This window comes from Chryseobacterium gambrini (assembly GCF_900156825.1).
Lineage (GTDB): Bacteria > Bacteroidota > Bacteroidia > Flavobacteriales > Weeksellaceae > Chryseobacterium > Chryseobacterium gambrini.
Window position 1 is genome coordinate 115,344 of sequence record NZ_FTOV01000001.1, and the last position, 651,875, is coordinate 767,218.

Below are 651,875 nucleotides of genomic sequence, written 5' to 3' on the forward strand. Positions count from 1 at the left end.
AGCATTTCTGGAATCGCACGATATCATAAAGGTAGAAACCGCTTTCGTTCAGGACGAAAAATACTGGTCGGTTGTTCTGTATTTTGAAGAATTGAAAATCGTTCAGCAAAATGTTGTAAAAGATTCTAAAACGGCAAAATACTCCGCAGAAGATGAAGCCTTAAATAATGATGAATTAAAAATACTGGAAGCCCTGAAATACTGTCGCTCCGAAAAAGCGAAAGAACAGAACCTACCAAGCTATTTTATCGCTTCCAATAAAGAACTGATGTCTGTAGCCAAATATAAGCCTGCAAAAAAAGAGGAATTGCGCGATATCAAAGGTTTCGGAAAACACAAAATAGAAAATTACGGTGAAGAAATTTTGGAAATATTAGAAAGTATCTGATCTTTTTGGTTTTGTGAAACAGATATAGGTTTTGAGTATATGAAAGAAATTTCTTTAAAAAAATAAAATTTAAAAAATTGATTTTCATATGTTTTTTTAGTCTTTTCAAGCCTAACAGGTTTTTAAAAACCTGTTAGGTTTAGCATTATTTATTAATAAAGCTTAAACAAGCTTATCTGTAGTAAAAGTCCTTTCAATTCCTTATTTTTGCAGATTATATATATTAATATCATTTATCCATTATAAAATGAAGCCAAGTTTAGCAAAAGGGACGAGAGATTTTACGGCACTGGAAGTTGCAAGAAGAAGATACATCATCAATACTTTACAGAAAAACTTCGAGTTATTCGGATTCCAGCCACTGGAAACACCGAGCTTTGAAAATCTTTCAACATTAACGGGAAAATACGGGGAGGAAGGAGATCGTTTGATTTTTAAAATTTTAAATTCGGGAGATTACACTTCTAAAGTAAATCAGGAAGATTGGGAAAATAAGAATCATCAAAAACTGACTTCTCAAATTTCTGATAAAGCCCTTCGTTACGATCTTACGGTACCTTTTGCAAGATTTGTGGCAATGAATCATAATCAGCTTACTTTTCCTTTTAAAAGGTATCAGATTCAACCGGTTTGGAGAGCGGATCGCCCTCAAAAAGGAAGATTCAGAGAGTTTTACCAGTGCGATGCGGATGTTGTAGGAAGCGAAAGTCTTTTGCAGGAAGTAGATCTGGTTCAGTTGTATCTGAAATCTTTCGCGGAGCTTGGAGTTTCTGTAACCATCCACATCAATAACCGTAAAATTCTTTCCGGATTGGCAGAATTTGCAGGAATTACCGATAAATTAATAGATTTCACGGTAGCTTTGGATAAATTAGACAAAATAGGGAAAGACGGTGTTATAAAAGAATTACTGGAAAGAGGAATTGCTCAGGAATCCATTGATAAACTGGATTTCCTTTTTAACCAGTCGGATGATGCGCTGGAAAATCTTCTTAAGTTAAAAGAAAAGTTCGCAGGAAATCAAACAGGACTGAAAGGGATAGAAGAGCTTGAATTTGTGATTACACAATCTTTAAATCTTGGAGTTGATATTCAAAACCTTGTTTTTGACATTACTTTGGCAAGAGGTCTGGATTATTACACCGGAGCGATTTTCGAAGTAAAAGCAGATGAAGTTCAGATGGGTTCCATCGGCGGCGGCGGAAGATACGACAATCTTACGGAAGTTTTCGGCGTAAAAAATATTCCGGGAATCGGGATTTCTTTTGGTCTGGACAGAATTTATCTCGTGATGGAAGAACTCGGACTTTTCCCTGAAGAAGCTACCTCTAAAGTAGAATTTCTTTTTGCCAATTTCGGAGGAGATGAAACGGTAGAAGCCTTAAAACTGATCAGGCAATTGAGAGAAAAAGGAATTTCTGCAGAAATGTATCCCGAAGCGGCAAAGATTGGTAAACAGTTCACCTATGCTGAGAAAAAAGGGATTAAAAATCTCGTATTCTTAGGCGAAGAAGAAATTAAAAACGGAACGGTAACCTATAAAGATCTTGAAGCAGGAGAACAGAAAACGGTTTCTCTGGAAGAGTTTTTGGGATAAAAATAAAATCAGAAAACTAAAAAGCATCATTAATCCTGATGCTTTTTTATTTTCAGTTGGTACGATTTACTTACAAATTTGTATTTTAGAAAATCATAAATTGTTTTATGCTTTTTTAAACTTTTAAACATGAAAATCAAATGAACAATATTTGTGGATTGTGCGGAACGCCTTTAACATCTATGGATACGCTTTTGGGCGAAAATAAACTGGCGGACAATCATATTCTCTGTAACAAATGCCTGAATGAGGCTTCCAATATCAATAAGGATGTTGTCAATAATCTGCAGCAGTTTTTCCTGCCCGAAATCAGGGGGATTATTTTGCAGGGAAAAATTGGCGAAACTGAAAATTTTGGATCGTCACAAACTTCAAACTTTCAGAGTCCCGAAACACCGTCTTTTGGATTTGGAGGAACAGTGACCAGACTTGATGATATTCAGGATCAGATTGTTGCCCTGAATGCGAGGTTAAGCATCTTTGTAAACAGTGAAGTAAAGGAACTCGTTCATATTTTAGAAAATAATGAAAAGTTAACCGCTATTGCAGAAGGTCTTACCATACCTGCAAAAGTAGAAGGACTTTTATTTTCTACGCAGAGAAGAGTTGTTTTTATTGATAAAAAACTTTTTGGAAATGTACAGAAAGACGAATATCTCTTCGAAAATATCCGTTCTGTAGATCATGTGGAAAGCCTTTTGTATTCAACCCTGAAAATTTTCTCTAAGAACGGTTCCGTGGCTGAATTTAAGCTTCATAATAAAAATGACGGAAAGAATTTCTGCAATGCGGTTAATCAATATCTGAATGGTACGATCAGTCAGTCTGCTTCACAACAACAACAACAACAACAACAACAACAACAACAACAACAACAACAACAACAACAAATTCAGTCTTCGTCTTTTAATTTGTACAATATGCAGGTTTCTGAGAATCCGTTTCAAAAGCCTGCCGATTCAAATCCGGTACAGCAAAATTCCGGTATACCAAAAGAAGCACCTGAAGTTATTTTTGAACAGTTGGAAAAACTTGGAAAACTTCGGGAAATGGGCGTTCTGACAGATCAGGAATTTACGGAACAGAAGAAAAAATTATTAGACCGACTTTAATATTCAGAGTGTCCGTTTAGAAGACTGATTTTAAAATTTGACAGCAAAAGAAATTGATAGATTGTTTTTAAAAGATATAGATCAAAGATTTTTTAAGATGATGTGATCTTCAAATTCATTTATATCTTTTGTCTATGTATGATCAGATCAAAAAGCTAAACGGATTAAATCAAAAATAATTATTTACAATGAACAATCATTGCGGGTTGTGTGGAAAAGAACTGACTTCAATCGACACGATGTTGGGCGAAAATAAACTGTCTGACGGAAATATCATCTGTAATTCATGCCTTGAAAAAGCGAGTGCGATGAACGAAGAACTGCTTTCGGATCTTCATCGGTTCAGTTTGAAAGATATTGAAAATCTCCTCCAAAACGGAGAAATTACTCAAGAGGAAACCGTTCAGGAAAATATTGCCGAAAATTTACCTTCAGTAGCAGATTCAGAGCATAATGTGTTGTCAAAAGATCTTTATAAAAAAAGACTGAAAGAGATAAAAAAGCAACTGGAAAGTTTGAGAGCCAATCTTTCTTTGTTTACAAAAGGAGAAATTAAAGAACTTCCGTATGTTCTTGATCTGGATGAGAAAATTTTAGCGATTATAGATGCTCAGTTCGCCAAAACAACGGATGCGGGAATTTTGCTCGTTACGCCCAAAAGAATCATTTCGGTTTCCAAAGCGATGTTTTCTCCGGCAAAAGTGAATGAATTTCTCAATGATAATATTCTTGAAGTAAGCTTCGTCAAAAACTTTGTGTCGCCGAACATCAGAATTCATACAAAAGAAAAAACGGTTGAGTTTGAATCGTTCTTCAATAAAGATTATGCTGAAGATTTTTACCATTTCATCAGTAAAATTTATAACAAAGAAGCTACCAAAGCCTCATCTCCGGAGCAGAATACTGTTTCCGAAAGCGTTCTGGAACAGCTCGAAAAATTAGGGCAACTGAGAGAAAACGGTATTTTAACAGAGGAAGAATTTACATCACAAAAGAAAAAACTATTAGAAAAACTATGATAAAAGCAATTTTTTTTAAAATATTCAACGGAAAATGGTCTGCGCCGTTTTTTATTTCATCTGTCGGTATTTTTTGCTGGATATGGATGCTTATTTTGCCGGTAAACAAGATTATCTGGAATTTGTGCTTCATAACGCCGATAATGGTTGCTTTGGGGTATATTATTTTAGGAATATCAAAAATTTTTAAGAAAAGATTCAAAGAAGGTCTTGTACAGGTCGTTCTTTCGGTCGTATTTATGTTTATTACGGCTGTTTTCTTTACGGTTCTGCTTCCCAAAAGTCCTTACAAAGAATATAAAGGAGATATTTACAACCCCAATAATGTGAAAGTAGATATGCCTTTAAAACTATCTTTTAGTGACGAAAAGCCATTATTTAAAGTCGATAAACCGGAAGTGATCCTTTATGATTATAATCAGCCCGGAACCTATAAATATCAGGTTTTCCTTAATAAAATTGAAAAAGGAACTGTTTATCTGAAAATGTTTGATCTTACCACCAACAGAATTTTATCTGAAAAAGAAATTGCAAAAGATACTAAAGTGAAAGTGGAAAATCCTAGTGATGAACTGAAAGAATTCCCTTTGAGTAAACAGTTTAACGTACAGGAGGGAGATTGGGGAGATTATTACGGAAGCAGAGTGGAAGTGTGGTTTAAGCCGGAAGATGCTTCACAGCCTGAAAGAAAGCTTTTGGTTAAAAACTATGTGATTCAGGGTTGGTAATTTTAATATTTTAATGCTGATTAAGAAAACTGTACTAATTTCAGAATTAACCGCAAAAGAGACAAAAGACTTTAGTGGATTTATGTAAAGTATTTCAAAAGTCTGCAAAGAAAAAAAATCTTTGATGTTTTAAACTTATCTGCTCTTTTTTCCATTTAGGTATTAAACTTAAATAACTACTGTGTTAAAATCTTTTGTGGTAAAAAAGTTTAAACAGATTTATAAATAAAACTAAAAACAATGGAAAATTATCTTGAAATCAACAAAAATTCATGGAATGCCAAAGTAGAACCTCATCTCAAATCCGATTTCTATTTTGTAGATGAATTTTTGCAGGGAAGAACTTCGTTAAATTCAATTGAATTAGATCTTTTAGGAGATGTAAAAGGTAAAACTATTCTTCATTTGCAGTGTCATTTCGGGCAGGATTCTATTTCGCTGTCAAGAATGGGCGCGAAAGTTACGGGAATCGATTTGTCGGATAAAGCCATTGCAGCAGCAAAAGATCTGGCTCAGAAAGCAGGAACCGATACAGAATTTTTCTGTACAGATCTGTACAGTCTTCCCGATGTTCTCGATCATAAATTCGATATTGTTTTTACAAGCTACGGAACAATCGGCTGGCTTCCCGATCTCGCAGAATGGGCAAAAATCATTACCCGTTTTCTGAAACCGGAAGGGAAGTTTGTAATGGCAGAATTTCATCCTGTAGTCTGGATGTACGATGACGATTTCAAAGGCGTACAATACAACTATTTCAACGAAAAGCCGATTGTGGAAACCTATGAAGGAACTTACGCAGATCAGTCCGCAGATATTGTTCAGGAGTATGTGATGTGGAACCATTCTCTGGCGGAAGTTCTTCAGAATTTAATGAATCAGGATCTTCAGATCAAAAAGTTTCAGGAATTCGACTGGTCGCCGTATCCATGTTTCAGGCACGTTGAAGAATTTGAAAAAGGAAAATGGAGAATTCCTCAGTTCGGAAATAAAATTCCTTTGGTTTTTGCCATTGAAGCACAAAAAAAGTCATCGTAATAAAAACTACGATGACTTTCCTGTATATATGAATGTTAAAATAAACTATTTATAGTCTAGCTTACCGCTTCCTGAGCCTTATTCTTAAGATCTTCCGCTTTATCCTGAGCCTGAGAAGCTACGTCGTTGGCTTTATCTTTTACCTGCGAAGCAACGTTGTTGGCTTTATCTTTAAGATCATTTCCCCATTTGTTTAGGTTGTCTTTTGCAGTGTTGATTTTATCTTTCACTATTTGCTTATCTTCTTCAGAAGAATTTTTGTATTTCCAGTATGCAAGTGCTCCTAATCCTAATAACGCTAATAAGCCTTTTGTCTTATTTCCCATGATTTCTATTTTTTTAAGTTAATATTAAAGTTTGATGTTAGTAATCATGTAAAATGTGTGCCAAAAAAATAAACAGACTTATAAAATAATGTTAAATTTAATTGAAAACTTCATAATTTTCTCCGTCAAAACTTGCAAAAACCATAGTGGGATAAGAATCCTGGTGGTATATATTTCCGTTTTTATCAATAGCAATCGCACCTGCAAAGCCATCAATGGTTTTTAATTCGTCGAAAGTTTTTGTAAACGCTTCTTCTATCGTCATGCCGTCGGTAACTCTGGTTACAATTTTCGTTGCGGTGGCATTGCTTACAATATCTTCACCCACTCCGGTACAGCTTACCGCACAGAAAGAATTCGCATAATTTCCGGCAACAGTAGCCGAATCGGATATCCTTCCCGGGATTTCAAAACCTTTTCCTCCGGTAGAAGTGGCAACGGCTAATTTTCCGTCCTTATCAATCGCTACACAACCTACCGTTCCTTTTCCGCCATTTTCAAGTTTCGCTTCATATTCTTTTCTCCTTTGCGGAATTTCGGTTGAAAAATTCTCGAAACCATGTTCTGTAGCATAATTTTTTGCGCCGCTTCCTCCCAAAACCCGGTCGTCTTCTTTCATCAGCTCTTTCGCCACAAAAACAGGATTCTTCACATCCTGAATATTGATAACACCGCTTAATTTCTGCGTTGCTCCATCCATAATCGCTGCACTCATCCTGATCACGCCATCACTCTGGATCTGCGAACCGATTCCTGCATTGTAAAGCTCATCATCTTCCAGCAAAGAAACAGCGTACGCAGCCGTGTCAAATGCAGAGTTGGTTTTTAAATATTCAAATGCTTTCTGAGCAATGCTTTTTAATGAATTCTGTTTGGCTGTTTTTACTTCGTGGCTCTGGTCGCTTTCCGAGAAAAATCCGCCGTGGATGATTATTTTCATATATTCTGATGTCGTTTATATTTTATTTGGAGCTTACTCCCGCTATCCACTGTATCTTTTGGGTTACGGACTCCGCTTTGCTCCGTCCGCAACCCAAAAGGATGCCGTTTCTATCGGGGCTAAGATTTTCCTGCATATTTCAATCGTTCACTGTGCTTTTCACTGGTCACGAATCTCATTTATATTGCAATCCTGAGATTCTTTCTATCCACGATAAAATTAAGCATCAATCCTTATTGAAAATTTTGGATTTTCATGCGCCTTAAAGATTTGAGACGAATAAAAATCTTGCTTCTTTGCGTTTTCAAACAGGAATATTTTATTTAAAAAAGTTCGCTGTAAATATCTAAAATTGTCACAGGAACAATTCACCATTTACCATTCACATTCTACTTTTCCTGCGGGATCGGATTAAACTGAGAGTTCTCAATCGTCAGCGCTTTAGTCGTAAGATCATAATGATCGTTCATCGACATTACGTGAACCGTTAAATTATCAATAGAAATAGGCTCTCCAAGATTAATATTCGTAAGATTCGTGTCTTTAATAAACCTTCCGTCCACCAGAATCACCAGTCCCGAACCTACCGCCGTCATCACATCATTATGGATGAACAATCCGGTATCTTCTCCCAGACCGATTCCCAGAGTTCTCGGATTGTTTACCACCGCCTGAAAAAGTCTTCCGATTCTTCCTCTCTGTACAAAATGCGTATCGATAATCACATTATCAATCAGTCCCAAACCCTGAGTGGTTTTAATTTCTCCTTTCAGCAAAGCTTCGGAACTGCTTCCCTGATAAATCATATTCTCCGATGCCGCAGCGGCTCCGGCAGAAGTTCCTGAGTAGATGAAATCCTGTTCCTGATATTTCAGTAAAATGGTATCGTGAAACCTTGTTCCGCCAAGAATTGAAGTCAGTCTCAGCTGATCTCCACCTGTAAACATCACCACATCTGCAGCATTGGCTCTCGCAACAATAGCATCAGAATTCGCTTCCTCACGGTTATGAATATCAAGGATGTTTACATTTTTAGCGCCTAAAAACTCGAAGGCTTTTTTATATTCGGAACCTACAATTTGCGGAATCTGAGAGGCAGTGGTGATAATCTCAATAACGGAATTCTCTTTCAATTTAGATTCATTAATAATCTTTCGAAGAATTCCCCTCTCAAAAAAATTCAGGTTTTTTTCTACACTTTGATCAAAATCGGTTTCTGCAAAACTTCCTTTGTTTACAGCACCTCCGATAACAATTAATTTTCCAACAGGTTTCATCATAGGGTGCAAATTTAAAAAATAATTAACATTTGAGAAAGGATTAAGAGGGATTGATAATCAATAAGTGAAAATAAAATTTAAAAAGCAGGTATGAGAAGTGATTGTGAGAATATTTAAGTTTTACAAAAATTAAAATTAGAGCCTTTTTTTAAGCTATCGCCATCTTTTTCTTTTATAATCAGTATTTTGAACAAAAGTTTAACTCATCTTTTTGTTATTTTTGTGGTTGTGTAAAAGAATAGAGTTATTTTTTTAATAAAAGTTCAGCCAATTTCTGTCTTTAATACCATCAAATAAAAACAATGATGAATTGTTAATTGCAGCCATTGAGCTGAATCATAAATTCAATATATATTTAACACAGTAAATTTCTAAACCAGATCACCAATGTTTCACCCTCATCATTTATTAAAGTCCCTGTTTTTATTCTTAAGTTTTTTCTCCTATGCCCAGATTTCCGTAAGCGGAAATTTTTCTATGAAACCTGATTCTTATGAAGCCATGGTTATTGACAGCAGTTATCAGAATATTTACTATAAAGCAGAATTTGTTAAAGATCCCAAAAAGAAAAAGCTGGAAACAACTTGTGTTCTCCAGATAGGAAAGAAATTTTCTAAATTTTCAGATTTTAATGTATTGCGCAAAGATTCTTTAATGGAAAAATACAGTCATTTGGAGAAAATAGGAGCTAAAGAATTAGGTCAGTCCCTTAATTTAGCGGAAAAATGGAGAAGTATTTTAATTAAAAATTTTCAGGAAAATAACATTACGGTACAGGATAAAACAAATATTACTTACCAATATGAAGAAAAACAGCCCGCTCTCGACTGGAAACTTGAAAACGAGACCAGAGAAATCCTTGGGTATATATGCCATAAAGCCACTACGAAGTATCGGGGAAGAAAATATGCAGCATGGTATTGCAAAGAAATTCCAATTAACAACGGTCCTTACATTTTTCAGAATCTTCCCGGTTTAATTTTAGAATTGGAAGACAGCGACAATAATTTTCATTTTACAGCTATTGCAATGGATAAAAAGATAAATGGAGTCTATCTGAGAAATGAAAAAAGAATTCTTCATATAACCCGAGAGCAGTTTAGAAAAGCATTGCAAACGTATCATGACAATCCCGGCTTTTTTCATGGAAAAGCGTATAACGAAGATGGTAGCCAGATCGCTGTAAAATCTCCTCCTCTTCCGTATAATCCCATCGAATTGGAATAAGTTTCAGCGGAGGGTAAAAGGTATTGTCTCTACTGAAAACAGCAATTTCCCAAGCGTAAAAACAGATTGATCCTTCTGAAATAGATTTCAGCTTAAAGGTAAACGCAATTCATCCCACAGAGAACAGCATTTTGATGGACGAAAAGCCCTGTTGACCTTTGTGTGCAGTCATTTTGTCCGGAGTCTCCAAATAATTACCCTGCAAACCAAAGGTTTTGACCTGATGAAAAATCTCATTCACTCTAGTTTACAAGTTATTCAATAAATAATTAACTTATTGACTTATCTCTTTTACTAATAAACGTTTCGACATGTTCAGGTTGAAGATGTTTAAATATTGCGGTTGGTATTCGAGGTGTCATCCTGAGCTTGGCGAAGGATCTCTGTTAGAAAACGCTTGCTAATTTTTAATCCCATCAAGAACAGATTTTTTCTAATCCATATTTTTTATTTGCTTACCATGAGTAAGGATGATTCTCTTTGTCAGATACTATTATTGCTTAGTTTTCAATGATTTGGAGGTATACTGAAAAAGTGAAATAAATATCATTATTGAAAAATATGTTTAACTATATATTGAATTTGTAATAAAAATTATTATATTAGTATTAAATTAAAAACCAATAACCATGTATATCAAACAGGAAGAATATCTTCCGCTGGCAAAAGACCTTATCGCCAGTTTCAGCAGGGATCTTTTGCTTTTTGCAGAGGAAGATCACAATTATACGCAGGCATATAAAGATGCTTTTCAGTCGAAAATTACAGAAGTAGAGCAGAAAGAAGCCAGTAATACAGCTCTGGTGAAGCAGAAACAGGCTACTCAGGCTCTGTATCTGTTAGGAGAAGATCTGAAAAAACCTCTTAAAAGTTTAAGAATACGCATTGAAAGAGCAGGAATTCCCACTAAACTCACCACACAGATTCTGACGGATATTAAGAAACGCAATTTCGAAGGAGTCGGCAGTAAGCTTACAGATCTTATTTCATTAGTCAATGCCCATCTTACGGTTTTACAGGATAAAGGAATGAAAAGTACGATACCTCAGGATTTACAGGATTTTCAACTGGCTATTGCCGCAAAAGCCGATGAGCAGAAGCTGTTCATGAAAAAAATCTACATTCAGTAATACCCCAAAACTTTGTCAACCATTTAAAAACAAAAACTCATCATATGGACAGAAATCAATTTATTAAAAAACTTGGATTAGCTTCAACAGGATTAATAATGTTTCCTGACCTTTCTTTTGGAAGTTTAGAAACAGAAGCTAACCCAGACAATTTTGAAAATTCAAAACTTTTGATGCCAATGAATACGGAAGTCATTGACGTTACTATTGACGCAAATAGTGAATTTATGTGGGGTTGGCTTTTGCGAACAGTAGGAAGTGCTTTAATTTCATCTTTAGTTGGAAACATAGTTGAAAAATACTTTGGAAAAGATTGTTATTGTAATGGGACTAGTTGTTCAGTAAATAATGCTCCTTCAAGTAACTATTCTAACGCAGTAGGATATTATGGTTATAATACGCATAATCAAAAATTTCTAACTCAACAAATTTATGACAGTACCACTTCTTTCGAAAATGCATCTGTACCGTTTTTAAATTCATATGGTCGTGTCATAACAAATGTAGAAGGACCATTTTTAGCAGGACTTTGTCTTGCTGCTAAAGATATAGCATCCCAAAATGGTATTAGAACAGCAAGAAATGTTATTGTTCCTTATGCGGAAATATCAAATGGTGGGTATAGATTTGATACGAGACCTTGCTACCCAACAGTTCTTGCGACCAACTACGGAAAAACAGCAATCTCATATACACCTAATGGTAATAATGGATTTGTTAAGGTTGATGTTTTCTCAAATAAAAACAATTTACCTGATTATTCACAAACTTGGAAAGTAAATGCTGTCTAAGAATAAATAGCTGACAACAATATATTACCAAAAGCGGCACTGAAGGAGTTATGATGAACATTTGTGCAAAAAATCCCCATATTCGCTAATGCTTAGACCATTGGCAGCAATATAACTTTAAACTAAAAGAAATGATGGAAAGTCTTATCATTGAATCAACAGATCTCGTAACCAGTGAGGAAATTACTGAATCTGCATTAAGAGATCCTGATTTCAGTAATCGGGAAGGTTATAATATCAATTTTCTTAATACAAGTTTGCCTTTACCTATGGTAGATGATAACTTAAGATACCAAATAGCAATTAACCAGCAGCCCAGCAAAAATGGGAAATTATTTCTTGACTACACAAACTTTAGTGTGTTGTTCAACAAAGATAAAAAGCTGCCATTTTATTCTGCAGTTAATATTGAAGGTAAAAGTAACGAAATAGCAAGAGTTCATGATGAACGTGGCAGTAACCCTTGGCGTATAGATAATCGCCTTGAAGTGAATGGCAACAATTTTCAATTTACTAACGACGACTATACAAACTCTGGTTTTCAACGCGGTCACATGGTTCGATTTTATGACCCAGCATGGGGCGAAACAGAGGATAGAAGAAAAATAGCAATGGGAGATACTTTTCATTTCACAAATTGCTGTCCTCAAGTTGGAAAATTCAATGCAGGCTTATGGAATGACTTGGAAGATTACTATATGGCACGTAGTATTTTTCAAGATAATAAAATTTCCGTTTTTACTGGTCCGATTTTTAATAAAGCAAAACTCATAAACGACTTGTTAGTTCCTTTAAACTTTTGGAAAGTCATCGTTTATAATAAAGGAAATGAAATTGAAGCAATTGGATTTTTAATTAGTCACGAAATTGCAATGCAAAAAATGCTGGATGAATTAATGTCATTGGAAATAAAGCGTGTCAATCCGTCCTTAAAAGCAGAGGATATTGAGAGGCTCTTCAATAAAAAGGATTTAAAAAAATGGACAGTAAAAATTAAGCTTATTGAGGAAAAGACGGGAATAAAATTTGGACTCAATGATGTAGATATCAATAGAAATGAAAGGCTTTTATTTTACGCAGATGCGAACCATATTAATCACTTACATCTTGCTACAGAATTTGACGAATTCATTGCTAAAAATGAAACTAGTGACTTAATAAATGAAGTTAAAAGAATGAAACAGTTAATGAGATATAACAGATTTGTAAATGAACAGCAGAAAAGAAGCGTTGATTATACCAAGTTTATTCAAAACATATAAAAAAATACTACTTGTAGTCGTAGCTTGCAAAAAGTGTGGAAGAAGTGCTTCTACCAAACATTATTGTAAGGTTCAACTTTAGTAATTCTATTGAATTTTTCGTAATAACAATTATGACGGAAGAATTGAATTTATCGCAGCTTCGTTTTTTGACATTAGAAAGTCAGGGATTAACAAAGCCATATCCTTTTGGAAAAGGTAAAAATGCAGTTCTTCGGGCATTAGAACATTTTGGATATCTACAAATTGACACTTTATCAGTTGTTGAAAGAGCCCATCATCATACACTTTGGACAAGAATACCAGATTATAAAGCAGAATATTTAGATGAATTGGTTGAAGAACATAAAATATTTGAATATTGGTTTCACGCTGCGTCTTATCTTCCCATAAAGGATTTTCGGTTTGCATTGCCTCAAATGACAGAGGTGAAACAAAGCAAAACGCATTATTACAATGCAGACCCAAAAGTGATGAAGTATGTTTTAGATACCATTCGTGGAGAAGGTCATAAAAAAGCAAGGGATTTTGAAAATGAAACCAAAAAAGCGGGAAGCTGGTGGAGCTTGAAACCTACAAAAATAGCTCTTGAAAGACTTTTTTTGCAAGGTGACTTAATGATTACCGGCAGAAAGAGAATGCAAAAAATGTATGACCTTACTGAAAATGTTTTACCGAACACGATTAATACAACCTTACCAACTGAACTCGAATTTGCTGAATATTTAGTAAAAACCTATTTGAAAGCCTACGGATTTACCACAGTAAAGCAAATTACCCATCTTAAAACAGGAGAATTAATACGAAAAAATGTTGACATCGTCTTAAAATCAATGCTTCAGGAAGGAACCATAAAGCAAGTAAATATTGAAAATATGCCTTCTGTTTTTGTGAATAAAACTTCACTTGAAAATTCGTTAAACAAAACCAGTTCAGACATTCATATTTTATCGCCATTTGACAATTCAATTATTCATCGGGACAGAATAAAACAGTTTTTTAATTTTGATTATAAGATTGAATGTTACACACCAAAAGAGAAAAGGCAATACGGTTATTTTTGTTTACCTGTATTATTTGGAGACACCTTTATAGGACGGGTGGATTGTAAAGCGCACAGAAAAGAAAAAGAATTTGAAATCATCCATTTGCACATTGAAAATACAAATATTGACAATGAATTATGGAAAGAATCATTTGTAGACATGATAAAGTCTTTTGCCACTTTTAAAGGTTGTAATACCCTTAAATTGACAAAAGTTAGTCCATCAAAATTCACAAATAAAATAAGACCATTATTCTCATTAAATAATCGACTATAAAGCAGCTATGAATTTGAAAAAGAGAGGAAGTATAAAGTATGAGTTTACTACAAAAATGTGGCAGTCCTCCGGAAAGGGCGGTTGGTATTTTGTTTCGCTTCCGCATAAGCTGGCAGAAGAAATCAGAAAAAATTTAAAATCGGAAGAAGAAGGATGGGGAAGACTAAAGGCAAAAGCACAAATTGGAAATAGTGAATGGGAAACAGCCATTTGGTTTGACTCCAAACATGAAACGTACTTACTGCCATTAAAGGCAGAGATACGGAAAAAAGAAAAGCTTGAAACCGGTAAAGACATACAAACGATTCTATGGATTTAAAAACAGAATCGTTTTTCTATAATTATCTTATGGCAGATTGGTTCAGCTATTAAACGTTTTTAGAATACCTTTATTTAATTTTTTAGAGAAAGTTTAAACTCATTTTAAATTTAACCGCAAAAGAGACAAAAGACTTTATCGGATTTATTTAAAGTATTTCAAAAGTCTGCAAAGAGAAAAAATCTTTGATTTTTTTAACTTATCTGCTCTTTCTTTTCATTTAAGGATTAAACTTAAACAACTAAAGTGTTACAATCTTTTGCGGTAAAAAAGTTTAGATGTAAACAGCTAATATAAAACGGTTGTTACTAATCCTTATTAAACAATCTTTAATGGCGGCAGACATTCAACCAGGTTTCAATTGTATTGATCTTTATTCCTGAGATTTTAAAAATTTTAATATTTTTTATTCATTTTTTAATAAATGTTTAACTGTGGTATAGTTTCGTTTCGGGTTTTACATTATCTTTGAATAAATGGAGTTATTGTTAACTATTAAAAAAATGCAAATAGACTATGAAAATTGAGAAGATACAGGCGTTACGGGGACCAAACATTTGGAGCATCAGAAGAAAGAAACTGATACAGATGAGATTGGATCTCGAAGAAATGGAAAATTTCCCAACCAATAAAATTGACGGCTTCAGAGAAAGAATAGAAAAACTGATTCCCTCTTTGTTCTCTCACAGATGTTCCGAAGGGGTGGAAGGCGGTTTTTTTCACCGTATCGAAACGGGAACATGGATGGGACACGTTATTGAGCATGTCGCGTTGGAAATCCAGACTTTAGCGGGAATGGACGTTGGTTTCGGAAGAACGCGTGAAACAAAAACTCCGGGAGTGTATAATGTCGTATTCAACTATATTGAGGAAAATGCAGGAATTTATGCAGCCGAAGAATCGGTGAAAATTGCTGAAGCTCTGATAAAAGGTGAAGAATATGACTTAAATGCCTGTATAAAAAAACTGAAAGAAATCAGGGAAAGAGTGCGTCTCGGTCCTTCTACAGGAAGTATCGTGGAAGAAGCCGTTTCCCGAAGAATTCCATGGATTCGTCTGGGAACCAACTCTTTGGTGCAGTTGGGGTATGGCGTGAATCAGCAGAGATTTCAGGCGACCATTACAGGAAATACAAGTTCAATCGCGGTAGATATTGCCTGTAATAAAGAATTAACAAAAAAAATGCTCCATGATGCGGCAATTCCTGTTCCGATAGGAGATTTGGTAGTCGATGAAGAAGGATTAGAAAGTGTTATCAGAAAAATTAGCTATCCCGTTGTTATCAAACCATTGGACGGAAACCACGGAAAAGGCTCTTCAATTAATGTAAACGACTGGGAATCGGCGAAAATAGGTCTGGAACACGCTCAGAAATACTCAAGAAAAGTAATTGTTGAGAAATACATTACAGGATACGATTTCAGGGTTTTGGTCATCAACAATAAGATGGTTGCAGCCGCAAGAAGAGTTCCTGCCCACGTTATGGGAGACGGCGAACTGAATCTTCAGCAATTAATTGATAAAGAAAATAAAGATCCGAGAAGAGGATACGGACACGAAAATGTCTTAACCGAAATCCTGATCGATAAAGATACGACTGAACTTCTTGAAAAACTTCAGTACACTCTGGAAACGGTTCCGCAGAAAGGAGAAATCGTTTATCTGAAATCAACTGCCAATCTTTCTACAGGAGGAACCTCCATAGATGTTACCGATATGGTACATCCGGAAAACATTACCATGGCTGAAAGGATTTCAAAAATCATTGGTCTTGATGTCTGCGGAATTGATATTATGGCTGAAAATTTAACCCAGCCTTTAAAAGAAAGCGGCGGTGCCATCATTGAAGTGAACGCAGCTCCGGGATTCAGGATGCACTTGGCTCCAAGTGAAGGGTTGCCGAGAAACGTTGCGGCTCCCGTCGTAGATATGCTGTATCCACAGGGAAAACCTTTTACGATCCCAATTATTGCTGTAACGGGAACCAATGGTAAAACAACGACAACAAGACTAATTTCGCATATTGTTAAAAGCAATGGTTACAGAGTAGGTTTCACCACATCGGACGGAATTTATATTCAAAATACGATGTTAACAAAAGGAGATACAACAGGACCTCTTTCCGCTGAATTTATCCTGAAAGATCCTACGGTAGAATTTGCCGTTCTGGAAACAGCAAGAGGCGGAATTTTACGTTCCGGTTTAGGATTTTCTCAGTGCGATATCGGTGTTTTAACCAATATCAAGGAAGATCATCTGGGAATGAACGATATTCATAACCTGAAAGATCTTACCCGGGTAAAAAGGGTAGTGCTGGACAGCGTAAAGAAAAACGGATGGAGCGTGATGAATGCCGATGACGAATATTCCATGAGAATTGTTAATGATCTCCATTCCAATGTAGCCATTTTCAGTATGGATGAGAACAATCCGCACATCAGGAAATTTGCAAAAGAAGGAAAGATTACCTGCGTGTATGAAGAAGGATTTGTCACCATTAAGAAAGGAGACTGGAAGATCAGGATCGGAAAGGCAAAAGATTTCCCGATCACAATGGAAGGGAAGGCTAAATTCATGATCGAGAATGTTTTGGCAGCGAGTTTAGCATCTTATCTCTACGGATTCGGAATTGAAGATATATCGAATTCTTTACGAACTTTTATTCCGAGTGCACAGCTTACTCCGGGAAGACTTAATGTTTTTAAGTTTAAAAATTTTAAAGTTTTAATTGATTTTGCCCACAATCCGGCAGGTTACGAAGCAATTGAAGATTATCTTAAAAATGTAGAAGCTACAAAAAAAATAGGCATTATTTCGGGAGTCGGAGACAGAAGAGACAACGATATCAGAGAATGCGGAAAAATTGCCGGAAGAATGTTCGATCACATCATCATCCGAAACGAAAAGCATCTTCGTGGAAGAACGGAAGATGAAATTAACGGATTGATTATTGAAGGAATGCAGAGTTCAGGAAAAAATATAAGCTATGAAACAATTCCTAAAGAAATTGACGCCTTAAAACATGCCATGGGAATGGCTGAAGAAGGAACATTCATTACCGCTTTAAGTGATGTGATTTCGAATGCAATTGATCTGGTTCAGGAATATCAGGCAAGAGAACTGCTTGAGGATGATAAAATATAATGTAAATACAGTTTAAAAGTTTCGGCGGCATCGAAGATGCCGCCGAAACCAAATAAAAAAAGCTTCGAACATTCGAAGCTTTTTTTATTACCTGTTTTCCCATGTCGATTTTATATTCTGCATTTTAACCAGATAAAAATATAACGGGATCAACTCTAATCTTAGGCTAAAACCTATATTAGGAGACGTAAAAGGAATAACTACCATCATGATAATACATATTCCAATGCCAATAATGGCGTCAATAATTGCTGCCTGTGGAGCCCATTTCTGCTCAAACCAAAGTCCGTACGCAACAATTCCTTTGAATATAAACAGAGATGTTACAATTATTCCGGGTAAAGTATAAGGATGACTGGCATTGATGCCGTAAAGCGATAGGCTTATATTACTTAAAAAAGGAGCAATCATTAAAAAGATTACGGCAAAAGAACCCCCGATCAGAAAGAACCATAAAAATATTTTGATCCAGAGTGGCAACAAACTTCTTCTTCGTACATTATCCTGCATTTCAAACTCTTCAAAAGCTGACTTTTCTTCCATTGTTTATTCGTATAATCTATTCCTCCGCAAAAAAAGCATTTGAACTTCCGATCCAGATTGCATCTTTCTTATTGAAATCTACATTTACCATGGCAGCTTTCGTCATTCTGCCCAGATTTTCCAGTAGAATAGGACGTTCGTCATTTTCGCGCCAGATATACAGTAATCTGATCTCTGCTTTTGAAAACTCTCCGTTGATATCTTCAAAAATCGGCTCATAAGTTACTTTTCTCTGCAAAATATAGTTTTCTTTATCCTCAATAGCATCTGTAATTTCCTTTGTCGGATTTAAATTGACTCCGCTTCCTGCAAAAGAAAATAAAGGTTTCAGTACAAAATTTTCAAGGTTTTCACTTTCCGGAAATTCATGCAGGAAATAACTTTTCGGAACAAATTGATGCTGTAAAAGCGGAAGGAGGAATTTAGAAATTTTAAAAAACCAGTTCGGATGCGTAACCCAGGTTACATCAACATCTTCACGGAAATCAAATTCAGTTTTCAGATCCGGAATTCTGTCTAATTCGTCAAAAATAACACGGTTGTAAATTCTTCTGATCTCCGTTAGTTTTCCATCGTTTTCGTAGAATAGTTTTCTTCCTTCTTTTTTCACTTTGGTTAAACAAACCGTTTTTATTCCCAGTAATTTTTCAGTCAGAACAAAATCAATGGCAGTTTTTTGCTTTTCAGGGTAAATTTCAAGGAGAATTACATGTTCAGGATTTTCATTACCCAGAATTAAATCTTTCATGTAATTTTTAAAATCTTCATGAGGAGTTTTATTTTGCAGCTCCGAAAGAAAAGGATAAACATCACAGAATGTCTGTTCAAAAACTTTCTGAAATGCATACAGTGAAGGAAAAGCCTGCAGCTCGATCAGCTGAGGTTCAATCTCGCCGTTTTCGCACTTGCAAATCCCGAAATCTATCGTAAAAAAGTGAGGCTGTTTTGTGTCGTTGGGAACCCTGCAGTTATCAGGAATCGCCTTTTGTAAAGTTTCTTCAGGAAGATTTTTAATCTGTGTAATGATGCTTTCGCTGGCATCAATAAGTTTAGATTCAAATTCTTTTGTTAAAAATAAAGGACTTTCGGAAATTCTGAATCCGGTTTCCAGACCACTTTTCTGTTCTAAAATTTCTTTAAACTGATTGTATTTTTCCTGAGAAAATTCCTGATTAAATTGCTTTCTGTATTTTGGAATCATAATTCTTTTTCTTTTTGTGATTTAAAAAATCGGACAGTTTCTGTGTCCGATTTTTGTATTGATATTTTCGTTTTATTAAAAATTTAAGCCATTGCTTCTGCCTGCTTCAAAACGTTTTTTTTTGCAAACTGTAAGAATCTCGGCAGAATCTGAGCCTGAGTAAGGATGATTTTATCTTCATCATCCATTCTGTCCACGGTTTCAAGATACTTTTCCATTCCGAAATTTTCAATCATCGCCTGCTTGTTCTTTTCGTCTTTCAGATTTTCAATCATGCCTGCAGGATTTGCTTCCGGATGAAACTGTGTTCCGAATATTTCCTCCGAAAAACGGATTGCCATCACCGCTCTTTCCAGATTGATGTGTGGACGGAATTTTTCAATAGCCACGATTTTCATACCCAGCTCCTCAAAACGCTCATGATCCGGTTCGATAAACTGATACGCTCTGGAATCTACTGCATAGAAAGGATCGGGAAGATTTTTGAATAAAAATTCCTGTTCTCCTTCCTCGGTTTTATGAACCGGCATTACTCCGAAAGAATACGATTTCCTTTTGCAGATATTTCCAAGTTTCCAGTGGATACTTGCCAACTGAAAAGAATGACAGATCAGGAACAGATATTTTTTGTCATCGCTGTACTGGTTATGTTCAAAAACATTATCCAGAAACTGAGCAAATTTATCTTCCCATTCAAGACCTTCTCTGTGCGGATCTCCCGGACCTCCCGAAGAAATAAAAATATCGAAATCCTCAACATTGGGCATTTCATTTTTAAATCTCACATCGAATGTTTCAATGCTTACGTTTTCCTGAGCACAGCTTAGCTTAAATGCTTCAGAAATTTCTTTAATATTTTTAAAACCCTGATTCACATGATTGTTGTTCATGTCCAGCAAAGCAATTCGAATATCATTCATACGACTTCATATTTTTTACAAAGTTACCAAAAAAATTATGAAGCGGTTTCTCCGTGTGTGATGCCGTATTCAGTTTCTGAGATCATATAATCAACAACTTTCGTAAGATCACCTGTTTCATTGAAGACTTTTAGCTGTCGGTCTGCTCCGGTTCCGTTTTCAAGAATTGTCCATGCGTATTCCACCTCTTTTCTGCATCCTAATTCGTCCACCACATCATCAATAAACTCAAGAAGTTCCTTTAAGAGATCAGGATAAGGCACAGATTCTTCTTTTCCGAAATCAATCAGATGAGCTTCAATTCCACTCTTGGAAGCACGCCATTTGTTTTCATTTAGCAATAATCTTCTGTAGCTTCTGAAACTTAAATTCTGCTGATGAAGTTTGTAGATTTTTGCAACCAAAGCCTGCATAATGGCAGCCAGACAAACGGTTTCATCAATTCTCATCGGCATATCGCAGATTCTGAATTCGATTGTAGGGTAGAACGGGTGAACTCTGAGATCCCACCATATTTTTTTAGCATTATCAATGGTTCCTGTCTTTACCAAAAGGTCTACATAACTGTCAAATTCCGCCAGAGAATTGAAAAAACTCGGAATTCCGGTTCTTGGGAATTTTACAAAAATTTCCTGTCGGTAAGACTTAAAACCTGTATTTCTTCCGATCCAGAAAGGAGAATTCGTTGATAGTGCATAAACGTGCGGAAGGAAATACCTCATCACATTCTGTATTCTTACGCCTTCTTCACGGTTTGGGATTCCGATATGGACGTGAAGCCCGAAAATTAAATTTCCTCTCGCCACATCACCCATGTCGTCTACAATTTTAATGTAACGCTCTCCGTTTGTAATGGTGTTGTGTTCCCAGTTGGAGAAAGGGTGCGTTCCGCCGCCGGAAACCCGAAGTCCCTGTTCGTGGGCGGTTTTTATAAGATGTCTTCTTAAATTCGTTAATTCGGCTTTTGCCTCCTGAATATTCTGGCAGATGCCTGTTTCCATTTCAATCATGGATTCATGCATTTCATGCTTTAAATTTTCACTTAAAACAGCTTTTCCGCCTTCAATAATTTTCGAAACATGAGAGACCAGATCACGGCTCTCAACATCAATAATCTGATATTCTTCTTCGATTCCAATAGTAAATTGATGCATTTTTTTTCGTGCTTTTTGTTGATATTCTTATTTTACAGAATCTTTTACAAAAGTTCCCCAAGAGATGTTTGGTTTTCCCGGAACATATTCTTTTGCTTTTTCGATCGCTAATTTGGCTGCGTGTTCTACGATCCATGCAAAATTTTCTTCTCCTACAGAATTTTTGTCTGCATCCGGAGCTGGATTACAGAAGTCGATTGCATAAGGAATTCCGTCTCTTATGGCGAATTCTACCGTGTTGAAATCGTAGCCAAGCGCTTCATTCATTTTGATGGTGTAGTCGTGAATTGTTTTTAATAATTTCTCCAGTTCTGCACCCTGCGTCTGATGTGTAGTTGCATATCTCAAATGATGAGGATTTCTCGGCTCATAAGGCATGATATGAACATATTTTTTACCTAAACAGTATACTCTGTAATAATCGTCAAAGATAATTTCTTCCTGCACCATCATTACCAGTTGCTCTGTTTCGCTTAATTTCGTCCAAAGATCTTCCGGATTTTCCACGCGGTATACATTTCTCCATCCGCCTCCGTCATGCGGTTTCATGTACGCCGGAAAACCTACATAATCGAAAATATAATCCCAGTCGTGAGGGAATTTCAGGTTTCTGAAAGAGGTTTCTGAAGTGTTTGTCGGTCTTTCGTGAGACGGAAGCAAAACTGTTTTCGGAAGCGGAATTCCCAGTTTCGTCATTAAAGCGTTATTAAAAAACTTTTCGTCTGCGCTCCACCAAAAAGGATTGTTGATGACATAGGTTCCGTTCAATGCTGCATTTTTCAGGTACGCTCTGTAAAAAGGAACATCCTGCGAAATTCTGTCGATAATTACAGCATATCCGTAATCTGCACCCTGTTCAAGTTTATCAATATGTACAGGTTCTGCGATGATTTCTCCACCTCCCAATTCGTTAACTTTATCAATAAACGCCCAAGGAAACGTATCTTCCATACCGAATAGAATTCCTACTTTTTTTGCCATAAATGTATTTTTTAATGTTGTATTTTAATGTTAAATTTTAAATTATTTTTAAGAGAAAAAGGTTCCTATAAAAGTTGGGAAAACCATCCTCCAAAGCGGCCAGTCGTGATTAATCCACTTTCTTTCATCATACCAGAAATCAATACCTTTTGAAGCTAAAATTTCTGCCATTTCCACGTTTTTATCTTTGCAGATATCTTCATCCGAAGTGCTTAAAACAATATGCATATGTTTGTATTTCCATGCTTCATCATTTCTCACAAATTCACGCGGACAGTTGAAATAAACCAGCTCATCGGAATAGCCGTCCATAAAATTTCTGATGCTGAATGCTCCTGACAGACAGAACAGATGCGAGACAACATCCGGAAAACGGAAAGCAAAATTAGCCGCATGATATCCTCCGAAACTTGCTCCCGCGACCGCAACTCGGTGCGTCTTATGAATTTTCTGAATATAAGGAACAAATTCCTGAATCAGAAACTGAACATATTTTTCATAATTTTTAATCCTTTGCTGAGGAGAAATATTGTTGTCATAAAAACTCCATCCGTCTATGGTCTGAACATTGTAAAGTTTAACTTTTCCCTGCTCTATAAACCAGTTGATGCTTCCGTTAAGATGAAAATCATGGTTTTGGGTATATTGTCCCTGTGAAGTCGGAAACATGATGATCGGATAACCGTAATGTCCTGTAACTTCCACTTTAAGACTTGTTCCTAGTATATGTGAATAATAATCTGTATGCTCTATCTGTGGCATTTTTTTTTCGTATTTGGGTTTAATCAGTAAATTGATAATAAGGTCTGCTTTTCCATTATCCTGATTTAATGATTTCTAAATTAGGGATTAAAAAAGGATTTTAGGGTAAACTTAATCTTATAAAATCAATAATTTCTTGATGTTAATTTCTCTTTTTAAATTATGACATAGGTTTGTCTTTCGGCGGAAGAATATTCAGTAATTCAGCATGAATTTTTTCGGCTGCCCTGTCTAATCTTTCCTGAACGATTACCGAATCTTTCGATTTGTAAACGATTCCGACATGATAATCTATCGGTAAGAATTTTACCGCCTCTTCGCATTCAAACTGATTGTAATCCGGCTCTTTGTCTTTAATTAAAGCGACAATAAGCCCCGAATAATATCCTGTAGGTTTAGAAACCTCATAATTTTTTCCTCTTAATAAAGCATCTTCAATTTTCGCCCATTCTCTCCAGATGTTGATGTTGCTTGATGCTTCCACGAGATCCGGAATATGCGCTCCACCCACTCTTGAAGAAGTTTCAAGAAAATAATATTTCCCGTCGTCTTTGCTGCGGATAAATTCTGTGTGGGTCGCACCGTTAATCAGACCGAAATTTGATAAAACTTTCGAGTTTACCTCTTCAAGAGCCTTAAATTCATCAGAATATCTTCCGAGCGTTTTTGTTCTGAAAACACCTCCTTCATGGGAAACCTCCATCGGAGGCGCCAAATATTTTGAAGCGGAAGTGAAAACGATTTCTTTGTTAAAAGTAAGACTGTCTACATGATAAACATCTCCCGGTTTGAAGCTTTCCAGAAGAAACAGGTGACGTTCTTCACCCAAGTTATCAAGCGCCTTCCAGAGATCTTCTTTGGAATTCAGTTTTTTAATTCCTGAAGCAGAGGCTTCGGAACGTGGCTTTAAAACCCACGGTGCAGGAACCTGATCTACAAAATGATTAACCTCATCATTATTAAAAACTGCCGTAAATTCAGGAACATTAATTCCGGAATCCTTTGCTTTCTGTCGCATGGCAAGTTTATCCCTGAAATAGCGGTGTGTGGTTTGTCCCATCCCCGGAATTCTGAATGTTTCGCGGATAAGCGCCGCTTTTTCCACATCATAATCGTCCAGAGCAATAACGGCGTGTACTTTTCTGGTCTGCATCAGATGGGAAAATCCCTGCACGAGATGATCCAGATTCCAGACAGAAGGCTTTACTTCAGGCATATAGAATACCTCATCGATGGCATGCCACGGCCAGTTTTTTTCTTTAAGATTTTCGGATGTTACTAAAATTATTTTATTACCGAGTTTTTTCATTTCATCCATGAAATCATAACCCTTGTAATAGCACGAAATACATACTATTGTTTTCTCCTCCATACAATGTTTTTTAGTTTTTGATGAACTTTCAAAAATAAAAACGTTTTTTTATTAATTATTTAATGTTAAAAATTAAAATATTGTGCGCTTTTGAAAATTCTATTTCAATTATACAGAGAATTTTTGTAATAAACTAATTTTTAGTGATAATTTTCGATTAAATCGGCTAATAATTGCACTCCAAATCCCGTTGCAGCCTTTTCTTTGGCATAACCTACATTTCCGAACGTCACTCCGGCAATATCAAGATGCGCCCATTTAGGATGGTTTTCAATGAATTGTTCTAAAAATTTAGCCGCAATAATGCAATCTCCGATAGGTTTCATCGAAATATTCTTAATATCTGCCACATCCGACTGGATATCGTCTTTCCAGACATCCCAAAGCGGTAAATTCCAAAGTCTCTGATTGGTTTTATCGCCGGTTTTTATCAAAAGATTTTTCAATTCTTCATTGTTGGAAAACAGAGCCCCGCAAGTATCGCCAAACATCCTTACGGAACTTCCGGTAAGCGTGGCAAGGTCGATCAGAAAGTCAGTTTTGAAGTTTTTCGCCATATAGGAAAGTCCGTCGGCAAGAATCATTCTGCCTTCCGCATCGGTATTAAGAACCTCAATTGTTTTTCCGTTATAAGCCGTAATAACATCACTCGGAAGAAATGCATTTTCAGAAATAGCATTGTCGGTAATAGGTAAAATAGCAACAATATTGACCGGAAGCTGCATTTCCGCGGCATAAATCAGCGTTCCCAAAACGGCTGTTGCACCGCCCATGTCCGATTTCATATAATGCATATTGTCCGGATTTTTCAGAGAAATTCCTCCTGTGTCAAACAATACACATTTTCCGACCAAGCCGAAAGTGACTGCATTTTTAACATTGGTTTTGTATTCAATAATGGTGAACGCCGCGTCATAAGCACTTCCCTGATTAACGGAAAGATAAGCTCCCAAACCAAGTTCCTCACACTTTTTCCTGTTAAAAGAAGTATATTTTAAATCGTATTTTTTAGCTAAATTTTTTAAATATAAACTGAAAGTATCTGGTTTTTTAAGATTGGCGGGTTTGTTCAGCCATTCCTGACAGGCGGTCTGTCCGTTGCTCAGTGCTTCAGCTTTTTTGCCGATGGTGTCTAATTTTTTCTGGCTTAAATTTTCAAAATGAAGCTCAAATTTAGCATTCCAGAACGCATGCGTTTTTTCGAAAGGATAGTTGTAAGTTCCTATTAATAAACCCTTTGCAAATTCTTCAAACTGCCTCTCGTTCAAACAGTCGGCTATAACTAATGTCGGGACAGGCTGTACTTTTCCTTTCTGCGTCTGGGAAAACTTCACGGCAACCTGCTGAATTTCAAAATTCTGCAAAGTAGATTTTCCGATACCTACAAAATACGTTATTCCTTCTTCATGGGCATTCACGAAAACTTCATGCTTTTTACCCGTAAAGAAAGTTGAAATGTTTTTATTGAAATTTTTGCTGGTTTTCGTCCATTCTTCTTCTGTGAAAAGATGAAAAACCTGCGTATAATTTTTATTTTTTTTGTTGATTAATTTCATAATTTTAATTTTTAATGCTTTCCTGATGTGGTTTTACTTCTACCGGATTTTCTGTGTTGTTATAATAAAGCCATTCAATCGCTCTCGGGAATTCCTGTGACCAGTAAAATTCGCTGTGCGTACCTTCCGGATTGATGCTTGTTCTGAATTCAAAATCAAATAGATTTTTCTTCTCCCAGCGTTTTAAATATTCTTCAAAAATATGGATTCTCTTTACCATTTTCGAACCTTCCTGACCGCCCCCGTAAAGATAGATTTTCGTTTTAAAAGGAACTCTGAAATTCATCATCGGAAAATTGTTGTTCGGTTCCACCCAAAGTGAAGGGGAAAATATCAACAGTTTGGAGTAGACTTCAGGATAAAGAAAACCGCTGTAAATACTGATGAGTGCGCCGAGAGAACTTCCTCCGATACCGGTGTTGTCACGATCTCTTTTGGTACGGTAAGTCTGGTCGACGTAAGGTTTTAGAGTGTCTGTAATAAAACGGATGTATTTTTTACCTTCCGATCCGTTCGCGACATTGTCGTTATCAAAAATATATTCTTTAATCCTTTCTTCGCTTCCGTGTTCTACCGCAATGATGATGACATCTCCACGACCGTATTCTGAGAGAATGGAAAGTTTTTTATCGATTTCCCAGTTTCCGTAGCCGCTTCCTTCATTAAATAAATTCTGTGCATCCTGAAGATAAAGAACAGGATATTTTTTGTCTGAAACATAATAATCATAGGGTAGAAGTGCCCATATTTTTCTGTAACGGTCTAACTGCGGAATATAAAATTCCTCCGAAATAATTTCTGCAATCGGAAAATATTCATCTTTAAAAGGTCCCCAGTTCAATCGCCATTTCTCAACAATGTCCGATGTTTTTCCTGCCGCTTTTGAAGCTTTTTTATTAGGAGTAATGCTTCCGTACTTATCGAGTTCTACATTTTCCCAGCCTCCTTTTGTAAATTTATACTCTACAATATCCGGTAAAAGGGCATCGTCGATTTCGATAAAATAGTTTTGGGTGTCTTTTTGTGTAAGTTGAAAGTTGTAGTCTTTCGGGTTCCAATTGTTGAAATTTCCTGTGATATAAACAGTTCTTTCATCACTTTCTGCTGTATAAAGTTCAAACTTCATCCGTGTTTTTCGTAAAATTAAAGCCTAAATTTATAAAAAATCTTTTTATGACAAATAATTTTAAAACGATAAACACTGAATAAAAAAGCGTTATATTTGATAGAAACAAGTACTGCAAAGAGTTTAACATAATAATTTATTCAAAATTTATTAATGATTATTGCAGATATTTTTTGTAGTTTCAAGAAAAATATAAAAATTAAATCAAAACCGTGATGAATTCGGTTAAAACATATACTCTTTTTACGGATCAGGATGTTTACCTTTTTAAAGAAGGTAAGCATTACAAGCTGTACGATAAATTCGGCGCACATTCCGCTGAAAAAGATGGGGTGAAAGGAGTGTATTTCTCTGTCTGGGCTCCCAACGCGAAGAAAGTTTCGGTAATCGGAAATTTCAACAACTGGAATCATAAAGATCATATTCTGTTTCCGAGATGGGACGAATCCGGAATCTGGGAAGGCTTCATTGCAGGTTTAACGTGGGGAACTTTGTATAAATATGCTATAGAAACGCCGCGCGGAGAAATTTTAGAAAAAAGTGATCCTTATGCCCTAAGCTGGGAACAGAATCTTCAGGCTGCCTCATTGGTTTCCACCACTTGGTACGAATGGAAAGATAAAGACTGGCTGGAAAACCGCTGGAAAAAAAATACGTTAAATGCTCCGTTGTCTGTTTATGAACTGCATCTGGGCTCTTGGGTAAGAGAAGGAGACGATCCGAAAAAGTTTCTGAATTACCGCGATATCGGGAAAAAACTCGTTCCTTATATTAAAGAAATGGGCTTTACCCATGTAGAATTTATGCCGGTGATGGAATATCCTTACGATCCGAGTTGGGGATATCAGATTACAGGTTTTTACGCAGCGACTTCACGTTTCGGTTCACCACAGGATTTAATGTCTTTGATTGATGAGCTTCACCAAAACGGAATCGGTGTGATTTTAGACTGGGTTCCTTCACATTTTCCGGGTGATGCAAACGGTTTGCACAGATTTGACGGTTCTTACCTGTACGAACATGAAGATCCCAGAAAAGGCTTTCATCCTGACTGGAAATCATATATTTTCAACTACGGAAGAAGTGAAGTGAAATCTTTTCTGATTTCGAATGCCATGTTTTGGCTGGAACGCTATCATGCAGACGGATTACGTGTAGATGCGGTAACTTCCATGCTTCACCTCGATTATTCCCGAAATGAAGGAGAATGGGAACCGAATATTTACGGAGGAAATGTAAATCTCGAAGCAAAAGCATTTTTGCAGGATTTCAATACCGCAGTTTATAAAGAATTTGGAGATAATATCATTACCATTGCAGAAGAAAGTTCAGATTTTCCTATGCTTACAAAGCCTGTTCATGACGGCGGAGTAGGATTTGGAATGAAATGGATGATGGGATGGATGCACGATACGCTGGATTATTTTAAAGAAGAACACGAGAACAGAAAGTTTCATCACCATAAATTAACTTTCGCTTCCATGTATATGTATAATGAAAATTATATGATGCCTTTGTCGCATGACGAAGTGGTACACGGAAAAGCGAGTCTCATTTATAAAATGAAAGGCGATGAATGGCAGAAATTTGCCAATCTTCGCGCTTTGTATGTATATATGTTTACGCATCCCGGAGCAAAACTGCTTTTTATGGGCGATGAATTCGGGCAGACCAGTGAATGGAATTTTAAGCAGAGTCTGGATTGGCATTTGCTGGAATATCCTGTTCATAAAGGTTTGCAGACATTAGTGAAAGATCTTAATCACCTTTACAGATATGAAACGGCTTTCTATGAAAATCAGTTCAGCAGGGAAGGCTTTGAATGGGTGGAAGCAGATGATCTGGAAAATTCTGTATATGTCTATTTGAGGAAAGGAAAGAAAAAAGATGATGTTTTTATGGTGATTCTCAATCTGAAGCCTGAAGTTCTGGATTATAAAATTGGGGTGAATGCAGCGAGTCATTGGGAGATTATTTTCAATTCTGATGATGAACGGTATTCGGGAAGCGGTTATAAGCCTGAAATTTTCAGTGAACAGTATGAGGAATACATGAATCACCAGAAATCCATCAGCGTAAGTCTGCCGCCGCTTTCAGGAATTATTTTGAAAAGAAAAGACAAAAAGTACAATAAGCATAACAGAATCAAACAACATAAAAAGTAATGATTCAGTTATTAGAAATTTTAGGAAAAGACTATGAAAGTCTTAAGGATGTCATTATAAGGACGGATTTCGACAGTGAAACTCTGGAGTCGTTTTCGAAAGCCGGAATTAATGCTCCTGTAAGTGAAGGGAAATTTAATGAGGATTTATATTTTTTTACTTTTAAAATTGAAACATATAAAATAGAGTTTCTAAGAAACAAGATTTGTCAGATTGATTTCATCGGAGATAAAAATAAAACTCTGGAAATCATAGATTATCTTAGAACGATTAAGGACTTTGAGTTTAAGTTTATCAGCAGACAGCAGGTTGAAGAAACGGAATGGGAAATAATGGATGACAATACAGAAGAGGAGAGTTTCACGGAATTCAAAAGAAAGCGTTTTGAATTTGATCCTTCTTCCCAATTTGATGCGAATAATATAGATAAATACAGCTTTATGGCTTTTCGGTCAGATGATGTAAACATTATAATCAAAGAAGAGTTTACAGAAAACAGACCCTTTTTTGTATTTGAGATTTATAAATCCCCGAATATCGAAGATTTTAATTAAGATATAAATAATAAACGAGAGAGAAAAAATGATCATTTATCATCTAAGTACGGAATGTTATCCGGTGGCAAAAGTAGGCGGTTTGGCAGATGTGGTGGGAGCTTTACCAAAATATCAGAATAAAATTAAAGATATTGATGCGAAGGTGGTTATGCCTTGGTACAACAAATCTTTCGTGCATGATCATGAGTTTGACATAGTTTTTGATGGCTTCATTCACCAGGGTCCAAGTATGCTTCAGGTACAGGTTTTAAAGGAAAAAACCAATGCTTTGGGCTTTGAGCTTTTTATGGTAAGAATTCCGGGACTTTTGGATAGAGATAATCCTTACGGATATTCGGATGAAAGTTTTCAGTTTTTAGCTTTTCAGCACGGAGCGCTTCATTGGCTGAGTGCGATGGGAATCCGACCGGATGTTTTGCATTGTCATGATTATCACACAGGACTGGTTCCTTTCATGATTGAGCATTGCCCTGAATTTTCATTTTTAAAAGGCGTAAAAACCATCGGAACAATCCACAATGGCGAATATCAGGGAATGATGAGCTGGGAAATGGCGAATTATATGCCGTCATTCGATCAGTATAAATGGGGATTGCTGGACTGGAACGGAGTCATAAATCCTTTGGCAAGTATGATTAAATGTGCCAATGCTTTTACAACGGTTTCGCAGGGGTATCTTGAAGAACTTTTTGTAAGCTTCAGAGGTCTGGAAAGCCTTGTTCGTGATGAATTCGGGAAAGCCTACGGAATCATTAACGGAATTGACACGGAAGTCTGGAATCCGGAAACCGATCCGATGCTGGATTTTAATTTTAACGTTAAAAATGCCATTGCCCAGAAGAAAAAGAATAAAGAAAGACTTTGTAAAGAATACGGCTTGAAGCAGGAACTTCCGTTGTTTGCCTTCATCGGAAGATTTGCCACAGAGAAAGGAGCAGATTTTCTTCCCGATGTGGTCTGGAAAAGCATTAAGCAGAGTTATGGTGCTTTAAATATCATGATTCTGGGATCCGGAAATTCTTATATTGAAAATAAACTGAAAGAGTATGATTATGTTTACAGCAATTTCGCTCTGGATCTTGGATATAAGGAACATCTTTCCCATAAAATATACGCTTCGGCGGACTTTTTGCTAATGCCGTCGAGAGTAGAACCATGCGGTCTTAACCAGATGTACTCCATGAGATACGGAACCGTTCCGATTGTGCGGTATACAGGAGGGTTAAGAGACACGGTGGAAGATGTTTCCACAGGTGGAGCGGGAATTAATTTTACGTTTCCGGGAGTAGACGATATTATCCATGCAATGAACAGAGCTTTATTGGTTTACAATAAAAAAGGTGAAATGGAAAATTTAATCCGTGCTAATATGAATTTTGACTTTGCATGGGAAAAATCAGCCGAAAAATACATAGCTTTATATAAGAATTAAATCGTGAAAAAGCTGTATTTTCTATTTTTATTAATGATCGTTTTTTCCTGTCATCAAAAAGAGGAAGCGATGATCCATAAAGACGGATACTATTGGTTTTTAACTTATGGACTTCCGGATTTTCAGAGAGAAGAATTTGAAAAAACAGTTAACAAGAAATGGAAAATAAAAACAGTAAGGGTTGCTGGATGCGTAGTTACCCAAGAATTGATGGACAGTGTAAGATCTGAAAATAAAAAAACAAATCTAGCTCTTCAAAAAAGATATGGCAAGAACTGGAAAGATTTATATGATAAGGATATTCAGGATTATACAATGAAACAAGTGGACATCATGGATGTTTTAATCACCAATAAAGTATTCAGAAAAGAACTGGCTAAGCATAAGATTGAAATTGATGATCTGAATAAAGATGCTGAAGAGTTGGGCAGACCGGACTTTTATAAAGTAAATATTAACAAAATATATCCTGAAAACGGGATTGCATTTACAGTAAATGTAGATTTAAAAAACAGAACAGTAAACCTAATAAAATAAAACGCAAGATAAACTATGAATCGCAATGTAATTTCCATTGTTTTAGGAGGAGGTAGAGGAACCAGATTGTTCCCACTTACGTATTCAAGATCCAAACCGGCTGTACCCATCGCGGGAAAATACAGATTGGTGGATATTCCTATTTCCAACTGTTTAAATTCAGGATTAAATAAAATTCTGGTTTTAACGCAGTTCAATTCAGCTTCATTAAATTCACATATCAAAAATTCTTATCATTTTGATATTTTCAGCAAAGGTTTTGTAGATATTTTGGCTGCGGAACAGAACGTTGAAAACGACAGTTGGTATCAGGGAACCGCAGATGCAGTTCGCCAGTCGATGAAGCACCTTGAAAAGTACGATTATGATTACATCCTGATTCTTTCAGGAGACCAGTTGTACCAGATGGATTTCAGGGAAATGCTGAATTTTCATATTGAAAAAGGAGGCGATGTAACCATTGCCACCATTCCGGTGAATGCAAAAGATGCTACAGGTTTCGGAATTTTAAGTTCGGATGACGAAGGCAATATCACTTCGTTTGTGGAAAAACCGGGGTATGATCTTTTAGAAGGATTAAAATCTGAAGTTTCGGAAGAAAATAAACATGTCGGAAAAGAATATCTGGCTTCCATGGGAATTTATATCTTCACGAAAAGCATCCTGAAAAAGATGTTTGATGAAGGAGCAGGAGATGATTTCGGAAAAGATATCATTCCGAATTCCATCGGAAAATACACAACATTAAGCTATCAGTATGAAGGGTATTGGACGGATATAGGAACCATTGAATCCTTCTACGAAGCCAATCTCGATCTTTGTCAGGATTTTCCTAAGTTCAATTTATTTTCCTCTTCGCCTGTCTTTACACGCGCAAGAATGCTTCCGCCATCAAAAGTAAACGGTTCTTATGTAAGCAAAGCTGTTTTTGGCGACGGATGCATCATTCTGGCAGATAAAATTGAAAATTCTGTCATCGGAAACAGAACCAGAATAGACAAAGGAAGTACGATTGTAAATTCTTATGTGATGGGAGCCGATTTTTATCAGGATACCACAGAAATTGTGAAGAATGACAGAAACGGACAGCCGAACATGGGAATCGGGAAGTATTGCTATATTGAGAAAGCCATTTTGGATAAAAACTGCTACATCGGCGATAATGTGAGAATTATTGGTGGAAAACATATTCAGGACGGAGATTACGGAACACATTCTGTACAGGACGGAATTATCGTGGTGAAAAAAGGAGCGGTTATAAAACCGGGAACTCATATTGGTTAAAAGACTGGATGTTTGACGCTGGAAGAGGGGAAATATTGAAGTTTAACTTAAATTAATTTTAATGATAAATATGGTTTTTGGTGAAGATAATTTTCAAAACTAAACCATCATAACTAAACTTCCGACATCACTTCCTCTATCTTCCATCCCAAAATAATTAAAACAGAGTGATCAGTATATTGGTCACTCTTGTTATTTTCTATATTTTTGTACAATGCGTTTTTTTAAAATCATAGCGGTAATTATTGTCTTGCTGATCGGAGCTTATTCGGCTTCGATGTATTATTTTGTGGATGAAAGCAAAGATTTCAAAATAGAAAAGGAGATCGATTATCCTTTGGAAAAAGTCTTTTTACAGTTCAATAACCTGCAGCATTTTACGCGATGGAACAATTTCTTTACAAGTTCTCAGTCTATTGATATTGATTATTATACGCCGTATGAAGGACAGGGAAGTTCCATCAGCTATGTAGACCCTAAAAACGATACGGATGGCGAAATGTTTATCCGTTACGAAAACCCGAATAAATCTCTAAGATATCAACTTTTTGAAGAAAAAAATGAAAGCCCGACTGTTGTCGACGTTAAATTTAAAGCGGTGTCCGCTGAAAAAACCAAAATTACATGGGTTGTTCATACCCCGAAACTTTCTGTTTTAAGAAGAGTTGAAAATTTCTGGACCGAAGACCGTTTTGCCGAAAACATCAACAAAAGTATGGCAAATCTTAAAAATGTTTTGGGTAATAAAGTGGAAAAAGACAATCAGATGGCTTCAATAAAATACGACAGTCTGATGGTTGAAAATGAAGAAGAAAAATTATTGCTGGGAATAAACGTAAGTACTTCCAACAAAAAAGATGCGCTTTACAAGAATATTGTGATGAATTATAACAAAATTTATAATTACACCACGATGGATCTGGGCAAAAAAGATGATGAATTCGGTTTCCCGATGCTCATTACAGACGCAGATAATTACAAAGATAAAGAAGTATCCTATTTTCTGGGGATTCCTCTTTCTAAAAAGTTTGGGGTTACAGATAATAACTTCAGTTTCAGAACCATTAATCCAACCCAGAACTATGTGATGTATTACAAAGGAAACTATGCAGGAAGAGTAAAGGCTATACAACAATTAATCCAGAAAGCCAAGAAAGACGAGATGCGTTTTAATGATATTCGTCAGACTTTTCTCGAACGCCCGACGGAAGATCAGGATGTCAATATGAAGCTCTCATTATCAGTATTTAAGTAAATTCTGCAGATTTATTTCTTTTATAGTTTTTTTAATACTTTAAAGGCTGTTCAGAATCGGTTTTTTTTATTAAATTTGAAGCTTAATTCTACAAACAAATTTTAATAACAGATAAACTGTAATAATGGACAGATTTTCATTCCTAAACGCAGCTCATTCTCAGTTAATTGAGGATTTATACCAACAGTACTTAAAATATCCGGATTCTTTGGAACCATCTTGGAAAGCCTTCTTTCAGGGCTTCGATTTTGCTTTGGAGAACTACGGAGACGATGATAACGTTCAATATATTCAGGCTCCGGCAGCTTCAGCTCCTGTTGTAGTACAGCAGGCAACTCAGGCGGCATCAAACGGTGAAGTTCCTGAGCACATCAAAAAAGAATTCAAGGTTGTAAACCTTATTGAGGCGTACAGGACGAGAGGACATTTGTTTACCAAAACAAACCCTGTAAGAGAAAGAAGACATTATACGCCGACTTTGGACATCGAAAATTTCGGTCTGGATAAGTCAGATTTAAATACAAAATTCAACTGTGCGGTTGAAACAGGAATGAAAGGTCCTGCTACACTACAGGATCTCATCACCCACTTAGAAAACATTTACTGTGATTCTATCGGTGTAGAATACATGCACATCAACAATGTTGAAGAAAAAGATTTCATCAAGCAGTGGCTTCAGGTAAATGAAAACCACCCGAATCTTTCAGCCAACGAAAAAACGGAGATTTTATTAAAATTAAATCAGGCGGTAGCGTTTGAAAATTATCTTCACACCAAATTTGTAGGGCAGAAAAGATTCTCACTGGAAGGTGGTGAAACTTTGATTCCTGCTTTGGATCAGTTGATCTCAAGATCTTCTCAGTTGGGCGTAGATGAAGTGGTTTTAGGAATGGCGCACAGAGGAAGATTAAATGTTTTAACCAATATTTTCGGTAAATCTTACAAGCAGATTTTCTCAGAATTTGAAGGAAAAGAATTTGAAGAAGATGTATTCTCAGGAGACGTAAAATACCACTTAGGTTCATCCAAAAAAGTCAAAACAGCTTCAGGAGAAGAAGTTTCTATTAATCTAACACCAAACCCTTCTCACCTTGAAACGGTTGCAGCCCTTGTAGAAGGAATCTGCCGTGCAAAAGTGGACGATAAATACAAAGATTATTCTAAAGTTTTACCGATCATTATTCATGGTGACGGAGCAATTGCAGGGCAAGGTATTGCTTATGAAGTGGCTCAGATGATGACTTTAGACGGTTATAAAACAGGAGGAACGGTTCATATCGTGGTAAACAACCAGGTTTCGTTTACAACAAATTATATGGATGCGAGATCTTCTACCTATTGTACAGACGTTGCTAAAGTTACAGAATCTCCTGTAATGCACGTGAATGCAGATGATGCAGAAGCGGTGGTTCATGCGATCCATTTTGCGGCTGATTTCAGAGCGAAGTTTGGAAAAGATGTATATATCGATTTGTTAGGATACAGAAAATATGGTCATAACGAAGGGGATGAACCAAGATTTACACAGCCTAATTTATATAAAACAATTTCCAAGCACCCGAATCCGAGAGAAATTTATAAAGATAAATTACTGAAAGACAACGTAACATCCAATGATGTGATCGCTAAAATGGAAACGGAATTCAAAGCACTTTTAGATAAAGACTTTGATGCTTCCAAAGAAATTGAAAAGAACGTAATGGACGTTTTCATGGCAGATGACTGGACGAATTATCCGATTGGTAAAAGAGGAGCGGTTCAGGAACCTGTTGATACAAAATATGATCTTGAAAAGCTGAAAGAACTGGCTGTTAAAATGTCTACACTTCCGGCAGACAAAAAGTTCTTAAATAAAATTACAAGACTTTTTGAAAACAGATTAAAAGCAATTGAAGGAAACTCTTTAGACTGGGCTCTTGGAGAATGGCTGGCTTATGCAACGCTTCTTGTTGAAGGCCACAATGTAAGAATTTCCGGTGAAGATGTGGAAAGAGGAACATTCTCTCACAGACACGCAGTTGTAAAAACGGAAGATACTGAAGAAGAATATATCCCGTTAAGACAGGTTTCTGAAAGCAGATTTGATGTATTCAACTCTCACCTTTCCGAGTACGGAGTTCTTGGTTTTGATTACGGTTACGCCATGGCTTCTCCTAATACTTTAACGATTTGGGAAGCGCAGTTCGGAGATTTCGTGAACGGTGCGCAAATTATCGTAGACCAGTATCTTGCAGCAGCAGAAGAAAAATGGAAAATTCAGGACGGTTTGGTGATGTTATTGCCTCACGGTTCAGAAGGACAGGGAGCAGAACACTCTTCAGCAAGACTGGAAAGATTTTTAACCCTTTGTGCGAACGAAAACATGGTGGTTGCAAACATCACTTCTCCTGCTAACTACTTCCACCTGTTAAGAAGACAGTTGAAATGGGCATTCAGAAAGCCATTAATTGTAATGAGTCCGAAATCATTGTTAAGACATCCGAAAGTGGTTTCTCCGCTTGAAGATTTCGCTAACGGAGGTTTCCAGCCGATTTTAGACGATCCTTCTGCAGATCCTAAAAAAGTAGAAAAATTAGTACTTTGTTCAGGTAAATTATACTTCGAATTATTGGCTAAAAAAGAAGAATTAAACGCTGAAAATATTGCACTGGTAAGATTCGAGCAGTTATATCCGCTTCAGACAGATGCTATCGAAGCAATCTTCGAAAAATATTCAAACAGAAAAGAATTGGTTTGGGCTCAGGAAGAACCGGAAAATATGGGAGCTTGGTCTTATATCCTAAGAAACTTCAGAGAAACAGGAATCAATGTTATTGCTCCGGTTCCAAGTGGTGCTCCGGCTCCGGGAAGTCACAAAATGTTTGAGAAAAATCAGAATGCAGTAATCAACAGAGTATTCGACAGAAACGATGCTCCGGTAAAAAGACCTGTAACCGCTTAATTAAAAATAATAATCAATAAAAAAATAAAAAATACGATATGTCAGTTTTAGAAATGAAAGTTCCTTCACCGGGCGAATCAATTACAGAAGTTGAAATCGCAACTTGGCTTGTAAAAGATGGTGATTATGTAGAAAAAGATCAACCCATCGCTGAAGTAGATTCAGATAAAGCTACTCTTGAATTGCCTGCTGAACAAAGTGGTGTAATCACTCTGAAAGCTGAAGAAGGTGACGTTGTACAAGTAGGACAGGTGGTTTGTTTAATCGATATGGATGCTGCAAAACCTTCAGGAAGCGCTGCTCCTGCTGCTGAAGCTTCAAAACAGGAAGAAGCTCCGAAAGCGGCTGAACCTGCTAAACAGGAAGCTCCGGCTCCACAACCTGCTGCTCAGCCTGTAGCTGCTGCAACGCAGACGTATGCAACGGGTGCTCCTTCTCCTGCGGCTAAAAAAATTCTTGACGAAAAAGGAATGGATGCTTCACAGGTTTCAGGAAGCGGAAGAGACGGAAGAATCACTAAATCAGACGCTGAACTGGCTGCAGTTCCTGCATTGGGAGGAAACCCTGTTACCGCTACAGGTTCCAGATCTACAACTACGACTAAACTTTCAGTTCTTAGAAGAAAAATCGCTCAGAGATTAGTTTCTGTGAAGAATGAAACGGCAATGTTAACGACTTTCAATGAAGTTGACATGTCTGAAATCTTCAGATTAAGAAAATTATATAAAGAAGAATTTGCTCAGAGACACGGAGTAGGACTTGGTTTCATGTCTTTCTTTACAAAAGCGGTAACAAGAGCTTTACAGATGTATCCTGATGTAAACGCATCCATCGACGGAGATTTCAAAGTAAACTATGATTTCTGCGATATTTCAATTGCGGTTTCAGGTCCGAAAGGATTAATGGTTCCTGTATTGAGAAATGCTGAAAATATGTCTTTTGCAAGCGTTGAAGCCAACATCAAAGATTTAGCGACCAAAGTAAGAGACGGAAAAATCACGGTTGACGAAATGACAGGCGGAACGTTCACCATTACAAACGGTGGAACTTTCGGATCTATGATGTCTACACCTATCATTAACCCTCCTCAATCTGCAATCTTAGGGATGCACAACATTATCCAGAGACCGGTTGCGGTTGACGGACAGGTGGTAATTCGTCCGATGATGTACGTTGCGATGTCTTATGACCACAGAATTATCGACGGAAAAGAGTCTGTAGGATTCTTAGTTGCAGTAAAAGAAGCAATCGACAATCCGGTTGGTATCTTAATGAACGGAGACGAAAGAAAAGGTCTTGGATTATAATTATTGATAAAAATTATAGTATAAATATAAATCTCGCCTCAAAAAGGCGAGATTTTTGTATCTCTTGTAATAAATACTAAGATGATGTTTTCTAAAATGACCTCCAATATCAAAGTTTCAGTAATACCTGAATATGATAGCAAAAACAGTTATCCGTCCGAAAACAGACACGTTTTTAAATACAATATCGTTATTGAAAACGAAGGAAGTTTTCCGATAAAAATTCTTAAAAGAAAATGGCTGATCTTCGACGTAGGCTTCGGATATACAGAGATCATCGGGGATGGCGTAATCGGCTTGACTCCTGAGATTCCTACAGGCGAAAATTTCGCTTATTTCTCCAATGTGATGCTTCGTTCCGGAGTGGGAAATATGAGCGGAAAATACCTTGTAAAAAATATGGAAACGCAGGAAAGCTTTGAAATTGATATTCCTAAATTCAATCTTTTATCAGAAGTTTTAAGCAATTAAAATTCCAAAATCTGGAAATTAAATTATGTATTTTGGAATTTGGCTGTTTTAATTCGAAAAAATAGCAAAAAGATTAAAGTTTTTTTATTTTTAATTTCATCAGATCATTCACCTCTTCATTGCTTGTGAGAAACAGTTTTTCAAAAGCCAGTAAAGATATTTTAGCACAAACCTCTGCATCGTCACCCGCTCTGTGATGGTTAAAACTGATCTGGTGGTATTCAGCAAGATGTTTTAATCCATATCTAGGAAGATAATTCCATGATTTTTTAGCTAACTGAATACTGCACAGATAGTTGAGTTTTGGAGTGAACATTCCATAATGATTCAGGCATCCGCGAAGCACACCTGCGTCAAATCCTGCGTTATGAGCAATCATTAACGTTCCGTACATCATTTCCTCTACTTCATACCAGATTTCATCGAAAGTAGGAGCATCTTTTACATCATCCGGAAGAATACCGTGAACATCCACATTAAAAGGACTGAAATAAGGAAAACTCGGTGGTTTGATGAGCCATGTTTTGGTCTCAATTATTTTTGAATCCTGCACAACACAGATTCCAAGCTCACACGCGGAATTTCGCTCGTGAGTTGCCGTTTCAAAATCTATTGCGCAGAAATCCATAAATAAAGTTTATAGTTTATTGTTTTAAGTTAAGGATTTAAATTTTCTTTTTATCCCCTAAAAAATGTTTGAAAACAAGCCATTTGGCTTGGTAATAATCAGTTTTCTGATGTTTCTGACGGCGTTTTAAAGTGCCGGGAATCTGTGCGTAAAATCCGAAATGTCCTCTTAAAACTGCCCAAAAATGGGAAATTCCATTTTTATAAGCAAAATAAAATGAGGCAGCTCCGTCAAGGCACAATCTGAAAAAAATCAGCCAGATTAATTTTGGAAAAGGCAGGTTCTTTAGTAACATCGAAAAATTATTTCGAATGTTTAAATAGGTTTTCTGTGCACTTTGCTTGTTTAAAGTTCCTCCGCCAACATGATATACTTTTGATTTTCCGGTATAAAAAATTTTCTTTCCCGAATTAATCAGTCTCCAGCAAAGATCAATTTCTTCCTGATGTGCAAAAAACCGTTCATCAAAACCTTTCTGCTCCCAAAAATCTTTGCTTCGGATAAATAAACAGCATCCGGAAGCCCAGAAAATTTCCGTTTCATCATCATACTGCCCTTTATCTTCTTCCAGATCATCAAAAACTCTTCCTCTGCAATACGGATAACCCAAATTATCAATCAAACCGCCTCCTGCACCCGCAAATTCGAAGTAGTTTTTATTGTTGTAGGAAAGGATTTTAGGCTGAACTGCTGCAATGGAAGAATCTTTTTCAAAAAGTTCCAAAACAGGATCGATCCAGTTTTCGGTAACCTCCACATCGGAATTCAGAAGACAGTACAATTCATTTTTAATTTCCTTTAAACCTTCATTGTAGCCACCTGCAAAGCCGTAATTTTTATTGTTTTTAATAATCTGTACCGAAGAAAAATTCTTTTGAAGAAAATCGACAGAATAATCGGTGGAAAGATTGTCAACCACATAAATATCAGCATTTTGAGAAAACTGAACCACATTGGGAAGAAATTTTTCCAGCCAGCTTTTCCCGTTCCAGTTTAAAATAACGACTGCTAATTTTTTCGACATGAGAAATTAAATTTTTTCTGAATCAAAAGTTTTTATAGAATCCTGATATTTCCATTTTCTGTGCGACCAAAGATAGTTATCGGGTCTTTTATTCAACGTATTTTCCAATAGTCTATGGAATTTTTTCACCACTTCATTTTCCACAAATTTTTCTCCGTCCGGATAAATTCTGTGATAATTAACCTGATAATAACCGCGTTTTACCTTCTTCATTTCACAGTAAATGAACGCCAGGTCCATTCTTGTTGCCAATTTATCATAACCGATGAAAACCGGAGTTCTCTGGTTTAAAAATTCTAAACCGTAATTAACGTGGGAAAAGTGGGGAGTCTGGTCTGCCACAAACATATAGGCAGAACTGCCTTTGCTTTTGGATCTGAAAATGTGCATGATCACTTCATTCGCTTCCAGTGCTTCATTCCCGAATTTATTACGGACTTTTTTCATCTGGTTTTCCCAGAAATCACTGTTCACTTTTCTGTAAACAGGATGGCAGTGATCCTGCGGAATTACTTTAGCAAGAGCATTGATCCATTCCCAGTTGAAAACATGTCCCGCAAGCATAATCACATTTTTTCCTTCCGCTTTTGCCTCATGAAAAACTTCCTGATTGATGTGCTGCATTCTTACCCGCGATTCTGTTTCGGAAATACTGAAAGACTTTACCGTTTCTACAAGATAATCGGAAAAGTTGAGATAGAATTTCTTCCGGATCTCTGCAATTTCTTCATCCGTTTTTTGGGGAAAAGAATTCTTCAGGTTTTTGGTAATTACATTTTTTCTGTAGCCGACGATATAATGATTCAGAAAGAAAATAATGTCTGAAAATACATATAAAACTTTCAGGGGAAGTTTGGAGATCAGGTATAATATTTTGATAAGGAAATTCATAAAACATGCAAATTTACGTATAATAAAATTATGGTTCTATTTTTGCTTACAAATAGTATTATTTTTTTATTTTTAACGTATGAAAAAATTATCATTAATAGCATTTATGGGGTTAAGCTCTATCGCTTTCTCCCAGAATACCAATACCATAAGACAGGAAGACAAAAGCAAAGAAGAAAAGGCGTTATTGGTAAAGACAGATCATGCCGAACTGGATGCCAAGAAAAAAGCAGCAGAAGAGAAGGCAAAGCTTCCAAAGCCTTATGATCCGAAAGCGGATGCAGAAAAAGATATACAGAATCTTATTGCAAAAGCGAAAAAGGAGAAGAAAAACATCATGATTCAGGCAGGAGGAAACTGGTGCATCTGGTGTTTAAGATTCAATCAGTATGTACAGACTACTCCGGAACTGAAAAAACTAGTGGACGACAATTATGTATATTACCACCTGAATTATTCTCCGGAAAACAAAAACGAAAAGATATTTGCGAAATACGGCGATCCGGGAACGAAATTCGGATATCCTGTTTTCATCGTTCTGGATCAGAATGGTAAAATGATCCACGTTCAGCAGAGCGACGTTTTAGAGGAAGGAAAAGGATACAGCCTTGAAAAAGTAAAAGAGTTTTTCAACGTCTGGTCTCCAAAATCATAATCATAACCGGGAATTTCTCCCGGTTTTTTTATTTAAATAATATTCCTTACCACAATTTTCACCGGATGATACAGTAAAATAATCACTGCGGTAATTAAAGCCAGCCAGAACAATCCTGTAAAAATTTCCATATTGGAAAGCAGAATTGCCTGTGAATTTATTTTTGACTTAAAGATTCCGGCAGTGACAGACAAAGAGTCATTAACCGGAAGTTTCGAAATGGTATTTCCAAAAATCTGGTTCCATTGCGACGCGAAAATCGGGTTTGTGCTTACAAATTCCGAGCTTAAAGAATCGGAATGTTTTAGCGTTAAAAAAAGCATCAGATTCTGCATCAACGCATAACCGATTGCTGTGGTCCAGAATCTTGTGGCGGTTCCTACTGCGGTCGCATTGGAAACGTACTGTTCCGGCATTCCTGCGATTAAGAAGAATACAAGCGGAGTAAAAAGCAAGCCTTGTCCGACTCCCTGAAGAAACAAGGGCGGACAAATCGTCTGAAGCGTTGTATCCGGATAAAAAGTATAGGTAAACCATGCGCTGTCTATGGCTAAAATTAAAAACCCGGTAAAAAATACAAGCCTTGAAGAAGCACCTTTCGTGATGCACAATGCGGACAAAAAAACGCCCAGAAGACTTCCTGCAACGTTCCAGTACTGAACTTCCACAATATAATCCCACTGCCATTTCCAGACAACTGCCATCACGTTGTATACATTGTTGATGGAAGCTCTGAGAATATAAAAGATAAAGAAAAGAATAACCCCAACAATTACATTTTTCGAGCTGAAAACTTCAAAATGGAAAAACGGGCGCGGCTGATTTCTCTGTTTCAACATGAATAATCCTCCAAAAATCAGGAACAGTAAAAAACAGAATACAATACTATTAGATTCAAACCACATCAGTCTTTTTCCATAGATCAGCGCGTAACCTCCTGCCTGAAGACATCCCCAAAGCAAAAACCAGCTTGCAATATCAAGTTGATACAAAGGTTTTTTCGGGAAAAATCTGTTCTTATTGAAAATAGCAAAAGCCATTACCAGAACGAAAACGTGAAAATAGACCATCATGAGAATCATGTGGCGGAAATCGTAGTTTTCTATGCTTGATTTCAGCAGGGAAGTGGTCAATGTTCCGCCTGTGAGAATAATGGTGTACATAAAAAGGTAGGCAATTTCTTTGGCGTGTTTTGTCTTTAATTCAGCCACAATAAGCGGGAGAAATATAGCGCCTTCCAAAACTCCGAAAATTCCTTCCAGAAAACGGATGATAAGAATAATATGATAATCATGCGTAACGGAAAGTCCGTAAAGAATGAGAACGGAAGCGGAAGACATCAGCAAAGTATAATATTTTACGCTGAAATATGCCATAAAACGCTGTATCACCAGAAGAGTGACCACAAATGTTCCGTACATCAGGATCATTAAATATTGTATGTCATCGGAATCTGCATCCATAAAAGACGCGGTAAAAGCACTGTTGGAATGCAGAAGCGACAGCAGCATCAGATGCGGAAAAAGCGCTAGAATAAGAAGCGGAAGTTTCAGCCACTGCGGAACCCATCGATGATAAACTGAATTGTGATGCATGATTAATTGAATAAAGGAAATAAAAATTGCGAAAAGACAGAAAATTGTAAAAAAAAGGTAAGATGGCAAAATTGTATTCTGCCTTTTCGCTAAAAATAATTGATTGGTTAATTAAAAATCCGAGAAAAATGAAAACACTAAAAAAACTCAAACCCTCTCACTCTCTCACTCTCAAACATTCAAACTCTAAATCTTCCTCGCACTCACCAGAACGTTCATTCCGGAAAGCAATTTTTCATTGTTTTGATTTTTATTGAGAATGATTTTTACCGGAAATCGCTGTTCAATCTTTACAAAATTTCCTGTTGCATTGTCCGGCTTTACCAAGGAAAACTGGGAACCGGAAGCGGGAGAAACCGACACGATTTTTCCTTTAAATTCCACATCAGGATACGCATCAGCGGTGATAATGACTTCTTTTTGCTGGTCGATTTGTCCCAACTGCGTTTCTTTATAATTGGCAATGATCCATTTTTCTTTGCTTACGATCTGAACCAAAGCCTGACCTTCTTTGATCAGTTGTCCTTCCTGAATGGTTTTCTTTCCTATCCAACCGTCGTAAGGTGCGGTAACATAAGTGTAGGAAAGAAAAAGCTTCGCATTGTTAAGATTGGCAGAACTTTGCTGTATCTGGCTTTTTACCGGAGCGATTTTCGTTTTTTGCTCACTAACGCCTGCTTTTACTGCGTTCTTTTGCTGTTCTAAAGCTGATAAGCTCGCTTTTGCCTGTTCATACAAAGCTTTTGCATTTTCAAACTGCTGATCGGTTGCTGCATCTTCATCCACTAAATTTTTATATCGTTTAAAATCCTGTTCGGTTTTCCAGATGTCGATTTTGGCAGAAGCAATTTTTGCATCAATAATTTTAGTGCCACTTTCTTTCGTATTCACTCCGCTTTCGATGGTGTTGATATTATCTGAATTGGCATGGAGACCGGCTTCCGCTATTTTTACCTGATTGATAAACTCGCGGTTGTCGATGATAAGTAAAGTGTCACCTTTATGCACAAACTGGTTTTCATTGAATTTTATTGTTTTTATAAACCCCGAAACTTTGCTGGAAACCGGCGTAATGTACTGTTCGATCTGCGCATCGTTGGTCGTTACATTTTTTCTCGAAAAAAGATAGAAGCTTAACATTCCTGTTATTCCGCTGATGATAAGAATCCACGCCAAAACGCTGATGATTTTATTGATTCTTTTTTCCTTTTGTGTTAATTGTTTCTTCGCCATAGTTTTATAAATTTCCAATCGTGTACTGGAGTTGATAATATTTAAGTTGTCGGTTAATTTTTACGGAAATAAGGTTGGATTGCGCTTCCAGATAGGCATTGTCGGCATCAATGAGTTCGGTGATTAAACTTAACTTATTCGCATATTTGGTCTTTACGATCCTGTAATTTTCTTTTGCCTGATTGATCGCTTCTTCCGCAATGATTACTTTCTGTTCCGTTTCTTCGAATTTTTTGAAAGCTTCATACACTTCATGCCGGATATTTTCTTCGTTTTCTTCGATCTGCAATTGGGCAAGAGTTATATTTTCTTTTGCTTCCTGCATTTTGTAATTATTTTTATACAGATTTTCGATGGGATAGGTAAGATTGATACCGATCATTCCCAAACGGTACGCATAAGGTTCGGGCGGAAAAAACATCATGTTGGGATATTTTAAAAAGTACTCTCCGCCTGCGGTAATTTTCGGTAAATAATTCGCTTTGGCAATTTTCTGATCCAGTTCTTTCAGAGTGAGATTTTTATTGGCAATTTCTACCGATTCGTTTTTATGTAAAGCGGTTTCCGTTAATTCATTGATGTAAGGGATTTCTGCATTCTCAGAAATTAAGTCTTCTGTTTCCACATGCATTTCCTGATTTTCCGGAAGCGAAAGCATCGTTTTCAGCTTGTGTTCAGCAATCTGAATATCATTATCCAGTTCTGTCTGGCTCATTTTATGGTTAGAGAGCTGTAAAGAGGTTCTCAGAACTTCGTTTACCGTAACCACACCGTTTACTTTCAATGCTTTTACCTGTTTGATGTTTACGGAATCTTCTTTCATTTTATCATTAATTAAACGCTGTTGTTCTTTTAAATGATGAATCTGCAGAAAAGCGGTAATAATTTCCATCTTTAGCTGTCTCTCATTCAGATGGGTTTTAAGAGATGAAATTTCGGTATCAATAGCGGCTTTTTTTTCGGTATTTTTAATTTTTCTGCCCATATAAACCGGAATGGAAGCCGAAAGCGTAAAATCGTACATTCCATTGATGATGTTGTACTTTGTGGCTTTTGCAAACACGCCGTCTTCATGCTGAAAAAGATTGGTGACCTGATTGTAGCTTGTGTGAAATTCTACATCGGGAAGCTTTTCCATTTTCAGATCTTTTTCTCTGGTTTCGGACATTTCATCTTTTAAATGGCTGATTTTTATTTTTTTGTTTTGAATTAATCCGATCTCTATCGCTTTTTGCAATGTAAGATGTTGATAATCGGTTATCTGTGCCTGTAATAAATTACTCATAAGTAATAGGCACAACGCAAACCACTGATATCTGTTTGCGTATGATATCATTTTCATAAATATAGTTAAGATTTTTTGCTGAATTGATTTTGACTCTGCAAATTTACGCGGTGCAGCTTCCGACATGATTTGTGAAAACAGAAAAAGATTTGCTCATTTACGCCATATTGAAATTTTCTCTTTACCTTTATTGAATGAACGAAAGTCATTTTAAAGCAGTAGAAGAAGCAGATTCGGAATTTTACGTTTATCATGTACTTACCGGAAAGGTGAAAACCGAGATTCATTATCACAGTTCGGCTCAGTTGGTGTATGCAGAAGGCGGAATCGTGCATATTTTCACCGATCTGAAACACTGGTATTTACCGGCAAGATGTTTTATGTGGATTCCTGCCGGAACACCGCATTACATTTTTTCTACCAGTCCGAAAGTAGATTTGTACAATTTTTATTTTAAAAAAGAAGAGAATGAAAATGGCTTTTTTGATGAAATTAATATTTATTCGGTAAGTCATCTTCTTCGGGAGATGATTTTGTATACCAAAGACTGGGATGGGAAAATCACAAGAAATGATGGGGTAAAATATGATTTTCTTAAAGCATTAAAAGGGATTTTACCTGAAAAGAGGGATAAAAAACTGGCATTTCCGGTTCAACATCCTTTTCCGAATGACGAAATGCTTCTGAAGGTGGCACAGTACATTCATGCGAATCTGGAAAAGCCTTTAAGCATAGAATCTACGGCAAAAGAATTCGGGATGAGTACAAGAACGCTTTCCCGAAAGTTTAAGGAAATTCTGGGCATGAATTACGTCCGTTTTTTACGTGCGCTGAGAATTACCCGCTCTCTGGAATTGATGCTGGAAGGGAAGTACAATATGTATGAGATCGCGATGATGGTGGGATACAACAGCTTGTCTTCTTTCAGTAATATTTTTAAGAAGGTGATCGGGGTTGCTCCGACGGATTATCTGCAGAAGCTGAAGGGAGAGGAGTGATTTTGAGGTGGAGAGTTTTGGGTTTGAGAGTTTGAGAGTGGGAGGGTTTTTGTGTTTTTTCTAAATACTAATGACATAAATTTTTTTCATGAAAACATTAATTAAATTTCTGCTTCATTCTTTATTTTCGGAGAAGTAAGTCTTGTGAAAACGTATCAGTATTTATTAATGACGGGAATTTTAGCCCCGATTGTAATGAAAATCCTTTTTTGAAAAAAAAGATTGCAATGGAAAGCGGGAAATAGCTCCTGAAAAATATAGAGATGTTCTTTTTGAGGGTAGATTTCTCCTTCGTCGAAATGACAAATCTGCTGATGTAATGATAAATTGTTGTGAAAGATTGCTTCGTCGCTTTAGAACTGCGTTCGCAGACCCTCAGTCTGTTCGCAATGACACAAAAAAACCACTTCGGTTGAAGTGGTTTATATGTTGAGAAAATCTCGTCTTGATTAAGCTTCTTCAGAAGATGCTTCTTCTTTTTTAGCAGGAGCTGCTTTTGGAGCTTCAACCGGAGCATCAGATACAACATCGAATTCGTAGTTGTACTCAACGTTTCTGTGAAGTCTAACAAGAGCTGAGAATTTACCTGTTCTCTTAATTGTGTTTCCAGGAATTTTGATGTATTTTTTGTCTACAGATACACCTGCTTTTCCTAAAGCTGCAGCTAAATCTGCATTGTTGATAGAACCGAATAATTTATCACCAGTACCTACTTTTGCAGGAATTGTGATAGAAGTTTTCTTTAATTGCTCTACTACAGCGTTTGCAGCAGCAACCAATTTAGCTTCTTCTTCTTTTCTAGCCTCCAAAGTAGCTTCTAAAGCTGCAATGTTTTTAGGAGTAGCTAATAAAGCATACCCTTGAGGAATTAAGAAGTTTCTTGCATAACCAGGCTTTACGCTTACTGTGTCGAATTCAAGACCTAAGTTTTCTACGTCTTTTTTTAGAATAATGTTCATTGTTGTTGTCCGTTTTAGAGTTTGGAGTTCCGGGGTTTATATTCCGGCTTACTCTTCACATCGTTAGAATTTATAAATTAATTCAGCAACAAAAAGCCAAAAGCGAGAAGCTAATGGCTAATTGCATTTTTTTTATTTCAATAAGTCAGCTACGTATGGTAGTAACGCCAAGTGTCTTGCTCTTTTGATCGCAGCAGAAACTTTTCTTTGGTATTTTAAAGAAGTTCCTGTGTATCTTCTTGGTAAGATTTTACCTTGCTCGTTTACGAACTGTAATAAGAAATCAGCATCTTTGTAATCTACGTGCTTAATTCCGTATTTTTTGAATCTACAATATTTCTTTTCAGATTTTGTATTGATATCAAGCGGAGTAAGGAATTTTACTTCAGATTCTCCTCCAGCTGAGGCTTGTTTAGCCATTTCGTCTATTGCCATTGTCTTGTCTTTTAAAAATAGGGTTAATAATTAAGCTTTAGCTGCTTTTACTTTTGCTCTTCTAGTTACAGCATAGTCAACAGCGTGTTTGTCTAGTTTTGTAGTAAGGTAACGGATTACTCTCTCGTCACGCTTGAATGCCAATTCTAAATCAGCAACTACAGAACCTTCACCTTTAAACTCGATTAAAGTGTAGAATCCGTTCTTTTTCAATTGGATCGGGTAAGCTAATTTTTTTAATCCCCAGTTTTCTTTAGCAACGATTTCGCAGTTCTTTTCTTTAATAAGATCTTCGAATTTTTTCACTGCTTCCTCCACCTGTGCATCAGATAGAACGGGAGTTAAAATGAAAACAGTTTCGTAATTGTTCATAATGTTAAAAAATTTGTTAATTATTTCGAGGTGCAAAAGTAGAGAATATATTTGTAATATGCAATACGAAAGCGAATGTTTCTGAAAAATTGTTGGTGGTAAATTGTTGTCAGTTCATGGTTTTTGTTTTTTATAAATGAACTTTAAACCCAAAACCCTGAACTCTAAATACTATCGTCTTTTCTGATCTCCGTTAAAAAATTCACTTTTATGACGTCATATAAAGAATGTCGGCTTACCAAAATGGAGGCAATGGAAGACACCATTCCGGCTAACATAAGATGAAATATTAAAGAATGTCTGTCGGTCATTTCCAGAACAATGATTGCCGATGTAAAAGGTGCTCTTGTAATTCCCGTTAAAAAAGCAACCATTCCTGCCAAAACAACAACATTGGTTTCATTCGGGCTTAAATGAATGAATCCTGAAATTACAGAACCAATACTTGCTCCGGCTGTTAAAGCAGGGGCAAAAATTCCTCCTGCGCCGCCGGAAGTGAAGGAAAGGGCAGGACCCAACATTCTTAAAACCGGAACGTACCAGTCTTCATGTTTTTCTGAAGTAAAAAGAACGCGTTCCATGATTTCTTTTCCGGAGCCTAATATTTCTCTGTTGATGAAAAAGGCTATAGAAGCGATGATCAGAGCGCAGAAAATTAAAAATGCTACGTTCGCACGGTCTGTTTTAAGTTTTCTTTTCTTCCAGTCATTCATTTTAAGCATGATTACGGAGAGCTGACTGGCTAAAATTCCGGCAGTTCCGCCTACTAAAATGATGGGAAACATGACCATTAAAGAAACGTCGTTTGTTTTTGGATATCCCAAATATAGGTAAGAACCTGCCAAAGTCTGCGCCGTTAAACCCGCAATGATAACTGCGGTAAACAGAGCGGTTTTAAAGTAATTGATATGGGTTTTGGAAAGTTCTTCCACGGCGAAAACAATTCCGCCTAAAGGTGTGTTAAAAGCTGCTGCAAGTCCCGCTGCCGCACCCGTCATGATCATGTTTTTTTTTGAAATTTTCGGCCACCATTCGGGAAGGTATTCGTTTACTTTTCTGAAAACAGAACCTGCAATCTGAATCGTAGGACCTTCACGACCGACTGCACCGCCTCCAATGACCAGAATAACAGAAGAAAGAATTTTAAAAACAATAATTTTTAAGCTTAGTAAACTTCGGATCTTTTTATGTTCTTTCGGGTTGGCTAATTCTACGGCTGCCATCACCTGAGGAATTCCGCTTCCTTTTGCATTCGGGGCAAATTCTTTCACCAGCCACCAAGACAAGACAAAACCAATCGGAGCAATTATGAAGATCATCCAGGAATGCCAGTCCAAAATAAAATGCAAAAGATTTTCTCCCCATGCAAAAATTTTGGCATACATCACCGCTACAAATCCCGTAATCACAGAGCCAATCCAGAAAGGAATTGCCTGAAGCAGATTGTACTTCAGTTGTTCGTTTCGGATGTTGTCGAAAGATTTTTTAAGAGATTTCCGGATGATGACTATTATTTTCAGCATTTAATTGTTGGTAGCAAGATTGATGATAAAAATAAGGAATTTATATTTCTTCTAAAAATTTTGCCACCAGTAAAGCGTTTTGTACAGAAAGTTCTTTAGGCAAGGCGAAGCTTAATACGTTGTTTTTAATTTCCAGCTTAAAATCTTCATCAGAAAACGCTTTGATTGTTTCTTTTCTTCCTGAGTTTAAAAAGGATTGGGTTTTAAAAGGATCGCTTCCCAAAACATAAAAATCTTTAAAATCACGGTCTTTAAAATTAACAGTAAAGCTGCTGAATATTCCTGCTATTTTATCTGCCCATTTCTTTCTGTTGACTGAAATAAATCCAAAATCACTGCTTAATTTTTTCATTCCCCAGATTTGCAGACTGTCGTACGAAGTTGTTGTGCGTGCTCCTTTTGCGGTGGTTCCTATTTTGCTGACGATAAAGAGATAAAAAGAATTCTGTCTGTTGTTATCCGTAATGAAATAGCCTATTTTGGGAGTAAAAAGCGGTATTTCTTCACCGGAATTAAATTCATGAAAAAGGGAGGCTTTGATTTCAATAACAGCAATATCGTAAATTTCAAAAAGTTTGTCATAAACCTCAAAAATCAGATTTTCTTCTTCTTTTGAAAAATCGAAAAGTTTTTTAACATTGAGTTTTCTGAAATCCAGTTCCACAGTGAGAATGTTTTTTTAGTTTAGACAAACTGAGAATTAAAGTTAAATGTTAATTATTTTTTCATTAAATCTTGTATTTTGTTGACCATGTTTTCTGCGTTGGTATTTTTTGGGTTTAATGCTAAAGATTTTTTATAATTTTCTAATGCTAAAGTATAGTTTTTAATTGAAAAATAACCTTCTCCCAAACTGTCAAAAGCATTCGCCGACTGAGGATTTTCTTTAGCATTTAACGCAAAAACTTTTACTGCCTCATTAAATCTGGAATTTCTCATTAAAATATAACCGATATTATTCAATGTGTCTTCAAAATTCCATTTTGAATCTTTTGCTTTAATGGAATAATAATTTTTTTCAGCATTTGGATTGTTTGGCTTAAAAAATTCATTAATAATTGATTCTTCTGCTAACAGAAAATTATCTGTTAAATTTTTATCCACGATGGATGCAATATGATTTATGATGTGATATTGTTCTGGAAAAAAGTTATAACCGTTTGACATCATGATTATTGCCATATTATTTTGTGGATAAAATCTGAAAGCGCTTACATTTCCTCCAGAAAAGCCGTAAGACGAAATATTATTCACTTTATTGATTTCCCAGCCGTATGCAAAGACATCTTTTTTATTTCCATATTCAAATGGCAGCCACATCATGTCTTTTGTTTTTTGATTCAGGAAGTCATTTTTACTTAAATGGCTGCTCCATTTCAAAAATGCAGGCAGAGTAATGGCTATTCCGTTTCCGGGATATGCTTTTTTTCCTTCAACATCTTTAGATTTTACATATTTTTTAGTCTCCGAATCGAAATTGTATTTTATAACACGGTTCGGAATTTTTTCAAGAGCATTTGACGAATAAACAACCTGATTTTTTACATCAGAAAATTGACTACTTAGAATAAAATCTTCAAAAGATTGTACTGTAATTTTTTCAATAATCATAGAGAGAAGCATATAATTCGTTTGATTATATCTGAATTCGTTCCCTGTTGTAAAATCCATTTTCTCTTTGCTCAACCGTTCAATAGTTTTAGAACCTGAATATTCCGGCAGAATATCACTGAAAGCAATAAAATCCGGTATTCCGGAAGAATGGGTCAAGAGATTTTTCACCTTTACATTTTGCCATTCCTGGGGTAGATTTTCAACATATTTTGAAACATTGTCTTCTAAAGATAATTTTCCTTGTTCTATTAATTGAAAAACACCAATGTCAGTTATTAATTTTGAAGTAGAATATATCCTGAACATTGAACTTGGACTTACTTTTTTAGCGTCTTCCAAATTTTCCGTACCGTAATATTGCTCAAAAATTACTTTACTATCTTTTATAACACCAATTGCTAAACCGGGAATTTGATTTGCTTTAATGGCTTCTTTTACGTAATTATCAATTAATGTAAACTGATTGGCTTGCTGCGAAAAAGAGACGGCAGAAATATTTAAGACAAAAGTTGCCAGAAGAATTTGTTTCATATTTTGAGAATATAGGTTCTTACTTTTATTTAAAGACAGTTAAAAAAAGCATTCTATTACATGGTTTGTCTGGATTTGGTATAAAATGTTACAAAGTTTTTCAAACAAAAAACCTCCGAAAAAAATCGAAGGTTTTATATTGTAAAGATATTTTGATAAGCTTAATATGACAATTACATCACTTATCATTCATCATTTATAAATTATATTTCTGTATTCAGATCCCAGTTTTCAAGGTAATCATGAACATGTTTAAGCATCATTCCTCCTAAAGAACCGTCTACAACTCTGTGATCGTATGAGTGAGACATGAACATTAAGTTTCTGATCGCGATTACATCTCCGTCCGGAGTTTCAAGAACGGCAGGTTTCTTAACGATGGCTCCGATTGCCAAAATTGCAACCTGAGGTTGAGGAATAATCGGAGTTCCCATTAAGTTTCCGAAACTTCCTACGTTAGAAATTGTATATGTTGCACCCTGAGTATCTTCAGGTCTTAATTTTTTGTTTCTTGCTCTGTACGCCAAATCGTTGATCGCTTTTGCCAATCCTGAAAGTGATAACTGATCTGCATTTTTAATAACAGGAACGATAAGGTTTCCATCCGGTAAAGCCGTTGCCATACCGATGTTGATGTTTTTCTTTTTGATGATATTTTCACCGCTGATCGACACATTGATCATAGGGAAATCTTGAATCGCTTTCACAACCGCTTTCACGAAAATCGGCATGAACGTCAGTTTTTCACCTTCACGTTTTTCAAAAAGAGATTTGTTTTTATTTCTCCATTTCACAACGTTGGTAACGTCTGTTTCAATGAAAGAGGTAACGTGCGGAGCAATCTGCTTCGCTTTTACCATGTTTTCAGCGATGATTTTTCTCATTCTGTCCATTGGAATGATCTCATCACCTGCAGCAGCGGTAATGGTTGCCGCCGGAGCTGAAGTCGCAACCGGTTGTGGAGCAGATGCAGTTTGTACCGGAGCTGCCTGCTGAACTGGCTGGCTTCCTCTGTTCTTAACGTACGCTAAAATATCTTCTTTGGTAATTCTTCCTTCCAAACCGCTTCCTTTGATGGTTTTCAGTTCGGTTTCAGAAATATTTTCCTGCTGTGCGATAGATTTTACAAGCGGCGAAAGATAAAGATCTCCCGAAAACTCTGTTGAAGCAGCTACTTTTAAAGGCTCTTCAATGGTTTTTAATATTTCCGGGTCCGGAGCCGCCGCCGGAGTTTCCGTTTTTACTTCTTCAGAAGCAGTGTTTCCGCCTTCTCCTTCAATTTCTAAAATAGCAATGGCTTCACCTACTTTTGCAACTTCGTCTTTCTGTTTCAAAATCTTTACGATTTTCCCCGAAACGGGTGTCGGAACGTCTGAATCTACTTTATCTGTTGCAATTTCTACTACGGAATCATCCTCTTTTACGCTATCACCTTCGTTGAACAACCAGGAGATAATTGTCGCTTCCATAACACCTTCTCCCATGGACGGAAGCAATAATTTGTATTCTGCCATTTTTAATTTTTAGATTTTGACAAATATATAAAAAAAATCGATTTTTTTATGAAATATTAAATTTTAGAAAAATTCAATGTAAATATTTTCGCCCACGTTAAGTCCAAACAGGGATTTTGCCCCGTTTTTTCGGCTTCCTTTGTAGATGGTAAGCTCCAAAAGCTGACTGTCATTGAAGATTGCAGCAGACTGCCCATGAAATTCTGTTTCTCTTTCCCAGTCCGAAACAACTTCCGTATGACTCGAAAAGACTCTTGAAAGTGCTAAGTTTCTGAATTTTATCGTGAAACTTTCATATCCTTTTGAGATGGTTTCAAAAAGATCTTTGTTAATATTTGATATTATATTTCCGAAATTATCAATGTACGTAACTTCTCCGATAATCATTTTTTCAGATTCATTATAAACAGGTTTCGGGAATAAAAGTTGTTTTGCAGAGTCTATTTTTCTTCCGATCACTTCGGGAAGTCCTCCGTTTGCCAGATGAACGGCTGCAGGAACAAAAACGTCCGTAGAAGTAAAATTAACGATATCGTCGAAACGGTTGTTTAAAGTGATTTCGTAGATCGCTTCAGGTTTAATATCAAAAAATATCAAACTTAAAACGCCGTTATCTGCCGCCAGAAAGTAATGTCCGTCGGATTTATATAAAATATTTTTCCTGTTTCTGTTGTGAAAACTGTCTACGGAAACAATATGAATCGTGCCTTTCGGAAAGTGTTTGTACGCATTTCTTACGATGTAAGACGTCTGTATAAGGTTAAATGCCTGTATTTCGTGACTAATATCAACAATATTAACCTTCTGATTCAGAGAAAGAATGCTCCCTTTTACAGCGGCGACTCTGTAATCCAAATTTCCGAAATCTGAAGTGAGGGTTATAATTGACATTGATGGTTGTATAGAATGATAGAAATGCAAATTTATCTAAAATAAAAGGAATGCCCGAAAAATTATGGAAAAGAATTTGATATAAATTTCAAAAAAAGCTTTAAATTTAAAATCTAAAATTAATAATACTGCATGTTTGAATTGACATATGATCTTGAGGATATCGATGCGAAAATCTTCTACGGAGTAAACAACCAATTTTTCAACCTTATAAAATCTACTTTTCCCACTCTTAAAATCACTGGAAGAGATCACTATATTTTTGCGATGGGCAATCAGGAAGCTTTGGACATTTTTAAGAAAAAGCTCGATGATATTGTCAATTTTATTTCAAAAAACAATTCTATAGACCTGAAAGATGTTGAAAATCTTCTGAATATTAAAGATGAAAACGAAAAGCAGCTTGTTTTCGATCAGGATATTATTGTAAAAGGCGTTAACGGCAAAATTATCAAAGCCAAAACCACCAATCTTAAAAAACTGGTAAAGGAAACCGAGAAAAAAGACATGGTTTTTGCGATCGGACCTGCCGGAACAGGAAAAACGTATACGAGTGTGGCTTTGGCGGCAAAAGCTTTAAGGGATAAAACCATTAAAAGAATTGTTTTAACAAGACCTGCGGTTGAAGCAGGGGAGAGCTTAGGATTTTTACCGGGTGATCTTAAGGAAAAGCTGGATCCGTATTTACAGCCTTTGTACGATGCGTTACGCGACATGATTCCGCATGAAAAGCTGGAAGGCTTTATTGAAAAGAAAGTGATTGAAGTGGCTCCGTTAGCGTTTATGAGAGGGCGAACTTTGGATGATGCTTTTGTAATTCTGGATGAAGCCCAAAATACGACCCACTCCCAAATGAAAATGTTTTTAACGAGAATGGGGATGAATGCTAAATTTATCATCACCGGAGATCCGAGTCAGGTGGATTTACCTCCGAAACAGCAATCTGGATTAAAGGAAGCGATGAGAATTCTGAAGGATGTAAAAGAAATCGGTTTTGTTCATTTAACAGAAGAGGATGTAGTAAGACACCCTGTTGTAAGAAAGATTATCCTTGCTTATAATGACGAGGAAAAAAGACAGAGAAACGATTAAACAATTTATCATAATATAATTGAAAAGCAGATTAACAGGTGTTGATCTGTTTTTTATTTTTTAAACACTTCATTGTAATCATTTTGATATTTAAAAAAAAGTGTTATTTTTGCGACTGATTAATAAAAAAAACTATTAACTATGAAGAAATTATTTCTTTTGACAGCAGTCGCTGTTATGGGATTGAGCGCAAAAGCTCAGGAATTCAGATTCGGACCTAAAGCAGGATATTCTTATTCAACCCTTAAGCTTAAAGACAACTCAGATTCTGAGACATCAGATCCGGTACATACTTTTTATATTGGTGGTATTGCCGAATATAAAGTAAGCGATAGATTTGGTTTACAGGGGGAACTTTTATATTCTCCACTTGGAGGAAAACTGAATATTGCAGAAGTTGACCCTAGTAATCCTACCAACTTTTTTAATGTTAAGGCAAAACAGACTTACCATACTTTATTAATTCCTGTTTCTGCTAAATATTTCATTACTGAAGGTCTTTCGGTTTCTGCAGGTGCAAGTTTTGGAGTTATCCTTTCTGCTAAGCAAAAATATTCTGCAGATTTAGGATTAGGCGGTGTTATTCCGGGATTTGAAATCAACAGCAGCGATGAAGTGGATATCAAAAATCAGTTAAATACTTTGAATATTGCTCCTTTCTTAGGTGCTGAATATATGTTGGAGAACGGATTGTTCTTTGATGCAAGATACAATATGGGAGTATCTAATTTAGCAAAAGATGCTTCAAATGGAGAGAAACTAACAAACAGCTTTTTACAGGTTGGTGTAGGATTTAAATTCGGAGGGAACTAAGAATTTATCCTCATAAAAAAATTAAAGCGGTACAGAATTTGTACCGCTTTTTTTCTGTATAAAATACTACCCCGTTTTTATTATCGGAAAATTCTCTATTCAAAATTTAAAATTATTAAAATGAAAAAACTATTATTGTTAGGTGCTTTTGCGTTTTTGGGAGGTCTTACGCAGGCTCAGGAAGGTTTCAGGTTGGGAGCTCATGTGGGTGCACCGCTTGGAGATGCAGCAGATGCGGCGAGTGTAACTCTTGGATTAGACGCAGCTTATATGTGGAATATTACAAAAGGTCTTGACATTGGTGCTACTACAGGATATTCTCATTTTTTCGGAAAAGATAATGTAGACGATTTCGGGTTTGTTCCTGTTGCGGTTTCCGGAAAATACAGATTTAACAAGATTCCGTTGTTCGTAGGATTGGATCTTGGAGCAGGAATTTCTACCAGAAACTATGTCAACAGCGGACTTTACGTTGCGCCAAGAGTAGGATATCAAATGAAGAATACAGAACTGTATTTGGGATTCCAGAGTGTAAGCAGTAAATACAAAGGTCGTGGTCCTTATTGGTACGGAGACGACCGATTTAACTTCGGAGCGGTGAATTTCGGGGTAAATTTCTTCCTGAAGTAAAATTTTTTAAAATCAACTATAATGAACTCCGATTGCAAAATTGGAGTTTTTTTATTCAAAAAATTGTGAAAACGCTAAAAGCCTTTATTTAATAGCTTTTATTGTTGAAAATTGCTAAAAAATACCGATGATATTAATCACATTAACAAATTTTAATATTCAGCATGGTCACTGTAAATTTGCTGTCAGAAAGTATTAAAATTATTAAAAAATGAAAAAGGTATTATTAGCGGGTGCTATCGCACTTTTCGGTTTATCTAACGCGCAAATCGCTAAAGGAACTACATATGTGTCTGGAACTTTAAACTTTGCAGCTACTGAAAACAACAATACAAACATCAAAACTAGTGATTTAACATTAGTTCCTACCATCGGACATTTCGTTGGAACAAACGTGGCAGTTGGAGTTGGAGTTGGTTATGCTTCAAGCGTAGCAAAAAATGAAGGTGCTCTTACTACTACTAAAAGCACTGTTTCTGCATTTGTTGTAGAACCTTTTGCAAGAAAGTACTGGACTTTAGGTGAGAAATTCTACATCTTCGGTCAGCTTTCAGTACCAATGGCTTTCGGAAACGATAAGCTTGAGAATACTACTTTAAATGTAGCAAACACTACAGAAGAGAAATTCAATTCTTTCGGTGTTGCTGTGAAGCCAGGTTTAGATTATTTCTTAAACAAAAACTGGACTATAGAAGCTACAATCGGAGAATTCGGATACAGCAACTTCAAATACAAGAATGCTAAAAGTGTAGATAACTACAACTTCGGTCTTGATTTGGCTTCTGTTGGAATCGGTGTAAAATATGTTTTTGCAAAATAATAAACAAAGCATATAAACTGAAAAGTCCTGAGTTTTACTTAGGGCTTTTTAATCTTTAAAAATAAACTTAAAAATAAATTTTATAACTATGAAAAAATTATTACTGGCGGGTGCTGTTGCACTTTTTGGTTTGTCAAATGCTCAAATGACTAAAGGAGACTGGGTAATCAGCGGAAATACAGGAATTGGTTTCAACAACATGGAAACTAAAACAAAGGTGAACGGACAGACTTTTGACGGAACTAAAGTAAGCACTTTTGCTGTTACTCCATCTGTAGGTTATTTCGTAATTGATAAATTGGCTGTTGGAATCGATTTAGGATTTACTAGTGTTACAACAAAAGATAACGGTGACAAGAATACTGTTTCCAGCTTTTCTGTAATGCCGACTGCTACTTATTACTTCGCAAACAGCAGCAAAGTAGTTCCTTTCTTGGGAGCGGGTATCGGTTATGCTTCTAGCAAAACAAAAGAAACTATTTCAGGAACTTCAACAGATTTTACTGCTGACGGTTTAGCATGGAAAGTAAAAGGAGGAGTTACTTATATGGCAACTCAGTCTTTAGGGATTAACTTAGGAGTATCTTTCGATCAGTTCTCGAACAAAGAAACTTATTTCGGTACTGAATTTAAGAACAGAGTAAATACTTTCGGGGTAAATGTAGGTTTCTCTTATTTCATCAAAGCTAAAGCTCAGAAATCTGATAAATAATTCAATTTCTTTCATTAGGATAAACAAAAAATCCGGTTCAGATATGAGCCGGATTTTGTATTTGTAAAACTTAAAGTCTTAGAACCATTCTTTTTGATTTTGAACATAAGTTCTGTCAAATTCTTCATCAGATTTTGTAAGGTAGATGATCCCTTCAATTAATCCAATAAGACCTCCGATGCAAAGAAGGCTTAAAAGAAGTTGTATAATTCCTGCTTTCGTATAGCCTAAGTAGAATTTGTGTACTCCGAACCCTCCTAAAAGAATTGCTAAAATTCCGGCTGTTACTTTTTTCTCTGATTTGTAAGGTTGATTGTAGTTCCCTTGTTTTTCGTTGAGTTCCATAATAATTATTTTTTAATCGTTTTTTGTGTTTTATTTGCCGAACATTCCGCCCATTCCAGGCATATTTGGCATTTTGCTCATCATCTGCATCATTTGTTTTCCTTGAGGACCCTGCATCATTTTCATCATTTTACCCATCTGATCGAATTGCTTCATCAATTGGTTAACATCCTCAATTTTTCTTCCTGCACCTTTTGCAATTCTGTTTTTTCTCTGCGTGTTGATGATGGAAGGTTTTCTTCTTTCTTCAGGAGTCATAGAATAAATGATCGCTTCGATATGCTTGAATGCATCATCGCTGATCTCAACATCTTTGATCGCTTTTCCAACGCCCGGAATCATTCCCATCAAATCCTTCATATTACCCATCTTTTTAATCTGGTTGATCTGTTTTAAGAAATCATCAAATCCAAATTCGTTTTTAGCAATTTTCTTGTGAAGTTTTTTCGCTTCCTCTTCATCAAACTGTTCCTGAGCTCTTTCTACCAAGGAAACAACGTCTCCCATTCCTAAGATTCTGTCTGCCATTCTTTCCGGGTAGAAAAGATCCAAAGCTTCCATTTTCTCTCCTGTAGAAATAAATTTAATCGGCTTTTCAACAACAGAACGGATCGTTAAAGCAGCTCCACCACGAGTGTCACCGTCTAATTTGGTTAAAACAACTCCGTCAAAATTCAAAGCATCGTTAAATGCTTTAGCCGTATTTACCGCATCCTGTCCCGTCATGGAGTCAACAACGAAAAGTGTTTCATTTGGCGTAATCACAGAATGAACGGTTTTAATTTCCTTCATCATCTGCTCATCAATTGCTAAACGACCCGCTGTATCCACGATCACTACATCATGACCGTTAGCTTTTGCAAAATTAATTGCATTCTGAGAAATGCTTGAAGGATCCATAGAACCTTCTTCCGTGAAAACAGGAACCCCGATCTGTCCGCCTAAAACTTTAAGCTGATCGATTGCAGCAGGACGATATACGTCACACGCAACCAAAAGAGGTTTTTTATTTCTTTTTGTCTTTAAATAATTCGCCAGTTTTCCGGAGAAAGTAGTCTTACCGGAACCCTGAAGTCCTGCAATAAGAATTACAGAAGGCTTTCCTGAAAGGTTGATTCCTTCCTGAGAACCACCCATAAGATCTACTAACTCATCGTGAACGATTTTCGTCATCAGCTGTCCCGGAGTAAGCGATGTAAGAACGTCCTGTCCTAAAGCTTTGTCCTGAACTCTTTTGGTAAGATCTTTTGCAACTTTATAATTAACATCGGCATCCACCAATGCTCTACGAATTTCTTTTACGGTTTCTGCAACGTTGATTTCCGTGATTTTTCCACGTCCTGAAATATTATGCAGCGCTTTGTCTAATTTATCCTGTAAACTATTAAACATATGTATTGTAAATTATAGGTTTGCAAAAATAAGGAAATTTTTAGGATATTTTATATATAAGCTGCGGAGATTTCTTTTGAGTAAAATTATAATTATATTTTTGCAAAATGAATTTTATGGATAGTTTAATTGTCATATTGCTGATTTTGGTATTAAATATTACTGCTTATGCCATATTTAAAAAGTATATATATGGTAAGGTAAATGCGGGGATGAAGTTTTTATTGATAAATATGCCTAAAGATATTATCTGGCTAATTATCTCTTTAATGGTTATTGATAAAACAAAAGAGAACTTTCTCTTTATTGTGATATGTTTTATTGTGGCTTCTCTCCTTATATATATACCTGTAATAAGACTGATTAATAAATCTTGATTTTTGATGATAAAAATCAATTTTTAATATTGGTAAAGTTTAATAAAATCGATATATTTGCACACGATTAAAAAAGAGATATGAACAGAAAAATTTCTTCATTATTTTTCGCATTTTTATTTGTATTCATTAGTGGTTTCGCTAGTGCACAACATGAATCTGAAGGCGAAAAGTCAGCTGAAAAAGTAGAGAACAAAGAAGCCGGAGAGAGCTTCAATGCGACCAAGATGATCATGGAACACATTGGTGATTCAAACGAATGGCATTTATGGACTACAAAAGATGATAACGGCGAAGAACATCATGTTTCTGTTCCTTTACCAGTAATTATTAAGGATAATGAAGGTTGGCATGCTTTTCTTTCTAGCAGTATTGCGCATGGTCATGAACATGATGGGTATACTTTAGAAGAAGGTCAGGTAGTTTCTACTAAAGGAATTGAAAAGGCAACATTATTTTCAATCATTAGCGGGAAGCAAAAATCAAACGAAGTGTTTTTTGATCTTTCAATTACTAAAAATGCGGCTTCAATGTTCTTGTCAGTTATTTTTATGGCAGTTATTTTCATAGGAATGGCAAGAAACTATAAAAAATCTCAATTACCAAAAGGGGCTGGGAAATTATTAGAGCCGGTAATTGTATTTCTTAGAGATGAAGTGGCGATTCCAAACATTGGATCAGTTAAATATAAAAGATATATGCCGTATTTGTTAACAGCATTCTTCTTTATTTGGTTTAATAACTTATTTGGTTTGATTCCTTTCTTTCCATTTGGAGCGAACCTTACAGGTAACATTGCAATCACTGCGGTTTTGGCAATCATTACATTATTAATTACATTATTCAGTGCTAATAAAGATTATTGGAAGCATATCTTTATGCCACCAGTTCCAATCTTATTGTATCCTATCATGGTTCCAATTGAGATTATCGGAATCTTTACAAAGCCTTTCGCTTTAATGATGCGACTTTTTGCTAACGTTACAGCAGGGCATATTATGATCTTGGCGATTATTTCACTAATCTTCATTTTTAAATCTCCATTCTTAGGATTTGCGTCTGTACCATTAGCATTATTTGTTTCCGTATTGGAATTATTAGTTGCTGTATTACAAGCTTATATCTTTACGGTATTATCGGCGTTGTTTATTGGTATTGCAGTTGCGGAGCATGAACACGAGCATGGTCATGAAGAACACGCTCATTAATTAACAAAAAAGAAAAATAATTTTAACTTATATAATTTATTTATTATGGATTTATCAACTGGAGCAGGATTAATTTACGTAGGTATCGGTTTAGCAGTATTAGGAGTAGGTCTTGGTATCGGAAAAATCGGAGGTCACGCAATGGACGCTATCGCTAGACAACCTGAGCAAGCTGGTAAGATTCAAGGAGCAATGCTTATTGCTGCTGGTCTTATTGAAGGTGCTGGTCTTATCGCGATTATCTTTGGTGCTTTCATCAAGTAATTATCCTCAAAAAAACATTCTTAGCAGTTAAGCGGTTGGCTGCTGCTAAGAATTTTAAAAACAATCCATAAAATAACACTTAAAAAAGAATTTACAGATATGGGAATTATAGAACCTGGAATTGGACTTTTGTTTTGGATGACGCTTACTTTTGTTATCCTATTATTTCTTCTTGCAAAATTCGCTTGGAAACCAATTGTAAATGCAGTAAATGATAGAGAGACTTCTATTCAGGATGCACTAAATCAAGCTGTTTTAGCTAAAAAGGAAATGGAAATATTGAAAGCGGATAACGAAAGAATTATTCGTGAGGCTAAAATCGAAAGAGATGCCATCCTTAAAGAAGCAAGAGAAATCAGAGATAAAATCGTAGGTGAAGCTAAAGATGTTGCTAAAGTAGAAGGAGATAAAATGATTGAAGCAGCTAAGCAAACCATCAATGCTGAGAAAAATGCTGCAATGGCAGATATCAAAACTCAGATTGGTACTTTATCTGTAAACATCGCAGAATCTATCCTGAAACAGAAATTAGACAACAGCGAAGCTCAAAACGAATTAGTTCAGAATTATTTAAACAAATCAAACCTTAACTAAGAATGCTTACATCGAAAGTAGCTAAAAGATACGCACAAGGTTTACTTGATTTTACAAATGAGTCAGGTCAAACGGCTACTGTATTTTCTGAAATGAAAGATGTAGTAAAGTTGATGAATGAGTCTCAGGACTTAAAGAAATTCTTCCTTACTCCTTACATCGATTCTAAAAAGAAAATAGAAGTAGCAAAAGAGATTTTCAAAGGTTTGTCAGCTTCTTCACAGAATTTGATTACTTTGGTAATCAGACACGGTCGTGAAAACCAGTTGAAAAATATTGCTCAGGAATTTATTAACAAAGTTGAAGATATTAGTGGAGTACAGAGAGTAACTGTTACCTCGGCAACTCAGCTTTCCAAAGAAAACCTAGATCAGATTTTAAGAAATTCCAATCTTGTTAATACCAATGCAAATTTTGATTTGCAGATTAACGTAAAACCTGAAATTTTAGGAGGTTACATTTTAAGAGTTGGAGACCAGCAGATCGATGCTTCTGTGAAGTCTAAACTTAACAGTATTAAAAAAGATTTTCATTTAAATTAAGAAAAAAACAACCATACAATGGCAGAAATAAATCCGGCAGAAGTATCTGCGATCTTAAAACAGCAATTGGCCAACTTCGATACTCAATCAAACGTTGAGGAAGTAGGTACAGTTTTAACCATCGGTGATGGTATTGCTCGTGTATACGGGTTAGAAAACGTACAATACGGAGAGTTGGTGAAATTTTCTAGTGATGTAGAAGGTATTGTACTAAACCTTGAAGAAGACAACGTAGGTGTTGCGCTACTTGGTGAAAGTAAATTAGTAAAAGAAGGAGATACAGTAAGAAGAACAAACAGAATCTCTTCTATTAAAGTAGGAGAAGGTATGTTAGGAAGAGTAGTAGATACTCTTGGTAACCCTATCGATGGTAAAGGTCCTATTACTGGGGATTTATACGAAATGCCATTGGAAAGAAAAGCTCCCGGAGTTATTTACAGACAACCGGTAACTGAACCTTTACAGTCAGGTATCGTTGCAATTGACTCTATGATCCCTGTAGGAAGAGGACAGAGAGAGCTTATCATCGGTGACAGACAGACAGGTAAAACTACTGTTGCGATCGATACGATCATCAACCAAAAAGAATTCTTTGATGCAGGTAACCCTGTATATTGTATATATGTTGCTATCGGACAGAAAGCGTCTACTGTAGCACAAATCGTTAAAACACTTTCTGATAAAGGAGCTTTAGCATATACGGTAATCGTTGCGGCTAACGCATCGGATCCGGTTCCTATGCAGGTATATTCTGCAATGGCAGGAGCTGCAATCGGTGAGTTTTTCAGAGACACCGGAAGACCGGCTTTGATCGTTTATGATGATTTATCTAAACAGGCAGTTGCTTACCGTGAGCTTTCTCTGCTTTTAAGAAGACCACCGGGTCGTGAGGCATATCCTGGAGACGTTTTCTATCTTCACTCAAGATTATTGGAAAGAGCTGCGAAAGTAATCGCGGATGACAATATCGCAAGACAGATGAACGATTTACCTGAGTCTTTAAGACCAATTGTAAAAGGAGGAGGTTCATTAACGGCACTTCCAATTATTGAAACTCAGGCGGGTGACGTATCTGCGTATATTCCTACCAACGTAATCTCTATTACAGACGGACAGATCTTCTTGGAGTCTGATCTATTCAACTCAGGGGTTCGTCCTGCGATTAACGTAGGTATCTCTGTATCCAGAGTAGGAGGTAACGCTCAGATCAAATCAATGAAAAAAGTTTCTGGTACGCTTAAATTAGACCAGGCTCAGTATAAAGAATTAGAAGCGTTTGCTAAGTTCGGTTCAGACCTTGATGCTGCTACATTAGCGGTAATTTCTAAAGGGGAAAGAAACGTGGAAATCCTTAAGCAGCCGGTAAACTCTCCACTTCCGGTAGACAGCCAGGTTGCAATGATCTATGCAGGAACAGAGAACTTATTGAGAAACGTTCCTATCAGAAAAGTAAAAGAATTCCAGATAGAATACATCGAGTTCCTAAGATCTAAGCATCCGGATACAATGGCTGCCATTAAAGCAGGAAAAATTGATGATTCAATTACAAGTGTTCTTAAGCAGGCTGCTAACGATCTAGCTGCTAAATATAACTAAAAATTAGTTGATGGTTTTTGGTTGATAGTTGACAGAATTTTCTAAAACTAGCAACCAACAACCGACAACCAACAACTAACCCAATATGGCAAACTTAAAAGAAATACGAGGCAGAATTACGTCAATTTCATCTACGATGCAAATTACCCGTGCTATGAAAATGGTTTCCGCTGCGAAACTTAAAAAAGCACAGGATGCAATCGTAATGTTAAGACCTTATTCTGAGAAATTACAGGAACTTATCCAGAATGTAAATTCCAGTTCAGATCCTGATCAGATTTCTGTTTACGCTCAAAAAAGAGAAGTAAAAAGAATACTTTTCATCGCTATTACTTCAAACAGAGGTCTTGCCGGAGCTTTTAACTCTTCCATCGTTAAGGAACTGAATGCACAGTTTCAAAACAAATCTCAATACGAGGTGGAAGTTCTTTCTGTTGGTAAAAAAGCTTTTGATGCTGTAAGAAGAACGCGTACGGTGTATGCAAACGAAAGTGCTGTGTATGATAACCTGAACTTCGATGCGGTAGCTCACATTGCAGAAGCAGTAATGGGCAGCTTCAAAGAAGGTAAATTTGATGAAGTTTATTTAATTTATAATAAATTCGTTAATGCAGCGACTCAGGAAGTAACTACAGAACAGCTTCTTCCGATCTCAATGCCTGAAAATACAGAATCTCAGGTAGAAACAGATTATATCTTTGAGCCAAACAGAGAAGAAATCTTAGATAACCTTATTCCTAAGTCAATCAAGACTCAGGTTTTCAAAGCAATCCTGGATTCAGTAGCTTCTGAACACGGAGCGAGAATGACGGCGATGCACAAAGCAACAGACAACGCGCAGGCTTTGAAGAACGATTTGGTCATCTTCTACAACAAAGCAAGACAGGCTGCCATTACAAACGAAATCTTAGAGATCGTTTCCGGAGCAGAAGCCTTGAAAAATTCGTAAAGAATTATTTTAACACAATATTAAAGCATCGTAAATCACGATGCTTTTTTTGTTATTTTTATTTTGTATATATTTGTAGAACTAAATTTATATAATTTCTAAATGGACTCGGACATAGTCAGGCTTTTGCTGGCCTTATTACTTGTTTTACTTAATGGCTTTTTTGTAGCCGCAGAATTTTCAATTGTTAAAGTTCGTTATTCCCAAATTCAGATAAAAGCCGCAGAGGGGAACTCCATGGCAAAGCAGGCAGAGCATATCATCAAGCATCTTGATGAATATCTTTCGGCTACACAGCTTGGTATTACGTTGGCTTCCCTGGCTTTAGGTTGGGTAGGAGAAAGCGCATTGCACCATATTGTAGAAAATATTTTCCATTCTCTTAGTATTGATCTTAGTCAGGCAACCATCACCTCAATTTCAGTGATTACAAGTTTTGTGCTCATTACGATCATGCACATTGTTTTCGGAGAGCTTATTCCGAAATCCATTGCCATCAGAAAATCAGAATCTACTACAATGGCGACTGCAATTCCGTTAAGAGTTTTTTATACGGTTTTCAAGCCTTTTATCTGGTTGATGAATTTAATGTCTAATACATTTTTAAGACTGGTAAAAATTCATCCGGCTTCAGAACATGAGATCCACTCTACGGAAGAGCTTCAGCTTTTGGTAAAACAAAGCGCCGACAGCGGAGAAATTGAAGAGGAAAATTATGAGATCATTAAAAATGCATTTGATTTTACAGATCATTCTGCAAAACAGATCATGGTTCCGCGTCAGAATATTACATCGATAGATTTTAAGGAAGATGTCAATGAAATTATTAACACGATCATGGATAGCGGTTATTCCCGTATTCCGGTGTATGTAGATTCCATTGATAACGTAATTGGTATCCTGTATACAAAAGAAATCATCAGAGAATTCGTTAAAAGAAAAGGAGAATTGAATCATGATGATCTGAAAGAATTGATGCGTGACGCATTTTTCGTGGTGGGAAGTAAAAAGATTTCAGACCTATTGAAAATTTTTCAGCAGAAAAAACAGCATTTGGCGATTGTTATCGATGAATTCGGAGGGACAGAAGGAATTATTACCCTTGAAGATATTTTAGAGGAATTGGTAGGAGAAATTCAGGATGAAGAAGATGATGAAGAGAAAATTGTAGATAAAATCGGGGAGAATACCTATTGGGTTCAGGCAACACAGCCTTTGGATGAAATTAATGAATTTATTCCTAAAAAATTACCGCTTTCTGAAGAGAGTGAGTACAATACACTTGCAGGTTTTATTCTTCATGCTTTAGAAGATATTCCGGAAGAAAATCAGGAATTTGATCTGGAAAATTATCATTTCAAGATTCTTAAAATGAACAATAAAAGTGTGGAGCTTGTAGAGTTGGTATATGAAGAACCCAACAGCATTAGTGATCTTGCCGAAAAAATAGGAGAAGTTTAATATATTGTAAACAATTTAAACATGATTTTTTATAACAGTATAAAAGATTACGAAGATCCGAAACGTCAGTACGAAGAAGAAGTTCTCGTATTGGATGAGACCGATGAAATCTATAAATTGGTTTTGCATAACGATGACGTTCATACATTTGATTATGTTATTGATTGTCTGATCGAGATTTGCAAACACACCTTAGAGCAAGCCGAGCAATGTACAATTCTCGTCCATTTTAAAGGGAAATGCACGGTAAAAACAGGCTCAATGGATCTTTTGAAACCTATGCATGAAAAACTGCTATCAAGGGAATTAACAAGCGAAATCGTATAAAAATTATCAGCTCTGACTATTGTCGGAGCTTTTTTTTACATCTAATTTTAATTTTTTATTAATATTTTTTAAGAATTTATTCATGTTTTTGTGAATATTTGTTATATTGCTCAATCAAATTATAAAAACATTACATGAAACTAAAAATTAATTCATTGGTTCTTGGCTGCATTTTATCTTGTTCAGCATTAATGGGTCAGGAATCATCTTTGGAATCATCCGCCAGAAAGTGGATTACGGAAAATTCAAGCAGTCTTGGAGTTCAGAATTTCAGCCAGTTTAAATTAAACTTTGTAAGAAAAAGCAGTTCAGGAGAAACATTGCGTTTTCAACAGCTGATGAAAGAAATTCAGGTTTTTCAGTCCGAACTTGTTGTTCATTTCAATAAAAACGGAGGAATATCCTATACTTCTGCAGAAAGTTTTAAAAAAGATATTAAAGAAATTAATGTTATTCCATCTTTTGCCTCGTCAGATGCACTTGCAAAGGCTCATCAGGCTTCCCATACGAAAGGAAGAATTACCCATGAAGAGACAAAACTTTATGTATACCTTACAGATTCCGGAGATACGAAATTAGTCTATCGTGTGCTCACGAGTTCTTTCGAAAATCCGGGAAGCTGGGAAACAATTATAGATGCACAGACTGGAGAAGTCATAAGTGTGAAAGATGTGGCATATTACTATAAAGAAAAAGAAAAAAATCCTGAAAAGAAATCCAATAAAAAGAATACCAAAGCTAAAAAAGTTTTGGTTTCCGGAACTGGTTATATTTTCAATCCGGATCCGCTTTCTAAAATGCAGGTAGCCTATGCAGGACAATATGTAGATAATAATGACGCAACAAATGCAAGTCTGGATGCTGCCAGAACTTTAGTTACGATTCCTGAATTGGATTTAACGGCTGGAGTTTACAAGTTAAAAGGTTCTTATGCAGAAATAAAAGATCTTGAAACACCATCGACGGGACTTTTTACACAGACAACCAATCAGTTTTTATTTAACAGAAACGATCAGGGATTTGAAGCGGTAAATGCTTACTGGCATATTGATAACAGCCTGCGTTATATTAACCAGACATTGAATATTGATTGTAAACCCTTAACAAACGCAGGAATTTTATGGTTTGATCCCCATGGTTTAGATGGAGATGATAATTCTTATTACAGCAACGGACAGCTTGTTTTTGGAGAAGGCGGAGTAGACGATGCTGAAGATGCAGATGTTGTTTTGCACGAATTGGGACACGGCATTCACGACTGGCTTACGAATGGAAGCTTATCTCAGGTTCAGGGATTAAGCGAAGGCTGTGGAGACTATTGGGCGCAATCCTACAGCAGAAGTCTCAATCAGTGGCCTTCATCTTCCGCTGCGTACAACTGGATGTTCAGCTGGGACGGGCATAACGAATATTGGTCAGGAAGAATTACCAATTATACAGTATTATATCCCGGTTCCGGATCAATTCATACAAGAGGGCAGATTTGGGCATCCGCTCTTATGAGAATCTATGATAAAATAGGGAAAGCAAAGACTGACAGAGCATTTCTGGAAGGAATAAGCATGACCAGTTCAAGTACGAACCAGCAAAGTGCAGCAATTGCCGTAAGACAGGCTGCAATCGATATGCTGGGAACCTTTGGGTTTACCTGTGCGGATATTGCTCAGATGACGCAGGAATTTAACGCTGCAGGGTATGTTTTGCCGGCTTATACATGTCTTTTGGCAGTAGATGAAGCAGAGAAAAAGAATAATATTGCCATATATCCGAATCCTGTTTCAGATATTTTAACGGTTTCAATGAAAATCAATAAAGACGAGAAGGCAGAAATCTATAATATGGAAGGCAGAAAAGTAATGGAAACTACGATTGGCAAAGGAAAAAATACAATCAATGTTTCTCATTTACAGATTGGAGACTATCTTTTGAGAATAAAAGGCTTGGAAGTCTCAACAAAGTTCATCAAAAAATAGAATTTCCGTAAAGAATATAAAATCCGATGTTTTGCATTGGATTTTTTTTGATTAAAATTCATCTTTCATTATTTTATTTGCATTCAAGTAAAATAGTATATTTGTAAAAACTATAAAGAAACAAAAATAATGCTTGTAATAGGAATTGCAGGAGGTACAGGCTCCGGCAAAACTACGGTTGTTGATAAGATAATTCAGCAGCTTGACATCGAAGGAATGAACATCCTTTCACAGGATAACTATTATCATGATAATCATAATCTTACATTGGCAGAAAGAGAAGCCTTAAATTATGACCATCCCAAATCCATCGATTTTGACCTTCTGATAAAACATGTAAAAGCTTTAAAAAATAACGAATCAATCGAGCAGCCTATTTACAGCTTTGTAACGCATGGAAGAACAGGAGATCACGTTACCGTAGAACCTAAAAATGTATTGGTAGTAGAAGGAATTCTCGTTCTTACCAACAAGGAATTATTGAAGGAATTTGATCTGAAAGTTTTTGTACACGCAGATTCGGATGAAAGACTCATCAGAAGGATCAGAAGAGATACACAGGAAAGAGGAAGAGATCTTAACGAAGTATTACACCGTTATCAGACGACTCTGAAGCCGATGCATCAGGAATTTATTGAACCTTCCAAAAATGAAGCGGATCTTATCATCCCGAATATGAGACAGAATTCCGTTGCGATAGATTTTTTAACCACCGTTATTAAAAACTCGTTGAGAAAACACTAGAAATGAAAGAAAATAAGCTTATTAAAGACATTCAGCCCAAGTCTGAAACATTCAAACTTATTCAGAAATATTTTTTGAATAAATATACCATTACAATCTGTCTGTTTCTGGTATGGATGATTTTCTTTGATAAAACTTCCTTTCTTGTCATCAATGAACTGAACGGCGAAATCAGCAAATACGAAGAACAGCTTCAATACTATAAAACCGAATACGAAAAGAACGATGCGTTTTATAAAAAGCTGATGAACAACAAATCTGAAAAAGAAAAATACGCAAGAGAAAACTACTTCATGAAAAAGCCGGATGAAGAAATTTTTATTCTGGTAGTTGACAGCGCAAACGCGAAAAAATAATTTTTTTTAATGAATTGTCAATAATGAATTTTGCTTCGCAAGTAAATTTAAAAAAATAATTGTTCGTCATTTATCATCACTGAAAAATCTTTGCGTTAGGATTATAATCAAGTAAAAATTGATGAATAAAAGCGGATTGACTATTGACCATTCACAAATTCATACAAAAACTATGTCAAATACAGCCTGGGAAAATTTAGTAAAAAAACAGCTTAAAACAGACGATATTTATCCAATCCTTACCAAAGAAAATCTGGAAGGAATTGTGGTAAAACCTTTCTACGACGCTGTGCAGAAACCATTGGTAAATCTGCCGAAAATTGAAGAAAGTACCCATTTGGTAGCAAAATATCATGAAAGTTTAGAAGAAGACGTTTTTGCATTTATTTTAGACCAAAATGTAGAAAATCTCGAGCAGAAAACAATTTTTATAAACAATGAAGAGTTGGCAGGACACATCAGTCCCGAAGAACAGGATCAGTACTTTTCACTAATTGATGTTTTTGATGAAAAACAAGCTGTAATTAACGATCAGTTGGTCAAAGAATTACTCGCAAAACAGTTCAGAAGACATATTTGTATAGATATTTCCCTTCATCAGAACGCTGGAGCCTCTATTGTTCAGCAATTGGGAATTGCTTTGGCAAAAACAAAAGAACTTGTAGAAATCTACGGTTCCGAAATTGTAAACAAACTCATCTTCAGAATAGCAGTCGGTGGAAACTACTTCTTTGAAATGGCTAAACTGAGAGCCTTTAAAATAGTTTTCAATCAATTGTCAAAAGAATACGATCTTGACGAAATTCCATACATTTTTGCAGAAACTTCCCTGAGAAATAAAGCGGTTTTCGATAATGAAAACAACCTGATCCGTTCTACTTTAGAGCTTGCAGCAGCCATGATCGGCGGAGCAGATGCCGTTTTCAGCAATAATTATCTGGTAGAAAAAAGCACCGAAAATTCAGAAGAAATTTCTTTCAAACAGCAGATTGTTCTTGCGTATGAAAGCATCATCAATGTTTTTGAAGATGCATCAAACGGAAGTTATTATGTAGAAGATATTACACAGCAGATCGCGGAAAAATCTTGGGCATTTTTTGTGGAAATAGAGGAGAACGGAGGCTATCTCGAACTTTTGAAGCAGGGAACTGTTCAGAAAAAAATCTACGATCACGCCATTGAAGAGCAGAAGTGGGTGGAAGAAGGAAAAATAAAGCTGATTGGCGTTAATTTATACCCGAAATTAGACGTTAAAAAGTCTATTGAGGAATTATACAGCGAAAAAGAAATTAAAGCCGTTCGTTGGGCGGAAATGTTTGAGTAATTCTTGAAAATATCATGAAAAAAAGTTTATTAATTTTCTTTTTGATGCTTTTCGGGTTATGTTTTTCACAAGTCGAAAAAGATTTATATGGAAAATGGATGGGAGTGGATCAGGGTGAAAAAGGTTTTGTGACGTTTTATCCAGATGGATTCATATCATTTAACTTCGGAAGTGATAATATTGACGGGAAAAATTTTATTATTCCTGAAGGTGATTTTAAAGGAAAAGTTGGTCAGATAAAATATAAAGTAGATTTCTCTAAAAAACCATTTAAAATTACTTTAATTACTTATTTTAAAAATGGGGATGAACTTATTAGTGGAGAATTTAATAAAGGACTTATTGAGTTTACTAAAAAAGATGAAATTCTATTTTATATGGACACTGAGCAAAAAAATCCTGCAAAGATAGATCCATTATCACCAGATACAATGCTGTTCAAAAAAGAATCTGATTTGTAACTTAGTATGAAAGAAAAATTAGTTGATTTATTCGAATATACTTATCATTTCAACAAAGAAATGATTAAAATTATTTCTGAAAATCTTGAAAAGGTTGATGAAAAAACAATCAGTCTTATCAATCATACTTTAAATGCCCAACAAATTTGGAATTCCCGGATTTTAAATGAAAAATCTTTTGAGGTTTGGCAAATTAGCCCTTTTGAAAATTTAAACGGGATTAATCAGCAAAACTTTAATAAAAGCCTTGAAATTGTTCAGAAATTTGGTCCGGATCAAAAAATAGAATATCAGAATTCAAGAGGAACAAAATTTGAAAACACAGTTTTCGAAATGCTTTTTCAGGCAATTAATCATTCCACTTATCACAGAGGACAAATCAATTCGTTATTAAAACAAAGCGGAATTACTCCTATTTTAACGGATTACATTTTTTATAAAAGATAAAAAACTTTGAAAAAAGAAATTTTATATCAGGAAATTCAGAAATTTATCAATGCAAATCTAAACGCAGATTTGCATTCTTTATTATTAAAAAAATCCCCGTTTCAGGAAGTCTCCATACAGGAAATTGTTCAGCAGATCAAAGGAAAGCAGGTTGCACAGAAGAAATTTCCGTTTCTGCTTAAAGAAGGAATTATTTTTCCACAACAACTGAATTTAGAACAGTCTTCCTCCGAAAAAACAGCATTGTATAAATCTCGAATTTTAAAAGGTAAAAAGTTCATTGATTTAACCAGCGGTTTTGGAATTGATGCCTATTATTTATCAGAAAATTTCGAAGAAATAACTTTGGTGGAACAAAATGCTGAGCTTTTGGCAATTGTTGAACACAATTGGAACGTTTTAGGCAGGAAAGCAAAATTTATCAACCAGAAGCTGGAAGACTTTTTACATGAAAATACAGAAACTTTCGATGTAATCTATCTCGATCCAGCGCGAAGAGACCACAATAAAAATAAAGTTTTTTTACTCGAAGATCTTTCGCCTGATATTATTGAAATTCAGGAAAAACTACTTTCTATCTCCAATGAGGTCGTGATAAAACTTTCGCCCTTAATTGATCTGAAATATCTGGTTTCCGTTTTACCCAACCTTTTCAGGATCGATATTATCGCCTTAAAAAACGATGTTAAAGAAGTTGTTGTATTTCTGTCAAACCAAAATTCAGACAAAATCATCTGTCGTTGTGTAAACCTCGAAAGTCATGAAGCAGACTTCAGCTTTGATTTTGGCAGTGAAGAAAGTGCAGCAGCAGAATTTGGTGAACCTGAAAAATACATCTACATTCCCAATAATTCGGTTTTAAAAGCCGGAGTTTTTAATGTAATCTCAGAAAAATTCAAATTAAAAAAATTACATCCGAATACACATCTTTACACGTCAAATCAAAAGATAACTGATTTTCCCGGAAGGATTTTGGAAATGGAAGTTATTGAGGCTAAGCAGATTGTAAAGAAAAGTCAGTTCAATATTATTTCCAAAAATTATCCGTTAAAACCCGAGGAAATAAAAAAGAAATACAGTTTAAAAGACGGCGGAGAAAACTATCTTATTTTTACACAATCCAAAAAAGGAAAAATTATACTAAAATCAGTATAAAAATGTTGCCGAAAAAAATAGGAATCCTTAATTTTGGGCAATTAAAAATAAAAATAAGAATCGTCTTTGCTTATTCAGGCGAAATGATTCTGATGACCTTAAAAAAATAAATTTTACATATGAAAAAATTAGTTATATGTTTAGCGATCGCAGCAATGGCTGTAAGCTGTAAAAAAGTAGCTGCAGGAGGAAACAAGAATACTCTGAAACTTGAAGAAGGAGCAGAAAGATATTCAGATGATCCTCAAGGTGAAGGTCATGGTCACGAAGCTGCAACAATGCATACAGAAGAGGCAACTGCAGAAAAGCACGAAGCCGAAGCGCCAAAAACAGACAGTACAGCAACTGCAAAACCTGCCGAAGCTAAAGAAGCTCCAAAAGCTGAACACTAATTAAAAGTACAATATAAAAATGTCCCGCAGCAATGTGGGATATTTTTTTTGGAGCTGTTTCGCGCTTTCCGCACTCGCTATTTCCTGGGTTTCGGCGCGGCGAAGCCGCGCCGAAACCCAGGAAATGAGCTCAGACAAATGCTGTAATCACGGCTAAACTGAAGTCTGTCAATCAATTTCAGGGATAAAATACCTTTCAGATTAATATTTTTAGAAAACACACTTCAGACCTGAGGAAAATTATACGTTTTTGTTTGTTCCTGAGAAGCAAATTTTTTACTTTTAGCAAAATAATATTTTACAATGCAAGAGACATTAAATTACATCAGCGAAAACAAACAGCGTTTCGTCGATGAATTATTTGAATTACTGAGAATACCTTCAATTTCTGCTGATCCAGCTTATAAAAACGATGTTTTAAAATGTGCAGAAGTCGTGGCAGAACACCTTAAAAATGCGGGAGCAGATAACGTGGAAGTTTGCCAGACCAAAGGATATCCTATCGTTTACGGAGAAAAAATTTTAAATACAGATTTACCGACGGTTTTAGTATATGGACATTATGATGTTCAGCCTGCAGATCCGTTGGAACTATGGACAAAACCGCCATTCGAACCGTATATTGAAAAAACAGAACTTCATCCGGAAGGAGCCATCTTTGCAAGAGGTTCGGCAGACGATAAAGGACAGTTTTTCATGCATCTTAAAGCTTTTGAAGCCATGATGAAGACCAATGCGCTTCCTTGCAACGTTAAATTTATTCTCGAAGGAGAAGAAGAAGTAGGTTCGGTAAGTTTAGGAGACTGGGTAAATGAAAACAAAGAAAAACTTTCTTGTGACTGTATTTTAATTTCAGATACCCATATTTACAGCAACGAGCAGCCTACGGTAACAACAGGTTTAAGAGGATTAAGCTACGTGGAAGTAGAAGTGGAAGGTCCGAACAGAGACCTGCATTCAGGGCTTTACGGAGGGGCAGTTCCAAACCCGATCCACGTACTGTCTAGAATGATTGCGAATCTGATCGATGAAGACGGACATATTACCATCGATGGATTCTATGATAATGTGGAAACCGTTTCAGATTCAGACAGAGCAGATATGAACAAGCTGAAAGATAATCCTGAAGAATTCAAAAAATCCATCGGCTTAAACGGTGTGGAGGGAGAAAAAGGATATACCACTTTGGAAAGAACATCTATCCGTCCAACATTAGATTGCAACGGAATTTGGGGAGGTTATACAGGAGAAGGAGCAAAAACCGTAATTCCTTCAAAAGCTTTTGCCAAGATCTCAATGCGTCTGGTTCCTTATCAGACTCCGGAAGAAATCACCGAAAAATTCACAAAATATTTTGAAAAAATCGCTCCTCAAAATGTAAAAGTAAAAGTAACGCCGCATCATGGAGGAATGCCTTATGTTTTACCAACCGATACCAAAGAATTTTTGGCAGCAAAACAGGCAATGGAATCAGCCTTCGGAAAAGAAGTACTTCCATACAGAGGAGGAGGCAGTATCCCGATTACCGCTATGTTTGAGCAGGTTTTGGGAGCAAAATCCGTTTTAATGGGCTTCGGATTAGATTCTGATGCCATCCATTCTCCAAACGAACATTACGGATTATTCAATTTTTACAAAGGAATTGAAAGCATTCCGTTATTTTTCGAGAATTATTCCAAGTAAATTTTAACAATCAATAAATGAGTCCCTTAGATTTTTTTCTAAGGGATTTTTTTATATATTTAACATGCTAATAAATTAATTGAAATCTAATGAAAAAAATTCTACTTTTTATTTCCGGAATACTTTCCATAGGCAGTATTTACGGACAGGTTATTGACAGCCAGAATTTTAACAGCTTAACGCCCGGAAATGTCGGCACAAACTTTACAGGAGCTTCTGCAGGACAGGGAGGCTATTATCTGTTAAACGGTGTTGCTTCAGATTACCAGATCGCTACTATTGATGCTGCTCATGCAAATTCATTAAAAATTACAGCGGGTTCAGGATATGTAGCGACAAGCGATCCCAACAACCATTCTGTGGTTAAACTGGTAGGAGTTAATGCTACAGCAGGAAATGATATTATCAAAGCGACATGCAATTTTTATACAGGATCTGCAAACGGTACAGGATCAGTATACATAACTCTTTTTGATGACGCAACAACTCCGGGAGTAATTGTAAGTCTTATTTACAACGTGGCCACAAAAACCATGACAGCAGGAGGTACATTAACCAATGCCGGAACAAGAGGTTTCTTTGGTATTAAAACTTTAGGAGGAACCTATCCTGCGAACACGTGGGTTAATGTAGGTATGGCGTATAATATGACAACCGGAGTAATGAATTGGTATACTCCACAGGAAAGTTACACTTTCTCTACTCCTCCTTCAGGATATGCCTTAATTCCTGCTTTGGATGTGGGGCAATACCGTACTTATAATATTAATGCTTCAGGAAATTCCGTAGCTTATAACTGGGCAATTGATAATTTTAATCTATCTTATTCCAACAATACAATCCTTGCAACTAGAGAAGAAGTTTCTAAAGCAAAAGAAGATATTGTCATCTATCCAAATCCTGCAAAAGATATCGTAACGATTGAAGGTAAAAATAAAATACTTTCAGTATACGTTTATGATCTTTCCGGAAAAAGGATCGATCTTCCTTTAACGGGTAATAAAGTAAATATTTCCGGCTTGGCAACTGGAAATTATGTATTGAGAATTAAAACAGATGAAGGTGTGGTTACTAAAAAACTGATTAAAGAATAGGAAATAAATCATTTATATCATTAAAGGCTGTATTTTTGATAATGCAGCCTTTTTAGTTAAAATATTACTTAAAAATGTGGTATTAGCATCATATTTTAAATATAATTGTTTTGTTTTTAAAATATTATTAATATATTTATAAAACTAAATTTTAATGATATGAAAAAACTTCTACTACTCGGCTCAATTCTGAGCCTGGTCTCGATGAATGCGCAGACCAATGTTTACAGCTATGGTTTTGATACCGCTTTTACAAACTGGACAACCTCTAATCAGAGCAGTCCGGTAACCACTTCGGTCTGGACAAAAGCAACCTATGCGACACCTCTTACAAATCCTCTGTTCGGGAGCGGCAATACCACTACTGTTCCTGTAGGACAGGCAGGAGGCAGCAATTCTTTTGCATTGGTAAATTACACAAGTACATCAGGAGCGGGGACAATCAGCAACTGGTTATTTACAAATGCGATAGACGTAAAAGATGGAGATATCGTGAGCTTTTATTCCAGAAAGGGAACAGACGGGACGATAGATTATCCCGATCGTCTGGAGCTGAGATATGCATTGGCAGCCGGTGCGGTTCTTCCTACAACAGGAGCTTCCGCTGTCGGATCTTTTACCAACTTAGGAGTATCTGTGAATCCAAATCTGGCATCAGGTTTTGTTTATCCTAAAACATGGACGAAATACAGCTTTACAGTTACGGGAGTAGGTGCAAATCCTGTTCCGGTAAGATTTGCCTTTAGATATTACGTCACAGACGGAGGACCAAGCGGAAACAATTCCGATCTTATAGGAATCGATACTTTTTCTATTGACAGACCTACATTATCAACCAATGATGTTGCTTTAAGTGAAAAAAGCATATCTGTATATCCAAACCCTACAACAGATTACATATCCATCAGATCGGCAGACAAATTCAGCAATATCGAAGTTTTTGACATTGCAGGTAAAAAAGTTGAGGTAAAAGTGGAAGGAGATAAGATAAATGTAAAACATCTCAATTCCGGATCATACATCATCAGCATGGAATCCAAAGGGAATAAAGTTTCCCAGAAATTCATCAAAAAATAAATTAATTCTAGATTATTTTGAAAGCGCTTCGATTCGGAGCGCTTTTTTATTTGAACCTGTAAACTGACAAATGTTAGGCAATAAAAATTACTTTATTTAAAGCATTTTTGTTATTTTTAAGAACTTAAATTTGCAATAATTATGATCGATAATAAAGTAGCATACATCACAGGCGGAACCAAAGGCATCGGTTTCGGAATTGCCAAAATTTTGCTTGAAAACGGAGTTTCGGTTGCATTTTCGGGAAGAAAAAAAGAAGATGTGGAAAAAGCTGAACAGGATTTAAAGCAGATTTCTGAAAACGTTCTGGGAATTGTATCGGATGTAAAAGTTCTTGAAAACGAAGAAAAAGCGGTACAACAGATAAAAGAAAAATTTGGCAGACTCAATTTTGTGATTGCAAATGCCGGTTTGGGAATTTTTAAGCCTGTGGATGAACTTTCTGCTGAAGAGTGGAAGGACATGATTGAAACCAATTTAACAGGTGTTTTCTATACATTAAAAGCTTCCGTGGAAGAGCTGAAAAAGACAGAAGGATATTACATCACGGTTTCAAGCTTGGCGGGAGCCAATTTCTTTGAAAACGGAACAGGCTACAATGCCTCAAAATTTGGCGTAGTAGGTTTCACACAGGCTGCAATGATCGATTTAAGAAAATACAATATCAAATCTACGGTAATTATGCCGGGTTCTGTAGCCACGCATTTCAACGGAAATATTCCTTCGGAAAAAGACGCATGGAAGATCCAGCCCGAAGATATGGGGAATCTGGTTTTGGATATTTTAAAAATGAACCCGAGAGTTTTACCGAGTAAGATCGAATTTCGGGCAACAAAACCCGCTAAATAATGACTTTAATGCATTGAATAGTAAAATAATAAGTACTATGCATGCATAATATATTTTTTATTTATATTAGCGAAACATAATTTAACTGAAATTTAAAGTTTCTTTAAATTTTATTGAAGCATAAAAAATAGTACACATGGAACCGAAAAGTTTCATCTGACCATTAAAACAATAAGAACAACATATGAAAATATTAGTTTGTATAAGTAGTGTTCCGGATACTACTTCCAAAATTAACTTTACAGCGGATAAATCTGCATTCGACAAAAACGGAATTCAGTGGGTAATTAATCCTCTTGACGAATTTGCGTTAACAAAAGCAATAAAATTACAGGAATCTCAGGGGGCAACAGTAACGGTAATCAACGTAGGAGATGTTTCTACAGAGCCTGTTGTAAGAAAAGCTTTGGCAATCGGAGCAAACGATGCCGTAAGAGTAAATCTTGATCCTAAAGACAGTTTCTCTACAGCTAAAGAAATTGCAGCAGTTGCACAAAACGGAGGATACGATTTAATCCTTTGCGGTAAAGAATCGATCGATTATAACGGAGGTTCTGTTCCTGGAATGGTCGCTCAGTTATTAAACCAGCCTTTCGTAAACGCATCTGTAGGTTTAGAAGTAAACGGAAGCGAAGCTACTGCAGTAAGAGAAATTGAAGGAGGTAAAGAAACCATTTCTGTAAAATTACCGGCTGTAATCGCGGGTCAGAAAGGATTGGTAGACGAAAAAGACTTAATTATTCCGAACATGAGAGGAATTATGTCTGCAAGAACAAAACCTTTGCAGGTAGTTGAATCTACATCTTCTGAGGTGAAAGTTCAGGGAGTTTCTTATGACAGCGTTCCGCCAAGAGCAGCCGTAAAATTGGTTTCTCCGGATAATTTGGATGAATTGGTAAGATTACTTCACGAAGAAGCAAAAGTAATTTAATAAGAACCAAGTAAAAAGTAAAAAGATTCAGGATAAAATTGAGGTTTTAAAGACTCAAAAGTATTTCATTAACATAAAATACAATTTGCAACCTTGAATCTTGAACATTAAACCTTAAACAAATTTAAAATGGCAGTATTCGTATACGCAGAAAATATAAACGGAGTTTACAAAAAAGCAGCTTTTGAAGCAGTTTCTTATGCTAAAGCTGTTGCAGATCAGGCTGGAGATACCGTAACGGCGATCTCTGTAAACCCTACAGATTCTTCAGATCTATTGTATAAATATGGAGCTTCAAACGTAATCAACATTAAAGACGAAGGTCTTAAAAGTTTCTCCGCTAAAGCTTACGCTCAGGCGGTAAGTGAAGTGGCAAACGGAAACATCATCGTTTTCCCTCACACAACAGATGCTTCTTCAATTGCCCCGATGTTGGCAGTAATGAACGGACATTCTTTAATCACTAATGTATTGGAAGCTCCTGAAAGCCTTTCTCCGTTTCAGGTGAAAAGAAGAGCTTTCTCAGGAAAAGGCTTCATGCATGCAAAAGCAGAAGGAAACGGAGTTATTGTAACGGTTTCTCAAAACGCTTTTGGAGTGAAGGAAAATGCAGTTTCAGGTTCAGAAGAAGTTAAAAACTTATCTGTTGCCAATGAAGATACCAAAGTAATCTCTCACGAGCAAAGCTCAGGAAAATTAGACCTTAAAGAAGCAGAGATCGTAGTTTCGGCAGGAAGAGGGTTAAAAGGTCCTGAAAACTGGGGAATGGTAGAAGATCTGGCAAACGTTTTAGGAGCTGCTACAGCTTGTTCAAAACCGGTTTCAGATATCGGATGGAGACCTCACACAGAACACGTAGGACAGACCGGTAAAGCGATCTCTCCCAATCTTTATATTGCAATCGGTATTTCCGGGGCAATTCAGCATTTGGCGGGAGTGAACTCTTCTAAAACAATCGTGGCAATCAACAGTGATCCTGAAGCTCCGTTCTTCAAATCTGCGGATTATGGAGTGGTAGGAGACGCTTTCCAGATTATCCCTGCATTAACGGAGAAAATTAAAGCAATTAAAGGATAATAGAGGTTAATTGTGAATGATCAGCCTGCTTCGTCTGTCAGTTTTAGTTATTATTTAAATTAAAAATTCACCGGCAAAGCAAAATTGACTTATAAAATAAATTCACAATTCACCAATCAATAAAATTCGCATATAAAAGCCCATTTCGGGCTTTTATTTTTGTCTAAAAAGTAAAAAAAACTTTGAAAAATTAATCTATATTTGTAGCTATGGATTATAAACAGTTAATTATTCGCGGGATATCGTACAGCCAGACACAATCCGGGGCGTACGCACTATTATTGGAACATGAGGAAACACATATAAAATTACCTGTTGTTATAGGGAATTTCGAGGCACAATCCATTTCTTTGGGGCTTGAGAAAGACATTCACCCGCCTCGCCCTCTTACACACGATTTATTTACAAAATTTATCGTTTCGGCAAATTACGAACTTGTATCCGTTATCATCTATCAGATTGTAGACGGCGTTTTCTTCTCAAATATCAACTTTAAAAATAAAGCTACGGAAGAAGAGCTCATCTTAGATGCAAGAACTTCCGATGCGGTAGCCATGGCGGTACGATTTGATGCACCTATTTTTACTACCCAACAAGTACTGAACGAAGCAGGAATTCTTCTGGAACTGGAAGATGTTTCCAAAGAAGAGCAGCCGTTTTCCGAAACGGTTCAGGTGGAAGATAACCTGAAATCCATTTCAATGGAAGAATTGCAGAAATTGCTGGATGAAGCGGTAAAAGAAGAAGATTATGACACTGCTCTTGAAATTCAGGAAGAAATCAGGAGGAGGAAGAAAAAAATTGACTAAAAGAGATTATTTATACTAATTATGAATTTAAAATTACGACTGACCGTCTTGAGTTTTCTGCAGTTCTTCGTTTGGGGAGCGTGGCTGATTACGATGGCTAATTTTTGGTTCGGTACAAAACATTGGGACGGAGCGCAGTTTGGTGCTGTTTTCGGAACCATGGGAATTGCTTCCATTTTTATGCCGACCATTACCGGAATCATTGCCGACCGTTGGGTGAACGCAGAAAGGATTTTTTCAGTGTTACATATTTTATACGGTATCGTGCTTTTCATTCTGCCTCATTCGGCGGATCCCGGTTCTTTCTTCACGGTAATGCTTGTGGCAATGTGTTTTTACATGCCGACTATTGCATTAGCCAATTCAATATCTTATACCATTCTTAAAAACAGTGAGCTGGATGTTGTGAAAGACTTTCCGCCAATCCGTGTTTGGGGAACCATCGGTTTTATTGTAGCCATGTGGATTACCAACCTTACGGGGAACAAAGCTACCGAAGGACAATTTTACATTGCCGGAGCTGTAGCCATTTTCTTAGGAATCTATGCTTTAACATTACCAAAATGTCCTCCGCAGAAATTAATAGACAAAGATGCTCCGTTATCGGAGCAATTAGGTCTAAATGCCTTTAAACTGTTCAAAGATTACAAGACAGCCTTGTTTTTCCTGTTCTCCATGTTGTTAGGAGCGGCTTTACAGCTTACCAATGCTTACGGAGATGTATTCCTGAGCGAATTTGAACACTTTCCGAAATACGCAGACTCTTTCGTAGTGAAAAGATCTACCATTATTATGTCCATTTCTCAGGTTTCCGAAACCCTGTTCATTTTGGCGATTCCTTTCTTTTTAAAACGATACGGAATTAAAAAAGTAATGTTGATTTCAATGTTTGCGTGGGTTTTAAGATTCGGTTTCTTTGCTTATGGTATTCCGGAAGGATTTGGCTTAAGTTTAATCATTCTTTCCTGCATCGTTTACGGGATGGCTTTCGATTTCTTTAATATTTCAGGATCACTTTTTGTGGAAACCACTACCGATAAAAAGATCCGTTCTTCGGCTCAGGGATTATTCATGATGATGACGAACGGTTTCGGAGCGGTTTTCGGAAGTTATGCAGCAGGCTGGGCAATCGATAAATTCTTCACCCACAAATTTACTACAGCTTCTTCACTGGCAAATTATCTTGAAACAACACCGGACAACCAGACTTTTTTAGGAATTCTGCAAAAGAGTTTCAATTCTGCGGTAAATCCGGACGGAACGTTGTCTTCTATTGTAATGGTAAAAGACTGGCATAATATCTGGCTTTCTTTCGCAGCCTATGCGTTGGTTTTAGCTCTTTTATTTGCTGTTCTGTTCAGACACAAGCATACCCCTATTCAGACATCAGATATCAAACATTAATTTTATCGTATTGATAACGAATATATTAAATTGCACTTTCAAAAAAAGTGCAATTTTTTTTGATATTCAGGCAACCCTTTCAAAAATCTCTCGTCTTATAAACAGAAACTAATTAATGAAGAATTTAGAAGAGAATTTTAAACTGGCAAAAAAGCAGGATCGGAGAGGGCAGAAAGCTCTGTACGAAATGTTTTCGGCGAAAATGCTTGCCATAGCAAATTCTTATGTGAATAACCTTCATGATGCGGAAGATATTTTAATGAATTCTTTTTTCACTTGTTTTTCAAAAATAGAGGAATGCAGAGAATGGAAAAGCTTTCAGTTCTGGCTGAGGAAAATCGTAGTGAATAACTCGTTTAATTTCATCAGGAAAAACAGAAATATCCTTTACACGGATGTTGAGATCAGCGAAATCGGAAATGTTGAGGAAAACTGGGAAGAAGAAATGGAGGAGTTTAATATGGAGGAAATTTTTTCAAAAATGCCCGATGGATACCGATTGATTTTCAACCTGTATGTTTTTGAAGAAAAAAAGCATCATGAAATAGCAGAAATACTGAATATTTCTGAAGGCACCAGCAAAAGCCAGCTGAGCAAATCTAAAAAATGGATTGCAGATTTTTTAAAACAGAAGCAAAATGAAAAACAATACGCTAAATAATTTAAAATCCGAGTACGAGAAGCTTGAAATAAAGCCTTCCGCCGATCTTTGGGACAGATTGGATCAGAAGCTGGATGAAAAGCCTGAAAATGCTTCAAAACAGTCTTCCGGATGGTGGAAATATGCAGCCATTATCCTGTTGATGGTTTCTGTAGGAACAATTATTTATTTTAAAAACAAAAATAACTTTGACCATCAAAAAACCGATTATATTGTAAAACAGCGTCTTGAAAATGCGGTAAATCCCATAAATCCGGAATTTGAAAAACAATCTGTCGCTTCTGAGGAACAAAAAAACAATCAGGAAAATACGGTAAAAGCTGTTTTAAAAAATCCGGAAACGAATTCGGCTGAGGTTTTAAATTCAAAAAAAGAAGTTAACATTCGAAAAATTTCGAGTCCTGCAATTGAAGAAATTGCATTTAAGCAACAGGGAACTATCGATATTAACCCCGACAAAATTAAAAGCGAAAATATAATTTTTCCCGCGATCGCCAATGTAAAGAAAACAAAATCAGGCTATATTAATGCTGATGAACTGCTTATGGGAAGAGAATTTGATAAAACCAGAGAAGAAGCGAAAAAAGATGATCGCAAATTCGGAGTTTTTAATATCAATAAAGTCTTTCAGAAGGTGGATAATGTAACGGTTCTTGGCGTAACGGTCTACACCGACACGAAATAGATTCTAATACTTTAAAATAAAAATTACTGTTCTTTTTTATGAACAGCGGTAAAATATTGTCTAAAAAATAAAAGAAAATACATGAAAACTAAATTTGCCTTAATGACTGCTCTTTTTGCTTTTTCCTACGCCTTTTCACAGGAAGTAAGACCGGAATTACGAAGCTATTCTAAAAAAGTGGACAGCATTGTAGTCTCAGAAAAGTCTAAAATGAATCTGGAGCTGGATGATCTGGATAAAAGCTACAGAGAGAACAAAATAAGCGCTGATGAAAAGCAGAAGCAGAGAACAGAAATCGCGATGAAATACGAAGAAATCATCAACGAAAAAATAAACAGCCAGAAAGAAGAGCTGGAAAATGCAACCAAAAGCATTGTAAAAGATGTTGTAATGGGAAGATCCGGAAAACAGTCTATTGAACTTTTAGCTCAAAATAATGCGCTTCTTACGCTGAATACCTCCGGTAATAAAACCAAAAAAGACCTTTTACGCACGACAGATTTTAACATTGGTTTCGGTTTCATGAATCTTACAAAATCATCCTCTTCCCTTGCAATAGGCAATAAAGAATCCGGAATACGAGTAGGGAATTCCATGTCTTCACAAATGGAATTGAGAATGACGAGACAGATTGGCTCTCTGGTTTCTCCGGTATTTTACCGTATCGGTTTGGGATATCGGTCAGATTCTTTCTCACCGAAAAAAACAACAATTTTCACTCAGGATAAAAATGAACTCTCTATTTCGGATTTTAATACTTTCGCCGAAGGAAATTTAAAAAAATCATATCTCAAAAATCACTATTTTCTGGTTCCGATCGATTTTGTATTTGTTTTAAATCCTAAATATACTGTAGAAAACAATGAAAAAATGCTGGATAATTCCAAAGGGAATTTCAGAATCAGTGCAGGCGTTTATGGAGGCGTAAGATTTCTTACCCAAAACTATATCATTTACAAGAATGAAGAGAACAACCGCGTAAAATACAGAGAAAACATTCCGGACGCTGTTAATGCTTTTCTTTTTGGGGGCAAATTGTCTTTAGGATACGGTCCGCTTAATATTTTCGTGAAAAAAGATTTCACACCCATATTTAACGATCAGGCAAAAATTAATAACAAATATGGCGTTCAGATAGGATTGGAGCTGTTATATATCAATTTTTAATATGAATCTTCATCATAGAAAAACACACTTTTTGGAGTGTGTTTTTTTTTGTATTTTGGCACTTTAAGAAATATGAAAAATATTCAGTTATTAGGATTGGTGTTGGTGGTTGCAGGAAGTTTTCTGCCGCTCGTTCACGTTCCGGTTATTGGGAACTGGAACTATTGGAAGCTCGATCATTCTCTGGCAGTAATCTGTTGGATACTTTCCGCAGGAGCGCTGTTCGGAATAGCCAACAACAAGGCAAAAGTTTCGAAGATTTTTGGAGTTCTTCTGCTGCTTCTGTTTGTTTTTACACTCATCGCCGTAAAACTTCAGGCTTCAGATTACTTCAGCTTTATGCCGTTTAAATCGTGGCAGGATAAATTGGCGAGAATAGTTAAGTTAAAATGGGGCTGGATATTAGAATTTTTAGGAGCATTCATCATCATTTTTACAAAAAAAGATTAGTAAAAAGCAAAAATAAGCAAAACGGTTAAAACCTTTGCTATACAAGGCTTTATAAAAAGAGTAGTCTTAGTTCGGAAGTCGGTGTCTGATAGGTTTGGGGCTTAAATTGACAAGGTTAGGTTACTAATTCGTTACCGATTGACAAAGGTAATGATATGGCTTAACTGATTATATTTCAGTCTTTTGCGCCCTTTTCTACATTCCCTTGTAACTCAATGTAATTTAATTTTAAACATTAAACATTTGAGTTATGGAACAGACAAAAAAATCGACGTTCAAACTGCTTTTCTATTTGAAAAAGAACGAACTGAAAAAGAACGGTAATGCCCCGATTATGGCACGTATTACTATTGACGGAACCCCTAAGACTTTCGGAACAAAGTTAGAAATTGACCCCAATAATTGGGATTTGAAACACGGAAGAGTTCAGGGAAAAAGTGCGCAGGCACTAAGCATTAATAAAAAACTGGATAACATACGTGGGCGTATCGACAAGATTTATGAAGATATGCTGAAGCACGAGGGCTTTGCGACCGCCCAAAAAGTAAAGCTATCTTTTTTAGGTGTTGGTGTAATGGATGATGCAATACTTAAAGTCTTCAACGACCAAAATGAGGATTTTAAAAAACTGGTCGAAAAGGAAGAACGCTCACAAAGCACCTACAACAAGTATATCACAGTTTACAATCATCTTACCACGTTTATCAAAGAACGCTATCATCGTGATGATATGGCTTTCCGGGAATTGACTGCCGATTTTATCCGGGAGTTTGATTTTTACCTCCGGTACGATTTACAGTCTTCGCATAATACGGTTTGGGTGTACACGATGCCTTTATTAGCCGTTGTGGAACTGGCTATTAAAAAGGGCTTGATACGTGATAATCCGTTTCAGGATTATGAAATCAATATGGAAGAAACTGACCGGGGTTATATCCTTAAAGAAGATGTAGAAAAGCTGATAATGTGCGTACCATCGCACCCACGGTATGAACTGGTAAAAGACCTGTTTATTTTCAGTTGCTTTACTGGACTTGCTTATGCGGATATTAAGAAACTGACAAGGAACAATATTCAATCATTCTTTGACGGTCATCAGTGGATTATCAGCAGGAGAAAGAAATCAGATATTGCTTCTAATGTTCGGTTAATGGAAATCCCTAAGCGTATCATTGAGAAGTATCAGGGTACGACAAGGAATGAATTTATCTTTCCGGTTCCGACCAATGCAACCTGCAATACACACATAGGTAAACTGGTTGAAAAGGCAGAAATCATTACAGAACAAAAAGTAACCTTTCACACGGCAAGACATACTTTCGGAACAATGTTTTTGACGGAGGGCGTACCGCTTGAAAGCCTTAGCAAAATGATGGGACATAAAAACATTTCCACCACACAGATTTACGCTAAAATTACAAGCCAAAAAATCAGTAAGGATATGGATTTGGTTACACCGAAATTTAAGGCAATGGAAGAAGCATTTATGATGGCAATCTAATCAGCTTTTATTTAATCACAATGAGCAGAACTTAACGGTTCTGCTTTTTTATGCCCATACTTTTTAGGTAGGTAAAGCACATTTACTTTCCTCTACCCAGTCCAACGCTGTAAAAGAGCTTATTACCTACTTGCTAAATAGAAAATTGAAAAACGAAACCCATATCTAACGCCCCCTTGCTATTCCGTTTTTCAAATCTCTATTACAGGCTATCATAGCCTGGTCATTAATGCCATAAAAATTTAGAATAGAAAATTTCCACAATCAACCGGTAAAAAGGCAGCTAAGTTATAGCGGGCAGCCACCCCACACTCCCAACCAAAAGACTACGGCATAATGGCAAGGCAAAATGTTGGCTTCGCCGAGTTGCTGTGTGTTGCCTTGCCACCCTCTGGGACTTATTCCGTTTCCTTTCGGTTTTACGCTATTGCCCGCTTGGATTATCTGCTTTCTTTTTTCCGGTTTTTCTTTTGGAAAAATTTATGCGAAGCGAAGCGGAGCAAACCACAACGGGAAACGGGAAACGAGAAAAGCGAGTAAGCAAATAACATTTTTTCAAACATCAAAAATTTAGCATTATGGCACACAACATCAATTTCAACGAGCAAACAGGACGTCATTCATTCTTCAGCGTTCAGCAAAAAGCGTGGCACGGTTTGGGGCAAATCGTAGAGCAGTACCCAACAAGCGAGGAAGCAATCGTACACGCAGGTTTAGATTACGAGGTTATCAAATCCCCACTGTTTACACAGGGCAGAACAATGAACATAGGCGACAGCGGAGAACTAATTGAAGCTAATGACATTTTAGTACCTAACAGTTTCGCAACACTCCGCACAGACACTAATAGACCGTTAGGCGTAGTAGGTAAAGACTACCATATCGTACAAAACCGTGAGGCGTTCAATTTCTTTGATGCTATTGTAGGCGGAGGCGATGGGATATTGTACGAAACCGCAGGAGCATTGGGCAACGGGGAACGCATTTTTATTACTGCCAAGCTGCCCGACTATATCCGAGTAGGCAAAGGCGACGATGTTACAGAAAAGTACATCTTCTTAACCACAAGCCACGACGGTAGCGGAAGTATTACCGCAGCATTTACCCCTATCCGTATCGTATGCCAAAACACCCTTAACGCATCATTGCGGAGTATGACCAATGTAGTGCGTATCAAACATACGTCAGGAGCAAAACAACGTATCGAGAACGCCCATAAGATTATGGGACTTGCCAATACTTTGAGCAACCAATTAGAGGGCATTTTTAACCAGTGGACAAAAGTACGAGTAACAGACCGTGAAGTAAGAAAGTTAATCCAGTTGGCACTATGCCCGAACAAAGAAACGCTTGACCTGCTGAAAAAAGGTGCGGAAGATGAGGTTTCCACCGTGTTCAAAAACACCGTAGATGAAGCCTTTGAATACGCTATGATAAGCGACACCCAACAAATGGCAACTACCAAAGGCACATTATTCGGGGCTTACAATGCCGTTACAGGTTACTTTCAGAATGTACGCAATTATAGGGATAGCGAAGCCAAACTACAATCTATTGTAATGGGTGGTACAGCACAGCTAAAGACCCAAAAAGCCTTTGAACTGTGTACAGACTTTGCCTATTCAGGAGCAGAGATTTTAAACTTCAATTAATCATCTAAGGCGACTGCCTGCAAAGGTGGTCGCCTACTAAAAACAAAAGATATGAAAGCATTAGATAAAATGGATAGCCTCGATAAAGTGGGCTTATTATGCAAACTGTTTCCCGCAGAACTGGAGAACCTGCAAAACGCTATAAAAACGCAATGCGACTACTTTTTGCAAAATGAAACCGCCTTTCGTGAGGGTTGGTATCAAAAGGGATTTTTCACGGCTGAATTTTGGTACAGGCTTGTGCAGAATGCACAAAAAGGAACAGCCCAAAATGAACCTCTTTGGAAACGCCCGAACTGGTTTACAGACCATTTTTTTGACGGACACAATTCAATTTTCGCTATTCACTGCCTGATTGAATATACAGAGGATGCACAATGCAACCTTCAATTAAAACAGACGATACACCTGCTTTTCGGGACTGACAAATTTTTACAGATAACCTTAAACGATAAATAATTATGGCTAATTGGTGCAACAATACGGTTGTTTTTGAGGGAACATCCTAAGCAATCGAACAGATAACACAGCTATTCAAATCAATGGCTGAACAGGAACAGAAAGACGACTGCGGGCAATTACCCGATTTCGTACAGGACACTCACGGAGATTATTTCTACAATATCAGTCAGGACAATGAAAGTGCGGGCGTATTCCAGTATGAAACAAAATGGTCGCCAAATACGGAAGCCGTGAAGCAGATAGCCGAACATTTAAAAGTGGACTTTACACACGAGTATGAGGAATTAGGATGCTTAGTATATGGTCAGGCAATATTTGAAGACGGCATACTAACAAACACCTGCTTAGATAGTCAGGACTTTTGCAGCTATGAATTAGACGAGGACACAGACACGTACCATTTTGAGGGCAAGGAGTACGACAGCGAATGGGAAATACTCGACACCCTATTAGAACGTAAAATCGAAAATCAGTTAAACACCACTAAAATTTAGAACGATGAAACTATCAGATAAAGCGACAGCACATATTTTGGTTAAAGCCAATACTAACAGCGAATGGGATAATTGCGGGTTTGCAATTATCCACCTATCCGAAGAATGGAAAAAAGAACAGGAAAAACGGCTTGCACTGGTTAAGCCTTTAGAGGGCAATTCTTATTTCTGCTCAATGAACTACTATGATACGGCAGTAGATTTTTACAGTACAGGCGAAGACGATAACCCGAACATTGAAGAAATGCTAAACGGTAAGGAATGGGTATTCGTGGAGCTTGACGAGCAAGAGCAGGAAACGTTTACCGTTCCTGAAAACCGACTGGATTGTTTCAGGCTTGTATTGCGGGCAAACGGTACAGGTTACTATACAGTATACGGAAAGCATACGAGCGAAGAATTTTGGACGGAAGAGTTTTCATTAATCAAGTTAATTGCTTAATCAGAAAAATTCAGCACAATGAAAATCAGAGATAAAAACGGAAATTGGATTGAAGTTACTGACCTCAAAAAAGGTATTTGGCAAACTGGGTGGTACAAAGAATATCAGCATAACCCACCCGTTGAAAGCGATAAGGAAAGACAGGCATATTGGGCAGATATACACGAGAAATTATTAGCTTTAAAAGTAGGGTTAAATAACCCGAAAAATTAACAAACCGCCTGACCCGAAAAGTCGGGCGGCAAAAAGACAGATCCTTCCGATGGTCGGAACAGTCTTTTTGCATTGAATAGGTGTAACCCCTTTGTCAAAATGCAACCGCTCTGCACTTTCCCCATTTTACATTTTATCAAAATAGGTTACGATATTATTGTGTGGGATATTCAGTATCCCATTATTTGTTTTGTAATGACTTCTTTTCTTTCCACACAGCGACCAAAGAAAAGAAGCAAAAGAACGTCGCTTGGTTAATTTTGTCTTTTGTTTTTTTTGTAAGCTATCAAACAATTTCTAATTGATTAAATTTGAAATTTGTCAACAATTACAAATCGCTAAATCAAAGTAATGATAGAAACTGAAATTTCAATAACAGTAAACAGAAAGCCTGATATTAATTTAATAGAACAAAAAATTATCGAAAACAAATTTCAATTTCCAATTTACATACGAGAATATGAATTTAGTTATCAAATAAATTTCACGAGCGATTATGAAGAATGGGAATTGGATACAGCAATTCTCAATAGTTTCCCAGGATATGAATTTACTAAAAACCTTGAAAAAGGGCGAAAAGAAATAAGAATTCAAATAATGAGATACCAGTCTGAATTATCGACTGATGGTTGGGGAAGACAGATTGAAAATCCATTAAATGAAACGAAATATCTTGTAAAAACCTCAGCAAGCAAACCTGAAAAATTCAGCCCTAAAATCAAAGTTTTATTTGAAGACAAAGAGGAATATTACTTTATTAATATTGTGGATGGCATTAACAAAACCACCGATGAAAAAGGTTTTTTGTTGTTAGATGACTTCAAAACAAAAAATGAGGATGGCAATGCTGAAATTTTAAAAGATAAACTTTACAAATCTCCTCAAGAGGCTTTCCAATGGGGATTTTACAAAATATCTGATGTTGTAGAAAACGATTTTAACATATATCTTGAAAACAAAAAGAAAGAAATCAGAGAAATTCAAAAGCTACCTCGAAAAATCATCCGTGATTTTATAAATGCTTGTAATAGCTCCGATGAAAGTAATATTCTGAAACATCTTGACGAACAAATAATTTTTGAGAAACGTAAGAATTGGAAAACCATTTTTGAAGTCGAAGGAATTTCAAAATTCAAAGAATACCTTAGTTCTTCCGAACAAGAATTATGCGGCAAGGATTTTAAAATTAGGTCATCTTGGAATTTTAATTTGCCCAATGTCACTATTGGTGTAAAATATTTTCCTTCTTCAGTTGACAAAGGAAGTAAGTTCAATCTTAAATATGAACAAATGACAATTACATTAGATAATAATAAGATTGTCGGTATTATATATGAAATTTAATAAAATTTATCATTGAAATTCGGATACGAAAATGATTGCTAATAGTTACTTGGTCGCTACTTCAATGGCTTTTCTAAAATCATCTGCATCGCTGCCAATAAGCAGATAACCTGCAAAACCAATCTCTAAAAGAGATTTTACTGTTTTTTCTGTATCAATATCGCTATGGGCAATCAGCTTAATGGTTGGATATTGCGTTCTTAATTTTTGAAGCTGCTCAAGCACATTCTTGTTGTAAAAATCAAGGTCTATAATACAAACTTTGGGAAGCTCTTTTAATGCTGATAATTGAGATAATCCGTCTTCAATGTTTTCCGAACGAAATAATACTTCAAGCCCTGAAGCAACGAGGTTATCACAGGTCAAATCCAAAATCGGACTGTTATCATTGATAAAGGCAAGAGTAATTCTTTGTTGTGCTGTACCAGTTTCCATATCATACCTTTTTTGTGTTGATGTAGCCCCGCACAAAAAAGAAGGCGCAGGCAAACTACACTTACCGACATTGAGGCACTGGTATACCCGACAACGAATAAGCGAGCGCCCACGCCTATGACGCGAGCGTTCCTACTTATCTGTCCCGTTGTCTTAAAAATTACCAGTTTTCAATGTGGGACTTAAAGCAAAAACACTTTAAGTATTTTCTATATTTTCGATAACAAAGATACTGAACTCTTTCCTTTTTGATAGCATATAATACAAAAAGGTTACGGTAAAACTGCTTTATGTGAAATATAATTCTGTTCCAGTATTGTCAGAATATCGCTTTCCTTGTAAATAATCTTACCGCCTATTTGTATATACGGCAGGATATTATCATCACGATATTGCTGTAAAGTCCGTTTGCTGATATGGAGCAACTTATACACATCTTCGCCCGAAAGGTATATTTCGCCGTTCATTACAGGGCGGTAGTTTTTCAATATGCTTTCGATACGGTTTCTTAGTTGCGTTATCATTTCCTGATGGACAATGATTTCTTCATTGTCATTCGTGAATAAATCCATTTTCGGTAGTATTGTACGGCTGTCCGGCTTCGAGCAAAGCCTGCACGTCCGAGCGTTTATAATAATTCTTACGGTTTAGTCGGGAATAGGGCAATAAGCCTTTGTCCTTGTAGGTCTGCAAAGTCCGTTTGGTTATGTTCATCATCAAACATACTTCTTGGTTATCGAGCCACTTCTCTTCTTTGAAAATAGGCGTGTATTTTCTCGTGGCATTTTCGGTCAGTTCCAAAAGTTCCCGTAGCCCATTATTCATTCCGTCCAATGCGGACTTTTGTATTGCGATAACTTCCATAATCTGCTCATTTTTTCTGTGGAAGTCGAATTTATAAAGGCTTGTAGTAGTGATAGGGAATGTTGCAGGGTTTGGCTTTGAGAGGTAGTGTTTGGCGTTTTACGTTTGCTACAAACGAAAAATCGGATAACCTTTTGGGCTATCCGATTTATTCAAAATATTGTTAGAAAAAAGTCAGTGTTTATCGTGATTGTTCCGTTTTTACTTCCTGTTTTTCCTTATCCTTTTTCATTTGGCTGTAAGTCCAGATACAGACAACACCAAGAATAATCAAAGCGTAAGCAATCCATTTCCCGACACGTTCTAAAAAACGCACAAATACAGCAGTAGAATACCTCGAAAACATTTCTACACCTGCCACGCTACGTCTGTAAAACTTCCTGCGGTTGATAAAATAGATAAGCCCTATACCAACAACGATAACAATAATACCAAACACTAATTGAGCCGTAACCGTATCCATACCACTAAAATTATAATACAAACAAATTTAAAAAAAATAACCTTGACATCTATTCCGTATTAGTCTTATTCGTTTACAAATTCACTTGTTGTCAAGTGTTCCCCAAAATGATGAACAATCTCACTCAAAAAGTATTCTTGCTGAACTTTATTAAAAGCTGAAGTAGCATCGGAAATCACATAAGTATTGTAGCCTTTTTCGTGTCCGTCCCTAAAAGTGCTTTCTACGCAGACGTGTGTTGCATAGCCGACCAAATATAAGTTTTCGATTTTGTTGTTTCGTAAGTACACGTCCAAATTTGAGCCTGTAAAACCACTTGCTCCAACACGCCCTGTAACCACAAATTCGCCCTCAATCGGTTTTACGGTTTCATAGAATTGTGAACCAAATCCGTTAATCGGGAAAGTTCCTGCGTTTGGTATGGCTTTTCGCAAACCGCTTTTTCCATTGGCTAATTCGGGATAGCCTTTTTCAAAGCGTAAACCCACGTGAATAATCTCAATATTGTTTTTTCTTGCATAGTCCAATGCCTTTTCAATATTCTCAATGGAGGTCTGCATCATTTCTTTATCTTTTACCAAAGCCTTGTACAGCTTTCCGTCTGTGTGCATCCACTCGTTTTGGGTTTCAATAAGGATTAAGGCTGATTTGCCCTGCTCTTGTGCATTAATTTTACTTGTCATAGTTATAACTGTCAGAATTAAAAAAAGTAATCGTTTCATTTCATTTTGCTTTTAATTATCAATAATTGTAAATAATCTACAATTGCAAAATAAATGCTATTATTTTATATTTGCAACAACTATTGTAAATAATTTACAAAAAATGGCAAAAGCAGATAAGGAGATAGACCTGTCATTCGACTTCGATTTTTTAGATAAATTGGTTGTTGGTATTGGAGAGGTATCACAAATTACAGGCATTCCGACAAGGCAAATCCGCTATTGGGAAGACAAAGGCATTATCACAAGCCTGACCGAAGAAGAGGGCAAGAACAGGCGTTATAATTATGAGAATATCAAAAAGATACTTCTTATAAAAGAGTTGATGGATGAGGGCTATACTTTAGATGCTTCCGCTGAAAAGGTCAAAAAGCGTATGGAAATGATTGAGCAAACGCTGAATAAGCTAAAGAAGAAATAAAAAAACGGCTTATCATCTAAGCCGTTTTTTGTGCATTGAAATGATAATCAATCACTACTATTAAACTGAAAGCTCAATTGCTTTTCGTTTCCGAAGCTGTCCGAAATCCAAACCTCAAAAGATTGTGATACGGTAGAAGCCGATGTGTAATACAATCTGAATTGCTCCGTTGGCAATGGGTACAAATCGTTCGGCAGGTACGGTGGTTCATCATAATACCTTAATGTGCCTTGCCCGTCAAATTGGAAGTATCGGAGAAAATACTGTGTGTTGCTGTAATTTCCTGTACGCTGTATGGTAATGCGTATTTCTACGGTCTGTCCGTTGGCAACATCTTTGGGTACGGGCATTACATTGACCTCAAAAGGAAAATCGTTCTGTATTTCGAGTTCATCGTCTTTGCTACAAGATACCAACGTAACCGAAGCTGTGAGGATTGTCAGGAATACATATAATGGCAGTAATCCTATTCTGAATTTATTGAATATTGCTATCATTGTTTTACGTTTTAAAAGTTAAACTTTAATCCCACACCTGCGGATGGACGGAACTGTTCCAGATCCGTCCCCCACAAAACTTTTGTACGCCCTTGTAGGACTAATACAAAACGGTCGGACAGGTAGGTTTCAAAAATGAGGCGACCGCCTGCTCCGTAGATAAAATTATCTTCGCTCAATATTTTCGCACCGTCGTACAGCATCGCTTCGCCCCGGTTGATGGCTTCGTAACCGACCACGCCCGTTACGGCGAAATTCAGCGTAATGTTCTTACGGGCATCTCCCAACAAAAAGAAGCTGTAACCGCCCTCTGTGGAATAGGTTTCCTGCGGTATGCGCAGGTCTTTGTAATCGTGGTACTGGTGGGTATATTCCAACGCCCAAAGCTGGTAATTACCATTTTTACCGTTTATGGTCATTGCTGCGCTGATGTAGTAATCATTGCCAATCTTATCATTGGACAATACACCTGCACTTATTTCCAATCCCTTCTGCTTCGGCAGCATCCTTTGTGCCTGTGCAGCCGTGATGCCTATCAGGACAAACAGCACGGTATAGATACACTTTTTCATATTCTTGCTTTAAAGGGTTATTAAAATTTTAGGTGCATATCGTCAATCAAACGGGCTTTGATTAGGTCGGAATTTTCGACCTGCAATGTTTGATGCCTGCCGCCGTTTTTCTCGAAAATCTCAATCAGCAACACCTTATCATCGGCAATGGTAAACTGGTCTAACAGGAAAACATTTTGTTCGGTCGATTTTCCGGCAATACCGTCCAATGGCTTGTAAGTTCTTAAAGGCGTTAAAGGGCGTTCCTGGACTACGGTGCGTTTGGCTACCTTTTTATCCACGACTTTGAAATTGATAAAATCAATCTCGAAAGGCACATTGGTACGGTTTCTCAATTCCGTATGGAAATAGTATTTGCCGTTGTGTATGTAAATCCCTTTCAGGATAAACTGAATGCCGAAACTTTTAGCCCCGATATGCTTTACAATGCGCTTGTCTTTCTTGTAAATGGTTTCCAGTAACAAGCCTGCCAGTGAGGGCGAATTGTTGCCCAGTTCCTCGAAAAGCACGTCGTTACCGTTGGCTTTATCCACCGCTTTTTGCATTGTGAGCAGGTCGTAGCTCAATGCCTCCGGGTAGGAGCTGTAATACACGTTGAAGCTGTAAAAACGCCCGTCATTCGTGATAACGGAGAAATTCGTTTCAGGCTCAAAGTCCCTTACTGATGCTTTTACACGCAAAACGTTTTCGGCATCTTCGGCTTTCCCCGCAATCAGGTATTCGCTGCCCAAATCCACGTAACGAATGGCGGTCGGGAAAATTAGGTGCGACGTTTTATCGTAGGTAACTTCCATACGGTACGGTTCTATCTTGCCCAATGCAAGCGGTGTTTTTGCAGTTGCACTATCCTGTGCATAAGTTGTTACGGCAAAGCCGAGTATCAGAGCAATAGCCCAAAAGGTTTTTAAATGATTTTTCATTGTTTTATTTATTTGAGTTCAACATTATTTTTTAGATACAAGGAAGACCTGATAGCCTGCTTTCAGCGTAACCTTTGGCGTTCTTACTTTCTTGGCGAAATAGCCCGAAATACCCTGTACCACGCCACGGCTAAGGTCAGCCGCCACCTGCTGTCCGGCATTCTGCGTGAGCATTACGCTTGTTCCTCCGGTCTGGCTCATATTGCCCGCCATTTCAGTAAGGGCATTCATTTCCGGCGAATACGGAACGTACAAACCTTGTTGCCCGTCCAAATCGTAAATGGTAATATCTACCGGGATGATATTGCCCTCCAGTTCTATCGAGGTAATCTTTAATTGTAGCCTGCCATTCTGAAATTTGGCATTAGCAGTTACAACCGTTCCTTTTGGAATAGTACGTTGTGGTGTTTGGGCAGGCTCTAATAATCGTAAACGCACACCCGTTTCGCCAATAACCGTTTGAGCATCGTGTACGCAGGCTTTTATACTATTTTTCGGTTGTACCACCTGCTCCACAGAACCGGCGGTATAAAAACCACGGTTCTTTGTTTCGCTCCAATCGGCTAAAAAAGCACTGTCCGTAGGCTCCCGATACAGGGCTGATACGGTGTTCTTTCTTGCAGGCGTAAACGATACAAAATGCTCCTTTTGATTAGCACCGGCTGCACCACCAGCACCCGGAGCAGCACCATTAGCAGGGGCGGCAGTTCCGGTATTAGCATTCTGCGGAAGATACTTTGCCGCCATTTCATAGGACTTCTCCATTAGTTTAAGTTGGTCATCTACGGTGGCAACAGGTGGCACATCTTTTTCCGACAACTTTGCTTTTAGTTCGTCCACTTGCTTACGCAATTCCATTGTTTCCGAATTGTTGTCCTGATAAAATGAACCCAACGTGCTTTGTGCATTACGGTAACTGTTCAATACAGAATTTCCGTTTCGTCCCGATTTTCTGCCACCACCCCCAAAGCCGTTGCTTTCTTCATCTTCTTCAGGTAAACTTTCTTCATTGTCAGCAGATGCAGTATCTTCAGTATTCCAATAATCAGAAAGCGTGGTCAGTGCATTGCGCTTTTCCTGCTCTTTGCGTTCGAGCATTTCCTGCTCATACGCCTTGCTTTTATCATCGGGCATCCCTGCTCCGGTAGCCTGCGGTACAGCATCATTCAGCCCGATATTTTCAACTGCCTTTTTATCTTTAGACGGTTTAAATATGAGGTACATACAGCCGAGAAATACCACGCCCATCAAAAGGAAAATGATTGGCTTTTTGAGCTTATCCTTATTGCTCTTTTTATTATCCGGCAGATTTGATGCTCCGTTTTGGTCTTCTCCCTCAACGAGAAAGCTGACCCTTTTTTCATTTTCTTTCATAAATCTGATTTTTTAAAATTGTTGATACACTATCCTGCAACCTTGCAGGGTTTTTACTTTTAAGGACAGGGTTTTCGATATGCTCTATGACCATACCGTTACCGGACTTTGAGGTATCGTACATCACTTTGCCAATGACCGCTACGGTAAGCAGCAGATAACCCACAAAGAAGTACAGCGTATATTGGTGCTGTTTGCGCAAGGGCAACGCCCGCCAACGTTCGTCCAGCTTGTCAAAGTACCTGTCCATATTTGCTCTTAATTTTTTCATAGCCTTACTATTTCTGTGTTACAGCTTGAAACGCTTAGGACTTTTACCCGCCTGTTGCTTCGGCGCATCGTTAACCAGTGCGACCGCTTCCGTTAATTTGGGTGCGGACATTACGGACAGGTTTGCCAGTTCCGATTTTTTGAGTAATTGCCCAAAGCCGTCTTTCTTCGCTACCTCCATACGGCTCAATGAGAATTTGCCATTCAGGTACTTTACCCACATACTGCATTCTACACGGGGCTTGTCATCGCCCGACCATTGCAGGTAGCCTGTCAGCAGTAAGTCCTGCTTAGGCAAAGTATCTGCCCCTTTTTGGCAGCTTTCGAGGTATTCGCTGATACTGTCTTTCAGCTTTCCGGCATACGAACCCTGCGTATGGAAATACCCATTATATCCTTTATCGGTAAGGATTTTTGCGAACGTGCTTAAATCTGATAATGCTTCCATAAGATTGTTTTTTTAGCGTTCGATAACCTCTATATCCTTATTTTCCACGACTGCAAATTTTTCAATATTGAAGCCCTGCGGATTGTTGTCGGAACGAACGGAGTTGACGAGATAGCAGGAAGTAATCAAGTTGCGCCTGGTTACGTTGCTTGACCGGATAATGAACTGTTTGGCATAGGTACGCACTGCATACGGGTAGTTGTCGAAGTTGCACACGACACTATCCACCTCTATGCGTTGCTGTACGTTCCCCGAAATGATACGGCTGTAATAACCCTTTTCCGACAAGTCTTTGTAGTAATCAAAAGCACTTTTATCGGCAAGGTTGAACGCACGTTTCATATTGCTTTCAATAGCGTTCTTGTCGGGTGCAAGCGTAAAGAACAGTTCGTGAAATCTCCTGACGTGTTCCCTTGCTTCAACCGGGCGGTTGATGCTCGCATCCTGCGACAAGGCAAGCATCAGGGATTTGCCGTTATCCAGTACATAGATTTTTTGGCGTTGTTCTTCTGCAAAGCGGTAGGAACGCCATACGGCGTAACCTACCACGCTAATGCAGAGAACCGCAAACACAATGGCATATAATCTTATCTGCCTAAAGCTGTTTTCGATATTTCTTAGCGTTTTAAATTCCATTTTTTAGAATGATTAATGATTATTTATTCATCAGTTTACCGCCGATGTTTCCAACTGTTGAGCCTGCGCCTGCTCCGGCGATGTTTCCGGCTTTCATTGCTGTGGAGTTTACATTGCGGGTAAAGTTTCCTGCGCCTCCGGCTTGGATTACCCAACCTGTTACTGTCGGGATAGTAAAGTACCCGATGATGCCGATAATCATAAAAATGATGTACACGGTATTGCTCGTATCAGGTATATAGGTGGGGTCGGCAAGCATTGCTATATCCCTTTCTAAAATGAGGGATTGTATTCTTGCCAACATTGAGCTGAACAAGTCCGAAACGGGAAGCCACAGGTAAACGCTGACGTACCTCGTGAGCCATTGCGTGAGCGTGGACTGAAAGCCATCCCATACGGAAATAGCAAAGGCTATTGGTCCGAGTATAGAGAGGACTATCAAGAAAAACGTTCGTATGGTATCAATGACCAAAGCTGCCGCCTGAAATAGTATTTCCAGTAGATTGCGAAACCAATCCTTTATGGCTTTCTCTATCTTGTAGGCTTGCCTGTCCATATACATACCCGCCATTGTGCCAATGTCGGAGGGCGACCAACCAAGTTCGTCCAGTTTCTTATCAAACTCTTCGTCTGATACCATATAGGCGGTTTCGGGGTTCCTGACCATTGCCTCGTATTCCAACTGGTCTTTCTGTTGTTGCAACTTGTTCAGGTCAAGCACCTGGTCTTCGAGTATTTGGTGGGTTCCTACTACCACCGGGCTTAATACCGCATTGATGGTTCCCAAAACGATGGTAGGAAAGAACATTATGCAAAGCCCCAAAGCGAACGGGCGCAGCAAAGGGAACATATCAATAGGTTCGGCACGGCTTAAAGCCTGCCAAACCTTTAATGCCACATAGAACAATGCTCCCAATCCCGCCAAACCTTTAGCGATTGCCGCCATATCGCCTGCAAGCGGCATCATATCATCATAAAGCGACCGCAGGAGTTCGTGAAGATTATCCCATTCCATAGTTACCAGTATTTTTGGTTAGCAGTTCCGTAGAGTTCAAGCACTCTTTGGGCATCGTTTTTCTTTTTCGCTCTTAGGTAGCTTACAGAAATGTTCTTGTTGGTGTAGTAGCGTACAAGACTGTGGTAATCCTTAACCTCTTTTGTACACACGGTCAATCACATCCATACGCTCTTTGTCATTCAGCGAAAGGCTTGATGAGGTTATAATCTGCTTCAATTCTTTCAGCAGTTCGGTACTTTCATTGAGCAGAGCCGAATAACCGTTGCCGATAGCGGTCAGTTCCTGCGGTGTGAAATTTGGATCGTTCATCATCTTACCGAAATTTTGCACATACATTTCGGAAACATCGCCCACCAACAAAACCGTTTGCTGCACCTTGCGGGCATCTTTCACAAGGTTGTTGATGGCTTTCAGCTTGTCGTAGTATTCCTTGCCCCGGTCATACACTTTTTTCACTTCGTTAAAGTTTTTTATCACGTTACTCACGGTGGAAGAAGTCTGCACGATTTCGTTTGCAGAGTTGATAATGCCCGAAGCCAAATTAGCGGGGTCGGTTACAACCCACTGGGCTTTTGCTGACGGTGCTACGGCAAGCATAAGTGCCGTACACACCAGATACAATACTTTTTTCATTGTTTCTGAATTTTTAAATTGTTAATGACTATTGATTTGAATTGTCCCGCCTTTGCATTGCGATATGCTTAATGGCGAGTTCTACATTACCGTCCAATTCGGAAGCAAGCTGCATTACTTCCATTTTTTCGGTTTCTTCGGTCGTGTAAGCGAGGTATTCCTCCAAACTAACTTCGGTGGCATAGACTGCCGAGTGCGTACCACCTAAGCCAATCCAAACCTCTTTGTAAAGTCGGCTCGCATCGTTGTTCATATTGATGGAAAGTACCTGCCCTTTCTCTTTGTCCGTAAGTCCGAGCATCGCCTGTATGTCATCAAACTTGTTCATATACTTGCGTTGGTCAAGCAGGATTTTACAGTCGGAGTTATTGATGATACTTTCTTTCACAATGGGCGACTGGATAATATCATCGACCTCTTGCGTTACGACAATCGCTTCGCCGAAAAATTTGCGGACGGTTTTAAACAGGTACTTGATGTATTCCGCCATTCCCTCTTTGGCAATCGCTTTCCAGGCTTCTTCAATCAGGATGAGCTTGCGAATACCTTTCAATCGGCGCATCTTGTTGATGAACACCTCCATAATGATAATCGTGACTATGGGAAAGAGGATTTTGTGGTCTTTAATCGCATCAATTTCAAACACGATAAAGCGTTTGGAAAGCAGGTCTAACTGCTTGTTTGAGTTCAGCAGGTAATCGTATTCGCCACCCTTGTAATAGGGTTCGAGTACGTTCAGAAAGTTGGCAATGTCAAAGTCTTTTTCCCTTACCTGCTTTTCCTCCAATACCTTGCGGTAATCGCCCTTTACATACTCATAAAAACCGTTGAATGAGGGATAAACATCTTGGTGCTTGATACGCTCGATATAACCGCTTACCGCATTGGAAAGGGCAACTTCTTCAGAACGGGTTGGTGGTTCATCATCACGTTTCCATAAAGTCAGTATCAAAGTCTTGATACTTTCCCTTTTCTCAATATCAAAGACGCCGTCATCAGTATAGAAAGGATTAAAGGCAATCGGGTTGTCTTCGGTGTAAGTGAAGTAAACACCGTCTTCGCCTTTGGTCTTTCCTTTGATGAGTTCGCATAAGCCCTGATAAGAGTTACCCGTATCTACGAGCAGGACGTGAGCACCCTGTTCGTAATACTGTCTTACCATATGGTTTGTAAAGAACGATTTACCACTGCCTGATGGCCCTAATATGAACTTGTTCCGGTTCGTGATGATACCCCGCTTCATAGGCAGGTCGGAAATATCCAAATGGATAGGTTTTCCGGTCAGTCGGTCAGCCATCTTGATACCAAACGGCGAGGGCGAATTATGGTAATTGGTTTCTTCTGTAAAGAAGCACAGCGCAGGCTCAATAAATGTGTAAAAACTTTCTTCACTCGGAAAGTCGCCTGCATTGCCCGGCATTCCAGCCCAGTACAAAGTAGCTACATCCGTTGTGTTGTGCCGAGGCTTACACTCCATCAGTGCCAACGCACTACCGCAATCATTTTTTAGCTGTTTCAGTTCCGCAGGGTCTTCTGACCACGCCATAATATTGAAGTGCGCACGAACAGAAGACAGCCCGAAGCTGTGCGCTTCGTTCAGGTACTTTTCTATCCACTCTTTGTTGATTTGGTTGGCACGGCTGTACCTTGCCAGTGAGTGCATATTACGGGCAGATTTCTCAAACTTTTGCAGGTTGTCTTCACTGTTATCCAAAAACAAATACTGGTTGTAGATGTGGTTGCAGCTCAACAGCAAACCCACGGGTGCGGCGAATGACAAACGGCAGTCGCTACGGTCGGTGGATAGCTTTTCAAAACGGGTATCTGCCGATACGGTTCCGGGCAGGTCGTCTGTGTCTGACAAGATGTGCAGGCTTAACCTTTTGTTGCCAATGCGTACTTCTTCGTTTCCAAGTGCGATGTCCTGCATTGGTGTTCCGGCTCCCCTCGATAGCGTGAGGTACTGCTCCAGTAATCCCTGTGTATCTTCCGTACCGATGATTTCATCTTCGGTCAGGCATTTCAGGCTTACAAAACCGCTATCGTTCACGATACGCTCAAATTGGGCGACCGCCTCCATAAAGCGATGTATCGTTTCCTTGTTCCTGATTTCCTTTGGTATCAGTGTGCCTTTGCAAAGCGAACTGAAGTTGCTTTGCATCCGCATTCTTTCCTTAGTGGTCTTCGTCAAGAACAGGTAACAATAATGGTTCAGGAACGGTCGCTCGTTGAAATGGCGTTGATAAGACTTTGATAAAAAACTTTGGTCTTCTATTGACAGATCGGGCGCATAGCTTTCCTTGATGTACCAATCCTGTTTGTGAATGACCGTAAAATCAGGCAGGGTTTTAATCGCTTTGTGCCAGGCGGAATGTATGGCTTCGTATTCCGCAGAAGCGACTGTGAACAGTTCCGGCAGGCGCACTTCAAAGCAGGCGGTAATGTCCGCATCTTTGGATAAGATGCAGTTGTTCTCTACTGCCAGCAACGGAAATTTGTTTTCCAGTGTGGTGGTCTTTGCTACATTTCTCATACGGCATTCTGTTTAGGTGTGAATTTTAAATAGCGGTGTACAGGCTTGCGGCAGATGATGTAGCGGGGATGCCTTTTATTGCCTGCAATTTTCATCAGCCCGTGTTCGCCGTACTTCCTGTTCAGCGAAAAGGTCTGCCATACGATGAGCGAAGCACAGCCTGCTCCGAGGAACAGGCAGATGTAAGAGTTTACGCCTGCCATATACAGTATCATCACGAGGATAAGCGTACCGAGCAGCCCGCCTGCGAAAATGAACAGGTATTGTGCTTTCAGCCCTTTAAATTCCACCGTCCTGCCGATGCCTTTGTTGATATTGTAATTCATAAGGCAAAGGATTAAAGGAAGAATGAACGCAGGATAGTAGCGGCAACAATCAGGAAGATACACGCACCGAACCACGAAGCTGCGGTCTTACTCGTGTCGGGGTCGCCGGAACTGAATTTGTTGTACACCTTAACGCCCCCGATTAACCCGACGACTGCACCGATGGCGTAGATTAACTGCGTTGCGGGGTCGAAATAACTTGTTACCATTTGGGTAGCCTCGTTGATACCTGCCGAGCCGTTTCCCTGTGCGAACGCACCAATTCCTGACAGCATTGCCACGGCTGCCAGTAAAACTTTTTTTCTCTGTTTTTCCATAATTGAAACACATTAATTTGTTACTGTTTATCCCGCACCTTGCGAGCTTTCGGGACAAATGTCTTGTGGAAAAAGAGGCGTTATGAGAAAGTGGCAGTCAAAGGAAGTGTTTGGCTGTGAGTGGCTTTGCAACAAGCATTTGAGCATAAAAAAAAGCCAAACTTTTTACGGTTTGAGGTTACGTTTCAATAATAACTATTATGGATTTTGCACTTTTATTCTATAGAAGCGGTTATCTGTCACTCAAAACGAGCCAAAATCCAAAGTTTATAGCTGAAAGCTTTCGCAAACGAAACCAAATTAGTAGATTTGCCAAAAGTGTCAAGAAATAAATTTCAAGATTATGAAAGAAACATTTGGCGAATATATTCACAAGCTAAGATTAGATAATGGTTTAACATTAACTAAACTTGCGGCTGCATTAGACATAGACCAATCTACCTTATCAAAAATTGAAAACGGTAAAAGAAATGTACCTGCTGAAATAATACCGAAACTTTCAGCATTTTTCAGTCTTGACTTAAAAAAATTAGAACACGAGTATCTAAGCGAAAGAATTGCAGAATTAATTTATCCGGAGGAGGAAACTCAAAAGCTATTTTTAGCTGCTGAGGAGAAAGCAAAATATATGAGAATTAAAAACCAACATCAAAGTACACTCAAGTTTTAATTATGGTAGGAGCATCATTATTTTCAAGTGCAGGCATAGCAGAAACTTACTTTGAAGAAGTAGGAATTAATATTATCGCTGCTAACGAATTGGTTCAGGAAAGAGCTGACCTATATCAGGCATTGTATCCAAATTCTAAAATGATTGCAGGTAGCATTTTAGACGATAAGATTTTTAAAACACTCGTAGAAAGTACCCCTGAAAAATTAGACTTTCTAATTGCTTCACCACCTTGTCAAGGAATGAGTGTTGCAGGAAAAAATCGGAATATTGAGCAAATGCTTAAAGATGAAAGGAATTATCTTGTTTTTAAAATAATTGATTTCATTAAATTAAAATCTCCCGATTTTGTACTGATAGAAAATGTACCAACATTTTTTAAGATGGTTTTGCCATACCAAAATCAACATTTAAAAGTAATAGAGATTTTAAATCTATTATTCGGCAAAGAATACAAAATTGAAGCTAATGTGTATGATGCTTCTGAATATGGTGTTGCTCAAAGACGGACAAGAGCAATCATAAAATTGTACCGAAAAGACAAAAAATGGGGACAACCTATAAAGTCTGAAAAGCAAATAACAGTCGAAGAAAAGATTGGTTTTTTACCAAGTATTGAGGCAGGAGAACAGTCAAAAATAAAATGGCATTTTGCCCGAAAACATTCGGATAATCACGTACTGTGGATGAAGCATACCCCAACAGGAAAAACCGCTTTTGAAAATGAAGAATACTTTCCTATAAAATCTAATGGAGAAAAAATAAAAAGTTACAATACCACATACCGACGAATTAAATGGGATGAACCCGCTCCCACCATTACAATGCGAAATGATGCAATCAGTTCACAATTGAATGTGCATCCAGGAAGAAAATTAAAAAACGGAACTTATTCTGATGCAAGAGTTTTAACACCTTTGGAGTTAATGTTGTTGTCCTCTCTTCCACAAAATTGGAATATCCCGGATAATACACCTGAATTACTTATTAGAAAATGTATTGGAGAATGTATTCCGCCTTTGTTAATTAAAAATATTGTTGCTCAAATAAATCAATAATATGACTTTACGAATTGATAGTAAGAAATGGATTTTATACAGACATACAAGAGATTTTGAAAAACTTTGTGTTGTTGCTGAATTTTTGAAGTCATACACCAAGACAGGAATTTCAAAAGATGAGAAAGCGCAATTAAATTCAAAGTTACGTGAGTTAGGTTTGTATAGCGAAAGAAATCCTGAATTACCGCTTGATGCGATAAACCATAAAATCAATCAGCTTTCATATTATATGTTTGGCTACCAAGCCAAGGTTGATGGGCAAGACCGTTTTTTATTTAGTCCGCTTGGAAACTTATTTTTGAAAAACGTTGGGGATAAAGAGAAAATAGCCAAAATATTTCTTACAATGCTTTGGGCTGTACAATATCCCCATCCACATAGCGGAACGGATAGCGAATTTCAGCTTTATCCATTTCGTTTGATTTATAAATTGCTTTCAGAACCAAAACTATCTAACAAACTTTATGCTTTTGAGGTTGCGTACGTTGTTGTGTTTCTCAAAGAAGCTACTCAAAAAACATATGATGTCTTAATAAATGAATTATTAGCATTAAGAAAGTTTTCAGATGAAGAAATTGCTCAAAAATTTCAAGAAGACAGACACGCTTATGTGAACTCTGCTTATGAATGGGATTATTACGTTTCAAGTCTGTTTGAAAGTGCAGGTGTATTGAACAAACGAGAGGGAATTGTTATAACCAAACTACAACACGGAACAACCAATACTTTTAGGAAAATAACAAGAAACGAGGTTGCAATTCCTGAAAATTTAAAACAGTTAGTTCAGCAATTAGAAAATGAATATTCTTTTTTAGCAAAGCCTCTGTTGCTTAACGACCCTGAACGTTTGAAAATTGATGTTATTAAGGAAATTTACAGTTTTTACCCTAAGACACTTTTAGTTGAAATTGGCGAAGTAGCTGATGATATAAAATTTGAATTGCTTAATCTTCCGAAAATTATAGAACAATACGCAAACAATAACGAAGGAGCGGAAGCATATCTTTTTGAAGATGCTTTGACAGATGGTTTCAATATGTTCTACAATATAGAAGCCGAAAAAGTAGGCGGAGCAGGAAACACTGATTTGGAATGCCTGTATATTCCTAAAAAGAAAAAATTCGCCGTTGATGCCAAGTCGACCAAAAACAAACTTTCGGGTGTAAATGCTGGAAGATTAGAAGGGCACCGAGAAAAAATTGGGGGAGCTTACACAATTGTAGTTACGCCAAGATATGTTCCAGCGGTACTTCAAGATATTCGCACAAGTCCGATTGTAATTATTCGGGCAAACACTTTTTCGGAATATTTATACAACTGTATTGATAATGACGTGAGAGAAATTGACTACGAAGATTTTGATAATATCATCGTCAATAATCTTGGAAAAGACATCAGTAAAAACATTTCGGACCTGACTATTTCAAGGTTTGCAGCAAAAAATTAAAACTTACGATGATTACAATTACGAGAGAAAATAATATGGAATTAATGGCAAGATATCCAGACAACTATTTTGACCTTGCCATAGTCGACCCACCTTATGGGATTTTAAACAAAACAAAAAGAGGTGGCGACTACAAATTTAATATGGATGAGTACAGTCAATGGGATGTAAAACCCAATGATGATTACTTTAATGAGTTACTTCGGGTTTCAAAAAATCAGATTATTTGGGGAGGAAACTATTTCGGACAACTTTGGCTAAAAAGCGAATACAACAAAGGGTTTATTATTTGGGATAAAAACCAACCCGAAACATTGAATAATTTTTCAATGGCAGAAATGGCTTGGTCATCATTAGACAAGCCTTCAAAAATTTTCAGATTTAGTGTAAGAAAAAATAGAAATAAAATCCACCCAACACAAAAACCAGTAGAGCTTTACGAATGGCTTTTGAAAATGTATGCTAATCAAGGAGATAAAATCTTAGATACTCATTTGGGAAGTGGAACAATTGCAATTGCGTGTTATAATGCAGGATTGAGTTTGACAGCTTGCGAAATTAGCGAAACCTACTATTTAAAAGCATTAGATAAGATAAAGGAAGTCATTCCCGAAAGTGCAATCCATACGAATGATTTAGATGCTTTTTCTCTGACATTTCCCGAGCAAACAAAATCGAAAAACGGATTATATAAACAATATCAAGAACAGGTAGAACAATTGAGATTATTTAAAGAAGAACGAGCAAAGTACTATGCAGGTGTGAGATAGTTCCCATATAGCCATCTCCAAAATAATGTAATGAAAAAAGTAAAACTAAATAATATCGCAATTTTTGTGTTGTTCATTACATCATATATTCCGTTGTTTGGATTATTGATTTTGCGACAAGTCAAGCAAAATATTGATTATTTGAATTTTGGAGGTTTTAGTCAAGAAAGTGTATTTCTGGCTTTAGCAAAATTTGGGTTAAGCGTTTTTCTTTTTCTTACTGCAATATTCGGTTATATAGGGCTGAAATTTTTATTGATAAATTTAGATATAAAAAAATCAAATGGAGAGCTTGTAAAAGTCGTTGAAGTAGAAAACAAGAATAGTGAAAGCATCAGTTACATCTCAACTTACATTGTTCCCTTCATCTTCCAAGACACAAATAACTTATTTGACATTACGTCGATTTTCATTGTCTTGATAATCATATTTTTCATTTATACAAAATCAAATATGATTGTAATAAATCCAATATTGAGTATTACTCATACCCTTTACCAAATTGATTACAACAAGAAGAGCCAAACAAAAAAAGCTCTTTTGATAACAAAAGATGAAGATTTGGAAAGCGGGCAAGAAATAAAAATAAACTTAATTACGAAAAATATTTATTATGGATAAATCCATTTTGGTCGATATAATTGGTCAGGCAAGTGCGGAAAACTTAAAGATGTATTTTGTCACTCGTATTCTCAAAGAAGGAATGAAAGCTAACGCACGTGTTTTGGAAAAGTTTGACTTTAAAGTTTATCAGATAGAGATTACGGATGAAGTAAGAAACTATCTTTATGAACTTTCATTGAAACAGTTCAAAAAAATTCAGGATAATGAAGATTTAAACTTTTTCGATTATGATGTCATAGCTGACGAAACAGAACATCTGTTTACTTATCAAATGCAGAATAAAGTTGGCTCTTTTTCAGACGTTGTTTATAACCAATTAAACCAAAGCCCACCGAAAATCACAGATTTAAACGATATACTCCAAGATGAAACTCTTTGGGCATATTGTGTCGAGTTTGAAATTGACAGTAATAAATCTTTTTATACATTTAGAAAAATATCCCCCGGAAAAGTAGGAGTGGAAAAGGAAAAAGACGGAGAAAAGAAAAGCTTAGGCAGTCAGATAAGGACTTTTTTTGACACCAATACCAATACACTTTCATTGCTAAAAAGCGATACTGTTTATTTAGACAAACAAATAGATTGTATCTTTTATGAAGAAACTTTTTACGTATTGAAGAAATTTTACTTTGAGCAACTTGTCGGATTACAAGAAGAATATAAGAAGAGAGCGGAAGACGTAGCAACATCAATATCTAAACATCAGTGTTTTGGAGATATTAAGCTTCTAACTGATAAAATAGAAACAAAAGCTTCTATTCATAAAAAGTTGATGAAGTTGGAAAAATTAGGAAATCTAAATTCTTTAACTTCTAAAAACATAAAAAAGTTGGAAACATTGGGTAAAAAGAAAAAAGCACCGATAAACTTAAAAGATGGTAAAATCCAATTTGAAACGGAAGAAGATATAGATAATGTGGTCAAACTATTATGTGACTATTTCAAAACTGGAGATTATTCAGGTAAGCCCTACGGAACATACGCAGGTAAGTTACAAGTGACGGAATAATGTTGTCATTTCTCACAAGAGGCATAATAAGATAATGTCACACTAATACGCAGTTATACTCCTAAAAAAAAGGGAATTCTATACAAACTCCCCAATGTCAAAATCACCCAAATCACTTTTCCGCAAGGTGGAAGAACCGTCGTCGCTTTCAGATGAAAGTGTGCTATCCAAAAGCTCGGCAATTTTTCGGGAAGCACCCTCAATGGAATTTTCCAGTAAGCTGAATAATTCGGTTCCCTGTAATTTCTGAACTATGGCTACCGCTGTTTCCTTTTGAGCCTGTTCCAAATTCTCTTTTTGGAGCAATGCCCCTACGGAGCTTAGTTCGTCGTAGGTAACCCCTTGGGCAAAACCGTTATCGCCACCGGATATTCCGTACCTGTTCCATTCTTCTTCCTCTTCCTCCAAATCAGGCATATTGCTGAAAACTTCGTCCAGTTCTTCCTGCGGAATTTGAATGCTGACGTTTTCGTTTTCGTCGTATTCAATGTCTAAATTATCAGGGTTTATCTCCTGTTCCGTTATTTGGCTTTCATTGGCAGTGTTTGGCACTGAAAGGCTTCTTACTGGCTTGGGTTGCCCCATAATATCGGGCAGGTTCGGGTTAACTTTTTCCTGTTTGGACTTTTGCTCCGACCTTTTATGAATGACAATCTTATCCTGCAAAAGCAGGACAATGACTATCAGCAGGCAAATCACAATTACTATTTCCATAATCAGATGCTTTAAAAAATGGGTTTAAACTTTTCGTTGAAATCATCGGTAATGGCTTTTTCAAACATTTCAAAATGATGTTCCAGTATGTTATCGAGATAGGCATACAGGGGTATAGCATCTTTACCAATGACCTGTACAATACGGGATAAGCGTTCGTGGTAATCCTGTCGGATATAAATGCTTTTATCGCCCCGCTTTGTTATCGAATGCGTTTTCAAAAAATGTTCGCCGTAGCTACCGTCAAGATTTTTCTTGGTGCGGTTGCGTTCCCTTTGTACAGGTTTGCTTTGTAGCAATTCTTCCTGTTTCACTTCTTCTTTTACAGTTTCTTTTTCAATCTCTTCAGGCAGTTCAGGTGGAAGCTGTAAGCCCTCTTTTTTAACGCCGTCCACCATCAGGTTCATCATCAACTCCTCGTTGATGTCCGGCGTGGCTTTCCTTTTATTATCTTTTTCCATAAGGCTATAATTGAACGATTTTTAAAAATTCGCTGATGAACAGGTCTAACTGGCAGGCTTTCATCAAACGCTCATCGGGAGGCATTACCGTAGAACGGAAAACCGTTTTGCTGTCCGCTTCGCTTTCCTTGCGAAAACGGGTGCTGTTCTTGATTTGGCTTTGCATCAGGCTTAACCCTAGTTGCCCGATAAGCTGATTGTACACGTCATATAAGGGTGTGCTTTCCCTGCCGTCCACTTGGTTCCAAAACAGGTTAATGCTTTGTATGGAAGTTTCGCCTTTTTTCATAATCACGTCCTGTAAAAGCTGCGTGAAGATGAGCGTACTTTCCATTACCACACGGTCTGCCGTGATAGGCGTAAAAATGTGGTGCATACCTGCCAACGCTTTCAGGATGCCGGGCGTGTTCACGGTTCCGGGCAGGTCGAAGAACAGCACATCAAGCGGAACAGGGGAAGTGTTTACAAATTCGTGCGCCGCATCGAGTACGCTATCCGCTTTGTGCTGCATAATGGGATAGGCTTTTTTATTGATGGTGGTAAACTGCTTATATGCCAGTTTTTTCAACGCCTCATTTTCCATTACCATTGCCAAATCACGGGTTTTCATTTTCATCAGGCTGTGCTGCGGAAAATCCGCATCAAAAACGGCTACGTTGTAGCCCAACCGATAGTGCATCGTACTGGCGACAAGCGTGGTAAATGTGCTTTTGCCAACACCGCCTTTTTGAGAAGAAAAAGCGACAAACAGAGGTTTCTTTCTTGTGTCCATATTTTTAAAATTTAAAGTTTACATCTTACTGTTTTCAGTCTTGCAGGCTTTCAGCCGTGCAGTCCTGATTTCGTGCTGTCTTTCTTGCAGGATAGCTATCAGGCTTGCCTGCGGGAATTGCTGATTGCCTGCTTTCCTGCTGTACAGCAGCAATGCTTTCATTCAGGCATCCTATCAGGCGTGATTGCGTTCTTGCATTCGTTCCGTCCGTCATTATATCCATCACGCAGGCTTGATTGTCTGATAGCAGGCTGTCACGCTTTCCGTCATTCCTGCGCTCTTGCATTCCTGCAATCTTGCAGGCAGGATAACCTGCCATCTTGAATGTATGCCGTCTGCTCGTCCTGAAGCACGGGCTGCCTGCCTGCCTGTCAACATTCAGGGGCAAAGAACTCATCAAATTCAATCGGTTGTATAGCGGTGGCAGTGTTTGGCGTTCAGAGGCAGCATTTGGCACTGTGTCACAGTGCAACGCTATCGTAAACAGGGCTTTACTTTGTATTGTACTTTTTATTAACGGATTTATGCAAAAGTCTTTTGACATATCAGGGGGTAACGGGAACGGCAACAAGCCGTTTTTCCCTGTTACATTCAATCCGTCCCGCAGGGCGGATTTTTGTGTTCACCGGAACACGGCAAGTTGTGTTTTGAGCATCTCGGAATGATTTCCGATGCTCAAAACAACTTGCCCTTTGCAGGGGGCAGAAAACACCTTCCGAAGTCAGGGTTTTGTATGGATTTTAAAATGGATTAGTGATGAACGATAACAACAAAAAACAATTGAAAAAGACCGGACGCCGCCCCAAAGAAGACCCGGCGACAATCCGCTATACGATTTCCTTTAACGAGCAGGAACACGCCCGATTTCTTGCCCTTTTTGATAAATCAGGTATGCAGGTAAAGGCGCATTTTATAACGTCCTGCATCTTTGACAAGACCATAAAGACCATTCAGATTGACAAGGGAACGGTTGATTTTTATATGCGGCTGACCTCTTTTCACAGCCAGTTCCGTTCCATCGGCGTGAACTATAATCAGATTGTAAAGCTATTGTACCGTCATTTTTCGGAGAAAAAAGCCGCAGCGTTCCTGTACAAACTGGAAAAACAGACGGCTGAAATGGCGATGCTATGCCAAAAAATTATCCAAATAAGCGAGGAATTTGAAGCCAAATACCTGAAAAAATAGCGGTAGAAATGATAGCAAAAATTGGAAGAAGTGCAAATTTATACGGAGCGTTGGCGTACAATCAGCTTAAAGTGGAGAATGAAAACGAGCAGATTTTGTTTGCCAATAAGATGATTGAAACCGCAAGCGGTCATTATTCCGTGGCACAATTAGCCCAGTCTTTTGCACCTTACCTGATAGCCAACCGCAATACCGAGAAACACACGCTGCATATTTCGCTAAATCCTGACCCGAACGATAAGGTAAGCGATGATAAGTTTAGGGAAATGGCAGAACAGTATATGCGGGAAATGGGTTACGGCGAACAGCCTTTTGTGGTATTCAAACATACCGATATTGACCGTAGCCATATACACATTGTATCGGTTTGCGTGGACGAGCAGGGCAAAAAGATTTCGGATAAATTCGAGAAAATGCGGTCTATGAATGTATGCCGTGAACTGGAAAGAAAACACGGGTTGATACCCGCAACAGACAAAGAGCGCAATCAGAATGATAAGGTTTTCCGTCCGGTAGATTATCGGGCAGGCGATGTAAAAAGCCAAATTGCTTCGGTCGTTCGCCACCTCCCGAATTACTACCAGTACCAAACTTTGGGCGAATACAATGCCCTGCTTTCCCTGTTCAATATTACCGCCGAGAAAATCGAGGGCGAATTGCAGGGAGAGATGAAGCACGGCTTAATATATATTCCGCTAAATGAAAAAGGCGAAAGAGCCGGGCATCCGTTCAAGGCTTCGCTGTTCGGAAAGAGCGCAGGGCTTCCGGCTTTGGAACTGCATTTTGCGAAATGCAAAACGGCTTTGAAAGATAGCCCCACCAAACAGACCCTAAAATCTGCCGTTACCATTGCCCTGAAAACCACGAGCGATGAACAGGCATTTAAAAAGCAGTTGGCGGAACAGGGTATTAACGTTGTGGTGCGCCGAAATGATACAGGGCGTATTTATGGCATCACATTTATAGACCACAATTCCAAAGCAGTTTGGAACGGTTCACGTTTGGCAACAGAACTTTCTGCCAACACCTTTAATGATTATTGGAACAATAACATCAAACCGAATATTAAAGAACCTGCCGTTTTACAACCCAAATTATCCACATCAAATGATGCGGATCTTCCTGCGGAAGAACCACACCATTTGTTCGACTTCTTACATACTGAAAAACACGAAGACGGTTTGATTGAAGCACTGGGCGGCTTGCTTCCCGAAGCCCAGGGCGAAGATTACGAAGAACAGGACTTTGCCAATAAAATGAAGAAGAAAAGAAAACGCCAAAGAGGTCAGAAGTAATATTCAGCCAAACACTGCCACAGAACGCCACTGGCTGCCACATTCTTAGAGCCACTCCATAGAGCCTTTAAATTCACGCCCGAACATTAAAACTTTAGATAATGCAGGGAGAAGACGATTTAAGAGGGCTTGCCAAGATAATGGCTTTTATGCGGGCAGTCAGTATTCTTTTGGTGCTGATGCACCTTTATTGGTTCTGCTACGGTTTCTTTTTAGAACGTGGTTGGACGTTGGAAGTAATCAACAAGATATTAGGCAATTTCGACCGGACGGCGGGTTTGTTTTCACATACTCTTTATACCAAAGCATTCGCTTTGGTTTTACTGGCTTTAAGCTGTTTAGGAACAAAGGGCGTAAAAAATGAGAAGATAACCTGGTCTAAAATTTACGTGGCTTTGGGCGTGGGTTTTGTGCTGTTCTTCCTGAATTTTCCATTGCTAAAGCTATCTCCGGCAACAGGCACATTCCTGTATATGCTTACTATCTCATTAGGTTATATCGCCTTGCTGATGGCGGGCGTATGGATGAGCCGCCTGCTTCGTACCAACCTGATGGACGACGTATTTAATAATGAGAATGAGAGCTTTCAGCAGGAAACCAAACTGATGGAAAACGAGTATTCCGTTAACCTGCCCACCAAATTTTACTACAAAGGCAAATGGAACAACGGTTGGATAAACGTTGTAAATCCATTCAGGGCATCAATAGTGTTGGGTACTCCCGGTTCCGGTAAATCTTATGCCATTGTAAACAACTACATCAAGCAGCAGATTGAAAAAGGCTTTAGTATGTATATCTACGATTTCAAGTTTGACGACCTTTCTACTATTGCCTATAATCACTTACTGAAGCATCGGGATAAATACAAAGTTCAGCCGAAATTTTACGTGATAAATTTCGACGACCCACGCAAGAGCCACCGTTGCAACCCACTCAATCCCGATTTTATGACGGACATTTCTGATGCTTACGAAGCGGCATATACTATAATGCTAAACCTTAACAGGTCGTGGATACAGAAGCAAGGGGATTTTTTCGTGGAAAGCCCAATTATTCTTTTGGCTGCGATTATTTGGTATCTGAAAATCTACGAAGATGGTAAGTATTGTACGTTCCCTCACGCTATTGAATTACTGAATAAAAAGTATTCGGACGTATTCACGATTTTAACATCATACCCCGATTTGGAAAATTATTTGTCGCCCTTTATGGATGCGTGGCAAGGTGGAGCGCAAGACCAGTTACAAGGACAAATCGCATCGGCAAAAATTCCGCTATCAAGGATGATTAGCCCACAACTTTACTGGGTAATGACGGGCGATGATTTTACGCTTGACATCAATAATCCGAAAGAGCCGAAAATTTTATGTGTAGGCAATAACCCCGACCGTCAAAATATCTATTCGGCAGCTTTGGGTTTATACAATTCGAGGATTGTAAAGCTGATTAATAAAAAAGGACAGTTAAAGAGTTCCGTTATCATAGATGAGTTGCCCACAATTTATTTCAGGGGACTGGATAACCTCATTGCAACGGCGAGAAGTAATAAGGTAGCGGTATGTTTGGGTTTTCAGGATTTTTCGCAATTAACAAGGGATTACGGCGACAAGGAAAGCAAGGTAATACAGAATACTGTCGGTAATATATTCAGTGGTCAGGTGGTTGGCGAAACAGCAAAAAGCCTTTCGGAACGTTTCGGTAAAGTATTACAGAAACGCCAGAGTATGACCATTAACCGCAATGATAAATCTACCTCTATTTCGACACAGTTAGACAGCCTTATTCCGGCTTCCAAAATCTCAACACTTACACAAGGTTTGTTTGTTGGTTCTGTATCAGATAACTTTGATGAACGTATCGAGCAGAAGATATTTCACGCCGAAATTGTAGTGGACAATGAAAAGGTAGCGGCAGAAAGCAAAGCCTATCAGCAAATACCGCAAATCTTATCTTTTGTAAATGAGCAGGGCGAGGATAAGATGAAGCAGGAAATAGAAAACAATTACAAGCAGATAAAATCAGACATTCTGAATATTGTTGTTAGTGAAATGGAGCGTATCAAGAATGACCCTAACTTACAGCATTTGGTGCAGAAAGAATGATTATACTAAATATTTTTGTGATTTTTCTATTAATATATTGTTAGAAGAATTAAAAGTAACAGCACCATTACGTCAACATATAAAATGCCAAATTTTAATACTCATAATTTAGCATTTGCTTAAATAAACAAATTAGTTACATTTGCATTATGGATAATACTTCTTGTACACGACAACAGGCAGACATTAAACAAATCAATCGCTGTAAAGAAAGAGTTTCGGAACTCCACAGTTCGTTTGACTATTTGTCGAACGCACTTGAATTGACTGGAAACAATGTAAGACTGAAAATTCTGTTTCTTCTTTATGAAGAAAAACGACTTTGTGTTTGTGATGTGAGTGAAATTCTTGGAATGACAATTTCAGCGATTTCTCAGCACTTGAGAAAACTTAAAGACCGAAAGCTTATTGAAACCGAAAGAGAGGCGCAAACCATTTTTTACTCATTGACAAAAGAGTATGAGAAAATGTTGGACCCATTTTTTAAAATACTTGACGATAAAAAAAATTTAGAAACAATATGGTAACGGACGGAAAACTAATTGGGACTGGACTTTTGACAGCAATTGCAGCTTCATTGTGTTGTATTACACCAGTGTTGACTCTAATAGCAGGAACAAGCGGACTTGCTTCAACTTTTTATTGGCTCGAACCTTTCCGACCATATTTTATTGGTTTAACAATTTTAGTGCTTGGTTTTGCTTGGTATCAAAAATTGAAACCGCAAAAGAAAATTGACTGTAAATGTGAAACAACTGAAAAATCAAACTTTATGAAAACAAAATCATTTTTAGGAATTATTACCGTTATGGCGGCTTTACTTTTATCATTTCCGCTTTATGCTCACATTTTTTTTCCAAAGACCGAAAGTAAAGCAATTATTACCCAAACTTCCAAAATTCAGAAAGTTGAGTTTACAATCAAAGGGATGACTTGTTCAGGTTGTGAACACCACGTTAAAACGGAAGTTAGTAAACTAAAAGGAATTGTGGAAGTTGTGGTTTCTTATGAGAAAGGCAATGCCATTGTTAAGTTTGACAACAAACAAACAAGTATTATAGAAATTGAAAAAGCTATCAATTCGACAGGTTATAAATCAATAAAAAGTAAAATTATATCATAATGGAAATTAAATTACAATCAGTAATAACTTGTCCAAACTGCGGATACAAAAAAGAGGAAACAATGCCGACAGATGCTTGCCAATATTTTTATGAATGTGAAAATTGCAAGACAAGATTAAAACCATTACAAGGCGATTGTTGTGTGTATTGTAGTTATGCCAGTGTTCCTTGTCCATCAATACAACAGGATAAAAAATGTTGCTATTAGAAACCAATTAAGAGAAAAAAATGTTCAGTTTTTTCAAAAAATATTTTCAAAAATTTAAGAAGAATACTTATGCTATCAACAGAAAAAACATTATCAGAAGTAATTGAAGTACTAAGACAAAGGGGTTATACGGAAGACTTTAATCTATTGGAAGAAAACATTTCGTACAAAATAGACGGAGAGAAAGTTAATTTAAGGGACATTGTTATTGATAAAATTTATCGTTTTACTGGGCTTAATGATTTGGAAGATGAGGCTATCTTATATGCGATGAGAAACCAAAAAGATGGAGCAAAAGGTGTTTTCGTAAATGGTTATGGTACATACTCTGACAGTGCAGCAAACAGCATCATTGAGCAAATATCAGTTGACGAGGACGATAATGATGATTGGACGATAGAAAATTAAATCACAATGACTGAATTAGAAAAAATTTTACTGCAAAAAGCTATAAAACCCACCGCTATGCGTTTGTTGGTGGTTGAAAAGTTATTGAAACAACAATATGCAGTAAGTCATAAAGAGCTGGCAGAACAGTTTGAAAAAGCAGATAATATTACTCTCTTCAGAACACTTAAAGTATTCCTGGAATACAAACTTGTCCATACCATTGATGATGGAAGCGGAGTGATTAAATACGCACTTTGCCAATCAGGATGCAATTGTAATTTATCAGAACTGCACACACATTTTTATTGTACCGACTGCAAACATATTTTTTGCCTTACTGAAACAGAAATTCCGAACATCGAAGTTCCTCAAAACTTTAAATTAGATGGAGCTAATTTAGTTCTTAAGGGGAAATGCGACAAATGTAACAAATAGATTTTTTCAACTTTGCAATTCTATTGCACAATCTATTTATTTATATTTGTAGCTGATAAAACTATTTATATTCATATTCAGTATATATTTTCTGGCATTATCCGTAATGCCGTGTACTGATGCGTGTGGTATGGATACCAGTAATACTTCAAAATCAGAGCTTTCTAATACAAGCAATGGTCAAACGAAAAACGGCGATTTATGCAGTCCTTTTTGTTCTTGTGCTACTTGTCATACCGTTGTGAATTTTACGTTTCAAACGTTCAAAATAAACGAGGCAAAGCCAAGTCTTAGCAAGATACAAAAATTCCCACTTCAAAATTTCAATTTCATTTCCAATTATCACGGAAACATTTGGCAGCCGCCAAAGATTAATACTTAATATTTTCAGCAAATGTATTTATTGGTAATGGATGATATATTCATTTACTATTAGATAGGTGTATTATCTAAATTGCACATTTAGCTGTCCTTTCTGTAACGGACAGAAAGTATTTATATCCATTATTATTAATTATTAATCAAATGAATTGTGTTAGACAGTATCATAAAATTTAGCATTAAGAACAAGCTCGTCATTGGAATAATGACATTGTTGCTCATTATTTGGGGAGTGTGGAGTGCCACAAAATTACCCATTGATGCCGTACCCGATATTACAAATAATCAGGTGCAAATAATTACGGTTTGCCCCACATTGGCGGCTCAGGAAGTAGAACAATTAGTAACTTTTCCGATAGAGCAAAGCATTGCTAATATTCCCGATTTAGAAGAAACCAGAAGTATTTCTAGGTTTGGTTTGTCCGTAATTACAGTTGTATTTAAGGAAAAAGTAGACATTTATTTTGCCCGACAGCTCATTAATGAAAAACTGAAAGAAGCAGAAGAAAAAATTCCGAACGGAATAGGAACACCTGAACTGGCTCCGGTCAGTACAGGGCTTGGTCAGATATACGAATATATAATACATCCCAAAAAGGGAAGTGAAAATAAATACAATGCCAAAGACCTTCGTACAATGCAGGACTGGATTGTTGCAAGGCAACTGTATGGTACACCCGGAATTGCAGAAGTAAATAGTTTTGGTGGCGAGCTAAAGCAATATGAAGTTGCTGTTAATCCTAATCGCTTAAAGGCTATGGATATAAGTATTACCGATATTTTCAACGCTCTTGAAAAAAATAACCAAAATACAGGGGGAGCATATATTGATAAGAAACCAAGTGCTTATTTTGTTAGAGGTATTGGTTTGGTTACATCATTAGAAGATATAAAAAACATCAGTGTAAAAAATAATCCTGGCAGTGTTCCAATTTTTATAAAAGATGTGGCAGATGTACGATTTGGTAATGCTGTAAGATATGGGGCTATGACATATAATGGAGAAGTTGATGCAGTAGGCGGTGTGGTAATGATGTTAAAAGGCGAAAATGCCAATAATGTAATTGAAAAAATAAAAGAAAAACTTCCTACTATACAAAAGTCATTACCTGATGATATTATTATTGAACCCTATATAGACCGTTCAGTTTTAGTTGACAAGGCAATGAGTACCGTAGAAAAAAACCTGATAGAAGGTGCGTTGATTGTTATCTTTGTATTAGTACTTTTTTTAGGAAATTTTAGAGCCGGATTAATAGTAGCTTCCGCTATTCCATTAGCAATGCTGTTTGCCTTAGCGATGATGAATGTGTTTGGTGTAAGCGCCAATTTAATGAGTTTGGGAGCCATAGATTTTGGGTTGATTGTAGATGGGGCAGTAATTGTTGTGGAAGCCACATTACATCACTTAGGCTTACGGAAATCTAAACAAAGGCTTACACAAACCGAAATGGATGAAGAGGTTTTCCTGTCTGCCTCCAAAATTCGTAGCAGTGCAGCATTTGGTGAAATCATTATACTAATTGTTTACATTCCTATTCTTACGTTAGTGGGTGTTGAAGGTAAAATGTTCCGTCCGATGGCACAGACTGTAGGTTTTGCCATTTTTGGAGCTTTGATTTTATCCTTAACATACATACCAATGATGTGTGCTTTGTTCTTATCCAAAAAACCTTCGTATAAAGAAACCTTTTCTGACAGAATGATGAATTGGTTACAAAAAAAATATCAGCCTTTGCTTGAAAAAGCGATTAGCATAAAGTATTGGTTCGTGGGTATCGCCATTGCCATATTTGCGGTTAGTATTTTCTTGTTTAGCCGAATGGGAGGAGAATTTATACCTCAATTACAGGAAGGGGAATTTGCGTTTGAATTTAAGATGCCAATCGAAACTTCATTAGCACAAAGTATTGAAACTTCGATGCTTGCATCGAGATTAGCCAGGCAATTTGATGAAGTGAAAATGGTCGTTGGTAAAACCGGAGCTGGAGAAGTACCTACTGACCCTATGCCACCAGGAGCAACAGATTTAATGATTATTCTGAAGCCCCAAAGTGAGTGGAAATCAGGAAAAACCTATGATGAATTAGGAGATGCAATAGAAGAGAAATTAAGTGTAATACCTGGTGTAACTGTTGAAAAAAGCCAACCTATTCAAATGCGCTTCAATGAACTAATGACAGGTATTAAACAAGATGTAGCAGTAAAAATATTTGGTGAAAACTTAGATACACTTGCTTTGAATGCTGAAAAAGTTAGCAAAATAATACAAAGTGTAAAAGGCGCTACCACTCCACAGGTAGAACGTGTAAGCGGCTTACCTCAAATCAATGTAAAATATGACAGAACCCGTATTGCTAATTATGGGCTTAATGTCGAAGATGTGAACAATGTGGTAAGCACTGCTTTTGCAGGAAAAAGCGCAGGTGTAGTTTATGAAAATGAGAGAAGATTTGATTTGGTAGTACGATTGGATAGCGTTTACCGAAGTAGTATTGAAGATGTAAATAATCTGATGATACCTACACCAACCGGTAATCAAATTCCATTGTCACAAGTTGCAACTATTGATTATAAATTAGGACCCGCACAGATAAGCCGTGAAGCTGGTAAACGAAGAATTGTAATCGGGTTCAACGTTGCAGACAGGGATGTACAAAGTGTGGTAGAAGAAATTCAGCAAAAATTAAATGCGCAGGTAAAATTACCGCCTGGATATTATTTCACTTATGGCGGACAGTTTGAAAACTTGCGGGAAGCCAGTAATAGATTGATGATAGCAGTCCCAGTTTCCTTATTATTGATTTTTGTATTGCTCTATTTCACGTTCCGTTCCTTCAAGCAGGCAGGCTTAATATTTACCGCTATTCCGATGAGTGCCATTGGTGGCGTGTTGGCTTTGTTGCTTCGTGGTATGCCTTTCAGCATCAGTGCAGGCATTGGCTTTATCGCTTTATTCGGAGTAGCGGTTCTCAACGGAATTGTATTGATTGGAACTTTCAACCAATTAGAAAAAGAAGGAATAAAAGATGTATTGAAACGAGTAATTGAAGGAACTAAAATTCGTCTGCGTCCAGTATTGATGACTGCAACAGTAGCCAGTTTAGGATTTCTACCAATGGCATTAAGCAGTAGTGCAGGTGCAGAAGTACAAAAACCTTTAGCGACCGTAGTTATCGGTGGTTTGGTAACCGCAACGTTCCTTACCCTATTTGTACTGCCGCTATTGTACATCATTTTCAATTCAAAAATTAATTTAAAAAGAAAATTCAAAGTGAAACCCATTGCAACTATCATTGTATTGCTACTATCCTTGGTAGGTTTTACAGCAAATGCACAAACGAAAGATTTATCGGGTGTTGATGAGGCAATTAGCATTGCCCTTCAAAATAATCAAAGTATTAAAGCATCAGATTTGGAAATTGAAGCGAGTAAAGTTTTGAAAAAAACAGCCGGAGAATTACCAAAACTCGATTTTAACGCCCAATTGGGACAATACAACAGCACCAAATTCGACCAGTCTTTTCAGGTCGCTCAAACAATTCCATTTCCTTCATTATTTGGAGCAAAAAAGCAATTGATTAATGCAGAAATAAAAGGTAAAGAAATACAGAAAAGCCTAAGTGTTTTAGAATTAAAAAATCAGGTACGAACGTATTATTATCAAATTCTGTACCTGCAACACAATCAAAAACAATTGCAACAATTGGACAGCTTATATGGTGATTTCATAGGCATTGCAAAGCTTCGTTACAAAACGGGCGATACTAAAAAAGTGGATATAAGTACAGCAGAAGCTAAGAAAGGGGAAATCAATTTATTGTTGAAACAGAATGAAGTGTTTTTAAATAATGCAGTTGCCAGTCTGAAAACATTGATGAATACTAAAGAAGATTTTATTATTGCAGAAAATGGAATTTTTCAACCTTTACAAATCAGTAATTTGCTGGACAATGATGCAGTAGCAAATCATCCTGCAATTCAATCCTTATATCAGGATGCAGTTATTGCAGAAAAGACCAAAAAGGTAGAACGTTCGCAAGGTTTACCCGATTTTACGATAGGTTACACAAATCAATCTTTGATAGGCTTTCAAACAGTAAATGGTGCGGAGAAATATTTCAATTCTGGTAACCGTTTTAATTCTGTAAATATTGGTGTTGCTATTCCAATAACTTATGGTGTTACTAAAGCCCGGATAAAATCTTTGGATTACCAAAAGCAAGCAGCCGAAGCCAATGCACAACAGCAACAAAAAGTATTGACAACGCAAATGCAGAATGCCTTGCAACAATACCAACAGGATATGCATCAGTTCAATTATTTTCAGCAGGAAGCATTACCTAACGCTAAGGAGATTGTAGCGGCAGCTCAATTAGGATACAAAACTGGCGACATCAGTTATGTGGAATATCTTTTTGCATTGCAAACCACAACTGATATTCAATTGAATTACCTAAAAAGTATTCAGCAAGTAAACCAATCCGTAATCAATATTTATTCATTAATTAATAAATAAAAATGAAATTCAATATAAATAAAATAAGGTATATAATGGCAATGATTGTCGTTCTATTAGCTTTTTCAGCCTGTAAAAATGATAAGCAAGTAGCGGAGAATAAATCTTCCGAAACCAAAGCTGGCGAAAAAGCAGAAGCAAACAACGAAGAAGAAATGCCAACTATTGCAACACTTTCTGAAGAACAGATAAAAATAGTTGGGATACAATTAGGAACTATCGAACAAAAGGAATTAACGGCAACCATTAAGGCTAATGGAAACCTTAAAGTGCCCAATAACAATAAAGGTAATGCTACTTCTTTGTATGGTGGTGTTATAAAAATGCTTAATGTGCAAATCGGAGATTATGTAAAAAAAGGACAAGTAATTGCCACTATTGCCAATCCGCAGTTCATACAATTACAGGAAGAATATCTAAGTACTGCAAGCAAAATATCTTTTGCCGAACAAGAGTTAGCAAGACAGAAAGAGCTAAATGAAGGCAATGCAGGCGCAAAGAAAAATCTGCAAAGTGCCACAGCCGAATTAAATAGTTTACGTACTCGCAGGGCTTCTTTACAACAGCAGATACAATTAATGGGTATCAATCCGGGGTCCGTTTCAAATAACAATCTGAAATCGGCATTGGTGGTAACCAGTCCTTTGAATGGTACGGTTAGCAATGTATTTGCCAAGATTGGAAGCTATGTCGATGTTTCTTCGCCAGTTATAGAAATTGTAGATAACAGTTCTTTGCATTTGGATTTACAGGTTTTTGAAAAGGATTTACCGAAAATAAAAGTGGGACAAATCATTCATTTTACACTTACTAATAATCCTACAACCGTATATGATGCTACGGTTTTCAGTATCGGTTCGTCATTTGAAAATGAGAGTAAAACCATTGCCGTTCACTGTCGGGTAAATGGCAATAAAAATGGCTTAATAGATGGAATGAATATTACAGGTATTGTAAGCTTAAATAATATTACGACATCTGCTGTTCCTAATGACGCCATTGTAAATGCCGATGGGAAATATTATGTTTTCATTCAAACCGATAAAAAAGTTGAGGAACATAAAGAAGAAGAAAATAAGGGTGGAGAAGAAAATGAACGCAAGGAAGATAAAGCCAATATGAATTTTGAAAAAGTTGAAGTTTTGAAAGGAGTATCTGATATGGGCTATACCGCAATAACTTTTGTAAATCAAATTCCTGCAAATGCAAAAATTGTGGTAAGAGGAGCATTTTTTGTAAATGCTAAATTATCTAATACTGGCGAAGACGAAGATTAAACAATAAAAACAAAAGCGATGATAAATACGAACAAAAATCACAAGCATATTTATGATGCACACGGCAAGCAACTCTGCTGCACGGAGGAAAGCAAAAACGATGCCCAAACAAATACAGGGCAGAGTACTGATAATGTTTGTTGCTCAACGGATAAAAAAGTCAATCAAAAGAGTAATGAACGAAGTGAAGCTGTTGATAAAAACAGCGTTGTAAAAATGTTTTTACCAGGAATTATTTCTTTGGTACTATTGCTAATTGCTATTTACTTAGACAATGCCTTGAAACCTGAATGGTTTCAAGGTTGGGTAAGAACTGTTTGGTATATAATAGCTTATGCACCAGTCGGATTTCCTGTAATTAAAGAAGCTTTTGAAAGTATTGGTAAAGGCGATGTTTTTTCAGAATTTTTGCTAATGAGTATTGCCACTATTGGAGCCTTTGCCATTGGTGAATACCCTGAGGGTGTTGCTGTAATGTTGTTTTATGCCGTTGGCGAAGTATTCCAGACTTTGGCAGTAACAAGAGCTAAAGCAAATATTAAAACGTTGCTCGATCAACGTCCCGATGAAGTGACTGTATTAGAAAACAATCAAGCAAAAACAGTAAAGGCAGAAAGTGTAAACATTGGCAATATTATCCAATTAAAACCTGGAGAAAAGTTAGGATTGGACGGAGAATTATTGTCCGAAACTGCATCTTTCAATACAGCAGCTCTTACGGGTGAGAGCAAGCCTGACACGAAATCAAAAGGTGAAACGGTACTGGCAGGGATGATAAACTTAAATACCGTTTCACAGGTAAAAGTGACAACTGCATATACTGATAGCAAGCTGAGTAAAATTTTAGAATTGGTGCAAAATGCTACTGCTCAAAAAGCACCGACAGAATTATTCATTAGAAAGTTTGCAAAAATATACACACCGATAGTTGTACTGTTAGCTATTCTAATTACAGCATTGCCCTACTTCTTTGTAGAAAATTATGTGTTCAGCCAATGGTTGTATCGTGCTTTGGTATTCCTTGTTATCTCTTGCCCTTGTGCATTGGTAATAAGTATTCCTTTAGGCTACTTTGGCGGAATTGGGGCAGCGAGTAAAAATGGAATATTGGTTAAGGGAAGCAACTTTTTGGATGTTCTTGCCAGCATACAAAATGTAGTAATGGATAAGACAGGTACAATGACGGAGGGCGTATTTAAAGTTCAGGAAGTTGTATTTGACAAGGCATTTGATGAGAAAGAAATTTTAGAAATGGTCAATGCTTTGGAAAGCCATAGTAGCCACCCCGTAGCAACTGCCATTCAAGAATATGTAGGCGATGTAAACCACAATATCCCATTAGAAAATATAGAGGAAATTGCAGGACACGGACTAAAGGCTAATGTAAATGGGAAAGAATTATTGGTAGGGAATTTTAAGCTGATGGATAAATTTTCTATTACTTATGACATAGACCCGAACAGCATTGTCTACACGGTAATCGCAGTGGCTTATGATAGAAAGTTTGTTGGTTACATTACCATTGCGGACAGCATAAAAGAAGACGCACAGGAAACCATAAATCTATTGCATAAGCTCAATGTTAAAGCTACTATGCTTAGCGGAGATAAAAGTACGGTTGTAAAGTATGTAGCGGAACAGTTGGGGATAGATAATGCTTTCGGAGATTTATTGCCTGAAGATAAAGTAAACAGAGTTAAAGAAATTAAAGCCAAAGGCGGAAGCGTTGCTTTTGTTGGCGACGGTGTAAACGATGCGCCTGTTGTGGCTTTGAGCGATGCGGGTATTGCAATGGGCGGTTTGGGAAGCGATGCGACCATTGAAACGGCAGATGTTGTAATACAAGACGACAAACCGAGTAAAATACCTATGGCAATCAATATAGGCAAGCAGACAAAGAAAATCGTTTGGCAAAATATAGCTTTAGCATTCGGAGTAAAAGCTATTGTACTAGTTTTGGGAGCTGGGGGCTTAGCGACTATGTGGGAAGCTGTTTTTGCCGATGTTGGGGTTGCCTTATTAGCTATACTAAACGCAGTAAGGATACAGCGGATGAAATTTTAAGATTAGAACATCCTAATGATGAATAAAACAGACAATTCGTAAGAAAGGCAAAAGTTATCAAATGTCAATTTGTCGAAGGAGAAGAAGAAGAAGAAAAGACCTTCGCTCTTTATGATACTTTTTGGGATATTTTTTAGCTCTGTGTCTTATTGCTTTGATATACATAAAATTAGACACTATTATATCTATCCCTATCACTAAAAATGGACTTATTAGTTCTGTATCGAGCAAAAACCAAAGTTCCAAAAGAGAAACCCGAAAATGCAAATTTCTTTCAAATATGACAGTATTTGGGCTTCTCTATTATTGTTTAAAAAATAGATTTAGGATAACGGATGGATAAATTTTATAACGAAACGCTGGCTAAGCTGGAAAACGAAATCAAAGAATTTGAGATTGAAGCAGACTGTTCGATAGAACGCATTGAAGCAGTTATACAACTTATTATCAAATGTTTATTCGACGTAAAAAAATATATTTTAAAAAGAGGATTTAAGAATGTTGATGAAGAAATTCGCTTTTTTAAATATCAAAAGCCAATTATCGTTTCAAAGCTCATCTATTATAATGCCATCTATAAAATCGAAACGAGAAGACCGTATGGAAATAAGCGTACCAAGAAATATTTTGCCAAAGAACTGAAAAAGCTAAAAAGGTTCTTTGAAAATAACCTTGATTTTTATAAGTATTACCGTAGCAATAATTCTTTCTTTGACGAACAATTTTTTGTACGTGGCAAGCACGATATAAGACTATGGTTAGACACTTTTTATTTTGAGGCAGACCATCGCTTTTCTACTTCGCACGATTATAAGGTTGCCAAGATAATTGCTAATGACCTGATACAGGTATATTTGGAAGACAGGTTAAATAACATCAACGTTAAAAAGGTTTCAGATAATTCGTTGATATGGACAGCAAGCAAAACTGCACTCACGGAACTCATTTATGCACTGTACTCCCACGGTGCATTTAACAATGGGAATACAGAAATAAAATTGATAGCCAAAACGTTTGAAGATGCCTTCAATATTGAGTTAGGCGACTTTTACCATACGTTTATGGAACTTAAAGCCCGCAAAATAAACCGAACGAAATTCCTCGACAGGCTGTGTGAAGCACTGATAAAGAAAATGGACGAACAAGATGAAAAACAGTAAGTATATATGTACACAGGCTTTATTCCTCTTGGCAAGAAGTCAGAGTAATTAAACTTAAATTGTAAATTTGTTTATTGCTTATGTATTAAATACTAAACGTAGTCAGTAAATAAATATGAATACAATCTTTATTAAAAATATGGTTTGCGACCGTTGCATTATGGTGGTACAAAACGAATTGGAAAAACTGGGATTAGATGCTAAAAATATAAAACTGGGCGAAGTTATTCTTTCCAAAGAAATAAAATCTCTGGAAAAAGAGAATTTGTCCAAAACTTTAGAGCCATTAGGATTTGAAGTAATTGACGATAAAAAAGGCAGGATAATAGAAAAGATAAAGAACATTATCATTGACCTGGTACACCATCAGGATAGTGATGTAAAAACCAACCTTTCCGATGTATTGAGTGACAAATTGCATCACGATTACAATTACCTGTCCAATCTGTTTTCAGAGGTAGAGGGTACAACCATTGAAAAATACTTTATCGCCCAAAAGGTAGAGAAAGTCAAAGAATTGTTGGTGTATGATGAGTTGTTATTAAGTGAGATTGCGAACCGCCTAAATTATTCGAGCGTGGCATATTTGAGTAACCAGTTTAAAAAAGTTACCGGGCTAACACCAAGCCATTTCAAACAGATTAAAGAGGATAAAAGAAAACCGTTGGATAAAGTGTAAGTAAATCTTACAAATCAAATCCAAAATTTCACAACAGTACCCATAAATATAATAGCCAATTTTGTATTGTAAATTAAAGCAGGCAAATATGGCGACAAACAGAGAAAATATATACATTCCATTGGAGGATGTAGAAAGCGAACACTGTGCATTAATCGTTGAAAAGGGATTGGCACAGGTAAAAGGCGTAGAAACCCATAAAGTAGAGCTGAACAACCGAAGGGCAGTGATTACAGTAGATAGCAATGAAACCGTAGGCGAGGCTGTTAAGGCAATTAAAGATTTAGGTTACGGAGTTCCTACGGTTAAAAGTGCTTTTCCGGTATTGGGCATGACCTGTGCATCCTGTGCGGGCAGTGCCGAAAGCATTGTGAAATACCAACCGGGAGTAGTTAATGCTTCCGTGAACTTTGCAACGGGCAATCTTACCGTGGAATATCTGCCCAATATGACCGATGCCTCCACCCTGCAAAAAGCGGTTCAGGGAGTAGGTTACGACCTATTGATTGAAGACGAAACCAAGCAGCAGGAAACGCTCGAAGGCATCCACGAAAAGAAATTCCGAACCTTGAAAAACAAGACCATTTGGGCAATTATCCTTTCCCTGCCCGTGGTAATCATAGGAATGTTCTTTATGGATATGCCCTATGCAGACCCGATAATGTGGCTCTTTTCCACGCCCGTTGTAATATGGTTGGGCAGGGATTTTTTTGTAAACGCTTGGAAGCAGGCAAAGCACCGTTCCGCCAATATGGATACGCTGGTGGCATTGAGTACAGGTATTGCCTACCTGTTCAGTGTTTTCAATATGCTGTTTGCCGACTTTTGGCATCAACGGGGACTGCATGCTCACGTATATTTTGAAGCGGCTGCCGTTATTATCGCATTCATCCTCTTGGGAAAACTGCTGGAAGAAAGAGCCAAAGGCAACACCTCTTCAGCCATTAAGAAGCTGATGGGCTTGCAGCCAAAAACGGTCATCGTGGTACAGGCGGACGGAACGGAAAAGCAGACCGCTATCGAAGACGTAAGCGCAGGCGATGTGATACTCGTAAAGCCCGGTGAAAAGATTGCGGTAGACGGCATGGTCATATCGGGCAATTCGTATGTGGACGAAAGCATGTTAAGCGGTGAGCCTGTACCTGTATTGAAAAAAGAAAAAGAAAAAGTATTTGCAGGAACGATTAACCAAAAAGGCAGCTTCCGGTTCAGGGCGGTAAAAGTGGGCAAAGAAACCATGCTTGCCCACATCATCAAAATGGTGCAGGATGCACAGGGAAGCAAAGCACCCGTACAGAAACTGGTCGATAGGATTGCGGGCATCTTTGTTCCCACAGTGATAGGTATTGCCATCCTGACATTTACGCTATGGTTGATTTTGGGAGGCGAAAACGGGGTTGTTCAAGGTCTGTTGGCAGCCGTTACGGTATTGGTCATTGCCTGCCCCTGTGCTTTAGGCTTAGCGACACCCACCGCTATTATGGTAGGCGTTGGTAAAGGTGCTGAAAATGGCATTTTGATAAAGGATGCCGAAAGTTTGGAACTGGCCAAAAAAGTAAATGCCATCGTTTTGGACAAAACCGGAACCATCACCGAGGGAAGACCACAGGTAACGGGCATTAAATGGCTGAACAATGAGGACACTGCAAAAGAAATCCTTTTGAGCATCGAAAAGCAATCCGAGCATCCATTGGCAGAAGCCGTAGTGAAGCATCTTGGCGATGTAGCGACCACCTCTTTATCCATGTTCGACAGCATTACGGGCAAAGGCGCAAAAGCAGACCATGATAACGAAACCTATTATGTAGGCAACAAAAAGCTATTGGCAGAAAACAACATTGCCATTGCCGGAGAATTACAAGACCAGGCCGAAGAATGGGGCAAACAGTCTAAAACCGTTATCTGGTTTGCAAACAGCAAAAAGGCTCTTGCTGTAATCGCTATCGCCGATAAGATTAAGGAAACATCGGTGCAGGCTATCCGGGAAATGCAGGAAATGGGCATTGACCTGTATATGCTGACCGGAGATAATGAAGCTACCGCTAAAGCCATTGCGGAGCAGACAGGCATCAAGCATTACAAAGCCGAAGTTTTGCCACAGCATAAAGCCGACTTTGTGAAAGAACTGCAAAGTAAAGGAAAGGTAGTGGCAATGGTGGGCGATGGTATCAACGACAGCACCGCATTGGCAACAGCCGATGTAAGTATCGCAATGGGCAAAGGCAGCGACATCGCAATGGACGTAGCCAAGATGACCATCATTTCGTCCGACCTGACCAAGATACCGCAGGCAATACGCTTGTCCAAACAGACCGTAGCCACCATCAAGCAAAACCTGTTCTGGGCGTTTATCTACAACGTAATCGGCATTCCGGTAGCGGCAGGCATCCTTTACCCTGTTAACGGCTTCCTGCTCAACCCGATGATTGCGGGTGCGGCAATGGCATTGAGCAGCGTGAGCGTGGTCAGTAACAGCCTGCGGTTGAAGTGGAAGAAATAAAACAGTAAATCTCACAAATCAAACAAGAAATTACACAACAATACTGAACTGAATAGTACGGAAATTTGCATTATCAGATAACTCTAAAATTTATTAACAATGGAAAATAAACAATTTCAATTCAAGACGAACATCAATTGCGGAGGTTGTATCGCATCTGTAAAACCGCACTTGGACAAGGCAGAGGGTATCTGCCATTGGGAAGTGGACACTGCCAACAAGGACAAGGTACTTACAGTGAAGTCCGAGGGCATTACCGAGCAGGAAGTAATATCGACCGTGCAAAAGGCAGGCTTCAAAATTGAACCTTTGGACGCCTAAGCCAACAACTTTTTGAAATGCCCTTTTTCCGACCGAATTTTCTATGAGGTTGGGTTGCTGAAAAAGGGCATTTTATCAATTCTGAAAGAAGGCGATAGGTTATTGCGTATATGGCATTATTTTTCCATATAGCAAAAAAAAGTAAAACGATATAAAAAACCAATCTAATTTGTAACTTTGTTGCGTTGAAAAATTATAGAATACATATAGGCATTTCGACATTGTTCTGTTTGGTTTTCTTTATGATGCCAAGTCAGAGCTATGCCTGTTCCAAAAATTCAACAAAGACCGAGCAGTCTTTCAGCTCAAAGGAGAAATCCAAAAAATCAGAACATAAAAAAGGTTGCAAGAGCAAATCCTGTAAAAAATGCAAAAGTGACAAATGCGGGGGCGGTTGTTCCCACAGCTCTTGCAGGTGCGGTGCTTCAACCACTTCCCTAAATGTCCCAACCGTAATCGAATTAAAGGCAAAAAATCACTTAGCAGCAGCTAAAAAGCAAAAATTCGGTTTCAAAGAAGCCTACTATTCTTCGGGCTTTTTCTCCATTTGGCTACCGCCTAAAATAAGCTAAAACTATGGCCTGATAGCCATAGGTATGTCCTGTCAGAAGCTGTTCCGGCTTTTGCAAATTCCCTATTTGTATCATTTATTTAAAATTTAAAACAGAAATGGGTTTATCAATCCCCCGTTTCTCAAAATGTAATTATTATGAAATCATTATCAAAAATAGTGATGGTAATCGCCGTATTACTATCATCAATAAACGGCTTCGCACAAATCAAGAATGCGAAAACAGAAACCGTAAAAATTTATGGCAATTGTGGTATGTGCAAAACCACCATCGAAAAAGCAGGTAACGAAAAAAAGGTAGCCAGCGTGGACTGGAACAAAGATACCAAGATGGCTACGCTCACCTATGACGTCGACAAAACAAATCAGGATGAAATCCTGAAACGTATCGCTTTGGCTGGTTATGACAGTGAGAAGTTCCGTGCGCCAGATGACGTATATGCTAAACTGGCTGGTTGCTGCCAGTATGATAGACCCGTGAAGACGGTTGCCAAAAACAAGGAGGCGGGAATGGACATGAATGCCGGACATGGCAATCACGACCATAGCCAAATGGCAGCACCCGCTAACAAAGATGCAGCCCAAAACCAATCACAGCTAAAAGCTGTATTTGACAACTACTTTTCAGTGAAAGACGCTTTGATAAAAACCGATGCGGCGACCGCATCTGCCAAAGCCGCTGAATTGGCTGCATCCCTTAAAGCAGTCGATATGAATAAGCTATCGGCAGAGGAACATACGGCTTGGATGAAAGTGATGCAGGACTTAACGGCCAATGCGGAAAGCATTTCAAAATCAAAAGATGTTGCAAAACAAAGAAGTGCTTTTGCGGCACTTTCGGGAAGCATCTACACACTGGCCAAAGTTTCTAAACAGGACACCCCCGTTTATTACCAGCACTGCCCTATGTACAACGGAGGTAAGGGAGCCAATTGGCTAAGTAAAGAGAATGCCGTTAAAAATCCATATTACGGCTCACAGATGCTTACCTGCGGCAGTACAGTTGAAACCATTAAATAACAGGTCTGAAAGCTATGGTACAGTACAATGACATGGTGCAGGCGCTTAAAGACCTAAGACAGCGTGGATACAGTATGGACTTTAGTCTGTTGCCGGACTGCCTGTACTGTGCGTCAAGGAGCCTGAAACTAAAACCGGAGGATTTTACGGTTACGGAAACCCATAGGTTTGAAAGCCTCGACAGCAGTCCTGATAACAATGTCGTGATTTATGCCATATCGTCCAATGATGGTAAGAATAAAGGCGTACTTGTGGATGCCTATGGTGCTTATGCCGAAGAAATGACCCATGAGATGGCAAAAAAATTAAGTGCAACATAACTTTTAAAACCCCTTATTATGAAAAAATACACGTGTCCCATGCACCCGCAGGTGCTAAAAGACGAACCAGGCAAATGCCCGCTTTGTGGCATGGCACTGGTTCCCGTTGGCGGTAGCTCAGTTTCTCATGTACAAAAATCAGGACATGGGCATTCCGGGCATTCTCAACATGGCCATGCTGACGAAAACTTTAATAAACATGAGGGACATCATACAGGTGATTTCCTCACTCGTTTTTGGATAAGCCTTGTCATTACAATCCCTATACTGCTCCTGTCGCACATGATACAGCAATGGTTAGGTTTCTCGCTTGCTTTCAATGGCGATAAATATGTGTTGCTGGCATTGGGTACGGTGATTTATTGCTATGGAGGCTTACCATTCCTAAAGGGAATGATTGGCGAGGTGAAAGCCAAAGCCATAGGGATGATGACACTTGTTGCTATCGCCATATCCGTAGCCTATGTCTATTCCGTAGCCGTTGTATTTGGCTTGCAGGGTATGGATTTCTTTTGGGAACTGGCAACCCTAATTGACATCATGCTGTTAGGGCATTGGCTGGAAATGCGTTCCCAAATGGCTGCTTCACGGGCATTACAGTCATTGGTAGCGTTACTGCCCAACGATGTTACCGTGGAACGAGGCGGAGAAGCTGTAAAGATAAAGCTAGAAGACCTGCAAAGCGGTGAAACGGCTATCATAAAACCGGGTGAAAAAATTCCAGCCGACGGATTGGTTCTGGATGGGCTTTCATATATCAACGAGAGTATGCTTACCGGAGAAAGTGTTCCCGTAAAAAAGGAAAAGGACGGAAAGGTCATCGCAGGCTCTATCAATGGTGATGGTGCGCTGAAAGTTAAGGTAACAGCCGTTGGAAAAGACAGCTACCTGAACAGGGTTATCAATCTTGTGCAGGAGGCACAAGCTACTAAGTCCAATACGCAAAACCTTGCGGACAAAGTTGCCAAATGGCTCACCTTTATTGCCATTGCCGTGGGCATAGGCACATTTGCCTATTGGTATGCAAGCAGTGGAGATATTGCCTTTGCGCTTGAAAGAATGGTGACGGTAATGGTAACGGCCTGCCCGCACGCATTGGGCGTGGCTATCCCGTTGGTAGTCGCCATTTCCACAACGCTTTCGGCGACCAATGGTCTGCTCATCCGCAACCGCACAGCATTTGAAACCACCCGAAAACTTTCCACTGTCATTTTTGATAAGACCGGAACGCTCACCAAAGGTTCCCATGCGGTAGAAAAGGTTATTCCCTTAACGGATGAATATAATGCCGATGAGGTTATCCAGTATGCTGCCGCAGTACAGCAAAATTCGGAACACCATATCGCCAAAGGCATTATGGCTACATTGAAAGAAAAGAGCCTTGCCTTATGGAAGTCTGAAAACTTCAGCTATATGCAGGGCATAGGTGTTAAAGGTGTTGTGAACGGGAAAAATGTCGTAGCTGGCGGCCCGAATTATTTCACCGAAAACCACCTTTCCCTGCCGGAAATTCCAAACGAAATCAATCAAGAGGCCGAAACGGTCAACTTTGTCCTCATTGATGACCGGGTAATCGGCATCATTACTTTGGCAGACAGCATCCGTGAGGGTTCGGCACAGGCGATTGAGGAACTCAAAAAAATGGGCATCAAGTCCTTTCTGCTCACCGGGGACAACGACAGGATTGCTGCTGCCGTAGCCGGAAAATTGGGTATGGACGGGTATTTGGCTAATGTGCTTCCGCACAACAAGCAGGAGAAAGTAAAGGAGTTTCAGGCAAAAGGCGAAATCGTAGCAATGACTGGTGATGGTGTAAATGATGCACCTGCACTGGCACAGGCAGATGTGGGCATTGCCGTGGGTTCCGGTACGGACGTGGCTGCCGAAACAGCGGATATCATATTGGTAGACAGCGACCCGAGGGATGTGGTCAAACTGATTGACTTCGGCAAACTTACCTACAAAAAGATGGTACAGAACCTGATATGGGCGGTTGGCTACAACGTAGTGGCAATACCGCTTGCGGCGGGCGTACTCTATCCGAATTTTATTCTAAGTCCCGCTATGGGTGCTGTGCTGATGAGTGTAAGCACCATTGTAGTGGCTATTAACGCAAGTTTATTAAAAATCAAAAAATAAATAAAAATGAAAAATCTAACATTATCAATCATTGCTGTTATCATGGCATTTGTAACAGTATCATGCAATCAGGCATCCAACAAAAACGAGCAGTCTTCAAATGATACTGCTGTTGTATCACAAGAACAGCCAGCTTCCCAACCAAAAGAGGATGATACGGTAGCTGCGCCCGCTGTGAGCGAAACACCGAGCGGTCAGGAAGCAAAAGGAAAAGAAGAAGCAAAAAACTTTTCTATTGCGCCCATAGTTACCGATTATCTGTCCTTAAAGAACGCCCTTGTTTCGGACGATGACAAAGCCGCCGCCAGTTCAGGGAAAAAGCTGTTAGCTACCCTGAATAAAGTGGACATGAAAGCCGTTCCTGCCGATAAGCACAAAAAGTACATGGACATAGCGGACGATGCTAAAGAACAAGCAGAACATATCGGGGAAAATGTCGGCAACATCCACCACCAGCGGGAACATTTGGCCTCGCTTGGCGAAGATTTGAAAGACCTGATTGATTTGTTCGGTACATCGCAAACATTGTATCAGGACCATTGTCCGATGTTCAATGACGGTAAGGGTGCTGTTTGGTTCAGCGAAAACAAGGAAATCAAAAACCCTTACTACGGTTCTAAAATGCTGACCTGCGGTAAGGTGGAAAAAACAATTAACAGCAAATAAAATTCAGGGTTATGGAAAATATGCAAAACAGTCACCATGCGGGTCATTCCTCGGAGCATGGCACGCACAATACAAAACATGCTTCGGCCATGTACAAACGCTTTGCGGTGATGGCTGTCGCAATGTTCGCAGTGATGTATTTTATCATGTACTCCATGATTGACGGGTGGCAGAACCTGATACCCAATATCAACAATTTGTACATGACCCTGCTGATGACCTCGGCAATGCTGCTTATCGAATTAGCGATAATGAAAGTAATGTACCCCAACAGGAAGATGAATTGGGCGATAGCCATCATCTCGGTTGCTGTTGGCATCTTTTCATGGTTTGGTATCAGGGAACAAATCAATGTCGGGGACAAGCAGTTTGCAAAGGGTATGATACCCCATCACGCAGCAGCCATATTGATGTCCGAAAAGGCACACCTGACCGACCCGGAACTGATAGAGCTGCAAAAAAATATACTTAAAACCCAAGCGGAAGAAATTGAACTAATGAAGCGCAAGCTAAAAGAGTTTGAAGAAAGTAAATAATAAAATTTAAAAAAACAAGTTTGGACATGAACAAATAATAATTGGCTTTATTTCCTTATTAACCCTGCTATTCACCGCTTGCGGTCAGGCGGGGTCAAATAAGGATGAAGCGGAACAGCAGCATTCGCAGGCAACTCCGGAAAGCAACGGACATACTACCCAAATAGGTGAATTGGTTCCATCGGATGAAGTCTGCATGGTCAACGATGCCTATATCGGCAAAAAGCAGTTTGAAGTAAAATTTGACGGCAAAACATACTATGGATGCTGCGAAATGTGCAAGGAGCGTATTCCAAAGGATGCTACTGTACGATTGGCAATAGACCCCTACTCTAATAAGCAGGTGGACAAAGCTGTTGCGGTGATTGCCGTTACAGGGAACAACGGTGAAGTGTCCTACTTTGAAAGTAAGGATAACTATACCAAGTATCTAAAAAAGCAAAAACAGTAATTTACTCTCAAAATCAAGCTACAATGAAATATTTAAAGAAAATCATATTAGGATTGGCTGCTATCCTAATTGGCATACAGTTTTATCAGCCATCACGTAACCAGTCGGACGAAGTGCCAGCCACTCATATCGAAAGAATGTTCGCTGTACCCCAAAACGTAAAGGCTATCCTTGTTCAATCCTGTTATGACTGCCATAGCAACAATACCCATTATCCGTGGTACAGCCGTATCCAGCCCGGCGCATGGTACATGGCGGAGCATATAAAAAAGGGCAAAGAGGAACTCAACTTTAGCGAATTTGGCGACTATTCTGTCCGCAGGCAGCGAAACAAGTTCAGGGCTATGGCCGGGCAGGTTAAGGACGGGGAAATGCCGTTGTCATCATACACACTAATTCATCGCAATGCAGTATTGTCACCGGAGGATAAGCAGGTTTTGATAGCGTGGTTTAGCACAATGGAAGACAGCATTAAATAAAATTTTTCAAATCATGAACAGATATAATAAAATACCTATAAGAATTTTGCAAACAGTGCTGATACTGCTTTGCACGCAAACGCTGTTTGCACAGAGAGTGGTGCATTACGAGCTGTATGTAAAAGATACGCTTGTCAACTATGCAGGTAAGCAAAAAAGGGCAATTGCCGTAAACGGGCAAATCCCCATGCCCACCCTTACCTTTACCGAGGGCGACACTGCCGAAATAGTGGTGCACAACCAATTGAAAGAAAGCACATCACTGCACTGGCATGGTGTGTTCCTGCCCAATAAAGAAGACGGTGTGCCCTGGCTTACACAAAAACCCATCGCACCGGGTACAACCTACACCTACCGTTTTCCGATTATCCAGCATGGCACGCACTGGTATCATTCGCACTCAGGCTTGCAGGAGCAGATAGGCATGTACGGTAGTTTTATCATGAAGAAAAGAAGCGATGATAAGACATTCAGAAAAGGAATTGATGATTTGCCGACCGTTCCAATTATATTAAGTGAGTGGACAAATCTTAACCCCGATAATATCAACCGTATGCTACACAATGCAAATGATTGGGCGGCCATTAAGAAAGGCGCAACACAATCATATGTTGAAGCTATTAAGGAGGGAAAATTAGGGGTAAAGGTAAAAAACGAGTGGAAGCGGATGCTGGCGATGGATGTCAGTGACGTTTACTATGATAAAATCCTAATAAATGGTAGCCATAGCACCGATTTGAAAACAATTGATGGTAAAAAGCTAAAAGCAGGCGACAAAGTCAGATTGCGTGTTTCCAATGGAGGGGCGTCTTCATATTTCTGGCTACGGTATGCTGGAGGAAAAATTACAGTAGTAGCTAATGATGGGAATGATGTTGAGCCTGTAGAGGTGGACAGGTTAATCATTGCCGTTTCTGAAACTTACGATATTGTAGTGACTATCCCTCAAGATGGTTTGGCTTACGAGTTCTTAGCAACAACCGAAGACAGGACACAATCTGCGAGTTACTTTATAGGTGATGGGGTCAAACAGCTTATTTCTCCACTCCCACGATTGAAGTATTTCGAGGGGATGAAGATGATGAACGATATGATGAAAATGAATGGCGATTTGAACGATATGGGCATGAAGATGAGCCTTAACCAAATGGACATGAATGTAGTGATGTATCCCGAAATTACCGGAGATGCAACAAAAAAAGCAGACCACAGTAAGCATGAGGGTATGGATATGGATAACGACGCTAACCGTTACAACGCTAATGCCTTGGGAGACATCAAAACATTAAATTATGCTATGTTGCAATCACCTTATAACACCTCTCTTCCAAATGATGCGCCCGTAAAAGAGTTGAAATTCACACTTACTGGCAACATGAACCGCTATGTATGGAGCATGGATAATAAAATACTTTCGGAAACTGACAAAATACCTGTAAAAAAAGGAGAAATTCTACGGATTACCATTTATAATAATTCAATGATGCGGCATCCAATGCATCTTCACGGATTTGATTTCAGGGTGATAAACGGAAAAGGCGAAAAATCGCCGCTTAAAAATGTGTTGGATATCATGCCTATGGAAACAGATACCATTGAGTTTTTAGCAAATGAGGAAGGTGATTGGTTCTTTCATTGCCATATATTATATCACATGATGGCGGGAATGAACAGGGTCTTTGAAGTTGGAGACTACAATAACCCCTATCTACCCGATAAGGCAAAAGCCTATAAAGAATTGCAAAGAGAAAGTAATATGCCTCATTTTATGGCACAAAACGATTTTGCAACCAATGGTAATGATGGAGAAGCTATGCTAATGAATGCACGCTACCAATTAGGAACAGAATGGCGTTTAGGTTACAATGATATGCACGGCTACGAGGTAGAAACACATTTAGGTAGGTATTTGGGCAGAATGCAATGGTTTATGCCATTCATAGGTTTTGACTGGCGTTACCGCAGACTCGGTATTGATGAGCACGAAAAGAATTTGTTTGGGCAAAGAAATGATAAAGACACCCGCAGACAGTTTAGCTTAGGATTTATCTATACGCTGCCGATGCTGGTCAATTTTCAGGCAGAAGTATATCATGATGGAATTGTGAGATTGCAGTTAATGCGTGAAGATATACCAATTTCAAAAAGACTAAGAGGTGGTTTTATGGTGAATACCGACTTAGAGTATATGGGAGAACTTAGGTATATCATTAATAAGAATATAGGGATACGTACCCACTATGATAGCGATATGGGCTTTGGTGTGGGGCTGGCATTGACTTATTAAAATTAAATAACTAAGGGTTGTAAACTGCATAACCGTAAAAAAATATCGGTAAAAAAAAGGAGGTGATGCAGGTGTAATTCGCAAAGACTAACCTGCATCATACTACAACCCTTTAAAGTATGCAACAAAAATCTATCTATCGTTCCATCATCAATACGGTAGAGGTTGAATTTTTTTAAGCAGTAATTGCATCATAAGCTAATACGACAGTGTTAGCTTTTCTGTATTAACCAATAATATATTACATCAAAATGAAGCGAATGGATAAATTTTACAATGAAACATATCTTAAATTGGAAACTGCAATCCAGGAACTGGAGATTGAAACCGACTGCCCCATAAAAAGAATTGAAGCCGTTATACACCATATCATACAAAGCCTTGCCGACTTAAAGGACTTTGTACTGAAAAATGACTTTAAGAATATGGAAGAAGAAATCCATTTTTTCAAGTATCAGAAACCTGTTATTGTTTCAAAGCTCATCTACTACAATGCCATCTATAAAATCGAAACAAGAAGACCCTACGGGAACAAGCGTACCAAGAAATATTTTACCAAAGAACTGAAAAAGCTAAAAAGGTTCTTTGAAAACAATCTCGATTTTTACAAGTATTACCGCAGCAATAATTCTTTCGTTGACGAAAAATTCTTTGTGCGTGGCAAGCACGATATAAGGCTGTGGTTAGACACATTTTATTTTGAAGCAGACCATCGTTTTTCTACTTCACACGATTATAAGGTTGCCAAGATTATTGCCAATGACCTGATACAAGTTTATTTGGAAGACAGGCTCAATAACATCAATGTGAAAAGGGGTTCGGACAATTCATTGAAATGGACGGCAAGTAAAACGGCACTGACGGAACTCATATATGCACTGTACTCCCACGGTGTATTTAACAATGGGAATACAGACATAAAATTGATAGCTAAAACTTTTGAAGAAGCCTTTAATATTGAATTAGGCGATTTTTACCACACGTTTATGGAACTCAAAGCCCGTAAGATAAACCGAACAAAATTCCTTGACAGCCTGTGTGAAGCACTGATTAAGAAAATGGACGAACAGGACGAAAAGTAAATGACCATTACAATACGCCACGAGGCAAATGAATACCTTTTGCTTGTATAATGCTTTCCTGAACCTTTGGGGCTTCATTCTGCTTTTCTGCCTGCTCCGGAGCATCTACTTTAGTTTCAGGTGTAATAGACAACTGTATCTTTCTTTCCACGGCTGCCAGTTCCGTTTTTAGCTCACTCAATCGGCTTTCCTTAGACCAAGTACCGTTAACCACTTCCTGAAGTATCGGCAGGTCTTTTTGTATTTCAGCGATTTTCTCCTGCTCCTGCTTCACAAAGCCCGGCAGTTTTTCCAAAGCCCTTAAAAAATTCATTGCGGCGGTTTCGGGGTCTTTTGCCATCAGACCGTTATTGTAGGTGTACTTGATATTGCCCTCGCCAGTTATAAAAAATCTATTGACCCTTTCGAGTGTTGAATTATCCTTTGGAAGTTCTGTTTTAACCAATAATTGAAACCCGTAGAGGTTGCCTATTTCACGATAGTCGCCTGCCGTGCGGGCTTTGTTCGCAATCTCGTTCAGTTTTGCTCCTATTTGTTTCGGATTTGCATTGGGCGGCAAGCCATCTAACAGCACAGGGTTTTCGATTGTACCGTCCGAACGCTTTTGCAGGCGTTGCTGTAAGTTTTCCCAGTCGGTACTCATCCGGCTCAAACGGGATTGAGTGCTTTGCAACATTTCCATATAATCCTGTACCTTAAATTTGGCACTGGATTTAGAGCGGTTGAACGCCTGCTTTTCGCTTTCCAGTCCGGCAATCTGTTTTTCCAGTTTGGCTTTATCCAACAGGTCTGTATTTCCTGACAGGATTGCCACATATTCCGAAAAGTTCATTCCCGATTTTTCGTCCATACTTCCCTCGTCAATCGTTCTTTTGGTCAGGTTGTTAGTCTTTAACTGGTCGATGAAAAGCTGCTTATTATACAGCAGGTTGAATTTGTAACTGTCCAACGATTTTTCAACTGCATAGATAATCACAGCAACTTTATTATCGGCAAAGAATTTGGCAATCTCATTGCCTTTTCTGATTGCCCGCCCGTCCCTTTGGGCAAGGTCAGACGGTCGCCACGGTGTATCTAAATGATGAACGGCAACAGCTCTTTTCTGTGCGTTTACGCCAGTTCCGAGCATACTTGTAGAACCGAACAGTACACGGATTTTGCCCTCGTTCATTCCGTTGATAAGTTCCTTACGTTGCTTATCATTTTTCGCTTCCTGAATAAACCTTACTTCGTGCGCAGGTATGCCGTGGTCCTCCACGAGTTTGCGTTTTATTTCGGAGTACACGTTCCATTCGCCGGGCTTGTAGGTTCCCAAATCGGAGAAAACGAACTGCGTTCCTTTCTGTGCGTTGAACTGGTTGTAATACTTGGCGATATTTACCGCACAATGCGAAGCCTTGTTGTCGGGATGGTCGTCGTATATACCACTTACCATACGCATATCGAGCGACATCTTACGGGCATAGTCCGTCGCAATGAGCATCTTTGCTTTTTCTTCCCTTTGCGATAATGGTTCTCTACCGAGCAAAGTAGCATCGCCCGTTTTGGCAAACTGCATCAGGCTTTGGATAAAGGCTTCTTGGTCGGGCGTTGGCGGTATGTTGTACAATACCTCGTTCTTAGTGGGGCGGTCAATACCAATATCCTTAGCCGTTCTGTAATCCGTGATTTCAGAATAGAACTGTGCCAGTTCCGGCACTTTGATAAAGTAGCGGAAACGCTCTTTTGCTACAATATTGTTAGCTACCGAAAATTCATAATCGGTCGTTTTCCGTGCATAGATAGCTGCCCACGCATCAAAGGAATGAATACCCTGTTTTTCCAATGCACGGGGGCGCAGGTATTTAAACAGCAGGTACAATTCCGTTAATGAATTGCTGATGGTTGTACCCGAAAGAAAGGTTGCACCCATATCCGCATTGGTACGCTCTTGAATGGTGCGGATTGCAAACAGCAGGTTCAGTGCCTTTTGGCTGCCGTCCACGTTCCCCAGTCCGGCAACCAGTGTATGACGGGTGTTGAACATCAGGTTTTTGAACTGGTGGCTTTCGTCCACAAACAAATGGTCTATGCCCATCATCTTAAAGTCCACAATATCATCCTTACGGTTTTCAATATCGTGTTGCAGCGTTTTCAGCTTTACTTCAAGATTTTCTTTCCGCTTGATTACCCCGGCGAGCATTCCCCTTGTCACTTCCTTGCCTTGCGATTTTAGGGCATCGAGGTTACGCTCTACGCTGTCCAGTTCTATTTCGAGGATTTCCTTTTGTATTTCGGGCGATTGCGGTATCATTCCGAACTGGTCGTGTGTGAGTATCACACAATCCCAATCATTATTTTTAATATCCCCGAAAATCCGCAGGCGTTTTTTCGGCGTAAAATCATCTATACCTGGATAAAGGATTTTAGCGTGTGGATAGGCTTTGCGATAGTCTTCAGCAATGGCAGGTATATTCGCTTTCAGCCCTATAATCATCGGCTTATGGGCTAATCCCAAACGCTTCATTTCCTGCGCTGCGGTACACATTATCAGCGTTTTTCCTGCGCCTACTTCGTGGTCGCAGATAGCACCGTTGTTCAGCTTTATCATCCAAACGGTGTCCTTTTGACTTGAATACAGGTCTTCAATGCCTGCTCCCTTGCGGTCTAATCCCGGAAATTCCTGATGGCTTCCGTCATAGTTTGGGCGAACGAAACAATTAAAGGTATCGTTGTACTGGTCGGTCAGCCTGTTTTTAAACTCATCGTTCTGTGCGTGTAGCCAGTCGGTAAAGGCGGTACGGATTTCGTCAATCTTGGTGTTCGCCATTTGTATGGCTTCCATATCCCGTACTTTAACCTCTTGGTCGCCAACCATTACTTTTTTGGTAATATCAGGCGTGGTATTGACAAGGGCGTGTTTAAGCAGGGCAATACCGTCAAACGTGCGGCTTTCCGCTTTGACCGCATATTTTTCCCAAATGTGCATATTGCCCTGATGACACTTTACGGAAAAGTCGTCGGAGCTTTCGGAGTAATGAACCAGTACATCCGCATCGAACAAATGCGAAGCGAAACGGGCATAAATTCCGGTAGGTATCCACCGTTCGCCGAGGTTAAAATCCAGTTCCTCAAATTCGATACGTTTTGGTCGGGCTTCCTCTAAAGCGGTAAGGCTTTCTTTGGCTTCGGTATCATCGGGATAGTTTTCGAGATAGGCTCTTACTTCATCTGCTTTCTCCACCACGTTGCCTGCAATCCAACGTTCGGCTATTTCATATTCCTGTTGTAGCGGATTGTAGAACAACCGCCCGTGCAGGGCTTCTTTCAGGGTATCGGCAGGCAGGCTGCTGATTTCGGACATAAAGTCCAAATCCACATTTCCGTATTTGTTCAGGGAGGCAGCTAAAGCCTCTTCGGGATTGTCGGTTGCTAACGTAATGGTAGAAAAGCTAACGGGACGGCTGAAAATATCCGCTTTATGGATTATGCCGCCAATGACACGCTCCAGATAGGGAATTTCTTTACCTGCACTGTCTGTTTTTATCAGCTTGGCATTGTCGGCAGTATTGAGATTGCCGTATTTTTTGGTAAAGGCATCGTACAGCAGGTTCAGGGTTTCCCGTTCTTCCCTGTGTTCGGTCTGTTTTTCAGCTTCTTTTTGGTACAGGTTGATATAACTGTCCCTTACGGCTATGTAGGCTTCGGCTCTTGCTTTCTGCGAGATCGGCAATTGCAATGGATGAAAGATTGCTTTTTTGTCGTCCTTTTCTACTTCTTGCAGATAACCTACCCAACCGTTATCCACCACAAGGCAATCGTTACGGTGGAATGATTGCAGTTCGCCACTATACGGAGCAGGTTCAGGAATAGCATTAATATTGATAGCGGTAATGGCTGTCTTATCAGACTGGCCATTACCGTTTATTTGTGAAAACAGGTCGCCGATAGCTTCCTGTTTTTTGCCGTTAACCTGGTTGGTTCCGTTAATAGCACCATTGGATTTTAGCGGTATATAGGGCTGCTGCCTTGCACTGCTGAACAGGTCGGGCTGACGACCTATTGTACCTCTTCTTTTTTTAGTGCTTTGCCTTTTGGTTTGGGTAGTTCTTTTAGGCGGAGCAAGTACCATTACAGGTTCGCCCGCACTTTCAAACAGGTCAAAAATGCTTAGTTGCTTTAATTCCTGCGGGCTTTCCTGACGGACTACCGGAGTGGGTACAGCTTGCGGTTTTTGCTGAACGATTACAGGGTCAATGACCGGAGGTGTAACCTTTGGCTCAATCGGAATTTGTATAACAGGCTCTTCGTTCCGTTCGCCTCTATATAAATTCAAATTCAGGTGCTTTCCAAAATCTTCCGAAAGCATTTGCTTCAAATCTTTGGCAATCCCCTCAACGCCGTCTTTATGCGTATAAATTAAAGCGGGTTGCCCGTATGGGTCGGTATCTAATTTTTGGTCGGTATGGATAATTCTTGCACTATCCTGAAAGAGTGCATTGCCCGGTGTATTGTATTCGGTTGGCTTACTTTGACAAAACAGCTCTTCCCTGTCGGTCAGATTTTGTTTTGCCAATTTTTTTTGCAGGATAATCAGGTCGCTGCCTACTTCCGTACCTGCATAGTCGGTAAACAGGTTGTTGGGTAGTCTTACAACCGAAACCAAATTATTATCCTGCATTAACGCCCTGCGTATGGGTTCGTTCTTAGGGCTGTTCAGAATACCCTGTGAAGTAATGTAAACCAACAAACCGCCCTCACGGAGCATCTCAGCACCTTTCAGAAAAAAGTAATTGTGTATGCTTCGGGCAGCCTGTACTTTGGCATCGTCCCTGCTTCGGGAAAAGGACAAATCAAATACGGAAGTATCGCCGAACGGGATGTTACTGGCGATTACATCATAGCTGTTTTGTTCCCTTTCGGGGATTTCCTCAAAACCGTTAATACGGATATTACTTTCGGGGTAAAGCTGCTTTAAAATCTTGCCTGTAAGCAAGTCCTTTTCATAAGCGGTAACACTGGTTTTCTGATTTTCTGAAAAGGATTGTATGAATGAACCTATACCTGCGGAGGGTTCGAGGAATTTATCAATGTGCAGACCATTATCCCGCAAGGCAGATGAAATGGCATCTATAACCTTTGGCGGTGTATAAAAAGCCGTCAGTACGGAACTTTTCATACTGTCCACATACCTGCGGTATTGCTTATCGTCTTGGGAATTTTCTTTGAGTAGTTGGTGGAGTTCCTGCGTGAGTGGAAAGAGGTCGTGTTCTGTTTTTCTCCAATGATTGATGTCTATTTCGCTTTCTACGGGGTTCAGAACGAATTTAAGACCGCCAAATCCGCTGTATCGCATCATTAGCAGTCTTCCGCCTACGGTGGCTTGCCGTTTCTCCTTTTCCAGTTTAAAAACAATTCGCAGGGCATCAATATTCTGTTGGAGATGGAACCGCTTACTGAAGCCCATTTTCCTCAATCCATATTGAGATGGTTCCGGTCAGTTCGGTATAGAGTACATCAAACTCATATCCGTAGGCGAAATCATCGGTTAATTCATATCCTGCGAAAATAGGCTCACAAACGGGAAACATTTTAAGGGCGAACGGTCGCAGTTCCTCGTCTGCCATTATGGTATCAAATTCATTGCATACCACTTTGAAAACCGTATCGAACTTGGAGAAGTGCAAGCCCTCAAAAAGTATGTAGTTGGCTATTTCGTTGCATTGCTCAATGGCGTTTCCCGAACGGAAAGCACCCTCATAAGCATTGGCAGCCCACGAAGACCGTTGGTCAATAAATTTTTGGACGTGTGCCTTTTCGGGAAAGCTGCTGTTTAATAATTCTTGCAGTCGTAATCTGAAATACGACAGGTCTTTTTGATGTGTACTCATACTATAATTTTTATTTAGAATTTTGCTCGAAACCTAAAATTATAGCAGCAGGTAAGCCCCTCAAAAGAAGTGGCAGGGTTTAGCTTTGAGAGGCAGGATTTGACGTCATGGGCAATAAAAAAACCTCTGAAAGTTCAGAGGCTCGTGCTATGGGTTGTTTAAGATTTGAAGCATCCTACCAACTTCAATATCCATTCTCGAAAAAGCAAACCATTTTTTGCCCAGGTCTTTAAGTGTAGACCCAATGTGGTAAAGCTCTGTACCATCAATGATTAAAAAGCGATCCTGGGCATCGGAGAAAACCTCAATTTCAATCGGAGGATATTGGCTGTTGTACCGTTGTACATCTACCCTTAGCTGATTGCTGATATTTTTGGTATAGATGGTTGCAGTTACATAGGCATTCCGTTTTCCCAATAAGGTCAGTACCGTATCGTCCACATAATTATCCAAAAGAATAATGGAGGTTTTGGCAATTCGGATAATATCGGAAACAATGGCATAGGCATCAAAAACCTGCCCGTTGTAGAAGATACATTTTTTCGCTGTGGAGCTTATCGCTTTCCAAAGCCTTAAAAATCTCTTCAAATTTTTGGTCGGCTTCTAATTGCTTTAATTCAATATTATCCAAACGATGAAACAAAGAAGCGTTGCTAATGAGCATACGCCGCATTTCTACAAAGGCTTCCATTATTTCCACACTCATTCTAACGGCTATATCTGAACGGAGTATGGCAGATGCCATTGCAACGCCTTGTTCGGTAAAAACATAGGGCAAATAACGTCTGCCGCCGTAATTTAAACTTGAGGTTCCAATTTGGAACCTCAAGTTTTCAACTTCCTCTTCGGTCAGTTGAAAGCAGAATGATACAGGAAAACGCTCAATATTTCTTTTTACGGCTTTGTTCAGGTTCTTTGTTTCCACCTGATATAAGGCGGCGAGGTCGCTATCCAACATTACCTGTTTGCCCCGAATGGTATAAATCAGGTTCCTGATTTTTTTGGGTACGATTGACGGTTTATTTTCCATTGCGTTTACTGCTTTTGTTTTTCTCAAACTCAAAGGAACTTTCAGCGTTTTCTTTCAGAATGATGTAAGCATCGAATTTCTTTCCGGCTTTGCTTGTCATCCCTTTGATTAAGGAAGTTTTGCCTTTATTGACAAGGCTTGTTATGTTTTCGATACTGATTCGCACACCGCAGACGGTGCGGAACTGTACCCAGTTACAAGCCTCATCAGGGCATTTCACAATTTTATCACGAATGACGAGTTGCTGACTTTTACATTTCGGGCAGGTCAGTTTCGGCTGATTGGTACTTGCAATAGAAGTTTGCAACAATTCATCGGTAATGGATTTGGCATAGGTTTCCATTTCCTTTTGGAACGTTCCGGCATCTGCTTCGTTATTCTCGATTTTCTGCAATGCCAATTCCCATTCGGCGGTCATTGCCACATCCGCAATCTTGCGTTCTTTGACCAACTCATAAACCTGCAATCCTTTTTCGGTAGGGATTAAAGAGCGTTTATCCCGTAGGATATAATTACGGGTAAGCAGGGTTTCAATAATGCCGGCTCTTGTTGCAGGAGTACCAATACCGATATTTTTGAGGGCTTTGCGCTCTTCTTCGTTCTCAATTTCTTTCCCTGCGGTTTCCATAGCCGACAAAAGCCCGGCTTCGGTGTAAAGCACTGGCGGTTTGATCTGCTTTTCCAAAACGGCAGCTTCCTTTATGGCAAGTTCGTCGCCTTTATGCAATTCAGGTAATTCCTGCTCTGGCTCTTCGCCATCGTCTGTAAAACTTCCTTTGATGGAACGCCAACCCGCTTCCTGAATTTTACAGCCTTTTGCCGTAAAGTCGTAATGCAATACCTGTAACGATACATCGGTTATTTCTTTGACACAGGCTTGCGATATGGCTTCGAGCAACCGAAGCGCAATCATATTGTATATCTTGTTTTCGTCTGCGTTTAGTACCGACGGCACTTTATCTGTAATCAACAAACCGTGATGGTCCGTTACACGGAGGTCATTCACGATACGTTTGTTGAACCTTCCCCATTTAATTTTGGTAAGTGCTTGCTTGCAATCCTCACGGTTCTGCAATGCCCGCACAAGGTTTGGAATTTCTGCCCACATATCTTCAGGAATGTATTTGCTTCCGGTACGTGGGTACGTAATAAACTTCTTTTCGTACAGGCTTTGTGCGATATTAAGCGTTGCTTCAGCAGATAATTTCAGCCTTTTATTGGCTTCCTTTTGCAAGCCAGTCAGGTCGAAAAGCAAGGGCGGTTGTTCCGTAACACTTTTGGTTTCTACCGAAGTAACGGTTGCCATTGCGCCACGCTGAATAGCTTTAAGGGTATCATCGGCAAGCTGCTTTTCGTCCCATTTGATTGCGGAAATACTTTTGAAATCAACCTGTGCTTTGTTGTGCGATAATTGTATCTGCCAGTATTTCTTTACCGTGAAATTCTTATTATCGAGGTAGCGTTTACATATCAAAGCCAGTGTGGGCGTTTGCACTCTTCCGAGCGAATAGATACCGTTGCCTGCGGCAATGCTCAATGCCTGTGTAGCATTGATGCCTACAAGCCAGTCGGCACGGCTTCTGCCTTGCGCTGCCTGATACAGTCCGTCAAATGCTGCCCCGTCTTTTAGGTTGTTGAAGCCTTGCTTTATTGCCTTTTCGGTAAGCGAACTTATCCAAAGGCGTTCAAAAGGTTTGTTGCATTTCAGGTATTCATAAATGTACCTGAAAATGAGTTCGCCCTCACGACCTGCATCGGTAGCAACGATGATGCTGTTGCTTTGCTTAAAAAGCTGCTCAATGACTTTCAGTTGCTTTAATGCGCCAGTATCGGCGGTGTACCCTTTGTCTTTTTTGACCTTGCGGACGGTCAATAAAAACGGGTTGGGCAATATCGGCAGGGATGCTTTATCAAATCCCGAAATGCCGTAATCTTCGGGCATTCCCAGTCCTATTAAATGACCGAATGCCCACGTAACAAAATAGCCGTTACCTGTCAGGTAGCCATCCTTTTTATCGGATGCTCCCACAAGTCCGGCTATTTCCCTTGCTACGCTTGGTTTTTCTGCAATGATTGTTTTCATACTGTATTACATTTTTCTGCCTTTGGATTTTGCAGGCTTGTTATCCTGTTGCTCCTGCTGCTTCTCGTTTTTCGGTCTTTGCTGCCCGGACTTCAAAGGCTCTTGGACGTTCTTGGTCGCTTCGTTGGTTTTACCCTCCGAATTGACGGCAGTTTGTGTTTTATGAGTTTCGGCAGGTTCTACCCGTGCTTTGTACTGACCGGGAAACTCAAAATTGGTCTTTCCGGTATCTTTGTCGAACGTGATATAACCCTTATACGGTTGGTCTTTTTTGTCTTTCAGTTCAACGTATATGGTTTGTCCGGCTTTGAACTTGTTGTACTGCTCATCATCCAGTTCTTTGCCCCTGAAAGTTCTTGGAGCTTCTTGCGGTTGGCTTTGCTGATTGCTTTGTTGGGTATTCTGTTGGTTCGTTTGCGCCTGCTGATTGTTGTTGCTTCTGTCAAACAGGAACTCAACATACCGTTTGTCCGCATTGAATTGTACAGTTGCCGAAAACTCCGTTCCTTTCGAGGAAATCATACCCTCTAAATAGAGCGGTTTGCCCTCCATCAGCGTTTGTTTTTGTTCGTCATTCAGCTTTACGCCCTTAATTTCATCGGGAATTTTTATAAACTCCGTGCGCAGTGCAACCACGTCATTGGTCAGCCTGTCAATACTTATAATGGACGGCATCAGGTCGCCTGTTTTGGAGTTTACCAAATTGACGACACGCCCCATATTACCCGTTTCGAGCAGGTTTTTCTTGTCTTCGTCCGTAAACTTGTGACCGAAAAATTCAAAGTGGAGGTTAGGTTCTCTTTTGATACCGTGTATTGCCACGATAACATTGCCGTCTTCCGCTTGCTGTAAAGACAGGCGGGCATCCGTGCGGAGGATCGAGCCCCCGAGGTTGATACCTATCGGTAAAAGCTCATTGGTTTTATAACCTCGTAACAAAGGGTCGAGCAGGTTCCTTTTTTCAAGATACTCTTTGCTCAATCCGAGGTTTTTCATTGTATCCCAATCAATCTGCTCCGGCTTGTAGCGATATTCGCTTGTTTCCGTTGTTGTTTGTGCTGTTGCCATATTATTTTGATTTTCTTGTTTTTTATCGGGTTGGGGTTCTGCTTTCACTTCGTGTTCTTTCAGCACTTTTTCGCCCTGTGGAGTGGGCTTATCTACGTGCTTTTGTAATTCCTCTGCTTTTTCAGCAGCAACCGAGGCAGGCACTTTGAAGAAAGTAAAGTTTGTAGGGTTCTTTAACTGGCTGAAAAAATTGGAAAAGAAGTTGGAAAAGAAATCACCGCTTTTATCCACACGCATAAACTGGTTTTGATTTTTCTTCGTGGGGTCAACGGTTTCCATTTTCCCGTTTTCGTCTATACTCTTTACTGCCTGGATTTTCATTTTCTCTTTATCCAGTACGAGTAAGATGTCCGAAAGCTGTTCGGGCATTTCCTGTTTATTAGTTGTTTCTTCGCTCATAATCTGAAAATTTCAAAATTTCACGATCGAATGTAAAGGAAGCCTTCACTGATTTGCTTTATGTGGCACTCAAAGGCAGCGTTTGTCACTTATTGGCATCCAGTTTAGGTAACGGAGGGTTAAAACTTTCCCTGATGAACTGATGCACATCGGATAGCTTGTAATACAGTTTTCCGCTAATGGTATAATAAGGGAGCTTACCTATGGAGCGATACCGTTGCAGGGAACGGTTACTGATTTTCAGCATTTGCAATAAATCCTGATTATCCAGTAACTCTTCGCCGTCTATGCTGTTGCGCTTCTTTTGTAAATCGTCTATGTGATTGCCAAGAATGTCCAGCCTATCCATTATGCGTTCCATCCACGCCACAAATTCCATTTTGTCGATATTCATACGGGTACGCTTTTAATTATTACCTGATTTCAGCTTTCTGCCTTTTTCGATATAGCTTTTGCCTTTCGCCATAAGCTGCTCTACATATTCATCGGTGGTCTGCACAGCGTTAGCGTTGAGCATTTCCTTGATAGCACCAATCGTATAGTAATACTGCCCGTACATTTTTGAAAAGGCTATCTGCCCATTGGTGCGCATACGCCACAATGTTTTTTCGCTGATGTGGAGATACTGGCAGACTTCGTGATTGTTGAGCCACAAACTATCGTAGCTTGTATCTTCCAGTTTGAGGATATATTCGCTAATGGCTTTCAACCGCTCATTGAGGTGCTTCCACACTTCTTCGTCAACTGTTATAATATTCATTGCACTGCTGTTTAATGTTCACAGGGCAAAATTCAGAAGTGTGGCAGTGTTTGTCTGCCAATGCTTACCCATTGGTTTGGCACTTTTTTGATTTTTTTTTGCAATGAGGAAAATCCTTGTTTAATAAGGGTTTTAGCGTGTTTCAGTTATTTTGTTGTAGCTTTTTGCCAACTTTTGCCAATTGGCAGATATGGACAAAAAAAGCAGTACACAAAATGTACTGCTTTGAAACACTTTTGCTGTTACGGCTAAAGGTCTTTATCCATATACTCTTCGAGGGAAATTTTGAGTTGGTCTAAAAACGCCGTCCGGGAGCCTGCCCTTGTTTTCATTCGGTGGAAAGAATGGTGTATATCGTTCAAGGGCGTTCGGAATAAGATTTGAAAAATCAGAGCTAATTTTCTGATGCCTATTTTACCGTATGCAATAGAATTGGAAGCATACAGGGCGTAAATCAATTCTATCAGTGCATTTTGTGAATTAGTCCACGAAATGTCTTTGCTTGCATCCCCGTTCATTAAAATGGTATCGGGATTTTTTTCAGGATTGATTTTGGTAAGCAAAAAAGTATAGAGTAATTCATTGGCTATAATGTGGGCAACTTTGTTATCGTAGTAGCTTGAAAAGCTAAGGTCAATTTCAAATACGGCACTCTTTAAACCATCGTGGTAATTGACTTTTCCGAGCCTGAAATAACTGTGGTCACGGTCTGTTCTGCCTGCACGATAGTACCTGTAAAAATCCTCATTGGATATGCTTTCCTTGTATTCGGATTTCAGAATTTTCAGTTGGTTTTCAAAATAACTTTGGTGTATTCTCCCTGCACTTACGGGGCAGGTAGTTTCAATGCGGAATACCTTATTGTAATAAATAAGTTTTCCTAAAATCTGCGGTTTGATATTCTTGAAAAAATTGATTTCCTGCCGTTCGTCCTTAAATCCGGTCTGCAAGACTTTCATCTTTATAGTAAACAGCATTTCCTTTAAGAATAAGGTCATTTGGTAAGCCTCATCCGCAGTTTGCATCATTTGAGAAGATAGCATATCTTCCTGACGCTGAATTTCCGATAATATTTTGTTCAACACGATTTCCATAGCTTAGTCTGTTAAAAGTTATCACTACTTGTTTCGGAACCACATTTTAATTGATATACCAAAACTTGGAAATAATATGTAAACCATTATCACATTGTGTCCCCATATTGGGAAAGATTTATTTCCAATTACGCTTTTTGATGTATATTGGAAAAGCAGAAAAAGGGTCAAGTACACTACGACTTAACCCTTTTTTTATTAAATTTGCAATAATGATTTACAAGGTAATCAGATGAAAGCGAGTGCAGTAAGCACCATTACTAAATCGTTACCGATAGCACTTTCGGTTCTTGTAAACTACTCTTTATTAGCCACTTTGGGCTATATTAATCTTTTTGGTTAAAAATAATAAAGTAAAAGCATAATTCACGTATGAATTTTTTAAAAATATTTTCGATCGGAGTATTTTTTCTTGGTGCATCTTACGCGAATGCACAGACGAAAGAAACAGCAAAAAAGAAACCTGTTGATAACCCTCCAAAATGTGCCAACATCAAAGAAGGTAAATTTTTCAGAATGAATTATCCGCCCAATCTTTGGTACATGACCATAAAAGATAATATACAGACCGAATATTATAACGACGGTAAAGATTTTATAAAATTATCCATGGTTTTTGTAGGAGACTGCGATTATAAATTAGTCGTTGTTGAAAAAAGCGAAAAAGAACATCCTATAAAAATAGGAGATGTCTTAAGCAATAAAGTTCTTGCTACGCAGGATGATTATCTGAAAATTCAGTCGAAATTCGAGAACGATACCTACGATTTTGTGCTGATAAAAGCGAAAGAAAACAAAAAATAAACAGACGAATCATCCGGTTCGGCTTCAACTAAACGTAAAAAATAGAATTATAAAAAATGAAAGAAGTATTCATCGTTTCCGCAGTAAGAACTCCGATGGGAAGTTTTTTGGGAAGTTTATCAGCAGTTCCTGCAACTAAACTGGGAGCAGTTGCTGTAAAAGGAGCATTAGACAAAATCGGTTTGGATCCTAAACAGGTTCAGGAAATCTACATGGGGAACGTTCTACAGGCGGGAGAAGGACAGGCTCCGGCGCGTCAGGTTGCTTTAGGAGCGGGACTTTCTAACGAAACGCCTTCTACTACGGTAAATAAAGTTTGTGCATCCGGAATGAAAGCGGTTTCTATGGCGGCACAGGCAATTAAAGCAGGAGATGCAGAAGTAATTGTTGCAGGAGGTATGGAAAACATGTCTTCAGTTCCTCATTACTATAACGCAAGAAATGCGGCAAAGTTGGGCGATGTAAAAATGCAGGACGGAATGGTTCTGGACGGACTTACAGACGTTTACAACAAAGTTCATATGGGAGTTTGTGCTGAAAAATGTGCAACAGATTACAGCATTTCAAGAGAAGAACAGGATAATTTCGCCATAGAATCTTACAAAAGAGCGGCAAAAGCTTGGTCTGAAGGTAAATTCGCTGATGAGGTTGTTCCTGTGGAAATTCCTCAGAGAAAAGGAGATCCAATCGTTTTTGCAGAAGATGAAGAATATAAAGCCGTAAATTTCGACAGAATTCCTACACTTCCTACAGTTTTCAAAAAAGAAGAAGGAACGGTAACGGCAGCAAACGCTTCTACACTAAACGACGGAGCTTCTGCTTTAATCCTTGTTTCTAAAGAAAAAATGGAGGAACTGGGACTTAAGCCTTTGGCAAAAATCGTTTCTTACGCAGATGCAGCACAGGCTCCTGAAGATTTTACAACAGCACCTTCAAAAGCTTTACCCATTGCGCTTAAAAAAGCAGGTTTAGAGCTTACAGACATCGATTTCTTCGAATTCAATGAAGCTTTCTCTGTTGTAGGTTTGGCAAACAACAAAATCTTAGGATTGGATGCTTCTAAAGTAAACGTGAACGGTGGAGCTGTGGCAATTGGTCACCCTCTTGGAAGTTCAGGATCAAGAATCATTGTTACTCTCATTAACGTTTTGAAGCAGAATAACGGTAAATACGGTGCCGCTGCAATCTGTAACGGAGGTGGCGGTGCTTCTGCAATCGTTATCGAAAATATTCAATAATCATTGATATTGATACATTCAGAATCCGGAAGTTTTACTTTCGGATTTTTTTTTGGAGCTTTTTCCCGCTTTCCGCACTCGCTATTTTGGGATTCGGCGGCGGCAAAAGCCGCCGCCGAATCCCAAAATGAGCTCAGACAAAGCTGCAATCGGGGCTACAACTACAGACATCTACAGAAATTAACGGTAAAATTCATTTGAAAGTTAAAAAACTTTTAAAAATCAAACTCAATCAAAAAAATACAATGCCTAATTGATGTAGAACGTTTTTTGGTCCGAAAAATATTCAGACACAACAGGAACCATTTCGGATAAATTGCGCATGAGGAAAAACCATTTTATACACTCCAACTTTAACGGAATAATAAAATTTCCTCCAAACAAAATAAAAACCTCCGAATATTCAGCGGTTTTGCTATTTTTGTGTTTATTAATATTTATTTGAAATGTCTGAAATTGAGAATCTGCAAACTCAAAATATAAAGAATAATCCAAAGATCATGAAAGCCTGGGCGGTTTATGACTGGGCAAACTCCGTTTATTCTTTGGTAATTACCTCTACTATTTTCCCTATTTACTATTCTATTCTTACCACAGCGTACGAAAAAAAAGAATATGTGGCGGCAACAAAATCCTGGATTGATGTCCCTGTAAGACACATGATTAAGATCTTCGGAAAAGAATATCAACCCGATGCCGTGTACGGATATTCCTTAACGATTTCCTTCTTTATAGTAGTTTTGTTATCTCCGTTTCTATCCTCTTTGGCAGATACAATCGGGAACAAAAAATCCTTCCTGCAGTTTTTCTGCTATTTAGGCGCTACATCCTGTATGGGATTGGCAATGTTTACCGGAATGCACAACGTATTCTTGGGATTACTCTTCAGCATTACCGCAAGTGTCGGATTTTGGGGAAGTCTGGTGTTTTACAACTCCTTTTTACCGGATATTGCGACAAGAGAGAAACAGGATGCACTTTCCGCAAAAGGATATGTTTACGGATATATCGGCTCGGTAGTTTTGGTGATCATCTGTTTGCTTTTAATTCAGGTTTTTGCAAAAGGCGCTGCACAACAGTTGCTTTTCACAAGAATCAGCTTTTTATTAACAGGAGCTTGGTGGTTCGGTTTTTCTCAGTATACCTTCAAACATTTGCCTCAGTTCGGTGATGTGAAAGAAAAGCTTCCGAAAGACTTAGTCCTTTTAAACTATAAAAACATCTTCAAAAGACATAAAGAACAGGGTGGATTCTTCGAAGTTTTAAAAGACAATTTAAGCTTCTATAAAGATATCGCTAAAGAAAGCTTTCATGAATTATTTAAAGTAGGAAAAGGTCTTTTCAAAGATAGAAACCTGAAATTTTTCCTTTCCAGCTTCTTTTTTTACAGCGTAGGAATGCAGACCATTTTCCTGATGGCAACCCTGTTTGGGAAAAGTGAGATCAATCTTCCTCAGGATAAACTGATCGGAACACTCTTGGTCATTCAGATTGAAGCCATCATCGGAGCCGTAATATTCTCAAGATTATCCAGAAAAATCGGAAACAAAAATGTCATCACCATTGCTATTATTCTTTGGATCGTTGCCTGCATCTGGGCATATTTCCTTAACAAAGAAAATCCTACAGTAGAGTATCAGTTTTATGGCGTAGCTGCTGTGGTTGGTTTGGTAATGGGAGGACTTCAGGCAATGTCCAGATCTACCTATTCCAAACTTTTACCGGAAAACTCAATGGAAAACACAACGTTTTTCAGTTTTTATGATGTTCTGGAAAAAATTGCCATCATTGTGGGAACATTTGTTTTTGCTTTATTTATCGACAAATACGATTCTTTAAGAGCCATTTTTGCTAAAATTGATGTTACGCTGCCTTCTGCTTCAGGAATGAGGTTTGCAGCATTTTCAATGGCATTGTTTTTCTTTGTAGGATTAATTTTAATACGATTTTTGAAGCTCAATACCCAGAAAAAATAATTGAAATTATATTTTTAAAAAACTTAAGGCGCTGATAAAGCGTCTTTTTTATTTTATCATCATGAGAAATTATATATTTTATGGTATAATTAAATTTTTCATTACTTTTAACAATTAAAAAATGTGAAAATATTATTATTTATTCACTGTGTTTTGATTTTTTTTGTTTATTTGCAAATCTAATAAGTCGTTAAAATGATTAAGAAATTTCTAACTCTCTGTATTTTGCAGTCTGCGGTTTTTGGCTTCTCCCAAAACATGAGACCTGTAGCCCAAAAAGTCTCGCAATACCACACCCAAAAGAAGGACTTTGAAAAGTTCGATTTATTCACCATCAACAAAAATTCAGAAAAACTTGCCGAATACAAAAGAGCGGCAACCGATATTTCTGTGCTGAATATCGATTCTAAACAGCTCAAAAAGTTAGTACACGAAAAACCTGAATATCTTGAAATTTCTTTTCCTTTCAATGAGAAGGTAATTACTTTGGAATTGTATAAAAATCAGATATTTACAAACGATTTTAAAGTGACTACCAACAAGGGCGAAATCGTAGATTATACACCCGGAGCGTATTATCAGGGAATTGTAAAAGGAGACAATCAATCCGTGGTCGCGTTCAGTTTTTTTGAAGATGATGTGGTAGGAGTAGCTTCCACCCCCGAACTGGGAAATGTAATTCTCGGAAAAGTTAAAAATTCTACAGACTTTGTAAGCTATTCAGATTCAAAACTTACAGGATTAAATCCTTTTGTCTGCGGCGTGGATGAATTAACGGATAATCACAACCAAAAAATATCTTTCGATCCGGATGCAAAGAAAACAACAGGAAAGGTCATGACGCAAAACTGTGTAAGAATTTATTACGAAGTTTGCTACACACCTTACACAAACAACGGATCTAATACAACAACTACAGCGAATTGGCTAACCGCAATTCATAACAATATCTCAACGCTTTACAGCAATGATGATATCAAAATCGCTTTAAACGAAATTTATGTGTGGACAACGGCAGATCCTTACACCGGAACACCAAATGCAAATCTGGCAAGTTTCAGAACCAACCGACAGACTTTTAACGGAGATCTGGCTCATTTGGTCAATCAGCCTTCTACAACAAGTGTAGCTTACATCAATTCTCTTTGTACAACAAGCAGACACGCGTATTCCGGAGCTTCACAGACTTACAATAATGTTCCTGTCTATTCCTGGACCATCGAAGCGATGACTCACGAAATGGGGCACAGTTTAGGTTCGCCTCACACTCATGCATGTGCGTGGAACGGAAATTCAACAGCAATCGATGGTTGCGGAACGCAGGCTGGTTATCCTGAAGGAACCTGCGCCACAGGACCCATTCCTTCTTCTACAGTGAAAGGAACCATCATGAGTTACTGTCACTTAGTTTCAGGAGTAGGAATTAATTTTGCAAACGGTTTCGGTCCTCAACCGGCTGCTTTGATCAGAAATACAGTGGAATCCAAACCTTGTTTAGGAATGAATTGTACAACAGCATGTTCTACAACGGTGACTTCACTTTCTGTTTCCAACATTACACAGATTTCAGCAAACGCAGCATTTACCGATGCCACATCTGCTTCCTGGAAATACAGACTGACGAAATATGACGGAACGGTTGTTTCCAGCGGAACGACTTCCACACAATCTTTAAGCATGGCAAATCTTCAGCCCGCAACCTATTATCTTTTATCAGTAGGAACAGATTGTTCTGCGGGTTACCAGAGAACGCAGATGTTTTTAACAGATGGAGACTGGTGCGACGGAGCGCAGTTTACAGACACAGGAGGAACAACTTCCAACTACGGAGACAGCCAGACTATTGTGAAAACTTTTTACCCAAGTTCAGGAGCTTTAACGATGAATTTTACAGAATTCGGTCTTGAGCAGGATTATGATTTTATGTATATTTATAACGGTCCTTCTACAAGTTCTCCTTTGTTTGCGAATGGAAATGGTTTAACGGGAACTGCTTTACCCGGAACATTTACTTCTACCCATCCTTCCGGTGCAATTACGGTAAGATTCGTGTCTGATCCTGCAGTGAATGACATTGGCTGGAAAGCAAACTTCTCCTGTGCGGTTTTGGCGGTGGAAGATGTTAATACGAAAGACAATACTGTCAATATTTATCCTAATCCGGCAAGAAACATCATTACAATTTCTTCAAAAGATGCTTTAAAATCATTCAAGATTTATGATGAAGCAGGAAGATTAATAAAATCTGAATCTTCATTAAAAGGTAATAAACATGACGTTACTATTTCTTCCATGCAGACAGGAAATTACGTAGTGACGGTAGAAACAGAAAAACAGAAAATTACCAAAAAGCTGATTAAGCAGTAATTTTAAGCTCCTTCATTCTTTAATAATAAACTGCAGACAGACAGTTTTAAACATAATGTAAAAAAGCCTGATTTTTTCAGGCTTTTTTTGTATATTTATAGTAATAGGAATCCTGATTTTAGATTTAATTAAAATTTAAGAATATTTTGCTGTTAAAATTTGTTAGAATTCGGCGCGGGATTTGCTTATATTCACTAGAATAGTATTAAATTTGCAAAAAAATTTATTTAAATAAATGACAAACCCATTATTTTACGCAAAAATTCTTTTGTTCGGAGAATACGGAATCATAGAAGATTCCCAAGGTTTGACATTACCTTATAGTTTCTATAAAGGTACCCTCAAGTTCTCTTCACTGGATTCCGAATTTGAAAAAAAATCCAATGATCATCTTAAAAAATACGCAGATTATCTGCAGAATTTAGCACTTCCTGAAACTTTTGAGCTTAATGTTTCAAAGTTTAAAGAAGAAATTTCTGAAGGATTATTCTTCGACAGCAATATTCCTCAGGGATATGGAGTAGGAAGTTCCGGTGCTTTGGTTGCCGCAATTTTCGAAAGATATTCTGTTTCCAAGCATGAGCCTGAAAATATTTCAAAAGATGAACTGAAAAGTCTTCGAACAGTTTTTGGCTTAATGGAAAGCTATTTCCACGGAAAAAGCTCAGGAATTGATCCTCTGATCTGCTATATGAATCTTCCGATTCTTATCGAAAGCAAAGAAAGTGTAGATAAAGTTGCCATTCCGGAAAGCGAAGCCGGAAAAGGGGCAATATTTTTAATCGATTCAGGAATGACTGGCGAAACAGGACCGATGGTTCAGATTTTTTTTGAAAAGATGAAGACCGAAGGTTTCAGAAAAACCCTGAAAGAAGAATTTATCCGTTACAACAATGCTTGTATCGATGCATTCCTTAAAAAAGATATGAACCCGTTTTTCAGAAATCTGAAAAAGCTTTCTCATTGGGCGTATGAACATTTCCGTCCGATGATTCCCGAAAGTTTATTTAATGTCTGGAAAAAAGGACTGGATTCCAATGCATATTATTTAAAACTCTGCGGAAGCGGCGGCGGCGGTTATATTTTAGGTTTCACCAAAGATTACGAAAAAGCAGAAAAAATGCTTGATGGCTTCCATAAAGAAGTGATTTACAGATTCTAAAAATTGTTGTGAATGAATTCTGAAAAAGAAACTTTCCAACAGAGAAATTATATTCAAAAATCTTTTTTTTACAGATTTTCACAATTTGTGGGCTTTCTTTTGGGAGCTCGCTTTTTTGTTGCCGTTCTGCTGATTTTTGCCCTCTATGTTTCCACATTTTTCCTCTTTAATCAGGATGAAAATTTCAGAAAATTCGTATTCGATTTTAAAGTTCACGGGATTATTTTCTGTACGGTTCTTACGATTCTTGCCGGAGGAATTATCAACCAGTTTTACGATTTCGAAAAAGATCATGTTGTAAAGCCTTTCAGAACGAGGATTCAGAGCTTCATTAAGCAGAAATATTTTCTCTATGCTTACCTCGTTTTAAGCGTAATTTCTTTGGGAGTTGCATGGATGATTTCGCATAATGTTTTTGCGTTTTTTGTAGTTTATCAGTTCTTTATGTGGTTTTACAGCCATAAACTCAGCCGGATTTTAATATTAAACAATCTCACTTTTGTAAGCCTTACGTTGTATCCCTTTTTCGGAATGATGGTGTATTATGAAACCTTTTCGAAGAAAGTTTTACTCATGGCGGTTTTTCTTTTTCTGATTCTTTTATGCATTGATATTGTAAAAGATACTTTAACAAAAAGCGTTGATAAAGCGTTTGGATACACAACAATTCCCAATTATTTTAAAAGCAGGAATACCAAAACAATTATCGTTTCTCTGCTCATCATTACCATGGCAGTATCCATGAAGCTGATCATGAAAACAGGAATTGCAGGATTCATGGCGTATTATTTTACTGCCGGATTATTTATTTTCATCCTTTGTGTTTACCTTATTTTAAATCATACAAGAAAAAGCAATTTCGTCACGCTTAATATTCTCAGAATTTGGGTTTTTATTGGGATAATCGCAATGCTTCTCAACGGGCTGGAAGGTAAATTATAAAAAATTTTCTTTATAAAACCTGATCCTTTTATTACCTTTGCAGAACCTTAAATTAATAAAAAGTAATGCCCATTTTTAACGATACTAAAGTCGCATTTGCGGATAAATCCGATGCACAGTTAAGAAAAGCGTATTGGATGTTCAAAATGATTGAGCAGCCTTCTCTTACAAAAATTGGAACTTCTGTTCTTAATTTCACCGTTCATAATAGTTTTCCTTTCGTTACCGGAATTGTAAAAAACACTTTGTTTGAGCAGTTTTGCGGTGGTGAAACCCGTGAAGAAAGTATGAAGGTAGTGAAACAGCTGTTCAGAAGAGGAGTCGGAAGTATTTTCGATTATTCTATTGAAGGTAAGGAAGACGAAGAAACTTTTGATGCGGTTTGCAAAGAGATCAAAGATATCGTAAGATTTTCTGTAGGAAATCCGGCAATTCCGTTTATCGTTTTTAAACCTACAGCTTTCGGAAGAATTGATCTATACGAGGCTGTCGGAAAAAATGCTGAACTCACAACAAGCCAGAAAGAAGAATGGGATAGAGTGGTAAAAAGGTTTGACGAAGTCTGTAAACTTTGCCACGAACACGACAAAAAAGTAATGGTGGATGCCGAAGAAACCTGGATGCAGGATGCAGCAGACCATCTTTGCGAAGAGATGATGGAGAAATACAATCAGGAAAAACCGATTGTATGGAATACCATTCAGATGTACAGAACCGGAAGATTAGAGTATATGGAAGCGCATCTTCAGCTCGCGAGAGAAAAAGGCTATTTTATCGGGTATAAAATCGTTCGTGGAGCCTATATGGAAAAAGAAAGAGCAAGAGCCGCAGAAAAAGGCTATGCAGATCCTATTCAGCCGACAAAAGATGCTTCCGACAAAAATTACAATGCAGGAATTGATTTCGTTATGAATCATTTAGATAAAGTTTCGGCATTTTTCGGAACCCACAATGAAATTTCTTCAGAGCTTGTCATGGATAAAATGAAAGCTAAAGGACTGGAAAACGGAAATCCTCATATCTATTTCGGGCAGCTTTACGGGATGAGCGACAATATTACGTTCTATCTGTCAGATAAAGGCTATAATGCGGCAAAATACCTTCCTTACGGACCTGTAAAAGACGTTGTCCCATATCTTACCAGAAGAGCGCAGGAAAATACTTCTGTTGCGGGACAAACCGGTCGTGAACTGGGTCTTATCAAAAAGGAACTCGAAAGAAGAAAAGCAAGCAGATAAATTTTAAAGATAAATTTCTAAGCCTTACAATATTTTGTGAGGCTTTTTCATGGCTCAAATTAAACTCAGCTTTTTATAAGTCAGATGGAAATAGGGCAAATTTTTCTTGATAAATTTAATCAGTCATAATTTTAGGGCTCAAAACTTTCAAATTTTCCGCTTTCGTAGAAGATGACAATTCTTTTAATCTTATTTTGCTGATTTTCAATAGCTTGAGCAATAATTTCATCATTACTTTTTTCTAATAGCTGAGAATCCGATATTTTCTCGTGAGCTTTACTTTGATCCGATATAAACGATTCCTGACGATCCATTTTTGGCGGTTCTATTTCTGTTTCTTCACTGCCAAAACTTTCATCATTATTTACCATCGTAAAAAGATCGGGGAGAGAAGTTGTTCTTGGTTTCTCTTCTTCATAGCTTTCTTCTTCCAGTTCAGGAATGTTCGAGTCGGGAAGCTCAGATTTCAGCATTTCACCTTCTCCGGTAATCAGCCAGTCCCAAAGAATTTCAGGAAAGCGCGATTTTATTTTAATGATAAACTCAAGCGACGGCTTATTTCTTCCGGAAGTAATGTGGGAAATAGAAGATCGCTGTACTTCAATCTCATCTGCAAACTCCGAAGAAGAAAGATTAGAATATTCGATAACTTTTGAAATTCTCTCGTTTAGACTCATAAAACCATTCTTAAAACGTGTTACAAATGTAAATAAATAAATTTACAAATGCAAATCAATACAATAAACAAATGTAAACTATGATAAAATACATTTGTAAACCATGTAACTATCTAAAAATAAGTGTTCTATAAAATTAATAAAAGACTAATTCTAAATTTTACAAAAGTTTATCCACAATTAAATTATTAAAATCAATAAAATTTGACTGGAATCGTCGATAACTTATTGATAAGTTATGTTCATATAAATGTCATTATTGATGTAATAAACATAATTTTGTTGCGGTTTAATGCAGTGTATCATCAAATACAGATAATGTACTTAAAATAACAGATAAACGCTTTATAATAGGGTAAAATGAACGTTTTACTTTTGTAAAATACAGCTTTTAAACGCTTTTGGACTGGGTATTGTATTATTTTGATGTAAAATATGGTTATTGATATTTTTTAAGATTTACCAGATTAAATTTCTGAAATTAAAAATAGAAATAATTTAGTAGAAGACTGTATTTTTCGATGATTTACATTTGTATACAGTGTTTTATTCAAAGTTTTCAACAATTGTTTTGTTTAACAAATTTCCTCATATTTCTTTAAAACAAAGACTTTTACTACTTAAAGTAATATTCAAATACTCATTTAATTAAACTTCATAATTTACTGAAATTGAGATATTTAAAATATGAGAATTAAATTATTATCAATCCACAATTTTATCAACAGACATTTTGTCACAACCAATTGTTTAATTATTTCACAAATGTAAAATTTAATTTTTCCATAAAAAAGCCTTAAATTTGACTATTGTAAACTATTTATATGAACTTCGAACAGATCTATTTACAAAATCCAAATTTCCCAAACCGCTATATTTCCCCTGAAAAATTATTTTCTTACCTACAGAACAATCTCAGTGATCATATAAAACAGATCGGAACGTCTTATTTAGAAAAACCTATTTATAAGTTAACAGTCGGAACAGGTAATATTCATGTACTCGCTTGGTCGCAGATGCACGGAAACGAATCGAACGCAACACACGCGATGCTCGATTTGCTCGTGTCTTTAGATAAAGCTCCGGAGTTGAAAGAAAAATTATTCACTAAAATTCAGCTTGATTTTATTTTTATGCTAAATCCCGACGGATCCGAAAAATGGACAAGATTAAATGCAGCCGATATCGATCTGAACAGGGACTTCCATAACGAAGCCAGTAAAGAGATCAAATTCTTAAAAAATACGGTGGCTTCAAAAAAATATGATTATGCTCTGAATCTTCATGAGCAGAGAACAATTTTTACAACAGACGGAATTCATCCGGCAACGTTGTCTTTTTTGGCTCCCTCAGAAAATGTAGAAAGAACCGTAACCGAAAACCGGAAAAAATGCATGGCGGTAATTGCAGAAGTTTATCAGCATCTGAAAGAATTAATCCCGAATCAGATCGGAAGATATTCTGATGAATTTTATCCGACTTCCACAGGCGATAATTTTATAAAAGCAGGAATGCCTACGATTTTATTTGAAGGCGGACATTTTGTAGACGACTACACCAGAAAGGGAACCCGAAAATATTACACGGTTGCTTTGTATTATGCGTTAAAAGCCATTTCAGAATTAAATTCCGAAACAACAGGTTGGGAAACCTATCTCGAAATTCCGGAGAACAGAGAAACACACTATGATATTATTTACAGAAATGTAAAACTGAATACAGATCATGAATGTATTTTAGACGTAGCGGTTCAGTACCGTGAGATCAAAGAAGAAGGAAAAGATGAAATCTCATTCATTCCTTTTGTCATGGAAGTGGGAGATGTGAAAAAGAAAAAAGGCTGGCTCGAAATCGACTGTACCGGAAAGAAATTTGTCTCAGAAACAAAATATCCGAAACTTGATGCAGAAGTGAATTTTACAATAGAAGACTGAAAATAAAAAAAGCGGAACATTGATTCCGCTTTTATTTTATATAAATATACTGTTCATTCAGAAAGGAAGTCTGTACAATTACAGATCCTTTATTTCATTAAAACAGAAAATTAGTTTACCACTTTAATTCCGTTGGCTACAAATCTGATTTCTTCTTTCGGAGTTTTAATCGCATCGATTTCAGACTGAGGCTTTTTAGCATCTTCCGCATAATGTTTCTGCTCGTCTACAGAAGTTATTTTTCTTTCTGCAGTTCCGTCCAGAACAACAGTTTTACCTTTTAAAGCAGTAGGAACAAAGAATGCATAATCCTTCATTTTTACAAAAAACTGAGAGTTATCTTCTGTCTGGATCGTTAACCAACATCCTTTTTTATCGCAAACGTCTGTTACTTTTCCTTTTACGGCAACGTTTTCTACTTTTTTATCTTTTTTAAGCTTTTTGCTCAGCTTATCTACAGAGATTGCTTTAGATTCCACATTTGAAGCAACTCCACCACCGTAAACATCACCTACAAGAGCATTTCCTGCAGGAGGTCCGAATTTTTTTGTTTCCTGTGCAAAAGCTAGAGACGAAGCACTCACGGCTACAGCAAATAATATCGCTTTGAATTTCATTTGAATTATTTTTTTCAAAAGTAATAATAAAATTCTGAACGGCAAACATTAAAAATTTGATAAAAAACAGGTTCAATCTTTCGGAATTTAAATGCATTTTCTTAAGACTAGCTTTGTTTTGTATTTTTAACACGGGGTTCACAAAGATTTGGATCAATTTTGAAGAAATTCCGTTCGCAAGGGCGTTTCACTCAGCAAATGATAGCAAAATTATATTTTGAAAACAATTTTTAGACACCTTAATTTCAATACATTATCACATAAAAAAATTAAATAATCAATTATATATTTTTATCATTTGCTGAGTGAAACGCCCTTGCGAACGGAATTTTTTCAAAGTTTATCCTCACTTTCTTTGTGAACCTTGCGTTAAAACAAATTTTCATTGTAATAATTTAACGCAATGACCACAAGGTTTTTATTAAAAACAACATTAATTATTTTTGGTTCGCAATGGCGTTTCACTCAGCGAATGATAAAAATGCATAAAAGAGTTTTCCAATTTTTTGCGTGCCGATAGTTTATAAAATCAAGGCACTTCAATATTATTTTCAATATAAAATTCTGCTATCATTCGCTGAGTGAAACGCCATTGCGAACCAAAAATAATTAATGTTGTTTTTAATAAAAATCTTGCGGTCATTGCGTTAAATATCAATTTATAGAAAAATCCGGCGAATATTAAATAAAACAGAAAATAATCCTATAATTATTTATATTTGAAATCTACAATCAATTATGCAGAAAAAACTAAAACTTTGGGATGCCATTATGCTGGTAATGGGATCCATGATCGGAAGCGGAATTTTTATTGTTGCCGCAGATATGATGCGGAACCTTGGCTCAGGATTCTGGGTAATCGTGGTTTGGATTATTACGGGAGTCATGACTGTCGCAGCAGCCATCAGTTACGGAGAACTTTCGGCGATGTTTCCAAAAGCAGGAGGACAATACACCTATCTTAAAGAAATTTTCGGGAGAAAAATGGGCTTTTTGTACGGTTGGGGATTGTTTACAGTGATTCAGACCGGAACAATTGCTGCCGTTGCCATGGCTTTCGGGAAATTTACGGCTTATCTCGTTCCCGCTTTAAATGATGCAGCTCCGATTTTCCAGAGTGGCGAATTTAAAATTACATGGATCCAGATTTTAGCAATTGCTACTATCATTTTATTAACTCAGCTCAACACAAGAGGCGTTGAAAGCGGAAAATTATTACAGAATATCTTTACAGGCTCCAAAATCATAGCATTACTGGGACTTATTGCTACAGGATTTATTCTGGTGGATATTTCGCATTTAGCGGATAATTTCAGCTTTGGATATGATGCTTTCAGCAACCTTAAAAAAGACATTTCAGGAAATTTTCTGAAAGAAGGCTGGGAACCCATTGGCGGAATGACTTTACTGGGCGGAATTGCTGCCGCAATGGTAGGCTCCGTTTTCAGTTCGGTAGCGTGGGAAAGTGTAACGTTTGTATCAGGAGAAATTGAAAATCCAAAGAAAAATGTGGTGAAATCCATGATCTACGGAACATCTGCCGTTATGATTTTGTACATCGCTGTCAATTACGTTTATCTGAATGCTTTAGACAGAGATTCCATTGCTTTTGCGGAAAACGACAGGGTAGCGGTGGCTGCTTCAAAATTTATTTTCGGAAATGCAGGAACGGCAATTATTGCGGTTTTGGTGATGATCTCAACTTTCGGATGCAATAACGGACTGATCTTAGCCGGAGCAAGAGTGTTTCAGACGATGGCAAAAGACGGAATGTTTTTCAGACAGGCAGAGCAGAACAACAAAAACAATGTGCCCGCAAATGCACTCTGGATGCAGGGAATCTGGGCTTCCATTTTATGTCTGAGCGGACAGTACGGCAATTTGCTGGATATGATCTCTTTCGTTATTGTTTTATTTTACATGATTACCGTTTTCGGCGTTATTTACCTGAGAATAAAACAGCCGGATCTGGAAAGACCTTACAAAACATGGCTGTATCCGGTGACTCCGATTATTTATTTATTGATCGGGACAGGTTTCTGTATCTTATTGCTCATCTACAAACAGCAGTATACATGGCCCGGTTTTCTCATGGTTTTACTCGGACTTCCCGTGTATTATCTCATTAATATGAATAAAAAACCTGAAAAATAAATTAAAAAGCTGTTCGTCAATCTGGGCAGCTTTTATTTTTTGTTAATCCTAAAGTCAAAAAATTCCCCTCCTTTGGAGGGGTGTCAAAAATTTCAACGAAATTTTTGGCGGGGTGGTTTTAAAGTTCGAATAATTCAAAAAGTATTCAAATCCAAAGAACTCCTCCTTTCTAATATATCCGTCTTGCCAAAATGAAATAATTTTATAAAGCTGTTCTCAAAGTCGGGCAGCTTTCATTTTTTTTTGGAGCTTTTTCCAGCTTTCCATTACAATCTTTTTTTCAAAAAGGATTTTCATTGCAATCTGGGCTAGGATTTTTCTGTGTAATTTCAATTTTTGTCTATTATATCAATCAAAAACAGAAAAGATTAAATCAGAAGTCCCGAAAGATTCCCCTCCTTTGGAGGGGTGGCAAAAATTTCATGAAATTTTTGACGAGGTGGTTTAGAAATTCCGAAACCTTTAAAAATGTTTAAACTCACAGAACTTCTCCGTTATTTACAAACAGCCCTGTTTTAAACCTCCGGAGTTCTCCGGAAGTCTCCCGCAGTTTGCAGGAAACCACAGAACTTCTCCGTTGATTACAAACACCCCTGTTTTAAATCTCCGGAGTTCTCCGGAAGTCTCCCGCAGTTTGCAGGAAATCACAGAACTTCTCCGTTGATTACAAACAACCCTGTTTTAAATCTCCTCAGTTCTCAGGAAGTCGTACATGAATATTGTAGACAACTGATCCTTAAATTCTAAGGCTCTAAAAATTCCCCTCCTTCGGAGGAGTGGCAAAAATTTCAACGAAATTTTTGACGGGGTGGTTTAAAATCAAAAATCTATTTGATCTTTTATTAATTCATGTAATTTCAAGCCAATGCCTATTTAAAAAAGAAAAATTTAAACAATAATCAATACTATTATCTCCTTTTTTTCCTTAAAAATGATTAATTTGGTAGTATATTTCAAAGAATTGAGTTCAATGAAGTAAAAAATTAAGAAGGAGAAATCATGGACACACCAAATTACAGAATGCCTTTTGTTCCGTCGACCTTAATGACGGAAGGAGGAAGCATAGAAACCTGCGATATGGGAGAAAGCATCGCGCACAATATTATGCTGCTTATCACCACCAAAAAAGGCGAAAACAGATACGACGAAAATTACGGAAACGACGTCTGGAACCTTGAATTCGATAACGGCATTACAAGCGCAGTCTGGGAAGCCGTTTTCATCAAAAGCCTCAAAAGACAGATTCAGGAATATGAACCCAGAATCGTTCAGCCGCAAATCGATGCACACATCCAGATCGTAGAACACAGCTACGACACAAAAGAACATACCGAAATCAAAAAAAAGGTAAAAATCGCCATCAATGCCAAAATGGAGCATTCCGGAGAACGTTTCAGCTTTTCTACAGAGCTTTTCCTGAGCCCGATGTCGATTGATTAAATTCTATAACCACCACCAAATCCTATGAATTTAGAACAGAATATTTATTCCAAAGAATCCGTAAAAGCGAGGATGCTTCAGAATGCCACGAAAGTATGGGGATTGAAAAGTCCGCAGTCTCTTGATCCGTTCGTTAAATTATTAATTGACGCATTCAGCACGGAAGTATTCAAAGCGAACAACGAAATACAGACCGTTAACGCCAGAATTTTAGAAAAACTGGCAAAATTATTAACGCCTTCCATTTATACACATCCGATTCCGTCTCATGCGATTGCGTTTACGCAACCTTATGAACCGTCTGAAATTTTATTTGAGCATACCGAGTTTTTCTTTAAAAAACAGATGACTTCCACCATAAAATCAGAATCGGACAAGCAGATCAATATTCCTTTTACGCCAATCGGAAATATAAGAATCAACAAAATACAGACCGCCATCATGTTTGTAGGAAATACCTGCTACGGAATCGATGACCGGCTGAATAAAATTCCCATTGCAAGATTTCAGGGAAGACCGGAAGATTACCGTAAAGTCACCATAGGAATTGACGTATCAAAATATTCAAACGAAACTTTTCCTAAAAATGTAAGCATTTACTGCTCAAATCCTGCTTTTGAACATCTTGATTTTACCTATAAACTATTGCCCTACATTACGGTTGCTTCCAACGGAAATCCGTTATTTGTAAAAGAAGGTTTAACTTATTACAAAAACAATCAGGCAGAAGGATATGAGCAGATGTTCCGCGAACAGTCTATTCAGAATAAAATTATTGAAGACATTAAAAGTGTGTATCATCATAAATTCATTGAGATTTCCGGACTTTCAACCTCATTATTTTCAGAACCGGGACAGCTTCCTGAAAATCTCAGCTATGTAGATTATAAAGAAGAAATTGCAAAATACATCGACGGAAAACGGTATCTGTGGCTTACTTTCGAGTTTCCGCCACAATTTTCTGCTGAAATTCTGGATAATTTTTCTTTTGTTTTAAATGCTTTCCCGATCTATAACCGCGGCTGGAAAAAAACGGAATACAGCTTAGACATTATGGGAAACAATATTCCTCTCGTAACGGATGAAGGTGAACATTTTCTGTATGTAGATGAAGTTCAGGATGGTGACGGAAGAAAATACACCGAAATTCCTTTCACCCCGAATGATGATCTCCGAAAAGGTTTATACACCGTAAGAAAGGGCGGAATGGAGCGTTTTACAAACAGAAATGCAGTTGATATGATTGCCAATGTTCTTGAACTGACGAGAGACGAAATTGCAGCTTTCTCTTTACTGAACCGGGATAACGTGAAAGGTGTTCTTAGCGAAATGTCAGACAAAATGAAATCCATGGTTCAGAAAGTAAACAATGCCAAGCGGAGCATTAAACAGGAGCTGAACTATGTGATTATGGAACCGGTTGATAAAACAGATCACACCTATGCTTCATTCTGGATCACGCATTCTACATTAGCCAATCATATGCGTCCCGGTACGGAACTTTCCAATCAGTTGAAATCACAGACGCTGGTTCTTTTAACGGAAACGATCGGCGGAGCGGAAGAGCAGAAGGGAACCGACAGTATTCAGGCTTATAAATATGCTTTAACCACAAGAGATAAGATCATTTCTCTGGAAGACGTGAAAAACTATTGCCGAATGGTTTTAAAAGACGAACTGAAAGAGGTGAAAGTGACACGAGGAACCATGATCAGCAATAAACCGAAAGAAGGATTCATCCGAACGGTTGAGGTAGAAATTATTCCGCAGAATTATTCTTTCTACGGAAGAGCTTATTGGGAAAATATGGCGAATGTTTTAAGAAACCAGATTATTTCCAAAGCCATCGACGGAATTGAATATCTGGTAAAAGTAACGAATGAAGATTCGGATTTTTAGTGATTGTTTAGGATATTCTCAATAAAAATGGATGAATTCTCAGACGATCTTAGGATGACTTAGCGAAATCTTCAGCATATTTATTTGAAGGAATATAAAAGCAGTTAGTATTAGAATCCTGTCATCCTGAGCTTGTCGAAGGATCTCCAGCTAAATAATAAAAGTTTCGGGCAAACCTTTGTTTTGCCCGAAACTTATTAAAAAAAACTACTATTTAAAATAACTGATCCATAAGAATCACTTCTCTGTTTTCCAGTAAAGGAACAATCTGTTCGGCTACAACTTTCTGGTAATGCTCAGAATTTTTATGGAATTCCACCGCATCGGCATTCTGATATCCTTCAAACAATACCAAAGTATGATCGTCAGATTTGCTTTGATGTACTTTATAGAAAAGATTTCCTTCTTCCTGCGAGCTTTTTTCCGCAGCCTGTTTCAGCAAATCCAAAACGACACCCAGTTTTCCTTCTTTTACCTGCCACTTGGCACAGATATATACCGCTTTTTGATCCATTTTCTTATATTTTTTTAATTATTTAAACACGTTGTGCAATTTGAATTCCTGTATTTCTAAAATAAGTAGAACGCCTTTGTTGATCTTATTCTCAAATTGTTACAATTATTTTTTGTCTTTCTTTGCGATTCAATTATCGCGAAATTATGTCAAGAGCCAGCCTGAATATTAAGTCTGTTTACACTTTTATTTAACCACAAAAGTCACAAAAGATCTACTAAATTTTTTATTTAAAGTTGATCATTATCAATGAAAAAGATCACAATAGTTTTTAAAAATCTTTGATTTTTATTCTTTTGAGCGCTTTAATTATTCTGAAAATTAGCTTTATGATTATCTTTTGAGCCTTTTGTGGTTAATTCTGAAATTAGTTTAAACTTTTTAATAAATATATTCTTGTTGGAAGACGCAGGATTTTTATTAATCTCAAATCTTTAAGGCGCAAGAAAATCAAAGATTTTCAATAAGGATTGATGCTTAATTTTATCGCAGATAAAATCTTTGCGCCTTTGCGATATTTATAACGATTAAGTTTTTTAAGCTAATAAGCTAATTCCTTAATGGTAAAAATAAATTATAGATTTAAACAGAGCCTAACTCTTACAATAAAAAGATCTCCAATAAAGATAAGCAAAAGCATTCCCAAATGCACAAAAGATGGCTTAAGCTTTTTTAGCTTCCAAAAGAGCCACAATTTTTTCTCCTACACCTTTTGCAGAAGCCGGATTTTGTCCGGTCACGATATTTCCGTCGGCAATGCTGTTTGCAGACCACGGTTCTGCTGCATGGAAAATCGCACCCTGCTCCGTTAAGGCAGTCTGAAGATCAAAAGCAACATCCGCTTTTGCATAACTCTCTTCTTCCGCAGTGCTAAATGCAGAAATATTCTTACCATTTACCAGATAACTTCCGTCGCTTAATTTTACATTCAGAAGCGAAACGGGACCATGACAAACCGCTCCCACAACACGGTTGCTTTCATAAAAATCGGCAAGTACTTTTTTAAGTTCCGGAGCTTCCGCCATATCCACCATCGGAGCCAGACCTCCCGGAACAAAAACGGCATCGTAATTAGAAGTATTTACCTCAGAAAGTTTTTTTGCATTGTGCATATCTTCCCAGCCTTTTCCCGTTAAAAATTTTAAATTATCAGCATCGTCTGCTAAATTTAAAGCATCCAGAAACGGAGATTCACCGGTTAAACTGGCAAAATCGATCTGGTAACCTGCATTTTCAAACTCTGCATAAGGATGCGCCACTTCAGGCAGGAAAGTTCCTGTTCTTTTATTGTTCGGACCGATAGAATTTGCGTTGGATACAACGATTAATACTTTTGGATTCATGACATTCAATTTTGTTTGTTAAAAATATTTTGTTTGATCTTTCTGAAATTGTTTGAATTTCTACAGCAAATGTATGCCGATCCAATGCTTCGTTCGAAGGACTGAAGTCACAAAAAAAGTGTGATCCAAATCACACTTCTGCATTTTATTCTATTGGTTTATGATTTTATTGGGAGCTTTTTCCCGCTTTCCGTTACAATTCCTCATTGCGCGGCTCCGCTTCGCTTCGCCGCTCCATTGCGGGATTTTCTCTTCAATCGGGGCTATGGCGGAAGTTATTCTTTTCAATATCTGAAACAATATGCATAAAGTCTGTCTTTAATATAGTATTTAATTTATTAGTGCTCTTTGTGCAAAAAGATTAGTGTCATTAGTGTTTAAAAAGATTGCTTCGTCACTTATAGATCTTTACAGAATGACAAAAATACTGTAAATGCATTCGAGAAAGGATAAACAATTTACATTGAAAAAAAATCTGCGTAATCTGCACAATCAGCGGGAGACTATCAAATAGATTCTTCATTTCATAATGCTTCGCAAAATTTCAATCAGAATGACATGACTCGTTAAGATTTTGCTGGGTGAAAAGAATTGTTAACAATTATTAATTGTTTTATCTTTCGTTTCGTATTCGCAGTGTCACTCTGAGCCTGTCGAAGAGTCTCTTATTATCTTTATTACTAAGATCCTTTCAGGATGACAAAAATGCTGCAAATGCATTTCATTAAGATTTTCTGAATAAAAAATTTAAAAACTACTTATTGGTATTAGAATACAGTCTGCTTAAAGTTTCCCTGCTTACGCCGAGATATTCTGCGACATATTTTTTAGGAACTTCCGAAATCAGATCGGGATATAATCTTACAAATTCTTCGTAACGCTGTTGCGGTGTTCCCGACAAAAGCATCATAATTCTCTGCTGAAGCGCAATATAACCGTTCGTTAATTTAATCCTGAAGAAATGATCCATCTTATGAAGATCTGCTGCCAGTTTATTTCTTCCTTCAAGGGTAAGACTTACCACTTCACCTTCTTTCAGGCATTCAATAAACATTTTGGAATTTTGCTGTTTAAAAAATCCTATATAATCGGACATCCACCAGTCTTTTTTGGCAAACTGCAGAATGTGTTCTTTGCCATTTTCATCAATATAAAACACCTTATAGATTCCGTCAAGAACAAGAAATTCGTATTTCACTTCGTCTCCGTCGTGGATCAGGAACTGGTTTTTACGGACTTTTCTTAAAGTGAAAAAAGTTTTGACATATTCAAACTCTTCGTCTGTAAGCAGTGTAATGGCTTCGATATGTTCTCGCAGTCGGTTCATGATAATGCTTTATCCGGTGTAAAAGTAATTAAAATTCTGAAGAATCTGCTTGACTTTCCCATACAGAAACTGCAAGTCTGTTTAAACTTTTATTTAACCGCAAAAGTCACAAAAGATCTACTAAATTTTTTATTTAAAGCTGATCATTATCAATGAAAAAGCTCACAATAGTTTTTAAAAATCCTTGATTTTTATTCTTTTGAGCGCTTTGATTATTACAGAAATTCGCTTTAACATGATCTTTTGTCCCTTTTGCCGTTGATTCTGAAATTAATTTAAACAAATTTTGCTTTAAAAAGACTGATCTTTTATTGTGAAAAATTACAATAAAAGATCAGAGATTCATGAAGAGTAAATTTTTTGTGGTACAGTTGTTATAATAATTTTCTAAGACCATTAAAAAAACAAATGGCTTCCGAATAATTTCGCATCATTTTTGTAAGGATAAACTAACACTTTTTAACACTGAAAATTGCCAAAATTTCCGTAATTTTGCACATCGTGATTTTCAGGTAAAATCACCCCAAATTATGAGTAAATCAACAGAATATATAGAAGTTTACGGCGCACGTGAACATAATCTTAAAAACATCAATGTAAAAATTCCTCGCAACGAGCTGGTCGTGATTACAGGACTTTCGGGAAGCGGAAAATCTTCATTGGCTTTTGATACGATTTTTGCGGAAGGACAGCGCCGTTATATCGAAACGTTTTCTGCGTACGCAAGACAGTTTTTGGGAGGTCTGGAGCGTCCCGATGTCGATAAAATTGAAGGATTGTCTCCTGTAATTGCTATCGAACAGAAAACCACAAACAAAAACCCGCGTTCTACGGTAGGAACCGTAACGGAACTGTACGATTTCCTTCGTCTTTTGTTTGCCAGAGTTTCTGATGCGTATTCTCAAACCACAGGAAAAAAACTGGTAAGCTACACCGAAGAACAAATTTTAGAAACCATCAAAGAAAATTACAAAGGCGAAAAAATCATGCTGATGGCGCCTGTGGTAAGATCCAGAAAAGGACATTACCACGAACTTTTTGTGCAGATGGCAAAAAAAGGATACGGACAGGCAAGAATAGACGGTGAACTGCAGGATATTGAATATGATCTGAAACTCGACCGTTATAAAACCCACGATATCGACATCGTCATTGACCGCTGGATTATCGGGGAATCTGCTTCCGAAGCGAGAATGGAAAAATCTCTTCGTACGGCGATGGAAATGGGAGAGGGACTGATCGGAATTCAGAAACTGGGAACGAAGGACATCGAATATTTTTCTAAAAATTTAATGGATGCCGAAACCGGTCATTCACTGGCTCTGCCGGAACCGAATACGTTTTCTTTCAACTCTCCGAAAGGAAGCTGCCCGAGCTGTAAAGGTTTGGGAACCATCAAGAAGATCAATACAGATTATTTTGTTGAAAATCCGAAATTATCTATTAATCAGGGAGGTTTATTGCCATTGGAAGATTTAAAGTCTAATAAATGGGTACTTTCTCAGATCAAAAATATCTTGGAAATTTTCGGATTGGGAATGGCAACTCCGATTCAGGATATTCCGGAAGAAGCGTTAGACTATATTTATAACGGCTGTCATAAAGAATTCAACAAAGATTTAAAATACGCCGGAATTACCAAGAAAATCAAAATCAGCTTTGACGGTCTGATTCCTTTCATGGAAGAAATTATCGAAGAAAGGGAATCTTACGAAGCGATTCTGCTGGAAAGACATTTCACCACGGAAGAAACCTGTCCGGAATGTAAGGGAACCCGTCTTCAGCCTTCAAGTTTAAGCTTTAAAATCGACGGAAAGAATATTGCTGAGGTAAATGCTTTAAGCTTGATTGATTTAAAAGACTGGCTTGCTGATGTTAAGGATAAATTTTCTGAGAAAAATGCCATCATTGCGCACGAGATTTTAAAGGAAATTGAAACAAGGCTTCAATTCTTATTAGACGTTGGTTTAGATTATTTAAGCCTGAGCAGAAGTTCAAAAACACTTTCGGGTGGAGAATCCCAAAGAATTCGTCTGGCTACGCAGATCGGTTCTCAATTGGTGAATGTTCTCTATATTTTAGACGAGCCTTCGATTGGGTTGCACCAGAGAGACAATGAAAGATTGATTAATTCTTTAAAAAATCTTCGGGATATCGGAAATTCTGTTCTGGTGGTAGAGCATGATAAAGACATGATTCTGGAAGCCGATGAGGTTTTGGATATCGGTCCGAGAGCCGGAAAATTTGGCGGAGAAATTCTATGGCAGGGAAAACCGAAAGATCTGATAAAAGCAGATACAATTACGGCGCAGTATATTAACGGAAAAAGAAAAATCGAAGTTCCTGCGGAAAGACGTAAAGGAAACGGAAAAAATATCATTTTAAAAGGAGCAAGCGGAAATAACCTGAAAAATGTAACGCTGGATATTCCTCTGGGAAAACTGGTTGTGGTTTCGGGGATTTCGGGAAGCGGAAAATCGTCGCTTATCAACGGAACATTGTATCCGATTTTAAATAAACATTTTTACAGGGCGGTTCAGGAACCTTTGCCGTACAAAAAAATTGAAGGTCTTGAACACATCGATAAAATTGTAGATGTAGACCAGACTCCGATCGGAAGAACGCCGCGCTCGAATCCTGCAACCTACACCGGAATGTTTACCGACATCCGAAATCTGTTTGCAGAATTGCCGGAAAGTAAAATCCGAGGTTACAAACCGGGAAGATTCTCTTTCAACGTAAAAGGCGGAAGATGCGAAACTTGTCAGGGAGGCGGTTTGAAAGTGATTGAAATGAACTTTTTGCCGGATGTGTACGTTCATTGTGAAACCTGCAACGGAAAACGTTTCAACAGGGAAACTCTTGAAGTGCGTTACAAAGGAAAATCGATTTCCGATGTATTGGATATGACGATTGATGAAGCGGTGGAATTTTTCCAGCCGATTCCGAAGATTTTTGCGAAGGTGAAAACTCTGCAGGATGTCGGTTTGGGTTATATTACGTTGGGACAGCAGTCGACCACGCTTTCTGGAGGAGAAGCACAGCGCATCAAGTTAGCCACAGAACTGGCAAAAAGACAAACCGGAAACACGTTATACATTCTCGACGAACCCACAACAGGACTGCATTTTGAAGATGTAAAAATCTTAATGGATGCGATTAACCAGTTGGTAGAATTAGGAAACTCTTTCATCATCATCGAGCATAATATGGATGTGATCAAATTAGCCGATCATATCATCGACGTTGGTCCGGAAGGTGGAAAACACGGCGGACAGATCGTTGCGCAGGGAACGCCCGAGGAAATTGTGAAATCGAAGAAAAGTTTGACGGGGAAGTTTTTGAAGAGGGAGCTGGAGTAGTAGAATATTAACTTAATAATATAAAGGAATTTGTGAATGCAGATTCCTTTTTTTATTTTTAAAAGCTAATTTTAAACATAAATGAAAAAACTAATTATCTTTAATTTTATTATTCTTCTGTTACTTAATTCAATTCTTACAGCAAAAGAATTTATACTCTCCTTTTATTCAGGATCCAAATATGAAGATTTTACATATATAAAAATGGAAACTGAAGGGACTCTTGGTTTTGGTGTTTTCAGAATTTCAATTTATTGGCTCCTCTATTTTCTATTATTTTCTTTAATAAGTGCTTATATTTTTAAATATCTAAAAGCAAAATTAAAAAAGATATGGATTTTGCTGATATTGACATTATTTCAAATTTTTCTTTGCTATTTAGTTAATAGACTGATTCTAACAAATATTTTCGAATTTTTCCAATTTGAAAATCTCTTTGTAAGTTTTTTCTTTATATTCTTTTTTTGGTATTTAACCATTTATAAATTCTCAAAAGTTAATAATTGAGTGCTTAATAGACCAACGAAAATCATTAATATCAAAAAAAACAAATGTTAGGAAAATTAAAAATAAATGTTTCTAAGTAAAGGATTTGAAAAGAATTTGGATGAATAGTGATCATTTTTCCCCTCCCAATATTAAATTTTCAAAAATTTTTAAATTTTATTCAACTGAAAACCAGTAATTTAAATTCTAATGTTAACTCAATGTTAACTCAATGTGAAATTATTGTAAATTATTTTATATATCTTTGGTAAAGAAATAGTAAATAAGTTTAATATAACATTTAAAACCAAAGAGTTATGAAAAATAAAATTCAGATATTAATCGCTTCAGTTTTCGTTTGTGGATTTGCAACAGTAATGAACATGGCAAAAGCACAGACAGCAAACAACAATACCATTCAGGAAGTACAGTTGAATAAGAATGATGCTTTCAATGAAATAAGAAATCTATTGATGGCGAATTTTGACTTTACCAATCAGGATTATAAGCAGGGAATTGTAAACTCGGAAGTGAAATTTGATATTGCAGAAAACGGAAAAATTGTAAATGTTCATTCTAAAGGAGACTGCAAGAACGTAAGCAAAGAAATTGAAAACGTTTTAAGCAAACTTCATTACAGAGTAGACAGCAAAAAATTAAACGAAAATATGATTGCTTCAACCTACGTCATGCCTGTAAGAGTGGATATTAACAACAGATAACATTCATAAAATCTTTTATACTGAGCCATACAACTCCTGTATGGCTTTTTTATTTTAGGTGTAAATAATGAAAATTTTAAATATAAATTTGTAATAACTACGAAAAATATTCGTTATAAATTTAAATCAGCAAAATTAAAACAATATGAAAAATTTGAAGAAGCTAAACAAGACAGATCTGAAATCAGTAAACGGTGGACAGCCGAAACAATACTGCGTTTTCTGCGAAAGAATCAACAAGCTTGTTTGCAGTGAAGCTCAGATCTCACAATGTCCTTAACAATTCAGACCGCTTTTTAGAAGGCGGTTTTTTTATACTTCAAAAATTTTTAACACTAAGTTCGCAAAAGTTATTTTGAAATCATTGAAAATATTTTTTGTTCGCAACGGCGTTCTTCTCAGCAAATGATAGCTGAGTCTATTGATTTTTTTTTAATCGAGCAATTTTTGTTCTTCAAAAGACTTGTAAAATGAACGTTCTTAAGATAGCGTTCCTACGGAACGCCGAACATCTTGCGATAAGATTTCTAACAGATAAATTCCATAGAGTTTTCTACCTTTTTGTTTTAACAGCTTCAGCAAATGCCCTTTGAGTAAATCTAAACTTTTTATTTCCAGCTTCTCAAACAGACGGTAAAAATTTATACATTTGACAGTATAATAAAAACTGTTGTGAATCCCATTTTAGATGTTGTTCTGCGTTCTCTCTGTGTTTATCTTTTCATGGTGATCGGAATCCGTGTTTTCGGGAAGAATCAGCTTTCGCAGCTTAACGCGGGAGATGTTGTTCTGCTGCTCCTGATTTCCAATGCTGTTCAGAATGCCATGGTAGGACAGGACACCTCGCTTCAGGGAGGTTTAATTGCTGCTCTGGTTCTTTTTGCGGCTAATTTTACCTTAAAAAGATTCATGTTCAGAAGTCCTGCTTTTAAAAGCTTCATGGAAGAAGATCCCGTTATCCTTATTAAAGATGGAGTAGTAGATGAAAAAGCTTTAAATAAAGTAAAAATAACTTCCGATGAACTGGAAGAAGCAGTGAGAGAACACGGTGTCGGAGGTTTCGATGAGGTAAGACTTGCTGTACTGGAAGTGGATGGAAACATCAGTGTGGTTTCTGAGGATAACAAAAGCAAACAGACCCATTATTCCAGAATTAAAAGAAAAAACAAACGAAAATATCATTAGCCATGAACTACGAGCTTAGAGAAATGCTTCCGAAAGATGAAGCCAGAGTTTTAGAAATTTTCAGACAGGGAATCGAAGGCGGAAAATCAACCTTCGAAACAACCGTTCCGACTGCCGAAGCATGGAATATGGATTATTATAATGACTGCCGCTGGGTTTTGGAAAATGAAAACAACGAAGTTGTTGGCTGGTGCGCGCTGAAACCCGTTAGCAAAAGAGAAAGCTACAAAGGAGTTGCTGAAGTAAGTGTGTATTTCGATAATGATTATCAGGGAAAAGGATTAGGCTCTGTTTTGCTAAAAAAGATGATTCTCGACAGCGAAGATCACGGCTTCTGGACATTGCAGGTGAATATATTTCCCGAAAACGAAGGCGCTCTAAAAGCACATCAGAATAACGGCTTCAGGATTGTGGGAACAAGAAGGAAAATAGGAAAACTTAATGGTGAGTGGAAAGATGTTATTATGCTTGAAAGAAGAAGTGAGACTGTTTTTTAACATAAAAAATACTAAAGTTTCTTAAATGTTCACATAAAAGCAATGATAAATAATTATTGGCATTCAGATTGTAATTTTTCATGATGTAATTTGAAAAATATATTTATGAAGATGCTGACTAAAATTTTGGGACTATTCCTGATTGTTTTTTCTTTCGCGTACTATAATGCCACACCTCTGCAAAGAGGTCATGGACGAGGGCACGGACACGGACATGGTCCTAAAAAACATTATTACCATGGTCCGCACAGACCCCATTACAGAACAGTGGTCTATCACAGACCTCCGAAACGTTATTATAAGAAACATCATTACAGACCTGTAAGACGGACGTATTATGCTCCAAGACCGCAGAGAGTCTATCACAGCAGACCTGTTGTTATTGTTAATTTATAAAAGGTATAAGCATTGAAAACTTTCAGTGCTTTTTTATTTTACAGATGTTAAGCTTTGACAAATCGTTCATTTTCTTACCACATTTGATTTTTGAAAGCAAATCTATTAAAAAAGAATTTTAATAATATACATAAAAAAGGCTGTAACGATAGTAATACAGCCTTCTTTTATTAAATCTCAACCTAAATCTAAATCTCAACCTTTTAAAGCCTCGATTTCTTAGGATTCAGAAAAGTATTGAAAATCATGACTTCCTGTCCGAATTTTGCTTCAATTCTTTCTGCGATGTTCTCCATTTCGCTTTTAATGAAATCTTCCCTAAGTTCATCATTGTCAAAAATCAGAAGAAGATTGTAGTTTTTTCCTTCTTCAATATAGTCGCTGTGTACTTCAGATAGGATATATTGGTTAACGTCCATCAGATTTTCCGTCATTAAAACCAGGGTCTCATCCATATAATTTTCCCATTTTTCAAGATTATTTTTTGTGCAATGGAAAGTTATACTTAATATGCTCATATTTTATGAATTTTTAAGATTCTGTAGATAAATTTTACGGCAAAAATCGGCAAATTTTTCGTAAATTAGCCCGTTAATAAAAATACAAAAAAAATAATTTTCAGACGTATAGCTAAGGGTCTGACTATCATTATAATAAAATTGTTTATGCAAAAAGAAGGAGAAAGACTGATTCCTATCAACATTGTTGATGAAATGAAGTCATCTTATATCGATTATTCGATGTCGGTTATCGTTTCGAGAGCGTTACCTGATGTAAGAGATGGCTTGAAACCCGTTCATAGAAGAGTACTTTACGGTATGTATGGATTAGGGGTTTTTTCTAATCGAAAGTATTTAAAATCTGCGAGAATTGTTGGAGACGTTTTAGGTAAATATCACCCGCACGGAGACTCCTCTGTATATGATGCAATGGTAAGAATGGCCCAGGACTGGAGCTTGCGTTATCCGCAGGTAGACGGACAGGGTAACTTCGGTTCCATGGACGGAGATCCGCCTGCAGCAATGCGTTATACAGAAGCAAGACTGAAAAAAATCTCTGATGAGGTGCTTTCGGATCTGGATAAGGAAACGGTAGATTTTCAGAATAACTTCGACGACAGTTTACAGGAACCGACAGTTTTACCTTCAAAAATTCCGAATCTTTTAGTTAACGGAACTTCCGGTATCGCGGTAGGGATGGCAACCAATATGGCTCCGCACAATTTGTCTGAGTCTGTAGATGCGATCTGCGCTTATATCGACAACAGAGAAATTACGATCGATGAATTAATGCAGCACATCATAGCTCCGGATTTTCCTACAGGGGGAATTATCTACGGATACGACGGGGTGAGAGATGCGTTCCATACAGGTCGTGGCAGAGTAGTTCTGAGAGCAAAAGTAGCTTTTGAAGAAATCGGAAACAGAAATGCAATCATCGTAAACGAAGTTCCTTATCAGGTGAACAAAGCGGAGATGATTGCAAGAACTGCGGAACTGGTAAAAGAAGAGAAAATTCCGGGAATTTACGAAATCAGAGACGAGTCAGACAGAAGAGGTCTTCGTATTGTTTATGAACTGAAAAATGATGCGATTCCGAATGTTGTCCTGAACTTACTTTATAAATATACATCACTTCAAACCTCTTTCAGTGTAAACAATATTGCATTGGTTCACGGAAGACCCGAGCAGCTCAACTTAAAAGACATCATTCATCATTTCGTAGAGCACAGACATGAAGTAATCGTAAGAAGAACTCAGTTTGAGCTTAGAAAAGCCAAAGAAAGAGCTCATATTCTTGAAGGTTTCATGAAAGTGATCGGTTCTCAGGATTCTTTAGATAAAGCGATTTCAATCATCCGTCACTCTGCCAATCCGCAGGCTGCAAAAGAAGGATTGATCGAAGCTTTCGAACTTTCTGAAATTCAGGCTCAGGCAATTCTTGATTTACGTCTTGCACGTTTAACAGGAATGGAGCTTGATAAGATCCGTGATGAATATGATGCCATCATGAAAGAAATTGCAGACCTGGAAGATATTCTGGCAAACGAACCAAGAAGATTCCAGATCATCAAAGATGAATTAATTGAAGTTAAAGAAAAATACGGAGACGAAAGAAGAACCGAAATCGATTATTCAGGTGGTGAAATGTCTATCGAAGATATCATCCCGAATGAATCTGTAGTTCTTACGATTTCTCACGCAGGATATATTAAGAGAACTTCTCTTTCTGAATACAAAATCCAGAGCAGAGGAGGTGTAGGAAATAAAGCGGCAACTACAAGAGATGCAGATTTCCTTGAATATATTGTTTCGGCAACCAACCACCAATATATGCTCTTCTTTACCGAAAAAGGAAGATGTTACTGGTTAAGAGTATTTGAAATTCCGGAAGGCTCCAAAACAGCAAAAGGAAGAGCGGTACAGAACCTTATTAACATTGAACCGGACGATAAGATCAAAGCTTACATCAGAACCAATAACTTAAAAGATTCTGAATATGTAAACCAGATGAGCGTTGTGATGGTAACGAAAAACGGAACCATTAAGAAAACTTCGCTGGAAGCATATTCAAGACCAAGAGTAAACGGGGTAAATGCTATTGAGATCAGAGATAATGACCAGTTGTTAGGTGCTTATTTAACGAATGGTACATCACAGATCATGATCGCTACGAAAAACGGTAAATGTATCCGTTTCCCTGAAGAAAAGGTAAGAGAAGTAGGAAGAGGATCTATCGGAGTTCGTGGTATTGCCATGGAAGAAGACGATGAAGCAATCGGTATGATTGTTGTAAATGATGTGGAGAAAGAAACAGTGCTTGTGGTATCCGAAAAGGGATACGGTAAGAGAACAGCCGTAGAAGATTACAGAATTACCAACAGAGGAGGAAAAGGAGTTATCACGCTGAATATCACTGAAAAGACGGGAAATCTTATTGCCATTCAGAATGTAACAGATGAAGACGGATTGATGATCATTAACAAATCGGGAGTTGCCATCAGAATGGGAATGGACGAAATGAGAGTGATGGGTAGAAATACACAGGGCGTAAGACTGATCAATCTTAAAAAGAATGACGAAATTGCTGCGATTGCAAAAGTAGAAATGGACAAAGAAGTAGAAGAAGAATCTGAAGAAAATGAGGAAGGGGTTGTAGGAACGCTATTTGATAATCAGGAAGACAATACAGATGCTCCTCAAGCTGAAAATGAAAATCCGGCAGAGGAAACTGAGAATTCTGATTCGGAAGAATAATTAATATTGTACAATTAATATAAAATAGTGATTATGAAAAAGCTAATTTTAGGGATAGCTATCGTGGCATCTGCTTTTGTTTTTGGACAAAAAGAAGATACTAACGCTAAACTTCAGGAAGCTAATAAAGTTGCAATGGATGCTTATAATGCAAAAAACTATGCAGCGGCAGCGCCTAAGTTTATGGAAGTTTACAACTTGTTGAAAGCTAACGGACAGGACAATAAAGTATATATGTATTACTCAGGATTGAATTATGCGTTAGCAAACGATATTCCTCAGGCTACAAAAATATATACAGACTTGATCAGTTCCGGCTATACAGGTGTTGAAACCACTTATACGGCAAAAGACAACAAAACAGGTCAGGTTGCCAGTTATGATAAAAATACCTGGGAATTATTAAAGAAAACATCATCAAAAGACTATTCAGATTTTAAAACGGAAAAGTCTCCAAGTGTTGAGCAGGATTTATATGAAACTTTAGCCACTTTATTAATCAATGCAAAGAAAAACGATGAAGCTTTAGCATTAATTGAAAAAGGACTGGCTAAATTTCCGAACAGCTCAAAACTGAAAGAATATCAGGGAAGTGCACTGTATGCATCAGGAAATACAGAAAAGTTCATGGCAAATTTAAAGGAACAATTGGCTAAAAACCCTAATGATGCGACCAACTGGTACAATTTAGGAGTTCTTCAGGCAAAAGATCCTGCAATGTCAACAGAAGCCATCGCTTCTTTCCAGAAAGCCATCGAATTAAAGCCTGATTTTGCTAATGCGTATCAGAACTTAGTATACACTGTAATCGGAGACGATGAAAAAGCTGTATCTGAAATCAATGCATTAAGAAAAACAAAACCGGACGATGCTACAAAATTAATTGAAGCAAGAAAAGAAAGGTTTACAAAAGCAATTCCTTACGGGGAAAAATGGCTTCAGGCATTACCAAACGATATTATAGCTGTTCAGGTAATGAAGGATGTGTATAATACATCTAAAAATACAGCCAAGTATAATGAAATGAAAGCTAAAGAAGCTGAATTGGCAGCAAAACAGCCTGCAAAATAATTTCAGATCTTTCATTAAATATAAACCGGAACATTTTTGTTTCGGTTTTTTTTATTCAGTAGAAACAAATATTTTCTTGCTTTAGTAATGTAATATTAGATATCTGTCACTCTGAAAGAAGCGAAGCGTATTGAAGAATCTGTTTCTATTGCCCAAATTCATTCTTCAAAAAAAAATGGGCTCTGCATTAAAATAATTTTAGTTTCCAAATATTCATCATCCAATTTGGCTTAGCCAAAACTGTCTATTTAGTATTAAATTTCTGTTATTCATAAAGAAGCATCTGTAGTGAAAAATCTATTTTTTATTGTTGAGATTCTTCCTTCGTCAGAATGGCAAACATGATGTATTTTCCTGTAAAAATATTCTCAGTCAATCTGCGCAAATCTCAAAAATCTGCGGGAGGAAAAAGAACTCCATTATGTATTGATTATCTAATTTGGTTTAAAAAACTTTGCATTAAAAAGTTTCAAGCATCAAAAACAGCTAATATCCGAACCAAAATTCCCAAGATTTATCATCAAAAATCAATGTTAAAATTCTCTGCAATTCCGTATCTTTGAGAAAAATTTTTACAAAAATGATTGAGTGGAAAACCGCTAAAGAATACGAAGATATTACATACAAAAAATGTAATGGGGTAGCAAGAATTGCTTTCAACAGACCGGAAGTTCGTAACGCTTTCAGACCAAAAACAACTTCAGAATTATACGATGCTTTTTATGATGCTTATGAAGATCCGAAAATTGGAGTAGTGCTGCTTTCAGGAGAAGGGCCAAGTCCGAAAGACGGAGGCTGGGCATTTTGCAGTGGAGGAGATCAGAAAGCAAGAGGACACCAAGGATATGTAGGAGAAGACGGAAGACACCGTTTAAATATTCTTGAAGTTCAGCGTCTCATCCGTTTTATGCCAAAAGTTGTAATCGCGGTAGTTCCGGGTTGGGCTGTTGGTGGAGGACACTCTCTTCATGTGGTTTGTGATCTTACTTTAGCAAGTGAAGAACACGCAATTTTCAAACAAACCGATGCCGATGTTACCAGTTTCGACGGTGGTTACGGATCTGCTTATCTTGCAAAAATGGTAGGACAGAAAAAAGCCCGTGAAATTTTCTTTTTAGGAAGAAATTATTCCGCTCAGGAAGCTTTCGAAATGGGAATGGTAAACAAAGTGGTTCCTCATGCAGAACTGGAAGATACAGCCTATGAATGGGCACAGGAAATTCTTGCAAAATCTCCGACTTCCATCAGAATGCTGAAATTTGCCATGAATCTTACAGACGACGGAATGGTTGGGCAGCAGGTTTTCGCAGGTGAAGCAACACGTTTAGCATACATGACAGAAGAAGCAAAAGAAGGAAGAAATGCATTCCTTGAAAAAAGAAAACCAAATTTCGGAGACGATCAGTGGATATCTTAATTATAAGTAATTGGCAATGAGTAATGAGCAATAAGAACATTACTTATTCCCAATTACTCATTACTTATACATTATGAAAGATTGGATAAAAGCCGCAAGGCTTAGAACGTTGCCGCTGTCACTCAGTGGAATTATTATGGGAGCTTTCATTGCAAAATGGAGGCTTTATGGTGAAGGCGGAATCTGGGACTGGAGAATTTTTGCTTTGGCATTAGTCGTAACTTTATTATATCAGATCCTTTCAAACTACGCCAATGATTACGGAGACGGAATTAAGGGAACCGATGCCAAAAGAGCGACAGAAGCAGAAGCAAGAGCAGTAGCCTCAGGAAAAATTACGGCAAAACAGATGGGAAATGCAGTTATTCTTTTCTCCGTTTTATCTTTTATAGCAACAGTAGCCCTTTTATATGTGGCGTTTATTCCCAATTATATGAATGAATTTTACATATTCATCGGTTTGGGAATCTTGAGCATTTTAGCGGCAATTGGTTATACGGTGGGTAAAAAACCTTACGGATATATGGGATTGGGAGATATTTTTGTATTTATTTTCTTCGGTCTTGTTTCTGTCTGCGGAAGTTATTTCCTGTTTACCAAATCGTTCAGTTGGGATATGTTGTTACCCGGAACCGCAATCGGAATGATGAGCATGGCTGTTCTGAACCTTAACAATATGAGAGACATTGAAAGCGATAAACAATCAGGGAAAAACAGCTTTGCACTGAGAATCGGCTTCAAAAATGCAATGATTTATGAAATGATTCTTTTACAGCTTCCTCTGATTTTAATTTTGTTGTTCTTAGGAGTCAATGGTTTTTTCCAGACTCAGAATTACAAAGTGTTTATTGTGATGATCTTAATGATTCCCTTGATGAAAATCAGAAGAAAGATTATGGCCGTAAAAAATCCGAGAGAACTGGATCCTTTCCTGAAACAGGTAGGAATCATGACCTTTATGATTGCGGCTCTTACCGCTGCAGGACTTAATCTGTTTGGTTAAAATAATAATATGACCGCTTTAAAAATTACATCCTGTTTATCCGTAGCAGCAGCATTCATTATAATTTACAGTTTAATTAATGAAATGCAGGATGGGGCGTCTTTCTCAGAGATTGCCTTTCTGCCATTTTTAATCCTGATTGCTGTTTTGGCAAACGCGGTTATGGCGGTGCTTTTTTTAGCAGGAAAAATAAAGCTGATAAAGGAATTCCTTATTATCCAGATTTTTATCTTGATGCTTACCGGCTTCATAATATTTCAGATTTTATTTAATTCAACAATTTCAGACTAAATCAAAATATAATTTTTAAATAAATTAAAATGAAAATACAATACTTAGGACAAAATTGCTTTTTGTTCACGTACAAAGACAAAACAATCTTATCAGATCCATTCTATAACTATAAAAAAGCAGAATCAGGATTCGATATTTCAGCACAGAAAATAGATTATATTTTATTAACTCACGCTCATGGAGATCACATTGCGGATGTGGAAGAAGTTTTACAGCATCATCCTGAAGCAACCGTCATTGCTGTTCCTGAGATCTGCGGATATTTTAAAAATGCAAAAAATACAGACGATGTCAACTTAGGAGGATCAGCAAAAATCGATGATCTTAAAATTTCTATGGTTCCGGCTCATCACACAAGTTCGTTTCCGGACGGAAGCTATGGCGGCGTTCCTGTAGGTTATATTTTCAGACTTCCTGAAGGTAAAAACCTATATATGGCAGGAGATACCGGAGTAATGGCGGATATGGAGCTGTTTCCAAGGTTATACGGTAATTTAGACCTTTCCATCCTTCCGATCGGAAGTCACTACACAATGTGCCCGAGAAAGGCAGCATTTGCAGCAGCCGAATTATTAAAAACTCCAAAAGTGATCGGATGTCATTTTGATACTTTCCCTGCTATTGAAATTAATCATGAAAGTGCATTAAAGTATTTTGAAGATAAAAGTGTAGAACTTGTTTTGCCAAAACTGGGAGAGACGTTCGAATTTTAAATAAATGTTGGGAGGTAGTTTGAAAACAGGAATCAAAATGTTGAAGTATATAAAAACAAAAAAAGATAATTATCAAATTACCTCTCTTCAACTTAAACCAATAAAAAATGGCAAGCTACCTAAATCACACCGCTACGACCAATTACCTTTGCTGCGTTCCCACCCTGGAGGATTCTCAGGAGCTGGTTGTTTAGGACTTGCCGTTGCAAAGGTAGGAATATTTTGCAAAACTCAAAACTTTATTAAAGAAAATTAATGGAAAAAATTGGCTTGCAGAGGTAGTTTGCTGAAATTCAGACCAATAATTTTTCAAAAATTTTCAAAAAAATTAGATATGACGAAGAGCCCTTCCACATTAGGAATTTTACTGTTTGGCGCTACGATGATTGTTTTTTTCGTGGTGTATTACTTCTTTTCAGGAGTTAATTATTTTGATATTTCATTGAAAGCCAATGCTTTCGTTTTACCGATTCTGTATGCGGGAGCCGCATTCTGGTCGGTAAAGTCGTACTGGAGCAGCCACAAAACGGTGAGCTTCAAACAAGCGTTCAATAGAGCTTTCGTTCCCATGTTTATCGGGGGAATTTTATCCATTTTCAGCATTTATACTTTCTTAAATTTTGTGGATACAGACGCAAAAAAGCTGCTGAATTATCAGTATGTAACAAGACAGAAAGCGGAAATGGATAAAGAATATTATTCCGCAAGAAAAGTTTTAAAGCACCAGAAAGACATTGATGAACTGGATAAAAAGTACAAAGAAAGGCTTCCGAGTTTCTCTCCGGAGGCGGTGAAAGGAAAAGATATGCTTACTGCAAGTCATTTTTCAGGATATTTTGCGGCAATTCTTATATTTTACGTAGTTTTGTCAGTGTTTTTCGGAGCGTTTTTCAGAACAAAAACAATCTATCAGGAAGAACAAAACCAAGAATAATTTTTTATTAAAATTAAATGAATTTATCTATAGTTATTCCGTTACTGAATGAGGAAGCCTCTCTGGAAGAGCTTTTTTCAAGGATTGATCGTGTTTGTAAATCAAACAGTTTATCTTATGAAATCTGGTTTGTGGACGATGGAAGTACGGATCTTTCGTGGAGCATTATCGAGAATCTGAAAGTACAGCATCCTCAGATCCATGGAATTAAATTTTCTAAAAATTACGGAAAATCTCAGGCGCTTCACGCTGCCTTTGAAAGAACAAACGGCGAAGTCATCATCACCATGGATGCTGATTTACAGGATTTTCCGGAAGAAATCCCTGAACTGTACAATATGGTTGTTCAGGATAATTACGACATTGTTTCCGGCTGGAAAAAGAAGCGTTTCGATAATGTAATGACGAAAAACGTACCGTCGAAACTATTCAATGCGGCAGCTAGAAAAGTCTCCGGTGTTTATCTTCACGATTTCAACTGCGGACTGAAAGCTTACAAAAAGCAGGTCGTAAAATCCATTGATGTTTACGGAGATATGCACCGTTACATTCCTGTTCTGGCTGCCAATGCAGGATTCAGAAGAATTACGGAAAAAGAAGTACAGCATCAGGCGAGACCTTACGGAACTTCAAAATTCGGAACCGAAAGATTTATCCGGGGATTTCTGGATCTGGTAACGCTTTGGTTTGTAAGTCGTTTCGGGGGAAGACCGATGCATTTCTTCGGAGCGGTAGGAACTTTAATGTTTATCGTAGGTTTTTTTTCTGCACTTTGGCTGGGAGTTTCGAAGCTGATTGATGTGGCAAGAGGAATTTATGGTCATTTAATTACCAATAATCCGTGGTTTTTTATCGCTTTAACCATGATGATTATGGGAACCTTGCTTTTCGTTGCAGGATTTTTAGGTGAAATGATTATCAGAACCAACAGAGAACATAAAAATTATAATATTGACGAAGTAATTTAACGGAAAAAACAATATATTTAATCATTAAATATGAATAAAAAACGTTGTTTGAACTGTGGTCATTCGGTTTCCGATGAGTATTGTGCTCATTGCGGACAGAAATCTGACACGGCAAGAATAACCCCGGTTTTATTCATTAAAAATGATGTTTTAGGCTCTATATGGCATGTAGAAGCAAGGTTTTTGAATACGTTGAAAGAAATTTTAATAAGACCCGGAATAACAGCAACCAACTACATTAGTGGAAAAAGAATAAGGTATTACAATTTTATTTCACTGCTGCTTATTCTTTTTGGGTTTAACGTTATTGCCTTTCATCTGTTTATTAATACGGCTAAAATAGATCTACAGGCAGAAGATTCCAAAACCATAGATTTTTTTTCAAAATATTCCAAAGCAACCTTATTGTTTTTAATACCTGTTCTTGCCTGTAATGCATGGATCGTATTCAGAAAAATAAAGTTTAATCTTGCAGAGCATTTTGTAATTGCTACGGTGAGTTTAATAGGGATTCTTGTTTTTTTTCTTACCGATGATCTCATCAGTATCATGGGAACTTACAAGCCTCTTTCAGGAATTTCTGATGGTATTGACCGGGTTTTGGAAACTGCATTTGTTTTCTTTCCTGCATTTGCTTACATTAATGCATTCAGGAAAAATTATTCATGGGCAGGGCTTGCCTGGAGACTTCTTGTATTTTATATATTAGTTCTTTCAGAGATCCTTGCCGTGATGTTGTTTATTGAAAAATTCCTATAATTTAAAATGAAAAAAATATTTTTAATCATCATAATGGCTTCTGCGGTTTCCTGCGGAAAAGTTTCCCCGAAAGGGAATATTGAAAGGAAGGACGTAGATGTTTCAGAATTTGTAAACCTCGATCTGGAAGGAAAATTCCGTGTGTTTTATGCAAGAGGAAATAAAAATTTTATAGAAATCGAAACCTATCCGAATGTCGCCGATAATCTTGATGTGGATGTAAAAGATAAAACCTTAACCATCAGAGAAAAACGAGGAACAAAAGGCGTTGATTTTTATAATGTAACCATTTATTCAAAATACAATCTGGAAAAAGTAACCGCTTCAGATTCTGTAGAAATGAATATTTCGAGCGAAATTAAAACCGATAATTTTAAGCTAAATTTAAAAAATTATGCTACTTTTATGGGTTCGGTAAATACAAGAAAGGCAGAAGTGGAAATGATGAACCGAAGCAGAGCCAATTTTCTGGGGCAAACCAAAGATGCTGTCATTAAAGTATCTGATACAGCAAGTTTAATCGCTCCTTACTGGAAAATTGAAAACCTGAATATCGACTCTAAAAACGGAAATTACGCCGAAGTAAATGTAAAAGATTCATTAAAAGGACATATTCAGAATACGGCTAAATTTGTGTATTATAACGATCCGATTAGGGTTTTTAAAATTGATAAAAGTACGAGGGTTGAGAATAAGAAATTAGAATAAGCAGGAAGTGGGAGGCTGGATGATGGAGGTTTAAAAAGATTGAAGTTTTAAAACTACTAATCAACATAAATACAATGAGTTTTAAATTTGAAAAGTTAATTATTTGGCAAAAGTCTATGGATTTTGGAGAAAGTATTTTTCAGCTTACTTTGCAATTTCCTAAAGATGAAGCCTTTAATTTAACCTCTCAAATCAGAAGAGCTTCTGATTCAGTTGCATTAAATATTTCTGAAGGTTGTATTTTGCAATCTAAATTAGAGTTTAGGAAATTTTTGGGATATTCAATCCGTTCATTAGCAGAAGCAGTAACCTGCCTTTATAAAGCAAAGAATAGAAATTATATTTCAGAAGAGGATTTTAATAAATTATATAATGAGAGCTATAATCTTATGAATCAGATAATAGCTTTTAGAAACCAAATAAAAGAATAAAAAAGAGCAGAAGCCAAAATCCGGACAGCAGAAACTTCCGGCTCCCAGCTTCTAGCTTCATGCTAAAAAAACATACAAATATGACAACATTAGAAAAAGCAAAACTATGGCTTGGGGAAACATTTGATGAGGAAACAAGAAAGGCTGTTCAGGAATTAATCGACAGCAATTCGCCTGATCTGGAAGACTCTTTTTACAGAGAACTGGAATTCGGAACAGGAGGAATGAGGGGAATTATGGGCGTTGGAACCAACCGCTTAAATAAATATACTTTAGGTCAGGCAACACAGGGACTTGTGAATTATATGTTAAAGCAGTTTCAGGGAGAAGAAATTAAAGTGGCAATTGCTTATGACGTAAGAAATAACTCGAAAGAATTCGGAAAACTGGTGGCTGATGTTTTAACGGCAAACGGAATTAAAGTATTGCTTTTCAAGGATCACAGACCGACTCCTGAATTGTCATTTACCGTAAGAAATAAAAAATGTCACGGAGGAATTGTTTTAACGGCTTCTCACAATCCGCCGGAATACAACGGTTATAAAGTGTACTGGAACGACGGTGCACAGATTGTTCCGCCGCATGATGAAGCGATCATCAATGAAGTCTATTCTGTAAAATTCGAAGAAATTAAATTCAACGGAAACGATGATTTAATTGAATGGATCGGAGAAGAGCAGGATGATGTGTATATTGATGCATGTATCGAAAATTCTACCTATCAGAATGTTGGAAAAGAAAATTTAAACATCGTTTTCACATCAATCCACGGAACAACTTATACAACCGTTCCGAAAGCATTGGAAAAAGCAGGTTTCAAAAAAATTGATCTTGTAAGAGAACAAATGATCCCAAGCGGAAATTTCCCAACGGTAGACTCTCCGAATCCTGAAGAACCAGCCGCTTTGGAAATGGCAATGGATCTGGCAAAAATTACCAATGCAGATATCGTGATCGGAACAGATCCGGATGGTGACAGACTGGGAATTGCGGTAAGAAATCTTGACGGTGAAATTGAATTATTAAATGGAAACCAGACCAATACAATCCTTACGTATTATATTTTAAACGAATGGAGAAAGCAGGAAAGAATTACCGGAAAAGAATTCATCGGTTCTACCATTGTAACTTCAGATATTTTCTTTGATATTGCACAGAAATTCGGTGTTGACTGCAAAGTTGGATTAACCGGATTCAAATGGATCGGAAAAATGATCCGTGATTTCGAAGGCAAAGAAAAATTCGTTTGCGGGGGCGAAGAAAGTTTCGGATTCATGACGGGAGATTTCGTACGTGATAAAGATTCTTGCGGAAGTATCGTTTTAGCCTGCGAAATTGCAGCGTGGTGTAAAGCCAACGGAAGAACGATGTACCAATACATGATCGAAATTTATCAGGAATTGGGAATGTATTATGAAGGATTGGTAAATCTGGTAAGAAAAGGAAGAGACGGAGCAGAAGAAATCCAGAATATGATGAAAAACTTCCGTGAAAATCCTCCAAAAGAATTGGCTGGTTCTCCGGTAGAAGAAGTGAAGGATTTTAAAGAACAGACCAACTTCATTGTTTCGAAAGGAGAAAAAGTCGTAATGAACGACATTCCGAAATCGAATGTATTGATTTATTACACTCAGGACGGAACCAAAGTCTGCGTAAGACCTTCAGGAACAGAACCAAAGATTAAATTCTATATTTCTGTAAAAGATTCCATTACTTCTGAAGCAGATTTCAGAGATAAATTGAAGTCTTTAGAAGCAAAAATAGAAGAAGTAAGAAAGGATTTGAAATTAGATTAATTTCATTCGATCTTCATGATAAAAAGAAGTTTAGCGGCTTTTATTCTGTTGATTTTTATTTTTTCATGCAAAAAAGAAGCACCAAAAACTTCTGCAGGAAAGATAGAAAAAGACGCCGTTTCAAAAGCAGAAACAAAAAAGGATTTGTTTAAGCCTATTGATACTGCCTGTTCTTCCAGAAATAAGACGGAAGATTACATTGCAGCGTTTCAGTGGTATCAGCAGAAAGCAGAAAAAGAAATTACTCAGAATTCACCTGAACAGAATGATAAATTATACGAAGATTATATCAGGATTCGTGAAAAATATACAGCTTGTTTAAGCGAAAGTCTGAGTAAGATCCTTGAAGAATATGTGAATTATTATGATTCCGAAAGTAACAGTTACAAGTTTCCTGAAAATATAAAGAAACTGATTGCCGAACTAAAGAAAGCTGATCTTGAATTTACAGAAGTAGGAGAAGGATATACCGAAATATATTCGGTTCCGGATCATTATTTTTCTGTATTTAAAGATAAAGTAACCCCGGATTATAATACGTATATCGAACAGTTAGCGAAAGAAAGCGAAGGTCTTTATTCGGCGGATGCAGGATTGGTAATTTCATGGAAAGAGTTAGGAGAAAGGACTGTTTTTTGGGAAAATTTTATAAAAAAATATCCTAAAAGTTCATTGACTTCCAGAGTAAAAGAAATATACAATAATTATTTGTATGATTATTTATTCGGTATGGAGAATACACCAACTTACGAGTTTTTGGATGGAACCATATATGACGAAAACAGGAAAGAATTCAATAGGATCATAAAGAAATATCCGAATTCTGCTGTAGCTAAAAAGGCAAAAGAATTAATCAGCCTTCTGGATGCAAAAGTTCCTGAAGAAGAAGTTGTAAGAAAAATAAATATTAGAAGAGAATATTAAATAAATTTAAATAAAATAAAGTGAAAGTTTCAAAATTAGCGGCGAACCTGATTGGTTCTGAAATTGTAAAAATTGGTAATGAAGTAAATGATTTAAAGGCAAAAGGAGCAGAAATCGCGAATCTTACGATTGGTGATTTAAATTCTAATATTTATCCGATTCCGGCAAAATTGAAGGAAGAAATTCAGAAAGCTTATCAGAATAACCTGACAAATTATCCGCCTGCAAACGGACTTTTATCTTTAAGAAAAGAAGTTTCCAAAGATTTAAAAACCAGATGGGATTTAGATTATTCTCCCAATGATATTTTAATTACGGCAGGTTCAAGACCTTTGATCTATGCGGTATACAAAACAATCGTGGACGAAGGAGATAAAGTAGTGTATCCGATTCCGTCCTGGAACAATAATCATTATGCTTACCTTACTTCTGCCAATGCCGTAGAAGTAAAGACCACTCCTGAAAATAATTTCCTTCCGACTGCGGATGATCTTAGACCACATCTGGAAGGAGCAGTTTTATTGGCACTTTGTTCACCTTTGAATCCTACCGGAACCATGTTTACAAAAGATCAGCTTTCTGAAATCTGCGAACTGGTTTTAGCGGAAAACAAAAAAAGAGGTGAAGACGAAAAGCCTTTATACTTAATGTACGACCAGATTTATTCTAACCTTACTTTTGGGGCAGAACACGTAGATCCGGTTTCTCTTTTCCCTGAAATGAAAGAATTTACGGTATATATCGACGGTATTTCAAAATGTCTTGCCGCTACAGGAGTTCGTGTAGGATGGGGATTTGGTCCGGTTCATATCATGGACAAAATGAAAGCTCTTTTAACGCACGTTGGAGCTTGGGCACCAAAACCGGAACAGGAAGCAACGGCAAAATATTACGAAAATCCTGAAAATGTGAATGAATTTGTTGAAGATTTTAAAGGTAAATTGGAAGCCAGCCTGAAAGTTCTTCACGGCGGAATTCAGGATTTGAAAGGAAAAGGACTTTCTGTTGACAGCATCGAGCCAATGGGTGCGCTTTATCTTACCATTAAATTAGATTATATAGGAAAAACAAAACCGGACGGAACAGTAATTGAAAACTCTTCAGATTTGGTATTCTATTTAATCAATGAAGCAGGTGTTGCTTTGGTTCCGTTCTCTGCTTTCGGGGAAGAAAAATCAGAACCTTGGTTCAGAGCTTCTGTAGGAGGTTTGGCAATCGATGAAATTGAAGTGATGATGCCAAAACTGGAAAATGCTTTGAATGCTTTAAAATAAAATATTAAATATAATAAACAGCTTCGTGAATATACTTTGCGAAGCTTTTTTTGACTTATAGCCTTAATGAGATTACCTAAAAGATACTTTCTCGAAACTCAATTTTTGAGCTATTCCACATTAGGAATTGTTATTTTAGTGGTTTTAAGTGTCTGGATTTCCGGAGTTGGTTCTCACAGATCTTTGTTTCAGAACTCTATTTTATCAACTTCAATTTTAGCCGTTGCCTTTTTTCTTTTTATAAGTTTAGGTTTGTATTTTGGCTTGAAGCTTAAAGAAAATGTGGGAAATATTCTGAATAAAAAAAGAGTAAAGACGGCAGCAGATAAAATGCCCTTACTGGATGGGTTTGAATTCGATCCGCCTGATGTCGGCGATGGAATAGGGGGAATTATTCTTTCAATTATTTTGTGGTTGATTATTACCGTTCTTTTTACTTTTCTTCTGTATATTCTAGGCGTCTTTTTCTGGGTTGTCATTTTGCTGTTTGCAGCCATGCTGTACTGGATTTTTTTCCGTGCTTTGAGGTTGGTATTTAAAAATTCAAAACATTGCAGAGGAAATCTTTTGAAAAGTTTCGGTTTCGGATTTTTTTATTCGTTTCTTTACATTTCATGGATCTATGGAATTATTTTTTTAGCCAATTATTTAAATTAAACTCATTATTATCTTTTCAATGAAAATTATCGCAGTTATTCCCGCACGTTACGAAGCAAGCCGTTTTCCGGCGAAACTGATGCAGTTGCTTGGAGATAAAACCGTTATCACAACCACTTATCAGAATGTCGTAGAAACAGGTCTGTTTGATGAAGTTTTTGTGGCAACAGATTCTGAAATTATTTTTGATGAAATCATTCAGAATGGTGGAAAAGCCGTAATGACCGGTCAACATGAAACCGGAAGCGACCGTATTGCCGAAGCAGTGCAGAATATCGACTGTGATATCGTGATCAATGTTCAGGGAGATGAACCTTTTTTAAAATTAGAACCTTTACAACAATTAATTGAAGTTTTTCATCAGGATGACAATCAGGAGATTTCTTTGGCTTCATTGAAAATAAAACTCACTGAAAAAGAAGAGATTGAGAATCCGAATAACGTGAAAGTAATTACCGACAACAATGGTTTCGCATTGTATTTCAGCCGTTCTGTGATTCCGTTCCATCGTGAAATTTCGTATAATGTTGATTATTTCAAACATATTGGGGTCTATGCCTTCAGAAAGCACGCTTTGATTCAGTTCTCAAAACTGGAAATGAAACCTTTGGAGATTTCAGAAAAGATAGAATGCATCCGCTATCTCGAATATGGTATGAAAATCAAGATGATAGAAACCAATTTCGTTGGCGTAGGAATAGATACGCCGGAAGATCTTGAAAAAGCAAGAAGATTAATTTAAAAACGTGATGTAATTCACATTTTCAAATTGTTTCATTTTCAATTTTTCAAATTAAAAAAGCCTTATATTTGAATTGATAAAATAAAATTAATGAAGAAGTTACTTTTAGTATTCGTCCTGATTATTTCACAATCCTTTTTTGCGCAGACCGCCAAAGAAATTATTGATAAAAACATTGAATTGTCCGGAGGATTAACCAATTGGAAACTATTAAATTCAGTATTGCTGCAGGGAAGAGTTATCCTGGGAATCAAGGACGAATATCCTATCAAAATTTATCAGCAGCGTCCGAATCTTACCAAAACCGTCATTACTATTAGCGGAAAAGATACAGCCATTGAAGGCTACGACGGATCAAAAGGATATGCAATGAATTATGCGACCAATAAAGTTCAGGAATATGCAGGATATGTAGCGGAAAGTTTCGACAATGATTTTATAGATTGGGAAAATAAAGGATTTGAAGCGAAATATTTAGGCAAAGAAGTGGTAGGAAATATTTACTGCCATAAAGTGGAATTAACGAAAAATGTTAACAAAAACATTTATTATTTCGACACGAAAAACTATATGTTGCTGAAAGAAGTGAAAAAAGATGAAACATTATCGTATTCAGATTATAAAAAAGTTGGAAATTTATCCATGCCTTTCAGAATAGAATCTTCCAGTGCAAAAAAAGACGGAGATTATGTAATGCTCATCAACAGGATTGATATTAATAAGGTATTTCCTGCCAATACATTTAAATTTTAAATCAGATAATAAAATTTAGTTATGAAAAAGTTATTTTTAATGTTCTTGTCAGTTGTTGCATTTTTCAACAGCTGCGCTCAGAAAAAAAGTGAAGAATCTAAAGCCAAAACCAAAGAACTTATGGGAAAATCAATATACGATTTCAAGGTTGATGCCTTGGAAGAAGGAAAGCAGATCAACTTTGCAGATTTTAAAGGAAAGAAAATCCTTATTGTAAATACTGCTTCAGAATGTGGATTCACTCCTCAATATGCTGATCTTGAAAAAGTTGCTGAAGAATATAAAGACAAATTGGTGGTGGTAGGATTTCCTGCCAACAATTTCGGAGGTCAGGAGCCGGGAAGCAATAAAGAAATCGGAGCTTTCTGCCAGAAAAATTATGGAGTAACATTCCCAATGGCTGCCAAAGTTTCAGTAAAAGGAAGCGACACAGCTCCAATCTTCCAATATCTAACAGAAAAAGATCTAAATGGAGTAAAAAATACAACCATCCTTTGGAATTTTACTAAATTTTTGGTAGATGAAAACGGAAAACTGATTGATTCTTTCGTAAGTACAACAAAACCAACGGACGAAGCGATTACGAAGTATTTGAAATAACATCAAAAAAATATATTTTTGTAAAGTGGATTTTGATCCACTTTTTTATTTTAAAATTTATGAAAAAACTACTAACCATTTTTATTTTGATTTTTTCAGTTAAAACATTTTCACAGGATTTTTATTTTTCCGGTAAAATGAATTACTGCACCCCGGAACATGCAGATTCTAAGAAAGGCTTTGAGACTGCTTTTTTAGGATTAAAATACCCTCAGTATTATGGAGGAGTCACGGCACTACTTTTGAAAATAGTAGAAAAAGATCCTAAATACTGTGATGCTTATTTTATGGCTGGATATTTTTTCAGATTGCAGGAAATGCATAAAGAAGCACTAACTTTATATTACGTTGCAGATAGCCTTGCTCAAAATAAAGCTCCGATTTTTAAACAGAATTTAGCCATAGAATTTATGAAATTCGGAAAGGTAGATAAGGCTAGACAAAAGTATGAGGAAATGATAAAATATTTCCCCGAGAATCCTGAAGGCTATTATGGAATTGGTAATACTTCTATTGTCATGGGAGACTATGATAATGGGTTAAAAAATCTGAAGCAAGCCGAAAATTTATACAATACTTCAGGAAAAGTTAAAGATGATCTTATTTATATGTACGGAATGTTGTACACCTTAAAAGAAAACTATGATGTAGCTTTACCGTACCTTGAAGACGTTTACCCAACATATAAAAAAGATGACGGATATCTTTCTTTATATGCTCTTGCACTGATAAAAGTAGGCAAAAGTAAAAATGACGAAAAACTTATCAAAAAAGCTCAAAAAACTTATGATAAGGTTAAAGATAAAGTGATAGTTCCGGAAATCAGAAAAAAGTTAAACTCAGAGTTTGGTTAATTTGTATAACTGATTACAAAATGTATTCGACTCTATTTGGTTAAAATATAGTTAAATAGAGTCGAAATCAGAAGTTAATCATTACTCTTCTCCGCAAAACAAAAAATATTCCCCAGTTTTATGCTTGAATAGCCGTTGCTTTTAATCTTGGATGAATTAATCATTGCTTTTGCCAGAACATCTGTCGGTAAAGGTTTCTGACTTTCTAAAAGTCCTAATTTATTGGCAAATTTAATAATACGGCTTCCCAAAACTTCTCCCGTTCTGTCAGAATCTTTTCTTTCCAGCATTCCCGGTTTGAAAATGGTTATTTTATTGAAATGAAGCTGTTTTACAGCATCTTCCAATTCTCCCTTCATTTTGGAATAGAAAATTTTAGATTTGGGATTTGCTCCGTAAGCAGAAACCAGAATATAATCGTCTACATTATTTTCTTTGGCAGCTTTTGCAAATTCGTACTGAAAATCAAAATCTACTTTTCTTTGTGCTTCCTTGCTTCCGGCGGCCTTTAGAGTCGTTCCGAGACAGGAAAATGCAACATCACCTTTTACTTCACCTTTCCATTCTTCAGGTTTTTCAAAATTTACAACATGCACTTTAAGTTTATCATTTTCAATTTCAAGAGGTTTTCTCACAAAAATATTTACTTCTTCAAAATCTTTATCCTGAAGTAACTGATTTACAAGGTCTTTTCCTGTAGCACCTGTTGCGCCGATAACTAAAGCTTTCATAGAGCATATAATTTTTGATTAATAATTGAAGAATTTGCCTACTAAATTTACAAAATTTTAATAATATTGATGTTTTAATTTTTAATCTAATTAAATAAGGATGGACACAAATGAAATTTTAGATTATTGTCTTGCTAAAAAGGGTGTTACCGAAACATTTCCTTTTGATAATGAAACCCTCGTTCTGAAAGTAGGCGATAAAATGTTTTTGCTGATGCCTCTGGAAAAACAGCCGCTTCAGATTAACGTAAAAACAGATCCGGAATGGAGTGCAGAACTTCGCGAAAGACATCCCCAAATTACAGGTGCATTCCATATGAATAAGACACACTGGAATTCCGTTCTGGTAGATGGTTTAAAAAGAGATCTTATAATAAAACTTATAGACCAGTCTTATGATCTGGTTTTTAAATCTTTAACCAAAAAAACTCAAAACACAATTACTAATCCATTATAAAACTAAATCGAAAACATGAGGAAAATATTAATTTCCGCTGTCTACTTCTTATCAGTGAGTGCATTTGCACAGTCTAAGGAGCAAACTAAAACCTGGGAACTTTTACTTAATAATAAGAGAGAAGAAGCAAGAAACTTTTACGATAAAAATTTAAAAGCAGAGAAAGATAAAGACTTTGAAAATCTTTTTCTTGATGCTTTAATAAATGAAGAAATGGGCGAGATGATTTTTGACGATACTTTCGTTAAAAATCTGGCAAATCTTAAAGTGGATGAATTTTATCTTTACCCGATCTACAAAAAAAGTTTTGTGATAGGGGATACGGATACAAACGGGCTTGATGACAATTCATATAAAAAAATAGATTTTCTTGCTCAGGATCCGATCTATGGACAGAATAATTCTGTAATTGAATATAAATCAACACTCGACAGACTGAGAAACAACCCTAAAAGCGCAGATGAATACCTTACCAAAATCGCAAGAATTGATAAATGGCAGTTTGCAGGCGTGTTTGAAAATCTAAACGGAAGCGGTCTTTACAATGAGTATGAACCTGAAACGTATGCCAAAAACGATAAACTTTTCAATGCAAACAGCTTTGGAAACGTAGGTTGGTACAACAGAAAATTCCCCACAAATGACGGTTTCGAATTTTTCACCAATGAAACTGAGTACGGAAGAGGAATTATTTATGCGCAGAGCTTTATAGAAAATCCTTCAGAAAGAAAGATTCTTTTTGAAGTTGATACCAATGCAGAATTCAGACTATTTATAAATGATGCCGAAGTTTTGTCAAGCACAAGCGAAGGTTATTCTAATCTGGGATCACATCTGGTAGAAGTTACACTCCCGAAAGGAATGAACAGGATTTTGCTGAAGTTTGACATGAAAGAAACTAAAAATGCTTTTATGGTAGTTCCTTTTAATGAAAATTTTCAGAAAATAACTGATCTGAAGTATTTTAATACTTATAAAGAGTACCAGAAAAGTACGGCCTCACAGTTGCAGGCAAAAGAACTGCCGTTGAGATTTGAAAAAGAGCTGAAAGAAAAAGTAGTACAGAATCCTAAGAGCTTTTTTTATAAATATTTATTGGCAACGGGTTACCTTAATAACCATCAGAATGATCAGGCAAAAGAAATTATTGATGATCTGTTAAAAACATATCCTAAAGCTTCTTTAATTCAGGGACTTTTAACTGCCTATTATTTGAATATTGAAGATAAGGAAAAGGTGAATGAGGTTTTTAAAAACATTGAAATTAATGACTCCGAGTATTTTCTTGTTCCGCTTCTGAAAATGATGGATGGAGAAAAGTTTCAGAATATGTCTATTCAGGAGCTTGAAAAAAGCAGGGATATTTTAAATAAAACAAAAGCCAAGTCAATCGGCGAATTCTTCGATGTCGTTATTGCCATGAGAAACCGTGATATGGATAAAGCAAAAACCCATATTGCAAATCTTAAAAAAAGCTTTGCCAATAACGAAAAGTTTTTTACCATTTTCACAACTCTGGAGGATATCGACAAAAAAGATCAGAGTACAACCATTAAAAAATTTGAGGAAATTTTAGCCCAAAAAAGCAGTCCCGATGTGATGAATACACTTTTCAGCATGTATCAGAATGCGAATAGAGTGGAAGATCAAAAGAAAATTCTGAAAAAGTATATTGAGTTATATCCTTCCATGAATTCTTTCAGAACACAGTATATTGATCTTTTGGATGATAATTTTCAGAATCCTGAATATGGAACTGAACTTGAAGATGCTTTGGCAAACTTCCCTTATTCTTACACTTTACTGGCTGCAAAAGCTGAATATCTTGCAAAGCTTAACAAAAAAAGCGAAGCCATACAGCTTGCAAAACTTTCTCTGAGCCATAATACGGAAAATGAGCAGATGCATAAACTTGTGAGGGATCTTGACCAGACACAGGACGAGATCGATCAGGTAAGCATCAAGGATCTTTACAAATTGGTGAAAGACAGAAGAGCAAAATCGGCAAAAGGTAAAAAAGGAGTAACAACGCTTTTGGACGAATACATCGTAAATGTTTATCCTGAAGGCGGTTTCAAAAAAAGAAGCACCTATGCTTATGAAATTACTTCCGAAAGCGGAATTGAAGAACTGAAAGAATACGGAATCAATTATTATGATGATGTATTGAAATCTGAAATCGTAAAGCCCGACGGAAGCATTATTCCGGGTGAAAAATCATCGGAACAGATTGTTTTTACAAATCTTGCAGTAGGAGATGTTATTTTAATCCAGAAAGAAAGTCTGGAAAGAAACAGCGGAAGGTTTTATAAAGATTTTAATCTAAGTTCCTATTTTAATTCAGAATATCCTGTTACAGAATCTATTTTTACAGTAATTACTCCGGAAAATATAAATTATCAGGTAAAAAGTAACAACAGAGAAGTTGCTTCAACGAAGAAAAAGATAGCCGGAAAATTATACCAGACATGGAAGCTGGATAATCTGGAGGAAGTTAATTTTGATGAATATTACGGACCAAGTTATTACGATGCAACAATCTCTGTAACAGCAAATTCAATTAAAACATGGCAGGAAATTGCCAATTGGTATGCGGATCTTACCAAAAAGAGTCTGGTTTCTGATAAAGTTGTTGAAAAAGCTTTTAAAGAAATTTTTCCGGGTGGAACTTCCGGTCTTACGGAAACGGAAAAGGCTGAGAAAATTTATAATTACATCGAAAAAAATGTAACATACAGCTCTGTAGATTTTAGGCAAAGCGGTTATATTCCGCAAAAACCATCCAAAACGTTAGCTACAAAACTGGGAGACTGTAAAGACCTTTCGACATTGTTTGTTATTCTTGGAAATCAGGCAGGTTTGAAATCTAATCTGGTTTTGGTTCAGACCAATGATAATTCTGTGCAGCGTCTTATTCTTCCCAATTTAAGTTTCAATCATTGTATTGTTAAAGTAAATTTAGACGGTAAAGAAACGTTCCTTGAAATGACGGATAAGTTTCTGCCGTTCAATTCTACAGTGAAAGGAAATTATAAAGCAAAAGGACTTGTTATAAATACAGATAAAACGACGGGATCTGCGGATCTCATTGAAATTCCGGTTGATAATAATTCTAAAGCAGTATTCAGAACAATAAGTGAAGTAAGCGTAAATGGAGATGACCAGAGTTTCATTACCAAACAATTTGTGATGGGAGAAGCCAAAAGTTATTACAACGATTTCTTTCAGGATTCGCAGACTGATGAGTCCCGTAAAAAAAATATGGAAGAAATATTTGGTTCAACATTGGATAAAGTAATCAGCGTTAAAAATGTAAAACTTATTGAAGGAAAAGATCTTACAGCAAAACCTCTTGCGTATGAAGTTCAGTTCAATATTAAAGACAAACCGCAGTCTGTTGGAAGTCTGAAGATTATGAAGATTCCATTTGCTTCCAAACCTTTTACAAAAGAAATAGTGGCAACGGAAAAAAGGACGACCGATATTCAGTATACAAAATACGAAAAGGAAAACAAATATCATGAAGAAATATATCTGAATATTCCTGAAAGCATGAAGTTTATTGAAATTCCTGAAAATAAAACGCTGGCTTATAATAATTTTAAATATTCAATTACCTACGAATTGCAGAAAAATAATAAACTGAAAATTATAAGAACGGCAGATACACCTTGGGATAATATTAAAGCATCGCAATATCCTGAATTCAAAAAGTTTGTGGAAGAAGCAATTAATGCAGATAACCAGATTCTGGGTTATAAATAATAAATAGAGAAAATGCTTACAAAATCTGTAAGCATTTTTTTTATTTTAAAACAGAAACTCTTCCGTTAATCTTTTATCATCGTCTAATCTTTCAATGAGTTTTTCAAGCCCTTCGAATTTAATTTCATCGTGAAGAAAATCTCTGAATTTTACGGTAATTTCTTCATCATAAATATCTCCTTCAAAATCAAGGATATAAACTTCCACAGTAAGTTTCTCGCCATTTACAGTCGGATTGGTTCCAACGCTCAACATTCCTTTATACTGCTGATTTTTCACAAAAGCTTCAACAATATAAGCTCCTTTTTTAGGCAAAAGTTTAATGGATTCCGTTTCGATATTGGCGGTAGGATAACCTATTGTTCTTCCGATTTTTTTTCCGTGAACCACCGTTCCGGATACAGAGTAGGAATATCCCAACATTTCATTGGCTTCCTTAATATTTCCTGCTGAAAGTGCATTGCGGATTTTCGTAGAGCTGATGTTATTCTCGTGAATATTAATAGCTTCCATCTGTTCAACTTCAAAATTCAGTTCCCTGGAAAGTTTCTGAAGCAGTTCGAAATTGCCGCTTTTATTTTTTCCGAAAGAATGATCGTAACCGATGATCAGATATTTTACATTCAGTTTTTCAATTAAAATCTGTCGGACAAATTCTTCTCCGGTTAAATTTCTGAATTCTTCATCAAATTCTTTTAGAAATAAATTTTCAATGTTGTATTTTTCCATCAAAAATTTCTTTTCTTCCAACGTATTGAGGAGTTTGAGATTTTCATCAGGATTAAAAACAAATCTCGGATGTGGCCAGAAAGTAAGAACGGCAGTTTCCAGATCGTTCTGTGAACCTACGTTAATTAATTCATCAATAATACTTTTATGCCCAAGATGAACCCCGTCGAACATTCCCAAAGACAGTGCTAATGGCTTCTGAGAGGTATAATCTTTAAAATTTTTGAAAACTTTCAAACCGGAAAAATTTTGACTGCAAATATAGGAAATTATGTAACAAAGTATCAATATAACAGTTTGCCAATATTTTAATCTATACTTATTGGTATATTGCTAAATTCATAGATTGTTAGACTTATAAAAAAGTATGATAAAAATCTGTTTTTTACCAATTGCAGGTTTATGAAGAATCATTATATTTGCACCAAGAAAAAATTTAGCAATGGCAAACCAAATTAAAGGTAAAATTTCTCAAATTATTGGTCCGGTAATCGACGTTGTCTTCAGTGATGTGGAATCTGTTCCAGCGATCTATGATGCGTTAGAAATTACAAAAGAAAACGGTGAAAAAGTAGTTTTAGAGGTAGAACAGCATATTGGCGAAGATACAGTAAGATGTATCGCAATGGACGCTACTGACGGTCTTAAAAGAGGGCAGGACGTAATCGGATACGGAAATCCTATTATGATGCCAATCGGTGAGGCTGTAAACGGAAGACTATTCAACGTTGTTGGTGATGCTATCGACGGACTTCAAAATATATCTAACGAAGGTGGTCTGCCAATTCACAGACCAGCTCCAAAATTTGATCAGCTTTCAACTTCTGCAGAAGTTTTATTTACTGGTATTAAAGTAATCGACCTTATCGAGCCTTATGCAAAAGGAGGTAAAATTGGTTTGTTCGGTGGTGCAGGTGTAGGTAAAACCGTATTGATTCAGGAGTTGATTAACAATATTGCAAAAGGACACGGAGGTCTTTCAGTTTTTGCCGGAGTAGGTGAAAGAACGAGAGAAGGAAATGACCTTTTGAGAGAGATGTTGGAATCTGGAATCATCAAGTATGGTGAAGATTTCATGCACTCTATGGAAAACGGAGGTTGGGATCTTTCTAAAGTAGATTTAGAAGTAATGAAAGATTCTAAAGCAGCATTCGTTTTCGGACAGATGAACGAGCCACCTGGTGCAAGAGCGAGAGTAGCACTTTCCGGTCTTACATTAGCTGAGTACTACAGAGACGGTGGAGAAAGCGGACAGGGTAGAGACGTACTTTTCTTCGTAGACAATATCTTCCGTTTTACACAGGCTGGTTCTGAGGTATCTGCACTTTTAGGTCGTATGCCATCTGCGGTAGGTTACCAACCGACACTAGCTTCTGAGATGGGAGCAATGCAGGAAAGAATTACTTCAACTAAAAATGGTTCAATTACTTCAGTACAGGCGGTTTACGTACCTGCGGATGACTTAACTGACCCGGCTCCTGCAACTACGTTTGCTCACTTGGATGCTACAACGGTACTAGACAGAAAAATTGCTTCATTGGGTATTTATCCTGCGGTAGATCCATTGGCTTCTACTTCAAGAATCCTGGCTCCTGAGATTATCGGGGAAGAACATTATAACTGTGCACAGAGAGTAAAAGAAATCCTTCAGAGATACAAAGCGCTTCAGGATATCATCGCGATCCTTGGTATGGAAGAACTTTCTGAAGAAGACAAATCAGTTGTTTACCGTGCAAGAAAAGTTCAGAGATTCCTTTCTCAGCCTTTCCACGTAGCAGAACAGTTTACAGGTATTCCTGGATCTTTGGTAGACATCAAAGATACCATTAAAGGATTCAACATGATCATTGATGGTGAATTGGATCACTTGCCGGAAGCTGCTTTCAACCTTAAAGGAACCATTGAAGAAGCAATCGAAGCAGGACAAAAAATGTTAGCTGATAACGCTTAAGAAATTTTAAATGTTGAATTTTAGATTTTAGATTGAATTTCAATAATTTATAATTTAAAATCTATAATCTATAATTTCATAAAAATGAATATAAAAATTTTAACACCAGAATACGTAGTTTTTGAAGGTGAAGTAGACTCAGTATTACTGCCTGGAAAAAATGGTGAATTCCACATCATGCAAAACCACGCAGGAATCGTTTCTTCTTTAATCGGTGGTAAAGTAAAATTGTATGCTAAATCTATCGATGAAGCCTATTCAAAATACTTTACGAAAGAGAATGAGAAAGATTCAGTTTTCTCTTACCCTATCAAAAGCGGTGTTGTAGAATTTAATCATAATAAAGGAATTATCCTTTGTGAATAATTAAATGAAAAGCTAAATATATTTTCAAGAAAGTGTAACAATTCGTTACACTTTTTTTATTTTTGTATGAATTTGGTTTTATGAAGGGATTTTTAATTATTTTATTTTCAGTTTTCGGGTTGCTTTTCAATGCGCAGACGGTTAAAATTAAAAGAGGAATTGTGGATCTTGAAGGAATTCATGTCGCAAAACTGTCTTATAAAGGAGGAATATATACTTTTATGGATCTTAAAGAAACTCCGATTTATACCATAGAATTTGTAGATAAAAGTGTAGTGGATTCTGTACGCGACAGTTACATTAAGCTTAAAAGAATTTATAATCAGGACAAAACGCTTGATCTGGACTATATTTCGCCATCTGCATTTTCTGGGGAAGAGAAATCGGCAGCTTACACTTGTGTTAAAAGTCTGAAGATCATTGATGAAAGAGGGATCAACATCAAAAACCTAGACGAGCTTTTTAAAAATTCACCTAAAAGGAAGCTTGATACCAAAACAAAAGATGCTTATACCATCCGAACTAAAATTGATAAATTAAATATTACCGTCAATAATGTAGGCGAAATTTTAAGTAACGGAAAACCAGTGGGTTATTTTACCAATTTACCGGCAAGTTTTGGTTCCGATGACACGGTTACGGATAAAACATTTGTTGATATTGAAATTTATGATGCCAACAGCAAATACATCGGAAAATACATCACAACAACAAAACAGATTAAATCTGCGGGAGGAAAAACCTTTACTCTGTACCGCGAAATGTCCGGAAGAGCATCTCTTTTAAAATTCCCGACCTACAAAGCTATTGCCGAAAGAATGGCCATTATGGATCCCAACTTTATAAAAATTCAGGAAAAAGTAATTGTGGGTGAAGTCACAAAAGACGGTGTTCAAAAGTAAAAATCATCAATAGGAACGGGCTTTAGCCCGTTTAACACCGATATAAATTCTATTGGCTTTAGCCAAACTTAAAAAAGCTTCAGATTATCTTGAAGCTTTTTTATTTAATTTTTCCTGATTAGAATTTCTAAGTAATTTAAGCCTGAGATTTTTTTAATCTACAAACTCAGAATCACTCCATTCTCTTTCAACTGCTGCATCGGTTTAGAAAACCAGAATAATTCAAAATCTTCAAAATTTTCTTCGAATTGAGTTTTCAATTGTTGCAAAGTTGGCTTTTTTAAATTTTCAATTGGATAATCACTAAACATTTTCATGAGCCATTCTGCGTGTTCCTGCTCTAAATCTACACTTACAACATTGGTTTTTAAGTGCGCTGTAATTTTTGTATACGTATAATTATATTTCTTTTTATTTTTTACGCGATTCTCAGCGATTAGGTTTTTGGCTAAAAATAGAACTTTAGAATTTCCTTTAAAAACAAAATCATCATCTTCCAGAAGACAGTCATGAATATAATCCGGATGAACGGTTGTTCTCGGAATTTTAAAATCAAACCATTCCTGAAGAGGAAGTTCGAAATTGATTCCGTGCATATAATTGAATAATGATTTTTTTAAACCGAAGCTGAACTTTCCATGATCGATTCCGGTTTTATCAGTAAAATCAACATCGTTGTTGGCAAACAGAATTTCCTGCTTAATAGGAGTTACTCCAAATTCTTCCGGATTAATTCCGACAGGTGAATGTGCCGTCATCGCAAACTGATGCCAGAATCCACTTTGTAAAATTCCCATCTCGAAAAGCTGACGAACCATTTCCAAAGAATCCACTGTTTCCTGAATAGTCTGGGTAGGATAGCCGTACATTAAATAAGCATGAATCATGATTCCGGCTTCTGTAAAATTTCTTGTCACTTTAGCAACTTGTTCCACAGAAATTCCTTTATCAATCAATTTCAGCAGACGGTCACTTGCAACTTCCAATCCACCTGAAACCGCTACACAACCTGAAAGTTTCAAAAGAAAACACAGATCTTTGGTGAAACTTTTTTCAAAACGAATATTCGTCCACCACGTTACGACCAAATTTCTTCTTAAGATTTCTAAAGCAACTTCACGTATCAATGCAGGAGGAGCCGCTTCATCTACAAAATGAAATCCTGTTTCTCCAGTTGTAAGGATCAACTCTTCCATTCTGTCAACCAGAATTTTAGCTGAAATCGGTTCGTAAATTTTAATATAATCTAAAGAAATATCGCAAAAAGTACATTTACCCCAATAACATCCATGTGCCATTGTGAGCTTATTCCATCTTCCGTCGCTCCATAAACTGTGCATCGGATTGGCAATTTCAATTACAGAAATATATTGATCCAATTGTAAATCAGAATAATCGGGAGTTCCGATATCGGCTTGCTTATAATCGTGTCTTGTGGAATTATTTTTATAGGTAACTTCTCCGTTTTTAAGTAAAAAAGTTCTTTTGAACTGAGATTCTTCACTTTGTTCAGAATGACAAATATTTTCATAAAGTAATTCAATCGGAAGCTCTCCGTCGTCCAAAGTAATAAAATCGAAAAACTCAAAAACTCTTTTATCTTTTAATTCCCTTAATTCAGTATTCGGAAATCCGCCGCCCATTGCAGTTTTAATGTGCGGATAATTTTCTTTGATATATTTCGCGCAACGAAAAGCAGAATATAAATTTCCGGGAAAAGGAATGGAAAAACAAATCAGTTTTGGCTGAACAAGCTCTAATTTTTCCTGAAGAATCTTTAAAGTAAAATCATCTATAAAAGTAGGTTCGCCGCAAATTTTATAATAAAGTTCATCAAAAGAATTGGCACTTTTTCCTAATCTTTCCGCATAACGGCTGAATCCAAAATCAGGATCAATATTTTCAACAATATAATCCGAAAGATCTTCTAAATATAGAGTCGCCAAATGTTTGGCTTTATCCTGAAGTCCCATATTTCCGAAAGCAAATTCCATGTCATCAAGCTGATTGAATCGGGAGGCTTCCGGAAGAAAATTCATCGAACAGATTTGTCTTGCCAATGTTGGGGTTTTACCCTGCAAAAAAGCAATAACCTGATCGATCGTTTTGATATATTCTTCTTTTAAAACGTAAATTCTTTGAGCATTTTCTGAAAGAGTCTGAAAATCAGTTTTCTGATTAAAAATCTTCTGAAGTCCGTCTTTCGAAAATAATTCCAAAATGACCTCAATTCCCAAATCTGTCTGAAAGCTGGAAATATTTTTGGTATTCAGAAAACCTTTAATATAAGCTGTTGCAGGATAAGGCGTGTTGAGCTGTGTGAAAGGCGGAGTAATGAGAAGTAGATCTTTCAAGAGAAAATTTTTGCAAAGTTATTTTAAATATTCAGATTTTGAAAATTTATGACAGGTTTTAAAACAAAAACCACTGATCGAATGTCAGTGGTTTTTAAATTTATTTTATATTCAGATTAAATTTCTTTGAAACTTAAACCTTGTTCTGCCAACAGTTTTTGTTCCTGTTCTTTGTAATAGCCGCTTACTAATTTGTCGTGAATGGCTTCAAACGCAGCAAGAGTTTCATTAATTTCAGCATCGGTATGAGAAGCTGTAGGAATTAATCTTAATAAAATCATTCCTTTCGGAATTACAGGATATACCACTACCGAAGTAAAGATCCCGTAGATTTCTCTCAAATCTTTCACCAAAAGTGTTGCTTCCACCGGAGTTCCCTGCATCATCACCGGAGTTACACAAGTATTTGTATCTCCAATGTTAAAGCCTCTTTCTTTAAGACCGTTTTGTAATTTATGTGTATTTTCCCAAAGTTTTGCTTTGATTTCCGGTCTTGTTCTCAACAGTTCCAGTCTTTTTAAACCTCCGATTACCATTGGCATCGTTAAAGATTTAGCAAAAATCTGAGATCTTAAATTGAATTTCAGATATCTGATAATTTCTTTATCACCCGCGATGAATGCTCCAAAACCTGCCATAGATTTAGCAAAAGTAGAGAAGTAAACATCAATCTGATCCTGACAACCCTGTTCTTCACCGGCTCCAGCTCCTGTTTTTCCAAGAGTTCCGAATCCGTGTGCATCATCAACTAAAAGCCTGAATTTGTATTTTGATTTTAATTCACAGATTTCTTTTAATTTACCTTGCTGTCCTCTCATTCCGAAAACACCTTCGGTAATCACTAAAATTCCTCCTCCTGTTTCTTCAGCTACTTTGGTAGCTCTTTCAAGATTTTTTTCAAGACTTGCAATATCGTTGTGTCTGTACGTAAATCTTTTTCCTGCGTGAAGTCTTACACCGTCTACTATACAAGCGTGAGAATCAACATCATAAACAATTACATCATTTCTACCCACCAAAGCATCAATGGTAGAAACCATTCCCTGATAACCGAAATTTAATAAATATGCAGATTCTTTCTGAACAAAATCAGCCAGTTCTTTTTCCAATTGCAAATGCTGCTCAGTTTCTCCCGACATTGCTCTTGCACCCATCGGATAAAACATTCCGAATTCTGCAGCCGCTTTTGCATCAGCCTCCAGAACTTCAGGATGATTACACATTCCTAAATAATCATTAGCACTCCAGAAAATAACTTCTCTTCCCTGAAACTGCATTCTCGGTCCGATAGGTCCTTCTAATCTGGGGAAAATGAAATACCCTTCACCATAATCTGCAAATTGTCCAAGAGGTCCTGGATTTTCTTTTATTCTGTCAAAAATATCCAACATTTTATTAATATTTTAAGTAAAAAAGCCTTTTGTAATCACAAAAAGGCTTGATTTGTATAAATTTTTCGTCCTTATTTAATGAATTCAGTTTTAAAAACTTCATCGTAGTTGTGTACACAGTTGTTTACAAACCCCTGTTCAGCCATCCATTTATCACTGTATACTTTAGTAATATATCTTGAACCGTGATCAGGATAAATCAACACAATCAGGTCATTTTCAGAAAATTCATGAGATTGCGCATATTGCATTAAAGCCTGTGTAACGGCTCCTGTAGTATATCCTCCCATAATTGCCTCTTTTAAAGCTACTTCACGGGTTCTGTAAGCAGACATTTCGTCGTTTACTCTTACAAATTCATCTACTTTGTCGAAAAGAAGGGCAGAAGGAATTAAATTTTTTCCCATTCCTTCAATCTGATAAGGATGAACATCTTCTTTGTGGATTTCGCCGGTTTCGTGGTAGCTTTTCAGGATAGATCCGTCTGCATCCACACCAATGATTTTAATATCCGGATTTTTCTCTTTTAAAAATTTTGCTGAACCTGATAGAGTTCCTCCGGTTCCTGTACACGCAAACAGGTGAGTTACTTTTCCCTGAGTCTGTTCCCAGATTTCAGGACCTGTGGTCTGATAATGCGCATCAATATTCAACTCGTTGAAATATTGGTTGATATAAACGGAATTTGGAGTTTCTGAAGCAATTCTTTTGGCTACTTCATAATAAGATCTCGGATCATCTGCGGGAACATTCGCGGGACAGATATAAACAGTAGCTCCTAAAGCCTTTAAGTAGGCTATTTTTTCAGGCTTGGTCTTGTCACTTACCGCAAGAATACATTTATATCCCTTGATGATACAAACCATGGCAATAGAGAATCCTGTATTTCCTGAAGTAGTTTCTACCACTACGGAATCTTCTTTTAATAAACCTTTTTTCTCAGCGTTTTCTATAATATGAAGTGCGATTCTATCTTTTGTGGAATGTCCAGGATTATATGATTCTAACTTGGCATAAACGGTTGCAGGAATATCTTTCGTCACAGTGTTAAGCTTCACCATAGGAGTATTTCCTATTAGGCCAAGTATATTATCGTAAACATTACTCATTATTTGTTATTTTTCAATAAAAATCTGACGGCAAAAATACAAAAAAATAAATTTATTTCTAAACTTTTGTTTGATTTCTAACCTCTAAAATAGATAAAAAATTGTTTTCTGTTACTATCTAAAGATGAAACTTTTCAAAAAGCGAGCCAAAATCTTTAAATTTTGTTAAAAACCGTCTAAAATCATATAAAAGCCTTATTTTCGCGTAATTGATTTAATACTATGAAAAATTGGACTTTTAAGCAATGGAACACCGTTCTCGGATGGGTTGTTTTCGTCATTGCATTTTTCACGTACTTGTCCACCATAGAACCGAATTTCAGTTTTTGGGATTGTGGCGAGTATATTTCCTCGGCGGTAAAACTTGAAGTAACGCACGCTCCGGGGGCGGCTTTGTTTCAGATTGTGGGTGCTGTGGCAGCCATTTTTGCTTTAGGAAAGGGCGAAAATTATTCTATCGTGATCAACGCGATGTCTGCATTGTTTAGTGCGTTTACGATCTTGTTTTTGTTCTGGACAATTACGCATTTCGTAAGAAGACTTTTAAACAAAGATTTTGATGACATTACAAAACATCAAGAGATTTCTATTCTTTTTGCCGGAATTGTAGGCGCATTATGCTTTACATTTTCAGATACCTTCTGGTTCTCTGCGGTAGAAGGGGAAGTTTACTCGATGGCATCTATGTTTATCGCACTTTTGGTCTGGTTAATTACCAAATGGGAGAATGAATATCAGGCGAAGGACAGCGAGAGATGGATTATTTTAATTTTCTTCATTTTAGGTCTTTCAGTAGGGGTTCACATGATGTGTATGTTGGCAATTCCTGCGATCTGTCTTGTGTACTACGCGAGAAACTACACTTTTACCTGGAAGAATTTTCTTTGGGCAAATGTGATTACACTGGTAATTTTAGCAATCGTTTTTAAAGGGATTTTCCCATTGATCATGACGATGTTCGGGAAACTTGAGATTTTCTTCGTGAACGGTTTAGGTCTTCCTTTCCATTCCGGAACTATTGCTGCTTTTGTCTTAATGGTTGTCATCTGTTACTTCCTGATCTCTTATGCAGGAAAGATGAAGAAAAATGTTTATCAGACAATTGCTTTATCCATTGTTTTCATGATGATCGGTTTTTCATGCTGGATGGTAATTCCTATCAGAGCAAACGCAAATCCTCCAATGAACCTTAATGATCCGGACAACGCCATCGGAATGCTGGATTATTACAACAGAGAACAATACGGCGACTGGCCTACAATTTATGGTCAGAATTATACCGCTTTCTTAGATGCAAACGGAATTGAGAAAAAAGAAGACGGAAGTTTTAATACTACGAAAACGGGAGAAATCTACGAAAAAGACGAGAAAACAGGAACGTACAGAAAAACAGGAGACCGATTCAATTATGTTTTCAATAAAGCACACGTAGGCTTTATGCCGAGAATGTTCAATGAGGACAAAGATGTAATGGCTAACTACATTTCAATGTACGGTGCGCCGGATTTCACATTTAATTACAGTAATGAAGATGTTGCAGACAGCCCTGAAGCAAAGCAGATTTTCGATGAATTAAGAAAGAAATATGAAGACGGATCTATCACGGCTGCAGATTATTTAAAAGTAAAACCTTATAACTTAATCAATGTTCAGAAGCCTTCTCTGGCTCAGAATATGGATTATTTCATCACGTTCCAGAACGGATATTATTTTGTAAGATATCTGATGTGGAATTACGTAGGCCGCCAGAATGATCTGGAAGGCAACATGGAAAGCACAAGAGGAAACTGGATCTCAGGAATCTCTTTTATTGATGATGCTTTATGGGGAAATCAGGAAAAGATGCCTGCAAAATTCAAAAATGAAAGTACCGTAAAATTCTTCTTTCTACCTTTAATTTTAGGATTAATCGGATTCTTTTTCCAGCTTAACAGAGATTTCGGAAGATTCTATGCTATGCTTTCAATCTTTGTATTGATGAGTGTGGGAATCGTTTTCTATACCGGAGTAAAACCTTTTGAACCAAGAGAGAGAGATTATGCAATGGTAGGTTCGTTCTACGTTTTTGCCATCTGGATCGGATTGGGAGCCGGAGCAATTCTTTGGTTCTTGCAGTCTAAAATAAAATCGAATGCAGCAAACATTGTTGCAGGAGTGGTTCTTCTTGGAGTTCCTTTCATGATGGGCTTCCAGAACTATAATGTACACAACAGACACGACAGATATACTTCTTATGATTACGGATATTCTGTATTGAAATCTCTGCCTAAAAACGATATTGTTTTCGTTTACGGAGATAACGATACGTATCCGGTTTGGGCAATTCAGGAGACTGAAAACTTCAGAGACGATGTAAAAGTAGTCAACTTTACACTGGCTTCAACACCTTGGAATATCGATCAGATTAAAAGAAGAACATATAACGCAGCTCCGGTTCCGGGAGTGTTAACGCATGATGATTACAGAGACGGTGTAAACGACCAGATCTACATGATGAAGAAAGATGACTGGGAAGGACTTTTCTCTATGCTAAAACAGCAGGGAGCACCTCCAACGGAATTTGCGGAATTCAGAAAATATCTTACTCAGGATTCCATGACGATGAAAGAAGCGATCAGCTTCCTGAAATATACTTCTCCCGCGAAAAACGAACTTCTTAAAATGTATTTCGGGGAAGAGAAATTCGAGAAATACAATATTTTACCTGTAAATAAATTCATTTTACCTGTCAATAAAGAAAATGCAGTAAAATCAGGAATCATTAAAGCAGCAGATCTTCCGGATACAGTCAATCAGATCATGATTACTTACAAAGGAAATACGCTGTATAAAAACAATTTGATCTTACTTGATGTTTTAGCAAATTTCGACTGGAAAAGACCAATCAACTTCTCTTCAGGAGGAATCTACGACAGCGAAAATATTTTCTATCTGGATGAATATCTTCAGTTTGATGGCTTCAGCTACAGGCTGATTCCTATTCATACACCGCAAACGCCGGATGGAGAAATGGGAAGAGTAGATGCCAATTCTCTTTATAATGTGGTTAAAAATTTCAGATGGGGTAATTTCAAGAATTTAAATACACACTTTGACGAAACAGCCACTTCCAACATCATGAGCTACAGAGCTTCTGCAAGCAGAGCTGCAGCAGCTTTGGCAACGATGGGGCAAAAAGGAAAAGCACTGGAATTATTAGATTTAGCTTCCAAAGAAATTCCTGCAGAAAAATACAACGATCCTCGTTCTTTAAGTTCAATGGTTTACGGATATATTGTTGCAGGACAGGAGAAAAAAGGACTGCAGCTTGCTGAAGTTCTGAAAAAAGGAATTTTTGAAGAATATGATTATTATATGAGTCTGAGCAAATCTGATCAGAGTTATCTGAAAAGACAGATCAGAACAAAACCAATGGAGTACTCTTTAGTTATTTCTGCTGTTACGGATGCTTACTCAACGATTGGAAAGAAAGATAAAGCGTATGATTATCTGATAAAATCCATCGAGCCGATTGATAAGAAATTCAACACTTTTGTAGAAAATCTTAAAGAAATGGGCAAAGAGAAAGCGATGAAGGAATCTGAGCAGGTACAGAAGATCACTCCTTTCTACCAGTATCTTTTCGATGTAATGGAACCTTTTGATTCTACTTACTCCAAAGAAAAAGAGGCACAGATCACCAATTCAATTATTAAAGCAACGCAATAATAACAAAACTTAAAACGGAACTTCGGTTCCGTTTTTTTTATATATTGGGATTCAGAAATTTTAAGATTATATTTGCGATATCAAAGAAGCACAATGGTAGAGACGAGAAATAACAAAATCCCGGTGTATGCTGTAATTTTTACAGTCGTTTTTAAACTTTTATTTTTACTTACAAATTATATTCAGGAAGACGCTTTCATTACGTGGAGAGTTGCACAAAACCTTCTGGATTACGGAGTGATCGGCTTCAACGGCGATACGAAGATATCTGCTTCTACAACGCATCTCTATGTTTTTGTTTCGTATCTGTTTAATTTAATTTTCGGAAAAGAAAATTTTATAGAACCGCTTCTTGTTTTTAACTCAATACTTTTTACCATCGGAAGTTTATTGCTTTCGCATCTGGTTTTAAAAAATGTATGGCATAAAGCCATCTTTATCTTTTTAATAGGAATCTTACCTCCGGCAATCAAAATTTCCATCCTCGGAATGGAGTACGGAATTCTTTTCTTACTGGAAATGGCATTGCTGTATTATGGCTTTCATAAAGGAAAAAAATGGGCTTTCATTGTTTTGCCGATCCTTATTTTGTTCACAAGAATTGATACAATTATATTTTTGGGAATTGTATTTTTAATCGACCTTTTGTGGAATAAAAAAATAAGATGGAGCTATATTTTAGGCGGTATTTTAGGAATTTCAGTGGTCTTGGCTTTCAACTGGTTCTACTTTGGAGAGTTGGTTAACAATACCATTATTGCTAAAAAACTGGCATACGATAAAAACTTTACATTCCAGCAAAATGCAGAATATTTCTGGCTGAACTTCGGAAACTTCTGGGGAATGCTGAAACTTCCCGGAGACTTCAATCCACTGACTGTTTTACTGCTGATTTTCGAATTGCTATGCTTCATTTATTTGGTAAGACAAAGAGACAGAAGAAATGTATTTTTGTGGATGATCTTTATTTTCGGATGGGTGAAACAGCTTATTTTTCTTTCCCAAAAAAGTCTTTTCGACTGGTATTACTGGGTTCCGCAGATTTTACTTTTCGTTCCGGTTGTAATTTTTATTTTGGAGCAAAAAGTAAAAAGAAATCTTTGGCTGTCTTTATTAATCGTCATTTATATCATTCCAATGCTAGCTTTCCAGACGGTGCATTCAATTGCTACAGGAAACGGAGAATGGAATTACAGAAGAACGATCGGAACATTTTTAAACCAATATGAAAAAGACAAAAACCAATGGATTTTTCTTGAACCTGCCGGTTATGTTCCTTATTTTTCAGGATTAAAGGCGATTGATGAAGTAGGATTGGTAGATAAAAAAGTACAGGAAGAAATTAAAAAAGACAAGCCGAATTTCTGGATCAATACCGTGAAAAACAGAAAACCCAAATATCTTCTTTCCTACGATGATCTTTTTAAATCAAAAAATGCTGAGTATCTGAAAATTCATTATAAACTGATCAAAGAATTCCGTGTAAAAGATCATCTGAAAAGTGACAATAAAATTTTAGAGAAAATCTATATTTTAAAACCTTCCGGAACGGATTATAATTTATACGAAAGAATTGATTAATTTGGCTGGAAATGCTGGAAGCTGAAAGTTATCAGGAATTTTTTAAGACTGTATCCATGAAAAATATTTGCAAGCTAATTTTAGTATTTATTTTACCAATTTTATTTGGATGTAAAGACGAATTACAAAGAAAAGAATTTCTAAAAACTGCAAAAATTTATCTTAGCGAAGAGTTAAAAAATAATGCAGATTATAAATCCTTAGACTCTTTGAGAATATTAAAAATTGACACATTGTCTGATAAAGATGAATTATATCTATATATATGTCAATTATATAGATATAAACACCATTTATTATCACAATCAAAATCGCCGAAAGATTTGTACGAATTAAAATATGGAACTGATGATTTTGATTCGCAAATGTATGAAGACTACGTTAAGTTAGAATATAAGTCTGTAAAAGAAAAAGAAGCAAAATTTAATGTTCTGAGAGATTCTATTGACTTTATTAAAAAACAAATAAAACATTATGAACAAATATTAGTCAAAAAAGATAGTTTAAATTTATGTATGTATGAAGTTGAATATAGTTATCAAATAACAAATAAAAATATGATTACTGAAAAAGGTGAGACATATTTATTATTTACAAAGGATATGAAAATGATTGAAGATAAAAATCTGGAAATAAAAAATCTTCACAAATTTCCATTTATTAAATAGAAAAACTGCAGATAACATCGTATTGCCAAAATGCGGGGTTTTAGTGTTAATTGAACTACTTTACTTTTATTTCCGCTAATATTTTCCAATTCCACATTTTGATTAACTTAGTTTCTTTGAAAAAGTATTGGCTACGATTGGTCTGAACTTGAAATTTTGTTCAAATTAAGTCCGCACTTCACCAATATTTTTTCCGTTTAATGCATAACCATTAAAACACAATAACCCTAAAACTCTCAAAATCAAATGAAATACTGTGCATTTCTGCGTGGCGTCAACGTAAAAGGAACCAATATGAAAATGGCGGAAGTCTGTCAGGTTTTCAATAATGCAGGAATGAATGACGTTATTTCAATTTTAGCATCAGGAAATATTGTTTTTTCCTCCGATAAAAAAGCCGATGAATTAAAGACAATCCTCGAAAAGGCAATGTCAGAACATTTTTCTTACGAAGCTTATCTGTTCATCAAATCTCAGGAAGAAACAGAACAGTTTTGGAACGGAAATCCTTTTGAAAAAAACGATGATCTTCACATTTATGCTTTCGTAACGAATGATGGTGTCGAAAATATTTTAATCAAGGAATTCGAAAACGCTTCAAAAACGGAGAATGAAGCTGCAGAAATCGTAAACCATATTTTTTACTGGCAGGTTCCGAAGGGAAATACACTGGATTCTGCTTTCGGGAAAATTTTAGGTAAAAAAAGCATGAAAGACCAGTTTACAAGCAGAAATATCAATACTTTTGAGAAGATTTTAAAGAAATTTTAATGCTTACAGGTATAGTTTACTTTCTGATAATTTTTGCTTTAGCCAATTTCTTCTATTTCGTCTATCCTGAAAGCTCAAAAATCGGAAAGAGATTTTTGATAAGTTTAGGTATTGTCATTACAATTTCAATCATCATTTCTTTGTTTGAAGGAAAAAGTTTTATTATTGAAGGCATTGTGACTATTACCGGATATTATTCATCTCTTTTTCTTGTTCACTGGATCATTATCAAAATTCTTAGGAAAAATAATTACTGGATCTATCATCTTTTATTTTTACCGATGGCAACTTTTGTAACCATATTTTTTACAGCCTTAATGCAGGATATTTTTAGATATTCCTAAAACAATTTGTAACGATAAATCTTTTAGTGGAGATTAGCAAAACCCTCCAAATAATTTCGGATTTCCGAACTTTCTCCCTATTTTTACTGAACTTTTTAATCAAAAAATAAAATGATTCAGTATTTAGATAATATCCACCACAAAGATTCCAGAAACTTTTTCCTAATTGCCGGTCCCTGCATCATCGAAGGCGAAGACATGGCACTGAAAATTGCAGAAAAAGTGGTGGAATTAACCAATAAATATAACATTCCCTACATTTTTAAAGGAAGCTTTAAAAAAGCCAACCGAAGCAGAGTAGACTCTTTTACCACGATCGGAGAAGAAAAATCTCTGGAAATCCTTAAAAAAGTAGGAGAGACTTTTAATATTCCTACAACAACAGATATTCACGAAAACGAGCACGCAGCTTTGGCGGCGCAATATGTAGATGTGTTGCAGATTCCTGCGTTTTTGGTTCGCCAGACAGACCTTTTGGTTGCCGCCGCACAAACAGGAAAATGTGTCACCTTAAAAAAAGGACAGTTTCTTTCTCCGGAATCCATGAAATTTGCCGTTGAAAAAATTACAGACTCAGACAATCAGAAAGTGGCGATCATTGAAAGAGGAAATACCTTTGGTTACACAGATTTGGTGGTAGATTACAGAGGAATTCCAACCATGAGAAACTATGCGCCTGTCATTCTGGATGTTACGCATTCCCTGCAACAGCCGAACCAAAGTTCAGGAGTTACAGGAGGAAGACCGGATCTTATCGAGACCATCGCAAAAGCAGGAATCGCAGTCGGCGCAGACGGAATTTTCATCGAAACGCATCCCACTCCCGAAACCGCTTTGTCCGACGGAGCCAATATGTTGAGACTGGATCTTCTTGAAGATTTACTGCAAAAACTAACCAGACTTCGGGAAGCAATTTTATAATTAAATTCTGTTAAAACTTTTATTTTTTATTTGGAGCTCTTTCCCGCTTTCCATTACAATCTTTTTTTGCAAAAAAGGATTTTCATTACAATCGGGGCTAGGATTTCAGTCTGTATTTCAAGGACAGAAACGGATACAAATCTTCAAAAAACTTCAGATAAGAAATGTTAAATAAAGTTTAAATAAGTTAAAATAAAATTTATATATTCACGTTTGAAATTTTAAAGCATTTCTTTTGAAAAAACTAGTTTTACCATTGAGCCTTATGGTTCCTGCATTAGTATTCTCTCAGGTAAAGAAAAAGAAGGATACAATGAAGACCGCAACTATTGAAGAAGTAGTTTTCCAGAAAAAAGTAACAGGAAAAACCAATGATATCACCGCCGTAAAAATTTCGGCAAAAGATGCTCAGAATGTGGCGAGTATTTCCGGTGGGATCGAAGGAATCCTTAAGACTTTACCTTCCGTAAACTCAAATACGGAGCTTTCTTCACAATATATGGTTCGTGGCGGAAACTATGACGAAAACCTGATCTATATTAATGATATCGAAATTTACAGACCATTCCTCATCAGAAATTCTCAGCAGGAAGGGTTAAGCATCATCAATCCCGATATGGTTTCCACCGTTAATTTCTCAGCCGGAGGTTTCGAGCCGAGATACGGCGATAAAATGTCATCTGCTTTAAATATCTATTACCGTGAACCTGAAAAATTTGAAGTTTCCGGAGAAGGAAGTTTAATCGGAGGAAGATTATCCACCGGTTTTGCTGTCGGAAAAGACAAAGAAGGAAACAGGAAATTTACCGCCTTATTTTCAGGAAGATACAGAAATACCAACCTTGTTCTTAATACCCTGAAAGAAGATACAGACTTCAATCCGAAATACATGGATTTTCAGACGTATCTGAATTATCATTTCAGTCCGAAATTTACGGCTTCATTCATCGGATATTATTCCAAGAATGATTACGAAATGATCCCGAAAGCAAGGAGTGTAGACTTCGGATCTTTGCAGCAACCGATTAATTTAACGGTAAATTACGGTGGTCGCGAAGACGATAAGTATAAAAATATGATGGGAACATTCTCCCTGAACTATAAGCCATCCGATAAATGGAGATTTACTTTAGACGCTTTTGCCTACCAAAACCGGGAAAGAGAATATTACACCATCGCTTCGGCTTATGTTTTACAGACTTTTGATCCGATCACGGGAGAACCCGTTACTTCATACGATACAGGCGGGCAAATAGAGCATGCACGAAATGATCTATATGTAAAAACATACGGAACGCAGTTCCGAACTCGTTTTTCGCCTAACGTAAATACAGATATTGAAGTCGGATTTAAATATGAAAAAGAAAACCTGAAAGATCTTACCAACGAATGGAAGCTGGTAGATTCTGCGGGATACAGCACGCCGATTTCTGCGCTTTTAGATCCCAGAAATCCGCCGGATTTAAAATTATATTACAGCATTGCAGGGAAAAATGATATTCAGCCGACAAGAATGTCTGCTTACGCGCAGTATTCTCAGAAATTTTTCTGGGGAAGCAATAAAGTGTTTGTAAACGCCGGAGCAAGAGTATCGCACTGGAGCTTCAATAACGAAACCATTTTCTCTCCGAGAGCACAGTTTGCCATCAAGCCGGATTGGGATACCGATATGTTGTTCAGGCTTTCCGGAGGTATCTATTATCAGGCTCCTTTTTACAAGGAAATCAAAGATTTAGACGGGAATTTTAATTCAAATATAAAATCACAGAGATCTATTCAGGCAATTCTGGCGAATGATTACGAATTCCAGATGTATGACAGACCGTTTAAACTGACCACGGAATTGTACTACAAGAAAATGAATGATCTGATCCCGTATTTCATGGACAACGTGAGAATTCGTTACTCCGGAAAAAATAATGCTTCAGGATACGCATACGGAATTGATACCAGATTGTTCGGAGAATTTGTTCCCGGAGTGGATTCTTGGTTATCGGCAAGTTATGCCCGAGTGTATGAAAATATTGATGGGAGAGGAGACATTCCGAGACCAACGGATCAAAGGTTAAGATTTGCGATGTTCTATCAGGATTATATGCCGAGATTCCCGAAAATGCGCGTCAATCTTACGTTAACCTATGCGATGGGATTGCCTACAGGATCGCCTATCGTATTGGATGAAAACAGAAAAATAGATTATCTCGCAGGATATTCCTATCAAAAAACATTGCCATCTTATAAAAGGGTAGATTTAGGTCTTTCTTACGCTTTCATCGATCCGAAAGAAAAAAATCAGGCATATGGTTTTTGGGGAAATTTTGATGAACTAACTTTGGGCGTTCAGGTCTTCAATGCTTTTAATATCAGAAATACCGTTTCCAATCAATGGATTACCGATGCGAATACCAATTTGATGTATCCGGTTCCGGTACGTTTAACGGGACGTTTCTTCAATGTGAAACTTGAATTTAGAATAAAATAAATACAGACTCCTGAAAATTTTCGGGAGTTTTTTTATTTCCTGAATTTTATAACATCTTTACAGAATTTTATAACGAAGATTGTCTTCATATTTTTAACTTTGTCTCAATGAAAAAGATTCTTGCCATCCTGTTCTCTGTTTTCTACTTCGGTTTTTCTTCCGGAGCGGTTTTCAGTGTTCATTATTGCATGAATGAATTGGCTTCTGTCAGCCAGAAAATTGATGATGTTTGCAGCAAATGTGGCGTAAAAACCAAGAAAGACTGTTGTAAAACAGAAATCAAAATTGTAAAAGTTGATGATTCCCAAAAGTCAGATTTTCTTAAAATTGATTTTTTAAAACAAATCTATCACATTCACAAAAACGATTTTTTCTTCGTAGATCATTCTTTTTCAGCTACAAAATTTACTCAGATTCAGATCAATGCGCCGCCGGAAAAACGCTCCGTTCCGATCTTTATCAGTCATTGTAATTTTAGAATTTAAAATCTGTCAGTCGTTTGATCTTTTGATCTTTACGAACGACACGGCTTGTCGCTTTACGCGATCAATTTACCAACTTTTTCTTTAAAAATTAATTCTAAAATTTAAAACAATGAAAAAATATATCATTACAGCAATATTCTCATTATTATCAATTATTTCAATTTCAGCGCAATCTAAAAAAGACGCACAGGTTACCAAACTATATCAGAAATATATCGCTATAAAATCTGCTCTGGCTTCAGATGATGCCGATAAAACATCAAAAGCAGCTACGGAATTCATTAAAACAGCTTCTACAATTGATTACAAACAGGTTTCGGAAGGAAATTTAAATATTCTCAGAAAAGATGCTACTGCAATTTCTGAAGCAAGAAACATCAGTACACAAAGAGAAACATTTATGAATCTTTCCGATAATATGATCGCTCTGGCAAAAGAATTCAAAGTTTCTGAAAATCCGGTTTATGTTCAGTATTGTCCGATGGCAGACGGAAGCTGGCTGAGTGATGAGTCAAAAATCGTAAATCCTTACTACGGAAAATCTATGCTTTCCTGCGGAAATGTAAAGACAACAATTAAATAATATTATTATTTTTCTATAATACAATAAGTTGTATAGCTTAAATTAAAATTTACTTTAATGGATTGATTTGAAGGCTATTCCAAAACTTTGAGATCTTAGTTAAGTGAAACGCTTTTGTGAACTTAAAAATATTCTCAATAATTTCAACAAAATCTTTGCGAGCCTTTGCGTTAAAAATTAAGTGATTTTAGATTTTTCGACTCCACTTCGTTTCGCTCAAAATTAAATTTTTTAAAATTTAATTCAGGCTATACAACTTTAAAAAACTTCGAAATATTATGAAAAAGATAATAATATTTCTGCTGTTTTTATTCTCTGTTTTCAGTTTTTCACAGACTACAAAAACCTATTTCAGTTGTCCGATGCATCCTGAAATCGTTTCTTCAAAACCCGGAGACTACCCGAAATGCGGAATGACCTTAAGGAAAAAAGTAGTTGCTGTAAAACCTAAGACTATTTCAAAGCCGGAAGCAGAACCGATGCAGAAAACAGAAATAAAATCAAAAGAAATTAAGAATAAGGATAATGCTAAGATTGAGAAAAAGAACAATTCTAAAAAGGCAAAAAAAGCAGATAAATCAAATGTTTCTAAACCTGTTTTAAATACATCTGAGACTGAAATTTTAAAACAATTAAAACCTCAATCTCAGCCTCAAAAATATACCTGTCCGATGCATCCGGAAATCATTTCAGACAAACCCGGAAAATGTCCGAAATGCGGAATGGATTTAATAAAAATTGAAAATCATTCACCGCATCAATCTGATCCAGAACCTAAACCTGATAACTCTGTTTTAAAAAGAAATTCGGAAAACGGCAGAGTAAGTTTTGGAGGAAAAACGATTCGTTATGATTTATATGTCAAAGATACGATCGTAAATTTCACCGGAAAAAACCGCAGAGCAATTGCTGTCAACGGAAAATTACAGGCTCCGACCTTATATTTCACGGAAGGCGATACTGCCGAAATTTATCTTCACAATATGCTCAAAGAAAACACAGGATTTCACTGGCACGGCGTAATTTTACCGAATGAACACGATGGCGTTCCGTATTTAACAACAAAACCTGTAAAGCCGGGAGAAACACATTTGTATAAATTTAAGGTTTCCCAGAACGGAACATATTGGTATCATTCTCATGAAAGTTTGCAGGAACAGATCGGGATGAACGGAATTTTGGTCTTTCAAAAAAGAGAAGGAGAGCCAAAAGTAAATTATACTCAGGAAATCCCTGTTTTACTCGGCGACTGGAGTGATGAAAATCCGATGCAGATTGCAAGACGTCTTCACATGGCAAATACAGATTGGTATGCCATTAAGAAAAATTCGGTACAAAGTTATTGGGAAGCCATAAAATCCGGAAACTTCGGAACAAAAGTGCTGAATGAATGGAAAAGGATGGAAGCCATGGATGTAAGTGATGTTTTCTACGATAAATTTCTCATCAACGGACAGCCAAGCTCTGCTTATTCCAATTTAAAAGCGGGAGATAAAATACGGTTAAGAGTTGCAAATGGAGGTTCGTCCACTTATTTCTGGCTGAATTTCGGAGGCGGAAAAATAAAGGTAATAGGAAATGACGGAAACGATGTGGTTCCTGTGGAAGTCGACCGATTGATTGTGGGAGTCTCTGAAACGTATGATATTGAAGTCACCATTCCGGAAAATAAAAGTTTCGAATTTCGGGCGACTTCGGAGGACAGAATTGGTCACGCTTCGCTTTGGCTAGGTTCAGGGGAAAAAATTGAAGCACCGGATTTACCACGGTTAAAGCTTTTCGAAGGCATGAAAATGATGAACGGAATGATGGAAATGAGCGGAAATATGAAGCCGATGAACATGACGATGGGCAATCAGATGATGGACATGAATGAAGTCATGTATCCCGAACTTCCTGAAAGTCAACGAAAAATAACCATGAAGCATATGAATGAAATGATGGGCATCAAAACCCAAGAGGAAAACGAAGAGCATTCCGGTCATTCGATGGAAATGAAGGAAGAAAAATCAATTAAAAGGTTGTCTTATAATCTGTTAAGATCTCCTGAGAAAACCATTCTTCCGACAGAAAATGTCCGCGAACTGAAATTTACTCTGGAGGGAAATATGAATCATTATCTCTGGACTTTAGATAATAAAACGGTGACGGAAACCGATAAAATTTTAGTCAAAAAAGGAGAAATTCTGAGGATTACAATGTATAACAATTCGATGATGCGCCATCCGATGCATCTTCACGGACATGATTTCAGATTAATCAACTCAAAAGGTGAATATTCTCCGCTGAAAAATGTTGTAGACATCATGCCGATGGAAACCAATACGATTGAATTTGCTGCCAATCAGGATGGCGACTGGTTTTTCCACTGCCATATTTTATACCATATGATGGCGGGAATGGGAAGGATTTTCAGCTATGAAAATTCAAAGCCAAATCCACAATTGCCTGACAGAAAAATTGCTTGGAAAAATTTTCTGAAAGATAACAGGATGATAAGCTCAATGGCAATGCTTGATCTTAACAGCAATAAAATACATGCTGAGTCCATGACGATGTTCGGACCGAGATGGGCTAACTTAAATGAATTTCACTCAAACTGGGATTTTGATCATTTTGACGGTAATTTTAAAGTCGGCAGATTTTTAGGAAAATTCCAGTGGGCAATTCCTTACGCGGGTTTCAGAATTCAGAAAAATCATGAAATTATGGAACGAAAAATGGCAGAAGAAATGGGAATGGGTTTTCATGGAAATAAAACGTGGTTCGGACAGCAGAAAGCTTCCAAAACTCAGGGTGCATTTACGGTCGGGATGCAGTATCTTTTGCCGATGCTCATTACAGCGGATGCAAGTGTAGACCAGAACGGAAAGGTTTTACTGGAGTTCAGCAGGGAAGATATTCCGCTTTCAAGAAGGCTTCGCGGAAATTTTACGGTTAATTCTGATGGCGAATTCAATACAGGTTTGTGCTACATTCTACAGAAATGGCTTTCTGTTTCCGGTAATTATGATAATGAAATGGGATGGGGAGCCGGAATTACCCTTACTTATTAAAGTTTTTATAAAACAATAGAATATTTAATCCTTCAAGATTTTTAAATTTTGAAGGATTTTTATTTCCGACAGACTGAATGAAATTTATCTGAAAGTTTGCTGGACTTTCATTTAACCACAAAAGGGACAAAAGATTTTGATGCGTTTTTAAAGTTAAAAAGTAAAAGAATAAAAGAGCGCAACAGTTTTAAAAAATCTCTGATTTTTATACTTTTGAGCACTTTGATTATTCTGAAAATTTGCTTTATAATTATCTTTTGTACCTTTTGCTGTTTACATTCGAAAATAATTAAATTAAAAAAATTATCCGTGAAAAATGTCTGGGAAACTACATTTCCAGTCGAATTGTTTTCTCAACTAATTTTTGATTAAAGCTTTCAGGAACCAATCTGAACATAAAATTTCTTACAAAAGTTCCTTTTTCCCATTGAGAGATCTGTCCGATTTTCCAGCTTGTATCAACTACATAATCTACTTTTTTTCTCCTGATCTTCTGAAAATTTTCAAAAACTTCATTGAAATTCTGATGGTTTTCCAACAGCTTTCCGATAATATAAGCGTCTTCAATCGACTGACAGGCTCCCTGTCCGAGATTCGGCGTTGTTGCGTGTGCTGCATCACCGATCAGACAAAGATGATTCGTGTGCCATTTCGGAATAGGAGCGAGGTCGATAATTTCGTTAAAAATGATATTTTCCTGAAATGTTTTCTCCATAATTTCAAGAATCAGTGGATGAAAACCGTGAAAATTTTCAGCTAATTGATTTTCAATCTGATGAATGTTTTTATTAATAACAGCGTACCAGTATATTTTTCGGTCGGTCATTCTTACAAATCCAAAACGTTTTCCTTTTCCCCATGCTTCAATGGCTTCATGGTGGAAATTTTCAGGAAGATCAAATTCTGCCAATCCGCGCCAACACAATTGCTGGGTGTTTCTGATGGTTCCTGTTCCGAAAATCTGCTTTCTTACTTTTGAATGAATTCCGTCTGCTCCAAAAACGATTTTGCTTTCAGTTTCAGTTCCGCTTTCAAAATGTAAAATATAATTTTCTTTCTTCTGAATTTTGTTCAGCGCATGATTCAGTTGAATAGTTTCATAGCCGATATTTTCCGCCAAAATCTTTTGCAGATCGGCTCTGTGAATGGCAACGTTGCAGGAATTGTACTTTTTTTCCAATTCCAGAACATTGGTCTTAGAAATGCGTTTCAGCTTTTCATCCGTAATCGAAATGCCGTGAATTTTGTTTCCCGCCTGTTCAATTTTTTCTTTTAAGCCTAACTTATCGAAAATCTGCATCGCGTTGATTGCCATCATAATTCCGGAACCGACAGGTTTTATTTCCGCTGCCGATTCATACAGCGTAAAATCAATGTTTTGTTGTTTCAGGATATTTCCTAATGTTAAACCGCCGATTCCGCCTCCGATGATGGATATTTCATTCATTATTTTAGATTTTTCAATTCGTTCAGCAGCTGATTCTGTTTGCTGATGAAATTCTCCAGACTGTCTGTTTTTAAAGGGTGTGCATTCTGATATTTTTCAATTTCAGGAAGGGTTTTTCTGATTTTGAAAGCTGTATAAAAACTGAAAATTTTATAATAATTTAGATTAATTTGAGTCGTTAAATCTTTTATCCTTTTCTTTTTCTTGTCAAAACTTTCAGAACTGTTATTTACAAGATTAAGAATCTCTTTTTTAAGTACGGAGTCTCGAATTGACTTTGCACCATTGATAGATAACGTATAATAATCATCAGAATTGTTGATGATTTCTCTGTACAGATCTTTCATTTTACGGCTATCTTCCTGAAGATTAGAAATTTTAAGATCTAATTTTTTAAATTCTTCATTATTTTTAATCTGTTCAGAATAAATGGCGTTAAGGATATCTTCAGAATGATTTAGTCTCTTCACAGGAAAACTTGATTTATTATTTTCCACTGCATTTTCAACCAAAGGTTTATTTTCGGATCTGTTTTCATTGCAGGAAAACAGAACTAAAAGCAGGGTAGAAGTAAAGAATAATTTTTTCATGTTGTGTATATATTTAATTTTTGATTTCAGGAAGTAGAAGATCTGCAGGACTTATCGTGAAAAACAGATCAGGATAGACAAAATCCAAAGAACGGTTTTCTTCACCTCTCAGCCGGAAAAACTCTTTTTCCTTTTCTTCATCGGCTAAAATAAATACTTCTCCGGTTGAAAAATACGGTTGGTTGTCCTTAAATCTGATAAAAGTTTTGGAAGTCCTGAACGTCATTCCCAACCATCTGTTATCCGTAAAACCTTTGGAATTAGGGTTGGAATTCAGAACAATTTTATGCTGAAACTTTTTGTTCGTTTCTACAGAAAATAGTACAACAGAATGATGATCCAGTATAATTTCAGATTCTTCTTCCATGATTTTATCTTTTATAACAAGCTTCCTGAGGTGATTTTCTTTTAACTGATCTGGATTTTCATAGCATGAAAACAAAGCAATAAATGAATGATCTTCCAGATCCAAAGCCTGATCGGAATGAAATCCCATTTTCGAGTACGAAGAATCATACACTTCAATCAATGCATTGTTGAAATGCTGTTCAGGCACATCTGTTTTTTCGGCTGAAATTGTTTGGTTAATTTGTTCAACAACGGAATGATGAATCTCAGAAAAGAGATTCGCCGGAATCTGATATCTTGTCGTTGTCCTTACAACAGGAATAGTTCCGTTTTCTTCTTTCACGAGATGATTTCCGAGTCTGCCTTTTCCTGTTGTTTCAAAGTCCGCAGAATTCAATAGATTTTCAAATGTATTTTGCTTTTCAGGAAGCCGTATTTTATAAAATCCGGAGCTGCTCATTACAGGATTGGTTTTTCATAATCGCCCAGATTCATGCTGAAATGGGTTGTTTTATAGTTCACTCTATTCTCCGTCATGTTCTCTTCGTAATAAGAATTGCGCAGTTCCGCCTGCATTTCGGGAGTCATGCTTTCCAATTTAACATAATTATCACTTTCTTTGATGTAGGTCTGATTGTCTCTGTACATCGCCTCAAGATTCGAACAACGAACAACATATCCCATTCTTATCGGAATCTGATCGACTCCCAAAACAGAAGGGCGGATTTCATGCGTATACAATCTGTTGGTAGACAGCGGAATAATAAACGCAGAGTTCGGATATAAAGTAACCGTAAATTCTTTTTCCAGAGATTCGTCCTCAACTGTTTTCTTGAGCCTGAAATGGAGTCTTGTTAATGCGCTGGTTTGCTTATAGCACACATCAAATCTATCTGTTTCCGATGGTTTTAAATGTTCGGAATTGGAATTGTCGTAAAAAGTACAGAATGCGATCAGTCCTTCTTTCGGCATATCCTTCGTTTTGTCGGAGTGAGCTTTAATTTTGGCTTTCACTTCCTTTTCAGCATCCGAAGTTTTCTTTTTGTTCTCGTAAATCTGTACCAAAGCGTGATTAAGATCGGTTTCATATTCAAAAGTTTCCTTTGCACATTCGTTAAGAAGAGCAATAATTTTTTGGTCGGTTTCTCTGAAATTATCTGTAGGTCCTGTCAGATTACTCGAACATCTCAACAAATTAAAATGCAGAGCATCTTCTCCTTTTTCATCGGCTTCATGAGTCACTTTACTCAGATAAATGCCTTTTCTCAGAGCTTTTGCTTCTTTATTGGATTCTGTAAGTTCCTGAAAACGATGTTCTGATTTTACTTTTTCAAAAATATTCTCCTCATGGAAAATTCTTCGGAAATACACTCCCGCATTGCTTACAATAACCGGAACTTCTCCAATTTCGACAGTTTTTGATTTTTCTTCGCTGATATTTTCAAAATTCACCGAAAATTCTTTAATAATATGCAGGAAATAATGATCTTTCTGAATATTTTCCAAATTTCCGCAGATGTATATTTTTTGATGACCAAGTTCCGGACTAAGCTCATAAACTACGGTTCCGCAGAAATGATCGATGATATACTGAAGTTCTGTATTGATTTCCTGACTGTTATTTAAAATAACAAGAACATTTTTATCTTTTGATATTTTGTTTTCTTCTGAATGGTTATTCATGTTTCTCAATTGAAAAGTGAAGATAGCTAAAATTTTAAATGTTTTAAAATCTTAAAGCCTTTAAGGAATAAAGACATTCATTTTCACTCAGTTTTTTAAGCTAAATAGGCTTAAAAATAAAATATTCTTGTTGGAAAATGCAAAGACGCAAGTTTTTTATTAATCTCAAATCAAACTGTTTAAACTAATTTCAAAATTAACCACAAAAGGCACAAAATAAAATGTTAAAGCGAATTTAAATACTATTCAAAGAGCTCAAAAGAATAAAAATCAAAGATTTTTAAAAACTATTGTGAACTTTTTCATTTATAATGATCAACTTTAAATAAAAGTTTAGTCATCTTTTGTGCCTTTTGTGGTTAAAGCAGACGCATCTTTAAGGCGCAAGAAAATCAAAGATTTTCAATAAAGATTGATGCTGAATTTTATCGCAGATAAAATCCAAGTTTTAGAATAAAAAAAGACCATCGCAATGACGGTCTTACCTGTTTTTTAATTTCGGATTAAAATTTTACTATTCGTATTTGGAAAAATCAACCGCAAAAATACATCGGTTCACCTGACTTCCGTTTTGTGCTCCTGCATTCGGTTCATATTCGGTTAAACTCCACAGGTAATTATATTGAGACTCATAGTAAAGAGATTCCGCTCCGTAAGGCCATCTGAAACGTACCGTATCATCTGCACCATCGGTATAACGCGCTAATCTTGCATTTGATCCGTAAGAATTGCTTGGAGATCCGGTACAGGAAAGCCACGTTCTGTTGCCTTTTCTGAAAACACCCTGAATTCCATGCGCATGATTATCTGTGAAAAGACTGTTTTTAGGTGTTACCGTTACAATTCCTGTATTCTGAAGCCTTCCGTTCGTATCAACCGGAAAACCAAACACTTTCGGAACAATTGAAGCATCGGCGCTGCCTGAATAATATTGCCCTGTCCAGAACTGCGTTCCTTCATCATTCACCTGAATCGTAGAGAAAGGATTCGCATTGTTGATTTTCTGATATCCCGTCTGTGGCAATATATACCTGTAATTAAAAGCGAACAGGTTTCCGTTAGAATCTTTACCGCATTTATCATTGGTTGTGTCGCCTGTACTTACTTCAATAATTTTATTCAGATCGAAAACACGGACGCCTAAATTTGTACTGCTGAGATAAATTTTACCTTTAAAATAGGCAATTCCGCCTGCATGAACATTCAGCGGAGCATAAGAACCATACTGCGAATAGCCTGTTGTACCTGCCGGAATATCGGGCTGAACCAAAAGAATATGACGGTAGGTAAGATAAGTACTGGAACTCGGACTGATGTCAATCAGGGTAATTCGGGAGCCTTTAAATTCAGCTTCATCTTTCGCATACCAACTCACCAAAAGATAACGGACACCATCTTTTGTAAATCCTGAAATTCCCTGCGGTCTCCAAAGCGAAGTCGTTTCATCATCGGTGTTCCAGCGGATTCCTCTCACTCTGTTTTCTTCAGGAATGTTGAAACCGTAAACTTCGGTATAAGCACTTCCACCGATTGCCTGACGGTTTTTATCAATCTGTGAAGGGTTTAAAAAGCTGAAACCGGAATTGATGTATGCGCTTGTATCGGTGTAAGCATTTACGCTTACGTCTGCGGCAGCTTTGCCGAGATCGGCTTTTGAAGATAAATTTTCTTCTTTTAAAGTTGAAGCGATGTCATTATCTGCACATCCAATGCTCGTTATGGCAAACAAAAGCATCCACCCGAAAAGTTTTCTTTGAATCATGATCAGTTTAATCTGTTTTTAAAGTTTTAAATTGATTGCGAAACTATCAGATTCTTTTTTTATCCGGATTTCGTACGGATTAATTATGTATTAAATTTATGTTTTCTGAGTAATTAATTATTATGCATATTTTGGCTGTTAATATAATTCTCTAAATCAAAATCTTTATTTTTGAGGTTAAGATTTACTTTAATGCTTCCACTGGAATTCCTTATTTCAAGTCGTTCTTTTACTTTTTGTTTTGTATCGTAAGAATATTTATAGAATACGCCTGGAAAATCCTCATAACTTTTAGTAAGCTGAATGATTGGTTTATTGATTGTAAGAATAAAAATTTCGTCATTCAGAAAAACAATATCACCTTTTCTGTAAATTATTTTTGCGCCTAATTTTGAATAGCCTTCTATCTCGGTTTCCACATTTCGAACTAAAGTATATTCTCTGTCTCTGATGAAATCATAAAACCGTTTCTGTTTATTTTTACTTAAGAAGTAAACGAATATATTCCCGAAAATAAAAATCAGGATAAATCCTCCGATAAAAAGTTATGATTCATTCATTTCAGCAAAAATAAAAAAGCGGAACCTGAAAATCAAGCTCCGCGTCGTATTGTTTCGTTAAAAATTACTTCCCTAAATAAGATTTTAAGATCTTACTTCTGGTGTTGTGCTTCAATCTCTTGATCGCTTTTTCTTTGATCTGACGAACTCTCTCTCTTGTAAGGTCGAAAGTTTCCCCGATTTCTTCTAGAGTCATCGGATGTTTTCCGTTCAGTCCGAAGTATAATCTTACCAAATCAGCCTCTCTCGGAGTTAAAGTATTCAATGCTCTTTCGATCTCAATTTGAAGAGATTCAAGCATCAAATCTTTATCCGGACTTGGAGATTCTCCTGAACGCAATACGTCATAAAGATTAGAATCTTCACCTTCTACCAAAGGTGCATCCATCGACAGGTGTCTTCCGGAGTTTTTCATCGATTCTTTAATATCTTCCTCGCTCATGTCAAGAACTTCAGCCAATTCTTCCGGAGAAGGTGGTCTTTCGTTTTCCTGCTCAAGGTGAGCGTAAGCTTTGTTGATTTTATTGATGGAACCGATCTTGTTTAACGGCAATCTTACAATTCTCGACTGTTCTGCCAAAGCCTGTAAGATCGACTGACGAATCCACCAAACCGCGTAAGAGATGAATTTGAAACCTCTAGTTTCATCATACCTTTTTGCCGCCTTCATCAGTCCTAAGTTACCTTCATTAATTAAATCGGGTAAAGAAAGACCTTGATTTTGATATTGTTTAGAAACCGATACCACGAAACGAAGGTTGGCTTTAATTAATTTTTCCAGTGCTGCTCTGTCGCCTGCACGGATTCTCTGTGCCAAATCTACCTCTTCGTCCGCAGTAATTAGTTCTACCTTACCAATTTCCTGCAAATACTTGTCTAATGAAGCAGTTTCCCTGTTGGTTACCTGCTTAGTGATTTTTAATTGTCTCATCTATTTTATCCTCAAAAAAGAGTTTCTACTATAATATACGTATGAAGGAACAAAAAGGTTACACCGGTTACAAAATATTTTCATTTAATTAAACCTGATTTGAAAAAATAGTTGTAAATTATAGCTCTCGCTTCACAGAACAGCGATTTTAGGACTTTTAGAGGTTCAATAAATTTTTAAAACTTTTTACATAAAGGCTTTTCGCGCTCGAAATGTATGTTCAAATCTTACCTGAAAACAAATCTTTCAACATACTTTTCTAGATGGTTTCAGCATGACAAGTATTGTGAATATTTGCTATTTAAAATAAAAAAAGCGAAACAAAAGTTCCGCTCTATTATTTAAAGGTGAAAATAAATTGACTTTTAAAATTCACCATTGGCAATTCACTTTAAAAAAGGTCATTCAACAATTTTGCCAGTCTTAGACCTCCGTACAAAAGCTGTCTTTCCATTGTATCGTTAAATTTGTACTGATAATCGTAAGACAGTTTAGAATCATTCGGCGTCTGTGCGTAGATTCTGTTGGCAATTTTGTGAGAATCGTACAACCAGTCTTCTAAAGTTCCGGTCTGGATCTGTTTTACTTCCTCATCAGACTTGATGTCCAGCAATTTTGCATATTCTGTGTAGCTGTATTTCTGAGAATCTACTAATTTTCCGTCCCAGACAGAGTGCAAATTGGATTTATCTCCGAAATATGTCACATTAATTTTGTTTCCTCCCAAATCTTCTGCTCTTCCTACGTGTAAAGGCTGCGAAAGATCTCCCATCATGTGGATCAGGAAAATTAAAGCAATTTTTCTGTCTTTTTCAGACGTTTTTTCGTCTTTGATCTGGCTGGATAATGTTTTGATCTGGGTGTATAAACTTGGTCCCGCCTGCGCTTTCAGTTTTTCTTCAAATACTCTAAAATCCGTCTGCGGATCGATGTTTACATAATGCCACGCTGAAGTTTCTTTCCAGACTCCTGTAGTATCAGATTTAATGAAATCCGGCCAGTTTGCCCAGTACGCAAGACGTTCTCTCCCCATCATTTTTCTGATCTCCCTTTTTGCCTTTCCGGAAAGGTGATTTTCTGCGATCTCTGCAATAATTCTGTGTCCCGTTAATCCCCACGCATAAGAATAAAGCGAAGATGCGATGAATGCTAAAACCAGCATTTTAGAATAAATACTTTTCATTGTAAAATAACATTTTCAGGGGCCAAAGATACGGTTAATTTAAGGTTCAGGTTAAGCATTACTATAAGGAATTTAAAAATTAACGTAATCTTAAACATAATCCAATATTATTTCAGATTTTTAAAGCCTGTTTAGATGTTCTAATTTTCATAAATTTCGCATTTAAGATTCATATTATTCTTTTAAATTCTGAAAATTTAGTATATTTAGTATGAATTTAGTGGAAGAATATTTTTTCAATAATTCGAGATATACTATTTTTACAAGCCAAATCACAGGAAAAACCATGTATGAGAATAATATTGTAGATATGCAATACAATAAGCTGCAGACCGACTTCAAAGCAGAAGCTGTAGCCGTAAACCTTCTAAAATACCACAGAGCGGTAAGCAATATTTTTATCGACAGGATCGGGATTAATGACCGTGCTTATTTAAAGGATATTAAAAGTATTTCAAGCGATTATCTGGGTTTTGACGAAGAAGTTTTTACCATAGAAACGTATAGAGAAGGAATTTACGACTATCTTCCCGAAGGACTTTTCCATCCGCCTTCTTTGGGAGCTTCCCGAAAAAATGTAGACACCGTTGTCCGCGAAATTCGCAGACAGAAAAAAGTGGAAGAGGATGCCCGAAAATTTTTCAAGCCTTTTGAGCTGGAAATATTTTTTACGGAGATCAGTGCTTTACTCAAAGAGTTTGATTTCGAAATATCAAGTGATACAGATTCTTTACTGGAAACTGTAAGTGAACTCTGGCCTCTGATTAATAAATTGGATAAAAAAAACGCCTGTATTTTTATTTATATTCTTCCGTTTTTTCATCAGATCAGAGGAAATAAATCATGGTTTGAGCGATGTATGACCGCATTTTTACAAATTCCTGTAAAAGTAACTTTTGCTCCGAATATTATTGACGGAGTGGAAGAGGAAGACGATTCTATGCTGCTGGGTAATTCCAGATTGGGAGTTACTTATATTCCGAGCGGAAAACATATGGATGGACAAAGAAACTGGGTAATAAACATCGGACCGATTCCTTATAACCAAATGAAAAAATATATAGACGGCAGTCCGTTCCGGAAAATATTGCAGGCAATGTATGATTATTTCCTGCCTGTAAGTGTGGATGTGGAAGAAAATTTTATCACAGAAAAACAGGATTATTCTTTCGCACTGGAAGATGATGATAGAAATACAAACCGGCTAGGTTACTCTACCTTTCTGTGAATTTTTTTAACTATATTTACAATCACCAAGAAAAATATTAATTCGAAAAAAGACAAATGGAAATTTCTTCAGTAAAAGGAATCTTTTTAAGGTATATTCTTATGCCTTTATTTGCGGTTATCATGATGGTCATTTTAGGAATCATCAGAAAAAACAAACCCGCAATTAAGATCAAAACCATTATCATCTATGTTCTGCTGTGCAGTTTATGCCTTGCGATTCCGGGAATTTTCGGGTTTGCGGGAAATTTATTCAATCCTTACTGGTATTTAATTGCTCAGATCATTTATCTTATTTTAGGGATTATTCATGTTAATTTATCAGACCGGTATTTCAAAAAACATTTCAATTCTACCACAAAAAGTATTTTGTTTGAATCGATTCTTTCTTTAACGTGTATCGGATTCGGAGGGTATCTTTTTTATCTGATTTTCAACTGGATGAGTCGCGGAACCGGTTATCCGATTATGGCAGCAACGAGTATTTTCATTTTTATTGTTCCTCTCGTTTTTCATTACTGTTATGTTCAGTTAATCAGCATCCCGGTGGATATTTATAAAACATGGAGGTATTCTCCGGAACAGAAACTTCCGGATTTTGAAGGCGCAGATTTCGACAGATTAATGGTTTTGAATGTAGAATTAAGCAAAAACCTTGAGGATTCCAACAGGTTCAGAATTAAAGCGAAAACTTTACCTTCCGGGATTACTTTCGGAGACTGGTTTTATAGAGTTGTGGACGATTATAACCACAAAAATCCCAATTCTGTCATTCATCTTACGGATGAAACCAGAGAATCGTATTACTGGATCTTTTATACCAAAAAATCGTTCTTCAGCTTCAGAAAATACATCGATTTTGATCAGGATATTACAGAAAACAGAATTTCTGAAAACGACGTCGTGATCTGCAAAAGAGTGATCCAGCATGAAGAGGAAGGCGTAAGAAAACCACAGCAAAACACCATCTAAAATATTGAATATGATACAGCCTATAAAGCATTTTGCCATTAACTGGGTTGACGGGATGAAGGTTTCCCAGAGACATCTTAATGATCAGGACAATTTTTTAATCGATACCATCCGAGATTCCAACTCTTTGGGAATAACGACCTATAATTACGGACTTTTACCCATTTCAAATCATTTTACGGACCGGACAATTTTTGATGTTCATAATACCGCAACCAATGATGTTCAGTTGGTTATCAAACATTGCAGCGCAGTTACGATGGCGGGTTACAGAATTGAACTGAACGACAGGAGAGTGAGCGTAAAATCTCTGGCTAAATCCATGCACGAGGAACAGACAGACGGAGAATATTACATCCTGATTTCGGTGAATCCATTTGATAAAGTTCCTTTCGGAGATATCGATCCGGAAGAAATTCCGCCCCGTCATCCGAACGCACAATCAAACCACCATATCGAACTGCTTCCTGTAACTTCCCTGAACAGCAGCTATTCCGGAGGAAATTATCTGATCATCGGAAAAGTAGATTTGAAAGGAAATATCGCGCAGGTAGATTCTAATTTTATTCCGCCATGCACATCGATTCAGAGTCATCCTGCCTTGCTGGATTATTATAACAATTTCGCAAAATCCATTGGAAATTTACAGCAGTATGCTTTTAAAATTATTCAGAAAGCTTCTCATAAAAATCAGAATACGGCATTGGCACAAAATGTAAAATTCCTGTGCAATACCATGATCGATACTTTTGGGGATATGTACTTTCAATTCAGAAATATTACGCCTTATCAGCCGCCTGTATTTTTAATTGAATCTTTTGCAAAACTTGCACTCCGACTGTATAATGCGACTCAGGTTCTGGTTCCTGCGGAATTGGAAGAAATGCTGAATTACAGTCTGGAATGGAGTGAAATTGCTCCTCATACCTTGCTTAATCAGCTTTCAATAGTTGCCGAAACCAATTACGATCATCATAATTGCGGAGAACCGTTCCTTTACATTCAGCAGATGCTGCGAAGTCTTGAAGCAATCTTTGCCAAACTGAGTGAACTGGATTACATTGGTCAGAGAAAAGAAAATATTATTGTTAACGAGCAGGAAGTTTCCAATAATAATAACCCGAAAAGAGGGTGGAGTGTGCTGGATTAGTGCTAGAAACATATTTAAAAAATACAAATCCCGATACGATAAATTCGGGATTTTTTGTGTAAAATTGTCAGACGTTAAATTTCTTTGGAAATCAAATTATTGAAAATGATTATTCTTTCGTCAGAATTAAAAAGTAAAAAAAAAATGAATGCAGCTAAAATAAGAGAAGATATAAGAGGTCTTTCGGACGGAAAAATTTTCATGAATAATGCAGGATCTTCTTTAATGCCTTCAATCGTAGTGGATTCAATGATTGATTATTTAAAGCAGGAAGAACAATTCGGAGGATATGAGGTTGCGAACAGAAATGCTGAATTATTAGAAGGATTTTATGAGGAGACTGCAAAACTGATTAACTGTAAACCTTCCAATATCGCCTTTGCAATAAGTGCGACCGAAGCCTTTGCAAAGGCATTATCGAGCATTGTTTTTAAAGAAAATGATGTCATTATCACAACGGCTGATGATTATATTTCCAGTCAGATTACCTTTATTTCGCTTCAGAAAAAATTAAATATCAAAATCATCAGAACAAGAAATCTTTCCGACAACGAGATTGATCTGGAAGATCTTGAAAATCTGATCAGAAAATACAGCCCGAAATTAGTTGCCGTTACGCATATTCCCACCAATTCGGGACTGATTCAGAATGTTGAAGGAGTCGGCAAAATCTGTAAAAGATATAATATTTTGTATTTGGTTGATGCCTGTCAGTCAGTTGGTCAAATGGTGGTTGATGTCGAAAAAATTGGCTGCGATTTTCTGACGGCAACAGGAAGGAAATTTTTGCGCGGACCGAGAGGAACAGGGTTTTTATATGTTTCGGATAAAGTTTTGGAACAGAATTACGCACCTTTGCTGTTGGATATGAGAGGAGCGAACTGGACAGAATACAATGATTATGAATTGTTTAAAACAGCCAAAAGATTTGAGCACTGGGAAATTTCCTATGCTTCTCTATTAGGAGTTAAACACGCCATACAATATGCCAACAATATCGGATTGGATAATATTGAAGCATACAATAAGATTTTATCTGAAAAATTACGAAACAGACTCAAAGACAGCGGCTTTAAAGTTTGGGATTGGGGAAATCATCTGAGCAGCATCGTTACATTTTCCGGTCCGGATGGCGATCTGGAAAATATTCAGAAGGTTTTGAAAGAAAATAATGTTTTTTTCTCAGTGACGTATAAGAATTCAGCGTTAATTGATTTTACAAATAAAAAAATCAACGGAATCGTGAGAGTATCGCCTCATTATTTCAATACTCCGGATGAGATTGACCAGGTTTCTGAAATACTGAAGAATAGTTTAAAATAATATTTATCCGCTTTCGACAAGCTTAGGACATCGCTTAAAATAATTAATCAGTCTGTTTAAATTTTTTATTTAACAGGAAAAGGCACAAAAGATTAACGAAGCATTTATTTAAAGTTGATGATTATAAATGAAAAGATCACAATAGATTTTAAAATCTTTGATTTTTATTCTTTTGATTGCTTTGATTATTCTGGAAATCCGCTTTATCAAGCTTTTTTACCACAAAAGATTTAAACATTTTAGTTGTTTAAGTTTAATGCTCAAATGGAAAGAAAGAGCACATAAGTTTAAAAATCAAAGATTTTTTTCTTTGCAGACTTTTGAAATACTTTAAATAAATCCAATAAAGACTTTTGTCTCTTTTGCGGTTTATTCTGAATTTAGTTTAAACAAGTTTAATATGAAGTAAGCTTGTTGAAGCATATATTTAAGGCTAAAAAATTATTTCTTCACCAGTATTTTTTCCGTCGCTTTTTTGCTTAAAACTTCCTGTTTTCCTTCGATTTCGATGGTTACGGATCTATCAAAGCTTTCAATTTTAATAATTTTGATTTTTTTATTCAGGAGTAAATTTCTTTCGGTGAGATAATTTAAAAAAGCATCGTCCGAAAGTGTAACCGATGCAAACACAACCGTTTCGCCAACCTCGCAGTTGCTTAGCTTTTGCAGATCCTGTGCAATGATATTTCCGTCTTTATCGGGAATGGGTTCTCCATGAGGATCGAATTTCGGATAATCCAGAATTTCATCCATTTTGTCAAAGAAAACAGCAGAGTGGACGTGTTCCAGTTGTTCCGCGATCTCATGAACATTTTCCCAGCCAAAATTCATTTTTTTCACCAGAAACATTTCTGTAAGGCGGTGTTTTCTTACGACCAAAGAAGCTTCACGACGACCTTTATCCGTGACAATCAAAGGTTTGTAAGTTTCGTAAATTACCCAGCTTTTGTCTGCAAATTTCTTCATCATATTGTTAACGCTTGGCATTTTTACGTTCAGAAATTTGCTCAGTTCGTTAATCGTCACTTTTCCCTCATGGTCTACCAGATGAAACAAAGCTTTCAGATAATTCTCTTCTGTTAATGTATTTTTCAAAATGTTAGATGATATTCTGTACAAATCTAACAAAATATTATGAATAAATTAGGCACTTTCGGCGAACTTTTTTAATTTTACTCTATGAAATTTTCATTCAAAAACGACTATTCAGAAGGTTGTCATCCCAATATTTTAAAAGCTCTTACAGAGCATAATCTCGATCAGCAAGCCGGTTACGGAGAAGACCTGTATTCTTTAGAAGCAAAAGCACTGATAAAAGAAAAAATCGCCAGTCCGGATTCTGAGATCTATTTTGTTTCAGGCGGAACGCAGGCAAATCTTATCGTTATTTCTTCGGTTTTAAGACCTTATCAATGTGCAGTTTCTGCATCGACAGGACATATTCTTAACAATGAGACCGGAGCTATTGAAGCAACGGGACATAAAATTCTGAGCATTGAAAAAGCAGACGGAAAATTAACTCCGGAAGATATTATTCCGGTTCTTGAGAATCATAGCAACGTTCCGCATCAGGTAATGCCGAAGCTGGTTTATATATCGAATTCTACAGAGTTGGGAACGATTTATACCTTAAAAGAATTGGAAGAACTTTCTACATTCTGTAAAGAAAAAGGTCTTTATCTTTTCATGGACGGTGCGAGAATGGGACATGGTTTAACCTCCGAAATCAGTGATCTTACGCTGGAAAAAGTGGCAGAGCTGACTGACGTTTTTTATCTCGGAGGAACCAAAAACGGAGCTTTAATCGGGGAAGCCATCGTAATCAATAACAAAGAGCTGCAACAGGATTTCGCCTTTAATATCAAACAGAAAGGAGCATTACTTGCCAAAGGAAGACTTTTGGGAATTCAGTTTCTGGAACTGATGAAAAATGATCTGTACTTTGATCTGGCAAAACACGCCAATTCGCAGGCGATGAAGATGAAAAATGCAATGAAAGAAAGGGGAGTGCAGTTTTTATCTGATACATACACCAATCAGATTTTCCCGATTCTGAGCCATGATTTAATTGAAAAACTATCTAAAAAGTTTGAATTTTATGTCTGGAAGAAAATCGATGAGCATTTTTCTGCTGTCCGACTCATCACTTCTTGGAATACAGATGATGAAGCCGTAAACAGTTTTATAGCAATTATTAACAAAGAATTATAAAAAAATGCAACCGCTTTTGGTTGCATTTATATTTTACTGTAGAGCCTTTGTAACCGTATTGCAATCAGCCGTTTTAAGGTTTCTTCCGCCTTCATATTTTATCTTTTTCTCGTTGGCATATTTTGTTCCGGTTTCGGCATCACGTTCGCCGATTCCTTCCATTAAGCCGTCTTTGGTCTGTATAAAATAGATGTCATTTTTATTTCCTGAAACTCCTTCAGAAGCAAATTCATAAGTCAGTTTAAGCGTATCTCCAGATTTAATTCCGCTTAAAGTTCCTTCATTACTGTCTTTTTCGCTGTTTTTGGTCGCCATTTTTCCGGTGATGGTTCCCAGATTATCGTCAATGCTTACAAAAACGGTATCTTTTCCGGTAACTCCCATGTAACAAAATGATTTTGCACCCAGTGTATCCGTAACTTTTTCTGTTGTCGCAGCAGTATCCGCAGAAACTTCATTTGCAGCCGGAGCTTCCGGTTTTTTGTTGCAGTTAAACAATACAACCGATAGTGAGCTTAATAAAAGTAATTTTTTCATAACCTTATTATTTATAGTCAAATTTTTTCGATTTTACTAAAATACTAATTTATGATGACAATTGAATTTTGTTAAGATAATGATTTATTGTTAAATTTTGTATAAATTAAAAATATACAGTTTTATGAAATATAAACTAATCATTTAAACCTTTTCCGTTAAGAATTTCAGGGATATATTTTTCAATTCTTGATATTCTGGTTTTTGACTGTTTTGCTGATGAGAAATAGAGTAGATACGCACGCTGTCTTCCCGGAGTTAACGCTTCAAAAGCTTTCTGAAGTTCCAGATTCTCATTTAGTTTTTGAGCAAATTCTTCCGGTATGTTGAATTCATGTGTTTTTTTCATTTCAACTTTCGCTCCGGATTCTTCAATTTCCACCGCTTCAAATATGTAATCGCTTAAAACATTCTCTAAATCAATAATCTGTTGCAGATTTGTAAAACGAATCTGTCTTGTTGCCTGTATATTTTCTGTCTGCCGAATCAAAATATTTTCAGAATCCTTCATCAAAGCGCCTTTGAAAAAGAGGAGTGCGCAATATTCTTTAAAACCATGAATCAGGAATATATTTTTCCCTTCGTATGTATAACACGGACAGCCCCATTTTAAATCTTCTGTAAGCTCAGTTTTCAATGCAATTGTTCGTAATTTTTCAAATTCTGTCTGCCATTGTCCGGTTTTATTAAAAAAGAAATCAACTTTTGGATTCATAATATTTTCATTAACAACCGATTATAATCTTTTCGGTTTATAGTGAAATCAAATTTATTCATTTTTCGTATTGCCACTTAAAATTTATAGAAATTATTTCATAAATGTTTTAAACTAAATCATTACTTGAATCAAAGCTGCTTATTAATGCAGACAGATTATATAAAATGTAAAATTAATCATAAGATAGAAGTGAAGCTTTTTAAACGCATATGTGGTCTTATAAATTAAATAAATAGCATAGGTAGAGCTTTGTTTTAAAGCCCTTTAAAACGCATAAATGACTATGGATAAAAGATTTAGCAGAATTTAAAAGAACGACATAAATACTCTATTCAGGCATAAATAAAAAATCCTATAATTTATATTATGTTAAATAGAGTGTGTTTTAAGAATTCCTTGATTTTCAAAACCAGAATATTTTCACGACCAAAATTCTTTCAGATGATCCTGTTTAATTGTTTATTGAAACTTTCCTTTATAATCTCTAACAAATTCAAAACTTTATTTTTCTACTTCAGATATTCTTCAGCGATTTTAATTTTATGAATGATTACCGACTCTATCAAAATATTTTTTAAAGGAACTTATCCACAACTGCCCTAAAACTTAGGATTCTCCGGCAAACATTCGTATTTTTACGTTTTAATTTTTTATATGTCGATTTTTTCAGAAAATATAAGACTTTTACGCGCCAAATTAGGAAAAACCCAACGCGAATTGTCTCAAAAAATACAGATTACAGCTTCCAGATACAGTTCTTATGAAAACGGAAAATCTAAACCTCCGGTTGATGTTTTAATTAAAATTTCAAGAATTTTTAATGTCAGTATTGATCTTTTGCTGTCGGTAGATTTAACAAAACATGCGCTTGAAGATATGCTGAAACTTCCTGATAACCGTATTGTTCTGCCTGTAATGGTAGATCAGAACGGCGACGAAAGCATTGAGATTGTCTCTCAGAAAGCTTCTATGGGTTATTTAACAGGTTACAGCGATCCGGATTATATTGAAAGCCTTCAGAGAATTTCTCTTCCTTTTCTGAAAAACGGAAAATTCCGTGCATTTCCTGCGGATGGAGATTCTATGCCGCCCTTTAAGAACGGCTCATACATCATCGGAAAATATATGGAAGGTCTTAATGATCTGAAATCCGGTAACACCTACGTTTTCATTACTTTAAACGACGGAATTACTTACAAACGTCTGAAATCTAAAAATGAAAATTCTTTAACGGTTGCCGCAGATAACACATTTTATGAGCCTTACGAAATTCCTTTAAATGAGGTAGTTGAAGTCTGGCAATATGCAACAGGAATTTTTCCTGAGGATTTTTAAGGAAAACAAACTCAATCAATTTATTTATGCTCTTGATTGAGTTTCTGTACTACTCCATTTTTAGAAATTTTCAAATGATTTTCGTAGAATATTATGTTAAATTACTCTACGGAAATTATTTTCTATTTTCTGATCAGAATAATTGGATTTTTTACAAATTTTAATCCATATTTCTATATCATAAAAAACACCACTCTTTTACAAGAGTGGCATATACCTAATTTTAAAGCAGAATTTAAATATATAAAAGAATGAATAAAACTTTTAGTGATAATTATTTCCTAAATTCTATAAATGATAAAGTTTTGTATTTTATACATCACTAATGTATGAATAATTTTAATAGTACAAAAGATTTTAATGATATTTTTATAATAAATTTTTATGGATAAATTTTTCCTAAATAAAATAATTTATTTTCTATTGATTTATTAATTCATTTGATTGATATTCAAATGTTTATTTTTAAAATTTCTACATCCTGAAATACTCGTCCGATTAATGATAAATTGCCGGAATTATTTGTTTTTTAAAATAATTCATTAATTTTTATTCAATATGTAGTGATTTGTAATGATTCTAATTCCCCAAAAACGTTGTCTGAATTCCATTCTGAATTGTTTTAGAATAATTTTTTAGACAATAAAAAAAACTTCCCGTTTCAGGAAGTTGATCTGTAAGAAAAACAATAACTATTCTTTATAATTGCTTTTTCCTTTGAATTCATGATAAGAATCTTTGATGTGTTTAAGCTGCTCCGAAACAATTTCCCTGCTTTTTTCGCTCAGTTTTCCGGTGTCAATTGCATTCTGATAAGCATCAATCGCTGCTTTTTCGCCAAAAATTACATTTTCAATCGTAGATTCTTCCGTGTTTCCGATGGTAAAAGAGTTTTTGATGTCAATCCACGTTCTGTGGAGCGTTCCGGCAACAGACGGTGAATCATTCGCTTCTGCTCCATTTTCGGTGATGAGATCAATGAGTTCGTTTTTCATGACTTTCGAAAGAGAATTCATTCTCGCGTATTCCGATTTCACGTCGGGATAGCTTTCCCAGATTTTACCTTCCACTTTTGCAAAGCCTTTTATTCTGTCATTCGTAATGTGGACAAGATCATTCAAAAGATCGATTTCCTCCTGATTTTTCATATTATTTTATTATTGGTGTGCTGAAAGCTGTACAAGAATTATACCTTATAGATTCTGCAATAATTCAGTTTTAATTAAAATACGACCTCATAAAACAAAATTATATTGTTGTACTTTTGTCTTATATCTTCAATGATTAAATTATTAAACTTCAATGAACACCCAAAATCACCACATTAAAGCCGTCTTTTTCGATATAGACGGAACATTATTAAGCTTTAAAACAGGAAAAGTCCCCGATTCTACCCAAAATGCTCTTCAAAAGTTAAGAGAAAAAGGAATAAAAGTTATTATCGCAACAGGAAGATCCATCAATTCCTTGCATCATATTGATCATCTGAAATTTGACGGTTTCATCACCTTTAACGGATCGTATTGTGTTACAGCCTCAAACAAGCTTATTTCCAGACATACAATAGATCCTTCCGACATTAAAAGTCTGATTCATTATGCCAAAAATTTTCCGCTGAGCTATTCTTTAATGTATGAAGATAAAGTAGAAATAAACGATGCAACACCTGAAGTTGTGGGAATGTATTCTCATATCAACATTCCTGTTCCGCCGATTCATGATAAAGAAAATATTGATATTGAAAATGTAATTCAGGCAAATATTTTTCTGAAACCGGAAGCCGAATCCGAATTTATGAAAAAAGTAATGCCCAAAAGTATATCTTCGAGATGGACTCCCCTTTTTGCCGATGTAAATCCCGGAGGAATAAGCAAACAGACAGGAATCGAAAATTTCTGTAAACATTTTGATATCGACGTTTCAGAAACGATGTCTTTCGGAGATGGAGGAAATGATATTTCTATGTTAAAATTTACAAAAATCGGCATCGCCATGGGAAATGCGAACGACAGCGTAAAAGAAGTTGCAGATTACGTAACCGAAGACGTTGATAATCATGGAATTGAAAAAGCATTAATTCATTTCGGTCTGCTGGATTAAAAAGCTTTTATTTAAGTTTTTTACAGCCAATTATTCACTTTTCATAATTTGTGGTATATATTTTTAAGCTGTTTTTAAGAAAAAGGCATAATATGTGTATTTACTTTATCAAATCACTTAAAAATTTTAGTTATGAGAAGTTTATTATGGTTAGTCGCAGTCATTTGTATTGTGGTATGGCTTTTAGGAATGTTAGGAATCGTTCCGGGAATGAGTACAGGATATTTAGTTCACGTATTGCTGGTTATTGCAATCATTGTGGTACTGTATAATCTGATATCCGGTCGAAAGCCTCTCGATTAGACCGTCGTATAAAAGAAATAAAAGCCGGAAACGGGAATTTTCATATTCCTGATTCCGGCTTTTTTTATTTTGAATGAATAATTTTTACCTTAGAATTATTCATAATTTTTTTAAATATTACTTAGAAGCCGGCTTTGAAGCAGTTCCTATAGCTCCCAGTTTAGACTTTACCGTTGGAGTAATATCTTCTCCTCCATCCATATAAGCAACCTGGCTGTTTCCCTGAGAAGGCGCAATATCAAACACATAAGCCAATCCTTTTTCTTTCGCTACCGTAGCAATCATTGCGCTTACTTTTTTCTGAATCGGTGTAAATAATTCCGTCTGCTTTTTAGAAATTTCCTGTGCTGCTTTAGTTCTGGAAGTTTCAATATCTTTACCTAAAGTCTGCAATTCTGTCTGAGCTGCTGTTAATTCTTTAATTACAGTTTCTTTGTTTGCCTCACTTATCGTTTTTTCTTTATCCTGAGCCGCTTTTAATTTTGTCTGATAAGAAGTGATCATTTTTTCAATTTCACCCTGCTTTGTTTTGGTGAAAGTATCTAATGAACCTTCTGCTGTTTTAGCTTCCGGAAGATTGGTAAAAATATCATCCGAATTTACATGCCCGATTTTTTGCTGTGCGCTTACCATGTTAGACGTAAGGAAAAGTCCTGCCGCTATAGAAAATGTTGTGATAAACTTTTTCATCTTTATTTAAATTTTTATTTTTCGTTTTTTAAAATTCAGCAAATATAATAAATATAACTATATTGGTAGTGATATTTAAAATAAAGTTACATGAATTTCCATCATGGTAAATAACAAAACCTCCCGAAAAGAGAGGTTTTGTATAGGATAAATTGATGAAGTCTGTATTAATTCGGGATCTGTGCTTTTTCGTAAACTAACCCTTCCGATTGCAATTCTTTCCAGAAATCCGAAGGAATTTGTTTATGCAGAGCTTTTACATTATCTTCCACCTGCTCCGGTTTGCTCGCTCCGGGAATGATGGATGCAAATTCATCGGCTGCCAAAACAAACTGCAACGCGGCGTGGGTAATGTTGGTATTGTATCTTCTGGCAATTTCATCAATCTTTTCACGTTTTTCTTTCATTCCTTTCGGGATAACATCCTTATAGTTGTAACGATCTCTCCCATTGATAAAACCTGAATTATAACCTGCGCCGGAAACCAGCTTTACTCCGGCTTTTCTTACTGCAGGAAGCAATCGGTCGACTGCATCTTCATGTTCCAGAATAGAATATTGCGTTGCCGAAAGACAAATATCCGGATCTGCAGAATCCAGACAGTCTAAAATCGGCTCAATTTTATTCACGCCCATTCCCCATGCTTTAATAACGCCCTGATCTCTCAGTTCCGATAAAACTTTAAACGCTCCTTCTCTTGCCTGTTTCAAAAAATACGGATAGCGGTCTCCTACCTGATCTTCAGACAAATCATGCACGTAAACAATATCAATATGGCTCAGACGTGTTCTTTCAAGGCTTTCTTCAATAGATCTTTTAATGGCATCTGCCGTGTAATTATGTTCAAAATCATAATGTAAAGGTGCTTTCCACATGGTTGGCGGAACTTCATCTTCCGGAACTTCCACAAATAAACGCCCGACTTTGGTAGACAGTACAAACTCATCCCTGTTTTGCCCGTGAAGAAAATTCCCGAATCGTCTTTCACTTTTTGTTAGTCCGTACCACGGCGACGTATCGTAATATCGTATGCCGAGATCCCATGCTTTCTGTAAAACTTCATAAGATTCGCCGTCTGTTAATTTATCAAAGGCTGTTCCGATGGCTACTCCACCTAATCCGAGTCTGTGTTTTTCATTTAAAACATCTGCTTTCATATGGTAATATTTAAAAATTTGGTTGCTCTAAAGGATACAAACATCGTGCAGATAATTTTTAATCATAAACCTTTATGTCTAAATAATTGAAACCGCCTATTTGGCTTTATTATTGAATAAAATACGGTACCATTTTCAATCACACATACATATGAAAAAGCACATCGTAATCGTAGGAGGAGGTTTTGCAGGAATTAATCTTATAAAATCTTTGGTTAATGACAAAAGATTCAGAATTACTTTAGTCGATAAAAACAATTATCACTTTTTTCCGCCACTTATTTATCAGGTTGCCACATCGTTTATTGAGGCTTCAAACATCAGTTATCCCTTCAGAAAGCTGCTTTCCAATTATAAAAATGTAAATTTCCACATGGGAAATCTTGTAAAAGCAGATCATGAAAATAATATCCTTGAAACCGACACGGGAAATCTTCATTATGATTATCTGGTTCTTGCATTAGGAACGGAATCCAATTTTTTCGGAATGGAAAATGTGAAAAAATGTTCTATCCCCATGAAAACCATTGATGAAGCACTTTATTTGAGAAATTATATGCTTTTAACGCTTGAAGAAGCGGCAAGAAATAAAAACATCAAAGAAGCACAGAAACTCCAGAATATCGTGATTGCGGGAGGCGGACCAACCGGAGTGGAACTTGCGGGAATGATCTCGGAAATGGGAAGTTATATCGCACAGAAAGAATATCCTGAAATAAAATTCGGGCTTTCGAATATTTATTTAATTGATGCATTGCCGACTTTACTTTCGCCGATGAGCAAAATGGCTCAGGAAGCCGCTTATGATCAGCTTAAAAAATTAGGCGTAAAAATTATTTTAAATACAGCCGTAAAAGATTATGCTGACGGAAAAGTAATTTTAGGAGACGGAAAAACCATTGAAACAGAAACCCTGATCTGGACTTCCGGCGTGATTGGAAGAGAAGTTCCGGGAATTCCGGAAGAAAGCATAGGTAAAGGACGCAGAATACTGGTGGATGCTTATAACAAAGTTCAGGGAACAAAAAATGTTTATGCATTGGGAGATATTGCACTGCAGCTTTCAGATGAAAACTTTCCGAAAGGTCATCCGCAACTGGCTCAGGTTGCCATTCAGCATGCAAAAAATTTAGGCAAGAATTTTAAAAGAATTGAAGAGGAAAAAGTTCAGATTCCTTTTGCTTATAATGATAAAGGAAGCATGGCAATTATCTCAAAATTCAATGCCGTTGTAGATCTTCCCAAGTTTTCCTACAAAGGTTTTATTGCGTGGTTAACGTGGCTTTTTATTCATATTATTCCGCTGATAAGTTTTGGAAGCAAGGTAAGACTGGCGTTCAACTGGTTAAGATTATTTATTACCAATAATCCTTCAATCCGACTTATTTTAAGACCTAAAAAAGAGAACGCATTCCACACCGAATTTTAAATTTCATGATATATTTCATAAATTTACAGAACTGTAACAATTCGGTTATGGTTTAAAATTCCCAAAAGTGAATATTCATAATAAGAAAAAGTTTCTGAGCTTTCTGAAGTTCAAGAGAGACTTTCAGAAGTATGGACTTGAAAAAGCGCGCAGTTACGAACTCATCTTACATTGGCTCAATAACAGACTCAGCCGGAATCAGTTTCTGGTTTTATCGGGGATTATTGTCGGTTGTTCAGCGGGTTTGGCAGGAGTAATTCTTAAAACTCTTGTTCACAATATTCATCATTTTATTACAACGAAAGTTCATTTTGAATACCAGATTCTGTTTTATATCATTTTTCCGTTTCTGGGAATTGTTTTAACAACGAGTATTGTTTTAACGATATTTAAAGGACAGGACAGAAAAGGGATCGGCGCAATTTTATATGAAATTGCACAGAATTCGAGCATTGTTTCTTCCGTGAAAATGTATTCGCAGATTGTACAGAGTGCCGTTACAGTAGGACTCGGCGGTTCCGCAGGTCTTGAGAGCCCTATTGCAGTAACCGGAGCAGCCATCGGTTCTAATTTTGCGCAGACGTACCGCCTCAGTTACAAAGAAAGAACTCTTCTGTTGGCTGCAGGAGCAACTGCCGGAATTGCATCCGCTTTTAATGCCCCGATTGCCGGAATTATGTTCGCTTTTGAAATTCTTTTAACGGGAGTTGTATTCACAGACTTTATTCCTTTGGTTGTGGCGGCGGTTTGCGGAAGTTTGTTATCCAGAATTCTGCTGCAGGAAGATGTTCTTTTCAGATTTTATACCCGGGAAGCTTTTAATTATAAAAATGTTCCATATTATCTTATTTTAGGAATTGTTACAGGTCTGTACGCGAGATATTTTGTGGTGATTTCCCAAAAAGTTGAACATTTTATAAAAGGGCTAAAAATGTCGCGGCTTAGAAAAGCAATGTTTGGCGGAGCGGTTTTGTCGCTGCTTTGCGTTCTTTTTCCGCCTTTGTTTGGGGAAGGTTATGATACGGTAAAAGCTTTTACCAATGGAAATACCCACAATATTATCCAGAATAGTTTTTTCAGATATTTTGAAATAAAAGATTTTACGATTATTATTTTCTTAATTCTGGTTTTATTACTGAAAGCTTTTGCTACTTCTTTCACCATTTTCAGTGGAGGAAACGGAGGAAATTTTGCACCCTCGCTTTTTGCGGGCGGAACAGTAGGATATCTTTTTGCTGTTGTTTGTCAGCAGATCGGTTTTACGGATGTTCCTGTAACGAATCTTGTTCTGGTAGGAATGGCAGGTGCAATGAGCGGTGTGATGTATGCTCCTTTAACGGCTATTTTCCTTATCGCGGAATCCAGTTTTGGGTATGATCTTTTTATTCCTTTGATGATTGTTTCCATCATTTCTTATCTCATTGCGAAGTGGTTCTCTCCTATTTCTCCGGAGCTGAAATCTTTAGCCGATCAGGGAAAAATATTCACCAATAAACATGATAAAAATATTCTTTTTTCTTTAAAAACAGAAGAATTCATCGATAGATATTCTCAGGCGATTGATGAAAATGCTCCTATAACTGAATTATTTGAACTGGTAAAAAACGGCAATAAAAATATTTTTGCCGTTGTAAATGAGGAAAAAGTTTTAAGAGGAATTTTAACGCTGGATGATATCAGACCTTATTTATTTGCCAATAATGAAGTCTCGGTGACTCTCATTCAGATGATGAAAGCTCCTCCTGCCATTATTCACCCAGAAGATCAGCCTCTGGATATTCTTCAGACCTTTGATGACACCGGAGTCTGGAATTTGCCTGTGGTGGATCCAAACAACAGGTTTATCGGATTTATTTCCAAATCGACAATACTGATGAGCTACAGACAGCTTTTAAAGGAATATTCTGAGTAATCTTTGTTCAGATTGAATTAAATTTCTCACCATTATATAAACAAAAAGACCGGCGAAAGCCGGTCTTTATATTGTTTGAATTGTTTACTTATTAAATCTCTCCCATTACATACATATTCTCCATGGTAGGAACCGGACTTCCGCCCTTTTTTTCGAGTGTAATGGCAAAAGCCTGAGCATTTGGAATGTTGGCAAGCGCAATTTTGCTGTCTTTTTCTTCCGTATACATCCCTGCATCTACAGGTTTTCCGTCTGCAATAGCCCAAAGCTGATACTGCATTCCTTCCGGAGCTTTTGGTAAACTTTCGGCGTCAAGATAAACATCCTTGGTTTTCGTATCCCAGAAAACCATTGCTTTGGAATCTGTGTGCTTTTCGACTCCTTTCAGTTTTACCATTTTCATATCAGGATTGGAAATCATTTCCATTTTCTGATTTATTCTCTGCATCGCAAGATTCTGAGCGTTCTTCTCAGTCTCCATTTTCGCGATTGTTTCTTTTGTTTCTTTCTGGCTGTTCATCCAGAAAACATTTCCGCCCACGCTTACCAGAAGCAGAACAGATGCGGCAACCGCAAAAACCTTCCAGTTATTACTTCCCTGAATTCTTATTTCTTCCTGTGGTTTTGCTGCAGGAATATCCGCAGAAAATACAGGCTTTTCCTCTTCAGCAGTCTGTTCCTGCTGAATTTTGTTCCAAATCTTTGATTTTAAATCTGCCGGAGGTGCTACCGCCTGTGCCGTTGCAAGATCTTCCAGTGTTTTCTGTGCCTCTTCAAAAGCAGTTTTTACTTCTGCATTGTTTTTCATCACACACTCCAAAATACCCGCCTCCTCTGGAGAAGCAAGACCTAGAATATAAGATTCTATGATTCCGGATGATATGTATTCTTTAGTGTTCAATTTATTGATAATCTTTTAGCAAATCTTTTAGTTTCATAAGTGCATTCCTCATTTTAGTTTTAACCGTTCCCAGCGGTATCTTCAGTTTTTCGGATATTTCACTTTGTGTATATCCCTGATAATACGCGAGATCGATAAGTTCCTTTTTGTCAGTCTCCAGACTTTCAAGCACATTGGCAAACCCGATATAATCGGAAGAATCATTAGTCGTTGAAAGCTCTGCAGAATCATATACGAAATCTGGAAGCGATTGGTTTTTTAGTTGGTTCTGAAAACCTTTTGATTTTAAATAGTCGATCGCCGTATTCCTTGCAATATTAATCATCCAGGTGTAAAACCTACCTTTAGAAGCATCGTATTGGTGGATAGAATTCCATATTTTAACAAAAACGTCCTGAATAATCTCTTCTGTATATTCCTTGGACTGAACAATTCGAAGAATCACCCCGTACAATGCACCGGAATAGTGATCATACAGATGATGAAAACCTGTCTCGTTTTTTTCTTTCAGTAAAACGATTAGCTGCTCTTCAGAATACTTTGTTTTAATAGTGAATAATTTTCACCTCAAAAATAACAATAATATTAATGATAACCAAATTTTAAAAATGTTTTTAAATCTTTAGCAAATCCTGTTATATGTTAACAGATTAGTAAGGATAGTAAAGAAATTTAAAATAAAAACAAAATTTAATATCCTGTTTTTCAATTACTTGTGATTTTTATTCAATTTTTTAAATCCAAAATAAAACCGAGTTCGTAAATGATTTTAACAACAGACAAATCAAATAATTTATCATTAAAAATCAAAAAGAAATGAATACTAGATCAAAAATCGCAGTTTTAGGAATGGTAGCCTTATCATTCGCTTTCAGCGGAAACGCTACAGCACAGACAATGAAGGAAAAAACAGTAATGGTAGGCGGAGCGCCGATGTATCCTTCTAAAAACATTATTGAGAACGCAGTAAATTCTAAAGATCACAAAACATTGGTAGCTGCTGTAAAAGCTGCAGGTCTTGTAGAAACTTTACAGGGAGCAGGTCCGTTCACCGTTTTCGCACCAACAGATGCAGCATTTGCTAAACTTCCGAAAGGAACGGTAGAAAATCTTGTAAAGCCTGAAAATAAAGAAATGCTTACAAAAATTCTTACGTACCATGTTTTACCGGGAAGATACAGTTCTCAGCAGGTTTGGGCAGCGGTAAAAGCAGGAAACGGAAAAGCAATGATGAAAACAGTGGAAGGTGAAGAACTTACTTTCTGGGCAAAAGGTAAAAACCTTTATGTAAGAGACGCAAAAGGAAACGATGCAAAAGTAACCATTGCAGACGTTAACCAGTCTAACGGTGTAATTCATGTTATAGATACGGTATTAATGCCATAATAATTTTTAAGTGTGAGAAACAGCATAATATTTATGCTGTTTTCTTTCAACCTTATCTAAAAACACATTAAAATATATAAACCTCTACACTAAAAAATAATATTATGAAAAAAACTATTAATGTTTCTAACCAGGGAGCGACTCTGGATACAGGCAGAAGAAATTTTTTGAAACTGAGCGGTGTAGGTCTTGCTCTTGCAGGTCTTACCATGATCGGTTGTGATGACGATAATTTCGATATGGTTGAAAATAACGTTTTCGACCTTGGAAAAGGTGATGTGGGTGTATTAAATTACGCTTATGCACTTGAACAATTGGAAGCAGATTTCTATACCAAAGTGGTTAATAATTTCTATTCCGGAATTTCAAATGCTGAAAAACAACTTTTTACAGATCTTTATCATCATGAAGTAATTCACAGAGACTTTTTTAAAGCAGCGATTAGCGGAGCAACATCCAATGTATTGCCTACTCTGGAATTTCAGTACCCGAATGTGAATTTTAACGACAGAAACTCTGTACTGGCTACTGCAAAAGCTTTGGAAGATACAGGAGTTGCGGCGTATAATGGAGCAGGAAAATACATTACCAACGCAGATTATCTGGTAATTGCCGGAAAAATTGTTTCTGTGGAAGCAAGACACGCTTCAGCGATCAGAAACCTTATCAATCCGGGAACAGCGGCTTTCTCCGGGGATGATGTGATTGATGCCAACGGTCTGGATCTTGCGAAAGAGCCAAAAGAAGTTGTATCCGCAGCAGGAGGATTTTTCAAAACACCTTTCACCTGGAAAGAACAGGGAATCGGTTAATTATTCACTTCAAAAAATTACATTATGAATATTCTTAAATTACTAGATAAGCTTTCTGATGACAAATTCTTTACTACAGAAACATCAAGATTAGAAACACTTACCAATATTTCATCTTTCGGGAAAAAAGCGGCTATTGCTGCAGTTCCTTTCGGATTAGGAGCCTTAATGACGACTCCTGCAAAAGCTGAAACCACAGACACTACAAAAAATGCAACGTTCTTTAAAAGTGCTTTAACGGATGCATTACAACTGGCTTTGGTTCTGGAATATCTTGAAAACGAATACTATGCATTAGGATTGGCGGCTTCGTCTTTAATCCCGAGTGCAGACCGAGTGGTATTTATGCAGATTGCAAAACATGAATCTGCACACGTAACCTTTTTGAAAAATACTTTGACTTCTTTAGGAGTAACTCCGGGAGCTAAACCGACCTTCGATTTTACGGCAAACGGCAGTTTTTCACCTTTTACAGATTACAATCAGTTCCTTGTTTTGGCTCAGGCATTTGAAGATACCGGAGTAAGAGCTTACAAAGGACAGGCAGGAAACGTAATGTCTAATAAAACAGTTCTTCAGGCTGCATTGCAGATTCACTCTGTAGAAGCAAGACACGCTTCACAGGTAAGAAGAATGAGAGCCAACAAAGGATGGATAGAATTGGCAGACGGAGGAAATATGCCTTCTGCAACCAATCCTGTTTACGCTGGAGAAGGCAATACAAATCAGGCAGGCTTTAATACCGCTACAGCTTTCGGGGCTGCTGCAGGTTCTGCTGCCTATGACGAGATTTTAAGTGGAAGTGATGCCCAGGCAATTGCATCCTTATTTATTGTCTGAGGAATTTTTACCTTAAATTTTTAGCTGTTTAGTCCCTTTCCGAATGATCGGAAAGGGATTTTTAGAAGAATATTAAAAAACAGCCAATTATTTCTTCATCCACGTCTGGTTGTCCTTGTTTTCAGAACGTTTTCTGCCATTGTCGATGTTGTAGGCAAAGCCCACTCCCAAAGTCTGTTTTAGCTGTGTTTTGGCAATCTGGTTATGATCGTACAGTAAATCCAGTGTTACGTTGGTGGAAATAAACTTATTGATTTTCATATTTAAAATTCCGCTGTACGCAAGAACCAGTCTTTCAGGATGGTCCAGATAATTGGAGAAAACAGAACCGGTATTGGTTAACGTAATATTATCCATTATTTTCAGCTTGTATATTGCTGTTCCCAGAAAACCGAACTGAAACAGAGAAGAATCACCGTCATTTTTTAAGCCATACATTCCTTTATACTGAAGATCTTTATCGAGTACGAAAGTCCATCTCGCATTGGCAGGACGCATGGTTGCCGTAAAATTATCGTTGGGTCTGTACGTTACCCCTGCTCCCATATTCAGATAACCGGGCGCCATAAAATTTGAAATTTTTGCTGCTTCCGGATTGTTTCCGTCCGCATAACCAGGCGCAAACTGTGTCTGTAAGCTTGCTCCTGCGGAAATATACCAGTTTTTTGCAAATTCTCTTCCGTAGTTGGTCGAAAGATTAATTACATCCTGGGTTTTTCTGGTTCCTACTCCTTTCGTATTATTTTGTCCGTATCCTAGAATAATAATGTTTTCCCAAAGATCTTTCCCCTTTTCGTAGGTAAGATTATAGTTTACTCCGGCAAGCCATCCCACATTATTGGCTCCTCCTCCAACCCAGTTGGAAAAAGCCGCCTGATTAAGCATAAGCGTATTCTGCCCCTTAATGCTCCAGACTTTTGCAGTATCCGAAACCGCTGCATCATTTCTTTCCTGAGCAGATAAATGAATCCCTAACAAAACGATAAATGGAAGTAGTTTTATTTTCATAAGTTTATATTTTGGTTAAAATTTAACAATAAAACTTAATGAATGATTAAAAATTATGAACTTAAAAGAAATTATCTGAAATTATTTTACATTATTATAAAAAAAACTGTTCGCAGTAAGGAACAGTTTTAAAAAAATAAAGTGAATTAAATTGCTTTCGCCAAAGGCCAGTCGATGGGAACCTCAGTGGCCGCAAAAAGATAATTGGTTATTATTTTATCGCCTGTTAAAACAATGACATCTACAAGACTTCCTTCTGTATAGCCTTCTCTAAAAAAGTTTTCTTTTATTTCATCAGAAATTGCTCCTTTATTTTCAGCAATAGATTGTACTGCTTTCGCCAGTGCATTTAGTTTTGAGTCAAACGAAACATCTGCTTTTCTTATCTCGATAATCTGTTCATCTGTGAAACCGTTCATTTTAGCGATGGCGGTATGAGCACTTAAACAGTATAAACAGTTATTAAACTGGCTTACCACAAGATTTACCACTTCTTTCTCCTTTGCTTTTAAAGAAGTTTTAGAGTTCTGTAATGCAATATACGTTGAAAGTGCATTTTCCGAATGGGCAAAAGCTGCATACAGATTTGGGACAAAGCCAATCCCTTTTTCTAAGTTTTCAAAAATTGCCTGATTTGCTGCTGATACTTGTTCTTTTTGAGGAACTTCAAAATTTTTCATTGTTTTTAATTTGTTTAATTAATTTTACAATGCAAAGTTGCGGTTTCAGGAAAGGCAATTCCATAGCAGAATTTCCCGAAAGATTTAGATTTTTTCCCTTTCTGACTTTTTTAAAAGTTTTTCTGAATTAAAATGAAATTTCAGTAATGACGTTTAAACTAATTTCAGAATAAACCGCAAAAGAGACAAAAGACTTTAGTGGATTTATGTAAAGTATTTCAAAAGTCAGCAAAGAGAAAAAATCTTTGATTTTTTAAAACTTAGGTGCACTTTTTTTTCCCATTTAACTATTAAACTAAACTTAAGAAACTAAAGTGTTTAAATTTTTTGCTTCTTTTGCGGTAAAAAAGTTTAAACAAGCTTGATAAAGCAAATTTCCAGAATAATTGGAGTGCTCAAAAGAATAAAAATCAAAGATTTTTAAAAACTATTGTGATCTTTTCATTTATAATCACCAACTTTAAATAAAAGTTTAGTTTATCTTTTGCTACTTTTGCGGTTACATAAGAAGTTTAAACAGTCTTAATGATTTATTCTTTAAATAATAAACAGACCGGCTCCGAATGTCGGCTTTTTGTACATCCCGAACTATTCGACCGGGATTTTTACGGGAAAGACCGGGAGAAAAAGCTGCTTACCATTGCCTGGAATAAAGGTGAAGATCAAAAAGTAATCATTGACGGGATTGATTATATTTTTGCATCAGGAACTGTTCTTTGTCTTATGGTCAACCAGTCTTTTCAGTTTGAAGATTCCTCCCAAATTGTTGCATGGCAGTTTAACAGGGATTTTTATTGCATCGAGACACATGATGAAGAAGTAAGCTGTGTGGGATTTCTGTTTTACGGTTCAGCCGATGTTATGTTTATTGCTGTAGATGAAAAGGATCATGAGAAATTATCATTTCTGCAAAGCATTTTTATTGAGGAGTTTCAGGAGATCGACGGAATTCAGGAGGATATGATCAGGATGCTGATTAAAAGACTCATCATTATTATTACAAGACTTGGAAAAAAGCAGTTTTTAAAGGAAGAACTTCCCGAAGTAAAGCTGGATATCATCAGAAGTTTTAATCTTTTGGTGGAAAAGAACTACAAAACTCAGCATTCTGTAAAATTTTATGCAGATCAGCTTCATAAATCGCCAAAGACTTTATCCAACCTATTCAGATTGTACAACAGCCAGAGTCCGTCGTCTGTTATCCAGCAGAGAATTTTTCTTGAAGCAAAAAGACTTTTGCTGTTTACCGATAAATCTGTAAAGGAAATTACCTTTGAACTGGGGTTTGAAGACGTGTCGTATTTCAGTAATTTTTTCAAGAGACTTTCAGGAAATACACCTGTTTCATTTAAAAAGAAAAAGCCTGTAAAGAAATAAAAAATCACAGTCTTAAACCAATTAGTTTTATCTATTAACATCATGAAAAAAATATGTTACTTTTTTTCTGAAATTATTAGGATTGAAAATCATTTTTTAATTATATTTGTGAATCGAAATAATTTTTTTTCATCATTTGTGTTTTTTTAGGCTCCTTTCTAAGGAGTCTTTTTTTGTTTTATCAGGTAACGCGTTTTTTATTGCTCGAAGCTACCCATTCATCTTTTTTACATTTGCTGCAGTTTCCTGCCATTCCTTTGTGTTTTTCTTCCGTATGTCCGCAGAACGTGCAGGAATAAAATCCCGGCTGAACAATTGTTTTCAAAGGATGATCCAAAGAATCCGGCATAATCGGAAGTCCGTATTTCACCCTTTCGTCTTCGAAATAAAACACACTGATTTCTCCGGAAATTTCTTCAATGGCACTTTCAATCTGCCCAAGTTGGGAAATTCCTTTTAATCTTAATTCAGCAAAAAATTCATCACTCCCCAGATTTTCTTTCTTAAAATTTTCAATGGAAAATTCACCGTTTTCGATCAGGCAGATCGATTTTCCCTCAATAAGCTGTTCGAGTTTTTTATTTTTTGCGATAAAATAGGTTACAATGGTGTACAGAAGAATAATTACGGCAAAAACAATGAATGAAGAAACAATTCCGACATCTTTATTAAACATCGGATCTCCCGCCGCAGAACCCAGTCCGATAATCACCACAAGTTCGAAAATCGAAAGCTGCTTCACTCCCCTTTTTCCCAAAACTCTAAGACCAATGATAATGGTAATGAACATAATGGCGGTGCGAAGAATAATTTCCAGAATAAAAGACCATTCTTCGTGTCCCATCAGAAGTTCTTTCCAGTCTAATTCTAAAAGAAATATGGATAACATATAAAATTTATGATTCAAGGTTCAAAAAATACGCCAAGCAAAAGAAAAACGCATCATGAACGTTTGTACTGAAAATAAAAACCGCCTCTGTTGAAACGGTTTTTCTCTTATCCTTTAATCCATTCTTCCCGAAGCAAAGCATAGATCACATCATCTGTCCAGTTGTTTTTCCAGAATAGACTTTTCACAAAATGACCTTCTTTTCTAAAACCAATGCGTTCCATTAGTTTAAGAGAATCAATGTTTTCCGGATCTATGGAAGCCATGATTCTGTGTTTTTTCAGATCGCTGAAAAGAAAATTAATTACTCCTTTTAACGCTTCAGAAGCATACCCTCTTCCCTGAAAGTCCTTATTTAAAGTAATTCCTAACTCTGCCTGCAAATTTTCAGAACCAAAAAAATGAATTCCGATATCGCCGATCACAGCTTTTGTATCTTTTTCTGTAATTAAAACCTGATACCAGCTTTCCGGCTGATTAAATTCTTTGTTATTTTTTTGAATAAACTGTTCAACATCTTCCAATGTTTTGGGAATCCAGCTCTGAAATTTATTCGCTTCCGCATCAGAACGATAATTAAAAACTGCCTGTTTATCGTCCAAAGTCAGATCCCGAATCAGTAATCTTTCTGTTTCTAAATGCATTTTTTATAATTTGATCCGGCTAAATTAAGATTTAATCTCAAATCTTTAAGCAAGAGATTTAAGCACCTAATTCAGCTTCTTCACCGTCATTCAGCACAATACATCTTTCTTCCAAACCATTCTCCTGAATTTTTTCTTTAATGAATTTTCTGTCTTCTTTAGAATGACTTACACTTTCAAGATGCGTTACCCAGACTTTTGAATTCGGCGCAGATTCACAGACTTTCAAAATATCATTACTGTTCATTACAATCGGATCTCCCACTACAAAAGTTGCTGCTCCTCCCGCAACAACAATGTGCTCCGGCTGATGTTTTTTAATTGCCTGTTCCACTTCTTCACACCAGATACTGTCACCCGCAATATAAACAGACTGTTCAGCATTTTTAAAGACAAACCCATGAACGACACCCATCTGTTCTTCAATTTCTCCTGTTCCGTGATGTCCGTTCGTTAAAGAAATTTCAATATTTTTAAACTGTACTGTATCATTGAAAACAATCACATTTTTAAATCCTGCCTCAGAAATCTGTTCGGAAATGATTTCAGGACAAATAATGGGTACATTTTTATCTAAAAGTTCAATCGCTTTCGGGTCCCAATGATCCGGATGAAGATGTGTAACGGCTACCGCATCAATCGTTTTTAATTTTTCCTGCAGTTCTTCCTCTCCAAAAGGCAGATCTACTAACGGATTCAATAATTCATTGTCTACCATTGGAAATATTCCTAAAGAGCCTTTTTCACCTAACATAGGATCAATTAAGATCTTCAATCCATCAATATTTAAAAGCAGTGTTGCATTTCGCCATAATTGTAATTTCATTTTCTTTAATTTTGTATCTGCAAAGCTATTGTTTACCTGAAATTAAATAATGGCTGGTTACCAAAAGGTGCACTATATACAATTTTGTAACGTATGTTATTTGAAGAATTTAAAAATTGCGGACTGAGAAAAACGCTGGACATGATTTCCGGAAAGTGGAAACCGCTTATTTTGTCCAATCTTTTTGAGCAAGAGGAAGTCCGTTTTGTCGAATTATGGCGGAAAATGCCGAAAGTCTCTAAAAAAGTTCTGGCAGAACAGCTCAAACAAATGGAGGAAGATCATATCATTCAACGGGTTGAAGTCTACAATTTTCCTCCGGAAGTATATTATAAATTAACGGAAAGAGCCAAAAAGCTCGGTCCGATCCTTGATGAACTTCACCAATGGGGAAACGAACATCAGAAGATTTAAAATCATTTAATTAATTTATCACTTTTACTAATAAATGCTTTGACAGATTCAATCTGACAATGTTAAAATATTGCGGTTAGTATTCGAGATGTCACCCTGAGCTTGTCGAAGGGACACTATTAGAAAACCACTTACTGATCGTTATTCTACAATATTAATTAATGGGATAAGTCAATCATTTAATTACTGAAGCTATCCAAAACTTCAAGAATATTCCGATACACAAAATCCAGTTTTTCAGGCGTAATGCAGTAAGGCGGAACGAGATACATCACATTTCCCAAAGGACGCATGATGATTCCTCTTTTTAAAAATTCACGATACAAAACCTTCCCGATTTCGTTAAAATAGGATGTTTTTTCATCATTTTTAATTTCCCAGGCGATAATCGTTCCGGTCTGTCTCACATTTTCAATTTTCGGGTGATTTTTTAAAACCTGAGAAAAATTAAAATGTTTCTGACTGATTAGATTGATTTTTTCCAGCGTTTCCTCTTTCAAAAGCAATTCCATACTTGCCAAAGCCGCTGTACAGGCTAAAGGATTTGCCGTGAAAGAATGACCGTGAAATAACGTCTTATATTTATCTTCCGACAAAAACGCGTCGAAAATCTGTTGTGAAGAAGTTGTAATTCCCATCGGCATTGTTCCGCCTGTTAATCCCTTTGAAAAACACATGATATCTGGTTTTTCCGAAAGATAATTTGCCGCAAACAGCTTTCCGGTTCTTCCGAAACCTGTAAAAACTTCATCCTGAATCATTAAAATTCCCTTTTCTCTGCAAAATTTCATCAATTCTGATAAATCTTCGGCTTTATGCATCAACATTCCCGCTGCTCCCTGAATCAACGGTTCGTAAATGAAACATGCAATTTCTTCAGAATGATTTTTTATAATGATTTTTAAATCTTCAATATTCCCGGAAGTCGGCGGATCAATAAAGATTACTTCAAAAAGCATTTCCCCGAAAGGTTTTGTCCAGACACTTCTTCCGCTCACAGACATCGCTCCGAAAGTATCACCATGATAAGCCTCTTTAAAAGCCAGAATTTTCGTCTTTTCTTTTCCCTGATTATGCCAGAACTGAATACACATCTTCAGCGCCACTTCCACCGCAGTAGAACCATTGTCCGAATAAAAAACCTTCTCCTGATTTTCAGGCAGCAGTTTCAGTAAATTCTCAGAAAGCTGAATAGCAGGTTCGTGCGTAAATCCCGCAAAAATAACCTGTTCCAGCGTATTCAACTGCTCAGAAACTCTTTGTGCAATGTACGGATTCGCATGACCATGAAGTGTAACCCACCACGAAGCCACTGCATCGATGTATTTTTTTCCGTCTTCATCGTAAAGATAAATTCCGCTTCCTTTTACGATCGGGATTGCATCTTCCGCTGTTTTCATCTGCGTGTAAGGATGCCAATTGACGGCTCTGTCGCGCTCTTGTAAATTCATAAATAATTGGTTGTAATGTTTAATTTTATCAATGGTGAATTGTTAATCGTCAATTGTAAACGCAAAGACTATATTTATAAATTGATATTTTAAGCTAAGCAAAGTCGAGCAGATTTCATCTGCCATTAAGCAAGCCGTTTCATTGTCTCTGACTGAAATTTCTTTGATTTACTTATTATTAAAAATAGAATATTTACTTTATCAATGCTGAATTGTCAATCGTGAATTGTTATTATTCACAATCCAAAAAAATTGACTATTGACCATTCAGTATTCACTTTTCACCATTCACTTTTCAGCACATCGTTTTCTCCTTCATCATCGGCTTTAATCCCAAAGTCTGCAGCATCTGCATATCCTCAGAAACGCCCGGATTTGGTGTTACCAGAAGTGTTTCTCTTTCCCCTGTAAAGATCGAGTTGGCTCCCGCCATGAAACACCATCCCTGCTCAAATTCAGTCATTTCAATTCTTCCTGCGCTTAAACGAACCATTGATGAAGGCATTACAATTCTTGCTGTAGCGATCATTCTTACCATTTCCCAGGTATTCGTTTTTTCGCTATCCTGAAGCGGCGTTCCTTCTACTCTTGCCAATGCGTTGATCGGGACAGATTCCGGATGTTTCGGCATTGTTGCCAATGTTAAAAGCATCGAAATCCGGTCTTTTGGCGTTTCTCCCAATCCGATAATTCCTCCCGAGCAAACCGTAATTCCGGCTTTTCTTACATTATTAATCGTATTGATTCTGTTGTCGAACGTTCTTGTGGAAATAATTTCATCGTAATATTCCTCAGAAGTATCAAGATTGTGATTATATGCATACAAACCTGCTTCCTGAAGGCGTTTTGCCTGATCTTCCGTTAACATTCCCAACGTACAGCACACTTCCAATCCAAGTTCATTTACGCCTTTTACCATATCAATAACACGGTCGAAATCACGGTTGTCACGCACTTCTCTCCACGCTGCAGCCATACAGAAGCGCGACGAACCGCCTTCTTTTGCTTTTTTGGCGTGTTCAATGACTGTTTCTGTCGGCAGTAAAGCCTGAACTTTAATATTCGTATGATAACGCGCTGCCTGTCCGCAATACGAACAGTCTTCCGGACAGCCTCCTGTTTTAATCGAAAGCAGGGTCGACATCTGAACTTCTTCAGGATTGTGCCACTCCCGATGAACCGTTGCGGCTTTATAAACAAGTTCCAGAAGCGGAAGATTATAAATTTCTTCTATTTCTTCCTTCGTCCAGTCGTTTCTTAATTGATTCTTATTCATGATTCTATTTTTTCTAATTGTTTTGCAATATTTTCTATACTTTCTTCTGTTATATTTTCAAGGTCAGGAATTCTTATAATTTCAGTTTCCGGTGGAATATTTTCACAAATAACCCTTTCCGTGTCCGGTGGAAAATTTCCGTTGAGAATTAAATAGTTCAGTTTAATTTTCTTTTGATTTAAAACTAAAACAGATAACAATGTATGATTGATACAGCCTAAATAATTCTTCACAATCAAAGCGGCGGGAACGTTCAGTTTTTCAATTAAATCAATAATAAATTCATCATCATTCAACGGAACCATCAATCCTCCCGCTCCTTCTATGATTAAATAATTCTGTGTTTTCGGAATTTGGAATTCATTCAGATCAATCAGAATTCCTTCTTCCTTTGCCGATTGATGCGGTGATGCAGCCAATTTAAAACGATACCTTTCCGGATGGCAAACCGTATGTTCTCCTACCCAGTCTTTAATTTTCATGGTATCAGAGTAATCCAGATCTCCGGACTGAACCGGTTTCCAATACTCTGCCTCAAAATATTTGGTTAAAATCGCCGAACAAACCGTTTTCCCGACTTCTGTCCCGATTCCTGTGACGAAGAGTGTTTTCTGATTCATATTTTGTATTTCTAATTCAATGTTTAATATTTTAATGTTTTCTTGTCATTTCGACGAAGGAGAAATCTATTCTTTATTGATATTATTGATAATCAATAGAATCGTAATTTCGCTATTGAATGACAGTTACGTTTTAAACAAACTCTCTAATAATCCCAGTCAACTTCAAAATTTCCTCTTCTGTATTAAAACTGTGCAGGCAAATCCTCAATCTTTCTGTTCCTTCTTTTACCGTTGGATTGAAAACCGCATACGTTAGAAATCCACTTTCCGATAAAACGTTCTGTACAATTTTCAACTGATGATTATCCGGAATAATGATTGCCTGAATTGGACTGTTTTCAGATGACGGAGTGGCTAAATTCTGCTCACGAAAAATTTTAATATTTTCCTGAAGTTGTATGGATAATTTACCGTTTGCTTTTAAAAATTCATATCCGCTAAAAATGCTCATCCATAGAAAATCGTGCGCTGAAGTCGTATAGATAAAAGGGGATGCAAAATTGATGAGATAAGATTTAATTAAATCATTCGTTAAAATCGCCGCACCATGCGTTCCCAAAGCTTTTCCATAGGTTACAATCGTTGCTGAAACTTTTTCCTGTAGGTTAAACTCATTCACCAAACCGTTTCCAAAAACACCGAAAGCATGAGCTTCATCTACAACTAACTGAGCATTGTATTTTGCTGTGATTTCTGCAATCTCTTTCAAAGGAGCAATATCTCCGTCCATCGAATACAGGCTTTCAACAGCGACATAACAAAGTCCGGTTTGCTTTTTCAGAATCCTTTCTAAATCGCCAACATCATTATGCCTGAATTTCAGTTTTTTAGCATTCGACATCCTACATGCATCATGAACGGAACGATGAATTTTTTCATCCACAATTATGATATCATGACGGGTTAGAAGCGTTGAAAATAGAGCCAGATTCGCATTATATCCCGAAGAAAAAAGTAAAGCCGATTCGTACTGATGTTCTTTGGCTATACTTTCTTCTGTTTCAGCAACAGTTAAACTATTTCCGCTGATCAGTCTGGAACCAGTACTTCCTTTCAGCAGTTCCGGATTTTCGTTGATTTTTTTTAATAAAATCTGCTGAAAATCTTTATTTCCTGCCAATCCCAAATAATCGTTGGAATAAAAATCCACTCCTTCTTTTTGAGATTTTAAAACCCGTAAGGTTCCGCTTTCTTTTCTTTTTTCTAAGGCTTCCTGAAAATGGCGAAAATTATTCAGCATAATTTACCTGTAAAATCTCTTTTGAAATGGCATCAATCCATTGGTTATGAAGATCTTTTTCAATCTCTAAAACAATTTCTGCATGAATTTTCCAGTCTTCCGAAAAATCGTCCAACTGATTAATCATTTCCTCCAAATGTCCTTCTTCCTCCAAAATAATTGATTTTACCATAATTTTTGAGGTATATTTTGTCAGAATTTCCTGATAAACAGGATATAATTCATCGGCACGAACTTCAATAGCATATGTTACAAACAGATACGCCGCATATTTTAATTCTTCTTTGCTGAGATTGAAATTCTGCTGAAGATATTTACACGCTTTAATGTCAAGAGAATGAAGATATTGTCTCGTTGCCGTTGCGGCCAAAAGTTCATTGCTATTGTACGTTTTGCAGAATTCAGGATCAATTTTCAGGATCTGCTTTTTAAGATAATAAGCGTGGCGATGTTCTTCCGCAGCGTGTTTTAGCTGTATTAAACTCACTTTAGTCGGATGTTCACAAGCCGAAATTTTTCTCGCTCCTGCATTTTCCATAAAGGAAAGCGTATTCAGCCATTTTGCGTGCGTTTCATTTTGCTGAACAATTTTTTCTAAAAGACTGTACAATTCCATTCTTTTTTGTTTTGCTTCAAAAGTAGTATATTGCCGGATGGTTGTATGGTGCCAGTTTTAAGATTATGGATAGTCCGGTTAAAATTCCTTATCAGAGTTTCATAAAAATCAATAGAAATTCCGAAGTTTCTATTTATATGCAGATTTCCAATCAGCTGATTAATGCCATTCAGCGTGGTTTTTTGCCATTCGGAACCAAACTTCCGGGAACAAGAATGCTTAGCGAAATGCTGAATGTTCACAGAAATACCATTGTTTCTGTCTACGAAGAACTGTTTTCACAGGGATGGGTGGAAAGTATTCCCAACAAAGGAACCTTTATCATCGGAAAAGACCAGTATCAGTTTTTAGAATCGAAAAATTTACAAAAAATTCAGCTCGAAAATTATCCGAAATCAACAGGATTTACCTTCAAAACATCCAATATTTTGGATAATCCTTTTGAATATTCCAATTGTGAATACATTTTTAATGACGGAATTCCCGACATCCGCTTAACTCAGATCGATCAGCATTCCAGAATTTACAGTTCTATTTTAAAAAGAAAAGCACATAAAATCGGACAGTACAATCAAGACGGAAGTGAATTTTTTAAAGAAAATCTTTCAAAATATTTAAATTTATCCAGAGGATTACCCATTTCTAAAAATAACCTTCTCATTACAAGAAGCACAGAAATGAGCATTTATATTGCTTCGGAAATTCTTTTATCCGAAGGGGATATTGTTTTAGTTGCAGAACTGAGTTATTTCTCGGTGAACATGATTTTTCAAAAAGCAGGAGTGAAAATAAAATCAGTCTCCATTGATAATGACGGAATTAACACAGAAGAAGTCAGGAAAATTTGTCAACAGCAAAAAGTGAGAATGCTGTATCTTACACCGCATCATCATTATCCCACAACTGTTACATTGAGCGCACAGCGCAGATTAGAGTTGCTGAATCTTGCGAATGAATTTGGTTTTATCATTTTAGAAGACGATTACGATTACGATTTTCATTACGACAAAAGTCCGCTTCTTCCGCTTGCAAGCGCAGATACGAACGGAATGGTGATTTACATCGGTTCTTTCGGAAAATCTTTAGCTCCCGGTTTCCGCACAGGATTTATTGTCGCTCCCGAAAATCTGATGTCTGAAATGAGGAAACATCTGGGAATTATCGACAGACAGGGTGATATTTTAATGGAGCACGTTTTGGGTGAAATGATTGCCGAAGGAGAAATCAACCGTTATCTGAAAAAATCATTAAAAATTTATCAGGAAAGAAGAGATTATTTTATTCATCTGATTCAGGAAAACTTAGGAAATTATATACAATTCGAAAAACCGTCGGGCGGGCTTGCAGTTTGGGCAGAATGGCAAATTCCCATCAATTTAATGCAGCTTTCTAAAAATTGTGCGCAAAACAATTTATTTATTCCTAAAACCTTACTTTATCAGAATAAAAATCTAATCGCCATGCGTTTAGGATTTGGAAACCTCAATACCACAGAAATGGAAAAATCGGTTGAAATAGTAACGGATCATGTGAAAAAGATGCTACATTAAAGATTTTTAAATATATTGGTTAGATTTTTGAATGTAAAAAATAACAAAATTGCACCATTGAAACTTATCACATTCACAAATAAAGGCATTTATTGTCCGCAGGGAAAATTTTATATTGATCCTTGGCGACCCGTTGATTTGGCTGTCATTACTCATGGACACGCCGATCACGCTCGTTGGGGAATGAAAAAATACTTGTGTCATCATTTTACCAAACCTATTCTGCACAAGAGAATCAGCGAAGATATTGAAGTTCAGAGCGTAGAATATGGCGAAATCATCAATATCAACGGCGTAAAAGTTTCACTTCATCCTGCCGGTCATATCATAGGCTCCGCGCAGATCCGGCTGGAATACAAAGGCTATGTAAGCGTGGTTTCAGGAGACTATAAAGTTCAGGATGATGGATTAAGCACCCCTTTCGAATTGGTAAAATGTAATGAATTCGTTACCGAAAGTACTTTCGGACTGCCGATTTACAACTGGCTGGAAGTTCCGGATCTGAATAAAAAACTCCAGAACTGGGTGCTCAGAAATCAGGAAAATCAAAAAACTTCTGTTTTCATAGGTTATTCTCTGGGAAAAGCACAACGCGTAATGAAGGCGGTTGAAGGAATGGGAAAAATCCACGTCCACTACTCGATCGGAAAACTGAATAAAGCCTTTGAAGAAGTCGGAATCGTACTTCCGGATTACGAAATTCCCGATTTCAGGGAAAGTATCAAGCACGTTGCAGGAGATATTGTAATTGTTCCGCCCGCTTTGTTGGATTCCAATGTCATCAAAAAAATTCCAGATGCCGCAACAGCAATTTGTTCCGGATGGATGCAGGTTCGCGGTGCGAGACGATGGCGGAGTGCCGATGCAGGTTTTCCGATGAGCGACCACGCCGACTGGAAAGGTTTGTTACAGGCTATAAAAGCCACCGAAGCTGAAATCGTTCACGTTACGCACGGACAGACCGAAGTTTTTTCTAAATATTTGAATGAAATCGGAATTAAATCTGATGTGGTAGAAACATTGTACGGCGATGATGATGAAGAAAAAGAGAAAGAAATTATTGAAAATTAAGGTAAAAAAAACTTTAAATTTAGACGTTAACTTGTGAGAAAAGCTCCGTAGGAGCGTACTGTTAATAGAAAAACAAAATGATAAGGCGGAACTCCATAGGAGCGACCTGTTAAATAAAAATTTCTCCCTATAAATATGTAAAACATACGTTTAAAAAACGCCAATTAAAATTTATGAAACATTTCGCAGAACTGATCAATGCGCTCGAAAGCACCAATAAGACCAATGCAAAAATCGATGCCATCATCGATTACCTGGAACGTGCGCCTGATGAAGATAAAGTCTGGTTCATCGCTTTGTTTACAGGCAAAAGACCCAAGCGGAATGTGAACACAAATTATATGAAAGAATGGGCTTTGGAAATCACAGAATTACCCTTCTGGCTGTTTCAGGAAAGCTACTCTTCAGTCGGAGATTTAGGCGAAACCATTTCCCTGATTCTTCCACCGCCAACGGAAAAAATCGAACGTTCTTTGTCGGATTGGATGAATGACATCATCAACTTAAAAACAAAAACCGATGCTGAGAAAAAAGAATTTGTCCTCAATTCGTGGAATGGCTTGGATTATACGGAACGACTGATTTTCAATAAATTATTGGGCGGAAGTTTCAGAATCGGGGTTTCAGATAAAACATTGATTAATGCTCTGACGAAATCTTCCGGACAGGAATCCAGCGCATTGATGCACAGTTTGATGGGAAAATGGCAACCAACAGAAGCTTCATTTCAGGAATTGATTTCGGCTGAAAATGTAAATCCGGATAATTCAAAACCCTATCCTTTTTGTCTGGCTTATCCATTGGAGAAAGATTTGGAAGAACTCGGGAAACCCGATGAATGGCTGATTGAATACAAATGGGACGGAATCCGCGGACAGATTATCAAGCGTAATGATGAAGTCTTCATCTGGTCGAGAGGAGAAGAACTGGTGACGGAACAGTTTCCCGAAATTGCAGAAACCGTTCAGCAAATGAACGGAAATTTCGTAATTGACGGGGAAATTCTCGCGGTGAAAGACGATAAAGTTTTAAATTTTAACGAATTACAAAAACGTCTCAATCGAAAGACATTAACAAAGAAAATGCTTTCCGAAATCCCGATTGAAGTCTTTGCATATGATCTTTTGGAACTGGAAGGAAATGATTTGCGTGATAAACCCATCTCCGCAAGACGTGCCATGCTGGAAGAATTATTATTGAATGAAAATCCTGAAAACATCAAAATTTCCGAATCAATAGAATTTGAAAACTGGGAAGAATTAAACCAGATCAGGGAAAATTCCAGGGACATCAACAGCGAAGGTTTGATGCTGAAACAAAAGAATTCACATTATCATTCCGGACGAAAAAAAGGCGATTGGTGGAAATGGAAAATCAGTCCTTTAACGATTGATGCCGTTCTGATTTACGCCCAAAAAGGAAGCGGAAGACGAAGTGCTTATTACACCGATTATACTTTTGCCGTGAAAAATGAAGATAAATTGGTCACCATCGCCAAAGCATATTCCGGATTAACGGATAAAGAAATTATGGAAGTCAGTAAATTTGTCAATAAGAATGCTATTGAAAAATTCGGTCCCGTTCGAACTGTAAAAGCTGAACTTGTTTTTGAAATTGCTTTTGAAGGAATCGGTTTCAGCAACCGTCATAAAAGCGGTGTTGCATTACGTTTCCCGAGAATTTTACGATGGCGGAAAGATAAAACGGTGGATGAAATTGATGATTTGGAAGAAATAAAAAAATTGATACAGTAATTATAAACGCTAAGATCGCAGGGTTTTTATTTAAAACTTTGAAAACATATTTCGTTCACAAGGGCGTTTCACTCAGCCACGAATTTGTGCTATCATTTGCTGAACGAAGTGCCTTCGCGAACGAAAATATAAAGAATTAGAAATCAAAAAAATCTTCGCGCTCATTGCGTTAAAAAGAATAAAACAGTGAATGAAATTGATGATCTGGAAGAGATTAAGAAATTGATACAGTAATTATAAACGCTAAGGTCGCAGGTTTTTTATTTAAAACTTTGAAAAATATATTTTGTTCGCAAGGGCGTTTCACTCAGCCAAGAATTGTGCTGTCATTTGCTGAACGAAGTGCCTTCGCGAACGAAAATATAAAGAATTAGAATCAAAAAATCTTTGCGCTCATTGCGTTAAAAAGGATAAAACAGTGGATGAAATTGATGATCTGGAAGAAATCAAAAAATTAATACAGTAATTATAAACGCTAAGGTCGCAAGATTTTTATTTAAAACTTTGAAAGGCGTTTCACTCAGCTACAACTTGTACTATCATTTGCTGAACGAAGTGCCTTCACGAACGAAAATATAAAGAATTAAAAATCAAAAATCTTTGCGCTCGCTGCATTAAAACAAAAACATAATTTAAAATTTGAGCAACTTCGAAAATACCAACGGCTTCAAAGTCATTCAGCAGTGGATGGCGGATAAAGGCAATTCCCCTTTTAAATTTCAGGTCGATACGTGGCAGAGATTTGAAAACGGCTACAGCGGAATGGTAATTGCACCGACCGGTTTCGGAAAAACATTTTCTGTTTTCTTAGCATTGTTAACCCACTTTTTAAACCATCCTGAACAATATGGAAAAGGTTTAAAAATGATCTGGATCACGCCGCTCCGTTCTTTGTCAAAAGACATTGCCAAAGCGATGCAGGAAGCCATTGACGAAATCGGATTGGATTGGTCTGTTGGTGTAAGAAACGGCGATACCGATCCGAAAATACGGCAGCAGCAGGTAAAAAATATGCCTGAAATTCTTGTGGTGACACCGGAAAGCTTACATCTTCTTCTCGGGCAGAAAAACCACGAACGTTTTTTTAAGGAATTAAAAACCATCGTTGTGGACGAATGGCACGAATTGCTCGGTTCAAAACGTGGCGTAATGGTGGAATTAGGCATTTCCCAGCTTACAAAATATGTTCCCAAAATGAAAATCTGGGGAATTACCGCAACCATCGGAAATCTGGATGAAGCCATGGAAGTTTTAATTCCGTATGACATTAAAAAAACAAAAATTACCGCCAAAGAACAGAAGAAAATTGATATTCTCCCCGTTTTTCCGGATGAAGTGGAAATTCTTCCGTGGGCGGGACATTTAGGCGCAAAATTAGCCGATAAAATTGTTCCTATTATTTTAGAATCGAAATCGACGATTGTTTTTACGAATACGCGAAGCCAGAGTGAAATGTGGTATCAGTTGTTGCTTGAAGCCTATCCCGATTTTGCAGGGCAGATTGCTATTCATCACAGTTCGATTGATGCTCATTTGAGGATCTGGATCGAGGAAAATCTAAGTTCCGGAAAGTTAAAAGCCGTCGTTTCCACCTCTTCTCTGGATTTGGGAATTGATTTCAAGCCAGTTGATACCGTTATTCAGATTGGCTCTGCAAAAGGTGTTGCGAGATTTTTACAGCGGGCAGGACGAAGCGGTCACTCCCCTTTCGAAACTTCAAAAATTTACTGTGTTCCGACGCATTCCTTGGAACTGATTGAAGTTGCCGCTTTAAAGGAAGCCGTAAAGCAGAAAGTGATTGAGCCGAGAGATCCGCAGGTTTTGTGTTTTGATGTTTTGGTTCAGTTTTTAATGACTTTGGCGGTCGGTGACGGATTTTATCCGCAGGAATTGCATGAAAGAATTAAAAAAGTATATGCTTTTCAGGAAATGACGGACGAAGAATGGAAAAGTATTCTGGATTTTCTAACCATCGGCGGAAGTGTGCTGAAAAGCTATGAAGAATTCCATAAAATTGTGATTCAGGAAGACGGTTTGTATAAAGTAACGTCCCGAAAAATTGCCATGCTTCACAGGATGAATATGGGCGTTATCGTAAGCGATGCGATGCTGAAAGTGAAATTCATTTCCGGCGGTTATATCGGAATGGTGGAAGAATATTTCATTTCAAAACTTAAAAAAGACGAAAAATTTATTTTGGCAGGAAGAGTTTTGGAAGTCGCGATGATTAAAGATATGACGGTTTTTGTCCGTGCTGCCAAAGGAAAAGCTTTTGCACCGAGTTATCTGGGAGGAAGACTGCCTTTAAGCTCAAATTTAGGACAATTTTTAAGAGAAAAGTTATCCGGAGCGCTTAATCCGAAAGCTTCAGAAAAGGAACTGAAGTTTCTGCATCCTTTGCTGATGAATCAGGAAGAACGTTCTCACATCCCGAAAGAGGACGAATTTCTGGTGGAACTCATTAAAAACCGCGAAGGATACCATCTGTTTATGTATCCATTTGAAGGTCGGCTTGTTCACGAAGTGATGTCGGCTTTAATTGCCTACAGAATCTCCAAACTGGCTCCCATTTCCTTTTCAATGGCGATGAATGATTATGGTTTTGAACTGTTCAGCGACAAAGAAATTCCGCTGAATGATGAAAATCTCCATAAAATTCTGAGCAGGGAAAATCTGATGACAGATGTAATTTCCAGCATCAATTCAGCAGAAATGGCAAGAAGAAAATTCCGTGACATTGCGGTCATTTCCGGAATGGTGATCCAGAATTATGCAGGAAAACAGCGTTCTAACAAATCTCTGCAAAGTTCGGCAGGATTAATTTTCAAAGTTCTCGAAGATTACGATCCGAACCATTTCCTTGTAAAACAGGCTTATACAGAAGTTTTCAATGCGCAATTGCAGGAACAGCGATTGGTAGAAGCCTTTAAACGGATTGAAAAATCAAAAATAATTCTGAAATTTGCCAATACTTTTACCCCGCTGAGTTTCCCGATAAAAGTGGACAGTTTGCGACAGACACTTTCCAGTGAAGGACTGGATGCGAGAATTCAGAAACTGATTCAGCAGGCAAAAAAAGGAAAATAGAGCTAATTGTCAATAAGTCAATTATGAATTTTACGGCGTTGTGTCATTCAGAACATAGACAGAAAGTCTACGAACGCAGTTCAGAAGTGTAGTGAAGAATCTATTTTAAATTTGAGATTCTTCCTTCGTCAGAAGGACAATTGCAATGCTAACGTTTTTATATCAGATGAAAATAGTAACAAAAAATATCCATATTCAGGATGAAGTCTTTACGTTAACCAATCAGAGAGCATTATTCTGGAAAAAAGAAAAAGCCTTGATCCTGTCGGATCTTCACATTGGAAAAACCGCCCATTTCCGCAAAAACGGAATTGCCCTTTCCGATCATATTTTTGAAAATGATCTGCAGCGATTATCCGTTTTAATCGAATATTTTCAGCCGGAAAAATTTATTGTTGTCGGCGATCTGCTTCACGCAGGAGACAATTCCGGTGTAGACAAATTCTGCGAATGGAAAAATGAATTTCCAAATCTTGAATTTCATCTTGTAGAAGGCAATCACGACAGAATTTCAAAGAAACTCGAAGCCAAACTCTGTCTTAATTTCAGAGATGAAACCTTAAATATTGATGATTTTTTATTCGTCCACGATTTTCAGAAAAAGAATGAAAAATTTCAGATTACGGGACACATTCATCCCGGATTTGTCATTAATTCTGTGGTAAAGAAAATCAAACTTCCTTGTTTCGTGGTGACAGAAAACCAATTGTTACTTCCTGCTTTCAGTGAATTCACAGGTTTAGACACAAAAAATCTCCCTAAAAAAGGAAGATTCTATGTATTTACGGATGCTGAAATTTATGAGATTTAGGAGAAAATTTAAATAAAATCAGTCTAAAATTTTCTTCATCATCAGATCAGTCTGTTCGTCATTTCCCAAACGGAAAATATGCTTGTCAAATTCTTCAAAACCATTCTTCTTGTAAAAATTGACGGCTCGTTTATTCTCTTCCCAAACTCCCAGCCAAATGTGTTTTTTGTGGTGTGAAACGGCAATATCCAGAGCTTTGCTGTACAAAAGCAGTCCGACTTTTTTACCGTGATACGAGCTTTTCACATAAATTCTTTCAATTTCCACAGACGATTCGTCCTGAAGTTCGGTTTGTGCATTTCCAAAATTAATTTTCAGATAACCTACTGCATTTTCTCCATCATAAGCGATATAAAACTCAGAATAAGAGTTATTTAATTCTTTTATCAGTTTTTCTTCCGCAAAACTTTCGGTAAGATACTTCTGAATCTGCTCTTCTGAGTTATGAGGTGCAAAAGTTTCATAAAATGTCTCTTTTCCTATTTTCTGAATGCTTTCAAGATCACTGAGAGAAGCTTTTTTAATGATAATTGCCTCCATTTTTTACGAAAACAAAATTTTATTAAAAGCTTCCGAAGCCAGATGAACCTGAACCGCCCAATCGTCCGCGGCATCGCTTCCTGCATCGTCGGAAATATATTTCAGGCACAGGAAAGGAATTTCTTCCTTCATCGCGATCAAAGCCAAAGGATAAGCTTCCATATCCACAATATTATACACCGTTTCCGAATGATTCATCTCGAAACTGTCGCCGCTTCCGCAGATTCCTTCCGGAAGATCGTGTCTTTTCAATCCGTATTCCAGAACCGGCGGAATTCCTGAAAGCGGGGTTTCGTACAGGCTGAAACCAAGTCCTCTTACATCCATATCGCGCTGGATGAATTTTGTACAGCATACAACATCTCCTTTATGGAAACTTTTGCTTCCGGCAGAACCCAGATTAACGATTAGTTTTGGTCTTTTGCGGTAGATTTCTTTCGTTAATTCCATTGCTGCATTTACTTTTCCGATGCCTGTAATCAGTTTGTTTTCATCATTAAACACTTTTCCTGCTTCAGAATCCAAAGCAAAAACAAAAAGGGTGTCTTCAACCGAAAACTGGAGTTCGTCGTTTATCTTTATCATTTAATTAAGCTTAAATTTCACAACTGTCTGTATCACAAGAAGCTCCGTTATCCGAAAGATTTTGCAGTGGAGTTACCGTTTCATCGTAAGTCTGCTGCAATGCACTGGCAAAAAGTTCCACAGGCTGCGCTCCTGAAACCGCATATTTTCCGTTCAGTACAAAAAACGGAACGCCAGAAACGCCATTGTTTCTCGCTTCTGTAATGTCTCTGCTAATTTCTTGATTATATTCTTCGGAAGCTAAAACTTTCTGAGCTTCTTCCTGATCAATCCCCAAAGAAGCGGCAAGATTAACCAGTGTTTCCACATCTCCTACATTTTTACCATCTACAAAATGAGCGATGAAAAGAGCTTCTTCCATTTCGTTTGCCTTATTGTATTTTTTGGCTAAATGCAATAATTTATGAGCGGAAAATGTATTGGTAATTAATGCTTTTTCAAAATTAAAATCAATTCCGGCTCCACTTCCCATCTGTTTTACCTGCGCGATCATCTGCTGTGCCTGAGCTTCGGGGAAACCTTTCTTTTCTTTAAAATATTCGGAAGTTGTCTTTGTTTCTTTCGGGTCTAAGGTAGGATCTAACTGAAAACTTTTCCACTCCACTTCTACCTGATCTTTAAAAGGCAGCTTTTCCAATGCTTTTTCAAAATTGTTTTTTCCTATATAACAGAACGGACACGTCACATCCGACCAGATTTCTACTTTCATTTTCAATATATTAAAAATTAGGCACCTACATACTATTTTACACTTAATTAGAAACTAAAAATTCATAGGATATTATATATAAAAATAACATTTAATACTATATCCTATGAACAATTTTTTAGACTTATTATTTAAAGTTAAATTCCTATTTAAAGCTTTTATATTCGTAAAGTATATAAAGCATTCCAACATCTATTAAAGTGGCTACAAATAAGAATCAACCTATAATTAATGGTTATTTATCAGCTTTTTATTTAAAAGGTTGGGATCAATTTGAAGTAATTGAAACTGAGGAACATTAAAATCTTTCGATATTCCAATCATATATGATTTTTAATACATCAAAATTCATTGTTTCCAATTCTTTTTGAAAATTTTTATTTAATTCTTTATCTTTATTTTCTGATATAATAAAGTTCTTCTTATTATTATTATATTGAGGTATTTTAGATATTGAATAAAATATGTTATCAGGTAAATTATTACTTAAAAAATTAAACAATTTACTTGACGGAAATTCATCATTATATGTTAATATTAAAGTAGATTTTGTATTACATTCTATTGATTCGTAGTTTGTTAAGTGAAATAAATATAACAAAAATTCTTTATCTTCATCATAGTTTTCACTTTGTGAAATATCATAAGTAAAATGGTATTTTCTCATAGTTTTTATTTTTAAAATTTAAGCTACAAAAATACGAAGAAATCACTAAATGTTGATTACGGAAAACCACAATTACATCTCACTATAATGAAAAATAGTGAGATTTTTTTATTTTACCGTTAACTGTTTACGTCGAATCTTAGATTTCACTTAAATAAGCACACAGAGCGTTTTTTTATTTTTAAATTCTTTTTCTCTGGTTTATTTTGTGATTTAAAACAGCAGCACAAAAATACTCAATTTACCGCTAAAAATTTCCCTGCATTTATTGGTTTTGCTGATGAAAAGTATTGACGGAAATATTTCATTGTTTTATAAATAATCAGGAAATTTGCTCCATGAAAATCATACCACTGAAAGAAGGAAATTTTTCTACCAATAAGACAAAAGATTTTACCCTTTTAACTGAAGAAAATAAAGACACGATAAAAGGAATCAGAATGTCTGTTACTCCTTTTTTAGTTGTTACAGAAAAAGATAGTATTCTTCTGGATGCAGGAATCGGATGGAAAAATGAAGATGGAAAAACGGTGATTTCAGAAATTCTGGAAAAGGAAAATATTCATCCTGATCAGATTACTAAAGTTTTGCTGTCTCATCTTCACAAAGACCATATCGAAACAACGATTACCAGAACTGAAAACGGATTTGAACCTGCTTTTCCGAATGCTGAAATCTATATCCAGAAACGGGAACTGGCTTTTGCCATTGAAAACCGGGGAAATTATTCTTTTGATTTTGATACCCTCGAAAAACTGATCGAGCTCGAAAATATTGTCTGGATGGATGAAGACAGAGGAAATATTACGGACGAAATCTCCTTTGAAGTTGTCGGTGGTCATACTCCGTTTATGCAGGTATTCTGGATTAAAGAAAGCAATGAAACGGTTTTTTACGGCGCAGACAATCTTCCGCAACAGTCTTACCTCAAATATCATCTTGCTTACAAAAGCGATTTCGACGGAAAAAGAGCGATGAATTTAAGAATAAAATGGGAAAAAGAAGCTGTTGAAAATCATTGGAAAATTTTACTGTACCATGATCTGGAGAAAGCCGTGTTAGAATTTTGAAAAAAAATGGTTTAAAGATCATTAAACCATTTATAAATATCCAGATCGGAAGCAATGTTGAGTTTTTTCCGAAGTCTGTTTTTCCTATTCTGTATTGCCTTTGGAGTTACAAACGTGTAGGTTGCAATTTCCTTCGTGGTTAAATTAAGCTTTAAATAAATACAAAATATAAGCTCTGAATTTTTAAGGTCGGGCTGGATTGCAGATAACCTGCTGAAAAAATCCGGCTCTACCAATCTGAATTTATTCAGCAGACGAGGAGAATTTTCTTTTGCTAATGCTAAAATTTCGTCCTGTACAAAAATCTTTTGGTTTAAATCTTCTAAATTGAATTCAGTTTTTTCGTTTTTCATAATTTTTCTCATCTCTTCTAATTTCTGATGCTTTTCCGACAAGCTTCAGCATAAATCTCTTCGTTCTCTTACCTCAGTTTTGTCCGATGAAGCCAATTTTCTGAGGTGTTTTTAAGTCTTGAATAATTCTTACTGTTTCAATAACATCCTTTTGCTTACTTTTTTCTTTACTTACTGTATTTATGCTTAAAATAATATCGTAAAAACAACGATTAAGATTTTAACCAAAGACAAAGAAAGAAAAAATGATTAAAATTTTACATAATAATAAATACCACATACATACCACGTTATTTCTGCTGTCGCCTTATTTTTCGGGATCCTGTTTCTGATATTTCAATTACCTGAGAACAAATCTAGAAGTTTTTGTCATCTTTTTTTATGATTACGATCAATACCGTAATTAAAAAATGAAATATGGGAATTACAGCCGCAACAATGCGGATTCTAAAGCAACAAAAAAGATCGCTTCAGAGATGTATGCAGAAAAAGTAAAATATAAAATGGAATTTTAAATGTATTTACCCGAGATTCAGTTGTTTCTGGAATTCCTCAAAATACTGCGCAAGATGTAATCCGTCTGCCAAACCGTGGTGCGCTTCTATGGAAACAGGAAGAAATTTTTTCCCGTCTCTCACGCTGAATTTTCCGAAGGCTATCTTGGGAATACATTCTTTAGGATCGAAATTCGTAGGATGCAGCAGTGCGCTGAAAGATGTCCACGGAATAGAAGTATGTCGGATATGATTGATCGGCAAACCATCATTGCTGATTCCCAGTCCTGTAGAATTTTGTACGGTTCTCACCTGTTCCTGAAGTCTTTCATTAAAAACTTCAAAATCATCAGAAAAATGAAAAAAAGAAAATCCGAAAGTTCCGTCTTCTCTGCCAATTGTGCTTCCCACATGAACCTCATCATATAAAATTACCTCATCATTTACAATTCTCAGTTTCAGCGCATCTACAGAGTTTACGGCAATCATAGATTTGTAAAGATATGCCGCAAAAAACGACTTTTTATTTTTTTTCGCCTCATCATAAGCTTTGGTACAGTCTACTTCCGAAGTAAATCCGAAATACGGACTTTTCATTTTAGAAAAAAATTCGAAATGCTCTTTCCTGTTCCAGCTCTCCATATCTATAATCTTCACTGCTCTATTTTTTGCAAATGTCTGTAAGTTTTATCAATTATAAAAGTTCTGAAGAAATAAATGTATTCTGCAACGTATTTTTGTACAGGATTTGCAGTAAAAACTTCAAATTATTATTTAAAGTTTGTGTAAACTAATTTTAAATTTTACCGCAAAAGATACAAAAGACTTTATTGGATTTATTTTAAGTGTTTCAAAAGTCTGCAAAGAGAAAAAAATCTTTGATTTTTTTTAACTTATGTGCTCTTTTTTCCATTTAAGTATTAAACTTAAACAACTAAAGTGTTACAATCTTTTGCATCTTTTGCGGTAAAAAAGTTTAAACAAGTTTTTCAACAAAACTATTGGAAATGAAGGAAAAGACAGGATTTATCGGATTGGGAAATATGGGACATCCGATGGCAAAAAATTTAGAAAAAGCAGGAATTACACTGTCGGTTTATAACAGAACGCCCGAAAAAGCGGAAGATTTTAAAGAAAAATCTGTTGTTTGCGATACCGTTGAGGATGTGGTAAAAAACAGCGATATTATTTTCACCATGCTTACGAACGATGCCGCAGTGAAAGACGTTTATCAGAAAGTTCTTTCACTTGATATTTCGGAAAAGCTTTTTATTGATATGAGTACGATTTCGCCGGAAATGACGGGAGAAGTTTCGAGTGCGGTAAAAATTAAAGAAGCCGGTTTTATCGATGCTCCGGTTGCGGGAAGTACAAAACCTGCTGCAGAAGGAACATTACTGATTATGGCAGGTGGAGATGAAAAAGATCTTAAAAGAGCCGAACCTTATCTGCAAAAGCTTGGAAAAACCATTAAACATTTGGGAGAAAACGGAAAAGGAATTGCCGCGAAGCTTTCGGGGAACTATTTTCTTTCAGCAATTTATCAGGGACTTGCAGAAACGGTGCTGTTCTCGGATAAACTGGGAATCGACCGTAAAGATATGCTTGAAATCATTAATGAAAGTGCAAGCGGAAGTGGCGCTACCAAAGTAAAAACGCCGCTTTTAACGGAAGAAAATTACGATCCCGCTTTTGCTTTGGATCTGATGCTGAAAGATATTATTCTGGCTAAAAATGCAGGGGCAGATTTTCCGTTGTCGGAAACTTTAATCAGAACGTATCAATCTGCTCATGATGAAGGTTTTGGAAAGGATGATGTGATCGGAATCATTAATTATCTGAAAAAATAGCTCAACAAAAATCTTCTGAAAATATATCGTCTTCTGTTATTTTTATGTTGAATTTTTCAATTGTGGTCGGGTTTTTGAATAAACAACAGTAATTAAAATTCAGTTTTAATAGAAAATCAATCACTAAAATATAATATTATGTCAACAGAAAATCTTACCCACACGGAAGCGGTTAAAAAAATTAAGGAATTATCTGAAAATGCAAGAATCTGTATGTTTTGTACAGAACTGGATAAACTTCCGATCAATTCGCGTCCGATGTCGCTTCAGGAAACCGATGACGAAGGAAATCTTTGGTTTATCAGCGGAGATACAAGCAACAAAAACTTTGAAATAAGAGACGATAAAAGAGTTCAGTTGTTTTTTATGAATAATTCTGATTACGAATATCTTTCGGTTTACGGAGATGCCACTATCTACAAAGACAAATCGACGATTGAAGACAAATGGTCGCCCATGGCAAAAGCATGGTTTGAGGAAGGAAAAGATGACCCGAATGTATCCATCATCCGTGTAGAACCTAAAGAAACGTATTACTGGAACACAAAAGCAGGAAAACTGGTGAGCCTTTTCAATTTTGTAGCGGCAGCGATTACAGGAAATACGACCGATAATTCTGATGGCGTTGAAGGAAAAGCAACCGTTTAAACTAATAAAAATTTGTTTAAACTAATTAAAAAAAATAGTTGTGTATTAATACAGTACCTTTTTTAGTTAAATAAAAAGTTTAAACAGACTAAAAAATTAAGATAAAAAGCAGTGGAGAAATTCACTGCTTTTGTTTTGTCTGATGATTAAAAATTCTTCACAAATCCTATTCCTACATTTCCTTTCTGATAGTAAGGCATCATCATCGCCTGAGATTTATCCGAATTTCCGCCTAAAACTTTATTGATTTTCGGATAAAGCCAGTACGCCAGTTCGGTAGACAAAATCCCGAATCCTGCTCCACCGATTACGTCTCCGAACCAGTGTTTATCGTTCAGCATTCTGTACACTCCTGTAAAAACCGCCAGAGAATATCCTGAAATTCCCAGCAAAAGATTGTGGTCTTTATATTCCCTGAACATAAACTGCGCCGATGCAAATGCAATTGCCGTATGCCCCGAAGGAAAAGAAAGCCTGTTGGAATGATCCGGTCTTTCTTCTTTTACAGCGTGTTTCAGCGGAATGGTAATGGCAGAAGTGATCATCATGGAAGTTCCGTAGATAATGCTTCTGTCCCTGAAATTATGTTTTCCTTTCACTCCGAAGGCATTCAGTCCGTAAACCAAAACTGCGGGAGCAAACTGTGTATAATTATCCAGTTTAATATGATCCGGTTTATGTTCGCTTATTTCATATTGCGTGGAAGAATTCAGCGTCTTTAGTTCGTCAATACTCAGACTGGCAATTCCGTAGGAAATAAGTACGGTAGGAACGATCAGCTTTTTATAGCTGAACTGATGGGTCTTATCCTCAGGCAGACTTTTCAGAACCATTGCAGAATCTGCATTGTCTTTAAACTGCAGACTGTCTGTTTCCTGAGCGCAGATCCATTGAAAACTGCTAACGAATAAAAATAATCCTGTACAGAATTTTCTCATAAGATAAAGGATTTTAATGATCAAAAAAATTGATCTGTATTTCCTATCAAAGATAAGTGAATTGTAGAAAAGGTGGTTTAGACATTTAAAATTAATCTTAATTCTTATCCAAGCTAAATAAAAATAACCCACACAAATGTGCGGGCTAAAGCTAATTTATAGAATAAGGCAAAGTTATCCGTTAACAACAATTCCTCCGTTGGGATGAAAAACCTGTCCGGTAAGCTGTGCTGCGTCTTCACTTGCCAAGAAAAGAAAACTGGTGGCAACTTCTTCCGGTGTAGCGTTTCTTTCGAAAGGAGGTTTGTCCGGGTTTTCTTCCTCTTCATCAAAAGTTTCTTCTGTTAAAGGCGTTGTTACCGGTCCCGGAGCGACTGCATTCACGCGGATTCCTCTGGGTTTTGCCTGTAATGCCAAAGATCTTGTAAAGGAAACAATGGCTCCTTTGGTTGCTGAATAATCCAACAGTTCAGGATGTCCCTGATACGCCGCTGCCGAAGTCGTATTAATAATGGAACTCCCCTCTTTCAGATACGGAAATACAACTTTGGTTAACAAAATCATTCCGATGATATTTGAATTGAATGTTGTCCGGATATTTTTTTCTTCCAGCTCTTCAATATTTTTCGAAGGAAACTGAATTCCCGCATTGTTCACAAGAATATCGATTTTTCCGAATTCTGAAATTACTTTTGAGGTTACCTCTTCACAAAATTCATAATCATTAATATCCCCTTTGAAAACAGAGCATTTTTTGCCCAGATTTTCAATTTCTGACTTTGCTTCGAGGGCATTTTTTTCATCCGAATGATAAATGATCGCAATATCTGCGCCTTCTTCAGCAAAAAGCAGGGCTACAGCTTTTCCGATTCCGCTGTCGGCTCCCGTGATAAGGACGGTTTTACTGTCTAATTTCAATTCCCTCATTATTTTAAAATTAAAAGCTGGTTGATTTCACTTTTAAAACAGCCTAAAATAAATTCGGTATAGTACAACTGAGCATTCAGTGCCTGTGTTTTTGGGTGAAGTTCCAGTTTTTTAGTCAGTACAATTTCTCCTTTGTACGAGAAAGAAAAGTAGGCAAAAATCTTATACGAGGAATTACGGATCGGCGTACAATATCCCGTTGTCGCAATAGACCAGTCGGATTCGAAAAATTTGGCGACATTTAAAGCCATTGTTTCTGCAATATTTTCCGACACGCAGTCGCATTCTTCGGCTTCGGCCTGATCTACGTTCAGCAGTCTTACTTTTTCGGGTAAAGTGTAGGTGGTCATTCCGCCTTTATAAAACAATGATGCATTGGGCATTTGTGAAAAGGCAAGCTGTAAACAGCCGGAGGTAACGCTCTCTACCACAGAAATGGTTTCATCAGCGGTAATGAGCGACTGACTGATGTAATCTAAGAGGTTTTTTTGAAATTCCATAATCTTTAATATTTTAAGTGGTTGTGGTGTGTATAAAATTTCTGTCTGTGCAGATCAAAATTTATTATGCATTTCTTTCAGCTTCAAGCTCCCATACTCTGTGGTTGGCAATGGCTTCCGTAAATTTATGGTCGGGATCAGAATCTTCCCAGTTTACAATGGCAGGATCTTCATGCTTTTTCACTGCGACATTGCTGTTTTTATAAATTACTTCTGTGCCTTCTCCAAAATAAATTGCTTTGCAGTGTTGATATGCTTCATTGATGAAATGCAAAACTTTGTGTTTGTTTTCTGCGTTCATAAGCTCTTTGGCTGCCTCTTCTCCCGCTCCGACAAACAAGGCATCAAAACATACGCTTGCCGTGCTTGTAAGAGAATGTTTCGGTGTTAAAGCATCTCCTTTGTCCGTCTTTACCGGAGCCAAACTTGGTGCGATAATTTCTACAACGGCATTCTGATCCTCCAGTTTATTTTTTAAATCATTTATAATGCCAAAACCTGCTCCACTGGCAACAATAAAGCCTATTTTTCTTCCCTGAATTGTATTTTTTACAGTATTTGCCATACTCAAGGCTTCAGAAGCTCTTGTATGGGCTTCTCTTTCTTCACTTTGCAGATCTGCAGGGTTGCTGTCTGCCGGAAGACTCTGGTTTGGAAATTCCAGCTCTTTTACCTCAACGCCCACTTTTGAAGCAACATTCTGCGCAAGAGATTTATCAATAAAATTAAGCTGTCCGACCACTCTTTCCCGAATTTCCGGAATGGTAACTTTCGACAGTTCAAAAATCAGGGCGTTCTGAAGGTGTGTTTTTTCATAATCGGACTGGCTGTTGTAAAATAATTTTGCCTGTGAGTAATGATCTACAAAACTTTCGCTTCGGGCTCTTATTTTTGTCCCAGAAACTCTTTCCTGATGTGAGGTAAATCCTCCTTCCGACATCATTGCCTGAAAAGGACATCCTCCTCCGATAGAATTGGGTTCGTAGCTTACTTTTCCTTTTACGATCTGCTGTCTCATGTGTCCGTCGCGCTGGTTGTTGTGAACGGTATTTACAGATCTGTTGATCGGAATTTCATGGAAATTGGGCGAACCTAATCTTGAAAGCTGTGTATCTGTGTAGGAAAATAGTCTTCCCTGCAAAAGAGGATCGTTGGAAAAATCGATCCCCGGAACCAGATGTCCCGGATGAAAAGCCACCTGCTCTGTTTCTACAAAGAAATTATCAGGATTTCTGTTTAAAGTTAACGTTCCGAAAATTTCCACCGGCACTTCTTCTTCAGGAATAATTTTGGTGGGATCGAGAAGATCAAAATCAAATTTATCTTCGTCTTCTTCGGGAATTAATTGTACTCCGAAATCCCATTCCGGAAAATTACCGCTTTCGATAGATTCCCAAAGATCTCTTTTGTGAAAATCCGGATCTACTCCCGAAATTTTCTGTGCTTCGTCCCAAGCTACGGAATGAACGCCTAGTTTTGGCTTGAAATGAAATTTTACAAAATGGGCTTTTCCTTCATCGTTAATAAATCTGAAGGTATGAACCCCAAAACCTTCCATTCTGCTGAAACTTCTCGGGATGGCTCTGTCGCTCATTACCCACATAATCATGTGCATACTTTCGGGCATCAGAGAAATAAAATCCCAGAAGGTATCATGCGCCGAAGCAGCCTGAGGAATTTCGTTGTGTGGTTCAGGCTTTACAGCATGTACAAGATCCGGAAATTTAATGGCATCCTGAATAAAAAAAACTGGTATATTGTTTCCTACGAGATCGTAGTTTCCTTCTTCTGTGTAAAATTTTATGGCAAAGCCTCTTACGTCCCGAGCTAAATCTGTACTTCCTTTGCTTCCTGCAACGGTAGAAAATCTTACGAAAACCGGCGTTTCTCTGTCTGTTTCTGTTAAAAATTTAGCTTTTGTATATTGTTTAAGGCTTTTCTTCAGCGTAAAAACGCCATGCGCTCCTGATCCGCGTGCATGAACAATTCTTTCCGGAATTCTTTCATGATCAAAGTGGGTAATTTTTTCTCTCAGAATAAAATCTTCCAGTAAAGTGGCGCCTCTTTCTCCTGCTGTAAGAGAATTCTGGTTATCATTTATTTTAAGTCCCTGATTGGTTGTAAGTTTTGTATCGTCATTTGATGTGGTGTGCGACGCGAGCTGATCCAGCTTATCATTCGTCGTTTTTTTGTCTTTCATAATTTTACTATTTTGTGGTTTATCTTTTTCAAGATGGCTTGTGTGTATCTTTAGAAGTTTCTTTTAGTTCTTCCTTTTTCATTTGGTCTGAAGCATCCATCAGTGCATTTTCAGCAAAATAAATATCTTTTATTGCTGAAATAAAGAACCTGTGAAGCGAAGAATTCTCCATTTCATTTTCATTCACTGCATTATTTTCTGTCTGTCTGCTTTTTTCAGATGAAGAATCTGCGGCGTTACTTTTATCTTTATTATCTGTGGTTTTGGCTACCATGATTTTTTTGGTGTTTGATGTTCATTAAAAATTACCTCTCTGCATAATCACAAATAAAGAGGTAATCCGGAAGAGTATTATGAGTTATAAACATTCCCCCGAATCCTGATCGGATAAAGTTCAGGCTCCTGCTATTTTCTTATGTTGAATTTGATTTAAAGTATTTACAAGATCCGCTTTGAAAGTGTGACCTGTAAATATCCAAAGTAATGTAAGTGAAACAGATAATAAATCTACGACTGAAAATGTGCCGTTTTTATGACTTCAGTCATATTGATCTGATTAATACAAAATTTTTCGGCTTTCTATTTTTAAACTGCCTTCTTTTTCCATTTTTTTCAGGGTTCTGATCACCGTTTCTACGCGTAATCCGGTAAGATTGGCAATCTGCTGTCTTGTAAGATCTACATGAAAACACTGTTCGCAGTCTCCTTCATGATAACTTTTAAGATAATCCAGCAGACCTTTCAGCCTTACAGCAGGATTCTGGGAAGACATATTCTGCAGCATGATCGCTTTAAAATACAATCTTTGGGAAAGGCAGGAATTCATTTCCAGAGATATTTTCGGATTTTTTTCCAAAAGGTTCATGAAATTTTTCTTTGTAAGCCTTATGATTTCTACATCCGTCATGCATATTGCATTCATCACGTAGAATTTTTCTAAAAAAAGCATGGGATCTCCAAAGCTTTGTTTTTCTCCTAAAATATTATGGATAAACTCTTTGCCTTCTTCATTATAGCTGTTCTGCTTTACTTTTCCTTTTACAATCTGATAGTAATAAAAGGCGTTGTCTCCTTCTTTATAGATAATTTCCTTTGCTTTATAAAATCTATCTTCTGCTCCGAATGTATATAATAATTCAGGATCAATATTCATGCAGCTTATAGTTTTCATATTTTTAGAATTTTAACAATTCTTCTACAAAAAAAAGACCATAAATTCTATATTTAATACAATATTTTCCGTTTTCTGATTTTTACAGTCTGTTTTCTCTCATGAGCTTACTCGTTTAGACGGGAGTTTCCCATAAGGACAGCCATCTGTTGTCTCATAAACTGTGCTGAGTTTAACCTTTCCTCTGATGATGTGATGATAATAATTGGGATGGCTTACTTCGGTAAATGTGCTTTTCGAAGGTTTGTAGTCTTTGATACTGGCTCCTACCGAATGCAAAATTTCTTCTTTAATAATCATATAAATTATTTTTAATATTTCTTTAATTATAAAGCATTCTTAGTAGAAATAAAATTGGAAATACATTTTATATATGCAAAAATCGCACCCAAAATTTATTTACGTTTGAAGAATACTCGATAAAAAATATTGTCTTCAGAATAAAAATTCATTACTCAAGTTAAACCCGCTTCTTAATCTGAAAACGGGTTTTTCATTTAATTATGTGAAATTTATTTTGCCGTTTTTGTACTGTCTGCCTCCTTTCCTGCGGAACGTACCGTTGTACTGTTTGCCAAAGGAATGGAATCATTAGACATTGTTGTGGTTGCATTAACAGAAGAATCCGTTATCGTGGCAGAATCATAGCCGGAATCGGAAGTTGTTGAGTTTTCTTTTTTCTGACAACTCCATACCAGAAGCCCAAGAAGGGCAATTGACAGGATACATTTCATAATATTATATTTTAAGTGGTGTGATCTTTCAAAAGTAGGATAATATTATGTTAAGTGTTTATGACCTTGGTCATAAGAAAAATTGATACTCAAATGAAAATCTGAGAATTATATGAAATTAATTATTAAATAGGCTTAAACCAATTTTAAGTCTAAATAAATTTATTCAAAAGATTATTTGCTGTCCGGAACGAAGTTTTTTCTTGCGAGTTCTTTTCTAACGCGGCTCAGACTTTCCGGAGTAATGCCAAGATAAGAGGCGATCATCCACTGTGGAACCCTCAAAAGCAAATCCGGATACATTTTAATGAACTTCATATATCGTTCTTCCGCAGTTTCTGCAAGAAGGGAATTGATTCTGTCCTGAAGGCTTTTGATGTGTTTCTGAAGAAGAATATCACTTTTTTCGAGGCTGTCGGGGAATTCTCCGATCAGTTTGTTGATGAAATCCGGATGCAGCAGAAGCACTTCCGAATCTTCTACGGCTTCAATATAGTAAACAGATTTTTCATTAAAATAAAGACTGCTTCGGTCTGAAGTAAGCCAGCTTTCCGGCGCAAACTGAATGATATGCTCTTTCCCGTTTTTATCGATGGAATACATTTTCAAAAGTCCTTTTTCTACAAAATAAATATATCTGCAGACTTCCCCGTATTGTAAAAGAAACTGATTTTTCTGCACTTTTTTCACTTCATAATGCAGACTGCACATATTCACTTTTTCTAAAGGAACATTTAAAACTCTTGCTAAATAATTATTGATATTCGTCATTATATAATTTGGTCTACCGATATACTCTGGTGTGAAGCGTTATTAATGGCTTTTCCGTTTTCTATCACAATAAGTTGCGGACTCTGGTGCGTTACTCCCAAATCTTCTGCAATCTTATTGGAAATCGGTCTGTGAGCCAACAAATCTAAGTAATATAAATCTATTTTCTGATCCAGATTTTCTATTTCTTTTTCAAAATTTTTCAATACGGTTTTGCTGATGAAGCAACTTGTTGAATGCTTGAATATTGCAATCCTGTGCTGAAAAGAACTTTCAACGGCTTTCTGAAGGTCTTCCTCGGATTCTATCTTTTTCCAGAATGATTTCTGTTCCGTAGCCTCTCCTTTTCCGCCAAATATTTTATCAAAAAAACTCATATCCCAAATTGTTTTAAGTGATGATCCAGATGTTTATACTCTAAAAATCCCCAGTCTTTTTCTTTCATTCTTCCAAAAAGTTCGTGATGAAGAGGTAAATTTCCGTTTTCAAAATTAATACGGTAATCGCAAAGTGTTTTCAGAAGGTTTTCTTTTTCTACATCAAAATCACACTCAAAATTAACAATAAGTTTTTGAAAAGTCGGCATATTTCGGGGAATTCCGTTGTTAAAAATTTGCATTTCTATTTTTGTGGCAATTCCTATCCACCGAAAAACACTATGTATCGAAGGAAGTATTACCTTTTTCTGTGGCACTAAAAGTACATCACTGCAATGTCTCATCATCTGACTGACATTCATTTTTCCCCACTTTTTTGGCGAATTTTCTTTCAGGCAGGATATCCTGTTTATAATTTCCTTAAAATCTTCAGGATTATGGAGACTCTTCTTTACCAACCTTTTTCTTTCTTCAGATTTTCGATGTGCGCAAAATGATGATTACAGTGCCATGCGTACAGCGCAAGATAACTCCTCAGATTATAGTTTTTATTGTGTTCCGGATGATGAAAAGTTCTTTCAAACTGTTTGTTGGTCATGCTTTTTAACAGAGCCGTCCATCTCTGGTGAGTACCTTTCAGCATTCTCATGGCAGGTTTTACTGAGATATTCTGGCTGTCCTGAAGTTCTGCCCATTTTGCTTCGTCATAAGGTCTTATCGTAGGGTTTTCTTCCGTAAGAGCGAGTTTCAGGCGCATAAAACTGTTGATATGACTGTCCGCCAGATGATTCACCACCTGTCTTACCGTCCATCCGCCTTCTCTGTATTGGGTATCGAGCTGATCGTCGCTGAAATCTTCAATCAGATTTTTCAGTCTTCCCGGAAAATCTTTAATAACTTTAATATATTCATCAAGCGTTATGTCGCAGATATTTTCAGGCTGTTTAAACTGACCTATCGGAAATTTCTTTTGTTCTAAGTTGCTCATCTTTAATTATAATTTTTAATACGCTAAACAGAATAACAGCGTCTTTATCTTTTAAATAGTATAACATTCTGTTTTTATAATTATCCTCTCTTGAGAAAATCATAAAATGATGGTGATATTGTTTTAATTCCAGATCTTCAAACAAAATTTCTGTCTTATTAAATCTGATTCTGTCTTCAGCAATTTCAATTCCTGAAACACTGAATTTTTCATTATTCTTGAATTTTAAATAATAATTCCTTGTAATATCTCGAATAAATTTATCCCATAATTCATCAATAATATCGCAATATAACTGATGCTTTTCGGTTAATTTTCTTCTGTAAAAAAGCTTGAAATTAATTTTAAGTTCCCTTCCCGATTTATTTTGGATAAAAATTAAATATTCTCTTCCAATATAAAACTTCAAACCTCTTATAAAATGAATACCATAGCGAATTCCGGCAATATCTTCCTTGTTAATAATCGTAAATAAATCATTGTTTTGATCTTTATTTTCAAATTTTATAAAATTATCGTCAATAATTAATGATCTTTTCCGGTTATCCAACAATCCGCGAACAATGGTAAATTCTTTCATAAAATGCCGATGTGTCTGAAATTATTGTTCAGACTTTTTTTGAATATTAGTTTTTGTAAATTTATTAAAATTTAAAGAAAACTGAATATGAAAAAGAATTAACCAATGAAAATCTTTGATTTTCTTCTTATGCGATCTTTTGCAGTAAAATCCCTCTGTCATTCTGAATGGAATTTTTCGCAGCATTATGCAATGAAGAATCTCTTAAAACGTTGTGATTTGAGATCTTTCGGCTTCACTTCGTTGCGCTCAAAATGACAAATAAGACAAAAGATTTGGGTCTTTATTAAAAGTTAACAAGCGTAAGAAGAAAAGAGCACAACATTTTTTAAAAATCTTTGATCTTTTACTTTTGAGCACTTTTTATTGTTCTTGAACTTAGCTTTGTCATTCGCTTTTGTAGTTAAATAAAAAAAGCCTCAATTTTAAAATTGAAGCCCTGTATTTTATTAATAACCATGCAGATTAACATCCTCCGTTCTCTGCAGAGTAACTTTCCTTCCCATTTTCTTTTGGATTACGCGGAAATGCTGCAATTCGTCATCCGTTAAAATAGTAATCGCCGTTCCCTTTTCATTGGCACGTCCTGTTCTTCCGATTCTGTGAATGTAATCCAAAGGCGAACGCGGCAATTCGTAATTAATGACGCATGGTAAAGATTCTATGTGGATTCCACGACCGATCAGGTCTGTAGCAACCAAAATCTGAGCTCCGTTCGATTTAAATTCTTCCAAATTATTTCTTCGCGCTCCCTGCGATTTCTGACTGTGAATGGCAACCGCTTTTATTTTGTTTTTCTTTAATTTTTCAACCAGATTATCTGCTGCCCTTGTTGAAGATACAAAAATCAAAGCTTTCTCCACCTTTTTTTCTTTGATTAAATAGCGTAAAAACGGCCCTTTATTTTCCGGAGCCACATGATAAGCCAACTGTTCGATATTGTCTATTTCAACTTCTTCTTTTTTAATCTCAACAATCGTCGGATTGATGGATAAACGCTCTTTCATCTCAGAAACTTTATCATTCAAAGTGGCAGAAAACAAAGTTGTCTGTCTGGCAACAGGCATCATTGCGAAAAGCTTATTCATCTCTTCACCAAAGCCTAATTGAAACATCTTATCCGCCTCATCAATCACCAGATGCTGAATTCCGGAAATGCTCAACGCGTTATGATCGATCAGATCCAATAAACGACCGGGCGTAGCGATGAGAACTTCAACCCCGAATAATCCTTTCATCTGCGGATTGATGGAAACACCGCCATAAACTGCCATGGTACGAACTTCACGCTTTAAATTGTCTGTAAAAGCCCTGAAAACCTCATCAATCTGAATCGCCAGTTCACGGGTAGGAACCAATATAAGAACCTGAACGTTACGGTCTTTTTTTACCTCCGTGTTTTGTAGTTTTTCTAAAATAGGCATCACAAAACAAGCCGTCTTTCCCGAACCGGTCTGTGCAATTCCCATCAGATCTTTTCCCTGCAAAATAACGGGAACAGCCTGTTCCTGTATCGGAAAAGGTTTCAGATACCCCAGTTTTTTAACGGAACGAATAATATTGTGCGATAATCCTAAAGACTCAAATGACATAAAAAATTTATTTCGTGCAAAGATAAGCTATTGGAATTTTAGTCATACTCTTAATTTGTTGCTAATCGCAAAGCCGATGTTATCTTCGATACAATGGATTAATACAAAAATGCTGTTGAAAATTATTGATGTTCTTGCGACTAAAAAGGACATAACTGTTAAAAACAGGTAGCAACTTTACGATTACCAAAAATAAATCAAACCTCTGTCAAAAAATTATTAAACGAAATGCCGATTTGTCCGATAATTCTGTTTTGGACAATTTTTTGAAGCTAAGAATTCGTAGATTTATCAAAAATTTCGAGATTTTAAATATGAAAAAAGCGTTAATAATCGTAGATGTGCAGAATGATTTTTGTGAAGGAGGAGCTTTGGCAGTTCCGGGAGCCAATGAAGTAATTCCTTACATCAATGCTCTGATGGAAGAAAACGAATACGATCAGATAGTACTTACCCAGGATTGGCATCCTGCAGATCATAAAAGTTTTGCCAGCAATAATGGCAGAAAAGTAGGCGAAAGCATTATTTTAAATGGGGTTCCGCAGTTTATGTGGCCCAATCACTGTATTCAGGGAACTTTCGGGGCAGAATTCCATAAAGATCTTAACAGACAGAAAGTAACCCACATCGTACAAAAGGGTAAAAATGTAGAAATCGACAGCTATAGCGGTTTTCAGGACAATAATCATTTCATGAAAACAGGTCTGGACGATTTTTTAAAGTTTCATGACATCCAGTTGGTGGAAATCGTAGGTCTTGCTATGGATTACTGCGTAAAATATACCTGTACCGATGCTGTAGCCAATGGTTATGTAACCTGTCTTCACTTCAACGGAACACGTGCCGTAAATGTAAAGCCGGATAACGGAAGAGATGCCATTTATGATATGATCCAGAAAGGGGTTACGGTTTTGGGATAGTTTTTAAACACAAATTGCACTAATGCTTTTTCACAAATAGCATCATTTAATATTAAACTTAATAATGAAGTTGTTTAAAGTAAAAGAGTTTGCTCCTTTAGGAGCAGAATCTGTGTAGAAATAAGAATAAATCCGTCAATCAATCCATAGGATTGATATCTTAAATATGATAAATTTCTAAAGATAGCGTTCCTACGGAACGCAGAATGCCTTGCGAATATGGTGTCTACACAGATAAAACTCTATAGAGTTTTCTACCATTTTACTTTAAACAACTTTAATATAACTATCGCAAAGACTCAAAATATTCTTTAATACTGTCTTTTCTTAAGGCGCAAAAATTTTATCAACGATAAAATTAAGCATTAATCCTTCTTGAAAATCTTTGATTTTCTTGCGTCTTAAAGATTGGAGAACTAATGAAAATCTTGCGTCTTTGCGCTTTCCAACAAGAAGATTTTATTAATACAAAGATTTAAACAAACTTATTGTGATATTAGTGCAAAAGGAATTATGGCATTCGTGTTAAAGCAAAAAAAGACGCTGAAAAAATTTCAACGTCTTTTTTATTTTCAGCTTAAAATTTACTTCAAAATTAAAGCATTTTAAGATTATTCACTTCCTGTTCTGTAAGGATTCTCCAGTGTCCTCTTTTGATGTTTTTCTTCGTTAATCCGGCAAACATTACTCGGTCTAAGGCTTCCACTTCATATCCTAATCTCTGGAAAATTCTTCTGATAACACGGTTCCACCCGATGTGGATTTCAATTCCCACTTCATTTTTCGGTTTTCCTTCGATGAACGAAATCTGATCTACTTCGGCAACTCCTTCATCCAGACGGATTCCTTCCGCAATAAGCTTCATATCCTCATGTGTAAGCTTTTTATCCAGCGTAACGTGATAGATCTTTTTTGCATCAAAAGACGGGTGCGTTAATTTCTTCGTCATGTGACCATCGTTCGTTAAAAGAATAACACCTGTTGTAGAACGGTCTAATCTTCCTACCGGAAAAACTCTGTACGGTGAAGCGTTCGCTACAAGATCCATTACTGTTTTTCTGGCTTTGTCGTCTTTTGTAGTAGAAATATACCCTTTCGGTTTGTTAAGAAGAACGTAAACCGGTTTTTCAGGGGTAATATTCTGTCCGTCAAAAACCACCTTATCCGTTTTCTGAACCTGATAACCCATTTCCGTTACCACTTTTCCGTTTACTTCCACAAGACCTTGCGTAATCAGCTCATCGGCTTCTCTCCTGCTGCAGATTCCGGAATTGGCGATGTATTTATTCAGACGGATGGTGTCTTTATGTACATCTTTCTCAATTTTATTCAGTCTTCTTTTCTGTACAAAAGATTTATTTTTATCTTCCCTGTTTTCTGTTCCGGGTCTTCTTCCGTATTTCAGGCTGCCTCTTTCGTATTTATCTCTTGTATCAAAAGTATTGGGTCTGCTTCCTCCTCTTTTTGGGGCAGATTTGCCGAAAGATTTTTTCTCTTCACCCGAATTGGTGATAAAAGGCTGCTGTTCCGTTTTTCCGAATTTCTTATCCATTCTGTCCTGATAACTGGTACCGGTACTTCTTCTGGAGTCTGAATTTCTTTCGCCTGCTTTAGGGAAAGATTTTTTAAAAGGTTTTGATTCTGAAGAATTTCCAGATCTGGAAGCACGAGAATTATCAGAATTTTTCTTAGTTGAAATTCTTGGTCTCTTTGGTCGTTCTGAATTATTATTATCTCTGCTCATTCTAAAAATTTCTGCAAAGATAGTATATTTAATAACGAGTTAAAAATTAAGAATCATAACTTTGCAATATAGTTTTACATTTAACCTTACAGAAAATCTGAAAATGATAACAATATTAAACGATAATTTTTCTCAATTAAACGACTTCTTACACGAAAAATCTTTCAGCAAAATCTTTATTCTGGTTGATGAAAATACTCATGAATATTGTCTCCCAATCCTTTTAGGAAATATGGAAACGGATCTTGGCTTTGAAATTCTGGAGATTGAAGCAGGTGAAGAAATGAAAAATATACAGACGGCAAACCAGCTTTGGGAAATTCTTACGGAAATGCAGGCAGACCGAAAAGCTCTGGTTATTAATCTCGGCGGCGGCGTTATTACAGATATGGGCGGTTTTGTAGCATCTACTTATAAAAGAGGAATACAGTTTATTAATATTCCGACCACACTTTTATCGATGTGTGATGCTTCCATCGGAGGAAAAACAGGGATCGATCTGATGCATTATAAAAATATGGTGGGAACTTTTACTTTTCCTGAGAAAATCTTTGTTTATCCGAAATTTCTGGAAACGCTGCCTTTTAAAGAATTAAGAAGCGGATTTGCCGAAATGCTGAAACACGGATTAATTGCCGATAAATCTCACTGGGAAAATCTCACCCAGATCAATAAACTGGACATTGAAGGCGTAATTCCGCATATTCAGACGTCGATGGATATTAAACAGAATGTTGTTCAGGAAGATTTTCACGAGAAAAACATCAGAAAAACACTGAATTTTGGTCATACGATCGGTCATGCCGTTGAAAGTTTATGTTTAGGTCAGGGAAATCCTATTCTTCATGGGGAAGCTGTGGCAATGGGAATGATTACGGAAGCGCATCTTGCTTATCTTGAAGGTTTAATTTCTGAAGAAGACACTACGATTATTATCGAAAGCATTCAAAAATACTATCCTTACCTTGATATCAGCGATTTTAAAGACGAAGCTATTTTTGATCTTTTACTGAATGATAAAAAGAATACGGACAGCAAGATCAATTTCTCGTTGATTACCGGAATCGGGGCGTGTAATTTCGATCATCAGTGCAGCCTGAAAAACATCACGGCTTCTTTAGATTTTTACAGAAAACTGAATGATGTTTCTCTTTAATTTCTGAAAATTCTGATAAAAATCTAACTTATTTTCAGCATAATTCAGAATTTAGATTATTTCTAAACAAATGTTTAATTGAAAAATTAAATTTCTGAAAATCAAAATATTAAAATAAAACCCGTTTGTTTTTACAGGCGGATTTTTCTATGACATTTATCATAATCTGTTTTTTGGCAAGCAATTTGAAAGATACTCTCCGTCAAACGAAAAAATTGACAGTAGTAAAATTTAAAATTAGAAAATAGTAAAAATTAAAAAATTAAAGTTATGAAAAAGTTAATTTTAGGAGTAGCACTTACAGCTGGTTCATTAGCATTCGCTCAGACGACAGGTTCGTCTTCAAGCCCGGTAAGATTTGGTATCAAAGGTGGGATGAACGTAGCTTCTCTTTCTAAAGATGCAAGTCTTGAAGATCAAAAATCTAAAATCGGATTTAACGCAGGTGTTTTTGCAAATATTCCTTTAGCAAGTTCATTCAGTGTTCAGCCGGAGGTTTTATATTCTCAGTACGGAGCTAAAGTAAAAAGCACTGACGAATTTACTGCATTAGGTACAACAACAAGAAACGTTGAGTCTTATTCAACTCATTTAGATTACATCGCTGTACCGGTAATGTTCCAGTATAACTTCGTTCCAAACTTTTACGTAGAAGCAGGACCTGAATTCGGATTCCTGGTAAGCGCAAAAAATAAAGGAGACAGAACTACTACTGTAACCAACGGTTCAGGAACAACAACTTCTTCAGCAAGCTATACAGATGATATCAATAAAGATAACCTAAACACATTTAACTTCGGTATCGGTTTAGGAGCAGGATATTATTTCACAGATAACCTTGGTATTACTGCAAGATATGTTGCAGGTGTAACAGACGTTGCTAAAAACAGACCAAATGGTTCTGATGCAACAAGAAACAACACATTCCAGGTTGGGTTAGCTTACAAATTCTAAGAAGCTGATTCAGTAAAAACAATTTTGATTTCAATACATAAAAAGGTCAGGTTTCATCATGAAGCCTGACCTTTTGATTGGATAATAAAATACCATTCAACACATAATAATTCACTCCAAAAATTGTGAATTATTAACATTTCAAAATCTAAAAATCATTTATTTGGCAAGCATTTTGTAAAATAACTGTTACCTGAATGAAAATTTCAGGAAACAAAAAAGTAGTAAAATTTAAATGTAAAATTATGAAAAAGTTATTTCTAGCAATGGCAGTAACAGGAGGAGTATTTGTGTTTGCACAGGAAGTAAAAACAACAGCTACACCACCGGTGAAAATGAAGGAGCCTGTAAGATTTGGTATTAAAGGAGCGGCAACCGCTTCCCAATTCAGCGAACAGGAACTTACAGCCAAAAACCAGAAAATAGGATTTAATGCAGGTGTTTTCGTAAATGTACCATTATCTGAAAAGTTTGCATTACAGCCGGAAGTTTTATACAACCAGATGGGTGCAAAAAGTGTACTTTCCGATACGGAAGTTACCACAGGAGCTACAACCGTAAGAACAAAGCAGGATTACAGTACTACGCTGAACTACATTTCCGTACCGGTAATGCTTCAGATGAAACCTACCGATAATTTTTATGTAGAAGCAGGTCCGGAAGTAAGTTATTTTGTAGACGGTAAAAACAAAGGTGAACAGACTATTGCCACAACCACTGCGGGAACAACCACTACACAGACTTTATCAGCTTCAGAAAGCATTAACAAAGACGATATTAAAAAGTTTAATTTAGGCTTTGGAGTCGGTCTGGGATATTACTTTACCCGTAATCTCGGCATCAATGCGAGATATGTGAACAGTCTTACCCACATTTACAACAATTCTGACGCAGTAACCGATGCTCAGAAAAACGTAAATACAAACAGAGCATTCCAGTTAGGACTGAACTATAAGTTTTAAATAAAAAACAATTTTTGATTTCATAACAAAGATCAGGTTTCATCATGAGGCCTGATCTTTTTCTTTTTATTAAATTTGCAACACTTTAATAATAAACATTCATAAAAATTAATAAACTATGAAAAAGATTTTTCTAGGACTTGCGATTACAGCAGGTACATTATCATTTGCACAGGAAAAAGCAGCAGCTTCAGCTTCACCGGTAAAATTCGGAGTAAAAGCGGGACTTAACGTATCTTCTATTAACGATAACGATTCTAAAGCAAAAGCAGGATTCTACGGAGGTTTCTTTGCAAACATTCCTGTAGCCAGTTCTTTCAGCGTACAGCCGGAAGTTTTGTATAACGGAATGGGTGCTAAAGACAAAACCTATTCTTCTGTAAAGCTTAATCTGGATTATATTTCAGTTCCTGTAATGGTACAGTACAATGTTCTTCCGGATTTATATGTTGAAGCTGGTCCACAATTCAGTTTTGCAATCAGCCAAAAATTAAAAGGTGACGGAGGTTCTGTAGATGTAGATCAGGCTTTCAAAGGTTTTGATCTTGGTTTAGGTCTTGGAGCCGGTTATTATTTTGAGCAGAAATTCGGAATTACGGCAAGATATGTTGCAGGACTTACGGATATCGCAGAAAACAATACAGGTGATGCAGTAAGAAACGGCGTTTTCCAGGTTGGTGTAGCGTATAAATTCTAAGCAGTTTAAACAGAATAAAAAATGTCAGACTTAAAATTTAAGTCTGACATTTTTTATTTCAGGAAATATTTTAATTGAATAATTCTACCTCCTCTCCTTTTCCTACAGGATATTCTTCCGTGAAACACCCGAAACAGTGATTGGCAGAGCCTAAAATTTCTTTAAGATTTTCAACGCTTAAAAATTCAAGAGAATCTACTCCTAAGTAATCTCTAAGTTCTTCCGTAGACATATTGGCAGAAATCAGATCGTCTTTCGACGGGGTATCGATTCCCAGATAACAAGGAGCGATAATCGGCGGAGAAACGCTTCTGAAATGAATTTCCTTCACGCCTGCATCTTTAAGAATCTTAACGAGTCTTTTTGAAGTGGTTCCACGTACAATGGAATCATCAATAATCACGACTCTTTTATCTTTAATCTCGGAAATAATCGGATTCAGTTTCAGGTTCACTACTCTTTCTCTCATTTCCTGAGTCGGTACAATGAAACTTCTTCCGATGTATCTGTTTTTAATTAAAACCGGACGGAAAGGAATTCCCGAAGCCTTGGAAAAACCAATGGCAGCCGGAACTCCGGAATCCGGAACTCCAATCACAACATCTGCTTCCACAGGAGCCTGATGCCAGATTTTTTCTCCGGATTTTTCCCTGATTTCGTACACATTAATATTTTCTAAAGTAGAATCGGGTCTTGCAAAATAAATATATTCAAAAGAACAGATTCTCTGCTTTCCTTTTTCTTCATCTACCATGTAAGAATGAAGTTTTACGGGTTCGTTTTCATTGGTATAAATAATTTCTCCCGGTAAAATATCACGCACATACTGCGCTCCTACTGCATCTAAAGCCACAGACTCTGAAGCAACAACATAAGAGTTTTCGTTAATTGCTCCCAAAACCAAAGGACGGATTCCGTTGAAATCACGGAATGCGAAGAATTTATTTCTCGTCATCCCGACAACCGAATAAGCACCTTCAATTTTCTCCATGGTTGCTTTAATGGCTCCGCGAAGTCCCAGATCAAGGTTTTTCTGAATCAATCTTAAAATAACCTCAGAATCGGACGTTGCTCTGAACACAACTCCTTCAGCTTCCAGTTCTGTTTTCAGTTCTTTGGCATTGGTTAAGTTACCGTTGTGTGCAATGGAAAGGATAATCTGGTCGTATTCGTTTTTCGCGAAAAACGGCTGAAAATTATATTTCTTTTTGTCTCCTGCAGTCGTATAACGCGTGTGTCCGATCGCAGAATTTCCCATAAAAGTTTCAGGATCGTTGATCTCTTTATAAACATCCAAAACCAGACCTTCATCTTTCATATTGGTAATTTTCCCGTTTTTAAGAACAGAAATACCACAAGCTTCCTGACCTCTGTGCTGTAATGCAAAAAGACCGAACTGTGAAAGTGAAAACGTATCCAGATCATTATCAGAATACATTCCGAAGATTCCGCACTCCTCGTTTGGAGCATCTAATCTTTCTTCTTCCTGTGTTCTGAAGAGATTTCTTCCGTAGGTTTGGGTTTCAAATTGTTTTAAATATTCACTTTTATGAATGTCTAAACTTTTCATTTCTATTTTTTCTAAATTTTGATGGTGGAAGCCGGGAGCTCGAAGTCTGAAGTTCACAACAAAACCATTGCGTATTCAGATAAACTTCCAGCTTCCAACTTCTCGCTTCTGCCCTAGTAATTATTTAGCAAGTACCGTTTTCAGTCTGTTATAGATCTCAACGTAAGCTTCGGTAACTTCACCAAGATCTCTTCTGAATCTGTCCTTATCCAGCTTCTTCATCGTATCTTTGTCCCAAAGTCTGCAGGTATCCGGAGAAATTTCGTCTGCAAGGATAATTTCACCATCTGCAGTTTTTCCTAATTCAATTTTGAAATCCACTAAGATGATGTTCATTTTATCGAAAAGATCGATTAAGATTTCGTTGATGTCTGAAGTTAATTCATACATTTCATCAAGCTCCTCATACGTTGCAGCTCCTAAGAATACTGCGTGGTGATCGTTAATTAGCGGATCTCCCAATTCGTCTTTTTTGTAGCAGATATCGAAGATGGTAACCGGAGATTTAATTCCTTCTTCCACTCCCAGTCTCTGCGCCATGCTTCCTGCCGAATAGTTTCTTACCACCATTTCCAAAGGAATGATGGATACTTTTCTTACCAACTGCTCTCTTTCGTTCAGTTGTTTAATGAAATGAGTCTTAATCCCTTTTTCATTCAGATATTCAAAAATAAGAGTCGTGATCGCGTTGTTCATCTCTCCTTTAAGATCTACAGATCCTCTTTTCTGAGCATTAAATGCAGTAGCATCGTCTTTGAAACGTACCACTACTTCATTAGGATTATCGGTTGCAAAAACCTGTTTTGCCTTACCTTCGTACAACATTTCTTTCTTTTCCATTTTCTAAAATTACTTTTTATTAGATTTATATTACTTAATTAAAATTCCTGTTAAAACTGCCATTCCAAAGCTCAGAAGGGTTCCGATGAGAACGTATTCGGTTAATTTCCTCTGCTTTGCCTGAGCAAGATCACTAAATCTGAAAACAGATTTTGCAGCGACCATAAAACCTACGCCTTCCCAATGATTAACTACAATAAAGGTGAAAACCAATAAACGTTCTAAGATCCCGATATATTTTCCGGCGCTCGATAAAGATTCGGTTTGTATGTTATTCTGTGTTTCGGGAACCGGAGTCCACGAAGACAATAATATCTTGATAAAAATGGAAGCCGGTGTCGTTAAAAACAAAGCTGCCATGATGATTTTTAAAATTTCCTGATTTTTTAAAAAGTCAAAATTAAATTCATTGAAATAAAAGGAAATTCCTGCAATCACGGCAATATGCAAAGCCTGATCGGTAAAAAACCATGATTTTTTAGATTTTGCGGTCTGAAAACTCAGTTTTGCAGTATCAATAATGAAATGGGAGAATCCCACCAAAAGGGCGACCCACCAAAGTTGAGTATTCCAGAGGAAAATAAAACTCAGAATGGTGTGGATGAGAACATGAAGGTACAAATATCTGCTTTTCAGCTTTTTGTTTTCCTTCTCTGCAACCCATGAATTTGGCTGAAGAATAAAGTCTCCAAATAAATGCGCCAATATGAGCTGAATAAAAACCATGCTTACAGTTCGGATATTTTTTTTCTGAAATATTGATTGGTTTCTACGATCAGTTCATAGTTTGCACGCTTCAGTCTCTGGCTTACAGAAGATTGCGAGATGGCAAACTTTTTCGCAAGATCTTCCTGCGTGATGTCTTTATTCATAATCATCTCATGAATAATTTCTGCATTGGCAACCGTCCAGGAATCAAAATCTTTGGAAGACCATTTCAGCAGAATATTAAGGTCCCGGTCTACGGAATCATTGGATGTTTTAATGGAAACGGTATGTCCGTCATTTTTCAGATCATTCAGAAGTCTTCCGGAATGCACATAAGCCGTTCCGTTGGATTCGGTGATTTTTTCAGATGAAAAATTTTCTTCACCAATACCGATGGCAATTCTTACGTCTAAATTTTCCTGACTTTTTATAAGTGATTTTATGGCGAGAAAACGCCAGAATACTTCATCTATCTTACATTTGAACTGAAATTCGTCTCCCCTGTAGATTTCCCATGTACCGGGAGCGCTTCCCCAATGTTCGAGAAGATTTTTAAGCTTGGTGATCCAAACCTCTGTTTCCGCGTGCTGCGAATTTATAATATCTCCGGTAATGACCGCTATCATTCTGCAAATATAAGCATTATTACTTATAAATAAAAAATATAAGCAGAAACACTTATAGATAATGATTATTAGTGAATCTGCTTATATCGATTTTATATTTATTTTCCCTTTTCAGGAAATCAAGAGCTTACTTTTTGATAAACTGATAGATTTTATCATCAATTTTCAATAAATATGTACCTGTAGATAAATTTTGAACAGAAATGCCTTTTTTGTTCTTAAATGGATTTTGTTCAGTATAAATCAGTTTCCCTGAAAGATCTAAAATCTGTGCTGATTTTATATTTTCTGTTTTTCCACTTACAAAAACATGATCGTTCACAGGATTCGGATAAATTTTAAATTCATTATTCTGGGCAAGAATCGCTTCTGCCGTTGCCAAGGTTCCTAAACTCTGACAGTAATTACTTGCGTAAGAATCCCATTCCGAAATATTAAACGTCGTTGTCGGCTGCGCGATATTGGATTTTCTGTATAAAGACACATTCCCCAAAACCGAAGAATTGTTTGTGCCCGAAACACCTATAGCATCAACTGTTGAAGACTTGTACCTCAGTTCGAGATACTGACTTCCGGAATACGTCATCTGCGGAGCCGCTGTTACAAACTTTGCCTGATTGATCGTGTAGCAGGAGAAATTGGCATCCGGATTCAACACCACAAAAGTTTCGTTATTCTGAACAGTTCCTTCCAGCTCATAAGGATCCACAAAATAATAATTTGTTCCGCTGGTAAACTGAATGGACAGTCTGTAGTCGCTTAAATTTACAGGGTGTCCTGTTTTATTGGTGATTTCAATGCCTTTATTGTTCGAAGTTCCTTCAAGATATTTTGTTACCATTAAATCTTTGGCATAAACATCCGAAGCTAAAGTGGTAACAGAAGCGGTATTACTGTCCGGAGAAAGCAAGTATCCGTTGTCATAAGCTTTCACCGTAAACGTATACGCTGTAGAAGGCGTAAGATGATCTGCCGTGAACGTTGAATTCTTTGTTGCGCCCACCAACGTTCCGTTCTGATAAATTTTATACCCGATCACATCTGTACTCGTACTTGGAGTCCAGCTTAGTGTTGTAAAATAAGCACTGTTTTGCGCTACTGTTAAATTTGTGGGAGTTTGCGGTGCCACTGCATCGGGAGTCTGTCCCCATATCGTATTTACCCACGAAGGATTATCAATAAAAGGATTTCTGTTTTTCTGTATCCCATAAACCGCATTGTTTCTGTCGATCTCCCTTTGAGAAACAGGATCTTGCTGATGCCACTGAAGCAGCATGGCGATATAAGCAGGATCAAAAGCCCTTTCTTCCGTTCCGTCCAAAGGATTGGTATCGGAAGCCGGATTGGCGTTATTATTAAAATTAAACGTTCCTAATTTGCCTTCATACCGTACTGCAAAGTACAGCAGACTTCTCGCAACATCTCCTTTAAATTCATTAATTGGCTCATACACTCTTCCGGTATAAGTAATTCCCGGAATCGCACAATTCCCTATTCTTGAACTGTTGGTAAACGTATAATAAATCGTAGAACCTACAATTCCGTAAGGGTAATTGCTTCTCAGCTGATTGATTCTTGCATCCGTAGGAACCACATAAAACAGATCGGAATACATCGGATAATTGCTGTAAAAAGTACTTTGCGGCATCATATGTTCACGGTTCCAGCCCTGTCCTTCCGCCGAAGCACTCCCGATAATATTTGCCGTTGTATATTCATAAGCATCCGGACCGGTAGGAATTTCAGAATACATATCGAGCAGAATCGTCGTATTGCTTGGTCCGTAATCGTAATATTTATCTAAATCTGTCTGATTATAATAATTGGTAAGATCACCATAATGCCAGTTTATATTTTTCGCCGAGATGATATCATGGAGCTTCGACTTTAAGGTGTAACCCGTCAAACCTGTGGTTCCATCGTAATATCCTGCAGGAGCCTGAGCTGCAAAATAAGATGAAATCATAATAATAGGCAGTAGAAATTTTTTCATGCTTTAAAAATTGGGTGGCTAAAATAGTAAATTAATCTGCTTAAAGTTCGGAAAATTTTATTAAAATATCATTAATTTTAAGAATATAAAAAATTGAAAACTAGATTTTTGGAACGATCATCTTATGGGTTAAATAATTTTTTTGGGCGTTACGGCAATTTAATTATCTTTGGGAACTAACTATTATCTATATAAATACAGATATCTATATGAATACAGAGACTATTGACAACATCAAAATGATAGCGGAAACGGCAAGAGAATTTGCTGAAAAGAATATCAGACCTAATATTATGGAGTGGGACGAAAGCCAGACTTTTCCCAAAGATCTATTTCATGAGTTAGGAGAAATGGGCTTCATGGGGATTGTTATTCCGGAGCAGTACGGAGGTTCAGGTCTTGGTTATCATGAATATGTAACGATTTTGGACGAGATTTCGCAGGTAGACCCATCCATCGGTCTTTCTGTGGCAGCACACAATTCACTTTGTACCAACCACATTTATGAATTCGGAAACGAAGAGCAGAGAAACAAATGGCTTCCTCAGTTGGCTTCCGGTAAAGTAATCGGAGCTTGGGGACTTACAGAACACAATACAGGTTCAGATTCAGGAGGAATGTCTACCACTGCAGTGAAGGATGGAGACGAATGGATCATTAACGGAGCTAAAAACTTCATTACCCACGCTATTTCAGGAGACATCGCTGTTGTAATGACGAGAACAGGAGAAAAAGGAGCTAAAAATAATTCTACCGCTTTCGTTTTAGAAAAAGGAATGCCCGGTTTTTCTTCCGGTAAAAAAGAAAATAAGCTGGGAATGAGAGCTTCTGAAACCGCTGAATTAATCTTTGATAACGTTCGCGTACCGGATTCTCACAGATTAGGCGAAGTAGGTGAAGGTTTCAAACAGGCAATGAAAATTCTTGACGGAGGAAGAATTTCTATCGCAGCTTTAAGTTTAGGAACTGCGAGAGGAGCTTACAAAGCTGCTTTAAAATATGCTAAAGAAAGACAGCAGTTCGGAAAATCCATTTCAGAATTTCAGGCAGTTAACTTCATGTTAGCGGATATGGCAACAGAAATTGATGCAGCGGAACTATTGATCCAAAGAGCTTCAACGTTGAAAAACGCTAAGCAAAAAATGACAAAAGAAGGAGCAATGGCAAAATTATATGCTTCTGAAGCCTGCGTAAGAATTTCAAACAATGCAGTACAGATTTTCGGAGGATACGGATATACAAAAGATTTCCCGGTAGAAAAATTCTACAGAGATTCTAAACTTTGCACCATCGGAGAAGGAACTTCCGAGATCCAGAGACTGGTTATCGGCAGAGATATTACAAAATAAATTTTAACTAAATTATTTCAAAAAAACATCAACAAATGATTAAACAGGCATTATTAGGTGAATTTTTGCATGAAGCAGAAAATACCCGAAAACTTTTACAGGCAATTCCGGACAGCGCTTTGGATTATAAGCCGTCTGAAATTAACTGGACAACAGCCCAGTTGGCTTCCCATGTAGCCGAAGTTTACAACTGGTACGAAGGAACATTCAATCAGGATGTATTCGATATGGGGACATATCAATATGATAAAGGCGATATTTCCAAAGCGGAAAACATTGTTGCCAAATTTGAAGAAAATGTTGCGAAAGCTCAGAAAGCCATTGAAAGTTGGGACGAAAACACCATGATGAACGAATGGAGAATGGAAATGGGAGGAAATTCAATCTTTCCGCCAATGCCGAAAATACAGGTAATCCGTTCGTTTTTGTATAATCATTTGTACCATCATCGCGGAGAACTGGTTGTGTATTTAAGATCTACAGGAAATAAAGTTCCGGGACTGTACGGACCGACTGCAGATGATCAGTTTTAAAAATTAGAATTATCCGATTAATAATTCAATAGCATCCGTATTTTGCGGGTGCTATTTTCTTTTTTTGAGAAATTCACCAAATATTGACATTTAATGTATCGCATAATTATTTAAACGAATTATCTAAATTTTTCTTAAAAAATTTTATTTTTCATAACATATTTTTTATTAGCTTTGATATTCCACAATCAAATAGAAAACTTGTATGAGAAAACAACTATTGGTGATTGGAATGCTTGCATCAGGTATTTCATTCGCTCAGACCGACCGACTTTGGTCTGAAACGTCAGGAAAATCAGCTACTGAAATTTTTGAAAACAAATTAACTATTAACAATCCGAAAATCTACAGTCTGGATATTAATGGTTTAAAAAATGCTCTTGCAAAAGCTCCCAAAAGATTAGCTGCAGGAGAAAAGTCTGAAATTATTATCTCTTTCCCGAATTCTGAGGGAAAAATGGAAAATTTTAAAGTAAGAGAAAATTCTAATTTCGATCCTCAACTGGCAGCAAAATATCCGGACATCAAATCGTATATCGGTGAAGGATTAGGAGACTCCGGTTCCACTGTTTATTTTAGCGTTTCGCCTCTGGGATTATCATCCATGGAAATTTATGGAGATAAATCAGCGGTTTTCATCGAGCCTTATTCAAAAGATCTTTCAACCTATGTTGTTTATAAAAAATCTGATAAAAAAGACGATTTAAGCAAGTTCGAATGTACCGTAATCGACGTTGCGCAAAAAGGCGTTGCAAATACAACCAATCTGGTGGCAAGACCAAATGCCGATGATGCAAAACTGAGAACATTCAGGTTAGCACTTTCCTGTACCGGGGAATACGCAACGTATTTCGGAGGAACAAAAGCCAATGCTTTAGCGGCAATGAACAACACAATGACCCGCGTAAACGGTGTTTTTGAAAAAGATTTTGCAGCGAGAATGGTTTTAATCGCAAATAACGATTCAGTAATCTATACCAATGCTTCTACAGACCCTTATTCTCCTGCTTCCAGCTTAAGCAACTGGAACTCACAGCTTCAGTCTACATTAACTTCGGTTATTGGGGAAGCAAATTATGACGTCGGTCACTTATTCGGAGCTTCCGGAGGTGGCGGAAATGCAGGATGTATCGGCTGTGTTTGTACAAACGGCTCAAAAGGAAGCGGTTATACTTCTCCGGCAGATGCAATTCCTTCAGGAGATAACTTCGATATCGACTATGTAGCACACGAATTAGGGCATCAGTTCGGCGGAAACCACACCTTCTCTATGAACAATGAAGGAACAGGAGCCAATATGGAGCCGGGTTCAGGATCAACAATCATGGGATATGCGGGAATTACTTCTCAGGATATTCAGCCGCATTCTGATGCTTTCTTCCACGCGATCAGCATTCAGCAGATTACTAATAATATCAAAGCAAAAACCTGCCCTACAAGCACAAGTACAGGAAATTCAATTCCTACGGCAAATGCAGGTTTAGATTATACCATTCCGAAAGGAACACCGTTTATGTTAACAGGATCAGGAACAGATGCAAACGGAGATTCTTTAACATACATCTGGGAACAAATGGACAATGCGTCGTCTTCACAAACCGGAGCAAGTTCTGCGGCAAGCGCTACAAAAGCAACAGGACCAACGTTCAGATCATGGACACCGCAAACTACCCCGGTAAGATACTTCCCAAGAATGGCTTCAGTTCTGGCAGGAGCTACCACGACAGCAGGATCTGAGATTACTGTTGAAGCACTATCCAATGTAGCAAGAACGTACAATTTCAGATTTACGGTTCGCGACAACAGAGCCGGAGGTTCCGGAAATAACTCGGATGATGCAGTGATCACGGTAAACGGAACAGCAGGACCATTCAGTGTAAGCTCTCAAAATACCGCAACAACCGTTACAGGAGGAACTTCCCAAACCGTAACATGGAATGTGGCAGGAACAACAGCGAATGGTGTAAATGCAGCCAACGTAGATATTCTTTGGTCTACAGACGGAGGAAATACATGGACTACTCTATTGGCGGGAACTCCAAACGACGGAACACAGGCGGTAACGATCCCGAATACGTCTACCACAACAGGAAGAATCATGGTAAAAGGTTCCAACCACATTTTCTTTGATGTGAATAATGCCAACATTACCGTAAATGCAGGTTCAGGAACTTCAGATACTACTGCTCCTACTGCTCCAACTCTTGCAGCTTCCGGAACAACTTCTACAAGCACCAATCTTTCATGGTCCGGAGCAACAGATAACGTAGGGGTTACAGGTTATGATGTTTATCAGGGAACTTCATTAGTAGGTTCTACCGCATCAACTTCCTACACAGTATCCAGTTTATCTCCTTCTACTACATACAGCTTCACTGTTAGAGCTAAAGATGCAGCAGGAAATGCTTCGGTTTCCAGCAACACGGTTTCTGTAACCACTTTAGCAGGTACAGCGGTTTCTTACTGTTCTGCTTCAGCGAATAATACTGCTGATGAAAGAATAGGAAATGTAACGTTCGGAAGCATTAACAATACTTCAACAGGAACGGCAGGTTACGAAAACTTTACTTCAGTTTCTACGAATGTAACAAGAGGTTCTGCGTACTCACTTTCCATTACTCCGGTTTGGACATCAACCAAATATAATGAAGCTTATGCTGTTTATATTGATTATAACAGAGACGGAGATTTCGCAGACAGCGGAGAATTGGCTTGGTCTAAAACAGGATCTACAACAAGTCCGGTAACAGGATCTATCACGATTCCTTCAACAGCAACCGTAGGAACTACAAGAATGAGAGTAATGATGCAGTACAGCTCTGTACCTACATCTTCTTGTGGAACGTATACGTACGGTCAGGTAGAAGATTATACTTTAAATATTGTATCATCAGGAAGAGGAAATATTTTAGATACAAAAGATATGATTACAGATATCCGAGTGTATCCGAATCCTGCAAAAGATATTTTAAATATCTCAAATACAACGAACGAAGAGTATAAAATCTTCGACATGGGTGGAAAACTAATCAATTCAGGAAAACTTGAAAGAGGCGCGGTAAATGTAAGCGGTCTTATTAAAGGTGCTTACATGATCCAGATTGGAGAAGTCTCTAAGAGATTCATCAAAAACTAATTGCTTCACTCAATTAAGCTTTGAGGTAAAAGGCTGTCCGGAAACGGACAGTCTTTTTTGTTTCTGATTTTCGTGTTTCGAAATATAAGATGCAGGTCTTCTTTTATGTTTTATCATACTAAACACAACGATTATTTAAAATTTATTTTCAACCGCAAAATGATATACTTCCACTATCTGCATAAATTCCAAATAGGATTAAATTCTTAAAAATCATTTAAACACAAATCCCACAAATATTTTCACCAATATTCACAATCATTGAAAATCTGAGAGATTTGTGAAAGAAAAAATCATAATCTATTTCTGGGCTCTTGAGATTCTTCACTTCACTTTTTAACGATGCTCGTAGACTTTCAGTCTATGTTTAGAATGATATCATTGCATAAAAAACCTAAGTCCCAATTCTTAAAATCTAAAACCCAATTGTTATCTTTGCCTGAATAAAAAATATACATGGATAAAATTGATAGTCTGAACCAGGTAGCAGAATTCCACACCACCTTTAAAGCCCCTATTTTAGATACTCCTCAAATTCCTTCACCGGAAAGATGCAATCTGAGAGTTGAACTTCTTCAGGAAGAACTGAACGAACTGAAACAGGCAATTGCAGACAATAACATCGTAGAAATTGCAGATGCTTTATGTGATTTGCAGTATGTTTTAAGCGGAGCGGTTCTGGAATTCGGACTTGGCAGCAAATTTGTAGAGTTGTTCAACGAAGTTCAGCGTTCCAATATGTCGAAAGCCTGCGATAATGAAGAACAGGCACAGGAAACGGTAGAATTTTACAGAGCAAAAGACGTAGAATCATTTTATGAAAAATCCGGCGAGAAGTTTAATGTGTACAGACAGGCAGATCATAAAGTCCTGAAAAACAAATACTACTCTCCTGCCGATTTAAAGACAATTATTGAAAAATAGTATGAAAAAATTTATTACGAATTGTATGACTGTTTCAGCTCTATTCATGGCAACACAACAGCTTAGCGCACAGAAAGTGGTTGTAGGACGAGAGGTTGAAACCACTGCCGATGGAAAAATGCTTTTGGGAAATCAGCTTAAAAGTAAATTTCTTGAAGCTCCCTATTCTGACTGGTATGTGAAAGAGCATGATGAATATGCCTTGGATCAGAAAGCGATCGGAGAACTTAAAAAAGGAAAGATCAACACGTATAACATTACCGTTTTCATGGGAACATGGTGCGAAGATTCTCACAGAGATTTTCCGAGACTCATGAAAATCCTTGAAGAGGTAAAATATCCGGAAGGCAAACTCTCCATTATTGCGGTAAACCGTAAAAAGGAATCCCCGAACGGAGAAGAAAGTCTTTTCAACATCCAGAAAGTTCCTACGATTATTGTTCAGAAATACGGAAAAGAATTAGGAAGAATTATCGAAATGCCTACATCTGGATACATCGAAAGAGATCTGGTAGAGATCCTGAAAAAAGATGACAGTTCTGTAATTAAAGAAATTTTTGGTAAATAAGGTTTGAGAAATAGTAAAGTTTTAATATCGTTTTTGGCGGGAGCTGCACTGGTAACGGTTTTGTTTTTCAGTTTAAAGTCATGCTTTAATCTCAGTGAAAAAACCGAGAAATCAGATTATTATATTCTGACCAATCAGATTTCGAAAATGAATAAAATGGTCGTGCTTGAGCAGAATACTTCTTCCATTCAGAAAACCAAAATGGGCTATGAATTTTTAGGCAAAGAAGTTTCCAGCAACAGCATCATTACCTACACCAAAACGAACGCACAGGTTTCTTATGATCTTAACAAGATGAAAATGGAGGTAGATTCGATCAATAAAAAATTAGTGATTACCGAATTACCCGATGCAGACATCAGAATTACGCCAAGTGTGGAAATTCAGTCGATGGACGATTCTTTTTTCAACAGAATTTCCGAAAAAGACATTAAAAACGTAACGCAGAAAGCGAAAGATACCGCTGTAAAATCCATCGATCAGAACAAGCTGAGAACGGAAGGAAGACAACAGTTGATGGAAAATCTTAATAATATTTTTGTTTTGGCAAAGGCTTTGAATTATACCATAGAAGACCAGACCGGAAAGCTGGGCATTTTAGGACTATAAAATTCAAAAGCTATGCATTCAGAAGAAAAAGAAAAACAGGAATCTGCAAATTCTGCGGAAACCAAAAAGCAAAATCAGGATTTCCCCGACATTCCTGCTTCGTCAGAAAAGACAAATCCGTCCGATGTAGATAAGGAAGACGTTCAGAAATCTTCTCAAAACAACAAATCCGGAAAAACGGATAATACCGACAAAAAATAAAAAGGTTCTGCTCAGTGAGCGGAACCTTTTTTAGAAAAAAACAAATAAAAATCAAATAGGTAATATGAACTACAACTGTCAATCTGCCCCGCTTGTCAACTACCGTAACTATTTGGCTGTTGACTTACGAAGCAAAACTGACATTTTTTTAAACAATAGTTGATTTTCCGAGCTTTACATTTTCAAAATTGTAATACGATTTCTCGGAATATTTAATATAATCTGCGATAAAACTTCCCACTTCGCTGGTGGAATAAGGCTGTTCAGAATTCAGATCCACCGTAACGTATTTATTCTCAATGGCATATTCTACAGATTGTCTCAATTTTTCTGCTGCCGGTTCAAGCTGTAAATAATCCAGCATCATTGCCGTACTTAAAATAGAAGCAACAGGATTTGCAATTCCTTTTCCTTTTGCCTGCGGATAAGAACCGTGAATAGGCTCAAACAAAGCATTTTCATTTCCAATGGAAGCCGAAGGAAGCAAACCGATAGAACCGCCGATTACACTCGCTTCATCCGAAATAATATCTCCGAACATATTCTCGGTAACAATCACATCAAAATGTTTCGGATTTAAAATTAACTGCATCGCCGCATTATCTACAAACATAAAATCAAGTGCTACATCAGGATATTCTGAAGCAATTTCTTTACAGACCTTTCTCCACAATCTTGACGTATCCAAAACGTTCGCTTTATCAATTAAAGTTAACTTTTTTCTTCTTTTCTGAGCCTCCTGAAAAGCCATGTGAACAATAGGTGCGATTTCATCACGGTTGTATTTACAGATATCATATGCATAACCCGCTTCCTCATCCGTAAATTTTTCGCCAAAATAAATTCCGCTCACCAGTTCCCTGAAAATCTGAATATCTGTTCCTTCAATAATTTCCCTTTTCAAAGGACTTTTCTCAATTAAAGAAGCATACGTTTTCAAAGGTCGGATATTCGCAAAAAGCCCTAATTCTTTACGAAGTTTTAACAACCCTTGTTCCGGACGTACTTTGGCATCCGGATTATTATCAAAAGAAGGATCTCCGATCGCCCCGAAAAGCACCGCATCAGATGCTTTGCAGATTTCCAGCGTTTCATCCGGCAAAGGATTTCCTGTCTTATAAATCGCTTCCGCTCCCATCAATCCGTATTTAAAATCAAACTGATACTGGAATGCTTCCGCAATGGAATCTAAAATTTTAATACTTTCTGCAACAACTTCCGGCCCGATTCCGTCTCCCGGAAGCACTGCAATTTTAAAATTAGTTTTCATACACTTTTTGTGTTTTTAGTTCGAATTGTTCGATCGCCTGTTTTCTGCTGATTAAAAAATCAATATCATCATACCCATTCAGCAGACATATTTTTTTATAAGAATCTATTTCAAAACCTTCCGTTTTATCATTAAAGGTAATGGTTTGTTTTTCAACATCCACCAAAATTTCTTTTTCAGGATTTTCAGTAATCTCAGTTAAAATTTCTTTCAAAAATTCCTCAGAAACTTTTACAGGCAATAATCCGTTGTTTAAAGCATTGCCCTTAAAAATATCAGCAAAAAAACTTGAAACAACCACCTTAAAGCCATAATCCGTTAAAGACCATGCAGCGTGTTCCCGACTGCTTCCGCAACCGAAATTGTTTCCCGCAACCAGAATTTCACCGCTGTATTTTGCGTTATTCAGGGCAAAATCAGGATTCGGTTCATTCGTATGAACATCGTATCTCCAGTCTCTGAAAAGATTTTCGCCAAAACCTTTTTTATCAATACTCTTTAAAAATCTCGCCGGAATAATCTGATCCGTATCTATATTTTCTACAGGCAAAGGAATTGCTCTGGATTGTATAATGACTAATTTTTGCATTTTTTTTGAGCCAAAATAGTTTTAATTATTGTTTTTTTCTTTTTCAGGAGCTATTTCCCGCTATCCACTCATACTCCTCGCTCCCTTGCTTTTGCCTTCGCTTGCTCCGGGGTAACCGTTTCTATCGGGGCTAAAAAAGTGAATGGTAAATTTCACTTTGTGAGTCAATAGTCAATTTCTAAAATTCACTATTCACTATTGACAATTCACTTAATAAAAGCTTGTTTAAACTAGTATTTCAAAAGCCTGTAAAGAGAAAAAATCTTTGATTTTTTTTAACTCATGTGCTCTTTTTTTCTATTTAAGTATTAAGCTTAAAAAACTAAAGTGTTTAAATCTTTTGCGTCTTTTGTGGTAAAAAAATTTAGACAAGTTTTAAGTAAATTAATCTCCATCAGTTTTCAAAGACGGAAATTCTTCCTTCCACAGCAACTTTTGCAGCCGTCAAAGGACTTGCCAGAATTGTTCTCGCACCTTGTCCCTGTCTTCCCTCAAAATTCCTGTTCGAAGTAGAAACGCAATATTCCCCTTCCGGGATTTTATCATCATTCATCGCTAAACACGCCGAACATCCCGGTTGTCTGATCTGGAAACCCGCTTCATTAAAAACCTTATCTAAACCTTCTTCAAAAATCTGTTTCGCAACCTGTTGAGAACCCGGAACAAGCCACGCATGAACATGATCCGACTTTCTTTTTCCTTTAACATAATTTGCCGCAGATCGGAAATCTTCAATTCTCGCATTCGTACAGCTTCCGATAAAAACATAATTCACTTTAATATCAGAAAGAGCCTGTCCCGCTTTCAAACCCATATATTTTAAAGCCTTCTCTTCAGATTCGTTCTGAGGATTCGGGATATTCTGACTGATGGAAATTCCCATCCCCGGATTGGTTCCATACGTTACCATCGGATAAATTTCCGAAGCATCGAAAGAAAATTCAACATCAAAAACTGCTCCTTCATCGGTTTTCAAAGTTTTCCAGTATTCCAGTTTTTCTTCCCATTCATCGCCTTTCGGTGCGAAAGTTCTTCCTTTTACGTACTCAAAAGTTGTTTCATCAGGAGCAATCATTCCTCCGCGGGCGCCCATTTCGATACTCATATTACAAACCGTCATTCTGCCTTCCATCGACATTTCTTCGAAGACATTTCCGGCATATTCGCAGAAATAACCTGTTCCGCCGTCAGTTCCCACTTTTGAAATAATGTACAAAATCACATCTTTGGGCTGAACATTTTTATTTAACTTACCATTTACGGTAATTCTCATCGATTTTGGCTTATTCAGCAGTAAACACTGGCTCGCAAAAACCTGCGCCACCTGACTTGTTCCTATTCCGAAAGCAATCGAGCCGAAAGCGCCGTGCGTAGAAGTATGGCTGTCTCCGCAAACAATGCTCATTCCCGGCTGTGTAACGCCTAATTCCGGAGCAATGATGTGAACAATCCCCTGATATTGGTGTCCTAAACCATACAATTCTATGTTGTTTTTCTTACAGTTTTCCGTTAACTGCTCCACCTGATTTCTGGAGGATGCATCGCGAATCGGCTGATCCTGATCCAAAGTCGGAACATTATGATCCGCAGTCGCTACAATCTGTTTCGGTCTGAAAACTTCCAGATTTCTAGCTTCCAGTTCCCCAAAAGCCTGTGGACTGGTTACTTCGTGAATAAGATGTTTATCAATATAAATAATCTGAGGTCCGTCCGGAATCGTCTCTACAACGTGCGCATCCCAGACTTTATCAAACAGTGTCTTTTTTGTGTTCATTCTAATTTATGTAATGGAGAATCAATTATGTTACCCTATTTTTCTTGTCACTTTTTCAATCATTGAACTTAAATCGTCATTATTGACTTCTTTTTTACCGTCAGCAATTTTCAAAAACTCCTGATACAGAAAATCAAGTTCATTTTTAGTAACTTCAAAACCAATATGTTTAAATCTGTATGCCAAAGCAGAACGTCCGCTTCTTGCTGTTAAAACAATGGTAGAAGCATTCACGCCCACTTCCGCAGGATCAATAATTTCGTAAGTTTCCCTGTTTTTAATGACTCCGTCCTGATGGATTCCTGAACTGTGCGCAAAAGCATTCGCTCCCACAATCGCTTTGTTCGGCTGAACCGGCATTCCCATCAATTCAGAAACCAAAACACTCATGGGATTGAGCATTTTGGACTGAACGTCAGTATATAATTCTAAATATGGATGCTGTTTTAAAATCATTACCACTTCTTCCAGCGCCGTATTTCCGGCTCTTTCTCCCAATCCGTTAATGGTGCACTCTATCTGTCTCGCTCCGTTGATGACTCCTGCAATAGAATTAGCGGTTGCCATTCCCAGATCGTTGTGGCAGTGACAGGATAAGATCACACGATCAATGCCTTTTACATTTTCTTTCAGGTATTTTATTTTTGCACCGTACTCTTCAGGAAGACAATATCCCGTTGTATCCGGAATATTAAGCACGGTTGCCCCTGCTTTTATCACTTCTTCGCAAACTCTTGCCAGATAATCATTGTCTGTTCTTCCTGCATCTTCCGCATAAAATTCCACGTCTTCCACATACGATTTGGCATATTTTACAGCCTGAACCGCTCTTTCAACAATATCTTCCCTGTTTGAATTGAATTTAAATCTGATATGAGAATCCGAAGTTCCGATTCCGGTGTGAATTCTCGGTCTTTTGGCGTATTTTAATGCTTCGGCTGCGGTATCAATATCTTTCTGATTGGCTCTGGTTAATCCGCAGACTTTCGCATTTTTCACTAATTTTGAAATCTCCGAAACCGAATGAAAATCTCCGGGACTGGAAATCGGGAAACCGGCTTCAATGACATCCACTCCCAGTTCATCCAGTTTTTCGGCTATAATTAATTTTTGCTCGGTATTTAACTTACAGCCGGGAACCTGCTCTCCATCACGCAGCGTTGTATCAAAAATTTCGACTTTTTCGGATTTCATAATGAAGTTTTTACTTAATTTTGATTCAAAACTAGAAAGATGAAACGTTTATTCATTTTCAGTTTTTATAAAAAATACAATACTCAAAATATTGTATTTTAATTTCAATTATTTGATTATCATTATTTTAAATTTTAAAAATTTACAATGGCAGAATTGCATAAAGATTTTTTATTCGTACTCATTAAATCACTGACAACTTCAGAAAAAAGGCAATTCACCTTGTATGTAAACCGTCTCGGAATTAACGCGGATGCCAAATTTCTTCTTCTTTTTTCAGAACTGGATAAGATGAAGGAATACGATGAACATATCATCATCAACAAAAAAATTTCGACAAAACAGCAGTTATCGAACCTGAAAGCGCATCTTTACAAGCAGATTCTTGTGAGTTTACGGATGAACCCAAGTCATCAGAATTACAGAATTCAACTGCGTGAACAATTGGATTTTGCGAATATTCTTTATCAGAAAGGCTTGTATAAACAGGCTTTAAAAATTTTAGATAAAGCAAAACAGACCGCTTTGGAACTGGATGAAAAAAGTATTGCTTCGGAAATTATCGATCTGGAAAAAGTAATTGAATCCCAGTTTATTACCCGAAGTATTGAAGGTAGAGCCGATGAACTGATCAGACAATCCACGGAAATCAGCAAACAGAATCATTATGCGACAGAATTATCCAATCTTTCGCTGAAACTGTACAGTGAAATGCTGACAAAAGGTTATGTAAAAAACGATGAAGACCGTGCCGAAATCATGCAGATATTCAATTCGCAGATTCAGAAAATTAATTTCAAAAAGCTGAATTTCACAGAGAAATTGTGGTATTTTAAAGCGCATGTCTGGAAAAACCAATTGCTTCAGGAATATAAATATACGTTGAAATATGCTTTTCAATGGGTGGATTTATTTCACAAAAATCCTGAAATGATCGTAAGCCATCCCGTTTGGTACATCAAAGGAAATACCTACCTGCTGAAAATCTTATTCCTTTACGGAAATATTGATATTCTTGAGGAAAGTTTCGAAGATTTCAACAAAGTGGTTCATTCTTCAAGTTTTGCTCAAAATGAAAACCTGCAATCGCTTATTTTTCTGACGCATTACAATACTTTAATGAACATTCACTTTGTGAAAGGGGAATTCTTCTCCGGTTCGAAATTGATTCCTGAAATCGAGCTGAAAATGGATAAGCTCCGGGATAAAATTGATGAGCATCATTTCATGATTCTTTATTTAAAAATGGCAGCGATGTTTTTTGGAAGCAGGAAATTTGAGGAATCCATCAGTTATTCATTGAAAGTGATCGAATCGAAGGGAAATGTTCAGGAAGATTTACTGTTCCACACCCGAATTTTGATTCTGATGGCAAAACATGAATCCGGAAACGATGAAGATTATGATGAATTTATAAAAGCAACTTTAAAATTCACCAAAAAGATGAAAAAGCCGGATGAATTCCACTTTGAAAGCATTCATTTTTTCAAAAATCTGAATAATATAACACCGGACAGACAATTGGAATCTTTCAAAAAATTTGACGAAAAATTAACTCTTTTTTCTGAAAATGAATACTACAGAAGGTCTTTGCTGTACATAGATATTCATGGTTGGGTACAGTCTAAAGTAAGAAATGTGGATGTTATTGAGATTATTAAAGAAAAGGTGCGGTACAAAAGAAAGCATCAGTCTTAATTTAACCTATTCATAATTAGACCGTTGGTTAAACGTTAATTATTTATAACGGTATTCTGAGATTTTTCGTACTAAATCTCGTCTCAAAAATGCGTGAAAGTAGTATTTTAAATAAAAAATCCGTATTTTTGCATCTTAAAATTTCTTAGTAAACAATGATAAAAATTACACTTCCAGACAATAGTGTCAGAGAATTCGAGGCGGGAGTTACTCCGCTAGATGTGGCAAAATCTATAAGCGAGGGATTGGCTAGAAATACCATTTCCGCAGTTGTAAACGACAAACAAGTAGAGACGACCACACCTATAACCACGGATGCTGCGGTACAATTGCTAACCTGGAATGATGATCTTGGAAAGAAAGCTTTCTGGCATTCTTCTGCCCACCTTTTGGCGCAGGCAATCCTTGAGTTTTATCCTAATGCTAAGTTAACCATTGGTCCTGCCATTGAAAAAGGATTCTATTATGACGTAGATTTCGGGGACGAAAGTTTATCTGATAAAGATTTCGAAAAGATCGAAAAGAAGGTTTTGGAAAATGCTAAAAAAGGATCTACATTCTCTTTATATCCGGTTTCTAAAGAAGAAGCTTTAAAAGTGTATGCAGACAATCCTTATAAAATGGAACTGATTTCTAATCTTAATGATGGGGAAATCACTTTCGTAACGCATGATGACTTCACAGATCTTTGTCGTGGAGGACACATTCCTAACACAAGTATTGTAAAGGCAATGAAGATTTTAAATGCTGCCGGAGCATACTGGAGAGGAAACGAAAAAAATCCTCAGTTAACAAGAGTTTATGGTATTTCTTTCCCGAAACAGAAAGATTTAACAGAATATCTTGAACTTTTAGAAGAGGCTAAAAAAAGAGACCACAGAAAACTGGGTAAAGAACTTGGAATTTTCGCTTTCTCTGAAAAAGTAGGTCAGGGATTGCCTTTATGGTTGCCAAAAGGAGCTGCTTTAAGAAAAAAATTAGAGAATTTCCTTTCTGAAGCTCAGAAAAAAGCAGGTTACGAATTTGTAATTTCTCCGCATATCGGTGCGAAGGAATTGTATGTAACTTCCGGTCACTGGGATAAATACGGAGCAGACAGCTTCCAGCCGATTAAAACTCCGAATGAAGGAGAAGAATTCATGCTGAAACCGATGAACTGTCCGCATCACTGTGAAATTTACAAAACTTCACAGTGGAGCTACAGAGATTTGCCTAAAAGATATGCAGAATTTGGTACCGTTTACAGATATGAACAAAGTGGTGAGCTTCACGGTTTAACGAGAGTTCGCGGATTTACTCAGGATGATGCGCATTTGTTCTGTACTCCGGATCAGTTGATGGATGAATTTAAGAAAACGATTGATTTGGTTCTATATGTTTTCGGTTCATTAGGTTTTGCAGATTTTACCGCTCAGATTTCTTTAAGAGATCCTGAAAATAAAGAAAAATACATCGGAACCGACGAAAACTGGGAGAAAGCAGAAAATGCAATCGTAACAGCGGCAACGGAAAAAGGATTGAATACAGTAACTGAATACGGCGAAGCCGCTTTCTACGGTCCTAAACTGGATTTCATGGTGAAAGATGCTTTAGGCAGAAAATGGCAGCTTGGAACGATTCAGGTGGATTATAACTTACCGGAAAGATTTGATCTTTGGTACACAGGAAGCGATGGCGAAAAGCACAGACCGGTAATGATTCACAGAGCGCCGTTTGGTTCTATGGAAAGATTCATTGCGATTCTTATTGAGAATACAGCGGGAGATTTCCCATTGTGGCTGGCTCCTGATCAGTTTATCATACTTCCGATCAGTGAAAAATACGTAGATTATGCTAAAAAAGTTTCTCAATTACTGGAAAATCACGATATTAGCGGATTAATTGACGACAGAAACGAAAAGACGGGTAAAAAGATCCGCGATGCCGAATTAAAGAAGATTCCATTCATGATTGTAGTGGGAGAAAATGAAGAAAAGGATGGCACAATTTCTGTAAGAAGACGTAGCGAAGGCGATTTAGGAGTAATGAAGATCGAAGATTTCGTTGCTTATTTTAAAGAACAGTCAAAAACAGGATTTGAGTTTAACGCTTAAATCTGAAAGAATATGATTCTGAATAACTGAAAATTACTTTTTATTCAGAATGATTGATAAAAATAGAAGTTAACCAATAAAATTATAATACAATAGCACAAAGATTTAACAACAGGGGCCCACAGAGACGTCCGGTACAGGAGGACGCACACTTGATCAACGATAAAATTCGTGTGAGAGAGCTTCGTTTGGTGGGCGATAACGTAGAGCCGGGAGTTTATCCTACTGATAAGGCAAGACAGATTGCTCAGGAGCAGGAATTGGATCTTGTAGTAATCTCCGATAAGGCTGAACCGTTTATTGCAAGGATTCTGGACTATAAAAAGTTCTTATACGAGCAAAAGAAAAAGCAGAAGGAATTAAAAGCTAAGCAGGTAAAAGTAGTTGTGAAAGAAATCCGTTTCGGACCTCAGACAGATGAGCACGATTACGAATTCAAAAAGAAACATGCTGAGAAATTCCTTGAAGAAGGTTCAAAATTAAAGACCTACGTATTTTTTAAAGGACGTTCGATTATCTTTAAAGACCAGGGAGAAATCTTACTTTTAAAACTTGCTCAGGAATTGGAGCACGTTGGAAAAGTAGACCAGCTTCCTAAGCTTGAAGGAAAAAGAATGATTATGATGATGAGTCCTAAAAAACCAGCTAAATAATCTACAGCCGGATCTACGGATCTGAAACTAAAATATACAGCCTCAAATTATTTTTGAGGCTTTTGTTTTATAGTAATTTAATTTTAATGAATCAGATTAAAGTTATGTTATAAAATTTACATTAATTATTAAATATTTTTTAATTTTTAACATAGATCAAGATTATCCATTTAATTTACTGCTACATTTGCTTTAGAAAAATAAGACAACAGTCAACTTATTTAAGAATTAAAATTGAATAACAAATTAAACAACAAAGCAATGAGTACATTAAAATTAAAAGACGGAACAGAAATTTTTTACAAAGATCAGGGAGAAGGGCCAGTATTGATGTTTCACCACGGATGGCCTTTATCTTCTGATGACTGGGATGCACAGGTGATCTTCTTTTTGCAGAGAGGTTACAGGGTAATTGCTCACGACAGAAGAGGTCACGGACGTTCCAGCCAGAATATTTATAATCATACGATTGAACAATATGCTTCTGATGCCGCAGAATTGGTAGAATTTCTGGATCTGAAAGATGTTGTGCATATCGGACATTCTACAGGAGGTGGTGAAGTGATCCGCTATGTAAACAAATATGCCAACGGAAGAGCAAAAAAAGCGGTATTGATAAGCGCTGTTCCTCCGGTAATGGTAAAAAGCGAAAACAATCCGGATGGCGTTCCGATGGAGGTTTTTGACAACATCAGAGATCAGACTTTAAATAACAGAAATCAGTTTTTTATGGATTTAACGGTTCCTTTCTACGGCTACAACAGAGAAGGTGCCGTAGTGAAGCAAGGTGTACAGACCAACTGGTGGAGACAGGGAATGATGGGAGGAATTGTGGCTCATTATGACGGAATCAAAGCTTTTTCTGAGACAGATTTTACAGAAGACCTGAAAGCTGTTGATATTCCGGTACTGTTGCTGCACGGTGAAGACGACCAGATTGTGCCTATTGAAAATTCCGCTATAAAATCTGCTAAATTATTGAAAAACGGTAAGCTGATTACTTATCCGGGATTCCCTCACGGAATGCCTACTACTGAACATCAGACGATTAATAAAGATCTTTTGGATTTTATTGAGGCTTAATTTTTTCTACATACAAGTAAAGCAGCAATCAGAGTATTTTGGTTGCTGTTTTTTATTTCAAGCGGATTTGCCGGAATTTTTCAGTAATTTTTATACAAAAATATTTACAAAGTTTGTCATCGTGAAAAGGATTTCAACGATGCATTGAATACTTTGTTTAGATGCTTTCAGCATGAAAGATATTATGGATATTCGTTTACTATTTATATTGGGAACTGCCACTCTAGCCCTGATTGGAACGACATCCTTTTTGGTTGCGGGCGGAGTGAAGCGGAGTCCGCAACCAAAAAGATACAGTGAAAAGCAGGAAACAGCTTCAAACAAAATTTACCTCACAAAAACGGTAATACCTAAAGCTTCATACACTTCCCTATTCTATTCAAAAAATCTTTTTCAAATCTCGAAATTTTTCTGTAATTTTGCAGACTATTATTCCGGGCAATCGGAAATAGCCAAAACAGATATTGATAACAAAACAATAAAAAGCAAAACAATGCCAAAATTAAAAACGAAATCAGGTGCTAAGAAACGTTTTGCTCTTACCGGATCTGGTAAGATCAAAAGAAAGAACGCTTACAAAAGCCACATCTTAACGAAGAAAGAAACGAAGCAGAAGAGAAATCTTACTACGACTTCTTACGTTGCTGCTGTGGACGAGAAAAGCGTATTGCGTCAATTAGCAATTAAGTAGTTTTTATAAATCTATAGTCGGTTTATAAGAATTCAAACAAATTCAACATTTTAACCCTGAAATGGAGCCACTAAGAGTAATGAAATAATTACCGCACATTTCAAAAAAACAATTTAAATTATGCCAAGATCAGTAAATTCGGTAGCTTCAAGAGCTAGAAGAAAGAAAATTTTTAAGCACGCTAAAGGTTATTTCGGAAGAAGAAAGAACGTTTGGACGGTAGCTAAAAACGCGGTAGAAAAAGCAATGCAATATGCTTACCGTGGTAGAAAAGAGAAGAAAAGAAATTTCAGAGCACTTTGGATCACTCGTATCAACGCGGGAACCAGAGAGCACGGAATGTCTTACTCTCAGTTTATGGGAGCTCTTAAAAAGAACAACATTGAGCTTAACAGAAAAGTTTTAGCAGATTTAGCAATGAATCACCCTGAAGCTTTCAAAGCAGTTGTAGATCAAGTAAAATAATGTAAAATTTTTGTTATCAATATAAGTCCCAGGTTTTTTGCTTGGGATTTTTTTATTATTTACATTTGCGTAATATTATTAAATTTATAAAATTTTCCTTTAAAGTGAAAAAAATAACTACTCTTCTGCTGTTTTCATTAGGAACATATGCATTTCAGGCTCAAAGTTTTATTCAGGCTTATCAGAACAGAGCCAATTTGGTTACCCAGACCAATATAACAACGTTACTTCAGGAATTTGGGAATCTTGGCGTAAAAACAACGGGTTCTACAGCCAATACCAATGCTCTGAACTGGCTTAAAGCAAAATATCAGTCTTACGGTTATACAGCAAGTCAGATCGTAGAAGATCCTTTTACTTTCGGAAGTTCTACAAGTTCTAAAAATTTAATTATTACCAAAACAGGAACCCTTTATCCGAATACGTACGTTATTATCTGCGGGCATTACGACACGATTACCGGTCCCGGAGTAAGCGATAACGGAAGCGGAACTTCTATTATTCTGGAAGCGGCAAGAATTTTAAAAGACGTTCCGACAGAATATTCTATTAAATTCATCCACTTTTCCGGCGAAGAACAGGGATTACAGGGAAGTGCACATTATGTAAACAGTGTGGTTTTCCAGAACAGTGTCCGTCAGTTAAACATCAAACTGGTTTTTAATTTAGATCAGGTAGGTGGAAAAATAGGCAATTCTAATGTTGCCATCAACTGCGAAAGTGACCAAAGCGGACAGACAGGAAACAATGCAGCTTCTCTTTCCGTTACACAGCAGCTTGCAGCATGTACAACGCTTTATTCACCATTACAGACGGTAATGTCGAACGCCTACTCTTCCGATTATATGCCTTTTGAAGCGAAAGGAGACATTATTACAGGCTTTTACGAAACGGTAAGAAGTTATAATGAACATACCGTAAACGATACTTTTGCCAATGTAGATCCTACGTATGTTTTCAACGTAGGAAAGGCGGCTGTAGGAGCTTTACAGCATTTTGCAACAGCCTCTACAAGTTTACTGGCTACGGACGAAAAAACGGTAAATCATTTAGAATCTGTAAAAGTCTATCCCAACCCGACAAAAGACTTTTTAAATATTGAGCTTCCAAAAGATATTAAAAACTTCAGTCTAGAAATTTCGGATATGAACGGAAGACTTGTTTTAAATAAGGAAAACGAAACTAAGGTAAATGTTTCTGGATTAACAAACGGAACGTATATCGCAACGATTAAAACAAAAGACCAAAAAGCGGTAAGAAAAGTAATTATCGGAAAATAATCTTTTGGTCTGCATAACAATTAAAATCCTGAACTTTTGTTTAGGATTTTTTTATTGTTACATTTGCACATTATTATTAAAAATATAAAAATTGATCATCAAGTGAAAAAAATCCCTACATTTCTGCTCTTTTCTTTATCTGCTTTCAGTTTAAATGCGCAATCTTTTATTCAGGCGTATCAGGACAGAGCCAATATGGTAACCCAGACCAATATTACCACAAATTTACAGGAATTTGCCAATTTAGGGATCAAAACAACAGGTTCTACAGCCAACAACAATGCATTCAACTGGCTTAAAAATAAATATCTGGCTTTCGGATATTCTGCAGCCCAGATTTCGGAAGATGCCTTCACTTATAACGGCAACAGTTCAAAAAATTTAATCATAACAAAAACAGGAACGGTTTATCCTAATAAATATGTTATCATTTGCGGACATTTCGACAGTATTAACGGTCCCGGAGTAAACGACAACGGAAGTGGAACATCCATTATTCTGGAAGCTGCAAGAATTCTTAAAAATGTTCCTACGGAATATTCGGTTAAATTTATTCATTTTTCAGGCGAGGAACAGGGACTGATTGGAAGCTCGCATTATGTAAACAATGTTGTCTATCAGAATAATATCAAACAATTAGATATCAAATTGGTGTTTAATCTGGATCAGGTTGGCGGAAAAATGGGCAATAACAACAATACGATCTATTGTGATGAAGATCAGGGAGGATTATCCGGTAACAATGCGGCATCATCAGATGTTACCCAGCAATTAAGAAACTGTACGGCTCTCTATTCTCCTCTTTTAACAGCGGTAGATCCGGCTGAAGATACAGATTATATTCCTTTTGAGGGAAAAGGTGAAGTGATTACAGGCTTTTTTGAAAGAATCAGAAGTAATTATCCTCATACTTCAAACGATACATTTGCCAACACAGATCCTGTTTATATCTACAACGTCGGAAAAGCTTCTGTTGGTGCTTTGCAGCACTTTGCAGTAGCATCAGCTTCTTTATTAAAAACGGAAGAATTACTTTCCAACAATCCATTGGAATTAATAAAAATCTATCCTAATCCGGCAAAAGATTTTTTAAATATTGAACTTCCAAAAGATGTTAAAAATTTCAAGATTGAAATTTCGGATATGAACGGAAGACTTGTTTTAAACAAGGAAAATGAAACGAAAGTAAATGTTTCAGGACTAACAAACGGAACGTATATCGCAACGATTAAAACAAAAGACCAAAAAGCGGTAAGAAAAATAATGATCGGAAAATAATTTTTGATTCTCTATAAAATTAAAATCCTGAACTTTTGTTTAGGATTTTTTTATTATTACATTTGTATACCAATCAAATTACAAAAATTAATAACAAAATGAAAAAGACATCTACATTTCTGCTTTTTTCTTTATCTGCTTTAAGTTTCAATGCACAATCTTTTATTCAGGCGTATCAGGACAGAGCTAATATGGTGACACAGACCAATATTACAACAAACTTACAGAATTTTGCCAATCTAGGGATTAAAACCACGGGTTCCACAGCAAATAATAATGCTTTCAACTGGCTTAAAAATAAATATCTGGCTTTCGGATATTCTTCAAACCAGATTTCGGAAGATGCCTTCACTTACAACGGCAAAAGTTCAAAAAATTTAATCATAACTAAAACTGGAACCGTTTATCCTAATAAATACGTTATCATTTGCGGACATTTCGACAGTATAAACGGTCCCGGAGTAAACGACAACGGCAGCGGAACATCCATCATTCTGGAAGCTGCAAGAATTTTAAAAGACGTTCCTACAGAATATTCGATTAAATTCATCCATTTTTCAGGTGAAGAACAGGGGCTTATTGGAAGTTCACATTACGTAAATAACGTTGTTTATCAAAATAATATTAAGAAATTAGACATTAAATTAGTCTTTAATCTGGATCAGGTTGGCGGAAAAATGGGGAATAATAACAATACGATCTATTGTGATGAAGATCAGGGAGGTCTGTCGAGCAATAATGCAGCTTCAGCAAACGTTACACAGCAATTGCGAAACTGTACCGCTTTGTATTCTCCTCTTCTAACGGCGGTAGATCCGGCTGAAGCTACAGATTATATTCCTTTTGAAAGAAAAGGCGAAATTATTACAGGCTTTTTTGAAAAAATCAGAAGTAATTATCCTCATACTTCAAACGATACATTTGCTAATACAGATCCTGTTTATATTTATAATGTAGCAAAAGCTTCTTTGGGAGCTTTACAGCACTTTGCAGTAGCAGCAAATTCTTTATTGAAAAAAGAAGTGTTACTTTCCGGAAATTCTTTAGAATCTATAAAGATCTATCCCAATCCTGCGAAAGATTATTTAAATATCGAACTTCCGGAAGATGTTAAAGATTTCAGTCTTGAAATTTCAGATATCAATGGCAGGCTTTTTTTAAATAAGGAAAATGAAACGAAAGTAAATGTTTCAGAATTACCAAACGGAACGTATATCGCAACAATTAAAACAAAAGACCAAAAAGCGCTAAGAAAAATAATTATTGGAAAATAATGAGCTAGCAAAATCCTGAGTTTCTTTCTCGGGATTTTTTATTTCTATATTTGTAAAATAGTAAACTAATTACCAATATGAAATTCAAAAAAATAACAGCCATTTTTCTTTTTTCGGTAACTGCCGTTGGATTTCAGGCACAAACATTTATTCAGGCTTATCAGGACAGAGTTAACCTATTAAAAAAAGAGGACATCATATCCAATTTAAAGGAGTTTGAGAAATTGGGTGTTAAAACCACAGGTTCTGTAGAAAATGACAACGCCCTGAACTGGATCAAAAGCAAATACTTGTCTTACGGATATTCCGAAAACCAGATAGAAGAAGATCCTTTTTCCATAGGAAAATTAAACTCTAAAAATCTGATCATCACTAAAAAAGGAACGGTGTATCCCGATAAATATATTATTATTTGCGGACATTTCGACAGCATTAACGGTCCCGGAGTAAACGATAACGGAAGCGGAACATCCATCATTCTGGAAGCCGCAAAAATCCTGAAAGATATCCCAACTGAATATTCCATAAAATTCATTCATTTTTCGGGTGAAGAACAAGGATTGTACGGAAGCAGACATTATGTAAATGAAGTTGTTTATCAGAACAAAACCAGAAAGATTGATATAAAAATGGTCTTCAATCTGGATCAGGTCGGTGGTAAAAAAGGAATGTTCAATGATACTGTTTTTTGTGATGAAGATCAGGGAGGAAATTCCAAAAATAATGAAGCTTCTAAACAGGTTACCAAAGAATTGATGATCTGCACAACACTTTATTCTCCATTACAGGCAAAAATCGATCCCGCAGAAGATACCGACTACATCTCTTTTGAAAAAAAGGGTGAAGTAATCACCGGATTTTTTGAATATCTCAGAAGCGATCTTCCTCATACTGCGGATGATACCTTTGCAAATACTGATGTTCAGTATGTTTTTAATATTGGTAAAGCGGCAATCGGCGCATTGCAGCATTTCGCTGTCGCATCGAAAAAATAACCAATGTTATTTGAATGATATACAAAAGCCAATGCAAGATTACATTGGCTTTCTTTTATTCTTTTACAGGCATCGACCAACTATGACAATGAATTTTCCAAAAAGAATCCTCTAAGATCCATGTGACGGAATATGTACCTTTCCCAAGAACTTTTCCCTCAGATAAATCGGCATCCTTAAAAATTCCATATTCAAAAGCTAAGTTTTCAGAAATGATTATACTTTCAGGTTCAAAAATGACGGCTACTTTTCCCAAACCTCCTTTCATAAAATCAAGAATATTTGCATTTCCCTGAACAATAGGTTTGTTGGGAGGAAAAATCAAGGCGTTGTTTGCGTAGATATTTTTAAAATTTTCAGAATCTGCTTTTCTCCACCTTTCTGTCCAGATCTGCATGGTAGGACTTTCCATCTTTCTAATTTTTGTTTTGAACATAAATAAATCCGGCATCCGTTCCTCCACCGCTTAAAGCCACTGCAATATTCAGATGAGCCATTGCTTCCAGATGTCTTGCATTTTTAATTCCTCCTACAACAAATCCGTTGAAACCTGCTTCATCAGCCAAATTTTTCACAACAAGTGCAGCTTCCTGATCGTCCGAAGCTATAAAAGCGGTTAATTTTTGTCCGTTGAACTGTTTCTCCGCTTTCATTGCATCTGCAAAAATAGTATTGAAAGCTTTTACAACCTTACTTTCGGGCAGCAATCGCGCAGTCTGCTCTCCTCCGCTGTCTTCTCCTAAAAATACGGGTGACCAGTCTGAAATATGAATGGCGTTGGTAATATCCACCACAATTTTACCTTTAAGATTTTCTCTGTTTTCCGTTAAGACTGCATCCATTGCAGAAAAAGGAATCGCAAAGCAGATCACCTCACCAAAAGAAATGACTTCCGCTACAGAAAGCTGGTTATCTTTAGGATTATGTGTTCCAAACTGCACAGAATGACCTGCATTTGTAAATAGATTTCCGAGATTGGATGCTACATTTCCTGCACCGATAAAACTTATATTCATGAGATATTATTATTTAAAATTTCCGTTGCAAACTTAGTTCGGTATCATTATTTTTGCAAGTAGTTACCTAATTGTATGGTAGTTACCAAAAAGTAAGTATGACAAGATGAGAAAAGAAAGTTCCGTAAATCTGGAAAATGAACAGGCTTTAGAAACAGATTGTCCTTTCATATTTGCATTATCTTTAATGGGAAAACGATGGAAACCTGCTATTTTATGGAAAATGACGGAAGGAATTTACCGTTTTGGAGAAATGAAGAGAGCGATTCCTCAAATCAGCGAAAAAATGCTCACCCAACATTTAAGAGAACTGGAAACAGACGGACTGATTACCAGAACCATCTATCCTGAAATGCCGCCACGCGTTGAATATGCATTAACGGAACTGGGATTATCGCTTCAGCCTATATTGCAACAACTGAACGATTGGGGCGAAAGCACCAAGAAAATTAAAAGTAAAGTATAAAAAAAGCCAGCCGAAAAATCCGGCTGGCTTCTAATTTATCCGGCTCTTGTACCGCCTTTTGCAGTATCAGAATTGGGAAATTTTACTTCTTTTACTTTTCCCTTTTCAGAGTTAATTTTTCCTTTACTTTCCGGTTCAGTTTTGGGTTGCTGATTTTCTTTGTTGTCTTCTTTCATGGGATATTTTTTTAATGAATTGTATTTAAAACACATAAGTGACAAAAATAAGCTGAAATTTTATTTAAAACAGTTTAAAAAATCTTCGATTTTATTCTTCTGATAGCTTTGAATATTCTAATTCTTGCAACATAATGGTCTTTTGCCTCTTTTGCGGTTGATTCTTAATGAGTTTAGAGATAAAAATACAACTTTATCGGTTTCTGGAAAGCAAAATTTCTTCAATATCTTTCAGTGTAAAATTCTTGGCTTTCAGTAAAATCAAAAGGTGATACAGCAGATCTGCCGCTTCATTTTTAAACAGATCATCATTATTGTCTTTGGCTTCGATCACCACTTCTACGGCTTCCTCTCCCACTTTCTGAGCCATTTTGTTGATGCCTCTCTGAAATAATGAATACGTATAGGAACCTTCTGTTTTTTCATCAATTCTTTGGCTTATTTTTTCTTCCAGTTCATACAGAAAACCTTTAGAATCTTTATCGCCAAAACAACTGAAACTTCCGGTGTGGCAAACAACATTCGTAGGAATTGCCTTAATTAAAATCGTATCCTGATCGCAGTCTACGGCAATATTTTTAACGGTTAAAAAATTTCCGGACTCCTCTCCTTTTGTCCAGAGACGGTTCTTGGAACGGCTGAAAAACGTTACAATTCCTTCTTTTTTGGTTTTTTCAAAAGCTTCTTCGTTCATATAGCCCAACATTAAAACCTGTAACGTTCTGTCATCCTGAATAATCACCGGAACCAAACCATCACTTTTATTAAAATCGATATTCATCGTACTGCAATTTTTTTAAATTTCAAATTATTTTTAAGATCCTGAATCTGCACTTCTCCAAAATGGAAAATACTTGCCGCCAAAGCTCCTGTTGCTTTGGTCTGATTAAAAACGGCTTCAAAATCTTCCATTTTTCCAGCACCTCCGGAAGCAATGACGGGAATATTTACACTTTCGGAAATTAACTGTGTTATTCTGAGATCAAAACCGTTTTTTGTACCATCGCCATCCATTGAAGTAAGAAGAATTTCTCCCGCTCCCAGTTCTTCCGCTTTCTTTGCCCAGTCCAATGTCTTCAGATCCGTTATTTCCCTTCCTCCTTTCACATGAACCCAATCGGATCCGTTTACCAATCTTGTATCAATTGCAACCACAACACACTGACTTCCAAACTCTTTTGACAACTCCGAAATTAAAGCCGGATTTTTAACTGCTGAAGAATTGATACTGATCTTGTCTGCTCCTGCTTCCAAGAGTCTTCTTACATCTTCCACTGTTGAAATTCCGCCGCCGACTGTAAATGGAATACTCAGTTCTGCTGCAATTTTCTGTACCAGTCCTGCAAAAGTTTTCCGCTCTTCTATCGTTGCGGTTATATCCAGAAAAACCAATTCGTCTGCGCCTTCTTTTTCATATCTTTTGGCAAGTTCTACAGGATCTCCCGCATTTCTTAATCCTTCAAAATTAATTCCTTTTACCGTAGTTCCGTCTTTGATATCCAGACACGGAATGATTCTTTTTTTAAGCATTTTCAATAAAATTTTGGAGTTGCTGCAAACTGATTCTGCCTTCATAAATTGCCTTTCCGATAATCGTTCCGGAACAGCCGATCTTTTTCATCTGTTCAACATCTTCAATACACGAAATTCCGCCGCTTGCAATTAACTGAACCGCTGTTTTTTCTACAATTTCTCTGTACAGTTCATCCGACGCACCCTGAAGCATTCCGTCTTTGGAAATATCCGTACAGATCACGTTTTTAATTCCTTTATTTTTATATTTGAGAATAAAATCAATCACATCCAGTTGGCTTTTTTCCAGCCAGCCCGAAGTTTTTATCTTGCGGTTTTCGCAATCGGCTCCGAGAATGATTTTATTGGAACCATATTTTTCAATTAAATCAAAACAGAAATCAGGATCCTGAACGGCAATACTTCCAATCGTAATCTGCTTTGCTCCCGAACTGAAAGCTATCTCAATGTCTTCAAGAGTTTTCAGTCCGCCGCCAAAATCAATTTCCAGAGAAGTCTCTTTTGCAATGGTTTCCAAAACTTTTTGGTTAACAATATGCTTTGATTTTGCACCGTCAAGATCCACCAAATGAAGATATCGGATGCCAAAACTTTCAAATTCTTTGGCAATTTCAAGAGGGTTTTCATTGTAGATTTTTTTAGTATCATAATCTCCTTTCGACAAACGGACGCATTTTCCGTCGATGATGTCTATAGCGGGAATAATTTTCATATTCAGGTTTTATTGTTTTAAAAAGTTTTCCAGTAAACGGCTTCCTATATCTCCTGATTTTTCGGGGTGAAACTGCATCGCATAAAAATTATCTTTTTGCAGAGAAGCGCTGAACGGCAGAATGTAATCGCAAACTGACGTTGTATTTTCCGATAATTCGCAATAGAAACTGTGAACGAAATACACATCGCTGTTTTCTTCAATCCCTGAAAATATTCCGGATTTAAAATCTGAAATCGTATTCCATCCCATGTGCGGAACAATATTCTTTGCAGGAAACTTTTTAACATCGATATCAAAAATTCCCATCCCGACTGTATTTCCTTCTTCATTATTTTTACACATGAGCTGCATTCCCAGACAAACGCCTAAAACAGGCTGTTTTAAAGTAGGAATTAACTGATTCAGACCTTTTTCCTTTAACAATTTCATGGTAGAAGATGCTTCACCCACTCCCGGGAAAATCACTTTGTCGGCTTTTCTTATCAGATCAAAATCATCGGTTACCACAGATTCTACATTTAATCTGTTCAATGAATTTTGTACGGAACTGACATTTCCGCCGTTGTATTTGATGATGGCAATCATTATAAACTTCCTTTGGTTGATGGTAAATTAAAATTCTTATCGGTCTGTTTTACTGCCATTTTTACCGCTTTGGCAAATGCTTTAAACACAGATTCGATCTTGTGGTGTTCGTTGTCACCCTCCACTTTAATGTTGAGATTACACTTTGAAGAATCGGTGAACGATTTGAAGAAGTGATAAAACATTTCGGTCGGAACATCGCCAATTTTTTCACGCTGAAAATCCGCTTCCCACATTAGCCAAGGTCTTCCTCCAAAATCAATGGCGACCTGTGCTAAGCAATCATCCATCGGAAGAAGAAATCCGTAACGTTCAATTCCTTTTTTCTTTCCCAAAGCTTTTAAAACAGCTTCCCCAAGAACAATTCCCGTGTCTTCAATGGTGTGATGCTCATCGACCTGCAAATCTCCTTTGACATTAATTTTCAAATCTAAATTTCCGTGTTTGGAAATCTGTTCGAGCATATGATCAAAAAAGTGTAATCCGGTTGAAATTTCAGAGGCTCCGCTTCCATCAAGATTAACTTCAATTTCAATTTCTGTTTCATTGGTTTTTCTTGAGACTTTGGCTTTTCTCGGAATATTCGTCAAAAACTGTGCGATTTCGCTCCAGCTTTCCGTTGTTAAGTCAGCTTCATCATTCTGAACTTTACTGATCAATATGGATTTTGAGCCTAAGTTTTTCGCCAACTGAATATCTGTAAGCCGGTCTCCGATCACAAATGAATTTTTAAGATCGTAATCTCCGTAAATATATTTTCCCAACATTCCGGTTCCCGGTTTTCTTGTCGGCAGGTTTTCACTTTCAAAACTTCTGTCAATCAGAATATCACTGAAAACAATTCCTTCATTTTCAAAAGCTTTTAACATTTTTTCCTGTGGTTTGATGAAATCCTCATAAGGAAAACTTTCGGTTCCCAGACCATCCTGATTGGTTACCATTATCAGTTCAAAATCAAGTTCTCTGGCAATTCGGGAAAGATTCTGGAAAACTCCGGGATAAAATTCTAGCTTTTCAAGAGAATCAACCTGAAAATCAATGGGCGGTTCTAAGATTAAAGTTCCGTCACGATCTATAAATAATACTTTTTTCATTTTACTTTTCTTTTACTTTTTCTACACCTCACAGGTTTTAAAAAATCTGTGAGGTTTCAGATTTAATTAAATACTTTTTAAGACGTTAATCAGCTTATTGTTTTCTTCTCTATTACCCACATTAATTCTAATGCAATTTGGAATCTGCGGACTTCTTTTGCTCGTCAGAATTTCATTTTCCAGCAATTTCTGGTACACCTTATCTACGTTTTCAAACTGAATCAGGAAGAAATTAGCATCGGTCGGAAATATTTTTTTTATACAATTTACCATCTCTAATTCATTTCCCAACCAGGAAATTTCTTTTAAAGTATTTTCTATATTGGATTTTATAAATTCTTTATTAATAATAAGTTCTGATATTTTATTTAAACTTAAAGAATTAACATTGTACGGAGATTTCACTGTATTGATCAGTTGAATAATTTCTTCTGAACCATATGCAATTCCCACTCTTGCTCCTGCCATTCCCCAAGCTTTGGAAAACGTCTGAAGAACGATAAGATTGGGAAATTTTTCCAACAGTTCAATACACGATTTCTTTCCTGAAAATTCAATATACGCTTCATCAACCACAACAATTCCTTCAAAATTCTGAATGTAAAATTCAATGTCTTCGATAGAATTTCCGGTAGGATTATTGGGCGAACATAAAAAGAAAACTTTTGGTTTTTCCTCTTTTGAGATTTTTAAAAACTCTTCTTTATCGATTCCAAAATTTTCATCCAGATTCAGTTTGACCACTTTATTTTCATTGACTGAAGCATAAAATCCGTACATCGCAAAAGAAGGATTCATCATCAAAATAGCATCTTTTTTCGGTTCACAAAAAACTTTCACGATAACATCAATCAGTTCATCGCTTCCGTTTCCCACTGCAATCTGTTTTGTTGAAACATTTTTCAATGCAGCCAATTTTTCTTTCAATTCTTTTTGAGTAGAGTCCGGATAACGGTTCAGTTCTCCGAACGCGCTTTCATTCGCATCTAGAAAAACAGGATTTTCAAATGTATTGTTGTCCCTGAAACTTACATAAGGCTGCAATTCCAGAATATTTTTTCGTACTAAATCTTTGATATTAAATTCTTTCATTCTGTTCTTTTAATCTGATACTTACTGCATTTTTGTGAGCGAATAATCCTTCCGCTTCAGCCATTATTTCAATGGTTTTTCCTAAATTTTTCAATCCCTGTTCCGACAGATTCTGGAAAGTAATTTTCTTCACAAAACTGTCAAGAGAAACCCCGCTGTAATTTTTCGCAAAACCGTTCGTAGGAAGGGTGTGATTGGTTCCGCTCGCGTAATCTCCCGCACTCTCGCAAGAATAATTTCCTAAGAACACAGAACCGGCATTCTGAATTTTCGGAATATAATTTTCAAAATCATTAACGGCTAAAATCAAGTGTTCCGGAGCGTACAAATTGCTGAATTCCAAAGCTTCATCTATTGAATTCAGTAAAATAAAATGACTGTTTTTCAAAGATTCTGCTGCCATTTCATTTCTTGGAAGTGCTTCAAGCTGTTTTTGGGTTTCCAGAAGGGTTTCATTAAGAATTTTCTCATCTGTGGAAAGGAAAATCACCTGACTGTCGCTTCCGTGTTCTGCCTGAGAAAGCAAATCCGCAGCACAGAATTCAGGAACTGCTTTTTCGTCGGCAATCACAAGAACTTCACTCGGTCCGGCAGGCATATCGATGGCAATATTGTAGTTTTGTGCGTATTCTTTAGCGGCTACAACATACTGATTTCCCGGCCCGAAAATTTTGTAGACATTCGGAATACTTTCCGTTCCGAAAGTCATTGCTGCAATCGCCTGAGCGCCTCCTGTTTTGAATATTTTTGTAACTCCGCAAATCTTTGCCGTGTATAAAATGGCAGGATTTATATTGCCGTTTTTATTGGGTGGTGTACAGAGAATAATTTCTTTACAACCCGCTAACTGAGCCGGAATAGCAAGCATTAAAACCGTAGAAAACAACGGAGCTGTTCCTCCCGGAATATAAATTCCTACTTTTTCAATGGCTCGGTTTTCTCTCCAGCAAACCACTCCTTTTGTCGTTTCTATTTTTTCGATTGTAGGAATTTGTGAAGCGTGAAACTTGGTAATATTCGATTTTGCTTCCTGAATGGCTGTTTTCAGTTCTTCACTGATCAGATTTTCAGCGGTTTCAACTTCTCCTTCAGAAATTTTAATATCGGTAATTTCCGCGGAATCAAATTTTTTAGCAAAATCAATCAGCGCCTGATCTCCGTTGTTCTTCACTTCATCGAAAATTCCGGCAACGATTTCTGTTAATCTTTCTCTTTTTATAACCGGTCTTTTTGTTAATTCAGACCATTTTTCCCTTTCAGGATATCTTTCTACCTGCATATTAAATCACCATTTTATCGATTGGAATTATCAAAATATCCTGCGCTCCTTTGTCTTTCAGTTCATCAATCACTTCCCAGAAACGCGCTTCGTCTATCACGGAATGGATGCTGCTCCACCCTTCTTCCGCCAACGGAATTACCGTAGGACTTTTAAGCACAGGAAGCGCTTTTGAAACTTCTCCGATCTTGTCGTTCGGAACGTTCATGAGAATATATTTTGAATTTTTTGCTTTAAGAACGGCTTTAATTCTGAAGAGAAATTTTTCAAGAATTTTGGTTTTTTCTTCATCCAGTCTAAATGTTTTTGCCAGAACGGCTTCAGAAGTAAGGATAGTAACGGTTTCTCTTAATCCGTTTTTGAAGAGGGTACTTCCTGAGCTTACAATATCGCAGATTCCATCGGCAAGACCGATATTGGGAGCGATTTCTACAGAGCCTGAAATAATGTGAATGTCTGCTGAAATATTGTTTTTATCCAAAAAGTTTTTCAGGGTATTCGGATAAGAAGTGGCTATTTTTTTTCCCTGAAAATAGGTGATCTCATCGGTTTCAATTTCTTTCGGAACAGCCAGAGAAACCCTGCATTTTGAAAATCCTAAAGGCTGAACGATTTCAATTTTTTTCTGTTTTTCCACCAGAAGATTTTCTCCCACAATGGCAATATCTACCACTCCATCTTCCAGATACTGAGGAATATCCGAATTTCTTAGATACATGATTTCCATCGGGAAATTTTCTACGGAAACTTTTAACTGGTCTTTTCCGTTGTTAACGAAAATACCGCAGTCTTTTAAGAGCTGAAGAGATTCTTCGTAAAGGCGACCGCTTTTCTGTATGGCTATTTTTAATTTACTCATTTCACTTTTTTGTTGTGTCTGAGTAAAAAGATGGTTTGGAAATAAATTGCCCGGGATGAATTTAGAAACAAAAAACCGCCTGTTTACTCAGACGGTTTTAATTATTTTGATTTTTAACATATGTACATATCAATCAATTCCGTCTTAGCAGAGATGATAATGATAATGATGTACTGTTAAAAAATTCGGTTTCATTGTTGAAAATTGTGGTACAAATGTAGGGCTTATTTTTAAACTGCCAAAAAAATTACGAAATAATTTTTCGGTAAAGATTCATCAGGTTATTGGCAATCGGTTCGTCGTTGAACTGCTGAACAAAGTGAAAACCTTTATCAGCACGGCGTTTACGTTCCGATTCATTGTCCCATAAAAATTTAATTTTAGACTGAATATCGAGATGATTTTCCGGATCTACATAGACGGAATCGGGACCGCCCGCTTCGGGAAGACAGCTTGTATTGCTTGTAATAACTACTGTTTTCGAAAATAATGCTTCGATAACAGGAATTCCGAAACCTTCGAAAAAGCTTGGATAAACGAAGATATCGGCAAGTTTGTAGATTGTAGCGAGTTCATCCATGGAAACTCCTTCGAGAAACTGCACGCTGATTTTATGCTGCTGAACAAACTGTTCTACTTTCCTGAAATATTTTGTTTTTTTGCCGACAACCACAAGTGGAATATTCGTGTCTTTCAACGCTTTTACCACATTGAGAAGATTTTTACGTTCTTCGATGGTTCCGACATTGAGAATGAATTTTTCCGGAAGACTGTATTTTTCTTTGGTTTTCTGAATGAATTCTTCGGATTGCTGTTCTTTAAACGCTTTATGACATCCCTGATAAATGACTTCGATCTTTGATTCGGGAACTTTTAAAAACTGGATAATATCGCGCTTGGTCTGTTCTGAAATGGCAATGATTTTATCGGCAGAATTTGCGGCTTTCCTGAATTTCCAGAAGTGAATTTTACGGTCGAAAAAGGAATAATATTGCGGATATCTCTCAAAAATAAGATCATGAATGGTGACAATTTTTTTGATTGGTTTTTTATCCCATTTCAAAGGCAATTCGCCGGATAATCCATGGAAAATATCGGCGTTCTGTTTTTGGGCATCTTTCCCCATTTTAAACTGTCGGGACATTTTTCCTTTGGAAGTTTCCACAAAATGAACGTTGGAACTTTCTAAAATATCAGAACCTCTTTCCGATTTGTTTTTGTTGAGTAGAATGTATTCGTTTTCAGGGAAATACTGTGCTAAAATTCTAACGAGATCACGGGAATAATTTCCTAAACCGGAGGTATTATGAAAAAATCTTTTGGCATCAAATGCTATCTTCATGGCTGTATTTGTTTTTGAAATTCCTGAAATGTTCCGAATGAATAATTTTTACTTTTTAACCATGTAAGAAATTCATCGAACCTTTTTACCATCTCTATTCCTGAATTTTTCACGGTAAAACCGGGTAATTTAAAGGCTTCATCTTTTATCTCGGCAAATTCCCACGGATGAAAGTAGATGTTGAGATATTTATCTTTTTTCAAAACGTCGGAAGCCAGCTTTTTGTAGAAAAACAATGGAAAATTGTGAAAACTCAGCCAAAACAACGGGATTCTGAAATTGGGTGAAACGGAAGCCGGAATCTGTACCACATTTCCTTCATTAAAGTAGGTTCTTGATACTTTTAAATTATTATATCTTCCAGGAAGATAGGTCGGATTGATGGAGGAATTGTAAGAATATCCTGCATTTTCCACGGCATTTTTGCTTACAGGCATCATTCTGGGCATTCTAAGTCCTGTAACCTGTGTTGAAAACAGTTCTTCGAGTCTTTCTTTGGATTCTTTAAGGTGTTTTTCTTCAAAATCTGAATGAAACCATGTGTGAGAAGCCAATTCGTGACCTTCATTTAACAGTCTTCTGATGAGTTCTTTGCTGTTTTCCGCAAAAACTACGGTTGAAAAGAACGTTGCTTTTGCATGATGTTTTTTGAGAATATCTAAAATTCTTTCGACGCCTTTCTGTGAAATTGAGATTTGCTGTTCAAAGGAAATTTCGCCTTTGTATTCGAATGGCATATCAAATTCCTCGATGTCAAAACTTAATAAAACCATTTAAAAATTTTTATTTTTGATGATATAATTGGGTCTTTCTTTTACCTGTTTGAAAATTTTACCTAAATAAATTCCCATAATTCCTAAAATAATAAGTTGCAGACCGCCAAAAAATACGATGGTCATAATTAATGAAGCCCAACCTGAAATTTCTGTTTCTGCCACAAAGGAATAAATGACGTACAAACCATATCCGACAATTGAAAATGCTGAAAAAAGAAATCCTAAATAGGCTGCAATATACAATGGTTTTACACTGAATGCCGTAATTCCTGTAAATGCAAAAGTGATCATTTTCTTAAGGTTATAGCTGCTTTCGCCTGAAAGTCTTTCATTGGCTGTAAATTCAATTCCGGTCTGTTTAAAGCCCATCCAGCTTGTTAACCCCCGTAAAAAGAGATCATCCTCGTTGAAAGTTCTCATCACTTCGACTGCATTCGCATCCATCAGTCTAAAATCTGATCCGCCTCCTTTTGTTAAATTAACATCGGACAAACTCGACAGGATTTTATAAAAAAAGTCAGACGTTTTTCTTTTGAAATAGGAAATCTGCTTCGGATAGGTTCGAATCGTGAAAACAATATCGTAGCCTTCTTCCCACTTTTTAATCATTTCCGGAATCATTTCGGGAGGATGCTGCAGATCGCCGTCCATGGAAATGACTGCATTTCCGAAAGCATTATCCATTCCTGCTTTTACGGCGGGTTGATGTCCGAAATTACGTGAAAATTCAATGAATTTTATTTCGTCATATTTTGCGGAAAGTTCTTCGAGCTTCTGCTGGGTTTTGTCGCGGCTTCCGTCGTTCACGAAAATAATTTCAAAGCCGTAATCGTCCAGTCCATCAAAAACTTCTTTAATTTTCTGATGAACCAAAGCCACGTTTCCTTCTTCGTTATGCGCAGGAATTACAATTGAAATTTTTTTCATAATCAGTTCAGGCTGTAATCTTTTTCGAAGTCTTTTGTTACCAGTTCATAAATGATCCTGAACCAGACAACGATGCAAGGTAAAGCTTTTAGGGAATATTTAACGATATAATTCTGTTTAATAAATTTTGGAAATAAGTCTGATGGCGAAAAACAGGTGAGAATAATCACGAAAATCAACATGGCATAAACAATCGGTGTTCTTTTTTTCTGAAGGAAAAACCAGATCATTACTCCCGCTACTGCAATAATGTAGGTGGGAGATTCTGATCCTGAACTGAACAATACTAAAAAAAGTAAGGTTGAAGCCAGAATCATCAGTTGATATGCGTAATGTTTGTACTGTTTAATTCTTACATACGGCAAAAAGAATAAGGGCGCTCCGAAAGCCATAAAAGTAAGGTTGGAAATTGAAGCATCCTGCAAAATTCTTCTTACAAATCCTATTAAAGAAATGTCCTGATAAGAATCCAGACTTTGATTGAGTCCGTTTTTTTCAGCCAAAGAATGGAACCAGTCTGTATAGCTCTGTACAACGAACTGCGGACTTGAAATTGCCATCGGTAATACAAAAAATAAAGCCGCAATTGCAATTCCGGACAGAATAAATTTGAGCTTGTTTTTGATAAAGAAAAACTGCGAAAGTCCCAAAATTCCGTACAGCTTTACAAATACTCCCACTAAAATGGCTGTAGCAGACTGTACTTCTTTTTTTTCATAAATAAAAATGGCAGACAGCATAAGCAGTCCCACCAAAGCGATATTGAACTGAAGACTTACCGCCGCTGTAATATATTCCTGAAGACAAAGCAGTGCAAAAAGTGCCTTTTTAGCGTCTGAAAACGGAAGTTTGTAAATGGCAAACAGGAAAATGGCTGCGTTGGCAACGTTCCATAATGAAATTCCAAGCCAATCGGGAATCAAAGCAAAAGGAGCAATCAGAATACTGAAAAGTATTCCATAATGATTGGCATCTAAGTATCTTTCGGGATATTGCAAGTAGAGATTTTTCTGCTCGATGGTATTTACAAAAACATTTTTGAAGATCAGATAATTGTTAATCGCCTGTGGTCCTCTGAAATATTTGGATAACGCCGTTGCAACAGCTATAATAAGATAAACCCCAAATATGTATTTAGGGTTTAGCAATATTTTAAGAATTTTTTCTTTCAAGATGTGAGGTTTTAGTTTAAAATATTCATCTTAAACAGCAACATTATTCTCTCTCAACGCATCATTTAAAGACGTTTTTTTGTCTGTAGATTCCTTTCTTTTTCCAATAATCAATGCACATGGAACCTGATATTCTCCTGCAGGAAAAGTTTTAGTATAACTTCCCGGAATAACTACTGATCTCGCAGGAACTCTTCCTTTGATCTCAACCGGAGTTTCACCTGTAACATCAATAATTTTTGTAGATGCCGTTAAAACCACATTAGCTCCCAAAACAGCTTCTTTTTCAACATGAACTCCTTCTACAACGATGCATCTTGATCCTACGAAACAATCGTCCTCGATAATTACCGGAGCAGCCTGAAGCGGTTCTAAAACGCCACCGATACCAACACCACCACTCAGGTGAACGTTTTTACCGATCTGCGCGCAGCTTCCAACCGTTGCCCATGTATCCACCATGGTTCCGGAATCAACGTAAGCCCCGATATTTACATAAGACGGCATCATAATAACTCCCGGCGCAATATAAGCTCCTTCTCTCGCGATTGCATGCGGAACAACTCTTACTCCTTTTTCAGCGTAGTTTCTCTTCAAAGGCATTTTATCATGAAATTCGAACGGACCGACTTCAATCGTTTCCATTTTCTGAATCGGGAAGTACATTACTACTGCTTTCTTCACCCACTCGTTTACCTGCCATCCGTTTTCTGTAGGTTCTGCGGTACGAAGCTCTCCTTTATCCACCAAAGAAATCACCTCTCTAATCGCCTTCTGGCTGTCTTCATTCTGCAATAGTTCTCTGTTTTCCCAGATATTTTCAATAGTTTGTTGTAACGACATGTTTATTATTTAATTTAAATTGAAAAATTATACGCTGCCAAAGATACAAAAAAGATCAGCAAAATCTTTTGAAAGTATTTTGTTTAGAACGAAACTTGTTTAAACTTTTTTACCGCAAAAGAAGCAAAAAATTTAAACACTTTAGTTTCTTAAGTTCAGTTTAATATTTAAATAGAAAAAAAGTGCACCTAAGTTTTAAAAAAATCAAAGATTTTTTCTCTTTGCAGACTTTTGAAATATTTTAAATAAATACAATAAAGTCTTTTGTATTCTTTAAGATTAAATTTAAAATTAGTTTAAACAACTTCATGATTTTAATATTCCGGATGCTTTAAACAATGTTTTAATGTAATTGTATAAGCCACATACGATTTAAGTAAATCAAAATCGACTAAAGCGGAAATTTATGATATGTTTTGGCTAAAGCCAATTGTATTCTTAATTATTTAAAATGGGCTAAAGCCCATTTCTATTGATATATCAGATAATATGAAACGTTTATCTTTAGAACATTGCCGCATTACAGATATCAATCCTCCGGATTGATGGTTGTTTTTTTTATTACTATTTCTACACAGATTCTGCTCCTAAAGGAGCAAAACTCTTTTACTTTAAAAATCTTATGTTTTTAAGTTATACAATGCCTTTTTGTTTATTAAGGCAACACAAAAAACAGTTGTAATATTTTGATTATCAGAAGATATTTAAATATTCTTTGTTTAACAAAACAGCTAAGCAATTTAAACTACAGAACTCTCTGCGCGTGAAGATAGGCTTTGTTCCAGTAGGTTTCATTTAAGGAAGAAATAATAACGCCTTTGGATGTGGAAGCGTGAATAAATTTTACTTCGCCGTCACTTCCTATATCATGAACAATTCCGACGTGTGAAACTCTGCTTCCTCCTGCTGTCGCAAAAAACAGAAGATCTCCCGGCTTTACATCTTTGATGTCAATCTGAGATCCTGCTTCTGCCTGATCTGCTGATCTTCTCGGAAGTTTGAAGTCATTTTCCTCAAAAACTTTTACGGTAAATCCGGAACAGTCGAAACCTGAAGAAGTATTTCCGCCGAATTTATAAGGCGCACCCAAATATTTTTCTGCGTCTTTCAGGAGCTCGTTGATGGATTTTGAAATTTTCCCGTCAAATCTGGAATCAAGTTTTCTGAGGTTTTCAGATTTGGCAACGGTTTTGGTAACCGGAGTTTTTTTTACAACGTTTTTTGAACTTCCGCAGGAAATGATAAATACGGAAAAAAGCGATACAATAAATATGTTTTTAACAAACTTTTTTTTGCCTAAAAATCTATTCATCATATTTCCCTGAATTTTACAATCTATACAAATATAATAAAATTATGCTTTCGCAGAGCTGAAGTAAGAAATACCACAAAATTTTAAGACTGTTGATTTGAATGATATTAATTTTTAACTCAAAGAACGCGAAGTTTTCTTTTTAAAATTGTCTGTTGATTTTTTAGCCTAACAAAGACATTAGATGTTTAAACTTTTTACCACAAAAGATGCAAAATATTTAAACACTTTAGTTTTTTAAGTTTAATACTTAATTAGAAAAAAGAGCACGTAAGTTTAAAAAATCAAAGATTTTTTCTCTTTGCAGACTTTTGAAATACTTTAAATAAATACAATAAAGTCTTTTTCATATAACCGCTGCTTAAAACTTAATAAAAAAAGCCATCCAGAAGGACAGCTTTATATTTTATATAAAAATCTTTTTATTTTGAAGTTTTAGCACCTTTCCATGTTCCGGCTCTTGTAGGCGTAGGAACGGCATTAGACCAAGTTCCTGTAGCTTTTTTGTCTTCTCTTGTGAAAGTTCCTCTGAATTCGCCATCTTCAGGAAAACCGATCGTTGCAACAAGATCTCCGGATTCGCTAAGATGTCCTGAAATATAATAGTTTTCTGTTGTTTGATCAGAATGTAATGTTCCGGTTACTTTTCCGTCGGTAGCTACCACTACATTCCAGTCGCCTTTTTCGGTTCCTTCGTACGTTCCCGCCCAGGTTCCGATGAAATCATAAATAGTATCTTCATCTTTGCCACAACCAACGAATAAGAAAGCTGTTAATAAAAGTAAAAATATTTTCTTCATAGTTTACAAGTAGTTAAACAATTTTTGTGGAGGATATGGGACTCGAACCCACCACCTTTAGACTGCCAGTCTAACGCTCTAGCCAGATAAGCTAATCCCCCTCTCGTTTTCTTCAAAATTCCGAAGCCGTACAAAAGTAAGTATTTAAACCACATATACAAACATTTTATTACATTTTCTTTAAAAACTGATGGAAATATCTGTAAATATTTTAGCAGAAATGATTTTTTTAAGACCAAATAAAAAACGCATACAGAAATAAATCCGTATGCGCTTTTCTTTTTACTTTTATTGTCAGAATTTATTTCCAACCGCCGCCGAGAGCCTGATAAAGCTCTATTCCGGCTTTCATTTTACTGTACTGTGCATTGGCAATATTCAATTCTGCATTTAAAGAATTAACACTGGCATTCAGTACCTCAAGATAATTTGCCATTCCGTAGTTTACTAATTCCTGAGAATAGTTTACAGAATTTTTATAATTCACCAGTTCTTTCTGTTTTAAATCGATGTACTGATCCTGAACGGAATACACTCTTATGGCATCAGAAACTTCTTTTCCTGCGGTAAGAATGGCTTTTCGGAAATTCAGATAAGCGGTTTCCTGATTGGCAAGACTTACTTCGTAATTGGTTCTGATGGCTCTTTTGTTCAGTAACGGCTGCGCAAGACCTGCAACAACGTTCGCAAATAAAGAATTGACGCTGAAAAGGTGATCGATATCCACCGACTGAACGCCTCCGCTTCCTGTTAACTTTAAAGTCGGATAAAACTGTGCTTTTGCAGAATTTGTCAGTTCAAAAGCATTCATCAGATTATATTCTGCTCTTTTTACATCCGGTCTGTTGGATAACAATTGTACAGGATATCCTAATTTAAGATCAATCGGAACATTCTGATTTTCCAAAGATGAACGTTCAATGGTATGAGATGGCTCTCCCATCAGAAGACTCATGGTGTTCTCCAGCAACTGAATCTGTGTATCAATATCAATCAACAAAGATTTTGCGTTGTACACCAAAGCTTCACTCTGCTGCACTGCAACTTCCGTTAAAGTTCCTGCTGTCTTTAAAGCTTTTGTCGTCTCTAAATTCTGCTCACGTACTTTAATGGTTTCTGTGATGATTCTTTTCTGAGCATCGTAAGTAAGCAACTGATAATATGATGAAGCCACAGAAGCAATAAGGTCTGTTTTTACAGCTTTGTGAGCTTCCACAGTCCCTAAATATGTTGCTAACTGCGCTTTTTCCTGTGCTCTGAGTTTTCCCCAAATATCGGCTTCCCAACCAAGACTTGCTGTAATATCGAACTGATTTACATATCGTCTTTCTCCGATAATCTGCCCAAACTGGGTATTGATAGACTGTGTCTGGAATGTGTAATTCGGTCCTATTGATAAGGTTGGCTCATACGCTGCCTTGCTTTGTTTTAAATAAGATTCTGCTGAAGAAATACTCTGTAAAGCAATTCTGATGTCCAGATTATTTTCCAAAGCCTTTGTAATATGTCCCTGAAGAACAGGATCTGTGAAAATTTCTTTCCAGGAAACATTCGCGATATTGGTGCTGTCTGTAGGAAGCATATCTGTACGGTAGAGTTTTTCGTCTACCACATTATCCGGTCTCTGGTATTCTTTCCTCGCCATACACGATGATACGGCGGCAAGAACGGCGACTGAGAATGTTATTCCTTTTATGATGTTTAAAATACTCTTCATTATTTGAAGTTTAAGGTTTAAAGATCAGGGTTTTTCAGTTTTAGTTATTATTTAAACTTTACATCAAAAACCCCGAACTCACTTAATTTTATTCTGCTAAATTGATTTCTTTCGGTTTGATAGGTTTTACTTTCTCCTGTAAATATTCAAAAATGACATATAAAACAGGGATCACGAAAAGTCCTAAAATAGTTCCTATCAACAAACCGATTGCGGCTCCTGTTGCGATGGATCTATTTCCTACCGCCCCGATTCCGCTTGCCAAAACCAATGGCAATAAACCGAAGATGAAGGCAAATGAAGTCATCAGAATCGGTCTTAATCTCGCTTTAGCCGCATTAATTGCCGACATAACAATGGTTTCTCCGTGATGTCTTCTCTGAACGGCAAATTCCACAATCAAAATTGCATTCTTTGCTAATAAACCGACCAACATAATCAGGGCAATCTGGAAATAAATGTTATTTTCCAAGCCCATGATTTTCTGCCCGAAATAAGCGCCCATCACTCCAAGAGGAAGAGAAATCACTACAATTAAAGGAAGAATATAACTTTCATACTGTGCAGAAAGGATGAAATAAACGAAAATCAAACTCAATCCGAAGATCAAAACTGTCTGAGATCCGGAATTTAACTCCTCTCTTGAAAGCCCTGTAAATTCTACATCATAATTCTGGTTCAGGGTTTCTTTCGCTACCTGCTGCACTGCTGAAATGGCATCTCCGGAACTGAATCCTGCGGAGTTTGCTCCTGTAATTTTCACTGAAGTAAAGAGGTTATAACGGCTCACCGACTGTGGTCCGTAAGCTTTGGTAAGCGTTACAAACTGTGAAATCGGCGACATGGCTCCGGAACCTGTTTTTACATACAGTTCATTGAGGTTTTCAATATTCTGTCTGTTTTCAGGAAGTGCCTGAACCATTACCCTGAACTGTTTTCCGTATTTTGTAAAATCGGCAGTATAAACTCCTCCGATGTATCCCTGCATCGTTGCTAAGATATCACTTACAGAAACTCCCAACTGTTTAGCCAAAGGAACATTGATCTTCATTTCATACTGAGGATATTTTGTATTGAATGAAGTCTGGGCAAAATCGATTTCCGGTCTTTCGATCAGTTTTCCGATAAATTCATTGGTTTTTGTATCTAAATCTGCATATTCTCCTCCTGATTTATCTAAAAGTACCATTTCGAAACCGGCACTGCTACCAAAACCGGGTACACTCGGCGGCTGGAAGAAAACCACTTTTGCATCCGGAACTTTTCCTGAGATTCCGAATAATTTTTTCGTAATATCTTCAGAAGTCTGCCCGTCTTTTTTACGGTCTTCAAACGGTTTTAGTTTAATGAAAGCCAAACCGTTGTTGCTTCCGTTTCCGGATAAGAATCCTCTACCGGTGGAAATTGTAACGTTCTGTACTCCCGGAACTTTTAAAGCGTTTGCCTGAAGCGTCTTCAATGCATTGTAGGTTCTTTCCATAGATGCTCCCGGAGGAAGCTGAACATCGGTAAAGATAATTCCGCGGTCTTCCGTAGGTACGAAACCTTTTTTCATGGTAGAACTCGCCCAGTATAAAATTCCGCCTGTTACAGCAAAAATAATCAGCGTAACCCATTTGTGTCTCAGTAAGAAGATGAATCCTCTTCCGTAACGTTCTGTTGTTGTTTTAAAAGCAATATTGAATTTATAGAAAAACTTCTGAATGAAATTTAAATTTTTATATTCTTTATGGTGCGCATCGTGAGGTTTTAAGAATAATGAACATAAAACCGGACTCAACGTTAATGCATTGATTGCAGAAATAATAATCGCTACAATAAGAGTGATCCCGAACTGCTGATAAAAAACTCCGGTAGGACCTGTAATGAATGTTACCGGAATAAATACAGATGCCATTACCAGAGTAATTGAAATAATAGCTCTTGTAATTTCGTCCATTGCTTCCACGGTTGCTTTTTTCGCATCCGAAATACCGTGTTCCATTTTGGCATGAACGGCTTCGACGACGACAATCGCATCATCCACTACAATACCAATCGCAAGAACCAAGGCGAACAATGTTAACAGGTTTAATGAATATCCGAATAAATTCAGGAAGAAAAAGGCTCCCACAATAGAAACCGGAACTGCAATTGCCGGAATTAAAGTGGATCTGAAATCCTGCAGGAAAATGTACACTACAATGAAAACCAAAATAAACGCTTCAATTAAGGTATGCACTACCTTTTCAATAGAAGCATCAAGGAATTCGTTCGTATCAAAGTTGAAAGTATATTTAATTCCCTGCGGAAAACTTCCTTCTGCTGATTTCAGGTAAGACTTGATATTTTTAATAATTTCCTGCGCATTGGAACCCGGTGTCTGGAAAATCCCCATACTGATGGAAGGATTATTTCCGTTTTCCCCGATTCCGGTGTAAGACTGTCCTGCCAGTTCTACTTTGGCAACATCTTTTAACATTAAATTCTGTCCGTCTGCTAAAGATTTAATGATGATATTATCGTACTGTTCCTTATCGTTGAATTTCCCTACATATTTAATGATATATTCGAAAGAACTTCCGCTGTTTTGTCCGATAGAACCTGCGGCAGCTTCTCTACTCTGCTCATTGATGGCATTGGTAACATCGGTAGGCGTTAATCCGTAAGCTGCCATTTTAGCAGGATCCAGCCAGATTCTCATAGAGTAATTTTTACCTCCGAAAACATTGGCATCTCCTACTCCGTTAATTCTTTTTAAATTCGGAATAACATTGATGTTCAAAAAGTTCTGAAGATATACATCATCCAGATCTTTATTTTCAGAATAGAAAGACATATACATCAAAGCACTTGTCTGCTGTTTCTGCGTAACTACTCCGGAACGTGTTACTTCACTTGGAAGTAAAGGAGTTGCTCTTGCGACACGGTTTTGTACGTTTACCGCCGCAATGTCCGGATCAATTCCCTGCTTAAAAAATACCTGAATCTGTGCAGAACCGTCATTTCCGGCAGATGAAGTAATATAATCCATTCCTTCCACCCCGTTGATCTGTTCTTCCAGAGGAACAACCACACTTTTCATTACGGTTTCTGCGTTCGCTCCGGTGTAGTTTGCCGAGACACTTACCGTCGGCGGCGCAATATCAGGATACTGCGTTACGGGTAACGAGATCAGTCCTAAAACACCGAGAATCACAATTAAAATTGAGATTACGGTAGATAAAACCGGTCTGTTGATAAAATTTTTAATCATTAGAATTTCGGTTTTATAGATTGAACAAGACTATCCATTTTTACAGGTTTCTTTATCACGGCAGTTCCCGGTTTCAGACCTCCGATTCCTGCAGCAATTACGGTTTCCCCTTTGTTCACTCCGGATTTTATCAATGCCATATTGTCTATTCTGTCAATCACATTAATCACTACATTTTTTGCAGTGTCTTTATCTACTTTATATACGTAAACAATTCCCTGTTGTTCGTAAGTTGCACTTTCCGGAACTACCAGAACATTGTCGTAACGTTGAGGGAATCTTATGGTTCCGCTGTTTCCGTTGCTTAAAAGTTTCTGCGCATTGGTAAACGCAACTCTGAACTGGATGGTTCCCGTTGTTGGATCGATCTGTCCTGTAATGGCTTCAATTCTTCCTTTTTCAGGATAAAGACTTCCGTTGGCAAGCTGTAATTCCACCATCGGAAGGTTTTTTATTTTTTCAGGCATGGATGCACCCGGAGATTTTTCAAGGAAATCAAAATATTCTTTTTCATTCATTGAAAAATAGGCGTAAATCTGAGAAGTATCTGAAATAGTGGTTAAAGGAGTCTGGTCTGAAGGTCCTACCAAACTTCCCACTTTTAAAGGAAGCTTTCCGATTACTCCGGAAATAGGCGCACGAATAACAGAATATTCGATATTGGCTTCTACTCCTTTATAATTGGCAACTGCCTGACTTTTTGCAGCCTGTGCCTGTTTTAGCTGCGCCTGAGCCTGTGCTAAATTTGCCTGTGCGGTCTGTAACTGCACATTGCTGATGATGTTTTTCTGAACCAGCGGTTTAAGTTTGTTCACTTCAACATTTGCCGCCGCAACAGCAGCCTGAGCTGCCGCAATATTGGATTCTGCAGCACTGATTCCTGCTTTTGAAGCCGCCGCATTTTCGTTCAGAATATTGGTTTCCAGACGGAAAAGCGGCTGTCCTTTGGTTACGTATTGCCCTTCATCTACCAAAACCTGTGTGATATATCCCTGAATTTTAGCACGGACATCATTATTAACCTTCCCCTGAATGGTAGCCGGAAAAGTCTGATAGCCCACTATATTTTTCGCCTCCACATTGACCACAGGATACGGTTTCGGGCCGTCCTGCTTGGGAGCTTCTTTTTTGCAAGCCACTAAAGAGAGAGCTGCAACAGAAAGTATAACTAGCTTATTATTCATTTTTATAGTTTATTAAGAGATTCCTGAATATTTTTAATGTTCTTGTTTAAAAGAGCTTTGTAAGCTTCCATCTTTTCATTGTAATCGTCATGATTTTTTTTAAAATTGTCTAAATCATCCAGTAGTTGTAATTCGTCTTGCATTTTTTGAACTATTTTTTCAAATCTTATCTTCTTATAACCGTCATTGATGAAAAAATACCGTTTCCTCTCGTCCATTTTGTTGTGATCTACGATGAGCTCTGCGTTCAGCAGTAAAGAAATACTTGTAGAGACCGAACTTTTGCTCGCGGAAAGCACTTCCACAAATTCATCAAAAGTAATGCCCACTTTATCATAATCAAATAAAAGGTACGCGTAAATCTTTGAAGCTAACGGCGGAAGGCTGAAAATGGTACCGTAGAACTTTACGGCATTCTGAAAAATTTTTTCATCAATTTCTATACTCTTATGCATTGTATATAAATTTGAAACAAAAATAGAAATTAGTTCTGAACTAAACGAACAAACCTGATAGAGTTTATAAATATCAGGCTTTTTAAAATTTCAATGAAAACGGATTTAACTTTTGGACTAAAAAATAATCTTCTCAAAGGCTTTTCTTACGCCTCCCGCGAGAACAACTTCACCGCAGTAGCTGTAGCCTTTGTTCTCAAGAATTTTCAGCATCGGAATGTTATCATAGTTGGTATCAACCTTAATGCTCTGAATTCCATGAGATCTGGTGAATTCTTCAATATGGTCGAAAAGAATTTTTACCATTCCCTGTCCTGCAAATTTTTCATCAACAGCAACTCTGTGAACCACGACGAATTCTCCGTTACTCAGCCAGGCTCCTTCAATGGTGCTGTATGCGGGTTCATCATTCAGGATTAAAGCAACGTAAACAGAAATTTCCCCATCTACCGTCATTACATATCCGAAACCTTTTGCAATATCGCTTTCCACGGTTCCCAAATTCGGGTAACCTTCCTGCCATTGCGTACTTCCGTCTTTTCTTCTTCTTTCGATTGCCTGCTGCAGAATATTCCAGATTATATCTCTGTCTTCAATTTCTGCTTTTCTCAGCTTAATTTCCTGTGCCACGTTTATTCTATTGATTTTTGGTTTATTTATTAAGAATCAGCTTTATTATTTCTGTATTTTATTTTTAGAAATATCATCACAATCAGCATGATTAACATTAAAACGTTTGTAATCCAAAGAGGTTTTGCATCCTTCATCATTCCGTAAACAGCCCAAAGCAAAGCGTTTAAAGTAAGAAATGATAAAGTGACCATTGAAAGGTCTTTTCCGGATTTTGTCTTCCATAATTTGATTACCTGCGGTAAAAAAGAAATGGATGAAATTAATGCTCCAGAATAACCAATTATCTGCTCTATCATATTAGTATTTTTTGAATTATAACTTAAATATAATAAAAATAAAACAAAAATTAAACGTTAAACCATACTTATTTTGTTAAAATACGACAATTATTTATGCTAATTATTTCATACAAATGTATGATTATCAGATAAATAAAAAACCGAAAACTAATAATATTAATTTTCGGTTCGAAGTAGTAAAATTTAAAATTATGAAATTGTTTTTGTTAATTTTCACTTTGCTGAAGATATGCATCGATAATTTCAAATGCTTTTTTCTCATCTTCAAGTTTCACCATTACTTTCAGCGATGTCGCCGTGGGCGTGGTTGTAAAAGTAAGGTAATTGTTTTCTACTGAATTTTTAATCTGCGCATCATCCAGTTTAGACTTTATCAATTGGATTTCTGCAGGTTTGTCACTTTCAAAAACTGATACTCTTGTACTTCTTTCCATATTCTATCTCGTTTGAGTATCTAAATATATAACGTTTTTTTGAAAATCACAAATTTCAGCTTTTAAATTTTATGAATATTATTTTCGATTTTATCTAACGCGATCTGAATTTCTTCTTTGGTAACGTTCAGATGCGGTCTGAAGCGAAGTGACTGATCTCCACATGAAAGGATGATCATTCCGTCGTTCCAAAGCTCATCTCTTAATGCATTTCTCTGCTCAGAAGTCGGAAGATCGATGGCGCACATCAGTCCTCTTCCTCTTGCATTGGATAGTTTTTCAGGATATTTTTCTGCAAGACCGATTAATCCGTTCAGCAAATATTCTCCTACCACTCTTGCATTTTCCACAAGATTTTCCTTTTCGATAACTTCCATTACCAACTGGAAACGAAGCATATCGATAAAGTTACCTCCGAAAGTGGAATTAATTCTTGAGCTTTCTCTGAAAACATTGTTCGGAACTTCATCAAATTTTTCTTTATTGGCTAAAACTCCGCAAACCTGCGCTTTTTTACCGAAAGAAATAATATCCGGTTTTGCTGTAAAATGTTCAAATGCCCACATTTTACCTGTAATTCCTATACCGGTCTGAACTTCATCAAAAATTAAAAGAATGTCATGCTGATCGCAGATCTTTCTCAATCCCATTAAAAATTCGTCTCTGAAATGGTTGTCTCCTCCTTCAGCCTGAATCGGCTCGATGATGATACACGCCACTTTATCAGGATTCATTAAAATTGCTTCTTCGATATTTAATAAAGCCAGTCTTTCGTTTTTAATGGTTTCTTCCAAATTCTCTTCCGTGATCGGGAAAGTAAGTTTAGGATTTAGGATTCTTGGCCAGTCGAACATCGGGAAATACTGATATTTTCTGGGATCGGAAGTGTTGGTTAAGCTTAAAGTATACCCGCTTCTTCCGTGGAATGCCTGTCTGAAATGGATGCAGATTCCCGCTTCCACATCAAGACCTTTTTCGAAATTTTTACGCGTTTTCCAGTCGAAACACGCTTTCAGGGCATTCTCTACCCCTAAAGTTCCGCCTTCGATAAAGAAAGCATACTGCAGTTCTTCAGGAATTACCACTCTTTCGAAAACTTCTAAGAAATGTGCATATTCCTCAGAATACACATCCGCCAAAGTGGGTTTGTTTACCGCCATTTTTCCCAGCCATGCCGATTTCTCAACGATATAGGGATGATTGTAACCGATGGATGCCGAAGCAAACATGGAAAACATATCTAAATATTCTCTGTCTGTAAGTTTATCATATAACCATGATCCGTGGGATTTTTCAATATCCATCACGAAGTCGAAACCATCTGCCAAAACGTGTCTGCCAACGGTTTCTTTTACTTTATTTGCTTTTATTTCAATTGTTTGTTCCATTTTTAAATAAAAATCTTAGGGGTGATTAAAATTTAATAATAATTTGAGACTTAAAAACCGGGACTTTAGATTTTTAAACTCATGATGTTAGTTTTTAAAGATCAAACTTAATTCCCTGTGCTAAAGGTAAGTTTGTCGTATAATTGATGGTGTTGGTCTGTCTTCTCATGTAATACTTCCAAACATCTGATCCGGATTCTCTTCCTCCTCCGGTTTCTTTTTCTCCACCAAAAGCTCCGCCGATTTCCGCACCTGAAGTTCCGATGTTTACATTGGCAATTCCACAGTCTGAACCTGCATGAGAAAGGAATAATTCTGCCTCTCTTAAGTTCTGCGTCATGATTGCAGACGACAATCCCTGAGGAACATCATTCTGGATGGCAATTGCTTCTTCTAAAGTTTTGTATTTGATTAAATATAAGATAGGCGCGAAAGTTTCATGCTGAACGATTTCATAAGAATTCTTTACTTCAGCGATACATGGTTTTACGTAACAACCGGATTCATATCCTTTTCCTTTCAGAACTTCACCTTCCACGATGAATTTTGCACCTTCTTTTTTACCTTTTTTGATGGCTTCCTGATACATATTTACCGCATCAGTATCGATAAGCGGTCCCACATGATTCGTTTCATCCAAAGGATTTCCGATTTTCAGTTGTCCGTACGCTTTTACCAGTCTGTTTTTCACTTCATCATACACACTTTCGTGGATAATCAGTCTTCTTGTGGAAGTACATCTCTGTCCTGCCGTTCCTACAGCTCCGAAGACAGCTCCGATAATTGACATATCAATATCTGCATCTTTAGAAATGATGATAGCGTTGTTTCCACCTAATTCAAGGATCGATTTCCCGAATCTCTGCGCAACATTCGCTGAAACCATTCTTCCGACTCTTGTAGAACCGGTGAAAGAAACTAAAGCAACTCTCTTGTCATCTACTAATTTCTGTCCGATTTCATGATCTGCAACCAATACGCTGGAAATACCTTCGGAAAGGTTATTTTCCTTTAACACTTCGTTCATGATGTTTTGGCAGGCAATCGCGCAAAGCGGTGTTTTTTCTGACGGTTTCCAGATCGTAACGTTACCGCAGATCCATGCTAAAGCTGTGTTCCAAGCCCAAACCGCTACCGGAAAGTTGAACGCGGTAATGATTCCCACGATTCCCAACGGATGATACTGCTCATACATTCTGTGTCCCGGTCTTTCCGAGTGCATTGTGTACCCGTGAAGCTGTCTTGAAACCCCTACTGCAAAATCGCAGATATCGATCATTTCCTGAACTTCTCCAAGACCTTCCTGCAGGGATTTTCCCATTTCATAGGAAACCAGTTTCCCCAAATCGTCTTTGTACTGTCTTAATTTCTGACCTAACTGTCTTACAATTTCCCCTCTTTTAGGAGCCGGAATCAGTCTGAACTCTTTAAAAGCTTTTTCAGCCGTCTCAATTACCTTGTCATAATCAGATTCTCCGGAAGTCTTCACTTTAGCGATCAGATTACCGTCTACGGGAGAGTAACTTTCTATGATTTTCCCCGCTGCAAAGTATTTTCCGCCTACTGAAGTTCCTTTATTTTCATCCTTAATTCCTAGATTTTTGAGTGTTTTTTCGATTCCAAAATCCTTTACTTTTTTAGACATAAAAATTTTACTTTTCGTTTCCTCTAAAGATAGAAATATTATGCGAAACGCAAAATTTTAATTTTTTAACATGTTTTTTATTTGGACTAATTATAAACATAGTTATCTTTGTATAGGAATCATTTTTATTTCAGAAATGGAAAATAATAAGATCAATAAAGAACCTGCCACAGAGGAAAAAAAATCCTCCAGATGGAAAAGCCTTGTAAAAAAATTCGGGATCGGCGGAATTATATTTTTTACCGTAAAAGGAATTATTACCTCTACGCTGATCTATTTTCTGGGGAAAAATTTCTGGACGGTGATCTCCGATTATGTTACGGGAATATTTGATTAATTGATTGATACATACATACAAAAAGCTGAGAAATTTTCTCAGCTTTTGTTTTGGATTCAATGTCATTCGAAATGACCGTATTTTTTACCTATTCTTTCTTTTTCCTTCCTGAATTAATCAGGCTCTGATGCAGCAAATACTCAATCTGCCCGTTTACACTCCTGAATTCGTCATTTGCCCATTTTTCCAGAAGCTTAAATGTAGACTCATCAATCCTTAAAACAAAAGATTTTTTGCCTTTATTTTCGGAAGGATTCTGAGCTTTTTCTGATTTCATTTTTGTTAATTCTTTTTGTTTTCAACGCAAATGGCGCAAAGGTTTCTTTTGATTACTGTGAATATTTTTCGTTAGAAAAGGCGTTTCACTCAGCAAATGCTTTATGTTTATCATTCTGAATGAAGAGTAGTGAGATGAAAAATATCGTTTTTTTTAACTTTACATTAAAAAGATTATGATTATCCGTTATTGATCATAATGCTTAATTTTCACGCAAAGGATCGCTAAGATTCTTTTATATACCAACTGTTTTTAAGTTCGCAAAGGCGTTTCACTCAGCTAAGAACTCAAAGGTTTTCTAATTATGACAAATTACGGACAATCATAAAAAGATTTCTCCTTCGTCGAAATGACAGAATACCTTGAAAATCTTTAATTATACAAAGTTCCGGCATTTAAAATCGGCTGTGCCGCTTTTTCCCCGCAAAGAACCACCATTAAATTGCTCACCATGGCTGCTTTTCTTTCGTCATCCAGTTCTACGATATTTTCTTCTGAAAGCTTTTTCAGGGCTAAATCTACCATTCCTACAGCTCCTTCCACGATCTTTGTTCTTGCCGCTACAATTGCCGTTGCCTGCTGTCTCTGCAACATCGCTCCTGCGATTTCTGATGCGTAAGCCAGGTGTGAAATTCTTGCTTCCTGAATGGTAATTCCTGCCTTTGAAAGTCTTTCGGTAAGCTCCTGCTCTAAGATTGCATTGATCTTTTCTCCGCCTTCTCTTAAAGTAATCGGCGCATGATCGTCTTCTAAATTATCATAAGGAAAACTCATCGCCAGATGACGTACCGCGGCTTCACTCTGCATTTTCACAAAATCTGAATATCTTTCCACATCAAAAGCTGCTTTGTAGGTATCTCCCACTTTCCAGACAATCACAACTGCAATTTCTATAGGATTTCCCATCTTGTCATTCACTTTAAGAGTCTGTCCCTGTAAATTTTCTGAACGGAGACTGATTTTCTGCGAGGAATATAAAGGATTGATAAAAAACAAACCGTTGTCTTTTACGGTTCCGACATATTTTCCGAAAAAGTTCAGCACTCTTGAATGATTCGGCTGAATAATCATTAACCCTTTCATAAAAAAGCAAAACAGAATAAATGACAATAATGATAAAACGACAAGCGTAACACTGTTATCGACACCGATTGCAAATAAATAAACGGAAACGGCAAACAATCCAAGACAAATGACCAAAGTAAGGTATCCCGACATTGGTTTTAAGATTTTTTCCATGATATTGATTTTTTAATTTGATATTATTTTGATATCATAAAGGTATAAATTTTTTCACATGAAAAATCTTTTATTTTAAAATTTCTTTTGACTTGAATCAAAAGAAACAAAAATTCAAGACCCGGAATCTGAATGCTAAAAATTAAAATTTAATTCCTAAAATTCTCAAAACCTGCACGAGTCAGATATTTGTTCTTCAGTTCAATATTTGTGTCGTGCTTCGAACAGTGAGAATTTTTTAACGGATTAAATCTTAATTTTCTTAACGCTTTAGCTTCTTCTGTCGGTTAAATTCTAAGCACAAAAAATCCCTGAAAAATTAATTTCAGGGATCGTATGTATGATATTTTATTGATTATCCGTTATTAGTAATACTGCTTTTAAACGCAAAGGATCGCTAAGATTCTTTTTATATACTAACTGTTTTTAAGTTCGCAAAGGCGTTTCACTCAGCTAAGAACTCAAAGGGTTTTTAATTATGCCAAATTATGGAGAATCATTATCTTAAATTTATTTTTTATTTAAAATTCTGAACTTGTAATAAGATGCGGCTGATAAAAGTGCCATTGTTGCAAGTCCGATGTAAACCCAAGCCGGAACCGGAACCGGATCTCCCGCTGCGTAAGAGTGAAGCCCGCTCAGGTAATAATTTACTCCGAAATACGTCATAACCATCGAGCAGAATGCAAACATCGTCGCAACGTGAAATGCCCATCTGCTTCTTAATCCCGGAACCAGTCTCATGTGAAGAACAAATGCATATACCATAATAGAAATGAATGCCCATGTTTCCTTCGGATCCCAGCTCCAGTATCTTCCCCAGGATTCGTTTGCCCAGATTCCTCCTAAGAAGTTTCCTACGGTTAATGCAAACAGACCTATGGTTAAAGACATTTCAGAAACGATTACCAGTTCTTTCAGCGTTGTATCGTGATGCAATTTATACGTTTCTTTATTGGAAATGATATAAAATACCAGACTGATTACTGCAATGATCATCGACAGTGCAAAGAACCCATAACTTGAAGTTATAATTGCAACGTGAACAATCAGCCAATACGATTTTAATACCGGAACCAAAGGTGTAATCTGCGGATCAAGAGCAGAACCTCCATGCGCAAATCCCATCATAATTACAGCTACCATAAATCCGGCTGCAGGAATTAATGCGTTGGAATTTCTGTAGAGTAATAAACCTGCTGTAATTCCTACCCAAGAAATGAAAATAATGGCTTCATACCCATTACTCCACGGAGCGTGACCGGAAATATACCATCTTGCCACCAAACCAAGGAAATGGAAAAGATATCCTACAATACCTAAAACAATGATAACTTTAATTGCTTTATTTAAAACTTTTTTAGGCTTAAATAATTCAACAAAACCTAAGATTAATAGCAATCCTCCGATTAATGTGTAGAAGATTAACAATTTGAAGTTGATGTTCACTTTATTCATGAACACCTCAAGATCAACTTTGGATTTCGCAGGAACAACAGCTTTCCCCCATTTTTGCTGATATTCTGAAAGCTTCGCCAGTTGCGCATCTGCTTTTGCCCAATTTCCTGATTGCTGAGCCTGCAAAACTTCCGCAAAATAAGGCCCCATAACCTGCTGAGATTCCATATCCGGTTCCATTTTCTGATCTAGCCATGAATGCCATGTGTGATTGGCGTCGTTCTTTACCGGAACAATTCTCATGAACTGACCGCTGAAAAATTCGTTGAAGATCTGAACTCTTTCGTTTACCGCAATCACTTCTTTATCATAATTGGTCTGTTCAGCCGGTTTTTTACGGAACGCAGTGTTGTAATCACTTTCAAGGATATATCTTAAATTTCCGTTGGCATCCGCAGGAAAAAGATTCATTAAAGAAGTGTATCCGTCTTCGTCTGCTTTGGTTTTATTTTTCAGTTCATCTCCGCCTTTTGTTCCTACTTTAATCATCGGAACCATTGTCCAGCTTGGCGTATCGATATTCACCGACAAAAACCATTGGTTTGCCGTTAGAGATTTTCCGTCTGTTCCTTTAAACTCGTCTTTTTTATAAAGCTTTCTTAAAACATCCAAAGCTTCGGTATTGATCGGAACGATTCTTCCTTCAAAATTCTGTACTAAAAGATATCCGAATTTATCAGCATGTTCTGCGCTGATTTTATTTCTGGCAATAATTTCATCGGCAGAAACCACTTTCATTTTTGTAAACGGCTGCGCTCCCTGTGGTTTTAATGTTTCTGAACCTTGAGCGTGACTGTGATTATCTCCTTCCACATGGATGTGTTCCCTGCTTCCGTCGGTTGTGCCATGTGTCTCAATTTTCTGGGCATTTAAGCCGAAACTCAACAATAATAAAATTACTGCTGCTGCTTTCTTTTTGTTAACGTCTTTCAGCATTTTGTTTAATTTCCAGAAGTGGGTTCCTTTCCAGAAGAACATAAAGAACATTCCCCCGAATAAGAATGTATACCCGATATAGGAAATCAAAGTTCCCCAATAATCGTGGTTTACGGAAAGAACGGTTCCCATTCTGTCCGGATCGAAGCTCGACTGGAAGAAACGGTATCCTTTATGGTTCAGAACGTGGTTCATATAGATTTTAAAAGGAGTCTGTTTTCCTTCATCAATAATTTTAATGTGGCTTTCGTACGCACTCGGAGAAGAACTTCCCGGATAAGTTTCCATGATGAAATCATCCAGTTTAAGCGAGAAAGGCGTATTGTAAATTTTAGGTCCGAAACCGATCATAATGTTCAGTCCGTCCATTGTTACCTGTTTGTAAGCATTCGGATTTCCTTTTTCAACAGAAAGATCTACCATTTGCTTTGTTTTAGGCCCCTGAAGTTCTACCGTTAACATATCCGGAACATTCTGATCTTTCTTTCTGTCGCCTTCAATCGCCATCAGTTTTCCTTTTTTAAGACCTTCCGGAACTACTAATTTTAATTCGTTGATGGAATATAAACTTCTTAAAGCCAAAGGCTGGAATTCATCTTTCACCGTTGTTCCGGTTGCCTGAGTTGCCATCGTCATGTAACTTGCATCCACAGGAGTTTTGATGAACAGTTTTCCGCCTTCGTTTTTAAATTCAACCGCTCCTTCAATAGCTCTGTTGAACGTTACCAAAGTTCCGTTGATTGATTTTGTTTCGCCCGGCTTGATGAAAATATTCTGTCTTCCGGTTTGTCCTGTGGAAACCAAATGAAGATATTCTGCTCCATTCGGATCAGCCAGAAGACTGTCTTTTTTTCGCTGAACATATTCTTTGGCAACTACTTTTACTTTTTTGTCATGGAATTCATAGGTTGCTTCCAGATCCTTGTGCAAAGGAGACATTAAGTAAGGAATATCTTTATAATCAAGAACATCGCCTTTCTCTTCAATCTGTACTTTAAGGAAGTTTTTATCCGTTACAATTTCGTTAGACGTTTCTCCTTCGCGAATGTGCATAGTCCCTTCGAAACTGATGTACCTTGTGATTGCACCACCGATGAAGATGAGTATAAAAGCAAGGTGAAACACCAGAACCGGCCATTTTTCTCTCTTCCAAAGTCTATATCTTCCGATATTTCCGATGAAGTTGAGAATGAGCAGGAACATGATAAGTTCGAACCATTTCGCTTCGTAAATTAACGCTTTTGCTGTAGGAGTACCGTAGTCGTTTTCCAAGAACGTTGCATAAGCCATCGCAAATGCATACACCAGTAACAATACAGCCATTGTCCTGGTCGAGATAAGAATATCTTGCAGCTTCTTCATGATTTATATACTTGACATGCAAAAATAAGGATGATAAACCATAAAGACTCCAAAAAAAACTGTCATTTATCAGTTGAGACTGCTTTTAATCTTATTTTTATTGATTCTTAATAAGCAAATTTCCTTTGAGGAAAATTTAAAACGAAAAAAACATCAGAATTGAATTCATAAAAGCTATAAAACTGATTGACAAGCTCTATTTATTCAGAATTTTTAATTTTTATTTGATTCAAATTTTCAAAACAGTAAAAAATGATCGAATATTTTTTCCCAGTTCATTTTATTTTAAATATTTTTAATCATCAAAACCAAATCAATCTAAAAATTCTTTTGAAATAAAGGAAAATTAGTTACTTTTTTAAGCTTATGAGCATCCGTTTAATGTAGGAAAAACATTAAATTTGCCAATTGACATTATGAATAAAAACACACAAAACAAACCGACTGAATCGCCTGATAAGGGCAAATTTTTATCTAAGCCAAGAGTATTCTTCGGGCTTACTTTCATTCTTTTTTCTGTAGTGCTTACTTTTTCGTTCGTTTCTTACCTGATGAACTGGAAGGCAGATCAGAGTCAGGCAGGAACGATGCTCGATAAAAGTATAAAATCTTCCAATCTTTTCGGAAAACTGGGCGACTGGCTCGGAAATATTTTTATTTTCGAAAGTATCGGAGTGGCTTCATTCATCATTGCCTTTTTATTTCTGGTTTTCGGAACCGTTATCCTGAAAAAGAAAATGTTCAAACCTTGGAAAACGGTAGGTCATTCCCTGTTTTTCATTTGCTGGCTTCCGATCCTTTTTGGAGCGATTACTAAAGGACAGGGTGTTTTAAGCGGAGTTTACGGATATCAGATCATGGAGTCTCTGAATACGATTATTGGTTCTTATGGTCTCTGGCTGGTTTTAATTGCAAGTATTGCTTTGTATTTTATTTTAGAGTTTAATCTTCGTCCGAGTTCTATCAAGTCTAAATTAAATGATATCAACGAAAATACCATCGGAAAAGTAAGATCGATGATGCCGAGTTCTGATGAAAATTTTGAAGCGGATGAAGAACTGATTGAGGAAATTGAAACGACAGAACAGGAAGAAGAACAACCTAAAATAAAAGTAACGGAGGTTGCAGAAAAACCAACTCCCAAAATGGCGGAGCCTGAACGTGTAAAAGTTCCGAAAGGTTTTCCTGAAGTTCCGGTTTCCAGCAATTTGGATCCGATTATAACGCCGAATAAAACGTCTTTTGATGAGGAACCTAAAAATGATTTTTCAAACTCCATCAATTTAAATCTTGACTCCAGACCTAAAGTTCCTACTACAAGTCCGGAACAGGCTTTTGATATGACGCCTTCTATTCCGGTAAGCACAGTTACTGCGGCTGCGCCTCAGGAAAATATTAAATTTAATGTAGAAGTAGCTCCGGTTATCGATATTCTGGATGATGCCGATAAAAAATCTCAGGAACTGGTAGACAAACACGGATTGTACGATCACAAGCTTGATCTTGCCAAATTCCAGATGCCGCCTGTTGAATTGCTGAAAGATTACGGAAACGAAGAAATTTCGATCAACAAAGACGAACTGGAAGAAAACAAAAATAAAATTGTCGGATTGCTGAAAAACTTTAACGTAGGAATTGCCGAAATTAAAGCGACGATAGGACCGACTGTAACCTTATATGAAATTGTACCGGAAGCGGGAATCCGTGTAGCTGCGATCAAAAAACTGCAGGATGATATCGCCCTGAATCTTTCTGCTTTGGGAATCCGTATTATTGCACCGATGCCCGGAAAAGGAACCATCGGAATTGAAGTTCCGAGGAAAAATCCGACGATGGTTTCTATGCGTTCAGTGATTGCTTCGCAAAAATTCCAGAATACGGATATGGATCTTCCCGTTGTTTTCGGTAAAACCATTTCGAATGAAATTTTCATGGCAGATCTATCCAAAATGCCTCACTTACTGATGGCAGGAGCAACAGGACAGGGTAAATCGGTCGGAATTAATGCAATTCTCACTTCTCTTCTGTATAAAAAACATCCGAGTGAACTGAAATTTGTAATGGTGGATCCTAAAAAAGTGGAACTTTCATTATATTCAAAAATTGAAAGACATTATCTTGCGAAACTTCCGGATGCAGAGGAAGCCATCATCACCGATACGAATAAAGTAATCAACACTCTGAATTCTCTCTGTATCGAAATGGATACGAGATATGATTTGCTTAAAAATGCATTCTGCAAAAATTTAAAGGAATACAATAAAAAATTCACAGAAAGAAAACTGAATCCGGAAAACGGTCACCGTTACTTACCTTACATTGTTTTGGTGGTGGACGAATTTGCAGATTTAATTATGACTGCCGGAAAAGAAGTTGAATTACCGATTGCCAGATTGGCTCAGTTGGCAAGAGCGGTGGGAATCCACTTAATTGTTGCAACACAAAGACCTTCCGTAAATGTAATTACAGGTATGATTAAAGCGAATTTCCCTGCAAGAGCAGCGTTCAGGGTAATTTCCAGTGTAGATTCCAGAACGATTCTGGATTCTCCGGGAGCAGATCAGCTTATTGGGAAAGGAGATATGCTTTATTTTAACGGAAATGAAATTTTAAGGCTTCAGTGTGCTTTTGTAGATACTCCTGAAGTGGAAAGACTTGCAGAATTTATCGGAGAACAAAAAGGGTATGCTTCCGCATTTATCCTTCCGGAATATGTTTCTGAAGATTCTACCAGTACAGTGGGAGCTTTTGATCCGAATGAAAAAGATGCTTTATTCGAAGATGCTGCGAGAATTATTGTTTCTACTCAGCAAGGTTCTACTTCCATGCTTCAGAGACAACTGAAACTGGGATATAACAGAGCGGGAAGAATTATGGATCAACTGGAAGCCAGCGGAATTGTCGGCGGATTTAACGGGGCAAAAGCAAGAGAGGTCCTCATCAGTGACCTTCATTCTTTGGAACAGTTTTTGGAAGATCTGCGCAGTTAAAGAGAAATTTCAGTTTAACTTTTAACATTAAAGAAAGTCTAAAGATTAAAGAATTTAATAAAAATGAAAAATATTATTTCAAAAGTTATAGTAAGCAGTTTGGCAGTTGGAGCGTTCGGATTTACGAATGCACAGAAGATTGATGCAAAGGCAAAAAAAATCCTTGATGATATTACAGCTAATTATAACTCTAAGAAAAATTCGTACTTCAAATTTTCGTTCGGAAGCGGAACCAACGGAAAAGTAGATAAATCGGAACCCGGAATTTATTATGCTGCGGGAGATAAATACAAACTGAAGATCATGGAAACGGAGCAGATCTTCGACGGAAGTAAAATCTATAACATCAATACAGAAGATATGGAAGTTACGGTAGCGAAACCTAACGGAAGCAGCTCCATGTTCTCCCCTATCAACTATCTTTCTACCTACAGAAAAGATTATAATGTAACGTACGGAGGAAAGAAAAATGTAGATGGCGTAAATGCGGATTTCATTAAATTAACTCCGGTAAAATCCAACGGAATAAAATACGTTTATCTTTTTGTAGATTCTGCTAAAAAACAGATGGTAAAACTGGAACAGCACGGAAACAATAAAGACCTTGCCGTAATTGCGATTAAAGAATACAAGGAAAACCAGACTTTGGATCCGGGAATGTTTACATTTGATAAAAACAAATACAAAAATTACCTGATCACAGAACTTTAAAAATAATCAGCAGATAAGCGGATACGCCGATTTGCTTTTAATTAAACTTGTCTAAACTTTTTTACCGCAAAAGATGCAAAAGATTATAATACTTTAGTTATTAAGTTTAATACTTAAATGTAAAAAGAGCACATAAGTTAAAAAAATCAAAGATTTTTCTCTTTGCAGACTTTTGAAATACTTTAAATAAACTCAACAAAGTCTTTTGTCTCTTTTGCGGTTACATTTAAAATTAGTTTAAACAAACTTATTATAAAAATTTCATAAAATATAAGAGCTGCAAAGAAAACTTTGTGGCTTTTTGTTTAATTTTGGCGAATGTTAAAAATACTAGACCGATATATTATAAAAACCTTCTTCGGACCGTTTTTCTTTATATTCAGCGTATTGTTTTTCATCTTTATTGTGAACATTATCTGGATTCAGCTGGGTCAGTTTATGGGAAAAGGACTGAGCTACTGGCAAATCATGAAACTTCTTTTTTACCTCGGGGTAAGTGTAATCAGTATGGTTTTACCGCTCACGATTCTTCTGGCGAGCATTATGTCTTTTGGAGAATTCGGGGAACGGTATGAACTTGCCGCCATGAAAGCCGCCGGAATTTCGCTTACAAGAGTGATGATGCCGCTTTTGGGAGTAACCATTGTGCTTTCCATTATGCTGTATTTTTTCTCCAACAATATCATTCCGGATTTTCAGAGGAAGGCGAAAAATATGCTTTTTAATATTGCGCAGACCAAACCTGCCCTGAATTTTACACCGGGACAGTTTATCGATCAGATTCCCGGAAACATGGTGAAATTCGATAAAATTTATGGTAAAAATGATGAAAATATACAAGGTGTTTTTGTTCATAAAAAAGCAAGCTCTTACGAAAATCAGCAGACCGTAATTGCACAGAAAGGTGTTTTTGCTCCGGCAGAAAACACAAACTATTTGAAGCTTAAATTGTTTAACGGATTTGTTTACGAAGATAATTTTGCCGGAAAAGGAGAAAACATCCGTTTGAAACAGCCCGATCAGGTGATTAAATTTGATACATTAACGCTTCACTTCGACGTAAGTGAGATTATTAACAAAGCCATTGAAGAAGAAAAAATTACAGACGATTACCGTTTCCAGACGTTCCATGAGCTGAATACGACAATCGATAAAACGAAAAAAGACAATCAGAAATTCTTCACCAATGTAAGCAGCGATGTTTTGGGACAGACCAATTCTGTGGTAAGTTATATGGACACCAAACAGAACAGCGCAAAGGCAAAACCGAAGCAGATTATTAAGCTTGATACGGTGAAAGGGGATAAAAAACTGGAGATCATCAATAATGCTTATAACCGTCTTGATAACCTGAAAAGTACGCTTGAAGGAAAAAATAACGAGATTGATCCCGGCGTAAAATATTACAGCAAAGTAGTGATTTATCAGCAAAGAATCGTGACGTATTCTTTCACCTGCATCATTTTCTTTCTGATCGGTGCGAGTTTGGGTTCCATTATCCGAAAAGGAGGAATGGGACTTCCTGTAGTGATTGCAATTGTTATTTTCATTATTTTCTACGTGATTAATGTAGGCTTTGAAAATATGGCGTGGTCCGGAAAGATCAATCCTTATCTTGCAGCATGGGTTCCGAATCTGGTATTGTTTCCTTTCGGAGTATGGATGACGTACAAAGCTCTTACGGATTCTCAACTGTTTGATGCCGAGAAATACAAAGCGGCTTTCAAGCCTGTTATCAAACTTTTTGTAAAGAATCAAGAACACAAAAGGTATCAATAATAAGCTGTACCCTATACAATATAAAAGATCCGGAATTTCTCCGGATTTTTTTGTGGTATGTTAAAAAATGAATTTCAATTTCATTTCAGCTATAAAAAATTATCTTTGTCAAAAATTATAACAGTTTTATATGAGAAAATTATTATTGATTGGCTTATTCAGTATCGTTTCTTTCAATGCGTATGCGCAGGAAGACAATACGGAATACGAAATGAGAATCGGGGAAAAGCCGGGATACATTATTGATAAAAGCGGGAAAAAGATCGAAGGTATTGTAAGACTTGCCGGAGACGAAATGAATCCGTGGACAAATCAGAAAAAAGTGAAATTCATTGCAACTTCGGACGTTGACAATTCAAAGAAAAAGCAAAAATTCAAAACGTATGATGTTGATGATCTTAAAGGTTATATGGCGATCGACAACAATACGGAAAGAGTTTTTGAGACGATAAAATACACCAATACAAAAGAAGCGTACAACACCCAGAACGGAGGTTTAAGTGGTGGTTTAAAAGCTTTCAACAACCTTACAAAAAGCAATCAGTTTGCAGAAGTTGTTGCAGACGGAAAAATTAAAGTGTATAAGGTATACGGTTTCCCGACTACTTTCTCAGCAGGCGGACAAATCGCTGTTGCAGACGAGGAAAACAAAAGAATGAGAGAAAATCCGGCGTATGTTTATTCCAAAAAAGGCGGAAAACCGGAAGAGCTTAATGTTGCAAAAGCAAAGATCATTACTGCAGACTGCCCTGTTGTAAAAGCTAAAGTAACAAAAGGAGAATACGGTTCTTTGAAAAATGATACCAAAAAGAGATCGGGTTTAGGAAAATTCATCCGAAATGAAATCGATAATGCGATGGCAGATAATCTTTCTATCGTGAATGAAGTGATCTACGATTATAACGAAAATTGTAAATAATCAATTTAAAATATTTTTTACGGCAGTTTCAGTTTGGAGCTGCTTTTTTATTTTAGTTTTTTATTAATGGAAATATTCTTGTCAAAGTACAAAAAAGCAAGATTTTTATTAATCTCAAATCTTTAAGGCGCAAGAAAATTAAAGATTTTCAATAAGGATGATGCTTAATTTTATTTTAGATAAAATCTTAGCGCTTTAAAACAGGACAGTATTTAATGAATATTTTCCACCTTTGCGATGGTTACAGTGATTAAGTCTAAATAAGTTTTGCGCATGTTTTTTGCAGTACGATTTATCTAAATCATCTTTTATGAAAATACTTCTTTTCAGTTTAGGTTTTCTTGCTGTGGTTTCCTGTAAAAAAGAAAATGCCAAAAACTTTCAAAATAATTCAATGACTGATAATGTAACGATAAATAAATCTTCGGAAAAACCAAATGATTCAATTCAATCTATTGAAGATATTAAAAAAGAATATGCAATTGTAAACAAGCTTTTGTCTGCGAAACAAATGGACTCAACGAAATTCACGTATAACTGCAACGAAAAAGAAGGTGAAGTTGTTTTGTATTATGAGAACAAAGCTCTCAGAATGGTTAAAGATTCTTATGCAGAACACAGTCATTTTTCTTCATCCACAAAATATTATGTAAAAAACAACAGCGTATTTTTCATTTTTAAAGAAGAAACGGTATGGAATTTTGATGAAGGCGGAACGCCCGAAAAACCCGAAACTAAAGATGATATCAATGAAAAAAGAATCTATGTTTTAAATGATAAAGCCATTCAGTGCCTCGAAAAAAATTACACGATTCGCTCAAAAGGAAATAATAAAAATCCAGATTTAGTTCCCAATAAAGAAACAAAATGCAACATTTCCGATCTCATAAAAAACTATAATTTAATCCTTAAAAATAAAGACAAAAAAGGAGAAATCAATTGTCTGTAATGCATACAAAAACCAAAAGCGGCTTCAAAATGAAACCGCTTTTTATATTTTCAGGAGCCGAAAATTATACTTTCATAATTTCAGCTTCTTTTACTTTAAGATGCTCGTCGCAAGCTTTTACATATTTGTCGGTAAGCGTCTGAATATCTGCTTCAACACCTTTAATGATGTCTTCAGAAACTCCTTCCAGTCTTTTAAGCTCTTTCAGACCGTTCTGTCTTGCGTTTCTTACGACTACTTTCGTATCTTCTGCTTCAGACTTAGCCTGTTTTGCCAGTTCACGTCTTCTTTCCTCCGTTAAAGGCGGTACATTAAGGATAATGTTGATCCCGTTATTAGAAGGTGCAAAACCTAAATTTGAATTGATGATTGCTTTTTCAATATCATTAATGGCTTTTGCGTCCCAAGGTTGAATAGAAATCGTCATTGCATCGGGAATAGAAACATTGGCAACCTGATTAATTGGAGTTAATGCTCCGTAATATTCCACCATCACATCCTGAACCATTGTTGTAGACGCACGTCCCGCTCTGATTCTCTGAAATGCATGATCCAGGTGCTTAATAGCTGCTTCCATGTCCTGCTGTACAGACTCTACTATAAGATCTAATTCTTCCATTATTATAATAAAATTTGATAAGTTACACATATGTTAATGATAAGTAATAAATAATTGGTAATGAGTAATCTTTAAAACTTTAAACTCAAAACCCTGAACTTACTATTACAAATCAACTAAAGTACCAACATTTTCGCCATCAACAATTTTTTCCAGATTTCCGTCTTTGTTCATATCAAAAACAATAATCGGCAGTTTGTTTTCGTGGCTTAAAGTAAATGCCGTCATATCCATTACCTTTAGATTCTTCGCATAAACTTCGTCGAAAGATAGTGAATTATATTTTACCGCATCTGCATTTTTTTCAGGATCGCTGTCGTAGATTCCGTCTACTCTTGTTCCTTTCAAAATAACATCTGCGCCTATTTCGATGGCTCTTAACGTTGCGGCAGTATCTGTTGTGAAATACGGGTTTCCGGTTCCGGCTCCAAAGATCACTACTCTGCCCTTTTCAAGATGTCTTACTGCTCTTCTTTTGATGAATGGTTCTGCTACTTTATCCATTTCGATGGCAGACTGCAGTCTTGTTTTAATTCCCGCATCTTCCAGAGCACCCTGCAAAGCCATCCCGTTGATTACCGTTGCAAGCATTCCCATATAATCTCCCTGTACTCTGTCCATTCCTTTTGCAGCACCTGCTACTCCGCGGAAAATATTTCCTCCTCCGATTACAATGGCAACTTCACAGCCTTTTTCTACTACTTTTTTAATCTCTGCGGCATATTCCTGTAGCCTTTCATTATCAATACCATATTGTCTGTTTCCCATTAAGGCTTCACCACTCAGTTTCAGAAGGATTCTTTTATATTTCATTGTATGTAAATAACTTTTTTTCGTTAGATATATCTGTCTAAAATTTGACTTTGCAAATATAATCATTAATAAGGTTGATTTTTCATTATACATTATAAATTTTAAAAGTGATGTTTTATGGGATCAACAAAGCATTTTTCCTTATAAATAATGCCCCTGCATTTTATAATTTGAGTGAATACATGGCTGTTTAATTAAATTACAAAACATGAAGATTCAAAATACTAATCTTACGCTAAAAGATTAAGCTCAATAAAAATGGCATAGAACTTAAAATAAAACCATGATTTTCACAAAACTTAAATATTTAAATATAAATAATATGAGAAATATTTTGAAAAGTACGAAAAAGGATTATTTTTGCATTACTAATAAACTGAGTTGAAGAAAATTGTCATTTTTTCATTATTTCTGTCAGGAATTGTTTCTTATGCACAAACAGGAACAAACGTTTATCCATTCTTAAATATCCCTGTTTCAGCGAGACAGGCAGCTTTGGGAGGAGATGCAATTTCTGTGAGAGATCGTGATGTTTCCTTTGCTATTGCAAACCCCTCACTACTGAATAAAGATTCCGACAACCAACTGTCTGTAAACGCAACTGCCTATCTTGCAGATTCCAAATACGGAACGATTGCCTATGCAAAAGACTTTGATAACGGTCACATGGCGACCATCAATGCAAGATACATGAGCTACGGAGATATTCCGCGAACAGACGACAGCGGTTTCGAGAACGGAACTTTCAAAGCCTCGGATGTTGCCATCGGAGCAGGATATGCCTATCAGTTTGAAGAAGACTGGACGATCGGAGGTGGATTGAATTTCATTACTTCGAAAATTGATACCTATACTTCTTCCGCCATTTCAGGAAACGCAGGAATTACGTACCACAACAAAAAAAATAAGGAAACAGCATCTGTTGTTTTCAGAAATTTCGGATATCAGTTCAATTCCTTCAACGGAACAAGGGAAAACCTTCCGTTTCGTGTAGATTTGGGATATACAAGAATTTTAAAAGTAATTCCTTTGGCGGTTACCATTACAGCACACGATTTACAGGAATTTAATATTTCTTCCCAGTACAATGTAAACGGGCAGGAAGTAAATACAGGCAGAAAGATTGCTGACCATTTTTCTATCGGAGCAGAACTGTTTCCGGAAAAAGGCTTCAACATCAGATTGGGGTATAACGTAAAAAGAGGAAATGAATTAGCCGTTGCAGACCAGAGAAATTTCTCAGGACTTTCTGCCGGATTCGGGATTAAAATCTCCAGATTCCGTGTAGATTACGCACATGTAAGATATCATAATTCTTCGAATGTCAATCAGATAGGAGTTTCTATTGACCTTACAAGCCATGCAGGATACTAATCGTTAATAATTTTTCAAAACGAAATAAATATCAGAAACCTCAAGAAAATCGCTTGAGGTTTCTTGATTTTTAAGAAAAAATCTTGAAATTTGCAGTATGAAAAAACCTGTAATAGCTATCGACGGGTACTCGTCTACCGGAAAAAGTTCAATTTCTAAAGTCATTGCTGCAAAGCTGGGACTTATTCATCTGGATACAGGTGCGCTTTACAGAGGAGTAACATGGTTTGCTCTTCAGAATTGTTTAAATGACAGCGGAACCATTGATCTTGAGAAATTATTTTCTTCGTTTGATCAGATCGGGCTTGAATTTAAAAATCTTGATGGAGAACTGGTTCTTTTCCTCAATCATATTGATATTTCCAAAGCAATACGTACGAATGAAGTCTCGGAGAATGTAAGTTTTGTTGCCAAACAGAAAGAAGTAAGAGATTTTCTGCTTCAGTCTCAGCGCAATTTGGCAGAAAAAGGCGGCATTATTATGGACGGACGTGACATCGGGACAGTAGTTCTGCCAAATGCGGAATATAAATTTTTTCTTACCGCAAGTATTGATGAAAGAACCAGAAGACGTTATCAGGAACTGATTTCTTTAGGAATTGAAGCAGATGAACAGCAGGTGAAAGAAAACCTTATAGAACGCGACAGAATAGACAGCGAACGCGAAATCGCCCCGTTAAAACAGGCTGAAGATGCCATTGTTATTGATAATACCAACATTTCTAAGAAAGAAACTATTGATGAGATTTTATCTCACATCCAAAAGATTTAACATTTTTTAATAGATGTCTTTCTCCTTTGGTATGTTAATTGTACACTTCATCATAAGTAAAAAGCTAATATTATTAACTATTAAAAAAAACGAAAATGTCTAAAAAAAACAATACAGCGGGTATTTTGGCAGGACTTCTTGCAGGTGCTGCAGCAGGTGTTATCTTAGGAATGCTTTATGCTCCTGAAGAAGGTAAAGAAACAAGAAAGAAAATTAAAACAAAAGCGAACGATCTTAAAGATCAGGCTAAAAATAAATACGGAGAAGTTTCTGAAAAAGTAAAAGACCAGTATGGTAACATCTCTTCTACTTTTAAAGAAACAGCAAACAGTGTTGCAAACACCGTAAAAGACGGATATGATAAATACAAAGATCAGATCGTTTCTAAAACTGCAGACGTAGTAAAAAATGTAGAATCTGAACTAAATGATCTAAAATAATAATATAGTTTATTTTTTTAGGTAAATTATGAGAAGGAACTTTATAAACGAAAGTTCCTTTTTTTGTAACTTTAAAGAAAAACAATGATTGAAACTATTAAAGAATACGCTTCGAAAAGGATCGATCTCCTGAAAATTGAAGCTACCGAAAAATCCTCTCTTTCGGCAGGAATGATCACCTATTTCGTGGTTTTGCTGGTCGCTTTTGGTTTTTTCATCATTCTGTTCAACTTCGGAATTGCCTTTCTTATCGGTAAAGCATTGGGCGACCAGTCTTACGGATTCCTTATTGTAGCCGCATTCTATCTTTTAACCATGATTCTTATCGTGCTGTTTAAAAAGAAAATCGTAAATTATGTGGCAGATCAGGTAATTAAATTTTTAAATCATTAAACTATGAGCAGAAAATATGAAAGCTTAGAGGAACTGAGAAGAAAGAAAAAGCTGCTGAAGCAGGAAATAGACGGTCTGGAAGATCTCCTTACCTTCAAAAATACCAAGGAAAGCCTAAGTGCTTTTACCAATGGCTTAACAGACCAGTACCTTCAGGAAAAAGTAGATGAAGACGGTGATGAAAAAGTAGTTCTGCGAAAAGATGTTATTGCCAGACAGATCACCTCTGAAATTAAAGGTGCCCTGATCAATAAAAATACAGCAATGGGAATAGCCAATTCTGCCTTCAAAGGAGATGCGGCAGATATTATGATAAACCTTGCAGTCACAACATTTGTCGGAAATTATGCCAGAAAAAACTTTAAAAGTTCAAACTGGAAGAATAAATTAATTGGCGCTGCGATGATCTATCTCGCTCCTGTCGCCTTAAGATATGTAAGAAAGAAACTTGAAACGTATCAGAAAAACAAAAGTGTTTCGAGTATGGAACAGCTTATCTAAAGTTTGAGGGTTTTAGAGTTGGAGTGTTCAAGAGTTAATCTCATTACGCTCCCATTCTAAAACCCTTTAATATTTGATTAAATCTCAAGATCTATCTATTGATCTTTTTCACACAAACTCTCCGACTCTCTTACTCACTTCCTCCAAACAATTGTCCTAAAATAATCCCTGCTGCCATTGAAACATTAAGACTTTCTGTAGATTGCGATTTTCCGAATCTTGGGATCATCACACTTTTATGAAGTAGTTTTTCCGTTTCCGGACGCATCCCGTTGCCTTCATTTCCTAAAATTAAATTCATTTTTTCAGGTCTTTCGAAAGTATAGATATTTTCACCATCCATATCGGTTCCGATGTTGATATTTCCTGTTTCGGATAAATATTCAGTCAGGTTTGTATAAACGATATTTACCCTCGTAAAAGATCCCATACTTGCCATAATAACTTTAGGATTATAGAAATCTACGGTATCTTCACTGCAGATAATCTGCTCGATACCGAACCAGTCTGCAAGACGGATCATTGTTCCCAGATTTCCGGGATCCTGAATTCCATCCAAAACCAACTGAAGATTTTTATCCTCTTTTTTTTCTTCAGGATGAAGATAACAGACCGCCACAGAATCTTTTGGATTTTGCAAAAAACTGATTTTTTTCAACTCATTTTCAGAGATATGAGTTACCGGAGCTTCCATACGGTCTAATTTTTGCGGATCCGTAGAAAATATTTCTTTAATTTTAAATCTGGAATCAGGAAGTTCACGAATGATTTTATTACCTTCAACCAAAAACAAATTGTATTTTTGCCTGAACTTCTTTTTATCTAAAGACTGTAAAATTTTTATTGTATGAGCTGTAAGCATTATAAGAATTCTCCTCAAAAGTATTATAAAATTATATCATTTGCAACATTTGTAGGTCTCCTTTATGCTTGTAGTACCACTAAAAAAGTTCCGGACGGCGAATATTTGCTGGTAAAAAACAATTTTCAGTTTGAAGATAAGAAAGAACCCTTCGATGGCGAACTGAAAGATTACGTACAGCAAAAGCCCAATAAAAGACAGCTTCTTTTCATGCCTTTAAGCCTTTGGCTTTACAATGCTGCCAATCCCAAATACGACACGCTTCTTAACGAGTACATGACGTATCCTAATGAACTGAGAAATCAAAAACTGAGAGATTCTCTATTCATTAAATACAACATGAAAAACAGTGTGGGTAAAAGTCTGTTTTTCGACAGGTTATACCACAACTGGGGTTCCGCACCGGTAATTCTCGACCAGACAAAAACTTCAAAAAGTACTGAATCTATCCAAAAAAGAATGACGTATCGCGGCTATTGGAATGCAGAAGTGAAATTTAAGCATGAACTTGATTCCGCTGCAAAAAAAGCTGCCGTTAATTATTTTATTACGCACAATCAGCCTACTTATATTAAGGATTATTATTACAACATATCAGATCTAAATATCAAAAGCCTTTATCAGCAGAAAATCCGTGAAACTCTTATAAAGAAAGGACAAATTCTGGATCAGACCGTTTTGGAGAAAGAAGTTGGAAGGATTAATGATCTCATGCGGGAATATGGTTATTACCGTTTTAACAGCCTTGGCGATGAGGTAGGTTTTGTGGCAGATTCTCTTAAAAGCACAAAACAGGTTCCGCTGGTTCTGGAAATCCGCAAAGATTCTCTTGATAGTCCTTATAAACAGGCAACCATCGGAAATATTGATGTTGCCATCGTAGACGAGGCAAAAGATTTTCCAAATAATACAATAAAAGACAGCTTAAGAGGTATCCGTTTTCATAAAACAGACAACAGCTACGATTCCCGTGCGATCTGGAGAGCCATCATCGTAGGAAACAAACAGGTTTACGATCAGAAAAAGCTCGATCTTACCAAAAGAAATATTCTGGCAATGAACAATTTCAGCATTCTGAAAGCCAGAGATTCTTTAAGAAGAGGCGGCGGTACAAGCCCGAATGACAGCATCGTGGATGTAACATACGTGTTAAAACCGCTTCCGAAATACGACCTGAAAGTGGGAACAGATTTAAACTATTCCGAAGTCCTGAATTTCGGGGTTTCGCCTTCCATCGATCTTACCACGAGAAATATTTTTGGAGGGGCGGAAAACCTTACAACCAGTCTTTCCGGAACTTTCGGGCGAATCGTAAATCCTAAAAATATCGATAACAGGATCTGGGCTTACGAAATCTCGGCGCAGGCTTCATTGAATTTTCCCAGATTGCTTTTGCCTTTCGATTATTACAAATTAATTCCGAAAAGATACAGCCCAACCTCCTCAATTACTCTGGGTGTTTCAGATCAGAGTAACATCGGTTTGGGAAGACTTAACTTTAATACCGGACTGAATTATCTGGCAACGGTAAATGATAAAGTAACGCACAGACTTACCTTATTTAATACGCAACTGAGTTTAACGAAGAACAAAGATGCGTATTATGATTATTTCGTTAACGATAATGCTATCCGTGAAGAGTTTTTCGCAGATTATTTTGCTTACAACTCATCGGTATATCAGGAATTTAAAGCCGGATTACTGACGATTGATCAGGTTTCGCAGCGCATTATTGAAGATACGACCTATCTTCAGGGATTAAATCAGCAGGGAGTTGACCGGTTTGTAGCTTTTGTGGGAACTTTGGTGAATAAAGACCGACAGACTCAGGATGTTTTGATTTCTTCTTTCATTTATAATTTTATTTACAATGAGATAGGGAAAAAAGATTATCCAAATGCTTTTTATTTTAACGGAAAAGTAGAACTGGCAGGAAATATCTTTAGTATTTTTAATCAGAAAAGAAATGACGGAGGTGTTGTTACCAGTCCGGAAAGAACCATTTTCAATATTCCTTATGCGCAGTTTGTGAAATTTGATCTTGATTTTAGAAAATATTTTAAATTCGGAAACAATACTTTAGCGCTTCGCCAGTTTATCGGAGTCGGAATTCCGTACGGAAACTCTTCCAATATGCCCGTCATCCGTTCTTATTTCAACGGTGGACCGAATGACATCAGAGCATGGGTTCCTTTCGGGGGATTAGGTCCTGCCGATTCGCAGGTGGATGAGAGAGTTCGAACGTATATGACTGATAATTTAAAACTGACAACGAACATCGAATTCAGGATGCCTTTTAATGATATGTATGAAGGCGCTCTTTTTACGGACATCGGTAACATCTGGAGTCTTAAAAACTACAACAACGGATATGGAGATGAGTTTAAATTCAACAAATTCATCAGACAGGTTGGTGTAGGAAGCGGTTTCGGATTAAGGGTAAATATTGCCTACATTAAACTGAGACTGGATTTAGCCTATAAAATGTACGAACCCAACAGACCCGAAGGTGAAAGATGGAGACTGAAATACATTCAGCCGTTTAAACCTACTCTGAATATTGCATTCGGATATCCTTTCTAAAAATTTACAGGTGGTATTTCTCATAAATGCCACCTTTTCTTTTAATCCGGCGAGATTCCCAAAGCGAAATACACCACCGCAACCGTTCTTGCAAGGATTTCTCTAAACTGATTTCTATAATAACTTTCAGGTTTTGTAACATCCTGCGCATCAAAACCTAATGCATTCATACTGTTGTTTCTGGCAAATAATAAAGCGCGAAGATTATGAAATCCCTGAGAAACAATAATTACATTGTCTTTTCTATACACATCTTTACAGCGGAGAATACTTTGATAGGTATTAAAGCCTTTCGGATCTTCCATAATAATTTCCTCCGGAACTCCTTCCTGATAAATAAGATAGTTTTTCATGGCAGCAGGCTCATCATATCCTTTGCTTTTTTCACCGCTTACAAGAATTTTCCGGATTTTCCCGTGATGATAAAGCAAGGCTGCCGCATCCATTCTTTTCGTAAAATAAGGATTGGACACGCCGGATCTCATTTTGGGTGAAGTTCCCAAAACCAAAGCTACTTCTCTTGGAGGAATTTTTGAAATTTTGGTATAGGTTCTTCCGTCTGTAAGCGCAAAAACCCACGCATTGGCGAGACATATCAACAGAATTCCCATTTCTATTGATATGAATATCAGGTTAAATATGTTTTTTATTATTCTCAACTAAGGTCAAAGTTAAGCTTTATTTTTTTGCTTTTAGCAATCGACATACAAGCCAAAATATGTCCTCTCTCCTCTTCATTCTCCGTTAAATATTCATTTTCAAGCAATTCCACATCGCCCTCCTCAAGAATACATTCACAGCTTCCGCAAATTCCCGATTTGCAGGAATACGGAACCTGAAATTTCTGTACAAGTAACTGCTGCAAAATTCTTTCCTCGTTGGTCGGAAGTACGGTAGTATATTCTTTTCCAAGTATTTTAAAAGCCAGTTCAACGTTTTCTAATAACGGAAATTCTTTTTCTACAGGATAAATATCGTCATTAAATTCTTCAAAAAGCTCAAAATGAATATTTTTTTTCGGAATCCCGTGATGATAGCATGCATTGGCAAGTGTTTTTATCATTTCTCCTTTTCCGCAGATCAGAACTTCATCCACCGCATCCCAGATTGTAGACTCCTCATCGGTTTCGTCCAGATGAAGGATCTGATTAATGATTAAGCTTAATTTTCTATCATCCAGTCTCCCATGAAAAAAGCTGTTTGTGGTATTCTCCTGAGAAAAAAAATAAAAAATCTGCAATCTGTCGCCGTAGGTTTTTGCTAAACGATCAAGCTCGTCCCTGTACACTAATTCTTCCGAATTCTTATTTCCAAAAAATAAAAACAACCTTGTTCTCGGTTCGTTATGAAGAATATTTTTAAAATGACTTAAAATCGGGGTAATTCCTATTCCTGCCGCAAATCCTACAATGGTTCTGAATTCATGCGGTTTTGAAATTAAGGTAAATCTTCCGTTGGGCTCGCTTACCAGAAGCTCATCTCCTTCATGATAATTTTTAAATAACTGTGAAGTGGCTCCGTCAGGAGAATTAACTTTGATCCCCAACGATATTTTATCTTCATAAGGAGCAGAAGTCATCGAATAATCGTTGATGATTTCCTTACCGTGAGCGTGAAATTGTATGCTGACAAACTGACCGGCATCAAACCTGAAATTTTCTTTCAGATTATCCGGAATCTCGAATTCCAGAGAAAAAGTATTTTTGGTCAGTTCTTCCTTTTTCGCTATTTTTAACCAATGAAACTGTGTAAGTTTCCCTTTATAGATTTGTTGTTTCATAACTTCAACTCAAAAATAGATAAAAAATAATTTATGAAGAAGATAATTTTATCCACGCTTGTTGTTTTTTCACTCGCGAGCTGTAAAAAGGAAAGCCAGAAAAATGAAGAAGGCGTTGCAACAACAGATTCTACTACCGTTTTAAATAAAACAGAAACTGCAAAAGTTGAATTAAAAGAAATTTCTCAACAAAATCTGGTAGAGAATTTATCTAAAAAAAATGATACTCTATATGTTACCAATTTCTTTGCAACCTGGTGTGGACCCTGTATGATGGAAATTCCTCATTTTAAGAAAAAAATAGAAGAACTAAAGGGTAAACCTGTAAAATTTACTTTTGTAGATATTCTTGATAAAGCAGCCTGGAAAGATAAAGTTCCTGCCTTTGCCAAAGAAAATAATCTGGAAAACCATATTGTTTTAGTAGACGAATCTAAATTTGACGATACTTTTTTCGGCAATTTCAAAACGTGGAAAGGAAACGGAATTCCTTTTACCCACTTCAGAAAAGGTGATAAAACAGAAGAAGTTGAAGGATCTATGTCTGAGGAAATGCTCAACGAAAAAATCAATTCTTTATTAAAATAAACTTCAGACTTTATGTCAGACAAGTTTAAAATCCTGTGTTTGGTGCTATTGATTGCCATTGTATTGGCAGCAGTTATTAATCTGAATACAGGATTTTTAAGTTTACATTTTCAGGACTTTTGGGGAGAATCTTCCAACAGCCAGATTGCGGAAATACGCGTGAACCGTGTTTTGGTAATGCTTTTGGCAGGAATTTCGATCCCCACTTCCGGTTTTCTCATGCAGGAATATTTTCAGAATCCTCTCGCCGGACCGGATATCTTAGGAATTACTTCCATTGCCAGTTTATCTGTCGCATTTTACATCTTTTTTTCGCACGATCTTCTCATCCCGGAATTTCTTCAGAACAGTTTTTTAAGCTTTGCAGCCATCGGCGGAAGTCTTTTACTTATGCTGATTCTTCTTTCCATTTCCAAAAAATTTCAGGATAAATCGTACCTCATTATTTTTGGGTTTCTGGTTTCGGCTTTTGCAGGAGCCATTGTTTCTCTGTTGCAGTTTTATGGAGAAGATCAGAGTCTTAAAAACTATATTTTATGGTCTTTCGGAGCGAATAATATGGTTTCAAGAAATCAGATTTATGTTTTATCTGTTTTAATAATAATCGGACTATTTGTTTGCTTTAAAACCATAAAACCATTGATTGGAAATTCTTTGGGAACTTCATACGCACAAAGTCTGGGCGTTAATCTGAATCAGCTTAAACTATTTATTATTGCTGCCTCTTCCCTTCTTTCTGCTTCTATCACCGCTTTTTTAGGTCCTATCTTATTTATCGGAATCATTGTTCCGCATTTCAGCAGACTGATTTATAATCCGGCAAAGCTTTGGCAGCAATGGATTTTAAACATGATGCTGGGAATGTTGATGATGCTTTTTTTCTCCATCATCGCAGAAAAAACACAAATTCCTTTAAATGTAATAAGCTCCGTTTTCGGAATTCCCGTAATTTTACTGATGCTTTTGAAGCAGAATAAAGTGTAAATAGTGAATAAAGTCAATAAGAAAATTGTCAATTTTTAAGGAGCAAATAACAATGCATTATAATTTTTATCTATATTGAATCTAAACTAACTTTGTAGAGATGCTTTGACTCCGTCGAACCTAAAGATTTCAGCATGAAAAACTTATAAATAAAATATGAATATAAGAATAACACAAAAACAATTAATAATTGCGAACATAGTCTTGTTTGCATTAAGTTATTTATTTTTGGAATATTCGAAAATGTTTAGAATGAGTAAGGAAAAGCATTGGATATATTCATCCGGACACAACTGGTGGATAATGATCGCAGTGCCATTAACATTTTTGGGATCATTAATCTTAGGAACTTATAGTTTATGGAAAACTAAAGAACATAAATTTTTATATTTTATTTCCAGCTTAATTCCCCTTATCACATTTATCATTCTTATTTACAATTAAAAATGCACCTACAAATCAAACAAGCAAACATTGGCTATCACAAAACCTTAATTTCAAATGCAACTGCTCATCTGAAATTAGGCGAGGTCTGCCTTTTGATTGGAAATAATGGTGTCGGGAAAACTACTCTTATTAAATCTATTTTGCATCAGATCCCTGTTTTAAGCGGTGAAATTTTCATCAATAACAGGAATGTGAAAAATCTTTCCGTAAAAGAGATTGCAGAACAGATTGCCATTGTTTTCTCCAGTTCGGTAATTCCGCAGAATTATACTGTTGAAGATCTAATTTCGTTGGGGAAATACATTTATTATCCTTTTTATTTTGAGTTGAAAAAAGAAGACAGAGAAGAAGTTGCGCATATTATTGAAGAACTCGATCTTGAGCAGTACAAAAACACGCTGCTTAAAAATCTGTCGGACGGAAATCTTCAGAAAGCATTTATCGGAAGAGCCATTACACAGAACGCTCCCATCATTATTCTGGATGAACCCACGACTCATCTGGATGAGAAAAATAAAATTATCATTCTCAAAACACTCCGGAAATTAGCAAAAGAACAGAATAAATTAATTCTATTTTCATCTCACGACTGGCGTCTTGCCAAGGAATTTGCAGACAAAATCTGGTATGTAAAAGATGCTGATTTGTTTTCCGGAATCGTAGAAGATGTCCTGCTTCAGCATGATGAATTGATCAATCCTTCATTGTTTCAGATCAATGAAAAATTTGTGGCACCAAAAATCATCGCTTCGGACGCTTACAAAGAAATGCTGTACTCTTTGCTTCAAAAAAACTTTCAAAAAGATCTTTCTTCTCTGAAATTTGAGTTTCAGGACAACTTTTGGAACATTAATGACGGTTCACAAAACTTCCAATGCGAATCTTTTGAAGAAATCGTTAATTTAGTGAAAACCATTCATTAATACCGTATTTTTTTTATATAAATCATATACTATGCATGCATAGTATTATGCTTATCATATAATTTAATCTGCTGATCTTCATTTATTTAACAAAATTTAACGCAAATAAATATTATGCATGCATAATATTTACTAAATTTGGGTATAACCATTCGGCAAAAATGATGGATAACAATAAAGAAAAAATAGAAAACGTAGATCTTATTTTAAAACAGACATGGTTAGCTGTTTCTAAAATGTACACCGAATTAGCTCAGGAGCACGATTCGACGGCGGTTCAGGCGCTTACTCTTCTAAAAATTGATCCTAAAGAAGGTACAAGAAGTACAAATCTGGGTCCGAAAATGGCAATTGAACCTACTTCTCTTACAAGAATTATTAAACTTCTGGAAGATAACGGATATATCTATAAGGAAAAAACAACAACTGATAAAAGAGAAGTCATTATAAAACTTACGGATAAAGGTCTGAACTCCAGAAATCTTTCCAAGGAAGTTGTGGTAAATTTCAACAAAAGAGTGATGGAAAAAATCTCTCCTGAAAAGCTTGATACCTTTAAGGAAGTGATGAGCGAAATCATGAAAATTGCAACCGACTTAAACAACAAAAAATAAAATCTGCAAGATGTCATTCTGACGAAGAAAGAATCTATTCATATCATTTAGAATGACCAAACAAAAGAATTAATACAATTACAAATAATAAATCAAATGAAAAGAAGAATCAAACACGTTACAGTTCTTGGTTCAGGAATTATGGGAAGCGGTATTGCAGCACACTTTGCCAATATTGGTGTAGAAGTTTCGTTGCTGGATATTGTTCCTTTTGAGCTTTCTGAAGCAGAACAGAAAAAAGGTTTGACCAAAGATGACAAAGCGGTACGAAACAGAATCGCTTCCGAAAACTTTGAAAAACTCAAGAAAGCAAGTCCTGCACTGCTCTATTCTCCGAAATTCGCAGACAGAATAAAGGTTGGAAACTTTGATGATGATTTACCAAAAATAAAAAATACAGACTGGATTATTGAAGTTGTGGTTGAAAGACTGGACATCAAAAAATCGGTTTATGAGAAAATTGAGCAGTTCAGAAAACCGGGAACGCTGATTTCTTCCAATACCTCCGGAATTCCTATTCACTTATTAACAGAAGGAAGAAGCGACGATTTCAAACATTATTTTGCAGGAACACACTTCTTTAATCCTGTAAGATATCTTCCTCTTTTAGAGATCATTCCGACAAACGATACGGCTCCTGAAGTTATAGACTTCTACATGAATTACGGAGCAAAATTCTTAGGAAAAACAACCGTTTTAGCAAAAGATACTCCAGCATTTATCGCCAACAGAATCGGCGTTTTCTCTATGATGGATCTGCTTCACAATGTTCAGAAATTAGGGTTGACTGTTTCTGAAGTTGATAAATTAACAGGTCCGGTAATTGGGCGTCCAAAATCTGCCACATTCAGAACAGCGGATGTTGTAGGTCTTGATACATTGGTAATGGTAGCAAATGGTGTTCGCCAAAGCGGTGCTGAAGCCAATGACTTCAACAATGTTTTTGCCCTTCCGGATTACATCCAGAAAATGGTTGATAACAAATGGTTAGGATCCAAAACAGATGGAGGTTTCTATAAAAAAGTGAAAAATGCAGAAGGAAAATCTGAAATTCACGGATTAAATCTAAATACTTTAGAATACGAACTTCAGGGCAAATCTTCTTTTGCGACTTTAGAATTAACTAAAAATATCGACAAGCCGATTGACAGATTTAAAGTGTTAATTGGAGGAAAAGATAAAGCGGGAGAATTGTACAGAAAATCTTTGGGTGCATTATTCGCTTACGTTTCTCACAAAGTTCCTGAGATTTCCGATGAGGTTTACAAAATCGACGATGCGATGAGAGCCGGTTTCGGCTGGGAAAACGGTCCGTTTGAAATCTGGGATGCTGTAGGCGTTCAGAAAGGTATCGAACTGGCAAAAGAAGCAGGTTATGAAGTTTCAGACTGGGTGCTACATGTTGAGACTTTCTATAAAGTGAATGAAGAAGGACAAAGTATTTATGTGGACAAAAACTCAGGATCATACAATACCATTCCGGGACAGGATTCTTTCATTATTTTAGATAATATCAGAAAAAATAAAACGCTGTGGAGCAACTCCGGTTCTGCTATACAGGATTTAGGAGACGGCATTATCAACTTTGAAATCCGTTCCAAAATGAATTCTTTGGGAGGTGAAGTTCTGGATGGCTTAAACAGAGCAATTGATTTAGCTGAAAAAGAATACGACGGACTGGTTGTCGGAAATCAGGGTACGAATTTCTCTGTCGGAGCAAATTTAGCAATGATTTTAATGATGGCTATCGAACAGGATTGGGATGATCTGAATATGGCAATTGCTTACTTCCAGAAATCAATGATGAGAGTTCGTTACTCCTCTATTCCTGTAGTGGTTGCTCCTCACGGAATGACACTTGGTGGAGGTTGCGAAATGACGATGCACGCCGACAGAGTGGTTGCCGCAGCAGAAACGTATATCGGATTGGTAGAAACCGGAGTGGGAGTAATTCCTGGCGGTGGAGGAACCAAGGAACTAACGTTAAGAACATCAAGAGAATTCCACAGCGACGACGTGAAAAACAACAGACTTCGTGAAGCTTTTATGAATATTGCGATGGGTAAAGTGGCAACTTCCGCTTATGAAGCCTACGACATGGGAATTTTAGAACATGGAAAAGATATTGTTTCCGTAGATAAAAGAACCCAGATCAAAACTGCTAAAATGCTGGCAAAAAGCTTAGCAGAACATGGATATACTCAGCCTATCGAACAGAAAGTAAAAGTTTTAGGTAAAGATGCCTTAGGAATGTTCTACGTTGGAACAGACCAGATGTTAACCGGAAATTATATTTCTGAGCACGATAAGAAAATTGCAGATAAATTAGCCAACGTAATGGTGGGTGGAAATCTTTCTGAACCAACGGTTGTAACGGAGCAATATTTATTGAATCTTGAAAGAGAAACGTTTTTACAGCTTTGCGGGGAAAGAAAAACACTGGAGAGAATTCAGTATATGTTACAGAATGGTAAACCGTTGAGAAATTAATAGGGAGCTCCGTAGGAGCGAACTGATAATAACAGAATAATTTTAGAAAGATATTGAGCCTCGTAGAGGCGGCCTGTTAGTTTTATGGCAAACACATATACACAAATTTATATTCAAATTGTTTTTGCGGTTAAAGGAAGACAAAATCTGATTCCAAAAGAAAACAGAGAAGAATTACATAAATTTATTACAGGTATTGTTTCCAACAGAAATCAAAAATTATTCGCAGTTTTTGCAATGCCGGATCATATACACATTCTTGTAAGTATAAGTCCTACGATTACAATTTCAGATTTGGTAAGAGATATTAAAGCAGGTTCATCAAAATTGATTAACGAGAAAGGATGGATGAATGGAAAATTTAACTGGCAGGAAGGATACGGAGCTTTTTCCTATTCTAAAAGCAGTATAGATTCAGTTGTGAAATATATTTTAAACCAAGAAGAACATCATAAAAAGAAAACATTCAAAGAAGAATATCTGGATTTTATGGAAAAATTTGAAATTAAATATGATCCTGAATATTTATTTGAATGGATTGAAATTTAACAGGTCGCTCCTACGGAGCTCCGCAAAGCAAAAACAACAACTATTAACAGTTTACCTCTATGAGGCAAAAAATTCTCAAAAAAATTTAATTAAATAAAACATATGAAAACAGCATATATAGTAAAGGGTTTCAGAACTGCCGTTGGAAAAGCTCCAAAAGGAAGTTTAAGATTCACAAGACCCGATGTAATGGCGGCAACTGTAATTGAAAAATTAATGGCTGAACTTCCGCAATTAGACAAAAACAGAATCGATGACCTTATCGTAGGAAATGCGATGCCGGAAGCTGAACAGGGCTTGAATGTGGCACGTCTTATCTCTTTGATGGGCTTAAATACAGACAAAGTTCCCGGAGTTACAGTAAACAGATATTGCGCTTCCGGAAGTGAGGCAATTGCGATTGCTTCTGCAAAAATTCAGGCAGGAATGGCAGACTGCATTATTGCAGGAGGTACGGAATCGATGTCTTACATTCCGATGGGTGGTTACAAACCGGTTCCTGAAACTCAGATTGCCAAAACAAACCCTGATTATTATTGGGGAATGGGTTATACGGCGGAAGAAGTTGCCAAACAATATAAAATTACAAGAGAAGAACAGGATCAGTTTGCGTTTGAATCTCACATGAAAGCTTTAAAAGCAAATCAGGAAGGAAAATTTAAAAATCAGATTGTTCCAATTCCTGTTGAATATAATTTTTTGGATGAAAACCAGAAAATGCAGACTAAAAAGTTTGATTTCTCTGTTGATGAAGGTCCGAGAGCGGATACATCTTTAGAAGGTCTGGCTAAATTGAGACCTGTTTTTGCCAACGGAGGAAGTGTAACTGCCGGAAACTCATCCCAGATGAGTGATGGAGCTGCTTTCGTAATGGTCATGAGCGAAGAAATGGTAAAAGAATTGGGACTTGAACCTGAAGCAAGGTTGGTTGCTTATGCCGCAGCAGGATTGGAACCAAGAATTATGGGAATGGGACCAATTTATGCAATCCCGAAAGCTTTAAAACAGGCAGGTTTGGAATTAAAAGACATTGAATTAATTGAATTGAATGAGGCATTTGCATCTCAATCAGTAGCGATCAAAAAGGAATTAGGCTTAAATCCTGATATTTTAAATGTAAACGGTGGTGCAATTGCTTTAGGTCACCCTCTTGGATGTACCGGAACAAAATTAACGGTTCAGCTTCTTGACGAAATGAGAAAACGCGGAAATAAATATGGTTTGGTTTCAATGTGCGTTGGAACAGGACAGGGAGCAGCGAGTATATTCGAACTTCTTTAGAATGAAACTGAATGTCAACAGGAAAAAAAGTTTCAACTACTATTATAATTTTAATAGTAACATTAATATACTTTTTTGGGTACAACTACGAGTATAATAATAGTGTTGGGATACCAATAATACTTTTTCTACTGCTCATGTTTAGCTATATTGGACTTACATTGTCAACTTATGAAAGAATCGTTGGAGAAAATCCTGGAAATTTCTTTTTCCAACCGTGGAAAAAAATTAAATATGTCTTTTTAAGCGCTATATCGATAGTTACTTTGTTGGTTTTGCTATTTGCTACACTAATAATCTCTTTTGAACTATCAAAACAAAGAAAAAAAAGATTTCTGGATTCTTCTGAGACAAATAGAGTTGTAGGAATAATTTCAAGACTTGACAGTATTCCATTAAGATATGGAAAAAGACCTGTTGCATATTTAAACTACAAAATTGAAAATAAAGACTTCGAATTTGAGTTGAGAAATGAAAATGGAATGTATAAAAGAAACCAAAAAATTAAGGTAAAATATTCTTTATTACATCCAGATATGTTCGAAATAAAAAAATAATTTAATACTAAAAAAGAAAAAAATCAAATATTAAATGGGAAATATAGTAAAAGGAGGAGAATTCTTAATTAAAGAAATTCCTGCAAAAGAAATTTTCAGTCTTGAAGAACTGAATGAAGAACAAAAAATGCTTCGCGATTCTGCGAAAGAATTTATAGACAGAGAAGTAGTTCCGCAAAAAGAACGTTTCGAGAAAAAAGATTATGCATTTACCGAAGAAGTAATGCGTAAACTTGGAGAAATGGGATTATTGGGAATTGCTGTTCCTGAAAATTATGGAGGTCTGGGAATGGGATTCGTAACAACCATGCTTGCCTGCGATTACATTTCCGGAGTTACAGGTTCATTGGCAACAGCTTATGGAGCGCATACAGGAATCGGTACCCTTCCAATCGTTCTTTACGGAACAGAAGCTCAGAAACAAAAATATCTTCCAGACTTAGCTGCGGGAACAAAATTCGGAGCTTATTGCCTTACTGAGCCGGATGCCGGTTCTGATGCAAACTCAGGGAAAACAAGAGCAAAATTGTCTGAAGACGGAAAACATTACATTATTAACGGACAGAAAATGTGGATTTCCAACGCAGGATTTGCAGATACTTTTACTTTGTTTGCCAAAATTGACGATGATAAAAACATTACAGGTTTCGTCATTAACCGTTCAGAATTAGAAAATCCTGAAAGCCTTACTTTTGGTGAAGAAGAACATAAATTAGGTATTCGTGCCTCTTCTACGCGTCAGGTTTTCTTTAATGATATGAAAATTCCTGTTGAAAACCTTTTAGGAGAAAGAAACAACGGATTTAAAATCGCTTTAAATGCATTGAATGTTGGTCGAATCAAATTAGCGGCAGCTTGTCTTGATGCACAAAGAAGAATTTTAAACCACTCTATCCAGTATTCCAATGAAAGAAAACAGTTCGGCGTTTCTATTTCAACTTTCGGGGCGATCAGAAAGAAAATTGCTGAAATGGCAACCGGAGTTTTCGTGAGTGAAGCAGGATCTTACAGAGCAGCAAAAAATATTCAGGATAAAATTGATGAACTGGTTGCTGGAGGAATGGATCATCAGGCAGCAGAACTGAAAGGAGTTGAGGAATTCGCGGTTGAATGTTCAATTCTTAAAGTTTTCGTTTCAGATCTTGCGCAGCATACTGCCGATGAAGGAATTCAGGTATACGGAGGAATGGGATTCTCTGAAGATACTCCGATGGAAGCAGCATGGAGAGATTCAAGAATTTCAAGAATTTACGAAGGAACCAACGAAATCAACAGATTATTATCGGTTGGAATGCTCATCAAGAAAGCGATGAAAGGAGAATTGGATCTATTATCTCCGGCAATGGCGATCAGCAAAGAACTGATGGGAATTCCTTCATTCGAAGTTCCGGATTATTCAGCGTTTATGAGCGAAGAAAAAGCCATTATTGCGAATCTTAAAAAAGTATTCTTAATGGTTTCCGGAGCAGCGCTTCAGAAATACATGATGGATATTGAGAAACAGCAGCATTTATTGTTAAACGCTTCCGAAATTCTTAATCAGATCTATATGGCAGAATCTGCAGTTTTAAGAGCAGAAAAACACTTCTCTCCTGATTCTGTGGAAGCTGCAATGGCTCAGCTAAACCTTTACAAAGCAGTTGAAAAAATCATCGTGGCAGCAAAAGAAGGAATTGTTTCTTTTGCAGAAGGTGACGAGCAGAGAATGATGCTTTCAGGATTAAGAAGATTCACGAAGTATAATAACCATCCTAATGTGGTTGCATTAACAGAAAAAGTGGCAGCTCATTTTATTGAAAAAGGAAACTATTAAAAATAGTTTGATGCAATAGAAAATCCCGAAAATAATTTCGGGATTTTTTTATTAAAATATTTTGGAAGTAATAAAAAATAATATTCAATTGTCTTTTCAATATTATTTTTAACCATTTTAAAATTCAATTATTTTTTATACTTTTAACGAAAATACAAAAAAATGAAAATAACATTATTAGCAATTCTATTGTTTTCAGCATCACTTACAGCTCAGCAAAAGATCAGAAAACAATTAATTCCAAGAACAGATTCTGCCGGAATTTATAAAATTGATTCTAAAGAGATCCAGCCCCTGCAAAAAACAGATAAAAAAAATCTGTATAAAATGCCTTCTGCAAAACCCAAAGAAGGTACAGTATATTCCAGCCTAAAAGATCAAAGACAGGATAAAAATGAGTACAGAATGCTGAATTCCATCTCTCCGGAAATTCCGGAAAAAGAAGAGATCGCAAAACAGGCTCCGTCATCATCAAAATAAACAAATCTTAAAATTATACACATGGGAAAATTTATTATTTCTACAAGAAAAAACGGTGAATTTCAATTTAATTTAAAAGCCGCAAACGGACAGGTTATCCTTTCCAGCGAAGGCTACAGTTCTAAAGCCGGTTGCCAGAATGGTATTGAGTCGGTAAGAAAAAACTCTCAGGACGACTCTAAATTTGAAAGACTTACCGCAAAAGACGATCGTTTTTATTTTAATCTGAAAGCTACCAACGGACAGGTTATCGGAAGCAGCCAGATGTATGAATCTGACAACGGCATGGAAAAAGGCATTGAATCTGTAAAAAACAATGCGCCAAACGCCTCCGTGGAAGAAGAACTCGATTAAAAAGATATCCTAAAATAATTTTTGTAAAATGTCTCATAGTTTTGAGGCATTTTTTATTTTTGTAATCTACTTTACAAAAAATGACAAAAGAAGAAATGCTCCACCGGGCAATAAAAATAGCCGATAAGGCACATAAAGGACAAACCGACAAATATCACGCTCCATACATTGCACACGTTATGCGGGTAATGGAATACGGAAAAACAATGGACGAAAAAATTGTAGGCGTTTTACACGATGTTGTTGAAGATCATCCTCAGGAATTCAGCCTTGATTATTTAAGAGATCAGGGATTTCCGGAGTATATTATTTTTGCGATAAGCTGCCTCACAAAATTTGATCCTGATGAAGATTATGATGATTTCGTAAGAAGAACCGAACGTTCTCCTCTTGCGGTTGCCGTAAAATTAAACGATCTGCGCGACAATATGGATCTGCGGAGAGTAAACAGGGAACTTACTCCAAAAGACATCAAGAGATTTAACAAATACCTGAAAGCCTATCATTATCTGATTGAAAAATATTAGAAAAATATAAAAAACACACAATGACTAATAACCTTCCTCCTATTTCATCAACTTACCGTTCTAAGTTGATTTCTGCTGTTATTTCGGTATCTTTATTCTTTGTTATATACCTTATCCTGATTCTTATCTCTCTGCTGATGATTTTTCTACTGGGCTATGGAGCGATAAGGCTTGTCGCATTATATGCAAATTATTTTACAGTCATTATTGCTTTGGGACTTATAAGTATAGGATTTATTGTTTTTTATTTCCTCATTAAATTTATTTTCAAAAAAAATACGTACACCACAAGACATTTAATAGAAATCGACAGAAAGAGTCAGCCTGAACTTTTTGGCATCATTGATGAAATTATCCGTGAGACAAAAGTAAGCACACCCGGAAAAGTTTTTTTGTCGCCGGAAGTTAACGCAAGTGTAAGTTACAGTTCTCCGTTCTGGAGTATGTTTTTACCCGTTAAAAAAAATCTTACCATCGGTATCGGACTGGTAAATTCTTTAACGGTTGGTGAGCTTAAAACCGTTCTTGCGCATGAATTCGGACATTTCTCGCAGCGAAGCATGAAAATTGGAGGATACGTGAATCAGGCTGAAAAAATTATTTTTGATACGGTTTATAACAATAAAGATTTTGAAAATTCTATTAAGCACGGTTCAGGACATTGGGCATTTCAGATCACAGGAGTTATTTCGGTAGGATTTATAAACGTCTTTCAGTATATTTTAAAGATGTTTTCAGATTTTCTGTTTAAAAACAATGCTTCTTTACGAAGAGAAATGGAATTTCATGCCGATGCAGTGGCGACTTACGTTACCAATCCCAAAGAACAGGCTTCTTCATTATTAAGACTGGAACTAAGCAATACTGCGTTCAACAATGCATTTATGTTTTATGCAGACAGTAACAACCAATATTTGCCTGAAAATTTATTTGAAAACCAGACTTTGCTGATGAAGGTTTTCAGCGAAAGAAATAATCACCTTTTTGAACATGGTCTTCCGAAAGTTGATCTTGAAGATATAACCCGATATAATAAAACAAACGTAAAAATTGAAGATCAGTGGTCATATCATCCTGAAACGGATAAACGAATTGAAATGATCCGGAAAAACGAAACAAAAAATACTGAGGAAAACAATAATCTGGCAAAAAATATCATTCGCGGATATTCGGAAGTATGTAAAATTTTAACGAGTAAATATCTGACTTTATACAATATCAAAAGTACGGGTAAGATAATTGATGATAATGATCTATTTCTTCAGCTTTACAATGAAAAATACCCTTACAGACTGATAAGTTCGGGATTCAACGGATATTACGAAAGTCATAATCCTGTTCTGGAAAATATTGATGAGCTTATAAATGATACTGAAGGTACAGAAAAGCAGGATTTTTTCAGTGATAAAAAAGTTACTTTGGTTTATGAAAAAGCAGGAGCAGAAAGCGATCTCTATACATTGGATTATCTGGTTGCCAATCCGAAAGCTATTAAAACCTTTACCTACAAAGGAAGATTATACAAATCAAAAGAAGCCGGATTTTTAATTCCGAAAATTAAAGAAGAACTTGAAATCCTTAAAAAGCAGCTACTCGAAAATGACATTCTTGTTTTCAGATACTTTTACAGTCTCGCCGATGATCAGGAAAAAGGAATTTTAGCCGATAAATACAGAAAATTTGCTTTACTGGATACAGAATTTGATGTCTTTCAAAATTCTATCAATAATTTCACCCCTCATCTGGAATTTATGATGGTAACTTTGCCATTGGAAGAAATTCGTAAGCACAGAGCTGTTTTACTAAAGAACGAAAAACCGTTTAAAGATATCCTGAAACATTTTACGGAAGAATCTGCCTACAAAGACTTTTTAACGATTGAAAATAAACAGCTTATGAAAGATTTCATCAGTTCTGAATATATTTATTTCAATCATGACAAATATATTCAGAAGGAAGTGGATGTTTTATTTTCTTTGATTAATGAATATCAGATCACAATCAATAAAATCTATACCGATTTTAAAGAAGAACTTATTGAATATCAGAAAAGACTAGAAAAAGTACATTAATCCGCTCCGGGATATTCAAATGTTTTAACAGGGTGTTTCGTTCCGTCGATATTAATGTTTAAAGCAACATACAGGAAATGAAAATTCTGGTTTGAGGAAGCATTGAATTCTCTCTGCCAAAGATATCCTGCAACAACTCCCACACTATTATCGATCTGATAACCACCGCCAACGTACACTCTGTTTCTTGCAAAAGTCGGTTTCATAGGACTTACAAAGAAAACCTCATCGTATGCATTGGCAAACACAGTTCCTTTCTTTACTTCTTTTGCATTAAGAGGAACACTTACATTCAGACGGTAACGGTAACGCATTCTTTCAGAATTTTTGTCAGACTGAGGTTCGTAAAACCATGATTTTTCTGCACGGATTCTGTTTTCAAACTTTACAATTCCTTTTTTAAAATCGATTACGTCCTGTAACCATACCCGGAACTCTTCTTTGTTGATAGAGCGATCTTTATAAGTCGCATATCTTCCCAAACCGATAAAAGGTTTATGATTTTTGGTAAGATTATACCCCAATCCTCCTTTAATTTCGTAGTAATCGGGGTATGTATATTCTTCAATTCCTCTTGACTGTCCTTCCAGATAAAGGAAAAATTTAGGATGAAATTTGTAAGTGATGGTGAGTGCGTTGAAGCTGGAAATATGTTCCTGTGCTTTAAAAAATGTAACCCCTAAAAGTAAACCCAAACTCACAAATAGTTTCATCTAAAAAAATTTTTGCAAATGTAAATGAATTAACAATTTCGTAATATTAACTTTAATTCATCATTAATTAACATTTACTTAATATTAATAGTATACGATAAACCAATATGGAACCATCTTTGCGGCATTGGAACTCCAAAAGTTTCTGTATATGAAGTATTTGTTAAATTATTGATCAAAACGTACACTGAAAAATCTTTTTTGGTAAAACTTAATTTTTCATCCAGTAGATTATAGCTTCCGTTATTCAGTCTTTCGTTGTAACGGTAAACGACTTCATTGGTAAAGTTTTTCAGGAACTTTGTTTCCAGTTTTGCTATGAAATGATGTTTTAAATTATCCAGTACATATCTCGCTACGAAATTACCCGGCTGATTCAGTTTATTATCCAGATAAGTATAGCCTACTGTATATTTCAGCCATTCGTTCAGCCTGTGATTCACCTCAGCTTCAATTCCTTTTATGGTGGTATCTCCAATGTTCTGCGCATACCAGACCGCATCATTCGGTTTAATTTTTGTCCAGTCGATCGCATCCCCCGAATCACGAAGGAATCCGCTCACTTTCGCCAGAATATTTTTCGTCTGATACTGGTATCCTACTTCTGCATATACCGCACTTTCAGGTTTAAGAGTAGGGTTTCCAACCTCGGTTTTGCTTACATAATACAGATCTGTGAAGGTAGGAACCCTGTGAACTTTTGCAATATTTCCGTAGATTTTATTGTTTTGATTAAAGGTAAATCCTACATCTAAACCGGGATAAAAGAAATTTCCTTCCTTAGAGTAATTTGCCCAGGAAATTCCGGGAGTGATATTTAACTTTTTATCCAGTAAAGAAAAATGATGTTCAAAGAAAACCTGTGAAACAAAACGGTTTCTTTCTCCTAAATTATTGCTTACCAGAAATTCTTTTCGAAGCTCTACCCCTATTCCTGTAGTTCCAAATCCCCATTCGTAAGTAGAATTAACTTCTCCTCCTACATTGTTTCCGATGTGCATATTTCTGTAAATTTCTGGCTTCTGTCTGTTGAAAAGATACATATCCTGCCCCCTTCTCCAGTATACATTTGAACTGAGCTTCATCTTGCCAAATCTTTGCTGATGTGCCAAACTTACAATTGAAGCCTGCGTTTCTTCATACTGTTCCGTAGCTGCTTTCGATGCATAAAAACCGTTTGCCCCGAATTTTTTCTCTGAAAAACCAGCCTGAAGTCTGATGTCACCGTCTTTTATATTCAGTTTACTCTGATAAAATACATTTCTGATCTCGTAATCCGTATTGTACATATATCCCTGTGAACCGGCAGAATTTGCCTGCAAAGAGTTGGAGAATTTTTCATTTCCAAGCTGAGCGTTTACGCCAAAGCCATATGTTTCGTAATCTCCGCCTTCTGCACTTATTTTTACTCTTTTTCCGGGATTCGTTTTGGTGATCACATTAATCACTCCGGCATAGGCATTCTGCCCGAATCTTCTTGCTGCAGGACCTTTTATTACTTCAATTCTCTCCACATCATCAAGATCAACGGGAAGATTCATAGAGTTATGTCCGGTTTGAGAATCGTTCATACGGATTCCGTTTAAAAGCAGAAGAACCTGCTCAAAAGAGCTTCCTCGAAAACCGATATCACTCTGTACTCCATTGGCTCCTCTCCTTCTGATATCCATTCCCGGAACCTGCTGAAGAATTTCGTCGATACTTTTTGCAGGAGAATTGATGATTTCTTCTCTTGTAATGATGGTAATATTCTGGTTTGCCGTTTTGTAAGGGGTTGAAATAAGTTTTCCCTGAACCTCAATTGTTTCAATATCGGTAGATTTTTCCTGTGCGTGCGTAAAGCAGAAAGTTCCTACAAGAAAAACAGGAAGTATTTTTTTAATCATAATCAGTTTTATTCTCAGTTAGTTTCGTGAGCGCAAAAGTACTGGAGATCATGAAGAATGACAAATGATAGTTGTCATAAAAAAAGATGCGACTGAAAAAATCGCATCTTGGGAAGTAATTTTGTTATCTTTTTCTCATTAAATGTGTAATAAGATCTCTGAACAACTTTCTCATTTCTATATTACATATTTATGGGTACAATTTTAACAAATTTTAAAATAAAAAACAATACTTTGAACTTAAAAATACTTAAAAAATTCACTATATGGTTAAATATTTATTACCGTGGTTATTAGCTTAGGCAAGTATATACAATTCTACACTATGTGAATTTATATTTTCTTTTTGAAGACATTTTTAATGTTCTTATCAAACTCCGTACATTCTGAAACGTACTTCGCTTTAATTACTTTAATATTATTTATCAATGTAACTTTATCTGTATCAATTTTTAAGTCAGGATGATTTTTCTTGATATCAACAATATCAAAGTATGTACTTCCTTTATCAGTAATACTTTTAACGTTTTTATATTTTAATAGTTTTGGTGTCATTTTATAAGTCATTAGATTATCATAAATTATATTAAATTAAAACTTTTTAGGATATAATTTGCTAACAACTGCAAAAATGAAAAAAATTAAAATATTAATTTATGATTTAACACCTATATCTTCATTTATTATTAAGAAATTAACCAATCCCGACTTTTCAATTTAAAAAATAAAATAGAAATATGACTTAAAATTAATTATTTTAATCCTTATCCAGAATTAAATCTTTATATCTGGTTCTTACCTCACTGTTTGTTAGAAAATATTTAAACTTATCATTATTTGACGTCTCCCTCAAATTAAATTTATAGATGAATTCATCTACATACTTCTGAAGATGCTTTTTCGATACATGATTATATGTTCCATTCAGCGAGTTTTTCAATATCTTCCAAGATCCCTCTATATTATTTGTATGAATACTGCTATCTTCCTGATTTACGTATTCTTTTTTAGAATGATCGACTATTTTATGATCATAAGTTTCATACAATCCGTCATAAGCCCACCATTCATCGCTAATAACTCTTGTGTTTTTAATGGGAATATATTTATAAATCAGAGGCTGTATGCTCACTTTTTTTGTATCATCCACTACAAAAGCATTCATTTTACCACCTCTTTGCAGCATTCCCATCACCGGAACTTTATCCTTATAGTTTCTCCCCTGAGAGTTTTTTACTTTTTTATTCTTGTGCCTGTTCTTATTTTTTCCACCGATAAAAGTTTCATCACATTCTACGGTTCCTTCTAACTCATTATGATTTTCAATTCCAAAACAAGCGCGTATTCTTTGCAACATAAACCAAGCTGTTTTTTGGGTGACGTCTATATCTTTTGCCAGCTGAAGAGAGCTTATTCCTTTTTTATGAGAAGTTATCAGCCATATTGCCAGAAACCATTTTTGCAGACTAATCTTAGAATTTTCAAACATAGATCCTGTTTTGGCATTGAAATATTTCCCTGTATTTTTGCATTTGTATCGGTTTTTACTGCATTTATATACCTGAGATTCAGAATCGAAAGGGCTTTCTATTACCCCTCCCCATCTCATCTGTTCTAGATAATCGATACATTTTTCCTCCGTTGAAAAAGTCTGCAGCAATTCCAATACAGACTTTATATTAGTGTTTATCATGGTATAGTAAATATTAAGTTTACATTATGAAAGATGCAATCTATTTAGTAATGGTTCACTCATAAGAGAAAAATTAACATTTTTTTTATATTTTTCCCTTTATAGTGTAAAAACGTAAGTAATTACCAAAAATTATATCACTCTATAATCCGCTAAAAATTCGTAATTTTGTTAGTCTTAATTTTACTATGGCTCATATAACAGAAATAGATATTAAAAAACAGATTTTCGTTAAGAACGCACATCTTAACAATCTGAAACACATAGATGTTCTTATCCCGAAAAATAAACTGATCGTCATTACAGGAGTTTCCGGAAGCGGAAAATCTTCATTGGCATTTGATACGATTTATGCGGAAGGACAGCGAAGATATGTAGAGAGCTTAAGCTCTTACGCACGTCAGTTTTTAGGAAAGTTAGAAAAACCTAAAGTTGATGATATTAAAGGTTTAGCACCTTCTATCGCGATACAGCAGAAAGTAATTTCTTCAAACCCGAGATCTACCGTCGGAACTTCCACAGAGATCTACGATTATATGAAGCTTCTTTTTGCAAGAATCGGGAAAACCTATTCTCCTGCTTCTGGTGAAGAGGTGAAAAAAGACTCGGTTTCGGATGTAGTGGATTTCATCAAATCTTCTAAAAAAGATACTTCATTTTTATTAACGGCTCCTTACGATTACGATGCCGCGAATTTTGGTGAAAATTTAAATGTTCTGAAATTAGCAGGTTTTACGAGACTGGAAATCAATGGTAACGTTGCAGGAATCGAAGATTTGGAAAGTTTCGGCTTTACTCCCGAAAAAGGAATGAAAATTAATCTGGTAATAGACCGCTTCACTTACGAAGAAGATGAGAGCTTTTTACAGCGTTTGGCAGATTCTATTCAGATGGCTTTCTATGAAGGTCGCGGATATTGTTCATTGAAAAACGTTGATACCGGAAAGATCAAAGAATTTTCAAATAAATTTGAATTGGATGGAATCGAATTTTTAGAGCCGAATGTCCATTTTTTCAGTTTTAACAATCCTTACGGAGCCTGTCCGACTTGTGAAGGATACGGAAAAGTCATCGGAATTGATGAAGATCTTGTAATTCCCAACAAAACATTGTCCGTTTTCGAAGATGCGGTTGCTTCATGGAAAGGCGAAAGCATGAGCGAATGGAAAAAAGATTTCATTAAAAAAGCAAAAGATTTCCCGATTCATAAGCCTTATCATCAGTTAACCAAAGAACAGAAAAAATATCTTTGGAAAGGAGACGGAAAAAGCACGTTCCCATCGATTGATAATTTCTTCAAAATGCTTGAGGAAAACCTCTATAAAATTCAGTATCGTGTAATGCTTTCCCGTTATCGCGGAAAAACGCTCTGCCCGACTTGTGAAGGTTTGCGACTGCGTGAAGAAACGAGCTGGGTGAAAATCGACGGACACAATATCCAATCGATGATCGAGCTTCCTCTGGATGAGCTTTTCCCTTTAATTAAAAGCTTAAAATTATCCGAACACGATCAGGAAGTTGCCAAAAGACTTTTATATGAAATCACCACCCGACTTGAGTTTTTATTAAAAGTCGGTTTAGGATATTTAACCTTAAACAGAACATCCAACACGCTTTCCGGCGGAGAAAGTCAGAGAATAAATTTAGCAACAAGTCTGGGAAGTTCTTTGGTGGGTTCCATTTATATTCTGGATGAGCCTTCAATCGGACTTCACTCAAGAGATACGGAAAATTTAATTGAAGTTTTAAAAAATCTTCGTGACCTTGGCAATACGGTAATCGTTGTGGAACATGATGAAGATGTAATGAAAGCCGCCGATTATATTATTGATATCGGTCCGGAAGCAGGTTATCTTGGTGGAGAATTGGTTTTCGCAGGAGATTACAAAGAACTGAAAGATGCAGATACATTAACTTCAAAATATCTTACCGGAAGACTGGAAATTGAAGTTCCTAAAAAGCGAAGAAAAGGTAAAGAATGGATTCACATAAAAGGAGCACGACAAAATAATTTAAAAAACATTGATGTAGATGTTCCTTTGGAAAATCTTGTTGTAATTTCGGGGGTTTCCGGAAGCGGAAAATCGACTTTAATGAAGGAAATCCTTACCAATGACATCCAGATTCAGCTTGGAATGGGAGGTAAAAAAGGAGATTATGATGCTGTGGATTTTCCGAAAAAACTGATCCAGCATATTGAACTGATCGACCAGAATCCTATCGGAAAGTCTTCAAGATCCAACCCTGTAACGTATCTTAAAGCCTATGACGACATCAGAGATCTTTTCGCCAAGCAAAAAGTGGCAAAAATGATGGGCTACAAACCTAAACATTTTTCCTTCAACGTAGATGGCGGAAGATGTGATGAATGTAAGGGAGAAGGTGTCATCAACGTTTCCATGCAGTTTATGGCAGACATTGAACTTGAATGTGAAGTTTGTAAAGGAACCCGCTTCAAAAGCGAAATTCTGGAAGTAAAGTACGACGAAAAAAACATTTCAGATATTCTTCACATGACCGTGGATGAAGCTTTGGAATTTTTCAAAGATAATAAGGAAGAAAAGATCGCAACCAAATTAAAACCTTTACAGGATGTAGGTTTAGGATATTTGCAGTTGGGACAGAGCTCTTCTACACTTTCCGGCGGTGAAGCACAGCGTGTAAAACTGGCATCCTTCCTTGTAAAAGGGGTTACAACAGATAAGACGTTATTTATTTTTGACGAACCTTCAACGGGACTTCATTTCCATGATATTCAGAAATTGCTGAAGTCTTTACAGGCTTTGATTGATCTTGGACATTCTGTGATTGTGATTGAACATCAACCCGATATCATTAAATCTGCAGATTACATCATCGACATCGGTCCTGAAGCCGGAAAACACGGCGGTAAGGTTGTCTTCACCGGAACTCCCGAAGAACTGGCAAAAAATAAGAAATCTCATACAGCACGATATATTAAAGAAAAGCTGGAGAACTAAATAAGAACAGAGAGTAAAAATTACTCTCTGTTTTATATATCTAAACCTGTTAAAGTAAAACGTTCGAAAACTCTATGGGGTATGAATTTGCAGACATAATATTCGGAGGACGTTTGCGTTCCGTAGGAACGCTATCTTTAGAACATTTTTCGTAGTATCGATATTAAACCTACGGATTGATTGATAGACTTACTCCTGTTTCTACACAGATTCTGCTCTTAAAGGAGCAAAACTCTTTTACTTTAAATAACTTCACTGATTTAACTTTACCATGAAATATAATTCCATCTTTTTATTCTTAGTTGCTTTGGTAATCATGAGCTGTTCAACGAAAAAAAATGCAAATCTGAACAGCAATTACCCTGTAAAATTAGATACTCTGACAATGTTTGATAAATCGAGAAACCGCAAAATTCCGGTTGCTTATTTCAGTCCCAAAACCTCAGAGAAAATTTCAAAACAACAGATCGTTATTTTCAGTCACGGTTATGGTGCCAATACAGGGGGAGATTATTTAAAGTATTCCTACTTAACAAAGAATCTGGCTTCAAAAGGATATTTTGTGGTAAGCATTCAGCATGAGCTTCCGACAGATCAGCTTATTCCTTCAGAGGGAAAACCTCAAATCGTAAGAATGCCTTTCTGGGAACGTGGTACAGAAAATATTTTATTTGTTTTGAATGAACTAAAAAAAACGAAAACTGAGCTTGATTATAAACATCTTACTTTAATCGGACATTCAAACGGCGGAGATATGACGGCTCTTTTCGCCAATAAGTATCCCAATTTTGTGTATAAAATCATTACCCTGGATAACCGGAGAATGTATTTGCCCAAAACTTTGATTCCGAAAATTTATACTTTACGCTCAAACGACTATCCTGCCGATGAAGGAGTTTTGCCGACAATGGAAGAGCAAAAAAAATTCCATATCACTGTTCAGCCAACAAGTATTAATCATGGAAAAATGGATGATAAAGCAAATGATCAGGAAAAAGCATCTTTAAATCTTTTTATCGAACAATATTTGCGTGAAAAGTAACCTCGCGATTTATTAACGGAAAGATAACAGACAGTTGTAAATTTTAACATTCAGTATATTGTTTGGCATAAAATTTATTCCTACATTTACTATGAAATACAACTGAAGTGGAAACATATTTTGCATTTTTCAGCTTTGAAATCGCAATTAAATTTATAAAAATTTAAGCACAGCATTGTCGGCTGTGCTTTTTTATTGTTGTCTAATTAAAAAAATGAGATGTATTTATCTACTGGATCTGCTCCTAAAGAGCAGATTCTTTTAGTTTTAATCTTATACATTTTAAGGTTAATAAAAGAATTCATGTACAATAATTGATTTAGCTACAAAACAACAAAAACCGAAAATTCTTTGAATTTTCGGTTTCTTAAAAAAACTTGCTAAATATTAATGAAATTAATTACGATTTCAGGGTCCAGATTGAACCGTTTTTGGTGGTAAGCTTTTCAAGCGTTCCTTTGTCGGAAAGCTCATTTAATAATCTTTCGCTTTCTTTTCTCGGCGTTCCCGATAATTCTGAAAACTCTTTTGCGGTAAGTGAATTATACTTTGCAAAAAGACTTTCCCAGTTTTTGGAATATTCAGATTTCTTGGTGTCAGAATTTACTCTCAGAACAGCAGTTTCGTAGAATGCATACGGTTTTGAGCCGTAAACAATCTCTCTTTTTCCTGCATCATTGGTAAAAAACATGGTAGGAAAACCGCGAACTCCCATTTCTCTGGCAAGCTTCAGATCTTCCTGAAAAAGTTCTTTTCCTCTTCCTTCAAAGTCTTTTTTCAACTGATCTGTATTCAATCCTACTTTTTTGGCTGCTGCTGCAATATGTTCCCATTTTGCGATATTTTTCTTCTTCAAAAACACCATTTCACGAAGTTCTCTCATGAAATCCAGTGCTTTTTCCCTGTCCTGCATCTGTGCCGCTTTAAAGGCGATAGAAGGCGGATAAGAAGAATCCAGCGGATCCTGTAACCAGATATCACCGTCGATCGGCATATCGTAATACAAACTTACTTCATCCCAGTGATGCGCCACGTCCGAAGGTTTGCTTATTCCTCCGCTGTTGTAGCTCCAGTCCGGAAGAAGACCTCCCATTCTGTATTCTATATCTACGTTATCTCCGTATTCCAGTTTTAATTTTCTCAGTTGAGGCTCAATTCCCCAGCATGAAGAGCAGATTGGGTCTGTAAAGTAAATCACTTTTACAGGTTTTTCGTCAGTCATTACATCAATATTCCCAATTTCAAACTTTTCTCCGGGAACTTCACAAACTCCTGTCGCAGGATCGCATAATAGCGGATTTGTAGATCTGTTTTCCATTTTTTTACTTTTGTCACTTTGTCCGCTACAACTGCTTAAAGCCGCCGTGAGGAACACAAATGTTAGTATTTTATTATTTATCATTTTTTGTGATGATAAAGGTTTCACACTTTTTAATGTTACTACAAATCTAATATTTAATCATCATACTTTGGTAATGGATTTCCTTTTAGAAACTAGTTTCCTCGAGGAAACTACCTTTCTGTTTTTTTATTATCTTTACAGCATTATAATTTATCTGAAATCATGAAAAAAGAAGCCAATCTGAATATCACTCCTATCTGCAAAAACCGTATGAACGCCATTAAAGATTCAATGGAAATTTTATCGGGAAAATGGAAGTTTCACATTTTGGGAACCTTAATGCAGAGTGAAAAAATGCGTTTTATGGATCTTTTAAGGGAAATTGACGGAATTGCTGCCAAAATGCTTTCAAAAGAGCTTCAGGATATGGAAATCAATCATCTCATCAAACGTACTGTTTTAGACACAAAACCCGTAACCGTGGAATATGAAATCACAGAATACGGAAAAACTATTGAGCCGATTATTGATGAAATTGCAAAATGGGGAATTGAGTACCGAAAATCTCTTTATCAAAAAACCGACAAATAGATTCTGCCGGTTAAAAAACAAAAATTGATATGGATATGATTGATATGTGTTTAAACGTTGATTTTTGTTAAAACAAATTTATATTTATTTAGACTTAATAAAAATAATATTTGAATGATATTTGTCACTTTATAGAAAAATCGTACAAATCAAAGTTTAACAGGTGTTTTAGTCGTTGAAAATTAAAATATTTTAACTTCGGGAAAGCTGATCTAATTTTTTAAGTAATGTCGGAATTCTGAAATTTCCGTGCATCCGTTCTATCTTTTGTTTGATTTCATCTACATCTGCTCCTTTTGCAGTAAGAAACAAAGGTGTTTTACTTTCTCCCCGATAAATGATTCTTCTTCCGGAATCCGGACTGTTAAAACCGTTCTTTGCAATTCCGACTACCGGAAATTTTTGGTCTAAAGCTTCGTAAAGATGCCCTCCAAGTCCTATTTTCCCTTCTTCATCCAGAGTTACATAGCCATCGATAATGATAACATCGCCTTGCTGAAGTTGAATTTTATTTAAAAGACTGAGAATACAGGGTAATTCTCTTTTGTAAAAAGCTCCGCTTTCGTATTCTGAGGTAATTGTTGTTTTCTCGGTGAAAATTTCTGCTTCCTGTTCAGAATTCCAATCCTGAAAGGCTAAACAGACTGTATGGGCATAATCGTCGTAATAATAGGTATCGAAAGCGTAGATCATTCTTCGTTTGTGGTTGATTAATTGCTTTTAAATGAAAGTAATGTAATTTTTCTCTTAGTTACAATTGATTAAAAAAATTCTCCGAAATGCCACAAAATTCCGCAAGGATCATGAACAAAACATTCTTTTCCCCAATCCATCGTTCTCACAGGCAAAATTCTTACTTTCTCATATTTTTCAGTAAGATGTAAACTGATAAGTTCCTGATAAAATTCGTCTGTATTTTCAACTTCTACAAAAAGCATGGTGTTATCAATCCAGTCTTTTACATAAGCATCCTGAAGATAAAAAGCAGTCTCATTCCATTTAAACAGAGACATTTTAGCATCCAGAACCACCTCTTCAAAACCGAGATCACGGTAAAAACTCCTGCTGATTTCAAAGTTTTCAGAGCCTATAAAAGGACGCATTGATTTTATATTCTGTTTCATTGTAATCTGTTTTTCCAGTGATTATAAGTCATTTCAAATTTTATTTCATTCTTTCCGTGAACTCCGTTTTCCGTCCATCCGGATTTTCTGTAGAATATCTCCGCTCTTGTATCTGGAGAAGTGCTCAGCCAGATTTTCTCATTCGTCTTGGCAAAATACCAGTTGAGCATCGTATCGTGAAGTTTTCTCCCGGTTCCTTTATTCTCAAATTCCGGATGAACAAAAAGCGCCCAGATGCTTTTCTCTTTGATATCTACAATTCCAAATCCCAAAATTCTGTCATTATCTTCACAAACCCAGCCTTTTCCTCTGTTAAAGAGAAAATTCTCACAATCCTGATCTGTAACAAGACTCGGATCAGATAACATGTTTTCTTTCACCGAATTTCTTACGATTTGGATCTGTGGAATATCTTTCAGCTCAGCTTCACGGATTTTCATGTAAATTTTAATTTAAATAAAAAGGCAAACTGCTGATCTGCTAATTTGCCTTTTGTATTGTATTTTTTAATTCAATTATTTCTTATCTACAACGATTCTGTCTGGTCTGTTGGCGATTTCCCAAGCCGTTGTAAAAACCAGTTGGGTTCTTTTAGCCAGCAGATTATAATCTATTTTCTCTACATCATCCGTTGGTTTGTGGTAATCTTCGTGGATTCCGTCAAAGAAAAATGCTACCGGAACATTATTTTTTGCAAAATTATAGTGATCTGATCTGTAATACAGTCTTTCCGTATCATTCGGATCGTCATATTTATAATTTAGCTCAAGATTATTGGTTTTTTTATTTGCCGCTTCATTAATTACTTTTAACTGAGAACTCAGCATTTCAGATCCAATGACATATACATACTGTTTTCCTCTGTTTTCAGGATCATCACGACCGATCATATCGATATTCAAATCAACCACGGTATTGGCTAAAGGAAAAACCGGATTATCCGTGTAAAATTCAGAACCAAATAAACCATGCTCCTCTCCCGTTACGTGAAGAAATAAAATGGATCTTTTCGGACCGTTTCCTGCTTTTTTAGCTGCCTGAAAAGCTTTTGCAATCTCCATTACCGCAACCGTTCCGCTTCCGTCGTCGTCTGCTCCGTTGTAAACTACTCCGTTTCTTGTTCCTACGTGATCGTAATGACCGGAGATCACAACAATTTCTTCCGGCTTTTCAGATCCTTCGATAAAGGCTAAAATATTTTCGGAATCAGGAAGATTTCCGCCGCCTCTTTTCTTCATGAAATCAGACGGAACTTTCTGATAATAGGATCCCAAAGCTTTAGGATAAGAAATTCCTAAGCCTTTATAGTAATTCACCATGTATTCTCCTGCTCTTTTTTGTCCCGGACTTCCCGTATCTCTACCCTCCATTTCATCGGAAGCAATTACGTACAGGTTTTTCTTTAGATCTTCTGCCTTAATTTCCTTATACGCAGCCAAAAAAGCTTTATCGCCTTTTGCGGCAGATGAAGTTTGAGTTGCCCCTGCATCGGCTGCATTTTTTGCCGTTCCGCAGCTTACCAGTATAGCAATTGAAAATAGTGGAATGAATAATTTTCTCATTATGGAATAATTTGCCTAAAAATAACAAAAAATATTTAATCTTTTACGGAATGCTATTTTTCTTATATTTGAAATAAATGCAAAAAGTATGGAGAATATCTACGGATTCAATCATTACTCTTTTTTTACTGAAATGTCTGAACTGGCAACCCAAAACAACAGTTTTGATCTGTCTTTAGGTTTGCCGGATTTTGATATCGACCACCGTTTGCGGGAGTATCTGAAAGAAGCTGCAGATCTTAACAGCCATAATTATGAACCACTTGCAGGAAATCCGCTTCTGATAAAAAATATAATCCGTTTTAATCTCAAAAGAAAAAACAGCATCCGATTACAGGAAAATGAAGTAACCATTGTTCCCTGTGCAACCTTTGCTTTATATACTTCCCTTAAATCTATTCTTAATCAAGGAGATGAAGTTATTGTTATACAGCCTTCTTATTATACCTATGGTCCATCCATTTTTCTGAATGGGGGCATTCCTGTCTATTATGATCTTGACAATAATTTTTCGGTAAATTGGGAAAAACTGCAAAGTTGCATTTCTGAAAAAACAAAAGCTATTATTGTAAATTCTCCACAAAATCCAACCGGAAAAATATGGTCTGAAAGCGACTGGAATCAATTATACAGCATCATTAAAGATCAGGAAATTTATCTGATTTCGGAAGAGATTTACGATACGTATTGTTTTGACGGAAAGGAACATTACAGTTCGTTTCTTCATCCTGAACTCAAAAAAAGAACCTTCTGCATTTTTTCTTTTGGAAAAATGTTTCATTCTACCGGATGGAAAGTCGGCTATCTTTTGGCACCTGAAGAATTAACGGCGAAATTCCGCTGTCATCAACAGTATATTTCCTACAGTGCAAACGCGCCCTGTCAGTACGCAATAGCCAAATATCTGGAAGTTTTTGATCCTTCACAGAACCAGATTTTAATGCAAAAAAAACGCGATCTTTTTAATGAACTGATTACAGAAACGCCTTTCATTGTTGAACAAAAAGCAGAAGGCGCCGTTTTTCAAATCGTGAATTTCAGAACTATTTCAAAAACAATGACGGACGTAGAGTTTTCGAAATGGCTTACCATCGAGAAAAAAGTAGCGTGTCTTCCTTTATCTGCTTTCTACAATTCCAGACAGAATTCAGATTATGTACGATTCAGTTTTGCTAAAAATGATGATCTGATTATTGATGCGCTTGAGTATTTAAAAAAGCATCTTTAAAATCATTTGTAAGCTTAAAGATCTTCACCTTTTATTTTTAGATTTCTCCTTTGTCGAAATGACAGCATGAAATATTTTGTTTCGTTAGTTGAGCAGATTTCTTGGCAAGAAAATTTAAATGATATTAAAAACAAAAGCACCGCATGATGCAGTGCTTTCAATATTTAAAGTTGATTTTTACAGAGACAAAACTCTTACATCAATTCTTCTGTTTTTTGCCATACATTCGTCGGTATCGTTGGCTGCGCAAACAGGATGCTGAGAACCGTATCCTTCTGCTTCCACCCTGTCTCCGGAAATCCCCAGTTCCAGCAGTTTCAGTTTTGCAGTCTGAGCTCTTAGATTGGAAAGCTTCTGGTTGCTCTCTTCATTTCCTGAATTATCGGTATAACCTCCCAATTTAATTTTTAAAGTTGGATAGGCATTCATAATTTCAACTAAATTTAATAGCTGTACTTCAGAACCCGCTTTTAAATCACTGGAACCTGTCTCAAAGTAAAGATTTTCTATCGTAAACCATTTATTCGGATCCAAAACTCCCTGATCTTTATTTTTAACCGAATTGTACATCTGATACAACTGGCTTCCTTCTCCGATTTTTATCTTTTTTCCTCCGTCCAACTGAATTTCCTGAATATTTCCTGTATCATAGACAAAGTCACCGCTTTCATTAACGTAGCCTTTAATTTCCTGTGGAACAATTGCTGCTGATCCTGTCTGATTAGTTAATGAATCTGCTGAAACACCAGTTAAAGCTTCAATTTTCGCTTTTCTGTTGGCATCTATTTTATCTTTATGTAAAACAGCGAGTGTGGGAGCAATCACCAGAGAAACAATCGACATCAGTTTAATCAAAATGTTCATCGAAGGACCGGAAGTATCTTTGAACGGATCTCCTACCGTATCTCCTGTTACGGAAGCTTTATGCGGTTCAGAGCCTTTGTAATAAGTCTTTCCGTTGATATCGACTCCTTTTTCGAAAGATTTTTTAGCATTGTCCCAAGCTCCGCCTGCATTATTCTGGAACATTCCCATTAAAACACCGCTTACTGTAGCTCCGGCAAGAAAACCTCCCAAAACTTCAGGTCCGAAAATAAACCCGATGAGCAAAGGGGAAACGATGGCAATAGCTCCCGGAAGCATCATTTTTCTGATGGAGGCATCGGTGGATATGGCTACACATTTTTCATATTCCGGCTGCGCTTTTCCTTCTAAAATTCCCGGAATTTCGCGGAACTGTCTTCTTACTTCTTCTACCATTGCCATTGCAGCCTGTCCCACTGCGGTAATTGCCAATGATGAAAAGATAAACGGAATCATTCCGCCGACAAATAATCCGGCAAGAACATCGGCTCTGTAAATGTCAATTCCGTCAATTCCTGCAATTCCAACAAAAGCCGCGAATAAAGCTAAAGCCGTTAAAGCAGCAGAAGCAATCGCAAAACCTTTTCCTGTGGCTGCCGTTGTATTGCCTACTGCATCAAGGATATCCGTTCTCTCACGAACTTCTTTGGGAAGTTCGCTCATTTCAGCAATTCCTCCTGCATTGTCCGCAATCGGTCCGAAAGCATCAATTGCCAACTGCATGGCTGTTGTTGCCATCATTCCGGCTGCTGCGATGGCAACGCCATATAATCCTGCGCAAAGATATGATCCGTAAATTCCGCCTGCCAAAACAATAATCGGAAGCAGTGTAGATTCCATTCCTACAGAAAGTCCGCCGATGATGTTGGTTGCATGACCTGTTGAGGACTGTCTTACAATGCTCGATACCGGTCTTTTCCCCATCGCTGTATAATATTCTGTAATGATGCTCATTAAAGTACCTACAACCAATCCTACCATAATTGCCCCAAAAACGCCCATTTTAGAGAATTCATGTCCTCTGAGAACCATTTTGTCGGGCAAGATATAATTTACCAAAAAATAAGACGCTACAGCGGTAATCACAATGCTCCCCCAGTTTCCAAGGTTTAAAGCATTCTGCACGCTTGATGTGGAAGAATCTTCATTGTCATTAATTCGGACAAACAGGGTTCCGATCATTGAAAAAATGATTCCTGTTCCGGCAATCAGCATTGGGAGAAGAATCGGGGCAAAACCACCGAAAGAATCCTGAGAAATGGTTTCTCTTCCCAAAACCATGGTTGCTAAAACCGTTGCTACGTAAGAACCGAACAAATCGGCTCCCATTCCGGCAACATCTCCTACGTTGTCTCCTACGTTATCTGCGATAGTTGCAGGATTTCGAGGATCGTCTTCGGGAATTCCTGCTTCTACTTTTCCTACCAGATCGGCTCCTACATCTGCTGCTTTGGTATAAATTCCGCCACCCACTCTTGCAAAAAGGGCAATGGATTCAGCTCCCAGAGAAAATCCTGTAAGAATCTCAATTGTTCTTTCCATTTCGTGGGAATCCACGGTTGCGTCGGGTGCAAAAATCTGTTTGATGATTAAGAATAAAGCTCCCAATCCTAAAACAGCCAAACCGGCAACGCCCATTCCCATTACGGAACCTCCTGTAAAAGAAACCTTTAAAGCTTTAGAAAGGGATGTTTTGGCAGCCTGTGCCGTTCTTACGTTGGCTTTTGTGGCGATTTTCATCCCAATGAAACCCGCAGATGCGGAAAATATTGCTCCGACTACAAAGGCAATCCCGATACTCCAGTGCGAATTGGCATTGCTCATCCCCATCACCGCTAAAAGAATAGCTACCACAACTACGAAATAGGTTAAAATCTTGTACTCGGCTTTCAGGAAAGCCATTGCACCGTCAGCAATATGTCCGCTGATAATTTTCATTTTTTCATTTCCGGCATCCTGCTTACTTACCCAGTTACTCTGAAAAAAAGTATACAGTAAAGCAACGACACCAAAAATTGGTACTAACACAAATAGATCCATAGTTTAATATTTTTTTGGTAATAGATTATTAAATATAACGAATAATTTCTATGGATTATGTTAAAATCTTTATAAGTATTTCAAAATTAGCAGTTAAACGATTAAACGGATTGAATTTATTATGTTTGAAGTGACTGATGTAAAATATATGGCTGATTAGAGAAATCAAAAGAACAATGTTGCAAAAATTTTTGGTGGAATGAAAATCTCTGAGGTTTTGGTTAGCAATCTATTAAGACTGATAATTACTAGCCCTGATTGAAACGGCATCCTTTTTTGTTGCGGGCGGAGCATAAACTGGAGGTTTACGAACGTGTTCAGGAGCCCGTAACAAAAAAGATACAGTGGAAAGCAGGAAACAGCTCCTAAAAAAAATTAAAAATTGACAATATCTCGTTTTTTATGTTTTCGAAAGGTGTGATTTCGGAATTCTTATTACAATACAGAACTCTTAAAAAGAAAAAGGATAAACGAAAACCGTCTATCCTTAATTTATCCGAAATAAAGAGAATTTATCCTCCGTATTTGTTTGAATAATCTTCCTGAGAAGCTTTGATTACTTTTTTAGCGTGCTCTGCTCCGTAAACTTCCTGAATTCTGCATTTTGCAGGCTCATCCGGTAAGTTTTTATAAGTAAGGAAGTAGTGCATTAATCGTTTCACTTCTGCTTCCGGCAGTTCTGAAATATCTCTGAAATGTCCGAATGCGTGATCTCCGATCATTACTGCTACGATTTTATCGTCTGCTTCACCTCCATCGATCATTTTGAAACCTCCGATTGGAATAGCTTCCATTAACAAACCTCCTGCGTGAATGTTGTGAGAACTTAAAACGCAGATGTCTAATGGATCATGATCTCCCATCGTAACGTCTGTAGCGCCTCTTTCAACTGCTAAATTCATTACTGCGCTGTCGCAATAGGTTCTTGGAACAAAACCGTATAATGCCGGAATAATATTTGAGAATTTCTGAGGTCTGTCTACCTTTAAAAATCCTGTTTCTTTATCTACTTCGTATTTAATAGTGTCTGAAGGAACGATCTCCACGAAAACATTTACAACATTTGGCGCATCTTCTCCTGCAGAAATTCCGTGCCATGGATGTGCTTTAAAATTTGGAATCATTATTTAAAATTTATTTTTTTAGTTAAGCTATTATTAAAATTTCTTTTCTTAAATCTTCAATGGTCATAGAAATATAGTCTTCTCCTTCCATATAGTTCATCAGAAAAATAGTTTTGAACTCATCAAGGTTTGCATTTCCGTTGATTCCTTCATAGGTTCTGTGAAGAAGTTCTATAACTGCGTTTTTGGAATCGACAATGTTTTTCCATGAATTTTTGGTGATGTACAATTGCTGGGAAGCGTTGTAATCGAATTCTTCATTGATCGCTTTTTCAGTCAGGAAAATAAATTCATGGGCTGCAAGCCCTTTATCAAATCTCTGGATAAGATTGGAAGGTTTTAATCTTTCCATAAAAAGCGTCATTCTTTCGTAAGACTGGGTTTTATTTTCGGAATTGGACTTTACAGAAAGTAACCTGATTTCCTGTTCTTTAAGTTTAATGTAAGTGAATACAAACTGTCTCAGCAAAACCAAAAAAGGTATTGCAATAATCAATGCAAAAGCATAGGGTAAATATCCTGAAAAACTTGTCATAATTTGAGGTAGCAAAATTACTAATATTTTCTCAATCTATATATGAAAAATCCACAATAAAAAATCCAATATCTTATCTAAAAAAACTTTTTTAGAATTTTATTTTCGAGAGTAGGATATTCCTGAAGTTCTGCGCCAAAACTTTTAAAAAAAACCTCTATTCCCCGGATGTTGCTTCCCATAAAATTAAATTTCTTTTCATGAATATAAAAACTCAGAATTTTATCAATAAGAAAGGAAGGTCCGTTTTCATCTTTATACTCTTCATCGTTAATAAGTCCCAACAAAGAAAGCTGATCTTTTTCGTCAATCAAAACTGCGATATTGATTAGTTTTTCATCCAGATAGGCTCCTGAAAGCTTCAGAGAATTATTGGTGTAAAGAAAATTTAAGTATTTTCTGTATTTTTCTACATCTCCATTTTTAGAAAGCCCTTTAAAGTTTTTCTGCATGAAAGAAAAGCTTTCTTCGCTGAAATCAATTTCTTTATAAATAAGATGTTGAGCGCATTTTGCCGTAGATTTTCTTCCTTTGAAATATTTTTTTCTTCTCAGCAGAATATAATCTGAAATCTGGATTGTGTAATTTTTCTTTTTATCCAAATCCTGCGAAAAAGAATTGTAATGATTGAAAGAGTATGAAAATATGTTATATCTGTTTTTCAGAAAATTCAGGAACTGATCATTGATTTTAAAATCATCTTTAGATGAAAAAACACCCAGTTGTTGACAAAAAAGCGGCATAACCACTAAATTTAAAGCAAATTTTCTTTTTAAAGGAACCGGCATCACCGCTTCATAATCATTATAAACCAAAATATGCCAGTTTCCCGAAAGCTGATCTAAAACTTCTTTTCTTGCATACCAGTTTTTCTGTGCAGAATTTTCAAGACACTTAGAATATTTATCAAAATCTATTTCATTGTATTTCAATCTTCTAATCATAATAATCCGTCGTCTGAGAAACTAAAGTATGAATTCTGTGTCACAATAAGATGATCCAGGAGCTGAATTCCTAGCGTCTTTCCTGCTTCCTTTATTTTTTGAGTGATTTCTATATCTTCTCTGCTTGGCTTCAGATTTCCAGAAGGATGGTTGTGTGCCACGATAATTCCTGTCGAAAAATGATCTAAAGCTGTTTTAAAAAGGACTCGAATATCCACAATCGACTGATTAATTCCTCCCTGTGTAAGCTGAGCAAGATGAATGACTCTGTTGCTCTGATTCAGAAAAATTGCCCAAAAAGCTTCTGTCCGGAGATCCGACAAATGATTTCTGAAAATCTGATATGCTCCGTCGCTTCCTGAAATCACAGGTTTCTCAGGAATTTCCTGACTTGCTCTTCTTCTCCCGATCTCCAAAGCCGCAATAATGGAAATAGCTTTTACCTCTCCCACTCCTTTAAATTTCATTAAATCTTTTAAAGACAACAGGCTTAACTGATGCCAGTTGTTATTAACAGATGCTAAAATTTTTCTTGCCAGTTCAATTGCCGTTTCATCCCTGCTTCCGCTTCCCATAATAATGGCAAGCAGTTCAGAATCAGAAAGCGAACTTTTACCTTTCCGTAAAAATTTTTCTCTCGGTCTGTCGTCTTCGGCAAGGAGTTTAATGCGCATTTTTTTAGTTTAAAATAAAATTAGTAAAAAGCATATAAAATAATCGTTTCCTTTGAACCGTCAATAAACTTAGAAGTTTCGTTGAATGCATTTTTAGAAAGCATAGGACATCCAAAACTTAAACAGGCAGGATTTGCAGATTCTTTGTCGGGAATACAATAATAAGAATGCAATACAATTGCTCTGGCTCTTGCATTGCTGTTCGTTTCATCCAGACCATTCAGTCGATAGGCTTTTCCGAATTTTCCGGAATAACTCTCCCGGATTTCGTATTTTCCTAAAGAAGACTGGTGAGAACCATCAACATTGCTGAATTTCAACGCGGAAGAGTTTTTTACAACAGATCCGTCACCATGAGCAACAATTGCTTTCTGCAGGATTTTATTGTTCTTCAGATCGTAAACAAAGTAACGGTATTTCCCTGAATGAATTTTAAAATTGATAAAAACAGCAAGGTTCTGATTGTAATTTTTTCCTTTAATAAAATTCTTTACTTCCAAAATTTTAGATTTAGGCAAATCTTCAACAGTATTTGAAGCCTGAGAATCAAATTTTGAACAAGAAATAAAGAAAAGAAATAAAAAAATAAAGTGTTTCATCATTTGCGGAAGTTTTATTCGATAATCATTCCGTCTTTCATCACGAGCTTTCGGTCTGTAATTTCCGCTAAATTCGGGTTATGCGTAACGATCACAAAAGTCTGATTGTATTTATCTCTCAGATCAAAAAACAATCTGTGAAGTTCATCCGCATTTTTTGAATCTAAATTTCCGGTAGGCTCATCTGCAAAAATGATTTTCGGTGAGTTGATTAAAGCTCTTGCTACTGCTACTCTTTGCGCTTCCCCTCCCGAAAGCTGGTTGGGCTTATGGTGCAGTCGCTGTTCAATTTTTAAATCTTCAAACAGAGCATATGCCTTTTCTATAGCTTCTTTTTCGTTGGCTCCTGCTATTTTCGTCGGTAATAAAACGTTTTCTAAAGCTGTAAATTCCGGCAATAACTGATGGAACTGAAATACAAAACCGATATTCTGATTTCTGAATTTAGAAAGCTGCTTATCATTCATATTGATGAAAGATTCTCCGGCAATTTCTATTTCCGTATCAAATTTATTCGAAGTGGTTGGCTGATCCAGTGTTCCCAGAATCTGCAAAAGTGTAGATTTTCCGGCACCGGATTCTCCCACAATTGAAACCACCTCTCCTGTTTTGATATGAATATCAACGCCTTTCAGTACTTCTAAATTCCCATAAAATTTATGGATATTCCTTGCTTTAATCATGATTCAAAAATAGTGAATTGATTTAAATCTGAAAAGCAATAAAAATATAATTTACAGGGATTATATTTTTTGCAAACGATATTTTTTCTCAATTTTATTGGCAAGCCAGCTCACGTAAAACAACTGAAAACTATGATAAATCATCACAGGAAGCAGAAAAAGCACTTTCTGATCTTCCGAAATCCCTAAAACCATTATGAAAAGACTTCCGTGAACCAGAGATTTTTTAGATCCGCAGAAAGTGGCTGTAATTACATCTTCTCTTTTAAAATGAAGCTTTCGGGAAATCAGTTTTAAAATTCCGTAAACCGAGAAAAATAAAGAAACGACACTGAGCGCAATAATAAGAAATACCGAAGAAGGAACTGAGGCAAACACATTTTGTGAAAAAGCTTCGGAAAAACTTTCGTAGACGATGAGTAAAATAATCATTTTATCAAATTCCGCAATAATTTTCGCATACTTTGTCACCCAGTTTTTCAAAAACGGGTTTAAAATTAATCCTAAAATAATCGGCAGTAAAACTTTAAGTAAAAGCTGCTGGATAATTTCTGCATTATTAATATTTTCCTGATCGGGCTGTACAAAAAAACTCATCAGTAAAGGAGTCATGACAATTCCGATAATTCCTGAAATAGAGGCATTGAAAATAGCGGAAGTTACGTTTCCTTTCGCGATAGAAACCATAACGACTGAAGAAGAGACTGTTGAAGGCAGACTTGCCAGAAAAAATATGGAAAGCCAGGTAACGAAAAATTCAGTATCTTTTACAAAACCATAAAATAAAAATACAAGCAGCGGAAAAATAATGAATGTTCCGGCTTGAACCAAAAGATGAAGTTTCCAGTTGGAAATATCTTTGATGATTTCTTTGATATTCAGCTTTAGTCCATACAGAAGGAAGATCGCTGCAATTCCCCAGTCTATAAACGCTGATAGATTAAAATACTGATTGTATTCGCTTCTGAAAGGAATCAGTTTACCTGCTGCAACCATTACGATTAGCAATAAAAGAAAAATATTTTGTTTATCTAATTTTATTCTGCTCAATTTCATTTTTTAAAAGTAGCAAGGATCATTCTAAAATCTTTGTGACCATATTAAAATCACCTTAAAATTATCTTAAAAGCAAAAAGGTCTACCGAATTTCTTCCGGTAAACCTTTTTAAATTGTATATCTAAACAGAAAATTACAGTAACAATGTTAAAGGACTTTCCAGATATGTTTTTAAAGTCTGTAAGAACTGTGCTCCTGTAGCACCGTCTACTACTCTGTGATCACAAGCCAATGAAAGCTTCATGATGTTTCCAACTACGATTTGTCCGTTTTTCACAACAGGTTTCTCGATGATGGCTCCTACTGAAAGGATCGCAGCATTTGGCTGATTGATGATGCTTGTAAATGTTTCGATTCCGAACATCCCCAAGTTTGAGATAGAGAAGGTAGAACCTTCCATTTCGTTAGCTTTAAGACCTTTGTTTTTCGCTCTTGAAGCCATATCTTTTACCGCAGCAGAAATCTGCGTGTAATTCATCTGGTCTGTATTCTTAAGAACAGGAACTACCAATCCGTCCGGAATTGCAACTGCTACCCCAATGTTGATGTTTCCTCTGTGAATGATCTTATCTCCTGCCCAGCTTGAATTTACCTGTGGATGTTTTCTTAAAGCAACTGCAGTCGCCTTAATAATCATATCATTGAAAGAAATTTTGGTATCCGGTAAAGAATTGATCTCTTTTCTTGCCTCAATTGCTTTATCCATGTTGATTTCCACCATCAGATAATAGTGAGGCGCAGAGAACTTACTTTCGGAAAGACGTTTTGCAATTACGTTTCTTACCTGTGAGTTCGGAGTTTCCGTATCTTCACCCTGTACGAAGCTTAATGCAACCTGAGCCGCCGCAGGACTTGCAGATGGAGCTGAAGCCGCTGGTTTAGCCGCAGAAGGCTGATAATTTTCAATATCTTTTTTAACGATTCTTCCGTTTTCTCCGGAACCCTGAATACTGTTGATGTCTACGCCTTTATCCTGAGCCATTTTCTTCGCTAAAGGAGAAATGGCAACCCTGTCTGTAGAGGAATGATCTGCAGCCGGTGCCGCTTTTTCTTCTGCTTTAGCTTCTGTTTTTTGTTCAGCAGGTTTTTCTGATGATGAAGCAGCCGCTTTCGGAGCGCCAACTCCTGAAACATCTGTACCTTCTGGTCCTATAATTGCCAAAACCGAATCTACCGGAGCTGCTCCTCCTTCTTCAACACCTTGTTTCAACAACACTCCATTGAATTCAGATTCGAAATCCTGAACGGCTTTATCTGTTTCGATTTCAGCAAGAAGATCTCCTTCTTTTACGGTATCACCAACGTTTTTGTGCCATTTCGCAACCTTGCCTTCCGTCATTGTATCCGAAAGTCTTGGCATGGTAATTACTTCCACCCCTGCAGGAACTTCCGCAGAAGTCTGTTCCACAGTGGTAGAACTGTTTTCAGTTTTAGATTCTTCTTCTGTTTTTTTCTCTTCGGAACCACCTTGAGCCGGAGCTGCTGCACCGCCAGTAAGTCCTGAAATATCTTCTCCTTCATTACCGATAATTGCCAGAACAGAATCTACCGCTGCTGCATTACCTTCTTCCACACCAACATATAAAAGAGTTCCTTCCATTTCAGATTCAAAATCCTGAACCGCCTTATCTGTTTCAATTTCAGCTAAGATATCGCCTTCCTTTACTTTATCACCTACTTTTTTATGCCATTTTGCCACTTTTCCTTCCGTCATTGTATCGGAAAGACGCGGCATTGTAATTACTTCTGCCATAATTTTTTATAATTTGAAAATTTGGGATTTTATGAATTTGAAAATTAAAAAAGATATGATAATAAATCATTTTCAAATTTTCAAACTTTCAAACCGATTTATTATCTTTTAGTTTTCTAATTTGTCTAAGAACGGATAGTCTTCCTGAGCATATACATACTCGTAGATCTTCTCTGCATCCGGATAAGGAGAGTTTTCCATGAACTCGATACATTCTTCCACAAAATCTCTCGATTTGTTATCCATCGCTTCCAGTTCTTCTTCTGTTGCCCAGCTGTTAGCCAAAATTCTTTGTTTGATCAGCTCGATAGGGTCATCATTTTTGTGAAGCGCAACTTCATCTTTAGATCTGTATGGTTCTGCATCAGACATAGAGTGTCCTCTGTAACGGTAAGTTCTTGCTTCAATAAAAGTAGGTCCGTCTCCTCTTCTTGCTCTTTCAATTGCTTCATAAGCCGCTTCAGCCACTTTTTCAGGATCCATTGCATCTACTGCAAGACAAGGCATTTCGTATCCTAAACCTAATTTATAGATATCTTCGTGGTTTGCTGTTCTTTTAACAGAAGTTCCCATTGCATACTGGTTGTTCTCTACAACAAAAATTACAGGAAGCTTCCAGTTCATTGCCATGTTAAACGTTTCATGTAATGAACCCTGTCTAGCCGCTCCGTCTCCGAAGAAACAGATATTTACCGCTTTTCTGTCAAAATATTTATCTGCAAAAGCAATACCTGCTCCCAAAGGAATCTGTCCTCCTACAATACCGTGACCTCCGTAAAATCTGTGCTCTTTGCTGAAAATGTGCATAGATCCGCCCATACCTCCGGAAGTACCTGTAGCTTTACCACAAAGTTCTGCCATGATTCTTTTAGGATCTACTCCCATCGCCATCGGATGGATGTGGCATCTGTAAGCAGTGATCATACTATCTTTAGTTAAATCCATTGCATGCGTAAAACCTGCAGGGATCGCTTCCTGACCGTTATACAAATGTAAAAAACCTCTGATTTTTTGTTTTAGATAAAGAGAACGGCATTTGTCTTCAAACCTTCTCCACATTGTCATATCTTCATACCACTTCAGGTATACCTCTTTAGAAAATTCTTTCATGTGTTGAGCTCTTGCTAATTTATTATGAAATAGTTGAGCAAAATTATAAAAAAAACTTCATTTTTATTGTATACCTACCTATTGTTTTTTTGGTTATAGTATTATATTTACATCATTAAACCTTAATATGGAAGAAAAACAGCCTTCATTATTGCATAAAACATCAAGAATTATATCCGATTTTTTCAATCCTTTGCTCTCTCTGTTTATATTTTTCGTTTACATGAGTTTTCTGAAATACTCTCTGAAAGAAGCCATTACCTCATTTCTTCCTATATTAATAATAGTAATTGCTCCTGTCATTATCTGGCTGGTCTGGAATGTAAAAACGGGAAGATATACCAATATGGATGTATCCAACAGGGTACAGCGAAAAACTTTATATATTTTTATTGCAGCTTCTGTGATATCCTATATCGGCTTTAATTATTTCAAAAACGGACAGATCGATTTTGTAATGCTCTTTATTCTGATATTGCTTTTTGCATTGCAGATCAGCAATTATTTCATTAAAAGTTCGATGCATACTGCATTTAATATATTTGTAGCTGCTTTATTTTTTGCGCTGAATACCACAATGGGAATCATCTGGTTAGGCATTGCGATACTCGTAGGAATTACAAGAATTATTCTAAAACGACATACCCCAAAAGAAGTGTTCATGGGAGCCGGAATTGCTTTTATAGTATCTTTTCTTTACCTTTATTGCAATATTCAGTTTCAACATTAAAAATTTATATGAAAATCAATCATCTTACATCTGCGGAAGAAAATTTAATGAAGCTGTTCTGGAAGCTGGAATCATTTTATTTAAAGGATATTATGGAACAGCATCCTGAACCCAAACCCCATCAGAATACCGTTTCCACATACCTTAAAATACTGGTTGAAAAAGGATATCTTTCTACGGAAAAGGAAGGAAGGATCTTTAAATACTCCGTGATTGTACCTTTGGAAGAATACCGGAAATTTTTATTAAAAGAACTTTCACAGCATTTTTTTGACAATTCGGGTAAGGAAATTTTAAATCTTCTGCTTCAGGAAAAATTAATTTCTCAGGAAGATCTAAAGGAACTCAATCCTGCAATAGAGATAAAACCTCTGAAAGTAAAAGAAGAATTTGAGTATGCCAATGAAATTCTGAATCCTAAAAAGGAGAAAAAGAAAAACAAGGATAAGGAAAAAGACAAAGACAGGAAAAAGAAAAAAAAGAAGGAAAAAGAATAATTCCTTTAAAAAAGATCATAAAAAAAGCGGTTCCAAAAGAACCGCTTATATTTTTTACCAACGTTTTCCACCGCCGTTTCCGCCGCGATCTCCTCCACCGTAGCCACCGCCACCGCTTCTGTTACCGCCACCGTAGCCACCGCCACCTCTGTTGTTACCTCCGTAACCGCCACCTCTGTTACCTCCACCATTGTTGCTGAAAGTTCTTCTTGGCTTTTCTTCTCTTGGTTTAGCTTCCGAAACGTTAAGTTCTTTTCCGTTGAATTCTTTCTGGTTAAGAGCTTCAATAGCCTGTTGTCCTTCTGCGTCCTCCATTTCGACAAATCCGAAACCTCTAGAACGACCAGTTTCTTTATCTGTAATGATTTTTACAGAAGAAACTTCTCCAAATTCTGAAAATAAATCCTGCAACTCATAATCTTTAGTTGCGTAGTTGATGTTTGAAACAAAAATGTTCATCTTGATTAATAAAATTAAAATAAGTTAAAAATGATTTGGTTTATAAAAGAAAAACAACATAAAGAATGAACAAATATTGATTCCAGATATAATACAGGTGCAAGATACGATTATTAATTTCATATCAAAGCTTTTTTTGAAATTATTTCAATAAATTTTTCAATCAAAATATTATTTCGTTAAAAAGTATTAATTTATCATGAAATATTTATGAATAATCATTAAAAAGAGTGACATCTACAAAATAACGGAACACCGTGACCTCCTACTTTGGATAAATTTAAATCCAAAACATGAATCTCAAAAGTAAAAACCATACGCTCCAAAAGAAATAATTGAGAATATAAATATTTCTTTTCGGATTACTGAATCTAAATCTTTTGACAAAGCCGGTTATAAAAGCTAAATTTGTACAGTAAAATTTCAGATATGAACTATCACACAAGAAAATGGGTAAAACCGGAAGACCTTAATCCCAATCAGTCTCTTTTCGGAGGAAGGCTGTTGCAGTGGATCGATGAAGAAGCTGCGTTGTATGCAGTTATTCAGCTTGAAAATAAAAAAGTAGTCACCAAATTTATCTCAGAAATCAATTTCGTAAGCTCCGCAAAACAGGGTGATATCATTGAAATCGGGATCGAAGTTTCGGCGTTCGGCTCAACTTCTCTTACTTTAAGATGTGAAGTGCGAAACAAAATGACCCATCAAACCATCATCACCGTCGACAGAATTGTTATGGTAAATCTCGACGAAAACGGAAATCCTGCTCCTCACGGAAAAACGAAAGTGGAATTTGTGAAAGACAGATTGAACAACCAAAGCTCCTTATGAAAATTTTCATAAAAAATATGGTCTGCGGCAGATGCATTTCTGCTGTGGAAGCTATATTTGCTGAAGCAGGCATTCCCTTAACATCAATCACTCTCGGAGAAGTGGAAACCCAGCAGGATATTTCAGTTCATGATATGGAAAAACTGGAAAATCTTCTCCTAAAAACAGGCTTTGAAAGAATAAAAGACTCTGCCCATCAGTTAATTGAGAAAATTAAAAATTTAATTATTGTAAAAATCAGCGAACTGGATATCGCTGAAAGTTTTCTTTTGTCTGAATTTTTAACCCACAAACTGCATAAAGAGTACAGTTCTCTTTCAAAAACCTTCTCTCAGAACGAAAACATCACGCTTGAACAGTTTTTCATTCTTCAAAAAATTGAAAAAGTAAAAGAACTTCTTTTATATAATGAATTTACTTTAACAGAAATCGCGGGAAAACTCGGCTATAAAAGTGTTCAGCATTTATCTTCCCAGTTCCGAAACAGCACCGGCTTCACTCCTACTGAATTTAAAAAACTGAAAATTCACAACAGAAAACCGCTGGACCAAATTTAATTGGTTGGAGAATATTTAGAGTTTGAGAGCTTTTTGGGTTTAAAATCGCGCAGATTTGTCGGATTAAGCAGATGTTTGTGTAAATTCCTCTTGTATTTAAATAAAAAAAGAAACTGCGTAATCAATCTGCCAAATCTACAAGAGAAATTAAAAAAAACACTCTTACCCTAAAACTCCAATACCCTAAAACACAAAAACCCTCCCACTCATAAAACAGAATTCTGTAAACATTATCCTTAAATTTATAACAGGCTTCCGATTGCTTTTTGGAAATTTGTACCATAAATCAGAAGGATCATGGAAAAGCAATATAAAATTCTCGGAATGACCTGTTCCGGATGTCAGAAAAAGATTTCTGAAAAGCTGAACAGTTTAGAAAACATAAAAGCTGATATTCATCTCGAAAACAATACGGCAACCATTATCTCCGACAAAGAATTTGAAATCAATACTTTAAATAAAGTACTCGAAGAAATCGGCAACTACAAACTGGAAGATCCGGACAATCCTGAAAAAACGTTCATTAAACCACAGGACAGAGTTTCTCCGTCTTCGGTTTACTATTGCCCAATGGAATGCGAAGGAGAAAAAGTTTATTTTCAGCAGGGCAAAAGATGTCCTGTCTGCAATATGTATCTGGTTCCTATTGAGGAAAAGCACGCAAAAGATCCGAATTTTAAATCTGCTTATTCCCAAACAAATTTGCCTGAAAATTTCAAAGATAATATCGGAGAATATTATTGCCCGATGTTCTGCGAAAGTGATAAAATTTATCCCGAAAAAGGAGATTGCCCTATTTGCAATATGCATCTGGAAGAAATTACAGAAGATTTAGTTAAAAATTCCACTTCAAATTCGCATCAACATTCTCACGATCACACCCATCATCAAGAAGCACCGAAAGTAACCGATGCAATGGCTGGAAAATACTATTGTCCGATGTATTGCGAAGGCGATAAAGTCTACGACAGCAATGTCGGGTGTCCCGTTTGCGGAATGGATCTCGTAAAATATCCTGAGAAAAAAGCGGCAAAATACACCTGTCCGATGCATCCTGAAATCATTCGTGACGAACCGGGAGACTGCCCGATCTGCGGAATGGACCTCGTAAGAATGCCCGACAAAAAAGAGGAAGAAGATGAAACCTACAATATATTAAAAAAGAAATTCATCATTTCACTGGCTTTTACGGTTCCCGTTTTCATTCTTTCGATGGGCGGAATGTTTTTTGATTTTCCTTTTTCTCATCAAATTCAGGGAATTATTGAATTGATTTTAACGCTTCCTGTCATATTGTATTCAGGATGGTTTTTAATGAAAAGAGGATTTGTTTCTTTCAAAACAGGGAACTTAAATATGTTCAGCCTGATTGTTCTGGGAGTTGCAGCCGCATTTATTTTCAGTATTGTCGCCCTAATTTTTCCTGATATAATTCCGCATGAAATTCGTGGCAGCCATCATGAAATTCCTTTATATTTTGAAGCGGTCTGTGTTATTTTAACGCTGGTTATTTTGGGACAGCTAATGGAAGCTGCGGCGCACAAAAAAACAGGAAATGCTATCCGTGAACTGATGAATTTATCACCCGATGAAGCCAATCTTATCGTTAACGGAGAAGAGAAAAAAGTACTGCTTTCACAGATTAAAATCGGCGATTTATTAAAAGTAAAACCGGGGGAGAAAATTCCGGTGGACGGAAAAATAACGGAAGGAAGTTCTGTAGTCGACGAAAGTATGATTACAGGAGAGCCGATTCCCGTTGAGAAAAACGTTGATGATAAAGTTTCTTCCGGAACCATCAACGGAAATCAGTTTTTCATTATGAAAGCGGAAAAAGTCGGCGACGAAACCCTGCTTTCCCAAATTATCAGGATGGTAAATGAAGCAAGCCGAAGCAAAGCCCCGATTCAGAAACTTACAGATAAAGTTTCTAAAATATTTGTTCCTGCTGTTATATTGATTGCCGTTTTAACCTTTATTCTGTGGCAGATTTTCGGTCCGGAAGGTCAGAAACCCCTGTTTGCTTTTGTCAATGCGGTCGCTGTTTTAATTGTGGCCTGTCCTTGCGCTTTAGGTTTGGCAACGCCAATGTCTCTGATGGTAGGAATCGGGAAAGGTGCAAAAAACGGAATTCTGATTAAAAATGCAGAAGCTCTTGAACAGATGAATAAGGTAAATGTGCTGATTACCGATAAAACAGGAACTTTAACGGAAGGAAAGCCTTCTGTAGAACATATTGAAACAGTTGATAAAGACGAAAAATTCATTTTAAAATTAGCCTATTCATTAAATCAGAATTCGGAACATCCGCTTTCAAATGCAGTGATTAAAAAGGCAAAAGCTGAAAGTATAACTCCTGAAAAAGTAGAACAATTTGAAAATATTTCCGGAAAAGGAATCAAAGGAAATATTAACGGGAAAATGGTTTTCCTTGGAAACAAAGGTCTTTTAACCTCACATCAGATTTCAGTTCCTCAAAATATAAAACAAAAGGCAGAAGAAATCCAGGCGAAAGCACATACCATTTCTTATGTCGCTCAGGAAAACGAAGTTTTAGGATTCATCAGTTTTACCGATAAAATTAAAGAAAGTTCTAAAAAAGCAGTTCAGCAATTATTAAATGAAGGAATTGACGTCATCATGATGACCGGAGACAATCAAAACACTGCAAAAGCCGTTGCAGAGGAATTGGGAATCAGACATTTTAAAGCAAACTGTCTTCCTGAAGATAAATTAAATGAAGTAAAAAAACTTCAGAAACAAGGGAAAATTGTCGCGATGACCGGCGACGGAATCAACGACTCTCCCGCTCTAGCTCAGGCAAATATCGGAATTGCGATGGGAACAGGAACCGATGTTGCCATAGAAAGTGCAGAAATTACTTTGCTGAAAGGAGATATTTTAGGCGTTGCAAAAGCCAGACTATTAAGTGAAAAATTACTGAAAAATATTAAGGAAAATCTGTTCTTTGCTTTTATATACAATATTTTGGGAGTTCCCGTTGCGGCAGGATTATTGTATCCGTTTTTTGGAATCCTGTTATCTCCGATGATTGCAGCAGCGGCGATGAGTTTTAGTTCTCTTTCTGTCATTTTAAATTCTTTGCGACTGAATTCGGTGGATCTGGAAATTGAGTAAATTTTTCTCGCAGATTTGGAGACTAAAATCACTGATTATCAACAAAAAAGTTCACAATAGCTTTTAAAAATCTTTGATTTTTATTGTTTTGAGAACTTTAAAAATTCTGATAATCGCTGTATGAATGTCTTTTGCAACTTTTGCGGTTAATTCTGAATTTGTTTAAAACAGGCTTATTAATAAACGTAAATAATAACAGTACAATTATCTCCCAAATCTGCGAAAGCAAAAAGTAACAATATGAAAAAAGAAAATTTATACATCGGCTGTTCGGGATTCTACAATAATGACTGGAAAGGATCATTGTATCCTGAAGACGCGAAAAGTAACGATTTTCTTACGTTGTATTCAGCGGAATTTAACTGCGTGGAAATCAATTCTACTTTTTACAGAAAACCTACTGCAAAAACGTTGTTGAAATGGTATGATGAAACGTCCGATGATTTTAAATTTTTCATTAAAATTCCGAAAACCATTTCCCATGAAAAGCGACTGAGAGAATGCAAAGAAGAAATTGCGGAATTCTGTCATCATATTGAATCTCATTTGAAGGAAAAACTTTCCGGATTTCTGTATCAGTTTCCTCCATCTTTTAAAAATACTCAGGAAAATATTGATTTAATCCTTAACAATATTGATCATAATCATTTAAATGTCATTGAATTCCGTCACGAATCGTGGTGGAATGAAGCGGTATTTAAAATTTTGGCAGAAAATAAGGTCATTTTTTCCGGTGTCAGTTTTCCCGGAAATCTACCGGAAGATGTCATTATCAACGATTCTGAAGTTTTATATTATCGGCTTCACGGAAAACCTGTGCTTTACAAATCTGAATACAGCAATGAATTCCTTGAAAATCTAGCCAAAAAGATTAAAAATTTACAACATAAATCATTTATCTTTTTCAATAATACGTGGGGAAATGCTGCCATTAAAAATTCACTGTATTTAAAGAAAATTCTTGAGTAAAAATATTTTATTAAAATAAGCTTAAAAAGTCAAAATTAAGTGAAATTTGGCGTAATTTTTGTTAAGAATAATTTGGAAAAATTAACAATTTTTAACAACAAAATTCCATTAAATTTTATGACAAAAACTTTTGCGGAAAAGTCTAAAAACAAGACTTTTCTTGGGATGCTTGCATTGGTGAGTGCAACTTCAATCTTATTCAACAACTGTAATCAAAAAAAAGATAAAAAAGAATCTGAAAAACTGATTCCGAAAGACCATCCCGTCGCAAAAATTGTCCCCAAACTTGATGATGAAAATGTTCCTTCAGATAAAAGAGTAATTTATCTGACCTTTGATGACGGTCCGAATCGCGGAACCGAAAATCTTCTGAAAATTTTACACAAAAGAAACATCTGCGCCACCGCATTTCTTGTAGGCAAACACGCTTACGGAAGCAAAAAGCAGCAGGAAGATCTGGAACTGTTAAGAAAAGATCATTTAATAGAACTTGCGAATCACAGTTTCACGCACGCGCACAACAAGTACACCGATTTTTACAAAAATCCCACAGGTGTTGTTGAAGATTTTAATGCAGCAAAAGACAGCCTTAAACTGTATGATAAAATTGCGAGAACTCCCGGAAGAAATATCTGGAGACTGAATAACATTACCGTAACCGACCTTAAAAGTTCAACGGAAGCCGCAGATAAGCTAAAACAGGCAGGTTACAAAGTAATCGGTTGGGATCTTGAGTGGAAACCGACCAATAAAATGGCATTAAAGGGAAAACATGAAGAAATGCTGAAAAAAGTGGACAGTATTTTCTTTAATGACCTTGAAAAAACTTCAAGACATCTGGTTTTTCTTACGCATGACCAGTATTTAACCGATGCAGATTCCATAAATGAACTCGATCTTTTTATTGAAAAACTTCAGAAAAGCAACCGTTTTGTTTTCAGAAAAATCTCGGAATATCCTAAAATTAATGAGGTTTTGAATTAAATTTAATCATCCTTGTCCGATAAACATTGAAACACAATTATAAGGTCGCTCCTCCGGAGCTTCCATTCTAAGAATAACTATTTTCTATGAACAGGTTGCTCCTAATGGAGCTGCATTTAATCCCATCAAGATTTACTGTTAGTAGAAAAAAAGACGCCATCAAAAAAAGCTCCAGAGGAGCGAACTGTCGATTTGTGCAATAAACATTGAGCTCATAAATTTGTTTATATGTTTTATCGGATAATATTGAAATTTAATATATTGTATGTCTGTCATTCTGATCGAAACGAAGTGGAGTGAAGAATCTTTAACAATAAAACTTAGATTCTTCCTTCATCAGAATGACAGACATTCTGTTTTAGACTAAAAGAATTTCACGTCTAAAAATTTCAATATTCATTAGCTTTTCGTCTTTAAAATTCGGAAATTTGCATTATGAGTATTCAGGAAAATTACAATCATATTAAAAGCCAGCTTCCTTCTGATGTACAGTTGGTTGCTGTTTCAAAAACACATCCTGTTTCTGCGATTCAGGAAGTTTATGATCTTGGACAGAGAGTTTTTGGTGAAAATAAAGTTCAGGAAGTATCAGAAAAATATCCGCTCCTTCCCAAAGATATTCAATGGCATCTGATTGGGCATCTTCAGACGAATAAAGTAAAATATATCGCTGAATTTGTGGATACGATCCAAAGTGTTGATTCTGAAAAGCTGATCTGTGAGATCAACAAAGAAGCAGCAAAGCACAACCGAACCATCAAAGTGTTGCTTCAGGTGAAAATTGCGGAGGAAGAAAGTAAATTCGGACTGGAAACCGATGAAGCCAAAGATTTGTTTGAACAGTATCTCAGCGGAGAATTTCAGAATATTGAAATTACCGGATTGATGGGAATGGCAACTTTCACGGACGATAAAGATCAGGTAAAGAAGGAATTTTTAAACCTGAAAAATCTTTTTGATGAATTAAATCAACTGAAAAAACTAGAAACCCTCTCAATGGGAATGAGTGATGATTTTCCGATTGCTATTGAATGCGGTGCCAATTCCGTAAGAGTGGGATCGGCGATTTTCGGGAGAAGAGATTATTCTCAATAAATATTTTAAAGCCCATATACTGTAGAGGAACTATTTTAAAATAGTCCTATTTAAATAATAAACTAAACCATGACAGACGAAAAAAAAGAAAAACTCGAGAGAATTTTTGAAATTATAAAAGACCAACTCGAACCAGAAACAGAATATTATAGTTATCAGACTTACAGGTCCAGACAATCATTTTATAAAGTTACGGAAGGACGAAGAGATGATAATGTACCGAAAGTTATTCATTGGAAAAACAACAGAGAAAATCTTGAAGGAACCGATTTTAATATTTTAGAAGTACTTTATGACTTTAATCGAAATTCTGAGTATGACAAAATAACTTTTTTCACCTTATCTAAAGAAAAGGGCTTTACTAATAAAACTGTTGACGCAAAACTGCTTATTGAACTCATGAAACTTGCACTTTTCAGTGACATTGAGTCGGGTTCAGGCAGAAGAGAAGAAAGTGTAATAAAGATTATTCCAAGTAAAAATTCTGACAGACTGAACTTAGACATTTTCACAAAAATTCATGATGCAGACGGTGGAATCAGAGAATCTGATTTTGCTGAAGTTGAAAAATACGTGGACTGTCTTTATCATAGGTTGGATCAAAAACTGGAAGTAATCTACACTTCGGCTTCAGAACATGCTATTGAGATCCTTACAGTTCCTGAAATCTCGGGATTGACTTCATTATACGCACCTGTTGAAGATTTATCGCTCGAAGCATCGGAAACTGAAAAAGTATACGAATTTCTGGAATCCTGGAGTGATGCAAAAATTGCAAAAGCTCTTGAGGTAATCAATACAAATCCAGTTCTTAAAGCCAATGTTGAAAAAAGATATCTTAAATTTATTAGATCTCGCGTTGGAAATGATGCGGGACTCGACGCTTTTGTTAAAGCTGGGCTTACCCGTAAAGAATTTAACCTGCTTAACGGAAAAGATTTTGATAAAAACTTCATCTCGTTCTCTTATTTTCAGGAGGAAGAATGCCAGCTTGTTGTTAACTTCATCGGAAGTCTTGTGATGAATTATCTGGATATTGATCAGTTCAAAAAAGAAGCTCAAGCTGCCGAAACAGAAGAAGATCTGTTAAAAATTTATTCCTACGCTGCGGATATTGTAAAAAAAGGAATTCTGGAAGAAGCAAAGACAAATCCTGATGGCTGGTTCAGTAAATTAAGTATAAAATTTGCTAATCTTAAAGTATATGATGTACTTTTTGAAAAAACAGATTTTACAATTCCTAATCTGAACTGTTTAAAAGCTTTTATTTTCTATTTGGGAATTAATACTCACAGATCTGTATATCTGGATATTTTTCAGTCCACCTGTAAAGAGCTTACAGAATTTTTCTGGCTTCTCCCTAGTGTACCGCAATCGTCTTGGGGAGATACCGAACTGAAGTTGCCGGAATATCCATTGAAATTTTCACGTACCGCTATTTACAGACTTGGTGACGGTAAGCGCTGGAGAAACAAAAGTTTTCCTGAAAAATCGTCAAAATAAACTTTACACAATACAGTTCAAAACAAGCAAAAAGATATGAGCAAAGCACAAAAATGGGCAGAATCTTATTTCCAACGTTTAGAAAAAATTATTGAAGAATTAAAAGAGCATTCATTAATCAATCATCTTAATTATTTTCAATTTACAGGTGTATCCGATGAGGAGATTGTAAAAATAGAATCGCAAATCATAGAGCTTCTAAAATTAAATGCGGAAGATTATGGAACAATCCCACCTTCATCATTTGAATTTGATGAATACATGAAAGCGTTTTACAGAATGACTAACGGGCTACACATTTCCTGGGATTCTCATATTCTGGAATCATCATTAACCACTAATGAAATACTTACATCTGCACCAAAAGAGAAATTGACTGTTGCTAAAGATGAATTATTACAGGCAGAAGGCTTCCTATCTTTACTTCCTTTAAATTCTTTAGTTTCTTATAATGATGTAAATATTTACGGTGATCCGACAGATTCACGTTTCGGACAGGAAATAAGAAACAAAGGTGGTCATTTTACTTATCTGGACTTTTATTATTTTTACAATGATACCTGTATCGTTCTGAATGATAAGGATGATTCGGGTTTATTATACCATGGAGATGACTATAGTGCTCATTATGATCCTAACAACGTATCCGATTTTGTGATTTATATGGAGTATCTTTTGGCAGCGCGCTTTTCAATCTTTTTGCGTCATACGGCTTTTCTCGACATTAATATCATTAAAGAAATGCGTACTAATCATTATGAAAATCTTATTAACAAGATTCATTCTGAAAATAAATACACAAGCATTGATAACATTTTGAAATATCATATGCTTAATGAGCAAATGCTTGAGAGCTATGGAGATCTAAATTATTTACAATCAAAACCAGAAGAAGTTTACAATAAAATTGAAGAACTTTTGGGCTTAGTGTTAGAAGATGAATTATAAATTACAAAACATAAGTAACAAATAATAAAAAAGAAAATATCTTTTAAATTAGGTACATTAAATAATAGTTTTCAATGTTTTAAATTGTAAGATATATTCCAACTAAACGATTAGGTATAGTTTTTGCTAATAATTCAATCAAAAAAATCTAAATTTGCAACTATGCAAAAAATCCTTATTGTAGAAGACGAAAAAGCAATCTCAGGAGTACTCCACAGTATTCTTTCTGACGAACTAACCGACTATGAATTTGTAATTGCCGAAGATGGGCTTGAAGGCTATAAACAGGTAGAAAAAGAAGATTTCGCACTGATCATTTCTGATATCAAGATGCCAAAACTTTCAGGAACTGAACTTTTAAAACAAAGTTTAGCGCTGAAACCGGAATCTACCTTCATCATGATTTCAGGACACGCAGACATCGATTCTGCGGTTTCATGCCTTAGAGACGGTGCTTATGATTTTATTTCCAAGCCAATCGACATCAACAGACTGATTACCAGCGTTAAAAACGCTTTAGCTAAAGAAACGCTGAAAAAAGAAAATAAAAATCTTCAGACAGAAAATAAAACGCTAAAGAAAAAGGTAAGCAAAAAATACCAGATGATCGGTGAATCCGCAGGTTTGAAGAAAATTCAGGATATGATCGGAAAAGTTGCTGTTTCTGATGCAAGGGTTTTGATCACGGGACCAAACGGAGCCGGAAAAGAATTGGTTGCTCATGCCATTCATAACCAAAGTGACAGAGCAAGAGGCCCGATGATAGAGGTAAACTGTGCTGCGATTCCTTCTGAATTGATTGAATCTGAATTATTCGGTCACGTAAAAGGGTCTTTTACAGGTGCTATTAAAGATAAGCAGGGAAAATTTGAGCAGGCAAACGGAGGAACGATTTTTCTTGACGAGATCGGAGATATGAGCTTAATTGCTCAGGCAAAAGTGTTAAGAGCATTACAGGAAAGCAAAGTTTCGCCTGTAGGAAGCGATAAGGAAATTAAGGTGGATGTAAGAGTTCTTGCAGCAACCAACAAAAATATGCAGAAGGAAATTGAAGCGGGAAGATTCAGAGAAGATCTTTACCACAGACTTTCTGTTATTGAAATCTATGTTCCGCCATTGGATGAAAGAAAAGAAGATATCAGATTACTGGTTGAGCATTTCTCCGGAATGATTGCTGATGAACATGGTACTGCTGTAAAAAAATTCGACGATAAGGCGATTGATGCTTTAAAAGCGCTTTCATGGACCGGAAATATCAGAGAATTGAGAAACGTTGTGGAAAGATTGATTATTTTAGGAGGAAACACAGTTTCTGCCGAAGACGTTGCAAGTTTTGTAAGGAAATAATGTAATTATTACTTTAAATAAATTATGAAAATTGCAGTATCATTTGTTACTGCAATTTTTTTTGAATAAAAACTATATGAATTGTAAACAATTATGAACTTTTTAAATAAAAACTATACGAAAGAATGCCTCACGCTGGCTCTTCCTGTGATGTTAACGCAGGTCGGGCAGGTTTCGGTGAATCTTTTTGATAATATTATTGTAGGAAATCTTCTGGGAGCCGATGCTCTAGCTTCAGTTTCATTGGGAAATGCTGTGTTTTTCTCGATGTTTGTATTGGCTTTGGGATTTTCTTTTGCCATTCCGCCTTTGGTTTCGGAAGCGCATTCGAAACATGACCATAAGACGATCAATTCTGTTTTCAGTCATGGCTTTATCATCAATATGACGGTGGGAATTTTGCTGATGGCAATTTTACTTTTAGGAATGCCGCTGCTTTACAAATCCGGACAGCCGGAGAAGATCATTCCGGATACGGTTGATTTTTTAACGATTATGGCAATCAGTATTGTTCCGTTTATGGCTTTTCAGACACTGAGAGAAGTTTCGGAAGGGCTTTCTTACACCATTGGAGTTACTAAAGCGACCATTATTGCCAATGTCATTAATATTGTTTTAAATTATGTTTTCATTAAAGGGCTTTGGATTTTTCCTGAAATGGGGGTAAAAGGTTCTGCCCTTGCAAGTTTAATCGCCAGAATTTTTATGGTGGTTTTCCTGTATTTTGTGCTTTCGAATGAGAATAAAACAAAACAGTACATCAAAGATTTTTCGTTAAAAGTTGAAGTTTTTTCAAAGAAAATGTTTGAAAAGATGATCAGACTCGGTTTTCCGACGGCTTTACAGATGTTCTTTGAAGTGACTGCTTTTGCCGGAGCCGCTTTTATCTGCGGGCTAATTTCGGCACACGATATTGCTTCTCATCAGATTGCCTTAAGTATGGCTTCTTTTACTTTTAATTTATGTATTGGGTTCAGTGTGGCTTCAACGGTGATGATCGGGAGAAAACTGGGAGAACAGAATTTTGTTGAATTAAGAAAGGTAGGAATCAACAATCTGAAAATTGCGTTTATTTTTATGTGCATCTGCGGAATTGTCTTCATTTTGGGACGAAATATTCTTCCGACATTCTTTACCAAAAAAGAAGAGATTGAAGTTATTGCTTTAGCTTCCAAATTAATGATAATTGCTGCGTTGTTCCAGTTATCAGATGGAATTCAGGTGACAGCTTTGGGAATGTTGAGAGGGTTGCAGGATGTAAAAATTCCTTCTATTTACACGTTTATTGCGTATTGGGTAATCACAATTCCTTTAGGATATTTCCTTTGCGTAACCATGAAAATGGGAGCTTTCGGAATGTGGATCGCTTTAGGATTGGGATTAACGGTTTCCGCTGTAATGCTGGTCAAACGGTTTTTGAATATGTCTGCAAAAAGAATTAAGCAGAATCTGTAATAGGAAAGCGGTCTTTTGGGATCGCTTTTTTATTTAAATTTGTTAAATGGAATTGACAAACCGCGACCTGAGAAGACATTTATTATTTTTTGATCCTGCTTTTTCAAGACTGGAAAATATTCTTGAAGGCTTAGATAATGGCATTAAACATCTTTATAATTCTGAATTATGTATTGATTGGTACGGTACAATGGATGAAAAACATGAATGTGAAACTATTTACAGATTGGCTATTCTGGCTTTTGAAACTTATATTACTTCAAGCGCTGCTTCCTTGTGTAAAGAGAATGAAAATCCTCAGCAGTTTTACAACCTTTCATCAGAAATTATTTTAATTTTAGCTCTCGCAAATTATCTTACTTCTACAACAAAAAATTATGATACCATTTTTGAGAAATATTCTTTAGAAATTAATAATTATCCTCTTTACAATGGAATCAAGATTTTAAACAACGAAAGAGATTTACTTCAGATTGGTAAAATTTTGAAATCGTGGAGAAACCAAATTGTATATATTCAATATCCTAGCCCCGATTGAACGGCATGTCTGAGCTCTTTTCAGGTTTCGGCGGCAGCGAAGCTGCCGCCGAAACCTGAAAAAGCGAGTAGTGAAAGCGGGGAAAAGCTCCTAAAAAATAAACTTTTTAAGATGGCTTTGCTCCTGACAAGAACAAACTACCCTACCCTTTTTCCTAAAATCACCAAAGTTCTTTCAACACCGTCCAAAACGGCAACATTCGGAAAAACACCCCAATCTTCAAAACCAAAATGTCGGAATAATTTCAGGCTGGGTTCATTATGTAAAAAGATGAATCCCAATAGTGTTTTTACTTCAAATTTTGGTGCGTTATCAATGCAGTATTGCAGTACTTTTTTTCCGTAGCCTTTTCCGCGCGAGCTTTCGTCCATGTAAATGCTGAGTTCCACCGTTCCGTTGTATGCCGGTCTTCCGTAGAATGATGAAAAACTAACCCAACCTAAGACTTCGTTCTGTTCATTTTCAATGATCCAGAGTGGTCTTTTTTCAGGATTGTGGTCATGAAACCATTCGATTCTGCTTTCTACAGAGATATTTTCTGTATCGGCAGTTACCATTCTCGAAGGAATGGTTGAGTTGTAAATTTCTACAATTTTGGGTAAATCTTTCAGTTCAGCATTCCTGAATTTCAGTTCTTCCATTGATTTCAGCATATTTCTGCAAAGATAAAAGAAGCGTTTAAATCTGTTGAATTTATTCTTCAGAATTATTCTCCTGAAGCTCTTCTAAAGCACGGTTCAGGCTTTCCACAGTAGTTCCGAGATAGGTTGCCATATCTTCTTTTGAAATTTCCATTTCTCGAGATTTCACTTCCAAAAGTTGAGAAAGTGTATGTTCTGTCTTGTGAAGCTGCTGATAAGAGGCGCGGCTTGAAGTATTGAAAATACGCTCTGCAAAAACATCCAACAATAAATTATTGAGGGTAAGATCTTTTTTGATCAATGCCTGAAAATAGGGAATCGACATCGAATAAACGGTAACTTCCGTAATCGCTTCAATACTGCAGATGCAGGGAACATTTTTAATGACTTCGATTTCACCGATGATTTCTCCTTTTCCCATAAATTCCACAATATATTCTTTTCCGTTTTCTTCCACGAAATAGCATTTGGTAATGCCGCTTTTAACGAGCATGATCTTTGTGGAGATCTGATTTTGAATTAATATTTTATCGCTTTTTTCAAAAGATTCTAAAACAATATTTCCTTTATGTTCTTCACTGCTGTACAGTCCTTCAAGGTAGTCTAAAAATGTCTGATTGGTTCGTAACATATCTTTTCGGAATCAATGTCCCCTGTTTTTTTATTTTTTACTGAATTTTGCGGGCTGAAAATTACAAAAACTAAAGTAAACAGAATATGAATAATGTAAGTAATCAAATTGTTTTTGATATTCCGGTAAAGTCTGCTTAGATCTAATTGTCTGTAATTTTTAGTATTATTTTTCTTAACATATTCTTCTCCGATTGATTTTAACTGAATATCTGTTTAATAGACTTTGAAATTAAATCTGCATTATCAGCAAAATCAGCGAGAAATAAATCTAATACAAAATAAAAACAGCTTTTTAAAACAAATTTTACATGATTTTCTGAAAATTTATCAGTTCTAAATTATCTTTCCAACCGCCAGATTCCATCATGGAAATGACAATCATCTTTTTAAACTCTTCAAATTGTGTCGTTTCACCTTTTACAACAGCATTTTTCCACGGACTTTTGTGTTCCGGAATGAAATACTGCACCGCGAATACTTCGTAAGATCCTGATTGAAAACCTATAATTTCAACATAGTGTTTATCCTCTTCATCACTACTGAATAAAAGCAAATGTGCATGTGAAGTCAAACCATAAATGAAGGTATCTTTAAAAGTATCATTCATAAAATCTAAAATTTTAAGCATAGGAATTCCTGCATTTCCAAATGCATCCTCCGGTTTGGGAAGAAATTCTTTATAAAAATCCTGAAGCGACAGTCTGCTTTGTTCTGAACGTCTTACGATTGGCATTTGAATTTTTTGACAAAGAAAATAAAAACCCGTCCAAAATTGAACGAGTTTTTATGTAAATTATTATTTTTTCAAACATTTCTCCAAGAACTGATCCTGTTCCCAAAGCAAATGAAGAATATTCTCTTTCGCTGCATATCCGTGAGCTTCTTTTGGCAGAAGAACCATTTTTACTGGTGCGCCAAGATTTTTAAGCGCCTGAAAATATCTTTCCGTCTGCAAAGTGAACGTTCCGGGATTGTTGTCTGCATCTCCATGAACCAATAACAGCGGCGTTTTCATCTTATCAGCATTCATGAAGGGTGACATCGTGTTATAGATTTCCGGAACATCCCAGTAATTTCTCTGTTCGCTTTGGAAACCAAAAGGCGTCAAAGTTCTGTTATACGCTCCACTTCTTGCAATTCCGCACGCGAAAAGCTTGGAATGGGTTAAAAGATTTGCCGTCATAAAAGCCCCGTAAGAATGTCCTCCTACCGCAACTTTTTTCTTATCAATATAACCTAACTGATCTACCGCGTTGATTGCTGCTTCTGCATTGGCGACCAATTGAGGAATAAATGTATCATTCGGTTCTGTTTTTCCTTCTCCGATGATCGGGAATGCGGCATCATCCAAAACGGCATATCCTTTCGTTGTCCAATACACGAAAGAACCGTAGTAAGGGAAAGTGAAATCGTTTGGATTCTGCGTATTCTGTCCTGCCGTGTTTCTATCTTTATATTCGGTAGGATAAGCCCAGATCAGCAATGGTAATTTTTCCGTTTTTGCCTTTCTGTCATAGTTAGCAGGAAGATAAAGTGTTCCGGTAAGCGTAACGCCGTCATTTCTTTTATAGGTAATCACTTCTTTGTAGACATCTTTAATGCTTTCAAAAGGATTCGCGAAATTGGTTACCGCTTCTGTTTTATTGGATTTAATGCTCTTCTTAAAATAATTCGGATATTGGCTGGAAGATTGCTGAATCGTAAGAACTTCTCCTTTGGCAGGATTTAAAATATCAATAATTTCTTCCTTTGCATTTTTAAGATTGGAAGTATACAGCCTTTTCTTTTTCATGGTTTTCACATCCATCTCATCAATGAAAGGATGCTGTCCGTCTTTTGTGAATCCGGCTCCGATGAGGTAAGACTTTCCTCCTTTCATGTCGACAACGTATCTTCCGTACTGGTTTTTTGTCGTATTGAAATTTCCGGGATCGCTGTACACATCCTGATAATTTCTGTCGTCAATGACTTTAGATTCTCCGTTATTTAAATCAACTAGGAAAGATTTTGTATTTCTTGTATCGTACCAACCTTCGGAAACAATGGCGTAATGATCATTTGTCCAGCTTACATCTTCGTATCTCTGTTTTGTTTTAAAGAATGATTTCGGTCCGTTGGTGAAAGGTGCTTCCCAAGTAAAAATCTCATCCCTGAATTCTGCATTTTTATACTGATCTCCTCCGTCCAGAGCTTCTGCATATACCAAAGTTGCAGGCATATCGCTTCTCCATCCCATATCTCTTTTTCCTATTCTTACGGAAGAGAATCCTTTAGGCATAATTTCGTTCAGAGGTGTTTCGTTTACAACTTTCACCACATTTCCGTTCATGTCATACACCGTAGTGGTCATCGGAAATCTGCTTAGTGGAACAATGTAAGAAAACGGTTTTTTAATGGTTGTCGCCATCAGATAATTTCCGTCCGGCGAAAAGCTCAATCCGGAATACATATCCTGATCTTTTACTTTCTTTAAAGTTCCGTTCAGATCAACATTATATATTTCTGAAGCGGTTAAGACTTCAAAATTCTTTTCATCCTGCGGATTTTTCAGAAGATCCTGATACGTTCTGTTCTGCGAAACTTTTCCGTCTGCTGTGGAAACAATGGGACCTGTCGGAAGATCTTTGCTCGAATCTATTAAAGCAGGTCTGTTTTGCGGAAGGGTTTTGATCAATAAATTCTGAGAATCTTTGTACCAGATGTAAGGACTTCCCAAATTTGCATTTAAGTTATCTGAAGTTATTTTCTTTGCGGTAGCGGTTTCAAGGTCTACAATCCAAAGCTCCACACCTTTATTGGTGGTATTGGTAAACGCCAGTTTTTTTTCGTCCGGAGAGAATGAAGTATTGGTGATTTTTGGATTCGAAGGTAAATTTTTAACCTGAACTTCCGTTTTATCGTTCATTTTTCTCACTTTCAGGTTATTGGCATACGTTGCCGAACTTGAAATATTGGTTACCGGATTTATTCTCAATCCTCCGAGCTTCATTTCCTGCTGACTTAAATCTTCCAGAGTTTTATACGTCGGACGGTAGGTAAAAACAATCCAGTCTTTTTTACTGTTCATCAAAACACTTGGAGGTCTTTCATAATCAGCAAGTTTCAGGATTTCCGCAGATGGTTTTTGATACGTAATATTTTCCTGCGCTTCATAGAAATTGAGGAACGCAAGAAGGCATATGGTCAGTCTTATCTTCATAATAATTTCAATTTCCACGAAATTAATGAAAATTAGAGAATATGCAAGGATATATTAAAACACCTCTACGTGATTTAACAAAATAATATTATCTTTAGTATTCATCAAATTCAGAATCATTATGAAAAATCTAAGAAAATTAGAGCGAAGAGAACTTCGCGCCATGAATGGCGGAAATGCGCCGCAGTGTCCTTCAGGATACAAACCCTGCATGAAAATCGATGAAACGAGTGAACTTCCTAAATGGAGCTGCATCCCGTCCAACCTTCCCTGCAACCCTTAGAAAAACAAAAAAGAGCGGTTGAAAACAACTGCTCTTTTTAATTTATATTGTAAAATCATTACCAATCATTGGCTCTTTTCCTTTTCTCGATCATATAATCGACAGAAAATTTTCCTGCCCCGAAAACCATCAGTAAAAGATAGACGGAAAGATAAATAAGGCTCATTTCCCGTTTTTCAAAAGGATCTGCTCCATGAACGACGAAACCCGCAATAATCATGGTAAACATCAGAAATCCTAATGAAATTCTTGAGAACAGTCCTAAAATAAGGAGAATCGAACAGGCAAATTCTGCGAAAACCGTTAAACCTAAAGTGATCTGCGATCCTAATCCTAAAAAATCAAAAAAGTCTGACTTACCTTCTAAAAGCATCTGAAGCTTTGGAAAACCGTGAGAGAGCATGGCAAAACCAATGAAAACCCGCACGATAAGCAATGCAACATCTTTTAAAACAGAATCTGAATTTATTGTGTTCGAATAGTTCATTAAAAGCAATTTACATTTAAAGATAGTGAAAATTCTTCTAATAGAACGGTTTTTAGATGGTTTTTAGTCTATCTGTATCCAAAATTTTTCAAATCTCTGTCGTTTTTTCTCCAGTCTTTTTTTACTTTAACAAAAAGGTTCAGGTGAATTTTTTTATTGAAGAATTTTTCAAGATCCAGTCTGGATTCTGTCCCTACTTTTTTGATCGCTTCTCCTTTATGCCCGATGATAATTCCTTTCTGGGTATCTCTTTCCACGTAAATAATAGAATCGATGAAGATAATTCCTTCCTTTTCCTTGAACTGCTCCGTAACCACTTCCACAGAATACGGAATTTCTTTTTCGTAATTTAAAAGGATTTTCTCACGGATTGCTTCATTTACAAAGAATCTTTCAGGCTTATCCGTATACTGATCTTTATCGTAATAAGGCGGATTTTCCGGCAGTAAAGATTTAAGTTTCGGTAAAATAATGTCTGTATTAAAAGCATTTAATGCAGAAATAGGCAGAATTTCCGCTTTCGGGATTCTCTCATGCCATGTTTCAACCAGTTTTTCCAAACCTTCCTGATTGGTCTGATCTACTTTATTCAGCAAAAGCAAAACAGGCACAGGAATTTTGTTCAGCTTATCAATCAGAAATTCCGAAGGTTCAGCTTTGTCGGTAACATCTACAATGAAAAGGAAAACATCGGCATCCTGCAAAGAATCCTTTACAAAATCCATCATTTTTTCCTGTAAACCGTATTTCGGATCCAGAACTCCGGGAGTGTCTGAAAATACGATCTGTAAGTCTTCTTCATTATAAATTCCGAAAATTCTGTGGCGTGTTGTCTGAGCCTTTTGGGTTACAATCGCCAGTTTCTCCCCCATCAGTTGGTTCAACAAGGTAGATTTTCCGGCATTGGGCTTTCCAACTATATTTACAAATCCTGCTTTGTGCATAAAAATTATATTAGGATTTGCAAAGTTACTAAACTTAATCGGTCTTTGGAATTAATTGGAAACTTTTACCGACAAAAAAAGACTTTTCCGATCTGAAAAAGTCTTTGATTTTCTTGTAAAATTAAAATTTTGAGTCTTTAAAATTTTTAAATTCGCAATACCTGTAATCTGGACACGCGCCTGATTTTGAAGTAATGAATGCTCCTAAAGCAATTCCTTCCTTAATAATTTCTTCAGGCTCCTGATTCTGAATCCTTTTGGAAATAAAACCGGCAAGAAAAGCGTCACCGCTTCCCACTGTATCTGCAATGGTGATGGGAACGGCAGGAAAACTGTAATTTTGACTTCCCACAAAATAACCTGCGCCTTTACTTCCTTTGGTTAAAATAATTTCATTAACCTTAAATTTTTTCTGAATGAATGAAACACTTTCTTCTTCACTTGTATATTCTTCACCCATAAATTCAAGGATCTGCTTCATCTCCGCTTTGTTCATCTTTACAATATCGGCTTTATTCAACAATATTTTAATGAATTCAAAATCGATGAAAGGCGGTCTGAAATTTACATCAAAAATTTTCAGTTTTGCCAATTCAAGCAGTTGAAGCAAGGTTTCTCTGGTCCTTTCATTTCTGGCAGAAAGACTTCCGAAGACAAAAGCTTCCGCATTGGCAACCAAATCCTGATGTTCAGGAAGAAAATCTATAAAATCCCATGCTACATTTTCAACAATTTCGTAGCTCGCTTCATTGTGTTCATCTATTTTAGCGATCACCGTACTCGTAGGATGAACTTCATCTATCTGAATAAAATCTGTGGTAATTCCCCAGCTTTTAATTTTTTCCGTTAATTTTTCTCCCAGTTCATCCTTTCCTGTTTTGCTAAGCATTTTTACATCGATGCCCATTTTATGAACATTATAGGCAACATTAAAAGGTGCACCTCCTGCTCTGGAACCTTCCGGGAAAATATCCCACAAAACTTCACCGAAACATACAATATAAGGCTTTTTTTCTGTCGTCATTACATCTTCTGTCATTATCATTTTTTATTATTTTACGGAGCTTCTTTCCATAAATTTAGCATGGAAGGTTACTCTTTTTCCGTTTGTAGTATAATTATTAATCTGATTGTCTAGAAGTTTTACCGATTCTCTTGCCATATCATACAATGGCTGCTGTACAAATGAAACTTCCGTCGGGAAAAGATAATAGGCTTCAGTCTCATCGAACGCAACCAATGAAACCTGTTCCGGAACACTGATGTTATGATCGATCAGATATCTAAGACCTGCAATTCCCAGTTTATTACTTGAAAAATAAATGGCCGTTTTTTTGGAAAGATCCAGATTTTCCTGCATTTTCTGATGCACTTCTTCGGTAATATTATGAATTCCGATTAAAATTCTTTTCGCCGAAATATCCGACTCACCAATTCTCTTATCAAATCCATCCTGTCTGTCCAGCAAATGCGGAAGTTCAGTATCGTAACCTACATAAATAATTTCATCGAAATCTTTTTTTACCAGATGATCGCAAATATGTTCTGAAATTTCTGAATTATTGATCATTACACCCGGAAGACTTACATTTTTAAGATAGCGGTCGATGGTTACAATCGGATATTCTTCCTGAATGAGCTTATTGATGGCTTCATCCGAATCCACAACCGGAGCGATAATCATTCCGTCGACCTGCTGTTCTGAGAAAAGCTCCGTTAATTTTTTAAATTTTTCAGGATTTTCATCGCAGCTTCCGATCAGAAGTGTATATCCCAGCTTCATGGCTTCATCTTCAATATTTCTTGCAATGTTGGAGTAAAAGTCGTTTGAAATATCTGCAACAATCAGCCCGATAAGCTTCGTCTTGTTCATTTTCAGACTTTTTGCAATTTTATTGGGCGTATAATTGATGCTTTTTGCCACATCCAGAATCCTTGTTTTTGTGGCTTCGCTAATTCTGCTTCCTTCTTTTTTGTTGAGAACATAGGAAACAGTAGCCACAGAAACTTCTGCAATTCTTGCTATGTCTTTAATAGAAGCTCTTTTCATAATTTTCTGACTTTGGTGCAAAAATATTTCATAAAAAATATAAAAAACAATAGACGATTTTTTTGGTCGTTTTGAAAATAATTGTAGATTGGCAATTTTTCAAAATCCAAATGAAACAAAATACAAATACCTAAAAATCAATTAATTAAAAATAATTCTAAATTTAGATTGTTTGTATATTAATTCAATAGCAATCTTTATATACTTCCCGATCGTTGTTTTGGTTAAACGTTTTACCTTCTAAATTTAATTAATTTTTAATTTAATTCAAAACAGAGGAGAATAATTTTCTTGTTTTCTGTTGTCAAAACCAATATTTTAGACAAATTATCCAAGACTTAATTATGGAAATTGACGAAATTCTCGACCGCATATACATACTTCCTGAAATCTCAAAAATAAAACTGAAACAATACATTACAGAAGTTTCTTATCCCAAGAATTTCTGTCTGATGGAAGCTGAAAAAGTAATTCCTCATATCTATTTTTTAAAAAAAGGAATTGTACGCGCATACGCATCCACAGAAGAAAGAGACATTACGTTCTGGTTCGGAAATGAAGGCGAACCGGTGGTTTCCATGAAAAGTTATGTGGAAAACAATCCCGGATACGAAAATATTGAACTGCTGGAAAATTGCGAATTCTACAAACTGGAAACAGAGCATCTTAAAAAATTATTCAACGAGGATATTCATATAGCCAATTGGGGAAGAAAGTTTGCGGAAAGAGAACTTGTAAAAACCGAAGAACTGATTATTTCAAGACAATATAAAACGGCTCTTGAAAGATATAAAGATCTTGTAAAAAATAAACCTGACCTGATCAGAAGGGTTCAGCTTGGGCATATTGCTTCTTATTTAGGGATTTCGCAGGTAAGCCTGAGCAGAATAAGAGCGGAGATTAAGCTGTAGCGTTTGAGAGTTTGGATAGATGAGATCTTATATTTACAGTAGATTTTTTAACAATTGTAAAATTTTATTCTTTCCAAATTACAGAACTTTGCAGTTGAAAATTACAGAAAAATGAATTGGATTATCTTAATTATTGCAGGATTATTTGAAGTTGCCTTTGCTTCATGTTTGGGAAAAGTAAAAGAAACAAGCGGTACGGCAATGTATTTTTGGTTTGCCGGCTTTCTGATCTCTTTAACGGTAAGTATGCTTCTACTGATCAAAGCCACCCAAACTTTACCTATTGGAACCGCTTATGCCGTCTGGACGGGAATCGGAGCTGTAGGAACTGTTTTAATGGGAATTTTCTTCTTTAAAGATCCGGTAAGCTTCTGGAGAATTTTCTTTATTGTGACTTTAATTGGATCTGTGATTGGATTGAAGGCTGTTTCTGCACATTAAAAAAATTAAAGAAAAATTTATAATCTTGTTAAATGCTTTGTAGCAAAGCCGTTTTCAGAATTTGAAAGCGGTTTTTTTATTACAGAAAGTTTATAATTTTAATTATCTTTGAGAAAATTTCAACCATGAAAAAAACTTTACTATTGTTATTTACAAGCAGTCTTATCTTTGCACAGAATAGTTCCCAACTGTTCAATACAAACTGGTATATTTCACAAATGATTATAGGAGGACAAACAACCGTTACTCCTACGATGGATCAGTCGCTTCAGCCTTCTACATTTTCAAATTCATCCGGAAGTAACGTTTTTACTTCAAAGTATTTTAATGTTTCCGGAATACCGCTTACCTTTTCTACGATAGATGATTCCTTTATTAAAAACAGTTCTGCAGGATGTACGTTGGCAGATTACTGGGGAAACAATATGACGGCTGTACAAGGATATGATCAAAAAAACTGCGACTTTTACGTTAATCCGGCAATTGGTCAGGTTTATAATTATCAGGTTGTTCCCAATGGTTCAGGAAAGACTTTAATTATAACAAATCCTTCTAATGGTAATAAAATCTATTACAACAGTTCCATTTTATCAACAAAAGAGAATAATCTCAAAGCAACCTTTTCTTTTCAAAATCCTGTAAAGGACAATTTAATTGTGATAAATCTGGAAAATGATCTTCCTGTAAAGGTTTTTAATATGCTTGGACAAATGATGTATGAAGGTAAAACATCTGACAAAAAAGTGAAGATTGATACCCGGAATTTTGTAAAAGGACAATATATTTTAATAATTGAAGGACAAAAACCTTTGAAATTTATTAAAGAATAATTCCTTATGATTAATATAGCAAAAAACGTCTTCGCAATGAAGACGTTTTTGTTATTTTTTATACACTAAAGGCAGAATTTCATTTTCTCTAAGCCCGTATTTTTTTATTTCCTCTTCGGTAAACTGTTTAGAATAGAAATTAATATCCGTTTCAAATCCAGCTTTTTTCAGTCGGTCGAAATAATCCATTCCGTACCAACGAACGTGATCGTACTGCCCGAAATGTTTCTGACGTTCTTTCGGATCTTTTATCGTAAAATCTTCATACGTTTTTTCCAGAGAATTTTTCATCGGAACCTGCAGAATTCCCCAACCTCCCGGTCTTAAAACACGGTACAGTTCGCTCATCGCTTTGGCATCATCTTCAATATGTTCAAGAACGTGGTTGCAAAAAATAATATCGAAGCTTTCATTTTCAAAAGGAAGATCGAGAATGTCTGCTTTTACGTCTACAATCGGCGAAAAAAGATCAGCTGAAATGTAGTTTAAGTTTTTCATTCTTTTAAACTTTCTAAGGAATTCCTGTTCCGGAGCAATATGCAGAACTTTGTAATTTTTAATGAAAAAATCGGTTTCATTTTGTAGGTAAAGCCACATCTGGCGGTGTCTTTCCAGACTCAACGTTCCGGGAGACAAGGCGTTTTCACGCTGACTTCCGTATCCGTAAGGAAGAAATTTACGGTAAGATTTTCCGTCAATAGGATCAAAAAACGTATCGCCTTTAAAGAACTGATAGATAAGTGGTCGTGCCCAAATGCTCATTTTGATAAGCATCGGACGCGGAATCTTATTCAGTAAAAGTTTAGTGACTTTTTTCATTAAAAATCCAATTGGAAGGCTTTTTCTTCATCGCTTACGATTCCCAAAGCATCATAAATATACTGGAACGTTGAAAGCAATACAGGTTTTCCGTTAATTACCGCAACATCGTGCTCGAAGTGCGCAGAAGGCTGATTGTCTAAAGTTGTCACCGTCCATCCATCATTATGGAATTTCACTTTTTCAGTTCCCAGATTAATCATCGGTTCGATTGCAATCGTTAATCCGTCTTTAATCACTTTTCCGCTTCCCTGTCTTCCGTAATTCGGAACCTGCGGATCTTCATGCATCTGTCTTCCGACACCGTGACCCACCAATTCTCTTACTACTCCGTATCCTTCTTTTTCACAGTGCGCCTGAATAGCGTGGGAAATATCCCCGATTCTTTTTCCTCTCACACACTGCTCAATTCCTTTATAGAGAGATTCTTTGGCTATTTTCAATAATTTTTTTGTTTCCGGCTTTACTTCTCCGATTTCGAAAGTATAGGCATGATCGCCTACGAAACCGTTCAGAACAGCACCACAGTCTACAGAAAGCACATCTCCTTCTTTAATTTCTTCTTTGCTCGGAAAACCGTGAACCACCTGCTCATTCGGAGAAATACACAAAGAGTACGGAAATCCTCCATATCCTAAAAATGCAGGTTCTGCACCATGATCCTTGATGAAATCGTGTGCTAATTTATCCAGATATAAAGTGGTAATCCCGGGTTTGATTTCTTTCGCCAACATTCCTAATGTTCTGGAAACCAAACGGGCACTTTCTTTCATAAGACGTAGTTCGTCTATTGTTTTTAATTGAATCATTGTTTTAATTTACCAATGTATTAGTATATTAATGTAACAATATCAATAATTGGTAAATTGATACATTATTAAATCGTTACATTTTAATTATCCTACCAGAATAATCCTTTTTTCTTTTCTTTTTTTAGTTTTGAATAGGCTAAAACCTCTTTTCCTTCCACACGGAATTCTATTCTTTCCTGAATAATATTGTAAATTTCGCCCCATCCCGGAAAACCTCCCAGATTTCGGTCATCTATAAACCAATCTGCATCCAGCTTTCTGGATTGTGTTTCCGGATCGAAAACTTCTCCTTCAAAACTTGAATTGACTGCATAAAATTCAATCCCGTTTTTTCTGCAGAATTCTACTGCTTCATCTAATGTTTTTCCGTGTCTGTATGTCCACAGAATCAATCTGAACCCCTCTGCCTGAAGTCTTCTAAGTGTCTCGAAAGCAAAAACCTTTGCCTTGCCGATTCCTGGGTACGCATCATCTACGATGGTTCCGTCGAAATCAACAGCAATTTTCTTATTATTCATCATTATATTTAAGATTTAGAAATGCAAAGATACAAAATAAAAAGAGTGCCAAAAACACTTAGCACTCCTACTTTATAATTTATCCAATTATAGAACTAACTTTTCACCCAACTGAACTGAAACTGAAGATCCGGCGTTGAAATTCTGTCCGTGATTTTCTGAAGTCTTGCAGGAAGTTTCATTAAATACTCCTGTGCTTTTTCAGCTTTTTCATTAAGACCTTTTACGTGTTCGATTTTCCATTCATCCAGAAGGTCTTTAAGGATATTGATGTAATCCTGTCCTGTATACACCATGCATCTTTGCGCAGCGTCTGAGAAATGTCCCCAAAGCTCTCCTGCTTTTTGTCCGGACTGCCTCATCATGTGAGCCGGCATTACGATTTTTTTACGCATCATGTCTTCAAAAGCAAGAATCATTTCCGAAGGATCGATCTCAAGGATCTTTTCTACAAAATGTTTGTAAGCTTTCGCGTGTCTTGCTTCATCCGCCGCAATAACTCCGCACATTTTGGCTAATTTTCCGTTTCCGGACTGTTTTGCGAGAGTTCCTACTCTTCGGTGAGAAATATTGGTCGCAGTTTCCTGAAAACTTGTATAGATGAAGTTTCTGTAAGGATCCATGCTTGTTCCCAGATCGAAACCGTCATTAATAAGATATTGAGTGGTAACCTCAACTTCTCTCATGTTCACTCTTCCGCACAGGTAAAGATATTTGCTTAAAAGATCTCCGTGTCTGTTTTCTTCAGCAGTCCATGCTCTTACCCAGTTTGCCCAGCCGATTTCTTTCTGCTCCTGGTCTACTCCGTCTACTCCCATTAACCAGGATTCGTAAGAAGGCAAAGCTTCTTCTGTGATACAGTCGCCGATAAGCGTTACGAAAAGATCATAAGGCATTTCGCGTGCGAAAGTCTGTATTTCTTCTAAATCATGTTTAAAATCTTCACTCGACGGATCCGGAAGATAATCGGAAGGCTGCCAGATTTTCTCGATTGGCGTTAAAAATTTATTCAGAAAAGAACCTACCTCCTTTTCCAAAATTCCCATTACTTCTTTCCTTACAAGCTTTTGATACATTTTTAGAATTTAGATTAAACTGCAAATTTATAGTTTTATTTATTATTTAGGACATAATATTTTGTTAATTATTTCTGATATTAGTCATAAAAAAATACCGCTATGTAAATAATAACGGCATTTTATCTTTATTATTTCTGAATTTTAAATAATATTTTAGATTAAAGTTCGTTAGGATTTTTTCTACTGTACTTTTTTAAGTTTGAAAAGTCTGTCGCATTTAACAATGATTTCATTCTTTAAAACTTTTATCTCTTATTTAGCTGACTAAAATATCGCCAGTCATAATCTCAGGAATTTCCACTCCCATCACTTTTAAGATCGTAGGTGCCACATCGCCCAATTTTCCGGGCTTAAGATTCCATGTCTGATCTTTGTCCATTACGATGAAAGGAACCAGATTGGTGGAATGCTGTGTATTTGGGGTTCCGTCCGGATTAATCATCACATCAGAATTTCCGTGATCTGCCAAAATGAAAACGGCATAACCGTGCTCGTAAGCTGTAGTTGCCACTTTTTCAATGCATTGATCTACGGTTTCGGCTGCTTTAACGGCTGCTTCAAAAACTCCGGTATGACCTACCATATCTGTGTTTGCAAAATTCAGACAGATAAAATCCGCAGTTTCGTTTTCCAGCTCGGGAACAATCGCGTTGGTAATATCGTATGCTGACATTTCGGGTTTTAAATCGTAGGTCGGAACATCTTTCGGACTTGGGCAAAGCAATCTTTTTTCGCCCACAAATTCGGCTTCCCTCCCTCCTGAAAAGAAAAAGGTAACGTGAGGATATTTTTCTGTTTCCGCAATCCTGATCTGCGTCTTATGATTTTTTTCTAAAATCTCGCCCATCGTTTCGTGCAAAACTTCTTCATCGAAAACTACATGAACGTTCTGGAACGTTTTATCATAGTTTGTTAATGTAACATAGTAAAGCGGCAGTTTTCTCATGAAAAACTCCGGGAAATCTTTCTGGGAAAGTACTTCAGTGATCTCACGACCTCTGTCTGTACGGAAATTGAAGCAGATCACCACATCCTGATCTGTTATTTTAGCAATCGGAACCACATTTCCTGTCTGCGTGGAATCAATCATGATAATCGGCTTGATAAACTCATCCGTCACATGATTATCATAAGATTTCTGAATTGAAGCCAATGCATCCGTAGACTGTTCTCCAACTCCTTCTACCATCGCATCATAAGCCAATTTTACACGCTCCCATCTTTTATCACGATCCATGGCATAATATCTTCCGACTACGGTTGCCAGTTTTCCTACTGTTTTTTCCATGTGATCCTGAAGTTCTTCGATAAACCCTTTTCCTGAAAGCGGATCGCAGTCGCGTCCGTCTGTAAAGGCATGAACGAAAACATTTTCATTCAATCCGAATTCGTGAGCTGCCGTTAAAAGTCCTTTTAAATGGTTGATATGTGAATGTACTCCTCCATTGGAAACCAAACCGATGAAATGTATTTTTTTATTTTCTTTTTTAGCATAATCAAAAGCATCCTGAATGACTTTCTGCTGACCTAAAGATCCGTTTTCGACTGCCATATTCAGCTTTACCAGATTCTGGTACACTACTCTTCCCGCTCCTAAATTCATGTGTCCAACTTCGGAATTCCCCATCTGTCCTGCAGGAAGTCCAACTGCCAAACCACTCGCTTCGAGTGTTGTATGCGGAAAATTTTTAAGGCAGTTATCTATAAAAGGAGTGTTTGCTTTATCTATGGCTGAAACGTCCGGATTCATTCCCAATCCCCATCCGTCAAGGATCGCTAATATTGCTTTTTTCGACATTTTGTATAAACTTTTGTCCTACAAATTTATTTATTTTGAAATGAAATCAACAATTGACGGACTTAAATTTTGTTTAAAATATAATAAATACTGAAATCTTACAAAATTTTTTCTCTAGCGGATTTTTTAGATTTTTTTAAACGCAAAGGTTCGCCAAAATTATTTTTGACTGCTATTCTTTAAGTTCGCAAAGGCGTTTCACTTAGCAAAGCTCACAAAGAGTTTGCCTAATCTTTAAAATAGAAAACTATAAACTTCCATCATCAAGTTTCACACTTCCAGCTTCTTAATTTTTAAACCAATTGTTTATTTTATATGATATTTTTTTTGATTTTGGCTTATCTAAAATAATATTGCTTCCTTTTTCAAAACCTTTTACATCGGCTTCCTGATCCCAAGTTCCTTTTGTAAATTTCAACTGCGCAGGGAAGTGTAATTTTAAAGTGAGTGTACGTTCGAAATCACTTTTTCTATTCATTTTTACGGATGAAGCGTTCCAGTTTCCTAATTCTTTCTGATTTCCAACAATATAGACCTCATCATTTTTATCGGGAACATTTACCGTAAAAGTAATTTCGGAAGGTTCTCCAGAAAATTCACTGAAAAAATCTTCATATTTTAAATTCTTTTCTTTTGCATATTGCTGAATGTAGGAATCCAGAAAACCACTTTCTTTTAAAAACAAAAAAGGATCCTCAATATTTAAAATGTCATGTACAGCTTTATGCTTGTCTGTCTGCTTATTAAAATACGCTTCACAAATTCTGTATCCGATCCAATATCCCAAATCATTAGGTCTATCATCTTTTTTGTTAGTTCCGTAAAACCAATCGTCGAAATCATTACTTTTATAGCGTGTCACAAATTCTTTACAGAGTTGATCCAGATGTGCTTCTCCATATTCAAAAGGTATGGTATTCATCTTTTCTCCTGAAACAAACTCTCCTATAAAATCCGCTCCACCTTCCGTAACTGCCTGTTTCAAAAGATTATTTCCTCCTTTATTATTTTGTTGAAAATGAATCATTTCATGAACGATAAGCGCAACAACACCATTCAGATTTTTGAATAATTCTGTTCCAATGGAAATTCCATCTGGTGAAGAATTTCCTCCGGTTGTCATTCTTCCGTACACAAAATATACAGTCTGGAATTTCGCTTCCGGATACCAATATTTTAAAGCACTGTATGATGATTTTAACTTTTTATCAATTGAATTAATTGCTTTTAATGTATTTCTCGTCTGTAAATATTGTTCTTTATTTTTTTTCACTGTTGCATACAGAGAATCGGCGTTAATGATGCGGTATTTAATAAAGGATTGTACTCCGGGTGAACCTTTGTCTATATATTCTGTAAAAGGATTGGTTTTGGAAGTTTCCATTTTATCGAAAGCTTCCCAGAAGTTTTGAGCGTCTTTTGTTTCTATGACAGCTTTCAGAGGATCTTCCGTTAGTTGAGCATTTGCGGTTCCGAAAGCAAGTAAAAAAGTTGCAATAAAATGCCTGGCTAATAGTTTCATATTTGGTGTAAATAAAATATTTTTTGTTATTAACGATCAAAAATAAAAAAATGTTGTCAATGATTTTATTTTTTGTTTATAAATCACAAATACATGAATTTTTAAATATCTTCTAATTATGTTTTTAACACTCAATATTTTGATTTTTATAAAGTTTGGAGCTTTAAAAATATGCTGAAATCGTTTAGTTTGTGATTTATAAATAGAAAAAGTAAATATTTTATTAATTTTGCTGTATGGATTTAAGAGATCAACTGAAAAACCTTTTTCCTGATCATGAAGAGCAGGATTTTGAGATGCCTGAAGAACAGTTCAGACAAAAGGAACCTTTGGTGTGTAAATTTGAGAAAAAAGGCAGAAACGGAAAGCCCGTAACGATTGTTGAAGGCTGGGAAGGAAGCGAGGAAGAACTTAAAAACATTTCAAAAAAGATAAAAACCACACTGGGAATCGGTGGTTCTGAAAAGGATGGAACAATTATCATTCAGGGAGATAACCGTGATAAGATTATGAATATCCTTAAAGAAATGGGCTATAAAACGAAAAGAGTTGGCGGATAGTTTTAGTCATTAAAGCATTTGATTTTCTTAGCGCGATGGTCGCTAAGTCTTTTTTAAATAGACTTGAAATATTTTACGGTCGCAACGGCACTTCGTTCAGCAAATGATAGCGGAAGCCTTGCAAATGTTCCGTTAAAATAATTTTAAGATTTTTAAAAATAGATCTGCGTTTGCGGCATGATGGTTTTTAACTTTTCGATGGTTGATTTTTCCATCGGATTACCTGTTAAGATCAGTGTTTTAAGATTCTTCAGTTGAGAAAACTCGGAAGGAAGATCTTTTAGCTGATTGTTTGCTAAATTCATGCTTACTATATTTTTCAGTCCTTTTACTTTGGGCGGAATTTCTTTGATATGGTTTTGGCTTACATTTAAAAACTCCAGATTTTTTGACTGAAATAAATTTTCGGGAAGTTTTGAAATTGAATTCTGCTGAAACTCTATATATTTTATGTCTTTAGGGAATTTTAAATCTCCCAAATCGTTAATCTGATTGGAAGCCAGATTTAATGATTTCAGGTTTTTAATCTGATCTAAATCTTTAGCAATAAAACTGATCTGATTTCCCTGCAAATTAATTTCCTCCAGACTTGGAATTTTTAGTAAAGCTTCCGGAAAAACGTTCAGATTATTAGCATCAAGATGGATCACCTTTAATTTCTGAAGTTTTGCCAAATTCGGATTTATCTTCGTTAAACTATTTAAATTAATGGAAAAGCTTTCCAGTTTCTGAAGTTCTGCGATTTCGTCCGGAATATATTTAATGCTGTTTTCGTTTAAGTTTAAAATGGTAAGTTCTTTCAGCCTGAAAATTGACTCATCCATTTTCTCAAACCTGTTTTCCATTAAATTCAGGAAAAAGATGGATTTTAACTTTTGGATTTCAACCGGAAGATTGAACATGGTTTTTCCTCTGAAACTCATGCTGTAAATGGTTTGTCCGATTTTTATGGCGTCATCCACATTGGTATACGTCGGATATTTTACAGGATCAATCTGTGCTTTTGCCTGTGAAAGTATTAAAAATGAAATAGAAAAAAAGAGCTTTTTCATACAAATAAAAAACTACCGGCAATATATCATCACCGGCAGTTATGTAAATATTAATAATTTATTTTTTAAGCAATTTTACCGTCTGCTGGAATCCTCCTTCCGCTTCGATGTTTAAAACCAGTACTCTTGAAGATTCAAGCTGTCTTGTAAAATCTAAGTCTAAAACTTTATTCAGTCCTGAATATTTCTGGGTGAAAACAATCTTCCCATCGATACTGTACGCTGTTACCATAATATTTTTCAACCCTTTCGGAGAATTGATCTTCACCAATCCTGAAGTCGGGTTCGGAGCAACAGTTACTGTATTTTCTGTTTGAGCATCAATTGTTCCTAATGAACCTGTAGTTCCTAAATTGTTTTTAAGAGCGATAACAACGGTTGCCGATTTTCCTCTGTAATCAATCGTATTTCCTGTCGCATCAATATCAGTTGAAATCGTAGAATCCGGATGCTGTACGGAGAAGAATCCGAATTTGTGATCCGGCGTGAAAGTAAGTCCGGTCGGCTCCGATCCTGCAGGCATGGAAGCGAATAGTTTCACTTTAGGATTTGCCTGAGTATGATCCGGAGCGATTACCCAGATGTAGTTTTTACCACCATCCTGAAGCACCCAAAGATTTCCAAGTTCATCGAACGTAAGGTTGTCGTTTCCGTCTCCCCAAGCTTCGGTTTTTGTTCCCTGCGCTGTGTCGAAAGAATAGTTCGTCGTAAGACCTCCTACGAAAGTTTCCACCTGAGAAGCTGTAGCTCCGTCATCTTTTAATCGGTACACTTTATTAAGACCTTTTGCCGTAAAATAGATTTTTCCGTCAAGCGGACTGATATCCACATCTTCGATTCCGTTGAAAGACGTTCCGCCAAGAGATTGCGCCAAAGTGGTAGTGTTATTCTGGTCTGCTTTTGTTTTATTAGGAACCTGAATCCAAGTTCCGGTTGTTGCAACAGGATCTCCTCCGCTTAATCCCTGATCCAGTTTCAGCACATAAAGATTTCCGGAAGAAAGATTGTTCGGAGTATCCATGACATATTTGTAAACCATGTGTGTTCCGCCGTCTTCACCGTAATAAGCAATTGTTCCTGTATTATTGATCACTACGTTTTCGTGATTCATGATTCCCATCTGCCAAAGTTTTCCTTTAGATCCGTCCGTATTCTGGGAAATGACCTGAGCGGTTGCCGGATCTATTTCTACCAACCATCCGTAATCTTTCATTCCGTCTGCATTAACGTCGCTTGAAGTGGTCTGCTCTTCCGCAGTTACCACCGTTCCCCACGGAGTAACGCCTCCCGAACAGTTTCTGATGGTCTGAACCAGACTCGGAGCCGAAAAGCTCACTGCTCTTGATCGGGACAACTGCCAAAGTTTCGTGGTTGCATTATAATTAATTTCCGCCATGGTAACTCCTCCCGGATTTGTTTCGTGGTTTACAGAAAGATATCCGTTTGTGCTGCTTGCATTTTTCGGAACATAAGCTGTGAAATCGTTCTGTCCTCCTACTAAACCTCCTCCTTCTGTATAATTGTCACCTTCTTTAAGGATCAGTTGATATTTATGTTCTGTTGGAATGATTAGTTTATTCGTCTGTGCGGTAGGAACAATGGAAGTAAAACAACTGATGTGATTGGCGTTACAAGGAACCGGAGTTACGGTTGAAGTTGTTTTAAGATAAGCATCAATTCTTAAATCTGAACTTGAAGCGCCTCTGTTGTGCAATTCGATGGAGATTCTGTTGTTTCCGTTAACGAATTTGGATTTTGGAATAGAAAAAACATTATAAACACTTTCTGCCGCTCCATCGATTGTTGTACTTGATAGTGTATTGAAATCGATTGTTCCGGAAGGCATATTGTCTCTTACTACTTCTTCTCCATTAAGATAAACTACGATTCCGTCGTCTCTCATTACCCCTAATTCCATAGTGGAAGAAAGATCGTTTAAGTTTACGGTAAAATCTTTTGCAAAATAAGCCGTGATAAGTCCTGTAGCCGTTGTGGTCGTTACAGGATCACCATAACCAAGAGGTCCGTTTCCCTGAGACCATGTGGAAACATCATAAGTTGCTGTTTTCCATTGGGATGCCAAAGCAGTATTGCTATCGTTGTATTTCCATGCGGAGTTTTTGTTAAAAATAAAAGTCTGTGCGTTCAGTAACGAACCCGTGACCATTGCAAGAGCTGCAACTGTTAGTAGTTTTCTTTTCATTTTAAAATTTCGATTTATTAGACAGTGCAAAACTATCAGATTGCTGTGAAGCCCCTGTTAATAGGATTTTAAATAAATCTTGAGAAATATTAATTAATGGAAAACCGAATGTTAATTACATGAATTTTATGTTAAGTCGAAACTTATAAGAACCAAAAAAAGCCATATAAAATATATGACTTTTAATTGTATTCAATTGGGGTTAGGTTTTTAAGACAGGCTGTACCATTTTTTGAACAGACTATCGTATTCTTTCTGATCCGATTTTGTCTTAATTAGTGTAGCGAGATTAGACATCTGTCTTTCCGCATCTGCTTTTCGCTTGTTATAAATCAAAAAGTCGCAATAGTTCCACACATTGGTATAGTACGGTTTGATACTAATACTTTTCTGGTAATTTGCTTCCGCCGAAACTATATCTTTATTCATAAAATGACATGACGCCAACTGATCGTACAGAAAAGCTTCATCCTGCTGATCCCAGCTTTGGGTAAGCGCTTCATTATAAACATCAATCGCGTTCTGGTACTCTCCCTTCATTAAAAATTTCCCGCCGCGGTTGATAAATTCATTGGTTCTGTTACTGATATCCGGTCCGGAATTATCATCACTGTAAACAACACCAATCTCACCTGACATAACCGCTTTTTTCAAAAATTCCGCCAGTTTTTCATCAGATTCCGCATTATCAAAAAAATCATTGATTGGTTTCAGCAGATATTCCTCAATCTGAATCGTTCCGGTTGCCTCATTCAGTCGCTTGTACAATTTAGCCGTTAATTTATCACCCTTAACATTCATTCCGTTTAAAATTTCTGTTAAAAGATCTAAAACGCCCAATACATGGGTTCTGTACTCAAGGGTTACTTTGTCTCCGAATGGAAGAACGAATGCTTCTTTCAGCTCTTTTAAAGCGGCATTGTAATCGCCATCAGCATACAGTTTTCTGGCATTGATTAATCTTCCGGGAGCATTTTTTAAACTTTTACGGCTGGAAATTACCGTGTAAATAATAAGCACAGCAAGAATCGCTGCAAAAATGATAACGTACTTCATAAATTTAAGTTTTTAAGGTAAATAGTTTATTAATCGTATTATTTTTAGCCTGAATAATCTGCTCTGCTATACAGATATTGGTAAGACTAATTTTTATACGTTTTTATTATCGGCGCAATATAGTCATTTTAATAAAAGTTTACCTACAAATTTTATAATTGTGGTACTTAAACTGTTGGATATTTCATTTATTGTTATCTATTTCCTGCTTATATCCGTAAGAGAATTCAAAAATGCAATAATCTGTTTAATCTCTGTTTGGGTTAAATTCAGCTTATCCGAAGCCAGCGTCTGATTTTTCACCTTCAAACCAAGACCTTCTCCACCCCCTTCGTTGTAAAAATCCATAACTTCTTCCAGAGTATTGAAAGCACCGTTGTGAAAATAGGGTTTCGTTAAAGCCGCATTTCTTACGGTTACTGTTTTGAAAGAATTTTCATAGATCCATGAATTTTCCTTTCTTACAGGACTGTTGACTCTTCCCTGATCTGCATCTAATTCCAAAGGTTTCTGGCTGATTGGTTTTGCCGTAATTCCTAAAACTTCAGATTCGTTTTCATTAAAGAACGGCGGAACTAAACCTGAAAAGTTCGGTGCAAAATGGCAGGTTGCACAGTTTGCTTTTCCCATAAAGAGATTAAATCCTTTCTTCGCATCAGATGAAATTTCTTTTTCGTTTCTCATAAACCGATCAAAATCACTTTCATAAGAATATAATGAAGCTACGTAGGAACTCAAAGCTTTGGAAAAGTTTTCTTTATTGATTTCACCATTCTTAAAAGCAGCTTTAAAGGCTTTTCTGTATTCCGGTTTGGTTTTTAATTTTTTAATGATGCTTTCATAGCTTGTATTGAATTCATCTTTATTATAAATGACGTGTTCTGCCTGTTGTTCAAGGTAAAAAGCCCTCAAATCATAGAAAAATCTTTTGGCAAAAACCGCGTTATACAAAGACGGAGAATTTCTCAGCACGGTTTTTCCCTCTACATTACTCGGAGATTTTGCTTTTAAATCGGTGAACGCATTTTCCGGTAAATGGCAGGTTGCACAACTCATTTTTCCGTTGTTACTCACATTCTGATCATAAAAAATTTCTTTTCCTAGTTTTCTTAAATCTCCGTTATCTTCGTCTTTTTTTAATAATGTATAAAAATAGGGATCCAGAAAATCACTGCTGAAAAAGTTCTTGTTTCCGACATTCCAACCCGAAAATTCTTTCAGATCATCCGTTCTTCCGTCCCAGCTTCCGAATTCTTCGTATAAAGGCTGAATGTATTTTTTATAAAACTCAATCCTGTCGAACGTTTCAAAATCTGTATTTTTTGTCAGATAATTAATTCCGTTCGTTAAAATGGCATCGGCTTTCTGAATATTATAATTTTTAAAGTAAAGATCATCATGAAGATATTTTTGCATCCCTGAAAAAGCATGAACGGTTTCATCGGAAACATTCAGCGAACCCGGAGTATCGAAACCTGTAACGCCTAAACTGTAGATTCTGATCAGTTCAATTCTTAACGGTAATGTTTTATTGTTTCCTTTGCTTAAACCGTTTTTTACGGTACTTAAATAAAAACTCGCGTAGCTGTTGTATAAAAAATCTGCAATTGTTTTAATATCATTCTTCTTTTCGAGTGCTTCATCCGAAAATATCATTTCGTCCAAAACCTGTAATCCTTCCGGAGGAAGTGTATAAGCGGAAGTTCCCGCTGATTCAATATGGAAAAGCGGTGCTGCGTTGAGGTGGGTTTTGGTAAATTCAGGATAATGATACGCAACGTAAAACTCGATTTCCTTGAAAGAATTTCTGGTATTTTTTAATGACTGCTGAAGTTCTTCAAGGGAAATTTTATCTTCCGAAAAACTTTTGGCATCCGATTTTAAGTTTTCAAGCTTATTTTTGAATTCCGATAAACCATTGTTGACGAATGTATCTTCACTTTTCACTCCTTGATCTACCGGATTGAAAGACATTGCAGAAAAGACAAGCAGAAAAAGTACAGCAGCAAAGGAATAAAATCTCATGAAATTTTTTGCGCAAATCTATTAATAGCGCACAATTCGGACGTTACCACAATTTTAAATCTGAATTAAATAATGTTTACATCTCTATTCGGGTATTTTTTATTAATTTTAAACCCCGAAATCAAATTCATTACCGAGCGGTCAATTTCCAATATTGACATTCTAAAAATAATGATGAGGATCTTGGGAGAGGATTTTTAAAGATTGGCGAAAACCAATCACAATTTCAATGTATTAAACTATAAAAACGAATTTATGCTGAATAAACTTGCTGCTTCAGAACTTGTTCTGAACGAAGACGGAAGTGTTTATCACCTGAACCTTTTACCTGAAGATATTGCCGAAAAAATTATTCTTGTAGGCGATCCCGATCGTGTTGCGAAGGTTTCAAAATATTTTGACAAAGTAGAAGTAAAGAAAAATAAAAGAGAATTTTACACGCATACAGGAACATTAAGAGGCGAAAGAATCACTGTAATGTCTACCGGAATCGGGACAGAGAATATTGATATTGTGATGAATGAGCTTGATGCACTGGTAAATATCGATCTTAAAAATAAAGAGTTTAAAACGGAACATTCTTCCTTACAGTTATTCAGAATGGGAACCTGCGGAAGTGTGAATCCTGATGTTCAGGTGGATAATATGCTGGTTACGCAGAATGTTGTAGGATTGGATGGCTTAATGCATTTTTATCAGGATTACGAGTTTGAAAACGAATTTTCAAGAAATTTCATGGAAAAATTCCCTTACCCGAAAATTAAACCGATGCTTTATTTTGCAGACTGGGCGGAAGAATTGGGAGCATTGTACAAAGACGCAAAATATCACGGAAACACCGCTACTTTCCCGGGCTTTTATGCTCCACAGGGAAGACAACTGCGTTTAAAAGCTGTGGATGATAAATTTTTAGAAACACTGAATGATCTTGGCGTAACCAATTTCGAAATGGAAACTTCCGCCATTTATGCTTTGTCCAGACTTTTAGGTCATAAAGCAATTACCGTAAACAACGTTATTGCCAACAGAAGACGTGGAGAATTCTCCGCCGATCATCATGCTTCGGAAAAAAATCTTATCGAGTGGGTTTTAGAAAGAGTCATTAAATAATGAAGTAAAATTCATTTTGTGCTGTAAAATCTTACAGTGTAATAAAAATCAAAAGGATCTCATAAGCGAGATCCTTTCTTTATAACCATTAAATTAAAACTTCCTGAAGATTGATTAATCTATTTGAAGTGACGCATCGTATTATTTATTCAATTCTATTAAAATTCGTTAATCGTTACGTAGAAATGTGAAGAGTATAAACTTTCTGCATTTCCTGAAATATTGGTAAGATTAATTGTGATATTTGATGTGGAAGTCATTCTCGGGTTCGAGATAGAAAATGATGCATTTCCTGCAAAATCCGAAGCCGGAGTTACCACAATTGTCGCTCTGGTAGAGCTTGGAAGCATTGTCGCAGGAATAGCAATATCCATAGTTGTAGATTTTCCTGATGGCAGGTTATTAACAGAAACACTTGGCCAAACCTCAAAACTGATCTGGTTTTTATTTACCGTTCCTTTGCTTCCCAATTTGTACTGTCCGTTTACATCTAATCTTGCTGTTGTATTCGGAGTGCTTGTTCCTATTCCTACGTTTGCACTGCTGTTTCCGATGGCAATTGCATTATACTGGCTTGTGGTGGTATTGTAACCAATTGCTGTAGAATTCTGCCCTGTTGCAGAAGCTCCGGAACCTATTGCTGTGGAATTCTGTCCGTTGGTCACGGTATTGAATCCAACTGCTGTCTCGCTGTTGGAGTTTGTTTTTGCATTGTATCCTAATGCCACTGACTGAAATCCTGCCGCGAAAGAATTGTTTCCGAATGCAGAAGATTCGTTGGCTGTGGTTTTGGAATTATATCCGATTGCTGTAGACTGAAACCCGTCTGCCAGAGAATTATTTCCGATTGCTGTGGATTCGTTTTTATTGGTTTTGGCATTATAGCCGATCGCATTCGATTTAAAAGCGGCTGCCGTAGCTTTATTTCCTACTGCCAAACCGTCATTTGCCGTTACTGAAGCTTCGTTTCCGATAGAAACTCCCTGAAAAGCAGAACTTGAAGTTCCTATAGATATTCCGTTCTGACCTGCGTTTGCCATCGGTCCAAAACTTACGGAATTATCGACTCCCAGTCTTCCCATTTTTACAGAATTTACTTTAAAAATAAGGTCATCGTAGGTATTGGTTCCTAGAGCAAGATTGGTATTTGCTCCTGCATTGGTTCCACTGTTCGTTGCGGAATCATTCCAGCCGTTTCCTCCATTTCCTCCGGGAATAACCGGGTTTATCTGACTTCCTTCTACGGAAAGCATATTCCATTTTGCATTGTTCCAGTAAAAGAATCCTGTTTCCACTAATCCTGCCTGTCCGTTATTCCAGACAATAAGTCCGTCAGAAGGCGAAGGAATGGTAATATTATCGGTTTGAGAATCTAATGCAACACTCGGAAAAAGCACCCCTTTATTGGCAGAATGAATTTCGAGCATGGCAGAAGGGTTAGGAGAAGACGTACCTATCCCAACCTGAGCTGATGAGAAATTAAAATTAAGAAAAAATAAAGCTGTAAATAAGATTTGAAGTTTCGTCTGTTTTTGCATTTCTAGTTTATTAAATAGCTATCAGTTTGATAATGCAAATATAATATTTTTTAATAAAACATCACTTTTTTTGATTATTTCATATTTTAACACCAAAGAGTGAATAATCAGGACATAATATACCTTTTAATCACTTCTTAATGAAGAAAAATATAGAATTTATTCTATAGAAAATCGGCTCTAAACAGCAATAAAACAATGATTTTAATTTTCTCTGAATTTTTATAAAATTCGTCTTTTAATAAAAAACATCACAAAAAAATGAATAAAACACAATTTATCACACTGTGTTGAAGAAAAATACGCGCAAATACTGATGGTTTCAGGCGCTTATAACGCTGTAAAATACAATAATTATAACATAATAGAAAATATAAATATTAATTATTTATGAATTTAATAACAACAATTATTTACTATTAAATTATAAATTCATTACAATAAAAATTTATGGAGTCATTATATATAAATAGCTTTTTCTTTTTTAAGTTCCTCATTTCTGACAATTATATGATCATCATAAAAGATCTTCAACATCGTATAAAGCAAAGTGCCAAACAGAATCTGAAACCAGTTTATCCTTAAAAATAAAAGTTTATGAAAATTTTAACAATCAGAAAAAATTTTAGGAATAGTTCTTGTTTAATCATAATCACACAAACAAAATATCACATTATGAACAATTCAGAATACAACAAAGCAGAAAACGCAGTAGATAACACAAAAAACTCGTTAAAAGATGCGGCAGACAATGCAAAATGGAAGGTAGAAGAATTGGCAGACAGAGCCAAAGATTATATCAATGAAAAAAGAAACAGTGATGAAGAAGCAAAGCAGGAAGACTGGCTGGACAGAGTAAAAAACAATTTTGCTGATGCATGGGATGATGTGAAAGATAAAGCCAATGATGCATGGGAAAAAACGAAGGATGCTGCTGAAGATGTAAAAGCAGAATGGAACAAGAAAACGAATTAAAATTTCAGTCATATAAATATTTTCAAGAAAAACGGAGTCTTTTTACAGAAGGCTCCGTTTTTTATTATGTACTAAACACAAATATTGCTACATTTGTATAATAATAAACATTAAAAAATTATGTCATACGGTTTACTTAAAGGCAAAAAGGGAATTATTTTTGGAGCCCTTAATGAACAATCGATCGCATGGAAAGTTGCAGAAAGATGTCATGAAGAAGGTGCTGAATTTATTTTGTCTAATGCTCCTATTGCTTTGAGAATGGGAGAACTTAACGGTTTAGCAGAGAAAACAGGATCTGAAGTAATTGGTGCAGATGCTACTTCTATTGAGGATCTTGAAAAACTTTTTGATGCTGCTGTTGCCAAATTCGGTAAAATCGATTTCATCCTTCACTCTATCGGAATGTCCATCAACGTGAGAAAAGGAAAACATTATACAGAAATGAACTACGACTGGTTGGAAAAAGGCTGGGATATCTCTGCGGTTTCTTTCCACAAAGTAATGAGAGTGGCTTGGGAAAAAGACTGTATGAACGAATGGGGAAGTATTTTGGCGCTTACTTATATTGCGGCTCAGAGAACATTCCCGGATTATAATGATATGTCTGATAACAAAGCCTATCTTGAAAGTATCGCAAGAACATTCGGAAATTACTGGGGTGAAAGAAAAGTACGTGTAAACACGGTTTCTCAGTCTCCTACAATGACGACAGCGGGAAGCGGCGTGAAAGGTTTCGGAGGTTTCCTTGGATATGCAGAAGATATGTCTCCACTAGGAAATGCTACGGCTCTTGAATGTGCAGACTACTGTGTAACGTTATTCTCTGATCTTACGAAAAAAGTAACGATGCAGAATCTTTTCCATGACGGAGGTTTCAGCAGTTCGGGGGTTACTCAGAGAGTGATCAGTAAATATGATACTGAATAAAGATTGAACTTATTATAAATATAAACCAAAGTATTACTTACTTTGGTTTTTTTGTATTGTAAATTATAATGAAAAATATTGCACAAACATTTATTTTATTATCTATTATTCTTTTTAGCTGTACAAAAGAAGAGGAAATAAAAAAAGAACTTCCCGTTCAGAAAAAGGTAATTGATATTAAAATGCTAAAACATATCGAAGTCGGTCTCACTGAGAATTTTGAAAAGCTACCATTGTTGGATTTTACAGAAATAACTAAAGAGGAATACAAAAACCTGAAAAGCACAGCAAATACAATCACAAATTCTCCATTGCATGAAAAAGATGATAATTATGTTTTGGAAATAAATAATAGAATCTTGCAACTAAGGTCATTAGCCAATACATTAAAAGAAGGAGAAACACAGTATAAATATTTAGGATTTTATCCGTCTTTAAATATATATGCTTTTTCAGCAAATAGCATAGGTGATGGTTTAGGCTTTAGTGAACTTAACCTGATTAATGCAACGAATTCCTATGTATACAGCATTGTATCACCTGGTGATGATACAGTGGAAAATCCTGTTATTTCTCCTAATACAAAATATTTAGCATATTGTTACAATTATATTTATGATAAAAATAAAAGTTTTTTGGGTATTCTGAAAATTAACAATAATCAAACATTTATTGAATATCGGAGCTTTTCTTCAGATTATTTTGATATTAAAGAAATAGTATGGTTGGGTGACGATTATATTGGAATAAAAGTAACCGATGATGACTCAAAAACGTTCAAATATTATAAAGCAAATTTATCATTTACTAATAATAAAAGTTCCAATCTATCAAACATTGATGGGAATTATAATATCTATATTGAAACAGAAGCCACCTCTACAGGTATGGCCTCAATAAGTTATTCATTTACAATAAAAGACAAAGAAGCTATATTGAAAACAAATACGTATCATGAATCTATACGATGTAACGGAAAATATGTTATAAAAGAAAACAACAATATTTTAGAGTTATATTATAATGATACTGAAGAAGAGTGTAAGTCTGATTCTCCTGTTTTTTATATTAAGAAAGAAGGAGCAAAATATTATATAAAAGGAGTTGGAGGTGAAGCTACTTTCAACGAATGGATTTTATTGGAAAAAGAATAGGCTCATTTCGGAATAAATTATTAGAATTTTGGAAAAACAAAATCGGCGGCATCTTCGATGCCGCCGATTCTAAATAATAAAATGTTAATATGAAGTCTATAATATTACAGTCTGTATAGAATGCGCAGGAGCAGATAATTTTGCAGCCATTCCTTCGATCCAGAGATTCGTATCGATGATATTGTCTGTATCGTTCATGATTACGGTTACCAATTGTCCGTTTTCATTCATAAAAGTAGTTGAGGTTAAAGCAGCTCTGTTTGAAGAGGTTCCTATTCTTCTTGCATTGGGCTTTACAAATTTCGAAACGTGTCCTACATAATAATATTCATACGTATAATGAACTTCACCGGTTTTGGTATCTGCAATGATCGGCGCAAAACAGAAATTTCCTACATGGTTCGGTCCGCCTGTTTCGTCCAGAAGAACATTCCAGTCTGTCCATAAAGCCGTTCCTTTATTGAAATCATTGATCATATTTCTTCCGTATAATTCGCCTAAACTCACTTCGTAAATCTTAGACATATCAAACTGCTCTTTGCAGCCTTCGGTAAAAGCTAAAAACTTATCCGGAAATGCTCTTTGGGTTTCCGTCAGATTATCGAAAAGCTGGGTTTTGTTGTTCCATGTTTCGTACCAGTGATAGCCGATTCCTGAAGCATATTTAGAAGTTTCAGGATCGCCGAGTGTTGTGGTTGCTCTCTGGTAAATCAAATCACGGTTATGATCCCAGATCATTACTTTTTTATCCTTGAAACCATTTTTCCAAAGAGTCGGACCTAAATTATTTTTAAGGAACTCCCCTTCTTCTTCCGCCGAATAAATACACGATTCCCAGCTTTGCGTTGCCATCGGTTCGTTCTGAACGGTAAGACCCCAAACATTGATTCCTCTTTTTTCATATTCTTTAATGAATTTTATATAATAATCTGCCCATGTCTGGTAAAACGCGTTTTCCAGCCTTCCTCCTTTCAGCATATTTTTATTTGATTTCATCCATGCGGGCGGACTCCAAGGTGAGAAATAGAAAGTAAAATCTTTTCCAATTAATTTTTGTGCTTCTTTAATCATCGGAATTTTATACTTTTCATCATGTGCAACATTAAATGATTTCAAAGTATTGTCATTTTCCTGAACGTAGGTATAGGAATCACTCGAAAAATCACAGGAGTTCATATTGGTACGGACAACCGTGTATCCCAAACCGTTTTTCCCGTAATAGGCTTCAATAATTTCTTTCTGCTTATCTTTCGGAAGTTTATAAAAAGTTTCTGCGGAAGCATCTGTAATAGCACCTCCAATTCCTATTAATTTCTGATATTTAAAATCCGGATCTACAAAAATACAGGCATCCGTTTCTTTTGGCTGACCAAATTTTTCGAATTTTACGGTACCTTTGTCAACCATCTTTTCGTTGGCTGCCGAATTGGTAAGGAAAACTTTTGCCGTTTTACCTGTATTTTTCTTCCAGTAATTTTGTGCATTTGCATTGAAAGCCAAACCGACTACAAAGCAACTTACAATTAATCTCTTCATTATAATCTTTTCTTATTTTTTTATATTAAACCACCTCGTCTAAATTTTCAAAGAAAATTTATCCACCGCTTCAAAGGAGGGGAATTTGGAGTTCTATATTTTATTTATTCTGATAAATTCTTACGTAATCGATCTCATATTTCTGAGGAAAAATGGTATCATCAATTCCTTCTTTTCCACCCCAGAAGCCGCCGACTGCAAGATTCAGTATGATGAAATATGGCTGATCAAAAGGCCATGCTTCATACGTTTTTTCTTTGTTTTCATAGGTGAAAAATTTCTGATCATCAATATAAACATCAATTTTTTCCGGCGTCCAGTCTGCTTTGTAAATATGAAACTTTTCACTTGCATCTTTTACAATCAAAGTATCTGTTTTCTGTGTTCCGATGATATGGTTATACTTTTTGGTATGAACCGAAGCATGAATATATCCCTGATTAAATCCTACATGTTCCATGATATCCAGTTCTCCGTCATCGGGCCATTTTTTCATGTTTTCGCTCATCATCCAGATGGCAGGCCATGTTCCGCGACCTTTAGGAAGTTTGGCACGAACCTCAACAGTTCCGTACTGAAAGGAAAATTTACCCCTTGTCAATAATCTTGCGGAAGTGTATTTATTCTTTTCCCAGTTTTCTTTTCTGGCTTCAATGATAAGATTTCCGTTTTCAACTCTTGCATTTTCCGGACGGTTTTTTGTGTAAAACTGAGCTTCATTATTGCCATAACCGTCTCCGCCGACATCATAGTTCCATTTTGAAGAATCGGGTAAGCCTTTGTAATTAAATTCATCGCTCCAGATTAATTTCCTGTTGAAATCAGGCTTGTTAGAAGCACAATGTACTGTTGAAAAAACCAAAGTTCCTCCGATGATGAAATGAAAAATATGTTGAAGTTTTATTTTCAAAGTTTAATGTTTTAGGTTTATATTTTAACGCAAAGATTTATTAATTACAAAATGTTCAGTGAGCAAAGATTGCGACCAATCACTGATGAAGCATTATGATAAACGTTAGCTTCATCAAGTCAGCTTTGCTGATTCTTCTTTGCCTCCTTAAAATCAATAATTCGTTTTCTTAATCTTTGCGTTAAAAAATTCTAGATTAAGATTTAATTTATCTCAACACTTGTCATTCTGAGAAACGAGGAATCTATTTTAAATGTTGGTCATTTAGATTCTTCACTTCGTTCTGAATGACAACAATATGTTTAAAAGTTAATTTAATTATTTTCAAAGTCTGTCATGCTGGAAGCATCTCTCTAAGTATTATATAGATTCTTTCAGAATGACAAATTTAACGCTCATTACACTCAGTTTATTTTTCAAAATTGTCATTCTGACGAAGGAAGAATCTCAAATACTGTTTGGTAGATTCTTCACTCCGCTTCTGAACTGCGTTCGTAGACTTTCTGTCTATGTTCTGAATGACAACAATATGTTTAAAAGTTAATTTAATTATTTTCAAAGTCTGTCATGCTGGAAGTATCTCTAAAGTATTATGTAGATTCTTTCAGAATGACGAATGTTTTGTTTAATTAATATTTTTATAAAAAACGTTCATTCTTCTACCGCCAAAAGCGGGTTTTATCCCGCTCTTAGTAAGTAAAAAAGTAATATTATTTTAACCAATTAATTCTTTTTATCTGAACATTTTTAGAATCGGTTCCGACCATAATATCGAATTCTCCGCCTTCCCAATCGTAATTGAGCTGATCGTCATAGAACTTCAGATTTTCGGGAGTTAACGTAAAACTGATGGTTTTTGTTTCTCCTTTTTTAATGAAAACTTTCTGGAAGCCTTTCAGTTCCTTTACCGGTCTTACCACTTTTCCGAATAAATCTCTGATGTACAACTGAACCACTTCTTCCCCGTCATAATTTCCACTGTTGGTAACATTTACGCTAATATTTAAAGTCTGATTTCCTTTAAGATTATTTGAGCTTAAATTCATATCAGAATATTTAAACTGCGTATAGCTTAAACCATAGCCAAACGGAAATTTCGGATCATTATCCAAATCGATATACGCTGAAACATAGTTTCTGTCGGTATTGTTTTTTGCCGGTCTTCCGGTGTTGTAATGATTGTAATAAACAGGAATCTGTCCTTCAGTTCTCGGAAAAGTCATTGGAAGTTTTCCGCCCGGATTTACCGCTCCGAAAAGAACATCTGCAATGGAGTTTCCTGCTTCCGTTCCCAGCCACCAAGTATACATAATTGCCGGAATATTGTCTGCTGCCCAATCAAAGACAAGAGGTCTTCCCGCGTTGATCATCAAAACAATCGGCTTTCCTGTTTTGGCAATTTCTTTCAAAAGATCTTCCTGAACTCCGGAAAAATGGATGTTGCTTCTGCTTTTTGCTTCACCGCTCATCGCATGACCTTCTCCTAAAGTCATGATTACGACATCTGCTTTTTTTGCTGTTTCCACCGCTTCCGCAAACATGGATCTGTCCTGATCGTCAACATTTGCTCCTTTTGCGTAAAGTAATGTTGAATTTTTATCTAATTGATTTTTAATTCCGTCAAACTGTGTTACAATTCTCTGGTTATCATCTTTAAAAGCAACCGACCAAAATCCATGGTTGGCAGAAGTTTCCTTTCCGAAAGGTCCAATTAAAGCAACCGTTTTTACAGATCTCGAAAGAGGTAGAATATTTTTATCATTTTTAAGCAAAACGATGCTTTTTGAGCCAAATTCTCTTCCGAATTTTCTGTTTTCCTGATTGTTGGTCTGTTCTTCCTGTCTTTTTTCACTGCTGAAACGGTAAGGATCGTCAAACAATCCCATCTCGAATTTTTTAACCAAAATTCTTTTTGCGGCATCATCAATCAGCTTCGGATCTACTTTTCCTTCTTTAACTAAATTGGAAAGTTCTGCCATATAAGCGCGGCTTTCCATATCCATGTCGCTTCCTGCATTTATTGCTTTTTCCGCCGCTTCTTTATTGTCTTTTGCGTAACCGTGAGGAACCATTTCGCCAATACTTCCCCAGTCTGAAACCACAAAACCTTTATAATTCCATTTTCCTTTTAATAAATCTCTTAAAATGTATTTGTTTGCCGTTGCCGGAATTCCGTTGATGTCATTAAAAGAGTTCATGAATGTTGCCACTCCGGCTTCAGCCGCTGCTTTAAAAGGAGGAAGATAGGTTTCGTTCAATTGTCTTAAACTCATATCAACAGAATTGTAGTCTCTTCCGCCTACTGCTGCTCCGTAGGCTGCAAAATGTTTTGCACAAGCCATGATGGCATCAAGATTTCCAAGACCTTTTCCCTGAAAACCTCTGATCCTGGCAAGACCGATCTGTGTTCCCAGATAGGTATCTTCTCCAGAACCTTCCATTACTCTTCCCCATCTCGGATCTCTTGCAATGTCGACCATCGGTGCAAACGTCCAGTGAATTCCATAAGCCGAAGCTTCTGTTGCTGCGATTCTTTCGGATTTTTCAATTAGTTTTAAATCCCAGCTCGCTGCCTGACCTAAATTTACAGGAAAGGTTGTTCGATATCCGTGAATGACATCCTGTCCGAATAATAAAGGAATTCTCAATCTCGATTTTAAAGCTAATTCCTGAAATTTTCTGGTTTCTTCTGCTCCTGCCACATTAAGCATTGAGCCTACTTTTCCCTGTTTTATTTCATTTAGAACACTTGCAGAATTGGAATTTTGCGGACCTGTTGCGTATTCAAATCCTGAATACTGAACGAGCTGTCCTACTTTTTCTTCTAACGTCATTTTCGACAAAAGTTCTGAAACTTTCTGATCAATTGTCTTTTGTGCGAATGCATTGATTCCAAATGCTGTAACTGCCAATAAGAAATAAACTCTCTTCATTTTAATCTAATTTTAATTATCTGTCCTTTTGTACTACTTCTTCTTAACCTGAAGTTCAGGATGAATTTATTTAACAAAGAACAAAAAGTTTTCAATCATTACAAATTTTAACAGATATATTTATCTTAAAAAATATAAGTCGTTGTAGAAATTGCCGGCATACTTACCGAAGCTGTCTTCTGATTATATTTTATGTTGAATGCTTTATCTGTAGAGTTGCTGTTCTGAACAATTAATACTGTTTTTCCTGCCGGAGTTTTAAAAGCTACTGTGGAAAGGTTATCTGACTGTGTAGAAGCAATTCTCTGGGAGTTTGCCGGAACAAATTTTGAAGCGTGAGCAATAATATAATAGGCAACATTTTTGTCGTAACCTGTACTTCCGTTTACGGTAATTGCCCCTTTGCATTGGGTACATCCTCCCGGTGTATGAGGTCCGAATGAAGCATCATTGGCTACATTCCACTCCAAAGCATTTCTGCTCCAGTTTCTCATGGATCCGATGATAACATTTTTCATGTGCCAATCCAAATCTCCTGAAAAAGCACCGGTAGAACTTGTCCACTGTTCAGTAAAATAGACATTTTTATTCGGGAATAGATTATGTACTGTTCCCAAAGCCGAAATATCTCCTGCATACAAATGGAAAGCCGATCCGTCTACGTAAGGATTTGCCGTTGTATCATTTAATACCGCCAAAGGATACGCCGGATTGTCACAATTGTGATCGTAAGCTATGATCTTGGTAGAAATATTTGCCGTCTGAAAAGCGGGACCTAAATTATTCTTGATAAAAGTTGCCTGATCTCCTGCCGACATATACATACTTGGGTTGTTTCCCGGATGTAAAGGTTCGTTTTGTGGGGTGATGGCATCAATTCTGATTCCCTGAGCCTGCATTGCCTGAATGTATTTTACGAAATACTGTGCATAAACCCCATAATATTCTGGTTTCAGACTTCCTCCCATCGTATTTCCGTTGTCTTTCATCCAAACAGGTGGCGACCAAGGTGTTGCTAAAATTTTAATATTCGGATTAATCATCAGAATATCTTTCAGCATCTGGATCAAAGCCTGATCTTTGGTTAAGCTGAATTGAGCCAATGTAGGATCAGTCTGTCCGGTCGGCATATCGTCATACGAAAAAACTTCGCTGTTGAGATCCGAAGCCCCAATGCTGATTCTCAAATAACTTACCCCAATCCCGGAAGCGCTGAACAGATCATTCAAAAGTTCCTGTTTTTTTGCCGCGCTCAACTGATTGATTACCTGTACACTTCCTCCTGTAAGCGTGTATCCGAATCCATCTATCGTCTGGAATATTTGCGAGCCGTCTACTTCAATTGTGGTTCCGGCTGCTGAAGTTCCTGAAAAATAAGAGGTTCCCTGCTGTTGTAGTTTCACTGTCTGATCTCCTTTCGTTAACCACACCTGTACCGGATCTCCGGAAGTGTTTCCGCTTCCGTTTCCGTTGTTTCCTGAATTATCTGCGTTATTGGATAAATCCGAAGAGGTACTGCTGCAGTTTAAAAAAGAAAGAAGCGCTACACCGCAAAGTGCAGCACTTCTAAGTACGAAACTATATGAATATTGTAATTTCATATCAATTTAATTGTGTGAAGATTATTGAGTTCTACGGAATTCAACTTTGTCGACACTAGGTCTTTTAATATCCAGGATTTTGTTTAAGAACAGTTCCCGTTAACTCAGTAAAAGGAATTGGCAGAATTTCGTTTTTACCTGCTGTAAATCCTTTAAATGCCAATTTGGAAGATGCTTCTCCCCATCTTACCAGATCAAAGAATCTATGTCCTTCCCCAATAAGCTCTCTCCTTCTCTCATCTTTCACTGCCTGTAAAGTAACCGGAATTGAGGATAAACCCGCTCTTACTCTTACTGCATCAAGCAATAGTTGTGCTCTCGCTCCTGTTCCATTTAATGCTTCCGCTTCCATAAGATAGGTATCTGCCAATCTGATAAGAATATAATTCTGACGATAGTTCAGTTCTGCCGGTCCAGGCAATGTTGTTTTTTCATCCTGTGTAGGCATATACTTATTTAAGAAATATCCGGAATCCATGTATGCAGGAGAGTAATTTGCTTTCCCTTGTTGTTTCAACAATTTTACATTTAAAATAGAAGCGTCCATTCTTGGGTCTCCCTGCATAAAAGTGAAAAGATTTTCTGTTACGGTATTAAAAGCCCAACCTGCAACAACATCAGGAGCTGTAGGAGATAATCTACTGTAGCCTCGCGGAGCAGTCATCACGCAGATAGAGTTTCCTTCATCTCTGCCCTGTCCCCAAAAGCCCCAGTCTGAGCTTCCTTGATTGGTGTGCATTACTTCAAGAATAGATTCTGTGGTAAATTTATTATCTGTAACCCAAAGGTCAGCAAAATTAGAGACAAGTTTATAACCATAGGTATTTGAACCTCCCGGAGTTCCGTTTACATCAGCAAATTGTGCAGCAGCTTCCGTTTTTTTATTTTCAAATAAATAAACTTTTCCTAGTAATGCTTTTGCGGCTCCCTGAGTAAGCCTGCCTCTTTCGGTTCCGCTTACTGTAGCAGGTAAATTAGGAATAGCAGCTAACAAATCTGATTCTATCTGTGTGTATACTTCGGATGGAGCAGCCTGTGGAATATTATAGTAATCATCTGAAGCTTTAATTTCTTTTAAAATTAATGGAACATTTTTAAATGTTCTTACAAGATCAAAATAATATAATGCTCTTAATGCTTTTGCTTCTGCCGTAAATCTGCTTTTTACCGCATCACTCATATTAGCCTGAGGAATTTTTTCAATAAGAACATTAGCTCTGGAAATTCCCTGATAATAATCTCTCCAGTAACTTGCAGGCATGATATTCGGATTGATCTGGAAGTTTGAAAACCCCTGAATTCCGGCACCATCTGTAGAGCTTCCACCTCCAGCGTAGAAATCATCGGAACCTGCATTGAAAAAAGTGACCATATTTTCAAATCCGCCCGCATATTTTCTCAATACATCGTAAGTACCTATAAGGGCAAAGAAACATTCCTGCTCATTTCTGAAAAAGTTGTTTGTATCGAAAGCACCTTTGTATTCTACATCTTCAAGATTAGAATTGTTACAAGCCACATTTACCAAGCCTGTTCCTAAAAGTAATGATACTGCTACGGATATTTTATATATTTTGTTTTTCATTTTTAAAATTTTTAGAATGTAATATTAGCTCCAAAGATAAAAGTTCTGGCTTGTGGATAATAGGCTCTGTCTATTCCGAAACTATCTCCTGCTGCAATTTCAGGATCATATCCTGTATACTTCGTAAATGTAAACAAGTTTTCTCCGGTTACATAAAGTCTAAGTTTATTAACGCCGAAATTTTGCGTAGCAGATTGTGGTAGTGTATATCCTAATTGTACAAGCTTAATTCTTACATAATCTCCTTTCTGCAAATAGTAATTTGACATCCAGGTGTAGTTATGGTTAGTATCATTAACTGTAACTCTAGGTGTAGTATTGGAAGTGCCTTCTCCTGTCCATCTGTCTAAAATAGCGGTCTGGTAATTAGCATTTAATAAATCCAATCTTCTAAGTCCCTGAAAAATTTTGTTTCCAGCCTGTCCCTGAGCAAAAACCATTAAATCCCAGTTTTTGTAGTTAAGGTTTACGGTCATCCCGAAAGTAAATTTAGGAACAGAATTACCAAGATTTACTTTATCTGCATCTGTAATAACACCGTCTCCGTTGGTATCTGCCCAAATAAAATCTCCAGGTTTTGCATTTGGAAGAATCATTTGTCCGTTTGCATTTACGTAAGAATTAATTTGTGCCTGATTCTGGAAAATTCCCAGAGTATTATATCCGTAAAAAGATCCGTATGACTCTCCGACCTGAAGTCTGGAAACGGGTCCCATAGACTGGAATCCAGGACCATCGATATAATCTCTTCCGCGTTCAAGTCTTGTAACCGTATTTTTAAGATAAGCAAAATTCCCATTTACAGAAACTCCCCAATCTGACCAGTTTTTTTTGTATCCAAGCTCCACTTCTACCCCTTCATTTTCCATATCTCCAATATTAGCAGTAGGAGCATTCGTTACCCCTACGTATCCGGGAATAAATATTTTTCTTAAGATATCTGAAGTTTTTTTCTTGTAGTAATCTACAGTTAAATTAAAATTATTTAAAAACTTAATATCCGCAGCGAAGTTCATCTGTGATGTTGTTTCCCATTTAAGATCAGGGTTTGCTAATGTATTTGGATAGTATCCAGGTAATATCACTTCCTCTCCGGTACTGTTATATCCTGTATAGTTTGCACCAGAAACATAGAAGCTGGCAAACTGGAAATCATCTATTCCGTCATTTCCTAAAATACCGTATCCTCCACGCAGTTTCAATGTATTAATGATCTTATTTTCCGGCCAGAAGTTTTCGTTATTCACATTCCATCCTAATGAGAATGCAGGGAACGTTCCCCAGTGCTGATTGGCTCCGAATTTAGATGAACCATCTCTTCTCACGGTTCCTGTTAATAAATATTTATTATCATAATCATAAACAACTCTTCCGAAGTAAGATACTTTATGTGTATTGATGTAATCCCATGCACTTACAGTTTGATTGGCTCTTCCCACATCGAAGTTGAATGAAGCATCTTCCCAATTCGAAATGGGTAATTTACTGTGAGTAACACTTTGCCCCAATCCTATATTATATTCATAGTATCCGTTACCTGCCAATAAATTCAAATTATGCTTACCAAATCTTTTCTGATAATTAAGCGTGTTTTCTAAACTCCATTCAAACTTTTCCTGAGTTGTTCTGCTGAGACTGTTTACACCCAGATTACTGTAATTTGCATTCAAATAATAAAGAGGTGTAAAATTCCAGCTTCCCCAATAAGCTTTTTTACCGTTGATAGAAGATTTAAAGGTTAAATCTTTTGTGATCTTTACTTCCGCAAAGATATTGGCAATGAAATCATCCGACCATCCATGATTTCCCAACTGGGTATATTTAAAAGCTAAAGGATTTGACATCTCATTCTGAACAAGACTTGAAATGCCGTAAGGAATACCATCTTGATTTCTTACCACAAAAGGTCTCGCTGCAGCAGGAACTGCTGACAAATCAGGATTTAAAATTGGAGTCGTTGGATCCAAGTTTACTGCAGAACTCAAAGGACCTCCAAATTCTCCATTTGAGTTGATTCCCTGAGATTTTGTATGGGTATAAGCAAACGTCTGTCCTAAAGTAAGCCAGTCTGTAACTTTATGAGTGGAGTTTAATCTAGCGGTTAATCTTTTATAATACGAAATATCACTCATTACGATACCGGTCTGATCATAATATCCGAATGAACCATAAAAAGTAGATTTTTCGTTTCCTCCACTAATACTTACTTCATGGTTGGATCTTTCACCTGTATTGAATATAACATCCTGCCAGTTTGTTCCCTCACCAAGAGATTGTGGATTTGCAAATTTCGGAGTCTGTCCTGCATTTACATACGCTTCATTAAGAATTGTTGCATACTGAGTTGCATTTAACAGATCCAGCTTTCTTGATGCATGACCGAAACCATAAAACCCGTTATAGCTAAGATTCAATCTTCCTTTTTTACCTTTTTTTGTAGTTACTAAAATAACTCCTCTTGCAGCAGAAACTCCATAGATTGCAGATGAAGCTCCATCTTTCAGAACTTCGATATTTTCAATATCAGATTGGTTTAGCCAACCAATTCCATCTACCACAATTCCATCTACAACCCACAACGGATCATTACTTGCTCCAAAACTGGTAATTCCTCTTACACGAATTGTTGCACTGGATCCCGGTTGACCGGAGTTAGAAATTACGTTAACACCTGCGGCTCTACCCTGAAGAACCTGCTCCGGTTTTCCGGCTGGGATTGCTTCGATGTCACTTGCTTTGATACTCGAGATGGCTCCCGTCACATTACTCTTTTTCTGAGTACCATAACCAATCATGACTACTTCCTCAATTTTCTGTTCTTTTGGAAGGGTGTCGGTCTTTGTGTTTTGGGCATTAAAATTTGCAGTGAAATAAAGCACCGCAACCATGCCTAAACTTCTAGATATTCTTACATTCATATACAGTTAGTTTTTTAATTCTCAAATTGAGACAATAAAAATATATTTTTTTTTAATTATTTAACATTTTATTAATAACTATTTTAATATTTCCAGTATTTTTGGGCATTTGAAGGCATAAATTTTTCTTCAAAATCTATAAATATTTCCAAAAAACAGATAAAATCAATCCCCAAAATGACGACCAAGCACTCCAAAATTTCACTTCCGCTCAAGCTTACATTTCTAATTTTCTCCATGGTGCTAAACTGCATGGGCATTGTAATTCTTCAACTTTCGGAAGCCAAAATCACCTATGATAAGCTTGGTTTTTTAGAGTCTTTTAAAGATCTTCCCATTGCTTTTATTTCACTTTTTGCTGTTAATTTTATCAGCAAAACCGGAACAAAAAAATCCCTGATTCTGGCTTTAACAATTGTTGGGATATGCTCTCTTATTTTACCTTTTGTAGAAGTATTCTGGTTTTATAAAGTATGGTTTGCCATCATCGGAGCGTGTTTCGCGATCGGAAAAATCTGTGTTTTCGGAATCATCAGAAACAATATTTCGGATGAAAAATCTTTAGCCAAAACCATGAATAGTGTAGAAGCTTCCTTCATGATCGGAATCTTCGTGGTTAATATCGGGTTTGGGTGGGTCATTTCCAGTCAGTTTTCAGAATTCTGGAAATTCGGATTTTTATCCATCTCTGTATTATCGGCAATAACGATTTTTTTATTTTCAAAACTTCCTGTTTCGGAGCCTGAAAAAATGAAGAATGAAAATATTTTTAAAGAAGTTGCGGGAATTGCCAATCCTTTAATTATTATATTTTTAGGGGTAGTTTTTTCGATTGTTTTTATAGAGCAAAGCTTTAATTCGTGGCTGCCGTCTTTTTACAAGAATCATTTAAAGGTAAATTCTTTTTTTGCGCTTCAGGCATCTTCGTTTTTAGCTCTGTTTTCTTATATTGGAAGAACAGTTACGGCTAATGTTATCCAGAGATTTTCTTTGCCGAAATATTATATTCTGTGCTTATCATCCATTGTTATAGTGCTTTTAATCATTATCGGAATACAATTTTCAGGAATGGACGATTCTAAGATCCTGCTGTTTCTCTTCCCTGTTATCGGATTGTTTTTATCTCCGCTTTATCCGGTCATCAATTCTAAGATGATTGCCACAATCGATAAGTCGAAAGCCAATGTTTTCACCTCGCTGATTGTTATTTTTTCATCATTGGGAAGCTCTGTAAGTTCGATCATCATGTCGGTTTTATTCGGAAATCAGCTTCTGAATTACTATTCTGTGTATATTTTATCTGCTGTTATTCTGTTGTTTACAATTAGTTTAATTTATTTTAGATTTGCAGATAAAAAAATTTAGAAAATAATTTTATTTTTACTCCCATGAAAATCAAGAACGAAAAAAGCAAGGAAACACTTCAGGAACTTATTGATACAAAAGATTTTGTAGCACACGTATCTGTAGACTGCACGATATTTGGTTTTCATAACAATATCCTGAAGGTTTTACTCTTAAAATACCATGACCTCGATTTGTGGTCTCTTCCCGGCGGTTTCGTATTTAATGATGAAGATCTTCGCGAAGCGGCGGAACGTGTTTTATACGAAAGAACACATCTTCAGAATATTTTCCTGAAACAGTTTCATACTTTTGGAAGAATCGACAGGACAGAAAATAATGTTCACCAGATTTTGCTTAAAAACAAAGGCGTTGAAGTGCCTAAAGATCACTGGATCTTCCAGCGTTTTATTACAGTAGGATACTGCAGCCTGATTGATTTTTCGATGGCAAATACTTTTCCTGATGCTTTCAACGAAAGCTGCGAATGGTTTGAGGTAGACAAACTGCCCAAAATGGCATTTGACCACGACAGAATTATCGAAACCGGACTGGAATATCTCAGAATGAACATCAATACCGAAGTAGCGGCAAGTAATCTTCTACCCGAAAAATTCACCATGAAAGATCTGCAATGTCTGTATGAAACAATTTTGGGTGAAAAGTTCAGAAGGAACAATTTTCAGCGTAAAATTTTAAGTCTTAATATTTTAGACCGCCTCGAAAAACTGTACGACGGTTCTGCCAATAAAGCTCCGTATTTGTACAAGTTTAAAACCAGAATCTACAATCCGACAAACCAGTACCCTATTTCAAACGAAGCGGAAAATTAATTTTTGATGTTTTGTATTTAAAATTCAGTTTAAATATCTAAAAATCAACAGATAAAAGTCATTTAAAAAAAATTTCTCTGAAATAGTGAAAAGTCTTATTTTTAGGAAAATTAAAATATAATGTCATATTATTCCCTTACAAGCATTCCCGATTATTATGGGATCGATGCTTTACTTACTGAAGAACATAAACTTATCCGACAGTCTGTAAGAGACTGGGTGGAAAGTTTTGTAATGCCACAGATTGATCATGCTGCCCAAAACCACACCGACATCCCGAATCTGATGAAAGAATTGGGACAAATCGGGGCTTTAGGACCTTATATTCCGGTTGAATATGGCGGTTCCGGACTGGATCAGATTTCTTACGGTCTGATTATGCAGGAGCTTGAAAGAGGTGATTCTGCAGTACGTTCTGCTGCCTCTGTGCAGAGTTCTCTGGTGATGTTCCCTATTAATGAATTCGGTTCGGAAGAACAGAAAAGAAAATATTTACCCAAATTAGCTGCCGGAGAAATGATCGGTTCTTTCGGTTTAACGGAGCCTAATCATGGTTCCGATCCGGGTTCTATGGAAACGAATTTTAAAGACATGGGAGATCATTATCTTCTGAATGGGGCTAAAATGTGGATCACCAACTCTCCTCTTTGCGATATTGCCGTAGTATGGGCGAAAAACGAAGAAGGAAAAGTTCAGGGATTGATTGTTGAAAGAGGAATGGAAGGTTTTACAACGCCCGAAACTCACAATAAATGGAGCTTAAGAGCTTCAAAAACAGGAGAACTGGTTTTTAATGATGTAAAAGTTCCGAAAGAAAATCTTCTTCCGGGAGTTACAGGATTGAAAGGACCTTTATCTTGTTTAAATTCAGCAAGATATGGTATTTCATGGGGCGTAATCGGAGCGGCTATTGATTGCTACTGCACTGCTGTTCAGTATTCTAAAGAAAGAAAACAGTTTGGAAAACCTATCGGATCTTACCAGTTGCAACAGAAGAAATTAGCTGAATTTCTAACGGAAATTACGAAGGCACAGTTACTTTGTCTTCAGTTAGGAAATCTTAAGAATGATCATAAAGCAACTCCTGCCCAGATTTCCATGGCAAAAAGAAACAACGTGAAAATGGCGATTGATATTGCAAGAGAATCCCGTCAGATTCTTGGAGGAATGGGAATTATGGGTGAATTCCCGATGATGCGCCACGCCGCAAACCTAGAATCTGTAATTACTTATGAAGGAACGCACGACGTTCATTTATTGATTACAGGTCTTGATATTACAGGAATTAACGCCTTCTAAGAGAGAAAATTTTGTAATAAAATAATACAGAGTCTGATCAGTTTTTGGTCAGACTTTTTCTTTTAAAAAAAATTGATATTCACTGAATAATTATTGATATGATAAAATTACCGCTGTTTTATTTTAAAATTTTAACTTAAACATCAATAAAAATTGACAATAATGAAAAAATCAATTACTCTTTTTCTGGGACTTACTGCTTCCTTTTATTTTGCACAACAAGCCGGAGACATTTTCAGTGTTGAACCAAAACTTGATCTTACTCCGCAAGCGGTGGCGGGTTTTATCTCAAACAATCTTGGCGAACAGAATTCTCCTGATTTTATAAATTATCTCAACAGTTTTAATGTAGGATTAAAGGCCTATAAAATAACATATTATACAAAAAACGAGAAAAATAATCTCGTAAAGGCAACCGGACTTCTGATGTATCCAAAAGCGAATTACAAGCTTTCTACGGTAGTTTCGGATCACGGAACCACCGACAGCCGCCAAAATGTACCTTCCAATCTTAAAGGAGTTCTGTATGCAGGATTTGTAGTGGAGCTTTCCTATGTCCTGAACGGTTATATTTTAATGGCTCCCGATTATGTAGGGATGGGAAGCGGAGACGGAGTTCATCCCTATGTACACTATCCTACCGAAGCTTCTGCGACCATTGATTTTGTAACGGCAGCCAACAAAGTTCTTGCCCAGCAAAATGTAAAACGCTACGACGAATATTTTTTAGCGGGTTATTCGCAGGGCGCTCATGCAGCAATGTCTACTTTAAAGAAATTGAGCATTTCGAATCCCAACAACCTGAACTTCAAATATGCTTATATGGGAGACGGACCTTATGATTTCTCAGGCGTTACTTTGCAGAAAGGCGTTCTGGAAAAACAGGTTTATCCGTTTACTTCTTTTATCGCCAATGTTGTTAATACCTGCAATAAAACAGGGTACCAAATGTATAACAGCAATATTTCGGAAGTAATCTCTTCAGAATATCTGGATCGCTACAATTATCATGTTGTTCAGGATAACGGAGGTCTGCTTTGGGGGCCTTTGGTGTGGAGAACACTTTTTACCAATAATTTCGTAAATGATGTTACGAATAATCAGAATAACAAATTGAGACAATGTCTGAAATCAAATGACGTATACGACTGGTATAATAAAACACCCATGACTTTAGGACATTCTACGGTTGATCTCGCCATTCATCCGGACAATACTTCTAAAACCATTGAGGTTCAGAGAGGTTACTATTCGTGGTGGGATCTGAATAAATACAAACTGGAGGCATTTTATTGGGGACCTTTAGGACATATCGGAGGAATTGTGCCTTTTGTTCTGGCATCCAATGCCAAATTTAACACATTAAGAAGCGGCGGACTTTTTAACGAATGGGCAATGCTGACTTCAAAACAAGCGCAAAACAGTCAGCCCGCAATCAGCGCTCTTTATACTTCCCAGATAAAACCTGATCTTCAGAATATGGAACTTCTTGAAGTCACAGATTTCAATAAAGAAAAAGCTGAACGAAAAGCTGTGAGCAACAACAATTTAGCTTCCTTACAGGATGGAGTGTATTTATTAAAAGTCTCTGAAAACAATTCGGAAAAACTTATTCCGTACATTAAAAACAGTCCGGAAACTGTAGAAGAAAAGGATATTGTAAAATCTGAGCTTAACAATATTCTGAATTTAAAAATCAATCAGGAAGAACTTTTAGCGGTCAATATTTTTGATGACAATAAAAATCTTATCAAATCCATTTCTCAGGAACAGTATATTAAAGACGGAGGAATAAATCTCAATACTATTGATTCTCAAAATCTTACTTTTGAAATTACTACCCGTTTCTATAATTTACAGTTTAAAAAACAGATCATCGAACTGAAAACGGAAGATCCTGTTTCAGTTATTGCTCAAAATAATCACATTATTGTAAAAGCTAAAAACGGTATTAAAAATATCAGTATTTACAGCATTTCAGGAGATTTAATCCAGAATCAGGAAGTAATCAGCTCTCAATTCGAATCAAATACCATCAAAACAGGAGTTTATGTGGTTCAGGTAATTCAGAACGACGGAAAAGCTTTCAATAAAAAAGTGAAATTATAGTAATTTTCTTCATACAATCCTTCATCGTAATGAGTGCATCCGTTTCGGATGCATTCTTTTTATGCAGAATAAGGTTTTATGTTTTCGATGAATGCAAGATCCGGATTCAGAATTTCTTCGATCAGGCTTTTAATGGATTTCATGGCATCATCAATATCCCCTTTGTCAAACTGAAGAGAAACAACGCCTTTTTTAGCTTCCGCAAAACTCCAGATTCCCGTCTCAATCGGAAGTCCCCAAAACTCAGGAAGATTTTGTACAACGTACTGATAAATACACAACTGCAAAGCCTGTTTTCGGTCGCTGTTATGGAAATATTCGTCTACATTGGATTCGTCGATTTTTACGATAAGATTCTTAATTTTTGCCGTTTTATAATCGATAATTCTCAACGTTCCGTTAAGCCGGTCGATCCTGTCGATGAAACCGAAAAAGGAAACTTTGTCTTTTTCATCAAGATAAAAATCTACATTTTCGAAACGTTTTTCGATGTCTAAAATTTCCAGTACGTTTCCGCTTTTTATCAGTTCCAAATCATGATTTAAAATATTTTCAATGACTTTTTTAGCAATGGCTTTATGAATGAAATTCATTCCTTTTTCATAAAATTCCGGCTGATGTTTCAGCTTTTCAATAGCCACTTCTATATATTGATCTATTGCTTTAACTGATTCTTTTAAATCGTTTTCTTTTAATATTTTACCTTTTAATACTTCATAAATTTCTTGAAGGGTATAATGCACCAGATTTCCGTAGTTTTTTACAGACAGTTCTTCTTCAATTTCATCACTTTCCGAGGTTTTTAAAATCTTGGAAAGGTAAAAATCAATCGGATTGTACAGATAACTTGTAAGGTGAGAAGCCGAAACTTTTTCCTTCCATTTTTCCAAACGCTGAAGAACAATTTCGGTTTTTGAAATTTCGATCGGCTGCGTAATAATCGGCTCGAAAGAATTTTCAATAATCAGATGTTCGATATTGTGAGAACTTTCCATTTCGATCTGGGTAATGAAACGGCTTTTTTCTCCCGTATTCACTCCCGAACTTAGGGCATTAAACAATAAATGTACATTTTTGGAATCCTGAATCAATCTGTAAAAATGATAGGCATAAATACTGTCGTTTTCCAAAAAAGTGTGAAGATCAAAAAATCTTCTGATATCAAAAGGAATATACGTATTCTGTGAATTTCCGAGCGGTAATTTCCCTTCGTTTACAGAAAGCATAATCACATTTTCGAAATTCAGGAGACGGGTTTCCAGAAGTCCCATGATTTGCAACCCCCTCAAAGGCTCCCCCTGAAAATCAATACTTTCTGAATTAATATGCTGATTAATCAGAATTTCCAGTGTTTCCATTTTAATTTCAAACTGATAAGGAGACAACTGATTTTTGATAATTCTGAAAGCATTTTCGAAATGAGAAACGTTTTCATACTGAATATCATCAATTTCCAGCCATTTGATCTGCTTACAGAATTCAATTAAAGAATCTAAATAAACAGTTGTAGAGTCTGCTTTCTTCAGTAAATTATAGTACGAAAGTTCATGTAACAATTCGTGAAAAAGCTTTTTGGAAATGTAAACGATATTGCGTTCTTCGATTTTCGCTTTAAAATTATTGATCACCAGTTCATCTTCAGCAGATTTCGGCAATTCTTCCAGAATCGGGAAAATATCGCGGTAATAGTACGACGATTTGTTTTTCTCGAGTTGTTTCTGAAGATAAAAAAGCTGTTTTACGGCATTCGAAAAAGAAAGGTTTTTCAAAGGAAAACCCATCGTTATATTCAGATTGGGAACGCCGTGCATTACATCCAGACTTGCAGGAAGCAGATTTTCATCCAGCAAAACCACCGCAGTATCGGAATAGGTTTTATTTTCTATTTCTTTGAAGATTTCCGGTAAAATTTTCGTCTGGGTGATATTTCCCGAAACTTCGTAAACTTTTATGTTTTTGGGCTGATTAAAGTCGTCTTCAATCCATTGAAAAAGGCGGTGATCATCAAATTCTTTCCACGTTTTATGGTTTCTTAAAAACTTTCCGGCTTCCTGTCTTTCATCATCAAAATAATAATGATCTGCCTGAAAAAAGCACTGTCCTTTGTCCCATTGCAGAAGACTTCTTACAAGCTTTTCTTCCGCCGGAGTAAAGGCGTTGAAGCCGCAGAACACGAATTTTTCACTGGTGTTTTTGGCAAATTCATCAATTTTTGCTTTTGCCGCTTCGTTGATCATACCGGAAGTTGCCCAGTTTCTTTCCTTCAGCTTTTTCTTGAGAACGGGAAGAAAAACATTCATGTTTTTCCAGAAATTAAGGAATTTTTTTCGCGGTCCTTCATCGTCTTCTCCCAAATCCTGCGCCCATTCTTTAATCCGCTCTTCATCAAACATATACTGTAAAACGGCTTCATCACTTTCGGAGAATTTCAGGATGTCGTCCCAGTCTTTCTGCAACGTAGGAAACCATTTCAGAAATTCTGCAAAATCGTCATTCGGAATCAGATTTAAGCTTTTATAGACATCGAAGGCGAAAAGCCAGAGTGCGATTCCCTGAATCTGCTGTTTGTCGGCAATTTTATCAATCAGTTCCTCAATCGTAAAAAAATTCGGCAGAAATCCGGAGTAATTATTTTCCTCAAGAATTCGTCTGATGAAAACAATGGGACGTTTTCCGGGCAGAACGATGTTAAATTCAGATAAATCGGAATTCTGGGTTAATAATTCGCTGATGATTTTATTGAGGAATTTCAAGAGGTTTTATAGTTTTTGTAATTTTCCAGTTGTTCAGCAATAATACGGTTGTATTCCGCCTGCTTTTCCTCTACCATTCCGTTCCTTGTTTCGCCGTCATAAGTTTTCTGGAAATCCTGATATTCTTTAAGGATCGTATTGTAAATGGTTTTAAAATATCTGTCGAAATCAGCTCCGTTTTTAATCTTTTCCGAAACTTCTTTTCTGAGTTTTCGGGCAAAAACTTCTGCAACATCAAAATGTTTCTGCTCATGAAGCAGCACATAATCATTGATTCTTTTAACGTCTTTCCACGATTGGTTTTCGTTAAAAATTGTCTGAATCGTGATTTTTACCGGAGCTTTCGGATTGGAAGATTTTACGTAGGAATACGTCCATCCACAGTTCGTATATGCCACGACATTGTCTCCACGCTGGTTATTGACTTTGCTTTTAAAATTGCTCCAATTCAATTTTTTTCCCTCTTCCCAATTTATTTTCTGACCGAATAGAATATTGGAAATCAGAAAACAAGCCACAAAAACTCCTTTCATTTATTTTTATTGAACTACTATTGTTTTGGTGATCCAGTTGTTGCCACCATTCCAGAATTTAAAAGTATACGTACCAATCTGTTGCGGACTGAAATTGATCTGATTGGCGGAAGTGTATGTTTTTTCCGTACACGGTCCGTTCGTAATGTATTTATAAGCCGTAACGGTTCTGGTTAAATTATCATTATGCACGTAATCATATCCATAAAAACCCTGACAATGAGAAGGATAAGTAGAATAAGTCTTAATACTCTGAACCGAAAAGACATCCATCGTATCATTAACAATTCTCACACTGTCAATTTTAATTTTGTCAACAGATTCTATGGTATTATAGTCATCATCATTGTTACAAGATGTAAAAAATAATCCTAAAACTAATGCAGAAAACCCAAAATGGAGAAACTTTTTCATAGCTACAAAATTTAGATTATTATTAAAAAATATCAGAATTTATTATTTAACAAAATGTGTTTAAACTTTTTGATTATCCGTTATATTAATCATATTGCTTTTTAACGCAAAGAATCGCAAAGATTCTTTTATATACCAACTGCTTTTAAGTTCGCAAAGGTACTTCGATAAACTCAGCATAAACTATTCACTCAGCAAAGAACTCAAAGGTTTTTCAATGATAATAAATTACGGACATTCATTAAACGTTTTATTTAAAGTTAATAATTATAAATAAAAAAGATCACAATAGTTTTTAAAAATCTTTGATTTTTATTCTTTTGGGAGCTTTAAATATTTTAATGTCGCATTGTCCTGATCTTTTGTGACTTTTGCGGTTAATTTTCAAATTTGTTTAAACAAGTTAAATACAAAATTAAGAATTAAAATTACCTTTAGAAAGATACACTACTTTTTTTGTATCGTAAAATTCTTCGTCAAAATAACTTTTCAGGCTGAAAATTTCACATTTCAGTCCGGCTAATTCTTCAGCAAGATCCCCTCCTTTCAGATACAGAACACCATTATGCTTTGTATTAAATTGTTCTTTCTCGAATTTACCTTTCAGCCATCTTAAAAATTCAGGCATCTGTGTTACGGCACGGCTTACTACAAAATGGAATTTTTCCTTTAATTTTTCCGCTCTTCCGTGGATTGCGGTTACGTTTTTTAATCCGGCTCCTTCTGCAACAGCATTTACCACCGTTATTTTCTTTCCGATAGAATCGATCAAAGTAAATTGGGTTTCGGGAAACAAAATCGCCAGAGGAATTCCGGGAAAACCACCGCCTGTTCCGATGTCCAAAACTTTTGTTCCGGGAGCAAATTCCATCACTTTTGCAATTCCCAAAGAATGTAAAATATGCTTTTCGTACAGAGATTCCATATCTTTTCTTGAGATCACATTGATTTTTTCGTTCCATTCGTGGTATAAAACCTCCAGTTTATTGAACTGATCAATCTGTGTCTCTGTAAGATCCGGAAAGTATTTTAGTAGTAACGTTGTAGACATATAAATTATTATAAACGGCAAAAATAAGTTTTTTATCAGCTTTATTCAAATTATCAAAACCAAGATTTACCTTTCAGAAATTTCTTTACTCCTCTTTTTCGATATAATTGTTGGTTCTTTTCAGTAATTTTGAAATTTTCTCATCCAGTTTTCCGGATTTCATATCATCAGTTCCGAGCTTTGCTATGTAACCGTCTTTCAATTGGATATCAACTTTCCCTATCTGTTTATTGATGCTTATACTTTCCACATCGTCGTTGCTGAAACTAAAACCTCCCATCGCTTTTTTATACTCTGCAAAAGTCATCTGCTTTGTAGATTTTGGGACAAGCGAAAAAATTCCGTTGATTTTTTTAATCTGAATTAAATTAAAAACGTGATCATTTTCAGAATCTTTAAGGCTTATCACAAGTCCGGGAAGTCCTGAAAATCTGTACGGTCCGTCGTTAACCGGATAATCTTTGCTGAACCACGCTTCCCAGTTCCTCCCTTTGAAATTTGCCGTAGCTTTCTGGCAATCTATATTATTAATTTTTAAAAATTCTTTTTCAATTTTCCATTTCGGAATTTCATTATCCGGAATTAACAGATTGACAGTCTTAAACTTATCATAAAAATTAACTGCTTTTTTAGCATAATCTTTTTCAATAATATAGCTGAGATTCTGGTCATAGTTTTTAGACGAAAGCAAATCCTTATAACTTTTTGTAGCCGCGTAAGCAGAATCTCTTTCGTATTTCACCGCGTTATAAAAATAGGATTTCTTACCGTCCGTATCCAGATTCATATAATCTGTAATGATGGAATCTTTTTTATTGAGATCCGGCTTCATCCTGTATTCGTACACAAAGCGGTAATTCTGAGCCGAAGCCAGTGAAACGATAAAAAGAAACAGAAATTTGTACATAATGGTGACTGGTGTTTTAATTTTATTTGAATAACTACAAATATAGTGATAAAACGCTAACGCAGACAAAAAAGCTTACTCCGGCTGTATTTTAATTTCTGAAGAAATACTTTTTATTATATTTGTTAAAATAGAAATAATTACATGGAGAAACTTTCAGATAGAGTACAAAGACTTGGTTACTCACAAACTTTTGTTATGTCGAATAAGGCTAGAGAAATGAAAGCCAGCGGAATAGATGTTATAAGCCTTACTTTAGGGGAACCCGATTTTGATGTTCCGGACAATATCAAACAGGCTGCTTTCGATGCCATTAACCAAAATTACAGTCACTACTCTCCTGTTCCCGGATTTTTAGAACTTCGTGAAGCGATTGCTCACAAATTAAAACGAGATAATAATTTAGAATATAAACCAACGCAGATCTGCGTTTCCAACGGTGCAAAACAGGCAATTTTAAATGTTCTGGCTGCTCTTCTTAACGATGGAGATGAAGTAATTCTTCCAAATCCATACTGGGTAAGCTATGATGAAATGGTAAAAATGATGGGCGGAGTTTCTGTGATGCTTCCGACTTCATATGTAACGGATTTTAAAATCACTGCGGAACAGCTTGAAGAAGCCATTACAGATAAGACAAAGGCTGTCCTGTTCAGCTCACCGTGCAACCCTTCTGGCGGATATTACACGTATGATGAACTGAAATCTCTGGCAAAAGTGATTGCCAAATATCCTCATGTAACGGTAATTTCAGACGAAATCTACGAATTCATCAACTACGAAACGAAAACAACGTCGATTGCTCAGTTTCCAGAGGTTTATGAACAGACAGCCGTTATTAACGGGATGTCTAAAGCGTTCGCGATGACAGGATGGAGAATTGGATATTCTGCGTGTCCGGAATGGCTGGCTAAAGCGTGTGAAAAAATCCAGGGACAAATGACGAGCGGAGCGAATACAATGGCTCAGAGAGCGTCTATCACCGCTTTACAGACTGATCCTTCGGAGTATAAATATATGATTGATGCTTTCAAAAAAAGAAGGGATTTGGTTTATGATTTAATTAAAGAAATCCCAGGTTTTAAAGTGGTTTTGCCTAAAGCAGCGTTTTATTTCTTCCCGGATGTATCGCATTACATCGGAAAAACATTAGACGGAACAGAAATTAAAGATTCTGATGATTTTGCCATGTTCCTTCTCGAAAATGCTCATGTAGGCTGCGTTGGCGGAGTTTCTTTCGGAAGCCCTGAATGCATCAGATTTTCTTATGCGGCTTCGGAGGAAGATCTAAAAGAAGCCATGAGAAGAATTAAAGATTTACTGGATAAATTTAACTAAGAATAATTTAAGCATTTTTTTTAATAATCATCAAACATATTCCAACATCAATTAACATGAATTTTTTAAAGAGAATCACCATTGTAACCAGTATTGCAGCAGCAAGTTACTGCGGATACACTTACGGACAGGATTTCCAGTGGAAAGAAGCACAGTCGAATGGCTACACCTATAAATATGTAACCAACGACCCTACCTCAGCAAGATATTACACGCTGAAAAACGGATTAACCGTTATTCTGAGCCCAACGAAAAAAGACCCAAGAATCCAGACTTTTATTGCAACGAAAGCAGGAAGCAAAACCGATCCGGCAGATCATACCGGTTTGGCACATTATCTGGAACATATGCTTTTTAAAGGGACGGATCAATTCGGATCTAAAGACTGGGCAAAAGAAAAGCCACTTCTTGACCAGATTGATGCTCTTTACGAAAAATATAATTCTACAACGGACGAAGCAAAGAGAAAGGAAATTTATAAAGAAATCGATAAAGTTTCGGGAGAAGCAGCAAAATATGCTATTGCGAACGAATACGACAAAATGATGTCGGGAATGGGCGCAGACGGAACCAACGCTTTTACTTCGTACGAACAGACAGTTTACACAGAAGATATTCCTGCGAATGTAACGGATAAATTTTTAGCATTACAGGCAGAACGTTTCAGACAGCCGATTTTAAGACTTTTCCATACAGAGTTAGAAGCGGTTTATGAAGAAAAAAACAGAGGTCTGGATAATGACGGAAGAAAGGTTCTGGAATCTATGTTTGCCGCGATGTTCCCGAATAACAATTACGGAAAGCAAACGACAATCGGAACGATTGAACACCTGAAAAATCCTTCACTAAAAGCGATCAGAGAATACTATAACAATTATTACGTTCCGAATAATATGGGGATCATCATGTCGGGAGATTTTAATCCTGATGAAATGATTGCCAAGATCGACAAAGCATTTTCTTACATGAAAAACAAACCGGTTCCGGCATACAATCCGGGACAGGAAAGTCCGATTATGGCTCCGATTACCCGGGAAGTTTACGGACCGAATCCTGAAAATATTATGATCGGATTCCGTTTTCCGGGTGCTACTACAAAAGATGCAAGAATGCTGAATTTCATCGGAAGTATGCTTACCAACGGACAGGCAGGATTAATTGACCTTGATCTTGTTAAAAAGCAGAAATTACTGGGTGCTTATGCGTTTCCGTATGTTCTGAAAGATTATTCGGCGCTTTTGTTACAGGGAAATCCTACGGAAGGACAGTCTTTGGATGATGTGAAGAATTTATTGCTTCAGGAAATCGATAAGCTTAGAAAGGGAGAATTTTCTGATGATCTGATTCAGTCGATCGTGAATAATGAGAAGAAAAATGTAATCCAGAAGTATGAAAAATATACCTCAAGAGCAGAATCTCTGATGGATGAATTCACTTCCGAAGTAGACCATAAAACCCAACTTCAGTATATTGAAGAAATTTCAAAGCTTACTAAAAAAGATATTATGGATTTCGCATCTAAATATCTTAAGGACAATAATTATGTTGCGGTTTACAAAAGAAAAGGAGAAGACAAAAACATCGTAAAAGTAGACAAACCTACGATTACTCCGGTTTCCGTAAACAGAGAAGACCAGTCGCCGTTCCTGAAAAAGATCGACGAAATGCCGGAAGCTCCGATTTCTCCGGTATGGCTGAATTTTGAAAAAGATATTGCCAAAAGCAAAGTAAAATCGGTGGATGTGCTTTCTGTAAAAAATACGGATAATGATCTTTTCAGATTATATTATTATTTCGATGCCGGAAAATGGAATAACAAAATTCTTCCTTTAGCAGCAGAATATCTGCAATATTTAGGAACAAAAAATAAATCTTCGGAAGACATCAGTAAAGAATTTTACAAACTGGCTTCAAGTTTCAATGTAAGCGCAGGAAATGAAGAAACCTACGTTACACTGGAAGGTCTGAATGAAAATTTTGATAAAACTGCGGCTCTGTTCGAAGATTTAATTAAAAACTGTGTGGCAGATCAGAAAGCTTTGGATTCTTATAAAGTAAGACTGAAGAAATCAAGAGCCAATGCGAAACAGAATAAAGGTTCCATTATGAGCGGACTGAGAAGCTATGCACAATACGGTCCTCAAAATCCATTCAATAACGTATTGAGCGACGCAGAATTAGATGCCTTAAAAGCAGAAGATTTAGTGAATGTATTGCATGATTTATTTAATTTTAAGCATAAAATTCTTCATTATGGTCCGAAATCAGCCAACGAAGTTGCTTCTTCTTTAACGCTGATTCATAAAGTTCCGGCTTCGCTGAAAGATATGCCGAAGTCTAAAACATTTACCCAGATTCCTACGGATAAGAATAAAGTATTGTTTGCCCATTACGATATGGTACAGGCAGAAATTTTCTGGGTAAGAAACAGCGATCCTTATAATGTAAGCATTACTCCGACCGTGAATTTGTTCAATAATTATTTCGGCGGCGGAATGGGTTCTGTAGTTTTCCAGACGATCAGGGAATCTAAAGCTTTGGCTTATTCTACCTATTCTTACTTCTCTCTTCCGGGCAAAAAAGAGGATAAAGATATGATTATGGCTTATGTAGGAACTCAGGCAGATAAATTCAATGAATCTACCACAGCGATGAATGAGCTTCTGACAACGCTTCCGAAATCTGATCAGTTATTTGAAACGGCAAAAAGCGGACTGAAGAAAACGATTGCCTCCGAAAGAATTACGCAGGACGGAATTATCTTTACGTATCTAAGAGCCCAAAAGCTTGGAAATAATACGGATATCCGAAAGAATACTTACGAACAGGCTCCAAAACTGACGTTTGCAGACATCAACAGTTTCCACGACAAGGAAATGAAAGGTAAAAGCTACACCTACTGTCTCGTTGCTTCGCAGGATAAAGTAAGTGAAGCCGATATGCAGAAACTCGGTGAAGTGAAGAAATTGAATTTGACTGAGATTTTTGGTTATTAATAATGAAAAAGCCCTGAAATTCAGGGCTTTTTTATTGATAATCAATCTTATGATTAAGTTCTATTGGATTGTTATTTTCTCTAATTGTTTTCTTCAATCTATCTGTTTCTTTTTTCATGTTTACAGAAACAGCATTTCCTGCTCCATCATCTTTCTTTATTGGAACTCCCATAGATTTCATACGTGCAAAAGGATCAGAGTAGTAATTTTCACATAGTTTTTTGAATTGCTCCCATGTTAGCTCAGACCCTTTATTTCTGTAATAAACTTTCTCATTTCCATCTTTTATTTCAGTTAAACTAAAACTATAATCATTTTTCTCATCTGAAATTTTAACAATTAATCCTGGTAGACCTTTAAAAACATAGGGACCGTCTTGAATTGGAATTTCAGTTGTAAACCAAGCTATCCAATTTCTACCACCATAATTTATTTTTGCTTTTTGAACATTGAAATTTGCAATTCTACTTTTTTCAGGCAAAAGTTCCCAATCAAAACTCTCAGAGATTTTTATCGAATAGATATCTCTGTAAACCGTTTGAATACTTTTATATGTAATATTTTCAGTAAAATTCTTAGTAACATAAAGCTGATCTCCCAATGTCATTCCTCTTCCCAAGCCCAAACCTGTAATTGCAATAAGAGAGTCAGATGCTCTGTCATGTTCAGTTCTAAAAACTGAATTTTTACCATTTTCAGAATCTAAAACCATTTTTTTTAAAGTAATACTGTCCTTTTGTGGATTTGGTTTATATTCTAAATCATATTTGAACAACCTATTTTGAGCAGAAATGTTATCAAAAAATATAATAACACATAATAGCAAAAATTTTATACGGAGTTTATTTCTTTTCATATTATAAATATAATCATCATATTAAATAATGAGGCATAAAAATTTTATGCCTCATATTTAAAATTAATTTATTGACATCTATTTCCCCAATCATTCGGTCCAGGACCACATTGGAAAAATCCGCAAACTAGACCAAATTGTCTACATCCATCTTCCGTACCTCCGCCTGTTGGGACACACATATCGGGACAATTACCTCCTAGACCTCCACCAGGTAATTTTCCTCCAATCATTGACTTCAATTCATTTCTCGAAAGTTTTTTTAAATTTTTCATAATTTGATAGTTTAAAAATTAAAAATTATTTTTGTTACACTACAATTTTTCCGGATCAATTGTCTGATACGAATATGAAAAATTCTTTATACCTATACCAACTAAGAAATTAATTATTTCAATTAGAAAACTAATTAAATTGAAACATGAATATTGGAACGAAGATTAAAAATTTAAGAGAAGAAAAACATCTTTCACAAACTGAACTGGCTTTTGAATTAGGTATTTCGCAGGGAACTTTACACAACATCGAAAGCGGAAATTCTAAAAAAATAGATTTCCTTTTGATGGATAAAGTTTGTCAGCTTTTTGATAAGGAATTTGAATATTTTTTAGATGCTGGAATGACTAATAATGTAAATGAAAATCATGGGCAAGTTGGTCAGATTGGAACAGTAAACAATTTCCCAGAAAACTTTCTCGAAGAATTTAAAAAGCTGGTTGAAAAAAATCAAGCCAATGAAAAAATAATTGAAGATCTGAAAGATAAACTCAATAATTCCAATTAAAAAAAATATAATAAAAGACTTGAAAAACTCAGGTCTTTTTTCATTCATAATCAATTTTATGATTCAGTTCAATAGGATTATTGTTCTCTCTGATCTGTTTTTTAAGCTGTTTTGTCATCTTATTAAGATCGGTCGGAATAAGATTTCCTTTTTCATCTCCCGATTGTATTTTTATATTTCTGGCTTTCAGCTCTGCAAAAGGATCTGCGTAATAATCAGATTGAATCTTTTCAAAGTTTTCCCAACTTATTACTGTTCCTTTTTTTGAGAAAAATAAACTATCTTTCTCCAGTTTTTTAATCTTTATTAAATTAAAGCTATAGTTTTCCTGATCGTCCGAAATTTTCACAATAATTCCGGGAAGACCATTAAAAACATACGGACCTTCAGGAATGGGAATACTTTGCGTAAACCATGCGATCCAGCTTCTTCCACCGTACTCTACGGTTGCTTTCCGGCATTCAAAATCCTCTATTTTCTTTTTGTCGGATAATATCTTCCAGTTCAGATTTTCATCTATTTTTATGAAATATTTGTCATTAAAAAAGCTCATGAAAATAACCTTTTGGATATTGGCTGTTTCAAGATTTTTCACAACATAAATCTGAGAATTAAAAACCGGGCTTCTGCCTAAACCAAGTCCCGTTCTTTGTATCATGGAGTCGGAAACCCTTTCGCGCTCGCAACGAAAAGCAGATTCCTTTTCAAAAACATCCAAGTAATAAGTTTCGGTAGTAAGGTCGGGTTTATTGGGATTAGGCTTAAATTTAAGATCATAAACAAAAGTCATTTTTTGAGACAGCATCATTGCTGAAAGTATGCATCCCAAAATAAGGAATAATCTTTTCATGAATAATTTTAAAATCATGGTTATCTAAATTTTACAGCTAAAATAAGATTTAATAAAATTTATCTGTCATAAAATAGGATTAAATGATGAAAACATCATATTCAAAGGCTTTTTTATTTCTATCAAATCAAAAATAATTATAGATTTTATTTATCAAAATCAAATTGTTCGATAGACGAAATATTTCTATATTTGCACCTGAAAATTTAAAATAAAAAAACAGGAAAATTATGTCTTTAGTAGGAAAAAAATTCCCGAATGTAACAGTAGATGCAATGTCTGAAATGGGTGATGATCTTAGAATCAACATCTTCCAGGAAGCTACAGAAAACCAACAGAAAGTTCTTTTATTCTGGTACCCGAAAGATTTCACTTTTGTTTGCCCGACTGAGCTTCACGCTTTTCAGGAAGCTTTACCAGAATTTGAAAAAAGAAACACTAAAGTAATCGGTGCTTCTTGCGATACCAACGAAGTACACTTCGCATGGTTAAATGTTTCAAAAGACAACGGAGGTATTGAAGGCGTTACTTACCCGCTTTTAGCAGATACTCACAGACAGTTGGCTAATATTTTAGGAATTGTAGATCAGGATTTCGAATATAATGACGAAGGTGAAGAAGTTTTCACAGGTTCTAACGTTACGTACAGAGCAACTTACCTTATCGACGAGACCGGGAAAATTTTCCACGAGTCTGTAAACGATATGCCTCTTGGTAGAAACGTAAAAGAATATTTAAGATTAATCGACGCATACACGCACGTACAGAAGCACGGTGAAGTTTGCCCTGCAAACTGGGAAGAAGGAAAAGAAGCGATGAAAGCAGACAGAACTTCTACGGCGGAGTATTTAGCGAAAAACTAAGATAATGTGCTAATTTGAAAATGAGATAATTTGAAAATTGATCACATTGATTATTTAAGAATTATCTCATTTTCTATTTTTCAGCATTTTCAAATTAATAAATTTTCAAATTAAAATTATGTATACAGAATTAACAGAAGATACGCTTCAGAATATTGTAAGCGAAAATGAAAAGGTTGTAGTACAGTACGGTGCAACATGGTGCGGAAACTGCAGAATCATGAAGCCGAAATTCAAAAAACTGGCATCGGAGAACGAAAGCATCCCTTTCCTTTACGTAGATGCAGAAAAATTACCGGAAAGCAGAAAATTGGCAACGGTGGATAATCTTCCGACTTTTGCGATCTTCAAAAACGGTGAATTGGTGAATCAGGTACAGTCTAATCAGGCAGAAAGTTTAATTAATTTATTCAACGAATTGTAATCATGAAGTTACCGATCATCAGACAGTTTTATCAGAACCAGACTCCTGAAAATCTTGCAAAAACGTTAGAAGTTTTAGAAAGCTTTACAGAATTCCGAGGAACTACCGAAGAAGATATGAACGTTGCAGGAGAATTAATTACGAATATCTGCGGAGCTCTGGAAGTTCATGCCAACGTACAAAACGGAATGAGCGAGAAAGATGCTTTAAATTCTTTCGCTCAGAAGGTTTTAGGATCGATTGACAGATAGTGTTTAAACACGAATTTCACAAATATTCTTCCACGAATAAACGCGAATGTTTTTAAAAACGGTGTCATTTGTGATAAAATTAGTGCCATTTGTGTTTTTTATTTAAACACGAATATTTTTAAAAATTGTGTCATTTGTATTTTAATTTAAACACGAATTTCACGAATGTTTTTTCACGAATAAGCACAAATATTTTTAAAAACAGTGTCATTTGTGACGAAATTAGTGCCGTTTGTGTTTAGATCAAACCAAAAATAAAATCCCGATGAAAAGACATCAGGATTTTTTGGGTTTATAAAATTTCTATTATTGAATTAGCTTCTTCTGCTCATTAAAATTCTCAAAATATACCAGAACAAAAGCATAATAGAAGCAAAAAGCTGTAAAGAAGCTCCAACATACTGATCTGTTGTGTAAGAATCTTTCAGTTTGCTTGTCTGATACAAAATCGTTGCAGAAGCCAGAATTACCATTCCAACCGAGAACCAAAGTCCAAGATCGAATCCGAAAATCATTCCGCCAACGATTAATCCCAGAGAAATAAATCCTCCGATTACAATAATATTTCTAAGGAAAGAAAAATCTCTTTTTGAAGTAAATGCTACAAAAGAAATCCCTGCAAACATCGCGATGGTTAACATTGCTGCCTGATAAATAATCGATCCGCCAACATTCACTACTGCAATGTAGATCATTGGCATAAAAATTAACGCTTCAAGCAAAATATAAAATCCCAATCCCATATACTGGACTGATCTGCTTTGCGAAAGAGACCATTTATTCGCTAATACAGAAGCCAGCCAGAATACTCCGATAATTAATAACCAGACATATCTTCCACCAAACATTAACCCAATAACTTCAGGCGGAACGGTTTTTAACAATACGGTTTCCACTCCAATAAAAGCAAGAATCGCCAAAGCAACGTGCAAATACGTTTTTTTATAAAATTCTGCCTTTTCAACTTCTTTGGCATGTGCCACTAAAACATCTGTCATCATAGTTTTTATTTTTTAATATGTTATTCTAATCTTTTCATAGGTTTTATTCCTATAATTTTTCCGCTATCCTCAAAAAGAACGGTGATCATTTCTTTGGGTGGGGAAACTTCTTCATTATATTTAAACTGAACCATCGGATATTGGCTTCCATCATTTACCAACTGAAGCCCTGTCATAAAACATCAATCTGCTTATCAAAATGAATGTTTTCAGCTAAAGTTTTAAGCATATCATCCGTTGTGGAACCGGCAATTTTTTCTGAAAGCAAATTTCTTGCTCCGGCAAAATCAGAAGTTTTAAGCTTTTCAATAAATTTTCGAAATTCAACAATATATAAACTTACCTTCTCTTTTCCTAACGCATTTCCATCATCTTCTTTTCGCTCATATTTTACATACAATCTAATTTTATGTCCGGGAACTGTAGCCATCATTCCTTGTCTTTCATAATATTCCGAAAGATCAATATAGGCAAAGATATTTATACTGTCTTTAATCTTCCATTCATCACTTCGGTGGAGTCCTTCTCTGGAATTAAGGAGATTGAGATTATTCAAATTTCCTTTCTGATGGCTTTTGCCATATTTTTTCGAAACCTCGCTGATAAGCTCTTCATATTTCTTTATCATGGCTTTATTAAAGCTGATCGGTTTTTTCACATTTTCGCCTTTATCAAAATTGTAAACATCCCATTCATAAAGAATTTCCGCAATAGCAGAATCGGTTTTATAGGCTTTATAAAATACACGAAGATTTGGGATTTCCTTTTCTTTTCTTTCAAAAATAACAGGCTGAAGAACGGGCTCGAAAGAAATGTACTCTTCATCTGTCTTGACAATTTTGCTTCCTAATTTATTCTCCAACTGAATAAAATCATTCAGTTTTTTCCCTTGAATATCAGTCTGAATTATATTTTGAGAATAACAAAACTGACTGATCAGGAGAATCCCTAATATTTTAATTTTCATCGTGTTTTATCAAAAAATTTCTGAATTACTTCACAATCTTATACGGTTTAATTCCCATAATCTTTCCGTCTGTTTCAAAAACTGCCGTAATCACCTCTTTGGGTTCAGCGGCTTTATCATCAGAATATTTATACTGAATCATTGGCAGACTGCTTCCGTCAATTAAGGGTTTATAACTGGCTTTGATAATCTGAAACGTTTTGTTCGTCTTTATATCTGCGGCAAGCTTCTGGTAGACAACATCTGTTACCATCTTTTTAGCTTTTTCGGATAAAAGTTCATCCATGGCTTTTCGGTCAGAAACCTTCAGGGCAGCGATAAATTTCAGAAATTTTCCGTTGTAGAGTTCAATTTCCTCCTTCGTAAGACTTAAAGAAGGTTTTACATCGGTGGCTACATTTGCGTTCGTGTTCTTTTTTGTTTCCGGTTTCACATTTTTTGTCTTTTGTGAAAGAAAAAACGGTGCCGACAAAACGGAAAGAACTAAAAGTATTTTTTTCATTATGTTTAAACTGTTTCAATAAACAATAAACGGAATACACGATTCCGTATTGCTTATCACTTATAAATTACCTGCTGTAATCCGGCATAACTCCTAAGATTTTACCGTCATTTTCAAAAACTACGGTAACCAGATCTCTTGGAGGAGAAAGCGTATCGTCTTTATATTTATACTGAATTGTTGGATATGTTTCGTTATCCAGCAGCTTCTGGTATCCGGATTTATACACTTCAAATGTACGTTCGAAGCTTATTCCGCCCGATAATTTCTGAATGACATTGTCTGAAACAATACTTTTCACTTTATCTGAAATAAGAGTATTGACGGCTTCTTTATCCGATCTTTTTAATGCATCCACAAATTTCAGAAAATACGGATGATAAAAGTCGATTTTATCTTTACTCAATTCCGAAGTAAGCTCTATTTTCTTGCTTTCAACAACTTTTATTTTGCTTTCCTGCGAAAAACCCGCCTGAAAAGCCAAAGCCGCAACAATCAGAAGTATTTTTTTCATAATAAAATGATTTGCAGACAGCAAGATACAAAGAATTATATTACCGATAAAAATTTCATCGTATCTACATTATCCGCATACGTATTCAACCCCGGATTTTGGGCTTCTCCGAATTTAATGGAATCCAAACCAAGCTCATCTTTCGCCACCACACACTGAATATTTTCTTCGTTTTCCGCCATAAAACTTTTCACTTCATCCAGAGAAGAATATCTGCTGAAATTGATCACGGAAAGCGGACTGAATAATTTTTCATCTTCCTTCAGCATTACAAAATTATTATCCCAGAATTTATCCTGATTTAAAAGATAAACCGCCCTGTTGTAATCATAATTATTGGCATATTTATTATGATTGATGATCTCCTGAAAATCCAGAAAACTTTCAAATAATCTGTCGAGAACAAAATCCTGAGGAATAAAAAGCCGGGTTACATTTCTGCATCCCAAACCGAAATAACGGAAAATATCTTCCGCCAGAAGCTTAAGCTCCCCCTCTGTTTCATCCCCTTTTAAAACAGCAATGGAAGTCCTGTTTTTTCTGATGATATTCAGGTGGTTTTTAAAATAATATTCCAGATATCTCGCTGTATTGTTGCTTCCTGTAGCAATTACTGCATCAAAATTCTCAAGTTTCTCTACAAATTCAAACGAGACATTTCCTTCCGAAAATTCATTCCATTTCTTTAATAAAAACGGAATCATGTATTTATCTTTTGAAGAAAGCTTGATCACCGGAATATGATTGCTCAGCACCACAGAAATTACATCGTGAAAACCCACCAAAGGAATATTTCCTGCAAGAATAAGCCCTACTCTTTTCGTAGTCTTTGAGATCTGATATTCTTTCAGCCAGTGGGCAATATTTTCTTCCGTGAGAAGATCCGTCCACTGTTTCAAAGCAAACTTCTGGTTTTCAATGGTAAACCACGGATTTTCAATTTCAGATCGTTTCAGTAACAATTCAAAGTCTGAATCGTTATCATTATAATCTTCCTGATTTTTATTTAAAAAGTCTTTTATATATTGGCTTAGTCTCGTAAGTCCTAAAACTTGATTTTCGGTATTCATAATTGCTTTAAAATTGGGGAATATTTTGTAATTTTGTGCAAATTTAAAAAAAATTAGCGATGGCTATTAAAATAACTGATGAATGCATTAACTGCGGAGCCTGTGAACCGGAATGTCCAAACAATGCAATTTATGAAGGAGCAGTAGACTGGAAAGCTTCAGAAGGTACAGAACTAAAAGGTACCGTAACATTACCATCAGGTCTTACAGTGGATGCAGATGCACCGCAGGAACCTGTAAGTGATGATGTTTATTTCATTGTAACAGATAAATGTACGGAATGTAAAGGATTCCATGAGGAGCCACAGTGTGCAGCCGTTTGTCCGGTAGACTGCTGTGTTCCGGATGAAGATCATGTAGAATCTGAAGAAGCACTGCTTAATAAAAAAGCATTCTTACACGGAGAATAAAAAACTGCCGTCTCATCAATCATGAGGCGGTTTTTTATATACAAAAATTCAGAACAATTCAATAAGAAACTATAAATGAATCTGTAAGAAGAAATTTTTACAGGAAATCCCAAAAAATAATAATATGAGCAAAAAGCACAACTTTAGCGCAGGACCATGTATTTTACCACAGGAAGTTTTCGAAAAATCTGCACAGGCAATTTTAGATTTCAACGGAATCGGACTTTCCCTGCTTGAAATTTCGCACAGAAGCAAAGATTTCGTAGCGGTAATGGATGAAGCACGCGCTATCGTAAAAAGACTGATGAATTTAGGAGATGATTACGAAGTTTTATATTTAGGAGGCGGTGCAAGTCTGCAGTTTGCCATGGTTCCTTACAACCTGATGAAAGTAGGCGGAAAAGCAGCTTATCTGGATACCGGAACATGGGCTGCAGGAGCTGTAAAAGAAGCTAAAAAAGTAGGAACAGTAGACATTGTAGGTTCTTCAAAAGAAGAAAATTATTCTTTTATTCCGAAAGATTACACCGTAGGTTCAGAATATGATTATTTCCACTGCACTTCCAATAATACGATCTATGGAACTCAGATGAAGTCTTTCCCTGAAGCAGATACTTTGATGGTTTGCGACATGAGTTCTGATATTTTCTCAAGACAATTAGATTTTTCAAAATTTGATTTAATCTATGCGGGAGCTCAGAAAAATATGGGTCCTGCAGGAGTAACTTTGGTGGTAATTAAAAAAGAAATTTTAGGAAAAACAGGAAGAGAAAATATGTTCTCTATTCTGGATTATGCTCAGCATATTTCTAAAGAATCCATGTACAACACACCGCCGGTTTTCCCTGTTTATGCTTCTCTGTTAACGTTACAGCATCTGGAAAACAATGGTGGAATTGCCGCCGCAGAAGCCAGAAACGAAGCAAAAGCAAAACTGCTATACGATGAGATCGACAGCAATCCTTTATTTGAAACATTCTGCGTAAAAGAAGACCGTTCTTTAATGAATGTATCTTTCAAAATTACAGACGAGAGCAAAAAAGAAGAATTTGATGCGGCATGGAAAGCTGCGGGAATCAGCGGACTGAACGGACACAGAAGTCTGGGAGGTTACAGAGCAAGTTTGTACAATGCTTTACCGATTGAAAGCGTACAGGTTTTAGTAGATGTTATGAAATCCATAAAATAATATAAATTATTAAATTTCAAATACTTAACAAATATTTAATGTTATTTTAAATTTTCTTAATTTGCGAGACTGTTTAAATTTTGAACCATTAAATATTTAAGTCAAAATAAAACCATGAAAGTTTTAGCCAACGACGGAATTTCGAAAGCAGGAGAACAGGCACTTAAAGATGCCGGAATAGAAGTTTTGGACAACAGAGTTGCACAGGATCACGTCATTAATTTCATCAACGAGAATAACGTAGATGTTCTTTTGGTAAGAAGCGCTACCAAAGTAAGACAGGATCTCATTGATGCCTGTCCTAATCTTAAAATTATCGGAAGAGGCGGAATCGGAATGGATAATATCGACGTTGAATACGCTATTGATAAAGGAATCTACATCATCAATACGCCGACTGCATCCTCAAAATCGGTTGCAGAATTGGTGTTTGCACATTTCTTTTCACTGGCAAGGTTTCTTCATGAATCCAACAGGTTAATGCCTTTGGAAGGAGAAACCCACTTCAACGCCATGAAAAAATCCTTCTCGAAAGCATACGAACTTTCAGGAAAAACATTGGGGGTTATCGGCTTTGGAAGTATCGGACAGGAAGTTGTAAAAATGGGAATCTCTCTGGGTATGAAAGTGAAAGTTCTTACCAGAAAGCCTAAAACCAAAGTCCTTTCACTGGATTTTTTCGACGGACAAACTGTTAGTTTCGAAATTACTTCCACCAACGATATGGATGAATTCTTAAAAGATACAGACTTCATCAGTCTCAATACGCCGAAAACAAACGAATATATCATAGACACGCCACAATTTGAAAAAATGAAAGACGGAGTCTACATTGTAAATACTGCAAGAGGAGGTGTGATGAATGAAGTTTCCCTGATAGACTTCATCGAATCCGGAAAAGTTGCCGGAGCTGCACTGGATGTTTTTGAAAAAGAACCCACTCCGGAAGTGCTTTTGCTGATGAATCCTTCGCTTTCCCTTTCTCCGCACGTAGGCGGAAATACCGTGGATGCACAGGAAAAAATCGGACTCGAGCTTGCAGAACAGATTATTAAGATTAAAGAAACTATAAACTAAAATATGCCTATTTTTAAACCTTTTCGTGGAATAAGACCTCATAAAGACTATGAGAGCACCTTCCCTACTCATCCTCTGGACAATTTTACGCAGGAAGAGATCGCGGAAAAAGCTCAGATGGAAGACACTTACATCAACATGATAAAGCCTTATGTCGTAAGTAAATCCAAAGATATCGACAGGAATTTAAGGAAGATCCGGTCGACTTTTGAAGAATTGATGGAAGAGAAAAAACTCGTTCAGGACAATTCTGCATACTATCTTTATGAACAGATTTATCCCAACAAACAGGTTTTCAGAGGGCTTCTCGGTTTGGCGAGCATCGAAGATTTCTGGAACGGAAAAATCAAGAGACACGAAAGTACCATTCCCCAGAAAAAAGAAAAACTGGCTCATTATCTTGAAAAAGTGAATCTTCAGGCAGAACCTGTACTTCTTACCTATCCTGCAAATTCGAAAATCGAATTGCTGATGAACCATGAGGAGAAAAACGTTCCGATCTTCAATCATGTGGATACCAAAGGAATCCGTCATAAAATCTGGAGAATCGATAACCGTTTAAAATTGCAGCAGTTTAAGGAAGTGATTGATCAGATCGATTCTTTTTACATTGCAGACGGACACCACAGAATCGGTTCCACTGCGCTGAACGCCAAACATCAGAAAGAAAAAAACAAAAGACATAACGGAACGGAACATTACAATTTCGTGTACAGCTTTATCGTTTCCAACCAGTCGATTAAAATCCACGATTACAACAGAATCTTAACCGATCTTAACGGTCTTTCGAACGAAGAATTTTTAAAGGAACTGGAAAAATATTTCCTGATCCACGAAAAAGGAGAAACGGCATATTTTCCTTCCCAGAAATTCCACATTTCGATGTATATGGACGGTAAATTTTACTCCCTTCACGTAAAGCACGACCTTCGTTCTCAGGAAATGTCTCTGGATAATCTGGATCATCATCTTTTAGACAAATACATCTTTAAAGATATTTTAAAAATTGAAGATCCGGACAGCTCGGAGAAAATTTCTTACGTAAAAGGAACTTCCAATATTGAGGGGATCAATCATCTTAAAGAAAAAGTAGACAACGGAGAAGGAAAAGCGGGATTCGGGATCTACCCTGTAAGTTTTAATGATATGATTAAAATTTCAGACCTGAAACTCAGCATGCCTCCGAAATGCACTTTCATTGAACCTAAATTGGTTACTGCGTTATTAATGTACGATATGAAACCTTAATCTTTACCTCTATTCAATATAATTCTTTCGATTAACGCTAAGATTGCAAAGAGGTATTCAAAATTTTGAAATATGTTCCGTTCGCAAAGACACTTCGTTCAGCAAATGAAGCCTTTGCTGAGTTATACGCCCTTGCGAACGGACAATTAAAGTTATACATAAAAAAATCCTCGTGTTCATTGCGTTAAAAATAATTAACTGCGGGTTTCTTAATCCGAAGATAGATTAAATTACTATTTTTTCCCTACTTTTATCTGCGGAAAAGAAAAGGTAAATAAAAAATGAAAAAAATATTCATTATCATTCCACTCTTTTTGGGTGGATTTTTATTTTCTCAAAAAAAACCTCTGAAAAAACCGGTTAAGAAAACTGCTGTCGGCGAAAAATTCAATTACCACGATGAATTTAAAAAGATTTCCGACGAAATCATGACCAACGGAACGGCGTACGAAAATCTGGGACAGCTTACCAAAGGAATCGGGCCGCGTTTCAGCGCAACGCCGGGTTACATGAGGGCTGTAGACTGGGCAGAAAAAAAGCTTAAAGAAATCGGGATCGATATGATCTGGAGAATGGAAGCCAAAGCTCCGGTCTGGATCAGAGGAAAAGAATCTCTGCAGATCAAAACCGCCAATGGAGACTGGAAAAACATCAGAATGCTTTCTTTCGGAAACTCTGAAGGAACGGGCGGAAAAGATCTTACCGGTGAAATTGTGCTCATCAATTCTACCTCAGAGCTTAACGCCATGTCGGTGGGACAACTGAAAGATAAAATCGTTTTTGTGAATCTTCCGATGGATCCAAAGATCATCAATACAAGCGATTCTTATTTAATCACTGCAAAATCCAAACTTATTTCCGCTTCCGTTATTGCTAAAACCGGAGCGAAAGCATTAATTATAAGATCATTAACGACGGCTTCAGACGATACGCCACACGCAAAAATGGTGTATTACGAACCGGATGATAAAATAAGAATTCCCGCTTTATCCATCGGAGTAAAATCGGCTGATGAACTGGAAAAATTATTAAAAAACCAGAAAGTTACCGCTAAACTGAATATGACAGCCCAATCCAAAGGCGACACCACCAATCCGAATATCATTGCTGAAATTCAGGGTAAAAAAGATTCTAAGGTAATTGTTTTGGGTGCACAGCTCGATTCGTGGGATTTCGGAGAAGGAGCAATTGATGACGGAACCGGAGTCGCACAGTGTATTGAAGTTTTAATAACATTCAAAGCTTTAGGTCTTGAAAATAACCATACGATACGCGTTGTTTTCTACGCAAACAGTGAAAATGGCGGACAGGGACGCGAAATGTATGCAGCGTACGTGAAGAAGAAAGATGAAAAGCACATTTTTGCACTGGGAACCGATGCAGGAGGCTATTCTCCGAGAGGATTTTCTCTGGATATGTCTCCGCAGAGAAGAAAACAGATTTTCGAATGGAAAAATTATTTCCTTCCTTATGGCGTTTACGATTTTGACCAGACAGAAGCCATTCAGGATATTTCTCCTTTAAAGAAAATGGATATTCCTTTGGCTGAGCTTGTGGTAGACACCCAAAGATATTTCGATTATCATCATTCCGAACAGGATACCTTTGATAAAGTGAACAAAAGAGAGCTTCTTCTCGGTGCGGTGGCGATGACGCAAATGATTTTTATGATTGATAAAAACTGGTAAATACTTTTGGGGAATGAATATTTTCGACGACTTGATATCAAGAAGTAACCTCAATGGTTTTAAAATCATAAAAACAGATTACATTCCGGAAAAACAGCAGATTATACAGCTCAAGATAAAACAAAATTCTGAATTGTTTTTTGAGGTATTAGATCTGAAGAATCGTATTATAAGGGAAATTTTACTGGATGAAAAAATCTGTTTTACACCGTACAGCAGAATAGAGTTTCATCCGGTTGATGAAGATAATTTTTATCTGAGTGCTGGTTCTTGGCATTTAAAAATAAATTCTGACGGAAAAATTGCTTTAAGAAAGCCAAAGCAGTTCGAAAGTGTACACATTTTAAAAAATTATATTTTTCGGGAAGATTTAACCCTCACAGACCTGAAAGATTTTAAGGAATATGATTTAACGAAATTTTTTGATGAAAATTTTGATGAATATGAATTTATGTATTTTTACTATGAGGGTAGGTCTGAATTTTTTTCTTCATCCGACAGCAATATTCTCACAGTAACGCTCTATTGTAAAGACCGTGACGACCCAAAATTTCTGCATGTTGTTTTAAATATACATTCGCATGATCATATTGATATTTTATATTCTGAAAAAATAGATCAGTTGGGACATCATTACGTTATCAGTGAAAATCTGCAGGAGCTTGCTTTTGAAAACTATTTAGCGGATGATAAGAATCTCTGCATCCGGAAATTATCCAACGGGAGCTTTAACCATTCTAAAAGCATTAAAATTGAGGACTTTTCGGAGCTTATTTTTTTTAATGATGAAAAATTCATACTGCTTTTTGATGAAAAAATTGAGATCTGGGAAAGAAATGAAAACGGTCTTTTAAAAAGCATTCCGATTGACCGTGAATCTTCATATAAATTGGCAAAGAATATTCTCTTTTATATAAAAGATACAAAGCTGAATTATATTGAATTTTAAGCCGAATTCAATAACCTACATTTAATTAATCATTGGATATTTAAAATGAAAAAGATATTAGGAACAACTTTAACACTTCTGGGATTGACGGTTTTTGGTCAGGCAAAAGAAGACTCCATACAATTTGCAAAAATTTCTACGGAAATATTAAACAAAGGAAAAGCATACAACGAGCTGAGAGAATTAACCAAAAATATAGGTCATCGTCTCAGCGGTTCAGCATCCTACGAAAAAGCCGTAACGTGGGCAGAACAAAAGCTTCGTGATGCAGGAGCCGATAAAGTCTGGCTACAGGAAGTAATGGTTCCGGTGTGGGTTCGCGGAAAAGAATCTTTACAGATCAAAACCTCCGGCGGAAAATGGAAAAGCTTAAAAATGCTTTCTCTGGGAAATTCTGAAGGAACAGGAGGAAAAGATGTTTCAGGAGAAATCATCATGGTGAGATCCATGGAAGAATACGATAAACTTTCGCCGGAACAGGTAAAAGATAAGATTGTGTTCTTCAATTATCCTTTCAGTCAGACGTATATAGAAACTTTCAGAGGATATGGTGATGCTGCAAAATACAGATCTACCGCTGCATCATTAACGGCTAAAAAAGGTGGAAAATTTGCGATTATCCGCTCTCTTTCCTCTGCCTTTGATGATGTTCCGCATACAGGTTCCATGCGTTATCAGGATGATAAAAAAATTCCTGCTGTTGCGGTCGGAAGCACGACGGCGGACGAACTGGCAGAACTTTTAAAATCACAGAAAATTACGGCCAAACTCAACTCCAACTGCGGCATGAAGGGCGAAAAGCTCTCCCACTCCGTGATCGGAGAAATTACCGGAAAGAAAGATAAAAGCGTAATCGTTGTCGGCGGACATCTGGATTCGTGGGACGTGGGTGAAGGCGCACATGACGACGGTTCCGGAATCGTGCAGAGCATTGAAGTTCTGAGAACTTTTAAAAATCTAGGCATCCAGAATAATCACACCATCCGCGTTGTTTGTTTTGCCAATGAAGAAAACGGTGTAAAAGGCGGCGTTATGTACGGTAAAACCGTGAAAGAAAACAATGAAAAGCATCTTTTTGCCATAGAAACGGATGCCGGAGGATTTACCCCGAGAGGAATTTCCCTTGAAATGGATAACGAAAAAAGAAAGCAGATCCAGAGTTGGGCAGACCTGTTTTTACCTTACGGAGTTTATGATTTTAAAAATACCTATTCCGGGACAGATCTTTATCCGCTTCATGATCTGGGAATTCCGACAGCGGAACTGGTTCCCGATTCTCAAAGGTATTTCGACATTCATCACACGGAAGAAGATACTTTTGAAAAAGTAAACCGAAGGGAACTTTTGCTCGGAGCAAGTACTCTGACGCAGATTATTTATATGATTGATAAGAACTGGTAAAATATCATACACAACCGCTCTTTTAAGGGCGGTTTTTTATTTAAAATTCTGAAGAAGAGACTCTTCGACAGGCTCAGAGTGACACCGCAAATACTTACTGCGATATTTAAAACAATGAAAAATTGTTTCGTTATTTTCTTTGGCAAAATCATTAACGTAACGTGTGATTCTGATTGAAATTTTGCGAAGCATGATGGAAAGAAGAATCTTTTGAATAATCTCCCGCGGATTTTGCAGATTAGGCAGATTTTTTCGACTTAATGATCTGCTAAATTTGCAAAATCTGCGAGAGATAATAATCATGCAGCTTGTCATCCTGAAAGGATCTGACCAAATTATAACGATTGTTCAGCGATGAACAAAACCTAGAAAAAAGAGACTCTTCGGCAGGCTCAGAGTGACACCGCAAATGCTCATGCTCAACACAATATTTAAAACAATGAAAAATTGTTTGTACTTTCTCAAATGTCTTTACAGTTTTTTTGTCATCATAAAAGGATCTAACCAAATTATAAAAATTATTCAGCAATGAACAAATCCTTAGGAAGAGACTCTTCGACAAGCTCAGAGTGACATCGCGAATACTATATGCAATATTTAAAAACAATAAAAAATTGTTTATACTTTCTCAATGTATTCACAGTTTTTTTGTCATCCTGAAAGGATCTCAACGATACATTAAAAACTTTGTTTAGATGCTTTCAGCATGACATACCGTAAATAAATCACCCTCTAATTTTTCTGAAAGTCATGTTTGAGCAGTTTTATATTTATATTTTTCTCGCTGATTGAGCAGATTGTGCAGATTTTTTTAACTTAATCATCTGCTAAATTTGCAAAATCTGCGGGAGATAATAATCATTCATACAGCTTGTCATCCTGAAAGGATCTAATCAAATTGTAACGATTGATTTAAAGAACACCTCAATGATGAACAAATTCTACGAAAAAGAGACTCTTCGACAGGCTCAGAGTGACATCGCAAATACTATATGCAACATTTAAAAACAATGAAAAATTGTTTCGTTATTTTCTTTGGTAAAATCATTAACGTAATCGTGTCATGTTTGAGCAGTTTATACTTATTTTTTTCTCGCTGATTGAGCAGATTATGCAGATTTTTTTAACTTAATCATCTGCTAAATTTGCAAAATCTGCGGGAGATAATAATCACTCATACAGCTTGTCATCCTGAAAGGATCTAACCAAATTATAACGATTGTTCAGCGATGAACAAGTTCTTAGGAAGAAGAGACTCTTCGACAGGCTCAGAGTGACACCGAAAATACTATATGCAACATTTAAAAACAATGAAAAATTGTTTCGTTATTTTCTTTGGTAAAATCATTAACGTAATCGTGTCATGTTTGAGCAGTTTATACTTATTTTTTTCTCGCTGATTGAGCAGATTATGCAGATTTTTTTAACTTAATCATCTGCTAAATTTGCAAAATCTGCGGGAGATAATAATCACTCATACAGCTTGTCATCCTGAAAGGATCTAACCAAATTATAACGATTGTTCAGCGATGAACAAGTTCTTAGGAAGAAGAGACTCTTCGACAGGCTCAGAGTGACACCGAAAATACTATATGCAAGACTTAAAAACAATGAAAAATTGTTGAACATTTTTCATCCATTGAAACACTTTAAAAATAAATTTTATTCCGAATCTCAACTCTCAAAAAATTATCCTACTTTTAGCCCCTAAAATAATAAACATGAAGAAACTCATTTTTGCATTCTGCATGATCCTTTTATGCAGCAGCCAGATCGTAATGGCACAATCTAAAGCCAAAACAAAAGTACAGACTACGAATTCTAAAGAATCCATGCTAAAATCACTCAAAAACATTATGGTGAAGGGAATGGTTGCAAGCGGAACACCCAAAGCAAAGACTGAAAAATTTGCAGATTGCTTTACAAAAGACTTAGGCGAAAAATTAACGCCTGAAGAACTTGTATTATTTTATAAGCTGAACACTCTAAAGAACGGTCCTGAAAAAGAGAAACTTACAAAGCAGGGTGAAAAAATGGGAATGCCAGCAAAAATGGAGACTGTAGGTAAAGATTGTGCAGTTATTCTTCAATAATTGCCTCATTCACAGATTTCACTAAAAAAACAGACGGTACAAATGAATGTACCGTCTGTTTTTATATTTCTTTAAGCTGATTTCTACACAAACTCATTCGTATCAGCTTTATATTTTTTGTTGAACAATCCTGCCTGTTCCAGCTTTTTCAGATGGGCTTTCAGACCGTTGATTCTTGTCGGATAATGCGTATTTCCTATCGTACACAAATTCTGGAATGCTTTTTCGTGACTGTCGGTATCCAGCGCATAACTGATCCTGTCATACGTTCCTCTTCCCTGATGCAGAATATCGCAGATCATAAAGCATACTTTTGCAGGATAACCATTCAGGTTCAGCCTTTTGCTGTACTTTTTCATGTTTTCTTTATACAGACTGATGGAATGTTCCACCTGTACTCTTCTGTGTTTCGGGTCGTTGGAAGCCCAATGGATAAATCTTGCCGAGCAGATAAGTTCCTGCTGTTCCACTTCGTTGGTGGTGGGATTCAGATATTCCATCAGCTTTTGAGAACTGCTGTCGTTTTCAAGCTGTGAGGTCGCTCCTGTATCGTTTTTATAATAGATTCTGTCATCGATCAGGCGAAGTCTCGGGAAGTATTCCAAAGCATTCGGTAAAGTAAGCAGCTTTCTTAAAAACCTTACAAAATCTCCATTCGGAACGTGCGCTGCAAACTGCATAAAACCGAACGTAAAGTAGGCTCTGTCATACGTATTCAGGCAGAGAAAAGAGCCCTGACTTTCCACTTTCGCGGTAGCCTCGATAAAGTATGCCCAAAAACCGAATTCTGTCACATAATCGGCGGCATTGTACACAAGATTATTAGAAACCGAAACATTGTAAAGCCCGAATCTTTCTTCATATTTGGTTTTGTATGCCACGAAAAATTCCGGATCACCAAGACCGGTTGTCTTTGCATAATAGGCTGTTTTTCCTGTGGAAGTAACTGCTGAGCGGATTTTAAAATCGTAAGCCATCGTTATAAGTTTTAAATTTAGTGTACTGCTAAGGTAAGACTTCCCTTTTACTTATGGAATACTTATTTCGGGTAGTTCAATCTTTCGCAAAATTCAGAAATATTGCAGTTAGTATTCGTGCCATCACTCTGAGCTTACCGAAGAGTCTCTATCATCATTTAGTATTTTTGAGATTCTTCCTTCGTCAGAATGACAATGTAGCGTTAAAGTTTTTACTAAAAACAATCCTTCATTGTTTAAATAACATAGTTAGTATTCACGGTGTCACTTTGAGCCTGTCGAAGAGCTCGTTTTTGAATGTTTTATTTATTGATCTCTTTTCTTTTAAGTCATTGTTTAGATCTTTTCAGGATGACAAGCTGCATGATTATTATCTCTAGCAGATTTTGCAAATTTAGCAGATGATTAAATAGAAAAAATCCGCACAATCTGCTAAATCTGCGAGAAACCAAAAAATAAAATAACTTTCAGAACAATTGGAGGATGATTTATTTACAGTTTGTCATGCTGAAAGCATCTAAACAAAGTTTTCAATGTATCGTTGAAAGCCTTTCAGGATGACAAGCTGCATGATTATTATCTCCCGCAGATTATGCAAATTTAGCAGATGATTAAGTATAAAAATCCGCACAGTCTGCTCAATCTGCGAGAAACCAAAAAATAAAATAACTTTCAGAACAATTGGAGGGTGATTATTTACAGTATGTCATGCTGAAAGCATCTAAACAAAGCTTTTAATGTATCGTTGAGATCCTTTCAGGATGACAAAACTGCTGTAAAGACATTTTAGAAAGTATAAACAATTTTAGATTGAAAAAAATCTGCGCAATCTGCATAATCCGCGGGAGATCATTCAAAAAGATTCTTCTTTCCATAATGCTTCGCAAAATTTCAATCAGAATGACAAGCGACCGTTAAAGATGTTGGCAAATAAAAAGAATTGTAAACAATTATTAATTGTTTTGTCTTTCGTTTAGTATTCGCGATGTCACTCTGAGCCTGCCGAAGAGTCTCTTATTCTGAATGTTTTAGTCATTGGTATTTTAAAATTAATTGTACTAAGCTGAGATCCTTTCAGGATGACAAAAATGCAGTAAATACATTTGAGAAATTATAAACAATTTTAATCAGACAACGGTGTCTTTGTGGAATTCTTCTTCAGAATGAAAAGAAGACCATTCATTACTATTCTAAATCACCATTTATTTCCCTGATTAAAGCTTCCATTTCACCTATGAAATCATCCTCAAAAACCAATGGTCTGTTGTCGGACTGAATCATACTTTTTATTCTATCGCAGATGTCTATGAGTTTTCCGATTAAAGAATTCTCTTCGGGTGATGAGATTTTCCCCATTTTCAAAATGTTGCAGAAATAATATTGCACTCCGTCGAGAACAATACGACGCTCTTTAGGATATCTCGTCTGATAAAGCGCGCTTTCAAACAATTGTTGCAGTATTTTATAGGAATCCGGTGACAGCTTTCTTTGATATTCTAAAATTCTTTCTTCTTCGTTGCCTTCCGAAAGACGGATCGCACGTTCTGCAATTTTATAAACAATCCGGTAGTTTTCGATTCCTTTTTTTCGTTCTACAAACAGAATTCTTTCGGTATCGAAAGAGGGAATTTCCAGAAAATACAGTTCTGCATACACCTCTCCCATGAGTGCATTCATGATTTTCACAAAGCTGCCGAGACTTCTATGGCTCGAACTGCTTCCGCAAGGTTCAAGATGGTTTCTTTCTAACATGTTTTTTTAGATTGAGCGGAAATTGGGGAGTGAGTTTTTCATGGGATTGTTTCTGGGATAATAAGGAGTTTTTGCGAAATAAAAAAACCATCAAAAAAAACGGTTTTTAAAATATTACTCTTTCACTGTTCTTTTTTGAAACTCTAAAATTAATTTATTTAATCGACTAATAGCTTGTAGCTGTTCTAGTGTTTTATATTCTTTAATAAATTCTTTTGAAATTTTAATTTTTAAAGATTCTAATTTTTGTTTATCGTTTTTAATTTTTTCGTTCTGATTTTTAAGCTGAATTATTACCGCTTCATTAGTATTCAAGGTTAAATTTACCTGTAGTTCTTTTTCCATAAATTCTTTAAAAAAATTTATTGGATATAAATCTTCAATAGTAGAATTATCGGGAAGATCATTATTTAAATCTTTAATTGTAAAAACATTAGTCTCATTATAGCTATCTTTATAATTATCAATTATCTTTTTCTTATTATCTTTTCCTTCTTTATCAGCATCAAAAATAATTATTGGCTCTAGATTTTCACTACTTAATAAACTTGCGAACCCTGGAATTTTACTTGCACCTCCCGCAGATTTAATTGCAAAATTTTTATAATTATATTGATTGAAGCAATAATTAAATAAAAATTTATCATCTCCACCTTCGACAATTATAATTTTTTTAGGTAATAATTCTTTATATAAATTTAATCCGAATGCACTTTTTAAGACTGAGTCTTCTCTAAAATTCGTATTTTCATCAACTTGTTCAATTTTTGTTTCTCCTTGTCTTTTTGTTACCATGTAATGCCTTTTCGGAGTGTTAACATCAATTAAGTAAGGGCTATGCGTTGAAACTAATACAATATTATTTTTTCCTATTTTTAGAAGTTCATCTCTCATATATGCTATTCCAGAAGGATGCAGATGAACTTCAGGCTCATCAATTAGAATGATATTATTTTTTAAAGTAGCTGCTTCATTTAAAGCAGATAAAGAAAGAATTAAAGATATAAATTGCTTAAATCCATCACTTCTCTGTGTCATAGAAAAATATGAATACTTTTTATCTTGATCCTCAACAAATACATTGCAAAAATTTCCATTTATAGAAATTCTAATTTTAATTTTATGCTCTTTCCAAATTGCATTTATATATTTTGTTATTGACTCTGACATTTTGTCCTGCAGCTCTTCTCTTTTTGAAGGTGATGTAATAGCTTTTTCAACGGTCTTCTTTATATCCTCTTTTGTTGATTTACCAAATACATTAAATATATTTCTCAACGGAATTGATTTATTTGGATTTTCAATAAATTCTAGTAAATCTATTTCACGGTCAATTAAAAATTCTGGTAAAGCTTTCCACAACTGTATTTTAGGTATATTTTCTTTTATGTAATCCAAAAGAATTTCTAATAAAACATATTCAATATCAGATTTTGTTATTTTAATATATTTTTCATGATCAACAGATGGATTTAATCTTCTAATTGTCGTTTTTGTTTCTTGTTGTCCTTTATGAATATAACTTTTTGAAAAAGTATAATCATTTAAATTAACATTTTCTAGATCAAAGTCAATGCTGTATACAACATCAGGAATGCTTGATTCATTTACATAGAATTTTTTTGTAATACTATTTATTTTCAGATTTCTAAGAAGATTTGCATTAAAGCTTCCAGAACTGATAATTGACTTCAAAATTGAGTCTTCATCTTTTATTATATATTTTGCATATAGTTTTAAGTTCAAACTATTTTCTTGAGCATCATTATTGCAATATTCAGAATAATTGATGAATTTAAAAGTTGCATCATCAATTAAATATATAGCCTCAAGAAAAGCTGATTTTCCACTCTCATTTAATCCTACAAAAATTCCTGTATTACTAGAGTTAATATTTATATTTTTAAAATCAAAAGTATAATCTTTGATACTTTTAAAATTAATAATTCTAATAGAATCTATTTCTAACATATTATATTTTTATTATAAAGCTATAAATATAATATTCCAAAACTTTACGGAAAACCGTATTTTCCCTGAATTTTCAACAAAAAAACCATCCGAAAGGGTGGTTTTCAATAAATAAAATCAAAAAGTTTAAATTTTATCTAAAATCTTCTTCGGCAGCACTTTTACCAACTGAGATTTGTATTCATTTTCGAGGATCACAAACTTCCAGTATTTTTTGTCTTTGGAAACGGCACAGGCTTTCATATTGGCGTTGATGAGGTAAGAATTTTCCTTCGCAGCATACTGTACATTGTTTTTGCCGTATTTCTGAATCAGCATCGTTTGGATCTTCTTCTTCATGTCTTCATTCAGGGAGCCGACATTGCATTTCAGCTTGAGAAAATAATTAACGATGGAGAAATATTCTTTATCAATCTGTTCCGGCTTTGCAATATTCCCAAACTTAAAATCCTGAACTTCAATCTTCATAAACGGATTGTTGTAGGTAATGTTCAGAATCTGCGTCATCTGATCTTTCGGAATCACCGTAAAAAATTTAGGATAAATGCAGTTCACCGACTGATCGATTTTCTTTGTTTTAATCGTATTCACAAAATACGACAGTGATTGTTTAATAGCTGCATCTTCCGGATTTGCTTTCGTCTGAGCAAAAGACATCAATGACAGTAACAGGAACAGAAACAGGAATGATTTGGTTTTCATAATTTTAAATAGACAGTTGTTACGATTTTCAAAGAAGACGATTGTTTCTTCTTTTCTTAAATCTGTCGCAGAAGTCCGACGAATCGTTACAAACAAACGGCAACGAAAAAAGCCATCCTTTCGGACGGCTTTCAAATATTGTAAGATTCAGATTATTTTACTTTTACAAGCTCAACATCGAAGATTAACCACGCGTTTGGCGGAATTACTCCTCCTGCTCCTCTTTCTCCGTAACCCATTGCCGGCGGAATCAGTAAAGTAGCCGTTTCACCTTCTTTTAACAAAAGGATTCCTTCGTCCCATCCTTTAATTACTCTTCCCATCCCGATAGGAATTTCGATCGGCTCATTTCTTTTGAAAGAAGAATCGAATTCCGATCCGTCCACCAGTTTTCCTGCATAGTGTACAGAAACGTTATCGCCCGCTTTCGGAGCTTTTCCTTCTGTTGTTTTCGTGATTTTATAGTAAAGACCGGATTCTGTTTTCTGCATTCCTGCTTTCAGATCTTCAACCATTTTTTCCTGATTGGCTTTGAATTCAGCTTCCTTTTTAGCTTTTTCAGCCTCTTCTTTTGCTAAAAACGCTTTGTTGTTTTCTGCAATTTTAGCTTTTCCTTCCGTGAAGGTTTTTGCTGCATCGTAGTTTTTGTACTCGTCCCCTTTGCTGAAAACGGAAACTTTTTCCAAAACGATGTCTGTTTTAGGTTTATCCTGCGCTCCTTTTTCTACATTTGCAATCGCATCGATTACATCCTCACCTTTTACCACTTTCCCGAAAATCGTGTGTCTTCCGTCTAACCAAGGTGTAGCCACTTCTGTGATGAAGAACTGAGAACCATTGGTATTCGGTCCCGAATTCGCCATAGAAAGCACTCCTTTTCCGGTATGCTTAAGATCGTTTCTTTCGTCCTCGAATTTATATCCCGGATCTCCCATTCCTGTTCCCTGAGGATCTCCCCCCTGAATCATGAAATCTTTAATCACTCTGTGGAAAATCGTTCCGTCATAATAAGGAACCCCTTTTGCCTTCGCTTTGTTATCGATTTTTCCTTCTGCAAGACCAATAAAATTAGCCACAGTTACCGGTGCTTTTTTATCCTCGAATTTTACGATCAAATTACCTTTTGTCGTCTGAAGATTCGCATAAAGTCCGTCATTAAGACCTTCGTAAGTTTCTTTGTCTACGTTCATTTTTTTATAAATTGGTGTACAACTCATCAGCGAAACACTTGCCGCCGCCAGAATTATATTCTTGTTAAACAATTTCATGGATTATAATGCTTTTAATTTTATGATTAGTGGGATGTCGTTATCTATTTTCTTCTCATCTCCGTACGTTCCATACGCCAGTGCAGACGGAACCAGAAGCGTAACTTCCTCACCGTCGTGTATAAAACGCAAAGCATCTTCTACCGCCTTCAGTTCATCAAAATGACCGAATTTGGCATCTCTTCTTGCGATTGGCTGATCGTAGATTTTCGTCTGATCGAAGTCGTACAGGTCATAAGAATAAGAGATCAACGTATTGTCCTGCCTTCTCTGCCTTTGGTCAAAACCTTCCGTATTCGTCCAGTAATTAAGCTGAGTAGGATAAAACTTTACCGGCTGACTGCCAATCCATTCCTGAATATGGTATCTTTCCTGTGCATTCAGGTTTTTCATCCTGTTTTTGGAAACATCCAGATCGTTCTTACTGAGAACGCCGCCAACGGGAGGATGAGTCTGCGCATTTTTGCTGCAGCTCAGTAAACCCAGTATCGATATGAAGAGTATTTTTTTCATAAACTTTTGCGAAAATACACATTTCGGGAATCAATTACAAAACTTCAGGAACTTATTGAATTAAAAGTTGTGACAATTCCCCTGTCTTCCTGAGTGTAAAACAGTTGGAGGATTATGATGTAAATTTCCACTGCTTTTGAAAGGATTTTTATTTTTAAGGAGCTTTATCGCGCTTTCCGCACTCGCTATTTTTTTAGTTTACGGCGCGGCTTCGCCGCGCCGTAAACTAAAAAAATGAGCTCAGACAATTGCTCCAATCCCGGCTAGGATTGCAGACATTCCTTACAATAGGCAAACAAGTACAGCTTGTTATTTTATTAAAATCTTTAACGAATCATGTCATTCTGATTGAAATTTTGCGAAGCATTATGGAAGGAAGAATCTTTTGAATAATCTTCCGCAGATTGTGGAGATTACGCAGATTTTTTTCAATGTAAAATTGTTTATCCTTTTCTTCAAGTAATTAAAACATTTTTGTCATACTGAAAAGGATTTCAACGATACAATGAAAACTTTCTTTAGATGCTTTCAGCATGACAAACATACTGCAAATAAATCTCCTTCAATTGTTCTGAAAGCTATTTTCCTTTTTGGTTTCTCGCAGATTTAGCAGATTGTGCGGATTTTTTCTACTTAACCATCTGCTAAATTTGCAAAATCTACGAGAGATGATAATCATGCAGATTGTCATCCTGAAAGAATCTAAACAATGACTTAAAAGAATAGAGATCAATAAATAAAACATTCAGAAACGCGCTCTTCGGCAGGCTCAGGAATGACACCGCAACTACCAAACGAAAGACAAAACAATGAATAATTTTTAACAATTTTTTTTATCTCCCAAAATCTTTAACAATCCCATGTCATTCTGATTGAAATTTTGCGAAGCATTATGGAATGAAGAATCTTTTGAATTATCTCCCGCAGATTGTGCAGATTACGCAGATTTTTTCAATGTAAAATTGTTTATCCTTTTTTAAATGTTTTAACTGCATTTTTGTCATCCTGAAAGGCTTTCAACGATACATTGACAACTTTGCTTAGATGCTTTCAGTATGACAAACATACTGCAATAAATCACCCTTCAATTGTTCTGAAAGTTATTTTCCTTTTTTGTTTCTCGCAGATTTAGCAGATTGTGCAGATTTATTCTACTTAATCATCTGCTAAATTTGCTAAATCTGCGAGAGATAATATCATCATGCAGATTGTCATCCTGAAAGGATCTAAACAGAGGACATTAAAGAAGAACAGCGATCTATAAATAAAAAGCTCGAAAACAAGCTCTTGGAAAGGCTCAGAGTGACACCGCGAATACCAAACGAAAGAAAAAACAATGAATAATTGTTAACAATTCCTTTTATCTCCCAAAATATTTAACAATCCCATGTCATTCTGATTGAAATTTTGAGAAGCATTATGGAAGGAAGAATCTTTTGAATTATCTACCGCAGATTATGCAGATTACGCAGATTTTTTTCAATTTAAAATTGTTTATACTTTTTTAAATGTTTTAACTGCATTTTTGTCATCAAAGGCTTTCAACGATACATTGACAACTTTGTTCAGATGCTTTCAGCATGACAAACATACTGCAAATAAATCACCCTTCAATTGTTCTGAAAGTTATTTTCCTTTTTGGTTTCTGGCAGATTTAGCAGATTGTGCGGATTTTTTCTACTTAATCATCTGCTAAATTTGCAAAATCTGCGAGAGATGATAATTATGCAGATTGTCATCCTGAAAGGATCTAAGCGAAGTATAATACATTAAAAACAGCCATGAATAAAACATTTGCAATAAGAGACTCTTCGGCAGGCTCAGAGTGACACCGAATGCTAAATGAAAATAAAACAACGGCGAATTGTCACTAGCCTTTCCACTCAACAGAGTCTTTGTAACGAAAAAACAAAAAGCCGGAAAAAATTTCCGGCTTTTCAATATCTAACATTTAAAAAATTAAACTGTTTCCAATACGTGGTCTACTAAAATTCTCCATCCGAAAGGATCGTCTGAAAGGTTTGTCTGAAGATTCACAAGGTCATTTTTCAAAGTAACGGCGAAGCTTTCTTCGTCTGATAATCTTGGCAATTCAAGCTTTTCTCCTTTGTAACCTAAAGCCTGGAAAACGGTAGTAACCACCGCTGTTCCTACTCCCCAAACTTCTTTCAAAGTTCCGTTTTTCTGAGCTTCCACAACATCCAGAACTTTAATCGGTTCTATTTTTACTTCAATTCCTCTTTTCTTCGCCAACTGAATAAAGCTGTCTCTGGTAACTCCGTCAAGGATTTTTTCGGAAGTCGGAGGTGTATAAATGGTATCGTTGATTCTTACGAAAACGTTCATCGTACCACTTTCTTCGAAATATTCGTGAGTGGCATCATCCGTCCAGATAATCTGCTCATATCCTTCTTCAATTGCCAACTGAGTCGGGTAGAAAGAAGCCGCATAGTTTCCGGCAGCTTTCGCAGAACCTACTCCACCGCTTGCCGCTCTTGAATAGTGGTCTGAAATTTTTACAGAAACCGGTTCTGTATAATACATCTTTGCAGGAGTTGCAACGATCGCGAACATATATTTATTGGCAACTCTCGCCTTCAATGCTTCTTCAGTAGCGAAAATCAATGGTCTGATGTACAAAGACATACCTTCTCCGGAAGGAATCCATTCTCTGTCGATATCCACCAATGCTTTCAGTCCGTCCAAAAACATTTCTTCCGTTATTTCCGGCATGGCAAGACGTTTTGCCGACTTATTGATACGTTCAAAATTCTTTTCGGGCCTGAAAAGGAAAACCTGTCCGTCTTTGTCTTTATAGGCTTTCATGCCTTCAAAACAAGCCTGTCCGTAATTTACACCCATCATTGCCGGTGTAAATGCCAAAGGACCATAAGGAACCAATTTTACATCACCCCATTTTCCGTTTTCGTACTCACAGATGATCATATGATCGATAAAAGTATTTCCGAATGAAAAATTGTTTGGGTCGAATGTAGAAATTCGGGAGTTTTCAGTTTTTTGAATTATCATTTCTAAAATTTTTTATGAGGTTCTACAAATTTAACATAATTTTCTAAATATAAAAATTTTAGAGTAAATTTGTAAAAAAATAGCTTGAAAAGAGAAATTAAGACCACAAACGACGGAAGTAAAACTTTGTTTATCAATGATTTAAATGAAAACTATCATTCACACCATGGTGCATTACAGGAAGCCGAACACGTGTTTATCAAAAATGGATTAAATCTGATAAATGATTACGAAATTAATATTTTAGAACTCGGTTTTGGAACAGGTTTGAATGTTTTGGTAACAATTAATGAATATTTAAAAACTGACAAAAATCATATCATCAACTATTTTACCCTTGAAAAATACCCCATAAATGAATCGGAAATTAACGATTTAGCCTATTTTGAGCTCTTCGATAACTCCGAATTCAGAAATATTTATCAAAAAATTCATCTGGCAGAATGGGAAAAATCAGAAGAAATCATTAGTGGTTTCAACTTAAAAAAGATAGAATGTGATTTTTTTGATCTGAAGAATATCGATTTACCCTCAATAAATCTGGTATATTACGATTGTTTCGGTGCAAGAGTACAGCCCGATCTTTGGGAAAAGCCCCTTTTTGAAATGGTTGCTGATAAAATGGCTGTTAACGGATTATTAACAACCTACTCTTCGAAAGGAAGCGTGAGAAGAATTCTTCAGGAACTGAATTTTAACGTTGAAAAAAAGCAGGGACCTCCGGGAAAAAGAGAGATGATTAATGCAGTGAAGTTGTAAGGAAGGAAGATGGAAGCTTGAGGCTGGAAGATGGAGGTTTTACTACTGTGTGTTTTATGGTCTGTAAAATTTTGAATTTATAACTTATTAAGCGGGAAATAGCTTTAAAAAAATTAAAATTAGTCGTAAACCTCCAGCTCCTATCTTCCGGCATCCGACAAATTTCCTTAAATTAGCTATACAAATTATTATATATGATAGATAAGATCAACATTAGAGTTTATGCCTGTGCAGTAAAAGATAAAAAAGTTCTTACTTTATTTGAAGAATATGCAGGTGAACCTTTAATGAAATTTCCGGGTGGCGGACTGGAGTTTGGAGAAGGATTAATAGATTGTCTGCATCGAGAATTCGATGAAGAGCTGAATGTGAAAATAGAAGTTGTAGAACATTTTTATACGCAGGAAGATTTTCTAGTTTCGCGTTTCAGAGAAAATGAGCAGTTGCTTACCATATATTATATTGTAAACATCATTAACGAAGGCGATTTCCTGATTCTTGATCCCTGCATTGAAAAAACAGAATGGATCGAGATCGACAGACCGGACAATCCGTTTCCATTACCCATCGACAAGATTGTTTTTGATAAATTAAAAGAAAAATTCCTGTAATATCGTTACAGGAATTTTTTATGATTGATATTATTTGTAGACTTTAAAACTGCTCGCTCCGGAATAAGGCTGAAGATAACCAGAATTCCAATTAGATTGAAGCAGGGATTCCAGATATTCGTCGGTTCTGTTTTTGTGCGGATCGTAAGGATCTTTAATATCAATATCTGCCATTTTTCCTTTTACATTCCACCAGAAAGCACTCCATCCTCCTCTTAGTTCTTTAATGATTTCATAGACATTTTTTCCGGTTGCTCTGTTCATCAGTTTGGCAAAGACCTGTCCTTCTGTTGTCGTAAGATCTCTGAGCTGTTTTTCATACTGGTCGGCTAGAATATTCTGTCGGTCTCTGATGTATTTTCGTTTTGCCTTACTGTCCATGTTGGTCATTTCTCCCTGAATATCTCTGTATTGCTGTAAAGCAGTTAAAAATAACGGATATACTCTATAAAGCTTTTTATTTAAGAAATAATAATAGTTCCGATCCAGCTGATTATTGAATTTCGGTTTATTCAGCAAAACAAGCTCATCCATTACCACCACAGTTTCCCCGTTGATTTCATAGATTCTTGCTTTCTGCCTTTCATCATAGAAATATTTATTGCCGAATTCGTCTGTTTTCAAAAGTTCTGCAGGGTACTGACTTAAAGGTTTCGCAATGACGGAATCCCTCTGAGCCGAAATACTGACTCCAAAAAAGAAGAGAAAAAGACAAATAATCTTACTAAAATTCATTATTTTTACGCGTATTAGAACAAAAATTGAACGCAAAAATCATTCCTTTTTATGAAATTTGAAAAGAAATCTTTAAAATTTTTAGAAAAATATTTAAACACTTCATCTCCGACTGGTTACGAACACGAGGGACAGAAGATCTGGATGGATTACATTAAGCCTTATGTAGACAAAATTGAAGTGGATCATTACGGAACCTGCTACGGAATCATAAATCCTGAAGCGGAATTTAAAGTAGTGATTGAAGCACATGCAGATGAAATTTCTTGGTATGTAAATTATATTACAGACGACGGATTGATCTACGTGATCCGAAACGGAGGTTCTGATCAGACAATCGCTCCGTCCAAAGTGGTCCATATTCACGGTGAAAACGGAATTGTAAAAGGCGTTTTCGGATGGCCTGCAATCCACACCAGAGCCAACCAGAACGAACCGACTCCAAAAATTGAAAACATCTTCATCGATTGCGGTGCAACTTCCAAAAAAGAAGTGGAAGAAATGGGAATTTATGTAGGCTGCATGATTACCTATCCCGATGAATTCTTCGAAATGAATGACCGCTATTTTGTCTGCAGAGCTTTAGACAACAGAATCGGTGGTTTTATGATTGCTGAAGTGGCAAGACTTTTAAAGGAAAATAAAAAAACAATTCCGTTCGGATTGTATATTACCAATTCCGTTCAGGAAGAAGTAGGTTTGTATGGAGCAGATATGATTGCAGATACTATCAAACCTAATATTGCGATCGTGACAGACGTTACCCACGATACTACCACTCCGATGATCGAAAAGAAAAAAGAAGGTGACCAGAAATGCGGAGACGGACCGGTGGTTTTCTTCGCACCAAGCATTCATCACACCATCAGAGAATTAATTATCGACACCGCAAAAACGAAGAAAATTCCTTTCCAGAGAGCAGCAGCGAGCCGCGCTACGGGAACAGACACAGATGCCTTCGCACATTCTAACGGCGGCGTTCCGAGTGCATTAATTTCTTTACCTTTGCGTTATATGCATACCACAGTGGAAATGGTTTCCAAAGAAGACGTAGGAAATGTGATCCAACTGATCTACGAAACACTTCTGAGAATTCAGCCGGAAATGAAACTGAAGTATCATTAACAGAAGTAAAAAGAGACAAGTTAAAAGTAAAAAGTAAAAATGAAAACGAAGCTTATTGCTCCATCCCTTTTATCCGCAGACTTCGGGAATCTGCAAAGAGACATCGAAATGCTGAACAATTCTCAGGCAGACTGGTTTCACGTAGACGTAATGGACGGGAGATTTGTTCCGAATATTTCGTTCGGATTTCCGGTAATGAAAACCGTTCAGCAGCACGCCAAAAAATTTGTAGATGTGCATCTGATGATCGTAGAACCTGAAAAATATGTGGAAGAATTCATCAATCACGGAGCAGATCTTGTATCGGTGCATTACGAAGCGTGTACTCACCTTCACAGAACTATTCATCATATTCAGAGTCTGGGTGCAAAAGCCGGTGTTGTTTTAAATCCTTCCACTCCGGTTCTGATGCTGGAAGATATTATTGCAGACGTAGATCTTGTTTTGCTGATGAGTGTAAATCCGGGATTCGGAGGACAGAAATTCATCGAAAATACCTACAAGAAGATTGCGGAAACGAAAGACCTGATCTTAAGCAACAATTCAACAGCATTAATTGAAATTGACGGTGGTGTAAATATCGACAACGCCTCTAAGCTTTTCGAAGCCGGAGCCGATGTTCTGGTTGCAGGAAATGCAGTTTTCTCAGCAGAAAATCCGGAAAGAACCATCGAATTACTGAAAATTTAATTTTATTTAAATACAAACAAAAAGGCAACTCCGTTGAGTTGCCTTTCTTCTTAATGAAAATCTGAGCCTTTAATGGTTATTAGTTTTGAAGAGTTTAATGCTTAAATTTTCCTTCTCTAATGCTGATGTAAAGATGGCAATAAATGAGGACAAAAACATCCGTAAAAACACGGAATTTTAATCTCGGTATTTTTACTTAACCCCGAAGAACAGGAAGGTTTAAATCATTCAATGAGTCTGTTTAAACTTTTTATTTAACCGCAAAAGTTCACAATAGTTTTTAAAAATCTTTGATATTTATTCTTTTGAGCGCTTTGATTATTATTGAAATTCGCTTTAACATTGTCTTTTGTGCCTTTTGTGGTTAATTCTGAAATTAGTTTAAACAAGTTTAATAATAAATACAGGAGCTCTATGAAGTTCTTTTTAAGTATTTTTAGATCACAAAAAGAAAAAACGTGAAAGGGAAATTAATCGGCATATTGTCTTTAGGCCTGGTTTTATTTTCAGGAAAATATCCTGCGCAGAATCAGCCACAGGAAAATCAAAAAATGGAATGGTTTCAGGATGCCAAACTCGGAATTTTTATTCACTGGGGAATTTATTCTGTAAACGGAATTCCGGAATCATGGGCTTTTTTCAATAATTATATCAGCCATGAAAATTACATGAAACAGCTCAATGGTTTTTCGGCTGCAAAATACAAACCTGATGATTGGGTAAAGCTGATTAAAAATTCCGGCGCAAAATATGCCGTGATTACCACAAAACATCATGATGGTGTTGCCCTTTGGGATTCAAAAGCTGAAAAATCGACCACCATTCCTAAAAATTCCTTAGCCCAAAAAGACGTGCTTTCTCCGTTTATCTCTGCATTAAAAAATTCAGGCCTGAAAACCGGACTTTACTATTCCCTTCCCGACTGGAGCCATCCTTATTACGACATCAATACCCGAACAAAAAAACGTTACGAAATTAAAAATGATCCGAAACGCTGGGAAAATTTTATCACCTATTATCAGAATCAATTAAATGAACTTTCTTCACAATTGAAACCTGATCTTCTGTGGTTCGACGGAGATTGGGAACACTCATCAGAAGAATGGCGCGCTCTAAAAACTTTGGAAAATCTGAAAAAATTCAATCCGGATATCATCATTAATTCAAGATTGAAAAATCATGGAGACTACGAAACTCCGGAACAGGGAATTCCTGTGGTAAAGCCTCAAAGCAATTACTGGGAACTTTGCTACACCATGAATGATTCCTGGGGATTTCAGCCCTTCGATAACCACTACAAAACTCCGATTATGATCGTAAGAACTTTGGCGGATGTGATTAATATGGGCGGAAATTTATTGTTGGATATTAGTCCGAAAGGAGATGGAACCATTCCGGAACAGCAGGTTGAAATTTTAAAGAACTTAGCAAGATGGACAACAAAAAATTCCGAAGCCATTTATGGAACAACACGAGGTTTGCCATTCGACAATTATAAAGGAAAATCTGCATTTTCTAAAGACCGGAAAAAAATATTTCTCTATCTTGAAGAAGCCAAAGACTTTGTAAAAATATATGGTTTAATGACCAATACTATTTCTGCCAGAATTCTTGGTGACGATAAAGCGAAAATTGATATTAAAAGTAACGGTAATGGAGATTTCACTTTCAATTTTTCCCATGTAAAATTTGATCAGGACGTAACTGTTGTTGAAATATCGATTGACGAACCTATGATCAGAGTACAAAATGATAAGCCCAATTTATCTCTTCCTGAATCTTTAGAAAATAAGAATACGAAACTGGCAGTCTATGAAATTGCAGAACAGCTTCATTCGGGAAACAACATCTTCAAAAATTCAGGTTTAACAGAGGACGGAATGGAAATGAAACTTCCCAAAACCGGCAAAACCAATCCCGAAATTCTAAACTGGATCAGCAAACACGCAGAAGCAATCTATGAAACCGAAAAAGGACTTCCAGAAGGTCATTTTTCAGGAAACTCCGTACTTTCCAAAGACAGACAGACCCTTTATCTTTTTGTGGAAGGAATTCCGACTGGACCGATCGCTTTAAAAGGTATTAAAAACGAAATTGCACGAATCCGGATTGTGGGTGAAGGAACTTTATTAAGCCATGAAATATACAATAAGCTTTACTGGAGTGAGGTTCCGGGAATTATTTATATTGATGTACCCAAAGAAAAACTGGATAAAAACCTAACAGTTATTGCGGTTCTTCTTGATAAACCGCTCGAATTATACCGTGAAAAAGTTGGCGCAATTGAAAGCAATCTATAAAAAACAAAATCCGAAGAAAGTTTCTCCGGATTTTTTATTTTGAAATGATTTTTCTTAGAAAATTTCTCTTCCTGAAAAATGGAATTTTGCTTCGATAAGAGCGTTTTCGTCAGAGTCAGAACCGTGAACAGCGTTTTCTCCGATGCTTCTTGCAAACATTTTTCTGATTGTTCCTTCTGCAGCTTCAGCAGGATTAGTAGAACCGATTAAAGTTCTGAAATCTTCTACTGCATTGTCTTTTTCAAGAACAGCAGCAACAATAGGTCCAGAACTCATGAAATCTACCAATTCTCCGTAGAATGGTCTTTCAGCGTGAACTTCATAGAATTTTTTTGCATCTGCAACAGTAAGTTGAGTCAATTTCATTGCTTTGATTTTGAAACCACCTTCTGCGATCTTTCCTAATATAGCACCGATATGTCCGTCTGCAACTGCATCTGGCTTAATCATAGTGAATGTAATGTTAGACATAAATGTATATTTTTTTAATGGCGCAAAAATACAAAAAATTCTTTTGATTTTAATTTTAAAATATTTTTAACATAAAAATAACATTTGTTAAGGTTTTATGAACGAAACTTTGGCACAGTAATTGTTGATTCTATTATGATTCTCATGTTTAATTTGAGTTTTCATGGTTATTAGTTTTTACCCAGCTTCGGCTGGGTTTTTTATTGCCCGTAATTCCCCAAAAACTACGCCTAACTTCGCCATTGTATAAGAATTAAACAACAATTTAAATTTTCCATTCCAAATATTAAACTTTGTTCATCCGGAATTTGGAATTTAATGCAGGGTTAAAATAGTTCGAAAACTTATTCGGTGAGTAAGAAATTTTTCACACGAGAAATTCATCATTAAAACTTTTGTTTATCCATAATTAATCGTAATGCTTAATTTTATGCATAGGTTCGCAAAGGTTCAGCAAAGACAAGGCTGCTTTGTTACGGTAAAAAGTTAGACAAGTTTACTTTAATAACGAAGAAATTTCCGGAAAATAGAAATTATTTTTGAGAAGCTTCTTCCGCCTCTTCCATAAGTTTAATATAGGTAGAATATCTTGAATGCTGAATTTCTCCGGTTTCCAGACCATCGATTACCGCGCATTTCGGCTCGTTGATATGAAGACAGTTGTGGTATTTGCATTCTTCTCTTTTTTTGAAAATCTCCGGAAAATAATGCTGAACCTCTTCTTTTTCGATGTCGATCATGGCAAATTCACGAACTCCTGGAGTATCAATTACGTTTCCGCCAAAATCCCAGAAATGCATCTGTGCAAAAGTTGTCGTGTGCTTACCTTTTAGATGCGTATCGGAAATTTCAGATGTTTTTAAATTAAGTCCCGGCTGCAAAGCATTCACCAAAGTAGACTTTCCACAACCTGAATGTCCGAAGAAAACAGATGTTTTATCTTTCAGCAATTCCTGAAGCTGTTCCAGATTTAATTTTGAATAGGAAGAAATTTCCAGAGCATCATAGCCAATTTCATTGTAAAGAAACTCAATATCTTTTACGATCTCAATTTCTTCTTCATGAAGAACATCAATTTTATTGAATAAAATCAGCGGAGTAATATTGTAGGCTTCGCAACACGCCAGAAAACGGTCTAGAAATCCAAGGGAAGTTTCAGGATGTTTTAATGTGAAAATAAAACAGGCAAGATCGATATTTGAAGCAATGATGTGTGCTTCTTTTGAAAGGTTTACAGATTTTCGGATGAGATAGTTTCTGCGGGATTCGATCTTTGTAATCCATGCGATATCATCCTGTTCCAGTTGAAATTCTACAAAATCTCCAACAGCAAGCGGATTGGTAAGCCTTGTTTTAATCAATTTAAATTTTCCGCGAATTCTTGCTTCGAAGATTTTCCCGGTTTCCATTTCCAAAACCTGATACCAGCTTCCTGTAGATTTAATGATTTTTCCTTTCATACTGTAAGATGCTGCAAATATAGGAAATTTAGTTTGAGTGTTTTTAAAGTTTTAGAGCCGGAGAGCTTTTATAAAAGTCATCCAATTACTTTTTCACTCTCCAACTCTAATACTCTCCCACTCTAAAACTCTCTGACTCTAAAACCAGATTACCTGTTAATCATAATGCTGTTCTGAACCTCGATAGACTCTTCGTGGATCGCTTTGAATACTTTTTCTATGAATTCTTTCGTCATTCCGGTCTCAACAGCTTTTTGAGTTGCGTATTCCGTAATTTCTTTCCAACGTTCCGGCTGGAAGATGGCAATATCATTTTCTTTTTTAAGCTTTCCGATTTTTTCAGAAATTTTCATTCTCTGCGCAAGCATTTCAATCAGTTGAAAATCTATATCAGAAATTAACGTTCTGTGTCTTCCCATTTCTCCTTCAAATCCTGCCAATCCGGAATTTCTCACCTTTAAGTTCCCGATTAATTCTGCCAGAACCTCCGGTGTAATCTGTTGTGCAGCATCACTCCAAGCTTCATCCGGATTGCTGTGTGTTTCTATAATGGCTCCTTGGTAACCTACGTTTAAAGCTTCCTGCGTAATGTCTGCCAAACCAGTTCTGTTTCCGCAGATGTGTGAAGGGTCGATCAGCATCGGGATATTCGGGAACTGACTTTTAAAATCTAAGGCAATCTGCCAGTTCGGATTGTTTCTGTACTTTGTTTTCTGGTACGTAGAAAATCCTCTGTGAATAACTCCTAAATTGGTAATTCCCTGACCTAAAAGTCTTTCCAAAGCTCCGATCCACAACGCAAGATCCGGATTTACCGGATTTTTCACCAACACGGTTTTGTCTGTTCCTCTCAATGCCTGTGCAATTTCCTGAACGGTAAAAGGATTTACCGTAGAACGCGCCCCGATCCAAAGAATGTCTACATCTGCTTCCAAAGCTGCAAAAACGTGGTGTGCATTGGCAACTTCCGTCGCTGTTTTAAAACCGTATTCTTCCTTCACTTTTTTAAGCCAGTTCAGACCGATTACTCCTACTCCTTCAAATCCGTTCGGTTTTGTACGCGGCTTCCAGATTCCTGCACGGAAAACCGGAACATTGGCATTGGTTTCCCTGATTCTTTTTGCAATTTCCAGCATCTGTGCTTCACTTTCTGCACTGCATGGTCCTGCAATCATCATGGGCTGCTGGAATTCATTAATCCATTCGTTTTTTAAGTCTTTTAAATTCATATTTTTAATTTTACTATTATCGTTATTGTTCATATTCAAACACAAAAAAGCATTATAAAATTACTTTATAATTCTTTCTAAAAAATGCCGTTAAAATTTTTTAAAGGAATCAGGAAATAAGAAGAAATCTATAATTCCTGTAGATTTTTTTGAAAGAAATTTATACTAGCAGTACCAATAATAAAATCGATAATACGTTCTGAAATTTCTAAAATAAGGAAAAGAAAAGCCAAATTGCCCGCTAAAGAATTCAGCAGGAGCAAATACAGATTGATATGACTTTATTAATTTTTCCAAAATAAACTATCTATTTCTAGATTTTCGGTTTACATTTTAACTGAAAAAGCTGCGTTTTGTTTTTCAATTATCTGACAAATATATAAATTTTATTTAAAAAAGAGTTTCATGTACCCTATTTTTTTAAAATAAAAATTGTGAAACTTTTTCTTAAAGATTTTTCTGTAGGAAAAAAATTATTAAAGAACAAGAATTATGTTAAATCAAATTTCATCAGATCATCAAGATCTTTCAGCAAAGGATTTAATTTAACAAACTTTTCGAACTTCTTTCTTGGAGTCATTACTTCTACTTTCAGATTTTCGGCATCTCTTTTATATGCAACCTGAATGGAATGATTGTGAACTTTCGTTTTAAAATGATTAAAAAACTCGCGGCTTACTTTATCAAACTCAGCTTTTGCAGAATCCGAAGGAAACAAAACGGTAATTTCATTTTCTCCCGATTTTATCATTTTGAAAGATTTAATGGCATTGAAAATAATGGCATCTTTTCTCTGGAGCTGCTTGAGCAGTAAATTCCACTCTGCCTGAAGATCTGTTTCGGTAAAATGATTTTGGGGAAGCTGTTCTGTTTTGGCTACAACTTTTTCTTCTACAACAGTTGTTTCTTCTTTGTTTAAAAAAGAACTGATGCTGAAACCTGAAGAAATTCCGGGTCGCGACAAAGGTTTCGAGGTTTTTTTGATTTCTGTGACAACGGGAAGTTCCGGACTTTCAGAGGGTTGTTCCTGTTTAGGTTTCTGTTCCTTAGTTTCCGTAGGTTTTACGGGGATTTTTACTTCCTGCTTCTCACTGAGAAACGGAGCCAGAATTATAAACTTTTTTTTTTAGCAACGTCTGAATTAGCCGTCAAAGAAGCCAATTGCATTAAAGCAATTTCTACCGTAAGTCTTGGATTTTTGGAATTTTTATAATTGATGTCTGCATGATTGCAAATCTCAATAGCATCAATGAGCTGTTGAGGATTCCATTTCTGGGCCTGTTCAACAAACTTTGTCTTGGTCTGTTCTCCTACTTCTATCAGATCAATGGTTGAAGTATTCTGCGCCATCATCAGATCTCTGAAATGACTTCCCAATCCTGCAATAAAAATATGAGGATCAAATCCTTTTTTCACAATTTCATTGAAAGCGGAAAGAACTTCGGGAATTTTATTTTCTTTGGTTAAATCTACAATTTTTAAGTACTGGTCGTAATCCAGAATATTTAAGACTTCTGCGGCTTTTGCGAGTGTAATATTCTTTTGGGAAAACGTGGAAAGCCTGTCGAAGATGGAAAGTGCATCTCTTAAAGCGCCGTCTGCTTTTTGGGCAATAAGGTATAAAGCATCATCTTCATACTGAATATTCTCTTTCTGAGCGATATTTCTAAGATGTCCCTGAATGTCTTCAATTACGATTCTTTTGAAATCATAGATCTGACAGCGGGATAAAATGGTAGGAATAATTTTATGCTTTTCGGTAGTCGCCAAGATAAAAATCGCATGAGCAGGCGGTTCCTCAAGTGTTTTAAGGAAAGCATTGAAGGCTGCAGAAGACAACATATGAACCTCATCGATAATATACACTTTATATTTACCAACCTGAGGCGCAAAACGTACCTGATCGATCAATTCTCTGATATCGTCCACAGAATTATTCGATGCAGCATCCAGCTCATAGATATTGTAGGCAAAACCGTCTTCCGAAACAGATCCGTCTTTTTCATTGATCTTCCTCGCCAGAATTCTGGCACAGGTAGTTTTCCCTACTCCTCGAGGACCACAGAACAACAGTGCCTGAGCCAATTGATTTTCTTCAATAGCGTGTTCTAAAGTATCCGTAATATGAGACTGCCCAACAACAGTATCAAACTGCTGCGGGCGATATTTTCGTGCAGATACGATAAAATTTTCCATTGGTCAAAAATAAGAAATATTGTTGTAATTTAAAAATGAAATCCTTTTAAATTACTTTTAAAATAACTCTATCCTGACAACAGTAAATTTTTCCCATATTATCTTTCTTCGTAAGCAAAATCGATGATTTCGGTAATCGCCTTTTCTATTTCCTTTCTTCCTTCATCACTTTTCAGGTCTATTCCGCAGAATACACTTGCATTGTGTGCTGTATAAAGGTTAAGGTAATAAGCTCCGGAAACCAGAAGTGCTGCGATGGCACGATATCTTGTAGCTTTATCCTTAAAATGCGGATCTACAATATTCGTGAAAAGCATTTCTCCCATTTCTTCTCTCTCATCGGCTACTTTTTTCAGGATCGGCTTACTTTCAGATAATCCCCAAAGAATAATCTTCTGAAGTTCTTTGTTTTTCTTGATGTGCTCAAACTGGTTAAGAATGGCAACTTTAGAAAGTTCTTTTCCTCCGTCTGAAAAATCCACATGGATATTATCCTGGTTCATTTTGCTCCAGTAATCCTGAGATCTGATGTATTCGTCGATAAGCTTTTCGGTACTTCCGAAGTATTCGTAAATTAATTTTTTATCAAAGCCTGCCACTGCTGCTATTTTACTCACTTTCAACCCTGAATACCCTTTGGTTCTCAGGATTTTTCCAACAGCAGCAAGCAATTTTTGTTTTGTTTTTTCTTTGTCCCGTATAGGGCCCTGTACAACTTTTCTTGGCATTTGTTATTTATTTTTTTGCAATATGCAACTTTTTATTGATATCCTCAAAGGCATTGAGGGTTTTATCAAGATGTTCTTTATCATGTGTTGCCGTTACACTCATCCTGATACGGGCATCTTTTCTGGCTACGGCAGGATAAATAATAGGATTTGTATATACTCCGTGTTCAAGAAGCATTCGTCCTACGTCGCCTGTGATATGCGGATCTCCGATTTTCACCGGAACAACTGCAGAACACGTAGTCCCGGTATCCAGTCCCAGATCATTAAGTCCTTTTTTAAAGTAATTGATGTTTTCCCAGAGTTTTTCTCTCCAGTGTGGTTCTTCATCAATCAGCTCAATGGCTTTTATAATTCCTGTAGCCGTGGAAGGAGGTGTGGTAGCTGAAAATATCTGCTGTCTGGACTGGAATCTTATAAAATTGGTAAGACTTTTATTCGCGATAACATATCCTCCAAGATTACCGAATGTTTTGCTGAATGTTCCGGTAATAATATCTACTTTGTCCAAAAGTCCCGTATCTTCAATGGTTCCTCTTCCTGTTTTTCCTAAAATGCCTACCCCGTGAACATCATCAATCATCAGGTAGGCGTTATATTTTTTTACTAATTTATAAATTTCTTCAATTGGAGCCGTATCGCCATCCTGAGAATAGACACCGTCTATTACAACGAGCTTTGTACGAAACTGCTTTTCCGATGTTTTCAAAATCTGTTCCAAAGCCTCCAGATTGTTATGCGGGAATGTTTTTCTGTTGGTAAGAATACATCCCTCATATACACTTGCATGAACTGCCATGTCTACAATCGCAATATCTTCTTTCTGCAGCAGGATTTGTAAAGTCGCACTGTTTGTAGTGTATCCTGTTGTAAAAATTACGGCTTCGTCCTGAGAACGTCCAAAAAAAGACGCAATTTTAGCCTCCAAATCGTTGTGGTAAGAATAATACCCTCCGATAAGTGGTGTTGCCGCTGTTCCGGTTCCGTATTTCTCTACTCCTTCAATAGCTGCCTGCTTTACTTTCGGGTGCTGTGTAAACCCTAAATAATCACTTGTAACGAAGCTTACAAATTCTCTTGTTACATTGTGAGTCCCTACATTCATCACAGAACTGCATCCTGTGTTATTCTGCAATCTGTAGTGATGCCGTCCGTTTGATTTCATGTATTCCAGAAAGTCGTAGTAAATGTCTGCACGCTCCATCATATCGAAGCCCGGAATATTTTCGAAATCCTTGAAAGTTGCTGTTGAAAAGTTAATGTCCATCCTTAATTTTGTTAGCTGTTTAATGTTAAAACAAATATAGTATTATTTTAAAAAAGTATAAATTTATTTTCTATTAAAATTTATTATGCATAAAATATTTGTATTAAATAATCTTAAAAAACATTCATATCTATAAAATAATTGAAATATTAACAAAAAAAGAATAAAACAAAAAGTTTCACAATCACTTAAAAACTAAGCAATTAATAATTATGTGTGTTTGGTAATGATTTGGTAAAGAAAATTTACAACTTTTATAGCAAATTGTCATTGAAAATCAGAAATAAAAAAAGGCTGAGATCTATTTTTTTGGGAACATTAGAGTCAGCCTTTCTTAACATTTGTCCTTTTAGAATGTACCGTCCACTTATTTTAAAGCTAAATCATTTAATTTAATCTTTAAAAAATTCCATTAAAAGAAAAATTTCAATCTTTCAATCAAATTCACCCTTAATGGAATTATAACAAATATAAATATTTTTTTAACATAAATTAAGATTTTTAAATATTATTTTAAGAAAAATAATTTAATCATACCACAATATTATCAACGATAAACAACAAACTCAACAAAATATTTCACATATTCAGTATTTTATTACAAATTTTCAATACATTTAACGAAGCGATAAAAATTGGTTAGATATTTGAATGGTAAAAATTAACAGCCAACGCTATTGTTCACCTATTCACTTAAAGTAATTATTATGATTATTCAGTACTCTTTTCTTACAGACTACATCATCGGTATGATGAGAAAGTCTTTTACCATACCCGTCAATTGATCTGCAATTATCATCATCAGGTGTTCCGAAACTATTTTCAATTAAAAAAACTTCCACTATCATGATTTTTGAAGAAAACCATTCTGTATTGCAGGATAACCACAATCTTTCCTATGTAAAAAATGTGATCAATTTTCACGGAGATAAATCTTTTATTCTTAATTCTTTGCAGAAGATTAAAAACAATACGATCTGTAAAATAAAAAGAAAAACCATCAATAAACTGATTAAAGAATACACGCATCATCTTAATCAATATATTGAAAATGAAGATATTAATTCAAAACCGGAGAATTACGAGCTTTCGCCTGTGTACGCAAGACAGTCGTATGAAAAAGTGTTAAAAGAGGATGAATATCTGCAGAAAGTTTTAACTTTTTTAGTGAATCAGTGAGAGTCTTTCTTCCTCCAGATCAATTTTCACGAGATGTCTCCGGATAAGATCTTCATCAAAATGCTGCTTTTTGTCGTAGTTTTGCTCAATCAGCCATGCTCTTTGCGCATTGAGAATATCCAGATAAGCGTCTTTGATTTCGGAGGATAGTTTAATATCGGGCTCTTTTTCCACTTTTCCTCTCCATTTTTCATGAATCTGCTGCAAAAACATACTCTTTCCCAGTAATTCGCTATGATTTTTTCTGAGATGCTCTAAAGTCATTTTCGCCATTTCACGACGGATCAGCTCTTCCGCTTCGTCTTCAGGAAGGTGATCGTTGTAGGAAGGTATTTCCATTTTTCTGATGAGATAAGGAAGCGTAAGTCCCTGAACCAGCAATGTTGTTAAAATAACAATAAAAGTAATGAACAAAATTAAATTCCGCTGAGGAAAATCCGGACCATCGGGATAGAGTTTTACGGGAATTGAAAGTGCTGCTGCCAAAGACACCACTCCCCTCATTCCGGTCCAGCCCAACAGAATCGGAGCTTTAAATCCGGGACTTCTGTTGTCTGCAACGGTAATGAAATTTCTGGCAATTAAAGTGACCACTACTGCTCCGTAAGCCGACAGAATTCTTACCACGATCAAAACCGCAGTTACAAGCAATCCGTATCCTACCGCAGCGTAAATACTTACTTCTCCCAAACCTGAAGTAATTTCCGGAAGATCCAGACCAATAAGAATAAAAACCAGACCGTTGAGTACGAAAGACAGACTTTCCCAGACATTCAGCCCCCGTAAACGCGACGATGTACTGAGAAAGCTATGACGGTTATTGGAAAGCAACAACCCTCCGCTGACTACGGCTAAAACGCCTGAGCTGTGCGCTTCTTCCGCTGTAATATACATCAAATAAGGTGCAACAATGGTAAGAATTGTGTCCATATTGGCATCTGTAGGAAGCAGTTTATGTCCTTTCATGAACAGCCAGCCGATGATTAACCCGATTCCGATTCCGCCAATCAGCATCCACGAAAAGCTGAAAACCGCATCCTGCCAAATGAACTGTCCGGTTGCAACCGCAATCATCGCAAAACGGAAAATGATTAAGGAAGAGGCATCATTCAGAAGACTTTCTCCTTCCAGAATAGAGGACAGCCTTTTCTGGACTTTTACAAATTTCAGAATCGCTCCTGCACTTACCGCATCGGGAGGGGACACAATTCCTCCGAGTAAAAATCCTAAAGCCAGTGAAAATCCGGGAATAAAATGATTGGCTACAAAAGCAACGGTCGTTGCGGTAAGAAATACAACAACAAAGGCAAAACTTCCTATAATCCGCCTCCATTTCCAGAGCTCTTTCCATGAAATTGCCCACGCTGCTTCATACAGCAAGGGTGGAAGAAAGATAATAAAGATAAGTTCGGGATCTATTCTGATGACCGGAACGTTGGGAATAAAACTGATTAACAATCCTGCCACAACCAGCAATACAGGATAAGCTACCCTTATTTTGTTGGCAATCATAATGATAAAAACAATGGCAATGATTAAGGAGAGATAATAAGGAAAGTTTTCAAGCATTCTAAATTTTTTCAATACTAAAGGTACGTATTAAAGTGAAAATTTTAAATGAAAAAATGGTAATTTAATCTAAAATTCAAACAAAATCAATTAAAAATTGAATATCCTTTATCAGTCATCATGCTTGATTTTAATGTAAAGCAGCACGTTTTTTTTTAATGCTAAAAGCTTTTTAAGTTCGCAAATGCGTTTGACTCAGTAAAGAAACCTATTTTTTTACATTTCTGATAATTTGCGCTCAATCTCATTAAAAAACGAACGTTTTAAAGATTTAAAAAATTTCATCAAATTAGCAGATGAAAATAACTTCATAATTTTTTTGCTTGATTTTTTAAGCCCATCATGAATATTTCAGAAAAAGCAGACAGGAAAAGCAGACGGTTTTACTACATCAAACTGTGTATATTTTTATCGGGACTTTCGGTATTTGCACAGCTTTATCTTTTTCAGCCGTTATTACCAATGGTTGCGGAAAATTTCCATACGACGGTTGGAGACAGCTCTCTGTTGGTTTCTTCTTCAACGATCGGAATGGCTTTGGGGCTTTTCTTTTTTGCATTCCGCGCAGACAGTTTTTCGCGAAAGAAACTGATGGTTTTTTCTCTGATTGTATCGGCAATTTTAACCATCATTTCAACATGGATTCCGAGTTTAACGCTCCTTATCATTATTGGAATGGTAAAAGGTTTTGTAATTTCCGGTGTTTCTTCGGTGGCTCTGGCTTATCTTACGGAGGAAGTTGAAATCTCTGTGATGGCTTTGGCAATCAGTATGTATCTCAGCGGAAACACCATCGGAGGCATGAGCGGAAGGATTTTGGCAACTCTTCTCGCAGGAGAATTCGGATGGAGAAATGCTGTTTTAATGATCGGGATTCAAAGTCTGATTTTGGGACTGGTGTTTTGGAAGCTTTTTCCGAATTCAATTTTTTTTAAGCCTCAGAAAACAGATTATCACCTGAAAATGAAGCAGATGAAAAGGCTGATCCGTGATTCTTATATGTTGCGTTTGTATTTCATTGCCGCTTTATTAATGGGAACGTTTGTAAGCGTCTATAATTATATGACTTTCCGTTTAGAATCTGAACCGTTTTCTTTAAGTCATGTTTTTATTGCTTTTATTTTCCTGATGTATACTTTCGGAGTTTTAGGAACCATGATAACCAGCAGATTGTCTGCAAGATTTGAAAAGAAATACATTCTGAAGGGTTCGATTTTCTTTTTATTAACCGGACTTGTTCTTCTTTTTTCTGAAAACATTTATATCGTTGTTTTCGGACTGGGATTGTTTACTTTATGCTTTTTTGCTGCCCATACCATGGCAAGCCAGATGACGGCGCTGCATGCGAAAGAAGGAAAATCTTCCGCAACTTCCATCTACTGGCTTTTCTATTATTTCGGATCGAGTTTTCTGGGAAGCGGAACCGGATACCTGCTCCACTCTACCTCATGGAATGTTTTTATTGGTGTATTAATTTCAGTCATTATGATCGCATTCGCATTAACTATTGAACATAAATCTCTGAAAACTGAATAATTAAATTTTTCGATTTAACATAATATACCACACAAGTACCACAAATTTAACTTTCTGAAATATTGTTAAAATTTTCAATTTAATTTAAATAAATGATTATCAATTATTTACAATAAAAATGAAAATCATTCTTAACAATAGTTTAATTATTATTCCAAACATAAGGCATAGTATTTGCAAAACTTCTTACACAAGGCATTCACTAACCTTAGAATAATAACATAAACACCCACAAAATATTATGAACGTTGCAGATTTAAAAATTAAAAATCTAGTGGAATATAAAAATCAGATTTATACGATTACTGAAATATTCCAGAATGATGAAAAAGATTATTTTGTACAGATTGAAAATGATTTTCACAGTTTTTCTGTTCCGGCAAAATCAATCAAACCCATTCAGATTACTGAAGAATGGCTGGAAAAATTCGGATTTTCAAGAACTTACAGCTCTGAACAGCGTATTCGTTATGAAAGACCGGAAACCTTCATTAAATATGATTTTGATCTGAGTTCCAGAAAAATTGTAGAAGGATTGAAAATCTACGGAAATTCTATCAAATGTAAGTACATCCATGAATTTCAGAATATTTTTTCTTGTCTTTTCGGCAAAGAACCCACTTCCATAAGTTATGGACTGATGCACACCGAATCTTAATAATATATACTTTCATTAAAAACCACAACTTTCGGGTTGTGGTTTTATCTTTTTATTCCTCTTCCAGTACTTCTTCCAAAGCTACAGGATCTGCTTCTTCCTGATATTGCTCCCACTCTTTTTCGAGCTGCTTATTGGTTTTCATTTCCTCTTCAAGTTTTAATGTTTCGCGATATTGTCTGGCTTCTGCGGTAAGAGTCCATTTGCAGATAATTCCGGTATCTTCCAGATAATTTTTAATATCGTTAATTCCAAGTCTGAAAAATTCTTTCCGCGGATTGATTTTATTAAGCTGATTCTTTAAAAACTTTTTGTGAAGCTGTCTTTCCAAAGCCGGAGCATCATCGGAATAAATCATCGCATGAATATCAAATTCAAACGGCACACTTGCATCGCCAAGCTCACGAACACGATCCAGCGGTTCCAAACGTCTTGTCATCCCGATTTTATAAACATCCTCTCCAAATGATCCTACATTTGAAATAATATAAACATTTCCGGAACGCGTTTGCTGTGCCATCGAAATTGCTCTTTGATTTTTTTCTTCCGCAACCATTAATTTACCCTGAAGTTCCTCGAGTTTCTGCTGGAAAATAAGTCTCTGCTCTTCATTGGCTTTTGCGACCTGAGATTCGGCTTTTTCGATAAGTCTTTTTAGTGTTAATTCTTCTTTTTCGGCATCTTTTATGGCTTTTTCGTATTCTCTTCTTGCTTTTTCTTCCTCCCTCATCTGTTCCCTGATCTGTCTTTGCTCTTCCTGTTCCTGCCATTTCAGCTCCTGAGCAATAACTGCCCATTTCAGCTCTTCAAGACGGGCTTCATGATATTCTACCGAAATTCTGGCTTTTCTGAATGCTTCTCCGTTAAAATTAACCAACTGAAAAGCATCATCTATTTTCTGTTTAAGAATTCCGTAATTATCTTTTTTCACTGAATTTAAAATGGTTTCAACTTTTCCGTTGTAAGCATCGATTACAAAGTCTATGGCGATATTTCTTCTGAATTCATCCATATATTCGCAGATTCCGGCTTGTCGGCTTGTAATCATCAGTCGATTATTCTGGCGAAGCTTTTTAAGATTTTCTCCTGCTTCTTTGTGGCTGAATTCTTCGGCAAGATCATCCAGCAAAGTGTAAGAAGGTACGATATATTCGTTTCCGTAACCTTTTATTACATTTTTCATTGCTTTTATTCTGTCGGCAATTTCATTGGCTTCCCGTAAACTTCTGTAAGCATCACCTCCAATGGCAAGTGCCTTGTCTTCAGCATTATCGATAATTCTTTTGGATTCTCTTACTGCATTCTCATACAATAATTCAACTTCTCTGGTTCTTTTTTCTACAAGTTCCTTTGCCATTCTTTTCGACTCTTTCGCCTGAAGCTGCGCGTTATCCAGTTCCGCCTGTGCTCTTTCTTTTAATTTTAAACTGTCCCTTTCTGCTCTTTTCAGAAGATATTCACATTCTACCTGAACGTTAATAATATCCTGATATTTGCTTAAAGCATCGTTTTGATTCTTTAGCTGAAGATTCTTTTCATCCACCGAACGTTTTTCAATCTGCAGATTAGAAAAATCGGCTCTTAATCTCTGGATTTTGTCCTGCAAAGATTTTTTATCCGAATTCAGATTTGAAATCTCAGTTCTTAGCTGATTGATTTCTTTCTTAAGATTTACAATTTGAGCTTCTTTCTCGGAAGCCTGTTTTTTATTTTTACCTGATTTGCTGAATGCAACAATCAGCAGAACCGCTAAAATAATGATGATTAAAATTTCCATATAATTAAATCAATTTTTGATTATCAGATGGAGCAATAATACATCTTTAGAATGGCTGTTGCTTACGGTTTTCCATAATTCCATAAAAAAGTTCGGCTTCAAATCTTCGATTTGAAGCCGAAACACACCATCTAAAAAAAATATTATGCCTCCGCATATTCCCATATTCCGGAAACAGAAAGTATTTCCAGTCCCGGTTGTTTTTCACCATAACTGAAAATTCCGATATATTTTGTAGCGCAGGATTCGCAGTCTGTCCCGAAGTACAAAGTCGGTAAGTCATTAAATGTAAATTCTCCGACATGAATCATATTCTTTTGTGTCTCTTTTATCATTGAATTATTAAGTAAATTATTGATAGATAGAATTTTATTTTCATGATAGAGTTGAAAAACCGGAAACCCTGATTCGTAAGGAGTAATTTTCACCAGATTTTCATGAGTACAGTTACAGCAGATGAATTTCAGTTCCGCAGACGGACTGATTTCATCATTGATAAACGTATTTTTCGAAACAACTGCTTTCTTTACGATCTGTATTTTCTTCGTTATTGCGTACATTTTCAGTTAAATTTATTGAATCACCATTCCAACCGCTGAAGGATAATTTCCGCTCGGACTTTTCTTTATCGTTATCTTAATATAACCTTCCTGAGCAAGCTTATTCCATGTTTTTGTATATCCGGTTGAAGGATCCAGAGGAATTTTCCACATCGTCTGTTTCCCTTTTCCAACCTGCCCGAACCACGGAATAATGTCTGCCGATTGTCCCTTGAAAGGTAGCAAATTATTCAAAACTTCTATTTCGTAATAAAAATCGTAGGTATTTTCCGGTTTATTAAGTGCGCGTTGAGAGAATGTGTAAACGTAGCCATTGATGATCGGGCTTGTAAAATTCCCTCCCAAAGTCGGCGCTCCGGTTCCGCTGTATGTTCCGATTGCCCCGCTGTAACGGTCGTATTTTTGTCCGGCGGTGAAATCTGTATTATCTACAATATTATAGCCTCCATTTGCCGGCGGCCAACCTCCGTTCAGATTATTAACTTTAAAAACAGATTCCAGTTCGCTCCATTTTCCCTGCTTGTATAAATCGTAAATCTGATTTCTTAAGGTCTGGTTTACTGTATTCGAAGGATCGTAAGTAGCGGCGAGTTCATCTGCATTTTTATAAAACACCGTGGTTACTTCACTGGGTGCATTTTCATCTTCAATAGTTGAAGAACTGCACGCTACGGAAAACAGGACAACCGACAGAAACGAAATGTAATTGAGTAGTTTTTTCATATATTTCAATAATTATTAATTTTAAAAATGTAAAAGCAAAAAACAGCCTCACAGATCTTTATGAGGCTGTCCATTACTAATTTAATTTCATATCCCAACCTCTTTAAATTCTTTTTTTCCAAAACACAGAATCCCTCCAGCGCTGTTCTTTCTGATAAAAAAATGTCTTTGTTTTGAGATAGTTATGATAAATGCTATTAATGTTTTCCTGATAACTTAAAAAAGTATTGTCGTGTCCGGAATCTGCATCAATAATCGCTTTTGCGGCATGACAGGCAGAACTTATGGCAAACCCAATCCCCATTGATGAAATAGGATCAAATGAAGCCGCTGCATCTCCCACTGCCAGAAAATTTTTGCTTGAACTGATGTCTGCAATCTGCGAAAATGCATTTTTCACCCAGGGTTTTCCTTCGGAAGCAGCCTTCGATATTTTATGCTGAATATGTTTTGTCTTTGATAATAACCGGCTCCAGTTTTCAGTATTTTCGAGCTTTTTTTCTTTAATAATCTGTGCGTCGGAAAAGAAAGTAAGCGTCATTTTCTGATTCGGCAGAGAAGCACAGTACCACCAACCATCTTCAATAGATTCTATAATAATATTCTGTTCAATCGTCTGAGATTCATCAAAATAAAAAAATCTTCCGATCGCAGCAAGTTCGTCATACCGTTGTGACTGAACTCCTATTTTCCGGCATACACTTCCCATTCTTCCGGTCGCGTCAATCAGATAATCTGCTTTTATGGTGAAATTTCCTTTGGTTTCATGTTTTACATCTACCGTCCAGTGATGGTTTTCATCCTGATCAAAAGACAGACATTTCGTTCTCGGAAAAATAATTCCTCCTTTTTCAGAAACATTTTTCAGAAGCAGATAATCGAATTCCTCCCGGTTCAGCTGAAAACTTTCGGTTTCGGTATTAAAGATAGAATCACGAACCATCAGTCTTTCGCTTCCCCAAGCTGCCGTACTGCTGTGTCCCTGAATAAAATTATTCTGATCGAAAGCTGTTTTTTCGATTCCCATATAGCTGAGAAGATCAAAAATGCTTGAGTTCACCTGTTCCCCGATTTTTACAGATTCCAGATTGGTTTCTTCTACAATAACTACTTTCAGGTCAGAATATTTAAGCAGACTTAAAGCGGCGGAAGTCCCAGCTGGACCTCCACCGACAATTAATACATTAGTTTCTAACAAGTTTTGCATTTTATCTTCTGTTTCGCGTTCCTGAGCGAGGCAACGGCATACGGTCTGCTGCAACAGCAATTTCTTTAAATCCAACTTCTTCCAGATGCTCCATCATCAGTCTGCCTTTCTCGCTTCTTTCGGTAACCACCTGCGGTTTCTTTTCGATGTAGAAAACAGGAATTGTAGTCTCATCATCTTCTTCATTTCCGCTGATCTGGCTTACAGGAACATTGTCATACGTAAATATTTCGTTATTTCTTTCAGTTTCCACAAAGAATGGGAACCCTGCGCTGTGAGAATTTTTATCCCTGATAAATCCTAGCGCGTACCAGTACTGAACCATCTGTGTAAAACTGTTGATTCCACGCGCGTAGTTCATCTGCTGTCCTGCAGGAACATTGGTCGCCGACTGACCTTCAGCCGTAAATTCGCCAACCAGAACATCCCACGGACTTTGAGGCGGCCACCAGTAAGAATAATACGTCGGAGGAAGCGGCGCTGCCGGAGAACCTGCTTTATTCACAGACGGATCTGTAAAGTTGATTAGCTGAATCGTACACTGGAAGAAATCTGCCTGCCAAGGACAAGCCATTCTTTTGGTAAGATCTCCCGGTTCGCAGCCTCCGCCTTCGCACTCATCACGAGACGGCGTTAAACCCTGCGCTGCATATTGCTGCTCGTTTCCGTATTGTAAAATTCTATAAGGATTTGCATAAATAATAGGATTCTGCAAATTCCAGGTTACTTCAATTCCCGGACACATCGGAAGTCCTACACAATTTCCTACACTTGCTGCATCCATAGCATTTACAGGATATTGTTCGTAATTCGGATCGCTTACAAAATTTCCGTCTGCCCACTGCTGCATCAGGAAAAGCTGTGTTTCATCCAGTGCCATGAATTTCATGATATTAATATTGCTCACCGAGTTGCTTCCTGAATTTAAAGGCATCATCGGGAAAATATCGGTTCCGTTTTCTTTCAGAAGCTGTTCCTGAGGTAAATTAGGAGGAACCGGCGGCTGAGCATCATTTTGTCTGAAATATGAAAAATAATTCTGTCTGTTCTGGCGGTTTGCCTCAGAATTGTCTGTAAAATCAAAAATATTGCTGGTAAAAGCCATCATCGACTGTACATTGGCAACCCATTGATATTTGCTGATTCTGTTGATAATCGGTAAAATATCTCTCTGGAAATTTGCCTGAAAGTTCGGATTATAATTTCCGCCGCTGTACATATCAGGAACCAGATTGAAATTTCTTACCCCGACATCGAACATCGTATCGCTTAAATTTGAAATATTCACAATTTCCGGAGCGAAATCCGGTGATCCGATAATTACCCAAGCTGTAAGTGAAACCGAAGGCGTTCCGTCATTAAAGTTTACCGTACAGTAAACAGGTCCGTCCGAAATATCGTCGTGCCATGTACTGGAACCACCATAACTTGTTAGAGGTAAATTTCCACCCGCATGACCAAAACCTCCCAAAACAACCAGTCTTCCCGAATTATCCGTGAGAAGATCTCCCAACGTAACCACCGGAACTCCGTATAAAACTTTCTGTGGAGGATATTGCGCAGGATAACCCGCAGGAACATTGTTCTGATCGAATCCTATCGAACTTTGTTTACCGGAAATGGTTCTGGGTCCCGGATCTACGATTAAAGTTTGTCTGTCATTCTGCGGCACATCAGGATTTCTGAAAGGAATTCTCTGATTTTCGTAGCTGTTTTCCTGACCGTACAATAGATTTCCCTGAAGCTCGCTGTACTGATACCACGCTGCTTTTTTGTTTGCCAAATGCACCGTCCATTCGATAGAAGCTACATTCGGAGTGTCTAAAGTGATTTCTTCTCCTGTGTCCGAAAGGATTTTAAAAGGCTGTCCCTGTCTTTTGATAAGACCTGCAGCGTCTTTAAAGGAAGTAATCGGACCTAAGGAATTCCCGTTGTTATCGGCATCAAACGGCAGACCACCGATGGTGTCCGGAGACAGGCAGATTTCAGTTGTGCTATTCCCTAATCGGGCAACACCTACTGATGGGTGAATTGATAGATTCATGGTTTAATTATTTAGTTTTCCCTACTCTGTTATTGGCTTTTCGGTTCCGCCTTTTATAAATGGTTGTTCAGTTTTGTTTAAAATATCACTCCTAAAACGAGCAATTATTTCGATGATAAATTTAAAATATTTTTCTCATATATTGGTGAAATTATTATAAATAAATTGAAAACTTTAAATTAACTACAACCATAAACAGTTTAATATTATTAATTAAACGTTTAATAAGCAAAAAAAACCTTCGGATATAAAATCTGAAGGTTTAAATTATTATAAATGAAAGTTTTAATTGATGTTTAAATAGTCTTTAATTACTTTCAGGACTCCAAAATGATCATTAGATCCGGCTTCAAAACTTGCCGCTTTTTTTACCAGAGGATGCGCATTCTGCATCGCATAAGAATATTTTGAATTTTCAAGCATCTGAATATCATTCATATAATCTCCAAAAGCCATGGTCTGCTGTGGAGTAATATCCAAAGCTTTCTGCAGTTTTTCCAGTGCCATTCCTTTATTGATATTCTTGTTCATGATATCCAGCCAATACTGACCGGAAACCACTACCTCCAAATCATATTTTTCAAAAGCTTTTAATACAGGATAAACGTTTAATTCCGAACCACCGGAATGATATACCGCAACTTTAAAAATACTGTCATCAATTTCCTGCGTAAGATCTTCTCTCCGCTCGTTATCTGTATAAAACTGGGAAACATAATCAATAAAATCTTGATTCTCGGTTTCAAAATATGCTTTTTTCTTCCCCGACAAAACTGCCGTTGCTCCGGGAATTGTTCTGATCTCCGCGATAATTTCCGTAATGTATTTTGGATCAAGTTTATCTGCAAAAAGTTCTTCGTTCTTATAAATGACGTACCCGCCATTTTCTGCAATGAAAGCCATTTCATTTTCAATTTCTCCAAAATATTTAGTAATTCCCAACATCTGTCTTCCGCTCGCAGGAACAAATAAAATATTTCTTTTCTTCAGTTCTTCATATATTTTCGGAAATTCCGGACTTACTTCATGGGAAGAATTCAGGAACGTTCCGTCCATATCTGTCACAATCATTTTAATATCATTCATAAAAATATTTTACTGTAATTCTAATTTATAATACAAAGATATTGCTATTGTTTTAAATTACAGGTTCTCAATTTTACGAAATGGTTAACAGAAAATCATATTGATAAATTTCGATTGATAAAATCGTTCATTTTATAACAATCATCAAAACAAAACATTTACTTTTGAAAGATTCTAAATAAATATCATTTATTCTAACTAATGTGAAAAATATATAACTTTATCATCAGAAATTAGATAAACCAATTTACCGGAAAAAAAATTATCTAAAACTAAAACTTTAACCATAAATTCAACGAGATGATTATCAACAAAATCTTCAACGTCGACGATTATTATTACGACGTGTTCATGGCGATTTCAGAATCCCTCACCGGATTTTCCGTGAACGAGCTCCAATCTACAGGCTTAGCCGAGATTTATTACAAGTACATTCTCAACCAGATTGAAACTGCCACTTTTATTGAATTTCTGAATATTTCTAAAAATGTTCTGGAAAATTCGGCAAGTCAGGATCAGCTGAAAATTGCGATCACCGCAGAAATCATTGCCAATCCCGCGACTCAGGAAATTGCCCAGAGTGTAATTACCCTTTGGTACATGGGAACCTGGGAAGGCGCTTACGTAAACGACAGATCTTACAAAGAAGGTCTTGTATGGACGGTAATGCATGCACATCCGCCGGGAGCAAAACAGCCGGGCTTTAAATCTTGGGAAACAAAACCTGTAAACAGCAACTCATGAATCAGACAGAAAAACCTCAGCAAAAGAAAGATGTAATCATCGTAGGAACAGGAATCGCCGGATCTTTGATTGCCAAACTTTTAACAGATCACGTTTTTGATGCCGATGCAAAAAAAATGATCCACCGTTCCGAAACGGACGACTCCAAAACGTATAAAGAACTATCGATTCTGATGTATGAAGCGGGGCTTGAAGCCGGAATAGAACTCGATTCTGCCACTTCAATGGTTACTTACAACGATTACATCCGTAAGTTTTACATAGAAGAAGCCAAAGTTCCGAATTCACCGTATCCGAATCTGAAACAGGCTCCCTCTCCGAATGTTCTGGATATAGAACCGATTGTTCCGCCGTTTCCGGATAAAAAAGGTTATCTGGTACAGTTTGGTCCGATGCCTTTTGCAAGTGATGCCATTCGTGTAGGAGGCGGAACCACACTTCACTGGCTCGGAACTACCCCAAGAATGCTTCCGAACGATTTCAGACTGAAAGAACAATACGGCAGAGCCGTGGACTGGCCGATTGATTATGAGACATTAAAGCCTTATTATGAAATGGCGGAATTTGAGATCGGTGTTTCCGGAAACGTTGCAGCGCAGGAATATCCTATTAAGGAAAGTATGGAAGAATACTACGGTAAAAATTATGTTTTTCCGATGGAAGAAATTCCGCAGAGTTATATGGATCATCAGATTATTAACGGATTGACAGGAACTTCGGTTCAGCTTAACTTTGAAGAATATCCGATAATGCTTGTTCCGTCTCCGCAGGGAAGAAATTCTACCCCGAATATTGCTTACGGAACATCCAAAATAGTGAAAGCTGAAGCTTCTGAATCCGGATATACTTTAACTTTAAAAAATATTGAAAGCGAAGAATACAAAGCTTTAGGAGCAGTATGGAATCCTTATATGGGAGAACGTTGTGAAGGAAATGCATCCTGCGTTCCGATCTGTCCCGTTCAGGCAAAATACAACGCTCTGAAAACGCTGAAAAAAGCTTTATATAAAGTTAATAAAAACCAGAATCTTCAGAGAAATCATAATATTCAGGTTCAGGCACAAAGCGTGGTGTACAAACTGAGTGTAGATGTGGCAGATCAGGAAAAAATCTCTAAAGTTCACATCCGAAGATATATTTCAAGAGAGAAAACAGAGTTTGTAGAAGAGGTTATTGATACGAACGAAACGATCGTTATTCTTGCTGCCAATGCTTTTGAAAACCCGAAAATTCTTTTAAATTCAAAATACACTGTTTTTGAAAACGGACAAAATGTTGAAAAAACCGTTGCCAACAGAAGCGATCAGGTAGGAAGAAACCTGATGGATCATATGGTAATGCTTACTTGGGGATTATTCCCGGATCCTGTTTATTCTTACAGAGGTCCCGGTTCCACAACCAATATTTCGTCTTTCCGTGACGGAAATTTCAGAAGCGAATTTTCTGCTTGGATCTCTCCTCTTGACAACTGGGGATGGAGCTGGCCGGCTTCTTCTCCGGGATCAGACCTTTCAGAGTTTTTAAATGACGGACTTTTTGGAGAAGAACTGAAAGAGGCATTAACGCACAGACTTTCCAGACAGGTGCTTTTCCATTTTGAGATCGAGCAGCTTCCGAATCCGGATAACCGTGTAACGATTAACGACCAATATCTCGATGTATTGGGAATTCCGCGTCCTGTTATTAATTACGGACTTACAGAATACGAAATGAGAGCAATGGAACAGGCAAAATTAGCTTCAGACCAAATGTTTGCAAGACTGGGTATTGAAGATTTCACCAAATACAATGCGACAGACAATAATACTTTTGTATATAATAATGTAAGATATTCTTATAACGGAGCCGGACATATTGTAGGAACCCACAGAATGGGCGACAATCCGGACGATTCTGTAACGAACAGCTATTGCAAATCGTGGGATCATCCGAATCTATACATTGTAGGAGCCGGAAATATGACAACTTTGGGAACTTCCAACCCTACTCTTACTTTATCCGCATTCACCATCCGTTCCGTAGAATCTATTCTGAAAGATCTGGAAAACATATTAAAATAGAAAACATGAGACAAAGACTAATCAATAAAACAGAACCTCAGGAAAACAGCAGCCTTCTAAGAAGTTCTTCAGATAAAAATACCATTGTAGACGAAGCCATTTCTTTACAGTCGTTATTATTCGACAACACAAACAGCAAAGAAAACTGGATTGAAGGAATAAAATACCACAGTAAAAACGTAACCAATCTTTTGCTTAATAACCAGATTGATGCGTTTAATGGGTATCTTAGATCACAATTTGGCGGTGAAGTTCCGGAAATTAATCCGACCGCAGATTTCTCCGGAGAAAAGGCGTTTCAGGTAAAAAAAGGATTAGAGAATCTGGACTATCGCCCGATTTTACAGGATTTGCTTCAGACTGCGATTTTAATCGAGCATTCCACAATTCCTCCGTATTTAACAGCTTTATATTCTATTAAAGACGGAACGAATATTCTTCCTTCACAGATCATCCGAAGTGTAGCGGTTGAAGAAATGCTTCACATGATTATGGTTTGCAACGTGATGAACGCAGTAAGCATTCAGCCTTCGGTAAACAGACCGCAGAATTATCCTAATTACCCGATGAAACTGCCATTGAATGTGGATTTCTACGTAGGTCTGGAGACGTTCTCATCCAACAGTATTGCAACCTTTATTGCTATCGAAAGTCCGAGTAATCCTTTGGTAAAAGCACCGAAATACGATTATGACGCACAACCGGAAGCCATGCTTTCAAGAGGTGCCGTTCAGGAAAATAATTTATGGACCTTGGAAAACATGAAGGATTTCATCATGAAAAATGTTCATACGATTGGAGAATATTATGACGTGGTGTTCTTTTACATTGTGGTGTTCCAGATCATCGCCTATTATAAAGCAAACGGAAAACTACCGCAGACTTTTGAAGAATTAAATAAAGGCGGAATTTTTACCGGAGATCCCGCGAAACAGATCCGTCCGGAACAATACTATGGAAGCGGTGGAAAATTGTATCCTGTTGATGCATTAGAAGGTGTTATTCTTGTTTTTCAGGAAATTAAGGGACAAGGAGAAGGCGCGGATGATTCTATTTTTGATGTAGATCCTTCACAGTTTGAGGAAGGTGCGGAACTGGCTCATTATTTCAGATTTAAGGAAATTTTCCATGAACATTTTTATTTAGGGGGAGATTACAGACCGTTCACCGACGAAAACGGAATGATGCCTGTAACCACTCCACCGGTTGGAAAACCGCTTCCTGTTGACTGGAACGCAGCGTATCCGATGAAACCGAATCCTAAAATATCAGATTATCAATCGAATCCGCAGTTATTTGAACAGGGGAAACAATTTAATATTACGTATAAAAAGTTATTGGATGCGATTCAGGCTGCCGTAGAAGGACATTCTGAAGAACTGGCAAAATCCATCATGTATATGTATGCATTAAAAGAGCAGGCAATCGGATTGATGAGTCAGCCATTGAATTCCCAATACAATGCAGGACCAACTTTTGAGTATCCTGCGAACTAAAAAATGAAAACAAAAAGCCCGTTTTTTATAAATGGGCTTTTCAATAAAATTTTAATAACCAATTTACCATGAGCAATCAATTACCTCCAATTCCGAAAGGATTCGGACTTCCCTTCTATTACGCAACACTTTATAATTTCGAAGTTGCCTTTCTTGTAGACCGCGAAAAAGTTTTAAAATACCTTGAAAATACAGGGCTTACCGCTTCGAATTTTGATGGAAAAGCCATTGTGAGTTTTAATTTTCAAAACTATACAGGACAATTTCCTAACGGAGCAAGCACAACTCAGGAAATAGAATTGAATATTGTCTGCTATCCTGAATCTCAAAAAGATACCGTTGCTTTTGTTACCGCAGAAGAATATCTGAGAGGTGAAGAACAAACGAAATTAATGGGACATAAACGCGTTCATGTTCCCTGCGATGCAGATATGGCGATACAAGCCGGAATAGAACTGTTCGGAGAGCCGAAATTCAAAACAACTTTTACCATCAATATTCCTTCCCTTAACGTTCCGGGACAAAATACATGGACAGTAACCTGCAACGATCCTGAAAACAGCGAAGAAACCATTTTCACCTGTAAAGCAGATGTCGCAGATCTTATTCCTGAAATGTCGGCTTTTTCGCCCATCACAGAATACGGGCAGAATGAAGGAAAACTGATTGGATGCCGTTGGAATATTCTGCAGCCTACCAATTTATATTTCTTAAATGCCGAAGAAAGCAGCAAGCGTGTAAGCATGGAATATGGAAACTCCGAACATCCGATGAAAAAAGATATGGAAATTCTTATTGGAGATACTCCGGCTTTCGCGGTAAGAACCAGCATGTCGGCTCCGGCAGCCATTCAGACAAGAGCATATTATATTTAATTAAACTAAAAACTAAAAATTAACCATAAAACCCATCATTATGAATTTAGAAAGTAAAGTAAGAGGCTTAACTTTGGGAGCACAGGTTCTCCCGTTACACAAAGTTGAATCATCAGATTTGGGAGCTCTGGCTCCTCTTGTCGGCGTTTGGGAAAACATCCAGATTCCGGGAAGTGAGGCTCCTTCGGGCTGGAACACCATTTCCGTACCGGGACAGGATACGGGCTTTGTCTTTGAGGTGATCCCTTACACAGAAACTTTAACCTTTAATCCGGTAGTCGTACAGGCAGGAAACAGAGGTCCTGTTGTAAAAGGACAGCAGGTTGAGCAGCTAATTTTCGGATTATTGTATGAACAGCAGATTGTAAGCGCATGCGAAACGAGCTTCTGTAACGACAGGGGTTTTCCTAAAGGTTCAACCATACACGTAGAAACAGGTTTGTTTTTAAACATTGGGCAACCGAACGGAGGTTATACGATTGCAAGAATGTCTACCATTCCTCACGGAAACTCTTTATTGGCTCTGGGAAGTTCTTTCGATACAGAAAACCCGGGAACAAGCTTTTTTGATCCTGCTTCATCCATTCCTACGATGCTGAACGGAGGACCAATTACTCAACTGGGATATTCGGATCCCATCATTGGAAATCCTCAGTTTGCGGAATTTAATCAGGTAAATCCAAACGCTTTTCTTCAGTCTACTCTGGAAAGTCTGGTGGGTTCTACAGGAGGAGTAACCAACATGACGGTAATCGAGATGTCTACAAGCACTCCGGACGCTAACGGAGGAATTTTAAACATCCCTTTCATCCAGACGAATGTAAATGCGACCAAAATGGATGCTACCTTCTGGATTGAAGATATTACGGACAGTAATGGAAATGCAGATCAGATTCTTCAGTATTCCCAGACCATCAATCTTGTATTTCCGGCGACAGGTTCTGCACAGCCGATTAACTGGCCTCACGTAACGGTTAATACGATGAGAAAAAGACCGGAAACAGAGATGCAGTTCAGAAGCATGGACGAGAATGAAGCATTTGATCCTACGGCAGGACTTACCCCAAGCGAAATTTAAATTTTGTCATTCCATAAAAGAACCTCCGGAGAAATCTGGAGGTTTTATTTTTACGCTGAGACAGCTTAATAATTAAATGGTTAATCCATGTGTATTTTTCACCTGAGCCATCACAAAAGTACTATGCGTGCTTCCGATGGACGGAACGGCTCCGAGAATATTAAAAACAAAGTTCTGGTATTGTTTCATATCTTTTACATAGACTTTTAGCAGAAAATCAAAATCTCCGGAAATACTGTAACATTCTGCCACTTCTTCGATTTCCATAATTTCTCTTTCAAATTCTACCGCCAGATAACTGTCGTTGCTTTTTAATTTTAACTGGCAGTATACGGTAAATCCTAAATTAAGCTTTTCAGCATCCAGAATGGCGGCATATTTCTTTACATATCCTTCCTGTTCCAATCGTTTTACCCGTTCAAAAACAGGAGAAGGAGAAAGGTTAACTTCTTTTGCCAGTTCTTTCACCGTTAATTTTGCATCACTTTGGAGTAATCTGAGTAACTGTAAGTCTTTACTATCGAGATGTTCCATAGAATATTATTCTTTTAGAGGTTATTATTTCTCCAAATATAAAGAATTATATTCTACATAATTACAATTTTAAAGTTTATTTTACTTAATTATACGATATTCATTGTTATTTTATTCTTAATATCTATTTTTACTCAAACCAAACACCAAGAATGAAGATACTGTTACAAAATATAATGACAACGACATACAAGTAAAAGGGAATATTTTATAGCGAGATCACTCTGATTAGGGAGTGGTCTCGTTTTGTAACCCTCTCTTTTTACTCTTTCAACCAATAAATATACATTTATCTGCTAATATTATAAAAAATATTTCAATTAAAAATATACGTTTTTAGTTAAAATAATCTTAGGGACTACAGTTGTACAAATCGTGCAACTGTTTTTTATTTCGCCAATTCTAATAAAATTTCCCGCTTATAAAGCTTCTCAGTACAGCTTTAAGGGAATTATCAAAATCATTAAGATACCTCACACATACTAAAATTTCGGTATTAAAAAGAATATTATTCTATGAATAATTAAATTTTGTTAACATTAAAGAAATTTTCACTTTTTATAATTAAAAATTAAGATTAATTTACTTATTTATCACAAAATCACCACAAACACATCTATTGTCCATAAATTTATAAGAAAAATATAATATATATTTCTTTTTTATATTTTAAATATTCCATTTCCTGTTTAGAATTAAAAAAATGATATCCGGGAACTGTACACAAAATGAAATTAAAGTTATCTCTGTAATTATTATTCACAGATTATATAAACTTTTAGCGCATGAAAAAAAGCTACTCATTTTTGTTAATTACTATTTTATCTTCATTTTCCAATCTCCTTTTTTCACAGACCTATCAGCTTACAGGAAATCCTGTTAACACCACTGGATGGACAATGGTAGCGCCTACTTCTGTGAATACAGATTTTATCCAGTTAACTCCGGATACCAATAACCAGTCAGGTTCCATCCGTCTGAATCAGCCCATTAACCTGAAATACTGCGATAAATGGAGGATAGAATTCGATTTTAGAATGGATTCTAACCAGACCGCAAATGGAGATGGCATTGCTTTCTGGTATCTTGCCAATCCTCCGGTAGCAAGTGTACTGGGTTCCGGTCTTGGCGTTTCTCAGAATGCAGTTGGATTTGTGGTAGGATTTGATACCTATAACAATACCACCACTGCCGTAATGAGCAAAGTTCACGTCGGTTACGGACAGATCGTCAATACAACAGACACCAACAATGTTGAATTTTTTAATGTTCCGGGAAGCTCTTTTCATTCTCCGGATATGAATACCACCCTTCCGTTTCAGGGAACGTCTTACAAACACGTAGAAGTGACCGCACAGGTAGATCCGGCAGCTCCGGCAAACTGGATTGTGAAAATTACCATCAACGGAAACCTCATCTGTAACCAGTCTTTTGCTCCTTCCGGAACTGCTGCTGCAATGACGGTCGGATATTTTGGTTTTTCGGCTTCCACAGGAGGAAACAGATCCAGACATTCCATTAAAAATGTAAAGGTTTATGTAGACAAGATCCCTTTATTACAGGGAGCTATTACGAAAAATATATGTCCGGATGTTACCGGAATGGCAACCGTGGATTTAACTTCTTTAAATTCTCAGCTTACTACCAATCCGAATAACTATACTTTTGCCTATTATACAGGTGGCTCTCCTATCACCAATCCTACCAATTTTCAATACAGTGCAGATACCAATGTATCGGTGGTAATTAAAGATCCTTCACAGGTTCTTTGCGACAACAACGATGCTACGATTGCTTTAAAAGTTGCTCCTACCATTACCACCAACGATGCTTCTTTGAGAACCTGCTTTCTGGAAAACAATCCGGCAACAGGATTATTCAATTTAACAACCGCTTCGGTAATCAGTACATCAGGTGTTATTAAAAATTACTATCCGTCTTTAACCGACGCTGAAAATCAGACCAATGAAATTTCAGATCCTGTAAATTATATTGCGCCAAACGGAGTTGCATTCATCAGAGTAAGCAATTCTTTCGGCTGTTATGACATCGCAAAGGTGACTCTTGAAGTCATTCCGCCTGTATTTTCCAATGTTCTGGAAGATAAAATCATCTGTATGGAAGATAAAACAAACTTGGATGCAGGACCCGGATTTATAGGCTATTTATGGAGTACTGGAGCAACTACCCAGTCCATCAGTAATGTGGGCGTGGGAACATATTGGGTAAAACTTAAAACAGGACAGTGCGTGGCATTGCAGGAAGTAAAAGTATATGCATCGGAACAGCCCGTGATTTCCAGTATTGATATTAATAATAATGAAGTTACGGTTCATGCAATCGGTGGTACGATTCCTTATCAGTATTCATTGGACGGGATCAAATGGCAGGATTCTAACGAGTTTAAAAATATACCGAGAGGTGATATTAAAATTTTTGTAAAAGATGCCTATAACTGTGATCCTATTACCGTAAGTGTATTGGTTCCTAATCTAATCAATGTAATAACGCCAAATGGAGATGGTGTGAATGATTTTATTGATTATTCTGCACTCGCCGGAAAACAAAATCTTGTTTTCAATATTTTTGACAGATACGGTGCGCAGATTCATAAAGCCGACAAATCCAATAAATACAAATGGGACGGAACCGCAAACGGAAGAAAAATATCTACCGGAAACTACTGGTACTCCGTATCATGGAATGAAAATGACAAGAAAAATACTCCTGTTAAATATTCAGGATGGATTCTTGTAAAAAACCGTGACTAAATAATTTAAAACAAACATTACCTTATAATTTTTTTAGCATGAATTTAAAATTACTTTCAAGAGCAATGTATGCGGGAGCCGTCTTGGCAGCTTCTACGGCAGCAGCTCAAAACTTCCAGCCAATGCTCATTTCATCCGGACTTAATTCCGATGTTATTGCAAACGGAGTCGGATCTTCCGCAGTAACTACCTCAACCGATGTAGACGGCGTTTCATTCGCTTTTGTATCGAGAGATTTTCAGCTGACTTCTTCCAGCACTCCCCTTACTTACGGTTTACCGAATGACGGCATTGTAAACAGTGTAGTTTCCACAACTCCGGGATTATCTTATAAATTAGCCAGTTACAGTGCAAACAATTCCCTGAAACTGGCTAACCAGAACGATTCCGGAACAATAACTTTTTCAACGCCGATAGCAGCATTTAAATTATATATGCTCGCAACCAGCGGAAGCGGTGCTTCTACCGTTACGGTAACCGTTAATTTTACAGATAATACTTCACAAACCTTTACAGGAGTTGCGGTTTCAGACTGGTATAACGGAACCGGATTCGCAATACAGGGATTCGGAAGAATCAACAGAACAAACGACACTCTGGAATCAGGAAGCGGAACCAATCCGAGATTGTACCAGACATTGCTGACGTTAGATGCTGCCAATCAGACAAAGCCCATCCAAAGCATTACAATTACCAAAACATCAACCGCACAGGGTTACACCAATGTTTTTGCATTTTCGGCAGATGCTTACTCCACTTGTGCGCCTCCTACATTGAATGCGGTAGGAACTCTTACGGCAAATTCCGCAGCGGTTTCATGGACACCTGCAACGGGAACGACAGCTACCACGTATGATATTTATTACAGCACAACCAATACACCTCCGGCTGCGGCAGCAACGCCTAATCTTCCGGGAGTTTCGGGAACCTCAACTACAATTCCGGGTTTAAATCCTAATACTACCTATTATTATTGGGTAAGAGCAAACTGCAGCGGTGCAGCAAGCCAGAGTGCATGGTCTTTTTCAGGTACATTCAAGACGTTATGCGGAGCCATGACTTCTATGTTTGAGGATTTTGAATCTTACGCCACAGGAAATATTGTACCGGATTGCTGGGCAAGAATTATTGACACCAACGGAACCCAGACCATTACAACAACAACGCCGGCTTCAGGTGTAAGAAACATTTATCAGTACAGTACAACAACGCAAAATCCAACAACGGTTGTTCTTCCTCAGTTCAGCAATATTAATGCAGGAACACACTGGTTAAGATTAAAAGCAAGGGTAAGCACAGCGACAGGAACGCTGAATGTAGGATACGTTACGGATCCGGCAAACAGCTCAACATTTGTATTATTACAGGCTTTAAGCATCAGCAACACTACCTACGGTTCAACAAGCGAATATTCAGTGATCGTTCCTTCTTCAGTTCCTTCCAACGCAAGACTGGCGATCAGAAATACAGCAGACGGAAAATCTTACTATTACGATGATGTCTACTGGGAACCTCTTCCGTCATGTTTTGCTCCTTCTGCATTAACTTCGTCTAATGTTTTGGCAAACAGCGCAGGAATTTCATGGACGGCTCCGGCTTCTGCTCCGGCGGGCGGATATGAATATTATTACTCTACAAACAGCACTGCACCAACGGCAGCAACCACTGCATCTGGAACCAGTACAGCTACTTCAACAACCATCAACGGGCTTGCTCCGGCTACAACTTACAACATCTGGATAAGATCTGCATGCAGCAGCTCAAATAAAAGCACCTGGTGGGGACCTATCTCTGTTACAACGGCATGTGCCACATTATCTGCGCCATTTACCCAGACTTTTGACAATGCAGCCGTACCGAATTGCTGGACGAATACCAATCCGGGAAGTACCACAGCGAATCTTTTATGGAAATTTTCAGGAAGTGCCGATTATGGAGCCAATCTTGCCAATAACGGAAGAGCAGCAGGAACTTATGCATGGGTAGACGCAAGTTCTCCTTACAGCGGAACGGGAGCCAATACAGTACAACTGGTTACTCCTTCTATAAATTTAGCAGGATTAACGTCTCCTTATATTTCATTTGAATGGTTTAAAAATCATTCTACCTCTACAAGTACTACAGTGAGTCCTTCAACCTATGATAACAACAAACTTACAGTAGAAGTAAACAGCGGAAGCGGATGGGTTTCTCTATGGAGCGATACCTCCAATTCCAACCAATGGAGACCTGTAGGAATTCCTTTGCCTTCATCTTACATCGGGACAACCATTCAGGTGAGATTTACGGTAGATAAAAATGTAAATGGCAACGGTTATTTTTATGATGATGTATTACTGGACAATGTTGAGGTAAAACAGAACCCTGTTTTGGCTACAGGCGAAGTTTCAGCGGCTAAAAATGCAGTTAAAGTATATCCGAATCCTTTCAAAGATACCGTAAGCATTTCAGATATTGAAAAAGTAAAATCCGTGAGCATCAGCGATATTTCGGGAAGAATAATTAAAACTGTTGAAAACCCTTCAAAAGAAATTAATGTAAGCACATTAAATTCAGGATTATACCTGTTGATTATCCGATTGAAAGACGGTTCTCAATATACCGTAAAAGCAGTAAAAAATTAGGCAACTATACGCTACCTTAAACAAACCTAAAAATAAGTTGTATAAACTCATTTTAAATTTAACCGCAAAAGAGACAAAAGACTTTATGGGATTTATTTAAAGTATTTCAAAAGTCTGCAAAGAGAAAAAATCTTTGTTTTTTTTTAACTTGTGTGCTCTTTTTTCCATTTAAGTATTAAACTTAAAAAACTTAAGTGTTAAAATCTTATGCATCTTTTGCGGTAAAAAAAGTTTAGACAAGTTTAATATAAATACCAACGATGACAGTTGGTATTTTTTATTAATTTAAAATTTTACGAAATGGAAAATCAAAACGAAACTATTTTTAAAAAGAAGTTCGGTAAAGATGTTGAACAAATTATAAATATTTTAAAAGATAGAGGACTTAAAAACTTCAGAAATCCTACTTGAAGCAGTCATTGAGAGGTTCAGAAGTCTCCCCTTCGGTTAACAATTTATGAAAGTCTTCAATTTTCATTTCAACAGATATTGTAGAACCATCTGTAAGTTTTACAGTTATATAGTTTGCTCTACCACGAGATTCTTCGTGTACTGATGAAACACTAGCTGTATTAATGATAGCTTTTCCATTAAAGCCGTCAAGCTCGATAAATTTAGTCATAATTTTATGTTTTTTAGTCATCAAATATACAAATAAACCATTTACATTTTGTATATCTAGAGAAATATTTATCGACCAAAACGAAGCATTAGTTTTTAAATATGTTCATATAAAGTAACTTAAAATTACAAAAAATTAATTATTAATATTTACTTTCGCAGAGGTATGTAAAAATGCATCTGCTTCCAGAACCTTCGGAATTTTCGGAGGTTTTATTTTGGTAATTCAGGCAGTGTTATTTTTTCCGTTTTGGAGGATAAAGTTTTTAAAAAAGCTTCCAGCTGAGAAATTTCTTCATCCGACAGTTCAAGCATTCTCACCATACCCGATTTTTGCGAGTGTAAAGTAACTCCTTCATACACGGTAGATCTTTTCTGGGAATATTCGGGATTTCCCTTGCTGTAAAATTCAATCACTTCTTTTAAACTTGTCATAGAACCATTGTGCAAATAAGGTGCAGTTTTGGAAACCTCTCTTAAACCCGGAACCCTGAATTTTCCTGCATCATCCGCAACTTTTGTCACTGCATACCTTCCAAGATCCTCTCCTTTTTCGCCCAGTAAAGAAGTTCCCACATTTTCAAACCTGTTATTCGAAAAATATCCCGAATTGTGGCAGTTGATACACTGCGCTTTTGTTCTGAAAAGATGAAGCCCCATCAATTCATCATTGGTATATACTTCCGGCTTTCCGTCGATAAACGCATCAAACTTACTTGGAGAACTTTTTATCGTTCTTTCAAACGTGGCAATGGCTTTGGAAATGCGGTCTTTGGTAACAGTTTTATCGCCAAAAGCTTTTTCAAATAAAATCTCATAGCCTTTTATCTTTGCAATTTTTCCTGCCGCAATATCAATATGTTCACTCATTTCTCTCTGATCCTGAATCGGCATCTGCGACTGTTCTTCCAGAGATTTTGCTCTTCCGTCCCAAAATAGAGATCTTGCAAAGGCGGCATTCAGAATGGTCATTGCGTTTCGGGTTCCGAGCTGTCTGTCGTGCCCGAAAGAAACCGTTCTGCTGTCGCCCCATCCCAATTCCAGATCGTGACAGGAAGCACACGCAATCTGATTGGATTTTGAAAGTCTGGGATCGAAAAAAAGCGTTTTTCCCAAGAGTTCTTTTTCGGAAGAATAGGGATTATCTTTTGGAAATTCCACCTCCGGTAAATGTCCGATTTCCACAAAAGTTGGGGCAGATTCGGGATCAAGAACAGGTTTTGGCCATTGTGAAGAATCACCTGAAGAATATAGTTTTCTCAGATTATCCAAGAATGTGTTTTTCTGATTGATTTCTTTTTGAACCTTACTGTTTAAGCAGTTGTTTAAAAGCGAAACCAAAAGAAATAAGATCAAAATCCAACTTAAAATATTCTTCACGATTATCCGGAGTTTTAGCAAAAATAGGATATTTAATTGTTTTTTAGAATACTTTAAATTCATCTACAAAACAAACTTGTTTACCTTAATAGCAATAATCACAGCAACGACGAAAAATATTCATTAAATACGGTATTGTCTTAAGGTACAAAGATTTTATCTGCGATAAAAATTAAGCATCAATCCTTATTGAAAATCTTTGATTTTCTTGCGCCTTAAAGATTTGAGACTAATAAAAATCCTGCGCGTTTGCGTTTTCCAATAAGACTATTTTTATTTTAAAAAGTTTAAACAAATTCAACATTTAAAATTTTACTTTAAACAACTTAAAAGTCTAAACCATTTTATTTAAATTTCAAAAAAATCATGTATTCTTAAAAATTTTAAGCCAATAAAAATCTTTAAAATCCGTTTTTCACATGAACTTTTCCCGAACGTTGCCAAAGTTCAGATTAAAGCATTAATTTTATACTCTCTTCACATACAGGAGATGTAATAATTTATATTTAGCGAATTATTCAAATAATAAACAAACTTACATGCAGACATTATCATTTAAAATTGCCACTACCGCAGCAGCAATTTGTTTCAGTACGGCAGTTTTTGCCCAGCAGAAATATTCTGTGAGCGGTACTGTGAAAGATAAGAAAAACGGAGAGCTTATGATTGGCGTTACGGTGAAAGTTGCTGAAGATCCTACGATTGCTGTGGTAGCCAATGATTACGGTTTCTACTCGCTTTCTCTTCCCAAAGGAAATTATACTTTGATGATTTCTAATCCCGGGTTTAAAGATTTTACGAAAAGTATTACCGTAGAAGATAATATCAAGCAGGATCTCGAATTGAGTTCCGGAGAAAACGAAGCGGAAGAAAGAACCGGAAAAATAGATGAGGTGGTAATTTCAGGGGTAAAAAAAGATAAAAATCTTACTTCTGCACAGATGGGAACCGAAACCTTAAGCATTAAAAATATTGAAAAACTTCCCGTTCTGTTTGGAGAAAAAGATGTTCTGAAAACCATACAGCTTCTTCCCGGAATAAAAAGCAACGGCGAAGGAAACAGCGGATTCAGTGTAAGAGGCGGTGCAACGGATCAGAATCTGATCTTACTGGATGAAGCAGCCGTTTATAATGCATCCCATTTGCTCGGCTTTTTCAGTACGTTCAACAGCGATGCGCTGAAAGATGCAAGCATCATCAAAGGAAACAGTCCTGCCCAATACGGAGGAAGGCTTTCTTCGGTTCTGGATGTGAAAATGAAGGACGGAAACAATAAAGAATACAATGTAAATGGAGGATTGGGATTAATCAGCAGCCGACTGAGTGTGGAAGGTCCTATTCAGAAGGAAAGATCTTCTTTCATTGTTTCGGGAAGAAGAACCTATGCCGATGTTTTTCTAAAAGCAACAGACGATTTCAAAGACAGCAAATTATATTTTTATGATCTGAACTTAAAAGCCAATTATCAGATCAATGAAAACAACCGTTTGTATTTATCCGGCTATTTTGGGCGTGATGTTTTGGGATTAGGCGATACTTTTTCAAGCGATTGGGGAAATACAACGGCTACCCTGCGATGGAACAGCATCATCAGCAGCAAATTATTCTCCAATACTTCATTAATTTACAGCAACTACAACTATAATGTAAGCTTAAGCAGCAATAACAATACCTTCGGACTGAGTTCCAAGATTGAGGACTGGAACCTGAAACAGGATTTTTCATGGTTTGCGGGGAATAAGCATTCGGTGAAGTTTGGGTTGCAGTCTATTTATCATACGATTACACCAAGCAGCGCTTCCGGAACGAGTGTGAGCAGTTATCCGAGAAACCCGAGATATTCCTGGGAAAATGCTTTCTATATTAATGATGATTTTAAAGCTACCGAAAAACTGACGATCAACTACGGAGCCAGACTTTCCCTGTTCAGCGTTTTGGGAGGTGATGTGTTTAACACCTATGAAAACGGAGTTCTTACAGATTCTGAATTTGTTGAAAAAGGAAAATTCGGGAAAACATACGTTAATGTAGAACCGAGAATTACGGCAAACTACAGGATTAACGAAGTAAGCAGCATTAAAGGAGGCTATTCCAGAAATACTCAGAATTTACACCTTTTAAGCAACAGCGGAAGCGGAAATCCTACCGATCAGTGGATTGGAAGCAGCTTTACGGTAAAACCTGAAATTGCAGATCAGGTAAGCTTAGGCTACAGCAGAAATTTCAGCAACAACAATTATGAAATCAATGCTGAAATCTATTATAAGTCTCTTCAGAACCAGATCGATTATAAAAACGGAGCCCAGATTACTTTTGATACAGCGGCAGATGTGGAAAGCGAACTGCTGTTCGGAAAAGGAAGAGCCTACGGATTTGAAATAATCGCCAAAAAGAAAAGCGGAAGATTAACAGGATGGATTTCCTATACCTTATCCAAAACGGAGAGAAAAATCGACGGAATCAATAATAATGAATGGTACAACGCAAGACAGGATAAAACGCACGATCTTTCAATTGTTGCCACTTATCAGCTTAATCCGAAATGGACGTTTTCGGGACTTTTTGTATACAGCACCGGAAATGCAGTTACGTTCCCGACTGGAAAGTATGAACTGAACGGACAGACGGTTTTCCAGTACAGCAGCAGAAATGCAGACAGAATGCCTGCTTACCACAGACTGGATTTTAATGCAACATACGAACCTGTAAACAACAAACGCTTTAAAGGATCATGGTCTTTCGGAATTTATAATATTTACGGCAGAGAAAATGCTTACACCATCACTTTTGAAGACAATCCGGATAAGCCGGGAACAACACGCGCAATGCAGACTGCCCTGTTCAGATGGGTTCCAAACATTACGTATAATTTCAAATTTTAATTCATGAAAAATATATTTTTAATCATACTGTCTTTATTTTTAGTCACTTCCTGCGAAAAAGAAATAGATCTTGATCTTGAAGATCAGAGCGGACAGATTGTTATTGAAGGAAACATTACCGATCAGGGAGGACCTTATTTTGTGAAGATTACCAAATCCGTAGCCTTTACACAGGCGAACCAATATCCCGCAGTAACGAATGCACAGGTGATCCTGAGTGACAATACAGGACAGACGGAAACACTTCAGTATGCCGGAAACGGAAATTACAAAACGTCTGCTTTTGTGGGACAGCCCGGAAGAATTTATACGTTAACCATCAACGCAGAAGGAAAACAGTATACCGCACAGAGTACAATGCCGCAGGCTGTTTCTTTCGACGGTCTGGAGCAGGATTCTTTCCTTGTGGCAGGACAGACGAGCTATACGCTTCTGCCACTTTTCACAGATCCGGCAACTTTAGGAAACCGTTATCTGTTTGTGTATACCGTAAACAGCAATCCGAAAAAATTCTTCTCCGAATTTTCAGATAATGTGAACAACGGATTACCGAACCAAAGACCTCTTCTGCTTCCTAACGATGACAGCAACGCGAATGATATCAAAGTGGTTGCAGGAGATGTGATCCATGTAGAAATGCAGTGTATTGATGATAAAGTGTATACCTATTATTCTGCACTTCTACAGCTTTCAGGAAGCGGTCCCGGCGGAGGAATTACTCCCGCCAATCCGCCAAGCAACATCAGCAACGGAGCTTTGGGCTATTTTTCAGCACATACTGTAAGAACAAGAACCGCTGTTATTCAGTAAAAAATTAAATAAAAGCTATCTGTACTTTCCGGATAGCTTTTTTTAGCTTCTGTAAACAACTGACCTTTCAATCTTTAAAAATTTATTATAGAATTAATACGATGTGATGTAACAAATATTCTCTTTTCGGTGTCTTATGTAAGAAACATAGTTTTTTTTACATGAAAAATATTTTGATACCGATTGCCTTTTTAGCAGGCATATTTACATTTGCACAGGCTGAAAAGGATACTCTAAAATCGAAGGAGAAGGCTATTGAAGGAGTTACCGTAACGGTAAGAAAACCAACCATTGAATCCAAAGTAGACAGAACCGTTTTTAATGTTTCCAACAGCTCTATTCTCGCAGGAAATACGACTTGGGACGTCTTGAGAATGACTCCGCTGGTAAGTATTGATAACAATGATGCCATAAAAGCTGAAGGAGAAACCGTAACCGTTTACATCAACGACAGGAAGTCTGTTTTTACAGGAAAGGAACTGAAAGAATACCTGAAAACCATTCCTGCGGACAATCTGATGAAAATTGAGGTGATTACAAGTCCGTCTTCGCGATATGAAGCAACAGGATCTGTCATCAATATTGTATTGAAAAAGCGTGATGATGAAGGAATTAAAGGAAGTGTTACCTTAAACAACAGGCAGAACACCAAAAACTCTCACTACACCAACCTGAATTTAAATTACCACCGTAAAAGCTTTACACAGACCTTCATCGGAAGCTACAGCGACAATACCAACGTACAGAGCAATTCCAGTCTTTATAAAGTGGATGCAGAAAATTCTGAAACCTACAGAAATTCTAAAACAATAGGGAGATACAAAAGTCCTTCCCTTTCGTCAACTTCAGAATTTGAACTGAATAATAAAAATACGGTAGGTGTAATTCTTGAATATTACCAAAGCAACTCTTCTTCCAATACCGATGCAGACGGATTGAGAAATGTTAACGGACTCTTCGAAAATTCTTATCTTCAGAACCAAAATTCTACGGGACTTAACAGAAACTTCGGCTCCAATATTTTTTATAAATGGTATGATAAGGAAAAGAATAAAATCCTTGACATTAATTTGGGTTCCAATTATTACGGACAGTCGAGCGACGATTATTTTGTAAAAAATATGGTGTACAAATCCAAACCGGATGAAAAACAGGAAATAGGAGTTCTTACAGATACCGAAAACAGAAATTATTACCTGAAAGTAGATTACACGCAGCCTATCGGAAAAGAAGGCGGAAATTTTGAAGTCGGCGGTAAGATCGATTTCAATAATAATGTGATCCCAAACAGCTTATATGGAAATATGCTTACAGGACTTAGTTCCGGAGATATTTTCCACTATGAAGACAACATCAGTTCTCTATACGCCAACTACAGCAAAACATTCTTTAAAAAACTGGAAACCAGGATCGGACTCCGTTATGAATACATCGATTATAAAATACGTCAGGATAATGCAGGAACTTCGAGAAGAGATTCTTACGGAAAACTGCTGCCCAATATTTTATTGAAATATTCTTTTTCAGACAATTATGATTTAAGTTTAACGTATAACAAAAATATCTGGAGACCGTGGTATGCGGAATTTAATCCGTTTATGATCCCGAACAGCGACGGATTCTACAGTCGTGGAAGCATCGATCTGGAACCCAACCCAAGCGACAGGGTTTATATGAAGTTAGGGATTCATAAAAAATACTTTATCTCTGCGAGATATATGTTTACCGATCAGGATTACTGGACCAATTATGTAACGGGAACCATTAATGATATCAACGGAAATCCTCAAAACATCACCATTACGCAGCCCTCCAACTTTTTCGGGAAAGTGCATAAGTATTACGTCTTTGCCAATACGAACCAGACTTTCTTCAAAAATAAATTTACGGTGAATCTTGGTCTAGGATGGTATTATATTGACAACAGCGATTTTAACAGGAAAAACGGTTTGGAAAATGCCAATAATTACATCAGCTATCTGAGTGCTTCCACCAACCTTACGTATACGAATCTGTTTAATAAAAATATTAATCTGAGCGCATGGGTAGAAGTGTCTAACCAGAACAACGGAAATTCTACGACGAACAAAGCAAACGTCTTTCATAATATTTCTGCCACGAAGATATTCCCGAAAACCCAGATGGAAGTCAGCCTTCAGCTCATGAATATTTTTCAGCGGCCGAATTACGATGCCACCACTTTTGTGCAGGGAGGAACTTTCCGAAATGCTTCAAAATGGGACTGGTACGGAGCATCTATTTCATTTGTAAAACGTTTCGGAAACCAGAAAGTAAAAGAAAATACCAAAACCGATGTTGAGAAAAACGGCGGCGGCGGAAAATAATTTTAATGTTAAATTTTAGTACGGACGATGGATGAATTTCCATTGTCCGTTTTTTTTTATTGAGTTTGTTTAAACTTTTTTTAAATAAAATATTCTTTTTGGAAAACGCAAAGACGCAGGATTTTTATTCATCTCAAATCTTTAAGACGCAAGAAAATCGAAGATTTTCAATAAGAATTGATGCTTAATTTTATCAGATAAAATCTTTGCGCATTAAGACAAGACCGTATTTAATGAATATTTTGCGTCGTTGCGATGGTTGCTATTAAATATTATAAACTTCTCATTTACTCTAATTTTCACGTTCCCAACGTCAAATTGTATGTTCTGAACCTATCGGGATACGTTGTGTATGGTTTCGGATACGTTAGATAATGATCCGGATACTTTATTCAACCTGTCCGTTGAGGTTTTTAATGCGTCCGTTAAGGTCTTGAAGATCTCGTGATACGTCATGTAGATCTCGCGACACGTTTTATATCGATACGAAGATGTGAAAGACAATTCCGGAAGAGTAAAATACGTCTACGAATCTTTCCGTAACCTATCCAGATGATTGAATAACATATCGGGATCGATGGATAACCTCATTGGAATATTAAAAGACGTGTTGATTGAGGTTTAATAGATGTTGAGCAGAGATTGTTATGGTGTCTTTTTTGAAAACGCTAAGTTCGCTGAGGCTGGTTTAAAATTTATGAGAATATTTTTCTGAGCGCAAGGGCGTGAAACTCAGCTAATGATAATGACGGTTTTAAATCTATGAAATTTTTATTTCACTTTAAGTTTTGGCTAAAGCCAATTTATTTCATAGAAACATTAAAAATGGGCTAAAGCCCATTCCTACTGATAATTTGTATTGTTCTTGAATTGAACTCACGTTAATTTTCATCACCACACTTAACATTCTTTTTTGAAAACGCTAAGCTCGCTGAGGTTGCTTTGAAATTTATGAGAATATTTTTCCGAGCGCAAGGGCGTGAAACTCAGCTAATGATAATAACGGTTTTAAATCTATGAAATTTTTATTTCACTTTAAGTTTTGGCTAAAGCCAATTTATTTCATAGAAACATTAAAAATGGGCTAAAGCCCATTCCTATTGATAATTTGTATTGATTTTGAATTGAACTCATGTTAATTTTAGTCTTTTTATTATCTTTTTTTCTATTTTAAGTATTAAACTTAAAAACTAAAGTGTTAAAATCTTTTGCTTCTTTTGCCGGAAAAAAGTTTAGACAAGTTTTATAATAAAAAAGCCGGAAAAAGATGAAATATCTTTTTCCGGCGCTGATTATTAAAAATTATTCTGAAATTATTGTTTACGGATACGGTAGAGTTTTCCTCCGTCCGTTACTGCATATAAATTGCTATCTGTTCCCTGCGTAATATCTCTGAAACGCTGGTTTTCGGATGAAAGCAGCCTTTCTTCGCCTATTACTTTGTTGTTTTCCATAACCAGTCTCGCGATGTGCATTCCGCTTAGGGAAGCTACGAAAAGATTATTCTGCCACTCCGGAATGGTGTTTCCTTTATAAAAAGTGATTCCGCTTGGCGAAATTACAGGATCCCAGTAATAAACAGGCTGTTCCATTCCTGCCTGCTGCTGAATTCCTGCGCCAATGGTGACTCCGCTGTATTCAATTCCGTACGTGATGGTAGGCCAGCCATAATTTTTACCGCCTAAAACCCTGTTGATCTCATCCCCTCCTCTCGGTCCGTGCTCACTCTGCCATAATTCTCCCGTTACAGGATGGATGGCAATTCCCTGCGGATTTCTGTGTCCGATGCTGTATAATTCCGGCAACGCCCCAGATTGTGAAAATGAAGGATTTCCGGGTGCGGGTTGACCACTGGTTGTAATTCTCAGGATTTTGCCTAAAGCTGCTGTTACAGACTGTGCAAGAGGTCTTGTGGAAAGATCTGAACGTTCTCCCGTACTCACAAACAGATTCCCTGTATTATCAAAAACAATTCTTCCGCCGTAGTGAAGATTTCCGACATTGGCAGAAGGATTTGCCCTGTAAATTACGGTCGGATTTTCTATTGTTGTTTCTGAATTGGAGAGTCTTCCTTTTGCCACAGAAGTTATATTTCCGCCTGAAACATTTTCAGAGAAAACCCAGTATACCATTCTGTTGGAAATAAACTGCGGATCTACACAAACGCCAAGCAGACCACCTTGTCCTCCTGAATTTACGGAAGGAAGCCCGGTAATGGCATTGCTTAAGGTTCCGGTACTGCTTACGATTCTCATGGTTCCCGCTTTTTCAGTGATAAGCAGCCTGCCATCCGGCAAAGCTGTAATTCCCCAAGGGGAAGCCAGAGCTGAAGTTACCACTTCACTTACATACGGTGTGGAAGTTTTTGCGCCATTCGCTCTCGTCTGTCCTGCAAAAGCCGGCTGATAATTCGTATTGGCAGCATTGGATTCTACCGGAGGAAGCGAAGGTGTATTAGTCCCTCCATTTTCTTCGATGGTTTCCGAACAGCTTGCCATCATCAGCGAAGCAGCAACCAGTACATGATAGGTTCTTATTTTCATATTTCAAATGTTTGGTGTTTCTTACGCAAATTTTATTTTGTGCAACAAATTACTTGCCGTAAATCCCGAATTGGTGGCAATTTATCAATACGATTCAATCGGTTGCACTGTTTCAGGGGATTTCTTACATTTTAAATGATGATTAAGAAAATTTTAAGATTTAAAATGAAAGTATGGCATGAATATTATTATAGTATTACAAACACGTTTAAGATGGAAAACCTGTTAGCCAATAAAGATTTAATAAACAAGTATTTAAGATTAGTCATTAAGCAGCAATTCAATACAGAAATTGACTTGAGAGGAGAATATACATTTACCGAAAATCTGGTTTCCAAAAAACCAATTATTGCCACTACTTTCTCGGAAAAAATTCTTTCGCAGCCCGATATAAAAATGGTTTTGACCTCTGTAATCACAGAAATAAATATCGGAGTCTGTACAACAGAACAGATGCAGAAAGCAGTTGAAATTTATCCTGAAACCGATTCTAGGGAAATGCAGGAAATTGTTTAAATAAAACTCCCTGTACAGCTTTGTACAGGGAGTTTTATTTTTGAGAGAAAATTACTTTAAATTTTTCGAATATTACTGCAGATACTGTGCAACTTTATTTTCTAAATCTTCAAGATTGAAAGGTTTGGCAACATAATCATCTGCCTGAGCTTCTTTCGCCAGAGCTACAATGTCGTTATTTGCCGTTACATAAATCACGGGAATGTTTTTAAATTCCTGATGATTTTTCAGAAGCCTTGTTGCTTCCACTCCACCGATTTTCGGGATCCAGTTGTCCATAAGAATAACATCCGGCTGGAACTGCTCTACTTTCTCCAAAATGTCATGTGAAGTTTCCGAAATTTCGACCTGATAACCATTTTCTTCAAAAATGATGGTGATGACTTCTAAAATAGTTTTATCATCATCAAAAATCAAAATTTTCTTCTTGCTCATATCTATTTAACTTTAGTTAGGGGTTATATTTTTATAACTGATTGATGTACTCTGCCAGATTATCGGGCTTTATAATCAGATCAAAATTAATTTCTTCCACAGCGTGTTTCGGCATATAATCTACTTCTGCGGTTTCGGGATCCTGAATCCAGACTTTTCCGTTGTTTTTTTTGATGTATGCCAAACCTTCCACACCATCTGCATTGGCTCCGGAAAGCAGCACACCGATCATCCGGTCGCCGTAAATCTCCGCCGCAGATTTAAAGGTTACATCTATGGAAGGACGGGAATAATTCATCTTTTCCGAGCTGTCCAGAGACATGATATTTTTATTTTCGAATAATAAATGGTAATCTGCCGGAGCGATATAGATTGTATTATTCTGAATTTCTGTTTTATCTTCGATCTCAATAACCGGCATAGGCGAAAACTGCTGCAGCAAAGTCTGCAGGATATTGTTGGAATGTGCTTTTCTGTGAACTACCAGCAAAATGGCAAAATCCAGCTTTTCGTTTATTTTTTTAATCATTTCCAGAATCACCTGCAAGCTTCCTGCGGAACCTCCGATAACAATCAGTTCGATATTTGTACTCTTCTTCATGATAAAAACAGCTTACTGGTGATCTATTTTTTTCCATATCTTCTGATCATCCACCTGATTATAATTTTTGTCTAATTTAGAAAATCTAAGGGTTTCTTTTGCACCTAAAGCTAAAAAACCTAAATTTTCCAGACTGCTGTCGAAAAGTTGGAATACTCTTTCCTGAAGACCGCGATCGAAATAGATAAGAACATTCCGGCAGATAATGAGCTGAAAACTGTTGAAAGAGCTGTCGGAAACGAGATTATGGGTAGAAAGGATCAGTTTTTCCTGAAGGCTTTTATCAAATTTCACACTGTCGTAATTGGCTGTATAATAATCTGAAAAATCTTTTTTCCCGCCTGATAAAATATAGTTTTCAGAATACAGTTTCATCTGCTGTAAAGGAAAAACTCCTGCTCTTGCTGTTTCCAGAACGGAAGGATTAAGATCTGTGCCGTAAATTAAAGATTTATGGTAAAGATTTGCCTCTTTAAGCAAAATAGCCATTGAGTAGGCTTCTTCTCCGGTAGAACATCCTGCCACCCAGATTCTGATGAGCGGATAGGTTCCCAACTGCGGAAGAATTTTCTCCCGTAATGCTTTAAAAAACTGAGGATCGCGGAACATTTCCGTTACATTCACGGTAATTTCTTCGATGAATCTTTTCAGGTATTCAGGATCATTAAGTATTGTATATCTTAACTCTGCAAAGCTTGTAAATCTGTCGATCAGGCATATACGGTTCACCCTGCGCTTGAAGGAAGCGCGGCTGTATTCTGAGAAATCGTAGCCGTACATATCGTAGACATCTTTAATAAGATATTCTACTTCTTCATCTTTTACAATACTTGGTTCCAGCATTTACGATAATTTTTCTATAGCGTTCATTAAAAGGTCTACATCTATCGGCTTGGAAACATAATCTGCCGCTCCTGCATCCAGACATTTCTGGCGGTCTTCCGGCATCGCCTGCGCGGTAACTGCAATTACGGGAATATTGCTGATAGAAGGTGTATTTTTTATCATTTTGATGGCTTCATACCCATCCATTTCCGGCATCATCATATCCATTAAAACTACATCAAAATGGTTGTCTTTATTTAAAACTTCAATGGCTTCCTGAGCCATTGTACTGCTTTCAATATGATATCCTCTGGCTTTCAGGGTGAGCTTTAAAGCAAATATATTACGTGGATCATCGTCCACGATCAGAATTTTTTTATTCATCAGAATTTTAGCTGTTTAACTTTCATATAACCAAACACGAAGTAAGGATAGTAACTGATCGATATCCACCGGTTTGGAGATATAATCTGACGCTCCTGCGGTAATGCATTTTTCACGCTCTCCGATCATGGATTTTGCGGTAATGGCAATAATCGGCAGTCTTTTGAATTTAGGCATTTTTCTGATTTCCTTGATTGCCTCGTAACCGTCGAGTTCGGGCATCATCATATCCATCAGGATCACATCCACATCAGGATTTTCTTTAATCTGCTGGATCGCATGGTTCCCGTCCATTGCAACAACAACTTCTACTTTGTATTTTTCAAGCGCTTTGGTAAGGGAGAAAATATTTCGGACATCATCATCGGTAATCAGTATTTTTTTACCGCTTAAAACTTCCGTAAGCGATCCCATTGTTTTGCTTCTTACATTTTCAATGGAATTATTTTTCTCTTCCACCAGATGCAGGAATAATCCTACCTCATCCAGAATTCTCTGGTAAGAATGCGCTGTTTTTACAACGATGGAGTCTGCATACTGCTTTATTTTCAGTTCTTCGGATTTGGATAGATTTCTTTCGGTAAAGATGATGATCGGAAGATTCTCCAGTCCTTCATAACTTTTTATGGATTCTATAATTTCATATTCGTTTCCTCTTGAAGCTCCAATGTCCAGAATGACGCAGTCTACATGATTTGCCGTTAAGGCTTTTACGCTGTCTTCCACATTATTTTCTACCGACAACGAAATATTGAAATTGCTGAGGAAATAAGACAGTGCACTTGCGTGTTTTGCGTTTTCTTCTACAATTAATACTTTCTGCGGACCTTTTTTGAGGGCTTCTTCAATCTTTCTGAAAACATCGGTCATCTGATCAAATGCAACAGGTTTGCTGATGAAATCAATCGCCCCTTTCATCAGACTTTCGTTTTTTACATGAAGCGCAGACATCATGTGTACCGGAATGTGTTTTGTTTCGGGATTGGATTTTAAATCGTCCATTACCTGCCATCCGTCTTTTACAGGAAGCTGAACATCCAGAAGAATCGCCTGCGGACGATATTCCAGTGCTGCGGCAAGACCACGGTCTCCTCTTACTTCAATCACAGCTTTATAGTTCTGCAAATGAGCATATTTCAGCAATGCTTTGGCGAAGTTGGTATCATCTTCGATAATGAGAATCGTTTTATCGCCTTCCTGAATGGTATTTCTGTCATCGTCCACATTTTCAGGAATCTGAAGGGTATTTACCGTTTCTTTTTCTTCCGTTTGTTTTTCATCAAGAATATTCTGGATTTCTTCAACATCTTCACGGATGATTTCTACGAGATTCTGATCGTTCTCAACCTGAGGAACTTCCGGAACTGCTTTTACAGGAATACTTAAGCTGAATTCGCTTCCTTCATCCACTTTACTTTTTAAGGTAAGCTCTCCGCCTAATAATCTGGCAATTTCACGGCTGATCGATAGTCCAAGACCTGTTCCCCCGAATTTTCTTCTTGTGGAACCGTCTGCCTGCTGAAATGCTTCAAAAATAATCTTCTGTTTGTCTTCTGCAATCCCGATTCCGGTATCTTTTACGGAAAATATAATAAAATCTGCTTTTTTAGGATCTTTTTTAATGTTTAAATCGATGCTTCCTTTTGTGGTAAATTTCAACGCATTCGATAATAGGTTTCTCAGAACCTGATCTACTCTTAAACGGTCGGTTTCAATATTTTTCTCAAGAGATTCATCGATATTGATGTTAAACTGAAGATTTTTCTCCTGAAATACAGGATTGAAAAGATCTTTTAAGTCTTTTACCACATCATTGATAACAACATCCTGATATTCCAGAGTCATTTTTCCGGATTCAATTTTAGCGAGATCCAGAATTTCATCAATTAGGGTTAATAAACTGCTTCCGGAACTCTGGATTACTTTTGCAGACTCTATCTGATCTTCGTTAAGATTTTCATCCGGATTTTCCGCCATCAGTCTTGAAAGAAGGAGAATTGAATTCAGCGGTGTACGAAGCTCATGAGACATATTTGCCAGAAACTCCGACTTGTATTTCGTACTTAAAGCCAGTTCTTCGACTTTTTTCTGGATTTCTGTGTTGCGCTCTGCAATCAGATGATTTTTTTCTTCCAAAAGTCTTGAACGTTCTTCCAGCTCGGCATTTGCCTGCATCAGTTCTTCCTGCTGAACTTTCAGCTCTTCTTCTGAAGCCTGAAGTTTCTGGGTCTGAGCTTCCAGTTCGGTATTCAGATTTTCCAGCTCAGAATGCTGAACCTGCAATTCTTCCGACTGTGCCTGTGTTTCTTCAAGCAACTGCTGTTCTTTTTCACGGCCTTTTGCCGCGCTTAAAGCAATTCCTATATTTCTGCTGCACTCTACGAAATAATCGACTCTGTCTTTTTCAAAATTGGTTGTTGAGCCTAATTCAAGAACTCCTATAATGAAACCATCGGCAAAGATCGGGATCAGCATAATTCCGTAAATCTGGATCGTGCTGCTCGCAAACGTTACCACAAAATCATCTTCATGAAGATTATTGTATACCTGTGGTTTTTCGCTGATGAAAGTCTGCCCTATCATTCCTTCTCCCGGTTCGAAAATCTTTTTCATGTTGTTTTCCAGACCGAAAGCAACATTTAGCTTCAGTAATCCTTCATCATAAAGATAGATAGAGCCATTGATGCAGTTTCCGTATTCTATTAACTGGTGCAGCGATTCTTTGGCAACGTCTTTTACCGATTTATTTCCTACCAAAGATTCGTTAAGTATGGCAAGACCTTTCTGTCTCCAGTCGCTTTTATTAATGGTATCGAAAGATAATTTCAGAGATTCCGTCATATTATTTAAAGACTCCACCAGTTCTCCAAGATCATCTTCAGCATTATCCACTACCCTTTGGTTATAATCTCCGTTGGCAATTCTGTTGGCAATCTGTTTGATCGCGATTACTCTTCTCGACATTTCCTGATCTTTTGCTTTCAGCATTTTTTCAAGTTTGTCTCTACGGATCAGGTCTGCTCTTAGTCTTACATAGAAAAATGCAGTAACTACGACTGCTGCAATTGAGGAAAATATAATAAAGAAAACGGTAGTTCGAGAAGATTTATTAAGATCTCTGGTTTTTACAGCAAGCTGATTTTCTTCATATTGAGAGAAATCTTTTACAATCTGTCTGCATCGGTCCATATACAGCTTACTTTCTTCAATCTGCTCCTGCGTCATCATGATACCTCTTCTGCGGTTTTCTACAAAGAGCTTCATATTGGCAAGATTGGTCTCTACATTTTTTTCCAGAAGATCCAAAAGTCTTTTTTGGTGGGGATCTGTAATTTCCAGACTTCTTGCATATTCAAAGGTTTTTGAATACTCGGAAACGCTTCTTTTAAAAGGATCCAGAAAACTTTCCTGGCCGGTAAGCTGATATCCTCTGTTTCCGGTTTCCGCATCAAGAACCGCAACCAGAATATCTTTTACCGCCGTTACAACACGTCTGCTTTTTCCCACGCTTTCACGATGGTTCATCTGATTCTGGATGCTGAAATAGGACGCCAATGAACTTGCAATAAGGATCAGGATGGAAAATCCTACCCCGAACTGAAGATTTCTTATAATTTTTTTCGGCATGGAAAATTAATTTAAAGGTAAAGTGAAATAAAATGTAGATCCTTCATCTACTTTGCTGGAAACCCCGATATTTCCGTGGTGCTGCTTTATAATTTCTGAACAGATAAAGAGACCGATCCCCATTCCCTGAAACTGGAGTGAGGATTCTTCCACACGGTAAAATTTATTGAAAACAGCTTCCTGCTTAAAATCCGGAATTCCTATTCCGAAATCTGTAACACTTACTCTTACTTCCTGCTCTTCTTCGTCTACAAAAGTAGTTACAATCACCTGATTGTTTTGAGGTGAATATTTTATAGCGTTCGTTAAAAAGTTAATGAGAACCTGCTCGATACGGATTGCGTCCAGCGGAATAAGAATGTCGGGTTTAATTCCGTCGCGCTTGATTTTCACTCTGCTTTCGTGCGTCTGCACAATTGTATCGATTGCGTTGCTGATAACGTTTTCGAGATTTACAGGTTTTTTAGTGATTTTCAGTTTTCCGTTTTCAATTTTGGAAACGTCAAGAAGATCTGTAATTAAAGTATTCAGTTTTTCGATCTGATCCTGTACTTTGGTCAGGAAGCCGGCTTCTGCGCTTTCTTTATCGAGTTTTAATTTTCTTTCCAATAACTGTACATAAGCTTTAATGCTTGTTAAAGGAGTTTTGAGTTCATGGCTTGCAATACTCAGGAATTCATCCTTTTCTTTCTCTACTTTTTTCTGATCGTCGATATCTGTAAAGGTTCCTACCCAGTTTTTGATCGCATTTTCTTCGTAGACGGGAGTCACGCGTAAAAGATGATAGCGGAAATCGCCCGTTTCTCTATTTTTTATTCTGATTTCAAGATCCAGGGATTTTCCTTTCTTTCTGCATCGTTCAAATTCTTCCTGAATATTGTCATCATCGGGATGGGTCTCGGGAAAATTTTTCTCAGAATCTGAGTAATCATACCATTTACCATTTACAAAATCTACAATTCCGTTTTCATTAAGGGTAAAAGCAATCTGAGGAAGAGATTCAAGCATTAAGTGAAAATGATCAATCTGCGACTTCATGGTCACCTGAGATTCTCTTCTTCCTTTTACTTCGAGTTCCAGGCTCTGCTGCGTTTTTTTCATCGCAATATTCTGTTCCTGCAGGTTGTAGAAAGTTTTCACTTTCAGCATCAGAATTTCCGGATCCACCGGTTTTGTTACATAATCTTTCCCTCCGGAAGCGTAGCCGCGTGTGATAAATCTTTTCTCGGTATTTACAGCAGAAAGAAAAACAATGGGAACTTCTTTTGTTTTGCTGTATCCTGCTAAAGTTTCCGCCACTTCAAAGCCATCCATATCCGGCATTTGAACATCCAAAATAATCAGTGCGTAATCATTTTTTAAGGCCTTCATCAGCGCTTCTTCACCGGAATCTGCAGTATCTACCTGAAAATCTTTGGATTCGAGTAATTTTTTGAGTGAATAGAGATTACTTTGGTTGTCATCAACAATTAAGATCATATAAACTTTAAATCAATAATTAATTATATTTACTTCAGCTTCAAAAATACTCACAATATTTCGAAAAACAGGAATTTTTTACCTATTATCAAAACACATACCACAATAGTGGAAAAAAATTTTGTGATGCTCATTTTTTTACAAAAAATTTTAAAAATTTTTTCTTTCTTCAATTCAGTGATTTAAGAGTAAAATTTTAACCACATACCACGTTTTTAGTTAAAATTTTAATCTAAAAAAATTATTCACGGCACAGTGTTTGAATACAGGATAGTAACACTTTTTCACTTAAATATATTTTTCAAAATTAACCCACGTTTTATTGCGTGGGTTTGTTTTATTGTTCTTATATTTGCATCGAATTTCTCATGTTTAATTTGAGTTTTCATGGTTATTAGTTTTTATCCCCGCCGAAAGTCGGGGATTTTTTTATGAATTTTATTCAGCCTGTTTCACTTTTTTTAAGTGGCTTATTTTCTGAATATTATTCTTAAAATTAACTATTATGTTGAAAAAAATAAAGATGATGGCACAACTTGTGATATAGATAAGACACACTTAAAATCATTAGATATGTCGATACAAATACAAGTTGCCCGATGCACGCAATGCAAAGGTTATACTTCCGCTGCCCCGCTTGAACAGAAACATAATAATCATCCTGATATCATTGATCATTTTTTCTATCACGGAGAACCCGCGTTTACACTGGACCAGAAAACTTTTGAAAAATTCAGAAATTTAGAAAATACAGAAGTAACAGTAATGGATCTTCATGAGCATGAAAAAAATGACCATCAACATTGCAACTGTATAAAAAAGCCTGCTCAAAAGACAGCGCATTCTCAAAAAGAAATTTTCAGCCTGCCTAAAAATCCTTTTGCAGCTGAAAAACATGAAATGGATAACGAGATTTATTTTAAAGATCTGTATTACACGTATAATAATTTTCACGGCATAAGTTCTGCCAATCATTATGGGAATTCCGGTAGAAAATTCCGTTAATGAGATTATAATATTACAACCTAAATTTCTTCATATTAAAGAAGTATTTAAGAGGGTAAGTTACAGACTTATGCTTTTAAATACTTCTTTTGCTATTATGATGACTTAAAATCATTCGATTAAAAAATTAAATTCCTTTCTGTATTGCGAAGGACTTTTCTGAATGTATTCCTTAAAAGTTTTGTTGAAGTAACTGAAGTTGTTGAAACCCGATTCAAAACACACTTCTGTAATGCTCAAAGGCTGTTCTGCAAGAAGCTTTAACGAATGGGTAATTCTGTATTCGTTGACAAACTGTGTGAAGGTTTTATTGGTGATTTTTTTAAAGTAGCGGCAAAAAGAAGGTACTCTCATATTGGCAAGATCTGCAACCTGCTCTAAAGTGATCTGTTCTTTAAAATGATCTTTCACATAATTAAAAATAAGATTGATTCTTTCATTATCCTCCACCTGAGTCTGAAGGTAATATTTTCCGGCATTCAGAATTCTGTAATCCGGGGTTGAAGCCAAAGCATCCAGAATCTCCAGAAATTTCACCAGTTTTTCTAAGGATGAAGATTCGTGCATTGCTACAATTTTCTGTCCTATTTGTTTTTTGATATTTTCCGAAAAAACAATTCCTGCTTTTGATTTTTCCAGCAGAGCTGAAATTTTCTGCATTTCAGGAAGTTCAAAGAAATTTTCTCCCAAAAAATCAGGCTTGAACTGAATTACCATCTCATAATCGTTATTGGTATTTTCATTCGTCATTCCGCAGTGCGGCAGATTACTTCCCATAAGCACAAGATCTCCGTCGGAAAAGTAAGAAATATTACTTCCGATCTGTCTTTTTCCGGAACCTCCACAAACGAAAATCAGTTCAATTTCAGGATGATAATGCCATACATGAGACTTTATATTTTCGTTACGAAGAAATTTAAGACTTGTAAAACTACTTCCGATATTGGGTTTTACGGCTTCAAAAGCCGGATGGGAATGCTTCATAGTCAATAATTAAAATTCATATACAAAATTAACAAATATTAATCTATAAATAAAATTTAGAGTTAAAATAATACATAAATATGAAAATTATATGGTAGCATACTGTTTACCAAGCATCTAAATTTGCAATATAAATAACTGATAATAAAAATCTTATCATTATGAAAAAATTATTTCAATCCGTTTTTATAGCAGGACTTCTGTTTGTTTCTGCAGATGCAATGGCTAAAGACAAAGATTTTTCCCTTTCTTTCGGAACATCTACATCCAAAACGGTACGTTTTGAAGTGAGCAACGCCAAAAATATATCGTTGGTTATTTACAATGATTCTTATGGCGAACTTTATTCCGAAAGGCTTGAAAATGAAGATTCAGTGATAAAGACTTACAATCTGGAGGATTTGGCAGAGGGAACTTATTACCTTATTGCAGAATCTGAGCAAAAGATTGAAAAATATAAGATAAAGATTAGTGATGACAATAAGGCTGAAATTGAAAAAACGCCTTTTGCCATCATCAGCAAACCGGAATTTAGTATTTCTGATCATGTTGTTAAGCTGCACATTGCAAATCTGAAGAATAAGGTAAGAATTTCTGTAACAGACTATTCCGGAAACACTTACTATTCTTCAACAAAGGAGGGGGAAAATGGTGAGCTGAACATGACTTTTGATCTCGATCCTAAAACTGCAGATCAATACATCATCAGTATTGAAGAAAATGGCAATACATTTAACAGAACAATCGCCTTGAGATAAGAGATTCTATACATTCCCGTATTTATATCGGAATTAAAATTTTACGTACAATTAGTTTATTAAGGCAGCTTTTCTTTTTTAAATCACGGAGAAATGGCTGCCTTAATTTTTTTGAAATTATCTTACTGATACAAAGCCGTTTTTGAAATTTATACCAAAAACCTTAAAAATTATTTTGCAGAAAATAAAAATAGTTCTATATTTGCACCACTGAAAACAACGATATAATCGGAGTTTCTGGAGAGTTGGCAGAGTGGTCGATTGCGGCAGTCTTGAAAACTGTTGACTGTAACAGGTCCGGGGGTTCGAATCCCTCACTCTCCGCCAGGTTAGAAACCAAAATAAGCTAAAACGCTGTAAACATCAATGTTTACAGCGTTTTTTTGTTTTAGCGCAGTATCAAAAAAATTCAAAATAGGTCACGATTTATATGTCCTATTTCGTGTCCCATTCAAAAAATCACAAAAATGGGTCACGAAAAATCAAGGAAAGCCCGACCAGTAGGCAGTCTAACGATTGTACATCTTGCAAAAAGTGGTAACAAAAAGTAAATTATTAACCCATTAAAGTTATCACACAATGAACAAAACATTTAACCTGTTATTCTTTATCAAAAAGAATAAAATCAGAACAAACGGAACCGCTCCCATCTACTTACGAATCACGATAGACGGCAAGGCAGCAGACATTGCTGCTAAAAGGTATATTGATCCTAAGAAATGGGATGTTAAAGCACACAAGGCACTAGGCAATTCGCAAGAAGCCAAAACACTGAACCTCTATCTTAAAACTTTGGAACAGAAAGTTTACGATTTCCACTACTTGATGCTGAAAGAAGAAAACTTTGTAACAGCAGAGAGTTTAAAATCTAAACTGCTTGGAACTGATATTGAGCAAAGAATGATTATTCCGATATTCCAAGAGCATAATGACAAAGTGGAAGCCCTGGTCGGTCAGGATTTTGCTCCAGGAACATTGGAGCGCTATAAAACACCTCTAAAGCATACCCAGGAATTTATTAATTGGAAATACAAAGTTTCTGATATTGACATCACGCAAATCGATCACGGTTTTATCAGCGATTATGACTTCTGGCTGCGCAGTGTGCGTAAATGTGCAAACAATACAGCCGTCAAATACCTCAAAAATTTCAAAAAGATCATTCGTTTGTGTATGGCGCACGGTTGGATCACCAAAGATCCTTTTCTGGGCTACAAAGCAAAGATTAAAGCTGTGGAACGCCCTTATCTTACCAAAGAAGAGATCCAGATGATCTATGAAAAGGAATTTACATCAGATCGATTGAACCAGGTTCGCGATATCTTTCTCTTTAGCTGTTATACAGGTCTGGCCTATGTGGATGTCAAGCAATTGTCAAAATCTAACATCACTATTGGGATTGATGGGGACCAATGGATTTTTACCCACCGTCAAAAAACCGACACCTCAACTAGAGTTCCGTTATTGCCGTTGGCTCAAGAAATAGTTTTAAAATATGAAAACCATCCACAGTGTGTGAATTCAGATGTACTGTTTCCTGTTCTCAGCAATCAGAAAATGAATGTGTATCTGAAAGAAATTGCGAGCGTTTGTGGAATCAATAAAGATTTGACGTTCCATATTGCTAGACACACATTTGCCACTAGTGTAACTTTGTCCAATGGTGTTCCCATTGAAAGTGTGAGTAAAATGCTTGGACATACGAATATTAAGACTACTCAGCATTATGCGAAGATTTTGGATAAGAAAGTGAGTGATGCTATGGCGGTTTTAAGGAGTAAATTTAATGTGAAAAAATAAACAATAATTAATAATGAAACAAACATACCAACAAAAGTTGGAATGTTTATTTTTAATAACTTAAAACTTAAGAAGTTGCCAATTTAGTTTTATTTTTTCATTTATATGTATTTATCTATTTTTTCAATAATTGATTTTCTATGTGCAATACCACACATAAATATAGCTTTATTAAATTCAGTCTTTTTACAGTACGAATAAATATTTCGTAGCATTGAATTTTCATATGCGTTAATAGATTCAATAGCATTTTTATTTAACTGACTATTATTTAAAATATTATTTTCTAATATTCGTGTATTTTCTTGTAGTTCAATGCTTTCGTCACTATTTAGAAATTGAAAGCCTCGTTTTGATGCCGATGTATTGAAGTTCTCAAGCTTTTCCTGCAGTTCTTTAGTTTCACAAACTAAATTATATTTCTTTTCAAATGCATCAGATAAGCCAAAATCAAGTACAGGTATATATTCAAATGTAGATATGTAATTGTATTTTTGAATAGCATTGATTTCCAATTTTTTATGGTAGATTCCAAATTCTGAAAATAAATGACCTTGATAATTAGAGTATGTTTCACATAAAGCTTCTAGAAAAATAATCTCAGGATTTATTTTTTCTATAATTTTGCATAACTCATTACCATTGCAGTTACCATTCTCATTATGTGTTATGCTGATGAAAATGATATTATGCATAACTACTGAATTCGAATATACCAATGGACATCTATTACTGATGCCAAACTACTTCCAAAATATTCCATCCTTCCATTGGAAGCTATTGTTTGAGGAGTTGGCCAAGGATCTCTTACAACAATAGATTGTATCATCGGCCCATAGGCAGTTTGAATATAACTGCAAGCAGTTATTACGACCGCGTGGCCAGATGAGGGACCCGATTTATATCCAATTAAAACAGGACGTTGGGCTGCTAGCTCTTGTATCAGATATTGCGGTGTCGGGGCACCATAATTTAGAGATGCCGAAACTTGGTAATAATGCCCGTTATTATCGATACTCCAATTATTTAAATTAGCAGTTATAACTGGAAAGTTTCCGGCCCAGTTAGGAAGTTGCCCATAAGGGTCAGCTCCAAAACTTCGTTGTACAATTTGTTCCTGTGCAATACTTACACCATAGTAATTGAATATCATTTGAAGTGAAGCAGCCCAGCACCAATTTGTTTGGTGTTGGTCAACCGCAAAATAATTAAAATTATTAGAGGCAATTCCTACATATACCGGTGTTTGGGCAAAATATTTTTTACAATTAATAAAAAGTAAAAAAAGAATTAATGTGAGTTTTGTTTTCATAATATTAGTGATTGGTTATCAGACGAATATACAATTAATTTTAATATGTTGTATCTCAATTTTAAAGTACTGTCATTTCAATGTTTGTGCATTTATAGTTAAAAACACGCAAATATGAAAACACTAAAAATCGGAGATAATAAATTACTTTGTATTGACCTTGATCTCATTAATATCAAAACCATCCATCACTACATTCAAAATGAATGATATGAAGAAGCTGCTAAACTTTGCTAGTGAAAAAACTAAACTACAAGAAATATAATACTAATCTTTACTTTTCACAAATTTAGTTTGTCTTATTATGCCTGGATTTTTATAAAATCTTCCATTCTCTCCATTAGATAGGTGTCGAATAAGTTGATATTTCCTTGGGAGTGACCTATGAATAGCATTATTTCATTTAGATCCATAATGTGTATTAAGATATTTTTTTCGCTCATTGTTATCAGAAGTTTTTTAATAATTTCATCCCAACTACCAAAAGGTAAAAGTTCTGAAACTATAATGATACCGCAAGATGGCAGGTTGCGTTTAAAAAAGATTTCTTCTCCTTTGCTATTGTAAATAGCCTCGTTCTCCACAATTTTTTTATAGGCTCCACCAAGTTGATAAATAGCTTTTTCAATCTGTTTTTGTAAACCTTTGACCTTTCTTTCCATATTACGCTCTTCATTAGCACTTGTTACTCCCAAAGCTTTAGCTTCAATCAGAAAAATCCCAAACTCAGAAAGAGTAAGAATATCGATTAACTCTCGATACTTACTTTTGTTATGTGCTATTTGAGGACTGTGGTAAAGATCTAGTCCGAATAATGATCTTAGTGCGATAAAAATTTCTTTCTCAAATAATGCTCCTTCATCTAAATCAGAAATTTCAGTAGACACATTTCCACTGTTATCAATAAAGCTGTTCTGAACCATTTGAAATGCCTCAATTTTTGTTTCAACAATCACGGTTTCTATTTTACTCTGAGATTTTCGGCTTCCAGGCATATCCAAGCCTAAGCTGAATTGGAAATTATCTGCAGATTGATAAATTCTTTCACTTAGAGTTCCTGTGAAAAGCTTTCTAGGATTTCCTAGAAGACAGAGGATATCATTTTTCTGCTTTGAACTTAAGGTTATAGTTCCAAAACATTGGCAAGCACACAGCTCATTGTAAAGTTGTATTTGTACATTATCCAATTGCATTATTTTGGCAATGGAGAGATGTTCATCAATAATACGATTGGTAGAAGTTATAGTAGCAAAATTTACCGGGTCGTCATAAATATTTATTCCAATGTGAAAAATATTATTATCTACTCCAAATAGCAATTCCAGTTTACAACCTTTAATGATAGCTTTCAAAATTGATGATGAAACCTTCAGCATTATTTTAGACCCATAATGATCACTTATATACCAAATATTTGCTCTTTCCTGGAGGAGTTCCTGATATATTCTTTCAGCCTTATTCATATCATTAATTTTTTTCTAATCAGATTTTCATTATTTCAATTATTAAATGATTTTAGAAAAGAACAGCATGAAAATAGCTGAAGGCTTTCGTTGCAATATATTTATCTTATATTAACATTTTATGACTTAGCTTTTTGTCGAAAGCTTTCTATTTCTCCTTTTCTACCATCATTCCATGTGGCAAGCTTGCTATTGAAACTTTTCAGATTTTCTTTTAGATCTTTCAGTATGTTAGTTTTTATATTTTCATTCACAATGTAGGCATCTATCTTTGTAGTCAATCCTTTTATCTTTGTATCCTTATATCCATCATAATCTAAAAAGAAAGAAGTTGAAGCCAAACCAATTCCATAGAGTGATTGATATATTGTGAAATTAAGACCTGCAGAGACATTGTTTAAATTCACCGATTTTAAAAAAATAGAATGCGAAATAATTTTAGAGTTATCAAAAAAACTTATGTAATAATCCGTCCTATATTCAGGCTCGGTACTAGAAAAAAGAGAGTTTAGCATTCCGAGTGTTTGTAAACGTGGGTTGTGATTAATTTTGACTCTTTCTACCGAAAAAACATCTTCAATTGAGATTACTCTTTTTTTAAGGCTTTCAGAAACAATACTTTTCGTAATTTCATCCTCTACTGAAGAATTAAATATGCTTAAATTCTCTCCAATATCTGCCGTGTAATTTTGTTCTAGAGTTAGAATATTCTTGATTTCCGATGGTAGTACGGACTGTAAAGCTTCAAATATTTCAACTCTTTTTTCTGCTGGAACTTGTGGGAAATATTCTTTCTTACTACCATTATCTGTATCTTGAGGAATTTGTTGAAGAACAACTTTAGCCATTTTATTAGTTTCTTCAATTTTTTCCTCAGTGTAAGCAAAGGGATAGTAACCAGCAGTTCTGCTTTCAATCACAGGTATTTGGTCAAATTTACTATCTGTCTGAGTTTTTTTCGATACATATTCCTGAATTCTACCTGGTGTTAAAATACCATCTTCGTCATAAAGATTTTGATTTTCAATAGCCTGTATAAAATAATTAGTAAAAACACCGTGCCCCAGGTCTGATTTTTCAAAAGCGCTTTGTGTTTCTGTAGATGCAAACATAAAATAGATGCCAGAGCTGTTTGTAATAAATTGATCGATAAGGGAATCTGCTGCTGATTTTCTGGTAATTACCTTTCCACCAGACTCGCAAGCATCAATTACATAAAATTGGTTTTTCGGATTTAAGCTGTTAATCTTATCAAAAATCGTTTTTATTTCGATAGATAAATCGTGAAACTGTAATTTTGATTTTTCCTGATATATGCCGTGCCCTGCAAAGTAGAAAAAAATAGAGTCTCTGTGAGATTTCATTTGATCTTGGATAGTCTCAAGAATTTTATCTAAACGACCTGATATTTCTTTTGTAGATTTTTCGTGAGTACTCGTTATTGAAAAAATGTCTTCTTTTTTGAAAAAGCATCTTTTTTCTAATATTTCTACCACTGCCATTGCATCATTTACACAAAAATTAAGAGGCTTTAAATCGTAGTCATTGATTCCTATTACAATTGCAAATCGTCTATCTATATTCATTTATTTTTTTATTAAAATTATAGAATTTTCATAGCATAATCTAAAGAAATATTTTGTAATTATATACATAATTTTAATCATAGTTTTTATAATATAAAACATGTTGTCTCTGTAGCATATAATTAATGACTTATAAGATTTTAATTTTTTTTAATATATTTGATTAATAACTAATAACCAACTTTGTATGTGATTTTTTTTCACTTATTATACTTAGAATGGTTAATACTTGTAAATCTTATATGGAAAATAGTAAACCAATCGAAATTATAAAAATTGAAAAAAAATATAATATTGTTCTTGAAGAAATTGATGATTTTCAAAGTGTTATAGAAATAGATAAATCTTACAAGCTTGATAGCGATTTTAGAATTATTGAGTTAAATTTAAATAACTGCAATATTAGCCATATTTCTGAGAATTTGTTAATAACATCTCTAAGAAAACTTTCTCTTGCTGGTAATAAAATTATAAATATAGATTTATTAAAAAAATTAAAGGAACTTGAATACCTTAATCTTAATAAAAATCAAATTAAAGATATTTCAGCCTTAGCGAATAGTGAATACTTAGATGTTTTAAATATTTCAAATAATGAAGTATATGATTTGAGTCCGTTATATGATTTATTTCTTAACAATTTTACTCTTAAAGCTTACAATAATCCTTTGATATACCCACCAAAATATATTAGGTTTGAGAATGATGATATTATAGATTGGTTCAATAATTTATGGGGAAATGCAACTAATATAATTAAAGATTGCTTATTTCACCAAAACGAAACACTGGATCTTGGCAATTTAGGACTTACGGACTTATCAAGAATTCCTTTATTATATGAATGTACACATTTGAAAAGATTAATCATTAGTAATGAATGGGCTGAATATGAAGATGAATGGATTAGAAGAACTAGTGATAATGATGGATTGCCTAATAACATATATTTTGTCCCCGAAGAAATATCTAAATTAACTAATCTTCGAGAACTAATAATTGGCGGTGATTGGAAAAGTAAAAGAAGAAAAATTTGGAATAGGTGGAGAATTCGAAATTTTTCATTATTTAGCAAAATAAAAAATCTACATCTTTTAAATCTTAGTAATAATCAAATCCATGGGAACATAAGCTTAAGTAACTTTGAAGACATTGAAATTTTACATTTGAACAATAATAGAATTACTTCGGTAAAAATTAACTCGGTTTTAGAAAATGTTGAAGAACTTTATCTTAGTAATAATCTTATTTCTGATATTTCTTTTATAAATAAATTGCCTAATATAAATACTGCAGATTTTCATTCGAATAGAATTACGACATTATTACCAATTTTAGATTTGTTGAAGTTTAAAAATGTTAGTGTTTCCAAATGGCAATTAAATACAATTAATTTAATCCAAAATCCTTTAGTTAATCCCGTTCTCGAAATTGTTGAACAGGGTACAGATTCGATTCTATCTTATTTTGAACAATATAAAGCTTCACAATATATTAATATTAAGCCATATCTCAATCGAGATATAAAACTGATTTTAGTAGGAAATAGTGATGTTGGAAAGTCAACATTGGTAGAATATTTTTTAACAAATAAATTAAACAGTAATATAGCCAGCACACATTGGATGAAAGTTCAATTTTGGATTACAAAGCATAAAGGAAAAGCCTATAATATCAGAATTTTTGATTTTGGAGGACAAGAATATTACCACGATACACACTATCTCTTCTTTACCCAACAAACTGCCTACTTACTCTTATGGAATGAAAAATCTAACAAATATGGAAAAATTCCAATAGAGCAAAAGCAAACTGATGGGACTAAAATAATTAATGATGTAGAATGTTTTCCCATAGAATATTGGTTAAATTCGATTGTTTATCATACTAAAAGTAGAAAACTTTCCATTGATGAGCAAAAAATAACGAAGATTTTAGATCAACGTGATGTTGAAATTCAAATTGGTGAAGAATGGTCAAAGAAAAATACACAAAAGATTAAAAACCCAAATGATTTAGAAAACCTTCCTAATGTATTAATTACGCAAAATAAAGTAGATAATGTAAATGATACAGGTTTTCTCAATGAATTTGATTTGCAAGAATCTTACTCAGAAATATTCGAATTTTCGTCCATATCAGTGAAATCACAAAGAGGAATAGAAAACCATAAAAATCTATTATTTGAATTATTAGATAAAATACCTTTAGTAGATAGGGAGCTCTTAGGAACTTGGGGATTTATTAAAGAGAAAATAGAAAATGGTAGACATCCAAATAAAAAAATAAGTATACTCGAATTTAAAAAATATTGTAATAAAGAAATTAAAAAACTACCTGAAATACAGGGAGTAGAAAAGCTACCTGATGGAATATTATTTAATAATATAAGCATAAAGAGCTTTGCACAATATTTAAATACTATAGGTCTAATCCTTTATTTTCCTGAAGAAGACTCCTTAAAAGAATTTGTATTTTTGAATCAAAGTGATATTATACAAGACATTTATAATGTACTTTTAAACCTAAATCATCTAAATGGAAAATTTGATGAAAACCATGTTAAGAAAGTTTTAGGAAAGTCAACATTCGATTATGATTGTGAAAATATTATAAATATTATGTGTCACTTTAAAATGATTATTAAACACCCATCAAAGGAGAAAAGTTATATCGCTCCATTATATTTGAATGCTGATCCTCCTAAAAGCATAAAATTGTTTCTAAGTACATTTCAAAAACCACTTTGTAGGTTTATATTTAATAGTTTTATTCATAAACATATAGTATTAGAGTTTTTTCAAAAATATGGTCAAGATATAATTAAAGATTCTAACAATGATGAGGCTTACTTGTACTGGAAAAATGGTATTGTTCTGAAAGATACTACAACAGATGAGATTGTTTTGGTTAGATTTTGTAATGTTGATGATAATAATTCTGAAGCATATATTGATGTTTACAGAATGGAAAAAACAGTAAATGGAAGTTTCTCTCAAGATATTATAAACTCATTAGAAAATATCTGTAATGATAAAGATGTTACGAAAACCGTGACTGTTGATGGAGTAAATTTTATCCCATTAGCTGTAATTTATAAGGCTGAAGAGGATTCGAATTGGATATTTATGTACAAGGAAAAATATTACAATTTAAAGGAATTTAAAAATTATTTAAAATCACCAATTAAAATGAAGAAAATATTTATATCCTATTCAAAAACAGATACACAATATCTTATTAAACTAGAGAATCATCTTAGTGTTTTAAAGAGAAATGGTAATATTGATACTTGGAACTGCAGACAATTAATTCCAGGAGAAAAATGGGATGGAAAAATTAAACAAGAATTAGAAGAAGCAGATATTATACTTTTTTTAGTAAGTGATGATTTCTTAGCCACTGATTACATTTGGGACATTGAGATCAAGAGAGCGATTGAAAGAGAAAATGAAAATCCAACAAAGGTAAAAGTTATTCCAATTATTGTCAGAAATTGTTTTTGGGAAGAATCTCCTTTAGGAGTATATAATACAGCACCTCCAAAAGCTCAAATATTAAGTGTAGCAACAGATATTGATACCGCGTTTAAAGAAGTTGTTGTTGGTATAAAAAATATAATACAATAATTATGAGTCTGAAGAGATAAAATTCTTTATATTTTAATTAATGAAAAATTTTGTAAACAAATTATGATACTGTTCCAAAAAGTATTGTTGAAGAGTTATGGCTTAGATTTTATAATCTGAGCCTTTTCTCAAGAAATACAAAATTACATAGCGATTTTTATTTTTTATTAGTCCTTCAATCTTCTCCTATTTACATAAAGAAATAGTTTTATTATGCTCACATGTAACAGTATTTCCTAAATACCTAATTGTACTAGAAACTTAGAATAAAACTTTTTGTGTAATTATTAAATCATATTTTTTAAATAATTTCTTAGTTTACTTAAAATAAAGACGTAAAAAAAACAAACAATACGGAAACCCGTAATCATTAAATTGTGAATTTTAATTATCTTTGAAAGATGCTTTAAAATAAGAGTTTAGGATAGAATGCGACAGATTTTTTTAAGAAAATAATAACCATAAAAACAAATAATGTACAGAGGATTTAATATTCAGTGCGCAGATTACGAAATTCAAAATAATTACTATAAAATTGGTAGTGAAATTCAGAACGCTAAAAAAGAGGAAATAAAGATAAAATTTCAAAAATACTTAATAGATAACGAAACTCTTAGTGGCAATGATATAATGAATGAATGGTTTCCAAAAAACGACTATCATATTTTTTTATCCCATTCTCACAAAGACTTAAAGTTAGCTTTAGGTATAGCGGGAGTATTAAAAGAGGTACATAATTTAAATGTTTTTGTAGACTCTAACGTTTGGTTAAATTCAAATGATCTTTTAAAAATAATTGATAATGAATTTTGTAAAAATATAGATAGCCCAACTTACAATTACGATGCAAGAAATTACAGTACATCTCATGTCCATATGATGTTGATGAATTCATTAAATTCAACAATTAATACAAGTGAAGCTCTTTTCTTTTTAAATACTCCGAATTCTATTTCAGCAAAAGAAGTTATCAGACAAGAAACATTTTCGCCTTGGATATTTGCTGAAATTGAAACCAGTAAAATAATAAATAAAATTACTCCTGAACGATTATTTAGAAAAACAAAAATGTTTAGCGATTTTGAAAAAGGTTATGTTGCTTTAAATGAATCGTCGGATAGAGAGTTGCAAATTTCTTATGAATTAGAGCTCGGTCACTTAACTGAATTGAGCTCATCCGAATTTGAAGAGTGGGTAAATAGCAAATTTATTTCACCAGAAAATGCTCTAGATAATCTATATGATTACAAAAAATTACGTAATATTTTAATTAAATAAAATCAAAAAACTAATAGAAAACTTTTAACATGAAATATAAATACCAACTAGTTCTTATTGGTGAAAATGAAGAACTATTTAAATCTCTGCAATTACAACTTCAAAAATCTTTTGATGAGCTAAAGCTGGTTGTTGATTTACTAAAAATTATCCATGAAAATAATATTGATGAATATTCGGGAGGACAACCTGCTTTTGTAATTTATGCAGGTCATAAAAATGATTTCACTGATAATCAAAAGGAAATTCTTGAAAAACAAAAGTTAGATGGTAATATAATCCTTCCTGTATTTGATAAAAGTTTTACAGATGAAATTCCAGATTTTTTATCAAATCAAAATGGTGTAACCTTTAATGATAATATTGTTAAAATAAATAATATTATTTTAGAAGGATTTGAACTTCTCCGTAAAAATAGAAAAATTTTCATCTCTTATAAAAGATCCGAATCAAGTAATATTGCTATTCAGTTGTATGAGTTTTTGGAAAAAAATAACTTTGATGTATTTATTGATACGCATTCTATTGATAAAGGAGAAGAATTTCAAGAAGAACTTTGGCATCGAATGACAGATTGTGATTTGATACTGATGTTAAATACGAAAGAATTCTTAAAAAGTGACTGGTGTAAACAAGAATTAGATAAAGCACATGTAAAAAGAATTGGAATAGTTCATTTACTATGGCCAGATTGTGATTTTGAAGATTTTGCACATTTAGCTTTTTCTCTAAAATTGAAAGATTCAAATTTTGATACACCTTTATTTTCAGATTTAACAAAGGGAAGATTGAAGAAAAATATTCTGACAGAAATTTTAAATTTGGTTGAGAGTTCAAGAGCTAGAAACCTCGCTTCAAGACAAGATGCCTTAATAACTGAGTTTACGCAGGCTGCAAAAGATAATAAGCAGGAAGTAAGTTTGCAGTATAGCAGATACATTACACAAGCATTACCAAATGGGAAGTCAAAAATATATATTCCTACGATAGGAATTCCGCAATCAATTAATTGTCATAATTCACAGAAATTAATTGAAAAAATTGAAAGTAGAAAAATAGAATCAATCACATTAATTTATGATGAGATGTCAATAAGAAATTATTGGTTAGAACACTTAGATTGGTTGAATAATTATTTAGAGATTAAAACTTTGAAGAAATTAGATTTCAATAACGAATTTTCAAAATAGAATAATAATGAAAAACATATTTTTATCAGCAAGTATTCCATTGCCAGAAAGGCATCCGAAATATTATGATTCAGCAGATATTATTGCAATTAGAGATGCTGTAATCGCTTTAGCAACTATAGCACTGGGTAAACACAGAATAATTTGGGGAGGACATCCATCAATTACTCCCTTAATTTATTATGTAATTGAAAGAATTATCCAAAATAGGTTAGATGAAAAAGAAACATACAAAATTTTAGATTCAGATAACCAAAAAGAGACTCTTTTTAAAGAACTTAAAGAGGAAATTTTTGAACATGTCAAAATTTATCAATCTTTATTTTTCAAAGATAAGTTTCCAGAGGATAACGAGAAATTTGAAAACATAAAATTTACTGAAAATAAAGGGGATATTCATAGTAGTGTCCAGTTTATGAGGGAAGAAATGTTACATAAAAACGAATTTGCTGCTGCTGTTTTTATCGGTGGGATGGATGGTATTGAGGTAGAATATAAGATGTTTATAGAAAAACATCCTGAAGCTTTAGTAATTCCAGTAGCTAGTACAGGAGCCGCTACGAAAATAGTATACGATAATCTTCCGAATGATAGTGAGATAAAAAATGAAAGATTTTTGAAAGATTACGGATACATGTCACTTTTTCAAAAATATCTAATTGATGAAATTTAATAATTATGGCAAGAAAAGTATTTTATAGTTTTCACTTCGATAATGATAATTGGCGTGCCGGTCAGGTTCGTAATATAGGAACAGTTGAAGGAGATAAACCGGTGAACGGTAATAAGTGGGAAGAAGTTAAATATAAAAGCGACGAAACGATCAAAGCGTGGATTGAAGATAATCTTAGAGATAAATCTTGTCTTGTAGTTTTGATAGGAGAGAAAACGAGTGAAAGAAAATGGGTGAATTACGAAATTAATCGTGCATGGGAACTTGGTAAAGCAGTTTGTGGTGTGTATATAGATCGGCTAAAAGATATAAATGGGAATCAGTGTAGTAAAGGTAAAAATCCTCTTTCAAGCTATATGCCTGTTTTCGAAACATCCTATTTTTCTAGCGAGTATGCTTATGATGATATAAAAAATAATATATCTGATTTAGTGGAAAGAGCCATAAAAGTTAGAAGTCAATACTCGTAATCTTATGGCAAAAAAAACTTTTATATCATACAAATACGATGAGGCACAAGAACTAAGAAATAAAATTCTTGAAAAATTAGGAGAAGATGCTAAGTATTATCGTGGAGAAACATCTAATAGTCCGGATTTATCAGACAATACTACTGAAAGAATTAAAGAATATCTAAAAGATATGATTTTCAGCACTTCTGTAACAATAGTAATTATTTCTCCTAGAATGATATTGAGTAAATGGATTGATTGGGAGATTGAATATGCATTACATAATTATAAAAGAGGTGATATAACCTCTAGATCTAATGGTGTAATTGGTGTTATCATGAATATTAATGGTTCAACAGACTGGTTGAAAATTCATTCCGTTAACACTCACGGATTGTATAAAGTACAGTTCAGAAACGAGTATTTATTTCCAATTATTTCTCAAAATCATTACAATTCAAATCCACCTTTGAAGCATTGTAATGATTGTAACACTTTTGATAGTCTTAATGGATCATATATAACAATGGTTGATGAAAACGAGTTTTTGAATTATCCTGAGTATTATATTAATAATGCGTACGATAAGAGTAAAAAACTAGCTAATTATATATTAAAGAAAGAAAGATAATATGAGCTATATTTCAGAATACCAACTAACTAATTACCGAAATAGGACAAGGACTTTTTCAGCAGATAATGTAATAAACTTAAGTAAAAGTTCATTACGGGATACTAATCGTCCAATGATATTTTTGTCTCATAAACATGATGAATTTTCTATTATGCAAGATGTTATTGCATTTTTAAAAAATGAAGGAGTTGATGTTTATGTTGATTGGATGGATTCGTCTATGCCTGCTTATACAAATGCAGAAACAGCACATAAGCTAAAAGAAAAAATAAAAGCATCAGATAAGTTTATTCTTGTTGCAACTCAAGATGCAATCAATTCAAAATGGTGTAATTGGGAGTTAGGTTTAGGGGACGCCGCTAAGTATATTAAAAATATTGCTTTGTTACCTATAAATAAAACTAACCAAAGTTTTAGAGGTTATGAGTATTTATCCATATATCCATATATCGATTTCGAAGATGGATCTGAAAAATATAATAATGGTAATTATATTCCTAAAGGTTATTATGTGAAAACTCCGATAGAAAATAATATGGTCAACTTAGTTCCCTTAAAACAATGGTTAAGAACAAAGTGACTTTCATATGTAAAAACTAACTTAAACTAAACCATGGATGACAAAATACTTAAACATTTAGAATTTGTACAAAATACAATAAATCGTATGAGTACAAATTCGTTCCTTATAAAAGGATGGGCAATAACTTTAATCGGAATAATATTTGGCTTAAATAAGCTTGAAGGAAACTATTTATTTGAATACTCAGATTATAATTTTCCTGTTGAAATCGCAATTATTATTCTTATTATTCTTTTGTTTTGGTTTACAAATGCCTATTTTCTTCAACAAGAAAGAAGATATATCTATATCTACTCTAAAACTATAGAACAATTTAATATCCCGAATAATAATCTAATTCTGGATATGAATTATAAAAACTATATCACCAATTCAAATTCTAATTTAACAGATCAGAATAGAAAAACAATAACAAAAGCAATACTGTCATTTTGTATAGTAGGAATTTTAATTTCTCTTCTAAGTTTTGAATCTATTTTTTTTAAAATAATAATTTCAACTATTTTAATTTTAGTATCCGCATTTGTAATAACTTATTTTATTTCAGTAAAATATTTATGCGAATTTTGGGCCTGCTTAGTTGGACGGACTATTGTGTCTGTTTATGGAATATTACTAATATTAGTACTATTAATAAATCACTCTATGTTCAATATGGGGATGAAAAAAAATATTGAAAACGAAAAATGTATATGTGTTATTAAAACTAATAAATAGAATATGTATATAGGATTTGAATTAAAAAAGTTTAATAAGAACTTCTTTGATTATTTTGATTATTACCTAAATATTGGAAATGAAATTTTTATAAAACATAAGAGAATAATACAAAAAACTTTAAATCAATTTGAAAAGAATGATGGAAGTTTAAACGGAGATAAAATGCAATCAAATTGGTTTCCCAAGATTAATACAGATGTTTTTCTTTGTCATTCTCATTCGGATAAAGATTTAGTTATTGCATTTGCGGGATGGTTGAAAGATAATTTTGATCTTGAAGTATTTGTAGACTCTTGTATATGGGGATATTATAAAGATTTACAAAAATTAATTGATAATAGATACAGTAAAAATCCTCAAAGGGGACTTGATTATGATAACGTATTATTTGCAGCTAGCCATGTTAATATGATGCTCAATACAGCTTTAATGCAGATGATAGATAATTGTGAATGTGTAATATTTATAAATACCCCAAATTCTGTTAAGCCAAATGAAGTTGTTAATAAGATAATTTCTCCTTGGATTTACTCGGAATTAGCTATGACAAAGCTTATAACAAAGAAAAGTTTACAATCACATAGGGTTGACTATATAAACGAAAGTAAAGTTTTTTCAGAATTGCAGATTGAATACAATTTAGATACAAAACATTTATGCGATTTATCTACTGGTGATTTATCTAGATGGGAAGGTATCAGCTTAAAGAAGTATAATGCCTTAGACTATTTATATAAAATGAAAAGTTAGCGAACTTAAAAAATAATAATCAACTAATCAAAAGGATTCTAATTTTTTTACGTGCAGCAATAAATACAATCTTTAATACGCAAGTTCTCCAAGAGTGTTCGGAGCGCTATACGACGCAATTGGTAAGTAATAAAAAAATCCTAACTATTAGTTAGGATTTTCTTCTGTTATGATTTTTAAACTCTTTTTGCAATTGCATTATTTCAAGTTCAAGCTTTTTATAATCAGTCGTATTCAGTTTTGTAAATACAAACAATATATCAATTTTGAAAAAATTGCAGAATTTAACAATACTTTCTACTGTAGGATTTGTTTCTGCTCTCTCAATTCTACCTACCTGATTACTTGAAAGATTAATCTCATTTCCAAGTTGCAATTGCGAAAGTTTATTCTTTAGCCTATAAAATTGGAAGATTTTTCCAATTTGAAATTTTAAGTCATCTACTTCCCATATATACATTTAGTAAATTTTGGGCTTTCTTAGATTTTTCATAAACACATATATGTGTTATTGTTGTTTTTTTTACTATATTTGTAAAATAGGTTACAGAAAATGTAACTTTGCGATACTTCAGCGAATAATAGAAGCTATTGCTTAGAATCTTGGTTTTGAAAACTGGCACTTTTTAGGGAAACAAGAGGATAAGTATTAAGCTCACGACCTAGGCGTGAGCTCTCTTATCTGTTTCCAAGGTATGCCAGTACCCCAAACCGGATATTGTAGAGTTCCACGCCGTTTTATTTCCTATGCAGTCCGCTATCTCTACAATTCTCTAAGCTGCTTTTACAAAATACAGTATCAGATTAAGACAGATACAATGGCAGCGCAACCATTACGGCTTTACAGCTTTCGCGGGACACAATTTTCATTCATATTAATTTTTGGCTTGTATGGGCAGGGAGCTTTGTATGAAAGATTTCCAACGCTTCTTCCTATGCGGTCATAAAACCTAACAAAAACGATTGAAAAATAAAAGGATAGACTTTGAAGCCCGGTTTTGGTCCGGCAGCAGGAAACATTCCGGGGTAAAACTTATTGAATCCTTCTTCCATTTTAACGACCTGGTCACTGCCAAACAGATGCTCAACAACATTATGGTCTACGCCGGGAAAAAGAAGATGTCGATCAATGAGGATTCTTCCGCGATCTTCCACTTTCATCAGGTCTTGCGATCTTTTGTACGAGCCTGCTATGCAATCAGGATGAAGGATTTGACTAGGGAAATGAATACTAATCCGGAAAAAAATTTTCCACTGATCCAGGCTTCTCTTTCGGATAAAGAGTATCTAAATCCGACTTTGGTATTTAAAAACGCTTTTGCAGAATATAGCATCAAGGATTTCGACTACTATATAGCTATTGCAGTCTATTTCTCAATGGGAGTCTTCAAAAATGCTGAGGAAAGCAGCCTTATCAGCCCTTACATCCATCTTACCAAAATGCTGGATGCGGCACATCTTATACTCGAAAGAAGAATCCAAAAGAATCAATAACCATTAAAAGTAAACTCAGAGAATGGAAAACAGTACTTAAAAATATCCCCACCACAATAAAAAAGCCCTTTCCGCAAAAGTTTGGCGACCAAACGGAAAGAGCATAATCAGTTTTAATAATTATTAAAAACCTATTCAAAAGTATGAAAAATATCTTTTGCAGGGGAATCCTATGCCTTGTTATAGTGGTGTATGGATATACCTCTGCACAGAATAAGCCCCTGAAAAAAGGCAACACCGTTCCGGAAAGTTTCTATACAAAACGATTTGAGGCTGTTAACACCTCACAGAATTCCATCAGCTTTTCAAAAGACAGAAATAAACTCATCCTCATCGACTTCTGGGCGACTTGGTGCAGCAGCTGCCTGGCCAACTTTCCGAAAATGGAAGCCCTACAACAGCAGTTCGCTGACCGGATCTCCATTGTAGCCGTTACCGACCAAAACCGGACTGTGCTGGAAAAATTCTTTTCCTCAGCCAATGGAAAGCGCTATGTCGGGATGTCTTCTGTAACAGGTGATCAATTCCTCCACCAGCTTTTCCCACACAAAGGCGTGCCTTATATAGTATGGATCAAAGATGGCAAGGTACTCAACACCACCGATGCCGAACAGGTGACGGAAAAAACCATCAGCGAGGTCTTGGGAGGTCAACAATCATCTCTACAGACCGTTGTCCAGATCGATAAGACCCGTCCACTAATGCTATCCGAAAGCTATGATGCAGAAAAGAACACCCAGCTATCAGCCTATTCCTTTCTGTCAAAAGGCAGGATCCGGTCTCTGGATTATGGTACCTGGTTTCACAGGGACAAAGGTAAAACCTACGGCAGGCAGTTTACCAATCTTTCCCTGATGGAAATTTACAGTGCTTTGGGCGATGAACTTTTTGAACTTCGGGGAGAACATTTCAGTACCAAAAGGATCATCAACAGAATTAGAAAACCTGAAGAGATCGATTTCAAAACCACAGTTCCCGAAGCAGAAACCGATTCCAAATTATATAGTATCGATTTTATAGTCCCTAAGACACAGGCCGATTCCCTGTATGACAGAATGCTCAGGTTCATCAATGATAATACCGCCTTCAGCGCATCCCTTGAAAGGAGATTGACCAGATGCCTTGTACTCAAACGCATTTCCGACACCGACAAAATGGGAAGTAAAGGCGGAGCATTCCGGGATAACTTTTTCGGTCAGCCTTCAGAGCTGAACAATGCCCCTTTGGAATATCTGATCTCCGCCCTTAATGCCAATAGCGATCTAACGCCGCTTCCCGTGATCGATGAGACTGGCTACAGGGGAAAAGTGGACCTGTGGTTTTCCAGGATAAATGACTTCGCAGGCTTTCAAAAAGAACTGGTCGGATATGGTCTAGTACTGGAAGAATCGGAACGTCCCCTCCTGATGTTTATCATCAAAGACAAACAACCTTAAATATAAAATGTTATGAAGAAAACTTTAATCTTTCCCCTGTTGGGCTTCAGTATTTGTGCGATGGCACAGCAGCGGATTCAGGGCGTAGTAACCGACACTACAACCTCAAAACCGATTCCGGGTGTCAGGGTAAGTATTGCTGATGCAAAAACAACAACGCTCACAGATAAAGACGGGCAGTTCAATCTGATGGTTGAAAATGGGGCTTCCCATACGGTGACCATAACATTTTCTGGAAAAGGTTTCCAGAACCGGGAATTGAAGCTCGTCCTCCCTTTGCAGAAACCGCTGAACATACTGCTTTCGCCCAAAGTGACCGATATACAGGAAGTGGTCATCTCAACCGGCTATCAGAAGATCCCTAAAGAAAGAAGCACCGGCTCCTTTTCCTCAGCGGATAACAAACTCCTGCAGCAGCAGATCACCACCAATATCATAGACCGTCTGCCAGCCATACTGAGTGGTCTGAGTGTCAGCACAGGCTTATCTGAAAGCGGTCAGTTGATGATCCGGGGGCTCAGCACTTTTCAGGGACCCAGAAACCCACTGATCATTCTCGACAATTTTCCCTACGAGGGAGACCTTGGCCGCCTCAATCCGAATATGGTCGAGAGCATTACCGTACTGAAAGATGCCGCTGCATCAAGCATCTGGGGAGCAAGGGCCGCCAACGGGGTTATCGTGATCACCACGAAGGGATCAAAATTCAATCAGCCGCACTCTGTTGAATTTACAGCCAATACCACCCTCAGTTCCAAACCGGATCTTGGCTATAGCAGGCAGATGTCAAGCTCAGATTTTATTGATGTGGAAATGCAGCTTTTCAAAAATGGCTATTATAACAGCGATATCAATTCACCCGGCCATCCGGTGCTTACCCCTGTTGTGGATATCCTCAATAAAGAACAGCAGGGATTGCTCCTCCACGATGAGGCGATGAAACAGATAGACCGACTGCGTACGATCGACGTGCGTGACCAATACCGGAAATATATGTACCAGCCGATGGAAAACAGGCAGTATGCCCTCAATCTTTCAGGAAGCGCCCAAAGATTATCCTGGACCTCTTTTATAGGCTATGATGACAATTCCAGAAATCTGGGTGAGAAGTATCAGCGGCTGAACACAAGATTTCAGAATGTATGGAAACCCACAGACAAACTGACGCTGACCACAGGTGTATATTTTACCAATACCCGATTTACGAGCGGGCGAAGTGCCTACAATACCATTACGATGAAAGGGAACTGGAAGATTCCCTATATTGAATTTGCAGATGCCCAGGGAAATCCTCTGGTGGTCAATTCCATCTTTGACCAGAACTATAAGAACAGCCTTCAGGGCAGTGGTCTCCTGGATTGTAACTACTATCCGCTGACCGACTGGCAGCATAACGTCACCCATAATGATACCAATGAGATCATCATCAATGCCGGGATTAATTACAAGATCATCAAGGGGCTTGATGCCGATGTCAAATATCAATACCAGCGCGTGAATGGGCAAAGCTCAAACCTTTGGGATAAGGACAGCTACGAAGCAAGATACCTGATCAACAGCTTTGCACAGAAAGATCCTGACGGGAGCATCAGGTTCATCATTCCCAAAGGCGGTATCCTGAACAAGGGTAACACCCAGGCGGCGATCAATAATCTCCGGGGACAGCTTAACTATGACAGGACATCCGGCAGGCATAATATCTCGGCGATCGCCGGCGGTGAGGTACGGGAGACCATCACCAACTATGAAACGAACCGTTATTATGGCTACAACCCAAATGATATGTCCTTCGGGGTGGTTGATCTTACCCAGCAATATCCGCATTTTGTCACGGGGGAAAATAACTTTATTGAAAATAGCAGATCTTTGAGGAGAACCGCACTCAATTTTCTGTCCTTTTATGCCAATGCTGCCTACACATTTGATAAACGCTATGTGGTCTCCGGGAGTGTCCGCAGGGATGCGAGCAACCTGTTCGGTCTCAAGACCAATGAACAATGGAATCCGTTCTGGTCAGCAGGCTTAGCCTGGAACGTGTCGAACGAAAAATTTTACAGGCTGAACTGGCTTCCCAATATCAAACTACGAGGTTCTTACGGCTTCAACGGCAATATCGATCCTGCTATGGTAGCAGTGACCACGATCGCCTATGACCCGGAAGTTTCCGTATATACAGGTGGACCGACAGCAAGGATCGACCAGTACTTCAATCCTAAGCTGCGATGGGAAATGATGAGGATGATCAATGTGGGCCTTGATTTTTCCACAAAGAATGACCGGATCTCCGGCTCTGTGGAGTTCTATACCAAAAAAGGAAGTAATCTGTTCGGACAGGCACCTATCGATTATACCACCGGCATCACGACCATGCTGTGGAATGTGGCGGGAATGAAAGGAAACGGAATGGATGTGGTGCTCAAAACAAAAATTGTGGACAGGCAATTTAAATGGAACAGCACCATTAATTTCAGCACTTATAAGGATAAAGTGACCGATTATTACCTTCCGACAACTTTTGCCGGTGACTTTGTGACCCAGGCGGGTTCTACGGCTCCTGTTTCAGGTGTTGACGGAATGCCGGTCTATGCGGTATTTGCTTACAAATGGGCAGGGCTCGATCCGCAGACAAGAGACCCCCGAGGTTACCTGAACGGTGAAGTCAGTAAAGACTATACCGAGATCATTGCTTCGGACAAAGGCATCGAGGATCTTCAGTATTTTGGTTCTGCTATTCCGACTAACTTTGGTTCATTCATTAATTCATTCGGTTATAAACAATTCAGTCTGGATGTTGGAATTACCTATAAGTTTGGGTATTGGTTCAGACGAAGCTCCATCAACTATACCAGTCTGATGAGCAGCCGGGACGGGCATAGTGATTATTCCCAAAGATGGCAGAAACCGGGTGATGAACTTTTCACTGATGTTCCTTCAAACACCTACACGGCCAATTCTGCCAGGGATACATTTTACAGCGGCTCATCAGTATTGGTAGAGAAAGGAGACCACATACGCCTGCAATATGTCAACTTCGGATATCAGCTCAATGCATCCCAGCTGACGGGATTTCCTCTAAAAAGCCTGAACCTTTATTGCTCGGTGAGCAATCTTGGGATCCTCTGGAAGGCCAATAAGGCAGGAATTGACCCCGACTACAACTGGGGAACCTATTCATTGAAGCCTGTCACCACATATTCACTGGGATTGCGGGCTCAATTTTAAAACAGCATTAAGCAAGTATTAGTAAAAAACAACATTAATATTATGAGAAACAAAACAATAATAATCGTTCTTTCAGTCTTATGCTTATCATCCGCCATCGGATGCTCAGATTTTCTGGAAGAAAAATCGGACAGCCGGTTGGTCACGCCTGAAACCCTGGAGGACAATCAGGCACTTTTAGACCGCATCTCAAATCTGCTGGGTGGTAACAGTATCAGTGCTGAAATTTCGTCTGATGACATCTACATTACAGACAGTGATTATAATGGCTCAGCTATGAGCCTGATAAACGGTTGTACACCTGGCAGCCTAACCTGGTATCAAGGTCAAGCGGTAACGACTGGGAGAGTTGCTTTTACAGGATCAACATCTGTAATACGGTTCTGAATAACCTTCAACAGTATCACATAGGCAATTCAGGAAATGTAGAAGGACAAGCCCTGGCGATCCGTGCGTCCATCTATCTGGAAGCAGCCCAGATCTGGTGTCTGGCATACAATAAGACTAATGCCGGCAACGACCTTGGACTGCCTCTTCGGCTGGATCCCGATGTTAACCAGCCATCTGTACGATCTTCCTTATCGCAGACCTATGACCGGATATTGACAGACCTCCATACGGCGGTTTCCCTTCTTCCTGATAAGCAGGTGTCGGTTACCAGGGCTTCAAAGGCTACGGCTTTAGGCCTGCTTGCAAGGACTTATCTGTATATGGGAGATTATGCCAATGCATTGCAATATGCCGATCAGGCGCTGGCAATTGACGGTGAGCTGTTGGATTTTAATTCTCTAAACAGCGGCGACTCTTATTCCATCAAAGAAATGAACGTGGAAGTGCTACTTCCCACAACAATTGCCTATTCGCCCATATTGTCCGGAAATAATGCCAAAATCACACAGTCCTTTTATGATTCCTATGATAATAATGATCTAAGAAAAAGTATTTTTTTCAGAACTAATTCCGCTGGCTTCATTCTTTTTAAAGGCAATTATTCCGGGACTTCCCAACGCTCATCGGTATTGGCGAAGGATGAATTATACCTGATCGCTGCGGAAAGTGCCGCACAGCTGAATGAGCTTGACAAAGCGATGGAAAGACTCAACGGACTATTGGTGAAAAGGTGGAAGAGCGGAACATTTACTGATTTTACAGCGTCTGATAAATCAACATCTCTTGAGCTGATACAAAATGAAAGGAGAAAGGAATTGCTTCTGCGAGGGCTGCGGTGGGCGGACCTGAAACGCTATAACCGCGACGGTGCCAATATCAGTCTTAGCAGAACTGTTGCAGGACAGACTTACACTTTAGCTCCCAAGGACCTGCGGTATGCCATCGCTATACCCGAGGATATTATAAAACAGACCGGGATGCCACAAAATCCCAGATAAAAAATGAGGGCTGTCCGTTCGGACAGCCCTCACTTATAAAATGGTAAGATTTAAGGCGCCAGTTTTCTCTGAACGGCAATTCCTAAAACCTGCGAATTGGTTTTGGATCCCAATACCGAACTCAGTGAGCTTCCTTCCGGTACAATTACCTTACAAGGTCTGTCACCGGATGTCACGCAACCTGCGCTTCCACTTGCCGAATTGGTCCAGTTGGCGGTGTTATGGAAAGCGCCTTCATTCATATCTTCACTAATGTAGTAAAATGTCTGATCGGCCGCTTTTTTCTCCATCACTTTGAAGGACATCACAGCCCCTGAGAATATCACGGCAGCAATCGCTACCGCATTGGCTTTCAAAATTTGATTAAGTTTCATAGTTCCGGTCTTTTTATACATCAAAAAAGATTACCATAAAAACTTTAGAAATCTGCCTGGGAATTATGGTCGAACCGGTAAGAATTACTCATTGTACCCATAGTTTTAAAAACTTGCCGTACCATTATACCGCATTCTTTGTATTCCCGGACAAATTGTGGTTAGTAAATACATTAAAAATTGTAGGTTGTTAAACAGCTTTCGGCTGTCTAATTTTAAGGTTGAACATTAATAGCAAATCAGTCATAATCATCCGTAAGCAAACTACGGTAACATACTTAGTCAGCAGGCCTGCTGTATCTTAGATTTAAACCTAAAGCAATAGAAGAAAGGATGACACAGCCAATATTGAAATACAGATGCTGATGCCAGCTCATTTTCTCCAAAATTCCGCCGCAGGAGCATGGTAGATTTTTACTTTTACTTAGTAGTAAAGCAATATATATGGTGAAGATGAGCATCAAAATTAAACAACCAATCAGTCCTATAGTTCTGGTTTTCCGGTAGCATAACAATCCTGCTATAATAACTTCGACAATGATTATCGTGTAAGGCAGGAATTGCGAGAATCCATTCAACAATGGTGATGCTGAAATCTGAACCTGGAAATTCTCAAAATCCAATACCTTACTAATAGCTGCATAGCAGAAGAGAATAACAAAGAAAATGCTTACCGAAAATGGTATTATTTTTTTTAAATATTTCACGACATTAGTTTTTTGTTGACAGTATTTCTTTGTAAAGTATATGTCTATTTTTCTAACAATTACTGATCAAATGTAAAACAGAAATTCAACAAAAAAAACGATTTAAGATGCCTGTTTCCTATGTCTAATGCCAGTTTATAAACTGATTCTCTGTATCAATATTTCAGAACGGCATAGGTCTAGGCTATAGTTTTTTTCATAAATGTGATTATAAGTTGGATTTAGACATTGTGCTCAAAAAGACAAATGATGCTTATTCATCACATCAAATGTTATTTTGTGTGAATAAGAACCGTGATTGATAGCATTTTGGTTATGTAGTTTACAAAACACTTGGAGATTCCATAAAAAATAACGTAATTTTATAAAACGTTTTAATAAAATGAAGGTAACGTGCAGATGTTCAGGTTGTTTATATTGCTTTTGGTTTCCACTGCGGAATTATGGGTTGCGCAGAGCAAAGACAATGTGGCCTATCATCAGATTAGAAAAAAGTATGATCACCACAAGGTTAATGATACTACAGCACTTTCTTACGTTGACCTTTTAATCGCCCTCGCGAAAAAAGAAAAAAATTATTCTGAATTAACATATGCATACCAAGATGCCCTGAATTTTGAGCCATCAGGATACCGCAAAAAGCTGTATGCAGACAGTGCAATAACTTCCGCTCAGCATAGTTGTAATAGCGATCTTATTGCCTCTGCTTATCTTGGAAGGGGAATTGTGTCTTACTTTATTTTTAAAGACTATCAACCTGCATTGGATGATTATATAAAGGCGTTATCCTACGCCAGATATAGCCCATATATAAAGTATAATATATTATATCACCTAGGTGTAATGAAAAGTTATCTGGGATATTACGGTGAGGCGGTCAGTCAATTTGAGGCCTGTTCTGCATTCTTTAGACAGGAAATTTTGAAAAATATTTCCCCAGATATCCTTTATAATATGCGCAAAGGCTATTATAACAGTTTACATCAGCTTATCTATTGCTACCAGCAAATGGGAGATGATGATAGCGCCGACCGCTTAATTGAAATAGGCAAGAGGGAAATACCCAAAGATTTAGATTTCGTCAAGTTAAGGAATTGTTTTTTTAAATGTGAAGGCATTTCTAAATTCCGTAAAGGAAATTACGAGCAAAGTATTGCCGATCTCAATAGTGCACTTCCGGAACTGGTCAGGGTAAATGACTTTGCCAGGGTATCGATGATCTACTTTTATCTGGGAAAGAATAAAATGGCTCAACAACAGCAACAAGAATCCTTTAGTTTTTTTAGAAAAGTAGATTCTATTTATCAGAAACATCATTTTTTCTTTCCTGAGCTTACGGAAAACTATGACATTTTACTAGAAAATGCCCGTAAACAATCAAATATAGATGAGAGCTTATCTTTTGCCAATACCCTCCACGAAATTGAAAAAGTAAACATAGAAGACAGACATCATCTTTTTATACAGTTTGAGGCGGAGAGGATAAACATTGAATATGCGAGCATTACACAACGTTACAGGAATATCCTCTTTGGCGTTGTAGTTGTCTCAATTTTTTTACTTGTGTTCACGGTCAATACTTATCTGGAAAAGAAAACTGAGAAAACATACGATGTGGTCTTAGCGGGTGTGGGTATTGATATTAAGGAACTAGAGCCCGATGTCTCACCACCAAAATGGACATTGAGTGCAGAGATTCGCAATAGAATTCGGAAGAATCTACAGAAATTTGAAGACGAAAAAGAGTTTTTGGAACCGAACCTGAGTTTGAAAAAAATTGCACTAAAAGTAGGGACAAACCCTAATTATCTATCTTCCTACATTAACACAGAGAAAGAAATGAATTTTAACCGCTATCTAAGTGAGTTGCGCATCAAGTATATTGCCGAGCTGCTCGCAGAAGATCCTATAACAGCTCATCAGAAAACGGAAGTTCTTGCCAATTTATGCGGAATTGCCTCACGCTCCAACTTTCTAAAATTGTTTTCGGAGATCTATGGTATGTCACTGCAAGAGTATCAGCATCAGTGCAGAGAGAAGTTTTCTGAGAATGAAGATCTTAATTAAGTTGTGTTTGGATGATGTCTAAAAACACTCCTCGAATCGTAAAGTTTCTGGTATCTATATTTTAGACATTACCAAATCAATTTCATAGATTTTCTCTGATTCAAGAGATTGAAGGAGATTGAGGAAGATTGAATTGCTGAAATCCTGTAGATATTGATTCAATGCGTATATTTGGAATGTTCAAGAATAATAAATAAGAGATAAATATGGGATTTTTTGACTTTTTCAAGGCAAAACAAAAAAAGGAAAATGAGTTAAAAGAAAATGATGAAGTAATTTCACAATCTGAAAAAATCAATGAAAATTCTATGATTGATAGTGAATACCATAAACCATCAAATTGGACTTCGAATTATATTTATGGATTCATTAATTGAAATCCAATGCAAAAAATTTCTAATCATAATGATTTAGTCGAAATTATTAGAAATACTATTGGTAATAGAAAAGGTTACATTGCAATAGATTCAATATTCCATCCGTATAATTTAATAAATCATAAAGGCGCTACTGCGTGGGATTTAGCTTGGTTTTGGTTGTATGCTCAGGACCAAGGAAAAATTATTTCTGAAATTGCGAGAAATGAAACTGCTACAATTGTTCCATCTGAAAATTTAAATCTACTTGAAAATTTCAGGATTTGGCCGAATGACAATTTAAATCCACACAAAAATAAGCAGTATGATAAGTTCGTTCCTTTTGTTCTGCCTTATTTAACTTACTCGATAGATGATAAAGATGAAGAACATTGGGTAAAAATGATAAATGCTGAATTGCAATTGCAGGGGCACGCTCATAAGTATATAGAAAATTTCAACCGTGTCTTATCAAATAATGTTGAAGGACACGTTATGACATTAGGTTTTGGAGAATTTAATAGAGAAAATTTAGACGATCTGATCAATAAATTCACAGATTTTTATGACCAGAATATGAGTAGAAAATAAAACTCTTAGCTTTTACGGGTTGAAATAGAGTCGGAAAAACAACTTTGACGTAAGAGATTACACCGTAAACATTTGTGTAAAAATCATTTCATTACAGGTCATTTCTGGCATTATTTTATCAACACTAATAATAAAGATAATTAATGAAAGATCTACTATTTGAAAATTGGGGAAAGCTTGGACAGGTCGCATTGATGACCATCGCCTCTTTTGTCATACTGTTCCTTTTCATCAGGATCTCAGGAAAAAGAACCCTGGCTAAGTTCAACGCTTTTGATTTTGTGGTCACGGTCGCTTTGGGTTCCACATTGGCCTATATGATGCTTGCGATGGTTCCATTGGCAGAAGGTGTAATGGTCTTATTTCTGATAATAGCTTTACAATACCTGTTCGCGAAATTGGCCAGTACGTCCTGTTGTGGATTTTCAAAGACCAATTGATTTTCTGAAATTGCTCTGGCGGCAAAACGAACGGGTAAACCCTCATTCTGGTTTTTGACTGTTGGAATATAATACAGCCTGTTCTTTTCCTGAACGAGCCGGACATTCTCAAAAACAATCGTGTCTTTGTCTTTGACACTATAACTTTTTCCCGAAAATTCGTTATTGCCAGCTTTAGTCCAGGTTTCATAGATGCTGCCTTTCTGGGTTTTATTTTCCCAGGTGCCAATCAGCCATTCCGCTTTTTGAATATCATTTTTATGCTTTATTGTCCAGGCATAAAGAATAGCCAAACTAACAACTGTAATAAAAAATTTTGCTTCTGTTTTCATAGTTTTAGTTCATTGAATGAATTGTCATTTGGCAAAGTTGCGATGTTTTTGAAAACTAAAATTGTAAAAATGGGACAAGTCTAATCCTTTCCGTAAAAAAGCGAAGACATCTTGAGGTGATTACCATAAAATTCTTTGGGCGTAGATCCTGTAAATTCTTTAAACTCTTTGATAAAGTGCACCTGGTCGTAATACTTGTTTTCGTAAGCCAGTTCTGCGAAGTTGGAAAACTGGTCGCTCAGCAACATTTTGAGCGCAGCCTGCAATCGGATCGTCCTGGATAGTTGTTTCGGGCTTAGCCCAATAGCTGAAGAAAATTTGCGTAATAATTGTTTGCGATCGATTTTGGTAAGTCTGGACAGTTCGTCAATCGGGAGTTGTCCATTGGCTGTTATAATCGTTTCAACAGTTGATTTGATAATGCGGTCAATGGTTTCGATGTCGGTCAGTCGATCCAGTAAAAATATTTCAATAAGCTTTATTCTCTCTGAAGTGGAATTAGCATTTAAGATCTGTTGCTCAATTTCCTGTCCGTCCTTTCCAAAAAGCTTTTCCAATGAAATGGCGGTATTTTCCATCTCTTTTATCGGAATTGTGGTAAAAGGTAAAAATCCTTCTGGATAAAAGCGAACGGAGAAAATTCCTGTCTCGCCGGTCGGCTCGATCTCAAGTGGTCGATTCAATTGTCCGATGACAAAACATCTGGGCTGAATAATACTATTCTCATTATCTAAGTATTGTTTGTACAGATCGCCATAATGAAAGATCATCTCCATACATCCATCTGGAACGATGGTTTGCTTTTCAGGCGTTTCTTCTTTCGGGCTTTCCAATGTCCAATAACATTTGATAAATGCTGTCAGGTCCTGATCCGGTTCAAATGTCTGATAATTCATTGGCTTTTTTGATAAGATTTATTTTAAGCAATTCAAATATAATCAATCTTCGCATAGGAGATTAATGAATCATCTATCATAAACCTGCGTGATGTAATACACGTAAACCTGAAACCTGCGCAAAATGTGCACAGGTCAGATTAAAATCGGCTCGAAAATTAAGCAACTCAACACTGATCCTGCGTAAAAATTGAGCCGGTCATCACTAATCTTGCGCAAAATTAGAGCCGTATACTGTTGATGCGGCTCAAGAATTAAACCTCCATATCTCTAAATTGTATCTAGGAAAGTAAAGTAGCTCATATCCCTGCTTAAAAATTGCGCCACTTTTTTGAAAACTGGCTCAAAAATATTACCACAAAACGTTTACCTGGCTCAAAGAGTGAGCTGTTCATCACTAACCCGGCGCAGAATTTGAGCCGGATAATGTCGATGCGGCTCAAAAATTAAACCGCCATATTGCTAAACTGTATCCAAGAAACTATAGCAACTCATATCCCTGTGCAAAAATTGAGCACCCTTTTTGAAAACCGGCTCAAAATTGTTACCACAACACGCTTACCTGGCTCAAAAAGTAAGCCGGTCATCCCTAACCCGGCGCAGGATTTGAGCCGGATACTGTAAATGCGGCTCAAAAATTGAGCAGCTCTGATATCATTGTCTTTTCTGTTTTTTTTCTTTTCAAAAGCAATTAATACAACTGATTAATAATCAATTAAATGCAGTCATATTTCAGAGCTCTGAAAAATCAGCGATACAATTAAGCAAGATGTGTCTTTGTATATACAAACTTTTCAAGTTGTACATCCAAAGACTCTCTTGCCTTTTTTGCAAAAAGGGGAAAAGACTTCGGAACTCGTCTTTTTCTTTGTAAACCATTTAGTAGATTCCAATTTATTCTTTTTTAATCTCCAAAAGATTCCTGAATCATTCAGATTGTTCTTATTTAGCCCACGCTCCTCTAACACTATTGTTTTCAATGTTTTAATACTACAACTTTGTAGAAGAAAACTAAGTCAAAAACAAAAATGAAGTAGTTATGATCGTAAACCTAATCACCAAAGAAGACCTTCAGGAATTTAGAACCGAATTGCTGGAAGACATACAAAACCTGTTTCAAATAAAAATTTCCCAGCAGAAATTATGGCTACGTTCGTCAGAGGTCAAAGCACTTCTGAAAATCTCCTCCGGAACATTGCAGAAGCTACGCATCAATGGAACTTTATCTTACACCCGTGTCGGCGGGACACTATATTACAATTACAAAGACATTGAAGAAATGCTGAAAAATAAGCAATGATATTTCGAAGTACCAAAACTAAATTATGAATTATATCAAACACCTAACAGCTTTCTATGAAAAGGTGGCTCAGGACAATTCGCTTAATCCATCACACATCAGCCTCTATTTAGCCTTATTCCAGTTCTGGAATTTCAGCCGTTTCCGAAATCCGGTCAGTATTTCCCGCGATGAGGTAATGCGAATAAGCAAAATCCGCTCAAAAGCCACCTATCATAAATGCCTGAAGAATCTCCATTCCTCGGGCTATATTGATTATCAGCCGTCTTATAATCCGTTTCAGGGAAGTCAGGTGGTGATGGTGGATTTTGGTGGAGAGTTGAAGGTAGCTGGAAGGAAGAATAAACTTATTTGCTTCTAAATAGAAATCCCAATCAGTGTTTGGGATTTTTTAAGACTGACATTAACGATAATCTATGCTGAGTTCCATTTTTTAAGAGTTTATTTACTCATAATTTATGAACTAAAACGGTTTTAATGAAAAGTTTCAGGATATTTTTTTACAAAACAATATAAAAAAATATTATTTTATATATTTTTGTATATTACGAATTTTCTATTTATGGAAGAAACAAATGAACTTAAGGCTATAGATTTTTTTTGCGGTGCAGGAGGAGTGACTTGTGGTTTTAGAGAAGTCGGAATAAAAGTTTTAGCAGGAGTGGACATTGATGCAAAATTTAAAGCCACTTATGTTAAAAATAATGATGCAATTTTCATTAATGAAGATGTTTCAAATTTATCTCCCGAGGATTTGAATAAATATGTTGAGGTAAAAATAAATGATGACAATTTAATTTTTGTGGGTTGTAGTCCATGTCAGTATTATTCTAATTTAAAATCTGATAAAACAAAATCACAAAAGAGCAGATTGTTACTTGAGGATTTTAAAGAATTTGTTCTCCATTTTCGACCTGGTTTCGTTTTTATAGAGAATGTTCCTGGATTGGAAACAAAGGTAGGAAGTCCAATACATAATTTTAAAAAAAGTTTAAAAAAGGAAGGGTACGTTTTTGATCAAAAAGTTGTTAATGCAAAATACTTTAATGTTCCTCAGAATAGAAGACGTTTCGTGTTAATAGCATCAAGACTTAACCCTGAGATTAAGTTACCTTTACAAGATAAAAAAAAGGAAAATATCTTAACAGTAAAAAAAGCTATTGGTAATGAAAAACTTTTTCCAAAAGTTGAAGCAGGCTTTATTGATAATTCGATATACATGCACACAGTTTCAAAGGTTAGCGATTTAAATCTGCGAAGATTAAAACAAACACCAAAAGATGGTGGTTCTAGAAAAAACTGGGAAAATGATAAAGATTTACAATTAGAGTGTTATAAAGATCACGATGGGCATTATGATGTTTATGGAAGAATGTATTGGGATAGACCTTCTCCAACTATCACAACAAGATTCATATATACGAGTACGGGGCGTTATTCGCATCCGGAACAAGATAGAGCTATTTCCTTACGGGAAGGTGCAACATTGCAATCATTTCCTTTAGATTACAACTTTTACTCTTCAAATAAAGGTGCTGTAGCGACAATGATTGGTAATGCAGTTCCTCCCAAATTAGCTAAAGCTATAGGGGAAACAATTTTTGAACATTGGAAATTATGGCGCAATTCAAAGCAAGAGCTAGAGCAATAGATTTACTTGGGAGACAGCAAATTGCAGGAATCCCTACAGCAATTAACGAGCTTTTCAAAAATGCTCATGATGCTTATGCTGATCATGTAGAAGTTGATTATTTCAGAAAAGAACAACTTTTTATATTGAGAGATGATGGTCTTGGTATGACCAAAGATGATTTTGAAAAAAGGTGGTTGGTTTTAGCCACAGAAAGTAAATTCTCTAATCATAAAACACCACCGCCACCAATTGCTTTAAATAAACCTCCAAGACCCATAATGGGCGAAAAAGGTATAGGTCGATTGGCAATTGCATCAATAGGAAAACAAGTTTTAATACTATCAAGAGCAGAGAGAGAAGGAAAACTCATGCCTTTAATGGCTGCCTTTATAAATTGGGGAATATTTGAATGCCCTGGAATTAACTTAGATCAAGTTTTTATTCCTGTTATTGAACCTGAAAACGATTTTTTAACAGTTGAAGAACTTGAAAGTATGAAATTGTCAATGATTGAACATTTAAAAAAAATCGCTGACAATGATGATATTGAACATAAGGATTTTATCAAATTAAAAAATGAAATAGATTCTTTTAATTGCGATCCTTTTGAATTAATGGACTGGTTGCCCAATAATCTATCATTAACTGAAAAATCAGGAACACATTTTTATATTTCGCCATGTGATGAGAACTTAAATGCAAATATCGATGGTGATAAAGATGTAAGAGATGAAGCTTCAAGTCTAGAGAAGATGCTTATTGGTTTTACAAATACAATAACACCAGACCATTCAAAACCTAATATCGAAACAGCTTTCAGAGACTACAGAGGAGATGATGGAATTTACTATGACCTTATTGGTGAGGAATCATTTATTAGTCCCGCTGAATTTAAAATTATGGATCATCATTTTAAAGGTGAATTTGATGAATTTGGCCAATTTGTTGGGAATGTAAAGGTCTATGATAATGATTTTGATAATCATAAAATAATATGGTCGGGAAATAATTTTAGAAAAACTTCTTGCGGAAAATTTTCGATTGAAACTGCATATCTACAGGGAGATATGAAGCAGTCATTATTAGAACAGGGATTATATAGTCCGATCAGGAGTAAATTAGACCGTTATGGAGGCTTATATATCTATAGAGATGGAATAAGAATATTGCCATATGGAGATAATAATTTTGACTTTTTAGATATTGAAAAAAACAGATCGAAGAGTGCAAGTTATTATTTCTTTTCCTACAGAAGAATGATAGGCATTGTAGATATCTCTAAATCAGAGAATCCAGAGCTTATAGAAAAAGCCGGGCGTGAAGGATTTATAGAAAACAAAGCTTACCGACAATTAAGAGATATCTTAAAAAATTTTTTTGTACAACTTGCTAATGACTTTTTCAGGGAAAAAGGCAGTGGAGACTTTACATCAACTTTCTTGACAATAAGAAAAGAAAGAGAAAAAATGTACAAAGCCAAAGAGCAAAGAGAAAAAAGAGCAAAAGAAAGAAAAGATAAGTTTTTAGAAGAAATAAATACTTTTTTTGAAAGTGTGCAATCCGGCGATTTACAAAATAATATCAATGAAATTTTAAATTCTACAGAAAAGAATATGGGATCTGTAGCTTATATAGCTGATCCTGATGAAGCAAGTCAAAAACTTATTGATTATGAGTTTGAAGGTAGAAAAAAGTTAACTGAATTAAGAGTTAAAAATAAAGTTATGTCTCCAAGAGCTTTTAGTCTTACGAGAGAACAACGAAGAAATTGGGAATCATATTTAGAAGAATATAGTCGGATCAGTAACGAGTATTTTAATAATGCTGATAAGAAAATTGAAGAATTATTAAACAGGTTTCAGTACGAACTCAATATTGAGATAAGCAGGAGGAAGAGAATTGAAAAGCATGTTGATTTAATTTCGGAAGAGGCTAAAGACACTACAAAGAAAAGGTTCGATGAGGCAAGAAATATTGCCGAGGAAATATCTTTTAAAGTACGGAGATTGACCCAAGAATTGATGGGTGATCTTGAACAAAAAATAAGACAGACAAAAATAGGTTTAACAGATATTAAATTATCCAATACGAGTGATGTTGATATATATGAAGAAATAAAACAAATCGAAACACCAATAATTGAAGAGAAAGATTATGCAAATTCTATTTTAGAAAATATTATCCATCAATTAGATAATATTTATTGGGAAAAGGATGAATCTGGCCGTATTGTGACAAACGCTCAAATCACTGAAGCTATTGAAGAGGAATTAGAAGAAGCCAAAGAGAAAATGTTTGCTGATATTGAGTTAACACAACTTGGTTTAGCTGTCAATATTGTACATCATGAATTTAATAGTACTGTAAATTCTTTAAGAAATGGTATTCGAGATTTACAACGATGGGCGGATGTGGACAACAAAATAGACTCAACGTATAGAAACATTAGAACCAATTTTGAGCATTTAGACACCTATTTATCTCTTTTAACACCTCTTAATCGTAGATTGTATAGAAAGGAAGAAAATATTAAAGGAGAAGAGATATACCTATTCCTTTTAGATGTTTTTAGAGGTAGAATTGATAGACATAAAATTAACTTGAGAAGAACAAAAGCATTTTCCGATATTAAATTCAAGGGATACCGTTCCCAATTCTATCCTGTATTTGTAAACCTTGTTGACAATGCAATCCATTGGCTTAAACAAACAACAGACGATCATGAAAGAATTGTAAGATTACATGCAGACATGAACAAAAATATTTTTTATGTTTCAAACAACGGCCCAGAAATTAGTGTTGCTGATTATGAAAATATTTTTGAATTTGGTCAATCCAAGAAAAATAATGGTAGAGGAATGGGGTTATATATCTCGAAAGAAGTTTTACGCTCTGCTGGATACACTATTTATGTAGGAGAGCCGAGAAAAGAGATGAATGTAACCTTTGTTATTTCACCAATTAACCAAGATGAAAATGAGTGAAAATTATTTTGAAGAATCAATTGACGTAGCTGATAATTTCATAAAAACTATTTGTTTTGTTGACGACCAGCCTTTTTTTAACGATGCTGAAGATCCCGTTAATGAGGGAATTGACCATAGAATTAATGCAGATATTATCACCAAAGTATTTGCAAAAAAGGGAAAATCATGTTCATTTTTTAAATATAATAAAATTGAAGATGAAGATACGGTTTTAAAATTAGCCAAAAATTGTGATGTTTCCGTATTAGATTGGAAAATCATTATGGAACCAACAGAACAAAAGGGAAAAGAGGTTAATAAAATCTTATCTGAAGAAGAGTTAGAAGAGGATGTTGATATTGATGAGTCAAGAGGTATTTATGCAATAAAATTAATTGAGAAAATTTTAGGGGAGAATCATAAAACGCCTAAATTAATCATAGTTTTTACAGCAGAATATGATACGGAAAAAATTGTCATTCCTATTAGGAGAAAACTTGATGAGTTAGGTATCAATTACGAAGAAAATGAAGATGAATTATATTTTCATAACGATAAGATAAGATTATCAATTTATTTTAAGTTACCTGAAGATCGCAAACATATTTCTGAAGAAGTTAAAAGAAAAGAGGTTAATTTAGAAAGGTTACCCGAAATAATAAATTCTGAATTTGCACAATTAACTAATGCCCTAGTACTACAGGCGGCAATTAGGGCAATTTCTGAGGTTAGGAATAATACTTATAACTTATTAGAATCATATAATAGAAAGCTTGATCCAGCATACTTAACACATCGATCATTATTACCAAACCCGGATGATGCAGAAGATCAGCTATTAGAAATTATAGGTAGTGATATTAAAAGTTTAATAAAGGAAAGTGAGATTAATTCAATTATTAAAACGCGAGCACTTCCATTATTTTTAAAGGATCAATATAGGGCTGATACTTATCCATTTGTAGTTGACAATAGAGAACAGCTTGTAAACCTCAACCCACCAGAAAATATTAATATTGAAACTTTACAATCAATAGTTTTAAATGGTGTGGAAAAAACTTTTTATAAAAAAGAAATTCCATTTGAAGAAAATGTATTATTTTCAAAAATCTGCCATAAAAGTCTTACAAATACTTTTGCTAACAACGCGGATGAAGCTAAAATGAGTGATATAAAATTCTCAATCCTCACTACAATAAAACCAAGGTATTTGATTTCTGATTTTACAATGACATTAGGGACCATTTTGAAGGAAGAAAGAAAAGAAAGTTATTGGCTTTGTGTTCAACCTAAATGTGACTCTGTTAGAATTACTCAAAGAAAAAGATCATTCCTATTACTGAAATTAAATGCTGTTGAATCACCGAAAAAATTTCATTTTGTTGTTAAAGTGGATGATGCGTTTAAATTTTTCAAAATTAATTATAAAATATACGATTCTCAGTTAGTAGATTTTATTACTCATGCAAATGGTAATGTTCGCTCATTTGAAAGTGATTCCCAAATAAAGTTTAAAAGAGGTGATAATAAAGATATGTTATGGATAGGTGAATTAAAGAATGACTTTGCTCAGAATGTAAGTAATTCATTGGCTTTTGAACTTTCGCGAGTTGGATTAGATTTATCCGAATGGCTTAGAAGATGGTCTGGGAATTAAAAATTTAAGGAATGTACGAATTAGACCAATTAATAAATACAGTAAGCAGAATAAAAAATTCTGGAGGTGTTCAAAAATATATAGATTTTATTCAGTTCCCATTTTATAGAAATCTTGAATTAAATACAAAGATAAGTTTTGGATTTCCACTAACTGTTTTTATTGGTCAAAATGGTTGTGGTAAGTCTTCCTGTTTACACGCTTTATACGGCGCACCACGAAGAAGAACTCCTTATGAATTTTGGTTTGATACAAGTGTAGACCCAGTAGAATATTATGATGATCAGAAAAAAAGACATTTTTTTTGGTACAGGTTTAAAGGAGATGATAATTCTTATAAAGAGGTAGTCAAAGCAAGGATAAGAAGAAATAACGACCCTAATTATTGGGAAACTAGCCGCCCACTAGTATGGGCAGGAATGACATCCAGAGATGATGGAGAAAGAGATACCCCAATTGCTAAAGATGTTGTTTATATTGATTTTAGAGCTGAGTTGAGTGCCTTTGATAAATTTTTTCATTTTGGAAACACTTCAAGAACCTCAACAAGAAATAAACAAGAGTTTATCCGGAAGAAATCTAAACAGCTTCAAGATATAATTTCTGGACGAAAATCATTTGTATATACGAAGGCAGGAGCTATTAACAAACCGTTAAGGGTTTTAACTTTGGAAGAGCTTAAGTGGATATCCTTTATATTGGGAAAAGAATATATATCAGGAGAATATATTGAACATTCTTTTTTTAGAAATTTTGGTTATACCGTTATCTTTAATACGGGACATGCAAAATATTCGGAAGCTTTCGCAGGAAGCGGAGAAATTGCCGTAGTAAAGTTAGTTCTTAAAATTTTAGAAGCTCAAAGTTATTCTCTTATTTTACTTGATGAACCGGAAGTTTCATTGCATACGGGAGCTCAAGAGAGATTAAAAATTTTCTTATTAGAGCAAATAAAACTTAAGAAACATCAAATAATTCTGACGAGTCATTCTCCATCATTAGTAGAGGGATTACCTAAAGAAGCTATTAAAGTATTTTATCAAAATCCTAATACTAAAAGATTTTTAGTAAAAGAAAACCTCTCTCCTGAGGAAGCATTTTATCATATAGAGTTTCCTTTAACAAGGAAAAAAGAAATTATAGTAGAGGATATTCTGGCTCAAGAAATACTTTCGGTTGTTCTATCAGAAATTGGGCCCGAAACTAGAAATATGTTTAATATTAAGTTTAATCCGGGAGGTGAAAGTGTTATTAAAAAAGAGTTTATATCTGTGTTCTGTAGAGAAAATAATAGTTCTAATTATATTTTTTTTGATGGTGATCAGAAACCCAATAATAGTCATTACGATTGGACTAATTTTGCCGTATCTGATTTAACAGTTGATTTTTTAAAATCTAAAATACGAGAACAGACAAATGAAGAGATAAAATTTTCTGTAGATAGCTTAGGAAATGCAGGTAATGAGCAGCAACAAATAGACTTACTTAAAAAGTATTTAGAATATTACAAGAGAAACGTATTCTATCTACCAAAAAATACTCCTGAAGAAATAATCTGGGATGATGAATTTTCAACGATGATGGCTCAATCAGTATTGGATAACTTAAAATTTATTCAATATTCACAAGATTGTAATGCTGCTAATAGTTTTAAAAAGAAGTTTTCTGTATATACAAAATATATGATTGGAAATAATACCTCTGAAGATATTTTGAACACTCAAAAAGTATTTGTTCGGAAGTGGGTAAATGCTAAAAACCAGGACTATCAGATTCTAATTGATGCTATTAATTCCATAATTAACAATGGCTGACATCTATTCTTCTAAGAAGAGATCAGATATTATGTCTAGAATTTCGGGAAAGGATACTAGGCCCGAGGTTTTAGTTCGTAAGTATTTATTCTCAAAAGGTTATAGATTTAGGAAAAATGACAAAAGATTTCCAGGAAGACCAGATATAGTTTTACCAAAATATAAAACAATTATTTTTATTAATGGATGTTTTTGGCATGGGCATAATGATTGCAAAAAGTCTAAACTACCTGAAACCAGAAAAGAATTTTGGGAGGATAAAATTAATAAAAACATTCAAAGAGATAAAACTAACATTGAAGAATTAGAAAATCAAGGATGGAATGTCATTGTAATATGGGAATGTAAATTAAAGAGTAAGGTATTTGAGGAAACATTAGTTTGTATAATGGAAAAAATGAATAATCAACCTTAAACAACTAGCTAAATGAGTTCAATCTTTAATAATTTAAGTGAAGATTAAAATAAGAAAACAGAAACCAAAGATAATTCGCTTCCCGATTCACTAATTAATTCTGTCAAGGTCAAGCCCTCCGGATTTTCAGTAAAACTTTTTACGTATAAAAATCTACGAAAAAACTTTTTCCAAAAAACCTTGACAGAACGCCACGCTCATTTTCAAAAGGCTTTCTTTTTTTCTTTTTTTTCGGTTTTTTCTTCGTTTTCTTTTTGAAATATTTGCACTCAGAAATTTCAAGCGGAAAAGAGAAGGATTAAATTCTTGCTTCAAACTCTAAAAAACTTGTTCAATATTTGAACTTTTTACTTGCAGATTTGAACAAAAATTTTTAGTTTTACTACGTAAAATTTAAATTAGGATTTTACCACTTTTTTGCCAATGTCCTATTTAGGGCCATTCACAGAGATGCTACAGCGAACGCTTATCAATAAAGCGATGAGGAATGGGTACAAAATCCCTCACTCTCCGCAAAAAAATCCTTCAAATTCAATTTGAAGGATTTTTTATTTAACTGTTTTCTGAAGAATTGGATTTCAATTTCAGGAACATATAAGCCAGACCTAATCCCAAACCTGCTAAAACTGCAATTTTTGTTTTTCTTGATGGAACAGGAAGCATCGTCTCGCCATAAATTCGGTGAGGCTCTGAGGAAGGCTCTAGAATATTTCCGGAATCGGATGGGGCATTTTTCACTTTCATCATCAGCCTCATGACTGCTGAAGCGGTATTAATGACAGGTTTTGGAAATAACCCGTAAACGTTTTTCAGGAATGCTGAAGTGAAATCCGGAAATAAATCTTTTTTTGGACGTTTTGCCAATTCCACCATTTTAGCAGCTGTATCTCGCGGGTCTGCAGCAAAAGGAGGAACTTTAAAATCCAGCCCTGAATATTTTGCAGAGTGCATATTTCCTGTAGAACGCTGAATCTGTGGATAAAGATTACAGATATGGATCTGCGGAAAATCTGAAATTTCTCCATGAAGACACTCCATCATTCCCCTGATTCCGAATTTTGTAGAAGAGTAAACCGCACTGTAAGGAGCCGGCATAAATCCGCCTATAGAGACGTTATTGATTAAAATTCCTTCGTTCTGTTTTTTAAAGACCGGCAAAACACTGTAAGCTCCATGCATATATCCGAAAAGATTGGTTTTAATCACCTGTTCATTTACATCCATCGGAATTTCTTCAAATTTCCCACTGGACATTACCCCTGCATTGTTTACCCAAATATCTATTCTGCCGTTAAACTGCAATGCTTTATTAGCTAAATTCCGAACATCACCCGCAATAGAAACATCTGTAGGAACAGCCACGGCGGAAACACCCAAATCCCTGCATAAAGCTACCGTTTCGTCCAAAGCTTCTTTGCCTCTTGCCGCAACTACAATATTACATCCCTCCAAAGCAAATGCTTCCGCAGCAGCTCTTCCTACTCCACTGCTTCCTCCGGTAATTACTACGGTTTTTCCTCTGATACTTTTTTGTTCATTATTAGAATTCATTTTGTGATGGTTTTTGGTTAATTACCTGTAATCAACCTATTATTATGCCATACCGAGTATAAATATTATTTAAATTCTTTTGTATTTATCTAATTCCGAGATAAGAAATTAGATGCAGGATGATTTAAAATTTCTATACTATAAATTTTCGTTAATATTCTTAATTAATCTTAAATACAGGTTTTTCAGTATTTTCTTGGCACAATTTTTTAATACTACTAATTACTCATGTTTAATTTGAGTTTTCATGGTTATTAGTTTTTATCCTCAGATTCTCTCTGAGGATTTTTTTTGTTTTAAATCCCCGAATTTCCGGATAAAAGCAATAAAAAAACAGACCTTTACAGATCTGTTCTTTAATAAATAATATGTCTCTTTAAATATGTTTACATAGCATAAGCTCCTTTGTTCTGAAAAACATTAATGACTTCTGTTTTGTTGTTAATGGTATTGTATATAACCTCAACGGTAAAATAAGAAACTTCATAAAGTACATATTTTACTGTATCCATTGTTCTTTCGCTCATGATACGTCCCTCATTCATCACGAAACTGCACTGTGCCTGATTTGGCAAATTTTTAAAATCGTAGTAAGAAATCATAGCTTTGTTTTTTAATAGTTTCAAATAGAGACACACAATTTCTTTGCCAATTTTCTTCAATAAAGTTAAATTCTTAAAATTTAGATAAAAATACACCAATACAGTGATTATATTCACAATAAATACTATTCAATCTTTGATGGTCATAAATAATCATCATATTAAAAATTCTTTGCTTAAACGGTTAAATTTATTGTCTCGAAATGATAATTTATTAAATAAACCAACTATCTTTAAACTTTAATATATATGAATTTATGATAAATGATGCTAAAACGGGCAGCAGAAACTATACTGTTCCGTTGATTACCATTACACTATTGTTTTTTATGTGGGGATTCATCACCTGTATGAACGACATTCTTATCCCTTATCTGAAACAGCTTTTTAAGCTTACTTTCTTTGAATCCATGCTCGTACAGTTCTGCTTTTTCGGAGCTTACTTCATCGGTTCACTAATCTATTTCCTCATCTCCACCACAAAAGGAGATCCTATTGACAAAGTGGGTTACAAAAAAGGAATTATTTTCGGGATCTTTCTTGCCGCTTTAGGATGTGTACTTTTCTACCCTGCCGCAAGTTTTTCTTCCTACGGATTATTTTTGGGAGCTTTATTTATTTTAGGGTTAGGATTTACCGTTTTGCAGATTACGGCAAATGCTTACGTTTCGCTTTTGGGTCCAGAAGAATCCGCATCCAGCCGTCTGAACATGACGCAGGCATTCAATGCCTTCGGAACCACAATTGCTCCGGTTTTAGGCGGACATTTAATTTTTGAATTGTTTTCCGCTCCGGACGGATCTTTCAGTGCAGCAGCAACGAAAATTCCTTATCTCATTTTTGCAGCAATTCTGCTTTTGGTAGCTTTGCTTATTTCAAGAGTTAAACTTCCTGACTTTCAGGTAAAAGGGGAAGAAATTGTAAAAGGATTCGGAGCTTTGCAGCACAACCATCTGAAATTTGGAGTTCTTACCATGTTCTGTTACGTAGGAGGCGAAGTTGCAGTGGGAAGTTTCATCATTAGTTTTCTGGAGCAGCCACAGGTGATGAATCTTTCTGAAGTGGTAAGCAAAAATTATCTTTCCCTGTATTGGGGAGGCGCGATGATTGGAAGGTTTTTAGGCGCAATTTCCCTTAATCAGTCAATCAGTCAGGCAAAAAAAGCTTTATATATGTTGGGAGCGGCTATCGCTGTGTTTTTGGTTATTTTCAGCATTGTAGATCTTAGTTTTTCTCAGATCAGCTTCTTTTTAGTTTTTATTGCCTTAAATTTTATCGCGTTTTTTATCGGAAAATCGGCTCCGGCAAGAACCTTATCTATATTTGCGGGAATTAATGTTCTGTTATTGATTTCTGCAATGTTTAATCATGGCGAACTGGCAATGTACAGCATTCTGGGAATAGGAATCTTTAACTCAATCATGTTCTCAAATATCTACACTCTCGCTATTTCAGGATTGGGAAAATACACAAGTCAGGGTTCTTCTCTGGTGGTTATGGCAATTCTGGGAGGCGCTATTATTCCTGTTTTTCAGGGATATTTAGCCGATATTTTCGGGGTTCAGCATTCTTTCATCATTCCTGTATTCTGTTATATTGTAATCTTGATCTTCGGAGCTTATTGTACGAAGTATCTGAGTCATGTAAAGCAGGAGGAAGGCACAAAAGCCGGACATTAAATTTTCAGTTTTAAAATAAAGAAACCTGCTTTCACAGCAGGTTTTATTTTTATCTTATATGATCAGTTCCTTAGTATCTGTATAATAAATAATAGGCTCATCCTCAGACCTTACTCCTTTTTTAGACAGAGATTCAAGATGGATAATCTTAAATTTTTTGGGCTTATAAATTTTTAATTCATTTTTATTTTCATCTACTATTACTTTTTCAGCATCATCAAAATTTATATAAGGTGATACTACAGAGACATTCCCTGTATAAACTGTTACTTTTTCCTGAGCTTTTCTCGTAATTTTTTCACTCTTAAATTTTAGAGTATCATCACCGGAATTGTGCTGAGAAAAAACTTTCTGCGAACAAAGCAACATTAAAAACGCTCCAGTAATCTGTATTTTTTTTATCATATCCATTTGAGTTTAAACTTTATATTAAACAAAACTAAATAAAAAAATTACAGCTTAAAGAATTATAACATTTTTTAAGAAATCACATCATAATCAGCCAAAGACTTCTGTAAAGTAATTTGTGGATTTTAAAATCATGATCCATTTATTAAAAATTTCATGTTGTTATCGTACTTAAATGAAACAGAAATATATTATTTAAACACCCTCCAATCCTACTATTCATCAGGAATTTCAAACTTACACAGTTTTAATAAGATGAATTTATTGATCTGTAAAATCTGTATAACTCCAAAAAAATCAACACAAAACAATCAGAAAAACCCACCCACAAAGGATTACCGTTGAGATATTAATTAAAATATTTCATTATGTAAAGAAAAAATTCTACTTTTAATCAGAATTTTTAACAAATATCATGATGGTCAGAATTTTCCTTGTGGATGACGATCCCTTCTTCGGAGAAATGCTTAAATATCATCTTCAGCTTAATCCTGATTATGAAGTTTTTCTGTACAGTTCCGGCAAAGAATGCCTTTCCGAGCTTTACCGGAATCCTGACATCATCTGTATAGACTTTGGTTTACCGGATATTCAGGGAGATGATCTTTTCAAACAGATCAAAACGCTTTATCCGGATCTGCCGATCATTGTAATCAGCGGTCAGGAAAACATTTCCGTAGCCATTGATTTCCTGAAGCAGGGTGCAAAAGATTACATCGTAAAAAACGAACACACCAAAGAACTTCTGTGGAGTTCCATTATCCGCCTGAGAGAAAATATCTCGCTAAAACAGGAAGTTGAAGAACTGAAGGATGAGCTCGAAAAAAAATACAGCTTTGAGAAAACAATTATCGGACAGAGTGAATCCATCAAAAGCATATTCTCAAAAATCAATAAAGCTCTGAAATCCAATATCAATGTCTCTGTAACCGGAGAAACAGGAACCGGGAAAGAAGTGGTGGCAAGAGCAATACATTATCATTCTTCCAGAAAAAACAAGCCTTTTGTTGCCGTAAACATGGCAGCAATCCCCAAAGATCTGGTGGAAAGTGAATTTTTCGGTCATGAAAAAGGAGCATTTACAGGAGCAACAGATAAATCGGTCGGAAAATTTGAACAGGCAAACGGAGGAACTATTTTTCTGGATGAGATCGCAGAACTTGATCTCAACCTTCAAAGCAAGCTTCTTCGGGCGTTGCAGGAAAGAGAAATTACAAGAGTCGGCGGAACCCAGAAAATAAAACTGGACGTAAGACTCATTATTGCCACCCACAAAAATCTCGCAAATGAAGTAAAGAAAGGAAACTTCAGAGAAGATCTTTACTACAGGGTTATCGGTCTTCCTATAGAATTGCCTCCGCTCAGAGAAAGGGATCAGGACACTTTAATTCTTGCCAAACATTTTATTGATCTTTTTGCCAAAGAAAACAAAAGCAAACCTTTGATTTTAGCTTCCGATGCACGAAAAAAGCTCATGAAATACAGCTTTCCGGGAAATATCCGAGAACTTAAATCCGTTATCGATCTTGCCTGCGTAATGGCAGAAAGCAATGAAATAACTGCGGATGACATCAGCTTTTACAGCCTTGAAAAAGAATCCGAAGTTTTCCTTTCAGAGCAAAAAACATTGAAACAGTATACAACGGACATTATTCTTCACTTTCTGAGGGAAAATAACAATGACGTCATTAAAACAGCTAAAATATTAGACATCGGAAAATCAACCGTTTATAATCTTATTAACAGCGTAGACCTTAAAAAAACTAAATAATACATGAAAGTCGCTAAACTACTTTTTGCCGACGGAATCTGGAAATCTGAAATAAATGATGAAAATCTGGACTATCAGAAAGCTCAGCTTGTTTTGGGATACGGTTGCCGGAACACCCTTGAAAACCCTGATTTTTTTGAGGTAATGAAAGCCAAATTTCCATATGCAGAAATTGCTCTATCTTCTTCATCAGGAGAAATTTTCTGCAATGAAGTTTTTGATGAAACCGTAACAGTTACCGCCATTGAATTTTCTTCATCTTACATCAAAACACAGCAGATTGATATTAATGATTTTCAGAACAGCTATGAAGCTGGAAAAGCACTTTTTAAAAATATTTGTCACGAAAATCTCAGGTGGGTATTTGTACTTTCGGACGGAAGTAAAGTAAATGGAAGCCAACTTGTAAAAGGACTGAACGAAGGACGTCCCGAAGGAGTTTTAATTTCCGGCGGATTGGCAGGTGACGGAGATCGTTTTGAGAAAACCGTTGTCGGTCTCAATGAAGTTCCCGTATGCAACAAAATCGTTGCCATTGGCTTCTATGGTGAAAAATTAGAGCTTTCTCACGCATCATTCGGAGGCTGGGAAAGTTTCGGACTGGAAAGAACCGTTACAAAATCCCAAAACAACATCCTCGTAGAAATAGACAATAAAAATGCTTTAGACCTCTATAAAAATTATCTGGGTAAATACGCAGAAGAACTTCCAAGTTCTGCCCTGCTCTTTCCGTTATCTTTAAAACTCGACGAAAATTCTGCTCCGGTGGTAAGAACAATTCTCTCCATTAATGAAAAAAGCAATATGATGATTTTTGCGGGAGATCTGCCGGAAGGAAGCCGCGTACGATTTATGAAAGCCAATCTGGATCGCCTCATTGATGCAGCAAATGATGCTGCGCATGGATGCCTTCAGATGAATCCGGATCCAAAGCTGGCAATTATTGTAAGCTGTGTGGGAAGAAAAATGGTGTTGGGAGAAAGGGTTTCCGAAGAAGTAGAGATTGTAAGAGACGTTTTAGGCACCAAGACCGCTCTTAACGGCTTCTATTCTTACGGTGAAATTTCTCCGGTTAAACCTTTCGGGGAATGTGCGCTTCATAATCAGACCATTACCATAACCACTGTAAATGAAACGGAATAACCATGGAAACCGACTTGCACAATTTACTCAGCAGACAGATCAAAAAATATCTGACGGAAGATTTCAAAAATCATCCGCAGTTTAACAATTTCATTAACGCAGTCAACGATTCCTACAAATCTTTTGAACGGGACAAGGAGTTAACCGATCATGCATTCAGACAGAGCGAAAAAGAATACAAAGAGCTGTTTAATGATCTGAAAAAAGAAAATGAACTCAAACAGGAATCCATTTCAAGCCTTTATGAATCTTTAAGCCTATTGGATTCTGCTTTTGATACCAAAAAAAATAAAGACCTTAAAGAGCTTTCCTTATACCTCGCCGAACAGCTTAAAGAAAGAAAAAGAGTAAAACGTCAGGAAGAAAAATACCGCAATATTATCGCAAATATGAATCTCGGACTTATTGAGGTGGATAATGACGAGATTGTACGGTATGCCAACCAAAGCTTCTGCAACGTTTCGGGTTTTGAACTGGATGAAATTATTGGTAAAAATCCTTCACAGCTTTTCGTGCAGGGAGAAGCCAATCTGGAATTTATACAGGAACAGATCGAACTGAGGGAAAAAGGAATATCCAGTGTTTATCAGCTTCCGATAAAAAATAAAAGAGGCGAACTGAGATGGTGGGCTATCAGCGGCGCACCAAACTATGACGATCACGGAAATCTTTTAGGCTCCATAGGAATTCATCTCGACATCACCGATCAGAAAAAACTGGAAGAAGATCTCAAACAGGAAAAATCTAAAGCTATTGAAGCTTCTAAAGCAAAAGAAGTCTTTTTAGCCAATATGAGCCATGAAATCCGCACACCACTTAATGCCATAATCGGTTTTCTAAGAGAGCTTAAAAGGCTGGATCTCACAACCACACAGAGCCAGTTTGTAGAAAACAGCTTCAACGCGGCACAGCATCTTTTGTCGATTATCAATAACATCCTCGATATTTCCAAAATAGAATCCGGTGAGATGTCTCTGGATAACACCGTTTTCTCACTGAAAGAATGCATCAGTAACATCATCAGTATTCTTCAGCCTAAAGCAAGACAGAAAAAAATACTGTTGAAAGCCAAATTTTCAGATGATCTTTTCTCTGAATTTAAAGCCGATGCGCTTAAGATAAAACAGATCTTATACAACATCATCGGAAACTCTCTCAAATTCACCAATGTCGGCGAAATATGCCTGGAATGCAACGTCAGAAAGGATTTTCCCGACCATCAGAATCTTGAAATCCGAATTACCGACACCGGAATCGGGATCAGCGAAGAGTATGTAAAGCAGATCTTTAAAAAATTCAATCAGGAAGACAGCTCTATTTCGAGAAAATACGGCGGAACCGGTCTTGGTATGGCAATTACACGGGAACTGATTTATCTGATGAAAGGAGAAATAAAGATTAAAAGTAAAAAAAATGTAGGAACAGAGATCAGCATTTTTCTGGATATGACTAAAAGCATCGGAAAATCGGAATCCAAAAACATCGAAGTGAAAGAGCACATTTCCATTGAGGGAACACGCGTTCTACTTGTGGAAGACAACGAACTCAATCAGCTGGTTGCAGAAAATTCTCTGACGCATTTCGGATGCGAAGTGACAAAAGCAGACAACGGAAAAATAGCCGTGGATATTCTTTCAAAAGAGCAGTTTGATATTATTCTGATGGATATTCAGATGCCTGAACTGGACGGGATAGAAGCCACTAAAATTTTAAGAAAAGACTTCAGACTTACCACTCCTATCATTGCGCTTACCGCCAATGCTTTCAAAACAGAAATAGATAACTGCATTGCTGCAGGAATGAACAGCTACATCACCAAACCTTTTGACGAGGACGAACTGCTGAAAATTATTTATAAAAATATTAAAATGCAAAATACATCAAAAACCAGTAACCCGGAAGAAGAAAAAATTCTTTATGATCTCAAAAACATTCAGGCTTTAAGCCGCGGAAATGATGATTTTATTCAAAAAATGCTGTCCATATTCATCACGCAGACACAGGAAACCATTCCGATGGTGGAAAAAGCTTTTGAAGAGAAAAATTATGCCGAAATAGCACGCCTCATTCACAGAATAAAACCAAGTATTGAAGGTGTGGGAATCTACTCCATCAAAGAAACCGTAAAAGATCTTGAAGTAAAATCCAAAGAGCAGCAGACCGATTTCCCTGAACTGTACACTATGTTTCTGGAAGTAAAGGAAACACTCTTCAAGACAATAAAACAACTGGAACGGGAAATTAGATAAACCCTTTCCAAAATAAAGAGATTTTCCATATTTTGGAATCAAAAAAATAATTAATGTATTGATTTTCAAATAATTAAATAAAGGCACAGTAATCGCGTTATTCTATTCAAATAAAAAAGATGGAAACAAATAACAAAAATTTAAAGTTTTTTATTGTAGATGACGACAGATTTTGCGCCACCGTTTACGAGCAGTATCTGAAAAACAATCATTATGAAGATATTTCCTCATTCAGCAGCGGAGAAGAATGTCTGGATGAGCTTTACCAGAAACCCGATATCATTTTCCTCGATCACAATATGGAAGATCTTAACGGTTTCGAGGTTTTAAAAAAGATAAAAAGATACGATCCGAACATTTACGTCATCATGGTTTCTGCACAGGAAAATATAGACACTGCGGTAAATGCCCTGAAATACGGTGCTTTCGACTATATTGTAAAAGATGCCAATGTATGCGAAAAAATGACGGAGACCATAGAAAAAATATTAAAAATTAAAGAAGAAATGTCTCAGAACCAGCGTAAAGGTTTTAGAAAATTCTTTTCAGTTTTATTTTAGATCTTATGTTAAAAAAACTCATACTCTCATCCTTTTTCCTGATGCTTCTGGTATCCTGTAAAACCTACAACGTACTTGAAGAGGAACAGGCAAGCCGAAATATGCAGGATTTCAGCTATGACCCCAACTATGAATACAGAATCCGTAAAGACGACAAAATTACGCTTTCCGTTTGGGGACAGGATGATCTGAGTGTGGGTTCTGTATACGGAATTTACAACTCCAATGAAGTATACGGAAAATGGCTTCTGGTAGACATCAACGGAAATATAGAAATTCCAAAATTGGGAACAACTCCCGTTGTAGGGAAATCTCTTCCCGAACTGAAGGAAGAAATAAAAACAAAGCTTAAAAAATGGCTGGTAAATCCTATCGTGGATGTAAAAGTGCTGAATAAAGAAATTGCCGTGATGGGCGAAGTGAGAAATCCGGCGGTAATTCAGGTGGATAAAGACCAGAATACTTTACTGGAGCTGGTTTCCAAAGCAGGAGGATTTGAAATGTATGCCAATTTAAAATCCATTAAAATTCTGAGACAGGAAGGCGAAAACGTTCGCGTTACCAATATCGATCTTACCAAAATGAAAGATGTTCCGAACCAGAATATCCTTCTTCATCCGGGAGATTACATCATTGTTCCTTCCAAGAAAAGCAAAGATTTTGATAAGAGAATTTCCACCATTATTCCTTTTGCAACCGTTACTTCCGCAGCCGCGATTCTGATAGGATTATTATAAAATTTGATGACCATGAACAACGAGAATGTAAGATTTCTGAAACCGCTGTTACGAGGATTTCCCATCGTCGTTCTTGCCATGATTATTGCGGTTTTGGCAGCAAAAAAATACCTCAACTATGTAACGCCGATGTACGAAAGCACCGCAAAACTGAAGCTTGCGGATACACAGGAAGGTGTTCCGAGCGCAAATCTCTTCAAAGATTTCGATGTTTTTGCCACACCAAACAAAATAAGCACAGAAATAGAAGTTCTGAAATCGACGTCATTAATTGAAAAAACACTGGAAAAGCTCCCCTTTTCCACCGAAATTTACAGAAAAGGAAAGGTACGTTCCGTAGAATTGTTCGGCGATTCTCCGATAAAGGTGGAAAGCATTCTAAACGATGAAAAAAATTACGATAAAAAATTTATCATTAATATAACTTCAAATCAGAATTTTACAATAAAAGCCTCCGATTCTGCCAAAGAAGTAAAAGGCACTTTCGGAGTTCCTACAGCCATTAAAGGAGGAAAACTCCTGATCACGAAAAACGACAGCTACCTTCAGTCCAAACCCGGTGCAAAAATTGTCGATCAGTATGAAGTTGAATTCCTGAGCAGAGAAAAGCTTCTGGATAAGGTAAATAAAAACCTGGATATTGTTTCGGTGGACAAAGATGTTCCCGTTATCAGAATCAATTACAAAAGCAATGTTCCTGAAAAAGCAAGTCTTCTCGTAAATACTCTTGCAGAGACTTATATTCAGGATTATATTGAAAATAAATACCGCGCTGCCAATACGACGGTTGACTTTCTGAAAAATGAAATCGGACAGGCAAACAATAAGCTTTCCGGTGCAGAAAATCGTATAGAAAATTATCGAAACAAAGAAAATATCATCAATATTCCGCAGGAAACAGAAACCGATCTGAGAAAAATATCCCAGCTTAAAATTCAGAAAAGCAATCTGAAAATGAATCTGGATGCCATTAAAAATCTCAATAATTATATTTCTGAAGGAAAAGACAACTATCTTGAACTTGCCCCAAATTTTGAAGCATTCAACGACCTTCTTTCCACCGAAATGGTGAAAAATATGAAACTGCTTCAGGCAGAAAAAAAAGAATTGCTCTTAATCTACACTCCGGAACATGAGAAAGTAAAGGTTATTGATTCTAAAATTAAAGATCTTACCGATTACCAAACTGAAAGCATTAAAAACACCCAGAGAAACCTACAGATCAAATATAACGACATCGACCGCGATATTCAGATTGCAGAACAGGCTTTTATCGGGCTTCCCGAGAAAGAAAAACTGCTGAACATCATGAACCGTGAGTTTAATCTTTACGAAAAAAACTACAACTTTCTGAACGAAAAAAGAATAGACGCAGAAATTGCCAAAGCGGCAAAAATTTCTTTTCATAAAATTATTACAAGAGGAGAAATGCCAAAACAGCCGGTTTCGCCGATGCGATCCATCATCATTATTGTTGCAGCCATTATGAGCATGATCGGTTCTATTGCCCTCATCTACGCCGTACATTTTGCAAAAGCCAAAGTGAATGATGTATATACCATCGAAAAAAACAGCACCATTCCTGTTGCATTTACAACGCCTTATATTAAAAATAGAGAAAACATAATGCATCACTTTCTCGAGAACGTGCTGGAAATGGAACTGAAAGAAATCATTAAAGATAAAAACCTCATCTGCATCACGTCTTATGATAAATCGAAACAGCATATGTTTCATTCGAAAAACATCATAAAAGCCTTACAGGCGCAATCCAGAAAAGTATTGGTTATTGATGTGGCAGGAAATTTAGAAAATATTGAAAACATCGATTATATCGACTTTTCAGAAGAAAAAAACTTAAGATTAACTTCAACGGATATTGAAAATCTGATCCGTGAAAAAATGACAGGAAATGATCTCTGCATCATCAACAATCAGTCGATAAAACAAGGCAAACTTCCTCTATTATTCCTGAAAATGGCAGATGAAAATCTGTTTGTTTTAGACAGCCGGAAAACAGCCGAAAAAACCATTATGAACGTAGAACTTCTGAAGGATGAATACAAACTGACCAATCTATGGTTTGTGCTGAATAAAGAAGGCTATAACCCGAGTTTAATGACCTCTATTAAAAGTTTTGTAAACAGAAAAAGATCGTGAAAAAGCTTACAGAAATATTTCGCAGACCCACATCTCTGGTTTTCGCAGACCAGTTGATTTTCAGCGGAACAAATTTTCTTCTGACGTTTTTACTTGCCCGAAAACTGAATATTTCAGATTTTGGTCTCTTCTCGTCTGTGCTTTTGGTGACGTATCTTTTGGTAGGCATCTGCAACGCCATTGTAGTACAGCCTTTCCAGATTCTGGCAGCCAAAGAATTCACTAAAAAATCGCTGGGCTTTGTTTTTCAGGCTTCAGTAGTTTTAATAATGATTTTCTCTGCCTTACTGTTGATGGCTAAATTTCTGCCCGTTTCTGCACTGGCGTTTTTTAAAGATAATCTATTGGCGATCATCGCTTTTGCGGCAGCATATGTTTTTCAGGATTTCCTGAGAAAGGTTCTGCTTACGATAGACCGCATACAATTGGTGCTTTTTATCGACAGCATCTTCCTTCTTGTTTTTCCTTTAATCTGGTTTGAAAACAGTCTTGATTTAGGAAAAAGTCTTCTGATCATTGCTATCGTCAACGCCATTGCTTCCCTTCCCGGAGTTTGGTATTGTGTGAAAAATGCAGAATTCAGTTTGAAAAATGCTTCCCTTTTTCATTATCATGTTACAGAAGGAAAGTGGCTTTTAAGCGCTTCGGTGGTTCAGTGGTTTTCCAGTAATTTTTTCACGCTCGTTGCGGGAATTTACTTAGGAGTCAATGCTTTGGGAGCTTTGAGGCTGGTTCAGTCTTTTTTCGGGATTATTAATGTCATTCTTCAGACCGTTGAAAATTATTACCTTCCGAAAACAGCCCAGCTTCATTATCAGGATAAAAAAGAAGAAAAAAAATCCCTGCTTTTCAGTATGTCGAAAGGAATGATGGCTTTAGGAATTCTGATCATCGGTTTCTTTATTTTTTCAGAACCTTTAATTACGTTATTGGGCGGAGAACAATATAAGCAGTATGGCTTTGTTATTAAACTTATTTCGGTATTATATGTTGTGATTTTGTACAGCTATCCTACCCGACTTTCCATAAGAGTTCTGGAGCAGAATAAAGCTTTTTTTACAGGATACTGCATTTCGTTTGTGTTTTCAATACTCAGTTTTCATTTTTTACTGAAATACGGAGCACTTTACGGCGCAGTTGCTGGTCTTGTAATCAACCAGATTCTAATGATCGTGTACTGGAAAATTTTACTTAACAGAAAACAGATTTCGGTATGGGCATAGTACATTTGATATTGGGAAAAGCAAATCCTGAAAAGATGAACGGCGTAAATAAAGTCGTGTACAATATAGCGACCAAACAGGCTGAAAACAGGCAGGATGTAGAAGTTTGGGGAATTTCCGAAAATACAGAGATCAATTACCCCGAAAGAAACTTTAAAACGAAGATTTTTAAACGGAAAAAAAATCCTTTTTCCATTCCTGAAGATCTTCAGAAAGAAATTATAAACAGCGGCGGATCTACGGTTTTTCATCTTCACGGCGGATGGATTCCTGTATTTTCGTCTTTAAGCAGATTTTTGCAGAAACACAAATTCAATTATATTATTACGCCCCACGGTGCGTACAACGCGGTCGCAATGCAGAAAAGCATGATTACCAAAAAGCTTTACTTCGAGTTATTTGAAAAAGCGGTCATCAAAAATGCTGTAAAAATTCATTGCATTGGCGAAAGCGAAATGGAGGGTTTACAGTCGATTTATCCAACCCAAAAAGGCACTTTAATTCCATACGGTTTTGAAAGAGTAAAAGAAGACTTTTCTTTCAGTTCCCAAAAGGAAAGTCTGATTTTCGGATTTGTTGGACGGCTGGATATTTACACAAAAGGTCTGGATCTGCTTGTGGAAAGTTTTGCTGAATTTTCTAAAGCGGATCCTTATTCTGAATTGTGGATTGTGGGCGACAGCGACGAGAAAGCCGAACTACACCAAAAGATAAAAGCATTGGGAATTGAGGATAAAACAATCCTTTTCGGAAGTAAATTTGGCGAAGAAAAAAATGATCTCCTGAAAAAGATGGACGTTTTTGTGCATCCCTCAAGAAACGAAGGATTGCCGGTTTCCGTAATCGAAGCCGCAAATTTCGGGAAACCCTGTATTGTTACCAAAAACACCAACATTGGCTATCTTGTTGAACAATACAATGCGGGAATCAATATTCCGTCGCCTCAGACAGCGCTCCTTACCAAAGCATTTTTCGACATTTCCAAAATCTGGAAAGATCGGCAGAATTATGAAAAGATCTGCGGAAATGCGGTAAAAATGGTAGAAGAAGCGTTTGACTGGAACAACATTCTTGATGAAATGAATACCAAACTCTACAACTGCTGAAATGGAAACATTACCTCTTCATCATCAGCAATTTCTTAAAAAGCTCAACAATCAGCTGTTTATTATTCTGCTGCTTATGGTGGCGTGTTTTTTTACGTGGAGCGAAAATGTAAACATTACACGAGCCATCAAAGTAGTCGGAAGAATGGGCGTGATGATCTCTTCTATTCTCCTGTACCGGAAAATCATCAGATACGGAAGCATCAATTCTTTAGAATACAAAAACATATTTTCGCCTATTTTATACATCTGCTATTTAATTTTAGGCTTTATATCATTTTCCTGGAGTACCAATCCGGGATTCAGCGCTTTGCAATGGTTTATGACCTTTCAGAGCTTTGTTTTTGCTTATTTTTTCGTAAAAAGTCTGAAAATTTTAGACGTTTATTTCGAAGGTCACAACATCAGACTGTATCATCTTCTGGGAAATACTGTTTTCGTTCTTCAACTGGTTTTCGTCATCGGAATGTGGATTAATCCCGATGTATTTTTCCGGCTTACAGACGGTGGCGAAGAAGCCAGACTGGGCGGAACAATGATGAATCCCAACGAGCTTGGAATGCTTGCAGGAGTGGGTTCTGCATGTCTTATTTTTGATCTCTACCGCTTTAAAAAGAAAGTCTGGACCATCATAAAAATTCTTGTCATTTTATATGCTTTATTCATGACCGGATCACGATCTTCGCTGATCGGCGTTTTGCTGATTGTCTTTTTCCACATCAACCAGACCAAACAGAAAACCCTTAAATTTGCCATTATTGCGCTTGTTGCCATGGTTGCTCCTTTCGCGGTATATACGGTTATTCTGAAAGGCGGCGATCAGGAAAGGCTGGAAGAAATCATGAGTCTTACAGGAAGACTTCCGTTTTGGCAGGCTTTAATTACGGAAGGTTTACCCAGAGAACCACTTTTGGGTTTTGGCTTTATGAGGATCGATTACAAAGAGTTTTTCCAGAGCGCCCATACGTATCCGGGAAAAATGACGCACAATACTTTTATGCAGGTTCTCATGAATCTTGGATTTATCGGGTTTACCATTGTTCTTTTTCAGGTATTTTTTACCGTAAAATCCATATTGTCTGAACAGAAGGAACTGAAACTGATGCTCATCGGGATTCTTATTCCTATCGTGATCAATTCCTTTACAGAATTTGGAATTTTCGGGGAAAGTAATTATGGGATCATGTTCTATCAGATCATTATATTTTCCATTGCATTCCGTAACAACAATCATCTTACAAGGTTGCAGAAAATCATTCTTAAGAAAAAAAGACCGGAGTTGCTGCCGGACTAAATTTCCACAGAACAGTATTTTTTCCATATTTTGGAATTTAAATTCAATTAAAAAATTCGTAACTAATTAATTATCAGCATTTTAATTTTTTGGCAGATATTTTTATACTATTTTGGTATATCAATAATCATCATGAAAACATTATTTAGAAATACAGGGTACAAATTGTTTACAAAACAGGAAGAGAACAGCAAGAAAATCTCTTTTTCGTACATCAAAAATCCTGACGGAACAGTAAGGTGGTTTTGGAACTCAGATTCCTCAAAGCCTTTATTTCTAAAATTTTACAATGCTGCCACACCGAAAGCAAAACTTTTCGAGGTATTGGTAAAAACGGTTTTTGCGCTGCGTTTACAGAAAATTGTTTTTAAGAAAGAGGTTCTTTATTATGTAAAAAACAGTGAGCCGGTTTTTAATATAGAAAACGACTGGGCTATTTTTACAGGAACTGTTGGTCCCAACAATAAGGCACTTCTGTTCAGCGGAGGATATTTTTACAAGATCGCGGAAACAGATTCTGCTAAAAAGCTGATTGCTACAGAAAACAGAAATCTGAGAAAAATTATTTCTGGCAATGTATTGCAGGTTCCGGAAGCTTCCATGATTAATGAAAACATTCTTAAATTATCTGATATTTCAAAAGGCGGAATGCGTGAAAATTCTTTCACGAAAATTCATGCGGAAGCATTGAAAATGATTTCCTTACACCATGAAAGAAGCGTGAAAATATCGGACTGGAAGTATTTTCAGAAGGTGAAAGAACAGTTTTTAAGTGTTGATGATGAAAGAATTCCGAAAAACATCCTCCGAAAGATAAAAGCGATCCTGAGACACACCAACGAAGATGAAAACATCGATGTCGCCTTTTCGCACGGAGATTTCACCTCATGGAACTGCTACGTAAAGAATGAAAAACTAGCAGTTTACGACTGGGAACTGTCTTCCACAGAAAAACCGAAAGCGTTCGATTTCTTTCATTTTATCATTCAGAACGGAATTTTAATCCAGAAAAAAAGCTGGAAAGAAATTTATACAGAAATTGAAGAGAAAAATAAAATTACCTTCCGGTTCAGTGACGCGGAACTTCAGAAATATTTAAAATTTTATCTTCTGACGAACACGTTATCTTACCTTACCATTTATGCGGCACAGGAAGAATGGCATATGCAGATTCACTGGCTGTTAAAAACATGGAATGAAGCTTTAAATATCATTCTTAAAGACTACTCTACCGAAAGAGAACTGGTCATTTTAGATACTTTCGATGCGCTTTACCATACCGATTATGCGGCTTTGAAATTTCACAACGAAGAACCGGAAAAGCTGAAGCTGAATTCTGATATTGATATGATTATTTCTTCTGAAAACGCGCAGAAATTAGTCAGTTATTTATCCGGACACAGTCTCGTACAGAAAGTTTCAACGGTGAAAAAATCTTTTATGCAGACAGTAAGAATCGTTACGCTTCAAAACGAAATTCTTAATCTGGATCTTATTCATCAGGTAAAATGGAAGCATATACAGATCATGGAGGTTTCAAAAATCCTTGAAAACAGAAGAAAAAACAGATTTGGCGTTTATAAAGTTTCAGAAAAAGACACTGCCCGATTTATTGATCTGTTTTACAGCCTGAACGATGCAGAAATTCCTGAAACGCACGAGAAATTTGTTTCAGAACATTTAAAATCAAACAAAATAACCGACAGAGAACTTACCATTAAAACCCTGAAAATGAAAAACGAAAACAGAGGATTCAGTTATTTTAAAAATATTGTTCATTATTTAAAAGATTCATTTGCAGAAAAAGGATTCATCATCACATTCAGCGGTGTAGACGGAGCCGGAAAATCTACCGTGATCTCGGAAGTTTCCGAACTTATTGAAAAACGTTACAGAAGACCTGTAAAAGTTCTGAGACACAGACCTTCCCTGCTTCCGATCCTGAGTGTATGGACCAAAGGAAAGGAAAAAGCACATGAGGACGCGGTGAATTCTTTGCCAAGACAGGGAAACAACAAAAATTCTCTTTCTTCCTTATTACGATTCGGATATTATTATACAGATTATATTTTAGGACAGTTTGTTATTTACACAAAATATGTTTTGAGGGGAAAAATAGTTTTATACGACAGGTATTATTTCGATTTTATTGCCGATGCAAGAAGAAGCAACATTCAGCTTCCGAAATCCGTAACGGAGACAGGATATCATTTCCTGATGAAGCCGGAGTTCAACTTCTTCCTGTACGCCGCGCCTGAAAAAATACTTAGCAGAAAAAAAGAACTTTCGTATCACTCGATTTGCGACCTTACTTCAGAGTACAGTTCCCTTTTCTCTAAACTGGAGAGAAAGAACCAGAGAGTGAAGTACTTAGCAATCGAAAACAATGATCTTGATGTGACATTAGGAACGATCATGAACACAATAATCACAGAGAGATGAAAAAGCTTGTCGTAAAAATCATAAAACTAAGAAGTCCCTACTTTACTATAGATGATGATCTGAACTCCGGAGCGGTTCTGCAGTTTATCTGGATCCAGCTCTGGAGCATCATCAGAGGTTTCAGGATGCTTCTCTCTTTCAGAAATCCCAAAGGAATGCTTTTAGGCAAAAGAGTAAATTTCTTTAATGTTTCTAAAATAAAATGGGGAAAGTTTCTGCGTCTGGGAAATGATGTGTATGTTTCTGCCCTTGCAAAACACGGAATTGAATTTGGAGACAATGTATCGATAGGCGCTTTCAGCAGAGTGATTGTTTCCACCTCTTTTAACAATATCGGAGAAAAAATAAAAATAGGAAATAATGTCGGGATCGGAGAATTTGCTTATCTGGGCGGTTCCGGAGGTCTTGAAATCGGAGACGAATGCATCGTAGGACAATATCTGAGCTGTCACCCCGAAAATCATAATTATGAAGATCCTGAAACATCAATCCGGCTTCAGGGCGTTAACAGAAAAGGAATAAAAATCGGGAAAAACTGCTGGATCGGAAGTAAAGTAACGATTCTGGACGGTGTGGAAATCGGAAACGGATGTATTCTGGCTGCAGGAAGTGTAATTACGAAATCTTTTCCGGACAACAGCATTATCGGCGGAGTTCCCGCTAAACTTTTAAAAACAAGAACCCATGAAAACCAATCAGACGATACTCGCAACGTGCTACGCCATCAATCCGTATAAAGGATCGGAAGATGCGATGGGATGGAATTTTGTGTATCAGATCGCCAGATTCCGTAAAGTTTTTGTGGTAACGAGAAAAAACAATAAAACACATATTGAAAAATACATGAAGGAAAATCCAGATCCGTTGTATCAGAACATGAATTTCCTTTATTTTGATCTTCCCTACTGGATGCGTTTCTGGAAAAAGGGAGGTCGCGGTGCGCTTCTGTATTATTATCTATGGCAACGAGGCATTGTTTCATTTGTAAAAAAACAGAAGGTGGATTTTGACATTGCCCACAATGTGAATTTTCATAACGACTGGACGCCAAGTTTTTTATGGAAATTAAAAAAGCCTTTGGTTTGGGGACCTGTAGGACATCATCCTCTCATTCCTAAACAATATCTGAAAGATTATTCCCAAAAATATTTCCTTAAAGACCGTTTAACATGGATGGTGAAAAACTTTTTCTGGAAACTTTCGCCTTCTCTGAAGAAAACAGTTCAGCATTCTAATCACATCTGGTGCATGAACAGCGGAGTTCCGGAGAAGCTTAAAGTTAAAAAAGATCAGTATTCGCTTTATCCTTCGGTTGCTTCGGAAGATTTTTATCAAAAAGATGAAGTGGCGGTAAAATCGGATTTTGCCGTAATCAGCGTAGGAAGATTTGTTCCTTTAAAAGGTTTTGATCTCACGATCCGTTCATTCATTCAGTTTATCAGTGCGCTTTCTGAAGAAGAAAAAGCGAAATGCAAGTTAATTTTGGTGGGAACCGGCGAACAAAAGCAGTTTTACAAAGATTTAATTCAGCAAAATAATGCTGACAATTATATTGAAATCATTGAATGGATCGACCGCAGAGAGCTGATGAAAATGTATGAAAAAGCTTCGGTTTTTCTCTTTCCGTCTCATGAAGGAGCAGGAATGGTGGTTCCGGAAGCACTTTCTTTCGGACTTCCGGTTGTCTGTCTTCAAAATGAAGGTCCCGGAGAATTTATTACCGAAAAATGCGGTTTTACTGTTCCACAGCAGGAATATGATCAAACGGTAACGGAATTGAGCGATGCTTTAATGAAATTATTTTCAGACAAAGATCTTCAGCACAAAATGAGCATTGAAGCCAGAAAGCATTACCTCGACCGATTTTCCTGGGAAAAAAGAGGCGATCATCTCAATACAATCTATAACCAAATTTAGCCATGAAAAGAATTGTATCTGTTCATCTTCTGAATGATTACAGCGGAAGCCCGAAAGTTCTGATGCAGCTTCTGAAATCCTGGACAAAAAACGGGATGGATACGCATCTTTTTACTTCAGGCGGAAGAAAGGGTTTTTTGTCTGATATTCCCAAGGTGAAAAATCATCTGTTCTGGTATCGCTTTTCATCCAATGCTCTGGTAAGAATTGTTAATTTCTTTCTGAGTCAGTTTTTCCTGATGATCAAATTGCTTTTTTTCCTGAAAAAGAGTGATCTGGTTTACATCAACACGGTTTTGCCTTTCGGGGCGGCAATTGCAGGAAAACTAAGAGGGTGTAATATTATTTATCATATCCACGAAACTTCGGTAAAGCCGAAACTATTTAAAAATTTTCTTTTTGGAACAGCAAAAATGACTGCCGATAAAATTGTTTTTGTTTCGGAATATCTTCTGAAACAGGAATCTTTAATTAACAATCAGGAATTGCTGTACAATGTTCTGGAAAGCGATTTTGCCGAGAAAGCAGACCATTTCCGAAATGTGGAAAAAGAAATCCCTGTGGTTTTAATGATCTGTTCTTTAAAAGTTTACAAAGGAGTTGACGAATTTCTGGAATTAGCCAAAAAAAATCCTTATTACATTTTCAAACTTGTGGTGAATGCGACGGAAAAGGAAATTCAGGAGTATTTTAAAGAGATGGAAATTCCGAAACAGCTTATTATTTATCCTACCCAAACGGATACGCATCCTTTTTATCAGGAAGCCAGCGTGATTCTTAATCTGTCTCATCCTGATCTTTGGGTGGAAACATTCGGACTTACGATTCTGGAAGGAATGCGTTACGGCTTACCTGCGATCGTCGCGCCTGTAGGAGGCGTTACAGAGCTTGTTGAAGACCATAAAAACGGTTTTTTAATCGATTCTAAACACACAAATGAACTTTCTGAAAAATTAAACTACATTTTGAACGATCCATCGGTCTACAAATCCTTCAGTGAGGCTTCTTACGAGAAAAGTCTTCTGTTTTCCGAGGCGTATTTTGAGAGAAAATCTCTGGATATAATTTCCAATTTATAATCCATTTTCCAGATTATGGAAATCCGGCACACTTTCAATAAATTATAATTAACACATTTTCATTACGTTACATTATTTTTCACAATTTGGAACACAAATAGTCATAATATGTTAAAATAAAATAATTATGAAGACAAAAGTAGCAATTATAGGAACGGTAGGTCTGCCTGCGAAATACGGAGGCTTCGAAACCTTAACTGCTCATCTTGTAGAAGAGCTTTCCGATACGTATGATTTTACGGTATACTGTTCTTCAAAAAAATACAGCAAGGAAGAGAGAATCGAAAGCTGGAAAGGGGCAAAACTGAAGTATCTTCCTTTAGACGCCAACGGAATCCAGAGTATTCCTTACGATACATGGTCTATTTTTCATGCATTATTCCGAAGTGATGTTCTTCTGATTTTAGGCGTTGCCGGAGCGTGGCTTTTACCATTAGTAAAATTATTCACCAATAAAAGAATTATTATTTCCATCGACGGAATTGAATGGAAAAGAGACAAATGGTCTGTTCCTGCAAAATTATATCTTTGGTGGGCGGAAAAACTGGCGGTAAAGTTTTCTCATATTGATATTTCGGATAACGAATCTATTCAGGATTATACTTCTGTACGCTATAAAACAATAAGCCGCGTTATTGAATACGGAGCGGATCATACGAAAATAAACCGTGTTCCGTCTGCTGAAAATCTTGAAAAATACCCTTTCCTGAATGAAGAATATGCGGTAAAAGTATGCAGAATTGAACCTGAAAATCATGTCCATACGATTTTAAAAGTATTCAGCACGCTTCCTGAACGCAAGTTGGTTTTAGTCGGAAACTGGAAAAACAGTGAGTACGGAACAAATCTGAAAGAACAGTATTCAGGATTTAAAAATATTCTCCTGCTCGATCCTATTTACGAACAGGAAACCATTGATCTGATCCGCGGAAATGCTTCTCTTTACATTCACGGGCATTCTGCGGGAGGAACCAATCCTTCGCTTGTGGAAGCCATGTTTTTAGGTCTGCCGATCATCAGCAACGGCGTTTCTTACAACAGAACGACAACCGAGAATCAGGCTTTTTATTTTTCGGATGAAAATGAGCTTAGAAGTATTCTGGAAGAGGTAAGCAAAGAAGATCTGGAACTCTGCGCCGGAACAATGAAGAAAATAGCGGAAAGAAGATATACCTGGAAAAGAATCGCAAAAAAATACAGTCAGCTTATCGAAGAAACCTTTACTATCAGCGAAAAGACCAATGTTATGCCCAGAATCTCTGAAATTGATGAGGCAATTCTGGAAAAGTACAATGTAGAGCATCTTAAGCACATCAAACTATTCAACAACTCTAAATAAACTGCTAAAAAACGAGGCTATGAAAAACTTTGTAGAACTTTCTATATACGGAATTCTTGCATTCATCCTTTCGATGTGCGTCATTCCGCTCATGAGAATGATTGCCCAGAAAATTAAGCTGGTGGATGTTCCCAATGCAAGAAAAGTGCACCAGACTGCTATTCCGCTGATCGGAGGTCTTGTGATCGGGCTTGTTGTTTTTTTGCTTTTATGGATTTCTGATGACAAAAGCTGGAAAGATATTCTTCCGATCATCATTACTTCCTACATTATGCTTTTTGTGGGAACGCTGGATGATAAAACAGACATCAGAGCGATCTACAAGTTGGGAATCCAGATTTGTGTGAGCGTGATTATTGCGACTTCAGGCATCCGGATTACCACTCTTTACGGACTTTTCGGAATCCATGAAATGAATGTTTATTTTCAGTACATTCTTACGGTGCTTATTATTACAACGGCAGTAAATGCTTTTAATCTTATTGACGGAATTGACGGTTTGGCAGGAAGTGTTGCAGGAGTAGGTTTTGCTTTGTTTTTTGTTATTGCTTTAATTGAAGGACATTTCGGACTGGCAAGAATCGGGTTGCTTTTCGTGGGAAGTATTGCTGCTTTTTTACAGTATAATTTTTCTTTGAAGAACAAAATTTTTCTGGGAAATTCGGGTTCTTTATTTCTGGGATATTTGTTGATTTGTCTGGGAATCTACATTACGAAATTCGACAGAGGTTCGGAAGAGTTTCCTTACGGTATTTTCTTTATTCTTTTTGTATTCACGATTCCTGTGATTGATTCTGTGAGAGTGTATGCGGATCGAATTTCGCGGGGAAAATCGCCATTCAAGGCGGATAAATCGCACATTCATCATCATCTTTTACAGTTGGGTCTGTCTCACAAAAGAATTACCTTAACTTTTGTTGTTCTGAATATCGTGACATTTATTGTTCAGTATGTGTTTTTTCCGAACTACTCTATTTATACGACGCTTATTTCATTCTTTGTCTTTATATTCATCTTTAAAATTATTAAAGTGCTGAATCTTTTCCTTACGTGGAAAAAGAATATTAAAGACATGGAAAATTCATAAAAATAAATTTTGAGATGATTATCCGATAATTTTAACACAAAGTGCGCAAGTTTTTTTAATACTCACAGCTTTTAAGTAGGCAAAGGTACTACCATAAACTATTCACTAAGCAAAAAACACAAATTTCATATAGAAATTACAAATAACATCCAACTTTTATACATCTTTTTTATTTGCCCTTAATAAAAAGAATACTCCGGACAGGAATTGTCAGGAGTATTTTTTATATCTGTTTAAACTGATTGAAAGTTTAACTGTGTTGACTTATTAATTCAGCTTGAAAAAGAAAAATGCAACTGCCGCCCATTCTTTTTTAATTCCGCTTGCATAACCGATGGTGGAATGACTGCCGTTTTCTACCGTTCCGTTATCTTTAATATAACCAATGGTTGAGTGACTGCTGTTTTCCACGGTTCCGTCCTTTTTTACGTAGCCTACGGTAGAACTGTTTTTGTTTTGTATGGTGCCGTCACTTTTAATATAACCGATTGTAGAATGGCTGCTGTTTTCGATGGTTCCGTTTCCTGTAATATACCCTACTGTGGAATGGCTGCTGTTTTCAATGGTTCCGTTGCTTTTGATGTATCCTGCTGTACTGCGGCTTCCCGATTCTATGGTTTGTGCGCTTAAAAGAGATAAGTTAAACAAAACAGCACAAACGAATAGTGCTTTTTTCATGGTTTTTAAAATTTTTAAATTCTTCGAAATATAGGAAGTTTTTATTGAAAATGAAATACCACAGGAAAAAACGCACTGTAAATTAAAATATGAGCTTTAATTAAGATTTTTTTATCTTTCTGAAAGTGATTGATATCCTTCTTTTTCTTGGGATTGCTGTATTTTGCCATTGATCGTTTTTTACGGCTTTGATCCCGTGTTTCCAGAGGTATCTTGCGTCTCCGCTGAGTAGAAGAATGCTTCGGGGATTCAGTATTATTTCATGTTTTTCCGAATCTTTTGAAAACTGCATCACACAGGAAGAAAGTAAGCTTACGGAAACTATTATGTCTTCAAAGCAAGGTACACAGTCTATATGGTTTGATATTCCCTGTCCCGGTTCATATTCGTTGATGATGACCTGATCGAAAGACTGTTCTATATTAAAAGTTGTTTTAATCTTTTTTTCTAATGTAAGAAGCCAATCCGGAAGTTCACCTTTTCTTACACGCTGATTGATATTTTTCTTTTTGTAGTCGTAAATATAACCATAATGCTGAACTCTTCTCTTTAGACTGTTGTCCCACTCTTCTTTTTCAATCTGTAAAAGAATTGCTTTTTCTTCGTCGGAATTTAAAAAATCATCCTGATAAAAAAGTCCGGAAATTATATTATTCTCCATCCTCAATTGCTAAAATATATTGTAACAAATCTATAAAGTTTTTATGAACCGGTTGATATCCTGACTCCAATTCAGTAGAAACCCAGATTGAATTTTCATTTTCATGTGTAGCGTGATATCCGTAAAAAATTATCTCATCATGATGATCCTGATAATGATCTGCCAATAAATAGATATCTGCATCATTCAGTAACGGAGAGGTCAAAAGACTTGGATTCAGCCAGTCGTCGAAACCACAAATACCAACATCAAAACCGTCTCCATAAATATTGCAGCCTCCATATTGACTTAAAAAATAAAAATAAGCATCGTCTTTTATAAATGTTGCCTGCTTCATGATTCCCAGAGTTTCTTCTTCCCAGAGATTTTCTATTCTTTCTTTATTTAAAGTTTCGAGCCTGTATTTTGAAGCGATTTGCTGCATGAGGTTGTCGACTTCGATAATTTTTTTAATCATAAATATTTTCAGACATTAACCAATATGTATTAAATTTAAGTTCAAAGATTTTTCTGTTTTACTTTTATCAACATTTGCTTTTAAAATACCTGTAAACTCATTAATTTTTCAATCACAAAGAAATACAATCTATTAATTTTCATTAATTTAATATATTTTCAAAATACAGGATAGATTCTTACCGCATATTTCTTCATTTAAACTCCTGAATAACAAAGGAATTTATTTTATTTTCCCTGTGAAAGTCAGCAAGAAATTCATTATACCCTTCTAAATTTGTAGAAATTAATAGGTTTTGGAATTCCTTATCCTCAATAACAGACATTGCCCAATAAATTTCCTGTCCGATAAATCTGTCGACATCCTTCTGTTTTCCATCTGCAAATAAAGCATTAAGAGAACTTATTAAGCCTGCATTCATCGAATTGTATTCAAGAGGTTTCTTAAAAAAATCTGTAACAAGGCTGCAAATAAACTCATAGTATTTCTTTCTTAAAAATAAGCTTTTATCGCCGTCGTTGTTTGTAAATTCGTAAGTTTCTTCATTAATTCCTTCAATAATAAAGCTTACAATATCGTTCTCTTTTTTATAGCGAATATACCATTCCCGATATTCTTCGTCTGTTTTATTTTTTAGAAGATGCTTTATAGTCCAGTTATTCTCTATAATACAAATTGCCCAGTAGAAAGGCATTTCAGTAGTTATAATATACACGTTGTGATAATCTTCCAGTGTATTTAATAGATTTAAAAAATGTCTGTGAAACCCGTTTTCCGGCAACGGCTCTTCAAAAAAGTCTGTAATTGTTGCACAGACGAGTTTGTAATATTTTCTTCTGAGAAAAACAGATTCATTACCAAATTCGTCGGTGTAAATGTATTGGTCTTCCATGGTTATTTTGATCAGAAACAGTTTTTTAAGTGTTTTACTCGAATATTTTTTATCTTACTCTATTATATCTTAATTTGTTAAAAATTCTATGAAATGTAAAAAAATAAACTATCAATAACGAGATAAGATCCCATTAAATCTGCTGTCGTTTTTATATTTCTCAATCATTGCATCATCAATCAGAATTTTATCCATTCCGAATTTTAAGGCAAGCTCAAGACTTTGGAAAAACCGCTCTTCTGATCCCATATCGAAAAGTATTTCCGCTTTTGTACCGTGATATAAACCAACTTCAGGTTCCAGATCTAATGCTTTATCGATATAATCCATACTTTTTTCTGTAAAACCTGCAGTCCGCAATTTATAAGCACGATTATTGTATGCGAGCGCTTTTTGTGTATTGGCTTCAATAGTGGTATCGTATAATGAAAAAGCATGATCTAAATTGCCTCTTTCCTGATATGAGAGTGCCAGATTCTCAATATCGTAACAGTAGTAGTTAACAACAGCATCAAGTCCTTCAATGGTATTTTCAATCAGGAAAGATAAAAATCCTTTGTTACCAGCAATTTTGCTGGCTTCCTCAGTTTTCAAATAATCTTTTATATAAACCGAGTCCTGTATGTATTCGCCTTTTTCGTCAAAGATTAGCGAAATATCCAGTTCTTCAGGATTTTCGTATTCGTTAGTTTCATCATTAAAATAAAAATAATAGAATTCACTGTAAATATCTGGAATACTTTCTGAAGTAATCGCTGCATCGTGATAAAAGATCCGTATCTGTTTTCCGTTATCAGCAGTATCGAATGCAAAATCATTCCCTGATCCGTCGGTCGCGAAATACATATATTTATTTTTAACCTGTAGCGCATAATATTCTTCGGAAATATTATCCAGCACATCGGATACAGATGATAATTGTATACCCAATCCAATGCTGTACTGTCCGTATTTTTGGCACCATTCTATATAATCTTCAGGATAATTATGGCTTCTGAGAAGATCTATTTCCGCGGAAGTAACAATCTTTTCTTCATCAATCCAGATTGGATTTCTGTAATCCGCATCATTTTTAAAACCACTAATAAAACTGAAAAAATCGTCAAAATCTTTAATATTTGACAATTTATGTTTGTTTTTCTTTATCGCCTTTACCAAGTTTTCCAAATTGGCGTTAAATTCTTCTTCGGTTTTTGCATTAAGACCGTAATATCTTCCCATAAAACAAATATAATAAAAACAGGAAGATTGTTTAATCTTGTAGATTATTGTTTTTAAAAACTATAATATTAAGAATCTACACTTCCGATTTTTCTGTTGTATTCAATTTTGTTTCAAACATGATTACAATAAAAATTTACTCTCATTATTATTCACCTCCAAGAATTCAGAACATACTTTGTGAAATTCATTTCCATGTCTTTTATTCGGTCTTCGAGAGCTGCAATTCCTTTTGTAAGATATTCCTTTTTTTCAGGATCAGTCAGCGTATGGATTGCATCAAAACCCGGTGCCGGAGTAGAAATCGGAGCGGATAATTCAATGGTGTCGCCGTTTTCATAAATATAATAATAATACCCGTCTTTTTTTTTCTAAAAGGTTTTTCATGATTATTAAAATTAAAATATAATTTCCCTCATTCAGATCTAACCATCTATGATTTGATTTTTTCAGCCTCTTCAATATTATATCCAATTCTCTTATCATCTTTTAATAAGGAACTGAAAACCTCAAAATATTCCTCAAACCTGTGTTTATCATAATGAACGATAACCGGAAAAAGCTGACTTGCCTGATAATGTTTTTCATTGTTCAAAGCGCTTTTCATCGCCTCTTCAATTTCTTTCAGCAGTGGTCTGCAGTCTTTTTTCAATAGAAAATCTTTCAGACAGGATTCAAAAAACCTATGTCCGTAAATGCTTAAGAAATGTTTTACATAAGGATATAATTCCTGTTCTTCTTTTCCATTGAGTGTCGAAATGTATAATGCATCCACGATAACATCATACACATTATCTTCATTATAAATTCTGTGAGGCTCAAAGCTGTGCTTTTCATCCCATTTTTCAGAAATGAAACGGTCAAGCTGATGGAATCCTTCCGGACTTGCCCAAGCAACCAAAATAAGCATTGCCTGATAAGAAATGTAGGGATTTTTATGTTGAAGCAAATGTTTCAGTTTTTCAACACGGTTTTCGTCTGTTTTTCCGATGAGCTGTACTTCTGTAAGATCGTAACCTTCTTCGCCATCTTCGCTGTAGTAGTACAGCGTATCATATATTTCGTTTTCCAATTCTTCTTAATTAAATAATTTATTTCAGTTAAAATGTCCGTAATTTTAAGAGTTCCAAATCCTGATATCTTCTAAAAAAAGCATATATCTTCCGGGTTGATATTCGCCGTAGGAAAATAAATAAATCAGATCATTTTTCTTCAGATAATATATTTCCAGTTCTTTTTCAGAAATGTATTTTTCAATAATATTATTGATCCGTTTAAAGCTGTTTTCTTCCACCATCAGATCAAAACTTTCATGATCTATTTCTTTTTTCAGTTCTTTTAACGGATGGTCACAAAAATCAATCAACCTGATTTTCTGATGATTAACCTCAAATACTTTGTTTACACATTCTCTTTTATCTCCATCAAACAGGAGTTGCCTGAAACTTTCGGATGATACATGATAATCAAATGCTCCTCCGAAGATATCAATTAACAATTTTGCATATTCATCATTTTCGTAATCGAAGTTTTTCACCGCCAAATGTCCTAAAGAATACCTTTTGTATAATTCGTTTTCAGAAAAAACAGTAGTATTCTTTATTATTTTTTCATCAATATCAAGTAATTGATTATAGATGGAATGATACATGGGAATTTCAGGAGATAATTTTATTAGTTCCTCCGTTTTCTGTATCGCCAGATTAAGGGTATCTCTGTACGATTTTTTCATTTTTTCACTGTTCAGGCGGATGTACATTTTGTTTGTCTTTTTAATTCTTCTACAGCAATGATATTTGCACAGTCATTTATCTTCACAGGATACGCTTTGCTGAATTTCAGATCTTTAAAATCAAGATTCTGAAACCGACAGTCAGAAAAAATTAAACCATCCACTTCTACCAACTGAAAATTTGAGCCAGAAATTATACAATTTCCAAAATAACTCCAGCCTAATTTTAAATTCTTAAAAAGACAAAACTCCACGGAAGTATCATAAAACTCTGCTTTTGTTGTTTCACTTTCTAAAAAAATACAGTTTTGGAATCTGCACTGGTGAAATTCACACTTTCTGAGATACGAATTTTCAAAATTGACCGAAGAAAAAACACAGTTATAGAAAGAACTTCCGCCCAGATTTACATTTCGGAAAACTCCGTTTATAAATTTTGTATTACAAAACACAGCTGAATTTAAATTTTCATCAAATAATTCCATATTGCTCAACTCTTCATTTTCAACGTTCAGCTGCTCTCCTCCTTTATCATGTATCCAATTTTTATGAAGCTGTATTTTAATTTTTATATTTTCCAAATCTTAAAATTGAAATTTTATTCTTTTTGAAAACTTAAGATATTCTAATTATCGCGTTTTCTTGTATGATTTTTTAAAATATCTTTTTTATCGTTTTATCATTTGTAAACAAATCATTCCGAAATCATCACATTACTTCCTTTCGTATGCGCATTCATCTGCGGTGCGTAATAATTCTGGATCGTGGTAATTCCGTTCGAGAATCTTCCGGATGCATTGGCAACGTAATCGTACTCAAAAACATATTTTCCTTTCGGCATATATTCGATGTAGAAGTTGGTAGAAGCATCTTTGGTCGACTGATAATATCCTAAATTATTCTTCCACTGATACCCCGAAAGTACATCCAAAGGTTCAAATCCTGCTGCTCTCATGTCTTTGATGTGGATGAATTCCATCGGACGATCGGTATTTAAGATCATTCGTACCGTCACTTTATCGCCTACTTTCAATGGAGTTTCCGGAGTGATTTTCTGTAATTCTTCCCCGTTCACGGTTTTTATTTTTCTGTACAGTTCTTTGGTGACGGACAGATAATTCTCGGAAGATTTTATCTTATCCAGATCTTCGTAATACTGCCAGAACAAACCTCCCTGAACAATTCCTGCTCCCGGTTTTGTTA

At 36.4% G+C, this 651,875-nt stretch carries 597 protein-coding genes, 2 tRNA genes, 1 other RNA gene and 3 pseudogenes (1 of these 603 only partly in view); 328 read left to right on the forward strand and 275 right to left on the reverse strand.

The window, feature by feature from the left end; all coding sequences use genetic code 11:
- From BW951_RS00505 to BW951_RS00530, 6 genes are all read left to right on the forward strand, one after another.
- Nucleotides 1–388: the 3' portion of an HRDC domain-containing protein gene (locus BW951_RS00505; protein WP_076389989.1), read on the forward strand. 68 nt of this gene lie to the left of the window's left edge; only the last 388 of its 456 coding nucleotides appear in the window; its start codon lies off the left edge, out of view; its stop codon occupies nt 386–388.
- A gap of 247 nt (nt 389–635) precedes the next feature.
- Nucleotides 636–1,985, forward strand: coding sequence for a histidine--tRNA ligase (hisS, locus tag BW951_RS00510; protein ID WP_076389991.1), 1,350 nt, complete (start codon nt 636–638; stop codon nt 1,983–1,985).
- A 140-nt stretch (nt 1,986–2,125) separates the two neighbouring features.
- Nucleotides 2,126–3,097 carry a PH domain-containing protein gene (locus tag BW951_RS00515; protein WP_084196326.1) on the forward strand — a complete coding sequence of 324 codons (972 nt, stop codon included), beginning with the start codon at nt 2,126–2,128 and terminating at the stop codon, nt 3,095–3,097.
- Between the two features lie 188 nt (nt 3,098–3,285).
- Nucleotides 3,286–4,116 (forward strand): PH domain-containing protein, encoded by an 831-nt coding sequence (locus BW951_RS00520; protein WP_076389995.1) that lies wholly within the window; start codon nt 3,286–3,288, stop codon nt 4,114–4,116.
- A complete protein-coding gene (locus BW951_RS00525) occupies nt 4,113–4,844 on the forward strand; it encodes a hypothetical protein (protein WP_076389997.1) in 732 nt (243 codons plus the stop codon). Before BW951_RS00520 ends, BW951_RS00525 begins: the two co-directional genes overlap by 4 nt.
- A 240-nt stretch (nt 4,845–5,084) precedes the next feature.
- Nucleotides 5,085–5,882: a class I SAM-dependent methyltransferase gene (locus BW951_RS00530; protein WP_076389999.1), complete on the forward strand. Its 798-nt coding sequence runs from the start codon at nt 5,085–5,087 to the stop codon at nt 5,880–5,882.
- A 56-nt stretch (nt 5,883–5,938) separates the two neighbouring features.
- On the opposite strand, the gene BW951_RS00535 is transcribed toward BW951_RS00530, so the two are convergent.
- The 3 genes from BW951_RS00535 to BW951_RS00545 all read right to left on the reverse strand — a co-directional run bounded on the left by BW951_RS00535 (nt 5,939) and on the right by BW951_RS00545 (nt 8,425).
- Nucleotides 5,939–6,208 carry a YtxH domain-containing protein gene (locus BW951_RS00535; protein WP_076390001.1) on the reverse strand — a complete coding sequence of 90 codons (270 nt, stop codon included), beginning with the start codon at nt 6,206–6,208 and terminating at the stop codon, nt 5,939–5,941.
- Between the two features lie 97 nt (nt 6,209–6,305).
- Nucleotides 6,306–7,148: an isoaspartyl peptidase/L-asparaginase gene (locus tag BW951_RS00540; protein ID WP_076390003.1), complete on the reverse strand. Its 843-nt coding sequence runs from the start codon at nt 7,146–7,148 to the stop codon at nt 6,306–6,308.
- Nucleotides 7,149–7,537: 389 nt separating this feature from the next.
- Nucleotides 7,538–8,425, reverse strand: coding sequence for a cyanophycinase (locus tag BW951_RS00545; protein ID WP_076390530.1), 888 nt, complete (start codon nt 8,423–8,425; stop codon nt 7,538–7,540).
- Between the two features lie 390 nt (nt 8,426–8,815).
- Here BW951_RS00545 and BW951_RS00550 point away from each other — a divergent pair, with 390 nt between their 5' ends.
- The 7 genes from BW951_RS00550 to cphA all read left to right on the forward strand — a co-directional run bounded on the left by BW951_RS00550 (nt 8,816) and on the right by cphA (nt 17,623).
- Nucleotides 8,816–9,655 carry a GLPGLI family protein gene (locus BW951_RS00550; protein WP_076390005.1) on the forward strand — a complete coding sequence of 280 codons (840 nt, stop codon included), beginning with the start codon at nt 8,816–8,818 and terminating at the stop codon, nt 9,653–9,655.
- Between the two features lie 629 nt (nt 9,656–10,284).
- Nucleotides 10,285–10,785 carry a hypothetical protein gene (locus tag BW951_RS00555; protein ID WP_076390007.1) on the forward strand — a complete coding sequence of 167 codons (501 nt, stop codon included), beginning with the start codon at nt 10,285–10,287 and terminating at the stop codon, nt 10,783–10,785.
- A 44-nt stretch (nt 10,786–10,829) separates the two neighbouring features.
- Entirely contained in the window at nt 10,830–11,576 is a 747-nt protein-coding gene (locus BW951_RS00560; RefSeq protein ID WP_076390009.1) for a hypothetical protein, read from the forward strand.
- A 131-nt stretch (nt 11,577–11,707) separates the two neighbouring features.
- The gene (locus tag BW951_RS00565; RefSeq protein WP_084196327.1) at nt 11,708–12,838 is read left to right on the forward strand and encodes a DNA/RNA non-specific endonuclease; all 1,131 of its coding nucleotides are present in this window, start codon (nt 11,708–11,710) and stop codon (nt 12,836–12,838) included.
- Nucleotides 12,839–12,873: 35 nt separating this feature from the next.
- A complete protein-coding gene (locus tag BW951_RS00570) occupies nt 12,874–14,160 on the forward strand; it encodes a winged helix-turn-helix domain-containing protein (protein ID WP_228427450.1) in 1,287 nt (428 codons plus the stop codon).
- A 7-nt stretch (nt 14,161–14,167) separates the two neighbouring features.
- Complete coding sequence (locus BW951_RS00575) at nt 14,168–14,479, forward strand: DUF1905 domain-containing protein (protein ID WP_228427452.1); 312 nt, start codon at nt 14,168–14,170, stop codon at nt 14,477–14,479.
- Between the two features lie 516 nt (nt 14,480–14,995).
- Nucleotides 14,996–17,623, forward strand: a complete 2,628-nt coding sequence (cphA, locus tag BW951_RS00580; protein ID WP_076390015.1) for a cyanophycin synthetase — start codon at nt 14,996–14,998, stop codon at nt 17,621–17,623.
- 87 nt (nt 17,624–17,710) lie between these two features.
- Here cphA and BW951_RS00585 read toward each other — a convergent pair whose 3' ends face one another.
- The 9 genes from BW951_RS00585 to BW951_RS00625 all read right to left on the reverse strand — a co-directional run bounded on the left by BW951_RS00585 (nt 17,711) and on the right by BW951_RS00625 (nt 27,238).
- The gene (locus tag BW951_RS00585; protein WP_076390017.1) at nt 17,711–18,166 is read right to left on the reverse strand and encodes a hypothetical protein; all 456 of its coding nucleotides are present in this window, start codon (nt 18,164–18,166) and stop codon (nt 17,711–17,713) included.
- 16 nt (nt 18,167–18,182) lie between these two features.
- Nucleotides 18,183–19,367: a hypothetical protein gene (locus tag BW951_RS00590; protein WP_076390020.1), complete on the reverse strand. Its 1,185-nt coding sequence runs from the start codon at nt 19,365–19,367 to the stop codon at nt 18,183–18,185.
- Between the two features lie 83 nt (nt 19,368–19,450).
- A complete protein-coding gene (locus BW951_RS00595) occupies nt 19,451–20,287 on the reverse strand; it encodes a type 1 glutamine amidotransferase (protein WP_076390022.1) in 837 nt (278 codons plus the stop codon).
- Between the two features lie 35 nt (nt 20,288–20,322).
- A complete protein-coding gene (locus BW951_RS00600; RefSeq protein ID WP_076390024.1) occupies nt 20,323–21,441 on the reverse strand; it encodes a carboxylate-amine ligase in 1,119 nt (372 codons plus the stop codon).
- A gap of 27 nt (nt 21,442–21,468) precedes the next feature.
- Nucleotides 21,469–22,422: an ATP-grasp domain-containing protein gene (locus BW951_RS00605; protein ID WP_076390026.1), complete on the reverse strand. Its 954-nt coding sequence runs from the start codon at nt 22,420–22,422 to the stop codon at nt 21,469–21,471.
- A 48-nt stretch (nt 22,423–22,470) separates the two neighbouring features.
- Nucleotides 22,471–23,184, reverse strand: a complete 714-nt coding sequence (locus BW951_RS00610; protein ID WP_076390028.1) for an alpha/beta hydrolase-fold protein — start codon at nt 23,182–23,184, stop codon at nt 22,471–22,473.
- A gap of 160 nt (nt 23,185–23,344) precedes the next feature.
- Nucleotides 23,345–24,556, reverse strand: coding sequence for an ATP-grasp domain-containing protein (locus tag BW951_RS00615; RefSeq protein WP_076390029.1), 1,212 nt, complete (start codon nt 24,554–24,556; stop codon nt 23,345–23,347).
- Nucleotides 24,557–24,696: 140 nt separating this feature from the next.
- The gene (locus BW951_RS00620; protein WP_076390030.1) at nt 24,697–26,112 is read right to left on the reverse strand and encodes a M17 family metallopeptidase; all 1,416 of its coding nucleotides are present in this window, start codon (nt 26,110–26,112) and stop codon (nt 24,697–24,699) included.
- 4 nt (nt 26,113–26,116) lie between these two features.
- The gene (locus tag BW951_RS00625; RefSeq protein WP_076390031.1) at nt 26,117–27,238 is read right to left on the reverse strand and encodes an alpha/beta hydrolase; all 1,122 of its coding nucleotides are present in this window, start codon (nt 27,236–27,238) and stop codon (nt 26,117–26,119) included.
- Nucleotides 27,239–27,453: 215 nt separating this feature from the next.
- Between BW951_RS00625 and glgB the strand changes: the two genes are divergently transcribed.
- The 9 genes from glgB to apaG all read left to right on the forward strand — a co-directional run bounded on the left by glgB (nt 27,454) and on the right by apaG (nt 39,187).
- Nucleotides 27,454–29,403: a 1,4-alpha-glucan branching protein GlgB gene (gene glgB, locus BW951_RS00630; protein WP_076390532.1), complete on the forward strand. Its 1,950-nt coding sequence runs from the start codon at nt 27,454–27,456 to the stop codon at nt 29,401–29,403.
- Entirely contained in the window at nt 29,403–29,957 is a 555-nt protein-coding gene (locus BW951_RS00635) for a hypothetical protein (RefSeq protein ID WP_076390032.1), read from the forward strand. Before glgB ends, BW951_RS00635 begins: the two co-directional genes overlap by 1 nt.
- Nucleotides 29,958–29,985: 28 nt before the next feature.
- Entirely contained in the window at nt 29,986–31,392 is a 1,407-nt protein-coding gene (locus BW951_RS00640) for a glycogen synthase (protein WP_076390033.1), read from the forward strand.
- 3 nt (nt 31,393–31,395) lie between these two features.
- A complete protein-coding gene (locus BW951_RS00645) occupies nt 31,396–31,929 on the forward strand; it encodes an FEKKY domain-containing protein (RefSeq protein ID WP_139326069.1) in 534 nt (177 codons plus the stop codon).
- Nucleotides 31,930–31,944: 15 nt separating this feature from the next.
- A complete protein-coding gene (locus tag BW951_RS00650; protein ID WP_076390035.1) occupies nt 31,945–33,213 on the forward strand; it encodes a glucose-1-phosphate adenylyltransferase in 1,269 nt (422 codons plus the stop codon).
- Nucleotides 33,214–33,427: 214 nt separating this feature from the next.
- Nucleotides 33,428–34,468, forward strand: a complete 1,041-nt coding sequence (locus tag BW951_RS00655; RefSeq protein ID WP_076390036.1) for an SRPBCC domain-containing protein — start codon at nt 33,428–33,430, stop codon at nt 34,466–34,468.
- Between the two features lie 124 nt (nt 34,469–34,592).
- On the forward strand, nt 34,593–37,409 hold the full coding sequence (locus BW951_RS00660) for a 2-oxoglutarate dehydrogenase E1 component (protein ID WP_076390037.1): 2,817 nt from the start codon (nt 34,593–34,595) through the stop codon (nt 37,407–37,409).
- Nucleotides 37,410–37,447: 38 nt separating this feature from the next.
- Nucleotides 37,448–38,716 (forward strand): 2-oxoglutarate dehydrogenase complex dihydrolipoyllysine-residue succinyltransferase, encoded by a 1,269-nt coding sequence (gene odhB / locus BW951_RS00665; RefSeq protein ID WP_076390038.1) that lies wholly within the window; start codon nt 37,448–37,450, stop codon nt 38,714–38,716.
- Between the two features lie 81 nt (nt 38,717–38,797).
- Nucleotides 38,798–39,187 (forward strand): Co2+/Mg2+ efflux protein ApaG, encoded by a 390-nt coding sequence (gene apaG / locus BW951_RS00670; RefSeq protein ID WP_076390039.1) that lies wholly within the window; start codon nt 38,798–38,800, stop codon nt 39,185–39,187.
- A gap of 73 nt (nt 39,188–39,260) precedes the next feature.
- On the opposite strand, the gene BW951_RS00675 is transcribed toward apaG, so the two are convergent.
- From BW951_RS00675 to BW951_RS00685, 3 genes are read right to left on the reverse strand one after another with little or no spacing between them, the layout of a single operon-like run.
- Entirely contained in the window at nt 39,261–39,815 is a 555-nt protein-coding gene (locus tag BW951_RS00675; RefSeq protein ID WP_076390040.1) for a 3'-5' exonuclease, read from the reverse strand.
- Between the two features lie 37 nt (nt 39,816–39,852).
- Complete coding sequence (locus BW951_RS00680; protein ID WP_076390041.1) at nt 39,853–40,839, reverse strand: glycosyltransferase family 2 protein; 987 nt, start codon at nt 40,837–40,839, stop codon at nt 39,853–39,855.
- A gap of 6 nt (nt 40,840–40,845) precedes the next feature.
- Complete coding sequence (locus BW951_RS00685; RefSeq protein ID WP_076390042.1) at nt 40,846–41,730, reverse strand: lysophospholipid acyltransferase family protein; 885 nt, start codon at nt 41,728–41,730, stop codon at nt 40,846–40,848.
- A 79-nt stretch (nt 41,731–41,809) separates the two neighbouring features.
- Between BW951_RS00685 and BW951_RS00690 the strand changes: the two genes are divergently transcribed.
- Nucleotides 41,810–42,385: a thioredoxin family protein gene (locus BW951_RS00690; RefSeq protein ID WP_076390043.1), complete on the forward strand. Its 576-nt coding sequence runs from the start codon at nt 41,810–41,812 to the stop codon at nt 42,383–42,385.
- Nucleotides 42,386–42,417: 32 nt separating this feature from the next.
- Here BW951_RS00690 and BW951_RS00695 read toward each other — a convergent pair whose 3' ends face one another.
- The 3 genes from BW951_RS00695 to BW951_RS00705 form a co-directional block, all read right to left on the reverse strand.
- On the reverse strand, nt 42,418–43,980 hold the full coding sequence (locus tag BW951_RS00695; protein WP_076390044.1) for an MFS transporter: 1,563 nt from the start codon (nt 43,978–43,980) through the stop codon (nt 42,418–42,420).
- A gap of 186 nt (nt 43,981–44,166) precedes the next feature.
- Nucleotides 44,167–45,213 carry an HlyD family secretion protein gene (locus tag BW951_RS00700; RefSeq protein WP_076390533.1) on the reverse strand — a complete coding sequence of 349 codons (1,047 nt, stop codon included), beginning with the start codon at nt 45,211–45,213 and terminating at the stop codon, nt 44,167–44,169.
- A 4-nt stretch (nt 45,214–45,217) separates the two neighbouring features.
- The gene (locus tag BW951_RS00705) at nt 45,218–46,555 is read right to left on the reverse strand and encodes a TolC family protein (protein WP_228427454.1); all 1,338 of its coding nucleotides are present in this window, start codon (nt 46,553–46,555) and stop codon (nt 45,218–45,220) included.
- Between the two features lie 137 nt (nt 46,556–46,692).
- Between BW951_RS00705 and BW951_RS00710 the strand changes: the two genes are divergently transcribed.
- A complete protein-coding gene (locus tag BW951_RS00710) occupies nt 46,693–47,496 on the forward strand; it encodes a helix-turn-helix domain-containing protein (RefSeq protein ID WP_076390045.1) in 804 nt (267 codons plus the stop codon).
- Between the two features lie 449 nt (nt 47,497–47,945).
- Here BW951_RS00710 and rplI read toward each other — a convergent pair whose 3' ends face one another.
- The 8 genes from rplI to BW951_RS00750 all read right to left on the reverse strand — a co-directional run bounded on the left by rplI (nt 47,946) and on the right by BW951_RS00750 (nt 55,335).
- Entirely contained in the window at nt 47,946–48,455 is a 510-nt protein-coding gene (rplI, locus tag BW951_RS00715) for a 50S ribosomal protein L9 (protein ID WP_076390046.1), read from the reverse strand.
- Between the two features lie 132 nt (nt 48,456–48,587).
- Nucleotides 48,588–48,890, reverse strand: coding sequence for a 30S ribosomal protein S18 (rpsR, locus tag BW951_RS00720; protein ID WP_002979091.1), 303 nt, complete (start codon nt 48,888–48,890; stop codon nt 48,588–48,590).
- Between the two features lie 30 nt (nt 48,891–48,920).
- On the reverse strand, nt 48,921–49,262 hold the full coding sequence (rpsF, locus tag BW951_RS00725; RefSeq protein ID WP_029293501.1) for a 30S ribosomal protein S6: 342 nt from the start codon (nt 49,260–49,262) through the stop codon (nt 48,921–48,923).
- Between the two features lie 164 nt (nt 49,263–49,426).
- Entirely contained in the window at nt 49,427–50,785 is a 1,359-nt protein-coding gene (locus BW951_RS00730; protein ID WP_076390047.1) for a chloride channel protein, read from the reverse strand.
- Between the two features lie 40 nt (nt 50,786–50,825).
- Complete coding sequence (locus BW951_RS00735; RefSeq protein WP_076390048.1) at nt 50,826–51,449, reverse strand: hypothetical protein; 624 nt, start codon at nt 51,447–51,449, stop codon at nt 50,826–50,828.
- Nucleotides 51,450–51,502: 53 nt separating this feature from the next.
- Nucleotides 51,503–52,930: a serine hydrolase domain-containing protein gene (locus BW951_RS00740; RefSeq protein WP_076390049.1), complete on the reverse strand. Its 1,428-nt coding sequence runs from the start codon at nt 52,928–52,930 to the stop codon at nt 51,503–51,505.
- A 203-nt stretch (nt 52,931–53,133) separates the two neighbouring features.
- Nucleotides 53,134–54,444 carry a dihydrolipoamide acetyltransferase family protein gene (locus tag BW951_RS00745; protein ID WP_076390050.1) on the reverse strand — a complete coding sequence of 437 codons (1,311 nt, stop codon included), beginning with the start codon at nt 54,442–54,444 and terminating at the stop codon, nt 53,134–53,136.
- 63 nt (nt 54,445–54,507) lie between these two features.
- Nucleotides 54,508–55,335, reverse strand: coding sequence for an SAM hydrolase/SAM-dependent halogenase family protein (locus tag BW951_RS00750; protein ID WP_076390051.1), 828 nt, complete (start codon nt 55,333–55,335; stop codon nt 54,508–54,510).
- A 132-nt stretch (nt 55,336–55,467) separates the two neighbouring features.
- On the opposite strand from BW951_RS00750, the gene BW951_RS00755 reads away from it, so the two are divergent.
- The 5 genes from BW951_RS00755 to BW951_RS00775 all read left to right on the forward strand — a co-directional run bounded on the left by BW951_RS00755 (nt 55,468) and on the right by BW951_RS00775 (nt 59,402).
- Nucleotides 55,468–56,427, forward strand: a complete 960-nt coding sequence (locus BW951_RS00755) for a PhoH family protein (RefSeq protein WP_076390052.1) — start codon at nt 55,468–55,470, stop codon at nt 56,425–56,427.
- Between the two features lie 141 nt (nt 56,428–56,568).
- Nucleotides 56,569–57,240, forward strand: coding sequence for a porin family protein (locus tag BW951_RS00760; RefSeq protein ID WP_076390053.1), 672 nt, complete (start codon nt 56,569–56,571; stop codon nt 57,238–57,240).
- A 120-nt stretch (nt 57,241–57,360) separates the two neighbouring features.
- The gene (locus BW951_RS00765) at nt 57,361–57,870 is read left to right on the forward strand and encodes a hypothetical protein (RefSeq protein WP_076390054.1); all 510 of its coding nucleotides are present in this window, start codon (nt 57,361–57,363) and stop codon (nt 57,868–57,870) included.
- Nucleotides 57,871–58,081: 211 nt separating this feature from the next.
- Nucleotides 58,082–58,690 (forward strand): outer membrane protein, encoded by a 609-nt coding sequence (locus BW951_RS00770; protein ID WP_076390055.1) that lies wholly within the window; start codon nt 58,082–58,084, stop codon nt 58,688–58,690.
- 88 nt (nt 58,691–58,778) lie between these two features.
- Nucleotides 58,779–59,402 (forward strand): OmpW family outer membrane protein, encoded by a 624-nt coding sequence (locus BW951_RS00775; protein WP_076390056.1) that lies wholly within the window; start codon nt 58,779–58,781, stop codon nt 59,400–59,402.
- Between the two features lie 78 nt (nt 59,403–59,480).
- Here BW951_RS00775 and BW951_RS00780 read toward each other — a convergent pair whose 3' ends face one another.
- Nucleotides 59,481–59,747: a TM2 domain-containing protein gene (locus tag BW951_RS00780; RefSeq protein ID WP_076390057.1), complete on the reverse strand. Its 267-nt coding sequence runs from the start codon at nt 59,745–59,747 to the stop codon at nt 59,481–59,483.
- A gap of 30 nt (nt 59,748–59,777) precedes the next feature.
- Complete coding sequence (gene ffh, locus BW951_RS00785; RefSeq protein ID WP_076390058.1) at nt 59,778–61,139, reverse strand: signal recognition particle protein; 1,362 nt, start codon at nt 61,137–61,139, stop codon at nt 59,778–59,780.
- A 116-nt stretch (nt 61,140–61,255) separates the two neighbouring features.
- On the opposite strand from ffh, the gene BW951_RS00790 reads away from it, so the two are divergent.
- The 36 genes from BW951_RS00790 to BW951_RS00965 all read left to right on the forward strand — a co-directional run bounded on the left by BW951_RS00790 (nt 61,256) and on the right by BW951_RS00965 (nt 93,304).
- The gene (locus tag BW951_RS00790) at nt 61,256–61,516 is read left to right on the forward strand and encodes a hypothetical protein (protein ID WP_139326070.1); all 261 of its coding nucleotides are present in this window, start codon (nt 61,256–61,258) and stop codon (nt 61,514–61,516) included.
- 80 nt (nt 61,517–61,596) lie between these two features.
- A complete protein-coding gene (gene atpB, locus BW951_RS00795; RefSeq protein ID WP_076390060.1) occupies nt 61,597–62,724 on the forward strand; it encodes a F0F1 ATP synthase subunit A in 1,128 nt (375 codons plus the stop codon).
- A 45-nt stretch (nt 62,725–62,769) separates the two neighbouring features.
- The gene (locus BW951_RS00800) at nt 62,770–62,988 is read left to right on the forward strand and encodes an ATP synthase F0 subunit C (RefSeq protein WP_007844726.1); all 219 of its coding nucleotides are present in this window, start codon (nt 62,770–62,772) and stop codon (nt 62,986–62,988) included.
- A gap of 99 nt (nt 62,989–63,087) precedes the next feature.
- On the forward strand, nt 63,088–63,582 hold the full coding sequence (locus tag BW951_RS00805) for a F0F1 ATP synthase subunit B (RefSeq protein ID WP_076390061.1): 495 nt from the start codon (nt 63,088–63,090) through the stop codon (nt 63,580–63,582).
- Between the two features lie 2 nt (nt 63,583–63,584).
- Entirely contained in the window at nt 63,585–64,124 is a 540-nt protein-coding gene (gene atpH, locus BW951_RS00810) for an ATP synthase F1 subunit delta (RefSeq protein WP_076390062.1), read from the forward strand.
- A gap of 18 nt (nt 64,125–64,142) precedes the next feature.
- Entirely contained in the window at nt 64,143–65,720 is a 1,578-nt protein-coding gene (gene atpA / locus BW951_RS00815; RefSeq protein ID WP_076390063.1) for a F0F1 ATP synthase subunit alpha, read from the forward strand.
- An 85-nt stretch (nt 65,721–65,805) separates the two neighbouring features.
- Entirely contained in the window at nt 65,806–66,669 is an 864-nt protein-coding gene (gene atpG / locus BW951_RS00820; protein WP_076390064.1) for an ATP synthase F1 subunit gamma, read from the forward strand.
- A 102-nt stretch (nt 66,670–66,771) separates the two neighbouring features.
- On the forward strand, nt 66,772–68,130 hold the full coding sequence (locus BW951_RS00825) for a hemolysin family protein (protein ID WP_076390065.1): 1,359 nt from the start codon (nt 66,772–66,774) through the stop codon (nt 68,128–68,130).
- Nucleotides 68,131–68,151: 21 nt separating this feature from the next.
- Nucleotides 68,152–68,457 (forward strand): ATP-dependent Clp protease adaptor ClpS, encoded by a 306-nt coding sequence (locus tag BW951_RS00830; protein ID WP_076390066.1) that lies wholly within the window; start codon nt 68,152–68,154, stop codon nt 68,455–68,457.
- Nucleotides 68,458–68,591: 134 nt separating this feature from the next.
- Nucleotides 68,592–70,430 (forward strand): T9SS type A sorting domain-containing protein, encoded by a 1,839-nt coding sequence (locus BW951_RS00835; RefSeq protein WP_076390067.1) that lies wholly within the window; start codon nt 68,592–68,594, stop codon nt 70,428–70,430.
- A 129-nt stretch (nt 70,431–70,559) separates the two neighbouring features.
- Nucleotides 70,560–71,174, forward strand: coding sequence for a uridine kinase (gene udk / locus BW951_RS00840; RefSeq protein ID WP_076390068.1), 615 nt, complete (start codon nt 70,560–70,562; stop codon nt 71,172–71,174).
- A gap of 2 nt (nt 71,175–71,176) precedes the next feature.
- Nucleotides 71,177–71,530, forward strand: a complete 354-nt coding sequence (locus tag BW951_RS00845) for an FtsB family cell division protein (RefSeq protein WP_076390069.1) — start codon at nt 71,177–71,179, stop codon at nt 71,528–71,530.
- 172 nt (nt 71,531–71,702) lie between these two features.
- A complete protein-coding gene (locus BW951_RS00850; protein WP_076390535.1) occupies nt 71,703–72,854 on the forward strand; it encodes a methylmalonyl-CoA mutase family protein in 1,152 nt (383 codons plus the stop codon).
- A gap of 14 nt (nt 72,855–72,868) precedes the next feature.
- Nucleotides 72,869–73,315, forward strand: a complete 447-nt coding sequence (locus tag BW951_RS00855) for a hypothetical protein (RefSeq protein ID WP_076390070.1) — start codon at nt 72,869–72,871, stop codon at nt 73,313–73,315.
- Nucleotides 73,316–73,321: 6 nt separating this feature from the next.
- Nucleotides 73,322–73,762, forward strand: coding sequence for a DinB family protein (locus tag BW951_RS00860; protein WP_076390071.1), 441 nt, complete (start codon nt 73,322–73,324; stop codon nt 73,760–73,762).
- 6 nt (nt 73,763–73,768) lie between these two features.
- Nucleotides 73,769–74,917 carry a THUMP-like domain-containing protein gene (locus BW951_RS00865; RefSeq protein ID WP_076390072.1) on the forward strand — a complete coding sequence of 383 codons (1,149 nt, stop codon included), beginning with the start codon at nt 73,769–73,771 and terminating at the stop codon, nt 74,915–74,917.
- A gap of 119 nt (nt 74,918–75,036) precedes the next feature.
- Nucleotides 75,037–75,309: a hypothetical protein gene (locus tag BW951_RS00870; protein ID WP_076390073.1), complete on the forward strand. Its 273-nt coding sequence runs from the start codon at nt 75,037–75,039 to the stop codon at nt 75,307–75,309.
- A 303-nt stretch (nt 75,310–75,612) separates the two neighbouring features.
- Nucleotides 75,613–76,992: a dipeptidase gene (locus BW951_RS00875; protein WP_076390074.1), complete on the forward strand. Its 1,380-nt coding sequence runs from the start codon at nt 75,613–75,615 to the stop codon at nt 76,990–76,992.
- A gap of 89 nt (nt 76,993–77,081) precedes the next feature.
- Nucleotides 77,082–78,086 (forward strand): T9SS type A sorting domain-containing protein, encoded by a 1,005-nt coding sequence (locus BW951_RS00880; RefSeq protein ID WP_076390075.1) that lies wholly within the window; start codon nt 77,082–77,084, stop codon nt 78,084–78,086.
- A gap of 159 nt (nt 78,087–78,245) precedes the next feature.
- Complete coding sequence (locus tag BW951_RS00885) at nt 78,246–79,163, forward strand: T9SS-dependent choice-of-anchor J family protein (protein WP_084196328.1); 918 nt, start codon at nt 78,246–78,248, stop codon at nt 79,161–79,163.
- Nucleotides 79,164–79,304: 141 nt separating this feature from the next.
- Nucleotides 79,305–80,012, forward strand: coding sequence for an SDR family oxidoreductase (locus BW951_RS00890; protein WP_076390077.1), 708 nt, complete (start codon nt 79,305–79,307; stop codon nt 80,010–80,012).
- A gap of 184 nt (nt 80,013–80,196) precedes the next feature.
- The gene (locus BW951_RS00895; protein WP_076390078.1) at nt 80,197–80,943 is read left to right on the forward strand and encodes an electron transfer flavoprotein subunit beta/FixA family protein; all 747 of its coding nucleotides are present in this window, start codon (nt 80,197–80,199) and stop codon (nt 80,941–80,943) included.
- 129 nt (nt 80,944–81,072) lie between these two features.
- On the forward strand, nt 81,073–82,020 hold the full coding sequence (locus tag BW951_RS00900; RefSeq protein ID WP_076390079.1) for an electron transfer flavoprotein subunit alpha/FixB family protein: 948 nt from the start codon (nt 81,073–81,075) through the stop codon (nt 82,018–82,020).
- A 209-nt stretch (nt 82,021–82,229) separates the two neighbouring features.
- Entirely contained in the window at nt 82,230–82,829 is a 600-nt protein-coding gene (locus tag BW951_RS00905; RefSeq protein ID WP_076390080.1) for a bifunctional nuclease family protein, read from the forward strand.
- A gap of 21 nt (nt 82,830–82,850) precedes the next feature.
- Nucleotides 82,851–84,233, forward strand: coding sequence for a nucleoside permease (locus tag BW951_RS00910; protein ID WP_076390081.1), 1,383 nt, complete (start codon nt 82,851–82,853; stop codon nt 84,231–84,233).
- 115 nt (nt 84,234–84,348) lie between these two features.
- A complete protein-coding gene (locus BW951_RS00915; RefSeq protein ID WP_076390082.1) occupies nt 84,349–84,894 on the forward strand; it encodes an RNA polymerase sigma factor in 546 nt (181 codons plus the stop codon).
- Nucleotides 84,872–85,579, forward strand: coding sequence for a hypothetical protein (locus BW951_RS00920; RefSeq protein ID WP_076390083.1), 708 nt, complete (start codon nt 84,872–84,874; stop codon nt 85,577–85,579). The genes BW951_RS00915 and BW951_RS00920 overlap by 23 nt, the downstream gene beginning before the upstream one ends.
- A gap of 81 nt (nt 85,580–85,660) precedes the next feature.
- Entirely contained in the window at nt 85,661–86,746 is a 1,086-nt protein-coding gene (locus BW951_RS00925) for a hypothetical protein (RefSeq protein WP_076390084.1), read from the forward strand.
- A 72-nt stretch (nt 86,747–86,818) separates the two neighbouring features.
- The gene (locus tag BW951_RS00930) at nt 86,819–87,196 is read left to right on the forward strand and encodes a hypothetical protein (protein ID WP_076390085.1); all 378 of its coding nucleotides are present in this window, start codon (nt 86,819–86,821) and stop codon (nt 87,194–87,196) included.
- Between the two features lie 250 nt (nt 87,197–87,446).
- Entirely contained in the window at nt 87,447–88,697 is a 1,251-nt protein-coding gene (locus BW951_RS00935; protein ID WP_024566577.1) for a site-specific integrase, read from the forward strand.
- 578 nt (nt 88,698–89,275) lie between these two features.
- On the forward strand, nt 89,276–90,349 hold the full coding sequence (locus BW951_RS00940; RefSeq protein WP_076390086.1) for a DUF932 domain-containing protein: 1,074 nt from the start codon (nt 89,276–89,278) through the stop codon (nt 90,347–90,349).
- A gap of 51 nt (nt 90,350–90,400) precedes the next feature.
- Entirely contained in the window at nt 90,401–90,808 is a 408-nt protein-coding gene (locus BW951_RS00945) for a hypothetical protein (RefSeq protein ID WP_024566579.1), read from the forward strand.
- Nucleotides 90,809–90,891: 83 nt separating this feature from the next.
- Entirely contained in the window at nt 90,892–91,305 is a 414-nt protein-coding gene (locus BW951_RS00950; RefSeq protein ID WP_228377433.1) for a DUF1281 family ferredoxin-like fold protein, read from the forward strand.
- A gap of 4 nt (nt 91,306–91,309) precedes the next feature.
- Nucleotides 91,310–91,747, forward strand: a complete 438-nt coding sequence (locus tag BW951_RS00955) for a hypothetical protein (RefSeq protein ID WP_076390087.1) — start codon at nt 91,310–91,312, stop codon at nt 91,745–91,747.
- An 18-nt stretch (nt 91,748–91,765) separates the two neighbouring features.
- Nucleotides 91,766–91,960, forward strand: a complete 195-nt coding sequence (locus BW951_RS00960) for a hypothetical protein (RefSeq protein WP_024566581.1) — start codon at nt 91,766–91,768, stop codon at nt 91,958–91,960.
- Between the two features lie 351 nt (nt 91,961–92,311).
- Nucleotides 92,312–93,304: a hypothetical protein gene (locus BW951_RS00965; RefSeq protein ID WP_024566582.1), complete on the forward strand. Its 993-nt coding sequence runs from the start codon at nt 92,312–92,314 to the stop codon at nt 93,302–93,304.
- A gap of 45 nt (nt 93,305–93,349) precedes the next feature.
- On the opposite strand, the gene BW951_RS00970 is transcribed toward BW951_RS00965, so the two are convergent.
- The 5 genes from BW951_RS00970 to BW951_RS00990 form a co-directional block, all read right to left on the reverse strand.
- On the reverse strand, nt 93,350–93,739 hold the full coding sequence (locus BW951_RS00970) for a response regulator (RefSeq protein WP_024566583.1): 390 nt from the start codon (nt 93,737–93,739) through the stop codon (nt 93,350–93,352).
- Nucleotides 93,740–94,011: 272 nt separating this feature from the next.
- Nucleotides 94,012–94,311, reverse strand: coding sequence for a helix-turn-helix domain-containing protein (locus BW951_RS00975; RefSeq protein ID WP_076390088.1), 300 nt, complete (start codon nt 94,309–94,311; stop codon nt 94,012–94,014).
- On the reverse strand, nt 94,292–94,603 hold the full coding sequence (locus tag BW951_RS00980) for a helix-turn-helix domain-containing protein (protein ID WP_024566585.1): 312 nt from the start codon (nt 94,601–94,603) through the stop codon (nt 94,292–94,294). The genes BW951_RS00975 and BW951_RS00980 overlap by 20 nt, the downstream gene beginning before the upstream one ends.
- 181 nt (nt 94,604–94,784) lie before the next feature.
- Nucleotides 94,785–95,066: a molybdenum ABC transporter permease gene (locus tag BW951_RS00985; RefSeq protein WP_076390089.1), complete on the reverse strand. Its 282-nt coding sequence runs from the start codon at nt 95,064–95,066 to the stop codon at nt 94,785–94,787.
- Between the two features lie 65 nt (nt 95,067–95,131).
- A complete protein-coding gene (locus BW951_RS00990; protein WP_228427456.1) occupies nt 95,132–95,749 on the reverse strand; it encodes a cysteine hydrolase family protein in 618 nt (205 codons plus the stop codon).
- A 142-nt stretch (nt 95,750–95,891) separates the two neighbouring features.
- Here BW951_RS00990 and BW951_RS00995 point away from each other — a divergent pair, with 142 nt between their 5' ends.
- A complete protein-coding gene (locus BW951_RS00995) occupies nt 95,892–96,209 on the forward strand; it encodes a MerR family transcriptional regulator (protein ID WP_076390091.1) in 318 nt (105 codons plus the stop codon).
- 47 nt (nt 96,210–96,256) lie between these two features.
- On the opposite strand, the gene BW951_RS01000 is transcribed toward BW951_RS00995, so the two are convergent.
- The 12 genes and pseudogenes from BW951_RS01000 to BW951_RS01055 all read right to left on the reverse strand — a co-directional run bounded on the left by BW951_RS01000 (nt 96,257) and on the right by BW951_RS01055 (nt 105,753).
- Nucleotides 96,257–96,706 carry a DUF3872 domain-containing protein gene (locus tag BW951_RS01000; protein WP_076390092.1) on the reverse strand — a complete coding sequence of 150 codons (450 nt, stop codon included), beginning with the start codon at nt 96,704–96,706 and terminating at the stop codon, nt 96,257–96,259.
- Between the two features lie 11 nt (nt 96,707–96,717).
- Complete coding sequence (locus BW951_RS01005) at nt 96,718–97,278, reverse strand: conjugal transfer protein TraO (protein WP_024566589.1); 561 nt, start codon at nt 97,276–97,278, stop codon at nt 96,718–96,720.
- Between the two features lie 20 nt (nt 97,279–97,298).
- Nucleotides 97,299–98,198: a conjugative transposon protein TraN gene (gene traN, locus BW951_RS01010; protein ID WP_024566590.1), complete on the reverse strand. Its 900-nt coding sequence runs from the start codon at nt 98,196–98,198 to the stop codon at nt 97,299–97,301.
- A 24-nt stretch (nt 98,199–98,222) separates the two neighbouring features.
- On the reverse strand, nt 98,223–99,572 hold the full coding sequence (traM, locus tag BW951_RS01015; RefSeq protein WP_076390093.1) for a conjugative transposon protein TraM: 1,350 nt from the start codon (nt 99,570–99,572) through the stop codon (nt 98,223–98,225).
- The gene (locus BW951_RS01020) at nt 99,559–99,843 is read right to left on the reverse strand and encodes a hypothetical protein (RefSeq protein ID WP_024566592.1); all 285 of its coding nucleotides are present in this window, start codon (nt 99,841–99,843) and stop codon (nt 99,559–99,561) included. The genes traM and BW951_RS01020 overlap by 14 nt, the downstream gene beginning before the upstream one ends.
- Before the next feature lie 18 nt (nt 99,844–99,861).
- Nucleotides 99,862–100,290 carry a hypothetical protein gene (locus BW951_RS01025; RefSeq protein WP_024566593.1) on the reverse strand — a complete coding sequence of 143 codons (429 nt, stop codon included), beginning with the start codon at nt 100,288–100,290 and terminating at the stop codon, nt 99,862–99,864.
- 12 nt (nt 100,291–100,302) lie between these two features.
- Complete coding sequence (gene traK, locus BW951_RS01030) at nt 100,303–100,926, reverse strand: conjugative transposon protein TraK (RefSeq protein ID WP_024566594.1); 624 nt, start codon at nt 100,924–100,926, stop codon at nt 100,303–100,305.
- 19 nt (nt 100,927–100,945) lie between these two features.
- Nucleotides 100,946–101,941 (reverse strand): conjugative transposon protein TraJ, encoded by a 996-nt coding sequence (gene traJ / locus BW951_RS01035; RefSeq protein WP_076390094.1) that lies wholly within the window; start codon nt 101,939–101,941, stop codon nt 100,946–100,948.
- Between the two features lie 2 nt (nt 101,942–101,943).
- Nucleotides 101,944–102,577 (reverse strand): annotated as a pseudogene (locus BW951_RS01040) (DUF4141 domain-containing protein).
- Nucleotides 102,578–102,605: 28 nt separating this feature from the next.
- Nucleotides 102,606–105,110, reverse strand: a complete 2,505-nt coding sequence (locus BW951_RS01045) for a TraG family conjugative transposon ATPase (protein ID WP_076390095.1) — start codon at nt 105,108–105,110, stop codon at nt 102,606–102,608.
- Complete coding sequence (locus BW951_RS01050; RefSeq protein ID WP_034735090.1) at nt 105,107–105,436, reverse strand: DUF4133 domain-containing protein; 330 nt, start codon at nt 105,434–105,436, stop codon at nt 105,107–105,109. Before BW951_RS01050 ends, BW951_RS01045 begins: the two co-directional genes overlap by 4 nt.
- 11 nt (nt 105,437–105,447) lie before the next feature.
- Entirely contained in the window at nt 105,448–105,753 is a 306-nt protein-coding gene (locus BW951_RS01055) for a DUF4134 domain-containing protein (RefSeq protein ID WP_002979435.1), read from the reverse strand.
- Nucleotides 105,754–106,096: 343 nt separating this feature from the next.
- Between BW951_RS01055 and BW951_RS01060 the strand changes: the two genes are divergently transcribed.
- From BW951_RS01060 to BW951_RS01085, 6 genes are read left to right on the forward strand one after another with little or no spacing between them, the layout of a single operon-like run.
- Nucleotides 106,097–106,423 (forward strand): helix-turn-helix domain-containing protein, encoded by a 327-nt coding sequence (locus BW951_RS01060; RefSeq protein WP_002978487.1) that lies wholly within the window; start codon nt 106,097–106,099, stop codon nt 106,421–106,423.
- 2 nt (nt 106,424–106,425) lie between these two features.
- On the forward strand, nt 106,426–107,481 hold the full coding sequence (gene dcm, locus BW951_RS01065) for a DNA (cytosine-5-)-methyltransferase (RefSeq protein ID WP_002978486.1): 1,056 nt from the start codon (nt 106,426–106,428) through the stop codon (nt 107,479–107,481).
- Nucleotide 107,482: 1 nt separating this feature from the next.
- Nucleotides 107,483–108,931 carry a hypothetical protein gene (locus tag BW951_RS01070; protein ID WP_002978484.1) on the forward strand — a complete coding sequence of 483 codons (1,449 nt, stop codon included), beginning with the start codon at nt 107,483–107,485 and terminating at the stop codon, nt 108,929–108,931.
- An 8-nt stretch (nt 108,932–108,939) separates the two neighbouring features.
- Nucleotides 108,940–109,701 carry a DNA methyltransferase gene (locus tag BW951_RS01075; protein ID WP_002978482.1) on the forward strand — a complete coding sequence of 254 codons (762 nt, stop codon included), beginning with the start codon at nt 108,940–108,942 and terminating at the stop codon, nt 109,699–109,701.
- 30 nt (nt 109,702–109,731) lie between these two features.
- Complete coding sequence (locus tag BW951_RS01080) at nt 109,732–110,322, forward strand: hypothetical protein (RefSeq protein WP_002978481.1); 591 nt, start codon at nt 109,732–109,734, stop codon at nt 110,320–110,322.
- Nucleotides 110,315–111,334 carry a Kiwa anti-phage protein KwaB-like domain-containing protein gene (locus BW951_RS01085; RefSeq protein ID WP_002978479.1) on the forward strand — a complete coding sequence of 340 codons (1,020 nt, stop codon included), beginning with the start codon at nt 110,315–110,317 and terminating at the stop codon, nt 111,332–111,334. The genes BW951_RS01080 and BW951_RS01085 overlap by 8 nt, the downstream gene beginning before the upstream one ends.
- Nucleotides 111,335–111,412: 78 nt before the next feature.
- Here BW951_RS01085 and BW951_RS01090 read toward each other — a convergent pair whose 3' ends face one another.
- The 4 genes from BW951_RS01090 to BW951_RS22600 form a co-directional block, all read right to left on the reverse strand.
- Entirely contained in the window at nt 111,413–112,048 is a 636-nt protein-coding gene (locus tag BW951_RS01090) for a hypothetical protein (protein ID WP_034735089.1), read from the reverse strand.
- An 11-nt stretch (nt 112,049–112,059) separates the two neighbouring features.
- Nucleotides 112,060–112,509, reverse strand: a complete 450-nt coding sequence (locus tag BW951_RS01095; protein WP_076390096.1) for a DUF3408 domain-containing protein — start codon at nt 112,507–112,509, stop codon at nt 112,060–112,062.
- A 4-nt stretch (nt 112,510–112,513) separates the two neighbouring features.
- Nucleotides 112,514–113,281: a ParA family protein gene (locus BW951_RS01100; RefSeq protein ID WP_076390097.1), complete on the reverse strand. Its 768-nt coding sequence runs from the start codon at nt 113,279–113,281 to the stop codon at nt 112,514–112,516.
- A 222-nt stretch (nt 113,282–113,503) separates the two neighbouring features.
- On the reverse strand, nt 113,504–113,659 hold the full coding sequence (locus tag BW951_RS22600) for a hypothetical protein (protein ID WP_162149631.1): 156 nt from the start codon (nt 113,657–113,659) through the stop codon (nt 113,504–113,506).
- Nucleotides 113,660–114,037: 378 nt separating this feature from the next.
- Between BW951_RS22600 and mobA the strand changes: the two genes are divergently transcribed.
- From mobA to BW951_RS01235, 26 genes are all read left to right on the forward strand, one after another.
- Nucleotides 114,038–114,469, forward strand: a complete 432-nt coding sequence (mobA, locus tag BW951_RS01110) for a conjugal transfer protein MobA (RefSeq protein ID WP_034735085.1) — start codon at nt 114,038–114,040, stop codon at nt 114,467–114,469.
- An 8-nt stretch (nt 114,470–114,477) separates the two neighbouring features.
- Complete coding sequence (mobB, locus tag BW951_RS01115) at nt 114,478–115,764, forward strand: conjugal transfer protein MobB (RefSeq protein ID WP_076390098.1); 1,287 nt, start codon at nt 114,478–114,480, stop codon at nt 115,762–115,764.
- Between the two features lie 101 nt (nt 115,765–115,865).
- Nucleotides 115,866–117,866: a conjugal transfer protein MobC gene (gene mobC, locus BW951_RS01120; RefSeq protein ID WP_076390099.1), complete on the forward strand. Its 2,001-nt coding sequence runs from the start codon at nt 115,866–115,868 to the stop codon at nt 117,864–117,866.
- A 149-nt stretch (nt 117,867–118,015) separates the two neighbouring features.
- The gene (locus tag BW951_RS01125) at nt 118,016–118,393 is read left to right on the forward strand and encodes an ArsR/SmtB family transcription factor (protein WP_024566613.1); all 378 of its coding nucleotides are present in this window, start codon (nt 118,016–118,018) and stop codon (nt 118,391–118,393) included.
- Complete coding sequence (merTP, locus tag BW951_RS01130; protein ID WP_076390100.1) at nt 118,387–118,989, forward strand: mercuric transport protein MerTP; 603 nt, start codon at nt 118,387–118,389, stop codon at nt 118,987–118,989. The genes BW951_RS01125 and merTP overlap by 7 nt, the downstream gene beginning before the upstream one ends.
- Nucleotides 118,989–119,198, forward strand: a complete 210-nt coding sequence (locus tag BW951_RS22995) for a GDCCVxC domain-containing (seleno)protein (protein ID WP_074941799.1) — start codon at nt 118,989–118,991, stop codon at nt 119,196–119,198. Before merTP ends, BW951_RS22995 begins: the two co-directional genes overlap by 1 nt.
- A gap of 69 nt (nt 119,199–119,267) precedes the next feature.
- On the forward strand, nt 119,268–119,606 hold the full coding sequence (locus BW951_RS01140; RefSeq protein WP_024566615.1) for a hypothetical protein: 339 nt from the start codon (nt 119,268–119,270) through the stop codon (nt 119,604–119,606).
- Nucleotides 119,607–119,612: 6 nt separating this feature from the next.
- Entirely contained in the window at nt 119,613–120,023 is a 411-nt protein-coding gene (locus tag BW951_RS01145; RefSeq protein WP_076390101.1) for a Fur family transcriptional regulator, read from the forward strand.
- Nucleotides 120,024–120,090: 67 nt separating this feature from the next.
- Complete coding sequence (locus tag BW951_RS23215; RefSeq protein WP_420866222.1) at nt 120,091–120,405, forward strand: DUF6660 family protein; 315 nt, start codon at nt 120,091–120,093, stop codon at nt 120,403–120,405.
- Nucleotides 120,406–120,555: 150 nt separating this feature from the next.
- On the forward strand, nt 120,556–124,923 hold the full coding sequence (locus tag BW951_RS01150) for a CusA/CzcA family heavy metal efflux RND transporter (RefSeq protein ID WP_076390102.1): 4,368 nt from the start codon (nt 120,556–120,558) through the stop codon (nt 124,921–124,923).
- A gap of 2 nt (nt 124,924–124,925) precedes the next feature.
- A complete protein-coding gene (locus BW951_RS01155) occupies nt 124,926–126,200 on the forward strand; it encodes an efflux RND transporter periplasmic adaptor subunit (RefSeq protein WP_076390103.1) in 1,275 nt (424 codons plus the stop codon).
- 18 nt (nt 126,201–126,218) lie between these two features.
- Complete coding sequence (locus BW951_RS01160) at nt 126,219–128,264, forward strand: heavy metal translocating P-type ATPase (protein WP_076390104.1); 2,046 nt, start codon at nt 126,219–126,221, stop codon at nt 128,262–128,264.
- 335 nt (nt 128,265–128,599) lie between these two features.
- On the forward strand, nt 128,600–129,424 hold the full coding sequence (locus BW951_RS01170) for an RteC domain-containing protein (protein ID WP_076390105.1): 825 nt from the start codon (nt 128,600–128,602) through the stop codon (nt 129,422–129,424).
- A 115-nt stretch (nt 129,425–129,539) separates the two neighbouring features.
- A complete protein-coding gene (locus BW951_RS01175; RefSeq protein ID WP_076390106.1) occupies nt 129,540–130,103 on the forward strand; it encodes a helix-turn-helix domain-containing protein in 564 nt (187 codons plus the stop codon).
- Between the two features lie 88 nt (nt 130,104–130,191).
- Nucleotides 130,192–132,603: a heavy metal translocating P-type ATPase gene (locus BW951_RS01180; RefSeq protein WP_034735072.1), complete on the forward strand. Its 2,412-nt coding sequence runs from the start codon at nt 130,192–130,194 to the stop codon at nt 132,601–132,603.
- 99 nt (nt 132,604–132,702) lie between these two features.
- Nucleotides 132,703–132,924, forward strand: coding sequence for a heavy-metal-associated domain-containing protein (locus BW951_RS01185; RefSeq protein ID WP_002981097.1), 222 nt, complete (start codon nt 132,703–132,705; stop codon nt 132,922–132,924).
- 261 nt (nt 132,925–133,185) lie between these two features.
- Nucleotides 133,186–133,365, forward strand: a complete 180-nt coding sequence (locus BW951_RS01190; RefSeq protein WP_034735070.1) for a hypothetical protein — start codon at nt 133,186–133,188, stop codon at nt 133,363–133,365.
- 268 nt (nt 133,366–133,633) lie between these two features.
- Nucleotides 133,634–134,515: a DUF3347 domain-containing protein gene (locus tag BW951_RS01195; RefSeq protein WP_076390107.1), complete on the forward strand. Its 882-nt coding sequence runs from the start codon at nt 133,634–133,636 to the stop codon at nt 134,513–134,515.
- Nucleotides 134,516–134,589: 74 nt separating this feature from the next.
- Entirely contained in the window at nt 134,590–134,835 is a 246-nt protein-coding gene (locus BW951_RS01200; protein WP_228427457.1) for a phosphoribosylpyrophosphate synthetase, read from the forward strand.
- A gap of 39 nt (nt 134,836–134,874) precedes the next feature.
- Nucleotides 134,875–136,974 (forward strand): heavy metal translocating P-type ATPase, encoded by a 2,100-nt coding sequence (locus BW951_RS01205; RefSeq protein WP_002981093.1) that lies wholly within the window; start codon nt 134,875–134,877, stop codon nt 136,972–136,974.
- A gap of 6 nt (nt 136,975–136,980) precedes the next feature.
- The gene (locus tag BW951_RS01210) at nt 136,981–137,640 is read left to right on the forward strand and encodes a DUF3347 domain-containing protein (protein WP_076390109.1); all 660 of its coding nucleotides are present in this window, start codon (nt 136,981–136,983) and stop codon (nt 137,638–137,640) included.
- Nucleotides 137,641–137,651: 11 nt separating this feature from the next.
- On the forward strand, nt 137,652–138,176 hold the full coding sequence (locus BW951_RS01215; RefSeq protein ID WP_076390110.1) for a DUF305 domain-containing protein: 525 nt from the start codon (nt 137,652–137,654) through the stop codon (nt 138,174–138,176).
- A 172-nt stretch (nt 138,177–138,348) separates the two neighbouring features.
- Nucleotides 138,349–138,627 (forward strand): hypothetical protein, encoded by a 279-nt coding sequence (locus BW951_RS01220; RefSeq protein ID WP_228411385.1) that lies wholly within the window; start codon nt 138,349–138,351, stop codon nt 138,625–138,627.
- A 23-nt stretch (nt 138,628–138,650) separates the two neighbouring features.
- On the forward strand, nt 138,651–139,106 hold the full coding sequence (locus tag BW951_RS01225; protein WP_076390112.1) for a heme-binding domain-containing protein: 456 nt from the start codon (nt 138,651–138,653) through the stop codon (nt 139,104–139,106).
- 13 nt (nt 139,107–139,119) lie between these two features.
- Nucleotides 139,120–141,393 (forward strand): multicopper oxidase family protein, encoded by a 2,274-nt coding sequence (locus tag BW951_RS01230; RefSeq protein ID WP_076390113.1) that lies wholly within the window; start codon nt 139,120–139,122, stop codon nt 141,391–141,393.
- Nucleotides 141,394–141,653: 260 nt separating this feature from the next.
- Nucleotides 141,654–142,475, forward strand: a complete 822-nt coding sequence (locus BW951_RS01235) for an RteC domain-containing protein (RefSeq protein WP_047094767.1) — start codon at nt 141,654–141,656, stop codon at nt 142,473–142,475.
- A 7-nt stretch (nt 142,476–142,482) separates the two neighbouring features.
- Here the strand turns inward: BW951_RS01235 and BW951_RS01240 are convergent, their stop codons facing one another.
- The 9 genes from BW951_RS01240 to BW951_RS01275 form a co-directional block, all read right to left on the reverse strand.
- Nucleotides 142,483–147,921 (reverse strand): N-6 DNA methylase, encoded by a 5,439-nt coding sequence (locus tag BW951_RS01240; protein WP_076390114.1) that lies wholly within the window; start codon nt 147,919–147,921, stop codon nt 142,483–142,485.
- Nucleotides 147,908–148,345 (reverse strand): DUF1896 domain-containing protein, encoded by a 438-nt coding sequence (locus BW951_RS01245; protein WP_076390115.1) that lies wholly within the window; start codon nt 148,343–148,345, stop codon nt 147,908–147,910. The genes BW951_RS01240 and BW951_RS01245 overlap by 14 nt, the downstream gene beginning before the upstream one ends.
- A gap of 147 nt (nt 148,346–148,492) precedes the next feature.
- On the reverse strand, nt 148,493–148,933 hold the full coding sequence (locus BW951_RS23310) for a hypothetical protein (RefSeq protein WP_477099922.1): 441 nt from the start codon (nt 148,931–148,933) through the stop codon (nt 148,493–148,495).
- Complete coding sequence (locus tag BW951_RS23315) at nt 148,854–149,375, reverse strand: ORF6N domain-containing protein (protein WP_477099923.1); 522 nt, start codon at nt 149,373–149,375, stop codon at nt 148,854–148,856. The genes BW951_RS23310 and BW951_RS23315 overlap by 80 nt, the downstream gene beginning before the upstream one ends.
- Complete coding sequence (locus BW951_RS01255; protein ID WP_076390116.1) at nt 149,365–151,458, reverse strand: type IA DNA topoisomerase; 2,094 nt, start codon at nt 151,456–151,458, stop codon at nt 149,365–149,367. The genes BW951_RS23315 and BW951_RS01255 overlap by 11 nt, the downstream gene beginning before the upstream one ends.
- A 6-nt stretch (nt 151,459–151,464) precedes the next feature.
- Nucleotides 151,465–152,925: a DUF3945 domain-containing protein gene (locus BW951_RS01260; protein ID WP_076390117.1), complete on the reverse strand. Its 1,461-nt coding sequence runs from the start codon at nt 152,923–152,925 to the stop codon at nt 151,465–151,467.
- Nucleotides 152,926–153,010: 85 nt separating this feature from the next.
- On the reverse strand, nt 153,011–153,319 hold the full coding sequence (locus BW951_RS01265; RefSeq protein ID WP_002978404.1) for a helix-turn-helix domain-containing protein: 309 nt from the start codon (nt 153,317–153,319) through the stop codon (nt 153,011–153,013).
- Nucleotides 153,320–153,331: 12 nt separating this feature from the next.
- Nucleotides 153,332–153,685, reverse strand: a complete 354-nt coding sequence (locus BW951_RS01270; RefSeq protein ID WP_024566644.1) for a helix-turn-helix domain-containing protein — start codon at nt 153,683–153,685, stop codon at nt 153,332–153,334.
- Nucleotides 153,686–153,933: 248 nt separating this feature from the next.
- Nucleotides 153,934–154,779: an RteC domain-containing protein gene (locus tag BW951_RS01275; protein ID WP_076390118.1), complete on the reverse strand. Its 846-nt coding sequence runs from the start codon at nt 154,777–154,779 to the stop codon at nt 153,934–153,936.
- Between the two features lie 372 nt (nt 154,780–155,151).
- On the opposite strand from BW951_RS01275, the gene BW951_RS01280 reads away from it, so the two are divergent.
- From BW951_RS01280 to BW951_RS01315, 7 genes are all read left to right on the forward strand, one after another.
- On the forward strand, nt 155,152–155,583 hold the full coding sequence (locus tag BW951_RS01280; protein ID WP_076390119.1) for a hypothetical protein: 432 nt from the start codon (nt 155,152–155,154) through the stop codon (nt 155,581–155,583).
- A 56-nt stretch (nt 155,584–155,639) separates the two neighbouring features.
- Nucleotides 155,640–156,821: an acetyl-CoA C-acyltransferase gene (locus BW951_RS01285; RefSeq protein ID WP_076390120.1), complete on the forward strand. Its 1,182-nt coding sequence runs from the start codon at nt 155,640–155,642 to the stop codon at nt 156,819–156,821.
- Nucleotides 156,822–157,267: 446 nt separating this feature from the next.
- Nucleotides 157,268–158,797 (forward strand): MFS transporter, encoded by a 1,530-nt coding sequence (locus tag BW951_RS01295; RefSeq protein ID WP_076390122.1) that lies wholly within the window; start codon nt 157,268–157,270, stop codon nt 158,795–158,797.
- 195 nt (nt 158,798–158,992) lie between these two features.
- On the forward strand, nt 158,993–161,164 hold the full coding sequence (locus tag BW951_RS01300) for a T9SS type A sorting domain-containing protein (protein ID WP_076390123.1): 2,172 nt from the start codon (nt 158,993–158,995) through the stop codon (nt 161,162–161,164).
- A 235-nt stretch (nt 161,165–161,399) separates the two neighbouring features.
- Entirely contained in the window at nt 161,400–162,326 is a 927-nt protein-coding gene (locus BW951_RS01305) for a mevalonate kinase family protein (protein WP_076390124.1), read from the forward strand.
- 12 nt (nt 162,327–162,338) lie between these two features.
- Entirely contained in the window at nt 162,339–163,268 is a 930-nt protein-coding gene (locus tag BW951_RS01310; RefSeq protein ID WP_076390125.1) for a UbiA family prenyltransferase, read from the forward strand.
- A gap of 65 nt (nt 163,269–163,333) precedes the next feature.
- The gene (locus BW951_RS01315) at nt 163,334–164,506 is read left to right on the forward strand and encodes a proline dehydrogenase family protein (RefSeq protein WP_076390126.1); all 1,173 of its coding nucleotides are present in this window, start codon (nt 163,334–163,336) and stop codon (nt 164,504–164,506) included.
- Nucleotides 164,507–164,637: 131 nt separating this feature from the next.
- On the opposite strand, the gene BW951_RS01320 is transcribed toward BW951_RS01315, so the two are convergent.
- Nucleotides 164,638–165,183: a helix-turn-helix transcriptional regulator gene (locus tag BW951_RS01320; RefSeq protein ID WP_076390127.1), complete on the reverse strand. Its 546-nt coding sequence runs from the start codon at nt 165,181–165,183 to the stop codon at nt 164,638–164,640.
- 824 nt (nt 165,184–166,007) lie between these two features.
- Here BW951_RS01320 and BW951_RS01325 point away from each other — a divergent pair.
- Nucleotides 166,008–167,117 (forward strand): M14 family zinc carboxypeptidase, encoded by a 1,110-nt coding sequence (locus tag BW951_RS01325; protein WP_076390128.1) that lies wholly within the window; start codon nt 166,008–166,010, stop codon nt 167,115–167,117.
- Between the two features lie 110 nt (nt 167,118–167,227).
- Here BW951_RS01325 and BW951_RS01330 read toward each other — a convergent pair whose 3' ends face one another.
- Entirely contained in the window at nt 167,228–167,734 is a 507-nt protein-coding gene (locus tag BW951_RS01330) for a DUF4920 domain-containing protein (protein WP_076390129.1), read from the reverse strand.
- A 738-nt stretch (nt 167,735–168,472) separates the two neighbouring features.
- Between BW951_RS01330 and BW951_RS01335 the strand changes: the two genes are divergently transcribed.
- From BW951_RS01335 to BW951_RS01345, 3 genes are all read left to right on the forward strand, one after another.
- Nucleotides 168,473–169,888, forward strand: a complete 1,416-nt coding sequence (locus BW951_RS01335; protein ID WP_076390130.1) for an APC family permease — start codon at nt 168,473–168,475, stop codon at nt 169,886–169,888.
- Between the two features lie 999 nt (nt 169,889–170,887).
- Nucleotides 170,888–171,328 carry a GPW/gp25 family protein gene (locus BW951_RS01340; RefSeq protein WP_076390131.1) on the forward strand — a complete coding sequence of 147 codons (441 nt, stop codon included), beginning with the start codon at nt 170,888–170,890 and terminating at the stop codon, nt 171,326–171,328.
- Between the two features lie 24 nt (nt 171,329–171,352).
- A complete protein-coding gene (locus BW951_RS01345; protein WP_076390132.1) occupies nt 171,353–173,227 on the forward strand; it encodes a type VI secretion system baseplate subunit TssF in 1,875 nt (624 codons plus the stop codon).
- Nucleotides 173,228–173,441: 214 nt separating this feature from the next.
- On the opposite strand, the gene BW951_RS01350 is transcribed toward BW951_RS01345, so the two are convergent.
- The 3 genes from BW951_RS01350 to BW951_RS01360 form a co-directional block, all read right to left on the reverse strand.
- The gene (locus BW951_RS01350) at nt 173,442–173,741 is read right to left on the reverse strand and encodes a putative quinol monooxygenase (protein WP_076390133.1); all 300 of its coding nucleotides are present in this window, start codon (nt 173,739–173,741) and stop codon (nt 173,442–173,444) included.
- Nucleotides 173,742–174,403: 662 nt separating this feature from the next.
- Entirely contained in the window at nt 174,404–175,084 is a 681-nt protein-coding gene (locus BW951_RS01355) for a type 1 glutamine amidotransferase domain-containing protein (RefSeq protein WP_076390134.1), read from the reverse strand.
- Nucleotides 175,085–175,838: 754 nt separating this feature from the next.
- Complete coding sequence (locus tag BW951_RS01360) at nt 175,839–176,411, reverse strand: Crp/Fnr family transcriptional regulator (protein WP_076390135.1); 573 nt, start codon at nt 176,409–176,411, stop codon at nt 175,839–175,841.
- A 530-nt stretch (nt 176,412–176,941) separates the two neighbouring features.
- Between BW951_RS01360 and uvrA (BW951_RS01365) the strand changes: the two genes are divergently transcribed.
- The 6 genes from uvrA (BW951_RS01365) to BW951_RS01395 all read left to right on the forward strand — a co-directional run bounded on the left by uvrA (BW951_RS01365) (nt 176,942) and on the right by BW951_RS01395 (nt 183,059).
- Nucleotides 176,942–179,773 carry an excinuclease ABC subunit UvrA gene (gene uvrA / locus BW951_RS01365; RefSeq protein WP_076390136.1) on the forward strand — a complete coding sequence of 944 codons (2,832 nt, stop codon included), beginning with the start codon at nt 176,942–176,944 and terminating at the stop codon, nt 179,771–179,773.
- 803 nt (nt 179,774–180,576) lie between these two features.
- Nucleotides 180,577–180,981 carry a hypothetical protein gene (locus BW951_RS01375; RefSeq protein WP_076390138.1) on the forward strand — a complete coding sequence of 135 codons (405 nt, stop codon included), beginning with the start codon at nt 180,577–180,579 and terminating at the stop codon, nt 180,979–180,981.
- Nucleotides 180,982–181,126: 145 nt separating this feature from the next.
- Complete coding sequence (locus BW951_RS01380) at nt 181,127–181,261, forward strand: bacteriocin-like protein (protein WP_076390139.1); 135 nt, start codon at nt 181,127–181,129, stop codon at nt 181,259–181,261.
- 392 nt (nt 181,262–181,653) lie between these two features.
- Entirely contained in the window at nt 181,654–182,166 is a 513-nt protein-coding gene (locus BW951_RS01385; protein WP_076390140.1) for a DUF421 domain-containing protein, read from the forward strand.
- Between the two features lie 2 nt (nt 182,167–182,168).
- Nucleotides 182,169–182,663, forward strand: a complete 495-nt coding sequence (locus BW951_RS01390; RefSeq protein WP_076390141.1) for a GNAT family N-acetyltransferase — start codon at nt 182,169–182,171, stop codon at nt 182,661–182,663.
- Between the two features lie 111 nt (nt 182,664–182,774).
- Entirely contained in the window at nt 182,775–183,059 is a 285-nt protein-coding gene (locus BW951_RS01395) for a hypothetical protein (protein ID WP_139326071.1), read from the forward strand.
- A gap of 203 nt (nt 183,060–183,262) precedes the next feature.
- Here the strand turns inward: BW951_RS01395 and BW951_RS01400 are convergent, their stop codons facing one another.
- A complete protein-coding gene (locus BW951_RS01400; RefSeq protein WP_076390143.1) occupies nt 183,263–183,577 on the reverse strand; it encodes a DUF4286 family protein in 315 nt (104 codons plus the stop codon).
- A 147-nt stretch (nt 183,578–183,724) separates the two neighbouring features.
- Between BW951_RS01400 and gyrA the strand changes: the two genes are divergently transcribed.
- The 6 genes from gyrA (at nt 183,725) to BW951_RS01435 (ending at nt 190,814) form a co-directional block, all read left to right on the forward strand.
- Nucleotides 183,725–186,316 (forward strand): DNA gyrase subunit A, encoded by a 2,592-nt coding sequence (gene gyrA, locus BW951_RS01405; RefSeq protein ID WP_076390144.1) that lies wholly within the window; start codon nt 183,725–183,727, stop codon nt 186,314–186,316.
- Nucleotides 186,317–186,349: 33 nt separating this feature from the next.
- Entirely contained in the window at nt 186,350–187,387 is a 1,038-nt protein-coding gene (locus tag BW951_RS01410) for a tetratricopeptide repeat protein (protein ID WP_076390145.1), read from the forward strand.
- A 580-nt stretch (nt 187,388–187,967) separates the two neighbouring features.
- Nucleotides 187,968–188,804 (forward strand): 1,4-dihydroxy-2-naphthoyl-CoA synthase, encoded by an 837-nt coding sequence (locus BW951_RS01420; RefSeq protein WP_076390536.1) that lies wholly within the window; start codon nt 187,968–187,970, stop codon nt 188,802–188,804.
- A gap of 73 nt (nt 188,805–188,877) precedes the next feature.
- The gene (gene menA / locus BW951_RS01425; RefSeq protein WP_076390147.1) at nt 188,878–189,807 is read left to right on the forward strand and encodes a 1,4-dihydroxy-2-naphthoate octaprenyltransferase; all 930 of its coding nucleotides are present in this window, start codon (nt 188,878–188,880) and stop codon (nt 189,805–189,807) included.
- Nucleotides 189,808–189,816: 9 nt separating this feature from the next.
- Nucleotides 189,817–190,098, forward strand: coding sequence for a hypothetical protein (locus BW951_RS01430; RefSeq protein ID WP_076390148.1), 282 nt, complete (start codon nt 189,817–189,819; stop codon nt 190,096–190,098).
- Between the two features lie 29 nt (nt 190,099–190,127).
- Entirely contained in the window at nt 190,128–190,814 is a 687-nt protein-coding gene (locus BW951_RS01435; RefSeq protein ID WP_076390149.1) for a metal-dependent hydrolase, read from the forward strand.
- Between the two features lie 105 nt (nt 190,815–190,919).
- Here BW951_RS01435 and ffs read toward each other — a convergent pair.
- Nucleotides 190,920–191,017: signal recognition particle sRNA small type (ffs, locus tag BW951_RS01440), an RNA gene on the reverse strand.
- Between the two features lie 131 nt (nt 191,018–191,148).
- On the opposite strand from ffs, the gene BW951_RS01445 reads away from it, so the two are divergent.
- From BW951_RS01445 to BW951_RS01505, 13 genes are all read left to right on the forward strand, one after another.
- The gene (locus BW951_RS01445; protein WP_076390150.1) at nt 191,149–191,748 is read left to right on the forward strand and encodes a DUF4199 domain-containing protein; all 600 of its coding nucleotides are present in this window, start codon (nt 191,149–191,151) and stop codon (nt 191,746–191,748) included.
- Nucleotides 191,749–191,765: 17 nt separating this feature from the next.
- Entirely contained in the window at nt 191,766–192,716 is a 951-nt protein-coding gene (locus BW951_RS01450) for a glycosyltransferase family 2 protein (RefSeq protein WP_076390151.1), read from the forward strand.
- 30 nt (nt 192,717–192,746) lie between these two features.
- Nucleotides 192,747–193,475: a DUF3667 domain-containing protein gene (locus BW951_RS01455; RefSeq protein ID WP_076390152.1), complete on the forward strand. Its 729-nt coding sequence runs from the start codon at nt 192,747–192,749 to the stop codon at nt 193,473–193,475.
- Between the two features lie 6 nt (nt 193,476–193,481).
- Nucleotides 193,482–194,183 carry a GIN domain-containing protein gene (locus BW951_RS01460; protein ID WP_076390153.1) on the forward strand — a complete coding sequence of 234 codons (702 nt, stop codon included), beginning with the start codon at nt 193,482–193,484 and terminating at the stop codon, nt 194,181–194,183.
- 74 nt (nt 194,184–194,257) lie between these two features.
- Nucleotides 194,258–194,614, forward strand: a complete 357-nt coding sequence (locus tag BW951_RS01465; protein WP_076390154.1) for a four helix bundle protein — start codon at nt 194,258–194,260, stop codon at nt 194,612–194,614.
- Nucleotides 194,615–194,694: 80 nt separating this feature from the next.
- Nucleotides 194,695–196,410, forward strand: coding sequence for a phospho-sugar mutase (locus BW951_RS01470; protein WP_076390155.1), 1,716 nt, complete (start codon nt 194,695–194,697; stop codon nt 196,408–196,410).
- A 15-nt stretch (nt 196,411–196,425) separates the two neighbouring features.
- Nucleotides 196,426–197,334, forward strand: a complete 909-nt coding sequence (locus BW951_RS01475) for a hypothetical protein (protein WP_076390156.1) — start codon at nt 196,426–196,428, stop codon at nt 197,332–197,334.
- Nucleotides 197,335–197,354: 20 nt separating this feature from the next.
- Nucleotides 197,355–198,608 (forward strand): pyridoxal phosphate-dependent aminotransferase, encoded by a 1,254-nt coding sequence (locus BW951_RS01480; protein WP_076390157.1) that lies wholly within the window; start codon nt 197,355–197,357, stop codon nt 198,606–198,608.
- 105 nt (nt 198,609–198,713) lie between these two features.
- Nucleotides 198,714–199,265 (forward strand): hypothetical protein, encoded by a 552-nt coding sequence (locus BW951_RS01485; RefSeq protein ID WP_139326072.1) that lies wholly within the window; start codon nt 198,714–198,716, stop codon nt 199,263–199,265.
- Between the two features lie 19 nt (nt 199,266–199,284).
- Nucleotides 199,285–200,007: a 3-deoxy-manno-octulosonate cytidylyltransferase gene (gene kdsB / locus BW951_RS01490; protein ID WP_076390159.1), complete on the forward strand. Its 723-nt coding sequence runs from the start codon at nt 199,285–199,287 to the stop codon at nt 200,005–200,007.
- A gap of 90 nt (nt 200,008–200,097) precedes the next feature.
- Complete coding sequence (locus BW951_RS01495; protein ID WP_076390160.1) at nt 200,098–200,760, forward strand: histidine kinase; 663 nt, start codon at nt 200,098–200,100, stop codon at nt 200,758–200,760.
- A gap of 21 nt (nt 200,761–200,781) precedes the next feature.
- Nucleotides 200,782–201,360, forward strand: coding sequence for a glutathione peroxidase (locus BW951_RS01500; protein ID WP_076390161.1), 579 nt, complete (start codon nt 200,782–200,784; stop codon nt 201,358–201,360).
- A 59-nt stretch (nt 201,361–201,419) separates the two neighbouring features.
- Nucleotides 201,420–202,214, forward strand: a complete 795-nt coding sequence (locus BW951_RS01505) for a tetratricopeptide repeat protein (protein WP_076390162.1) — start codon at nt 201,420–201,422, stop codon at nt 202,212–202,214.
- 74 nt (nt 202,215–202,288) lie between these two features.
- Here BW951_RS01505 and BW951_RS01510 read toward each other — a convergent pair whose 3' ends face one another.
- The gene (locus BW951_RS01510) at nt 202,289–202,945 is read right to left on the reverse strand and encodes an NAD(P)H-binding protein (protein WP_076390163.1); all 657 of its coding nucleotides are present in this window, start codon (nt 202,943–202,945) and stop codon (nt 202,289–202,291) included.
- Nucleotides 202,946–203,045: 100 nt separating this feature from the next.
- Between BW951_RS01510 and BW951_RS01515 the strand changes: the two genes are divergently transcribed.
- On the forward strand, nt 203,046–203,402 hold the full coding sequence (locus BW951_RS01515) for an MmcQ/YjbR family DNA-binding protein (protein WP_076390164.1): 357 nt from the start codon (nt 203,046–203,048) through the stop codon (nt 203,400–203,402).
- Between the two features lie 15 nt (nt 203,403–203,417).
- Nucleotides 203,418–207,167, forward strand: a complete 3,750-nt coding sequence (locus BW951_RS01520; protein ID WP_084196330.1) for a transglutaminase domain-containing protein — start codon at nt 203,418–203,420, stop codon at nt 207,165–207,167.
- Between the two features lie 45 nt (nt 207,168–207,212).
- Here the strand turns inward: BW951_RS01520 and BW951_RS01525 are convergent, their stop codons facing one another.
- The gene (locus BW951_RS01525; RefSeq protein ID WP_076390166.1) at nt 207,213–208,133 is read right to left on the reverse strand and encodes a bifunctional riboflavin kinase/FAD synthetase; all 921 of its coding nucleotides are present in this window, start codon (nt 208,131–208,133) and stop codon (nt 207,213–207,215) included.
- A gap of 205 nt (nt 208,134–208,338) precedes the next feature.
- Here BW951_RS01525 and atpD point away from each other — a divergent pair, with 205 nt between their 5' ends.
- The 3 genes from atpD to BW951_RS01540 all read left to right on the forward strand — a co-directional run bounded on the left by atpD (nt 208,339) and on the right by BW951_RS01540 (nt 211,115).
- Nucleotides 208,339–209,847, forward strand: coding sequence for a F0F1 ATP synthase subunit beta (gene atpD / locus BW951_RS01530; RefSeq protein WP_076390167.1), 1,509 nt, complete (start codon nt 208,339–208,341; stop codon nt 209,845–209,847).
- A gap of 84 nt (nt 209,848–209,931) precedes the next feature.
- Entirely contained in the window at nt 209,932–210,213 is a 282-nt protein-coding gene (locus BW951_RS01535) for a FoF1 ATP synthase subunit delta/epsilon (RefSeq protein WP_076390168.1), read from the forward strand.
- Between the two features lie 80 nt (nt 210,214–210,293).
- Nucleotides 210,294–211,115, forward strand: a complete 822-nt coding sequence (locus BW951_RS01540) for a hypothetical protein (protein ID WP_076390169.1) — start codon at nt 210,294–210,296, stop codon at nt 211,113–211,115.
- Between the two features lie 158 nt (nt 211,116–211,273).
- Here the strand turns inward: BW951_RS01540 and BW951_RS01545 are convergent, their stop codons facing one another.
- The 3 genes from BW951_RS01545 to BW951_RS01555 form a co-directional block, all read right to left on the reverse strand.
- The gene (locus tag BW951_RS01545) at nt 211,274–213,469 is read right to left on the reverse strand and encodes a B12-binding domain-containing radical SAM protein (RefSeq protein ID WP_076390170.1); all 2,196 of its coding nucleotides are present in this window, start codon (nt 213,467–213,469) and stop codon (nt 211,274–211,276) included.
- A 116-nt stretch (nt 213,470–213,585) separates the two neighbouring features.
- A complete protein-coding gene (locus BW951_RS01550) occupies nt 213,586–214,860 on the reverse strand; it encodes an aminotransferase class I/II-fold pyridoxal phosphate-dependent enzyme (protein WP_076390171.1) in 1,275 nt (424 codons plus the stop codon).
- Nucleotides 214,861–214,931: 71 nt separating this feature from the next.
- Entirely contained in the window at nt 214,932–215,969 is a 1,038-nt protein-coding gene (locus BW951_RS01555) for a PLP-dependent cysteine synthase family protein (protein ID WP_076390172.1), read from the reverse strand.
- Nucleotides 215,970–216,191: 222 nt separating this feature from the next.
- Here BW951_RS01555 and BW951_RS01560 point away from each other — a divergent pair, with 222 nt between their 5' ends.
- The 10 genes from BW951_RS01560 (at nt 216,192) to BW951_RS01605 (ending at nt 230,568) form a co-directional block, all read left to right on the forward strand.
- On the forward strand, nt 216,192–219,677 hold the full coding sequence (locus BW951_RS01560) for a glycosyltransferase family 117 protein (protein WP_076390173.1): 3,486 nt from the start codon (nt 216,192–216,194) through the stop codon (nt 219,675–219,677).
- Nucleotides 219,678–219,770: 93 nt separating this feature from the next.
- Nucleotides 219,771–221,258, forward strand: coding sequence for a hypothetical protein (locus BW951_RS01565; RefSeq protein WP_076390174.1), 1,488 nt, complete (start codon nt 219,771–219,773; stop codon nt 221,256–221,258).
- Nucleotides 221,259–221,269: 11 nt separating this feature from the next.
- Nucleotides 221,270–221,926 (forward strand): hypothetical protein, encoded by a 657-nt coding sequence (locus BW951_RS01570; protein WP_076390175.1) that lies wholly within the window; start codon nt 221,270–221,272, stop codon nt 221,924–221,926.
- 246 nt (nt 221,927–222,172) lie between these two features.
- Nucleotides 222,173–222,697, forward strand: coding sequence for a DUF1697 domain-containing protein (locus tag BW951_RS01575; protein WP_076390176.1), 525 nt, complete (start codon nt 222,173–222,175; stop codon nt 222,695–222,697).
- Nucleotides 222,697–223,041 carry a hypothetical protein gene (locus BW951_RS01580; protein ID WP_076390177.1) on the forward strand — a complete coding sequence of 115 codons (345 nt, stop codon included), beginning with the start codon at nt 222,697–222,699 and terminating at the stop codon, nt 223,039–223,041. The genes BW951_RS01575 and BW951_RS01580 overlap by 1 nt, the downstream gene beginning before the upstream one ends.
- Before the next feature lie 111 nt (nt 223,042–223,152).
- A complete protein-coding gene (gene kdsA, locus BW951_RS01585) occupies nt 223,153–223,962 on the forward strand; it encodes a 3-deoxy-8-phosphooctulonate synthase (protein WP_076390178.1) in 810 nt (269 codons plus the stop codon).
- 235 nt (nt 223,963–224,197) lie between these two features.
- Nucleotides 224,198–226,444 (forward strand): TonB-dependent receptor plug domain-containing protein, encoded by a 2,247-nt coding sequence (locus tag BW951_RS01590; RefSeq protein WP_076390179.1) that lies wholly within the window; start codon nt 224,198–224,200, stop codon nt 226,442–226,444.
- Between the two features lie 107 nt (nt 226,445–226,551).
- Nucleotides 226,552–226,929 (forward strand): HYC_CC_PP family protein, encoded by a 378-nt coding sequence (locus BW951_RS01595; RefSeq protein ID WP_076390180.1) that lies wholly within the window; start codon nt 226,552–226,554, stop codon nt 226,927–226,929.
- Nucleotides 226,930–227,038: 109 nt separating this feature from the next.
- Nucleotides 227,039–227,512, forward strand: a complete 474-nt coding sequence (locus tag BW951_RS01600; protein WP_076390181.1) for a DUF3347 domain-containing protein — start codon at nt 227,039–227,041, stop codon at nt 227,510–227,512.
- A 278-nt stretch (nt 227,513–227,790) separates the two neighbouring features.
- Nucleotides 227,791–230,568, forward strand: coding sequence for a multicopper oxidase domain-containing protein (locus tag BW951_RS01605; RefSeq protein ID WP_175608768.1), 2,778 nt, complete (start codon nt 227,791–227,793; stop codon nt 230,566–230,568).
- A 328-nt stretch (nt 230,569–230,896) separates the two neighbouring features.
- Here BW951_RS01605 and BW951_RS01610 read toward each other — a convergent pair whose 3' ends face one another.
- The 8 genes from BW951_RS01610 to BW951_RS01645 all read right to left on the reverse strand — a co-directional run bounded on the left by BW951_RS01610 (nt 230,897) and on the right by BW951_RS01645 (nt 239,072).
- Entirely contained in the window at nt 230,897–232,015 is a 1,119-nt protein-coding gene (locus tag BW951_RS01610) for an FAD-dependent monooxygenase (RefSeq protein ID WP_076390182.1), read from the reverse strand.
- Nucleotides 232,015–232,605 carry a hypothetical protein gene (locus BW951_RS01615; RefSeq protein WP_076390183.1) on the reverse strand — a complete coding sequence of 197 codons (591 nt, stop codon included), beginning with the start codon at nt 232,603–232,605 and terminating at the stop codon, nt 232,015–232,017. Before BW951_RS01615 ends, BW951_RS01610 begins: the two co-directional genes overlap by 1 nt.
- Nucleotides 232,606–232,618: 13 nt before the next feature.
- Nucleotides 232,619–233,413 carry an alpha-ketoglutarate-dependent dioxygenase AlkB gene (locus BW951_RS01620; protein WP_076390184.1) on the reverse strand — a complete coding sequence of 265 codons (795 nt, stop codon included), beginning with the start codon at nt 233,411–233,413 and terminating at the stop codon, nt 232,619–232,621.
- Nucleotides 233,413–234,636, reverse strand: a complete 1,224-nt coding sequence (locus BW951_RS01625; protein ID WP_076390185.1) for a hypothetical protein — start codon at nt 234,634–234,636, stop codon at nt 233,413–233,415. Before BW951_RS01625 ends, BW951_RS01620 begins: the two co-directional genes overlap by 1 nt.
- Nucleotides 234,637–235,150: 514 nt before the next feature.
- Complete coding sequence (locus BW951_RS01630; RefSeq protein WP_084196331.1) at nt 235,151–236,398, reverse strand: hypothetical protein; 1,248 nt, start codon at nt 236,396–236,398, stop codon at nt 235,151–235,153.
- Between the two features lie 113 nt (nt 236,399–236,511).
- The gene (locus tag BW951_RS01635; RefSeq protein WP_076390186.1) at nt 236,512–236,817 is read right to left on the reverse strand and encodes a hypothetical protein; all 306 of its coding nucleotides are present in this window, start codon (nt 236,815–236,817) and stop codon (nt 236,512–236,514) included.
- 205 nt (nt 236,818–237,022) lie between these two features.
- Nucleotides 237,023–237,889 carry a sigma-70 family RNA polymerase sigma factor gene (locus tag BW951_RS01640; RefSeq protein ID WP_027385416.1) on the reverse strand — a complete coding sequence of 289 codons (867 nt, stop codon included), beginning with the start codon at nt 237,887–237,889 and terminating at the stop codon, nt 237,023–237,025.
- A gap of 391 nt (nt 237,890–238,280) precedes the next feature.
- Nucleotides 238,281–239,072: a S1/P1 nuclease gene (locus BW951_RS01645; protein WP_076390187.1), complete on the reverse strand. Its 792-nt coding sequence runs from the start codon at nt 239,070–239,072 to the stop codon at nt 238,281–238,283.
- A gap of 211 nt (nt 239,073–239,283) precedes the next feature.
- Here BW951_RS01645 and BW951_RS01650 point away from each other — a divergent pair, with 211 nt between their 5' ends.
- From BW951_RS01650 to BW951_RS01665, 4 genes are all read left to right on the forward strand, one after another.
- Nucleotides 239,284–240,300: a type VI secretion system baseplate subunit TssG gene (locus BW951_RS01650; RefSeq protein WP_228427459.1), complete on the forward strand. Its 1,017-nt coding sequence runs from the start codon at nt 239,284–239,286 to the stop codon at nt 240,298–240,300.
- A 56-nt stretch (nt 240,301–240,356) separates the two neighbouring features.
- Nucleotides 240,357–241,271 carry a TssN family type VI secretion system protein gene (locus BW951_RS01655; RefSeq protein WP_076390188.1) on the forward strand — a complete coding sequence of 305 codons (915 nt, stop codon included), beginning with the start codon at nt 240,357–240,359 and terminating at the stop codon, nt 241,269–241,271.
- A 10-nt stretch (nt 241,272–241,281) separates the two neighbouring features.
- Nucleotides 241,282–242,421, forward strand: a complete 1,140-nt coding sequence (locus tag BW951_RS01660) for a hypothetical protein (protein ID WP_076390189.1) — start codon at nt 241,282–241,284, stop codon at nt 242,419–242,421.
- Between the two features lie 144 nt (nt 242,422–242,565).
- Nucleotides 242,566–243,744: an aminotransferase class V-fold PLP-dependent enzyme gene (locus BW951_RS01665; RefSeq protein ID WP_076390540.1), complete on the forward strand. Its 1,179-nt coding sequence runs from the start codon at nt 242,566–242,568 to the stop codon at nt 243,742–243,744.
- A gap of 441 nt (nt 243,745–244,185) precedes the next feature.
- On the opposite strand, the gene BW951_RS01670 is transcribed toward BW951_RS01665, so the two are convergent.
- Nucleotides 244,186–244,839 (reverse strand): metal-dependent transcriptional regulator, encoded by a 654-nt coding sequence (locus BW951_RS01670; RefSeq protein ID WP_076390190.1) that lies wholly within the window; start codon nt 244,837–244,839, stop codon nt 244,186–244,188.
- A gap of 84 nt (nt 244,840–244,923) precedes the next feature.
- Between BW951_RS01670 and BW951_RS01675 the strand changes: the two genes are divergently transcribed.
- Entirely contained in the window at nt 244,924–245,955 is a 1,032-nt protein-coding gene (locus BW951_RS01675; RefSeq protein WP_076390191.1) for a threonine aldolase family protein, read from the forward strand.
- A 33-nt stretch (nt 245,956–245,988) separates the two neighbouring features.
- On the opposite strand, the gene BW951_RS01680 is transcribed toward BW951_RS01675, so the two are convergent.
- Together BW951_RS01680 and BW951_RS01685 are read right to left on the reverse strand one after the other, a co-directional pair.
- Nucleotides 245,989–246,492, reverse strand: coding sequence for a hypothetical protein (locus BW951_RS01680; RefSeq protein ID WP_076390192.1), 504 nt, complete (start codon nt 246,490–246,492; stop codon nt 245,989–245,991).
- Nucleotides 246,493–246,628: 136 nt separating this feature from the next.
- Nucleotides 246,629–247,207, reverse strand: a complete 579-nt coding sequence (locus BW951_RS01685; RefSeq protein WP_076390193.1) for a YdeI/OmpD-associated family protein — start codon at nt 247,205–247,207, stop codon at nt 246,629–246,631.
- 657 nt (nt 247,208–247,864) lie between these two features.
- On the opposite strand from BW951_RS01685, the gene BW951_RS01690 reads away from it, so the two are divergent.
- The gene (locus BW951_RS01690; RefSeq protein ID WP_076390194.1) at nt 247,865–248,545 is read left to right on the forward strand and encodes an XRE family transcriptional regulator; all 681 of its coding nucleotides are present in this window, start codon (nt 247,865–247,867) and stop codon (nt 248,543–248,545) included.
- A gap of 692 nt (nt 248,546–249,237) precedes the next feature.
- Here the strand turns inward: BW951_RS01690 and BW951_RS01695 are convergent.
- Complete coding sequence (locus BW951_RS01695; RefSeq protein ID WP_076390195.1) at nt 249,238–249,693, reverse strand: PA2169 family four-helix-bundle protein; 456 nt, start codon at nt 249,691–249,693, stop codon at nt 249,238–249,240.
- Nucleotides 249,694–249,847: 154 nt separating this feature from the next.
- Here BW951_RS01695 and BW951_RS01700 point away from each other — a divergent pair, with 154 nt between their 5' ends.
- Nucleotides 249,848–250,645: a Cof-type HAD-IIB family hydrolase gene (locus tag BW951_RS01700; RefSeq protein ID WP_076390196.1), complete on the forward strand. Its 798-nt coding sequence runs from the start codon at nt 249,848–249,850 to the stop codon at nt 250,643–250,645.
- Nucleotides 250,646–250,777: 132 nt separating this feature from the next.
- Nucleotides 250,778–250,948, forward strand: a complete 171-nt coding sequence (locus BW951_RS22490) for a lmo0937 family membrane protein (protein WP_106408105.1) — start codon at nt 250,778–250,780, stop codon at nt 250,946–250,948.
- Between the two features lie 117 nt (nt 250,949–251,065).
- Here the strand turns inward: BW951_RS22490 and BW951_RS01705 are convergent, their stop codons facing one another.
- Nucleotides 251,066–251,638: an OmpH/Skp family outer membrane protein gene (locus BW951_RS01705; protein ID WP_076390197.1), complete on the reverse strand. Its 573-nt coding sequence runs from the start codon at nt 251,636–251,638 to the stop codon at nt 251,066–251,068.
- Nucleotides 251,639–251,805: 167 nt separating this feature from the next.
- Nucleotides 251,806–252,795, reverse strand: coding sequence for an aldo/keto reductase (locus BW951_RS01710; RefSeq protein ID WP_076390198.1), 990 nt, complete (start codon nt 252,793–252,795; stop codon nt 251,806–251,808).
- Nucleotides 252,796–252,946: 151 nt separating this feature from the next.
- Between BW951_RS01710 and BW951_RS01715 the strand changes: the two genes are divergently transcribed.
- Nucleotides 252,947–254,224, forward strand: coding sequence for an NAD(P)/FAD-dependent oxidoreductase (locus tag BW951_RS01715; RefSeq protein ID WP_076390199.1), 1,278 nt, complete (start codon nt 252,947–252,949; stop codon nt 254,222–254,224).
- Nucleotides 254,225–254,291: 67 nt separating this feature from the next.
- Nucleotides 254,292–256,136, forward strand: a complete 1,845-nt coding sequence (locus BW951_RS01720) for a chloride channel protein (RefSeq protein WP_076390200.1) — start codon at nt 254,292–254,294, stop codon at nt 256,134–256,136.
- A 91-nt stretch (nt 256,137–256,227) separates the two neighbouring features.
- Here BW951_RS01720 and BW951_RS01725 read toward each other — a convergent pair whose 3' ends face one another.
- The gene (locus BW951_RS01725; RefSeq protein ID WP_076390201.1) at nt 256,228–257,037 is read right to left on the reverse strand and encodes an anti-sigma factor; all 810 of its coding nucleotides are present in this window, start codon (nt 257,035–257,037) and stop codon (nt 256,228–256,230) included.
- A gap of 1 nt (nt 257,038) precedes the next feature.
- Nucleotides 257,039–257,587 carry an RNA polymerase sigma factor gene (locus BW951_RS01730; protein ID WP_317048565.1) on the reverse strand — a complete coding sequence of 183 codons (549 nt, stop codon included), beginning with the start codon at nt 257,585–257,587 and terminating at the stop codon, nt 257,039–257,041.
- Nucleotides 257,588–257,853: 266 nt separating this feature from the next.
- Between BW951_RS01730 and BW951_RS01735 the strand changes: the two genes are divergently transcribed.
- The 3 genes from BW951_RS01735 to BW951_RS01745 all read left to right on the forward strand — a co-directional run bounded on the left by BW951_RS01735 (nt 257,854) and on the right by BW951_RS01745 (nt 260,075).
- Complete coding sequence (locus BW951_RS01735; RefSeq protein WP_076390203.1) at nt 257,854–258,423, forward strand: fasciclin domain-containing protein; 570 nt, start codon at nt 257,854–257,856, stop codon at nt 258,421–258,423.
- Nucleotides 258,424–258,527: 104 nt separating this feature from the next.
- Entirely contained in the window at nt 258,528–259,235 is a 708-nt protein-coding gene (locus BW951_RS01740; RefSeq protein WP_076390204.1) for a ferritin-like domain-containing protein, read from the forward strand.
- Between the two features lie 24 nt (nt 259,236–259,259).
- Nucleotides 259,260–260,075, forward strand: a complete 816-nt coding sequence (locus BW951_RS01745; RefSeq protein ID WP_076390205.1) for a ferritin-like domain-containing protein — start codon at nt 259,260–259,262, stop codon at nt 260,073–260,075.
- A gap of 87 nt (nt 260,076–260,162) precedes the next feature.
- Here the strand turns inward: BW951_RS01745 and BW951_RS01750 are convergent, their stop codons facing one another.
- Together BW951_RS01750 and BW951_RS01755 are read right to left on the reverse strand one after the other, a co-directional pair.
- Entirely contained in the window at nt 260,163–261,083 is a 921-nt protein-coding gene (locus BW951_RS01750) for a DUF3078 domain-containing protein (RefSeq protein ID WP_076390206.1), read from the reverse strand.
- Between the two features lie 146 nt (nt 261,084–261,229).
- Nucleotides 261,230–261,763, reverse strand: a complete 534-nt coding sequence (locus BW951_RS01755) for a carboxymuconolactone decarboxylase family protein (protein ID WP_076390207.1) — start codon at nt 261,761–261,763, stop codon at nt 261,230–261,232.
- A gap of 525 nt (nt 261,764–262,288) precedes the next feature.
- Between BW951_RS01755 and BW951_RS01760 the strand changes: the two genes are divergently transcribed.
- Nucleotides 262,289–263,140 carry an AraC family transcriptional regulator gene (locus BW951_RS01760; protein WP_076390208.1) on the forward strand — a complete coding sequence of 284 codons (852 nt, stop codon included), beginning with the start codon at nt 262,289–262,291 and terminating at the stop codon, nt 263,138–263,140.
- A 181-nt stretch (nt 263,141–263,321) separates the two neighbouring features.
- Here BW951_RS01760 and BW951_RS01765 read toward each other — a convergent pair whose 3' ends face one another.
- The 3 genes from BW951_RS01765 to BW951_RS01775 all read right to left on the reverse strand — a co-directional run bounded on the left by BW951_RS01765 (nt 263,322) and on the right by BW951_RS01775 (nt 265,499).
- Complete coding sequence (locus BW951_RS01765) at nt 263,322–264,029, reverse strand: DUF421 domain-containing protein (RefSeq protein WP_084196333.1); 708 nt, start codon at nt 264,027–264,029, stop codon at nt 263,322–263,324.
- A gap of 107 nt (nt 264,030–264,136) precedes the next feature.
- The gene (locus BW951_RS01770; RefSeq protein ID WP_076390209.1) at nt 264,137–264,673 is read right to left on the reverse strand and encodes a GNAT family N-acetyltransferase; all 537 of its coding nucleotides are present in this window, start codon (nt 264,671–264,673) and stop codon (nt 264,137–264,139) included.
- Between the two features lie 58 nt (nt 264,674–264,731).
- On the reverse strand, nt 264,732–265,499 hold the full coding sequence (locus tag BW951_RS01775; RefSeq protein ID WP_076390210.1) for an MBL fold metallo-hydrolase: 768 nt from the start codon (nt 265,497–265,499) through the stop codon (nt 264,732–264,734).
- A gap of 93 nt (nt 265,500–265,592) precedes the next feature.
- On the opposite strand from BW951_RS01775, the gene BW951_RS01780 reads away from it, so the two are divergent.
- Nucleotides 265,593–265,913 carry a winged helix-turn-helix transcriptional regulator gene (locus BW951_RS01780; RefSeq protein ID WP_076390211.1) on the forward strand — a complete coding sequence of 107 codons (321 nt, stop codon included), beginning with the start codon at nt 265,593–265,595 and terminating at the stop codon, nt 265,911–265,913.
- A gap of 179 nt (nt 265,914–266,092) precedes the next feature.
- On the opposite strand, the gene bioA is transcribed toward BW951_RS01780, so the two are convergent.
- From bioA to BW951_RS01805, 5 genes are all read right to left on the reverse strand, one after another.
- A complete protein-coding gene (gene bioA, locus BW951_RS01785) occupies nt 266,093–267,364 on the reverse strand; it encodes an adenosylmethionine--8-amino-7-oxononanoate transaminase (RefSeq protein WP_076390212.1) in 1,272 nt (423 codons plus the stop codon).
- A 295-nt stretch (nt 267,365–267,659) separates the two neighbouring features.
- Nucleotides 267,660–268,640 (reverse strand): biotin synthase BioB, encoded by a 981-nt coding sequence (bioB, locus tag BW951_RS01790; RefSeq protein ID WP_076390213.1) that lies wholly within the window; start codon nt 268,638–268,640, stop codon nt 267,660–267,662.
- Nucleotides 268,637–269,260 (reverse strand): dethiobiotin synthase, encoded by a 624-nt coding sequence (gene bioD / locus BW951_RS01795; protein WP_076390214.1) that lies wholly within the window; start codon nt 269,258–269,260, stop codon nt 268,637–268,639. The genes bioB and bioD overlap by 4 nt, the downstream gene beginning before the upstream one ends.
- A gap of 133 nt (nt 269,261–269,393) precedes the next feature.
- Nucleotides 269,394–270,503 carry an aminotransferase class I/II-fold pyridoxal phosphate-dependent enzyme gene (locus BW951_RS01800; RefSeq protein WP_175608769.1) on the reverse strand — a complete coding sequence of 370 codons (1,110 nt, stop codon included), beginning with the start codon at nt 270,501–270,503 and terminating at the stop codon, nt 269,394–269,396.
- Nucleotides 270,493–271,119: a hypothetical protein gene (locus BW951_RS01805; RefSeq protein WP_076390215.1), complete on the reverse strand. Its 627-nt coding sequence runs from the start codon at nt 271,117–271,119 to the stop codon at nt 270,493–270,495. The genes BW951_RS01800 and BW951_RS01805 overlap by 11 nt, the downstream gene beginning before the upstream one ends.
- Before the next feature lie 65 nt (nt 271,120–271,184).
- On the opposite strand from BW951_RS01805, the gene BW951_RS01810 reads away from it, so the two are divergent.
- From BW951_RS01810 to pdeM, 5 genes are all read left to right on the forward strand, one after another.
- On the forward strand, nt 271,185–272,669 hold the full coding sequence (locus tag BW951_RS01810) for an aminotransferase-like domain-containing protein (protein WP_076390216.1): 1,485 nt from the start codon (nt 271,185–271,187) through the stop codon (nt 272,667–272,669).
- Nucleotides 272,670–272,726: 57 nt separating this feature from the next.
- Nucleotides 272,727–273,740 carry a ligase-associated DNA damage response exonuclease gene (locus BW951_RS01815; protein WP_076390543.1) on the forward strand — a complete coding sequence of 338 codons (1,014 nt, stop codon included), beginning with the start codon at nt 272,727–272,729 and terminating at the stop codon, nt 273,738–273,740.
- Nucleotides 273,741–273,913: 173 nt separating this feature from the next.
- The gene (locus tag BW951_RS01820) at nt 273,914–275,494 is read left to right on the forward strand and encodes an ATP-dependent DNA ligase (protein WP_076390217.1); all 1,581 of its coding nucleotides are present in this window, start codon (nt 273,914–273,916) and stop codon (nt 275,492–275,494) included.
- A gap of 639 nt (nt 275,495–276,133) precedes the next feature.
- Nucleotides 276,134–278,581: a ligase-associated DNA damage response DEXH box helicase gene (locus tag BW951_RS01825; protein ID WP_139326073.1), complete on the forward strand. Its 2,448-nt coding sequence runs from the start codon at nt 276,134–276,136 to the stop codon at nt 278,579–278,581.
- A gap of 166 nt (nt 278,582–278,747) precedes the next feature.
- Nucleotides 278,748–279,392, forward strand: coding sequence for a ligase-associated DNA damage response endonuclease PdeM (gene pdeM, locus BW951_RS01830; protein WP_076390218.1), 645 nt, complete (start codon nt 278,748–278,750; stop codon nt 279,390–279,392).
- An 18-nt stretch (nt 279,393–279,410) separates the two neighbouring features.
- Here the strand turns inward: pdeM and BW951_RS22350 are convergent, their stop codons facing one another.
- The 4 genes from BW951_RS22350 to BW951_RS01845 all read right to left on the reverse strand — a co-directional run bounded on the left by BW951_RS22350 (nt 279,411) and on the right by BW951_RS01845 (nt 281,893).
- Nucleotides 279,411–279,932 (reverse strand): GNAT family N-acetyltransferase, encoded by a 522-nt coding sequence (locus BW951_RS22350; protein ID WP_084196334.1) that lies wholly within the window; start codon nt 279,930–279,932, stop codon nt 279,411–279,413.
- Nucleotides 279,933–279,935: 3 nt separating this feature from the next.
- On the reverse strand, nt 279,936–280,517 hold the full coding sequence (locus tag BW951_RS22355) for a 5'-methylthioadenosine/S-adenosylhomocysteine nucleosidase family protein (protein ID WP_084196335.1): 582 nt from the start codon (nt 280,515–280,517) through the stop codon (nt 279,936–279,938).
- Nucleotides 280,518–280,527: 10 nt separating this feature from the next.
- A complete protein-coding gene (locus tag BW951_RS01840) occupies nt 280,528–281,226 on the reverse strand; it encodes a DsbA family oxidoreductase (protein WP_076390219.1) in 699 nt (232 codons plus the stop codon).
- Nucleotides 281,227–281,524: 298 nt separating this feature from the next.
- The gene (locus BW951_RS01845; protein ID WP_076390220.1) at nt 281,525–281,893 is read right to left on the reverse strand and encodes a hypothetical protein; all 369 of its coding nucleotides are present in this window, start codon (nt 281,891–281,893) and stop codon (nt 281,525–281,527) included.
- A gap of 338 nt (nt 281,894–282,231) precedes the next feature.
- Here BW951_RS01845 and BW951_RS01850 point away from each other — a divergent pair, with 338 nt between their 5' ends.
- The gene (locus tag BW951_RS01850) at nt 282,232–282,963 is read left to right on the forward strand and encodes an MBL fold metallo-hydrolase (RefSeq protein WP_076390221.1); all 732 of its coding nucleotides are present in this window, start codon (nt 282,232–282,234) and stop codon (nt 282,961–282,963) included.
- A gap of 11 nt (nt 282,964–282,974) precedes the next feature.
- Here BW951_RS01850 and BW951_RS01855 read toward each other — a convergent pair whose 3' ends face one another.
- Together BW951_RS01855 and BW951_RS01860 are read right to left on the reverse strand one after the other, a co-directional pair.
- Nucleotides 282,975–283,316 (reverse strand): helix-turn-helix transcriptional regulator, encoded by a 342-nt coding sequence (locus tag BW951_RS01855; protein ID WP_123906798.1) that lies wholly within the window; start codon nt 283,314–283,316, stop codon nt 282,975–282,977.
- A 521-nt stretch (nt 283,317–283,837) separates the two neighbouring features.
- On the reverse strand, nt 283,838–284,467 hold the full coding sequence (locus tag BW951_RS01860) for a chloramphenicol acetyltransferase (RefSeq protein ID WP_084196336.1): 630 nt from the start codon (nt 284,465–284,467) through the stop codon (nt 283,838–283,840).
- 350 nt (nt 284,468–284,817) lie between these two features.
- Here BW951_RS01860 and BW951_RS01865 point away from each other — a divergent pair, with 350 nt between their 5' ends.
- Both BW951_RS01865 and BW951_RS01870 read left to right on the forward strand, forming a co-directional pair.
- The gene (locus tag BW951_RS01865) at nt 284,818–285,660 is read left to right on the forward strand and encodes an NAD(P)-dependent oxidoreductase (RefSeq protein WP_076390224.1); all 843 of its coding nucleotides are present in this window, start codon (nt 284,818–284,820) and stop codon (nt 285,658–285,660) included.
- A 138-nt stretch (nt 285,661–285,798) separates the two neighbouring features.
- Nucleotides 285,799–286,308 (forward strand): pyridoxamine 5'-phosphate oxidase family protein, encoded by a 510-nt coding sequence (locus tag BW951_RS01870; RefSeq protein ID WP_084196337.1) that lies wholly within the window; start codon nt 285,799–285,801, stop codon nt 286,306–286,308.
- Nucleotides 286,309–286,454: 146 nt separating this feature from the next.
- On the opposite strand, the gene BW951_RS01875 is transcribed toward BW951_RS01870, so the two are convergent.
- From BW951_RS01875 to BW951_RS01940, 13 genes are all read right to left on the reverse strand, one after another.
- Nucleotides 286,455–287,246, reverse strand: a complete 792-nt coding sequence (locus BW951_RS01875; protein WP_084196338.1) for a phosphatase PAP2 family protein — start codon at nt 287,244–287,246, stop codon at nt 286,455–286,457.
- 174 nt (nt 287,247–287,420) lie between these two features.
- On the reverse strand, nt 287,421–288,173 hold the full coding sequence (locus BW951_RS01880; RefSeq protein WP_076390226.1) for an SDR family oxidoreductase: 753 nt from the start codon (nt 288,171–288,173) through the stop codon (nt 287,421–287,423).
- On the reverse strand, nt 288,173–288,673 hold the full coding sequence (locus tag BW951_RS01885; RefSeq protein ID WP_076390227.1) for a CinA family protein: 501 nt from the start codon (nt 288,671–288,673) through the stop codon (nt 288,173–288,175). Before BW951_RS01885 ends, BW951_RS01880 begins: the two co-directional genes overlap by 1 nt.
- 64 nt (nt 288,674–288,737) lie before the next feature.
- Complete coding sequence (locus BW951_RS01890) at nt 288,738–290,873, reverse strand: catalase (RefSeq protein ID WP_076390228.1); 2,136 nt, start codon at nt 290,871–290,873, stop codon at nt 288,738–288,740.
- Between the two features lie 28 nt (nt 290,874–290,901).
- Nucleotides 290,902–291,147, reverse strand: coding sequence for a hypothetical protein (locus BW951_RS01895; protein WP_076390229.1), 246 nt, complete (start codon nt 291,145–291,147; stop codon nt 290,902–290,904).
- Between the two features lie 282 nt (nt 291,148–291,429).
- Entirely contained in the window at nt 291,430–292,044 is a 615-nt protein-coding gene (locus BW951_RS01900) for a Crp/Fnr family transcriptional regulator (protein WP_228427461.1), read from the reverse strand.
- Nucleotides 292,045–292,556: 512 nt separating this feature from the next.
- Nucleotides 292,557–292,778, reverse strand: a complete 222-nt coding sequence (locus tag BW951_RS01910) for a hypothetical protein (protein ID WP_076390231.1) — start codon at nt 292,776–292,778, stop codon at nt 292,557–292,559.
- A 174-nt stretch (nt 292,779–292,952) separates the two neighbouring features.
- A complete protein-coding gene (locus tag BW951_RS01915; RefSeq protein WP_076390232.1) occupies nt 292,953–293,549 on the reverse strand; it encodes a Crp/Fnr family transcriptional regulator in 597 nt (198 codons plus the stop codon).
- The gene (gene ytxJ, locus BW951_RS01920; RefSeq protein ID WP_076390233.1) at nt 293,549–293,926 is read right to left on the reverse strand and encodes a bacillithiol system redox-active protein YtxJ; all 378 of its coding nucleotides are present in this window, start codon (nt 293,924–293,926) and stop codon (nt 293,549–293,551) included. The genes BW951_RS01915 and ytxJ overlap by 1 nt, the downstream gene beginning before the upstream one ends.
- Nucleotides 293,923–294,384 (reverse strand): DUF1569 domain-containing protein, encoded by a 462-nt coding sequence (locus BW951_RS01925; RefSeq protein WP_228427463.1) that lies wholly within the window; start codon nt 294,382–294,384, stop codon nt 293,923–293,925. Before BW951_RS01925 ends, ytxJ begins: the two co-directional genes overlap by 4 nt.
- Nucleotides 294,378–294,914, reverse strand: coding sequence for a YfiT family bacillithiol transferase (locus BW951_RS01930; RefSeq protein ID WP_076390234.1), 537 nt, complete (start codon nt 294,912–294,914; stop codon nt 294,378–294,380). Before BW951_RS01930 ends, BW951_RS01925 begins: the two co-directional genes overlap by 7 nt.
- Nucleotides 294,871–295,494, reverse strand: coding sequence for a hypothetical protein (locus BW951_RS01935; RefSeq protein ID WP_076390235.1), 624 nt, complete (start codon nt 295,492–295,494; stop codon nt 294,871–294,873). Before BW951_RS01935 ends, BW951_RS01930 begins: the two co-directional genes overlap by 44 nt.
- A 449-nt stretch (nt 295,495–295,943) precedes the next feature.
- Entirely contained in the window at nt 295,944–297,086 is a 1,143-nt protein-coding gene (locus BW951_RS01940; protein WP_076390236.1) for a DEAD/DEAH box helicase, read from the reverse strand.
- Between the two features lie 314 nt (nt 297,087–297,400).
- Between BW951_RS01940 and pncA the strand changes: the two genes are divergently transcribed.
- A complete protein-coding gene (gene pncA / locus BW951_RS01945) occupies nt 297,401–298,006 on the forward strand; it encodes a bifunctional nicotinamidase/pyrazinamidase (protein ID WP_076390237.1) in 606 nt (201 codons plus the stop codon).
- A gap of 595 nt (nt 298,007–298,601) precedes the next feature.
- Here the strand turns inward: pncA and BW951_RS01950 are convergent.
- On the reverse strand, nt 298,602–299,750 hold the full coding sequence (locus BW951_RS01950; RefSeq protein WP_228427465.1) for a pseudouridine synthase: 1,149 nt from the start codon (nt 299,748–299,750) through the stop codon (nt 298,602–298,604).
- A gap of 103 nt (nt 299,751–299,853) precedes the next feature.
- On the opposite strand from BW951_RS01950, the gene aroB reads away from it, so the two are divergent.
- The 4 genes from aroB to BW951_RS01970 all read left to right on the forward strand — a co-directional run bounded on the left by aroB (nt 299,854) and on the right by BW951_RS01970 (nt 303,519).
- Nucleotides 299,854–300,906 (forward strand): 3-dehydroquinate synthase, encoded by a 1,053-nt coding sequence (gene aroB / locus BW951_RS01955; protein ID WP_076390238.1) that lies wholly within the window; start codon nt 299,854–299,856, stop codon nt 300,904–300,906.
- Nucleotides 300,907–301,176: 270 nt separating this feature from the next.
- The gene (locus BW951_RS01960) at nt 301,177–301,860 is read left to right on the forward strand and encodes a porin family protein (protein ID WP_076390239.1); all 684 of its coding nucleotides are present in this window, start codon (nt 301,177–301,179) and stop codon (nt 301,858–301,860) included.
- Between the two features lie 245 nt (nt 301,861–302,105).
- A complete protein-coding gene (locus BW951_RS01965) occupies nt 302,106–302,822 on the forward strand; it encodes a porin family protein (RefSeq protein WP_076390549.1) in 717 nt (238 codons plus the stop codon).
- Between the two features lie 118 nt (nt 302,823–302,940).
- Nucleotides 302,941–303,519: a porin family protein gene (locus BW951_RS01970; RefSeq protein ID WP_076390240.1), complete on the forward strand. Its 579-nt coding sequence runs from the start codon at nt 302,941–302,943 to the stop codon at nt 303,517–303,519.
- A 70-nt stretch (nt 303,520–303,589) separates the two neighbouring features.
- On the opposite strand, the gene purF is transcribed toward BW951_RS01970, so the two are convergent.
- The 5 genes from purF to BW951_RS23165 all read right to left on the reverse strand — a co-directional run bounded on the left by purF (nt 303,590) and on the right by BW951_RS23165 (nt 309,256).
- A complete protein-coding gene (gene purF, locus BW951_RS01975) occupies nt 303,590–305,089 on the reverse strand; it encodes an amidophosphoribosyltransferase (RefSeq protein WP_076390241.1) in 1,500 nt (499 codons plus the stop codon).
- A gap of 120 nt (nt 305,090–305,209) precedes the next feature.
- Entirely contained in the window at nt 305,210–305,929 is a 720-nt protein-coding gene (purC, locus tag BW951_RS01980) for a phosphoribosylaminoimidazolesuccinocarboxamide synthase (RefSeq protein ID WP_076390242.1), read from the reverse strand.
- 30 nt (nt 305,930–305,959) lie between these two features.
- Nucleotides 305,960–306,655 (reverse strand): DUF3307 domain-containing protein, encoded by a 696-nt coding sequence (locus tag BW951_RS01985; protein WP_076390243.1) that lies wholly within the window; start codon nt 306,653–306,655, stop codon nt 305,960–305,962.
- 2 nt (nt 306,656–306,657) lie between these two features.
- Nucleotides 306,658–307,263, reverse strand: coding sequence for a SatD family protein (locus BW951_RS01990; protein WP_076390244.1), 606 nt, complete (start codon nt 307,261–307,263; stop codon nt 306,658–306,660).
- A 127-nt stretch (nt 307,264–307,390) separates the two neighbouring features.
- Nucleotides 307,391–309,256 carry an endonuclease gene (locus BW951_RS23165; protein WP_076390245.1) on the reverse strand — a complete coding sequence of 622 codons (1,866 nt, stop codon included), beginning with the start codon at nt 309,254–309,256 and terminating at the stop codon, nt 307,391–307,393.
- Between the two features lie 209 nt (nt 309,257–309,465).
- Here BW951_RS23165 and BW951_RS02000 point away from each other — a divergent pair, with 209 nt between their 5' ends.
- From BW951_RS02000 to BW951_RS02030, 7 genes are all read left to right on the forward strand, one after another.
- A complete protein-coding gene (locus BW951_RS02000; protein ID WP_076390246.1) occupies nt 309,466–310,605 on the forward strand; it encodes an acyl-CoA dehydrogenase family protein in 1,140 nt (379 codons plus the stop codon).
- A gap of 35 nt (nt 310,606–310,640) precedes the next feature.
- Nucleotides 310,641–311,138, forward strand: a complete 498-nt coding sequence (locus tag BW951_RS02005; RefSeq protein ID WP_076390247.1) for a DinB family protein — start codon at nt 310,641–310,643, stop codon at nt 311,136–311,138.
- 205 nt (nt 311,139–311,343) lie between these two features.
- Nucleotides 311,344–314,274: a zinc-dependent metalloprotease gene (locus tag BW951_RS02010; protein WP_076390248.1), complete on the forward strand. Its 2,931-nt coding sequence runs from the start codon at nt 311,344–311,346 to the stop codon at nt 314,272–314,274.
- A gap of 456 nt (nt 314,275–314,730) precedes the next feature.
- The gene (locus BW951_RS02015; RefSeq protein WP_076390249.1) at nt 314,731–315,198 is read left to right on the forward strand and encodes a pyrophosphohydrolase domain-containing protein; all 468 of its coding nucleotides are present in this window, start codon (nt 314,731–314,733) and stop codon (nt 315,196–315,198) included.
- A 1-nt stretch (nt 315,199) separates the two neighbouring features.
- Nucleotides 315,200–315,766, forward strand: a complete 567-nt coding sequence (locus tag BW951_RS02020; protein ID WP_076390250.1) for a TlpA family protein disulfide reductase — start codon at nt 315,200–315,202, stop codon at nt 315,764–315,766.
- 3 nt (nt 315,767–315,769) lie between these two features.
- Nucleotides 315,770–316,375, forward strand: a complete 606-nt coding sequence (locus BW951_RS02025; RefSeq protein WP_076390251.1) for a DUF4230 domain-containing protein — start codon at nt 315,770–315,772, stop codon at nt 316,373–316,375.
- 12 nt (nt 316,376–316,387) lie between these two features.
- Entirely contained in the window at nt 316,388–316,576 is a 189-nt protein-coding gene (locus BW951_RS02030; RefSeq protein WP_076390252.1) for a hypothetical protein, read from the forward strand.
- Nucleotides 316,577–316,724: 148 nt separating this feature from the next.
- On the opposite strand, the gene leuB is transcribed toward BW951_RS02030, so the two are convergent.
- The 4 genes from leuB to BW951_RS02050 all read right to left on the reverse strand — a co-directional run bounded on the left by leuB (nt 316,725) and on the right by BW951_RS02050 (nt 321,403).
- Nucleotides 316,725–317,846: a 3-isopropylmalate dehydrogenase gene (leuB, locus tag BW951_RS02035; protein ID WP_076390253.1), complete on the reverse strand. Its 1,122-nt coding sequence runs from the start codon at nt 317,844–317,846 to the stop codon at nt 316,725–316,727.
- Entirely contained in the window at nt 317,836–318,435 is a 600-nt protein-coding gene (gene leuD / locus BW951_RS02040; RefSeq protein WP_076390254.1) for a 3-isopropylmalate dehydratase small subunit, read from the reverse strand. Before leuD ends, leuB begins: the two co-directional genes overlap by 11 nt.
- A 394-nt stretch (nt 318,436–318,829) precedes the next feature.
- The gene (leuC, locus tag BW951_RS02045) at nt 318,830–320,209 is read right to left on the reverse strand and encodes a 3-isopropylmalate dehydratase large subunit (protein ID WP_076390255.1); all 1,380 of its coding nucleotides are present in this window, start codon (nt 320,207–320,209) and stop codon (nt 318,830–318,832) included.
- A 30-nt stretch (nt 320,210–320,239) separates the two neighbouring features.
- Entirely contained in the window at nt 320,240–321,403 is a 1,164-nt protein-coding gene (locus BW951_RS02050; RefSeq protein WP_076390256.1) for a 2-isopropylmalate synthase, read from the reverse strand.
- A 147-nt stretch (nt 321,404–321,550) separates the two neighbouring features.
- On the opposite strand from BW951_RS02050, the gene BW951_RS02055 reads away from it, so the two are divergent.
- From BW951_RS02055 to BW951_RS02100, 10 genes are all read left to right on the forward strand, one after another.
- Nucleotides 321,551–323,101, forward strand: a complete 1,551-nt coding sequence (locus BW951_RS02055) for a hypothetical protein (RefSeq protein ID WP_076390257.1) — start codon at nt 321,551–321,553, stop codon at nt 323,099–323,101.
- A gap of 155 nt (nt 323,102–323,256) precedes the next feature.
- The gene (gene thrS, locus BW951_RS02060) at nt 323,257–325,194 is read left to right on the forward strand and encodes a threonine--tRNA ligase (protein ID WP_076390258.1); all 1,938 of its coding nucleotides are present in this window, start codon (nt 323,257–323,259) and stop codon (nt 325,192–325,194) included.
- A gap of 152 nt (nt 325,195–325,346) precedes the next feature.
- Nucleotides 325,347–325,847, forward strand: coding sequence for a translation initiation factor IF-3 (gene infC, locus BW951_RS02065; RefSeq protein WP_175608770.1), 501 nt, complete (start codon nt 325,347–325,349; stop codon nt 325,845–325,847).
- 261 nt (nt 325,848–326,108) lie between these two features.
- Nucleotides 326,109–326,930 (forward strand): alpha/beta fold hydrolase, encoded by an 822-nt coding sequence (locus BW951_RS02070; protein ID WP_076390260.1) that lies wholly within the window; start codon nt 326,109–326,111, stop codon nt 326,928–326,930.
- A 493-nt stretch (nt 326,931–327,423) separates the two neighbouring features.
- Nucleotides 327,424–327,621: a 50S ribosomal protein L35 gene (gene rpmI / locus BW951_RS02075; protein ID WP_076390550.1), complete on the forward strand. Its 198-nt coding sequence runs from the start codon at nt 327,424–327,426 to the stop codon at nt 327,619–327,621.
- Between the two features lie 120 nt (nt 327,622–327,741).
- Complete coding sequence (gene rplT, locus BW951_RS02080; RefSeq protein ID WP_029293267.1) at nt 327,742–328,086, forward strand: 50S ribosomal protein L20; 345 nt, start codon at nt 327,742–327,744, stop codon at nt 328,084–328,086.
- A 104-nt stretch (nt 328,087–328,190) separates the two neighbouring features.
- Nucleotides 328,191–329,366, forward strand: coding sequence for a M28 family peptidase (locus BW951_RS02085; protein WP_076390261.1), 1,176 nt, complete (start codon nt 328,191–328,193; stop codon nt 329,364–329,366).
- A 102-nt stretch (nt 329,367–329,468) separates the two neighbouring features.
- Nucleotides 329,469–330,644: a M28 family peptidase gene (locus tag BW951_RS02090; protein WP_076390262.1), complete on the forward strand. Its 1,176-nt coding sequence runs from the start codon at nt 329,469–329,471 to the stop codon at nt 330,642–330,644.
- A gap of 98 nt (nt 330,645–330,742) precedes the next feature.
- Nucleotides 330,743–331,918, forward strand: coding sequence for a M28 family peptidase (locus BW951_RS02095; protein WP_076390263.1), 1,176 nt, complete (start codon nt 330,743–330,745; stop codon nt 331,916–331,918).
- Nucleotides 331,919–331,995: 77 nt separating this feature from the next.
- Nucleotides 331,996–332,913, forward strand: a complete 918-nt coding sequence (locus BW951_RS02100; protein WP_084196339.1) for a M28 family metallopeptidase — start codon at nt 331,996–331,998, stop codon at nt 332,911–332,913.
- A gap of 55 nt (nt 332,914–332,968) precedes the next feature.
- Here BW951_RS02100 and BW951_RS02105 read toward each other — a convergent pair whose 3' ends face one another.
- Both BW951_RS02105 and BW951_RS02110 read right to left on the reverse strand, forming a co-directional pair.
- Complete coding sequence (locus BW951_RS02105; protein WP_175608771.1) at nt 332,969–333,325, reverse strand: nuclear transport factor 2 family protein; 357 nt, start codon at nt 333,323–333,325, stop codon at nt 332,969–332,971.
- Nucleotides 333,326–333,329: 4 nt separating this feature from the next.
- Nucleotides 333,330–333,929, reverse strand: a complete 600-nt coding sequence (locus tag BW951_RS02110) for an NADPH-dependent F420 reductase (protein ID WP_076390265.1) — start codon at nt 333,927–333,929, stop codon at nt 333,330–333,332.
- A 106-nt stretch (nt 333,930–334,035) separates the two neighbouring features.
- Between BW951_RS02110 and BW951_RS02115 the strand changes: the two genes are divergently transcribed.
- Entirely contained in the window at nt 334,036–334,395 is a 360-nt protein-coding gene (locus tag BW951_RS02115) for a winged helix-turn-helix transcriptional regulator (protein ID WP_076390266.1), read from the forward strand.
- A 35-nt stretch (nt 334,396–334,430) separates the two neighbouring features.
- Here BW951_RS02115 and BW951_RS22605 read toward each other — a convergent pair whose 3' ends face one another.
- From BW951_RS22605 to amaB, 26 genes are all read right to left on the reverse strand, one after another.
- Nucleotides 334,431–334,571: a hypothetical protein gene (locus BW951_RS22605; protein WP_175608772.1), complete on the reverse strand. Its 141-nt coding sequence runs from the start codon at nt 334,569–334,571 to the stop codon at nt 334,431–334,433.
- A gap of 193 nt (nt 334,572–334,764) precedes the next feature.
- A complete protein-coding gene (gene hisIE, locus BW951_RS02120; RefSeq protein WP_076390267.1) occupies nt 334,765–335,352 on the reverse strand; it encodes a bifunctional phosphoribosyl-AMP cyclohydrolase/phosphoribosyl-ATP diphosphatase HisIE in 588 nt (195 codons plus the stop codon).
- Nucleotides 335,349–336,101 carry an imidazole glycerol phosphate synthase subunit HisF gene (gene hisF, locus BW951_RS02125; RefSeq protein WP_076390268.1) on the reverse strand — a complete coding sequence of 251 codons (753 nt, stop codon included), beginning with the start codon at nt 336,099–336,101 and terminating at the stop codon, nt 335,349–335,351. Before hisF ends, hisIE begins: the two co-directional genes overlap by 4 nt.
- The gene (hisA, locus tag BW951_RS02130) at nt 336,094–336,816 is read right to left on the reverse strand and encodes a 1-(5-phosphoribosyl)-5-[(5-phosphoribosylamino)methylideneamino]imidazole-4-carboxamide isomerase (protein ID WP_076390269.1); all 723 of its coding nucleotides are present in this window, start codon (nt 336,814–336,816) and stop codon (nt 336,094–336,096) included. The genes hisF and hisA overlap by 8 nt, the downstream gene beginning before the upstream one ends.
- Before the next feature lie 9 nt (nt 336,817–336,825).
- Nucleotides 336,826–337,404 (reverse strand): imidazole glycerol phosphate synthase subunit HisH, encoded by a 579-nt coding sequence (gene hisH, locus BW951_RS02135; protein WP_076390270.1) that lies wholly within the window; start codon nt 337,402–337,404, stop codon nt 336,826–336,828.
- A complete protein-coding gene (gene hisB / locus BW951_RS02140) occupies nt 337,404–338,498 on the reverse strand; it encodes a bifunctional histidinol-phosphatase/imidazoleglycerol-phosphate dehydratase HisB (RefSeq protein ID WP_076390271.1) in 1,095 nt (364 codons plus the stop codon). Before hisB ends, hisH begins: the two co-directional genes overlap by 1 nt.
- A 66-nt stretch (nt 338,499–338,564) precedes the next feature.
- Nucleotides 338,565–339,590 (reverse strand): histidinol-phosphate transaminase, encoded by a 1,026-nt coding sequence (gene hisC / locus BW951_RS02145; RefSeq protein WP_076390272.1) that lies wholly within the window; start codon nt 339,588–339,590, stop codon nt 338,565–338,567.
- Entirely contained in the window at nt 339,577–340,869 is a 1,293-nt protein-coding gene (hisD, locus tag BW951_RS02150; protein WP_076390273.1) for a histidinol dehydrogenase, read from the reverse strand. Before hisD ends, hisC begins: the two co-directional genes overlap by 14 nt.
- Before the next feature lies 1 nt (nt 340,870).
- Nucleotides 340,871–341,728, reverse strand: a complete 858-nt coding sequence (gene hisG, locus BW951_RS02155; protein ID WP_076390274.1) for an ATP phosphoribosyltransferase — start codon at nt 341,726–341,728, stop codon at nt 340,871–340,873.
- A 247-nt stretch (nt 341,729–341,975) separates the two neighbouring features.
- Nucleotides 341,976–343,070, reverse strand: a complete 1,095-nt coding sequence (locus BW951_RS02160; protein WP_076390275.1) for a glycosyltransferase family 4 protein — start codon at nt 343,068–343,070, stop codon at nt 341,976–341,978.
- Nucleotides 343,067–343,843, reverse strand: a complete 777-nt coding sequence (locus BW951_RS02165; RefSeq protein ID WP_076390276.1) for a polysaccharide deacetylase family protein — start codon at nt 343,841–343,843, stop codon at nt 343,067–343,069. The genes BW951_RS02160 and BW951_RS02165 overlap by 4 nt, the downstream gene beginning before the upstream one ends.
- Complete coding sequence (locus BW951_RS02170) at nt 343,844–344,773, reverse strand: glycosyltransferase family 2 protein (protein ID WP_076390277.1); 930 nt, start codon at nt 344,771–344,773, stop codon at nt 343,844–343,846.
- A 2-nt stretch (nt 344,774–344,775) separates the two neighbouring features.
- Nucleotides 344,776–345,945, reverse strand: a complete 1,170-nt coding sequence (locus BW951_RS02175; protein ID WP_076390278.1) for a glycosyltransferase family 87 protein — start codon at nt 345,943–345,945, stop codon at nt 344,776–344,778.
- 30 nt (nt 345,946–345,975) lie between these two features.
- Nucleotides 345,976–346,788 carry a 2,3,4,5-tetrahydropyridine-2,6-dicarboxylate N-succinyltransferase gene (locus BW951_RS02180; protein WP_076390279.1) on the reverse strand — a complete coding sequence of 271 codons (813 nt, stop codon included), beginning with the start codon at nt 346,786–346,788 and terminating at the stop codon, nt 345,976–345,978.
- A 745-nt stretch (nt 346,789–347,533) separates the two neighbouring features.
- On the reverse strand, nt 347,534–348,100 hold the full coding sequence (locus tag BW951_RS02185) for a C40 family peptidase (protein ID WP_076390551.1): 567 nt from the start codon (nt 348,098–348,100) through the stop codon (nt 347,534–347,536).
- Between the two features lie 422 nt (nt 348,101–348,522).
- Nucleotides 348,523–348,900 (reverse strand): hypothetical protein, encoded by a 378-nt coding sequence (locus tag BW951_RS02190; RefSeq protein ID WP_076390280.1) that lies wholly within the window; start codon nt 348,898–348,900, stop codon nt 348,523–348,525.
- Nucleotides 348,901–348,927: 27 nt separating this feature from the next.
- Nucleotides 348,928–349,001: transfer RNA gene (locus BW951_RS02195), tRNA-Ala, on the reverse strand.
- Nucleotides 349,002–349,201: 200 nt separating this feature from the next.
- The gene (locus BW951_RS02200) at nt 349,202–350,617 is read right to left on the reverse strand and encodes a TolC family protein (RefSeq protein ID WP_076390281.1); all 1,416 of its coding nucleotides are present in this window, start codon (nt 350,615–350,617) and stop codon (nt 349,202–349,204) included.
- 88 nt (nt 350,618–350,705) lie between these two features.
- A complete protein-coding gene (locus BW951_RS02205; RefSeq protein ID WP_076390282.1) occupies nt 350,706–353,852 on the reverse strand; it encodes an efflux RND transporter permease subunit in 3,147 nt (1,048 codons plus the stop codon).
- Complete coding sequence (locus tag BW951_RS02210; RefSeq protein ID WP_076390283.1) at nt 353,852–355,036, reverse strand: efflux RND transporter periplasmic adaptor subunit; 1,185 nt, start codon at nt 355,034–355,036, stop codon at nt 353,852–353,854. Before BW951_RS02210 ends, BW951_RS02205 begins: the two co-directional genes overlap by 1 nt.
- A 2-nt stretch (nt 355,037–355,038) precedes the next feature.
- Complete coding sequence (locus BW951_RS02215; RefSeq protein ID WP_076390284.1) at nt 355,039–355,491, reverse strand: transcriptional regulator; 453 nt, start codon at nt 355,489–355,491, stop codon at nt 355,039–355,041.
- 117 nt (nt 355,492–355,608) lie between these two features.
- A complete protein-coding gene (locus tag BW951_RS02220) occupies nt 355,609–356,121 on the reverse strand; it encodes a GNAT family N-acetyltransferase (RefSeq protein WP_076390285.1) in 513 nt (170 codons plus the stop codon).
- A 29-nt stretch (nt 356,122–356,150) separates the two neighbouring features.
- Nucleotides 356,151–356,420 (reverse strand): SemiSWEET family sugar transporter, encoded by a 270-nt coding sequence (locus tag BW951_RS02225; RefSeq protein WP_076390286.1) that lies wholly within the window; start codon nt 356,418–356,420, stop codon nt 356,151–356,153.
- A 209-nt stretch (nt 356,421–356,629) separates the two neighbouring features.
- Nucleotides 356,630–356,857, reverse strand: coding sequence for a DUF2007 domain-containing protein (locus tag BW951_RS02230; RefSeq protein WP_076390287.1), 228 nt, complete (start codon nt 356,855–356,857; stop codon nt 356,630–356,632).
- Nucleotides 356,858–356,919: 62 nt separating this feature from the next.
- A complete protein-coding gene (gene lat / locus BW951_RS02235) occupies nt 356,920–358,245 on the reverse strand; it encodes an L-lysine 6-transaminase (RefSeq protein ID WP_076390288.1) in 1,326 nt (441 codons plus the stop codon).
- A 94-nt stretch (nt 358,246–358,339) separates the two neighbouring features.
- Nucleotides 358,340–359,890 (reverse strand): L-piperidine-6-carboxylate dehydrogenase, encoded by a 1,551-nt coding sequence (amaB, locus tag BW951_RS02240; protein ID WP_076390289.1) that lies wholly within the window; start codon nt 359,888–359,890, stop codon nt 358,340–358,342.
- A 136-nt stretch (nt 359,891–360,026) separates the two neighbouring features.
- Between amaB and BW951_RS02245 the strand changes: the two genes are divergently transcribed.
- Nucleotides 360,027–360,227, forward strand: coding sequence for a hypothetical protein (locus BW951_RS02245; protein ID WP_076390290.1), 201 nt, complete (start codon nt 360,027–360,029; stop codon nt 360,225–360,227).
- 88 nt (nt 360,228–360,315) lie between these two features.
- On the opposite strand, the gene BW951_RS02250 is transcribed toward BW951_RS02245, so the two are convergent.
- From BW951_RS02250 to BW951_RS02260, 3 genes are all read right to left on the reverse strand, one after another.
- Nucleotides 360,316–360,504, reverse strand: coding sequence for a type II toxin-antitoxin system antitoxin (locus tag BW951_RS02250; RefSeq protein ID WP_076390291.1), 189 nt, complete (start codon nt 360,502–360,504; stop codon nt 360,316–360,318).
- Between the two features lie 372 nt (nt 360,505–360,876).
- The gene (locus BW951_RS02255; RefSeq protein WP_076390292.1) at nt 360,877–361,743 is read right to left on the reverse strand and encodes an SPFH domain-containing protein; all 867 of its coding nucleotides are present in this window, start codon (nt 361,741–361,743) and stop codon (nt 360,877–360,879) included.
- A gap of 510 nt (nt 361,744–362,253) precedes the next feature.
- Entirely contained in the window at nt 362,254–365,499 is a 3,246-nt protein-coding gene (locus tag BW951_RS02260) for a cytochrome c biogenesis protein (RefSeq protein WP_076390293.1), read from the reverse strand.
- 416 nt (nt 365,500–365,915) lie between these two features.
- On the opposite strand from BW951_RS02260, the gene BW951_RS02265 reads away from it, so the two are divergent.
- From BW951_RS02265 to BW951_RS02285, 5 genes are all read left to right on the forward strand, one after another.
- Nucleotides 365,916–368,489: an FtsK/SpoIIIE family DNA translocase gene (locus BW951_RS02265; protein ID WP_076390294.1), complete on the forward strand. Its 2,574-nt coding sequence runs from the start codon at nt 365,916–365,918 to the stop codon at nt 368,487–368,489.
- Nucleotides 368,490–368,552: 63 nt separating this feature from the next.
- Complete coding sequence (lolA1, locus tag BW951_RS02270; protein ID WP_076390295.1) at nt 368,553–369,200, forward strand: outer membrane lipoprotein periplasmic chaperone LolA1; 648 nt, start codon at nt 368,553–368,555, stop codon at nt 369,198–369,200.
- 318 nt (nt 369,201–369,518) lie between these two features.
- Nucleotides 369,519–370,979, forward strand: a complete 1,461-nt coding sequence (locus BW951_RS02275) for an LptF/LptG family permease (RefSeq protein ID WP_076390296.1) — start codon at nt 369,519–369,521, stop codon at nt 370,977–370,979.
- A gap of 130 nt (nt 370,980–371,109) precedes the next feature.
- The gene (locus BW951_RS02280) at nt 371,110–371,898 is read left to right on the forward strand and encodes a hypothetical protein (RefSeq protein WP_076390297.1); all 789 of its coding nucleotides are present in this window, start codon (nt 371,110–371,112) and stop codon (nt 371,896–371,898) included.
- A gap of 310 nt (nt 371,899–372,208) precedes the next feature.
- Nucleotides 372,209–372,847: a hypothetical protein gene (locus BW951_RS02285; protein ID WP_076390298.1), complete on the forward strand. Its 639-nt coding sequence runs from the start codon at nt 372,209–372,211 to the stop codon at nt 372,845–372,847.
- 64 nt (nt 372,848–372,911) lie between these two features.
- On the opposite strand, the gene frr is transcribed toward BW951_RS02285, so the two are convergent.
- Complete coding sequence (frr, locus tag BW951_RS02290; RefSeq protein WP_076390299.1) at nt 372,912–373,466, reverse strand: ribosome recycling factor; 555 nt, start codon at nt 373,464–373,466, stop codon at nt 372,912–372,914.
- 105 nt (nt 373,467–373,571) lie between these two features.
- Nucleotides 373,572–374,279 (reverse strand): UMP kinase, encoded by a 708-nt coding sequence (gene pyrH, locus BW951_RS02295; RefSeq protein ID WP_040999212.1) that lies wholly within the window; start codon nt 374,277–374,279, stop codon nt 373,572–373,574.
- Between the two features lie 381 nt (nt 374,280–374,660).
- Between pyrH and porQ the strand changes: the two genes are divergently transcribed.
- The 5 genes from porQ to BW951_RS02320 all read left to right on the forward strand — a co-directional run bounded on the left by porQ (nt 374,661) and on the right by BW951_RS02320 (nt 377,759).
- Nucleotides 374,661–375,653 (forward strand): type IX secretion system protein PorQ, encoded by a 993-nt coding sequence (gene porQ / locus BW951_RS02300; protein WP_076390300.1) that lies wholly within the window; start codon nt 374,661–374,663, stop codon nt 375,651–375,653.
- A 97-nt stretch (nt 375,654–375,750) separates the two neighbouring features.
- The gene (gene cmk / locus BW951_RS02305; protein ID WP_076390301.1) at nt 375,751–376,425 is read left to right on the forward strand and encodes a (d)CMP kinase; all 675 of its coding nucleotides are present in this window, start codon (nt 375,751–375,753) and stop codon (nt 376,423–376,425) included.
- A 95-nt stretch (nt 376,426–376,520) separates the two neighbouring features.
- Entirely contained in the window at nt 376,521–376,865 is a 345-nt protein-coding gene (locus tag BW951_RS02310) for a YtxH domain-containing protein (RefSeq protein ID WP_076390302.1), read from the forward strand.
- A gap of 84 nt (nt 376,866–376,949) precedes the next feature.
- The gene (locus BW951_RS02315) at nt 376,950–377,258 is read left to right on the forward strand and encodes a phage holin family protein (protein WP_076390303.1); all 309 of its coding nucleotides are present in this window, start codon (nt 376,950–376,952) and stop codon (nt 377,256–377,258) included.
- A 3-nt stretch (nt 377,259–377,261) separates the two neighbouring features.
- A complete protein-coding gene (locus BW951_RS02320) occupies nt 377,262–377,759 on the forward strand; it encodes a phosphoribosyl-ATP pyrophosphatase (RefSeq protein ID WP_076390304.1) in 498 nt (165 codons plus the stop codon).
- A gap of 130 nt (nt 377,760–377,889) precedes the next feature.
- On the opposite strand, the gene BW951_RS02325 is transcribed toward BW951_RS02320, so the two are convergent.
- Entirely contained in the window at nt 377,890–378,621 is a 732-nt protein-coding gene (locus tag BW951_RS02325) for a TrmH family RNA methyltransferase (RefSeq protein ID WP_076390305.1), read from the reverse strand.
- On the opposite strand from BW951_RS02325, the gene tamL reads away from it, so the two are divergent.
- A complete protein-coding gene (gene tamL, locus BW951_RS02330) occupies nt 378,607–381,204 on the forward strand; it encodes a translocation and assembly module lipoprotein TamL (protein ID WP_076390306.1) in 2,598 nt (865 codons plus the stop codon). The two genes, BW951_RS02325 and tamL, sit on opposite strands and share 15 nt — an antisense overlap.
- A 41-nt stretch (nt 381,205–381,245) precedes the next feature.
- On the opposite strand, the gene BW951_RS02335 is transcribed toward tamL, so the two are convergent.
- Together BW951_RS02335 and BW951_RS02340 are read right to left on the reverse strand one after the other, a co-directional pair.
- Nucleotides 381,246–381,863: a SanA/YdcF family protein gene (locus BW951_RS02335; RefSeq protein ID WP_084196340.1), complete on the reverse strand. Its 618-nt coding sequence runs from the start codon at nt 381,861–381,863 to the stop codon at nt 381,246–381,248.
- A complete protein-coding gene (locus tag BW951_RS02340; protein ID WP_076390307.1) occupies nt 381,860–382,984 on the reverse strand; it encodes a ferredoxin--NADP reductase in 1,125 nt (374 codons plus the stop codon). The genes BW951_RS02335 and BW951_RS02340 overlap by 4 nt, the downstream gene beginning before the upstream one ends.
- 33 nt (nt 382,985–383,017) lie before the next feature.
- Between BW951_RS02340 and BW951_RS02345 the strand changes: the two genes are divergently transcribed.
- From BW951_RS02345 to BW951_RS02410, 13 genes are all read left to right on the forward strand, one after another.
- On the forward strand, nt 383,018–383,572 hold the full coding sequence (locus BW951_RS02345) for a TlpA family protein disulfide reductase (RefSeq protein WP_076390308.1): 555 nt from the start codon (nt 383,018–383,020) through the stop codon (nt 383,570–383,572).
- Nucleotides 383,573–383,584: 12 nt separating this feature from the next.
- Nucleotides 383,585–384,556, forward strand: a complete 972-nt coding sequence (locus tag BW951_RS02350) for an iron ABC transporter permease (protein ID WP_076390309.1) — start codon at nt 383,585–383,587, stop codon at nt 384,554–384,556.
- A gap of 446 nt (nt 384,557–385,002) precedes the next feature.
- Entirely contained in the window at nt 385,003–385,926 is a 924-nt protein-coding gene (locus BW951_RS02360) for an ABC transporter ATP-binding protein (protein ID WP_076390311.1), read from the forward strand.
- A gap of 164 nt (nt 385,927–386,090) precedes the next feature.
- On the forward strand, nt 386,091–386,540 hold the full coding sequence (locus tag BW951_RS02365) for a MarR family winged helix-turn-helix transcriptional regulator (RefSeq protein WP_076390553.1): 450 nt from the start codon (nt 386,091–386,093) through the stop codon (nt 386,538–386,540).
- 96 nt (nt 386,541–386,636) lie between these two features.
- Nucleotides 386,637–389,030: a 3-hydroxyacyl-CoA dehydrogenase/enoyl-CoA hydratase family protein gene (locus BW951_RS02370; RefSeq protein WP_076390312.1), complete on the forward strand. Its 2,394-nt coding sequence runs from the start codon at nt 386,637–386,639 to the stop codon at nt 389,028–389,030.
- A gap of 84 nt (nt 389,031–389,114) precedes the next feature.
- On the forward strand, nt 389,115–389,579 hold the full coding sequence (tnpA, locus tag BW951_RS02375) for an IS200/IS605 family transposase (protein ID WP_076390313.1): 465 nt from the start codon (nt 389,115–389,117) through the stop codon (nt 389,577–389,579).
- Nucleotides 389,580–389,681: 102 nt separating this feature from the next.
- Nucleotides 389,682–390,860, forward strand: coding sequence for a thiolase family protein (locus BW951_RS02380; protein ID WP_076390314.1), 1,179 nt, complete (start codon nt 389,682–389,684; stop codon nt 390,858–390,860).
- A gap of 11 nt (nt 390,861–390,871) precedes the next feature.
- Complete coding sequence (locus tag BW951_RS02385; RefSeq protein WP_076390315.1) at nt 390,872–391,417, forward strand: hypothetical protein; 546 nt, start codon at nt 390,872–390,874, stop codon at nt 391,415–391,417.
- Between the two features lie 34 nt (nt 391,418–391,451).
- A complete protein-coding gene (locus tag BW951_RS02390) occupies nt 391,452–393,230 on the forward strand; it encodes an acyl-CoA dehydrogenase family protein (protein WP_076390316.1) in 1,779 nt (592 codons plus the stop codon).
- Between the two features lie 162 nt (nt 393,231–393,392).
- A complete protein-coding gene (locus BW951_RS02395) occupies nt 393,393–393,710 on the forward strand; it encodes a hypothetical protein (protein WP_076390317.1) in 318 nt (105 codons plus the stop codon).
- A gap of 21 nt (nt 393,711–393,731) precedes the next feature.
- The gene (locus BW951_RS02400; RefSeq protein ID WP_076390318.1) at nt 393,732–394,064 is read left to right on the forward strand and encodes a YegP family protein; all 333 of its coding nucleotides are present in this window, start codon (nt 393,732–393,734) and stop codon (nt 394,062–394,064) included.
- An 80-nt stretch (nt 394,065–394,144) separates the two neighbouring features.
- Nucleotides 394,145–394,591 carry a phosphohydrolase gene (locus BW951_RS02405; protein ID WP_084196341.1) on the forward strand — a complete coding sequence of 149 codons (447 nt, stop codon included), beginning with the start codon at nt 394,145–394,147 and terminating at the stop codon, nt 394,589–394,591.
- Between the two features lie 20 nt (nt 394,592–394,611).
- Entirely contained in the window at nt 394,612–396,663 is a 2,052-nt protein-coding gene (locus BW951_RS02410; protein ID WP_076390319.1) for a M48 family metallopeptidase, read from the forward strand.
- Here the strand turns inward: BW951_RS02410 and BW951_RS02415 are convergent.
- The 4 genes from BW951_RS02415 to BW951_RS02430 form a co-directional block, all read right to left on the reverse strand.
- Entirely contained in the window at nt 396,660–397,376 is a 717-nt protein-coding gene (locus BW951_RS02415) for a DUF2490 domain-containing protein (RefSeq protein WP_076390320.1), read from the reverse strand. The two genes, BW951_RS02410 and BW951_RS02415, sit on opposite strands and share 4 nt — an antisense overlap.
- A 74-nt stretch (nt 397,377–397,450) precedes the next feature.
- Nucleotides 397,451–399,262, reverse strand: coding sequence for a TonB-dependent receptor plug domain-containing protein (locus tag BW951_RS02420; protein WP_076390321.1), 1,812 nt, complete (start codon nt 399,260–399,262; stop codon nt 397,451–397,453).
- A 333-nt stretch (nt 399,263–399,595) separates the two neighbouring features.
- On the reverse strand, nt 399,596–399,817 hold the full coding sequence (locus BW951_RS02425; protein WP_139326074.1) for a hypothetical protein: 222 nt from the start codon (nt 399,815–399,817) through the stop codon (nt 399,596–399,598).
- Between the two features lie 202 nt (nt 399,818–400,019).
- Complete coding sequence (locus BW951_RS02430; RefSeq protein WP_076390323.1) at nt 400,020–400,955, reverse strand: IS1595 family transposase; 936 nt, start codon at nt 400,953–400,955, stop codon at nt 400,020–400,022.
- A 188-nt stretch (nt 400,956–401,143) separates the two neighbouring features.
- On the opposite strand from BW951_RS02430, the gene uvrA (BW951_RS02435) reads away from it, so the two are divergent.
- A complete protein-coding gene (uvrA, locus tag BW951_RS02435) occupies nt 401,144–403,936 on the forward strand; it encodes an excinuclease ABC subunit UvrA (RefSeq protein WP_076390324.1) in 2,793 nt (930 codons plus the stop codon).
- A 271-nt stretch (nt 403,937–404,207) separates the two neighbouring features.
- Nucleotides 404,208–404,978, forward strand: a complete 771-nt coding sequence (locus BW951_RS02440) for an alpha/beta hydrolase family protein (RefSeq protein ID WP_076390325.1) — start codon at nt 404,208–404,210, stop codon at nt 404,976–404,978.
- A 400-nt stretch (nt 404,979–405,378) separates the two neighbouring features.
- Here the strand turns inward: BW951_RS02440 and BW951_RS02445 are convergent, their stop codons facing one another.
- Entirely contained in the window at nt 405,379–406,296 is a 918-nt protein-coding gene (locus BW951_RS02445; RefSeq protein WP_076390326.1) for a ClpXP adapter SpxH family protein, read from the reverse strand.
- 246 nt (nt 406,297–406,542) lie between these two features.
- On the opposite strand from BW951_RS02445, the gene BW951_RS02450 reads away from it, so the two are divergent.
- Nucleotides 406,543–406,911, forward strand: coding sequence for a winged helix-turn-helix transcriptional regulator (locus BW951_RS02450; RefSeq protein ID WP_076390327.1), 369 nt, complete (start codon nt 406,543–406,545; stop codon nt 406,909–406,911).
- A gap of 192 nt (nt 406,912–407,103) precedes the next feature.
- Here the strand turns inward: BW951_RS02450 and BW951_RS02455 are convergent, their stop codons facing one another.
- From BW951_RS02455 to BW951_RS02470, 4 genes are all read right to left on the reverse strand, one after another.
- Nucleotides 407,104–407,604 (reverse strand): endonuclease V, encoded by a 501-nt coding sequence (locus BW951_RS02455; protein WP_076390328.1) that lies wholly within the window; start codon nt 407,602–407,604, stop codon nt 407,104–407,106.
- 68 nt (nt 407,605–407,672) lie between these two features.
- Nucleotides 407,673–408,035: a VOC family protein gene (locus BW951_RS02460; protein ID WP_076390329.1), complete on the reverse strand. Its 363-nt coding sequence runs from the start codon at nt 408,033–408,035 to the stop codon at nt 407,673–407,675.
- Nucleotides 408,032–408,475, reverse strand: a complete 444-nt coding sequence (locus BW951_RS02465; RefSeq protein WP_076390330.1) for a GNAT family N-acetyltransferase — start codon at nt 408,473–408,475, stop codon at nt 408,032–408,034. Before BW951_RS02465 ends, BW951_RS02460 begins: the two co-directional genes overlap by 4 nt.
- A gap of 75 nt (nt 408,476–408,550) precedes the next feature.
- Nucleotides 408,551–409,597 carry a M28 family metallopeptidase gene (locus BW951_RS02470; RefSeq protein WP_076390331.1) on the reverse strand — a complete coding sequence of 349 codons (1,047 nt, stop codon included), beginning with the start codon at nt 409,595–409,597 and terminating at the stop codon, nt 408,551–408,553.
- Between the two features lie 88 nt (nt 409,598–409,685).
- Here BW951_RS02470 and BW951_RS02475 point away from each other — a divergent pair, with 88 nt between their 5' ends.
- A complete protein-coding gene (locus tag BW951_RS02475; protein ID WP_076390332.1) occupies nt 409,686–410,825 on the forward strand; it encodes an aminotransferase class I/II-fold pyridoxal phosphate-dependent enzyme in 1,140 nt (379 codons plus the stop codon).
- Nucleotides 410,826–411,002: 177 nt separating this feature from the next.
- On the opposite strand, the gene BW951_RS02480 is transcribed toward BW951_RS02475, so the two are convergent.
- The 10 genes from BW951_RS02480 to pdhA all read right to left on the reverse strand — a co-directional run bounded on the left by BW951_RS02480 (nt 411,003) and on the right by pdhA (nt 422,208).
- Nucleotides 411,003–413,729, reverse strand: coding sequence for a sodium-translocating pyrophosphatase (locus tag BW951_RS02480; protein WP_076390333.1), 2,727 nt, complete (start codon nt 413,727–413,729; stop codon nt 411,003–411,005).
- Between the two features lie 512 nt (nt 413,730–414,241).
- Nucleotides 414,242–414,853: an inorganic pyrophosphatase gene (locus BW951_RS02485; protein ID WP_076390334.1), complete on the reverse strand. Its 612-nt coding sequence runs from the start codon at nt 414,851–414,853 to the stop codon at nt 414,242–414,244.
- Between the two features lie 22 nt (nt 414,854–414,875).
- A complete protein-coding gene (locus BW951_RS02490) occupies nt 414,876–415,388 on the reverse strand; it encodes a DUF7935 family protein (protein ID WP_076390335.1) in 513 nt (170 codons plus the stop codon).
- Nucleotides 415,389–415,465: 77 nt separating this feature from the next.
- A complete protein-coding gene (locus BW951_RS02495) occupies nt 415,466–416,332 on the reverse strand; it encodes a hypothetical protein (protein ID WP_076390336.1) in 867 nt (288 codons plus the stop codon).
- Nucleotides 416,329–417,006 (reverse strand): RadC family protein, encoded by a 678-nt coding sequence (radC, locus tag BW951_RS02500; RefSeq protein WP_076390337.1) that lies wholly within the window; start codon nt 417,004–417,006, stop codon nt 416,329–416,331. Before radC ends, BW951_RS02495 begins: the two co-directional genes overlap by 4 nt.
- 20 nt (nt 417,007–417,026) lie before the next feature.
- Nucleotides 417,027–417,608, reverse strand: coding sequence for a murein L,D-transpeptidase catalytic domain-containing protein (locus BW951_RS02505; protein ID WP_076390338.1), 582 nt, complete (start codon nt 417,606–417,608; stop codon nt 417,027–417,029).
- Between the two features lie 11 nt (nt 417,609–417,619).
- Entirely contained in the window at nt 417,620–418,288 is a 669-nt protein-coding gene (locus BW951_RS02510; protein ID WP_076390339.1) for an ABC transporter ATP-binding protein, read from the reverse strand.
- Nucleotides 418,289–418,348: 60 nt separating this feature from the next.
- Nucleotides 418,349–419,338 (reverse strand): bile acid:sodium symporter, encoded by a 990-nt coding sequence (locus BW951_RS02515; protein ID WP_228427469.1) that lies wholly within the window; start codon nt 419,336–419,338, stop codon nt 418,349–418,351.
- A gap of 140 nt (nt 419,339–419,478) precedes the next feature.
- Nucleotides 419,479–421,098 carry a pyruvate dehydrogenase complex dihydrolipoamide acetyltransferase gene (locus BW951_RS02520; RefSeq protein ID WP_076390341.1) on the reverse strand — a complete coding sequence of 540 codons (1,620 nt, stop codon included), beginning with the start codon at nt 421,096–421,098 and terminating at the stop codon, nt 419,479–419,481.
- Nucleotides 421,099–421,206: 108 nt separating this feature from the next.
- Nucleotides 421,207–422,208 carry a pyruvate dehydrogenase (acetyl-transferring) E1 component subunit alpha gene (gene pdhA / locus BW951_RS02525; protein ID WP_076390342.1) on the reverse strand — a complete coding sequence of 334 codons (1,002 nt, stop codon included), beginning with the start codon at nt 422,206–422,208 and terminating at the stop codon, nt 421,207–421,209.
- Between the two features lie 127 nt (nt 422,209–422,335).
- Here pdhA and BW951_RS02530 point away from each other — a divergent pair, with 127 nt between their 5' ends.
- Together BW951_RS02530 and BW951_RS02535 are read left to right on the forward strand one after the other, a co-directional pair.
- The gene (locus BW951_RS02530; protein ID WP_076390343.1) at nt 422,336–422,938 is read left to right on the forward strand and encodes a phosphatase PAP2 family protein; all 603 of its coding nucleotides are present in this window, start codon (nt 422,336–422,338) and stop codon (nt 422,936–422,938) included.
- A gap of 8 nt (nt 422,939–422,946) precedes the next feature.
- Complete coding sequence (locus BW951_RS02535) at nt 422,947–423,435, forward strand: BlaI/MecI/CopY family transcriptional regulator (RefSeq protein ID WP_076390344.1); 489 nt, start codon at nt 422,947–422,949, stop codon at nt 423,433–423,435.
- A gap of 54 nt (nt 423,436–423,489) precedes the next feature.
- Here the strand turns inward: BW951_RS02535 and BW951_RS02540 are convergent, their stop codons facing one another.
- On the reverse strand, nt 423,490–423,894 hold the full coding sequence (locus tag BW951_RS02540) for an RNA recognition motif domain-containing protein (protein WP_076390345.1): 405 nt from the start codon (nt 423,892–423,894) through the stop codon (nt 423,490–423,492).
- 429 nt (nt 423,895–424,323) lie between these two features.
- Here BW951_RS02540 and BW951_RS02545 point away from each other — a divergent pair, with 429 nt between their 5' ends.
- The 11 genes from BW951_RS02545 (at nt 424,324) to BW951_RS02595 (ending at nt 437,259) form a co-directional block, all read left to right on the forward strand.
- The gene (locus BW951_RS02545) at nt 424,324–424,725 is read left to right on the forward strand and encodes an acyl-CoA thioesterase (RefSeq protein ID WP_076390346.1); all 402 of its coding nucleotides are present in this window, start codon (nt 424,324–424,326) and stop codon (nt 424,723–424,725) included.
- The gene (locus BW951_RS02550; RefSeq protein WP_076390347.1) at nt 424,722–425,282 is read left to right on the forward strand and encodes a helix-turn-helix domain-containing protein; all 561 of its coding nucleotides are present in this window, start codon (nt 424,722–424,724) and stop codon (nt 425,280–425,282) included. Before BW951_RS02545 ends, BW951_RS02550 begins: the two co-directional genes overlap by 4 nt.
- 297 nt (nt 425,283–425,579) lie before the next feature.
- On the forward strand, nt 425,580–428,420 hold the full coding sequence (locus BW951_RS02555) for a heavy metal translocating P-type ATPase (protein WP_076390348.1): 2,841 nt from the start codon (nt 425,580–425,582) through the stop codon (nt 428,418–428,420).
- A gap of 240 nt (nt 428,421–428,660) precedes the next feature.
- Entirely contained in the window at nt 428,661–429,389 is a 729-nt protein-coding gene (locus tag BW951_RS02560; RefSeq protein WP_076390349.1) for a DUF72 domain-containing protein, read from the forward strand.
- Between the two features lie 117 nt (nt 429,390–429,506).
- The gene (locus tag BW951_RS02565; RefSeq protein ID WP_076390555.1) at nt 429,507–430,373 is read left to right on the forward strand and encodes a polysaccharide deacetylase family protein; all 867 of its coding nucleotides are present in this window, start codon (nt 429,507–429,509) and stop codon (nt 430,371–430,373) included.
- 435 nt (nt 430,374–430,808) lie between these two features.
- Complete coding sequence (locus BW951_RS02570) at nt 430,809–431,468, forward strand: YggS family pyridoxal phosphate-dependent enzyme (RefSeq protein WP_076390350.1); 660 nt, start codon at nt 430,809–430,811, stop codon at nt 431,466–431,468.
- A gap of 69 nt (nt 431,469–431,537) precedes the next feature.
- A complete protein-coding gene (locus BW951_RS02575) occupies nt 431,538–432,971 on the forward strand; it encodes a hypothetical protein (RefSeq protein WP_076390351.1) in 1,434 nt (477 codons plus the stop codon).
- Between the two features lie 36 nt (nt 432,972–433,007).
- A complete protein-coding gene (locus BW951_RS02580) occupies nt 433,008–433,919 on the forward strand; it encodes a hypothetical protein (RefSeq protein ID WP_076390352.1) in 912 nt (303 codons plus the stop codon).
- Between the two features lie 162 nt (nt 433,920–434,081).
- A complete protein-coding gene (locus BW951_RS02585; protein ID WP_076390353.1) occupies nt 434,082–435,266 on the forward strand; it encodes a sigma-54-dependent transcriptional regulator in 1,185 nt (394 codons plus the stop codon).
- A gap of 93 nt (nt 435,267–435,359) precedes the next feature.
- Complete coding sequence (locus tag BW951_RS02590) at nt 435,360–436,721, forward strand: MATE family efflux transporter (protein WP_076390354.1); 1,362 nt, start codon at nt 435,360–435,362, stop codon at nt 436,719–436,721.
- 46 nt (nt 436,722–436,767) lie between these two features.
- Nucleotides 436,768–437,259 (forward strand): hypothetical protein, encoded by a 492-nt coding sequence (locus BW951_RS02595; RefSeq protein ID WP_076390355.1) that lies wholly within the window; start codon nt 436,768–436,770, stop codon nt 437,257–437,259.
- A gap of 137 nt (nt 437,260–437,396) precedes the next feature.
- Here the strand turns inward: BW951_RS02595 and BW951_RS02600 are convergent, their stop codons facing one another.
- The 4 genes from BW951_RS02600 to BW951_RS02615 form a co-directional block, all read right to left on the reverse strand.
- Entirely contained in the window at nt 437,397–437,900 is a 504-nt protein-coding gene (locus BW951_RS02600; protein WP_084196352.1) for a GNAT family N-acetyltransferase, read from the reverse strand.
- A gap of 52 nt (nt 437,901–437,952) precedes the next feature.
- Nucleotides 437,953–438,531, reverse strand: a complete 579-nt coding sequence (locus tag BW951_RS02605; protein WP_076390356.1) for a Crp/Fnr family transcriptional regulator — start codon at nt 438,529–438,531, stop codon at nt 437,953–437,955.
- A 306-nt stretch (nt 438,532–438,837) separates the two neighbouring features.
- A complete protein-coding gene (locus tag BW951_RS02610; RefSeq protein WP_076390357.1) occupies nt 438,838–439,266 on the reverse strand; it encodes a hypothetical protein in 429 nt (142 codons plus the stop codon).
- Nucleotides 439,267–439,329: 63 nt separating this feature from the next.
- Entirely contained in the window at nt 439,330–441,732 is a 2,403-nt protein-coding gene (locus BW951_RS02615; RefSeq protein ID WP_084196342.1) for an alpha/beta hydrolase family protein, read from the reverse strand.
- Between the two features lie 121 nt (nt 441,733–441,853).
- Between BW951_RS02615 and BW951_RS22610 the strand changes: the two genes are divergently transcribed.
- Nucleotides 441,854–442,015: a hypothetical protein gene (locus BW951_RS22610; protein ID WP_165814839.1), complete on the forward strand. Its 162-nt coding sequence runs from the start codon at nt 441,854–441,856 to the stop codon at nt 442,013–442,015.
- Between the two features lie 58 nt (nt 442,016–442,073).
- Here BW951_RS22610 and BW951_RS02620 read toward each other — a convergent pair whose 3' ends face one another.
- From BW951_RS02620 to BW951_RS02635, 4 genes are all read right to left on the reverse strand, one after another.
- The gene (locus BW951_RS02620; RefSeq protein ID WP_076390358.1) at nt 442,074–442,502 is read right to left on the reverse strand and encodes a DoxX family protein; all 429 of its coding nucleotides are present in this window, start codon (nt 442,500–442,502) and stop codon (nt 442,074–442,076) included.
- A gap of 68 nt (nt 442,503–442,570) precedes the next feature.
- On the reverse strand, nt 442,571–443,446 hold the full coding sequence (era, locus tag BW951_RS02625) for a GTPase Era (RefSeq protein WP_076390359.1): 876 nt from the start codon (nt 443,444–443,446) through the stop codon (nt 442,571–442,573).
- 121 nt (nt 443,447–443,567) lie between these two features.
- The gene (locus tag BW951_RS02630) at nt 443,568–444,491 is read right to left on the reverse strand and encodes a carbohydrate kinase family protein (RefSeq protein WP_228427471.1); all 924 of its coding nucleotides are present in this window, start codon (nt 444,489–444,491) and stop codon (nt 443,568–443,570) included.
- Between the two features lie 6 nt (nt 444,492–444,497).
- A complete protein-coding gene (locus BW951_RS02635) occupies nt 444,498–445,496 on the reverse strand; it encodes a LacI family DNA-binding transcriptional regulator (RefSeq protein WP_076390360.1) in 999 nt (332 codons plus the stop codon).
- A 344-nt stretch (nt 445,497–445,840) separates the two neighbouring features.
- Here BW951_RS02635 and BW951_RS02640 point away from each other — a divergent pair, with 344 nt between their 5' ends.
- From BW951_RS02640 to BW951_RS02650, 3 genes are all read left to right on the forward strand, one after another.
- Complete coding sequence (locus BW951_RS02640) at nt 445,841–446,407, forward strand: Crp/Fnr family transcriptional regulator (RefSeq protein ID WP_076390361.1); 567 nt, start codon at nt 445,841–445,843, stop codon at nt 446,405–446,407.
- A 111-nt stretch (nt 446,408–446,518) separates the two neighbouring features.
- A complete protein-coding gene (locus BW951_RS02645; protein WP_076390362.1) occupies nt 446,519–446,848 on the forward strand; it encodes a DMT family transporter in 330 nt (109 codons plus the stop codon).
- A 125-nt stretch (nt 446,849–446,973) separates the two neighbouring features.
- Entirely contained in the window at nt 446,974–447,678 is a 705-nt protein-coding gene (locus BW951_RS02650; protein ID WP_076390363.1) for a T9SS type A sorting domain-containing protein, read from the forward strand.
- Nucleotides 447,679–447,729: 51 nt separating this feature from the next.
- Here BW951_RS02650 and BW951_RS02655 read toward each other — a convergent pair whose 3' ends face one another.
- The 6 genes from BW951_RS02655 to BW951_RS02680 all read right to left on the reverse strand — a co-directional run bounded on the left by BW951_RS02655 (nt 447,730) and on the right by BW951_RS02680 (nt 454,226).
- Entirely contained in the window at nt 447,730–448,497 is a 768-nt protein-coding gene (locus tag BW951_RS02655; RefSeq protein ID WP_076390364.1) for a class I SAM-dependent methyltransferase, read from the reverse strand.
- Complete coding sequence (map, locus tag BW951_RS02660; protein WP_076390365.1) at nt 448,497–449,306, reverse strand: type I methionyl aminopeptidase; 810 nt, start codon at nt 449,304–449,306, stop codon at nt 448,497–448,499. Before map ends, BW951_RS02655 begins: the two co-directional genes overlap by 1 nt.
- Before the next feature lie 92 nt (nt 449,307–449,398).
- Nucleotides 449,399–449,830, reverse strand: coding sequence for a BT0820 family HAD-type phosphatase (locus BW951_RS02665; protein WP_076390366.1), 432 nt, complete (start codon nt 449,828–449,830; stop codon nt 449,399–449,401).
- A 92-nt stretch (nt 449,831–449,922) separates the two neighbouring features.
- A complete protein-coding gene (locus BW951_RS02670) occupies nt 449,923–450,903 on the reverse strand; it encodes an acyl-ACP desaturase (protein WP_076390367.1) in 981 nt (326 codons plus the stop codon).
- Between the two features lie 259 nt (nt 450,904–451,162).
- Nucleotides 451,163–452,704 (reverse strand): 2,3-bisphosphoglycerate-independent phosphoglycerate mutase, encoded by a 1,542-nt coding sequence (gpmI, locus tag BW951_RS02675; RefSeq protein ID WP_076390368.1) that lies wholly within the window; start codon nt 452,702–452,704, stop codon nt 451,163–451,165.
- Between the two features lie 286 nt (nt 452,705–452,990).
- Nucleotides 452,991–454,226, reverse strand: a complete 1,236-nt coding sequence (locus BW951_RS02680) for a DUF2268 domain-containing putative Zn-dependent protease (RefSeq protein ID WP_076390369.1) — start codon at nt 454,224–454,226, stop codon at nt 452,991–452,993.
- A gap of 236 nt (nt 454,227–454,462) precedes the next feature.
- Between BW951_RS02680 and BW951_RS02685 the strand changes: the two genes are divergently transcribed.
- Nucleotides 454,463–454,786, forward strand: a complete 324-nt coding sequence (locus tag BW951_RS02685; protein ID WP_076390370.1) for a translation initiation factor — start codon at nt 454,463–454,465, stop codon at nt 454,784–454,786.
- 152 nt (nt 454,787–454,938) lie between these two features.
- On the opposite strand, the gene BW951_RS02690 is transcribed toward BW951_RS02685, so the two are convergent.
- From BW951_RS02690 to BW951_RS02705, 4 genes are all read right to left on the reverse strand, one after another.
- Nucleotides 454,939–455,838, reverse strand: a complete 900-nt coding sequence (locus BW951_RS02690) for a leucine-rich repeat domain-containing protein (RefSeq protein WP_076390371.1) — start codon at nt 455,836–455,838, stop codon at nt 454,939–454,941.
- Between the two features lie 58 nt (nt 455,839–455,896).
- A complete protein-coding gene (locus BW951_RS02695) occupies nt 455,897–458,041 on the reverse strand; it encodes a PhoX family protein (protein ID WP_076390372.1) in 2,145 nt (714 codons plus the stop codon).
- 210 nt (nt 458,042–458,251) lie between these two features.
- On the reverse strand, nt 458,252–459,097 hold the full coding sequence (locus BW951_RS02700; protein ID WP_076390373.1) for a tetratricopeptide repeat protein: 846 nt from the start codon (nt 459,095–459,097) through the stop codon (nt 458,252–458,254).
- A 198-nt stretch (nt 459,098–459,295) separates the two neighbouring features.
- Complete coding sequence (locus BW951_RS02705) at nt 459,296–461,122, reverse strand: cytochrome-c peroxidase (protein ID WP_076390374.1); 1,827 nt, start codon at nt 461,120–461,122, stop codon at nt 459,296–459,298.
- A gap of 255 nt (nt 461,123–461,377) precedes the next feature.
- On the opposite strand from BW951_RS02705, the gene BW951_RS02710 reads away from it, so the two are divergent.
- The gene (locus tag BW951_RS02710; protein ID WP_076390559.1) at nt 461,378–462,232 is read left to right on the forward strand and encodes a nucleoside phosphorylase; all 855 of its coding nucleotides are present in this window, start codon (nt 461,378–461,380) and stop codon (nt 462,230–462,232) included.
- A gap of 158 nt (nt 462,233–462,390) precedes the next feature.
- Here BW951_RS02710 and BW951_RS02715 read toward each other — a convergent pair whose 3' ends face one another.
- Entirely contained in the window at nt 462,391–463,770 is a 1,380-nt protein-coding gene (locus tag BW951_RS02715; RefSeq protein WP_076390375.1) for a hypothetical protein, read from the reverse strand.
- Nucleotides 463,771–464,445: 675 nt separating this feature from the next.
- Here BW951_RS02715 and BW951_RS02720 point away from each other — a divergent pair.
- The 3 genes from BW951_RS02720 to BW951_RS02730 all read left to right on the forward strand — a co-directional run bounded on the left by BW951_RS02720 (nt 464,446) and on the right by BW951_RS02730 (nt 466,829).
- Nucleotides 464,446–464,745: a DUF883 domain-containing protein gene (locus BW951_RS02720; protein WP_076390560.1), complete on the forward strand. Its 300-nt coding sequence runs from the start codon at nt 464,446–464,448 to the stop codon at nt 464,743–464,745.
- Between the two features lie 120 nt (nt 464,746–464,865).
- Nucleotides 464,866–465,675, forward strand: coding sequence for an enoyl-ACP reductase FabI (locus BW951_RS02725; protein WP_047375319.1), 810 nt, complete (start codon nt 464,866–464,868; stop codon nt 465,673–465,675).
- Between the two features lie 68 nt (nt 465,676–465,743).
- Nucleotides 465,744–466,829 carry a hypothetical protein gene (locus BW951_RS02730; RefSeq protein ID WP_076390376.1) on the forward strand — a complete coding sequence of 362 codons (1,086 nt, stop codon included), beginning with the start codon at nt 465,744–465,746 and terminating at the stop codon, nt 466,827–466,829.
- A 96-nt stretch (nt 466,830–466,925) separates the two neighbouring features.
- Here the strand turns inward: BW951_RS02730 and BW951_RS02735 are convergent, their stop codons facing one another.
- The 6 genes from BW951_RS02735 to BW951_RS02760 form a co-directional block, all read right to left on the reverse strand.
- Entirely contained in the window at nt 466,926–468,365 is a 1,440-nt protein-coding gene (locus BW951_RS02735; protein WP_076390377.1) for a glycoside hydrolase family 30 protein, read from the reverse strand.
- Nucleotides 468,366–468,465: 100 nt separating this feature from the next.
- Nucleotides 468,466–469,275: a glycoside hydrolase family 16 protein gene (locus tag BW951_RS02740; RefSeq protein WP_076390378.1), complete on the reverse strand. Its 810-nt coding sequence runs from the start codon at nt 469,273–469,275 to the stop codon at nt 468,466–468,468.
- Between the two features lie 710 nt (nt 469,276–469,985).
- Nucleotides 469,986–472,208, reverse strand: a complete 2,223-nt coding sequence (gene bglX / locus BW951_RS02745) for a beta-glucosidase BglX (protein WP_076390379.1) — start codon at nt 472,206–472,208, stop codon at nt 469,986–469,988.
- A 125-nt stretch (nt 472,209–472,333) separates the two neighbouring features.
- A complete protein-coding gene (locus BW951_RS02750) occupies nt 472,334–473,809 on the reverse strand; it encodes a glycoside hydrolase family 30 protein (protein WP_076390380.1) in 1,476 nt (491 codons plus the stop codon).
- Nucleotides 473,810–473,873: 64 nt separating this feature from the next.
- Nucleotides 473,874–475,394: a RagB/SusD family nutrient uptake outer membrane protein gene (locus BW951_RS02755; RefSeq protein WP_076390381.1), complete on the reverse strand. Its 1,521-nt coding sequence runs from the start codon at nt 475,392–475,394 to the stop codon at nt 473,874–473,876.
- Nucleotides 475,395–475,405: 11 nt separating this feature from the next.
- Nucleotides 475,406–478,312 (reverse strand): SusC/RagA family TonB-linked outer membrane protein, encoded by a 2,907-nt coding sequence (locus tag BW951_RS02760; protein ID WP_076390382.1) that lies wholly within the window; start codon nt 478,310–478,312, stop codon nt 475,406–475,408.
- Between the two features lie 177 nt (nt 478,313–478,489).
- Between BW951_RS02760 and BW951_RS02765 the strand changes: the two genes are divergently transcribed.
- From BW951_RS02765 to BW951_RS02780, 4 genes are all read left to right on the forward strand, one after another.
- Nucleotides 478,490–479,677: an MFS transporter gene (locus BW951_RS02765; protein WP_076390383.1), complete on the forward strand. Its 1,188-nt coding sequence runs from the start codon at nt 478,490–478,492 to the stop codon at nt 479,675–479,677.
- A gap of 23 nt (nt 479,678–479,700) precedes the next feature.
- Complete coding sequence (locus BW951_RS02770) at nt 479,701–480,489, forward strand: NUDIX hydrolase (RefSeq protein ID WP_076390384.1); 789 nt, start codon at nt 479,701–479,703, stop codon at nt 480,487–480,489.
- 120 nt (nt 480,490–480,609) lie between these two features.
- On the forward strand, nt 480,610–481,788 hold the full coding sequence (locus BW951_RS02775) for an acyl-CoA dehydrogenase family protein (protein ID WP_076390385.1): 1,179 nt from the start codon (nt 480,610–480,612) through the stop codon (nt 481,786–481,788).
- Nucleotides 481,789–481,950: 162 nt separating this feature from the next.
- Entirely contained in the window at nt 481,951–483,897 is a 1,947-nt protein-coding gene (locus tag BW951_RS02780; RefSeq protein WP_076390386.1) for a T9SS type A sorting domain-containing protein, read from the forward strand.
- A gap of 59 nt (nt 483,898–483,956) precedes the next feature.
- On the opposite strand, the gene BW951_RS02785 is transcribed toward BW951_RS02780, so the two are convergent.
- The 5 genes from BW951_RS02785 to BW951_RS02805 all read right to left on the reverse strand — a co-directional run bounded on the left by BW951_RS02785 (nt 483,957) and on the right by BW951_RS02805 (nt 489,555).
- The gene (locus tag BW951_RS02785; RefSeq protein WP_076390387.1) at nt 483,957–486,650 is read right to left on the reverse strand and encodes a PD-(D/E)XK nuclease family protein; all 2,694 of its coding nucleotides are present in this window, start codon (nt 486,648–486,650) and stop codon (nt 483,957–483,959) included.
- Complete coding sequence (locus tag BW951_RS02790) at nt 486,647–487,183, reverse strand: DUF922 domain-containing protein (RefSeq protein WP_076390388.1); 537 nt, start codon at nt 487,181–487,183, stop codon at nt 486,647–486,649. Before BW951_RS02790 ends, BW951_RS02785 begins: the two co-directional genes overlap by 4 nt.
- A gap of 6 nt (nt 487,184–487,189) precedes the next feature.
- Nucleotides 487,190–487,597, reverse strand: coding sequence for a hypothetical protein (locus BW951_RS02795; RefSeq protein WP_076390389.1), 408 nt, complete (start codon nt 487,595–487,597; stop codon nt 487,190–487,192).
- 415 nt (nt 487,598–488,012) lie between these two features.
- Nucleotides 488,013–488,648 carry a 16S rRNA (guanine(527)-N(7))-methyltransferase RsmG gene (gene rsmG / locus BW951_RS02800; RefSeq protein ID WP_076390390.1) on the reverse strand — a complete coding sequence of 212 codons (636 nt, stop codon included), beginning with the start codon at nt 488,646–488,648 and terminating at the stop codon, nt 488,013–488,015.
- 85 nt (nt 488,649–488,733) lie between these two features.
- On the reverse strand, nt 488,734–489,555 hold the full coding sequence (locus tag BW951_RS02805; RefSeq protein ID WP_076390391.1) for a GLPGLI family protein: 822 nt from the start codon (nt 489,553–489,555) through the stop codon (nt 488,734–488,736).
- A gap of 144 nt (nt 489,556–489,699) precedes the next feature.
- Here BW951_RS02805 and BW951_RS02810 point away from each other — a divergent pair, with 144 nt between their 5' ends.
- Together BW951_RS02810 and BW951_RS02815 are read left to right on the forward strand one after the other, a co-directional pair.
- On the forward strand, nt 489,700–490,893 hold the full coding sequence (locus tag BW951_RS02810) for a pyridoxal phosphate-dependent aminotransferase (protein ID WP_076390392.1): 1,194 nt from the start codon (nt 489,700–489,702) through the stop codon (nt 490,891–490,893).
- A 56-nt stretch (nt 490,894–490,949) separates the two neighbouring features.
- Complete coding sequence (locus tag BW951_RS02815; protein WP_076390393.1) at nt 490,950–493,889, forward strand: M16 family metallopeptidase; 2,940 nt, start codon at nt 490,950–490,952, stop codon at nt 493,887–493,889.
- A gap of 31 nt (nt 493,890–493,920) precedes the next feature.
- Here the strand turns inward: BW951_RS02815 and BW951_RS02820 are convergent, their stop codons facing one another.
- Both BW951_RS02820 and BW951_RS23220 read right to left on the reverse strand, forming a co-directional pair.
- Entirely contained in the window at nt 493,921–494,745 is an 825-nt protein-coding gene (locus tag BW951_RS02820; protein ID WP_076390394.1) for a GLPGLI family protein, read from the reverse strand.
- Nucleotides 494,746–494,813: 68 nt separating this feature from the next.
- Entirely contained in the window at nt 494,814–495,020 is a 207-nt protein-coding gene (locus BW951_RS23220; RefSeq protein WP_076390395.1) for a bacteriocin-like protein, read from the reverse strand.
- Between the two features lie 146 nt (nt 495,021–495,166).
- On the opposite strand from BW951_RS23220, the gene BW951_RS02830 reads away from it, so the two are divergent.
- Nucleotides 495,167–495,529, forward strand: coding sequence for a helix-turn-helix domain-containing protein (locus BW951_RS02830; protein ID WP_076390396.1), 363 nt, complete (start codon nt 495,167–495,169; stop codon nt 495,527–495,529).
- A gap of 40 nt (nt 495,530–495,569) precedes the next feature.
- Here the strand turns inward: BW951_RS02830 and BW951_RS02835 are convergent, their stop codons facing one another.
- On the reverse strand, nt 495,570–496,379 hold the full coding sequence (locus BW951_RS02835) for a GLPGLI family protein (protein WP_175608773.1): 810 nt from the start codon (nt 496,377–496,379) through the stop codon (nt 495,570–495,572).
- A 230-nt stretch (nt 496,380–496,609) separates the two neighbouring features.
- Between BW951_RS02835 and BW951_RS02840 the strand changes: the two genes are divergently transcribed.
- The 3 genes from BW951_RS02840 (at nt 496,610) to BW951_RS02850 (ending at nt 497,917) form a co-directional block, all read left to right on the forward strand.
- The gene (locus BW951_RS02840) at nt 496,610–497,242 is read left to right on the forward strand and encodes a peroxiredoxin (protein ID WP_076390398.1); all 633 of its coding nucleotides are present in this window, start codon (nt 496,610–496,612) and stop codon (nt 497,240–497,242) included.
- A gap of 118 nt (nt 497,243–497,360) precedes the next feature.
- Nucleotides 497,361–497,666, forward strand: a complete 306-nt coding sequence (locus BW951_RS02845) for a thioredoxin family protein (RefSeq protein ID WP_076390399.1) — start codon at nt 497,361–497,363, stop codon at nt 497,664–497,666.
- A 2-nt stretch (nt 497,667–497,668) separates the two neighbouring features.
- The gene (locus BW951_RS02850) at nt 497,669–497,917 is read left to right on the forward strand and encodes a DUF6952 family protein (RefSeq protein ID WP_076390400.1); all 249 of its coding nucleotides are present in this window, start codon (nt 497,669–497,671) and stop codon (nt 497,915–497,917) included.
- Between the two features lie 314 nt (nt 497,918–498,231).
- Here BW951_RS02850 and BW951_RS02855 read toward each other — a convergent pair whose 3' ends face one another.
- The 6 genes from BW951_RS02855 to BW951_RS02875 all read right to left on the reverse strand — a co-directional run bounded on the left by BW951_RS02855 (nt 498,232) and on the right by BW951_RS02875 (nt 501,971).
- Entirely contained in the window at nt 498,232–498,918 is a 687-nt protein-coding gene (locus BW951_RS02855; RefSeq protein ID WP_076390401.1) for a Bax inhibitor-1/YccA family protein, read from the reverse strand.
- Nucleotides 498,919–498,938: 20 nt separating this feature from the next.
- The gene (locus tag BW951_RS22615) at nt 498,939–499,094 is read right to left on the reverse strand and encodes a hypothetical protein (protein WP_175608774.1); all 156 of its coding nucleotides are present in this window, start codon (nt 499,092–499,094) and stop codon (nt 498,939–498,941) included.
- Nucleotides 499,091–499,885 carry a hypothetical protein gene (locus BW951_RS02860; RefSeq protein ID WP_076390402.1) on the reverse strand — a complete coding sequence of 265 codons (795 nt, stop codon included), beginning with the start codon at nt 499,883–499,885 and terminating at the stop codon, nt 499,091–499,093. Before BW951_RS02860 ends, BW951_RS22615 begins: the two co-directional genes overlap by 4 nt.
- Nucleotides 499,886–499,910: 25 nt before the next feature.
- Complete coding sequence (locus BW951_RS02865) at nt 499,911–500,387, reverse strand: hypothetical protein (protein WP_076390403.1); 477 nt, start codon at nt 500,385–500,387, stop codon at nt 499,911–499,913.
- Nucleotides 500,388–500,454: 67 nt separating this feature from the next.
- On the reverse strand, nt 500,455–500,901 hold the full coding sequence (locus tag BW951_RS02870) for a hypothetical protein (protein ID WP_076390404.1): 447 nt from the start codon (nt 500,899–500,901) through the stop codon (nt 500,455–500,457).
- 35 nt (nt 500,902–500,936) lie between these two features.
- A complete protein-coding gene (locus tag BW951_RS02875; RefSeq protein ID WP_076390405.1) occupies nt 500,937–501,971 on the reverse strand; it encodes an acyl-CoA reductase in 1,035 nt (344 codons plus the stop codon).
- Between the two features lie 59 nt (nt 501,972–502,030).
- Between BW951_RS02875 and BW951_RS02880 the strand changes: the two genes are divergently transcribed.
- The 8 genes from BW951_RS02880 (at nt 502,031) to BW951_RS02915 (ending at nt 512,026) form a co-directional block, all read left to right on the forward strand.
- Entirely contained in the window at nt 502,031–502,381 is a 351-nt protein-coding gene (locus BW951_RS02880) for a 4Fe-4S binding protein (RefSeq protein ID WP_034682968.1), read from the forward strand.
- A gap of 124 nt (nt 502,382–502,505) precedes the next feature.
- Nucleotides 502,506–503,570, forward strand: coding sequence for a 3-phosphoserine/phosphohydroxythreonine transaminase (serC, locus tag BW951_RS02885; RefSeq protein WP_076390406.1), 1,065 nt, complete (start codon nt 502,506–502,508; stop codon nt 503,568–503,570).
- 114 nt (nt 503,571–503,684) lie between these two features.
- Entirely contained in the window at nt 503,685–504,647 is a 963-nt protein-coding gene (locus tag BW951_RS02890) for a D-2-hydroxyacid dehydrogenase (RefSeq protein ID WP_076390407.1), read from the forward strand.
- Nucleotides 504,648–504,650: 3 nt separating this feature from the next.
- Nucleotides 504,651–505,895 carry a DUF1015 domain-containing protein gene (locus BW951_RS02895; protein WP_076390408.1) on the forward strand — a complete coding sequence of 415 codons (1,245 nt, stop codon included), beginning with the start codon at nt 504,651–504,653 and terminating at the stop codon, nt 505,893–505,895.
- 281 nt (nt 505,896–506,176) lie between these two features.
- Nucleotides 506,177–507,583, forward strand: a complete 1,407-nt coding sequence (locus BW951_RS02900) for a M28 family peptidase (RefSeq protein WP_084196343.1) — start codon at nt 506,177–506,179, stop codon at nt 507,581–507,583.
- 13 nt (nt 507,584–507,596) lie between these two features.
- Nucleotides 507,597–508,532: a hypothetical protein gene (locus BW951_RS02905; RefSeq protein ID WP_076390409.1), complete on the forward strand. Its 936-nt coding sequence runs from the start codon at nt 507,597–507,599 to the stop codon at nt 508,530–508,532.
- 45 nt (nt 508,533–508,577) lie between these two features.
- Nucleotides 508,578–509,933: a M28 family peptidase gene (locus tag BW951_RS02910; protein ID WP_076390410.1), complete on the forward strand. Its 1,356-nt coding sequence runs from the start codon at nt 508,578–508,580 to the stop codon at nt 509,931–509,933.
- 1,721 nt (nt 509,934–511,654) lie between these two features.
- Nucleotides 511,655–512,026: a hypothetical protein gene (locus BW951_RS02915; protein ID WP_139326076.1), complete on the forward strand. Its 372-nt coding sequence runs from the start codon at nt 511,655–511,657 to the stop codon at nt 512,024–512,026.
- A gap of 83 nt (nt 512,027–512,109) precedes the next feature.
- On the opposite strand, the gene BW951_RS02920 is transcribed toward BW951_RS02915, so the two are convergent.
- From BW951_RS02920 to BW951_RS02950, 7 genes are all read right to left on the reverse strand, one after another.
- A complete protein-coding gene (locus BW951_RS02920) occupies nt 512,110–513,003 on the reverse strand; it encodes a hypothetical protein (RefSeq protein WP_076390412.1) in 894 nt (297 codons plus the stop codon).
- A 1,185-nt stretch (nt 513,004–514,188) separates the two neighbouring features.
- Nucleotides 514,189–514,755 carry a hypothetical protein gene (locus tag BW951_RS02925; RefSeq protein ID WP_076390413.1) on the reverse strand — a complete coding sequence of 189 codons (567 nt, stop codon included), beginning with the start codon at nt 514,753–514,755 and terminating at the stop codon, nt 514,189–514,191.
- 114 nt (nt 514,756–514,869) lie between these two features.
- Nucleotides 514,870–516,726 carry an AAA family ATPase gene (locus tag BW951_RS02930; protein WP_076390414.1) on the reverse strand — a complete coding sequence of 619 codons (1,857 nt, stop codon included), beginning with the start codon at nt 516,724–516,726 and terminating at the stop codon, nt 514,870–514,872.
- 126 nt (nt 516,727–516,852) lie between these two features.
- Nucleotides 516,853–517,428, reverse strand: a complete 576-nt coding sequence (locus tag BW951_RS02935) for a hypothetical protein (RefSeq protein WP_076390415.1) — start codon at nt 517,426–517,428, stop codon at nt 516,853–516,855.
- Nucleotides 517,429–517,580: 152 nt separating this feature from the next.
- Nucleotides 517,581–518,618 carry a peptidylprolyl isomerase gene (locus BW951_RS02940; protein WP_228423085.1) on the reverse strand — a complete coding sequence of 346 codons (1,038 nt, stop codon included), beginning with the start codon at nt 518,616–518,618 and terminating at the stop codon, nt 517,581–517,583.
- An 81-nt stretch (nt 518,619–518,699) separates the two neighbouring features.
- A complete protein-coding gene (locus BW951_RS02945) occupies nt 518,700–519,209 on the reverse strand; it encodes an FKBP-type peptidyl-prolyl cis-trans isomerase (RefSeq protein WP_076390417.1) in 510 nt (169 codons plus the stop codon).
- A gap of 1,959 nt (nt 519,210–521,168) precedes the next feature.
- Complete coding sequence (locus tag BW951_RS02950) at nt 521,169–522,239, reverse strand: branched-chain amino acid aminotransferase (RefSeq protein WP_076390418.1); 1,071 nt, start codon at nt 522,237–522,239, stop codon at nt 521,169–521,171.
- Nucleotides 522,240–522,323: 84 nt separating this feature from the next.
- On the opposite strand from BW951_RS02950, the gene mnmC2 reads away from it, so the two are divergent.
- Both mnmC2 and BW951_RS02960 read left to right on the forward strand, forming a co-directional pair.
- Nucleotides 522,324–522,998, forward strand: coding sequence for a tRNA (5-methylaminomethyl-2-thiouridine)(34)-methyltransferase MnmC2 (gene mnmC2, locus BW951_RS02955; protein ID WP_076390419.1), 675 nt, complete (start codon nt 522,324–522,326; stop codon nt 522,996–522,998).
- 194 nt (nt 522,999–523,192) lie between these two features.
- Nucleotides 523,193–523,609, forward strand: coding sequence for an NUDIX domain-containing protein (locus BW951_RS02960; protein WP_076390420.1), 417 nt, complete (start codon nt 523,193–523,195; stop codon nt 523,607–523,609).
- A 30-nt stretch (nt 523,610–523,639) separates the two neighbouring features.
- Here BW951_RS02960 and BW951_RS02965 read toward each other — a convergent pair whose 3' ends face one another.
- Nucleotides 523,640–524,344, reverse strand: coding sequence for a DUF4294 domain-containing protein (locus tag BW951_RS02965; RefSeq protein WP_076390421.1), 705 nt, complete (start codon nt 524,342–524,344; stop codon nt 523,640–523,642).
- A 51-nt stretch (nt 524,345–524,395) separates the two neighbouring features.
- Here BW951_RS02965 and chrP point away from each other — a divergent pair, with 51 nt between their 5' ends.
- The 3 genes from chrP (at nt 524,396) to BW951_RS02980 (ending at nt 528,459) form a co-directional block, all read left to right on the forward strand.
- Complete coding sequence (chrP, locus tag BW951_RS02970; RefSeq protein ID WP_076390422.1) at nt 524,396–525,469, forward strand: chryseobasin maturation metalloprotease ChrP; 1,074 nt, start codon at nt 524,396–524,398, stop codon at nt 525,467–525,469.
- Between the two features lie 39 nt (nt 525,470–525,508).
- Nucleotides 525,509–526,159, forward strand: coding sequence for a ribulose-phosphate 3-epimerase (rpe, locus tag BW951_RS02975; RefSeq protein ID WP_076390423.1), 651 nt, complete (start codon nt 525,509–525,511; stop codon nt 526,157–526,159).
- Between the two features lie 458 nt (nt 526,160–526,617).
- Nucleotides 526,618–528,459, forward strand: a complete 1,842-nt coding sequence (locus BW951_RS02980) for an alpha-L-fucosidase (RefSeq protein WP_076390424.1) — start codon at nt 526,618–526,620, stop codon at nt 528,457–528,459.
- Between the two features lie 54 nt (nt 528,460–528,513).
- Here the strand turns inward: BW951_RS02980 and BW951_RS02985 are convergent, their stop codons facing one another.
- The 8 genes from BW951_RS02985 to BW951_RS22620 form a co-directional block, all read right to left on the reverse strand.
- Nucleotides 528,514–528,930 (reverse strand): nucleoside-diphosphate kinase, encoded by a 417-nt coding sequence (locus BW951_RS02985; protein ID WP_076390425.1) that lies wholly within the window; start codon nt 528,928–528,930, stop codon nt 528,514–528,516.
- A gap of 533 nt (nt 528,931–529,463) precedes the next feature.
- Nucleotides 529,464–530,390 carry a ribosome small subunit-dependent GTPase A gene (gene rsgA, locus BW951_RS02990; RefSeq protein ID WP_076390426.1) on the reverse strand — a complete coding sequence of 309 codons (927 nt, stop codon included), beginning with the start codon at nt 530,388–530,390 and terminating at the stop codon, nt 529,464–529,466.
- A gap of 149 nt (nt 530,391–530,539) precedes the next feature.
- Nucleotides 530,540–531,619, reverse strand: coding sequence for a chorismate mutase (locus tag BW951_RS02995; RefSeq protein ID WP_076390562.1), 1,080 nt, complete (start codon nt 531,617–531,619; stop codon nt 530,540–530,542).
- Nucleotides 531,620–532,109: 490 nt separating this feature from the next.
- Nucleotides 532,110–532,583, reverse strand: a complete 474-nt coding sequence (locus BW951_RS03000; protein ID WP_084196344.1) for a hypothetical protein — start codon at nt 532,581–532,583, stop codon at nt 532,110–532,112.
- Between the two features lie 146 nt (nt 532,584–532,729).
- Nucleotides 532,730–533,815, reverse strand: coding sequence for a DNA polymerase III subunit gamma/tau (gene dnaX / locus BW951_RS03010; RefSeq protein ID WP_076390428.1), 1,086 nt, complete (start codon nt 533,813–533,815; stop codon nt 532,730–532,732).
- 98 nt (nt 533,816–533,913) lie between these two features.
- Entirely contained in the window at nt 533,914–534,543 is a 630-nt protein-coding gene (locus tag BW951_RS03015; RefSeq protein ID WP_076390429.1) for a TetR/AcrR family transcriptional regulator, read from the reverse strand.
- A 7-nt stretch (nt 534,544–534,550) separates the two neighbouring features.
- A complete protein-coding gene (locus BW951_RS03020) occupies nt 534,551–535,810 on the reverse strand; it encodes an aminotransferase class I/II-fold pyridoxal phosphate-dependent enzyme (RefSeq protein WP_076390430.1) in 1,260 nt (419 codons plus the stop codon).
- Nucleotides 535,811–536,499: 689 nt separating this feature from the next.
- Complete coding sequence (locus BW951_RS22620; RefSeq protein ID WP_175608775.1) at nt 536,500–536,652, reverse strand: hypothetical protein; 153 nt, start codon at nt 536,650–536,652, stop codon at nt 536,500–536,502.
- A gap of 4 nt (nt 536,653–536,656) precedes the next feature.
- On the opposite strand from BW951_RS22620, the gene BW951_RS03025 reads away from it, so the two are divergent.
- Nucleotides 536,657–536,989: a hypothetical protein gene (locus BW951_RS03025; RefSeq protein ID WP_076390431.1), complete on the forward strand. Its 333-nt coding sequence runs from the start codon at nt 536,657–536,659 to the stop codon at nt 536,987–536,989.
- Here BW951_RS03025 and BW951_RS03030 read toward each other — a convergent pair.
- A complete protein-coding gene (locus BW951_RS03030) occupies nt 536,975–538,558 on the reverse strand; it encodes a Na+/H+ antiporter (RefSeq protein WP_076390432.1) in 1,584 nt (527 codons plus the stop codon). The genes BW951_RS03025 and BW951_RS03030 overlap by 15 nt on opposite strands.
- A 342-nt stretch (nt 538,559–538,900) precedes the next feature.
- Here BW951_RS03030 and BW951_RS03035 point away from each other — a divergent pair, with 342 nt between their 5' ends.
- Both BW951_RS03035 and BW951_RS03040 read left to right on the forward strand, forming a co-directional pair.
- The gene (locus tag BW951_RS03035) at nt 538,901–540,094 is read left to right on the forward strand and encodes an MFS transporter (protein WP_076390433.1); all 1,194 of its coding nucleotides are present in this window, start codon (nt 538,901–538,903) and stop codon (nt 540,092–540,094) included.
- A 241-nt stretch (nt 540,095–540,335) separates the two neighbouring features.
- Nucleotides 540,336–540,752: a hypothetical protein gene (locus BW951_RS03040; RefSeq protein ID WP_076390434.1), complete on the forward strand. Its 417-nt coding sequence runs from the start codon at nt 540,336–540,338 to the stop codon at nt 540,750–540,752.
- A 52-nt stretch (nt 540,753–540,804) separates the two neighbouring features.
- Here BW951_RS03040 and BW951_RS03045 read toward each other — a convergent pair whose 3' ends face one another.
- The 6 genes from BW951_RS03045 to BW951_RS03070 all read right to left on the reverse strand — a co-directional run bounded on the left by BW951_RS03045 (nt 540,805) and on the right by BW951_RS03070 (nt 548,149).
- Nucleotides 540,805–542,529: an SNIPE associated domain-containing protein gene (locus BW951_RS03045; RefSeq protein ID WP_084196345.1), complete on the reverse strand. Its 1,725-nt coding sequence runs from the start codon at nt 542,527–542,529 to the stop codon at nt 540,805–540,807.
- A 143-nt stretch (nt 542,530–542,672) separates the two neighbouring features.
- Complete coding sequence (locus BW951_RS03050; RefSeq protein WP_076390435.1) at nt 542,673–543,089, reverse strand: hypothetical protein; 417 nt, start codon at nt 543,087–543,089, stop codon at nt 542,673–542,675.
- 12 nt (nt 543,090–543,101) lie between these two features.
- The gene (locus tag BW951_RS03055; RefSeq protein WP_076390436.1) at nt 543,102–543,812 is read right to left on the reverse strand and encodes a glycohydrolase toxin TNT-related protein; all 711 of its coding nucleotides are present in this window, start codon (nt 543,810–543,812) and stop codon (nt 543,102–543,104) included.
- A 103-nt stretch (nt 543,813–543,915) separates the two neighbouring features.
- On the reverse strand, nt 543,916–545,019 hold the full coding sequence (lodB, locus tag BW951_RS03060; RefSeq protein WP_076390437.1) for a lysine-epsilon-oxidase maturase LodB: 1,104 nt from the start codon (nt 545,017–545,019) through the stop codon (nt 543,916–543,918).
- Between the two features lies 1 nt (nt 545,020).
- Nucleotides 545,021–547,063, reverse strand: coding sequence for a CTQ-dependent lysine 6-oxidase LodA (gene lodA / locus BW951_RS03065; RefSeq protein WP_076390438.1), 2,043 nt, complete (start codon nt 547,061–547,063; stop codon nt 545,021–545,023).
- 285 nt (nt 547,064–547,348) lie between these two features.
- Nucleotides 547,349–548,149, reverse strand: coding sequence for a Cof-type HAD-IIB family hydrolase (locus tag BW951_RS03070; RefSeq protein ID WP_076390439.1), 801 nt, complete (start codon nt 548,147–548,149; stop codon nt 547,349–547,351).
- Nucleotides 548,150–548,449: 300 nt separating this feature from the next.
- Between BW951_RS03070 and BW951_RS03075 the strand changes: the two genes are divergently transcribed.
- From BW951_RS03075 to BW951_RS03095, 5 genes are all read left to right on the forward strand, one after another.
- Nucleotides 548,450–548,893 (forward strand): hypothetical protein, encoded by a 444-nt coding sequence (locus BW951_RS03075; protein WP_059137296.1) that lies wholly within the window; start codon nt 548,450–548,452, stop codon nt 548,891–548,893.
- Complete coding sequence (locus BW951_RS03080) at nt 548,890–550,953, forward strand: GMC oxidoreductase (protein WP_076390440.1); 2,064 nt, start codon at nt 548,890–548,892, stop codon at nt 550,951–550,953. Before BW951_RS03075 ends, BW951_RS03080 begins: the two co-directional genes overlap by 4 nt.
- A 5-nt stretch (nt 550,954–550,958) precedes the next feature.
- A complete protein-coding gene (locus tag BW951_RS03085; RefSeq protein WP_076390441.1) occupies nt 550,959–552,449 on the forward strand; it encodes a ferritin-like domain-containing protein in 1,491 nt (496 codons plus the stop codon).
- Between the two features lie 68 nt (nt 552,450–552,517).
- Nucleotides 552,518–553,324, forward strand: coding sequence for a hypothetical protein (locus tag BW951_RS03090; RefSeq protein ID WP_076390442.1), 807 nt, complete (start codon nt 552,518–552,520; stop codon nt 553,322–553,324).
- Nucleotides 553,325–553,364: 40 nt separating this feature from the next.
- Nucleotides 553,365–554,402, forward strand: a complete 1,038-nt coding sequence (locus BW951_RS03095) for a heme-binding protein (protein WP_076390443.1) — start codon at nt 553,365–553,367, stop codon at nt 554,400–554,402.
- A gap of 72 nt (nt 554,403–554,474) precedes the next feature.
- On the opposite strand, the gene BW951_RS03100 is transcribed toward BW951_RS03095, so the two are convergent.
- Entirely contained in the window at nt 554,475–554,936 is a 462-nt protein-coding gene (locus tag BW951_RS03100) for an Lrp/AsnC family transcriptional regulator (protein WP_076390444.1), read from the reverse strand.
- 785 nt (nt 554,937–555,721) lie between these two features.
- Here BW951_RS03100 and BW951_RS03105 point away from each other — a divergent pair.
- Complete coding sequence (locus BW951_RS03105; RefSeq protein ID WP_076390445.1) at nt 555,722–557,707, forward strand: T9SS type B sorting domain-containing protein; 1,986 nt, start codon at nt 555,722–555,724, stop codon at nt 557,705–557,707.
- 38 nt (nt 557,708–557,745) lie between these two features.
- Complete coding sequence (locus tag BW951_RS03110; RefSeq protein ID WP_076390446.1) at nt 557,746–560,331, forward strand: T9SS type A sorting domain-containing protein; 2,586 nt, start codon at nt 557,746–557,748, stop codon at nt 560,329–560,331.
- Between the two features lie 403 nt (nt 560,332–560,734).
- Here BW951_RS03110 and BW951_RS03115 read toward each other — a convergent pair whose 3' ends face one another.
- Together BW951_RS03115 and BW951_RS03120 are read right to left on the reverse strand one after the other, a co-directional pair.
- Nucleotides 560,735–560,953, reverse strand: a complete 219-nt coding sequence (locus BW951_RS03115; protein ID WP_139326077.1) for a hypothetical protein — start codon at nt 560,951–560,953, stop codon at nt 560,735–560,737.
- 212 nt (nt 560,954–561,165) lie between these two features.
- On the reverse strand, nt 561,166–562,332 hold the full coding sequence (locus BW951_RS03120) for a cytochrome-c peroxidase (protein ID WP_228427473.1): 1,167 nt from the start codon (nt 562,330–562,332) through the stop codon (nt 561,166–561,168).
- 539 nt (nt 562,333–562,871) lie between these two features.
- Between BW951_RS03120 and BW951_RS03125 the strand changes: the two genes are divergently transcribed.
- The 3 genes from BW951_RS03125 (at nt 562,872) to BW951_RS03135 (ending at nt 568,369) form a co-directional block, all read left to right on the forward strand.
- Nucleotides 562,872–565,214, forward strand: a complete 2,343-nt coding sequence (locus BW951_RS03125; protein WP_076390448.1) for a TonB-dependent receptor — start codon at nt 562,872–562,874, stop codon at nt 565,212–565,214.
- Nucleotides 565,215–565,217: 3 nt separating this feature from the next.
- Entirely contained in the window at nt 565,218–566,024 is an 807-nt protein-coding gene (locus BW951_RS03130) for a DUF4249 domain-containing protein (protein ID WP_076390449.1), read from the forward strand.
- A gap of 161 nt (nt 566,025–566,185) precedes the next feature.
- The gene (locus BW951_RS03135; protein ID WP_076390450.1) at nt 566,186–568,369 is read left to right on the forward strand and encodes an outer membrane beta-barrel protein; all 2,184 of its coding nucleotides are present in this window, start codon (nt 566,186–566,188) and stop codon (nt 568,367–568,369) included.
- Nucleotides 568,370–569,682: 1,313 nt separating this feature from the next.
- Here the strand turns inward: BW951_RS03135 and BW951_RS03140 are convergent.
- On the reverse strand, nt 569,683–570,912 hold the full coding sequence (locus BW951_RS03140) for a PQQ-dependent sugar dehydrogenase (protein WP_076390451.1): 1,230 nt from the start codon (nt 570,910–570,912) through the stop codon (nt 569,683–569,685).
- 213 nt (nt 570,913–571,125) lie between these two features.
- On the opposite strand from BW951_RS03140, the gene BW951_RS03145 reads away from it, so the two are divergent.
- Nucleotides 571,126–571,428, forward strand: a complete 303-nt coding sequence (locus BW951_RS03145) for a hypothetical protein (protein ID WP_123956619.1) — start codon at nt 571,126–571,128, stop codon at nt 571,426–571,428.
- 72 nt (nt 571,429–571,500) lie between these two features.
- Here the strand turns inward: BW951_RS03145 and BW951_RS03150 are convergent, their stop codons facing one another.
- The 6 genes from BW951_RS03150 to BW951_RS03175 are packed head-to-tail and all read right to left on the reverse strand — an operon-like array spanning nt 571,501 to nt 578,779.
- Nucleotides 571,501–571,863: a response regulator gene (locus BW951_RS03150; RefSeq protein ID WP_076390453.1), complete on the reverse strand. Its 363-nt coding sequence runs from the start codon at nt 571,861–571,863 to the stop codon at nt 571,501–571,503.
- 31 nt (nt 571,864–571,894) lie between these two features.
- Nucleotides 571,895–572,464, reverse strand: a complete 570-nt coding sequence (locus tag BW951_RS03155) for a chemotaxis protein CheB (protein WP_076390454.1) — start codon at nt 572,462–572,464, stop codon at nt 571,895–571,897.
- A 12-nt stretch (nt 572,465–572,476) separates the two neighbouring features.
- Nucleotides 572,477–573,307 (reverse strand): CheR family methyltransferase, encoded by an 831-nt coding sequence (locus BW951_RS03160; protein ID WP_076390455.1) that lies wholly within the window; start codon nt 573,305–573,307, stop codon nt 572,477–572,479.
- A complete protein-coding gene (locus BW951_RS03165) occupies nt 573,308–573,673 on the reverse strand; it encodes a response regulator (protein WP_076390456.1) in 366 nt (121 codons plus the stop codon). It abuts the gene before it with no gap.
- A gap of 15 nt (nt 573,674–573,688) precedes the next feature.
- Nucleotides 573,689–577,300 (reverse strand): response regulator, encoded by a 3,612-nt coding sequence (locus BW951_RS03170; RefSeq protein WP_076390457.1) that lies wholly within the window; start codon nt 577,298–577,300, stop codon nt 573,689–573,691.
- 6 nt (nt 577,301–577,306) lie between these two features.
- The gene (locus tag BW951_RS03175) at nt 577,307–578,779 is read right to left on the reverse strand and encodes a hybrid sensor histidine kinase/response regulator (protein WP_076390458.1); all 1,473 of its coding nucleotides are present in this window, start codon (nt 578,777–578,779) and stop codon (nt 577,307–577,309) included.
- Between the two features lie 573 nt (nt 578,780–579,352).
- Between BW951_RS03175 and BW951_RS03180 the strand changes: the two genes are divergently transcribed.
- Complete coding sequence (locus tag BW951_RS03180; protein WP_139326078.1) at nt 579,353–579,784, forward strand: hypothetical protein; 432 nt, start codon at nt 579,353–579,355, stop codon at nt 579,782–579,784.
- A 111-nt stretch (nt 579,785–579,895) separates the two neighbouring features.
- On the opposite strand, the gene BW951_RS03185 is transcribed toward BW951_RS03180, so the two are convergent.
- Nucleotides 579,896–580,768, reverse strand: a complete 873-nt coding sequence (locus BW951_RS03185) for an AraC family transcriptional regulator (RefSeq protein ID WP_076390460.1) — start codon at nt 580,766–580,768, stop codon at nt 579,896–579,898.
- Nucleotides 580,769–580,929: 161 nt separating this feature from the next.
- On the opposite strand from BW951_RS03185, the gene BW951_RS03190 reads away from it, so the two are divergent.
- The 3 genes from BW951_RS03190 to BW951_RS03200 all read left to right on the forward strand — a co-directional run bounded on the left by BW951_RS03190 (nt 580,930) and on the right by BW951_RS03200 (nt 583,326).
- Nucleotides 580,930–581,526: a hypothetical protein gene (locus BW951_RS03190; RefSeq protein WP_076390461.1), complete on the forward strand. Its 597-nt coding sequence runs from the start codon at nt 580,930–580,932 to the stop codon at nt 581,524–581,526.
- 239 nt (nt 581,527–581,765) lie between these two features.
- Nucleotides 581,766–581,853 (forward strand) — tRNA-Ser (locus BW951_RS03195).
- Between the two features lie 252 nt (nt 581,854–582,105).
- Complete coding sequence (locus BW951_RS03200; protein WP_076390462.1) at nt 582,106–583,326, forward strand: site-specific integrase; 1,221 nt, start codon at nt 582,106–582,108, stop codon at nt 583,324–583,326.
- Nucleotides 583,327–583,427: 101 nt separating this feature from the next.
- Here the strand turns inward: BW951_RS03200 and BW951_RS03205 are convergent, their stop codons facing one another.
- The 4 genes from BW951_RS03205 to BW951_RS03220 all read right to left on the reverse strand — a co-directional run bounded on the left by BW951_RS03205 (nt 583,428) and on the right by BW951_RS03220 (nt 587,687).
- Nucleotides 583,428–584,021: a hypothetical protein gene (locus tag BW951_RS03205; protein WP_076390463.1), complete on the reverse strand. Its 594-nt coding sequence runs from the start codon at nt 584,019–584,021 to the stop codon at nt 583,428–583,430.
- Nucleotides 584,022–584,023: 2 nt separating this feature from the next.
- Nucleotides 584,024–584,638: a papain-like cysteine protease family protein gene (locus BW951_RS03210; protein WP_076390464.1), complete on the reverse strand. Its 615-nt coding sequence runs from the start codon at nt 584,636–584,638 to the stop codon at nt 584,024–584,026.
- Between the two features lie 302 nt (nt 584,639–584,940).
- Nucleotides 584,941–586,101 carry a nuclease-related domain-containing protein gene (locus BW951_RS03215; RefSeq protein WP_076390465.1) on the reverse strand — a complete coding sequence of 387 codons (1,161 nt, stop codon included), beginning with the start codon at nt 586,099–586,101 and terminating at the stop codon, nt 584,941–584,943.
- 119 nt (nt 586,102–586,220) lie between these two features.
- Nucleotides 586,221–587,687: a caspase family protein gene (locus BW951_RS03220; protein ID WP_076390466.1), complete on the reverse strand. Its 1,467-nt coding sequence runs from the start codon at nt 587,685–587,687 to the stop codon at nt 586,221–586,223.
- Nucleotides 587,688–587,929: 242 nt separating this feature from the next.
- Here BW951_RS03220 and BW951_RS03225 point away from each other — a divergent pair, with 242 nt between their 5' ends.
- From BW951_RS03225 to BW951_RS03265, 9 genes are all read left to right on the forward strand, one after another.
- Nucleotides 587,930–591,316, forward strand: a complete 3,387-nt coding sequence (locus BW951_RS03225) for a leucine-rich repeat domain-containing protein (RefSeq protein WP_175608776.1) — start codon at nt 587,930–587,932, stop codon at nt 591,314–591,316.
- Nucleotides 591,317–591,790: 474 nt separating this feature from the next.
- Nucleotides 591,791–592,594: a hypothetical protein gene (locus tag BW951_RS03230; RefSeq protein WP_076390468.1), complete on the forward strand. Its 804-nt coding sequence runs from the start codon at nt 591,791–591,793 to the stop codon at nt 592,592–592,594.
- Between the two features lie 29 nt (nt 592,595–592,623).
- A complete protein-coding gene (locus tag BW951_RS03235; RefSeq protein WP_076390469.1) occupies nt 592,624–593,784 on the forward strand; it encodes a toll/interleukin-1 receptor domain-containing protein in 1,161 nt (386 codons plus the stop codon).
- Nucleotides 593,785–593,791: 7 nt separating this feature from the next.
- Nucleotides 593,792–594,457, forward strand: coding sequence for an SLOG domain-containing protein (locus BW951_RS03240; RefSeq protein ID WP_076390470.1), 666 nt, complete (start codon nt 593,792–593,794; stop codon nt 594,455–594,457).
- Nucleotides 594,458–594,462: 5 nt separating this feature from the next.
- Nucleotides 594,463–594,927 carry a TIR domain-containing protein gene (locus tag BW951_RS03245; RefSeq protein WP_076390471.1) on the forward strand — a complete coding sequence of 155 codons (465 nt, stop codon included), beginning with the start codon at nt 594,463–594,465 and terminating at the stop codon, nt 594,925–594,927.
- Nucleotides 594,928–594,931: 4 nt separating this feature from the next.
- The gene (locus BW951_RS03250) at nt 594,932–595,540 is read left to right on the forward strand and encodes a TIR domain-containing protein (protein ID WP_076390472.1); all 609 of its coding nucleotides are present in this window, start codon (nt 594,932–594,934) and stop codon (nt 595,538–595,540) included.
- Nucleotide 595,541: 1 nt separating this feature from the next.
- Nucleotides 595,542–596,123, forward strand: coding sequence for a toll/interleukin-1 receptor domain-containing protein (locus BW951_RS03255; protein WP_076390473.1), 582 nt, complete (start codon nt 595,542–595,544; stop codon nt 596,121–596,123).
- Nucleotides 596,124–596,156: 33 nt separating this feature from the next.
- Nucleotides 596,157–596,843 (forward strand): hypothetical protein, encoded by a 687-nt coding sequence (locus BW951_RS03260; RefSeq protein ID WP_076390474.1) that lies wholly within the window; start codon nt 596,157–596,159, stop codon nt 596,841–596,843.
- Between the two features lie 3 nt (nt 596,844–596,846).
- A complete protein-coding gene (locus BW951_RS03265) occupies nt 596,847–597,596 on the forward strand; it encodes a hypothetical protein (protein WP_076390475.1) in 750 nt (249 codons plus the stop codon).
- A 151-nt stretch (nt 597,597–597,747) separates the two neighbouring features.
- Here the strand turns inward: BW951_RS03265 and BW951_RS03270 are convergent, their stop codons facing one another.
- The gene (locus BW951_RS03270) at nt 597,748–598,056 is read right to left on the reverse strand and encodes a helix-turn-helix domain-containing protein (RefSeq protein ID WP_076390476.1); all 309 of its coding nucleotides are present in this window, start codon (nt 598,054–598,056) and stop codon (nt 597,748–597,750) included.
- A 620-nt stretch (nt 598,057–598,676) separates the two neighbouring features.
- Here BW951_RS03270 and BW951_RS03280 point away from each other — a divergent pair.
- From BW951_RS03280 to BW951_RS03295, 5 genes and pseudogenes are all read left to right on the forward strand, one after another.
- Nucleotides 598,677–599,090, forward strand: a complete 414-nt coding sequence (locus tag BW951_RS03280; protein WP_139326079.1) for a hypothetical protein — start codon at nt 598,677–598,679, stop codon at nt 599,088–599,090.
- 143 nt (nt 599,091–599,233) lie between these two features.
- Nucleotides 599,234–599,617 (forward strand): annotated as a pseudogene (locus tag BW951_RS23225) (TlpA family protein disulfide reductase); the annotation flags it as partial.
- Nucleotides 599,618–599,731: 114 nt separating this feature from the next.
- Nucleotides 599,732–600,526, forward strand: coding sequence for a hypothetical protein (locus BW951_RS23015; protein WP_228427476.1), 795 nt, complete (start codon nt 599,732–599,734; stop codon nt 600,524–600,526).
- A gap of 12 nt (nt 600,527–600,538) precedes the next feature.
- Complete coding sequence (locus tag BW951_RS03290) at nt 600,539–603,748, forward strand: SusC/RagA family TonB-linked outer membrane protein (RefSeq protein ID WP_084196348.1); 3,210 nt, start codon at nt 600,539–600,541, stop codon at nt 603,746–603,748.
- 293 nt (nt 603,749–604,041) lie between these two features.
- Nucleotides 604,042–605,136, forward strand: a complete 1,095-nt coding sequence (locus tag BW951_RS03295) for a RagB/SusD family nutrient uptake outer membrane protein (protein WP_076390481.1) — start codon at nt 604,042–604,044, stop codon at nt 605,134–605,136.
- A 50-nt stretch (nt 605,137–605,186) separates the two neighbouring features.
- Here the strand turns inward: BW951_RS03295 and BW951_RS03300 are convergent, their stop codons facing one another.
- Nucleotides 605,187–605,510, reverse strand: a complete 324-nt coding sequence (locus BW951_RS03300; protein ID WP_139326080.1) for a hypothetical protein — start codon at nt 605,508–605,510, stop codon at nt 605,187–605,189.
- Between the two features lie 278 nt (nt 605,511–605,788).
- Nucleotides 605,789–606,217 carry a MauE/DoxX family redox-associated membrane protein gene (locus tag BW951_RS22495; RefSeq protein ID WP_076390483.1) on the reverse strand — a complete coding sequence of 143 codons (429 nt, stop codon included), beginning with the start codon at nt 606,215–606,217 and terminating at the stop codon, nt 605,789–605,791.
- Nucleotides 606,218–606,616: 399 nt separating this feature from the next.
- Between BW951_RS22495 and BW951_RS03310 the strand changes: the two genes are divergently transcribed.
- From BW951_RS03310 to BW951_RS23230, 3 genes are all read left to right on the forward strand, one after another.
- Nucleotides 606,617–608,284 carry a helix-turn-helix domain-containing protein gene (locus BW951_RS03310; RefSeq protein ID WP_076390484.1) on the forward strand — a complete coding sequence of 556 codons (1,668 nt, stop codon included), beginning with the start codon at nt 606,617–606,619 and terminating at the stop codon, nt 608,282–608,284.
- 383 nt (nt 608,285–608,667) lie between these two features.
- On the forward strand, nt 608,668–609,231 hold the full coding sequence (locus BW951_RS03315; RefSeq protein ID WP_076390485.1) for a hypothetical protein: 564 nt from the start codon (nt 608,668–608,670) through the stop codon (nt 609,229–609,231).
- Between the two features lie 194 nt (nt 609,232–609,425).
- Complete coding sequence (locus BW951_RS23230; RefSeq protein WP_420866223.1) at nt 609,426–609,671, forward strand: DUF421 domain-containing protein; 246 nt, start codon at nt 609,426–609,428, stop codon at nt 609,669–609,671.
- Here BW951_RS23230 and BW951_RS03320 read toward each other — a convergent pair.
- Nucleotides 609,656–610,003 (reverse strand): annotated as a pseudogene (locus BW951_RS03320) (DUF6265 family protein); the annotation flags it as partial. The gene BW951_RS23230 and the pseudogene BW951_RS03320 overlap by 16 nt on opposite strands.
- 80 nt (nt 610,004–610,083) lie before the next feature.
- On the reverse strand, nt 610,084–610,899 hold the full coding sequence (locus BW951_RS03325) for an AraC family transcriptional regulator (RefSeq protein ID WP_076390487.1): 816 nt from the start codon (nt 610,897–610,899) through the stop codon (nt 610,084–610,086).
- A gap of 1,039 nt (nt 610,900–611,938) precedes the next feature.
- Here BW951_RS03325 and BW951_RS03330 point away from each other — a divergent pair.
- From BW951_RS03330 to BW951_RS03360, 7 genes are all read left to right on the forward strand, one after another.
- The gene (locus tag BW951_RS03330; protein ID WP_059154771.1) at nt 611,939–612,199 is read left to right on the forward strand and encodes a helix-turn-helix domain-containing protein; all 261 of its coding nucleotides are present in this window, start codon (nt 611,939–611,941) and stop codon (nt 612,197–612,199) included.
- 25 nt (nt 612,200–612,224) lie between these two features.
- Complete coding sequence (locus BW951_RS03335) at nt 612,225–612,560, forward strand: hypothetical protein (protein WP_228427478.1); 336 nt, start codon at nt 612,225–612,227, stop codon at nt 612,558–612,560.
- 201 nt (nt 612,561–612,761) lie between these two features.
- On the forward strand, nt 612,762–613,850 hold the full coding sequence (locus BW951_RS03340) for a DNA cytosine methyltransferase (protein WP_076390488.1): 1,089 nt from the start codon (nt 612,762–612,764) through the stop codon (nt 613,848–613,850).
- Nucleotides 613,817–616,816 (forward strand): ATP-binding protein, encoded by a 3,000-nt coding sequence (locus BW951_RS03345; RefSeq protein WP_076390489.1) that lies wholly within the window; start codon nt 613,817–613,819, stop codon nt 616,814–616,816. Before BW951_RS03340 ends, BW951_RS03345 begins: the two co-directional genes overlap by 34 nt.
- Nucleotides 616,809–618,455: a response regulator receiver domain gene (locus tag BW951_RS03350; RefSeq protein WP_139326083.1), complete on the forward strand. Its 1,647-nt coding sequence runs from the start codon at nt 616,809–616,811 to the stop codon at nt 618,453–618,455. Before BW951_RS03345 ends, BW951_RS03350 begins: the two co-directional genes overlap by 8 nt.
- 11 nt (nt 618,456–618,466) lie before the next feature.
- Nucleotides 618,467–620,269: an ATP-dependent nuclease gene (locus tag BW951_RS03355; protein ID WP_076390491.1), complete on the forward strand. Its 1,803-nt coding sequence runs from the start codon at nt 618,467–618,469 to the stop codon at nt 620,267–620,269.
- Complete coding sequence (locus BW951_RS03360) at nt 620,262–620,684, forward strand: very short patch repair endonuclease (protein WP_076390492.1); 423 nt, start codon at nt 620,262–620,264, stop codon at nt 620,682–620,684. Before BW951_RS03355 ends, BW951_RS03360 begins: the two co-directional genes overlap by 8 nt.
- Nucleotides 620,685–621,236: 552 nt before the next feature.
- Here the strand turns inward: BW951_RS03360 and BW951_RS03365 are convergent.
- Together BW951_RS03365 and BW951_RS03370 are read right to left on the reverse strand one after the other, a co-directional pair.
- Nucleotides 621,237–622,235, reverse strand: a complete 999-nt coding sequence (locus tag BW951_RS03365; protein WP_076390493.1) for an SDR family oxidoreductase — start codon at nt 622,233–622,235, stop codon at nt 621,237–621,239.
- A gap of 386 nt (nt 622,236–622,621) precedes the next feature.
- Nucleotides 622,622–622,837 carry a hypothetical protein gene (locus BW951_RS03370; protein ID WP_076390494.1) on the reverse strand — a complete coding sequence of 72 codons (216 nt, stop codon included), beginning with the start codon at nt 622,835–622,837 and terminating at the stop codon, nt 622,622–622,624.
- Nucleotides 622,838–623,094: 257 nt separating this feature from the next.
- Between BW951_RS03370 and BW951_RS03375 the strand changes: the two genes are divergently transcribed.
- The gene (locus BW951_RS03375; protein WP_076390495.1) at nt 623,095–624,516 is read left to right on the forward strand and encodes a sugar MFS transporter; all 1,422 of its coding nucleotides are present in this window, start codon (nt 623,095–623,097) and stop codon (nt 624,514–624,516) included.
- A 54-nt stretch (nt 624,517–624,570) separates the two neighbouring features.
- Here the strand turns inward: BW951_RS03375 and BW951_RS03380 are convergent, their stop codons facing one another.
- Nucleotides 624,571–624,921 carry a hypothetical protein gene (locus tag BW951_RS03380; RefSeq protein WP_139326084.1) on the reverse strand — a complete coding sequence of 117 codons (351 nt, stop codon included), beginning with the start codon at nt 624,919–624,921 and terminating at the stop codon, nt 624,571–624,573.
- Nucleotides 624,922–625,339: 418 nt separating this feature from the next.
- Between BW951_RS03380 and BW951_RS03385 the strand changes: the two genes are divergently transcribed.
- The 15 genes from BW951_RS03385 (at nt 625,340) to BW951_RS03455 (ending at nt 645,031) form a co-directional block, all read left to right on the forward strand.
- Nucleotides 625,340–626,695 (forward strand): sigma-54-dependent transcriptional regulator, encoded by a 1,356-nt coding sequence (locus BW951_RS03385; protein ID WP_076390497.1) that lies wholly within the window; start codon nt 625,340–625,342, stop codon nt 626,693–626,695.
- Between the two features lie 3 nt (nt 626,696–626,698).
- Nucleotides 626,699–627,838 (forward strand): FIST signal transduction protein, encoded by a 1,140-nt coding sequence (locus BW951_RS03390; RefSeq protein ID WP_076390498.1) that lies wholly within the window; start codon nt 626,699–626,701, stop codon nt 627,836–627,838.
- Nucleotides 627,839–627,840: 2 nt separating this feature from the next.
- On the forward strand, nt 627,841–630,087 hold the full coding sequence (locus BW951_RS03395) for a PAS domain-containing hybrid sensor histidine kinase/response regulator (protein WP_076390499.1): 2,247 nt from the start codon (nt 627,841–627,843) through the stop codon (nt 630,085–630,087).
- A 119-nt stretch (nt 630,088–630,206) separates the two neighbouring features.
- Nucleotides 630,207–630,647, forward strand: a complete 441-nt coding sequence (locus tag BW951_RS03400; protein ID WP_076390500.1) for a response regulator — start codon at nt 630,207–630,209, stop codon at nt 630,645–630,647.
- 5 nt (nt 630,648–630,652) lie between these two features.
- Nucleotides 630,653–631,384, forward strand: a complete 732-nt coding sequence (locus tag BW951_RS03405) for a polysaccharide biosynthesis/export family protein (RefSeq protein WP_083477485.1) — start codon at nt 630,653–630,655, stop codon at nt 631,382–631,384.
- A 12-nt stretch (nt 631,385–631,396) separates the two neighbouring features.
- Nucleotides 631,397–633,544 (forward strand): GumC family protein, encoded by a 2,148-nt coding sequence (locus BW951_RS03410; RefSeq protein WP_076390501.1) that lies wholly within the window; start codon nt 631,397–631,399, stop codon nt 633,542–633,544.
- A complete protein-coding gene (locus tag BW951_RS03415; RefSeq protein ID WP_076390502.1) occupies nt 633,541–634,767 on the forward strand; it encodes a lipopolysaccharide biosynthesis protein in 1,227 nt (408 codons plus the stop codon). The genes BW951_RS03410 and BW951_RS03415 overlap by 4 nt, the downstream gene beginning before the upstream one ends.
- Nucleotides 634,758–635,873, forward strand: coding sequence for a glycosyltransferase family 4 protein (locus BW951_RS03420; RefSeq protein WP_076390503.1), 1,116 nt, complete (start codon nt 634,758–634,760; stop codon nt 635,871–635,873). The genes BW951_RS03415 and BW951_RS03420 overlap by 10 nt, the downstream gene beginning before the upstream one ends.
- A 1-nt stretch (nt 635,874) precedes the next feature.
- Nucleotides 635,875–637,167, forward strand: a complete 1,293-nt coding sequence (locus tag BW951_RS03425; protein WP_076390504.1) for an O-antigen ligase family protein — start codon at nt 635,875–635,877, stop codon at nt 637,165–637,167.
- Nucleotides 637,168–637,299: 132 nt separating this feature from the next.
- Nucleotides 637,300–639,609 carry a nucleoside/nucleotide kinase family protein gene (locus BW951_RS03430; RefSeq protein WP_076390505.1) on the forward strand — a complete coding sequence of 770 codons (2,310 nt, stop codon included), beginning with the start codon at nt 637,300–637,302 and terminating at the stop codon, nt 639,607–639,609.
- A complete protein-coding gene (locus BW951_RS03435) occupies nt 639,606–640,346 on the forward strand; it encodes an acyltransferase (protein WP_076390506.1) in 741 nt (246 codons plus the stop codon). Before BW951_RS03430 ends, BW951_RS03435 begins: the two co-directional genes overlap by 4 nt.
- Entirely contained in the window at nt 640,294–641,526 is a 1,233-nt protein-coding gene (locus tag BW951_RS03440) for a glycosyltransferase family 4 protein (RefSeq protein ID WP_076390507.1), read from the forward strand. The genes BW951_RS03435 and BW951_RS03440 overlap by 53 nt, the downstream gene beginning before the upstream one ends.
- A gap of 2 nt (nt 641,527–641,528) precedes the next feature.
- The gene (locus BW951_RS03445) at nt 641,529–642,605 is read left to right on the forward strand and encodes a glycosyltransferase family 4 protein (protein WP_076390508.1); all 1,077 of its coding nucleotides are present in this window, start codon (nt 641,529–641,531) and stop codon (nt 642,603–642,605) included.
- A 127-nt stretch (nt 642,606–642,732) separates the two neighbouring features.
- Nucleotides 642,733–643,944: a DUF1972 domain-containing protein gene (locus BW951_RS03450; RefSeq protein WP_076390509.1), complete on the forward strand. Its 1,212-nt coding sequence runs from the start codon at nt 642,733–642,735 to the stop codon at nt 643,942–643,944.
- Between the two features lie 19 nt (nt 643,945–643,963).
- A complete protein-coding gene (locus BW951_RS03455) occupies nt 643,964–645,031 on the forward strand; it encodes a glycosyltransferase family 4 protein (protein WP_076390510.1) in 1,068 nt (355 codons plus the stop codon).
- A 267-nt stretch (nt 645,032–645,298) separates the two neighbouring features.
- Here the strand turns inward: BW951_RS03455 and BW951_RS03460 are convergent, their stop codons facing one another.
- The 5 genes from BW951_RS03460 to BW951_RS03480 all read right to left on the reverse strand — a co-directional run bounded on the left by BW951_RS03460 (nt 645,299) and on the right by BW951_RS03480 (nt 648,940).
- The gene (locus tag BW951_RS03460) at nt 645,299–645,709 is read right to left on the reverse strand and encodes a 5-fold beta-flower protein (protein ID WP_076390511.1); all 411 of its coding nucleotides are present in this window, start codon (nt 645,707–645,709) and stop codon (nt 645,299–645,301) included.
- Nucleotides 645,710–645,809: 100 nt separating this feature from the next.
- Complete coding sequence (locus BW951_RS03465; protein WP_076390512.1) at nt 645,810–646,370, reverse strand: alpha-ketoglutarate-dependent dioxygenase AlkB; 561 nt, start codon at nt 646,368–646,370, stop codon at nt 645,810–645,812.
- Nucleotides 646,360–646,827, reverse strand: a complete 468-nt coding sequence (locus tag BW951_RS03470) for a hypothetical protein (RefSeq protein WP_076390513.1) — start codon at nt 646,825–646,827, stop codon at nt 646,360–646,362. The genes BW951_RS03465 and BW951_RS03470 overlap by 11 nt, the downstream gene beginning before the upstream one ends.
- Before the next feature lie 193 nt (nt 646,828–647,020).
- Nucleotides 647,021–647,719 (reverse strand): hypothetical protein, encoded by a 699-nt coding sequence (locus BW951_RS03475; RefSeq protein WP_076390514.1) that lies wholly within the window; start codon nt 647,717–647,719, stop codon nt 647,021–647,023.
- Between the two features lie 111 nt (nt 647,720–647,830).
- Entirely contained in the window at nt 647,831–648,940 is a 1,110-nt protein-coding gene (locus BW951_RS03480; protein WP_076390515.1) for an SMI1/KNR4 family protein, read from the reverse strand.
- Between the two features lie 195 nt (nt 648,941–649,135).
- Between BW951_RS03480 and BW951_RS22625 the strand changes: the two genes are divergently transcribed.
- Nucleotides 649,136–649,282 (forward strand): hypothetical protein, encoded by a 147-nt coding sequence (locus BW951_RS22625; RefSeq protein ID WP_175608777.1) that lies wholly within the window; start codon nt 649,136–649,138, stop codon nt 649,280–649,282.
- A gap of 91 nt (nt 649,283–649,373) precedes the next feature.
- On the opposite strand, the gene BW951_RS03485 is transcribed toward BW951_RS22625, so the two are convergent.
- The 4 genes from BW951_RS03485 to BW951_RS03500 all read right to left on the reverse strand — a co-directional run.
- A complete protein-coding gene (locus BW951_RS03485; protein ID WP_076390516.1) occupies nt 649,374–650,012 on the reverse strand; it encodes a hypothetical protein in 639 nt (212 codons plus the stop codon).
- Nucleotides 650,013–650,057: 45 nt separating this feature from the next.
- Nucleotides 650,058–650,672, reverse strand: coding sequence for an immunity protein Tsi6 family protein (locus BW951_RS22630; protein ID WP_228427479.1), 615 nt, complete (start codon nt 650,670–650,672; stop codon nt 650,058–650,060).
- 11 nt (nt 650,673–650,683) lie between these two features.
- A complete protein-coding gene (locus BW951_RS03495) occupies nt 650,684–651,253 on the reverse strand; it encodes a pentapeptide repeat-containing protein (RefSeq protein ID WP_076390517.1) in 570 nt (189 codons plus the stop codon).
- A 113-nt stretch (nt 651,254–651,366) separates the two neighbouring features.
- On the reverse strand, nt 651,367–651,875 hold a 509-nt coding region (locus tag BW951_RS03500), incomplete at its 5' end, for an alpha-2-macroglobulin family protein (RefSeq protein ID WP_139326086.1).

Excerpts from the sequence above, each read along its gene's own strand:
- BW951_RS02320 (WP_076390304.1), top strand. The coding sequence starts at position 377,262 with ATGAGCAGAAAATATGAAAGCTTAGAGGAACTGAGAAGAAAGAAAAAG.
- hisF (WP_076390268.1), bottom strand. The coding sequence starts at position 336,101 with ATGCTTAAAAAAAGAATCATTCCGTGTCTGGATATCAAAGACGGAACT.
- BW951_RS03175 (WP_076390458.1), bottom strand. The coding sequence starts at position 578,779 with ATGATCTTAATTGTTGATGACAACCAAAGTAATCTCTATTCACTCAAA.
- BW951_RS03230 (WP_076390468.1), top strand. The coding sequence starts at position 591,791 with ATGTACAGAGGATTTAATATTCAGTGCGCAGATTACGAAATTCAAAAT.
- BW951_RS02495 (WP_076390336.1), bottom strand. The coding sequence starts at position 416,332 with ATGATTAGAAGATTGAAATACAATGAAATAGATTTTGATAAATATTCT.
- amaB (WP_076390289.1), bottom strand. The coding sequence starts at position 359,890 with ATGTCTAAAAAAGTAAAGGATTTTGGAATCGAAAAAACACTCAAAAAT.
- hisB (WP_076390271.1), bottom strand. The coding sequence starts at position 338,498 with ATGAAAAAAGTATTATTTATAGATCGTGACGGAACTTTAATCTTAGAA.
- BW951_RS01950 (WP_228427465.1), bottom strand. The coding sequence starts at position 299,750 with ATGAGCAGAGATAATAATAATTCAGAACGACCAAAGAGACCAAGAATT.
- BW951_RS02620 (WP_076390358.1), bottom strand. The coding sequence starts at position 442,502 with ATGAACTATTCGAACACAATAAATTCAGATTCTGTTTTAAAAGATGTT.
- BW951_RS01170 (WP_076390105.1), top strand. The coding sequence starts at position 128,600 with ATGGATAAATTTTATAACGAAACGCTGGCTAAGCTGGAAAACGAAATC.
- BW951_RS02810 (WP_076390392.1), top strand. The coding sequence starts at position 489,700 with ATGGAGAAACTTTCAGATAGAGTACAAAGACTTGGTTACTCACAAACT.
- BW951_RS03030 (WP_076390432.1), bottom strand. The coding sequence starts at position 538,558 with ATGCTTGAAAACTTTCCTTATTATCTCTCCTTAATCATTGCCATTGTT.
- BW951_RS01075 (WP_002978482.1), top strand. The coding sequence starts at position 108,940 with ATGATTACAATTACGAGAGAAAATAATATGGAATTAATGGCAAGATAT.
- thrS (WP_076390258.1), top strand. The coding sequence starts at position 323,257 with ATGATAAAAATTACACTTCCAGACAATAGTGTCAGAGAATTCGAGGCG.
- mobB (WP_076390098.1), top strand. The coding sequence starts at position 114,478 with ATGATAGCAAAAATTGGAAGAAGTGCAAATTTATACGGAGCGTTGGCG.
- BW951_RS01185 (WP_002981097.1), top strand. The coding sequence starts at position 132,703 with ATGGAAAATAAACAATTTCAATTCAAGACGAACATCAATTGCGGAGGT.
- BW951_RS01195 (WP_076390107.1), top strand. The coding sequence starts at position 133,634 with ATGAAATCATTATCAAAAATAGTGATGGTAATCGCCGTATTACTATCA.
- BW951_RS01240 (WP_076390114.1), bottom strand. The coding sequence starts at position 147,921 with ATGGGCTTCAGTAAGCGGTTCCATCTCCAACAGAATATTGATGCCCTG.
- BW951_RS01685 (WP_076390193.1), bottom strand. The coding sequence starts at position 247,207 with ATGAATCCAAAAGTTGATTTCTTTTTTAATAAAACCGGACAATGGCAG.
- BW951_RS01640 (WP_027385416.1), bottom strand. The coding sequence starts at position 237,889 with ATGAGACAATTAAAAATCACTAAGCAGGTAACCAACAGGGAAACTGCT.
- BW951_RS01800 (WP_175608769.1), bottom strand. The coding sequence starts at position 270,503 with ATGCTGAATAATTTTCGCCATTTTCAGGAAGCCTTAGAAAAAAGAAAA.
- BW951_RS01595 (WP_076390180.1), top strand. The coding sequence starts at position 226,552 with ATGAAAAAGATTCTTGCCATCCTGTTCTCTGTTTTCTACTTCGGTTTT.
- BW951_RS00825 (WP_076390065.1), top strand. The coding sequence starts at position 66,772 with ATGGACTCGGACATAGTCAGGCTTTTGCTGGCCTTATTACTTGTTTTA.
- BW951_RS03235 (WP_076390469.1), top strand. The coding sequence starts at position 592,624 with ATGAAATATAAATACCAACTAGTTCTTATTGGTGAAAATGAAGAACTA.
- uvrA (WP_076390136.1), top strand. The coding sequence starts at position 176,942 with ATGAGTAAATCAACAGAATATATAGAAGTTTACGGCGCACGTGAACAT.
- BW951_RS01655 (WP_076390188.1), top strand. The coding sequence starts at position 240,357 with ATGGAAATTTCTTCAGTAAAAGGAATCTTTTTAAGGTATATTCTTATG.
- BW951_RS02560 (WP_076390349.1), top strand. The coding sequence starts at position 428,661 with ATGAAAAAAGAAAATTTATACATCGGCTGTTCGGGATTCTACAATAAT.
- BW951_RS02665 (WP_076390366.1), bottom strand. The coding sequence starts at position 449,830 with ATGATGAATAATAAGAAAATTGCTGTTGATTTCGACGGAACCATCGTA.
- BW951_RS00920 (WP_076390083.1), top strand. The coding sequence starts at position 84,872 with ATGAAAAACAATACGCTAAATAATTTAAAATCCGAGTACGAGAAGCTT.
- BW951_RS23315 (WP_477099923.1), bottom strand. The coding sequence starts at position 149,375 with ATGGAAAATAAACCGTCAATCGTACCCAAAAAAATCAGGAACCTGATT.
- BW951_RS02015 (WP_076390249.1), top strand. The coding sequence starts at position 314,731 with ATGGATAAAATTGATAGTCTGAACCAGGTAGCAGAATTCCACACCACC.
- BW951_RS03390 (WP_076390498.1), top strand. The coding sequence starts at position 626,699 with ATGAAAGTCGCTAAACTACTTTTTGCCGACGGAATCTGGAAATCTGAA.
- BW951_RS01310 (WP_076390125.1), top strand. The coding sequence starts at position 162,339 with ATGAATTCTGAAAAAGAAACTTTCCAACAGAGAAATTATATTCAAAAA.
- traM (WP_076390093.1), bottom strand. The coding sequence starts at position 99,572 with ATGAAAGAAAATGAAAAAAGGGTCAGCTTTCTCGTTGAGGGAGAAGAC.
- BW951_RS03250 (WP_076390472.1), top strand. The coding sequence starts at position 594,932 with ATGGCAAAAAAAACTTTTATATCATACAAATACGATGAGGCACAAGAA.
- BW951_RS02945 (WP_076390417.1), bottom strand. The coding sequence starts at position 519,209 with ATGAAAAAAATACTCTTCATATCGATACTGGGTTTACTGAGCTGCAGC.
- BW951_RS01025 (WP_024566593.1), bottom strand. The coding sequence starts at position 100,290 with ATGGAAGCATTATCAGATTTAAGCACGTTCGCAAAAATCCTTACCGAT.
- BW951_RS01420 (WP_076390536.1), top strand. The coding sequence starts at position 187,968 with ATGATTGAGTGGAAAACCGCTAAAGAATACGAAGATATTACATACAAA.
- era (WP_076390359.1), bottom strand. The coding sequence starts at position 443,446 with ATGCACAAAGCAGGATTTGTAAATATAGTTGGAAAGCCCAATGCCGGA.
- BW951_RS00620 (WP_076390030.1), bottom strand. The coding sequence starts at position 26,112 with ATGAAATTAATCAACAAAAAAAATAAAAATTATACGCAGGTTTTTCAT.
- BW951_RS03300 (WP_139326080.1), bottom strand. The coding sequence starts at position 605,510 with ATGAAACTTAATCAAATTTTGAAAGCCAATGCGGTAGCGATTGCTGCC.
- BW951_RS03080 (WP_076390440.1), top strand. The coding sequence starts at position 548,890 with ATGAATCAGACAGAAAAACCTCAGCAAAAGAAAGATGTAATCATCGTA.
- BW951_RS03255 (WP_076390473.1), top strand. The coding sequence starts at position 595,542 with ATGAGCTATATTTCAGAATACCAACTAACTAATTACCGAAATAGGACA.
- BW951_RS02245 (WP_076390290.1), top strand. The coding sequence starts at position 360,027 with ATGGAAAATAATAAGATCAATAAAGAACCTGCCACAGAGGAAAAAAAA.
- BW951_RS02470 (WP_076390331.1), bottom strand. The coding sequence starts at position 409,597 with ATGAGAAAATTATTCATTCCACTATTTTCAATTGCTATACTGGTAAGC.
- BW951_RS00850 (WP_076390535.1), top strand. The coding sequence starts at position 71,703 with ATGTCAAATACAGCCTGGGAAAATTTAGTAAAAAAACAGCTTAAAACA.
- BW951_RS01745 (WP_076390205.1), top strand. The coding sequence starts at position 259,260 with ATGAATATTCTTAAATTACTAGATAAGCTTTCTGATGACAAATTCTTT.
- BW951_RS01750 (WP_076390206.1), bottom strand. The coding sequence starts at position 261,083 with ATGAAAATAAAACTACTTCCATTTATCGTTTTGTTAGGGATTCATTTA.
- lat (WP_076390288.1), bottom strand. The coding sequence starts at position 358,245 with ATGGAACAAACAATTGAAATAAAAGCAAATAAAGTAAAAGAAACCGTT.
- BW951_RS01235 (WP_047094767.1), top strand. The coding sequence starts at position 141,654 with ATGGATAAATTTTACAATGAAACATATCTTAAATTGGAAACTGCAATC.
- BW951_RS01840 (WP_076390219.1), bottom strand. The coding sequence starts at position 281,226 with ATGAAAGTAGAAATCTGGTCGGATGTGACGTGTCCGTTCTGTTATATA.
- BW951_RS02405 (WP_084196341.1), top strand. The coding sequence starts at position 394,145 with ATGACAAAAGAAGAAATGCTCCACCGGGCAATAAAAATAGCCGATAAG.
- BW951_RS02580 (WP_076390352.1), top strand. The coding sequence starts at position 433,008 with ATGAGCAAAGCACAAAAATGGGCAGAATCTTATTTCCAACGTTTAGAA.
- BW951_RS01325 (WP_076390128.1), top strand. The coding sequence starts at position 166,008 with ATGAACTTCGAACAGATCTATTTACAAAATCCAAATTTCCCAAACCGC.
- BW951_RS03180 (WP_139326078.1), top strand. The coding sequence starts at position 579,353 with ATGTCGATACAAATACAAGTTGCCCGATGCACGCAATGCAAAGGTTAT.
- BW951_RS01615 (WP_076390183.1), bottom strand. The coding sequence starts at position 232,605 with ATGAAAAAATTATTCTTTACTTCTACCCTGCTTTTAGTTCTGTTTTCC.
- BW951_RS23230 (WP_420866223.1), top strand. The coding sequence starts at position 609,426 with ATGACCATCGCCTCTTTTGTCATACTGTTCCTTTTCATCAGGATCTCA.
- BW951_RS01345 (WP_076390132.1), top strand. The coding sequence starts at position 171,353 with ATGAATTTAGAACAGAATATTTATTCCAAAGAATCCGTAAAAGCGAGG.
- BW951_RS00700 (WP_076390533.1), bottom strand. The coding sequence starts at position 45,213 with ATGGCGAAGAAACAATTAACACAAAAGGAAAAAAGAATCAATAAAATC.
- BW951_RS02715 (WP_076390375.1), bottom strand. The coding sequence starts at position 463,770 with ATGCAAAAACAGACGAAACTTCAAATCTTATTTACAGCTTTATTTTTT.
- BW951_RS03480 (WP_076390515.1), bottom strand. The coding sequence starts at position 648,940 with ATGGGAAGATATTACGGTCTTAATGCAAAAACCGAAGAAGAATTTAAC.
- BW951_RS02655 (WP_076390364.1), bottom strand. The coding sequence starts at position 448,497 with ATGAAAAAAGTCACTAAACTTTTACTGAATAAGATTCCGCGTCCGATG.
- BW951_RS00545 (WP_076390530.1), bottom strand. The coding sequence starts at position 8,425 with ATGAAACCTGTTGGAAAATTAATTGTTATCGGAGGTGCTGTAAACAAA.
- BW951_RS03055 (WP_076390436.1), bottom strand. The coding sequence starts at position 543,812 with ATGAAAAAACTACTCAATTACATTTCGTTTCTGTCGGTTGTCCTGTTT.
- BW951_RS03350 (WP_139326083.1), top strand. The coding sequence starts at position 616,809 with ATGAGTGAAAATTATTTTGAAGAATCAATTGACGTAGCTGATAATTTC.
- BW951_RS02815 (WP_076390393.1), top strand. The coding sequence starts at position 490,950 with ATGAATTTTTTAAAGAGAATCACCATTGTAACCAGTATTGCAGCAGCA.
- BW951_RS02505 (WP_076390338.1), bottom strand. The coding sequence starts at position 417,608 with ATGATGAAACACTTTATTTTTTTATTTCTTTTCTTTATTTCTTGTTCA.
- frr (WP_076390299.1), bottom strand. The coding sequence starts at position 373,466 with ATGGAAGAATTAGATCTTATAGTAGAGTCTGTACAGCAGGACATGGAA.
- BW951_RS01550 (WP_076390171.1), bottom strand. The coding sequence starts at position 214,860 with ATGTTGGATATTTTTGACAGAATAAAAGAAAATCCAGGACCTCTTGGA.
- BW951_RS02485 (WP_076390334.1), bottom strand. The coding sequence starts at position 414,853 with ATGATTCCAAATTTTAAAGCACATCCATGGCACGGAATTTCTGCAGGA.
- BW951_RS01690 (WP_076390194.1), top strand. The coding sequence starts at position 247,865 with ATGTCGATTTTTTCAGAAAATATAAGACTTTTACGCGCCAAATTAGGA.
- BW951_RS01210 (WP_076390109.1), top strand. The coding sequence starts at position 136,981 with ATGAAAAATCTAACATTATCAATCATTGCTGTTATCATGGCATTTGTA.
- BW951_RS00975 (WP_076390088.1), bottom strand. The coding sequence starts at position 94,311 with ATGGATTTATTCACGAATGACAATGAAGAAATCATTGTCCATCAGGAA.
- BW951_RS01765 (WP_084196333.1), bottom strand. The coding sequence starts at position 264,029 with ATGTTATCCATATTTCTTTTAGAATTAGACTGGAAAGAACTTCTGATG.
- BW951_RS03325 (WP_076390487.1), bottom strand. The coding sequence starts at position 610,899 with ATGAATTATCAGACATTTGAACCGGATCAGGACCTGACAGCATTTATC.
- BW951_RS02585 (WP_076390353.1), top strand. The coding sequence starts at position 434,082 with ATGCAAAAAATCCTTATTGTAGAAGACGAAAAAGCAATCTCAGGAGTA.
- BW951_RS03170 (WP_076390457.1), bottom strand. The coding sequence starts at position 577,300 with ATGCCGAAAAAAATTATAAGAAATCTTCAGTTCGGGGTAGGATTTTCC.
- BW951_RS03045 (WP_084196345.1), bottom strand. The coding sequence starts at position 542,529 with ATGGAAATTTTAATCATCATTATTTTAGCGGTTCTGCTGATTGTTGCA.
- BW951_RS01375 (WP_076390138.1), top strand. The coding sequence starts at position 180,577 with ATGAAAAATAAAATTCAGATATTAATCGCTTCAGTTTTCGTTTGTGGA.
- leuD (WP_076390254.1), bottom strand. The coding sequence starts at position 318,435 with ATGCAAAAATTAGTCATTATACAATCCAGAGCAATTCCTTTGCCTGTA.
- BW951_RS00870 (WP_076390073.1), top strand. The coding sequence starts at position 75,037 with ATGAAAAAATTAGTTATATGTTTAGCGATCGCAGCAATGGCTGTAAGC.
- hisH (WP_076390270.1), bottom strand. The coding sequence starts at position 337,404 with ATGATTGCCATCATCAAATACAACGGCGGAAATGTCAGTTCCGTACAA.
- BW951_RS02650 (WP_076390363.1), top strand. The coding sequence starts at position 446,974 with ATGAAAAAAACTTTACTATTGTTATTTACAAGCAGTCTTATCTTTGCA.
- BW951_RS01255 (WP_076390116.1), bottom strand. The coding sequence starts at position 151,458 with ATGAAAACAATCATTGCAGAAAAACCAAGCGTAGCAAGGGAAATAGCC.
- uvrA (WP_076390324.1), top strand. The coding sequence starts at position 401,144 with ATGGCTCATATAACAGAAATAGATATTAAAAAACAGATTTTCGTTAAG.
- BW951_RS00600 (WP_076390024.1), bottom strand. The coding sequence starts at position 21,441 with ATGCATCAATTTACTATTGGAATCGAAGAAGAATATCAGATTATTGAT.
- BW951_RS01740 (WP_076390204.1), top strand. The coding sequence starts at position 258,528 with ATGAAAAAAACTATTAATGTTTCTAACCAGGGAGCGACTCTGGATACA.
- gpmI (WP_076390368.1), bottom strand. The coding sequence starts at position 452,704 with ATGTCGAAAAAAGCAATATTAGCGATCCTTGACGGATGGGGATTGGGA.
- BW951_RS03270 (WP_076390476.1), bottom strand. The coding sequence starts at position 598,056 with ATGTATATATGGGAAGTAGATGACTTAAAATTTCAAATTGGAAAAATC.
- BW951_RS01340 (WP_076390131.1), top strand. The coding sequence starts at position 170,888 with ATGGACACACCAAATTACAGAATGCCTTTTGTTCCGTCGACCTTAATG.
- BW951_RS02685 (WP_076390370.1), top strand. The coding sequence starts at position 454,463 with ATGGATTTAAGAGATCAACTGAAAAACCTTTTTCCTGATCATGAAGAG.
- BW951_RS03035 (WP_076390433.1), top strand. The coding sequence starts at position 538,901 with ATGAATATTTCAGAAAAAGCAGACAGGAAAAGCAGACGGTTTTACTAC.
- BW951_RS02535 (WP_076390344.1), top strand. The coding sequence starts at position 422,947 with ATGAAAATCAATCATCTTACATCTGCGGAAGAAAATTTAATGAAGCTG.
- BW951_RS03165 (WP_076390456.1), bottom strand. The coding sequence starts at position 573,673 with ATGAATAAAAAAATTCTGATCGTGGACGATGATCCACGTAATATATTT.
- hisD (WP_076390273.1), bottom strand. The coding sequence starts at position 340,869 with ATGCAGGTAGAAAGATATCCTGAAAGGGAAAAATGGTCTGAATTAACA.
- BW951_RS03210 (WP_076390464.1), bottom strand. The coding sequence starts at position 584,638 with ATGAAAACAAAACTCACATTAATTCTTTTTTTACTTTTTATTAATTGT.
- BW951_RS00940 (WP_076390086.1), top strand. The coding sequence starts at position 89,276 with ATGGCACACAACATCAATTTCAACGAGCAAACAGGACGTCATTCATTC.
- BW951_RS01850 (WP_076390221.1), top strand. The coding sequence starts at position 282,232 with ATGAAAATCATACCACTGAAAGAAGGAAATTTTTCTACCAATAAGACA.
- BW951_RS01940 (WP_076390236.1), bottom strand. The coding sequence starts at position 297,086 with ATGTCATTTGAGTCTTTAGGATTATCGCACAATATTATTCGTTCCGTT.
- BW951_RS01605 (WP_175608768.1), top strand. The coding sequence starts at position 227,791 with ATGAAAAAGATAATAATATTTCTGCTGTTTTTATTCTCTGTTTTCAGT.
- BW951_RS02965 (WP_076390421.1), bottom strand. The coding sequence starts at position 524,344 with ATGAATTTTAGTAAGATTATTTGTCTTTTTCTCTTCTTTTTTGGAGTC.
- BW951_RS03315 (WP_076390485.1), top strand. The coding sequence starts at position 608,668 with ATGCAAAAAATTTCTAATCATAATGATTTAGTCGAAATTATTAGAAAT.
- BW951_RS01895 (WP_076390229.1), bottom strand. The coding sequence starts at position 291,147 with ATGGTAGCCAAAACCACAGATAATAAAGATAAAAGTAACGCCGCAGAT.
- BW951_RS02600 (WP_084196352.1), bottom strand. The coding sequence starts at position 437,900 with ATGGAAGAACTGAAATTCAGGAATGCTGAACTGAAAGATTTACCCAAA.
- BW951_RS03340 (WP_076390488.1), top strand. The coding sequence starts at position 612,762 with ATGGAAGAAACAAATGAACTTAAGGCTATAGATTTTTTTTGCGGTGCA.
- BW951_RS03475 (WP_076390514.1), bottom strand. The coding sequence starts at position 647,719 with ATGGAAGACCAATACATTTACACCGACGAATTTGGTAATGAATCTGTT.
- BW951_RS00535 (WP_076390001.1), bottom strand. The coding sequence starts at position 6,208 with ATGGGAAATAAGACAAAAGGCTTATTAGCGTTATTAGGATTAGGAGCA.
- BW951_RS03040 (WP_076390434.1), top strand. The coding sequence starts at position 540,336 with ATGAACGTTGCAGATTTAAAAATTAAAAATCTAGTGGAATATAAAAAT.
- BW951_RS02430 (WP_076390323.1), bottom strand. The coding sequence starts at position 400,955 with ATGATAAACACTAATATAAAGTCTGTATTGGAATTGCTGCAGACTTTT.
- BW951_RS02615 (WP_084196342.1), bottom strand. The coding sequence starts at position 441,732 with ATGAAGATAAGACTGACCATATGCCTTCTTGCGTTCCTCAATTTCTAT.
- BW951_RS00590 (WP_076390020.1), bottom strand. The coding sequence starts at position 19,367 with ATGATTCCAAAATACAGAAAGCAATTTAATCAGGAATTTTCTCAGGAA.
- BW951_RS00800 (WP_007844726.1), top strand. The coding sequence starts at position 62,770 with ATGGATTTATCAACTGGAGCAGGATTAATTTACGTAGGTATCGGTTTA.
- BW951_RS02860 (WP_076390402.1), bottom strand. The coding sequence starts at position 499,885 with ATGAAAATTAAAATATTAGGGATTCTCCTGATCAGTCAGTTTTGTTAT.
- BW951_RS03140 (WP_076390451.1), bottom strand. The coding sequence starts at position 570,912 with ATGAAAATAAGAACCTATCATGTACTGGTTGCTGCTTCGCTGATGATG.
- BW951_RS03215 (WP_076390465.1), bottom strand. The coding sequence starts at position 586,101 with ATGAATAAGGCTGAAAGAATATATCAGGAACTCCTCCAGGAAAGAGCA.
- BW951_RS00880 (WP_076390075.1), top strand. The coding sequence starts at position 77,082 with ATGAAAAAAATTCTACTTTTTATTTCCGGAATACTTTCCATAGGCAGT.
- BW951_RS02645 (WP_076390362.1), top strand. The coding sequence starts at position 446,519 with ATGAATTGGATTATCTTAATTATTGCAGGATTATTTGAAGTTGCCTTT.
- BW951_RS01070 (WP_002978484.1), top strand. The coding sequence starts at position 107,483 with ATGACTTTACGAATTGATAGTAAGAAATGGATTTTATACAGACATACA.
- BW951_RS03015 (WP_076390429.1), bottom strand. The coding sequence starts at position 534,543 with ATGCCAAGAAAAGTTGTACAGGGCCCTATACGGGACAAAGAAAAAACA.
- BW951_RS01775 (WP_076390210.1), bottom strand. The coding sequence starts at position 265,499 with ATGAAATTACAATTATGGCGAAATGCAACACTGCTTTTAAATATTGAT.
- traK (WP_024566594.1), bottom strand. The coding sequence starts at position 100,926 with ATGGAATTTAAAACGCTAAGAAATATCGAAAACAGCTTTAGGCAGATA.
- BW951_RS03050 (WP_076390435.1), bottom strand. The coding sequence starts at position 543,089 with ATGTACGCAATAACGAAGAAAATACAGATCGTAAAGAAAGCAGTTGTT.
- BW951_RS00990 (WP_228427456.1), bottom strand. The coding sequence starts at position 95,749 with ATGACAAGTAAAATTAATGCACAAGAGCAGGGCAAATCAGCCTTAATC.
- BW951_RS01565 (WP_076390174.1), top strand. The coding sequence starts at position 219,771 with ATGGTAGAGACGAGAAATAACAAAATCCCGGTGTATGCTGTAATTTTT.
- BW951_RS02450 (WP_076390327.1), top strand. The coding sequence starts at position 406,543 with ATGAAAAAAGAAGCCAATCTGAATATCACTCCTATCTGCAAAAACCGT.
- BW951_RS02530 (WP_076390343.1), top strand. The coding sequence starts at position 422,336 with ATGGAAGAAAAACAGCCTTCATTATTGCATAAAACATCAAGAATTATA.
- BW951_RS01705 (WP_076390197.1), bottom strand. The coding sequence starts at position 251,638 with ATGAAAAAGTTTATCACAACATTTTCTATAGCGGCAGGACTTTTCCTT.
- BW951_RS01450 (WP_076390151.1), top strand. The coding sequence starts at position 191,766 with ATGAATTTATCTATAGTTATTCCGTTACTGAATGAGGAAGCCTCTCTG.
- BW951_RS00640 (WP_076390033.1), top strand. The coding sequence starts at position 29,986 with ATGATCATTTATCATCTAAGTACGGAATGTTATCCGGTGGCAAAAGTA.
- BW951_RS00830 (WP_076390066.1), top strand. The coding sequence starts at position 68,152 with ATGATTTTTTATAACAGTATAAAAGATTACGAAGATCCGAAACGTCAG.
- BW951_RS01900 (WP_228427461.1), bottom strand. The coding sequence starts at position 292,044 with ATGAAAACTATAAGCTGCATGAATATTGATCCTGAATTATTATATACA.
- BW951_RS00985 (WP_076390089.1), bottom strand. The coding sequence starts at position 95,066 with ATGGATACGGTTACGGCTCAATTAGTGTTTGGTATTATTGTTATCGTT.
- BW951_RS00860 (WP_076390071.1), top strand. The coding sequence starts at position 73,322 with ATGAAAGAAAAATTAGTTGATTTATTCGAATATACTTATCATTTCAAC.
- BW951_RS01190 (WP_034735070.1), top strand. The coding sequence starts at position 133,186 with ATGCCTGTTCCAAAAATTCAACAAAGACCGAGCAGTCTTTCAGCTCAA.
- pyrH (WP_040999212.1), bottom strand. The coding sequence starts at position 374,279 with ATGAAATATAAAAGAATCCTTCTGAAACTGAGTGGTGAAGCCTTAATG.
- BW951_RS01285 (WP_076390120.1), top strand. The coding sequence starts at position 155,640 with ATGAAAGAAGTATTCATCGTTTCCGCAGTAAGAACTCCGATGGGAAGT.
- BW951_RS02775 (WP_076390385.1), top strand. The coding sequence starts at position 480,610 with ATGTCATATTATTCCCTTACAAGCATTCCCGATTATTATGGGATCGAT.
- BW951_RS01755 (WP_076390207.1), bottom strand. The coding sequence starts at position 261,763 with ATGAAAAATTTTGAAGTTCCTCAAAAAGAACAAGTATCAGCAGCAAAT.
- BW951_RS01910 (WP_076390231.1), bottom strand. The coding sequence starts at position 292,778 with ATGAAATGTATCCTGTCAATTGCCCTTCTTGGGCTTCTGGTATGGAGT.
- BW951_RS01515 (WP_076390164.1), top strand. The coding sequence starts at position 203,046 with ATGGACACAAATGAAATTTTAGATTATTGTCTTGCTAAAAAGGGTGTT.
- BW951_RS01935 (WP_076390235.1), bottom strand. The coding sequence starts at position 295,494 with ATGAAAGAATTTACCATTGTTCGCGGATTGTTGGATAACCGGAAAAGA.
- menA (WP_076390147.1), top strand. The coding sequence starts at position 188,878 with ATGAAAGATTGGATAAAAGCCGCAAGGCTTAGAACGTTGCCGCTGTCA.
- BW951_RS00915 (WP_076390082.1), top strand. The coding sequence starts at position 84,349 with ATGAAGAATTTAGAAGAGAATTTTAAACTGGCAAAAAAGCAGGATCGG.
- BW951_RS02570 (WP_076390350.1), top strand. The coding sequence starts at position 430,809 with ATGAGTATTCAGGAAAATTACAATCATATTAAAAGCCAGCTTCCTTCT.
- BW951_RS01620 (WP_076390184.1), bottom strand. The coding sequence starts at position 233,413 with ATGAGCAGCTCCGGATTTTATAAAATACGGCTTCCTGAAAAGCAAAAT.
- BW951_RS03425 (WP_076390504.1), top strand. The coding sequence starts at position 635,875 with ATGGAAACATTACCTCTTCATCATCAGCAATTTCTTAAAAAGCTCAAC.
- BW951_RS01865 (WP_076390224.1), top strand. The coding sequence starts at position 284,818 with ATGAAGGAAAAGACAGGATTTATCGGATTGGGAAATATGGGACATCCG.
- BW951_RS01820 (WP_076390217.1), top strand. The coding sequence starts at position 273,914 with ATGAAACATTTCGCAGAACTGATCAATGCGCTCGAAAGCACCAATAAG.
- BW951_RS00595 (WP_076390022.1), bottom strand. The coding sequence starts at position 20,287 with ATGAATGATATTCGAATTGCTTTGCTGGACATGAACAACAATCATGTG.
- purC (WP_076390242.1), bottom strand. The coding sequence starts at position 305,929 with ATGGAAAAGAAAGAAATGTTGTACGAAGGTAAGGCAAAACAGGTTTTT.
- BW951_RS03085 (WP_076390441.1), top strand. The coding sequence starts at position 550,959 with ATGAGACAAAGACTAATCAATAAAACAGAACCTCAGGAAAACAGCAGC.
- BW951_RS02185 (WP_076390551.1), bottom strand. The coding sequence starts at position 348,100 with ATGAATAGATTTTTAGGCAAAAAAAAGTTTGTTAAAAACATATTTATT.
- BW951_RS01080 (WP_002978481.1), top strand. The coding sequence starts at position 109,732 with ATGAAAAAAGTAAAACTAAATAATATCGCAATTTTTGTGTTGTTCATT.
- rpmI (WP_076390550.1), top strand. The coding sequence starts at position 327,424 with ATGCCAAAATTAAAAACGAAATCAGGTGCTAAGAAACGTTTTGCTCTT.
- BW951_RS02940 (WP_228423085.1), bottom strand. The coding sequence starts at position 518,618 with ATGAACGTAGACAAAGAAACTTACGAAGGTCTTAATGACGGACTTTAT.
- BW951_RS01625 (WP_076390185.1), bottom strand. The coding sequence starts at position 234,636 with ATGAATAACCATTCAGAAGAAAACAAAATATCAAAAGATAAAAATGTT.
- BW951_RS01930 (WP_076390234.1), bottom strand. The coding sequence starts at position 294,914 with ATGAGCAACTTAGAACAAAAGAAATTTCCGATAGGTCAGTTTAAACAG.
- BW951_RS03125 (WP_076390448.1), top strand. The coding sequence starts at position 562,872 with ATGCAGACATTATCATTTAAAATTGCCACTACCGCAGCAGCAATTTGT.
- BW951_RS00695 (WP_076390044.1), bottom strand. The coding sequence starts at position 43,980 with ATGCATCACAATTCAGTTTATCATCGATGGGTTCCGCAGTGGCTGAAA.
- BW951_RS01460 (WP_076390153.1), top strand. The coding sequence starts at position 193,482 with ATGAAAAAAATATTTTTAATCATCATAATGGCTTCTGCGGTTTCCTGC.
- BW951_RS00605 (WP_076390026.1), bottom strand. The coding sequence starts at position 22,422 with ATGGCAAAAAAAGTAGGAATTCTATTCGGTATGGAAGATACGTTTCCT.
- BW951_RS01475 (WP_076390156.1), top strand. The coding sequence starts at position 196,426 with ATGATAAAAAGAAGTTTAGCGGCTTTTATTCTGTTGATTTTTATTTTT.
- atpD (WP_076390167.1), top strand. The coding sequence starts at position 208,339 with ATGGCAAACCAAATTAAAGGTAAAATTTCTCAAATTATTGGTCCGGTA.
- BW951_RS02890 (WP_076390407.1), top strand. The coding sequence starts at position 503,685 with ATGAAAGTTTTAGCCAACGACGGAATTTCGAAAGCAGGAGAACAGGCA.
- BW951_RS02510 (WP_076390339.1), bottom strand. The coding sequence starts at position 418,288 with ATGATTAAAGCAAGGAATATCCATAAATTTTATGGGAATTTAGAAGTA.
- BW951_RS01200 (WP_228427457.1), top strand. The coding sequence starts at position 134,590 with ATGGACTTTAGTCTGTTGCCGGACTGCCTGTACTGTGCGTCAAGGAGC.
- BW951_RS00760 (WP_076390053.1), top strand. The coding sequence starts at position 56,569 with ATGAAGAAATTATTTCTTTTGACAGCAGTCGCTGTTATGGGATTGAGC.
- udk (WP_076390068.1), top strand. The coding sequence starts at position 70,560 with ATGCTTGTAATAGGAATTGCAGGAGGTACAGGCTCCGGCAAAACTACG.
- BW951_RS03420 (WP_076390503.1), top strand. The coding sequence starts at position 634,758 with ATGGGCATAGTACATTTGATATTGGGAAAAGCAAATCCTGAAAAGATG.
- BW951_RS01495 (WP_076390160.1), top strand. The coding sequence starts at position 200,098 with ATGAAGAAGTTACTTTTAGTATTCGTCCTGATTATTTCACAATCCTTT.
- BW951_RS00745 (WP_076390050.1), bottom strand. The coding sequence starts at position 54,444 with ATGGCAGAATACAAATTATTGCTTCCGTCCATGGGAGAAGGTGTTATG.
- BW951_RS03435 (WP_076390506.1), top strand. The coding sequence starts at position 639,606 with ATGAAAAAGCTTGTCGTAAAAATCATAAAACTAAGAAGTCCCTACTTT.
- BW951_RS01430 (WP_076390148.1), top strand. The coding sequence starts at position 189,817 with ATGACCGCTTTAAAAATTACATCCTGTTTATCCGTAGCAGCAGCATTC.
- BW951_RS02750 (WP_076390380.1), bottom strand. The coding sequence starts at position 473,809 with ATGAAATTACAATATTCATATAGTTTCGTACTTAGAAGTGCTGCACTT.
- BW951_RS02365 (WP_076390553.1), top strand. The coding sequence starts at position 386,091 with ATGGATAACAATAAAGAAAAAATAGAAAACGTAGATCTTATTTTAAAA.
- BW951_RS02520 (WP_076390341.1), bottom strand. The coding sequence starts at position 421,098 with ATGGCAGAAGTAATTACAATGCCGCGTCTTTCCGATACAATGACGGAA.
- BW951_RS02315 (WP_076390303.1), top strand. The coding sequence starts at position 376,950 with ATGATTGAAACTATTAAAGAATACGCTTCGAAAAGGATCGATCTCCTG.
- tnpA (WP_076390313.1), top strand. The coding sequence starts at position 389,115 with ATGGCAAACACATATACACAAATTTATATTCAAATTGTTTTTGCGGTT.
- BW951_RS02870 (WP_076390404.1), bottom strand. The coding sequence starts at position 500,901 with ATGAAAAAAATACTTCTGATTGTTGCGGCTTTGGCTTTTCAGGCGGGT.
- BW951_RS01580 (WP_076390177.1), top strand. The coding sequence starts at position 222,697 with ATGCTTACAGGTATAGTTTACTTTCTGATAATTTTTGCTTTAGCCAAT.
- BW951_RS02635 (WP_076390360.1), bottom strand. The coding sequence starts at position 445,496 with ATGAAAAGAGCTTCTATTAAAGACATAGCAAGAATTGCAGAAGTTTCT.
- BW951_RS01000 (WP_076390092.1), bottom strand. The coding sequence starts at position 96,706 with ATGATAGCAATATTCAATAAATTCAGAATAGGATTACTGCCATTATAT.
- BW951_RS22490 (WP_106408105.1), top strand. The coding sequence starts at position 250,778 with ATGAGAAGTTTATTATGGTTAGTCGCAGTCATTTGTATTGTGGTATGG.
- BW951_RS02710 (WP_076390559.1), top strand. The coding sequence starts at position 461,378 with ATGCTGAATAAACTTGCTGCTTCAGAACTTGTTCTGAACGAAGACGGA.
- BW951_RS00625 (WP_076390031.1), bottom strand. The coding sequence starts at position 27,238 with ATGAAGTTTGAACTTTATACAGCAGAAAGTGATGAAAGAACTGTTTAT.
- BW951_RS01855 (WP_123906798.1), bottom strand. The coding sequence starts at position 283,316 with ATGAAAAACGAAAAAACTGAATTCAATTTAGAAGATTTAAACCAAAAG.
- BW951_RS02915 (WP_139326076.1), top strand. The coding sequence starts at position 511,655 with ATGAAGAAACTCATTTTTGCATTCTGCATGATCCTTTTATGCAGCAGC.
- BW951_RS01570 (WP_076390175.1), top strand. The coding sequence starts at position 221,270 with ATGCTGGAAGCTGAAAGTTATCAGGAATTTTTTAAGACTGTATCCATG.
- BW951_RS02875 (WP_076390405.1), bottom strand. The coding sequence starts at position 501,971 with ATGAATACCGAAAATCAAGTTTTAGGACTTACGAGACTAAGCCAATAT.
- BW951_RS01985 (WP_076390243.1), bottom strand. The coding sequence starts at position 306,655 with ATGGTTTTTATTCAGCTCATATTGGCGCATTTATTTGGAGACTTTATT.
- BW951_RS03100 (WP_076390444.1), bottom strand. The coding sequence starts at position 554,936 with ATGGAACATCTCGATAGTAAAGACTTACAGTTACTCAGATTACTCCAA.
- BW951_RS00770 (WP_076390055.1), top strand. The coding sequence starts at position 58,082 with ATGAAAAAGGTATTATTAGCGGGTGCTATCGCACTTTTCGGTTTATCT.
- BW951_RS02070 (WP_076390260.1), top strand. The coding sequence starts at position 326,109 with ATGAGTACATTAAAATTAAAAGACGGAACAGAAATTTTTTACAAAGAT.
- BW951_RS01650 (WP_228427459.1), top strand. The coding sequence starts at position 239,284 with ATGAATTTAGTGGAAGAATATTTTTTCAATAATTCGAGATATACTATT.
- BW951_RS00965 (WP_024566582.1), top strand. The coding sequence starts at position 92,312 with ATGATAGAAACTGAAATTTCAATAACAGTAAACAGAAAGCCTGATATT.
- BW951_RS02395 (WP_076390317.1), top strand. The coding sequence starts at position 393,393 with ATGAAAATAACATTATTAGCAATTCTATTGTTTTCAGCATCACTTACA.
- BW951_RS02000 (WP_076390246.1), top strand. The coding sequence starts at position 309,466 with ATGAATACAGAGACTATTGACAACATCAAAATGATAGCGGAAACGGCA.
- BW951_RS03265 (WP_076390475.1), top strand. The coding sequence starts at position 596,847 with ATGTATATAGGATTTGAATTAAAAAAGTTTAATAAGAACTTCTTTGAT.
- BW951_RS02350 (WP_076390309.1), top strand. The coding sequence starts at position 383,585 with ATGTCAGACAAGTTTAAAATCCTGTGTTTGGTGCTATTGATTGCCATT.
- BW951_RS02605 (WP_076390356.1), bottom strand. The coding sequence starts at position 438,531 with ATGTTACGAACCAATCAGACATTTTTAGACTACCTTGAAGGACTGTAC.
- BW951_RS02020 (WP_076390250.1), top strand. The coding sequence starts at position 315,200 with ATGAAAAAATTTATTACGAATTGTATGACTGTTTCAGCTCTATTCATG.
- BW951_RS01230 (WP_076390113.1), top strand. The coding sequence starts at position 139,120 with ATGAACAGATATAATAAAATACCTATAAGAATTTTGCAAACAGTGCTG.
- BW951_RS02055 (WP_076390257.1), top strand. The coding sequence starts at position 321,551 with ATGGCAGAATTGCATAAAGATTTTTTATTCGTACTCATTAAATCACTG.
- lolA1 (WP_076390295.1), top strand. The coding sequence starts at position 368,553 with ATGAAAAATATTATTTCAAAAGTTATAGTAAGCAGTTTGGCAGTTGGA.
- BW951_RS01600 (WP_076390181.1), top strand. The coding sequence starts at position 227,039 with ATGAAAAAATATATCATTACAGCAATATTCTCATTATTATCAATTATT.
- BW951_RS01305 (WP_076390124.1), top strand. The coding sequence starts at position 161,400 with ATGACAAACCCATTATTTTACGCAAAAATTCTTTTGTTCGGAGAATAC.
- BW951_RS03365 (WP_076390493.1), bottom strand. The coding sequence starts at position 622,235 with ATGAATTCTAATAATGAACAAAAAAGTATCAGAGGAAAAACCGTAGTA.
- BW951_RS03375 (WP_076390495.1), top strand. The coding sequence starts at position 623,095 with ATGATAAATGATGCTAAAACGGGCAGCAGAAACTATACTGTTCCGTTG.
- BW951_RS22630 (WP_228427479.1), bottom strand. The coding sequence starts at position 650,672 with ATGAAAAAATCGTACAGAGATACCCTTAATCTGGCGATACAGAAAACG.
- BW951_RS00565 (WP_084196327.1), top strand. The coding sequence starts at position 11,708 with ATGATGGAAAGTCTTATCATTGAATCAACAGATCTCGTAACCAGTGAG.
- BW951_RS01390 (WP_076390141.1), top strand. The coding sequence starts at position 182,169 with ATGAACTACGAGCTTAGAGAAATGCTTCCGAAAGATGAAGCCAGAGTT.
- kdsA (WP_076390178.1), top strand. The coding sequence starts at position 223,153 with ATGATTCAGTATTTAGATAATATCCACCACAAAGATTCCAGAAACTTT.
- BW951_RS02555 (WP_076390348.1), top strand. The coding sequence starts at position 425,580 with ATGGAAAAGCAATATAAAATTCTCGGAATGACCTGTTCCGGATGTCAG.
- BW951_RS02855 (WP_076390401.1), bottom strand. The coding sequence starts at position 498,918 with ATGATGACAGATGTTTTAGTGGCACATGCCAAAGAAGTTGAAAAGGCA.
- BW951_RS01295 (WP_076390122.1), top strand. The coding sequence starts at position 157,268 with ATGTCTGAAATTGAGAATCTGCAAACTCAAAATATAAAGAATAATCCA.
- BW951_RS01280 (WP_076390119.1), top strand. The coding sequence starts at position 155,152 with ATGAATTTTTTAAAAATATTTTCGATCGGAGTATTTTTTCTTGGTGCA.
- BW951_RS02205 (WP_076390282.1), bottom strand. The coding sequence starts at position 353,852 with ATGATTAAAAATTTTATCAACAGACCGGTTTTATCTACCGTAATCTCA.
- BW951_RS02950 (WP_076390418.1), bottom strand. The coding sequence starts at position 522,239 with ATGATAATTCAAAAAACTGAAAACTCCCGAATTTCTACATTCGACCCA.
- tamL (WP_076390306.1), top strand. The coding sequence starts at position 378,607 with ATGAGCTGTAAGCATTATAAGAATTCTCCTCAAAAGTATTATAAAATT.
- serC (WP_076390406.1), top strand. The coding sequence starts at position 502,506 with ATGAGCAAAAAGCACAACTTTAGCGCAGGACCATGTATTTTACCACAG.
- BW951_RS01160 (WP_076390104.1), top strand. The coding sequence starts at position 126,219 with ATGATAAATACGAACAAAAATCACAAGCATATTTATGATGCACACGGC.
- BW951_RS01060 (WP_002978487.1), top strand. The coding sequence starts at position 106,097 with ATGAAAGAAACATTTGGCGAATATATTCACAAGCTAAGATTAGATAAT.
- BW951_RS00780 (WP_076390057.1), bottom strand. The coding sequence starts at position 59,747 with ATGGAACTCAACGAAAAACAAGGGAACTACAATCAACCTTACAAATCA.
- BW951_RS02845 (WP_076390399.1), top strand. The coding sequence starts at position 497,361 with ATGTATACAGAATTAACAGAAGATACGCTTCAGAATATTGTAAGCGAA.
- BW951_RS01870 (WP_084196337.1), top strand. The coding sequence starts at position 285,799 with ATGTCAACAGAAAATCTTACCCACACGGAAGCGGTTAAAAAAATTAAG.
- BW951_RS00930 (WP_076390085.1), top strand. The coding sequence starts at position 86,819 with ATGAAAAATATTCAGTTATTAGGATTGGTGTTGGTGGTTGCAGGAAGT.
- BW951_RS02835 (WP_175608773.1), bottom strand. The coding sequence starts at position 496,379 with ATGAAAAGATTATTCCTTATTTTGGGATGCATACTTTCAGCAATGATG.
- BW951_RS02755 (WP_076390381.1), bottom strand. The coding sequence starts at position 475,394 with ATGAAAAACAAAATATATAAAATATCCGTAGCAGTATCATTACTTTTA.
- BW951_RS03220 (WP_076390466.1), bottom strand. The coding sequence starts at position 587,687 with ATGAATATAGATAGACGATTTGCAATTGTAATAGGAATCAATGACTAC.
- BW951_RS01990 (WP_076390244.1), bottom strand. The coding sequence starts at position 307,263 with ATGATAGCGGTCATTACCGGAGATATTATAAATTCGCAGCACGCGGAA.
- BW951_RS00980 (WP_024566585.1), bottom strand. The coding sequence starts at position 94,603 with ATGGAAGTTATCGCAATACAAAAGTCCGCATTGGACGGAATGAATAAT.
- chrP (WP_076390422.1), top strand. The coding sequence starts at position 524,396 with ATGAAATTTGAAAAGAAATCTTTAAAATTTTTAGAAAAATATTTAAAC.
- BW951_RS01045 (WP_076390095.1), bottom strand. The coding sequence starts at position 105,110 with ATGAGAAATGTAGCAAAGACCACCACACTGGAAAACAAATTTCCGTTG.
- BW951_RS01880 (WP_076390226.1), bottom strand. The coding sequence starts at position 288,173 with ATGAGGGAATTGAAATTAGACAGTAAAACCGTCCTTATCACGGGAGCC.
- BW951_RS02425 (WP_139326074.1), bottom strand. The coding sequence starts at position 399,817 with ATGACACCAAAACTATTAAAATATAAAAACGTTAAAAGTATTACTGAT.
- BW951_RS02575 (WP_076390351.1), top strand. The coding sequence starts at position 431,538 with ATGACAGACGAAAAAAAAGAAAAACTCGAGAGAATTTTTGAAATTATA.
- BW951_RS01500 (WP_076390161.1), top strand. The coding sequence starts at position 200,782 with ATGAAAAAGTTATTTTTAATGTTCTTGTCAGTTGTTGCATTTTTCAAC.
- radC (WP_076390337.1), bottom strand. The coding sequence starts at position 417,006 with ATGCGCATTAAACTCCTTGCCGAAGACGACAGACCGAGAGAAAAATTT.
- BW951_RS01520 (WP_084196330.1), top strand. The coding sequence starts at position 203,418 with ATGAGGAAAATATTAATTTCCGCTGTCTACTTCTTATCAGTGAGTGCA.
- BW951_RS01560 (WP_076390173.1), top strand. The coding sequence starts at position 216,192 with ATGAAAAATTGGACTTTTAAGCAATGGAACACCGTTCTCGGATGGGTT.
- BW951_RS01675 (WP_076390191.1), top strand. The coding sequence starts at position 244,924 with ATGAAATTTTCATTCAAAAACGACTATTCAGAAGGTTGTCATCCCAAT.
- BW951_RS01355 (WP_076390134.1), bottom strand. The coding sequence starts at position 175,084 with ATGAATCCAAAAGTATTAATCGTTGTATCCAACGCAAATTCTATCGGT.
- BW951_RS03290 (WP_084196348.1), top strand. The coding sequence starts at position 600,539 with ATGAAGAAAACTTTAATCTTTCCCCTGTTGGGCTTCAGTATTTGTGCG.
- BW951_RS02490 (WP_076390335.1), bottom strand. The coding sequence starts at position 415,388 with ATGACAAGTTTTTCAGGATATTTACCCTATGCTTTTGCATTGATTATT.
- rplI (WP_076390046.1), bottom strand. The coding sequence starts at position 48,455 with ATGAACATTATTCTAAAAAAAGACGTAGAAAACTTAGGTCTTGAATTC.
- BW951_RS02225 (WP_076390286.1), bottom strand. The coding sequence starts at position 356,420 with ATGATAGAGCAGATAATTGGTTATTCTGGAGCATTAATTTCATCCATT.
- BW951_RS03130 (WP_076390449.1), top strand. The coding sequence starts at position 565,218 with ATGAAAAATATATTTTTAATCATACTGTCTTTATTTTTAGTCACTTCC.
- BW951_RS02705 (WP_076390374.1), bottom strand. The coding sequence starts at position 461,122 with ATGAGATTTTATTCCTTTGCTGCTGTACTTTTTCTGCTTGTCTTTTCT.
- BW951_RS00945 (WP_024566579.1), top strand. The coding sequence starts at position 90,401 with ATGAAAGCATTAGATAAAATGGATAGCCTCGATAAAGTGGGCTTATTA.
- BW951_RS00615 (WP_076390029.1), bottom strand. The coding sequence starts at position 24,556 with ATGGAGGAGAAAACAATAGTATGTATTTCGTGCTATTACAAGGGTTAT.
- BW951_RS01710 (WP_076390198.1), bottom strand. The coding sequence starts at position 252,795 with ATGAAAGCAGATGTTTTAAATGAAAAACACAGACTCGGATTAGGTGGA.
- BW951_RS02275 (WP_076390296.1), top strand. The coding sequence starts at position 369,519 with ATGTTAAAAATACTAGACCGATATATTATAAAAACCTTCTTCGGACCG.
- atpB (WP_076390060.1), top strand. The coding sequence starts at position 61,597 with ATGAACAGAAAAATTTCTTCATTATTTTTCGCATTTTTATTTGTATTC.
- BW951_RS02895 (WP_076390408.1), top strand. The coding sequence starts at position 504,651 with ATGCCTATTTTTAAACCTTTTCGTGGAATAAGACCTCATAAAGACTAT.
- BW951_RS02850 (WP_076390400.1), top strand. The coding sequence starts at position 497,669 with ATGAAGTTACCGATCATCAGACAGTTTTATCAGAACCAGACTCCTGAA.
- BW951_RS00885 (WP_084196328.1), top strand. The coding sequence starts at position 78,246 with ATGAAAAAACTTCTACTACTCGGCTCAATTCTGAGCCTGGTCTCGATG.
- BW951_RS00905 (WP_076390080.1), top strand. The coding sequence starts at position 82,230 with ATGGATTATAAACAGTTAATTATTCGCGGGATATCGTACAGCCAGACA.
- BW951_RS02770 (WP_076390384.1), top strand. The coding sequence starts at position 479,701 with ATGAAAATCAAGAACGAAAAAAGCAAGGAAACACTTCAGGAACTTATT.
- BW951_RS02925 (WP_076390413.1), bottom strand. The coding sequence starts at position 514,755 with ATGTTAGAAAGAAACCATCTTGAACCTTGCGGAAGCAGTTCGAGCCAT.
- gyrA (WP_076390144.1), top strand. The coding sequence starts at position 183,725 with ATGCAAAAAGAAGGAGAAAGACTGATTCCTATCAACATTGTTGATGAA.
- BW951_RS01270 (WP_024566644.1), bottom strand. The coding sequence starts at position 153,685 with ATGAATATTATAACAGTTGACGAAGAAGTGTGGAAGCACCTCAATGAG.
- BW951_RS03430 (WP_076390505.1), top strand. The coding sequence starts at position 637,300 with ATGAAAACATTATTTAGAAATACAGGGTACAAATTGTTTACAAAACAG.
- BW951_RS02725 (WP_047375319.1), top strand. The coding sequence starts at position 464,866 with ATGTCATACGGTTTACTTAAAGGCAAAAAGGGAATTATTTTTGGAGCC.
- BW951_RS01455 (WP_076390152.1), top strand. The coding sequence starts at position 192,747 with ATGAATAAAAAACGTTGTTTGAACTGTGGTCATTCGGTTTCCGATGAG.
- rplT (WP_029293267.1), top strand. The coding sequence starts at position 327,742 with ATGCCAAGATCAGTAAATTCGGTAGCTTCAAGAGCTAGAAGAAAGAAA.
- mobA (WP_034735085.1), top strand. The coding sequence starts at position 114,038 with ATGAACGATAACAACAAAAAACAATTGAAAAAGACCGGACGCCGCCCC.
- BW951_RS03240 (WP_076390470.1), top strand. The coding sequence starts at position 593,792 with ATGAAAAACATATTTTTATCAGCAAGTATTCCATTGCCAGAAAGGCAT.
- BW951_RS01145 (WP_076390101.1), top strand. The coding sequence starts at position 119,613 with ATGACTGAATTAGAAAAAATTTTACTGCAAAAAGCTATAAAACCCACC.
- hisC (WP_076390272.1), bottom strand. The coding sequence starts at position 339,590 with ATGAAAGAATTTAATATCAAAGATTTAGTACGAAAAAATATTCTGGAA.
- hisA (WP_076390269.1), bottom strand. The coding sequence starts at position 336,816 with ATGAAAATTATTCCCGCTATAGACATCATCGACGGAAAATGCGTCCGT.
- BW951_RS02380 (WP_076390314.1), top strand. The coding sequence starts at position 389,682 with ATGAAAACAGCATATATAGTAAAGGGTTTCAGAACTGCCGTTGGAAAA.
- BW951_RS00845 (WP_076390069.1), top strand. The coding sequence starts at position 71,177 with ATGAAAGAAAATAAGCTTATTAAAGACATTCAGCCCAAGTCTGAAACA.
- purF (WP_076390241.1), bottom strand. The coding sequence starts at position 305,089 with ATGAAAAGTTTAGACATTCATAAAAGTGAATATTTAAAACAATTTGAA.
- BW951_RS02550 (WP_076390347.1), top strand. The coding sequence starts at position 424,722 with ATGAAAATTTTCATAAAAAATATGGTCTGCGGCAGATGCATTTCTGCT.
- BW951_RS02250 (WP_076390291.1), bottom strand. The coding sequence starts at position 360,504 with ATGAAATCAGAAAAAGCTCAGAATCCTTCCGAAAATAAAGGCAAAAAA.
- pncA (WP_076390237.1), top strand. The coding sequence starts at position 297,401 with ATGAAAAAAGCGTTAATAATCGTAGATGTGCAGAATGATTTTTGTGAA.
- BW951_RS02115 (WP_076390266.1), top strand. The coding sequence starts at position 334,036 with ATGAGAAAAGAAAGTTCCGTAAATCTGGAAAATGAACAGGCTTTAGAA.
- rpe (WP_076390423.1), top strand. The coding sequence starts at position 525,509 with ATGAAAACGAAGCTTATTGCTCCATCCCTTTTATCCGCAGACTTCGGG.
- BW951_RS00610 (WP_076390028.1), bottom strand. The coding sequence starts at position 23,184 with ATGCCACAGATAGAGCATACAGATTATTATTCACATATACTAGGAACA.
- BW951_RS03070 (WP_076390439.1), bottom strand. The coding sequence starts at position 548,149 with ATGAATGATATTAAAATGATTGTGACAGATATGGACGGAACGTTCCTG.
- BW951_RS03225 (WP_175608776.1), top strand. The coding sequence starts at position 587,930 with ATGGAAAATAGTAAACCAATCGAAATTATAAAAATTGAAAAAAAATAT.
- BW951_RS01330 (WP_076390129.1), bottom strand. The coding sequence starts at position 167,734 with ATGAAATTCAAAGCGATATTATTTGCTGTAGCCGTGAGTGCTTCGTCT.
- BW951_RS01760 (WP_076390208.1), top strand. The coding sequence starts at position 262,289 with ATGATTTATTCTTTAAATAATAAACAGACCGGCTCCGAATGTCGGCTT.
- BW951_RS00685 (WP_076390042.1), bottom strand. The coding sequence starts at position 41,730 with ATGAATTTCCTTATCAAAATATTATACCTGATCTCCAAACTTCCCCTG.
- BW951_RS00650 (WP_076390035.1), top strand. The coding sequence starts at position 31,945 with ATGAATCGCAATGTAATTTCCATTGTTTTAGGAGGAGGTAGAGGAACC.
- BW951_RS03370 (WP_076390494.1), bottom strand. The coding sequence starts at position 622,837 with ATGATTTCTTACTACGATTTTAAAAATTTGCCAAATCAGGCACAGTGC.
- bioB (WP_076390213.1), bottom strand. The coding sequence starts at position 268,640 with ATGAATAAGAATCAATTAAGAAACGACTGGACGAAGGAAGAAATAGAA.
- BW951_RS02455 (WP_076390328.1), bottom strand. The coding sequence starts at position 407,604 with ATGATCTACGCTTTCGATACCTATTATTACGACGATTATGCCCATACA.
- hisG (WP_076390274.1), bottom strand. The coding sequence starts at position 341,728 with ATGAGTAAATTAAAAATAGCCATACAGAAAAGCGGTCGCCTTTACGAA.
- BW951_RS00555 (WP_076390007.1), top strand. The coding sequence starts at position 10,285 with ATGTATATCAAACAGGAAGAATATCTTCCGCTGGCAAAAGACCTTATC.
- BW951_RS02360 (WP_076390311.1), top strand. The coding sequence starts at position 385,003 with ATGCACCTACAAATCAAACAAGCAAACATTGGCTATCACAAAACCTTA.
- rsmG (WP_076390390.1), bottom strand. The coding sequence starts at position 488,648 with ATGTCTACAACGTTACTACTAAAATACTTTCCGGATCTTACAGAGACA.
- BW951_RS01630 (WP_084196331.1), bottom strand. The coding sequence starts at position 236,398 with ATGATTCAAAGAAAACTTTTCGGGTGGATGCTTTTGTTTGCCATAACG.
- BW951_RS01680 (WP_076390192.1), bottom strand. The coding sequence starts at position 246,492 with ATGAAAAAATTACTTTTATTAAGCTCACTATCGGTTGTATTGTTTAAC.
- BW951_RS00855 (WP_076390070.1), top strand. The coding sequence starts at position 72,869 with ATGAAAAAAAGTTTATTAATTTTCTTTTTGATGCTTTTCGGGTTATGT.
- BW951_RS02905 (WP_076390409.1), top strand. The coding sequence starts at position 507,597 with ATGAATATTTTCGACGACTTGATATCAAGAAGTAACCTCAATGGTTTT.
- atpA (WP_076390063.1), top strand. The coding sequence starts at position 64,143 with ATGGCAGAAATAAATCCGGCAGAAGTATCTGCGATCTTAAAACAGCAA.
- BW951_RS01695 (WP_076390195.1), bottom strand. The coding sequence starts at position 249,693 with ATGAAAAATCAGGAGGAAATCGATCTTTTGAATGATCTTGTCCACATT.
- BW951_RS00530 (WP_076389999.1), top strand. The coding sequence starts at position 5,085 with ATGGAAAATTATCTTGAAATCAACAAAAATTCATGGAATGCCAAAGTA.
- BW951_RS01660 (WP_076390189.1), top strand. The coding sequence starts at position 241,282 with ATGATACAGCCTATAAAGCATTTTGCCATTAACTGGGTTGACGGGATG.
- traN (WP_024566590.1), bottom strand. The coding sequence starts at position 98,198 with ATGAAAAATCATTTAAAAACCTTTTGGGCTATTGCTCTGATACTCGGC.
- BW951_RS02830 (WP_076390396.1), top strand. The coding sequence starts at position 495,167 with ATGAATATTGGAACGAAGATTAAAAATTTAAGAGAAGAAAAACATCTT.
- BW951_RS03345 (WP_076390489.1), top strand. The coding sequence starts at position 613,817 with ATGGCGCAATTCAAAGCAAGAGCTAGAGCAATAGATTTACTTGGGAGA.
- bioA (WP_076390212.1), bottom strand. The coding sequence starts at position 267,364 with ATGAATTTACAAGAGCGCGACAGAGCCGTCAATTGGCATCCTTACACG.
- BW951_RS02920 (WP_076390412.1), bottom strand. The coding sequence starts at position 513,003 with ATGGCTTACGATTTTAAAATCCGCTCAGCAGTTACTTCCACAGGAAAA.
- BW951_RS01715 (WP_076390199.1), top strand. The coding sequence starts at position 252,947 with ATGAAAAAGCACATCGTAATCGTAGGAGGAGGTTTTGCAGGAATTAAT.
- BW951_RS00730 (WP_076390047.1), bottom strand. The coding sequence starts at position 50,785 with ATGCTGAAAATAATAGTCATCATCCGGAAATCTCTTAAAAAATCTTTC.
- BW951_RS00750 (WP_076390051.1), bottom strand. The coding sequence starts at position 55,335 with ATGTCAATTATAACCCTCACTTCAGATTTCGGAAATTTGGATTACAGA.
- BW951_RS01410 (WP_076390145.1), top strand. The coding sequence starts at position 186,350 with ATGAAAAAGCTAATTTTAGGGATAGCTATCGTGGCATCTGCTTTTGTT.
- BW951_RS02200 (WP_076390281.1), bottom strand. The coding sequence starts at position 350,617 with ATGAAGAGTATTTTAAACATCATAAAAGGAATAACATTCTCAGTCGCC.
- BW951_RS00675 (WP_076390040.1), bottom strand. The coding sequence starts at position 39,815 with ATGGATTTCTGCGCAATAGATTTTGAAACGGCAACTCACGAGCGAAAT.
- BW951_RS02440 (WP_076390325.1), top strand. The coding sequence starts at position 404,208 with ATGAAATATAATTCCATCTTTTTATTCTTAGTTGCTTTGGTAATCATG.
- BW951_RS00540 (WP_076390003.1), bottom strand. The coding sequence starts at position 7,148 with ATGAAAATAATCATCCACGGCGGATTTTTCTCGGAAAGCGACCAGAGC.
- BW951_RS03385 (WP_076390497.1), top strand. The coding sequence starts at position 625,340 with ATGATGGTCAGAATTTTCCTTGTGGATGACGATCCCTTCTTCGGAGAA.
- BW951_RS02410 (WP_076390319.1), top strand. The coding sequence starts at position 394,612 with ATGACTAATAACCTTCCTCCTATTTCATCAACTTACCGTTCTAAGTTG.
- BW951_RS01245 (WP_076390115.1), bottom strand. The coding sequence starts at position 148,345 with ATGAGTACACATCAAAAAGACCTGTCGTATTTCAGATTACGACTGCAA.
- BW951_RS02480 (WP_076390333.1), bottom strand. The coding sequence starts at position 413,729 with ATGGATCTATTTGTGTTAGTACCAATTTTTGGTGTCGTTGCTTTACTG.
- BW951_RS00690 (WP_076390043.1), top strand. The coding sequence starts at position 41,810 with ATGAAAAAATTATCATTAATAGCATTTATGGGGTTAAGCTCTATCGCT.
- BW951_RS03075 (WP_059137296.1), top strand. The coding sequence starts at position 548,450 with ATGATTATCAACAAAATCTTCAACGTCGACGATTATTATTACGACGTG.
- atpH (WP_076390062.1), top strand. The coding sequence starts at position 63,585 with ATGCTTACATCGAAAGTAGCTAAAAGATACGCACAAGGTTTACTTGAT.
- BW951_RS01665 (WP_076390540.1), top strand. The coding sequence starts at position 242,566 with ATGAATGCAGCTAAAATAAGAGAAGATATAAGAGGTCTTTCGGACGGA.
- odhB (WP_076390038.1), top strand. The coding sequence starts at position 37,448 with ATGTCAGTTTTAGAAATGAAAGTTCCTTCACCGGGCGAATCAATTACA.
- cmk (WP_076390301.1), top strand. The coding sequence starts at position 375,751 with ATGAAAAAACCTGTAATAGCTATCGACGGGTACTCGTCTACCGGAAAA.
- BW951_RS01915 (WP_076390232.1), bottom strand. The coding sequence starts at position 293,549 with ATGACGAATATCAATAATTATTTAGCAAGAGTTTTAAATGTTCCTTTA.
- BW951_RS02420 (WP_076390321.1), bottom strand. The coding sequence starts at position 399,262 with ATGATTAAAAAAATACTTCCTGTTTTTCTTGTAGGAACTTTCTGCTTT.
- BW951_RS02105 (WP_175608771.1), bottom strand. The coding sequence starts at position 333,325 with ATGGAAAGTCCTACCATGCAGATCTGGACAGAAAGGTGGAGAAAAGCA.
- leuC (WP_076390255.1), bottom strand. The coding sequence starts at position 320,209 with ATGAACACAAAAAAGACACTGTTTGATAAAGTCTGGGATGCGCACGTT.
- BW951_RS01125 (WP_024566613.1), top strand. The coding sequence starts at position 118,016 with ATGGATAATACTTCTTGTACACGACAACAGGCAGACATTAAACAAATC.
- BW951_RS03465 (WP_076390512.1), bottom strand. The coding sequence starts at position 646,370 with ATGGAGAATAATATAATTTCCGGACTTTTTTATCAGGATGATTTTTTA.
- BW951_RS01780 (WP_076390211.1), top strand. The coding sequence starts at position 265,593 with ATGTTATTTGAAGAATTTAAAAATTGCGGACTGAGAAAAACGCTGGAC.
- BW951_RS00525 (WP_076389997.1), top strand. The coding sequence starts at position 4,113 with ATGATAAAAGCAATTTTTTTTAAAATATTCAACGGAAAATGGTCTGCG.
- BW951_RS01205 (WP_002981093.1), top strand. The coding sequence starts at position 134,875 with ATGCACCCGCAGGTGCTAAAAGACGAACCAGGCAAATGCCCGCTTTGT.
- BW951_RS02630 (WP_228427471.1), bottom strand. The coding sequence starts at position 444,491 with ATGATAATGACAGAAGATGTAATGACGACAGAAAAAAAGCCTTATATT.
- BW951_RS02050 (WP_076390256.1), bottom strand. The coding sequence starts at position 321,403 with ATGAAATCCGAAAAAGTCGAAATTTTTGATACAACGCTGCGTGATGGA.
- ytxJ (WP_076390233.1), bottom strand. The coding sequence starts at position 293,926 with ATGAGTTTTTTTGATAAAATATTTGGCGGAAAAGGAGAGGCTACGGAA.
- BW951_RS03355 (WP_076390491.1), top strand. The coding sequence starts at position 618,467 with ATGTACGAATTAGACCAATTAATAAATACAGTAAGCAGAATAAAAAAT.
- BW951_RS03455 (WP_076390510.1), top strand. The coding sequence starts at position 643,964 with ATGAAAAACTTTGTAGAACTTTCTATATACGGAATTCTTGCATTCATC.
- BW951_RS02760 (WP_076390382.1), bottom strand. The coding sequence starts at position 478,312 with ATGAATGTAAGAATATCTAGAAGTTTAGGCATGGTTGCGGTGCTTTAT.
- BW951_RS01885 (WP_076390227.1), bottom strand. The coding sequence starts at position 288,673 with ATGGAATTTCAAAAAAACCTCTTAGATTACATCAGTCAGTCGCTCATT.
- BW951_RS03360 (WP_076390492.1), top strand. The coding sequence starts at position 620,262 with ATGGCTGACATCTATTCTTCTAAGAAGAGATCAGATATTATGTCTAGA.
- BW951_RS01610 (WP_076390182.1), bottom strand. The coding sequence starts at position 232,015 with ATGAATGAAATATCCATCATCGGAGGCGGAATCGGCGGTTTAACATTA.
- BW951_RS02190 (WP_076390280.1), bottom strand. The coding sequence starts at position 348,900 with ATGAAGAAAATATTTTTACTTTTATTAACAGCTTTCTTATTCGTTGGT.
- ffh (WP_076390058.1), bottom strand. The coding sequence starts at position 61,139 with ATGTTTAATAGTTTACAGGATAAATTAGACAAAGCGCTGCATAATATT.
- BW951_RS02840 (WP_076390398.1), top strand. The coding sequence starts at position 496,610 with ATGTCTTTAGTAGGAAAAAAATTCCCGAATGTAACAGTAGATGCAATG.
- BW951_RS02285 (WP_076390298.1), top strand. The coding sequence starts at position 372,209 with ATGAAAATACTTCTTTTCAGTTTAGGTTTTCTTGCTGTGGTTTCCTGT.
- rpsR (WP_002979091.1), bottom strand. The coding sequence starts at position 48,890 with ATGGCAATAGACGAAATGGCTAAACAAGCCTCAGCTGGAGGAGAATCT.
- BW951_RS01470 (WP_076390155.1), top strand. The coding sequence starts at position 194,695 with ATGACAACATTAGAAAAAGCAAAACTATGGCTTGGGGAAACATTTGAT.
- BW951_RS02230 (WP_076390287.1), bottom strand. The coding sequence starts at position 356,857 with ATGGAAAGAAGTACAAGAGTATCAGTTTTTGAAAGTGACAAACCTGCA.
- BW951_RS02340 (WP_076390307.1), bottom strand. The coding sequence starts at position 382,984 with ATGAAACAACAAATCTATAAAGGGAAACTTACACAGTTTCATTGGTTA.
- BW951_RS02400 (WP_076390318.1), top strand. The coding sequence starts at position 393,732 with ATGGGAAAATTTATTATTTCTACAAGAAAAAACGGTGAATTTCAATTT.
- BW951_RS02345 (WP_076390308.1), top strand. The coding sequence starts at position 383,018 with ATGAAGAAGATAATTTTATCCACGCTTGTTGTTTTTTCACTCGCGAGC.
- BW951_RS02795 (WP_076390389.1), bottom strand. The coding sequence starts at position 487,597 with ATGAAAAAGTTTCTCCATTTTGGGTTTTCTGCATTAGTTTTAGGATTA.
- BW951_RS02445 (WP_076390326.1), bottom strand. The coding sequence starts at position 406,296 with ATGGAAAACAGATCTACAAATCCGCTATTATGCGATCCTGCGACAGGA.
- pdeM (WP_076390218.1), top strand. The coding sequence starts at position 278,748 with ATGAAAATAGTAACAAAAAATATCCATATTCAGGATGAAGTCTTTACG.
- BW951_RS03090 (WP_076390442.1), top strand. The coding sequence starts at position 552,518 with ATGAGCAATCAATTACCTCCAATTCCGAAAGGATTCGGACTTCCCTTC.
- BW951_RS01970 (WP_076390240.1), top strand. The coding sequence starts at position 302,941 with ATGAAAAAGATTTTTCTAGGACTTGCGATTACAGCAGGTACATTATCA.
- BW951_RS02790 (WP_076390388.1), bottom strand. The coding sequence starts at position 487,183 with ATGAAAGGAGTTTTTGTGGCTTGTTTTCTGATTTCCAATATTCTATTC.
- BW951_RS01020 (WP_024566592.1), bottom strand. The coding sequence starts at position 99,843 with ATGAAAAAATTAAGAGCAAATATGGACAGGTACTTTGACAAGCTGGAC.
- BW951_RS00680 (WP_076390041.1), bottom strand. The coding sequence starts at position 40,839 with ATGTCGAAAAAATTAGCAGTCGTTATTTTAAACTGGAACGGGAAAAGC.
- BW951_RS01555 (WP_076390172.1), bottom strand. The coding sequence starts at position 215,969 with ATGAGTAATGTTTACGATAATATACTTGGCCTAATAGGAAATACTCCT.
- BW951_RS02735 (WP_076390377.1), bottom strand. The coding sequence starts at position 468,365 with ATGAAGAGATTAATTGTAAGTTGCTTTGTAGTCGGTTTGGCTTTCAAT.
- BW951_RS03280 (WP_139326079.1), top strand. The coding sequence starts at position 598,677 with ATGCTCAACAACATTATGGTCTACGCCGGGAAAAAGAAGATGTCGATC.
- BW951_RS02690 (WP_076390371.1), bottom strand. The coding sequence starts at position 455,838 with ATGAAAAAGCTCTTTTTTTCTATTTCATTTTTAATACTTTCACAGGCA.
- BW951_RS02385 (WP_076390315.1), top strand. The coding sequence starts at position 390,872 with ATGTCAACAGGAAAAAAAGTTTCAACTACTATTATAATTTTAATAGTA.
- BW951_RS22610 (WP_165814839.1), top strand. The coding sequence starts at position 441,854 with ATGAAAAATCTAAGAAAATTAGAGCGAAGAGAACTTCGCGCCATGAAT.
- hisS (WP_076389991.1), top strand. The coding sequence starts at position 636 with ATGAAGCCAAGTTTAGCAAAAGGGACGAGAGATTTTACGGCACTGGAA.
- BW951_RS00875 (WP_076390074.1), top strand. The coding sequence starts at position 75,613 with ATGCAAGAGACATTAAATTACATCAGCGAAAACAAACAGCGTTTCGTC.
- BW951_RS00520 (WP_076389995.1), top strand. The coding sequence starts at position 3,286 with ATGAACAATCATTGCGGGTTGTGTGGAAAAGAACTGACTTCAATCGAC.
- BW951_RS03460 (WP_076390511.1), bottom strand. The coding sequence starts at position 645,709 with ATGAAAAAAGCACTATTCGTTTGTGCTGTTTTGTTTAACTTATCTCTT.
- BW951_RS02640 (WP_076390361.1), top strand. The coding sequence starts at position 445,841 with ATGGAAATTGACGAAATTCTCGACCGCATATACATACTTCCTGAAATC.
- BW951_RS00635 (WP_076390032.1), top strand. The coding sequence starts at position 29,403 with ATGATTCAGTTATTAGAAATTTTAGGAAAAGACTATGAAAGTCTTAAG.
- BW951_RS02985 (WP_076390425.1), bottom strand. The coding sequence starts at position 528,930 with ATGTCTAACATTACATTCACTATGATTAAGCCAGATGCAGTTGCAGAC.
- BW951_RS22350 (WP_084196334.1), bottom strand. The coding sequence starts at position 279,932 with ATGGAGGCAATTATCATTAAAAAAGCTTCTCTCAGTGATCTTGAAAGC.
- BW951_RS01540 (WP_076390169.1), top strand. The coding sequence starts at position 210,294 with ATGAAGGGATTTTTAATTATTTTATTTTCAGTTTTCGGGTTGCTTTTC.
- BW951_RS01275 (WP_076390118.1), bottom strand. The coding sequence starts at position 154,779 with ATGGAAATCGTGTTGAACAAAATATTATCGGAAATTCAGCGTCAGGAA.
- BW951_RS02610 (WP_076390357.1), bottom strand. The coding sequence starts at position 439,266 with ATGCCAATCGTAAGACGTTCAGAACAAAGCAGACTGTCGCTTCAGGAT.
- BW951_RS03310 (WP_076390484.1), top strand. The coding sequence starts at position 606,617 with ATGTTCAGGTTGTTTATATTGCTTTTGGTTTCCACTGCGGAATTATGG.
- BW951_RS00575 (WP_228427452.1), top strand. The coding sequence starts at position 14,168 with ATGAATTTGAAAAAGAGAGGAAGTATAAAGTATGAGTTTACTACAAAA.
- BW951_RS02700 (WP_076390373.1), bottom strand. The coding sequence starts at position 459,097 with ATGAAGTACGTTATCATTTTTGCAGCGATTCTTGCTGTGCTTATTATT.
- BW951_RS03335 (WP_228427478.1), top strand. The coding sequence starts at position 612,225 with ATGAATTATATCAAACACCTAACAGCTTTCTATGAAAAGGTGGCTCAG.
- BW951_RS02215 (WP_076390284.1), bottom strand. The coding sequence starts at position 355,491 with ATGCATAAGAGTATAGAAATTGATGAAAAAATTTTTCAGAATGCCGTA.
- BW951_RS03410 (WP_076390501.1), top strand. The coding sequence starts at position 631,397 with ATGAACAACGAGAATGTAAGATTTCTGAAACCGCTGTTACGAGGATTT.
- BW951_RS03445 (WP_076390508.1), top strand. The coding sequence starts at position 641,529 with ATGAAAAGAATTGTATCTGTTCATCTTCTGAATGATTACAGCGGAAGC.
- BW951_RS02030 (WP_076390252.1), top strand. The coding sequence starts at position 316,388 with ATGCATTCAGAAGAAAAAGAAAAACAGGAATCTGCAAATTCTGCGGAA.
- BW951_RS03245 (WP_076390471.1), top strand. The coding sequence starts at position 594,463 with ATGGCAAGAAAAGTATTTTATAGTTTTCACTTCGATAATGATAATTGG.
- BW951_RS03160 (WP_076390455.1), bottom strand. The coding sequence starts at position 573,307 with ATGCTGGAACCAAGTATTGTAAAAGATGAAGAAGTAGAATATCTTATT.
- BW951_RS00955 (WP_076390087.1), top strand. The coding sequence starts at position 91,310 with ATGAAACTATCAGATAAAGCGACAGCACATATTTTGGTTAAAGCCAAT.
- BW951_RS00910 (WP_076390081.1), top strand. The coding sequence starts at position 82,851 with ATGAATTTAAAATTACGACTGACCGTCTTGAGTTTTCTGCAGTTCTTC.
- BW951_RS02160 (WP_076390275.1), bottom strand. The coding sequence starts at position 343,070 with ATGAAGATAGCATTTGATGCCAAAAGATTTTTTCATAATACCTCCGGT.
- BW951_RS00585 (WP_076390017.1), bottom strand. The coding sequence starts at position 18,166 with ATGGAAGAAAAGTCAGCTTTTGAAGAGTTTGAAATGCAGGATAATGTA.
- BW951_RS01845 (WP_076390220.1), bottom strand. The coding sequence starts at position 281,893 with ATGAGAAAATACCATTTTACTTATGATATTTCACAAAGTGAAAACTAT.
- BW951_RS02820 (WP_076390394.1), bottom strand. The coding sequence starts at position 494,745 with ATGAAAAGAAATAAACTCCGTATAAAATTTTTGCTATTATGTGTTATT.
- apaG (WP_076390039.1), top strand. The coding sequence starts at position 38,798 with ATGATGTTTTCTAAAATGACCTCCAATATCAAAGTTTCAGTAATACCT.
- BW951_RS22615 (WP_175608774.1), bottom strand. The coding sequence starts at position 499,094 with ATGACAGGGCTTCAGTTGGTAAATGATGGAAGCCAATATCCGATGGTT.
- BW951_RS02005 (WP_076390247.1), top strand. The coding sequence starts at position 310,641 with ATGATTAAACAGGCATTATTAGGTGAATTTTTGCATGAAGCAGAAAAT.
- BW951_RS01335 (WP_076390130.1), top strand. The coding sequence starts at position 168,473 with ATGCAGAAAAAACTAAAACTTTGGGATGCCATTATGCTGGTAATGGGA.
- BW951_RS02880 (WP_034682968.1), top strand. The coding sequence starts at position 502,031 with ATGGCTATTAAAATAACTGATGAATGCATTAACTGCGGAGCCTGTGAA.
- BW951_RS01510 (WP_076390163.1), bottom strand. The coding sequence starts at position 202,945 with ATGAAAGCTTTAGTTATCGGCGCAACAGGTGCTACAGGAAAAGACCTT.
- rpsF (WP_029293501.1), bottom strand. The coding sequence starts at position 49,262 with ATGAACAATTACGAAACTGTTTTCATTTTAACTCCCGTTCTATCTGAT.
- BW951_RS02565 (WP_076390555.1), top strand. The coding sequence starts at position 429,507 with ATGACAAAAACTTTTGCGGAAAAGTCTAAAAACAAGACTTTTCTTGGG.
- BW951_RS01140 (WP_024566615.1), top strand. The coding sequence starts at position 119,268 with ATGCTATCAACAGAAAAAACATTATCAGAAGTAATTGAAGTACTAAGA.
- BW951_RS03115 (WP_139326077.1), bottom strand. The coding sequence starts at position 560,953 with ATGACTAAATTTATCGAGCTTGACGGCTTTAATGGAAAAGCTATCATT.
- BW951_RS02960 (WP_076390420.1), top strand. The coding sequence starts at position 523,193 with ATGATAGATAAGATCAACATTAGAGTTTATGCCTGTGCAGTAAAAGAT.
- BW951_RS01090 (WP_034735089.1), bottom strand. The coding sequence starts at position 112,048 with ATGGAAATAGTAATTGTGATTTGCCTGCTGATAGTCATTGTCCTGCTT.
- BW951_RS02110 (WP_076390265.1), bottom strand. The coding sequence starts at position 333,929 with ATGAATATAAGTTTTATCGGTGCAGGAAATGTAGCATCCAATCTCGGA.
- BW951_RS01875 (WP_084196338.1), bottom strand. The coding sequence starts at position 287,246 with ATGAGAAAATTCTGTACAGGATTATTTTTATTCGTTAGCAGTTTTCAA.
- BW951_RS01350 (WP_076390133.1), bottom strand. The coding sequence starts at position 173,741 with ATGGATCAAAAAGCGGTATATATCTGTGCCAAGTGGCAGGTAAAAGAA.
- BW951_RS01770 (WP_076390209.1), bottom strand. The coding sequence starts at position 264,673 with ATGCATTTAGAAACAGAAAGATTACTGATTCGGGATCTGACTTTGGAC.
- BW951_RS00995 (WP_076390091.1), top strand. The coding sequence starts at position 95,892 with ATGGCAAAAGCAGATAAGGAGATAGACCTGTCATTCGACTTCGATTTT.
- BW951_RS01260 (WP_076390117.1), bottom strand. The coding sequence starts at position 152,925 with ATGAGCGAAGAAACAACTAATAAACAGGAAATGCCCGAACAGCTTTCG.
- BW951_RS03105 (WP_076390445.1), top strand. The coding sequence starts at position 555,722 with ATGAAAAAAAGCTACTCATTTTTGTTAATTACTATTTTATCTTCATTT.
- BW951_RS03450 (WP_076390509.1), top strand. The coding sequence starts at position 642,733 with ATGAAGACAAAAGTAGCAATTATAGGAACGGTAGGTCTGCCTGCGAAA.
- merTP (WP_076390100.1), top strand. The coding sequence starts at position 118,387 with ATGGTAACGGACGGAAAACTAATTGGGACTGGACTTTTGACAGCAATT.
- pdhA (WP_076390342.1), bottom strand. The coding sequence starts at position 422,208 with ATGAAAGAATTTTCTAAAGAGGTATACCTGAAGTGGTATGAAGATATG.
- BW951_RS03205 (WP_076390463.1), bottom strand. The coding sequence starts at position 584,021 with ATGCATAATATCATTTTCATCAGCATAACACATAATGAGAATGGTAAC.
- BW951_RS22605 (WP_175608772.1), bottom strand. The coding sequence starts at position 334,571 with ATGAAAGAAGACAACAAAGAAAATCAGCAACCCAAAACTGAACCGGAA.
- BW951_RS03025 (WP_076390431.1), top strand. The coding sequence starts at position 536,657 with ATGATTTTTGAAGAAAACCATTCTGTATTGCAGGATAACCACAATCTT.
- BW951_RS03110 (WP_076390446.1), top strand. The coding sequence starts at position 557,746 with ATGAATTTAAAATTACTTTCAAGAGCAATGTATGCGGGAGCCGTCTTG.
- BW951_RS03135 (WP_076390450.1), top strand. The coding sequence starts at position 566,186 with ATGAAAAATATTTTGATACCGATTGCCTTTTTAGCAGGCATATTTACA.
- BW951_RS00960 (WP_024566581.1), top strand. The coding sequence starts at position 91,766 with ATGAAAATCAGAGATAAAAACGGAAATTGGATTGAAGTTACTGACCTC.
- BW951_RS02995 (WP_076390562.1), bottom strand. The coding sequence starts at position 531,619 with ATGAATTTAAAAGACTTAAAAAACGAATGGATTAATGAATTCCAGCAG.
- BW951_RS02805 (WP_076390391.1), bottom strand. The coding sequence starts at position 489,555 with ATGTACAAATTTCTGTTTCTTTTTATCGTTTCACTGGCTTCGGCTCAG.
- BW951_RS22355 (WP_084196335.1), bottom strand. The coding sequence starts at position 280,517 with ATGATAAAGATAAACGACGAACTCCAGTTTTCGGTTGAAGACACCCTT.
- lodB (WP_076390437.1), bottom strand. The coding sequence starts at position 545,019 with ATGCAAAACTTGTTAGAAACTAATGTATTAATTGTCGGTGGAGGTCCA.
- BW951_RS00705 (WP_228427454.1), bottom strand. The coding sequence starts at position 46,555 with ATGAAAATGATATCATACGCAAACAGATATCAGTGGTTTGCGTTGTGC.
- BW951_RS01360 (WP_076390135.1), bottom strand. The coding sequence starts at position 176,411 with ATGAACCGACTGCGAGAACATATCGAAGCCATTACACTGCTTACAGAC.
- BW951_RS03095 (WP_076390443.1), top strand. The coding sequence starts at position 553,365 with ATGAATTTAGAAAGTAAAGTAAGAGGCTTAACTTTGGGAGCACAGGTT.
- BW951_RS03395 (WP_076390499.1), top strand. The coding sequence starts at position 627,841 with ATGGAAACCGACTTGCACAATTTACTCAGCAGACAGATCAAAAAATAT.
- bglX (WP_076390379.1), bottom strand. The coding sequence starts at position 472,208 with ATGAAGAGAGTTTATTTCTTATTGGCAGTTACAGCATTTGGAATCAAT.
- BW951_RS03400 (WP_076390500.1), top strand. The coding sequence starts at position 630,207 with ATGGAAACAAATAACAAAAATTTAAAGTTTTTTATTGTAGATGACGAC.
- BW951_RS01380 (WP_076390139.1), top strand. The coding sequence starts at position 181,127 with ATGAAAAATTTGAAGAAGCTAAACAAGACAGATCTGAAATCAGTAAAC.
- BW951_RS00935 (WP_024566577.1), top strand. The coding sequence starts at position 87,447 with ATGGAACAGACAAAAAAATCGACGTTCAAACTGCTTTTCTATTTGAAA.
- BW951_RS03260 (WP_076390474.1), top strand. The coding sequence starts at position 596,157 with ATGGATGACAAAATACTTAAACATTTAGAATTTGTACAAAATACAATA.
- BW951_RS02010 (WP_076390248.1), top strand. The coding sequence starts at position 311,344 with ATGAGAAAACAACTATTGGTGATTGGAATGCTTGCATCAGGTATTTCA.
- BW951_RS01315 (WP_076390126.1), top strand. The coding sequence starts at position 163,334 with ATGCCCATTTTTAACGATACTAAAGTCGCATTTGCGGATAAATCCGAT.
- BW951_RS02370 (WP_076390312.1), top strand. The coding sequence starts at position 386,637 with ATGAAAAGAAGAATCAAACACGTTACAGTTCTTGGTTCAGGAATTATG.
- BW951_RS02595 (WP_076390355.1), top strand. The coding sequence starts at position 436,768 with ATGGAATTGACAAACCGCGACCTGAGAAGACATTTATTATTTTTTGAT.
- BW951_RS22600 (WP_162149631.1), bottom strand. The coding sequence starts at position 113,659 with ATGTTGACAGGCAGGCAGGCAGCCCGTGCTTCAGGACGAGCAGACGGC.
- aroB (WP_076390238.1), top strand. The coding sequence starts at position 299,854 with ATGATAACAATATTAAACGATAATTTTTCTCAATTAAACGACTTCTTA.
- BW951_RS03155 (WP_076390454.1), bottom strand. The coding sequence starts at position 572,464 with ATGAAGAAGAGTACAAATATCGAACTGATTGTTATCGGAGGTTCCGCA.
- BW951_RS01645 (WP_076390187.1), bottom strand. The coding sequence starts at position 239,072 with ATGAAAAGTATTTATTCTAAAATGCTGGTTTTAGCATTCATCGCATCT.
- BW951_RS02210 (WP_076390283.1), bottom strand. The coding sequence starts at position 355,036 with ATGAATAATAAGCTAGTTATACTTTCTGTTGCAGCTCTCTCTTTAGTG.
- BW951_RS02255 (WP_076390292.1), bottom strand. The coding sequence starts at position 361,743 with ATGGAAAAAATCTTAAAACCAATGTCGGGATACCTTACTTTGGTCATT.
- BW951_RS03020 (WP_076390430.1), bottom strand. The coding sequence starts at position 535,810 with ATGGACATTAACTTTTCAACAGCAACTTTCAAGGATTTCGAAAATATT.
- BW951_RS02780 (WP_076390386.1), top strand. The coding sequence starts at position 481,951 with ATGAAAAAATCAATTACTCTTTTTCTGGGACTTACTGCTTCCTTTTAT.
- BW951_RS02900 (WP_084196343.1), top strand. The coding sequence starts at position 506,177 with ATGAAAAAAATATTCATTATCATTCCACTCTTTTTGGGTGGATTTTTA.
- lodA (WP_076390438.1), bottom strand. The coding sequence starts at position 547,063 with ATGAATCTATCAATTCACCCATCAGTAGGTGTTGCCCGATTAGGGAAT.
- BW951_RS03470 (WP_076390513.1), bottom strand. The coding sequence starts at position 646,827 with ATGATTAAAAAAATTATCGAAGTCGACAACCTCATGCAGCAAATCGCT.
- BW951_RS00755 (WP_076390052.1), top strand. The coding sequence starts at position 55,468 with ATGTTTGAATTGACATATGATCTTGAGGATATCGATGCGAAAATCTTC.
- BW951_RS02670 (WP_076390367.1), bottom strand. The coding sequence starts at position 450,903 with ATGTATCAAAAGCTTGTAAGGAAAGAAGTAATGGGAATTTTGGAAAAG.
- BW951_RS02540 (WP_076390345.1), bottom strand. The coding sequence starts at position 423,894 with ATGAACATTTTTGTTTCAAACATCAACTACGCAACTAAAGATTATGAG.
- BW951_RS01735 (WP_076390203.1), top strand. The coding sequence starts at position 257,854 with ATGAATACTAGATCAAAAATCGCAGTTTTAGGAATGGTAGCCTTATCA.
- BW951_RS01095 (WP_076390096.1), bottom strand. The coding sequence starts at position 112,509 with ATGGAAAAAGATAATAAAAGGAAAGCCACGCCGGACATCAACGAGGAG.
- BW951_RS01465 (WP_076390154.1), top strand. The coding sequence starts at position 194,258 with ATGAGTTTTAAATTTGAAAAGTTAATTATTTGGCAAAAGTCTATGGAT.
- dnaX (WP_076390428.1), bottom strand. The coding sequence starts at position 533,815 with ATGGAAAATTTTATCGTATCTGCACGAAAATATCGCCCGCAGCAGTTT.
- traJ (WP_076390094.1), bottom strand. The coding sequence starts at position 101,941 with ATGGAATGGGATAATCTTCACGAACTCCTGCGGTCGCTTTATGATGAT.
- BW951_RS01180 (WP_034735072.1), top strand. The coding sequence starts at position 130,192 with ATGGCGACAAACAGAGAAAATATATACATTCCATTGGAGGATGTAGAA.
- BW951_RS02765 (WP_076390383.1), top strand. The coding sequence starts at position 478,490 with ATGACGACCAAGCACTCCAAAATTTCACTTCCGCTCAAGCTTACATTT.
- BW951_RS02260 (WP_076390293.1), bottom strand. The coding sequence starts at position 365,499 with ATGAAGAAGCTGCAAGATATTCTTATCTCGACCAGGACAATGGCTGTA.
- BW951_RS01085 (WP_002978479.1), top strand. The coding sequence starts at position 110,315 with ATGGATAAATCCATTTTGGTCGATATAATTGGTCAGGCAAGTGCGGAA.
- BW951_RS01890 (WP_076390228.1), bottom strand. The coding sequence starts at position 290,873 with ATGAAAGACAAAAAAACGACGAATGATAAGCTGGATCAGCTCGCGTCG.
- BW951_RS00835 (WP_076390067.1), top strand. The coding sequence starts at position 68,592 with ATGAAACTAAAAATTAATTCATTGGTTCTTGGCTGCATTTTATCTTGT.
- BW951_RS02720 (WP_076390560.1), top strand. The coding sequence starts at position 464,446 with ATGAACAATTCAGAATACAACAAAGCAGAAAACGCAGTAGATAACACA.
- BW951_RS02590 (WP_076390354.1), top strand. The coding sequence starts at position 435,360 with ATGAACTTTTTAAATAAAAACTATACGAAAGAATGCCTCACGCTGGCT.
- hisIE (WP_076390267.1), bottom strand. The coding sequence starts at position 335,352 with ATGAATATCGATTTTAATAAAAGTGATGGTTTGGTTCCGGTGATTATT.
- BW951_RS02680 (WP_076390369.1), bottom strand. The coding sequence starts at position 454,226 with ATGAAACTATTAGCCAGGCATTTTATTGCAACTTTTTTACTTGCTTTC.
- BW951_RS03190 (WP_076390461.1), top strand. The coding sequence starts at position 580,930 with ATGAAAAAATTATTTCAATCCGTTTTTATAGCAGGACTTCTGTTTGTT.
- BW951_RS01100 (WP_076390097.1), bottom strand. The coding sequence starts at position 113,281 with ATGGACACAAGAAAGAAACCTCTGTTTGTCGCTTTTTCTTCTCAAAAA.
- BW951_RS02935 (WP_076390415.1), bottom strand. The coding sequence starts at position 517,428 with ATGAAAACCAAATCATTCCTGTTTCTGTTCCTGTTACTGTCATTGATG.
- BW951_RS01960 (WP_076390239.1), top strand. The coding sequence starts at position 301,177 with ATGAAAAAGTTAATTTTAGGAGTAGCACTTACAGCTGGTTCATTAGCA.
- BW951_RS01395 (WP_139326071.1), top strand. The coding sequence starts at position 182,775 with ATGCTGACTAAAATTTTGGGACTATTCCTGATTGTTTTTTCTTTCGCG.
- BW951_RS02280 (WP_076390297.1), top strand. The coding sequence starts at position 371,110 with ATGAGAAAATTATTATTGATTGGCTTATTCAGTATCGTTTCTTTCAAT.
- BW951_RS03185 (WP_076390460.1), bottom strand. The coding sequence starts at position 580,768 with ATGAAGCATTCCCATCCGGCTTTTGAAGCCGTAAAACCCAATATCGGA.
- BW951_RS01215 (WP_076390110.1), top strand. The coding sequence starts at position 137,652 with ATGGAAAATATGCAAAACAGTCACCATGCGGGTCATTCCTCGGAGCAT.
- BW951_RS01435 (WP_076390149.1), top strand. The coding sequence starts at position 190,128 with ATGAAAATACAATACTTAGGACAAAATTGCTTTTTGTTCACGTACAAA.
- BW951_RS02465 (WP_076390330.1), bottom strand. The coding sequence starts at position 408,475 with ATGAAAATCCGTGAAGCTGAGCTGAAAGATATTCCACAGATCCAAATC.
- atpG (WP_076390064.1), top strand. The coding sequence starts at position 65,806 with ATGGCAAACTTAAAAGAAATACGAGGCAGAATTACGTCAATTTCATCT.
- BW951_RS02865 (WP_076390403.1), bottom strand. The coding sequence starts at position 500,387 with ATGAAAAAAATACTTTTAGTTCTTTCCGTTTTGTCGGCACCGTTTTTT.
- BW951_RS01810 (WP_076390216.1), top strand. The coding sequence starts at position 271,185 with ATGGATAGTCCGGTTAAAATTCCTTATCAGAGTTTCATAAAAATCAAT.
- BW951_RS00890 (WP_076390077.1), top strand. The coding sequence starts at position 79,305 with ATGATCGATAATAAAGTAGCATACATCACAGGCGGAACCAAAGGCATC.
- BW951_RS22625 (WP_175608777.1), top strand. The coding sequence starts at position 649,136 with ATGTCTTTTATTCGGTCTTCGAGAGCTGCAATTCCTTTTGTAAGATAT.
- BW951_RS02265 (WP_076390294.1), top strand. The coding sequence starts at position 365,916 with ATGAATAAAAACACACAAAACAAACCGACTGAATCGCCTGATAAGGGC.
- BW951_RS00900 (WP_076390079.1), top strand. The coding sequence starts at position 81,073 with ATGGCAGTATTCGTATACGCAGAAAATATAAACGGAGTTTACAAAAAA.
- BW951_RS02180 (WP_076390279.1), bottom strand. The coding sequence starts at position 346,788 with ATGTCGTTACAACAAACTATTGAAAATATCTGGGAAAACAGAGAACTA.
- BW951_RS01055 (WP_002979435.1), bottom strand. The coding sequence starts at position 105,753 with ATGGAAAAACAGAGAAAAAAAGTTTTACTGGCAGCCGTGGCAATGCTG.
- dcm (WP_002978486.1), top strand. The coding sequence starts at position 106,426 with ATGGTAGGAGCATCATTATTTTCAAGTGCAGGCATAGCAGAAACTTAC.
- BW951_RS01700 (WP_076390196.1), top strand. The coding sequence starts at position 249,848 with ATGAACACCCAAAATCACCACATTAAAGCCGTCTTTTTCGATATAGAC.
- BW951_RS03380 (WP_139326084.1), bottom strand. The coding sequence starts at position 624,921 with ATGATAAAAAAAATACAGATTACTGGAGCGTTTTTAATGTTGCTTTGT.
- BW951_RS01175 (WP_076390106.1), top strand. The coding sequence starts at position 129,540 with ATGAATACAATCTTTATTAAAAATATGGTTTGCGACCGTTGCATTATG.
- BW951_RS01535 (WP_076390168.1), top strand. The coding sequence starts at position 209,932 with ATGAATATAAAAATTTTAACACCAGAATACGTAGTTTTTGAAGGTGAA.
- BW951_RS00765 (WP_076390054.1), top strand. The coding sequence starts at position 57,361 with ATGAAAAAACTATTATTGTTAGGTGCTTTTGCGTTTTTGGGAGGTCTT.
- BW951_RS03330 (WP_059154771.1), top strand. The coding sequence starts at position 611,939 with ATGATCGTAAACCTAATCACCAAAGAAGACCTTCAGGAATTTAGAACC.
- BW951_RS02095 (WP_076390263.1), top strand. The coding sequence starts at position 330,743 with ATGAAAAAGACATCTACATTTCTGCTTTTTTCTTTATCTGCTTTAAGT.
- BW951_RS01155 (WP_076390103.1), top strand. The coding sequence starts at position 124,926 with ATGAAATTCAATATAAATAAAATAAGGTATATAATGGCAATGATTGTC.
- BW951_RS02730 (WP_076390376.1), top strand. The coding sequence starts at position 465,744 with ATGAAAAATATTGCACAAACATTTATTTTATTATCTATTATTCTTTTT.
- BW951_RS02695 (WP_076390372.1), bottom strand. The coding sequence starts at position 458,041 with ATGAAAAGAAAACTACTAACAGTTGCAGCTCTTGCAATGGTCACGGGT.
- BW951_RS02100 (WP_084196339.1), top strand. The coding sequence starts at position 331,996 with ATGAAATTCAAAAAAATAACAGCCATTTTTCTTTTTTCGGTAACTGCC.
- BW951_RS00560 (WP_076390009.1), top strand. The coding sequence starts at position 10,830 with ATGGACAGAAATCAATTTATTAAAAAACTTGGATTAGCTTCAACAGGA.
- BW951_RS01225 (WP_076390112.1), top strand. The coding sequence starts at position 138,651 with ATGAAATATTTAAAGAAAATCATATTAGGATTGGCTGCTATCCTAATT.
- BW951_RS02475 (WP_076390332.1), top strand. The coding sequence starts at position 409,686 with ATGGAGAATATCTACGGATTCAATCATTACTCTTTTTTTACTGAAATG.
- BW951_RS00970 (WP_024566583.1), bottom strand. The coding sequence starts at position 93,739 with ATGGAAACTGGTACAGCACAACAAAGAATTACTCTTGCCTTTATCAAT.
- BW951_RS22995 (WP_074941799.1), top strand. The coding sequence starts at position 118,989 with ATGGAAATTAAATTACAATCAGTAATAACTTGTCCAAACTGCGGATAC.
- BW951_RS02390 (WP_076390316.1), top strand. The coding sequence starts at position 391,452 with ATGGGAAATATAGTAAAAGGAGGAGAATTCTTAATTAAAGAAATTCCT.
- BW951_RS01805 (WP_076390215.1), bottom strand. The coding sequence starts at position 271,119 with ATGGAATTGTACAGTCTTTTAGAAAAAATTGTTCAGCAAAATGAAACG.
- BW951_RS02930 (WP_076390414.1), bottom strand. The coding sequence starts at position 516,726 with ATGTTAGAAATAGATTCTATTAGAATTATTAATTTTAAAAGTATCAAA.
- BW951_RS01005 (WP_024566589.1), bottom strand. The coding sequence starts at position 97,278 with ATGAAAAAGTGTATCTATACCGTGCTGTTTGTCCTGATAGGCATCACG.
- BW951_RS03405 (WP_083477485.1), top strand. The coding sequence starts at position 630,653 with ATGTTAAAAAAACTCATACTCTCATCCTTTTTCCTGATGCTTCTGGTA.
- BW951_RS00660 (WP_076390037.1), top strand. The coding sequence starts at position 34,593 with ATGGACAGATTTTCATTCCTAAACGCAGCTCATTCTCAGTTAATTGAG.
- BW951_RS01300 (WP_076390123.1), top strand. The coding sequence starts at position 158,993 with ATGATTAAGAAATTTCTAACTCTCTGTATTTTGCAGTCTGCGGTTTTT.
- BW951_RS03200 (WP_076390462.1), top strand. The coding sequence starts at position 582,106 with ATGAACAAAACATTTAACCTGTTATTCTTTATCAAAAAGAATAAAATC.
- BW951_RS03150 (WP_076390453.1), bottom strand. The coding sequence starts at position 571,863 with ATGAGCAAGAAGAAAATTTTGATTTTTGATGATGATAAAACTATTTTA.
- BW951_RS02545 (WP_076390346.1), top strand. The coding sequence starts at position 424,324 with ATGAACTATCACACAAGAAAATGGGTAAAACCGGAAGACCTTAATCCC.
- glgB (WP_076390532.1), top strand. The coding sequence starts at position 27,454 with ATGAATTCGGTTAAAACATATACTCTTTTTACGGATCAGGATGTTTAC.
- map (WP_076390365.1), bottom strand. The coding sequence starts at position 449,306 with ATGATTCAATTAAAAACAATAGACGAACTACGTCTTATGAAAGAAAGT.
- BW951_RS01965 (WP_076390549.1), top strand. The coding sequence starts at position 302,106 with ATGAAAAAGTTATTTCTAGCAATGGCAGTAACAGGAGGAGTATTTGTG.
- BW951_RS01505 (WP_076390162.1), top strand. The coding sequence starts at position 201,420 with ATGAAAAAACTACTAACCATTTTTATTTTGATTTTTTCAGTTAAAACA.
- leuB (WP_076390253.1), bottom strand. The coding sequence starts at position 317,846 with ATGAAAACTAATTTTAAAATTGCAGTGCTTCCGGGAGACGGAATCGGG.
- BW951_RS03440 (WP_076390507.1), top strand. The coding sequence starts at position 640,294 with ATGAAAACCAATCAGACGATACTCGCAACGTGCTACGCCATCAATCCG.
- BW951_RS01265 (WP_002978404.1), bottom strand. The coding sequence starts at position 153,319 with ATGAATATCGACAAAATGGAATTTGTGGCGTGGATGGAACGCATAATG.
- BW951_RS00655 (WP_076390036.1), top strand. The coding sequence starts at position 33,428 with ATGCGTTTTTTTAAAATCATAGCGGTAATTATTGTCTTGCTGATCGGA.
- BW951_RS00710 (WP_076390045.1), top strand. The coding sequence starts at position 46,693 with ATGAACGAAAGTCATTTTAAAGCAGTAGAAGAAGCAGATTCGGAATTT.
- BW951_RS02910 (WP_076390410.1), top strand. The coding sequence starts at position 508,578 with ATGAAAAAGATATTAGGAACAACTTTAACACTTCTGGGATTGACGGTT.
- BW951_RS00740 (WP_076390049.1), bottom strand. The coding sequence starts at position 52,930 with ATGAAACAAATTCTTCTGGCAACTTTTGTCTTAAATATTTCTGCCGTC.
- BW951_RS02165 (WP_076390276.1), bottom strand. The coding sequence starts at position 343,843 with ATGGTTTTATTAAGTTTTGACATCGAGGAATTTGATATGCCATTCGAA.
- BW951_RS00515 (WP_084196326.1), top strand. The coding sequence starts at position 2,126 with ATGAACAATATTTGTGGATTGTGCGGAACGCCTTTAACATCTATGGAT.
- BW951_RS01050 (WP_034735090.1), bottom strand. The coding sequence starts at position 105,436 with ATGAATTACAATATCAACAAAGGCATCGGCAGGACGGTGGAATTTAAA.
- BW951_RS02170 (WP_076390277.1), bottom strand. The coding sequence starts at position 344,773 with ATGAAAAAAATTTCAATTGTAATTCCTGCGCATAACGAAGAAGGAAAC.
- BW951_RS02310 (WP_076390302.1), top strand. The coding sequence starts at position 376,521 with ATGTCTAAAAAAAACAATACAGCGGGTATTTTGGCAGGACTTCTTGCA.
- BW951_RS00895 (WP_076390078.1), top strand. The coding sequence starts at position 80,197 with ATGAAAATATTAGTTTGTATAAGTAGTGTTCCGGATACTACTTCCAAA.
- BW951_RS03145 (WP_123956619.1), top strand. The coding sequence starts at position 571,126 with ATGGAAAACCTGTTAGCCAATAAAGATTTAATAAACAAGTATTTAAGA.
- BW951_RS00925 (WP_076390084.1), top strand. The coding sequence starts at position 85,661 with ATGAAAACTAAATTTGCCTTAATGACTGCTCTTTTTGCTTTTTCCTAC.
- BW951_RS00775 (WP_076390056.1), top strand. The coding sequence starts at position 58,779 with ATGAAAAAATTATTACTGGCGGGTGCTGTTGCACTTTTTGGTTTGTCA.
- BW951_RS02460 (WP_076390329.1), bottom strand. The coding sequence starts at position 408,035 with ATGAAACAGAATATAAAATCAATGCGTCCTTTTATAGGCTCTGAAAAC.
- BW951_RS01445 (WP_076390150.1), top strand. The coding sequence starts at position 191,149 with ATGACGAAGAGCCCTTCCACATTAGGAATTTTACTGTTTGGCGCTACG.
- kdsB (WP_076390159.1), top strand. The coding sequence starts at position 199,285 with ATGAAAATTATCGCAGTTATTCCCGCACGTTACGAAGCAAGCCGTTTT.
- mobC (WP_076390099.1), top strand. The coding sequence starts at position 115,866 with ATGCAGGGAGAAGACGATTTAAGAGGGCTTGCCAAGATAATGGCTTTT.
- BW951_RS00805 (WP_076390061.1), top strand. The coding sequence starts at position 63,088 with ATGGGAATTATAGAACCTGGAATTGGACTTTTGTTTTGGATGACGCTT.
- BW951_RS00550 (WP_076390005.1), top strand. The coding sequence starts at position 8,816 with ATGTTTCACCCTCATCATTTATTAAAGTCCCTGTTTTTATTCTTAAGT.
- BW951_RS00950 (WP_228377433.1), top strand. The coding sequence starts at position 90,892 with ATGGCTGAACAGGAACAGAAAGACGACTGCGGGCAATTACCCGATTTC.
- BW951_RS01320 (WP_076390127.1), bottom strand. The coding sequence starts at position 165,183 with ATGAGTCTAAACGAGAGAATTTCAAAAGTTATCGAATATTCTAATCTT.
- BW951_RS23165 (WP_076390245.1), bottom strand. The coding sequence starts at position 309,256 with ATGAAAAAATTTCTACTGCCTATTATTATGATTTCATCTTATTTTGCA.
- bioD (WP_076390214.1), bottom strand. The coding sequence starts at position 269,260 with ATGAATCAGAAAACACTCTTCGTCACAGGAATCGGGACAGAAGTCGGG.
- cphA (WP_076390015.1), top strand. The coding sequence starts at position 14,996 with ATGAAAATTGAGAAGATACAGGCGTTACGGGGACCAAACATTTGGAGC.
- rsgA (WP_076390426.1), bottom strand. The coding sequence starts at position 530,390 with ATGAAAGGAAAAATCATTAAATCTACAGGAAGCTGGTATCAGGTTTTG.
- BW951_RS01400 (WP_076390143.1), bottom strand. The coding sequence starts at position 183,577 with ATGAGCATATTAAGTATAACTTTCCATTGCACAAAAAATAATCTTGAA.
- BW951_RS23220 (WP_076390395.1), bottom strand. The coding sequence starts at position 495,020 with ATGAAAAATTTAAAAAAACTTTCGAGAAATGAATTGAAGTCAATGATT.
- BW951_RS01575 (WP_076390176.1), top strand. The coding sequence starts at position 222,173 with ATGAAATACTGTGCATTTCTGCGTGGCGTCAACGTAAAAGGAACCAAT.
- BW951_RS00790 (WP_139326070.1), top strand. The coding sequence starts at position 61,256 with ATGGATAGTTTAATTGTCATATTGCTGATTTTGGTATTAAATATTACT.
- BW951_RS02325 (WP_076390305.1), bottom strand. The coding sequence starts at position 378,621 with ATGCTTACAGCTCATACAATAAAAATTTTACAGTCTTTAGATAAAAAG.
- BW951_RS02415 (WP_076390320.1), bottom strand. The coding sequence starts at position 397,376 with ATGAAACTATTTGTGAGTTTGGGTTTACTTTTAGGGGTTACATTTTTT.